The sequence below is a fragment of the Enterobacter cloacae complex sp. 302F9 genome, from assembly GCF_050030335.1.
Classification (GTDB): Bacteria; Pseudomonadota; Gammaproteobacteria; order Enterobacterales; family Enterobacteriaceae; genus Enterobacter; species Enterobacter hormaechei_C.
Window position 1 is genome coordinate 2392738 of the sequence record NZ_JBLGUC010000001.1, and the last position, 922746, is coordinate 3315483.

Sequence of the window (922746 nt, forward strand, 5' to 3'; positions counted from 1 at the left end):
GTAAATTGCTTCCGGCACCGACCAACACGCCGATAGATGCCGGTCCGTTCTTCTGTCTGGGGCTGGTGCTGGCAAGCGATCCGGAAGATGCCTCACTGACCGATGTCACTATTCACCGTCTCTGCGTGCAGGAGCGCGATGAGCTCTCCATGTTCCTTGCCGCAGGCCGCCATATTGAAGTGTTCCGTAAGAAAGCCGAGGAGGCGGGCAAACCGTTGCCGGTCACGATCAATATGGGTCTCGATCCCGCTATCTATATTGGCGCCTGTTTCGAAGCCCCTACCACGCCCTTCGGCTACAACGAGCTGGGTGTCGCCGGCGCGTTACCTCAGACCCCCGTAGAGCTGGTGCAGGGTGTGGCCGTAAATGAAAAAGCGATAGCGCGTGCGGAAATTATCATCGAAGGCGAACTGCTGCCGGGCGTGCGTGTAGAAGAAGATCAGCATACCCACACCGGGCACGCGATGCCGGAATTTCCCGGCTACTGCGGGGAGGCTAACCCCTCCTTACCGGTAATCAAAGTGAAGGCCGTCACGATGCGTCATCAGGCGATCCTGCAAACCCTGGTAGGACCGGGCGAGGAGCACACCACGCTGGCCGGTTTGCCAACGGAGGCCAGCATCCGTAATGCGGTCGAAGAAGCCATCCCCGGTTTTCTGCAAAACGTCTATGCGCATACCGCTGGCGGCGGCAAGTTCCTTGGCGTATTGCAGGTGAAAAAACGCCAGCCCTCTGACGAAGGGCGTCAGGGTCAGGCGGCACTCATCGCGTTAGCCACCTATTCCGAGCTTAAAAACATTATTCTCGTCGACGAAGATGTGGATATTTTCGACAGCGACGACATCCTGTGGGCGATGACCACCCGTATGCAGGGCGATGTCAGCATCACCCATCTGCCGGGGATCCGCGGACACCAGCTCGATCCGTCTCAGGCCCCGGACTACAGCCCCTCCATTCGTGGCAACGGGATCACCTGCAAAACGATTTTCGACTGTACGGTGCCCTGGGCGCTTAAGTCCCGCTTTGAGCGTGCGCCCTTTATGGAGGTAGACCCGACGCCATGGGCGCCTGAACTGTTTAAAAAATAGCGTTAACCGGAAAATCTTCTTCACCCTTCACGGGCTGAGGGTTTCCCACAAAATAATGCCTGCACAGACGGCCCCCTCTCCCTTGAGGGAGAGGGCTGGGGTGAGGGGGAACATACGGCGCTGGTGGTCATTCCGTTCACTTAGGGCATCGCTGAAAGCCCTCAGTTTTTCTGAGGTAACGTTATAGCTTTTTCTTTCAAATTACTGGGTAACCCTCTCCTTCACGGGTGAAGAACCTCACGCTGAAATTGCCGCGTCCCCTGCTTTCTTGTAACCTTTGAGCGTTTATCACATCCCCATAAAAAATGAGACTACCGGACGCCTATGACAGCACATATTTCCAACGATCCTTTGCATGGCGTAACGCTCGAAATGCAGGTTAACGCGCTGGTTGCGCGATATGGCTGGAATGAACTGGGCAACCGAATCAAAATCAACTGTTTTCGCAAGGACCCGAGTGTTAAATCGAGTCTGAAGTTCCTGCGCCGCACCCCATGGGCGCGGGCGGAAGTTGAAGCCCTCTACCTCGACTCTCTTCACGATGACGGTAACGGGGAACAGGACGAACCGGCGTTTAATCCCTGGACGGATAGCCGGACACCCAGGAGCTAACACGCAAATGATGCGACACGTAAAACGGACTGGCGCGCTGCTTGGCTGCGCGCTTTTACTGGTAAGTTGCACTTCCAAACCACCCAAATCACTCGTTACCCCGCTGCCGCAGGCGAAACCTCTACAGCAGACTAACGAACCCATGCGCGGGATCTGGCTGGCGACCGTCTCCCGTCTCGACTGGCCTCCCGTGTCATCGGTGAATGGCCGTAGCGCGGACCAGCGTATCGCCCAGCAACAGCGGGCGCTGACGGACAAGCTCGATAAGCTGAAAAAACTTGGGATCAACACCGTCTTCTTTCAGGTAAAACCGGACAGTACGGCGCTGTGGGCCTCTAAAATACTGCCCTGGTCAGATACCCTGACGGGGACTATCGGGGAAGATCCCGGTTACGATCCGCTTCAGTTTATGCTGGATGAAGCGCACAAGCGCGGGATGAAGGTTCATGCCTGGTTTAACCCGTACCGCGTTTCCACCAACACGAAGCCGTCGACCATCGCCGCGCTTAACCGCACCTCGTCGCTTCATCCTTCCAGCGTGTACGTCCAGCATCCGGAGTGGATCCGCACCTCGGGGGATCGTTTTGTTCTCGACCCGGGCATTCCCGACGTGCGGGAATGGATAACCCAGGTGGTGATGGAAGTGGTAAATCACTACCCTGTCGACGGCGTTCAGTTCGATGACTATTTTTACACCGAGACGCCGGGGTCCACCCTGAATGATGCCTGGACCTTCAGGCGCTATGGCGAAGGATTTGCGTCAAAAGCGGACTGGCGTCGACACAATACGCAGCAGTTGATTGTGCAGGTTTCAAGGGCGATCAAGCAGGCTAAACCTGAGGTCGAATTTGGCGTTAGCCCGGCGGGGGTCTGGCGCAATCGCTCCTTCGACCCGGCAGGCTCGGACACGCGCGGTGCCGCAGCCTATGATGAATCCTACGCTGACACGCGCAAATGGGTACAGCAGGGTTTACTGGATTACATTGCGCCGCAGATCTACTGGCCCTTCGCCCGCGACGCGGCACGTTACGATGTGCTGACAAAATGGTGGGCTGACGTGGTGAAACCGACCCATACCCGCCTGTATATCGGGATCGCGTTCTACAAAGTGGGCGCGCCTTCCAGAAACGAACCGGACTGGACGGTGAACGGCGGCGTACCGGAGCTGAAAAAACAGCTCGACCTCAACGATTCACTGCCAGACGTTAAGGGCACCATCCTGTTCCGTGAAGACTATCTTAACCAGCCGCAGACGCAGGAGGCGGTAAATTACCTCCGGGGACGCTGGGGTAGTTGACTGAAAAAAGGCAGAAACGTTCTGTTTCTGCCTTTCTTTTACGGCTTCTGCCCGAACATCGCCTCAAGCTGTTTTGCGTCTGGCATACCCACGACCTGTTGCAGTTCGTTTTGCTCATTCAGGTAATAAATAGCCGGTGTGGCATTCGCGCCGAGACTGTCCATTAGCGTCTGGTGATTTTGCAGGATCTCAACGGTTTCCCGGGAAGCCGCAGCTTCAGGTTTCGGCAGCTTTTTCCCGCCGGACAGCTCGTACGCTTTCCAGGCCGATACCGGATCTTTCGCATTCAGGATCGCGGAGGCGTTACGCCCGCTGTTCGGGTTAAGAAACGCAACCAGCAGCGTATTGAGCTGAACCTTGCCAGCCTTCACCCACGGCTGCGCTTCAGCCCAGAACTGCTTGCAGTACGGGCAGAACGGGTCGGCAAAGACAAAGACTTTACGCGGGGCACTCTCCGCGCCCTCTTTCAGGGGATGCGCGGCATTGAGCTTTTTCCACATCTCGCGGCCCATCGGGGCGTAGATCTCTTTCTGGAAAAAGGCTTCGCTGAGGTTGGTTCCCTTCTCATCATACAGATAGCCAGACACGACGTGCTTTCCGTCAGGGGTCAGAAAGAGCGTCACGCCCATGTCCTGATATTGTCCCAGCCACGCTGGCGCGCCGCCGGGGGCGTCAATTTTCTTGATGATTTTGATGTCCTGCTGTTCACTGAAGTGCTTCACCACATCCGGAAGCGGCTCCTCTGCCCTGACCAGCCCTGAAACCATCAGAGCAGAGAGTAACAGCACCTTTTTCTTTGCTAACCGTTGAAGCATAACGCCCCCTCTAAGATATTGTTTTTCAGAGTGGTCGAAGTTTATTGCCCTGTCAACGCTTCATAAATATCCTTGAGGCGACTACGCAAAAATCGCACGGCTTTGTGTTTGCGGGATAATAACGCCTGCACACTGTCGCCTGTTTCCTCTGCCAGCATCTTCATGCTGTAGCCCTCAAATTCCGTTTTTTCAAACACCTCGCGCTGAGGTGGCGGCAGTTCCGACAGGGCTTGCCCCAACTCTTCCCATAGCAGCATGTTGAGATACTCTTCCTCCGGCGTTTGCGGTACGCCGAATAACGTTTCTGCAATCTCCTGCTCCGGAAAGTCTTCGTCATCTGCTGTCAGGTACCCCGGCAGTGAAACCTCGTGCTTTTTTCGCGCCCGGTCGATCATCTCATTTCGTGCGGCGCGAAACAGCCAGGCGGCGACGTTCTCGACCGGTTGTTCCACTTTCATCAACTGCCAGGTCACTTCCTGAAGAATATCATCGACATCATCACGAACCGCAGTCCGTCCGCGAATGAAGGCTTTTAGCCGCGCGCGGCAGGCTTTGAGTGCCGAGATCAGTAATGATTCCCCCGCCTCACCGGCTTTCATATCGCTCACTCGGCTTCCGGCGCTTTCGGACCGTTATCATCTCGCTTTTCATCCCGGCCATCGTGCCACCGGCAATGACCGTGGCGCCCAAATCCCGCCCGACGCTGCTGAATGAAGGCCTCACGTTGTTCGGGGCTCATATTCATCCATTGTTCGTGCATACGGCGGTGCGCACCGAACATGCCCGGACGGAAACCCAGCCCACCGAAAAGAATGCGGCTCAGCAGCAGGATCCCCAGCGCCTGCCAGAAGCCAATGGCTTTAACCCCCAGGATGGCCGGGAGCAACGCGTTCCACAGGGACATGACCAGCAGGCCAAGCACCACGAACAGGACTGCGCCAATCACGATACCCTTACCCATACGATGGCGGCCCAAACCACGCCCGTGACCTTTTCCGTGCATATCAAAATTTCTCATGTGTACCTCGTTTATGTTGAATGATTATGGTCTCTGAGGAGGTAGACGGATGAGGAACAGAAATATTGCCGGGGAAAGATAAAATTTATGTCATAGCGGCTTTGTACGGATAACAGTAATGGCTGAAGGAGATTGTGCAGCGGCTACATGCAGACATTAAAAAGGCTCCCTCAGGAGCCTCTCTGAACATCACGCCGTAGCAGGCAAACTAAAGCTCGAGATACTCTGGGACAGCTGCTGCGCCTGCTCCTCCAGCGAGGCGGCGGCGGCGGCGGATTGCTGCACCAGCGCCGCGTTCTGCTGGGTCACACCGTCCATCTCCGTTACGGCCTGCCCAACCTGACCAATCCCGCGGCTCTGCTCTTCTGAGGCAACCGAAATCTGTTCCATCAGCGTATGCACTTTATTCACAGAACTGATAATAGAATCAATCACCTCTCCCGAACGATTCACCAGTTGTGCACCGTTTTTCACGCTGGAAACAGACTGGGCGATAAGGCTTTCGATATCTTTCGCCGCCACCGCGCTTTTTTGTGCCAGGGTGCGCACTTCACTTGCTACCACGGCAAATCCTCGCCCCTGCGCGCCAGCACGCGCCGCTTCAACGGCCGCGTTTAGCGCCAGAATATTAGTCTGGAAAGCAATGCTGTTGATGACGCTGGTGATGTCCTCAATACGCTTCGAATTGGACGCGATAGTATTCATCGTTTCGATGACTTCACGGGTTACCGCTTCACCGGTATGGGCATTTTTCACGGCATCCTGCACCAGCTTACCGGCCTGGAAAACGTTGTCGGTGTTATTCGCCACCGTCGCGCTCAGCTCTTCCATGCTGGCGGCCGTCTGGGTCAGGGCCGAAGCCTGTTGCTCGGTACGGGAGGCCAGGTCGATATTGCCGGAGGCAATTTCCTGCGCCGCATGCGTCACAGTGTGGCTGGCATCGCGCACCTGAGAAATGGTGGAGAGCAGCGCCTGGCGCATCTGCTCCATCGAGGACATCAGGTGATTGATTTCATTCCCGGAATCACGCTTGATCGGTACCGGTACGTCCAGCTTCCCGGCCGCAATCTGGCGACAGTGCTCGCGCGCCAGGTTCACCGGCGCAAAGACCACGCGTTTCATCAGCAGGCTGACGGCGAAGATCACCACCACGAACAGCACCGCAATGCAGGCGATAATAACCAGACCCGACACGAAATTATGGCTCGCATCCTCGTTCAGCGTTTTGGCGTACTTCTGGTGAACGGAGAGAACCTGATCGAGCACAATTTCATATTGGCGATCGAGTCGAGACACCACGGGAATAAGAGCGTTGAACCGCGACACATCGTGAGCGGCGGCAGCGGCGATGAGAGGCGCCAGTCCCTGGTTACGGTAGTTTTGCCACGCCTCCTGGTAGGCAGTGACCAGCGGGGCTTCGTCCGGCAAACGCGGCGAGGCCATAAACGCCGAAAATGCACTATCGGCTTTGGTCAGCGCCTCTTTAACCGAGGCCAGTTTCGCAGACAGATCGGTAGCGTCCCCCGCTTCCACCATTTTCACATACTCCATAACCCTGACCCGCAGGGTTCGGCTGTGGTTAATGGGATCAATAATGGACAGAACCACCTGAATTTCTTTGTTCACATTATCCAGCGAAGTATTACTTTTAATGATGAGCCCAACGCTGGTGATAGTGCTGGCCACAAAGAAGAAAAGCAGGGAAAACAGGATAATCAGGGATGATTTTTTCAACGACATAACACACCTCAGGGATATAATTTCCCTTTGGTTATCGGCTGAATCCAATCTTTAATTAATTAAAGTTATTGATGTCACCCTCAGACGTTACCCTGTCACTCCACGGTCTTGTATCGCCGTTGCAGGGTGGCATCTAGCTTACGCTGGATCGGCTCCGGCGTTTCCCCTTCAATCAGTTTGCCAATCAGATCAAAGCAGTGCCAGGCGAGCTGGCGGTTATCCTGACGAACGGTATCGACAGGAATGGTCAAAGAATCATAGAGATAGTGATCGTCAAAGCTGGCCAGACGCATATCGCTTTGCAGCAGATTATGTTGCCCCATATAGCGCAACACCCCTTCCAGAAGACCGCAGGCGGCGGTAAAAAGGGCTTTTGGCGGGCGGCCCAGGCGTGCGCAAAGCTCGGCAAACATTTCGTAGCCGGAGCTCGGATGGTAATTACCATGAATGATCCACTCCGGACGTAACTCGACGCCAGCGTCACGCAGCCCCTGCTTAAACCCTTCAAGACGGTCACGCGTCGGGGAAAGCCGCGGCTGGCCGCCGAGGAAGTAGAACTCATCCGGATGCTGGCGCGCGATGTCGGCCACCAGTGTGGCGGTTGGGGTAATTGAATCGGTGAGAACCAGCGGCAGAGAACTGTCGTTCATATGACGATCAAAAAGCACAACGGGCAACTGTTCGCTCAGCTTTTGATAGTCGGCGTCGTTGAGCATGCTGGAGGCGACAATCAGCCCGTCCACCTGACGGGCCACCATGTTATTGACCACCACCGTCTCCTGGCCCGGATTTTCATCGCTACAGGAGATCAGCAGCTGAACACCCGCCTCGCGGCAGAGGGTCTCCAGCTCATGAGAAAAAACGGCAAACCCGTAGTTGGTGATTTCCGGCACCACCAGACCAATGGTGTGGCTGCGGTTGTCCCGCAGCGAACGGGCGTGAATGCTGGGCTGATAATGATGTTCTTTGGCAATCGCCAGCACACGCTCGCGTGTCTCCTCCGCCACCCGAAGCTCTTTGCTGCGGCCGTTCAGAACCAGGCTGGCGGTGGCTTTTGATACCCCCGCGAGCTCCGCGATATCTTTAATGGTGACGCGTTTTGTTTTTCTCACAACGACTTAGATCCGGCTGCCAAAACCTCTATTCTATCATGCAGCTGCGCAGCGACCAGTAGCGTAATGTGATATCGGACGCACCTTCGAAGCGTACCTGGGCCGGATGGTCAGGAAAATAGCGGCTGCTCATGACGCCTTCACCGTGATTGATGAAAATTTCGACGCTGGAACAGTCGCACAGCACGCGTAAATGATGAACATTGCCCTGCCAGTAGCGGGTCAGCGTGTCTGTGGTTTTCAGACTGGCGCGTTCCAGACGGATCCCCTCATCATCCACAATCAGCCGCAACGCGCCGGCAAAATCCACGTTCACGCTCGATGCGCTCAGTTCGAACTCAAGACGCGCTCTCGCCAGCACCGGGGCATCACTGGCGCGTCCCTGCCAGAGATGTTCATCCTCGCGCAGCGTTTCCAGCTCACGGACCGGGGTTTGCCAGAGCTTACCGTCGCGGTAGCGCAGCTCGCGAGGACAGGTCATCTGGTGGATCCAGCCGTGCGCCCGCGTAGGCTGGAGCATCTCTTCGCCGTCCGGCACGCCCATCCAGCCGATGAGGATGCGGCGGCCATCTTCTGCCACCGTGGTTTGCGGCGCGTAAAATTCGAAACCGGCGTCAAGCTCATGCAGCTCGCCGTGCGCAAATGCAGGCGTTTGATAATCAAATGCCCCACTCATCCAGACGGCCGGATAGGTGTTGAGATAGCGATGCGGTTCGCGCGCCAGCCCCTGCGGGCAGCAGATCAAGACGTGTGTGCCATCAAGCTCAAACAGATCCGGGCACTCCCACATATAGCCCGCGTCCGTGAGTCCGTTGACGCCGTGACCGGCGATTTCGCCGCAGGACGCCCAGATGTGTAAATCGGCTGACGTAAACAGCAGCACCTTGCCGCGCTGCTGTCGATCCTGCGCGCCGAGCACCATGTACCACAGCCCGTCATGCCACCATACTTTCGGATCGCGGACGTGCCCGGTGTACCCGTCCGGCAGGGGCAACACCGGTCCCAGTTTGGCAAACGTGCCATCGTCATTTTGCACCGCCAGACACTGCCAGGCGGTGCGGCCGCCATCGTCAAACTTAACGTTGCCGGTATAGCACAGGGTCAGCACGCCGTTGTTATCCACGGCGCTGCCGGAGTAACAGCCATTGCGGTCATACTCTTCGTCAGGCATCAGCGCCATTGGCTCGTGCTGCCAGTGCACCAGATCTGCTGAGCTCCAGTGCCCCCAACACTTGTAGCGATGATCGCAGCCCAGCGGGTTCCACTGATAAAACAGATGGTAGCGCCCGGCAAACCAGATAAACCCGTTCGGATCGTTCATCAGCCCTGTCACCGGTGCGGGATGCCACTGCGGATAGTGGCTGTCCGCCAGCGCACGCGGCTGGCCTTGCATAACGGCCTGCAACACGGCAGGCCAGCGGGAAGATAAGGTCATTATTCAGAGTCCGTTTTATATTTCAGCAGCAGAGAGACGGTGAACGCCACGCCAAAGGCAATCACCATGCCGATTATATAGTTGAGCAGCGAGCTGGCCTGGACAATCGCCATGCCGGGAAGCGCCGTCAGGCCAACGGCGGTCATGTAGACATGCACCGACACCACCCAGGCACCGCCCGCCGCACCACCGATCAGCGCCGCGATAAACGGCTTCACAAAACGCAGGTTGATGCCAAAAATTGCCGCTTCGGTGATGCCCAGCATCGCGGAAAACGCCGACGGTAAGGTAATGGCTTTGATTTTGGCATCGCGGGTTTTGAACCACACCGCCAGACACGCCCCGCCCTGCGCCACGTTCGCCATCGCCCAGATCGGCAGCAGGAAGTTAACGCCAATCGACGGATTACCCAGCAGCCCGGCCTCAATGGCGTGGAAGCTGTGGTGAATGCCGGTAATGACAATCACCGAATAGAGCCCACCAAACAGCAGCCCGGCCAGCCAGCCCGCGTGGGCAATCAGGGTGCTAAGAATGAAGGAGATCCCGTCGCCCAGCGCGCGTCCCGCCGGGCCAATAATCAATAGCGCAATGAAGCCGGAGATAATGACGGTCAGGAACGGCGTCAGGATCAGATCTAACGCATCCGGGATCGCCCGGCGCAGCTGTTTTTCCACAATGCTCATAAACCACACCGCCAGCAGCACCGGGAAGACGGTTCCCTGATAGCCAATCATGGCGATTTCAAGACCGAAGAAGTTCATGGTGTGGAAGCCGGATGCTACGCCCCAGGCGTTGGTCAGCGCCGGATGAGTCAGGATGCCGCCGAGCGTTGCCCCCAGATACGGGTTGCCGCCAAACTCCCGCGCGGCGGTGAAGCCAATCAGGATCGGCAGAATAATAAACGCCGCCGAGCTGCACATATCCAGCATGATATAGAGCGCGTTATCCGGATTAACCCAGCCGTAGGTTTTAACCATCCCCAGCAGGCCCATCAGCAGACCCGAGGCCACGATCGCCGGGATAATCGGCACGAAGATGTTGGAGAGCAGACGCGCGATACGCTGGAACGGGTTCAGCTTGCGGGCCGCAATATCCGCCGCTTCCGATTTACTGGACTCGCTAATCCCTGCCGCCTGAATAAACGCGGCGTAAACCTTATTCACCACCCCGGTGCCGAAGATCACCTGCATCTGCCCGGCGTTTCGAAAACAGCCTTTCACGCCTTCAACCTTGCCGATAGCCTGCTGGTCGGCAAGCGCATCATCGACCAGCACCAGACGAAGGCGCGTGGCGCAATGTGCCGCGCTGGCAATGTTCTCTTTGCCACCGAGCAGCGGAATAAGCTCGCGCGCAATATGATTAAAATCCATAGATACCTCTTCCTGACCTCTTTTTATGGTGTTCGAAACGCCCCCGCGATGCGGGAGCGTGAAGGGTTAAAACCAGGTTTCCATCTGCACCCCAAAGTTCCATTCCCCGCCCGCGTTGAAGCCGCTGCTGCCAAAGGCGTCATCGCTGGCGTAGTTATCCAGCTTGCTGCTCCAGTCCATCCAGGTGGCGAACAGGCGCAGCTCCGGACGGCTGAAGAAATCGCCAATTTTGCCCGCCTTTAACGTCGGGGCGAAGGTCAGCTTGTAGAAGCTACCGTTAACCGCATTGCGATCCTTGTAGCCTTCCGGGCTTAAATCCATGTACTGATAGCTGCCTTCGAACGCGAGGGCGAAATTCTGGGTCACCTCTTTGATCAGACGCGTATTGAGCGTGACCCACTCATAGCTGTCGCCCTTCACGTAGCGGTCCTTACTGCTTTGCGCCAGCACGGCGGGCGCAATGTGCCAGCCACCGCCCAGCGGCGTGACACCGTAACTTGCAAAACGCCAGGTATCGGCTTCTGACAGCAGCGCGCCGTCTGAACCAATGCTTTTCACCTCGGCGCCCAGACCGTGGCCGTAAAGCAGCGCCGTTTTGGCGGAACCTTCCCGCAGGCCGTAGAAGCTCTCGTTATGCAGACCAACCAGCGCATGTACCCCGTTATTGGCCGCGTCGGTTTTAATCGGATCGCCGTTGCTGTCCTTACGGTCGTCATTATCTTTTGCCCGTAAGCCGCTGACCATCATCTGCACCGGCCCGGCGAAGTGATTCATGCTGAGGATGTAGTTCTGAACGTTGTTGTCGATCTCCTCTTCGCTGCCGAAGTTACGGCCATAAAGGGAGAAGTTACTGCGCAGCGTATCGTTCCACTTCACGTCGTAGACGCCGCCGCCGGTCCCGGCGAGAAACACCACGTCGGAATCCAGCCAGTGAATGTCGAAGTTGTCGCGGTCAAAACGCTTACCCGCCCAGAAGGTACTGCCCTTCAGCGCACCGGTAAAGTCAGGCAAATTGCCCAGCTCGGCAAAGGCCTGACGAATGTTCAGGTCGCTGCTGTCTGCCGACCAGTCGTTATAGGTTTTCTGGCCGTCGGCCAGCATCGCCTTAAAGCGCGTCGTCGCACCATTCTCCAGCGTCTGTTTGTGCTCAACATTCAGCTCAACGTAGGTATCCGCTTCGTTCCCCAGACGCCCGATGGCCCCGCCCGTTTCCCCGGCGGGCGTCAGATAAGGGCCGCTTTTGCTGCTGGAGGCCGCGTCGTTCATCAGCAGGCCGGAACGGGCGTAACCGTGAAATTCAAAACCGCCTGTCCGGTCGGCTTTTTCTTCCAGCACCGTGGTACGTTGCGCCACCGCCTGTGTGGAGGTTTGCGCTTCCTGCTGCGCAGCCACCAGCTGCTGTGTTTTCTGTTCCGCTGCCGTTGCGCGCTTTTCAGCAACCTGCGCGCGGGTTTCCGCCTCCTGCAAACGCTGCTCCAGCGCCGCCAGGCGCGCTTCGATACGTGTCATATCCGTCTGGGCAAAAACAGAGGTACTCCCGGCCAGCATGCCTATCATCACGGCAAGTCTGCGTTTTTTATACATTTTGTCGCATCCCTAATAACTATCGGTGAAAGTGCTAAATTGCTAAACCGGTTTAGGCTGATGATACTAAACCGTTGAATTTTGGATCGGCAACGTTTTTTGCTAAACCGTTTTAGTAAGTGTGATCGAGGCGACAATTCAGGCCGCCGACCGGAGGCCTGGAGAGGTGAATTACAGTTCGTGATGATAAGGCAGCGCGGTCATTGCCCCTTTTGCGGTTGTCGCCAGCGCCCCACAGCGCTGCGCCAGCGTGATGACCTCTGAAAGACGGGCCTGGCCATCACGAGCCAGACCGAACAGCAGCCCGGCGACGAAAGCATCCCCCGCGCCGGTGGTATCAATGCATTCCACGGGTGATGCAGGATAGTGCGTCAACGCGCCTTTCTGCCAGGCGGTGACGCCCTCTTTTCCCTGTGTCACCAGCACCAGCCTGGCCGGACAGGTGCGCATCAGCGCCGCCAGCCCCTCATGGACCTGCGCATTTCCGGTTAAGAACGCCAGTTCTTCCACCGAGATTTTCACCACATCTGCACAGGCTAATGCCCGCTCAAGGCACTGACGCAGCTCGACTTCATCGTGCCAGAGATCGGCGCGGATATTGGGGTCAAAGCTGACGAATCCCCCCGCCAGTCTGATAGCGGACATCGCCTGAAACGTCGCGGAACGGCTGGGTTCGGCGCTGAGCGCGATAGAGCAGACGTGCAGCCACTCCCCGGCGCGGAATGGCGGGAGATCGGCAGAGTCGAGGAATAAATCAGCGCTCGGGCGAACCATAAAGGTAAAGGAACGTTCACCGTCGTTATCGAGATCCACCACCACCGTGGAGGTGCGATGCTGCGGGTCCAGGCGCAGCCATTCTGTATTAACCTGCTCATACGCAAGCTTTTTTTGCATAAAACGCCCGAAGGGGTCGTCGCCCACCCGGCCTATAAAGGCGCTTCTGCCGCCCAGACGCGCAACCCCTACCGCGACATTGGCCGGTGCGCCGCCAGGACATTGCAGCAGTTTGCCCTCTCCGTCGGGCAACAGATCCACCACTGCATCGCCAAGTACCCAGATCGTCTCCATATCACCTTCTTAGCTAAATCGTGTTAAACCGGTTTAGCTATTTAAGCACAGGCAGGGTGTCGGGGAAATATGGCGAGGGAAAATTTGCTTAACCCACCCGATGGGGCCAGAGAATATCACCCACGCCATTGAGCTGCGGGCGGGCGAACAAAAAGCCCTGGAAGCGGCGAATACCGGCGGATTCAAGCCAGCACCACTCTTCTATCTTCTCAATGCCTTCTGCGACCAGCGTAATCTCCAGATCGGTGCAGCAGCTGATTATCGACTTCACAATCGCCTGCTTGGGCCCGCTCAGGTGGATATCGCTGACGATCTCTCTGTCGATTTTGAGCTTATCCGGCTGAAACCGGGTGAGCAGTGAAAGACCAGCATAGCCGGAACCAAAATCATCTATCGCCAGCCCAACCCCTTCCGCGCGCAGCTGTTTAATGGCGCTGTTAAACTGGTTGAAGCCAGAGATCATCTCGTTCTCAGTGACTTCAATGATCACCTGCTCTGGCTGTAGATTGTGCTTTTTGATCTGCGTTACCAGGAACTCTACCGCGCCCGGCACGTTAACCAGCGACATTGGCAGCAGGTTCACCGCCAGTTTGTGGCTGCCGATGCCGAGCTTTTGCGCCAGCGCAAAGGTCCAGGCTTTGGTTTGCAGGTCGACTTCGTAAATCTGTTCACGATCGAGACTACGGAAGAAATGCTCCGGGCTGCCGCCGTCGTTTCCGCGTATAAGCGCTTCGAGAGAACTGATTTTGCCTTCGGACGGCTCGACAATGGGTTGCAGCGCAAACTGGCAGGGCTGTCCCGCCAGCAGACCTAACCCTTTACCAAACGGCGCGCGCTCTCGCGAAAGCGTCCATTTATCAGGCTCATAGTCCGAAGCGGGTGGGATAGCGGTTTTGCCGGTGATAAAGGTCTGAATAAATTTGAAGACCCGATCCTCAGAAGTCAGATAGCTTTCCAGCTTGCTGTAATGCAGAACCGACGCCAGAACCGCTTTCGGGGTCTGAACATCCAGGTCAAACAGCAGCATTCCCACGTCTTCGAAACGTCTGCGCGGGCCGTAATCGCGCATCAGCTCCACCACGCCGGTATGCCGGTCATCCGCACGGATGGTGTTAAAAAGCGCGACGACGCTCTGTTCCGTGCCTTCGAGAATTTGCAGAACGTCACGTCCACGGGAGAGAAGAATGCCTGAGATGCCCTGCTCCGTATTACGGATCCTGGCCTGTTCAACCAGCGCGCTTAACGCTGCGGAGGTGCAGGTTAAGCTCAGCTGGCTTCGATAAATAAGAGTTGTCAGCACAGAAACGGGGTCCGGTATGGGGTATACGCCTGAACGGTACTATTTAACACAGTTCCCCGGTGTGACCTAATCTATTCCACGTCGGGCTTAATTCTCCCCGATACGGCTGTCGATCCGCGTCTGCATATAATCGTAGAACGGATTCGACGTCACGCGCATCAGCGCATCTTTGCCGACACTCAGAACCGATGTTTCTCCCCACAGGGCTATCGTCCCCAGGCTGATACCGTAGTGGTTTTTCACCTCAGGATGGCGGCCATACAGATCGTCATCAGGCGGGAACGGAATAGCAACATGCGACAGGGAATAAACCTCCTGCGGATACGCGACCGACAGCGGCATCACCGTTTCCCGGGTGCTACCCGCTGGCGTCGTCTTTGCCACCATATCAAACCTGTCGGGGCTGGCATTGGTCACAATTGTGACACTGTAACGTCTTTTTGCCTTGGGCAGCAGGTCAGCCACCGCCGTCCAGGATGATGGCCTGAACAGTGGACGAAAACTCCCGGCCTGGTTGATATCAAAAACCACCAGTTCGCTGCCGTTTGCCGGAAGCTGGTCAAACAGCCCGCTAACCACGGCGCGGGTACTGACCGTTGAATCCATGACCGACTGAAACGCCAGTACCGGCGGAAGCTGCGCCAGTTTGTGATCATGAACATCGCGGTTTATCTGCTCATGCAGCGCCTGGGTAAGCAGCCAGGACTGACGTGCTGCATTCACCGGGAACGAATTGTATTTATAAGGATTATATTCCGGCGAAATGTTGAGCCACGCGGCTTTGGCAAACGCCGGTAACATAGCCGGTAGCCCGGCGAATCCGGCAAAGCGCGCAAACGCCGTGACGCCAATCATCGGTGAGAGCAAAACGATCTGCTGAGGTTTACGCAGTTCAGGCGCATCAAGAGCGTCGAGGGCGTATTTCATCGCCAGCGCCCCGCCGTTGGAGTAGCCCACCAGATGCAGGGGGAGATCGTTCCCCGTCAGGCGTGTCGCTTCACGAACCGCAAGGCGCGATGCGGCCAGCCACGCCTCCCAGTCAACGTCTGTCAGGGCACCCGGCGCCGTGCCGTGTCCGGGCAAACGAGGCACTACGGCCACAAAGCCGTGCTGTTGATAATTCTCTGCCAGATGCCTGACGCTGTAGGGCGAGTCCGTCAGACCGTGCAGCAATACCACCGACCCGCGCGGCTTTCCGGCAGGCATCAGCACGAACGACCGATTTGCATCCGGGGAAAAGTGTCCTGGCCACACCAGGCTCTGGCGGTAATAACGGTTCAGCGGCGTGCGCTCTGCGGGTGTGACATTCGCCGTCACCTCAGCGTCGAGAGCGGTGAAGATGGCGTTTTCCCGCGCGACATACGCTGCGAAGGTCGCGTTATCCATCTCCTGCACGGACATTTCGTCAGCCCGCCAGGTGTGCCAGTGATGCAGGGCCGGCCCCTGCTGCGAAAGATAAACCCGCACCGCCAGCAGCACGAGCACAATGATCCCGATGACCATCGCTATTTTTTTTGCGAGAGCCATCAGGCGCACGCTGACCCGCCAGGGCAAATTCGCCATGTTAGGCTCCCTCCCTTATCCACAGAGCGTTCATCTTACCAAAAAATGTGAAGAGGCTGACGTATTCACCAAATAGATACCGCTCAGGCCGGACACTGCACCAAAAGTGAACTACGCTGCACAAATGTTGAGCATCTGTTAAACAAATATTGCATTAACTTTGCTGCACAGCGCGTTTTCGCCGCAATGTGAACATGGCACGCGTCCTGCATTGTTAATCCGGTAACAGAATCCCGGCCTTTGACAGCCAGTTAACAGCGAGGCGGTATGACGACCAAACCTGAGGTGTTGAGCCGTATCGAAGCGACCTTTAGCCAGCTCACCCCGAGCGAAAAGCGGGTGGCAAGCTGGATGCTGGCGCACGTCGGGCAGATCCCCTTTGAAACGGCAGAGAGCGTGGCGCTGGCCACGGCCACCAGCGGGATCACCGTCGGACGCTTTCTGCGCAAGCTGGGCTATCGCAACCTGGACGACGCCAAAAAAAGCCTGCGCGATCCCCACCAGCCCTGGGGCATTAACGAGCGTCTCGACTCCTGGAAGCAGCAACAGCCGCTGTCGGATCGCCTACAGCACTCCCTGTCGCTGGAGGTGGACGCCATTGCCCATGTCTACCAGCTGGCGCAAAGCGAAACGTTCAGGCAGGTGGTCCAGCAACTTACCCATGCCGACGCCGTCTTCGTGCTGGGGATCCAGTCCACGCGCGGGATCGCCAATGCGTTCTTCAGCCATCTTGAGTATCTGCGCCCGCGGGTGAGCTATTCCGAAGGGCTCTCCGGTAGCTGGGTGGAGTCGCTTAACTCCGGCTTTGCGAACCCGTATATCGTGCTGACGGATACCCGCGCCTACTCCGCCATTGCCCGCCAGTACTGCCGCGTGGCGAGCGAAAAAGGCCTGGCGATGGCGCTGATCACCGATATCTGGTGCCCGTGGGCGCGGGATTATCCGATTGATTTACTCCAGGTGAAGACCGATACCGGCCATTTCTGGGATTCGCTGGCGCCGGTGAGCTGTCTCTTCAACCTGCTGCTGTCGGGCGTTGTGGAGGCGCTGGGCGATGCGCTGCCGGAACGTCTGGCAATCAACCGACAACTACAGCAAGAGTTTGGTCAATTTGAACGCTAAAGGAGCGGAGCTATGCCTGAAGAGAGTCAACTGATTGATGTGGCGAAAACCTTTCCCACGCTGCATATCGATCTGAAATACGCGACCGCCGATAACATCACTGGCCGCCCGATCTACCAGCACGCCGCGTGCCTGTTGCATACGGATGCCGCCACCGCGCTGGCGAAAGCGATCAGCATCGCCGCGCTGGCCGGTCTGAAGCTGGTGGTTTACGACGCCTACCGCCCCCAGCAGGCGCAGTCGCAACTCTGGGATGCCTGCCCCAATCCGGAATACGTGGTGGATGTCGCAATTGGCTCTAACCACAGCCGGGGCACCGCCATTGACGTCACGCTGATGGATGAACACGACAACGTGCTGGATATGGGCGCCGGGTTTGACGAAATGCACGACCGTTCTCATGCCTGGCACCCTTCCGTTCCGCCCGAGGCGCAGCGAAATCGTCTGCTCCTGAACGCCGTGATGTACGGCGGCGGTTTTGTGGGCATCAGCAGCGAGTGGTGGCATTTCGAACTGCCGAACGCCGCCAGCTACCCGCTGTTAGATGACCAGTTCGCCTGTTATCCGACCACATACTCACTCTAATTCTGGAGCCCGGCCATGAAAACTACGCTGCTTACAACCCTGATTGCCGCTACGCTCGCCCTGAGCGCCCCTCTCGCGCTGGCGGCGGTGCCAAAAGATATGCTGGTGATTGGGAAAGCTGCCGATCCGCAAACGCTGGATCCGGCGGTCACTATCGATAACAACGACTGGACGGTGACCTACCCCTCGTACCAGCGTCTGGTGAAATACAAGCCTGGCACCACGGAGGTGGAAGGCGATCTGTCGACGGGCTGGAAGGCGTCTGACGACCAGAAAGAGTGGACGTTCACCCTGGCAGATAATGCAAAATTCTCCGACGGCACGCCGGTGACCGCCGAAGCGGTCAAGCTGTCGTTTGAACGTCTGCTGAAAATTAATCAGGGACCTTCCGAAGCGTTCCCGAAAGATTTGAAAGTGGACGCGGTGGATGAACATACGGTGAAATTCACCCTCAGCCAGCCGTTCGCCCCGTTCCTCTACACGCTGGCCAATGACGGCGCGTCGATCGTCAACCCGGCGGTGCTGAAAGCCAATGCCGCCGACGACGCGCGCGGTTTCCTGGCGCAAAACACCGCGGGTTCCGGACCGTTTATGCTGAAAAGCTGGCGGAAAGGTCAGCAGCTGGTGATGGTGCCCAACCCACACTGGCCGGGTGAAAAGCCGCACTTCAAGCGCGTCTCGGTGAAGATTATCGGTGAAAGCGCCTCGCGTCGCCTGCAACTTTCCCGTGGCGATCTGGATATCGCCGACGCCCTGCCGGTGGATCAGCTTGCCGCTCTGAAGCAGGAAGGCAAAGTGGCCGTGGCGGAATACCCGTCCCTGCGGGTGACCTACCTCTATCTGAACAACAGTAAGCCTCCGATGAATCAGGTGGATTTGCGCCGCGCGGTCTCCTGGGCCACCGATTATCAGGGGATGGTGAAAGGCATTCTCAGCGGGAACGGCAAGCAGATGCGCGGCCCGATCCCGGAGGGCATGTGGGGCTTCGATACGAACGCCATGCAGTACAGCTTTGACGAGGCTAAGGCCAAAGCGGCGCTGGAGAAAGTCAACGATAAACCGGCCAGCCTGACGTTCCTCTACTCCGATAACGACCCGAACTGGGAGCCTATCGCCCTCTCCACGCAGGCGAGCCTGGGCAAGCTGGGGATTAACGTCAAGCTCGAGAAACTGGCGAACGCCACCATGCGCGACCGCGTCGGCAAAGGTGATTATGACATTGCGATTGGTAACTGGAGCCCGGACTTCGCTGACCCGTACATGTTCATGAACTACTGGTTCGAATCGGACAAAAAAGGGCTGCCGGGTAACCGCTCATTCTATGAGAACAAAGAGGTCGATGCATTGTTGCAGGCGGCACTGAAAACCACCGATCAGGCGGAACGCACCAAAGATTACCAGCAGGCGCAGAAAGTGGTGATTGACGAGGCGGCTTACGTTTATCTGTTCCAGAAGAACTACCAGCTGGCGATGAACAAAGAGGTCAAAGGCTTCACCTTTAATCCGATGCTTGAGCAGGTCTTTAACATCGCCACCATGAGTAAGTAACGGCCCACGCCGGGGGGAAGTGTATGACGTTCTGGAGCATCGTGCGCCAGCGCTGCTGGGGGTTAATCCTGGTGGTGGCCGGTGTCTGTATTATTACTTTTATTATTTCACACCTGATCCCCGGCGATCCGGCCCGCCTGCTGGCCGGTGACCGCGCCAGCGATGAAATCGTGCAGGGCATCCGCCAGCAGCTGGGGCTGGATCAACCGCTCTATATTCAGTTTGGCCGCTATGTAGAGGCGCTGGCGCACGGCGATCTGGGCACCTCCATTCGTACCGGTCGCCCCGTTGCGGAAGATTTGAAAGCCTTTTTCCCCGCCACGCTGGAGCTGGCCTTCTGCTCTTTGCTGCTGGCGCTGGTGATTGGCGTACCGCTGGGCATTTTATCGGCGGTGTACCGTAACCGCTGGCTGGATCACCTGGTGCGACTGATGGCGATGACGGGCATCTCGACGCCTGCCTTCTGGCTGGGACTGGGGGTAATCGTTCTGTTCTACGGGCAACTGCAAATTCTGCCCGGCGGCGGCAGGCTGGACGACTGGCTCGATCCGCCTGCCCACGTTACCGGCTTTTATCTGCTGGACGCCCTGCTGGAAGGCAACGGCGAGGTGTTTTTCAACGCCCTACAGCACCTGATTCTACCCTCCCTGACCCTGGCCTTTGTGCATCTGGGTATTGTGGCGCGTCAGGTGCGTTCCGCGATGCTGGAGCAGCTGAGCGAGGATTATATTCGTACCGCCCGCGCGAGCGGGTTGCCGGGCTGGTACATCGTGCTGCGCTACGCCTTACCCAACGCCATGATCCCCTCCATTACCGTGCTCGGGCTGGCGCTGGGCGATCTGCTGTATGGGGCAGTCCTTACCGAAACCGTGTTTGCCTGGCCGGGAATGGGAGCCTGGGTGGTGACCTCCATTCAGGCGCTGGACTTCCCTGCCGTCATGGGCTTCGCGGTCGTGGTATCGCTGGCCTATGTCTTCGTCAATCTGGTGGTGGATCTGCTGTATCTGTGGATCGACCCGCGAATCGGGCGCGGAGGTGCCGAATGATGTTAACTCAGGAAACGCCCGTCCCCGTCAGCACCGCCAAACAGCGCATCAACTGGGCAAAGCTGTTCTGGATGTTACGCAAAAGCCCGCTCACGCTGATCGGCGGGGTGATTATGATCGTGATGCTGCTGATGATGGTGGTCTCGCCGTGGATAGTCCCGCACGATCCGAACGCGCTGGATCTGACCGCGCGATTGCAGGCGCCTTCAGCCCAGCACTGGTTTGGCACCGATGAGGTAGGCCGGGATCTGTTCAGTCGCGTGCTGGTGGGCAGCCAGCAGTCCATCACGGCGGGGCTGGCGGTGGTGGTGATTGCGGGCGGCATCGGTTCTCTGCTCGGCTGTTTGTCCGGCGTACTCGGCGGGCGCGGCGACGCCATCATTATGCGTATCATGGACATTATGCTCTCCATCCCCTCGCTGGTGCTGACGATGGCGCTAGCCGCCGCGCTCGGCCCAAGCCTGTTTAACGCAATGCTGGCGATTGCGATTGTACGCATTCCGTTTTACGTGCGGCTGGCACGCGGGCAAACGCTGGTGGTGCGCCAGTTTACCTACGTACAGGCCGCCCGCACCTTTGGCGCATCGCGCTGGCACCTGATCAGCTGGCATATCCTGCGTAACGCCCTGCCGCCGCTGATCGTTCAGGCATCGCTGGATATCGGCAGCGCCATTCTGATGGCCGCCACGCTGGGCTTTATTGGATTAGGCGCGCAGCAACCCACCGCCGAATGGGGCGCGATGGTGGCCGTGGGGCGTAACTACGTGCTTGACCAGTGGTGGTACTGCGCGTTTCCGGGGGCGGCAATTCTGATCACGGCAGTTGGGTTTAATCTGTTTGGCGATGGTCTTCGCGACCTGCTGGATCCCAAATCAGGAGGGAAGCAGTCATGAGTGATTCCGTATTATCAATTGAAGATTTGCACCTGAGCTTCCCCATTTTTCGCGGTGACGTCCACGCGCTCAACCACGTCTCGCTGGAGATTGGCCGGGGTGAAATTGTCGGCGTGGTGGGCGAATCTGGCTCGGGAAAATCGGTTACCGCGATGCTGGCGATGCGCCTGCTGCCGGAAGGCAGTTACCATATTCACCATGGACGGGTCACGCTGCTCGGTGAAGATGTCCTGAACGCGTCGGAAAAACAGCTTCGTCAGTGGCGCGGCGCCAGGGTGGCGATGATTTTTCAGGAGCCGATGACGGCGCTCAACCCCACGCGCCGGATTGGCAGGCAGATGGTGGAGGTGATCCGCCAGCATCAGTCGCTTTCCCGCCGCGACGCGCAGCAGAAGGCGATCGCCCTGCTGGGCGAGATGCAAATCCCGGATGCGGCACAGGTGATGGATCGCTATCCGTTTGAGCTTTCCGGCGGCATGCGCCAGCGGGTGATGATCGCCCTTGCCTTCTCCTGCGAGCCGGAGCTGATCATTGCCGATGAGCCGACCACCGCGCTGGACGTGACCGTTCAGCGTCAGGTGCTGCGTCTGCTGAAACACAAAGCGCGCGCCAGCGGGACGTCGGTGCTGTTTATCAGTCACGATATGGCGGTGGTATCGCAGCTTTGTGACCGGATGTACGTTATGTACGCGGGCAGCGTGATCGAAAGCGGCAGCACGCAGACCTTGATCCACCATCCTGTGCACCCCTATTCGATTGGCCTGCTGCGGTGTGCCCCGGAAAATGGTGAACCGCGCGAGATCCTCCCGGCCATTCCCGGCACGGTGCCTAACCTCAGCCACCTCCCGTGCGGATGTGCCTTTCGCGAACGCTGTTTTGCTGCCGGGGCGAAATGCAGCGAAACGCCGCGCTTAATTTCCACGGGCGCAGAAGGCCAGCAGGCTGCCTGCTGGTACCCACAACAGGAGAGACGCCATGTCTGAGGTACTGCTGGAACTGGATAGCGTGCATGTGAATTTTCCTGCGCGCAAAAACTGGCTGGGGCGCGTGACGGAGCAGGTACACGCCCTCAACGGCATGGATCTCCGGATCCATCGCGGCGAAACGCTGGGCGTTGTGGGGGAATCCGGCTGTGGAAAGAGCACGCTGGCGCAGCTGCTGATGGGCATGCTCAAACCGAGTACCGGTGCCTGTCAGCGCGCGAATGCGGCAGGCGGTATGCAGATGGTATTTCAGGACCCGCTCTCGTCCCTCGACCCGCGTTTACCCGTCTGGCGCATCATTACCGAGCCGGTGTGGATACAGCAACGCCGCAGCGAACGGGAGCGTCGTCAGCTGGCTGAGACGCTGGCGCAGCAGGTGGGCATTCGGGCGGAATATCTTGACCGCCTGCCGCATGCGTTTTCGGGTGGACAGCGCCAGCGCATCGCTATTGCCCGGGCGCTCTCTTCGGATCCGGACATCATCGTGCTGGATGAACCCACCAGCGCGCTGGATATTTCCGTCCAGGCGCAGATCCTCAATTTGCTGGTTGCCCTGCAACAGCAGCGAAATCTGACCTACGTGCTGATCTCGCACAACGTCTCGGTGGTCCGGCACATGAGCGACCGGGTGGCGGTAATGTATCTGGGGCAGATCGTGGAGCTGGGTCCGGCGGACCAGGTGCTGGGCAAGCCACGGCATCCGTATACGCAGCTGCTGCTTGACTCCGTTCCCCGTACCGGAGAACCGCTGGACGAAGATCTGGCATTACGCAAAACCGATCTCCCCGGTAATCGCCGCCTGCCCGATGGCTGCTACTTCCGCGACCGCTGCCCGCTGGCAGCTGAAGGATGCGAACGGCCGCAGCCGCTTCAGCCCGCAGCCGGAGACCGAAGCGTACGCTGCTGGCGTAACCGCTAGATTTGCGCCATCCCGCCATCGACAAACAGCTCCGTGGCGTTTATAAAGCTGGCGGCATCGGACGCCAGAAACGCCACGGCTTTTCCGACTTCGCCCGGCGCGCCCAGGCGACCCAGCGGCACCTGGGCCGCCAGCGCATCGTATAATCCCTGACGCTGTTCTTCGGGAACCAGATCGCCAAGACCGGGCGTTTTCACGGGGCCAGGGCTGACGACGTTGACGCGTATCCCGCGGCCCTGTAAGTCCAGCGCCCAGGAGCGGGCAAAGTTACGCACGGCGGCTTTACTGGCGCTGTAGACGCTAAAATTCGCCGTCCCCTTAATTGAAACCGTCGATCCGGTGAGGATAATGGATGAACCAGAGGAGAGCAGCGGCAGCGCTTTCTGGACGGTAAACAGCACGCCGCGCACGTTGGTGGCAAAAATCCGGTCAAACTGCTCCTCGGTGATGGCGCCCAGCGGCAGCATGTCGCCGCCCCCGGCGTTGGCGAACAGAATATCGAGCCGTCCTTCTTCTTTAGCAATCTGCGCGTAAACCGCATCCAGATCGGCCATTCTGGAGACGTCCGCGCGGATAGCTACCGCCGCGGCGCCAATGTCTGCCCGCGCAGCATCCAGTTCGGCCTGACGACGTCCGGTGATATAGACCTTCGCTCCCTGCGCCGCCAGCTCCTGTGCCGTTGCGAGACCAATACCGGTGCTGCCGCCGGTCACCAGAGCGATTTTTCCTGCAAGCGTTGTATTCATACTCATAACCTTCTGTTGTGATGTAAAAGAGGAGCGTTTGCCCGCGTCAGGCAGACTTTAGATCTTGCGGGATTCGTGATAAACGGGCAAAAATGAAAATGAATTTTCACAGCAGGAAATAATCAGAGGAGATCTGTGTGGATCAGCTAATGGCAATGCGCGCCTTTACGCGGGTGGTTGAATCCGGAAGCTTTACCCGAGCGGCAGACTCCCTGAACATGCCGATAGCTACGCTGAGTAAGCTGGTAAAATCACTTGAAGCGCACCTGGAAACACGGCTGCTGCATCGTACTACGCGCCGGGTGGTCACGACGGCAGAAGGCATGGAATACTACGAGAAAGCGCTGCGGGTATTAATCGATATAGAGGACATTGATACCGCCTTTCGCGCATCGTGCTGCACGCCTAAAGGCCATTTGCGTATCGACGTGGGGGGGTCAACCGCCCGGGACGTGTTGATCCCCCTGCTGCCGGATTTTTTTCAGCGCTACCCGGACCTGCGCATCAACCTGGGGGTAGCCGACCGTCCGGTAGACTTAATCAGTGGAAACGTAGACTGCGTGATCCGCGGCGGCCCGCTGGATGACTCTTCGCTTATCGCCCGGCATATCGGTGACGCCCGGATGATAGCCTGCGCGACGCCGGGCTATCTTAAGACTCACGGCATCCCTGCCTATCCGCAGGAGCTGCGCAACGGCCATAAGCTGATTAGCTACCTTTCCCCCGTTACCGGACGCGCATTCCCGTTTCGGTTCCTCGATCGGGGTGAACCGCTGGAGATCAGCGTTCCGCACCATCTTGGAGTCAATGAAAGCAACGCACACCTGGCCGCGGCGCTGGCGGGTTTAGGGATTATTCAGACGTTTGGCTATGCTGCGAGAGCGCATCTGGAAACGGGCGCGCTGGTAGAGATCCTGAGCGACTGGCGTCCTAAGGCGTATCCTTTTCACGTGGTCTATCCACAGAGTCGGCATTTAACACATCGCCTGAGAGTGTTTATTGCGTGGCTTGCCGAGGTCTTCCCTGCGGCGGTGAAAGGTTAGCCGGGCATTTGCCCGGCCAGATATCAGTTCAGTTTGTAATCCAGCGTGATTTCGGCTTTCAACAGCTGCGACACCGGACAACCCGCCTTCGCTTTCTGAATAATGCCGTCGAACTGCTGCGGATCGATACCCGGTACCGTCACCTTGCTTTGCAGCGCCACTTTGCTGATGGCAAAACCACTGTCGGTTTTATCCAGCGAGACATCCGCCGTGGTATCGATGGAGTCGGCGGTATAACCCGCTTCGCCCAACATTAGCGACAGGGCCATAGAGAAACAGGCCGCGTGCGCTGCGCCAATCAGCTCTTCCGGGTTGGTCCCTTTTTCGCCCTCGAAGCGGGTGTTAAAGCCGTAAGGTTGCTGGTTAAGGACGCCACTTTCTGTTGAGACCGTCCCTTTGCCGCGTTTGATGTCGCCAGACCAGTGTGCTGAACCGTGCTTATGAATCGTCATTCTTGCTCTCCTTTTGGCTTACAAAGGGATAAGTATAGGACGCATAATCCATTTTGCAGGGAAGACAGATTAGTCCGAGCGCGTGGCAAGGTGGTTTGCCAGCGCGTCGAGGAACACACGCTGCGCCGCAGGCTGATAGTCTCGCGACTGATAAATACCAAAAATACCGATTGGTTTTGGCGTAAAGGCGCTGAGCACTGGCACCAGGCTGCCCTGCCTTAGCGCCGCGTCGGCCTCGCGCTCGGGCAGCATGGCAATACCACAGTGGTTTATCGCCGCCTCCATCAGCAGTGACGAGATGCTGGCGCTGAGATTGCCGCTGACCGCCGTCGTGATCGGCTCCCCTTCGGGCGTCAAAAAACGCCACGACTGACCGGCAAAAAAGCTGTAATGCAGGCAGTTGTGCCGGGCTAAGTCCTCCAGCTGCTCTGGAACGCCCTGGCTGGCAAGGTAGTGCGGCGAAGCGCAAAGTACGGACCGACACTCTCCCAGTCGGCGGGCGATCATGCCCGGTTCGGGGTTATCGGTGATGCGGATCGCCACGTCAATTCGCTCGCCCACCAGGCTTACCGGATGGTTGTTAACATCCAGCTCAATGCGCAGCTGAGGGTAACGCTGCAACAGATCGGGCAGCACCGGAGCGATAATCTGCATCGCGGTAAAATGCGCGCAGGCGACGCGAAGCGTGCCTGAGGGTAAATCCTTCACTGACTGATCTTCAATTTCCTGAGAAATTTGCGAGAGCGTACGCGTCTTTTGCAGGACCTTCTCTCCTGCCGCCGTCAGCGTCAGCTTGCGGGTGGAGCGGTTCACCAGCCGCGCCCCGGCCCACTTCTCCATCTGCTCCAGATAACGGCTCACCATCGGACGGGAGATCCCCAGCGCCCGCGCCGCCGCGCTTAAACTCCCCAGCTCACAGATGCGGTTGTACACCTGGGCGGCAATAACGCGATCCATTTTGACCTCCATTTGCTCGATTTATGAAACTAAGCATCTCCTGTTTCAGGAATTCTGGCAAATGAAGAGATCCGTACAATAGAGACTTTCCTGAAGAACAGAGAGATGACCATGACCATCGTCCGCCTTGCTTTGCTGACAACCCTTTTCACTCCGGCCGTCTTTGCCGCGCCGTTGACCGTTGATACGTACAACCCGCAGGAAAAAGGCATTTTTGCCGTTTCTTCCACCCTGGTGTCTGGCCCGAAAGAGGCGGTACTGTTTGACGCCCAGTTCAGCGTGAAAGATGGCGAAGCGCTGGTAGAAAAAATTCGCCACAGCGGTAAAACGCTGAACAAAATCGTGATCACTTCCGGCGATCCGGATTTCTATTTCGGCCTGCAACCGCTGGTGAAAGCCTTCCCTAATGCCAAAGTTGTCGCCACGCAACAGGTGGTGGACCATATCAAGGCCACAAAAGACGCGAAGCTCGCCTTCTGGGGGCCACAGATGAAAGACGGCGCGCCGACGCAGCTCTACGTGCCGCAAGTGCTTGCCTCAACCACCTTTATGATTGACGGTGAGAGAGTGAATATTGAAGAGCCTGAGAGCTATGCGGCGTATGTCTGGATCCCATCCGCAAAAACCATCCTCGGCGGCACGGGCGTCTCATGGGGCATTCACGTCTGGACGGCAGATACCCAAACGCCGGAAAACCGCAAACAGTGGCAGCAGACGCTGGATAGCATGGCAGCCCTTAAGCCCGAACACGTTATTCCGGGCCACTACCTGGGGACACCGCCAGCAGGTACCGGCGCTATCGACTTTACCCGTCGCTATCTACAGCAGTTTGAACAGGCCCTCACGGCAGATAAAGCGTCAACCGGCGTCATCAACACAATGAAAAAACAGTGGCCGAATCTGGCGGAAGCCAGTTCGCTGGAACTGAGTGCCAAAGTGAATACCGGCGAAATGAAGTGGTAATAGCCTGATTATCTCCTGCTATATTTAAATTTTTTATAGCAGGAGTTAACTATGCCATCTTCAGTAAGGGGCATCGACCATATCGGTATTACGGTGCCCGACATTGAAAAAGCCACCCTATTTTTTGAACGCGCTTTCGACGCCCAGGTTTTATATCATTCTGTCGATGCGCAAACCGATAATATTGATCAGCCCGCCCAGCAGCACACCTTAAAATTATTTCCCGGCACAAAAATTCACGCCATTCGCATGCTCGTCATGCCCCACGGACCCGGCATAGAACTTTTCGAAATGCATGGCCCTGAACAGGGAATGCCCGCCCGCGCCAGCGACTTTGGCCTCCAGCATTTTGCTGTTTATGTTGATGATTTTGATAAGGCGATAGCCGCTTTCACCGCTGCCGGCGGGGAGATGTTTACCGCGCCAAAGCCGCTCACGTTTCCGGATGAGCAAGGTGAAGGTAATGCTTTCTGCTATGGGCAAACCCCCTGGGGCAGCATTGTAGAGTTGATTTCCTGGCCAACGCCCATGCCTTATGAAAAAACGACAAATTTACGCCGCTGGAAACCCTGAATTTTATTTCTGTGCTACGGGAGATGATATTTTTATTTCCAGGACGAATCTGAACCACAACGGCGAAAATATTTGCCAATCTGAATGCGAATTACGATTTTGCACGCCGTAACATTAAACAGACAACGACACGGAGGCAGCATGTTTACTTATTACCCGGCACATACCACAGCAGCACAACCCGAACTCGTTAACGCGATTGCGCAGGGTCTCCAGGCGGAGCACGGTGTTGTTACCGAAGATGACATTTTGATGGAACTGACCAGGTGGGTGGAAGCCACAGACAATGACATCCTCAGTGACATCTACCAGCAAACCATCAACTATGTGGTCAGCGGGCAAAATGCACCTTTGTAAAAACCTGCTAAGCTGGATCTGCAACCTAAGGGGTTACATTTCGTTTGCGTGAGCAAACTTGTCCTTAAAACTATCAACGGGATTGAGGAGTTAATATGAAATCGAACCGTCAGGCACGCCACATTCTGGGACTGAACTACAAGCTCTCTAACCAGCGCAAAGTGGTTATTGAAGAGGGGAGCGAAACGCAAGTGACCCACGCCACCGGCAGGAAACGTCAGGCACGCAAGTAAGTTCCAGTACGAAATCCACAACACCATCGGTTACCCCGGTGGTGTTTTTGTTTATGTGTTGCGGTAATTAATATTTAGCTCCTTTATAATACCGCCCGACCGCACCCCGTAGCACAGGCCAGAAAGATGACAAACAGCAGTGTCAGGGACGGATCTTCTTAAAAAGAGTGAGTGACATGGACAACAAACTGAAAAAACATCGTTCCCTTTATATTCCTTACGCCGGTCCGGTTTTACTGGAGTTTCCCCTTCTGAACAAAGGCAGCGCCTTTAGCATGGAAGAGCGCAGCAGCTTTAACCTGCTGGGTCTGCTGCCTGAAGTGGTTGAAACCATTGAAGAACAGGCGGAACGCGCCTGGATCCAGTATCAGGGCTTTAAAACCGAAATCGATAAGCACATCTACCTGCGTAATATCCAGGACACGAACGAAACCCTCTTCTACCGCCTGGTGCAGAACCATCTCGAAGAGATGATGCCCGTCATTTACACCCCAACCGTCGGCGCGGCGTGTGAACGCTTCTCAGAGATCTACCGACGTTCCCGCGGCGTGTTCATCTCCTATCAGAACCGTCACAACATGGACGACATTCTGCAAAACGTGCCTAATCACAACATCAAGGTGATCGTGGTAACCGATGGCGAACGTATTCTGGGCCTTGGCGACCAGGGCATTGGTGGGATGGGGATCCCCATCGGTAAGCTCTCGCTGTATACCGCCTGCGGCGGGATCAGCCCGGCCTACACGCTGCCGGTTGTGCTGGACGTGGGGACCAACAACCAGCAACTGCTGAACGATCCGCTGTACATGGGCTGGCGTCACCCGCGCATTACCGACGACGAGTACTATCAGTTTGTTGATGATTTCATCCAGGCCGTGAAGCACCGCTGGCCGGACGTGCTGTTGCAGTTCGAAGACTTCGCACAGAAAAACGCCATGCCGCTGCTGAACCGCTACCGCGATGAGATCTGCTCGTTCAACGATGACATTCAGGGCACTGCGGCAGTGACCGTGGGGACGCTGATTGCCGCGAGCCGTGCGGCAGGCAGCCAGCTCAGCTATCAGAAAATTGTCTTCCTGGGTGCAGGCTCCGCGGGCTGCGGCATCGCCGAGCAAATTATTGCCCAGACCCAGCGCGAAGGCTTAAGCGAAGAGCTGGCTCGCTCCCGCGTCTTTATGGTGGACCGTTTTGGCCTGCTGACCGACGGTATGCCAAACCTGCTCCCGTTCCAGACCAAACTGGTGCAGAAGCGTGAAAACCTGAAAAACTGGGATACGGATAACGAAGTGCTCTCGCTTCTTGACGTGGTGCGCAACGTGAAGCCGGACATTCTGATCGGCGTATCCGGGCAGACCGGCCTCTTCACGGAAGAGATTATTCGCGAGATGCACAAGCACTGCGAACGCCCTATCGTGATGCCGCTGTCTAACCCGACTTCACGCGTGGAGGCAACGCCGCAGGATATCATCGCCTGGACAGAAGGTAAGGCACTGGTCGCGACCGGCAGCCCGTTTGATCCGGTGCTGTGGAAGGACAAACTCTATCCCATCGCACAGTGCAATAACTCCTATATCTTCCCGGGTATTGGTCTGGGGGTTATCGCCTCCGGCGCGTCACGCATCACCGACGAAATGCTGATGTCCGCGAGCGAAACGCTGGCAGGTCACTCACCGCTGGTGAATAACGGTGAAGGCCTGGTACTGCCGGAGCTGAAAGACATTCATAAAGTGTCCCGCGCAATTGCCTTCGCGGTAGGCAAAATGGCGCAGCAGCAAGGCGTCGCGGTGAAAACCTCTGCCGATGCGTTGCAGCAGGCGATTGACGATAATTTCTGGATGCCGGAATACCGTAGCTATCGTCGTACTTCTATTTAAGCATTGCCCCTCACCCAGCCCTCTCCTCAAAGGGGAGAGGGCTGGGTGAGGGGAATATACGGCACCTCCCACTAGCCAAACCCATTTTCCCCCGCTACACTCCCTTCATCCATTAACCTACTGAATATATAAGGAGGCCAATTATGCTGTACTGTGAAATTTTCAATGTTTCACATACATTTGGTGATCGCACCAGCTCAAGCGTTATCGGTATCGTGCTGCGATAACTTCCGCTTGAGCGAAGACACCAACCCCTGAAATCCCTTCTCTCGGGCTTACTGAGTTATCGTCAGCGATGTTTGACGAGGCATAAACATGCCTGTAACTCCTGGGTAAGCAACAATGAGCACTTTACTCACTGCACATTCTTTACGCGTTGATACGGCGTTCGGCACGCTCTTCGACTCTCTCTCCTTTACGTTGAAAAAAGGCGATCGCATCGGCCTGCTGGGTGATAACGGCTGCGGAAAAAGTACGCTGCTGAAAATCCTCGACGGAACGCAGTCCCCTGCTGCCGGAACCGTTTCACTGGCGGGGCATTGCCTGCTGGCGCGCGTGGAACAACATCTGCCGGAGACTCTTGATCCCCTGACCATGCTGGATGCGGTGCTGGCGCAGCTGCCGATCGGTGAGCGCGACAGTTTGCGCTGGAAAGCCGAGTCGCTGCTGGCCGGAATGGGCTTCACGACGCAGGAAACGGCGTTAACCTCCGCCACGCTGAGCGGCGGCCAGCATACGCGGTTGCTGCTGGCACGAGCGTTGATAAGCGATCCGGATCTGCTGCTTCTGGACGAACCGAGCAACCACCTTGACCTGCCGACCCTGCTGTGGCTGGAGCAGTTTCTACAAAACTGGTCCGGCAGCTTTGTGCTGGTCTCACACGACAGGCAACTGCTGGACGCGGTAACCAACGGCAGCTGGATCCTGCGCGATAAAACGCTGCACGCCTTTGCCCTTCCCTGCACTGCCGCCCGTCTGGCGCTCGATGCAAAAGACGAAAGCGATGCGTTGCGCCATAAGGCAGAGCAAAAAGAGATCGACCGCGTCACGGCCAGCGCACGGCGTCTCGCGACCTGGGGCAAGGTCTATGACAACGAAGATCTCTCCCGTAAGGCTAAGCAGATGGAAAAACAGGTCGAACGCCTGAAAGAGACCCAGACGGAACTGACGGCGGGAAGCCCGTGGACCTTAACCCTGCGCGGGGACGCGCTTCGCGCCGACCGCCTGCTGGAAATGACTCACCTAGGCGTCCCCCCGGCGCCGGGTCTGCCAGACCTGTTTACTCTCGACAGCGCGCGGCTGAAGAGCGGCGATCGCGTGGCGATTGTGGGTCGTAACGGCTGCGGAAAATCGTCGCTGCTGAAGCTTATCTGGCGACATTTTCGCGACGAGATCGCGGACGAGCGGCTTAAGCGTCATCCGGGCGTCTCACCCGGCTACTACGACCAGACGCTGCACCAGTTGCCAGATGATGCGGCGCTGCTTGATGCGCTGGAGCCTTTCGCGCCAGATCCGCAGACCCGTAAAATGGCGCTCATCAGTGCCGGGTTCCCGTGGGCGCGTCACGGGCAAAAAGTCAGTACGCTGAGCGGCGGGGAACGTTCGCGCCTGCTGTTCGTCGGCCTGACGCTTGCCCGTTATAGCCTGCTGATGCTGGATGAACCGACCAACCACCTGGACATGGAAGGCAAAGAGGCGCTGGCGGAAACGCTGCAACAGTTTGAAGGCGGAGTGCTGCTGGTGAGCCACGATCGTCAGTTAATTAGCCAGAGCTGTAACCGCTTCTGGCTGATTGAGGACGGCAGGCTGAGCGAATGGCACGATGCGGAGGCGGTGTTTGAGCGTCTGCGTGAGGACACCGCTCCGGTTGTACCTGAGGCATCGAATAACGCATTGAAGGCACCCTCTTCAGCGTCTGACGATCTGCTCGAACGCCTGGTTGCCCTGGAAACGCTGCTGGAAGAGGATTTGGCGCGTAAGCCAAAACACCAAAAACCGCAGTTACAGGCGCAATGGCGAAAAGAGATTAAGGTGATAGAAGCGCAACTGTAAATCTGAGCCCGGCGGTGGCGTCGCCGGGCCAGTGTTTTTCACCCCAATTTATGAGGGGTACAGCCTTTTCTTAATCCGAAAATGCATCAAATAATGACATTATGTTGCGGTTGCCTTGCATTACAGCGCCAAAGTATTAATCCTTAATGGGTAATCAGACCTGCTATGCAGATACTCATCATGAAAGGAGAAACACATGAAGGCTGCTGTTGTCACTCAGGATCATCAGGTTAATGTCACAGAAAAAACCTTACGCGCGCTCAAACATGGTGAAGCGCTGCTGAAGATGGAGTGCTGTGGCGTTTGCCATACCGATCTCCATGTTAAGAATGGCGATTTTGGCGACAAAACCGGGGTGATCCTCGGCCACGAAGGGATTGGTATCGTCAAAGAGATTGGTCCGGGCGTCACGTCGCTAAAAGTAGGCGATCGTGCAAGCGTGGCGTGGTTCTTCGAAGGCTGTGGCCACTGTGAATATTGTAATACCGGCAACGAAACGCTGTGCCGTGACGTGAAAAACGCGGGTTACTCCGTTGACGGCGGCATGGCGGAAGAGTGCATCGTAACCGCGGATTACGCGGTTAAAGTCCCGGACGGGCTGGACTCTGCGGCGGCCAGCAGCATCACCTGCGCCGGGGTCACCACCTACAAAGCGGTAAAAGTCTCTGACATCAAACCCGGCCAGTGGATTGCGATCTATGGCCTGGGCGGTCTGGGCAACCTCGCGCTGCAATACGCCAAAAATGTCTTCAATGCGAAGGTTATCGCCATTGACGTGAATGACGAGCAGTTGAAGCTCGCTGCCAGCATGGGCGCAGACTTAACCGTGAACTCCCGCAGTGAAGATGCGGCAAAAGTGATTCAGGAGAAAACCGGCGGTGCACATGCGGCGGTGGTGACGGCGGTAGCGAAAGCGGCCTTCAACTCTGCCGTTGACGCAGTTCGCGCCGGAGGCCGCGTGGTGGCTGTAGGCCTGCCGCCGGAAGCGATGAGCCTGGATATTCCACGTCTGGTCCTGGATGGGATTCAGGTAGTGGGTTCCCTGGTGGGTACCCGTCAGGATCTGCTCGAAGCCTTCCAGTTTGCGGCTGAAGGTAAGGTGAAACCGAAAGTTACAATGCGCCCACTGGAAGATATCAACGCCATCTTCAAAGAGATGGAACAGGGCCAGATCCGTGGCCGTATGGTGATTGATTTACGTTCTTAACCGCGGTGGCCGGGTATCGGCTCTGCCCTGCCCGGCTTTTCATGTGGACGAACGGCGATCGGAAATCCATTCCTGAACCTCGATCTGGAACGTGTCCGGCGCTTTTCGATACATCTTCCGCGCCAGATCCAGGATGGTATGGCGCCCTAACTCCTCTTCCATCCGCTGCTGCGCGCTGTCCATGACCGAGCGCACCCCACACGGGCCGTCACAGACCCAGGCAGGTGGCGTTTCATCAAACACCGCCAGGCGCTGACGCACTTCCCGACACTCAAACATATTCTTCTCGCCGTCAATGGCATGCGCCACGTCCAGCACGCTGATCAGCTCGGCCGGACGCGCCAGCCGGAAGCCTCCCCCTTTGCCTTCGGTGCTGATGACCAGCCCCGCGCGTGATAAACGGGTGAAGATTTTTCCAAGATAGTCGTACGGCACGCCCTGCAAGGCCGCCATCTCCCGGACGCTCATCTCACGTTCATTGCCTTTTGCATCCACCATACACATCAGGCTATGAATGCCATATTCCACACCAGAACTGTAAAACGCCATGGCTCACTCCGGGTCATTGTTCGCTGCATTATAACGATTTTTAACTCAGAAAGAAGTTGTCGCAGTTAACTCCGACAAGTATAGTGGCAGTTATGTCAGACATACAGCCTGACGCACTAAAGGATCGAGTATGAAAAAGCAGATTTTAATTGTGGGTAGTGGGTTTTCCGGTATGTGGGCTGCGGTCAGCGCCGCGCGCCTTTCTGCTCTGGCGGGTAACAATAGCCTCAGCATTGCCGTGCTGGCCCCTGTTGCGGAGCTACGCGTTCGCCCACGCTTTTATGAAGAGAACGTGTCGACGATGGTCGCGCCGCTGACCGAACTGTTTGCTGAGCTGGGTATCGCCTTTATTGCGGGCGAAGCACAACGTATTGATACCTCGTCTAAAACCGTTTTGTATCGCGATTCAAACGGCGCGATTGCTGACGTCGCCTGGGAACGTCTGATCCTCGCAACCGGTAGCCAGACTAAACGTCCTCCTGTTGCCGGTCTGGCTGAATACGCCTTTGATATCGACCAACTCGACTCCGCCAGATTATTCGAGCAGCATCTTGATTCGCTGGTTTCGCGCCCCTCCACCCCGGAGCGTAATACCGTGGTCGTGTGTGGCGGCGGCTTTACCGGCATCGAACTGGCAACGGAACTCCCTGCCCGACTCCGTACTCGCTTCGGCGCTGATACAAAGACTAAAGTAATCGTAGTTGAAAGAGGTGCAACCATCGGCGGGCGTTATAGCGAGGCGCTGCGTAACACAATTGAAGAAGCAAGCAACGTGCTCGGCGTTGAATGGCGTTTAAACAGTGAAATTGAAGCCATCGATGCCAGCGGCGTAACGCTGAAAAACGGAGAGCGCATTGCCAGCGCCACTGTAGTGTGGACGGCAGGGGTAGAAGCTAACCTCCTCAGCCTGCAAATTGACGGGGAACGCGATACTCAGGGTCGGCTGATCGTCAACGACACGTTGCAGGTTCCTGCGCATCCTGAGGTTTACGCGACGGGTGATATGGCGCACGCCAAAACGGACGATGCGGGCAACACGGCGCTGATGACCTGCCAGCACGCGATCCAGCTGGGGAAATTCGCCGGACACAACGCGGCGGCCAGCCTGTTAAATCTGGAGCCGTACCCTTACCGTCAGGTGAACTACGTCACCTGTCTGGATTTAGGTGGCTGGGGCGCGGTATACACCGAGGGCTGGGAACAGCGCGTTAAATCCGTGCGCGAGGAAGGCAAAAAGATCAAAGTCGCCATCACCAACGAACTGATTTACCCGCCAGCAGCAGACAAAGCGGTCGCTTTTGCCGCCGCTGACCCGCTGGCGAAATTCGTTTAGTCCCCTTCTGCGCCCGCGACCAGCGGGCAAAGTGTGCAATCAGGCCAGCGCACCTGCGTTGGCCTGACGCTTTTTGGCACATAAATAACCATACATCAGCAGAGAGGTCATCGCAGAGAAGGATAAAATCGCGGCTGGCAGCGTGACATAGCTCCAGCTCAAGCCGAGCGTAATCATTAATCCACCGAAATAGGCGCCAATTGCGCTGCCGAGGTTAAACGCCATTTGCCCGCCTGCGGCCCCCAGCATCTCGCCGCCTTTCGCATTTTGCAGCAGCAGAATTTGCAGCGGCGCAGAGAGCGCAAACAGCCCGGCGCAGCAGATGAATCCCATGACCAGTGAAGCTGTTTTAAGCTCGCCAAAGGCGAACAACGCCAGCAGCGAAGCCACAATCACCAGGTCAGTGGTGGCAGCAATGCGCAGCGGGCTAAAGCGTGACGACAGCTTGCCGCTGAAGACATTTCCCAGCACCATGCCCAGCCCCATCAGCATCATGATCGCGGTCATGACGCCCTCAGAAAAGCCTGACACGTTGACCATAAACGGCTTCACGAAGCTAAACCAGGCAAACACCCCGGCATTGCCAAACATCGTAGCGGCAAAAATCAGCCACGGTTCCGGTTTCTTCAGGAAGTGGAATTGTTCTGCCAGCCGGGTGGTTGTCGTGTCGTGAATGTCAGGCACCCACAGCAGAACAGACAGGATCACCAGCGCGTCAAAGACCGCAATCAAAAAGAAGGTGTAACGCCAGTTAAATTCATGTCCCAGCCACGTCCCGAGCGGCACGCCAAGCAGGTTGGCAACGGTCATCCCGGCAATCATCCCGGCCACAGCGACCGTCACTTTACCCGGCGGCGCGATTTTTGACAGGATTATCGCCCCCACTCCGAAAATCGCGCCATGCGGGAAACCAGAGATTAAGCGCCCCGCCGCCAGTCCCACGTAGGAGTCAGAGAAGGTAAAGAGCGCGTTACCGACGACGCACATCGCCACCAGAAACAGCAGCGTTGTTTTCAGCGAAAATTTGCTGGAGAACAGCGCCACAATCGGCGCGCCGATCACCACGCCAAAAGCGTAAAACGAAATCATATTTCCGGCGGAGGGAATCGAAATGCCCGTATCATGAGCCAGCTCGGTCAGCACGCCCATAATGCCAAACTCAGCCATCCCCAGGCCAAAGGTACCCAGTGCTAACGAAAAAATTGTCTTTTTCATACCGCGACCACTGTTAAAAAAATGCAGCGTGCATTATTGATTAAACTTGTATGGTGAACCAGTTCAAATCAGATTTCTGACACATTAATCCATTCATTCAGGCCGATTACACTCTTAGTACGGCCTCGATCCCGCGACCGGATACAAAGGGAGACCCACCATGGTCAGTAAGAAGAAAACCCGTGTTGTTGATGATGTCGTTAAAAACGCGCCGCTCAAAACCAAAGCGTACGAGCAAGAGCTTCGCCGCCTCCATGTTGAACTGGTTAAGCTCCAGCAATGGGTGGTCGCCAAAGGGTTAAAGGTCTGTATTGTTTTTGAAGGACGAGACGGCGCCGGTAAAGGCGGCGTCATCAAAGCCATCACCGAACGCGTCAGCCCTCGGGTGTTTCGCGTTGTTGCGTTACCGGCTCCCACCGATAAAGAGAAAAGTCAGCTCTATTTTCAGCGTTACGTTCCCCATCTGCCCTCTGCCGGGGAAATCGTTATTTTTGACCGCAGCTGGTACAACCGTGCGGGCGTGGAAAGAGTCATGGGTTTCTGTACCGAGGAGCAGGCCGAAAAATTTCTTGATGGAACGCCGGTGATGGAAAAAGCGATGGTCGATGCCGGGATCATTTTGTTGAAATACTGGCTTGAAGTAACGCCAAAAGAGCAGGAGCGACGCCTTCGCGATCGCATTAATGATGGTCGCAAGATCTGGAAGCTGTCTCCAATGGATATTAAATCTTTCAATCTGTGGGATGAGTATACCCTCGCCCGCGACGCGATGTTTAAAGCGACCGACACCGCCTGGGCGCCGTGGTTTGTGGCGCGCTCAGAAGATAAAAAACGGGTGCGGCTGAATATTATTTCGCATCTGCTTTCCCAGATCCCCTATAAAGAAATTCACGTAGACAAAGTGGATTTACCGAAACGCAAGATCGGCAAAGTGAAGCCTACAAAATATCCCTTCCGCTATATTGCAGAGCGGTTTTGATATTACTGGAAGACGGCTCGCATAATGTAGATTACCAGGGGAAACAGTATTGTTTTTTGTTGGCTGCGGTTGATAATGACCGCACCAACAAAGGAGAAAACATGAAACCGAACCGCACAGAAAGATGTGTTACAACAAAGCCTTTTACGGGGAAAAAGCCTCGCCCACTCTCTACAACAGCAGAGCACAAGCGACAGCATCAACAGGATCAGGGATTTATTAAAGCGATGAATGAATTAACGGCCAAAGCAGGGCTATTATCGGATGACCCTTATTTTGGAGGGCTTTGATGTGTTTTCAGTTTGACGTTTATCGCAACCCATCAGACAGAACGCGTGAATACCAGCCCTATTTTATGATTATTCAGCACGATTTTTATGACGACTTATCAACGAGACTTATTGTACCGTTAAGCTATCACAATCATTTAAGAGGACATTCAAACGCTGCAACGCCACTGGTGAACATTGAATTCCAGACATATTTTCTTAATACAGCCAACATCACACACGTGGAGACAAAGAAACTTAATAATAAGAATTATGTATGTAATCTGCGCAGTGCAAGAAGTAGTGTTCTTGCAGGAATTGATGCGTTAATTACCAATACGTAGCTCAGAGCCGCGCAAGTGCAGCGCCGCCGGACAATGCCGACGGCGCGAGGTTTACTTCAACCCTTCCGAACTCTCTTTTTGCGCTTCAAGACGCTCGACGTCCCGATACCAGCGCGGATGGTGTTTTTGCGCCCAGCGGCGGCTCACCTTCCCTTCAATCATGCCTTTAATCGATCCTTTCACCCAGAAGGCCATATACATATGGATCAGGATGGCGTGGATCAGAATAATGGCCGAGGTCGCGTGGATCAGCAGTGCGTAGCGCACCACCTGGATCGGGAAATATTGGGCAAAATACGGACGCCAGATAATCACTCCGGTCACCAGCAGCACGAAAATCATACTCATGATGGTCCAGAACATCATCTTCTGCCCGGCGTTGTATTTGCCCACCTTCGCGACTTTATGCTCGTTGCCTTTCAGAACCTCAACAATCCCTTTAATCCAGGGAATATCCTGCTTGTCAGGGATGTTGTGATGAACGAAACGCACGAACATAAACATCAGCACCACGAAAATCAGCACGCCGAAGAACGGATGCAGAATGCGCCCCATCTGCGGTGTCCCGAAGGTTTCCGTGAGCCACTGTAGCGTCGGGAAAAAGAACGAAATGCCGGATACCGCCACCAGGAAGAAGCAGATGACCACCGTCCAGTGACAGGCGCGATCGACAAATTTTGTGCGCACTATCATTTTCGACTTACTCATGATGCTCCTCCTCGTCGTCATCCACCTCTTTATTCGGCCCGATACCGATGTAGTGATAAATCAGCCCGGCAAAGGTGGCGATAAAGCCCGCCGCTGAGAGCGGCTTAAGCGCCCCTTTCCACAGGTTGATTGAGGTATCGATCGCCGGATCTTTCGGCAGATTGTGATACAGCTCCGGCTGGTCATTGTGGTGCAGAACATACATGACGTGCGTACCGCCGACACCCTGCGGGTTATAAATCCCGGCCTTGTCATAGCCGCGCGCTTTGAGCTTATCCACCCGCTGCTGTGCCACGTCCAGCATCTCTTTTTTGGTACCGAAGTGGATCGCCCCGGTAGGACAGGTCTTCACGCAGGCAGGCTCCTGGCCGACGCTGACGCGATCGACGCACAGCGTGCATTTATAGACCCGGTTATCCTCTTTATTGAGGCGCGGGATATTAAACGGACAACCTGCAATACAGTAACCGCAGCCGATGCAGTTATCCTGCTGGAAGTCGACGATCCCGTTGGCGTACTGAATGATTGCCCCGGCAGACGGGCATGCCTTCAGGCAGCCCGGATCTTCACAGTGCATACAGCCGTCTTTACGGATCAGCCACTCCAGCTTGCCATTCTGGTCGGTTTCGCTAAAGCGCATCACCGTCCAGGACTTGGCGCTCAGATCAGCAGGATTGTCATAGACACCAACGCAGTGCCCCACCTCGTCGCGAATATCGTTCCACTCCGAGCAGGCCACCTGGCAGGCCTTACAGCCCACGCAGGAGGAGACATCGATCAACTTGGCGACTTCTGCCTTGTAATCCCGCGCACGAGGCGCGGGCGTTATCGGGTTGGTCGCGGAGCGTTTAATAATGTCTTGTGTTTCCATCGCCATTTAATCGCTCCTTACGCTTTCTCGATGTTGACCAGAAACGCTTTATACTCCGGCGTTTGCGAGTTGGAATCGCCGACGTTTGGCGTCAGGGTATTGGCGATGTAGCCTTTCTGCGCTACCCCTTCAAAGCCCCAGTGCAGTGGTATACCGACGGTTTCCACCTGCTGGCCATGCACGTTCAGCGTTTGCAGACGACGGGTGACCACCGCCACCGCGCGAATAAAGCCGCGCTTGCTGCTGACCTTCACGCGATCGCCGTTGGCAATGCCTTTCGCCTTCGCCAGCGTTTCGCTTATCTCCACAAACTGTTCCGGCTGCGCGATGGCGTTAAGCCGCGCGTGCTTGGTCCAGGTATGGAAATGCTCGGTCAGGCGGTAGGTGGTGCCGACATAAGGGAACTTGTCCTTTTTACCTAAACGCAGCACGTCGTCTTCATAGATGCGTACCACCGGACTGGAGACCACATTCGGGTGCAGCGGGTTAGTGCCGAGCGGCGTTTCCATCGGCTCGTAGTGTTCCGGGAACGGCCCTTCCGCCAGTTTGTCGATAGCAAACAGACGTCCCAGCCCTTCCGGCTGCATGATAAACGGCCCGGTGTTGCTGCCCGGCGCGGCGGTGTTGAAGTCCGGGATATCGTTCCCCGTCCACTTCGTGCCGTTCCACTCGATCAGCATGCGTTTCGGATCCCACGGCTTACCGTTCACGTCTGCGGAGGCACGGTTGTACAGTACGCGGCGGTTCAACGGCCACGCCCATGCCCAGCCCAGGGTATTGCCCAGGCCTGACGGATCGGCGTTATCGCGATTGGCCATCTGGTTACCCTGCTCCGTCCAGCTGCCGGTGTAGATCCAGCAGGAAGAGGCCGTGGTACCGTCGTCACGCAACAGCGCGAAGCTATTGAGCAGCTGTCCTTTCTTCGCCACCAGATTGCCGTTGGCATCGTACAGGTCGGCCAGCGCCACGCCGTTGTTCTCTTTTGCCACCTCTTCGGACTCAGGATGATCCGGCTGCTTGTAGTTCCAGCTCATCTTCAGCAGCGGCTCAGCGCCTTTGCCGCCTTCTGCGCGGTACATCTCGCGCAGACGATGGTAAATCCCGGCCAGAATTTCGCCGTCATTACGCGCTTCGCCCGGCGCATCCTGACCTTTCCAGTGCCACTGTAGCCAGCGGCCAGAGTTGGCAATTGAACCGTCCTCTTCCGCAAAGCAGGTCGACGGCAGGCGGAACACCTCGGTCTGAATCGCTGCCGGATCGACATCGTTTGATTCACCGTGGTTCTGCCAGAACGTAGACGTTTCGGTGACCAGCGGATCGATAACCACCATGTACTTCAGCTTGCTCAGGCTGCGAACGACTTTGTTTTTATCCGGGAATGACGCTACCGGGTTAAAGCCCTGGCAGATGTAACCCGTGACGTCGCCCTTATCCATCATGTTGAAATACTTGATGACATCGTAAGCCTGGTCCCATTTCGGCAACCACTCAAAGCCCCAGTCATTCTCTTTCTGCGCCGCGTCGCCGTAGAACGATTTCATCAGACTGACGGCAAACTTCGGATAGTTACTCCAGTAGTTCACCTGGTCCGGACGCGTCGCTTTTGGCGTGTTGGCGTCAAGCCAGCTTTGCCAGTCGGTCTGCTTCTCGGACGGCAGGGTCAGGTAACCCGGCAGGCTGGTCGACAGCAGGCCGAGGTCGGTTAAGCCCTGAATGTTAGAGTGCCCGCGCAGGGCGTTCACGCCGCCACCGGCCATCCCCATGTTGCCGAGCAGCAGCTGGATCATCGCCATGGTACGGATGTTCTGCGCGCCCACGGTATGCTGCGTCCAGCCCAGCGCGTACAGGAATGTAGTGGTTCTGTCGGCGGCACTGGTGGAAGCCAGCACTTCACATACTTTCAGGAAGTCCGCTTTCGGCGTACCGCAGATGTTTTCCACCACGTCCGGCGTATAGCGGGAAACGTGCTGTTTCAGCAAGTTCCACACGCAGCGCGGATCGCTCAGGGTCTCATCTCGTTTCGCGTAGCCGTTTTCGTCGAACTGATAGTTCCAGGACGATTTATCGTACTGACGTTTCCCGGCGTCATAGCCGCTGAAGAGGCCATCTTCGAAGGCGAAATCTTCCCGTACCAGCAGGCCGGCATTGGTGTAATGCTTAACGTATTCCGCGTTAATTTTGTTATTTTCGATCAGGTACAACAGCACGCCGGACAGGAACGTGATGTCCGTACCGGAGCGGATCGGCGCATAGATATCAGCCACCGATGCCGTACGCGTAAAGCGCGGATCGACGACGATCAGCGTCGCATCGTTGTTGTTTTTCGCTTCCATCGCCCAGCGGAATCCCACCGGATGGGCTTCAGCGGCGTTACCGCCCATTACCACCACGACGTTAGCGTTTTTGATATCAACCCAGTGGTTGGTCATCGCACCGCGACCAAATGTTGGAGCAAGACTTGCTACCGTTGGTCCGTGTCAGACGCGCGCCTGGTTATCAACCGCCAGCATGCCGAGGGAGCGCACAAATTTTTGCGTCAGCATGCCGGTCTCATTACTTGCCGCAGAGGCACACAGCATCCCGGTGGAGGTCCAGCGGTTTACCGTGATGCCCTGCTCGTTCTTCTCAATAAAGTTGGCGTCGCGATCCGCTTTCATCAGTTTTGCAATTCGGGAGAAGGCTTCGTCCCAGGAGATACGCTGCCAATTGTCAGAGCCCGGCGCACGATATTCCGGGTAGCGCAGACGGTTTTCACTGTGGACGTAGTCCAGCAGCCCCGCCCCTTTCGGGCAAAGCGCCCCGCGGCTCACCGGATGGTCCGGGTCCCCTTCAATATGATAAATCGCTTCTTTGGCGTTCTTTGCGCCATCACCCAGGCTATACATTAATAGCCCACAACCCACGGAGCAGTATGTGCAGGTGTTACGGATCTCTTTCGCGCGCAGCAGTTTATAGTTGCGTGCCTGAGCCAGCGCCATTTTGGGAGCGAATCCCAGCATTGCGGCTGTTGTTCCGGCCATACCGCCCGCGCAGATTTTAAAAAAATGTCTGCGGCTGACGTCCATTGCTGTCCTCGTTATCTGATAAGACTTCGCGCCGCAAACTAACAGCAAAGCCCCTGTTTTTTTTGCGTCAAATCAAGGTCGTCAGACTTCGCCCCCTTAATAGTCACTGCCGGTACGATTTGCTAATCCTTTCGGGTTAACAGGCTCTTTGAAAATTCGCCAGGTGTAGCAAATAGATGCTATAAGTTTTCCCTTTGATTTTTAGACGACTGGCAGGGTAATGGACAGAAAAAGAGCAACGCTGACAGGCCTGGCGGCCATATTGTTGTGGAGCACCATGGTGGGTCTCATCCGCAGCGTCAGTGAAGGACTGGGCCCGGTGGGCGGCGCGGCGATGATTTACACCGTCAGCGGGCTGTTGTGTCTGGTGACGGTGGGTTTTCCCGATCTTCGGCGTTTTTCCACGCGCTATCTCATTGCGGGCAGCATCCTGTTTGTCAGTTATGAGATGTGCCTGGCCCTGTCGCTGGGGTATGCCGCGACGCGCTCACAGGCGATTGAAGTCGGTATGGTCAATTATCTGTGGCCAAGCCTGACGATTGCGTTCGCGATTTTGTTCAACGGGCAAAAAACCACCCTGTGGGTGATCCCTGGGCTTCTCATCTCGCTGTTGGGTGTGTGCTGGGTTTTAGGTGGCGAAAACGGTCTGCAACTGAATGACATCATGCAGAACGTCGTTTCCAGTCCGCTAAGTTATGGGCTGGCGTTTGCTGGCGCTTTTATCTGGGCCGCCTACTGCACCGTCACCAGCAAGTATGCCAAAGGGCAAAATGGCATTACCCTTTTCGTCCTGCTGACCGCCCTGAGCCTGTGGGTCAAATATGCCGTCAGCGATCAGCCCGAAATGGTGTTCAGCGTCCCGGTTGTGGTGAAGCTATTGATGTGTGGGGTTGCGCTTGGCTTTGGCTACGCCGCCTGGAATATCGGTATTCTTCACGGTAACGTCACGGTGCTTGCGGCTGTCTCTTATTTCACGCCAGTTCTTTCCGCCGCACTGGCGGCTATTCTGCTGAGTTCTCCGCTTTCACTCTCATTCTGGCAAGGGGCATTGATGGTGTGCGCCGGATCGTTACTGTGCTGGTATGCCACCCGCAAATAGCATTTTTATTTTTGCCGGGTACCGAATATGCCCGGCAAAATATTAACAATATTTTAATATGTGATCACACCCTTGAATATAATTCGTAACATTAGAGAGTAATTAAATCTCTGTATAGAGTGCTGTCAGAAAGCCAGAGTTGTTGTGGAAATTGACATAAACTGACAACGCAGGTAATTAATTCAGCGCCAATATTCCCGCGCTATATAGCACAAAGTGCAATAGTTTATTTCTGAATATTTCTCTTAAAAAACAGGTTCTGGTTTCCCGAGAAATTTATAATCAACTGTTTTAAAAAAGGTTATCCTGCCACATGCTTTGACATTCCCTGCCAAACCCTTTTAATCCCACCAAAAAACTAAAACGTCCGACAACTATTCACGGCCATATTATCTTGATTTGTTAATAATCACTTTATGTCTATATATTAACCTGACTGGCCGATTTAAGGGCAATTTATCCGATCAGGATCACACTAATTGAAATTATCTTTAATATTTTGAAACTTATTATTGAAAGCAGTCTACGGAATTTTAAAAATAGTCTGCCATTGACGATAAGCCTCGTTTAAAAATCGCTCAGGTGGCTTAGGAAATACCTAAATAAAATTATAAGGATTATTTAAGATGAAACTTAAATTAGTTGCAGTGGCAGTGACTTCCATGTTGGCAGCTGGCGTTGTTAACGCGGCTGAAGTTTTTAACAAAGACGGTAACAAACTGGATCTGTACGGCAAAGTTACTGGTCTGCACTATTTTTCTGATGATGCTGGTAGCGACGGCGACAAAACGTATGTTCGTCTGGGCTTCAAAGGTGAAACTCAGATCAACGATCAGCTGACCGGATACGGTCAGTGGGAATATGAGTTCAAGGGCAATCGCTCTGAAGCTCAAGGTTCCGACGGCAACAAAACCCGTCTGGCGTACGCTGGTCTGAAATTCGATGAATTCGGTTCCTTCGACTACGGTCGTAACTACGGTGTGGCTTATGACATCGGCGCGTGGACTGACGTTCTGCCAGAGTTCGGTGGCGATACCTGGACGCAGACTGACGGCTTCATGACCGGCCGTACCACTGGCGTTGCAACCTACCGTAACACCGACTTCTTTGGTCTGGTTGACGGCCTGAACGTGGCTGCTCAGTACCAGGGTAAAAACGACCGTGACGATATCACCGAATCCAACGGTGACGGCTGGGGTCTGTCTTCTACCTATGAATTCGACGGCTTCGGTGTGGGTGCGACCTACGCGAAATCTGACCGTACCGACCGTCAGGTTCGTGCTGCAAGCAACCTGAACGCCGGTGGCGAAAACGCAGAAGTCTGGGCTGCTGGCCTGAAGTACGATGCGAACAACATCTACCTGGCAACCACCTACTCTGAAACCCGCAACATGACGGCGTTCGGTAACGGTCACGTTGCCAACAAAGCGCAGAACTTCGAAGTTGTGGCTCAGTACCAGTTCGACTTCGGTCTGCGTCCGTCCATCGCTTACCTGAAATCCAAAGGTAAAGACATCGGTTCTTATGGCGACCAGGACCTGGTTGAATACGTTGACGTTGGCGCGAGCTACTACTTCAACAAAAACATGTCCACCTATGTTGATTACAAAATCAACCTCGTGGATGACAGCCAGTTCACCAAAGATGCCAAAGTGGCTACCGACAACATCGTAGCTGTAGGTCTGACCTACCAGTTCTAAGATCTGTTAGTTCAAAAGGCCAGCCCTCGCGGCTGGCCTTTTTTATTACTGCTGCCCTCCGACCTTCGCCAGACTAAACCAGATCCCGACCGCCAGAATCAGCAGCATGCCTCCCGCACTGCCCAGGGCCACGCTGTGCGAGGTGATGAACGCGGTTTTCGCCGCCTTCATCACCGGCTCGGCCAGCGACGGCGACAGCTCCTGCGCCACCTTCATCGCTTCACCGATGGACGACGAGGCTTTATCGGTCAGCGACGCGCTCAGCCCCTGCGGCAGTACAATAGACGCCGAAAAGCTGCGGGTTAACAGCAGACCGAAAATGGCGATCCCCAGACCAGCACCCAGCTCGTAGGACATGGTTTCGATCGCGCCTGCGGCGGCCGCTTTCTCTTTCGGCGCGGCAGCCATGATCGCTGACGTCGAGGCCAGCAGTGCGCTGGCGGCACTGAAGCCCAGCAGCACCATCAGGCTCCACGCCTGCCACTGTTGGGTGCTGAAATCGAGCGTCGACAGGCCGATAAAACTGACCGCGCTAAGCCCCATGCCTCCGGCCGCGACAATGCGCAGCCCCAGACGCCCAACCAGCACACCCGCGATCGGCCCGCTAAATCCGCTCGCCACCATCACCGGCAGCATAAATATCCCTGCTTCAAACGGCGTAAAACCATGCACGAATTGCAACTCCTGCGCCATCAGCAGTTCAAAGCCCACCAGCGCAATCATGGCGGTCATCGCCATGACCACGCCGCTTAAAATAATGCGATGGCAAAACAGACGCATGTCGATCATCGGCACGCGCGCGCGCAGCTGGATACGGACGAAGATAAACAGCATCACCGCCCCGGTAAGCAGCGTACAGGCCACCATCCACGGCGACAGCACCCCTTTCAGGGCGATTTTGGCGCTATAGACCAGCAGTAAAATCGCCACAATCAGCATAATGGCATGGCTGATATTGAGCGGCTGCTCGGGCCGCCCCTGCTGAGCAGGCACCAGGCGCGCAGCAAGCGAAACCACGATCAGCACGATCGGCACGTTAATCAGGAACACCGACCCCCAGTAAAAGTGCTCCAGCAGCATGCCGCCAATCAGCGGGCCAAACGCCGCGCCGCCCGACCCAACGGCAGCCCAGACGCCGAGGGGGATATTACGGTGCCGCACGTCAATAAACAGGGTGCGGATCCCTGCAAGCGTAGCCGGAATGATCATCGCCGCGCCAATCGCCAGCGACGCGCGGGCGGCAATCAGCCAGCCCGCGGACGGCGCAAAAGCCGCCGCTAACGATGACAGGCCAAACAGCACGCTGCCGATCATCAGCAGGCGCTTAAAACCTATGCGATCGCCCAGCGCGCCCATCGGCAGCACCATTCCCGCCATCACCAGCGAGTAAATATCAATAATCCACAGCAATTCGTTGCCGCTGGCACCCAGCGTCATGCTCAATGTTGGCGCCGCCACGTGCAGCACCGTCGCGTCAATCGCCACCGGGATATACACCAGCACGATAATCACTAACGCTAACCACTGACGAAACATAAATTTCCTTTTCAGTTAAAAACTGGACACATGTCCAGAATGCGATCCTACGTAAAGTTGAACACTTGTCCAGCTCTTTGTTACACTCGTTTCGTTGCCATTGAGAGTGAGAAATTATGCGTTATCTGAGCAAGGACGAGCGGCGGGAAGAGATCCTCCAGGCCGCGATGCGCGTGGCGCTGACCGAAGGATTCGCTGCGATGACCGTGCGCCGCATCGCTACCGAAGCGGGCGTCGCCACCGGGCAGGTGCATCACCACTTTGCGTCGGCGGGCGAGCTTAAGTCGCTGGCGTTTGTCCGGCTGATCCGCGATTTGCTGGATGCTGAAATCGTTGGCGAAAACGCCGGCTGGCGCGAGCGCCTGCATGCCATGCTCGGCAGCGATGACGGCGGGTTTGAGCCCTACATTCGACTGTGGCGGGAGGCACAAATTCTCGCCAGCCGGGATAGCGATATCAAAGGCGCCTACGTTTTGACCATGGAGATGTGGCACCAGGAAACGGTCGCGATTATCCGCGCCGGGGCGGAGGCCAACGCCTTTACGCTTGCTGACCAGCCGGAAAATATCGCCTGGCGTTTAATTGGTCTGGTATGTGGCCTGGATGGCATATACGTATTAAATATGCCTGAAATGGACGACGCGGCATTTAATAAGCATCTGGATAAACTTATCTCCCTCGAATTGTTTTAATACTCCCATCGGGGTATTAATTACCGCAAATAGTTACAATTAGTAACACATAAAGCGAACCCTGATTCCCATTCCAAACTCAGGGATTCGCTTTTTTATCTATCCTTTCAGATGTATCCCATAACATCCAATAATTTCTACAAACTGCCGACAGGTATCTTTCTGTTTTTACTTCTTTTTTCTCTCCATTTTGGTAAGCAAGAGGGTGATATGTCACATCAAAGCGAGAAGAGTAATCAGCATCTGTTGAGTAACTGGAAACCGGAAAACGCGCAATTTTGGGAGAATAAAGGGAAACATATCGCACGAAGAAACCTGTGGATTTCCGTGGCGTGTTTGCTTCTCGCGTTTTGTGTCTGGATGTTGTTTAGCGCTATTGCGGTAAACCTTAATAAGGTCGGATTTAATTTCAGCACCGATCAGCTTTTTATGCTAACGGCATTACCTTCTCTTTCCGGCGCGATATTGCGTGTCCCCTACTCTTTTATGGTGCCGATATTTGGCGGACGTTACTGGACCGTGTTGAGCACCGTGATCCTGGTCGTGCCCTGTGTCTGGCTTGGGATCGCCATCCAGAATACCGCTACGCCTTACTGGGTCTTTATCATCATCGCACTGCTGTGCGGTTTTGCCGGCGCCAACTTCGCTTCCAGCATGGGAAACATCAGCTTCTTCTTCCCGAAAGCCAGACAGGGCAGCGCGCTGGGCATTAACGGCGGGCTGGGTAACCTGGGCGTGAGCGTGATGCAACTGGTTGCGCCGCTGGTGATTTTTCTGCCGATGTTTACCTTCCTCGGCGTTCACGGCGTCCCCCAGGAGGATGGCTCGACGATGTGGCTGGCGAACGCGGCGTGGATCTGGGCGCCGCTGCTGATTCTTGCTACCCTTGCGGCGTTTTTTGGCATGAACGACATCGCCAGCTCGAAAGCGTCCATTGCCAGCCAGCTTCCGGTGCTTAAGCGCTTTCACCTCTGGCTGCTGAGCCTGCTTTATCTGGCAACCTTCGGCTCGTTTATCGGTTTCTCGGCAGGCTTTGCTATGCTGTCGAAAACCCAGTTTCCGGACGTAAATATCCTCCACCTCGCCTTCTTTGGCCCGCTGATCGGCGCTCTGGCGCGTTCGGCTGGCGGAATGATTTCAGACAGGCTGGGCGGCGTACGGGTGACGCTGATCAACTTCGTTTTTATGGCCATCTTTAGCGCCCTGATTTTCCTGACGCTCCCCGGGTCTGGTTCAGGCAGTTTTATGGCCTTCTATCTGGTCTTTATGGGCCTGTTCCTCACCGCAGGCCTGGGCAGCGGCTCGACCTTCCAGATGATCGCGATTATCTTTCGCCAAATCACCCTCGACCGCGTGAAAAAACAGGGCGGGAGCGACGAACAGGCACAGCATGAAGCGGTGACCGAAACGGCTGCCGCGCTGGGCTTTATCTCTGCCATCGGTGCGGTAGGCGGGTTCTTTATTCCCAAAGCCTTTGGCACATCCCTGGCGATGACCGGTTCCCCGGTGGGCGCCATGAAAGTCTTCCTCGTGTTTTACATCGTCTGCGTGCTCGTCACCTGGCTGGTGTACGGCCGCAAATCCTCACAAAAATAATAACTACCTCTTCGCCGGAGCGTGATGTCTCACCCTCCGGCCATGCTATCGAAGCAGGAGAAATGTCATGAGCAAACTGTTGGACCGCTTCCGTTACTTCAAAACAAAAGGCGACAGTTTCGCCGATGGGCACGGGCAGGTGTACCACACCAACCGCGACTGGGAGGACAGCTACCGTCAGCGCTGGCAGTTCGACAAGATTGTGCGATCCACCCACGGCGTTAACTGCACCGGCTCCTGTAGCTGGAAGATTTATGTCAAAAATGGCCTGGTGACCTGGGAAACCCAGCAGACCGACTACCCGCGCACCCGCCCTGACCTGCCTAACCACGAACCTCGCGGCTGCCCACGTGGCGCAAGCTACTCCTGGTATCTCTACAGCGCCAACCGTCTCAAGTACCCGCTGGTACGCCGCAGGCTGATCGAACTCTGGCGCGAGGCGCTGGCGCAGCATACCGATCCGGTGCTGGCCTGGGATGCCATCCAGAACGATCCGCAGAAAGCGCAGAGCTACAGGAAAGCGCGCGGAAAAGGCGGTTTTATCCGCTCAAACTGGAAAGAGCTTAACCAGCTGATTGCTGCCGCCAACGTCTGGACCATCAAAAACTACGGCCCGGATCGGGTAGCCGGTTTTTCCCCCATCCCGGCCATGTCGATGGTCTCTTATGCCGCCGGTACGCGCTATCTCTCCCTGCTCGGCGGCACCTGCCTGAGCTTCTATGACTGGTACTGCGATCTGCCACCGGCGTCGCCGATGACCTGGGGCGAACAGACCGACGTGCCGGAATCCGCGGACTGGTACAACTCCAGCTATATCATTGCCTGGGGGTCGAACGTGCCGCAGACGCGCACCCCGGACGCCCACTTCTTTACCGAAGTGCGTTACAAGGGCACCAAGACCGTCGCCATTACGCCGGACTTCTCGGAGGTGGCGAAGCTCAGCGACCAGTGGCTGGCCCCCAAACAGGGTACCGACAGCGCCCTTGCCATGGCGATGGGCCATGTGATCCTTAAAGAGTTCCACCTCGATAACCCGAGCGAGTACTTCCTCAACTATTGCCGCCGCTACACCGACATGCCGATGCTGGTCCTGCTGGATGAACAGGCTGACGGTCGCGTGGTGCCGGGCCGCATGCTGCGCGCGTCGGATCTGGCCGACGGGCTGGGTGAAACCAATAATCCGGAGTGGAAAACCATCGCCTTTGACGTGGCCGGAAATCTGGTGGCGCCGAATGGTTCCATCGGCTTCCGCTGGGGTGAAAAAGGCAAATGGAACCTGGAGTCGCTGGCTGCGGGACAGGAAACCGAGCTGACGCTTTCCCTGCTCATCACCCACGACAGCGTGGCAGACGTGGCCTTCCCTTACTTCGGGGGCAACGAGAATCCGCATTTCCGCAGCGTGAAGCAGGAGCCGGTGCTGACGCGCCGCGTACCGAGTAAAACCCTGACGCTGGCCGACGGCAGCCAGAGACGCGTGGTTAGCGTGTACGATCTGGTGCTGGCAAACTACGGCCTCGATCGCGGTCTGGAAGACAGTAACGCGGCGACAAACTACGCCGAGATAAAAGCCTACACCCCGGCCTGGGGCGAACAAATTACCGGCGTCCCCGCTTATCTGATAGAAAAAATCGCCCGTGAATTTGCCGACACGGCGCACAAAACTCACGGTCGTTCGATGATCATCCTCGGGGCCGGTGTGAACCACTGGTACCACATGGACATGAACTACCGCGGGATGATCAACATGCTGGTCTTCTGCGGCTGCGTCGGGCAGAGCGGCGGCGGCTGGTCGCACTATGTCGGCCAGGAAAAGCTGCGCCCGCAAACCGGCTGGCTGCCGCTGGCCTTCGCGCTGGACTGGAACCGTCCGCCGCGCCAGATGAACAGCACATCGTACTTCTACAACCACGCCAGCCAGTGGCGCTATGAGAAGCTCACCGCACAGGAACTGCTTTCTCCCCTTGCAGACGCATCGAAGTTTACCGGTCACCTGATTGATTTCAATGTCCGCGCCGAGCGCATGGGCTGGCTGCCGTCGGCTCCACAGCTTAATCTCAACCCGCTGCACGTTAAGGCCCGGGCGGACGCCGCCGGCATGTCGCCGCAGGACTACACCGTTCAGGCGTTAAAATCGGGCGATATCCGCTTCGCCTGCGAACAGCCGGATAACGGTAAGAACCACCCGCGCAACCTGTTTGTCTGGCGTTCTAACCTGCTTGGCTCGTCCGGGAAAGGCCATGAATACATGCTGAAATACCTGCTTGGCACCGAGAGCGGTATTCAGGGTGAGGATTTAGGCTCAACGGACGACGTGAAACCTGAAGAGGTGGAATGGCAAACCGCCGCCATTGAGGGCAAGCTGGATCTGCTGGTGACGCTCGATTTCCGTATGTCCAGCACCTGCCTGTTCTCGGATATCGTCCTGCCCACCGCCACCTGGTATGAAAAAGACGATATGAATACCTCGGACATGCATCCGTTTATTCACCCGCTTTCCGCCGCCGTTGACCCGGCGTGGGAGTCCCGCAGCGACTGGGAGATCTACAAGGGCATCGCCAAAGTGTTCTCTGAAGTGTGCGTCGGACATCTCGGCACCGAGACTGACGTGGTGCTACAGCCGCTACAGCATGATTCACCGGGGGAACTGTCGCAGCCGTTTGATATTCAGGACTGGCGCAAAGGCGAATGCGATCTGATCCCCGGCAAAACCGCGCCAAACATTGCAGTCGTCGAGCGCAACTATCCGGAAACCTACGAGCGCTTTACGGCACTTGGGCCGCTGCTGGACAAGCTCGGTAACGGCGGAAAAGGCATATCGTGGAACACCCAGAACGAGGTCGATTTCCTCGGCAAGCTCAACTACGTCAAGTCCGACGGCCCGGCGAAAGGTCGTCCGCGCATCGAGACCGCCATTGACGCTTCAGAGGTGATCCTCGCCCTTGCGCCAGAAACTAACGGTCAGGTCGCGGTCAAAGCATGGGAAGCCCTCGGCGAACTGACCGGGCGCGATCACACCCATCTGGCGCTGAACAAAGAAGATGAGAAAATCCGCTTCCGCGATATTCAGGCGCAGCCGCGCAAAATCATCTCCAGCCCGACGTGGTCCGGCCTTGAGAGCGAGCACGTCTCCTACAACGCGGGCTATACCAACGTTCACGAGCTGATCCCGTGGCGCACGATTTCGGGCCGCCAGCAGCTGTATCAGGATCATGCCTGGATGCGCGCCTTCGGGGAGAGTCTGGTGGCCTATCGTCCACCGATTGACACCCGCAGCGTCACCCATATGCGCGAAATCCCGCCGAACGGATTCCCGGAAAAAGCGCTTAACTTCCTGACGCCGCACCAGAAATGGGGCATTCACTCCACCTACAGCGAAAACCTGCTGATGCAGACCCTGTCGCGCGGGGGGCCAATCGTCTGGATCAGCGAAACCGATGCGCGCGAGCTGGGCATAGAGGACAACGACTGGATCGAAGCCTTTAACGCCAACGGCGCCCTTACCGCCCGCGCGGTTGTCAGCCAGCGCGTGCCGCCGGGCATGACCATGATGTACCACGCTCAGGAGCGCATTCTGAACATTCCGGGGTCAGAAGTGACCGGACGGCGCGGCGGGATCCACAACTCGGTCACCCGTGTCTGCCCGAAACCAACCCACATGATCGGTGGCTACGCGCAGCTGGCGTACAGCTTCAACTATTACGGCACCGTCGGCTCGAACCGCGACGAGTTCATCATGATCCGTAAAATGAAAAACATTAACTGGCTGGACGGCGAAGGTCGGGATCAGGTACAGGAGGCGAAAAAATGAAAATACGCTCACAGGTTGGCATGGTTCTGAATCTCGATAAATGCATTGGCTGCCACACCTGCTCGGTCACCTGTAAGAACGTCTGGACCGGGCGCGAAGGGATGGAGTACGCGTGGTTTAATAACGTCGAAACCAAACCGGGTATCGGCTATCCGAAAAACTGGGAAGATCAGGATGAGTGGCAAGGCGGCTGGATCCGCGGTATTCACGGCAAGCTGACCCCGCGCCTCGGCGGAAAAATGGGCGTGCTGTCGAAGATTTTCGCTAACCCCGTCCTGCCGCAGATTGACGATTACTATGAACCCTTCACCTTCGATTATCAGGATCTGCATCGTGCGCCGGAGGGAGACCACCTCCCTACCGCCCGCCCACGTTCGCTGATCGACGGCAAGCGAATGGATAAAATCAAATGGGGGCCCAACTGGGAGGAGCTGCTGGGCGGCGAATTCGAAAAACGCGCCCGCGACCGCAATTTCCAGAAGATCCAGAAGGAGATGTACGGCCAGTTTGAAAACACCTTCATGATGTACCTGCCGCGTCTGTGCGAGCACTGTCTGAACCCCAGTTGCGTTGCCACCTGCCCGAGCGGTGCGATTTACAAGCGTGAAGAGGACGGCATTGTGCTGATTGACCAGGACAAATGCCGCGGCTGGCGTCTGTGCATCAGCGGCTGCCCGTACAAGAAAATCTACTTCAACTGGAAGAGCGGCAAGTCAGAGAAGTGCATCTTCTGCTACCCGCGCATTGAGTCCGGTCAGCCGACCGTCTGTTCGGAAACCTGCGTCGGGCGCATCCGCTACCTTGGCGTGCTGCTGTATGACGCGGACCGTATCGAGGAGGCCGCCAGCACCGAGCATGAGACCGACCTGTACGAGCGCCAGTGCGACGTGTTCCTTAACCCGAACGATCCGGCGGTGATTGAGGAAGCGCTGAAACAGGGTATTCCGCAGAACGTCATCGACGCGGCACAGCGTTCCCCGGTTTACAAAATGGCGATGGACTGGAAGCTTGCCCTGCCGCTGCATCCGGAATACCGCACCCTGCCGATGGTCTGGTATGTGCCGCCGCTGTCACCGATTCAGTCCTACGCGGACGCGGGTGGTTTGCCGCAGAGCGACGGCGTGCTGCCTGCTGTCGAAAGCCTGCGCATTCCGGTGCAGTACCTGGCAAACATGCTCAGCGCGGGCGATACCGGTCCGGTGCTGCGTGCCCTGAAGCGCATGATGGCGATGCGCCACTACAAGCGTTCCCAGACCGTGGAAGGCGTGACCGACACCCGCGCCATCGAAGAGGTCGGCCTGACGGAAGAACAAGTAGAAGAGATGTATCGCTACCTGGCGATTGCCAACTACGAAGACCGCTTCGTGATCCCGACCAGCCACCGCGAAATGGCGCGCGACGCCTTCCCGGAGAAAAACGGCTGCGGCTTCACCTTTGGCGACGGCTGCCACGGTTCCGACACCAAATTCAACCTCTTCAACAGCAGCCGCATCGACGCGATCAACATCACCGAGGTGCGTGAACACGGGGAGGGAGAATAATGCAAATCCTCAAAATCATCGCGCTACTCATTGAGTATCCCGATGAGCTGCTGTGGGAAAACCGTGACGAAGCGCTTTCCCTGGTGGAACAGGACGCGCCCATGCTGCTGCCGTTTGCGCAGCAGCACCTGAGCGCCACGCTGCTGGATAAGCAGGCCGAATGGTGTGAAGTCTTCGAGCGGGGGCGCGCAACCTCGCTACTGCTGTTCGAACACGTTCACGCCGAGTCCCGCGATCGCGGTCAGGCGATGGTCGACCTGATGAGCCAGTATGAGAAAGCCGGGCTCCAGCTGGACTGCCGCGAGCTGCCGGACTATCTGCCGCTCTATCTGGAATATCTCAGTATCGTCAGCGATGACGAGGCGCGTGAAGGGCTGCAAAACGTCGCGCCGATCCTGGCGCTGATTGGCGGCCGGCTGAAACAGCGCGAGGTGGCACATTACCAGCTGTTTGACGCCCTGCTGACGATGGCCGGTACACGGCTTTCCAGCGACAGCGTGGCGAAGCAGGTGTCTGGTGAAAAACGGGATGATACCCGTCAGGCGCTGGACGCCGTGTGGGAAGAGGAACAGGTGAAGTTTATCGAAGACAACGCCACATCGTGCGACAGCTCGCCGATGCAGCAATATCAACGACGCTTTAGCCAGGACGTCGCGCCGCAGTACGTGGACGTCAGCGCCGGAGGCCCAAAATGACACATTACCTGAACGTGTTTTTCTATGACATTTATCCGTACATCTGCGCCACCGTGTTTTTCCTTGGCAGCTGGTTGCGCTACGACTACGGGCAGTACACCTGGCGCGCCTCGTCGAGCCAGATGCTCAGCAAGCGCGGTATGAACTGGGGCTCTAACCTGTTTCATATTGGCATTCTGGGGATCTTCTTCGGGCATTTGTTCGGCATGTTAACCCCGCACTGGATGTACGCCTGGTTTTTACCCGTCGCGGTTAAGCAGCAGCTGGCGATGATGGCGGGTGGTGTGTGCGGCGTATTGACGCTGGTTGGCGGGTCGATGCTGCTTTACCGCCGCTTGTTCAACCAGCGGGTGCGTGCCACGTCCACCACGCCGGATATTATCATCATGAGTATCCTGCTGCTTCAGTGCATCCTTGGGCTGTCGACCATTCCTTTCTCCGCCCAGTATCCTGACGGAAGCGAGATGATGAAGCTGGTCGGCTGGGCGCAGGGGATCGTGACGTTTAAGGGAGGCTCGTCAGAAATGCTGAGCGGCGTCGCACCGATCTTCCGCGTGCATCTGGTGCTGGGGATGACGATCTTCCTTATCTTCCCGTTCACCCGTCTGGTGCACGTGTGGAGCGCGCCGTTTGAGTACTTCACCCGTCGCTATCAGGTGGTGAGATCGCGCCGTTGATTTTGTCGGGTGGCGGCTACGCCTTACCCGACCTACGCTCACACTCCCGTAGGCCCGGTAAGGCGTAGCCGCCACCGGGCTATTTCCCTGCCTGTGGATGCGTATCAAACCCCGCCATCACGGCCGTCAGCTCGGCCAGGGTAAAGCCGTGCTTCGGGTCATCAACGCCCAGGCCAAACCGCGCCTGCATCAGCTTATACAGCGCCTCCGCATCCGGCAAATGGATCTGCTCCTCCACATGCCCGTTCTGCCAGTGAGTAAAATTAAAGTTGGTCAGCGTCAGCTTGCCCCCGTCCGGCAGGTGGCGACACATCAGCAGGTGATGACGGAAATGGGACTGCGGCCAGTGCGCCGACCAGAAGTTTCCCATCACGTAATCGTTGAAGTACTGGGTCGCCAGGTCGAAGTGGTACATCGACTGCCAGTGCTCGTGATGGCGGAATTGCAGTACCCAGTCGTTACCCTCGCTCAGCAAACGATAACTCCCGTGCGGGGTTTCCTGCTCCTCGTTAGCGATCAAACGAATCGGCGCCGTCAGCGTTTGTCCGCCAAATCCCACATCGGCGATCCAGCGCTCGCCGTTCAGCTCAACCAGCAGCAACCGGTGCGTGCGTGGCGGCATCTGCGACGGATTAGCCAGCACAACCCGCCCCAGCACGCTGCGCACCGTAAAACCGACTTCGCGCAACACCCGCTCAAACAGGCCGTTTTGCTCGAAGCAATACCCCCCCCGACGCGCGGTGACCAGTTTATCCACCAGACACCCGTCGTCCAGATGGATTTCACGCGGCAAAACAACATCGATATTTTCGAAAGGGATCGCGCAGTTATGGTGTAAATGCAGCCCCCGCAGGGTATCGATATCAACCTGTACGGGCTGCTGCCAGCCCGTGCGGGCAAAATAAGCACTCAGAAATGGGGACATGATTTGCTCCAGGATGTGATATCCCCTGTTTATAAACTATTTTCCCTGATGCATATGCGCAAAAGTGCTTTTTCGTCATACTCATCGTGTACATGAGGAGATCCTATGAACCACTTTCGCCCTGTTGAATTACGTCATGCCAGCCGTCTTCTGAATCACGGTCCAACCGTGCTCATCACCAGCCGGGATGAGACCATCGATCGTCGCAACGTCATGGCCGCCGCATGGTCTATGCCGGTGGAATTTGAACCCCCGCGTATCGCGATTGTGGTAGACAAAAGCGCATGGTCACGGGAGTTGATCGAACGCAGCGGGAAATTCGGCATTGTGATCCCCGGCGTGGCGGCAGCCAACTGGACCTGGGCGGTCGGCAGCGTCAGCGGGCGCGACGAGGATAAATTTAACTGCTACGGGATCCCGGTTATTTATGGCCCTGAGCTTGGCCTGCCGGTTATAGAAGAGAAATGTCTGGCGTGGATGGAGTGCCGGTTATTACCTGTAACCTCTGCGGCCGAGAAATATGACACTCTGTTTGGCGAAGTGGTTTCCGCCGCGGCGGATGAACGCGCATTTGTCGCCGGACGCTGGCAGTTTGACGGGGATAAGCTGAATACGCTGCATCATCTGGGTGCGGGTACGTTTGTCGCGAGCGGGAAAATGGTGAAGGCGCTGGATTAACGCACCTTAAAAAAGAAAAGCCCTCTTCCTGAGGAAGAGGGCTTTTTATTACTTCACACGCTTCGCAATAATCTCATCCGCCACATTCCGCGGAGCTTCCGCAAAATGATGGAACTCCATCGTATACGTCGCGCGACCCTGGGACATCGAGCGCAGCGTGGTGGCGTAGCCAAACATCTCAGCCAGCGGGACGTCAGCGCGAATAATCTGGCTGCCGTACTGCTCTGCCATCCCCTGCACCAGGCCGCGACGGGAGGAGAGATCGCCCATAATGTTCCCGGCGTACTCTTCCGGCGTTTCCACCTCAACGTGCATGACCGGCTCAAGAATAACCGGATCCGCCCGCCGTGCGCCCTCTTTGAAGCCGAGGATCGCCGCCATGCGGAAGGCCATCTCCGAGGAGTCAACGTCATGGTAGGAACCAAACGTCAGGGTCGCTTTCACATCCACCACCGGATAGCCCGCCAGCACTCCCGTATTCATGGCTTCTCGCAAGCCTTTTTCCACCGACGGGATGTACTCCCGCGGCACCACCCCGCCTTTGGTGGCATCTTCAAACACAAAACCACTCCCGGCGGCTAACGGCTCAAGGCTCAGGACCACATGACCGTACTGCCCTTTCCCGCCGGACTGTCGGACAAATTTACCTTCTATATCCTTCACCGCTTTACGCAGGGTTTCACGGTAGGTGACCTGCGGACGACCAATGTTCGCCTCAACGCCAAATTCACGCTTCATGCGGTCAACGATGATCTCCAGATGCAACTCGCCCATCCCGGAGATGATGGTCTGTCCGGACTCTTCGTCCGTGTGCAGGCGAAACGACGGATCCTCCGCCGCCAGGCGCTGTAGGGCGATCCCCATTTTCTCCTGATCGGCCTTGGTTTTCGGCTCAATCGCCAGTGAAATAACCGGGTCCGGGAACTCCATCCGTTCAAGGGTGATCACCGCATTCGGGTCGGTCAGCGTGTCACCGGTGGTGACGTCTTTCAGCCCGACACAGGCCGCGATATCCCCTGCGCGCAGCTCGTCCACCTCATGGCGATCGTTGGCATGCATCAGCACGATGCGCCCGATACGTTCTTTCTTACCCTTCACCGGGTTGTACACCGCGTCGCCTTTACGCAGTATGCCGGAATAGACGCGGATAAAGGTCAGCTGGCCGACGTACGGATCGCTCATCAGCTTGAAGGCCAGCGCCGAGAACGGTTCATCATCGCTTGGGTGGCGCTCGGCGTGCTGTCCGTCTTCGTCTACCCCATCAATAGCGGGCACGTCCAGTGGAGACGGCATCAATTCAATCACCGCGTCGAGCATGCGCTGCACGCCCTTGTTCTTGAAGGCGCTGCCGCACAGCATGGGCTGTATTTCGCCGGAGATAGTCCGGATCCGCAGCCCTTTGATGATTTCCGCTTCATCCAGTTCGCCCGTCTCAAGGTACTTATCCATAAGCTCATCGCTGGCTTCTGCCGCAGCCGAAACCATTTTTTCTCGCCACGCCTGGGCGGTGCTCAGCAGATCGTCAGGCACTGGCGCATAGCTAAACGCCATGCCCTGCGTCGCATCATCCCAAAGAATAGTGCGCATCCTGATGAGATCCACCACGCCGGTGAAGTGTTCTTCTGCCCCCACGGGGATCACAATCGGGACCGGATTGGCTTTCAGCCGCTCCTGCATCATCTGCACCACGCGGAAGAAATCCGCACCCGGGCGGTCCATTTTGTTGACGAATGCCAGGCGCGGGACGTGATATTTATTCGCCTGACGCCAGACGGTCTCCGACTGCGGCTGCACGCCGCCGACGGAGTCATAGACCATTACCGCGCCGTCGAGCACACGCATGGAACGTTCCACCTCAATGGTGAAATCCACGTGCCCGGGGGTGTCGATAATATTGATGCGGTGCGGTTCAAAGCCTCTGTCCATACCGGGCCAGAAACAGCTCACCGCCGCCGACGTAATGGTGATCCCCCGCTCCTGCTCCTGCGCCATCCAGTCGGTGGTTGCCGCGCCATCGTGTACTTCACCCAGCTTGTGGCTCATCCCGGTGTAAAACAGGATGCGCTCAGTGGTGGTTGTTTTGCCCGCATCGATATGCGCGGAGATACCGATGTTGCGATAACGTTCGAGTGGAATGGGTCGGGGCATGTTATTTCCTTAAGTCTTCATGACTGGTTTGTGACGACCGGGATGGTCGCGTGTTCGTTCGTTTGTTATAATAGTCCGATTGTACGAGTATTATCGAACTATTTTTTAACGGTTGACCTATTGTTGATATAGCTCAATCTCACGCGAGACGCAGGAAAACGATGATCCCAAACCACCCGGAACCTGAACAAATAGTGTTGGAAAATGTGCTGTTCGCCCTCGGCAACCCGCTGCGATTAGCGATTATCCGCAGGCTGGCCGACGGCAGCGAACTGAGCTGTAACGCGCTGCGCCCGGAAGAGGTGGTGAAATCTACTATGACTCACCACTGGCGCGTGCTGCGCGACAGCGGCGTGATCTGGCAGCGCCCGCAGGGGCGCGAGAATATGATCTCACTGAGAAGAGAGGATCTGGACGCCCGCTTTCCTGGACTGCTGGCGATCCTGCTCCAGGCTAAGTAGCGGCAGCGTCCTCAAGACGATAAACCGGAATGCGCCGTGTTGTTCCGGTAAGGGTGTCGAACACCTCCGTATCGGACGTCACTATTCTCATCCCGGTCTTCCTTAACCGCTGCACCTCGGCGGCTATGCGCTGGAGGCCAAACCAGAAAAGCCCGTCAAGCGCGGTGACCGCAAGCCCCTGTTCCAGCGCCAGCTGGAGGCGCTCGCGGGGGGCTTTCACCTGCTGAGCGATTTGCCGATAAGGCACTTCCGAACCGCCGGACGCATCGATCCGCTGAATACGGGTCTTCAGGTGGTAGGTAAATTCATCCGGAATGCCGTTCAAATCCTGTTTAAGGCTGTAGACGCAGCCAAACCGCTTCCCGTTGAACAGGACATTTTTTTGACTGAGCTGAAACTCATTTCTGATGCTATCAATCAGCTGCGGTGCACGGGTAAGAAGTAACCGGAAGGGAAGCTCAAAGCTGGTCACATAATCCACGTTCAGCAGCGCGAGACGCAGCCGCTCTTCTGCCCCGGATTTCTGGTCATGACATTCGCGCATCACCTCGGCCCACTGGCGCGTCAGACGTTCCGGCTCGCCGGCTTCGGTGAGGACGTATTTTTCTAGATGATAATCGACTCTTCCGGTCATGTGGGGCATCCCGTCAATATGGATGCGGTAATTCTATCCAGCGCGGCAGGATTTATAAAGGGCGGAGCGCACTGGCATCCGCCCTGCCGGGCTACTGCTGGATACTCGACCGGTCCGAAATATCGCTGGCAGAAAAGGTTCTTGCAGTAGACGCGACCTGTTTTTTGCATTTATACCGGTCCGGCTGGCCTTCAGGGCTGGTTTTGAACCGGCGATGCAGCCACATATATTGCTCAGGCGCCATCATCACGGCGCGCTCAATCGCTCTGTTCATTTGCGTGGCCACCGACGCTTTGTCGCCTCCCTGCAAGGTATCGCTAATATCTTCCAGAATAATCAGCTCATACCCTGTGCCGTCTGCTTTTCTGCGCGGTACAAACGGGATCACGGCCGGTCTGGCACTTTTCACCAGCATGTAGCTCCCGGCAGTTGTCGCGGCGTCCGGGACGGCAAAAAACGGCACAAACACGCTATTCGTTTTGCCATAGTCGTGGTCCGGGGCATACCACAGGATCTCGTTTTGCTTCAGCGCGCGGATCATGCCCTTCAGGTCATAGCGGTCAAGCATGGTTTTATTGGAACGCAGACGACCGCGCGTTTGCAGCCAGTCGAGCAACGCATTATTGTTGGGACGATACACACCAATACCCGCGTTGAGCATCCCAAAGATGCGTGCGCCTAATTCCAGCGTGAGAAAATGCATGCCAATGAGCACCACTCCCCTTCCTTGCGCCCGCGCATGTTCCATATGTTCGTAGCCGGTCACGCTGAAGTGTTTCCGTACGCGCCAGTCTGGCCAGAACCACGCTATCCCCGTTTCGATGACGCCCATTCCAACCGATTCAAAATTACGCTCAAGTAAACCCTCGCGCTCGTCCTCTTTCATATCAGGAAAGCAAAGCTCAAGATTTCGTCTGGCGATCTCCACGCGGCGTGGAAGCAGGCGCATAGCCAGACGCCCAAGTCCGTGACCTGTTTTCAACAGCAGCGGGTACGGAAGCTGAACCGTGCACCAGAGCGCGGCAATGCCTGCCCAGCTGAGCCAGTAACGAGGATGAATAAAGGCGAGTGAAAACTGAGGTAATTTTGTCATGGAAAAATTATCCTTTTACTAATTTGTACTTAATCTGGTGCAGTTGCAGTGCTTACCTGCTGATTTAACGAATATTGTTCGGAAGGATGAATTGTAGCGGAATCGTTATGGTTTTTATTATCGATTTTTGCGAAAGGGAATAAAAGCGAGGAGCGCCGGGTGATATTGCACCACCCGGCAGGCAAGTTACATCGAATAACCGGGCTTCTTAATCAGTTCATCCAGTTTCGGGCCGATCTCGGTATCCCAGACCTGCGCCTTCCAGTCAGCTTCCTGAACCTCCTGAAGCGCCACGGAGATTGAGCGATCTTTGCTGTTCAGATGACGGGCGATCGCTTCGGCGATATCCGCCGCCAGGGCCGTTTTTTGTTCGTCAGTCAGATCGCGTGGAAAACATTTGATATCAACGTGTGGCATGGGCAGGGCTCCTTTTATAGGTGAGCGTTCCACGTTATCAGATTATATCGTTAGCTTTTAGCACCTTGTGCAGTTCCGGCAGCGCGCAGACGGCATCCGCGACGGCGGTAATATTAGGCGTGTTAGTGGCAAACCACTCATGACGTGGCCCCCAGGTACGCGCAACGGCAATATAGACGTCAAGCAGCGTCAGCTGTTTGCCAAACGCAAACGGCGAGGCGCTGAGCTGGCTGTCGAACCACAGATAGAGCGATTTTCGGTACTCAATGCAATTTTTCTTCAGCTGTTCCGGGGCATCAGGCACCCAGCGTTCCGGGTAATCTGCATACGTAAAGGTGGGATAGACGTTCGCCACAAACCAGATGAGCAGGCGCTGAAACTGCTGGCGCTCGGCCTGCCCTACGGGCGGCGCGAGGTCGGGACGTCTGTCGAGCACCATCAGGGCGATCGCCGCGGTTTCCGTCACGATCGCCCCGTTTTCCAGCTCCAGCGTCGGCACCTGGCACAGCGGGTTCAGTTTCAACAGCAATTCGCGCTGCGGGCCGGGCTGGTCAAACCCGTCCACGTTGACGAACTGATACGGGATGTCTGCCAGAGTCAGCATCACTTCACTGATTGCCGATCCCCAGCCGGGTACGCCATAGAGTTTGATCATGTTGCCCCCTCAGGGATGAAAACCCTAAGTGTAGAGCACCATTAGTAGGTTATCCCGGGCGGGTTAACGTCAGAAGACGTCACCGCTTCGCCCGCCTCCCCCCAGCGCGCCAGCACCTTTTGATACTCCCCGCGCTTAATCGCACCGTCCAGCGCAGCCTGCAACGCATACACCAGCCCATTACCTTTTTTGGTTGTGGTGGCGACATAGGCTTTCTTCGGCCCTAATCCCACGACGCGGGTTTTGCCGGTTAACGCGGCTTTGTAGGCCGAAACGGACTGCGGTCCAAAGAAAACATCCGCCCTGCCGGACTGAATATAAAGATTGCCTGAGGCGTCGTCGGTCAGATAAACCGGCAACGCAGGCTCGCGCCCGGCCTTTTTATTCTCTTCGTTCCAGCCCAGCAGAATACGTTCCTGATTGGTGCCTGACCCGACAATCACCTTTTTACCGGCCAGATCTTTCGCACGGGTGATCGACTGTACGTTGCTGGTGGATTTCACCGAGAAGGCGAGGGAATCGACGCGATAGGTCGCAAAATCGAACTTCGCCTTACGTTGCTCGGTGACGGCGATATTCACCAACGCCACGTCATAACGCCCGGAAGTGATCCCCAGCGGCCAGTCTTCCCACGCCGTTGGCACCAGCTTCAGCTTCAGCCCCAGACTGCCCGCCAGCAACCGGGCGATATCCGGGTCGCTGCCAATACGGGTGCTGTTATCACTGGCCAGCAGCGCCAGCGGCGGAGAATTCAGGGCTGAAATCGCCACCGTGAGGGTACCCGGCTCAACAAATTTATAGTTCGCCGGGATTTTCGCCACTGCCTGTTGATCAACCGTCACCGGCAGCGGCTGTTCGTTGGCCTTTAAATCAATGCTGGCGTAGCTCGCCGTCGTGAAGACCAGCCCCGCCAGGAGTCCATATTTCATCTGCGCTCCTTACAGCACTTTTGAGAGGAACTGGCGCGTTCGCGGATGCGACGGTCGGTTTAACACGTCGTCGCTGCTGCCCTGCTCCACAATTTTACCGTCGACCATAAATACCACCTGGTCCGCCACTTCCCGGGCAAAGCCGATCTCATGGGTGACCACCACCAGCGTAGTGCCGGAACGGACGAGCTTTTTAATCACGTCCAGCACTTCGCCAACCAGTTCCGGATCCAGCGCCGAGGTGGGTTCATCAAACAGCATCACGCGCGGGCGCAGCGCCAGCGCGCGGGCAATGGCGATACGCTGCTGTTGGCCGCCGGAGAGGTGACGCGACCAGGCATCGGCTTTATCGCGCAGACCTACCACATCCAGAAGGCTGTAGGCGTTTTCAACAGCCTCTTTTTTACTGAACTTTTTATGCGCGATGGGTGCTTCAATCAGGTTTTCCAGCACCGTGAGATGCGGAAAAAGATTGAAGTTCTGAAACACGTACCCAACGTTGACGCGCTGTTTGAGGATCTCTTTCTCTTTGAGCTCGTAGAGTTTGTCACCCTGACGGCGATAGCCGATGTAATCCCCGTCAATCTGAATAAAGCCTTCGTCTACGCGCTCAAGATGGTTAATGGTGCGCAGCAGCGTCGATTTTCCCGATCCTGAGGGGCCGAGGATCACCGTCACGGAGCCCGGCGGGATCTCAAGCGTGACGTTATCGAGCGCTTTATGTCGGCCAAAAAACTTACTGACGCCGGTAATGGAAATATGTCCTTCAGGAGAGGCTTGCATGAACAGGCTCCTGTGCTGGCGAAGTGGTGACGGAACGCGCGCGACTGGCCGCCCGGTTGTGGTTAACGGCGGAGCGGCGCTCGCTGCGGGCGAGTCCACGCTCAATAACATGCTGGATGGCAGACAGTACGGTGGTGATCACCAGATACCAGACGGCCCCCACCATCAACAGCGGGATCACCTCCTGGGTGCGGTTGTAGATCATCTGGATCGTGTAGAACAGTTCCGGCATCGCCAGCACGTAAACCATCGCCGTCCCTTTGGCGAGGCTGATGATTTCGTTAAACCCGGACGGCAGGATGGTGCGCAGCGCCTGCGGGAGAATTATGCGCACCGTGCGACGCCATGCCGGCAGACCTAGCGCAGCGGCCGCCTCATACTGACCGTGGTCGACCCCAAGGAAACCCCCGCGAATGATCTCCGCAGTATAGGCGCTCTGCACCAGCGTCAGCCCCACGATGGCGGTAGAAAACTGCCCGAGAACATTGATGGTTTCAAAGCTGCCCCAGGTAATGCCGGTAAAAGGCACGCCGAGAGAGAGCGTGTCGTAGAGATAGGAGAAGTTATAGAGGATAATCAGCACCACGATCAGCGGCAGGGAACGGAACAGCCAGATGTACCCCCACGCCAGGCTGCTCAACAGCCATGATGACGAGAGCCTCGCCAGCGCCAGCATGCCGCCAATAATCACGCTCAGTACGGTGCTTATTAACGTCAGCAGCAGCGTCTGGCCGACGCCTTCGAGGATCACCGGGTCGAAGAACCAGCGGGCAAATACCGCCCATTCCCAGCGCGGATTAAAGGCCACGGACTGGATCACGACCGCCAGTACAAACAGCGCCACCACGGCGCCAGCAGCGCGCAGCGGATAACGTGCCGGGACCACTTTTATGGTTTCAACGTTGCTCATCGTCGCTCCTTATGCGGTTTTGCTGAGCGCTTCGCGGATCAGCGTCTTGGTGAAACGCAGCCGACCGTCGAACGGCGGCTGGCTATACTCTTCCGGATCGCGGTTAAGATCGAACTGCGGCTGATACCCCTGACTGAGATAGAGCCGCACCGCCTCCGGCTGGCGAAACCCCGTGGTCAGGTAGATGCGGCTGTAGCCCGCCAGCACCGCCCGGCGCTCCAGCTCCTGTACCACGCGCGCGGCCAGTCCCTGCTGGCGCAGCGTTTTATTCGTCCAGATGCGTTTGATCTCTGCGGTATGTTCGTCGAAGGGCTTGTACGCACCGGTGGCGATGATCTCGCCATCGCGCTCCAGGACGATAAACAGCCCCTGCGGCGCCAGGTACCACTCTGTCAGCTCGACTTCCGCATCCTTTGAAAAGTAGTCGCCGTAACGAGCGGCGTACTCACCGAAAAGCCCCTCGATAATGGGCTGAAGATCGGCATCTTCCGGCGAAACGTCACGAAATTGTTCGCGCATAGCGCCTCCTTAATCGCCCAGACCCGCCGGGTTAACTTCGGAACTGGGGATACGCTCCACGCCTTCCCCCCAGCGGTTCAGCACTTTGTCGTAATCTCCGTTCTTGATCGCGCCGTTCAGCGCGGTTTGAACCGGCTCGACCAGGCCGCTGCCTTTTTTCAGCGTCACCGCGATATGCGCCGCCTTCGGCCAGCCGCCGTCGACGCTGCCGACCAGTTTGGTTTTACCGTTAAGCGCCGCTTTCCAGGCACCGATCACGTTCGGGCCAAAGTAGGCGTCCGCGCGTCCGGACTGAAGCGCCAGCGTTTGGGCCGCGTCGTCTTTGGTGTAGATCGGCGTAAAGGGTTTAAGCCCTTTTTTGAGGTTCTCTTCGTTCCATGCCAGCAGGATGGCCTCCTGGTTGGTGCCGGAACCCACGATGATGCGCAGCCCGGCGATATCCTCTGCCTTCACAAGCGAGTTGATCGGACTGGTGGATTTCACGTAGAAGCCAAGTGAATCCTTGCGGTAGGTGGCGAAGTCGAACTTCTCTTTGCGCGCTTTAGTGACGGTGATGTTGCTGATAGCCGCGTCGTATTTCCCGGAGGCAACCCCCAACGGCCAGTCCTCCCAGGACGTGGGCACCACGTTCAGCTCCAGTCCGAGGCTGTCCGCTACCAGACGCGCGATGTCGACCTCACTTCCCAGCAGAGTTTTGTTGTCGTCGGAAAAGACCGTCAGTGGCGGTTGATTCAGTCCCGCCACCGCCACGGTAAATTTCCCCGGCACGGCAAAACGATAGTCTTTCGGCAGTTGCGCGATCGCATCGCTGTTTTTGGCGGTATTGATCGGCGTTTTATTGGCCTCAATGCTCACGCCGGTGCCGTTAATATTGACGTTCTCTGCCCAGACGGCAGGGGTAAAGGCCAGCGCAAGCGCCAGAATAAGCGATGATTTCTGCATAGCATTTTTCTCTTTTATTGTTGTGTGAACTGATTTTTGGGCTCGTCTAAGCCCAGACTTTCGCGCAGCGTGGTGCCGGGATAGTCGGTGCGGAACAGGCCGCGCGCCTGTAAAACGGGCACCACCTGGTCGACAAAGCGCGGGAAGGTGTCCGGCGTGCCGCCCTGAATGATGAAGCCATCCGCCGCCTTCTCTTCGAACCAGGCCTGTAAACCATCGGCCACCTGCTCCGGTGTGCCGGAAAAACGCGGGCGCGGCGATGCGGCTTCCAGCGCGACCTGACGCAGAGTTAAGTTGCGCTCACGGGCGTTACGCTTGATTTCATCGGTGGTGCTGCGGAAGCTGTTTTTGCCCAAATCGCCAATATCCGGGAACGGCGCGTCGAGGGGATACTGGCTGAAGTCGTGATGCTCGAAATAACGTCCGAGGTAATTCAGCGCATCATTAATGGAGACCAGTGCCGCCGTAGTTTGATACTGGTTTTCTACGTCATCGGCGTCGTTTCCAACAATCACGCTGACGCCCTGGAATATATGTAAATCCTCTGCGCGACGGCCGTGACTTTCCAGCTGCTGTTTAACATCGCGGTAAAAAGCCTGGGCTTCTTCCCGCGTGTCATGGTGGGTAAAGATGGCGTCAGCGTGTTTTGCCGCCAGCTTTTTACCGTCGTCGGACGCACCAGCCTGAAAGACAATCGGACGTCCCTGCGGCGTGCGGCCAATATTCAGCGGGCCGGAAACCTGGAAGAAATCACCGTGGTGATCAAGAGTATGCAGTTTCGACGCATCAAAGAACTGTCCGCTCTCTTTATTGCGGATAAAGGCATCCCCTTCCCAGGAATCCCACAGCCCCTTCACCACGTCGAGATACTCATCGGCAATGCGGTAGCGCAGCGCATGCTCCGGGTGTTTTTCGCGGGAGAAGTTCCTGGCTGACCCTTCCAGCGGTGACGTCACCACGTTCCAGCCCGCGCGTCCGTTGCTCAGGTGATCGAGGCTGGCGAACTGGCGTGCAACGGTGAAAGGCTCGCTGTAGGAGGTGGATAACGTGCCGACCAGCCCCAGGCGCGAGGTGATACTCGCCAGCGCGGACAACACCGTCAGCGGCTCAAAGCGGTTTAAAAAATGCGGAATGGATTTCTCGTTAATATAAAGGCCGTCGGCCACAAATATAAAGTCGAGCTTGCCCTCTTCTGCTTTTAAAGCCGTTTCTTTAACGAAATCAAAATTAATGCTGGCATCCGCGACCGCCGCCGGGTGGCGCCAGGCAGACATATTTCCGGATGCACCATGCAAAATGGTCCCCAGCCGCAATTGACGATGTGCAGACATATTCACCTCAAATTAATTAAACGTGTTGCAGGGCTTTTTCCGCGAGCTGAGCAAAATAGCGGGCAGCGGGTTCGATTAATGCTTCGTCCGGGTTAAATGCCGGGTGATGTAACCCAAACGGACTGTTGCTGCCAATGCTGACAAACGCGCCGGGTATGTTTTGCAGATAGACCGCGAAATCCTCCCCGCCCATGTGCAGTTCCGCATGCCGGGTTTCATATCCCGCTTCGCGCGCGACCGAGGTGGCAAACCCGGCCCAGTGCTCATCGTTCACCAGCGCGGTGGGCCCGGCGTACCAGGTGATGTTGATTTGCGCGCTAAAGGCGCTGGCAAATCCGGCGGCGATTTCACCGACGCGCGCTTTCACGTTCTGCTGCACTTCCGTGCGGTGCGTGCGCAGCGTGCCCTCCAGCTCAACGCTTTCCGGCAGCACGTTCCAGGTATTCCCCCCGGCGATGCGCGTCACGCTCAGAACAACCGAATCCAGCGTGTTGACGTTACGGCTGGCTACGCTTTGCAGCGCGGTTACCAGCTGGCTTGCCAGCACGATGGCGTCGTTGCCTTCATGGGGACGTGCGGCATGCGCGCCTTTGCCGGTCACGTGAATAACGAAGCGATCAACGTTGGCATAGAACGGGCCGCCGCGCGTGGCAAACTCACCGACCGGCAGTGACGGCTCGTTATGCATCCCGAAAATCGCGCGTACGTCGCGTAACGCCCCGGCCCGCACCATGCTTTTTGCTCCGCCGAAATTCTCTTCCGCTGGCTGGAACAGGATCCGCACGCGACCGTTGAGCGAGGCTTCCCGCTCTTTCAGCTTTAGCGCGGCGCCGAGGATCACGCTGGTGTGAATGTCGTGTCCGCAGGCATGCATCACCCCGGCGCGCCGGGAGCTAAACGGCACCCCGCTGCGCTCGTCGATGGGTAACGCGTCGATATCGGCGCGCAGCGCAACCAGTGCGTTGCCCGTGCCGATCTCCGCAACCAGCCCGGTCTGGAGATCGTAAGGCAGCGGGGCAATCCCGGCTGCCGTCAGCCACTCGCGCAGGCGCGCCGTTGTTTCGACCTCCTGACCAGAGAGTTCAGGGTTCTGGTGCAGCTCACGGCGCCAGGCAATCAGTTGTTCGCTAAAGCTCATACGGTAACCTCCCTGTTAAGACGCGCCTCGGCCAGCAGTCGCAGGGACTGTACGCGCGTTGCGCCATCAGCGACCGGCGTGTCGATGATAAATTCGTCAATCCCCCACTGCTGATGCAACGCGTTGAGCTGTTCAAGCACCGACGCCGCCGTTCCGGCCAGCAGAGACTGCGCCCGACGCGCGATGCGCACCGGTTCACTCCCCGCCTGCCGCGCAAAGGCGTAGGCCTGTTCTTCGCTGGCGACGGTGACGCGCTGTCCGTTTGCCAGCTCCACGCCCCACACTTCAACCTTCTGCGCCAGCGCATCGGCCTCAGCCTGGGTTGGGGCAACAATGACCTGCACGGCCACAATCACCTCCCGGACGCTGTGTTGACGCCAGGCTGTGACGACCTCGCGCAGCAGCTCAGGATCACCGTTCAGATGGGCGGCAAAGACAAAATGCCAGTCGAGGGAGGCCGCCAGCAGCGCGCTTTCTGTGCTGGCGCCCAGCAGAAACCCCCGGGCAGGCACCGGCGGCAGCGGCGTGGCGCGAACGTCCTCCTCCGCTGACTGATTTTCAGGGCGGATCCAGCGATCGAGCTGCGTCAGTTGTTCAGCAAAGCTGCCTTTTTCCTGCGGATTAAGGCCATGCTGCAAGGCGCGGGTAGAGAGCGGCAGACCGCCGGGCGCTTTGCCAACGCCCAGATCAACCCGGCCCGGCGCAATGGCAGCCAGTACGTTAAAATTTTCGGCGACTTTATAGGGGCTGTAATGTTGCAGCATGACGCCGCCTGAGCCCACGCGAATGCGCTTTGTTTGCCCGAGGATCCAGGCAATCAGCAGCTCCGGCGAGGGGCTGGCAAGCTGCGGGGTATTGTGGTGTTCGGCAATCCAGAAGCGGTGATAACCCAGCGTTTCTGCCTGCTGCGCCAGTGCTAAGGTTCGCGCCAGCGCATCGGCGGCTGTTTCGTGTTCTGCGACGGGGCTTTTATCCAGAATGCTGATTCGCCATGACATGTTGCGTTCTCGTTTGACTTAACATGTCGTCATTATTAAAGGCGGATTTCACCTCTGAGAAACAATTAATTTACATTTGGATTGCCGGAAAACGGCAATAGAGAGTCTGTCATCGGCGTGATTTAAGCGAGGCAATGAGTCTTTCCGCATCCTGCCGTCGGGTAATGCGGAGAAAGCGAATGTGTGCGTACTGCGGGTTTTGCATATCCTCCTCATATCGTTTGCGGTTGCTGCGCCAGGTTTTGATCGTCCAGATGATAATAGAGTCCTTGCTAAGGAATGACCGACGAAAGCTTTCGCGGTTCCCCGTGCCGGGCCAGAGCTCCTGTTTGTGCCAGGCGCGTCTGGAGGCCCGCGTCACCGCCTGCCAGAGCGTGCGGATAAACCCACGATCTATCCACACCACCAGATCGACGTCGCGCCACTTAACGTCGCGTGTGCGGTTGTAATTCCCGTCCAGGACCCAGTCAGGCGAGGCGGCGAGCGCTTTTTCCAGGGTTGCAAGAAACTCATCATCCGGTGTTCCCTGCCAGTTCGCTCGCCAGTAAAGCCTGTCCATTTCAATGTAAGGGATAGCCAGCGCCTCCGCGATTCGCCTGCCAAACGTGCTTTTCCCACTTCCGCTGGTGCCTATGATATTGATTTTCACCGTTCCGCCTGCACATGCTGAAGAAAACGGATCGAATCATAACGTTAATAATTTGTTTACGAAACGCCAGACTACTCGTTCGGATACTGCTCGTCGGTGACCTTCTCCAGCCATGCCACCGGACTCCCGTCGACGGCTTCTGCGATGGCGATATGGGTCATGGCCGTCTGCGCACTTGCGCCGTGCCAGTGCTTCACGCCGGGTGGGATCCAGGCGATATCACCCTGATTCAGCGGTTCCGCCTCTTTCCCCCACTCCTGTAACCAGCCGCGCCCCTGCGTCACGATCAGCGTTTGTCCAAGAGGATGCGTATGCCAGGCGGTACGTGCGCCGGGTTCAAAGGTGACGGTCGCGCCGCCGACTTTTGCCGGTTCAGTCGCCTGGAAAGGCGCGTCAATGCGCACGCAGCCGGTAAACCAGGCCTCTGGCCCCTGAACGGAAGGTAACGAACCGCTACGGATAATTTTCATGATTAACTCCTCGTTTGCTGTTGCGTTAACAGTAGCGTAAAGCCATGGGGAGCATTAGAGTGCATAATCAGAAAGGAACCATGAATTCAATTCATAAATCGAGTAAACCGTCATGTTAAAAGACAACTTCAACGATCTGCTTTCCTTTATGGTCGTCGCCCGGGAGCGCAGCTTTACCCGCGCCGCGGCGCAGCTTGGGGTATCTCAGTCGGCGCTCAGCCACGCAATGCGCAATCTGGAAACGAGGCTGGAAGTCCGTCTGTTAACCCGCACCACCCGTAGCGTGGCCCCTACCGAGGCCGGCGAGCAACTCTTCATGCGCTTAAGCCCCCATCTGCTGGAGATCGAGCAGGAACTCACCGCGCTGCGTGATACCCGCGACAGACCTGCCGGGAATATTCGCCTTACCGCCGGGGAGCACGCCATGTCTGCGGTGCTGTGGCCTGTGCTTAAACCCTTTATGGCGCAGTATCCTGATATCAACGTTGAAGTCACGGTGGACAATGGGCTGACTGATATTGTCGATGGCCGCTTTGACGCGGGGGTGCGTCTGGGTGAGCAGGTGGCGAAAGATATGATTGCCGTTCGTATTGCGCCGGACATGCGCATGGCGGTCGTCGGGTCGGCAGAGTATTTGCAACGTTTCGGCGTACCGGAAACGCCGGAGCAGCTTGATCAGCACCGCTGCATTAATATGCGCCTGCCCACACGCGGCGGATTATATGCCTGGGAATTTGAACGGGACGGACGTGAGCTGCGCGTGCGGGTTGACGGCCAGCTGATCCTCAACAGCCTGCCGCAACGCATCGATGCCGCCGAAAACGGTCTGGGGCTGGCGTACGTCCCGGAAGATGCGGTTCAGGACGCCCTTGCTGAGAGCCGGTTAGTGCGTGTGCTTGAAGCCTGGTGCCCGGCTTTTACGGGATACCATCTGTACTATCCGAGCCGCCGCCAGCACACTACCGCGTTTGCATTACTTATTGCAGCCCTGCGGCATTCATAAGCTCTACCTATAAGTAACTATTAAGTAAACCTGATGATTAAATCAGCATTCGCAGACCTTTTTGCCTAAAAAAACGTCACGATTCAGCGCGTTGTGATCGCCGTCTGCTCTGACCACACGATTTCCTTCGACGAGCATCACTTTCGACACGGTTATATTTTGCGTCACTTAACAATTGCGGGTAGGATGCCTCGCCATGTTTTGCCTTATCCATACACAGAATGACTGGAAAGGCGGCATGTGTCTGCGCAGAAGCAATCGTTTGTTTCGGCTTCTGCCAGGCAGGACTATCACGTTAATGGTTCAGACAGGCAAACAGGTAACTCAATGAAAACAAGCAATAAAAGCGCAGCCGATCATCATGCTGCGAAACGTCGCTGGTTGAACTCTCATGAAGAGGGCTATCACAAGGCGATGGGCAACCGTCAGGTGCAGATGATCGCCATCGGCGGCGCTATCGGTACAGGTCTGTTTTTAGGTGCAGGCTCACGTCTGCAAATGGCTGGCCCCGCTCTCGCCCTGGTCTATCTGATGTGCGGGATCTTCTCTTTCTTCATCCTTCGCGCCCTCGGCGAACTGGTACTCCACCGCCCTTCCAGCGGCAGCTTTGTCTCTTACGCCCGCGAGTTTCTTGGTGAAAAAGCCGCGTATGTCGCGGGCTGGATGTACTTCGTTAACTGGGCGATGACCGGTATCGTCGATATCACCGCCGTTGCGCTGTACATGCACTACTGGGGCGCGTTTGGCGATGTGCCGCAGTGGGTGTTCGCCCTTGGGGCGCTGGCAATTGTCGGGACCATGAACATGATCGGCGTGAAATGGTTCGCCGAGATGGAGTTCTGGTTCGCACTGGTGAAGGTGCTGGCCATTGTGATCTTCCTGGTGGTCGGAACCGTATTCCTCGGTACCGGTAAACCACTGGACGGTAACGCAACCGGCTTCCACCTGATTACCGATAACGGTGGTTTCTTCCCGCACGGCCTGCTGCCAGCGCTGGTTCTGGTGCAGGGGGTGGTGTTCGCCTTTGCCTCCATCGAACTGGTCGGTACGGCGGCAGGCGAATGTAAAGATCCGCAGACGATGGTGCCAAAAGCCATCAACAGCGTGATCTGGCGTATCGGTCTGTTCTATGTGGGTTCCGTGGTGCTGCTGGTGCTGCTGCTGCCGTGGAATGCATACCAGGCGGGGCAAAGCCCGTTTGTGACCTTCTTCTCTAAGCTGGGCGTGCCGTACGTGGGCAGCATCATGAACATCGTGGTACTGACCGCCGCGCTCTCCAGCCTGAACTCCGGGCTCTATTCGACGGGCCGTATCCTGCGCTCCATGTCGATGGGAGGCTCTGCGCCGAAGTTTATGTCGAAGATGAGCAGGCAGCAGGTTCCTTATGCGGGGATTCTGGCCACGCTGGTGGTTTACGTCTTTGGCGTGTTCCTGAACTATCTGGTGCCGTCCCGCGTATTTGAGATCGTTCTGAACGTGGCTGCACTGGGGATTATCGCCTCCTGGGCCTTTATTGTGGTCTGCCAGATGCGTCTGCGCAAAGCGATCAAAGAAGGCAAAGCGGCTGATGTGTGCTTCAAGATGCCGGGCGCACCGGTGACCTCCTGGCTCACCCTGCTGTTCCTGTTCAGCGTGCTGGTACTGATGGCGTTTGACTACCCGAACGGTACTTACACCATCGCGACGATCCCACTGCTGGCGGTTCTGCTGATTGCTGGCTGGTTCGGCGTGCGTAAGCGCGTTCACGAGATCCACAGCACCGCGCCGCTTCATCACGACGATGAAAAGCACGACGCACCGCTGGTAGAAGAAACCTCGCGTTAATAAAAAAGCCGGGTGGCGGCTTCGCCTTACCCGGCCTACATCTCATGGTTTTGTAGGCCCGGTAAGCGCAGCGCCACCGGGCAATTCCACCATCACAGCGCGATACGAATCACATCGTCAGGCTGGGTCGCTTCCTGCTGACGGGTTGATTTCTGTTTCACCGTTACGTACAGCGTTTTACCGTCCGCAGACAGCGCCAGGCTGTTCGGGTAAACCGGGGTATCGTAGGTCCTGGTCACTTTGTAGGTTTTGGCGTCAATCACGCTCACCTTGCCCGCCTCGCGGTGCGTCACATAGGCTTCGTTACGCGCCGGGTTAAACAGTACGGCCAGCGATGCTGGCGCGGCGATTTTCTGCATCACGCTGCCATCTTTCAGATTCACCACCAGCACTTCTGGCTGTTTTGAATCCGTCACAAACGCACGCTGGCCGGCAGTGTCCAGGCTCAGGTTCAGGTAGAAGTGCTCTTTTCCGTCATCCTGCACTTTTTTACGACTGAGGATTTTGTTGGTTGCCGTATCAATGGTCACCAGCTCGCCGTCCGCATTGGTGGTATACAGGCGTTTTGCCTTCGCATCCAGGGCCAGACCGGTGCTGAACGTGCCGGTGTTGGTGATGGTGTCCTTCAGCTTCAGCGTTGCGCCATCAACAACCCAGATCACGCTCTCCTTGCCGATACCGGTAATGTACACCGTATTGGTCGTGTCATCGGCCACCAGCTGGCGCGGCTGAAGCGGCTTCACCGTGTCGCTACGCTTGCGATCGTCCAGCACCAGGCGCCCTTTCACCTCGCTCGTTTTGGCGTCAATCGCCGTCACGGCGCTGTTGACGGTGTTACCGAACCACAGCGTCTGGGTGGCGTTATCGATCGTGGCGCCAAACGGCTTGAGATCGTTATGAATCGCCTGCGTCACTTCCAGCGTGACCGGATCCAGACGATAGACCACGCCGCCCTTATCGGTTTTGCGGCTTTGTGACGTCGCAACCCACAGCGCGTTTTCCTGCTGGCTGACGGCCATTTCATACGCGCCCTTGCCGACCGCTTTGCGCAGCATCTCTTCAGCGGCATGAACCTGGAACGTACCGGCAAACAGTAAAGAGCCCAACAGCAGAGACCCACGCAGGCGCGGCGAGCACAGATGACGTAAAGACATAACAATTCCTTTTTAAATGAGGAGATTTACCGCTGACATCACTTCCGGTGGGCAAAGTCATCGCTTTGCCGTTATTTTAATGAGAATAGTAATCATTAATGAGTTGAATGTGGAGTATTTCTTTCCTTCAAAACCTTACATTCACGAAATGTGCGGTTATAGTTTTCATAACATTTACAAAGGATTTAACATATATACACAGGTTCCAGTTGATTTGGTTCGAATTTTTCTTAACCGGTTTACTCCATGAAAATTATTACTGCCCGTAAGGCATCACTACCACTGCTCTTCGTTCCCGTCATTTTTGGCCCGCTGAGTGCGATGGCCGCGGATGAACAGACCCTGATCGTCAGCGCCACGCCGCAAACCGTCTCCGAACTGGACACCCCGGCCGCAGTCAGCGTGGTGAGCGGCGAGGATATGCGACATGCCACACCGCGCATCAACCTTTCTGAATCCCTTGGGAGCGTACCCGGCCTGCAAATCCAGAACCGCCAGAACTATGCTCAGGATCTGCAACTTTCCGTTCGCGGATTCGGCGCGCGTTCGACCTTCGGCGTACGCGGGATCCGCATGTACGTGGACGGCATTCCGGCAACCATGCCCGACGGCCAGGGGCAGACGTCAAACATTGACCTCAACAGCATTGAGAGCGTCGACGTGCTGCGCGGCCCCTTCTCTGCCCTGTACGGCAATGCCTCCGGCGGCGTGATCAACATCAACACCCAGACCGGACAACAGCCAGCCACAATTGAAGCCAGCAGCTATTACGGCAGCTACGGCACCTGGCGTTACGGCATGAAGGCCACCGGTGCGGTGGGCGACGGGACTCAGGCGGGGGATGTGGACTATGCGGTATCCACCACCCGTTTCACCACACATGGCTATCGTGACCACAGCGGCGCACGGAAAAACCTCGCCAACGCGAAACTGGGCGTGCGCATTGATGATGTCAGCAAGCTAACGCTGATTTTTAACAGCGTGGACATGAAAGCCAACGATCCGGGCGGACTGAGTTATCAGGAGTGGCAGAACAACCCGCGCCAGTCACCCCGTGGCGATCAGTACAATACGCGTAAAACCATTAAGCAGACCCAGGCCGGGATCCGCTACGACCGCCAGCTGAGCGAACAGGACGACCTCAGCGTGATGATGTACGCCGGTGAGCGTGAAATGACCCAGTACCAGTCCATTCCGGATACCACGCAGACTGAAAATCCTGCGCATTCGGGCGGCGTAATTGATATGCAGCGCCACTATCAGGGTATTGATACCCGCTGGACCCACCGCGGCGAGCTGCTGGTGCCGGTAACGTTTACCACCGGCCTTAACTACGAAAATATGAGTGAAAATCGCCGCGGGTATGAAAACTTCGTGATGAACAACGGCGTGCCGGATTTTGGCGTGAAGGGTAACAAACGCCGTGACGAACGTAACCTGATGTGGAACCTTGATCCCTACCTGCAAACTCAGTGGCAGCTCACGCAAAAGCTGTCCGTTGAGGCGGGCGTGCGTTACAGCTCCGTCTGGTTTGACTCCAACGATCATTACATTACCCCGCAAAACGGCGATGACAGCGGTGACGCCAGCTACCATAAATGGCTCCCGGCTGGTGCGGTGAAATACGCCGTGACCGACGCCTGGAACCTGTATGCCGCAGCGGGACGGGGATTTGAGACCCCGACCATCAACGAACTCTCCTACCGTTCTGATGGCAAAGGCGGCCTCAATATTAATCTGCAACCGTCAACCAACAACACCTATGAGATTGGCAGCAAAACCCGCATCGGCAATGGCATCCTGACGGCGGCGCTGTTCCGCACGGATACCGACAACGAGATCGTGGTGGACGAAAACAAAGATGGTCGCACTACCTACAAAAATGCGGGGAAAACGCGCCGTCAGGGTGTGGAAATTGCGCTCGACCAGCAGTTTGCCGAAAACTGGAAGCTGAAAATGGCGTGGACCTATCTTGATGCGACCTACCGTACCAACGTCTGTAGCAATGCAGACTGTAGCGGCAACCGGATGCCGGGGATTGCCCGTAACATGGGGTATGCGTCGTTTGGCTGGGAGCCTGAGGAAGGCTGGTACGCGGGGGCAGATGCCCGCTACATGAGCGACGTGATGGCAAACGACACCAATACCGCCAAAGCGCCCTCTTATACCGTGGTCGGTCTGAATACCGGGTATAAACTCAATTACGGCAAATGGGGAATGGACATCTTTGGTCGCGTCGATAACCTGTTTGATAAAGAGTACGTCGGTTCAGAGATTGTTAACGCTGGCTACAATCGCTATTACGAACCCGCCCCTGGCCGTAACTATGGCGTGGGCCTGTCGGTCTCTTATCGCTTTGAGTAAAACATTTTCCGGCAGCGCACGTTGCCGGTAAAAAATAACATCATTCCCGGTAGCCTTAAGCGCCGGGAATATACTCAGGGAAGTTTAAAACGAATAAAAAAATAAGTGCGCCAGTGCGATCCTTAACTGTAGTATTGCCGTTGCAGGAGGATATTAGCTTCATCAATGGCTCGGTCGATCGCTTCCCGACTGGCCGTCACGTCCCTTTGCTCAAGCGCAGAAAGCAGATCGGCATAATGGTAAGTCGTTGCAGGGATATCTTTCATCTCTTCGTGCAGGTAGTTGATACACGGACCAATCCGTACCCAGAGCTGCTCAATCAGCGAGTTCAGGGTCGGCATTTCGGCATACTGATAAAGCGTAAACCGGAACACGCGGTTGGCATGGATCGCCTTCTGCACGTCGCCCTGATGCATGGCGGTGCTGAAGTTATCTGACAGCGCGCGTAATGCATCCAGTTTGGTCTCGGTCATATTCTGACACGCCGCCGCAACGGCCATCGGCTCAAGCTGTTTTCGAATGGCGTTAATTTCGTTATAACGCTCCAGCGTAACCTCTGGCACCAAAAACGCCTGAGCAGGCGTGGCCTGTAATGCGCCTGCCGACACCAGGCGCAGCAGGGCTTCGCGCACCGGTGTGATGCTGGTGCCTAATTTATCCGCAATCTCTTTCGTGATGAGTCGAGCCCCAGGTTTTAATGAGCCCGTAATTAACGCTCCCTTTAAACTGTTCTCAACTTGCATCGTCAGACTGATTCTTTGTGCTTTTTCCAGGTTTTCCAAATCAAGCATGTTTAATTCCCGTAGCCAAAACAAAATGCCATTTTCAGCGACTGTTTAAAAAAACATCGCCGGTTTGATATATCCTGTATCGTCATGCCTGGTATGAAGGGCGCGCGTTAAAATAAAAATTGTTCAATTAATATTACGTTTACCACTTCTGGCTCAGCTGGGCCGATGGCGCGCAATGCTCATGGATTAATTAAAGACAATATATCGTATCTTCACAAATAATTATGGCGGACTTTGCCCGCCATAACCGATGCTCTGTTTAGTCCGCCGCCACGCGGATTACGACCTTGCCGAAGTTTTTCCCTTCCAGCAGCCCAATCAGCGCCTCCGGCGCCGCGTCCAGCCCTTCGGTGACCTGCTCGCGATAGTGAATTTTGCCTTCCTTCACCCAGCGTCCCATTTCCTGCTGGAACTCGTCGATACGATGACCATAGTCCTGAGCGATGATAAAGCCCTGCATGCGGATGCGTTTTTTGAGGATGGTCCCCATCAGCAGCGGCAAGCGATCCGGACCATCCGGCAGGTTGGTCGCGTTGTAGCCGCTGACCAGTCCGCAAACAGGTACGCGCGCGGAGGTATTCAGGAGCGGCAGCACGGCGTCAAAGACTTTACCGCCGACGTTTTCATAATACACGTCAATGCCCTGCGGGCAGGCTTTCGCCAGCTGTTCGGAAAAATCATCCGCATGGTGATCCAGACAGGCGTCGAAACCGAGCACGTCGACCGCATGGCGGCATTTCTCCTCCCCGCCGGCCACGCCGATAACCCGGCACCCCTTGATTTTACCGATCTGCCCCACCGTTGCGCCGACCGGCCCCGTGGCTGCCGCCACGACAAGCGTTTCCCCCGCCTGAGGCTGGCCGATATCAAGCAGCCCCATATACGCGGTGAAGCCCGGCATTCCCAGCACGCCGAGTGCCCATGAAGGGTGCGACGGGTTTTCGCCCAGCCTGACCAGCCCTTTCCCGTCGGAAAGTTCATACTCCTGCCAGCCGCTGTAGCCCAGAACCCACTCACCCTCTTTATAATCCGGATGGCGGGAGGTCTCGACGCGGCTTACCGTGCCGCCCACCATCACCGCGCCAATCTCGACAGGAGGTGAATAGGATGGGGCATCGCTCATACGGCCCCGCATGTACGGATCAAGCGAGAGCCATACGGTGCGTAATAACACCTGCCCCTCTGCGGGCGTGGGGATCGGCTGCTCTTCCAGGCGGAAATTTTCGGCAACCGGTGCGCCGTGTGGACGGGAAGCCAGTACCCAGCGTCGGTTTTGCGTAGTTGATTGACTCATTCATCGCTCCTTACAGCTGAAAATGTCATTCAAGTCTGGCACGTTATCCTGCGGATCGCCTTTGCATTATGAGCCGGACTGATTAAGCCGCACGACCAGATAAAGGCACGACTCATCCGTTTCGTTAATAAACCGGCAGTCGTTCGGCGGCCCGAGTTCCAGACAATCTCCGGCCTTCATTTCATGGCGGGTGTCCCCCTCCAGAAAGACCAGTTCACCTGCCTGCAACCAAATCAGCTGTCGCGCCAGCGCATAAGAGGAGGCGGGCATCGGCACATCGCTGCCCGCGGGCAGTTCCACCTGGACGAGGTCAATAGGCATATCGCTGCGCGGCGACACATGACGACGTAAATAGTGGGTTTGCGGATCGCGCCAGACGGGCTGGTTCGCCAGACGTAACAGTTTGCCCTCCTGCATTTCCGCGCGCGCAATGAGCGTAGACATGCTAATACCGAAGGCACCGGATAACCGGGCAAGCAGCGTCGCCGTTGGGCTACTGTCCCCCCGTTCAATCTTATGGATCATGGCGCGTGAAATACCTGCCCGTTCGGCCAGTTCGCTTAATGACCAGCCCCGCGACTCGCGTTCAAGGCGTATGCGGGCGCTAATGCGTTGATTCATATTGTCTGTCATTGTGTTCATGACGTCATACTATAGTGTACGGATGGTTTTTCGGGGCAGTTTGGTGACAAAAAAATAGGGATTTTGTCGTAGCGATGCAACACAAGAACTGTGTAATATTGTGAGTGAATCGTACTACTATAGTAAACAACACAGCCAGAGGTTAACCATGATCGTTCGTCATGCCTGCAAAGAAGATTGTGCCGCTATCGGTGAAATTTATAACCATGCGGTGCTGCACACCGCCGCCATCTGGAACGATACAACTGTCGACACCGATAACCGTATTGCATGGTTTGAGGCGCGCACGCTGTTGGGTTATCCGGTGCTGGTCAGTGAAGAAGAAGGTGTTGTGACGGGATACGCCTCATTTGGCGACTGGCGAGCGTTCGACGGTTTTCGCCATACGGTGGAGCACTCGGTTTACGTTCATCCCGATCATCAGGGCAAAGGCATCGGTCGGCTGCTGATGACGGAATTAATCAAGGAAGCCCGCCAGATTGGTAAACATGTGATGGTTGCCGGTATCGAGGCGCAGAACCAGGCGTCGATTCATCTGCACGAAACCCTGGGCTTTGTTACCACCGGTAATATGCCGCAGGTGGGAACCAAATTCGGTCGCTGGCTGGATTTAACCTTTATGCAACTCCAGCTCGATGAGCGCAGCGATCCGGATGCTCTGCCATGAATCAATCGTTGACGTTAGCGTTTCTGGTGGCCGCCGGGATTGGGCTGGTGGTACAAAACACCCTGATGGTGCGCATTACGCAATCCTCTTCCACCATTCTTATCGCCATGCTGCTGAACTCGCTGGTGGGGATTGTGCTGTTTGTCAGCATTTTGCTGGTGAAAAATGGCCTGGCGGGGTTTAGCGAACTGGCGTCGACGGTGCGCTGGTGGACGTTGATCCCCGGCCTGCTGGGGTCATTTTTTGTCTTTGCCAGTATTAGCGGGTATCAAAATGTGGGCGCGGCAACGACCATTGCCGTGCTGGTAGCAAGCCAGCTGATTGGCGGCCTGGTGATGGACATCCTCAAGAGCAACGGTGTCCCCCTGAGGGCGCTGGTTGGCCCGGTCTGCGGCGCAGCGATGCTGGTGGTCGGCGCCTGGCTGGTGGCACGGCGCCAGTTTTAACCCTTACAGGATAGTCCCACCCTGCGTGAGGTGGGCATGGCGCGCCTCCGCCTCTTCTTTATGCTGCTTACCATGATGCGCAATCGCGGTACGCAGGCGCTGCTGCTGGGTATAGCGATCTTCACGGCTGAGCTCTGCATCGTCGCTTAATTCGATCAGCAGTTCGTTCATGTGGGTAATTATGCTCTCTTCGATGGCGGCATCGACGCGGGCGATAACATCGTTTAAATGTGACATTGTCACTCCTTTTCACGTGCCCGGTGGCGCTACGCTTACCGGGCCTACGGGTGGTAACTGTAGGCCGGGTAAGGCATAGCCGCCACCCTGCAAGAATACGATCAGTTCAGCTTCGCTTTCGAGAAGTCACTGCCCATCAGACTCACGCTGTACCCGGTCACGTTGCTGCGGGTCGCGTAGAACGTTTTGCCGTTAGCTAACGCAATCCACGGTGCCTGCTGGTAGAAAATCTCCTGTGCCTGGCCATACAGCTTCGCACGTTCGTCCGGGTTGCTGGTCAGTTTGGCCTTTTGCACCAGCTCATCATACCCCTTATCACACCAGCGCGCGGCGTTAGATCCGGTTTTGATGCTGTTACAACCCAGCAGCACATCGGCGAAGTTGTCCGGATCGCCGTTATCAGACATCCAGCCGAACAGCGCGGAATCATGCTCGGCTTTACGCATGCCGGAGAGATATTCCCCCCACTCGTATGAGACGATTTTCGCCTTCACGCCCACTTTCGCCCAGTCAGCCTGGATCATCTCCGCAATGCGTCGCGAGTTCGGGTTGTACGGACGCTGAACCGGCATGGACCAGAGGGTCACTTCCGCGCCCTTATCCAGACCCGCCTGCTTCAGCAGCGCTTTCGCTTTTTCCGGATCGTAGCCGTAATCCTTCAGGTCTTTGTTAAAGCCGAGCATGTTCGGCGGGATCGGCGATTTAGCGACCGTACCAGACCCCATAAAGACCGCGTTAACAATGGCCTTTTTGTCCGTTGCGTAATTCAGAGCCTGGCGCACCAGCACGTTATCAAACGGTTTTTTCTCCGTGTTGAACGCTAGGTACCCCACGTTCAGCGCATCCACCGAGTGCAGGGTCAGGTCTTTGTTTTTCTTGATCGCTTCAAACTGCACCGGCGACGGCGCAGGAATGATCTGACACTCGTTCGTTTGCAGCTTAGCCAGACGCGTCTCAACATTTGGCGTGATGGAGAAGATCAGGTGTTTGGTCGGCACCTCTCCCTCCCAGTAGTTCGGATTGGCGACGTAGCGGATCAGCGAATCCACCTTGTACTGCTGAAGCACATACGGGCCGGTGCCGATTGGCCAGGTATCCACATTTTCAGGCGTACCCTTTTTCAGCATCGCGTCCGCGTACTCGGCAGAGAGGATCGAGGCGAAGTCCATTCCCCAGTCGGCCAGGAACGCCGCGTTGGGTTCACTCAGCGTGAACTGAACGTGATAATCGTCGATCTTTTTCACATCCTGAATGAGCTTGTCGAGGCCCACGTCATTAAAGTATTCGTAATTACCCTGGGAAACATTGTGATAGGGATGCTTAGGGTCTTTCTGACGCATAACGGAGAAAATAACGTCATCAGCGTTAAAATCACGGGTCGGTTTGAAGTATTTATTGCTGTTGAACTTTACCCCTTTACGCAGGGTAAACGTGTATGTTTTGCCGTCTGGCGAAATGGTCCACGACTCGGCCAGAGAAGGCACCGGCGTGTTTTTTACCGGGTCGAAGTTAATCAGACGGTTATACAGCGTTTGCGAGCTGGCGACAAATGAGGGCCCAGAGCTGGCGATCTGCGGGTTAAACGACTCCGGCGACGCCTCGGAGCAGTAGATAATGGTGTCTTTGTTTGCCGCCCATGCGGCGCTTGCCGGTAGCAGCGCGCTCAGCGCGAGGGCGAGCACAGTTTTCCCTGTAGACATGGTTATTACCCTTTCGGTTTTATTATAGTGAACAGTAATAACAGCACAGACGTTTTGGCCTGACAAATAACGAATCACTATCAGGTTATTCTAAAGCCGTACATTTCGCTGGTTTTAGCATCAGCCCGCAGAAACCGATTTGCCTTAAGGTCCATTATTCGTCAAGCACAACCGTCACGATCAATGCCGCAAGAAATCGTCCCTTTTGCCGTCTCCTCAGCCGTTTGCTTGCTTACCTGATTCGCTAAAGTAATGGCGTGAAAAAGTCTACAGGACCAAATCGTGGCAAAAACACTTTTACGCAGCGGTAATCTGGATGATTTTCAGGCCGTTGGCGGCGGCGGACAGGCCGTTTTTGAATCAGCGCTGCAAATCCGCGAAGCGCTTCGGTTGCGCAAACAACAGGCTATCGTTGATTGCCTGGCCATCCCCCAGGTCAACGACGGCGGCGATCGCGTTGACTGGTACTCCCCGGTTGAGGGAACCGTCTCCAGCTGGAAGGCGGCGGATGAAGATGATCGTTATCGCGCCCTGCGCTATCTGGAAAACACGCTCACCAGCGTGGAGTCGCTGAGTAAAAAATGCCTTCAGTCACCGAAAACGGCGCAGCAACTGTTTGGCTCTCTGCTCTCAAAAGCCTTTCAGTTTCCCGGTGAAAACTTTGTTTTCCTGGTGGATGGCAAACCGGTGATCTGCTTCTGGGGTTTCGTCAACCTTAACGAAAACGCGCGCGACGACGTGCTGGACTGCCTGCGCGAATCGTTGGTCCCTGAACCTGAGCCAGTGGTGATTAACGAGCCAGAACCTGAACCGGAGCCAGAACCGGCCCCGGTGGTGACCTTTGAGCAGGCCGACGCGCCGCTTATCACGCCTGTGACTACAGTCCGTATCACCGACGATGAACTGTATACGCCAGAGCCGGTGCGCATGAACGCCGCGCCGCCAGAGCCCGCACCGGCGGCCATACAGAAAAAACGTCGCTCCCCCCTGTGGTTGCTGCCGGTTGCCGCCGTCATTATTGCAGCCATCGCCACCCCGCTGCTCTGGCCAAAACAGGCCCCGATCGCAGCGCCTGTTGCCACACCAGCGCCAGTACCCGTCGCCATTGCTCCGGCCCCCATAAAGACGGTTGAGCCGCTTGAACTGAAACTCCCGCTGCACCAGGCCGAAGTGGTAGAGCCGAAGGTGAAAACGCCTGCCCCGGCAGCCGAACCGGTGGTCATTACCGCGATACCGAAAGATGCGATGGTGATGGAGGCAAACCAGGTCAAAGCGGGGTTAACGCGCTTCCTGAACGGCACCTGGCGCGCGTTTCTCGATGTGCAGGATCCGCTCACCGGCAAACCGCCGTCGCTGCGCTACCAGATCCAGAACAATAAAGGTTTTGCCCGGGTCGTGCATGGCGACAACATTGTCTGCCGGGTAGACGTCTTTTCCGGATTACACAGCAACGGCGAGCTGTTGATCAAAACGCGCGGAAACGCGCGTTGCACCGACGGTTCACGCTATCCGATGCCGGAAGTGACCTGTAAGGCAGGTGCCAGCGATGTGGCGGAATGCACCGCACGTTACGATGCCAACACCGTCGTTCCTTTGACGTTCAAGAAAGCAGGTGTTTGATCCTATGCTGGTTAATCTTTGCGACTATAAACAGAGCGTGACGCTGATTGCTAACAGCGGCGTGCAGTTTCTCGATTTTGGCCTGACTCCGCAGGACACCGCCAGCAACGGGCGTTTCGTGCGTAAAACGGCAAATGGCCCGCTGCTGCGTCTGGATTTTGACCTGGTTAACGGCCGGTACACGCTCCCTGCCACCGATGGCGGGCAGCCGGAAGTGGTCAAGCCTGAAAGCACCATTCCACTGCATGACTCCCTGACCGTGCTGGACGGCGTCTGGCTGCCGATCCCTTTCCTGCGCTTTAACCCGCCGCGGACGTTTGTTGAAGGCCCGGATAACTGGGCGCGCGTCCAGGTACGAAAGCTTTCCACGCCCGACGCAGCTGGCAATACGCACCGGGTCACCGTCGCGCTCGACAGCCAGATTGCAGAGCATGCGACGTCTGCCCTGTCGCCGGTTGAAAACGATATCCTGAACGGCACGCGTTTCGCGCTCGCCTGGCGCGACAGTGAGGTTGAGAGTTTCCTCGACCAGACCTGGATTGACGGCTGGCTGCGCGAAGCCTTCACGCAGTTTGCCGACGGGGTTGAAAAACGCTCCGAGCGCGAGCTGCATCAGGCCATGCGCAGCTTTGAATATCAGGCGCACTGGCTCAACCTGCTCTCCATGCTCGGTGAACAACTCACCGTGCCGGAAGTGAAGTTTGTCACCCATACCCTGAGCACCCCTGCTATTCCTGTCGATTTGATCCTTGACGTAGGCAACACCCATACCTGCGGCGTGATTATTGAAGATCATGGTGATGCCAACGACGGCCTGCGTCAGACGGCTGAACTTCAGGTACGATCTCTGAGTGAGCCGCAGTTCCTGAATGAGCCGCTGTTTACCAGCCGACTTGAGTTTTCTGAAGCGCGTTTTGGCAAACAGCACTTCTCCGTGGAAAGCGGCCGGGAGGATGCGTTCGTCTGGCCGTCGATTGTCCGCGTGGGTGATGAAGCGCGTAAGCTGGCGATGCAGCGTCTGGGCACGGAAGGCAACAGCGGCATCTCCAGCCCACGTCGCTATCTGTGGGACGAGACGCCGGTGGTGCAGGACTGGCGCTTTAGCCAGATGAACAGCAAAACCCAGCGCGAACCGCTGGCAACTGCGTTTCCGCTAATGAACCTGATGAACGACGACGGGGAACCGCTCTTTACGCTGCCGCAGGATGAGCGCCTGCCGGTGTTCTCTCCGCAGTACAGCCGCAGCACCCTGATGACGCACATGCTCTGCGAGCTGCTGGCTCAGGCGCTTGGCCAGATTAACAGCGTGGCCACCCGCCTGCGGCTCGGCTTCCCGGCCTCTCCGCGCCAGCTGCGGACGCTGATCCTCACCCTGCCGTCGGCAATGCCGAAACAGGAGCGCGAGATTTTCCGTCGCCGCATGTTCGAAGCCATCGCCATCGTCTGGAAAGCGATGGGCTGGCACCCGCAGGATGAAGATTTTGCCAGCCGCAAACAGCAGGAAAAAAGCGTGGTGCCGGTCCCTGAGATCCAGATGGAGTGGGACGAGGCCAGCTGCGGCCAGCTGGTGTGGCTGTATAACGAAGCCATTTCCCATTTCGGTGGCCAGACCGAGGCCTTTTTCGCCTCCCTCGCCCGTCCGGATCGCACACCTGAGCCTGGCGTCCAGCCGGGGCGTGCGCTGCGCGTGGCCTCGATTGATATCGGCGGCGGCACGACGGATATGGCTATCACGCACTATCAGTTAGATGATGGTTCCGGGAATAACGTCAAAATCACCCCGCAGTTGCTGTTCCGCGAAGGGTTCAAGGTAGCTGGCGATGATACGCTGCTGGACGTGATCCAGCGTTACGTTCTGCCCGCCCTGCAAACCCAGCTTCAGAAATCCGGCATAGCCGATGCCTCCCAGCTGATGGCATCCCTGTTCGGCGACTCCGGGCGGATCGATACTCAGGCGATCCTGCGCCAGCAGACGGCGCTTCAGCTCTTTATGCCGATCGGTCACGCGATCCTGGCGGCGTGGGAATCGAGCGATATTGACGATCCGCTGGCCGGGCTGCATGCCACCTTTGGCGATCTGCTTGCGCAAAAACCGACGCGCAACGTGATGAATTATCTCCAGCAGGCGATCGACCATGCGTTGCCTGCCGGCTCAGAACACTTTGATCTGTTCAGCGTACCGCTGCACGTCAGCTTCCGGGAGATGCGGGACGCCATGCTGGCGGGTCAGTTCACGCTTGCCGCCCCGCTTCATGCGGTATGTGAGGCGATCTCTCATTACAGCTGCGATATCCTGCTGATCACGGGACGGCCGGGCTGTCTGCCAGGCGTTCAGGCCTTGATTCGCCACCTACAACCGGTGCCCGTCAACCGCATCGTCTGGCTGGATAAATACCAGGTTCATGAATGGTATCCGTTCAGCCAGCAGGGACGGATCGGCAACCCGAAATCCACCGCTGCGGTGGGAGCGATGCTCTGTAGCCTGGCGCTGGATCTTCGTCTGCCGCGCTTTAACTTTAAAGCAGCGGATATCGGCGCGTACTCTACGGTGCGCTATCTGGGCGTGCTGGATAACACGATCAATACCCTGCGGGACGAGAACGTCTGGTATCACGATATCGACCTCGATAAACCCGGCGCGAAACTGGACGCCCGTCTGCACTTCCCGCTGCGCGGCAACGTTACGCTCGGCTTCCGGCAGCTGGCCAATGCCCGCTGGCCCGCGACGCCGCTCTATACCCTGAGCATCAACTCAGCCGAACTGGCGAAAGCCATTGCGGGCGACGGCGTACTGAACGTGCGCCTGAAGCTGCGTGGCGGCACTAAGCAGGAAGGCCCGGAATCTTTCGAGCTGAGTGATGCCTGGCTACAGGACGGCACGCCAGTGCCGCCGAATGCCCTGACCTTTAAACTGAATACTCTGGCCGATCGCCGACACAGCGGCAGCCACTACTGGATCGACAGCGGGAGCGTATACCTCAAATGACTGCGACGACTGCCACCACTCAGGCCTTAATCGGGTGGATCAACGAGACGCGACAGCACGCCCCGATGCTGGATAACGAAGCCGACGCCCTGCTTGCCCGCCTTAACGCAGTAAGCGCGCGTGAAGAGGCGCTCGATCGCGCCCTTGTCAGCCAGGGCAGTATCGGCTTATATGGCCACTCGCAGGCCGCGAAAGCGCACCTGCTGGCTGCACTTTGCGGCAGCGGGGACGAACGGCTGAACGTTACGCCGGGTCAACGCACGTTTGATTACTTCTCGCATATTAACCCCGGGCATGCACCGACCAACATGGCCGTGCGTTTCAGCAGAGCGTCCCGCGAGGTCGCAGACGACGCGTTTCCCTTACGCCTGCGCCTGGTAACGGAGGCCGAGCTGGTGCAGCTGTTCATCGCGCGCACCACGCTGGATCCGCAGATCCGCGCGGTGGATAAATTGGTGATTGAAGCCCGGCTTGAGAAGTGGCGGGCACTGCGTCAACCGCAGAGCGTGCCGGGAATGACGGCACGGGAAGTCGCGACCATTGCCCGGTTCTGGCAAAGCGTAGTACCCGGCGCTAAGCAGCATATTGATGATGCCCTGTGGCACCAGTTTGCCCTGCTGGTTCCGTCACTTGATCTCAGCACCCGCGCCAGCGTCTGGTCTCTGCTGTGGGGTGAGCAGCAGGAGTTAACCCAGCAGTGGCTTAAATTCGCCCAGGTGCTGCATCAAACCAGCCATGCCAGCGCGCTTGCGGCGCCGTTGAGTCTGCTGGTGGACAGCTTTGGTCTGCCCTGCGAAGGCTTCCTTACGCACGGGGCGTTTACCCTGCCGGAAGCACAGGAAACACTGCTTCATCCGGTAAAAAACGGCGAGCTGCTTAACGCCATTAGCCTGCCCGTCGATGTACTGGCATCTCTGACCCGCGAAGTGGTGCTGCCCGTTGAGAACTGCGTGCTGGATAACGTTGACGTCATTGATATCCCTGCCATTTCTGAGGAAAACACGCCGCTGATGATGCAGGCAAAATGCCTGTGGTTGCTGGAGCATTATCGTCAGCACATTCAGCCGGATGTCCTGGTTATCTGCAATGCGACGGCGCACCACCAGCAGACCGCGAAAACGGCAAGGCTCCTGCAAAACTGGGTCAAAGAGACTCAGCCGGTTGAAGAATCCGCATTGCCGGGGCTGGTCTGGGCCATTACCCCTCATGATGCGCGGTTTACCACAAAGCAGAATCTGGACGAAGCGGTGCAGCAATTGCTGGGCCAGCCGGGTCTGCGCTGGGGCACGCTTCAGGCGCTCGATACCCACAGCATGCAGCGGGTGATTGAGTGGCTGTCGCAGGCTACCCTGCCGGCACAGCGCCAGAAGCGTCTCCGCGCGCTGAAAAGGCTGTTACAAGAGTCACTGTCGACGCTGATGCGCCCATATGTCGCCCCTCTCACCCAGGAACCAGGCGCAGGGCGGGCACAGGCCGAAAAAATGGTCCGAAAGCTGCAAGGCAGTGCCGCTCGTCATGGTGAATTGCTTGAGGGGCTTCTGCCGCCGTTAAACGCGTTTGAGACGCTGCTGACCGTTCACCAGCCTCGTGAGGAACAGGTCAACGGCCTGTTTAACGATGTTATCGATCTGTTTGCGGAAGAGACGCAGGAAAATCCAGGCGCGTTGCAGACCAAGGATAAGGCGCGGCTGGCCCATAACGTGTGGGTTAACCATCTTCGTCAGTGGAGTCGCAACGACGCGGCGGCTGCCCGTCTGGGCCTGGACGCAGAGGTATTACAGCAGATTGCGGATGTGCTGATCGTTACCAGCTACCGGCTGGATCTGCCGCTGCAACTGCAACGCATTGCAGAAAAAGATAAAAGCAGCGCCGCGCAGCTGCATGCCGCGACAGGCAATTTCATTAGCTGGCTTGGCTATGAACTGACGCCCGTCGCTGAACGGCCTGCAAGCCGGATCCGCAAAGGTCAGCCAATTTTTGTGACGCCCGTTGTGAGCAGCGCTTCACCCCGTCTTACCCGGCTTGGCGAGCAGCCTGTCCACGCGGCGACAGCCTATGTTTATGACTGGCTGGTTGCGCTCTACACCCGCGCGATTGAGAACGTGGATTATCAGTGCCCGTATGACGTTCAGCCTGCTGCGCGGAAAGCCTTGTCTGCCTTGCTGTCTTAATCATTGCAGCCCGCAGCAATGCGGGCTGCCCATTCATGAGCCGTGTATGAATCCAGATAAAGCCTGAGCCAACGCTGACGGGTTTTCCCAGGACATTGAATGGCCCGCATCAGGGATAATTTTTACAGCAACGCCGTTTTGTTGCAGGCGATTAAAGTCGTCATCAGGCAAGGATCGCTCACCAAAAACTAACATTACCGGGCAGCGCAATGACAAGAACAGGTGTTCCCAGTCAGGTTTAACGCCCTCGACCAGGCTTGTTGCGCCGCGCCAGACGGCCCAGGGAGCATTGCTTTGAAGGCTTCCAGCCCACGGCGACGTTTCCGCCCGAAGCATGTCATCATAGCCCTGAGCCAGAAAATGTTGTTCCGTTTGGGCCGCAATTGCTCGGCTGAACATCCCGCCACCCGCATGAAAATTGGGTTCAGACACTATCAGGCCCTTAACGCGCGACGTTAACAACGTTGCCGTCTCGATCGCGATACTCCCCCACATGCTATGACCATAGAGCCATAGACTATCCAGGCCGAGATGGTTTAACAGTTCAACAACCACCAGCGCCTGTTCGCTCGTGCGATAACGGTAGTTGTCAGGTTTGTCACTGTAACCGCTACCGGGAAGATCGATCAGAATGGCTCTGCGCCCCCCGAAACGGGTATCACAGACAATACGAGGATATTCATACGACGATGCACAGCCCAACCCGTGAATAAACACAACCGGGTCACCGAAACCGGGAAGATCCTGCCAGCGCACAGTGCAGCCTGCTTGCTGCGAATAGAAACTGTTCATAAGCACTCCATGTAGGACAGACTGTATATTTATACAGCCTCAATGTATGGAATGCTATGTCTGGATGCCGATTCTGGAAGCGTGCTTCAGAAAAGAGAGATCAACAGGGCAACAGGAAAGCTCATCGGCCAGGTGGAACCCACCAGGAATGCGCTCAACAGGCGAATACGTTTACGATCTTTAGAAAGGAACCAGGTGATTAATGCGCAGATGGAGGCCATGATTGCGTAGAACACCAACATCTTTTGATACAACGTCATTCTGTTTACCTGAGCCGAAAAATAACCGCACGCAATATGCGTCATATGTTGACACAGATCAAGTTTTTTCGTTACATCATAACCACTTAAATACTAAGGATAATAACAACTGAGTATCTTGTGTAACAACGCCGGGTAAAGCAAAACGGTTATTATTGATAAGGTGCATATTAAATGCACTTTTTGATAAATCCATCCCCGCAGAAAGCAGTTTAATAACAGCAGGCTTTTAAGGGAGGAAACATGCTACGCATTCCGCAGAGTTGCATTCACACCCGTTCCACGCCTTTCTGGAACAAAGAAACGGCCCCCGCCGGTATTTTTAAACGTCACCTGGATACGGGCACGCGTCCGGGCGTTTACCCTCGCCTGTCGGTGATGCGTGGCGCAGTGCGTTATCTGGGCTATGCTGATGAATTCACACCTGAGCCTGACAGCGAGCTCGTCATTGAAGCGGGTCGTTTCGGCGTTTTCCCGCCAGAGAGATGGCACCACATTGAGGTGATGACCGACGACACCCTGTTCAATATTGAATTCTTTGTTGAACCTGAGGTGCTTAAATCCCTTTAAGCACCCGCCAACATGAAGGAAACTATGATGTTACGTATTCCTGAAAACTTTGTTCATACCCGCTCGACGCCGTTCTGGAATAAAGAGACCGCCCCAAAAGCGCTTTTTACCCATCACAACACCAAAGCCGGCGTGTACGGTCGGTTGTCCGTCATGCAGGGTGCGGTGCGTTACTTTGGCTTTGCCGATGGCGACGCCACCGAACCCGATCTGGAAGTGGTTATTGAGGCCGGTTCTTTTGGCATCTCCCCACCCCAAAAATGGCACCGCATTGAGCTACTGACCGACGACACCTATTTTAATATCGACTTTTTCGCGGATCCTGCCGTCACGCTCAGCGGTGCGGGCATCGGTAAAGTGGTCAACACGCATAAGGAGTAAATAATGGGTAAGGCTACCTATACCGTGACCGTCACCAACAACAGCAACGGCGTGTCGGTGGATTATGAAACAGAAGCGCCAATGGAGCTGTTGATCCCGGACGTCGCGGCAGATGTCGTGAAGGATCTGGTGAACACCGTTCGCGCCTACGATACGGAAAATGAACACGAGGTCTGTGGCTGGTAAGCTGAATCGCCCGGCACTGCGCCGGGCATGAAGGTTTAGTGTTTGATCATTACATGCCGGACTACCGTGTAATCCTCAAGTCCGTAGACCGACATATCTTTGCCATAACCGGATAACTTCATCCCGCCGTGCGGCATTTCGCTCACCAGCATAAAATGGGTATTGACCCAGGTGCAGCCATACTGCAACCGTGCGCTGAGGCGATGGGCGCGTCCGACGTCTTTTGTCCAGACGGACGAGGCCAGGCCGTATTGCGAATCGTTAGCCCAGTTCAGCACCTGCGCTTCATCCTCAAATTCTGTCACACTGACCACCGGGCCAAACACTTCTCGCTGGACGATCGCATCTTCCTGCTTCGCCCCGGCCAGCAGCGTTGGCTGGAAGTAATATCCTGCCCCCTCACTTTTACTGCCACCGGTGACGACGCGGATATGTCCAAGGGTTTTGGCTTCGTCCACGGCAGCGCAAACGCGGGAAAGATGCGCTGCGGAGCTGAGCGGTCCCAGCTCGGTTGACGCATCGTCCGGCGCGCCCATTTTCAGGCTGGCAACGGCTGCGCCCAGCTTTTCGACCAGCGCGGGGTAAATCCCCTTCTGGGCATAGATACGACAGGCTGCGGTACAATCCTGACCAGCATTGTAGAAACCAAACGTACGCACGCCTTCAACCACGGCATCCAAATCTGCATCGTCAAAGACAATGACCGGGGCTTTTCCGCCCAATTCCATATGGGTACGTTTAACTGAAGATGCGGTATGCCCGATAATATGTTCTCCGGTAGCAATAGAGCCGGTGAGAGAAACCATACGGACTTTTTCGTGGCCGGTCAGCGGATCTCCTACGGTTTTTCCGCGACCAAACAGCACGTTCAGCACACCTGGCGGGAAGATATCTTTCGCCAGTTCCGCCAGCTTCAGCGCCGTCAACGGGGTGATTTCAGACGGCTTGATGACGACACAGTTTCCCGCCGCCAGCGCGGGCGCCAGCTTCCACGCCGCCATCATCAGAGGATAGTTCCAGGGGGCAATAGAGGCGACAACGCCAACCGGGTCGCGGCGGATCATCGAGGTATGTCCTTCAAGATATTCTCCGGCAGCCAGCCCGTTCAGGCAGCGGGCGGCCCCGGCAAAGAAGCGAAACACATCGACCACGGCCGGGATCTCGTCCCCCTGGACACAGTGCAGCGGTTTCCCGCAGTTAAGGGACTCCAGTTTTGCGAACGCGTCAGCGTTGGCTTCTATCACATCAGCCAGTTTCAACAGACATTCGGCGCGCGTTTTCGGCGTCGTTTGTCCCCACTCTGTGAATGCGCGATCGGCCGCCTGGACGGCAGCGTCCACCTGTGCTGCCGACGCTTCAGCCATCTCCAGCAGCACTTCACCCGTGGCAGGATTGTAAACCGCCTGCTTCTCACCTTCGCCGGTCACCAGTTCACCATTAATCAGCAATTGATTTTGCATAGCATCGTCCTGTTGAAATCGACATTGTTTTCGCTGTCAGCACACGTTCTGGCGGGTCGGTACGTGACAACGTCACGTTACCAATCCGCGCTCCCTTACTAAAGGTAGACTGCGCGTTATGTCGCTTCAGGAATTTTCATCAAGGTGTGACTGGGTGCAGCATCATTTCGCGGATTAACCCCGCCAGCTGGATGACCGCCTGCTCTTCCCGCTCGCCCCAGCCCCATGAGGTATTGAAACGGAAAAACGGTGTCCAGATATTGGAGGTGGAAAACATCTTGCCGGGCGCAATGCTAATTTGATGGGTTAACGCCTTCTCACTCAACCGCCCCGCATCCAGCTGTTCAGGTAGTTCCAGCCATAAAAAATAGCCGCTGTCGTTGTGATGGATTTTGACACCAGCAGGCATATGACGCAAAAGCGATTGCCAGGCCTGCTGTTTGCGTTCAGCAAGCGTGCGTCGCAGGCGACGAAGGTGGGCGTCGTAACGTTTGGTCGCCAGGTAATCCACCAGCGCCAGTTGCATGGGAGAGCTGGTGGACAACGTACTCATCAGCTGCAACTGCTGAATACGGCGCGCATGTTTTCCCGCCGCCACCCAGCCAATACGGAAACCGGCCACCAGACACTTGGAGAATGAGGAGCAGTGCAACGTCATATCCTGCTTATCCCAGGCCTTTGCCGGAAGCGGCTTTTCGCGGCCAAAGTAGAGTTCGCTGTAAACATCGTCTTCAATCAGCGTGACGTTATGCCGGGTGAGTAAGGCCACCAGCTGAGCTTTCTTCTCTGCACTCAGCGTGAAGCCGAGCGGGTTCTGACTGTTGGTCATCAGCCAGCAGGCTTTCACCGGATAATCATTTAACGCCTGCTCAAGGGCACTGAGATCGATGCCCTCACGCACGTCAGTGGCAACCGACAGCGCTTTCAGTTTCAGACGTTCAAGCGCCTGGAGTGCGCCATAAAAACAGGGGTTTTCAACGATAACCCAGTCCCCTGGTTCAGTCACAGCCTGCAAACTGAGGTTAAGCGCCTCAAGCGCGCCCGCGGTGATCACAATTTCATCCGGGGAGATATTCATTCCCTGCTGAGCGTAGCGACGGGCAATGGCATGACGTAAGTCGACGTTACCCGGCGGCAGGTTTTCGATCACGCTCATGGCGGTAGCCGTTTTGCTGACGTTAGCCAGCGATCGGTTGAGTTGCTGAAGCGGGAAAAGGCGCGGATCGGGAAACGCCGAGGCAAAAGGGACAACGGAGGGGTCGCGGCTGGCCTGTAGCACGTCGAAAATATAGGTGTTGATGTCGACCACTTCATCGCGCATCACCTGCGCGGGCGGTGCAGGCTGGTGTGTGATCGGGCGGGCGGCAACGTAATAGCCTGACTGCGGTCTGGCAACAATGCGCCCCTGACTTTCCAGCATCTGATACGCGTGGCCCACGGTCATAAAACTCATGCCGCTGCTTGCCACCTGCTCTCGCAGAGAAGGCAGCTTATCGCCCGGCAACCATACGCCAAGCTCAATCTGCGAGATAATTTGTTGCGCCAGACGCTGGTATTTTTTCATCAGATTCTCCTTATTGCTGACAGTGTATATCAGCAGGAGAAAAAGAGAAGATTTTGCTAACTGTTATAGGAAACGCGGCAGATTACTTGCGGTACTCTGTAATGTGATTCTGAGCAGAACGCGCTGCGGCCAGGTGGTCGAGCGTGATCATCGACGATTTGCAGAAAATGCATTTCGCGCCGAACGGATTTTTGTCAGACACATCAAAAGCTGAGGTGCGGTACTGCGAGCCATGACAGCATGGGCAGCGGAAATGGATATAAGAAGTCATAGGATTCTCCTGTAAACGTAAAAACGTAAATTACTCATGAGCCGATCAGGCAATAAATGGTTCGATACAAAACTAATCGGAATGTAGATAAAGACCCAAGAGAGGCTGCGGAGAGGCACAACGTGATGAGAACTGCTTTATAAAACTACGTCAGATATTTATTTGGATTCAAAACCAGAAATCCATTAACGCATGTTGCTGGCGACAAAGCAAGCTGTTTAATGCGTAAAAATCATAAAAAGAAATTTTTTATTCTTCCTTGTTACCTATATCAGCCAGATAAAGTTCACCTTTTCCCACAACTGTTATAGATAAATTATCGATTTCTGCTTCTGATATCTCACTTGCCGCCTCTCTATCATAACAGTACACCGTTTAACATTGAGGCAGTGCATGTTTGGTCCAGATGCGTTTCATCTTGCGCGAATACAGTTCGCCTTTACCGTATCCTTTCATATTATTTTTCCGGCGATAACCATTGGCCTGGCGAGCTATCTCGCCGTGCTGGAAGGGCTGTGGTTGAAAACAAAAAATCCCGTCTGGCGCTCGCTGTACCATTTCTGGTCGAAGATCTTCGCCGTCAACTTTGGGATGGGCGTGGTCTCTGGCCTGGTGATGGCTTATCAGTTTGGCACTAACTGGAGTGGGTTTTCGCAGTTCGCGGGCAGTATTACCGGCCCCCTGCTGACCTATGAAGTGCTTACCGCGTTCTTCCTTGAGGCGGGGTTCCTCGGGGTAATGTTGTTTGGCTGGAATAAGGTCGGGCCGGGGCTGCACTTCTTTTCGACCTGCATGGTCGCACTGGGGACCCTCATGTCTACGTTCTGGATCCTCTCGTCAAACAGCTGGATGCAGACACCGCAAGGGTATGAAATCATCAACGGTCAGGTCGTTCCGGTGGACTGGTTTGCCGTGGTGTTTAACCCCTCCTTCCCTTACCGCCTGCTGCACATGTCAATAGCGGCATTTCTCAGCAGCGCGCTGTTTGTCGGTGCTTCCGCGGCCTGGCATTTGCTGCGCGGAAACAATACGCCCGCTATTCGCACCATGTTTTCCATGGCGTTGTGGATGACGTTGATCGTGGCCCCAGTCCAGGCGCTGGTGGGGGATATGCACGGACTTAACACCTTAAAACACCAGCCAGCGAAAATAGCCGCCATAGAAGGCCACTGGGAGAATCCGCCGGGTGAGCCTACCCCACTGCTGCTATTTGGCTGGCCGGATATGGAGCAGGAACGGACCCGTTTTGGCCTGGAAATTCCCGCTCTCGGCAGCCTGATCCTGACCCACAGTCTCGATAAACAGGTTCCGGCATTGAAGGAGTTCCCAAAAGAAGATCGCCCGAACGCCACCATTGTCTTCTGGTCTTTCCGCATCATGGCCGGCCTGGGAATGTTGATGCTGCTCCTGGGCGTGACGGCAATCTGGCTGCGTTATAAACAGCGCCTTTATACCTCACGTTCCTTCCTGTGGTTTGCCCTGCTGATGGGGCCGTCCGGGCTGATCGCGATCCTCGCCGGATGGGTAACAACGGAGGTCGGCCGCCAGCCCTGGGTCGTCTATGGTCTACAGCGTACAAAGGATGCGGTTTCCGCGCATGGCGATCTGCACATGAGCGTCAGTTTGCTGGCCTTCTTCGTGGTTTATACCGCGGTATTCGGCGTGGGTTACAGCTATATGGTGCGTCTGATTAAAAAAGGGCCGCAGCCCCATGAATCCTTCGCGACTGAATCCGATGGCCGCCCTGCTCGTCCGCTTTCTGCCGTCACCACTGAATTTAAGGAGTAACCGTAATGGGTATCGATCTTTCCATTATCTGGTTCGTGATTATCGTTTTCGCCACGTTGATGTATATCGTGATGGACGGTTTTGATTTGGGGATAGGCATCCTGTTTCCGGCAACGCCGAATGCGGAAGACCGCGACGTGATGGTCAATAGCGTGGCTCCCGTCTGGGATGGCAACGAAACCTGGCTGGTGCTTGGCGGTGCGGCCCTGTTTGGCGCCTTTCCTCTCGCCTATGCGGTTATCATCGACGCGCTAACCATTGCACTGACAATAATGCTGATCGGGCTTATATTTCGTGGCGTCGCCTTCGAATTTCGCTTCAAGGCCACTCCGGCGCACCGCCCGTTCTGGGATAAGGCCTTTATTGGTGGATCAATTGTGGCGACCTTTAGCCAGGGCATCACCGTCGGCGCGGTCATCCATGGGTTCAGCGTCACTGGTCGCGCTTACAGCGGTGGTCCGTTTGACTGGTTTACCGCGTTCAATTTTTTCTGCGGTGCGGGTCTTGTAGTGGCTTACGCGCTGCTAGGTTCAACGTGGCTGGTAATGAAAAGCGAAAATGCCCTGCAACAGCGGATGCGTCAGGTATCGAAAGTGCTTCTGCTCCTGCTTCTGGTATTCATTGCAGTAATCAGTATCTGGACCCCTCTCGCCCAACCAGCTATTGCTGCGCGCTGGTTTACGCTGCCGAATCTGTTTTATCTGCTGCCCGTTCCTGCGCTGGTTGCGATCCTGAGTCTGTGCCAGTGGCGCTGCCTGAATGATCCTGCGAGCCATACTCTGCCGTTTATTATGACTTTAGGGCTGGTTTTTCTTGGCTTTAGCGGGCTTGGGATCAGCATCTGGCCGCATATTATCCCGCCGGACATTACCCTGTGGCAGGCCGCTGCGCCAGCCCAAAGCCAGGGCTTTATGTTAGTGGGTGCACTGTTGATCATTCCCGTGATTCTGGTCTACACCTTCTGGAGTTATTACGTTTTTCGCGGAAAAGTACAGCATGGGGAGGGTTATCACTGATGCAACAACCTGTATGGAAACGTTTGATGTGGCTTGCCATCATCTGGGGCGGCAGCGTTCTGGCGCTGGCCTGCGTAAGTATGCTCTTTAAAATGCTGATGACCGCAGCCGGATTTAAATCGCACTAACTCACTGACCGGGTGCGCCGCCGCCCGGTCCCTTCCCGCACTTTCAGATAAACCCCATTAACACCCAGGAGGGTATGGTTACACTGAAAAAATATTTACGGTATTGATAGTTTGAGAAAAAAAATGAAAAAGCTCGCGGCAGTAAGTTTAATCAGCCTCGCACTGGCTGGATGCGTTAATCCTGGTAAAGCCTCCGTTCAGACCGAACAGCTAGAGAATCATCGTTTCGTTCTGGAAAATGTGGATGGCAAAGCGGTTAAAGGCGGGAAAACGCAGCCTGAAATTCGCTTCAGTGCGCAACCCAATATCAGCCTGATTAACAACATTGTCGTCTCCGGCACAATGTGCAACGGCTTCAACGGCCAGGGGAAACTGTCCGAAGGAGAGTTGACGGTCAAAACGCTGGCAATGACGCGGAAACTCTGCACCGAGCCGCAGCTAAATGAACTGGATCAGACCATCGCCGATATGCTACGCACAGGCGCACAGGTAGACCTGACCGAAGACCAGTTAACGCTGGCGACAGCCAATAAAACATTGATGTTTAAGCGAGTCGAATAACTCAGTAACTTCCGCACGAACCTACGGCAAGCGACTGCTCACTACAGCGTTTGCCATTTGGCAATGCGCACATGCCGATGGCGGAGCCGTCGAGCTGACGGGCAACGGAGAGTGAACCGCCGATCATTGCGCAGTTGGCCTGACCTGAACTGGACATCGCCGCTCGCATACCCGGCGTAACGTGTGCCGCTGTCGCCTGCTGTACAGGTTCATTGCTGCATGCCGACAACAGTAACGCGGCACATCCGACCCAAAATGCTGAACGCATACCTTCCTCCCCATAATTAACGCGAAACCTATGCATAATAGGCATCACGCGCCGCATCGTCGAGAGCGGATGTGCGTATTTATGCGCCCTGGTTACAATTTCTCGCAATTTTTTAACGCGAGTAGCCATCGAGTCATTGATACAGCGCATACCAAGGACACAAAAGCGAAAATCGTAAAACCTGAGCTTTGCTAAAATACACAGATAATATTCAGGGTCTGTCGTCGTTTTTCAGGCCCCTCTTTTTGCGCAATGTAAGGGTGTTGTCCTATGCAAACTATTGACGGCAATGGTGCAGTCGCGTCTGTTGCGTTTCGTACCAGCGAAGTGATCGCCATCTACCCCATCACTCCCAGCTCCACGATGGCTGAACAGGCTGACGCCTGGGCTGGTAATGGGATAAAAAACGTCTGGGGCGATGTCCCGCGGGTTGTAGAGATGCAGTCCGAAGCCGGTGCCATTGCCACCGTGCATGGTGCGTTGCAGACCGGTGCCCTGTCGACCTCGTTCACGTCGTCTCAGGGGCTGCTGTTGATGATCCCCACGCTTTACAAGCTGGCAGGGCAATTAACGCCGTTTGTGTTGCACGTTGCCGCACGCACCGTAGCCACTCACGCTCTCTCTATTTTTGGCGACCACTCAGATGTGATGGCCGTGCGTCAGACCGGCTGCGCTATGCTCTGCGCCAGCAGCGTGCAGGAAGCGCAGGACTTCGCGCTGATTTCGCATATCGCCACGCTGAAAAGCCGAGTGCCATTTATTCATTTCTTCGATGGTTTCCGTACGTCCCACGAGATCAATAAAATCGTTCCGCTACCGGACGACACTATTCTTAATCTGCTGCCGCAGGCTGACATCGATGCGCATCGCGCTCGCGCCCTCAATCCGGAACATCCGGTGATCCGGGGTACCTCTGCGAACCCGGATACCTATTTCCAGTCCCGCGAGGCGACAAACCCGTGGTACAACGCGGTCTATGAGCACGTTGAACAGGCGATGGACGATTTTGCCGCTGCGACGGGCCGCGAATATAAGCCGTTTGAATATTACGGTCATCCGCAGGCCGAGCGCGTGATCGTCCTGATGGGCTCCGCCATTGGCACCTGTGAAGAGGTGGTTGATGAGCTATTGACGCGTGGTGAAAAAGTTGGCGTGCTCAAAGTTCGCCTCTACCGTCCCTTCTCAGCGAAACACCTGCTCGTAGCCCTGCCGGACAGCGCGCGTGCAGTGGCGGTACTGGACCGCACCAAAGAGCCTGGCGCACAGGCTGAGCCACTTTATCTGGATGTGATGACCGCTCTGGCTGAGGCGTTTAACCGCGGTGAGCGCGAAACGCTGCCGCGCGTCATTGGCGGGCGTTATGGATTGTCTTCCAAAGAGTTCGGACCGGAGTGCGTCCTGGCGGTATTTGCTGAACTCCGCGAGGCAAAACCGAAGCCGCGCTTTACGGTCGGCATTTATGATGACGTGACTAACCTTTCTCTCCCCTTGCCGGAAAACACCCTGCCCTCGAATGCGAAACTGGAAGCGCTGTTCTACGGTCTGGGTAGCGACGGCAGCGTCTCGGCGACCAAGAACAACATCAAAATTATCGGCAACTCTACGCCGTGGTATGCGCAAGGATATTTCGTCTACGACTCCAAAAAAGCGGGCGGACTGACCGTTTCCCACCTGCGCGTCAGCGAACACCCGATCCGCTCGGCATACCTGATTTCTCAGGCAGATTTTGTTGGCTGTCACCAGCTCCAGTTCATTGATAAATATCAGATGGCCGAGCGCCTGAAGCCCGGCGGTATTTTCCTGATCAACACCCCTTACAGCGCCGACGAGGTCTGGGCACGCCTGCCCCAGGAAGTCCAGGCAGTGCTTAACCAGAAACAGGCGCGCCTGTATGTCATTAACGCCGCGAAGATCGCCCGCGAATGCGGCCTGGCGGCGCGTATCAATACGGTTATGCAGATGGCGTTCTTCCACCTGACTAATATTCTGCCGGGCGACAGCGCGCTGATGGAACTCCAGGGGGCGATCGCCAAAAGCTACAGCAGCAAAGGTCAGGAGCTGGTTGAGCGCAACTGGCAGGCGCTGGCGCTGGCCCGCGAATCGCTGTTCGCGGTGCCGTTGCAGCCGGTCAATGCCAGCAGTCCGAACCGGCCGCCCGTGGTGTCTGACGCCGCCCCGGATTTCGTCAAAACCGTCACGGCGGCGATGCTTGCCGGACTGGGCGACACCCTTCCCGTCTCTGCGCTTCCGCCTGACGGCACCTGGCCGATGGGCACGACCCGCTGGGAAAAACGCAACATTGCCGAAGCGATTCCCATCTGGAAAGAAGAGCTGTGCACCCAGTGCAACCACTGCGTGGCGGCCTGCCCGCACTCGGCCATTCGCGCCAAAGTGGTGTCGCCAGAAGCGTTAGATGGCGCGCCGGAAAGTTTGCACTCGCTGGATGTAAAATCCCGCGATATGCGTGGTCAGAAATATGTCCTACAGGTGGCGCCGGAAGACTGTACCGGCTGTAACCTGTGCGTCGAGGTGTGCCCGGCGAAAGATCGTCAGGACCCGTCAATCAAAGCCATCAATATGATGTCGCGTCTTGAACATGTTGAAGAAGAGAAAGTGAATTATGATTTCTTCCTCGACCTGCCCGAAATCGATCGCAACAAGCTGGAACGCATTGACATTCGTACCTCGCAGCTCATCACCCCGCTCTTCGAGTACTCCGGGGCGTGCTCCGGCTGCGGCGAAACACCGTATATCAAACTGCTCACTCAGCTTTACGGTGACCGAATGCTGATTGCCAACGCGACGGGCTGCTCGTCGATCTACGGGGGTAACCTGCCGTCCACGCCATACACCACCGACGCGAACGGTCGCGGCCCGGCGTGGGCAAACTCGCTTTTCGAGGACAACGCAGAATTTGGTCTGGGATTCCGTCTGACGGTCGATCAGCACCGCGCCCGCGTAATGCGTCTGCTCGCACAGTTTGCCGATAAGATCCCGGCAGAACTGAATGATGCCCTGCATGCGGAGGCCACACCTGACGTTCGTCGCGCGCAGGTTGCTGAACTGCGCAACGCGCTTAAGGGTGTTGAAGGAGCTGAACAATTCCTGACTGATGCTGACGCGCTGGTTGAAAAATCTGTCTGGCTGATCGGCGGCGACGGGTGGGCCTACGATATTGGTTTCGGCGGTCTTGATCATGTCCTGAGCCTGACCGAAAACGTCAATATTCTGGTGCTTGATACTCAGTGCTATTCCAACACCGGCGGACAGGCCTCGAAAGCAACGCCATTGGGGGCGGTCACGAAATTTGGTGAGCACGGCAAGCGCAAGGCGCGTAAAGATTTGGGCGTCAGCATGATGATGTATGGACACGTCTACGTCGCGCAGATTTCGCTGGGGGCGCAGCTCAACCAGACGGTGAAAGCCATTCAGGAAGCGGAAGCGTATCCAGGGCCGTCGCTGATTATCGCCTACAGTCCGTGTGAGGAGCATGGCTACGATCTGGCGCTCAGCCACGACCAGATGCGTCAGCTCACCGCAACCGGCTTCTGGCCACTGTACCGCTTCGACCCGCGCCGTGCCGATGAAGGGAAATTGCCGCTGGCGCTGGATTCGCGTCCGCCGTCAGACGCCCTTGCCGAAACCTTACTTCAGGAGCAGCGTTTCCGCAGGCTGAACGCTCAACAGCCAGAAGTGGCAGAGCAGCTATGGAAGGATGCGGCAGCGGATCTACAGAAGCGGTATGACTTCCTGGCGCAACTGGCGGGGAAAGCCGAAAAATCGACCAGCGAATAACCTGTATGCCCGGCATGTCCGGGCATTTTTTTGCCAAAAAAAGCCCGATGCACGTGCACCGGGCGAATCCAGAAGATCGGTGAAAATTGCCTCAATGTTCTGAACAATATTCACGTGAATTATGGATGAAAAAATCTTAAAGGCATATAACGGCGTGAAGGTTACCTTGTTTTCCACGTAATTAATAATTTTTATTTTGTATTGATTATAATAATTCATTCATGGCATCAATCGTTATTTCTACCGCATCATTTAGTTTAGATTTTACTTAACCCGTAACAATTATATTTTATTCATCCGCCGTCAGAGTGATTTAGCATGGGACAGCTTTCCAGCCCGGAAAGTTCACGAAGTAATAAAAAAATAACTGCAAAGGAATAATCAAAATGCAAAGAAAAGTACTGGCACTGATGATCCCCGCTTTGTTAATGGCTGGCGCCGCTCACGCAGCTGAAATTTATAATAAAGACGGCAATAAACTGGATCTGTATGGCAAAGTAGATGGTCTGCATTATTTCTCTGACGACGCGTCTAAAGATGGCGATCAAACCTATATGCGACTGGGCTTCAAAGGTGAAACCCAAATCAACGACATGATGACCGGCTTCGCACAATGGGAATACAACATTCAGGCAAACAACACCGAAGGTTCTGACAATCAGTCCTGGACGCGTCTGGCCTTCGCGGGTGTGAAGGTGGGCGATTACGGCTCCTTCGATTACGGCCGTAACTATGGCGTCCTGTACGACGTTGAAGGCTGGACCGATATGCTGCCAGAATTTGGTGGCGACTCTTATACTTATGCCGATAACTTTATGACCGGTCGTGCAAACGGCGTGGCTACCTACCGTAACACCGACTTCTTTGGTCTGGTGCAGGGTCTGAACTTCGCGGTGCAGTATCAGGGTAATAATGAAGGCAGCAACTGTGACGAGTATGGCTGCTCTCAGGAAGGCACTAATAACCGTTCAGATAACAACATTCGTAATCAAAACGGTGATGGCTTCGGTATCTCCACCACCTATGACTTTGGCATGGGCTTCAGCGCAGGCGCGGCATATACGTCATCTGACCGTACCAACGATCAGGTTAGTGCTGGCACTGGCGCAGCATCTCAGTATGCAGGTGGCGATAAGGCGGATGCATGGACTGCTGGCCTGAAATATGACGCTAACAATATTTACCTGGCGGCAATGTATTCCGAAACCCGCAATATGACCCCTTATGGTTCAACCGATAGCCAAGATGGCGGCGGTATTGCAAACAAAACCCAGAACTTCGAAGTCACCGCACAATATCAGTTCGATTTCGGTCTGCGTCCGGCTATTTCCTATTTACAGTCCAAAGGTAAAGACCTGGGCAATGGCCAGGACGATAAAGATCTGGTGAAATACGCTGACGTCGGTGCTACCTACTATTTCAACAAAAACATGTCCACCTATGTTGATTATAAAATCAACCTGCTGGATGAAGATGATTCGTTCTACAAAAACAATGGCATCGGTACGGATGACATCGTAGCGTTAGGTCTGGTTTACCAGTTCTAATCCCGTTAGCCCGCAGCGATCTGCGGGCTAATTTTATCGCTGTTTCGCCTGTTCTTTGCGAAAAGAGAGATAACCAATTACCCCGCTGTCGCCATCCATAGGGTGATTTACTCCATCCATTACCGCCACTTCCGGGAAGTCGAATGGCGTGACATTTTCCAGACAGGCGACATTCACACCATATTCATTGGGATTGGAACGTCGTTGGTGGAACGTGTAAATACCGCAAATCGAACAGAAGAAATGGCGCGCCGTGCCGGTGTTGAAACGGTACTCTGTGAGCGTGTCCGCGCCCTGCGTCACCTTAATGCCCGTCAAAGGCGCTGAAACCACTACCGCCCCACGCATCCTGCAAAACGAGCAGCTACATCGACGAGCGGTATTCAGGCCGTCCGACAGCTCAACCGTAAATTTCACCGCCCCACAATGACACTGTGCATGACGAATGTCAGCCATCGTTATACTCCTTTTCTCACTAACTCAGCCGCTTTTAAAAAGACCTCATCTTCGACACCATCCCCCTTCTGCCTGCCGAGCCTTACCAGCTCAGCGACAATACTTTCACGGTTGATGATCTTCTGGGATGAAACCAGCCCGATAACGGCGGCACCAATCGCCAGCCCAACTAATCCTGTCTGCTCGTCTTTATTTTTCATAGAAGCGCTCCCTTGTCCCCCTCAAAAGCGTAGCAGGAGAAATGTAAAACGCGCTGGTACGCGGGAATGAGATCCGTGCTTTATCTCAGCTGTTCGCCAGGCAAAACAGGAGGGGTTCTGAGCGGTTATCAGACAACGTTGAAGAGGACAACATGAATAGCGGTGCGCATAGAGAGGCCGAATGGGTGTTAAAACCGCCTTTGAAAAGGCGGCAGGTCATTACTCTGGATCTTTATCGCCTGATTCAGGCGCTGAGCCAGGATCATCTTTCGGTTTTTTTCCATCCTTGTCCGGGTTATCCGGGCTGGGATTATAATCAGGATGGTCACCATTAACGGGACGGTCAGTCATTTTCACCTCCGTTTTTACTGCGTAAGCTGTAAGTGTAGACAACCCTTCAGTCTTAACCAAACTTCTCCTGTGGAGCTCATTTGTAAATCGTGCTGGCATTCGGCGCTGCAATCCGTACCATACACGACACACTTTCGCATGCTGGTTTTTACCGGTAGCCGCAAACCCGTCTTTTATCGCTAACCAGATGGGGCACGTACATGCGCAGATGGTGTATGAAATCTATGCTACATGGATAGAAGAGATGAACACGAAGCTGACGCTTTGAAATCGTTTTCCTCACCCTGTGCCCCATTTGAGATCTGAGTAACGAATAGATGCAACAAAATCAAGAAATTAACAAGAAAGAACAGTACAACCTGAATAAACTGCAAAAGCGACTGCGCCGTAACGTGGGCGAAGCCATTGCAGACTTCAATATGATTGAAGAAGGCGATCGCATCATGGTCTGCCTGTCGGGCGGTAAAGACAGCTACACCATGCTGGAGATCCTGCGCAATCTACAGCAAAGCGCACCGGTGAACTTTTCCCTGGTCGCGGTTAACCTCGATCAGAAACAGCCGGGCTTCCCGGAGCATATCCTGCCGGAGTACCTTGAGAACCTGGGCGTTGAGTACAAAATCGTAGAAGAGAATACCTACGGCATTGTTAAAGAGAAGATCCCAGAGGGCAAAACGACCTGCTCGCTCTGCTCACGTTTGCGTCGCGGCATTCTGTACCGCACTGCAACCGAACTGGGCGCCACCAAGATTGCGCTTGGTCATCACCGGGACGACATTCTGCAAACGCTGTTTCTGAATATGTTCTATGGCGGCAAAATGAAGGGAATGCCACCGAAGCTGATGAGCGACGACGGGAAACACATCGTGATCCGCCCACTCGCCTACTGCCGCGAGAAAGACATTGAGCGTTTCTCCCAGGCCAAAGCCTTCCCTATCATTCCGTGCAATCTGTGCGGCTCACAGCCGAACCTGCAACGTCAGGTCATTGGCGACATGCTGCGTGACTGGGATAAACGCTATCCGGGCCGCATCGAAACCATGTTCAGCGCCATGCAGAACGTGGTGCCTTCGCACCTCGCCGACGTTGAACTGTTCGATTTCAAAGGGATTAACCACGGTTCAGAGGTGGTGAATGGCGGGGATCTGGCGTTTGACCGCGAAGAGATCCCGATGCAGCCTGCTGGCTGGCAGCCAGAGGAAGAGGATGCGCAATTCGATGAACTGCGCCTGAACGTGGTAGAAGTCAAGTAACCTGGCAGCGTCTCAGATATCATTTCTGAGACGCGTTTTAAGCTTATTTCAGCAGTCGAACGCGGCAGGTCTTCCCTTTAATCTTCCCGCCCTGCAACTGTTTCCAGGCCTTATGTGCAACCGACTGGCGAACCGCTACGTAGACATGCGCAGGATGGACCGTGATCTTGCCAATATCTGCCCCGTCGAGACCGATATCCCCAGTTAACGCCCCCAGAACGTCACCGGGACGCATTTTGGCCTTTTTACCGCCGTCGATGCACAGGGTGGCCATCTCCGCCGCCAGCGGAGCGATGCTGATATTACCTGGGGCATTCACCCAGTTGAGTTTTAGTTGCAGCATTTCCGCAAGAATATTGGCGCGCTGCGCCTCTTCAGGTGCGCAGAAGCTGATGGCGAGACCACTGTTACCTGCGCGCGCGGTACGCCCGATGCGGTGGACATGCACTTCCGGATCCCATGCCAGTTCGAAATTCACCACCAGCTCAAGCGATTTAATATCCAGGCCACGGGCCGCCACATCCGTTGCAACCAGCACGCGAGCGCTGCCGTTAGCGAAACGCACCAGCGTCTGATCGCGCTCGCGCTGTTCCAGATCGCCATGCAGCGATAATGCGCTCTGTCCGGCATCATTCAGAGCATCGCACACCGCCTGACAATCTTTTTTGGTATTACAGAACACCACGCAGGACGCTGGCTGGTGTTGGCTCAGCAATTTTTGTAGCAGTGGAATTTTGCCGTGCTGCGATGTCTCGAAGAACTGCTGCTCAATCGCCGGTAACGCATCGACAGTATCGATTTCAATGGTCAGCGGGTTCTTCTGCACGCGCCCGCTGATCGCCGCTATCGCCTCTGGCCAGGTGGCAGAAAAGAGCAGCGTCTGGCGTGTGGCTGGGGCAAAGCGGATCACTTCGTCAATCGCATCGCTGAAGCCCATATCCAGCATGCGGTCAGCTTCATCCATCACCAGCGTTTGCAGTGCATCGAGTGAAACGGTGCCTTTTTGCAGGTGATCGAGCAGACGGCCCGGCGTTGCCACAATGATATGCGGCGCGTGCTGAAGGGAATCGCGCTGCGCACCGAACGGTTGCCCGCCGCAGATCGTTAAAATTTTAGTGTTAGGCAAAAAACGCGCCAGACGACGCAGCTCACCCGCGACCTGGTCGGCCAGCTCGCGCGTCGGGCAGAGTATCAGGGACTGGGTCTGAAACAGGGTTGCATCAATGTGTTGTAACAGGCCTAGCCCAAATGCAGCCGTTTTTCCACTGCCGGTTTTCGCCTGCACGCGCACGTCACGGCCTTCAAGGATAGCCGGCAACGCGGCGGCCTGGACAGGGGTCATAGTGAGATAGCCCAACTCATTCAGGTTAGTCAGTTGGGCTTCAGGCAGAACGTTCAGCGTGGAAAAAGCGGTCACAATATACTCTCGTGGTAATGATTGCAGTCAGATGGCGCGTATCCTCGCAGATCTGCGCTAACGATGCGACAATTTAATCGGTTCTTCATCGGGCGGCGGATCCGGCATCGGCTGCGGACGTGGGACAGGATCGGGTATCGGCGTCGGATCGGTGGGCACCGAATCGGACTGCCAGGTGTTGAGGCGTTGCAGGGCAAGTAGCATACTCATCTTTTCCTCCAGATTAGGGTGCTGACCCCTAAAGGGTAGACGCAGATAAACAGGAGGCAAAAAAAAAGCCGACTATGAAGTCGGCGTCGTACGAATCAATTGTGCTATGCAGTAATTCAAAAAAAGGAAGTAAGACAATATGGAGCGCAACGCCCATCGCTTGACGTTGCATTCACCTGCGGGAGTAATATTGCACCTAACATGGTCGGAGTTTATTGACTTCGCTCAATTAAAATGTCGTTTTGAAGCCGACTCTGCCTCAGAAAAGCGTAAATTTACAGCCATTTACTACGATGCAACCACCATGCAACACCCCCAATCAAAACCACTAACATGACGCAAAACGTGGTGAAGCCATAGTGATATTCACCGCCGGGGATCCCTCCGAGGTTTACGCCAAACAACCCCGTCAGGAAGGTACTCGGTAAAAAGACCATCGCCATCAGCGACATGGTGTACGTTCTCCTGGCTAACGACTCCTGCATCACCTGGGCTATCTCATCCGCCATGACTGCCGTTCTGGCAATACATGAGTCAATCTCGTCCAGTCCACGTCCGAGCCGGTCAGCGATATCCTGCATTCTGCGGCGTTGATCGTCGTTCATCCAGCTCATGCGTTCGCTGGCCAGCCGCGCATAAACGTCGCGCTGAGGGGTCATATAGCGGCGCATCACGATGAGCTGCTTACGCAGCAGCGCCAGAAAACCACGTGGGGGGATTTGCTGATCGAGCAGGTTATCTTCCAGATCGATGATTTTATCGTGAAGTTCTTCTATAAACTCGCTGGCATGATCGGTCAGCGCATCACACACATCCACCAGCCAGCTGCCGCAATCCGTAGGTCCGGTGCCCTCTTTCAGATCGTTAATGACGTCATCCAGCGCCAGCACTTTTCTCTGGCGGGTGGAAACAATCAGCCGTTCATCCATATAAACACGCATTGCCACCAGCTGATCCGGACGCTCATCCGTACTGCCGTTTATACAACGCAGCGTAATTAGCGTCCCCTCACCCATCCGGCTGACGCGGGGTCTGAGACTTTCTCCCGCCAGCGCATCCCGAACGTTGTTGGGCAATAGCGGCGTGGACGCGAGCCACTCGGCGCTGTCCGGGTGCGTGTAGTTGAGGTGCAGCCAGCATGGATGTTCGCTGTCGATGTGATCCTGATCTTCAAGCGGCCTTGCGCCGCCTTGTCCATCAAACACCCATGCAAAAACTGCGTCAGGTACGTTAACCTCAGACCCTTTAATGCTCTCCACAGCGCCTCCACCGTTTTATCTCTTTCGGTGTCAGTCTAGCTTTCGCCGAGGGTTAAGCAATAATTATGTGAGGCATCGTCCTGAATACGTTCAGGAATTCACCGCCCATTCGCGGCTTTTTAATGCATTATCAGTCTGGAACTCATTTTCCAGACGGAAATTACGTGTTCGTGTCTGAAGCTCAATCACCTGATTGCGCAGCACATCTGACGATCCATTGAGTTCTTCAATCCGGCTCAGGCGCGGCTCATATTTCAGCAACACGGCCGACAGTGTGGTGATCAGCTGGTGGGCGGTCCCGGGCATTCCCTGGAGGATTTTTGTCATATCCGGCAGGCCGTAGTCCGGCAAGTGAGCCAGCGTACCGGCGCGGCAGTTGAGGATGCGCTGCATGTTATCGAGTACTGATAAAATCACCTGATTCTGTTCGCTGACCTGGTTGAGGCTCAGGCCACCTGAGAAATTGCCGCTCAGCATTTCATACAGCGATGGCGTATTATGTCCCTTAGGCATCAGTCATCCTTCAATGGCTGTAACGTCAGGTGGTTATTCCCGGCCTCCAGAATGCGCGGCTTATCCGGATCGAGATCTTCACGTTTTAGAACCTGCTTCCAGGTATTGTTTACCAGGTCCGGGTGACGAAACAGGCCGACTACCGCGACAAACTGCGTTTCTTCTTCCATTGGCATATCAAGATTTGTATCACCGCCCGGTTTTACGACCACATCGCGGGTCGCCATCAGGTCGGTTTTCAGAATAGTTTCGCCATCGTTCAGTAGTTGCTGGTAAACCGTTTTATCGAAGATTTTACGGTCTTTCAGCTGATAGACACGAACTACCACCGGCTCGGAGAGTGAGTTACTTTCGCGGGAATCGGTGTTTAGCGCTTCACGCGCCGTGAAATCCAGGTGCAGCATCTTAATTTTTTTGTAGAACACGGCGTTAAATGCCGATTTGGTGCCATCGGTGATACCCTGCGTCATCCCGCACCCCGTCAGGCTGAACACCAGCAGTGCAGGCAACCAGCCTGCGGATTTAATCAAACTTGTACGTAACACGTCGGTTTCCTTGTTGTGGTATTGCCGGCTTCAGGCCAGTGTAATAGCCCAGTTCCGTCGTAAAGGTCGGTGGGATATCGTCTTTAAGTTCCCCCTCATCAGCACCCAGCACGCCGTTCATCCCGAGCCAGAAAGGGCCTTCGCCAAGCGGCGGAACGGCCAGCAGTCGGGTCCGTGTGGTCAGGGTGATCTTTGCTTTAAAACGCCAGCCGAGCCAGACACGAAGCATCACCAGAAAGTCCTGATACAGCAGACCGTCCGGCTTCCAGCCCTGTGCCTCCTGTTCATTATCCGTTGTAAGCGCAACCAGCAGTTGGCTACCCGCATCCATCGCTTCGTCACCCAGTGGCGTGTTGCCGTCCAGCAGAAAATCGTCATCACCGTAAAAGCCCAGCGGCTGACCCATTTCCACCGGCCGCAGGCAGTATGGGCTGACCTTCACGGTGGTATCCGGGGCCAGCAACGTCACCAGCGCCTGCATTCCCTCCTGAGTTTTGCCCGGTTGCTGTAGAACACCCAGCAGAGCCAGAAAACGGGATACCGGTGTGGCGATGTGGTCTGCTGTGCCGGGAATACCCAATCCCACCAGGCCCAGCAGTGACTGCGAGATGCTGTCCGTACCACCGGGTTCAAAGGTGGCCGGATAAGAGTATTTACGCCAGATACGGTAAAACTGCGTCAGAATGCGATGGCTGAAAATATCCAGAAAACCCTGTAGTGCGTCATGCCCTTCCCGACGCTGAGCGATGTCATCGAGATACGCCATCGGCAGGGGTGAGTCGACACCGTACATTCCCATAAAGGTCGTGCGGATACGTGGTGGCCGGCTGTCATCATCCTCATCATACTCCACGGCTTTCAGCTCACTGGCCGGAAATCCCATGCCCGGATGCGGGGCAAAGCGTACCGGGTCATCGCCCGGGTGACTGGTCGAGCCCATCAGCGGCCTGCCCGGGTTACGCTTCTCCAGCAACTGGCATAAACGGTAAAAGTTAATACGATGCAGGTCGGCTTTACGGCTTCGCTCGCGCTGAGGATGGAGCTGTGTTCCATACTGGGTTAGTAATCCCGCCAGTAACTCAAGCCCTTCAGCAAACCCGGTTTCACCGTCCTGGTGCAAGCGCGCCCAACAATAGTAAGTAGCAACCCGGACATCTTTGGCCACAGTGATCAGCACCTTTTCAGCCAGCTGGCAAATCAGCCCGGTATCAATGCCGGAAAGTTTATTGACCTCCTCCCGGATACGCTGGAAATCATCGTCATAACCCGGGTCTTCTCCTGTAGGATTAATCTCACTGATAGGGGTAAGCCAGCGCTGCCAGCTTTCCATACGTGACTGCGCCTGCTGTCGTAGCAAGGTTTAATCCGCCTGGCAGGCAACAACCAGATTCTGCAAAGCGTCCATTATTCGACTCCGTCCATGTCACTGTTTTCTGTGTTGGTCATCAGCGCCTGCGCCATAGCCGCGCTGTCGACGCTGAATATTTGATCTGGCAGCGTAAAACCCCGGAGTGCCAGTAACGCCAGCGGCCCACTGCCCAGTTGTGAACGCAGTACCCACTGTAGGGTATGACCATCCGGGGCGGTAAAACTCATCATCCACTGACTGCGGTCAAGCTGCTCTCTCTTACTTTCATCCAGCCAGCGAATAAAGCCCCAGGTTCCGCTGTAATCACCAAACAGACGTGCACCCGCATTGACGGTGGTCCATGTCAGCATGGCTCCGGGCTTGTAGGTGTCACCAGGCCAGCGGAAGCTCTGCCAGTCTGCCATCTGGTTGAAGTAGTGCAGCTTTTGTCCATCGATAGTCAGTTGCGTTTCTACCACCTGCGGTACTGGACGCGCCTGTAGCTCAAAGCTGATGCCCTGACTGCCGTCGGTAAATAAGATATCCGATAGCTGGCTGAGCTGATTAATCGCCCGCAGGAAGGCTGGATTAAAGCTCAGCCCCTGGCTATTAACCTTATCTGGCACCCACTGGCTGCCCTCCTTATGCAGCACACCGCCGAGTTCCGCGGTCAGGAAGCGCTCAATGCGTCCGCTGTCCTTACGCACAAACTCAGCCAGCATTGGCAGAGAGGAATCACTCTTGCTGATCGCGAATGGGAAACGTCCGTCAAATGCCGTATGCCAGTTCGCCACCACGGAGCGACCCCATTTGTCATTCAGGCTCGCTGCCGATGGCTGAAGCACAGTTTCCCAGGCCTGGGTCAGTGGCTGCACAAACATGGTGCTGCCAAAACCACTCCACTCTTCGCCCAGGCTTGCAGCAATCAGGCTGCCGTACTGCTGGGTGTCGGTCAGATCCACGCTTTTACCCTGGAACACGGTCTGCGCCAGGCTCTGCATCATTTCCTGAGGGTCAGAGGCGCTGGCGACCTGTTGCAGACGCAGACGCACACGGGTGATACGGGTAAGATACGTTTGCAGGCTCAGTGAGTTGTCAGCCGACATAACGTTGCTGCCTTTGTTTTTACCCATAAGTGTCAGCAACGGTCCAAAGGTTTCATCCAGTGGGCCCTGCGGGCCTGAGGCTGACTGGTCAATTACCGGTTTGTCCTTCCCGCCTACCAGGTCTTTAGCCGATTTGATGATGGAGTCCGACAGGCCTTCACTCTTCTGGCCGGTCTGCCCCTGCCAGGCGAGGGTGTTCATCAGGGCAATCAGAGGTGACTGGCGAACATCACTCATCAGCGTCAGCTGGTCAGTGACGTCAGCAATATTGTTTGCCGAATTAAGTTGCAGGCTGTTGAGGAAGCTCAGCCAGCTACCGGCAAAGTCGGTGAAGTAGCGTTCCGTCAGACGTGCTTTCAGTGCTTCCGGCGACAGGTCTGAGGAGACGGCTTTCCGGCTGTCGCTCAGCACCCAGTCAATTTCATCGCGGCGGGAGTTTGCCGCTTTCTCGATGGCCTGCTGAATACCTCCCTCCCAGGCCTGACGGGTGAACATGCCCGGCACCACCTCATCAGTGGTAAACAGGCGACGGGCATCGGTACCGCCGGTCATGTCCTCCAGAGACACATCGGCGAAGTTACGACGCACGGATTTGAGCATGTTCTCGTACAGCGTACTTTCCGCGTTGCGCCGTCCAATTTGCTGCAACAGCACCTGGCGGCTCTGGCTGACCAGTTGCTCATCCGGTGTGGTTTTCCACTGTGACTGCGCTGGCAGTTCGTTGATGTAGAAAGCCCACAAATCCGGTGACAGGCTTTGCCACAGGCCAGCTGAGATGCCTAAACGCGTCGGATGCACGGTTTTCATGGTTTGCGCGTAAAATGCACCATCAGCTTTATCCGGACGGGACATCATCAGCCAGGCTTTCAGCTGGTCATAACCCGGTTTCGCCATCTGTATCCGCTGGTCGCTGTTGGGTGCCGAATTGACCAGCGCAATGAGCTTCTGCTTAAGCGCTTCATTTGCCGGGTCACGTATCAGACGGTTGTTCGCCACCCCGTACCAGGGCAGCATTGCGTCAAGCAACTGCTGATCATGGTCCAGACCAAAGCGCTGATACCATGGCGCGCCGTCCTGAATATGGTGCAGCAGACGACCGGCATCATTACGCAGAGCATGCAGGGCCGTCAGTTGGTAATCCGATACAGAAGTGTGCTCCACCAGAGCATGAGCCTGCTGTGCAACAGAAACGATTTGTGACCGGTTGACCGCAAACGACAGCAGCGTCCCTACCCCCCAGACACTGATGATGGCCATCAGTGCCCAGGCCAGCGCTCGTTCCCAGGGCATACCGACACGACGGCCACGTATGCGGGTGCAGTCGTCAACAATACCCTGCCAGGTTGCTGGCAGAGTCAGGGCATGACGCTGTGATCCATAATTCTCAGCGTCGGCTGTTCCCGCTGACATTCCGGCAGGTTTCTTCTCCGACAGGCTGAACATCAGACCACGTAGCGGGACGCGCTGCTGAGAAACAAAGAGCCATGGCTGCAACTGCTGAGCCCAGCGGGCAATAGCACCGTCGTTCAGGTGCTGGCTCAGGCGCAGCAGGAAGTCGTGGCTGCTGTTTTCCGCGACCTGACTCATCCCCTGCGCCCGCAGGGCCGGCAGCATCAGTTCCAGCTGGCGGATTACATCGTCTTCTTTTGCGCGTGGTGGAAAGCTTGCACCTACCGCCTGCTCAGGACGCGTACCCTGCGACCAGTGACTGCTGCACAGTTGCCACAGCCAGACCGGAGCGGAATAACGCAGCAGTTCGCTGATTTTTTCCAGGCCGCGTAAATCGCTATCGCTGATATGTGGGGTAAGATTAAGCGACTCGGGCAGTACACGGATAATCCCGTCCAGCGGGCGTCCACGGCGTAGCTTACGCAGCGCGGTGTATTTTTCGCGGTCAGGCTCCGATGCCAGGCTGCCGCCATAAATTAGCACGGTGCGGTTGCTTTCAAGCCACTGCTGCTGTTGCAGGCCGGGTAGCAGTTGCTCAATCGCGGCTTCATCGCCGGTGATCAGCAGCAGGCGGACTTTACGCCGCCAGAAGAACGAGTGCCGCCTTCTGAGATTCCTGCTCAGTGCTGAAAAATCATATTGATCCGACGCGCTTTCTTCGTTGGGATTGTTTTCACCATCAGGCGTAACGGGAGAGGGATTTTGTTGCCTGGACAACCTAAAGAACACCAGGGTGCATAATGTGGCGGTCAGAATGATGCAACCTGCCAGCACATACCAGAAATTATCGTCACCGCTACCGGACGGTAACTGCGCTGTCTGTGCAAAAATAAAGAGTATCATCAGCAGAACTGCCACGATAAGTAGTCCTGCTCCCAGTGGCTTTGAAACCTTTTTCATGCCGGTTATTCCTTTCCGGAGTGTCGTGCAACCCTGATAAATTCCGGGCGCTGAAGACGGGCTGTAATTCGTCTCAGCAAAATGGCCAGCCCAGGCAATGTCACAATCATTGAAAGCAGAAGAAGAGAGATCCCTGCCCAGGAGAATGCAGTTGAAGGGAAATAGCGGATCATCAGACTGTACAGCCCAGCATTAAGCAGTAATGCCATAAGAACAGATCCCCCGGGAAAGGGAGGCTGAATCACGAAATGATCATGCCCGACTGCAGGAACGGCGTTTCCGAGCGACACAGCCCAGGCATCGTCTTCACCTTCGAGAAGAAGCCACTGGCTGGTGGGGCCATAAGCAGCCATCTCAGCCGCAGCGCCAGTCATTGCCCAGCCAGCAAGACCGCCATACCGGACACTGGCGGTGTCATAGTCAATGACACCGCCGGTGCCAATGCTATCGTACAAAGGAACCGACAGATCATTCAGCACCCTGCTCACTGACTGTCTTGGCGCATCTGTGAGCCCACTGTGCCAGACAAGGTGTTTCTTGCTGGCAGACGTGAGGGCCATATCCCGTAATTCAGTGAGTTCCGTTGCAAGCATACGGGTGTTGAGCGGCATCGCCCGGAAAAGCCGTAACGCATTTTTTTGCTCACCCAGATTCAGCATCGATGGTGGCATCAAAAATAACGCGCTGGCAAATTCCGGCAGAACATCATTGGGCAAACGATAGTGCATTGCCAGTACCAGTACGGGCCGCTTTGTTGACGCCACAAACTGATTCCAGTCATCAAAGGATGAGTCTACGTCCTGAAAATGAATCTCAGCTTTCCAGGGAGGGGAACCTGCTGACCAGATACGATAGAAAGACTGAGATTCACGGTCTTTGTCGCTACCGTTGGTCTGAACAATAATCTGGAGTGGGCCGGAAGAATATCGCCGCCGAATCGAGGGCATTATCTGAGCAATGAGATGACGAAGCAGCTGCTCAAAACGTGAAATACCGGGTGTAAGCGGTTCGTCTGGCAACATTGTGAGAGGCGATGTGTCTGCACTTTCCTCTTCCTGCGTATGTGCGAGACGATCTAACAGTCCCGTATCGGCAGTAATGAAAACATGGCTGAGAATGACAAGATGCTGTTGTGCACGTAAGCGCCACTTCAGACGCATGTTCCGGCACCACTCATTCCAGTTCCAGACACGAACTGCCAGCATTTCCTGCCTGAAAGTGTAAACCGCGATGGCTGCCGAAATGCCCGCAAATGTCCAGGCCGTCAGTGGCAACCAGGCCCCACTGCTCAATGAAAGTAACCCTGTCGCCGGAGATTTCAGTACAGCAACAAGCAGCCCGGTGAAAAGTCCGAGAATAATAATCAACAGACAGTTCCACGGTGACCAGGATGGTGCCTGCTCTTTTTCAGGCACTTCCGGAAGAGACCATCCCATCAGCCAACCTCCATATCCGGCATACTTGCGATGACACTCGAACCACACTGCGTCTTGCAGCCATGCAATACAATTCCACGCCCGTTTTCTTCATACGCAGAAACATCGCATTCAATAATTTTATTCATACCGTGTTCCGGGCAACTGACGGTATCATTCAAAAGTGCGGCATTTTTACCGGATATATCGAAACTGGATGAGGCTGATGTGACTTTGCCACCATGCGTAGTGGCATCCCCTAAAACGACGACAAATTTCCCCATTTGCTAATCCTTTAATTCGAAGAAAACAACTGACTATATAGCGTTGAATTTTAGCAAACCCACTGAACAACAACCTACCGAAGTGTGTTTATGCTTTATTTACAGCTCTATATGCTGGCAGCTTACTTTGCTCTTTATAAAATTCATCAACAACAGTGTCCTGACTAATTAAATCAGGTTCAGGTACTTTGTCTGGCTCTCCACTGGAGAGATAAGGATCCTCTCCCTGCGTCCAGTCCGCTTTTCGCCGTAAATCTGCCATAAATTCTTTATCCCAGGTTGCATCGCAATACCCAATCGGTAAATCATAAGCCACCACCTGAGACATGAAATCAGCACGCATAGGAAGAGTAATATGATCCGTGGGCTGAGAAACATAGGTTCTTATACGAAGATCCTTTTCTTCAAATGTCTCCTTACGGGTCACAGGCACCATTCGGGGCTCAGATTCAGTTCCCACATTTTTAAATCCAATCACAATATCCTGATTGGGGTATAAATTGATGTAATTGTCATAGGTATTGTCGTTTTTTAGATTTTTATCCGGATTAATTTCCCCCCCAGCCATCTATCTGTCTGTCATCGTGTTCAGCTCCAACACGTGATACATCAAAATTAGCTAATTTTGCAGCATCTATAGGTTCAGGTACCTTTTCGGCATTAATAAAAACCGTTTGCCATTCCGGAGGATCTGGATAGGTGAAACTACTGCTTTGATACTTGTCGCCTTTATCATCCCAGAACGGTTTACCATCCGGCAATTTTGCAAAAGGTGTTGCGGGATTTGGCGCTTCGCCACATGGAGTACTGCGAGCCAGCATGCGCTGAAATAAATTTCCCTGATGCTTTTTCAGCAGAGGATGAGGCTGCCCCTGAGAATTATTGGGTAATCCCTGCCAGCCAATTGAGCGTAGCGGACGTGACCCCATAACTCGATCATGAGGACAGAAGTAAATATAAGTGCGTCCGTGGTTATCTCGTTCGGCAAGACTGCTGCCACTTTCACTGGCAAGAGCGACATCTGGTCGCCAGTTCTTTTTATCTGCCGTCTGTCCGACACAAAGCCCTTCATAGCCCAGTGATGATAAATGATTTTTTCTGGAAGCCACCTTATCAATGATGGCAGATAACGTATTCTGCCGCCCTTCTGGCGAAATGCATTCATCTGCCGGAAGTGACGCCCCATTAAGATCGTTATGATCCAGTGCATAAGGAGAATTAAGTACAAATAATGCATCAGGTGCATTCCTGGCTATCGCTACCGCAGCCATTGCAACCATGGTTCCCTGGCTGTGAGAAATAATGGTTACTGTATCTTTGGGATATTTATTACGAATACTGTCAACCAGGTCTGCAAGGCGTTTTGCAGCATGCGCGTAGTATTTTCGCGGTGGCGCATTGGTTAACAGGCGATCTTTGTCTTCATTAAACCACTGGACTTTGATACCTGCTACTCTCTCTTTAAACCCTGTCTCACTCCATAAAGAGTGCAGATTATTTGTACCGTTCTGGAATGGCCCGCCGCCCCAGAAAAATGGCCCCTGAGCAATAATATTTTCATGAGGCATGCCTTGCCTTTTTAAGTGATGGTAATCAACGCCTTTCCTATTGGCTAACGGTATATCATATTTATCTTCATTACCTTTAGGTGAAGCATACCCCCAGTAAAAGCGAATGACTGGAGAGGTTTCCTTCTTAGGCGCAGGCAAATCTCTTTCTATAAGAGGTTCAGTCTCTATTTTTTCATCAGAAAAATATTTATTAGCCACCAGTTTATAATCAGTCCCTTTTAATCCAAGTCTCTTATTCAGGCCTTCACAAATTTTGTCCTCAGCAATTGAAAACCATTCTCCTGTCGAGTTAACACCATGTACAAGAATAATAATTCCAGGCAAATGTGGAGGTAAATCACACCCACCTCTGATTTGGCAATTTTTATGAGAGGGAAATGAACGCCAGGAAGGATGCCCATTATCATCAAACTTACATTCAAGTTCCCGAACAGGTTCATAATTATTGTTCATTTTTCACCACCTCCTTTTTCCCATTTGACTCATTAGTATATGTGATGGCTTTAGCTTTAATATTTTTATTACATTGATATTTAACATCAATACTTGACGTTGAAGGCTTCGGAAATTTAATTCCATCTTTATAAACTTCATCTTCAATCCTAATCTGGATTTCAGACAATTCGTTTGCCATTAAATTCCTTTCCTCATGTGTTTTCGGTGGCGTTAATGTTCTGAGATAGTCGAATATATGAAATCTAGGTCCATACTCGTTTGCATAGGGCATTTTTTTTCTTATCAGTTCTTCTTTCACTAACTCATCAATTTTTTTCTGCCAGTCATCATAAACACTGATTAAATTGCCGTCAGAAAACCTTAATTTATTCACTGAGCTAAGGTCATTGAGACCTGTAGGGCGAGAATAGCTATCCTCCGTTTTAGACTCATCCCTTAGATAAACACCATCATTAGCCACTACTACTTTAAGCTGACTAAAACGTTCTGGGGTGCTGTATTCCATAGCTACAATTTTATATATAAATGTGTTCCCATGATCTGCTGAAAAGAAGAAAAACACAGGGCAACCTGTTTCTGACCTTCCACTACCACAATATTGTCTGGTAGATGCGCCAGGGAATGCCAGATAACCATTATCCGCCCCATTAATAATAGAGCCTTGATAAGCCGCAATATTATTTCCCCGGCGATATGAGAAATCATAAAAATCGTTATCCCATCCCAGGTGTGTTTTTATTCCCCTCTGAGAGTCATTGTAATATACTTGTCCACCCCTATCACAGGATATGTAGTTTTCCAGCGTCAGGTATCGATTTTTATCTATGCGATAAATAATTTGAGCAGGAGCATCTGTTTCAACTTTTCGTGACTCTTCTACCTTCTGAGAACCGCTCATTCCTCCCAGACCCACCCCAAAACTGGCTCCCATACTGGCTCCTGCCAGGAACTGTAAGCCTTTATAAATGGCATACAGGAATACACCAATAATGGCTATAATTGTAAGGACTTTCCTGTCTGACTGATTCCATCTCATCTTAATTCGCCTTTACTAAGCTGATAATCATATCGATAACATCAGAAGAATTGAGTGACGTTGCTCCAGAAGCATCTGTAATACCGGAAACAACAGAACCATCTGGCATGGTGATTTTGTACGCTTTACCTGGTATAGGTTCTTTTGTCAGCGCATTTCTGATGACAAATTTCTCATCAAACGTAGAAGGTTCAAACGACTTCATCACCCCCTGCATACTGCCTATGTCCGCTTTCCTGATATCCGGGCCATACGGCAGACGCCCCAGCACGCGCGGCATCACGAGGCCGATGTAGCGGGCGTCGTCGGTGTCGCGGAACGATTTCCACTTGATGTATTCCGCGCGGTCGAAGTAGTTGCCGATATCCTTAATTGCAGCCACCTCTTCCATGGAGTCTTTCAGGAAGAATTTCGGCCCGACAGAGCCAATAAACGGCATATGTGCGGCAGCTGACACTTTAGAGATGTTGCGCAGCAGCGCCACATCCTGCGGGCTGGCGTCAAATTCATAGGATGAAATCACGGAACCAATCGGCTCTCCGCCCGGGGTGTCATATTCGGCGGTATAGGTGTGCCAGTAGAGGCCGCTCTGGATAAGTTCTGGCGCGTCTTCAAAGTCCTGACGCAGATCTTCTTTCGACACATCCAGAATTTCGGTTTTCACGTTCTGGCGGTAGTCGGTGCTGTCCACCAGCTGCTTCAGGCCGCGCCACAGGGACTCCACCTTCTGGAACTCCTGGTGATGCATTACGGCATCCAGCTGACGACTAATCTGGAAATCCAGCTCAGCGATATGGTGGTCAATCAGCGTTTTGTCGAGCTTCTCCACCGGCTGACCGGATTTGCGGATGCAGTCCATAAACACCTGCATCGCCGCCGTCAGGCGTTCACCCGCCGGAGCGTCAGAAAGCGCGGCGTCATCCAGAAACGCATTGATATCCCCCAGGCTGGAGGCCGGGGTCAGGTTGATTTTTTCAAACAGGGAGGCGTAAACGCCCTCTTTTTCCAGTACGGTGGTCTGCCCCTGCGCGGAGGCGGTTTCAGTATTTACAGACATCAGCATATTCCCGGTTAATCCATTAAATTACACATGCCGCTTATTTCGGGGCCAGTGCACTCATTTCGTCGCGTAATTCCTGAGACAGCGCCGGGTCTTTAAGAATTTTCTCGAGTTCTTTTCTGAAAGTGGCGTTATCAAGGAGATTGGATTTGAGATCGCGTAATAAATTACGCATGGCCAGCATGGCGCGGAGCTGGGGGATCTGGCGGGCAACCTGTTCAGGTTCGAAATCCTTAATATCGGAGAAATTCAGTTTTATGCTTTCTTCCGAACCATCCCCGGCCATTGTGTTAGGAACCGTCAGATTCACTTCCGGGTTAAATTCCGAAAGTACGCTGTTGAAGTTATTTTTATTGACGTTAATTTTCTCCCTTTCCGATAATGGGCGATTCTCTTTTCCATTACTGAAATCACCGACGGTGAGGAGTTTAAGCGGCAGTTCGATTTTCTTCTGCGCGCCACCTGTATGCAGAGCCAGCTTTAAGTTTATGCGTGCCTTGGGCACCTCATTCTGGAATGAATCGGCCATAGCAGTCCCTTTCTTTAAAAGAAATAAATGTTAAGTGAGTGACGTTTCTTTACAAAACCATACTAGAGCAAAAGCCCATTTAAAATCAACTTATCAGATCAAAGATCTACCATTAGACTTTTCTTAAGAATATTCCACTGAATTATTGTACTCATAAATGCCATAGATACATGACACACAGTAAAAATTAACTATTTATTCACATTGATTTGGCAGAAATGACTGCTTTGATTGGAAATATTGAACTTATTGTTCCATGAGGTTGAATAATTGATTTACATCAATGCATTTATTAACGCGTCCCTTAACAGTGCAGAGAAATAAGGTTTTAATTCAATAAATGGCCTGAATATGAAAAATCCTGTATCGGACAAATTTAATCTTAAAAAAAGTAATGACTACACTGCTACTGGAATGGCGAATAAATGACTACGCGTTTTTCGATAAACGGGAGGAAGAATCTCCCTGAAGATATTCATCATGACAATGAGTGATGGGCTGATATGAAGGGGATATTCGGAAATAACCAGGCTGTAAAACAATCAACCCTGAGAGCGGGCGCTTATGCGGTTAATGGATGTTAACCATAATCACGTAGCGCCCTGAGCTCTTTTTAGTGCTTTTCAATATACATTGTACGGCTGTACGCAACATCCTCTGGGTTATTTATCGGATAACCTTTAACCCATGGCTTGATGAGACGGCCATTGGTGTACTGATAAATAGGGGCAATCGGTGCTTTCTCGGTGAGGATCTTCTCGGCCATGTTGTAGTCGGCATTACGCGCTTTTTCAGTAGCTTCGAGCGTCGCCTGATGAATAATCTTATCGTAAGCAGGATCGTTGAATCGTGAGATATTCCCGCTATGGGAGGATGTCAGCAGCGACAGGAATGTTGACGGCTCATTGTAGTCCCCTACCCACGATGCACGGATGACGTCAAAATTCCCGGTATTGCGGCTGTCGATGTAGGTTTTCCACTCCTGATTCTGCAACTTAACGTCAACACCCAGATTTTTCTTCCACATGGATGCGACGGCAATCGCAATTTTCTGATGGTTTTCAGACGTGTTGTACAGCAGCGTTAATTTTAGCGGCCGCTGAGGGCCATAGCCTGCCGCCTGCAACAACGTTTTCGCCTGCGCATTCAGCTCCTGCTGCGTCATCTGCTCAAATGGCGAGGCTTCCGGCGTAAAACCCGCAGTGACATCGGGAGTAAAATGCCAGGCCGGTTTCTCACCGGTCCCCAGGACTTTCTCCGCCATAATACGTCTGTCGATAGTCATGCTGAGCGCGAGACGTACGCGGGCATCCGCGGTTGGGCCTTTTTGCGTGTTAAACGCGTAGTAATAGGTCCCAAGCTGTGGCGGTGTATATACCTGACCCGGAATATCTTTAAGCAGCTTCTGGTACATGTTTTTCGGAAACGATTCTGTAATATCGATATCGCCCGCCAGATAGCGTTTGGTCGCTGAGGACTCCTGATTGATTGGCACAAAGGTGACTTTTTTAAGCACCGTCCTGGCGTTATCCCAGTAATGAGAATTTGGCTCAACCACCAGTTTTTCATTCACCACGCGATCTTTCAGCACATACGCACCGTTGCCAATGAGCGCGCCAGGGCGCGTCCATTCCTTACCGCTTTCCACATTGGCCTTTTGAACAGGATAAAACGCGAAGTTAGCCGTCAGATTGCTGAACCAGGGCAGCGGTTTGTCCAGCTGCACGCGCAGCGTTTTAGCATCCACCGCAGTCACGCCGAGCGTATCCGGAGCAGCTTTGCCGTCGATGATGGACTGGGCATTGTTAATGCCCGCCAGCGCCGCAAACCAGGCGAAAGGTGACGTTGTTTTAGGATCAACCAGACGACGCCAGCTATAGACAAAATCTTGTGCCGTCACTGGAGTACCGTCGGACCACTTAGCGTTATCCCGCAGCGTGAATGTCCAGACGCGGTTATCATTGCTCTGCCAGCGCGTCGCCACGCCGGGAACTAACTCCCCTTTTTCGTTCTGATTCACCAGCCCTTCATAGAGGTCGCGGATCACCTGTATCTCTGGCAATCCCACCGCTTTTGCCGGATCGAGCGAAGCGGGCTCATCTTTGATATGTCGAACCAGCTCCTGCTTTTGCGCCAGAACCGTTCCTTCGGGAACCTCCGCGGCATATGAAAGTGAAGAAAGCCCGCACAGCCACAGCGCAGTACAAAGAAGCGAAACAGGATGCTTCATACGATCCCCTTAATGATGTCAGGTAACAGGCAGATGCGTAATTATTTGTTTCGAAACGGAGAAATGCAAATGCTTCCTCCGGAAAGTTGATGTCAGGCAATTTTCCACACACACGGAAACTATTTGATTAAGCGCGGCTTTTGCACAACACTGCCAGAAGTGACTTTATCATCAGGGTTTACTATGGCAACTACCCGACCAAGAACGGAACGCGGCGCCTTCCCGCCCGGGACTGAACATTATGGACGCTCGTTTTTAGGCGCGCCGCTGATCTGGTTTCCGGCACCCGAGGCCGATCGCAATAGCGGCTTAATCATTGCGGGCACGCATGGCGATGAAAACTCGTCTGTCGTGACGCTCTCGTGCGCGCTACGTACGCTGGCCCCCGATTTACGACGTCATCATGTGATTTTGACCGTCAACCCGGACGGTTGTCAGCTTGGATTACGGGCGAATGCACGCGGCGTTGACCTGAACAGGAACTTCCCGGCGGCAAACTGGCGCGCCGGTGAAACGGTGTATCGCTGGAACAGTTCGGCGCAGGAGCGAGATGTTGTCCTGCTCACGGGAGACAAACCCGGTTCCGAACCGGAGACTCAGGCATTGTGCCAGCTTATTCATAAGATCCACCCGGCCTGGGTTGTCTCTTTCCACGATCCCCTCGCCTGTATTGAAGATCCTCGTAATACGGCGCTCGGGCAGTGGCTGGCGGATGCGTTTGCTCTACCTCTGGTGAGCAGCGTTGGCTATGAAACACCCGGGTCGTTTGGCAGCTGGTGCGCGGACCTTAGCCTTCACTGTATCACCGCAGAGTTTCCGCCCATCTCCTCGGATGAAGCGAGCGAAAAATACCTGCGGGCGATGACAGATCTCCTGCGCTGGCAGCCTCAAAAATGAAGTACACCGGAGGTAAAATTCAGGGCGGGTGATACGTCAACCGCCAGCCAGGTTGGGCCGTCAAGATCGGCAAAACGCACGCTGTTCACCAGCGGGAGCGCAGCGCCGATCGCTCTTGACGTGCACAACATGCAGCCCAGCATCAGAGCAAAGCCTTGCGCCTGCGCATCTTGTGCCAGTGCCAGGGCTTCGGTTAATCCACCTGTTTTATCCAGCTTAATGTTCACCATTTCGTAGCGTCCCTCGAGAGCTGACAGGCTCTCACGGGTATGACAGCTTTCATCTGCACAGACGGGAAGCGGATGAATAAAATTCGCCAGCGCGGCATCGTCTTCTGCCGGGAGGGGTTGCTCCAGCATGGCAACGCCCAGATCGGCAAGCAGCTGACAACGGGCTGCCAGCCCTTCGCTATGCCATGATTCGTTCGCATCGACGATAAGAGTGGCATCAGGCACCGCCGCACGAATGGCGACCATGCGTTCGCTAATCAGACGATCGTCGAGCTTCACCTTTAATAATGTTGCACCGGTGGCATACAACGCCTGAGCGCTGGCGGCCATTTGCTCTGGTTCACCGATGACCACCGTTTGCGCGGTGACGATCGATTGCGGCAGCGTAACGTCCAGCAGCGCAGGCAGCGGTTTTTGTTGTTTCGCCGCTTCCAGACTCCAGAGTGCGCAGTCAATCGCGTTGCGTGCCGCGCCGGCCGGCAACCGAAGCTGAAGAGCCTCGCGCGTCAGACCCGCCTGCAACTCGGGCACCACCGTCATAATTTGCGCCATGACTGACGCCAGGCTTTCTCCGTAGCGAGGATAAGGGGTACATTCCCCGACGCCTTTTACGCCGTCCTCTTCACATTCAACCACGACCACACAGGCCTCATTACGGCTGCCGCGCGAGATCACAAACGGGGTGTGCAATGGCCAGGCTTCTTCATAGACCTTAACGCTTCTCATCACTAACTCCTTGCAGGCCGGAAAGGCAGAAAATTGGTTTGCCGTGCTAACTGCGGATGACATACACTAGCCACGACGTTAACTATTTGTAAACAGGAAGATATCTATGTCACAACTCGTTCATTTCCAGGGCAACCCGGTTGCTGTTGCAGGTTCCATCCCACAGTCTGGCAGCAAAGCACAGCCTTTTACTCTGGTGGCTAAAGATCTGTCTGACGTCACGCTGAGCCAGTTTGCTGGCAAACGTAAAGTCCTGAACATTTTCCCAAGCATCGATACTGGCGTTTGTGCTGCATCAGTGCGTAAATTCAACCAGCTGGCGACCGAAATGGACAACACCGTAGTGCTGTGCATTTCTGCTGACCTGCCGTTTGCCCAGTCCCGCTTCTGCGGCGCTGAAGGCCTGAGCAACGTCATCACCCTTTCCACTCTGCGCAGCCCGGATTTCCTGGAAAAATACGGTGTTGCCATTTCCGAAGGCGCGCTGAAAGGTCTGGCTGCTCGTGCGGTGCTGGTGATCGACGAAAACGACAACGTTGTTTTCAGTGAGCTGGTTAACGAAATCACTACCGAACCGGATTACACCGCTGCACTTGAGGCGCTTAAAGCCTAAACGTAAAAAAGCCTCTGCAAAGAGGCTTTTTTATTTATTCGTCACCCTTCTTCTGATTTAACCCATACTCGCGCAGCTTATTCGCAATTGCGGTATGTGACACCCCAAGACGTTTAGCCAGCTTGCGCGTGCTCGGATAGCTGCGATAAAGCTGCGTTAACACCGAACGCTCGAAACGGCTGGTGATGTCATCCAGCGAGCCTTCCATTGCCTCTTCGCCTACCGAGACCGTCCCGGCATCGTAATCCGGCAACAGAATATCCTGAGGGCGCAGTTCATACCCTTCAAGCTGAGTTAATGCGCGATAGACCGCATTTTTAAGCTGACGAATATTGCCCGGCCAGCCGTAACGCGTCAGCACGGTGCCCAGGTCGGCAGAGAGCTTCGGACGCGGCACGCCCTGCTCGTCGGCAAAACGGGCCACGAACAGTTCTGTCAACGGCATGATGTCCTGCGGGCAATCACGCAGCGGCGGTATATTGAGCGTCAGAACGTTGAGACGATAGTAGAGATCTTCGCGGAATACCCCTTTCTGCACCAGCTCCACCAGGTTTTTCTGGGTGGCGCAGATGACGCGCACGTCCACGTGCACTTCATGATCTTCCCCCACACGGCGGAACGTGCCGTCATTGAGAAAACGCAGCAGTTTCGCCTGCATGCGTGGCGACATTTCGCCAATCTCGTCCAGCAGCACCGAGCCGCCGTTCGCCTGTTCAAAGAAGCCTTTTTTACCTTCCGGCGCATGCCCGAACAGCTCACTTTCCACCGCATCTTCAGGAATAGACGCGCAGTTCAGCGCCAGATACGGTTTTGCCGCACGCGGGCTGGCCATGTGCACAGCATGCGCCAGCAGATCTTTCCCCGTACCGGTATCCCCGGTAATCAGCAGCGGCGCCGTAAGATTTGCCAGCTTGCGCGCCTGGTCGATTACATGACGCATCTTCGGGCTCACCGCAATAATCTGGCTGAATGCGCCGACGTCCTGGCTGGAAAGACTCTGTAACTGGCGTCCCATGCGCACCGTGGAGCGCAGCATGATCACCGCGCCGGTGAGCACCCGCGCGGCATTTTCCCCTTTCAGGTAGACCGGCGTGATCTCCATCAGGAAATTCTGTCCGTTGATAACGACATGCTCGCTATGGGTATTTTGCGGGTTGCTGTCCAGCCAGCGCTGGAAATTAAAACCGGTAATCAGTTGCGTGGCGTGGTGCCCGATAAGTTTTTCCTGAGTCTGCGCAAACAGCTGGCAGCTGGCCTGGTTAACGCGCTCGACTTTATTTTTCAGATCGAGAGAGAGAAACGGCTCCGGCATTGCTTCCAGCAGCGCGCTCAGCGCAAGATGTTCCCGCTCGGACGGCATCCAGGGGATGGTGCGTACATCCGTAACGCCATCGATACGGCGGATTTCCGCCATCAGGCTACTGAAGGTATTAAATTCAATTTCGGCAAAATTGAGGTAAATTCGCCCGACAGGGTCGATCTCTATGCCACGTAAATCAATGCTACGTAAAACAAGAAGATCGAGTAACTCGCGGGTCAGACCGAGACGGTCCTCACAAAAGACTTCCAGACGCATGGGAAATTCACCGTTTAAGCCAATAACAGTAAAATGATATGTCAGATCACGGTATTCGGGAAGGTGGCTGTCAACAAATATTGACAGCCCGCACGATTAGTAAACAAAACCTCACTGAGCAGGTTTTTTATTGAGCGTCTCTTTAAGCTGGCCAATCAATTCGCGACGGAAATCCCCCAGCCGCGGCTTATCGCCATCGATCCAGGGGAGTGGACGACAAACCTCCATCGCTTTGATGCCCAGGCGTGCCGTCAGCAGACCGGCACCAATCCCCTGCGCCGCCCGGGCAGAGAGACGGGCCGCAAGATCCTGCGACATCCAGTCCATCCCGACCTCCCGTACCAGTTCGCTTGCCCCGGCGAAGGCGATATTCAGCAATACCAGTTTGAACAGGCGCAGCCGGCTGTAATAGCCAAGCTCGATGCCATACAGTCTGGCGATGCGGTTGATCAGACGCAGGTTGCGCCAGGCGATAAAGGCCATGTCCACCATCGCCAGCGGACTGACGGCGATCATCAGGGTAGATTCCGCCGCCGATCGGCTGATCTCACGACGAGCCTGCGCATCCAGCACCGGCTGAACAATGTGGGCATAGAGCGTGACCACTTCCTGGTCATTCTGGGTTTCGTGGATCGCCGCAGACCAGCGCTGAAGCGCCGGGTGAGAGTGATCAATCCCGGCCTGAGCCGCAAGCTTTTCACAAAAAGCACGCCCTTTTCCTGTGCCGTGACCGTGCAGCAGATCCCGCGCTTCATCGCGTTCGTGGGCACGCTGACGCAAACGCCAGAGGCGACGCCACTCGGTGACGACTGAGCCAACGCCCGCACCAACAATCAACGCCCCGGCGGCGCATCCCCCCAGCGCCACCCAGTCCTGCGTTTGCCAGGCATTGACGCCCCACTGCACGCCCTGACCGATTACGCTCACACCAAAAAGGGCTAACCCGGCGGTCACCATCTTGCGCCACAGGCTGCGTTTCGGGCGCAGTGCCGCATCAACCACCGCTTCCGCCTGCCCCTCTTCAACCATCGGTTCGTCTGCCAGCACGGGAGCAAAGTTGTCGGCCTGCGGCCCGCTGAAGGTTTGCGCCGTTTTAAACGCCTCATGCGGGGACTGCTCAAGCTGGCCGGTAAAATCAATGCGTGGTTTTAACGGTTCCGTCATCGCAATTTATCTCCAATTAAAAACTCCAGCGCGGCATCCAGACGGATATGCGGCAATGACTGGTCAACGTTCATACTCTGCGGACGGAAGGCTTCGAACTGAAAACCCTGGCTTTGCCAGAAAGCCTGGCCCGGCAGACGCGCCGGAACTTCCCCCGGATAGACCGTGAGCGGCGCACCGTCGCTGAGACGGTTGCCCCGCAGGGCCGGAATTTTCTCGCCATTCAGGTCAATCAACCCACTCTGCGTAGCTTGTACGGACGCCAGCCCCAGACAGTCCATGCTGATCCCTTCGAAGGCCGCATTCTGCCAGGCATCCTGCACCAGCTGTTGCAGCAGGGATACCATGTTGGCGTGCTGATCGACCGTCACATGGTCAGCTTTTGTGGCGGCAAACAGCAGCTTGTCGATGACCGGCGAGAACAAACGGCGAAACAGCGTACGCTGGCCATAATGAAAGCTTTGCATCAGCTGCGTCAGCGCCAGCCGCATATCATTGAACGCCTGCGGCCCGCTGTTGAGCGGTTGCAGGCAGTCCACCAGCACGATCTGGCGGTCAAAGCGTAAAAAGTGATTTTTATAAAAGCCCTTAACCACCTTCTCACAGTAATAATTGTATCGCTCGCGGAGCATACCGGCGTTGGTGGTCTTGTCCGCCTGCGCCAGTTTCGATTCACCGATGCTGTCAACGTCCGGCCACGGGAAAAACTGTAGCGCGGGAGCACCGGCTAAATCACCCGGCAGAACAAAGCGGCCCGGCTGAATAAAATGCAACCCCTCCTGCTTGCACTGATGCAGGTAATCCGTCCAGGCTTCGGCTATGACGGCCAGACGGTTTTCATCCGCCGGTGCCAGCGGATCCAGTCCTTCGCAAAGCTGGCGCCATTTGGTCGACCACTCTGCCCGCTGCCCCTGCAACAGACCGGTCATCTGTCGGGACCAGCTCAGGTAATCCTGCGCCAGCATCGGTAAATCGAGCAGCCATTCTCCCGGGTAATCCACAATTTCGAGATAGAGCGTGGACGTTTCTTTGAAGTGACGCATCAGGGATTCATTCGAGCGGAAACGAAGCGCAAGACGGATTTCGCTCACGCCACGCGTCGGGGTGGGCCAGGCGGGAGGCTCCCCGTGTAACTGCGCCAGACCTTCATCATAGGTGAAACGGGGTATGCCAAAATCACGTTGCGGTACGCGTTTCACCCCAAGCAACCGCTCCTCGCGCACTGCGCTAAGCAGTGGCAGGCGCGCCCCTGCATGCAGGTTCAACAGCTGATTGACCATCGCCGTAATGAATGCTGTCTTACCGCTGCGGCTCAGCCCCGTCACGGCAAGACGCAGATGGCGATCAACGCCACGGTTCACCAGAGAATTGAATTCGTTTTTAAGTCGCTTCATCGCCGTCCTTCATTGCCTGGAACCCTGAAAAAAGTCACTTCAGAATACAGTAAATTGGGGCAGATCGTTGATTATCAATTCTTAATTATTGCTATTGCCGTTTTCTCTCCAGTAAGATGGGCGCAATTGCTGTCCGTCTGGAGTGAGTAAGGTGTATGTCACCCACCATCTATGATATTGCCCGCGTTGCTGGCGTTTCGAAATCAACCGTGTCGCGCGTTCTGAATAAACAAACGAATATTTCTCCTGAAGCGCGCGAAAAGGTGTTGAAGGCGATAGAAGAATTAAATTATCAACCGAATAAACTTGCCCGCGCACTCACCTCTTCTGGCTTCGACGCCATTATGGTTATTTCGACCCGTTCAACCAAAACCACCGCAGGCAATCCGTTTTTCTCTGATGTACTACATGCCATTACGGCAAAAGCAGAAGAAGAGGGTTTTGATGTTATTTTACAAACGTCCAAAAGCAGCGAAGATGATCTGCAAAAATGCGTAGGTAAAATAAAGCAGAAGATGATCAAGGGGATCATCATGCTAAGCTCGCCGGCGAACGAGTCTTTTTTCGCGACGCTGGACGAATATGGCGTGCCCGTGGTCGTTATTGGTAAAGTGGAAGGCAATTACCAGAATATCTATTCTGTCGACACGGATAATTTCCGCGACAGCGCCATATTAACCGACTCATTTATCAAACATGGTCGCACTAAAATTGCCTGCCTGCATGCCCCGCTCGATTATCACGTTTCTATCGATCGCCTGGCGGGCTATAAATCGAGCCTTGAGAAGCAGAGTATTGCGATTAACCCGGACTGGGTTATTGATGGCGGGTATACCCATGAAAGCGCGCTTCAGGCGGCCTGTCAGCTACTCTCTTCAGACAACCCGCCCGATGCGGTTTTTGCGACAGACAGTATGAAATTGCTGAGTCTTTATCGTGCCGCGGATGCGCTAAACCTGACGATCCCGGAACAGGTCGCAATGGCAGGATACAGTGACCCAATGCTATCTCTCATTTTAACCCCTGCTCCTGGCGGCTTTGATATCCCCACCAGAAAGCTGGGCGAAGAGAGCTGCGATGTGTTGTTCAGGTGCATAGCGGGTAAACCTGCCCCGCATAAGATATTGGTTGAAACGCATTTTTCAGATGCGGCTTCATTACGCTAAAAACCAGGGGCAAACGCCCCTGGTGAAGTGTTATCAAAACGCGTAATTCACGCCGATACCGGCATAGTGGAAGCGGTCACTTTCCCCTTCGTCATGGTTTTCCCATTCGTAGGCATATTCCAGCGTCATGGATAAACCATTGTTAAAATCATAGGCGTACAGCATACCCAAACGGTTGAAATCATGTCCTTCACGCTCAGGATCGTCTTGCCAGTCCCAGTTTGACCAGCGATCGAGTCCCAGACGGGTATAAGGCGTTAGCGTCGTCTGACCCAATGAAATCGGCAGATAGGCGCGAATTTCCTGAGTGGAGAATTCACCGTTATTACGTGAACCGTCCATATTAAAACCGCGCTCTAAATAGTAATTAACTTTTGCCGAGACCGTTTCGTTAATTGTCCAGGTAAAACCGGTTTCGGTCTCGACGCGGCTGTCAGAATAGCCGGTTTTTTCCAGATCGTTGGCAAACTGATACATGGCAAACCAGCCGCCAAAACGCCAGTCGTCGGTTAGTTTAATATCCCAGTCAGGCTGAACTTTATAGCGCTGCATATTAGCACTACCGTCTTTAGCACCATGCTCATCCTTAAAGTGATAGCCATAATTACGGAAGCCACCGGTCAGGCCGAACGTAAAATCATCGGTGCCGATAAAACGATAGCGTAATTCTACTTCAGGTCGATCGAAATAGGTGCCGCGCGTCATGCTACTGTAATCAACCGGCCCTTCCTGATATATAGCCAGCGAAATGGTCCATGCATCCCATGTGGCATTAAACCATACGGAGGGTTCATATAATCCATCTTTATCGTCGGCCTGACCTTCGACGTTTTCAATTTCATACATGGCGCCAATATTAAATTCCCACTGTTTGGCTGATTCAGTTGCTTGCGCGCAGCTCACCCCTGCGCACAGAACGAGCGCAGCACTTCTTAGTAGAGTACTCATTAAAATATTCCTTTATAATTAACACACAAAAAACCGGAAACTTTCATTTCCGGCGAATACCTTTCTTATCTAATAGCTGTTTCAGTATCAGCATCGAAGAAATGGCACTTATTCATATCGAACTGGATGCCGATATTATCTCCGGCAACGTAATCATCTGCCGCTCCCGCACGGACAACCAGTTCATGCCCACCCACGGTGGCATAAAGCATAAATTCAGCCCCGGTCAGCTCAGCAACGCTGATCTTCGCCGTGATGTTTTCACCGCTTCGCTGTGCGGTGAGAATGTCTTCCGGACGGATCCCAAAGACAACCGCTTTACGCTGGTAACCTTGCGCATTCAGTACGGCCAGCTTGTCCTCCGGGATCTCCAGGCGCAGCGTTTCCGTCACAAAGTAGCGGTCGTCGATCGCGCCACGAATGAAGTTCATCGCAGGCGAACCAATAAACCCTGCAACGAACATATTCGCCGGCTCGTTGTAGACCTGCTTCGGCGCGCCCACCTGCTGAATGATGCCGTCCTTTAAAATCACGATGCGGGTCGCCATCGTCATGGCTTCCGTCTGATCGTGCGTCACGTAAATCATGGTGGTATTAAGCTTCTGGTGCAGCTTGCTGATTTCAGCGCGCATCTGCACACGAAGTTTGGCATCGAGGTTGGATAAAGGCTCATCCATCAGGAAGACCCCCGCTTCGCGCACTATCGCCCTGCCTAACGCCACGCGCTGGCGCTGACCGCCGGACAACGCGCCAGGTTTACGCTGGAGATAGTCGCGCAAGCCCAGGATCTGTGCCGCCCAGGTAACGCGTTCTTCAATGACGGAGGGCGCAATTTTTTGCATTTTCAGGCCAAACGCCATGTTGTCGTAGACCGTCATATGCGGATAGAGCGCATAGTTCTGGAAGACCATCGCGATATCACGGGACTTGGCGGGAACATCATTCATGCAAACCCCGTCAATAATCAGTTCACCCGCGCTGATCTCCTCAAGGCCGGCAATCATTCGCAGCGTCGTGGATTTCCCACAGCCCGATGGACCGACGAAGACAATAAATTCTTTGTCTTCGATTTCGAGGTTGAAATCCTTAACCACGTGGACCTGGTTATCATAGATTTTCTGAATGTGTTTCAGAGACAGTTGAGCCATTATTAATTCCTTATCAATACGCCCGGGATGCCCAGAACGCCGTGAGGCGTTCCCAGGTCAGTTCCTGCGTTGAATGAAGTTGTAATCCCGCATGGTTCAGGCCAGGCCCAATCCCGACCGACAGCATGCCTGCGGCGTTGATCGCATCTACCCCTGCGGCGGCATCTTCGATACCAATGGCCTCTTCAGGACGTACGTTCAGTCCTTTACAGGCCGCAAGGAAGATTTCCGGGTCCGGCTTTGAGCGGCAAATGCGCGAAGCATCGGCGCAAAAATCAAAAGCCTGATGAATACCCAACGCGTGCAAAATCCCAGGAGCATTAAGCGATACGGATGCCAGGCCAATTTTGACCTTCGCGGCGCGAATATCCGCCAGCACGTCGCGGATACCCGGCAGCAGCGAATCCTGCGTCAGTGATGCCAGCGACTGGACGTAAAGCGCGTTTTTTTTCGTCGCCAGCGCCAGGCGCTGCTCGTCACTGAACATCCCCTCTTTCCCGCCATGTTTCAGAATGCGCTGGAGGGAGTCCATACGGCTTATTCCCTTCAGCTGTTCGTTAAATACTTCGTCGAAGGTGATACCAATCTCCTCCGCCACGGCGCGCCAGGCCAGAAAGTGAAGATGCGCGGTATCGGTGATCACCCCGTCCAGATCGAATACAACAGCGTTAAGCGTCATGGCGCCCCTCCGTGGTAGCGGTCCCACTAACAGATGCAAGAAAGTCCTTACGCTCACAGACCTTTCGCCCTGATACGTACAGCGTTTTACCCCACAGCGTCAACGTGACAGGTGCGGTGGTTTCAATGGTTAACTGGTCATCTTCACAGGTAACGTGCATTGTTGCGTCCCGCCACCGCAGCGGGAAGGCGAGTTTCTGCCAGTGAACAGGCAGCTTCGGCGCAAGATGCAGCTCCCCTTCGCTAATGTGCAGGCCAGCAAATCCCTGAATGGCGCCCAACCAGATCGCACCGGTGGCGGCGGCATGAATACCATCATCGCTGCTGTGCGGGTCGTCTCCCAGGTCAATGGCGATACCATCGCGCCAGAAGGCATACGCCCCGTCAGTGTCACCGCAGCGTGCGAGCACAATGCCGTGAATGGCTTTACTCAGGGATGAATCATGGATCGTGCGTGGCTCGTAGAACGCCAGATTGGCGGCACATTGCTGCGGCGTAAACCGTTCCGGCAGCAGGTAGTTAAGCATCACCACGTCGGCCTGCTTCAGGATCTGCATCTCGTTCACTTCCGCGCGAGAGTAATCAAGCAGAATGGTTTGCTTACCCGCTTTGGCTTTATAGCGGCTCAGATCGATGGCAGGTTTTGCCATGAAGGTATCATCCTGCGGGATCACACCCTCTGCGTCGGCCTCTGGCAGCCACAGGCGCGCCAGAAACGTCCCGGCATTCTCCGTAAAACGCGCATCTTCACGCCCAAACATCGCCATAAACTGACGCGCGCAGGCAACGTTGTGCCAGGCCAGATAGTTGGTGTAGGCGTTGTTGTTGACATGCTCGGTGTATTCATCCGGTCCAATTACGTCATGGATCTCAAGACGACCATTAATTTCCGTCGCGCGTCCCATCCAGAACGAAGCGGTTTCCATCAGCAGCGTCAGGCCCTCATTGCGCATAAAGGCATCGTCGTGTGTTGCCTGCCAGTAAGCGACAACGGCCCAGGCAATATCTGCCACGATGTGGTGTTCAGCGAGTGCGGAGGCGACCTTCTGGCGAACCCCGGTGCGGATGTTAATGGCCGCGAATTCTGGCGTCTCTTCCTGTCCGCTGGCGGCGCTTTCCCACGGGAACAACGCGCCCGGCCAACCGTTACGGCGTGCTTTTTCACGCGCGCCCGAAAGATTGAGCCAGCGATAGCGCAGCAGACTGCGGGCAATCTGTGGACGGGTAAACAGATGGAACGGCAGCAGGAAAATTTCGGTATCCCAGAAGACGTGTCCCTTATACCCCTCACCCGTCAGCCCTTTAGCCGCAATACTGCTTCGCTCATCATGAGCAGGCGTCATTGTCGTCAGATGCCAGACGGCGTAATCCAGCGCCAGCTGATCCTGCTGTTCTGCACAAGTCACTTCCACCCGAGCATCACGCCAGACCGCTTCCCAGGCGTACGCTGAGCTCTCAAGCAACGCATCGTAGCCTCTTGCCGCGCAGACTTTGAGATCGGCCAGCGCGTTGCGGGCGAAAGACTCCTGCGAGAGCGATTTATCGCAGCGATGCGTCAGCCAGACGATTTTTTCAAGCGTGACAGTGTCACCTTGCGAGATAGTCAGAGAATGATGAACGCTGAGGCGACGATTTTTGGCGGTGAAACAACTGTCGCTCTTAGCGGAGAGCTGACAAAACGCCGAAACAACAACTTCAGACGCCCGGTCCTGCGTTTCATACACACCCTGCATGTAGTGCTGGTCAAAGACCCTGACCGAGATTTCATCCAGATGCTGCCTGCCGCTGTTCGTTTGTGTCGCATCTATGCCGGTTTTCAGCACGGCCTGAGCGGCGCCGTCAAGCGGTGTGATCGAGAGCTGCATTGCCACTAAGGGCAACTGGTCCAGCGAAACAAAACGACGGCTCTCGAGGCGATAGCGTTTTCCGTCCGGCGAACGCCAGACAACGTTACGATGCAGTTCGCCGTTAGCAAAGGCCAGCTCGCGTTGCCACTCAAGAATTTCGCCTGAAAGGAGCGTGAAATTGACGCCGTCCAGCTCAATATCAATCCCGGTGACATCCGGCAGATTGATCAGCTCAGTGGTTTCGTTGCGTCCCGCGCGATGATACAGCCCGGCGAGATACATGCCTCTGGTCTGCTGGGTGTAATCTTCTTCATGCGTGGCGCGAATGCCCATGTAGCCATTGCCGCAGGCCATAATGGACGCGTACTTATTCAGGCTATGCGGGCAAAAGCCCGGATCGGTTAATACAGACTGGTTCAGCATAACGTCACGCTTTCCCCTGTTTCCGCGGCTTCATATAACGCCGCGACTAATTGCTGGATCACCAGCCCCTGCTCCGCATCGGCAATCATGACCGGCTCGCCCAATACGTGGCGAACAAACGCGTCCATACTGCGCAGATGTCTCCGATCGTCAGCTTCTTCACGCTGGGTCAGCGTCTGCAAAACACCGGCTTCGTCGTTATAAATGTGTGCCGGGAACAGCGTTGCACCCGCCTTCTCACCGCAGAAAGAGACGTTCATGATCGACTGCTCGCGGATATTAAGCGCAAAAGAGGTGTCCAGACGCAGAATGCCACCGTTGCAGAACTCAATCGTGCCAAACAGGGCATCTTCCACGGTAAACTGCGCAGGATCCCATTCGCCAAACTGGCCGGTGTGTTTCCGGTTCCCCAGTCTCCGGAAGCTGTGCGCGGTTACCCGCTTCACGGCCGGGAAGCCCAGCACATACATCGCGGCATCCAGCATATGAATGCCGATATCGATCAGCGGCCCGCCGCCCTGAAGCGATTTATTGGTGAACACGCCCCACCCCGGCACACCGCAGCGACGCAGCGCCTGCGCGGAGGTGAAGTAAATTTCACCGAGCGTTCCGTTCATAACCGCATCGCGCAGGAGCTGGGTATCCAGGGCAAAGCGATGGTGAAAATCGTACGCGAGGACTTTTCCGGCCTTGCGCGCCGCGAGACGCATCTCATCCGCCTGGTGCGGCGTCATCGCCGGCGGCTTTTCACACATCACATGACAGCCTGCTTCGAGAGCCGCCATCACATGTTCAAAATGGAACCGGTTAGGCGAACAGACGCTCACCACATCCGGTTTTACTTCCTGCAACATCTCGTGAGCGTCCTGCCATGCCGATGGAATAGCATAACGTTCCGCGAACGCCTGTGCCTGCTCAAGGCGGCTGTCCATGACAGCCACCATTTGAACATCACTGCGCGTGGCGTAATACGAGGCATGCACTTTGTCTGCAACCTGCCCGGCGCCAATGATGGCGACGCGCAGAGGCAAAGGTGTAGAAGCACTCATCACGCTCGTCATCCTTAGCATTCACGCAAGTAAGTGAGAGAGTCCTTATAGGCCTGAGCCGGATCGTCGGCACGCACCCGGCACTCGTACACGACATAACCCTGATAGTTATCGGCACGCAGCTGATCGAACAGGCTGGCGAAATCGAGGCTGCCGCTGCCCGGCTGATAGCGGTGGTTATCAGCAATGTGCACATGACCCAGCAGGTCGCGGTTGTGATGCAGCGCTTCCGTCAGGGAGTCTTCTTCAATATTCATGTGGTAGAAATCACCGATGATCTGCACGTGCTTCAGGCCGTTCTCTTCGATATAACGACGCGCATCGGCCAGGGTGTTGATCATATGATCCTGATAGCGGTTCAGCGGCTCCAGGTAGACGGTAGTACCGGTGCGCGCTGCCACCTCATCCAGCCAGCGCAGGGAAGCGCTGACCGCTTTGCGATCGCCGTCCAGGCTACGTGGCGAAGTCATTGGCGGCAGACGGAAGGTAAACATCCCCCACGCAGCCGGAACGATAATCCCCTTGCCGCCCACTTCTGCCAGCGCTTCCAGAATGCGTTCAATCTGCTGTAGACCGTTCAGGCGGCGTTCTTCGATAAAATCCCCGATCCAGCCATCGTATCCGCCACAGGCCGTCGTGACCGGCAGGCCGGTGGCTTTGATAGCCGCTTTTACTTCGTCGAGATTTTCCACCAGCAGTCGGCCATCGATTTCGTAGCCATCAAATCCCATCGCTTTGATGTATTCGAATTTTTCCATGATAGCGGTCGGGAAAAAGGCCTGGTTTTGTGTTGCGATTTTCATGATTTGCTGTCCTTAGCTTAAAAAGTGACGCCCATTTTGATACTGAGTTCCGGGTGCTGATCGACATACTTCATATAGCTTTCCGGGCTGGTGGTGAAGGTGACGACCGGGTCGATCAGATCTTCGCAATTGAGATAACCGTTCATCAGCAATTCCCAGCAGGTCTCTTCAATACGCTTGCGGCTCCAGCGCGGATAATCCGGGTTGGGTTCACTGCATGCGCGGGAGAAGACAATTTTGGCGTTATTGAAGTGTGCTTCGCGACCAAGGTTGAAGCCCGCCGCGAACGGCTTGGCGAAAGCCACATAGGAGATGGTGCCGCCGTAGGCGAGACCGCGCAGCGCAGATTGCAGCGCATCTGCGAATCCGCTGGTTTCGATGATCACATCTGCGCCCTGCTTGCCGGTCAGTTTCTTAATTTCCAGACCGACATCGGTACCGATTGGGTTCAGGCAGTGGTCTGCACCGTGACGGCGGGCGATCTCACAGCGGTGTTCGATAGGATCGACACCAATAACCACTGACGCGCCGGCTTTTTTCGCCAGCTGAATCGCAATCTGGCCAATCGCGCCCAGCCCCACAACCACGACGAAATCCCCTACGCGGACGTTAGCATCACGCACGCCGCTCATGGCGAACTGCGCCGGATCGTAACAAACGGCGTTTTTCCAGGATGCGCCCTGCGGCATTTTGCGCAGCTTATAGTTGTTCACCGCGTTAACGATGACCGTTTCCTGCAACGGGCCGTAGCAGCAGACGCTGTCGCCGATCTGGTATTCCGTCACGTCCGCACCACATTCGATGATGTCGCCGACGATCATGTTCCCCAGCTGGAATTTACCAAATTCGATACCGCGCGCTGCACCTTCTTCACGCGGGGTAAACATCTGCCACTCAGCGTTGAACTCTTCATCGATGAACGGGCTTGCCGCGCGGAAATCCACGACTTCAGTACCGTGTTTCGGGGCGCCATAACGGGCACGAATCTTCACCTCGTGTGCTGCAACAGGACGATCTTCGTATTCCACCAGCGCCGCTACACGAGGCGCTGTCGCAACTAATTTTTTCATGACTGACTCCTTGTTAAAATCGGCCGCCTCAGCCCTTCACGCCGCCGGCGGTCAAACCACTTTTAATGAAACGTTCAGACAGGGCATACATAATGACGACCGGAAGTGCCGTTACCAGCGATGCAGCCATCATGCGACCCCAGATGTAATCTGGCGTACTGAAGAGCGTGTTCAGCCCGACCGGCAACGTGAAGTTGCTGGCGCTGGACAGGAAAATGGAGGCGAACAGATAGTCATTCCACGCCACCATGAAGCAGTAGACAAAGACCGACACCAGACCCGAGATCGCCAGCGGCACGGTGATGCGGAAGATGATTTGCAGGCGGTTCAGGCCGTCCATCATCGCGGCTTCTTCGATTTCGTCCGGGATGGTGTCGAAATAGCTGCGCAGCATAAAGACCGCGGTAGGCAACGTCTGCGTCACCATGGTGATGATCAGCGCCAGTTCGGTGTCATAAATGCCGAGCGCGGTGATGATTTTGAACAGCGGCACCACCAGCAGGATCCCGGAGAACATATAGACGGTGTAGAAGCTCGCATTGATCGTCGTGCGCCCTTTAAAGCGCAGTTTGGATAACGCATACGCGCCCAGCGTGCCGAGAAACACCGCAATGACCGAGGAGGTCAGCGACACCACCATACTGTTACGGAAGTAATCCACAAACGGGAAAATCAGCGGGTTAAAGATGTCGATGTAGTGCTGTAGCGTCCACTCCTGCGGCAGAATGGTCGGGTGCAGCGAGATCGCCTCTTTCGCACTTTTGAACGACGTCATCAACATCACAAAAAACGGAAACAGCGTGATAATCAGAAATAGCGCCAGTCCCAGATAAAAACCGATACGGCCCAGAACGCGTTTATTTGTTGCCATTGAGGTTTACCCTTTTTCTGGTCAGCAGAATGACCGCGAAGATGATCACAAACAGCACAACGGAAATGGCGGCTGCTTTACCCAGGTCATTGAACGCAAAGGCGGTTTTGTAGAGATATACGCCCAGAATGTCGACCTTGGTGGTGAGCAGATACACATCCGCAAACATGTAGAACATCCAGATGGTTCGCAGCGTGACCACCGTGGCCAGCACCGGCATGATGGCGGGCAACGTCACGATACGAAAACGCTGCCAGGCATTTGCTCCGTCCATCTCTGCCGCTTCGTACAATGATTTATCAATGGTCTGCAAAATCGCGAGGAACGAGATAAAGGCGTACGGGAAGTAACGCCAGATGGCGAACAGCACAACCAGGACAAAACTGCTGCCAGGATTATCGAACCACAGCGGCGCCTGATCGTAGAGATGCAGCAGATCAACGCCCAGGTAGTTCACAATCCCGTAGCCGTTGTTGAACATATATTTCCAGGCAAATACCAGTGAAATAGACGGCGTCACGTAGGACAGAATCACCAGTGAACGTGCCGTTTTCCGCATGCGGAATTCACGGTTAAAGAAGATCGCTACGGCCAGCCCCAGCCCGGTGCTGCCGAGCACGACCAGCGCCGTGTACCAGAACGTCATCCACAGGGAGTGCCAGAACGCAGCATCGCCCAGAATGCGAATGTAGTTATCCAGGCCGACAAACACCGCATCAATACGCGGGTTCAGCGGTAAACGTAAAAAACTGATTTCAATGTTGGAAATCATTGGCCAGGCCACCAGGCCCCCCAGCAAAATCAGGCTGGGGGCCAACAGCAGCATGGCGAAAGGCATATCTGAACGACCAGAAAACAACGTCTTCATAATTCCCTTCGCAAAGCGCTCCTATCGTTGTGATATCAGGTCAGTCAGTTTCTTCTGGCTGTTGCTTAACGTCGCATTGAGATCTTTTTGTCCCACCGTCACGTTATGCACCATGGAACTGATAATGCCGGAGCCGGTAACGTCTCCCATGCGGGTAAAGTTTTTATCGCCCACGGCGCCAAATACCTGGACGTTCGGGAACTGCGCAATCAGCTCGTAAGGCAGTTGGCCAAAGGCTTTGATCACGTCGTTGTTTTTCCAGCTCTCAGTGCCCACCACGAGTTTGTTCACCGGCAGCGCCGCGCCAGGGGACATCATCACCCAGTCAGACGCGTTTTGAGCCTGCTCCATCCAGGTCACAAACTTTTCTGCCGCCTGCGTTTCCTCTTCGGTCTGGCCGGTCGTGATCGTCAACGAGGTGATCATGCCGTACACGGCTGATGATTTTTCCGTCGGGACCACGAACCCCAGGTTGGCCGGATTGCCATCTTTGTAGACCGCGGGCAGGATATAGGTGGAGTAAACGGCCATCGGCGCAGAGCCGTTCATGAAGGCGTCTTTGATCTCCATGACATCATTGGAGCCCGGCATGGTGTTCGCGGCCAGTGCCCGATAAAACGCCAGCGCTTTCGACATTTCAGGGGTATCGATTTTCACGTTGCCGTTTGCATCAAAGACGTTGGCTCCGCCTGACAAAGCAAACTGCGAGAAGGCCTGCTCCGTCATGACGCTTTCTGCGGTTGGAAGCGCGATACCGTAATGTTTTTTCGCCGGATCGTTGAGCGCCTGACTGGCTTTCAGCAGTTGCTCCCAGTTGTGCGGTTCTTCGATTCCCGCTGCCGCGAGCGCATCTTTGTGATACCAGACGCCGGACAGCCACGCGCTAACCGGCACCCCCGTCCATGCCTTGCCGTCTTCGGTGCGAACAACGCGTAAAATACCGTCGTAAAAGGTATCTTCACCGACGGCGTTAATCGCGTTGCCGATCGCGTCACGGTCCAGCAGTTGCTCTTTATCCATGACTTTGGCGTAGTCATGGCTGACTTCAATCACTTCCGGCAGCGCGCCGGTACGGGCCAACGTAATGACCTTGGTGTTATAGGCATCTTCCTCAACGGGGACCTGTTTCACCGTAATAGTCTGGTTTTCTTTCTCGAATTTTTCGATCAGTTTCGTAATAACTGCCTGACGCTCCTGTTCTACCGACGAGTGCATAAACTCAATGGTGACCTGAGATGCTTTATCGTCCTTACAGCCTGATAACAGGGCGCACGAAACCAGTGCTGATAACAGCACAATTTTGGGCATTTTCATTTTAGGGTCCTTTTTAGTTTTCTTTAATCCACATTACCTGCCATGGATTGAGGGTCAGTTCCGTACCGCTAATTTCTTGTCCTGAGAGTAATTCCCTACCAAAGAGCGTTTGTCCATAAACGGTCTGCATTTTATTGCTAAAATTAAATAATGCTGTCATTCGCTCACCATTTTCAGCAACACGAACAATTTTAAGAATATGTTCACCGATTGCGTCAAAAATAGCCTGACTATCCGGATGGAACGCACGCTCGCCGCGACGAATAGCAATAAGCTCACTCAAACGAGAATAAATTTGATAACGAATACTCTTATTATTAAGCTCCCGATCAACCTGACCTGCGGTGTATTTCTTCCTGTTTATCGCGCGATTATATCCGAGACGCTCGACACCTTCATAATCGTTACGCGAACCAAGAATGCTTTGAATATATACAGCCGGTACGCCAGGAAAACTTAACAACACAGCATGCGCCAGGATGAACCGCGCAATGCGCTCATCATCTGAGCTGTCTCGCAAACTCAACGCATCAAGATAGGTGACATTAATTTCATAGGGGCTTCGCGTTCCGTCAGGATTATTTTTCCAGTTGACCAGCGCGCCTTCCTGCTGAAGCTTTTCGACCAGCGAAAGGATCTCTGATTCCGGAAGGATGCCGCGTAACGGGTTCAATCCGATACCATCATGTGAAGCCAGGAAATTAAACCAGGTGGTGTAAGTTGAAGGCAGCGCCAGCGAGCCCGCCCACCGGCACAGGGCTTTAACATCCTGACGATGAACGGCGTGCAGCACCAGCGGTGGTAAGGAAAACTGATAGACCATCTGGGCTTCATTTTCACCATCACCGAAGTAAGAGATATTGTCTTTGTGGGGAACATTTGTCTCAGTGATGATCACCGTGCCAGGCGCCACGGCGTCCGTAATGGCGCGGAACAGCTGGATAAGGCAATGGGTTTGTTCCAGATGGATACAGGTGGTTCCCGGGATCTTCCACATAAACCCGACCGCATCCAGACGGATATAACGCGCGCCTTCCATGAGGTAATGGAGCAGAACGTCAACCATGGCAATCAGCACCTGCGGCGAGGCGAAATTGAGATCGATCTGGTCATCGCTGAATGTGGTCCACAGATGACGAACGCTGCCATCATTAAGCGTGAACGGCGTCAGCAGCGGTAATGCGCGGGGACGCGTCACCGCCGATAAATCGGTTTCGGGATCGACAGAAATAAAGAAATCTTCGTAGCCCGGCTTCTGCGCCAGATAATTAGCAAACCATTCGCTTTTCGCTGACATATGGTTGCAAACGAAGTCAAACATTAAGCTGGCAGACTGTTTTAATTCCGCGATATCTCGCCAGGTTCCGGTTTCAGGTGCAACTTCGTGATAATCAATAACGGAAAATCCATCATCCGACGACCACGGATAAAACGGTAACAGATGGACATGAGAAAACGTGCGAGAAAGCCATTCATTATAGAACCGGGTAAATACCGGCAACGCTTTCTCCCCTTTCGCGGAGAACTGATCGGCATAGGTAATCAGCACAACGTCTTTTTCATCCCAGCCTGACTTACGCTTTTCCGTAATATTAACCGCCGCCCTTTCAAGCTTAGTTAATAACACGTCAAGGTTTGCATCTGAAAATGATTCACCGTAAATATGATTGATAAGTTTTTTAATTTTTGCGTTCACATTATTTTCCATGGTATCGGTCCCACGGATTGGCAATCTACTCCCATGTAAAATATCTGTCAACGGACCCGGGGGCAGAAAGCAGCAATCTCAGCGCAGCGCAACGCATTATTGTGAGCTGCCGCAAAGAAAGCAGAAAAGCAGAAGAAACGCAGAAGGGAAAGTCATGCCCCTTCTCTGGGCGAGAAAGGGCTTATGCGGGAGGAACTAGCGTGACAGGTAGCGCCGGGAAACGCGTTTTGCCAGCTTCTGTAACAGCGGCTCCAGAGCGACCGCCAGCAACATTCTGACCGGCTTGCGGGCAACAGACTTGATCGCCCAACCCGCCACACCGGCCGGGCCATAACGTAACGCCGTCATCAGAACCAGTTTACCTGCGATTTTCAGGCCGGGTTTTACCTTTTGACCGGCCTGTTGCCAGTTTTGTTTCATGTAAGTTCTCTCTTAAAGCTGACGAAAACGACTTCTCAGCGTAAAGGTATCGGAGGTGACATAACGTTCCATCTCGCGCAATCGCTTCTCCCCTGCGCTCAGCTGTTCATCCACCGCGTTCAGGAGATCGCTGCTGGTTGGCGTGTTCTCCGCATCCAGCTCACCTTCCGGCATAGGATCGAGTACAAACGACAGAATGATGTATGCCACCAGTGTAATAAAGGCCAGGCCGAAGAAAATCGATAATACAGTGACCACACGCACCAGTTTTACCGGAACATCCAGATAGTGCGCCAGCCCGGCGCAAACGCCCCGAACCATGCCCTGCTGTGGGATCCGCCACAGTTTTTTATTCAGATTCAGTCCAGCCATTACCGTTCCCTCCAGTTCGGGTGTTCCGCGTCCAGGATCGCTTCCAGCGCCTGAATACGTTCGCGCATTTTATTTGCCTCGGCAGAGAGCTGCGCCAGCCGCTGTTGTTCACTCTGCGACAGCTCACCGCGTGAAGAGCGGTTGCTGTAGTGCAGCCATAACCAGATGGGCAGAACAAACAGCACGAAAATGGTCAGGGGTATAGCCAGAAAAAGCGCGCTCATGTGTACTCCTTGTCTTACGATGCGGCACGCTCAGGTGCCGCAGGAATTATTATTGGTTGTCTTGTTTCATTTTGGCTTTCAGCGCAGCCAGTTGCTCGCTAATTTCATCATCGGCCTTCAGGTCAGCAAACTGCTGATCGAGGGTTTTCTGTTTACCGATGCTGTGGCTCTCGGCTTCCGCTTCCATGTGGTCGATACGACGTTCAAACGATTCGAAACGGGCCATCGCTTCATCCAGCTTGCCGCTGTCCAGCTGGCGACGCACGTCGCGGGACGAGCTTGCAGCCTGGTGGCGCAGCGCCAGCGCCTGTTGACGTGCACGGGTTTCGCTGAGTTTGTTTTCAAGCTCACCAATCTCTTTCTTCATACGCGCCAGAGTATCATCCACCAGCGTCACTTCGTGTTCCAGCGTGGCAACCATGTCGGTCAGCTTCTGCTTCTCAATCAGCGCAGCGCGAGCCAGATCTTCTTTATCTTTACGCAGCGCCAGTTCCGCTTTTTCCTGCCATTCGTTAAGCTGGGCAGTTGCCTGCTCGATACGACGCGTTAACTGCTTTTTCTCTGCCAGCGCGCGGGCGGAGGTGGAGCGTACTTCAACCAGCGTGTCTTCCATCTCCTGAATCATCAGGCGCACCAGCTTCTGCGGATCTTCCGCTTTCTCCAGCAGCGAGTTGATGTTGGCGTTCACGATGTCGGCAAAACGAGAAAAAATACCCATAATTCAATCCTCATAGTTCTGTTATCGGGCGATGCCCTGCTGAGTAGTTAATACAAATCCCATGCCAACTTTTTATCTTATTGATTTTACTGAGTGTGATTGATATTTATCCAGCCAGCGGCTATTCTCACCTGGTGAATATCACTAAGGAGTGGTTAATTTCATCATGGCTGAATATAAAGATAATTTGCTTGGCGAGGCCAACAGCTTCCTGGAAGTGCTTGAACAGGTATCGCGCCTCGCGCCACTGAATAAACCGGTGCTGATTATCGGTGAGCGCGGAACGGGTAAAGAACTTATCGCTAACCGCCTGCACTTTCTGTCTGGCCGCTGGGACGGCCCTTTTATTTCGCTTAACTGCGCGGCGCTGAATGAAAACCTGCTCGACACCGAGCTGTTTGGTCATGAAGCTGGCGCCTTTACCGGCGCACAAAAACGCCATCCCGGACGCTTTGAGCGCGCCGATGGCGGAACGCTCTTTCTCGACGAGCTGGCGACCGCGCCGATGCTGGTGCAGGAAAAGCTGCTGCGCGTCATTGAGTACGGTGAACTGGAACGCGTTGGCGGCAGTCAGCCGCTTCAGGTCAACGTTCGCCTGGTATGCGCCACCAACGCCGACCTGCCCGCGATGGTGGCTGAGGACAAATTCCGCGCCGACCTGCTGGACAGGCTGGCTTTCGATGTCGTTCAGCTGCCGCCGCTGCGGGAGCGGCGCAGCGATATCATGCTGCTGGCCGATCAGTTTGCCATTCAGATGTGCCGGGAACTGGGTCTGCCTCTCTTTCCGGGCTTCAGCGAACGGGCCACCGGGACCCTGCTCGGTTACTACTGGCCGGGCAATATTCGTGAACTGAAAAACGTGGTGGAACGGTCCGTTTACCGGCATGGCAGCAGCGAGACCGAACTGGACAACATTATTCTCGATCCTTTTCGGCGCGAGGATAAACAGCTCCCTGCTCCGGCGACGCGCCAGCAGGCTCCGGCGTTGCCGCTCGATTTACGCCAGTTCCAGCATCAGCAGGAGCAACAGCTGCTTGAGCAGAGCCTGAAAGAGGCGAAATATAACCAGAAACGGGCAGCTGAACTGCTGGGTCTGACCTACCATCAGTTAAGGGCATTGCTCAAAAAACATCAAATGCGCTGACATTATCAGCACTTACCCCCAGACATTTTTACGAAGCAGGCGTAAGTGCGATACACTTTGCAGATCGAATCTAAAAACCTTAAAAACTATGCGCCTGGTTTTATCGTCCCTGTTTGCACTCGGTCTGTTCAGCAATCTGGCCTTTGCTGCGCCCGATCGCGCTGTGCCCCCTGATATCCGTGATAGTGGTTTCGTCTACTGCGTCAGCGGGCAAGTTGATACCTTTAATCCGCAAAAGGCGGGGAGCGGCCTGATTGTTGATACGCTGGCCGCGCAGCTTTACGATCGCCTGCTTGATGTCGATCCTTACACCTATCGGCTGGTCCCGGAACTTGCCGAGAGCTGGGAAGTGATGGATAACGGCGCCACATACCGCTTCCGTTTACGCGATGACGTCGCTTTTCAGCACACCCCGTGGTTTACCCCAACCCGTAAGCTCAACGCGGATGACGTGGTTTTCACCTTCCAGCGCATATTCAACCGCAATCATCCGTGGCATAACGTTAATGGCGGGAACTTCCCCTATTTCGACAGTCTGCAATTCGCGGACTCGGTCAAAAGCGTTCGCAAACTGGATAACCGTACGGTTGAGTTTCGTCTGAATCGCCCGGATGCCTCCTTCCTCTGGCATCTGGCGACGCACTACGCCTCGGTCATGTCAGCCGAATACGCGGATCAGCTGACGAAAAAGGATCGTCAGGAACGTCTCGATCGTGAGCCTGTAGGCACCGGTCCGTTCCAGTTAGCAGAGTACCGCGCCGGACAATACATTCGCCTGCAACGACACGATCGTTTCTGGCGCGGCAAGCCGCTGATGCCGCAGGTTATTGTTGATCTGGGTTCAGGTGGAACAGGCCGACTCTCCAAACTGCTGACCGGCGAGTGCGACGTGCTTGCCTGGCCTGCGGCCAGCCAGTTGACCATTTTGCGCGACGACCCACGCCTGCGCCTGACCCTGCGCCCGGGCATGAACATCGCTTATCTGGCGTTTAACACCGATAAGCCGCCGCTGAATAATCCGGCCGTGCGCCATGCGCTGGCGTTAGCGATCAACAACCAGCGTCTGATGCAGTCGATTTACTACGGTACCGCGGAAACCGCCGCCTCTATTCTTCCGCGCGCCTCCTGGGCCTATGACGGCGAGGCGAAGATTACGGAATATAATCCGGCGAAAGCGCGCGAACAGCTTAAAGCGCTGGGGGCAGAAAACCTGACGCTACAGCTGTGGGTGCCCACCAGCTCTCAGGCGTGGAACCCCAGCCCGCTGAAAACGGCTGAGCTGTTGCAGGCTGATATGGCGCAGGTGGGCGTTAAGGTGATCATCGTGCCTGTCGAAGGCCGTTTCCAGGAGGCGCGTCTGATGGACATGAATCACGACTTAACGCTGGCTGGCTGGTCCACCGACAGTAACGACCCGGACAGCTTTTTCCGTCCGCTGCTGAGCTGTGCGGCAATCAACTCCCAGACCAACTACGCCCACTGGTGTAACCGGGAATTTGATGCCGTGCTGCAAAAAGCGTTGGCGTCTCAACAGCTTGCCTCACGCATTGAGGCCTACGATGAAGCGCAAAATATTCTGGCCAGAGAACTTCCCGTGTTGCCGCTTGCCTCTTCCCTGCGCCTCCAGGCCTACCGTTACGATATTAAAGGGCTGGTACTCAGCCCGTTTGGTAACGCCTCCTTCGCGGGCGTGACCCGTGAGAAAGAACAAGAGGTGAAAAAACCATGATTATATTTACCTTGCGTCGGCTGCTGTTACTGCTGGTGACCCTGTTCTTCCTGACCTTTGTCGGCTTTAGCCTGAGCTACTTTACGCCGCACGCCCCGCTTCAGGGCTCATCTCTCTGGGACGCCTGGCTGTTCTGGTTTAATGGCCTGCTGCACTGGGATTTTGGCGTGTCCAGCATCAACGGACAGCTCATCTCCGAACAGCTGAAAGTGGTTTTCCCGGCCACCATGGAGCTGTGTATACTCGCCTTTGGCTTTGCCCTCATGGTGGGGATCCCGGTGGGAATGCTGGCGGGAATTTATCGTAATAAATGGCAGGATAAATTTATTAGTGCGCTTGCCTTAATTGGCTTTTCCATCCCTGTTTTCTGGCTGGCGCTGCTGCTTACCCTCTTCTTCTCACTGACGTTAGGCTGGCTGCCGGTATCTGGCCGTTTTGACCTGCTGTATAACGTGCAAACGGTGAGCGGCTTCGCCATCGTTGACGCCTGGCTTTCTGATTCAGTCTGGCGCGACGAAATGATCGTGAGTGCGCTGCGCCACATGGTGCTGCCGGTGCTTACGCTGGCCGTCGCGCCGACGACCGAAGTGATCCGCCTGATGCGCATCAGCACTATCGACGTCTTCGATCAAAACTATGTGAAAGCCGCCGCCACGCGCGGACTGTCTCGCCTGACGATTTTACGTCGCCATGTGCTGCACAATGCGTTGCCCCCCGTAATCCCACGTCTTGGGCTGCAATTCTCAACCATGCTGACGCTGGCGATGATCACCGAGATGGTTTTCAGCTGGCCGGGCCTTGGGCGCTGGATGATCAATGCCATTCGCCAGCAGGATTATGCGGCGATCTCCGCCGGCGTGATGGTGATTGGCTCGCTGGTCATTATTGTTAACGTTATTTCCGATATTTTGGGTGCCATGGCCAACCCATTGAAGCATAAGGAATGGTATGCCTTACGATAACGTCTACAGCGAAAAGCGCACGCCCGGTGCGCTACGCACAGTGTGGCGTAATTTTTACGGCGACACCACGGCGATGATCGGCTTTTACGGCTGCATTGGCCTCGTGTTGCTGTGCGTTTTGGGTTCGTGGTTTGCACCGTATGGCATCGATCAGCAGTTCCTTGGCTATCAGCTTTTACCGCCGTCGTGGTCGCGCTACGGGGAGGTTTCGTTCTTCCTGGGGACTGACGATCTCGGACGCGACGTGCTAAGTCGTTTGCTGAGCGGCGCCGCACCGACGGTGGGCGGCGCGTTCGTGGTCACCCTGGCTGCCGCGATCTGCGGCCTGGCGCTGGGCATTTTTGCCGGCTCAACCCACGGGCTGCGGTCGGCTGTGCTTAACCATATTCTTGATACCCTGCTCTCTATTCCTTCGCTGCTGCTGGCGATTATCGTCGTGGCCTTCGCGGGGCCGCACCTCACCCATGCGATGTTCGCCGTCTGGCTGGCCATTCTACCGCGCATGGTGCGCTCGGTTTACAGCCTGGTTCACGACGAGCTGGAGAAAGAGTATGTCGTCGCCGCCCGTCTGGATGGCGCCACCACGTTTAATATTTTGTGGTTTGCCGTGCTGCCTAACATTGCCGCCGGGCTGGTGACGGAGATCACCCGCGCCCTGTCGATGGCGATTCTGGATATCGCAGCGCTGGGCTTCCTGGACCTTGGCGCGCAGCTCCCCTCCCCGGAATGGGGCGCCATGCTTGGCGATGCGCTGGAGCTGATTTACGTTGCGCCGTGGACGGTCATGCTGCCGGGCGCGGCCATCATGGTGAGCGTGCTGCTCGTTAACCTGCTGGGCGACGGGATCCGCCGCGCAATCAATGCGGGGGTGCAATAATGCCGTTACTCGATATCCGCAACCTCACGATCGAAATTAAAACGGGCGAAGGCTGGGTCAAGGCCGTGGATCGCATCAGTATTACGCTCGCAGAGGGCGAAATCCGCGGGCTGGTGGGCGAATCGGGTTCGGGGAAAAGTCTGATCGCCAAGGCCATTTGCGGCGTGGCGAAGGACAACTGGCGGGTGACCGCCGATCGTATGCGCTTCGACGACATCGATTTGTTGCGTCTCTCCCCGCGCGAACGCCGTAAACTGGTGGGCCATAACGTCTCGATGATTTTCCAGGAGCCGCAATCCTGTCTCGATCCGTCCGAGCGCGTCGGGAAACAGCTGATGCAGAACATCCCCGGGTGGACCTATAAAGGCCGCTGGTGGCAGCGTTTCGGCTGGCGTAAACGCCGTGCCATTGAGCTGTTGCACCGTGTCGGGATCAAAGACCATAAAGACGCGATGCGCAGTTTCCCCTACGAACTGACCGACGGTGAATGCCAGAAAGTGATGATTGCCATCGCCCTGGCGAATCAGCCGCGTCTGCTGATTGCGGACGAACCAACGAACGCGATGGAGCCAACCACCCAGGCCCAGATTTTCCGCCTGCTCACGCGTCTGAACCAGAATAACAACACCACCATTTTGTTGATCAGCCACGACCTGCAAATGCTGAGCAAGTGGGCGGATAAAATTGACGTAATGTATTGCGGCCAGACGGTAGAAACCGCGCCAAGCGAAGACCTGGTGACGACGCCGCATCATCCCTACACGCAGGCGCTGATCAGGGCGATCCCGGACTTTGGCAGCGCGATGCCGCACAAAAGCCGTCTGAATACGCTGCCTGGCGCGATACCGCTGCTGGAATCGCTGCCCATTGGCTGCCGTCTGGGTCCGCGTTGCCCGTATGCTCAGCGCAAATGCATCGAAACACCGCGCCTGACAGGGCCGAAAAATCATCTGTTTGCCTGTCATTTCCCGCTGAACATGGAGAGAGAGTGAAATGGTCGAAACCTTACTGGAAGTACGTAACCTGAGTAAGACCTTTCGCTATCGCACCGGCCTGTTTCACCGTCAGACCGTCGAGGCTGTTAAACCGCTGAGCTTTACGCTGCGCGAAAAGCAGACGCTGGCGATTATCGGTGAAAACGGCTCGGGCAAATCGACCCTGGCAAAAATGCTCGCGGGTATGGTCGAGCCGAGCGGCGGTGAAATACTGATTGACGATCATCCTCTGGAATTTGGGGACTACTCTTTTCGCAGTCAGCGCATCCGGATCATTTTTCAGGATCCGTCGACGTCCCTGAACCCGCGTCAGCGTATTTCCCAGATCCTGGATTTCCCGCTGCGGTTGAATACCGACCTGGAGCCGGAAGCGCGTCGCAAACGGATTGTCGAAACCCTGCGTCTGGTAGGCCTCCTGCCCGACCATGTCAGCTATTACCCGCACATGCTGGCCCCGGGCCAAAAACAGCGTCTCGGTCTGGCCCGCGCGCTGATCCTGCGCCCGAAGGTCATCATCGCCGACGAAGCGCTGGCGTCGCTGGATATGTCGATGCGTTCGCAGCTCATTAACCTGATGCTGGAGTTACAGGAAAAGCAGGGGATCTCGTATATTTACGTGACTCAGCATCTGGGCATGATGAAGCACATAAGCGACCAGGTGCTGGTGATGCACCAGGGAGAAGTTGTCGAGCGCGGCAGTACCGCTGACGTACTGGCCTCCCCGCTCCATGACCTGACGAAACGCCTGATTGCCGGACACTTTGGTGAAGCGTTGACGGCGGACGCGTGGCGTAAAGATCGTTAGCCGCTGCGTAACCCGCTTGCCAGCAAAGTAAACACCTCTATGGCATGCGGGAGAGTCTTCTGCGGTTCATCACTCGCGGCAATCAGCAGAGCCGCATTCAGAGCAGCGCCATTCAGCAGATGGGCTGCGACTCTGGCATCCATCTTTTTGATTACGTTGCACTCCATCATTTTTTCGATGGTCTGACGGGTCGACTCAAGGCAGCTGTTCTGGCTGGGCCAGTGCGCCGGATCGCCCAGAACAGCCGGGCCGTCAAGAAGCACGATACGCTGAACTTCCGGAACGAGCGCCATTTTGATATAGGCGATGCCCTCCGCCAGCAGTCTCTCCCAGTCATCTTCGGCGGCGGCGGCAATCGCTTTTGCGTTTGCTGCCATTTCGCTGTCTATCTGCGCGACCACCGCCGCCAGTAATCCCTTCTTGTCGTTGAAATTATGATATAGCGCGCCGCGTGTTAACCCCACGCTTGCCGTGAGTTCATCCATCGACGCTGCGGCATAGCCTTTTTCAGCAAACGCCTTTCGCGCCGCCCGAATCATTTTCTCGCGATTTTCCTGGGCCGTTTCAGCGCGACGTTTCGTAGCCATGGGACTTCCTTCATTAAGCGGTAATTATAATTTGACATACGCGGCGTATGTGGCTTACATTTTTGACATACATCGCGTATGTTACTTCTACTGCGCAACCACAACAATACCCCTGACAGAAAAGGAAAAGCCATGCATCCACGTGACCCCGTTTTCCCGGCTAATCGCCATGCCCTTTATGAAGAGCATGGCTATTCAGCTGCAATCCGCTCTGGCGATCTGTTATTTGTTTCCGGTCAGGTTGGCAGCCGCAGCGATGGCACACCTGAACCCGACTTCCCCGCTCAGGTGCAGTTGGCGTTCGATAATTTACGGGCGACGCTGGCAGCCGCGGGATGTACTTTTGACGATCTGATTGATGTCACGACGTTTCATACCGATCCTGAAAACCAGTTTCCCGTCATCATGGAGGCGAAAAAACTGGCATTTCCGCACGCTCCTTACCCAAACTGGACAGCAATAGGCGTTAACTGGCTTGCGGGTTTTGATTTCGAAATTAAGGTTATCGCCAGGATCCCTACGCCCGCGAATTAACATCTGGCAGCAAACTGATTTACCGTTAAACTATCACTGACGCACAAATGAAAGACAGCATCAGTAACTATATTCTCTCCTGGGTAGAAGAAAATAACTTTACTATTTTACACATTGATGATTTGGTTGCAGATATTGGATACAGCAGAAGAAGCATCGAAACATGGTTTAAAGAGAAGTATCGGCTCTCTCTAGGTGAGTATATTCTCCGACGGAGGTTAAGCCGTGCCGCCATTATGCTGAGAATGACGTCGATTCCGGTGACGGATATTGCGTATTTATTCCATTACCAGAGCAGCCAGGGATTCTCCAGAGCCTTTAAAAAAATGATGGGGCTGACACCCTCTGAGTACAGATGTGCCAGAGGGTGGAATTTTGACATCTTACAGCCCTCTTTTTTATTAAGCGAACTGGAAACGCCTGAGCTCGAGGTCTGCTTTCTAGATGAAACGTTTGTCTATACGCATGAAATTATCGAGCACGATCATCTTTTTGATACCTCGGTGCATGATATTACTAAAAAAATCAAAAAGCTCCTGACAGAAAACCGCCATGATATCGATAAAATTATTCTGATGCCCCGCCGCCCCGAGTTAGGCAAAAGCCGATCGTATCTGGTCGAGGTATTAATATCGTACGCTTTACAAAGCGACACGGTGACAAATAAAAAATCCCGCGTTGTGCGTGGGAGATACGCAAGAATGCCCTTTAGCGGTAGCTGGGAAAGCTACAGCGCGTTTAACAAGATTGGCTTTGTTAAGGCGATGGTAAATAAACGCCTGACGTTGCGCGACGGTATTTACCTGATGAAAATTAATGCGTACAGCGATGAGCGTGTCGATTTTGATGTTTTCATCCCCATCCTGTAACCTCAGCTGCATTCAGCCTGTCTGGTAACGATTCTGTTTTTACCGTTGTGCTTAGCCTCATACAACGCCTCGTCCACGTCACGCATAATATCATTGCTGTTGACGTTATTCTTAATGGCTGAGCACACGCCGATACTTAATGTGACCTTTACAGGGAGAGCATAATGGTAGCCCGGCCCGGTGCGCTGTTGAACGTTCTGGCGAATACGTTCCGCGACGGCAATAGCCTGCCTACTGTCCGTATCCGGCAGCAGAAGACCAAATTCCTCGCCTCCCAGTCGGGCAAAGATGTCGTTATCGCGAATGCTGTCTTTGATAATATCCACGACCGCCAGAATCACGCGATCCCCCACAAGATGGCCCCAGTTATCGTTAATCGACTTAAAGTTGTCGATGTCCAGCATCATGATGCTGGCCCCCTTTTCTGTCCTGAGCGAGCGGACCCGCGGAAGTGCCTCATAAAAATATTTACGGTTGTAGATCTGAGTAAGCGGATCGCGATCAACCCGATCGCCAAAAATTTTCAACAGGTTAAAGACATGGAACATTAAGGTACAAATCACAAATAATTTACTGAGGACCTCTACTGCCCGGCTGATATACCAGAGCGACAGATTGTAGGTATCAAGCAGTAAGAGGAAAAAATTGTAAACGATGGCGGAAAGGCAGACCACAATAATACTGTTCCAGATCCCGGACGCCAGGCGTGTCACTGAAATCATATAACAAAGTAAAGCCGACCAGAGCAGGATTAGAACATTTACGTACCTGATATCCCAGACAGGATAATGATGTTCATCTTCGTATGCTGCAATCGTTAATGTCCAGGCCGGATGGTAGCTGCTGAGATAATGGGCCAGCATCGGAAATATAACCAATGACGTCAACAATGCTAACGTCATGCTGATCTTATTTCGGAATCTGAGCGTAGATCGAATCGTGATTTTCTCCACACGGACCGCCAGCGCCAGTAATACGATAAAGCTCAGCTGCCGGAAAAAATAGAATACCGCCGTATCGTTGGTTTTTGCCGCCTGGGTAAAACCAGCATGCTCCGGAAGCTGAATAACAATGATCGTCTCAATAAAATAAACCAGCCCACTAAGAAATGCCAGGCTCAGAATGAATAATGAAAAACGCGTTCGGTCGGAGGCATACAGCATCTGGATAAAAATAAAGATAATGGTATCCAGAAAGAACAGCGCAATCATGACGATCAAATAGGTGGTCATAGGCACCCTGAAACCAGGATTATCATTCACGCAAAAGGAGTTCACCGCGATCATTAGTGCGAAAAGCACCGCACCTGACAGCATGATCAGTTTTTCGGCCAACGTAATATTTTTCATCTTCCTTCTTACCGCACACAGATAAAGACGCAAAATGGCATAGCCGTTATCAACCCTCGCGCAATTTTAAAGCGTTTAAAGGGCTAAACGGATCATTTTGCGCAAAAGGCGCTGGACACATCAACATGAGGGCGGCGTCACGGTGCCCGCTGGTTGGATGAGGCGAACCCCGCGTGCGGTGATATACTGCTGGGATACACACGAAACAGCCTGATGAAGAGTCAGTTCAACCTCTTCCGTGAGCCCATTCACGGCGCAGGAGCGAGAAATATCGTGACACAAGGGGCTGTGAGTGGGCTATAATTTCGAGCTAATTTCGAATGATTTTGAAATACTGCCTGTAACGCTATGAATTACAAGGCAAAATAAGCAATGAATATAAGGATTAAAGCTATGGGTTTTCTTTCCGGTAAGCGCATTCTGGTGACTGGCGTTGCCAGCAAACTGTCCATCGCATACGGCATCGCACAGGCAATGCATCGCGAAGGCGCTGAGCTGGCGTTCACCTACCAGAACGACAAGCTGAAAGGCCGTGTTGAAGAATTTGCCGCGCAGCTGGGTTCCAGCATTGTTCTGGAATGTGACGTTGCACAAGACGAAAGCATTGATGGCATGTTTGCTGAACTGGCAAAAGCATGGCCGAAATTCGACGGTTTTGTTCACTCCATCGGCTTCGCTCCTGGCGACCAGCTGGACGGCGACTACGTGAACGCGGTTACCCGTGATGGCTTCAAAATCGCCCACGACATCAGCTCCTACAGCTTCGTTGCAATGGCAAAATCCTGCCGCGCGATGCTGAACCCGGGCGCAGCCCTGCTGACTCTGTCCTACCTCGGCGCAGAACGTGCTATCCCTAACTACAACGTTATGGGTCTGGCGAAAGCGTCTCTGGAAGCCAACGTGCGCTACATGGCGAACGCGATGGGTCCTGAAGGCGTGCGTGTTAACGCTATTTCTGCGGGTCCAATCCGTACCCTGGCCGCTTCCGGTATCAAAGATTTCCGTAAAATGCTGGCACACTGCGAAGCGGTTACCCCGATTCGTCGTACCGTTACCATCGAAGATGTGGGTAACTCTGCGGCATTCCTGTGCTCTGACCTTTCCGCGGGCATCTCCGGCGAAGTGGTTCACGTTGACGGCGGCTTCAACATCGCTGCAATGAACGAGCTGGAAATCAAATAAGCTTGTCACTCTCTTCCCGCCAGGGAAGAGAGTTTCCTCCCGCCCCGCCCCTCGTTATTCCGTTCAGCTATTTGTTATCACCTAACAATATTTTTCCCCTCATCCGCCTTACGCCAGGATATTGATCGCCATTTTGAGATCAAGGAACGCCCATGGAACAACGCCGTTTTTCCGGCAAAGGCCACTGGTATCATGAAACCCAGTCGAATCATTCGCAGACGGACGTTCTGCCGCTGGTGCCCGAAGCCGCTAACGTCGACGACCGTTTTTTGCTCGATCTAGCCCTGCCCGATGACATTCTCGCAAGCTGTGCTGGTTGGCTTACGCATGCCCGAACCCTCTGTCATCTTTTGTTCCCACTTGATACTCCCGTGAACCGTCTGCATACGCTCAGCGCCTACGACAGGCTGAGCACGGCATTAACGGTTGCCCAGGCGTGTGGCGTTCAGCGGCTCTGTAACCACTACGCTGCTCTGCTCGCCCCTCTTCCGGGGCCGGACTCCTCCCGGGAAAGCAATCGACGCCTTGCAGAAATTACCCAGTATGCCCGCCAGTTAGCCAGCTCACCCGATGTCATCGATGATAAAGCCCAAAACCAGCTTGATGAGGTTGGACTCACAACGTATGACATTGTGCTCATCAACCAGATCATCGGCTTTGTCGGTTTTCAGGCGCGAGTGGTCGCGGTATTTCAGGCATTGCTTGGCCATCCGGTACGCTGGCTGCCCGGGCATCACATTCAGCCCCATACGCTGCCGGTCAGCTTCAGCAGATGGACCGCCACGCTACCCCCGGTTGAGCTAAAATATGCCAGTGCGCTTCAGCTTGAGGCGCTCTCACGCTGGCAGGCGGAACCGGCGCTTGAAGCGCTTACTCCTGTGCTGTGTCATGAGCCGATGCTGCTTGATCTGACGGGCGAAATTCTGCTTAACCATCCGCGAAGTGAAGGTCCCGCGTCTTCGATGCTCTCAGCCGCTCGTGCGCTGCTTGTCGCCTCTCCGGATCGCTTTAGCCCCGCCCAGTTAACGCCCCTGACCGGGTCAGGTCTCTCGCCAGAGAAGGCCATCAACCTGCTTACCCGAGATGCATTTTATGGCTGGCTGGACCGTCTGCGCGTGGCGCTCGGCAAAGAGTAATAACCATACTCTTTACCTAAAGAGCGCTTGCTGTAGCAGTGAGATTCGCGTAAAACTGTCAGCCGCTCAATGGCTACGAAAATAGAACATTATGTTTCAGGACAACCCGCTGCTAGCGCAGCTTAAACAGCAACTGCATTCCCAGACGCCGCGTGCAGAAGGGGTCGTAAAAGCCACGGAAAAGGGCTTTGGCTTTCTTGAAGTTGACGGGCAGAAGAGCTACTTCATTCCGCCTCCTCAGATGAAGAAAGTGATGCATGGCGACCGCATTTCGGCCGTTATTCATACCGAAAAGGAACGAGAGTCTGCCGAGCCGGAAGCACTGATCGAACCTTTCCTGACCCGCTTTGTCGGGAAAGTGCATAAAAAAGACGATCGTCTTTCTGTCGTGCCGGACCATCCTCTCCTGAAAGATGCTATTCCGTGCCGCGCCGCGCGTGGCGTTGAGCATGATTTTGTTGAGGGTGACTGGGCGGTTGCTGAGATGCGCCGTCATCCTTTAAAAGGCGATCGCGGTTTTTACGCCGAGCTTACCCAATACATTACCTTCGGCGACGACCATTTCGTCCCATGGTGGGTGACGCTGGCGCGCCACAACCTCGAAAAAGAAGCGCCTGAGGGCGTGGCGACTGAAATGCAGGACGAAGGTCTGGAACGTCGCGATCTGACGGCGCTGGACTTTGTCACCATTGACAGCGCCAGCACCGAGGATATGGACGATGCGTTGTATGCCGAAGATACAGCCGATGGCAAACTGCATCTGACCGTCGCCATTGCCGACCCTACCGCATGGATTGTCGAAGGCAGCAAGCTGGACGAGATGGCCAAAGTGCGCTCGTTCACCAACTACCTGCCGGGCTTTAACATTCCGATGCTGCCGCGTGAACTCTCCGACGATCTTTGCTCGCTGCGTGCGCATGAAGTGCGTCCGGTGCTGGCCTGTCGGATGACCATTGCGGCTGATGGTACCATTGAAGAAGATATTGAATTCTTCGCCGCCACCATCGAATCCAAAGCCAAGCTGGCCTATGACGACGTGTCCGACTGGCTGGAGAACACGGGTAGCTGGAAACCTGAGTCCGACAACATTGCCGCACAAATTCGTCTGCTGCACCGCGTCTGCCTGAGCCGCAGCGAATGGCGTCAAACTCACGCGCTGGTCTTCAAAGATCGTCCGGACTACCGTTTTGTGCTGGGTGAAAAAGGTGAAGTGCTGAATATTGTCGCTGAGCCGCGCCGTATTGCCAACCGCATCGTTGAAGAAGCGATGATATCCGCCAACATTTGTGCCGCCCGCGTGCTGCGCGACAAATTAGGCTTTGGCATTTACAACGTGCACACCGGGTTTGATCCAGCGAACACCGAAGCGCTGGCTGCCCTGCTGAAAACCCATGACGTACACGTCGATCCTGAGGAAGTGCTGACCCTGCAAGGTTTCTGCAAACTGCGCCGCGAGCTGGACGCGCAGCCTTCAGGGTTCCTTGACAGCCGTATTCGCCGCTTCCAGTCCTTTGCGGAAATCAGCACCGAGCCAGGCCCGCACTTCGGCCTTGGCCTTGAGGCTTACGCGACCTGGACCTCCCCGATCCGTAAGTACGGCGATATGGTTAACCATCGTCTGCTGAAAGCGATCATCAAAGGGGAATCTGTTGCCCGCCCACAGGATGATACGACGTTGCAGATGGCAGAACGTCGCCGTCTCAACCGTATGGCGGAGCGTGATGTCGGCGACTGGTTATACGCGCGCTTCCTGAATGATAAGGCAGGGACTGACACCCGTTTCCCGGCTGAAATCATTGACATCAGCCGCGGCGGTATGCGCGTTCGTCTGGTGGATAATGGCGCCGTTGCCTTTATTCCTGCCCCGTTCCTGCATGCCGTTCGCGACGAATTGGTTTGTAGCCAGGAAAACGGGACCGTGCAAATTAAAGGCGAAACGGTTTACAAGGTCACTGACGTGATTGATGTCACCATCGCTGAAGTGCGCATGGAAACCCGCAGTATTATCGCGCGCCCTGTCGCCTGATAACCGCGTAAACTTCCGGCCGTTCCGTTAAGGGGTGGCCGGGAGTTCTCTTCTGTATTATCTCCCGCAAAATCATCGTTTTTTCTCACACTTTTCTGTTTCCCATCGCCACATTTCGCCAGAATTATCTACAGTAAAAGAGAGCCGTCATTGTCGACTGCAAATGAATAATTTGTGCGCTACTCAGCAGCCGCGGGAGAAAACGTGATGGACGATCTGGAGCAGAATTTGCTGTTTCGTTACATGGGTACGCATAGCCCCTGGTGGCGACTGACAGCAGACAGCAATGCTCTGCATCTTGCTGCCAGTGAAAGCGCTGACATCATTCAGGTGGTGGCGCTGGATGATGAGCAGGCCGCGCTGATCCGCCAGCTCACCGTGATAACCTCCAGCATTGCCATGACCCTGCCCTTGTACGGTGTGGACGTTCCCGTTCATCTTGTCGGCCGTAAAATTAACAAAAATGAGTGGGCAGGAACGGCATCAGCCTGGAACGATACCCCTTCCGTGGCGCGCGACCTGGCGCAGGGGCTCTCCTTCGCCGAACAGGTAGTGTCCGAGGCTAACTCCGTGATTGTGATCCTCGACCAGAACGGGAATATTCAGCGCTTCAACCGTTTAAGTGAAGAATATACGGGCCTGAAGGAACAGGAAGTTATCGGGCAAAACGTGTTCAAACTGTTTATGAGCCGTAGCGAAGCCGCGGCCTCCAAACGCAACATCACCGGTTTTTTTCGTAACGGCAGCTCGTACGAAGTTGAACGCTGGATCAAGACCCGCAAAGGGCAGCGCCTGTTTCTCTTCAGAAATAAATTTGTTCACAGCGGCAGCGGGAAAAATGAAATTTTCCTCATCTGTTCAGGTACCGACATAACCGAAGAGCGTCGGGCCCAGGAGCGCCTGCGCGTACTCGCCAATACGGATACGATTACCGGTTTGCCTAACCGAAACGCCATCCATGAGCTGATCTCTGATGCCATCACCGCTCGGGGTGACACCCAGGTAGGCGTGGTTTATCTCGATCTGGATAACTTTAAAAAAGTGAACGATGCCTATGGGCATATGTTTGGCGACCAGCTGCTACAGGCCGTTGCGCTGGCGATCCTGAGCTGCCTGGACGAAGGACAAACCCTGGCGCGCCTGGGTGGGGATGAGTTTATCGTGCTAGCCACCGATACCTCGCAGGGCGCGCTGGAAGCCATGGCATCGCGCATACTGACCCGACTTCGTCAGCCTTTCCGCATCGGGCTGATAGAGGTTTACACCGGCTGCTCGCTGGGCATCGCGCTTGCGCCCCAGCACGGTAACGATCGCGAAAGCGTCATTCGTAATGCCGACACCGCCATGTACACCGCCAAAGAAAATGGCCGGGGCAAATTCTGCGTCTTCTCGCCAGAGATGAACCAGCGCGTATTTGAATATCTGTGGCTGGATACCAACCTGCGTAAAGCGCTGGATAACGATCAGCTGTTAATCCACTACCAGCCCAAAATAACCTGGCGCGGCGAAGTCAGAAGTCTGGAGGCGCTGGTGCGCTGGCAGTTTCCAGAGCGTGGCCTGATCCCGCCGATGGAATTTATCTCCTATGCTGAGGAGTCAGGGCTGATTGTGCCCCTGGGCCGCTGGGTTATGCTCGATGTGGTGCGCCAGGTGGCAAAATGGCGCGACAAGGGGATCAACCTTCGCGTCGCGGTCAACGTCTCCGCCCGTCAGCTGGCGGACCAGACCATCTTCAGCGACCTGAAGCAGGCGCTGAAAGACCTGAGTTTTGAATACTGCCCGATTGACGTGGAATTGACCGAAAGCTGTCTCATTGAAAATGAAGAGCTGGCCCTGTCAGTTATCCAGCAATTTAGCCGCCTGGGAGCGCAAATTCACCTGGATGACTTTGGTACGGGGTACTCTTCCCTGTCGCAGCTGGCGCGCTTCCCTATCGATGCCATTAAGCTTGACCAGGCTTTCGTGCGGGACATCCATAAGCAGTCCATTTCACAGTCGCTGGTGCGTGCGATAGTCGCCGTGGCGCAGGCGTTAAATTTGCAGGTCATTGCTGAAGGGGTGGAAAGTGCAAAAGAAGACGCCTTTCTGACGAAGAATGGCGTCAACGAACGGCAGGGTTATCTTTTTGCTAAGCCCATGCCCGCTGCCGCATTCGAGCGATGGCTAAAGCGCTATCAGGCCAGAAATGTCCGTTAGCTGGCTTTGCGTAAGCCCGTCGCCTGATGGCGATTTTGCAGCATAACCAGCCGCTCCATGTAGGCGATATCCTTCGGTTCAAGGCAGAAGGCGGCATCAACCCAATCCTCGGTAATGTCCATCAGCTCGCTTCGCGGAAGTGGCAGCACGCGCGTACGCGCACGCAGCATGGCCCTTACGCCGTTCAGCTTCGGCTGTAGCGTGTCGATAAACGTCCGCACCGAAACATAGCTCTGTAACGGCTCGAATAAGAGATCCACAAGACCATACTGCTCATACCATTCCGCCGTATGCGTCTCACCTTTGTAGATCAGCGCCTCCGCCATTTTCATGCCGGCGCGACGCGCCACCAGTGAATAGCCGCCCATGCCCGGGAACAGATTGAACGCGATTTCCGGAAAGCCTAATCGGGCATCGCGCTGGGCCAGAATGAAATGATGCGCCAGCGCGGCTTCAAACCCGCCCCCTAACGCGCTTCCTTCCACCATAGCCAGCGTGACAGCACCGGTATCAAACCCTCGCGAGGCAGCATGAACGCAGTCCACACAGGCCCGGGCATAGGCGCGTAACGCTTCGCGTCGGTTGTTTTTGATGCACTCAACGAAGAACTGTAAATCACCGCCGGTATTGTAGATGTCGGGGACCAGCGATCCGGTGACCCAAAAATCAACGACAAATCCGGACTGTCGAACCAGCCAGGAGAGATTCATGATCTCCTCGATCAGCGCATGATTGAAGCAAGGCCGTGGCGTGGCACGTAACATCATCCACACCGTACGCCGTTCGGCCTCATAATAAGCCGCCAGTTGAGTGAATCGTTCAGCATCAGTAAACAATGTGCAGGTTGTCTGGTTGATAACTGTCATAGTCGAATTCCTCTTATAAAAAAGCGCGTTGCGCGCAGTTTTAGACTAATCCACCCCTACAACCCGCAGCATACGGGGGCCAAATTTATCACTTTCATTTATGAACTTTGGTTATTGCATTTTTTACCTTCTCTTTTGAATCAATTTTCTGCATCATTGATAATATTAACTTTTCGCTTCAGGGTGAGCTTATGTCTAACATTGATGCAACAGCCGTGGCACAGCGTATTGATACTGTGCTGGATATTCTTGTCGCAGGCGATTATCACTCTGCTATCCGTAACCTTGAAATCCTCAAGTCTGAACTGCTGGCTGAGAACGGCGCTGATAACGCTCCAGAATCCACTCAACCTAAAGCCCCGTGGGAAGTGTAGCCACGTCGTTTCCGCCCTTGCCTTTTAAATGGATGCTATGAATTCCCGACAACAAATCATTTTGCAGATGGTGATCGATCAGGGACGCGTAAGCGTGGTCGATCTCGCTAAAGCCACCGGCGTTTCTGAAGTCACCATTCGTCAGGATCTGAATCTGCTGGAAAAACAGAGCTACCTGCGGCGTGCGCACGGATATGCCGTTCCACTGGACAGCGACGACGTCGAAACCCGCATGATGAACAATTATGCGCTCAAGCGGGAGCTGGCGGAGTTTGCTGCATCCTTAGTGAATAACGGTGAGACCGTCTTTATTGAAAATGGCAGCAGTAACGCCCTTCTGGCGCGCACGCTCGCCGATCAAAAAGACGTTACCATCATCACCGTAAGCAGCTATATCGCCCATCTGTTGAAGGAAACTCAGTGCGAGGTGATACTGCTGGGCGGCATTTACCAGAAGAAAAGCGAAAGCATGGTGGGGCCATTAACGCGTCAATATGTTCAGCAGGTTCACTTCAGTAAGGCATTCATTGGTATTGACGGCTGGCAGCCCGACACCGGCTTTACCGGTCGCGATATGATGCGTTCAGACGTGGTTAACGCCGTACTCGCCAAAGAGTGTGAAGCGATTGTGCTGACCGACAGCTCTAAGTTTGGCGCCGTACACCCTTATACGATGGGTCCGGCTTCACGCTTCAGCCGTGTGATTACGGATGAGCGTTTGCGCGATGAATATCGCCAGCAATTAGAACAAGACGGCCTGACTGTCGATATTGTGAAAAAAACGGCTTGATTATCCTGCTGCGCCCGAATAATGGGCGCACTTAAACCTTTCTCTGAGAGTATTCTGACCCTGCCTTTAAGAGTTTTTACCTGTTGAAACCGTTCTAAACACGTAAAATTAATATTAGCGATATAACAGGAAGTGACTATCACCTGCGTGATGATGAAACGCCTGCGCGACCAGGTTTCACGGGAACAGAATTTAAGTATGGATATTGTCTATACTTAAAGTGCATTCCTTTCCGTGAATCGATAATTCAGGAGAAAGTATTATGACCTTTACCAGCAAAAAATTAGCCGCCGCTGTTCTGGCAATCACTGTAGCAATGTCCCTGAGCGCTTGCTCTAACTGGTCTAAACGTGACCGTAATACCGCGATTGGTGCCGGTGCTGGTGCGCTTGGTGGTGCAGTATTAACGGATGGTAGTACGCTGGGTACATTAGGTGGTGCTGCCGTAGGTGGTGTTATCGGTCACCAGGTGGGCAAATAATCACCATAACGGCTCTCACCGATATAATAATATATTTTGTATTTTCAGGTCTGACTTACGCACGTAAAAAAAAAGAGCCACGGCAATGTCCGTGGCTCATTTATTTTAGCCGCCCGCCAGTTTGACTTTCATTCCTTTGGCTTCCAGCAGCGCTTTAATTAAATCCCGTTTATCACCCTGAATCTCAATAATGCCGTCTTTTACTGCCCCACCGCATCCGCACTTCTTTTTAAGTTCAGCGGCGAGCTTTACCAGGTCTGCATCATCCAGATCAATGCCAGTGACAAGGCAAACCCCTTTACCTTTCCTGCCGCTGGTCTGGCGCTGAATTCGCACGATGCCATCGCCTTTTGGACGTTCAGCTTTCTCTTTTGGCTCTTCAATGCGCCCGGTATCCGTTGAATAGACCAGACGACTGTTGGCGTCACGCATTATGCCCCCTTTTTCAGTGATGCATTAATCGCTTTCAGGGTCTCTGCCGGATGAGCGGATTGCGTCACCGGGCGACCAATCACCATATAGTCTACACCCGCGCTCAGCGCCTGCTCTGGCGTCATGATGCGTCGCTGATCCCCAGACTCGGTGCCTGCCGGACGGATACCTGGCGTTACCAGTTTAAAGTCGCGGCCTAGCACAGATTTGAAGCGAACCGCCTCCTGAGCCGAACAGACCACGCCATCGAGACCACACTGTTGCGTGAGGCGCGCCAGACGCTCCGCGTGTTCGGCAGGTGACAACGTCACACCCAGATCGTGCAGGTCGGATTCATCCATACTGGTCAGCACGGTGACGGCGATTAGAAGCGGAGCGTCATTACCAAACGGCACCAGCGCTTCGCGCGCAGCCGTCATCATGCGTGCCCCGCCGGATGCATGAACGTTAACCATCCACACGCCCAGTTCAGCCGCCGCAGCTACGGCGTGCGCAGTGGTATTCGGAATATCGTGGAATTTCAGGTCGAGGAAAACGTCGAAGCCACGCTGGTGCAGATCGCGGACGATTGACGGGCCGAACAGCGTAAACATCTCTTTGCCTACTTTCAGACGGCAATCGCGGGGATCAATGCCATCAACAAAGGCCAGTGCGGCGTCACGGTTATTGTAATCCAGAGCAACAACTACGGGAGAATCGGTAACTACGCGGGAAGTGGAGGATGTAACAGACGTCATGACCAGCCCTTTTCGTCTATGGGCGCGCAGCGGCGCGGAACAGATAAACGGCGTGCATTCTACCTGCCCTCGGGGTAAATGAACAGAATCGAATGCTTTTCCTGCCGAACCTCAGACCGCACGGTGCTGACCAAATTACCACAACAATTAGTATGTTGTAACTAAAATGCGGAGTTTTAAAAAATCACTGCCCGTCCAGACCTCGGATTGGCTTAATGGTGGACCACGCCCGGCAGGAAGGGCAATGCCAGTAAAGCGAATAGGCGGTGAAGCCGCATTTCTGGCAACGATAGCGCGGTTTGCTCCGCACCTGTTCACCTACCATGTCTCGCAGCACCATCAGGCTCTCTTTAGCGCGCCCTTCTTCTGCGTCATTAAGGTGGTAATCCATCAGCTTATGGAATACCCGCATGGTAGGATGACGCTGCAACTGACGGGTAATGTATACCTGGGCGGTATCACTCCCTTCGTGCTCTTCAACGACGTCGGACAGCATCAGCTCGGCTGTGGCACCGGTGTTTTCTTCAACGCAGCGACGCAGAAACGCAACCCACTCGTCCTGCTTACCTAACTGCTGATAGCAGGTTTGCAGCATTTCCAGCGTTTCGCTGACCAGCTCTTTGTCCTGATCGATAACGCGAAGCAGGCTCTCCACGGCTTTGGCGTAATCACCGTTAGCCATAAAGACCCGCCCCATCATGATCGAGATGCGCGCGCTGTTGCGATCGGCCGCAGCGCCTTTCTTTAACAATGCCATGGCTTTATCCATGTCATCGCTACCCATCTGCTGGAGAGCCAGCTCGCAATAGAAGTGGGCAATTTCGACGCGTTGTTTGTCTTTACCGAGTTTGACCAGCCGTTCGGCGGTATCAATCGCTTTTTGCCAGTCGCTGGTGGCCTGGTAGATTTGCAGAAGCTGCTGTAGCGCACCGATACGGAAGTCCGTCTCATCCACCAGCTGAGAGAACATATCCTCGGCGCGATCGTAAAGCCCCGCGGCCATGTAATCCCGCCCAAGCTGCTGCACGGCCAGCAACCGTTGCTCATAGGTCAACGAAGCGCTTTCCATCAGGGTCTGGTGGATACGAATGGCACGGTCAACCTCTCCGCGCGAACGGAACAGGTTTCCCAGGGTGAGATGCGCCTCTACGGTGCCGGTATCCTCTTTGAGCATGTCGAGGAACAGATCCACCGCTTTATCCTGCTGATTGCTCAGCAGGAAGTTCACCCCCGCTACGTAGTCACGGGAGAGTCGGTTTGCTTCATCCTGTTTTGTTTGTTGCGCGCTTCTGCGGCCCATATACCAGCCATAGGCTGCGGCGACAGGCAAAAGCAGAAACAACAACTCCAGCATATTCGATTATTCCTTGACTACCGGCACACCAGAGCTCGCCGGAATGTCAGACGCAGGCGTAAGTTGATGTTCAAGTCGTTTAATTTTACGTTCAGCGCGAACAAGAGAAACACGAACCTTAAGCCAGAACAGGCCGCATACAAGCCAGCCGATGACAAAACCCGCCGCGAATAACACCGCCAGCAGGCTCGACACCCGGTACTCGCCCTGCGCCAGCAGATAGTTAAAACTTACCTGTTGATCGTTTTGCGCGCCCAATGTGACTGAAATGACAAAAATCGCCAACACCAGTAAGAAAATGAGTAAATATTTCACATGACTTCCCGTTATGTGGTTCGAGCGTATAAAGCGTGTTCAACTCACTGCAATCAGCCTTATAAGCTACCATTTTAGTGGCGGGCGCGAAATGGAAAAAGTAACGCGCCCTACATGGATTTATGGTCAAAATGCGGAATATCAACCTTCAGGTTCCGCCAGACTCCCTTTCGGCTATTTCTTCCTTCTCTTCCGGCGGCGGCGTCAATGGTCCACAAAAACGTTGTGCAAGCCAGGTCGCCAGCGTCACCAGTACCCACGAGATCAGCGTTGCCACCACCAAATCACGCGGCCAGTGCATCCCCAGCAGCATCCGGCTGCCCATTACGCCTGTCGCCCAGACCAGCAAAATCGCAATCGTGAGGGTACGCCGACGCGGCCACAGCAGTCCCACGCCAAGTAGCGCCCAGCTGGCAGCAAACATCGTATGCCCGGAAGGAAACGCAAAGCCGGTCTCTTTTTGCCAGTGTTTGCGTAAAAAGGTCGGGATATCCTGCTGTTCCGCAAGCTGCTCCTTTACCAACGCACCGCGATCTTTACGCTTTAAATTGTAGAACTCATCCACCGGAACATGATGCGTTTTTTCCAGCCAGACGACGAAAGGACGGGGTTCCTGCACGCGATCCTTGACCCACGACTTCACCCCCTGCCCGATAAGTATGGCGCCGCCGAGAATAGCGAACAGTACCAGCGCCGCGCGAAGGCGAAAGCGCAGGCACCACAGGAACCAACCACAGAGCAACACGTGCGTAATAATCCCCCACGGCTGGGTGACCGTCTCGGTTATCCAGTATAAGGCTTTCAGCCACGTCTCGTTTTGTCCGGGCTGCCACATCCAGCCGGAGAACCAAACGACCAGTGGTATAACGAGCAATACGGCGGCTCCTGCGGCCGTTCGTCTGGCAATTGAAAGCATGTCCTCTCCTTTTTCACTAAGCACCACAATCATAACTGAATTTCATCATTCTGGTGGATATGTCGGATTGTGCGTTTAACGTTTGTAAAGCGTGGTGGTGATTAGGTGAAGTTGCCGGGCTTGTGGCAAAATAGTCCGATACAGAAAGCATAATGGGGCAAAGGCACGAAACGTGTCAGCCTGGTCTGGAGAATCACATGCAGCTTAAACGTGTGGCAGAAGCCAAACTGCCAACCCCATGGGGCGATTTCCTGATGGTGGGTTTTGAAGAACTGGCAACCGGGCAAGATCACGTCGCCCTGGTATTCGGCGACATTTCGGGGCAAACGCCGGTGCTGTCCCGCGTTCATTCAGAGTGTCTGACCGGTGACGCGCTGTTCAGCCTGCGCTGCGACTGCGGTTTCCAGCTTGAAGCCGCCCTTTCTCATATCGCAGAGGAAGGACGTGGCGTTCTGCTGTATCACCGTCAGGAAGGACGCAATATCGGCCTGCTGAATAAAATCCGCGCCTACGCGTTGCAGGATCAGGGTTACGACACCGTCGAAGCGAACCATCAGCTCGGCTTTGCTGCTGACGAGCGCGATTTCACCTTGTGCGCGGATATGTTCAAGCTGCTGGGCGTGGACGAAGTGCGTCTGTTGACCAATAACCCGAAAAAAGTGGAAATCCTCACTGAAGCGGGCATCAATATCGTGGAACGCGTACCGCTGATTGTCGGCCGCAACCCGAAAAACGCGCACTACCTCGATACCAAAGCTGCCAAAATGGGGCATCTGCTGAGCGAGTAAACGCAAAACGGCCCGGCACATGTGCCGGGCGAGTTTTATCAGTCCAACATCTTACGAATCACATAATGTAAAATGCCGTCGTTCTGATAATAGGTCAGCTCTGTTGCCGTATCAATACGACACCGGCAATCCAGCACTTCTGTCGTTCCATCTGCGCGCGTTAACTTCACCGGAACGGTTTTACCCGGTTGCAGATTTTGCAGACCGCTGATATCAATCTGCTCTTCCCCGGTCAAACCCAGCGTTTTACGCGTTACGCCCTGCGGAAACTCCAGCGGCAGGATCCCCATCCCGATCAGGTTTGAGCGGTGGATACGTTCAAAGGATTCGGCAATCACCACGCGAACCCCGAGCAGACGCGGACCTTTTGCCGCCCAGTCGCGACTGGAACCGGAGCCGTACTCTTTACCGGCAATAACGGCCAGCGGCGTACCCTGCTGCTGATACTTCATGGCTGCGTCATAAATTGAAATGACCTCTGTATCCGGCAGGTGGCGCGTCATACCCCCTTCCACGCCTGGGACCATTTCATTGCGAATGCGGATGTTGGCAAAGGTCCCGCGCATCATCACTTCGTGGTTACCGCGGCGCGAACCGTAGGAGTTGAAATCGCGACGTTCCACGCCACGACTTTGCAGATACCGACCTGCCGGACTGTCCGCCTTGATGCTACCCGCAGGGGAGATATGGTCGGTGGTGACGGAATCGCCCAGCATCGCCAGAATGCGCGCGCCGTGAATATCTTTCAGCGGTGCAGGCTCCGCCAGCATTTCGTCGAAGAATGGCGACAGGCGAATATAGGTGGAATCATCCTGCCAGTCATAGGTATCGGAACCCACCACGTCGATCGCTTTCCATTCCGCTGTGCCTTCGAACACTTCCGCATACTCTTTGCGGAACATCTCGGTGGAAACTTTCTCTACCGCGCGCGCAATTTCGCGCGATGATGGCCAGATGTCTTTCAGATAGACCGGTTCATTTTTGCTATCGTGACCAATCGGATCGGTCGCCAGGTTAATGTTCATGTTTCCGGCCAGCGCATAGGCTACAACCAGCGGCGGCGAGGCCAGCCAGTTGGTTTTCACTAGCGGATGAATACGCCCTTCAAAGTTTCGGTTACCGGAAAGTACCGCGCCAACGGTCAAATCCCCCTGCTTGATCGCCATTTCAATAGGTTCAGGCAGTGGACCAGAGTTACCGATGCAGGTCGTACAGCCGTAGCCCACCAGGTTAAAGCCCAGCTCGTCGAGGTAAGGCGTGAGTCTGGCCTGTGCCAGGTAATCGGATACCACTTTCGAACCAGGCGCCAGGGAGGCTTTAACCCAAGGCTGTGGCTTGAGCCCCAGCTCTACCGCTTTTTTTGCCAGCAGCCCGGCAGCCATTAACACACTCGGGTTGGACGTGTTGGTACAGGAAGTGATAGCGGCGATCACCACGGCGCCGTCAGGGAGCTGATACTGATGCCCGTTCAGAACATAGTCCACCGGACGGTGATCTTTTTGTGCGGCGTTAACTTCCAGCTCATTGCTGGCGGCAAAGGCTTTCGGAACGTTGCTCAGGGCGACGCGGTCCTGCGGACGTTTTGGCCCTGCGAGGCTTGCCTCAACTGTGCCCATATCCAGCTCCAGCGTACTGGTAAATACCGGCTCGTCACCCGGGTTACGCCACATGCCCTGCGCTTTGGTGTAGGCCTCAACGAGAGCCACCTGCTCCTCGCTGCGACCACTGAGGCGCATATACTCCAGCGTAACGCTATCAATCGGGAAAAAGCCGCAAGTCGCGCCATATTCCGGCGCCATGTTGGCGATGGTGGCCCGGTCCGCCAGCGGCAGTGAATCCAGACCATCGCCATAAAATTCAACGAATTTGCCCACCACGCCATGCTTACGCAGCATCTGGGTGACCGTCAGAACCAGATCCGTGGCGGTAATGCCTTCGGACAATTTACCGGTCAGCTTAAAGCCCACCACATCGGGAATGAGCATTGATACCGGCTGGCCGAGCATGGCCGCTTCCGCTTCAATACCACCGACGCCCCAGCCCAGAACGCCAAGGCCGTTAATCATGGTGGTGTGTGAGTCGGTGCCCACCAGCGTATCAGGGTAAGCCACCCACTCTTTATCCTGCAATTCACTCCAGACGGCTTTGCCAAGATATTCCAGGTTGACCTGGTGACAAATGCCAGTGCCCGGTGGAACAACGCTGAAGCGGCTGAACGCCTGCTGACCCCATTTCAGAAATACGTAGCGTTCATGGTTACGTTCCATCTCCAGACGGACGTTTTCGCCGAAAGCATCGTCGTCACCAAAGTGATCGACGGTGACGGAGTGGTCAATGACGAGGTCTACCGGGGACAAGGGGTTAACCTTAGCTGTATCGCCCCCGAGACGCTTAACGGCTTCACGCATAGCTGCCAAATCCACCACCGCTGGCACGCCGGTGAAATCCTGCATCAGCACTCTGGCCGGGCGATAGGCAATTTCTCTGTCTGCATGAGCATTTTTCAGCCACCCTGCCAGAGCCTGGATATCCTCCTCGGTAACCGAGTCGCCATCCTGCCAGCGCAAGAGGTTTTCCAGTAAGACTTTCAACGACTTGGGTAACCGCGAAATGTCCCCAAGCGTTCTGGCAGCCAGCGGTAAGCTGTAGTAGCGCCAGGTTTTATTTTCCGCCTGTAATGTGTCCTTACTGGCTTCGCGTAGGGTTAACGACATAAGCTCCTCCTTAAAAACAGGGATGTCCTGACAATCATCAGGGCTGTAATTAAAGATAACACAAAGATGTCGTAACGTTTTGATAACAACCCAAATTGATAAATTTAGGAATGGTCCAACGCGAGGGATAAAACAAAAAACCCCGCCGTGGCGAGGTTTTACGATTTAGTGCAGGGCCAGCCAGAGGAGCTGACACCAGAAGAGGATCGACGCTGAGAATACGCCGAGCCATGACCAGTATTTTACGGTTGTCATGTTATTCATCATAGGGACACCAGTCTTTAATTATTTAAGGTTGCGAGGTCTGCCCTCGTTCTATATTGCTGATGTGTATTTATTAAGGAGTACAAAAGTGCACGGTCTATATTCAGACTATTTGCATCATTACGCAAAAATCAAAATTATTGTTTTTTGGGTTCGTCTTCCGCGAACACATCAATAAAGGCCTGCTGCTGCGGCGTCAGTTTCCAGGAAGCTGGCACGCTGGTTGCTGGCGCCTTACGGGCTTTGTGAGCATTGTCACGAAGCTGACACATCTCTTTTCTCGCTTCTGTACGCACCGTCATGACCATAATCAACCCCAGTAATTCCAGACAAGAAGAGCAACCACCACCCAGAACAGGGCAGAGCCAAGAAAGACCGCCAGCCAGGCTTTACGCTTAAGCGCGGGATCCCTTTGCGGTTCTTCACTTCCTGACGGCATTGCTAACCTCATACAATCGATATCGCTTATCATTTAGAGACCAAACAATTGGCACAAGTAATCAACTGATGAGATAAATCCTAAAGAAACTTTAGCCGAAAAGCCAGTGAATTTACGTATCCGAGCCCGGGAAAATTCAATCTTTTGACCAGAAATAAATAATTGAAAAGAATAATTTGCACAGCTGTAAATTAGTTTCTACTTTTGTCGCAAATTTGCGACAGTAAAACCATAGTCATCAAATGGGTTATGACGATATATGACAGTGGGCGTAGATGATGATAATTCTAATTCAGGTTTAAAGCGGAATGACGGTATCTTTCCGCAAGAGAAAGATACCGGGAGTGATTATTTGGCGGGAAGTTTAATGTCTTTAAACATCTCTTCGATGTCTTCATTGGAGCGTAACGCCACAGCTGTATCCACCACATCGCGCGTTAAATGTGGCGCAAAGCGTTGAATAAAATCATACATATAGCTGCGCAGGAACGTGCTGCGACGAAAACCTATCTTGGTGGTGCTGTGACTGAAAATATCATGCGCATCCAGACGCACCAGATCCGGGTCTGAGACAGGATCCACCGCCATGCTGGCAATAACCCCAACGCCCAGGCCCAGACGTACATACGTTTTTATGACGTCCGCATCCGTCGCCGTAAAGACAATCCGTGGCGTTAATCCGGCGCGGTTAAACGCGGTGTCCAGTTCAGACCGGCCCGTAAAGCCGAACGTATAGGTCACCAGCGGGTATTGCGCCAGTTCTTCGATTGTCACTTCGCCCTTCCCCGCCAGCGGGTGATCCGGGGTCACGACAATAGAGCGGTTCCAGTGGTAGCACGGGAGCATGACCAGATCATCGTACAGATGGAGCGCTTCCGTCGCGATAGCGAAGTCTGCATTGCCTTTAGACACGGCCTCTGCGATTTGCGTCGGTGAGCCCTGATGCATATGCAGGGAAACGCGGGGATAGCGTTCTATGAAGCCTTTGATCACCCCGGGAAGCGCATAACGCGCCTGTGTATGCGTGGTGGCAATATACAGAGAGCCTTTATCCGGCCAGGTATGTTCCCCGGCGACGGATTTAATGGCGTCGACTTTGGAGAGCACTTCCCGTGCGATGCGTATGATTTCCTGTCCTGCCGGGGTGACCTGTGTCAGGTGCTTACCGCTGCGGGCAAATATCTGAATACCTAACTCATCCTCCAGCATACGCACCTGCTTACTGATGCCGGGCTGAGAGGTATAAAGACCTTCTGCGGTGGAAGAGACATTGAGGTTATGATTGACGACCTCAACGATATAGCGAAGCTGCTGTAATTTCATGCCAGACCATCCGATTTAGCGCATGCGTCATTCGCTTAAGACGATTTGATAATAAGAAACGGGTTAACTATAACCACTATATCATTTATAGCCAGGCTGTATAGTACGGAACAAAAAATAATAACTACGTAATAAAAAAGGGCCGGAAGTACGGCCCTTTTACAGGTAAGTTACGGTAAGGGAAGATTATTTCTTGCCTTCAACCCATTTCCCGTCGACAAAGAAGGCTGACCATCCGGTCGCTTTGCCCTCTTTCTCTGCCGCCACGTACTGCTGCTTCGTTTTACGGCTGAAGCGCACCACGGTTTTGTTGCCTTCCGGATCCTGCTGTGGCGCATCGGCCAGGTAACGCAGTTTCTCCGGCAGACGGTCGCGGAAGCGGTACAGCTCTTCTACCAGCGGCGCACGGGTTTCGCGCGATTTCGGGAAGGTGTTGGCCGCCAGGAATACCCCGGCAGCACCGTCACGCAGCACGAAATACGCGTCTGACTTCTCGCACGGCAGCTCAGGAAGCGGAACCGGATCTTCCTTCGGCGGCGCCACTTCACCGTTACGCAGGATCTTACGCGTGTTTTTACAGTCGTCGTTGGTGCATGCCATGTACTTACCGAAGCGTCCCATTTTCAGGTGCATTTCGGAACCACATTTCTCACACTCAACGATTGGACCGTCATAGCCCTTAATACGGAACTCACCTTCTTCGATCTCATAACCATCGCAGGTCGGGTTATTGCCACAAACGTGCAGTTTGCGTTTTGGATCGATCAGGTAGCTGTCCATCGCCGTGCCGCATTTCTTACAGCGGCGTTTGGCGCGCAGTGCGTTGGTCTCCGCATCGTCACCTTCCAGCACGTTGAGAACTTCGTTCTCCGGCACGAGGTTGATGGTGGTTTTGCAACGCTCTTTCGGCGACAGCGCATAGCCAGAGCAACCGAGGAACACGCCCGTGGTCGCGGTACGGATCCCCATTTTACGGCCGCAGGTTGGGCAGTCGATGCTAGTCAGCACCATCTGGTTAGGCAGCATGCCGCCCTCTTCAGGATCTTTCTCGGCTTTCTCAAGCTGATTGGTAAAATCGCTGAAGAAGCTGTCGAGAACTTTCTTCCACTCTGCCTTATGGCTGGCAACCTCATCGAGGCTGTCTTCCATCTGCGCGGTGAAGTCATAGTTCATCAACTCGCGGAAGTTCGCTTCCAGACGGTCGGTGACAATCTCACCCATTTTTTCAGCATAGAAACGACGGTTCTCGACGCGAACGTATCCACGATCCTGAATGGTCGAAATGATTGACGCATAGGTGGACGGGCGACCGATGCCGCGTTTTTCCAGCTCTTTCACCAGCGATGCTTCGCTGAAGCGCGCAGGTGGCTTGGTGAAGTGCTGAGCCGGGACCAGATCAACCAGCGACAGCTCGTCACCTTTGTTGACTGAAGGCAGCGTTCTGTCTTCATCGCCTTTACGCAGCGCAGGCATCACTTTTGTCCAGCCGTCGAAGCGCAGAATGCGGCCGCGCGCTTTCAGGCGGAAATCACCCGCGCCGACGGTCAGCGTGGTGGAGTCGTATTTCGCTGGCGTCATCTGGCAGGCGACGAACTGGCGCCAGATCAGCTGATACAGCTTCTGGGCGTCCGCTTCCATATCTTTCAGCGATTCTGCCAGAACGGAAACGTCAGAAGGACGAATCGCTTCGTGCGCTTCCTGAGAATTCTCTTTGCTGGCGTACTGATTAGGACTGTCCGGCAGGTATTTCTTACCGAAGTTGTCCTCGATATAGCCACGCACCATGTTGACAGCGTCCTGGCTCAGGTTGGTGGAGTCAGTACGCATGTAGGTGATGTAACCCGCTTCATACAAACGCTGGGCCATCATCATGGTTTTCTTCACGCCGTAGCCCAGACGCGTACTCGCCGCCTGCTGGAGAGTTGACGTGATAAACGGTGCGCCAGGCTTGCTGCTGGTTGGTTTATCTTCACGATCCAGAACCTGATAACGCGCTTTTTCCAGCAGCGCCACGGCGGCCATGGTCTGATCGCGATTTTCAGGACGGAACGGTTTATCGTTGTGATGGCTCACCTGCAACGGCAGCGCATCGCCGCCCGGCGTGGTGACATTCGCATCCACTTCCCAGAACTCTTCCGGGACGAACGCTTTGATCTCGCGTTCACGCTCAACAACAAGACGAACAGCCACAGACTGCACACGCCCCGCAGACAGGCCGCGAGCAACCTTTTTCCACAGCAACGGCGAGACCATGTAGCCTACAACGCGGTCCATAAAGCGACGCGCCTGCTGAGCGTTAACACGGTCGATATTCAGTTCACCCGGCTTTTCAAACGCCTGACGAATCGCATTCTTTGTAATTTCGTTGAACACTACACGGCTGTAGCGTTTGTCATCACCCCCGATCACTTCCCGCAGGTGCCATGCAATGGCCTCCCCTTCGCGGTCAAGGTCGGTTGCGAGATAAATGTGGTCTGCTTTTTCAGCAAGCTGTTTCAGCTCGTTAACGACTTTTTCTTTGCCTGGCAGCACTTCGTAATGTGCATCCCAGTTGTGCCATGGGTTAACACCCATGCGGTTGACAAGCGCGCTACGTTCATCCTTTTTAGGCTTTTTAGCCCCTTTGGTGGAGGTAGAGTCTGCGCTCTTTTTGCTGGCTGAGCCACTGGTCGGCAAATCGCGAATGTGACCAACGCTGGACTTAACCACGTAGTCATTGCCCAGATATTTATTGATCGTTTTGGCTTTTGCCGGGGACTCAACGATGACGAGAGCTTTACCCATATTCACCTTTACCTAATTTAATTCTTCCAGGAATACGCCGCACGTTGATTTCCCTTCCGCTGACGACGAGCCATTGATATTGCGACATCGTCAGGGGATATCAACCCCTATGTGTTACCGAACGTCAGAATGGCGACATCCAGGTCATTGAGTTTTCGGGTATTTTTCTCACATCAAAGTTCATTCGTGACGAATTCCCGGTCGAATGTCAAGCAATTCTGTTGCCAGAATGACGAAAGCGCACACTGTACCTGATAAAATTCGTTACGCAACTTTATTAGCATGCAAAAGCAAATCCCGCCAGCCAGCCCCTGTTTCTTATCCCCTCGGATAACAGGGAAAATTTGCCCCCGAAGCGACCCAGGCGTAGACTATTGTCACTGTTTAAGGAGTGGAATATGCAGAATACGACCCAACCCATTGACCGAGCTTCATTGCTTATCGAAGCAAACAAACTCATTCGCGACCATGAAGACACCCTGGCGGGAATTGAAGCGACTGGCGTGGAACAACGTAATGGCGTGCTGGTGTTCAGCGGTGAATACTTCCTTGATGAACAAGGGCTACCCACCCCGAAAAGCACCGCCGTGTTTAACATGTTTAAATACCTGGCGCATACCCTCTCAGAGAAGTACCACCTGGTCGATTAAAACGAAAACGCGAGGCATCTGCCTCGCGTTTTTCTTTACAGCAGCGGCTTTTGGCCGCGCTGCAACCAGCGTAGCAGCAGGCGATCCGCGCTTTCTGCCGCGCTATTGGTAAAACGGTCGAGCAGGCGCTTACGTCGGGTGAAGCGCACCCCCACCAGCTCACGGCCTTCCATCAGGTTGAGCAGGAGGTCGTCGCTGGTACCCACTTCATCCACCAGCCCTTTCTCCTGCGCCTGCGTGCCGTACCAGTGTTCGCCCGTAGCCACCTGCTCAATGTCCAGCGTTGGGCGCATGCGGTGCACGAAATCTTTGAACAGATGGTGGGTTTCGTTCAGATCTTCCCGGAATTTCTGCCGTCCCTCTTCGGTATTTTCGCCGAGCAGCGTCAGCGTACGTTTGTACTGACCCGCCGTATGCAGTTCGATGTCGATCTCTTTATTTTTCAGGAAACGATTGAAGTTAGGGATCTGCGCGACCACCCCAATCGAGCCGATAATGGAGAACGGTGCCGCGACGATTTTATCCGCCACGCACGCCATCATATAGCCGCCACTCGCCGCGACCTTATCTACCGCAACGGTGAGTGGGATCTGTTTATCCCGCAGACGTTGTAACTGCGAAGCCGCCAGTCCATACCCATGCACTACGCCGCCCGGGCTTTCAAGGCGTACCACCACCTGATCCTGGGCTGTCGCCACGGCCAGCACCGCCGTCACTTCTTCACGCAGAGAGGAGACTTCATGCGCATCCATGCTACCTTTAAAATCGAGCACATAGACGCGCGGTTTTGCGTCAGCCTGTGGCGTGGCGAGCTTAGCTTTCGCCTTCGCGGCTTTGGCGTCCTGCTTATGTTTTTTCTTCTGGGCTTTTAGCCACAGCTTCTGTTGATGATCGTCAAGCAGCGCCAGAGACATCTCCTCCTGCATCTCATTATACTGCTCGCTCAGGCGGGTAATGCGTAACTCACCACGCTGACGCTTACGCTGCGTCAGGTTGACAATCAGGACGGCAATCACCGCGACAGCAATAACCACCGTCGCGATTTTGGCCAAAAACAACCCATACTGAAAAAGTAATTCCACGCGTTCCACCTTGATTTAACCACGAATCTTTCACGCCAGTGTACAACAGCCCTGCGCAGGCGTCTCGCTCTGGACATTACCTCTGCGAGGCGGCTTCAGGAATCCCCCGCTTCTGGTTTAAATCTTTGCAAATTGTTAATTTCCCAGCGTTCTGTCCTGTAGACTGATTGAATTCTGACGCTGTTTCGGGCATAAAGCCGAAAAGTCATAAATAAAGGTGCAAGTCACGCCCAATGCGCCTGAGGAGCCACCGTGCATTATCAGCCACAAAAAAACCTTCTACAGAACCGCATCATTCTGGTTACCGGTGCCAGCGACGGGATTGGTCGCGAAGCGGCGCTGACCTATTCTGAATACGGTGCGAGCCTTATTCTGCTGGGACGTAATGAAGAAAAGCTCAAGGCCGTCGCCCGTGAAATCGAAAACGCCGGCGGTACCCCCACGCCCTGGTATACGCTCGATCTGCTGACCTGCACGCCAGCGTCATGTCAGGCCCTTGCCCAGCGGATCAGCACACATTATCCGCGTCTGGACGGCGTACTGCACAACGCGGGGTTACTGGGCGAAGTGCGCCCGATGGATGAACAGGATCCGGAAATTTGGCAACAGGTGATGCAGGTTAACGTCAACGGGACGTTTTTCCTGACCCAGGCCTTGCTTCCTTTATTACTCAACTCCGATTCCGGCTCGCTGGTATTTACCTCCTCCAGCGTGGGGCGTCAGGGGCGTGCGAACTGGGGGGCTTACGCCGTCTCAAAATTTGCCACCGAAGGAATGATGCAGGTGCTGGCCGAAGAGTACCAAAGCCGCCACCTGCGGGTTAACTGTATTAATCCAGGCGGTACGCGCACCAAAATGCGCGCCAGCGCCTTCCCGACAGAAGATCCGCAGAAGCTTAAAACCCCGGCCGATATCATGCCCCTTTACCTGTGGCTGATGGGTGACGACAGCCGTCGCAAAACCGGATTGACCTTCGATGCCCAGCCAGGCCGCAAACCGGGGATATCGCAATGAGTGATGATCGTCATCAGCAGCGCCAGCAGCGTCTGAAAGAACAGGTTGATGCACGCGTGGCGGCCGCTCAGGACGAGCGCGGTATCCTAATCGTGTTCACCGGCAACGGCAAAGGCAAAACCACCGCCGCATTTGGGACCGCCACCCGCGCAGTCGGGCATGGGCAGAAAGTGGGCGTGATCCAGTTTATCAAGGGTGAATGGCCCAACGGCGAGCGTAATCTGCTCGAGCCGCATGGCGTTGAGTTTCAGGTAATGGCAACCGGTTTTACCTGGGATACCCAGAACCGGGAAACCGATACCGCAGCCTGCCTCGCCGTCTGGGAGCATGCCAAAAGAATGCTTTCAGACCCGTCGCTGAACATGGTGTTGCTGGATGAGATCACCTATATGGTGGCGTATGACTACCTGCCGCTGGAAGCCGTGCTGGAGGCCCTCACGAACCGCCCTGCACACCAGACGGCGATCGTCACGGGGCGCGGGTGTCATCGGGACATTCTGGAGCTGGCCGATACCGTCAGCGAGCTGCGTCCGGTTAAGCATGCGTTCGATGCGGGTATCAAAGCGCAAATTGGGATTGATTACTGAAAAAAAAGCCCGGTATATTCACCGGGCTTTTCAATTAACCGTTGTTATTACGGCTGCCAGAGCGGCGATTGCTGCTGACCTGGCTATGACGTTTCACCGCACGGCGGATTTGATTCGCCTTCATGCGACGACGATCTTTCTCTACCGCCACTTTCGACGTGGTTTCTGGCGTCAGGCCAACCAGATCGCGCAGGTAGTTGGTTTGCGTCAGATCCAGTTCGGTATAGCCGCCACGTGGCAGGCCTTTCGGCAGCAGAATGTCGCCATAGCGGACGCGAATCAAGCGACTCACCTGGACACCGACCGCTTCCCACAGTCGACGCACCTCGCGGTTACGTCCCTCTGTCAGGGTAACGTTGTACCACTGGTTAATGCCTTCACCACCGGTAAACTTGATGGTTTTGAACGCCGCAGGGCCGTCCTCCAGCTGAACACCACGCGACAGGTCGCGCAGTTTGTTCTCATCAACCTGGCCGAAAACACGAACGGCGTATTCACGTTCCACTTCACGACTCGGGTGCATCAGACGGTTTGCCAGTTCACCATCGGTGGTGAACAGCAGCAGGCCGCAGGTGTTCACGTCCAGACGCCCTACGGCAATCCAGCGGGCGCCACGCAATTTTGGCAGACGGTCAAACACCGTCGGGCGACCTTCCGGGTCGTTGCGGGTACACAGTTCGCCTTCCGGCTTGTAGTAAGCCAGTACGCGGCAGATCTGTTCAGCAGACTCTTTCACGGAGATAAGATGGCCGTCAATGCGGATCTTCAGCCCCGGTACGATTTCAACGCGGTCACCGAGCGTGGCGATTTTACCGTCCACACTCACGCGGCCTGCTTCAATAATGGCTTCGATTTCACGGCGCGAACCGTGGCCGGCGCGCGCCAGCACTTTCTGTAACTTCTCGCTCATTGAGCTTCCTCAGGTGTCGCCTTCACAGGCGTCGAATCAGGTCAAAAACAGGGCGGCGCCCTGCTTTGATGGCCGCGTAGTATATCTGCTTACACCCTTACAAGAAAGGCTTAACATCGCCCACGCCTTCACGAATCACTTCTGGCGCGTCTTCGGTGAGATCCACCACGGTGGTCGGCTGCTGGCCAAGATAGCCGCCATGAATAATCAGCTCCACCACCTTCTCCAGACGATCTTTGATCTCTTCCGGGTCGGACTCGGTAAACTCACTGCCCGGCAGCATCAGCGATGTGGAGAGCATCGGCTCGCCGAGGGTTTCCAGTAGCGCCTGGGCAATCGGGTTCGACGGCACGCGCATGCCGATGGTTTTACGTTTTTCCTGCAACAGACGACGCGGCACCTCTTTTGTCCCCTTCAGAATGAAGGTGTAGTTACCCGGCGTGTTGTTTTTAATCAGACGAAAGGCCACGTTATCAACATAAGCATAGGTCGACAGCTCAGAGAGATCGCGACACATCAGGGTGAAGTTGTGGCCATCCGGCAGCTGGCGGATGCGACAGATGCGCTCCATCGCCCCTTTATCCTCAATTTTACAGCCCAGCGCGTAGCCAGAATCGGTTGGGTAGACAATAACGCCGCCTTTGCGGACGATCTCCACGGCCTGATTAATCAGACGTGGCTGGGGGTTATCCGGATGGATATAGAAAAACTGACTCATACTTCCCTCTCTTCAATTTGCTGTGGCTGTTCCCAGAGCTGCCAGACAGGCTCAACGCCCGCGGGTAACCAGAGCTTGCGCCCCAGTTCAATCCACGCGCAGGGCTGATGGAAATCTGAACCCTGTGACCCAAGCAGACCAAACTGACGGGCGTAGGTCGCGAGCTGCAAACGCTCATTGGGTGCCTGCTGACACTGGGCAACTTCCATCGCCTCACCGCCGCAGTCGGCAAAGTGTGCCAGCAGTCTTTTCAGCCATTTAGCAGAAAGATTATACCGCCCCGGATGGGCCAGCACGGCCTTACCGCCAGAATGATGAATCACATCAATAGCTTGTTTTATTGTACACCACTGTGGGGGAACGTATCCGGTTTTCCCGCGCGCCAGATACTTTTTAAAGACATTCGCCATGGTCGTCGCCTTACCGGCGTCCACCAGAAAACGGGCGAAATGGCCGCGCGTCACCGCCCCACCGTTCGCCAGCGTTCGCGCGCCTTCCAGCGCACCGGGAATATGCGCTTTTTCCAGACGTTCGCCAATCATCTCCGCGCGTTGATTGCGGCGTGTTTTTTGTTCTTGCAAAAAAGCACGCATGGCCGGATGTTCTGTATCGATATTCAGGCCAACGATATGAATTTCGTGGTTTTCCCAGACCGTCGAGATCTCAACCCCGGCCACCAGATCCAGCGCCAGTCCGCTGCGGGCAATCTCGGCGCGCGCGGCGGGAATGCCGTCAGTGGTATCGTGATCGGTTATTGCCAGCGTGCCGACACGCATTTCAACGGCGCGATGGACCAGAGCTTCGGGTGTCAGCAGGCCATCTGAAGCCTGCGTATGGCTATGTAAATCATAAATTACGGCGTAGGTGGTATCGCTCAAAGCACTTCCCATAACAGGTTGGAGACATCCGAAGCCCCTATGATACCGACTAACGGTGAAATACTGAAATCAGGGGTTGACAACACGCCATCGAACTAGTTAACTAGTACGCAAGTTCACACGAGAAAGGTATCTGAAAATGACAGCACATTTCGCTCTGCACGGTTGGTGGCGTACTTCCTGATCTTCGGGCAGTGTCACGCGTCTGCGAAATGCAAACAGATACCCGGCCCGCTACCCAGCGGGCTTTTTTTTGAACAGAATATGAGAACAACAACATGCAAACAGCCAAACCTCATCTCGAACTGCTGACCTGCGAGGCGGCCTATCGCCATAACCCTACCGCGCTGTTTCATCAGGTGTGCGGCGCACGTCCCGCGACGCTGCTGCTGGAGTCAGCTGATATCGACAGTAAGGACGACCTCAAAAGCCTGCTGCTGGTTGACAGCGCGCTGCGCATTACCGCGTTAGGTGACACCGTCACTATCAGGGCGTTGTCTGACAATGGCGCGTCGCTCCTGCCGCTGCTGGATGCGGCGCTGCCTTCAGGCATTGAAAATGAGCGTCATCCGGACCTGCGAATTCTGCATTTCCCACCGGTAAGCCAGCTGCTGGATGAGGACGCCCGCCTCTGCTCGCTCTCCGTTTTTGACGCCTTCCGCCTGCTGCAAAATCTGGTGGCCGTGCCGGAAGATGAGCGCGAAGCAATGTTCTTTGGCGGGCTGTTTGCTTACGACCTGGTTGCTGGCTTTGAAAATTTACCGGAAACCGAGCAGGGAAACCGCTGCCCGGACTACTGTTTCTACCTGGCCGAAACCCTGCTGGTGATCGACCATCAGAAAAAATATACCCGCATCCAGGCCAGCCTTTTCACGCCGTCTGAGTCTGAGAAAAATCGCCTCGCGCAGCGCATCGCCCAACTGCAACAGCAGATGTCAGAAGCACCGCCCGCGCTCCCGGTGCAGCGTGTTGAAAAGATGACCTGCGAGGTGAGTCAGACCGACGACCAGTACGGCGCAGTGGTGCGTCAGATGCAAAAAGCGATTCGTGCCGGGGAGATTTTCCAGGTGGTGCCGTCCCGTCGCTTTTCACTGCCCTGCCCGTCGCCGCTGGCGGCTTACGATGTGCTGAAAAAGAGCAACCCAAGCCCGTACATGTTCTTTATGCAGGACAATGATTTCACCCTGTTTGGCGCGTCGCCGGAAAGCTCCCTCAAGTACGACGCCACCAGCCGCCAGATTGAGATCTACCCGATAGCGGGAACCCGTCCACGCGGCCGTCGTGCCGATGGCTCCTTGGATCGCGATCTCGACAGCCGCATCGAACTGGAAATGCGTACCGACCATAAAGAGCTCTCCGAACACCTGATGCTGGTTGACCTGGCGCGTAACGATCTGGCACGCATTTGCACGCCAGGCAGCCGCTACGTGGCGGACCTGACCAAAGTCGACCGCTACTCCTTCGTCATGCACCTGGTCTCCCGCGTGGTGGGTGAACTGCGCCACGACCTCGACGTTCTGCACGCCTACCGCGCCTGCATGAACATGGGCACCCTGAGCGGCGCGCCGAAAGTCCGCGCCATGCAGCTGATCGCCGAAGCGGAAGGACGCCGTCGCGGCAGCTACGGTGGTGCGGTGGGCTATTTCACCGCTCACGGTGACCTCGATACCTGCATCGTGATCCGCTCCGCCTACGTTGAAGACGGCATTGCTACCGTCCAGGCCGGGGCCGGTATTGTGCTGGATTCTGTTCCGCAGTCGGAAGCCGACGAAACCCGCAGTAAAGCGCGCGCGGTACTGCGCGCTATTGCTACCGCACACCATGCACAGGAGATTTTCTGATGGCTGACATTCTGCTGCTTGATAATATCGACTCCTTTACCTACAACCTGGCAGATCAGCTGCGTGCGAATGGTCATAACGTCGTTATCTATCGCAACCACGTTCCGGCCCAGACGTTGATTGACCGTCTGGCGACCATGCAAAACCCGGTGCTGATGCTCTCCCCGGGACCAGGCGCGCCGAGCGAAGCGGGCTGTATGCCTGAGCTGTTGACCCGTATGCGCGGCAAGCTGCCGATTATCGGCATCTGCCTCGGCCATCAGGCGATTGTCGAAGCCTACGGCGGCTACGTGGGTCAGGCGGGGGAGATCCTGCATGGTAAAGCGTCAAGTATTGAACATGACGGTCAGGCGATGTTTGCCGGGCTGCCGAACCCGCTTCCGGTAGCGCGTTACCACTCGCTGGTCGGCAGCAATATTCCGGCCGGGCTGACCATTAACGCCTCGTTTGAAGGGATGGTGATGGCGGTGCGTCACGATGCGGATCGCGTCTGCGGAATGCAGTTCCACCCGGAATCTATCCTGACGTCCAGCGGCGCGCGCCTGCTGGAGCAAACGCTCGACTGGGCGCTGCAAAAGCTGGAGCAGACCAACACCCTGCAACCGATTCTGGAAAAACTGTATCAGGCCCAGACCCTGAGCCAGCAGGAGAGCCACCAGCTGTTCTCCGCCGTCGTGCGCGGTGAGCTGAAGCCTGAGCAGCTGGCCGCTGCGCTGGTGAGCATGAAGGTACGCGGCGAAAGCCCACAGGAGATCGCCGGTGCGGCAACCGCGCTGCTGGAAAATGCCGCCCCGTTCCCGCGCCCGGACTATCCGTTTGCCGATATTGTCGGGACCGGTGGCGACGGCAGTAACAGTATCAATATTTCCACTGCCAGCGCCTTTGTGGCCGCGGCATGCGGTCTGAAAGTGGCGAAACACGGCAACCGCAGCGTGTCCAGCCGTTCCGGATCGTCCGACCTGCTGGCGGCTTTCGGTATCAACCTGGACATGAACGCCGAGCGTTCCCGTGAAGCGCTGGATGATCTGGGCGTCTGTTTCCTGTTCGCGCCGAAGTATCACACCGGTTTCCGCCACGCGATGCCGGTTCGCCAGCAGCTCAAAACCCGCACGCTGTTTAACGTGCTCGGTCCACTCATTAACCCGGCGCACCCGCCGCTGGCGCTGATTGGCGTTTACAGCCCGGAGCTGGTCCTGCCGATTGCGGAGACGCTGCGCGTCCTCGGTTACCAACGCGCCGCCGTGGTACACAGCGGCGGGATGGATGAAGTATCCCTGCATGCGCCCACGCTGGTGGCGGAACTGAATAACGGTGAAGTGCTGAACTATCAGCTTGAGGCCGCTGACTTCGGGTTGACCCCGTACCATCAGGACGCCCTGGCGGGCGGCACGCCGGAAGAAAACCGTGACATTCTCACGCGCTTATTACAAGGTAAAGGTGAGGCCGCCCATGAGGCCGCCGTGGCGGCCAACGTAGCCATGCTGATGCGTTTACATGGCGAGGAAGATCTGAAAGCCAACGCCCAAAAAGTTCTGGACGTGCTGCGCTCCGGTGCAGCTTACGATCGCGTTACCGCACTTGCGGCAAGAGGGTAAATAATGCAGACCGTTTTAGCGAAAATCGTCGCCGATAAGGCCATCTGGGTGGAAGCCCGTAAGCAACAGCAGCCGCTCGCCAGTTTTCAGAATGACGTCGTTCCGAGCAGCCGTCGTTTTTATGATGCGCTCCAGGGCGCGCGTACTGCGTTTATTCTGGAGTGTAAAAAAGCGTCTCCGTCCAAAGGCGTGATCCGCGACGATTTCGACCCGGCGCGTATTGCCGGTATTTACAAGCATCATGCGTCTGCCATTTCTGTGCTGACGGATGAGAAATATTTTCAGGGCAGCTTTGATTTTCTGCCCGTTGTCAGCGGCATCGCGCCGCAGCCGATTCTGTGCAAAGACTTTATTATCGACCCATATCAGATCTGGCTGGCGCGCTTTTACCAGGCCGATGCCTGCCTGCTGATGCTCTCCGTGCTGAATGACGAGCAGTATCGCCAGCTCTCCGCCGTCGCGCACAGCCTGAATATGGGCGTGCTGACCGAAGTGAGCAACGAAGAGGAGCTGGAGCGCGCCATCGCGCTGGAAGCCAAAGTGGTCGGCATTAACAACCGCGACCTGCGCGACCTGTCGATTGACCTCAACCGTACGCGCCAGCTTGCGCCGCGTCTGGGCGCGGGCGTCACGGTGATCAGCGAATCCGGGATTAACAGCTACGCTCAGGTGCGCGAACTCAGCCACTTTGCCAACGGTTTCCTGATCGGCTCCGCGATGATGGAACACGACGATCTTAATGCGGCCGTGCGCCGCGTGCTGTTGGGTGAGAACAAAGTCTGCGGCCTGACCCGTGAACAGGATGCGCAGGCCGCATATGAAGCGGGCGCGATCTATGGTGGTCTGATCTTTGTTGAGTCCTCTCCTCGCGCCGTTAATGAGGAACAGGCGCACAAGGTGATGGCGGCTGCGCCTCTGAGCTACGTGGGCGTGTTCCGCAATGCGGATATTAACGACGTTGCGGCAAAAGCGGACGCGTTATCCCTGAGCGCGGTCCAGCTGCACGGCGATGAAGATCAGGCGTACATCGATGCTCTGCGACATGTTCTGGCGCCTCAGGTTCAGATCTGGAAAGCGCAAAGCGTTGGCGCCACCCTGCCCGCGCGTAACCTGAAGCATGTTGATAAATACGTGCTCGACAACGGCCAGGGCGGCACGGGGCAGCGTTTTGACTGGTCACTGCTGCGTGGCGAAGTGCTGGACAATGTCCTGCTGGCGGGGGGATTAAGCCCCGATAACTGTGTGGAAGCGGCCAAAACCGGCTGCGCAGGCCTCGATTTCAATTCAGGCGTAGAGTCCCAACCGGGCATTAAAGACGCCAGCAAGCTGGCATCGGTATTTAAAACTCTGCGTGCATATTAAGGAAGAGAAGATGACGACATTACTTAACCCGTATTTTGGTGAGTTCGGTGGGATGTATGTCCCACAAATCCTGATGCCCGCGCTGCGCCAGCTGGAAGAAGCGTTCGTGAGCGCACAGAAAGATCCGGCGTTTCAGGCGGAGTTTACCGACCTGCTGAAAAACTACGCCGGTCGTCCGACGGCGCTGACAAAGTGCCGCAACCTGACCGAAGGCACTAAAACTACGCTGTATCTTAAGCGTGAAGATCTGCTGCACGGTGGCGCGCATAAAACTAACCAGGTGCTTGGCCAGGCGCTGCTCGCGAAGCGGATGGGTAAAACCGAAATCATCGCCGAAACCGGCGCGGGACAGCACGGTGTGGCCTCAGCGCTCGCCAGCGCCCTGCTCGGTCTGAAATGCCGCATTTACATGGGGGCGAAGGACGTTGAGCGCCAGTCGCCAAACGTGTTCCGTATGCGTCTTATGGGGGCGGAAGTGATCCCGGTGCACAGCGGTTCTGCCACGCTGAAAGATGCCTGTAATGAAGCGCTTCGCGACTGGTCTGGCAGCTACGAAACCGCCCACTACATGCTCGGTACCGCCGCGGGCCCGCACCCGTTCCCGACCATCGTGCGTGAATTCCAGCGCATGATCGGCGAAGAGACTAAAGCGCAGATCCTCGAAAAAGAGGGTCGCCTGCCGGATGCGGTGATCGCCTGCGTTGGCGGCGGATCTAACGCCATCGGCATGTTTGCCGATTTTATCGACGAAACCAGCGTTGGGCTGATTGGCGTTGAGCCTGCCGGCCACGGCATTGAAACGGGCGAGCATGGTGCGCCGCTGAAGCATGGCCGCGTGGGGATCTACTTCGGCATGAAGGCCCCGATGATGCAGACCGATGAAGGGCAGATTGAGGAGTCTTACTCAATCTCTGCCGGGCTGGATTTCCCGTCCGTAGGGCCGCAGCACGCGTTCCTGAACAGCACCGGCCGCGCGGATTATGTCTCCATCACCGATGACGAAGCGCTGGAGGCCTTCAAAACGCTGTGCCGCAATGAAGGGATCATCCCGGCGCTGGAGTCTTCCCACGCGCTGGCGCACGCGCTGAAAATGATGAAGGAAAACCCGGAAAAAGAGCAGCTGCTGGTGGTAAACCTTTCCGGGCGCGGTGACAAAGATATCTTCACCGTTCACGATATTCTGAAAGCACGAGGGGAAATCTGATGGAACGCTACGACAACGCATTTGCACAACTGAAAGCTCGCCAGGAAGGCGCCTTCGTTCCCTTCGTGACGCTGGGCGACCCCGGCCCGGAGCAGTCGCTGAAGATTATCGACACCCTGATTGATGCCGGTGCCGACGCGCTGGAGCTCGGTATTCCGTTCTCCGATCCGCTGGCGGATGGCCCGACCATTCAGAACGCAACGCTACGCGCGTTTGCCGCGGGCGTGACGCCGAGCCAGTGCTTTGAAATGCTGGCGGCGATCCGTCAGAAGCACCCGACCATTCCGATCGGCCTGCTGATGTACGCCAACCTGGTGTTCAGCCGCGGTATTGATGCGTTTTACGCAGAGTGCGCCCGCGTGGGCGTTGACTCCGTGCTGGTGGCTGACGTGCCCGTTGAAGAGTCTGCGCCATTCCGTCAGGCGGCAATGCGCCACAACGTCGCGCCGATTTTCATCTGTCCACCGAATGCCGATGACGATCTGTTGCGCCAGATTGCCTCTTACGGACGAGGTTACACCTACCTGCTCTCCCGTGCGGGCGTCACCGGTGCGGAAAACAAAGCCGCGCTGCCGCTGCATCATCTGGTGGAGAAGCTGGCAGAATACCATGCTGCACCGCCGCTTCAGGGCTTTGGCATTTCTTCACCGGATCAGGTTACTGCGGCGATTGACGCGAAAGCCGCCGGAGCCATTTCGGGTTCGGCTATCGTGAAAATTATCGAGAAGAACGTGGATAAGCCAGAGCAGATGCTGGCTGAGTTACACGCATTCGTCACATCCATGAAAGCGGCCACGCGCAAGGCGTAACCGTTAACACCGTCTGGCCCCGGCGTCAGGCGGTTTTCCCTTCTCTCTTCCTGAAAGAAGCAGGTCAAAATTGATCCTGTCGATATTTTCGGTGTGAATGACTTTCCAAACTTTCGCGTAAGCGTATGATCTGGGCTCTTTTTAGCGTTACCCTTCTGAGTTCAGAGGTTATTCATGTCATGGCATTCCTTCAAACAGACTTACCTGGTTAAGTTCTGGTCACCTGTTCCGGCCGTTATCGCGGCAGGCATTCTCTCTACTTATTATTTCGGTATTACCGGCACCTTCTGGGCTGTTACGGGCGAGTTTACCCGCTGGGGTGGGCAGCTATTACAGCTGGCAGGCGTCCATGCCGAAGAGTGGGGCTACTTCAAACTGATCCATCTTGAGGGCACACCGCTGACCCGCATCGACGGGATGATGATCATTGGCATGTTCGGCGGCTGTTTTGCGGCCGCGCTGTGGGCCAACAACGTTAAGTTGCGCATGCCGAAAAGCCGCATCCGCATTATGCAGGCCGTGGTCGGCGGCATCATTGCCGGGTTTGGCGCCCGCCTGGCGATGGGCTGTAATCTGGCCGCGTTCTTTACCGGTATTCCGCAGTTCTCGCTGCATGCCTGGTTCTTTGCCGCCGCCACCGCCATCGGCTCCTACTTCGGTGCTAAATTCACCCTGCTGCCGCTGTTCCGCATTCCGGTGAAAATGACGAAAGTTAGCGCTGCCTCTCCGTTAACGCAAAAACCCGATCAGGCGCGTCGTCGCTTCCGCCTCGGTATGCTGGTCTTTTTTGCCATGGTTGCCTGGGCGATTTGCACGGCAATGAATCAGCCCAAACTCGGCCTGGCCATGCTGTTCGGCGTCGGCTTTGGTTTGCTGATTGAACGTGCACAGATCTGCTTTACCTCCGCATTTCGCGATATGTGGATCACCGGACGCACCATGATGGCGAAGGCGATCATTGCTGGTATGGCCGTGAGCGCAATTGGCATCTTCAGCTATGTTCAGCTCGGCGTGGAGCCGAAAATCATGTGGGCGGGCCCAAATGCCGTCATTGGCGGACTGCTGTTTGGTTTTGGCATTGTGCTGGCGGGCGGGTGTGAAACCGGCTGGATGTATCGCGCCGTGGAAGGCCAGGTGCATTACTGGTGGGTGGGTCTGGGTAACGTGATTGGCTCTACAATTCTGGCCTACTACTGGGATGACGTCTCGCCGGTACTGGCAACAAACTGGGACAAGGTCAACCTGCTGAAAACCTTTGGTCCACTCGGGGGACTCCTGGTGACCTACGCCCTGCTGCTCATCGCCTTCTTACTGGTTGTTGCACAAGAGAAGCGCTTTTTCCGACGCGCCACCGCCAAAACTGAAACTCAGGAGAATGCCGCATGAAAGAGATCGTGCCTGATTATCGTCTCGATATGGTGGGTGAACCTTGTCCTTACCCGGCCGTCGCCACGCTTGAAGCGCTACCGCAGTTAAAGAAAGGCGAAATTCTGGAAGTGGTGAGCGATTGCCCCCAGTCGATCAATAACATTCCGCTTGATGCCAAAAATCACGGCTATACCGTGCTGGATATCCAGCAGGACGGACCAACCATTCGTTATTTAATTCAGAAGTGATTTCACGATCGAAAAAGGCCTCTCTGAGGCCTTTTCTAGTTTACTGGCTTTGGCCATCGCCGTCGTCTGAGCTTCGGCAGGCATGAATGAATGGTGAGACGTGTTCCGCAAACGGAACAGATAGCACCGTGAGGTAGGCTATGTGCTGGGCTGAACGTCGTGAACTGAAACTGTTTACCTGCACAAACCGGACACTCAAATTTGATGTTGGGGATATCCCCTCCAGCCAGGTGTGTGGAACAACCACCATACAGCAATCACCGACTGGCAGGGGATATATCTTCTGTCAGAAACGATAGCCGGCTGAGAACATAAATACCCACGGATCCAGACGGGTATTGATACTTTGCTGCTGGCCGCCCGCTTTAAAGCGCACGTCCGTATCAATGTCCATATACCAGACCGAGGCGTTGATCAGCCAGTCACGGTTAATCAGATAATCCAGACCAACCTGCCCCGCCATGCCCCACGAGTCTTTCAGGCTGAGATCGGAGAGCCCGGCCTCTTTACCGGTATCGTTAAATTTCTCATCAAAGAAGGTGGTGTAGTTAACGCCTGCACCAATATATGGGCGCACCTTGCTGCTGGAATCGCCGAAGTACCACTGCGCCATCAGCGTTGGTGGTAAATGGTGCACCGTGGCAATGTCCCCGGTCGGTCCTAAACCGACGCGGTGACGGAATGGCGTGGCGGCTAAAAGCTCGACGCCAACGTTATCCGTTGCCATATACGTGAACGTCAGGCCTAACTGGGTGTTATTGCTGACGTTAAACCCGCCCATACCCAGTACATTATCGGACCCTTCCGTTGGACGCACCGTTGCCGAACCGGCACGAATAAAGAATTCGCCTGCTTCATGCGCGTACGCGCCGCCAGAGAGACTGCTTAAGATAAGGGCTGCCACCGCTAATTTTTTCATATCCGCTCCATCGTTGTGGTTTTAATTGCGGAGGAGAATATACTCACATATGAGTAATAAGTGATCTAACACAGATCACATTAAAACCAGTAAGTTAACATTCATTGATCTAGGTTAATTTTTGGTGACGCCTCATAAAGCAATAAGTTGTTACCGCGTCAATTTTTGGCATTTCATGGTTACAAAATTTTCTGTTTTCCCTCTCTTGCGCTTCCTGTAGCGGCTGGATAATTTATCGCTCTCACAATGTGATTTGATGCGTTCTACTTTTGCAGGTGTGCCATGAGTGATCATAACCCGTGCATGACGTGCGGAGCCTGTTGTGCGTATTTTCGAGTCTCTTTTTACTGGGCTGAAGCCAGCGATGGCGGCGGCACCGTTCCGGTTGATCTCACTGAACCCTTGACCCCTTTTCTGCGCTGTATGCGCGGCACCAACCAAAAACAGAGCCGCTGTGTGGCACTGGAAGGTGAACCTGGGGTATCCACCCGCTGTTCCATTTACGCGGATCGCCCCAGCCCGTGTCGCACTTTCGCGATGTCAGGAGAGGATGGGCAGGTCAATGAGGCATGCAATCGCGCCCGCGCCCGCTATGGATTACCGCCGCTTTACAAAGATATGCTTTTCCATACAAGCCTTGATGCTGCCACCAGCGTGTTATCCGGTGTACAATTGCCGGCTAATTAACACCTGCAATACTCAAGGAGAGTGCATGTCTATCACGGCGAAGTCTGTCTACCGTGACACGGGAAATTTTTTCCGCAATCAGTTCATTACCTTTTTGCTGATCGCGTTGTTGTGCGCCTTTATTACGGTGGTGCTGGGTCATGCGTTCTCACCCAGTGATGAACAGATTGCCACGCTGAGCCAGGGGGAAAATCTTGCAGGCAGCGCAGGGTTGTTTGACCTTGTGCAGAATATGACGCCAGAGCAACAGCAAATCTTACTGCGCGCATCTGCGGCATCTACCTTCTCGGGCCTGATTGGCAACGCCATTCTGGCGGGTGGCGTGTTGCTGATGATCCAGCTGGTGTCTGCCGGCCAACGCGTCAGCGCGTTACGTGCAATCGGGGCCAGCGCTCCGGTGCTGCCAAAACTGTTTATCCTCATCTTCCTGACCACGCTGCTGGTCCAGATGGGGATAATGTTGGTTGTCGTTCCGGGCGTGCTGCTGGCTATCGTGCTTTCATTCGCGCCAGTAATGGTTGTGCAGGACAAAATGGGCATTTTCACCGCCATGCGCAGCAGCATCAGGCTCGCATGGGCCAATATGCGACTGGTCGCCCCGGCCGTTATCAGCTGGCTGCTGGCCAAAACTCTGCTGTTGCTGTTTGCGCCGAATTTTGCGGTGTTAACGCCAAACGTCGGAGCGGTTGTCGCCAATACGCTGAGCAATCTGATTTCAGCCGTGCTGCTGGTCTATTTGTTCCGCCTGTACATGTTAATTCGTCAGTAACTGGGATCGCAGAATGAAGCAGTTTCTTGATTTTTTACCGCTGATCGTATTTTTCGCTTTTTATAAGCTGTACGACATTTATGCCGGCACGCTGGCGCTGATTGTGGCAACGGCTGTGGTGCTGATTTACAGCTGGGTTCGCTATCGCAAAGTTGAAAAGATGGCGCTCATCACCTTCCTGATGGTGGCGGTGTTTGGTGGTCTGACGTTGTTCTTCCACAATGATGAATTTATCAAATGGAAGGTCACGGTGATTTACGGCCTGTTTGCGGGCGCACTCCTCATCAGCCAGTGGGTGATGAAGAAGCCGCTGATCCAGCGCATGCTGGGGAAAGAACTGACCCTGCCGCAGGCTGTGTGGGGGCGTCTGAATATCGCCTGGGCACTATTTTTTATTCTGTGTGGTCTGGCGAATATCTATATCGCATTCTGGCTGCCGCAGAATATCTGGGTCAACTTCAAGGTGTTTGGCCTGACGGCGCTGACTCTTATCTTCACCCTGCTCAGCGGCGTTTATATTTATCGCCACATGCCGCAGGATGACAAGCACTGATCCTTCTGGCCAGATCGCCACGCGGTCTGGCCTCTTTTCCCGCCTTCTCTTTTCTCTACATCCTCCCTGCGAAAATGTCTGAATCATGAAGATTTTATGGAGATTGCTGCCACTTTATTGTAATGAGAATGACTATCATTAATATTCGTCATCGCATTTTTAACAAATGGAAATGAGTTGATGAATAACATAATAAGATTTGCCCCGGCTACACTTACGCTCGCCATTCTTTCAACGTTATACCAGAGCGCACACGCAGCGGAAGATCCTCTCGCCGATGGTGAAACAATGGTTGTTCAGGCCACCGCTGAAGAGGCGCTGAAGCAACAGCCGGGGGTTTCCATCATCACGGCAAAGGACATAGAAAAGGATCCACCGGTTAACGATCTTTCTGAAATTATTCGCAAAATGCCCGGGGTTAACCTCACCGGAAACAGCGCGACAGGCAGCCGCGGTAACAACCGCCAGATCGACATCCGCGGTATGGGGCCGGAGAACACGCTGATTCTGATTGACGGTGTGCCGGTGACGTCACGTAACTCGGTGCGCTACAGCTGGCGCGGGGAGCGCGACACCCGCGGGGATACCAACTGGGTTCCGCCAGAGATGGTTGAGCGCATTGAAGTGCTCCGGGGACCTGCTGCCGCCCGCTATGGTTCGGGGGCGGCCGGCGGCGTCGTCAACATCATTACCAAACGCCCGACTAACGACTGGCACGGCTCGCTCTCCCTGTACACTAACCAGCCTGAAAATGATAAAGAGGGAGCGACGAAACGCGCTAATTTTGATCTGAGCGGCCCCCTTGCGGGCGATGCGTTAACGATGCGCCTGTACGGGAATATCAACAAAACTGACGCAGATGCTCAGGACATCAACACCGCGCAAAACGGCTCTTACGCCGCCGGACGTGAAGGCGTGCGCAACAAGGACATTAATGCCCTGCTCTCCTGGAAACTCACGCCACAGCAGATTATCGATTTCGACTACAGCTACAGCCGCCAGGGCAATATCTACGCGGGTGATACTCAATACAGCAACAGCAACGTCAGCCCTGACGGTCTGGTGTCGTCCCTGTATGGACACGAAACGAACCGAATGTACCGCCAGTCCTATGGCATTACGCACAACGGCATCTGGGACTGGGGTCAGTCTAAGTTCGGTGTTTATTATGAAAAGACCAACAACACCCGCCTGGAAGAAGGCTCTACGGGCAAAGTTGAGGGGATGATCAATAGCGATAAATACGATACCAGCCGGCTGGAGTCATACCGTTCAACGGGTGAACTGAACATTCCTTTCTTCTGGCTGGTCGAACAGACGCTAACCGTGGGTGCAGAATGGAACCGTGATGAACTGAACGATCCGGCCTCAATGCAGGCGACAAATGTGTCGGGAGAAGTGATTAACGGCGTTCCCGGTACGGCTTCTGAGCGCAACAGCAAAAACAGCGCTGACCTCACTGGCATCTATCTTGAGGACAATATTGAAGCGCGCCAGGGCACCAACCTGATCCCAGGGCTCCGCTTTGATTATCACAATCAGTTTGGCAGCAACTGGAGTCCTAGCCTGAACCTCTCTCAGGATTTGGGTGACATGTTCAAGGTTAAAGCGGGTATCGCTCGGGTATTTAAAGCGCCAAACCTGTATCAATCCAGCGAAGGCTATCTGCTTTCCACCCGCGGCAATGGCTGCCCGAACAACGTTTCCGAAGGAAGCTGTTACCTGTTAGGTAATCCGGATCTGGATCCTGAAATCAGCGTGAACAAAGAGATTGGCCTGGCCTTTGCGCTGGAAGGCTACGAGGCTGGCATAACCTGGTTCCGCAACGATTACAAAAACAAGATTGTTTCAGGAACGGACGTGCTGGGCCAGACAAGCAGCGGCGCAAATATCCTTCAGTGGCAGAACGGAGGAAAGGCTGTTGTTGAGGGGCTGGAAGGCAACCTCACCGTCCCGGTTATCCGCGACACGCTAACCTGGCGCACCAATGCGACGTATATGATTCAGTCTGAAAGTAAGGACACCGGCAACCCTCTGTCGATTATCCCAAAATATACCGTCAACACGATGCTCGACTGGCAGGTTAACAGCAAACTTTCAGCGAACCTTAGCTGGACGATGTATGGCCGCCAGAAGCCAAGAGAAAATGCTGAAATCCGCAAAGAGCAGAATGCGATGTCAGATAAAGAGATTGGCGCCTATTCCATCGTTGGGATCGGTAGTAACTATCAACTGACAAAAGATCTCCGACTGAATGCCGGGATCAGCAACCTCTTTGATAAGCAGATTTATCGAGAAAATGACGGTGCATCGACCTATAACGAACCAGGCCGTGCGTATTACGCCGGCGTGACTCTGTCCTTCTGACCCTCTGGCGCCTGCTCTGCGGGCGCTAACCCTATTCTCTCCAGCCAGAAATCATAGTAGCATCCCGCCTGAAGTCTTCAGTTACGAGTTTAAAACAATGACAACAAATGACGCCCCACAGGGCGAACTGGTTTTACGCACACTGGCAATGCCTGCGGATACGAATGCCAATGGCGATATTTTTGGTGGCTGGTTGATGTCGCAGATGGATATGGGCGGTGCAATCCTGGCAAAAGAGATTGCACACGGGCGCGTGGTGACAGTCCGGGTCGATGGCATGACCTTCCTGCGCCCTGTCGCGGTGGGGGACGTGGTGTGCTGTTACGCACGCTGCGTAAAACGCGGCAATACGTCTGTCTCCATCAACATTGAAGTATGGGTGAAAAAAGTCTCTTCTGAGCCGATTGGTCAGCGCTATAAGGCGACGGAGGCATTATTCATCTATGTGGCGGTGGATAGCGACGGTAAGCCCCGCCAGCTCCCACGGAGCTGATCCTCAGGTAAAAAAAGCCTCCTTGCGGAGGCTTCTTTTATTCCATCTGTGCCCCGCCGTTCAGGCGGAAGACAATGTTCACAATCAACCCATTGCCGGGTTTACCGGCTTCATAGCGCCACCTGCGCATGGCCGATTTAACTTCGCGTTCAAACATATTCCCCGGCTGTGCGGACAGGATTTCCACGTTATCGACACGTCCATCGGCCGTAACGTCGAATTTCACCCGTACACGCCCTTCAATACGTAACGCCTGGGCACGTGCCGGGTACTGCGGCTGGTTACGGCTCAGCGCGCGCGGGCCCGCGGGCGCCGTTACCGTCGGTTTTGTCGCGGTCGTGGTGTTATTCATCAGCGGACGTGACGGGGCGGCATTTTCAACCGGCTGCGTGGCGCGTGGCTCAACCGGACGCACTTCGCGTTTCGGACGCTCTTCCACCTTTTTGACCGGCTTGGGTTTTGGCTTCGGCTTAGGTTTCGGCTCCGGCTTATGGATCACTACCGGCGCTTCTTTCGGCGGTTCAGGAACCGGCTCTGGCTCTGGCTCCGGCTCGGGTTCAACAACGGGCTGTGGCGGCGGCGGCGCAACCTGCGGCGGCTCAAGATCCGCAGGCGATACCATGGTCACAGAAATTGGCTGCGCTGGCGCCGGCATTTCAATAACCTGATGAACCGAGGTATAGAGCAGACCCGCCACGACAGCACCGTGAATAACGACGGAAAGCAGCGTCGGCCATGGAAAGCGGCGAGGTAAATCAAGGGTCATCGAAGTCATAATCATCAACGTTAAAAAACCGAACCTCGATTTTAAATGCAAATAGCAATCATATTCAATAAGACACTTTGTCCTGGCGCAATTTAAGCGTACATGAGGGCAAAAAAGGGGCATCCAGATCAGGGTTTTAACATTGTTATTATCTTTACATTGCAGTCATTTGTGCTTTCACATAACGTAATTGTCACTTTTACCGGTTAAGGAGCTTTGCCGTGTTTTACGTGATTTACGCTGAAGATGTACCTGATTCTCTGGAAAAACGTCTTTCCGTTCGCCCTGCTCATCTGGCGCGTTTACAGTTGCTACAGGATGAAGGTCGGTTGCTGACCGCAGGCCCGATGCCTGCCGTTGACAGCAACGATCCGGGCGCGGCGGGTTTTACCGGCTCCACGGTGATTGCCGAGTTTGAATCTCTGGAAGCCGCGCAGGCCTGGGCAGAAGCAGACCCGTACGTCGCAGCCGGCGTGTACGAGAAAGTCACGGTTCGTCCGTATAAAAAAGTATTCTGAAACGAAAGGCTCCCTCGGGAGCCTTTTCTTCATTCAGTGCAGCGACGCCAGCCTCGCCGCAAATCCGACAAACAGCAGACCTATCAGCCCGTTCCCCAGCTTCGCCAGTTTCTTTTTGGTTTTGAGGTAACGCGTGACAAACGCGCCTGAGAAAATCAGGAAGCTCATGTACATGAAGCTGATCAGCTCAAGCGTTGTGGCGAGGATCAGGAACGACGTGCCGGTATTCTTCGCATTGACATCAATGAACTGCACGAAGAACGACACGTAAAAGAGAATCGCTTTCGGGTTCGTCAGGCTCAGCACCAGCGAACGCTTAAGGATAGCGCTTGCCGGTTCGGCGCTACTTTCGTGCGCATTTTTTTGACGCGTCATAACGGACCAGAGCATTTTTCCGCCCAGCCACAGCAGATAAAACGCGCCCAGATAGCGGACAATATTAAATAAAACCGGAGTGGTCTGGATCAACGCGGCGACGCCCGCCCAGGCCAGAAACATCAGCACGGCATCACCAATAAACACACCGGTGGCTGCCAGATAGCCTTTCTTAACGCCGTGGCCAATCCCTGTTTTCAGCACAAACAAGGTGTTCGGTCCTGGAACCAGCACGATAAAAAATGCGCCGACAACATAGGTCCAGAAATTCAGTACACCAAACTCCGCAAACACGTCTCACTCCTTTCGCTCAAAAACAGCGGGGATACCGGTAATTACGGTATCCCCTGAATCAGTTGCGCTATTGTACGCCGTTATAGCCATCAAGATAAGTCGCGGCCAGTTCGTTACCAAATAATAGGGCGTCTTTACTGTCCATGTCCGAAGACCATTTATCCTTCGCGTTGCCTGCGAACAATTCCTGCGACTTCGCATTTTCTTTTAGCTGATCGCGAATGCTTTGCGCGTATACACTGGCTTCAGCCTCAGTCCGCCCTTCCGCGCGGTCAGCTTTGCCCCGGGCATAAAGCTCGCGGAACTGCGCCACGTTCAGCTGATAATTTTTCTGCACGCTGGAGGTGTAATTGCCGCCAGTAAAGCTGGACTGATGCGACACGAAATAAAACGCGTGCCGTTCGGGTGAGGTTTTGCTGCTGGCACAACCGCTTAATATCGCAATCCCAAAGAGTGCTGCCATTACTTTTCCGTTCATCCTTTTTTCCTTTAATAAAAATGTATTCCCCATGCGAAAACATAATCTGCCAATGAGGAAAATGACGAAAGTCCTAAATCTTCCCTGAGCGCATCCAGCGCCAAAAGTACAATAAAAATCCAGAGATAAGGATTCATCTTTTAATATCATGACGTTATGGGGACTTAGTATATCGCGGAAAGCAGATGGGAATAGACTGCAAAAATTGATAGCCTGGATATTTAATGGGCACCTTTACGGTGCCCTTCATGCTTTTCAGATGTCCTGGACCGCGAACAACAGCGCGTTACGGTGTCTGTTCAGGCCACATTTTCTGATGGCGTGGATACGCATATTGCGGCGGGATTGTGCTTCCAGCCAACGAGCCTTACGACGACTCACCTGTCGCAACATGCGCCAGCGCCCAACTTCAGTTCTACTGCGCTTCATGTCTACAACTCTTTCTCTAACAGAGATGCCATTATATGCCTAAGCAGGCGGCAAACCAGCGCTTTTATCTGCCGTTTTTATTTGCCAGATGAATCCTGATGCGTAAACTCATAACAATACGCTTTCAAAAGGATTTTTTATTTATGACAACCTTCTACACCGTGGTGAGTTGGCTGGTCATTTTAGGATACTGGCTGTTAATTGCCGGGGTGACGTTGCGCATTCTGATGAAACGCAGAGCGGTACCTTCCGCCATGGCCTGGCTTCTGATTATCTACATTCTGCCGCTGGTGGGCATCATCGCCTATCTCTCTTTCGGTGAACTTCATCTGGGTAAACGCCGCGCCGAACGCGCCCGCGCCATGTGGCCCTCCACGGCGAAATGGCTTGCCGACCTTAAAGCCTGCAAGCATATCTTCGCTGAAGAGAACAGTAGCGTGGCCGCATCTCTGTTCAAGCTGTGCGAACGCCGCCAGGGGATTGCTGGGGTAAAAGGCAATCAGCTGCAACTGATGACCTCTTCTGATGATGTGATGCAGGCGCTGATCCGTGATATCCAGCTCGCCCGGCATAATATCGAGATGGTGTTTTATATCTGGCAGCCGGGCGGCATGGCGGACCAGGTCGCCGAATCGCTAATGGCCGCTGCACGTCGCGGTATCCACTGCCGCCTGATGCTGGACTCCGCCGGCAGCGTGGCCTTTTTCCGTAGCCCGTGGGCAGGCATGATGCGCAACGCCGGTATCGAGGTGGTCGAGGCGCTGAAAGTGAATCTTTTCCGCGTCTTTCTGCGCCGCATGGATCTCCGCCAGCACCGGAAAATGGTTCTGATCGATAACTATATCGCCTACACCGGCAGCATGAACATGGTTGACCCCCGCTTCTTCAAGCAGGATTCCGGCGTGGGGCAATGGATCGATCTGATGGCGCGGATGGAGGGACCGATCGCGACCTCAATGGGCATCGTCTACTCCTGCGACTGGGAAATTGAAACCGGGAAACGCATTCTTCCCCCGCCGCCGGATGGCAATATCATGCCGTTTGAGGAAGCCAGCGGGCACACTATCCACACTATCGCCTCCGGTCCTGGCTTCCCGGAAGATCTGATCCATCAGGCACTGCTTACCGCCGCCTACTCCGCGCGGGAATATCTGATCATGACCACGCCCTATTTCGTTCCCAGCGACGACCTTCTGCATGCCATCTGTACAGCGGCACAGCGCGGAGTGGATGTGAGCATTATTATGCCGCGCAAGAACGATTCGCTGCTGGTCGGGTGGGCAAGCCGCGCGTTCTTTAGTGAGCTGCTGGCCGCAGGCGTTAAAATTTATCAGTTCGAAGGCGGGCTGTTACACACCAAGAGTGTGCTGGTGGACGGAGAGCTGAGCCTGGTGGGTACCGTCAACCTCGATATGCGCAGTCTGTGGCTGAATTTTGAAATTACGCTGGTCATTGATGACGCCGGGTTCGGTGGCGATCTGGCAGCGGTTCAGGACGATTATATCTCCCGCTCACGCCTGCTGGACGCCAGACTGTGGGCGAAACGTCCGCTCTGGCAGCGAATTGCCGAACGACTGTTTTACTTCTTTAGTCCGTTGCTGTAAAACGTGCCCAACGATGTTTAACAGGTAGTCATCATGGAAATGGATCTGAACAATCGCCTGACCGAAGACGAAACGCTCGAACAGGCCTACGATATTTTTCTCGAGCTGGCGGTCGATAATCTCGACCCTGCTGACGTCATTCTTTTCAACCTGCAATTCGAAGAGCGTGGCGGTGCTGAGCTGTTCGATCCGTCTGAAGACTGGGCCGAACACGTCGATTTTGATCTCAACCCGGACTTCTTCGCCGAGGTGGTGATTGGCCTGGCAGATGAAGACGGCGGAGAAATTAACGACATCTTTGCCCGCGTCCTGCTGTGCCGCGAGAAAGATCACAAACTGTGCCATATTCTCTGGCGCGAATAATAAAAAAGGCTGCCCGCGCAGCCTTTTTTATTTAATCCGGTAAGGCATTTCCACAGCGGTGACAAAACCGCGCGCCGGGTTCATGATTCCCCTGCTGACAATTCGGACATTTGCGTTGCTGCTTGCTGTTCTGGAAGGCGCTGCTCATATGGGTGGTAATTAGCCCCGTCGGAATCGCTATCACCGAATAGCCGATCAGGATAAGAACCGATGCCACAATACGTCCGAGCGGCGTATGCGGGGTAATATCGCCATAGCCCACGGTGGTCACCGTGACGATAGCCCAGTAAACAGACGCATTAAGCGTGGTAAACCCGTATTTCGGCCCTTCGATTAAATACATCAGGGAGCCAAAAACGATCATCACGATAGCAATAAACGAATAGAAGAGAATCAGCTGGTGGCGGGCGCTGACAATGGCGACCCAAAAAACCCGCAGCGACGGCATAAAGCGCAGCAGTTTGAGAATTCGTAACACACGAATCGCCCGCATTGCGCGCCAGGCAAACACATAATTCAGGCTGATCTCAGGCCACAGCCACATGACATACAGCGGCAGGATGGTGGCTAAATCAATAAATCCCCAGAAGCTGAAAACGTATTTCGCCGGATTTGGCCAGCTAATGACTCTCAGCACATATTCCGCGGTAAACACCAGCGTGACAATCAATTCCAGCCAGACGAAAACGTGCCACTCCTCATACGTCATGTGGTACTGCGTTCCGGCGCCGGATTCGATAAAGATAATAATGACGCTAATCAGCGCAAATAAACCACACAGACCTTCGAAGCGGCGACCGGAAACCGTTTCAGGATCAAATAAAAGGTGATACAGCCGCTGACGGGCCGACGTGAATAATCGCGACACATTAACCTCGAAAAATAAGGGCTGACATCATGTCAGCCCTTGCGATTATAACGGGTCTACTTTCAGGCAGGAAACCGCATGTCGGAAACTGCCCTCCAGAACTGGCCGTGTTTTTGCACATTCCGGCCCGGCTATTGGGCATCGAGTACGGAATACGCAGCCTGAAGGCGGGTTGATTGGCGAAGGCAGTTCACCTTCCAGAAGCTGAATGGTTTTATTTTTTTCCAGATCGGGGTCCGGAACGGGAACCGCAGACATCAGCGCTTTGGTATAAGGGTGCAGAGGATTGTGGTACACCTCATCATACGTGCCCAGCTCCACGGCGTGGCCCAGATACATGACCAGCACACGGTCCGAAATGTGTTTTACCACCGCCAGATCGTGGGCGATGAAGATCAGCGACAGCCCCATTTCCCGTTGCAGTTTCTGTAGCAGGTTAACCACCTGGGCCTGGATGGAAACGTCCAGCGCCGAAACCGGCTCATCACAGATAATCAGTTTTGGTTCAAGGATCAACGCGCGTGCGATACCGATACGCTGGCACTGACCGCCGGAAAACTCGTGTGGGTAGCGGTTGATGAGGTTAGGCAGCAGACCCACCTTCAGCATCATCGCTTTCACCCGATCGCGAACTTCCTGGCGCGGCATCTTCGGATGATAGGTGCGCAGCGGCTCAGCAATGATTTCGCCAATAGTCATACGCGGGTTCAGGGACGCCAGCGGATCCTGGAAAATCATCTGGATGTCGCTGCGCACGTCGCGCCATTCATCCGGCTTCATCCCCAGCAGATCTTTGCCAAGCCAGGCCACTTTCCCGTCGGTGGCCTTCACCAGGCCGATGATCGCACGCGCAAACGTCGATTTGCCGCAGCCGGATTCGCCTACCACGCCCAGGGTCTCGCCTTCGTACAGGCGTAGCGTGACGCCATCCACCGCTTTCAGGGTTTTGGCAGGCTGCCAGAACCACTGTTTACCGTCTTTGATATCGAAATGGACCTTCAGGTCAGCGATTTCGAGCAGCACATTTCTTTTTTCGTCGATCGCGTTCATACCAGCTCCTCCAGCGGCTTAAAGCAGGCGCGCAGACGGCCTGGGGCAAACGCTTCCAGCGGCGGTGCGCTGTTACAGATTTCCATCGCATGCGGACAACGCGGCTGGAACGGGCAGCCTTTTGGCAGACGCAGCAGGTTTGGCGGGTTGCCCGGGATAGTCAGCAGCGACTCCCCTTCCGCATCAAGACGCGGAACGGCATTCAGCAGCCCGATAGAGTACGGATGGGCTGGCTGGTAGAACACATCGCGAGCATTACCGTATTCCATCGTGCGGCCTGCATACATGACCAACACTTTGTCGCAGATCCCGGCAACGACGCCTAAATCGTGGGTGATCATAATGATGGCGGTGTTGAACTCGCGCTTCAGCTCGTTCAGCAACGTCATGATCTGCGCCTGAACGGTCACGTCCAGGGCGGTGGTTGGTTCATCAGCGATCAGCAGTTTTGGCCGGCAAAGCAATGCCATCGCGATCATAACGCGCTGGCGCATACCGCCGGAGAACTCGTGCGGATACATGCGCATGCGCTTGCGTGCTTCAGGCATTTTCACCGCATCCAGCATTTTGACGGACTCTTCAAACGCTTCGGCTTTACCCAGCCCCTTGTGGAGCATCAGCACTTCCATCAGCTGTTCACCCACCCGCATATAGGGGTTCAGGGACGTCATCGGATCCTGGAAAATCATTGAAATCTGCTCGGCGCGCAGCTTGTTCAGCTCATGTTCCGGCAAATTCAGGATCTCTTTCCCGTTAAACGTCGCCGAACCGCCGATCACGCCGTTTGACGCCAGCAGGCCCATCAGCGCGAATGCGGTCTGGGATTTACCGGAACCGGATTCGCCCACAATGCCCAGCGTTTCACCGGCACGCAGGTCGAAGTTGAGATCGTTAACGGCAGTAACATCACCGTCGGGGGTTTTAAACGTCACGCGGAGGTCTTTAACGTCCAGCAGTGCGCTGGTCCGCTGTTGCGCCTGTGGCGCGGTTGCCGTTTCAATAATGGTCATGACGGCGCTCCTTAACGGTCTTTCGGGTCGAGGGCATCACGCAGGCCATCGCCGATAAAGTTGAAACAGAACAGGGTGACGACCAGGAAGCCCGCCGGATACAGCAGTAACCACGGTGACACTTCCATGGAGTTTGCGCCATCACTTAACAGAGCGCCCCAGCTACTCAACGGCTCCTGCGTACCTAATCCCAGGAAGCTCAGGAAAGATTCAAACAGGATCATACTTGGCACCAGCAGGGAGGCGTACACCACCACCACGCCCAGCACGTTAGGAACGATATGACGCACCACAATATTGGCGGTAGAAACGCCGCCAACCTGTGCGGCTTCGATAAACTCCTTACGTTTGAGGCTCAGCGTCTGGCCGCGCACAATACGCGCCATATCCAGCCAGGACACCATCCCGATCGCCACGAAGATTAGCAGGATATTTTGACCAAAGAAGGTCACCAGCAGAATGACGAAGAACATGAACGGGAAGGAGTTCAGGATTTCTAGCAGACGCATCATCACGGAGTCCACTTTCCCGCCGAGGTAACCGGAAAGCGAGCCGTAAAGCGTGCCGACGATCACCGCCACCAGCGCCGCCGCGATGCCAACCATCAGGGAGATACGGCCGCCAATCGCCACACGCACCAGCAAATCACGCCCGGAGGAGTCGGTGCCGAAATAGTGCCCGGATTCCATATCCGGCGCGCTGGACATCATGCCCCAATCCGTATCGAAATAGGTGAACTGAGAGAGCATTGGTGCCAGGGTTACGAACAGCGCGATAAGCACCAGCACGACTAGGCTGGCAACGGCGGCACGGTTATGCATAAAACGACGGCGGGCGTCCTGCCAAAGGCTACGACCTTCGACCTCCAGCTTTTCACTGAAGTTTTCCAGCGCCTCGCTGTTTTTCTTACTCAACATCATGGCGTGCTCCAGTTAGTAACGGATTTTCGGGTCGATAACGGCATACAGCACATCGACAACGGCATTAAACAGAATGGTCAGCGCGCCCACGAGGATCGTCAGGCTTAGCACCAGCGAATAGTCACGGTTAAGCGCCCCGTTAACAAACAGCTGCCCGATGCCCGGCAGGCCATAAATGGTTTCAATCACCATTGAACCCGTGATAATGCCGACAAAAGCCGGACCCATATAGGAGAGTACCGGTAACAGTGCAGGCTTGAGGGCATGACGGAAAATAATCCGGCGCATCGGCAGCCCTTTCGCACGGGCGGTACGGATGAAGTTCGAGTGCAGGACTTCAATCATTGAACCGCGGGTAATACGGGCGATGCTGGCGATGTAGGCCAGAGATAATGCCACCATCGGCAATATCATGAACTTCAGCGCCCCGCCGTTCCAGCCGCCCCCGGGAAGCCATTTCAGGGTTATGGCGAATATCATGACCAGCAACGGCGCGACAACGAAGCTGGGGATAACCACACCGGTCATTGCGACCCCCATTACGGCGTAATCCCATCGGGTATTTTGTTTTAGCGCAGCGATAACGCCCGCAGTGACACCGAGAACAACGGCCAGGATAAATGCAGCAGCCCCTAATTTAGCCGATACCGGGAAGCTGGACGCCACCAGGTCGTTAACGGAATAGTCTTTATATTTAAATGACGGACCAAAATCACCGTGTGCAAGCTGCTTCAGATAGTTGAAGTACTGCGTGGTGATAGGATCGTTTAAATGGTATTTCGCTTCGATGTTGGCCATAACTTCTGGCGGAAGCGTGCGTTCACCGGTAAAAGGACTGCCCGGTGCAAGACGCATCATGAAGAAGGAAATTGTAATTAGAATAAATAACGTTGGAATCGCTTCAAGACAGCGACGCAGGATAAATTTCAACATTGCCCGTACCTTCTGGCGTGTGCCTGATGAATGTTACAAAATAGACACAGTGGGGCAAGCTCGCTCGCCCCACGTATTGCCATTAATGCTTGATAATATAAAGATTCTTAACGGAAATATTATCCAACGGGTCTTTACCGGTATAACCCCCTACCCATGGTTTCACCAGGCGGGCGTTAACGTAGTAGTAAACCGGAACGATCGCAGAGTCTTTATCGAGCTGTTGTTCTGATTTTGCGTACAGATCGGCGCGCTGGGCGTCATCTGCCACCTTCAGGGTTTCGCCAATCAGCTTATCAAACGCCGGGCTCTTATAGTGTGCGGTGTTGTTCGAACTGTCGCTCAGCATGGTGTTCAGGAATGAGGTCGGTTCGTTATAGTCCGCACACCATCCTGCACGTGCCACGTCAAAGGTTCCCTGGTGGCGCGTATCGAGGAAGGTTTTCCATTCCTGGTTTTCCAGCTTCACGTTCACGCCGAGGTTTTTCTTCCAGATTGACGCGACGGCAATAGCCAGCTTTTTATGCAGATCGGAGGTGTTGTACAACAGGCTAAAGGTCAGCGGCTTGTCGGCGGTATAGCCAGCTTCAGCCAGCAGTTTTTTCGCTTCTTCGTTACGTTTTTCCTGGGACCATTTGAACCATTCAGGTTCAACCAGCTTCATACCGTCGGTGTAAGGCGGGGTGTAGCTGTAAGCTGGCAGGTCGCCCTGATTCTTCACTTTATTCACGATAATGTCGCGATCCAGAGCCAGCTTCAGTGCGGTACGAACACGTACGTCGGTGAACGGTGCTTTCTGGTTGTTAATTTCGTAATAGTAGGTGCACAGATACGGATCGACGTGAACTTCTTTCGGGATCTCTTTTTTCAGCTTCTGGAACAGTTCAATCGGCATATTGTTATAGGTCATGTCGATTTCACCGCTGCGGTAGCGGTTTACGTCCGTCACTTCAGAAGAGATTGGCAGGTAGGTGACCTGATTGATAACGGTCTTCGCATTATCCCAATACTGCGGGTTACGCTCCAGCACCATACGTTCGTTAACGACCCAGTCCTTCAGCTTATATGCACCGTTGGTCACGATATTCGCAGGCTGCGTCCATTTTTCACCAAATTTTTCTACTGCGGATTTTGGTACCGGGGAGACGGACGGGTGAACCAGCAGCTTATAGAAGTACGGAACAGGTTCGCTCAACGTCACTTCAAAGGTGTTGGCATCGATGGCTTTTACGCCCAGGTCGGTAACTGGCTTTTTACCCGTGATGATGTCATCGATATTGGCAATATGGCCATACTGGAGGTAACTCGCATACGGGGAGGCGGTATTCGGATCCGCCAGACGCTGCCAGCTATAGACGAAATCTTCGGCGGTAACCGGCGTACCGTCGGACCATTTCGCATCTTTACGCAGATGGAAGGTCCAGACTTTAAAATCTTTGTTGTCCCATTTTTCCGCCACGCCCGGAGCCGGGTGGCCGTCTACGTCAGTCACCAGCAGACCTTCAAACAGATCGCGGTTAACGTTAGACTCTGGAACACCTTCAATTTTGTGCGGATCAAGAGACTGCACTTCCGCACCGTTATTACGTACCAGCGTTTGCTTCTCAGCCAGCTGAACACCAGCAGGAACGTCCGCAGCCATTGCAGCGTTGCCCGCGATTAGCGCAGTTAAAATCCCCGCCGCTACCAGACTTTTTTTTGTGATGATGGACATTGTGTTGATACTCCACTCATTATAATGACCGGCCTTCGCCAGTTGTGTAATCCCCTGTTGGGGCCTGTACAGCGCAGGAGTTTTTTTTGCTACTGTCAGGTTCTTTTTTTACTTCTTGCTATCACCGACTTCATTATTACTGACCGCTCGTACGGCGGTCTTGCGTCGATTCTTTACACCTCTCCCCTGTCAGAGAGATGCGTTGGATATCTTATGTGAGGGCTATATGAAAATAGTTCTCATCAACTTGTTTAATGCTGCAAAATATAAGGCCGGAAAGTACCAAATGGTGCCATCTCTCGCCAATACATTTTGCAAATTTGTTAAGCATTTCTCTTTTACGATGGCTGGCATAACTATGGTGCCAACCCTGGCTTACGCCGAAATCAACAAAAAGAGATTTAATTCATACAGATAAGAAATTTTGTTGCTACAAACGCGACGACAAAGCTTGGCTGAACGATTTTTCACGATAATTTAACAATTGATTATTATTTAGCACATTCGTCTGAGTCAGCGTCGAAATTACTAATATCATTTCGGTTATCTGTCAGCAAGCCCCAGAGTATCATGTGAGTAAAATAACAGAGGGTTTGAGGGATTTATGCGCGGCAAGGGGAAATGAAAATAAACAACCCCTTGAAAAACAACAGAAGAGGATTATTAGTAGAACTTATTATGACTGGCGCCTATTTCAACTTTATTTATATGATTTGCAGATAATCACGTAAAAAAAACGGAGCCGCTGGCTCCGCTCTTTCAAATGAAAGTCAGTGTACTAACCCGGGGAATATACTTTTAATACCGGTAACGATAAATTCGATGCCCAACGCCATTAACAACAGACCCATGATACGGGTAATCACGTTGATGCCCGTTTGTCCCAGCAAGCGAACCAGCCATGGCGCCATACGAAATACACCCCAGCAGCACAGCGCGAACAGCGCAATAGCGACGGAAAAGCCAATCAGGTGCATCAGGCTGTGGTAGCGCGTTCCCCAGACAATAGTGGAACTGATCGCCCCCGGGCCCGCCATCAGCGGCAGTGCCAGTGGCACGACCCCGATGCTCTCGCGGATAGCTGTCTCTGATTTTTCCTGCTTGTTCTGTTTATCCTCCCCCAGCTTGCCGCTGATCATCGACATGGCAATCGTCACCACCAGGATCCCGCCTGCTATACGGAACGAATCAATCGAGATGCCGAAGACCTGAAGAATGGCGTCCCCGAGATAAAGAGAGGTAAGTAGGATGATCGCCACCGACAGGTTTGCCGTCAGGTTGGTTTTATTTCGTGCCGCAGCCGTCTGATAGCTGGTCATACTAATGAAGACAGGGATGATCCCTACCGGGTTAACCAGAGCAAACAAGCCGATAAAAAACTTGAAATATGTAGGGAAATCAAAGAGCGTTTGAATCACATTAAGCTCCGCAATTGAGCATGGCCAGGGAGAAACTGCATGTCATGATAAATCCGCGCTGAAGATACGCTTTTTAGCCGCATACTTCACCAGAAATCTGTTCTTAAACGTTATCAATTCATGATGTTAAACATTTGTGTAATCAATGATATCGCTGCTTCCAATAGTTACTTAATTATTTAACAGTAGAATAATTAGCACAAAATAACCCTGCTGAAAGGTATCAGCTTAGGACAAAATTGATCTCGATCATAATTTTCGTACTCAGAAGTGAGTAATCTTGGTTACGCCGCCAGGGAGATCACCTATCAAAAAGGTATGATGCTAAGGTAAGGCTCTTTTAGTAAATTAGTGAGCTGGAACAGTGAGTAATCCTTTGTTTTACTGTGTGTTACGCAAGTGGGATCGGCTCTGACTATACTGTCAGACGTATCGAACGCTGGTTTACTAAAAGAGTTTAAACATTATCAGGAGAGCATTATGGCTGTTACCAATATCGCTGAACTGAACGCCCTCGTCGAGCGCGTAAAAAAAGCCCAGCGTGAATATGCCAATTTCACCCAAGAACAGGTTGATAAAATCTTCCGCGCGGCCGCTCTGGCTGCTGCTGATGCTCGAATCCCTCTCGCTAAAATGGCTGTTGCCGAATCCGGCATGGGTATCGTTGAAGATAAAGTGATCAAAAACCACTTTGCTTCAGAGTATATCTACAACGCCTATAAAGATGAGAAAACCTGCGGTGTGCTGTCAGAAGACGATACTTTCGGCACCATCACCATCGCAGAACCGATCGGCATCATTTGCGGTATCGTTCCAACCACTAACCCAACCTCTACCGCCATCTTCAAATCTCTCATCAGTCTGAAGACACGTAACGCAATCATTTTCTCCCCGCATCCACGTGCGAAGGACGCCACCAACAAAGCAGCAGATATCGTGCTTCAGGCTGCCATTGCGGCGGGTGCGCCAAAAGATCTCATCGGCTGGATCGACCAACCTTCTGTTGAACTGTCCAACGCCCTGATGCATCACCCGGACATTAACCTGATTCTGGCGACCGGTGGTCCTGGTATGGTTAAAGCTGCGTACAGCTCCGGTAAACCAGCCATCGGCGTAGGCGCAGGTAATACCCCTGTGGTGATCGACGAAACGGCTGATATCAAGCGTGCTGTTGCCTCTGTGCTGATGTCTAAAACCTTCGATAACGGCGTTATCTGTGCATCTGAACAGTCTGTTGTCGTGGTTGATTCGGTATACGACGCCGTTCGTGAACGTTTCGCCAGCCACGGCGGCTACCTGTTGCAAGGTAAAGAACTGAAAGCCGTTCAGGACGTGATTCTGAAAAATGGTGCGCTGAACGCGGCTATCGTAGGTCAGCCTGCGTATAAAATCGCTGAGCTCGCTGGCTTTAGCGTCCCTGCTACCACCAAGATTCTGATTGGTGAAGTGAAAGTCGTTGATGAAAGTGAGCCGTTTGCTCACGAGAAACTCTCCCCGACGCTGGCAATGTACCGTGCGAAAGATTTCGATGACGCGGTAGATAAAGCAGAGAAGCTGGTGGCGATGGGCGGTATCGGCCACACCTCTTGCCTGTACACCGACCAGGATAACCAGCCTGAGCGTGTTGCTTACTTCGGTCAGAAGATGAAGACGGCACGTATCCTGATCAACACCCCTGCTTCTCAGGGTGGTATCGGTGACCTGTACAACTTCAAACTCGCACCTTCCCTGACTCTGGGTTGTGGTTCCTGGGGTGGTAACTCCATCTCTGAAAACGTTGGTCCAAAACACCTGATCAACAAGAAAACCGTTGCTAAGCGAGCTGAAAACATGTTGTGGCACAAACTTCCGAAATCTATCTACTTCCGCCGCGGCTCTCTGCCAATCGCGCTGGATGAAGTAATTACTGATGGCCACAAACGTGCGCTCATCGTGACCGACCGTTTCCTGTTCAACAATGGCTATGCAGACCAGATCACCTCTGTTCTGAAAGCGGCTGGCGTCGAAACTGAAGTCTTCTTTGAAGTTGAAGCTGACCCAACCCTGAGCGTTGTACGTAAAGGCGCTGAACTGGCGAACTCCTTCAAACCTGATGTGATCATCGCACTGGGTGGCGGTTCCCCAATGGACGCCGCGAAAATTATGTGGGTGATGTACGAACATCCGGAAACTCACTTCGAAGAACTGGCGCTGCGCTTTATGGATATCCGTAAACGTATCTACAAGTTCCCGAAAATGGGTGTGAAAGCGAAAATGATCGCCGTCACCACCACTTCCGGTACTGGTTCAGAAGTGACGCCATTTGCCGTTGTGACTGATGACGCAACCGGTCAGAAATACCCGCTGGCTGACTACGCACTGACGCCAGATATGGCTATCGTTGACGCCAACCTGGTCATGGAAATGCCGAAATCACTGTGTGCGTTCGGTGGTCTGGATGCGGTAACTCACGCTCTGGAAGCTTACGTTTCCGTACTGGCTTCTGAGTTCTCTGACGGTCAGGCTTTGCAGGCGCTGAAACTGCTGAAAGAAAACCTGCCAGCTTCTTACAACGAAGGTTCGAAAAACCCTGTTGCGCGTGAACGTGTACACAGTGCGGCAACCATCGCGGGCATTGCGTTTGCTAACGCCTTCCTGGGTGTCTGTCACTCCATGGCGCACAAGCTGGGTTCACAGTTCCACATTCCTCACGGTCTGGCGAACGCCCTGTTGATCAGCAACGTTATCCGCTATAACGCCAACGACAACCCAACCAAGCAGACTGCATTCAGCCAGTACGACCGCCCACAGGCGCGCCGTCGTTATGCTGAAATCGCAGATCACCTGGGTCTGAGCGCACCGGGCGACCGTACTGCCGCGAAGATCGAGAAACTGCTGGCATGGCTGGAGAGCCTGAAGGCTGAACTGGGTATTCCTAAATCTATCCGCGAAGCAGGCGTTCAGGAAGCTGACTTCCTCGCTCACGTAGATAAGCTGTCTGAAGATGCATTCGATGACCAGTGCACTGGTGCTAACCCGCGCTACCCACTGATTTCCGAACTGAAACAGATCCTGCTGGATACTTATTACGGTCGTAACTTCACTGAAAGCGATGTCGCTGCCGTAAAAGTTGAAATCCCCGCAGTTGTAAAGGCTGACAAGAAAGCGAAGAAAAATGCTTGATTGACAGTATGATAAAAAAACCCGCCGCTGGCGGGTTTTTTTATATCTGAGGATCCGTAAAACATTCTTATTATTTTCGATTGTCGCCCTGTAACGCCGTCAGCGAGCCTACAGCCAGCGCCTCTTTATAATGCTTGCGGCAGACCGAGACATAACGTTCATTGCCTCCTATCACCACCTGCTCGCCATCAGCATAGGGTTTACCCGACTGGTCCAGGCGAAGAACCATACTTGCCTTGCGGCCACAAAAGCAGATTGTTTTCAGCTCAACCAGCTTATCCGACCAGGCGAGCAGATACTGACTGCCGGCAAATAACTCCCCACGAAAATCGGTACGTAATCCATAGCAAAGAACGGGAATATCCAGCTCATCAACGACCTCTGAAAGTGCATGGACCTGCTCTCGGGTCAGGAACTGGCTTTCATCTACCAGCACGCAATGGACAGGCTTAGAGGCATGCTCGGTACGAATGTCCTCCAGCAGGTCCGTTTCAGGGTTAAACAGCCTTGCAGGCGACGAGAGCCCTATTCTTGAGCTAACCTTCCCTGCCCCAAAGCGATCGTCGATTTCGGCGGTATAAACAACGGTACGCATCCCCCGCTCCTGATAATTGTATGAGGATTGCAGTAACGCCGTCGATTTCCCTGCATTCATTGCCGAATAGTAGAAATAAAGTTGTGCCATTGGCCGAAGAACCCTAATCAATGTGTAATATTCCCGATGGATCATTGTACCATATTTTGTACCGTCATCAGCGGCGGGCTGCGCTCTCCAGCCTGCCATGCATCAGTAAATCCTTCGCGAGTGGCGCAAAATAATGCGTTAAAACAGGCAGTAAAGGCATTAAACACTGACAATAAGGTGAGTCCGCAACCAGAGATAACACTTCTTTTTATAGTGTCTTCTTCGTTCATTAAAATTCACTATTTATTAACTATTCTTGTCTTCGCTGCGCTTACTCGGGGTAATACAAAAGGCTGATATTTATCAACCGCAACTATAATTCCTGAGGTAAAAGTCACAAAACATACACGCAAATGACGCGCTTTTGCCGTTTGAAACGATATCTCACAGACCCAACAAACAATGAAATTTAAGTTAGCGTAATTAATAATAGCGTCGTTTATTTTGTATTTTTTGAATTCCTTACATCCCCACCTATTGCACAAGTGAAATTAAGGCTCTATTATTAGGACAACAAACCCACCCCCATTATAAGTTTGAGATTACTACAATGAGCGAAGCACTTAAAATTCTGAACAACATCCGTACTCTTCGTGCGCAGGCAAGAGAATGTACCCTTGAGACGCTTGAAGAAATGCTCGAAAAATTAGAAGTTGTAGTTAACGAACGTCGTGAAGAAGAAAGCGCAGCTGCGGCTGAAATCGAAGAACGTACACGTAAACTGCAACAGTATCGTGAAATGCTGATTGCCGATGGTATCGATCCAAACGAATTGCTGAACAGCATGGCTGCGGCTAAAACCGGTACCAAAGCAAAACGCGCGGCACGTCCTGCTAAATATAGCTACTTCGATGAGAACGGCGAAGAGAAAACCTGGACCGGCCAGGGTCGTACTCCTGCTGTAATCAAGAAAGCAATGGACGAACAAGGTAAACAACTGGATGACTTCCTGATCAAGGATTAATCTGGAAAGATTCTGAAAAATCCCGCTCTGTGCGGGATTTTTTATGCCTGTAATATTCGCCCGAACATCTCCTTACATTCTGTCATATTGCGAGGCTTACTATTTAACGTCCTTGACAATCCCCCACCAATTACAGAGTGACAGGCATAAAAAAACCGGTGGGCATCGCTCCACCGGTCTTGTTCACTGGGCTGTGAGTTTATTACTTAATACCCACGCTACCTTTGAGCCAGGCTTTAAATTCTTCACCCAGGCTGTTATGGCGAATACCATATTCGACGAATGCCTGCATATAACCGAGCTTATTCCCGCAGTCATGGCTCTTACCTTTCATATGGTAGGCTTCCACGGTCTCTTTCTCGATCAGCATATCGATAGCATCCGTCAGCTGGATTTCATCGCCCGCACCCGGAGGCGTTTTCGCCAACAGAGCCCAAATTTCAGCACTCAGGACGTAACGACCAACGACAGCAAGGTTAGACGGCGCGACGTCCGCTTTAGGTTTTTCAACAACGCCAACCATCGGTACGCTTTCGCCAGGTTGCAGGTCAACGCCTTTGCAGTCAACCACGCCGTAAGCGGTCACGTCGTCGACTGGCTCAACCATAATCTGGCTGCTGCCGGTTTCGTCGAAGCGTTTAATCATTTCCGCCAGGTTTTCCTGGGAAAGATCGGACTCGTACTCATCAAGAATCACGTCAGGCAGAATAACCGCGACCGGCTCATCACCCACTACCGGGTGTGCACACAATACTGCGTGCCCCAGGCCTTTCGCCAGGCCCTGACGAACCTGCATAATGGTAACGTGTGGAGGGCAAATAGACTGCACTTCCTTCAGCAGCTGGCGCTTAACGCGTTTTTCCAGCATTGCTTCGAGTTCGAAACTGGTATCGAAATGGTTTTCGATAGAGTTTTTAGATGAATGCGTCACCAGCACAATTTCGGTGATACCTGCTGCAATACATTCATTCACGACATACTGGATTAATGGCTTATCAACCAGAGGCAGCATCTCTTTTGGGATTGCCTTCGTCGCTGGCAACATCCTGGTACCCAATCCCGCCACCGGGATAACGGCCTTTCTGACTTTCGAATTAAGGGCAGCCATTGAAATTCTCCTGAACTGTTCAAGTTTTGAACTTTTATGCATTGAATAACGCGTTGAGTATACAGTCTCAGCCACTAATACGGGTCTGAAAAGAACGCGTTGCCGATCAATTAAGACAAATACGCATGAAACTTGCAGCGATAGTAGCACTGCCAGCAAAAACACAGGTAAAGCAATCTGAAAAATAAAATCTGACTGCTTACTCCGTGGACAACATTAAGCGTAACCGCCCTCCGGCACCCCAAATTTGGCACTGCCAGGAGGTGCAGCGATGGCTAATTTGATTAAGGTAAGTATTTCCCAGCGTACCCAACGGCACGCCGTTGCTCACCTGAATATGGTGTTCGCCAGTATTCAGCGTGGCATTTAAACCCGCAGAGACCAGAATAAGGTTATTCAACCCGCTGTGATAATAGCCAACCAGAAGCGGGAACTGCCCCGGCAAATTGGCCTGGCGAAAAAGTTGGTTGACCTGTTTTAGTAAACTGCCTAACTCAGGAAGTCGTTGCCCCTGATGGGATAATTGTTCCTGTAGCAATCCATTAAACAGCGCACGGAGTAATAAGGCCGCCAGAACGCCGTTATCTCCCGCCCGGGTAACATCCAGGCAATAAAAAGCGAGGTCAGAATCTGATAGCGGCGCAATATCCAGCACCAGTCCAGGCTGGTCAGCCGCTACCAGCTGGCGATAATTTACTCTGCAATGAGAGATATTTTGCTGCACCGGCGGCTGAAGTTCCTGAAGCAGCTTCGCGGCCGCGAGCGGATTACTGACTAAAGCATCCCAGTCCTGGAAAAGACGTTCTTCTTCTTCCACCCGGGAATTAAACATATTGGGATACAGGCAGGCCAACACCGTTTCACGAAGACGGTTCAAATCTTTAACCGGTTTGAGCAGAATATCCTGCACACCTAAACGCAACGCCTTAGCAATATCCGCCATATTTTCGGTGGCCGAGATCACCAGTATCGGTGTCTGATAACCTTCATTACGCAGGTTTTCCACCAGCATTAATCCGTCCATGCGCGGCATCTCAAGGTCGCAGATCATCAGATCAGGCGCCATGCTGGCCATTTTTTCCAGTGCCTCGACGCCATCTTCGGCAAGGGACGTGGTTGCCCCCAGTGAGGATAACCACGAATCCAGTAGCGATCGGAAAACGGGCTCGTCTTCTACTATCAAAATATGTTTTCCGGCCAATGGCTGTGTCATGGTTCCTCCCCTGGCTGACAGTTACTCAATAGTGGCATGCTATTGGTACTATCGCCTGTCAGATTTTGCTGAAGTAATCAAAAAAGTGCTCAACGTGCTGTACGCACAAAAGGCAACAGTTCATCTATTTTCTTTTCGACGGCTAACGAGCCCGCTGCTATGGCGGCCTCAGCCCGGTGGAAATCAAGGGTAGAAATTTGTGGACAATAGGGTTGAATAAGAATATCCGGAGGATCGCCAGCCATACGGTTTCGCTTCAGGCGATTCTCAAGGATCTGAATAGAGGTCGTCATGATTTCAATGGCGTTCGGCGCGGTCACCGCGCGACGGGCGGTCAGGCGCCCTATTCTGCCGCGTAATCGCGCATGCCAGGCAAGTTTCTCTTCTTCCGCATCATCGCTCTGAAGATTAACTGGCATCAAATCTTGCTGCATAAGGTGTGCGTCGTGCTGTAAATCCACGGCAATAACGATATCCGCCCCCATGGCGCGGGTCAGAGAGATGGGTACAGGATTCACTACGCCCCCATCAACGAGCCAGTAGCCGTTGTGAGGCACAGGCGCCATTAACCCCGGCATGCTACAGGATGCGCGAACGGCGAGATGAATATCCCCTTCGGTGAGCCATAACTCCCTGCCCGTACTGAGGTTGGTTGCAACGGCACCGAAAGGCATTTGGCAGTGGCTGAAGTCAGCGAGGGGCATTATCTTACGAAACTGATTGAACACGCGTTCGCCGCGCAGCAGGCCGCCACGCTGCCAGGAGAGATCCATCAGGCGCAGCACATCCCAGTAACTGAAGGAGCGCACCCAGCTTTCAAGCTCCGGGAGCTTACCGCAGGCGTACGCGGATCCGACCAGCGACCCGATAGAACATCCTGCGACAATATCAACGTCAATCCCCATCTGGTTTAAGGTATTGATAACGCCAATATGTGACCAACCCCGGGCTGCACCTGAGCCCAACGCCAGTCCAATTTTTACCTTTCTCATTAGCCCTGTTTTACTTCCCCTGGATTCCCGACATAGCGTCAACGCACCTGCTCAGTTAACATATTGCTACCTTAAGCGTTTAACGCCTTATTTTTTGTTCCAGGAAGAGAATCGTGTCTCAACTCTGCCCCTGTGGTAGCGCTCTGGAGTATAGCCTATGTTGCCAGCGATATCTTTCTGGCGAGCAGGTTGCACCAGAGCCGTCACACCTTATGCGCTCGCGGTATACTGCTTTTGTGATCAAAAACGCAGACTACCTGATTAAAACCTGGCATCCGTCCTGCCATGCTGCCGATTTTCGCCAAGAGATTGAAGCCGGATTTGCCAACACCGTCTGGCTGGGCCTCACCATCTTTGAAGCCGCTCCCGGCCGCGATGCCAACGAGGGCTATGTCAGTTTTGTCGCCCGCTTTAGCGAACAAAACAAGCCCGGCGCCATCATTGAACGCTCACGGTTCTTAAAGGACAGCGGGCAATGGTATTATATTGACGGCACACGTCCGCAATTCGGTCGTAACGATCCCTGCCCCTGTGGTTCAGGAAAAAAATTTAAAAAGTGTTGCGGCAGTAATGCCTGACAACTCAGACTTCGCAAATACATAAACAGGATTTCCCGGCGATGCAATCATTACAACGTAAAGTTCTGCGCACTATCTGTCCCGATCAAAAAGGGCTGATCGCACGAATTACCAACATTTGCTACAAGCATGAACTGAATATCGTGCAGAACAACGAGTTCGTTGACCACCGTACCGGTCGCTTCTTTATGCGTACCGAACTGGAAGGCATTTTCAACGACACAACCCTGCTTGCCGATCTGGACAGCGCCCTGCCGGAAGGCTCGGTGCGCGAGCTGAACCCGGCGGGCCGTCGCCGCATTGTCATTCTGGTCACCAAAGAGGCACACTGCCTGGGCGATCTGCTGATGAAAGCCAACTACGGTGGCCTGGACGTCGAAATTGCCGCCGTCATTGGCAACCACGAGACGCTGCGTACGCTGGTTGAACGTTTTGACATTCCGTTTGAGCTGGTCAGTCACGAAGGCCATACCCGTGAAGAGCACGACAACCTGATGGCAGCTGCGATTGAAGCGCATAACCCGGACTACGTGGTGCTGGCGAAATATATGCGCGTGCTGACGCCATCCTTCGTGGCGCGCTTCCCGAACAAGATTATCAACATCCACCACTCCTTCCTGCCCGCCTTTATTGGCGCGCGTCCGTATCACCAGGCATACGAGCGTGGGGTGAAGATCATTGGCGCAACCGCGCACTACGTGAATGACAATCTGGACGAAGGTCCAATCATCATGCAGGACGTGATTCACGTGGATCACACCTATACAGCAGAAGATATGATGCGTGCTGGCCGTGACGTTGAGAAGAATGTACTGAGCCGTGCGCTGTATCAGGTACTTGCTCAGCGCGTCTTTGTGTACGGCAACAGAACGATTATTCTTTAATCCCTCGGAAAATGAATTGATTAGCTTTACGCCTTTACGAATAAAAAGCAGGCAAACAGCTTCATTTTCCTAAAGGAATGCTTTACAGGGGCGTCTCATTTGATATGATGCGCCCCGCTTCCAACAGGAAGCAGGCCAGTTAAAAGCATTACCCCGTGGTGGGGTTCCCGAGCGGCCAAAGGGAGCAGACTGTAAATCTGCCGTCATCGACTTCGAAGGTTCGAATCCTTCCCCCACCACCATCTCCAGCTTTACCTCAAAATATGAATTACCCCTGGTGGGGTTCCCGAGCGGCCAAAGGGAGCAGACTGTAAATCTGCCGTCATCGACTTCGAAGGTTCGAATCCTTCCCCCACCACCATCACTTCCAGATTCTTAAGCACTCACTCAAGCACAATGCTCCATATTCCTCGATGCCGGGAGTAATCCTTCCCTGCCTGTTTTCCCCGGTGGCGCTTCGCTTACCGGGGCTACGAATAGGGTCTGTAGGCCGGGTAAGGCGCAGCCGCCACCCGGCATCCGCACGCCCCCCTGGATCGGGGACAAAAAAAACCCCGCAAATGCGGGGTTGTATTAATACAGCGAATCAGCGACGGGCACGCACAACCTGATATTTGCGCGTCAGGTACTCCACCGGCGCACTCCAGATGTGCACCAGGCGAGAGAATGGGAACAGCACAAACAGGGTCATACCCAGCACCAGGTGAACGCGGAAGATAAACGCCACGCCGTCCAGATGCTCAGAAGCGCCCCCGCGGAAGGTCACGACAGACTGCGCCCATCCCACCAGCTTCATCATCTCGCTGCCGTCCATATGCTGCGCAGAGAATGGAATGGTCAGCAGACCAAGCGCACACTGCACCATCAGCAGGGAGAGGATCAGGATGTCCGCTCCGGTCGTGGTAGCCCGCACGCGTGGGCTGAACAGACGTCGTTTCAGCAGCAGCAGACCACCCACCAGGGTCATCACGCCACAGGCGCCGCCGGCAATCATCGCCATCTTCTGCTTCACTTCAATCGGCAGCCACGCTTCGTACATCCAGTGCGGGGTCAGCATCCCCAGGAAGTGGCCGGCGAAAATTCCCAAAATCCCGATGTGGAACAGGTTTGACGCCAGGTTCATCCCTTTACGATCCAGCATCTGGCTGGAGGCAGCACGCCAGGTGTACTGGCCATAGTCATAACGCAGCCAGCTTCCCACCAGGAACACGGTGCCCGCGATATACGGGTAAATGTCAAAGAAGAACATATTCAGGAAGTGCATTAGTGCTGTCCTCCGTTAGAGATATTCAAATATTGCGGAGCCACCGCTCCGGCAAAACGACGCTGATGCGCGGAGATTTCAGATTCGCCACAGCTCTGGTCAGCAAAGAATTTCACCTGCTCTTCTTCCCAGACGGCATCCAGTGCTTGTGGGGTATCGTCACGGGCTTCATCCGCAATTTTTTCCGCCACTTTTTGACTGTCAACCGAGGCGTTAGCCAGTTTCACCAGCAGATCGAACAGGACTGCATAGCTGCTCTCACGTTGCTGGAGACGCGCGCCGAGCAACGCCAGAATAGGAGCAATGTCCTGCAACCCGCCCAGCGCTTCCTCTTTCGGCAACTGTGCCAGATATTCCAGATACAGCGGCAGGTGATCCGGCAGCTCGCGGCTGTCGAGTTGCAAACCGTGCTGCTCGTACTGGGCCATCAGATCCACCATCGCCTGACCACGGTCGCGGGATTCACCGTGAACGTGTTCGAACAGCAGCAGAGACGTGGCACGGCCCCGGTCAAACAGCTGGCTGTAGTCCGCCTGCGCATCAAGAAGATCGCGTGCCAGCAGATCGCGGAGGAAAACGCCCAGCTTCTGGGCATCCACTTTATCCAGGTTTTCAGATGACGCGAGTGCATCAAAGAGTTCCTGTTGATGCTGCACAAGCGCAGCATCAGGGTACTCGAGCAGACGCGAAACAATGACGAGTTCAATCATTGGTGCGGCTCCGTTTTGCTGGTCACATCCATCGCGTCAATGCGGCGGCTGTTGAACAGGTTGAATTTGCTGTCTGACCCGTGGCAACCGTCGCCAAAGGTAAAGCCACACCCACTTTTCTCCGGGAAGGCCTCGCGAGCCAGTTCACGGTGGCTGCTCGGCACCACGAAACGATCTTCGTAGTTAGCGATTGCCAGATAGCGGTACATCTCCTGCGCCTGCGCTTCGGTCAGACCAACCTCCTCCAGCGCGCGGGTATCGTTAACGCCGTCAACGGTTTCGGCACGTTTGAAGTGACGCATCGCCAGCATACGTTTCAGCGCCAGCAGTACCGGCTGGGTATCCCCTGCGGTGAGCAGGTTGGCCAGATACTGAACCGGGATACGCAGGCTTTCCACGTCCGGCAGAATGCCGTTGCTGCCCAGTTCACCCGCGTCCGCCGCAGACTGAATCGGAGACAGCGGCGGCACGTACCAGACCATCGGCAGCGTGCGGTATTCCGGGTGCAGCGGCAGGGCCAGCTTCCAGTCCATCGCCATTTTGTACACCGGGGACTGCTGTGCGGCGTCAATCACGCTCTGCGGAATACCGTCTTTCAGCGCCTGCTCAATAACCTTCGGATCGTTTGGATCGAGGAAGACGTCCAGCTGACGCTGATACAGATCTTTCTCGTTCTCGGTGCTTGCGGCATTTTCAATCGCGTCCGCGTCGTACAGCAGCACGCCGAGGTAGCGGATACGACCTACGCAGCTTTCTGAGCAGACGGTCGGCATACCGGCTTCGATACGCGGGTAGCAGAAGATGCACTTCTCAGACTTACCGCTCTTCCAGTTGAAGTAGATTTTTTTGTACGGGCAGCCGGTGATGCACATACGCCAGCCGCGGCACTTGTCCTGGTCGATCAGCACAATGCCATCTTCTTCACGCTTGTAGATGGCGCCGCTTGGGCAGGTCGCCACGCACGCCGGGTTAAGGCAGTGTTCGCACAGGCGCGGCAGGTACATCATGAAGGTGTTTTCGAACTGGCCGTACATCGCCTTCTGCATGTTCTCGAAGTTCTGGTCTTTGGCGCGTTTTTCGAACTCGCCGCCCAGAATCTCTTCCCAGTTTGGACCGCTGGTAATTTTGTCCATGCGCTGGCCGGTGATCAGCGAGCGAGGACGGGCGATCGGCTGGTGTTTGCTTTCCGGCGCGTTGTGCAGGTTCTGGTAGTCGTAATCAAACGGCTCGTAGTAATCATCAATGCCCGGCAGATGCGGGTTAGCGAAGATTTTTCCCAGCAACATGGCACGGTTACCCATGCGCGGTTGCAGTTTGCCGTTGATTTTACGGATCCAGCCGCCCTTCCACTTCTCCTGGTTTTCCCAGTCGGTCGGGAAGCCGGTGCCCGGCTTACTTTCCACGTTGTTGAACCAGGCGTACTCCATACCTTCACGGCTGGTCCAGACGTTTTTACAGGTGACTGAGCAGGTATGACAGCCGATGCATTTATCCAGATTCAGCACCATGCCGACTTGTGAACGAATTTTCATTTTACGCTCTCCTGTACCTGGTCATTACCTTCGCCATCTAACCAGTTAATATTCTTCATCTTACGTACCACCACGAACTCATCGCGGTTCGATCCTACGGTGCCGTAGTAGTTAAAGCCGTAGGCCAGCTGGGCATAACCACCGATCATGTGGGTCGGCTTCGGCGTAATACGGGTCACGGAGTTGTGAATACCGCCGCGCTGCTCGGTGATCTCAGACCCCGGCAGGTTAACGATACGTTCCTGCGCGTGGTACATCATGGTCATCCCGGCCGGTACACGCTGGCTCACCACCGCACGTGCCGTCAGGGCGCCGTTGCTGTTGAACACTTCGATCCAGTCGTTATCTTCGATACCCAGATCTTTGGCGTCCGCTTCGCTCATCCAGACGATTGGCCCCCCGCGCGACAGCGTCAGCATCAGCAGGTTGTCGCTGTAGGTGGAGTGGATACCCCACTTCTGGTGCGGCGTCAGGAAGTTCAGCGCCTTCTCAGGGTTACCGTTCGATTTCGCGCCCATCACCGCTTTCACGGAGCGGGTGTCGATTGGTGGACGGTAAACCAGCAGGCTTTCACCGAAGTCACGCATCCACTGGTGATCCTGATACAGAGACTGACGGCCAGAAAGCGTGCGCCATGGGATCAGCTCGTGAACATTGGTGTATCCGGCGTTATAGGACACATGTTCATCTTCGAGGCCAGACCAGGTCGGGCTGGAGATAATCTTGCGCGGCTGGGCCTGAATATCGCGGAAGCGGATTTTCTCTTCCTCTTTATTCTTCGCCAGGTGCGTGTGGTCACGACCGGTAAACTCGCTCAGGGCCGCCCACGCTTTCACCGCCACGTGGCCGTTGGTTTCCGGGGCCAGGGTCAGGATCATCTCTGCCGCATCAATTGCCGTGTTCAGCATCGGTTGGCCTTTCGCCGGGCCGTCTGCTTTGGTGTAATTGAGCTTGCGCAGCAGATCCATTTCGCTCTGGGTGTTCCAGGCGATGCCTTTACCGCCGTTACCGATCTTCTCCATCAGCGGGCCGATAGAGGTAAAGCGTTCGTAAGTTGCCGGGTAATCACGTTCAACCGGAATAATGTGCGGCGCGGTTACGCCCGGGATCAGATCGCACTCGCCTTTTTTCCAGTCCTTCACGTCCAGCGGCTGAGCCAGTTCGGCAGCGGAGTCGTGCTGGATTGGCAGCGTCACCACGTCGGTCTCTTTGCCCAGGTGCCCTACACAGACTTCAGAGAATTTCTTCGCGATGTCTTTGTAAATTTCCCAGTCGCTTTTTGATTCCCACGCCGGGTCAACGGCCGCAGACAGCGGATGAATAAACGGATGCATATCCGACGTATTCATGTCGTCTTTTTCGTACCAGGTGGCAGTAGGCAGCACGATGTCGGAGTACAGGCAGGTACTGGACAGACGGAAGTCCAGCGTCACCACCAGATCCAACTTTCCGTCGAGACCGTTGTCTTTCCACTCCACTTCTTCCGGCTTCACGCCGCCCTGCTTGCCGAGATCTTTACCCTGAATACCGTTTTCGGTACCGAGCAGGTATTTCAGCATGTACTCGTGGCCTTTACCGGAAGAACCCAGCAGGTTAGAGCGCCAGATGAACAGGTTACGCGGATGGTTTTTACCGTTCTCCGGCTGTTCTGCCGCGAAGCGGATTGAGCCGTCTTTGAGGGATTTAACGGTGTAGTCCACCGGTGACATGCCCGCCTGCTTCGCCGCTTCCGCAATACGCAGCGGGTTCGTACCCAGCTGCGGCGCAGACGGCAGCCAGCCCATACGCTCAGCGCGCACGTTGAAGTCAATCAGGTGGCCGCTGTAGCGGGATTTATCCGCCATCGGCGACAGCAGTTCCTGGGCGGTAACCGTCTCGTAGCGCCACTGGCTGGAGTGGTTATAGAAGTAGGAGGTGCTGTTCATGTGACGAGCCGGACGCTGCCAGTCAAGGGCAAACGCCAGCGGTTGCCAGCCGGTCTGCGGACGCAGTTTTTCCTGGCCCACGTAGTGCGCCCAGCCGCCGCCGCTCTGCCCGACGCAGCCGCAGAAGATCAGCATGTTGATCAGGCCGCGATAGTTCATATCGAGGTGATACCAGTGGTTCAGACCGGCACCGACGATGATCATGGAGCGACCGTGGGTTTTGTCGGCGTTTTCCGCAAATTCGCGGGCGATACGGGTGATCTGGGCGCGTGGCACACCGGTGATCTGCTCCGCCCAGGCTGGGGTATAAGCCTTCACGTCATCATAGCTGGTCGCGCAGTTTTCGTCGTTCAGGCCGCGCTCCAGGCCGTAGTTCGCCATGGTCAGATCGTAGACGGTAGTGACCAGAGCAGTAGAACCGTCTGCCAGTTGCAGGCGCTTCACCGGTAGCTTGTGCATCAGAACGTTTTGCAACTCAACCTTGTTGAAGTGCTCGGAACCTTCACCACCAAAGTACGGGAAGCCGACATCGGCGATCTCGTCCTGGCTGCCCAGCATGCTGAGACGCAGCTCCGTCTCTTCACCCGTGGTGCCGTTACGCTGCTCCAGGTTCCATTTGCCTTTTTCGCCCCAGCGGAAGCCGATAGAACCGTTTGGCGCCACCAGCTCGCCGTTGCTGTTGCAGGCGACCGTTTTCCACTCCGGGTTGTTTTCCTGACCCAGCGCGTCCACCAGATCCGCGGCACGCAGCATACGGCCTGCGGCGTAATAGCCGTCACGCTCTTCGAGCATCACCAGCATTGGCATGTCGGTGTAGCGACGCACGTAATCGGTGAAATACTGGCTTGGCTTGTCGAGGTGGAATTCACGCAGCATGACGTGGCCCATCGCCAGCGCCATTGCGGCATCGGTACCCTGTTTCGGCGCCAGCCACAGGTCGCACAGTTTGGCGATTTCGGCGTAGTCCGGGGTCACGGCGACGGTTTTGGTCCCTTTGTAACGTACTTCGGTAAAGAAGTGCGCATCCGGGGTACGGGTCTGCGGAACGTTAGAGCCCCAGGCGATGATGTAGCTGGAGTTATACCAGTCGGCGGACTCCGGCACGTCGGTCTGCTCACCCCAGGTCTGTGGTGACGCTGGCGGCAGGTCGCAGTACCAGTCGTAGAAGCTCAGGCAGGTACCACCGATGAGTGACAGGTAGCGCGCGCCGGAGGCGTAAGAGACCATCGACATCGCCGGGATTGGCGAGAAGCCTGCCACACGGTCAGGACCGTAGGTTTTCACGGTGTAGACGTTGGAAGCCGCAATCAGCTCGTTCACCTCTTTCCAGGAAGAACGAACGAAACCACCGCGACCACGCGCCTGCTTGAAGCTTTTCGCTTTGTCGGCATTTTCAATAATGGAGGCCCAGGCATCAACCGGATCGCTGTGCTGCACTTTCGCTTCACGCCACATTTTCATCAGGCGTTTACGCATCAGCGGGTATTTCAGACGGTTGGCGCTGTAGAGATACCAGGAGTAGCTGGCCCCACGCGGGCAGCCGCGCGGCTCGTGGTTCGGCATATCCGGACGGGTACGCGGATAATCGGTCTGCTGCATTTCCCAGGTCACCAGACCGTTTTTAACGAAAATCTTCCAGCTACATGAGCCAGTGCAGTTTACGCCGTGGGTAGAACGGACAACTTTGTCATGCTGCCAGCGTTGACGGTAACCATCTTCCCAGTCCCGGTTGGTATCCAGAACCTGGCCGTGCCCATCGGCAAAAGTTTCACCCTTCTGTTTGAAGTAGCGAAACCGGTCCAAAAATTTGCTCATCGGGTATCTCCTGTGTGGAGCCTGTGGCTCTCTAAATCGACATTGCTGATTTGCAGCGAAGGTAACGCTATGAAAGATGGTGAGAATTGATAACGATCAAGACGAAGGGGGTCTCTGAAGGGGGGTATTAGATCAAATACCACCAAAGCGGTAGCCGTTAATATTTTTTAACTTTATGATTTATATAGATATATTTTATTTATCGTACAATAGTCGAGGCAAAATTTAACATCTTAGGTATTAAGGGGTAGACACACCTGTAAAGCGATGGCGATCACAGCGTTACCTGCGGGTGATCACGGGTAACGTCGATAGTATGTTGTAACTATTCAGTGTTTAAAAAAAGCGCGGCACTCAGGCCGCGCAAACGGATAATCAAGCTTACTTGTTTTTCTTGGTATTACGGCCATATACCAGCCAGGTGATGACCACGCAGGCGATATAGAAGACGAGGAATATTTTCATCGCACCCGCCGGAGAGCCGGTCAGATCCAGTGAGATGCCGAACGCTTTTGGAATAAAGAAGCCGCCAATCGCGCCAATCGCAGAGATAAACCCAAGCGCCGCAGCGGTATCGGTGGCGGCTTCACGCATTGCCTGCTCGTCGCTCCCACCCTGCGCTTTGACGCGGTCCATGGTCAGTTTGCGGAAGATGACAGAGATCATCTGGAAAGTAGACGCACTGCCCAGCCCGGCGGTCAGGAACAGCACCATGAATACGCCGAAGAAGGCAAAGAAGTTACCTCCCTCACCACCCGCAGGCAGCGTCAGGAACAGCAGCGCACAGAAGATGGCCATCACAACAAAGTTCACCAGCGTAACGCGCGTTCCCCCCAGACGGTCGGAGATCATCCCGCCCAGCGAACGTGCCAGCGCGCCGATAAACGGACCGAAGAAGGCAAACTGAAGGATCTGCACGTCCGGGAACTGGGTTTTAGACAGCATGGCAAAGCCTGCTGAGAAACCGATGAACGAGCCGAAGGTCGCCAGATACAGCAGCGCCATCACCCACAGGTGGCCACGCTTCAGCACCGGCAGCTGCTCGCTCAGTGACGCTTTGGACGCGGACAGATCGTTCATGAAGAACCACGCCGCCAGGGTAAAGACCACCAGGAACGGTACCCAAATCCAGGAGGCGTTTTGCAGGAACAGCACGGAACCGTCGGGCTGCGTCACACCGCCGCCGCCAAAGGCCGCAAAGATGGAGACAGAGATCGCCAGCGGGGCAATCAGCTGCATCACGCTCACGCCCATATTACCGAGGCCGCCGTTAATGCCCAGCGCACCACCCTGCTTCGCTTTCGGGAAGAAGAAGCTGATGTTTGCCATACTGGACGCAAAGTTCGCCCCCGCAAAACCGCACAGCAGAGAGATAATCACGAATACGCTAAACGGTGTGGAGGTATCCTGCACCGCAAAACCGAGCCACACGCACGGCACGATCATGATCCCGGTACTGAAAGCCGTCCAGCGACGACCGCCAAAGACCGGCACCATAAACGCGTAAGGAACGCGCAGCAGTGCGCCTGAAAGCGACGGCAACGCGGTCAACATAAACAGCTGATCGGTGGTAAAGGTAAAGCCCACTTTTGGCAGGTTAACCGCAACCGCACTAAACAACATCCAGACGCAAAACGCCAGTAACAGACATGGAACGGAAATCCACAGATTACGACTTGCTACACGGTGGCCGCGCTGTTGCCAGAACGCCGGATCCTCTGGACGCCAGTCTGTAATAACGGCACCAGTTTCCCTTTCGGGAGCGGAAGAGTGACTCATAGACACCTCTGATTCTCGAATGATGCTGCAAACATTAGGGCTTTAGGGCGGCGGTAAGTTGATATAAATCAAAGGAAAAGTGGGAGGTTTTGCGGCGAAAAAAAAGCCATCACTCTTAATGAGTAGATGCAAAACGTAAAAAAGGTGTGGTTTTTCACGGTGCTGACGCATCCCTGCTTCGTCCACCCACTAACCGTTACCCCTCTGGCAATTTAGAGGTAATCCTTTATTGGTATGGGTATACTCCAGGGTATGCACCAGAATAGCGCCATTCCTGCAATCAGGTCACGTCAGGAGCCCGGCAACTCTATGTTAAAAAGATGTTTATCTCCGCTGACGCTGGTTAACCAGCTGGCGCTTATTGTTCTGCTGTCCACCGCTATCGGCGTGACCGGCATGGCTATTTCTGGCTGGCTGGTACAGGGTGTACAGGGTAACGCGCATGCCATCAACGAGGCAGGCTCACTACGTATGCAGAGTTACCGGCTGCTGGCGTCGGTGCCGCTGACGCAGGCTGACCAACCGCTTATCGACGAAATGGAGCGTACCGCATTCAGCCCTGAACTGGAAAGAGCCGCCATCCGTGACGGTCAGCAATCTCAGCTTAAGGCGCTTCAGGGCTACTGGCATACCCAACTGGAGCCCGGATTAAAGCGGGCGGAAGACCGGGAAACGGTCGCCCGGGATGTCGCCGGGTTTGTATCACGCATCGATCATCTTGTCTCCTCGTTCGATCGCACCACGGAGTTACGCATTGACCGTGTGGTGATGGTTCACCGCGCAATGGCGCTGTTTATGGGTTTGCTGCTGATTTTCACGGTTATCTGGCTGCGCGCGCGGTTGCTTAACCCCTGGAAACAGCTCCTGGCGATGGCCCGCGCCGTCACACAGCGCGATTTTACCCAGCGCACGCACATCAGCGGGCGCAACGAAATGGCGATGCTCGGCGAGGCGCTCAACACCATGTCGGCAGAGCTATCAGAAAGCTACGCGGTACTGGAACAACGCGTCCAGGAGAAAACCGCCGGGCTTGAGCAGAAAAACGAGATCCTCTCTTTCCTCTGGCAGGCAAACCGTCGCCTGCATATGCAGGTCCCGCTTTGCGAACGTCTCTCGCCGGTACTGAACGGCCTGCAAAACCTGACTCTGCTCCACGATCTTGAGCTACGGGTTTACGACGTTGAAGATGAGGAAAATCATCAGGAATTTACCTGTCAGTCGGATATCTCCTGCGACGATAAAGGGTGTCATCTGTGCCCGCGCGGCTTGCCGCCGCTTACCACCAGCGGCACGACCCTCAAGTGGCGGCTGATGGACAGCCATACCCAGTACGGTATTTTGCTGGCCACCCTGCCCGCCGGACGTCACCTGAGCCACGACCAGCAGCAACTGGTCGATACGCTTGTTGAGCAGCTCACGGCCACGCTGGCGCTCGACCGCCACCAGGAGAAACAGCAGCAGCTGATCGTGATGGAGGAGCGTGCCACCATCGCCCGCGAGCTGCACGACTCCATCGCCCAGTCCCTCTCCTGCATGAAGATGCAGGTGAGCTGCCTGCAAATGCAGGATGAAGGCATGCCCGAGAGCAGCAAACAGCTGCTCAGCCAGATCCGCAACGAGCTTAACACCTCGTGGATTCAGCTTCGCGAGCTGCTGACCACCTTCCGTTTGCAGCTCACCGAGCCGGGGCTGCGCCCTGCGCTGGAATCCAGCTGTCAGGAGTTTAGCGCCCGGCTGGGCTTCCCGGTGAAGCTGGATTACCAGCTGCCACCGCGTTTTGTCCCCTCTCACCAGGCGATCCACTTGCTGCAAATTGCCCGCGAAGCCCTGAGCAACGTGCTCAAGCATGCCGAGGCGACGGCCGTCACGGTCACCGTCAGCTGCCAGGATAATCAGGTGAAGCTCAGGGTTCAGGATAACGGCCGCGGCGTGCCGGAAAATGCCGAACGAACGAACCACTATGGTTTAATTATTATGCGAGACCGCGCGCAAAGCCTGCGCGGTGATTGCCAGGTTCGCCGGGGAGAGTCAGGTGGCACCGAAGTTGTGGTCACCTTTATACCCGAAAAGCCCCTCATAACTGCTCAAGGAGAAAACCATGACTAATCAGGAACCGGCATCTATCCTGTTGATTGACGATCATCCGATGCTGCGCACTGGCGTTAAACAGCTTGTCAGCATGGCGCCAGATATCACCGTCGTCGGGGAAGCCAGTAACGGCGAACAGGGTATTGAACTTGCCGAATCGCTCGATCCTGATTTGATCTTGCTCGATCTCAACATGCCGGGCATGAATGGCCTGGAAACCCTCGACAAGCTGCGGGAGAAATCCCTCTCTGGCCGGGTGGTGGTCTTCAGCGTCTCAAACCATGAAGAAGACGTGGTCACCGCCCTCAAGCGAGGGGCAGACGGCTATCTGCTGAAAGATATGGAGCCGGAAGATCTGCTCAAGGCGCTGCAACAGGCTGCCGCAGGCGAGATGGTGCTGAGTGAAGCGTTAACGCCGGTACTGGCCGCCAGCCTGCGTGCGAACCGCGCCACGTCTGATCGTGACGTCAGCCAGTTGACCCCGCGCGAGCGTGACATTCTGAAGCTGATTGCCCAGGGGCTGCCGAACAAAATGATCGCCCGCCGTCTGGACATCACCGAGAGCACGGTCAAAGTGCATGTCAAACACATGCTGAAAAAAATGAAGTTAAAATCCCGCGTCGAAGCCGCCGTCTGGGTGCATCAGGAGCGCATTTTTTAACTTACTCATCCGGCAGCAACTTCCACCGTGGATCGTCGGCAGGCATTGCGACGAGCGGTTGCACCACGGAAAGCGTGATCTCATTGGAGGAGACACGCTGCCCATCCTTATCTTCCACCACGGCCGTAAGCCGCCATGTATTTTTCGCCCCTTCCGAATCATCCCATGCAGGCATGATCACACTCCAGCCATCGCTGCTGTTGCCGTTTGCCGGTGAGGTCAGGCTGAGCGCCTGGGTATCACCCAGCCAGTGGATCTGCCGGATACCGTGCGTGCTGCGAATTTGCAGCTTCAGCATCACCGTTTCGCCTGGCTTAAGATCCCACGGCGGCGTGGCCAGATATACCGAGAGGGTTTTGCGCTGACGGAATTCCATCACGGGCAGATTATCGCGATCGGGTGAATCATAGCGGCTGCCCCGCAGCGAGCGCGTCGCCGCCACTTCCCCGGCGGAAAGCTGTTTCGCCAGCGGCACGCCAAAACGATAGTTGAGCTTCAGCCCGAGGTTATTCTGGCTAACGCCGCTCTCCCCCTGCTTATGGGCAGCCGTCAGGGTGACCAGCGGTACGGGGGTATAGTTCAGCCCCAGGTTGACCGCAACCGGGTTGTGATACCCCGTACCGCTGTTAAACAGATCGACGTTATCGCCAAAATACTGTTCAAAGCTGACGCTGGTGTTCAGGTGGTGAAACCAGGGAAGCCAGGCTTTGGCCGTTACGTCGTATCCGCGCGCCATGCGCTGCTCGCGGATGTCGGAACGCGGCTGCCAGCCAGCGAACGGCTGGTAGTAATTGGCCGACAGGCGCAGGTTTTCACCCCACGCCTCTGCGCCCAGCCCGGCACGTTGCAGGTTGTCTTCCAGCAGGTTGTCGTAAAAAGTGTTGTAGCCCAGCAGCCAGTTTCCGGCAACCCAGCGCTGACCTGCCCCGACGTTACTCACCAGCCCGTCTGTCTGCTGCGTCAGCCCAAGCTGGCTCCAGCTCAGATAGCGGGTGTTGTCGTTCCAGGGGATAAACCAGCTTCCGCTGCTGCCGTTAAAGTTGCCGTCGTCATCCACCAGCACATTGACGTTGGCGTTTCCCCAGGGTGAAAGCCAGGATTCAATCTGCTCGTTGACTTCCCCGCTCACGGCATCCCGCACCTTGCCAAACGCGAACTGTCGCGCCTGCTGCCCGGCCGTCAGGCCGTTATCGGTCATACTGGCTTCACCGAATGCCTTAGCCATTTCAGCCAGATGCTTTTCGCCTTCGCTGGTCGGTTGCGCCATGCCGAGATCCGGCAGACTATCGCCGTTGTTATCAAACGGATTTTGCGCCTGCTGCACGAAGGATTTCGGCGCACCATGAACGGCTCCAGCCGTAAAAAGGGGGAGTAACAGCAAAAAACGGATGCGGGACGATACAGCCTTCAACGTCGTCAATCAGAACCTGTGTTTATGAACAAACACTTATTATGTTAACGCCATAAGCCCTGAAAACCAGTCTTAAGAGAAATTTCAGGAATATCCTGAAAAGATTTGTCGGGTGGCGGCTTCGCCTTACCCGACCTACAAATTCGTACCGGTGCGAAGCCGCCACCCGACGCCCTTACACTATTATCCCAACAGCGCTTTCAGCTCCGGCACGCAGGAACCACAGTTCGTGCCGCAGCGCAGCTTCACGCCCAGCGCTGGGGCAGAATCACAGCCTCCGGCTATTGCCTTACGTATCGTATTTTCACCCACGCTGAAGCAGCTACAGATAATTCGCCCGGGATCGGCATCTTCGTCCGGCCGTTGCCCGTGCAGCAGCGCATGGCGTTCAGCAAGTTGGACGGGCGCAGCAGCAAAGGCTTCTTCAATAAACGCATGCGCCAGCGCCGGCAGCGTATGGCCCTCCCAGTAGCCCAGCATCAGCTCACCGTGATGCCAGGCGAGCACGCTGCTGCGTTCTCCCGTCTGTGCCACCTGTAACTGCCAGCCCCGACCGCTGGCGTACGCCATGATCCACGACAGCAACGGCTGCTCCCCCGCCACCGTCAGACGTGAGGCTTTACGCCACCAGCAGACCGACGGCGGCAGCGCTGGCAGCTCGCGGGCATACAGTTCACCCTGCCAGGCGGGTAGCCAGGGCATGATCCTCACCGCGGTTTGTTTACTCTCCGGCTGGCCGGACCCGGCATCAACCCGCCCTTCCACCAGCGCATTGACCTTACCCTGCCGGGCAAATTGCGCGTTCCAGTGCATCGGCGCAAACAGCTCGCCTGCACGCTGCGCGGTGGAGATACGTACTCTGGCAACCATCACTCCGCGCGGGGAGCTTACCCGCGCCAGCTGGCCGTCAGTCAGCCCGGCGCGCGCCGCATCGGTTGCGTTCATCTCAACAAAAGGCTCATCGATATGCTGCATCAGACGCGGAACATACCCCGTGCGCGTCATGGTGTGCCACTGATCGCGGATCCGCCCGGTATTCAGTATCAAGGGGTACAATTCGTCGACGCCTGCCCCATGCGGGGAGGGGTCAACCGGAACAAGCGTTCTTTGCGGGAAATCACCGGCATGCCACTGATAAGGCGCCAGCTCGTCCCACGCCTCTCGCGACAGCGACGCCAGTTCGCGCAGGTTTAGCGCCCGTTCGCCGTTATTTTCAAACGCCGTTAGCGCCGCATGTTCACAAAATATCTCCTGAGGGTGTTCCCAGGCGAAGGCATCGCCATAACCGAGCTGGTCTGCGATCCGGGCGATGATCCACCAGTCCGGTCTGGCCTCGCCCGGCGCAGGCAGAAAGGCGCGCTGGCGGGAGATACGGCGTTCTGAATTGGTCACCGTGCCGTTTTTCTCGCCCCAGCCCAGGGCGGGAAAACGGATATGGGCAAACCGGCTGGTGTCCGTCTCCTGCATCACCTCAGATACCATGACCAGCGGGCAGGCCGCCAGCGCCTGGCACACCGCGTGGCTGTCGGGAAGTGACACGGCAGGGTTGGTGCCCATGATCCACACCGCCTTCACCTCGCCGCGGGCAATGGCGTCAAACAGTTCCACCGCCATCAGGCCCGGGGTCTGCGCCAGCCGTTCCGTTCCCCAGAAACGCGCCACGCGCGAGAGATCGTCCGGCTCGAAGTTCATGTGCGCCGCCAGCTGGTTCGCCAGTCCCCCCACTTCCCGCCCGCCCATGGCATTTGGCTGTCCGGTCAGCGAAAACGGGCCGCAGCCAGGGCGGTTGAACTTTCCGCTGGCAAGATGCACGTTAATGATGGCGTTGCACTTGTCGCTGCCGCTGGAGGACTGGTTGATCCCCATGGTGTAGAGCGTGATCGCGCGTGGCGCGGTGACAAACCAGTCGTAGAAAGTGCCAATCTCGTCTGAAGGCAGATCGCAAAACGCCGCCACGCGAGGGATCGGCCACTCGCCGCGCCCCTGAATCAGATTGAGCAACCCCACAAAGAGCCCGGCATCGCTGCCGGGTCTGAGCGCGAGGTGGAGATCGGCGATATCGCAGGTGGCGGTTTTACGCGGATCGATCACGACCACTTTCATCTGCGGATTGTTGTGTTTTGCCAGCACCAGCCGCTGATACAGCACCGGATGCGTCCAGGCCGCGTTCGAGCCAACGAGTACCACCAGATCGCTGTTTTCCACGTCCTCATAGCTGCACGGCACCACGTCCTCACCGAAGGCGCGTTTGTAGCCCACCACCGCCGATGACATGCACAGCCGCGAGTTGGTATCAATGTTCGCCGCCCCGATAAAGCCTTTCATCAGCTTGTTGGCGGCATAGTAATCCTCGGTCAACAGCTGGCCGGAGGCATAAAACGCCACCGCCTGCGGCCCCCATTCGTTGATGATGTTCCGCAGCCGCTCGCCCGCTTCGCCCAGCGCCTGCGGCCATGCCACCTCCCGGCCATCGACAACCGGGCGCAGCAGGCGTCCCTGTAGCCCCGTGGTTTCCCCAAGGGCAGATCCTTTTACGCACAGACGACCGAAATTCGCCGGATGAGTTTCATCCCCCCGAATGCTCACCTTTTCACCGTCTGCGCTGGCGACCACGCCGCAGCCCACCCCGCAGTAAGGGCACGTTGTCCGGGTTTCCGTCATGAGACCTCCGCGCGCATCACCAGCTCTTCATTTCCAACCCACACCTTGCCGTTTTCAATTTTTACCGGCCAGGCACGCACCGCAGGCGCCCCGCTCTCAGCCTGACACCCGTCGCGCAGACGAATACGTTGCTTGTAGAGCGGCGAGATCACCACCGGTTCCCCCGCCGCATCGCCGAGGATGCCGCGTGACAGCACGTTCGCGCGGCTGCCCGGCTCCCGATCGTCGAGGGCATAAACGGTTTTGCCAAAGCGGAACAGCGCAATCGGTTTGCGCCCAAGATGCGCGCCAATGCCCGCCTGCTCCGGGATCTCGTCGATATTACAAATTTCCTGCCAGCGCTTGTTCTCCTCCGCGGCGGGGACGTTCACCGCGGTGCGGAACAGCGCCAGGCGGTCAGGATCGTTAAGGGTGGTTTGCCATTCGCACTGGTAGGTCTCCACCACCCGGGCCATCTCCTGCTCCAGCTCGTGGGCGATCCCCAGGCTGTCGTTGAGGATCACCTCGCGCAGATAGTCGAGGCCGCCTTCCAGGTTATCCATCCAGGTACTGGTGCGTTGCAGACGATCTGCCGTGCGAATGTAGAACATCAGGAAACGGTCAACGGTGCGGATCAGCGTTTCGTCGTCCAGATCGCTGGCGAAGAGATCCGCGTGGCGCGGCTTCATCCCGCCGTTGCCGCACAGATAGAGGTTCCAGCCTTTGTCCGTGGCAATCACCCCCACGTCTTTGCTCTGCGCCTCTGCGCACTCACGGGTACAGCCGGAGACCGCCATTTTGATTTTGTGCGGCGCGCGCAGGCCCTTGTAGCGGTGCTCCAGCCTGACCGCGAGGCCGGTGGAATCCTGCACGCCGTAGCGACACCAGGTCGACCCGACGCAGGATTTCACCGTGCGCAGGGATTTCCCGTAAGCATGTCCGGTCTCAAACCCGGCCTCCACCAGCGCCTGCCAGATTTCCGGCAACTGCTCGAGCGTGGCGCCAAACAGGTCAATACGCTGCCCGCCGGTAATTTTGCTGTAAAGGCTATAGCGTTTCGCGATCTGGCCGATGGCGATCAGCCCATCAGCCGTCACTTCCCCGGCGGGCATGCGCGGGACGATGGAGTAGGTTCCGTCCTTCTGAATATTGGCGAAATAGCGGTCGTTGGTGTCCTGCAACGGCAGATGCGCCGGTTTCAGCAGATACTCGTTCCAGCAGGAAGCCAATACCGATCCCACCAGCGGCTTACAGATCTCGCACCCGTGTCCCTGACCGTAGCGGCTGATAAGCTGGTCGAAGGTGCGGATATGGTTGACGCGCACCAGGTGATAAATCTCCTGACGCGAGTACGGGAAGTGTTCGCAGATATCCTTTTTCACCTCCACGCCCTGCTCTGCAAGCTGGAACTCCATCACCTGCTTCACCAGCGTGCTACAGCCTCCGCAGCCGGTCGCGGCTTTGGTGCACTGCTTAATGGCGCCGATATCCGTCGCACCCGCGCTTACCGCCTGGCAGATATCCCCTTTGCTGACGTTATGACACGAACAGATCTGCGCGCTTTCCGGCAGCGCCGCCACGCCCAGCGCTTTCGGCGCGCTGCCTGACGATACGGGTAAGATCAGCGTTTCCGGCTCTTTTGGCAGGCTGATGCCGTTGAGCATCATCTGCACCAGCGTGGCGTATTCGCTGGCATCGCCCACCAGCACGCCACCCAGCAGAGTTTTGCTGTCGTGGCTGACCACAATCTTTTTGTAGATTTGCTGCGGCCCGTGCGTCCACTGGTAGCTCAGCGCGCCCGGCGTGCGCCCGTGGGCATCGCCAAACGACGCCACATCCACGCCCAGCAACTTGAGTTTGGTACTCATATCCGCGCCGGTGAAGCGCTTCTCCTCACCCGCCAGCACAGCGGCGGCCACGCGCGCCATCTGGTAGCCCGGTGCCACCAGGCCAAAGATTTTCCCCTCCCACAGCGCGCATTCACCGATGGCAAGCACGTCCGGATCGGAGGTCCGGCAGCCGTCGTCAATGCAGATCCCGCCGCGCTCGCCGACAGCCAGCCCGCTGCTGCGCGCCAGCGCGTCCTGCGGCCGAATACCGGCAGAGAAGACCACCATGTCCGTTTCCAGCTGTTCACCATCGGCAAAGCTCAGCACCAGCCCGTCGTCTGCGGTGGCAATCTCCGTCGTCGATTTACTGATGTGTACCCCTACGCCCAGCGCCTCAATTTTCTTACGCAGCATTGCCGCGCCGTCGCTGTCGAGCTGCACCGCCATCAGGTTAGGCGCAAACTCCACCACGTGGGTTTCCAGCCCGAGCTGCTTAAGCGCATTCGCCGCCTCCAGCCCCAGCAGGCCGCCGCCAATCACCACACCGCGGCGAGAGCCTGCCGCATGGGCCGCAATGTTGTCCAGATCGTCGAGGGTGCGGTAGACAAAACAACCCGGCAGATCGTTGCCCGGAACGGGTGGTACGAACGGGTACGAGCCGGTCGCCAGCACCAGCTTGTCCCAGTGAGTCTCATGGCCACTGGCGGTACGCACTACGTGTGCATCACGATCGATAGCGACGATCTGCTGCGAGAGGCGCAGCTCAATGCCGTTATCGGCAAAGAACTCCCCCGCCACCAGCGAGAGCGAGTCCGCGCTGCGTCCGCCAAAATATTCCGACAGATGCACGCGGTCATAGGCCGCATAGCGCTCTTCGCCAAAAACAATAATCTGATACTGCTGATGCAAATTGCGGTTAACGCAGTCTTCGAGGAAATGATGGCCGACCATACCGTGCCCAACCACCACCAGAGTAGGTTTTGTCATAGCGTTCTGTCCTGCAACCTGCGGTTGCGTTGTGAAACGATCGAACAGCCAGTCCGCGTGGGCGGGCGCAGCCGTTGCCAGTAAATCGGTAAAGGTTGCCGCGCTGCGGCAGTCACCCATCAGCAGCACGCCAGCCAACGCCCCCTGATGGATCAGTAAACGTCGATAGTGACGGGTCAGCGGGTCCCATGAACTCCAGACCACATCGTCCGCCTGCGCCGACGCGCGTCCGAGGCTGAACAGCGCCACGCCGGTTACCTTAAGGCACACGCCGTTGTCGGTCAGGGTAAACGGCGCGGTGACCTCCCCGGCCAGCCGCGCGGCAAGAATATCCGCCTGCGCCAGACAGGGGGCGACCAGGCCAAACGTCTGGCCGTCAATTTCGCAGCACTCGCCGATGGCGTAGATATCCGGCACGGAGGTTTGCATCTGCTGATCCACCACGATGCCGCGCGCGCAGCGAATGCCGCTGGCTTTTGCCAGCGCGACGTTGGGCTGTACACCCGTAGCCAGCACCACGCGCGTGGCGGCGATGCGGCGTCCGTCGAGCAACGTCACGGCATCGTCAGCGATGGCCGTGATGCCGGAGGCGAGTTCACAGCGTACGCCCCGCTTCGCCAGCGCCTCGTCAAGCAGCAGTCCCGCCTGCTGATCCAGCTGCTGTTCCATCAGCCACGTGCCGCGATGGATAAGCGTGACGTTGTCACCTTTTCGCGCCAGCGCTGCCGCTGCCTCCACGCCGAGTACGCCGCCGCCCAGCACTACCGCCGGCCCGGAGATATTCTGGATGGCGCGGGTCTCTGCCAGGGTGCGAAAGGTGAACACATGCGGTGCATCGCCGCCGCGGATCGGCGGCACTACAGGGGTAGACCCGGTGGCAAACACCAGCGCATCCCAGCCCAGCGTGCGAGCAGAGGTATGCACTTCACGCGCGTTGACGTCTACTGCGAGCGCCTTTTCTCCTCGCAGCACCGTCACGCCTCGTGCCGTGTACCAGTCTTCATCGTGCAGACAGATGTGCTCCGCCTGCTTTTCGCCACCCAGCACCGGTGAAAGCTGGATGCGGTTGTACGCCTGCTCAGGCTCGTCACCGATGACGGTGACAGCGAAACGACCGGGAACACGCCCGGTGAGCGACGCAATCAGCCGGGTTGCCGCCATACCATTACCGATAATGACCAGTCGCATCGTGCCCCCTCATTACGCCGCTTTCGGCTGTTTTTCGTAGAGGAAATGGAGGATCTGCTGGCGCATGTGGTGATAGCGGCTGTCATCCGCCAGCTGCACCCTGTTGCGCGGGCGCGGCAGATCGACGCGCAGGATCTCACCCACGGTGGCCGCCGGGCCGTTGGTCATCATCAGTACGCGGTCAGAGAGCAGTACCGCCTCGTCCACGTCGTGGGTGATGAGCACGATGGTGGTGTTCAACGCCTGCTGGATCTGCATCACCGAGTCCTGAAGATGGGCACGCGTCAGCGCATCGAGCGCGCCAAACGGCTCATCCATCAGCAGCACTTTCGGCTTCATTGCCAGCGCCCGGGCAATCCCGACGCGCTGCTTCATACCGCCGGAGATCTCCCCGGGGCGCTTATGCAGCGCGTGGCCCATCTGCACCCGGTCGAGGTTGTGCTCAATCCACGCTTTGCGCTCGGCCTTACTCATGGTGTGACGGAAGACCTGATCCACCGCCAGCGCCACGTTGTCGAAGCAGGTCAGCCACGGCAGCAGCGAATGGTTCTGGAACACCACCGCGCGCTCGGGCCCCGGCCCGGCGATTTCGCGGTTGTCGCAAATCAGCCCGCCTTCCGTCGGCAGCGTGATCCCGGCGATCAGGTTTAACAGCGTCGACTTGCCGCAGCCGGAGTGACCAATCAGACTGACGGTTTCGCCCTCGTGGATATCAAAAGAGACGTTTTGCAGCGCCAGAAACTCGCCGCTGGCGGTGGAAAAACGCTGGCTCACGGCCTGGACCTGAATTAACGGTTTCATCTTCACTCCTTATTTTTCCTGCCAGCTAAAGCGACGGGCGATCAGCATCAGCCCCTGCTCCAGCAGCAACCCGACCACGCCAATGATGACGATGGCGATGAGAATGTTTTCGACGTTGAGGTTGTTCCACTCATTCCAGATCCAGAATCCAATGCCTAAACCTCCGGTGAGCATCTCGGCGGCGACAATCACCAGCCAGGCAATGCCAATGGAAAGACGTACCCCGGTGAGCACCGCAGGCAGCACGGCGGGGAAAAGAATGCGGCGCATGATGGTCCACTCTGAGAGTTGCAACACCCGGGCCACGTTGAGGTAGTCCTGCGGAATACGGCGTACCCCTTCAGCGGTGTTGATCACCATCGGCCAGATGGAGCAGATAAAAATGGTCCAGCTCGATGCAGGCTCCGCTTTCTGGAACAGCAGCAGGCCGATAGGCAGCCAGGCCAGCGGGCTGACCGGACGCAGGAGCGCGATCAGCGGGTTGAACATGCGCGAGAAAAAGGTGAAGCGGCCAATCAAAAAGCCCAGCGGAATGCCCGCCAGCGCCGCCAGACCGAAGCCGATGGCGACGCGCTGCAACGACGCCAGCACGTTCCAGCCAATGCCCATATCGTTTGGCCCGTCGCGATAAAACGGATCGGCAAACAGGGTCATGGCCGAATCGAGCGTGCTGAGCGGCGTCGGAAAGCCTTTACTGTTTATCGCCGCCAGCTGCCAGAGCACCACCAGCAGGCCGAGACCGAGCAGCGCCGGGATGACGCGCTGTAAAAAATCATTCATCCGACGCGTAAACGCTGGCGTACGACGGCGAACCTGTAGCGGAGGCAGGACAATCACTTCCCCGCTCTCTGACGTCTCTTGTGGTTTTGTATTTTGCAGATGCTGCATACTCAGGCCCCTTTACGGTGAATGGCGAAGCGGTTGGCGTACCCTTCCGGATCGGTGCCGTTCCAGACGGTGCCGTCCATCAGGGTGCTGCTGCGATACGGTGATGACGGTGTGGACATGCCGCCCACGGCAGTCGCGGCATCCTGCCAGACCGCGGTCTGGTTAATGCGCTGTGCAATGCCCGCGTAATCTGGCGCGGCGTTGAGCAAGCCCCAGCGGCGGAACTGGGTTAAGAACCACATGCCGTCGGAGAGATACGGGTAGCTCACGGCACCCTCGTTGAAGAAACGGATCGGGTGCGCATCCTGCCAGCGCTGACCGACCCCGTTGTCGTACTCGCCCAGCATACGTCCGGTGAGATACTGTTCCTTGCAGTTGAGCCAGGCGCGGCGCGAGAGGATCTGCGCGGTTTCGCGTTTGTTTTCCGCTGACGCCTCGATCCAGCGCGCGGCTTCCATCACGGCGCTCACCAGCGCCCGTGCGGTGTGCGGATTTTTCGCCACCCAGTCGCGTCGGGTGCCGAGGATCTTTTCCGGGTGATCGGCCCAGATGGACTGCGACGTGGCGGCGGTAAACCCGATTCGGTCGTTAATCGCCCGCGCGTTCCACGGCTCGCCGACGCAAAACCCGACCATGTTGCCAATGCGCATGTTCATCACCATCTGCGGCGGCGGCACCACCACGGTGCGCACGTCGTCAAACGGGTTAATCCCCGCGCTGGCCAGCCAGTAGTAGAGCCACATGGCGTGCGTTCCCGTCGGGAAGGTATGCGCGAAGGTGTAGGTTCCCGGCGCCTGCTGCGCAATCAGCTTTTTCAGCCCGTCGAGGTCACGTACGCCCTTCTCCGCCAGATCGCTGGAGAGCGTAATGGCCTGACCGTTCTGGTTGAGGGTCATCAGGTTCGCCATCTGCTGCGGCTTGCCCGCGATACCCAGCTCCAGACCGTACAGCAGGCCGTAAAGAATGTGCGCGGCGTCCAGTTCGCCCGCCACCAGCTTGTCGCGCACCGCCGCCCAGCTCGCCTCTTTGGTCGGCACAATAGTAATGCCGTGTTTTTTATCGAACCCCTTCAGGGCCGCGATAACCACGGGCGCGCAGTCGGTCAGGGGGATAAACCCGATACGCACGGTATCCTGCTCCGGCTTATCTGACCCCGCCGCCCATGCGGCCTGCATGACACCCGGCAACAGCATCGCACCACTCGCCAGCATGCTGGCCTGCAATAACCGCCGTCTCGACAAATCCGCCATAATTGCTCCTGAAAAAAGGCAAAAAAAAGCGCCCGACGGTGCTGAAGCACCGCTGGACGCCTTTATCCTGAAGACGCATGCACCGCCGTTGGCGCATCGTCGAAAATGGTTAATCTGTTAATGCAAAGGTAATGCCAGCTTTTCATCCCCGGCGTTACGGGGTTTCTGCAAGAAGAGCGCTGTATTACGCACCTCAATCAGGCATAAAATGCCCACTGACTGTGCAACTACTCCCCAGGGGGTATCTTCCACAGATTTTTCACCGTCAGCAGCGCACGGGCGATATCCACCATGCGTTGGTTTTTATCCATCGCCATTTTGCGCAGGGCGGTCCACGCCTGCTCCTCGCTCATGTTCTGGTGCGTCATCAGCACGCTTTTGGCTTTGTCAATGGTCTTACGCTCCTCCAGCGTGTCGCGCAGAGAAGCAAGCTGACGGGAGAGTTGCTCAATTTCACGCGCCTGCTGGCGCACCAGCGGCAGCAGCGGTCTGTCAGGAAATCGCGCCAGGATATCGTCGTGCTCATCGTCTACGTGCAGGTTTTCGCTATAGCGGCGCTCCTCAACTGCCGTCATCAGATCGGCAATTGCCACCTCCTCCAGCGTGCGCAGGTGCTCAAGGCGCGCGGTTTGCAGGGCAAACCATTTGAGGGCGGTATCGCCGTTATCTGCCGGAGGCTGGCGGGTGCACGCTTCACGCCTGAGCTTTTCAGTCTCCAGACCCGGCTGGCAGTTGAGGATAAACGTCTCCTGCACGTCTGGAGTGCAATGGGAGATAAAAACCTCAAAGCAGGCCTGCTGGCCATCAATGCGATCCACCAGCCGCTGGCGGGTTTCATCGTCAAAGAATCCCTGGGTGAAACCAATAGCCCCCAGCGCCCGCTCTTGTCCCACAAGTTCTTTGCCCTGCATCAGGCTGTAAAGGGCCACAAATCGGCCCGCGATGTGCGGATCGTCAATGCTGTCGCTGAGTTGAGGTACGATACTGAGCAAATGACGCAGTATGCGGCTGTAGTGTTCCATCGCTTCCGGCGCGGTGACGCATTGGCCTGTAACGCCATCACGCAGCGCCGTTAGCGTCTCAAGGCCGTGCAGTGCGCTGGCAATACGTTCGCACAGGGCGCTGCCCGGCAGCGGTTCGTTAAACTGAAGGTGCAATGCGGCGAGGTTTTCATCCACCAGGGCCCTGCTGGCCTTGCATTCAGGCGCGTACAATTTGCCCTGCGAGCAGAGCCAGACATTTGACGCACCGCGCTCGCACTGTAGCATATGCACCAGTCGACTGATGCCGTTCACCAGTGCGCCCAGCTGCGCCAGTCTGCCGAGCTGTTCCTCGCGCAACATTCTCGCACGCTGGAACCATTCGGTTGCGCCAGGGGAACTGCCAGCCACTATCGTCATCGTTTCTCTCCCCGATACGTATTCTTCGGTACGAGAAGCAATATTCGTGCCTTTTCAAAGAACAGGAGTCAACATGCAGAAGATTGTGATCGTCGCCAACGGTGCGGCCTACGGCAGTGAATCCCTTTTTAACAGCCTGCGCCTGGCAATCGCGCTGCGCGATAAGGAGAGTGAGCTGGAGCTGCGCCTCTTTTTGATGTCCGATGCCGTCACGGCCGGGCTGAAGGGGCAGAAACCCGCAGAGGGCTACAACATTCAACAAATGCTGGAGATCCTGACCGCGCAAAACGTTGCGGTCAAACTGTGCAAAACCTGTACCGACGGGCGCGGCATTACGGGGCTGCCGCTGATTGATGGCGTGGAAATTGGTACGCTGGTGGAGCTGGCTGAATGGACGCTTTCCGCCGATAAAGTATTAACTTTTTAATAATAACCCGCTAAAAATATTATTTTCTTATGGACGCGGTTTCAGCATCAAGTTTACCTGCACCGTTGCCGATAGGCATGGAAACAACACAGCAGGTATTACACTTATGTTCAGATCCATTCGCGCCCGCATCATTGCCGCGACGACAGGCTGTCTGGTCGTCGCCCTTCTTCTTAATACCATTATTAACTTTCAGGTCACGCGCCAGGATAATCAGCAGTCGCAGCGCGATATTCTGACCAGCACCAGCGCCAGCCACAACATGGCGATTGCCGACTGGGTGAACAGCAAAATGACCGTCATCACCTCGGCGCAACCAGTCGCGCTCAGCGACGATCCGGTTCCGGTGTTTAAACAGCTTGCGCTGGCGGGTGGATTCACCAACGTCTACGTGGGTTATGCCAGCAAAACGGCTAAATTTTCTGACCCAACCGGGGTACCCGCTGATTACGATCCCACCCTTCGCCCGTGGTATCAGCAGGTCGTCAGCGCTGATGGCCCGGTAGTGACTGCACCCTATGTGGACGCGGGCACCGGGAAACTGGTGGTGACGTTCGCGGTACCGGTTAAAGAGCAAGGCGCCCTGAAAGCGGTGGTGGCGGGCGATGTGGCGATGGACAGCGTGGTAGCTAACGTGCGCGGTATTCACCCGACCCCGGCCAGCAGCGGACTGCTTCTGGACAGCAACGGCACCGTTATTGCCGGCAGCGATCCTGCGCTGACGCTTAAGCCTTTTACGGAGACGATCAAAGGGACCGATTTTGCCATCCTGAAAAGCGGCAACCTGGTTGACGGAACGTTTAACGGACGCGAAAAAACGTTCCTGGCCACCGCCGTACCGGGGACGCACTGGCTGCTGGTTGTGGCGCTCGATAACGGCGATGCCACCGCCGGGATGCGGTCATTGCTAAAAGCATCTGCATTGTCTCTGGCGATCCTCGCCCTGCTGAGCGGAGCCCTCATGCACCTCCTGATTGCCCGCCTGCTTAAGCGGCTGTCCGGTATCCGTGACGCGATGAACAGCATTGCCAACGGTACTAACGATCTGTCGCAGCGTCTGCCGGATAAGGGGGGCGATGAAGTGGCGCAAATTGCGCAGGCGTTTAACGCCTTCAGCGATAAGCTTTCTGTGGTGATGGTCCAGCTGCGTGATGCCAGCGCCTCAGTGAAAAACGCAGCGCATGAGATTGCGGCAGGTAATCAGGATCTTTCCGGGCGTACCGAGCAGGCGGCATCAAGCCTTCGCGAAACCGCCAGCGCCGTGGAAGAGATCACGGCCTCCGTTACGCAGTCAAACGAGTCGGCAGCAGAAGCGAACGAACAGGCGAGCAAGGCCTCTGCCGCCGCATCCCGCGGCGGCGACGTCGTCGCTCAGGCCATCAGCACCATGCAGTCCATCGAACTGGCTTCCGCGAAAATCGGCGATATCACCAGCGTCATTGACGGCATCGCCTTCCAGACCAATATTCTGGCGCTTAACGCCTCGGTGGAAGCGGCGCGTGCCGGGGAGCAAGGCCGTGGGTTCGCGGTCGTTGCGGGGGAAGTACGTAACCTGGCCAGCCGCAGTGCTCAGGCGGCGAAGGAGATCAAATCCCTTATTGATTCCACCACCGAAAGCGTTGCAACCGGCTCCCGGTTTGTGCACCTTGCGGGCGACAGCATGGATGAGATCCGCGCCAGCGTCGGGAGCGTGTCAGGCATTATGCGTGAAATATCCATTGCCACCCGCGAGCAGATGAAAGGGATCCATGAGATTAACCACGCGGTGACTCACCTGGATCGCATGGTGCAGCAGAACGCCGAACTTGTTGTACAGTCTGCTGCGGCGGCCAGCGCGCTGCAAAGCCAGGCAGGCGACCTTGCTGAGACCGCTGGCCATTTCCGCATATAATTTTTCCCGGGCGCGCGTTAAGCAGGGTAAACGCGCGTCCGCTGAAAGGTTTCAGGGATTTTGTCATTTTTGTTTAATCGTTGCGCCATTTTTTGATCGAAATCAGCATCCCACCCCTGCCCCTTTGGTGTTATGCAATGAGTAAATTGTGAACAACATCACGCTCGGGATGGGCAAAAACGACGGGGTATAAAATGGCACGAGTTAAAACGAGTCTGAAACTGTTTGGCGGGGATACGGTAGTGGTGCGTTGCTCAGAGCGTTGCCGCATCCATCTGATGAGTACAAAAGGACAGAAGCAATCGCAGGCAGATATCCTTACCGTCCAGGACGATAAGGCCTGGCTGACGGTGCCTTACACCGGCACCTGGGATGTGCTGATCGACAGCCACAGCCAGTCGCTCGAACATTCCGTAAGTTACGTGGCGGCATAACCGTAAACGCCCGGTCAGCCGGGCGTATTATCAGGCAAAACCCGGCCGCAGCGTATTGCTGAGCGGGTTCCCTTCCAGCAGCGCTTTCACCTTCACCACCAGCTCACTCAGACAGTCGTCCTGCATACCGAGACGCGTCAGCTCCTGATCGAGCGAGAAAAGGTACTGGGCGTTAGTGCCCAGCGGTCCGCTGGCGGCGGCAATCAGCGGGGCAATCACCTGGGTTCGGGTATCGGCTTCATACAGCGGGTGGCGCGGATCCATAATGAACACCAGCGCGTTGACGGTGCGCCCGTCATCCAGTTCCAGCTTGCACCAGCTGGGCATATAGCAGCCCGTGATCATCTCGCGCTTCCACAGCAGCGTCAGCTCATCTTCCAGCGTGGTATCCGGCAGCCGGTATGCCACGCCCGTGGTGCGCCCGCCCTCTTTTAGTGCAAGCATGCGGCCAGGCTGACAGGCGCTGCCACGTCCGGCGGTCAGGCGCAAACAAAAGGCGCGGTGCCACCCAGGCAGCGTTCCGGTTGCTGATTCAACAAATTCGAGCGCCGGGTTCCACATCAGCGAGCCGTAACCAAAGATCCAGACCGGGCCATCATCCGGGCGGCAGGCCAGCGTTGCCGCAAGCGACGCCGCACGTTGTTCAGCCGACCACAGAAGCGATTCCTCAATAGCACCAAATGCCGTCTTACAATCTGCCTTCATCAAGAAATCACGCGTTAACACATTCCACCTCCGCCACTGCATGCTTCCTTGCGACATCTGTAATTCGCCTTCCCGGCATTCCGTGCTGTTCATTTTAACAGCAGTTGAGCAACGATAAGCAATTCGCGGGCCAGATGCAATACAGCGGCAGGTCAACCGCCTGAAATGTCAAAATGGAGGCAGCGTGTTATTTGGCGGCTATTTCTTTTTGTGCCATTTATCATCGTCCCCTTTCTCATAGTCATTTTTCACGGCGGCCCAGGCCACCTTATGCGCCGTCTCTTCACGGCTGGCATCGTCCCGGCGATCTTCTTTATCTTTGTACTGATCCCAGGCGCTGTTAAAGGCTTCTTTGTAGATATCCTGGGCGTGGGCAGGCAATACGTTTTGCACGTTATCCGGTAATTCGCTTTTCGATTTGTATGGCATCGTTAACCTCTCTTTTGGCTAAAAGATAAGTGTGGACGACGATACGCGAGGGTGCCACTCGACAGAAAGAAATGAACAATATAAAAATGTAATTCATTGTTATTAAACTAATATTTAACAGAGATAAGGCATTATAAGCCTCAGACATAAAAATTATAATAAAGGGTAAAATTAAGTAAAAAATACAGGGTATTTAACAGATTTCTGTTAATTTAATACCTTTAAAATCTATCTATAATTACAAGCACCTGCATTGTTGGAGAAACACATGACAGCAACACACGAGGCGGTAAAAACCCGCCACAAGGAGACCTCTCTCATTTTCCCGGTTCTGGCACTGGCTGTGCTGCTCTTCTGGGGAAGCAGTCAGTCATTGCCAGTGGTTGTGGGGATCAATATTCTGGCTCTGGTGGGTATTTTAACCAGTGCATTTAGCGTGGTACGCCATGCGGATGTGTTAGCCCACCGTCTTGGAGAGCCGTATGGGTCATTAATTTTAAGCCTTTCGGTTGTGATTCTTGAAGTCAGTTTAATTTCCGCATTAATGGCCACCGGCGACGCCGCGCCAACGCTAATGCGCGATACGCTCTACTCCATCATTATGATTGTTACCGGCGGCCTGGTCGGTTTTTCACTTTTATTAGGTGGTCGCAAATTTGCCACCCAGTACATGAACCTCTTTGGCATTAAACAGTACCTGATCGCCCTGTTCCCGCTGGCGATTATTGTGCTGGTATTTCCGATGGCGCTGCCGGGTGCAAATTTCACCACCGGCCAGGCGCTGCTGGTGGCGCTGATTTCCGCGGCGATGTACGGCGTGTTCCTGCTGATCCAGACCAAAACGCACCAGAGCCTGTTTGTTTACGAGCATGAAGACGACGGCGACGACGATGACCCGCATCACGGTAAGCCGTCGGCGCACAGCAGCGCGTGGCATACGGTTTGGCTGATCGTGCATCTGATTGCCGTTATTGCGGTCACCAAGATGAATGCGAACCCGCTGGAGGCGCTGTTAACTGAACTGAACGCGCCGGTCGCCTTTACCGGTTTCCTGGTGGCCCTGTTGATCCTGTCGCCAGAAGGCCTGGGAGCGCTGAAAGCGGTGCTCAATAATCAGGTGCAGCGTGCGATGAATCTGTTCTTCGGCTCCGTTCTGGCGACCATCTCCCTTACCGTTCCGGTGGTGACGTTGATTGCCTTTATGACGGGAAATGAATTGCAGTTTGCGCTGGGTGCGCCAGAGATGATTGTGATGGTGGCATCCTTGCTGCTGTGCCAGATATCCTTCTCCACCGGCCGCACCAATGTGCTGAACGGCGCGGCGCATATGGCGCTGTTTATTGCGTATCTGATGACGATATTTGCGTAATTTTTTTGCCGGGTAGCGCTACGCTTACCCGGCCTACGAAACCCGTAGGCCCGCGCAAGCGTAGCGCCGCCGGGCAAAGAAAAACCCGCCGAAGCGGGTTTTTTTATTAGTTGCTGGTATCCAGCTCGTCGAAGCTCTTCACCAGATCGTCAATCGCTTTGATCTGTTTCAGGAACGGCTCCAGCTTATCCAGCGGCAGCGCGGATGGACCGTCGCATTTCGCGTTAGCCGGATCCGGGTGCGCTTCAATGAACAGACCCGCCAGGCCGGTTGCCATACCGGCGCGCGCCAGTTCGGTCACCTGCGCACGACGCCCGCCAGACGCGGCGCCAAACGGGTCGCGGCATTGCAGGGAGTGGGTCACGTCGAAAATCACCGGGGACTGGTTAGAGACGTTCTTCATCACGCTGAAGCCCAGCATATCCACAACCAGGTTGTCATAACCGAAGTTTGAACCACGGTCGCAGAGGATCACCTGGTCGTTACCGCCTTCGATAAACTTGTCGACGATGTTACCCATCTGGCCAGGGCTCACGAACTGCGGTTTTTTCACGTTAATCACGGCACCGGTTTTCGCCATCGCTTCTACCAGGTCAGTCTGGCGAGCGAGGAACGCCGGAAGCTGAATCACGTCTACCACATCAGCCACGGGCTGTGCCTGAGACGCTTCGTGCACGTCGGTGATCACTTTCACGCCAAACGTCTGTTTCAGCTCCTGGAAAATCTTCATCCCCTCTTCCAGGCCCGGGCCACGGTAGGAGTGAATGGAGGAGCGGTTGGCTTTGTCAAAAGAGGCTTTAAACACGTACGGGATGCCCAGCTTTTGGGTCACGGTCACGTAGTGTTCGCAGATGCGCATAGCGAGATCGCGGGATTCCAGAACGTTCATACCGCCAAACAGCACGAACGGCAGGTCGTTTGCCACGTTGATATCACCAATGCTAACCACTTTTTGTTTCATAGGATCGCCTTATTCAGGTGTGAATCGGAATTAAGATTAATGCAGTGTAATGTGTTTATGCGCGATCGCGTTAATCTGCGCGCGGATCATCTCGCTGATCGGGTCTTCCGGACATTGCTCGACGAAATAATTCAAATCATTCAGCGCCACGTGCTCGCAGTCGAGCTGCGCATAAATCAGGCCGCGGTCGCGGATTTCGTACGGATCTTCCGGATTAAACTGCAACAGCACTTCGCTTGCGCGCAGGGCCAGCTCCATCTGACGCTCTTCCATCAGCGCAGACTTCAGCGTATCCAGGAGCTTGCGGATCACTTCGGCGTTATCGGCTTCATCGAGATCTTCATTGAACAGCTCAGCTATCGGGCTGATGTTGCCTTTCAGCCAGACGTCCAGCGTATGCTCATCCAGCGTGTCGCCGTTAAACGGATTGATTAACCACATCTCACCGTCCAGCCACTCCGCCCGCAAAATCATCTGCGTCGGGAAAATGACCGGCACCAGTGGAATATCCAGCTCGTGCGCAACCCACAGTAAAATGGCGCCCAACGCGACGGCGCTGCCCTGACGATTTTTCAACACCTGGTCCAGCCACAGTGCGTCAGACAGGCGGTACACGCCTCGCGTGTCGCAGAAACCCCATTCGCCGTAGAAAAGCTCAATCAGCTTCTCTAATTGCCAGTCCTGCGGACGTGCCTGATTGATCTCTTCGCGCGCCAGGCTGACCAGATTCTCCAGTTCAGCGTAAACGTACTGTGACGTAAAATCGTCGCGGATCATCTCTGAAATCAGGATCATACCATCGCAGAGCGGCACTTTGTTAAATTCGAAATCGGCTAAGGACCTCATGACTTACCCCAGTAACGGTATTCTTGTGGTGGCGAGTTTAATGATGATGTACAGCACCACCAGACCCAGCAAAAAGGCGATAAACCCTGTCTGCTGGCTGCGCGGACGATGACGCCCAAGCGCGATAAAACCCAAAACGATGTAGATGATAACGCCAAACAGCTTTTCAGTCAGCCATGCGCCTTTATCAGTAAATGGCAGATAGCCGGTTTTCCACATTAACCCGGCTCCGGAAAGGAACAGCACCGTGTCGATACAGTGCGGGGCGATGCGTACCCAGCGGGCGTTAATCAGCGGATTGTTGCTGTAGCGCCACCAGTAGCGGGCAATGAAAAAGCCAATGGTCAGGGCAACAGAAACCAGGTGAACGGAGATCAGCAGCGTAAACAGGCTCATGACCACTGCCCCAGCGTCAGACGTTCATTGCCGCCGTAATCCCGGCAGGTTTCCACGGCAGCGTATCCGGCACGCGTAAACAGCGCTCGCACCGCCTCTCCCTGCGTCCAGCCATGTTCCACCAGCAGCCAGCCACCGGGAAGCAAATGTTGTCGTGACGTTGTCACAATGTGATCGAGATCCGCAAGTCCCTGATTCGCAGCGACCAGCGCGGTCAACGGTTCAAAACGCACGTCGCCCTGCGCGAGATGCGGATCGTCTTCGTCGATGTAGGGCGGATTGCTGGCAACCATTTCAAACATGCGGCTTTCAAGCGCGGCAAACCAGCTGCTTTGCAGAACGGAAACATTGTTCAGCCCCAGCCGTTCAACGTTGCGCCGCGCGAGGGCGACCGCATCAGGCATCACGTCTACCGCCGTCACGGTGCAGTCCGGTCGCTCGCTGGCAAGCGCCAGCGCAATCGCGCCGGTGCCAGTACCGAGATCGAGGATCTGACACGGCTGCGCCGGTAACCGCGCCAGCGCCTGCTCCACCAGACACTCGGTGTCCGGGCGCGGGATCAGCGTGGCCGCTGAAACGTACAGCGGAAGTGACCAGAACTCGCGCTCGCCAACCAGATGCGCCACCGGCTCGCCGGTTTTACGGCGGGCAAGCAGTGCCTCCAGCTGCGATTGCTGTTCAGCGGTCAGCGCGGTTTCGCCGAAAGCCAGCAGATACGTGCGGGCTTTACCCGTCACATGCTCAAGCAGAATTTCGGCGTCGCGCTTCGGGCTTTCACTTGCAGAAAGCTCACTGGCGGCATGGCGTAACCAGCGCTGAAAATCCATTAATCCTGCTCGGACAGTGCCGCCAGCTGGTCGGCCTGGTATTCCTGCACGATAGGCTCAATCAGCATATCGAGCTTGCCTTCCATCGCCTCATCCAGACGGTAGAGCGTCAGGTTGATGCGATGGTCGGTTACGCGACCCTGCGGGAAGTTATAGGTACGGTTACGGTCGCTACGATCGCCGCTGCCCAGCAGGTTACGGCGGGTAGAGGCTTCCGCCTGCTGGCGTTTCGCCATTTCAGCCGCGTGGATACGGGCGCCCAGCACGGATAACGCTTTAGCCTTGTTCTTGTGCTGGGAACGTTCATCCTGACACTCAACCACAATCCCGGTGGGCAGGTGAGTAATACGGATAGCGGAGTCGGTGGTGTTAACGTGCTGACCACCTGCCCCTGAAGAGCGGAAGGTGTCGATGCGCAGATCCGCCGGGTTGATATCCGGCAGTTCCGCTTCCGGCAGCTCCGGCATCACCGCCACCGTACAGGCTGACGTATGAATGCGTCCCTGAGATTCTGTCGCAGGCACGCGCTGCACGCGGTGACCGCCGGATTCAAATTTCAGTCGACCGTACACGCCGTCGCCGCTGATCTTGGCGATAACCTCTTTGTAGCCGCCATGCTCGCCTTCGTTGGCGCTCATGATCTCCACGCGCCAGCGACGGGATTCGGCATAACGACTGTACATACGGAACAGATCCCCGGCGAACAGCGCCGCTTCGTCGCCGCCGGTACCGGCGCGGACTTCCACAAAGGCGTTACGTTCATCATCCGGATCTTTCGGCAGCAGAAGCACCTGAAGCTGCTGCTCCATCTCTTCTGAACGCGCTTTTGCGTCCTGCAACTCTTCCTGCGCCATCTCGCGCATCTCAGGATCGTCGAGCATCATCTGCGCGGTTTCGATATCTTCCTGGACCTGTCGCCAGTCGGTAAAGCATTTTGAAACATCACTTAACTGCGCGTATTCACGCGACAGCGCGCGAAAACGTTCCTGGTCGGCAATGATCCCGGCATCGCCGAGCAGCGCCTGGACTTCTTCATGGCGCTCGTGCAGAGCTTCCAGTTTAGCGACGATAGAAGGCTTCATAGGCGTAAATGCACCTTGTCTTAGAAAATGGGTATAGGGCGCTATTCCAGCCCGAGGCTGTTGCGCAGAATTGTCAGGCGTTCATCGTCCCCGTCACGGGCAGCCTGCTGAAGAGATTTGGTTGGGGCATGGATCAGGCGGTTGGTCAGTTTCCAGGCCAGATCCTGCATAATCGCCTGCGCGTCGCCGCCCTGTTCAAGGGCCGCTAACGCTTTGGCCGTCAGGTCATCACGCACCTGCTCCGCCTGACCGCGGTATTCGCGGATGGTCTCGCTGACGCTTTGCGCGCGCAGCCAGGCCATAAATTCGCTGGTTTCCTGTTCAACGATGGTTTCCGCCTGCACAGCCGCCGCCTTACGCTGGGCAAGGTTGTGCGAAATGATGCTTTGCAGGTCATCCACGCTGTACAGGTAGGCGTTCGCCAGTTTGCCCACTTCCGGTTCGACATCACGCGGAACGGCGATATCCACCAGCAGCATCGGCTGATTGCGGCGGGATTTCAGCGCACGCTCGACCATCCCTTTCCCGATAATCGGCAGCGGGCTGGCGGTAGAACTGATAATAATGTCCGCCTCTTTCAGACGTTCATCGATGTCGCTCAGCGCAATCACCTCAGCGCCCACTTCATCTGCCAGCACCTGCGCACGTTCGCGGGTGCGGTTGGCGATGATCATCTTCTTCACCTTGTGTTCGCGAAGATGGCGCGCCACCAGCTCGATGGTTTCGCCCGCTCCCACCAGCATTACGGTGACGGTCGACAGGGATTCAAAAATTTGACGGGCAAGGGTACAGGCCGCGAAAGCAACCGAAACCGCACTGGCGCCAATGTCGGTTTCGGTTCGCACACGCTTCGCCACGGAGAATGACTTCTGGAACATTCGTTCCAGTTCGCTGGCTTTCAGATGCCCTTTCTGGGAATCCGCGAAGGCTTTTTTCACCTGCCCAAGAATTTGCGGCTCGCCCAGCACCAGCGAATCCAGACCGCTGGCCACGCGCATCAGATGGCTGACCGCATCGTTGTCCTGATGCCAGTACAGGCTATTGCGCAGTTCTTCTTCGTTGAGGTTGTGGTAGTCGCATAACCAGCGGATCAGCGCCTCGTGCAGGTTGTCCTGCTCTTCTACGCTCAAATACAGCTCGGTACGGTTGCACGTCGACAGCACCACGCCACCCTGCACCATCGGCTGTGCAAGCAGGCTGTCCAGCGCCAGGTCGAGCGTATCCGGCGAAAACGTAACGCGTTCTCGCAGTGAAACCGGGGCCGTTTTGTGGTTAATACCGAGTGCTAATAGGGTCATGTTGAGCGGGAGTAGTACCAGCGTTAATAAGGTTAGCAGGACGCATCATACAGGATGCGCGAGATCAATAAAAGAGACTGCCCCCTTTCGGAGTAATAGCTTACGCCACGCTTTGAGATAATTTGAACGTAGACGGTGACACCCTTCAACGCTAGCATTAACAGTTATAACTGCAACGTATCTCAAGGATTTGTCATCATTATGACCCGAATGATTCGCCTGCTGCCTCTGGCGGCCCTGGTTCTGACCGCCTGTTCCGTTCATCAGCCGAAAGGCCCGGGCAAAAGCCCTGACTCACCGCAGTGGCGTCAGCACCAGCAGGACGTGCTGAAATTAAGCCAGTACCAGACCCGCGGTGCATTTGCTTATCTCTCTGACGAACAAAAAGTTTACGCTCGCTTCTTCTGGCAGCAAACGGGTCAGGACAACTATCGCCTGCTGCTGCTGAACCCGCTGGGCAGCACCGAGCTGGAGCTTAACGCGAAGCCTGGCGAAGCGCAGATCACCGATAACAAAGGCCAGCACTACACGGCAACCGACGCCGAAGAGATGATTGGCAAGCTGACCGGAATGCCGATTCCGCTCAATAGTCTGCGCCAGTGGATCCTTGGCCTGCCGGGTGATGCGACCGACTATACGCTCGACGATCAATACCGTCTGAGCCAGGTGAACTACACCCAGGGCGGTAAAACCTGGAAAGTGGTGTACAGCGCGTATGACAGCAAGACGCAACCGTCGCTGCCGTCCAATATGGAGCTGACGCAGGGTAGCCAGCGTATCAAGCTGAAAATGGACAACTGGATCGTTAAATGATGACCCACTGGCCCTCTCCCGCAAAACTGAACCTGTTTCTCTACATTACCGGGCAGCGCGCTGACGGCTATCACACCCTGCAAACCCTGTTTCAGTTTGTCGATTACGGCGACACCATCTCCATCGAACCGCGTCAGGATGGGCAGATTTGCCTGCTGACGCCGGTCGACGGCGTGGCGCATGACGATAACCTGATCGTGCGCGCTGCCCGCCTGCTAATGAAAACGGCGTCGACGTCGGGTCGTCTGCCGGCGGGAAGCGGTGCGGATATCCGTATCGACAAACGCCTGCCGATGGGCGGCGGTCTTGGCGGCGGCTCATCAAACGCCGCGACTGTACTGGTGGCGCTTAACCACCTCTGGGGCTGCGGTCTGACGACGGACGAACTGGCAGCGTTAGGGTTGACGCTGGGCGCCGATGTACCGGTGTTTGTGCGCGGCCACGCGGCGTTCGCTGAAGGTGTCGGTGAAATCCTCACGCCGGTCGATCCGCCGGAAAAATGGTATCTGATCGTTCACCCCGGCGTGAGCATTCCTACCCCGGTCATCTTTAAAGATCCTGACCTGAAAAGAAATACCCCGGCACGGTCAATAAAAACGTTATTAAATTGTGAATTCAGCAACGATTGCGAGGATATCGCAAGAAAACGTTTTCGCGAGGTTGATGCGGTGCTTTCCTGGCTGTTAGAATACGCGCCGTCGCGCCTGACCGGTACAGGGGCCTGTGTCTTTGCTGAATTTGACACCGAAACCGCCGCCCGTCAGGTGCTTGAGCAAGCGCCGGTTTGGCTGCATGGTTTTGTAGCACGCGGGATGAACACCTCCCCCCTACAGCAGGCCATTCTGGCGCAGACTGAGTTTCGGTGACAACGTCACCCTGTTCCAGACGTTGCATCGCGCTCTTTAATACACCGCCTGGATAGCGTTTGCTTAGGCCCCGCAGTTTGCGGCGAACGCTATCCACCACTGGACGCATGCCTGAGGTTCTTCTCGTGCCTGATATGAAGCTTTTTGCTGGTAACGCCACCCCGGAACTAGCACAACGTATTGCCAACCGCCTGTACACTTCCCTCGGCGACGCCGCTGTAGGTCGCTTTAGCGACGGCGAAGTCAGCGTACAAATTAACGAAAATGTACGCGGTGGTGATATTTTCATCATCCAGTCCACCTGTGCTCCAACGAATGACAACCTGATGGAATTGGTTGTTATGGTCGACGCGCTGCGTCGTGCTTCTGCTGGCCGTATCACTGCTGTTATTCCTTACTTTGGCTATGCACGTCAGGACCGTCGCGTCCGTTCCGCGCGTGTGCCAATCACCGCTAAAGTTGTCGCTGACTTCCTGTCCAGCGTCGGCGTTGACCGCGTACTGACGGTTGACCTGCACGCAGAGCAGATCCAGGGCTTCTTCGACGTGCCGGTTGATAACGTATTCGGCAGCCCAATCCTGCTGGAAGACATGCTGCAACTGAATCTGGACAACCCGATTGTGGTTTCTCCGGACATCGGCGGCGTGGTACGTGCGCGTGCTATCGCGAAGCTGCTGAACGATACCGACATGGCGATCATCGACAAACGCCGTCCGCGCGCTAACGTTTCTCAGGTGATGCACATCATCGGTGACGTGGCTGGCCGCGACTGCGTGTTGGTGGACGACATGATCGATACCGGCGGTACGCTGTGTAAAGCCGCTGAAGCGCTGAAAGAGCGTGGTGCGAAACGCGTATTCGCTTACGCCACTCACCCGATCTTCTCCGGCAATGCGGTAAATAACCTCCGTAACTCCGTCATTGACGAAGTTGTGGTCTGCGATACCATTCCACTGAGCGACGAGATCAAAGCGCTGCCAAACGTGCGTACGTTGACTCTGTCCGGGATGCTGGCCGAAGCGATTCGTCGTATCAGCAACGAAGAATCGATCTCTGCAATGTTCGAACACTGATCGAACACGGCCAAAAAACCCGCTACGGCGGGTTTTTTTGTTTATAGTATTTATTTGTATGACTTATGCCTCCTTCACCTGCCATTCACATGACAGATGATGCGCACACGGATGATAGATAATTGTGAAAAACGTAACCTCCTCACATGTTCTGCCCTTTCGCGCCCTCATCGACGCCTGCTGGAAAGAGAAATACACATCGTCACGCTTTGTTCGTGACCTGATAGCCGGGATCACCGTCGGGATTATTGCCATCCCGCTGGCGATGGCGCTGGCGATTGGTAGCGGCGTCGCGCCGCAGTACGGGCTGTACACCTCGGCCGTTGCGGGGATTGTGATTGCGCTGACGGGCGGGTCCCGCTTCAGCGTCTCCGGCCCGACTGCCGCCTTTGTGGTGATCCTCTACCCGGTTTCCCAACAGTTTGGTCTGGCAGGCCTGCTGGTTGCCACCCTGATGTCCGGCATCTTTTTAATTCTGTTTGGTCTGGCCCGCTTTGGTCGCCTGATTGAATATATTCCCCTTTCCGTAACGCTGGGGTTCACCTCGGGGATTGGGATTACCATCGGGACCATGCAGATTAAGGATTTCCTCGGCCTGCAAATGGCCCATGTTCCGGAGCACTATTTACAGAAAGTGGGCGCGCTGTTTATGGCGTTGCCGACGGCCAACCTGGGCGATGCAGCCATTGGCATCGTTACCCTCGGCACACTTATCGTCTGGCCTCGCTTAGGCATTCGTCTCCCGGGGCATCTGCCCGCTCTGCTGCTGGGCTGCGCGGTGATGGGCGTTGTCAACCTGCTCGGTGGACAGGTCGCCACCATTGGCTCCCAGTTCCACTATGTTCTGGCGGACGGCTCACAGGGCAGCGGCATTCCGCAGTTGCTGCCGCAGCTGGTTCTGCCGTGGGACATGCCGGGCTCAAGCTTCACCCTAAGCTGGGATTCCCTTCGCGCTCTGCTGCCTGCCGCGTTCTCCATGGCAATGCTGGGCGCGATTGAATCCCTGCTCTGCGCCGTCGTGCTCGACGGCATGACCGGCACTAAGCACAAAGCCAACAGCGAGCTGGTCGGCCAGGGCTTAGGGAACATCGTTGCACCGTTCTTCGGCGGTATTACCGCTACGGCTGCGATTGCCCGTTCCGCCGCGAACGTACGTGCGGGCGCGACATCACCGGTTTCGGCGGTCATTCACTCCCTGCTGGTGATCATGGCGCTGCTGATCCTTGCCCCGCTGCTTTCATGGCTTCCGCTCTCGGCCATGGCTGCGCTGCTGCTGATGGTGGCCTGGAACATGAGTGAGGCGCATAAGGTGGTTAACCTGCTGCGCCGTGCGCCGAAAGACGACATTATCGTGATGCTGATCTGCATGTCGTTGACCGTACTGTTCGATATGGTTATCGCCATCAGCGTCGGCATTGTGCTGGCCTCGCTGCTGTTTATGCGCCGCATCGCGCAGATGACGCGTCTCTCCCCGGTTAACGTTGAGGTGCCTGACGATGTGCTGGTGCTGCGCGTGATTGGTCCGCTGTTCTTCGCCGCAGCGGAAGGTTTGTTCAGCGATTTGGAATCCCGCATCGCGGGCAAACGGATTGTGGTGCTGAAGTGGGATGCCGTCCCGGTGCTGGATGCCGGCGGTCTGGATGCCTTCCAGCGCTTTGTTGCCCGCCTGCCGGAAGGCTGCGAGCTGCGGATAAGTAACCTTGAATTCCAGCCCCTGCGCACCATGGCGCGCGCGGGCGTGCAGCCGATCCCTGGCCGATTGTCCTTCTACCCTAACCGTGAAGCTGCGTTAGCGGATCTGTGAGTCATCTGATGCAGAGACTCGTCTTTGCATCATCACCCCGATCGCCTGCTGGAGCCATTCAAGCACGGCAGGCGTCATCCACGTGCCTTTCATCAGATGCGGCTCCTGCTGCATGGCGAGGCGAAATTTTTGCTGGGTCTGCGGGTTTGTTCCTGCATAGGACTGGAATAAAACCAGCCACTTTTCTGCCAGCTTTTGCGCATCGTCAGAAGCGGGACTGAGATTATCCTGCTGCGCCTGATGCAGCTTCGCCACCAGCGGCGGCCACTCCATCATCCGGTCAAAGTAGTGCGCCCGGGTAAAGGCCATCTCTTCGGCAGTGAGATATTTCTCCCAGATGCTGAGCTTTGATTCGGCAAACGCCCGCGTGATGTAATCAGTTATCTCCGGCGTAATGCCGGTTTGCTCCTGCATCTGCGGCTCCACGCTGTGCATCTCGTTCAGACGGGTCAAAAATTCCGGTTTGCCTGCGGTATCCTGCTCCAGGCGTTCCATCCACCGTGAAGCCAAATCGGTCGCCCGCGCGTCCGTGACGCTGACGTTCTGTTCCAGCAAGTGTTTAACCTCCGTCACCAGACCCGACCAGATATCCGCCAGCGCCTCTTTCTCTACCGCAAACGGTAGTTGCTGCAACTCTTCTTTGCTAAACCAGCGATCGTACATATTCATTAACTCCAGAGTCTGTAGCCAGGATTCCAGATCCGGCGTCGCATCGTCGGTCAGCCCGGTACGCAATTCCACCAGCCGGTTGCGCAGCGTATGGATGCTACGCAGTTGCTTGTCCAGCAGAGTGATTTGCCCGTCGAGTAATTCGGCTAATGACAGCGAACGCTGTTCCAGAAAATCCCTGATTTCGGCAAGCTCCAGTCCGGCTTTTGCCAGCGCCTGGATCATATGCAGACGCTGCACATCCGCCAGGTTATAAAGCCGGTAGCCTGCCGCGCTTCTGGCAGAAGGTAACAACAGCCCTGTTTGCTCGTAGTGATGCAAAGTCCGCACGGTGATCCCGGCACGTTTCGCCAGTTCACCCACCTGTATCAACATAACGGCTCCTTTTGTTCTGCCAGTGTCGTTACTCTGAAGCCTTACGTTACGTGAGGGTCAATGCGTCATGCAAAAAAAACGACTTCAGATGAAGTCGTTTCGGTGTTCTTTATGGGGCACTAGCTATGCTTGCGCTGGTCGCGGCGGCATCGTTTATCGTAATGGCGCACCCACCAGTATTTATCGCAGACTTCCTCATGTCCGCTCACGCGCGCCCCGGCGAGCCACAATACCGCACCAAGGAAGATACTCAGCACCGCGCCATGCGCAAAGTATTGTGGGAGGTCAAGCTGCGGTAATTGGTTTAAGATTGAATAACCGACACCGGCGACCATCACGAACAGTCCCAACCCCATTAGCACGTTACCGAGCATTGAAGCGTTTTTGCGTTTCATATGTCACCTCCGGAACTTTGGGTTGTCAGGGGAAAAGCCCCTTCTCCTTGTGTGTAAAGTATAGACAACGCCTCTTATATGAGTTGCGTGAATGATCACATTTACTGATAACTCCCGGACAAAAATTTACAAATAAGACATTGAACAGCTTGAAATTCTAATTGTTCAAAGAGGAAATTATTCGCATTTCGGTGTACAGCAGGCAGAACTTTGTCAAGCGGCGCGCCAGACAGTAAACTACGCGCCAGATCTGGAACCCATTAGGAAGTAAATCGTGACGATTAAACTGATTGTCGGCCTCGCCAATCCGGGCGCAGAGTATGCCGCTACCCGCCATAACGCCGGCGCCTGGTATGTTGATCTGCTGGCGGAGCGTTTGCGCGCTCCCCTGCGTGAAGAACCCAAGTTTTACGGGTATACCTCACGCATCAATCTTGCGGGTGCTGACGTGCGGTTGCTGGTGCCAACCACCTTTATGAACCTGAGCGGCAAAGCCGTGGCGGCCATGGCAACGTTTTATCGCATCAATCCGGATGAGATCCTGGTGGCCCACGACGAACTGGACCTGCCGCCAGGCGTGGCGAAGTTCAAACTGGGCGGCGGTCATGGCGGCCATAATGGTCTGAAAGACATCATCAGCAAACTGGGTAATAACCCTAATTTCCACCGTTTGCGCGTGGGAATCGGCCATCCGGGCGATAAAAACAAAGTTGTTGGTTTCGTACTGGGTAAACCCCCGGTTTCTGAGCAGAAGTTGATTGACGAAGCGGTGGACGAAGCGGCCCGCTGCACCGAGATTTGGCTTCAGGATGGCCTGACGAAAGCCACCAATCGACTGCACGCTTTCAAAGCGCAATAATCGGCGCCCTGGGGCTTTTTTACCGCGCGTCGCGCGGGTTACGTGTATAATAGGCGTAGTTATTTACTTTTCTTCAATCGGTTATCGTTAACGGATTGATTATCAAGATATTAAGGTGATTTAGAAATGGGATTCAAATGCGGTATCGTCGGTCTGCCAAACGTGGGCAAATCCACCCTGTTCAACGCGCTCACCAAAGCAGGTATTGAAGCGGCGAACTTCCCGTTCTGTACCATCGAGCCGAACACCGGTGTTGTTCCTATGCCCGATCCGCGTCTGGACCAGCTCGCGGAAATCGTGAAGCCGCAGCGCATTCTGCCAACCACCATGGAGTTCGTGGACATCGCGGGCCTGGTAAAAGGCGCATCCAAAGGTGAAGGCCTGGGCAACCAGTTCCTGACCAACATCCGTGAAACCGAAGCGATCGGCCACGTTGTGCGCTGCTTCGAGAACGACAACATTATCCACGTTAACAACAAAGTGGATCCAGCTGACGACATCGACGTCATCAACACCGAGCTGGCCCTCTCTGACCTCGACACCTGCGAGCGCGCCATTCACCGCGTGCAGAAGAAAGCCAAAGGCGGCGACAAAGACGCGAAAGCGGAACTGGCTGCGCTGGAAAAATGTCTGCCACAGCTGGAAAACGCGGGCATGCTGCGCGCGCTGAAAAACCTGACTGACGAAGACAAAGCGGCGATCAAATACCTGAGCTTCCTGACCCTGAAGCCTACCATGTACATCGCCAACGTTAACGAAGACGGTTTCGAGAACAACCCGTATCTGGACAAAGTGCGTGAAATCGCTGCGGCTGAAGGCTCTGTAGTGGTAGCGGTTTGCGCTGCCGTTGAATCTGATATTGCAGAGCTGGACGACGACGACCGCGAAGAGTTCATGGCCGAGCTGGGTCTGGAAGAGCCGGGCCTGAACCGCGTGATCCGCGCGGGCTATGAGCTGCTGAACCTGCAAACCTACTTCACCGCTGGTGTAAAAGAAGTGCGTGCGTGGACCATCCCTGTCGGTGCGACCGCGCCTCAGGCGGCCGGTAAGATCCACACCGACTTCGAGAAAGGCTTCATTCGTGCGCAGACTATCGCGTTTGAAGACTTCATAACCTACAAGGGTGAGCAAGGCGCGAAAGAAGCAGGCAAGATGCGTGCGGAAGGGAAAGATTACATCGTTAAAGATGGCGACGTGATGAACTTTTTGTTTAACGTTTGATTTGTTTTGAATGAAAAAAATCCACGCTTTGGCGTGGATTTTTTTTCGCGTGTCCTATCAATAGATAACTAGTTTGCCCGCTGGCCAAGTACCTGACCATCCACAGGGCATATGCCCAGCTTCATAAACATTAATTAAGCCTTCAAAAGCGAATGGCTCATGTAGTAAAGAACTATACGCATCTTCAAGCAAGTAATTCACAAGGTCCCATTTTAAGTTCTCAGTCATTGATCCTTTCTCAGACTCTGGGAAGATTATTTTTGGGATAATATCATTCTCCACAACTTTCTTAGCTTCTTTGACCAAAGAGTTCCAATATTGATATTTGTTAGTGTGTTTTTTTGCGAGATAGCCCGTTATTTCATAACCAGCCTCCAAGGTGGCACTTTCCCATTCATCGCTATTCAAGCCTTTTATAAATAAGCTAAGGGACTGAGCCTGGATAACACCAGGGAGTGTCGTTGCTACACCAAGATTAACAAACCAATTAATATTATTTAACCTATGTATTGCTAACTGGGATATCTTCATTTTTTAACCTGATTTATTCTACATGGGATTCTAGCTGCTTTCATACCACCAAGCCTGTCATGCTGTTTTATAATAAAACCCTATGGTTTGTGTCACAGAGCTTTATTAAAAATATGAATATCAAAACAACAGCAATCGAAGTAAATAAATCGATTAAATTTTTAAATATTCTTTAAGAAAGATCTTCTTCTGCTACTAATCCATTAACAAAATTGGCAAATGAATTTGTCAGATATCTTTGAAGTTTTATGTGATTCTCTTGCATAGTCAAATCCTCATCAAAAGAATCTGTAGCAAAATATACTATTGAGTAATTGTCTAAATCTAGACAGAAGAAATTCCCTCCCCAATCATTTGCGAAAGGAAGCAGGTTTTTAGGAATCACTTCCCTATCCAACATGCTGATATAACAACCGTCGATTAAAGATCTAGGGTCATTATTTGTCTGACTATTATAAACAAACGGTTTAAACCCTGCCACCTCTACTGGCTCAAAATCTTCATCACCGTCCCACCAACTTTTCTCAGGAGTGCCACCATTAAATTGCAGATAATGTGAAACGAAATCATCCGGAAGAGTAATAGATAATTTCTCTTCCGTTTTAGTAATATCTGCACGTCCAATCTTTTTTTCACAGTTACTGAAATGGTTCATAGGTTATACCTCACTGATGACAGTTTGCACGCAATTTTTTCGGGACACGCCCCTTCAACCAGCCTTTAGAATGAGAAACAGCAATGGCTTCTTGGGAACCATATTTTACACCAAAATATTTCTCGAATTGTGAGACTGAGCCTTTATGTGGGAAAGTAGCTTCATGCGCAGAAGTTTTTACTAATTGCATTGTTGTCCTTCCTGTGGCTGGGTCAAAATCATCGACATGATGCCATGTATATCCAGTTGCATCGCTTTTAGAAATACCGGCTGCCTTGAAAGCCTCGGTGAAATCTCTATCTCGAGTTCCTTGCATTGTAATAGATACAATATTCTGTTTTGTTCCATTGATTGGGAAAAGATCTGGGCTTCCTGTAAAGTCGACTCCCTTTAATGCCAACCCCCACGGATCCACCCAACCCAGCGCATTCGGCGCATACTGGTAAAGGTTTATCCCCCCCGCCAGCCCTATCGGGTCCTGCTGCGTAAACCGCCCGCAGTCCGGGTCGTAATACCGGAACAGATTGTAGTGCAGCCCTGTCTCACGGTCCTGGTATTGCCCCTGCATCCGCAGGTTCTGAGAATATCCTGATACCTGCGTCTCGCTTTCCCGCAGCAGCTTGCCCCAGGCGCTGTTCACCCCTTCCCAGCGCACCTGCCCTTCGCTATCCGTCATCCGCTCCGGCGTGCCGTTGGGCTGGCAGTGGAACCAGAAAATCTCCGGAGCATCAACGCCGTCAATGCGCGCCAGCGGGTCGTAGCTGTTCTGATCGCTGTAGACGTAGGTCAGCGGCACGTCCCCGTGCACCTCCTGCAACAGCCGGAACCCTTCCCAGACAAACCGCGTGGTGACCGGCTTGCCGGTTGGCTGGCCGCCCAGCATCTGGCGGCGCGTTTTGCTGATGCGTCGCCCGAGCGGATCGTAGCGGAAGCTGACCTGCGTCTGCGGCCTGTTGCGGTCCCGCGGCTGGCTGATCACCTCCGTCAGGCGGTGCTCACCGTCGTAGCGGTAGTGCCAGCGGGTCTGTCCGTTATCTTTCTCCACGGTGCGTCCGTGGACGTCATAGCGCCAGCGAATGCCGTTCAGCTGCGTCAGCCGGTTGTGCGTAACCTTCTCAGCAGATCCTTCGAGCGGGTTACCGGTAGTATCCCAGCGGTGCAACCAAGAGCACTGAAAATTACCGGTAACTATATCCCGGCGATGCAGGCGGCCAAGACGGTCATATTCGCTGCGGGTTCGTTAGTGTTAGTAGTTTGCGCCACGGTTGAATCCGATAATACTGAACTGGACGATGCCGACCGTGAAGAGTTTATGGAAGAGCTGGGTCAGGAAGAGCCAGGCGCGAAAGAAGGAGGCAAGATGCGTGCATAAGGAAAAGACTACATTGTTGAAGATGGCGATGTGATGAACTTCTTGTTTACGTTTAATTTTTATGAACGGGAAAAATCCACGCTTTCACGTACATTTTTTATTAGGGAGTCAAAAAAATATCTTAGAGATCTGACTTCTTGCTCACCTCCAAAGAAATGATTTGTGTAGTCGCAAGCTTTAACGTCTGAAAAGGCACCTCGATTAATCACTCAACAAGTAAGGCCAGACTCTAATACTTAGCGAGGCTGACACCACCGTTTCTTAGGAGAGGTCTGCCGGTCGACAATAATATATCTTCTAAATCCTTTTTTTTGCGAGCGGGAATCGTTAAAAGTTTTGAATCGCATTTTATCATAATAAGCAGGGCCTGATCGAGACAACGCGTTACGCTTCATACCATTTAAATAAAACCAATCATGCCAGCCATTTTGGTTTTCCACATAGCTAAAGACAACAACCCCTTCTTCGTTCAGATGATTTTTAAGTAATAGAAAAATGTGCCTCGTGGCAGTGCAGGCAAAGAAGCTTTTGCCCTAAGCATCAAATAGGGTTACAACGGTTAATAATGGCTTTTTATCGGTTAACACAAAAACTAACTCGCGTGTTGTAAGACAATTGCATAATCTAAAATGGTATGCTGAAAATTTTTTTTACCCTTCAGCAATGATAACGTTTCTATGATTTGTTCCATTCTTTATCCAGAACATTTCATCTTGAGGTAACGTTCCATTACCGCAGAAATCAACAAGCTCACCTTGCCAACCATCAGGAACATATTTTTGATAATGCATACTTTCAACATACTCAGAATATAGTCTTTTATTATCAAAATCTATAAGCAAATCCGGCATAAGATCATATATATCCCACCAAGTTGTTTTTTGCGAAAGCCTACTAAAAAACTCATCAGCTATGTCATCCTTATCGAATGAATAGCCATCTTTAATTAACCCATCAATAAATATCTGCGCGTTTTCTTCATTTACTACGGGTATGTCATATCTTTCCTTATGGACATCCTGTAGATTTATTTCCACCCCACTTTTCACAAAACCCTCTATCCATTTAATTCTATCTAAAATCCACATTTCTTTGAACGCCACGAACCAATAATATATTCCTTCTTTCTTTACTATCACAAGGAGATCATCATCTTTATTAATATTCATATAGTAACCTATTTTACATTACCGGAGCCTGGAATCGCTACTTCTTCAAGCCATTCTGCCCATACTGATGGTAATACATACGATCTACCTGGCGTTGTTGGATCAACGTGCTTAGGAGCCAATCCCCCTTGATTTAACGGATTAAGCATGCGTCAGGGGGTTGTGCGTGTCCTTTCCAGCAAGTCGTTCGAGGTGGATTACCAGCAGACGATCGCAGTTGTCATAATTTCATTATTGCGTACAGCTGGTAAAAGACTTTTAAAGGCTCAGAGTCTAATATCTAAAGACTTTACACTTAAAAGAATGAGCATGACGTAAAGAAAAAGGGAAGTTGCGTGCAGAAAGCAAAAAATCAAATCGTTAAAAATGGCGATGGGATGAACTTCTTGTTTAAAGTTTGATTTGTTTTTTATGAAAAAAACGAACTTGCGCACTCTTAGGAAAATAGAACTCAAGGTATTTTTCAGCTCTGTCTTGAAACGTTCGTTCTTTGACGTAGCTATAAGAATCATTAAAATATTTGTACGCTTCATCAAATTGATTCAACTCATAAAAAACCATGCCGAGGTCGATTAACGGCGCTGTCTCTATATCCGATCCACGTGTATTAAGTATCCTCTCCCCCCATTTTTTCGCCTCATCGTTCTCCTTGAGAGCAAAGCAAGCACTGTACATGTACGCAGAGTTGCAGTTGGCAATTTTCCATTCGATCTGCGGCTCAGGAAGAGCCTGCCGGACATTTTGTTATTGCTCTAAAGCCTCGGCTTATTTTTTTATCATGAAATTCGTTTCCTTTTTCTACAAGAGATGTAAGTATTATTCATGTGTTTATTCATTAGCAATAGCAAATAAACCTCCTCACCTATAAAAAGGGGAATAAGAAATAAATGCTTTTAGAAGCAAGGAGGTATCTAAGACAGTAAATCTTTATTATTAAAAAACTTAAAAACTAACCAAAAAAGAATTTCTTAAACCCTTCAACCTCAACATCTTTTAGTTTAGTTTTAAGCATCACATCGATATCTTCCAGAAAATCTTCTCTTAAATTAAATTCATCATCTGTAGCATCACCATCATAATTATTTTGTTCCATCTCAATAGCAGAACAAAAAGCATTCAAAAAGTCAGCTAAGGAACCAGAAATTATAAAGTTTCGTTTTTGAATGCTACCATAAACAGGAGATGTTAGATTTTGGGTGTCACAAAAAAGAACGTCACCATTTCTTTCAGCAAAGATTATATATTCATCGCGCCAAGCCGTATCATTTTGAACTCGCCAACCGGATAATATTTCGTTGAGATCTTGAGGTTCAATAATCTGTAAATAAAAAGTACCATCAAATGTTGGACTGTCATTTAAAATCAAATGACGATAAAAAAAATCAACCTCCCCATTTAAATTCACGGGAAAAGAAGTCTCATTTTCATCGTCTGTATAGTCTATCTCTCCCATATTCAATTCATTCATTTTAAATTTGTTCACAAGATCTTGGACTGCATTTTTTATGTTCATCTTTCCACCTATAATTGCTTACATCGTTGTCTAGATTTTAATGTTCTTTCTCTATCGATTAAGCGCCCACGCGTCGAGTTCTTAGTATTCCCTCTATGTCCTTGATCACCATGGACATGCTCATTGAACTTGTCGGGATGGTTATGATTTTTCAAGAATACAATGTTCCTCGGATCACCTTGCCATTTGGAACCAAGTGTACCATTGCCTTCTACCGAATTGATATGATGCCCGGTATAGCCTGCCCGGGACATCACAGAGGTTAGGCTCTTGTTGGGAGTCTTCAAAATTAAATCCCTCTCTTGCGCTGTCCAATTTCTTGTGCCAGCCCCACCATCCTGCAATAAGGCTTTTTCTTGCACCCATGCCCTAGAAATAGCAGAGCTTCTAGCTCCACCTTGAGCAGAAAGAGAATCATGTGGCCGGTAACGAATGAGATCGACAGGAGTCAACCCCCACGGATCTACCCACCCCAGCGCATTCGGCGCATACTGGTAAAGGTTAATCCCTCCCGCCAGCCCTATCGGGTCCTGCTGCGTAAATCGTCCGCAGTCCGGGTCATAATACCGGAACAGATTGTAGTGCAGCCCTGTCTCACGGTCCAGGTATTGCCCCTGCATACGCAGGTTCTGGGAATATCCTGATACCTGCGTCTCGCTTTCCCGCAGCAGCTTGCCCCAGGCGCTGCTCACCCCTTCCCAGCGTACCTGCCCTTCGATATCCGTCATCCGCTCCGGCGTGCCGTTGGGCTGGCAGTGGAACCAGAAGATCTCCGGGGCATCAACGCCGTCAATACGCGCCAGCGGATCGTAGCTGTCCTGATCGCTGTAGACGTAGGTGAGCGGCACATCCCCGTGCACCTCCTGCAACAGCCGGAACCCTTCCCAGACAAACCGGGTGGTGACTGGCTTACCGGTTGGCTGCCCAAACAGCATCTGGCGTCGCGTTTTGCTGATGCGTCGCCCGAGCGGATCGTAGCGGAAGCTGACCTGCGTCTGCGGCCTGTTGCGGTCCCGCGGCTGGCTGATGACCTCCGTCAGGCGGTGCTCGCCGTCGTAGCGGTAGTGCCAGCGGGTCTGGCCGTTATCCTTCTCCACGGTGCGGCCGTGGATGTCATAGCGCCAGCGAATGCCGTTGAGGTGCGTCAGACGGTTGTGCGTGACCTTCTCAGCAGAGCCTTCGAGCGGGTTACCGGCAGCATCCCAGCGCCACTGCTCCTGGCCGGGCAGCGTGCCGTCCTGAACCAGCAGACGTCCGGCGCTGTCGTACTGCCAGCGGTACCAGCTGAACGGGTTATCGTCCCGCTCTTCCCGCACCAGGTTATTGCGATAGTCGTAATCCCAGCGGCGGGACCAGCGGCGCGGCGACGGGCGCTGGGCATTGCCGGTAAAGACGTCCCGGCGATGCAGTCGGCCAAGGCGGTCGTATTCGCTGCGGGTGGTCAGCAGCCCCTGCGTACGGCTGGTTTCACGGTGGAGTTCGTCGCGGGTAAAGTCGGAGACCGACAGCTTATCAAGGGCAATGCTGAGCAGATGCCCGCTACCGTAGTAGAACTGTTTCAGCTCCCGGCCATCGGGCAGCGTGACGGAGGTGCGGTTACCCAGCGCGTCATACTCCCACGCCAGCTCCCCGTGTTCGCCCGTTTCGCGCGTGACGCGCCCGAGCGCGTCATACTCAAACACAAGCTCCTGCTCGGCCTCGGCGCTCCAGGCATCGGCTGAAAGCGCGGGATGCAGCCCAATCCGGCTCAGAAGGCCGGACGGGGTGTAGTGGTAGCGGGTCTGCCCCTCCGGCGTGGTGCGGGCGACCAGCTGGCCGCTCGCGCTCCAGGCGAAGGAATGGGTAATGGCCTCCGGATGTCCGGCGGCAAAGGTGCGCGCTATCGTACGCCCGCAGGCATCGTAGCGATACTGCGAGGCCACGCCATCCAGCCCCACCTCTTCCAGCAGCAGCGAGTCTGCGCCCCAGCGGAACTGATACGCTTCGCCGTTTTCGTTTTCCAGGGCAATCAGACGCCCGCGGCTGTCCCAGCGGCGGCGCACCTCTTCACCCTGCGTATTACGGGTGGCGGTTAAGCGCCCTGCCTCGTCGTATCTGAACTCGCTCTCTTTCCCGTCGGCGCCCGCATGCTTCACCGGCAGGCCACGTTCGTTCCATTTGAGCGACTCGGTCCAGCCTTCTGGTCGGTCGAGCTGCACCGGACGCCCCGCGGCGTCGTAGCGGTAACGCGTCTCTTCGCCGTCGGCGCTTATCTCAGCCACCAGCCAGCCCAGCGGATGATAACGGTATTGTGTCACACGGCCCGAACAGTCCGTCGCACGCACCATCTGCCCGGCCTCGTTGTACTCCTGGTAACGGCTGTTCCCGGCGGCATCGACTTCTTCCACAACCTGACCAAACTCGTCCCGACGCAGCAGCGAGGTCTGCCCCATCGGATCCACCACGCGTTTCAGCCCGTGATGTTCGTCATACCGGAACCGGGTGGCGCTACCGTCGGCTTCGATGATGGACGCCGGAAGCGCACGGTGCTCCAGCCAGGTGGTGGTGCGGGTATTGCCGTCGGCGTCGATCTCCTGCACCCGGTTGCCCATCTCGTCATAGACGAAGGTAACGGCATTACCCAGCGGATCGATGCGACGCGTGAGGAGTTCGTTGTCATCCCACTCGTAGCGCCAGTTCTCACCGCGCTCGTCAACGTAGCGAACAATCAGGTTTTGCGCGTTCCAGTAATGCTTTCGCGTCTGACCGTCGTAGTGATCGACGGTCGTCAGCCCGGCGGCTAAATCGTAGCTAAAGCGACAGCCGTCGCCGGTGCTGGTGCGGTTTTCCACCACGCGCCAGTGGTCGAATTTTTGCCAGCGGTATTCGCTCTCCAGCCCGCCCGGCAGACGGTGCCAGACCATCAGGCCATCATCGTTATAACGGTATTCACGGGTAACCACGCCGGAGGCATCCGTTGCGCTGGCCAGCTGGCCGCGCGCATCGTAGCCCCACTGCATCAGCGGCCATGTCTGGTTGCCGTCAAAATGGCTCGCCGAGGTAACGCGCTGCGGGAAACGTTCATCGTCATAGCGCAGGGTGACATCGATCGCCCGCGGCTCATCGTGCAGTCCGACCAGCCGCCCGTGCTCATCCCATTCAGTCAGCAGCGCGTTGCCGTATTCGTCGCTGAGGGAGACCAGGCGCAGGATGGAGGGGTTAGCGCGGGTCGGTTTATACAGACGCCACACCGCGCCGTCATCGTCGGCTATCGCCACGTCGCCGCTCTCATTGCGGCGGATGATAATGCCTTCGCTGATGCTGTAAAACGCGCGGTCGACCGGCGGCAGCTCGAAGCTCAGCTCGCGCCCGGTTTCATCGAACCAGGTGGCGTTGTTTTCTTCCAGCGTCAGATAGCTGTCAAAGGTGGTAGCCCAGCCCAGACCAAACAGCCCTTCGCGGGTGGTCAGGCTGTTGTAGCTGCGCTGCCAGCGCAGTGGAAAGCGCCCCGGCAGCGAGAAATCGAGTTCGTCGTCGTCATTCAGCACCTTCACGCCGGTAGCGGCATGAACCGGGTGCGAGGAGCCGAACACGGCGTTGACGGCCATATCCGCCAGCATCCCGCCACCGGCAGCAGCCAGCGCGCAGGGCATGTTTTTCAGGATCTTGCCCGGACGCCCGCGCAGCAGGGAGAGCGCAATCATCCCCAACGCCAGACCCGGCGTTTTACCGCTTTTGATATCGCGGACCGTGAGCGTGTCGCCGCCGATGATCACGTTCGGGGAGACGTCGTCGGAAACGGTGCCCTCGCAGGTGGTGCGATCTTTTGCGCGCACCGCAGGCTGTCCGTTGATGAAGACGCTTTTCGAGCCTTCCGCCAGATACTGCGGCCCGGAGTGCTTATCACACGCCACCTTGTCTTCTTCCAGTGGCGAGGTCCCTGCGGCGGCAGAGGCGACGCTGGGCTGCCACATCTCGCTGCCGAACTGTCCGGCAGCGGAGAGCAGCATGCCCGCGTAGTCGGCAAAGCTGCCCGGCGACTGCGTCTCAGGGGACGGGGTATCGGCAGGCGTTAACGTCCCGGCGGCGCGCGCAGCGGGAAGTTTATTTGTCAGAACATTGCTCGAACCGGTGGTGATTTTGCCCGCGGGCGACGGCGGGAAAAGCGCGTTACCCAGCCCTTCAGCGGCGTTGCTGATATCGTCGGTGATCCCGGCGACGTTCGCCAGAACCCCACCAATAATGCCGCTCAACAGACAGCTGGAGCCAATTGCCGCCACGCCTGCTGCTGCTGCCGCGGCTCCCAGCAGTGGGGCCGCAACGGTCGCTGCCGCGCCCACCGCCGCGCCAATCACCGCATAGGCAGCGCCTTCCGCCACAATGCTGGTAATATCAGCAAAAATGCTGGAGTGAATAATCTCGTCGCCCTTACGGGCCGCGTTGTTATCGCTCATGCCTTACACATTCCGGTTGTCGTTTAGCGTCAGACTCTGCTTCAGTGCGCTCCAGCGCGCCTCGTCCTCTTCCGTAAAGGCTTTTAAGGCCGAGAGGGTAAAAATCATCAGTACCGGTTTGCCTGGCGTCTGCACGGCCAGCTGTTTTTGCCACAGGCGCTGGCCGTTACGGTCAAAGGTGGTCTCAACTTCAACCCCATCAATGTTGCCGGCAGACCCGGCTTTTACGTGCTGAAATTCGCTCTGGGCGATCTCACCCATCTGAGGACGCAGCACGTCCCACTGGCGGTGAAACTCTTGTTCGTAGTCGCTGCCATCCGGGATAACGCCGCGGCTGACCACCACGGACAGCCCGCTTTCGTCATCGCGAATGATGTTCATGCTGTTGTCCTGCCAGGCGGCAGGAAAAAGGGTAAAGGAACCTTCCTGGAGGGTGTATTTCATCGGTGAACTCGCGTCTAAAATTGCTAAAGGGTTTTACGTGCCGCCACGGACAACCCGGCGGCAGACAGAAAGCGGTTACTCTTCCGGGGGCGTAAATTTCTCCTGCACCGCCGCATCAATATCCCCTTTATGCCCTGACCCCGGCGCCGTTGTGCCCGGTTGGGTGCCCGACGTATTCAGGTGCAGCTTGCCGCCCGTGGTGATATAGCCGTCCCCTTCAACGAAGAAGTTGAACTCTTTGCCGATCAGGTTAATTTTGCCGTTAGCGTTAAGCTCAATAGCACTCTCGCCCGAGACCAGCCGCAGCTTCGTCCCGGAAGCAATAACATACTGCTCTACCGCCGCATCCAGCTTGCCTTTACCCGTCAGGATCTCGGTTCCGCCTTTCACGGCCTGGATCTGATTAGCCTCCACGCGATGCAGCTCATTTTTCTTCACGTAATGGCTGCGCGCGCCGCCGACGCTGTGCGTTTCATCATTTTTAACGCTGGTGTCCATGTTACGCTCGGCCTGGATCCACACCTGCTCTGCACCCGCCTTGTCCTCAAAGCGCAGGGCGTTGGCATTGTCGACTGAACCGTCTTTCGTGCGGCTCATAAAGCCCATCTGCGTCGCGGCAGCCGGCAGCGCCCACGGCGGCATGCTTGCTTCGTTATACACGCGACCAGTGATAATCGGACGGTCCGGGTCGCCGTTGATAAAGTCCACCACCACCTCATCGCCGACGCGCGGGATTTGCACCCCGCCGTAGCCCTGGCCCGCCCAGGCGCTCGACACGCGCACCCAGCAGGAGCTGGTGTCATCGCCCTTCGCCAGACGGTCCCAGTGGAACTTCACCTTCACGCGGCCATATTTGTCCGTCCAGATACTCTCCCCCTGCGGTCCCACGACTTTCGCCGTCTGCGGGCCGTAGGTGCGCGGCCACGCCGTGCTCTGCGCCGGACGGTAGGACACCGACGCCGGGATAACGGTGAAATCGGTGCGGTGAATGGTTTCCCCCTCACCGCTCGCGTAGCGGTTCTCCTCGAAGTGGTAACCCGCCGCCGTCACCAGATACTCGCCGTTGTCACTGAAGAACGGCGCGTTGGTCAGGATAAAGATGTGGCCCGGCGCAATGCCCGCCGCCGTGGCCGTCGCCTGAATCTGCTGATGCTCCACCTGCCAGCGCTCCTGACGGATTCGGGCGTAGAACTCCGCATGCCCTGTCTCCACAAAGCGGCCCGGCCAGTCGTACACGTCGATGCTGCCCGGTTTCGGGGACGCCGGGTTCTGCTGCGCCTGGAACAGCCACGCGTTCGGCTTGCGGAAGTCATAGTCGTCGAGGCTGTAAATTCCCGGCGTGACGCTGTCCTCCAGCGCCCACTGGCTGATGCCCTCTTCATCCGTACTGCCGCCGGACGGCGTCTGATGGTAAGGAATGACCTCATAGCCGCTGAACGGCTGGTGCTGGGTCGCGGCGTCGGTCAGTACCAGGGTATGCTTGTCCGCCTCGTGGCTGAAGTAGTACGCAATCCCCTCCAGCTCCATCAGGCGGCTGATAAAGTCCAGGCTCGATTCCTGATACTGCACGCAGTAGTCCCACACCCGGTAGCTGCCGGTAAGTTTGTCTTCGAGGTTAACCTGATGCTCACCCAGCAGGGTTTTGACAATCTGCGGTACCGTCTGGCCCTGGAAGATACGCAGGTTACGGTCGCGCTTCATCGGCCACAGGTCCGGCTCCACCGTCAGCTGGTACACCGCGTAGCGGGTGCCCGTCAGCTCCACGGCGCTCACCGCCACGCGCGTCACCTTGCCGTTGATATAGCGGGGGGTGAGCAGGTTCTGCGTGGGGATGGTCACCGTGACCGGCTGGCCCAGCAGCTTGCTGCGGTCAATGCGCGCGTCCGTACCGAGCAGGGTCAGCGTGAGCGCGAACGACTCGGACATCGCCTCGCGGCCGGAGAGTTTCCAGAAAAGCAGCCCCTCAACCGGGAGCTGGACGGTAATTCGGTTGAGCATAATCTTTATTCCGTAATGGTTTATGCTGGGAACGTTAATGAACGTAAAGCTAATTTCGACGAGGTGGTTTTGGATTGATGCAATGCTGGGTTGATTTGTCTGGAGGTACGAACTTTCGTTTTTATAAATCCAAAGAGTGCAGGCTAATGGAAACTCCGGAAAAAACCTTATCTCTGGCTTTCATGAAAGTTGAGCAATCACTTAACCGGCGCAGGTGGCCACACGCCCCCTTTCTGAATAAGTTTCTCTTTTATTTCATTTAACTTCTCGTATTGCTCGCTGCCTCTATCAAGTCCACTCAGCGCGTCCGCAAGCGCATTACTCATTGACCAGCCATTTTTAGCCTTAACTGACGGGTCCGCTCCACGATCGAGCAGTAACAAGACATGATCGTAAGCCTGGTTATCCAGCGCATCAAACACCAGCGTTTTACCCAGTGAATTGGTTGCATTGACGTCAGCTCCGCTATCGAGCATGGCTTCCAGCGTCTCTGTATTTTTCGCTTTTAGCGACTGGAAGATGATGGGTTCGTGGAAGACCTTATCTTTCACATTGGGCGAAAGGCCACCGTCCAGCATAGCGTTGATCCAGTCTGCGCTGTCCCCCTTCAGGGCAAATTCGGCAGGGCTGCTTTTTCCCTGCGGTCGAGGCTGGAGCGGATCTGCGCCGGCCTTAACAAGCAACGTAATCACCTTTAAATGGGGCGATGTTTTTTTATCATTAATCGCGTTGCCGATGGCCCAAAAAAGCAGGGTCATATCCTGCTTTCCCGGTTTATTAAGATCGCTGTCTGGTGCAAGCGTCTTCACCGCGTCGACATCGCCTTCTTCAATCGCTTTCGCCAGTTCAAGCTGCTGACCGCTGAAGTAGTCCTGTGGATTAAGGTCCATATCCTGCTTACACCCCTGAATCATGAATAAAAAACATAACGCGACAAAAGCCATCAACCGTTTTTTCACAATCGACTCCCGATTATCGAAATATCCTCATCCTTCTGCTGCTCTATGCAATCAATAGCCTGATTAATCCCGTGGCGGTCCAGCGCGCTTCCGGTTCCACCGGGAAGATCATGGGGTATTCCGGCAGCATTAGGGCTCAGCGCAGAGATTTCCTCTTTGAGGATCCACGAAGGGACATGCCCTTTCATCGTTTTCAGATCTTCCCAGGGGTTAACTTCCTGAATCTTCGTCAGCAGTTCACCTTCTACCCGATACGCCTGAATATTATCCGTACTGCCTAATATCTTACCGCCGTATTTTTCTACGGTTCCGGCATTCAGGCCAGCGGCGTTAAACGTCCACCCCGCTTTCCCGCTGCCCATGGAGGTTGCAGAGGCGAGGCCACCGCCAAGGGAATGACCGGCAATATCAATATTCTGGCCTGACCTTGCCAGCTCCTTACCAATACTCACGGCCTTTTTATAATAATCTGAAGCCATACCCATGCCCTGAGAGAAGTTATTCGACCAGTCAGCCCCGTTTACCACCGGCGCCAGCTCCCCCTTAGTCAGTAAAGAGGAGACATTCTCAGACAGAGAGGCGAAACCAGGCTCGCGCGATCCTCTGAATACCAGCGTGGGGTTCATATCTGTACCAAACACTTCCGGCTTCGGTTGATAGACGCGCGCCAGAAAATTGGGGGACGTATCATCGTCAAAGAGCATTGATTTGTTCAGCCCGAACTTTCCTAACAGCGCATCGTCATTACTGATATCCGTCCACCCCTCCGGCACGCCCGGTGTGGTTTCCAGCGGGTTCACGGTCTTATAAATATTTTCCGCAAGCTTCGCTTTTTCCACCGCGATATTATTCGCCGCCAGACGCTTAGCGGCGATCTGGGCATCCGGATAAAGGCTATTGCTCCCCTTCGCAATCAGATCTTTACGCGCCTGCCAGCGCTCTGCTTTGGTCATCTTCTGAAGCCGCCCGGCATAGGTTTTACCGTCCTTGCCCGGAGTAGGTTCATCCGGCACCTGTGCCGTTTTAGATTTCACCACCTGTTTTGGCAGTACCGTTGGCGCAGGGCGAGATCCGTACGTTCTCACCATGGTTTCGTAGCGGTCGACAATCGTACTCACCGGATACCAGCCCAGGCCGACCAGCGAGGCAGCCTGGAGTTGCCCTTTGGCATTGATATAAAAAATTTCCGTTACTGATGACCAGTCACGAAAACTTTCGTCAATGGCAACCACTCTGCCCATCTCTAAATCCTGCGCGATCAGCGTGCGGGTATCGCGCCCGGACTGATAAGGATTCGCACCGGTGATCGTGCGCAGCAGATCGTAGCGCGTGAAGAGCGAGCGCAGCGAATGGTCGGGAACCGACATAATCCACTGTCCGGCAACGGACGGGCGGATTATTTTCGCAAACAGCGCTGGCGAGACGTTCTCGTGGAACAGATAGACAAACTTGATGTTATACATTCGCTCCGTCCTGTTACCCGCAGGCTTACGGATTCACCAGCCAGGTGCCTGGCTTCGCAATATCCAGCGTCTGGGTACGCGTTCTTCCATTGCCTTCCAGTTCAATGCGGGTCTCGCCCACAGGCAATTTCAGCGATGCGTAACCGTTATTGCCCGGACGCAGCGCTTTAGACTCGCCGTTCACCTTCAGCGTCTCGCCATCAAGCATGCGGATGTAGACCAGCGCGACCGGGCTGGCGGCGACAGGCGGCGCACTCTGCTGCGCCGTAGCAGGTGACGCTACCGGCTCGCTCACGTCAGCCGTGGCCGGTCTGGTTTCCGCCTGGGCGGAGGTCTCAGCCGGAGGGCTCACGGCAGGGGTTTGCGCCGTCTGCTCTGGCGTTTCCTGGCTGCCGCCGCCGAACAGCATCGCACCGGCAACCACCCCAACCAGCACGCCCGCGGCCACCAGCCCCGGAAGCTTGTAACGTCGCCAGTCCAGCGCGGAAGCAGATGTCTCCTCTTCCACCGGCACCAGCATCGTGCCGGTCTTCTTCGCGGTCAGCACCTCGTCGATACCGGCGACGGGCATCTCGATCAGCGCCGCAAACTCCTCAATGGATTGCGGACGGTCTTCCATATGCAGCGCCAGCGCCTTGTCGATGGCCTGTAGCAGCGGGATGGAATAGCCCTGCGGCATCAGCTCCACCAGCGGTTTGCAGGTGTCCTGAATCGAACGCACCACGCTGACCGGTGGCGGAGAGCCGACGATGAGGGTGCGCAATACGGCGCCGAGCGCGTAGATATCCGTCCACGGCCCCTGCTCGCTTTCATTGTCGTCGGTATACTGCTCGATAGGCGCGAAGCCCGGACGCAGCATGGTTTCCGTCTCATCCGAGAGATTACCGATGGTGCGGCGCGCCGATCCGAAATCGAGCAGCACCGGCAGGCCGTTATCCTGAATCTGAATGTTATCCAGCGAGATGTCGCGGTGCAGATACCCCTCGTCGTGGATCGTTTTGATGGCGCCGAAGAGCATTGGCAGCATGCGGCGGATCCACGCCTCGTTAATCAGCTCCGGTTTCTCTTCGCGCAGACGCGACAGCGTGGTACCGCTGTAAAACAGCGTTCCCATATAGGCCGTGTCGTTTTGCACCCAGAAACGCAGCACGTGCAGCAGGTTCGGGTGGTTAAAGCGCGCCAGCAGGCGGGCTTCCTGGATGAAGCTGTTCAGGCCGGCAGAAAACGCTTTGCCAAAGCGCTCGCTGCGCAGCACCAGCGTCATATCCTCGCCGCGCACGGCGAGGGAGGAAGGCATAAATTCTTTGATAGCGATAGTGCGTTCGAGCTGGTGATCCCAGGCGCGATAGACGATGCCGAATCCGCCGCCGCCAATCACCTCTTTTATCTCAAACTCATTGAAACGGTACCCGACCGGGAGCGCGTTTGGGACAGTCCGATTGTTATCATTATCCGTCATCTTTTACAGTTCTCTTGATGATTATTACGCGGCAAACTGACAGTGGAACTCGCCCTGCTCGCAGGTGACATGCAGACGTCGGTACTGCTCGTCGCTGCGGCTGGCGGTAAGTAAAATCTGGCTCATCTGAGGCAGCAACGTATTGGTCAGAATCGCATCCACCATACGCCCGCCCGACTCAACCTCGGTACAGCGCTGAACAATCTGTTCGACCACGCTGTCGTCAAATTCAGAAATAATGTTGTGATTCTCTTCCAGACGACGCTGAATGCGCCTGAGCTGAAGACGCACAATCTGCCCCAGCATCTCGTCGCTCAGCGGGTAATACGGCACCACCAGCAGGCGGCCCAGCAGCGCAGGCGGGAACACCTCCAGCAGCGGCTGGCGCAGGGCGCCGCTTAACGCGTCAGGCTCCGGCATCAGTTCCGGGTCGGCGCACATGGCTGCGATCAGGTCGGTGCCGACGTTAGAGGTCAGAATAATAATGGTGTTACGGAAATCAATGTGACGCCCTTCGCCGTCCTCCATCCAGCCCTTGTCGAAGACCTGGAAGAAGATCTCGTGCACGTCCGGGTGCGCTTTTTCAATTTCGTCCAGCAGCACCACGCTGTAGGGACGGCGGCGCACGGCCTCGGTTAAGACGCCGCCTTCACCATAGCCCACATAGCCCGGAGGCGCACCTTTTAACGTCGAAACGGTGTGCGCTTCCTGGAATTCACTCATGTTGATGGTAATAACGTTCTGCTCGCCGCCGTAAAGGGACTCCGCCAGCGCCAGCGCGGTTTCGGTTTTACCCACGCCGGATGGCCCGCAGAGCATGAATACGCCGACCGGTTTGTTCGGATCGTCAAGCTTCGCCCGCGAGGTTTTTACCCGACGGGCAATCAGATCCAGACCGTGACGCTGACCAATAACCCGCTGGTTCAGCGTGTCGGCCAGATTCAGCACCGCGTCGATCTCATTTTTCACCATCCGGCCCAGCGGGATCCCGGTCCAGTCTGAGACCACCGCAGCCACCACGTTCTCATCCACCGCGGCAAACAGCAGCGGTTCGTCACCCTGTAAGGTCTTCAGCGCCTGCTGCTGTTCTGCCAGCTGACCGCGCAGTTCAGCCGTATCCTCATCACCCGCCGCAAACAGCGCGGCACGCAGACGGATAATCTCCTGCACCCGCGTGCGCTCTTCTTCCCAGCGACGAGCCAGGGCTTCGCGCTGGGTTTCGAACGCGTCACGTTCGGCGGTTAAGGCCGCCACACGCGCCGGATCGCCCGCCCCCACGCGCGCTTCGCGTTCAGCAATCTCCAGCTCCACGTCCAGGGCCGCCAGGTGACGCAGACAATCTTCCAGCTGGGCAGGCGGCGCGCTCTGGCTGACGGCCACGCGCGCGCAGGCGGTGTCCAGCAGCGCCACCGCTTTATCCGGCAGCTGACGCGCAGGAATATAGCGATGCGACAGTTTCACCGCCGCGCTGACCGCTTCGTCGAGGAGTAAAACCTGATGATGAGTTTCCAGCGGCGACACGGTGCTGCGCAACATCAGCACGGCTTTGGCTTCGTCCGGCTCGTGAACCTGTACGGTCTGGAAACGGCGTGTCAGCGCCGGATCTTTCTCAATGTATTTTTTGTATTCCGCCCAGGTGGTCGCGCCGATGGTGCGCAGTTGCCCGCGTGCCAGGGCAGGTTTGAGCAGGTTAGCGGCATCGCCGGTGCCCTGCTCACCGCCAGCGCCAATCAGGGTGTGGATCTCATCGATAAACAGAATAATTGGCGTGGCGCTGGACTGCACCTCGTTAATCAGCGCCTGGAGGCGCGCCTCAAATTCCCCTTTCATGCCCGCGCCGGCCTGAAGCATGCCGATATCCAGCAGCCACAGCTGAACGTTTTGCAGCGGCTCCGGCACGTCGCCGTCAGCGATACGCAGCGCCAGCCCTTCCACCACCGCCGTTTTCCCGACGCCGGCTTCCCCGGTCAGCAGGGGGTTGTTCTGGCGACGACGCATCAGAATATCGACCATCTGGCGGATCTCTTCATCGCGCCCCACCACCGGGTCGATTTTCCCTTCCCGGGCGCGCGCCGTCAGATCCTGACCATACTGCGCCAGCGTGCCCTGCGCAGCCGGTACTGCCCCGGCAGGCGCGTCCGCAGCGGCGGCGGCCTGCTGGCTCTCTTTGCTGCTGGCGCAAATGGCGTCGAACTGCTCGATCAGCACCTCGACGTTAAGACGGGTGAACTGCGCCGAAATGCTTTTCAGCACGTTAGCCAGATTCCACGTTTTCAGTATGCCGATCAGCAAATGGCCGCCGCGGATGCGGCTGACGCCAAACTTCAACGAGCCGTAGACCCAGGCACGCTCGACGGCGCTGTCGATATGCTCGGAAAGATCAGACACGGAACTCGCGCCACGCGGCAGGGCATCCAGCGCCGCCACGATATCGCGCGTCAGCTGCTGTTCATCAAGGGCGAAGTGACGGATGACCTGTTGCAGATCGCCATCCTGCTGCTGCATCAGCTGATGCAGCCAGTGCACCAGCTCAACGTACGGGTTGCCGCGCAGCTTACAGAAGGCAGTAGCGCTTTCCAGAGAGGTAAATAACAGCGTATCCAGTTTGCCGAAAAGCACGGCACGGCTAATTTCTGACATGTTAGTTTCCATTAACAATGATTCGGTATACGGAAGGATTATCGCTCTGCGCGATACACCAGATCGCCACGCGGAACAGGATGAGGCTGAAGGCCGAGCCAGATGTTGTACCCTAATCGCCCGGCGCTGCCGAGCGTGGCGCCCTGCACCGCATCGGCGCGCAGGATCACCCGTGTTTCCCATTCAAATTCCACCCCGGCGTACTGTCGCACCCAGTCGCGCAGCTCGGTCACCCATCCTTCGCCCGGCAGAAAACGGTTGTAGTCGTCTGCGCTCAACGGGCCAATCTCGAGCCGGAATTTATGCTGCACGTCGCGTACCGCAATGCCGAGAAAAGCGGACTCTCCCATGCGCGGCAGGCGACGCCCCTCACCCAGCTGTGCCTGCTCCCGCGTTGAGAGCGGCATCCACTGCGGGACGTTGGCCACCAGCCTGACCGGCACGTTGAAATAGTTGCGCAGGATCTTCTCCAGCCCTTCCGGATCCCGCCCGTGGCGGGTCAGGTGCCCGGCGTGAGTAAAGCGGGCGTGCGCGCTCAGACTGCCTTTCGACATCTGGGCAGGCTGCCCCATGCCAATCAGCGATGCCAGATACCCTTCGAAGCGCCTGTTGTCGTCGCGATCCAGTGAAACGGCAGGCTGCGCGTCCGCCCAGGCGCGGTAGAACAGCAGCGTCAGGCGGTGGTGAAAGAGGTCGGCAAACGCGCTGAGGCTGTGATCCTGATGATGATGAATACGCTCGCGGGCATACTCAGTTATGTGCACCGGCAGCGGGCCGTTAGGACCAAACAGGCCGAAGCTCAGTATGGAAACGTCATGCAGTCCGTTCTCTTCCCGCTGCCGGACCTCAGCAACCGTTGACGGCGCAAAGCCCATTGAAGGCTGCTGACCAATACGCAGCGGCTCAAATTTAGGCAGCGGCGCGCGCCCCAGCGGGTAACGTTCACCGCCCTGGGCATCAATGCGTCTTAACAGCTGGAACAGATCATAGCGCCACGGCGTCTCGCGCACCCCGCGCCAGAACGCATCGGGCAGCGGCGTCAGGCGATGCACGCGCAGCGTTGCAGGGGCAACTTCACTCATACCAGCGCCCTTTTACCCATGCGCGGCGCCCAGTAGCCGATTTCACCACGCTGCTGGCTCTTGAGCGTGAACTCCGTAAAACTGTTGATGGAGACCAGGCGGGCAAAAAGGCGTTCCAGCACGCTGCCGAAAAGCCATGGGCTGGCGCCGGAAAAGGCGCGTTCGTCCACCGTCAGGGTGATGCCGATCCCGCGGGCGAACACCACCGGGCCGGGTTCAGGCACGCGACGGTGCACCGGCTCCAGCACGCAGTGACGAACGCCATCCACCTGACGGGCAACCGGCGTCTCGGCCAGGTTGGCGTACAGCCCTAACAGCTGACGCAGCGCGGCAGCGCCCTCTTCGTTTTCGCTGTCCATCAGGCTGAGGTAGTTCATTTGCAGCTGGCTGATGAGCCGCCAGGTGCTGAACCCTTCCGCCAGCGCCGGACGCGGCGGCGTCGGGCCTTTACGCAGGGTTAACGCCTTCACCGGCATGGAGTCGGCCATAATAAACTGCCCAAGCTCCTGCTGGAGCATCAGCGGCAGGTCACGGCTGGTGCACAGCACCTCGGCGGAAATGTAGCGCAAATTCTCCTGCCACGGCGCGTGCTGCGCATCCACCAGCGAGACGAAGACCTCCGAGCCGATATAGCCCGTGCGGGTGCCATAGCGCAGCGCGTGTTCGGAGAGAACGCGCTGCTCACGGCGCAGGGAAAAATAGGCGCCGTAGTTGCCCGCGTCGCCACTCCAGGTACTCCAGAAAGGACGAAACGTCTGGTCGTCCCGCTGACCATCCGCGCTGGCATAAATTTTTTTCACGGCATAAATTTCATAATCCAGCGGGCGGATGTTATCCACCACCAGGTGGTATTCATGCTGGCTTTCGCTCAGCTTCTGCCGGGCCGCCACTTTCGGGAACAGGTTGATCACCGGCGTGCAGTGCAGCGCCAGGTGGCTGGCATCCACCACGCGCTCCAGCTGATCGTCGCTCTTGTCGAGCAGAATGAAGATATCAAACGCTTTTTCGTCTTCGCAGCGCTGGATCAGCTTGCCCAGCCCGCTCAGGCTGATGAAACGAAAACGCGCCGGGAACGCAAAGTACTCCTGCAACAGGCGATAGCCGTCGAAGTTGCGCAGATCGTCCGGGAGCAGCGCCTGGTCCGCATTAAAGCCTTCCTGACGCAGGGCGTCAGACGACAGCAGCTGGCGCTGGGGCTGCTTGCTGACCGTCTGGCAGACAATACCCGCGTGGTGCTCCATCACCAGCTCCAGCAGCTTCAGCGCCTCGATGTCCGGGCCGCTTAAGAAGAACTCCAGGCGGTCAAAGTCCAGGTGCCCGAGATGCTGCGGGCCATCGCAGGCAATGCGGATCCGTAAGGCGCTGCTGATCCCCCGCTGGCTCAGGCCGAGCTGAGCCAGCGGCAGATCGGCGGGAACGCCGCCCAGCTCGATCCGCTCAATTTTTAACGGCAGCAGGTTCACCTCGTGCGCCGTGGTATAGCTGCACGTAACGCCGGTCTTTTTCAGCGCCAGGCTGTCCATCATGGTGCCGCGCGGCACAATAAAGCCTTTGCTCAGGTCGCCGCGGCTGCTGTCGGGCTGAATTTCAGCGATCGCCATCGACGGCGTAGGCGCCAGATAATTTGGCGCAATCATCTCCAGCATACGCTGTGAAAAGCGCGGAAATTCGGCGTCCATTTTCATCTGCACGCGGGAGGTCAGGAAGGCGAAACCTTCCATCAGGCGCTCAATGTACGGGTCCGCCACTTCGATGCCGCGCATGCCGAGCCGCCCCGCCACTTTCGGGTAGCGCTCGGCGAACTCTGCGCCCATCTCGCGCAGATAGGCCAGTTCACGGTTGTAATATTCGAGCAGTTTGCTTTCCATAATTACCCCGCATCCTTCAGTTCAAAATGGCCGTTCTCAAGATCGACGTCGGTGCGAAAGAGAAATTCCAGCGGATACGGCACGCACCACAGGCGACCTTTGATTTCGATAGACAGAACGTTGTGCAGATCTAACGAGGAGGTATCGGACACGCAGCGAACCTGAAGCCCCTGCGGCAGGATCCGCGGTTCAAAGTTAATAATCGCTTCGGTGAGCTTGCGCTGAATGTCGTGCCATTCAATATCGGACATTCTTTTCCCCGCCAGCGGCGCCACGCCAAAATTCACGACGGAACGGCTCACCTGCGTCAGCCCGCTCAGATCGCTGGAGGCATCGTGGTTAATGGTGTTAAACAACCACTGTAAATCCCGCAGGACGTTACGACGCAGCGCGGCGTGGGTAATCAGATTGCTGTTGGCGGACTCGCGTTTTTTTTCCGGATCGTTATCCGTCAGGCGATCCAGCAGTGAGGGCTGCATTTTGTCGCGCGCCCCCACTTTCTCCTGCCTGCTGCGGGCCTGCCAGCCGCTGCGCAGCAGATCGCCTTCGCCAGCGGGATTACTCATCCGCACCATCCGAGGTAAATGTCACCAGGCTCAGGGTAAGCAGCGGGCTTTCGCTTTGCTCGCTCAGCCAGGCTTTCTGTCCCATGCCTTCATACAGGGCGCCGTTATCGTCCAGCGGGAGCCATTCGGTGGTGCGCCCCAGCTTAACGCTGTCTGGCGCCCCGTCAGCAAACGGATAACGCGCCGGGATCTGACACACCTGCTCGGTGCCGTCCGTGAGGCGGACCAGCGCATGACGCCACACCAGATCGGTCACGCTGGCCGGAGCCTGAAAACGGATCGCGTCGATGGCGCAGAACGGCACCCAGAAATAACGGCCATTGACCAGGGTTTCACACACCGGCCCCAGACGGGCATCGCCGTCCATCAGCCATTCAAAGGTGTGGCTCTCTTCATTCTCCAGCGTGACCTGCCCGCGGCTTCCCGGGGCCTGTTCGAGTGCCGCCAGGCGCAGCGCTTGCGCTTGCCCTGCGCTTTCGGTCAGCGCCTGGGCTAACGTCGTCAGCCACGGCCACTGCGCCTCGGGCATTGCCGGTCGTACCTCTCCCGCGAACACGCGCGCCCGCTGCTGTTCACCCTGAATGGCCTGCTCCAGCAGCGTTACGGTCGGTTTTGCCTGCGGCTTCAGCGCCAGCCAGCTCTTTAGTTGCGTCAGGGCGCGCGCCCAGTTGCCGCTGAGGATCAGAAACTGCACAAACGCGGCGCGGAGATCGGCATCCGCCGGACGGGCTTTGATATCGGCTTCCAGGCGAAGCAGCGCGTCGCTAATCGACTCACCCGCCAGACGTTGATAAAGCGTATTCATAGCCCCTCCTTAATTCGCCGCGCGCCAGGCGCCCACTGCCGGATCGCGCAGCTGCGGGCGCAGCGTGTCAATCAGAACAACGTTCAGCTCCGCGCCCGGTGCAACCCATGCGCTCCAGATCTTCTTCACCTCTGCGATACGCGCCTGGAGTCTGGCGTCGTCGCTGGCGATCTCACGGGTGATTTCCACCGCCACCGTGCCGTTGCTCTTCCAGCCGTTCAGGGTGCTGTCGTACGGCAGGATCATCCAGCTCTGGTCGCTGTTCTGGGTGCTGAAAACCATGCGCTCTTTGTTGACGGAGGTGATCAGCGCCTTTTCAGGATCGACCGCGTTGTTCAGCCCCATCACCGGGAAGCCGTGAATGTAGGTGACCGGAATCGCTTTCTGCGTCCCGTTACGGTTCTGCGTCACCACGGTGTGGCCGCTGAGCCAGCTGCCGTTGCCGCAGCGGGTGGTGTCGGAATCCGGAATAAACAGCGCTGGCGCGGAGGAACCGCCCTCCCAGAAGGTGCGCAGATGGCAACCGTCCTGAAGGGTGAACTCCTGCCATGGCGTACGATCTGCCGCCACGGTGTGCGTCTCCGGATTCTGGTGAGGCGGCAGCAGCGCGCCTGAGGTGGTGGTCGTTGCCGCCGCCGTTTCCTGCTGCTTCACCACCAGCGCCCAGTCCTGCGCTTTAGCCGCTGTGCCCCGGGCAAGCGTCGTGCCTTCCGGATCGTTAAGCGTCCAGTTCAGGATATTCAGCTTGCTGCACTGGTGCTCCAGCAGCGAGCCAAGGCGCGGCACGAAGTTTTCCAGCACCGAAACCTCTTTCTTGCCGTTCGCCACGATACGCAGCGCCACGTCCGCCTTACACCAGCTTTGCGGCGTATTGTCTTTAATGTTGTCGATCCAGATATCCAGCTTCTGCGCAGGAGACTGCACGATGCGGAAGTTTTCAGCCTGTGCGGTGGTCGCCACCGTCAGAAGAGCCAAACCCGATAGCCAAAGTTTCATATCAATCCTTGTGTGTCTAATCAGTTCCGCAGGGAAGAAATTGTGCTGCGTCAGAGAGCGTATGCAGCAAAGTGGTGTCCTGAGGGTTGCCCATCCACACCGCCACGGCGGTATAGTTATCCTGAGCATTGCCCTCCTGTTCGGCATTCTTTTGAATGATTTGGTTCATTAAGGTCAGCCACTCCTGTGGCGTATTGACCATATGCAGCGACTGCTTCATCTGCTCTTCGCTGACGCCGTGCCAAAAACCGTCGGTGCAGAGCAGGAAGGCATCACCGTCCTCAACCTGCACGACATCGCTGTAGCTCGCTTCCGGTCCGCCATTCTCAATACCCAGCGCCAGATACAGCAGGTTGCTGTTGAGATCGTCGGTCTGATGCCCGGCATCTTTCATCTGCTGGACGAGGCTGTGATCGGTGGTGACATGCCACAGCCAGCCGCGGCGAAACAGGTACAGGCGGCTGTCTCCGGCGTGCGCCCAGTAAGCCAGACGGTAATCCCTGTCGATAAACAGGCTGACCAGCGTGGTGCCCATCCGGCGATAGTCCTGCACGGCCTGTTGTTCGCTGAGGATGGTGCGGTTCGCCGTTTGGACGTAGTCACGAATATGCTGCGCATTCAGGTGCTTGTCGCCGTCAAAGCGGGAAATAATGCTGTTGCGGGCCAGCTCAGCGGCCACCTCGCCGCCCGGCAGGCCCGCGATGCCGTCACAGACGACAAAGCAGGCTGAACGTTCCCCGATGGTTTCTCCCGTCTGATCCTGGTTGCTGGCGCGCGTCCCCTGGCGGGAGAGAGAAGCCGTTGCGATATTCATTTTTCTTCCGATCCGCTTTGTGAGTCTTTGTACTGATTGACCTCCATGTCATAGGCATGGAGGAAGGCTTCGCCAAACAGGGTATGGAAGTCGTCCTCGATCTCGCCCGCCGTCTCGCCATAGCTGCGAACGAAATAATCCCACAGCGCGGCTTTACGGCTGCCCGGCAGCGCCAGGCGTGACGTCATCCCGTTCTGCTTCGCCTGCTCTTCCAGTTGTTCCGGGTTAAAGGATTGCAGCATGGCGGCGATAATGGCGCGGATACCGGAGATCATCCCCAGCTGGTGCGCCTGGAGATCGATCAGCGCATCACGCACCGATTTGGTCGGCGGCATAAAGCCCGGCATCGGCGTGCCGAACATCTGGATCAGCACCGTTTTCCCGGTCGGCAACAGTTTGAACGGGTTGTTCGCATCGTCGAGCACCATGGTCATATCGGCTTTCACCCCACGCTTGAGTATGGAGCGCGAGGAGAGCAGCGCCACGGTCCCCTGCGAGAACATGCCCAGGATCTGCCCCAGCTGACGCATATTTTCCCGGTCGAATTGCGGTACCGGCTGCATTTCGCTCAGGCCCATGCCCTCCAGCAGCGCCTCCAGCAGTTCGCCCTGAAGCACCTCGCCCCGCTCGCCGGTCTGCGCGGAGGCAGCAGGCGATGCAGCGTTTTTAACCGGGTCGATACGCAGGCGGCCTTTAGGCGCCTGCGCGTTGCTGCGCGCCACGGCCTGCGGCGTTGGCATGGTGAAGCCAGCGTAATCGGGGCGCGCGGGCTCCTCTTCCGCGCGCGGCGCGTCCTGTGGTTCAGTCGGTTCCGGATCGAACAGCGGTGAGCTGGCCAGCGCATCCTCTTCCTGTGCGGCTTGCGGTTCAGGCTTTGGCTCCGGCTTATCGGCCACGATTTCATCCGGATGGGTTAACGGCGCGCCGCCCATCAGGCCGAGAGGGTCATCATGACGCGCGGCAGGTGCGCTCGCCGACCCGCCAAACAGGGCTAACGGATCGAGTTCGTCCGACGCCTCTTCCTTTGGCTGGGCAGGTTTGCTTTCGTCCGGCTGTACCAGCGTTGAAGGGGTGACATCGTCAAAGATGCTCTCTTTTTTAAACAACGCTTCATCGCTAAACAGCGTGTCCGGGTCAACGTTTTTACGTTCAAGCGACGGTTCGGCGTCGTTAAACATTGCCAGCGGATCTTCGGCATTCCGCTCCGGGGCCGCAGGCTGAGAGAACGGATCGTGGGATGCGGCGGGCTGTGGTTTTGCCCGGTTGCTGGAGATGCTGTCGGAGATGGAAAACTCCTGCATCAGGCTGTCCCAGATTTCCGACGGCACGGCCGTAGGTTCAGCTTTTCCACGAGGCGCGGCGCTGGCCGGTTTCGGTTGCGGCGCTGGTGCAGGTGTCGCCACTGGGCGCGCCTGCTGCATGCTGGCCGCCATGCGGCTTACGGGCTGGGTGTCATGAATGAGTTCGCTGACTTCAATGCGATAATCATCAATACCGAGAATATCCCCATCCTGAAGCTCAACCTGACGCCCACGCTCCAACGGGATATCATTCAGTACCACGCGGGTAACGCTGCCGCGGTTCGTGACGCGGCATTCGCCACTGGCGTCGACGTGAACGATGGCCTGCAAACGCGAGATGGTGCGGTCATTGTCCGGCAGCACCAGATTGTTATCCGTACCGCGCCCAATGGTGCCGCCCGGGGCATAAAAATCACAGCTGCTTTGCGGCGGCTGATGACCGGGTTTCGTAGAAATAATCGTGAATCGCATGGCGTATTCCTGCTGGTATGATTAGCGCTCAAACGCTGCCGCTCTCGGGGGTGAGAACGGCGGGGTTTGGGGGTTAAGGGCTGATTAAAGCTATTTGACTACATTCAGGAAAATAATGCCGATAAGCAGCCATAGCGTAAAAAGTAAGGCCTGAGCTTTATAGCGTCGATGCAGTTTTAATATCCAGCCGATTCTCTCTTCCGGTAAAGCCTGAACGAATTTATAGGCATCGTCCTGAACATTTCTGTCTTTGGTAAATTTCATCTTCACGCCTTTGCGAAGACGAACAAACCAGATTATTTTTTGATAGTTCGCCAGCGAACCAAAAAATGATGCGTAATTTGTCACCAGATCGAGATCGTAGCCTTTTTGCCTATATTCTGAAAGAAGCTGATTATATTCGGCCTCGTGTTTTTTAAAATAACGGGAACTGATGAAGTCCATAATTACGACAAGTAAAAATAAAACAACAATCAGAAATAAAAGAATATTTTCTAAATTCACCATAGCTTATCCATGACATATTCAGTTGCTCCACCGGCAACTTCGCCACCAATGTATCCACCCGCAGCGGCGCCTACCACAGAACACGCGAGCAACCCTACACCACCTGTTGCCACGCCCAATGCAACACATACGCCAGCCCCAGCCATGGCGCCATATTTTCCGCCATAAATCCCGCCCGCAAGACTGGCGCCAAATTGACTGTACTTCTTAACGGCGACTTTGGAACAACTCTGCTCTCTACCTACTGTACAGGCATCGTAAACTTCATTGGTTGTGTTTGCACCAGCGAAGCCGATAGCAAGCCATCCTCCCATTTTCAGAAAACGGGCAGCTTTTGAAGCATTGTCTACATATGTTGAATACCCTCGTATCGAGGCAACACCCGCAGTACTCCATTCGTGGACAATTGACCTGCTTGATAAACCTAAAGCGTGCTTGATTTCTTCATAAGGTTTCAGTTTCAGCGTTAGTCTGGACAGCTTATTTAATAAAACGTCCAGCTCAGAAAAAAGTTTTTGCCTTTCAACAAAAAACTGCTGCCCGATCAATGTGCCTTGCGTTCTGTATTGATTTTGATAAGCCAGTTCGATAGCTTTTAATTTCTTTTCTATTTCGCTAAAGTACCTTTCACCTGCATCAGCAACCACCCCGAGAGATTTATCCATAAAATTAGTTAATGCTGCGATGGTACTAAAATGCTTGTTAAAGAAATTAGCTTCATCTGTATTCAGTTCTGCCAATGCTCCATTAACCTTTTGCTTTGCATTTTGTAATTGTTTTAGCTGAACCGCATTTTCAGCACCCGGAGCATTAAGGATCAATATTTGCCCGGGTTTTAACCACCGTGTGTCCCTGTTCATTTGCATAAAATAACGTGCCGCTTCACTGTCTGGTTTATTGAACAGTAGTCTTGCCTGGAAATCTAACGTACCAGCCTGCTGAACAACACAATAACCAGGAGCAACCGTTGATTTTACGCTCATATTGACATCCCTTTGCAAACGAAATTAAGTCTCTATAAATAATGACCGGGGAAAACTCCCCGGTCACGCGCGCAATTACGCTTCTTTGTTTTCTTTGATGTTCCAGCCAGCGCTGCTTTCAGCACCTTTACCACCGGCAGTGGTCTGCTCCCAGTACTGCTGTTTCACTTTCGCAGCCTGGAATGCATAGGTCACGCCAACGGTATCGCCGTTGTCTGCACCCGTGTACTGAACGGAAGTCACGAGAACGTCTTCCAGGGTGATGCGGGTGTATTCAACCTGCTGACCACCCGCTTTGCAGACGGACAGTTCAACTTTGGTCAGGTGTTTACCGCTTGCGCAGTGTTTCAGGATTGCTGTAGTGGATTTGTCGATCAGAGCGTTAACGTGCAGATCGTTAAAGTTCACTTTACCGGCACCGCCGCCACCGCCAACGCTCATATTACCTGGCTGGGACGCGCCCCAGGAGAAGGAGGTAATATCAGTCCAGCCGGTGTGGTTAGAATCTTTAGATTCGCCCGTAACACCCTCGACCTTCAGAAACATATCAATAGCCATAATATCTACTCTTCGTGGATGAACAATATTGCTTTCGAAAAAGCCCTTATATGGCAAACAGGAAAGCATGGGGCTGAATAAAACCGTCCATATTTTACCTCTGCCTCATATCAAACGACCCGTGTCATTTGACAGTCTTACATTCCCCCTGAACGAAAGGAAAGAATGTGAAGTCTTATACTATTGTGGATTATCCTGAATCCAGGTGCGGTCAGGATTTCCGATGATTAATTGAGGAGCAAGTTGATTAAGTTCGTCACTATGATAAAGACGCAGGCAGTTTAAGGTTACGCCTTTTACATCGGGTTTTCTCTCAGAATGAAAGGCATTGGTTGCACCTTTATATTTATTAATAAGAGCATTAATTTTGTCATTGCCATTTTCAATATCGAAAGGCACCCATTCCAGTAATGCGCTACTGCTACGGGCTGCATCCAGAGAAAACTGGCTTTTATCATCTGCAACTTGTGCCAGGCAGCGAGAAAAAACAACGTCTTTAACAACTTGTTTATAAGGCATTTTTTTGACAAACGACACCGGATCGTCAGTTGCATACACAGAGGCGGAACTGGTGAGCAACAGTAGACTAGCAATCATTTTTTTCATGGCAACTCCCAAAAATTAGCTTTGGTCGTCGTGTAATTCGTCTCCGGCGCATTGAAATAACAGTGATCCGAACAGGTTAAACCATTCCAGAATGTTGCATGACCTGCGGCGTCACTCCAGCCCTGTACCTCAAACAGAATGACGCCCTTTTTGTTGGCTAATTGCTCAACGGGTAAGGAAGGATAACTCACGATCATGTCAGGTTTACCCCACTGACGCGTCAACCAGGCAATGACATCCTTTACGCGGTAGAAGTACCATTTATTATCAGCACCGGATACCGTGAGATTTGCAATACGCGGAACGGGATGCCCGGTATAGTTAAGAACATAACTCATCCGTACGGCACAACTATTTGACCACCCGCCCTCATCTGGCGCTATTTCGAAGTTGTGCTTAACTTTGCCGCCGATAACTTGCTTAACTTTGCCGATAGAATCATTTGCATCGTAAATACGTGTTGCCGCCGCCCAGGCAGCAACAAACGAAGGTCTCGCGGTCATATTTCCTCTCAAATTTCCATACTATAAAGCTAACGCCGGGCATGGCCCCCCGGCGGCAATTATCATTACGCGTCCTTCGTCTTCAGCGACGGCAGTTTAGATACCAGACGCAGGGAAACGGTCAGACCTTCCAGCTGGTAGTGTGGACGCAGGAAGAACTTCGCGGCGTAGTAGCCCGGGTTGTCTTCGATTTCCTGCACCTGCACTTCCGCAGCCGCCAGCGGTTTGCGGGACTTGGTTTCCTGAGAGGAGTTCGCCGGGTCGCCGTCCACGTAGTTCATCACCCAGTCGTTCAGCCAGCGTTCCATCTCTTCGCGCTCGCGGAAGGAGCCGATTTTGTCGCGCACGATGCACTTCAGGTAGTGAGCAAAACGGCAGCAGGCGAACAGGTACGGCAGACGGGAGGCCAGGCGCGCGTTAGCGGTGGCATCCGGGTCGTGGTACTCGGCCGGTTTTTGCAGGGACTGCGCGCCGATGAAGGCGGCGAAGTCGGAGTTTTTGCGGTGCACCAGCGGCATAAAGCCGTTTTTCGCCAGTTCCGCTTCACGACGGTCGCTGATGGCGATCTCGGTCGGGCACTTCATGTCCACGCCGCCGTCATCGCTTGGGAAGGTGTGGCACGGCAGGTTTTCCACCGCCCCGCCGGATTCCACGCCGCGAATCGAGGTGCACCAGCCGTACTCTTTAAAGGAGCGGTTGATGTTGGCCGCCATCGCATAGGCAGCGTTTGCCCACGAGTAGCTGTTGTGGTTCGCGCTGTCGGTCTGCTCTTCAAAATCAAAGCTGTCGACCGGGTTGGTGCGAATGCCGTACGGCAGACGCGACAGGAAGCGCGGCATCACCAGGCCCAGATAGCGGGCATCTTCGGATTCACGCAGTGAACGCCAGGCAGCGTATTCGGTGTTCTGGAAGATTTTGGTCAGGTCGCGCGGGTTAGCCAGCTCCTGCCAGGACTCCATCTGCATCACGCCCGGCGCGGTGCCGGTGATGAACGGACAGTGGGCCGCAGAGCCGATGCGCGCCATCTCGCCCAGCAGCTCAACGTCCTGCGGGCTGTGGTCGAAGTAGTAGTCGCCCACGATGCAGCCAAACGGCTCGCCACCGAACTGGCCGTACTCCTGCTCGTAGATTTTCTTGAAGATCGGGCTCTGGTCCCAGCCCACGCCCTTGTAGCGCTTCAGGGTGCGGCCCAGCTCCTGCTTGGAGATGCTCATAAAACGGATCTTCAGCATCTCGTCGGTTTCGGTATTGTTCACCAGGTAGCTCAGCCCGCGCCAGGCGCTCTCCAGCTTCTGGAACTCCTCGTGGTGAATAATCTGGTTCACCTGCTGTGAAAGCTGCTCGTCAATACCGGCAATCAGGTTCTGAATGGTGCGGTAGGTATCGTTTGAGAAGGTTACGGTGTTTTCCAGCGCCTGCTGCGCCAGGGTTTTAACCGCGCTTTCTACGGCAGAGCGCGCCTGATCGGTTTTCGGGCGGAACTCTTTATTCAGCAGCGCGCTGAACTCGTCCTGGCTGAACGCCTGGCCCGCCTGCTGATCGTGTTGTTGAGTCTGGTTGCTCATCGATTATTCCTCGCTACCTTTCGCACTTTCGTCATTTTTTGGCAACTGGCTCAGGGATTTGAGCAGCGTCGGATCCTGGAGAATTTTCGCGATCAGCTCTTCCGCACCGTTTTTACCGTCCATGTAGGTCAGCAGGTTGGAGAGCTGGGTACGGGCTTCCAGCAGCTTGTTCAGCGGCTCTACTTTGCGGGCCACCGCGTCCGGCAGGAAGTCGTCCATGCTGTCGAAGGTCAGATCGACGTTGAGCTTACCTTCGCCGGTCAGGGTGTTATCCACCTGGAACGCCACGCGCGGCTTCAGCGCCTTCATGCGTTCGTCGAAGTTGTCGATGTCGATTTCCAGGAACTTACGCTCGTCGACGGCTGGCAGATTTTCCACCGGCTTGCCAACCAGATCGGCCATAACGCCCATCACAAACGGCAGCTGAATTTTGCGTTCTGCGCCGTAGATCTCTACGTCGTACTCGATCTGCACGCGGGGAGCACGGTTGCGTGCGATGAATTTCTGTCCACTGTTACTCATTGCCATGATGTTCTCCATCAAAGATGCGCGGTGAAGGTGAAACGGCAGACTCCATGCCTGTCGTCATAATGCCAGGACGCGTCATTCGCGGCGTCCAAAGATGTTTTCCAGTTGGTTAACGCCGTCTGGCGCCAGGTCGCGAATAATGTCCATAAAGTTGAGTTCAGACAGCCGCTGCACCCGTTCAATCATCAGCGGTGCGGGATGGCTGGGTTCGTACTGCGCAAAATACTGTTTCGCTTTTTCCAGCATCAGCTGGGCGTCGGCGCGGCTGGTCACCTGCACGCTGCGCCAGTCCGTCACCTGCTGAACGGGCGACGCGGCCACCGGCTGCGGCTCGGCGTGCTGTTCAGCCTGCGCGTCACGGTTCGGCAGCAGCTTGCTGATATCGGTCACCTGACAGGCGCTGGAAACCAGTCCGACGGTTTTCAACAGCTGTTCCATCTCCGGTACGCCACTTTCCCCGAGATAGCCGGTAAGCAGTTCGCGGATGGCCAGCAGGCGTTCGTTGATCACGATTACCGCTTCGGTGCCGGGCTGATCGCCCCGGGCCAGCTCATCGATCAGTCGTGGACGACCGCCCGGATAATCCGGACACTCGGTTTTACTGCCGTCAAGCAGCGCCTGGGCGTCACGGAGCGAAATCTCATCGCCGTTTGAGCGGAGCAGTGAGGCGTTACGCACCGCGACCGTCAGGTCAGATTTATCACTCAGCCCGGCGAGGGCGTTGATGCGGTAGAACGGATCGGTTTCGCCATACTCTTCCAGCAGAGGGTAAAGTTGCTCCCAGTAACGGGACAGGGCTTCCTGCACCAGCACTAGTCCGTCGGCGTAACCTGCCAGCCCGCGACGACGCGTCCAGGCATGGGTTAACGCCAGCATGACGCGAAGATCTTTGGTGCGACCCAGCAGGCTGGTGGCGAGTTTTTCCACCGTGTTCCAGTCGGCAGGCTCTGCCGGAATGATGGTGTCGCCAAACTGCTGCTCGGCTTTGCCCTGACTGGCCTGACCCATGGCCTGGAAATCAGCGTCGTACTCCAGGTTTTCACCGCAGGGGTTATCGGGGCTTATCGGCGCGAGAAATTCATCGATATTCATAAGATCCCTGCTTATTCAAACATAGGCGGGTAAAGACCGTGGCGGCCCGGACGGGCGCCGCCTGCCGGATCGAACAGCAGCGTAAAGAGCTGCCCGGTGAAGTTTCCGCTGTGGACGTGGGTGTACAGCGGATAGCCGTCGCAGCGGTTTGTCCACCAGTAGCTGGTCTGGCGCAGCGGATCAAAACACTCTGCCGCCTGCGGCCAGCCCAGCGTGCTCTGACCATCGTCGTCATAGCCAATCACGTCGAGAATGTCGGAACGCTTTTGCGGCTCAACCGGCTGGGGCGCCGGGATGGTCATCAGCATTTCATCCAGCTGGGAGGCAGAATAGCTGTTACGCACCGCGTGCAGCCCCAGACGGCCAAGCTGCTGGTACCAGCTTTCAGCCTGCCCGAGCAGGCGGGATGACCATTCGGCGGGGGTGAAGCTCAGTTGCAGGCATACCGGATAGTGGCGGCCTACGCTGTCACGGCCCGGCAGCAGGCAGCCCATCTGAATCATCTGGCTACCGAGCATCGGCGGGACGACAAAGTTCCACACCGGGGCTTTTGAAAACGGGCGCTCGCCGCTGCGCTGCTCTTCCTGTTGCCAGGCCAGCAGGCCGACCTGGAACCAGTGCGACCACTGGCGTTGCAGGGTATCCGGAAAGCGACGCTGCAAAAAATCTCCGGCGCTGGGTAATTTGCCATACCAGCTATAACGGTTCATCGCAGGGGTATTCGTCATACGGCTGTCCTTGCGGTTATGGGCATGAGAAACGGGGAAGCTGGAACGGGTTGCGGATGCTGTTCGGGGCAAACTCCAGCGTGACCTGATGTCCGTCGACGTTGAAGGTCGCCTGACGGCTCAGGCTACCCGCGCCAGGGCTGGTGCGCGCCTTGTCGAAAAAGCGGTTGAGCGCCCAGGAACCGTTAGTTACCAGCGTTGCGGTGCTGCCATTGGTCAGACCGAGCTGCATACGCACCTGGTTCGTCCCGCCCGGCCCCGGCCAGTTCATGATCTGCACCGCCTGCGGACCGTGGCTGTAGCGCAGCAGCTGGCCGTCCACGTCCAGCGTCAGGTTCAGAATGGTGTTGTCCATCCGCACGGTGCGCACCGTCACCCTGAAGGATGGCGTGGTCGCGCCGTTGGCGAAGAAGGCATCGCGGACAGACTGCGCCTGCTGGAACGGACGCAACAGCCCTTCGCTGCCCGGCAGCGTTTTACCGTCGATGCCCGGCATAAAGCGCCAGTTCGCCTGGGTGGTGTCCATCTTGTTGGTCAGGTTGTCGCGGAAAAAGGTGTCCATCAGTCCGGTGCCCGGCGCGAACATGCGGGCGAGATCGTCCGGCGTCACCTCGGTGCTGGCGCTGCGCACCAGTGGATAACGCCCGGCAATCGCCTGACGGCAGAACCCACCCACTTCCACGTTAATGCGCTTACGCACGTTCTCCAGATCGCGACGCTGGGTATCGCTGCTGGCGCCGACGGCCATATTGCTGAACATGGTTTGCAGCCCGCCCGGCAGACGTCCCGCGCTGGCTTGCAGGCGGCTGATTGCATCGCCGCCCGGCGCGGGCATACCGCTGTTTGCCGCATCCTGAACGGCGGTCAGGTAGCGATAAAGCTCGTCAACCTGCTTAAGAAAATCGTCAAAGACGATGGTCTTGCCACCCTTCTCCAGCGGCTGCGCCAGCTCAATCATCGGCGCATAGTGGTCGGTCACCAGTTGCTCAGGCGCCTGCGTCACGACCGCGCCCTGCGTCGGGGCATTGTCACCGTTGCTGAACAGCGCTTCCAGCGTGCGGGTGGCGCGGTTGCTTTGATCTTCCGCTTTCTGCGCATCTTCCGGCGCAGGCGCAGTGCGCGACAGGGTCAGCACCTTGCTCAGGTTAAGCACCAGACGGCGCAGCGGCGAGTTGGTGCCTGAAAGCAGGCGCGCGGTGTTGATGCGCTGGGAAAGATCGGCGCTGTTGTTGAGCTGAATGTCAGCGAGAAAGCGATCCCAGTTGACGATAAAGTCGCGCATGTAGAGCTGGCGCACGGCGTTGTCGATCTGCTGTTTATCTTCCTGAGCGGTGGTCGCTCCTAGTACCCAGGCATCGTCCTCGTGCAGGGCGGTGGTCACACTGTCGATCTGGTCGTTGAAGCTCTTCCAGTAGCCGTCCGGCGTATACAGACCCGGTACGCCCTCACTCACCGGCTTGCCGCTTTTACGGGAAAACACCAGCTCGCTCTGCGGGCCGCCGAGATCTGAAAGCGAAACCGGCTTCAGGTTTTCATCATGCTCCAGCAGACGTTTCAGGCGGCCATATACGCGTGTTGAGAGCGGCTGCTGGTTGATAAGCGCCCTTTCACGTGCCACCAGATCCTCATCCTGCGCATACGGTGAAGCCTGAATTTTTGGCTCCAGCAGCTGGGTCAGGTGCCATTCCAGCTCCTGAAGCTGCGCCTGCGTCACGTTCTGCGGCAGGTTGCGTTGCAGGTTGAGCATCACCCACGAGTGCAGGAATTTGCCGTCATAGTGCTTCGGCTGGTAGAGCATCTGATAGGCTTTCAGCGCCTCATAGCTGTACTCCACGTCGCTGCCGTTGTCGTTGCGCAGCCAGGTGGTAATGTGCATCGCCACGGCGGGCAGCAGCATCTGATCCAGCGCCTTCTGGTACAGAGACTGCGAGGCATCGCTGACGTCATCCCCGCGATAAAGCCCCATGCGGCGGGAAACCGGCGGGTCGTTAACGTCGAAGGCATTGCTTTTCGGCAGATCCACCAGGCTGTTAAGCAGCGGCAGAAGCGCAAACAGATCGCGCTGGGGCTGGTTTTGCAGCGCCTTGCTCTGCTGCTCCAGCATCGGCACTTTTGCGTCCACTTCTTCCAGATAGGCTTTATTTTTGGCGTAGCTGGTCAGCCACAGGCCACCCAGGATCACCAGCAGGGCCAGCAGCGCCGCGTAGCCGGACCACATCACGGCGCGGTTGCGCAGTTCCCACCAGCGGTTTTCCCCGGCGATGCCCGCTTCCTGGAAAATCACGTTTTGCAGCAGGTTTTTAATGAAGAAGCTTTGGCCCTTCGCGCCTGGGATCGGCGCCTCTTTGCTCACCGAATCCCAGCGCGTGCTTTCCCCCCCTTCAGGTAAGGAGAGCGCGCGGTTCAGCTCGCCCATCACGCGGTCAAACGGCATCCCTTCCTGAGTGCCGCTGGCAAAGTAGATGCCACGCGGCGAAAATTCGGTTTCGAAGTTTGAGCGAGCAAAGACCGTGCTCAGGTAGTCAGCCAGCAGCGGACGCAGCGCGGCGAACTCCTGCGGGAAGAGATAGGCTTCCGCACGGGTTTTGGCGTCATGCTCTTTGAGCATGGTTTCCGGAAGGCCAGCATCCAGACGCTGTTGCAGCAGGGAAAATTCCTGCTGGAAGTTGCCCATCAGGTCGTAATCTGCGTGTTTGGTGTGCTCCCACGGCAGCGTAAAGCCCCAGATCTGGTCGCGCTGGGCTTTGTCGTAATCCGCAAACCAGGCGCGGAAGCCTTTAAGCAGGTCCGCTTTGGTCACCATCACATACACCGGGAAGCGAATACCCAGCTGTTCATGCAGCTCGGAGAGACGCTGGCGCAGGTTGACCGCCTGCTGGCGCGAGGCCTCAGCGGACTGCGAAAGCAGGTCGGAAATGCTGATGGTGATAATCACGCCGTTGATGGGCTGGCGACGGCGGTATTTACGCAGCAGGTTGATAAATTCCAGCCACTCTCCGGCGTCCTGAACCTGCTCGCTCTCCTGAGTGGTGTAGCGCCCCGCGGTATCCAGCAGAACCGCCTCGTTGGTAAACCACCAGTCACAGTTGCGCGTGCCGCCAATGCCGCGCAGCGCGGTTTTACCGAAGCGATCCGCCAGCGGGAATTGCAGCCCGGAGTTGGCCAGCGCGGTGGTTTTACCTGAACCCGGCGCGCCAATAATGACGTACCACGGCAGCTGATAGAGGTACTGTGTGCTGAAGCGCTGCGTCCACTGCGCGCCATGTCCCGCTTTGCTGAAGTGGGCTTTTTTCAGCATCTGGGCGGCTTCATCGAAACGCCCGGCAAGGATCTGCTCCTCGCTGTTCAGACGTTTCTGCGGATCGGCCGCCTCCGGGCTGGTGGTATTTTCGTTGAGCTTGTCCATCAGCTTACGGTTCAGCCAGGCGTTATACAGCCGCGGCAGAATGTGGCTCTGGGCCCAAATCAGGTAGACCACCGCAATGCTGATGACGCGGTTCTGCTCTGATTCAAGGGGCCGGGTATCCACGATGGACAACAGCGGGCCAATCATCCAGATGACCGCCGCGAGCGCCGTTACGCCCAGGAAGCTCCACAGAATGCGATTGGTCAGTATAGAAAGTAGAGTTGTCAGCATCCTTAGTTTCCTTGCGGCAATCCGTTCAGCTCGGCCTGGGTATTGTCAGGCGATACCAGCAGCGTAATCTCTACGCGGCGGTTACGGGCGCGATTTTCAGGCGTGGTGTTAGGCGCTACCGGGTTGATCTCACCCCGCCCTTCGGCTTTGACGCGCTCAGGCTGTGAGAGGCTACCCTGGAGCTGTTTTTGCACCGAACGGGCGCGCTCAAGCGAGAGTTCATAGTTGGAGGCGAAGCGTGCGCTGCGGATCGGCACGTTGTCGCTGTACCCCACCACCAGAATTTTGCCGCTGACGTTATTCATCGCCTGGGCGATGCGATCGATGACCGGCTCATAGCGATCGCGCACCACCGTTGAGGCCGAGGCAAAGAGTCCGTCCCCTTTCAGGATCACCACGCTGCGATCCGCCTCATCCTTAACGGCCACCAGACCGGCATCAATTTCTGGTTTCAGGAAGCCGCGCAGGTTCAGCACCGCCGGCAGCTGACGCGCAGGCTGCTGGATGGTGGTTTCCGGCAGTTGGGACTGGTAAATTTTCGCCAGCACCGGGCTGGTGTTATCACCCAGACGCCAGTTCAGCACGATATAGAACAGGCAGGCGATAAAGCCGACCAGCGCCACGCACGCCCAGAGTGGGATCATCGGCCGCCAGAGCTTGCGCAGTACGGGGCGATCTTCCGGGTGCGGCGAGAGCGGCGGCGGGTAGCTGCCGCGCACGCCACGGATCATCTGCCACAGGCGCTGTTTGATGGTTTCAAGCTGGGTCCGGCCATTGTCCAGGACGCGGTAGCGGCCTTCAAAGCCGAGCAGCAGACAGTAGTTGATCATCTCCAGCAGCAGAATGTGTTCGCGCGGATTCTGCGACAGACGCGCCAGCAGCTGGAAAAACTTCTCACCGCCCCAGGTTTCGTTATGAAACGTCACCAGCAGACCATTGCTTGACCAGACGCCGCTGCTTCCCCACGGGGTCAGCGCGGCGGCTTCGTCCAGCGCCGTGCAGAGGCAGTAGCGCGCGCCGACAATCACTTCATACGGTAAGCCCGCCTGCTGGCATCGCACTTCGAAACGGCGAATTTCGTCAATCAGGCGCTGGCGCAGCCCGACCTGATCGTCGTGGGAAACCGAATGACGGATTTGCGGAATCGCATTGAGCAGCGGATTGGCGGCCGCCACCAGCTGATTGTTCCCACTGGCTCCGGTAAACACGGCATCACTGCCGGTATCCTGTCGTTCCTGCATATTAAGCGCTCGCTTTATTATTCTGTCGGGCTACGGATGGCCCAGAACTCCATATCGAGACCCGGGAATTCCCCTGCGAGATGCAGCGCGAATGCCCCGGACTTGTCCATCTCGTGCCACAGTTCGCTGCCCCTCTCGAGCTCGAAATAGCTGTAGCCTGCATGCCACGGGATCTGCGGCGGCGCGACGGGCATTGCCCGAAGCATGATGCCCGGCAGCTGGAGCTGGACCAGATCGCGAATTTTCGACACTGGCGCAACCTTCATCTGGGCAGGGAAATGGGTTTGCAGGTGTTCGCCGGGGACATTGGCTTTTACCGCCAGCACGAAGCCAAATTCGCGGACCATGCTGGTCTCCGGCACGGTGGCGATGTTCAGCCCGTGGGAGCGTTCGTGCAACGGCAGCTGGATGGCATGATCTTCCATGACCAGCGACAGCCCCTGACGCAGCATCAGCATCAGTTTGCTGAAGCAAACGGCGAGATCGTCATGGTCGTATACCGGCAGTATGCTCTCTGCGGTACGCTGCGGCGTCCAGGTGGCGAGCTCCGTGGCAAACGGCAGCCAGCTGCGCCAGAGCGCTTCAGGGTGAAGCAACGGCAGCGTTTTTAAATGTGAGACGTCGCCAAGGTGGCGGTTGATCAGCGAGAGAAGCGTGAACTCAACCATCTCGGACGTATTGAAACGCCCCGGCTGGCGCAGTCGACCGCCGATCTGCTGGCTACGCTGCACCAGCAAGCCGTGCAGGTCATTGATCATACCGTACAGCTGCGGGCTGTTATTGGCGTTCAGCATTGGCGGAATGTAGCTGTTATCCAGCCGCACGTGGTTGTCGTTGCGCTTTTCGGTGACGTACGCCACGCCGATGGCGGTCCATTCTGCCGTCAGATCTTTCTCCAGCATCAGGGTCAGACGCAGGCGGCCAAACTGGACCGTCGCCTCCCCAACCGACATGGCGTTGTCGTCTTCCACCTCTTGTTCAAAGGTAATAAAACGCGCCAGAGAAGACTGCTCCTCGCTGAAAATCACCTCTTCACGGCCACCGCGACGAACCGGCAGCGCAAGCACCACCTTTTCATTGGTGAGATTATCGGGGATTTTTAGCGGAGCCGGACCGTTGCGGTCGCTGCGAACCTGGAAAAAGGTGCCGTCAGGCAGCAAACCGCTACAGTAGCTCAGGGCAATACAGCCCTGGCGAAGCATCGCTTCATCCAGCTCAAGGTCGAGAAAGCCCCAAAGATACGATCGCTGCAAGGCCCCCCACTCACGAACGTGGTTGAGGAGGTAACTTTCTGTCCGCTGAAAATGGTGGGGACGCAGGAACATGCCCTCGGTCCAGACGACCTTTTCTGCTTTCGTCATGATGATCTCTTTCCTGTTATGAAGGGCGTTACTGGCTGATGACCCGGATACCATTTACGTCAAGAAAGACGCTGGCCTGGAGTTCATCTGCGGACCATTTCCAGAACTGGTAAATCGCGTTTTCGCCGGGAACAGGCAAAGGAAGTGAGACGCGCCATTTTTTGCCGTCCAGCGCCTGGTATTCCGCCATCACGCCGATATAGCGCGCTTCCGGTGAGCTTTGTCCGCTCAGGGTTTTCGAAAGCTGGCCCGGCATCAGGAAGAACACATCGCTGTTCAGCAGATTCGCGCCAAGCGTGGCTGACGCGTTGTTCTGTAAGGAGTAGAAGTCACTGGACATGAAATCCGCATCGGATTTCAGCAGCAACACTCTGACCTTAAGCGGTGCAGAATCATTGATTTGAGGATGAGCCTGAAACTGAAGATTGTAGCGGGAGGGGTCGCTGTGTGAAGACGACGTACAACCACCGATCAGCGCGAGAATCAACGCAAAAAAAGGGAACCACATCCGATGAAAATTTTTATTATTCATAAAAATATGCTCGTGAAACCCGTTTAGTTCAGGATCCAGGTACCGTTCGCGCTGTCTTTGCAGGCTTTGCTGTTGCCATCGACATCAACACAGGTGGTTTTCTTACGCGCTTTCGGGCGCAGTGCCTGTTTACGCACGGTGGCTTCGTACTGGTCAGCCTTGATCACGGCACGCATCGGCACGTAACCAATCAGCTGTTCACTCCCTTCATCGGCTAGCGCCATCCAGAAATGTTCAACCTGCCCCAGCACAACGTAAGTTTTGCCGGTCTCAAGCGTACGGATCACTTTTCCGCCGTAGTCAGGACGGCTCATCAGGGATGCCGGGTACATGGCACGGTACGGTTCATTCACCTGAGTGAACTCCACCGGAGGGGTAACAGCGTGACGGTGCGTCAGCGTGATGCCATTCACCTGGCTGGTCACAATCGTATCATCGGTGATCGCTGGTTTCTGCGGCGCCTTACAGCCCGCCACCGCCATAACAAACAGAAGTGATAACAATACGCGCAGTTTCATATGCTTTTCCGTAGCGATATTTAGAGGATGAAGAGAGGGGATAAAATTTGACTTAGGTGCTATTGTTAAAATAGTCGGAATATTTTCAGCAGGTAACTATTTTAAGGCATAGCTACCGCACGAACCCGACAGAAATGGGCCCAGCATGCTCCTGACATATTTTGACAAACGGTAGACAAGTTTACATGAGCTTGTCATCAATTCAATATTTCCCACCTGCTTAATGGCGTTTAATGATACGCCCAATGCATTATAGGATTAATCTCATAAAAAATGCGCACTTAGGTAAAATCGTCTTTTTCTTAGACAGATTTCGAGCATAACTCTATGAAAATTAATGGCTAAACAGGAAAAAGAGAACCACTATCATTAACGTAACCCTTTATTATCTCCACTACCATAATTAGTAGAATTTCATTTTTTCTGTGCGCTGCGGGATATATCTGGGATATTTTCATTGTTGCATTCAGAAGATAACTTTTAATGTGCACGAGCGTCCCGCATAAACAAATGGCGGCTAAGAAAATGGCAGAAATTTAATTTCGCGATCCGAAATAACCTGAGCAAAATTCCCCTTTGGGGTTATTTTTTGCACCTAAACAATTAAGCCCGGCTACATCTTTTTGCTCTCTCATCGTTCAGCGCGCTCCCTTGCAGCCCATAAACTGGGGGGGTTCAGCGGCGCTGACAGTGAACCTCACGCAAGAAGTTTTACCGTTACTACATATTTATTTTACTTCTTCCCAACATCTGCCGTTCTACTCTTTCACCCGGCACGCCTCATTTGTCTCTTCTACAATGTTCGCCTGCCGCTTGACTTATTTTGTGATAAAGGTACTTTTCAGGACATGAAGAAGATCCTGATTATCGTTCCCGATGGTGGCATGTTGTTTGAGGCCGCCGGTATCGCCGACATTCTGATGCAGGCCAACCGGCTGCACCCGGACGGCCTTGCGCAGCCCCGCTACCGCATCATTATCGCCACCACCCAGCCTCACCTGGTGATCCACGGCCAGTCCGGCTTAAACCTGCTGGCGGACTATCGCCTGCCGGAGCTGGATCCGCGCGAGCCGCTGGACACGATCATCATTACCGGTCGCGGCATGAATGAGCAGGAGAGCACCGCCGTGGTGGACTGGCTGCACCTTGCCGCGCCGCATGCGCGACGCGTCGCCTCTGTCTGCGGCGGGGCCCTGCTGCTGGCACAGGCCGGACTGCTCGATGGGCGCCGGGCAACGACCCACTGGCGGCTTCTGGAAACCCTGAAAACCCGCTATCCTGCGGTCAACGTTGAGGGCGGCCCGCTCTATGTTCAGGATGGCCCCGTCTGGACGTCCGGCGGCGTCAGCTCCGGGTTTGACCTGACGCTGGCGCTGGTGGAAGATGATTACGGCTTCACCCTCGCCCGCAATGTGGCGCAGGATATGGTGATGTACCTGCGTCGGCCTGGCGGTCAGCTACAGTTCAGCCGCTATAATCTGGAGCAGTCCGGCGCGAGCGGACCGGTCAGCGAACTGCAAAGCTGGATCCTGCAAAACCTCACCGCAGATTTGTGCGTCGAAAGGCTGGCCGAACGGGTCGCCATGAGCCCGCGCAATTTCACCCGCGTGTTCACGCGTGACGTGGGCGTGCCTCCGGCCCGTTATGTCACCGAAGCGCGCCTGGCCGCCGCCCGACAGCTTCTGGAGCAGACCCAGGATCCGCTTGAGGTCATTGCCGAAAAAAGCGGGTTTGGTACCAGCATCAACCTGCGCCGCGTTTTTGAAAAGCAGCTTCATCTTACCCCGGGCGAATACCGCCAGCGCTTCCACTGCCGTAGAATGGCGTAATATGATCCTTTTTTGTCATTTACGCCATACGACCTGACGCCTACAGTAACTCCAGACAACACAGATAAGGAGTGCATCATGGTTAAGGTCGGTATTAACGGTTTCGGCCGTATCGGACGTAATGTCCTGCGCGCGGCGCTGGGCAACCCGGATCTCCAGATTGTGGCCATTAACGATCTGACGGACAGTAAAACCCTCGCCCATCTGCTGAAATATGACTCTCTGCTCGGCACGCTGCCGGTGCCTGTGGAAGCGGCGGACGGCGCGCTACAGGTTGACGGGCAACGCATCACCGTATTCAGTGAACGCGACCCGGCAAACATTGCGTGGAAAGACGCAGGCGTTGAGGTGGTAATTGAAGCCACCGGCTTCTTCACCGAACGTGAAAAAGCGGCGGTGCATATCACGAGCGGCGGCGCAAAACGCGTCATTATTTCCGCCCCGGCTAAAAATGATGATCTGACGGTGGTGATGGGTGTGAACCACACGCTGTACGATCCGGCCCAGCATTTTGTGGTCAGCAACGGGAGTTGCACCACTAATGGTCTGGCGCCAGCGGCGCAGGTGCTGCACCAGCAGTTTGGCATTGAGCACGGGCTGATGAACACCACGCATGCCTACACCAACAGCCAGGCGCTGCATGACCAGCCGGAAAAAGATCTGCGCGGCGCGCGCGCGGCAGCATTATCCATTGTGCCTTACTCCAGCGGCGCGGCAAAAGCGCTCGGGAAAGTGATCCCCGAGCTTGACGGTAAACTCACCGGGTATTCTCTGCGCGTGCCGGTTCCGGTGGTGTCGATTGTCGATCTGACGGTGACGCTGAGCCGCAACGTGACCGCCGAAGAGGTGAATGACGCGTTCCGTCAGGCTGCCGCCAGCGGGCCGCTGAAAGGCATCCTGGGCTACAGCGATGAACCGCTGGTCTCCCGTGATTATCAGGGCGACCCGCGCTCATCCATCATCGACGGGCTTTCAACGCTGGTGATTGGCGGGAATATGGTGAAGATCCTGTCGTGGTATGACAACGAATGGGGCTTCTCGAACCGTCTGGTGGATCTGGCGGTGCTGATGGATAAGAAAGGGTTGTAGCCGATCGTATTGCCGGGTGACGCTTGCGCATACCCGGCCTGCAAAATGGCCCCTCTGCCTGCTAACAGGGGGGCATCATGACACTCTTCAGAAATAATATTTAAACCGCACACGACCGCCATAACGATCGTCGTTCTTATCGCTTCCCTTTTTCGGCGACGCGTTCACCCACGAAGCGTAGGCGCCCAGGTAAATGTTAAAGTTCTTCATCTTCATTACGTTGGGAATAAGGTACGACGCATGGACAGTGTGAATATCATACTCACCCGGATCGGTGATCCAGCAATCATTCTCACACTCTGCGTCAAAGGTTGAAGTGTTAAATTCGTCGATTTCGTTATGCGCATAAATATAGCCCAGCTCAGCGTTACGCCACAGGGCATTGACGCCGGAGGTGAAGTCCGTTTCGTCTGCGGCGTCAAGATACGCTGTGTTGAGATTCACGACTATGCCATCCTCAGGATCGGCTTTCAGACCATCCCAGGTCATGGTGAATCCGTAACCGGTGCGGTCAGACTGATCGACCCAACGACCCGCGTCATCCCGATAGCCATAAGCATTGTTGACCAGATTGGTTTCCATGGCGACGGCCGTTGAGAACGGGCCGTCCTGCCACGAAATAACTGGCCGGACATAGGCGACGTTCTTATCATTTTCCAGTTCCGCGCCATGGTAGCGCTGGTCGACGTACAGATCGCTGCCGTCTTTGAACAGCGTATTCAGCTCGAAATACCAGTTATCCAGCGTTTTACTCATCAGGAAGTTACCGCCGCTGTCGGTACGGCCACGCCCCTCTTTCAGCATATAAATGTAACCATAGCCGTCGCTATAAAGATCGTCCGCTGTATTGCCTGAGTATTCAACAAAGGTATCCTGGTTGAGCGGGAACATATCGTAGGCTTCAAAACGTCCAACTTTAATTTCCCAGTCGTTTTCTGCGCCAAAGAAAAATACCGCATCATCAAGGTACATTTGCCCTGCTAAATCGCCCAGTGGTTGTACAGAAAATCCGGAAAAATGGCCGTTATCCATTTTTCGATAACCATCAAACCCCAGCAAAATACGACCATTAATATCCCACCGTTCTTTATCTCCCGGCGCCCAGTCGCTATTAGCACTTTGCTTAACAGAAGTCAGACTGCCGGTTTTGCTGGCAGCATCCATATTAAATTCCACATCGCCATAAAATTTTATATCTCCAAAGCCCGAAAGCGTCAGCTTCGGTGGTGCGTCTTTATTGACGGGCTCTTCTGACTGGACGACCACGGGAGCAGCCTGCTGACTGGCCGCCTGCTGTTGTTTCAACGCCTCGATTTGCGCCTCCAGTTGCGCCAGTTTTTCATCTACGCTCGTCGCGCTTTGTGCCGCAAAAAGAGAGCCAGAACAGAATGCCCCCACGAGGACAACCATTTTTTTAATTGCATAGAATCCATCCTGAAATAAAAGTGAATACCCGAAGTGATGGGCCACTCTATTTCGTCTAAATGTTTTTCGGCAGGCTATTATGTTTTTTGTTATGTCGGTTATGTTTTTTACTTTGTGTGACCTTCACGGAAAGTTATTCGCGGAATGTAATAAAGAAACACAACCCCGTTCACAGAATTAAAAAAGGTTGCAACCCATAAGTCTGGTCAATATTCATAGTGTGCCCTGACAGGATATTTAATTAAAATCATTCCCCAGAAAACATTCCCCGAGTAAATAGTTTTCGGCGAGCTTCTCACGTCCGGGCGCGGCGGTAAATTGTCTGGTAATGCGCAAAATGGGATATCTAACACGCGAAGCGGGCAATATTCGTCTAAGGTTTTCAGGTGATTGACGACAGCGGTGACGCTGCCCAGCGACGAATGGAGATGAACCGATGATAAAAACTCGAATGCTACGCCCTGGCTTGTTACACCTTACGTTGGCAGGCGCCCTACTCGGTGTTACCGCATTTGGTTATGCTGAAGACCAGCCAACGAGCCAGCAAAGCTCACCTGATATTCTCCTTGGCCCCCTCTTTAATGAAGTACAGAGCGCCAAACTGTTCCCGGATCAGAAAACCTTCGCGGATGCCGTTCCCAAAAGCGACCCGCTAACCATCCTGGCGGATTACCGGATGCAGCATACCCAGTCCGGTTTTGACCTGCGCCACTTCGTAGAGATGAACTTTATCCTGCCGAAGGAAGGTGAGAAATACGTTCCCCCTGAAGGCCAGAGCCTGCGCGAACACATAGACGATCTGTGGCCTGTACTGACCCGCACCACTGACAAAGCGAACAAATGGGATTCCCTCCTGCCCCTGCCAAAGCCCTATGTCGTGCCGGGAGGACGCTTCCGCGAAGTCTATTACTGGGACAGCTATTTCACCATGCTGGGGCTGGCCGAGAGCGGCCACTGGGATAAGATCGGCGACATGGTGGACAACTTCGCTTACGAGCTTGATACCTGGGGCCATATCCCTAACGGTAACCGCAGCTACTACCTGAGCCGCTCTCAGCCGCCTTTCTTCTCGCTGATGGTGGAATTGCTGGCCACGCATGACAGCGACGCGTTGAAGAAATACCGTCCGCAGATGGAGAAAGAGTACGCTTACTGGATGGAGGGGGCTGATGGGCTCCAGCCTGGTCAGGCGAACAAACGCGTGGTGAAGCTGGATGACGGCTCGATCCTCAACCGCTACTGGGACGATCGGGACACGCCGCGCCCTGAGTCGTGGCTGGATGACGTGACCACCGCCAAAAATAACCCTAACCGTCCGGCCACCGAAATTTACCGCGATCTGCGCTCTGCCGCGGCTTCGGGCTGGGATTTCAGCTCCCGCTGGATGGACGATCCACAGAAGCTGGGTACCATCCGCACCACCAGCATCGTACCGGTGGATCTGAATGCGCTGATGTTTAAGATGGAAAAACTGCTGGCCCGCGCCAGTCAGGAAGACGGCGATAACGCCAGTGCAAGTAAATATGACGCGCTGGCCTCCGCACGTCAGAAAGCCATGGAAAGCCACCTGTGGAACGATAAAGAGGGCTGGTATGCGGATTACGATCTGAAAACCGGGAAGGTGCGTAATCAGCTGACGGCCGCAGCCCTCTTCCCGCTGTATGTGAAGGCCGCATCACAGGATCGCGCGGATAAAGTGGCCGCAGCCGCGTCGTCACGCCTGCTGAAACCGGGCGGTATTTCTACCACCACCATCAACAGCGGGCAGCAGTGGGATGCGCCGAACGGCTGGGCGCCGTTGCAGTGGGTAGCGGTGGAAGGGTTGCAGAACTATGGTCAGCAGAAAGTGGCGATGGACGTAACCTGGCGTTTCCTGAAAAACGTTCAGCATACCTACGATCGCGAGAAGAAACTGGTTGAGAAGTACGATGTCTCTTCGACCGGTACCGGCGGTGGCGGCGGTGAGTATCCGTTGCAGGACGGTTTCGGCTGGAGTAACGGCGTGACGCTCAGGATGCTGGACATGGTCTGTCCGAAAGAGAAGCCGTGCGACAGCGTACCGGAGAATCAGCCTGCGGCAAACGATGATGTTGCACCTGCGAAACAGGCGGCGCAGTAGCGCCCCTCACCCTGACCCTCTCCCCGGTGGGGCGAGGGGATGGTTCCGTGCAATAGATTGGCCCGGTAGCGAAGCGCCACCGGGCTTTTTTCAGAAGCTGTAACTCGCCCCGACCTGGAACGTGCGGTCGCGGCCTATCCAGCAGTTGGTCGCGTCATAGCAGGTGAGCGTCTCTTTGTTGGTGACGTTCTGCGCGCTCGCTTTCAACGTCAGCCCCTCCAGCGATGGCGCCAGCTCGCCCATGCGGTAAGACGCCGCCAGATCGTATTGCGTCGTACCGCCCAGCTTGCCTGCGTCGTTGGCTGGCGAGATCTCCATCGGCCCGGTGTAGCGTGCCCCTGCCCCCAGCGTTAACCCTCTCAGCGGCGTGCTGTCAAAGGTGTAATCTCCCCACAGATTAAAGGCGTTCTCAGGGACCTGCGTCGGTCGTTTGCCCTGGTACTTGTCATCTTCGGTATTGATGGCGTGGGTGTAGGCATAGTTGGCAATCAGCGTCAGGTTATCCGTTGGACGACTCATAGCGGAAAGCTCCGCACCTTTCGATTCCACTTCCCCGGTCTGGCGATAGTTGAGGAAGCCCGGATCGCTGGTCACCACATTTTTCTGACGAATGTTAAACACCGAGGCGGTGAAGGTGGTTGCGTATTCCGCCAGCAGGTATTTCACCCCACCCTCCACCTGCTTGCTGGTGGTGGGCTTAACGTCTTTCGCGGTCAGCGTGCCCTGCGGCGATACCGGGGCGAACCCTTCCGAATAGCTGATAAACGGCGAGAGACCATTGTCGAAGGCATAAAGCGCGCCCAGTCGCTTAGTGAGGCGATCCTGCGATACCCATGCTTTGTCACCGTTTTGCAGATAGTTGGTGGTGACAGAACGGTAGTCGTCATAGCGCAGGCTGGCCAGCACGTTCAGCCCGCCAAACGCAATCTGATCCTGGAGGTAATAGCCATTCTGCTGATAGCTGAGACGGTTTTTCTGCGCGGTTTCAAGCCCCAGCGCATCGTTATCGATCTGCGAGTGATCCGGATTACGCATATCGATACCCGGTGTGGACGAGGCGTAACGATAATGGAAGTGAGAGTTCAGCTTCTGGTAGTCAAAGCCCACCAGCAGATGATGTTTCCAGTCCCCCAGCGCGACGGTTCGGGTGACCTGGTTATCAATGTTGAAGCTCTGTAAATCTTCATCCGTGGTATAGGCGAAGCGGTTAAGCTGGTAGACCTCGCTGCCCGTCCCGGTTGAATAGGCGCTGCGCTGGTGGGTGTCCACGTCAAAGTAGCGCGCTTTCTGGCTAAAGCCCCAGCCACTGTCAAACTCATGTTCAAAGCTGTAGCCCAGCATCCACTGACGCTGCTTAAAGCCGCTCCACTCATCCCCGGCATAGTCACGACGATCGGCGTATTTAGACCGTAGATAGCTTAGCGGCATCGGATCAGACGGCGTCAGGCTCGGCGTATTTTGCGCCAGCGCGTCAATGGTCAGGCGCGTTTTGTCATCCGGCTGCCAGGTCACGGAGGGGGCCACCAGATAGTTTTCATAGCGCGTGGTGCGCGCCTGTTCGTCACTCTCTGTCGCTTTACCCAGCAGGCGATAGTTCCAGTCGCTGGTCGCAATCTGCCCCGTGGAATCCAGGTACCCCTCTTTCAGATTGCGGTTTCCGGTGTTAAAGCCCAGTTCTGTTTTCGCCTCTTTCTGTGGCTTTTTACTCTGAATATTGACCAGCCCGCCCGGGGAGCCGCCGCCATACAGCACGGATGACGGCCCCTTCAGAATATCGACGCTCTCAATCAGCAGCGGATCGATTCGCGCTTTAGTGTTCCCGGTGACGTTATAGGGAAGTTGCAGGCCGTTGTAGAACTCCTGCTCGACGTTGAACCCGCGGATTTTGTACTCGCTCATGTAAGAGGTGCTCCCGCGCACCTCCGTGGAAACGCCCGGCGCATAGCGCAGGATCTCGTTTACCGAACTGGCGTGCCGCTGCTCAATCTCTTTAGCGGCGATGGTGTTGATCACCTGGGGCGTTTTACTTTCCGCGACGGCTGATTTCGTGGCGCTGTTGGTCCAGGCAGGGAGCGCGCTGCCCTGCTCTGTACCGGTCACCACGATGGTGGGTTCTTCTGCAAAAGCCTGTGTTTGCAATGCCAGCGTGACGGCGCCTGCCAACGCGCATAACGCAAAACGTGAGGTGCTCATAGTGTCGTCTTGTTATTAGATGCTATTGGGAACGCCAATTATTATCATTTCCATTAGCAAATCAATATCGGCGGAGAAAAACAGATCGTTTGTATTAAGTTTCATGCCAGCGTGCCGATAACCCAGAGACAGTCTGTCATCTATCGAGGAGCCATCTGGCGTGAGTAGCTACAGTGAGCAGTTCCTGAAACAAAATCCGCTGGCTGTATTAGGGGTATTACGCGACCTGAAAAAGGGCGAGGTGCCGCTGCGCATCAACTGGTCAACCAGCCAGTTTATCAGTAAGATCCTGGACGTGACGGCAGAACACCTGATCGTGGATCTGGGTAGCCAGAGCGAAGAAAACCGTGCCGCGCTCCAGGCAGAAAACCTCTCGGTGATGGCCGAAACGCAGGGGGCTAAAGTCGAGTTTATACTGCCCCGCCTGACCACGATCGCGTACCAGGGTTTGCCTGCGTTTATCGCTCCCCTGCCCGCTAACCTCTGGTTCGTGCAACGCCGCGAGTTTTTTCGCATCAGCGCCCCGCTTCACCCGGCCTATTTCTGTAAGGCAAAAATGCCGGACAAAAAAGAGATCCGCTTTCGTCTCTTCGACCTGTCACTGGGCGGGATGGGCGCGTTAATGGATACGCCGAAGCCGGAAGGACTGGTGGAAGGCATGCGTTTTAGTCAGATTGAGCTGGATATGGGCGGATGGGGACGCTTCTGGTTTGACGCCCAGCTGATTGCCATCAGCGAGCGTAAGGTGGTGGACAGCAAAAACGAAACCATTACCACGCCGCGACTGAGCTTTCGCTTTCTGAATGTCGGGCCAGGCGCCGAACGCGAACTACAGCGCATCATCTTCTCACTGGAGCGTGAAGCGCGGGAACGCGCGAACAAAGTGCGCTGAAAGGCGTCGGGCAGCATGCTGCCGCCCGACAAAGGCGTTACATGGCGTCCATCGCTTTCTGTACTTTCCAGATATAACGTGGAGCCTGTGCTGACGGATGATTCTTCACCACGTGCTCGAAGAATTCATCTTTATCCATATCGTTAATCTCTTCTATCGCCTCTTTGCGATCGGATGAGAAGGTTCGGAGCAGCGCGCCGGCTCCGTTAACGTACGACACCACCAGCGCATATTGCATCACTTCCGGATCGTCAATCCCCTTCAGAATGCCATGCTCGAGAATGCTCAGGTAAGCGGTTCCCATAGAGATATTACGTTCCGGGTTTTTCAGCTCGCTGGTGGATGGCTGTCCCTTCCAGCCCATGTAGCGATAGACCTCTCTTCCCGCCGTCGAGGCTTTTAACTGCATCAGCCCCACCGCATTCGATTTACTCACCAGCGTCGGGTTGCCGCCGGACTCCACGGCAATGATCGCCGTGATCAGACGCGGGCTCACGCCCCAGGCCTTCCCGGCTTGTTCGCTGATCGGCATCCACTGCATGGCCCGCTTTACCGGCACTTCAGGGTTCCAGGGGGGATTTTGATAATCATGTTTTGAACTACAGCCAGCGAGCAGCACAATCAAAAAAGCAAACCATCTCAATTTCACGTCATCTATCCTTATAGCCGGTCATCGCGGTACGTCGCCCCTTGAAGCAGGCGGCGTATAAGCGGCATGATATAGACAATTAGATTCTCATTCAGCAAGGAATTGCCATGCCTCAGTTTCATCTCATCGCACCGTCAGGCTACTGCATCAACCAGGAGGCGGCACAGCGGGGCGTTCAGCGCCTGCTGGAAATGGGCCATCAGGTAGAAAATCAGACAATTATCCCCCGCCGCATGCAGCGTTTTGCCGGTACGGAGGCGCAGAGACTGAGCGATATCAACAGCCTGGCGACGCTGGAAGGTGAAAACACTATTGTGCTGGCCGTGCGCGGCGGCTATGGCGCAAGCCGGCTGCTGGAGAGCATCGACTGGGCCGGGCTGGCCGCGCGCCAGCAGCAGGATCCGCTGTTAATCTGCGGACACAGCGATTTCACGGCGATCCAGCTCGGCCTGCTTGCGTTGCATAACGTCATTACCTTTAGCGGCCCGATGCTGGCCGGCAACTTTGGTGCGCCGGAGCTGGATGCGTTTACGCAGGACCATTTCTGGCGCGCCCTGCAAAACCCGACGTTCACCGTCGAGTGGCAAGGCAATGGACCGCACTGGGAATGTGAAGGACAGCTGTGGGGCGGCAACCTCGCGATGCTGGTGTCGCTGATTGGAACGCCGTGGCTGCCGCAGATCGCGGACGGCATACTGGTGCTGGAAGATATCAACGAACACCCGTTCCGCGTCGAACGTATGCTGTTGCAGCTGTATCACGCCGGGATCCTGGATCGGCAGTCGGCCATTGTGCTGGGCAGTTTTAGTGGTTCAGCCCCTAACGATTACGATGCGGGCTATTCCCTGGAGACGATGATTGATTTCATTCGTTCCCGGCTGGATATCCCGGTGATCGCCGGTCTGGATTTCGGCCATGAGCAGCAAACCGTTACCCTGCCGCTGGGTGCCCAGGCGCACCTTGTACACGATAATTCAGGCAGTCGGTTAACAATCAGCGGTCATCCGGTCTTAAAGGCATAAAAAAGCCGTTATTCCCCCTCAATAAAACGCAGTTAACGTTGTTATTATGTTAGGGTTTTAATAACAACGTTCACATTGAGGTGGGAGTAAGACGACATTGGGTGCCACAGCGATAATCAGTCTTTTCATTCTGGGTTCCATCCTGGTAACCTTTAGCATTTTATTAAGTTCATTTTCATCGCGTCTTGGCATACCTATTCTTGTCATTTTCCTGGCTATCGGCATGCTTGCCGGGATCGACGGTATCGGCGGTATCCCCTTCGATAATTACCCTTTCGCCTATATGGTGAGTAACCTCGCGCTGGCGGTGATTCTGCTGGACGGCGGCATGCGCACCCAGGCAAGTTCGTTTCGCGTTGCCTTAGGCCCGGCGCTGTCTCTGGCGACCGTCGGCGTGCTGATCACCTCCGGCCTGACCGGCATGATGGCGGCCTGGCTGTTTAACCTCGATATAATGGAAGGCCTGCTGATTGGCGCGATTGTCGGCTCTACCGATGCGGCGGCGGTTTTCTCACTGCTCGGCGGCAAGGGGCTGAACGAACGCGTTGGCTCCACGCTTGAGATTGAATCCGGCAGTAACGATCCGATGGCGGTGTTCCTGACCATTACCCTGATTGAGATGATCCAGCAGCACGAAACCGGCCTGAGCTGGATGTTCGCCTGGCACATCCTCCAGCAGTTTGGCCTCGGGATTATCATTGGTCTCGGCGGCGGTTACCTGTTACAGCATACGATTAACCGTATTACGCTGCCTTCCGGCCTTTACCCGCTGCTGGCCCTGAGCGGTGGGATCCTGATCTTTGCCGTCACCACCGCGCTGGACGGCAGCGGTATTCTGGCGGTTTACCTTTGCGGTTTCCTGTTGGGCAACCGACCGATTCGCAACCGTCACGCCATCTTGCAGAACTTCGACGGTCTGGCCTGGCTGGCGCAGATCGCCATGTTCCTGGTGCTGGGCCTGCTGGTGACGCCGTCGGACCTGCTGCCTATCGCCGTACCGGCGCTGCTTTTGTCAGCCTGGATGATCTTCTTCGCCCGTCCGCTGTCGGTGTTTGCCGGGCTGCTGCCGTTCCGCGGGTTTAACCTACGTGAGCGGATATTTATCAGTTGGGTGGGGCTGCGCGGCGCGGTGCCAATTATTCTGGCAGTGTTCCCGATGATGGCCGGGCTGGACAACGCCCGCCTGTTCTTCAACGTCGCCTTCTTCGTGGTGCTGGTGTCGCTGCTGTTCCAGGGGACGTCGCTGGGCTGGGCGGCGAAAAAAGCCAAAGTGGTGGTACCGCCCATTGGCTGGCCGGTCTCCCGCGTGGGGCTGGATATTCACCCTGAGAATCCCTGGGAACAGTTTGTCTACCAGCTAAGCGCCGATAAGTGGTGCGTGGGCGCGTCCCTGCGCGATCTGCATATGCCCGCTGAAACGCGCATTGCCGCCCTGTTCCGGGATAACGCCCTGCTTCACCCGACCGGCAGCACGCGGCTGCGTGAGAACGATATCCTCTGCGTGATTGGCCGCGAGCGCGACCTGCCGGCCCTCGGCAAGCTGTTCAGCCAGTCGCCCCCGGTGGCGCTGGATCAGCGTTTCTTCGGCGATTTTATCCTCGAAGCCAGCGCCCGCTTTGCGGATGTGGCGCTGATTTATGGCCTGGAAGGTGGACTGGAGAATCGAGATAACCAGCAAACCCTGGGTGAGATTATTCAGCAATTATTAGGAGCTGCGCCGGTCGTCGGTGACCAGGTGGAGTTTGCCGGGATGATCTGGACGGTAGCGGAGAAAGAAGATAACGCGGTGCGCAAAGTCGGCGTAAGGCCGATGGAGGAGGAGGCGGAGTAGCTGCTTTTTTGCCGGGTGGCGCTAACGCTTACCCGGCCTACGTTCGGGCTTTTGTAGGCCGGGTAAGGCGAAGCCGCCACCCGGCACACACACACATGTTACACCGTCACAACAGGCACTCTTGGCGCCAGCGCGCACATCAGCTCATACCCGACGGTGCCCGCCGCAGCGGCCACATCATCAATTTTAACCTCGTTGCCCCACAGCTCAACCGGTGACCCGATCCCCGCCTGGGGACACGGCGTCAAATCGATGGCCAGCATGTCCATGGAGACGGTACCTACCGTGCCGGTGCGCACGCCATCGACCCACACCGGCGTGCCGCTCGGGGCGATGCGCGGATAACCATCTGCATAGCCCCCCGCCACGATACCGATGCGCTGTTCACCTGCTGCCCGATAGCGGCTGCCATAGCCCACCGTATCGCCCGCTTTCAGGGTTTGCACGCCGATAATCTCGCTTCGTAACGTCATCACCGGCTTCAGGCCGCTGTTGGCAATATCCTGCCACTGACCTGAGGGTGACGCGCCGTACAGTACGATCCCCGGACGTACCCAGTTGTAGTGCGCCTCGGGATGCCAGAGCGTTGCCGCTGAGTTCGACAGCGAGCGCGGACAGTCCAGACCTTCTGCCGCCTGCTCAATGCGGACCATGGCATCGGCAATGCCGTCCGGCTTTTCCGCATCGGCGAAGTGCGCCATCAGCGTCATCTCACCGACGTTTTTCAGCGCACGAAGCTGCTGCCAGACCGTATGCACCCGTTCAGGCTGGAAGCCCAGACGGTTCATCCCGCTGTTCACTTTGAGATAAATATCCAGCGGGGCATGCAGCTTCGCGTCCTGGATGGCCTTGATCTGCCAGTTACTGTGAACGCTGGTCGTCAGGCGGTACTTATCCAGCAGAGGCAGATCCTGCGCATGAAAGAATCCTTCCAGCAGCAGGATCGGTCCTTTCCAGCCGCGCTCGCGCAGCAGGATGGCCTCTTCCAGATTCAGCAAGGCAAAACCATCGGTGCCGCCGAGCGCACTCCAGATACGGTCAATACCATGACCGTAGGCGTTGGCTTTCACCACCGACCAGACACGAGAACCCGGCGCAGCACGGCGAACAATTTGCAGGTTATCCTTCAGCGCCTGCAAATCCAGCTGGGCCAGAATAGGACGGGACATGACGACTCCTTAATTATGCGCGCCGTGCAGGTGTTGTGGACGCGATGGGGTAAACCCTGATTCATAGCGTGCGGCGCTCAAATCGTCAAACGGAATTGCCGGCGTCCGTCCGGAGATCAGGTCGCTCAGCAGCTGGCCCGAACCGCAGGCCATGGTCCAGCCAAGCGTGCCGTGGCCGGTGTTGGTCCACAGATTTTTATATGGCGTACGGCCCACAATCGGCGTGCCGTCCGGGGTCATTGGGCGCAGGCCGGTCCAGAACGTCGCCTGCTCAATGAAGCCGCCGCGCGGGAAGAGATCGCCCACGACCATCTCCAGCGTTTCACGACGCGGTTTGAGCAGCTCGGTATTGAAGCCCACGATTTCCGCCATGCCGCCGACGCGGATCCGGTTATCGAAGCGGGTGATGGCGATTTTGTAGGTTTCATCGAGAATGGTCGAGACCGGCGCGCCGCTGTCCTCTTTCACCGGGATGGTCAGGGAGTAGCCTTTCAGCGGATAGACCGGGATATCCAGGATGCCTTTCAGCATCGCGGTTGAGTAGGAGCCAAACGCCATCACGTAGGCATCGGCTTTAATTACCTCTTCCCCACACTTCACGCCGTAAATCTTCTCCCCTTCCGACAGCAGTTTGTCGACAGAAGTATTGAAGCGGAATTTCACCCCGGCCTGCTCACACATGCGCGCCAGACGCTGGGTGAAAAGCTGGCAGTCGCCGGTTTCATCGTTCGGTAAACGCAGACCGCCCGTCAGCTTGTGCGCGACCTCGGCAAGCGCTGGCTCCACCTGCGCCAGCTGGCTGGCTTCCAGCAGCTGATACGGTACGCCAGCATCTTCAAGCACGGCGATATCGCGGGTCGCGTTTTCGTACTGTTGCGCGGTACGGAACAGCTGAAGCGTGCCGCCCTGACGCCCTTCATATTCGATGCCCGTTGAGGCACGCAGCGCCTTCAGGCAGTCGCGGCTGTATTCCGCCAGCCGCACCATACGCCCCTTGTTTTCCATATAGTGGCGGGTGTCGCAGTTGCGCAGCATCTGCCACATCCACTTAAGCTGGAACTGCGTGCCGTCAAGGCTGATCGCCAGGGGCGCATGTCGCTGAAACATCCATTTGATCGCCTTCAGCGGAACGCCCGGGGCCGCCCACGGCGCAGCGTAGCCCGGAGAGATTTGCCCCGCATTCGCCGCACTGGTTTCCAGCGCCGGACCGGATTCGCGATCGATAACGGTAACCTCATGTCCCGCCTGACTCAAATACCAGGCGCTGGTCACGCCAACGACACCACTTCCCAGTATGACAACACGCATAGCCACTCCATTATGAGCAAAAGAACAATCATCTAATTACAGATTGATAACCTAGTTGAAAATATTATTCAACATATGACTTTTTTATGGTGACTCAACTCACATATCCCGCTGTATCAGGGGATGGCGCTTATTTGGGATCTCCTGCTGCGCGTTATTTTTAACCAGTAGAAAATTCTGTGAGCACCGCTTTATTTGCCGTATCGAAAACGCGAAATCGCAAAGAAAAAATTTCTGCGCCCCGCGTATTTGAATGGGGTGATCTATGCTTAAAAGGAGGCTCTCCAGTCAGAGAGAGCGACCAACAACGAGGGCGCGCTAATGGCTACACTAGATTCCATGTCCAGGGACAGCACCCGTCTGAGCGATGGACCCGACTGGACCTTCGAGTTGCTGGATGTCTACCTGGCGGAGATCGACCGGGTGGCCAAACTCTATCGTCTGGATACCTATCCCCATCAGATTGAAGTCATCACCTCGGAACAGATGATGGACGCTTACTCCAGCGTCGGGATGCCAATTAACTATCCGCACTGGTCGTTTGGCAAAAAATTCATTGAGACAGAGCGGCTGTATAAGCACGGGCAGCAGGGACTGGCGTATGAAATCGTCATTAACTCTAACCCTTGTATTGCCTATCTGATGGAGGAGAACACCATTACCATGCAGGCGCTGGTGATGGCGCACGCCTGCTATGGACATAACTCGTTCTTCAAAAATAACTATCTGTTCCGCAGCTGGACGGACGCCAGCTCCATCGTCGATTACCTGATCTTCGCCCGCAAATACATTACCGACTGCGAAGAGCGCTACGGCGTGGACGAGGTGGAGAAGCTGCTGGACTCCTGCCACGCGCTGATGAACTACGGCGTTGATCGTTATAAGCGTCCGCAGAAGATCTCATTGCAGGAAGAGAAAGCCCGGCAGAAGAGCCGCGAGGAGTATCTGCAAAGCCAGGTGAATATGCTGTGGCGCACCCTGCCGAAACGTGAAGAGGAGAAAACCGTCGCCGAGGCGCGTCGCTACCCTTCCGAGCCGCAGGAAAACCTGCTCTACTTTATGGAGAAAAACGCCCCACTGCTGGAGCCGTGGCAGCGTGAGATCCTGCGCATCGTGCGCAAGGTGAGCCAGTATTTCTATCCGCAGAAGCAGACCCAGGTGATGAACGAAGGCTGGGCGACCTTCTGGCACTACACCATTCTTAACCACCTGTACGACGAAGGAAAAGTCACCGAGCGGTTTATGATGGAGTTTCTGCACAGCCACACCAACGTGGTATTCCAGCCGGCATATAACAGCCCGTGGTACAGCGGCATTAACCCGTACGCGCTCGGCTTTGCCATGTTCCAGGATATCAAGCGTATTTGTCAGTCGCCCACCGAAGAGGACAAATACTGGTTCCCGGATATTGCCGGTTCCGACTGGCTGGAAACGCTGCACTTCGCGATGCGTGATTTTAAGGATGAGAGCTTTATCAGCCAGTTCATGTCGCCGAAGATCATGCGTGATTTCCGCTTCTTCACCGTACTGGATGATGACCGCAACAACTACCTGGAGATCTCCGCGATCCACAACGAAGAGGGTTATCGCGAGATCCGCTCGCGCCTGTCATCCCAGTACAACCTGAGTAATCTTGAACCGAACATTCAGGTCTGGAACGTGGATCTGCGCGGCGACCGCTCCCTGACGTTGCGCTATATTCCGCACAACCGCGCGCCGCTGGATAAGGGGCGTAAGGAAGTGCTGAAGCATGTGCATCGCCTGTGGGGATTTGACGTGTTGCTGGAGCAGCAGAACGAAGATGGCAGCGTGGAGCTGCTGGACCGGTGTCCGGCGCGGTTGAATACGCTGTAGTGGGATTTTTTGCCCGGTGGCGCTACGCTTACCGGGCCTACGGGACCTGTAGGCCGGGTCAGGCGAAGCCGCCACCCGGCGAAAAAAAACCTCTCAATCGAGAGGTTTTTTATTTCAGCGGCTCTGAATCGCTAAATCACCCGGCAGCGTTTTCTGCATCCGGTGCCAGATTTCACCGGAGTCGTGGCCGTAACGACGCACCGTTTCATAGACCTGATCGTGCAGCCCTTCGGTGCAGAGTTTGCTCAGTTTATGGTAGAAGCCGAGCGCCAGGCTGCGGGCTTCAGGGTTAGCAAAGTAGTGACGACCAATGCGCGTATATAACCCTTTCATTCCATTCAGGATCAGACCGTAAACCGGATTGCCGGAAGCAAACGCCAGACCGCGGAACACGTTGTAATCAAGGGTCGCAAAGGCATCCGCGTGGTCTTCCACCTCATTAGCGGTGGCAAGCACTTTCAGCGCATCTTCAGGATGCTGACGAAACGCGGTGCGGATGAAAATGGTGGCGATGTTGGTGCGCACGGAAAGCAGATTATCAATCAGCTGCGGTACGCTTTCGTGGTCGAGACGCGCCAGCGTTTCCAGAATGTTCAGCCCGGACGTTTCCCAGAAGTTGTTCACCTTAGTGGGTTTGCCATGCTGTATCGTCAACCAGCCATCGCGCGCCAGACGCTGGAGCACTTCTCGCAGCGTGGTACGGGTGACGCCAATCAGTTCAGAGAGTTCGCGTTCAGCAGGTAGAATTGATCCCGCAGGGAAACGATTATTCCAGATGCTTTCAATGATGTACTCTTCCGCGAAACCCGCCGGGCTCTGCGCCTTAATGACCATAGTGAGATTTCCATTACACAGCTTTAGCAAATTGCACTCATCATACCAGAGGCGCGCAGAGGCAGATAGCGCAGCAGAGACAGAAAAGAGGGATCGCCGTTTCATTTTTATGAAATTTACAAATGGCTTAATCCCCCGCTCTGCCGCCATTTTTGCGTATACTGATGTCTTGTCTTATTTGACGGGTAAAGGACGTCTGTCGTGGAAATTTCATTTGGGCGCGCGCTGTGGCGCAACTTTTTAGGTCAGTCACCTGACTGGTACAAACTTACTTTACTGGTATTCCTGGTCGTTAATCCCGTTATCTTTTTGCTGGATCCCTTCGTTGCCGGGTGGATGTTGGTCGCCGAGTTTATCTTTACCCTGGCGATGGCGCTGAAGTGCTATCCGCTGTTGCCCGGCGGGCTGCTGGCGCTGGAAGCCGTGGTCATTGGAATGACCAGCGCGGAGCATGTTAAAAACGAGATAGCGTCGAATCTTGAAGTCCTGCTGCTGCTGATCTTCATGGTGGCGGGGATCTACTTTATGAAGCAGCTTCTGCTGTTTATCTTCACCCGTTTGCTGCTGAGCATTCCGTCGAAAACGCTGCTTTCGCTGGCGTTTTGCCTCGCCGCGGCCTTCCTCTCTGCCTTCCTGGATGCGCTGACGGTCGTTGCGGTGGTGATCAGCGTCGCCGTCGGCTTTTACGGGATTTACCACCGGGTGGCCTCGTCTCGTCCTGGCGATAACTTGCAGGACGACAGTCACGTTGAGGCGCACAACCGCGATGTGCTGGAACAGTTCCGCGCGTTTCTGCGCAGCCTGATGATGCATGCGGGCGTGGGGACGGCGCTGGGCGGCGTGATGACCATGGTCGGGGAGCCGCAAAACCTGATTATCGCCAAAGCGGCTGAGTGGCATTTTGGCGAATTTTTCCTGCGCATGGCGCCCGTCAGCGTGCCCGTGCTGGTCTGCGGGTTAGCCACCTGTGTGCTGGTCGAAAAATTCAACCTCTTTGGGTATGGCGCGAAGTTGCCCGATCAGGTCCGCCAGGAGCTGCATAAGTTTGACGAGCAGAGCCGCAAACAACGCACGCGCCAGGAGACGCTGCGCCTGATTGCACAGGGTTTCATCGGCGTGTGGCTTATCGCTGCGCTGGCCTTCCACCTTGCCGAGGTGGGGCTGATTGGCCTGTCGGTAATTATCCTTGCAACCAGCCTGGGCGGCGTTACGGACGAACATGCTATCGGAAAAGCCTTTACCGAAGCGCTGCCGTTTACCGCCCTGCTGGCGGTGTTTTTCGCGGTCGTGGCGGTGATTATTGACCAACATCTGTTCGCGCCGATCATCGCGTTTGTGCTTCAGGCTACGCCAGATTCGCAGCTAACGCTGTTCTATTTGTTTAACGGTCTGTTGTCCTCTATATCCGATAACGTCTTTGTCGGGACGGTATACATCAATGAGGCCAAAGCCGCGATGGAGCAAGGGATTGTCAGCAGTGAACAGTTCGAGCTGCTGGCGGTGGCGATCAACACCGGAACCAACCTCCCCTCCGTGGCAACCCCGAACGGTCAGGCGGCATTCCTCTTCCTGCTGACCTCGGCGCTGGCACCACTCATACGACTTTCTTATGGAAGAATGGTCTGGATGGCGCTGCCGTATACGCTGGTGCTTACCCTGGTTGGTTTGCTGTGCATCAAAATTACTCTCGTTCCCTGTACGCAATGGTTATTGCAAGCAGGTATACTTGCGGCGCATTAAAATTCGTTTACACTGCGCTGTCTAAGCATGTTCCAGGGAAATGATTATGTTGCGATTTTTGAACCAGTGCTCACGCGGTCGCGGAGCGTGGTTGTTGATGGCCCTGACCGCCTTTGCGCTGGAAATGGTCGCGCTGTGGTTTCAGCATGTGATGGGGCTGAAACCTTGCGTACTGTGTATTTATGAGCGTTGTGCGCTATTCGGCATTATGGGCGCGGGTCTGGTAGGTGCGATTGCACCTAAATCACCGTTACGCTATGCGGCAATTGCCATCTGGCTATACAGCGCCGGGAAAGGGATTGCGCTTGCCTGGGAGCACACCCAGATGCAGCTTCACCCGTCGCCGTTTATGACCTGTGATTTTGCCGCCCGCTTCCCGAGCTGGCTGCCGCTGGATAAATGGCTGCCGCAGGTGTTTGTGGCCTCCGGTGACTGCTCTGTACGCCAGTGGGAGTTCCTGACGCTGGAGATGCCGCAGTGGCTGGTGGGCATTTTTGTCGCCTACTTTGTGGTGGCACTGCTGGTGCTGATTGCCCAGCCGTTCAAACCAAAGAAACGCGATCTTTTTGGAAGGTAAAAGCAAAACGGCAACGTCAGTTTTGTTGGTCGGGTAAGCGCAGCGCCACCCGACAAAATTGCGCACAATAAAAAACCCGCCTCGGCGGGTTTTTTATTATCACCGATTAGGGTGATTCATAATGTGGTCTTCCCAGTCGCGCACCTCGGACTCTTTCACCGCAATGTGGCGCACGGAAATACGTTCACCGTGCATCGCCGCTTTCGACCCCGTCAACAGCGGATGCCATGTGGGCAGATCCTTTCCTTCCGCCAGCAGGCGATACGCGCAGGTATGCGGCAGCCACTCAAAGGTCGGCAGATTTTCACGGGTTAACTTGATGCAGTCCGGCTCATATTCGAAACGGCGCTCATAGTTGCGGCACTGGCAGGTTTTGATGTTTAACTGCTTGCAGGCTACGTTGGTGAAATAGATCTCGTCTGAATCTTCATCCATCAGCTTATGCAGGCAGCACTGCCCGCAGCCGTCACACAACGATTCCCACTCCGCGTCGGTCATGTCGTCGAGAGTTTTGCTTTGCCAGAAAGGAATGTCGTTCATCGGGATGTCCACACGTCAAAATAGAGCGCACCTTATAACGAGTCTGGCACGTTGATGCAAGTTTTGCCGCCCTTTTCAGGCGGCAAGGTGCTTTTACAGCACGCGGGTTTTCAGCGACAGGCCGTTAAAACTGACGTCCAGTTCGTCGCCGCTAAGCAGCGGCCCCACACCTTCCGGAGTGCCGGTGAGGATCACGTCGCCAGGTTTCAGGGTGAAGAAGCGGCTCATGTAGGCAATCAGCGGAACGATCTTATGGATCATGTCAGCGGTTGTTCCCTGCTGGCGGATCTCGCCGTTGACCTTCAGGCTGAGCGGCGTGTTCTGCGGATCGTCGGTAAATTCACTCACCGGAACGAAACCGGAAATCGGGCATGAATTATCAAAACCCTTGGCTTTTTCCCACGGCTGCCCCGCTTTCTTCATTTTGCCCTGGACGTCACGCAGCGTCAGGTCGAGCGCGACACCGTAACCCGCAATCGCTTTCTCTACATGCTCTTCAGTTGCCTGGCGCAGCGTCGCGCCGATCAGCACCGCCAGCTCCACTTCATGATGCACCGAGCCCAGTCCCTGCGGCAGAACCAGCGGCTGGCGAATATCGCACAGTGCGGTTTCTGGCTTAATAAACAGAACCGGCTCTTCCGGCACGGCGCTGCCCATCTCCTGAATATGTTTTGCATAGTTGCTGCCCACGCAGACCACTTTGCTGACGGGATAATCCAGTAATGCACCTTGCCAGTTATGATGTTGATACATGGTCGACCCCTAATCGGTTGATGAGTTGTTCCCGGAAGGACCCGGGCTTATTTCTTTCCGCTCACCTCAAGATGCTGTTTTAATAAATTCTCCGGTGGCGGCGGAAGCTGTAAATAATAGCCCTGCTCGGTTAACGCCTTTTTGACTTTCTCCAGATCGGCGTTCACCAGCTTCTTACGGCCGTCCAGCGGCAGCAGCATCGCCAGCTGCGGTCGGCCAAAGCTTTTCATTAATTCTTCAGGCACGCGGGAAAAATCGTCTTTCTTTTCGACATAAAGGTAGGTCTGGTCGCGGCTGGTACTTCTGTAGATCACACAAAACATGTTTTTACTCTGAATTAACGGGTGGTTGCTTGCCTCAATATACTCCTGACTATAACATGCCTGATACTCTTCGGAATATCGCGGCGATGTGTTGCGGTTAATAGCAAATTGAGTAAGGCCAGGATGTCAAATACGCCCATCGAGCTTAAAGGCAGTAGCTTCACCTTATCAGTGGTTCATTTGCATGATGCAAAACCCGAGGTTATTCGTCAGGCGTTAGAAGACAAAATCGCGCAGGCTCCCGCTTTCCTTAAGCATGCTCCTGTTGTCGTCAATGTAAGCGACCTTGAGGGGCCGGTTAACTGGAAGCGGCTCCAGCAGGCCGTCGCCTCCACGGGGTTGCGCATCGTGGGCATTAGCGGCTGCAAAGACGCAGAGTTAAAAGCCGAAATTGAACGCGCGGGTTTGCCCTTGTTGAACGAGGGCAAAGAAAAAGCCCCACGTGCAACGCCTGCAACCGTTCCCGCTCCCCCGCCTCCGGCGCAAAATGTAGCCCCAGTCACAAAAACGCGATTGATTGATCTGCCGGTTCGTTCCGGTCAGCGCATTTATGCGCCAAACTGTGATCTGATTGTTACAAGCCACGTCAGTGCGGGCGCTGAACTGATTGCAGATGGCAATATTCACGTTTACGGTATGATGCGTGGGCGTGCGCTTGCGGGTGCCAGCGGCGATCGAGAAGCACAAATTTTTTGTACTCACCTGACGGCAGAACTGGTGTCTATCGCAGGTGAATATTGGCTGAGCGATAAAATCCCAGCCGAATTTTATGGCAAAGCGGCCCGTCTGCAACTGGCAGATAACGCTTTGACCGTTCAACCGTTAAATTGATCCCTTTTAACAAGGAATTTCTATGGCACGCATTATTGTTGTGACTTCGGGTAAAGGAGGCGTTGGCAAGACCACCTCCAGCGCGGCCATCGCTACTGGTTTGGCCCAGAAGGGAAAGAAAACCGTCGTAATCGACTTCGATATCGGTCTGCGTAACCTGGACCTGATCATGGGTTGCGAGCGTCGCGTGGTGTATGACTTCGTGAACGTCATTCAGGGCGATGCCACCCTTAACCAGGCGCTGATTAAAGATAAGCGTACCGAGAACCTCTACATTCTTCCGGCGTCCCAGACCCGTGATAAAGACGCCCTGACCCGCGAAGGCGTGGAAAAGGTGCTCGACGATCTGAAAAAGATGGAGTTCGACTTCGTGGTCTGCGACTCCCCGGCCGGTATCGAAACCGGGGCTTTGATGGCGCTCTACTTCGCGGATGAAGCCATCATCACCACCAACCCGGAAGTCTCGTCAGTACGTGACTCCGACCGTATTCTCGGCATTCTGGCCTCGAAATCCCGTCGCGCGGAAAATGGCCAGGAGCCAATCAAAGAGCACCTGCTGCTGACCCGCTACAACCCGGGCCGGGTGAACAAAGGTGACATGCTGAGCATGGAAGACGTGCTGGAGATCCTGCGCATCAAACTGGTTGGCGTGATCCCGGAAGATCAGTCCGTGTTGCGCGCCTCTAACCAGGGCGAGCCCGTGATCCTGGATACACAGGCAGACGCAGGTAAAGCGTATGCGGATACCGTTGACCGTCTGCTGGGAGAAGAACGTCCTTTCCGCTTCATTGAAGAAGAGAAGAAAGGTTTCCTCAAACGCCTGTTCGGAGGATAAGTTATGGCATTACTGGACTTTTTTCTCTCGCGGAAAAAAAGCACCGCCAACATCGCAAAAGAACGTCTGCAAATCATTGTGGCGGAACGTCGTCGTAGCGACGCCGAACCGCACTACCTGCCGCAGTTGCGCAAAGACATTCTGGAAGTGATCTGCAAATACGTGCAGATTGACCCGGAAATGGTCACCGTTCAGCTGGAGCAAAAAGACGGGGATATTTCGATTCTGGAGCTGAACGTGACGCTTCCGGAAGCGGAAGAGTCGCGTTAATCCGTTTGTGGTTTTGTAGGCCGGGTAAGCATCGCGCCGCCCGGCAATTTCCCCGGTGGCGCTGCGCTTACCGGGGCTACAATTCTTTAGCGCGGATACCCTTCCAGCAGGATATTCAGGCGTTCGGCCATCAGTTCCCCCCGCCATCCGGCGACCAGTTCCGGTAAACCATTTTGCGGTTTCAACTTCCAGTGCCAGTTCAGCAGCTGGTTAATCTGACGACGTGAAGCCAGCAGTTCGGCACTCAGTTTGCTTTCCCCCGCCACCGTCTGCACCAGCGCTTTGATATCTTTGAACGCCTTGCGGTAGCCCGGCATATCCATCAGGTTAAGCAGCGGTTCTGGCAGTGCGTCCTCTGGCAGCTGCTGAGCTTTCTCTACCAGCGCGAGCAGCGTTTTACCGTGGAAACGGATCTCACTTCCGGAAAGGCCAATGCTGTCCAGTTCACCAAGGCTACCCGGCATATAGCGCGCCACCGCCCACAGGTGTTCTTCACGCACCACGAAGTTAACCGCCAGATCGCGCTCACGCGCTTTACGCAGACGCCAGTCAGCCAGCAATTGCAGACAGGCCAGTTGACGGGTGCGCAGCTGCCAGGCGTTGGTGATGTCACGCCAGGCTTCTTTCGGATCAACCACTTCCTGGCGACGCTGCTGCGTCATGCGGCACTCGTCCAGTGCGGCAGACAGCCAACCGGACGCCTCAGCCTCTTTCATGAGCTGGCCGGCAATTGGAAGAAGATAAAAGACGTCTGCCGCGGCGTATTCAAGCTGACGCGCCGTCAGCGGACGCGCGAGCCAGTCGGTACGCGATTCGCTCTTATCCAGCGTCAGACCGGTGTACTCTTCCACCATCGCCGCAAAACCCCAGGAGAGCGGACGACCGCTGAACGCCGCGAGGATCTGGGTATCAATCAGCGGCTGCGGCATGATGCCAAAGGTGTTGAGAAAGACTTCCAGATCTTCACTGCCCGCGTGCAGATATTTGGTCACGGCGGTATCCAGCAACAGCTCGCGCATTGGCGCCCAGTCGGTAATGCCGAGGGGGTCAATCAACGACACGTGTTTGCCGTCATACATCTGAATCAGACCCAGCTGCGGATAGTACGTTCGGGTGCGGACAAATTCCGTATCCAGGGCGATAGCGGGAAATTCACGCGTCACCTCGCACAGCGAAGCCAGCTCGTCGTTGGTAGTGATCATCTGGTAATTCAAATCGGACTCTCTTTTGTTTGCGCCCATAAAAAACGCCGGATTAACCGGCGTCTGGGCGATTAACGTGAAGCTCAGGCCTTATTGTCCACTTTGGCACGGGCTTCGTCACGTAATTCTCGTCGTAATATCTTCCCGACGTTGGATTTCGGCAGCTCATCCCGGAATTCCACCAGCTTCGGCACTTTATAGCCGGTCAGCTGACGGCGACAAAATGTTATCAGCGCATCCTCGGTCAGAGAAGGATCTTTCTTGACCACAAATATCTTCACCGCTTCACCGCTGCTGCCGGAAGGAACGCCCACCGCCGCCACTTCCAGCACGCCGCTGTGCTGCATCACCACGTCTTCGATTTCGTTCGGATAGACGTTGAACCCTGACACCAGGATCATATCTTTCTTGCGATCGACGATGCGCAGGAAGCCTTCGTCATCCATCACCGCGATGTCGCCCGTGTGCAGCCAGCCGTCTTTGATGATCTCATCCGTGGCATCCGGACGTTGCCAGTAGCCCAGCATCACCTGCGGCCCTCTGACGCACAGCTCCCCTGGCTCACCGTGAGGCACTTCGTTATCCTCATCATCCACCAGTTTTGCTTCCGTCGACGGGACCGGCAGACCGATACTGCCGCTGTGATAGTCGATATCATGCGGGTTAACGCTGACCAGCGGGGCGCACTCCGTCAGGCCATAGCCTTCCAGCAGATATTGCCCGGTGAGTTTCACCCAGCGCTCGGCAACCGCCTGCTGAACCGGCATCCCGCCACCCGCAGAGAGGTGCAGCGTGGAGAAATCGAGCTGCTGGAACTCTTTATTGTTAAGCAGCGCGTTAAACAGGGTGTTCACGCCGGTCATGGCGGTGAACGGGTATTTCGCCAGCTCTTTGACCAGCCCCGGAATGTCGCGCGGGTTGGTGATCAATACGTTTTGACCGCCAAGCTCAATAAACAGCAGGCAGTTCATGGTCAGCGCAAAAATGTGATACAGCGGAAGCGCGGTGATCACCAGCTCCTTGCCCGGGTGCAGCAGCGGCCCGTAGGTGGCATTAACCTGCTCAAGGTTCGCCAGCATATTTCGGTGGGTCAGCATCGCCCCTTTCGCCACGCCGGTGGTACCGCCCGTGTATTGCAGAAATGCCAGATCCTCAGACACGATCTCCGGCTTCACGTACTGCATCCGGTAGCCCGCATGCAGGGCGCGGCGGAAAGAGATGGCATCCGGCAGGTGGTATTTCGGCACCAGCCGCTTAACGTATTTAACGACAAAGTTGACCAGCGTACCTTTCGCGGTAGAGAGCTGGTCGCCCATGCGCGTCAGGATGACGTGTTTAACCTGGGTTCTTTCAACGACTTTTTCCAGCGTGTGGGCAAAGTTGGAGACAATCACAATCGCCGCCGCGCCGCTGTCATTCAACTGATGTTCCAGCTCGCGCGGGGTATAGAGCGGGTTAACGTTAACCACGATCATCCCTGCCCTGAGGATCCCGAACAGCGCCACCGGGTATTGCAGCAGGTTTGGCATCATCAGCGCGACGCGATCCCCTTTCTGCAAGCCCAACCCTTCCTGTAAATAGGCTGCAAACGCCCGGCTGCGCTCTTCCAGCTTACGGAAGGTCATCACTTCGCCCATATTCACAAATGCAGGCTGGTCAGCGTAACGCTGTATCGAGTGTTCAAATAATTCAATCAGGGATTGATAACGGTCAGGATTGATCTCCGCAGGGACATCCGCGGGATAACGGTTAAGCCAAACCTTTTTCAATGCATCACCTCTGAAATGAGTGTTCGTCGTCATCACAGCCCCGATAATAAACAGTTTGTTAACATTATATTAACTCAGCGTACCAGTTTATTAATTGTTCAGATTGCAGGTTGCGAAGCGCGTCACTCTTTTTTTTCGTTTTATCCGTAAAAAAACAGAGACAGCGGCTGAGCCGCTGTCTCTTTCCTAACAATAACAGTAAGTTACTCAGTTACGATTGTTTGAACCTGTGCAGGGCCTGGATTGTACCAACCCCAGCCACCGTAGCCGTAACGATACGGATGCGGTCCCCACATCCACGGATCGATTGGCTGTGGCGGCATCACCACCTGCTGGGCGATACGCCAGCGTTTGTAGCCGTTCACCTGCATGGTCATAAATTTGTATGGCGTATTGCCGATTTTCCCCGCCACCGAACCGGTAATCGGCCCGACGACGGTTACCAGCTGCCCGCGGAAATCTACCGGATCGAGGAAGCCGCTGACGTCAGCGTAAATCCGCCCGCGCGAGGCTTCACCCAGAACAGGCCGCGCGCCGTCGTCCAGCGGGACAGTGGCAATCTCCAGTCGGGTTTTACCCTGCTGGTTTATCACTTCAACCACCTTGCCGCCAAACCGCGCTTCCTGCCCGACATACAGCTCCGGGGCATTCATCACGCGTACCAGATCCTGCTGTGGCGTCGGGCTGGTGCCCTTGATCGCATCAGGAACGGTGACGCACCCGCTCAGTGCTATGGCAACCGCGCCTGCCATAAGAAAGCGTACAACTTTAGTCTGAACCGCCATGATGCGACTCCTTTTTCTCAGTTCCTGTTACTGAGATTCACTCGCGGCCAGGAAGTTTCTTCCACGCGACGGTGTTTCGTAAATAAACCGGTTCAGCATGTTCAACCGCCACGGTTTTTCCTGCGGCAAGCAGCTGACAGGCAATCGGCAGCATATCTTCTGCGGCGGGCAGGAGCATGTTACCGTCCACCAGCGTAAGGCCGGTGTCCTTCGCCATCTCAGGCCATGCCGGCCAGCCGGTTCCGACCGTCGCCCACTCACCGGAGAGCTGCTTCAGGCGCCCGGTGACGGCTTCAGGTTTAAGCACCGCTTCCGTCTCTTCGCCGTGCCAGACGCCGTTTTCGTCACGGGTGTACTCCGCCCAGTAGACTTCCCCCATGCGGGCATCAATCGCAGCCAGCACGCGGGTGGCCCCGGTCATGCGCCAGGCGCCCTGAGCCATGGTCGCAAGCGTTGAGACGCCGATCATCGGCAGGTCAGCGCCCAGCGCCAGCCCCTGCGCAATGCCAATCCCGATACGTACGCCCGTAAAGCTGCCCGGACCACGGCCGTAGGCCAGCGCGTCGAGGTCAGTCAGGGCGGTGTTGCCCTCGGTTAAAATGGTTTTTACCAGGGGCAGAATACGTTGGGTGTGTTCCCGTGGGCACTCTTCGAAATGAGCAAAAGTCGTACCGTTGTTCCACAGGGCAACGGAACAGGCCTCTGTCGCGGTATCAATAGCCAGAATTCGCATCAGTCGTCGCGCTCTCGCAATGGTCAGTCACAAAATGGCGCGCATCTTAACACACTCCGGGAAGAATTACTCCGCCGTCGGGTTCGCCAGGAAGCGGACCGCGCGTTTAATATCCCGCGTGCGCGGCGCGGGCGGCAGGCTGGCGAGGAAGGTGGCGCCGTAGGGACGCATCACCAGGCGGTTGTCGCAGATCACCAGCACCCCGCGGTCGGTGACGTCGCGGATCAGTCGCCCTACCCCCTGTTTAAGCGTGATGACCGCGTCCGGCAGCTGGACGTCGTCGAACGGATCGCCCCCGCGCAGACGGCAATCCTCCATGCGCGCTTTCAGGAGCGGATCGTCCGGCGATGTGAACGGCAGCTTATCGATAATCACCAGCGAGAGCGTATCGCCGCGCACGTCCACCCCTTCCCAGAAGCTGCTGGTCGCCACCAGCAGGGCATTACCGGCGCTGACAAACTGCTGGAGCAGCTGGCCTTTGCTGGTTTCCCCCTGCAACAGCACCGGTAGCGTCATGGTGGCGCGGAACTGCTCGGCCAGATCGCGCATCATGGCGTGTGAGGTGCAGAGCATAAAGCAGCGCCCGTTGTTGGCCTCAATCATCGGCTTCAGCATGGCCGCCAGATGGCGCGCCGCGCCCGGCTGGTTAGGCAGCGGCAGATTGCGCGGCACGCACAGCAGCGCCTGTTTCTCATAGTCGAACGGGCTCGGCAGAAGCAGGGATTCCGCCTGCTCAATGCCGAGGCGCTCGGTAAAGTGGTGCAGATCGTCATTGACCGACAGCGTGGCCGAGGTAAAGACCCAGGTGCCGGGCTTTTGCGCCATCACCTCTTTGAATTTATCAGCAACGGTCAGCGGCGTGAGCGCCAGGGTGAAGTGGCGCGAGGTACATTCGTACCAGTAGCTATAGCCCGGCTGGTTGATCTCTTTCAGCCGCTTCAGCCGCCCACGGTAGAGCGTGGCGCGCTCGAAAGCGGCGTCCAGCAGCGCTGAACGTCCGAGGGACAGCTTCGCCACGTCGTAACAGAGTTCAAGGGCATCATCGAGCAGCAGCAGCGCGCGCTGGATATTTTTGTCTGCGAGCAGTTCGCGCAGGTTGCCGCGATAGCCCGGCTCGCCAAGCTGTAAGCGGAAATCCTGTGCGCATTGCGCCAGGCGGTCCGCGCACTTCTGCAACTGCTGGGTATCTTTGAGTTCGGTGCGATAGGCAATGGTAATATCTTTCGCCAGATCCTGAAGCTGACGGCTGGAGAGCGACTGACCAAAATACTGGCTGGCGATGTCCGGTAGCTGATGGGCTTCATCGAAGATCATCACCTCCGCCTCCGGGATCAGCTCGCCGAAACCACTGTCTTTGACCACCATATCCGCAAGAAACAGGTGATGGTTCACCACCACCACGTCGGCGTCCATCGCGGTTTTACGCGCTTTCACCACAAAACAGTCCTTATACAGCGGGCAGTCGCTGCCGAGGCAGTTGTCATTGGTGCTGGTCACCAGCGGCCAGGCCGGGGAGTCTTCCGGCACGCTCGCGCAGGTGCTGATGTCCCCCTCCTCCGTCTGGTTGGCCCAGGCGCGCAGGACGATCACATCGCTCAGGGTTTGTACCGGCAGGTCGCCGCCCGCCAGCGCCTGCTGTTCAAGACGCTCCAGACACAGGTAGTTAGAACGCCCTTTCAGCAAGGCCAGACGCCCTTTGTATTTCAGCGCTTTCGCCACCGTGGGTAAATCGCGGCTGTAGAGCTGATCCTGGAGCGCTTTTGATCCCGTAGAGATGATCACCTTTTTTTTCGCCCGCAGCGCAGGAGCGAGGTAAGCATACGTTTTCCCCGTACCGGTGCCGGCCTCCACGACCAGCGGCTGCGCCTTGTCGATGGCGTGCGCGACGGCATGCGCCATCTGACGTTGGGGTTCGCGCGGTTTAAAGCCGGGAATAGCCTGTGCTAACTGACCTTCTGGGGAAAAATCGTCTGCCACGGTGTTCTCTCACTGTATTTTTGCACAGGGATTATGTCAGCCCCTTCTCTCCGGTGCCACCCCAAATAGTGACGACGGCGGAACATTATGGCAGTCTTGCCGCCTGACGACGAAAGATAACGAGGATACGTTTATGACAATTACGCGCATTGATGCCGAAGCCCGCTGGTCTGACGTGGTGATCCACAACCAGACGCTGTACTACACCGGCGTCCCTGCCAATCTGGACGCTGACGCCTTCGAGCAGACCGCCAACACCCTGGCGCAGATCGACGCCGTACTGGAAAAACAGGGCAGCGATAAATCCCGCATTCTGGATGCGACGATTTTTCTGGCGAATAAAGACGATTTCGCGGCGATGAATAAAGCCTGGGATGCGTGGGTGGTGGCGGGTCACGCGCCTGTACGCTGCACCGTACAGGCCACGCTGATGAAACCGGAATATAAGGTTGAGATCAAGATTATCGCGGCAGTGTAAGCCGGTTATTCTTCATCTTCATCCTCAAAGCGCGCCACGATCCGCTCGCCGGTATGGGTGGCGCGAAGTTCTTCCGCGACCTGGGAAATTGCCTGTCCGCTGCTCATCCCCTGGGACATCAGCTCCTGAATACGTTCAACGGCTTTCTGCTGTTGGTCATGGCTGAGAGAAGGTAAACCTGCAAACATCGTTAACTCCTGCTAAATTATTCGCGCTAATTATTTCACGCTGCCCGGTAGTATGCCATACATGAACATGCGCTTCCCCACTGTTATGACCTTGCCCTGGCGTGCAGACGCCGCCGAGTTCTGGTTTGCCCGTCTGAGCCACCTTCCTTTTGCCATGCTGCTGCACTCAGGGCATGCGGATCACCCCTACAGCCGCTTTGATATTCTGGTGGCCGACCCGGTTAAAACGCTGACGACCGATGCGCTGTCGCCAACGGACGATCCGCTGATGCGGCTTCAGAACGAGATCCATGCTCTGGGCTTATCTGCCACACCGGATCCGGATCTGCCTTTCCAGGGGGGCGCGCTGGGCCTGTTTGGTTACGATCTGGGTCGCCGTTTCGAAAAGCTGCCCGAGCATGCGCAGGCGGATATTTCCCTGCCGGATATGGCGGTGGGGCTCTATGACTGGGCGCTGATCGTAGATCACCGTAAGCAGACGGTTTCTCTGCTAAGCCACCGGGACGTGCAGGCGCGTCTGGCCTGGCTTGAGGCGCAACGGCCCGCCGCCCCGGAACGCTTTATGCTAACCTCCGGCTGGCGCTCGAACATGAGCGCGGAGGAATACGCGGAAAAATTCTCCCGCGTGCAGGCGTATCTTCACAGCGGCGACTGTTATCAGGTCAACCTCGCCCAGCGTTTCCAGGCGGCATACGAGGGAGACGAATGGCAGGCGTTTACCCGCCTCAATGCCAGCAATAAGGCCCCGTTCAGCGCATTTTTACGCCTTGAACACGGCGCCATCCTCAGCCTTTCGCCTGAGCGTTTTATTCACCTGGCTGACGGTATGATTCAGACCCGCCCGATAAAGGGCACCCTGCCGCGCCTTGCGGATGCCGACGCCGACCGTCAGCAGGCGGAGACGCTGGCGGCCTCGCCGAAAGATCGCGCTGAAAACCTGATGATTGTCGATCTGATGCGCAATGATATTGGCCGCGTCGCCGAGCCGGGCAGCGTGCGCGTGCCGGAGCTGTTCGTCGTGGAGCCATTTCCGGCGGTGCATCATCTGGTCAGCACCATCACCGCACGTCTGCCGGCCTCGCGAACCGCCTGCGATCTGCTCCGCGCCGCGTTTCCGGGCGGCTCCATTACCGGCGCGCCGAAGGTCCGGGCGATGGAGATCATCGACGAACTGGAACCGCATCGCCGCAACGCCTGGTGCGGCAGCATCGGCTATGTGAGTCTGTGCGGCACCATGGATACCAGCATCACTATTCGCACCCTGACGGCCTGCGAGGGTAACCTGTACTGTTCCGCAGGCGGTGGCATTGTGGCCGACAGCCAGGCGGAAGCGGAATATCAGGAAACCTTTGATAAAGTGAATCGTATCCTGAAACAACTGGAGAACTCACGGTGAGGAAAGACAACCTGACGCTGGATGATTTTCTGTCGCGCTTTCAGCTTCTGCGGCCCCAGGTTAACCGCGCCACGCTGAATCAACGTCAGGCGGCGGTGCTGATCCCGGTCGTGCGTCGTGAGCAGCCGGGTCTGTTGCTTACCCAGCGCTCACCGCATATGCGAAAACACGCCGGTCAGGTTGCGTTCCCGGGCGGCGCGGTGGACAGCACCGATGCATCCCTGATTGCCGCCGCACTGCGCGAAGCGCATGAGGAAGTGGCGATCCCCCCGGAGGCGGTCGAGGTGATCGGCGTGCTGCCGCCAGTGGATAGCGTAACCGGTTTTCAGGTCACGCCGGTCGTTGGCATTATTCCGCCCGATCTTCAATATCACGCCAGCGTCGATGAAGTTTCAGCGGTATTCGAAATGCCGCTGGAAGAGGCCCTTCGTCTGGGTCGCTATCACCCGCTGGATATTCACCGCCGCGGACACGATCATCGGGTCTGGCTGTCGTGGTATCAGCATTATTTTGTCTGGGGCATGACGGCAGGCATCATTCGTGAGCTGGCCCTGCAAATCGGCCTGAAGCCTTGACTATACTTTACATTCCACCCTTTTCTGGCAGGTTTGCGATCGGCGTCGCGCTATTAGCAAAACCATCGTTAACCATTAGTTTAATTCATGTGAATAGTTAAGCCGAGGTTGGTGTTCCCTCTTACACTATGCGCAGTTATAACATCGTTACTGGAACCCCAGTAACCCTGTCAGGAGTGTGAAAGTGATTAGTATATTCGACATGTTCAAAGTGGGGATTGGTCCATCTTCTTCCCACACTGTAGGGCCGATGAAGGCCGGTAAACAGTTCGTCGATGATCTGGTCGAAAAAGGATTACTGGAAAGCGTTACCCGTATCGCCGTAGACGTTTACGGTTCACTGTCATTAACGGGTAAAGGCCACCACACCGATATCGCCATTATTATGGGTCTGGCGGGCAATATGCCGGACACAGTTGATATTGATGCCATTCCGGCATTTATCCGCGACGTGGAAACGCGCGGTCGTTTGCTGCTGGCTAACGGCCAGCAGGAAGTGGACTTCCCGCAGGATGACGGGATGCGTTTCCGTAGCGACAACCTGCCGCTGCATGAAAACGGCATGACCATCCACGCCTGGAGTGGCGAAAAAGAGATCTACAGCAAAACTTACTACTCCATCGGCGGCGGCTTTATCGTTGACGAAGAACACTTTGGTAAAGAGAGCGCGGGCGACGTCAATGTGCCCTATCCGTTTAAATCGGCCACCGAGATGCTGGGCTACTGCAAAGAGACCGGTCTGTCCCTGTCAGGCATGGTGATGCAGAACGAACTGGCGCTGCACAGCAAGAAAGAGATCGAAGACTATTTTGCTAACGTGTGGCAAACCATGCGCGCCTGTATTGACCGCGGGATGAACACCGAGGGTGTTCTGCCTGGGCCACTGCGCGTACCGCGTCGTGCCTCTGCTCTGCGCCGCATGCTGGTCACTACCGACAAGTTCTCCAATGACCCAATGAACGTGGTCGACTGGGTGAACATGTTTGCCCTCGCGGTTAACGAAGAGAACGCAGCGGGTGGTCGCGTCGTGACGGCGCCAACCAACGGCGCGTGCGGTATCGTTCCGGCGGTGCTGGCCTATTACGATCACTTTATTGAGCCCGTGACGCCGGACATCTATATCCGCTATTTCCTCGCGGCAGGTGCTATCGGCGCGCTGTACAAAATGAATGCGTCCATCTCTGGTGCCGAAGTAGGCTGTCAGGGTGAAGTGGGCGTGGCCTGCTCTATGGCAGCAGCGGGTCTGGCGGAACTGCTGGGCGCCAGCCCTGAGCAGGTGTGCGTGGCGGCGGAAATCGGTATGGAGCACAACCTCGGTCTGACCTGTGACCCGGTTGCCGGCCAGGTGCAGGTGCCGTGCATTGAGCGTAACGCCATCGCCTCCGTCAAAGCGATCAACGCCTCACGTATGGCGATGCGCCGTACCAGCGAGCCACGCGTGTCGCTGGATAAGGTTATTGAAACTATGTACGAAACCGGCAAGGACATGAACGCGAAGTACCGTGAGACCTCGCGCGGCGGTCTGGCCATTAAGGTGCAGTGCGACTAAGCCTTCCTTTCGCCCATCTGCAACGGATGGGCGAATTTTCCCCTCTCGTCTCGTCGCTTCACGTATTCCCCACTACACTGTCACTGTTGCGTCTGGCTTTTCCGGCCGGTGCTTAACAGGCGACCGTTCATGCAAACTGCACAAACGATCATTAAAGACTATCGCCGAAAACGCGTTATCGTCTGTGTCACGGTTGCGCTCGTTACGCTCGTCCTGACGCTGGGTATTCGCTTTATTTCACAGCGCAACATAAATCAGGATCGGATCCACGACTTTACCCACCACACCGTGCGTGCGCTTGATAAGGTGCTTCTTTCGTTAGAGGCCCAGCGGGAAACGCTACTTTCACTGGTTGGCATACCCTGTTCCGAAGCAAATCTGATCCTGCGAAAACAGGCGGCGCTCCTCCAGACCGTACGCTCCATCGCCCTCATTCAAGACGGAATACTGTATTGCTCAAGCGTCTTTGGCAGCCGTAATGTGCCCGTCAGTGAGTTTGTGCCGGAGCTGCCGGTCAGTGAATCCAGGCTGTTGCTGCTGACCGATCGGTGGCTGGTAAAAGGCAGCCCGGTACTGATTCAGTGGTCTCCCCTCGCGAGCGACGGCAACGACGGGGTGATGGAGGTGGTGAATATCGATCTCATCACTAAAATGATTCTTGAGCCGCAGCGGCCGCAGATCACCGACGTTGTCCTGAGAGTAGGAGATAACTTCCTCCGCGACGGGCAACAGGTGACGACTACGCCGACCTTCGATGAAAACGCCTCCCTGCTGGAACAATCGTCACAGCATTACCCTTTCAGCGTCACGGTGAGCGGCCCCGGGCCTGGCGAAATGGCGTTAAAAAATCTGCCCACCCAGCTGCCGCTGGCGTTAATGCTCAGCTTACTGATGGGCTATATCGCCTGGCTCGCCACCGCGCGGCGCATCAGTTTCACCTGGGAAATCAATATGGGAATTGCGGCCAGGGAGTTTGAGCTCTTCTGCCAGCCGCTGGTGAATGCCCGCACCCGGGAATGCGTCGGCGTCGAGATCCTCCTGCGCTGGAACAACCCGCGTCAGGGATGGATTTCGCCCGATGTCTTTATCCCTCTGGCCGAAGAACATAACCTGATTGTTCCGCTTACCCGCTACGTCATCAGCGAAACGGTGCGGCAGATAGGCTATTTCCCGGCCTCGCGCGATTTCCATATCGGCATTAACGTGGCCGCCAGCCATTTTCGCCGCGCTGCGCTGATCCAGGATCTCAACCGCATCTGGTTTAACGCCAGCCCTGTTCAACAGTTGATCGTGGAGTTAACCGAACGCGATGCGTTGCTGGATGTGGATTACCGCATCGTGCGGGAGCTGCACCGCAAAGGGGTGAAACTTGCGATTGATGATTTTGGGACCGGCAACAGCTCACTTTCATGGCTAGAAAAACTGCATCCGGATGTGTTGAAAATTGATAAATCCTTCACCACCGCGATCGGCACCGACGCCGTTAACTCAACGGTAACGGATATTATTATTGCGCTGGGTCAGCGGCTGAATATTGAACTGGTTGCGGAAGGGGTGGAAACCGAGGAGCAGTCACGCTACCTGCGCCGTCACAGCGTACATATTTTGCAGGGGTACTTGTATGCGCGGCCAATGCCGCTGCGCGAGTTTCCGAAATGGCTGGCGGAAAGTCACTCTCCGCCAGCCCGCCACAACGGACACATCGTGCCCTTACTGCCGTTACGCTAGATAGCGTTACTCTTCTTCGTCGTGTGCAGAGTGCTCTTTAACAATACGCACCATATCAACGCGATAGTCGTTGGCTTCGACGATGGTAATTTGCAGCGGCGGCAGCTCCAGCACATCACCGATACGCGGGATCTGCCCGTTAACGGCAATCACCAGCCCCGCGACGGTGGCAATGTCTTCATCATCATTGACCACGTTTTCGACGCCCAGCGTGTGCGAGAGCGCGTGCAGGTCGGTGGTGCCTTTCACCAGCCAGCCGTCACCGTCGGCAACGATTTCCGGGGTTTCATCCGCATCAGGGAATTCACCGGCAATGGCTTCCAGCACGTCCAGCGGCGTCACCAGGCCCTGTACCACACCAAATTCATTGGTGACGATAACAAAGCTCCCGCGGGCACGACGCAATACGCCCAGCAGGTTGATCGGATCCAGCGTTTCAGGCACCACGATAGCGGGCGACGCGGCCGCTACGGCCTCGACGTTAACGCCCTCTTCCAGCGCCACCAGCATCTCTTTCGCGCGTACCACACCGATAATCTCATCCAGCTCACCCCGGCAGACCGGGAACAGGCTGTGTGGCGAGGAGAGCAGCTGCTGACGAATTTCGTCGACGCTCAGGTTGGCGTCCACCCAGCTGATCTCACCGCGCGGCGTCATAATGCCGCGCAGGGAGCGGGAAGCCAGCGAAAGCACGCCGTTGATCATGTAGCGTTCTTCTTCCACAAACGCGCCTTCAGGCACCGGAACCGGGTTACGGTTCTCGTTATCAGCCTGCACGTTGACCTGACGACGTCCGCCCATCAGTCGCAGAATCGCATCTGCGGTACGGGCTCGCAGCGGCTGATTCGACTGCTGCTTAATAAAGTTACGGCGCGCAATCTGGTTAAACAGCTCGATCAGAATCGAGAAGCCAATCGCGGCGTACAGGTAGCCTTTCGGAATATGGAAGCCAAACCCTTCTGCCACCAGGCTCAGACCAATCATCAGCAGGAAGCTCAGACACAGCACAACGACCGTCGGATGCTGGTTGACGAAACGCGTCAGCGGTTTTGACGCCAGCAGCATTACCGCCATCGCAATCACCACCGCCGCCATCATCACCGGCAGATGGTTCACCATGCCGACCGCCGTAATCACCGCATCCAGTGAGAAGACCGCATCAAGCACCACAATCTGGAGAACAACCACCCAGAAGCTGGCGTAACCCTTACCGTGACCATCATCGTGCTGCCGGTTCTCCAGCCGTTCATGCAGCTCTGTTGTGGCTTTGAACAGCAGGAACAGTCCCCCCACCAGCATGATTAAATCGCGGCCGGAGAAGGTGAAATCCATGACGGTGAACAGCGGCTTCGTCAGGGTAACCATCCACGAGATCACAGACAGCAAGCCCAGACGCATGATCAGCGCCAGCGAGAGGCCGATCAGACGGGCTTTATCACGCTGTTTCGGCGGCAGCTTATCCGCGAGGATGGCGATAAACACCAGGTTATCAATACCGAGAACGATCTCCAGCACGACCAGCGTAAGCAAGCCTACCCAGATTGACGGGTCCATTAAGAATTCCATGACACGCTCCTGCTAAAGGAATGACAAAACGGTGCCCCGCTAATTTCGGGCATTTCAAAGGGAATGAGAGTCGATGCGTGGCGAAGATCGCCGATGAATAAGGCGCGGAATGGCCTGGAAGATGACTGACGTCGGTGACGGTCCATATAGTGGGCTGTAGCCCTATACTCCTGAATAATTAAACGGACGCTAAACATATCAGAGACAATTGGTTTTTAGCAAAGATTTACGTTCCTTTGCAAACTTCTGTAACACACGCGGATTAACTTAAAGAAAAATCTGTAAGGCGTAGCTAAATTACGGATCTTCATCACATAAATTATTTTTTCACTATCTAAAATAATTCGCGGAAGTCTTAGTTTTTTGAACTCTAACCCTTATCTGAATCGATTCGGTTCGCCAATACGATTCTCAGTACGCCTGCCTGGCAGACGTATACATGATAATAAAAGGAGGTAGCAAGTGACCATTGCTATTGTCATAGGCACACATGGTTGGGCTGCGGAGCAGTTACTCAAAACGGCAGAAATGCTGTTGGGCGAGCAGGAAAACGTCGGCTGGATCGATTTCGTTCCCGGTGAAAATGCCGAGACGCTGATTGAAAAATACACTGCTCAGCTTGAGAAGCTGGATACCAGCAAAGGCGTGCTGTTTCTCGTGGATACATGGGGCGGCAGCCCGTTCAACGCTGCCAGCCGCATTGTCGTCGATAAAGAGCATTATGAAGTCGTCGCCGGGGTGAATATCCCGATGTTGGTGGAAACCTTCATGGCGCGTGACGACAACCCAGGTTTTGATGAACTGGTGGCACTGGCGGTGGAAACCGGTCGCGAAGGCGTGAAGGCGCTGAAAGCGCAGCCGGTTGAAAAACCGGCCCCTGCCCCTGCTGCACCAAGGGCGGCAGCACCGGCGAAGCCAATGGGTCCGAACGATTACATGGTTATCGGCCTTGCGCGTATTGATGACCGTCTGATCCACGGCCAGGTGGCAACACGCTGGACCAAAGAGACCAACGTACAACGCATCATCGTGGTCAGTGACGAAGTGGCCGCCGACACTGTCCGTAAAACCCTTCTTACCCAGGTTGCACCGCCGGGCGTCACCGCGCACGTCGTGGATGTCGCCAAAATGATCCGCGTTTACAACAACCCGAAATATGCGGGTGAGCGCGTGATGCTTCTCTTCACCAACCCGACAGACGTCGAACGCATTGTTGAAGGCGGCGTGAAAATCACCTCCGTTAACATTGGCGGTATGGCATTCCGTCAGGGCAAAACGCAGGTCAACAACGCGATTTCAGTGGATGCGAAAGATATCGAGGCCTTCAACAAACTGAATGCACGCGGTATCGAACTGGAAGCCCGTAAGGTTTCCACGGACCAGAAACTGAAAATGATGGATTTGATCGGCAAAGTGGGGAAATAAGCCCGGGCCGGTTTTTCATATAGAGCTTATGTAATAGGAGAAGTGCAATGGAGATTACTACTCTTCAGATTGTGCTGGTGTTCATCGTCGCATGTATTGCGGGTATGGAGTCCGTACTTGATGAATTTCAGTTCCACCGCCCTCTGGTGGCCTGTACGTTGATTGGCGCCGTTCTCGGTGACATGAAAACCGGTATCATCATCGGTGGTACCCTGGAAATGATCGCCCTCGGCTGGATGAACATCGGTGCGGCAGTTGCGCCAGATGCCGCGCTGGCGTCCATTATTTCAACCGTTCTGGTTATCGCTGGTCATCAGAGTATTGGTGCCGGTATCGCGCTGGCCATCCCGCTGGCCGCAGCGGGTCAGGTGCTGACCATTATCGTCCGTACTATTACCGTTGCCTTCCAGCATGCGGCGGATAAGGCGGCCGAAAACGGCAACCTCACCGCGCTCTCCTGGATCCACGTTTCTTCCCTGTTCCTGCAAGCGATGCGTATCGCAATCCCTGCGGTTATCGTGGCGATTTCTGTCGGTACCAGCGAAGTTCAGGGCATGCTGAATGCGATCCCTGAAGTGGTTACCAGCGGTCTGAATATCGCCGGGGGTATGATCGTGGTGGTCGGTTATGCGATGGTCATCAACATGATGCGCGCGGGCTACCTGATGCCATTCTTCTACCTCGGCTTCGTTACCGCTGCGTTCACCAACTTCAACCTGGTTGCGCTGGGTGTGATTGGTGCGGTGATGGCGATTCTTTATATCCAGCTCAGCCCGAAATACAACCGTGTCGCGGGTGCCCCTGCGCAGGCTGCTGGTAACAACGATCTCGATAACGAACTGGACTAACAGGTGAGCGAAATGGTTGATATGACAAAAACTACCACTGAGAAAAAACTCACTCCGGGTGATATTCGTGGCGTGTTCATCCGTTCTAACCTGTTTCAGGGTTCATGGAACTTCGAACGTATGCAGGCGCTCGGCTTCTGCTTCTCCATGGTGCCGGCCATCAAACGCCTGTATCCGGAAAACAACGAAGCACGCCGTCAGGCAATTAAGCGTCACCTGGAATTCTTCAACACCCATCCTTATGTTGCGGCGCCTGTTCTGGGCGTGACGCTGGCAATGGAAGAGCAGCGTGCGAACGGGGCTGAAATCGACGATGGTGCCATCAACGGTATCAAAGTTGGTCTGATGGGGCCGCTGGCAGGCGTGGGCGACCCGATCTTCTGGGGTACCGTGCGTCCGGTCTTTGCGGCGCTGGGCGCCGGGATCGCCATGAGCGGCAGCTTGCTCGGTCCTCTGCTGTTCTTCATCCTGTTCAACGCGGTGCGTCTGCTGACCCGTTACTACGGCGTGGCGTACGGTTATCGTAAAGGGGTGGATATCGTTAAGGATATGGGCGGCGGCTTCCTGCAAAAACTGACTGAGGGGGCGTCAATCCTCGGCCTGTTTGTAATGGGGGCGCTGGTTAACAAGTGGACGCACGTGAACATCCCGCTGGTGGTATCGACGATCACTGGTCAGGATGGTCAGACGCGCGTTACCACCGTGCAGACGATTCTGGACCAGCTGATGCCGGGCCTGGTACCGCTGCTGCTAACCTTCGCCTGTATGTGGCTGCTGCGTAAGAAAGTGAACCCGCTGTGGATCATCGTTGGCTTCTTCGTCATCGGTATCGCGGGCTACGCCGTCGGCCTGCTGGGTCTGTAATAAAATGCGTTACCGACCGGGGGCTTGCCCCCGGTCTTTTTATCTGGAGGATGAATGACTGTCACGGACACCGTACTGGTTTTATTTATTGTTGCCCTTCTGGCTTACGCGATCTATGACGAGTTCATTATGCCTCGCCGCCACGGCGAGACGCTGCTGACCCTTCCCCTATTACGCCGTGGGCGCATTGATGCGTTTATCTTCGCCGGTCTGGTAGTCATCCTGATTTACAATAATGTGACCAGCCACGGCGCAATATTAACCACATGGTTATTATGTGCGCTGGCATTAATGGCGATTTACCTGTTCTGGATCCGCTCGCCAAAACTCATTTTTAAAAAACACGGATTCTTCTTCGCTAATGTCTGGATAGAATATAACCGTATTAAAGAGATGAATTTATCCGAAGACGGGGTTCTGGTGATGCAATTAGAACAACGCCGCCTGCTCATCCGGGTCAAAAATATTGATGACCTGGAAAAGATCTACAAATTACTCATTAAAACTCAATGAGTTAATATTATAGCATCGGCTATATATTGCATTATTCTTAAACCAGCAATATAGCCGGTGCTATATCTCCTCTGTTAATTGCCTTATATTTGTTAACGATATTTTCACGCATAAATCTAAATGAAAATCGTTATCAATATAGTGGCTATATAAAGCCATCTTCGTTGTTGTTTTATATTCTCAAAATATGTTAAGGTTGCGCCCGTCGTTGGGGAGTAGCCGATTTCCTGCCTGCGGGAAATGTACGTGTCAACATACTCGTTGAAAAACGTGGCGCGTACGGATCGTTTTCAGCACACTGACTGTGCCAAAAGCGATCAGGCGAGACCATAGATACATCAACTGCTGTTTACTGGGGGCAGTGATGTGTCATATGGATATCCCCGGTCTGGACGCTCTTATGAATATCTCCGCTACGATCCTTCTGGCTTTTGGCATGTCCATGGACGCATTTGCCGCCTCTATTGGTAAAGGTGCCACCCTCCATAAACCTAAATTTTCCGACGCCCTGCGTACCGGTCTCATCTTTGGTGCTATCGAAACGCTGACGCCGCTTATCGGCTGGGGTCTGGGGATGCTCGCCAGCCAGTTCGTGCTGGAGTGGAATCACTGGATTGCTTTCGTGCTGCTGGTGTTCCTCGGCGGACGCATGGTGATTGAAGGCTTTCGTGGTAACGGCGATGAAGATGATGCGCCGCTGCAACGCCACGGCTTCTGGCTTCTGGTGACAACCGCCATCGCAACCAGCCTGGATGCAATGGCCGTGGGTGTCGGTCTGGCGTTTTTGCAGGTCAATATTATCGCCACCGCGCTGGCGATTGGCTGCGCCACGCTGATCATGTCAACGCTGGGGATGATGGTGGGTCGGTTCATTGGCCCGCTGTTAGGCAAACGAGCCGAAATTCTGGGCGGTATCGCGTTGATCGGGATTGGTGCCCAAATCCTTTGGGCACACTTCGCGGGTTAACCTTCGCGCTGCCAGCAATGGATGCTGAAATCCGTCTGGCAGCGAAATTCTGTCTGCGCTGCCAGCGTTTCCCACACCTCTGGTTTTGCCCGCCATGCAAACGGCGTCATTTGCAGTAACGCCACGGCTTCACTTCCCTGCAACGTCATTTCATACGCTACCGACTGCGCCTGCTTTAACGCAAAGCCCGCCAGCTGTTCAGAGTGCGGCGCATGCAGGTGAACTTCATCATAGATCAGCCCTTTTAACTCCAGCAGATGACGCGGCCCTGGCGTGACGGTGATAACCCAGCCGCCAGGCTTAACGACGCGCGCCAGCTCCTCTGCCTTGCACGGCGCATAGATACGCACCACGGCGTCCATACTCGCTTCCTCAAACGGCAGGCGGTGGCTGGAGGCCACGCAGAACGTTACCGCTGAGTAGCGTTTTGCTGCCGCACGGATAGCCACTTTCGACACGTCCAGCCCGTAAGTTTCGGCACCCTTCTCAGCCGCCACGTCAGCAAACGTGGCGGTGTAGTAACCTTCGCCGCAGCCGATATCCAGCATGGCGGATGCGCCTTCTGTCAGATATTGACGGAGTAAGGCGACAACGGCATCCCTGAGCGGTTGATAGTGCCCGGCATCGAGAAACGCCCGGCGCGCCTGCATCATCTCCGCGCTGTCACCCGGGTCCCGGGAGCGCTTGTGTTGTACCGGCAGAAGATTTACATAGCCCTCTTTCGCCCGGTCAAACTGATGTCCCTGTGGACAGATAAACGTTTTCTCCGCGCGCGTCAGCGGCGCGTGGCAAAGGGGACAACTGAAAGACATGACAGCTCCAGGGCGTAAACCAAAAGGCGAAGTGTACCGCTATTCGCCAGGGTTATAAACGGCTGGGTGACGCATCACGATCAGATGGTCAGAATCTGCCGGCAGCCCGTCTGGCTTCACATTTTCCAGGCGCAGGACGTTACCCATAATTTCGCTGAACACGGGCGCAGAAACGGCCCCGCCATAGTAGGCACCGTTTTGCGGATCGTTGATCACCACCACCAGCGCGAAACGGGGATCGCTGGCAGGCGCAACGCCTGCGGTATAGGCGACGTATTTATCCACATACTTACCATGTTCATCGATTTTTTTGGCCGTCCCGGTTTTTATCGCCACGCGATAGTTACGCACCGCCGCTTTGACCCCGCCACCGCCGGGTAACGCAACGCTCTCCATCATGTGCTCCACCTCGTGAACAATTTCCTTGGGCATCACCCGCTTGCCAATCACCGGCGGGTCGATTCGGGTGATGGACAGAGGCCGTTCAATGCCATAGCTGCCGATGGTGGCATACACATGCGCCAGCTGGAGGGGGGTAACCATCAGGCCATACCCAAAGGCAAAGGTCGCCCGGTCTAACTGGCTCCAGAATTTTCGCTGCGGCAGTAAACCTGCGCTTTCTCCCGTTAAGCCAAGCCCGGTACTCTCGCCAAAACCAAAGTGTTTATAGGTATCCAGTAACCGTTGCACGGGCATCGCCAGCGAAAGACGGGACACGCCCGTATCACTGGATTTTTGCAGGATCCCGGTCATCGTCAGCTCGGGGTAGTAGCCCACATCGCGGATACGATGGCCATCAATAGTGTAGGGATGCGTGTCTATGACGCTGTCAGGCTGTACCAGCCCCTGCTGTAGCGCCGTCATCAGCACCAGAGGCTTAACGGTCGAGCCAGGTTCAAAGGTGTCGCTGATCGCGCGATTGCGAAAATCATCCAGCGTTGCCCCTTCCCGGTTATTGGGGTTGAAGTCGGGGAAGCTCGCCATTGCCAGAATTTCGCCCGTCTGGATATTAATCAGCACCGACGCGCCTGATTCGGCTTTGTTCCACGCTACGGCATTATCCAGCGCGTCTTCGGTGATAGTTTGCAGGCGTTCATCGATACTAAGCTGGATATTATGTGCAGGTACGGGAGCCACCTCAGTAAGGTTCTCCACCACATGTCCGTAGCGATCTTTCCTGACCAGCCGCACACCTGCCTTCCCGGTAAGCTGCGTGTTAAAGCTTTTCTCGACGCCCTCAATGCCCTGACCATCAATATTGGTGAAGCCAATCAGGTTCGCCGCCACGTGCCCGGCAGGATAAAAGCGGCGGGACTCATCGCGAAGGTTGATACCGGGGAGACGTAGCTTATCGATCCACTTTGCCTGGGCGGGATCAACCTGACGGGCCAGGTAAATAAATCGCCCGTGCGGGTTACTGTTAATTCGCGATGCGAGCGTGCTCAGAGAAAGGTGTAAGGCATTTGCCAGGGCCTGCCAGCGCGAGTCAAAACCGATCCCCCCTTTTTCCAGCACTGTTTTGGGATCGGCCCAGACGGCCTGGACGGGTACGCTCACCGCAAGGGGTCGCCCTTCACGGTCAACAATCATCCCACGCGGGGCGTCTATCGCCACTTCGCGCAGGGAGCGCATATCCTCCTGCTTCACCAGATTATCCGGTTTGATAATTTGTAGCCACGCTACGCGGCCCAGCAGAAACGCAAGGCTACAAAAGATGGCGAGACACAGAAGTGCAAAACGTGCCGGAGTAAAATTTCCGGTGGTGGTTATTGTCTTTTTTTTCACCTTAACCCCAGGGCTGTTAATCAACGCCCTGATTTAACGGGAAAAGCGGATAATAAGGCGGGAAAACAATGCTAATAATCTCGCGGGTTTGCAACAAGATAATAACAGAGGAGGATTACGTAATATTTTGAAAAATAAGCGAATAAAAAAGCCCCGCATCGGCGAGGCTTATGTCTGAGATCGAAGCGCTGAGCGCTTCAGTCAGCAGTGATTCGATCAGATAGCAGTTACGTTAACCGCAGCTGGGCCTTTCTGGCCATCCTGAATTTCGAACTCAACGTTCTGGCCTTCAGCCAGAGTTTTGAAGCCGTTACCCTGGATTGCAGAGAAGTGTACGAACACGTCTTTGCTGCCGTCAGCAGGAGTAATGAAACCAAAACCTTTAGACTCGTTGAACCACTTAACTTGACCTTTAATCTTTGCCATTTGCAAAATTCCTTAGAGTGTTTTCTTAGCCCGCGGGCTTTGACATAGATAAAACTGAGACATTACTGCTTGAGGCACTAATATAAGGTTCGGCAGAGAAGCGGTATTCAACGACAACGTGTTTACTCAGGACTTCTTTACTGAAAATGCCACACATAAACAGAACTGTACCTCGTTTGACCCAAAACGTGTTATCACACACAACGTTTAATATGGCAAGCCATTTTTAAACGTGTCTCGATCCGCCGCACAAATTCAGACGTTACTCCATAACAATCTGCACAGTTATGCGAATTGTCAAATGAAGCGCCACCTGACCTCACTGCCCGCAGGGTGCGTTGACGCGCCCTGTAATCAAAGACTTTTTAAACATAGCTCAATCATTTCAAAGCGTCCATCCCAATCCCAGAATTTCTTTAAAGGAATGACTGAGTTAGAACATTTTGTGAAAAGTTATGCTGAAAACATTGCAACGCACCAACATGTGTCAGGGAATATACGATGTTAATTACATTTTGCTAACTGTATTAAAAACCACCATTTAATAAGTGTTATTCTGCACCAAAATAATGAAATTTTTATGACTCTGCCTCAAAACAAGGCAAGCAAAACGTTTCGATAAAAATAAAACACTTCAGTAAAGATAAAGCACACTATTTATTCAACGAAACTGAATTTGTTAAATAAGGATAAATATTCGCCAGTTTTCAGTGTGCTAAAACATGAGTTAACTGCTGCTTAATTAAATGCCGGGATGTTGTGGGATGCATTTGATAAGGGAGGGGATTTACGCCGTACGTCAGGCCACCTCCCCGCTCCGGGCAGACTATCGTTCAGCTACCAGGCGAATGAAGTCTTCCTCGTCTTGTTGTTGAGCAACAGCGTCCTTCGGTACCGCTTTCTCCTCCGGCTCGTTGGCTTCGCACAAACGACGCAGCAGCGCAGTCTGCCGTTTCTGCTGATCGAGCAATGCTTCCAGCAGCTCAATCTGCTCGTTTGTGCGGGAGCTGGCGCGGTTAACGAAAAACCACAGCACCAGCCCAACGACCAGCACCACCAAAGACATTACCAGGGATGCAATGCTCAGCAGCCCCGAATTCAGTAACTCACCCATTTCACCACCTCAGTAAAAACCGCCATTTTACCACTGCCGCCGCGTAAGGACATCACTCAGCGTAAAAATGGTCTCTACCAGGGGATAAACTTATTGATTGAACAAATGCCGCTAAAGAACTGTACATCCTGATCGCACATCACATTGATAGTCTGCGTCCACAGCACCACGCATGCTATCAACACTATAATCAGAATTACCCAGCGTATTTTTTTCACTCCACACTCCGTCTTATGACCTGATACAGCCAGGTTATCACGGTTATCTTAAACAGGGGCTAACTGTACCTTCAACAGACGCTTTTCGGAATCGTGCACTTGTTTCACTGCGTAAAGCCGTTACGCTTACTCTATGACAACAAAGAAAAAAGAGGCAACGATGCGTTTACTTATTCGTACAGTAATTGTACTGGCCATTGTCTGGATCGGCCTGTTATTAAGTGGGTACGGCGTATTAATGGGGAGCAAAGAAAATGCCGCGGGTCTGGGTATCCAGTGTAAATATCTTACCGCCCAGGGGATAAGCACGGCTCAGTACATCCATTCCGACAGCGGGATCATCGGGTTAACCAACTGTCCTGTGCTGCGTAAATCATCTGTTGTGGTTGATAACGGTTAATCCGCGTTGAATTTCGCTTACAGAAACGCCGCAAAAGTGCGGCGTTTCTATTGGTGGCGTCGATCAGAACGGATAATCGTTATAGCCCATCTGCTCTGAAATTTTGCGCGCTGCGGTATGCAGAATCGCCACATATTCATGAAGACGCTCTTCAGAGAAACGCAGCGTTGGGAACGAAATGCTCAGGCCCGCAATGACAACGCCGAAGCGGTCAAACACCGGCACACCGATGCAACGCAGCCCCTCTTCCTGCTCTTCGTTATCTTCCCCGTAACCCTGCTCACGCACTTTATCCAGCACGCTCAGCAGTTCTTCCGTACTGGTAATCGTGCGGTCGGTGCTGCGTTTGTACTCCACCCCGTCAAGGATTTGCTTCACTTCTTCGCGATCGCGCCAGGCCAGCAGTACTTTACCAATTGCGGTGCTGTACAGCGGGTTACGACGACCGATGCGTGAATACATGCGCAGGTTGTACATGGAATCAATTTTGTGGATGTAAACAATACTGTCTTCATCCAGCGCACCGAGGTGAATTGTCTCTTTCGTCAGTCGTGAAAGTTCACGCATCTGAATGTCAGCGCTGCGGATCAGATCCACGTTCTGCAAGGCGCGGGCGCCCAGTTCAAACAGTTTCAGGGTCAGAGAATATTTTTCTGATTCTCCTTCCTGCGCGACATAACCCAATGATTTCATCGTCTGCAAAAAGCGATAAACGGTGCTTTTCGACATCATCACACGCTGCGACAACTCTGTAATACCAATTTCACGCTCTTCTCCGAGCGCCTGCAAGATGCCAAACACCTTCAGCACGGAAGAAACAGAATCTGGCTGCTTATCCAAATCTGCGATTGCCATTTATCACCTCATGGAGAGTGTTTTATAAAAATCAGAACCGGTTTTTATTATAAATTCGTGTTATGCGTGCTGCAATCTATCTGGGTTTACTTCGTTACAAATCTGCGACATAAAACCGAAATAACGATGCTAAAATAGTTACTCTGAAAATAATTTCACGTTGAGCCATTCTTTTCCCATGCAAAAAAACGTTTCTGATGGCCTGCCCTTACCGCAGCGGTACGGGGCAATTGCCACTATTGTCATCGGTATTTCGATGGCTGTCCTTGACGGTGCGATTGCCAACGTGGCTCTTCCTACGATTGCCAAAGACCTTAATGCTTCGCCGGCAAGCTCCATCTGGATTGTAAACGCGTACCAGATAGCGATTGTGATTTCCCTTCTGTCACTCTCTTTCCTGGGCGATATGTTTGGTTATCGCCGGGTTTACCAGTGCGGGCTGGTGGTGTTTACCCTCACCTCGCTCTTCTGTGCCCTTTCAGATTCACTGCACACCCTTACGCTGGCGCGTATCGCGCAGGGCTTTGGCGGCGCGGCGCTAATGAGCGTGAACACGGCCCTGATACGGCTTATTTATCCTCAACGCCACCTGGGGCGCGGCATGGGCATTAACTCCTTTATTGTGGCCGTGTCGTCCGCCGCCGGCCCAACGATTGCCGCCGCCATCCTGTCCGTTGCCTCGTGGCAGTGGCTGTTTGCCATTAACGTGCCGCTGGGCATTGTGGCGTTCTTCTTCGCCCTGCGCTATCTTCCGGAAAATGGTCCGAAAAGTACCATGCCACGTTTCGATCTGCCCAGCGCCGTGATGAACGCGCTGACTTTTGGCCTGCTGATTACCGCGCTGAGCGGATTTGCGCAGGGACAGTCTCTGTCGCTCATTGCCGCAGAAATCGTTGCCATGCTTATCATCGGCTTTTTCTTTGTACGACGTCAGCTGGCGCTGCCCGTGCCGCTACTTCCGGTGGATTTGCTACGTATTCCGCTGTTTTCGCTATCCATTTGTACCTCCATTTGCTCGTTCTGCGCCCAGATGCTGGCGCTGGTTGCGCTGCCGTTCTTTTTGCAGAGCGTGATTGGCCGTTCAGAAGTGGAGACAGGCTTGCTGCTCACGCCCTGGCCGCTGGCAACCATGGTGATGGCCCCGCTGGCCGGTTACCTTATTGAGCGCGTCCATGCCGGGCTTCTGGGGGCGATTGGGCTGGTTGTCATGGCGGTGGGACTGTTTTCGCTGGCGCTCCTGCCCGCCTCGCCGGGGGATCTGGATATTATCTGGCGCATGATCCTGTGCGGGGCCGGTTTTGGTCTGTTCCAGTCCCCTAATAACCACACGATTATCACCTCTGCCCCACGTCATCGCAGCGGTGGCGCCAGCGGGATGCTGGGCACGGCAAGACTGTTAGGGCAAAGCACCGGGGCCGCACTGGTGGCGTTGATGTTTAACCTTTCCGGGCAGAATGCGACACACGTTGCGCTGATTACCGCAGGGACCCTGGCGACCCTCGCGGCTGTCATTAGCGGCCTTCGCGTCACCCAGCCAAAGGCGCAGGCATAAAAAAACCGGGCGGAGAATGGCTCCAGCCCGGTTCTTTTCAACCCGATTACGTTACTTCAGGTATTCGCCGCTACGCAGCGCTTCAATACGTTTATCCAGCGGCGGGTGAGACATAAACAGCTCGCTCAGCGACTTTGATTTGCCGTTGATGCAGAAGGCCATCATGCTGTTTGCTTCCTGCGGCTCGTAGCTGGTTTTAAGGCGTTGCAGCGCAGCAATCATCTTTTCACGACCCACCAGTTTCGCGGAACCGGCATCCGCGTGGAACTCACGATGACGGGAGAACCACATGGTAATGATGCTTGCCAGGATACCGAACACCAGCTCCAGCACCATTGAAACAGCAAAATAGATCAGCGGGTTGCCGTTGCTCTCTTCACCCTCATCACGGTTGCCACCCATAAACCCGGCAGCAATCTGTGCCAGAATACGAGAAATAAAGATAACGAAGGTGTTCACCACACCCTGGATCAGGGTCATGGTGACCATATCGCCATTGGCGATATGGCTGATCTCGTGAGCAATAACCGCTTCCGCTTCGTCACGACTCATGTTTTGCAGCAGACCGGTACTGACGGCCACCAGGGACGCGTCACGACGCGCACCGGTAGCAAACGCGTTAATATCCGGCGCGTGGTAGATGGCTACCTGCGGCATGGCAATGCCCGCCTGTCTTGACTGCTGAGCAACCGTGCTCATCAGCCACTGCTCCATATCGTTACGCGGTTGCTCAATAACTTCACCGCCCACAGATTTCAATGCCATCCACTTCGACATCAGCAGTGAAATGAAAGAGCCACCGAAACCAAACAGCAGCGCCATAATCAACAGACCCTGAACGCTGCTCGACTGAATTCCCGTCAGGCTTAGCACCAGCCCGAATACCACCATCACCGCCAGGTTGGTGAGCAGGAAGAGCGCGATTCGCATCATAATATTCTTTTAACCTCAGTTTAACAAAACGCACTATGCGATTACCCACATCGTATGGGTATTACGGCTATTTTCAAGCATCCAGACGGCGTAAGTCACCAGAAAGACACAACTTTACACAATTGGAAATCCGCCTGACGGAAGGAGGAGGTACATAAAGAAACAGGCACAATTTCTTGTGCCTGTTGGGGGATTATTTTGTCGGAGCAGGTTGCAGAGCGGGTTTCTCTTTTTCCAGCTTCGCGAGATCAAGCGCGATATGCACCGTCTCGTCCAGATACGGATCGGGCTCCTGGTAATCCTTAGGCAGATCGTCCAGTTTTTTGAGCAGAGGCTTGCCTTCACGTTTGAAGCGATCGTTGATACGCGCCAGACGTGTCGCGTCATCTTCATTGTTCTCTTTCTCACGCTGGGCATAGTTCAGAGACACAATGTTCCGTTTCGCTTTCAAAGCGTTGAAACGCGCGATGTCCTTCATGATGTACTGGAATTCCGGATCCTTCCCGATGCGATCGTTGTGATTTTTCAGCAGTTCCGGTCCGAACTGTTTCATATCACCCGATTTCACGAATGTCGCGGCATCAATGCTATCCCACGGCAGCGCGTTATCTTCAAACTTCTCGCCCGTTTCCGTCTCTTCGGTACCTGTCGGCATCATGATATCCGGCGTCACGCCTTTGCGCTGCGTACTGCCGCCGTTGACGCGGTAAAACTTCTGAATAGTGTACTGTACTGAGCCCAGCGCAGGCCACTCAGGGCGCAGCATCTGGTCGTAAATACGGTTCAGAGAGCGGTACTGCTGAACGGTGCCCTTGCCAAACGTCGGTTCGCCGACGATTAATGCCCGGCCGTAATCCTGCATGGCAGCAGCGAAGATTTCCGATGCAGAGGCGCTGAAGCGATCGACCAGCACCACCAGCGGCCCCTTATAGTAGACCACACCATCGGTATCGGCATCTTCACGCACTTTACCGTTGTTATCGCGCACCTGTACCACCGGGCCAGACGGGATAAACAGCCCGGAAAGCGAGACGGCCTCGGTCAATGCCCCGCCGCCGTTGCTGCGCAGGTCAATGATCACGCTGCTGACATTCTGCTTTTCAAGCTTCTGGAGCTGCACTTTCACATCATCGGTCAGGCCGACGTAGAAACCAGGGATATCCAGAACGCCAACCTTCTCTTTACCCACGGTTTTCACCGACATTTTCACCGCGCGATCTTCCAGACGGATACGCTCACGGGTCAGAGTAACGATACGGGTTTTGGTCCCCTTACCGGCTGGCAAGATCTCCAGGCGAACTTTGCTGCCCTTCGGCCCTTTGATCAGCGCAACAACGTCATCAAGACGCCAGCCAATCACGTCCACCATGCTCTTTCCGGTTTGACCCACACCGACAATACGGTCGCCTACGCTGATCGCTTTGCTTTTCGACGCAGGGCCACCGGCCACCATGGAGTTGATTACGGTGTAGTCATCGTCCATCTGAAGCACAGCACCGATACCTTCCAGAGACAGGCTCATTTCGGTATTGAACTGTTCGGTGTTACGTGGAGAGAGATAATTAGTGTGCGGATCAATTTCATGCGCAAACGCGGTCATCGCCAGCGAGAAAACATCTTCACTGTTGGTCTGCGCCAGACGACGAATAGCGAATTTGTATCGACGATTTAACGTCTCACGGATCTCTTTCTCGTCTTTGCCTGTAAGCTTGAGGCTCAGTTCGTCATATTTGACTTTTCCGTCCCACAGCGCATTCAGTTCAGCCTCGTCTTTCGGCCATGGCGCTTTGCTGCGGTCCAGATTAAAGGTGTCGTTGCCGGTGAAGTCCATCGGACGTTCCAGCACTTTCAGCGCGTATTGATAACGCTCAAAACGGCGCTTTTGCGATAAGTTGTACAGATCGTAGAACAGATCGAGCTTTCCGGAGCGCAGCTCATCACCCACTTCGGATTTGCGTTTAGCGAACTGTTCGACATCGCTGGCCAGCAGTACGTTATGGCTGTAATCCAGCAAGTTCAGATAACGGTCAAAGATTTTGGCCGAAAAGGCCTGATCGAGATCGAACTGACGATAGTGCGAACGAGTAAAGCGCGACGTCACGCGCTCACTCACCGTCGCGTGCTGAGTCTCTTCCTTGAGAACCGGAATTTGATCAACACGCGTAATATCGTCCACAGCGAAAGCATGGCCTGTTATAGCAAACAGGCCAGCCAGCGCGGTGAGCTTAAAAAAAGTGTTCATGCCAGGCTCGGCCTCCGTTTCAGAACAACAAGTGTTCTGCGCGTACAATCATTGACATACCAGAAGTCAGCTGTACACGAACGCCATCTTTGGTGATTTCCAGTACGGTGGCGTCCATCGCGTTGTTACCCGCTTTCACCTTCAGAGACTGACCTACGCTCAGCGCATTGATGTCAGAAACTGGGGTGTGGCGCGGCTCTTCGCGCGGCGCACGTGGGGCTTTAGCTGCGGGTTTGTCAGCACGCGGTTTGCGATCGTTATTTTCAGTACGACGCGGTGCCGGGCGCGGTTTACGCTCGCGACGAGGGGCGTCTTCCTGACCGTTTGCCGCTGCGGCTTCGCGTTTTTTCGCCTGCTGTTCCGCACGCTGTGCCTGCACGCGAGCTTTGGCTTCTTCAAGCTGCTTACGCGCATGTTCTACGTGCTGCTCGTCCAGCTCACCGCACGGGTTGCCGTCAAGGTCGACACGGGTCGCACCCGACTTGATACCGTACAGGTAACGCCAGCTCGAGGTATAAAGGCGCAAGGCAGAACGAAGCTGCGTTTTGCTGAGGTTCATCTCCCCCTCAACGCGCGCGACCAGATCCTGAAAGATACCGACTTTCAGAGGACGCGCTTCACCTTCAGCGCTGAAGCACTGCGGGAAACGCTCGGCCAGAAATGCGATAACTTCTTTACTGCTATTCAACTTAGGTTGATTTTCCATGAAATTTCCTGATTACAACGGACGTTGCCAACAAGCGCAGGCATGAACAGGCGACATTATAATGACGCTATCAGTAAATGCTACGTTATCCGTTGATTATCCTGCGACGCTCGCAAAGAATTTATGATAATCGGTCTCTGCCAGAACATTTTCCAGGTTTGCGGCCAGCGCGCGCAGCCCCTGCTCATCCTCGGCAGTAAAGCGGCTGAAGACCGTGCTGTCGATATCCAGAACGCCAATAATCTGATTTTTAACCACCAGCGGCAGTACGATTTCAGAATTGCTGCTGGCATCGCAGGCAATGTGGCCGTCAAACGCATGAACATCTTCGACACGCTGAACCTGACGGGTCGCCACTGCGGTACCGCACACGCCACGACCTACCGGGATGCGTACGCAGGCGAGTTTACCCTGGAAAGGCCCCAGCACCAGCGTGTCACCTTCCAGCAGATAAAAGCCCGCCCAGTTCACGTCAGAAAGGCGTTCGAACAGTAACGCACTGGTATTTGCCAGAGTGGCTAAGAAACTGGTTTCCCCTGCCATTAATGCCTTAAAATCGCGATTCAGATCCGCGTAGAATTCTGTTTTGTTCATTATTCAACCACTTAGTTATCTTACATAGTTACCGCATAGCCTATTAAAATAAGCATTAAATGCGCTCATGCTCAAGATGAATCCGTTCATGAGTTATTATAACTTTCAACAATACTAATCTGTGTGCGACTGATGGCCCTAAAAACACCCCAAATTACGCCGACACGAAAGATCGTTGTCCGTACGGTAAGCCAGGCTCTGCCCCGTGCACATTATCAGCGTTGTCCCCAGTGCGATACGCTTTTTATGTTGCCGAAGATGAAATCGCACCAAAGTGCTTTTTGTCCATGCTGCGATGCCAAAATCCGCGATGGCCGGGACTGGTCATTGACGCGTCTGGCAGCAATGGCGGTCACCATGCTACTGCTGATGCCCTTCGCCTGGACCGAGCCGCTGTTAAAGCTCTACCTGCTTGGCGTGCGTATTGACGCTAACGTGTTGCAGGGGATCTGGCAGATGACGCGCCAGGGCGATCCGCTTACGGCCGCCATGGTGCTGTTCTGCGTCGTTGGCGCGCCGTTGGTGCTGGTCGCGGCAATTGCCTACCTGTGGTTTGGCAACATTCTGGGGATGAACCTGCGCCCTGTCCTGCTCATGCTGGAAAAGCTCAAGGAGTGGGTGATGCTGGACATCTATCTGGTAGGCATTGGCGTGGCCTCCATCAAGGTGCAGGATTATGCGTTTTTACAACCCGGCATTGGACTTTTCGCGTTTATTTCACTGGTCCTGCTGAGTATTTTGACCCTGATTCATCTCAATGTTGAACAGCTTTGGGAGCGATTTTACCCGCAGCGCCCCGCGACCCGGCCTGATGAAAACCTGCGCGTCTGCCTGGGCTGCCATTACACCGGTTTTCCGGATAAACGCGGGAGGTGCCCACGCTGCCACATTCCGTTAAGATTGCGACGCAACAACAGCCTGCAAAAGTGCTGGGCGGCGCTAATCGCCTCCCTGGTATTTTTATTCCCGGCCAACATGCTGCCGATCTCCGTAATTTATGTGAACGGCGCCCGTCAGGAAGATACTATCCTTTCGGGGATTATCTCTCTGGCGCACAGTAACGTGGGGGTCGCCGCCATTGTTTTCATCGCCAGTATTCTGGTGCCCTTTACCAAAGTGGTGGTGATGTTTACGCTGCTTATCAGCATTCACTTTAAATGCGAACAAGGACTACGCACCCGCATCCTGCTTCTGCGATTTGTGACCTGGATTGGTCGCTGGTCGATGTTGGATCTGTTCGTGATTTCGCTGATGATGTCGCTCATCAATCGCGATCAGTTACTTGCTTTTACCATGGGACCCGCAGCTTTTTATTTCGGCTCTGCGGTGATATTGACTATTCTTGCAGTGGAATGGCTGGACAGCCGCTTACTTTGGGACGCACATGAGTCAGGAAACGCCCGCTTCGCCGACTGAAGCGAGAATTAAAACAAAACGCCGCATTTCGCCATTCTGGTTGCTGCCTGTCATCGCGCTGATGATCGCAGGCTGGCTTATCTGGACGAGCTATGAAGATCGCGGAAGTACCATCACGATTGATTTCCAGTCTGCGGACGGCATTGTCGCCGGACGTACCCCCGTTCGCTTCCAGGGGGTGGAAGTGGGTACCGTGCAGGATATTTCCCTTGGCAAAGGGCTGAACAAAATCCAGGTCCGGGCGAGCATTAAGTCTGATATGCAGGATGCCCTGCGTGCCGAAACGCAGTTCTGGCTGGTCACGCCTAAAGCCTCCCTGGCCGGCGTTTCCGGACTGGATGCGCTTGTGGGCGGTAACTATATCGGCATGATGCCCGGCAAAGGTGAGCCACAGGATCACTTTGTTGCGCTGGATACCCAGCCGAAATATCGGCTGAATAACGGCGATTTGATGATCCATCTCCGCGCGCCGGATTTGGGCTCGCTGAACAGTGGTTCTCTGGTCTATTTCCGCAAAATTCCGGTAGGCCGCGTTTACGACTACGCCATTAACCCGAACAAAGATGGCGTGACTATTGATGTACTCATCGAGCGCCGTTTTACCAACCTGGTGAAAAAAGGCAGCCGCTTCTGGAACGTCTCAGGCGTCGATGCCGACCTGAGCTTAAGCGGTGCGAAAGTGAAGCTTGAGAGCCTGGCGGCGCTGGTGAATGGCGCTATCGCCTTTGACTCACCAGCTAACTCCAGCCCTGCCGCCGCAGAAGATACCTTTGGCCTGTACGCCGACCTGGCGCACAGCCAGCGCGGTGTCATCGTCAAGCTGACCCTGCCGGATGCCAAAGGCCTGAAAGCCGGTTCGACCCCGCTGATGTACCAGGGTTTAGAGGTCGGGCAACTGACAAAATTAACCCTCAATGCGGGCGGTTCCGTTACCGGCGAAATGACGGTGGATCCGAGCGTGGTGGATCTCCTGCGGGAAAAAACGCGCATTGAACTGCGTAATCCGAAGCTCTCCCTCAGCGACGCCAGCATCAGTTCTCTGCTGACGGGAAGCACCTTTGAGCTGATCCCCGGCGAAGGTGCGCCGAACAAAAACTTTGTTATCGCGCCGGCGGATAAAGCCCTGCTGCAAAAACCGGGCGTGTTGACGGTTACGCTGAATGCGCCGGAAAGCTACGGTATCGAGGCCGGGCAACCGCTGATCCTGCACGGTGTGCAGGTGGGCCAGGTCCTCGAACGTAAGCTGTCGGAAAAAGGGGTCTCCTTCTCCGCCGCCATCGATCCGCAGTACGGCAACCTGGTCCACGGCGACAGTAAATTTGTGGTTAACAGCCGGGTCGACGTGAAGGTGGGTCTGGACGGGGTTGAGTTCCTCGGCGCCAGCGCCAGCGAGTGGGTTAACGGCGGGATCCGCATTCTGCCGGGCAGCAAAGGTGCGCTGCGCGAGAGTTATCCGCTGTTCGCCAATCTCGACAAAGCCATTGAAAACAGCCTCGGCGACCTGCCGACCACCACGCTGACCTTAAGCGCGGAAACGCTGCCGGATGTCCAGGCAGGCTCCGTCGTGCTTTATCGTAAGTTTGAGGTCGGGGAAGTGATCACCGTTCGTCCTCGTGCGGACGCGTTTGATATCGAACTGCATATCAAGCCGGAGTACCGCAAGCTGCTCACGCCAAACAGCGTGTTCTGGGCTGAAGGCGGCGCGAAAGTGCAGCTCAACGGCAGCGGGCTGACAGTACAGGCCTCGCCTCTCTCCCGTGCCCTGCGCGGTGCGATCAGCTTCGATAACCTGAGCGGCGCGGGCGGCAACATGCGTAAAGGTGACAAGCGGATCCTCTTCCCGTCCGAAACCGCGGCGCGCGCCGTCGGGGGGCAGATTACCCTGCACACCTTTGATGCCGGTAAACTGGCAGAAGGCATGCCCATCCGCTATCTCGGCATTGATATCGGGCAGGTCCAGAAGCTGACGCTGATCACCGCACGCAACGAAGTGCAGGCGACCGCCGTGCTTTATCCGGAATATGTGCAGACGTTTGCCCGGGCAGGCTCGCGCTTCTCGGTGGTTACGCCGCAAATTTCTGCCGCAGGGGTTGAGCATCTCGACACCATACTTCAGCCGTACATTAACGTTGAACCGGGTCGCGGCAACGCGCGTCGTGAATTTGAGTTGCAGGAGGCCACCATCACCGACTCCCGTTATCTGGACGGTTTGAGCATTGTGGTTGAAGTGCCGGAAGCCGGTTCGCTGGGCATCGGTACGCCGGTCCTGTTCCGCGGCATTGAAGTAGGGACAGTAACAAGCCTGACGCTGGGTAATCTGTCCGATCGCGTGATGGTCGGCCTGCGCATCAGCCAGCGTTATCAGCATCTGGTGCGCAACAACTCGGTGTTCTGGCTCGCTTCAGGCTACTCGCTGGACTTCGGCCTGACCGGTGGCGTGGTCAAAACGGGGACCTTTAATCAGTTCATTCGCGGCGGCATTGCCTTCGCGACGCCGCCTGGCACGCCTCTGGCGCCTAAGGCGCAGGCAGGTAAACACTTCCTGCTGCTGGAAAGTGAACCGAAAGAGTGGCGCGAATGGGGAACGGCGCTGCCGCGTTAATCTCGCAGGCTCCGGTGTCAACGCGCCGGAGCCTTTATGTTACACTGCGCACCTGAATGTTTCCCTGTGGTGTGCCCGTGGCTCAAAACTCCGTATTTCTTCCCGAACAATTCCTCGCACAGATGCGCGAGGCGCTTCCAGCTCATCTCTCTTTCGACGATTTCGTTGCCGCCTGCCAGCGCCCTTTGCGCCGGAGTATTCGCGTCAATACGCTGAAAATCAGCGTCGGGGCGTTTCTGGATCTCGTCTCCCCCTACGGCTGGCAATTAACGCCAGTGCCGTGGTGTGAAGAGGGTTTCTGGATCGAACGGGATGACGAGGAGAGCCTGCCGCTCGGCAGCACCGCCGAGCATCTGAGCGGGCTGTTTTATATTCAGGAAGCCAGCTCCATGCTGCCGGTTGCTGCGCTGTTTGCCGACGGGAACCAGCCTGAGCGGGTTATGGATGTCGCGGCGGCGCCGGGCTCTAAAACCACGCAGATTGCCGCCCGGATGAACAACCGCGGCGCGATCCTCGCCAACGAATTTTCCGCCAGCCGCGTTAAAGTCCTGCATGCCAATATCAGCCGCTGCGGGATCCACAACGTCGTGTTAACGCACTTCGATGGTCGCGTGTTTGGCGCTGCCCTGCCGGAAGCCTTTGATGCCATCCTGCTCGACGCGCCATGCTCCGGCGAAGGCGTGGTGCGTAAAGATCCTGATGCGTTAAAAAACTGGTCCGTTGAAAGCAACCTGGAGATCGCCGCCACGCAGCGCGAACTGATCGACAGCGCGTTTCATGCCCTGCGCCCAGGCGGGACGCTGGTTTACTCTACCTGCACGCTGAATCGCGATGAAAATGAGGACGTCTGCCTGTGGCTCAAGCAACGCTATGCGGATGCCGTCGAGTTTCTGCCGCTGGACACCCTCTTCGACTCGGCCAGTCATGCGGCCACGCCTGAAGGCTTCCTGCATGTCTTCCCGCAGATTTACGATTGCGAAGGCTTCTTTGTTGCCCGTCTGCGTAAAACCCGCGCCGTCGCTCCCTTGCCTGCCCCTAAGTTTAAGGTCGGCAACTTCCCGTTCACGCCGGTCAAAGGCCGTGAGGCGGCACAGGCGCAAGCGGCTGCGAGCAAAGTCGGCCTGCACTGGGATGAGAGCCTGCGCCTCTGGATGCGTGACAAAGAGCTGTGGCTGTTCCCGGTCAACATCGAACCGCTGATTGGTAAGGTGCGTTTCTCCCGCCTCGGTATTCGCCTGGCGGAGATCCACAACAAAGGCTATCGCTGGCAGCACGAAGCGGTCATTGCGCTGGCCGGCAGTGAGAACACCTTTGCCCTGACGCATCAGGAAGCGGAAGAGTGGTATCGCGGTCGTGACGTTTACCCGGAAGACGGCCCTTCACAGGATGAAGTCATCGTGACGTATCAGGGCTATCCGCTGGGGCTGGCGAAAAAAGTCGGCTCGCGGCTGAAAAACAGCTATCCGCGCGAACTGGTACGCGATGGCCGCCTGTTTACCGGTAACAACCGCAGCGCCTGAAAAAAAGCGCATTTTTTTACTGGCGATTTCGCTCTCCTTGTCTAGGATCAAAAATGGGTGACTGCACTGGTCATACCAGATTTTGGGCAACAAACCGGAGAGCATTATGACGAAAACCAGCGTACGCATTGGCGCTTTTGAAATCGACGACGCTGAATTGCGCGGCGAATCACAAGGCGAACGAACGTTAAGTATTCCCTGCAAATCCGATCCGGATTTGTGCATGCAGCTGGACGCCTGGGATGCAGATACCAGCGTCCCGGCGATCCTTGATGGGGAACATTCCGTTCTGTACCGTGAGCATTACGACAGTAAAACCGATGCCTGGGTCTTGCGTCTTGCCTGACCCAAAGAGAACCCGCCCGAAGGCGGGTTATTTATTACTGAAGCTGCGCCAGCGTCAGAAAGCCCCCGAATACTGCCCCCGTATCAATGTAGTGCAGATTGTTAAAATCGTAGCGTTTGTCCACAGGCGTATGTCCAAACCAGAAGTGATCCGCACCGCTAATGCCCTGCCCTTTGCCCACCATAAAGCCCATTAGCCGGTCGCGATCCCACAGCACGCGCTGGGCATCCACCGGCTTATGCCAGCCATATTCGGCGGAGGGATAATCCGCATGAGCAATCACGTTCAGACCGTTTTTGCAGGTTATTTCAATAATGTGCGGTAGGTCCCGACACGCATCGAGTAAACCCTTCGCCTGTTTTTGTTGAGCGTCCTTAAGCCCGGTAAACCAGTTACCGCCATTTATCGACCAGAGACTAAAATCATTATTTTCAAGCGCATCTAACGCCATTTGCTCGTGATTACCGCGTACCGCATAAAACCAGTTTTCCTGCATCAGCTGTAAACATTTTACGCTGTCAGGCCCGCGATCGATAATATCCCCCACCGAGATCAGCAGATCCGTATCAGGATTAAAATGCCGTCGTTTCAGCTCATCCATAAGCCACTGATAGCAACCATGAATATCGCTGACAACCCAGACATGACGCCAGTGTTCTCCCTCTATTTTCTGATACATAACGCCTCCTGTAAGAAGTATAACTGCCACAGAAAATGTCATGAGCTGGCGTTGGATTTTGCGAATCCAAACAAACCATAAACCAGCCGGAAATAAAGATCGCTGCGCTATTAATCCCTTATTCCCTGGCCTTTAAAATAGAGCGGAATAAAAAGAGGGATTTTCACGTGTCAAACATACACCTGCAAAACGATGTTTTTTATCCGCATCGCACAAATATTATTTCTGAACTGGTGAGAGGAAAACGCGTTCCCGGCCCAATCTGGCACAAACGTGATTACCGGTTAAAGTTCCTACTGCGCTCGCTTTTATTCTGGTCCTCCACCCATCGCATGCTGGAGGCCCTGTCCGGGCGCGATGATTTCGACAGGCTGCTCACCTCTCAAATTACCTTGCCGAGCAAAACTCACCGCCAGTATCTGATGCGCGGCCTGAACTCAAACGATCGGGCCGATGCTATCGTCAGCCACTATCAGTGGATTGATAGTCTGAAAAACATCGCCCTCGCCCACGCGCTGACCAGCCCGCAAGAGGTGCCGGTTGTCCGGTTCGAGGCAAAAAACGGCGAAATCTATACCGTCCACGCCTCGTCCGCAGGTAAGGCCGAACGCGAAGGCGAAAGCACGCTTTGGCTGCACGACAATGACAATACGCTGCTTGCCAGCCTGACGTTCTGTGTCGCACGCAGTAACGGCCGTACGGTGCTGGTGATCGGCGGCCTTCAGGGTCCACGTCGTCATGTTTCACGGGAGGTGATTAAGCAGGCTACCCGTGCCTGCCATGGGCTTTTCCCGAAACGCGTGCTGATGGAGGTGATCTTCCAGCTTGCCTCACGCTCGAACATTAGCGCGATTTTTGCCGTCAGCGATGAAGGCCATGTTTTCCGCGCGCTGCGCTACCGTCTGAGCAAAGGCCGTCATTTTCACGCCAGCTACGACGAGTTCTGGGAAGGCCTGAACGGAAAGAAACTCTCCCCCTTCTGCTGGCAGTTGCCGCTTCAGATGGAGCGTAAAGCACTGGATGAGATTGCCAGCAAAAAACGCGCCGAATACCGTCGCCGCTTTGCGTTACTTGATGATATTGCGGCTTCCGTACATGCGCGCATTGGTCCCGCAGTCGTCTCAGGCAAAATACAAACAAAAATTTAACAAAACAGCCAAAAAGGACTGGACTTACGCCTGCCGGGTTGTGGTATGTTTGAGGCAGGCGCACAGGAAGTGAACCTTCTGCTGAGACGAAAACCGGATTTTATCGTTTATTTTCAAGCAGATAAAAAGAGACCGAATACGATTCCTGTATTCGGTCCAGGGAAATGGCTCTTGGGAGAGAGCCGTGCGCTAAAAGTTGGCATTAATGCAGGCTCAATCGCCTTGCCCTTTAAGAATAGATGACGACGTCAGGTTTTCCAGTCCACAGTAAAAGTGGTCTGAAAAAAAGCGTCAGAACATCACTAAATGTGAAAAACCGCAGAGCTTTTACAAGCACCTGCGGTTTTTTTTTTACTGGAAACCTGACGGCTAGCAGAGCTTTTCAGCGCGCTCAATAAACGGTGCCAGACTCTTCTTCTGCCCGGGGTTTGCCGGGTCATCTACCTGGATCACGCTGACAGGCTGTCCGTTACTTTTCCCGCTGGCAACCTGCTGCTCCGCCACGTCATTTAACGGATACTGCACGAGCGTACTGGGATTGATGACATACAGCGCGTTACCGGGACGGCAGGTAAGCATGACTTCTTCACGATTAAATGCCCAGTTGTCCTTACCCACTTCAAACCGGCTGACAGTGATGACCTGCGGCGCGGCTAACGCACTGCTGGCACAGGTGAGAAGTAAAAGAGAAAGCAGTGTCTTTTTCATATGTTATTTAACCTTGTCAGAAGGGTTCCCAGGTCGCGAACAGGCTGACGGCCGCCAGTACCAGCGCGCCCAGCACCACCTCTGCCTGTGTCATCCTGATAAAAATCTGTTGTTCCCGCCCGGCCTCCGGGCGAAAGCGTGGCACAAGAAAATACCGATTCGCCAGCGCAATTGCCACCATCATCATGACCAGCGTACATTTGAACAACAACAGCTGGACATAAGGCGCCTGCCACGGCACGTTTATGCCAACAATAAAGAGCGTATTGATTATCCCGGTCAGCAGCACGCCTGCCACGGCGTAATGCCCCACGCGGGAGAAGCGCATCATGGTAAAGATAGCGGCTGGCTGCCAGCGGCCTTTCGCCAGACGCATACAAAACAGCAGCGGCAGTAAACCACCCACCCAGGTCGCGGCGCAGAGCAGGTGAAGCGCATGGTTGAGACGATGCAACGCTCCCGGTGCGCCACCGTTCATCGCGGCATGTCCCACGCCCGCCAGCAGCACCAGCTGCCCCATCGCGAGCAGTAACAGCCGTGAGCCTTTTTGCGGGGTAAGCCATGCAGCGCCCGCCGTCACAGCGGCCAGCACCATTTGCCACAACCAGACGCCGCCAAATTGCGTTCCCAGCACGCTGCGCCAGACCGCCGGACGAATGACATCGCCCCAGCCGTTGCCCATCAACCCACTTTGCAGGCCAAACATCAGCAGAGCCGCTATCAGGCTGATTAAGGCCGCGAGTTTCTGCTGCCGCTGGAAACGCCGGGTCATGAGGCGCTGCAACGAAGACGGCGCAAACCAGACGCTGTAAAGCGCGTTGCCGAAAAGCAGCATCAGCGCAGCAAAATGGATAAAGCGTAACGCGACGTAGCTCAGGGTCAGCATGCTATTTCACGCTAAAGTGATAGCTGCCTTTGGTTTTGTGGCCATCCACGGAGACCACATGCCAGTCCACCGTGTAGGTGCCGGACGTCAACGGTTTCTCAAGAGGAACAATCAGCTTTGCGTTATCCTTCTCGTCACGCTTCACCGCGCCGGTCTGGATCTTGTGCTGCTGTGCGTCCGTCACCACCACGCCGCTGAAGGCAGGCTCAATGCCTTCCGAGAAGTTCAGGGTAATGACCTCTGGCGCCACCGCAACGGTATTTTCCTGCGGGGATTGCTGCTTAAGATGCGCATGGGCCAGAACTGAGGGCGTGATGGCTGAAGAGAGCAGAAAGACCAGCGCGCACGCGACACGGGAAGGGGTAAAATGCATCACAATCATTCCTTTTCGTTATGCCTGAATGCTAAAGAATAACTCTGTATAATTAACGAGTCGAGGAACATCCTTTGCTCCCTTGTCATCGTTGAACAATCGCGGTAACGTTGCCGCCGCAGAAAAAGGAGAAGGAAATGAACGTTAATCTGGCCGCCCTTCCTCAGGACGAGATGGACAAAGTGAATGTCGATCTCGCCGCCGCGGGGGTCGCATTCAAAGAGCGTTACAACATGCCCGTCGTGGCTGAAGTGGTAGAGCGTGAACAACCCGCGCATCTGCGCGACTGGTTTCGCGAACGTCTCATTGCGCATCGCCTCGCCTCCGTCAATCTCTCGCGCCTGCCGTACGAACCTAAAGTTAAATAAGCTTAACGTCTCGTTACACTTCCTTACGCGTTATGTGGCAGGATAAGAAAACCCTGATAAATTTAGGTGTAATCTTAAAATCCCAGCGACTTAGTGTATAAGGAAGTCACGATGTCACGATGGAATATTGCCGCGGCTCAGTATGCCCCGCGGCACAACTGTGTTGATGAGCACGTAAAACATCACCTGCACTTTATTGCCGAGGCTGCATGGCATGGGTGCGATTTGATCGTCTTTCCGGAGCTTTCGCTTACCGGCCCAGGCGGAACATCCTTACCCCCACCCCCTGACGATTTGCAGCTTGCCCCCCTCCTTCACGCCGCCCAGTCACGTTTCATCACGGTGATCCGCCGGTATTACACTCCAGCAACACGGCCAGCGCCAGAAAGGACTCGCGCTTTTCACCCCTAACCTGTCGACCATCCGGCGTTATCCGCAGGGCAACGGTGCGGGTGTTATTCCTGGCGATAAACGGTTAACCATCGTGGATAACCAGGCTGACGCCCCGGAACTGGACCCGGAGGCAACGCTGTTCACCAGCAGCCTGGCCGTGGGCGAGCATCGCTGGCGGCAATCCATCGGTTCGTTACAACGCTTCGCGCACAAGTACGCCATCGCGGTATTAATGGCGAACGCGCGCGGCGGTAGCGCGTTATGGGATGAAAAAGGTCAGCTGATCGTACGTGCGGATAAGGGAGAACTGCTGCTAACCGGTTCTTTAGGCCAACAGGGTTGGCAAGGCGATATCATTCCATTAGGCTAGGCATTTTGGATCAGGAGCGATCAATGCTGCGCGTTATCGATACCGAAACCTGTGATTTGCAGGGTGGAATTGTGGAAGTCGCTTCTGTCGACGTGATTGACGGAAAGATAGTCAACCCCATGAGCCATCTGGTGCGCCCGGATCGTCCCATCAGTGCGCAGGCGATGGCGATACATCGTATTACGGAATCGATGGTGGCGGATAAGCCGTGGATTGAAGAGATCATCCCTCTTTACCACGGTAGCCAGTGGTATGTGGCCCATAACGCCAGCTTTGACCGCCGCGTGCTGCCGGAGATGCCCGGCGAATGGATTTGCACTATGAAGCTGGCGCGCCGTCTGTGGCCGGGGATCAAATACAGCAATATGGCGCTGTATAAGTCGCGTAAACTCAGCGTGCGGACGCCGGAAGGGCTGCATCATCACCGCGCTCTTTACGACTGCTACATCACCGCAGCGCTCCTGATTGATATCATGAATACTTCCGGCTGGACGCCAGACGATATGGCGACCATTACCGGGCGCCCCGCGCTACTGACCACCTTTACGTTCGGAAAATATCGCGGGAAGCCAGTATCGGAAGTGGCGGACAAAGATCCGGGCTATCTGCGCTGGCTGTACAACAACCTCGACAGAATGAGCCCGGAACTGCGCCTGACGCTGAAGCATTATTTAGGCGAAGCCTGAGTCCCCGCCCGGCCTGGCAGCGTATCCTGCGCCAGGCCAATCAAAAAGGCGTACTCCAGCGCCACCCCCTCATAGGATTTAAATCGCCCTGATTTCCCTCCGTGCCCCGAGTCCATATCGGTACACAGCAGCAGCAAATTATCGTCAGTTTTCAGCTCACGCAACTTCGCCACCCATTTCGCGGGCTCCCAGTACTGTACCTGGGAATCGTGCAGGCCGGTGGTCACCAGCATATGCGGATAGGCTTTCGCCTCGACGTTATCGTACGGGCTGTACTCTTTCATGTAGCGATAATAGGTTTCATCCTGCGGGTTCCCCCACTCCTCAAACTCCCCGGTGGTCAGTGGAATGGACTCATCCAGCATGGTCGTCACCACGTCCACAAACGGCACCTGGGCGATAACCCCTTTAAACAGTTCAGGCCGCTGGTTGATCACGGCGCCCATTAGCATGCCCCCGGCGCTGCCCCCCATGCCAAAGCAGAGCTGCGGATCGCCATAACCCTGCGCGATCAGCGCATCGCAAACATCAAGGTAGTCATTAAAGGTATTTTTCTTTTTGAGAAATTTTCCGTCTTCATACCAGTGCTGACCCAGCTCGCCGCCGCCGCGAATATGGGCAATCGCATAAACAAAACCGCGGTCGAGCAGGCTCAGCCTGCTGCTGCTGAAATCGGCGTCCATGCTGGAGCCATAGGAGCCATAGCCATAGACGAGGATGGGGTTTTTACCTTTGTTGAAGTGCGCCTTGTGATAGACGAGCGACACTGGGACTTCAACGCCGTCGCGTGCGGTCACCCACAGGTGCTCACTGCGATAATTTTCCGACTCAAAACCCCGGACCTCAGCCTGTTTAATCACCTGACGCTGCCCGGTGTCCATATCCAGTTCAAACAACGTATCCGGGGTGGTCATCGACGAATAGCCGTACCGCAGGCGGGACGATTCCGGTTCCGGGTTAAAGCCGATCCACGTTACGTAAGCCGGGTCATCGAACGCAATGCCCACCACTTCGCGGGTTTTGCGGTTGATTTGGCGGATACTGGTCAGTCCGCGCTGACGCTCTTCCACCACCAGCCAGTCGGTAAACAGGGTGAACCCCTCCAGCATCACCTGATCGCGCGCGGGAATTAACACTTCCCATTTGCGTTCATCGCGCACTTTGGTTTTATAAAGGCCAAAGTTTTTGCCCTCGCGGTTCGAACGCAGGTAAAAGCTGTGCTGGAAGTGATCCAGGCTGTACTCATGATCTTTACGGCGCGGCAGGAAGCACAGAGGCTGCGCATCCGGCAGCTCTGCATCCAGCAGCAGCACTTCTGAGGTGGTGGCGCTGGAGAGGAAAATGATCACGTAGTGGCGAGACGACGTTTTGTGCAGGCTGACATAGAACGTCTCGTCTTTTTCCTCATACACCAGTTCATCGTCGGCGGAATCGGTCCCCACCGTATGACGCCAGACCTGATAAGGCAGCAGCGTTGAGACATGCTTTTTAACGTAGTAGACCGTTTCTGAATCGTTACCCCAGACGAAATCGGGGGAGACATTATCCAGCATTTCGGGATACCAGTTTCCCGTTTCAAGATTGCGGAAACGCAAACCGTACTGGCGGCGGGAGAGGTAATCCTCAGCCAGCGCCATAATGGCGTTATCGGGGGAAATGGACATGCCGCCCAGCGTATAAAACTCACTGTGGGCCGCACGTTTGTTGGCATCCAGCAGGATCTCCCATTCATCCCACTCGGCGCTCAGCACAGACTGGCGCTGGTAGATGGGATATTCGTTTCCCGGCTCATAAATATGGCGATAGCGATAACCGTTTTTGCACCACGGGGCAGAGACATCACGCTGGGGGATACGCTGCACCATTTCCTTCAGAAGTTGATCCTGAAGCGCCTGCTGGCTGGCCATGACCTGGCGGCCATAGTCGTTTTCCTCGTGCAGATAGTCCAGCACTTCTGGCCGGGAACGAGAATCGTCCCGCAGCCAGTAGTAGTTATCTATACGCGTATCGCCATGCGTGGTGATCGCATAAGGAGTACGTCGGGCTTTTGGAAGCATGGCATTCTTACTTTTTCGTTTTACATCCTATAAGGTTGGCAAAACACGCGTATGATGCAAGCGAAACATGGCCTTCTAGCCCACGAGGGTCTGCTTCTGCTGCTGAATATCCTGCTCAATTCCCTCACGAACGTCCTGTGGGATCTTCAGCGCATCGCCCAGGGCGTTCAGGTAGCTGCGCTCCATAAAGTGATCGATATCGATGGCGGCACAGCTCAGAAAATAGAGTTCCAGCGCCTCTTCTTCGTTTTTCACGCTTTGCGCCAGACGCTGCGGATCAAGCGGCTGTTCGATGGCCTGCGCCACCAGCGCCCTGCCCTGCTCCTCAACGCCCGCTTCCCGCATCTGCTGTTCAATTGCGGCACGTTCACTGGCATCAATATGCCCGTCGCTCTTGGCCGCAAAGACCAGGGCGAGGATCAACCGCTCGGTGCGTAAATCTAACGGCGATACCTGCTTCCCGTACTGCGGTTCATCCTGATGCGCGCTGCGCACCTTGTCTTTGTATTTGTTCCATAAGACGGAGCCTGCAATAGCCCCTCCGCCCGCCAGCAGCGCGCCGGTACCGTATTTGGTAAGCAGTTTCCGCGATGATTTATTGGCAACCAGCAAACCGGCCAGCCCGCCGAGCGCACCCGGCACCAGCAGCTTGCTCAGACCCTGCTCGCCGGACGACGAGCCTTTTTGTCCCAACAGGGATTGCAGTTGATTCATCCAGCCTGACATATTTTTCCTCACGTAACAGTGCGTAACCTTCACAGCCTAAGCGAGCGGGTGTCAGGAAATGTCTGTCAGTACTAAAGAAGCGCAAATTTCCCTGCTGTCCGGTTATCCCCATACAAGACAGACGCAAACGTTTTCGTTTATACTGCCCGCATCTTTTTCAGGGGGATTTTTATGACTCGTTTAGGAACCGCGCTGCGTCCCGCCGCGACGCGCGTCATGCTGTTGGGATCGGGTGAACTGGGTAAAGAAGTGGCCATTGAATGCCAGCGTTTAGGTGTGGAAGTGATTGCGGTGGACCGTTACGCGAATGCGCCCGCCATGCACGTCGCGCATCGCTCGCACGTCATCGATATGCTTGACGGTAATGCGCTGCGGGGGTTAATTGCCGACGAAAAACCGGATTTCGTGGTACCTGAAATTGAGGCCATTGCCACTGAGATGTTGATTGCCCTTGAACAGGAAGGCCAGCGCGTGGTGCCCTGCGCCACTGCGGCAAAACTGACCATGAACCGGGAAGGCATTCGTCGCCTGGCGGCAGAAGAATTACAGCTCCCGACCTCCAGCTACCGTTTTGCCGGGGATAAAGCTGCGTTTCTCCAGGCCGTAGAGGAGATTGGCTACCCGTGCATCATTAAGCCGGTAATGAGCTCCTCCGGCAAAGGGCAGAGCTTTATCCGCGACAGCAGCACGCTGGACAACGCCTGGGACTATGCCCAGCAGGGCGGCCGTGCCGGGGCCGGGCGCGTCATCGTGGAAGGCGTGGTGAAGTTTGATTTTGAAATTACCCTGCTCACCGTCAGCGCCGTGGATGGCGTTTATTTCTGCGACCCGATTGGTCATCGGCAGGAAGACGGCGATTATCGCGAATCCTGGCAGCCGCAGCAGATGAGCGCGCTGGCGCTGGCACGCGCACAGGAGATCGCCCGCAAGACGGTGCTGGCGCTGGGCGGCTACGGCCTGTTCGGCGTGGAGTTGTTTGTTTGCGGCGACGAGGTGATCTTCAGCGAAGTCTCCCCTCGTCCGCACGATACCGGGATGGTTACGCTGATTTCACAGGATCTCTCCGAGTTCGCGCTGCATGTACGCGCTTTCCTCGGCCTGCCGGTTGGCGGCATCCGTCAGTACGGCCCGGCAGCCTCGGCGGTGATCCTGCCGCAGCTGACCAGCCAGAATGTCACCTTTGATAACGTCGAAGGTGCGGTTGGCGCAGGCTTGCAGGTCCGGCTGTTCGGCAAACCGGAGATCGACGGAAGCCGTCGTCTGGGCGTGGCATTAGCGACCGGGGAAAATGTGGACGAAGCCGTCGCGAGAGCAAAAAGAGCGGCTGCGAACGTCAGCGTAGCAGGATAAAAAAACGGGCCGAAAGGCCCGTTTTAACTGTCTGGCTGGCCGGGTTAGGCGCAGCCGCCACCCGGCAAACAAACTTACTGTTTCGCGCCTTCTACCGCTTCGCGAGCCAGTTTAGTGATGCGATCCCAGTCGCCTGCTTCCAGCGCATCCGCCGGAACCAGCCAGGAGCCGCCGATGCACAGCACGCTTTTCAGCGCCAGATAGTCACGGTAGTTGGCCGGAGAGATGCCGCCCGTTGGGCAGAAACGCACCTGGGAGAATGGGCCCGCAATGGCCTGCAACGCTTTGGTGCCGCCGTTCGCTTCAGCCGGGAAGAATTTGAACTCTTTCAGGCCGTAGTCCATGCCCAGCATCAGTTCAGAAACGGTGCTGATACCCGGGATCAGCGGAATAGAACCTTCGGTTGCGGCTTTCAGCAGGGGCTCAGTCAGCCCCGGGCTGATGGCAAACTGTGCGCCCGCTTCGGTCACTTCCGCCAGCTGCTGCGCATTCAGAACCGTACCGGCACCAATGATCGCTTCCGGCACTTCTTTGGCGATAGCACGGATCGCATCCATCGCACAGGCGGTACGCAGGGTCACTTCCAGAACGCGAACGCCACCCGCAACCAGTGCCTTCGCCATTGGGACAGCGTGCTCCAGTTTGTTTACCACAATAACCGGCACGACAGGGCCAGTGGTCAGGATTGCTTCTGCACTTGTTTTCCAGTTTTTCATCAGAGTTTTCTCTCGCCAGATCGTTAAAATCAAGTCGTCTTAAAACGTAATACAGGTTGCGCCCTGCTCCGCACCGGAGAGTTTCTCACGCAACGCACCAAACATTTCGCGTCCGGTACCCACGCGTGACGCGCTCAGGTCAGGAATATGTGGCTGACGCGCCGCCAGCTCTGCTTCATCCACCAGCAGGGTTAACTCGCCTGTCTGACCGTTAACGCGGATCATGTCACCATCACGCACTTTCGCCAGCAGGCCGCCGTCGTAGGCTTCCGGGGTGACATGAATCGCTGAAGGCACTTTACCGGATGCCCCTGAAAGGCGTCCATCGGTTACCAGTGCAATTTTGAAACGGCGGTCCAATAATACACCAAGCGGCGGCATAAGTTTATGTAATTCTGGCATCCCGTTCGCTTTTGGTCCCTGATGACGCACCACGACCACACAGTCTTTATCAAGCAGACCCGCGTCAAAGGCAGGTAAAACGTCGTGCTGGCTTTCAAACACCACCGCCGGGGCTTCGATAACCTGATTCTCTTCCGGCACGGCAGAGGTTTTCATCACGGCACGTCCAAGGTTACCGCTCAGCACTTTGGTGCCGCCGTGAGGAGAGAACGGCTGTTCGAAGGTTGCGATAACCTGAGGATCGAGCGAGTCGCTCGCCCCTTCGCGCCAGTCCAGCTCACCGTTGTTCAGCCAGGGTTCAAGGGTATAGCGATGCAGGCCAAAGCCCGCCACCGTGTTGACATCCTCATGCAGCAGGCCGCCTTTCAGCAGCTCGCGCATCAGCACCGGCACGCCGCCCGCGGCCTGGAAGTGGTTGATGTCCGCCGGACCGTTCGGGTACAGACGCGCCATCAGCGGTACCACGGAGGAGATATCGGAGAAGTCATCCCAGTTGATCAGAATGCCCGCCGCGCGCGCCATCGCGACAAGGTGCATGGTATGGTTGGTTGAACCGCCGGTCGCCAACAGGGCGACAATCCCGTTTACGATGACTTTTTCATCCACCATTTTGCCCATTGGCATCCACTCGTTGCCGTTACCGGTCAGGCGCGTCACCTGACGGGCTGCGGCTTCGGTCAGCGCTTTACGCAGTGGCGCATCTGGCTGAATGAACGACGAGCCCGGCAGCTGCATCCCCATAAACTCCACCACCATCTGGTTGGTGTTGGCCGTACCGTAGAACGTACAGGTGCCCGGCGCATGATAGGACGCGGCTTCCGCTTCCAGCAGCGCCTGACGGTCCGCTTTTCCTTCGGCGTACAGCTGGCGGATACGGACTTTTTCCTTGTTTGGCAGACCGCTAGCCATCGGGCCTGACGGCACAAAAATCGCTGGCAGATGGCCAAACGACAGCGCGGCCATCACCAGCCCCGGGACGATTTTGTCGCACACGCCCAGATAGAGCGCGCCATCAAACATATTGTGAGAGAGGCCCACTGCCGCTGACATGGCGATCACTTCGCGGCTCAGCAGGGACAGCTCCATACCGTCCTGGCCCTGGGTTACGCCATCACACATGGCCGGCACGCCGCCTGCAACCTGGCCCACCGCGTTCACGCTGTGCAGCGCATTGCGGATGATAGACGGGTAGACCTCATACGGCTGGTGGGCTGAAAGCATGTCGTTATAGGAGGTAATGATGGCGATATTGTTACGCAACATGCTTTTCAGCGCGTCTTTATCACCAGGCTGGCAGGCCGCAAAGCCGTGGGCCAGATTCCCGCAGGCCAGCTGAGAGCGATGGACAGTTTCACTCTTCGCCTGTTCGATGCGGGCAAGGTAGGCAGCACGGGTCTCTTTCGAGCGTTCAACGATGCGCTGTGTTACGCGTAACAATGTCGGATTCATAAAAGCTCCTCTAATTTATCTGTCCAGGCTCGGGAGTTTACACAGTTTCTGACGGTTGTTAACAACGCTGAAACGCCTGTTATCCGGAGCGCAGGGGCAAAATGTCTGAAGGGAGTGTAATAAAAAAAGCTCCGCGGGTGAATCCACGCGGAGCTTAAAAGATAAAAATTATGCCACTTGCTGTGTTAGATCATGTTACCGGTAAAATAACACCTTTGGGCTAGAGAGGGGGGTTATTCAAACTCGTTCCAGGAGCGGCCATCCCGGGTGATCATCGCAACGGAGGCGACAGGTCCCCATGTTCCCGCCTGATACGGTTTTGGCGCGTCCTGATCGGCTGCCCACGCTTCAGTGATGGAGTCGACCCACTTCCACGCCTCTTCCACTTCATCGCGGCGGACGAACAGCGCCTGGATACCACGCATGGTTTCCAGCAGCAGACGCTCGTAAGCATCGGCGAGATGCGTCTGGTTGAAGGTTTCAGAGTAGCTCAGGTCCAGCTTGGTAGTTTGCAGGTTGTGTTTGTGATCAAGGCCTGGCACTTTGTTGAGGATCTGAATATCCACACCCTCGTCCGGTTGCAGACGGATGGTCAGTTTGTTCTGCGGCAGTTCCTGCCAGGATTCTTTGAACAGGTTCAGTTCCGGATTTTTGAAGTAGACCACCACTTCGGAGCATTTTGCCGGCAGACGTTTACCGGTACGCAGGTAGAACGGCACACCGGCCCAGCGCCAGTCGTCGATATCCACGCGGATCGCCACAAACGTCTCGGTGTTGCTGGACTTGTTCGCGCCCTCTTCTTCCAGATAGCCAGGAACTTTTTTCCCCTGGGCAAAACCTGCGGTGTACTGGCCGCGCACGGTTTTCTCACGTACGTTGGAGCGGTCAATACGGCGCAGTGATTTCAGTACTTTCACTTTGGCGTCACGAATGCTGTCGGCCGTCAGATCTGACGGTGGAGACATGGCAATCATGCACAGAATTTGCAGCAGATGGTTCTGGATCATGTCCCGCATCTGGCCGGCCTGGTCGAAGTAGCCCCAACGGCCTTCGATGCCCACCTCTTCCGCCACGGTAATTTCCACGTGGTCGATAGTGCGGTTGTCCCAGTTGTTCACAAACAGGGAGTTGGCAAAACGCAGCGCCAGCAGGTTCAATACCGTCTCTTTGCCCAGATAGTGGTCAATACGGTAAACCTGACACTCCTCAAAGAACTCGCCCACCTGGTCGTTGATTTCACGCGAGGTCGCCAGCGACGTACCCAGCGGTTTCTCCATCACCACGCGCGCCGGTTTGGCGTTCAGCTTCGCTTCGCCCAGACCTTTGCAGATGGCGCCGAAGGTGCTTGGGGGCATGGCGAAATAGTTAATAGTGACACGATTTTCCTGGTCAAGCATTTCACCCAGACGGGTAAAGGCGCCTACATCGTTGACGTCCAGGTTGCAGAAATCGAGACGCCCGCTCAGCTTATCCCAAAGGCTTTCATCGATTTTCTCTTTCATGAACGTTTCGAGCGCCTCGCGCACGACTTTGGTATAAGCCTCCTTATCCCAGTCTGCGCGCCCTACCCCAAGGATCCGGGTATCGGGATGGATCTGGCCCGCTTTTTCGAGCTGATACAGGGAAGGCAGCAATTTTCGGCGTGCAAGATCGCCTTTCGCGCCGAAAATGACCAGGTCACATGCCTGGGCTGTTTGCGTTACCGCCATGTCATTCTCCTCAGTTAGATCGCCTGGTACTCTGCCAGGTATCGTTGTAATTTTATTACAATGCACTGTACTGCTTTTACGCGTTTCCTGAAACCATTAGCGCTTAACGTCGCGTGCGATACGGTGATTTTTCGTCGCCCGGGCCATTACGCCCGTCTGATGACGCAACAAACGTCGATTCTTTGCGCAACAGGGTCAGAGCAAAACCCGACGTCGATCAAGTAATGAAAAAAAACAACAACATTTCTTGTCGACGATTACCCTTTCGGGAGTCCCGGGGGTAATATCGGCTAAATCGAATCAAGATTTCATCTCTTTATGAAATCGTTTATGCCCTCATGAGCGTCTTGTTAACAATGAACATGCTGGAAAAAATCCAGTTTCAACTGGAACACCTTAGCAAATCCGAGCGCAAAGTGGCTGAAGTTATTCTCGCCGCGCCCGCTCAGGCGATTCATTCAAGCATCGCCGCTCTGGCACAGGAATCGGGCGTCAGCGAACCGACGGTCAATCGATTCTGTCGTAGTCTGGACACGCGCGGCTTTCCTGATTTTAAACTGCATCTGGCCCAAAGTCTGGCAAACGGCACCCCGTATGTTAATCGCAATGTAGATGAAGACGACAGCGTTGATGCTTACACCGCAAAAATATTTGAATCGGCTATGGCCACGCTCGACCACGTTCGCCAGTCTCTGGACATGAGTTCAGTGAATCGCGCGGTCGATCTTCTCACGCAGGCCAAACGGATTGCCTTCTTTGGCCTTGGCTCGTCCGCCGCCGTGGCGCATGACGCCATGAATAAGTTCTTTCGCTTTAACGTGCCGGTGATTTACTCCGATGACATTGTGCTGCAACGCATGAGCTGTATGAATTGTAGTGAAGATGATGTCGTGGTACTCATCTCCCATACGGGCCGCACCAAGAGCCAGGTGGAGCTGGCGCAGCTCGCGCGTGACAACGATGCGATGGTCATCGCCCTGACGACGGCAGGTACGCCGCTGGCCCGGGAAGCGACGCTCGCCATTACCCTGGACGTACCGGAGGACACCGACATGTACATGCCGATGGTCTCCCGCCTGGCGCAGTTGACGGTCATCGACGTGCTGGCGACCGGTTTTACCTTACGCCGGGGCGCAAAATTCCGGGATAACTTGAAGCGGGTCAAGGAAGCCCTGAAAGAATCGCGTTTTGATAAAGAATTGCTTATAAAGAGCGATGTTCCCTAATAACTACGATGTACGATTTACGGCATTCGGTCCCCTCGCTACTGCCTTGCGATAGATGAAGGCCGATTCTATGTTCACGCAACACCAAAGTTGTTTCAGTCAACGGAGTATTACATGTCCAGAAGGCTTCGCAGAACCAAGATCGTCACCACCTTAGGCCCGGCCACCGACCGCGATAATAACCTCGAAAAGATTATCGCCGCGGGTGCCAACGTGGTGCGCATGAACTTCTCTCACGGTACGCCAGAAGACCATAAATTACGTGCCGACAAAGTGCGTGAAATCGCAGCTAAACTGGGCCGCCATGTTGCTATCCTCGGTGACCTGCAAGGTCCAAAAATCCGCGTATCGACCTTTAAAGAAGGCAAAGTCTTCCTCAACATCGGCGATAAATTCCTGCTGGATGCCAACCTGAGTAAAGGCGAAGGCGATAAGGAAAAAGTGGGTATCGACTACAAAGGTCTGCCTGCTGACGTTGTGCCTGGCGACATCCTGCTGCTGGACGACGGACGCGTACAGCTGAAAGTGCTGGAAGTTCAGGGTATGAAGGTATTCACCGAAGTGACCGTCGGCGGCCCGCTCTCCAACAACAAAGGCATCAACAAACTCGGCGGTGGCCTGTCTGCCGAAGCGCTGACCGATAAAGACAAAGCGGATATCGTGACCGCAGCGCAGATCGGCGTGGATTATCTGGCCGTCTCCTTCCCGCGCTGCGGCGAAGATCTGAACTATGCTCGCCGCCTGGCGCGCGATGCAGGCTGCGATGCGAAAATCGTTGCGAAAGTGGAACGCGCTGAAGCGGTCTGCGATCAGGACGCGATGGACGACGTGATCCTGGCGTCTGACGTGGTGATGGTTGCCCGTGGTGACCTGGGCGTGGAAATTGGCGACCCTGAACTGGTCGGTATCCAGAAAGCGCTGATCCGTCGCGCGCGTCAGCTGAACCGCGCGGTGATCACCGCCACCCAGATGATGGAATCCATGATCACCAACCCAATGCCAACCCGTGCGGAAGTCATGGACGTGGCGAACGCCGTGCTGGATGGTACCGATGCGGTGATGCTGTCAGCGGAAACCGCGGCAGGTCAGTATCCGGCAGAAACCGTGGCCGCCATGGCGCGCGTGTGCCTGGGTGCAGAGAAGATCCCAAGCATTAACGTCTCTAAACATCGTCTGGACATTCAGTTCGACAACGTGGAAGAAGCGATTGCGATGTCTGCGATGTACGCAGCCAACCACCTGAAAGGGGTCACGGCGATCATCACCATGACCGAATCTGGCCGTACCGCGCTAATGACGTCCCGTATCAGCTCCGGTCTGCCGATCTTCGCCATGTCCCGTCACGAGCGTACGCTGAACCTGACGGCGCTGTATCGCGGCGTGACGCCAGTATACTTCGACAGCACCAACGACGGCGTGGCCGCCGCGCACGATGCCGTGAACCTGCTGCGCGACAAAGGTTATCTGGTATCCGGTGATATCGTTATCGTGACGCAGGGTGACGTGATGAGCACCATCGGCTCAACCAATACCACCCGCGTACTGACCGTAGAGTAAGCTCCAATCCCCTCTCCCCTAAGGGGAGAGGGGTGAAGGTTTCCTATTTCTTCGGGAAAAGCTCTTTACGCTTGTACGGCTCTGTTTCGCCAGGTTTGCGCGTTTTGAGCAGCTTCAGGATCCACGTATATTGCTCCTTATGCGGCCCCACCAGCACCTCCACCTCTTCATTCATGCGACGTGCGATGGTGTGATCGTCTGCGGTCAGCAGATCGTCCATCGGCGGACGTACCTCAATGCTCAGGCGATGCGTTTTACCGTCATAAACCGGGAACAGTGGGATCACGCGAGCGCGGCAGACTTTCATCAGGCGACCAATCGCGGGTAGCGTGGCTTTATAGGTTGCGAAGAAATCGACAAACTCGCTGTGTTCCGGGCCGTGGTCCTGATCGGGCAGATAGTAGCCCCAGTAACCCTGACGTACCGACTGAATGAAAGGCTTAATGCCATCGTTTCGGGCGTGCAAACGCCCGCCAAAGCGACGGCGCACGGTATTCCAGACGAAGTCGTAGATTTTGTTTCCCTGATTATGGAACATCGCCGCCATTTTCTGGCCCTGCGACGCCATTAACATCGCCGGAATGTCTACCCCCCAGCCGTGCGGCACCAGGAAAATCACCTTTTCATCATTGCGACGCATCTCGTCGATGATCTCCAGCCCTTTCCAGTCAACGCGTTCGACGATCTTCTCCGGCCCTTTCAGCGCCAGTTCCGCCATCATCGCCATGGCCTGTGGCGCGGTGGTATACATGTCATCAATGATTGCTTCGCGTTCGGCGTCGCTTTTATCCGGAAAACAGTACAACAGATTTATTTGCGCGCGGCGGCGTGCGCTTTTACCTAAGCGCCCTGCCAGGCGCCCCACTTTGCCGAGCACCGGATCGCGGAGGGAAGCAGGTAGCAACGCCATGCCAGCAAACGCGTATACGCCAAGCCAGGCGCCCCAGTTACGCGGGTGGCGAAAAGATTTTTCAAACTCGGGAATGTACTCAATATTGTTTTTTTTGGTTTCCATGCGGGTTCCAGGGTCTGGTGACGCAAAAATATATGCGGATAGTGTAGCGAGGCTGCCGCCCGCGCACAAAAGAAAAAGCCGGCGCATACTGACGCCGGCTTTTTAAATCAGGAGAGCTTAGTCGAAGCGCAGCTGCGGCATCACCTCTTTCACCTGCGCCAGGTAATCTTTGCGATCTTTGCCGGTCAGCCCTTCGGTGCGCGGCAGTTTTGCCGTCAGCGGGTTAACCGCCTGCTGGTTGATCCACACTTCGTAGTGCAGGTGCGGCCCCGTCGACCGGCCGGTGTTACCGGACAGCGCGATGCGATCGCCACGTTTCACTTTCTGGCCCGGTTTGACCAGCAGTTTACGCAAGTGCATGTAGCGGGTGGTGTACGTACGACCGTGACGAATAGCAACGTAGTAGCCAGCAGCACCGCTGCGTTTCGCCATGACCACTTCACCATCCCCTACCGCCAGCACTGGCGTGCCCTGCGGCATGGCGAAGTCAACGCCACGGTGCGGCGCTACGCGGCCAGTTACCGGGTTCAGACGACGCGGGTTGAAGTTGGAGGAGACGCGGAACTGTTTCGCCGTTGGGAAACGCAGGAAGCCTTTTGCCAGACCCGTACCGCTGCGGTCATAGAACTTACCGTCTTCCGCGCGAATAGCGTAGTAGTCTTTGCCGTCTGAACGCAGACGAACGCCCACCAGCTGGCTCTGCTCGCGCTTACCATCCAGCATTTCGCGGGACATCAGGACAGAGAACTGATCGCCTTTTTTCAGTTTGCGGAAATCCATCTGCCACTGCATGGCTTTGATCACCGAGCTGATTTCAGCGCTGGTCAGGCCGGCATCGCGTGCGCTGGAAACAAAGCTGCCGCCGACGGTTCCTTTCATGACGCTGTTAACCCAGTCGCCCTGCTGCAATTCGCTGGTCATTTTGAAACCGTTTGCAGTGCGATCGTAGGTGCGGGTTTCGCGACGGGACATCTCCCAGGTCAGACGTTGCAGATCGCCGTCGGGCGTTAGGGTCCAGGAAAGCTGCTGACCAATTTTCAGGTTACGCAGCTCTTTATCGGATGCGGCGAGCTGGCTGATGTTGCCCATGTCGATACCGTACTGGTTCAGGACGCTGCTCAGCGTATCGCCAGTAGAAACAACATATTCATGAATGCCAGCTTCATTCTGGATCTTGTCATCCAGCTCATCCTGGGGAATCGCTTCATCTTCCTGAGCGGCCTGATCGATAGGCTCGCTGGCCTCAGGCAGCAGAGAGCGGATCTCGCTCTTCTCCAGTTCGATGGTTTTGATGATGGGGGCGGAACTCGGGTGGTAAACATAGGGCCGCCAGACGGCGACCGCTAACGTGAGAACTGTAAGCGACCCCAGCATAACGCGGTGGGGTCGAGGCAGATTGTTAAATGCCAGGGCGACAGAGCGGGCTATCTGTTGCACGTATTCACTTCCTCGTTAATCTCCTTTCAGGCAGCTCGCATACTGATTTGCCAGTTGGCTGAGGAACTGCGAATAGCTCGCTTTGCTCAACTGGATGTTCGTACCTAGCGGGTCAAGGGTTCCCATGCGCACGGATGTTCCCCTGGCCACGGCTTCTACGACCGCTGGCCTGAACTGTGGCTCAGCAAAAACGCATGTCGCTTTTTGCTCAACCAACTGTGTTCTGATTTCATGTAAACGCTGCGCACCAGGCTGAATTTCAGGGTTGACGGTAAAATGCCCCAGCGGGGTCAGACCGTAATGTTTCTCGTAATACCCGTAGGCATCATGAAAAACGAAGTACCCTTTTCCTTTAAGCGGTGCGAGCTCGTTACCCACCTGTTTGTCGGTTGCGGCTAATTGAGCCTCAAAATCCTTCAGGTTGGCGTCGAGTTTGATTCGACTTTGCGGCATAAGTTCCACTAATTTGTCGTGGATTGCAACCGCTGTAAGCCGCGCTATCTCTGGGGAGAGCCAGAGATGCATGTTGTATTCGCCGTGATGGTGATGGTCGTCACCTTTTTCGCCGTGAGCATGGTCGTGGTCGTGTTCGTCACCCTCGTCCTCAGCGCCTTTCATGAGTAACGGTTTCACGCCGGACAGCCCGGCAATCGTCACCTGTTTCTCAGCGGGAAGCTGTCTGGCTGACTTCTGCATGAACGCTTCCATCTCAGGACCAATCCAGACGACTAAGTCCGCGTTCTGTAAGCGTTTTACATCAGATGGACGCAGGGAATAATCATGCTCGGAAGCACCATCAGGCAGCAGAACCTGGGTCTCAGTGACCCCATCCGCGATGGCAGAGGCGATAAACCCAAGCGGTTTAAGCGAAGCGACAACGGCGGCGTTAACATCTTGTGCTGTTGTACCCCAAAGAGCAGCGGATAAAGCTGCGAAAAGAAGCGTATTTTTCTGTAACATAATGCGACTAATCATCGTAATGAATGCGTGGAATGTGATATTATAACATTCGATGACTTCTGCAAGCTTAAATTGACATGACGACTTTAGTTTCTCTTGAAAATGTTTCGGTCTCATTCGGCCAGCGCCGCGTCCTTTCTGACGTGTCGCTGAATCTGAAGCCCGGCAAAATACTCACGCTGCTCGGTCCTAACGGTGCAGGCAAGTCGACGCTGGTACGCGTCGTATTAGGCCTGGTAGCCCCTGACGCAGGTGTTATCGTCCGCCAAGACAAGTTGCGTATCGGCTATGTGCCGCAAAAATTACACCTCGATGCCACCCTGCCCCTGACGGTGAGCCGCTTCCTGCGCCTCCGTCCCGGTACGCGTAAAGCGGATATCCTCCCGGCGCTGAAACGCGTTCAGGCGGGACATCTTGTTGAGGCGCCCTTGCAAAAGCTGTCGGGCGGTGAAACCCAGCGCGTATTACTTGCCCGCGCCCTGCTCAGCAGCCCTCAGCTGCTGGTCCTGGACGAGCCGACGCAGGGTGTTGACGTTAACGGTCAGGTTGCGCTGTACGATCTGATTGACCAGCTCCGTCGGGAGCTAAACTGCGCGGTGCTGATGGTGTCCCATGATCTGCATCTGGTGATGGCCAAAACCGACGAAGTGCTGTGCCTGAACCATCACATTTGTTGTTCCGGCACGCCGGAAGTGGTGTCAATGCATCCGGAATTTATCTCTATGTTTGGCCATCGTGGCGCCGAGCAGCTGGGCATCTATCGTCATAATCACAATCACCGCCATGATTTACAGGGACGAATCGTCCTGCGTCGGGGAAATGGACACTCATGATTGAACTGTTACTGCCCGGCTGGCTGGCCGGGATTATGCTTGCCTGCGCCGCGGGTCCACTCGGCTCGTTTGTCGTCTGGCGCAGAATGTCCTATTTCGGCGATACGCTGGCCCATGCTTCATTGCTGGGTGTGGCGTTTGGTTTGTTACTGGACGTGAACCCGTTTTATGCGGTGATTGTCGTCACGCTGCTGCTGGCTGCCGGTCTGGTCTGGCTGGAAAAACGCCCTCATCTGGCAATTGATACCCTGCTCGGCATTATGGCGCACAGCGCCCTGTCGCTGGGCCTGGTGGTAGTGAGCCTGATGTCAAACATCCGCGTGGACCTGATGGCCTATCTGTTCGGCGATCTGCTGGCCGTCACGCCCGAAGATCTGATTTCTATTGCCATTGGCGTGGCAGTGGTGCTCGGGATCCTGCTGTGGCAGTGGCGAAATTTACTGGCTATGACCGTCAGCCCGGATCTGGCCTTTGTCGACGGCGTGAAGCTTCAGCGCGTGAAGCTGCTATTGATGCTGGTGACGGCGTTAACCATCGGCGTGGCGATGAAGTTTGTCGGCGCGCTGATCATCACGTCGCTGCTGATAATCCCTGCCGCCACGGCGCGCCGTTTTGCGCGTACGCCGGAGCAAATGGCCGGTATCGCGGTGATTATCGGAATGATCGCGGTCACGGGCGGGTTAACTTTCTCGGCGTTTTATGACACGCCAGCGGGGCCGTCGGTGGTATTGTGCGCGGCGGTGTTGTTTATTTTCAGTATGATGAAAAAGACCGCGCAGTAGTCAGCATGTCCCCGGTGGCGCTTCTGTATGACCGGATACATAGGTGACAGATCAGACCGGGAACATAGGTAACACTTTTCAGTCTATCCGAAGCACACTCTGGGTTTTTCGGTCGTAGTACGCAAGCGTTATTCCGTTAAAGATGATGGCCTCCAGGCCATCATCCTGTTCTTCCAGCATGATGTACTCATCAGTCAGCGCTTCACTCAGGAACACCGTCCCCTTTTTACCCATATAGAGTGTCCCCCTTGATTTCACCCTGTAGACCGTACCGCCTTCCGGATAAGCATATTCAGGAACCCTGCCATCCCAGTGCCGGCCTGAGGGCTGCCAGACCGTTCCGGGCGTTGCACCCGCCAGGGCTTCATGCGGCCTTTCGTAGTTAAACTCTTCCCGGTAGTCACTGAACCACCGCTGTTGTTCTTCCATCGTCATAAAGGTGTTGCCCTGTTTTACTGCACTTTTCAGCGAACGATGCATTCGCTCATGACGGCCGTTTTCTTCCGGATGCCCCTTTCTGATTCGTTCCGGTCTGATGCCCAGCTTTATCAGCCAGACGGCAAGGCGACTTAACCCGGCGATACCTGTTCCTGCGAAAGGCTGACCATTATCCGTTCTCAGGACTTCCGGCAGACCGTACTCCAGGAACGCATCCGTCAGGCACTGCCTGACGAAGGGCTCGCTCTCCCGGTCCGTTCCCCGGCAGCTTAGAAGATACCGGCTGTGATTGTCGGTCAGGGTGAAGGGATGACAGTATTTCCGGCTCAGCAGCCTGAACTTGCCTTTAAAATCAGCGCTCCAGACCTGATTGTTCTCACTGATGATGGTCAGGGGCTGGCGATTGCCCGGGGTTCTGCGTTTTCGCTTTTTATCGGGAACCAGGCCTTCACGCTTGAGGATATCGCCGATAGTGCTGGCAGCAGGGACGGTAAAATCGACGTGATGATTGAGCAGCCACATCCGCAGTTTTTTGGGGCCCCAGTCAGGGTGTTTCTGCCTCAGGGCCGTAAGCTGCCCGGCGATATCATCAGGAACGGTCCGGGAGTGGGAGTGCGGAGCACGCGACCGGTCAGAGAGAGATGACAGGTCAGAGGGGTCAAAACGCTGAAGCCATTTGTAACCGGTTTTTCGGCTGATGCCGAAAAGACGGCAGAGGGCTGAAAAAGAATCCGTACCTGCATGGCAGGCACGGATAAAATCAAGGCGTTGCATAGGTCGGGTCTCAGTCCAGGGCATAGCGAGTCTCCTCTTCTATGCCAGTTATAACTGTTACCCATGTATCCGGTCTAAAGTGTTACCCATGTTTCCGGTTCATACCCTTCGCTTACCGGGGCTACCATTTATCGCTGCTTACGGCATCGCGGGCGGCGTAATACCGAAATGATTCCACGCCCGCACCGTCGCCATACGACCACGTGGGGTACGCTGTAAGAAGCCCTGCTGGATCAGATACGGCTCCAGCACGTCCTCGATAGTCTCACGCTCTTCGCCAATTGCCGCCGCCAGGTTATCCAGCCCTACTGGCCCGCCAAAGAACTTATCCAGCACCGCCAGCAGCAGCTTACGGTCCATGTAGTCAAAACCTTCGGCATCGACATTCAGCATATCCAGCGCCTGGGCGGCGATCTCGGCCGATATAGTGCCGTCGTGCTTCACCTCGGCAAAGTCACGCACCCGGCGCAGCAGGCGGTTGGCGATACGCGGCGTACCGCGGGAGCGCTTCGCCACTTCAAACGCCCCCTCTGCGCTCATATCCAGCCCCATGTAGCGCGCGCTGCGCCCTACAATATGCTGAAGGTCGGGCACCTGATAAAACTCCAGACGCTGCACGATACCAAACCGGTCGCGTAGTGGAGAGGTCAGCGAGCCGGCGCGGGTCGTGGCGCCAATCAGGGTAAACGGTGGCAGATCGATTTTGATCGAGCGCGCGGCCGGGCCTTCACCGATCATGATATCCAGTTGGTAATCCTCCATTGCCGGATAGAGCACTTCCTCCACCACCGGTGAAAGACGGTGGATCTCATCGATAAACAGCACGTCATGCGGTTCGAGGTTGGTCAGCATCGCCGCCAGGTCCCCTGCTTTCTCCAGTACCGGGCCGGAGGTGGTACGCAGGTTAACGCCCATTTCATTGGCGACGATATTCGCCAGGGTGGTTTTACCTAACCCCGGCGGCCCAAAAATCAGCAGGTGATCGAGCGCATCGCCGCGCAGCTTTGCCGCCTGGATGAAAATCTCCATCTGAGAACGAACCTGCGGCTGGCCGATGTACTCATCCAGCAGTTTGGGACGGATCGCGCGATCCACCACGTCATCTGGCTGAATAGTGCCTGCCGATACCAGGCGGTCTGCTTCAATCATCCTTTACCTCACAATGCAGCGCGCAGCGCTTCACGAATCAGAGTTTCACTGCTGGCATCCGGTTTAGCAATTTTGCTTACCATCCGGCTGGCCTCCTGAGGTTTATAGCCCAGCGCCACCAGCGCGGCAACCGCTTCCTGCTCGGCATCATCATCCGATGCAGGCGCGCCCGGGGAAGTCAGCACCAGATCGGCTGCCGGCGTGAACAGATCGCCATGCAGACCTTTGAAACGGTCCTTCATCTCGACAATCAGGCGCTCGGCGGTTTTCTTCCCGATGCCAGGAAGTTTAATTAACGCAGCCGGATCTTCACGCTCAACGGCGTTCACAAACTGTGGCGCTGACATACCGGACAGAATCGCCAGGGCCAGCTTCGGCCCGACGCCGTTGGTTTTAATCAATTCGCGGAACAGGGTGCGTTCCTGTTTGTTATTGAAGCCGTACAGCAGCTGAGCGTCTTCACGCACCACAAACTGGGTAAAGACAACCGCCTCTTTGCCCGCCTCCGGCAGTTCGTAGAAGCAGGTCATCGGCATATGGACTTCATAGCCCACGCCACCCACTTCCAGCAGTACTAAAGGGGGTTGTTTTTCAATGATGATGCCTCTGAGTCTGCCTATCACGTGACGCTCCTGCGTTCTGGAAGAAATTAACTGCCGACATAATAAAAAAAGGCTGGATAAACATCCAGCCTGATTTGTCATTATCGTAACCTGCCTCGCGCCAGATTGAGCCGCGACTCGCTCATTTGCATCGCATTCTGGCTGACGTGACAGTGGGTAATCGCAATGGCCAGCGCATCCGCGGCGTCGGCCTGCGGGTTCGCAGGGAGCTTCAGCAGGGTACGCACCATGTGCTGCACCTGGCTTTTCTCCGCGCTACCAATGCCCACCACCGTCTGCTTAACCTGACGGGCCGCGTACTCAAACACTGGCAGATCCTGGTTCACGGCGGCAACAATCGCCACGCCGCGCGCCTGACCGAGCTTTAACGCCGAGTCAGCGTTTTTCGCCATAAAGACCTGCTCGATGGCGAAATAGTCCGGCTGGAACTGGGTGATGATCTCCGACACGCCCGCATAGATGAGCTTCAGGCGCGACGGCAGATCGTCCACTTTGGTGCGAATACAGCCGCTGCCGAGGTAGGTTAGCTGGCGTCCCACCTGACGGATAACGCCATAGCCGGTGACGCGTGAGCCGGGGTCAATCCCGAGAATAATCGACATCACGCGTCTCCCGTAAACGGTTTACAGGCTCTCATCAGAGAGTCGCTGCAACCTCATCAGAGATTTCACCGTTGTGATACACTTCCTGCACGTCGTCGCAGTCTTCGAGCATGTCGATCAGACGCAGCAGTTTCGGTGCGGTTTCCGCATCCATGTCCGCTTTGGTAGACGGGATCATGGAGACTTCAGCGTTATCCGCCTTCAGGCCAGCCGCTTCCAGCGCATCGCGCACGGCACCCATCTCTTCCCATGCGGTGTAAACATCAATAGCGCCGTCGTCGTAGGTCACCACGTCTTCCGCACCGGCTTCCAGCGCCGCTTCCATGATCGCATCTTCGTCGCCTTTCTCGAAGGAGATGACGCCTTTTTTGCTGAACAGGTACGCTACAGAACCGTCAGTGCCCAGGTTACCACCGGTTTTGGTGAACGCGTGACGCACTTCCGCAACGGTACGGTTACGGTTGTCGGACAGACACTCAACCATCACCGCCGTACCGCCAGGACCGTAACCTTCATAAATGATGGTTTCCATGTTCGCGTCTTCATCACCGCCCACGCCACGTGCGATGGCACGGTTCAGGGTGTCACGCGTCATGTTGTTGGACAGGGCTTTATCCACCGCTGCGCGCAGACGTGGGTTAGAAGCCGGATCGCCGCCGCCCAGACGCGCCGCTGTCACCAGCTCACGAATGATTTTGGTAAAGATTTTACCGCGTTTGGCATCCTGTGCCGCTTTGCGGTGTTTGGTGTTGGCCCACTTACTGTGACCTGCCATAAAAAGTTCTCCAAAAATCGCGCCTTCTCAGGCAGCGTTAATTACAAATTCTTCAATCGCCTGCCGGTTGCTCCACGACTTGGTCAGTGCGGCGGCATCCGCCGCATTCACCCAGCGGTAGGTCAGGTGTTCCGTGAACACGATCTCCCGCTCATGGGGAAGCGCAAGGCAGAACCACGATTCCGTATTGCGCTCAATGCCCGGTGCATAGCGATGACGTAAATGGCTAAAAATTTCAAACTCCACCGTGCGCTGACAGTCCTTCAGGGTCAGTTGCTCGCGAGCAACGTCAATGGCGACCTCTTCCTTTACTTCACGCGCGGCGGCCTGCGGCGCGGTCTCCCCCTCTTCCAGGCTGCCGGTAACCGACTGCCAGAAATCCGGATCGTCGCGCCGCTGCAACATCAGCACCCGCTTCGTGTCTTCTGCATAAATGACCACCAGAACCGAAACGGGACGCTTATATGCCATATCAGTTTTTCTCTTCCTTCTTCACCACCTCAATGCCCAGCTCAGCCAGCGCGGCCGGGTTGGCAAAGCTTGGCGCTTCAGTCATCAGACACGCCGCTGCGGTGGTTTTCGGGAAGGCGATCACATCACGGATGTTGTCGGTGCCGGTCAGCAGCATGGTCAGACGGTCAAGACCGAAGGCCAGACCCGCGTGCGGAGGGGTACCGTACTTCAGGGCGTCCAGCAGGAAGCCAAACTTCTCGCGCTGCTCCTGCTCGTTAATGCCCAGAATGCCGAACACGGTCTGCTGCATTTCACCGCTGTGAATACGCACGGAACCGCCGCCCACTTCGTAGCCGTTGATGACCATATCGTAGGCGTTTGCCACCGCGTCTTCCGGCGCCGCTTTCAGCTCTGCCGCCGTCATCTCTTTTGGCGAGGTGAACGGGTGGTGCATCGCGGTCAGGCCGCCTTCACCGTCATCTTCAAACATCGGGAAGTCGATCACCCACAGCGGCGCCCATTTGCTTTCGTCGGTCAGGTTCAGATCTTTGCCAAGCTTCAGACGCAGCGCGCCCATCGCATCCGCAACCACTTTCTTGTTGTCTGCACCGAAGAAGATCATGTCGCCGTCCTGCGCGCCGGTGCGCTCAAGGATCGCTTCCACGATGTCCGCATTCAGGAATTTCGCCACCGGGCTGGTGATGCCTTCCAGACCTTTTGCACGCTCGGTTACTTTAATATAGGCCAGACCTTTCGCGCCGTAGATCTTGATGAAGTTGCCGTAGTCGTCAATCTGCTTACGGCTCAGGGCAGCACCGCCCGGAACGCGCAGGGCAGCCACGCGGCCTTTCGGATCGTTAGCCGGGCCAGCAAAGACCGCGAACTCAACGGCTTTCACCAGGTCTGCCACGTCCACCAGCTCCATCGGGTTACGCAGGTCTGGTTTGTCGGAACCGTAGCGACGCTCGGCTTCCGCGAAGGTCATGACAGGGAAATCGCCCAGCTCAACGCCTTTCACGTCGTTCCACAGGCTACGCACCAGGGCTTCCATCACCTCACGCACCTGCTCAGCGGTCATGAAGGAGGTTTCCACATCGATCTGGGTAAATTCTGGCTGACGGTCAGCGCGCAGGTCTTCGTCGCGGAAGCATTTCACGATCTGATAGTAGCGATCGAAGCCGGACATCATCAGCAGCTGTTTGAAAAGCTGTGGTGACTGCGGCAGCGCGTAGAATTTGCCTTTATGGACGCGGGATGGCACCAGGTAGTCGCGCGCGCCTTCCGGCGTGGCTTTGGTCAGCATCGGGGTTTCGATATCAAGGAAACCGTGGTCATCCATAAAACGGCGCACCAGGCTGGTGATTTTCGCACGGGTTTTCAGGCGCTGAGCCATTTCCGGACGACGCAGATCCAGGTAGCGGTATTTCAGACGCGCTTCTTCGGTGTTGACGTGGTTGGAGTCCAGCGGCAACGCTTCCGCGCGGTTGATGATCGTCAGATCGGACGCCAGCACTTCGATAGCGCCGGTCGCCATGTCGGCGTTGACGTTTTTCTCGTCACGCGCACGCACGGTGCCCGTCACCTGAATGCAGAACTCATTGCGCAGCTCAGAAGCCAGCTTCAACGCATCAGCGCGATCCGGATCGAAGAACACCTGAACGATACCTTCGCGGTCACGCATATCAATAAAGATAAGGCTACCAAGATCGCGACGACGATTGACCCAACCACACAGGGTGACCTGCTGCCCGACGTGGGACTGACGCAGCTGCCCGCAATATTCTGTACGCATGAGATATCCCTTAATTAGCCGCAGGCTGATTGTCGCCTGTCTCGCAGGCTACGATGTCGCAGCTTTCTGTATGTCACAACTGGATGAAAAAAGGCGGCTATTATACTGGAAATTCTGCCGCACGATAAGAGCGAAGCACGGCCTGACGCGCGTTTGCTGAACTCTTATTGCCTATTCTCACAAAAATTAACAAAATTATCCGACCGATAACAGGCCATCACGTCGTAAGGTGTAGAAAAGCAATCATTTGACGGGAGTGACGATGTTTACACTTGATGCCACCAAAACCGCCCTTGTGGTCATTGATTTACAGGAAGGCATTCTGCCTTTTGCCGGTGGTCCGCACACCGCTGACGATGTGGTCAGCCGCGCTGCGCGCCTGGCAGAAAAATGCCGCGCCAGCGGCTCGCCTGTTGTTATGGTGCGCGTCGGCTGGTCCGCTGATTTCGCCGAAGCGTTAAAACAGCCGGTTGATGCCAAGGCCCCGGCGCAGGCGCTGCCGGACAACTGGTGGACATATCCTGTCTCGCTCGGTAAACGCGACAGCGATATAGAAGTCACCAAACGCCAGTGGGGCGCATTCTACGGCACCGACCTGGAGCTCCAGCTGCGCCGTCGCGGGATCGACACTATTATTCTGTGCGGGATCTCCACCAACATCGGTGTGGAATCCACCGCCCGTAACGCCTGGGAGCTGGGCTTTAACCTGGTGATCGCGGAAGATGCGTGCAGCGCAGCCTCTGCGGATCAGCACCAGGGCAGCATGACCCATATCTTCCCGCGTATCGGTCGCGTGCGCAGCACGGATGAGATCCTCAGCGCGCTATGATGTACGTGGGCCTGCCCCAGTGGTCGCACCCGAAATGGGTGCGCGTGGGTATTACCAGCCTTGAAGAGTATGCCCGACACTTTAACTGCGTGGAGGGCAATACCACGCTGTACGCTCTGCCCCGCGCGGAGATCGTCGAACGCTGGCGCGAGCAAACCAGCGACGACTTCCGCTTTTGCTTTAAATTCCCGGCGACCATCTCCCACAACGCCGCGCTGCGCAACTGCGATGATTTAACCCACGAGTTTTTCACCCGGATGTCGCCTCTGGCCAACCGTATTGGCCAGTACTGGCTCCAGCTTCCCGCCACGTTTGGCCCGCGCGACCTGCCTGCCCTCTGGCAGTTTCTCGACGCCCTGCCGCATGGCTTCACCTACGGCGTAGAAGTAAGGCATCCGGAATTCTTTGCCAAGGGCGACGCGGAGAAAGCGCTCAATCGCGGCCTGCATGAACGATCGGTCAACCGCGTGATCCTCGACAGCCGCCCCGTACATAGCGCAATCCCGCACAGCGAAGCCGTTGTTGATGCCCAGCGCAAAAAACCTAAAGTGCCCGTCCACGCGATCGTAACGGCACAGAACCCGATGGTCCGGTTTATCGGCAGCGATAACATGCAGCAAAATGAGGAGATGTTCGCCGTCTGGCTGCAAACGCTGGCGAAATGGGAGCACACCACCACGCCGTACCTTTTTTTACATACGCCGGATATCGCACAGGCGCCTGAACTGGTCGATGCTCTCTGGCAGGCCTTGCAGCAGGCAGTTCCGTCGGTTGGCCCCGCGCCGTCCATCCCACAACAATCTTCTCTTTTCTGAAATCACCCCCTATCATAGAGACGTGCCATCTGCCAAAAACAGGGAGTTAGTATGGTCAGCGCGCTGTATGCGGTGTTAGGTGCATTACTGCTGATTAAGTTTTCATTTGATGTTGTGCGCCTGAGAATGCAGTACCGCGTCTCGTACGGTGACGGGGGATTTTCTGAGCTACAAAGCGCAATCCGCATTCACGGCAACGCGGTCGAGTACATTCCCGTCGCGTTAATTTTGCTGCTGTTAATGGAGATGGATGGCGCAGAAACCTGGATGGTGCACGTCTGTGGGCTACTGCTGATAGCAGGGCGTTTGATGCATTATTATGGTTTTCACCACCGCCTGATCCGCTGGCGTCGTTCCGGCATGAGCGCGACCTGGTGCTCGCTTTTGCTGATGGTGCTGGCTAACCTTTGGTATATGCCGTGGGAGTTGGTTTTCTCCTTCCATTAGCGCACAATATGCCCCTTTATTTTTCCCGGATTTTTACGTTATGTCAGATCGCGACACGCTTTTTTCCGCGCCTATCGCCAGCCTGGGCGACTGGACCTTTGATGAACGGGTAGCCGAAGTCTTCCCGGATATGATCCAGCGCTCTGTTCCCGGTTATTCCAATATTATCTCCATGATCGGCATGCTGGCGGAGCGTTTTGTTCAACCCGGCACGCAGGTCTATGACCTGGGCTGTTCGCTGGGAGCGGCAACGCTGTCCATTCGTCGTAACGTTCATCACGAAGGCTGCAAGATTGTAGCTGTCGATAACTCACCGGCCATGGTTGAACGCTGCCGTCGCCACATTGACGCGTATAAAGCCCCTACGCCTGTGGAGGTGGTAGAAGGCGATATCCGCGATATCGACATCCAGAACGCCTCGATGGTGGTTCTGAACTTTACCCTTCAGTTCCTGGTGCCGGACGATCGTCAGCGGTTGCTGGATAAAATTTATCAGGGCCTGAACCCGGGCGGCGCGCTGGTGTTGTCTGAGAAATTCAGCTTTGAAGACGCCAGCGTGGGCGAACTGCTGTTCAACATGCACCATGATTTCAAGCGTGCAAATGGCTACAGCGAGCTGGAGATCAGCCAGAAGCGCAGCATGCTTGAAAACGTCATGCTGACGGATTCCGTAGAAACCCACAAAGCGCGCCTGCGCAAAGCCGGATTTGAACACAGCGAACTGTGGTTCCAGTGCTTTAACTTTGGTTCTCTGGTGGCGCTTAAAGCCGGAGACGCAGCATGATCGAGTTCGGTAATTTCTATCAGCTGATTGCCAAAAACCACCTTTCCCACTGGCTGGAAACCCTGCCTGCGCAAATTGCCACCTGGCAGCGCGATCAGCAGCATGGTCTGTTGAAGCAGTGGTCCAACGCCGTGGAGTTTCTGCCTGAACTGACGCCTCATCGTCTGGATTTGCTGCACAGCGTGACGGCGGAGAGCGAAGAGCCGCTCCCGGCCGGGCAGATCAACCGCATCGAAACGCTGATGCGTAACCTGATGCCGTGGCGCAAAGGGCCGTTCTCGCTGTACGGTGTAAATATCAACACCGAGTGGCGCTCTGACTGGAAGTGGGATCGCGTTCTGCCGCATTTATCCGACCTGACCGGGCGCACCATTCTGGACGTGGGCTGCGGTAGCGGCTATCACATGTGGCGCATGATCGGCGCAGGCGCGCATCTGGCCGTCGGTATCGATCCGATGCAGCTGTTCCTGTGCCAGTTTGAAGCGGTGCGTAAGCTGCTGGGTAACGACCAGCGTGCGCACCTGCTGCCGCTGGGTATCGAGCAACTCCCTGCCTTGAAAGCGTTTGATACCGTTTTCTCGATGGGCGTGCTGTACCACCGTCGTTCCCCGCTGGAGCATCTCTGGCAGTTGAAAGATCAGCTGGTCAGCGGCGGCGAACTGGTGCTGGAAACGCTGGTCATCGAAGGCGATGAACATGCCGTTCTGGTGCCGGGCGATCGCTATGCGCAGATGCGCAACGTTTACTTCATCCCTTCCGCGCTGGCGCTGAAGAACTGGCTGGAGAAATGTGGATTTGTCGATGTACGCATCGCCGATGTGTGCGTGACGTCGGTTGAGGAACAGCGCCGCACCGACTGGATGATCACCGAATCACTGGAGCAATTCCTCGACCCGGACGATCACAGTAAAACCATAGAAGGCTATCCGGCCCCGATGCGTGCGGTATTGATTGCGACCAAGCCGTAGCCTTTAGCCGGGTGGCGGCTGCGCCTTACCCGGCCTACGCGTCGCACGTTTTCTCCAAAATAGTTCAAGTTGCAGCAAGGCGGCAACGCAGCGAATCCCCGGGAGCTTACATCAGTAAGTGACCGGGGTGAGCGAGGCGGCCAACGCGGCTGCGGCTTGAAATATGAAGGAGAAAAAAAGGCCCCTGTTGAAGTTGCAGGGGCCTGGTACAAGCAAGCATCATATTGGGCGACATGATGCGCGGTAAAAATCGGTACGTTGCTACACGTGATGACGTTCAATCAACGATTTCATTACCGCAACCGACTCTCCATCCACACCGTAGCGTGAGTACTCATCCGCTTCAGCATCCGTCGACATTGACAACCCTGTATTGCGATAACGCATGGGTGAAGGTATCCATTTACCCGCCGAGCTGTGCAGCTCTTCCACCCCTGCGTTTAAAAACAGTTCCAGATTGCTGGCGCGTACTCCTGCGCCCGCCATGATTATTGGAACACCGGAATATGCTTTTAGTTCCGTAATTAATTTCAGTCCTTTTTCAGCCGAGGACTGCTGGCCCGACGTCAGAACGCGCGCCACGCCCAGTTCTGCCAGCGTATCAAAGGCTTGTATCGGATCCTGACACATATCGAACGCACGATGAAAAGTGACCGCCATCCCCCGGGCGGCGCGCATGACCTGACGCATACGCGGAAGATCGATGTTGCCGTCTTCGTCCAGCATACCGATCACCAGCCCCGGAAAACCGGAATCACGGACGAGGGCGATATCCTCAAGCATGGCACTGAACTCACCCGCCGTATAACAAAAATCACCGCCGCGCGGGCGAATAATCGGGTGCACCGGAATAGTGATGGCCTGACGGGCTGATTTCAGCACGCCAAAGGACGGGGTTAATCCTCCTTCTTTCGGTGCCGCGCAAAGCTCGATGCGATCGGCCCCCTGCCGTTGCGCAGTGACGGCACACTCCACGCTGTAACAACAAATTTCCAGCAGCGCCATGTCATCCTCCTTAAATTTCACTCAACGTACCATCGTGGCACGTTGCCCGATTGGTGTCTGGATCGACGCTCACAATGCTTACGCTTCGCTGGCGACGATCTGCTCGATAGTCCAGGGATGGAATTTCACCGTCACGTTGCCGTCCGTTACGGCAAGCGTAGGGTTCGGTAAGCGTTCGCGCTCCCCTTTTGGCGAGCTGGTTTTGACGAAAATACCCGGCTGGCTTAACCCCTCGTCGGAAAGCAGCGCCAGCGCACGGGCGTTCAGCGTCTCGGGCTCCCCAGGCAGAACAATTTCGATATGCTCCCAGCCTTCGTGCGGATAACGCTTCTCTCCTGGCCAGGGCAGTTCCACAACGGTGAATTGCCAGTGCGCCACCGTTACCGGCGCGTGAAGTTTGAACAGGCAGATCGGGCGACCGTTAATGATATTCTCCGACAGCAGTTCTCCGCACTGCTCAAAGCCACGCCGCCAGCGTTCGGCGGTGGCATTCTGGTGGCAGCGCAAAGAGATGTGATCGGCCTCAAGCGGCGCGATATCCAGCCCGAGACGGGTGGCAAGTTCTGTGAACGCCTGAGTGAAGCGCGGTAAATCTGCGGAAATATCATGCAGTTCGTCAATGGTATGCCAGTTCGCCATAGGTCAGTCTCGTTTCGTGTCGCAAAGCCGCTAATTTACTCTGTTGCCCTCTGTCGACCAACCGCAGAATCACGGTTTTTTCGACTGCATGATTATGCATACCGTCTTCGCCTGGATTCTGAGCGATCTTCGCCCCCCGCAGGGCTGACGCCCGAAGGCATTTGCAGTATACTCCCGCCCTAAATTCTTAAACTGGCGTGGGTGTTTTTTACCCGCATCAAAAACGTAAGGTATCCAGGTGAATATTCAGGCTCTTCTCTCAGAAAAAGTCAGTCAGGCACTGATTGCCGCAGGTGCGCCTGCGGATTGCGAACCACAGGTTCGTCAGTCAGCGAAAGTACAGTTTGGCGACTATCAGGCTAATGGCGTGATGGCAGTGGCTAAAAAACTGGGCATGCCGCCGCGACAGCTCGCTGAGCAGGTACTGACGCATCTGGATCTCACCGGCATCGCCAGCAAAACCGAAATCGCCGGTCCAGGCTTTATCAACATTTTCCTTGAGCCTGCATTCCTCGCAAGCCACGTTGACGCGGCGCTGAAATCTGACCGTCTGGGCGTGGCTCAGCCAGAAGCGCAGACCGTGGTGGTTGACTACTCCGCGCCAAACGTGGCGAAAGAGATGCACGTCGGTCACCTGCGCTCCACCATCATCGGTGATGCGGCGGTGCGTACCCTCGAGTTCCTTGGTCACAAGGTGATCCGCGCTAACCACGTAGGGGACTGGGGCACGCAGTTCGGCATGCTGATCGCGTATCTGGAAAAGCAGCAGCAGGAAAACGCAGGCGAAATGGCGCTGGCAGACCTGGAAGGTTTCTACCGTGAAGCCAAAAAGCACTATGACGAAGATGAAGCCTTCGCCGAGCGCGCGCGCAGCTACGTGGTGAAACTTCAAGGCGGCGACCCGTACTTCCTCGAGATGTGGCGCAAGCTGGTGGACATTACCATGTCCCAGAATCAGCTAACCTATAACCGTCTGAACGTGACCCTGACCCGTGACGACGTGATGGGTGAAAGCCTATATAACCCGATGCTGCCAGGCATTGTGGCGGACCTGAAAGCTAAAAATCTGGCGGTGGAAAGCGAAGGCGCAACGGTGGTGTTCCTTGATGAGTATAAAAACAAGGAAGGCGAACCGATGGGCGTGATCGTCCAGAAAAAGGATGGCGGCTATCTCTACACCACCACCGACATCGCCTGTGCGAAATACCGTTACGAAACCCTGCATGCGGACCGCGTGCTGTATTACATCGACTCCCGTCAGCACCAGCACCTGATGCAGGCGTGGACTATCGTGCGTAAAGCGGGTTATGTGCCGGATTCCGTGCCGCTGGAACATCACATGTTCGGCATGATGCTGGGTAAAGACGGTAAGCCGTTCAAAACCCGTGCGGGCGGCACCGTGAAGCTTTCCGATCTGCTGGATGAAGCGCTGGAACGCGCGCGTCGCCTGGTGGCCGAGAAGAACCCGGATATGCCTGCTGACGAGCTGGAGAAACTGGCTAACGCGGTTGGGATCGGCGCGGTGAAATACGCGGATCTCTCCAAGAACCGTACCACCGACTATATCTTCGACTGGGACAACATGCTGGCGTTTGAAGGCAACACGGCGCCATATATGCAGTACGCTTATACCCGCGTACTCTCCGTCTTCCGTAAAGCCAATATCGACGAAAGCGTGCTGGCGAATGCCACGGTGACCCTTACCGAAGATCGTGAAGCACAGCTGGCTGCCCGCCTGCTTCAGTTCGAAGAGACGCTCTCCGTGGTCGCGCGTGACGGTACGCCGCACGTTATGTGTGCTTACCTGTACGATCTGGCCGGTCTGTTCTCTGGCTTCTACGAACACTGCCCTATCCTCTCTGCCGAGAGCGAAGCGGTGCGTCACAGCCGCCTGAAGCTGGCGCAGCTGACGGCGAAGACACTGAAGCTCGGTCTGGATACCCTGGGTATCGAAACCGTAGAACGTATGTAAAAAAGAAACCCGGCGAGCGCCGGGTTTTTTATTATCAGAAATATTTCCGCAAATATTCCGTCAGACACAGAATCGCCATTGCCTGGCCATACGGCATCGAGGTCAGCGGTATCTGGCGGTAAAACGCCAGATCGCTCCCCATCCCCGTCCCGAAGGACGTTTGCAGCAGCTCCCCTTCCGGCGAGATGTTTTGCACGATGCCGCGAATCGCTTTCTCCGCCACCTCTGCGTACTCTGCGCCGACATAACGCTTGCGCACGGCTTTCAGAATGCCGTAAGCAAACCCTGCCGTGGCCGACGCCTCCAGATAAGAATCAGGATCGTCCAGCAGCGTATGCCACAATCCGCTCTCGTCCTGACATTTTGCCAGTGCGGCGATCTGCGCGTTCAGTACCTGCACCAGATAGCGACGAACGGCGTTGTTTTCCGGCAGATCCACCAGCTCGAGGAAATCCGGGATAACGATGGTCAGCCAGCTGTTGCCGCGCGCCCAGCGGGCCCGGGCAAAGTTGTGATTGCCGTCGTAATTCCAGCCGTGGAACCACAGCCCGGTCTCCCGATCCATCAGATTCTGTACGTGGAGCAGGAACTGATAGATCGCCTCCTCGACGTACTCCGGCTTGTTCAGCAGCTTGCCGATTTTCGCCAGCGGCAGCACCGTCATCATCAGCGTGTCATCCCACATCTGCTGATGGTTCTCTTCCGCCAGGGTGATGTGCTGCATGCCGCCATGTTCGGTGCGCGGCATCTCATTCATCGCCCATTCCGCCCAACTTTCCAGCCACGGCAGCCAGGCCGGGTTTTTGGTCTCTTCGTAGCGATACGCCAGCGTCAGGAACGGCGACATGGTATTCACGTTTTTGGTGGTTGCGCCTTCAGCGAAACGGTCAGCAAACCAGCTGTCGATAATCTCGCGCATGCCTTCGTCACCGGTCTGGCAGTAATACTGCCAGATACCGTATAAACCGACGCCGTGGGTCCATTCCCATCCGGCCCAGCCTTTGGTGTCGATCACGCGCCCGTCGTCCAGCCGCAGCAAAAACTCACCCGTTTTGTCGTGGATATTGACCAGGTTATGCGTCACCTTTTGAATCAGCGATTTCAGCTCATCCCTGGCGATGAAGCGCTCAGGCTGACGCAGTAACGGGCTATGTTTGACAGGCCAAACTTTCATCATCTTAACCTCTGTTGTATGTCGAATTCAGTACCGCGCGATCCTTCAGCGAAGGGGCCGCCGGCTTATTGCGATTCAGATAACCGATGTTGTTGTTGCCCCAAAGGGATTCATACGGCATACCGGCCAGCATCTCCACGGTAGCGCGGGCCTGCGGGGTCACCGCCTCTGGCATCGCATGGCCGGACTCGCGCATTTTCGCGGTCTCTTCACGCAGGGTGCTGTGAGTCTGCAAATTGAGTTTGAAGCGCAGGGAGACAAGGAAGCCGCAGAACAGCACCAGAATAGTGCCAACGCTCAGGATCATCAGAATGGTGTGGCTCACTTCCGCAGGTTGCACTTTTTGCCCGCTGACAAAGCCCGACATCTGCATCACGATCCCCACCAGCATCACCGCACCGGCCTGAGACGCTTTACGGGTCAGCGTCATGATGCCCGCGAAGATCCCTTCGCGACGCTGACCGGTGATCACTTCGTCCACGTCAGCAATGTAGGTGTAGGTATTCCACGGTACGTAGTTGATCCCCCCGCGGCCAAGACCGGCAACCGCAGAGATCAGCAGCAGCAGAGCGTAAACGTCGCTCAGGCCCGCGTAATAAAGAACCGCGTAAGAGAGCGAGGCCAGACCAAACAGCACGACCACCATGCGGTAAGACGGCGCAGGTCCGAAGCGAATGCACAGCGGGATCATGCCGATCACGGCGAGGAACTGGAAGATGGCCATCGTGCCCAGCAGGTTGGACGCCATTGACGCCTCCTGCATCAGCACAAATACCACGTAATAGGTGAACACCGCATTAAAGACGTCCTGGGCGATGTAGCCGCCAAGGTACATCCCCAGATGCTGGCGGAAAATCTTGATGCGCAGCGTCGAACTTAATTCGACAAAAAGACGGTTCAGGCTCTGGCCCAGGGTCAGCTTTTTCTTCTCTTCCTCGGCACGCAGAGCCGCTTCAGACCACTCTTCCCGCGGACGCTCCCAGGTGAAGAACCAGACGAAAGTAAGCATCAGCGCGCAGAGTACGGAGAAGACCAGGCTTGCATAGAAGAAGGAGATCGCGTTGTCTTTGCCGAAATGCGTGAGCAGGATCCCCGGCAGGAAGGAGGCCAGAATGGCGGACATCTGCGCCATAGAGATTCGCGCCCCGGAGAATTTGGTTTTCTGTTTGAAATCGTCCGTCATCTCCGGCACCAGCGTTTCGTACGGCACCAGGATCATGGTGTAGACGATATCAAAGATCAGATAGGTCAGCAGGTAGTACCAGAAACTCATGTCCCCTACCCACATCAGCGAGTAGCTGAAAACGCAGGGAATACCGAGCAGGATGAAGAACTTACGACGGCCAAAACGCTTGCCCAGCCAGGTGGTGCCAAAGTTATCGGTTAAAAAGCCCATTAACGGGCTGACAACCGCATCCAGCACCCTTGCGGCAGCGAAGATAAAGGTTGCTTCAATCGGTGTGAGTCCACAGAAGGTGGTATAAAAATACAAAAGCCAGGCGGCCGTCAGGGCGGTAGTCCCCGCCCCGAGGAAGTCCCCTGACCCGTAAGCAAAATAATTTGCGAGTCCAATTTTACGTGTTTTCATTGCCGTCAACCCTAATCAGTTTTGGGAGACTCCCTGTAAGCAACCTCGTCCGGGAGTTTTTACACGGCTACAGTAAAAGTATCGACCTGTTGATACCTTTCTGTTTCTGCCATCACAAAGTGGTGAATGGCAAAAACGCAAAGAGTGTCAATACGCGTGTCACTGATTTATAAAACAGCGTTTCTTTTGTATCAAAAGGGAAGGTCATTTTTGCGAGCCAGCCTTCAGAAATGCCTGGAGACTGGCGAAAAGGCGGGCAGTTAGCGGTAGTTGACGAGCACCTCGTTGCGCTGAACCTTCAGCGCCGGGATCAGACGTCCACCGCCTGGCACTTCCCAGATAAAGCGTAAAGGCTCCTGAGCAGACACCCCGTTGAAGGCCTGGGTGGTGCCACGTTGACCCTCGATTTCCGCGCAGCGGGTCAGCGAGCACAGCCGCACCCGCAACCCGGCCGGTGTGGGTCCCGTCAGGGTGTAATTCCAGACCACCAGCGTCATCTGCCCGGACACGGGCTCAGAGGCGGACAGCGGACGGGAGGAGATCGACTCCCCCCGATGGTTGAGCGTTAAGCCGATACTGCTGGCCTGCCATGCCCCCTCGCCTGCGGCCTGCGCCGCCAGCGGGAAAAGTAAGATCCACAGCCACTTACGCATTATTTCCCTCCTATGGTCGCCGTCATGCGAATATTGCGGTTATCGGACAGCTCCATATTCGACAGCACCACCAGCTGGTTCAGGCTCCGGCGCAGGAAGCGCGACAGCAGCGGGCGCAGCGCGTGATTCACCAGCAGCACCGGCGGCGCGCCCAGCATCTCCTGACGCGCCAGCGCCTCCTGGGTTTGCGCCAGTAATCTGTCCGCCAGACCCGGCTCCAGCCCGCCACCGCCCTGCAACGCCTGAAGCAGCAGACGTTCCAGCGGCGTATCCAGGCCAATAACCTGCACTTCGCCGGTTCCCGGGAACCATTGCTGGGTAATGGCGCGTCCGAGCGCCACGCGCACCACCGCCGTCAATTCGTGCGGATCGCTTTGCAGCGGCGCATGTTCGGCCAGCGTTTCAAGGATGGTACGCATATCGCGAATGGGCACCTTCTCGTCGAGCAGATTTTGCAGCACTTTGTGCAGGGTGGTTAAGGTCAGTACGCCCGGCACCAAATCTTCGGTCAGCTTCGGCATCTCCTGCGTTACGCGGTCGAGCAGCTGCTGCGCCTCCTGACGACCAAACAGTTCCGCAGAGAACTGGCCAATCAGGTGGTTGAGGTGCGTCGCCACCACGGTACTGGCCTCAACGACCGTGTAACCCTGAATCTGGGCCTGCTCTTTCAGGGCGCTCTCAATCCAGATTGCCGCCAGACCAAAGGCCGGGTCGGTCGTCTGCTCACCCGGCAACGTGCCTGCGGCGGTGCCCGGGTTAATCGCCAGCCAGCGGCCGGGGTACGCATCACCGCTGCCGATTTCCACCCCTTTCATCAGGATGCGGTAGCGCGCGGGCGGGAGATCCATATTGTCCCGGATGTGGACCACCGGCGGCAGGAAGCCCATATCCTGGGCGAATTTTTTACGAATGCTGCGGATACGGCCAAGTAGCTCACCATCCTGCTGGAAATCCACCATCGGGATCAGGCGGTACCCCACTTCCATCCCCAGCGAATCTTCGAGCTGTACGTCGTTCCAGGTGGCTTCCACCGCCTGGGTGTTCTCAGGCATTTTGACCGGCGCAGGCTCTGCCTTAGGCTGCGTTTCCCGGCCACGCATCCACCAGGCAAGCCCCAGCAGCGCAGCGGTGAACAGCAGGAATACCAGGTTTGGCATGCCCGGCACCATACCGAGCAGGCCCAGCACCGCCGCGGAGAGCAGCATAACGCGCGGGTTGCTGAAGAGCTGCCCCACCATCTGCTCGCCCACGTCCTGATCGGTACTGACGCGAGTCACAATCACGCCCGCCGCGGTGGAGATCACCAGCGCCGGGATCTGCGCCACCAGACCGTCACCAATGGTCAGCAGCGTATAGCTTTCCGCCGCGTGGCCCATGTCCATGCCGTGTTGCAGCACGCCGACGAGCAGGCCGCCGACGACGTTAATCACCATGATCAGAATGCCCGCGATGGCGTCACCGCGCACAAACTTACTCGCACCGTCCATGGAGCCGTAGAAATCTGCCTCCTGGGTCACTTCGGCACGGCGTTTTTTCGCTTCATCTTCCGCGATCAGCCCGGCATTCAGGTCGGCGTCGATGGCCATCTGCTTGCCCGGCATCCCGTCGAGCACGAAGCGCGCGCCCACTTCAGCGATACGTCCCGCCCCTTTAGTGATAACCATGAAGTTGATAATCACCAGAATGACGAACACCACGATACCGATGGCGAAGTTGCCGCCCACCAGGAAGTGACCGAAGGCTTCGACCACCTTGCCCGCCGCCGCCGCGCCGGTGTGCCCTTCCATCAGGATGATACGCGTGGAGGCAACATTCAGCGCCAGGCGCAGCAGCGTGGTGAACAGCAGGATCGTTGGAAACGCGGCGAACTCCAGCGTGCGCTGGGTGAACATCGCCACCAGCAACACCATGATGGACAACGCAATGTTGAAGGTGAAAAGCAGGTCGAGGATAAATGCCGGTAACGGCAGCACCATCATCGACAGAATTAGCAGGATCAGAATCGGTCCGGCAAGGATCTGCCATTGCGTCGATTTCAGGTTGCCGGGCAGGCGCAACATTGCCACCAGATTAGCCATCAGTGTCCTTCTCGTTCAAAAAATCCAGTGCTTCAGGCACCGGCAGGTTCTCAGGTTTTACAGGTCGTTGACCGCCCGCTAAACGCCAGCGTTTCAGTTGCCACACCCAGGCCAGCACCTCTGCGACAGCGGCGTAGAGCTGGCCCGGGATCTGTTGTCCAATTTCCGCGTGGCGATACAGCGCGCGAGCCAGCGGCGGTGCTTCCAGGATCGGCACACGGTTTTCCGTGGCGATTTCACGAATGCGCAGCGCAATCAGCCCGGCCCCTTTCGCCACCACTTTCGGCGCGCTCATTTTGTTTTCGTCGTACTGAAGCGCCACGGAATAGTGAGTCGGGTTGGTGACGATGACGTCGGCTTTCGGCACATCTTCCATCATGCGCCGACGCGCGGCGGCGCGCTGCATCTGGCGGATACGGCCCTTAACGTGCGGGTCGCCTTCCATCTGTTTATATTCATCGCGGATGTCCTGACGCGACATTCGCAGCTTTTTGATATGGGAATAGATCTGGAAGATAACGTCGAACGCCACCATCGGAATAATGCTGAGTACCACCAGCAGCGAGCATAACCCGACCAGGTTCAGGGCATTCTTCATCGCCGTCATCGGGGACTCGCTGATGAGGCGCATCATCTCCGGCCAGTGGTGCCACAGAAAAAACCCGGCGGTACTGCCCATAAGAAGCGATTTCAGGATCGCTTTAAGAAGCTCAGCCCCGGTTTGCGCGGAAAACATTTTCGCAATGCCGGGGAACGGATTGAGCTTAGAGAATTTCGGTTGCAGCGATTTTCCGCTGAACACCAGGCCACCGAGCATGACCGGCGAAACCAGGGCCACGATGACCACGCCCGCGATCAGCGGCAGCAAGGCGAGCATCGCGCTTTTCACAAGGTTGATGATCTGAATGAGGATCAGATTGGGGTCATTGACCATGCTGTGATCAAAACGTAAGCCAGCAGAAAGCATTCCCGCCAGTCTGCGGGCGAGCATCTCCCCGCCCCACCAGATTATGCAGACGCCCACCACCAGGATCAGCAGGGATGTCAGCTCTCGGGATCGGGGGATCTGCCCATCCTCACGGGCTTTTTCAAGTCGGTGGGGTGTGGGGGCTTCTGTTTTGTCGTCGTTCTCTTCTGCCACTGTGCCTGCTCGCAGCCCATTAATTCACGGGTATCATGCCAGCGCAGAGAAAATCCAATGGCGGGAAAAGCCCGTTTATTCGGGCTCTTTTCGCTGTTTTTATTCTGAGCTGCCTCAGGCCGCGTTAACGACCTGAGGCAGAACGCGCAATCAGAAACCAAGACTGTCCAGCAGATCGTCCACCTGATCCTGGCTTGCCACCACGCCCGCTTTGCTGGTGTCAAGCTGTGGACCATTGAGCAGGCTTTCGTTCTCGCGTTTCGGACGGGCAGCCGGTTCCGGTATGTTCTCCAGCAGTACCATCAGCAGCTGACGTTCAATCTCCTGAATCACATCCATCATGCGCTTGATCACCTGGCCGGTGAGGTCCTGGAAATCCTGTGCCATCATGATGTCCAGCAGCTGGGCATTGGTGAAGCTGGTGTGGCCCGGCACGTCACCCAGGTACTGACGGGTATCCGTTACCAGTTCGCGGGCATCCGCCAGCTCAATAGGGTTCTCAAACCACTCATCCCAGCGTTTGCTCAGCGCTTTCGCCCCCTTCTCCATCGCATCCTGGTGCGGCTGCGAGGCTTCAACGCTGTTCAGCGCACGCTCGGCCGCCTGCGCGGTCATCTGTACGACGTAGTCCAGACGGTCGCGCGCGTCAGGGATGGCTTCCGCCGCTTCGGCGATAGCCTGGTCCAGCCCCAGCTCACGCAGGCTGTCGCGCAGCATGCGGGTCAGGCTACCAATGCGGGCAATAATGTCGCTCGGCGAATGTTCTTCAACGGGTTTCATAGCAGGTTGCAACATATCCATCACCTCACATGCCGAGTTTCTCGAAGATCTTCCCGAGCTTCTCTTCCAGAGTCGCCGCGGTGAATGGCTTCACCACGTAGCCGCTTGCGCCCGCCTGTGCAGCGGCAATAATGTTCTCTTTCTTCGCTTCTGCGGTCACCATCAGCACCGGCAAAGAGGCCATGCCCGCATCCGCGCGGATGGTTTTCAGCAGTTCGAGACCGTCCATGTTCGGCATGTTCCAGTCGGAAATCACAAAACCAAACCCGCCAGCCTGGAGTTTGTTCAGCGCATCCACCCCGTCTTCTGCTTCTTCAACATTGTTGAAGCCCAGCTCTTTCAGCAGGTTGCGCACAATGCGACGCATGGTGGAAAAGTCATCCACAACCAAAAACTTAAGCTCTTTATCCGCCATAAAATAATACTCCTGAGTCAAATACGTATTGCCTGTCCGGCACTGATTTTCGCCAGCATCTGCTGGCTTACCTGGCTAAGATCGACCACTTCGCTTACGCCACCCATATTGATGGCCTCGCGCGGCATGCCGAACACCACACAACTTGCTTCATTCTGCGCAATCGTCCAGGCACCAGCCTGGTGCATCGCAAGCATTCCGGCGGCGCCGTCGTTGCCCATTCCCGTCAGGATCACCCCAACGGCGTTGCGCCCCGCATGTTTCGCCACCGAATGAAACAGCACATCCACCGACGGACGGTGCCGGTTAACCGGCGGCCCGTCATGAATTTTGATTTGATAGTTCGCCCCGCTGCGCGCCAGCTCCATGTGCTTGTCACCCGGGGCGATATAGGCGTGACCCGGCAGCACGCGCTCGCCATCTTCCGCCTCTTTCACGCTGATCTGACACAGCTTATTCAGGCGCTCCGCAAACGAACGGGTAAACCCTGGCGGCATATGTTGCGTAATCAGGATACCCGGGCTTGAGAGCGGCAATGGCTGGAGTACATGGCGAATTGCCTCTGTTCCTCCGGTTGACGCCCCAATGACCAGCAACTTTTCCGAGCTGAGTAACGGCCCTGCCTTCAGGGTTGCCGGAGCTGCCATCGGCTTGTGGGCCGCGAGTTTTGCGCGCGACGCGGTACGGATCTTCTCGGCGATCATCTCGCTGTACGCCAGCATCCCCTCGCGAATGCCGAGCTGCGGCTTGGTGACAAAATCCACCGCCCCCAGCTCCAGCGCGCGCAGGGTGATTTCTGAACCTTTACGGGTCAGAGATGACACCATCACCACCGGCATCGGGCGCAGGCGCATTAATTTTTCCAGGAAATCGATGCCATCCATGCGCGGCATTTCAACATCCAGCGTCAGCACGTCGGGGTTATATTTTTTGATTAAATCCCGCGCGACCAGCGGATCGGGCGCTGTCGCCACCATCTCCATATCGCTGTGGCTATTGATGATTTCGGTCATGATCTGACGCATTAGCGCTGAATCATCGACAGACAATACCCTGATTTTACTCATGCTTTTTCCTTACTCAGCGCATATACCGTTTGCCCACGCAGGCTAAACTCACGCACGAGGTTGCTGAAGTTTTCCGAGTGCCCGGCAAACAGTAAACCGTCAGGCTTGAGCAACGGAACAAAGCGACGCAGGATGTCCTGTTGCGTCGTTTTATCAAAATAGATCATCACGTTACGGCAAAAAATGGCGTCGAATGGCCCCGGCACGTTGTACTGCTTATCCAGTAAATTAACGGGAGCAAATTCCACGCAGTTCGCCAGCTCCTGGCGTACGCGCACCAGTCCTTCATGCGGGCCGGTACCGCGCATGAAGTAACGCTGTAGCTGCTGAGGAGACAGCGTTTTAAGCTCATCCTGGCGATAAACGCCGTTACGGGCTTTTTCCAGCACTTCGGTATCGATGTCGCTGGCGTACACTTTCCAGCGGCCCGGCGCCATGCCCAGGGTGTCCGCCAGGGTGATGGCCAGCGAGTACGGCTCTTCCCCGGTAGAGGCCGCCGCGCTCCAGACGCGATACTCTCCGCTACGGCGACGGGCGTGTTCCGCCAGCACCGGGAAGTGATGCGCCTCGCGGAAAAACGCGGTCAGGTTGGTGGTTAACGAGTTGATAAATGCCTGCCATTCGGCGCTGTTCTGGTTCGCTTCGAGCATGCTCAGATAGCGGCCAAAATCATCCAGCCCCAGCGTACGCAAGCGCCGCACCAGCCGGTTGTAGACCATGTCTCGCTTATGGTCCGCAAGCACGATCCCCGCACGCTGGTAGATTAACTGACATATCCGACGAAAATGCGCGTCGGACAGCGCGAGGCGCTGTGTCATCTGCAACAATAATGACGTTTGCCCTGAGGGCATGGGTGATGTCATAGCGCCTTCTTAATCACATTCAGGATACAACGGGCACGGCCTGTGACCGTCCGACTTCTGTTACTGCTTCAACGTGCTCTTTCACATTAAATACGGCGACCAACCCGGTAAGGTGATCCGCCTGGTTTGCCAGCTGATCGGTAGCCGCCGCCGCCTCTTCCACCAGTGAGGCGTTCTGCTGCGTAACCTGATCCATCTGTGTAACGGCCTGCGCCACCTGCTCAATACCACGGCGTTGTTCATCAGACGCCGAGGCAATCTCGCCCATAATGTCGTTAACCCGCGTCACGGAGGTGACAATCTCGTGCATGGTCTGCGCGGCGGTATCCACCAGCGCGGAGCCCTGCTGAACGCGGGAGACCGACTCTTCTATCAGCCCTTTGATCTCTTTCGCCGCATTGGCGCTGCGGCTGGCGAGGTTTCGGACTTCACCGGCAACTACCGCGAACCCGCGCCCCTGCTCCCCGGCACGCGCCGCTTCAACGGCCGCGTTCAGCGCCAGAATATTGGTCTGGAACGCGATCCCGTCGATGACGCTGATAATGTCGCCAATTTTCTGCGAGCTGGCGGCAATCTCCTGCATCGTACTGGCGACGTGAGAGGCCTGATCGCCCCCACGTTTCGCCGTCATCGCCGCCTGTTTTGACAAGTCGGACGCCTGACGCGCGTTATCGGCGTTCTGGCTTACCGTCGCGGTCAGCTGCTCCATGCTGGCCGCCGTCTGCGCCAGCGATGCCGCCTGCTGTTCGGTGCGGGATGAGAGATCGTTATTGCCTGCCGCAATCTCGGAGATCCCGGTATGCATGGCGTAACTGCCCTGGCGAACGTTGCTTACCGTTTCCCGCAGCGACCCCTGCATCGCCTTCAGGCTGGCGAAAATCGCTGATATTTCATTCCTGCCATACACGGCCACCGGACGCGCCAGATCGCCCTTCGCCATACTGTCGAAGTGGCTGCTGACGATGGCCAGCGGCTGGACGATCATTTTGCGCGACCACCACAGCGAGCCGCCGGTCAGCAGGGCGGCCAGGATCACCATGGTCAGGAAAATCGCCCCTGACATGCGGTAGCTGGTACGGCTGTCCGCACCGGCACGCGCCACAAACTGGTTAATATCCTGCTGCCAGGCGTTAAAGCTGCCGTCGAACGCCGCCTGAGACGCCTGCACCGGCGCGGTCAGGAAGTCAGAAAGCTGGTTGTTCTCCAGCCACGTCGCCTGATGGTCGAGATCGCCGTACCACACATCAAAGGTCTTTTTCATGGCGACTTTCAGCGCTTTCTCTTTCTCACTGACCGCCTCCTGCGCCGTAAAGGCCTTAAACTGCGCGTCGGCCTGCTTCAGGCTGCTGCGGGCCACGACCATCAGCGCCTTAATATCCTCCGGCGGATAGCTCAGCGCGGTTAACGTCCCTGCTTTGTTCAGCGCAGTGCTTGCCTGCAACAGCACGGCACGCGTTTGTGCCAGTGCGGAGCGCTGCTGATTACTCGTCTCAACTTCCTGCAAATTCTGATAGCCATCGCGAAACGCCCAGAAAGACAACCCGTTACTGCCAACCTGCAAAACCCCACACAGGATCAGAATCAAAAACAGTGTGGTCGAGATACGAATACGATTTAACATCCACGCTCCCATCAAGCGGCAAGCAGCCGCGGTTTAATTGTCAGTCAAAATGTTTCCCAGTTTTCATCTTGTCCGGTCACCGCTGCGCGCGTACGTGTTGTCACGGGCGCCGGGGTTGCTTCGCTGTACGCCGACCGCGAGCTGACCGTATTTGTCGTTTTTGAAGTAAGACGGAACGCCGAGACGGCCATTTTCAGGCGGCTCGCCTGGTCCTCCAGCGCAGCGGCCGCGGCAGCGGACTCCTGCACCAGGGCGGCGTTTTGCTGCGTCACACGATCCATTTCCGATACCGCCAGGGCGACCTGGTCAATACCACGACTCTGCTCATCCGATGCAGAGGCGATTTCACCCATGATGTCCGTCACGCGCGTCACGGCATTCACGATGTCATTCATGGTTTCACCCGCACTTTCCACCAGCACCGAGCCGGTATCCACGCGTGAAACAGAGTCTTCAATCAGGGCTTTGATCTCTTTCGCCGCATTGGCGCTGCGGCTGGCGAGGTTACGCACTTCGCCGGCGACCACGGCAAACCCGCGCCCCTGCTCGCCCGCACGCGCCGCTTCAACGGCCGCGTTCAGCGCCAGGATATTGGTCTGGAAGGCGATACCGTCGATTACGCTGATGATGTCGGCGATTTTCTTCGAGCTGTCGGCAATGTCATGCATGGTTTTCACCACGCCGTCGACCACCCGACCGCCGCGCTGGGCGGTGTCGGACGCGCTTTCTGCAAGCTGCGACGCCTGGCGGGCATTGTCGGCATTCTGCTTCACGGTCGCGGTGAGCTGCTCCATGCTGGCCGCCGTCTCTTCCAGAGCGGATGCCTGCTGTTCGGTACGGGACGAGAGATCGTTGTTGCCCATCGCGATTTCACTCGTGCCGGTATAGATGGCATCCGCCCCCTCGCGCACGTTGGCGACGGTATCAATCAGCGAACGCTGCATATGGTCGACGCTGGTTGCCAGCTCGGTGATCTCATTGCGGCCAGAAACGGTCAGCGTTTTCGTGAGATCGCCCCGGCCAATATCACGGATATGGGCAATGACGCGGCCAAGCGGGTTAAGCAGGATATGACGAATGCCGTACCACACGGCCACCAGTACGATGACCAGCGCGAGGGCGAGAACCGCCATCTGCCATTTCGCGAAACGGTAGTCGTTCTGGCTTTGCGTGAACGCGGAGTGATAAAGCTCGCCGCTGGCTTTAGCGTACTCGCCGAGTGCCGCGCCGAGGGCGTTCTGCATTCCCTGGGTCGGCTGCGCGAAATAGGCGTCCATATTGCCCATCTCCAGGAACTGCACCAGCTCCGTGAGGCCGGCGAAGTAGGCCTGATATTTTTCATCTATGTTCGCGCTCGCCTGCGCCATTGCCGGCTGAGGGGCGATTTTTTTGAAGGCGTCGTAATGTTTCGCCGCGTCTGCCAGCGTGGCGCGCGCATTCTTCAGCAGTTCCGTTTTTGCGCTGCTCTGCTGGTTATTTGGGTCCATCATCATGCGGGCAGACGAGCGGCTCAGGTTGATACGCGTCTGCAACATCAGATCCCAGGTCGTGGTCAGTTCGCTTTGCTGCATACGCAAATCGTTCGAGGCCGCGAAGCTGTCCTGGTTCTGTTTTAACGACGAGAAAAAGAGGCCGCCAGAAGTAAGCTGAAGAAGTGCGAAAATGACCAGCACCATCATAAGCATTGTGACAACGCGGATACGGTTCAACATACAACACCTTCTCATAGATTTATTAACGGTGTTATCGGCACAGGCCACAGGAACTTTACATTTGCGAAAGGGAAAAGCGCGGGAGTCAGAATGCGACGTCGACAATCAGCGTGTCGGTATAGGTTCCGGCAGGCGGCGTGGCCTGGCTGGTCAGAACTTTGGCGGTGTAGTTGTAGGTACGTAAAAGCCCGTCCGTACTGACCTGCGATGAGCTGGCGCTGGCCCAGCGCTCGCTGCCGCTGCTACCCCAGCGGTTGCTGGTCGCCTCTTTGTAGATGTCGTAACTCATGAAGTTGCTGCCGCTGACCATACGACGCACGTTGTTCAGGGCATTTGCCCCATTATTAATGCCTATGGTGTAGGTGCTGCCTTTGGTGCAGGTGACGGCAACCGACTGTGAAACGGTGGGAAAATTTTGCACCAGCGGCGCGCTGTTAAAATTCACGTCCGGCGTGGTCATGGTGCTGCAATCGTTGGTGACGGTCATGTTGAGGAGGATCGAGGTGGTTGCCGTACCGGTTTGCGGGGTCAGGCACGCTCCGACCGCGCCAACGGCGCACACGTTGTAGTTAATGCTGAACGTTAACAACACCTGATACGGCCCGGCGGTGACGTTCTGCCCCATTACGGTCCGGAAATAAAGGGGAATGTTGTAGCGCCTTGAACCCAGCAGCCCGAGCAGCGTGTTTCCGCTCCAGGTATAGGCTTTGCTGATTTGTATTTCACTGTTTCCGCCGCAGCCGGACGCCCCGCACAGCCGCGCAGGGATGACATCGGTAATAGCCGCGTTGTCCGTACGCTTCATGGTCGCCCGGCTATTCGCGAAGACGGATGCCGAGGTGTAATTCAGCGTCACCGAGTCGTTAGTTAACAGGTTGAGAACGGTATCGCAGGTCACCACCAGCGTGCCCGTCGTTTCCACTTCCCCGGTGCCGCTGAGTGCGAACGAGGTGACGCTGCCAAACGAGGCATTCACCGTACTGACGGTACAGGCCGCCCAGCTGCCGCCGGAGCACAGCAGCAGGAGCGCGATTAACAGGCGTCTCACGGCGCCTCCCGACAGGTCAGCGGACCGTAGGTTTGCAGCTTATGTTCAGGGTTTGCGCCAACGGTCAGCGTTGCCGTACAGCGTTTACCCTCCGGGGTGATGACCTCGAGCGGATTCACGTCGTTGAGGTTTTCCAGCCAGGCGAGGCCGTCGTAGCCGACAACCGCGCTGCTGCGGGACGCGCGTCTGACCTGGCTTCCTACCGGGATCGCATTGCCCTGCGCATCGTGCAGGATCACGCTGGCAACCCGCTCCTGCTCCATCGGGAAATCCACCAGATAACCGTTATGCCGACGAATCGCCACCCGACGCTCGGTCTCTTTCAGCCGGGTATCCGCAGGTAAGTTCAGGGTATCAATGCGGTAACTTGCCGGGTAATAGGCGGAAACGCCGCTCACCAGCAGATAGCCTTTGTTATTGGTTTTTCCGACCGGCTGGTTTTCGTAGCTGACGGGAACATCCGGATGACCGTCGGTGCTGATCACCACAAACGCATCGTTGATTTTGTTCGCCGCAAACAGCTCACCGTCCATCAGCACGACAGAGCCCATCGCCTCGCCCCACCAGGTCATCATGCCCTTCTCACCGTAGCCGCCGCCCTGTAGCTCCACGTTGTTATTCCGCCAGCCGAGCGTGGCCTGCTGATAGTTACTCGACCGCGACTGGTTGGCCCAGGCCATGTTCCAGCTAAAGCCGCCGTCTGAAGGCATCGAGTGGTTGTAGTTAATGCGTTGAGTGCTGCCTGCGTCAGGGGTGTTTTCAAAGGTGACGGCGGCGCTGTCACGTTCGCCGAGGGGAACCTGCAACGACAGCGCAACCGTCCAGTCGCCCCGCTGCTGGTCACGGCTGGCAGCCAGATAAATACTGCTTGAGCCCCACATATTACGGCTCCAGGAGAGGTTGAGCAGCTCAGTTTTCTGGCTGTCAAAACTCTCAACGCCGATCCACGCCGCGCCGATATTGCCGTATCCGCCGAGGTTAAAGGTTAAGGAATACTGGTCGGTATTGCGGCTCAGGCTGGCAACGGGGTTATCATTTTCATCATAAACGGTGGGCTGATCGTACAGGGCGAGATTGCCAAAACCACGATCACGTCGGGTATGCTGGGTCGCTACGCTAAACTCGCTGGTGTTGTATTGATAGCCCCAGTTTATCTGGCCGCCGCTATCGCCGCGCATGCGGCTTTGGGTCCACGAGGTATTTACCACGCCAAAACGCCCGAGCTTCAGTACCGTGCCCGCGCCGCCAAGCGCCAGCGACTCCGCCCCTTCCGCATGCCCCTCCAACGTCAGCCAGTCGGTCACCCCGTAGCGGTACGATCCGCTGCCCGCCGCCGGGCCATAGTCAAAATTCTCAATACCGTAGTTACGCCGCAGGCTGCCCAGCGTCACGGCGCCGTCGCTTAACCCCTGCTTAAGCAGATCGCTGCTGACATAAAACGGCAGCGTGGTACTCACCTGACGACCCAGCGCATCAGTGGTAACCAGTACCGCATCCCCGGCACCGTTGATATACGGCAGATTGGTGAGGGTAAACGGCCCCGGCTGAAGGCGGGTGGAGCCGGAACGGTAGCCGTTAATAAAGAGATCGACCGAGGTCGGGACAGCCGCCTCGCCGGAAAACGCCGGCAGCGGCCAGGTCACCAGATCCGGACGCAGGGAGAAGTCGCGCCCGTAGCTGATCCCGCCCATGCGCACGCTGGTGCTCCAGCTCAGCGCATCGCTGATGACGTCCCCGGCGGACCAGGTGGTGGCATCCTCTTCGTTGGTGATCAGTAACGTAGAGTCATAACGCACGTACCCTTCCTGCTGTCCGCTGTTACCGGTGAAATTCTGCCGGGCGTAACCCGTCGATGAAAATGAATAATCCTCATTGAAATAGCGGAACTCGTGCCAGACCGACGCCTGGCCGCCCGTGTGTTCGGAATGGTTGGTATAAACGTCGTAATTGAGCAGCGCGCCGCGGCCATAGTGCGGTTTGCTTTGCGTGCTCTGCTCACTGAAAGGCGTGACCCGCGCCGCGACCCAGTCCCGGGGGACCGTCAGCAACAGGCGCTGGGCCGTGCTGTCGTACTCTGCGCGTACCGACGTAAGCGTCGAGAGATTCACCTCTCCGGCTGGCACATGCGCGGGCGGCAGCCCGGCGCGGAGCAAATCCGCGCCCGAAATAAACCAGGCGCCCTCACGCTGCGTCACCGGCACCACCAGACCCGTGTCATAGTGGTTCAGCACCAGGGCGAGCTGGAATACTGCTTCGCCGTTTATCGTCCGTGCATCCGGCGGCGGCGGTAAACTGTCGTCGCCGGTTTCGGCAAAGGCGCTGGTACTGACGCAAAGCAGGATCATCATCGCCGGTTTCAGTTGACGGGCGTCGATTGCCATTGCGTATCCCTGGCATTAATTTGCGCGCTCATCCGGTTCGGCTGATAAATCCCAGCCGGAAGCGGCCAGCTTCGGGTGCTGCCTGGCAGCACATAACCCAGCAGCCCCTCGGCAACCGTGCGTTTTTGCCCGCCCTGCTCAACCGCAACCTGGCTGAGCCGGACGTGCACATCCCCCTGATTACGGACCTGAAGCGCGGGTTTCCCCCCTTCCTGAACGACCCGCCAGCTCAGCTGTTGAGTATTCGCCAGCGCGTGGTGCGCCCCTTCGTTGAGGGTGGGGATCCCCTGCCCATAAACAAATAAGGGAATGGAATAGCGCATTTGCAGTTTGAGGCCCATGGACGGTTCCGCTTTGGCATCCGGCTGGGGAATTTCATCCACAATAATGCGGTAGGCCTGCTCAACCCCCGACGGGATTGTCCCCTGCTTGATCAGGCGAATAAGCTGTTTACTGCCTTTGGCGATGGTCACGATCGGCGGGCTGGCGACCACATCCTGCTGGGCGGTGTAACGCTCATATCCTCCCTCCTGCTTCCAGCGCACAATACGCACCTGCATTGTCGTGGCGCTGTTGCCCTGATTCTGGATCCACAATTCAGTTGCTCTGGCCTCTGCCGAAAGCCACGGATCGATGGGCCACAAAAGAATGGTTGCCGCTGCCTGCGCCTGGCCCGCTGCCAGAGCCGTTGCCCCCAACAGACCCACCAGGCCTGATCGCCTGAAAAATGGCTTCATCGATGTTCTCCCTTTCCTACCATGACAAGGTCACGGTGAGTTGATCTGAATATGTTCCCGGCAGGCTAAACCCCGTCAGGAGCGCGACGCCAAAAAGAGGCAGCGCGATGTTATTGCTGTTGGTATAGGTAATCGGTATGGCCTGGTTAACCCCAATTTCGCTGTTCGCCGCCAGAGAGCTGCTGCTGTAAAGCCGGTAACCAACAACTTCGGTCCCACCTGAACGCGTCATCCGTCGCACCGAGCTGTAATTCTGGCCGCCGTCAATGCTCATGCTCAGCGCCACGCCCGGCGTGCAGGCGATGGACAACGCGCCGTCGGCGACAAAGCTGGTGCTGACCGGCGTGTTGTCCACGCCGTTACGGGTTCCAAAATCCAGCGTCCCAAAGCGCCCGCCCGTACCGGTACTCACCGAGCACCCTGGTACTACCGTCGCGCTCACCCTGAAGGACTGGGAGGTCACCGCCCCGGCGTCGCAGATCATCATCAGCCCGACGAGCAGGGCCAAAAAAGGGTGCACGACGCCCTCTGCGCTTTCGCGCAGACATAAACACAATGCCTTCATGGCTGAATCAGTAGGTGACGCTGACGTTAATCGTGTCGGTATAGGTTCCCGGTACAACCGTTACGCTATTGCCGCCGCCCGTTATGCGCCCGTAGAGGGTATAGCTGTTCACCCCGCCCGCTGTGGAAGCTACGGGCAACGCGGCGTTATTAGCGATCACGTTGTTGTACCCGCTGTCGCTATAGAGGCTGTATGCCACGCCCTGTGCCGCATTGGCGGTATTCACCAGATAGCGGGCGGGTGTGCCGGGGGTGCCGACAACGGTTCCGGGTGCGGTCGCGTTGGTGTTGCCGGTGATCGCCACCGTGTAACTGGCAGTGGTACATTGAATGGTAAAGGTGTTTCCGCCGCTGGCCCCGGTTAACTGGGTTGTCAGGGTGGAGAATGTCGCAGGATGGGTCCCGAAATCGAGTGTCCCGAAGTTAATGCCGTTTTGCGTTGGCGAGCCGTTGATCAAACAACCGTTCGTCAGCGTCAGCGTCGCCCCGATAGTACCGCTACTGGTGACTGCCAGCGCCTGACCGACAGTCGCCGCCGTCAGCAGTGTACCCGCGCAGATAAAAAGAAGTGTTCTTTTCATTTACCACCCTCCAGAAGAAATAATGGTCCGCTTACCCTATTTTATTCATACTGTTCAGTATGTTAGCCCCGCTTAAACATTCCCCGGCGCGGTTACTGAGAATTTAGTTTATGGTTCACGCTTCAACCACTTTCAGCGAAGGTGAGACACCCGCCCTCCAATTAACAGACTATTAACAAACATTACAAAGAGTTAGCAAAATAAAACGGGCATTATATTTGCTTAATTTGAGGATATATCGCCTGTAACGTGATCCGCGTCACAATATATCGTCATCATAAAAACAACGAATTTCATAAAAATTAAAAACAAGTTGTAACTCACGCAGCTTTACTTCAATTTATGCCCCGAATATTTTCCTGCGCTTAAATAAAAATTTTGTATGCATTGACGCAGGAAACTCTTTTAGCGCATAGAGGATCTTTTTGTGGCAAGTGCAAACAAACTCACGCTCTTCATCGTGATTTTCATGCTGGCGGGCATTCTTTCAGGTGCGGCAATCCATGAGTATGCTTCGCCCGACGCGATACAGGCCTGGTCGGAGAACATCACCCTGCTGACCGATATTTTCCTGCGGCTGATTAAGATGGTGATTGCCCCGCTGGTGTTCAGCACCCTGACGGTGGGCATTATGAAGCTGGGTGAAACGTCGACGATTGGGCGCGTCGGGGGTAAAGCGATGGTGTGGTTTATCAGCTCATCCGTACTTTCCATTCTGGTGGGGCTGTTTATTGTTACCCTTGAACAACCCGGCAGCGGTCTGAACCTGAGCATTCCGACAGAGACGGTTGATACCGGCCTGGCCGTTAGCGGGATGTCGCTGAAAGCCTTCCTGTCACACACTATTCCAACCAGCATTGCCGGCGCGATGGCGAACAATGAGATCCTGCAAATTGTGGTCTTCTCGATGTTCTTCGGCATTGGCGGCGCGTCATTAGGTCAAAAATTCAACGCCCCGCTGGTGGCGGCGCTGGATGTGGTCTCCCACATTATGCTGAAAGTGACGGGCTACGTGATGTACGTTGCGCCGCTGGCCATTTTTGCCGCGATTTCGTCCGTGATTGCCACTCAGGGTCTGGGCATTTTGCTGAACTATGCCTCGTTCATTGGCGGTTACTATGTGGCGATCCTTCTGACCTGTCTGGTATTGCTGGCGGTAGGTTACATGGTACTGAAAAAAGAGATTTTCCGTCTGGTGGCGATGCTGAAAGATCCGGTGCTGGTCGCGTTTACCACCAGCAGCTCAGAAGCGGCATACCCGAAAACGCTGGAGCAGTTAGCGCGCTTCGGCTGTTCACGTAATATCGCCTCTTTCGTCCTGCCGATCGGCTACTCGTTTAACCTGGTCGGCTCCATGGTGTACTGCTCGTTCGCCTCGATGTTTATCGCCCAGGCATACAACATTCACCTGAGTTTCACCGAGGTGACGGTGCTAATGTTAACGTTGATGCTGGCCTCGAAAGGGATTGCGGGCGTACCGCGCTCGTCGCTGGTGGTGCTGGCGGCAACTATTCCGAGCTTTAACATTCCGGTGGCCGGGATCCTGCTGCTGATGGGGATTGACCATTTCCTGGATATGGGACGATCGGCCATTAACGTGCTGGGGAACGGGATTGCGACGGCGATGCTGTCGCAGAATGAAGGGGCGCGGGAAGCGGAATCAGCGCTGGTGGAGCAGGAGGCGTAAGGTTACAAAAGAGCCGGGTGGCGGCTTCGCCTTACCCGGCCTACGAATGGCTCGAACACGTAGGCCGGGTAAGCGTCAGCGCCACCCGGCTTTATTTTATGCCACGTGATTCGCCGCAATATCCAGCAGCGCCATCTCTTCGCTGTTCAGCAGCTTCTCAATATTCACCAGAATCAGCATACGCTCGCCGAGCGCACCCAGCCCCGTCAGGTATTCCGTCGACAGCGTGACCGCAAACTCCGGCGCAGGACGGATTTGATCGGCGGTCAGCGACAGCACATCAGACACGCCATCCACCACGATCCCCACCACGCGCTGCCCCAGATTCAGGACGATCACCACCGTGTTATCGTTGTACTCCACATCGCCCTGGCTAAACTTCACGCGCAGGTCCACGATAGGCACAATCACACCGCGCAGGTTGGTCACACCCTTGATAAACGCTGGCGTGTTCGCAATGCGCGTTACCTGGTCGTAACCGCGAATTTCCTGCACTTTCAGGATGTCGATACCGTACTCTTCATCCCCTAAAGTGAAAACCAGGAATTCCTGTCCAGATGGCTCGCCCGCCAGTTTCGTTACGTTACTCATACCGGTCATGTTATTACCTTTTACTTAATCAGGCGGCTGTGTTCGCCACACGTTGTTCACGATTTAATCCCTGAAGTGCCGATACATCGACGATCAGCGCGACGCTACCATCACCCAGGATGGTGGCAGCAGAGATCCCCGGCACTTTGCGGTAGTTACTTTCCAGGTTCTTAACCACCACCTGATGCTGACCAATCAGCTGATCGACCAGCAGCGCGTAGCGGCGTCCGGCGCTTTGCAGGATCACAACGATACCCTGCGTGGCCTCGGTTTTTGCCCCGTCCACTTCAAACACTTTCCACAGTTCCACCAGCGGCAGGTACTCGCCGCGCACTTCGAGCACGCGCTCGCCGCCCGCCAGCGGATGCAGATCTTCTTCACGCGGCTGGAGGGACTCCATCACCGCGTTCAGCGGCAGAATAAAGACTTCGTCCGCCACTTTAACGGACATGCCGTCAAGAATGGCCAGTGTCAGCGGCAACAGGATACGAATCGTGGTGCCCGCGCCCTGCTTAGACTGGATCTCAACGTGACCGCCCATCTCCTGAATGTTACGTTTCACCACGTCCATGCCCACGCCGCGGCCGGAAACGTCGGTGACCTGCTCTGCGGTTGAGAAGCCCGGGGCAAAAATCAACATGCCCACTTCTTCGTCGGTCATGTTTTCGTTAACCGCCATTCCCTGCGAAATCGCCTTCGCCAGAATGCGCTCGCGGTTCAGGCCGGCGCCATCATCGGTCACTTCGATGCAGATGTTGCCGCCCTGATGTTCCGCTGACAGGATCAGGTTGCCCACGGGCGATTTTCCAGCTGCTACGCGGTTTTCCGGCAGCTCGATGCCGTGGTCGAGGCTGTTACGCACCAGGTGCGTTAACGGATCGATAATGCGTTCAATCAGGCTCTTGTCCAGCTCGGTGGAGCTGCCCATCAGCGTGAGTTCGATCTGTTTGTTGAGCTTGCCGGCCAGGTCGCGCACCAGGCGCGGGAAGCGGCTGAAGACATATTCCATCGGCATCATGCGGATGGACATCACCGATTCCTGCAAATCGCGGGCGTTACGTTGTAACTGGCCCATGCTGGTGATGAGATCGCCATGGGTCACCGGGTCCAGCTCGTTGGAGCGCTGGGCCAGCATCGACTGGGTGATGACCAGTTCACCCACCAGGTTGATCAGCTGATCCACTTTCTCCACCGCCACGCGAATGCTCGTGGACTCGCTGGAACGCGCCGCCGGTTTTTCACCGCGGGCCGGGGCAGCCGTCTCTTTTGGCACGGCTTTTAGGGCCGGGGCAGCGGCAACTACCGCAGGGGTATTCTCTGCCGGAGCTGGCGCTTCAACGGCCGCCGCCTCGGTTTCAAACGCAATCTGATCCGCTTCAATGACGAAGCAGAGCACCGCCACGATGTCATCCTGGCCGATCCCGCCGTCGAGCGTCGCGGCCAGGCTGTCTTTGCCCTTCACCACGTTGCTGAGCGTCGCCAGGTTCCCCAGCTCCTCTTCCAGCAGGTTGACCTCGTTCTCTTTCAGACGTGACAGTACCACGCGCAGTTTTCCTGCGGGCGCGTCAGGCGCCGTATCGGGTTCGGCCACGGCGTCAACAACGCTCAGTTTTGCCGCAGGGACAGCGGGCGCAGACGCCTCACCTTTGGCTTCCAGCGCTAACTGACGCAGCGCGTTGCAGATGTATTCAAAGCTGGCGGCATCAGGCTCTGCCGAACTTTTATAGGCGTCGAGCTGTTCCTGCATAATATCTTTCGTTTCCAAAAACAGGTTGATAATGTCGGTATTGAGCTGCATCTCACCGCGTCGTGCTTCATCCAGCAGGTTTTCCATTAAATGGGTGGTTTCCTGCAAAATGGTAAATCCAAACGTTCCGGCTCCGCCTTTAATGGAATGCGCCGCACGGAAGATGGCATTGAGCTGTTCTGAGTCCGGTGCCTCGGGCACCAGATCCAGCAAATGTTGCTCCATATCGGCCAACAATTCGTCGGCTTCATCAAAAAATGTCTGGTAAAAATCGGTAATATCCATGCTCACGCTATCACCTCGGATTGGCTGGTGGCGATGTTGGAACGGCAGCCGAAGGGACGGCCCCAGGCTGTTTTAAATCGTCCAGTGACTCATTCTGACTTTCGGCGTTTTCATGCAGGATGGCCTGCTCCGCCTGCTGGTTCAGCACTAAAAGACTGATACGACGGTTGATGGCGTCATCCGGTCCGCGGTCGGTCAGGCGCATGGTTGCAGCCATGCCGACCACGCGCAGGACCTTGCCATCATCAAGCCCACCCGCCACCAGCTCGCGACGCGAGGCGTTGGCGCGATCGGCAGAAAGCTCCCAGTTGCTGTAGCCCTTCTCTCCCGTGGCGTACGGGAAATCATCCGTGTGTCCGGACAGGCTAATGCGGTTAGGAATACCGTTCAGCACCGGTGCAATCGCACGCAGAATATCGCGCATGTAAGGCTCCACGTCGGCGCTGCCGGTTTTGAACATCGGCCGGTTCTGGCTGTCGATGATCTGAATACGCAGCCCTTCCTGCACCAGGTCAATTTTCAGATGCGGACGCAGCGCGCGCAGCTTAGGGTCTGCTTCAATCAGCTGATCCAGGTCACCGCGCAGTTTTTTCAGACGCGCCTGCTCCATCCTTTTTTTCAGCTCGTCGATGTTAGGCTGTTTTTTCACTTCACCCTGCTGCTGAGTGTAATCGTCACCGCCGCCGGGGATCGGGCTGTCGCTGTTAGAAATGCGCGGCCCGCCGGTAACCGCCGTCGCCAGCGGCGTTCTGAAATATTCCGCAATCTGAATAAGCTCTTTCGGGCTGGAGATGGAGATTAGCCACATCACCAGAAAGAAGGCCATCATGGCGGTCATAAAGTCGGCGTACGCGATCTTCCAGGAGCCGTGAGAACCGTGCCCGTGCCCCTTATGCTTGCGCTTTTTTACGATGACGATCGGATGGGACTGGTTTTTCATGCGTCCTCAGTTGTCGTCTGTTGGTTAGGGTTTTTCACCGCGCGCACGTGCTCTTCCAGTTCGATAAACGACGGACGTTCGCTGGAGTAGAGCGTCTTACGACCAAATTCGACGGCAATCGGTGGCGCATAGCCGTTGAGGTTTGAGAGCAGCGTAATTTTCACGCACTGCATCATTTTGGTGGTTTCGGCGCTCTTCTGGCGCAGCACGCTCGCCAGCGGGGAGATAAAGCCGTAGGCCAGTAAAATACCGAGGAACGTCCCCACCATCGCGTGGGCAATCAGCGCCCCCAGTTCAGCCGCCGGGCGATCCGCCGAGGCCAGGGCATGAACAACGCCCATGACCGCCGCCACGATGCCGAACGCCGGAAGCGAGTCGCCCACCAGCGCCAGGCTGTTGGCCGGTACTTCGGATTCGCTCTCGTGGGTTTCGATCTCTTCGTCCATCAGGGCTTCAATTTCGAAGGTGTTCATGTTGCCGCTGATGATCAGTCGCAGGTAATCGACGATAAAATCGAGCATCATCGCGTCGGCCAGAATACGCGGGTAGCTGGCGAAAATTTCGCTCTCTTTCGGGTTTTCGATGTCCCGCTCCAGCGAGAACATCCCCTGCTGACGTGACTTCGCCATCAGGCGATAGAGCAGCGCCAGCAGATCCATATACATGCTTTTGGTGTATTTCGAGCGACGAAACAGCAGCGGAATCGCCTTCAGCGTGCCCTTGATCGATTTGCCGTTGTTACCAACGATAAAAGCCCCTACCCCTGCACCGCCGATGATGACAAGTTCAGCCGGTTGATAGAGTGCTCCAAGGTGCCCGCCGGTCATCATGTAACCGCCGAAAACTGTACCGAGAACTACCAGGTAACCTAATAAGATAAGCACGACATCATCCTTCCGCTAGTGACTATGGCAGGACGTTCATTTCGAGCGCATGACCTGAACGCAGGGTAAAAAAAAGCAGCGGTAATCGCTTACCGCTGCTGGAATCTTGCCCACAGGTTCGGGTTAAACAGCGTGTTCGATCTGTTCATCCAGCAGTTGTGGAATAATATCGGCAGCATCCCGGGAAAGTTTACGTCTTTTTACGGCTCGGGATGGAGGCTGGCACAAACTACAGGCGAAGCTGCCCGCAGGCTGGTGCGCGTGGGTAATGAAATTGCCGTCACAGCAGTTGCAGCGGGACAATTCAAGCATTCCGCTTTCAACAAAACGCACCAGCGTCCAGGCGCGGGTCAGCGCCAGCAGGGGTCCCTCTTCCTGCTGCGGGCATTGCTCAAGGTAAAGTTTGTAGGCTTTGATCACGGCATCAACGCCGCTGCATAAGCCCGTTTTAAGCAGGTACTGCCAGGCGTTACAGAACATGGAAGCATGGATGTTCTGCTCCCAGGTCATGAACCAGTCAGTCGAAAACGGCAGCATACCTTTTGGCGGCGGGCTACCACGCAATTCTTTGTACAGCTTGATCAGACGACCACGGCTCAGCTGCGTCTCGCTTTCCAGCATTTGTAAACGCGCACCGAGCGTGATGAGTTCCATCGCCAGCTGGATATCACGGGCTTCCTGAACAATGCTTTTTTCGCTCATTGTTAAGCCCTTTTCTTCCGGGCTACGTCATCAGGCTGGCTGATTTCGTTGAGCAGGCGGGTGGAGAGAAGAATACCGGTGTGGATCTGTTGCAGATCGTCCACGCGGGATTCCTGAGTCAGACGCGTAATGGTCTGCGGGTTATCAAAACGGAACTGGCAGACAAGTTGATTGGTTTCAGCCAGCTTGACCATTTGCGGGAGGGTTAATCCACCCAGCATGGTTGCCATCTCTTCGTTAACACCCAGACGAAACATCGCTGACGGTTTGTCCTGACTAATCAAACGCTGCGCGAGCAATAAATACGACAAATTGATGTCATAAATATGTTTTAGCAACTCGGATGTATGCATTTTTCCCATCCCGAATAACCAACTATTATTTTTATGCGGAAAGACCGCACCCCGTGATGTCGCCGGGAAATCACCCGGTATAAAAAGAAAAGGCCAAATGCATAGTTGAATTTAGGTTTGTACGTCGTAAAGCGCGTGACCGGTTAACATGGCCAAAATGTCGGTTACACATTTTATCTTTTCTTACAAATAACTAAGATTTTTCCTAATTCGACGCAAACTCTACTCGTCAGTTTTGACACATACAATGCAGCCCCCCTGGAATTTAAAAAAAATGTGATCTACGTCACATAATTTACGCGAATGTAACCCATAAATCCATCAGCGCGACTTGTAATTTGACTATTTATTGAGCAAGTGAAGCTTATTTATATTCTTATGGAACGAATACTCATGCAGAGGGATGAGGGGATCGGGTATGAAAATTGCTACGTCGAAGAAGCACTGCCCTTTCGCGTTACAACGGGCGCGAACGCCAGAGAAGAGGCGGAGTTAATTAAGTAAAAACAGCAGCTTAAGTTTTCTTTTCGAGAAACAAGTTTCCATCGGTAACCATCACGCTTGCGTTGACGATCGGTTAACGCGATTTAACAGCACGGAAGGCTAAATGTGTGATTTACGTTAAGTTGTTAATTACTTTCATTTAGCGTCCCCATTTCGTTATTCTTCTTATAAGAATAATTAATGAATAATTATGATAAGCTTCACACTATTGTCGCATGTGCCTCTTGCAGAAGCGGCAGATTCGCGGTAAAGCTTGAGAAAGGTGTCATTCTGACATAAAAGGAGTGTGTGATGAGTTACTCCCATCTTCTTGTTTCTGTTGCGGTTTCCCCCGAAAGTCATCAACTCGTCGCCCGTGCCGTTTCCATTGCCCGCCCGAATAATGCCCGCATAAGTCTGATTACCCTGGCTGCTGAACCCGAAATGTATAATCAACTGGCAGCGCCAATGCTGGAAGATATTCGTGAGGTTCTTCAGGAGGAAACGCAGCAATTTCTGCGCGAGCTGGTTGAGCGGGCAAAATATCCTGTCCACCAGACGGTGATTGCCACCGGCGAGTTAAGTGGACATATTCTCGACATTTGTCAGAAACAGAATGTTGACCTGGTCATTTGCGGAAATCATAACCAGAGCTTTTTTTCCCGGGCGGCATGCTCGGCAAAATCCATCGTTTCGTCAAGCCAGGTGGATGTCCTGCTGGTGCCTCTCGGGGGCAATTAATGCCCCCGGAGAAAATCAGGCGAGTTTAGGGAAGGTCGCGATCTTTTTTTGCAGATCACCTTCCTGAGTTTGCGGCTGGATCGCGCGCAAATCGTCAATAAAACGCGCCTGCCAGCGGTTGATATCATTCTTAACGATGGTCTCCATCATTTCTGAATGACGTGAAATACGTTCCGCAAGCGGCATGGTTAACGCGCGGTTCAGGGCATTTGCCACGTCATCGCGATCGTAAGGGTTCACAATCAGCGCCGAGGTTAACTCGTTTGCCGCACCGGCAAATTGGGACAGCACCAGCACGCCCGGGTCAGCAGGATCTTGTGCTGCTACATACTCTTTTGCCACCAGATTCATCCCGTCGCGCAGCGGGGTGACCAGCCCGACGTCCGCATAGCGGAACACTTTCATCAGGATTTTGCGCTCAAAGTGCTGATTCAGATAGAAAAGTGGAGTCCAGCCGAGCTGACCATAGCGCCCGTTGATGCGCCCTGCTTCGGTCTCCAGCTGGTGACGAATATCCTGGTAAGCCTGAACCTCACCGCGCGAGGTCGGCGCTATCTGGGTATAGCGGATCTTGCCGTGATGCTGCGGGAATTTATCCAGCAGGGTTTCATAAGCGAGGAATCGCTCCGGCAACCCTTTGGAATAATCCAGTCGTTCAACCGAAAAGATATTCTTAACGTGCTTGAGTTCGTCCTTGAGCTGGGCAAGCTTCGGCGGCAGCGGACCAGAGGCCTGCTCGGCGATTTCGTCTGGCTCAATACCAATCGGGTAGACTTCGGTATGGAAATTTCGTCCCCACGCGGTGTGAGATTTGCCGCCGTGAGTGACCAGCCGGGTTTTACCCGACACGCTGTCGAGGAACGCCAGCCTGTCATTTTCCGTCTGGAAACCGAGCAGGTCGTAATCAGACAATGCTTCAAGAATTTCATCATGCTGCGGTAGCGCCGTAAAGATCTCCGGGGTCGGGAACGGAATATGCAGGAAGAAGCCGATCCGGTTCTTCACACCCCGTTTACGCAGCTCCCTGGCGAAGGGCAGCAGATGGTAATCGTGGATCCATAAAATATCGTCTTCTTCGATTAGCGGCAGCAGTTTATCTGCCAGCAGCGCGTTAACGCGCATGTAGCCTTCATAGGATTCACGCTGGAATTTCACCAGATCCAGACGATAGTGAAACGCTGGCCACAGCACGGCGTTTGAGAACTCGGAATAATATTCATCGTAGTCCTTCTCGCTAAGGGCGAAGGAGGCCCACGTGATATTGCCCCGTGACACCTTTTTTAGCGGTTTCTCATCATTACTGATTTCCCCGCTCCAGCCAAACCAGAGACCACCCGCGGCTTTGAGGGCACCTAATACCCCGACCGCCAGGCCACCGGCACTGGCTTTTTTATCATCCGGCGGTGCGATGCGATTAGAGACGACGACTAAGCGACCCATAATGATTTCTCCCGTTGTTTTGCGCTATTTGTTGTTGTTGCTGGTTAGCGACGTCAGATATCCACTGCCAGACGCTGGCGACATTTTCCAGCCGCCATCCGGCAATGGTTTCACCAGATCCAACCTTGACAGACATGCCCTGGGCCTGGTTTACCACCCTGAACCCGGCCTCGTCGGTCAGGTCATCCCCAAAAAAGACTGGCGTACGCCCTTTGAACGGCGCTTCCGCCATAAACGCTGCAATGGCAGCGCCTTTATTAATTCCTGCCGGTTTAATCTCGACCACACATTTACCCGGCTGTAACGCCAGCTCCGGATGGGCTTCCGCCACGCTTCTTGCCACCGCAAAGATCGCCGCCTCATGATGGGGCGCCTGACGGTAGTGCAGCGCAAAGGCCATGCCTTTGGCTTCCAGTTCCGTACCGGGAAGCATTTCCAGAGCCGAAGAGAGTTGCGTATGCAGCGCCTGAATCAGCGTGTCGGGGAGTGAAACTATATGCAGTTGATCATGGATATCGCGGCGCTCCGCTCCGTGCACACCGGCCAGCGGAAAGTGATAAGGACTGGCGAGCACGTCCAGCTCGGCCATTGAGCGCCCTGAAATCAATGCCAGTGCCCCCTCGTTCTGTCGGGAGAGCTGCTGCAAATTCTCTAACACCGTGTCCGGTACAACGACGTCATCCGGATGCGGTTCAATCCCGGCGAGCGTCCCGTCGAGGTCAAAAAAGAAAGCAAATTTTCCGGGCAGTACAGGCGGTGCGGTTAACAAGTCAGCCACCCTAATCCTCCTTACAGTGAACAAAACAGCCATGTAAGTATAGACAGTGTGACGGTGCTCGCCATTTGGCAACCGGCCCGTCAGCAAAACTGGCGGGCCGGTCAGGGGGTCAACTATGGTTAATAGTTGAGCATATTGATGGCTAAAAATAAATCAGACGGTACGCTTCGCTTTTTGCTTGTAACGGTCGAAGATCACCGCTGCCAGCAGGATCAGGCCGCGTACGACGTACTGAGAGAACGGAGAAATATTAAGCAGGTTCATGGCGTTCTCCACGGTCCCCAGAATCAGGATCCCCGCCACCACATATGAGATTTTTCCGATGCCGCCCTTGAGGGAAACGCCCCCTAAAACGCAGGCTGAGATGACGATCAGCTCATAACCAATGGAGGTCATTGGCTGGCCGCTGGTCATACGCGACGCCAGAATAATCCCCGCCGCCGCCGATACCAGCCCGGAAAGCACGAAGATAATGATCTTGGTCCGTACGACCGGGACACCCGCCAGACGCGCCGCCTCTTCATTGCCGCCAATCGCCAGCGTGTTACGGCCAAACGTGGTGCGGTTAAGCAGGAAACCGAACAGGATCAAACAGCCTACCGTCAGCCAGATTGGCGCAGGCAGACCCAGCCAGTTGGCATAGCCCAGCGTGAAGAAGCGCTCGTCTTCAATCCCCACGGCTTTCCCGTCGGAGATGATATAGGCCAGACCGCGCACGATTTGCATGGTCGCCAGCGTCGTAATCAGGGCGTTAATCTTCAGGCGCGCAATGACAAACCCGTTCACCAGGCCGCTCAGCACGCCGAGCAGCAGCCCGGCCAGCACGCCGATCCACAGGCTTTCGGTCATGTTGATCACCACGGCAGTGGTGACGCCTGCACAGGCAATCACCGAGGCAACCGACAGGTCAAAATCGCCGGAGGCCAGGCAGAATAGCATTCCGCAGGCCACCATGCCGGACATGGAGATAGCCAGCCCCAGCCCCTTCATATTGATGAACGTGGCGAAATTCGGCACAAAAATCGCGCAGGCGACGAACAGGGCAGCAAAGACCACCAGCATGCCGTACTGGTCCCAGATGCGGCCAAAACTGAAAGCCGACTTCGGCGCTCCGGATGTAGTAACAGAGGACATCATTGACTCCTTACTCAGGCGACAGCCTGGCTAACTTTAGGCATGGCGAGACTCAACGCCTGTTGTTCATTCGCCTGTTCATGCAGCAATTCACCGGCAATTTCACCTTCACGCATCACAACAATGCGGTCGGCGACGCCCAGCACCTCAGGCAGATCGCTGGAGGCGAACAGGACCGCCACACCGCGTTTTGCCAGTTCATAGATGACGTTATAGATTTCGTGTTTCGCCCCCACGTCGATACCGCGCGTTGGCTCATCCAGCAAAATGACCTTCATATCTTCCGACAGCCAGCGCCCCAGAATGGCTTTTTGCTGATTGCCGCCGGACAGGTTCATGATCAGCTGTTCAGCCCCGGGGGTTTTGATGTTCAGCGAACGGATATGGTGATCCGCGTTGCTCGCCTCCCAGCCGTCGTTAATCAGACATCCCGCACGGATGAACTTGCGCCGGGCAGAGATGTTGATGTTGTCGCGCACCGAGTGCACCGGAATAATGCCCTCGGCCTTTCGATCCTCCGGGCAGAGCATAATCCCCGCGTTAATCGCCTGCGCAGGCTTCTGAATATCGACCTTTTTACCGTCGACGAAAACCTGGCCCTGGGTTATTCGGGTGCCGCCAAACAGCCCTTTCATCAGCTCGCTGCGCCCTGCCCCCACAAGGCCAAACAGCCCGACGATTTCGCCGCTGCGCACCGAGAGTGAAATGGGCGTGCGCACGCCCGGAGCTTTGACGTTATCCAGACGCAGACGCTCAGGGCCATACTCGCGCGGTTTCCAGTGGTAAATATCCCCGAGATCGCGTCCGACCATCGCCTGCACCAGTTGGTCATGATTGACCTGCTGCATATCGGTGAAGGTGCGCACGTAGCGGCCATCTTTAAACACGGTTATGGCATCGCTTAAGGCAAAAATCTCTTCCATACGGTGAGAAACGTACAGAATGATGCGGCCCTCTTTGCGCAGCTCGCGGATCACGCGAAAGAGATTTTCTATTTCACGCGCCGAGAGCGAGCTGGTTGGCTCGTCAAAAGCGATAATTTTGGCGTTACGCGCCAGCGCTTTGGCAATTTCCACCATCTGCCACTGGCCGATGGAGAGATACTTAAGGGGCGTTTGCGGATCGACATCAAGCCCAAGGTGCTTGAGCTGCAAGCCCGCTTCATAGTTGAGCAGCGAGCGGTTGACCACGCCGCTTTTATGCGGAAGCTGGCCCAGATAGATGTTCTCCGCCACGGTCATTTCAGGAATGAGATGCAGCTCCTGATAGATGATGGCGACGCCCGCATTTAACGCTGCCGTGGTGTCGGCAAAGGCCACCTCGTCGCCGCGAATAGCCAGCGTGCCGGTGGTGGGCGTGTAGTTGCCGCTGAGAATTTTTAGCAGCGTGGATTTTCCCGCGCCATTCTCCCCCATCAGGGCGTGAACCTGGCCGGCATAGCAGTCGAAGCTGATATCGGTCAGCGCGTTTACACCGGGGAACGTTTTACCGATGCCGCGGAAAGAGAGATACGGATCAGACTGTTGCATAACGACTCCGTGATTCCTGTAGTGTGTACGTCTGGCCCCTCACGGTGAGTGAGGGGCGCAATCACAGCGTATTACTTACCGCCCAGTCCTTTTTTCGCCAGCTCCTCTTTGAAGTTATCGCGGGTGATCAGCACCACATCGGTCACTTCGGTGAATTTCGGCGGCTCAACCCCTTTAGTCACCCAGTTGTAGAGCATTTCGCTGGATTTATAACCGTGGACATCCGGGCTTGGCAGCAGAGAGCCATAGAAGCCGGTCGCCTGCGCTTTAGACAGTTCGCTAACGGCGTCAACGCCGTTGATGCCGATCCCGATCACGTCCGGTGCTTTAAAGCCCTGGCCTTCCGTTGCACGCACGCCGCCCAGTACGGTGTTGTCGTTCATCCCCACCACCAGCCAGTGCTTCACTTCCGGATGCTGGACGAGCATGGAGTTCGCCGCATCAAAGGCACCCGGAATATCGTTGGATTTGGTCGGAACTTTGTAGATCTGTTTTTCCGGGAAGCCAGCCGCTTTCAGGGCGTCCATGGACCCGGTGGTACGACGACGGGCGGTGTCCAGCTCGTCAGCGGTAATGGCCATCACGGCGGTCTCTTTGACATCCCAGCCGCGTTTTAGCATCTCTTTGTAGAGCTCCTGGCCCTGACGCTCACCGATTTTAGTGGCCGCCATCATTACCAGCGGAACGGTATCCATCGGTTTACCTTTGGCGTTCACGAACTGATCGTCCACCGCAATCACTTTCATGTCGTAACCGCGCGCTTTCGCGGCAATCGCTGACCCCAGTTTTGGATCCGGCGTACAGATAACGAAACCTTTCGCGCCGCTGGCCGCCAGGCTATCAATGGCGTTCAGCGTTTTCTCACCGTCAGGTACGGCGATTTTAATTACCTCAAATCCCAAATCTTTTCCGGCTTTATCAGCAAATTTCCATTCGGTCTGGAACCACGGCTCTTCCGGCTGTTTAACCAGAAAACCGAGCTTTAAATTTTCAGCGATAGCGGATTGTGACATAACGGCAGCCAGGCCGATGGCCGCCAGCGCTTTAGTAAATTTGTGCATGGTAAACTCCAGCTTTAGCATTCTTATCTGTAGGGAATAATGGCGAACAACTTATTTAATCGGACTTAAAACAAGGCATTAGCGCTTACCTCGTCATAAGCGTTATTGCTGGAGATAGTTTTAGCGGGAAATTAATCATCCATAAGAGAGCGACATCACACCGCAGAATTACAGTAATTGCGTACATAAATTCAGCGAAAAATGACATAAAAAAGGACGTAATTGTCCTACAAATGGAAAGGAGTTAAGCAGGATTATCCATAAGGTCAGCTAAGAAATCCCTGTAACCCGGACGCCTTAGCGCCCGGCAGAAAAAATTACCAGCGGTAATAGATGTGTTCAGCATGATCGCGCACGGGGGCGTCGTCACCCAACAGACGAGCAGAGAGCGCCAGCGCAAAGTCAAAAGCGTGCCCCAGCCCCTTGCCGCTGATGAGGTTATTATCTACCACGACCGGCGCATCCACATATACTCCATCATCAACGCTCTGCCAGAGGTCGCCGGAACAGACGTAGCGGCGCCCCTTCAGTAGCCCGTTACCGCCCAGCACCCGCGCGGCCGCAGAGCAGATCGGGCAGATGAGTTTGCCCTGCTCGTCATGGGCGGAAACAAAGCGGATCACCTCTTGGTTAGCCGCAAGATTGACGCTCCCCTGCGGCCCACCGGGCAACACGACCGCGTCATACAGCGTATTAATGCGCTCCGTTAACGTACTGTCAGCCACCATGGGGATATTGTGGTAACTCACTACCGCACGGGACGCCGCACAGGCCAGCGTCTCCACCTCAATCTGTAAACGCCGCAGAATATCAATCGTGATAATCGCTTCTGCTTCTTCAAAACCGGGTGCCAGCAGCACCGCAACGTTAGCCATCATAAACCTCAACGAATTAAACGATGTAAAACAGTGTTTCATTTTCACTCTTTATCAGATCACAATCTTGCGACGCGATCACAGAACCGTATATTGAGTGAAAATTGATTTAGCTCAAATTTGATACGACAGGATATATTTGCAGATATTATTTCTGATTTAACACTTTTACAGAATTTCCCGCCAAAGAACGTTTCCTGAAACGATAAAAATGAGCGTTATTAATTTCACACCCATTAAAATCAACATGTTATATTAAATCCAATCTCTTAACCCTCTTTCTATTTTGGGCTATATTTAAATTTGTAATGTATGGTAAACACAGCCCAATTAAGAGTTTTCTTAAGTCAAAGAGAAGCGTATGCTTATTTTAATCGAACACAGGAAGTGAATTTTCGAGTTTTTTACCTTGCAGAAATCTATTTCTGCCATTCAATTCAATACCTGCCGGGTCAGGTTAAGTAGCGGACATCAAGTCCCACAGTCAATAAGGATATGAGAATGACTACCCAAACGATGATGCAAAAACTGAATGCCCAGATGAACCTGGAGTTTTATGCTTCAAATCTGCATCTGCATTTGAGCGCGTGGTGTTCCAGAAAAAGCCTCAACGGCACTGCCACCTTCTTTCGTACTCAGGCGCAAAGTAACGTCACGCACATGATGCGCGTCTTTAATTTTTTGAAAGCTGTCGGGGCAAACCCTACCGTCAAAGAGCTTGAAACGATTGAAGATAATTACACTTCTCTGGAAGAACTGTTTCAGAAAACGCTCGAAGAGTATGAGCAACGCTGTGCGAAGCTGAGCAAACTGGCTGATGAAGCCAAAGCGCAACGGGACATCATTACCCTCAAGTTTTTACGTGATATGGACAGAGAGCAGCAGCAGGATGGCATGCTGCTGAAGACGCTCGCAGATGAAATCCGCAACGCGAAACGCGCGGGGATTTGTCTGGAGCAGACGGACCGCCATCTTCTCGACATTGCTACCGTGCAACACCACTAAGTCCTTCACCCGCTCCCGTCAGGGCTGAGAGTTCCCCACAAAATAATGCCTGCACAGACGGCCCCCTCTCCCTTGAGGGAGAGGGCTGGGGTGAGGGGGAACATACGGCTCTGGTGGTCATTCCGTTCACTTTATGTTCCTTGCTACTCTGTCACGGCATAACCGGTGAACGTGCCAGGGTGGCTCAGTCGCCACCACCCTGGCGACCCGGGCTTCCGGCGGAAACCGCCGCTTCGCGGTACCTTCGGCTTATTCCTTCCGGCTTATCGGGGACGGGCGGAGGTAACATCCCTGTAAAGCCCGCCCTCTCGGCGCATCCCTGCGCCTCGCCCCGGCCTACAGGAAACGCCTCAGCGATTTACAGCCGGACCGAGGCATCGCTGAAAGCCTTCAGTTATTCTGAAGGCAACGTTATCGCTTTTGCTTTCAAATTACTGGGGATCCCTCAGCCCGTCAGGGAGTGGGTACCAACTCCCTGCTTTTGCTGACATTTAACAAATCAGATCTTGCTCCCAATGAATAACCATACATCGTGTAATGATTTGTTTAATTACATTCATTAACGAGGGAGCATCATGATCACCATTGAGTTTATTGTCATTATCCTCTGCCTGCTGATAGGCACCCGCTTCGGCGGGATGGGCCTGGGGCTGATAAGCGGCATCGGCCTGTTTGTTTTGAGTTTTGTCTTTGGTCTGCAACCCGGTAAACCGCCGGTTGACGTGATGCTCACGATCCTCGCCGTCATCGGCTGTGCGGCCACGCTACAGACCGCCGGTGGCCTGAATGTAATGATGCAGTTTGCAGAGCGCCTGCTGCGTAAACATCCCCAGCACATCACCCTTCTCGCACCGTTTACCACCTGGATGTTGACCTTCCTGTGCGGGACCGGGCACGTCGTCTACACCATGTTTCCCATTATCGCGGATATCGCCCTGAAAAAAGGCATACGCCCGGAACGGCCGATGGCGGTGGCCTCGGTGGCATCTCAGATGGCGATCACCGCCTCCCCCGTTTCCGTGGCCGTCGTTTCGCTGGTCTCGATTCTTGGTGCGCAGCACGGTATCGGCCACGCGTGGGGGATCCTCGAAATTCTTGCGGTCTCCGTACCGGCCTCACTGTCTGGCGTCGCCATTGCGGCACTGTGGAGCTTGCGTCGCGGGAAAAACCTCGCAGACGATCCTGAATTTCAGGAAAAGCTGAAAGATCCGAAACAGCGGGAGTTTATCTATGGAGGAACGGAGACGTTGATGGATCAACGTTTCCCGAAACAGGCCTACTGGTCCACGTGGATCTTCTTCGCCGGAATTGCCGTAGTGGTCCTGCTGGGTGCGCTGCCCGAGCTGCGTCCGGCGTTTGAGATCAAAGGGAAAATGACGGCCCTGTCGATGAACCTTGTCATTCAAATGATGATGCTGATCGCCGGGGCCATCATGCTGATGACCTGCAAGGTGAATGCGTCGGCCATTTCAAACGGGGCGGTATTTAAGGCGGGGATGGTCGCGATTTTCTCGGTGTTTGGCGTGGCGTGGATGAGCGATACCTTTTTTCAGGCGCATCTCGACGAGCTGAAAATGGCGCTGGAGGGGGTGGTGAAAAGTCATCCCTGGACGTATGCCATCGTGCTGTTCCTGGTATCAAAACTGGTCAACAGCCAGGCTGCGGCCTTGACCGCGGTCGCCCCGATGGGGTTGATGCTGGGCATCGATCCGAAAATGCTGGTGGCCTTCTTCCCGGCATCCTACGGCTACTTTGTGCTGCCCACCTATCCGAGCGATCTGGCCTGTATCGGGTTCGATCGCTCCGGCACCACCCGCATCGGTAAATTCATCATCAACCACAGCTTTATTCTGCCGGGGCTGATTGGCGTCAGCTGTGCCTGCGTGGTGAGCTATCTGCTGGTGCAGACGTTCTTCTGATCCTTCTGCGGGCGACAGGCTCTGTCGCCCTTCGACGTAAAAGCAGAAAAGAGTTTCTAATTTTAAAACATCGGTTTATTTTAGTGAGACTCGCCCTGCGGTGTGAAGCGGAGTTCAATCAGCGCAATCGCTTTCTGGATCGCGCGGAGCGTAACCGGGTCCGCCGCAGCAGGATGGTTGGTGAAATCGATGTTTTTCAGTTGGGTCGACATCTTTTCGCGCACTTCTACCGGCGCGATAACGTCAATTACATCAAGGATTTGTTTGATAACCAGCTGGCAGGCGACGACGTCAGATACCAGTTCCTGATCGGCGCTCAGGTTTTGTGACATGGGGTTCTCCTTATTCAAAGGCCGCCATAGTAGCAAAACAGACGCCCTTCCATCTCCCTCTCGTCGTCCGCAGACATAAAAAAACCTGCCGAAGCAGGTTTTTTTATCAGAACATCGCACCCGGTGGGACGTCTTTAAACGTTGTGCAGTAGTTTGCCCACATGCTTTTCAGGATTTTGCGCAGTTTCATTATGTTGCTCCAGTAATGTGTTATGCAGGTGTTATTGTCAATACGCTTATAATATGACCACCATCACAAAAATCAACCATTTTGTGACCTGCATCACGGTTATTAAACCCCCAGTGCTGCTGGTTTGTTAAAAAAAGCCATGATAAATCCGCACGTTACAGGCTTATAAATTCCAGTAAATGTTTATAAAATTTTTTGAGCGGGCAGGAAGAGAATGAGTGAAAACGTATCCGGCAAAGAGAGCCGTGGATTATCGCCTGCGGCGCTGCTGGTGGCCGGTGCTTTCTTTATGGAGTTTCTGGACGGGACGGTGATTGCCACCGCGCTGCCGGATATGGCAAAAAGCTTCGGCGTACAGGCGGTGGATCTGAATATCGGCATCAGCGCCTATCTGATCACCCTGGCCGTGCTAATCCCCGCCAGCGGCTGGATCGCCGACCGCTTCGGCGCGCGAAAAGTGTTTGCCCTCGCGCTGGCGATCTTCACGCTGGCCTCGGTATTGTGCGGCCTGTCCACCACGCTCGATCAGTTCGTCGCGATGCGCGTCCTCCAGGGCATGGGTGGCGCGCTGATGGTGCCCGTGGGTCGCCTGGCAGTATTGCGCACCACGCCAAAACATCAGCTCATCACGGCAATCGCCACCCTGACGTGGCCTGCGCTGGTCGCGCCGATCATCGGCCCGCCGCTGGGTGGGTTCATTACCAGTTATGCCGACTGGCGCTGGATCTTCTTTATTAACGTGCCGCTGGGGATAATCGCCATTTTGCTGGCACTGCGCATCATTCCAGACCTGCATGAAGATACGCGCCGACCGTTTGATTTACCGGGTTTTGTTGTCACCACCCTTGCCATGGTGAGCCTGGTTTATGCGATGGAGTTGATGGGCGCAGAGCCTCTGCGAACAGGATTAACCGCCACGCTGTTTATCGTCGGTGTCGTCGCCTTAAGCCTGGCGCTGCGTCACTTTAAGCGGGCAACCTGGCCGATGATCAGGCTCGATGCGATGCAGGTGCCGACGTTTCGCGTCACCCTGTACGGCGGATCGCTGTTTCGCGCCTCCATCAGCGCGGTTCCGTTCCTGTTACCGCTGACGTTCCAGGTCGGCTTTGGCATGGACGCGTTCCATTCTGGCCTGCTGGTGCTGGCGGTTTTCGTTGGCAATCTCACCATTAAACCGGCGACGACGCCGCTGATCCGCAGCCTGGGGTTTAAGCGGCTGTTGCTGATTAACGGTGCGTTGAATGTCCTGGCGTTGCTGGCCTGCGCGTTTCTTACGCCGCAGACGCCCGCGTGGCTCATCATGCTGATCCTTTATCTGGGCGGCGTTTTCCGTTCGATTCAGTTTACAGCCATCAGTACGTTGGCTTTTGCGAATGTGCCATCGGCGCAGATGAGCTATGCCAATACCCTGTTTTCAACCGCAACGCAGCTTGCCGTGGGGCTTGGGATCACGCTCGGGGCGATTGGTATTCGTATCGGGGAAAAAGTCAGTGAGGCGATGGGGATTGCCGGTATGCCGGGAATGAGCTTCCGGCTGGCATTTGTGGCAATCGCGCTGATCTGCCTGGTGGGAATGGTTGACACGCTGCGTCTGACTAAAGATGCGGGCAGCGCGGTCTCATCGAAAAAGTAACGCTATCTGCCGGGCAGGCAACGCACCGCCCGGCAAAGTTAATCAGCCAACAATACCGCGCACGAAGGCTTCAATCTCTTTGTCCTGGCAGTTCTCGAAGAAGCACTGCTGGAAGCGCTGGCCTGATACGGCGGTTTTAACCAGCTCAGGATCGATTGCTCGCAGGGTATCCAGATAGTTTTCTTTCACCACCGCCGCTTTCACCTGGTTCAGGATCCCGGCGTTACGCACCTGCGGCTCTTTACGCTCTGGTGGATAGCCTTCGCCATTGCGTCCGGTAAACGCTTTCTCAAAGATAAAGCGTACGTTCAGTTCTGCCCCCCAGCCGAAGCCCTTCGCAAACGGCAGAGAAAGCGCGTTACCGTTGTTGATTTGCGCAAACAGGAAAGCATCCGCAGGATCGATGCAGTAACCGCAAATCACACCCGGATGGATGTTCAGGGACATCAGCGCGCCCTGCCCGGTACCGCAGCCGGTAACAACAAAATCAACGGCTTTAGCGTTAAGCAGAATGCTCGCCATGATGCCCAGGTGAATATAGGTGAGATGATGATCGTTCTCATCACTCATACCGACGTTATAGACCGGAAAACCTTTCTCATCAGCAACGGCTTTCAGCTCATTAAGGATGATGGGATTCTTAGCGGCCTGGCTGTTTTCCATCATCAGTGCAATTTTCATCTTGTCTCTCCTGAATGCATGGCGGGCGATCCCGCTGTGGATACCTTTTCAACTTAACCTTACTATCAAACAAACGCACTTTCAAATTAAGTGAAAACTTGTTTTAATAAACAAAGATGCGCTCACAATTTCGCGCGGTGGCCCGGCTCGTTGCACAGTGAGAGGGCAGATCCTCCGGCTATTCCAGCCATTGCGTACCATCGCGTTGGTTACAATGGCGTATTTCCCGTCACGCAGAGTGAACCATGAAACGTGTAATCATAGCCGGAACGATCCTGTTGCTCGCCGGGTGCAGTATCAACCGTCAGGCAGAAGTCAGCAGTACTGATGCCCCAAACGGAATTGTGCGCCTCGACTATGGCCAGGCCATGCTGCAAAACGCCTGGTCTGATGAGTATGTTAATAACGGTACGGCAACCAAAGCCTGTCAACATATGGGCTACGCCACTGCGTCAGCCTACGGGCAGCCAATTAAAACCTGCACCCTGATCAGCGGTTCACTCTGTCTGAACGAAATTGTGACCATTCAGTATAAATGTCAGGGATATGCTGTTACCTCTTCCAGCCAGAATCCGTGGTATTAACCGCTACTGCCAGTCACGCTGGCAGTTTATTTAATAAGAACTAAAACAATTCTCATTAATAAATATAAATGGCGGCAATGCGTTTTATTCCCATTCGTATTTTTAATAAAGAAATATTTATTTTACTTTTTGCAAATAATTAAATAACAAATTATAGTGTCGCTCATCGTGAACCAGAATTAATAAACCGGAGCTGCACCATGTTAAAAACTGAAATGATCGACAAGCTCAATGCGCAAATGAATCTTGAGCTTTTTTCTTCCCTGCTTTATCAGCAGATGAGCGCCTGGTGCAGCTATCACAGCTTTGAAGGGGCGGCCGCCTTCCTGCGTCGTCATGCCCAGGAAGAGATGACGCACATGCAGCGTCTGTTTGATTACCTGACGGACACCGGCAGCCTGCCGCGCATTGATAACGTGGCATCGCCTTTTGCCGAATACGGCTCTCTTGATGAACTGTTCCGCGCCACCTATGAGCATGAACAGCTGATCACCCAGAAAATTAATGAACTGGCTCATGCCGCCATGACCAGCCAGGATTATCCAACCTTTAATTTCCTTCAGTGGTATGTGGCTGAACAGCACGAAGAAGAGAAGCTGTTTAAATCCGTGCTGGATAAATTATCTCTGGCAGGTAAATCCGGGGAAGGTCTGTACTTCATTGATAAAGAGCTGTCGACGCTCGATACCCAGAATTAACAGAAAAGCGGTGCTGAGTTTTCTGCACCGCATTATTTAATGGCGGCAAATTTTACTTTCGTGAGTGGAAAATCCGTCTGCTGCCGGAATGAATTTTCCGCGCGCCGCCAGAAACGCCACAAGCTCCGCGGCCGTCATCTCCGAAGCTGAACAGGTATGGAAACGCGCCGCTTCGCCAAAGCGGGCATGTATCGCCTCAACCAGACTCTCCTCCGTATAGCGCTCACCTGACTCAATCATCATATTCAGCACGTCGTGTCCGTGAATTGACATGGTTACCTCTCGCAAATAAAAAGCAGACTAAACGTTCCCTCCACGGCACGCTTTGCGCTGGCTCAGGTTACCCTTTTCTTTTTGTAAATTAATTATTACACCCTATGTAACGATGATTTGACGAGATGGTGCTTTTCCCTTACTCTGCGCCGCAGAATGAGTCGCGGTATGGAAGCGTTGTAGAGGAAAGCGTGAAGAACAGAACTCTGGGAAGTATTTTTATCGTCGCCGGAACGACAATTGGCGCAGGAATGTTGGCCATGCCGTTGGCTGCCGCCAGCGTCGGGTTTGGGGTTACCGTAGTGCTGCTGGGCGGTCTGTGGGCCCTGATGTGTTACACCGCGCTATTATTGCTGGAGGTTTATCAGCATGTCCCTGCCGATACTGGCTTAGGCTCCCTGGCTGCACGCTATCTTGGACGCTACGGGCAGTGGATCACCGGTTTCAGCATGATGTTCCTGATGTACGCCCTGACTGCCGCTTACATCAGCGGCGCCGGGGAGTTGATTGCGTCAAGTATCAATGACGGCTTCGGTGCGTCGCTTTCACCGGAAACAGGCGCCATTGTCTTTACGCTGATCGGTGGCGGCGTAGTTTGCGCGGGCACATCGCTGGTCGATCTGTTTAACCGTTTTTTGTTCAGCGCCAAAATTCTCTTCCTGATTGTGATGCTGGTGCTGCTGGCACCGCATGTGCACAAGGTTAACCTGCTCTCCCTCCCGCTGGAGAAAGGTCTGGCGCTTTCGGCCATCCCGGTTATTTTCACCTCCTTCGGTTTTCACGGCAGCGTGCCGAGCATTGTGAGCTATATGAACGGTGATATTCGCAAGCTGCGCCGCGTCTTTGTTATCGGCAGCGCCATTCCGTTGATTGCTTACCTGTTCTGGCAGCTGGTGACGCTGGGCAGTATTGATTCCAATACCTTTATCGGCCTGATGGCAGAGCATTCTGGTCTGAATGGATTCCTGGTTGCCCTGCGTAACGTGGTGGCCTCTTCACACGTAGAGCTGGCGGTACATCTGTTTGCAGACCTGGCGCTGGCAACGTCCTTCCTCGGCGTGGCGCTTGGCCTGTTTGACTATATGGCGGATCTGTTCCAGCGTCGCAATACCGCTGCGGGACGCTTACAGACGGGGGCGATGACCTTCCTGCCGCCGCTGACCTTCGCGCTCTTTTACCCGCGCGGGTTTGTGATGGCGCTGGGGTATGCTGGCGTGGCGTTATCGATTCTGGCCCTGCTGCTGCCTTCCCTGCTGGCGTGGAAGAGCCGCCAGCAACATCCGCAGCAGGGGTATCGCGTAGCGGGCGGTACGCCAATGCTGTGCGCGGTGTTTGGTTGTGGGGTGGTGATTATTCTGGTGCAGATTTTGATTGCAGCGGGGATGCTGCCGGAAGTGGGATAACTTATTTATACAGGTCCTGAGGTACTGTTCCGTTCACCTTAAGATCAACAGAATATAATTTTTTCACAGCATGTGAACGGGATAAGGGGGCCGCCGCGGCCCCCTTATCAATCCCCGCGGCCCCGCGGAAAATCGGTGCTTCGCACTGCGCTCACTTCCCGACCATCTGCCTGCGGTCGGCTCAACTCGACATCCTGTCTCGATTCGCCTCTGGCCGCCATCCATGGCGTCCAGCCCTTGTCATCTGGTCTCCGGTTCGCCGATTTTAGCGGGGACTCAACACCCGTGCCCCATTCAGGCTACAGTAATTAATGATTTAATGCAGGCAGCAGCTTTTAAACTTCTTCCCACTCCCGCACGGGCACGGATCGTTACGCCCCACCTTCGACCCGTTCACGATCGGCTTTTTCGCTTCCGGCTGCTGCGGGTTAGCCACCCAGTAGTTATACAAACGCAGCGCCGCAGGCTGAATGCTTTCGATGCTGGCCATGTACTCCTCTTCGGTCAGCGCATCCAGCTTCTCGCTGTTGTCTTCCGTCCCGTGCAGGGCAATCACCGCCAGGTCCGCTTCCAGCGCTTCCGGCAGGGATGACCAGTCCGTCAGCGCCACGCCGCGCATGTAGCCATAGCACCACTCTTCCACCACGGTATAGCTCTGACCGTCAACGTCGTTATAGCCAAACAGCGGTTCAAACTGATCCGGGTATTCGCTCAAACGCTCGGCAATATCGTTCATGTGCTTAAAGCAGAGATCGATAAAACGGTTCATCTCACGATCGTTTTTCCAGCGCGGAATATATTTCTCACCACCCCAGACCGCCACCAGCCAGGTGTCGGGCTCCACCACAACGGGACCGGAAAGTACTGCGGTAAGCATGCCGTCCAGTTCGGACACGTCAATCACGGATGCATCGTCGTGACCGTAAGAGATTAATGTCTCTTCCAGCCACGCCATCTCGCTTTCATTTAATGGGCCTTCAGCCATTGCTGATACTCCTGATAAAAAAAACGATCCTGACATATATCGCCGCGCGTGCCTATCTGAAGTTTAGGTCTTTATTGCTGCAAAAACGTGCAAATCGTGACCGTTGCACAACTTATGGGCTTTGTTGTTAAGGAGATGTGATCTCCGCTGTAAATTCATCTCATCCCGCAAAGGCGCATAAAACGGCGCTCTATACTCAACGTGTTGTGACCCGGTCAAGGGATTAACCATTCTGGCAACCTTTTTGCTTAATGTTCTGCGCGCTTCGCGGTGCGTGGGATCCTCGCCGTATTAAGCATGAGATTGCTTCTAAAGTGCATTTTGTTCTCGCTCTTGTTTTTGGATTTACGATGCCATCAGGCGTTCGGGTTTATACCTGGTGCAAAAACCTCTTTGCTAAGGAACATAATAATGTCGCTGAAATTTACCAAAACTCCCCTCTCCCTGGTGCTGGCCGGTTGTCTGGTGACGGCCTTTTCCGCGCAGGCTGATATCGTCATCGGCGTGGCCGGGCCGTTCACAGGCCCGAACGCAACCTACGGCGATCAATACTGGCATGGCGCTACGCAGGCGGCGGAAGACATTAACGCCGCCGGCGGGATCAACGGTGAGAAAATCAAACTGGTTCAGGGCGACGACGCCTGCGAGCCCAAACAGGCCGTCGCCGTTGCCAACCGCTTAGTCGATCAGGATAAGGTGAAAGCGGTCGTCGGCCACTTCTGCTCCTCGTCGACCATGCCCGCCTCCGAGGTCTACAGCGATGCAGGGATCCTCTCCATCACCCCCGGCTCAACGAACCCGCTTATTACCGAACGTGGCATGAGCGATATATTTCGCATGTGCGGACGTGACGACCAGCAGGGCCAGGTCGCCAGCGATTTCATTCTTGATAAGCTGAAAGCCAAACGGGTGGTCATCATCCACGATAAAGACACCTACGGCCAGGGGCTGGCGGACGCCACTAAGGCGGCGCTGGCGAAACGCGGCGTGAAGGAGGTGATGTACGAAGGGTTATCCCGCGGGGAGAAAGACTTTAACGCGCTGGTGACCAAAATTGGCGCACAAAAACCGGACGTGGTGTTCTTCGGAGGCTGTCACCCGGAAGCGGGCCCGCTGGTTCGCCAGATGCGTGAACAGGGCGTGCAGGCGAAGTTCTTCTCGGGAGACTGTATCGTCAATGAAGAGATGGTCACCGCCGCCGGTGGGGCGCAATACACCAACGGTATTTACATGACCTTCGGTAAAGATCCGCGCCTGATCCCGGACGGAAAAGCCGTCATCGAGAAATTCCGCACCGGTAAATTTGAACCTGAAGGATACACCCTCTACGCCTACGCGTCTGTGCAGGCTATCGCGGCGGCATTCAAGGCCACGAAAGGGACGGATTCCGCAAAAGCCAGCGAGTGGCTGAAGGCCAACCCTGTCGACACGGTAATGGGTAAAAAAGCCTGGGACAGCAAAGGTGACCTCAAAGTCTCTGACTACGTGGTCTATCAGTGGGATGACAAAGGCAAATATAAAGAAGTGCCATAACGGGACGGAATCTGCTCAGCGCCGGCAGGTCTGACTGTCGGCGTAACCCTTTATTCAGGTGCGCGACCATGAGTACATTCTTCCTGCAACAATTAATTAATGGCTTAACGCTGGGTTCGGTCTACGGCCTTATCGCCATCGGCTACACCATGGTGTACGGCATCATCGGTATGATCAATTTCGCCCACGGCGAAGTGTATATGATCTCCGCCTATCTCTCGGCCATTGGCCTGGCCCTGCTGGCGTTTTTTGGACTCCACTCCTTTCCGCTGCTGATCCTGGGGACGCTGGTTTTCACCATCGTGATCACCGGCGTTTATGGCTGGACGATTGAGCGCATCGCCTATAAGCCGCTGCGCAACTCGACGCGTCTGGCACCGCTGATTTCGGCCATCGGGATGTCGTTGATACTGCAAAACTACGTCCAGCTCAGCCAGGGCCCGCGCCAGCAGGGCGTGCCCACCATGCTTGATGGCGTGCTGCGTTTTCACCTCGGCGAAGGGTTTGTCCAGATAACCTATACCAAAGTCTTTATTCTCATCGCCTCGTTCGCGGGCATGCTGGTGCTGACCTGGATTATCAACCGTACCCGCTTAGGACGCATGTGCCGTGCGGTACAGCAGGATCGTAAGATGGCCTCCATCCTGGGTATCAACACCGACAGAATTATTTCGCTGGTGTTTGTTATCGGCGCAGCCATGGCCGGGCTGGCGGGCGTGCTAATCACCATGAATTACGGCACCTTTGATTTTTACGTCGGGTTTGTTATCGGCATCAAGGCCTTTACGGCGGCGGTGCTGGGCGGCATCGGCTCTCTGCCCGGTGCGATGCTTGGCGGGCTGATTCTGGGCGTCGCAGAAGCGCAATTCTCCGGGATGGTGAACTCGGATTATAAAGACGTGTTCTCGTTTGGATTGCTGGTCTTAATTCTGATCTTTCGTCCTCAGGGGCTGCTGGGCCGCCCTGTCGTGGCTAAAGTGTAAGGAACAACGCGATGACCTCTGACGGTTTTTCCCTGAAGCGCTGCATTCTGGACTCGATTTTTTCCGGAATGATCGCCCTGATTATTTTCGGCCCGATTGCGGGCGTGATACTGGATGGTTACAGCTTTACCTTTGACGGCCAGCGGCTGGCGTGGATTGTAGGCACGGTGATGGTGGGACGCTTTTTACTGAGCGCCTTTTCAGCTACGGCGGCCGGAAGACGTTTACAGGCACGGTTTGAATCCGACAATGCGGGGGTGTATGTCCGGCCGCCGGCGTATAAAAGCCGCATGCGCTGGATCATTCCGCTGATTGTCACGCTGGCGATCTGCTTCCCGTTTGTGGCCACTAAATACGTTCTGACGGTTGCCATTCTCGGACTGATCTACGTCCTGCTCGGTCTTGGACTGAACATTGTTGTTGGCCTGGCAGGGCTGCTGGATCTGGGTTATGTCGCCTTCTATGCCATCGGCGCTTACGGGCTGGCGCTCGGGTATCAGTATCTGGGGCTTGGGTTCTGGAGCATGCTGCCGCTGGCGGCGCTAATGGCCGCGGGCGCGGGCGCCCTGCTCGGCTTTCCGGTGCTGCGCATGCACGGGGATTATCTCGCCATCGTCACGCTCGGGTTTGGCGAGATCATCCGCCTGGTGCTGAACAACTGGCTCACCTTCACCGGCGGGCCTAACGGCGTTTCAGCCCCTGCCCCGACCTTTTTTGGCCTGGAGTTTGGCCGACGCGCCAAAGAAGGCGGCGTCCCCTTCCACGAGTTCTTCGGCCTGACCTATAACCCCAACTTGAAGTTTATCTTCATCTATGCGGTGCTGTTCCTGGTAGTCATGCTGGTGCTGTACATTAAACACCGGCTGACCCGAATGCCCATTGGACGGGCGTGGGAAGCGCTCCGTGAGGATGAGATTGCCTGCCGTTCAATGGGGCTGAATCACGTTCTGGTCAAACTCTCGGCCTTCACCCTGGGCGCATCGACGGCAGGTATCGCCGGGGTGTTTTTTGCCACCTACCAGGGATTTGTTAACCCGACCTCTTTCACCTTTTTTGAATCGGCCCTGATCCTCGCCATTGTGGTCCTGGGCGGGATGGGCTCCACCGTCGGCGTCGTACTGGCCGCCTTTGTGCTGACCGTCACGCCGGAACTGCTGCGCAGCTTTGCGGAATATCGCGTGCTGCTGTTTGGCATGCTGATGGTGGTGATGATGATCTGGCGTCCTCGCGGTCTGATCCGCATCAACCGCAGCGGATTTGCCGTGCGTAAAGGAGTGGCGCCATGAACGCAACGATTTTACGTGTAGAACATCTGATGATGCACTTCGGCGGGATCAAGGCCTTAAACGACGTCAATCTTGAGGTGCAGCGCGGCTCCATTACCGCACTCATTGGGCCTAACGGCGCGGGAAAAACGACCGTCTTTAACTGCCTGACCGGTTTCTACCGGGCCTCCGGCGGCAACATTCTGTTCAATGCACGAAATAAAACCACCAATGTCATTCAGGTGCTCGGCCAGAAATTCCAGCCGGGCGACTGGCTCAACCCGGCGCAGCTTGGTCAACGCCTGTTCTATAAGATGTTTGGCGGCACGCATCTGGTGAACCGCGCGGGTCTTGCGCGCACGTTTCAGAACATCCGCCTGTTCCGCGAGATGTCCGTTGTGGAAAACCTGCTGGTGGCACAGCACATGCGCGTCAACCGCAATCTGCTGGCGGGGGTGCTGAACACCCCTGCGTATCGTCGCTCAGAGAACGATGCGCTGGACCGGGCGTTTTACTGGCTGGAGGTGGTGGATCTGGTGGATTGCGCGAACCGTCTGGCCGGGGAAATGTCCTATGGCCAGCAACGACGCCTCGAAATCGCCCGCGCCATGTGTACCGGCCCGGAGATGATTTGTCTCGATGAACCTGCTGCCGGCCTGAACCCGGTGGAAACGCACAAGCTGAGTGAGATCATCCGGTTCCTGCGCGACCACCATGACATCACGGTTTTGCTGATCGAGCATGATATGGGGATGGTGATGGGCATTTCAGATGACATCATTGTGCTCGATCATGGCGATGTGATTGCCAGAGGTAAACCAGCTGAGATCCAGCACAATGAAAAAGTGATTGCCGCGTATCTGGGCACCGACGAAAGCGAGGTAAATCTGTGAGCGAACCGATGCTTCAGTTTCAGGATGTGGATGTTTTCTACGGGGTGATCCAGGCGTTGAAGCAGGTTTCGCTTGAGGTTAACAAAGGGGAAACCGTGGCCCTGATTGGCGCTAACGGCGCGGGGAAGTCAACATTACTGATGTCTGTCTTTGGTCAGCCCCGGATCCGCAACGGGCAGATCCTCTTCTGCGGCGAGGATATCAGCCACAAATCCACCCACTATGTTGCCACCGGCGGCATCGCGCAGGCACCTGAGGGACGACGCATTTTCCCGGATATGTCTGTAGAAGAGAACCTGCTGATGGGGACAATCCCCGTCGGCAATCAGCATGCAGCGGAAGATATGCAAAGCATGTTCGACCTCTTCCCCCGCCTCAAGGAGCGACGTAACCAGCGGGCGATGACGCTCTCCGGCGGTGAACAGCAGATGCTGGCTATCGCCCGCGCGCTGATGAGCCGTCCTAAACTTCTGCTGCTGGATGAACCCAGCCTCGGCCTCGCGCCAATCGTGGTTAAACAGATTTTCCAGACGCTGCGCGAACTGGCCCGTAACGGAATGACGATTTTTCTGGTCGAGCAGAATGCGCACCACGCGCTGAAGTTGTCCGACCGCGGCTATGTGATGGTTAACGGGCAGATTCGGTTAAGCGGCAGCGGCGAGGCGTTGCTGAAGGATCCGGAGGTGAGGAAGGCGTATCTGGGTGGCGTGTGAAACGAAAAGGCTATAGTGAGAAAAACTCACAGTGATTGCGATTATTAATCGTTTTTCAAAAACGCACGCCTTCCAATATTATCCTCTCGACCTACCCTGACGGTGGGCCAATTAAAACATTCAGGCGCAAACTGAATAGTCATAATGAGAGGAACCGGGGCAAACATGACACTTGATGCTTTATTTCAGTTAATGAAAATTATATCGCCATCTGAAATTCCATCAGATGGCGATTTAGCGAATTTTATGACCCTGCTTATCTCCACCAAAAATCATTCTGACGCCCTGTTACCGTTTTCGCAGCGCGCGTATATGCTTTCAGTTGCCTATCGCGATCCCCAAAAAGCAGCTGCGTTGCTTTCATCCTGTCAGCCCGAAGCAGGCAACCCTCTCCCGCTGCTCAACTTCTCTGGCTGGCCGGACGTGCGTTACGCCACTTCTGGTGAATTACAGACGCCCGAGTCTAAGGACTATTTTCACAAGATTTCGTCTGCCGCCACGCTATTACGTGCGGCAATCATTGACGCTGAGCAACAGAAAAACACGCCAGCATTTTATATTCTGGATAAGGTGCTCAACCTGAACAGCGCTTTGCCAGAACGTTATAAAAAGATGGCAAATATATCTTATTCATAACGGTATTAATAAATCCGACTGTCATCGTATGCCAGATAATCGATATCCAGCGCCGGAACGACCGGGGTATGGTTTTGCAGCCAGGCCAGAAGATGCTGAATGCTCTCTCTTTTGAGTGAATTTTTTGGCCAGACGAGGTAGTAGCCATCCCCCGTCGCGATAGCTTCCCTGAAAGGCAGGCCCAGCAGGCCACTTTTCAGGGCATCAAGCGTGAGATGCAGCTCGGCGATAGCGATGCCGTGCCCGTTCAGCGCGGCAATACTTCCCTGTTCAAGGGTATCGAACACCATACCGCTGCTCATATCGAGCCCCGGGAACAATCCTGTTCTTCGCAGCCAGCGCCGCCAGTCACGTCTGTCCGGTGAAGGATGGATCAGATCGCATTGCGGAAGCCGCTGCCGGGCCGGTTCGATAAGCGATGGAGTACAAACCGGGATAAGCCATTCATGAAATAGCAGTTGGCTTTCCGTTGTGTCACCAAAACGCCCATTGCCGAGAAGAATGGCGCAATCGTAGGGCTCAAGATTGAAATCAACGGTGTCAATGTCCATCCAGACGCTGGCAATCTCAACCTGTGGTTTTGCATGGTTGTTGCGAAAAGATCGCAGCACGTCGAGAAGCCATCTCATGGTCAGGGTACTGGGTGCTTTAAGCCGCAGCAGGTGGTTTTCACTACGAAATACCCGGCAGGCCCATTCAATGCTCGTGAAGCTTTCGTTCAGCTGCCCGGCAAGCACTCGCCCGGCTTCAGTGACCTCCACCCGAGGACCTTGCCTTTTGAAAAGCTCGCAGTCGAACCACAGTTCAAGGGTACGAACATGTCTGCTGACCGCGCCCGGTGTAATATTGAGCGTTTCAGCGGCTTTACTGAAGGAGTTCAACCGCGCAGCAACTTCAAACGCACGCAGTGCATACAATGGCGGTAAAGACATAGCGTCCCTTAAATGAGGTGATGGCATGGGGAATCAGGATCGCAAACCTGCAAATCTTCACACTGCAAATCGCGCCCGCTACACGATAGCATAATGGGTATCTGTTTAATTCCGTTGAAAAGGATCGTTGTTTTATTACGTGAGAGTCAGAAATGAAGGTTGTTGATTAGCAGAATGGCAGGCACAAAAAAACCACCTTTCGGTGGTTTCACGACACTGCTTATTGCTTTGATTATTCTGCTTTTTCCCATGGTAGCCGGAGTGGGACTTGAACCCACACAGCGCGAACGCCGAGGGATTTTAAATCCCTTGTGTCTACCGATTCCACCATCCGGCCAGGGAAGAAAGTGGAGGCGCGTTCCGGAGTCGAACCGGACTAGACGGATTTGCAATCCGCTACATAACCGCTTTGCTAACGCGCCTTAAATCTGTTGTCTTTCGACCTGCACCCGCAAACTGCCGATGCATTAATCTGGAGCGGGAAACGAGACTCGAACTCGCGACCCCGACCTTGGCAAGGTCGTGCTCTACCAACTGAGCTATTCCCGCATGTCATCAAGTAACTATTTAACTACTTCCTAACCACTTGATTTCATTATCGTCCGGCTAACTGTGCCGCCGTTCGATGCGTTGCATTCTACTGATATGACGTTTTGAGTCAACGTTATTTTTTGCATCTCAGGATCGTTTGCTGAAAATTAAGCCGAAACGATCACTGTTCAAGCAAATCACCGCGCGCAGCGTTCAAATATTGCAGCATTGACCACAGCGTCAGCACCGCCGCAACCCACAGCAGACCAATGCCGGCCCACTCTACCCAGGCATTCGGACGCCACAGCATCCATACCAGCGCCGCCATCTGTGCGGTGGTTTTAACTTTACCGATCCAGGACACCGCCACGCTGCTGCGTTTACCCAGCTCCGCCATCCACTCGCGCAGGGCAGAGATAATAATCTCACGGCCAATCATGGTCGCGGCAGGCAGCGTTACCCACCAGGTATGATAATGTTCCGCCACCAGCACCATCGCGATTGCCACCATCACCTTATCCGCAACCGGATCGAGGAACGCGCCAAAGCGGGTACTCTGGTTCCAGCGACGCGCCAGATAACCGTCAAACCAGTCCGTCACGGCAGCGATCAGGAAAATAAGCGCACAGGCAAAAGGCGCCCAGACGACCGGCAGGTAAAATGCCAGGACGAAGAACGGAATGAGCACAACGCGAAAGAGAGTGAGCAACGTAGGGATATTAAATCGCATGATGACGGTAACTGTCTGTTGTCAGTAAAATTTAGCTCTATGTTGCTACAGAGCCCTCAATGTTTCAACGAGTAGTAGATCTTTTCTGCCAGCCCTTGCGAAATACCCGGCACTTTTGCAATTTCTTCCATACTGGCGTTGAGTAATCCTTGCAATCCGCCCATATACTTCAACAGCATCTGGCGACGTTTTGGCCCGACGCCTTCAATCGTCTCAAGAGTACTGGTATTTTTCACTTTCGCCCGTTTTTTACGGTGCCCACTGATGGCGTGATCGTGCGACTCATCGCGGATATGCTGGATCACGTGCAGCGCAGGGGAATCCGGCGGCAGGCTAAAGCCCTCGCCTTCCGGCTCAAAGAACAGCGTTTCCAGGCCAGCCTTACGATCTGCCCCTTTCGCTACCCCCAGCAGCAGCGGATGGTTCTTATCCCACTCCACGTCGAGCGATTCAAATACCGCCTTCGCCTGCCCCAACTGCCCTTTCCCGCCGTCGATAAGGATAACGTCCGGAATTTTGCTCTCTTCAATCGCTTTACCATAGCGACGGCGCAGCACCTGGTTCATGGCGGCATAATCGTCACCAGGTGTAATGCCGGTGATGTTATAGCGACGATACTCTGCCCGCAGCGGACCGTTGGCATCAAAGACCACACACGACGCCACGGTCTGCTCACCCATCGTATGGCTGATGTCGAAGCATTCCATGCGTTTCACTTCCGGCAGCTTGAGCAGCGTAGCAAGCGCGGTTAAACGCTGGCTGACAGTCGACTGCTGGGAAAGTTTAGTGGTCAGCGCCGTGGCGGCATTGGTTCGCGCCAGCTTCAGATAGCGCGCGCGATCGCCGCGCGGTTTCGTCTGAACATTCACCCGGCGGCCTGCCAGCTCTGAAAGCGACTCCGCCAGCAGGGTTTTATCATCGAGCGTGAAGTCGAGCAGGATCTCCGAGGGCAGCGTACGCATCTGGCTGCCCTGCAAATAAAACTGGCCGACGAAGGTCTCCACCACTTCACCCAGCTCAGTGCCACCCGGCACTTTCGGGAAGTAGCTGCGGCTGCCGAGCACTTTGCCCTGACGAATAAAAAGCACATGAACGCAGGCCAGACCGGCGTCAAAGGCTACGCCGATAACATCGAGGTCGTCGCCCGTATTGGAAACAAACTGCTTCTCGGTCACCCTGCGCACCGCCTGAATCTGGTCGCGGATGCGTGCGGCCTCCTCAAATTCCAGCGCCGCGCTGGCTTTTTCCATACGGGCAATCAGTTGCGTCAGCACCTGATCGTCTTTCCCGGCTAAAAACAGGCGGACATATTCCACCTGCTGCGCGTACTCTTCTTCGCTCACCAGCCCTTCAACGCACGGCCCCAGGCAGCGGCCAATCTGATATTGCAGGCATGGCCGGGAGCGGTTGCGATAAACGCTATTTTCGCACTGGCGAACAGGAAAGATTTTTTGCAAAAGCGCCAGCGTTTCCCGCACGGCATAACCGTTCGGGAACGGGCCGAAATATTCACCTTTCGCATGCTTAGCGCCACGATGCATCGCCAGCCGCGGGTGCGTGTCGCCGCTCAGGAAGATAAACGGATAGGATTTGTCATCGCGCAGCAGAACGTTGTAGCGCGGCTGATACAACTTAATATAGTTGTGCTCAAGGAGCAGCGCTTCCGTTTCCGTATGCGTTACGGTGACATCAATGTTATGTATAAGTGCGACCAGCGCTTCGGTTTTACGGGAAGCAAGGTTGCTGCGGAAATAGCTGGAAAGGCGTTTCTTCAGATCTTTCGCCTTACCGACATAGATAACCGTACCGCCAGCATCGTACATACGGTAGACGCCTGGCTGGCTGGTGACGGTTTTCAGAAATGCTTTTGAATCGAACGCTTCACTCACTGACTTATTAACGACTCCGCATTGCACAAACCATGGCGAATGGCCAGGTGAGTCAGTTCGACATCACCGTGAATGTTCAGTTTACTGAACATTCGATAGCGATAGCTGTTGACCGTTTTCGGGCTGAGATTCAGTTGCTCTGAGATCTCATTCACCTTCTGACCTTTAGTGATCATCAGCATAATCTGCAATTCGCGCTCAGACAAACTGGCAAACGGAGATTCCGTTTTTTCCGGTTCAATCTGACTCAGAGCCATCTGTTGAGCAATATCAGAAGCGATGTAGCGCTGCCCGGCGTGTACGGTGCGGATCGCATTGACGACTTCCTGCGGCGCGGCGCCTTTACTGAGATACCCGGCAGCACCCGCCTGCATAACCCTGGCAGGCAGCGGATTTTCGGTATGGACGGTCAGCATGATAACTTTGGTATCAACGAACATGCGCGCGATTTTGCGCGTGGCTTCAAGCCCGCCAATACCGGGCATGTTCATATCCATCAGCACCACGTCTGCGGAGTTAGCGCGACACCATTTAACGGCATCTTCGCCACAGCACGCCTCGCCGGCAACTTTAATACCCTTTATATCTTCAAGAATGCGTCGTATCCCTGCGCGCACCAGTTCGTGGTCATCAACAAGAAGGACGTTGATCAAAGGAAATGTCTCCAGAATAGGGATAACGCTACTGACTGCTAATTGGGTTTATATTAACGGTTTTCCATGCAAGATTAAAACGCTAAAAAATCGGCTATTCGATTCTTGTCTCGTTTTTGGAAATTAAGCTGTACAGTAAGTGGAAAGAAAACCCTTGCCCGCTGGGCTTTTACCTCTATTTTATAGCATCGACATTCGAAAAGTTACTAAAACAGTTGTTAACTCAAACGAAAAAGAGCGCGCGATTTTTTGTAACAACAATTAACGAATGGCGAACCGGGGATAAACATTTAATTGTCGCTAACATATTGGACAGAGTACCTTCATAATCCGCGCCGCCCAATAATCACTGCGCGATAAGTATAAAAAACAACCACTGCATTTTTTGCCGTAGCTTGTGGTATACTCCGCCGCCTTAACTTTCATCGTCGCGCTCATGCGCTGTTTTATAATGAGGAAAATAAATGAGCACACCTGAATTTGCCACTGCCGAGAATAACCAGGAACTGGCACAGGAAGTAAACTGCCTGAAGTCGCTGCTGACGCTAATGCTACAAGCGATGGGCCAGGCTGATGCTGGTCGTGTGATCATTAAAATGGAAAAACAGATCGCGCAGATGGAAGACCAGGCGGAATCCGCTGTTTTTGCCAATACGGTTAAGCAAATTAAACAAGCCTACCGCCAGTAACAAAAACGGCTGGATGCAAAGCATTCAGCCGTTTTCTCGTCTGACACGCAGAACGTGATATCAGTCAGATAAGCCCCGTCGCCGCGGCATAACACGCTATCTGGATCTTATTCGGTGCGTTGAATTTCTTCTGCATATTCTTTTGATGGAAATTGACGGTATTTTCCGAGATGGAGAGAATGATGGCGATTTCTGCCGACGTCTTCCCTTCTGCGGTCCACTTCAGAATTTCCCGCTCACGCTTGCTGAATTTCATTTCAGGCGGCATCACCGTCTCATGTTCAAAGCGTAACAGTGTGGTGAGCGCCATCTGGACGAGCATTTGTAAACGCAGCTCAACTTCTTCACTGGATATCGAGTGTGCCTGTAAGCTGGTACATGACACGGAGAGGAAACCGAGCGCATGATTTGGCATCATCAGACACTGCGTTATTCCCTTGCGTAATCCGTGGTCCCGCGCGCCGTCCCATAATTGCTGGGCATCCGTGAATAATTCATCCGTCCAGGGCAAATGTCCCTGAATGAAATTCTCGGGCTTCAGCACCGGGTCAATGGCGAAATAATTCTCGGACTGATATTGCGCCATCCATTGTTGCGGATAACTGGAATGGACGGAGGTTCGCGGGCGGGTAAATGGCACAGGGTGTCGAACACAAAGCGCATAATAATCGAATTCAAGCGCCTGCGTTTGTCGCTGAAGTTCCTGATATACCTCTTCGGCACAGGTCATTTCCTGAAACCGGAGGAAGCATTCCCGTCGCCAGGTGAAAAAGTCTATATCCCTCATACTTACTGAATGAAGCCTCTGATAAAGATAATCATTATTATGGTGAATATAACCTAACACATAAAGCATGATTATTTATATAAAATATCGGCCACAGGCAGATTATCTTTAATTTGGCGATGGCTTATCCACATCAGGCGGAATAAAAAAGCAACAGAACGGAGTTTAAGGGAGGATAATTTGCTCCAGAAGCGGCATCTGGAGCAAATTGAACGCTAAAATGCTACTGCATTAAGAATTTTTCAAGGAACTGACGGGTTCGGGGCTGCTGCGGATTGGCAAACAGCGCTTTAGCCGGCCCCTGCTCAACTATTCTCCCCTGATCCATGAAAATAGCCCGATCGGCAACGTCGCGAGCGAAGCTCATTTCATGCGTCACAATCACCATCGTGCGTTTCTCCTGCGCCAGCCGTCGGATCGTGTTCAGTACTTCCCCGACCAGCTCAGGATCGAGCGCGGATGTGGGTTCGTCAAACAGGATCACATCCGGGCGCATCGCCAGCGCGCGCGCAATGGCGACACGCTGCTGCTGCCCGCCAGATAAGCGACGCGGATAGCTCGTCTCCTTCCCTGCAAGCCCAACCTTCGCCAGTAGCTCGCGGGCGCGGACCGTCGCGTCTTCCTTAGGTTCACCCTTGACGATGACCGGCCCTTCAATAATGTTTTCCAGCACCGTGCGGTGCGGAAAGAGATTAAAGCTCTGGAACACGAAGCCGACATGCTGGCGCAGGCGGCGAATCAGCCCTTTTTGCTGGCTGATGGGTTTCCCGGTATCAATGGTGATATCACCCACGCGGATCGTCCCGCCTTCGGGCTGCTCCAGTAAATTGATGCTGCGCAGCAGCGTGGTTTTGCCTGACCCGCTCGGGCCGATAATTGCTACCACTTCGCCCTGGTCAACCTCAAGGTCAATGCCATGCAGCACCGTTTGCCCGTGGAATTTTTTCACCAGGTTTTTGACGTCAATTGCACTCATTTTGGATCACGCTCCTGGCGGTTAAGCTGGTTTTCAAAATAGTTTTGCAGAGCGGACAGCACCGTCGCCATCACCCAGTAAATCAGCGAGGCCGCCAGATACATGGTAAACACTTCCAGCGTGCGCGAGGTGATCAGCTGCGCCTGACGGAACAGCTCCGGCACCTGAATGGTCGCCGCAAGCGAGGTGTCTTTCACCAGGCTGATAAAGCTGTTGCTCAGCGGCGGCAGCGCCACGCGCGCCGCCTGGGGCAGGATCGCCCGGCGCAGCGTCTGCCACGGGGTCATCCCGATACTGGCCGCCGCTTCCCACTGTCCTTTATCGATGGAGGAGATCGCCGCACGCAGCGTTTCAGAGGTGTACGCCGCCGTATTCAGCGACAGGCCAATCATCGCCGCCGGGATCGGATCCAGCTCAATACCAAACTGTGGCAGCCCGTAGTAAATCATAAACAGCTGGGCGATAAGCGGCGTTCCGCGGAACACGGAGATGTAAAACCGCGCCAGCCACCGCACCGGCCAGATGTTCGACATGCGCATCAGTGCCAGCACAAACCCGAGCACCAGCCCGAAGAACATCCCGCCGATACTGAGCTGTAAAGTAAACACCGCGCCCTTAAGCAAGAACGGCAGCGAATCAATAACCAGTTGAATACTTTCTTGCATTATTATTTTTCTACCTGATTTTTAGACATGAGGATGATAGGCAAACAGCGCAGGCGCCCCGCCAGTATGAACAAACAAAATGGGTCCTTCATCCTTAAAGCGCTTGCGGGCGATGCCGTCGATCAGGCCCGCCATTGCCTTGCCGGTATAGACCGGGTCGAGCAGAATACCTTCGAGACGGGCCAGCAGCTTAACGGCCTCCATCCCTTCATCATTGGGGGTGCCATAGCCCGGCGCGAAATAGTCATCCCACAGCAATATCTCCGCCTTCGCCTGAAGCGCAAGCTGTTCAGCCACCGCCTGTTGCAGGGTGAAGACTTTCGGCTTCTGGTCCGCAACGCTTCTGGAAACCGTCACGCCAATCAGCTCGACGTCCGGCATCAGCTGTTCAAGCCCGACCGCTAAACCGGCATGGGTTCCCGCACTGCCGGACGCCACCACCACCGAGGATAAACTCACCGCGCCTTCGCACTGCTGAGCGATTTCCAACGCGCTCTCAACATAGCCGAGGGCACCCAGCGCATTCGAGCCGCCAACCGGGATCACGTACGGACGAAAACCCTGCGCTTCCAGACGCGTCGCCAGCTCGTCGAGCTGTGCAGCCGGGTCGGTCAACGCGTCGACCATTTCAACCTGCACGTTGAACAGATCCAGCAGCAGACGGTTACCGTTTGTCAGGTAATTCTCTGCCTGCGTCCCGATCGGGTTCTCCAGCAGGGCAACGCAGTGGAGTCCCAGCTTCGCCGCCACTGCCGCCGTCTGGCGAACGTGGTTAGACTGAATTGCCCCGGCGGTGATCAGCGTGTCCGCGCCTTCGCGCAGGGCATCGGCGGCGAGAAATTCCAGCTTGCGCAGCTTATTTCCGCCCATCGCCATGGGCGTCACATCGTCACGCTTAATGAATATATCGCGCCCCAGATAGTCAGAAAATCGCGGCAGATACTCCAGCGGCGTGGGTGCGCCGATAAATTCCAGACGGGGAAAGCGCGTTAAATTCTGTAGTGACATGGTTCCTCCGGTCACGCAAACAATTGTTATTTCATTATGCACGCAGACGCGCGAGAAATAAAAAAGGCGCTTTTAAAAGCGCCTTTTTTTGTCAGTCAGAGACTTATTTCGTCACGTCTGCGCCGAACCACTTCTCAGAAAGCGCCTTCAGGCTGCCGTCTTTCTGCATCTCAGCAATGGCGCCGTCGATGGCTTTCAGCAGATCCTCGTTACCTTTATGCACCGCCACGCCGGACTCCTGACGGGAGAACGCATCACCCGCGACAGCCAGGGTATTGTTGGTTTTCTTCACCAGATCCAGCGCTGCCAGGCGGTCAACCAGAATGGCGTCAATACGGCCTACGCGTAGATCCTGGTATTTCGTCGGGTCATCATCGTAGGTACGGATGTCCACGCCCTGCACGTTCTGGCGCAGCCACTCTTCGTAGTTGGTGCCCAGACCGACGCCGACTTTCTTACCTTTCAGATCCGCTGCGGATTTGATACTGCCTTCGTTACCTTTCTTCACCAGCGCCTGAATACCGGACACGGTGTACGGCGTGGAGAAGTCATACTTCTTCTTACGCTCGTCAGAAATGGTTACCTGGTTAATCACCACGTCAATACGTTTGGAATCCAGTGACGCCAGCATCCCGTCCCATTTGGTGGGTTTCAGGGAGGCTTTAACGCCGAGGTGTTTCGCCAGCTCCTGCGCAAACTCCACTTCAAAACCGGTCAGTTTACCGTCGTCGCCCTGGAAGCTGAACGGAGGATAGGTTCCTTCCAGCCCAACCAGCAGCGTGCCGCGCTCTTTAACTTTGTTGAGCAGATTCTCTGCCGCGAACGTTTTCACGCTCATCCCCGCGACCAGCGCAACGGCCATCATCCCCATCAGCGCCTGACGACCCAGAAGTGCTAATTTCATAAGTACCCCGATACAGTGGAATTTTTGAGTAGTGTAGAGAAATCGCCTGCAACGTCAAAGGCGGCTGCGCTACATCTTATTCTTTTTTAATATATATCAGAAGTTGTTCCGGCGCGGACTTTCTGCTTTATGACGCCCGGCATCTGGACTTTATATTGCGCGTACTTTCGCAGCGCGATGCGGTAATTATTGGTACTGGTGGCGGGCAACCAGGGTTCCAGATTTTCATCCAGGTATCCGGTCGTCAGCAAATCGCGGGAGATATTTTGCATGGTCAAATGCTGACCCAGGCGGCGCAGGCGAACCACGTATTCACGCACGGTGCCGTGACTCATCTCCGTTTGTTCAAACAGGAATTGCTTGAAGCCGATAATATCGAAGAAGTCGCTTTGCTCTTTGCAATGGAGATCGCCACAGAAACGGCAAAGCGCTACCCACTCTTTTTGCTCTTCAAGCCAGGCGGCTTCATCCATCAGCGTGTCGAGGCGGGAAATCGCAATCTTATTCACGATTTCACCGCGACGAACCAGCGTGATGCGGTCGAGTAATTTTTTACAGTGGGCGCAATGCGTCTGGCTGTGTTTAAAGTCTTTCAGGTAGCGGCTTAAAGGCCGTCTTTTAGATTGCTGCACCGTCATGATAACTCCTGGTTGTCAATACGTTGTGCGGCATTTCCAAGGCGAATGACTCACCTATAACTTACCCAGTTTTGTGCGCAGGCGTTTAATGGCCTGGCTGTGCAGCTGGCTCACCCGAGACTCGCCCACCTCCAGCACGGCGCCAATCTCTTTGAGATTGAGCTCTTCCTGGTAATAGAGGGTTAACACCAGTTGCTCACGTTCCGGTAAAGCTTCGATCGCTTCCATCACGCGCTGGCGTAAATTCCCTTCCAGTAAATGGTGTAACGGGTTTTCTTGCTGATGTTCATCCGTCACCAGCTCGATGCTATCGCCATGCTCTTCGCGCCACTCATCATAAGAGAAGAGTTGGCTGTTATTGGTATCGAGCAACATCTGGCGATACTCTTCAACAGGAATGCCCAGACGCTCCGCTACTTCGGTTTCCGTCGCGTTGCGCCCCAGCTCCTGTTCCAGCTGCCCCATCGCATGCGCCACTTCGCGCGCGTTGCGGCGAACGCTGCGCGGCACCCAGTCGCGGCTGCGTAGCTCGTCCAGCATCGCACCACGAATACGCTGCACTGCGTAAGTCGTAAATGCCGTTCCTTGCAGAGCGTCGTACCGGTCAACTGCATTCAATAACCCGATACCGCCCGCCTGTAGCAGATCGTCCAGTTCCACGCTCGCCGGCAAACGCACCTGGAGGCGCAATGCTTCGTGACGCACCAGCGGAACATAACGCTGCCACAGCGAGTGTTTATCCATTACACCTTCAGCGGTATAGAGTGAATTCACGATAAACAGCCCTGCGTTAGTTGAGTTATCGGCATGATTATCCGATTCTGGAGGGGTTTTAATCGGGTGAATAGTGGGTGAAATGAGGGGTTATTTGGGGGGTTACGCGTAAATGCGGACAGAAAAAACCCCGCCGAAGCGGGGTTTAAGCGTAATCAGGCGATTAGCCTTGCAGCAGAGACAGAACCTGCTGAGGAACCTGGTTAGCTTTGGACAGCACGGAGTTACCGGCCTGCTGAACGATCTGCGCTTTAGACATGTTGGACACTTCGGTCGCATAGTCGGCGTCCTGAATACGGGACTGCGCTTCAGACAGGTTGGTGGTGGTGTTGTTCAGGTTGGTTACGGCAGAGCTCAGACGGTTCTGTACCGCACCCAGTGAAGAACGGAATTTATCAACATCAGAGATGGCAGCATCCAGTTTATCTAAAGGATCCAAATTCAGATCGCTCAGCGCAGTATTTGCAGCCGCAGCCGCAGTCACTTTACCAGTGCTGTCAATGGTCGCTGAAGTAAAGGTATTAGCAGCAGAATCATAAACTGCATATGCGTTATTGCCGCTCGTATCTTTATATGAAACCAGTGACTCAGTTGCACCTAAAGTAGTTGTATCAACAGCAATTTTTGCGCTTACAGTGTCTGTTGCTGCTGCAACAGAAGATACGGAACCAGATACCGTGCCAGCTGTATCTGCATTAAATTTGATGGTATTTGCTATATAATCGACCGTTGCTGCGTAATACTTATCATCACTGCCTTTAACAAAATAATTACCTGCATCATCTTGAACTAAAGAATCACCAGTTGCTGTAGTATTCGTAGTCCCTGTATTGCTAACTGTGGCGGAAGCAAAATCTACAGTAGCATTTAACTTAGTACCATTACTGACGGTTGTAGCAAGTTTGGTGGCATCGAAACCAGTCAGACCCAAAGTTGAGGCTGTGATTTTTTTCAGATCAATGGTAATGTTTTGCCCATCATTGGCACCAACCTGAATTTGCATAGAACCGTCTTTAGCCAAGACATTGACACCGTTAAATTGGGTCTGTCCTGAAACACGGTCGATTTCATCCAGTCGAGATTGAATTTCATCCTGGATTGAAGACAAATCAGTTTTAGAGTTCGTACCAGTAGAGGCCTGAACGGTCAGTTCACGAACACGCTGAAGGTTGTTGTTGATTTCAGACAGCGCGCCTTCAGTGGTCTGCGCCAGAGAGATACCGTCGTTAGCGTTACGTGCAGCCTGAGTCAGACCTTTGATGTTAGAGGTGAAGCGGTTAGCGATAGCCTGGCCCGCAGCGTCATCTTTCGCGCTGTTGATACGCAGACCAGAAGACAGACGCTCGATAGAAGAAGACAGAGCGGACTGGTTCTTGTTGATGTTGTTCTGAGTGATCAGCGAGAGGCTGTTGGTATTAATGACTTGTGCCATGATTTCGATTCCTGTTGTTCATCAAATCTGTTTGGTTAGATTTGGGTTTCCACCCTTCGGCTTCATCGCCGTCAAAGGTGTTATCGTCTGGTCCAAACCAACCTTTAGATATTTTTTCAGGATCGCGTTAATTTTTTTAGCCACGGAAAAGCTCTTCTCTATTACCGTTATTCCCGCCATTAAAAAAAAGAAATTAACCGTAAACTTTCCCCCATTAAGGCCGATAACCCCACTATTCGTTCTACGTGTCGATAGATTAAGGAATAAATATGGCAAGTATTTCATCATTGGGGATTGGTTCGGGTCTTAAGTTAGCAGACATTCTGGATAGTCTGACCACGGCCGAAAAAGCACAGCTGACGCCAATTTCCAAACAACAGACATCGTATACCGCCAAGCTGAGCGCTTACGGCACGTTGAAAAGTTCACTGGAAGCGTTTCAGACCGCCAACACCGCGCTGAATAAAGCCGATCTGTTTACAGCGACCAGCACGTCGAGCAGTACCACGGCATTCAGCGCCACCACCACCGGCAGCGCGATTGCCGGTAAATACACCATCAGCGTGTCGCAGCTGGCGCAGGCGCAAACCCTGACGACCAAAAACGCGCAGCCGGATACCAAAACGGCCATTGCCACGGCTGACAGCAAGATCACCTTTACCGCCGGTAACGGTAAAGATCCGGTGACCGTCGATATCAGCGCGGCAAACTCCTCGCTGACCGGCATTCGCGATGCGATTAACAAAGCTGACGCCGGCGTGACCGCCAGTATTATTAACGTCGGTAATGGTCAGTACCGTCTGTCCATCACCTCCACCGAAACCGGGGCGGACAACGCGGTCAGCATCAGCGTGAGCGGCGACAGCGCCCTGCAATCCTTTATGGGTTACAACGGCACCAGCACCGACGCCAGCAACGGCATGACAGAAAGTGTCACCGCGCAGAACGCCAAGCTGAAGGTGAATAACGTCGATATCGAAAACAGCAGCAACACCATCAGCGATGCGCTGGAAGATATCACCCTGAACCTGAACGATGTCACCACCGGTAACCAGACGCTGACGATCGCTAAAGATACATCGAAAGCGGAAACGGCGATGAAAGCCTGGGTGGATGCCTACAACACCCTTCAGGACAGCTTTGCATCATTAACCAAATATACGGCGGTTGATGCGGGTACAGATGCGCAGGATTCCAGCAACGGTGCCCTGCTCGGAGACAGTACGCTGCGTACTATCCAGACGCAGCTGAAAACCATGCTGGGCAACTCCGTCGGCGGAACCGCCTATAAAACGCTGTCTCAGGTCGGCATTACCTCCGATCCAAGTACGGGTAAGCTGGAGCTGGACAGCGACAAGCTGAAAAAAGCGCTGACGGATAACCCGTCTGCCGTGAAAGATTTGGTTGTGGGTGACGGTAAAACCACCGGGATCACTACCACCATGGCCACCCATCTGACTGACTGGCTTTCCAGTAAAGGCATTATCCAGGCGGCCAAAGATGGCGTCAGCAAAACGCTGAACAAGTTAACGGATCAATATAACGCCGTGAGCGAACGTATTGACGCGAGAGTGGCGCAGTACAAAGCCCAGTTTACCCAGCTGGACGTACTGATGACCTCGCTGAACAACACCAGCAGCTACCTGACGCAGCAGTTCGAAAATACGTCCAGCAACAAGTAGTAAACGCTAATCAGACCCGAGGGGGATAACATGTACGGCGCAAAAGGCACGCAAGCCTACGCAAAGATAGAAGTTGAAAGCGCGGTGATGAGCGCCAGCCAGCAGCAGCTGGTTATCATGCTATTTGATGGAGCCCTCAGCGCGCTGGTACGCGCGCGTCTGTTCCTGGCAGACGGTAATATCCCGGCAAAAGGGCTGGCGCTCTCAAAAGCCATCAACATTATCGAAAACGGGCTGAAGGTTGGCCTGGTGGAAAATAACGGTGATGAGCTTACGCAAAACCTGATTGCCCTTTATGCCTATATGGTACGTCGCCTCCTGCACGCCAACGTGAATAACGACGCCAGCGCCATCGAAGAGGTGGAAAACTTGCTGCGCAATATCGCTGACGGGTGGAAGGAGGTTGCCGGTACGCCACAACTGATGCAGGACGCCGTCTAATGAGTAACGCACCGCAACTTTATGCCCTTTATCAGCAACTCCTTGAGCAGAGCCAGTTGATGTTGCGACTGGCCCGGCAGGGACTATGGGATGATCTGATCATCTGTGAAACCGACTATGTTAATGCGGTGCACTCACTGGCTCGTCTCACTCAGGAAAGTGAGCCTTCGATGCAGATTCAGGAGCAGCTTCGCCCGACGCTGCGGGTGATCCTGGACAACGAAGGCCAGGTAAAAACGTTGCTGCAAGCCAGAATGGATGAACTGGCGAAGCTGGTTGGGCAATCCTCCATCCAGAAAACCGTTCTCTCCACCTACGGTAACCAGGGCGGTCATGTCCTGGTTCCGCAAAGTAATAGCGATATTAATTAGCCATTTAACTGGCGTTCGAGCGTTAACCGTTTCGTTCGCCAGGCATTTCTGCCAAACCTGCTCCATACTTGAGTTTCGCGACCTCATGGAGATGGTGCATGCGCAACCCAACACTTTTACAATGTTTTCACTGGTACTACCCCACCGGCGGTGAACTGTGGCGAGAAGTCACGGCATTAGCCCCCAACCTGAACGAAATCGGCATCAATATGGTCTGGTTACCGCCGGCATATAAGGGGGCATCCGGCGGCTATTCCGTCGGGTATGACTCTTATGACCTTTTCGACCTCGGTGAGTTTGACCAGAAAGGCAGCGTCGCCACCAAATACGGCGATAAAGCCCAGCTGCTGGAGGCCATCAACGCCTTAAAAAGCAACCAGATTGCGGTGCTTCTGGACGTGGTGGTCAACCATAAAATGGGGGCCGATGAAAAGGAACCCGTCCGCGTGCAGCGCGTGGATGCTCAGGATCGCACCCAAATCAGCGATGAGATCATCGAATGCGAAGCCTGGACGCGCTACACCTTCCCCGTTCGGGCCGGGCAGTATTCGCAGTTCATCTGGGATTACAAATGCTTCAGCGGTATCGACCACATTGAAAACCCCAATGAGGACGGTATCTTCAAAATCGTGAACGACTACACCGGCGAAGGCTGGAACGATCAGGTCGACGACGAGATGGGCAATTTCGATTACCTGATGGGTGAAAATATCGATTTTCGCAACCATGCGGTGACGGAGGAGATCAAATACTGGGCGCGCTGGGTGATGGAGCAAACCCACTGCGACGGCTTCCGCCTGGACGCGGTAAAACACATCCCGGCCTGGTTCTATAAAGAGTGGATTGAGCACGTCCAGGAGGTGGCCCCGCAGCCGCTGTTTATCGTGGCGGAATACTGGTCTCACGAAGTGGATAAATTGCAGCACTACATCAATCAGGTGGACGGTAAAACCATGCTGTTTGATGCGCCACTGCAAATGAAATTTCACGAAGCCTCACGCCAGGGACGCGACTACGATATGAGCCAGATTTTCACCGGTACGCTGGTGGAAGCCGATCCGTTCCATGCCGTGACCCTGGTAGCCAACCACGATACCCAACCCTTGCAGGCGCTGGAAGCCCCGGTTGAAGCCTGGTTCAAACCGCTGGCCTACGCGCTCATCCTGCTGCGTGAAAACGGCGTGCCGAGCGTATTCTACCCGGATCTTTTTGGCGCCAGCTATGACGACACCGGCGGGGATGGCGAGACGTATCACATCGATATGCCGGTGATTGAACAGCTCCACGAGCTGATCCTCGCCCGGCAGCGTTTTGCCCACGGCGTGCAGACGCTCTTTTTCGACCATCCAAACTGCATTGCGTTCAGCCGCAGCGGGACTGAGGAGCACCCGGGCTGTGTGGTGGTGCTGTCAAATGGTGATGACGGCGAGAAGACCATCTGCCTCGGGGAAAATTACGGCAATAAGACCTGGCGTGATTTTTTAGGCAACCGCGAGGAAACCGTGACCACGGCGGCGGATGGCGAAGGGACGTTCTTCTGTAACGGGGGAAGCGTCAGCGTCTGGGTGATTGAGGACGCGCTGTAGTGCTGGGAAAGTGCGGCCTGATGCCCTCACCCCGACCCTCTCCCACCGGGAGAGGGAGCAAACCCTAAAAACGGCAATATGATTGCCGTTTTGCTTTTACCGCTACGGAAGCTTACTCTCCAGCGGATTCTTGCTCAGGTAATCTGCGCATTCCACCGTTGGACGGTCAACCTTGTACAGTTCCATACCGTCATACTCCAGCGCCGCCCCATCACGCTCCAGCGGATAGACATCCAGCTTACGGGTCACGTTGTAATAATCATCTGAACGCAGCATGATCTTACCCGGCACCGCGATAACGCGCTGCCACTGACGGCAATCCAGCGTATCCCCCTCTGGCGTCACCACCAGCGTGGCGATCGCTTCCGGGCTCACCATCGCGCTCTGCGGCCCTTTCGACTGCCAGTAACCTGCCAGTTGCGAAGGTACCGGGTGCTTAATCACTTCCTGATAGTTATCTACCTGAACACATCCCGCTAACGTCAGCATCGCAGCCACAATTGCTACTTTTTTCATCATCTTTCCTGCATGCGAAGAAAAAAATATTGTGGCATTAAAGCCATCAGGCTGCCAGCGTAAGATAGGTATTGATTAAACCTGCATCCCCATCACATGAGCATACATTTTTATTAATCGACAAAGATCGTCCAAGAGCGCACCAAATAACAGATGGTTATAGTCGTCGAAAACATCAGTCGTCTAAGTTCGCCTTAGAACGAGTGCTGTTTTGTGCCCCACCCATGCCCCACCGCTAAACTTTGCGTAGCTCCTTCCAGTTTCTCAACACCCCGCTTTACGCCTTCCCATACCATCAGCATAATCCCCACCGATCCGATTGTAAGACTTAACCAGCGCGCGCTACTTTTTCTCCCTGCCCTATACTTTCAGTCTGACTGACTGGAGGTTTCTATGTGTGGACGTTTTGCACAAGCACAAACCCGTGAAGACTATCTGGCATATCTTGCCGATGAAGGCGATCGCGACATTGCATATGACCCGGAACCTATTGGCCGGTACAACGTGGCGCCCGGAACCAAAGTGCTGTTGCTGAATGAACGCGACGAGCAGCTGCACCTAGATCCGGTTTTCTGGGGCTACGCACCTGGATGGTGGGACAAACCGCCATTAATTAACGCGCGTGTAGAAACCGCAGCCACCAGCAGAATGTTCAAGCCTCTCTGGCAGCATGGCCGGGCGATCTGTTTTGCGGATGGATGGTTCGAATGGAAGAAGGAAGGTGACAAGAAACAGCCCTACTTCATTCACCGCGCCGATGCCCAGCCGATTTTTATGGCAGCGATCGGCAGCACACCGTTTGAGCGTGGCGATGATGCAGAAGGTTTCCTGATAGTGACGTCTGCGGCCGACAAAGGTCTGGTCGACATTCACGACCGCCGGCCATTGGTTTTGTCACCGGAAGCCGCCCGGGAGTGGATGCGCCAGGATATAGGCGGGAAGGAAGCGGCAGAGATAGCAGCCGACGGCGCTGTTCCAGCAGACAAATTTATCTGGCACGCTGTGACGCGCGCCGTGGGGAATGTGAAGAATCAGGGGCCAGAACTTATAGAGCCCGTCACTTAACCACTGGAAGATCTGAAAAACGGGTGGTGTAGCGCGGAGAAAGCATTTCACGCTTCATCTGCCATTGCTGCTGTATACCCTGCCCGGCAAAATAGAGCGTGCCCTTTCCGTCCTTTGCATTCAGGTGATCCAGTACTTCCATTAACTTCTCACTACCAGCTCGGGGAGCACTGTCATCGAACAGGTTTAGTTGGGCCACGCCCTGACTGAAGAAGTCGCCCAGCATGACACCCGCTTTCTGGTACCGGTGACCGTCCTTCCAGATTTTGTCCAGACACTTTACCGCGGCGTTGATGATGTCTCTGCTGTCCTGAGTTGGTGTGAGCAGCCTTACCGATGCGCTGTTTCCGTAATACGGCTCATTAAGGGCAAATGGAGAGGTCTTAACGAAGGCGGATATAAACCGGCAATACTGGTGCTCGCCGCGAAGCTTCTCAGCACCACGGGCCGCGTAGCTGCAAATAGCCTGCCGCATCTGCTCATAGTCAGTAATGCGTTCGCCAAACGATCGGCTGCATACGATTTCCTGCTTCACCGGGGCGAACTCCTCCAGATCCAGGCATGGCTCGCCGCGCAGCTCCCGGACGGTTCGCTCCAGCACAACGTTAAAGTGTTTTCGGATAATCCATGTGCTCTGCTCTGAAAGGTCCAGTGCGGTTTTGATGCCCATAGCGTTCAGCTTCTTGCTGATGCGCCGGCCAACACCCCAGACATCCTCTACCGGTACCAGTGCCATTAACCTGCGCTGTCGGTCGACGTTTGAGAGATCGACCACGCCTCCCGTCTGTCGCTGCCATTTTTTCGCAGCATGGTTAGCCAACTTAGCCAGCGTCTTGGTCTGCGCTACGCCGACGCCGACTGTAAGATGCGTCCGCTGTAAAATAGTCGCGCGGATCTCTTTCCCAAATTCAGTCAGGTCCCGGCAGTTTCTTACGCCGGTCAGATCGCAGAATGCTTCGTCTATGCTGTAAATTTCCACGCGCGGGCTCATTTCTTCCAGTGTGGTCATTACCCGGCTGGACATGTCTGCATAGAGCTCGTAGTTGCTGCTGAAGCAAACAACACCTGCGCGCCGGAACAACTCCTTCTGCTTGAAGAACGGCTCACCCATCGCTATCCCGGCAGCCTTTGCTTCTGCGCTACGCGCTATTACGCACCCGTCATTATTCGACAGAATGACAACAGGCCGCCCGCGCAGGTCTGGTCTGAATACCGTCTCGCAACTGGCATAAAATGAGTTCACATCGACTAGGGCAAACATCACATCACCGGATTGTCGTCTGTGAACGCCGCAGCGCCATTTATAAAGAAGGTCACCACACCCATAACTTCAACTTCATCTAAAGCATCACCTTCTATGCTTTCACCGTCTTCTGTGATGAGCGCACCGCCCATAACGACCGCGAACTGTAGCTGTCCGAACGCATGCACCAGCACGCGTGTTCCGTTGGATGGCACAAGATCAGGCTGAAAAAGCGCATAACCGCCTGACGTTTCAACCAGGCATGAGTAACGGTTAACACCACATAACTGTTCAAGCCTGTATCGCTGAGCTTTTGCCTCCATGGCCACCTCCCAAAACAACTGTATTTATATGGGTCTTCCCTTGTTGTGGTGGCTGAAGGCATGATAATGGTGTATTTAATCGCCAGAGGTCACCGCCATGGATGAAAAGTCCCTCTACGCTCATATTCTCAACCTTCTGATCCGTGGCAGGTAAAGTCCCTTTCTCTCGATGAAAATGCCGGTTCTGTTACTGTCACTATTGAGATCGCTGAAAACACCCGGCTAGCCTGTCCGACCTGCGGTAAATCCTGTTCTGTTCACGATCACCGTCATCGTAAATGGCGCCATCTTGATACCTGCCAGTTCACCACTATTGTTGAAGCCGATGTTCCACGAATTATGTGTCCGGAGCATGGCTGCCTGACGTTGCCTGTTCCGTGGGCTGGCCCCGGAAGCCGGTATACGTTGCTATTCGAATCGTTCGTTCTCTCATGGCTGAAAATCAGCACCGTTGATGCTGTCAGGAAGCAACTTAAGCTCAGTTGGAATGCGGTTGACGGCATTATGACCCGGGCAGTTAAGCGAGGTCTTGCCCGGATAAAAAAGCCATTATCCGCCCGTCATATGAATGTGGATGAGGTCGCCTTTAAAAAAGGACATCGTTACATAACGGTGATTCCCGATCGCGCGATGGTCGGGCGCTGGCCTTAACGGATGATCGCGGCACAGAGAGTCTTGCCGGCTATCTTCGCACGCTCACTGATGGGCAGTTGCTGGCTATCAAAACGCTCTCAATGGACATGAACGCGGGCTATATAAGAGCAGCGCGTATCCACTTACCCAGTGCGGTTGAGAAAATCGCCTTTGACCGCTTCCATGTGGCGAAGCAACTGGGCGAGGTAGTTGATAAAACCCGTCAGAATGAACATCCGCACCTCCCTGTTGAAAGCCGACACCAGGCAAAAGGAACCCGCTTCCTGTGGCAGTACAGCGATAAGTGGATGACCGAATCCCGGCAGGAAAAGCTGATGTGGCTGCGTGCACAGATGAAGCTGACGAGCCAGTGCTGGGCGCTGAAAGAGCTGGCAAAAGATATCTGGATACAGGCCATGGAACCGATAAATACGAAGTGACTGGCAGAAGATGGTTGGCCTGCTGCGGCTAACATGACGTTCCCATGATGAACTGTGCGCGAAAACGATAGGAAAAAGGTGACCGAAATGCGATGTCAGATAGTGTCTCAAACGGAAATGCGGAGGCACTTAACAGCAAGATCAGGCTGCTGAGGATAAAAGCCAGGGGATACCGAAACCGGGAGCGCTTTAAACTGGGGGTGATGTTCCACTACGGAAAGCTGAATATGGCGTTCTGAGCCTTCCCACCATGATCGGGGAAGACCCATTTATATACAGTATCGTCAAATATGAGAGTCGATCAAGTTTCGTTGTGGTGCTAAACTTCAGACCTTTCCGAATTGACTGATTTTAATCACGTTAAAGATGCGCAACTCATGAGTATAAATCTATCTTCCATTTATAGTAGCCAGGCCGTCAGGTACTGCCTTGTTGGCGGAATGAACACCGCGGTACAGCTTCAGTGATCCTTGCTCTTACCGCCTTTGGTGTTGGACTCTATAGTGCAAATTTTTCGGGCTATGTTGTGGGTATCCTGTTTAGTTTTATCCTCAATACGATATTCACGTTTTCATCAAGGCTTTCGCTATCAAAACTTCTCAAATTCCTGGCATGCTGTGGAATTTGTTACGTAATAAATATTTTTGCTATGAAAATATCTATTCTAGCTGGCGTTGAAAATATATATCTCGTTCAGTTAACAGGGATGTTTTTTTATACACTCGCTGGCTTTATTATTAATAAATTATGGGTTATGAAATAATGAGCGCTCCAATTCTTTCAATAGTTGTGCCATGCTATAACGAGCAAGAGGTTTTTAATCTTTGTCTTGATGAATTATCTAGACGTATAGTCGAAATGAAAGATAAAGGTAAAATAAATACCAGAAGCCATATTGTATTCGTGGATGATGGAAGCAAAGATGCCACATGGAGCTTAATACAAAACGCTTCAAACAATAATGATTTAGTAAAAGGCGTAAAGCTATCACGAAATAAAGGTCATCAGACTGCTTTAATGGCTGGATTATCATCATGCATAGGCTCTGATATTACTGTAAGCATTGATGCTGATTTACAGGATGACACAGCAGTTATTGAAAAGATGGTTGACTCATATCTTACAGGACACGATATTGTTTATGGAGTAAGAAATGACAGAACATCAGATAGCTTCTTTAAGAAGTTCACAGCCGAAGCATTTTACAAAATAATGACGAAACTTGGCGTTAATCAAGTAGAGAATCATGCTGATTTTAGACTATTAAGCAAAAGAGCATTGCATTCACTGCTTCAGTATAAAGAACAAAATCTTTCTATAAGAGGACTTATACCTCTGATTGGGTATCCTTCCGAGAGTGTTTATTATTCTCGAAGCGAGAGGGCTGCGGGTGAATCAAAATATCCTATCAAGAAAATGTTGGCATTGGCTCTTGAGGGAATCACTTCATTCTCAGTCACACCACTAAGAATTGTTACGGCGCTAGGCTTTATTATATCAATACTATCATCTGTGGGTGTTGTATATACGCTAATTCAATATTTCCTTGGGCATACGGTGAGCGGTTGGGCCTCTATGATATTGGCAGTTTTATTTATTGGAGGCGTGCAAATGCTATGCTTAGGAGTGATAGGTGAGTATATCGGCAAGATTTATATGGAATCTAAAAAAAGGCCAAAATTTTTTACTGAATCTAAAATTGGATTTAATGAAAATGACGGGAATATGTAAATGAGAGCTGAACAATATAATAAAATAATATACTTATCAGTAGCGGTAATCATATGCCTGTTGACGTCGTACTTTTACACATCAACTGAAAATGACATCTACTCATTTGATTTCCTGGCATACTGGAAAATGTACAGTGATTACAGTTCATTATTATTTAGCGACCCATTACTGTATTTATCAAAAACATATAAAGAAGTCTACAGCCAAGATTATAATCCTTTAGCATCTTCTATTATTGCCCCTGTTTACTATGTATTCGGTGGTTCAAGATTTGTTTATATCTCTGCGGTAGCTATCTGTTATCTAATTCCTGTGTCTTACTTAGTTTATCTAATTGTAAAAGACGCCATAAAATTAAATAACCCTATAACATTTGCAATTTGCTTATTAGTGTCAGTAAGTTTTGTTGGCTATTGGAAGCCTATTCTCAGAGGGTATCCTGATATTGTTTCCATGATTCCATTGCTATATTGCATTTATTATACCCAACGTCACTCGCTCTCATTTAAAATCGATATAAAACGAGCATTGCTTGTCGGTTTGCTTTTTGTGGCTGCCATTTGTATTGCGCCGATGGTACGCTTATACGATTGTTGCAACATATTTAGCGCTTCCTTTAGCCGAGTTAATTTGGAATAAAGCCGTAAATTATAAAAATACATTTATTAACCTCATTGTGAACTATGCTATAGCAGGTACCGTCAGTATTCTGCTTGTTTTTCTTTTTCAAAAAGATGTAGCAATAAGAGCCATTACAACCGACTATTCGTCTGTCTATTCAGCTTATGGACTTCCAGTTCTGGATAGCATCCACAAAACAATTGATCACATTGGTTTGTTTTTATTTATCGGTTGTTTGCTTAGCTTTTTTATTTCATATTTAATGATTAAACAATCAAGAAAAGTATTATTTATCATTACTTTTATTTTTGTTTTAAGCTATATATTGTTTGTACGCACGCAATCGCCAGGCCATCAGCATGAAATACCATTCGTTACATGGATGTTAATTCCACTATTAATGGTGATCACAAAACTGATAAACCAAATAAAAAATGTAGAGCTGAAAGCGCAAACTGTTGCTATAACGATATTTCTATCTATATTGATTACTTCAGTATCTATTTATCGTTCGGCGTTCTCTGATAGTTTTGGAAGAACATTCTTCCCTGAGAAAGTATACCAACTTAAATTGGATAATTATCCTAATTATCTCGATATGGTTAGCTATCTTAAAGAAAGAGTTCTGAAAGGTAATGTGAAGTATGTGTCGGTTATCAGTTCTGGTGGTGTACTTAATCAGAGCATGCTCAAGTATATGGCAAAAGGTGATCTCGACAACAGGATAAAATTAACCCCACAGAGTGAACTTGCGGGATGGAATGCCTATTGATTCTTTGTTATCAGAATATTTGGTTGTTGTTACCCCTATAGATACTCACCTCCCTCATGGTCAGGAAGTAATTAAGACAACAGCCACTGAGATTTTATCTGGTAACGGGTTGGGATCTCACTATGAAGAAATAAACAGATTTAATCTTGCAAACGGATCGCTAGGAATCATTTACAAAAAAACATCCCCATTTGCGGTGAATGAAATCAAAGAATTTATTTCTAAGTTCACAAGGCATTACCCAAAATGGCAAGGTGATTATGATAATGAGAAAGTCATATCGCTGATGACATCCAGCTTCTCTCTTGGGGATGGAGCGGCATGGTTTTCCAGAAGCAACGAATTTGGCATAAACACTCATCCTGGTAGAAATTTTGATACCGTAATCAGTTTAATACCGTTAAGGGATATGATAACTATCAAGTCAACAAGTACTGCTTGTAAAAATGCAGATGGTGTTTATGTTTCCTATGCCTCTAAAGAGGAAAATGGAAAATTACATATAGAGCCAGGCAAAGAAGTTAAAATTGTATTGCACGATAAGTCTGCACGATTGGAATTGCGCATAAACAAAGGTCTAAATGACGCTTGTGATAGTATTTTAATCAACTGATATAATTAAGCGCCCAAGCGGGCGCTTTTAACATCAAACTAGTATTCTCCAAGCACCCCCAATCTTTTTGACCGTTATAACTCTGTTTTCCGTTTGCTGAACCTGTAAATACCTTGTCGGTTCCCCCCACCGCCATGCCTGAACCTCCTGATTTAAATGTAATTTGCCCCGAAGTGTCGTTAGTTATCAGTACATGAAAGTACATTCCGTCTCTTGCTGGCTGGTTTATTCCTGCAATGACAGTGTTATCTGCGGCTGATGCGATTGTGTACGTTGCCCCATGTTGTGGCACCCAAGTATTCGTCACGGTAGGCCAACCATTACCAATGGAATTAAATGCTATAGTGTTTGTTGATGGCTGCCGTTCACCGTCCCCTTCAATAAAGTATGTTCGGTTCCTTTTATCGAACAGAACTTTAACTAATTTATTATTATTTACACCAAATCCTATGTAGTGAATCCCCCCAGAGAGATATGTCCCACTTATTACGATTCCCAGCTGCAGGGCTATCGCTTGTACATGCCAAATAAAAGTAATCAGTTGTGCCAATATCTTCTATAAAGAATCTTCTGTACGCGTCACTAAGAACCCTATAAACCATCCCATTCTCTGGTATTAAATTAGAGGTCCCTGTGGTACTGAACTGACCGCGAGTTGATGTTAACGGGCTTTGCTCCATGTATCTTCCGAGAAGCGTTGCAGCTCGTGTGTAGGAAGCAATCGCCTGCTGCCCTTCTTTCAGGGTTGCAAGATTAAGCATCGTTCCATGCCTGATTCCCTCTGAACTTCTCACTGGCGATGGAGATGTCCATGTAGAGAAATCAGTTGTTGTAACGAAGTAATATTCACCATTTGTATTGTAGGCATCGGCATATAGATACCATTGATTGTATTTTTTCGAATACATAAGGCATGGCGCTTCCACTGCAGTGATGTAGCCCCCTGAAACACCAGACAGTAGCTGTATCTCCAGATAAGAGATAGGCTTGAATATATGTCTAACACTAACACCAATTTTGAGATGACCGGGATCCTGTTAGGGCAAGAAGTCCGTAAACGTAAAACTCCTCAGGAGAAGATCGCCATTATCCAGCAGACGATGGAGCCGGGTATGAATGTCTCCCATGTCGCCCGCCTGCATGGTATCCAGCCCAGCCTGCTGTTTAAGTGGAAGAAGCAATATCAGGAAGGCAGCCTCACCGCCGTTGCGGCTGGAGAGGAAGTCGTTCCTGCTTCTGAGCTTACTGCTGCTCTGAAGCAGGTCCGGGAGCTTCAGCGCCTTCTGGGCAAGAAGACGATGGAAGTTGAGATCCTGAAAGAAGCCGTGGAGTACGGTCAGTCGCGAAAATGGATAGCGCACGCGCCCTTGTTGCCAAAGGACGGGGAATAGCCATGGTCAGCCGGACCATGGGCGTGTCGCGTGCGCAACTGTCACTGCGGATTAACCGTTCTGCCGACTGGCAGGACAGGCGCTGTAACCGGCGTAATGAAGAAGCAGACGCAGAAATACTGTCGGCTATCCTCAACATTATCAGCGATATGCCGAGTTATGGTTATCGACGCGTGTGGGGCATCCTGCGCAAGCAACGTCGCACAGAGGGACAGCCACCTGTGAATGCCAAACGGCTTTACAGGATAATGAGCGAGCATAACCTGTTGTTGTTGCATCACAAACCAGAGCGACCGAAGCGTGAACATAAGGGCAAGATAGCGGTGGCAGAAAGCGATATGCGCTGGTGTTCAGATGGCTTCGAGTTCGGCTGCGACAACGGCGAAAAACTGCGGGTAACGTTCGCGCTGGACTGCTGCGACCGTGAGGCCATAGACTGGGCAGCAAGCACGGGAGGCTATGACAGTTCGACCGTGCAGGATGTGATGCTGAGGTCGGTGGAAAAGCGCTTCGGCGACAAGCTGCCCGACACAGCGGTGCAGTGGCTGACGGACAACGGTTCAGCATATACCGCGCATGAAACGCGGAGGTTCGCCAAAGAGCTGAATCTGGAGCCATGTACAACAGCGGTGAGCAGCCCGCAGAGCAATGGCATGGCCGAACGGTTCGTGAAGACGATGAAGGAAGACTATATCGCGTTCATGCCGAAACCGGATGTGAGAACAGCCCTGCGAAACCTTGCAGCGGCGTTCACGCATTACAATGAAAATCACCCGCATAGTGCGCTGGGATATCACTCTCCGAGAGAATACCGAGCAGCAGCGGGCGTCGTTAACTTAAGATACAAAAGCTGTCCGGAAATGGCGGGTCAAGATCAGCGCTTCCACTGCAGTACCACCAAAATCAAGATCAGATATCTTGGTGTACCCACCTACTGCTGTATTAGAGCGCCATATTTCAATGTGCTTGTTGTATTCATTTTTTATCGCTATCAGATATCGCCCATTTGAGTCTTGATTCATTTGTGGATCAAGACGCTGCACGCTAATATCTTGTAGGAACAATTGAGGAGAATCAAAAGTAAGATTTTCCAGATCGTTACATTTACAACCGATTGCTGCCGCCCACGTTACAGATGTCCCATTTATATCTGGCGCATTGGGATTTATTCCCACTGTAGCAACAATCCATACATCACCGTTGTTATCTTGAAATAGTGATGGTGCCCATATTTGATTAATACTGGTTAGTGTTCCGCCGAACTGAACTGCTGACTGTCCATAAAGAAGAGATGGTCCCATTTTTACTTCTTTAGGAGTCCAATTAATCATATCGTCACTAGTCAGAACAATAAGATCACGAGGGCCTCCAATTGGAGGGTTTGGGTGCCCAGAGGTGATACAAATATGCCATCTCCCATTAAAGAAAGAAATGTCCGGATCGTTACCCCTGACGGTTGTCAGGTCCATCAAAGACGTTTGAGCTGACGAAAGATACCAGTGGCTATCCGTTAGCAGATAGGTAGTGTTGATAGATTCCAACCAAGAACCATTGTAACTCTTAAACAGAGTTACCTTTCTGTCTGTTTGGTTATTAAAGAATGCTCCTACGTAATAATCTGATGCATTCTTGGAGCTTACTCTATTAGTATATTCTTCTGTTTCGTCGATAAAATCTTGAACAGTACCACCACCATTTTTACCTATCATCCCTGAACCAGACGACGTGGCAAGCATTGCTCGCAGGCTTGCATCACCAATGCCTACCCACGCGCCCACGCCAACCCCGCCGGATGTTTCTGGCGTAGATCCAGCATCTACATGCTTCGGCAGCGCGCCGTCCCAGCGATAGTATTCGCCGGTGTCTTCATCACGCAGCGCCTGGTTAGGCAGGGTGATATCAGCACCGTCCTGGAACGAGTCGATAAGGATCCACCCATACTGAGCAATCGCCTGCTGCGCAAGCCAGCGCAGCCCTTCGATGGTGTAGTGCTCATTCCCGAACCGGTCAACATAGGTGTTTACCAGCGAAGTAACGAACTCGTCAATTTTACCCGCGTTAAACTTCAGATCGCGAGGAGATTCACTTGGAACAGGCAAATTGGTAGGTTGCGTAGTCATATATATTCCATGAAAAAAACCCGGCACGTTGGCCGGGTCTTGGTGGTCGGGGACGGTTCTTATTCGTAAATGGCGTCGCTATACTCCGCGACAGTCAGAGATACAGTGTTATCTGTGTTGGGCTTGATGCTGCTGACCTTCCATAGTTGGCTATCCAGTTCTTCCACTGTCGCAATGAGATAGCGCGACGGCAGCTGCACAGTGTCTCCGTTCCAGATATTGAGCTGAATGTTGGGGATAGCCGCGGTGAATCCGTACTTCGTGTCGCTACGGGCGGTGGCCGGATAGCGCAGACTTGGGTTACCCAGGCTGTCGGTAACCAGCACATACATCGAGCCGGTAAACGTGATCGGCTCGCTGGTATCGAAGTCATTCCCGGAGCGGCCGGTGACGTAACCACCCTGCTGGTTGCTGTCGTAGATGTCTGGCATCTGAATGACGCTACCGACCTGGATAATGCCGTCCTCAAACACTTTGGCGTTCATCTTCACGCGCGAGTAGATCAGGCGTTTGGTTTCGCGTAATGCGCGCTCCCGGGCCTGATACTCGTTACGGAAGCCGACTATCTCCAGCTTGTTCGGGTTTTCCGCTTCCTGCTCGACGATGGCGCCGTTCAGCACGCGGTAGTTGATGTACGTCTTATTGTTCGTGGTCGGGTGGACGTAGGACACCTGTACGCCGTCGTAGCCGCCAGGAAGCGTGGCCTCGTACGTCATTTTGTACTCGTCCGTCTTCATGTTCGCACGGTTGAATACCGCCGCCGGGTAACCGGGGTGCGGGTAGAGAGGTTAAACAGCATAAGCGATTCTGATGCATCGAAAGAAGGTTGCTGTATTGCTGATATGGAAAGTGGTGACTGCCTAAGCGATGTATTTGCTCGCCTCTGGACATCTATTTACGGCGATGAAAGTTGGAAGGTCAACCCTTGGGTCTGGGTAATCGAATTTAAGGTGGTGCCCAATGTTCAGGATAATCCAGCCTAATACCTGGTACGCCGACATGTTCGGTGAGCCATGCAAAATCCTCCGCGCTACCCACGAAGTAATCCACTACATTCGCAACGGTCGCACCTGCATCGCCAGCATAGGTCGCTTTCAGCATGAATTCGAGCCGCTGACCAAAGCACAGGCTGAGCGGATCGCAGAAGAAATCGAAACAGCAGAACACCTGAAGAAACTGCGCGCCCAGCGTGCGGCATGAGGAGAGAGCGTGAAACCTTACGAATCGAAGAAATCGCAGTTCACCAGAAACCTGATCCGGCGGCGCCACGCTGAATGGTCAGAAAAGACCTTCGGCAATGTCGGTCCCATCGGACCTCTGAAGCACCTTTCGAAAGAGGCACTGGAAGCTGCTGCCGATCCTGCCGACCTAAGTGAATGGGCTGATATGCAGTTCCTGCTATGGGACGCGCAGCGGCGCGCCGGTATCACCGATGAGCAAATCACCGCGGCGCTGGAAGAAAAGCTAAAGGTGAATATGGCTCGCCAGTGGCCGGAGCCGAAAGACGGCGAGCCGCGCCTCCACATCAAACCATGACGCAACTGATAGCCAGTTATGAGCTGGCTATTGGGTGCGAAAGCACTGCAACGTCATCCCTTTTGCCCGGCCCCGCGCCGGGCTCTTTTTTTGCCTGGAGACACCCATGAGCGAAATGACCTTAATCGTGCCCAATGACTGGGTAACCGAAGAAAAGCTCGTCGAGATTACCGGCCTTCGCCCGGGCACTATCGAGCGGGCCCGCAAAAAATGCTGGATGGTAGGACGGGAATACCTTCACGTCTCACCGGACGGCGTGCCGAAGAAAAACAGCGAATGCATGTACAACCGAAAGGCTGTCGACCAGTGGGTGGAGAGCATGTCAAAGAAACAGCCGGGTGCGCGCCAATGAAGATCCGTTTATGCTTAGCGGGCTCTTGGACGTCAGGAGGGAATAATGGCTAAGTCAGCATACCCAACAGGCGTGGAGAACCATGGCGGTACGCTCCGCATATGGTTCATCTATAAAGGCAGCCGGGTGCGTGAAAGCCTCGGCGTGCCGGATACACCAAAAAACAGAAAAGTAGCTGGCGAGTTGCGGGCGTCGGTGTGCTTTTCGATTAAGACCGGCAACTTCAACTATGCCGCCCAGTTCCCGGACTCACCGAACCTGAAGAAATTTGGGGTTGAGAGCAAGGAGATAACCGTTCTCGAACTGGCAAATAAATGGCTGGATCTGAAGCGCATGGAGATCAGCACCAACGCGATGTCACGCTATGCATCTATAGCGCGCAACATGGTGCCTAGGATTGGTGGGGACAGGCTGGTATCTGCGGTAACGCAGGAAGATCTGCTGTTTATCAGGAAGGAATTGCTGACCGGTTATCACACGCTGAAAGTCGGACAGAAAACGCCGGTTAAGGGCCGCTCAGTCAGAACGGTCAACAACTACATGAAGACCATGGGGGGGATGTTTAAGTTTGCCGCTGATAGCGGTTATGTACGGGTGAATCCGTTCACCGGGATCGCCATGCTTAAGCGGTCACGATGCGAGCCTGACCCGCTGACGCGCGATGAGTTTGTCAGGTTGATTAACGCCTGCGCCCACCAGCAACTGAAAAACATGTGGTCTCTTGCCGTCTACACCGGCGTGCGCCACGGAGAACTTGTGTCGCTGGCCTGGGAAGATATCGACCTGAAAGCGGGTACGATGATGATCCGCCGGAACCACACGTTAACGAAGGAGTTCACCCTTCCGAAAACAGAGGCCGGAACGGACCGTATCATCAACCTCATTCAGCCAGCGATCGACGTGCTGAAGAGCCAGGCCGAGTTAACACGCCTGGGTAAGCAGTATCAGGTTGAAGTGAAACTCCGCGAGTATGGCCGTACCGATGTGCATCCGTGCACGTTCGTGTTCAACCCGCAGATCGCTTCGCGTAACAGCCGTGCCGGGCATCATTACGCTGTGGGGTCGATCAACCAGTCATGGGAGGCAGCAATGCGGCGCGCCGGGATTCGCTATCGCAGAGCATACCAGTCCCGACACACGTATGCATGCTGGTCGTTGGCTGCCGGTGCTAACCCGAACTTCATCGCGAAGCAAATGGGCCACACCGACGCGCAAATGGTCTACCGGGTGTACGGATCTTGGATGGCTGAAAATAACCAGGATCAGGTACTCATCCTCAACCAGAAATTGAGTGAGTTCGCCCCATCCATGCCCCACGCAGTGGGATCGGGCGGTTATTAATTATAAATATCATTAGGTTAGATAACCTAAACCTGCATGCCCATCACTTCCTGGTATGCCGACACCAGCTTGTTACGCACCTGCAACCCCATCTGCAATGACACCGACGCTTTTTGCAGATCGGCCATCACATCGTTGAGCGCCACGCCGGGTTCGCCAAGGGTAAATCTCTCAGCCTGGGTACGGGCCGCGTTTTGCTTGTCGCTGATCAGGTCCAGCGCCGCATGCAGTTGACCGGCGAAGCTAACGCCCGGCGGCTGGTCAGCCACGCTCTGATTACGGGCGGTCATCGCCGTTGCCTGTAACTGACTGAGTACCCCTTCAATGCCCTGTATAGCCATGACTCTCCCCTGGATGGTTTTTTACGAGGTCAAGACTAACAGCTTGTCAATAAGATAATGGCGGTAAATAGCGTTAAAAAACCAGGTTATTTGACGCATAGAAAATCCCGAATCATCAAATAATGGCAGGGCCATCAGTATGGAACTTTTGTCGTGTTTGCCGACCCGGGAGTCAGTTTTGTTTCTCTACACGAATAACGTAAACCACCAGGATTTAAGAGGTGCGCAATGAGTGCGACAGCAGCATCGACAGCGCCACAGAATAAATCACTCGAGTGGATGAACCGCCTTCGCGCCAACCCTAAGATCCCGTTGATTGTGGCAGGCGCTGCCGCCATTGCGATCGTTGTCGCGATGGTCTTATGGGCAAAAAGCCCGGATTACCGCACGCTCTACAGCAACCTTTCCGACCAGGATGGCGGTGCCATCGTCACCCAGTTAACCCAGATGAACATCCCGTATCGCTTTGCCGATAACGGTGGTGCGCTTGAAGTACCGGCAGATAAAGTGCACGAGCTTCGCCTGCGTCTCGCCCAGCAGGGGCTGCCAAAAGGCGGCGCGGTTGGGTTTGAGCTGCTGGATCAGGAAAAATTCGGCATCAGTCAGTTCAGCGAGCAGGTTAACTACCAACGCGCGCTGGAAGGGGAGCTGGCCCGTACGATTGAAACCTTAGGCCCGGTGAAAAGTGCCCGTGTGCACCTGGCGATGCCTAAGCCGTCCCTGTTTGTCCGCGAACAAAAGTCCCCTTCGGCCTCTGTGACCGTTAACCTCGAACCTGGCCGTGCGCTGGATGAAGGGCAGATCAGCGCCGTCACGCACCTGGTCTCCAGTGCGGTGGCCGGCCTGCCGCCGGGTAACGTTACGCTGGTGGATCAGAGTGGTCATCTGCTGACGCAGTCCAACACCGCCGGGCGCGATCTCAACGACGCTCAGCTGAAATACGCCGCGGATGTGGAAGGCCGTCTCCAGCGTCGCATCGAAGCGATTCTGGGCCCGGTGGTCGGCAGCAGCAACGTACACGCGCAGGTCACCGCGCAGATTGATTTCTCGAATAAAGAACAGACCGAAGAGCAGTACGCTCCGAACGGGGATGCCTCCCGCGCCGTGTTACGCTCGCGTCAGATCAATGAGACGGAACAGGTCGGCGGCCAGTATCCTGGCGGTGTGCCGGGCGCGCTCTCTAACCAGCCTGCGCCTGCCAACGCCGCGCCAATCTCCACCCCGCCGGCAAACCCGCAGAACAGTCAGCAAACGAATCAGCAGACGACCTCGACCGCGAACAGTACCGGCCCGCGTAACAGCAGCCGTAACGAAACGACCAACTACGAAGTCGACCGGACTATCCGCCATACCAAACTGAACACGGGCGATATTCAGCGTCTCTCTGTTGCCGTGGTGGTGAACTACAAAACGCTGCCGGACGGTAAACCGCTGCCGCTCACAGCGGAGCAGATGAAGCAGATCGAAGATTTAACCCGCGAAGCGATGGGCTTCTCTGAAAAACGTGGCGATACCCTCAACGTTGTGAACTCACCGTTCAACCCGGTGGATGAGACCGGTGGCGAACTGCCGTTCTGGCAACAGCAGGCGTTCTTCGATCAGCTGATGTCCGCAGGCCGCTGGCTGCTGGTGCTGATTGTCGCGTGGCTGCTGTGGCGTAAGGGCGTTCGTCCTCAGCTACAGCGCCGTGCTGAAGCCGAGAAAGCCGCGCTGGAACAGAAGAACGCGCGTCCGGACGAGGAAGAAGCGGTTGAAGTGCGCCTCAGCAAAGATGAACAGATGCAGCAGCGCCGTGCTAACCAGCGTATGGGCGCAGAGGTGATGAGCCAGCGCATTCGCGAAATGTCAGATAACGATCCGCGCGTCGTCGCGCTGGTCATCCGCGGTTGGATGGGTAACGAACATGAGTAATACGCTTACAGGCACCGATAAGAGCGTCATCCTGCTGATGACCATTGGCGAAGATCGCGCGGCGGAAGTGTTTAAACACCTCTCCCAGCGAGAAGTGCAGATCCTCAGCGCGGCGATGGCCAACGTGCGCCAGATCTCCAACAAGCAGCTGACAGAAGTGCTGGCGGAGTTTGAGCAGGAAGCCGAGCAGTTTGCCGCGCTCAACGTCAACGCCAACGAATACCTGCGCTCCGTGCTGGTTAAGGCGCTGGGCGAAGAGCGCGCCGCCAGCCTGCTGGAAGATATTCTCGAAACGCGCGACACCGCCAGCGGGATCGAAACGCTCAACTTTATGGAGCCGCAAAGCGCCGCCGATCTTATTCGCGACGAGCACCCGCAGATTATCGCCACCATTCTGGTCCACCTCAAACGGGGTCAGGCAGCCGATATTCTGGCGCTGTTCGACGAGCGCCTGCGCCACGACGTGATGCTGCGTATCGCCACCTTCGGCGGCGTCCAGCCAGCCGCGCTGGCGGAGCTGACCGAAGTGCTGAACAACCTGCTCGACGGCCAGAACCTCAAGCGCAGCAAAATGGGTGGCGTGAGAACGGCAGCGGAAATCATCAACCTGATGAAAACGCAGCAGGAAGAGGCGGTTATTACGGCGGTACGCGAGTTCGACGGCGAGCTGGCGCAGAAAATTATCGACGAGATGTTCCTGTTCGAAAACCTGGTCGAAGTGGACGATCGCAGCATCCAGCGCCTGCTTCAGGAGGTGGACTCCGAATCGCTGCTTATCGCCCTCAAAGGCGCCGAGCAGCCGCTGCGCGAGAAATTCCTGCGCAACATGTCCCAGCGTGCGGCCGATATCCTGCGCGACGACCTGGCCAACCGTGGCCCGGTGCGTTTGTCTCAGGTGGAAAACGAACAGAAAGCGATCCTGCTTATTGTTCGTCGTCTGGCAGAAACCGGCGAGATGGTGATTGGCAGCGGAGACGACACCTATGTCTGATGAACTGTCGTGGAAGCGCTGGACGCCTGACGACCTCTCCCCTCCCACCGCAGAGTTCACCCCTGCCGTTGTGTCGTCCGACGAGGGCGACGCCGGGGCGGGCATCCCCGAGCTGAGTGAAGAGGAACAGCGCGCCCAGATGCTGGCCCAGATGCAAATGCAGGCGCACGAGCAGGGCTTCAACGCCGGGATGAACGAAGGCCGTCAGACCGGGCACGCACAGGGTTATCAGGAAGGGCTGGCGAAAGGTTTAGAGCAGGGCATTGAGCAGGCGCGCCAGCAGCAGGCGCCGCTGCATGCCCGCATGCAGCAGCTGGTGAGCGAGTTTCAGCACACGCTGGATGCGCTCGACAGCGTGATTGCCTCGCGCCTGATGCAGATGGCGCTGGAGGCGGCCCGTCAGGTGATCGGCCAGACGCCGGTAGTGGATAACGCCGCGCTGATTAAGCAGATCCAGGGGCTGCTCCAGCAGGAGCCGCTGTTCAGCGGCAAACCGCAGCTGCGCGTTCATCCTGATGATTTGCAGCGCGTGGAAGAGAGCCTCGGCGCGACGCTGAGCCTGCACGGCTGGCGGCTGCGCGGCGATCCGTCGCTCCATCACGGAGGCTGTAAGGTCTCGGCGGATGAGGGCGATCTGGATGCCAGCGTCGCGACCCGCTGGCAGGAACTGTGCCGCCTGGCGGCACCGGGAGTCGTCTGATGACCGCTCGCCTTACGCGCTGGCTTAACACGCTCGATAATTTTGAAACGAAGATGGCGCAGCTGCCATCCGTTCGTCGTTATGGACGCCTGACGCGCGCCACCGGTCTGGTCCTGGAAGCCACGGGGCTGCAACTTCCGCTCGGCGCCACCTGCGTGATTGAGCGTCAGGACGGGGGGGAGACGCGTGAAGTGGAAAGCGAAGTGGTCGGGTTCAACGGTCAGCGCCTGTTTCTGATGCCCCTTGAAGAAGTGGAAGGGATTTTGCCCGGCGCCCGCGTCTACGCGAAAAACATCAGCGGTGACGGCCTGCAAAGCGGCAAACAGCTCCCGCTCGGTCCGGCGCTGCTGGGCCGCGTGCTGGACGGAAGCGGCAAACCGCTCGATGGCCTGCCCTCCCCTGATACCACCGAAACCGGCGCGCTGATCACCCAACCCTTCAACCCGCTGCAACGCACCCCAATCGAGCACGTACTGGATACCGGCGTGCGGCCGATTAACGCCCTGCTCACCGTGGGACGCGGCCAGCGTATGGGGCTGTTTGCCGGCTCCGGCGTGGGTAAATCGGTCCTGCTCGGCATGATGGCGCGTTATACCCAGGCGGACGTTATCGTGGTTGGCCTGATTGGTGAGCGTGGTCGCGAAGTCAAAGATTTCATCGAAAACATTCTGGGTGCGGAGGGCCGCGCCCGCTCGGTGGTGATCGCCGCGCCTGCGGACGTGTCGCCGCTACTGCGTATGCAGGGTGCCGCCTACGCCACGCGTATTGCGGAAGATTTCCGCGACCGGGGCCAGCACGTGCTGCTGATTATGGACTCCCTGACCCGCTACGCGATGGCGCAGCGTGAGATTGCGCTGGCCATCGGCGAGCCGCCCGCGACCAAAGGCTACCCGCCGTCGGTCTTCGCCAAGCTCCCGGCGTTGGTTGAGCGCGCGGGGAACGGCATCAGCGGCGGAGGCTCCATCACCGCGTTCTATACGGTACTGACCGAAGGCGATGACCAGCAGGACCCGATTGCCGACTCCGCGCGCGCGATCCTCGACGGCCATATCGTGCTGTCGCGCCGTCTGGCCGAAGCCGGGCACTACCCGGCAATTGATATTGAAGCCTCGATCAGCCGTGCGATGACGGCCCTGATCACCGAGCAACACTACGCCCGCGTGCGTAACTTCAAACAACTGCTCTCCAGCTTCCAGCGCAACCGCGATCTGGTAAGCGTCGGGGCGTACGCCAAAGGCAGCGACCCGATGCTCGATAAAGCGATTGCCCTGTGGCCGCAGCTGGAGGCATTTCTGCAACAGGGTATTTTTGAACGCGCCGACTGGGAAGATTCCCTCCAGGCACTGGAGCTGATTTTCCCGCAGGTGTAACACAGGTGGAGGGCGAAGGTCATGGCGCAGAACAGCGCGTTATCAACGCTGAAAGATCTGGCTGAAAAAGAAGTTGATGATGCCGCATTGCAGCTTGGCGCAATGCGACGCGGGTGCCAGCAGGCTGAAGAACAGTTGAAGATGTTAATCGACTATCAGCATGAATATCGCACCAACCTTAACACCGACATGACGCAGGGCATTGGTAGCCAGCGCTGGATTAACTATCAGCAGTTTATCCAGACGCTGGAAAAGGCGATTGAGCAGCATCGCCAGCAGCTCAACCAGTGGACGCAAAAAGTCGATACCGCGCTGAATTTCTGGCGCGAGAAAAAACAGCGGTTGCAGGCCTGGCAAACCTTACAGGACCGGCAGATTGCAGCCTCGACCCTGGCGGAAAACCGTCTGGATCAGAAAAAAATGGATGAGTTTGCCCAGCGCGCATCAATGAGGAAACCAGAATGATCACACTGCAACAACTGCTGATGACCGACAGCGACCCGTCCGGCGGCACGCTGACCGGGAAAGGCGCTGAGGGCGCGCAAGATTTTCTCTCTCTGCTGGCGGGCGCGCTGACCGAGACCACCGGCAAAGGCAAAGATGCCCCGCTGACGCTGGCGGATCTGAAAGCGGCGGGCAACAAGCTGTCGACATCGGCAAAGGAAAAAAACGGTGATACCACGCTCCAGGCCAAAATCGCCGAACTGCTCTCCCGTCAGGAGACCCTGACTGGTGAAGATACCGCCGTCTCCCTGCAAAGCCTCGTCTCCGGCCTGAAACCCGCCGCGAATACGGATGCGCTGAAGGCGCTGACCCAGCCGGAGGCGAAAACAAACAGCGAGACCACGACTGAAGAAGAGGAGCTGGCCGGGTTAAGCGCGCTGATGGCGATGTTACCGCACCAGCAGACCACCATCCCGGTAGCGACGCAGCCTGCGAGCACCGGGGAGATCGCCCCCCGTGCCGCCCTCCCCTCTGCGCTAGCCCAGACGGACAACGGCCAGCATCAGCCGCTTAGCCATGCGTTAACGGGTCAGGAAAAAATGCCGGTTCAGGACAGCGACACATCGCTGCCCGCCACGGCAGCCGTTACGCCAGCCGTCGCCGCCGTCGCAGAGAAGCAGGACGTAGCGAGCGCGGCGTCGTCTGCCGCCAGCCCAACCGCGACGCTGGCGCCGATCGTCAGTCACCTGGCGCCTTCACAGCCTGCCGCTACCGTTGCGACAGCGCCGGTGTTAAGCCAGCCGCTGGGCACGCACGAATGGCAGCAGAATCTGAGCCAGCACATCACCCTGTTCACAAAGCAGGGACAGCAGACCGCAGAGCTGCGTCTGCACCCGGAGGATCTGGGTCAGGTGCAAATTTCGCTTAAGCTGGATGACAACCAGGCGCAGTTGCAGATGGTTTCGCCCCACAGCCACGTCCGCGCGGCGCTGGAAGCGGCCCTGCCGATCCTGCGCACGCAGCTTGCGGAAAACGGCATTCAGCTTTCCCAAAGCAGCGTCAGCAGCGAGGGCTTTGCCGGGCAACAGCAGTCCTCATCCGGGCAGCAACAGCACGCTTCGCGTTCCGGCCAGCATGGTGGGTTTAACGATGAGAGCGAAGAGTTATTGCCTGCCCCTGCCGCCCTACAATCCGCCGCGCGCGGCAGCCGTGCCGTAGACATCTTTGCCTAAACGCCAGAGGTAACGTGATTATCCCCGTCTTTTCCACGCTTTGACCTAAGCCGGACACGGGATAATCACCGTATTAAGCTGTACCGAAACAGGAAGCTCGTATCAGATGACAGACTCCGCTATCACCAAAAAAAGCAAGCGTTCCATCTGGATCCCGCTGCTGGTGTTGATTACCCTCGCGGCCTGCGCCACCGCAGGCTACAGTTACTGGCGTATGCAGCAGGAACCCTCCAGCGCGGCCGCCAAAGCTGAAGCGCCGCCTCCACCGGCGCCGGTCTTCTACCCGCTGGATACGTTCACCGTGAACCTGGGCGATGCGGATCGCGTGCTTTACGTGGGTATTACGCTGCGTCTGAAAGATGAAGCGACCCGTGCACGCCTGAACGACTACCTGCCAGAAGTGCGTAGCCGTCTGCTGCTGCTGTTTTCTCGTCAGGATGCCTCCGCGCTCGCCACCGATGTGGGCAAGCAAAAGCTGGTCGATGCCATTAAACAGACGCTGGCGACCCCGCTGGTAAACGGCCAACCTAAGCAGGAAGTCACTGACGTTCTGTATACAGCCTTCATTCTGCGGTAACGACATGGGCGACAGTATTCTTTCTCAGGCAGAAATCGATGCGCTGCTCAACGGCGACAGCGATAAAAGTGACGAACCGAAGCCGGGTCTGACCGGCGACGATAATATTCGTCCCTACGATCCCAATACCCAGCGTCGCGTGGTGCGCGAGCGTTTACAGGCGCTGGAGATCATCAACGAACGTTTCGCACGTCAATTCCGTATGGGGCTGTTTAACCTGCTGCGTCGTAGCCCGGATATTACCGTCGGTGCGATCCGCATTCAGCCGTATCATGAGTTTGCCCGCAACCTGCCGGTGCCAACCAACCTTAACCTGATCCATCTGAAACCGCTGCGCGGTACCGGCCTGGTTGTGTTCTCGCCAAGCCTGGTGTTCATCGCGGTGGATAACCTGTTCGGTGGCGATGGCCGTTTCCCGACCAAAGTGGAAGGCCGCGAGTTTACCCATACCGAACAGCGCGTGATTAACCGCATGCTGAAGCTGGCGCTGGAATCCTACAGTGACGCGTGGAAAGCGATTAACCCGCTGGAAGTGGAGTACGTGCGTTCCGAGATGCAGGTGAAGTTTACCAACATCACCACCTCCCCGAATGACATCGTCGTGAACACCCCGTTCCACGTCGAGATCGGCAACCTGACGGGCGAGTTCAACATCTGCCTGCCGTTCAGCATGATTGAACCGCTGCGCGAACTGCTGGTGAACCCGCCGCTGGAGAACTCACGTCACGAAGATCAGAACTGGCGTGAAAACCTGGTGCGTCAGGTGCAGCATTCACAGCTGGAGCTGGTAGCCAACTTCGCCGACATCTCCATGCGGTTATCGCAGATCCTGAAATTACAACCCGGCGACGTTTTGCCGATAGATAAACCTGACCGCATTATTGCCCATGTGGATGGCGTACCCGTGCTGACAAGCCAGTACGGCACGATTAACGGCCAGTATGCGTTACGCGTTGAGCACTTGATCAACCCGATTTTGAATTCGCTGAATGAGGAACAGCCCAAATGAGTGACATGAACAATCCGTCCGATGAAAACAGCGGAGCACTGGACGATCTGTGGGCTGACGCGTTAAACGAGCAGAAAACGACGCCGACGAAAAGCGCGGCAGACGCGGTCTTTCAGCAGTTAGGCGGCGGCGACGTCAGCGGCACGTTGCAGGACATCGACCTGATTATGGACATTCCGGTCAAGCTGACCGTTGAGCTGGGTCGCACCCGCATGACCATTAAAGAGCTGCTGCGCCTGACGCAGGGTTCCGTGGTGGCGCTTGACGGTTTAGCGGGTGAGCCGCTGGATATTCTGATCAACGGCTACCTGATTGCACAGGGCGAAGTAGTGGTGGTGGCCGATAAATACGGCGTACGTATCACCGACATCATTACCCCTTCCGAACGCATGCGTCGTCTGAGTCGTTAAGTATGAAAACCCAGGCAACACTGTCCGCGCCCTCCGCCGTACCCGGCTCACCGCTGCTCCAGGTGAGCGGCGCGCTGTTCGGTATTATTGCCTTTATCCTTATCGCCGCCTGGCTGGCAAAGCGTTTCGGTCTGGCGGGGAAAACGGCCGGTACCCGCGGGTTGAAGGTTAGCGCCAGCACCCCGCTAGGACCGCGCGAGCGCGTGGTCATTGTGGAGGTGGAAGATGCACGACTGGTGCTGGGCGTGACCGCCTCCAGCATTAACGTCCTTCACACGCTCCCCCCTGCGCCTGTCACGGTGGAGGCTAACGCCCAGGCCCCTGCGGATTTCCAGTCCGTAATGAAGAGTTTGCTCAAGCGTCCCGGGAGATCCTGATGCGCCGTTTGTTATTCCTTACGCTGACAGGCCTGGGCCTGTTCGCGCCCTCTGTGTATGCGCAACTGCCGGGGCTGGTTTCCACGCCGCTGGCGAACGGTGGACAAAGCTGGTCCCTGTCCGTGCAGACGCTGGTATTCATCACCTCGCTGACCTTTATCCCGGCGATCCTGCTAATGATGACCAGCTTCACCCGCATCATCATTGTGTTTGGCCTGCTGCGCAACGCGCTCGGCACGCCGTCCGCGCCGCCCAATCAGGTGCTGCTGGGTTTAGCCCTGTTCCTGACCTTTTTCATTATGTCGCCGGTGATCGACAAGATTTACACCGAGGCCTACCAGCCGTTCAGCGAAGATAAAATTTCCATGCAGGTTGCCCTGGAAAAGGGCGCGCAGCCATTACGTGAATTTATGCTTCGCCAGACGCGCGAAGCGGATCTGGCCCTGTTTGCCCGTCTCGCTAACACCGGTGAGTTACAGGGGCCGGAAGCGGTGCCGATGCGCATTCTGCTCCCGGCGTATGTGACCAGTGAGCTGAAAACGGCGTTCCAGATTGGCTTCACCATTTTCATTCCGTTCCTGATTATTGACCTGGTGATCGCCAGCGTCCTGATGGCGCTCGGGATGATGATGGTCCCGCCCGCAACCATTGCCCTGCCCTTTAAGATCATGCTGTTCGTGCTGGTCGACGGCTGGCAGCTGCTGGTCAGCTCGCTGGCGCAGAGTTTCTACAGTTGAGGAGCGCGCAATGACGCCTGAGTCGGTCATGATGATGGGCACGGAGGCGATGAAAGTCGCGATTGCCGTCGCCGCGCCCCTGCTGCTGGTTGCGCTGGTCACCGGTCTGATTATCAGTATTCTCCAGGCCGCCACGCAGATTAACGAAATGACCCTGTCGTTCATCCCGAAGATCATTGCCGTCTTCGTGGCGATTATCGTTGCCGGGCCATGGATGCTCAATTTGCTGCTGGACTATATGCGCAACCTGTTCACCAATCTGCCTTACATCATCGGCTGACGGACGATGCTGCATTTCACCAGCGATCAGTTTGTTCAGTGGCTCGGGATCTATTTCTGGCCGATGCTGCGCATCATGGCGCTGATCTCCACCGCCCCCATACTCAGTGAAAAGTCGGTGCCTAAACGCGTCAAAATTGGGCTGGGCATGGTTATCACGATTATCGTTGCCCCTACCCTGCCGGCGGTGGATATCCCGATCTTTTCCCCGAATGCGATCTGGATTGCCCTGCAACAGGTGATGATTGGCGTGGCGGTCGGGTTTACGATGCAGCTCGCCTTCGCCGCGGTACGAACGGCGGGTGAACTTATCGGTTTGCAGATGGGCCTGTCTTTCGCGACGTTCGTTGACCCGGGCAGCCACCTGAATATGCCCGTGCTGGCGCGTATTATCGACCTGCTGGCGATGCTGTTGTTTCTCTCGTTCAACGGCCACCTGTGGCTCATCTCGATGCTGGTGGACACCTTCCACACGCTGCCGATTGGCGACAACCCGGTAAACAGCAACGCGTTTCTGGCGCTGGTGCGGGCTGCCGGGCTGATCTTCCTCAACGGGCTGATGCTGGCGCTGCCGATCATTACCCTGCTGCTCACCGTTAACCTCGCATTAGGTTTACTCAACCGAATGGCTCCGCAGCTGTCGGTATTCGTCATCGGCTTTCCGGTGACTTTGACGGTTGGCCTTTTATTAATGTCATTATTGATGCCACTTATCGCCCCCTTCTGCGAGCATTTATTCAGCGAGATATTCAATCTGTTAGCGGATATTGTCAGCGAACTTCCACGCAAATAATAACCCGCAGTGTTTACAATGTCTTTCTGAGGATATTCCTAAAAATAATCTCGAAAAACATCTACCAGGATATATCTGACGCGGTTTAAATGTTTCTAACCACCTCACAATACTTAATATTTACTTTACTTTAAGATGATTCCTGGCAAATTATACGTAACTTTACGGGATAGTGAGTTCGCCTGAAAGTCTTTGTCATGCTCACAGGTTTTATTAGATTTTTTCCATCCCGTATGGCTGTTTATGAGCTCTCAGGCAGGTGGTGAATTATCGTTACGCATTGAGTGAGGGTATGCCATGTCAACGATCATTATGGATTTATGCAGCTACACCCGGCTAGGGTTAACCGGGTACTTAGCAAGCAGAGGGGTAAGAAAGAGAGACATCAACGATGCACACACCGTTGAAGAACTCGCAGCCGCTTGTGACGCCCACAAGCCCGGCGTGGTGTTTATTAATGAGGACTGTTTCATTCACGACCCCGCTAACAGTCAGCACATTAAGCAGATCATTAATCAGCATCCTAAGACCCTGTTTATTGTTTTTATGGCGATCGCCAATATTCATTTCGATGAGTATTTGTTGGTGCGTAAAAACTTATTAATCAGTTCGAAATCGATTAAACCAGAGTCGCTTGATGATATCCTGGGCGATTATTTGAATAAAGAAGTTAAGAATGTAGGGGCGGTTAACTTACCCACCCTATCATTAAGCAGAACTGAATCAAGTATGCTAAGAATGTGGATGGCTGGACAAGGGACAATTCAGATCTCAGACCAGATGAATATCAAGGCAAAAACAGTATCGTCACACAAAGGAAATATTAAAAGGAAAATTAAAACGCATAATAAGCAAGTCATATACCATGTCGTACGCCTGACAGATAATGTGACGAATGGGATTTTCGTTAATATGCGCTAATTTGCACGGCCATGTTGTACCCTACCTTGATCTCTGGCCTGGCCAGAGATTTTGCTTTTCAGTAGCCGGAGCCGGGGAGAAGACGCCCCCGACGCCGCCCTATTCCGCCGTTTCCACAAAGATCCCATCCGGGTGCCCCAGTTCGTTGAAGAACCAGATGCCGAGCGGGTAATCTTCCAGCGACACCAGATACATTGTGCCTTCATTAAACTCTTCTATAGCCAGCACCACGCCCGGGCGGCGCGGCCCACCGTCCGTTTTGACGGTTACCCGATCGTTGACCTTCATACATTCCTCCTGTGGTTTTGAGCCAGTGTAGAACAAATTGCATTGCCTGGCATCGCCACCTGGCGCGAATGGCGTTTTTGTGTGCGGTCTATACTTAACTGTTGAGACGATTAAATGAGGAACCCGCCATGAAGACCGACAAAGAGTACAGCGACACCATTAAGCGTGAGGTTGAAGTGGATGTCGATGCCCTGCTTGCCGCCATCAATGAAATCAGTGAGTCCGAAGTTCATCGCGCGGAGGATAATTCCGACCGTGTCGTGGTCAATGGTAGGGATTACCATACCTACCGTGAACTGGCTGAAGCATTCGAGCTGGATATCCATGACTTTAGCGTCTCGGAGACGAACCGCTAAGGCGAAAAAAATCCCGGTCATGGGGATGACCGGGATCAAACTTGCTTATGCAAGAAGCACTTGTAAATTCGTTACACCAGGAAATCTGATGCAGGTAAGACATTATCCCCAACGGAATAGTCTTACAAGCATATATTCTCTTAGCGAATATTATATTTTATACATGTGAATTTTGGTTATGAGTATAAACATGCGCCGCGTGTGGGTTTGTCGGGATCGTTTCCACTTCAACGGCGCGTCAATGCCTGTTTTTTTTAAGATTTATCTTAGGTGAAATCATCACCCGGGAGACGTTATGCCTTCGTTTGAGGAGACTCTGCTTGTTTTTACCGACCTCGACGGCACGCTGTTGGATTTTCACACACTCGACTGGCAGCCTGCGGCCCCCTGGCTGGAAAAGTTAATGGATGAACAGGTACCGGTCATTCTGTGCAGCAGCAAAACCGCGTCCGAGATGGATGACATCCAGCAGGAGCTGGGGCTTGGCGGGTTGCCCTATATTGCGGAAAACGGCGCGGTGATCCAGCCTGACGTACGGTGGGAAAACGCCGCACGGTTCATCTCAGAAAAGAAGCATGACGATATCCGGCAGTGTATTGCCCGGGTACGCCAGGAGATGCATCTTAAATTCACCACCTTCGATGACGTAGATGAGCGCGTGGTCGCCGAATGGACTGGGCTGAGTCGTCCCCGCTCAGTGCTTGCGCGTAAACACGAGGCTTCCGTGACGCTGATCTGGCGTGACAGTGATGAACAAATGGAACGCTTTGCCGCCGAACTCGCCCGGCAGGGGCTGAAGATTGTCCAGGGAGCACGCTTCTGGCATATCCTGGACACCTGCTGCGGCAAAGACGCGGCGGTTCACTGGCTTGTGGACCAGTATCGCCTGCACGAGGGTTCCGAACCGACGACGCTGGGCCTGGGCGACGGCCCGAATGATGCCCCGCTGCTGGACAGCGTAGGCTTTGCCGTCGTGGTGAAAGGCTTCAACCGGGAGGGCGTCAGCCTTAAGAACAACGATCCCGCCCGGGTTTATCACACTCAGCACACTGGGCCGACCGGCTGGTGCGAGGGGCTTGATTACTTTTTGACGTGATCCTGCCAGATGACCCGGTTACGCCCGCGCTGTTTCGCCTCATACAGACGCGCATCGGCGGTGGATTGCAGATTTTCGAAGTGATAATTGCCCTTCTCCTGCGCGCCAGAGACGCCAAACGACGCACTTACGCGCAAGGTGGTACTTTTCTTAATCAGGATCTCTTTGCTGTCGATACGCTCGCGGATCTGCTCTGCGACTTCCGCCGCCTCTTCAAGCGTCATGCCCGGCAGCACCACACAGAACTCTTCGCCCCCGACGCGTCCGGCAATATCTTTAGTCCGGAGGGTGCTGGCAATCAGACCCGCGGCATGGGACAACACCTTATCACCCGCCTGATGCCCGAACCGATCATTGATGCTCTTGAAGCAATCAAGATCGATCTGAATGACCGAGAAAGGCAGCGACTGCTGTTCACACTGCTTCGCCAGCATTTTCGCCTGCTCGAACAGCGACCCACGATTATTCAGCCGGGTCAGAGGGTCGTGCCAGGCCTGCCATTGCAGCGAGTTCTGCATCGAATACATATTACTGACCATGCGCCGGATCACCAGCCATGAGATGAGCAGCATCGCGGTGAACAGCGCCCAAAGCAATGCCAGCACAATGCTGATGCTGCCAAAATCACCGCGCACCCCTTCATCCAGGGTGTGCACGCGCAGGACGATGCCATCAAAATGGTCGAGACGCTCCCAGCTGACAAAACGACTCCCCAGGCGAATGCCACCTTCGGAATCCGATTCTATCGCGTGCGCTATCTGCGCTAATTCGCGCGCGTCAAAATGATTAACGTCCGCAGCAGGTGATTCAGACGTTGCAAGCTGAGTAAGCCGACTGTCATACAGTTGGTATTCCCCTTCCGGGTTATCGCCCACGGCTTCCACCAGCAGGCGACGCAGGGTGGCAAAGGTGAAATCCATCGCCACCACGCCATACCAGACGTGATTGTAATAAACCGGCACGCTGGCGGTGATCAGCGGCTTTTTGCCGACAAAGGTGGAAGGCGGCGAGATAAACCAGCGCACGGCACGCGCACGGTTTTCACGCTCGGACTGTTGGGTAAACCAGGGCTGAGTGACCAGATGGTAATAGCGCTGCACGATATCGCTGGAATTTCCCGGCGTGTCCGTTTCCAGAAAGAATCCGGCGCGAGAGACATAAATCACGCGCTCTTCGTTGCGGGAAGGGCTGGATGCCAGACGCAGCAAATACCCCACTTCAAGCGCGGCGGACAGTTCATTATCAAGGTACTCATCATCACGGTTCAGAAGGGTCGTCTTTTCAACGAAGGCATCCGAAACACCGTTGATCGGTAACGTGCGCTGTTTATCAACCGCAATTTGCCAGCTGGGGGACGTGCGCAAATGCGCAAAACGCTTTACCGCATCATGCAGCACGCCAAACGCCAGCGGCGTTTCCAGCGCATCACGCATGCTGTGGCGAAAAAACAATATCTTATCGACGCTGAACTGAAGCTGTCTGTCCAGCGCACTGGCAACCGTTTCCAGATGGTTACGCTGGCTGGAGATATAAGCATCTTCCAGTACCACAACTTCGCGCCAGGTCAGGAGGGTGGAAAAGATCAGGACAACGATAAAACAGAAGTTAACAATCAAACGGGGATTGCTACGCTTATGCAGCCACTGCAAAAAAGATTGTTTTACAACAAAGGTATCGTGCTGCACACACACTCCCTGATTGTCGCTCACCATCCGATATGATAAGTCTTCTGCCAGTAAAAACGCCCGGCAAGGCCGGGCGTTGTGTGATTAAGCCTTGTCGCGTTTTTGCCTTTTATTCGCAGGCTGAAGCTCGTCTTCACGAAAAGCCTCCCGCTTAATGCCGTATCCATCATGCCACCGACACTCCACCATTCCGCTGGAATACCCGGTGACGATCATGCCTGGACCACCATTTTTAGGCTTAACTTCATCACTGATCAAAAAGACCATACCTGCCTCCTGTATCAGGGTGAAACGTTTTCAATTTAGACGAGGAATGGTCTTTTTGCATCCGGGGTCAGCAATAATTAATGCGATTTCCCGCGTACTTTTTCAACCAGCTTAACAACGGCTACCACAATCAGACCGACGATAAAGCCCAGTACGAGATTAAGCAGTGTGGGCAGAATTGCAGCTACTACCGCTCCCTGGCCTGACGCAAAATGTTCAATCATGTGATGCAGCGAAGCAACACCGTGCACGATAATGCCGCCGCCGACCAGGAACATCGCCAGGGTTCCCACCACCGACAAGGTTTTCATCAGCCACGGCGCCAGCACCAACAGGCTTTTCCCGATGCCGCGCGCAATTGCGCTGGATTTTTTTTCCAGCCAGAAGCCGATATCGTCCAGCTTGACGATCAGCCCGACCAGGCCGTAAACCCCTATCGTCACGAGGATCGCAATGCCGGACAGGATCAGCACCTGGTTCATCAGAGGGGCTTCTGAGACGATCCCCAGCGTAATCGCCACAATCTCGGCCGAGAGGATGAAGTCCGTGCGGATTGCGCCTTTGACCTTATCGCGCTCGAACGTTTTTGGATCCTGCGCGGCCAGCGCTTCCAGACGCTGCTGGCGCATTTCAGGGGTGTCTTTCTCTTTGCGTGCAGCGAACATATGCAACACTTTTTCGGCACCCTCGAAGCACAGGAACGCCCCGCCAATCATCAGCAGGGGCGTAATGGCCCAGGGTATGAAGGCGCTAATCAGCAGCGCCAGCGGAACGAGGATCACCTTGTTAATAAAGGACCCTTTCGCAACGCCCCACACCACCGGCAACTCACGGTTCGCCCGCACGCCGCTGACCTGCTGCGCGTTAAGCGACAAATCATCTCCCAGTACCCCGGCGGTTTTTTTCGCCGCCAGTTTTCCCATAACCGAAATGTCATCCAGCAAGGTGGCGATGTCGTCCAGTAATGTTAATAAGCTACTTCCTGCCAAAATCTCTTTCCTTCTTTTTTTGCTAATTAAGTGAATAGTATGGAACAAAACTCACCGCCCGGAAACTGGCACCTCGCGTCAACAAAAATTTCACATCAACAACACAATTAAAGCACTCGCCAGGCTGATAGTTTTGGCGTTAACTATGAGCGAACTTTTTATTTCGTCGTGAGGGACTATGCGTTTCCGGCATTTATTACCGCTCATTGGAGCACTCTTTTCCCTGTATATCATCTGGGGGTCCACCTATTTTGTCATTCGTGTAGGCGTGGAAAGCTGGCCCCCGCTGATGATGGCCGGTATTCGTTTCCTTACGGCCGGCGTGCTGCTGATGGCGTTTTTATTGCTGCGCGGCCACAGACTACCGCCGCGGCGTCCCCTGCTTAACGCCGCCCTGATTGGCCTGCTGCTGCTGGCGGTGGGCAATGGCGCGGTAACCGTCGCCGAACACCAGAACGTGCCGTCGGGCATCGCCGCAGTGGTCGTCGCAACCGTGCCGCTGTTTACGCTCTGCTTTAGTCGCCTCTTCGGGATCCGCACCCGTAAGCTCGAATGGCTGGGCATCGCGATTGGGCTTGTGGGTATCATCCTGCTGAACAGCGGCGGTAACCTGAGCGGGAACCCCTGGGCTGCCGTTCTGATCATGATCGGCTCCATGAGCTGGGCCTTCGGCTCGGTCTACGGTTCACGCATCGAGCTGCCCTCCGGGATGATGGCAGGTGCGATTGAGATGCTCGCGGCAGGCATTGTGCTGCTGATTGCCTCCGCGTTGACGGGTGAAAAACTGACGGCGATGCCAGACCTTTCAGGTTTCCTGGCCGTCGGGTATCTGGCGCTGTTTGGCTCCATTATCGCCATCAACGCCTATATGTACCTGATTCGCAACGTCTCACCGGCGGTTGCCACCAGCTACGCCTACGTTAACCCGGTGGTTGCCGTGCTGCTGGGTACCGGTTTTGCGGGCGAAGTGCTGTCGACGATTGAATGGCTGGCGCTGGGTGTGATTGTCTTTGCCGTGGTACTGGTCACGCTGGGTAAATATTTGCTGCCCGCGAAACCGATTGTCACGAGGTGTGAGGTGGAGAAACCGTGATCGGGTGAATGCCCTGGGTATCGATCTGCGCGGCCTGACCGCCGCCGCAGATCCACTCTTCCAGCCGCTCCGTCAGTTCCACGTCATTCAGCTTCATTCTTCCACGCAGCGCGCACTCCCAGACAATCAGCACCCGCCAGCCCTGAGCGTAAAGCTGCGAAACATCGCGTTTATCACGCTCGACGTTCCTGCCAATCTTCTCCAGCCAGAAGTCGGTGCGTGTCGCCGGGACTTTAAACAGATAGCAGTCGTGATGATGCCAGAAACAGCCGTGGGTAAAGATGATGCACTGGTACGCGTCGATGACGAAATCAGGACGCCCGGCAAGCGTGGCATCCTGAACCCTGAATTCAAACCCGGCGGCGGTCAGAAGACCCGCGATCCGTTTTTCAATCGCGGTATCACGCGTGCCGATGGCACGCATGTTTTTACTGCGCGTGGCCTTATTGTGAACGTCCGCCATCGACGGCCTCGCTCTGACGAAGCTGAACGGCCTTGCTGATGCGTGAGGCCAGCAGTTTAGCTACCGCGGCAAAGGCTGGCACCACCACCGAGTTGCCAAACTGACGATAGGCCTGGGTATCTGATACCGGGATGCGAAAACTGTAGCCCTGCGGCGTCTCAAAGCCCATTAAACGGGCGCACTCGCGCGGCGTTAAGCGCCGCGGTCGGTGCTGTTGGTTCTGGGGATCGTCAAAATCTTTTTCGCCCAGCGCCTTATCCCAGCCGCGATCGATAAGAATTTCCGCGCCATCTTTGTAATAGCGCGCCGACAGCGTACGCGTCACGCTGTCAAGATTAAGCGGATTGACCATGCCAAACCCAAAGCCATTGCCTTTGGCCTGATGCTTTTTGGCATAGCGATAGAGGTATTTCCACAGCACCGGGGTCAGAATGAATTTCGCATCGACGGCGGGCTCCAGCAGATCGGCCACCGTCGGGCGGCGCGCCGGATACAGCGAGGGCAAATCACGCAGCGTAAAATCGCCTTTCAGATTGAGATCGCGGCGGAAGCCCACCAGCACGATGCGTTCTCGGTGCTGCGGCAGGAAGTGTTTGCCGTCGATAATTTTCGGATCGTCCGGCCCCATGTCCTCTGCATCCGCCACGTCATAACCCAGTTCATCCAGCGTTTGCATGATAATGCGGAAGGTTTTGCCGCCGTCATGACTCTTTAAATTCTTGACGTTCTCCAGCACAAAAATTGCCGGGCGGCGGGCATCAATGATCCGGGCAACATCAAAGAACAGTGTGCCCTGCGTATCGCAGGCAAAGCCGTGTGCGCGTCCCAGCGCGTTCTTCTTCGACACGCCAGCCAGCGAGAACGGCTGACACGGAAAGCCCGCCAGCAGCACATCGTGCGCCGGAATGGTATTGCGAATGTGTTCGGCGGCCTCTTCATCGCTGACGCCGGTTTTGTGGCTCAGCGTGACATCCCGAATATCCGCGTTGAACTGGTGCGCGTCGGGATCGCAATACCAGTTGGCTTTATAGGTACGGACGGCATGTTTGTTCCATTCACTGGTGAATACACACTGCCCGCCAATAGCTTCAAAGCCATGGCGAATGCCGCCGATACCGGCAAAGAGATCGATAAAGCGAAAGGCATAATTTGGATGCGCAGCAGGAGGACGCGGCAGCAAATTTTGCAGATAGCGGAACTCACCGTCGCTCAGGCGGTGCCCTGCCCTGTCGCTTATCAGCAGCCGCTTGAGTATCGCCGGGCTCCAGTGGCTCTCGCCATGGGCCACCAGCTGGTTTGCCAGCGTTTTAGCATCATACATTTCCAGCAGCTGACGCAGGAGTGCCTGCACGGCTGCCGTTGATTTCTCAACCCGCTCAGGCGCGGGCACAGTCACTGATCGATTTTCCTGCATTCTCTTAACCGGACAATAAAGACAGAAAACAGAGTACCACAGTTCAGGATCGCACACTGCGACGGAAATGGGTCAATATCTGGCTGTCGGTTCCGAGGTAATCGCCCTGTAATTCGGCACTCAGCTTCGCCATAAACTGGATCAGAAAATCGGCATTGTGACGCGCAAGTTCGCGCCCCCGCGCGGTTTGCATGGTGTCAGGCAGGCGCAGGAGTTTGGTCTGAAAGTGGTCGAGCGCGAAGGCTTTATCATCCAACTCTCGTGTTCCGGCGAACGGGTCGTCGGCATCAAACAGCGCGGCGCCCAGCGCACCGGAGACGGCAAAGACGCGCGCCAGGCCGATAGCGCCTAACGCCTCCAGCCGGTCGGCATCCTGCACAATTTTGGCCTCCAGGCTTTGCGGCGCGATACCGGCACTGAAGCTGTGCGCTTCAATAGCATGCTCAACGGCTGCATAACGATCCGGCGGAAAATCAGGAAAATCGCGACTCAGGATCTCGCGCGTTTTTCCCGCTGCCAGCCGCGAGGAGTGGCTACGTTCCGGGTGATTTTTCGGCAGGCTGACAATGTCATGGAAGTAGCATGCGGTCAGCACAACCAGCGGATCGCTATCCTCGTCAGCCATAATACCCTGCGCCGTCATCCAGACGCGGCGAAAATGGGCGATATCGTGCGCCGTATCATCAGTAAAATGATTTTCGTCGAGCCAGCGCTCAAAACGGTGTTGCCACTGCGCAAGTTCCATCATCCTGTCCTGTTGCTCAAAAGTGAGTGAATTATAATACACCCGAATTAAAACCCTTTATAAATAGAATTACGAAATACTTAATAATAATTACCCTCTATATTTTCAATGAATTAATTCATATGAAAAATAAAGAGATAAAAAGAAATATTTTGCAATATTTTTACCACTTTAATTAGATTTATTTTTTAACCTAAATAATAATCCATAGAATAGTATCAGCCATGTAGTTACGGAGGGTAATTACATATATTCAGACAATTTATATTTAAAGGGAATATATAATGAAAAGAAAAGTTCTGGCAATTCTCGTACCCGCGTTATTAATGGCTGGCGCAGTAAATGCGGCGGAAATGTATAACAAGAATGGCAACAAAGTTGACCTGTACGGTAAGGTTGATGCGCGTCATACCTTCTCCGACAACCCTGGCGACGACGGCGATGAAACCTATGTACAGGTGGGTTTCAAAGGCGAAACGCAGATCACGAACGACCTGACAGGCTATGGCCAGTGGGAATATAAAACCTACGCTAACGACACCGAAGGCGCAGGGGATAAATCTTTCAACCGTCTGGCATTCGCTGGCCTGAAATATGGCGACTACGGCTCATTTGATTACGGCCGTAATTACGGCGTCGTGTATGACGTAGAAGCCTGGACCGATATGCTGCCGGTATTTGGTGGAGATTCTTACACCTGGACCGATAACTTCATGAACGGTCGTGCTAACGGTCTGGCGACCTATCGTAATAACGATTTCTTCGGTCTGGTCGACGGCCTGAACTTTGCGCTGCAATACCAGGGTAATAATGAAGGTGGCAACGCAAACGAAAATCAGGAAGGCACCAAAAACGGCCATGATGATGTTCGTTTCCAGAACGGCGACGGCTTCGGTATGTCCACCTCTTATGACTTCTCTGGCGATCTGTCTGGTCTGAGCCTGGGTGCTGCATACTCTTCTTCTGACCGTACTAACGAACAAGTCGGTGCGGGTAGAAATAACGCCCACTTTGCTGGCGGTGAAACAGCCGAAGCATGGACCATTGGCGCGAAATACGATGCCAATAACGTCTATCTGGCAATGATGTACGCTGAAACCCGCAACATGACCCCATACGGCGATGATGGTATTGCGGATAAGACTCAGAACTTCGAAGCAGTGGCACAATATCAGTTCGACTTCGGTCTGCGTCCATCCCTGGCATGGGTTTACTCTAAAGGTAAGGACATGACTTATCCAGGCTACGCCGGCAACCCGCAGGGTCAGAAAGGCGATATGGATCTGGTTAACTACATCGACGTGGGCATGACCTACAGCTTCAACAAGAACTTCTCTACCTATGTTGACTACAAAATCAACATGCTGGACAACGATGAACGCTTCTACGAAGCAAACGGTATTTCTACCGATGACATCGTTGGCGTAGGCATGACCTACCAGTTCTAATCCCTCTCAATATTAAAGCCCGCGATGCGGGCTTTTTTTATTTGACGCTGAAATATTACGGCGCTTCCTGCAAGGCCAGGCGAACAAACCCGTTATTCTGCGCCAGCAATTCATGCGCTTTCCAGGCATCCAGCCCCGTCAGCACCATCAGTACCGCCGTTTTGCACTGGTGGTTACAGCTTTCCAGCGCGGCCTTCGCCTGCGCCCGGTTACATCCCCCTGCTTCCATCACAATGGCAATTTGACGTTCGGCCCATCTGGTGTTGCTTGCCTCCAGATCAACGCGCAGGTTGCTGTACACCCGTCCGGAACGTACCGCCAGACCGGTGGTGATCATATGCAGGATCATGCTTTGCGCAATGCCTGCTTTAGCGTTGGTATACCCGGCCACCACATCCGCGCCCAGATCGGGAGCAATGACCATACTCGCCAGCTGCGCCGCTTCACTTTGCGCATCCTCCGTAATGAGCGCAACCGTTGAGCCCAGAGACCACGCATGACGCATCGCGCCCCATACCCATGGGGTTTTGCCGCTGACGGACAGCGCCAGCATCATGTCATGCTCGCCAAATTCTATCGTCTGAAGGTCGGCAACGCCGCTCGCGTAGCTTCCGGCGTTATCACCTGCTGTTAACGCAATGACGGGGTGTTTGCCCGGCGCAAACGCTTCTGCCGCCTGCTCCGCCACGCGTCCGGACGCGCCCGCGCCGGTCAGCACCAGACGTCCGCCGTGACTAAGCGTCGCCGCCGCGTTATCCACCACGCGGGCCAGCATACTTAAGTGAGGGGTAAGTGCAGAAGAGATTTGCGCGTCATGCTGATGTATGACGTTAAGCATATCCAGCGTCGATAATCTGTCGATGTTCATCGTGCTGGCGTGCCGTCTTTCCCTGGCCGTACCGGTAAGCATAATGCTCATAAAATGCCTCCTTATTATGAGTACCCTCACACTATAAAGTGTTTTATATAGGTCACCTGAGAGGAGGCTCACGAAACGCCTCTCTTTACATGGCTTTATGAAACGCCCGTCATCAGCGATAATTAGCCCTTTCTTATTCATCGCGGAGTGTTAATGAGCGATTTGCAGCCCTTCCCCCCGACGCGCAAGCGCCCTATGAAGCTGAATACGCTGGTTACACTGATGGTGTGCGCGATTATCGGCTCGGTGCTGCTGGTGGTCTTCGCGCTGTACTCTGTGCAGATCACCCGCGCCACGCGCGATGACGTGAAAGATACCGCGCTGGGTATCGCCAGGACGCTGGCCGACAGCCCGGAGATCAAGCGTGGCCTGATGGAATCGCCGCAGGCTGGCATCATCCAGCCGATTGCCGAGGCGGTGACGAAGCGCAACGACCTGCTGTTTACCGTGGTCACCGACCTGCGTGGGATCCGCTATTCCCATCCAAACGAAGCGCTGTTAGGTTTGCATTTTATTGGCGACGATCTGACGCCCGCCCTGGAAGGGAAAGAGAATGTCTCCGTTAACCGCGGCGCGCTCGCGGAAGCGCTGCGCGTCTTTACGCCAGTGTATGACGACCAGCACGACCAGATCGGCGTGGTGGTGGTGGGTATTTCGCTGAATAAAGTTGAAGATCAGATTGCCCGCGGGCGGCTCAACGCCGTGTGGACCATCTTATTCAGCGTTCTGATGAGCTCAGTGGCGATCTGGGGTCTGGTCCGGGTTCTGAAACGTATCCTCTTTGGGCTGGAGCCTTACGAAATCTCAGCCCTCTTTGAGCAGCGCCAGGCCATGTTGCAGTCCCTGCGCGAAGGCGTGATGGCCGTGGATATGCACGGGCGCGTGACGATGATTAACCACACCGCCAGAGAAATATTACTCCTGACCTCAGGCCAGCACTCCGAAAGCAGCAGTGAACCGCTGCTGGCCAGCCTGCGCGAAGTATCCAGGACCGGCATTGCCCGCCAGGATCAGGAGATCGGCTGTAACGGGCGGCTGTTGCTCTGCAACATGGTCCCCGTGAAAAGCCAGAATCAGGTGATCGGGGCGATCAGTACGTTCCGCGATAAGACCGAAATCAGCCAGTTAATGCAGCGTATTGATGGCATGGTCAGCTACGTTGATGCTCTGCGCTCCCATACGCATGAGTTTATGAACAAGCTGCACGTGATCCTCGGCCTGCTGCACATGAAGCGCTACGATAAGCTGGAGGAGTACATCATCCAGACCGCTCAAAATTATCAGACGGATATCGGCGCAATACAGCGCAAAGTTAAATCGCCGGTCATTGCGGGCTTCCTGCTGGGTAAAATTAACCGCGCTAAAGAGGCCGGAGTGACCCTGACGCTGGCGGAGGAGAGTCAGCTTCCTGACACCGCCAATGAAGAGCAGGTTGCGGTGCTGATCACCGTGCTGGGCAATTTAATCGAAAATGCCCTGGATGCGATGGAAGGCCAGCCGGAAGGCGAGATCGGCCTGCTGCTGCATTATCAGAACGGCTGGCTGAGCGGTGAGGTCAGCGATGACGGTCCCGGCATTGATCCCGAGCGGCTGGAGGCTATTTTTACAAAGGGCTACTCCACAAAAGGTGAAAACCGCGGCGTTGGGCTGTTCCTTGCGCGTCAGCAGATCCAGAATCTGGGCGGAGATATTACCGTCGAGTCGGAGCCTGGCGTATTTACCCAATTTTTTGTTCAGATCCCCTGGGATAGCGAGAGGAATATCGCGTGATAAATGTGTTAATTGTCGATGATGACGCCATGGTAGCCGACCTCAACCGTCTGTATGTTAACCGCGTTGAGGGTTTTAGCTGCTGCGGCGTCGCTTCCACGCTCAACCAGGCCGAGGCGTTGATCGCCAACCCAGGCCAGCCGATCGATCTGGTGCTGCTGGATGTCTATATGCAGCAGGATAACGGGCTGGATCTGCTGCCCATCATCCGCGCGTCGGGCCGCCCGATTGACGTCATCATGATCTCGTCGGCCTCCGACGCCGCAACGATCCAGACCTCAATGCACTATGGCGTGGTGGATTACCTGATTAAACCGTTCCAGTTCCCGCGTTTTGAAGAGGCGCTGAACGGCTGGAAGGCAAAGCGCAGCCTGATGGGATCGCATCAGTATTATGAACAGGCCGACGTCGACAGGCTGATCCACGGCGGCGCGCCGGAGCTGGCCGACAGCAAAAAATTACCGAAAGGCCTGACGCCGCAGACGCTGCGCACCATTTGCCAGTGGATCGACAGCCATCCGGAGATAGAATTTTCCACCGACGATCTGGCGAATGCGGTCAACATTTCCCGCGTCTCCTGCCGCAAATACCTGATCTGGCTGGCGCAAATTAATATCCTGTTCACCAGCATTCACTACGGCGCTACCGGCCGGCCGGTATATCGCTACCGTTTGCAGCCGGAACAGGTCGGCCTACTCAAACAGTACTGCCAGTAATTCGGTAGCTGTCGTCCAGAAGGGTAAAACGGAAGTGGTGCATCGAGGAGATCACCACTTCTTTTGTTTTGGTGACAAAGATGGCTTCAATATCGGGGCGCGAACGCAGCGCGGCGCAGCCCTTTTCCACGCCCATGCCGTAGATCAGCGTGGTCCAGATATCGCCGTCGAGGGAGTCTGGCGAAATAATCGTCACGCTGTCCAGTTCGTTATCCAGCGGGTAGCCGGTGCGTGGGTCAAGTATGTGGTGATAACGTTTGCCGTTCAGCTCGAAGTAGCGCTCATAGGTGCCTGACGTCACCACCGACCGGTTTTCGACCGTCATTGCGCCAATCAGCGCGTCACCGGCGAACGGTTTTTTCAGGCCGACGCGCCAGCCGCCCTCCGGCGAGCCTAACGTCTGGACGTTGCCGCCAAGGTTGATCAGCCCAAGTTCAACGCCCTCTTTATGCAGGTAATCCCGCACCCTGTCGGCGATATAGCCTTTAGCAATGGCCCCCAGATCGATCTCCATTCCCTGGCGAGTAAGGAACACGCTGCTGTTGGCTTCATCCAGCACCACGTCCGCAGGATGCGTGATGCCCAGCAAGGCGGCGATCTCGTCCGCGGGCGGTACAGCGTCCCCCTTAAAGCCAATTTTCCAGCATTTCACCAGCGGGCCGATCGCCAGGTTAAAGGCGCTGTCTTTAAGCAGGCTGGCCGCTTTCGCGCAGCGGATCAGCTCGAACACCGGGCGACTGACGGCAACCGGATGCTGACCGGCCGCATGGTTGATGTCCATTACCTGGGAGTGCGCTCGGTTAACGGTAAGCAGATCTTCGTACTGTTTGATCAGGCGAAACACGCGAGAGGCAAGCGCTTCGTCATGGGAAAAGAGTTTCAGGAGGATGGGCGATCCCATCAGAACGGCGGAGTAGCTGTAAACGCGATGGCTATCAGGCATTTCATGAGTCCTCAGATGTAGCCCCGGCAGGCACCGCGCCGCCGGGGAAACAGGAGCCTTACCGTGTTTTCGAACGCATAGCCGCCTGATGTCCTGCAAGCGTACCAAAAATAATGATATCTGCCACCGCGTTACCGCCGATGCGGTTACCGCCATGGATGCCCCCGACAACCTCACCCGCAGCAAACGCTCCCGGCAATACGTTGTGGTTGCTGTCCAGCACGCAGGTTTCTGTGTTAATGGTCACGCCGCCCATGGTGTGGTGAACGCCCGGTGCAATCTGAATGGCGTAGAACGGCCCTTCGTTGATTGGCGCACGCAGCGCGGTGGTGCGACCGAAATCATCGTCGTGCTGTTTCTCCACAAAGCCGTTGTAGCGTTCCAGCGTTGCCAGGAACTGGTGGTGATCCATCCCCAGCGCTTCCGCCAGGGCTTTTGGCGAGCTGGCGCTGGTAACAAACCCTTTTGCGATGTACTCATCCGCGGCTTTGTTTTTGGCGCGAACATGCTCGTCAAAGACGATGTAAGCGTATTTCTCCGGCAGCGCGATGATCTGCGCCGAGACTTTGTCGCGGGTCGACATTTCGTTATAGAAGCGGTTGCCCTGCTGGTTTACCAGAATCGCCCCGCCGCCGCGGATGGATTCGGAAATCAGATACGACGTTTTCTGCTCAACGGTTGGGTGGATCTGAATTTCGCCCATATCCACGGTGCCCGCACCGATACGCTCCAGCAGCGCGATACCGCCTCCGGTCGCCCCTTTGTGGTTGGTGGTAACGAACCCTGCCAGATCCGGACGGTATTTCACCACCATCTGGCTGTTGGCGCTGAAGCCGCCCGTTGCCACAATCACGCTTTTGGTTGCCACGGTGAGGGTTTCGTTCTCTTCGGTGGTCAGACGCACGCCGGTCACTTCGCCATTTTCGAAAATGATGTCGCTCACGGAGGTATCCAGCATCACCTCGATGTTGCGCTTGTTGACGTTACGCACCAGGCCGCTGATCAGATACCCGCCCACTGCGGAACCGTCTTTCGGACGGTGCGTACGGTCGATGCTCATCCCGCCGGTGGTGGTAATGTCGTTCAGCATAATGCCGCGCGTGGCCAGCCATTCGATAGCCTGGGGCGCGTTCTCGACAAAGCGACGCAGCAGTTCAGGGTCGTTCTTGTTGCCACCGCCTTTCAGACTTTCCTGGTAGAACAGCTCTTTGCTGTCCTGAATACCTTTCACGCGCTGGAAGCGGGTCTCCGCCGCGTTCATCCCGGCCGAGGCTTTAATGGTGTTCCCGCCGATGGTGGGCATTTTCTCGACGATCAGCACGCTCGCGCCTTCGTCATGCGCCTGAATCGCCGCTGCCAGACCGGCGCCGCCGCTGCCGACCACCACCACATCCACGCTTTTAGTCTCATTCGGGTCTGCGCCCTCTTCCGCCGCCAGCGCTTTGCTGGATTTCAGCATCGCCTTCGAGACCGCTTTTTTCACCGCCTCGCTCTGGCTGGTCGCGCCCGTAATCGCGTCCACGTGCGGGGTGTTGGCATCCAGAATACGGGTACGGATCTCTTCGAAGCTGGTGACAAACTCGACGTCTTCACTCGGGCCGGAGGCCAGTTCGATATCGGCGATGCGGTCGGTTTCGAGGCTGACGTTAATCACCAGCTCGTTAGCATCGTCCTGCACTTTTTCAATAAAGGTGCCCGGTTTGAATTTAGATTCGCCCATGCTCATGTCGCGGATCATCGCTTCCACCAGCGAGAAGCGCCACAGCGGTTCCGGGATGCTCAGTTCTTCGCGTCGGGTACTGTCCATAAACAGCTCCAGGCTTTCGCCCGCCGCGATGCGATCGGTCCAGTCCGGATAGGCGATGGTGGCGCGGCCAACGGCAATCAGGTCGTAACCGTGATCCAGCGCTTCATTCACATCCGTGGCATTCACCACGCCGCCAACGCCCATCACCGGTACCTGCGCCAGCGTGTCAGAGCGCATGGCGCAGTATTTTTCGATAAGTGGCGTCGGGTCCTGAGTATCGACGATAGATGAACGCAGGGCGGCACCAAGGGAGAAGTGGAGATAATCTACCCCGCGCGCGGCCAGTTTTTCCAGCAGATACAGGGTGTCTTCGAAGCGAATGCCCGGGACTTCAAGCTCTTCCGGAGAGAAACGGTAGCCAATGATAAACGCGTCGTCCGCGTACTGGCGCACCATCTTGTGGGTAATGTCCAGCACCGCCAGCGGGAATTTCGCGCGGTTTTCGCGGCTGCCGCCCCACTCGTCGTCGCGCTGGTTAGAGTTCGGGGAGAAGAACTGCTGGATCAGATAGGTATTCGCCCCGTGGATTTCGACGCCGTCGAACCCGGCCTGAATTGCGCGGCGCACGGCTTCGCCGAACTTGCCGATCATGCCTTCCACCTCTTCCGCGGTCAGGGCAACCGGCGTGGCGGCACCGTCACGCGGCGCGGCAACGGCGCTTGGGCCAACTGGCGTGCGACCCCCAATCAGTTTTGGGTCGACCATACGGCCGCCGTGGTAGATTTGCAGCAGGGCTTTAGAGCCTTTGGACTTGATGGCGTCAGCGATTTTTGCCAGCCCGGCGATTTTCTCGTCGTTATCAATACCAATTGCGCCCGGGAACGCCAGGCCGAGATCGTCAACAAAACAGCACTCAACGATGATGGTGCCGATGCTGCCCGCGCGGGCGCGGTAGTACTCCACCAGCTCGCTGGTCACGGTACCATCGTAATAACCGGTACAGGTTGTCATCGGGGCCATTAACAAACGGTTTTTCAGTTCAGTACCATTCGGTAATGTGAAGGGGCTTAAAATACGTTCGTTAGTGCTCATAATAGAAACTCCAAACTTTAAAAATTAAGAATTCGTTATCGGGATGATTTTTTTATTTCGTGTTTTTTGCCGATGTCATGATAGTAATATAAAGCTTTTTTTAGTTTCTAAAGCCATTACGTTAGTTAATAAATTATTTAATCCCTTCGATAACATTAATAACACATTGGTGTTAGCGGGAATGTTTCACTCGTTCACAAGAATTTAAAAAAAGTTAAATTATAAAAGGTCAAACCAATACACCACGATCAATATAAAACCTTATAAAACAACAACAAACAAAAACACCAAAATTTAAATGTTATAGTTTTGATACATAACATACGTAAAATCAGCGAATAACCACACTACCCAGAGTGGTTATTATAAAAAGTATAAAAATAGCCATTCAGTTCCGTTTTTTTGATCGCGATCAATAGTTATGGCATTCAAAAGAGCAATATAAAAACATCATCATTTTTATTTAGCGCAAACCAAAATGCGTTAAATCGCTATTAGTGAAAACACAAATCCGCACCTTAAATAACTAAAAAAAGCAAAAAGGATATTTCAATCGAATTTGTGTTTTCGCCGGGCGACGAATTTTTGACAACTTAAGACGTGAAACTATGAATACAAAAACTGCTGTAACGCCTCCTGCGGCGAATCTGGCATCAAATGGAACAGCAAAACGACTGCTGATGATGGCTTTGCCCGTCATTGTTGCCGTCCTGCTGTTGTTTGTCCCCGTTCCGGAAGGGCTGCCGCCTTATGCGTGGCACTACTTCGCCATCTTTGTCGGCGTCATCGTCGGCTTAATTTTCGAACCGCTGCCGGGCGCCGTGATCGGTCTTACCGGCGTCGTGGCGATTGCGCTGTGCAGCCAGTGGGTACTCTTTAGCCCGGAACAGCTGGCTGACCCAAAATTCAAGCTGGCGGGCGCCTCCTTTAAATGGGCGGTCAGCGGGTTTGGTAACTCCACCGTCTGGCTGATTTTCGGTGCCTTTATGTTCGCCGCAGGCTACGACAAAACCCGCTTCGGCCGCCGTCTGGCGCTGATTCTGGTGAAGTACCTGGGCCGTCGCAGCCTGACGCTCGGTTACGCCATTACGTTTGCGGACCTGCTGCTGGCCCCGTTCACCCCGTCCAATACCGCGCGCAGCGGCGGGACCATCTACCCGATCATCGCCAACCTGCCGCCGCTGTACGGTTCAAAACCCAATGACCCAAGCGCGCGCAAAATCGGTTCGTATCTGATGTGGGTAGCCATCACCGCGGCCTGTATCACCAGCTCGATGTTCCTTTCCGCTCTGGCACCTAACCTGCTGGCGCTGGCGCTGGTAAAAAGCACGGTTGGAATTGATATCTCCTGGGGGACCTGGTTCCTCGCCTTCCTGCCGCTGGGCATCCTGCTGATCCTGACCATGCCGCTGCTGGCCTACTGGTTCTACCCGCCGGAAGTGAAGGTAAACAACGAAGTACCGCTGTGGGCGACCCGTGAACTGGAAAAACTGGGCAAACTGTCGCGCAATGAGATCCTGCTGCTGGTGTTCGTGTGCTGTGCGCTGCTGATGTGGATCTTCGCCGCGGCGTGGATTGAACCGGCCATGGCTGCCCTGCTGATCGTTGGCCTGATGCTGTGGACCGGCGTGCTGGAGTGGAACGATATCACCGGTAACAAAGCCGCGTGGAATACCTTCGTCTGGTTCGCCACCCTGGTGGCGCTGGCGGATGGCCTCTCCTCCACCGGTTTTATCAGCTGGCTGGGTAAAGAAGGCGGCCTGCTGATGAGCGGTATCTCTCCGGGTGTCGCCACCATCGTGCTGCTGCTGGCTTTCTACCTGCTGCACTACCTGTTCGCCAGCACCACCGCGCACACCACGGCGCTGCTGCCTGCGATGCTGACCATCGCCTCCACCATTCCGGGCATGAATATGGAAGTGTTCGTTCTGCTGATGGTGACCTCGCTGGGCGTGATGGGGATCATTACCCCCTACGGTACCGGTCCAAGCCCGATTTACTACGGTAGCGGCTACCTGCCAACCAAAGACTACTGGCGCCTCGGTACCATCTTCGGTGCCATCTTCCTGACAGCTCTGCTGCTGATTGGTTACCCGTGGATGTCCATGATGTTCTGATTCCTGACCGCCGGACATTTCCTCCGGCGGTTAAATTTTTGTGGAGCAAGCTATGTCAAACAAACCCTTTTTCTACCAGAACCCCTTCCCCCTCGCGCATGACGACACCGAATATTATCTGCTGACCAAAGAGCACGTTTCCGTTGCCGAGTTCGACGGTCAGGAAGTGCTGAAAGTCGAGCCAGAGGCGTTGACCCTGCTGGCACAGCAGGCCTTCCACGACGCGGCATTTATGCTGCGCACCTCTCACCAGAAGCAGGTTGCGGCTATTCTGAGCGACCCGGAAGCCAGCGAGAACGATAAGTACGTTGCCCTGCAATTCCTGCGCAACTCCGAGATTGCGGCGAAAGGCGTGCTGCCCACCTGTCAGGATACCGGTACGGCAATCATTATGGGTAAGAAAGGCCAGCGCGTCTGGACCGGCGGCGGTGACGAAGCGGCGCTGAGTCAGGGCGTGTATAACACCTATATTGAAGACAACCTGCGCTACTCGCAGAATGCGGCGCTGGATATGTATAAAGAGGTGAACACCGGCACCAACCTGCCCGCGCAGATCGACCTCTACAGCGTTGATGGTGACGAGTATAAATTCCTGTGCATGGCGAAAGGCGGCGGTTCCGCCAATAAAACTTATCTGTATCAGGAAACCAAAGCGCTGATCACCCCGGCGAAGCTGAAAAATTATCTGGTTGAGAAGATGCGAACTCTGGGTACCGCGGCCTGCCCGCCTTACCATATCGCCTTCGTTATCGGCGGCACCTCAGCGGAAGCCACGCTGAAAACCGTCAAGCTCGCCTCTGCGCGCTACTACGATGGCCTGCCAACCGAAGGCAATGCGCACGGCCAGGCGTTCCGCGACGTCCAGCTTGAGCAGGAACTGCTTCAGGAAGCGCAAAACCTCGGCCTTGGCGCGCAGTTCGGCGGGAAATACTTCGCGCACGATATTCGCGTGATCCGTCTGCCGCGCCACGGCGCCTCCTGCCCGATCGGCATGGGGGTCTCCTGCTCCGCTGACCGCAACATCAAGGCGAAGATTAACCGCGAGGGGATCTGGATTGAGAAGCTGGAGCACAATCCGGGCCAGTATATTCCTGAATCCCTGCGCCAGCAGGGAGAAGGCGACGTGGTAAGCATTGATCTGAACAAGCCGATGCCCGACATTCTGGCGCAGCTTTCCTCGCACCCGGTATCCACCCGCCTGTCGCTGAGCGGCACCATCATCGTGGCGCGTGACATCGCCCACGCGAAGCTGAAAGAGCTGCTCGACAACGGGGAAGAACTGCCACAGTACGTTAAAGATCACCCGATTTACTACGCAGGCCCGGCGAAAACGCCAGAAGGTTACGCGTCTGGCTCCTTAGGCCCAACCACCGCCGGGCGTATGGACTCCTACGTGGACCTACTGCAATCCCACGGCGCGAGCATGATCATGCTGGCCAAAGGTAACCGCAGCCAGCAGGTCACCGACGCTTGCCATAAGCACGGCGGCTTCTACCTCGGCAGCATCGGCGGCCCGGCGGCGGTGCTGGCGCAAAACAGCATCAAGAGCCTGGAGTGCGTGGCGTATCCTGAACTGGGAATGGAAGCCATCTGGAAAATTGAAGTGGAGAACTTCCCGGCGTTTATCCTGGTGGATGACAAAGGCAACGACTTCTTCCAGCAGATCCAGAATAAACAGTGCAAAGGGTGCTCACAGCGCTGAACGTTTCCATAACGCCGGAAGCAGCGACAGCGTATCGTTGATCAACCCGCGCTTGTCGCTGCCCGGCTTCCAGATAGTGACCATCGTCTGGCTTATCCCCTGGCTGCCCACTTCGGTGGGCAGCCTTTTTACATTTTTCCACTGCGTTGCCTGAAGATGGGTCGGTAAAAACCCCCAGCCGCAGCCCTGTTCCAGCAGGCCGCGCAGCATCTCCAGTTCGTTAGTGAAAAGCGTGTGCCCTGAAATTTGCAGGCGACGGGCAACCGGCTCGTCTGACGCGGGATGCATAATCACCTGTGGCACCAGAGAGAGATCGAGCAGCGACACCGGCGACGCAACCTCCGCAAAAAGCGCCGTTGCGGCGTAAAAATCCATTTCGATCGCCCCCAGCGCCCGCCACTCCATCTCATTGCCCACGCTGCGGTTGCGCGCCTGGCAGATCCCCAGATCGGCCTGACCGTTTGCCAGCATCGCTTCCGCCTCATCTCGCGATGCGCTGGTCAGGCTCAGGCGGATCTTTTTCGTCGCCAGTGTGGCAATCAGCGCCTGTAAAAAAGCTCTGGGGGTGAACGGATCGTAAGCGAGGGCGATGTCCTGCGTCGCGCTGTCCGGTACCGATCTGGCAAACGCCTCAAACGCTTTGACCTGGCGCATCAGCAGGTGCGCCTGCCGCTGAAGCTGCTCCCCCTCCGGCGTCAGGCGCAGGCTGCGCCCCTCCCGCAGGAACAGAGCATAGCCCAGCCCATCCTCAAGGAAATCGATCAGATCCCGCAGGGTAGTACGATCTTTGCCGAGTTTACTGGCCGCCTTCATCAGGCTGCCGTGTTCAGCGACGGCAGTGAACGCCTCAAGCTGGGCAAAGGAATAGATCAGTGATGCCACGTCATTCTCCACGCAATTTTTACGGGGGATTTTCCCCCATAACGCGTTTTTTATTATAGGCCGCAGGTTCTTAAACTGAAGTCCTTCCTGAGCCAAACGAGATAAATATGAAAATCAAAACAAACCGCACGCTGCTCGCGGCGCTGGTTGTCAGCAGCCTGCTCTCGCCCACCGTTATGGCGGCCTGCAACGGTACCGACCTCACCACCTGTCCGGCGCCTTTCGATGCCAGACTCCCGGACGCGCATACCATGCTCACCTGGAACCAGGCCGATCGCGTGGTGGGCTTTCGCAATGACTACCGCAACTACGCAGGGGATGTGTTCCGCCACGGCAACGCTACGCCGCTGCTGCCCGCAGAAAAACCGCTCACCGATGCCCGCTATCAGGTGAAGGGTAAGAGTTACACTCTTCAGGATTACCTGAAACGCCAGAACGTCAGCGGCATGCTGGTGCTGAAAAACGGCAAAGTGGCCTATAAATACCTGGGTGAAGGCAATACCGACTCAACGCTCTGGACGTCGCGTTCCGTGGGCAAATCGGTGGTCTCCGCGCTGGTGGGTGCTGCAATTAAAGAAGGGAAAATCCACTCGCTGGACGACCTTGTCACCCAATACGAACCTGACTTAAAAGGCACCGCCTGGGAGGGCGTAACGCTAAAACAGCTCATCACCCACACCTCTGGCGTGGCGTGGAACGAAGATTACACCAACCCGCAATCTGACTTCGCCCGGCTTACCGAATGCGAAGCGAAGCCGGGCACCTACAACTGCGTGCGCACCCTGGTGAAGGGGTTACACCGTGAACACCCGGCGGGCGAAAACTGGTCCTATTCCTCGGGTGGCGCCTGGCTGTTAGGCGATGTGCTTGAGCGCGCCACCGGCATGACGCTCGCGGCGTATCTGGAGAAGACCATCTGGCAGCCGTACGGCATGGCGAGCGACGGCGTGTGGCATGCCTACAGCAAAGGCCAGCACGACGTGGGTGCGCATGGGTTCAACGCCACGCTGGAAGACTGGGGGCGTTTCGGGGAGTTTATCCTGCATAACGGTACGCTGCCGGACGGGAAGCAGATCCTCCCCGAGGGCTGGGTGAAACAGTCCTCAGCCTGGACACAGGCCAAAGGATCGGTGTCCGACGCGCATCCGAAGGGGTTATACGGCTACCAGTGGTGGAACAACGAAGTACCAGCCACCGCCACACACGTGGAGCCGAAAGTCGAAAATTCGCTGAAGGATTCCCTGTGGGCGCTGGGTATTTTTGGTCAGATGATCATGGTTAATCAGAAAGAAAATCTGGTTATCGTCCAGTGGTCCACCTGGCCGCAGGCAGAGCCGTCATTCAGCGCCCAGCCGCTGGAAGCGTCGCTGATGTTTAGCGCGATTGCGAACGCGCTGCGCTGATAATCCCAAGCCAGGCCCCGCCTGGCTTCTCACCTGCGCGATGTCACAAAACCGATATATCAGCAACTTAGCGAAATCGAGTAAATAAAAGATCACCGAAATGTTAAGTTATTGTTGAATATGTAAATACTGGTCAACGCTTTGTCATTAATGCACCACACGCATCAGTCCATGCGCTATTTGCGCTTATTAATTTCCACTTCCTGATCCAGTTTTCAGAAACAGACGAGCATAACGTCACTATAAAACTGGAGATAATCATGGTTTCCTCAACCTCACCTGCAACGCTTCGTGCCAAAGCGGGCGCGATTTTCCGCGTCACGTCGGGCAACTTTCTTGAGCAATTCGACTTCTTTCTGTTCGGCTTTTATGCCACCTACATCGCCCATACTTTTTTCCCGGCAAGCAGTGAATTTGCGTCACTGATGATGACCTTCGCCGTCTTTGGCGCGGGCTTTCTGATGCGTCCGATCGGAGCCATTGTGCTGGGAGCTTACATTGATAAAGTGGGTCGCCGTAAAGGGCTGATCGTCACCCTGTCGATTATGGCCGCCGGAACGTTCCTGATCGTGCTGATCCCGTCTTATCAGAGCATTGGCCTGTGGGCGCCGCTGCTGGTGCTGACCGGCCGCCTGTTGCAGGGTTTTTCGGCAGGCGCCGAGCTGGGCGGAGTTTCGGTTTATCTGGCGGAGATCGCCACGCCGGGCCGCAAGGGTTTCTACACCAGCTGGCAGTCGGGTAGCCAGCAGGTCGCCATTATGATCGCGGCGGCGATGGGCTTCGCCCTGAATGTGGTGCTGGAAGAGAGTGCCATTCGCGAATGGGGGTGGCGTATTCCGTTCCTGTTTGGCTGTCTGATTGTGCCGTTTATCTTTTTCCTGCGCCGCAAGCTCGAAGAGACCGAGGAATTCAGCGCCCGTCGCCACCATCTGGCAATGCGTCAGGTCTTCACAACGCTGCTCGCCAACTGGCCGGTAGTCGTCGCGGGCATGCTGATGGTGGCGATGACCACCACCGCGTTTTACCTGATCACCGTTTACGCGCCGACCTTCGGTAAAAAAGTCCTGATGCTTAGCGCGTCGGACAGTCTTCTGGTCACGCTGCTGGTGGCGGTGTCCAACTTCATCTGGCTTCCGGTGGGCGGCGCGCTGTCGGATCGCTTCGGGCGTAAACCGGTGCTGATCGCCATGACGCTGCTGGCGCTGGCGACCAGCTATCCGGCGCTGACGATGCTGGCCGCAGCCCCGAGCTTCTCAATGATGCTGACCGTGCTGCTGTGGCTCTCTTTCCTCTACGGCCTGTATAACGGCGCGATGATCCCGGCCCTGACGGAGATCATGCCAGCAGAGGTGCGCGTGGCGGGCTTCTCACTGGCTTACAGCCTGGCAACGGCGGTCTTTGGCGGTTTCACGCCGGTGATTTCGACTGCCTTAATTGAGTACACCGGCGACAAAGCCTCTCCGGGCTACTGGATGAGCTTTGCCGCCGTTTGCGCCCTGCTGGCAACGCTTTATCTCTATCGTCGTCGCACGTTAATCCTGCAAACTGCCGTTAAGGAGTGATCCCTCATGCTTACATTCAGAACGATGATTGCCGCCCTGACCTTCGCCACCCTCAGCGCGGGCGCGCTTGCGCAGGATGTGACGGTGATGATTTCTGGCGGCTTCAAAGCGGCGCTGGAGAAGCTGACGCCGCAGTACGAAGCGCAAAGCGGTGACAGGCTCATTGTGATCTCCGGCCCGTCGATGGGCAAAACGCCGCAGGCCATTCCGGCCCGGCTCGCCCGGGGCGAAAAAGCGGACGTGGTGATTATGGTGGGCGATGCGCTGGCGAAACTGGAACAGGATCGCAGGACGGCGGCGGGCTCCCGCGTGGAGCTGGCGGATTCGCCCGTCGGGATGGTCGTCAAAGCGGGCGCGCCGGTGCCGGATATCAGTACGGTGCCTGCCCTGCGGCAAACGCTGCTGAAGGCGCACTCCATAGCTTATTCCGACAGCGCCAGCGGCCGGTATGTAGAGAGTCAGCTGTTCCGTAAGCTGGGCATCGACGGCCAGGTTCACGATAAAGCGCACCGGGTTGAGCGCATCCCGGTGGCGTCTGAAGTGGCAAAAGGGAAATACGATCTCGGCTTTCAGCAGGTGAGCGAGCTTCTGCCGGTCCCGGGGGTGACGTTTGTGGGTAAGTTGCCTGACGACATGCAGTACATTACCCGTTTCGCCGGAGCCGTAACGCAGAAGGCTGACCATCCCGAACAGGGAAAAGCGCTGCTGGCCTTTCTCTCTTCGCCACAGGCCGCCAGCGTCATTACGGCAACGGGCTTAACGCCCGTCAGTGCACCTCGCGATACTGCTCGGTAATTAGCGTTTCGAGTTCGGCAGCAATATAGGACTGTATCCGCCCGCGGCGGCGGATCAGCCCCACGGTTCGCCTGACCTCAGGCTCGGTTAAAGGTACCGACGTCAGCAGCGAATGCTCTGCACGGGGCATTGACATGGCGGGAACGGCCGCAATGCCGATCCCGGCTTCAACCATCCCCAGCATGGTCGTCACGTGCCGCGTTTCGCAGATGCTGGGGCGCTCAGGCCGAATATGCCCGACCCGCTGGTCGAGAAGATTGCGGTTGCCGGAGGTCTTATCCAGACCGATATAATCCTGCTGATAAAAAGCCTGCCACGTCAGGCTTTTTCTTTTTGCAAGCGGGCTGTCGCGCCGGCAGGCGGCCACGTAGACATCCTCCACCAGCGGGACAAACTCGATGTCGGGCTGCAAACTCCGGGCAAAGCAGATACCAAAATCCGCCTGTCCGCGGGTGACGGCCTCGATAACATTTCCGGCGCTGCTGTCGATCAGTTTTATGCGCACGCGGGGGTAACGGGACTGAAAGCGGCGGATAACATCCGGCATAAAGTAACAGGCGGCGGACGGCACCGTCGCCACGGTGATTAGCCCCGTACGCTCCTCGCTGGCCTTATCGATATCCGAAAGCATGGACTCCACATCAGCAAGCAGCTGTCCGCATCGGTCGGCAAAGGTCTGTCCATACAGGGTCAGCGTGACGCGCCGGGTGGTTCTGTCGAACAGTTTTGTCCCCAGTGCCGCCTCCAGCTTTTCAATTCTGCGACTCAACGCCGACTGGGAAAGGCAGATAGACTCCGCCGCAAGACGGAAATTGCCATATTCCAGTAAAGCGCGGAAGGCATAGAGATCGTTGAGGTCAAAATTGACGGGCATACTGACGGGATCCTTAAGCACGGTAGGGTAAGAAGAGATTTATCATAGTCGGGCACGACATACTTCACAAAATGAAGGGGATACCCCTAAAGCGCTATCAACCTGACGGCACATAGTGATAGTTTATGCGGGCTGGATTCCTCTTAAACAGGCTGCCAGTCTGCATGCAGCCGAAGAGGAGTGTCATACTGCTTAACAGAGTATGTTGGCATGCTAACAGCCCCTGACCTTTCCATTTTGTTCACGTGCGAGTAACGAGCAAAGCGATGATTAAGTGGCCCTGGAAAACGAACGACGCTGGTCGAAATATGGCGCTGCCCTGGGATGAGGCTCTGGCGATCCCCGTGCTGGCGAATCTCTTGCCTGAAGAGCAATCAAAGCTGATTCAGCTGGCCGAGCGTTTTTTACAGCAAAAACGGCTGGTACCGCTACAGGGCTTCGAACTGGATCCGCTTAAAAATTCCCGCATCGCCCTGCTCTTCTGCTTGCCGGTGCTGGAGCTGGGTATCGAATGGCTGGATGGCTTCCACGAAGTGCTGATCTACCCGGCGCCGTTTATCGTCGATGATGAGTGGGAGGATGACATCGGGCTGGTGCACAACCAGCGTATGGTGCAGTCCGGGCAAAGCTGGCAGCAAGGGCCAATCATCCTCAACTGGCTGGATATTCAGGACTCGTTCGATGCCTCGGGCTTCAACCTGATCATTCACGAAGTGGCGCATAAGCTGGATACCCGCAACGGCGATCGCGCCAGCGGCGTGCCGCTGATCCCGCTGCGTGAAGTCGCGGGATGGGAGCACGACCTGCACGCGGCGATGGAAAACATTCAGGATGAGATAGACCTGGTGGGTGAAAGCGCGGCCAGCATTGATGCCTATGCCGCGACCGATCCCGCCGAGTGTTTTGCGGTACTGTCCGAGTATTTCTTTAGCGCACCTGAGCTTTTCGCTCCGCGCTTCCCGGCGCTGTGGCAGCGTTTTTGCCAGTTTTATCAGCAGGATCCGCTCCAGCGTCTGCGGCAAAGTGAGGACGCAGCCAGCACCTCCCCTCATCCGTTCCACTAATGTTCAGCAGAGGTACGATCGGTCGATCGTACCCACACGCTCACCGCGAGAAACAGCAGCGCCATTCCCCATGCGGCAGTAATCAAAAACTGCTCACCGTAAAAGCGCGTCACCACGGGTACCAGCAGCGCGCTGGCCCCGTACCCCAGCGTATGGCTGGTGGCGATCACCCCTGCGCCTTTGCCCGTCGTCAGCCGATCGTTAAGCAAAAGCTGGTATCCCGGCGTGGCCATGGCGGCCCCCAGCGAGGTGATGACAATGCCCACGTAGAACAGGGCTAAACTGGCGAGACACATCAGCCCAAGACCCGCCACCATCAGTACCGCGGCAATCAAGAGTAACACTCTCGGGGTAAAATGCTGCGGGCGTACCACCAGAAACTGCGCCGCCAGGGTCGCCAGCGCGGCCAGACTCAGCAGCAGCGCGACATGATGGCTGATTTGCACGGCATCGCCATTAAATAACGGGTGAAGATGCGGCGATAAACCAAGCTGCATCAGGCTGACCAGCGCCGCCAGCAGCAGTGCCAGCACCAGGAAAGGCAGCATAGAGGCCTGTAACCGCGTCGACTGGTGCGCCACCGGCGGCAGCGGGGGATCGGCGGCTTCGCGCAGCACCAGCAGCAGCGCGATAAACGGCGCCAGCGCCATCAGCCAGAGCGGTGCGACCGGGCTGACGCTGAGCATCAGCGCGGCCAGAGGCGGTCCCAGCAGACGCCCGCAGCTCAGGCCAGAGCTTATTGTCGCCAGCGCCGCCATCCTTTTATCCAGCCCCGCGCGTTGAATGGCCCACGTCTGAGCCGCAGGCACCAGCCCTGATACCGTCAGGCCATACAGCATGCGCGACAGCACCAGGCCCGCCATTCCCCAGAGGGCATTCAGCGCACCGTTCGCCATCGCCCAGACCACCAGCGCCATCACGACAAAGCTCGCCAGATAGCCTCCCAGCGAGGCCAGCATAACGACCTTACAGCCGTGCCGCTCGCTCTGGCGTCCCCACCAGGGCGAGGCGGGTAAAAAGAGCATCGAGCCGAACATCAGCAGCCCGGCCCAGACGGAGAGCGACAGTCCAGTCAGGGAGACCAGCTGCGGCAGCATAACCAGCAAACCGTTTTGCCCAATACCTAATAAACCGGCGCCCAGTGCCAGGGGCCAGTTAGCTTTAGGGGTCACAACGTCAGTGAGATTCTCAGTACGGGTGCGCATAAAATTGTGAAGATAATGTCAATAAATGTGTGGAAATTATGAAGTTTATGAAAACAAATATTGCAAAAATAGTTGCCACTGTAAACAGAATGAATATCATAACGAGAATTATTATCAGTCATGGAATGAGGTACAACTATGCGTACTCTGCCCCGCTCCGCCGGTACAGATGTTGCGGCCCAGTGTTTTTTGAACGCGCTGCTGCGCGAAACGAAGGACTGGCATTATCTTCCCGCAACCCGTGCGGATGAGTTATCACAGATTCATATCCCGCTCTCCCCAACCCAGGCCATTCGGGTTCCGGTACGCTATTTCTCCCCCACGCAGCATCACCAGTATCGTTTTCCGGCAACGCTGATTCAGGCCGACAGCGACGGCGGTGACACGGTCACATTTCATCAACTGATTGATTTCATTCTTCAAAAAGAGACGATAAAAGGCGATCTGGATGCCGATACGCTGGCTCGCTTTAAGCAGCGCGTCCTGGAAAGCCATACGCACACCTGGCAGGCCATTGATTTACGCCACAACTGGGCAAACCTGCGCGATAAGCCGCTGACGTTTGCCGAAGCGGAACAGGCGCTGCTGGTCGGCCATGCTTTTCATCCTGCTCCAAAGTCGCACGAGCCGTTCAACGAGGCCGAGGCGCGTCGCTATCTGCCGGATTTCGCCTCCCGCTTCCCGCTGCGCTGGTTTGCGGTTGAGCATGAGCTGATTACCGGCGACAGCCTGAATGTCTCCCTGCGGGAACGTCTGCTGCGCTTTGCAGCGCAGAGCGCGCCGGCCCTTCTCGGTCACTTCACCGACACCTGCTGGATGCTGCCGATGCACCCGTGGCAGGCCGACTATCTGCTGGAGCAGGACTGGTGCCAGCGTCTGGTAGAAAAAGGCGCCCTGCGCGATCTGGGCGAAGCCGGTGCGCAATGGCTGCCCACCAGCTCTTCCCGCTCGCTGTACAGTGAAACCAACAGCGACATGATTAAGTTTTCCCTGAGCGTGCGGCTGACCAACTCCGTGCGCACGCTGTCGGTGAAAGAGGTTATGCGCGGCATGCGCCTGGCACGCCTGGCGAAAACGGCACGCTGGCAGGAACTTCAGGCGCGCTACCCGACCATGCGCGTGATGCAGGAGGACGGCTGGGCGGGGCTGTGCGATGAGCACGGCGTCGTTCAGGAAGAGAGCCTGATGGCCCTGCGCGTCAACCTGCTGTTCGATACCCCTGAAACGCAAACCAACGTGCTGGTGAGCCTGACCCAGGCCGCGCCGGACGGCGGCGACAGCCTGCTCGCCGCGGCGGTGCGTCGTCTGAGCCAGCGTCTGGATCTCCCGCTCGCCCAGGCCGCGCGCTGCTGGCTGGACGCCTACTGCGACCGGGTATTGCTTCCGCTGTTCAGCGCCGAGGCGGACTACGGTCTGGTCCTGCTGGCGCACCAGCAAAATATCCTCGTTGAGATGCAGCAGGATTTCCCCGTTGGGCTGATCTACCGCGACTGCCAGGGCAGCGCTTGGACCGAAGGGGCCGACGCGTGGCTGAAAGAGGCAGGTGAAACCGAAGTGGAAAACCGCTTCGGTGAGAGCCAGCTGCTGCGCTACTTCCCTTATTACCTGCTGCTGAACTCTACCCTTGCCGTCACCGCCGCGCTCGCCGCTGCCGGTTTCGACAGCGAAGAGAACCTGATGTCCCGCGTGCGTGACGCGCTGGCCGAACTGCGCACGACGGCGAAGCAGACCCGCTGCCTCGATTACGTGCTCGACAGCCCGACCTGGAACTGCAAAGGCAACTTCTTCTGCTATCTGCACGATCGCAACGAAAACACCATCGTCGATCCGGCGGTGATCTATTTCGACTTTAGCAACCCGTTTTATAAGGAGAAGGCGTGATGGCAAACGCGAATATCGTCCATTCCGGCTACGGCTTTCGCTGCACGGTCACGGAACAAAACCTGCCGCTGACGCTGGGTCTCGACGGCAGCGCGGTGCTGGAGCGGCTGACCGGGCTCCCGGACGGCTGGCTGGTGGACGCCCTCGACCAGCTGTTTGTTGCCGCGCCCGCCCTGACCGGCATTACCCTGCCGTGGGCAGCCTGGCAGGATGAACCTCAGGCGCAGGCGCTGTTTAGCCTCGTTCACGGGGATTATCTGGCGCGTGAAAACTTCTGGCAGCTGCCGCTGTGGCTGAAAGGCGAACGTCCGCAGGCGAGCGGCGGAATGCAGTTTGACGAAAGCCGTCAGCTGTACTTCCCGCTGCGCCCTCACCGCCCGCAGAGCGAGGTGTACCGCCGTTACGATCCGCAGATTAAGCGCACCCTGAGCTTCCGCGTGGCGGACGTGGCGTTGGACGGCGAGCGTTTTACCCGCTGGATGAACAACCCGCGCGTAAATGCCTTCTGGGAGATGGCCGGTCCGCAGGCCGAGCAGGAGAACTACCTGCGTCGCCAGCTCGACTCGACTTATTGCTATCCGGTGATCGGCTGCTTTGACGATCAGCCGTTCGGCTATTTTGAACTCTACTGGGCGGCAGAAGACCGCATTGGCCGCCACTATCGCTGGCAGCCCTTTGACCGCGGGCTGCACATGCTGGTGGGTGAAGAAAACTGGCGCGGCGCGCAATACATCCGCAGCTGGCTGCGTGGCCTGAGCCACTATCTGTATCTCGATGAACCGCGCACCACGCGCATTGTCGCCGAGCCGCGCTTCGACAATCAGCGTCTGTTCCGCCATCTGGCGTCCGCCGGTTTCGACACGGTGAAAGAGTTCGACTTCCCGCACAAACGCTCCCGTCTGATCATGAGCGAGCGTCACCGCTTCTTCCACGAGGTGGAACTGTGAACGCACTCTGGCAGAAAGTGAACCGCGAGATGGTGGCGAAGATCCTCGCCGAACTGGAATATGAACGCACCCTGCGCGCCGAGCCGGTTTCGGCGGACAACTGGCGCATCAGTATGGGCAACGCGTGCTGGCAGTTTCGCGCCACGCGTGGGATATGGGGCTGGCTGCATATTGACCCTGATACCCTGACCACCACCAGCGGCGCGGCGGTCGAAGCGGAAAACGCGCTGCTGCAACTGGCCACCGTGCTGGAGATGAGCGACGCGCAAACGGCGGAGCACATGGAAGATCTCTACGCCACGCTGCGGGGTGACATGCAGCTGTTGCAGGCACGTGAAACGCTGGATGCCGATGCGCTGATCCACCTCGACCCGGACGAACTACAGTGCCTGATGCGCGGTCACCCGAAGTTTATTTTCAACAAGGGACGCCGCGGCTGGGGGCTGGATGCCCTGCGCCTGTACGCGCCGGAATATCGCGGGCGTTTCCGCCTGCACTGGGTCGCCGTGCAGCGCGAGCGTCTGGTCTGGAGCAGCGACGCCGATTGCGATATTAACGCCCTGCTCGCCAGCGCCATGGATGATGCCGAGCGCGAACGGTTCAACGCCCGCTGGCAGGAGCTGGATCTGGACGACAGCTGGCTGCCGGTGCCGCTGCACCCGTGGCAGTGGCAGCAAAAAATTGCCATTCATTTCCTGGCGCAGCTCGCGCGCGGTGAGATGGTGGAGCTGGGTGAGTTCGGCGATGAGTATCTGGCGCAGCAGTCCCTGCGCACGCTGACCAACGCCAGCCGTCGCGCGCCGTATGACATCAAGCTGCCGCTGACCATCTACAACACCTCCTGCTATCGCGGTATTCCGGGCAAGTATATCGCCGCCGGTCCGCTGGCCTCGCGCTGGCTACAGCAGCAGTTCGCCAGCGATGCCACGCTGATTCGCTCCGGGGCGCAGGTGCTTGGCGAACCCGCAGCCGGATATCTGTCGCATCCGGGTTATGCCGCATTGCCTGAGGCGCCGTACCGCTATCAGGAGATGCTGGGGGTGATCTGGCGCGAGAACCCATCCTGCTATTTACAGGATGGCGAACAGGCGGTGCTGATGGCGGCGCTGATGGAAACCGATAACCAGGGGCGCCCGCTGATTGACGCGTGGATCAAACGCTCGGGGTTAACCGCTGACGCATGGCTGGAAAAGCTGTTTGAGGCGACGGTGATCCCCTTCTACCACCTGCTCTGCCGCTACGGGGTGGCGCTCATCGCCCACGGCCAGAACGTCACGCTGGTGATGAAAGATTACGTTCCGCAGCGCATTTTGCTGAAGGATTTCCAGGGCGACATGCGCCTGGTGGATGAAGATTTCCCGCAGATGCAGAGCCTGCCGGAGCAGGTAAAAGCGGTGACGGCGCGCCTCAGCGCGGATTACATCATCCACGACCTGCAAACCGGCAACTTTGTCACGGTACTGCGCTTTATATCCCGCCTCACCCTGCAATGCGGCGTGAGCGAAACCCGCTTCTATCAGATCCTGGCGCTGGTATTACGTCGCTATATGGCCGCCCATCCGGATCTTGCGGCGCGCTTCGCCAAATTCGACCTGTTTAAGCCGCAGATTATTCGCGTGATCCTCAACCCGGTCAAACTTACCTTCTCTGAACACGACGGCGGCAGCCGCATGCTGCCGAACTACGTCTGCGATCTTGATAACCCTCTTTTTCTGGTCTCCCAGGAGTCAGCGCAATGAAAACCTATGATTTCATCGGCATTGGTATCGGTCCGTTCAACCTCAGTATTGCCGCGCTGGCAGAGGGGCTGGACGGTTTTAGCTCGCTGTTTCTTGAACGCAAGCCGCACTTCTCCTGGCACCCGGGGATGATGGTGCCGGACTGCCATATGCAGACCAGCTTCCTGAAGGATCTGGTCAGCGCCGTGGAGCCAACCAACCGCCACAGCTTCCTGAACTATCTGGTACAGCGCAAAAAGTTCTACCGTTTCCTCACCACCGAGCAGCGCACCGTGTCGCGCGAGGAGTTTGCCGACTACCTGTGCTGGGCGGCGGATAACCTCACTAACCTGGCCTTCAGCCAGCAGGTACAGCAGGTCAGCTTTGATGAGCAAAACGGCCTGTTTGAGGTCGTGACCCAGCGGGATCGCTTCCTGGCGCGCCACGTCTGCGTGGGGATTGGGAAGCAGATCAATCTCCCAGACTGCGTCACCGCGCAGGACGACACCTGCTTCCACGCCAGCGAAATGATGCTGCGCACGCCGGATTTAGCGGGCAAGCGCGTCACCGTCGTCGGCGGCGGCCAGAGCGGTGCCGATCTGTTTTTAAATATCTTCCGTGGGGAGTGGGGGCAGCCGCTGAGCCTCAACTGGGTGTCGCGCCGCAACAACTACAACGCGCTGGATGAAGCCGCGTTTGCCAATGAGTATTTCACGCCGGAGTACGTGGACAGCTTCTCGACCCTTGGTGACGACGCCCGACGTCAGATGTTGCAGGAGCAGAAGATGACCTCCGACGGGATCACCACGGAGTCGCTGCTGGCCATCTATCGCGCCATGTATCACCGCTTCGAAGTGCTGCGCGAAAAACCCTGGGCGCACCTGATGCCGTCCCGCTCGGTGACGGCGCTGACGCGCCAGGAAACCGGACATCGCCTCAGCATCCAGCATCACCTGGACGGCGGGCGCGAACAGCTGGAGAGCGACGTGGTGATTTTCGCCACCGGCTACCGCGCCGTGCAGCCCGCGTTTCTCGCCCCGCTCTCTTCCCGACTGCGTCTGGATGAGAATGAAGCCTTCTGCATCAACAACGATTTCACCCTTGAATGGGACGGCCCGCAGAGCAACCGCCTGTTTGCCGTCAATGCCGGGATGCACCGTCTCGGTATTGCCGAACCCCAGCTCAGCCTGATGGCCTGGCGCGCGGCGCGAATTTTGAATCGCGCTCACGATGACGAGCCGTTTGAGCTGGCAACCACCCCCGGCGTGATCCACTGGCGGAGCACCACCAGCCCGGAGAGCAGCCAGGTTTTTAAATCATTAATGAAGACCACCGAGTACTGACACACACATTCAGGATCAACATAACAATGAAACGTTCTCATCTTTGGGTTTTAAATCCGTGCTTGCTTGCCATGCTTTCTACCTCTGCGTGGGCGGAAGAACAAAAGGAAGAAGATATTGTGGTCTCCGCCAGCCGGGCACATCGCAGCGTGGCAGAGATGGCGCAAACCACCTGGGTTATTGAGCGGGCGGAAATTGAGCAGCAGGTTCAGGGCGGGAAAGAGATTAAAGACGTGCTGGCCCAGCTGATCCCCGGCATGGACGTCAGCAGCCAGGGACGTACCAACTACGGCATGAACCTGCGCGGTCGCTCCATGATGGTGATGGTGGACGGCGTACGTCTGAACTCTTCCCGCAGCGACAGCCGCCAGCTCGACTCTATCGATCCGTTCAACATTGACCGTATCGAAGTGATCTCCGGCGCCACCTCGCTGTACGGCGGCGGCAGTACCGGCGGGCTGGTGAACATCGTCACCAAAAAAGGCCAGCCGGAGACCGAAGTGGAGTTCCAGACCGGGGCAAAAAGCGGGTTTAACAGCCATAACGACCATGATGAGAACGTCTCCGCAGCCGTGAGCGGCGGCAATGACAACGCCTCTGGCCGTCTGTCGGTCTCCTATCAGCGCTACGGCGGCTGGTATGACGGCAACGGCGACGAGGTGATTATCGATAACACCCAGACCGGCTTGCAGTATTCCGACCGTATCGACGTGATGGGGACAGGCACCATCAACATCGACGATCATCAGCAGCTCCAGTTAACCACGCAGTACTACAAGAGCGAATCCGACGGCAAGCACGGCCTGTTCCTTGGGGAGAATTTCGCTGCGGTCACGGGCGATGCCAAAGCCTATAACAAAGACAACCTGAACTCTGACCGTATCCCGGGCACAGAGCGTCACCTGATCAACCTGCAATACTCGAACACCGATTTCTGGGGTCAGGATCTGGTTGCGCAGATTTACTACCGTGACGAGAGCCTGACCTACTACCCGTTCCCGACGCTGAGCAAAGGCGCGGTGACCAGCATTGGCGCGTCCCAGCAGAAAACCGATTTTTACGGCGGCAAGCTGACGCTGAACAGCAAGCCGATGGACGACCTGACCCTCACCTGGGGTGTGGATGCCGACCACGAAACGTTCGATGCCAACCAGCAGTTCTTTGACTTGAGCAAAGCGGCGGCGAGCGGCGGCATGGAGCTGGACAATGCCTACAACGTGGGCCGTTATCCGGGTTACAGCATTACCAACCTCGCGCCGTTCCTGCAAGCCAGCTATGACATTGACGCCATCACCCTGAGCGGCGGCGTGCGTTACCAGTACACCGAAAACAAGGTGGACGATTTTGTCGGCTACGCCCAGCAGCAGGCAATCGCCACGGGCAAAGCGACCTCCGCTGACGCGGTGCCGGGCGGGAAAACCGACTACAACAACTTCCTGTTTAACGCCGGGATCCTTGGACGTCTTACCGAACAGCAGCAGCTGTGGTTTAACTTCTCCCAGGGCTTCGAGATCCCGGACCTGGCGAAGTACTACGGCTCCGGCACCTATCAGCTGGTCGATGGTCACTATCGCCTGCAAAACAGCGTCAACGTGAACGACTCAACGCTGGACGGTATTAAGGTCAATGCTTACGAGCTGGGCTGGCGCTTCACCGGCGATAACCTGCGTACCCAGGTGGCGGCGTACTATTCGCTCTCGGATAAAACCATCACCATCAACAAGAGCGACATGACCATCAACCTGGAGGACGATAAACGTCGTATCTATGGGGTTGAAGGCCAGGTGGACTACTTCTTCACCGACAGCGACTGGAGCACCGGGGCGAACTTTAACGCCATCAAGTCCGAAACGCGTGAAAACGGGAAATGGGAGAAGCTGACGGTCGACAGCGCCAGCCCGTCTAAAGCCAGCGCATGGGTTAACTGGGCGCCGGGCGACTGGGCCCTGCGCGTGCAGAGCACACAAACCTTCGACGTGTCTGACGCCGACGGTAAGAAGATTGATGGCTATAATACCGTTGATTTCCTGGGCAGCTACGCCCTGCCGGTGGGCAAAGTCAGCTTCAGCGTGGAAAACCTGCTGGACAAAGACTACACCACCGCCTGGGGCCAGCGCGCACCGGGGCTGTATAGCCCAACCTATGGCTCACCGGGTCTTTATACTTATAAAGGCCGTGGACGTACGTTTGGCCTGAACTACTCCGTTCTGTTCTGATCCTGCGCGCCGCCTGCGGGCGGCGCATTATGCTGTGCAATTTGAAAGCAAATTTGCTATTAAATCATCGGTTTGCTGAAATTCTCGGCAAACGAACAAAAACGATGTTTTCCCCTTTGACAAGGCGCACGCAGGTCGATAATATGCGCCTCGTTCACACGATTCCTCTGTAGTTCAGTCGGTAGAACGGCGGACTGTTAATCCGTATGTCACTGGTTCGAGTCCAGTCAGAGGAGCCAAATTTGAAAAGCCTGCTTTTAGAGCAGGCTTTTTGCTTTTCAGCGCATGAGAAATGCAGGACGGCGCCCGTTGCCGTTTTAGTGTTTACCCCCACCTCCTCACCTGTCCCTGTTATATATTCCACTAATAAATAGAATCATTAATATTAATAACACATAACTATCATTCATCAAATATCGATCGGCAAAAACTATTAATTACATTCCGTGTGATATTCATCACAAAACGGGATTGCTCAACGTTTATTATTTATCGCATAGCAAAAGCAAATCGTTAGACCAGGAAAAATAATCTCATCAAGAGCTAAAGTTTTTTACTTATATACCCTATGGAGGTAATTGCTTTGCCATGGAAAGACCCATCATCAAATGCATTTTTTAGCTGGCTTTACATAATATTATTTGGCGCGTGGGGAGGACTTGTCAGATATCTCCTTGACGTTAAGTCAGGCCAGTCGGGAAGAAGTTTATTTTCTGCGTTAGCACAAATTATTGTATCAGGATTTACCGGTGTACTTGCTGGGTTGATGTCACAAAGCCTTGGTTCAGTATTTCATACTTCGCTTGCAGTCAGCGGTATATCAGGTGCAATGGGTGTTGTTGCTCTTAATTATTACTGGAAGAAAATCTCTGGAGATAGTAATGATAAATCATGAATTTAGTAGAAAGACTGAAAAGAACCTTAAAGGAGTACATAAAGATCTTTCGGAGGTGATGAGAAAAGCATTGAAATTATCGCCTGTTGACTTCGGTATTTCTGAAGGGGTAAGAAACCAAAAACGACAGCTTGAGCTATTAGCATTAGGAAAATCCTTAACGTCTAAAAGCAGGCATTTAACGGGGCACGCCGTCGATGTATTCGCGGTCATCAACGGTACCGTTTCATGGGATTTTAAACATTATCAGACAATTGCAACGGCTGTTTTTCAGGCCGCTAAGGAGTTATCAGTTGATATTGAGTGGGGTGGCAACTGGACGGAAATAAAGGATGGCGTTCATTTTCAGCTATCACGAAAGATGTATCCTGAATAGAACCTAACACTTTTGACATGTATATTTCCGCAGAGAATACAGCGCATCGTTATTTTCCGGATGATTAACCATGTTCTTTTTACATAAATTTTATAATAGGAGAATGAGAATACAAAATCGCTTTTAATTATCACAGCACAAAATTATCCGTCAGGCGTTTATTTACTCGTTATTTATACAGGCGATGCTTAATTGCGCTGACAAAAAAACCATATATCTTATTGAATGAAATAAAAGGAATACCATCATGACAATTACTTATATTAAAACTGAACTTGCACCAGCCGACAACCAGCTCGCTGCATACCTTTATTTTACCTCAGATACCCCGGTAAGTTATTCTTACACTGTTACAAAAAGGACGACCAGTCCAACCAGCGTAGATTTTACCTATACATCGGATCTCATTTATGGTGTTACTCAAACCATTAAAATCCCTGTTATTGGTCTTTATGCGCAATATGCAAACAGTGTGCAGGTCGTATTTAAGGATGACACGGGTACTGAAGTTTTCAATCAGCCATTTATCATCAGTACAGAAGATCAGGAATATGATACATCTGTCATCTTCCACCTCGATATTGAGCAAACCGATCCTGCACTATTTACCTCTGTATGGGGAAACAGTTGGTTAATGGAATCCACTGGCCGAGGTTATGACCAAAATGGTGACCTGCGTTTTAACTTCTTATCGGTTTATCATCTCCAACCGCTGCGGATCCACAATGGCTACCTCTATACCGGCAGCGACGAAGATATGGCGTGGTACGGCCGTAGCTTTTTCAAAATTGATATCATGGGCAATGTCGTCCTTGAATTCGACATGCGTGATGCTGATGGCAATCACTATGCAAATACTCATGATGTAATCTGGGACTCCGCGGGCGACATTTATATGTTTGGCACCGATAGCCCTAACCGACTAACCAACACGATGGCGCAAGATGCGCTGGTTCTGAAATTTAACGATCAGACAGGGAAAATGATTTGGGCGAAAAACTATACCAGCGAATATAGTGGTTCTCAAATTCTGAATAACAATACGCCTAATGATGTCCATTTTAACTCTCTTACATGGATTGCAAGCAGCCCAAATAACGAAGAAGCCATTATTGTCCATTCTCGCACAACGAGTACAACTTTTGGTATCTCTATCGTTGATGGCAGTATCTTGTGGGCAATCGACACAGGTAATTTCAACCCTCAGTTCCCGGCAAAACAAGCGACTATTCATATTGATAATTCGGGTATTACTCATTTTGAAAATGGTGCCCATACGGTGTGCATTACGAATAATAGTGCTTTTTCTGCCAGTATCGATCCTACCGCAGGAAAATTTGTCTTATCAGTGTTCGATAACCGATCTTGCGTAGATGAAAATGGCAACCCCGTTATTCGTCCGATAAATGACGCAGCGACGTCGGACCCCTATCAAACAGATCCAGCCCGCATTCTGTTCTATGCGGTCGACTTAGCAGCAGGCACCGCTGTTGAGATTCATGCGCCTGTTGAACTCCCAACGACGCCTATCCTCCAATGGACCGACTTTATGGGAGGCGTGTTTGATCATGGTGATTATTTCACTATTTTTACCTGCCATGCGCGCTCATTCTTTATCAGTGACGTAGACGGTAATATGGTTGCCTCTATCTATGATGTGATTTCTTTATCTGATGGCGCTCCTCAATACCCAGGGGAGGCCTACCGTGCAAGATTATTTAATGAAACGGAGCTTACTGACGTCATCACTGCGGCATCTATTTATGCAAATTAATCAAATGATGTAACAATCTGGAACAGATGCAATTGATCACTGCATATGTTAATAGGGGGTCATGTCGAGCCATGACCCCTTGATGCTATATACGAAGCGCACAGGTCATGACTTCATCGCCGAAAAGATTGAGCCATTATTCATACCTGAAGGCGCTAATGTAAATTTATCGTTATAGTCTTGCGCCAGGGAAAGTAGTATTTGCGTCACCCGCCCTGCGGATAGTTGCGCGCTGCGACTAAAATGCGTTTGTTTATATAGCCAGTTGATAAAGCACCTGCTGGCCGTTAAAGAGAGCCTTTTAGCGTTACTGCTATCCCCCCCTGTTAATGGGCAAACCATCTTACGGTTTCTTCCCTGCTCCCAAAGCTGCCACTGACTTTGCCACCAGCCATGCTGTGACGTTCTCTGAAAATTCCAGGGTATATCACTATCATTATCGTTGATTTCTTCTTCTATAAACCACATTTCACCTTGCCCCAGGCGAAACAAATTTGCCCAGGCGGTAATGACTGCTCCCCGAAGAAAGCATTCGTGTGAAATAACATGCATCTTTACCTCAGGAAAGAGGAGATTCAGTATTCGAAAATGCCCGTGAGCCGCTATCACCGGGCGCACAATCGAACCTCTGGCGTTACATTTCAGAGCCGCGCTTCCATACTGTATTTCATCGAACTGGCTCCGACGCAGAAACTGTGTCTCTCGCATATCAACGCGTTTTACAATATCAGCGTGATGCAAATCAGGCTCTATATTTCCCTTCCAGTGATAACGTAATGTTTCCCCACTTTGATGCTCAGTAAAATTAGTGGAGAGATGAATAATATTACCGCGAATGGCATCAAAACTGATCAGGACATACAATTTCTGTTCTGCAATTCTCCCCTGGAACGGTACAACCAGTGACACAGTTTCAATACGTTCTGGATACACTATTTTTCTTTGCTTTTGCTGTTTGGGTGTCCAGACTTTTTTGCAGGCGCGGCACTGAACGCGCTGTGTCCCCCGTGGGTTATAACCATAACAAATAGTTTTCGGGCAATAACATTCAGGGCAAAAATAACCGTTTTCTAAGGCATAGGCGCTTAAGCAAGAAAAAAGCCATTCATTAAATTGTTGTTCATTAAACAGAGGGGGATAACTCCCACATGCCCGGCAGTGCAATGCTGGATATCCCAGCCTGTAGTCTGGCCAACTGTAATCTTCAGATGCTGAGACTGGCAGCCCTAAATTACGGCAACCAAACGATTTACAGGTATTAATCGTAAACAGAATCAATATTAATCACCAACGATTTGAATGGGTCGGTGATTTTGCCGCATAACTCTTGCATAAGTGTGTGAGCAGGTTCGCATAAAAAATCCTTTCAGAACGTAAAGTAGCGAATCTTTATATGACTGAAAGGAACGACTTATGAAGATAAAGTTAATCGCTGCGGGTATTCTGACGACGTTACCATTTTGGGCCTGCGCTAAGGACGTCACCATCCTTTATACCAATGATCTCCATGCTCATGTAGAACCTTATAAAGTGCCATGGATTGCTGACGGCAAACGGGATATTGGTGGCTGGGCGAATATCACTACTCTGGTAAAAGAGGAAAAATCAAAAAGTAAAGCGACATGGTTTTTTGATGCAGGTGACTATTTCACTGGCCCTTATATTAGTAGCTTAACGAAGGGAAAAGCAATTATTGATATTATGAATACCATGTCGTTTGATGTTGTAACGATAGGAAATCATGAATTTGATCATGGCTGGGATAATACATTATTACAGCTAAGCCAGGCGAAATTCCCTGTCGTACAGGGCAACATATTCTATGAGAACAGCAGCAAATTATTCTGGGATAAACCTTATACCATCGTCGAAAAAGATGGCGTGAAAATTGGCGTCATTGGTTTGCACGGCGTGTTTGCCTTCAATGATACCGTCTCCGCGGCAACGCGCGTAGGCATTGAAGCGCGGGATGAAATTAAGTGGTTACAGCGCTATCTGGATGAACTGAAAGGCAAAGTCGACCTGACCGTATTGCTGGTCCATGAAGGTACACCGGCGCGTCAGTCCAGTATGGGAGGGACCGACGTACGACGTGCACTGGATAAAGATATTCAAACTGCAAGCCAGGTGAAAGGTCTGGATATTCTGATTACGGGACATGCGCATGTCGGTACGCCGGAACCGATTAAAGTTGGCAATACGCTGATCCTCTCGACCGACAGCGGCGGCATTGATGTGGGGAAACTGGTACTGGACTACACGAAGCCGCATCAGTTTACGATGAAAAATTTTGAGCTTAAAACCATTTACGCCGATGAGTGGAAGCCCGATCCGCAAACGAAACAGGTTATAGACGGCTGGAATAAGAAACTGGATAAAGTAGTTCAACAAACGGTGGCGCAGTCGCCGGTTGAGTTGACGCGCGCGTATGGTGAATCAGCCCCACTGGGTAATCTGGCTGCGGACGCTCTACTGGTGGCTGCGGGTAAAAATACTCAGCTAGCCTTGACCAACTCGGGCGGCATTCGCAATGAGATCCCGTCGGGCGCAATTACGATGGGTGACGTCATCAGTACGTTCCCCTTCCCTAACGAGCTGGCCACAATGGATCTTACGGGTAAACAATTACGCACGTTGATGGAACATGCCGCAAGTTTAAGTAATGGCGTCTTGCAGGTTTCAAAAGGCCTGGAGGTGAAGTATGACAGCAGTAAACCAATCGGTCAGCGGGTCGTCGTATTTAACCTTAATGGCAAGCCGATTGAGGATGCGACAGTCTACCACATTGCCACTCAGAGCTTCCTTGCTGACGGCGGCGATGGTTTTACCACCTTTACCGAGGGTAAAGCGCGTAATACAACAGGCGGTTACTACGTTTCTAATGCCGTGATCGATTACTTCAAAGCGGGCAACACTATTACGGATGAGCAGCTCAACGGCATGCGCGTTGCTGATGTGAAAAAGTAAAGGTTCTTACCATACAGGCTTTTGGCGCCGCATTGGTGATGAATGCATTGAAATAAAATAAACGTTTAAGGGTTCATACCTCTACATGGACCCTTTTCAAGCTATTATTTTTTTCAAGGGAATTGATTATGAAGAAAAATATAAAGCTGAGCCTGATTACGTTATGTTGGTTCGCAACGTTAACCGCCTCAGTTCATGCAAAAGATGTAACTATTTACTATACCAACGATCTACATGCTCATGTCTCTCCTGGGAAACTACCCACCGTTGACAAAGAACGTCTGGTAGGAGGTTTTGCGAATATAGCGACCATCGTCAATGATGCTAAGAAAATAAGTAAAGATGTTTTTTTCTTTGATGCAGGTGATTACTTTACCGGGCCCTATATAAGTACCCTGACCAAAGGCGAAGCCATTATTGATATCATGAACACCATGCCCTTTGATGCTGTGTCAGTGGGAAACCACGAATTTGACTATGGCGTTGATAACATGGTTAAGCAGTTATCAAGAGCACACTTCCCCATTTTGTTAGGTAATGTTTTTTATACCAACAGTGAAAAGCCCGTCTGGAATACCCCTTGGACGGTTGTCGAAAAAGATGGCATCAAAATTGGCGTAATCGGGGTACATCAGAAATTTGCATTTTATGACACGATTGCAGCTAAGGCTTACGCTGGTTCAGAGGCGCGTGATGAAGAGCCTTATATTCAAAAAGGGCTTGATGCCTTAAAAGGTAAAGTGGATATCATCGTGCTGCTTATTCATGAAGGTACGCCAGCGCGCCAGTCAAGCTATGGAAACAAAGACGTAGCCAGAATGCTACAAGCTGATATCGATACCGCGAAGAAATTTAAGGGTATTGATGTATTAATCACAGGCCATGCCCATGTAGGGACGCCAGAACCGATTAAAGTTAATGACACTATCATTGTTTCAACGGATGCCTATGGTACTGACATTGGTAAATTAGTATTGGATTTTAACCCTCAGACGAAGAAAATTGTGCGTTACAAAGGTGAATTAATCACTGTATTTGCTGATGAATATAAACCTGATCCAAAAGTTCAGCTTAAAATTGATGAGTGGAATGCCAGTCTGAAAAAAATCACTGGCCAGGTTATTGGTTCGACAACGGCGCACTTTACGCGTTCATATGGGGAATCATCACCCGTCGGTAATTTGATAATTGATGCCATGATGGCAAAAGTGCCGGATGCCGTCGTTGGATTACAAAACAGCGGAGGGATACGTGCTGATTTCCCACAGGGAAATTTAACCTACGGCGATGTTATTACCACCTTCCCGTTTAATAATGACCTGGTTGAAATGGATCTTACCGGAAAAGATCTCACCGATTTAATGATCCATGCGACTAATCTCACCAATGGTATTTTGCAAGTATCAAAAAGCGTTCATGTTGTCTATGACAGTACAAAACCGCTGGGCAAACGTCTCATTAAATTCACTGTCAATAATCAACCCATAGATCCGACCAGGATATATCGGGTTGCTACACACTCATTTTGTGCGACAGGTGGCGATGGATTTGAAGCATTTTTAAAAGGGAAAAATATTAAAACTATTAACAGCACTACCTCTGCCGATTCAATTATTGATTATGTGAAGGCGCATAGCCCAGTTAAACCCGATCATGAAATGAGGGTGACTGATGTAAGCGCAGCAAAATGAATTAAACAAGAAGTGATTAAATACTGACATGTATTTTAAATACCACTCGCTTTTCAACATACTCCCATTAAAGGAAATACACGCATGAAAAAAATGAAATATCTTTTACCAGGCGCATTGATAATGCTCCCCTTCATTGCGTTTGCGGACTCTGGTAATAATGAATATCTATCAGACTGGTGGCATCAAAGCATTAATATAGTCGGCAGCAACTCTACTCGCTTTGGGCCACAAAAAAGGTCCGATCTCTATCCAGAATACCGTGCGTGGGCACATGTGGATTGGTTTGATTTTTACGGCTATGCGGATTTACCTAAATTTTTTGGTTTGGGAAATGACAACGACATTGGTATTTGGGACAATGGCTCGCCATTCTTTACAGAAATAGAGCCACGTTTTAGTATCGGTAAATTAACGGGACTTGATCTGAGCGTTGGTCCATTTAAAGAATGGTATTTTGCTCACAACTATATTTATGATGCGGGTACTAACGAAGGACAGCGTCAAAGTACCTGGTATATGGGAATTGGGACGGATATTGATACGGGATTACCGATAACTTTATCTGCAAACATCTACGCTAAATACCAGGGGAATAATTATAACGCCGCCAACGAAAACGAATGGGATGGATATCGCTTTAAATTAAAATATGCTATTCCTTTAACTACACTGTTTGGCGGGAAGCTAAATTACGTCGGTTTCACCAATTTTGATTTTGGCTCAGACTTAAAAGACGAATCAGGTGGCGAGCAACCCTTTTACTCCCGTACTAATGATTCAATAGTTTCTACCCATATCCTCAGCTTAGTTTACTCTCACTGGAGCTATGGCGCCACCCTTCGTTATTTCTATCATGGTGGGCAATTTGAAGAAGGCAGTAAAGCATATAATAGCAAAGGGCAGATCACCCGTATAGACTCTACGGGGTGGGCCTACTATTTAACTGCCGGATACACTTTTTAAATATGTCTAAAAGGAATTAGACATTAAGAAATAAAATAATATTGCCATTCATTTATGGATGGCATTATTTTATTTAACCCGGTACACGCATCACCCAGGAAGACTTAGAGCCACTCTTACCGTTCCCGGCAGACAATGCGCCGCCGGGCAAAAACTAAATCTGATAATCAATCGCCACCTCTTCCGGCTCCATCACCTGGCGTTTGATCTCATCCACGGAGAGCCCCGCATTGCACAGCTCGATAAAACGCCACACATAGTTACGCTGAAGCTGTCCGCGCTTTAGACCGAGCCAGACGGTGTTCGCATCGAACAGATGACGCGTATCCAGACGCACCAGATTTCCGGCCTCATATTCGCCGCCAGACTGCTCGGCCACCAGGCCAATCCCCAGCCCTAACTCGACGTAGGTTTTGATCACGTCGGAATCCTGCGCACTCAGCACCACGTCCGGCGTGAGCCCTTTACGCTTGAACGCTTCATCTATGCGCGAACGCCCGGTAATGCCCTGCCGGTAGGTGATAAGCGGCCATTTGACGATCTCTTCCAGCGTCAACGGTGAAACCTGGTTCAGCGGGTGTTCGGCGGGTAATAGCAGGCTGTGGTGCCAGCGGAACCACGGGAACGCCACCAGCAGCGGGTCATTGCTCAGCCGTTCACTGGCGATACCGATATCGGCCCCACCGTTATGCAGCAGCACTTCAATTTCCTGCGGCGTGCCCTGGATCAGTTCGAGACGTACGTCCGGGAAGATCTCACGAAATGCTTTGATAACCGTCGGAAGGCTGTAACGCGCCTGTGTATGGGTGGTGGCGATAGTCAGCACACCGGAAGCGTCGTTGGTAAAGAGATCCGCCAGCCGACGAACGTTGCTGGCCTCGTTGAGAATGCGCTCAGCGATGGTCAGCAATGCCTTGCCTGGCTCGGTCATACCCAGCAGGCGCTTGCCGCGACGGATAAAAATCTCAATGCCTAACTCCTCCTCCAGCTCGCGGATATGTCGGCTGACGCCCGACTGAGAGGTGTAAAGCATATTGGCGACTTCGGTCAGGTTGTAATCCCGCCTGGCCGCCTCACGAATAATTTTAAGTTGCTGGAAATTCACAATTCACTCCGGCGCATCTGACATAAGGCTATTGTTAGAGTCAGCCGGGCTGGAGAACAAATAATAAAAACCAGCATCTTATGCTTATTTGGAATATCAGCTGACGAGTTGCAGCTCGCGATTTTCCAGCGACGGCTTACTGACCAGAGACATCAGGATCTCTTTCACCGCCTGCGCCTGCGGTGACAGGGAGCCGCGCGCGGACATATTCAACGACAGCGGTAAGCTCATGGATGGCGTGGTGATGCGGGCCATCCAGCCGTTCGCCGCGCTGCACAGTGAACGTGCGGCAGATTCGGGCAGAACCGTTACACCCATGCCGCTGGCAATGGCGGCAGTCAGCGTGGAAATAGAATCAATCTCGCCGATAATTTTGGCCGTCAGACGACGCAGCGAGAACGCTTCGTCAACGCGCACGCGCACGGCACTGTAGTCGCGCGGCAGGAACAGGTTCATCTCTGCCACAGCGGTTAAATCAATGCTCTGACCGGGACAATCACGGGTACCGACCAGGTAAAGATCTTCCTTCAGCAGCGGCTGGCTGGTGATCCCGGCAACCGGGGAGCGATCGTACAGCACCGCCATATCCAGCTGACCGTTGAGCAGTTTGTCATTGAGCACGGAACCACTGTTCTCATGCAGATAAACCAGCACTTCCGGTAGCTCCGCGCGCACCGCCTGAAGCAGCGGCATGGTGACAGACGATGCGGCCGTTCCCGGCGCAAGGCCAATGGAGACATGGCCACTCAGGGTCTGACCCACATTGTGCACGGCAAGCTGCGCCTGTTCACACTGACGCAGGATCGTGCGGGCATGGGTATATAAAATTTTTCCCGCTTCGGTAGGCGTTACGCCGCGCTTGGTGCGGATCAACAGTTGCTGGTCCATTTCGCCTTCCAGAGTCGCGACCTGCTGGCTCAGCGCAGGCTGCGCGATATGCAGCACTTCAGCCGCCTGGGTCAGGCTGCCGATATCGACGATTTTTACGAAGTATTTCAGTCGTCTTAAGTTCATGTTGCCCCCTGTTCGAAAATAGCGTGCCGGTAACGGCTGTGTTGTTAAACAGGTTTTGCAATATGGATGCCAGTTTTTTGCAGCGGGTGTATGTCGCTGCTAAGCGGCTGAAAATAAGGAAAGCCAATCACTGGTGCCTGTTTTAAGACGGGGACAACGGTTTCCGATCTGCCCCATTCGGGGTATATCTGCACAATAATGGTGCATTCCGTTGGCAAAAACGTCACTTTGCTGGTTTTGTCAGCAAACAGTTCAAAGTCGGCGATCCATCCTTTGACAAGGCGTACGCAGGTCGATAATATGCGCCCCGTTCACACGATTCCTCTGTAGTTCAGTCGGTAGAACGGCGGACTGTTAATCCGTATGTCACTGGTTCGAGTCCAGTCAGAGGAGCCAAATTTGAAAAGCCTGCTTTTAAAGCAGGCTTTTTGCTTTTCTGCGTTCGGTCAGTTTGTCGGGTGGCGCTGCGCTTACCCGACCTACATTCTGCGTTCTGTAAAATTGTCGGGTGGCGGCTTCGCCTTACCCGACCTACGGTCCTGTAGGCCCGGTAAGCGCAGCGCCACCGGGCATAGCAAGCTTCACCGGCATCCCCGACCGCCGTTCCAGCTCAGCGCCCGCCCCTTCACTTATTAGCTGCGTCCTTTGTGCGGCTGAAATGGGCAGCGGCACCTTATTTGTCGATTCAAATTCCGCGCGATTGCGTGACAGCGGCTCGTGAACCTCTACCCAACGGCTACCGTCCGGCTCGGTGGTCACCTTTAAGGGCTGATCGATAAGCTGTACCCGCGTCCCCACCGAAACGTTATCGAACAGGTATTTAATATCGTTATTACGCAGGCGAATGCAGCCCTGGCTGACGCGCAGACCAATGCCGAAATTTGAGTTGGTACCGTGGATCGCGTACAGCCTGCCGATATAGAGGGCATACAGCCCCATCGGGTTATCCGGCCCGGCGGGAACGAACGCGGGCAACGTTTTCCCCTCTTTCGCGTAAGCGCGTCGCGTATTTGGCGTGGGTGACCAGGTTGGGCCTTCCTGTTTGCGCTCAACGGCGGTTACCCAGTTACGCGGCGTTTCGCGCCCGGCCTGACCGATGCCAATAGGCAGCACCTCAACCGTGTTGCTGCCGGGTGGATAATAGTAAAGTCGCATTTCCGCGACGTTCACCACAATCCCCTCGCGCACGGTTGGTGGCAGAATAAGCTGCTGGGGTACCACCAGCTGTGTTCCGGCTCGCGGTAAAAACGGATCCACCCCCGGGTTGGCTTCCAGCATATTGCTCAACCCCTGTCCGTGCTGCGCTGCAAACGCTTCGAGCGGCAGAGTATTGCCCTCAGGCACGGTGATGGTGATCGGCGCCCCCACCAGACGGCTGCCCTCGGGAGGGAGGGGGTAGGTTACAGCAGATGCAGCGGGAACCAGAATACCAAGCGTAAAAACGAACGAGGCAAATCGAATCATAGTGTTCTGTACTCAGTCAAAGAGAAAGCCTGCCGGTGGGCAGGCTTAGCCTGCTCATTCAGTCATCTTTTCGTCGTGCGCCATCTCCGGGTAAGGACTTTTTCTGCTTCAACAATCATGAACATCGCAAACCCAATCAGGAAGGTAATGATCCAGTAGCGGAACGGTAGCGCTTCGGTACCGAACAGCATTTGCATGAACGGCGCATAGATGATCAGAAGCTGAAGAGCCAGAAGTACGCCGCTCACGATCCATATCCCCTTGTTAGCCAGCAGACCTTTACTCAGGGAGAAGCCGTCGGTGACGCGGCAGTTGAGCATGTAAAACCACTGGGCGGTGACCAGCGTTTGCAGCAACACGGTGCGGATGAACTCCGGCGAGTAGCCGCGAGGTTGCAGCCAGGCCTCCAGCACAAAGGCGCTGATGGCAATCATCAGGCCGACAAACACCACTCGCCAGATGGCATACCCGTCCATCACATGCAGGTTAGACTTACGCGGCGGCCGGTTCATGATGTCCTTCTCACCCGCTTCAAACGCCAGGCCAAACGACAGCGTTGCCGAGGTTGCCATGTTCATCCACAGGATCAGTACCGGTGTTAATGGGATCAGGTTTCCCGCCAGCAGGGCAATTATGATCAGCAAGGCCTGGGCGATGTTGCTCGGGATAACGAACAAAATGGTCTTTTTCAGGTTGTCGTAGACCCGACGCCCTTCATGGACCGCCCGGGCAATGGTGGCAAAGTTATCATCCGTTAACACCATATCGGCGGCTTCTTTGGTGACTTCAGTACCTTTGATCCCCATCGCGATGCCGACATCCGCCCGCTTCAGCGCCGGCGCATCGTTCACCCCGTCCCCGGTCATTCCGACCACTTCCTGCTTACTTTGCAGCGCCTGCACCAGGCGGAATTTATCTTCCGGGCTGGTGCGGGCAAAGATATCGTATTTTTGCGCCGCCTCGCTCAGCTGGTGGTCGTCCATCGCCTCCAGCTCGCGCCCGGTAATGGCGCTCGCCGCGTTGCCAATACCCAGCATCTGTCCAATGCTCATCGCCGTTTGTGGATGATCCCCGGTAATCATTTTCACGCGAATGCCCGCCTGCAAGCAGTCGGCAATGGCCGAAATGGCTTCCGGGCGCGGGGGATCCATCATGCCCGCAATGCCGAGCAGTATGACCCCTTCTTGCAGATCCGCATGCGTCAGCTCGCGCTGCCCGCTGGCAGCCGGTTTCCAGGCCGCAGCCACCATGCGCAATCCTTCGCGCGCATACTCTTCAATCTTCTCTTCCCAATAGTGCAGGTTGAACGGCTCCAGCCCGTTTTGGGTCTGCTGGTGCTGGCAAAGACGGAAAAGGACGTCCGGCGCACCGGTGATTAACATCACCTCTTCGTCGCCCAGGCGATAGAGGGTGGACATGTATTTATATTGCGAATCAAATGGGATTTTACTGCGCAACTCGGCGTCAATTGCCGGAAGCGGGATTTTGGCCGCCAGCACCTTCAGCGCGCCTTCGGTTGGACCGCCGGTGATTTTCCACAGCCCCTGCTCATCTTTGATCAGCTGGCTGTCATTACAGAGATCGACTGTGCGCAGATAGCGCTCAAGCACAGATCCCGGGGTCACGGTGACCGGTGTCGGATCGTCAACAGGGTGAATCGCGCCCACCGGCTCGTAGCTGTCTCCGTCCACGCGGTAGGTGGTGTCCGCGGTAATCACCGCTTTTACCGTCATCTCATTCATAGTCAGCGTGCCGGTTTTATCCGAGCAGATAACCGTCATCGCCCCCAGCGTTTCCACGGTAGGCAGCTTGCGAATAATCGCCTTGCGACGCGCCATCGCCTGCACGCCCAGCGAGAGGATGATCGAGATAATGGCCGGTAATCCTTCCGGCACCGCCGCCACCGCAAGGCTAATCAGCGACAGCACCAACTCTGATACGGGCATATCACGGAAGATAAGACTGAAAACGAACAGCGCCAGCATCATCACCAGAATAGTGATAAAAATGGTCTTGCCGAGCTTGTCCATTTGCACCATTAACGGGGTACGGTGTTTTTCAATGTCTGACATCATCTGGTTGATATGGCCGAGTTCAGTCTCCCCACCGGTCGCCACCACCAGCCCTTTTCCGCCGCCGGAGCTGACGGTGGTGCCAGAATAAAGCAGGTTGTAACGGTCGCCTAACGGCAACTCCCCGTGGAGCGCATCGCTGCTTTTCTCCACTACCGTGGATTCGCCGGTGAGAATAGCTTCTTCCACCCGCAGATTGTGCGCCTCTGTCACGCGAAGATCAGCAGGAATGCGATCCCCGGCGCGTATCACGACGATATCTCCGGGCACCAGTGCTGTCGTCGGGATAGTTTCATGGTTGCCCTGCCGGATGACCACAGCCTCGCTGGAGAGCATATTGCGAATACTTTGCAGCGATTTCTCCGCATTGCTCTCCTGAATATGGCCAATCAGGGCGTTAATGATGGCTACCCCAAGAATGACAAACATATCCACCCAGTGTCCCATTATCAGCTTCAGCAGCGCCGCCGCCAGAAGGACGTAAATAAGGACATCGTTGAAATGGGCCAGAAAGCGCAGCCAGCCAGGTTTACCCGGTTTTTGCGGTAAGGCATTTTCACCGTATTTTTCCAGCCTGGCGGTGGCTTCTGTACTGCTAAGTCCGTCGAGGCTGGATTGGATATTTGTCAGGGTTTCATCAACGGTTTGTTGATAATACGGACGGTGAGGCTTTTCTGTTATCATCGTTCCTTCCTCGGGTTCTTTTCAGAAATCACCTTGCTTTCATGACATTAACGAATAACGAAAACAGGAACATGCGCGTAACGAACGATACTCGCCGCCTCTGACCCTAATAAATGAGTTTGAATATTTGGATTACGCGATCCCACAATAATCGCACCGACGTTAAGCTCATCCGCCAGTTTGATTACCTCATCACGTATATTCCCGCTGCGAACATGTAGATGGACATTTGCTTCCGGCAGGTTGATTTTTTTTACCAGCGCAGCCAGTTTTTCTTTAGCATTATTAATCATATATTCATCCATCTTTCTCGCGTCTGCAATAAAACCGCGGGTCAGTTCCGCCGAGAACTTTGGCATAACGTACAGCAGATGGACATTACCCGATGCGCTTTGCGCCAGGAATTGGGCATGCTGTAGCGCTTTATCAGACAATGCTGTTTCGTATACATCCACCGGCACCAGAATCGTTTTATACATATCAAGCATCCTTTTTTATAACCAACACAACAGTGAGTGAATCAGGAGAGATCGCATCAAACCCATGGGTACAGGCGTGAATGCCTTTTACGGAAAAAAAGGAATGGATGCTATTAAACGTAGCACAGGAATATCAGGATGTTATTCAAAGGGGATACACCATCGTAACGCTTGTTTCGCCTGAGTATGTCACGCCACTAATAATGGTTATTTAACATTTATTTATTCACCGACTATGCTCATAGTCAGGCATGCAACACGTTTATTCTCTTTATCCCGCGCCACCTTCAACCTCATGGAGGAATGCATGTACGGTTTAAGCCTGATTCGCCTTGGTTTGTTTATTGCGCTCGCCATTATCGCCAGCACAGCAATCGGTCTATTTACCTATGTGGTCGTCTCGGCCCTGGCAGAATAGCGCCACCCCAGCATTGATGACGAAATAAATAAAACAATTATTATCAGGGGAATACTGTGAAGCGCTACCTCTCTCTTCTGCCTGCTGTTTTATTGCTGCTGACGGCGTGCGATCCGAAACCCGACCGCGCCGCGCCCCTGCCGAAAATGGTAAAAGTCGCAGAGGTGGTCAAGGCCGGCAACGCGCAGCAGCGCGTGTTTCCCGCCCGTATTGAATCCGGCGACGCCACGGATCTCGCGTTCAAACGAGCCGGGCAGATTGAGACCCTGGACATTCGCCAGGGTGCCATTGTCAAACAGGGGCAACGACTCGCCAGCCTCAACGCCCGTGAAGCCCGGCAGCGCCTGAACGACAGGCAAACGGCGGCGACCCTGGCTCAGCGGCAATTCGACCGCTTCCAGACCCTGGCGGGACGCCAGGCCGTGTCGAAAGCCGAGATGGATGTCCAGCGCGCCAACCGCGATTCAGCAAACGCCGCGCTACAGATTGCGCGCGAAGAATTAAGCCAGATGACGCTCGTCGCCCCCTTTAGCGGGACAGCGGCCAGCGTCCATGTGCGAAATCATCAGGTCGTCTCCGCCGGCCAGCCCGTCGTCACTTTGACCCGTACCCATCTGCTGGACGTGGTGTTCAGCCTTCCAGAGAACCTGTTTAACACCTTCGATATTCGCAATGCGCAGTACAAACCGGTAGTGAGGATCAACGCCCTGCCCGGTCGCGAGTTTACCGCTGTGTACAAAGAGCACTCAGGCAGTAGCGACAGCAACACATTGACCTGGCAGGTGATTTTAACCATGCCCCGCCCGGATGATTTTCCCGTCGTGGGCGGCGTCAGCGGAACGGTCACCATCAATTTAACCAACCTTCCGGCTGGTGTGGGCAGTGAGGCGCTGGTAGTGCCGGTTGAAGCGGTCTTTAACCCGGATAACCGCCCGCGCAATGAGCCACATGTCTGGGTGGTGACGGGCGAAGGCGATACGTTGCACCTTGAAGATCGTAAGGTCAGCGTGGGGCAAGTCAGCGCTGAGGGGGTCGTCATCGTCGGTGGGCTTAAGGCCGGTGAACGCGTGGTGGCCGCAGGCGTTGGGGAGCTACATCCCAACCAGCCGGTACGTATCTGGACGCGTGAACGGGGACTGTAATGGATATCTCTCGTCAGTTTATCAGCAACCCGGTTCGCGTCTGGCTGACGATTTTGCTGCTGGGCGTAGGCGGCATTATTGCCCTGTTGAACATTGGCAGACTGGAAGATCCGGCGTTTACCATCAAAACGGCGGTGGTGATCACCCATTATCCGGGCGCGTCGGCGCAGCAGGTTGAGGAAGAGGTCACCCTGCCGCTGGAAAATGCGCTTCAGCAGTTACCTTATCTGGATAACGTCAGCTCCATCTCCTCCAGCGGCCTGTCGCAGATCACGGTCAATATAGCCTCGCGCTACCACTCAAATGTACTGCCGCAAATCTGGGATGAACTGCGTCGCCGGGTGGGAGATGCCGCCAGACAGTTTCCCCCCGGCGTAGTGACCCCGTTTGTGAATGACGATTTTGGCGATGTGTTCGGCTTTTTCTTCGCCATTTCCGGAGATGAATTCAGCAATCCGGAACTGGTCCGGTATGCCGAGCTGCTGCGCCGGGAGTTGGTCCTCGTGCCAGGCGTGGGCAAAGTGGCCATCGGCGGAGCCCTCACTCAGCAGATTAACGTGGACATTTCTCTGAGCAAAATGGCCGCGCGCGGGATAACGCTGAACCAGCTTTCTGCCCAGCTCAGCAGGCTGAACGTGGTCTCCAGCGCGGGAGAGATCCCCTCCGGTACCGAGTCAATTCGTCTGCATCCTACCGGTGAATTCGAAAGTATTGACGAGCTGGCCGATCTCATCGTGACCCCGCCCGGCGTTGGGGCGGCTACCCGCTTACGGGATATTGCCACCCTGTCACGCGGGCTGGATGCGTCCCCTGCCAGCATCTACCATGCCAACGGCAGAAAAGCCGTCACCATGGGCGTCTCCTTTATCCCCGGCGTTAACGTGATCGACGTGGGACATGCCCTGGAGGCGAAGCTAGAGCAGATGTCAGCCGAGAAACCGGCAGGTATCCATATCGACCTGTTTTACGATCAGGCGGCGGAGGTCGGGCATTCCGTTAACGGATTTATCATTAACTTCCTGATGGCGCTGGCGATTGTCATCGGCGTGTTGTTGATCTTTATGGGCTTACGCAGCGGGATCATTATCGCCTTTTCCCTCGCCCTCAACGTGCTGGGCACGCTGCTGATCATGTATCTCTGGGGTATTGAACTACAGCGCATTTCACTGGGTGCGCTGATCATCGCCCTCAGCATGCTGGTCGACAATGCCATTGTTATTGTCGAAGGGGTACTGGTAGCCCGGCAGCAGGGCTCGTCCCTGATGAACGCCATTAGCGACATTATTCGCCGTTCTGCGCTGCCGCTGCTGGGTGCAACGGTCATCGCCATCCTGGCCTTTGCGCCCGTCGGGCTGTCACAGGATTCCACCGGCGAATACTGTAAGTCGCTGTTTCAGGTCCTGCTGATTTCGCTCATGCTGAGCTGGTTCTCAGCCCTCACCATTACGCCAGTGCTGATTAAGTGGTGGCTGTTTAAACGAGATGCTGCACCGCCAAAGGCCGACGAAACGGATCCCTATGACAAACGCATCTATCGGATCTATCAGGGTGTGCTCAACGCGCTGTTACGGCGTAAAGCGCCAACGCTGGTAGTGATGGCCGCACTGCTGGCCGCCGCCATCTGGGGCTTTGGCTCGGTGCGGCAGAACTTCTTCCCCTCCTCCAGTACGCCAATTTTCTTTGTCGACCTCTGGCTCCCTTACGGTACCGACATTAACTGGACCGAGAAGATAACCGGTGATATCGAGAAAACCATTAACGGCCAGCCAGGCGTGGAAACTACGGTCTCGACGATTGGTCAGGGAAGTATGCGATTTATTTTGACCTACAGCGGACAGCGGCAGTACAGCAACTATGCGCAAATTATGGTGAGAATGGACGACCAGCGTAACATCCCCGCCCTGACCCGCCACGTGGATGAGTACATCGCACGGAACTATCCGCAGGTTAACGCCAGCACGAAGCGGGTGATGTTTGGCCCCTCCGGCGACAGCGCCATTGAAATACGTATTAAAGGCCCCGATCCTGACAGGCTGCGTCTGATCGCCAGCCAGGTAGACAACATCCTTACGCGCGATCCGGCGACGGACAGCGTCAGGAACGACTGGCAAAATCGCAGCAAAGTGCTCCGCCCGCAGTACGTCACTGCGCTGGGACGTGAGCTTGGCGTGGATAAGCAGGACGTCGATAACGCACTGGAGATGAATTTCTCCGGCAGTCGGGCAGGACTGTACAGAGAAGGCAGCGACCTGTTGCCCGTGGTGGTGCGCCCGCCGGAAAGCGAGCGGCTGGACGCCAATCACCTGAATAACGTTCTGGTCTGGAGCCAGACCCGGCAGCAGTATATTCCGCTGAGCAACGTCATCAGCGGCTTCGCGCTGGAGTGGGAAGATCCGCTGATCCTGCGCCGTGACCGCTCCCGCGTGCTGACCGTGCAGACCGACCCTGACCCGCTAAGCCAGCAAACCTCCGGCGATATTCTCGCCCGCGTGAAGCCGCAAATTGATGCCCTGCCCCTGCCCCACGGCTACAGCATTGAGTGGGGCGGTGACGCGGAGAACTCCAGCGAAGCGCAGCAGGGGCTATTTACCACGCTGCCGCTCGGCTATCTGGTGATGTTTGTGATCACGGTGCTGATGTTCAGTTCGGTGAAAAACGCCGTCGCCATCTGGCTGACCGTGCCGCTGGCGCTGATAGGCGTGACGCCGGGGTTTTTAATTACCGGCATCCCTTTTGGCTTTATGGCGTTGATTGGCCTGCTGAGCCTGAGCGGGATGCTGATCCGCAACGGCATTGTGCTGGTGGAAGAGATAGAACAGCAGAAAGTGCAGCAGGATCAGCACAGTGCGATCGTTTACGCCGCCACGTCGCGCCTGCGTCCCATCCTCCTCACCGCCTTTACGACCGTACTCGGCCTCGCCCCTCTGCTGCTGGATGTGTTCTTCCAGAGCATGGCCGTTGTGATTATGTTTGGGCTTGGGTTTGCTACAATCCTGACGCTGCTGGTACTCCCCGTAATTTACGCGTGTTTCCATCGTAAGGACAAAGCTGAACAACAATGAATGCGACAGGGCTGAATATCATCAAGACGCTGGGGTGTATGACGGCGGTTACCTTTTTCACCATCTACAACACCTGGGATCATTACGATTATGACTATCACTGGATCCTCGGTTTTTTAACCTTCATTTCGACCATCGCCACGCCGTTATTTTTTGTGGTTGCAGGGTATCTGGACGGGCAATCCCGACACGGCACGCGCTGGCAGCTGGATAAGATCAAAAGCCTGGTGATCGTCTTTCTGTTCTGGGTAACGATTTACTACCTGTGGGAGCCCTATCAGCGCGGATATCTGATCCAGCCCTGGTTCGTGTTCGCGTTTATCGTGATTTACACGTTTCACCCGGTGGTGGAGTGGCTCAGCCAGCGACGAACGCTCTTTTGCGGGGTAATTACCGCCCTGCTGCTTTTCTCATACGGGTACGATTTACTGTCAGCCCTCTATCCTGATGCCCATGTCCTTTCATTGTCGCCGCAGTATCGCCTGTGGACGTGGCTGCTGTTTTATCTGACGGGGCAGCTCTTTTGCGATCCGCAGATCGCGGCGTGGATCGGCCGCAAAAATGTGGTCAGGGCAGCGGTGATTGCCATACCGTTTATTTATCTCTTCACGTGGTTTTACGAGCGGCACTTCTTTTTTGCGCTATTTAAAGCAGACAGAAACGCCTTTATCCTCACCGGATCGCAAATCTACATTCTGATTATTGCCCTGGTGATTGCGGCCAACGGCGTGCGGTTTCGCCGCAATGCGGAGTTTAAAGAGTCCGTGCTGGCCGCCATTAGCAAAACCATGACCGGGGTCTATATTATGCACTACTCGGTGTTTCACCTGCTGACCGCGCTCATTCCGGTGACGTCCCTGAGCACCAAACTTGCTCTGATTGTGCTTACGTTTGTTACGTCGGTCCTGTTTTCGCTGCTGATCCTGTCCAACGCAGTGGCCAAAAAAGTGATCACCCTCTAAAAGCCCAGGCGCAGCCAGGCAAACAGCACGTTGCCGTTGTTGTAGGTCCCGGGAATATAGGTGAACTGGACGGTGACGCGCTTATATCCGGCAGAGAAAAGCGGGAAGATAAACGGCAGCGGGACATAGTTGGCAAAGTCGTCGCGTGCCGTGATCCCCGCAGCGGCCCCCAGCCCCAGACGGAAATCTTTTGCGTTATCCAGATACCAGCCTTTCTCCCAGCCGTAGCCCATCGCAGGCTGCCATTCGTTATGTGAATCTTTGAACATCATGGCAAAGAGCGCGCTCCAGTTGCCCTCGTCGTTGTAGCGGGACACGCCCAGCCCCCCGCCCCACGGCATTTCGTTGTAGTTGTCGGTTTTCTCTTTGTCATACATGAATCGAGCATGCCAGCTCAGAAACGGAAGGTAGAGATCGTAACGATCCGGCTGTTCCCAGGTTTGCGCAATATCGTCCGTTACTGCATCCCACCAGCGGTGAATACGCTGTTCGCCATAGACTTTCGGCTCCGCATGCAGCGGAGATACGACTAAAAACAGGACTACCCACAGTGCAGGAAAGAGGCGTTGCATCGTTATACCCTCAGCTTACGTCACGCAGCGATCGTTATTACTGTAAACCATTCAGCCCTAACCGGAGCCAAACAGGCTGATTTATGTTGTCGCCCGATAAGATGAAATTTATTTATTCTGCGCTTTCAGGAAAGATAAAAACGTTTTCTCAGGCCGCCTGTCGCGGTAGTCTCATACATTCCGTCAATATGACGGCCGTGATGTGAGTGACCTTTTCTTATACCAATAATTAAAAATCAGTACAGACAGGACAACTATGGACTCCACCCTTATCTCCGCTCGCCGCAACGAGGAGACACCTTCGCTTAACCGCGCCCGCCGCGCCGCTTTAGGTAGCTTCGCAGGCGCCGTCGTCGACTGGTATGACTTTCTGCTCTACGGTATTACCGCTGCGCTGGTCTTTAACCGTGAATTCTTTCCCCAGATCAGCCCCGCCATGGGCACGCTTGCTGCATTTGCCACCTTCGGCGTCGGTTTTCTGTTTCGTCCTCTGGGCGGGATAATTTTCGGCCACTTCGGTGACCGCCTTGGCCGGAAACGTATGCTGATGCTCACCGTCTGGATGATGGGCATTGCCACCGCGCTGATCGGTATTTTGCCCTCCTTTGCCTCGATTGGCTGGTGGGCCCCGGTGTTGCTGGTGACGCTGCGCGCTATTCAGGGCTTTGCCGTCGGTGGTGAATGGGGCGGCGCGGCATTGCTGTCCGTGGAAAGCGCGCCGAAGAACAAGAAAGCGTTTTACAGCAGCGGCGTGCAGGTGGGTTATGGCGTGGGTCTGCTGCTCTCCACGGGCCTGGTGTCGCTAATAAGTCAGCTCACGACAGACGAGCAGTTCCTGAGCTGGGGCTGGCGTATTCCGTTTATCTTCAGCATTGTGCTGGTCGTGGTGGCCCTGTGGATCCGTAACGGCATGGAAGAGTCGGCTGAGTTTGAACGGCAGCAGCGCGAAAAACCGGTCGCGAAGAAACGGCTGCCGGTGATGGAAGCGCTGGTGCAGCACCCTGGCGCTTTTCTGAAAATCATTGCCCTGCGCCTGTGCGAACTGCTGACGATGTATATCGTCACCGCCTTTGCCCTGAACTACTCCACGCAAAACCTCGGCCTGCCGCGGGAATTGTTCCTGAATATTGGCCTGGTGGTGGGCGGGATCAGCTGCCTGACCATCCCCTGCTTCGCCTGGCTGGCGGATCGCTTTGGCCGTCGACGGGTGTATATCACCGGGGCGCTGATCGGCACACTCAGCGCCTGGCCGTTCTTTATGGCGCTGGAGGCACAGTCGGTCTTCTGGATTGTCTTCTTCGCGATCATGCTTGCGAACATCGCTCACGATATGGTGGTCTGCGTGCAGCAGCCGATGTTTACCGAGCTGTTTGGCGCAAGCTACCGTTACAGCGGCGCGGGCGTGGGATATCAGGTGGCGAGCGTGGTCGGCGGCGGGTTTACGCCGTTTATCGCCGCCGCGCTGGTGACGTTCTCAGGCGGTAACTGGCATAGCGTGGCGATTTATCTGCTGGCGGGTTGCCTGCTTTCTGCCGCCACCGCCCTGTTGATGAAGGAAACCGCGCACAGCTGATCTCCTCACTTTTGTTTCACAGGCGTGTGACATACTATCGGGTAAAGCCGCACACCTGTGGAACAAGGAGACAGACATGAATAATAAGGGCTCCAGCCTGACCCCGGCTCAGGCGCTGGAAAAACTCGACGCGCTGTATGAACAGTCCGTCAATGCACTGCGCAGCGCCATCAGTGACTATATCGAAACAGGGAAACTTCCCGATGAAAAGGCCAGAACCCAGGGCCTTTTTGTTTATCCATCGCTCTCTGTCACCTGGGACGGCAGCGCCAGCAGCAATCCGAAAACCCGCGCCTATGCGCGTTTCACCCACTCCGGCTGTTACAGCACGACCATCACGCGACCTGCGCTGTTCCGCCCCTACCTGGAAGAGCAGCTTACCCTGCTGTATCAGGATTACGGCGCGCATATCAGCGTTGAACCGTCCCTGCACGAGATCCCTTACCCGTACGTGATAGACGGTTCAGCGCTGACGCTGGATCGCTCCATGAGCGCGGGGCTGACCCGCCACTTCCCGACCACTGAGCTGTCGCAGATTGGCGATGAGACGGCGGACGGGATCTATCACCCGGCAGAGTTTTCACCGCTGTCGCACTTTGATGCCCGCCGTGTCGATTTCTCGCTGGCACGCCTGCGCCACTACACCGGCACCCCAGCCGAACATTTCCAGCCGTTCGTGTTGTTTACCAATTACACCCGCTATGTGGACGAATTTGTCCGCTGGGGCTGTAGCCAGATCCTCGACCCGGACAGCCCTTACATCGCCCTCTCCTGCGCGGGCGGGATCTGGATCACTGCCGAAACCGAAGCACCGGAAGAGGCCATCTCCGATCTGGCGTGGAAAAAGCACCAGATGCCAGCCTGGCACCTGATCACCGCCGACGGTCAGGGCATTACGCTGATTAACATCGGCGTTGGCCCGTCGAATGCGAAAACCATCTGCGACCATCTGGCGGTACTGCGCCCGGACGTCTGGCTGATGATCGGCCACTGCGGCGGCCTGCGTGAAAGTCAGCTGATTGGCGATTACGTCCTCGCCCACGCTTATCTGCGTGACGACCATGTCCTTGACGCGGTTCTGCCGCCGGATATTCCTATCCCGAGTATCGCTGAAGTGCAGCGCGCCCTGTACGACGCCACCAAAGAGGTGAGCGGCATGCCGGGTGAAGAGGTGAAGCAGCGCCTGCGTACCGGTACGGTCGTCACCACCGACGATCGTAACTGGGAGCTGCGCTATTCCGCCTCCGCCCTGCGTTTCAATCTCAGCCGTGCGGTCGCAATCGATATGGAAAGCGCCACCATTGCCGCGCAGGGCTATCGCTTCCGCGTCCCTTACGGCACGCTGCTGTGCGTGTCCGATAAACCGCTGCACGGCGAGATCAAACTGCCGGGCCAGGCGAACCGTTTTTACGAAGGGGCGATCTCAGAGCATCTTCAGATTGGTATTCGCGCCATCGATTTACTGCGTGCAGAGGGCGACAAACTGCATTCCCGCAAGCTGCGCACCTTTAATGAGCCACCGTTCCGCTGATAACAAGGACCCACTCACCCGGCCTGGGATTCCGTAGGTCGGGTAAGCGGAGCGCCACCCGACAATTTCACGAACGCCGAAAAGCAAAAAGCCTGCTTTAAACAGGCTTTTCAAATTTGGCTCCTCTGACTGGACTCGAACCAGTGACATACGGATTAACAGTCCGCCGTTCTACCGACTGAACTACAGAGGAACGGCGTAACGGGCGCATATTATCGATGCGCCCTGAGGATGTCAAAGGGTGAATGCAGATTTTCAATCGTTTGCCGATTTATTCTCCACTTCGCACATTTGTCAGGCACTTGCCGTTTCCGAAACCTCCTGCTCCGGTTTTTTTCGCGGATATTTCCACAGCCAGCGCCCGCTCACCATGCGCCAGTAGAACAGCGCCCCGCGCACGGCCCAGTCAAGGAACATCCCCAGCCAGACGCCGACAACGCCCATACCCAACATTACCCCCAGCGTGTAGCCCGCCACAACGCGACAGCCCCAGCCGCCAGCAGCGGCAGGTCACCGCAAGCGGGTAATCACCTTGCCCTCTTCAGCCCGGCAGGAAGTACCCAGGACGCGGCCCAAATTGGCATAAACGCCGCGTTGAGCCAAATGAGCACCTTCACGACCTCTTTCACGTCATTTTCATGCGTATAGAACGAGGCCATCAGCCCGGCAAAAGGCGCAGTTCCCCACGCAATCGCCGTCAGTCCAATAGTTGAAAGCCAGAAGACGTGCCGAAGTTGCCGTTCCGCCTGCCCTATCTGCCCTTTTCCGAGACGTCTGCCGGTGATGATCGTCGACGCCGACCCCAGCGCGTTTCCCGGCAGGTTAATGAGTGAGGCGATGGAGAAGGCAATAAAGTTGCCGGCGATGACGTCTGTTCCCATCCCGGCAACAAACATCTGCGTCAGCAGTTTCCCACCGTTAAACAACACGGATTCGATGCTGGCCGGAATCCCGATCCCCATCACTTCCCAGATAATGGCGAAGTTAAGCGGACGGAAATAGCTTTTCAGCGTCAGGCGCAGCGATGGCGTAATTCCCGCCATCAGTACGCCAATTATCGCCGCCGCACCAATATAGCGGGAAATGGTTAGCCCTAAACCCGCGCCGACAAAGCCCAGCCCCTCCCAGGAAAAGACGCCGTAAATCAAAACGCTGCTGATAATGATATTCAGGATGTTCATGCCGCCGTTGATCAGCAGCGGAATTTTGGTATTTCCTGCTCCACGAAGCGCACCGCTACCAATCAGCGCGATGGCAGCTGCCGGATAACTCAGCACCGTCATTTCCAGGTAGGTGAGAGCCAGATCCTTCACCTCGCTGGCTGCCTTCCCGCGACAATGTCGATAATTTCTTTGCCGTAATAATGGATAACCGCCGCAAGGATGATCGAAAAGAGGGTCATGATCATCAGCGACTGTCTGGCCGCTTCGCGGGCACGCTTCGGATTCAGCTTGCCCAGGCTAAACGCCACCACCACCGTCGTACCGAGATCGATAGCGGCAAAGAAGGACATCACCACCATATTGGCAGCTGCCGCCAGCCCTACCCCGGCCATGGCTTCTTTACCGAGCCAGCTCACCAGAAAGGTGCTCAACACGCCCATCAACAGGACGCAGGTATTCTCCAGGAAAATAGGCACGGCAAGGGGGGTGATTTCACGCCAGAAGAGAACTCGATAACTCTTACGTTTTGCATACCAGGGCGTGCGCATAATCGCCTGGCGTAGGGGTGCGGTGACGTTCAAAATGGACCTTAGCGAGAAAGTTGAAACTCCATTTCAAATGATGGGGCAGAAATGCGTATCCTGCAAAGTATTTTCCATAAAATTATGTTTGGATTTACAACAAAATGACGACAGAATCATCAAACAAACGCTTTTGCCTGAGATCAGGTTTGACAAAAGTTTTTTCGCCGCTAAGATAAGCCTCCACAACGATTCCTCTGTAGTTCAGTCAAAAGAATGGCGCACTGTTAATCCCTTATGTCACTGGTTCGAGTCCAGTCAGAGGAGCCAAATTTAAAAAGCCTGCTTTTAGAGCAGGCTTTTTGCTTTTTTGCGTTCGTGAAATTATCGGGTGGCGGCTTCACCTTACCCGACCTACGTGATAACAGTCCTGTAGGCCCGGTAAGCGCAGCGTCACCGGGCAAACAGAGTGTGCGATTACTCGCCTTTAGCGTCGACGTTTTTGATTTCGCCCATCACTTTCAGCTTCTTGGAGATGTCGCGACGCTCTTTGGACAGCTCAGCGTTTTTGATGATGTAGTCATCAACGCGATCTTCATAATCGCTCTTCATGCTGGCGATGATGCCCTGAATAGCTTCAACGCTGATGCCAGGCTTGATGTAGTCGCTCAGGTTGTCCAGCAGCAGGACACGTTTCTGGTTGTCACGGATCTTCTTCTCTACGTCCTGGATTTCGCGCTGTAGCTTGTTTTTGCGGCGGAACAGGCGGACGAACTCCAGAACATCCTGGAACGAAGGCTTGGTAGTTTCCATTTTTACACCCCTGATAATGTGAGATTCGGATTCGTTAAAGCAACCGTTTTACAGAGCGTGGCGATGAATGACAATGAGATATCGTTTAAAACCATCATAACCCTAATTGTTGCTGAATCGAAGCAGCAGGCATCACATACGCTTTTTATTTGCGCAGCGCCCGGCAAATCAGCTGCGATAACAACTCCAGCTGTCGCGCCAGCTCCATACTCAGCCAGACATAACCACTGATGGGCGTTTCCGCCACATTGTCTCCCTGGCGCTCATTCATCAGCTGTTTAAGCTCGGCGACGATTTCGTTCAGCCGCTCGCTGTTCGCCCGTATCGGCTGTGGGTTACCTTCATATAGCGCATGGGCGATGGTCAGCAGGGTTTGTTGCGTCATCTGCTGCGTCTCTTTCAGCGTATGCGCGTTGAGCATCAGAAGATGGCTGGGGCGTGAGGCCCAGTGGGCATTGATCTGCAGTTCAAGCATACAGACCAGATTACGGCTGACCGTCTGAATAGCTTCAAAAATGGCTTTCTGGATATGGGTTTCTTTGCTTGCCGGGGTAATCAACCCGCGCATTTTGACCACATCATTGAGGATTTTTTGCAGGTGCTTTTCCAGACGCGGGCGCTCAATCAGATTCGGCGAAAACCCGGCCTGGTAGACCCGGTTAAATGCCGTGACGTAGTTTGCCATCTGAATGCGCCAGTGCAGGAAGGCGCGCTGCGGCCAGATGCCGGTAAACAGCATGGCGAGCAACGAGCCGAGGATTACATCCCCGCTTCGCCACAATGCGGTGGTCATATCGCCCGCCGGTGCGCCGACCACAACCGCGAGCGTAATGCCAATCAGCAGCGCCTGATACGGTTTCTTGCCGAGGGCCAGCCATCCACAAAGAAACATCGCCACCGCGCACCACAGCAACATGACCGGAAACGCAATCAGCTCCAGCTTCAGGGCGATAAGCCCAAGCGCTGAGCCTAAAACGGTGCCGCCTATGCGTTCGAAAGCGCGCGGGACCACGTTCCCCCAGAACGAGATCGGTCCCATCACCACCACCAGCGTGATCAGCGGCCACGTCCCTTCCGGGATATCCAGCAGACGAACCAGTACGAAGGTCAACACAAACGCCAGCGCAATGCGGCAACCGTGCACCACGCGATAATGTTTGTATAACCGAATTTCAAAAGGGGTTAATGACTTGTCGGGGCGCACACCCGTCTCCAGCTCTACGGCAAACCACAATTGTACGGCGTTTTCAGCCGGGTGGATCGCGCCCGGCTGAAAAACCCTGCATTCCGCAGGATTATCCCACTTTGTGCTCTACCGGTACAAACATCTCAATATCCCAGTAGCCGTCAGCATTGCCATCGTTAAGATAACGTTCGAAGCAGGGTTTTGGTGCAATCTGGAATTTGTTGTCTTCCAGCAGGGAGTTGAAGAACTGATACCATGGAGTGGCGAAATCATGATTTTCGACGCGCGCGGCGGCAATAGCATACTCTCCGGCAGCAATTTCGGTCATCATCACCCCTTCGCTGTTTTCAGGAATAGTGAAATCGTCCGTTACCGTTACGGCGGTAACTGAGTGCAGGTTTTCTGCGGCACGTCATCCGGATTGTCATAATAAACGGCCACCCACTCCTGCGGCTGAATATGACGCCCGTCTACCCACATTACCTGTTCAAATCCCTGCTTGACCGTCTTTTCCCACGGCCCCACGAGATGAAAGCCAGCGATCGTACGTTTCTGTTGCTGCCTGATGCTGTAGTCCATGCTGCCTCCGTTCATTACTGTATATACATGGGTCTTCCCCGATTATGGTGGGGAAGGCTCAGAACGCCATATTCAGCTTTCCGTAGTGGAACATCACCCCCAGTTTAAAGCGCTCCCGGTTTCGGTATCCCCTGGCTTTTATCCTCAGCAGCCTGATTTTGCTGTTAAGTGCCTCCGCATTTCCGTTTGAGACACTGTGTCGCATCGCATTCAGGATCCCGTACAGCCTTTTTCCTATCGTTTTCGCGGCATTTTTCATCATGGGAACGTCACTGTTAGCCGCCAGCGCCAACCATCTCTGCCAGTCACTCCGTCTTTCCTCGCTCCATGGCCTGTTCCAGATATCCTTTGCCAGCTCTTTCAGCGCCCAGCACTGGCTCGTCAGCTTCATCTGTGCACGCAGCCACATCAGCTTTTCCTGCCGGGATTCGGTCATCCACTTATCGCTGTACTGCCACAGGAAGCGGGTTCCTTTTGCCTGGTGTCGGCTTTCAACAGGGAGGTGCGGATGTTCATTCTGACGGGTTTTATCAACTACCTCGCCCAGTTGCTTCGCCACATGGAAGCGGTCAAAGGCGATTTTCTCAACCGCACTGTAAGTGGATACGCGCTGCTCTTATAGCCCGCGTTCATGTCCATTGAGAGCGTTTTGATAGCCAGCAACTGCCCATCAGTGAGCGTGCGAAGATAGCCGGCAAGACTCTCTGTGCCGCGATCATCCGTTAAGGCCAGCGCCCGACCATCGCGATCGGAGATCACCGTTATGTAACGATGTCCTTTTTTAAAGGCGACCTCATCCACATTCATATGACGGGCGGATAATGGCTTTTTTATCCGGGCAAGACCTCGCTTAACTGCCCGGGTCATAATGCCGTCAACCGCATTCCAACTGAGCTTAAGTTGCTTCCTGACAGCATCAACGGTGCTGATTTTCAGCCATGAGAGAACGAACGATTCGAATAGCAACGTATACCGGCTTCCGGGGCCAGCCCACGGAACAGGCAACGTCAGGCAGCCATGCTCCGACACATAATTCGTGGAACATCGGCTTCAACAATAGTGGTGAACTGGCAGGTATCAAGATGGCGCCATTTACGATGACGGTGATCGTGAACAGAACAGGATTTACCGCAATACGGACAGGCTAGCCGGGTGTTTTCAGCGATCTCAATAGTGACAGTAACAGAACCGGCATTTTCATCGAGAGAAAGGGACTTTACCTGCCACGGATCGGACAGGTTGAGAATATGAGCGTAGAGGGACTTTTCATCCATGGCGGTGACCTCTGGCGATTAAATACACCATTATCATGCCTTCAGCCACCACAACAAGGGAAGACCCATATACATACACTGTAAAGCAGAATCGAGATTATCGGCAAACCAGGAGTGTTTATTATGTGAGCAGACTCGCAACACTGCCAGTCTGCCCAAAAGGTCAGAGTTTAATGCATGATAATCGCCAGACGGGAGAAAAGGCCGCCCTTTTCAACGCTTTCCAGCGTAACCAATGGCCAGTGCGCTACCACCTTGTCACGATCGTACAGCTGGATCTCCCCTACCCGCTGATGCGCGGCGATCGGCGCTTCCAGCTCTTTTTTATCCATCACGTATTTCGCCTTGATGTTCGGCACTTCCGATTTGGGTAATGCCAGCCAGAAGTCATGATCGGTGCCCAGCGCGATCTGCTCTTTATCGCCGTACCAGATGCGCTCGCTTCCCACTTTTTTACCGTTATGCAGGATCTGCACCGTATCAAAATTTTGCTGTCCCCAGTGCAGCAGCTTGCGCGCCTGATCTTCACGTCCTTTCGGGCTGTCTGCCCCCATCACCACCGCAATCAGTCGACGCTGACCGTCCACCGCGGAGGCAATCAGGTTAAAGCCCGCGCCCGAGGTGTGTCCCGTTTTCAGGCTATCGACGTTCATGGTCTTATCCCACAGCAGGCCGTTGCGGTTCTGCTGGGTGATGCCGTTCCAGGTCAGGCTCTTTTCGCTGTACATGTGGTAGAACTCAGGCTCGCCGTGAATGATGGCCCGGGAAAACACGGCGAGATCATAAGCGGAGCTGTGCTGACCCGGTGCATCCAGCCCGTGTACGGTTTCGAAGTGGGTATCGCGCAGGTTCAGCTTTTCAACGTAGTCATTCATCATCCTGACGAACTGCGGCTGACCGCCCGCCACGTGATCCGCCAGCGCCACGCAGGCGTCATTGCCGGAATCAACAATCAGGCCGCGGCTGAGATCGCGCACGGAAACCCGATCGCCCTCCTTCAGAAACATCAGCGACGAACCGTCAAAGACCGGATTGCCTTTTGCCCAGGCGTCACGTCCGACCGTCACAATGTCATCGGGGGTGATGCGGTGGCTATCAATGGCACGATCGACAACGTACCCCGTCATCAGTTTGGTCAGGCTCGCCGGATTACGCTGCTGATGTTCGTTGCCCGCCGTTAAGATTTGACCCGTGGTGTAATCCATCAATACCCAGGAGCCAGCCTGGATGGCAGGCGGCTGAGGTGAAAAATCCAGCGGCTCGGCAGCCAGCGCGGATGAAATACTCGAAGCGAGTAAAGAAACAGCAATAAACAGACGGCGTTTCAACGGTATATCCTCAGGTCAGTAAAAATCGATGACCTTTTTACGGGAGTTCTGATGTCGTTACCTGCCTTAATTGCAAAAAAATGTGACAGCACGCAGATTTTTTCGAACAAATCTCGCAAATTTCTTGCCTGACGGTGCTTTTTATTCGGACTGCTCACCCCAATCGTTTACCATAGAGACGTCAATTTTTAACAGGATGAGATTACTGGTGTCTGACTCTGCCGCGCGCCCGACTTTTTTGTTCCACGATTACGCGCAGCATCCACGCAACCAATGCCATTAAAGCCGCAAACCTCAGAACGCTTTTATTTGGTACGCAATTTGGTACACAACCAATAATTTGTCTCGAATGCTGATTTTTCTCCCTGCCCTATACTTTCAGTCTTACTGACTGGAGGTTTCTATGTGTGGACGTTTTGCACAAGCCCAAACCCGAGAAGAATAGTTCTCTTTCTTACCTGGCCGATGAAGCCGATCGTGATATCGCATATGACCCAGAGCCTATTGGTCGGTACAACGTGGCGCCCGGTACAAAAGTCCTGCTGCTGAGCGAACGAGACCAGCAACTGCATCTCGACCCTGTCCTGTGGTCATACGCGCCCGGGTGGTGGGATAAGCCGCCACTGATTAACGCGCGCGTCGAAACTGCGGCCACGAGTCGAATGTTCAAACCGTTATGGCAGCATGGTCGGGCGATTCGCTTCGCTGATGGTTGGTTTGAATGGAAAAAGGAAGGCGACAAGAAACAGCCCTACTTCATTCACCGAGCCGACGGTCAGCCGATATTCATGGCAGCGATCGGCAGCACGCCGTTTGAACGCGGCGATGAAGCGGAAGGATTTCTGATAGTGACGCTTGCAGCTGATAAAGGTCTGGTGGATATCTACTACCGCCGGCCGCTGGTTCTGTCACCTGAAGCTGCCCGGGAGTGGATGCGGCAGGATGTTGGAGGGAAAGAAGCTGAAGAAATAGCGGCCGACGGTGCCGTGCCGGCCGACAAGTTTATCTGGCACGGCGTGACGCGCGCCGTAGGTAATGTGAAGAACCAGGGCCCGGAGTTAATCGAACCCGTCACCTGACCACAAGCAGATCTGAGTATCTCGTCGTATACCGCGGCGATAGCATTTCGCGCTTCATCTGCCACTGCTGCTGCACTCCCTGACCTGCAAAATAGAGCGTGCCTTTACCGCCTTTGGCATTTAACCGGTCAAGTACCTGCATCAGCTGCGCGCTGTCTTCACGGGCGCGTTCTCGTCGAACAGGTTTAGCTGAGCCACACCCTGGCTGAAGAAGTCGCCGAGCATGATTCCCGCTTTCTGATACCGGTGCCCATCCTTCCAGATAACATCCAGGCACCGAGTAGCGGCGGTTATAATGTCGCGGCTGTCCTGCGTCGGGGTCAGCAGCTTTACCGATGCGCTGTTGCCGTAGTACCGCTCGTTCAGCGCAAACGGAGATGTCTTCACGAACGCAGATATGTACCGGCAGTATTGATGCTCTCCGCGTAGCTTTTCAGCACCGCGGGCGCGGTATAGCTGCAGATAGCCTGGCGCATCTGTTCGTATTCGGTCACGCGTTCGCCGAATGACCGACTGCAGACGATCTCCTGCTTCACCGGCGCGAACTCTTCCAGTTCAAGACAAGGCTCGCCGCGAAGCTCGCGTACCGTTCTCTCCAGCACGACGTTAAAGTGTTTACGGATAACGGCAATATGGGTGTCAGCCAGGTCGAGCACGGTTTTGATGCCCATCGCTTCCAGCTTCTTGCTGATGCGGCGGCCCACGCCCCACACTTCGTCAACGGGTAGCAATGCCATGAGCTTTCGCTGGCGATCGACGTTCGACAGGTCAACAACCCCGCCAGTGGCTTTCCATGTCTTTGCCGCGTGATTTGCGAGCTTGGCCAGGGTCTTTGTTTGGGCAATCCCTACGCCTACGGCCAGGCCAGTGTTTCTGCGCACCGCGTCTTTCATTTCATGACCGAACTCTTCCAGCACGCGGCAGTTACGCACGCCAGTGAGGTCACAAAAGGCCTCGTCGATGCTGTAAATTTCGACGCGAGGGCTCATTTCCTCCAGCGTGGTCATCACCCTATTGCTCATGTCGGCGTAGAGCTCGTAGTTGGAGCTGAAGCAAACCACTCCCTGCTGCCTGAAGTAGTCCTTACACTTGAAGTATGGATCGCCCATTTTAATGCCGAGCTTTTTGGCTTCAGCTGATCGGGCGATCACGCAGCCGTCGTTGTTGGATAGCACAACAACAGGCTTGCCCCACAGATCTGGCGAAATACCGTCTCCGGCAACTCGCATAAAACGAGTTAACATCTACCAGGGCAAACATCACATCACCGGATTGTCGTCAACCCATACAGGGCTAATGGTATGCGTGACCACGCCAACCAGGCTAACATCATCTAATGCATCGCCTTCTATGGCCTCGCCATCGTCAGTAATGAGCGCCTCACCGGCCCAATATGCGTGCTGCTGGCGGCCGCAAAACCAGATGAGCAATGTATCTCCGCGCTCAAATGCCGACGCATTCTCAATGGCATCATAGCCACCCTGCGTTTCAACAATGCTGGCAGATGTAGGAAGAAGCGGTTCAGTGACCGCAACGAAGGCGGTCTTTATGTCTGCTGCGCGCTGCATAGTGGCCCCACAAATTAACTGTATATATATGGGTCTTCCCTTGTTGTGGTGGCTGAAGGCATGATAATGGTGTATTTAATCGCCAGAGGTCACCGCCATGGATGAAAAGTCCCTCTACGCTCATATTCTCAACCTGTCCGATCCGTGGCAGGTAAAGTCCCTTTCTCTCGATGAAAATGCCGGTTCTGTTACTGTCACTATTGAGATCGCTGAAAACACCCGGCTAGCCTGTCCGACCTGCGGTAAATCCTGTTCTGTTCACGATCACCGTCATCGTAAATGGCGCCATCTTGATACCTGCCAGTTCACCACTATTGTTGAAGCCGATGTTCCACGAATTATGTGTCCGGAGCATGGCTGCCTGACGTTGCCTGTTCCGTGGGCTGGCCCCGGAAGCCGGTATACGTTGCTATTCGAATCGTTCGTTCTCTCATGGCTGAAAATCAGCACCGTTGATGCTGTCAGGAAGCAACTTAAGCTCAGTTGGAATGCGGTTGACGGCATTATGACCCGGGCAGTTAAGCGAGGTCTTGCCCGGATAAAAAAGCCATTATCCGCCCGTCATATGAATGTGGATGAGGTCGCCTTTAAAAAAGGACATCGTTACATAACGGTGATCTCCGATCGCGATGGTCGGGCGCTGGCCTTAACGGATGATCGCGGCACAGAGAGTCTTGCCGGCTATCTTCGCACGCTCACTGATGGGCAGTTGCTGGCTATCAAAACGCTCTCAATGGACATGAACGCGGGCTATATAAGAGCAGCGCGTATCCACTTACCCAGTGCGGTTGAGAAAATCGCCTTTGACCGCTTCCATGTGGCGAAGCAACTGGGCGAGGTAGTTGATAAAACCCGTCAGAATGAACATCCGCACCTCCCTGTTGAAAGCCGACACCAGGCAAAAGGAACCCGCTTCCTGTGGCAGTACAGCGATAAGTGGATGACCGAATCCCGGCAGGAAAAGCTGATGTGGCTGCGTGCACAGATGAAGCTGACGAGCCAGTGCTGGGCGCTGAAAGAGCTGGCAAAGGATATCTGGAACAGGCGATGGAGCGAGGAAAGACGGAGTGACTGGCAGAGATGGTTGGCGCTGGCGGCTAACAGTGACGTTCCCATGATGAAAAATGCCGCGAAAACGATAGGAAAAAGGCTGTACGGGATCCTGAATGTGATGCGACACAGTGTCTCAAACGGAAATGCGGAGGCACTTAACAGCAAGATCAGGCTGCTGAGGATAAAAGCCAGGGGATACCGAAACCGGGAGCGCTTTAAACTGGGGGTGATGTTCCACTACGGAAAGCTGAATATGGCGTTCTGAGCCTTCCCACCATGATCGGGGAAGACCCATATATATACAGTATCGTCAAATATGAGGGTCGATCAAGTCTATGTCTGGTGCTACACTTCAGGCCTTTCAGAATTCACTGATTTTTATCATGTTAAAGATGCGCAACTCATGAGTATAAACCTTTCTTCCATTTATCGTAGCCAGGCCGTCAGGTACTGCCTTGTTGGCGGAATGAACACAGCGGTAACAGCTTCAGTGATCCTTGCTCTTACCGCCTTTGGTGTAGGACTCTATAGTGCAAATTTTTCGGGCTATGCTGTTGGTATCCTGTTTAGTTTTATCCTCAATACGATATTCACGTTTTCATCAAAGCTTTCCATATCAAAACTTCTCAAATTCCTAGCATGCTGTGGAGTTTGTTACGTAATAAATATTTTCGCTATCAGAAAATAACTATTATAGCTGGCGTTAAAAATTTATAACTTGTTCAGTTATCAGGGATGTTTTTTTACACGGTAGCTGGCTTTATTATTAATAAATTATGGGTTATGAAATAATGAACGCTCCAATTCTTTCAATAGTTGTGCCATGCTATAACGAGCAAGAGGTTTTTAATCTTTGTCTTGATGAATTATCTCAGACGTATAGTCGAAATGAAAGATAAAGGGCAAAATAAATACCAGAAGCCATATTGTATTCGTGGATGATGGAAGCAAAGATGCCACATGGAGCTTAATACAAAACGCTTCAAACAATAATGAGTTAGTAAAAGGCGTAAAGCTATCACGCAATAAAGGTCATCAGACTGCTTTAATGGCTGGGTTATCATCATGCATAGATTCTGATATTACTGTAAGCATTGATGCTGATTTACAGGATGACACAGCAGTTATTGAAAAGATGGTTGACTCATATCTTACAGGGCACGATATTGTTTATGGAGTAAGAAATGACAGAACATCAGATAGCTTCTTTAAGAAGTTCACAGCCGAAGCATTTTACAAAATAATGACGAAACTTGGCGTTAATCAAGTAGAGAATCATGCTGATTTTAGACTGTTAAGCAAAAGAGCATTGCATTCACTGCTTCAGTACAAAGAACAAAATCTTTATATAAGAGGACTTATACCTCTGATTGGGTATCCTTCCGAGAGTGTTTATTATTCTCGAAGCGAGAGGGCTGCGGGTGAATCAAAATATCCTCTCAGAGGAATGTTGGCATTGGCTCTTGAGGGGATTACTTCATTCTCTATTACCCTAAGAATTGTGACGGCGCTAGGATTTATGATATCTACGCTATCATCTATTGGGGTTGTGTATACGCTTATTCAATCTTTCCTTGGGCATACAGTGAGCGGATGGGCATCCGTTATACTAGCCGTATTATTTATTGGCGGTGTGCAAATGCTATGCCTAGGAGTTATAGGAGAATACATTGGAAAGATTTATATGGAGTCAAAAAACAGACCAAAATTTTTCGTTGAGAAAACGAAAGGATTTGAAAAATGAAAAACTTAAAAACTAGAGTACTTGTTGATTCTATATATTATTCGCCAGTTTTTTGCGGTGTGCTTGCGGCCTTTTTTGGCTATAAAATATTCAATTTACCTCTAATTTCTACAGTCTTATATATATCCGCATTTGTTCTGGCGCTTATTACTTACTGTAGACTCGAAGTGGGCGTTAGTGAAAAGGACACGATGCGCTGTAAAATATGGCCAGTATTAGCCATAAGCATTATTGTTATGATTTACGCATTGAGTTTTTATGACTCATATATGAATAAATATTTTAGCTTTAACCCAATCTTTGATGTTGATACCCATAATATTTGGCATAAAGATAGCGCCTACAATATTTCGATAATTCAAAGTATAATCAATTTTGGATACCCAAGTATAGGATTAGATGGTCATAAACTAACCGCATATCACGTTTTAAGTCATTATGCTGATGCGTTTCTTCTAACTGTGTCAGGATTACCTATATATGACTCATATGGGTTTACGTCCTACGTCAAAGCAGCATTCCTTCTTTGTTCAATCTATATATTCTGCTATAAATATTCAAAAAATGTTATAATATCATCGATCGCTTTTCTTTTTGTTGCTCCGTTTATAATTGCATCATGGCATGCAATTAACTCTCACGCACTATGGTTACCTAGCTTCATTCTTGTGTTATCTGCAGGATTTACTTTCAACTTCCTATACTCAGCAGGTACGCCATCATTAAAGAAATATAGCTTCATAACAGCAATTTCCATCATATTATGCTTAGGGAAAATATCAACAGGCCTGGCTTATATCGCAGTTATTTTCGCAGTTTCATTTATTAGAGACTATAAAAGCTTTAAGTTTTATGCACACGCAGGTGTTTTATTGTTGTTTATTGTATTTTATCAAAAGTTTATAAATTATTCATATGGCATACCTGCAATACTAAATCTGCAAATGTTATCTCCAGCAGAAATATATCAGCATTTATTAAAGGCTGACATACGCTATGAGAAATTCTTTATTCCTTGTATTTCGGTTATAATTTCACTGAGAATCTGCATAAAATCTGAATTTCTTACTAGATTATTATTCGGAGTTAGTTGCTCTTTTGTTTTTATTTTGGCAATAACTCAAGCATTTACCTCATTTAACTGGAGTGATAAATACTATTTCTTCCAGGGTCTTTACTCGGTAGTGGCATTGCTGCTTTGTTCTTATATCCTCACATGGGCTAATTCAGCTAAAGAGGAAGCAGCGCTTAAATATTTTACATCTTTCATGCTTATCTCATTTCTTTCATTTTTTGTCTATCAACCGGCATTCTCTGTATCAACAATTAATCTCAATAGTGTTGTAAGCAAGTATAGATATGCCAAAACAAAACTATTGAGAACTCAAGAGAAAACCGAAGGTGGGAACATGCATTCTTTACAAGAATACATTGCTCAATTACAACGAGATAATAGATTGCAACGTAAAGAAATGGCTATATTCATACCGAAATCAGTTGTTTTAAATCAAATAATAAAAACAAATGATGGGAATGCAAACTTTTACACCATGAATATCTATGCCGCAACTGGGGTCCAATTTATAAATGGCTTAATAGGAAATGAGCGTGCCTATGGATTGATTAATTACAAAAAACAATCAGCCATGAGGGATAGCGTTAACTATAATTATGAATGCTCAAGATTAGGAATAAAGGCCATAGTAATAGTGAATGATTATTTGGAGAATAATTATTCATCGTACTTGTGTGACAGCAAATAAGCTTTCATTGCTTTATGTGCGCATTAAGCCCCTTGCGGGGCTTAATGTTTTTAGGATACTGACCCGTATCCGTTCCCATGTACCAGAAACCCCTGCAGCTAAGCATACCCAACCCTCTTGCCCACCGGACGTCAGTGTTGGCCTGTCCACTTTATCACCAACGTTCCAGTACCCTGTTGTCGGCACGGCGTTATTTCTAACCACGCCGCGGAAATAACCACCAACATACATCCCTGTCGCTGTGGCCACTGGTGCCTGTAATCCATTTATATGGTTACCAAATATCTGCTGCATGGAATACGCTTCTGCAACTGTCGAGTTACTGATACTGAAAGCAACGGCGCTTGGATTTGTACCGGTGTTCTCTGAAATAATAATACCGGCATGATCTGTCGTTGATACCAGAACATGGTTGTCGATGGTAGGATTTGTTTCGTCAGCGTCAAACCTGCATCCGTTGATGGTAACGTTTCTTACAGTTGTTGCCGTCACCTGGATATTTGCATTTACTGCGGCACCATCTTCCCAGCCAACTCCATCGTAAGAACCTGAGAATTTAGCAGAACGGCAGTATGTCCATCGCAAAGAATTCCACCGCGATACCCACGTTCGACATTTACTGAAAAATCAATACCCCATGTATTGGTTGACTGTACACAGTACATAAAACCTGAAATTGTACCGGTTACCTTCAGCCCTTCAGAGGTCAGATACGATGTAATTGCTGACCCAGAGGATACGGCACTAGTTGACCTAGTCACTGGAATGGTATTTGTCACTCCGGCGGTGAGCCAGGTTGTTCTGGTCACTTTGCCTATGTAGGCGGATCCACTGTAAAGCATGGCACCGTAAAAAATTATGGAGTCTGCTGTTGCCTGAACGCTGACTGATGTGTTTCCTACCGCAACAGCGGACTGTAGCGTAATTCCGGTTTGGGTAAATGTTTGTGGGTTAAAGCCAACCATGGAGGAAGAGTAAGTGACTGATTCATCGCAGTGTTGCGCATGCTCTGAAATTGAAGAGCTAAACCCTCTACCACGAACCCCGCCAGGGCACGATCCAGAAAAACGAATGTTGGACTTAACGGTATAGTCAATAAGTGCCCATGGCGTGGCAGTTGACTTACCACCTACTACATTAAATGATGTAGCCCCCTGAAACACCAGACAGTAGCTGTATCTCCAGATAAGAGATAGGCTTGAATATATGTCTAACACTAACACCAATTTTGAGATGACCGGGATCCTGTTAGGGCAAGAAGTCCGTAAACGTAAAACTCCTCAGGAGAAGATCGCCATTATCCAGCAGACGATGGAGCCGGGTATGAACGTCTCCCATGTCGCCCGCCTGCATGGTATCCAGCCCAGCCTGCTGTTTAAGTGGAAGAAGCAATATCAGGAAGGCAGCCTCACCGCCGTTGCGGCTGGAGAGGAAGTCGTTCCTGCTTCTGAGCTTACTGCTGCTCTGAAGCAGGTCCGGGAGCTTCAGCGCCTTCTGGGCAAGAAGACGATGGAAGTTGAGATCCTGAAAGAAGCCGTGGAGTACGGTCAGTCGCGAAAATGGATAGCGCACGCGCCCTTGTTGCCAAAGGACGGGGAATAGCCATGGTCAGCCGGACCATGGGCGTGTCGCGTGCGCAACTGTCACTGCGGATTAACCGTTCTGCCGACTGGCAGGACAGGCGCTGTAACCGGCGTAATGAAGAAGCAGACGCAGAAATACTGTCGGCTATCCTCAACATTATCAGCGATATGCCGAGTTATGGTTATCGACGCGTGTGGGGCATCCTGCGCAAGCAACGTCGCACAGAGGGACAGCCACCTGTGAATGCCAAACGGCTTTACAGGATAATGAGCGAGCATAACCTGTTGTTGTTGCATCACAAACCAGAGCGACCGAAGCGTGAACATAAGGGCAAGATAGCGGTGGCAGAAAGCGATATGCGCTGGTGTTCAGATGGCTTCGAGTTCGGCTGCGACAACGGCGAAAAACTGCGGGTAACGTTCGCGCTGGACTGCTGCGACCGTGAGGCCATAGACTGGGCAGCAAGCACGGGAGGCTATGACAGTTCGACCGTGCAGGATGTGATGCTGAGGTCGGTGGAAAAGCGCTTCGGCGACAGGCTGCCCGACACAGCGGTGCAGTGGCTGACGGACAACGGTTCAGCATATACCGCGCATGAAACGCGGAGGTTCGCCAAAGAGCTGAATCTGGAGCCATGTACAACAGCGGTGAGCAGCCCGCAGAGCAATGGCATGGCCGAACGGTTCGTGAAGACGATGAAGGAAGACTATATCGCGTTCATGCCGAAACCGGATGTGAAACAGCCCTGCGAAACCTTGCAGCGGCGTTCACGCATTACAATCGAAAATCACCCGCATAGTGCGCTGGGATATCACTCTCCGAGAGAATACCGGCGGCAGCGGGCATCGTTAATCTTAAGATACAAAAGCTGTCCGGAAATGGCGGGTCAAGATCATTAAATGAACCTTTTACATTTTTGGCCCCTCGGACAAGAATCATTGGGTTCGTATATGTTGCCGTACCGAGATCTACAGTAATATTTTCCGCGGTGATTTCAGAAGGAGCTGTAGGATCAAGGGATGACAATCGAGTTGATGAAGTTCTGTATGTGTCAGGTACTCCAGTAATCGCGATCATTGCGCTTCCATTGTCTGGTGGAAGCCTTGAATAGACGTTTCGGATATCAATGCCTGTATGGACTTTTCCTTTATCGCGCGCAACAGCCACTTGATCGTAAACATCACCAGGTTTTGCGCTAATTAGCGCGGGACACCGTTCACCATAAATATTATTAGCCTTGACGTTATAGCAAGCGCTAAAGTAAAGCCCAATAGCACGTGGTGTAACACCATCTGCGCTAAGGAACTGAACATCTTCAACCTCAATATTTCGCGGGTGATGGCTATAAGTAACAGTACCTGTATGTGGGTTTGACAAATCAACATCACCACCCCAATGGAAAAGCATACCGGTACCCTGCCCTATGCACTTCCCGCGCTTAACCTTAACACCATCAATGTTCCCTAGACCTTCCATTGCCTGGCCACTAAATGCAGTTGTAGTGCCTACAATCGTGAAGTCATATATTTCGATATCATTTATTAGTCCAGAATCATCAGAAGGTTGATAATAACCTCCAATCAGCAGCGCATTTCCATAATTCCCGCTTGTAGGCCAGGCAATGCAGCCAACACGAGCATTTAATCCATGTAATTTCAAAGATGATTTAGAAATTAATAAATTGTCAGTTGCTTCCAGCGTTTCGTTAACAATCCATGCATCAGAATCGAAAATATAATGTCCGCCAATACTTGCATTAAGTATTTTATAAACGCCATTTGTTACTCGAATTGGCTCGCCTGATGAAATGCTGTACGCGTCAGCAGCAAGCAAGGCTGCTGTATCATCAGTTACCCCATCGCCTGCAGCACCAAAATATTTCAAAGTGCGGTAAAGCGTACCGTATGCTTTATTATTGCCATCAATGACTTTGTTAATAAGTGCAGATCTTAGCAAAGAGTCGCCTATGCTTAACCATTTGCCGGGGCCCACACCACCAGAGGTATCCGGGGTTGACCCAGCGTCTACGTGCTTAGGCAATGCCCCATCCCAGCGGTAGTATTCACCTGTAACCTCATCACGCAGGGCCTGATTTGGCAGAGTGATGTCTGCGCCATCCTGGAACGAGTCGACTGGGATCCACCCATACTGAGCAATCGCCTGCTGCGCCAGCCACCGCAGGCCTTCGATGGTGTAATGCTCGTTTCCGAACCGGTCAACATAGGTATTAACCAGCGAGGTAACGAACTCGTCAATTTTCCCCGCGTTAAACTTCAGATCGCGTGGTGATTCGCTGGGGACAGGCAAATTGGTAGGTTGCGTAGCCATATTGATTCCATAAAAAAACCCGGCGCGGTGGCCGTGTCTGGTTGATCGGGGACGGTTCTTATTGGTAGATGGCGTCGCTGTATTCCGCGACGGTCAGAGATACCGTGTTATCTGTGTTTGGTTTGATGCTGTTGACCGTCCATAGCTGACTGTCCAGCTCCTCTAATCGTACTTGCCGATCCCGATGCACATCCACTCTGTAACGTACTTCAGGCCGCCGTCTGTGGAAGTCTGGTGTACGTATTCGAATACCGACTCCTGAATCAGATCCGGGAACGAACGAATCTGCCCGTAAATGTCCGGCTTTGCCTTGTAAACGCGAGCGGTATTTGTCTGACCGGTCAGGCTATTGTTGGGCGAGTCGACGGTATTACCGCCGTTGTTTGCTATAGCGGGCTTCGGCGCCAGGAACGAAAACACCTGGCCAACTACTTTGAATATCGGGCTCAGGATGTCGCCGACAATGCCCTTTGGCTGGTCGAATATCTGGATATGGTCCAGCTCGCTCAACTCAAACGCCAGCTCATCATCGTCACCCAGCTTTACGCCGTTGCGGACGATCAGCAGGTCGCGGTGGAAAGTAGCGTCATTGGCCGCCAGCCAGTCATAAAAAAGGGTGCCGTTTGGCACCCTGCAACGCAGCTTAGGCGTTCCTGGAAAATTCGATATCTCAACCAGCGCCATATTCGAAAAACTCCACTTTGGTGAATGCCCGCTGAATGACCAGCAACGAGTCCATGCGCACGCTTCCGTTCTCTCCACGCGAGTGCAGCGCCTGCCGGTTCAGTACCAGGCCAACGTGTGCCGGTTGCGTGCCGCGGTACCCGACGAATATCCCGCCTTCGATCGGTTTATCGACCTGGCGCCAGAAGACGACGTCGCCCTGATAGCAGGTGAAGAAGTCAGCCCCGGCTTCGTAGCCCGGCGTCTGGTGCAGCTCAATGCCGAGGACGTGACGGTAATACAGCACGCACAATCCCCAGCAGTCAGTCTTTTCGAAGGAGCAGGCGCGGTTAGACCACGGCACGCCGATAACCCGCCGGATAAATTCATCTTTAGTCATGCGGATTCCTTATAGGTACTGGAGTCCAGTGTATTCGCGGGGATCGTATAATTTTCCAATATTATTATTGAGCGGGTTGGTCACAGACAGGGTGACAGACGCGGCATCAGCATCGATATCGACCGTCTTGACGTAAAGCTGCCACGACTTAATCGGCACCGACACATCGCCGCTGTCGAATATCTGCCGCGTGGCCGTGATGGCAGTCAGCCTGGCCGCACCCTTCCACTGTTTCATCAGCGCTTTGATATCCGACGACAGCCGCCCTAACTTCACCGTCGCGTCGATCACCGGCGTACCGCTCTGCTGGCTCTCTTCGATTTCAAAACGGGCGGGTGTGTACGTCTGTCCGCCAAGCGTCTTCGGGAAGAACTGCTTATCGACCAGGCGGACATAGCCGAAGGATGGATGGTAGAACGTGATTGTGTCGTACAGTCCGCGCGTCGGGCGTTGCTGCTTATACTCCCTGAAGCTCGGCATTACGGCACCCTCGGTAGTGATTCCGGATCGCGCCCGTCCGGATAACCCGTGACAACGATATCCAGCCACGAATCCCACGGCGGCGGCAGTTCAACAATGATGTCGTCAAACTCGTCATCGGCGTTGTACAGGTGGTTGGCAATAACGGTCCCCGTCCAGGTCACCACCCCGCCGTCGATACTGGTTTGCACCGGCATCTGCGTGAAGTGAAGCTCCTGCAACTGGAGGCCACTGCCGCCCAGATTGATATTCATACGGAACCAGTTCAGTCCCCGGTTGAGATAGTTCGGGCTGCGTAGCCACTGCTGGAAAGCGCGTTCCTGGGCCAGAGTGAAGATCCACGTCAGCGACCAGGTCACTTTCAGGTCGTCGGTTTGATTCTCGAAGATAGCCGGGCCGACCGCTGGCTGATCGGTCTGGAACCCGGTATCGAGAGTCATGTTTTTGCTGGCCTTCTGCGCCAGCGGCAGCCAGTCGGGATAGTCGATAATTGGCATCAGCCCTGCCCCCTTGGCGTGCGTTTAACATTGAAGTTACTGGTTATACCGCTGCTGATTGGCCCGCCGTTGTTCAGGTCTGCAACAATGACATCGACGGTAAGCCCACCATTTGCATCAGTGCCAGCCTGTGCATCAACGGACGATGACGTGTAGTTCTGGATGTTGATAACTACCCCTCCGCCGCCAGCAGTCATCTCCTTGTTGCTTATCACCCTGCCATTGTCGCCTGGTATCATGTACTGCTTTCCGGTACTGGCCTGGTAAATCTCCGGCATGCCGCCTTCGCCTACCTGATACATCCCCCCAGCCGAGACAGGCCCGCCGTTCTTGCGTTTGCCTGACAGTGCCAGGATGCCAGCCATCGCGCCAAGGCCAATAGCTACTGCGCCACCGAATGAAGCCACGGAGGACATGATGGCCGCAGGAGTCCATGCCGCCGTAGTAGCCGCTGCCGCTGCCGTCGAAGTCGCCGTCGTGGTTGCGATGCCTGCTGCCTGTGCGGTGGTGGATGCTGCAACCGCCGCAGTAGTGGCCGTCTGGCCCATAATGGCCGACTTAACCCACTCAATGCCCATCTGAACGAACGAGTTGACCACGCTGTTCAGCACGGTCATCCCGATGCTGCGCATTGCATCGCTGGCTGACATACTTCCGGTGACAATGCCAGTCAGCGCGTTACTTGCCACAGAACCGAGAGAGTCGAAAGCCGCCGCCGCTGCCTGAGTGGCCGCGTTCTGTTGCGCCCATTCTTCCCACATCGCAGCGTTACGCTGATCACGATACTGCTGCTCGATAGCTGCACGCGCTGCCTCAGCCTCCCCGATCTTCTGCGGGTAAAGCTGGGCGTAAAGCTGGATATCAGCAATGTCTTTCTGATACTGACTATCCAGCCCGGCAGTTTTACTGGTTTTTCCCTGGATGGTGCTGAACTTATTGGCTGCCTCTGTGCGCTCCCGTTCAGCCTTAGCCTGCTCACGCAATGCGTTGGCATTGTCCCAAGCTTTACCTGCCAGTTGGCCGGCCAGCAGAAGTTGTTCCTGCGTGGCTGTGTTGCCGAGAGACTGTTGCGCATTAAGCACGGCCTGCGCCCTGGACAGCTCCCCGACACTGCCAGCTGACAGCTCGGCCTTCTGCCTCAGCTCGTCCAGTTTTTGGTTAACGGTTTCCTGCGCTTTAGCGTATTGATCCGCTTCTTTCTTAGCGGCTGACGCTCCACCTTTCGACTTGCTCCCGGTGGTCGTTGCCGTGGTTTTTATCTCGATCGGCTTTGTGTTAGCCGCGGTCTGCGATGCTTTGGAAACAGCGGCCAGGTCGCCAACCAGCATGGCGGCTTTATTACTCAGCCCGGCCAGCGATTTGTTTTGCGCCTCCCAGCCATCAAGCCCAAGCCATGACCAGGTGCGCGCGCGGCGGGTAAACATTTCAGCGGTGCTGTTCAGATCCGATATCTGAGCATCTGCCGACGCCGCTTTACCCACCAGCCGGTCGAGCGCAGCAGTCATTGAGTCGATAACCGCAACCAGGCCATTGCTGGCTCCTGTTGCCTGGTTAACTGATTTGTACGTCATCAGCAGCCTCCGACCACCATGAACAGACCGACACTATTACCAGCGCTGATCGGCAACTCATCGGTGCAGCCGCTGGTATCTAGCCGGGCCAGCGAGTCTCGCAGCCAGGTAATGCTGTCGTCGCCATATTCAAACGAACGGGACGCGCCAGAAGGCGCACCCTGTGACTTGATGCGGCGCGCGCCAGAAGACGTAGCCATGAGCGCGGCTGCATACATCAGGATCAGCTTCGCGGTGCACTCGTCATACCCCGCGCCATCGAGGCACGGGATGATCTTGTTTACCACGCAGAGAATCGGCTCCAGCAGCGCACCCGGGATGGAGTAACCCAATTCACCGAGGAACGCCTGCACGTCTGCCGCTGTGATTGGGTCAGCCATGGTTATTTCGCCTTTTTGATTGCTTCTGCCAGTGCGGTTTCGGCTTCGTCAGCGCGTTTTGTTTCTGCTGCCAGCGCGTCGGCATGAGCCTTGTCTTTAGCTTCACCATCGGCGATTAGCTTTTGGTTCTGCTCCAGTGCGTCGGCGAGTTGCTTTTGCAGGACAGACAGATCGCCTGACGGCGATGACGGCGTAGCCACTTCGAAGGCAAGCTTCTCGCCTTTCTTCTTATCGGTCTCCTTCGCCTTGCCAGTGCTGATCCAGCGCTTTGCCGTTTCATCGTCTACCTCTACCACGGAACCAACCTCCAGTTTGCGGAGGTTGGCACCGGCGTGCAGGTTACTTGCCACGATTTCTACCAGTGCCATGATTTATCCTTAGCTTGATGCGTGAATTACGGAGTATTTGTTGTTGATGTCCTGCTTGACCATCAACCCCATTGCACCCCAGGTGCGCCAGATGTAGTCGCTGTTGTACTCCGGACGCGGAGATGCGACGGTACCGATAGCCTGGCCGACGATTGGAGCGATGACGCCTGCACTCAGTGGAACGATGACGATTTCGTTACCTGTGAGCTGGCTGTCTTCTTTAATCGCCGCTACACCGGTCAGTTTCAGGATTTCATCCATGATCGTTCCGGACTGGAAGTTGTCGGAGAAATAGCGTTCCAGGTTGGAGATGATTTCACCGGATACGTACCAGGTCTGCTCTGCATACTGGTTGTTCACGCGGCGCATCTGATCACGCAGTGCGATTGCGCCAGCGCGGATGTCCTGAGACGTTGCTGTGCCAGAGGTAAAATCGATGTTCAGGCCTGAAGCGCCAAGGTCGATCTGCGCTACGCGCTCATCGTCACGCAACCCTTTCCAGGTCAGACCGTCAAACACTGCGAAGTTGCCAGCTTTGTCGCGGAAGCCGTTGAAGATGTAGTCAACGTAACGACGCTGAACGCCTTCAACCGAACCACGCTGCGCATCAGCCTGCGACTGCAATGCCTGCGGGCTGTTGAAGATTGGATCACGCCATTCGAACTTAAAGCCCGAGTCGTGGATAGGCACCATGGTGCCATCGAAGGAATAGCTACGAGCATCGAGTGCCGCGCCGACCTGTCCGGACATGGAAGTGTGAGCCCAGCCGCGGCCACCGGTACGAGCGTAGTCGTAACGAGACTGTTCGATTCGAACGGAGCGAGAAAGCGGCATTAGATCGTTCAGCAGAGTGAACTCGGTATTCGGCTCGAACTGCTGAAGAACAGTTGTGTCGAAAGCGCGATACAGGCGACGAATATCGTCAGCTGCGTTCACCGCATCGAGATAAGGAGCGTTTTCTGCATCGCCACGGAACTGAGTGCGCGCCAAGAAATCCGCTGCTGCCTGAGCACTGGCGTTTCGCTCAATTTCAAGAGCGCGCCATTGCGCCTGATTTACCGCGAGGTTACCGGTCTTTTCACCGATAGACTTGGAGAATACAAACATATCCGCTCCTTATTTGATTACGACACGAAGCAGATCGCCTGCCGCCGCTGTGTATGATTTGTCTTCCTCGACGTAGCAGCGCACTGACTCATCGCCAGCAGCCACCTTGACTCGACCGTTTGCAATAGAGAGCGCCTGTCCCTTGGTGTAGGTGCCGGCTTCGGCACGAACGTTGAGGAACATGCCCGGCAGAGGCTGAATACCTACGACAAGCTCGCCAGCAGGGATAGCGTCGTCCACTGACAGGCAGCGCAGATAGTCTTTGTTGGCCACATACAGAATTGCAGCCTCATTGCCATCCACAGAGGCAGTGAACTTGTCCGCTGCACTGAAGAAGCCAATGGTACCCGGCGGAGTAGATGCCGCGGCCGCGCCTTCACGGTTAAGCAGCGGATTAGGGAACACGCCGCCGGCGTGGATGATATGCTTTCCGTCTTTAGCCATTTTTTACTCCGGCATTTCGCTGACTGATTGGGTGTTGGTAGCCTGGCGGAACGTACCGTTCAGGCCGAAAGATGTCTGGCACTTGGCATACATAGCGTCGAGCGCCTTACCGTCCAGGTCTGCGACTTCGTCATCGCTCATGTTCATCGCCAACTTCACAGCCGCGCGCTTTTCGCCTTTCTCTTTGTCGGCATTAGCGTTCAGGCTGTTGAAAACGACATCCACGCGATCGGCGAGTTTCTGCGCCCACACTGGCATCTCTTCGCTGTTCGTGGCCTGCTCTTTAGCCTTCTTGTCATCCGCTTCTTTCTTCTCACGTGCGGCCTTCTCTTCAGGCGTTTCTTCTTTGCTGTCGGAGTTTTCTGCCAACATCTGGTTATATGCGTCCATCAGTTCGGCATCGGTTTTACCGTCAACCGATTTACCTTTGGCCTTCAGCGCATTAACGATGAGCTCTTTCATCGGGTCTGTTTCCTTCTGGGTTGAATCGCTGTTGGCGCCGAAAAACGCCTTTAGCTGGTTGAAAAATGTTTTGAATGCGGGGTCTTGCTGGTCTGGGGTAGCGGACTCTTCGAGATTAACGACCTCGATTTCGAGTTCATCACCCTCGGCGTTAACGAAGATGCCCACGCCCTCCTCCGGCGTACCGGCGCCGGGCTCATCAAGCAGCACCGCCACATGGTCAAACATCATGTTGGTGGCGATCTCGTTGTACTTTTTGCCCTTCGACTCGCCGTTGGCGGCGATACCGGAATACAGCAGGCCGGTGGAGATATGGATCGGGTCGGAGTTGGTACCGGCCAGCATCTCATCCAGGCGATTAATCAGGCGCTTACCCTTCTCGCTGGATTCGGCGTACTGGCGGTTAACGTACATATCACCCGTCACTTTGCCGTCTTTGTGGCTGACGTTCTGTAGCCATGCACCGACGTGGTACTCGTTCACCGCCCGGACATCTCGCGCCGACACATGCTTGCCGTCCACTTTCGGGTGGCCCAGCGGCATCGGGTTACGCTCGAGCGTGTTGTAGGCCTTTTCGATTTCTGCTGCCGGGTACAACTTCCGGTTCATCACGATATCGTCCACGACAGGCGTGATGCCGCGAACCACGATATGTGGCTTGCCGTCGATGGTTTCAGTTGTGATGTTTGAAGCGGAGTTGACGACGGTCAGCACGTTAACGCGGTTGCGTTTCATGCTGGGTCCTCGTTAGTGGGAGTTTTCGGTCATCACCTGAATCAGGTAATCAGCACAAGCTTCTCCGTCGGTGGAGTCGCCATCCTGATAAGCATCAGGGTTGTGCTTATAGTCATCGCGCCACTTCACGAAAGCGGCTCTGATTTGCGATTCAGTGAACAGGCGGCCATGGTTGATATCTCTCGGCGCTTCTCTCGGAATAGGGTTGCTCACTCAGCCTCCTTAGTAGTCCATTGTTTGCGCTCTTTTTTCAGCTTATCCGCAAGCCCCTCGTTGAAGATGCTGCCGTCGTCATTGAGCAGCGCCGGGATCTGGCCGCAATAGCAGTTATACCGATTGCCGTTCTCTGCGTAGAAGTCGCGTACCTCTTCTGTGGTGTAAACCTTGCCGTGACGGCTGGCGTGCCAGGTGCGCGTCGTAGGCTTGAGCGCTGACAGCCACAGCAGGCCGGTGTTCAGCCCAAGCCGGTCAGCGGCCCAGTCCGTTTCGTTCCACTGCGCCTGCCTCAGCGCGCCGACCTGCTCGGTCTGAGCGATGTTTTTCGCTTTCGACATGGACACATCGAGGCGCTTACTGATTACGCTGGCTGTCTCGCGGGGATTCACGCCGCGCGCTACCGCATCGGTGATGATGTTTGTCAGGTCGCCGCGGGCGGTGTCGCTGATGACCTTCCAGTCACTGAACGTTGTCAGCCTGGCCGCCGCAATCTGGTTCAGGTAGCGTGGGCTGCTTAAAAGCTGCTGTAGCGTCGTCTGACTGGCGTACACCTGCGACTGAACCGACAGGTTGGTGAAGGCGTTTAGCGTGCCGCGGTCATATTCCGCAATGACGTAGTCCATCGCCCACAGGTTCTGACTGCCGCCTTCAAGAAGCTCATCATCCAGAATCGACTGCACCACCTGGAGCAGGTCGGCCAGTTCAGCAGCTGTCATGTCATAGATGAACTTACCGGCATTGACCTGATACAGCGAAGGCTCTGCACCTTCGTTGTTGCACATCATCCATGACCGCTGTGCGTTCGCCTCTCGCTGCTGTCCTGTCAGCCTTTGGTCAAAGAGTGCCTTCAGCCTGCGCTTAATGTTCAGATACCGATCTTCGATAACGTTGAACATCCGACTGACCTGCCGCGATGATTGCGTCGGGTCAGCTTTATTGCGCGGTACGATTGGCGTCCCGATTCTGGTTTGCGCTGTCATCATCATCTGTCAGCGGATCCTTATCGGTTTGCTTTACATCAGGGTTAGGTGGCGACACGACCTTGCGAGGCTCCAGCTCACCGCATCGACCGTAATGCCGTATCAGCTGAGCATTGTGAAGAATGCGACGAACCAATTCCCGAGCCGCGCCGCGCTGCCGTTCCCGGCTGTCAGACGTGCGCTGAGTGCCAGGGCGTCATCGAGCTTAAGAATAAGCAGAGGGGGCTGTAATGCAGCAGGCAATTTTAGATATGTGCTGCGGGTCGCGCATGTTCTGGTTCGACAAGCAGGACGAGCGCGCGGTGTTCAGTGACATCCGCGCAGAGCAACATGAGCTTTGTGACGGTCGCCAACTGGTAATTAGTCCGGACCTTATTGCTGATTTCCGCGCCCTCCCCTTTGCCAATAACACTTTCCCTGTCGTCGTGTTCGATCCGCCGCACCTCGAGCGTGTCGGTGATAACGCATGGATGGGGAAAAAGTATGGGCGGCTTAACAAAGAAACATGGCGCGATGATTTGCGTGCAGGCTTTGCCGAAGCGTTCAGGGTGTTGTGGCCACACGGTGTGCTCATCTTCAAATGGAACGAAACGCAGATCCCGGTAAGCAATATTCTGGCGCTTACCGACGAGAAGCCGGTCATCTGGCAGCGCACCGGTAAGTCAGATAAAACCCACTGGGTGATTTTCGTCAAAGGTGGTCCAAATGTTCAGGATAATCCAGCCTAATACCTGGTACGCCGATCCCCACGGCGCGCCCTGCAAAATCCTCCGCTCTACCCACGAAGTAATCCACTACATCCGCAACGGTCGCACCTGTATCGCCAGCATGGGCCGCTTTAACCAGGATTTCGAGCCGCTGACCAAAGCACAGGCCGAGCGGATCGCCGAAGAAATCGAAACAGCAGAGCACCTGAAGAAGCTGCGCGCCCAGCGCGCGGCATGAGGAGAGAGCGTGAAACCTTACGAATCGAAGAAATCACAGTTCACCAGAAACCTGATCCGGCGGCGCCACGCTGAATGGTCAGAAAAGACCTTCGGTAATGTCGGCCCCATCGGACCGCTGAAGCACCTTTCGAAAGAGGCGCTGGAAGCTGCCGCCGATCCCGGCGACCTCAGCGAATGGGCTGATATGCAGTTCCTGCTATGGGACGCGCAGCGGCGCGCCGGTATCACCGATGAGCAAATCACCGAGGCGCTGGAAGAAAAGCTGAAGGTGAACATGACCCGCCACTGGCCGGAACCGAAAGACGGTGAGCCGCGTCTTCACATCAAACCATGACGCAACTGATAGCCAGTTATGAGCTGGCTATTAGGTGCGAAAGCACTGCAACGTCATCCCTTTTGCCCGGTTCCTGCGCCGGGCTTCTTTTTGGGAGTTCACCATGCAAATAACTCTTCCGAAGTGGATTGGCTTTCTAATTATGCTGATTCTCCGCCCTGGCATTACTGCATTCTGCGCTGCATATCTGATGCTATATGCAGATGGAAGTTGGTATCACTTCCTATCTGGCGCACTGGCCTTCAAATCCTGCATCGAAACTCACGCCATTTACAAAGAGGTGAGAGATGCAAGGTAATCCCGTTATCTGGCTCATCGCCGCACTTATGGCGCTGGGCGCTCTCATCTCATTTCTTCACGAACCGGAAGGTGTGCAATGGCTGCTTTTAATGTGGGCGCATTAGTCCAGAAGAAGACCGGCGGTATACAAGGCGTGGTGGATAGCCAACTGGAGCCGGAAGGAGATCACCCGAAGGCCTGGGTGCGTTGGGATGACGGAAATTATTCAGTGCACGCGGAAAACGAATTACGCGCGTCCTCCATCGATGGTCCGCGCATGTATAAGACATTGGCGTAAGGAGATCATAATGACCGACACCAGCCTGATTCCAGAAAAAGAAGTGATGAGCAAGCTTGGGGTTTCATCACGACAGACAATCTGGAACTACACTAACCGGCACGGGTTTCCGAAGCCAGTCAGGACCCACCCGAAAGCGTATCTGCGGGAAGCTGTTGATGGATGGATCCTAAATGGTGGCGTTAACCAGAAATGTTCCTGATGTGCCAGAACAGCTTATCAGCGTGAAGTTCATACGCTTTGCGCTGAGCCTCAATCCAGTCGTGTTTGTTATACACCGCCATTACCCCGCCAAGTTCATGCCCGAGCATCCTCTCAGTAACATGGGGCTCGACATCCATTTCAGACAGCCTTGTTACCAGCGTCCTCCTGAAGTCGTGGGTTCGCCAGTATCCAAGGTCCATCCCTCCCCTTATTCGATTTACGAACCGGTTGGCGGCAGCAATGCTGATCGGTTCGTTTATGTCCTCCCCGGGGAAAAGCACATCATTGTAAGTTGTCATGGCCTTTTCGAGGAAAGGCTGAATCTGTTCGAAAATAGGGCGGCGGATGACGTTGCCCATCTTGCTGTGCTCTTTCGGCACGGTCCAGACGTTGTCCAGCAGGTCAAATTCGTTCTTGGTTGCCAGCCTCAGTTCTGAGAGCCTCGCCCCCCACAGCATCAGCATCTGGTGGAGAAGTTTGTTTGAGGTCGACGCCCGGCTTCTTTCAATAGCCATCCAAATCTGAGCCAGCTCGTTATACGACAGGACGCGGTAGCCAACAGCAGCGCGAGAGCCAAAGTCTCTTGGCTGGATGCTCATAATTGCGCAGCTATCTATCACCTGACGCCGCATGCACCAGCTTATTGCCGATCTTAGCTGACTGAGCACCTGACGCGCGCGGCGCGGATTATCCCTTTCCTCTTCTGTGAGGAGATCTACCCACTGCTTCACATTGATGGAGGATGCCGGTCGATTCGGGAAAGCGTCATGCATCCGCTTCATAACCGTTGATCGGTATAGTGCCTGGGTCTTTTCTCTGAGTGTTGTAATGACGTAATTGTCGAACCAGTAGTCCAGGCACTGAGCAACCGTCATAGAGTTCTCTGCCTTCTCTTCGAAGTAGGTACGAGGATCCACTCCTGAGAAATATAGGTTCCTCAGGTCAGAGGTGATCTGCCTTGCATCCTTCAACGATACTGACGGGTAACGGCCTATGCCAAGTCGATTAGGTTTACCATGCCAGCGATACCGGTACTGGAACTGGATGACCCCTTTCGGGGAAATGCGCACGCTGAGGCCATCGGCATCAGCCACTTCTTGTGGGCCCGAATATGGTTTACCATGAATGGTACGCAGTTTTGTGTCGCTGATAGCCATAAATAATATTTGGTACGCTCAGAAATAGTGGTTTGGTACACTTCTGGTACGCAATATCACATGGACATCAAGACACAGTAAACAACTATATTTAACGTTCGTGGACAAACTCAGGTGAGAAAAGGGTTGTTTTTCGAGTGATAACAGGCAGTTAATTAACTATTGTGGACAATATTAGACAATGGCAGACACAGATAAACAACCTACCTTCCTTTTCCACGATTACGAAACCTTTGGCACCCATCCGGCGCTGGACCGACCGGCGCAGTTTGCGGCTATCCGAACCGATGACGAATTTAACGTCATTGGCGAACCCGAGGTGTTTTACTGTAAGCCCGCCGATGACTATCTGCCGCAGCCGGGCGCGGTGATGGTAACGGGCATCACGCCTCAGGAAGCGCGGGATAAAGGCGTTAGCGAAGCAGAATTTGCCCGTCGCATCCACGACCTGTTCACGGTGCCCAATACCTGCGTGTTGGGTTATAACAACATCCGTTTTGACGATGAAGTGACGCGCAATATCTTCTACCGCAACTTCTACGATCCGTATGCCTGGAGCTGGCAGAACCGTAATTCACGCTGGGATTTGCTGGATATCATGCGCGCCTGCTATGCGCTGCGCCCGGAGGGGATTAACTGGCCGGAGAACGACGACGGCTTGCCGAGCTTCAGGCTCGAGCACCTGACGCGGGCCAACGGCATTGAGCACAGCAACGCCCACGACGCGATGGCAGACGTTTACGCGACCATCGCTATGGCGAAACTTGTAAAAACCGCGCAGCCGCGCCTGTTTGAGTATCTGTTGAGCCATCGCAGCAAGCAAAAGCTGATGACGCTAATTGACGTGCCGCAGATGAAACCGCTGGTGCATATTTCAGGGATGTTCGGTGCGTGGCGCGGGAATACAAGCTGGGTGGCGCCGCTTGCCTGGCATCCGGACAACCGTAACGCCGTCATCATGGTGGATCTCGCCGGAGATATCTCCCCGCTGCTTGAGCTCGACAGCGACACCTTACGTGAACGGCTCTATACGCCGAAAGAGGCGCTGGGTGACCTGCCAGCCGTACCGGTAAAACTGGTGCACATCAATAAGTGCCCGGTGCTGGCGCAGGCCAACACGCTGCGCCCGGAAGACGCCGACCGGCTGGGGATTAACCGTCAGCACTGCCTCGATAACCTGAAAGTGCTGCGCGACAACCCGCATGTGCGCGAGAAAGTCGTCGCCATTTTTGCCGAAGCAGAGCCGTTCGTGCCGTCTGAGAATGTGGATGCGCAGCTTTATAACGGCTTCTTCAGCGACGCCGATCGCGCGGCGATGAATATCGTGCTGCAAACTGACCCGCGTAACCTGCCCGCGCTGGATATCACCTTCGCAGATAAGCGCATTGAGAAGCTGATGTTTAATTATCGCGCGCGCAACTATCCCGGCACGCTGGATGAAGCAGAGCAGGAACGCTGGTTACAGCATCGGCGCAACGTGTTTACGCCGGAGTTTCTTAATAGCTACGCCCAGGAGCTGGAGATGCTTTACGGTCAGTATGAAGGGAATGCTGAGAAGCAGGCGCTGCTGAAAGCGCTGTTCCAGTATGCGCAAGAAATTGTCTGAGTAGCGGGTACAAAAAAGCCGGAGGCGATGTCTCCGGCTTTTTTTTGCCGGGTGGCGCTAACGCTTACCCGGCCTACGAAACTGTAGGTCGGGTTGAGCATAGCCGTCACCCGACACAGTCTTACGCGACGTCTTCGTACTGAGGAACCGGGTTGCGGAAGCTTCTGGTCACGCAAGCCAGGTAAATCAGACCGATTGCACCCCAGATCAGACCCAGAACCATTGAGCTCTCTTCCAGGTTGATCCACAGGGCGCCCACCGTCAGGGCACCACACACTGGCAGCACCAGATAGTTGATGTGGTCCTTCAGCGTCTTGTTGCGCTTCTCACGGATCCAGAACTGCGAAATCACGGAGAGGTTAACGAAGGTGAACGCCACCAGCGCACCAAAGTTAATCAGCGCCGTGGCCGTTACCAGGTCGAATTTAATCGCCAGCAGGGCAATAGCGCCCACCAGCAGCACGTTCCACGCCGGGGTACGCCATTTAGGATGCACGTAACCGAAGAAGCGGGTTGGGAACACACCGTCACGGCCCATCACGTACATCAGACGAGAAACGCCCGCGTGCGCAGCCATACCGGAAGCCAGTACGGTGACGCTGGAGAAGATCAGCACGCCCCACTGGAAGGTTTTACCCGCCACGTACAGCATAATTTCAGGCTGTGATGCATCCGGATCTTTAAAGCGAGAGATATCCGGGAAGTACAGCTGTAAGAAGTAAGACGCACCAATGAAGATCAGGCCGCCAATCAGCGCGGTCAGGAAAATCGCTTTCGGGATCACGCGCTCAGCGTCTTTGGTCTCTTCAGACAGAGAAGAGATACCGTCGAAGCCCAGGAACGAGAAGCACAGGATAGTCGCACCGGTGATCATCGGCACTACGTGCGCGCCTTCAGACCAGAACGGACGGGTGCTGGTCAGCGTACCTGCGCCTTCCCCGTGGGAAACGCCGTAGATGATCAGCCCAACGATAACCGCAACAATCCCCATCTGAAGGATCACAATCAGGGTGTTGAAGTTAGCCACGGTCTTGATGCTGCGCAGGTTAGAGATGGTCATAAAGGCCACCAGCGCCACAACGAAGATCCACGACGGCACGGAAGGCACCAGCGCTTCGAAGTAAATTTTTGCCAGCAGAATGTTGATCATCGGCATGAACAGGTAGTCCAGCAGTGATGACCAGCCCACCATAAAGCCAACCGCCGGGCTAATGGATTTCTGAGCATAGGTGTACGCAGAGCCTGCGGACGGGAAACGGCGAACCAGTTTACCGTAGCTCAGCGCTGTAAAGAGGATGGCGACCAGCGCAAAGGCGTACGCCGTTGCAACGTGACCGTCAGTAAGGCCTGATACGATACCGAATGTATCGAACAGCGTCATCGGTTGCATATAGGCAAGGCCCATCATAACAACCGGAATCAACGTAAGCGTTTTACGTAATTCCACGCGAGAGGTGTTTGGAGTTGCGTTATGCGACATAGTTATTCTCCTTTACGGTGATAACCGCCACGTAAGCGAAAAATTGCCCCATTTCTTTCTTCCTCAGCGACAACAACTGTCGGATTTTAGTAAATATCTATCCGGTACGAAGCCCGGCCTCTTGGTTTTTAGTTTCGTTTCGTACATGCAAAAAAAAATAACCGACGCCTTTTATATCGTCGATTATTCATTTGTTTGCAGCGGCGGCATTTTGCCCTATTCCAGATACAAAAGGCAATACATTGAGAAACCTGCCCATAAATTAATTTTACTAACTGATTGATTTCCCATCATCTGCCTGAGCGTAAACTGTGGCGATAGCACTATTTGCTAAAATTTCGTCTCGCCACCAGGCACTGGCAAGCCCGGCGGTCTGTTCATTCCAGCCCACCCATACCGATTCGTTACTGCTCTGCGCTAAAACTTGTTTCTCCACCAGCGCTCCGCTGTCAATAAACCGCTGCGCTAAATAACGGGGAAGGTAACCGCACCCCAGGCCGCTTATTTGCAGCTCCAGCTTGGTTTTAAAATCAAAAACGGTGATGGCCTCCTGCTCATCCAGCAGCTGCGATGAAATGCCGCATTCGGGGCGAGAGCTGTCTCCAACCACAATGGCGCGATAGTTTTTAATGACGCGTCGGGTAACAGGCTCCGGTTCATTCGCCAGCGGGTGATGAGGCGCAACGGCAAAAACCTGCTCCAGAACACCGAGCCGCGCAAAACCAAATTCGCTCAACTGGGGAGGCTCATGCAGCGCCCCAACGATGATATCCGCCCTGCCCTGCGTCAGGGCCTCCCAGGAACCGCCCAGCACGCCATTGATAAAAACCAGCCGGGTGACGCTGTGGCGCTGATAGAACGCCTCAATAAGCGGGGTAAGCAGGGAGAAAGGGAATGTATCATCAACCCCAATCACCAGTTCATTTTCCCAGCCCTGGTGAGGTTTGACGGCCTGTTTTTCCAGCTCGCGAACCGTATGCAGCACGTCACGCCCTTTTTCCAGCAGCATCTGCCCTGTACGGGTGAAACGCGCGCGATGCCCGGTGCGGTCAAGGATTTGGATATTAAGATCGCTCTCGAGCTTTTGCACGGTGTAGCTCAGAGCCGAAGGGGTTTTATAGAGCTTCGCCGAGGCGGCGGCAAAGCTCCCCTCTTTTTCCAGCGCATCCAGAATAACAAGAACATCCAGCAGCGGTTTCATCTTCGCCCCCTTGCGGTGTGCGATTGTCTCCGCCGGCGCAATTATTCCATGGGCATAACCAGCGGATCGGGATACTGATATTCAAATCCCAGTTCATGGCAAATACGATTGCCATCAATAATTTTGCCTTTGCGTTCCCCCTGCGCCTCGCTGAATACCGGCGGCGCCAGGCCCAGCTGGCGCGCCATCAGCGGATAAAAGGTACTGCGCGGCGGATGCGAAGGCGCACATATATTATAGATGTGCCCCCCTTTCGGAGCCTGCAAAAGCAGTTCAATTGCACCGATAACATCCTCAAGATGCACAAGATTAACCCCGTGCTGGCCATCCGGCGCAGATTTACCGGCAAAGAAGCGCCCCGGATGACGCCCCGGCCCCACCAACCCGGCCAGACGTAAGATATCCACCTGCGTGCCAGGCAGATTGTGCAGCCAGTCTTCCAGCTCTTTCAGTACCCGGCCGCTGGCGGTCACCGGACGGCGCTCGGTGTTTTCTTTCGCCGTACCGTCGATATCGCCATAGACGGAGGTGGAGCTGGTGAAAATGATACGCGGGATATGGTGCGCCAGGGCGCTGTCGACAATCTCCTGCACCGCCTGCAAGTAAAAAGACTCACCCGGGCCGCTGCGCCGCGCCGGTAAGGTAATGACCAGCGCGTCCACATTCATCAGTTCATCCAGCTCGTCGGTATCGCAGATAAGCTCGGGTTCGAGACGCAGCTCGACACCATCAATGCCGCACATGCGTGCCGCTTCAACCCCATCTCGGGTGGTCTTACTCCCTGTCACCTGCCAGCCTTTCGCGGCTAATGACATCGCCAGTGGCATTCCTAACCATCCTAACCCGACAATCGCGACCTTTTTCATTACATTCTCCGCTTAACGATGCCTGTTATAAGGCTACGCCAGCCTGGTGGAACGCACAATTCATACCATCAATATGAAATGAATTAATGATCAAAAAAAGCCCTTGCTTTATGGCGTACAACTGGTTTAGGTTAAAAGACATCAAATGCATAAGCATTCAACGAGAATTTATATGACACGCGTTCCTTTTAAAAACCACCATCATCACCATCATCCTGACTAGTCTTTCAGGCGATGTGTGCTGGAAGACGTTTGGATCTTCCAGTGGTGCATGAACGCATGAAAAAGCCCCCGGAAGATCTTCTTCCGGGGGCTTTTTTTTGGACCGCATTCAGACAGGTTAAAACAGGTTAACGAGGAACACAGAATGTTAGATAACTCACGTTTACGCATAGCTATTCAAAAATCAGGCCGTTTAAGCGACGATTCACGCGAACTGCTGGCCCGCTGCGGGATTAAAATCAACCTGCACACCCAGCGCCTGATCGCCCTGGCTGAAAATATGCCGATCGACATTCTGCGCGTACGTGATGACGATATCCCGGGCCTGGTGATGGATGGCGTCGTTGATCTCGGCATCATCGGCGAAAACGTACTGGAAGAAGAGTTATTAACCCGCCGCGCGCAGGGCGAAGATCCGCGCTACTTTACCCTGCGTCGTCTGGACTTTGGCGGCTGCCGCCTGTCGCTGGCTACGCCGGTCGATGAAGCCTGGGACGGCCCGGCCGCGCTGAACGGCAAACGTATCGCCACCTCTTACCCTCACCTGCTGAAGCGTTACCTCGATCAAAAAGGCGTGCAGTTTAAATCCTGTCTGCTGAACGGCTCCGTTGAAGTGGCGCCGCGTGCGGGCCTGGCCGATGCCATCTGTGACCTCGTCTCCACCGGCGCCACGCTCGAAGCGAACGGCCTGCGCGAAGTGGAGGTGATCTACCGCTCCAAAGCCTGCCTGATTCAGCGCGACGGCGAGATGGCCGACGCCAAACAGCAGCTCATCGACAAGCTGCTGACCCGCATTCAGGGCGTGATTCAGGCGCGTGAATCCAAATACATCATGATGCATGCGCCGACCGAGCGCCTGGACGAAGTGATTGCCCTGCTGCCGGGCGCTGAGCGTCCAACCATTCTGCCGCTGGCGGGCGACCAGCAGCGCGTGGCGATGCACATGGTCAGCAGCGAAACCCTGTTCTGGGAAACCATGGAAAAACTGAAGGCGCTGGGCGCAAGTTCCATTCTGGTGCTGCCAATTGAGAAGATGATGGAGTAACGACCATGAGCTTTAACACAATCATCGACTGGAATACCTGTAGCGACGCGCAACAGCGCGAGTTGCTGATGCGCCCGGCAATTTCTGCCTCGGAGAGCATCACCCGCACCGTGGCGGAGATCCTCGATACCGTCAAAGCCCGCGGGGACGATGCGCTGCGCGAGTACAGCGCGAAGTTTGATAAAACTGAGGTCGACGCGTTACAGGTTACCGAGCAGGAAATCATTGATGCCAGCAATCGTCTGGGTGATGACATCAAACAGGCGATGGCCGTCGCGGTGAAAAATATTGATACCTTCCACACCGCGCAGAAATTGCAGGCGGTGGATGTGGAAACCCTGCCCGGCGTACGCTGCCAGCAGGTGACGCGCCCGGTGGCGTCCGTCGGCCTCTATATTCCTGGCGGCTCTGCCCCGCTGTTTTCGACCGTCCTGATGCTGGCCACCCCGGCACGTATTGCCGGTTGTCAGAAGGTGGTGCTCTGCTCTCCGCCACCGATCGCCGATGAGATCCTGTACGCGGCGAAGCTGTGCGGCGTGCAGGCGATCTATAAAGTGGGCGGTGCGCAGGCGATTTCTGCCCTGGCGTTCGGAACAGTATCCATTCCTAAGGTCGACAAAATCTTTGGCCCGGGCAATGCCTACGTGACCGAGGCGAAGCGCCAGGTCAGCCAGCGTCTGGACGGCGCGGCGATTGATATGCCTGCCGGTCCGTCTGAAGTGCTGGTGATTGCCGACAGCGGCGCTACACCGGATTTCGTGGCCTCTGACCTGCTCTCGCAGGCCGAGCACGGCCCTGACTCGCAGGTGATTTTACTGACGCCAGATGCCGACATGGCAAAACGCGTGGGCGACGCCGTTGAGCGTCAGCTGGCTGACCTGCCGCGTGCGGAAACGGCGCGTCAGGCGCTATCCGCCAGCCGCCTGATTGTGGCCCGCGATCTTGACCAGTGCATCGCCATCTCCAACCAGTACGGTCCTGAGCACCTGATTATTCAGACCCGCAACGCGCGCGATCTGGTCGACAGCATAACCAGCGCAGGCTCAGTGTTCCTCGGGGACTGGTCACCGGAATCCGCCGGGGATTACGCCTCCGGCACCAACCACGTGCTGCCGACGTATGGCTATACCTCAACCTGCTCCAGCCTGGGGCTGGCGGATTTCCAGAAGCGCATGACCGTGCAGGAACTCTCCCGCGAGGGATTTGCCTCGCTGGCGTCGACCATTGAAACCCTGGCCGCCGCCGAGCGCCTGACTGCCCACAAAAATGCCGTGACGCTGCGCGTTGCCGCCCTGAAGGAGCAAGCATGAACATCGAAGAATTAGCCCGCGAAAATGTCCGTCGCCTGACGCCCTATCAGTCTGCGCGTCGTCTGGGCGGGAACGGCGACGTCTGGCTGAATGCCAACGAATATCCCACGGCGGTGGCCTTTGAGCTCTCGCAGCAGACGCTGAACCGCTACCCGGAGTGTCAGCCGAAAGCGGTGATCGAGAACTATGCCCAGTATGCAGGCGTGAAGCCTGAGCAGGTGCTGGTCAGCCGTGGGGCTGATGAAGGGATTGAGCTGCTGATCCGCGCCTTCTGTGAGCCGGGTAAAGACGCGGTGATGTACTGCCAGCCCACCTACGGGATGTACAGCGTGAGCGCCGAAACCTTTGGCGTGGCCTGCCGCAACGTGCAGGCGCTCGACAACTGGCAGCTGGATTTGCAGGGCATCGCTGATAACCTTGACGGCGTGAAGGTGGTATTTGTCTGTAGCCCGAACAACCCCACCGGGCAGATTATTCATCCGCAGGATATCCGCACCCTGCTGGAGATGACGCGCGGCAAGGCCCTGGTCGTCGCTGATGAAGCCTATATTGAGTTCTGCCCGCAGGCGACGCTGGCAGGCTGGCTTGAGGAGTATCCGCATCTCGTTGTGCTGCGTACCCTTTCCAAAGCCTTCGCCCTCGCCGGCCTTCGCTGTGGATTTACGCTGGCGAATAAAGCGGTTATCGACCTGCTGCTGAAAGTGATTGCCCCGTATCCGCTCTCAACGCCGGTTGCCGATATTGCGGCACAGGCGCTGGCCCCGCAGGGCATCAGCGCGATGCGCGAGCGTGTGGCGCAGATCCTGGAAGAGCGTCAGTATCTTGTCGATGCCCTTAAAACGATTCCGTGCGTGGAGCAGGTGTTCGACTCGGAAACCAACTACATCCTGGTGCGCTTCACCGCCTCAAGCGCGATATTTAAATCGTTGTGGGATCAGGGCATTATCTTACGAGACCAGAATAAACAACCTACCCTGAGCGGCTGCCTGCGTATTACCGTCGGCACCCGTGCAGAGAGCCAGCGCGTGATTGACGCCCTGAAAGCGGAGAAAGTATGAGTCAGAAGTATCTCTTTATCGATCGTGACGGCACCATCATCTCGGAGCCACCCAGCGATTTTCAGGTCGATCGTTTCGACAAGCTGGCCTTTGAACCCGATGTGATCCCGGTGCTGCTGAAGCTTCAGAAAGCAGGCTATAAGCTGGTGATGATCACCAACCAGGACGGTCTGGGCACCGACAGCTTCCCGCAGGGAGACTTTGACGGCCCGCACAACCTGATGATGCAGGTGCTGACCTCGCAGGGCATCGCCTTCGACGAAGTGCTGATCTGCCCGCATATGCCTGCCGACGAGTGCGACTGCCGCAAGCCAAAAGTGAAGCTTGTTGAACGTTATCTGGCGGAAGAGGCGCTGGATAAAGCCAACAGCTATGTGATCGGCGATCGCGTCACGGATATCACGCTGGCGGACAACATGGGCATTGCGGGCCTGCGCTATAACCGCGACACGCTAAACTGGGCAATGATTGGCGAGCAGCTCACCCGACGCGACCGCTATTCCCACGTTGAACGCAACACCAAAGAGACGCAGATCGACGTGAAGGTCTGGCTGGACCGCGAAGGCGGCAGCAAGATCCACACCGGCGTCGGTTTCTTTGACCACATGCTGGATCAAATCGCCACTCACGGCGGCTTCCGCATGGAGATCACCGTTAAGGGCGACCTGTATATCGACGATCACCACACCGTGGAAGATACCGGCCTGGCGCTGGGCGAAGCCCTGAAGCTGGCGCTCGGCGACAAGCGCGGTATCAACCGCTTCGGCTTTGTTCTGCCGATGGACGAGTGCCTGGCGCGCTGCGCGATGGATATCTCCGGGCGTCCGCACCTTGAATACAAAGCCGACTTTACCTACCAGCGCGTGGGCGATCTCAGCACCGAGATGGTGGAACACTTCTTCCGCTCGCTTTCTTACACCATGGGCCTGACGCTGCACCTGAAAACCAAAGGCAAAAACGATCACCACCGCGTCGAGAGCCTGTTCAAAGCCTTTGGCCGTACCCTGCGCCAGGCGATCCGCGTGGAAGGTGACGCCCTGCCCTCGTCGAAAGGAGTGCTGTAATGAACGTGGTGATTCTGGATACCGGATGCGCCAATCTGAACTCCGTACAGTCGGCGATTATGCGCCACGGCTACGAGCCGGTGGTGAGCCGCGACCCGGACGTGGTGCTGCGTGCGGATAAACTCTTTCTGCCGGGCGTTGGCACCGCCCAGGCGGCGATGGATCAGATCCATGAGCGCGAGCTGGTAGATCTCATCAAAGCCTGTACTCAGCCGGTGCTGGGCATTTGCCTCGGCATGCAGCTGCTTGGCCGCCGCAGCGAAGAGAGCAACGGCGTTGATCTGCTGGGCATTATTGAAGAAGACGTGCCGAAAATGACCGACCACGGCCTGCCGCTGCCGCACATGGGCTGGAACCGCGTTTATCCGAAGGCGGGCAACAGGCTGTTCCAGGGTATTGAAGACGGCGCGTACTTCTATTTTGTTCACAGCTACGCCATGCCCGTGAATGCCTACACCATCGCCCAGTGCAATTACGGCGAGGCGTTCACCGCCGCCGTGCAGAAAGATAACTTTTACGGCGTGCAGTTTCACCCGGAACGCTCCGGCGCCGCCGGTGCGCAACTGCTGAAAAATTTCCTGGAGATGTGATGATAATTCCCGCTTTAGATTTAATTGACGGCACGGTTGTTCGTCTCCACCAGGGCGATTACGGGCAGCAGCGCGACTACGGCAACGATCCGCTGCCGCGGTTACAGGCTTACGCCGCGGAGGGCGCTGAGGTATTGCATCTGGTCGATCTGACCGGCGCGAAAGATCCGGCCAAACGCCAGATCCCGCTGCTTAAAACACTGGTGGCTGGCGTGGACGTCCCGGTGCAGGTGGGCGGCGGCGTGCGTACGGAAGCCGATGTTGCCGCCTTACTGGACGCGGGCGTGGCGCGCGTGGTAGTCGGTTCGACCGCTGTGAAAGATCCTGAGAGTGTCAAGGGCTGGTTCCGCCGCTTCGGTGCGGATGCGCTGGTGCTGGCGCTGGATGTGCGCATTGACGCGCAGGGTAACAAGCAGGTCGCGGTCAGCGGCTGGCAGGAAAACTCCGGCGTAACGCTGGAAGAGCTGGTCGGGATGTATCTCCCCGTAGGGCTGAAGCACGTCCTGTGCACGGATATTTCACGCGATGGTACGCTCGCAGGCTCTAACGTCTCGCTGTATGAAGAGGTTTGCGCGCGTTATCCGCAGGTGGCGTTTCAGTCCTCTGGCGGTATCGGCGACCTGGCGGATATCACCGCTCTGCGCGGAACCGGTGTACGCGGCGTGATTGTGGGTCGCGCGCTGCTGGAAGGCAAATTTACGGTTAAGGAGGCGATTCAATGCTGGCAAAACGGATAATTCCCTGCCTGGACGTGCGTGATGGTCAGGTTGTAAAAGGCGTGCAGTTCCGCAACCACGAGATCATTGGCGACATCGTTCCGCTGGCAAAACGTTATGCCGAAGAAGGCGCAGACGAACTGGTATTTTACGATATCACCGCCTCCAGCGATGGCCGCGTGGTGGACAAAAGCTGGGTGGCGCGCGTGGCAGAGGTGATTGATATTCCCTTCTGCGTGGCGGGCGGGATTAAATCTGCTGACGATGCGGCGAAAATTCTCTCTTTCGGTGCGGACAAAATTTCGATTAACTCCCCTGCGCTTGCAGATCCGGAGCTGATTACGCGTCTGGCGGACCGCTTTGGCGTGCAGTGCATTGTCGTGGGGATCGACACCTGGTTTGATACCGCGACGGGCAAATATCACGTTAACCAGTACACTGGCGATGAAAGCCGCACGCGCGTCACCCAATGGGAGACGCTGGACTGGGTGCAGGAAGTACAAAAACGCGGTGCAGGTGAAATCGTGCTGAACATGATGAACCAGGACGGCGTACGCAACGGTTACGACCTCGAGCAGCTGAAAAAAGTGCGCGCGGTGTGCCAGGTTCCGCTGATTGCCTCCGGCGGCGCGGGCACCATGGAACACTTCCTTGAAGCCTTCAGCGATGCGAACGTAGACGGCGCGCTGGCCGCTTCCGTGTTCCACAAACAGATTATCAATATTGGTGAGTTAAAAACGTACCTGGCCGACCAGGGCGTGGAGATCAGGGTATGTTAACAGAGCAACAACAGGCGCAGCTGGACTGGGAAAAAACTGACGGATTACTGCCGGTGGTTGTACAGCATGCCGTTTCAGGCGAAGTGCTGATGCTGGGATACATGAACCAGGAGGCACTGGCAAAAACGCTCGACAGCGGCAAGGTGACGTTTTTCTCGCGCACCAAACAGCGCCTGTGGACGAAAGGGGAAACCTCGGGTCACTTCCTGAATGTGGTCAGCATTACGCCAGACTGCGACAACGACACCCTGCTGGTGCTGGTCAACCCGATTGGGCCGACCTGTCACAAAGGCACCAGCAGCTGCTTCGGCGAGACGAGCCACCAGTGGCTGTTCCTCTATCAGCTGGAACAGCTGCTGGCAGAGCGTAAATCAGCGGATCCCGAGAGCTCGTACACGGCGAAGCTGTACGCCAGCGGCACCAAACGTATTGCGCAGAAAGTGGGTGAGGAAGGCGTTGAAACGGCGCTGGCGGCCACCGTGCATGACCGTGAGGAGCTGACGAACGAAGCGTCGGATTTGATGTATCACCTGCTGGTGCTGCTTCAGGATCAGGAGCTGGATTTAACTACGGTGATTGAGAATTTGCGGAAACGGCATAAATAAAAAAAGACCGGGGAAACCCGGTCATTTTTTTTGTCTGTAAATCAGGATCTTGGTTTGTAGTTTCTCAGCGCGTTACGGCCGAGGACGACAGCAGAACCGATGATCCCGCCGAGGAGAACGGCAAGGATGAGGGTGATGGCCTTTTTAGGGCTGTCACGCTTGATTGGCAGATCTGGTTTCATTACGTAACGATACACGTGTACTGTGTCTGGGTTAACATTGAGGTTTTCAATGTCCAGTAAGTTCTTTTTGGTCTGATAGTAAGAGGTGGGGAAGACCAATGGACGGGACGCCTCGTTATCAACCATTGATTTGAGCGCTACGGTGCCCAGCAGGAACATGGTTTCCTGAGTAACATCCTGCGTTTGCTGGAGCTGCGGTGTGCTAATTTTCGCCGCTTCCGCGTTCTTAAGCGCCTCAGAAATTTGCTTGATACGCAGATCCTTTTGTTCCTGAGCCACTTTTTCCTGGTTCAGAAGAGAGTCGTTCAGGGTTGTGATCTGCTGCTTGAGGTTGTCTCTGAGGTCAAGCGTTAATTCTTTTGCGGTCTGTTCGTCGACCTGCTGGATGTATTGGGCCAACTGCTTTTGTGCTGCTTCAGCAGAATCACTCTGATAGCTTACTGTTAAAGGTAAAGATTGTCCTTTAACCGTCGGTTCAATAGTCAGCTTCTCTGGTGCATCCTGATTCTCAAGAGCCTGCGCTAATGCTGAGAAGGAAGAGTTGAAACGTCCAATGGCACGATTCTGTATGTCAAGCGTTGAAGGTGCTGCACCACCATAAAGGATATTCAACGCATTGGAATAGGTGGCGATCTGTGCCGCATCAGGCTGAGCAATGATGGCGGATGACGTCCATTTTTCTTTTACAGCTGTAAGATATACAGCCGCGAGAACGATAAAAGCAGCAATAAAAGCCCCTATTACCCACTTACCACGCCACAGCTGTAGCGCTAAATCCAGTAAATCAATTTGCTCCGGGTCATTGTTGCGTGCGACCAGGTTATTGTTGTTTTGCGTCATACAATCCCTAACAAATGAAAAAGGGCAAAAATAATCTTGTTTCCTTAGTGTATCTGTTGCTGGCGATTTTTCTATAAGAATCCGATGAGTTATATCGGAAAGATGGGTTATGTAAGTGAAGTGCGACGCGCTATCATAGACGGATTCTGATGTCCTGGGACATCAACAAGAACACTGTGAATGAGGGAAGCTATGAAATTTCTGGTAACTGGCGCGGCGGGCTTTATCGGTTCTCATGTCAGCAAGCGCCTGCTTGATGCAGGGCATGAAGTTGTTGGGATTGATAATCTGAATGATTACTATGACCCTAACCTCAAGCTCGCTCGCCTCGAACTGCTCAAATCCGAGAGTTTCACCTTCCACAAGCTGGACTTAGCGGACCGCGAGGGCATGGCTGCGCTCTTCGCCAATGAAAAATTTGACCGCGTGATCCATCTTGCCGCACAGGCGGGTGTGCGTTACTCGCTGGAAAACCCGCATGCCTACGCTGATGCAAACCTGGTAGGTCACCTGAACGTGCTGGAAGGCTGTCGCCAAAACAAGGTTCAGCATCTTCTGTATGCTTCATCCAGCTCTGTATACGGCCTCAACCGTAAGATGCCGTTTTCTACTGACGACTCCGTAGACCATCCGGTATCCCTGTATGCCGCAACCAAAAAAGCCAATGAGCTGATGTCGCATACCTATTCGCATCTTTACAATCTGCCGACCACTGGCCTGCGCTTCTTTACCGTGTATGGCCCATGGGGCCGACCGGACATGGCGCTGTTCAAATTCACCAAAGCCATGATTGAAGGCAACAGCATCGACGTATACAACTACGGCAAGATGAAGCGCGACTTCACCTATATCGATGATATTGCGGAGGCGATTATTCGCCTACAGGACGTTATTCCTCAGGCCGATGCCGACTGGACGGTTGAAACCGGTTCGCCAGCAACCAGCTCTGCCCCGTATCGCGTGTATAACATCGGCAACAGTTCACCTGTCGAACTGATGGATTACATTACCGCGCTTGAAGAGGCGCTGGGCAAGGAAGCGGTGAAAAATATGATGCCGATCCAGCCGGGGGACGTGCTGGAGACCAGTGCGGACACCAAAGCGCTGTATGACGTTATTGGGTTTAAACCACAAACCTCAGTCAAAGAAGGCGTGAAAAACTTCGTCGACTGGTACCGCAACTTCTATAACGTTTAAAAACAAAAAACCCGGCAGATTGCCGGGTTTTTTTATATCACGATTTTAATCAGTCGCTGCCGAACAAATCGCGGGTATAGACTTTATCTTTCACGTCCGCCAGCTCTTCCGCCATACGGTTGGAGATAATTACATCCGCTTCTTTCTTAAACGCATCCAGATCGCGGATCACACGCGAATGGAAGAACTCATCTTCCTGCATCGCCGGTTCATAAATAATGACCTGCACGCCCTTCGCCTTAATACGCTTCATGATCCCCTGAATGGAAGAAGCGCGGAAGTTATCGGAACCGCTCTTCATGATCAGGCGATACACGCCCACCACTTTCGGCTGACGCGCGAGAATGGAATCCGAGATGAAGTCTTTACGCGTGCGGTTGGCATCCACAATGGCGGAAATCAGGTTGTTCGGCACCGCCTGATAGTTTGCCAGCAGCTGCTTGGTATCTTTTGGCAGGCAGTAGCCACCGTAACCGAAGGACGGGTTGTTGTAATGGTTACCGATACGTGGATCAAGACACACGCCCTCAATGATCTGACGGGTGTTCAGACCTAAGCTCTCGGCATAGCTGTCAAGTTCGTTGAAGTAAGCCACACGCATCGCCAGATAGGTATTGGCGAAAAGCTTAATGGCCTCTGCCTCGGTGGAATCGGTGAACAGGACCGGAATATCTTTTTTGATTGCGCCTTCCTGAAGCAACGCAGCAAAACGCTCTGCGCGCTCGGAACGCTCGCCAATCACGATACGGGATGGGTGCAGGTTATCGTATAACGCCCTGCCCTCGCGGAGGAATTCCGGCGAGAAGAAGACATTATCAATACCCAACTCTTCTTTAATCGATTTGGTGAAACCCACTGGAATTGTCGACTTGATGATCATCACTGCGTTCGGGTTGATTGCCGTAACGTCTTTGATCACCGCTTCAACGGTTGAGGTATTGAAGTAGTTGGTTTTAGGATCGTAGTCGGTTGGGGTGGCAATGATGACGAAATCCGCATCGCGGTAAGCATCTTCTTTGTCCGTGGTGGCTCGGAAGTTCAGCGACTTATTAGAAAGGTAATCCTGAATCTCTTTATCAACAATCGGCGACTTCTTCTGATTGAGCATATCCACTTTGGCCTGCACGATGTCCAGCGCAACCACTTCATGGTTTTGTGCAATCAGAATACCGTTTGAGAGACCAACATAGCCTGTTCCGGAGATAGTTATTTTCATTTACTTGACTTCTTCAGTATGAGTTTCGGGTGGCATCCAGAAGCCCACCACAATAGTTAACTGGTGGTTTTTTATCGCTAATACCAATTCGCTGTCAAGGTTCATGCCTTGTCTGACCAGTGACTAAATCTAGAATCCGAAACCTTCAAAATGCAATGTAAAGTGCCTTCTGCCCAGCATTAATGCAGCCTAAAATAATTAGCGACACTTAAAAATGATAAATGACAGAGGGATCCAAATCAGACTAATCCCTTGGTCAGATTCAGCAGATACTGACCATACCCGGTCTTTTTCAATGGTTCAGCGAGTACCCGAAGTTGTTCGGCATCAATAAAACCTCGTCGGAACGCAATCTCTTCAGGACATGAAACTTTTAGCCCCTGTCGCTCTTCAATTGTGGCGATAAAATTGCTTGCCTCGATCATACTCTGATGCGTTCCGGTATCCAGCCAGGCATAACCGCGTCTCATCATCGCGACAGACAATCGTCCCTGCTGCATATAGATGCGGTTGATGTCGGTAATTTCGAGTTCACCTCGCTCGGACGGCGTTAAGCTTTTGGCCATCTCAATCACATCGTTGTCGTAAAAATAAAGACCGGTTATTGCGTAATTACTCTTGGGTTGCTGAGGCTTCTCCTCAAGGCCAATTGCAGTACCGTCTTTATCAAACTCAACGACGCCATAGCGTTCCGGGTCGCTGACATGATAGGCGAATACGGTCGCACCCTCTTGCTGGCTTGCTGCGCCTTCAAGCAGTCTGGGGAGATCGTGTCCGTAGAAAATATTATCGCCTAATACCAGCGCACAATTATCCTCACCGATAAACTCTTCACCCAGAATAAAAGCTTGTGCCAGTCCATCAGGACTTGGTTGCACTTTGTACTGGATATGCAATCCCCACTGGCTACCGTTCCCGAGCAGTTGTTCAAAACGGGGAGTGTCCTGAGGCGTGCTGATAATCAGAATATCCCGTATACCTGCCAGCATAAGCGTAGAGAGCGGATAATAGATCATTGGCTTATCGTAAATTGGCAACAATTGCTTACTTACGGCCATTGTCACGGGATAAAGACGTGTACCCGATCCGCCAGCTAATATAATCCCTTTACGTTTCGTCATTTACTTACGCTCCCCATAATTCTGCTCAATCCAGCTCTTATAGGCACCGCTTTTCACATTCGATACCCATTCCTGGTTATTCAAATACCATTCAACCGTTTTACGGATGCCGCTTTCAAAGGTTTCCAGGGGAGACCATCCGAGCTCGTCGCTAATTTTATGAGCATCAATTGCATAACGTCTGTCGTGACCTGGTCGGTCCGCGACATAAGTAATTTGTGCGCGATAGGATGTTTCTTTCGGTACCATGTCATCGAGCAGATCACAAATGGTCTGAACGACTTCAATATTTTTCTTCTCGTTATGGCCGCCAATATTATAGGTTTCGCCCGGCTTACCCCTGGTCAGAACCGTATACAGTGCACGAGCATGATCTTCAACGTATAACCAGTCACGGATCTGATCGCCCTTTCCGTAAATCGGCAATGGTTTATTATCCAGCGCATTGAGGATAACAAGAGGAATCAACTTTTCAGGAAAGTGGTATGGGCCATAATTATTCGAACAATTTGTCACAATCCCAGGTAAACCATAGGTGCGTATCCAGGCACGAACTAAATGGTCGCTGGACGCTTTTGACGCTGAGTAAGGGCTACTTGGCTGGTACGCTGTTTTCTCGGTAAACAGCGGTAATGGGGTGGAGTCATAATGTTCATCGGGATGAGGCAGATCGCCATAAACCTCATCAGTTGAAATGTGATGGAAACGGAAGGCGGATTTTGCTGCCTCATCCAGTGAAGACCAGTAAGCACGACTTGTTTCTAACAGAATATACGTGCCAACAATATTGGTTTCAATAAACGCAGCGGGACCGGTAATAGAACGATCAACATGGCTCTCGGCAGCCAGATGCATTACCGCATCAGGCTGATGGGTAGCAAAAATACGCGCCATTGCCTCTTTATCACATATATCGGCATGCTCAAAAACATAGCGCTCGCTATCGCATACTTCACGCAAGGATTCCAGATTACCGGCATAGGTCAATTTATCAACGTTAACAACGCTATCCCGAGTATTGCTAATAATATGTCGGATAACCGCGGAACCGATAAAACCGGCACCGCCAGTAACTAGAATTTTCACGCAATCTATTCCATTAAACAGTAGGTGGATCGGGCAAGATAAAAAAGCCCGGTATCGCTACCGGGCTTGATGGCATGGCTAACCGTATATTAATCCAGCCATTCGGTGTGGAACACACCTTCTTTATCCGTACGCTTATAGGTATGCGCACCGAAGTAGTCACGCTGTGCCTGAATCAGGTTCGCTGGCAGAACGGCAGCACGATAACTGTCATAATATGCCACCGCAGCGGAGAAGGTCGGAACCGGGATACCATTCTGCACCGCGTAAGCAACAACATCACGCAGCGCCTGCTGATATTCGTCAGCAATTTGTTTGAAGTACGGCGCCAGCAGAAGGTTCGCGATACCCGGATTCTCAGCATAGGCATCGGTGATTTTTTGCAGGAACTGAGCGCGAATGATACAGCCGGCACGGAAGATCTTCGCAATCTCACCGTAGTTCAGATCCCAGTTATTCTCGTCAGATGCCGCGCGCAGCTGAGAGAAGCCCTGCGCGTAAGAGACGATTTTACCTAGATACAGCGCGCGACGGACTTTCTCAACGAACTCCGCTTTATCACCAGCGGGTTTAGCCTGCGGACCAGACAGCACTTTAGATGCTGCTACGCGCTGTTCTTTCAGAGAAGAGATATAACGTGCAAATACGGATTCGGTGATCAGGGACAATGGCTCACCCAGATCCAGAGAGCTCTGGCTGGTCCATTTACCGGTACCTTTGTTCGCAGCTTCATCCAGAATCACATCAACCAGGTATTTACCCTCTTCATCTTTCTTGGTGAAGATATCTTTGGTGATGTCGATCAGGTAGCTGTTCAGCTCGCCTTTGTTCCACTCGGTGAAGGTCTCTGCGAGCTCCTCGTTAGAGAGGTTCAGGCCGCCCTTCAGCAGAGAGTAGGCTTCAGCAATCAGCTGCATGTCGCCATATTCAATGCCGTTGTGAACCATTTTCACGTAATGACCAGCGCCATCAGGACCGATATAGGTCACGCACGGCTCGCCGTCTTCAGCTACGGCTGCGATTTTTGTCAGGATAGGCGCGACCAGTTCGTACGCTTCTTTCTGACCGCCAGGCATGATGGATGGACCTTTCAGAGCGCCCTCTTCACCGCCGGATACGCCGGTACCAATGAAGTTGAAGCCTTCAGCAGACAGTTCACGGTTACGACGAATGGTGTCGTGGAAGAAAGTGTTGCCGCCATCGATAATGATATCGCCTTTATCCAGATACGGTTTCAGTGAATCGATAGCTGCATCGGTACCTGCGCCCGCTTTCACCATTAACAGGATACGACGAGGTGTTTCCAGAGACTCAACGAACTCTTTAACCGTATAGAAAGGAACCAGTTTTTTGCCTGGATTCTCAGCGATGACTTCTTCGGTCTTATCACGGGAGCGGTTGAAAACGGAGACGGTATAACCACGGCTTTCGATGTTGAGCGCCAGGTTGCGCCCCATCACTGCCATACCGACAACGCCGATCTGTTGCTTGGACATTACATACTCCTGTCAGGTGTGGATACCCCGCCGTAAAGGAGCCGGCGGGTAAAGTGAAGAACATGTTAACTCAGGTTAGAGTCCAGAAGGTAGCAATAGATGTCTTATTTAGAATGGTCTTAAACCATATAAAACCCGCGTATTGGTGCATTAATATGCCCCATCACGATGAAGAACGACCTTCACAGTTTTGAACAGAATTGCGATATCATTCCAGAGCGACCAGTTTTTTACATACCAGGAGTCAAAGTAGACCCGCGTATCGTAATCAACATCATTACGGCCACTCACCTGCCATAAACCTGTCATGCCAGGTTTCGCCATCAGGTAGTAATCGACATTATCATCATATCGAGGCAGTTCTTCAGAAATAATAGGACGCGGCCCAACCAGACTCATTTGCCCTTTAAGGACGTTGAATAACTGAGGCAGTTCATCAAGGCTAGTTTTCCGAATAAACCGACCTACCGAAGTGATCCTAGGGTCATTTTTTAGCTTGAAATCACGATCCCACTCTTCACGGGCCGCCGGATCCGAATCAAGAAGCTTTTGCAAAACCTCTTGAGAATTCAGGACCATAGAGCGAAATTTATAACATGGGAAAAGCTTACCATGTCGCCCGACGCGCATATGTCCATAGATTGCCGGGCCACCATCACGTGTCACTTTATACCAGAGATAAATAAGCAAAGGTGACGCAACCAAGATGATAAGTGACGAACAAACAATATCGAAAGTACGTTTCAGGAAACGAGACGTCCTCTTCGCCAGATTATTATGGATTCGAAGAAGCATAACTTCGTGACTAAAGATAAATGACATATCGGTGTTATATAGCGGTAAACCTCGTAAAGAAGGTATCACCGTAACGGAACGACAGTCTTTCTTTGACAGTTCTCGCAACCAGTTTAGGGTCTTATCGCTGTTTTCCATTTCAAATGCGACAATGAAATGAATGTCCCCTGTTTTCTTCATCTGCCAAAGAATTTCGGGGTCACGCAAAACAGGCAGTCCCTGGAGCATCGATTCCGAAGACTCTTCATCATAGAAGGCCACGACATCGAAACCGAGCATTTCTTCGCTCTGCAACGCGAAGTAAGCCTCAACAGCATTGCTTCCGCTTCCCATGATGATGGTTTTTTTCTTCCAGATACCAAGACGATTAAGAAGATGCTTCGTCATGGCTCTAAAGAATGGAAGCAGGATTAACGCAAAGGTCCAGCAAAAAACCCACACATATCGTGAGAACTGCCATTTAGAAAAGGCAACAAGCGCCAGGTCAAAGACAGCAAAAATAACAATAGTACGGATAATTTCCTTTAATTCAAACCAAAATGGTTTTCGATAGGAATAATGCCGCAACCGAACCCAGAACCATCCCACACAAATTATACTTAATATAATGTGGGAAATGATACGCATCTCAAGTTGGTTATCAGGAATAAAACGATAGAGATCGTTAAAAATCCAATACACACAACCAATTGAGAGTGCGAGTGAAACGTTAAAAAATATAAAATCCGAGGCCGCCAGAAAAATTTGCATAGCAACGGGTTATATTTATTCAAAAAATTATCCGTATCCATGACCACACCTGACTTTATCGCGGTTCTATTAAATACAGGCATCGGCTCCTGATTTTTTTGGCATTCAGACTTCTTTGCCACATCAATAGCTTCGCGGATAGTGACATCCATATCAAGATAGCGATAGGTACCGAGACGGCCAACAAAAGTTGTATTACGGAGTGCCATGGCCTTGTCAAGATAGCGGTTTAATAACTCTTTCTCTTTTACCATACGAATCGGGTAATAAGGCACATCGTTTTCGGTACAAAAACGGCTAAACTCACGATAGCAGGTAGTATTTTCGTGTGATTCCCAAGGTGAAAAATGCTTATGCTCGGTGATACGAGTATAAGGTACGTCTTCTTCACGATCGTTGATCACTGCTGTACCCTGATAGTCGCCTTCTGCGGAGAATTTTTCAAAGTCCAATGTGCGATAGCCAAGCCGCCCTTCGCTGAAGTTAAAGTATCCATCCAGGGCTCCTGACCAGAACACATGTTCATACGCAGTGCTTTCTGCCGCAGAAAACTCAGTATCCGTTCTGACCTCAATCAGCTTATGGTCGAGAATTTTTGCGACCATCTCGGTATAGCCTTCTTTAGGCATGCCCTGATACTGATGATTAAAGTAATTGTCGTTGTAATTGAAGCGCAGCGGCAAACGCTTCAAAATACTGGCAGGCAATTCCGTTGGTTCAACGCCCCATTGCTTGCGCGTGTATCCCTTGAAAAACGCCTCGTAGAGCTCACGGCCAATCATGCTGATTGCTTGTTCTTCGAAGTTTTGCGGATCGACAATTGATTTATCCGCTTTTGATTCAATAAACGCCCGAGCTTCGTCAGGACGTAGCGTTTTATTGAAAAACTGGTTAATGGTGTGCAGGTTAACAGGCAGCAGATAGACATTGCCCTTGTAAACAGCCTTTACGCGGTTTGTGTAAGGCATAAATTCTGAATAAGCATTTACGAAGTCCCAGACTTCTTTATCATCTGGTGTGGAAGATATGCGGACCATAGACGTGCAGCATGACATTAGTCTGCGGATCACGTTCAGAATGGCAGTTTCCTGCAATATGCGAGCGCTTATCAAAAACAACGGATAATATCCTTGCTCAGCTAACAGCCTGGCGATAACGGCCCCAGAGATACCTGCACCAACAATAGCGACTGTCATTTTGTTCCCCAAAAATGTCGTTTTAATAATCCAATCCCCTTCAGAAGGAGGTTCTCACCATCAATATTGACCACCGGCATATATTTAATCCTCAGTCGATTGCGCTGATGATGAAGCCACACATTGAAAAGTCTTTCTGCCATAAACCCAAAGACGCGTTTTTGGTACGCATCATAATTCTGATAAGCAATTTTTTGTTCAGACGCAACAGATAGTGGGAAGAGCCAGGCAAAATATTCATCTATCAATGCTTTTTTACAGACAAACATATTGTACAGGCTGATCTTAGTGCCCCCCATAACATCATCAAAATCTGAGAGATAATCAGGTTGTTGTCGCGCTATTTCATCTCGCAGTTGAGTGTAGTCCGATTCATGATGAGCATGTATATAATGGCTTTTAATGCTTGTAATATAATAATTACGTGGTTTAGCAACCAGAATATCAGCATTCTCCAGAAGATTCATCATCTCTTCAGGAGAGGCGATACGCTTCCTTAACCATCAGGTTACTAGTTGATGATGCAAAATATTGACGGTAGTGCGCGAGACCGACAATGTCTTCCTGAGAGTTCTTCCATATCCAATAGGCTGCGGTGAGTTCGCAGAATGATGAATTTAGATGGGCGATGTTGTCGCCAGCACAGTCTTGCTCGTAACTCGAAGATATTTCATCACTTAACATGCCAACTTTAAGAGGTACATATTCTCGAGTGGTTGGAAATTCATAAGGTTTATGAGAAACCACAAATACTTTCATTTATTACCTTTAACATAATCATTATCAGGCACGACAATGCAATTGCCGTTTTATTTACTAATACGGTTGTATAGTATCTTGAAACAGAAAAAACCGACCTTATTCATTTTCAATAGTGCAAAGCAAATCTTATCTGGTAGGTTAGCATCGCATTGTAATATTAAAGAAAGGGGATATTGATTGAATTTTGTATAAATAATTTTTTGATTCTCCCTTAACATATGCGAAGAACTATTTGTTTTGGAGGTTTTGTATAGCGTAATCAAAGCACTTCTTGATAAATGAGCAACGCAAGAATATAGGTGCGGTCGATATTCTTTGATTTTCTTGACCCTTTCTTCAAGAAGCGAAAGTGCAGTAACTAATTCCATGTTCCTTAGAACATTATAATTCGTCAACGAATCTTTTCTTACACGGTAATAGTAAAGCACTTCATTGATTTTTAAAACATTTTCAGTCCTAGCGTTAAGCAAAGGTACCGTTACCGAATCCTCATAAATAATCCCCTCAGGAAAAAGATTATTATTAAAAAATTCTCGCCGAACAACTCTCACCCAAGGATAATTATGGATTGTAGAGAGCACTTTTTTTGGTACAAGTTCCAATGAAGAAAAATCGAAGCAGCATTTAAAATTTCAGGTTCTATACCATCTTGGAATTTCTCATAGCGGTAAATAATTGTATCAACGTCATTAAACTTCTTAATGGATTCTTCTAAGTATTTAAAAAAAGCGGGTGAGAGCAAATCATCTGGGTCTAGACATGAAATAAACTTACCAGAAGCATGACTAATACCATAATTTCTTGCAGTGGATACTCCACCATTTTCTTTATGTAAAACTATCACTCTTGGATCAGCTAATGCAAACTGCTTAAGTATCTCAGCTGACGTATCAGTCGAACCATCATCAATGAAAATTATTTCACAAGGTAATGTACATAATTTGAAAGGTGAAAAAAAATCTTTAAGATAAGCAGATACATTATAGACGGGTATGATAAAAGAAACATTAAACATTGGTTCTAGAAACCCTATTTTTTGAATGTGCAACCAAGGCAAATACTAAAGGCAGCAGTAAAAGAATAATTTTCCATTCAAAAACAAAAGGTATACCCTGCCCATCAATATGAACTGAATAGCGATGTTGAAAACTTTCATTGCTATAAACAGCAAGATATAGTCTTTATTCCTTAAAGTATATGCTGTAAACCAAAAGGCCAATGATAGGAAAAACGCCAATATCGCACATACTAGTAGTGCCAAAACTGGACCAAAGAACAGCAATACATTTGCAGGGAATGCCATAGTCAGAGCAATTCCTGCCTCTTGATAAACATTGAATAATTGTTGAGGCATAACCAGCCCATGAGATATGACATTCCCGTATTTTCAGGTTGAACTCCGATGCCAAAAAAATTACCAAAAATATTCGACACATCAACTTCAGCTGAGTTCGCAGTATTTGTTAGAGACCACCAAAGCTGACTTTGCGCTGCAATACGCGTTTTCAGGGATTCAAATGCGAGCGAACTATCTCCAGAAAGAGAGAAATAGCTAGTCCAAACTAAAGTAACAAAAGCAATACCTAAGACTGAAAATAACAATATACTTCTTAATGAAAATAATTTTTTGCTAATTTTTTTGTTCGATGCAATGAGAAAACATACACTGAAGAAAAGAAGCATTTGGAAAATTCCCGTGAATTTTTCGCCAACAAGAACTTGCGAAATGACGCCAAAAAGGAATATTCCAAGGGTAAATTTACTTTTAGTTTTGGCATATATCCAGCCAAGAATAAATACTGATTGTTCCACAAACAATCGCACATTATACCCAAGATGGAGCAACATTATTCCAGTAGTAAAACCTGTCCTGGCCGTAGTCGCTTGGCCTGCCAAATTTAATAAAGAAAAATATCACGACTAGGGTAGCAAAAAGAACTAAGACTGGATATATCCTTTCTATAATAGCATTCACTACAAATGAGGTATTTAAATTAACAACTATACGCTCGTTCACGAAAATAAAAAAATTGGATGCAATCAAAAAGGTTATTACTGCCAAACTAACATTTATAGCCGTTGCACCATTACCGTAGATATTTCTCCGAGTACGTAAAACACCGGTTTCAAGAATCAAGCCACTAATCGCTGTTGTTAAAATAGACCATAAAAAGAAGCTGCCAATTATAAAGAAATCTTCTTTTTTAATTAACAGGTAAAAAAGTACAATTATATAACCTAGTACGACAATCAGATTAAGTATATACGAACCATGAAAGATATAGCTTGTTTAAGAAAACAGATATCCAGCACAACATTAGCATTTAGTGGTCCTTTATAATGCGCGAATTATTTGTGAGCTGACTTTTTCAACAAATTCAGCACCTGGATAATTCGTGTAATTTATCGTTAGTGGAAAACAAAGAGAGTCATAAGCACCGACAAATCGAATGTTGTATTCATTATAATTTGCAGACTGATTGTCATCAATATGTTTAACAGCATTTACGATATCACCGTAGCCTTTACACTGATGCACAAGAGGATGTCTCATATAAAGATCACCGAAAACGGCAACTGGTTTATTCATCAGTACAGCCTCATAACCCACCGTACTGGTTAATGTGAATACACCTAATGATTTATTTATTAATTCTTTAGAATTCAGTTTCGGATTAGCAAGTTTAACGTTAGGAAGTTCGGTTTTTTTTTATAGAACTCAATACCTTCATATCCAGTCGCGGAAATATGATCTTTTACAACCAAAAATGTCCCATGTGGTAAACTGAAAGTTAAATTGCGGATGAGGTTATATTCATCGTAAAATTTTGCAAGAATAGATGTGGATGATTCGGGATGGTAATGCAATGGATATAGATAAAAGGGTTGCGATGTAAAATATTACATCGAAGAAATCTTTTATCCTTTTCACGCAAAACCAACGTTTTACCTCTCTATAATTCATGTGAAAACTTTTCAGCAATGGGTTTCCTACTTCAAACAAGCATTTTTACCGACAATGGTTTGCCTTATAGTTTCAGTAATAAAAGTAAAATCCCGTTTCTTTAAAATTTTGCTCACAAAATTAACAGAAGAAAGCCCGTTATTATTCATATAATCAGGTTGGATATGCTGAATATTAGCAATATATTCACTAATTTCTTCATGCTTCTCCTGGCTGAGTTCAGGCATTGTATCTATCGTTTTTAATATTGTTTTAGATAAGCGATCGTCCAAAGATGAAAATAAGGATCGCCCTGGCAAACGACTCGCTGTTAAGCCTAAATATTTCACACCGTATTTTTCTGCAACTTGATTCGCAGTATATGCCAATCCATTTGAAACATTTTCATAAAAAACGAAGTCAAACCTTTGTTTACTGAAAATGCTTTCAAAAAAGCAATATAAATTCTTAGAAACGCGCCCCCAAAAATTACTCTCGGAAGAATAAACTGAATGATAAATGGTTCTCACGATCATAATCAGAATGTATATTCCACTTATCATACTGACTTAGCAATGAAATATCTTTACCTGTTCTAGTATATTCTTCGAAGCAAATAATTTCACATTTCACTTCATGAAGTTTATATTTCCTAATGGAAAAATAGCTATCGGTAATTATAGTAATGTCGACATTTTTATTTATTAATTCAATCGCCAACCTTTTAAATACTGGGGAGAAAATTGCATTATTAATTAAGATGACGCCCTTCACCATTGAACTCCTTCACAAATAGAATATACTTAATTATTAAGATAAATAGATTAGAACCAATTAAGGCTATTTAATACGCAAGCATACCGCTATCAGGCAGTATTTTAACACCGGAGAATGAAATAATTATAAATAATAGCAATGCAATCGCATTTATACAGATAATTGAAGTGTCTTTCTTCTTGGAGTATAAAACATAGTGATAAGGCATTGACACATTTAAAATTGATGTTGCAATAACTATTAAAATATACCACAGGAAATAATTAGCATATTCAACTTTGCCTGTTAATGTGATCATTAAATAACAGGCTGGAATAGATAGTATGTAAAGCCCAAAATTATACAAGAAAATTTTCTTTTTTTGAATCTTACAAAAGCTTTTTTTGCTTCGATTAAATTATTAGCTTGAATCGCTTTAACAAGTGAAGGGTAGTATCTTGTCACGACCAATACATCAATAATCGCTTGAACGGCAGCCGCTACTCCAAAAAAGAAGACATATACACCTAAGTTTGGTGACTTAATAAAGTGAACTGCAATGACTTTATCTAAATAGTTAATTACTCGAAGACATAGAGTACCGAAAAAAAAGGAATGAAGTTTTCTTACCCTTCTTTTTAACCATTGGACATCTAACTTGAAATCAGAAATTGAAACAGATTCGAATTTTACAATAGAGATTACTCCTACAGCTACGGATATTGCTGAAAAGACTAACCATATATAGAATATTTGTTCTAATTTGATGAAATGAAAATAAAGTAGTGGCACACATAAATAACACCATATGCCTGACCGAATAAACAATATAAAATTAGCAATCGTAATTCTTCTTTGATAATTAATACGCGATAACACTCTTGTGAAAGATGTTCTGTGATCGTTAAGACAAACAACAATCCACCGACTCCAGTGATTGCGGATAAAGTTAATAACCCCGGCCAGATAGCAGCAAGCAATAAGTAACTAAAAGCAAAAAAAATAAACTGATTAAACAGTATTTCACCTATATTTTTAATTACTTTAGGATCTAATATTTCTCGAGTTGAAAAAATATAAGAAATCAAACCAACAAAATAAAGTGAAACAACTATTATACTGACATATAATCCATAATCACCGACATCTTTAACTGTTAAGAACCTAGCGATAGCCATCATTAACAAAAACTTGCCGCCAAGCGCAGCTATTCTTAATGACAAATCAAATAAATACGTTGGAACTTTTATTTTTAACAAAATTACACAATCCTAAGAACTCTTAGCCCTCCTTGGCTAATATTTTAACTAAAATGTTCTTTTTTAAGTGGAGTGCCTTTATTTAGATCCCGGGTAGCAAATTTATCAATTACATCATGATAATTTTTAGGCGCAAGCCCATATCCGGGACGAATACTTTTGACGTTTTCAGCCGTTAGCTTTTCACCTTTTTTGACATCCTTAACTATATAGAGTGAACGACGGAACTTAACATTTCCTTTTTCACTTTCTTTACGTTCATAATTTACATAGCCTAAAGCTTTCCACGCTATTTTTGCATCCCTACACAAGGCAATTAACTCGGCAGGTTCAAGCGAGAAACTGTCATCTGGCCCCCCACCATTCCGATCCAGTGTAACGTGTTTTTCAATAACGTTAGCACCAAGGACAACTGATGCTACTGCAGTCGTATTATCGATTGTGTGATCGGACAGCCCAGTAATGACCCCAAAACGCTCAGCCATATCTGGAATAGTCGCCAGATTATAATCTTCTGCTGGTGCCGGGTAACCACTCACGCAATGCAGAACGACAAGTTCCTTACAACCACCGTCACGTGCTGCAGTAATAGCCTCCTGAATCTCCTGCTCGTCAGCCATTCCCGTCGATATAATCATCGGCTTGCCTGTTTTTGCAACATATTTTATGAGTGGCAGATCGATAGCTTCAAATGAAGCGATTTTATAGGCAGGGGCTCCGAGTTCCTCCAGAAGATCTACAGCTGTATAATCGAAAGGACTACTGAAAATAGTGATTCCGAGTTCTTTAGCTTTGTCAAACAGAGGCTTATGCCATTCCCAGGGCATTTGTGCCCCTTTGTATAAATTAAAAAGCGTTTGCCCATCCCATAGGCCGCCATGAATCTGAAAATCTTCAGTATCACAATCAATGGTGATGGTATCTGCACGGTATGTTTGTAATTTTATGGCATCTGCGCCTGCAGCTTTCGCTTCTTCCATAATCTTAAATGCACGGTTGATGTCGCCATTATGGTTCGCCGAAAGCTCAGCAATAATATAAGGAGGATGATCTTTACCAATTTTACGACCATCAATGGTAATAAATTCGTTCATTATTTTTTCTCGCTGATATATTCGCAGGGTGATAATTTATAAAATCCAATACGCTCAAATAACTGATGCGATGTATGGTTTTCTGGTAAAACCGTTGCCAGTATGCTTATACCTTTATGCAACATCAAGGCGCGTTTGATAGCTGCACTCGCAATGCCTTTACCGTGACATGCAGATGTCAGAAAAATCGATATTTCATAGTTTGCAAAGGCATGCTCAACAGGGTCTAATCGAATGACACCACATGCCCCTACATTTTCAATAATGTAAAAGAATGAATTGTCGGCATTTAACTTTCGTTTCATCCATTCGACGTGATTCTCGTATGCAGGAATTTCAGGATTACGAGCATATTTGCGCGTTTGCGGCTCACATTGAAGTTGATATACAAAATCGATATCGTCAAATGTAGCCTGACGCAGAGTCACATTAGTGCCATCTTTGGCTGACATTATTACTATTTCCTGGATATCTCTGTTAAGCCCCTGTCCATCACATATGTTCATAGCAAGGAGGCGCTGCTCGTGATAATGCGCGATCAAATGATTGAGAGCCTCGCTCAACTCTGCAGCATTAAAATTATCCGCATATAGCACAATCGCACCAGCGTTAGACAGATTGTTTGCGATGGTTTTTTGATTATCCGCAATGACTACGTTTACCGCAGGTAATCCCATAGTACATCGTTCCCACGTCGTTCCCCCCATAGCGCCGATTGCGAAATCGTGTTCCAGCATCAGTTCTGCCATATTTGACACATTAACGAGAACGTCGACGTCGTATTTCGATTTATTCGCAAGAGAGATAATTTCAGAACGGTGTGGACAAGCAGAGCCCAATACAACAGTGATTTTTTCTATGTTTTTAAAGTTTGACTGCTCAAGGAATACCAGCATTTTTCCAGCAACATTATGTGCATCCACCCCACCCATTGTTAATAATAGTTTTTTCGGTGCAGTAATGTTGGCTTTACGAACAATTGATTGTTTTCTTAATTGCGAAAATGCAGGGTTTAGCAACGCATATTTTGCGCCAGCGAGAACTTTACCTTCTCTTTTATTGAATTGGGCATATTCTCTGGCGCTGCGCATATAGGTTTGATCAATCAGTAAATCACAACAATGCGGCCGGTTGCAGAGATCATCGATCACCACTAAATGTGAATCAGGAAAACGTGCTTTCACAATCGCTTCCCATTCGTAATCAAGAGAATAGTGATCGACAATGATGATGTCTGGATCAGAACAGTTTTCTACTATTAAATCGATAAATTTCTCAGCATCATCGTATTGACTTCCATTAAGCCATGATTTTTCATCGCTGATGTAAGTACTCGATTTATCGGCAGCTGCGATAACTTCGACAGGAAAACCTTCCTGTTTTATTTTATCCAGAATATTACCAGGGTGGTCTTTTGATATAAATGAACAACGAGCTCCTGCTTTTTCTAAGACTTTCGCAAGATTTAGACAACGGATAATATGACCAGAACCGATCGATAGCGATGAATCAGCCCGAAGAAACACGTTCATTTTTAAACTCCATGGCTTTAAACAACCACTCAGCTACGCGCCAGTCTTCTGGAGTATCAATATCCTGGACACGTTCACGCGGAAGTTCAATCGAGTAGGAATCTGCGCTAAAAATCGGCTTTTCGTTCAACCAGGCTGAGGATGTCCCCCAATAAAATTGCCCGGCATCGTGCCACGACTCTTCAAGATCCTGTGACCGGACATGGAACATCTCAGGTGAAAACATACTTATACGCTGTTCATCACTGACTTTAAGTGCTCGTTGAATGGGATAAGGAAACCTTGAAACTGTGAAAGCATAATCGCCTTGCTGGCTTTGGAGAGTTCCTAATCCCTGAATAATATCTTCAGCGCGGATAAAAGGAGCTGTAGCATAAATACAGCAAACATAATCAACCACGCAGTCGTGACTAATGAGCCAATCAGTAGCGTGGCGAATCACAGGAATAGTACCTGCATAATCATTTGAGAGTTCTTCCGGGCGCATAAATGGCACTTCTGCACCATATTGACGCGCAACTTCAGCTATCTCCGCATCATCTGTTGAGACAATGATTCGGTCAAAGACGCCGCTCTTTTGAGCGGCTTCAATGGACCAGGCAATCATTGGTTTCCCACAAAATTTTTTAATGTTTTTTCGTGGAATACGCTTACTGCCACCACGCGCAGGAATGATTGCCACATTCATTTAAAAAAACTCCCGAATGCACTGAATAACGTAGTCTTGCTCTTCATCTGTCAGCGTTGAGTACATAGGGATACTTAGCGCGCGAGAGTAATAGTCTTCAGCGACGGGATAATCACCAGATTTATGACCTAACTGCTCATAATAAGGCTGAGTATGAACGGGGATATAGTGGACGTTAACCCCAATGCCTTTATCACGCAGATAATCAAACAGTGGTTTACGTTGCGCCGGATCGTTCACCGTCAGTGGGTAAAGATGCAAAGCACTGTATCCACTCTCTGACTGCTGCGGTATTGAAACAGGAACACCGTCAAAAGCCGCGTGATAACGTTTTGCCAGTTCATGACGTCGAGCCACAAAACCGTCAATACGTTTTAACTGACTCACACCTAGTGCAGCCTGTAGTTCGGTCATGCGATAGTTTAGTCCGAGATCTACCTGCTGATAGTACCAACCACCTTCCGATAGTTTGGTCATTTTCTCGTTGTCGCGGGTAATCCCGTGGCTGCGGAAAAGTTGCATACTCTCGGCCAGCGCATCGTTGTTTGTCAGCGCCATACCACCTTCAGCAGTTGTGATGATCTTAACCGGGTGGAAGCTCAAAATGGTAATGTCGGCAAAACGCGAGTTGCCAATTTTAGCTCCCTGATAATTACCACCGATCGCATGCGACGCATCTTCGATAATGGCGAACCCATACTCTTTAGACAGTTTATGGATCGCTTCCATATCACATGATTGACCCGCGAACGCTACTGGCACCACGATTTTAGGCAATTTGCCTTCTGCTTTAGCCGCAATGAGTTTAGCTTCCAGAGCGGAAACACTCATGTTGTAAGTTTGCGGATCAATATCAACAAAGCTTACATTGGCATCACAATAAAGCGCACAGTTTGCCGAAGCCACAAAGGTATTAGGCGAAGTCCAAAGCCAGTCGCCTTTTTTCAACCCCAGCGCTAAGCATGCAATATGAAGTGCAGACGTTGCGCTATTAACCGCAACAGCGTGTTTAACGCCAACATAGTCAGCAATGGCCTGCTCGAACTGTGGAACACATGGCCCCTGAGTCAAGAAATCAGACTTGAGTACGTCCACCACTGCACTGATATCTTCTTCTGAGATATCCTGCCGTCCGTAGGGGATAAATTTCATTAGATATTGCCTACTTTTTCACGATTATCATCAATCCATTGACGCAGTTCTTCAATGCTCATCCACTCGGTATTGCTGTCGCTTTCGTAAACGAACCCTTCTTGTACACGTTTACCATCTTTTATACGTTCAGGAGAATCGCACCAGTTATGGATTGCAGGAAGGATTTTGAAGTGTTCAGGGTATTCATAGGTGTAATGCGCATCTTCAGCACTGATCATTTGTTCATGCAATTTTTCACCCGGACGAATACCGATCACTTTCTGAGTTGCGTCAGGAGCAACAGCCGTTGCAACATCAGTTACTTTCATTGATGGGATTTTTTTAACATAGATTTCGCCACCTTCCATGTCATTGAAGGCGTGCCAAACCAGTTCCACACCCTGTTCCAGGGTAATCATGAAACGAGTCATGCGGTCATCGGTAATTGGCAGTTCGCCCTTGTCTTTGATAGACAGGAAGAATGGAATTACTGAACCACGGGATCCCATGACGTTCCCATAACGCACAACGGCGAAGCGAGTCTTGGTTGCACCGGAGTAGGAATTACCTGCCACAAACAATTTATCGGAGGCCAGTTTAGTTGCACCATACAGGTTTGCTGGGCTACTTGCTTTGTCAGTAGACAGTGCAACGACACGCTCAATACCTTTATCAATACATGCATCAATAACATTCATCGCACCATTGATGTTGGTTTTTACACACTCAAACGGGTTGTATTCTGCGGTAGGAACGATTTTTGTTGCTGCTGCATGCACCACGAAATCAACCCCATCTAACGCGCGGTACAAACGATCTTTATCGCGCACATCACCGATGAAAAAGCGGATGCGACTTTCATCTTTGAAATGCTTTGCCATTTCCCACTGTTTCATTTCATCACGCGAGTAAATGATAATTTTTTTAGGATTATATTTTTCAAGCGTCATGCGAACGAACTTATTGCCAAATGAACCTGTGCCGCCAGTTACCAGAATCGTTTTATTATCAAACATGTTTTTCACCAGAAAATATCAACTTATTGAATGCTACAATTGAAGAGATTGTAACCCAGCCCTGCATGGGTTTTACCCACGCTACCGCCCCTGGCTTAACAGCTACCAGTGCACTGAACGAGGGTGAAATGTTCCATTTGTTGAAGTCCGACACCGAACTCTACTGGCGCTGGACAACTGCAAAAACTGCCGTTAATTGTCGTCCTAAATGACCTTAGAAACAAGCACAAATCGTTACCAATCTGGCCAGATTTAAATCAGATAAATCCATGTTATCATTAGAATTAATAACAAAAAACGGCAGCTACCATTTTGGTTATGTTTCAACATACCCAAATGATGACTGCCGCTTGCGCAAATCAAGAAAGATAAAATCAGTCGTTAGCCAGCAGCTTCTCAATCCGGCTTCTGAACTTCGCCCCTTCCTTCAGGTTACGCAGGCCATAGTTCACAAAGGCCTGCATATACCCCATTTTCTTACCGCAGTCATAGCTGTCGCCGGTCATCAGCATGGCATCAACGGACTGCTTCTTCGCCAGCTCAGCAATCGCATCGGTCAGCTGGATACGGTCCCAGGCGCCAGGCTCGGTTTTTTCCAGCTCAGCCCAGATATCCGCATTCAGCACATAACGACCGACCGCCATCAGGTCGGAGTCCAGGGTCTGCGGCTGATCGGGTTTCTCGATAAACTCAACAATCCGGCTCACCTGCCCTTCCGTCTCCAGCGGCTCTTTAGTCTGAATAACCGAGTACTCAGAGAGATCGCCCTTCATACGTTTCGCCAGCACCTGGCTACGGCCCGTTTCGTTGAAGCGCGCGACCATTGCCGCCAGGTTATAACGCAGCGGATCGGCAGAGGCGGTATCAATAATGATATCGGGCAGAACGACGATGAACGGGTTATCACCCACCACCGGGCGCGCGCACAGGATCGAGTGGCCCAGGCCCAGCGGCTGCGCCTGACGCACGTTCATGATGGTCACGCCAGGAGGACAGATAGACTGAACTTCTGCCAGAAGCTGGCGCTTAACGCGCTGCTCAAGCAGCGCTTCGAGTTCATAAGAGGTGTCGAAGTGGTTCTCAACGGCATTCTTCGAAGAGTGCGTCACCAGAACGATTTCTTTGATCCCCGCAGCAACAATCTCGTCGACGATGTACTGAATCATCGGCTTGTCAACGATCGGCAGCATCTCTTTAGGAATGGCCTTTGTGGCGGGCAACATATGCATGCCCAAACCCGCTACCGGTATGACTGCTTTCAAATTAATCATTATTTCTTCCACCTTAAAATGGTTGACGAATTATAGCTTTTAAACCTGTTTTCGCCAGCATGTTTTGCCGTAAATATGAAGTAATCCTAGGTCACCCCACCACAAATTACAGTAGTTGTAATCTGAATAGATCGCGATTCCGTACCAGGAATAGTCGCAAAATAGGCTGTAGGATTACCTGTGCGGCAGCGCAAAATTCAACCGTTCCGTATTCACCACGTGTTGATCGACCCGATCAATATCCACCGAACTCTGCCCCTTTTCATTAACCGCTTTTATGTTCGCGAGCGACAACAGCGTCTCGTTTTTGGCCATAAACTTCCCACGCACGTCTTTGCGCAAGTCGAAGTTCATCTTAAGCGCTGGTCCCGTCGCTGACTCCTGCATCACGTTGATATTACGCAAGAAAAGGTGCTGTGGCTTGTTGTGCAGCTCAAGCGTTGCCCGCTGCATGTTGACGTTGGTGATGGCAACAAACGAGGTGGCATTGCCGGAAGAAATCTGTATCCCGCGCAGCTTATAGGCAAGCTGTCGGTTATCCAGGCGAATATCGTTAAGTTTGAAGTTTTGCGGTATCGACAGATAATCGCCCTTGATCACGCCATACCCGATTAACATTCCGGCGCTGTTCACCATATCGATATTATCAATAACGAAATTATCACAGCCATAAATAGCTACCGTCGCGTTATCAATTCCGGCCTTTTTACTGAAGTCGGGAGTAATATTGCTGGCCTTGATATTACGGATCACAAAGTGTTTACCGTTTTCAACATGGACCAACTGCCGACAGTTGCTGCCGGTGATATTTGCCACCACGAAGTTTTTAACGGTCTGCTGTTCCGGATAGTCATTGTCGTACGTGCTGCCAGCCAGCCCAATGCCTATCCCCCAGTTGATCTTGCCGTTTGTGCAGTTGATGTTATCGATCACGTGGTCAGAGATCAGGATATTGCGGTCGTTAATCGCCACGTTCCACTCAATCGCGTCACCCTGCAAATGGCTGAATTTACTGTTGGTTATGCGCGCACCGTCCACCTGATTATGAAAACCCTGGCGCAGAATGGCGTAGTTGGCCTGGCTCACGGCAATGCGATCGATAAGCAGGTTACGCATCACTCTCGGCTTTTTACCGCCGATGTAGATCTGGGTGACGGGGCCGAAGCCGCTCATCGCCAGCCCTTTAATGACACAGTCGGAGCCACGCACGTCCAGCGTAATGTTATGCGTGCGCCCCTCTCCTTCCCCAATGACCTTACAGCCTTCCTGGAGCACAAACCGCCCGCGGCCGTTGCCCTTCAGCGCACCGCGGATCAGCAGGGTTTTGCCATCAGGAATGAAAATGCCGGTATTGATGTTTTCACACGTTAACCCGGCGGGAACAACAACGGTATCGCCCTCGGTAAATGCCTGCTTAAAGGCGGCGATCCAGTCGTTATTGTTGTAGCGATCGACAGAAACCGTCTTCCCGGTTGCCGCCCGCACAGCGCGGGGCGACAGCAGTGGCATGGCAGCCAGGACGGATAAAGAAGAGACAAATCGGCGTCGGGTAATCTTTTTCAGCATACAACCTCAGCGTTACAGCGTTTGCAGCAGGCTCGCTAACTGGCGATTAATCACCTGCTGATTGAATTCTGCTTCAACTTTTTGCCGCGCATTTTGCAGCACAGGGATCAGCGTCTGCTGATCGATATCGCTGAACGCGGCCAGACGATCCGCCAGCGCCAGCGCATTGTTTTCAGGGACCAGCCAGCCGGAATGCTCAGAGGTGATCAGCTCCGGGATCCCGCTGTGCAGGGTCGAGACCACCGGAATGCCGACCGCCATCGCCTCCATCAGCGCCACGGGAATACCTTCCATATCGCCGTCGGCGCCGGTTACGGAAGGCAGCAGGAACACATCCGCGTCATCAAGCATGGCTTTCACTTCGTGGCTCGGCTTGAAGCCCGGCATCTCGACCACGTCTTCCAGCTGATACTGTTCAATCAGCGTGCGCAGGCGACGCTCCCACGGCCCGATACCCAGGATGCGGTAGTGGAAGTCCACTCCGCGCGCCTTCAGCTGACGACAGGCTTCGATGGCTACGTGTAGCCCTTTCTTTTCGGTCAGGCGGGCAACAGAGATAATTTGCAGCGGCTTGCCCGGCACCTTGACCGGTCGCTGGGTGAAGCGTTCCATGTCCACGCCCATGCGTGAAACGGTGATTTTCTCGCTCGGGCACCCCATGGTTTTCAGGCGTCCGGCCCACAGGTTGCTTATCGGCAGCATCATGTCGCCGCGGCGAAACAGCTGCTGATATTCCGGCGTGTAGTGGTTCAGTACTTCCCGGCTGGAGATGTCGATACCGTGGAAAATGGTTGCGATTTTGCCGTCAATCACCCCCAGCTCACGCAGTTTTGCCGCAGTGACGCCCGCCGGGCCAAAGTGGGCGATAAAGACATCGGCCCGGTACGGCTGGGCCGTTTGCCCGCAAATGGCGGAAAGGATCAGGTTGCGGGCCTCCGCCCCATAGCGCGACATATTCAGCGCCCGCCACGTCGAGGCGCGATGAAGGCCGCGCAGCGTCTGGCTGGCGCGATGGCGCAGTTTGTTCATTCGTCCGGTGGGTTCATCCTGCAACCAGCGGGTTTTCGCCTCCAGCCCATACCGGGTATACGCCGCATGGGTATTTTGCGTATCGCCCTTTTGCAGGGCGATAATCTCCACGTCATACCCCATATCGATAAACGCGGTGATTTGGTTCAGCACAAAGGTTTCAGACGACAGCGGAAATTTCAGTAAGAAGAAACCAACCTTCATTTCCCCTCCCGGACGCGGTCGAGTACGGATTTCACCATGCCAATACCTTTTTCGCGTTCGGCTTTTACCGCCACCGCCAGACGTTCGTTGATCGCAGGCAGCTGGCCGAGCGTGTCGCCCACCATCGCCCCCAGAGATCCGTCCAGCAGATGACGAATATCGACGGCCATTTCCGGCATACCGAGCTGCTGCATAATGCCCGCGGACTTGTGTTCGTAGTTAATGGCGATGGCTGGCGTGCCGAAGTTCATCGAGATAATGGCCGAGTGCAGACGCGTGCCCACGGTCAGGTCACAGGCGGAGAGCAGCTTGCCCATCTCAAGGTCGTTCAGCTCGTCCATCACCACGTGATAGCGGGACGGGTCGTTCACCAGGTTGCGCAGGTTGAGCGCCACCATACGGTCATCTTTGTTGTAGCTGTCGATACCGGTACAGGTGGAAAGCGCCAGCACCTGGTAACCGCTGTCCAGCACGCGGTTCACCACGTCGGCAAAGGCTTTCTCGTACGCCGCCTGGGTCGTGCCGAGGCGTTTATCGAACGGAGCAAGTTCACGCAGGGTAATGGCGACGGTTTTCTGCTTTGCCGCCACGTCCAGCCAGTGCTGTACCGCGTAGCTGGCCTGGAAACTGTCATCCTGATGATCCACCAGCCAGGCGGTGTCCACACCGTGCTCCACTTTGGTGGTGTCGATTTCACTGCGTTTCATCATGTCGAGGCTGACCGATTCACGCAGGATCAGCGCGTCGCAGTGGCCGAAGACATAGTTCGCCAGCTGGTTAAACTGCGGATCCTGGAATGGCCCGACGCTGTGGCCGATCATAAACAGCGGTTTTTTCGCCATGAAGGTGCAGAGTGCATGCTCAAACTGTGGCACGCCGTAGAGATCGACGAAGAATGAACCGCCCACCTGAATAATGGCGTCATAGCCGGACAGCAGACGAACAAAATCGGTAAAACCCTGCGCGATGGCGATGTTGCGCAGCTTGCCGGTGTCGGTCACGCGAGAAAGCAGCACCTGATGCTGGTAGCGGCGACGCAGCACTTTCTTCACTCGCCCCATCACGCCCGCGGCGTTGTTGTGCTGTTTCATCTGGCTGTAGAGCGGGTCGCCCATCACCGGGCGGTTCAGTAACCAGGATGAGCTGACCGGATAACGGCTCATCACATCCACTTCTGTCTCAGGCTTAAGGGTGTTAATTGCATCCAGTAAACCGCGCAGGATGGCGCTGTCGCCACGGTTGCCGCAGGTATGGTTGCCAAGAATAAGTAATTTCATAATGGCCTCGTAAAATTAGCCTGCGCGAAGCAGCGTTTTCATTTTTTCGTTACGGCAAAACTGGCGCTTCATCTCGACCACCAGCGCATTGCGTGACAGCACAATCATCACGGCGAACGCCAGCGCGCCTGCCGCGACCTGCACCGCAAGCAGCGCCGCCAGCGGCAGATGCCCGTTGAGCACCACGCCCAGGCCGTAGCTCACCGCAAGCGTCGGTAAGGAGAGATAGAACGGCAGCCACAGGCTGAGGATGTACTGACGGTAGCTGGAGCCCAGCACCGGTTTGATCATCACAAAGTAGCTCAGCACGGTATTGACGATTTGCACCAGCAGGAAGCCGAGCGTCACGCCAATGGCGCCCGCCATGTGGCCGCCCACAATAATTGCCGGAATAAACAGGAAGGTTTTAAACACGTTGAACTTGAAGCTGATATCCACGCGCGCCTTCGCCATTAGCAGAGAACCAATCGGGTTCCCCACCGAGCGCAGCAGCCCCACGACGCACAGCAGTTGCAGGATCGGGATGATGCTGTTCCACTTCTCGCCAAACACCAGCGGTACGAAATTGCTGGCGACCACCATCAGCCCCAGCAGGACCGGGAAGTTGATGATCCCCACGACGGAGAGCAGCTTGTAAAAGTTCACGCGCAGCTTTTCGGTATCGTCCTGAATTTTGGCGAACGCCGGGAACAGCACGCGGGTAATGATAGGGTTGAGCTTCATCGGCGGGACAACCGCGACGTTATACGCCAGGTTGTAGCCACCCGCGACGCTCGCGCCCAGAATGCGCGCCAGCACCAGCGTGGAGAGGTTAGTATTCACGTAGTTGATAATGCTGTCTGCCGTCAGCCACGCGCCGAAGCGCAGGTTGGATGAAACAGACGCCAGCGAAAAATGCAGCCCCGGGCGATAAATCTTACGGCCAAAGAAGCCAAACAGCAGCGTGCGCACGGCAGAGTTAACCAGGTAGCCGAGGATGGCGGTCATCGCCAGCGGCCAGAAATGGGCGCTGACCACGGTGAAGGTAAAGCCCGCCAGCACGGCGCTGGTTTCAATCATGCCGATTTTGTTGAACTCCAGCTCCTTCTGCATCAGCGCGCGGAACTGCTGCCCGTGCGGGATCACCACGAAAGCGAACGACAGGGTGCGCATCAGCGGCGCCAGGTCCGGGTTATGCAGCACGCCGGCGATCACATCGCTCAGCAGGAACACCAGCACAAAAACGAAGATACCCAGCCCGACGTTCAGCCAGTAGAGCGTGGTCAGCTCCAGATGGCTGATCTCTTTGCGCTGGATAATGGAGTTGGCGATACCAAAGTCCGACAGCGTATCGGCCAGGGCGATAATCACCAGCGAGACGGTCAGCAGACCAAACTGGTGATTATCGATAATGCGCGCCAGCACCGTCATCTGCACCAGGCCGAGGCCAATGATGACGATGGTGGCCATGGCTGACCATTTCGCGCCGCTGATGGTTTTTTCTCGTAAGCTCATCTTAGTACGCCGCTTTGTTCACGAAACCTTTGAAAATGGTCAGAAAAACAATCTTGATATCGAACCAGAGGCTCCACTCGCGGATGTACTCCAGATCGAACTCGATACGTTTTTCCATTTTTTCCAGCGTGTCGGTCTCGCCGCGCCAGCCGTTGATCTGCGCCCAGCCGGTGATGCCAGGCTTCACCTTATGGCGCAGCATGTAGCCTTCAATCAGGGTACGGTACTGCTCGTTATGGGCCACGGCGTGAGGACGAGGCCCGACGATGGACATCCCGCCGGTGAACACGTTGATGAACTGCGGCAGCTCATCGAGCGAGGTACGGCGCAGGAAGTTGCCCACGCGGGTGACGCGCGGATCGTTCTGCGTCGCCTGGGTCACCACCTTGTCGTTCTCCATCACCTTCATGGAGCGGAATTTCCACACCATGATCGGCTTACCGTCCATGCCGTAGCGGGTCTGACGGAAGATGATCGGCCCCGGCGAGCTGAGCTTCACCGCCAGCGCAATGCAGCACAGCACCGGGGAGATGAGCAGCAGGATCAGGGACGAAAGGACGATATCTTCAACGCGCTTCAGCACGCGGTTAATCCCCGACAGCGGCGTGTCGTACAGTGGAACAACCGGTACCCCGTTCACCTCTTCAATACGGGAGTGGAGAATATTGAAGGTGAAGACATCCGGGATGAGGATCACCGAGCAGGTGGTATCCGCCAGCTCGCGCATCAGTTTCTTGATGCGGGATTCATCTTTCATCTGCATGGCGATGTAGACGTTATGAATTTTGCCGGCTTTCGCATCGTCAATAAGCTGTTCGTAGTTACCTGCCCAGTCGGACGGCACGCCGCCGGGCTTCGCGTCGTGATAAATCCCGACCACTTCAAAACCTAACCACGGCTCTTTGCGGAAGCTGTCGAGCAACACCTGTCCCACCGGCAGGTCGCCCGCTACAGCAACGAAGCGACGGTTATACCCGCGGTTGCGCAGCCAGCCCGCGCCAAAGCGGATCAGCGAGCGGCAGACCACCATGCCAATGCTGGTTAACAGATACCAGCAGAGATAGGTCACAAGACGGTTATCAAAATCATGGCTGAACGCCACCAGGCCTGCGCTGAAAATCAGGCTTAAGGTCCAGTTCTGGAGCAGCAGCATCAGTTCGGTGGTCATTTTGACGCCGCGCCATGAACGATAGAAATCGGTCATGCCGCCGATCATCTGAAACACCACCAGCGCAATCAACGCCATCAGCAAGTGCATGTATAAGAACGACTGCCCGCTGACCCAACACACCGCCCACAGTCCGCCGACCATGATGGTGATATCAGAAAAACGCTGCACCATAGAGATTAACGATGCATTCGTTCTCGCTCGTTCGCGCTTTTTTAGGTTTGTCATCGTTGTTCCTTTAGTTCTAAACCTTACCCCTCACCCTAACCCTCTCCCCTTTGGGGAGAGGGTTAGGGTGAGGGGTAAGGTTTTCTTTTTACTGATTCAACAGCGCCAGAATGTCCTTCGTTCGGGCTTCCATCAGCGCGGTATCGGCGCGGGACTCCACGTTCAGGCGCACTACCGGCTCGGTGTTGGAGGAGCGCAGGTTGAAGCGCCACTGCGGGAACGCCATGCTGATACCGTCGGTACGGTCAATCTCCAGCGCATGAATGGCAAAGTGGTGCTCTACGCGGGCAATGGCCTCAGCGGGCTGCGCCAGTTTGCTGTTGATCTCGCCGCTCGCCGGAAACGCCGCCATGCGGTCACGCACCAGTTCGCCCAGGCTCTTCCCTTTCAGGCACAGCAGCTCAGTCACCAGCAGCCACGGGATCATCCCACTGTCGCAGTAGGCAAAATCACGGAAATAGTGGTGGGCGCTCATCTCGCCGCCGTAGATGGCGTCTTCCTCACGCATACGCTCTTTGATAAACGCGTGGCCAGTTTTGGACATCACCGGCTCGCCGCCCGCGGCCTTCACCACGTCGACGGTGTTCCAGGAAAGACGCGGATCGTGAATGATCTTCGCCCCCGGGTTTTTCTCGAGGAACGCTTCCGCCAGCAGGCCAACGATGTAGTAGCCTTCGATAAACTGCCCTTTCTCGTCGAACAGGAAGCAGCGGTCGAAATCGCCGTCAAAGGCGATACCCATATCGGCGCCGTGCTCAATCACCGCGTTGCGGGTGTCGTCGCGGCACTCCGGCAGCAGCGGGTTAGGAATACCGTTCGGGAAGTTGCCGTCAGGCGTGTTGTGCACTTTGACGAAGGTCACCGGCACGTTCAGCGCCTTAAAGCGGGCTTCAAGTGCATCGACAACCGGGCCTGCCGCGCCGTTGCCGGAGTTAATCACCAGCTTCAGCGGTTTGAGGTTCGCCACGTTGATGTAGCCCAGCAGGTGGTCGATGTACTCTTTTTGCAGGTTAATCTGCTTATAGCTGCCGCGTCTGGCTTCATTCACCGGCGGGAAGTCGTTGGCCTCGGCCAGACGCTGCACGTCACGCAGGCCGGTGTCGCCGCTGATAGGACGCGCGCCCTTGCGCACCAGCTTCATGCCGTTGTAGTCCATCGGGTTATGGCTGGCCGTCACTTCGATACCGCCGTCCACGCCCAGGTGGAAGGTGGCAAAATAGATCTCTTCGGTACCGGAAAGGCCAATGTCCAGCACGTCGACGCCCGCGTCCTGTAGCCCTTTCGCCAGCGCCAGCTTCAGGGATTCGCTTGTCAGACGCACGTCGCCGCCCAGCACGATAGTTTTTGGTTTCAGGTATTCGCCGTACGCGCGGCCGATGCGCCACGCAATGTCTTCGTTCAGCTCTTCGCCCAGCTTGCCGCGAATATCGTAGGCTTTAAAACAGGTTAATTTTTCCATGATGACCCCTTTTTCAGGCAACAGTTGGCCCTGACCATGTAATGGCCAAATTTATTTTTGTCATTCGTAGGCCCGGTAAGCGCTGCGCCACCGGGCATGATGCGGAGTGCTACACGCGCCCGTAGCGATCCTGGAAGCGGATGATGTCGTCCTCTTCCAGATAGGAGCCGGAACGCACCTCAATTAAGTCGAGCGGAATTTTCCCCGGGTTTTCCAGACAGTGCGTGGCGCCCAGCGGAATATAAATGGACTCGTTTTCACCGAGCAGCTTCACTTCACCGTCGATGGTCACTTTGGCGGTCCCCGCCACCACCACCCAGTGTTCGGCGCGGTGATGGTGCATCTGCACCGACAGCCCTTCTCCCGGCTTCACGGTGATGCGTTTCACCTGATAACGCTCGCCAGCGTCGATGGAGTCATATTTGCCCCACGGGCGGTAAACTTCACGGTGAATATGGTGTTCGTGGCGGCCATCGGCCTTGATCTTCTCCACCACTTTTTTAACGTCCTGCACGGCATTACGGTCGGCAATCAGCACCGCGTCTTTGGTCTGCACGACCACCAGATCCTTCACCCCTACCGTAGTGACGAGGCCAGATTCGGCGTAGACGTAGCTGTTTTCCGTTTTGTGGCTGATCACATCCCCGTGATGGACGTTACCCTCCGGGGTATGCGCGCTAATCTCCCACAATGACGACCAGGAGCCGACGTCGCTCCAGCCCGCATCCATCGGTACCACTACCGCATCTGCCGTACGTTCCATCACCGCATAGTCAATGGACTCTTCCGGACAGGCGAGGAAGGCTTCTTCGTCCACGCGGATAAAATCGAGATCCGGATCCACCACCGCCATCGCTTTTTCGCAGGCGCGTAAGATATCCGGGCGATATTTTTCCAGCTCTTCCAGGTAGCGACCGGCGCGGAACAGGAACATACCGCTGTTCCAGTAGTATTCCCCGCTGGCGACGTACGCCTGCGCGGTTTCCAGATTCGGTTTTTCGACAAACTGCGCCACGTCAAAGGCCACGCTGTCGCCTTCACCAGGCGTAACGCTGCCGCGGCGAATGTAGCCATAGCCGGTTTCCGGGAGATCCGGCACGATGCCGAAGGTCACCAGCTTGCCGTTCTCAGCGTAAGGAATCGCGGCGCGTACCGCATCGCGGAAGGCCTCTTCCTGCTGGATGACGTGGTCAGCCGCCAGCACCAGCATCAGCGGGTCGCAGTCCGGGCTGCTGCGTTTTGCCGCCAGCGCCGCGAGGGCAATGGCAGGCGCCGTGTTGCGTCCGGCAGGCTCCAGAATGATATTTTCGGTCAGTTTGTTCAGCTGGCGCAGCTGCTCGGCAACGATAAAGCGGTGCTGTTCGTTACAGATCACCACCGGGCTTTCACACTCCACGCCGTGCAGACGGTTAACCGTCGTTTGCAGCATGGTGAGGTCGCCTTTCAGGCACAGGAATTGTTTTGGATAAAGCACGCGGGACAGTGGCCACAACCGGCTCCCGGATCCACCCGCCATTACGACCGGATACAAAGTGGTTTGACTCATGATTTATCCCCGTATATCTGCAATAAATTGGCTCAGCACGTTCTCTTTCTCGAGCGTGCGTTCGGCATATTCACGTGCCACCGTGTTCTCTTTTGGCATGGCGAGTGCCTGCTCAATTCCGGTCACCAGCGCAGGAACCGATTCCGGCTCCACGCAAACGGCAATGCCCGGGTAGCTGTTGCACAGCTGGCCTAATTCTGTTGCGGCTTCTGCCGTAATCACCGCGTTTCCGCCCACTGCCAGAATGTTGGTCAGCTTGGACGGCAGCACCGCATCCGCCGCGCCGCGTTTTTGCACCACCAGATGGCAATCCGCCATTTTCAGCAGCGCGGGCAGCGCGTCATAAGACTGAAGCGGGAAGAAGCGGATGTTGGTCAGTCCGCGCTCGCTGGCCATTTTTTCCAGTCGCGCTTTACCGCCGCCCTGCCCGACTATCACGAACATCCACGGGTGTTCGCTCAGCTGAAGCGCGGCGTCAATCACGCTCTCCAGCCCCTGTTTTTCGCCGATGTTGCCTGAGTAAAGAATGATTTTTTGCTCAGCAGGCAACCCGAGCTGCGCGCGTAACGCCTGCGCATCCTGGTCTGTCACATCGCGGAAGCGCGCCACTTCGGACCAGTTCGGAAAGAAGATCACTTTTTCCGCCGGGACGCCCTTCTCCTGCGCCTTGTTCATCATCGAGCGCGAAATGGTCGAGACGTAATCCACGTTGTGCAGGCCGCTGCGCTCAAAGGCGCTGGCGAGCTTCGCCACCTTGCCGCCCTTGCCTTTCCCGGCCATCCCCAGCCCGAGCATGGCGTCCACTTCATAATCCTGAATGTGCAGCAGGGTGCGCGCGCCGGAGAGTTTGCCCAGCAGGCGCATGCCTGGCGTACAGAACAGCGTCGGCACCACGCCGATGATGCGATCCGGCTTCCAGCGACGCTGCGCCATCAGCGGGAAGAAACTGCTCAGGGCAAAGCTGCCCAGATGAATTAAACGTTTCAGCGTCGAGGGCTGTTTCGGCACGTAGAGCGGGCAGCGCCAGACGGTCGCGGCGCCCTCTTCGCGGCGGTAGCGCCAGCTGGAATAGCGTTCGCCTACCTTCCACTCCGGGTAATACGGCGGGGCAGTAATCACCCGCACGTCATGTCCCTGGCTCGCCATCCACTCGACCATCTCGCCGGTGTATTTCCCGATACCGGTAAGCTCCGGCGAGTAGTTAATTCCGTAGACGAGGATTTTCATAGACCTGGCACCTCGGCCTGACGTTCCGCAAGGAAGTACGCCCGACTGTTGTCATGGACGTTGTCGCTTGCCAGCAGCGCCTCTGGCGTTAACCAGCGGTAATCGTCATGCTGAGAATCAGGCAGACGCAGGTCTGCCTCACTCACCTTCAGGCGGAACCCCAGCACGACGTAGTGCGTGGTGAACCCGGTGCCTGAAAAGTTATCGTCATAGAAGTGCTGCCAGACCCCGTAAAACTGGCCCGCTGCCATCGGCAGTTGCAGGCCCAGTTCCGCCAGAGTGAGACGCTCAAACGCATCGGTAAGCGTCTCATCCTTCTGCACGCGCCCGCCGGGCACGAACCAGAAGCCCTGTGCAGGACGATTGGTTCGTTTCCCCAGCAAGAACTCGCCGCGTTCGTTCTCCACGATCAAATCAATTGAGATCAGCGGAGTGGAACGCACTACCGTGGCAAAATCTTCCTGACTTAAAAACATCATTACCCCCGGAAGCGGTGCTGGTTTTCCAGGAACCACTGGTAGGTGCTGGCCAGCCCCTGCTCCAGTGAGACCTCGTGATACCAGCCCAGCTGATGCAGACGGGTCACGTCCAGCAGCTTGCGCGGCGTGCCGTCCGGTTTGGTGGCGTCAAACACCACGCGTCCTTTGTAGCCCACCACCTGCGCGATGGTCTGCGCCAGCTCGCGAATGGTGCAGTCCACGCCGGTCCCGACGTTAATGTGCGACAGCATCGGCTCGGTGTTTTCCTGCCACACCTCGCGATCCAGCTCCATGACGTGAATGCTGGCCGCCGCCATGTCGTCCACGTGCAGGAACTCACGCATTGGCGTACCGCTGCCCCACACCACCACGTCCGGGGCGTTTTCGGCAGTCGCCTCGTGGAAACGACGCAGCAGCGCCGGGATCACGTGCGAATTGCTCGGGTGGAAGTTGTCGTGCGGTCCGTACAGGTTGGTCGGCATCACCGAGCGATAGTCGCGGTTATACTGACGGTTGTAGGATTCACACAGCTTGATCCCGGCAATTTTGGCAATCGCATACGGCTCGTTGGTGGCTTCAAGCGTGCCCTGCAACAGTTCGCTCTCGGCGATCGGCTGCTTCGCCATTTTCGGGTAGATACAGGATGAGCCGAGGAACAGCAGCTTATTCACGTTGTGCAGATGCGCCGCGTGAATGATGTTGCTCTCAATCATCATGTTCTCGTAGATGAAATCCGCCGGGTAGGTGTTGTTAGCGACAATGCCGCCCACCTTCGCCGCCGCCAGATACACCTGGTCGATACGTTCGCTGGCGAAGAAGTCCTGCACCGCAAGGCTATCAAGCAGGTTCAGCTCGTCGCGGGTGCGAACAATCACCTCAACGTCGCCGCGCTGTTCCAGCTGGCGGACAATCGCGGAACCCACCATTCCGCGATGACCGGCGACAAAAATACGTTGTTTTGTCATTCTCAGGACTCCAGCGCGATGGCAACCTCGTAGCCATGAGACTTGAGCAGGGAGTGTTTTTTCGCTGCTTCAAGATCTTTGGCCACCATCTCGGATACCATTTCTTGCAGGGTGGTTTCGGGTTTCCAGCCCAGTTTCTCGTGCGCTTTGGTTGGGTCGCCCAGCAGGGTTTCCACTTCAGCAGGACGGAAGTAACGCGGATCAACCTGGACAATCACGTCGCCTGGCTTCACGCCCGGTGCGTCGTGGCCGGTCACGGAAACAACGATACCCTTCTCTTCCACGCCGGTGCCTTCGAAGCGCAGCTTAATGCCCAGCTGTGCCGCAGCCATCTCAACGAACTGACGTACGGAGTACTGCACGCCGGTCGCGATCACGAAGTCTTCTGGCTGTTCCTGCTGCAACATCATCCACTGCATTTTCACGTAGTCTTTCGCATGGCCCCAGTCACGCAGGGAATCCATGTTGCCGAGGTGCAGGCAAGACTCCAGGCCCTGAGCGATGTTGGCGATCGCGCGGGTGATTTTGCGGGTCACGAAGGTTTCGCCGCGACGCGGAGATTCGTGGTTGAACAGAATGCCGTTACAGGCGTACATGCCGTAGGATTCACGGTAGTTCACGGTGATCCAGTAAGCGTACAGTTTCGCCACAGCGTACGGAGAACGCGGGTAGAACGGCGTGGTCTCTTTCTGCGGAATTTCCTGCACCAGACCGTACAGCTCAGAGGTAGATGCCTGGTAGAAGCGGGTTTTCTTCTCAAGACCAAGGAAGCGAATCGCTTCCAGCAGACGCAGCGTACCCATCGCATCCACGTCAGCGGTGTACTCCGGGGACTCGAAGGAAACCGCAACGTGGCTCATTGCCCCCAGGTTGTACACTTCGTCCGGCTGTACTTCTTGCAGGATGCGGGTCAGGTTGGAGGTATCGGTCAGGTCGCCGTAGTGCAGATGGAATTTCGGGTTTGCCGCATGCGGATCCTGGTAAATGTGATCGACACGCTCGGTGTTGAATGAAGAGGCACGACGCTTAATACCGTGAACTTCATACCCTTTTTCCAGCAGCAATTCTGCCAGGTAAGAACCATCTTGTCCGGTAACGCCGGTGATGAGAGCGACTTTAGACATGTTTATATTCCTCTGTACTTATCAAAGTTTTTCAGTTTCAACGCGTTCGCGTATCACCACTGCGGGGTTGCCACGGCAAATTTTATTTGCCGGAAGCGATTTAAAAACGCTGCTGCGGGCACCGACTACCGTGCCATCGCCAACAGAAACACCAGGTGCAACAAAGACATCTGTTGCCAGCCAGCATTTTTCACCAATCACAATTGGCGAAGCGGTAATATCAAAATGCGGGCTCATAAAAACGTGGCTGCCGGTGCACAAATAACACTTCTGTGAAACCACCGAATTTGCGCCAATCGTAATCTCGCCAAGGGTATATAACACCGCGTCATCCCCAACCCAGGCGTAATCCCCAAGCGTTAATTTCCAGGGATAAGTAATTTTCACCGAAGGTCGAATGACTACGTTTTTTCCTATTTTTGCGCCAAACAGACGCAGTAAAAATGCGCGCCAGCGGTACAGTATTTGCGGCGACCAGGCAAATAACGTTGCCTGTACAGCCCACCACAGTTGAACTTTAATACCGCTCCCGCCCCGAAAACCTTTCGGCACGGAGAATCCATTTAATTCCTGCATTACGTTTCCTTATATCTCAGGCTTTGTTATATAAGGCTTTCGCTTTACCCGTCGTTTTCAGACGTAAGAAATAAGATAATTCCGCCCAGAACCCCGGCACGCGTAATATTTTACGCTGCACGTTTTTGGCATCCTGGCACAGTTCCAGATTATTCGAGGTTGACACGCCACCCATTGAAAATTCAGATACCAGTCCTTTAATTCGACGGAACGGGTAGCCAGATTTGTACAGGCTGGCGGCCAGGGCATAATCTGATGACACTTTATAGCGCAAATCGTAAGGCTGTTTTTTCAGGCCGCTCATTGGGAAGAAAATAGCCTGATGGCTGGCCGGCAGGCTGTGGTAGATATACCAGACTGGTTTCGCGCCGCGCAGCACTTTTTTCCCCTCGCCGAAATCAAGCAGCGCATCACCAATAAACATGGCATCTTCTTTCTGGCGCGCCAGTTGACGGGCAAACAGCGCCACATCTTCATGGAACACATCGCCGGAATTGAGGAAGATCGCGTAACGCCCCTGCGCCATGTTGATGCCTTTATTCATGGCATCGTAAATACCTTTATCTTTCTCGCTGATGTAACGTAAGTTGAACTCACCGTTGAGTTTTTCCAGGAACTCCGCCGTGCCGTCGTTCGAGCCGCCATCGACCACGATCCACTCAAAGGTGAGGCTCGGATCGCGCGCCAGGTTGCGCAGCGAGCGCCAGGTTTTTACCACCCCTTCGTAGTTACGAAAGGCGACAGTAATGACGCTAAGAAACATAAATCACCTCATTTCGTCATACGCTCGTAATATTCAGCGCTTTGCGCAAAATAAACGGACATACAATTAAGAATGCATATTCCGGGCTAAATATTGACCCGGTAAAAAACAACGACACCGGTGTGAACAGATAAAGTTGCACGCGAAAGTTCTGGTTATCACCAAACGCGTTAATCATCATTTTGAAAACTTTAAACAGATACCACAGTGTCAACAGTACGGCGAACCAGGAAAAATAGATAATTAACAGATACAGACCATTGTCTATGGTTTTACCGACATCCGCACCGTTAAAGATTCCGAATGATGCAACATATTCGTAAAGTGAGCCGAATCTTACTACGCCATCAATATGGGTTAAGGAATAACCCACCATCACCAGTGGACCAATGATGCGATAATAGGACGACGAACCTTCCGTTCCCAAATCACCCAGACGTTCAGAAATGTACGGAAACGCAAATATTACGCCCACTAAAAATACCGTCAGAGAGATTATCGCCAGCGGCAGTTTTTTCTTAATCGCCTCTTTGTTCAGGTACTGGAACGCCCACTCCAGCAGGTAAAACAGAATAAACGTCATTACCCCGGAGAACGACCCTGATAGAACGATTCCTGCAAGAATCATAGCATCGGTCTTGGGGGTTTTGATACCGAACTGTTTGATGCTGAGCCAAATTGAGATTAATGCCAGAGCAAAAAACGCCGGTTCAAAATAGAGCGCGGTTGTACGCTTGCCACCAAACTTAATGAAGTTCAGTACATAGCTGTTACTGTATATAAGATATTTCGAAATTATTTCCATCAGGCTGCTGCCGCCTGTGAGAATAATTTGCGCCATCTCCATTGCCGCAAGCACAACAATCAGCCCGACGACAATATAAAAGAACCTGAGGATTTTCCTATAATTGTGCGGAGAAATAGTTTTAAAGCGAATACTCCACACCATGCCAATAATGATAACGATATAAACAAACAGCATGGTGGAGGTGACATATTTGCTGGCGTCCAGCGACTGACCAAAGATGTAGTTAAACGCCGTCAGACCAAACCCGATGCCCAGTGAAATCATCAGCTTTTTGAGGTTAAGCTTGTCAACGTAAAGCAACAGCAGAACCGGCAGGAAGGTGACGATAGTGATCGGGAAGCTTTCACCGAGCTGGGCAATCTTAACGTTGACCAGCAGGTAGATCAGCGGCAGCAGCAGATAACTACAGATTCTGATAGAACGAGACATACTCCTCCAGCATCTGTTGTCCACTGTACGCTTTGCGGCTACGGTTGCGGAACGATTCCAGGTCCGTGCCAAAAACAGCCTGCGCGATATCGGCCTTCGACAACTGCACCAGCGGCAGCACCTCATTTTCACTGAAGGTTTTACCGCCCGATTTCTCCAGCACTTCCCGCGCGGCGTCGCTGTGGGTGGCAATCACCGGTACGCCGATGGAGAGCGCTTCGCACAGGATCAGCGGGTAGTTGTCCACGCGGGAGCTGAACACCAGCGCGTCCATACCGTTCAGCGCGCTCATCAGTTTGCGCTTGTCGGTTTCAAACCCGTGGTTCACCACGTTAGCGCCATCAAACGGCGAGAATTTGCCAAAGGTATGCAGCTCAATTTTGTCGCCGAGCGCCATCATGTCGCGCACCAGCTGCTGGTTGGTTTTGCCGTCGTAGCGCAGGTCATGGGCGACGACCGCAATTTTCGGCCTACCGGGGGTAACGGCTACGGGCGTCAGTTCGGCCAGGATCGCTTCCGTTGCCACATCAATACCGTTGTTAATGATCTGGCAGCGCCCTGCTCCGTACAGGCTATTAAAAGCGTCCGCCACGTGCTGGCTTGGGGAGATAAAGGTGCAGCCGAGCGAGAGCATATCGCGGAACAGCTGACGCTTACCCTCAACCAGCTGATGCGCGCGATCGACCTTCACAGGCGGGTAGTTGCTGAGCGTAGGGCATTTCTGGCAGTTATCTTTCCAGCCTTCGCAGCCGTCGGTAAAGGCGCAACGTCCGGTCACGCTCCAGTGGTCGTGCAGCGTCCAGACAAATCGGGTATCCGGCTTGTGCGCCTTCACCTTGCCACAAAACGCCACCACCTCCTCCAGATTCAGCCAGTAGCTGTGCAGCACGTGGAAGTGCAGCACAACCGGGCCGCGAGTGCGGGTGACGGTGCGGTAGAGATTATTCAGGTTGCCGAACAGGTCGCGGTTAAACAGGCGGAACAGCGCAATATTGGCGATGGAGGTCAGACGTGGCGTCTGCTTCAGCACCTGCGGATAGTTATCATGGCTGACGCTTTTCTTGCCGCCTTTACCGTAACCGTAAACAAAGCGCGACTGGAGTCCTTTTTGCAGCGCGCGCTGGTGCAGATCCAGCGCTACGCCTGCCGCCCCGCCCTCTGCGAGGCGTACGTTAAATTGCAGAATGTTCATTTAATCACCTTCACGCGGGCTTTCTCGCCCACCACCAGCGCGTTGTCCGGAATGCTGTCCAGCACCACGCTGCCTGCGCCAATTGTCACGTTATTGCCCACGGTAATGTCCCCGATCATCACCACGTTGGCGCCCAGCTCGACGTTATTGCCAATCACCGGGCAGGCCAGGCTGTCTGGCCCGCGGTTGCCGATTGTCACCCCGTGGCGAATGGTGAAATCATCACCCGCGACGACGAACTTGTTGATGACCACCGCATAGCCGTGATGAATGGTAAAGCGGCGGCCAATGGTGGCAGCGGCCTGAATTTCATAGCCAAAAAAGCATTCGGTGATGATGCGGTACAGCACCAGCACCGGCGCGGCCCAGATATTGTTCAGCACATTTTTTTTGCGCCACACCGAGCAAAAGTGCGCAATACGGTAGGCCAGAACCATGCAGCACGGGCGCAGGCTCCAGCTGTTAGCGCGACAATCTTCCAGAAACATTATTTCCCCCGAAGCCCGTCAGCCAGACGCTTGCCGTTACGTACCGACAGCAGCGTCAGCAGCGTGCGCCAGTTCATGCGCTTATTACGGATCTGATACAGGGTGAAGAGCTGATACTTCCGGCTGGCACGGTCAAACTTGTCCTTGTGCTTGCGGTAAAAATGGAAGTAGCCCGAGAATTTCTTCGGCGACGATGTGATTTGCATCTCCCCGTGATTGATGTGCAGGATCTGCGTGGCCTCTTCCACCTTCCACGGCTCGCCGTACTCCACCACCATCCGCAGGAAGATGTCGTAATCCTGCGCGGCCTTCAGCTCGGTATCGAACAGGCACTCCTTAAAGCGCCATGCCCAGGTAAACACCTGATTGCCGATAATGTTGCGCTTGTAGAACAGGCGGCGGGAATACGGTGATTTCGGATACAGCGGCAGGCTGGCCGGCTGCGAATAGACCTCGCCCTGGCAGACATAGTCGTTGGCATACAGGAACGCGTGGGTCACCAGCTGCGCTTTGTGCGACAGGAAGATCGACAGACGGTTTGGCGTCCATTCGTCATCGTCGTCGATACCGGTCAGATACTGCCCTTTCGCCTGCATAATCGCCTGGTTGCGCACCGCACACGCCCCGGAGTTGATGGCGTTGTGGGTGTACACCACGCGCGGGTCGTTCAGGTCTTCAACAAACTTTTGCAGTTGTTCGTAAGAGGAGGAACAGTCATCCACGATAATCAGTTCCCAGTTATCGTAATCCTGACGCAGGACCGATTTAATCGCGCGGATCGCCAGCTGCTGACGATTCCATGTCGGCATATAGATAGAAATCAAAGGGCGTTGTGTGGTCATGGTCTTCCCCTTATCCCTCACCCCGACCCTCTCCCGGAGGGAGAGGGAGAAAAGCTGCACCATGCAGTCCTCTCTCCCCCCTGGGGAGAGGGTTAGGATGAGGGGGATTATTATTTACTGTCAGACTTGTATTCGTACTCGTAGTAGCCGTAATCCTGATACCCGGTCGCGCGGCGGAAGATGGAGTTCAGAATGACCCCCTTCACCTCAATACCGTTCTGCTCAAAGCGGCTCAGGCTGGTTTCCACTTCCTTCAGGGTGTTAACCGCATAGCGTGCGACCATCAGCGTGGTGCCCGCATGACGCCCTACCACGGCAGCGTCGGTGACCGCCAGAATTGGTGGGGTATCGATCAGCACCAGGTCATAGTTTTTGCTCGCCCACTCAATCAGCTGCGTGAAGCGCTCGCTCATCAGCAGTTCAGACGGGTTCGGCGGCACCTGGCCACGCGGGATCAGGTCAAATTTCGGAATCGACGTCGGCTTGGCGCTCTCGCTGATTTCCCCTTTACCGAGCAGGATTTCCGACAGACCGTTAACGTTGTTGGTCCCCAGCAGCTCATGGGTGTAGCCCTTACGCATATCGCAGTCGATCAACAGCACGCGCTTGTTGGTCTGGCTCACCACCGCCGCCAGGTTGGCGCAGACGAAGGTTTTACCGATTGACGGGCTGACACCGGTCATCATCAGGACGTTGTTTTTGGCCTGCATCATGGCGAAGTGGAGGCTGGTACGCAGGCTGCGCACCGCTTCAATCGCCAGGTCAGTCGGGTTACCCACGGCCAGCAGCTGGCTCTGTTTGTAACGCTTGACGCCCTTAACGGTTTTCACGCTGTCACGGGACTTCTGCCACTCTGAAAGCGGGATGCTGGCGTACACGCTGATCCCGTTCTCTTCCAGCACCTGCGGGCTTTCGATACCGCGGTTGAACAGCGAGCGCAGCAGCACGCCGACAATGGAAAGCATCAGGCCGAGAATAATGCTGCCGAGGATAATCAGCGCTTTCTTCGGCTTCAGCACGCCCGGCTGGGTAATCGCCGGGTCAACGATACGCACGTCGCCGACGGTGCTGGCTTCGGTGATTTTCAGCTCCTGCTGTTTGTTCAGCAGCTGCATGTAAACCTGCTGGCCGGATTCCACATCACGCGTCAGGCGTACAATTTCCTGCTGCGTCTTCGGCATCGCGGTCACGCGGTCATTCAGCTTCGCCTTCTCTTCTTCCAGGGTACGACGTTTCTCCAGCAGCGTGCGGTACGCCGGGTGACGTTTGGTATAGAGCTTGGAAATCTCCGCCTCTTTGAAGGTCAGCTCGTTCAGCTGCGCATCAATATTCACCATGGAGTCGAGAACCGATTTCGCCTCCAGCGGCAGATCGACGGAATCCTTGTCCTGACGGTACGCGTTCAGCTTGTTCTCAGCGTCATCCAGACGGGCGCGCACCTCCGGCAGCTGTTTACTGAGAAACGCCAGGCTTTTTGCAGCTTCCGCTGACTTACGCTCAACGTTCTGCTCCAGATAGTTGCGGGTGATGCTATTGAGGATGTCGCGAATTTGATCCTTGTCTTCACCGGTGAAGGTCATGCTCAGGACGCCGGTGTCCTTGCCGTTTTCGGTGACGGTCAGGTTGTTTTGCAGGTTGTTGATCATCCCGAGCGTCGAGAATTTGGTGACCGTAAACTCCCCGCCCTCATGTGCCTGAATTGCGCTGACCTTGATGCTGACGCCCTCTTTAGTCAGCATCTGCCCCACCTCACCGCGTGCGCTGAAGCCCGCGTCGCTGGTCAGCTGATACTGTTTTGGTCCCAGCACGGTCAGGGTAAAGGTTTGGTCCCCTGCCCCTTTTGGGATCACGAAGTCGGTCACTTTTACCGTATCGTTACTGCGCCCCATCAGGCGATCCCAGCCTGCGCCAAATACCGGGAAGGTGTTTTTGGTGACCGCGATATCCAGCCCCAGATCGTGAACCGTTTTGCCCAGTACCAGGCGCGACTGGATCAGCTGAATTTCGGCTTCCGATGCCGGCGGCTTGTTGGCCAGCGCCGAGCCGATATCCTGAACCAGCGAGTTTCCGGTATTTTGTTCGATCTGCACCAGCGCGTCGGCGCTGTAAATAGGCGTCGCGAACAGCGTATAAACGATCGCCGCCACGGCAAAGATAGCGGTAATACCCAGCACCCACCATTTCGCTTCAATAACGGTCCCGACCAGGCGACCGATATCGATTTCATCACTGCCCGACGTCGGGGCGGCAGAAGGTCTTGTTTTTTCTGTCATTGTTATCCCTGCTGAGCTTTCAGTGCCTGCGCCCACTGACGGGCAGACTGGTCTAGTAAGGTGTATACCGCCTCAAAGGCCTCGCGGCTCTTGCGATACGGATCGGGAATTTCGCGCTCACCATCCCAGTGACCAAACAGCATCACCTTGCCGCGCATCTCCGGTGCGATATCGCACAGCGCGTGAATGTGGCGTTTTTCCATCGCGAGGATCAGGTCATATTCCCGGCACATCCGGCCAGAGACCTGACGGGCAACGTGCCCGTCGAGTGAGAGGTTATGCTCAAGGGCAACGCTTGCGGCACGTTCGTCGGCACCTTTCCCGACCAGCGCGCCCAGCCCTGCGGAGTCGACCGTTAACGCAGGCTGGTAATTTTTCAACAGCCTTTCAGCCGTGGGGGAACGGCAAATGTTCCCCACGCACACCACCAGAATTTTGTTAAACATCGCGGCTTACCAGTTATGAACGTCGCTCGCCGTATCCGTCATGTAGCGAACGCCACTGATGGTAGGCAGCAACTGGTTGATCAGACGGTTCCAGCGGGCAACCGGCGCGGTGGTGACATAGACCACATCGTACGGCTGGAGACGGAACGACGTTGCCATGACCAGGGACGTCGCGTCGGACATATCCAGCTGGTAGATGTTGGCAATCTTGCCCTTCGCGTTTTCGCCTTTGATAGGACGGATCACGAAGATACCGCTGGCGTTGGAGGCGGTCAGATCGATGCCTTCCGCATTGCCCAGCGCTTCGGTCAGGGTCATACCGCTGAAGTCCATCTTGAGGGTGCTCTGTTTCTTCACTTCACCCATCACGAACACTTTCAGATCGTCGTTGCGCGGCACGTACAGAATATCGCCCGGATAAAGGAGGCGGTTCTGGGTCAGGTCACCGTTTTGCATCAGCGCCTGAAGCGAAATGCGCTGCTCTTTGCCGTTGTGGGTCAGCACCACGTTGCGCCAGTCAGCGCCGTCGGTTAAGCCGCCTGCGGCATTGATCGCATCGAGAACGGTGAGCGGGACGTTGGTGATCGCCTGCTGGCCGGATTTATTGACCTGGCCAGAGATATAGGCTTTCTGGGATCGGAACGCGGCGATATTAACGTCCACCTGCGGGTCAGCAATGTACTGCGCCAGGCGGCCGGTAATATCACTACGGATCTCAGCAAGCGTTTTGCCCGCGACGTGCACTTTGCCAATGTAGGGATAGAACATGGTGCCATCGGACTGTACCCAGTTACCGGTGTCGCTTGAGCTGCGGTACTGGCCCGCAGGCGTGGTCAGTTCAGGGTGATCCCAGACGGTCACGTTAATGACGTCACCCGGACCCACGCGATACTGGTAAGAGGCAATTTCCTGGTCCAGAGACATATTTGGCTGAGCAACATTTGGACGTGGGCGTAATTGTTCCACCAGACGTGGGGTTAATGGATACACATTCACCATTTTGTCGAGATCAAAATCAGCATCCTGCTGTTTAATCACATCCTTGCCCATTGTCGACATATTGCTGCCGGGAAAGACCGTGCAACCACTCATCAAGGTCACAGACACCAATAATGGCATCAATTTCATTTTGGATTTCATCATTGATTATTTATCACTTTGGCAGAGTAATTATCCTGTGCAATTAAAATAAGCGCGGGTCGTGGTGACAATCAGAATGCAGTTAATCATTTAGCAATATAACTGGCATCAGTCCTAAAAAAAGCTTATTCATCCATTGGCTATTGACAGAATAATTGAGGCTGATTCACACGCTTTCAGGCACGCTACCGCCCTTGGCTTTCAGTTACCAATCCACTGACTAAACAATGCGTTATGGTTAGACACCCTCTTGGATAAGGCCTTTTGCGAAATATATCAAACGCCTCACAGGGGCGATTGATAATGTATAACCTTCACCAAAGACCGAAACAAAAATAGCAACAAGGAGATTTAACATTTGATGCTGGAAGAATTGTTGCAGCTAACCTAATAGCAGGCAAGGAGACAACCGTCCTAATATTCGTTTTTAAGATTAATATTAAGAGCAAAGTTTTAAGGTTTTCGGATTTTCTTTATATTGACAAAATAGATCGCCGGACCATTTATTGCGATATTTCCTAAATATCGACTTGTGTAATTAAATCTTCGCAATTAACTTATTTACACCGCCCGGCAAATGGGGTTTACCAGAGTGTAGCATTAAGAGAAATCTCACCCCGGCATTGCAATTTCCGTCGGCTTTATCCATGATCGAAGTGTGACATTAGTCATATAACAGAAGGTATTGCATTTATTATGGAATGGATTGCCGATCCATCAATCTGGGCCGGGCTGGTGACGCTGGTCGTCATCGAATTAGTGCTCGGCATTGATAACCTGGTGTTTATCGCCATCCTTGCCGATAAATTACCCCCTTCACAACGCGACCGCGCCCGCGTGACGGGTCTTCTGCTCGCCATGGTGATGCGTCTGCTGTTACTGGCCTCAATCTCCTGGCTGGTGACGCTGACCAAACCCTTATTCAGCGTGCAGGGTCTGAGCTTTAGCGCCCGCGACCTGATCATGCTTTTCGGCGGATTGTTCCTGCTGTTCAAAGCCACGGTTGAGCTTAATGAGCGGCTGGAAGGAAAAGACAGTGAAAACCCCACCCAGCGACGCGGTGCAAAATTCTGGCCGGTGGTCGCGCAGATAGTGGTGCTGGATGCCGTCTTTTCTCTCGACTCCGTGATCACGGCCGTCGGGATGGTTGACCATCTGGCGGTGATGATGGCCGCCGTGATCATCGCCATCACCCTGATGGTGCTCGCCAGCAAAGCCCTGACGCGCTTTGTGAACAGTCACCCGACTATCGTCATCCTCTGTCTGAGCTTCCTGCTGATGATTGGCTTTAGCCTGGTGGCGGATGGTTTTGGCTTCCATATCCCGAAAGGGTATCTGTACGCCGCCATTGGTTTCTCGGTGCTGATTGAGTTTCTCAACCAGCTAGCCATTTTCAACCGTCGCCGTTTTCTCTCCGCGAACCAGACATTACGACAGCGCACCGCAGATACGGTGATGCGCCTGCTGAGCGGCAAAAAAGAGGATGCCGAGCTGGATGCTGAATCCGCGGCGATGCTTGCCGACCACAGCGACGGGCAGATCTTCAACCCGCAGGAACGCCGGATGATAGAGCGCGTGCTTAACCTCAACCAGCGCTCGGTGAGCAGTATCATGACCTCCCGCCATGACATTGAGCATATTGACCTGACGGCGCCGGAAGAGCAGATCCGCGCCCTGCTGGATAAAAACCAGCACACCCGCGTGGTCGTGACCGGCGGTGAAGAGGAAGAAGAGCTGCTGGGCGTGGTACACGTGATTGACCTCCTGCAACAGCAGCTCCATGGCGAGCCGCTCAACCTGCGGGCGCTGGTGCGCCAGCCGCTGGTCTTCCCGGAAGCGCTGCCGCTGCTCTCCGCGCTGGAGCAGTTCCGCAACGCTCGTACCCACTTCGCGTTTGTCGTTGATGAGTTTGGTTCTGTGGAAGGGCTGGTAACGCTCAGCGACGTGATGGAAACCATCGCTGGTAATCTGCCTAATGAGGTGGATGAGATCGATGCGCGTCACGATATTCAGAAAAACGCCGACGGCAGCTGGACCGCCAACGGCCATATGCCGCTCGAAGATCTGGTGCAGTTCGTTCCGCTTCCGCTGGATGAGAAGCGCGAATACCACACCATCGCCGGTTTGCTGATGGAATATCTGCAACGTATTCCGCAGCCGGGCGAAGAGGTCCAGGTGGGGGATTACATGATCAAAACCTTGCAGGTAGAGAGCCATCGCGTGCAGAAGGTGCAGCTGATACCGCTGCGCGGTGAAGATGAGATGGATTTTGAGGTGTAAAAAAGCCGGGTGGCGCTTCGCTTACCCGGCCTACGGTGTCTGGCTTTTATAGGCCGGGTAAGACAAAGCCGCCACCCGGCACAACAGGCATCACAGCTTATCGAGCAGCTTTTTCACGTCCTTACCTGACTGAGACTCTTTATTGCGGTCCGCCCAGTCATTCAGCCGACGTTTCGCTTCATCCTGAAGGTGCTTCCGCAGGATCTGATCGACCTGCAAACTGTAATTCAACTCCTGCCATTTTCCGTACACGCGCAGCGGTATCGGCGTCTCTTTCAGGAACTCCACAAGCTGGCCTTCGCCTTCCCAGCCAGCCTTCACGCGGACGTTGAAGCGGGTGTCTGCCGTCTCTTTCACCAGATCCAGCGCGCCGGTTCCGGTCAGCGCCAGCAGTGACGAAGTCCCCTGCATGTCGTCCAGCGAGAGCTGACCGTTGTCGAGGGCAAGCTCGCTGGTAAAGCTGTCCAGACGGGTTGCGCTGTCGTAGTTTTCATTCGCTTTCACGCTGCTGCTGCGCTCTACCGCCTGCTGCACCAGCTGCTGGAAGTTCAGCCCTTCCATGCGCGAATCTTTCAGCTCAACGTGCGCCTGCCCCTGCCAGCTACGACGGAAAGCGTCCGCATCAATCTTCGTACCAGAGAAATCCCCTGCCAGCGACAGCTGCCCCGTGAGGGCAATCGGGTAATTAAAGGCTTTCAGGATGGTGCCAATCTCAACGTTTTCCAGACGCGGCTGGAACGCGGCGCTGGCAACGTCTTTGCGTACATCCAGCGAGCCCGGCAGGGAGAGGTTCCCTGCTCCCATTTTTCCGCTGAGCTCGGAGATGACCAGCAGGCCGTTGTGGTTGAACATCTGGCTGCTGACGTCAGTAAAATCAATCCCACGCCAGCGCACGCTGTTCGCTTTCAGCAGAATGTCGGCGGTAAATCCGCGCAGGCCGTTGTAGTCAGGCTGATCGAGATTTGAGGAGATCACCGGACGCGACTGCGTGACCTGGCTTTGCCCCACCTGTGTGGCTCCCTCATCGGTCGCGTTCACCGATTGGGGCGGAAGCAGGTTCTCGAGGTTCAGCTTGTCGAATTGCAGATCCAGCACCCACTTAGGTTTCTCATCAAGCGTGACGCTCGCCTGCCCCTTCAGGGCACTGTCGTTGGCCTGGAGGTTGAGCGCGTTCAGTTCGAGCTGTTTGCGCTCTTCATGCCACACCGCCTGCATCGTGCCCTGGCCGGCAATCCCCTTCGCGGGTAAATCCGCGCCGGTCAGCTGCCAGTTAAGCTGCTGAACGTCCGCCGTCAGCTGGTGCGGATAATCAGAGGCGTTCACGTTCGCGTTCATCGACAGGTTGAGATCGCGCTGATTGCGGTTGATCCGCCCGGAGAACTCCATGGTGGCGTGATGGTTGGCGTCCTGCTCCATCCTGAGGTTGATATTGCGTACGGTGATCTGTTCGTCATCTTCATGCTGGAAAACCAGCACGCTGTCGGCAACTTTCAGATTACCAATATCGAACGACCAGCCGGTGTCAGACGGGACGTCAGGCAAGGTGTTTTCACGCGGTGCGACCGGAGCATCCGCCTGACGAACGGCTTCGGTTTGCGGCGTAAGCTGAATCACCGCCCCTTTCAGCATCACCTGTTCTACCTGGAGCTGATGGGATAACAGCGGGATGAGCGCGACATCAAGACGCATGTTATCCGCCGTGACCAGCGGCTGCGCGGCACCCGGCGCGGTGAGGGACATACGTCCGGAGAGAATGCTGAGCTGAGGCCAGACGTGCCAGCGCAGCGGCCCGTCCAGCTTGAGTTCATACCCGCTGCGCGCTTCCACCTGCCGCACCATGTAGGCCCGGAAGTCATTCGGGTTAACCAGCAGCACCAACGCTGAAAGGCCAGCCACCAGCACCACCAGCAAAATCATCAGCGTTGTCAGAACTCTTCTCATGGCTTCCTCAGTGAACTCACAGATCAGTCTTTATCGATACGACTGGCAACCGCACCCTGCTGGTCGCGATATTTTGCGTCCTGACGGCGGTTATAAGGACGGTCTGCCGGGCCGGTTAGCGGTTCAAAGCTCAACGCACCAATCATCATTCCCGGGCGAAGCGCCAGCGGCAGTTTACCGGCGTTAAAGAACTCCAGCACGATACGGCCAGACCAGCCCGGATCGATACGGTGCGCGGTGACGTGCACCATCAGGCCCAGACGCGCCAGGGAAGAGCGTCCGTCAAGCCAGCCGACCAGGTCCGCAGGCAGCGTGACCGATTCAAAGGTCACCGCCAGCGCCAGTTCGCCAGGATGGAGATAAAACGCCTCTCCTTCTTCGATGACGATTTCGTCGCTCATGACGCGATCCAGCGCCGCACTGACTTCGTCTTTCGGCCCGCTGAGGTCGATAAACGGTGCCGTGTGGCCGCTGAAGGTGCGGAATTTATTCCCCAGACGCACATCGACGGTCACGCCGTTAATACGCTCAACCGGCGGACGCGGGGTGATAGACAGGCGGCCTTCATCCAGCCAGGCTTCTATATCGCGGTCACAAAGACGCATGGCACTTTCTCCTTTCGTGCATCGCGCCCTGAAGCCTTACGGCGTCAGGGCAAAACCAGGTTATCTCTGAACGGTACACAATTCACACGGCTTATTCAAAAAACTGACTGATTTTCGCTTTTAAGATATCAATGGCAATACGGTTTTTACCGCCGCGAGGCACGATAATATCGGCGTATTGTTTCGAAGGTTCAATAAATTGCAGGAACATCGGGCGAACGGTTTTCTGATATTGCGCCATCACGGAGTCCATGGAGCGGCCGCGTTCGTTAACGTCGCGTTTAATACGCCGCATCAGGCAGATATCCAGCGGAGTGTCGACGAAAATCGAGAAGTTCATAGATTCGCGCAGACGGGCGTCGGTGAGCAGCAAAATCCCTTCAAGGATAATCACCTTCTTGGGCTCGATACGGATCGTTTCCTGGGTGCGGGTATGTTCCACGTAGCTGTAGACGGGCAGCTCAATCGCCTCGCCGCGCTTCAGCGCTTCCAGATGCTGGAACAGCAGGCTGTGATCCATCGCACTGGGGTGGTCGTAGTTGGTTTTTACGCGCTCTTCCATCGAAAGATGGGATTGATCTTTGTAATAGCTATCTTCGGGAATCACACCGATATGCTCATCACCCACTTGTTCACGCAGTTCGCGATAAAGCGTACTGGCAATAAGACTTTTACCTGAAGCCGATGCGCCGGCGATGCCTATGATGACGCACTGATGAGACTTATCAGTCATAAATTTAGCGACCTGATTAACCTGGATGTAAGGAAGGACGACGCCGGAGCGTCAAACGCGGCAATTATAGGGATTTCGGGGGCGTGATACCAGTCGAATGCGCAGGTTATGCGAGGCGGGCTGAAAAGCGCCGTTTCACGCCTTTAGCGAAATTTTTACGCGCGGTTTTTCGCCATTTCATCACCCTTCTTCGCAGAGTAACTATTTTATAAGTCTATGAAGTCAAAATCTGACCACTCAGCATATGAATTGTAAAATGTTTGTACTAGCATAAACCAAATTATTAATTTCACGCGTCCGGACCTGGCTCCTGACAACATGGCGTCCCTGGATAGAGCGGTAATGAATAAACAATACCAGCGGGTTTTGGTTACTACCCCACATCCTTTACTGCGGCTTGTCTGTCTGGGTCTGGTCACGTTCATCTTCACCTTATTTTCCCTCGAGCTGACTCGCTTCGGTACGCTGTTGGCGCCATTATGGTTCCCGACTTCAATTATGATGGTGGCGTTTTACCGCCACGCGGGAAAAATGTGGCCCGGCATTGCGCTCGCCTGCTCCTTTGGCAATATCTTTGCCTCGTGGATGCTCTTCTCATGGGCATCGCTCAACATCACCTACACGGCGATCAATATCATTGAGGCCACGGTTGGCGCGCTGTTACTGCGTAAACTGCTCCCCTGGTATAATCCGCTGCAAAACCTCAACGACTGGGTCCGGCTTGCCCTCGGCAGTGCCCTGGTGCCGCCGCTGGTGGGGGGCGTTCTGGTTCATTTTCTGGTGCCGAGCGCGGAGCCGCTGCGTAATTTCCTTGTCTGGGTACTTTCAGAAGCCATTGGCGCACTGGCGCTGGTGCCGTTAGGTCTGCTGTTTAAGCCGCATTACCTGCTGCGCCACCGCAACCCGAAACTGCTGCTGGAAACGCTGGTGACCCTGGTCGTCACGCTGGTTCTTAGCTGGACGGCAATCACCTGGCTGCCGTGGCCATTCACCTGCATTATCGTTCTACTGATGTGGAGCGCGGTCCGTCTGCCGCGTATGGAAGCGTTCCTGATATTTTTATTCACCATCATGATGGTGTCCCTGATGATGGCGCGAAATCCGCTCTCCATGACGCCCTCCACCATGATCGTCACCTTCAACGCGCCGTGGCTCCCCTTCCTGATGATGCTGCTCCCCGCCAACATTATGACGATGGTGATGTATGCCTTCCGGGCCGAGCGTAAACATATTACGGAAAGCGAAGAACGTTTTCGCAATGCGATGGAGTATTCCGCGATTGGTATGGCGCTGGTGGGCATTGAGGGCCAGTGGCTCCAGGCCAACAAGGCTCTGTGCAATTTCCTCGGTTACAGCCAGTCTGAGCTTCAGTCGCTCACGTTCCAGCAGTTAACCTGGCCGGAAGATTTAAATACCGACCTGGAGCAGTTGCAACAGCTGATTCACGGCGAGATCAACACCTACACCCTCGAAAAACGCTACTACACCCGCAGCGGCGAGGTGGTGTGGGCGCTGCTGGCCGTCTCCGTTGTGCGCCATGCCGACGGCACGCCGCTCTACTTTATTGCCCAGATTGAAGACATCAACGATCTGAAACAGACCGAGTGGGTGAATAAGCGTCTGATGGAGCGTATCACTCTCGCTAACGAAGCCGGTGGCATCGGGATTTGGGAGTGGGATCTGGAGCCGGACGTGATCAGCTGGGATAAACGGATGTTTGAGCTTTACGAAATCCCCCCGCACATTAAACCCACCTGGCAGCTCTGGCATGCGGCCATGGTGCCTGAAGATCGTACGCACGCCGAACAGGTCCTGCGTGAGTCACTCCAGGCCAGGGTACCTTTCAAGCTGGAATTTCGCATTCGCGTCAAGGATGGCATTCGCCACATTCGTTCGCTGGCGAACCGGGTGCTGAACAAACAGGGTGAAGTGGAGCGGCTGTTAGGGATCAACATGGATATGACTGAGGTGAAGCTGCTGAACGAGGCGCTGTTCCAGGAAAAAGAGCGCCTGCATATCACCCTCGACTCCATCGGCGAAGCGGTGCTGTGTACCGACATCGACATGAACATCACCTTTATGAACCCGGTCGCCGAGAAGATGAGCGGCTGGTCGCAAAGCGAAGCGCTGGGTCAGCCCATTCTGAAGGTGCTGCACATTAGCTTCGGCGAGAACGGTCCGTTAATGGAAAACATCCACAGCGGCGATATGTCCCGTACCGATATCGAACAGGATGTGGTGCTTAACTGCCGCAATGGCGGCAGTTTCGACATTCATTACAGCATAACCCCCCTCAGCACTCTGGAAGGACACACCATCGGCTCGGTGCTGGTGATTCAGGACGTCACCGAGTCGCGCAAAATGCTGCGCCAGCTGAGCTACAGCGCTTCCCATGACGCCCTTACCCACCTGGCGAACCGCGTCAGCTTTGAAAACCATCTTAAGCGCCTGTTGCAGACGGTACAGGAGACCCATCAGCGTCACGCGCTGGTCTTTATCGATCTTGACCGTTTTAAGGCGGTGAACGATACGGCAGGCCACGCGGCGGGCGACGCTCTCCTGCGCGAACTCTCTTCGCTGATGCTGACCATGCTGCGCTCCAGCGACGTGCTGGCGCGTCTGGGCGGCGACGAGTTTGGCCTGCTGCTGCCGGACTGCAACGTCGAAAGCGCACGCTATATTGCGGGCCGGTTGATCGACGCCATCAACAACTATCATTTCTCCTGGGAAGGACGCCTGCACCGCATTGGCGCCAGCGCGGGGATTACGCTGATTGACGACACCAATTATCAGGCTGCGGAAGTGATGTCTCAGGCCGATATTGCCTGCTACGCCTCGAAAAACAGCGGGCGCGGCGTGGTCACCGTCTACGAACCCCAGCAGGAGCGGATCCACAGCACGCGCAGCATGATGTCGCTGGATGAGCAGTGGCACATGATTAAAGATAACCATCTGCTGATGATCGCCCGCAGCGTCGCCTCGCCGCGCATTCCCGAGAGCAGCAGCTTTTGGCTGATTTCCTTGCGGCTTTGGACCAGCCAGGGGGAAGTGCTGGAAGAGCATGCCTTCCGCGCCGGGCTGGCGGAGCCGGAGCTGCTGCACGCCCTGGACCGACGGATATTCAGCGAATTTTTCCGTACCTATGCCGCACAGGTGGCGGCCAAAGGAATGGGCGTCGCGCTGCCGCTCTCAGAAGCGGGTTTAGCCAGCGTCACGCTGGTGGATGAGCTGCTCGACCTGATCACCAGAGGTCCGCTGCCGGCGCGGCTGCTGCATCTGGCGATCGCCGTTGATGTGCTGAGCAATACGGATGAAAACGTGCAGCAGGGCCTACAAAAGCTTCGTCAGGCTGGCTGTCGCGTGGTGCTGACCCGGGTCGGACGCGATATGAACGTCTTCAGCCAGCTCAGCGCCAATACCGCTGATTATCTGCTGCTGGATGCAGACGTGGTGACCAACGTCCACGGCAATCTGATGGATGAGATGATGGTGACAATCATTCAGGGCCACGCCCAGCGTCTGGGCATAAAAACCATTGCCGGGCCATGCCATCAGTCGATCATGATGGATACGCTATCGGGTATCGGCGTTGACTTCATTTACGGCGACACCATCGGGGAAGCGCAGCCGCTCGATCTACTGCTGAATACCAGCTATTTCGCCATCAACTGACGGCGACCAGCCGTCGGTGTACCAGATATGTAACAGCGCATACGAGCGCCACGGCTGCCAGCGCTCGGCATAGCGACGGATCTGCGCGGGCGTCATACCGGCAAAGCGCTGTTTAATCAGATAGTCATCCGGCAGGAAAACATCCTTCGCCTGCCAGCCGCGCAGGGCCAGATAATTCGCGGTCCAGCGCCCGATGCCGGGGCGCTGCTGTAGCGCCTTCATCCCGGCCTCAACGTTCGCAGGCGGGAATAGCGGGAATTCACCGTCCACCACCGACTGCGCCAGATGAATCAACGACTCCGCACGCCTGAGCGGCATCCCGAGGGCTTTCAACGCCAGCGGATCTGCCGCGGCCAGCACCTCTGGCGGAGGAAAGCAGAGATAGCCCGGCGCATCCTCAATGGGTTCACCGCACAGCGCCACCACCCGTGACGCCAGTTTTGCCGCCATCGCCACGCTCACCAGTTGCCCGAGAATGGCGCGCACGCCCTGCTCGTATGCATCCATCGCGCCCGGCAAACGTAAGCCCGGCCGCGCCGCGCCGAGATCGCCGAGAGTCTGCGCAATGTGCAGCGGGTCGCAATCGAGGTCAAACAGACGGGAGATGCGGTCGAGGCAGATATCCGCCACCGGGATCAGGCCAGGGCTGAGCGACACCGCCAGCGTAGGGGTTGCGCTGTCTGGCGTAACCCGGAAAACGCCCTGGTGCCCGGCATAGCCAAAACTGCGCTCGTAGTAATCCTCCGTAACGGTCTCAACCCCCGTGACCGCACGCGCGGCAAGAAAGCCAAACATCCACGACCAGTCGTAGGGCGGTTGCCAGTTCAGGGTGTACATCGTCTCTCCTTTTGTATTTACCTCAGCATAAACCGAAAGATCGCCTTGCGCCTTGCTTTCATATTCCTGTTGTCGCCTGGCAGACATTTCGCTAAAGTCTCGCCCCTTCTCACCGGCATGGGGATTTATTGTGTTTATTGGATTCGACTACGGCACCGCAAACTGCTCGGTTGCGATAATGCAAAACGGACAACCGCAGCTCCTGAAAATGGAAAACGGCAGTACGCTGTTGCCGTCAATGCTTTGTGCGCCCACGCGTGAAGCGGTGAGCGAGTGGCTGTTCCGCCACCATCAGGTTCCGGCCACGGCGGCAGAGACCCAGGCGCTGCTGCGCCGTGCGGTCAGCTTTAACCGCGAGGAAGATATCGACGTTACCCCGTCCAGCGTGCAGTTCGGCCTCTCTTCCCTCGGGCAGTACATTGAAGACCCGGAAGAGGTCTACTTCGTTAAATCGCCGAAATCCTTCCTCGGCGCCAGCGGCCTGAAGCCGCAGCAGGTGGCGATGTTTGAAGATCTGGTCTGCGCGATGATGCTGCACATCCGCAATCAGGCGCAGTCCCAGGTGCCGGATGCCATCACCCAGGCGGTGATTGGCCGTCCGATTAACTTTCAGGGGCTGGGCGGCGACGAAGCCAACCAGCAGGCGCAGGGGATCCTTGAGCGTGCAGCGCACCGGGCAGGCTTCCGTGACGTGGTGTTCCAGTATGAGCCGGTTGCGGCGGGGCTGGATTTTGAAGCCACGCTGACGGAAGAGAAACGGGTGCTGGTGGTGGACATCGGCGGCGGTACGACGGACTGTTCATTACTGCTGATGGGTCCCCAGTGGCATCACCGTCGCGATCGTGAAAATAGTCTGCTGGGGCACAGCGGCTGCCGCGTGGGCGGTAACGATCTTGATATTGCCCTGGCCTTCAAGAGCCTGATGCCGCTGCTCGGCATGGGCGGTCAAACCGAGAAAGGCATCGCCCTGCCGATCCTGCCGTGGTGGAACGCGATTGCCATCAACGACGTCCCTGCCCAGAGTGATTTTTACAGCACCGCGAATGGCCGTTTCCTCAACGATCTGGTGCGTGATGCGCAGGATGCAGAGAAGGTCGCACTTCTGTATAAGGTGTGGCGTCAGCGCCTGAGCTACCGCGTAGTGCGCACCGCCGAAGAGAGCAAAATTGCCCTTTCCGATCGTCCAGAGCATGCGGTTTCGCTGCCGTTTATCAGTGACGATCTGGCTACGGCTATCACTCAGGAAGGGCTGGAAATGGCGCTCACTCAGCCGCTTCAGCGTATTCTGGAGCAGGTGCGACTGGCGCTTGAGAACGGCAAAGTGAAGCCGGACGTAATTTACCTGACTGGCGGTAGCGCCCGTTCGCCGCTGATCAAGAAAGCGCTGGCGGAACAGCTGCCGGGGATCCCGATTGCCGGCGGCGATGACTTTGGCTCCGTTACGGCAGGGCTGGCGCGCTGGGCGCAGGTGGTGTTTAGCTAGCGTTGGTGCGGTCTGGTGCCCTCACCCCGGCCCTCTCCCACGGGGAGAGGGTGAAAACCGCTGCGCCACACTCAGACAATTCCCGACAGTCTTCCATATTTCCTCCATTTTTCCGCTGTGTTAGCTGACTAAACTAGTATCATTCCCCGAAAGAGTTTCAGGATGAGAACGTATAACGATGAAAGGCAGTAACAAATCCCGCTGGGCAATCGCCGTTGGTCTGATTGTGGTGGTCCTGGCCGCCGCCTGGTACTGGCACAGCCAGTCCGCGAACTCCACGGCACCTGCTGGCGCTAATAGCCCCTCACAACGCTCAACGGGCGGTGGGCGCCACGCTATGCGCGGCGGTGCGCTGGCACCGGTGCAGGCGGCAACGGCGGTGAATAAAGCGGTGCCTCGTTATCTCTCCGGGCTGGGAACCATCACCGCCGCCAACACCGTGACGGTACGTAGCCGCGTGGACGGTCAGTTGATGGCCATCCATTTCCAGGAAGGTCAGCAGGTAAAAGCCGGCGATCTGCTGGCGGAAATCGATCCAAGCCAGTTTAAGGTGGCCCTGGCGCAGGCGCAGGGGCAGCTCGCGAAAGACAAAGCTACCCTCGCCAATGCCCGCCGCGATTTAACCCGCTATCAGCAGCTGGTAAAAACCAACCTCGTGTCGCGCCAGGAGCTGGACACCCAGCAGTCTCTGGTCAGTGAATCTCAAGGCACCATCAAGGCCGACGAAGCCGCGGTCGCCAGCGCCCAGCTCCAGCTCGACTGGAGCCGGATCACCGCGCCGATTGACGGTCGCGTAGGCCTGAAACAGGTTGATATCGGCAACCAAATCTCCAGCGGCGACACCACGGGCATCGTGGTGATCACCCAGACGCATCCTATCGATCTCGTCTTTACCCTGCCGGAAAGCGACATTGCGACGGTGATACAGGCGCAGAAGGCCGGAAAAGCGCTGGTGGTTGAAGCCTGGGATCGCACCAACAAGCAGAAGCTGAGCGAAGGTTCGCTGTTGAGCCTGGATAACCAGATCGACACCACCACCGGCACCATTAAGCTAAAAGCACGCTTCAACAATCAGGACGATGCCCTGTTCCCGAATCAGTTCGTCAACGCGCGAATGCTGGTCGCGACCGAAGAAAACGCGGTGGTGATCCCGACGGCGGCCCTGCAAATGGGCAGTGAAGGCAACTTTGTCTGGGTGCTGAACAGCGAAAACAAGGTCAGCAAACACCTGGTGAAAACCGGCATCCAGGACAGCCAGACGGTGGTGATCAGCGCCGGGCTGTCCGCTGGCGACCGCGTCGTGACCGACGGTATTGACCGTCTGACCGAAGGGGCGCAGGTCGAGGTGGTGGAAGCGCAGAATACAGGAGCAAAAGCCTGATGCAGGTGATGCCGCCGAGCTCTACAGGTGGGCCATCACGCCTGTTTATCTTACGTCCGGTTGCGACGACCCTGTTGATGGTGGCGATCCTGCTGGCCGGGATCATTGGCTACCGTTTTCTGCCCGTGTCGGCGCTGCCGGAAGTGGACTACCCGACCATTCAGGTTGTCACCCTCTATCCGGGCGCCAGTCCGGATGTGGTGACGTCCGCCATCACCGCCCCGCTGGAGCGTCAGTTTGGCCAGATGTCTGGCCTGAAGCAAATGTCCTCCCAGAGCTCCGGTGGCGCTTCGGTCGTCACGCTTCAGTTCCAGCTCACGCTGTCGCTGGACGTCGCTGAGCAGGAGGTGCAGGCCGCGATTAACGCCGCCACAAACCTGCTGCCGTCTGACCTGCCGAATCCACCTGTTTACAGCAAGGTCAACCCGGCGGATCCGCCGATCATGACCCTTGCCGTCACCTCCTCCGCCATGCCGATGACCCAGGTGGAAGACATGGTTGAAACCCGCGTGGCGCAGAAGATTTCGCAGGTGACCGGCGTGGGGCTGGTGACGCTGGCGGGCGGTCAACGCCCCGCCGTGCGCGTCAAACTGAATGCCCAGGCCATTGCGGCGCTGGGGTTAACCAGCGAAACCATTCGCACCGCCATCAGCAGCGCCAACGTCAACTCAGCGAAGGGTTCGCTGGACGGCCCGACCCGCGCGGTCACGCTCTCCGCCAACGACCAGATGCAGTCCGCCGATGAGTACCGTCAGCTGATCATTGCCTACCAGAACGGCGCGCCGATCCGTTTGGGCGACGTGGCAACCGTTGAACAAGGCGCGGAAAACAGCTGGCTCGGGGCGTGGGCCAATAAGCAGCAGGCGATTGTCATGAACGTTCAGCGCCAGCCGGGCGCGAACATTATTGATACCGCCGACAGCATTCGCACCATGCTGCCGCAGCTGGTGGAAAGCCTGCCAAAATCGGTCAGCGTGAAAGTGCTCTCTGACCGCACCACGAATATTCGCGCGTCAGTGACCGACACCCAGTTCGAGCTGATGCTGGCGATTGCGCTGGTGGTGATGATCATCTACCTGTTCCTGCGCAACGTCCCGGCAACCATCATTCCCGCCGTCGCCGTGCCGCTCTCGCTGGTCGGAACGTTCGCGGTGATGGTGTTCCTCGACTTCTCGATTAACAACCTGACGCTGATGGCGCTCACCATCGCCACCGGGTTTGTGGTGGACGACGCCATCGTGGTAATCGAGAACATCTCGCGCTATATCGAAAAAGGTGAAAAGCCGTTAGCCGCCGCGCTGAAGGGCGCGGGGGAGATCGGCTTTACCATTATCTCGCTCACCTTCTCGCTAATTGCGGTGCTGATCCCGCTGCTGTTTATGGGCGATATCGTCGGGCGGCTGTTCCGCGAGTTTGCCGTGACGCTGGCGGTCGCCATTCTGATCTCTGCCGTGGTGTCGCTGACGCTGACGCCGATGATGTGCGCCCGCATGCTGAGCCACGAGTCCCTGCGCAAGCAAAACCGCTTCTCGCGCGCCTCCGAGCGGATGTTCGAGCGCATTATCGCCGCCTACGGCCGCGTGCTGGCGAAAGTGCTGAACCATCCGTGGGCAACGCTCGGCGTGGCGCTCGGCACCCTGGCGCTCAGCGTCATGCTATGGATTTTCATTCCGAAAGGCTTCTTCCCGATTCAGGACAACGGCATTATTCAGGGCACGCTTCAGGCGCCGCAGACGGTCTCCTTCGCCAACATGGCGCAGCGCCAGCAGCAGGTGTCTGAGATCATCATGAAAGATCCGGCCGTGGAAAGCCTGACTGCCTACGTGGGCGTGGACGGCACCAACCCGTCGCTCAACAGCGCGCGCCTGCAAATTAACCTTAAACCGCTCGATGACCGCGACGATCGCGTTAACGCGGTGATTGAACGCCTGCAAAGCGCGGTGGCGCGCGTGCCGGGCATTGAGCTGTATCTGCAACCGATCCAGGATTTAACCATTGATACGCAGGTGAGCCGCACGCAGTACCAGTTTACGCTCCAGGCCACCTCGCTTGAGGCACTGAGCACCTGGGTGCCGCAGCTGGTGGACAAGCTGAAAGCACTGCCGCAGGTTTCTGACGTCAGCAGCGACTGGCAGGATAAAGGGCTGGCGGCGTACGTGAACGTCAACCGCGACACCGCCAGCCGTCTGGGCATTACCATGTCCGACGTGGATAACGCCCTGTATAACGCCTTTGGCCAGCGCCTGATCTCCACCATCTATACCCAGGCCAACCAGTATCGCGTGGTGCTGGAACATAACACCGAAAACACGCCCGGGCTGGCCGCGCTGGACACGGTGCGCCTGACCAGCAAAGACGGCGGGATTGTGCCGCTCAGCGCCATTGCCAGCGTGGAAGAGCGCCACACCCCACTGTCGATTAACCATCTCGATCAGTTCCCGTCCACCACCATTTCCTTCAACGTGCCGGACGGGTATTCCCTGGGCGAAGCGGTGGAGGCCATTCTGGGCGCGGAGAAAGAACTCAGCTTCCCGTCCGATATTCAGACCCAGTTCCAGGGCAGTACGCTGGCGTTCCAGGCCGCGCTGGGCAGCACCGTCTGGCTGATTGTCGCGGCGGTGGTGGCGATGTATATCGTGCTTGGCGTGCTGTATGAAAGCTTTATCCATCCGATCACCATCCTCTCCACCCTGCCGACAGCGGGCGTGGGGGCGTTGCTGGCGCTGATGCTGGCGGGGAGCGAGCTGGACGTCATTGCGATCATCGGCATCATCCTGCTTATCGGCATTGTGAAGAAAAACGCCATCATGATGATCGACTTTGCGCTGGCCGCCGAGCGCGAGCAGGGTATGGCGCCGCGCGAGGCCATTTACCAGGCCTGTCTGCTGCGTTTTCGTCCGATCCTGATGACCACCCTCGCCGCCCTGCTGGGCGCGCTGCCGCTGATGCTGAGCACCGGCGTGGGGGCCGAACTGCGCCGTCCGCTGGGCATCGGGATGGTGGGCGGCCTGCTGGTGAGCCAGGTGCTGACGCTGTTTACCACGCCGGTTATCTACCTGCTGTTTGACCGTCTGGCCCTGTGGACGAAAAACCGCTTCCCGAAACGTGAAGAGGAGGCGTAAGTGAAGTTTTTCGCCCTCTTCATTTACCGTCCGGTGGCGACGATTTTACTCTCCGTCGCTATTACCCTGTGCGGCGTGCTGGGCTTCCGGCTGCTGCCGGTGGCCCCGCTGCCGCAGGTCGATTTCCCGGTGATCATGGTCAGCGCCTCGCTGCCGGGTGCCTCGCCGGAGACCATGGCGTCATCAGTGGCGACGCCGCTTGAGCGCTCGCTTGGGCGAATTGCCGGGGTTAACGAGATGACCTCCAGCAGTTCGCTGGGCAGCACGCGCATCATTCTGGAATTTAACTTCGACCGGGACATCAACGGCGCGGCGCGTGACGTGCAGGCCGCGATAAACGCCGCCCAAAGCCTGCTGCCAAGCGGCATGCCGAGCCGTCCAACCTACCGCAAGGCTAACCCGTCCGACGCGCCGATCATGATCCTGACGCTCACGTCAGAGACCTACTCCCAGGGCGAGCTGTATGATTTTGCCTCCACCCAGCTGGCGCAAACCATCGCCCAGATTGACGGCGTGGGCGACGTGGACGTCGGCGGCAGCTCCCTGCCCGCCGTGCGCGTGGGGCTGAATCCGCAGGCGCTGTTTAACCAGGGCGTATCGCTGGACGACGTGCGTTCCGCCATCAGCAACGCCAACGTGCGTAAGCCGCAGGGCGCGATTGAGGACAACAGCCACCGCTGGCAGATCCAGACCAACGACGAGCTGAAAACCGCCGCCGAGTATCAGCCGTTGATTATTCACTACAACAACGGTGCGGCGGTGCGCCTGAGCGACGTCGCCAGCGTCACCGATTCGGTGCAGGACGTGCGTAACGCCGGGATGACTAACGCCAAACCGGCGATTTTGCTGATGATCCGCAAACTGCCGGAAGCCAACATCATCCAGACGGTGAACAGCATCCGCGCGCGCCTGCCGGAGCTTCAGGAAACGATTCCGGCGGCCATCGACCTCCAGATTGCGCAGGACCGCTCCCCTACCATCCGCGCCTCGCTTGAGGAGGTAGAGCAAACGCTGATCATCTCCGTCGCGCTGGTGATCCTGGTGGTGTTCCTGTTCCTGCGCTCGGGGCGCGCCACGCTGATCCCGGCGGTGGCGGTTCCGGTATCGCTGATAGGCACCTTTGCCGCCATGTACCTGTGTGGGTTTAGTCTTAACAACCTGTCGCTGATGGCGCTGACGATTGCCACCGGGTTTGTAGTGGATGACGCCATCGTGGTGCTGGAGAATATCTCGCGCCATCTGGAAGCGGGCATGAAGCCGCTCCAGGCGGCGCTTCAGGGGACGCGCGAAGTGGGCTTCACGGTCCTGTCCATGAGCCTGTCGCTGGTGGCGGTGTTCCTGCCGCTGCTGCTGATGGGCGGTCTGCCGGGGCGACTGCTGCGCGAATTTGCCGTCACGCTTTCCGTCGCTATCGGTATCTCCCTGGTGATTTCGCTGACGCTGACGCCGATGATGTGCGGCTGGATGCTAAAGCGCAGCCAACCGCACTCGCAGCCGCGCAGGAAAGGCTTTGGCCGCGTCCTGATAGCAATGCAGTCCGGCTATGGCAAATCGCTGAAATGGGTGCTGAACCACACGCGTCTTGTCGGGCTGGTGCTGATGGGCACCATTGTGCTCAACGTCTGGATGTATATCACCATCCCGAAAACCTTCTTCCCGGAGCAGGATACCGGCGTGCTGATGGGCGGTATTCAGGCGGACCAGAGTATTTCGTTCCAGGCGATGCGGGGCAAACTGCAAGACTTTATGAAAATCATCCGGGAAGATCCGGCCGTGGATAACGTCACCGGCTTTACCGGCGGCTCGCGCGTTAACAGCGGGATGATGTTTATTACCCTTAAGCCGCGCGGTGAACGTCACGAAACGGCGCAGCAGATCATTGACCGCCTGCGGCTGAAGCTCGCCAAAGAGCCGGGGGCAAATCTGTTTTTGATGGCCGTTCAGGATATCCGCGTCGGCGGACGACAGGCTAACGCCAGCTATCAGTATACCCTGCTCTCAGATGACTTAGCTGCCCTGCGCGAGTGGGAGCCTAAGATCCGTAAAGCGCTGGCCGCGCTGCCGCAGCTGGCGGACGTGAACTCCGACAGCCAGAATAACGGCGCGGAGATGGCGCTCACCTACGATCGCGAAACCATGTCCCGCCTGGGCATTAACGTTGAAGCGGCCAACAGCCTGCTTAACAACGCCTTCGGGCAGCGTGAAGTCTCCACCATCTATCAGCCGATGAACCAGTACAAGGTGGTGATGGAAGTTGATCCGCGCTACACCCAGGACATCAGCGCGCTGGACAAGATGTTTGTGATCAATAATGACGGCAAGGCGATCCCGCTGTCGTACTTCGCCAGCTGGCAGCCGTCGAACGCGCCGCTGTCGGTGAACCACCAGGGGCTTTCCGCCGCCTCGACCGTGTCGTTTAACCTGCCAACCGGCTCGTCGCTGTCTGAGGCCAGCGACGCCATCAACCGCGCCATGACCCAGCTCGGGGTGCCCTCCTCCGTGCGCGGCAGCTTTGCCGGTACGGCGCAGGTGTTCCAGGACACCATGAACTCGCAGGTCATTTTGATTCTGGCGGCTATTGCCACGGTTTATATCGTGCTGGGCGTGCTGTACGAAAGCTATGTGCACCCGTTGACCATTCTCTCCACGCTGCCTTCTGCGGGCGTGGGGGCGCTGCTGGCGCTGGAGCTGTTCGGTGCCCCGTTCAGCCTAATCGCGCTCATCGGGATCATGCTATTAATAGGTATTGTGAAGAAAAACGCGATTATGATGGTCGACTTTGCCCTGGACGCCCAGCGTAACGGCAACCTGACGCCGGACGAGGCGATATTCCAGGCCTGTCTGCTGCGTTTTCGCCCGATCATGATGACCACGCTGGCCGCGCTGTTCGGTGCGCTACCGCTGGTTATATCCGGCGGTGACGGCTCTGAACTGCGCCAGCCGCTGGGGATCACGATTGTCGGCGGCCTGGTGATGAGCCAGCTGCTGACGCTCTACACCACGCCGGTAGTCTATCTGTTCTTTGACCGACTGCGGCTGCGTTTTTCGCGTAAAAAGAGAACCACGGTGACCGAGTAAATGACCGACCTACCCAGTAACGTTCGCTGGCAATTGTGGATCGTCGCGTTCGGCTTCTTTATGCAGTCGCTGGACACGACCATCGTGAACACCGCCCTCCCCTCGATGGCGAAAAGCCTGGGGGAGAGCCCGCTGCACATGCATATGGTGATTGTCGCCTACGTGCTGACGGTCGCCGTGATGCTGCCCGCCAGCGGCTGGCTGGCGGATAAAGTCGGTGTGAGAAACATCTTCTTCACCGCCATTGTGCTGTTTACCACCGGGTCGCTGTTTTGCGCCCAGGCCAATACCCTCGACCAGCTGGTGATGGCGCGCGTGCTACAGGGCGTCGGCGGCGCGATGATGGTGCCCGTCGGGCGGTTAACGGTGATGAAAATTGTTCCGCGCGCGCAGTATATGGCGGCGATGACCTTCGTCACCTTGCCCGGTCAGGTCGGCCCGCTGCTTGGCCCGGCGCTGGGCGGTATTCTGGTGGAGTATGCCTCCTGGCACTGGATCTTCCTGATCAACCTGCCGGTCGGTATTATCGGCGCGATTGCCACTCTGACGCTGATGCCGAACTATAAAATGCAGACCCGGCGCTTTGATTTCGTTGGCTTTATCCTGCTGGCGGCTGGCATGGCGACGCTCACCCTGGCCCTCGACGGGCAAAAAGGGCTGGGGATCTCCTCCCTGTCGCTCGCCCTGCTGGTGGCGCTGGGGATCACCGCGATTCTCTGGTATCTGTGGCATGCCAGAGGCAACGCTAACGCGCTGTTCAGCCTGAATCTGTTCAGGAATCCCACCTACCGTCTTGGTCTGTTCGGCAGCTTTGCCGGACGCATCGGCAGCGGCATGTTGCCGTTTATGACGCCGGTGTTTTTACAGATTGGGATGGGCTTCTCGCCGTTCCACGCCGGGCTGATGATGATCCCGATGGTGCTCGGCAGCATGGGGATGAAGCGTATTGTGGTGCAGGTGGTGAACCGCTTCGGCTATCGCCGGGTGCTGGTGGCCGCCACGATCGGGCTGGCGCTGGTCTGCCTGCTGTTTATGGCCGTGGCGCTGCTGGGCTGGTACTACATCCTGCCGCTGGTGCTGTTCTGCCAGGGGATCATCAACTCCATGCGCTTCTCGTCGATGAACACCCTGACGCTAAAAGATCTGCCGGACGAGCTGGCGAGCAGTGGTAACAGCCTGCTGTCGATGATCATGCAGCTCTCCATGAGCGTGGGGGTCACGGTCGCCGGATTGCTGCTCGGCATGTACGGTCAGCACCATCTCAGCGCCGACACCCCCGTCGCGCATCAGGTCTTTTTATACACTTACCTCAGCATGGCGGTAATTATCGCCCTGCCCGCTTTTATCTTTGCCAGAGTACCGAATGACACGACCAAAAACGTCGTGATCCGACGCGGCAAAAGGAGTGCACCATGAAATTCTGGCGTCCGGGGATCACCGGTAAGCTTTTTGTGGCGATTTTCGCCACCTGTATCGTTCTGCTGATTACCATGCACTGGGCGGTGCGGGTCAGCTTTGAGCGCGGCTTTATTGACTACATTAAGCACGGTAACGAACAGCGACTACAGGGCTTAAGCGACGCGCTGGGCGAGCAGTATAGCCTGCACGGTAACTGGCGTTTTCTGCGCAATAACGATCGCTTTGTGTTTCAAATCCTGCGTTCGCTGGAGCACGATAATGACGACGACCGCCCGGGGCCGGGCATGCCGCCGCACGGCTGGCGCACCCAGTTCTGGGTGATTGATCAGGAGATGCGCGTGCTGGTTGGCCCGCGCTCTCCGGTACCGCCGGACGGTACAAAGCGCGCCATTACCTCGAACGGCGCCACGGTGGGCTGGGTAATCGCCTCGCCGGTCGAGCGGCTGACGCGCAATACCGACATTAACTTTGACCGCCAGCAGCGTCAGACCAGCTGGCTGATTGTCGCGCTTTCTACCCTGCTTGCGGCGCTCGCCACCTTCCCGCTGGCGCGCGGCCTGCTGGCGCCGGTTAAGCGCCTGGTGGAAGGCACGCACAAGCTGGCGGCGGGTGATTTCTCGACCCGCGTGGACACCCGCAGCCAGGATGAACTGGGCAAGCTGGCGCAGGACTTCAACCAGCTCGCCAGCACGCTGGAAAAAAACCAGCAGATGCGCCGCGATTTTATGGCCGACATTTCGCACGAGTTGCGCACCCCGCTGGCGGTGCTGCGCGGCGAGCTGGAGGCGATTCAGGACGGCGTGCGGCAGTTCACCCCCGAGTCCGTGGCCTCGCTTCAGGCGGAAGTCGGCACGCTGACCAAGCTGGTGGACGATCTGCATCAGCTTTCCATGTCCGACGAAGGCGCCCTGGCCTACCAGAAAGCCCCAGTCGACGTGATCAATATCCTTGAAGTCGTGACCGGCGCATTCCGCGAGCGCTTCGCCAGCCGTGACCTGAAAATCAACCTCTCGCTGCCGGACAGCGCGGTGGTATTTGGCGACAGAGATCGCCTGATGCAGCTGTTCAATAATCTGCTGGAGAACAGCCTCCGCTACACCGACGGCGGCGGCGCGCTGCATATCTCCGGCAGGCAGGAAAACGGGCGCTTTGCCCTGACCTTTGCGGACTCCGCCCCTGGCGTGAAAGATGCGCAGCTGGAAAAACTGTTCGAGCGCTTCTATCGCACCGAAGGTTCACGCAACCGCGCCAGCGGCGGTTCCGGCCTTGGGCTGGCGATTTGCGTTAACATTGTTGAGGCCCACGGCGGCACCATCCGCGCCGCCCATTCGCCTTTTGGCGGGGTTAGCATTACAGTAGAGTTACCTCTGGAACGGGATTTATCGAGGGAAGCATGACCGAGTTACCGATTGACGACAACACACCGCGTATTTTGATCGTGGAAGACGAGCCTAAACTTGGACAACTGCTGATCGACTATTTGCGTGCCGCAAGTTACGCGCCAACGCTTATCAGCCACGGCGACCAGGTGCTGCCCTACGTGCGCCAGACGCCGCCGGATCTGATCCTGCTGGATCTGATGCTGCCGGGTACCGACGGCCTGACCCTGTGCCGGGAAATTCGTCGTTTCTCCGATGTGCCCATCGTGATGGTGACGGCCAAAATCGAAGAGATCGACCGTCTGCTGGGGCTCGAAATCGGCGCCGACGATTACATCTGCAAGCCTTACAGCCCGCGGGAGGTGGTCGCTCGGGTGAAAACCATCCTCCGCCGCTGTAAGCCGCAGCGTGAATTGCAGGTGCTGGATGCGCAAAGCCCGCTGATCGTCGATGAAAGCCGCTTCCAGGCGAGCTGGCGCAGCAAACTATTGGATCTTACCCCAGCGGAGTTCCGCCTGCTGAAAACGCTCTCCCACGAGCCGGGAAAAGTGTTTTCCCGCGAACAGCTGCTCAACCATCTGTATGACGATTACCGCGTGGTGACCGACCGCACCATCGACAGTCACATCAAAAACCTGCGCCGCAAGCTGGAGGCGCTGGACGCCGACCAGTCGTTTATTCGCGCGGTGTACGGCGTGGGTTATCGCTGGGAAGCGGATGCGTGCAGGATTGCCTGAATAACCCTCCCTCACCCTGCCCTCTCCCCAAAGGGGAGAGGGTTAGAGTGAGGGGCAAAGCTTTACCTCTCTTCCCCGCAGCGCTACAATGCCCGCCCTTAAAGTGGGGGATCTCCCCTTACCGCTGCACCAGGTGCACGCGGATCTGACCTGTCATCAGAACGAGAACAAACATGTTTAAACCGGAACTCCTTTCCCCGGCGGGAACGCTGCAAAATATGCGTTACGCTTTCGCCTATGGTGCCGACGCCGTTTACGCGGGCCAGCCGCGCTACTCGCTGCGCGTGCGTAACAACGAATTCAACCACGAGAATCTTCAGCTCGGCATCAATGAAGCGCATGCCCTGGGCAAAAAATTCTACGTGGTGGTGAACATCGCGCCGCACAACGCCAAGCTGAAAACGTTCATTCGCGACCTGAAGCCGGTCGTGGAGATGGGGCCGGACGCGCTGATCATGTCGGACCCGGGTTTAATCATGCTGGTTCGGGAGAACTTCCCGGAGATGGACATTCACCTCTCGGTGCAGGCTAACGCCGTCAACTGGGCAACGGTGAAATTCTGGAAACAGATGGGGCTGACCCGCGTCATTCTGTCCCGCGAGCTGTCCCTCGAAGAGATCGAAGAGATCCGCACCCAGGTGCCGGATATGGAGATCGAAATCTTCGTTCACGGCGCGCTGTGCATGGCCTACTCCGGCCGCTGCCTGCTCTCTGGCTACATCAACAAGCGTGACCCGAACCAGGGCACCTGCACCAACGCCTGCCGCTGGGAATATAACGTTCAGGAAGGCAAAGAAGATGACATCGGCAATATCGTGCACAAACACGAGCCGATCCCGGTCACCAACGTTGAGCCAACGCTGGGTATCGGCGCGCCTACCGACAGCGTGTTTATGATCGAAGAAGCCAAACGTCCGGGCGAATACATGACCGCCTTCGAAGACGAGCATGGCACCTACATCATGAACTCCAAAGATCTGCGCGCCATCGCACACGTCGAGCGTTTAACCCAGATGGGCGTACACTCCCTGAAAATCGAAGGCCGCACCAAGTCTTACTACTACTGCGCCCGTACCGCACAGGTGTATCGCAAAGCCATCGACGATGCCGCCGCCGGCAAACCGTTCGACACCAGCCTGCTGGAAACGCTGGAAGGTCTGGCGCATCGCGGCTATACCGAAGGTTTCCTGCGTCGTCACACCCACGACGACTACCAGAACTACGAGCATGGCTACTCTATTTCCGAACGCCAGCAGTTTGTAGGCGACTTCACCGGCGAACGTAAAGGTCCGCTGGCCGCCGTCGCCGTAAAAAACAAATTCACTAAAGGCGACAGCCTGGAGCTGATGACGCCTCAGGGCAACATGAACTTCCGCCTGGAGCACCTGGAAAACAAAAAAGGTGAGGCGATAGAGGTCGCTCCTGGCGACGGCCATGTGGTCTGGCTGCCGGTTCCTGAAGAGGTAGAGCTGGAGTTTGCGCTGCTGATGCGTAATTTTGAAGGTGAAAATACCCGAAATCCACACGGCAAATAGTCAATCAACGGGATTTTTTCACGCTGGGATAATTCTTAGAATCGGATCACATACCGCTTCGTTCAATACGGGTATTATCCCCCCGCTGAAAAACATAACCCATAAATGCTAGCTGTACCAGGAACCACCTCCTTAGCCTGCGTAATCTCCCTTACGCGGGCTTATTTTTTGCCTTTCATCCTGTTCTTACCCGCTTTTTCCTTCTCTGGGATACACTCTTTCTATAGTTAAAAAAGGGAGCAACCCGGATGGCATCCTATCCAGACAGTTTATTAATTCTCAATGGCAAAAGTGCAGGCAACGATCTGTTGCGCCAGGCGATCACCGAATTGCGTGAAGATGGCGCGCGTATTCACGTGCGGGTGACCTTCGAAAAAGGCGATGCGGCACGCTATATCGACGAAGGCATCAGGTTAGGCGCTGAGACCATCATTTCAGGCGGCGGCGACGGAACAATCAACGAGATCGCTGGCGCGCTTATTGACCTCAACACAGCACATCGCCCGGTGATGGGCATTTTACCGCTCGGTACCGCCAATGATTTTGCCACCAGCGCCGGCATACCTGAGGATTTAGGCAAAGCGCTGCAACTGGCTATCCTCGGGAAAGCGACCGCCGTCGACATTGCGCAGGTGAATGAAAGAACCTGTTTTATCAACATGGCAACGGGCGGTTTCGGCACGCGGATCACCAGCGAAACGCCGGAGAAGCTGAAAGCCGCGCTGGGCGGCGTCTCGTACCTCATTCACGGCCTGATGCGCATGGACACCCTCAAGCCCGACAGTTGTGAAATCCACGGTGAGAACTTCCACTGGCAGGGCGACGCGCTGGTGATTGGTATCGGCAACGGACGTCAGGCAGGCGGCGGACAGCAGCTTTGCCCGGAAGCCCTGATTAATGATGGTCAGCTACAGCTGCGCATTTTTACTGGCGACGGGCTGCTGCCCGCGCTGTTTACGACGCTGACGCAGCCAGAGGAGAGCCCCAATATCATCGCCGGGAAATCCGCGTGGTTTGAAGTGATCGCCCCACACGGCATGACCTTTAACCTTGATGGCGAACCGCTGAGCGGAGAGAAATTCCGCATCGAAGTTGTTCCGGGCGCGTTACAGTGCCGATTACCGCCGGATTGTCAGCTCTTGCGCTGATAGTTTGCCGGGTGGCGGCTACGCCTTACCCGGCCTACAGGACCGATCGCGTAGCCGCCACCCGGCTACCTAATACACCGCCACCTCCCGCGCCATCTCGCGGGAATACTGCTGTGAGGCATTGACCAGCATCCGCGTATAGTCGGTTTTGGCCTGCCCGGCGACCAGTTCGTCCACCGTCAGGCTTTCAAGGATTTTGCCATACTGCATTACCGCCACCTTCTGACACAGATGGGCAATCACGCCCAGATCGTGGGTGACCATCAGGTAGGTCAGGTTCGACTCACGCTGAAGTTCCGCCAGCAGGTTGAGGATTTCCGCCTGAACCGAGACGTCCAGCGCCGAGGTAGGTTCATCCAGCAGCAGCACCTGCGGCTCCAGAATCAGCGCCCTGGCAATCGCCACGCGCTGGCGCTGCCCGCCGGAAAGCTGGTGCGGATAGCGATCGCGAAACGCCCGGCTAAGCCCAACTTTATCCAGCAGGGCGTGAACGCGCCGCTCCCGATCTTTTATGCGGTGAATGTGCAGCGGCTCTTCCAGAATATCGCCGATGGTGTGACGCGGATGCAAAGAGCCGTACGGATCCTGAAATACCATCTGCACCCGGCGGCAGCGTTCCTGGCTGATACGTTTTTCCAGCCGCTTGCCGTTAATCGCCAGCTCGCCCTCCCAGTGGGTAAACAGCCCGGCAAGGCATTTCAGCACCGTGGTTTTGCCCGAACCGGACTCCCCCACCAGGCCGTAAATCTCGCCGTCCCTCACGCTGATATTCACATCGTCCAGCACCTGATTACGCTTCTCGCCCTCGCCAAACGTCAGGTTAAGGTGTTGTATCTCGATCATCTCTGCTCCTTACTCGGTGAGCCAGCTGGCCTGACGCTGTAATACCGGCAGCGTCGGTCGGCGATGGTTGATTTCCGGTAGCGCGCTGATGAGCCCCTGGGTGTAGGGATGCCTGGCGTTGTGCAGATCCTTCGCGGCAATCGACTCCACCACCCGTCCGGCGTACATCACCAGCACCCGGTCGCAGAAGCTGCGCACCAGGTTGATGTCGTGGCTGATAAAGATCAGCCCCAGACCGCGGGACTGCACCAGGTCATCCAGTAACCCCAGCACCTGCAAACGCACCGACACGTCCAGCGCCGAAGTCGGCTCGTCGGCAATGACCAGCTCGGGATCGGCGATCAGCATCATGGCGATCATGATGCGTTGTCCCTGCCCGCCGGAAATCTCGTGCGGACAGAGGTGATACACCCGCTCCGGCTGGCGAATGCGCACCACGTCGAGCATCTCCAGCACTCTGGCTTTGGCTTCCGCCTTGCGCCCCGGATGATGGGTCAGCCAGGCTTCGGCAATTTGGTCGCCCACGCACACCACCGGGTTAAGGGAGTATTTCGGGTCCTGCATGATCATCGAGATGCGCTTGCCGCGAATGCCGCGCATCTGCGCCTCGCTGACGGCCTGTAAATCGACATCGCCAAACTGCATCCGCGCGGCGCGGATCTGCGCTTTGGCCGGATGCAGGCGTAGCAGCGCCCGCCCGACGGTGGATTTACCGGAACCGGATTCACCGACAATCGCCAGCTTTTCGCGTCCGAGCTGGAAAGAGACGCCGCGCACCGCGTGGGTGAACGCGCCGCCGTTGATAAAATCGACGTGGAGATCGCGCACGTCGAGCATCGGGTTATTCGCTACGAGGATCGAGGATGTCACGCAGGCCATCTCCTAAGAAGTTGAACGCCAGACTGTTGATCAGGATCGCCAGCCCCGGAATAGTCACCACCCACCAGCACTCCATCATGTAGGTACGACCGCTGGAGATCATCGCTCCCCACTCCGGCTCCGGCGGCTGTGCGCCAAGGCCAAGAAAGCCCAGCCCGGCGGCGGTGAGAATGATCCCCGCCATGTTCATGGTGATGCGGATAATCACTGACGGCAGGCACAGCGGGACGATGTGACGCCACAGTACGCGCACCGGGGAAGCACCCTGAAGCCGCACGGCGGAGATAAAATCGGCCTGGCGCAGAGAGAGAGTTTCGGCGCGCGCCAGACGGGCAATCGGCGGCCAGGCGGTGAGCGTAATCGCAATCACCACGTGCTCCAGCCCCGGCCCGAGCGCCGCGACAAACGCCAGCGCCAGCACCAGGCTCGGGAAGGAGATAAAGATATCGGTGACGCGCATCAGCACCGCGTCCACCCTGCCGCCGAAGTAGCCTGCGGTGACGCCCAGCAGCAGCCCCAGCGGGCCAACGGTCACGGAGACCAGCAGCACGATGTAGAGCGTGATGCGCGCGCCGTACACCAGCCGGCTGAAGATGTCCCGGCCAAACTCGTCGGTGCCGAACCAGTGCAGTGCGTTCGGGGCGACCAGCGCGTTATTGAGGTCCTGCACCAGCGGGTTGTACGGCGCGATCAGCGGGGCAAACGCCGCCACAATCAGCAGCAGCAGGATAATCCCGCCGCCGATGGCGGTGAGCGGATTGCGCGCCATCTTGCCGACGAAGCCCGCGGCGCGGCCCAGCGTGCGTCTGATACGCTGGCGGCGTTCGGATGGCCCGGTCCCCAGCGGCGAATCCAGAGAAACGGTCATGATTTCGTCCTCGGGTCAAAGAGTTGATACAGCATGTCGGAGAGCAGGTTCAGCATCACGAAGATGACCCCCACCAGCAGCACGCAGCCCATGACCGCGTTCATATCCCCGAGCAGCAGGCTGCCGGTGAGATACGAACCGAAGCCCGGCCAGGAGAAGACGGTTTCAATCAGCACCGCCCCCTCCAGCAGCGAGCCGTAGGCCAGCGCCACTACCGTCAGGAGCTGCACGAGAATGTTGCGAAACGCGTGATTCCAGATCACCTGACGTTCAGTTAAGCCCTTCACCCGGGCAGTGATAATGAACTCCTGCGACAGCTGCGCCAGCATAAAGCTGCGGGTCATGCGGCTGATATAGGCCAGCGAGTGGAAGCCAAGCAGCGACGCGGGCAAAACCAGATGGTTAATGGCGTTCCAGAACACCGCGCCGTTCCCGGCCAGCAGCGCATCCACCGTCATCAGTCCGGTGCGGCGTGGGACTACCCCCTCCAGTCCGAGATCCAGACGTCCCGCGCCTCCCACCCAGCCAAGCCAGGCGTAGAACAGCAGCAGCCCCATCATCCCGACCCAGAAAATCGGCGTGGAATAACCCGCCAGACTGATGATGCGCACCACGTAGTCGGAAACGCTGTTGCGCCGCGCCGCCGCCAGTACGCCCAGCGGAATGCCCAGACCCGCACCGACGATAATCGCCATCGTCGCCAGCTCGAGCGTCGCCGGGAAGACGCGCAGAATATCGGCAGTCACCGGTTTACCCGTCAGCAGGGCATTGCCCAGATCGCCGTGCAGCAGGTTATTGAGGTAAATACCGAACTGAGCCAGCAGCGACCGGTCGAATCCCAGCTGGTGATAGACCTGCTGATAGGTGCTGTGGTCGGCATCCGGTCCGACAATCGCCAGCACCGGATCAACGGGCATTACGCGGCCGATGAAAAAGGTCAGCAGCAGAAGGCCGAACAGCGTCACCACCACCTGCGTTAACCGCTTTGAGAAGCGCCGGGTCCGTGAGCCGGGCGCGAGAATTGCCACGCTCATTTGTCACCTCCGGTTTTGTAGACCTCACGCAGGAAGGTGGTGGCCGACGGGTGCGACTGGAAGTTCTTCACCTCGTTACGCACCACCACCGAATCGACCATCTGTGACAGGGGGATCATCGCCGGGATCAGCGCGTCGTAGCGGACCTGGATCTGCTGGTAATCGGCGATCTGTTTTTCCGGATCGCGCTCCAGCAGGGCCTTGTCGATCATTTCGTTGAGCGGCTTGTCGTAGAAGCTGGTACGCCAGCCCTGGAAGTTGGTCAGACGGGCTTCATCGCTGTTGTCCGGGTTATAGACCAACGCCCGCAGGCTGGAGTGCGGATGGGGTTCGACGCCGCTACCGCCGCGCCCCACCAGCATGTCGAACTTGCGCTCGCGCATTGCGCCGTAAATCTGGTTCCCGGTGCCGGTGATGATTTTGGCGTTGATGCCCGCCTGCATCAGCGTCGACTGCACGGCGATGGCGATATTGAGGAACGGCTGATCCGCCAGCACCCGCAGGGTGGTGTCAAACCCGTCCGGGTAGCCCGCCTCCGCCAGCAGCTTTCTGGCGCGCGGGATATCGAGCCTATAGCCCGGGTCCGGCAGCGTGGACGGCATACCCGCCTTGATCGGGCGCTGGTGCAGCACGCCGTAGCCCGGCATCAGCGCGCTGTTGATGCCCTGATAGTCAATCAGATAGCGCACCGCTTCGCGCACCTTCGGGTTAGCAAAATGGACCTCTTTCATGCTCATCGCCACGTAGTAGACCGTGCCTTTCTGCACGGCTTCGACGGTGAGCTGCGGGTCTTTGCGCAGGGCGTTAATGTCCGCCACCGCCATGTTGTTGGCAACGTCGAGGTCGCCTTTCTCAATCATCAGGCGCAGGGTTTGTGACTCCTGGAAATGACGCAGCACCACCCGGCTCATTTTGGGTTCTTCCCGCCAGTATTGCGGGTTGCGCTGCATGCGCAGCACATCCTTCGCCTGCCAGGTTTCCAGCATAAACGGGCCGGAACCCGCTTCGTTGGTGGTAAGCCAGCGGTTGCCCCAGTCGTTATTCACCGCGTGCTGCTGCACCGTTTTGCTGTCGAGCACGCCGAGGTTGCCGAGCGCGCCGAGGGAGTAGATCACCAGCTGCGGATCGTTAGGCTTAGGCAGAACAATTTGCACCGTGTAGGCATCGGGGGCGCTGATTTGGCTGTCGATGTTTTGCTTAGAAAATCCATACGACTTCCACACCGAGGCCTGGGCAAGGTTGAGGTGCAGCAGACGGCGCATCGACCAGACCACATCATCCGCCGTCAGCGGGTTGCCAGAGTGGAATTTAACGTCGTCACGCAGGTGAAAGGTCAGGGTTTTACGGTCCGGCGAAATATCCCAGGACGTTGGTGAGCGCGTTCGGGTCCAGCTCCACCAGCGAGTCGTAGAGATTGACCACAATGCCGACCACTTCGTTACCGGTCATTGCCGCCGGATCGAGGGTCAGCAGGTTATTCATGTTCATGCCGATGATGAGCTGGTCGGGCGGCGTTTTCGCGTACGCCGCACCGCTCCCCATCATCAGCGAGAGCGCGAGCAAGCACGCCCCGGCTAAGGGAGATCGTTTCATGTATATATCGCCTGTAGGGTACGTTTTTATCTGTCAGTCGTGGCTGACGGTATTGGCTTCGATATATGCAAAATTAATGTCTTCGCCCAGTCCCGGGCGGGTCGGCAGACTGACCATGCCGTTTTCGTCCATCGGGTCCACCAGGCTGTTGAGGTACGCCGCCGGTTGGTCGTAGTCGAGGAACGGGTGCAGCAGGCCGCGCTCGTACCAGCGGCAGTTTTTGATGGCGCCAATCACCGCCAGGCTGGCCGCGCCGTTGCCGTGTATTTCGCAGTCCATGCCAAAAGATTCCGCCAGGTTCGCCACCTTCAGCGTTGGGGAAATGCCGCCCACGCCGTTCGACCCTGCGCGCAGGATGTCGCAGGCCCCGGCTTTGATCCAGTCAGCACGGCTGTGGTGCTTTCCGCCCAGGCTTTCCGGCCCGATAACCGGAATCGAGAGGTTCTCCGCCAGCCACGCGTAGGAGGCCATGCTCTCCTCTTCCATCGGCTCTTCAAACCAGGCGAAGTCAAGCTTTTCCAGCGCTTTGCCGATGTACAGCGCCTCGGTACGGCTGTACCAGTGGTAGCCGTCAATCATCAGGTCAATGTCCGGGCCAACCGCTTCACGCACGGCGGCACAGGCTTTGACGTCCATCTTTGGATTGGGGGCGAAAGAGACCGGCGGCATCCAGGTGTGCAGCTTGATGGCCTTGTAACCGCGCGCTACCAGCTTTTCGGCAAAGCTGGCGTACTCCTCCGGCGTGGATAATCCGCCCGGCAGATCGTCGCCGCACATGGTGCTGCCGTAGGCCGGCACCTTATCGCGATAGCCGCCAAGCAGTTTCCAGACCGGCAGGTTGAGCTTACGGCCAATCAGATCCCACAGCGCCTGTTCAACGAAGCCCAGCGCACGCTCGGTCAGCTGATGCGCGCTTCCCCGCTGCCAGTGCGCCAGATCCTGCCAGATGCGTTCCCGGTTGAATGCGTCCTGCCCCACCAGCACTTTGCGAAAGAAGGTATTGACCACAAAGGGGCGCACCACTTCCGGCGGCGCGAACGAATATCCGCGGGTGCCCTCTTCTGCCGTGATGGTCAACATCGCCATTTTGGCCATGCTCTCCGGCCCAGGATGCGAATGCCCCGCGGCGTCAGAGACCCGACGCGTCGGGTACTGAAAAACGGTGACGTTTACAGATTCAATTTTCATTATCGGTCCTTAAGTCCGGCGATAAGCCCAGAAGCAGAAAATGACAAAGGGGTTTTATGATTTTAAAAATGCGTTTCAGTATGTAATTTAAGCATAAAAAATCAGCACGTCCTCGGACAAAACGCGTTAAGGAGAGGCTATTTTTTGGGCATATGCACGGTCGGACGTGACAATTTTCACAAAAGCGCGGGGAAATGTGAGGTTGATCGGGAGACGTTATTTGAAGGTAAGCGCAGAAGCAGGAATATGCTGACCGGCAACAACCCGCGGAAACTTCTGCGCTTACAAATCAGTCAACTAACCTGCTTCCGGGGCTGGAACGGCAAGCGTTTCCAGCAGCGCATGCATAGACGCATACCGGCCACTGGCATTGTTAAAGCTGGCATGATGGCACGCTGGCGAGACGATGAGGGTTTTGAGCCCCGCACTAAGGGCGGCACGGTAGCCGCTCTGGCTGTCCTCAATCACTATACACTGCGAGGCCGTCAGGCCTAATTTTCGCAGCGCCGAGAGATAGACGGCAGGGTGCGGTTTTCCGTAGCGTTCATCGTCGGCGCTGCAAATGACCTCAAAATAGTGACCCATCCTGAGTTTCTTAAGCACCGCATGCACGATTTCATGCGACGAAGAGGTGGCAAGTGCAATCCGGTAACCTGCCTCACGAAAATACGACATCACGTCGTAGATGCCCTCTATCGCTTTGCCTTCCCGGCCAATCAGTTCGATGATGCGCAGACGAATGGCCGCTTCAATCATTTCAGGATCGGCCTCAAGTTTGCAGTATTCGCACCAGGTCCGGGCAATCTCATCCAGCCGCTTGCCTTTCGTCAGTGACTCACACTCTTCGTCGCTGACCTCAGCACGCCAGCCTGCCAGAGCTGCTTTCTGCGCCTGACGCCACAGGCCTTCGGAGTCAATGATGACGCCATCCATGTCAAAAATTACCGCCTTAACATCCATCATACGTCTCCGTGAATGGCCCGACGCTGCCGTCAGGCCTGAATAAATTACGAAATTCCGACCGTTTCACCCTTACAGGTTTCCTGACGAACAAACCCAGGCTGTTCAACCCGAATAAACGGACACAGGATGAAGGCCACGACATACAGCGCCGTGTAGGCAATGACCACGCCGAGCGTGCTGAACCAGGGCAGCAGCACCACGGCAATCGCCGGCGCAAGGAAGTTTGACAGACCGGCTGACAGGTTATACACCGAAATCGCCGCCCCCTTGTGCCGCGGCTCCAGCGCCGGGAACACCGCCGCCATCGGTACGAAGGCCGCCACAAAAATCCCCAGCGCGATGGCCGGGACCAGCGCCATGGCAAAGTTATGCCCGAAGTGCTGCGGAATGTAGTAAAACGCCAGGCTCGAGAGCGCCATCCCGATACAGCCAAACCAGCGCACCACCCGCATCCAGCCCATTTTTTCCGCCACCACGCCCCAGAAGACGTTCGAGAAGATGGTGGTGAAGAAGAATACCGCCCAGACCTGAAGCCACTCGGAGGTGGTGAAGCCCAGTTCGTCAACAAACATCATCGGCATGATGACGGCAAACCCGAACAGGGAGAGGGTGTTGATGATACGCACCATGCTGGAGAGCAGAATACTGCGGTTGGTGTAGAGCAGCGTCGCCGCACGGCCCAGCTCGGCGAATTTTTCCCGGGTGGAGAGAGTCTGCATATGCCGTGGCGTTTCCACCTTACGCATAGAGACCAGCGCAATGATCCCGCCGGTTACGCAAAACGCCAGTGCCAGCCACAGGGTGCCCATCTCCCCGATGTGCGGAATGGTAAAGCTCGGAATGTAGCTGCCGAACACGCCGATGCCGATAGAGTAAACCGCCCAGAACCAGCCCAGCGCCGCGCTGGTACTGTCACTGCGAACGTTATGCACAATGGCGACGATAAAGGCATAGAGGAACAGCGGATAGGCCAGGCCGCGGATTCCGTAGAACAGCAGAATTAATGCGTAATTTGCCTGACCCAGACCAAAAACGAGAAACAGGACGTGGAAAACGCACCACAGGACGAAGCCAATCAGCATGGTTTTTTGCGGGGTGATGATTTCAGCCACCACGCCGGAAATCCATGCGGAGAGCGCCGCCGCGAGACCGTAGAGCGTGAAGGCGAAAGAGGCTTCAGCAGGCGTGAAGCCCAGCGCCTTAATATAGTGCGACAGGAATGCCAGCTCGAAACCATCGCCCGTCATAAAGACCGCGATAGCGATATACCCCCAGACCAGACTCAGGGGTAATCCCAGCCATTGTTTGTTATTTAACGACATATTGACCTCGTTTTTAGGGTACAGGGAACCGCTCCGGCAGCATCGCCGGAGGGTCTTTGCCACAGAATTATGGGTTTCGGTAGTTCAGGTCGTTTTGGTAAAGCGCGTTAAACTGCTGGTAACGCGTCATCAGCGCACGGTGGCGCGCCGGATCGCTGCGCCAGGTTTTATAGACTTCAGGTTTTTCGCACACGGAAGCCAGCGGCTTACCGGCTGCGAGACAGGCCAGCCGTGCAGCCCCCAGCGCACCGCCGGTTTCGCCGCCCTTATGCGTCACCACCGGCATCGCCAGAATATCGGCCAGCAGCTGGGCCCAGAAGGGGCTCCGCGCCCCGCCGCCGACGAGGGAGCACTGTTCAATCTGCGTGCCGCTCTCCTGCAACACGCGAAGGCCATCGGCAATACCGAAGCTGACGCCTTCCAGCACCGCATACCCCATCAGCGCACGCTGGCTGGAGTGCGTTAGCCCCCAGAACATGCCCCGTGCACAGGGATCGTTATGCGGCGTACGTTCCCCGGAAAGGTACGGCAGGAACATCGGCGCGCTCGCTTTCTCCGCATCGCTTAGCTGGGCGATCTCCTCAAGCAATGCCAGCTCCGTGACGCCCACCAGACGGCAAAACCACTGTAGACAACTGGCGGCGCTTAACATCACGCTCATCTGATGCCACAGGTTTGGCAGCACGTGACAGAACGCGTGCACGGCAGACTGGGGTGCCGGACGGTAGGCATCTGTGACCACAAACAGCACGCCGGAGGTGCCCAGCGAAATAAACGCATCGCCCGGCGAAACGGCCCCAACCCCTATCGCGCTGACGGCGTTATCTCCCCCGCCGCCGGCAACGATAACCGAGGGGTTCAGACCCCACCGCTGCGCTACCGCAGGTTCGAGTAGCGCCGAGACCTCACACCCTTCCACCAGCGCAGGCATGGCGGCACGCGACAGCCCACATTTTTCCAGCAGTGCATCCGACCAGTCTCGTTTTCCCACATCCAGCCACAGCGTCCCTGCCGAGTCCGACATATCAGAGATTTTTTTTCCGGTCATTTTGAAGCGCAGATAATCCTTCGGCAGCAGCACGGTGGCGAGACGGCTGAAGTTCTGCGGCTCATGACGGCGCACCCAGAGCAGCTTTGGTGCCGTAAACCCCGGCATTGCCAGGTTCCCCGCCACCTGGTGCAGCTCGGGCGCCATCTCTTCCAGCTCTGCGCACTCCTGCGCGCAGCGGGTGTCATTCCACAGGATGGCCGGACGCAGGGGTTCACCCGCGGCATCCAGCAGTACCGCACCGTGCATCTGTCCGGAAAGGCCAATGGCTTTTATCGCCTGCCAGTGGTGGCCGCACTTCTCCCGGAGGGTGGCAATCAGGTATTCGGTTGCCTCCCACCAGGCTTCCGGCGATTGTTCAGACCAGTGCGGCTTCGGACGCTGTATCGTCAGCGGCGCGCTATGGGTGGCGACAACGCCGTTGTTTTCGTCAATGACCAGCGCCTTTACTTCTGATGTGCCAAGATCGATGCCCAGATACATACCCACCTCTCACTTAATCAGCGCGTAGACGTCAGCGATTTTTTCACGCAGAAGCGCGGCAAAATCTTCCCGGCCGGTCAGATCGCCAAACAGGGCGGTATCGCTGGCATATCGGGCTATCGGATCGTCCGATTCGAACATCGCATGTACCGCAGAGGCGTTGAGGATACCGTCCTGGTATTCATATGGCAGCTTGCCGTGATGCCACTGCTCCATATAGACGTAGAACAGCGCAGGCAGCATAGCGGTAGCGTCAGGACGTACGCCGCGCTGGTAACATTCACGCAGCGTTGGGGCTATCATCGCCGGGATCTTCGAGAACCCGTCGGCCGCGACGCGCTGGTTGGTGTCCTGAATCCAGGGGTTGGTAAAACGCTTAAGCACTACGTCGCGGTAGGCTGGCAGATCGATGCCATTATCTCCCAGGCAGGGAATGACATCTTCCGTCACGTAGCGGTCGGCAATCTTGTAGATAAACTCTGTCAGCGTGCTTTCATGGATATACTGCTGCCCGACCAGAGTACCCGCCCAGGCGATACAGCTATGGGAGGCATTGAGGATGCGGATCTTCGCCTCTTCATAAGGGATGACGGATCCCACCAGCTCCACGCCCACCGTTTCCAGCGCGGGACGAACGTCGCGGAAATTGTCTTCAATCACCCACTGAATAAAGCGTTCCCCCATAACCGGGGCGTTATCGTCTATGCCCGTCCGGGCCTTAATGCGCGCCGGGAGATCGGCCGCCGGACGCGGTGTGATGCGATCCACCATGGTATTCGGACAGGTCGCATTAGCGCTCAGCCAGTCGATGACCCTCTGTTTGCCGCTGAGGGTTAAGAATTCAATCAATCCGTCGTGGAAGCGCTCGCCGTTATGCCGCACGTTGTCACAGTTAAGCAAGGTTACCGGACCCGCTCCGTTCGCCATACGCGCTTCGAGGATGCGGGCAATTGTCCCGTAGATGGTTTTACAGCCGCCCTTAATATCGCTCGCCAGATCGGCATTGGCCACATCCAGCCTGTGGCTGGTATCCAGATAGTAGCCCCCCTCCGTCACGGTAAACGCGATGACCCGAGTCTGCGGGTTCGCCCCTTCGGCAATCAGCGGCTGCAAATCCGCCTGCCACGGGATCAGCGTCTGAATCGAGGCGATCTCTTCATAGTCTCTCTCGCCTTCCGGGCTGACGGTCTCCAGTACATATCGCCCCTTCTGCGCGGCCAGCGCCTGCACCACATGTTCAGCATCGTTGCGTATGTTGCCCGCAGCGATGTGCCAGCGCGTATCGCCGCCGGCAATCAGGCGGTGCAGATACCACGCCTGATGCGCACGATGAAAAGACCCCAGCCCAATATGTAGCCATGTGTATTTCTCGGTCATTGTTCTGTTCTCCAGTGAGGTTATGGCTGAACTGTAGATGATCATTTGATTAAAATAAGAGCTACAGATCACAAAAGAACAAATGACCATTCAAATAACAAATGACCAATAAAGAGCAAACCGCTTGCCTCAGCGCGGAGCACCCGCCAGAATGACAGACAATTGTTGTGGGTGTTGACCGCCCTCAACCCCACTCTTGAGGCAGGGAAACGTGAGCAAAGAAGATGACATCAGGCTCGATCAAAAAGTGCGGGCGGCATGGATGTATTACATCGCCGGGCTTAATCAAAGCGAAATTGCCAGCCAGCTCGGCACATCAAGACCGGTGGTGCAGCGGCTGATTGCCGCCGCGAAAGAGGAAGGCATTGTCTCGATTGGGCTTCATCACCCTGTCGCTAACTGCCTCGATTATGCGCAACTTCTCGCGGAAAAATATCACCTGACCCACTGCAACATTGTGCCCGTCTACCGCAATGAAAGCGCGCTGGATAGCGTGACGTTTGGCTGTTATCAGCTGATGGCCCGCTACCTGCAAGGTGATAAACCCACGGTTGTCGGAATTGGCTCCGGACTGACGCTAAAAAAAACCATCAAGCGTATCGATTTTGACAGCCACAACACCCGCTGTGTCGCCCTGATCAGCGCCATGAACGAGCACGGGCAATGTAACTATTACGATGATGTGCCGTTGCTGCTGGCGCGTAAAATTCAGGGAAAATATTACCAGTGGCCGGCGCCGCGCTATGCTCAGTCCAGCGAGGAGCATGAGATGTGGTGCTCAAACCGCCTGTTCCGTAACGTCTGCGCCGTGGCGGATGCAGCCGATGTGATTTTTGTCGGCATCGGGGCGCTGGGCAGGCAGAGCCCTATCTTCAAAGACGGGTTTATCGATGAGGCACAGCTGGAAGAGCTGACCCAGCGCGGTGGCGTTGGCGAAATACTCGGACGCTTTATCGATGCCGACGGCAACGTCATCGACAGCCAGATTAATCGCTTTATTACCAGCTACGATATTCGCCAGAGCCAGTGTCCACGTATTGCGGCCGCCTGCGGCGAGGATAAACGCCCGGCGATCCTTGCCGCCCTCAAAGGCGGCTGGGTAAACGGTCTGGTGACGGATGAACAGACCGCGCGCTGGCTGCTGACGCGTCAGGGCTAGCCCGTGACGCTCTGGCTGCCAATCAGTTCCGGTGGGATCTCAATACGCCTGACCGAGGTATCACCGGAATCGAGAATTTCAAATACCTTCTCCAGCATCGCCGGGACGTCCTGGCGCACCATGTCGATATCATGTCCCAGCAGAGAGACAAATGGGTCCCAGTCAAAACAACCCATCGGCGGCTGATTTTGGCCGGTCTGCCCGTATTGGGCCAGCCAACGTACCACCCCCTCCAGCGAAATGGTCGAATTGACAAACAGCCCCTTTAGCGCCGTCGATGGCGACGGGAAGGTGGCTCTGAGCTGCTCCTCCACGCGCGATGACGAGTACCCGGTGACCAGCAGCTGCTGTTCCGGAACGGTCAGCCCATGGGCCTGATGGACATCAAGGAACCCGCGCAGGCGCTCTGCGGTGTTGTTATCACTCCGGCGTCCGCCCACGAAGGTCAGCGGAGCCAGCGAACCAAACCGTTTAAAGCTGCTGGCGAGGATCCGCTCTGTCAGCATCTTCGCGCCGCCGTAGTTATCCGAAATGATAGAGGGCGCCAGGGTACCCGGCAGATCAAGATTTAGCGTAGGTACGCCCGCCTGATGACAGAGTTCAGCAATTTTTTCCGGGTGTGTCGCCCCCGTGGCAATGACCCAGTCAACCTGCCAGGAGAGCATGGCACGGGCGGCATCCAGCTCGAGTTCCGGCTGTCGGCGTGTGCAGGTAATAATCGGCAACAGCCCTCTGGCACGCGCCATCTCTTCGAATTTTTCCGCTATAGAGCCGAAATAGCGGTTGTCATATTTCGGCACAATCATGCCGATAACGTTCGATTTCTTGCTGCGCAGCAGGCTTGCCTGACGGTTAACCGCGTAGCCCTGCTCTTGTGCAATGCGGGTTACCTTCTCTGCCAGGCTGGCGCTGATGCGGCGTTTCTTCCAGTTGCCATTCAAAATAGCACTCACCGCGCTGGCAGAAACGCCGGTGAGTTCCGCCAGATCGTAAATGGTCGTTTTCTTCGTTTTCTCAACGCGCGTCACAAAATCGCCTCTTCATTTTGAATGTCTCTTGCTGGAGAAATAAGCAAGTGCTAGATCTGCTTCATCGATTGAGCAGTTTGCTTCACGCGTCAGTCAGAACCCCCGTTCTTCACGCGAAAGCAGACACACCCTAAAAATCATCTCTGCATAAAGGATTATAAAATGAATCACTCTGTCCCCTCCATGAATAGTTCCCTTCAGGGCAAAGTCGCTGCTATCACTGGCGCCGCCTCAGGTATTGGCCTGGAGTGTGCAAAAACGCTGCTCGGCGCTGGCGCTAAGGTGGTGTTAATCGACCGGGAAGGCGAAAAGCTTCAGCGCCTTGTCGCCGAGCTGGGCGAGAACGCGTTTGCCCTGCAAATCGATCTGTTCAAACCCGAGCAAGTCGACGCGATGCTGAGCGACATTGTCGACCTCGCCGGCGGCCTGGATATTTTTCACGCCAATGCAGGCGCCTACATCGGCGGGCCGGTTGCTGAAGGCGACCCGGACGTCTGGGATCGCGTACTGAACCTGAATATCAACGCCGCCTTCCGCTGCGTTCGCGCCGTACTGCCGCATATGATTGCGCAGAAGTCAGGCGATATTATCTTCACCAGCTCCATTGCGGGCGTGGTGCCGGTTATCTGGGAGCCGATCTACACCGCGTCCAAATTTGCCGTTCAGGCGTTCGTGCATACCACCCGTCGTCAGGTCGCGGAACATGGCGTACGCGTCGGAGCCGTTCTGCCTGGGCCGGTAGTGACGGCTCTGCTCGACGACTGGCCGCAGGCCAAAATGGATGAAGCGCTGGCAAACGGCAGCCTGATGCAGCCGATTGAAGTCGCAGAATCGGTGTTGTTCATGGTGACCCGTTCGAAGAACGTTACCGTCCGGGATCTGGTGATTCTGCCTAACAGCGTCGATCTTTAAGGGCCGCAAGGATGAAGAGTACACCAGAAACCGTTATCGGCGTAGACGTCGGCTCCGGCAGCGTTCGCGCAGGCATTTTCGATCTCAGCGGCAGGCTGCTTTCCCACGCGACGCAGAAAATTGCCACCGTGCACCGCAGCGGAAGCCGCGTGGAGCAGTCCAGCGCCGAGATCTGGCAGGCCGTTTGCCGCTGCATCCGCGAGGCGCTGGCGCGCTCCGGGACGACTCCGCAGAGCGTTGCCGGCATCGGGTTTGACGCCACCTGCTCGCTGGTGGTGTTGGACAACGACGGCGAACCGCTGGCGGTCAGCCCTGACGGTGAAGCGGAAAACAATATCATCGTCTGGATGGATCACCGTGCGACAGACCAGGCGGAGCGCATCAACGCCACCCATCATCCGGTGCTGGACTATGTTGGCGGAAAAATATCGCCCGAAATGGAGACGCCCAAGCTGCTGTGGCTGAAAGAAAACCATCGTGAGGTCTACGATCGCGCCTGGCAATTTTTCGATTTGGCCGATTTCCTGACCTGGCGCGCGACCGGCGATGTCACCCGTTCCATCTGTACCGTAACCTGTAAATGGACGTGGCTGGCCCATGAGAATCGCTGGGACCCGGACTATTTCCGCACCGTTGGCCTGGACGAGCTGGCCGGAGAAGATTTTGTCCGCATAGGGCAGCATATTGCCGCCCCCGGCACCCCTTGCGGCGAGGGCTTAACGGAGCAGGCCGCGCGTGAGATGGGCTTGCTGCCAGGCACGCCGGTGGCGGTAGGGTTAATTGATGCCCACGCTGGCGGCATCGGGACGTTGGGCGTTGGCGGCGGCGCGCTGAACAATCTCGCGTATGTTTTTGGCACCTCATCGTGCACCATGACCAGCGCCGAGAGCGCCGTTTTTGTGCCCGGCGTCTGGGGGCCTTATTTTAGCGCGATGGTACCTGGGCTGTGGCTGATTGAGGGCGGACAAAGCGCCGCGGGTGCCGCTATCGATCGGTTATTAAGTTTCCATCCTGCCGCACCGCAAGCGCGCCAGCTGGCACAGGAGTCAGACCTGCCGCTGCCGGTTTACCTGGCGGACCGGCTTTTACAGACCTTCGCCACCGCCTCAGAGGCGGTGAACCTGGCAGCAGGACTGCACGTGGTACCCGAATTTCTGGGTAACCGCGCGCCCTTTGCCGATCCCCATGCGCGGGCCACGATCTGCGGGCTGGGCATGGAGAACGATATCAATAACCTGATGGCACTGTATGTGGCCGGTCTGTGTGGTATCGGTTACGGTTTGCGACAAATCATTGACGCCCAGCGTGAATGCGGAGTACAGACCGAAAATATCGTTATCAGCGGCGGCGCGGGCCAGCACCCTTTCGTTCGCCAGCTGCTGGCAGATACCTGCGGGCTGCCGGTGTTAGCGACCCAATGCAGCGAACCGGTATTACTGGGTTCGGCCATTCTCGGCGCGGTGGCGGGAAATATAGCGCCTTCAGTGACCGATGCCATGAAACAATTTACCCACGTGGATAAATATTTCTATCCGCAAGCGAACTTTCAGTCCCTTCATCTGCGTCGATACGAGGCTTATAAGCAGTTACAACAGATTGCGACAGTAATCAGAGAATAAATACACGTCAGTATATTTAGAGAAAAAGACAATAAGAAAACTCACGCCGGAATATTTCCGGTGTGGGCTTACCTGTACGCTACAAACGAGGTCAATATGTCCGAAATAAATAAACAGTGGCTGGGATTGCCGCTGAACCTGCTATGGGGATATCTGGCGATCGCGGTCTTTATGACGGGTGACGGTTTCGAGCTGGCATTCCTGTCGCACTATATTAAATCACTGGGCTTCACGCCTGCTGAAGCCTCTTTCGCCTTCACGCTCTACGGTCTCGCGGCGGCGATCTCCGCATGGATCTCCGGCGTGGTGGCTGAAATCATCACCCCGCAAAAAACCATGCTGATTGGCTTCGTCCTGTGGTGCGTTTTCCACGTCCTGTTTCTCGTTTTTGGTCTGGGTCAGGCAAATTACGCATTAATTCTGCTGTTCTATGGGATCCGCGGTCTGGCCTACCCGTTATTTTTGTACGCCTTCATCGTGGTCATTATTCATAATGTGCGTAGCGATAAATCCAGCTCGGCGCTGGGCTGGTACTGGGCGGTTTATTCCGTAGGTATTGGCGTGGCGGGCAGTTATATTCCGAGCTTTACCATTCCGCACATCGGGGAGATGGGCACCCTGTGGCTGGCACTGGCGTTTTGCGTAACCGGCGGGATCATTGCGCTGGTCTCTATGCGTAAGGTGGAAACGCCACGGCATATGCAGACTCTCTCCACCCGGGAAAAATTCGCCGAGCTGGGCCGTGCAGCGACGCTGCTCTACACCAACCGCAGTATTCTGCTCTCCAGCATGGTGCGTATCATCAACACCCTTTCCCTGTTCGGGTTTGCCGTCATCATGCCGATGATGTTTGTTGACGAACTGGGCTTCACCACCTCCGAGTGGCTTCAGGTCTGGGCGGTATTCTTCTTCACCACCATCTTCTCGAACGTCTTCTGGGGCGTGGTGGCGGAAAAAATGGGCTGGATGCGGGTGGTGCGCTGGTTTGGCTGTATCGGGATGGCGCTCTCGAGCCTGGCGTTTTACTACATTCCGCAGCACTTCGGGCATAACTTTGCCATGGCGCTGGTCCCGGCCATCGCGCTGGGGATTTTTGTGGCGGCCTTCGTACCGATGGCGGCGGTGTTCCCGGCGCTGGAGCCGCGGCACAAGGGGGCGGCGATTTCGGTGTATAACCTGTCAGCCGGTCTGTCTAACTTCCTTGCGCCGGCGATTGCCGTGGTGCTGCTGCCCTGGTTCAGCACGCTCGGCGTGGTCATCGCCTATACGGTGCTTTATCTGCTGGCTTTTGTTCTGTGTGCCTTTATCCGCGTCACGCAGCCGGGCTTAGAAAAAGCAAATAGCAGCAAGAGAGGGATGGCGGGTCTGCTGAATACTCCTCATCCTGAAACGCTGAAGGAGTAAGCGAGAGAACTTTCCTGCCGGGTCACGCTTATCCCGGCAGGAAGATGCGTGCGATTAGGCAATCGTCACTTTATTGTCCAGATAGACATCCTGAACCGCATTAATCAGCTTCACGCCGTCGGCCATGGATTTTTTAAACGCTTTGCGGCCCAGGATCAGCCCCATTCCGCCGGCGCGTTTGTTAATCACCGCCGTGCGCACCGCGTCGGTCAGATCGGTTTCACCGCCTGCTGCACCGCCGGAGTTAATCAGCCCGGCGCGGCCCATGTAGCAGTTAGCCAGTTGGTAGCGCACCAGATCGATAGGGTTGTCGCTGGTCAGCTTGCTGTAGACGCGGTCGTCGGTATAGCCAAAGTTCACCGCTTTATACCCGCCGTTATTCTCGGCCATTTTCTGTTTCACGATGTCCGCGCCGATGGTTGCCGCCAGGTGGTTTGCCTGGCCGGTCAGATCCGCTGATACGTGGTAATCCACGCCGTCTTTCTTAAACGCGTTGTTACGCAGATAGGCCCACAATACGGTCACCATCCCCAGCTCGTGCGCGCGCTCAAACGCGGCAGAGATCTCTTCTATCTGCCGACGCGACTGCTCAGAGCCAAAATAGATAGTCGCCCCGACCGCTACCGCACCCATGTTGAAAGCCTGTTCGACGCTGGCGTACAGTGTCTGGTCGTATTCGGTTGGGTAGCTCAGGGTTTCGTTGTGATTCAGCTTGACGAGGAACGGAATGCGGTGAGCATAGCGGCGGGAAACGGAGGCCAGCACGCCATACGTCGATGCCACACAGTTACAGCCCGCTTCAATCGCCAGCTCGACAATGTTTTTCGGGTCAAAGTAGAGCGGGTTAGCAGCAAACGACGCTCCCGCCGAGTGCTCTACGCCCTGGTCAACGGGCAGAATGGAGAGATACCCGGTCCCGCCCAGACGACCGGTATTGTAAAGCGTCTGCATGTTTCGCAGTACGGCAGGCGGACGGTTGTTGTCGACCATGACGCGGTCTACGTAATCATGGCCTGGCAGATAAAGCTGATCGGCTGGAATGGTCATACAACGATGCTGTAAAAGGCTGTCGGCGTCTTTGCCAAGCAGTTGCGCAATATCAGTCATAGTGATGCTCCCGTAAGTCCGACATGATGTCGGAGCGTGTGATCCAAGCCCACGTTTTTGCAGGCAGACTAAGCCTGGTACCGACTTAACCTATTTTCCACCATTTGCAACTTTTTTAAGCACAATCTGCTGGCTCGTTTCGTGTACAACATTTTTGTTACACTGATCAAACAATCGCCTTAAAGGTATTTAAAAGGTATTATCACATGGTATGTTACATGCGTACCTCTGACATGCAGGATTAAAAAATGAAAACGAAAGTCCAACTGTCATTCATGATGTTCGTTGAATGGTTTATCTGGGGCGCATGGTTTGTGCCGCTGTGGCTATGGCTGAGTAAGAGCGGGTTTACCGCCGGGGAAATTGGCTGGTCGTATGCCTGTACCGCGATTGCCGCGATCCTCTCTCCCATCCTGGTCGGCTCGCTGACGGACCGTTTCTTCGCCGCCCAGAAAGTGCTGGCCGTGCTGATGTTCGCTGGCGCGATTCTGATGTATTTCGCAGCACAGCAAACCCAGTTCAGCACCTTCTTCCCGCTGCTGCTGGCCTACTCCCTGACCTATATGCCGACCATCGCGCTGACCAACAGTATCGCCTTCGCGAACGTCGATGACGTGGAGGCTGATTTCCCGCGCATTCGCGTGATGGGCACCATCGGCTGGATTGCCTCCGGCCTGGCGTGCGGCTTCCTGCCGCAGATGATGGGCTATAGCGACATCTCTGACACCAATATCCCGCTGCTGATGACCGCTGCCAGCTCCCTTCTGCTTGGCGTCTTCGCGCTGTTCCTGCCGAATACCCCGCCGAAGAGTACCGGCAAGCTGGATTTCAAAGTGATGCTGGGGCTGGATGCGCTGATCCTGCTGCGCGATAAAAACTTCCTGGTGTTCTTCTTCTGCTCGTTCCTGTTTGCCATGCCGCTGGCCTTCTACTATATCTTTGCCAACGGCTATCTCACCGAAGTGGGGATGAAAAACGCCACCGGCTGGATGACCCTCGGCCAGTTCTCTGAAATCTTCTTCATGCTCGCTCTGCCATTCTTTACCAAACGCTTTGGTATTAAGAAGGTCTTGCTGCTGGGCCTGATCACCGCCGCCATTCGCTACGGTTTCTTTGTTTACGGCGGCGCCGAGCAATACTTCACCTACGCCCTGCTGTTCCTCGGCATTCTGCTGCACGGCGTAAGCTATGACTTCTATTACGTCACCGCGTACATCTACGTGGATAAAAAAGCGCCCGTGCACATGCGCAACGCGGCGCAGGGCTTGATCACGCTGTGCTGTCAGGGCTTTGGTAGCCTGCTGGGTTACCGTCTCGGCGGCGTGATGATGGAAAAAATGTTCGCATATAAAGAGCCGGTGAATGGGCTGACCTTCAACTGGGCCGGAATGTGGACGTTTGGTGCAATCATGATTGTGGTGATTGCCGTGCTGTTTATGCTGTTTTTCCGCGAATCGGATAAAGAGATCACCGCAATTGAGGTGGTTGATGGCGATACCGCGCTGACACGAGGGGAAGTTAAATGAAACAAGACCGTATTCTCGGTGCTCTTTACGGGCAGGCGTTAGGGGATGCGATGGGGATGCCGTCGGAGCTGTGGCCGCGCAAGCGGGTGAAAGCGCACTTCGGCTGGATCGACCGTTTCTTACCCGGCCCGGCTGAGAATAATGCCGCCTGTTACTTTAAGCAGGCCGAATTTACGGATGATACGTCGATGGCGCTGTGCCTGGCCGACGCGATTATCGAATGCGACGGGGAAATTAACCCTGACGTTATCGGTAAGCATATTCTGGACTGGGCGCTGGATTTTGACGCGTTCAATAAGAATGTGCTCGGCCCGACCTCCAAAATTGCCCTGAACGCCATCCGTGACGGCAAGCCGGTGAGCCAGCTGGAAAACAACGGCGTCACCAACGGGGCGGCGATGCGCGCCTCCCCGCTGGGATGCCTCCTGCCAGCCACGCGTCTGGCGCACTTTGTGGAACAGGTTGCGTTAGCCTCCAGCCCGACCCATAAATCGGATCTCGCCATCGCCGGTGCGGTGGTGATCGCCTGGGCGGTTTCACGCGCTATCGACGGCGAACGCTGGCATCACATCGCCGATGCCCTGCCGGGTATTGCCCGTGCGGCGCAGGAGGCGAACACGACCACCTTCAGCGCATCGCTTTCCGCTCGTATTGAGCTGGCCCTGAAAACCGTGCGCGAAGCCAACGGTACCGAGTCCGCCAGCGAGCAGATCTATCAGCTTATTGGCGCGGGCACGAGCACCCTTGAGTCCGTTCCGGCGGCGATTGCGATGGTCGAACTCGCGGGTACCGATCCGAACCGCTGCGCGGTGTTATGCGCCAACCTGGGCGGTGATACTGACACTATCGGCGCGATGGCAACGGCCATCTGCGGCGCGCTGCACGGTGTACAGGCCATTGATCCGGCACTCAAAAACGAACTTGATGCCGTAAACCGGCTCGATTTCGGCCACTACTGCGAAAAACTGCTGCACTTCCGGGAGCAAAGGGAGGGCGTATGAGTGCTTTTGCCCGCCGTCTCGAAACCCTTCACGCCACGCGCCCCGTAACGGTACTCGGCGCGGCGGTCATCGACGTGATTGCCGACGCCTACGCCCTGCCCTGGCGCGGGTGTGATATCGAGCTGAAGCAACAGGGAGTGAATATTGGCGGCTGCGCGCTGAATATCGCCATCGCCCTGAAGCGGCTCGGCATTGCTGCGCAAAACGCCCTTCCCGTCGGCCACGGCGTGTGGGCCGATATTATCCGTAACGCCATGGCGAAGCAGGATCTGCACAGCGCCGTGGAAGCGGAAACGGGCGATAACGGCTGGTGCCTGGCGCTGGTGGAGCCTGACGGTGAACGGACCTTTATGTCGTTTAGCGGCGTGGAGAACCAGTGGCAGCAGCGCTGGCTGGACGGGTTAAGCGTGCCGGCAGGGAGCCTGATCTCTTTGTCCGGCTACCAGCTGGCGTCCCCCAGCGGTGAGCTGCTGACGGCCTGGCTGGAAAGTCTTCAGGATGCGACGCTCTTTATCGATTTCGGTCCGCGCATCGCGGATATTCCCGACCCGCTGATGGCGCGGATCATGGCCTGCAAACCAATCGTCTCGCTCAATCGTCAGGAGGCGGAACTTGCCGCCGAATGGCTTGGCGTAAACGTGGAAGAGCTCGGCACACGGTGGCAGCAGAGGTTTGGCGCTGCGCTGATCGTACGCCATGATAAAGACGGGGCGGTCTGGTACGACGGTGACGCTTCCGGACACGTTCCGGCGTTTCCTGCTACCGTGGTCGATACCATCGGCGCGGGTGACAGCCATGCGGGAGGTACCCTTGCCGGGCTGGCCGCGGGATGGTCACTGCCAGAGGCGGTGCAGCTTGGCAATGCCGTAGCCGCCTGGGTAGTCAGCCATCGCGGTGGCGACTGCGCCCCCACGCGCGAGGCCCTACTCCTCGCACACAAAGACGTATAGGTCGCTGCGGCAGTAGCTGATGCTGTACTCAATTGGCCGGTGCTGTTGATCGAGCGCGACTTGCTTGATCACCAGCACCGGTATCTTATCGTCCATCTTGATATGCGCCTGAAACTCGCTGTCCGGCATCCGGGCGCTGACGCGGGAACGGGTGCGCTGCGGAAAGATATTCTGGCTGCGGAAGTAATCGTAAAGCGAGACGCCGATGTCGTCCGGATTGGGGATTAATCCTACCGGTACCCAGGACTCCTCTATTGATACCGCATCGTCATCCACGTAGCGGATGCGCTTAAGCAGAAATACATCGCTGTCCGGCGCAAGGGAAAGGTGGCGGGCGATCTCCTCCGGACATTTCACGACGCGTTTATTAACCCACAGCGTGTTGGGCGTTTTGCCCCGCAGCACCACCTGCTGAGAAAACCCGCGCGCCTCTTTTAGCGAATATTCAAAGATATTGTTGATTTGCGTACCGTATCCACGCGCGCGGGTGACGACGCCGGCCTCTTCCAGCGCCTGCATCGCTTTACGCACCGTAATGCGCGACACACCGGCCAGCTGGCTCAGATCGCGCTCGCCCGGCAAAATATTACCGTGCGCGAGCACGCCGCTGCGTACCGCGTTTTTAACCGTTTCGGCAAATTTCAGGTACAACGGCGTGTTGTCCGGTGCGGCAATTCGTTCCTTGAGTTGAGCAATTAACCGGGTATGCGCTTGTTCCATCTCTGTTTTTCTCTGGCATAAGGTTTTATGCCAGTATACGGCTTACCACCATGCATGAAAATGGTGAACCGGCCCAATACCGTGACCCACTTCCAGAGAATCGGCTTTTGCCAGCGCGCACGAGAGCCAGATCTTCGCCTCCTGCACCGTATCCGCCCAGTTCGCGTTTCGGGGACGCAGCGCCGCCAGCGCCGCCGAGAGCGTACATCCCGTGCCGTGGGTGTTTTTGGTCTGTACCCGCGGGGCGGTGAAACGTTGAGCGCCATCGCGGGTGAAGAGCCAGTCCGGGCTTTCTGCATCATCAAGATGACCGCCTTTCATCAGCACCGCGCTGCATCCCATCGCCAGCAGCGCATTGCCCTGCTCTTTCATCTCACGTTCGTTTTGCGCGTGTGACGCATCCAGCAGCGCGGCGGCTTCAGGGAGGTTTGGCGTGATCAGCGCCACCTGCGGCAGCAGCTTTTTACGCAGGGTGTCGACGGCAGAGGCGGAGAGCAACGGATCGCCGCTTTTGGCCAGCATCACGGTATCGAGCACCACGTTTTTTATCTGATAACGTTTGAGACGTTCAGCGACCGCTTCAACAATGTCCGCCTCTGCAAGCATGCCGATTTTGGTGGTGTCGATGCGTACATCGCTGAATACCGAATCCAGCTGTGCGGCGACAAAATCCGGCTCAATACGATATACCGACTGTACACCGCGCGTGTTTTGCGCCACCAGCGCGGTGATAACCGAGCATCCGTAAGCGCCGAGCGCAGAGAAGGTTTTCAGGTCTGCCTGGATCCCCGCTCCGCCGCTGGGATCGGTTCCCGCAATAGTCAAGGCATTAATGCGTGTCATACCAGCTCCTCCAGCGCGTAAAGCGCATCCAGAAACGCGGGGGAAAAGCTGCCGGGGCCCCGGCTGTGAGTCAGTGCAGCTGACCCTGCGCGCTTCATAAAGCCGCAGGCTGCCGTCGCATTATCAAGCCTGTCGCCAGGCAGCGAACAGCAGGCGGCGACGACCGCCGAGAGCGCACAGCCTGTTCCCACCACGCGGGTCATCAGCGGGTCGCCGCCTGCGACCGTACGGGTTCGCTGACCATCAGTGATGTGATCCACTTCTCCTGTGACGACCACAACGGCATGGGTCTGACGGGCGAGCGTCTGCGCAGCGGTCAACGCGCTCGCCGCCGTATCGGTGGAATCAACCCCGCGCCCGCCCGCACTCATTCCGGCAAGGGCGAGGATTTCGGAGGCGTTTCCACGAATGGCCGCAGGTTTAAGGGACAATATTTGCTGGCAAAATCGGGTGCGGTACGCCAGCGCGCCAACCGCAACCGGATCCAGAACCCAGGGCGTACCCGCGGCTACCGCGCTCTCAATAGCCCGACGCATCGACTGGGCGCGCGGCGCGGTGAGTGTACCCACGTTGATGAGCAGGGCATCGGCAAGCGCGGCAAACTGTTCCGCTTCCTCGGCTTCGATCACCATTGCCGGGGAAGCACCCAGCGCGAGCAAAACGTTGGCGGTGAAGGTCTGCACGACATCGTTGGTCATACAGTGCGTGAGCGGGGAACGGGTTCGGAATTGATGTAAAACGTGTGAGTCTAGCAGGTCAGGCTGCATGATTTCGCTCCTGCCGTGCGTGAAGAAGCGATGACCGGGTAGGCATCTGACTTCCCTACGCTGGCATTATCCAGATCAGGTAATACGGGTATTTCTCAGCCTTCACAAAGAAGGGCACCCCGAGTCAAATTACTTATAAAACAGTTACTTACGAAATGGCAATTCGTAGTCATGTAGTGTAACCGGGGGGTAACCCGGGTGCAAGGGGTTTTGGGCTGTCCGTTAACCCCCTGTAACGAACAATAAACGACAAGATATTAACTACCCTTGATATGTATACATTATTGTTCAGTTAATTATCCCGCCAGATTTGTTAAGAACTCATGAAAAATATTATTCACTCGCTATGCTGAGAAATTTTATTTTTATCCATAATGACGCACCGGGAGTACTTTTATAAGACAGCCCATCTTCTTTCGTATGAAATAAACCCGTATATTAATGTAAACATTTATCTTGCATAATTTCATTCCTGTCAAACACTTAATTTAACCATCTCATTCACTACGTTATTCTCACCTTAATGCTTACATTAATAACAACCGCAACATGATTTTACGTCGTCGGAACTATTCATAATATTTATGACTTAGATCAAAATCATTGGTTTGCGTTTAATTGATAGTTTACTCGCGTTACTAAATAATATTTAGACAACGTTCAACCGTTTTTGAATCCCGAAAATAAATCTGTTCAGCTTCAGTATTTTTTCAACAGTTTATGATGTGAGCTTTTCAAATGAAATCTATGAATAAAACCTTTATTGCTATTTTTGTAATGGGCGTTGTCTTAGCGGGTACAACGAGCCTGGCTGAAGCCGCGAATACGGTTTGGGACGATCAGCAAATCACTAATATTGTAAATGACCATCAGGATCAGATTACACAAAACAACGCTGATAGCATTAACCGTGATATCGCAACGGATAACCGCTTAACGCAGGTTAATGACGACCTTCAGTCCACAAAATTAGGCGTGTTAGTCGTGGATAAAATGGCTAACGACGCACATCAGAAAGCGTTGCTTGCCGGCGCGCTTGCCGATACCGCCAGTCTGAAAAGTGAGACGGCCCTACAGGGTGTGGCGACTAACGGCACAGCCATTATCAACCTTCAACACGTCGATAATATTCAGGATAGCCGCCTTACTGCTCTCGAAAATGCACCTAAACCCATCAACGGTACAGATGGAGCGAAAGGTGATAAAGGGTGATACTGGCGCACAAGGCATTGCGGGAAGAAATGGGCGCGACGGTGTAGACGGTCATAACGGTAAAGATGGTGTGACAACCACCATAACACAACGATAGCTGGATACGGCTACCCAGGCGAAGGTCGCTAAAAATAGCCTGGCTGTTACCGCCGCCACGCAGGATCTGCAAGCCACCAGGCAGACATTACTGGCAATGAATACTAACACCAGCCAGCAATTTAAATCTCTGCGTGATGAAGTGGACAATAATAAGAAGCAGGCCAATGCCGGTATTTCAGGGGCGATGGCGGGTTTGCCACAAGTGCAAACCAATCAACGCGTCATGTTCTCTGCTGGCGGCGCGACTTACAACGGCGAGAGCGCGCTTGCTGTCGGTGCGTCCGTTAACTTTAATTCCCATGTCATCGCGAAAGTGAGCTTCTCAGATGATACCGCGAATAATATGGGCGCTTCGGTTGGGATTGGAATGGGCTTTTAACGCGTAAAATAATCATCGGGAAAAATAGAATGCCTCATTTTAGCGGATGGGCATTTTGTTAATACAAAAAGATGTCTAAATATATTTTTATTTCGGTAGCCCTGTATCTGATGCTGATTTCGGTCGGGATCTGGATCGGCGTGATGTATGTCTCATGGTATTTGTGTCGTTTTTAAGGCGATAAAATGAAAAAAGTAATGATGTTCGTTATAAGTACCACCGTGCTTGCAGGTTGTGTCTCGCCGGCGCACGCCATAAACGCCCATTATCGCGCTCAATTAGTGCGTTCGGGATGCACGCAAATTAGCGCTGGCGATGGCTCTTGCGATATCAGCAAAACCAAAGCGGAAAACGCGGCACAACACGAACCAGCGACATCCATTCACGATCCCCTGCGTGAAGCCTCGTTCTCGTCGGACACGGTTAACGCCACGCTTTCTAACGGCTTTTTTAGCGCTACCGTTAACGGCAAGAAAGCCAGCGTTAAACGCCTGAATGCGAATTTCTATGAGATCCATGGTAACGGTTTTGTGATATCGCTAAGCCTGGATGTAAACGGTATTACGGACGCGTCGTGGAATAAAACGAAGGGACGCGAACACGGTATTTTACGCGTTAGCCAGAAATAAACAGCCTAAGGAGGCTCACTGCCTCCTTTTCACCTGATAATCGCACGATTTGTCACACTCTTTTGTCTGATTTTACAATGCGGATAAATCATACGTAAGCTGCTGTTTTTATTTAGCATAAAGTGCAATCCCCCCCATACAAACGGCGTTCTTTCCTGCCCTGTGCCCTGTGTCACAAAACAGTAAGCAAATTAACCATTGAGCCCGGTGACAAAAGGCTCTATATTGGCGGCGTTTTTTTCAGGCCCCATCTGTTTTTTAACTTTTTATTCAATCGTTGCTCATAACGAAGCGGCGGTTGTAGGAGTGATATGATGACGGATAAAGTCCGTATTGACACCGTAGATGCGCACAAAAGCAACGAAACCTATCTGGCCCGTCAGGCCGAATTTGAATCTAACGTCAGGAGTTATCCGCGCAAATTGCCTTTAGCGATTACGAAAGCAGAAGGCGTGTGGATCACCGATGCAGATAATAAAGAATACCTTGACTGTTTAGCAGGCGCAGGCACCCTCGCGCTTGGACACAATCATCCTGATGTGCTGAAAAGCATCCAAAATGTCATTACCAGCGGCTTGCCGTTACATACCCTGGATCTGACCACGCCGTTGAAAGACGCGTTTTCAGAATACCTGCTCTCTCTGTTGCCTGGTCAGGGCAAAGAGTACTGCCTGCAATTCACTGGCCCGTCCGGGGCTGACGCCGTTGAAGCGGCGCTGAAGCTGGCGAAAAAAGTGACCGGTCGTAGCGGTATCATCAGTTTCTCTGGTGGTTACCACGGTATGACCCACGGCGCACTGTCCGTTACCGGCAATCTGTCTCCGAAAGAAGCGGTTGACGGTATGATGCCAGAAGTCCAGTTCATGCCTTACCCACACGAGTACCGTTGCCCACTGGGTATCGGTGGTGAAGCGGGCGTGAAGGCGCTGACCTACTACTTCGAAAATCTGATTAACGACGTCGAAAGCGGCGTGCGTAAACCTGCCGCGGTGATCCTCGAAGCCGTTCAGGGTGAAGGTGGCGTGAACCCGGCGCCTGTTGAGTGGTTGCAGCGCATCCGTAAAGTCACTCAGGAACACGGTATCCTGCTGATCCTCGACGAAGTCCAGGCTGGCTTTGCCCGTACCGGTAAATTCTTTGCCTTCGAACACGCTGGCATTGAGCCAGACATCATCGTGATGTCTAAAGCAGTCGGTGGCGGTCTGCCGCTGGCCGTGCTCGGTATCAAAAAGCAGTTCGATGCATGGGCGCCAGGTCACCATACCGGTACTTTCCGCGGCAACCAGCTGGCGATGGCTACCGGTCTGACCACGCTGAAGATCCTGAAAGACCAGAACATCGCGGGCAAAGTAGCTGCACAGGGCGAATGGCTGAAAGGCCAGCTGAAAGAGATGGCGAAACGCTATCCGGTGATCGGCCACGTTCGCGGTCTGGGCATGATGATCGGTATTGAAATCGTTAAGCCACATGAAGCCGCCGATCACATGGGTTGCTTCCCGGGCGATGGCGAGCTGTCTGCACTGATCCAGAAGAAATGCTTCGAAGCCGGCCTGATTCTGGAGCGTGGCGGCCGTAACGGTATCGTTCTGCGTCTGCTGCCTTCTCTGCTTATCAGCGATGACGAGCTGAAAGTCTTCCTGGATAAATTCGAGCAGGCACTGCTTGCTGCGGGCGTTAGCCCGGCGTAACCGGAGTTGTTGAATACGATGTCTGATTCAAACCCAATTTTGTTCTCCTCTGCGCAGAGCATTGAAGCTTACCAGCAGGCGATTGAACAAAGCACTCAGGCTGTGATGCAGTGGCTGAAACAGCCTGAGATGTACCAGGGCAAAACGGTCGCGGAGCTGCGCGACCGTATTAAGCTGGATTTCACCCCGAAAGGGCTGGGCAACGAAGCGGCGATCGAACGCGCCGTGGAGTTCTTCCTGAAAGACAGTTTGTCCGTTCATCACCCGCAGTGCGTGGCGCACCTGCACTGCCCAAGCCTGGTGGTTAGCCAGGCGGCGGAAGTGCTGATCAACGCCACTAACCAGAGTATGGACTCCTGGGATCAAAGCCCGTCCGCAACCATCATTGAGATCAAACTGATCGAATGGCTGCGTACCCGCGTGGGTTATCAGGCTGGCGACGCAGGCGTCTTCACCAGCGGCGGCACCCAGAGTAACCTGATGGGGCTGATGCTGGCGCGTGACGCGTTCTTTGCGCGTCAGGGCCACTCGGTTCAGCAGGACGGTCTGACAGGCGATCTGCGTAAGATCCGCGTGCTGTGTTCAGAAAATGCCCACTTCTCCGTGCAGAAAAACATGGCGCTGATGGGTCTGGGCTACCAGTCCGTGGTGCAGGTGAAAACTGACGAATTCTCCCGCATGGATCTCACCGATCTGGCGGCGAAAATCGAACAGTGCAACGCGAACGGCGAGCAGATCCTGGCGATTGTGGCCACGGCCGGTACGACCGATGCGGGTGCTATCGATCCGCTGCGTGCTATTGCTGAGCTGGCTGCGAAACAGAATATCTGGGTGCACGTTGATGCGGCCTGGGGCGGCGCGCTGCTGATGTCTGAGCAGTATCGTCACTACCTGGACGGTATCGAGCTGGTGGATTCCGTCACCCTGGACTTCCACAAGCAGTTCTTCCAGACCATCAGCTGCGGTGCGTTCCTGCTGAAAGAAGCGCGTCACTATGAACTGATGCGCTATCAGGCGGCCTATCTGAACTCTGAGTTCGATGAAGAAGCGGGTGTACCTAACCTGGTCTCCAAATCTCTGCAAACCACGCGCCGTTTCGACGCGCTGAAACTATGGATGAGCCTGGAAGCGCTGGGTCAGGAGCAATACGCGGCAATCATCGATCACGGCGTGACGCTGGCACAGCAGGTTGCGGCTTACGTGAAAGAGCAGTCTGCTCTGGAACTGGTGATGCAACCCCAGCTGGCAAGCGTGCTGTTCCGATTCCGTCCGCAGGCGCAGATGGATGACGCCGGTATTGCCCTGCTGAACCAGAAAATTGGCGATGCGCTGCTGGAGTCTGGCCGTGCAAACGTCGGTGTGACCGAGCATAACGGTATCACCTGCCTGAAGCTGACCCTGCTGAACCCAACCGTGACGCTGGAGGACGTAAAAATCCTGCTGTCTCTGGTTGAGCGTACCGCGCAGGAAGTGATGGCGAAGTAATGCTTATCCCTCTCCCACCCGGGAGAGGGATTGTTTTTCCCGCGCTAACGCCTTTCCCCTTTTTTCCTCGAAGCATAGCCGTATTCATACTGGCTGTACCCCGAGCTGTAATACAGCGCTGCGGATTTAACAATATCGTTGAGGATTGTGCCGCTGACCTTCACGCCAACGTGCTGTAACCGTTTAACGGTATTCTCCATCTCTTTCACGCTGGTTTTATCGAAACGGGCAACCATTAGCGTTGTTCCGGCTGCTCTGGCGACCAGCGCGGCATCGGTGACGGCCAGGACCGGCGGAGTATCAATGATGACAATGTCATATTGCTCGTTAACCCAGGACATGACGGAAAGGAATCGTTCGCTTAACAGCAATTCTAACGGGCGCAGGGGTTCCGGGCCGCAGGTGATGACGTCAATTCCCCCTTTTTCAGCATGCTGAATGACCTCCGCTAAGTCGCGTTTCCCTTCGAGCAGGCAGGACAATCCGTGGCGGTTCTCCAGACCAAAAATATTATGAACATAGCCCTGGCGCATATCCGCATCAATAAACAGCACCCGCTGACCGCTCTGCCCGGCGATGGCCGCCAGATTCGTCGCCACCAGCGTTTTTCCGCAGTCCTGCGTGGGGCCAGAAATCATCACAATGCGGTTCTCAGCCTCCATCATGGTGAAATGCAGACTGGTCCGCAGCCCGCGCACCGCTTCAACAAACATATCAGCAGGGCGATCGACGGGCAGGAAAGGCACATCCGAGGTTTTGTGTTTCCAGCGACGAGAAAACGGATTTTTTCTGCGCAACTGCGTTTTACTCCACAGCCACTGTGAACGTGGCAACGTAGCCAGAACCGGCATCCCCTGCGCTTCCAGCTGTTCGGAAAGCGTGATCCCACGTTTGAACGCCTGACGTACCAGCACGGTCCCCATTGAGAGCATTAGCCCGAACAGCGCGCCAAGAACGATGATTAACGCTTTACGCGGCTTTATCGGGTCCGGCAGCGTAACAGCCTCATCAATGATCCTCACGTTCCCGACAGCGCTGGAGCGGGAAATATTCAGCTCCTGCTGGCGCGTCAATAGCTGTAAATAAATCGTGCGACCCGACTCAACATCACGGCTCAGGCGTAAAATCTCCTGCTGCGTGGAGGGCATAGCTGACACACGGTTATTGAGACGCTCCCGTTCCCGCTCAAGGGTCTGTCTCTTTTCATGCAATGCACGATAGGTAGGGTGACTTTTTTTAAAGAGCTGGGAGATCTCTGCCTCCCGGAACGTCAGCTCATTTAGCTGATTCTCAACGTTAACAACCTGATCCAGGACAGATTTTGCCTCCAGAGACAGGTCCACCGAGTCGCGCTGCGCCCGGTAGGCATTCAGCCGCGCTTCTGCCTGATCAAGGTCCGCGCTGATTTTCGGCAACTGCTCCTGTAAAAAATCCAGACTACGAGAATCCTGAGCCTCCTGGCGCGCGATATTTTGCTGGAGATAATTTTCAGCAATTGCATTCAGCACCCGGGCGATGCTGTCAGGGTCTTCGCCCGTCAGGGTTAAGGTAACGATACCGCTCTGTTTCTCCGATTCTGCAACCGTGAGACGCTTCTTCAGCGCGTTGATCGTCTCAAGCCGCGTCAACGACTTAAGCGAAAATTGCGTGCCTGGCTCAGCCTCAATCGACGTCACCAGCAGAACGATCCCTTGCGTAACCAGCGTTTTCCCAACCTGACCGTCGGCCTCAATGTTTTCGCCCGTCAGGTGATATTTTCCCGCTTCCTGTACGGTCAGCGTGAGCTCTTGCGCTTTGCCTTCCACCTGCGGGATCTGGAGTTCGCCTAACGTGATTTTGCCCTGCTCACGCCCTTGCAGACGCTGCCAGAGACGCCCCACCACAGGCAAAACGCGCTGCTTTGCCTGCTGTGTCAGAGCTAATTTGTCAACGGTCTCGCCGAGGATCATGCGGGATTTCAGCAGTAAAATTTCAGGGGCAACATCCTGCGACACATCGGTGCCCAGCTGGCTCAAACCTTTGAGCAGGTTGTTATCCTGTTTGTTTTCAATTTGCACCATGGCATCCGCCTGATAAACAGGTGGCGCAATCCAGGCATAGAGACCGGCGCACAGGATGAACAGGAACGTCACGCACAGAATCATCGTGCGGTGGTCGATCATCTCGACGAGCAAACGAACGAGATCGACTTCATGTTGTTGGGGTGCCGCTGCACCATAATTGTCTGTTGTGTAAGACGACATTAATGCTTCATTCCTTTCTGACCTAAACGACGTGCCCATTCCTGACTGGCTTTACCCAATAGCCCAAACACATATTCAAACGCTTCCCGGCTTTGACGGTAGGGATCGGGGATCTCCTGCGGCTCCAGCCATTGCCCAAAAAGCAGCGACTTTCCTCGAATCTCCGGCGCCATGGCCGCAATGAAGCGAAGATGTTCCGGCTCCATAACCAGGATAAGATCGGATCCCTGCATCAAATTGCGTGTCAGCCTGCGCGCCACATGACCGTCGAGGGAAATCCCATGCCGCCAGGCTACGTCCTGGGCGCTGTCATCCGCCGGGCACCCTTCAAGCCCGAATATGCCCGCCGAGGCGATATATCTGTCGGGCAGGTGCTGGCGCAAAAGCCGCTCCCCAATCGGAGAACGGCAGACATTTCCGGTGCAAACCACGAGTATTGATTTGAACATTATTGCGGCCACGATCTGATGTAACGAATCGTTTCGGTAAGGTCATGCACCCCGCTGATGGTCGGAACAAGCTGTGATATCACGCGATTCCAGCGGGACAGTGGTGCAGTGGTGACATAGACAATGTCATAGGGCTCAAGCTGAAACTCGGTGCCTAACACCATGGCTGATGCGTCCTGAGCATTGAGCTGGTAGAGGTTGGCAATTTTTTCTGAACGCTCGCTTTTCGGCAGCGAACGAATGACAAAAATTCCGGTGGCATCGGCCATATTCTGGTTCAGCCCACCGGCATTGCCCAGCGCTTCGGCCAGGGTCATGCCGCTGCGATCCATTTTCAGCGTGCTCTGTTTAACGACCTCGCCCATGACGAACACTTTCAGCGCATCGTTACGGGGGACAAACAGAATATCGCCGGGATAGAGCAGCTTATTTTGCGTGAGATCGCCATGCTGCATCAGCGCATATAGCGAGAGGCGCGTGTCCTTCCCATTATGCGTCAGCACGACATTGCGCCAGTCCGCGTCGGCAGAGAGCCCCCCAGCGGCGTTCACGGCATCCATGACCGTTAACGGGATATTGGTAATAGCCTGCTGCCCTGACTTCACCACCTCGCCCGTCACATAGGCTTTTTGTGAGCGAAAAGAGGCGACGCTGACATCCACCTGCGGGCTTTCAATAACATTGTTCAGCCGGGCCGTGATCTCCTCGCGTACCCGTGCGACCGTTTTGCCAGCCACCGGCAATTTACCGACATAGGGATAGAAAAGCGTGCCGTCAGCATTGACCCAGTTACCGGTGTCACTGGCGCTACGATACTGCCCTGCCGGGGTTGTCAGTTCAGGGTGATCCCAGACGGTGACGGTTAGAATATCCCCAACGCCGATACGGTATTCCCAGTTTTTGACCTGTTCATCCAGGGGTCTTCCCCGATCATGGTGGGAAGGCTCAGAACGCCATATTCAGCTTTCCGTAGTGGAACATCACCCCCAGTTTAAAGCGCTCCCGGTTTCGGTATCCCCTGGCTTTTATCCTCAGCAGCCTGATCTTGCTGTTAAGTGCCTCCGCATTTCCGTTTGAGACACTGTGTCGCATCGCATTCAGGATCCCGTACAGCCTTTTTCCTATCGTTTTCGCGGCATTTTTCATCATGGGAACGTCACTGTTAGCCGCCAGCGCCAACCATCTCTGCCAGTCACTCCGTCTTTCCTCGCTCCATGGCCTGTTCCAGATATCCTTTGCCAGCTCTTTCAGCGCCCAGCACTGGCTCGTCAGCTTCATCTGTGCACGCAGCCACATCAGCTTTTCCTGCCGGGATTCGGTCATCCACTTATCGCTGTACTGCCACAGGAAGCGGGTTCCTTTTGCCTGGTGTCGGCTTTCAACAGGGAGGTGCGGATGTTCATTCTGACGGGTTTTATCAACTACCTCGCCCAGTTGCTTCGCCACATGGAAGCGGTCAAAGGCGATTTTCTCAACCGCACTGGGTAAGTGGATACGCGCTGCTCTTATATAGCCCGCGTTCATGTCCATTGAGAGCGTTTTGATAGCCAGCAACTGCCCATCAGTGAGCGTGCGAAGATAGCCGGCAAGACTCTCTGTGCCGCGATCATCCGTTAAGGCCAGCGCCCGACCATCGCGATCGGAGATCACCGTTATGTAACGATGTCCTTTTTTAAAGGCGACCTCATCCACATTCATATGACGGGCGGATAATGGCTTTTTTATCCGGGCAAGACCTCGCTTAACTGCCCGGGTCATAATGCCGTCAACCGCATTCCAACTGAGCTTAAGTTGCTTCCTGACAGCATCAACGGTGCTGATTTTCAGCCATGAGAGAACGAACGATTCGAATAGCAACGTATACCGGCTTCCGGGGCCAGCCCACGGAACAGGCAACGTCAGGCAGCCATGCTCCGGACACATAATTCGTGGAACATCGGCTTCAACAATAGTGGTGAACTGGCAGGTATCAAGATGGCGCCATTTACGATGACGGTGATCGTGAACAGAACAGGATTTACCGCAGGTCGGACAGGCTAGCCGGGTGTTTTCAGCGATCTCAATAGTGACAGTAACAGAACCGGCATTTTCATCGAGAGAAAGGGACTTTACCTGCCACGGATCGGACAGGTTGAGAATATGAGCGTAGAGGGACTTTTCATCCATGGCGGTGACCTCTGGCGATTAAATACACCATTATCATGCCTTCAGCCACCACAACAAGGGAAGACCCTCATCCAGATTAGGATTTGCCTGAGATTTCAAAACCGATGGCCGCAATTTTTCAATTAACGAAGGCGTAAGAGGATAAACATCAATCCGTTTCTCAAGACGATCATTTGCATCTTCTGCGGCAATTATCTTTTTCCCAGCGAGATCGAGATGCTGGCCAGGGTAAAATACGCAGCCAGATAAGGGGGTAATAATTAAAAATAATATCGATACAACTGTTGTGTTTTTCATTTATTACATAATATCTTTTATAGTAGTGATTATCGTATACAGGATAAAACAGTAACATTTCACTCAAGCACAAGTTGCTGTTATTCAATGAATTAACAGAAACACAAAGAGTATTTATAAAACCACACGACATTCCTTTGGGCAGACTTTACAGCCCTGCATTGTCTTAATCAGGCATTCGGAAAGAGGGTTTCAGGCAATCTTAAATGTTCTATTTGTTGAATGCATGCCTGAATCTTAGTAAATTCGCCTTGAAAATGTTTTTTCAGAATTAATTAATAAACCAATAATTATGTTATCTGTATAAGCTCATATTTATTCGTCGAAGTAATAATTAATGACGGTTGCGACTACACAAAACCGTGCACTTTTGTTACATTTTTTGCAAACTCACCCTGTGAGGATACTTAAAATGAACTGTCTGCCATCCGTTAGCGGATCTGCACACAAAAAGTATCAGTAACGATATGACTGGAGAAAAAATGGCTAAGCGTAAATTGTTGCTTCTGGGTGTATTACTGTCACTGGCGGGGGCCGCGCACGCTGCACCGCAAACATCGACAGCGCCTTCCGGCATCAAGGCCTATGAAGAGCAAGAGTTTATTGCCGATTTTACGAAGTTTAAAATCGGCGACACCGCGCCCGCGCAGTATCAGACGCCTGAGTACACCATCAAACAGTACCAGCTGCGTAACCTTCCCGCGCCCGATGCCGGTACACACTGGACCTACATGGGTGAGAATTATGTTCTGATTGGCGATGCCGATGGCAAAATCTACAAAGCCTATAACGGAGATATTTTCTATCACCGCTGATACGATCCTAATCCGTCCGTGGCAGGAGAGCGATCGCCCTTTCCTGCGCACGCTCTTCCTTCACGCCCGACGTGAAGCCTGGCCGTGGATGGACAGTTCTGCGTGGCAGCTTGAAGATTTTGACGCGGCAACCCTGGACGAAGGGATTTGGGTGGCGGAGCAGGATGGGCACCGACTTGGCTTTGCCTCAGTCTCGACGAACGATAATTTTCTGCACAACCTGTTTGTCGATCCGAACTATCAGAGCCTGGGCGTCGGACATGTGTTGCTTGAACACGTGCAGAAGACGTTTACCAGCACGGGTTCACTCAAGTGTCTGGTGAAGAATGAGCGGGCGGTTGCGTTTTACCAGCGCCACGGCTGGCACATTGAGGCGACGGGAGATTCTCCGGACGGAGAGTATTATTTGATGCACTATCGGCTTGGGTAAAGTCAGGTGGCGCTACGCTTACCTGACCTACAAAATCGAGGTAGGCCGGGTAAGGCGAAGCCGCCACCCGGCACTAACGCGCAGAGGCGTTACACCGCGCGGAAGGCGATTTCACCCGGAATGACTTCGCCCTGCCAGTAAAGCTGCGCCGCAACGCGCCCCGCCAGCTGACGATAGATTTCCGTGAATTCGCTATCCGGACGGCTGACCACCGTCGGCTTACCGCTATCCAGATCTTCACGCAGTGTGATATGCAGCGGCAGTTGCCCCAGCAGTTGCGTGTGGTATTGCGCCGCCAGCTTTTCGGCGCCACCGGTACCAAAGATAGGCTCATGGTGCCCGCAGTTGCTGCAAATATGCATGCTCATGTTCTCGACGATACCCAGTACCGGCACCTCCACCTTCTCGAACATGACGATGCCTTTTTTGGCGTCGATCAGCGCGATATCCTGCGGCGTGGTGACCACGACGGCGCCGGTAACCGGAATGTTCTGCGCCAGCGTCAGCTGGATATCACCTGTGCCCGGCGGCATGTCCAGTACCAGATAATCGAGGTCAGGCCACATTGTCTCCTGCAACATTTGCAGCAGCGCCTTGCTGGCCATCGGGCCACGCCAGACCATTGCGTTATCGTCCGTGACCAGGTAACCAATGGAGTTGGTCGCCAGACCGTGCGCCACGATTGGCGCCATGTGGGTGCCGTCCGGCGAAGTTGGACGCTGGTTTTCCGCCCCCAGCATGTTTGGAATGGACGGGCCGTAGATATCCGCATCCAGAATGCCGACTTTCGCCCCTTCAGCCGCCAGCGCAAGCGCCAGGTTCACGGCGGTCGACGATTTACCCACCCCGCCCTTGCCCGAGCTGACGGCGATGATGTTCTTCACGCCGTGAACGCCCGGCTGATTTTTCACGCGCTTGAGCGTGGCGATGCTGTGGCTTAGCTTCCAGTCAATTGCATTTGCGCCGGTAATGCGCAGCAGCTCAGAGCTGGTTTGCTCTTTCAGGGCATCAAAGGCGCTGGTCCAGACGAACGGCATCTGTAGCTCAATGTGCAGCGTATCGTCCAGCCATGCGACGTGATGAAGCGCTTTCAGCGTCGTGAGATTGTGCTTCAGGGTTGGATGCTGAAAATTAGCCAGCGTCCCGGCGACCATTGCTCGTAAGGCTTCCGGTGATTTGGCCTGGGATTGAGAACTCATCCCGACTCCTTTGTTCTTGTGAATAAGACCTTAGACAAACAAGTTTACCTGAAAGGCCGCGGTTTGTGCTTACTTAATAATGCCCCTTTTGGTAATATCGAAAACCCTTTTCACAGTTAAAAGAAGTAATGCCTACTATGACTCAAGTCGCGAAAAAAATTCTGGTAACGTGCGCCCTGCCGTACGCCAACGGCTCAATCCACCTCGGCCACATGCTGGAGCATATCCAGGCTGATGTCTGGGTCCGTTACCAGCGAATGCGCGGCCACGAGGTGAACTTCATCTGTGCGGACGATGCCCACGGCACGCCGATCATGCTGAAAGCGCAGCAGCTGGGCATTTCCCCGGAACAGATGATCGCCGAAATGAGTCAGGAGCATCAGACCGATTTTGCTGGCTTTGACATCAGCTATGACAACTATCACTCCACGCACAGCGACGAAAACCGCGAGCTGTCAGAGCTGATCTACTCCCGTCTGAAAGAGAACGGTTTCATTAAAAACCGCACCATCTCTCAGCTGTACGATCCGGAAAAAGGCATGTTCCTGCCGGACCGTTTCGTCAAAGGCACCTGTCCGAAATGTAAATCCCCGGACCAGTACGGCGATAACTGCGAAGTGTGCGGCGCAACCTACAGCCCGACCGAGCTTATCGAACCGAAGTCCGTGGTCTCCGGCGCGACGCCGGTGATGCGTGACTCCGAGCACTTCTTCTTCGACCTGCCGTCGTTCAGCGAAATGCTGAAGGCGTGGACCCGCAGCGGTGCGTTGCAGGAGCAGGTCGCGAACAAAATGCAGGAGTGGTTCGAATCCGGGCTGCAACAGTGGGATATCTCCCGCGATGCGCCCTACTTTGGTTTCGAAATCCCGAACGCGCCGGGCAAATATTTTTACGTCTGGCTGGATGCGCCGATTGGCTACATGGGGTCGTTCAAGAATCTGTGTGACAAGCGCGGCGACACCGTAAGCTTCGACGAATACTGGAAGAAAGATTCCGATGCCGAGCTGTATCACTTCATCGGTAAAGACATCGTTTACTTCCACAGCCTGTTCTGGCCAGCAATGCTGGAAGGCAGCAACTTCCGCAAGCCGACCAACCTGTTCGTACATGGCTACGTAACGGTGAACGGCGCGAAGATGTCTAAATCTCGCGGGACGTTTATTAAGGCCAGCACCTGGCTAAACCACTTTGACGCGGACAGCCTGCGCTACTACTACACCGCGAAGCTCTCTTCCCGCATCGACGATATCGACCTGAATCTGGAAGATTTCGTGCAGCGCGTGAACGCGGACATCGTCAACAAGGTGGTGAACCTGGCGTCCCGTAACGCAGGTTTTATCGCCAAACGCTTTGACGGCGTGCTTTCTGCCGAACTGGCCGATCCTGAGCTGTATAAAACCTTCACCGACGCCGCCGCTGCGGTTGGCGAAGCCTGGGAAAGCCGTGAATTCGGTAAAGCCATTCGCGAAATCATGGCGCTGGCAGACGTGGCCAACCGCTATGTCGACGAGCAGGCGCCGTGGGTGGTGGCGAAACAGGAAGGCCGCGACGCCGACTTGCAGGCGATCTGCACCATGGGTCTGAACATGTTCCGCGTGCTGATGACCTGGCTGAAGCCGGTTCTGCCGCAGCTGGCAGCCCGCGCGGAAGCATTCCTGAACACCGAACTGACCTGGGATGCCATCCAGCAGCCGCTGCTCGGCCACAAGGTGAACACCTTCAAGGCGCTGTATAACCGCATCGAGATGAAGCAGGTTGACGCGCTGGTGGAAGCATCCAAAGAAGAGGTGAAAGCGGCTGCCGCACCGGTGACCGGCCCGCTGGCGGACGATCCGATTCAGGAAACCATCACCTTTGATGATTTCGCCAAAGTCGACCTGCGCGTGGCGCTGATCGAAAACGCGGAGTTCGTGGAAGGTTCTGACAAACTGCTGCGTCTGACCCTGGATCTGGGCGGCGAGAAGCGTAACGTCTTCTCCGGCATTCGTTCCGCGTATCCTGATCCGCAGGTGCTGATTGGTCGTCAGACCGTGATGGTGGCAAACCTGGCGCCGCGCAAAATGCGCTTCGGCATCTCTGAGGGGATGGTGATGGCCGCAGGCCCGGGCGGGAAAGATATCTTCCTGTTAAGCCCTGACGAAGGCGCGAAGCCGGGTCAGCAGGTGAAATAACAAAAAAGCCGGATGAGAATCCGGCTTTTTTTTGCCCTGCGGCGCTACGCTTGCACGGGCCTACAGGTTTTGCAGGCCGGGTCAGGCGAAGCGCCACCCGGCTAAAAATCACCCCTTCTGGTTATGCACCCGCTGCGTCAACCCACGCAGGAAATAACGCAGAAACTGATCCCCACACTCGCGGTAATTCTTATGATCCGGCGCGCGCATCATGGCGGTGATTTCCGGCATCGACACGCGAAATTTCTGCTCGGTCATGATCGCCAGAATGTCGTCAGTTTTCAGGGAGAAAGCAATACGCAGCTTTTTCAGCACCGTGTTGTTATTCACCCGACGCTCCAACGCCAGCTCAGGCGCAGATTCATCTTTGCCGCGCTTGTCGTAGATCAGGCCATTCAGAAAGCCCGACAGAATAATGTCCGGGCAGCGAACAAAACCCTCTTCATCTTCTTTAGTCATCCAGGTGTCGAACCCGGCGGACGTGGATTCCATGTCGGAGAGCGCAAGAATGCGCACCATGTCATTATTGTTCGCTTTCAGGGTGTAGCGCAGGCTACGAAGAATATCGTTACTTAGCATAGAGCCTTCGAATGTCGATGATGCAATGGCGCGCAGTGTACCAGTTTTACAGCCCTATCGCCTCTTTCAAACTTTTCAGGTAGCGACGACTGACGGGAACGGTTTGCCCGGCACGTAACACCAGCTCGGCCTGGCCGTTATCTTCCAGACGGATCTCCTTCAGGTGCGCCATGTTCACCAGATACTGACGATGGCAGCGGATTAGCGGCGTGCGGCTCTCCAGCGTGCGCAGGGTCAGCTCGGTAAAGCCTTCGTTACCTTCAGCGCTGGTGACGTATACCCCGCTCAGACGGCTGCTGACAAAGGCAACGTCGTCCATTTGCAGGAGGTAAATCCGGCTGTGCCCGGTACAGGGTATAAACTTCAGGGGCTGCTGATGCTCCGGCAGCAGCGTCACGTCCTGCACGGTACGCTCCTGATGCAGGCGGGTCAGGGTCTTTTCAAGGCGTTTCTCTTCAATCGGCTTCAGCAGATAATCAAATGCGTGCTCTTCAAACGCCTTTACCGCGTACTCATCAAAGGCCGTCAGAAAGACGATATAGGGACGGTGCTCCGGGTCGAGCATGCCGACCATCTCCAGCCCGCTGATACGCGGCATCTGAATATCGAGGAACAGCACGTCCGGGCGCAGTTTATGCACCGCACCGATGCCTTCAATCGCATTGGCACATTCCCCCACAATCTCGATATCACTCTGCTCCTGCAACAGAACACGCAGGTTTTCCCGTGCTAACGGCTCATCATCGACAATCAGCACTCTTAACATGCGTTCTCCTCCAGCGGCAATCGTAAAGTAATTCGGGTATAGCGGTCTGGCTCACAGGCGACGGTGATACCGCAGTCGTTACCAAAATGCGCGCGCAGGCGTTTATCCACCAGGCTCATGCCCAGACCGCCTGACGCGGAAGCTTCATACAGCCCCGCGTTGTCTTCAATATCCAGCACCAGATGGCGGTTAAAACGGGAAGCGGAAATCATAATCTCTCCACTTCCCAGCAGCTGCGACGTCCCATGCTTAATGGCATTTTCTACAATCGGTTGCAGGGTAAAGGCCGGAAGATGCTGATACGCCAGATCGTCCGGGACGGATAACGACACCTGTAAACGTGACTGGAAGCGCGCTTTTTCAATTTGCAGATAGGCGTTTACATGCTCAATCTCGTCCGCGAGGGTGACGATCTCCGAGGGTCGCTTCAGATTTTTGCGGAAAAAGGTCGAGAGAAATTGCACCAGCTGCGCGGCCTGATCGCTGTCGCGGCGGATCACCGCCTTCAGCGTGTTGAGCGCGTTAAACAGGAAATGCGGGTTCACCTGAGCGTGCAGGAGCTTAATTTCTGACTGCGTCAGCAGCGCTTTTTGCCGTTCATAATGCCCCGCCAGGATTTGCGCCGAAAGCAGCTGGGCGATCCCCTCCCCCAGCGTGCGGTTGATGGAGCTGAACAGGCGGTTTTTGGCTTCGTAAAGCTTAATAGTGCCCATGACGCGCTGGTTTTCACCCCGCAGGGGAATGACCAGCGTAGAGCCGAGTTTGCACTGCGGATGCAGGGAACAGCGGTACGGCACTTCATTTCCGTCGGCATACACCACTTCACCCGTTTCAATAGCGCGCAGGGTATAGGCCGAGGAGATCGGTTTGCCCGGCAGATGGTGGTCGTCGCCGGTACCGGTAAACGCCAGCAGCTTCTCGCGATCGGTAATCGCCACGGCTCCGATATCCAGCTCTTTATACAGCACCTGCGCCACCTTCATACTGTTCTCCTCGTTGAATCCCTGCCGCAGGATCCCTTCCGTCGACGCCGCAACTTTTAAGGCGGTGGCAGAAAATGCCGAGGTGTATTTTTCGAACATGGCGCGTTTGTCGAGCAGAATGCGCATAAACAGCGCCGCACCTACGGTATTGGTGACCATCATCGGTGCGGCAATGCTGCTGACCAGATGTAACGCATCGTCAAACGGGCGCGCGATCAGCAGGATGATCGCCATCTGCGCCATTTCCGCCACGAAGGTAATCGCCCCTGCGGTAAAGGGACTGAACACTTTATCCGGGCGACCGCGCTTAATCATATAGCTGTGGACGAGACCACCGAGCAGCCCTTCGACGATGGTGGAGATCATGCAGCTCAGCGCCGTCATACCGCCCATCGAATAGCGGTGCAGGCCGCCGGTTAACCCCACCAGACCGCCGACAACCGGGCCTCCGAGCAGCCCGCCCATTACCGCGCCGATGGCGCGCGTATTGGCGATGGAATCTTCGATATGGAGACCAAACCAGGTCCCCATAATGCAGAATATGGAAAATACGACGTAGCAGAGGAATTTGTGCGGCAGACGGACGGTAACCTGCATCAGCGGGATAAACAGGCGCGTTTTGCTCATCAACCAGGCGATGACAAGGAACACGCACATCTGCTGAAGCAACAGCAGCACCAGATTAAACTCGTACATACTCACAAACCGCACATTCTAAAAACGCGTAACATACACTGATAGCGGTTAACTTTCTTTGAAACGTGCCAAAAAAGCGATAAATCGTGTCCGCCATCACACCTTTTGCCGGAGATAACCTGTCTTTCGTATAATTTGTACAAAAAAGAATCAAATCTTCCTGGTTCCGCAAAGTGGGTCTACAGTTAAGCTGGGGACGCGCAAGCCTGGGGGCGAAAATGGCGCTTTACACAATAGGTGAAGTGGCACTCCTGTGTGATATCAATCCCGTTACGCTACGGGCGTGGCAGCGACGGTATGGATTGCTTAAGCCGCAAAGAACGGACGGCGGGCACCGCCTGTTTAACGATGCGGATATTGACCGGATCCGCGAGATCAAAAGCTGGATCGACAATGGCGTACAGGTCGGCAAGGTAAAATCGCTTCTGAGCCAGGACGATCCAGATACGCAGCTTCTCTGGCGCGAGCAGCAGGAAACGCTGCTGAGGCTGTTGCAGAGTGGCAATTTGCAGCGTCTGCGCGGCTGGATCAAAGAACAGGGTCGAGACTACCCGGCGCAAACCCTGATCACCCATCTTTTTATTCCCCTACGGCGTCGGCTTCAGTGTCAGCAAACCACCTTACAGGCACTGCTCAGCATGCTTGATGGCGTGCTGATTAACTATATTTCCGTCTGTCTTGCCTCAGCGCGGAATAAAAACAGCAAAGATGCGCTGGTGATCGGCTGGAACGTACACGATACCACCCGGCTGTGGCTCGAAGCCTGGATTGCCACCCAGCAGGGCTGGCGCGTTGACGTGCTTGCCCACTCCCTGGCCCAGCTCAGGCCGGAACTGTTTGAGGGACAGACGCTGCTGGTCTGGTGCGGCGAAGTCCCCTCCGCTTCCCAGCAGCAGCTCCTGACGGAATGGCGCGAACATGGTTATCCCGTTTACTCGCTGGGGCCAAATGCGTCGTAACGGCATTTAATGGTTCATTAACAGCTGCGCTTCACCGTATAATTGTTCCGTTAACAACAGGAGCACATGATGAAGGCAACGAAACTGGCCGTAATTACCCTCTTTGCACTGATGGCCATCAGCGGTATCGGTGGCGTTATGCTTGCAGGTTATTCATTTATTGTTCGCGGCGGTGTTGGCTGAGGTATCCGGCCAGGCGTTCAAACAGGCGATCCACCACAATAGCCGCCAGCGCAACCAGAACCGCCCCCTGAATAATGTAAGCCGTATTAAACCCGCTTAACCCGATAATGATCGGCGTTCCCAGCGTATTGGCTCCGACCGTCGAGGCGATGGTTGCCGTACCAATGTTGATAATCACGGACGTTCGCACGCCGGCGATAATCACCGGTGCGGCCAGCGGCAGTTCGACCTTCACCAGCCGCTGCCAGGCGCTCATCCCCATCCCTTCCGCTACGCTCAGCACCGATGCAGGCACCGCCGCAATCCCCGCCAGCGTCCCTTGCAGAATGGGCAACACGCCGTACAAAATCAGCGCAATGATGGCAGGCTCCTGCCCAAAACCGATCGCCGGCACGGCAATCGCCAGCACGGCCACCGGCGGGAAGGTCTGCCCCGTTGCGGCGATGGTCTCCACCAGCGGACGAAACTCCCTGCCCGCGGGTCTCGTCACCGCAATCCCGGCGCCTGTGCCCAGCACGATGGCAATCACGCTTGACACCGCCACCAGCCAGAAGTGCGCCAGGGTGAGATTAACAAAGCTCTCCTGCTGGTATACTGGGCGCGGCAGCCCGGGGATAAGCGCATTAAACAGCGCCGCGCTGTGCGGCATCAGGTAGAGTAAGGCGATAAACAGCCCTGTCAGCCAGAGTAACGGATCACGGACCCACTTCACGCGTCACCTCCCCCGCCAGCAGATCGCGAAAATGGATCGTCCCACATGGCGTCCCCTGCCCGTCCGCAACGGGTAACACCTCGCACTGCCGGGCGACAAACGCCGACAGGGCATCGCGCAGGCTCATCCCATCGTGCAGCGGTTCACCACCGATTTGCGCATCCTGCGGACGCAGATAGTCCCTGACGGTGCGTAGCGAGAGCAGCCTGACGCCCAGCTCGCTGCGGCCAAAAAATTCACGCACAAAATCATTCGCCGGCGAGGTTAACAGCTCAAGCGGCGTACCCTGCTGGACGACTTCGCCGTGATCCATCAGTATCAGACGATCGGCCAGCCGCAGCGCTTCGTCGATATCATGCGTCACCAGCACGATGGTGCGCCCTAGAATACGGTGGATGCGACTCATCTCCGCCTGAAGTGCGCCGCGGGTGACCGGATCCAGCGCGCCGAAGGGCTCATCCATCAGCAGCACCTGCGGGTTAGCGGCCAGCGCGCGCGCCACCCCGACCCGCTGCTGCTGTCCGCCGGAAAGCTGGTGCGGATAGCGGTCGCGAAGCGACGCGTCCAGGCCCAGCAGCGCCATCAGCTCGTCGACACGCTCATTGATCTTCCCCCGGGACCATTTTTCCAGCTGTAGCACGGTGGCAATGTTCTGGGCCACCGTCCAGTGGGGAAACAGGCCGATGGACTGAATGGCGTAGCCCATACGCCGCCGCAGTTCCAGCACCGGCAGGCTGCGGATCTCCTCTCCGGCAAAGCGAATCGTCCCGCTGTCATGTTCCACCAGCCGGTTGATCATCTTCAGCGTCGTCGATTTTCCCGACCCCGACGTCCCGATCAATACCGAGAACGCCCCCTCGGCAAAATGCAGATTGAGGTGGCTTGCCGCCGGACGGCCCGCAAAGGTTTTACTCACATCATGAAATTCAATCATTGGCTCTTCTCCTGAGCAGCGCGAGCCACAGGGCAAACAATGCATCCAGTACGACCGCCAGCGCAATCGTGGGCACAACGCCCAGCAGCACCAGATCCAGCGCGCTGCTCAGCAGCCCCTGGAACACCAGTGCCCCAAAGCCGCCCGCCCCGATCAGCGCGGCAATCACCGCCATCCCCACGGTTTGCACCGTCACCACCCGCAGGCTGCGAACCAGCAGCGGAAGCGCAAGCGGCAGCTGTATTTTCCAGAAACACTGGCGCGCACTCATCCCCATCGCATGGGCGCTTTCCAGCACGTCAGGCGGAACCTGGCTTAACCCCGCCACCACGCCGCGCACCAGCGGCAGCAGCGCATACAGCACAAGGGCGATAAGGGCAGGCGTCAGCCCGGTTCCGGCAATGCCTGCCGCGGCCAACGCAGGGAAGGATTTCACCAGACCGGCCAGGGGGGCAATCAACAGGCCAAACAGGGCAACGGAGGGGATGGTCTGAATAACGTTGAGCACGGTAAAGACGGCGCCCTGGCGGCTGGGATGCCGGTAGCACCCGATGCCCAGCGGCACGCCCAGCAGCAGCGCCGGGATCAGCGTCCCGAACAGGATCGTCAGATGTTGCGCCAGCGCGTTGTCAAACACCTCCTGGCGGTTGGCGTACTCTTTTAACAGCGAGAGTTGATTCAGATCGCCGCTGAAGAGGATCAGCAGAGGGATAACCCAGAATTGCGCGTTCAGCAGCCAGCGCCAGACGGGTAGCGGCGTGAGACGGCGAATGGCATCGCTACAGACCAGCAGACAAAGTGCCAGCCACAGCCACAGCCCGCTGCCAATCGACGTGCGCGCCAGCGGGCTTTCAACCGAGGCCATCTGCGTTGCTGCCTGTCCCGCGCTCCAGAACAGCACGATAAACAGTGCTTCGCTGAGCAGAAGCGTCAGCCAAAGGGCGGCTCGCCCTGGCCAGAAGGCTAAGGCTACAGTACTCGCCAGCGCCGCGCCCAGCAGTAGCGGCGTAAATGACCAGATCTGCCAGAGCGCGCGCGGTTCGCCCGACACCAGACGGTTTGGCGCGACATTTACAAAGGGTAACGCGACCGCTGCAATGGCCACACAGGCCAACAGCAGCAGGACGCGGTTATGACATTTTATTGGCACAGCCTTGTCCCGTTACTTCACAAGCCCTTGTTGTTTCAGGAAGTCGGCAGCCACCTTTTTGGCATCCAGCCCCTCAACGGCAATGCTGGCATTCAGCTGTTGCAGCGTTTTCGCATCCAGTTTTTCAAACACCGGTTTGAGCCATTCCGCAATATCCGGGTAGGCTTTCAGCACCGCCTCGCGCACGACCGGGGTTGGGGCGTAAATTGGCTGAACGCCTTTCGGGTCGGTCAGGGTTTGCAGACCAAGCGCCGCGACCGGGCCGTCGGTGCCGTAGGCCATCGCCGCGTTGACGCCGGAGGTTTGCTGTGCCGCCGCCTTAATGGTCACCGCCGTGTCGCCGCCCGCCAGCGAGAGCAGCTGTGCCTGATCGAGCTTGAAATCATAGGCTTTTTCAAACGCTGGCAGGGCATCAGCGCGCTCGATAAACTCTGCCGAGGCCGCGAGCTTAAACTCGCCCTTCTCTTTCAGGTAGCGGCTGAGATCGTCAAGCGAGGTGAGCTTGCCTTTCTCGGCAATATCTTTACGCACCGCGATGGTCCAGGTGTTGTTGGCCGGTGCCGGCGTAAGCCAGACCAGCTTATTTTTTTCCGCGTCCAGCTTTTTGACTTTTTCGTACCCGGCTTTGGCATTTTTCCAGGCCGGATCGTTTTCATCCTTGAAGAAGAATGCCCCGTTGCCGGTGTATTCCGGGTAGATATCCAGCTCGCCGGACGTGATGGCACCGCGTACGACAGGTGTGGTGCCAAGCTGTACTTTATTGACCGTTTTCACGCCGTGGCTTTCGAGTACCTGCAAAATGATATTGCCGAGCAACGCGCCCTCGGTATCAATTTTGGAACCCACCTTAACCGGCTCTGCGGCCTGTAGCGGCAGGCTTAGCGCCGCCAGAAGCACCGCCGATCCTGTTATCCCCTTAATAATCGTCATTCTGCTTTCCTCATTATTTTGTGGCCTTTTTCATAGGCTTGAGACAAAAGCGTAGCTTAAAACAGCGAATTTAACCGTTTTTCGTACAAGATGAGAGGCATCCCCCGCCAGACGGGGGATGGGGAGGAAGGTAAGATTATTGCAGTTCGAATTCGGCTTTGTTCACGCGGGCGGAATCCACGCCGATGAAGACGTTGAATTTGCCAGGCTCGGCATCGTATTTCATCTGCTGATTCCAGAACTTCAGCGCATTCACGTCAATCGGGAAGCTGACCGTTCTGGTTTCGCCCGGTTTCAGGTTGACCTTCTCGAAGCCGCGCAGCTGTTTCACCGGACGGCTCATGGAGGCCGTGACGTCCTGAACGTACATCTGGATCACCGTCGCGCCTTCGCGTTTGCCGCTGTTGGTCACCTCCACGCTGGCGGTCACTTTGCCGTCACGCTTCAGGGTCGGCGCCGACATTTTGACGTCAGACACCTTGAAGGTGGTGTAGCTCAGGCCATAGCCAAACGGATAGAGCGGGCCGTTAGCTTCGTCGAAGTAACGGGACGTGTACTTGTTCGGCTTGTCGGCGTTGTACGGGCGACCGGTGTTCAGGTGGCTGTAGTAAACCGGGATCTGCCCGACGGAGCGCGGGAAGGACATCGGCAGCTTGCCGGACGGGTTGTAATCGCCAAACAGCACGTCGGCAATGGCATTACCGCCTTCGGTACCGGCGAACCAGGTTTCCAGAATGGCGTCAGCCTGCTGATCTTCTTTCACCAGCGCCAGCGGACGCCCGTTCATCAGCACCAGCACCAGCGGCTTGCCGGTGGCTTTCAGGGCCGCGATCAGATCACGCTGGCTTTGCGGGATAGTGATGTCGGTCCGGCTGGAGGCTTCGTGCGCCATCCCCTGCGCTTCACCCACCACCGCGACCACCACGTCGGACTGCTTCGCGGCGTTCACCGCTTCGTCGATCATCTCTTTCGGCGTGCGCGGATCCACCTTCACCGCTTCCTCATACTGGTTGAGGAAGGTCACGATGTCTTTATCGTTGGTGACGTTCGCGCCTTTGGCGTAAACCACTTTTGCATTATCACCCACGGCGCTCTTAATGCCGGTCAGCACGGTAACGGACTGATCCGCCACGCCTGCGGCGGACCAGCTGCCCATGACGTCACGCTTGCTGTCGGCCAGCGGACCGACCACGGCAATGGTGCCGGATTTTTTCAGCGGCAGCGTGTCGAGACGGTTTTTCAGCAGCACCAGGCTTTCGCGCGCTACTTCCCGGGCTTCTTTACGGTGCAGACGGCTTTCGGCGTTGGTGTCCGCCGGGTCTGAATCCTTCGGCCCCAGATGGCTGTAAGGATCGTTAAACAGCCCCATGTCATATTTCACGTTCAGCACGTGGCGAGCGGCGTCGTCCAGCTCTGCCATCGTCACTTTTCCGCTCTTCACCAGCCCCGGCAGGTATTTGCTGTAGTACTCGTCGCTCATGCTCATGTTGATGCCGGACTTGAGCGCCACGCGTACCGCGTCTTCCGGATCGGACGCCGTGCCGTGTTTAATCAGCTCTTTAATCGCGCCGTGGTCAGAGACGGTAATGCCCTTAAAGCCCCACTGGTCGCGCAACACGTCTTTCAGCAGCCACGAATCGGAGGTGGCAGGCGTGCCGTTGAGAGAGTTCAGCGCTACCATCACCGCGCCGCTCCCCGCGTCCAGCCCTGCCTTGTATGGCGGCATGTAGTCGTTAAACAGGCGCTGTGGGCTCATGTCGACGGTGTTGTACTCTTTACCGCCCTCCACCGCGCCATAGGCGGCGAAGTGCTTGACGCTGGTCATCACCGAGTAACGATCTGCCGGGCTTTTGCCCTGCATCGCTTCCACCATGGTTTTGCCCATCGTGGCGGTTAAATACGTGTCTTCACCGAAGCCCTCCGAAGCGCGGCCCCAGCGCGGATCGCGGGAGACGTCAACCATCGGCGCCCAGGTCATATTCAGGCCGTCGTCTGCGGCTTCATATGCCGAAACGCGCCCGACGGTTTTCACCGCATCAAGATTAAAAGAGGAGGCTAAGCCGAGGCTAATCGGGAAGACGGTACGCTGGCCGTGCACCACGTCATAAGCGAAGAACAGTGGAATTTTCAGGCGGCTCAGCTCCATCACCTGATCCTGCATCTTGCGGATATCCTGGCGGGTAACGGTGTTAAAAATGGCCCCTACCTGCCCGTCTTTGATCATCTCGCGAATGGCTTCTTTCGGGTTATCCGGACCGACGCTGATCAGGCGCAGCTGGCCGATTTTCTCATCGACCGTCATCTTTTTGAGTAAATCCGTGACAAAGGCGTCGCGGGCTTCGGGCGTGAGCGGGTGATTACCAAACAAATCCTCTGCCAGCGCAGGTTGCAGCGCCAGGCTGACGGCGACACCTACAGAACATAGCCATTTCATGTTGTTATTCTCTCTCATCAATAACCGCGGGAAGCACCCGGTCAGACCGTGCGAAAAGCGCAGTGTGCCATAAAGCCTGAAAACCTTGCAGGGTTATTCTCTGATTTTTCTCATGAATACCCGACCGCTCAACGGCTAATCGCGCTATGCTTTACAGCGAGAAATTTGCCCCACCACAAGGAGTGGAAGATGTCTTCTGTTCGAACTGACGATAACACTACATTTATTAACGAACTGTCTCGCCTGGTTGGTCACTCTCACCTGCTTACCGACCCGGCCAAAACCGCCCGCTATCGGAAGGGCTTTCGCTCCGGCCAGGGCGACGCGCTGGCGGTAGTCTTTCCCGGTACGTTGCTCGAACTGTGGCGCGTGCTCAGCGCCTGCGTTGCGGCAGACAAGATTATTTTAATGCAGGCTGCGAATACCGGCCTGACCGAAGGCTCCACGCCGAACGGCAACGATTACGATCGTGACATCGTGATTATCAGCACCCTGCGCCTCGACAAACTGCACCTGCTGGACAAGGGCGAACAGGTGCTCGCCTTCCCCGGCACCACGCTTTACTCGCTGGAAAAAGCGCTTAAGCCGCTGGGACGCGAACCGCACTCGGTGATCGGCTCATCGTGCATTGGCGCCTCGGTGATCGGCGGGATCTGCAATAACTCCGGCGGCTCGCTGGTGCAGCGCGGCCCGGCTTACACGGAAATGTCGCTGTTCGCCCGTATCGATGAAAACGGCAAGCTGACGCTGGTTAACCATCTGGGGATCGATCTGGGCGTAACGCCTGAACAGATCCTCAGCAAACTTGACGATGACCGCGTGAAGGACGAAGACGTTCAGCACGATGGCCGTCACGCGCATGACCACGATTACATCACCCGCGTGCGCGATATCAATGCCGATACGCCGGCGCGCTATAACGCCGATCCGGATCGCCTGTTTGAATCCTCCGGCTGCGCGGGCAAGCTGGCCGTTTTTGCGGTGCGCCTCGATACCTTCCCGGCAGAGAAAAAGCAGCAGGTGTTTTACATCGGCACCAATCAGCCGGAGGTGCTGACGGAGATCCGTCGTCATATTCTGGCCGAGTTCACTCACCTGCCGGTGGCAGGCGAGTATATGCACCGGGACATTTACGACATCGCAGAGCGCTACGGCAAAGATACCTTCCTGATGATCGACAAGCTCGGCACCGACAAAATGCCGTTCTTCTTCACTATGAAGGGCCGCACCGACGCGATGCTGGAGAAAGTATCGTTGTTCAAACCGCACTTCACCGACCGCTTTATGCAGAAGCTGGGTAACGTCTTCCCGGCGCATTTACCGGAGCGGATGAAGACCTGGCGCGACAAGTATGAGCACCATCTGCTGCTGAAAATGGCCGGGGACGGAATTGCCGAAGCGCAGAGCTGGCTCACCGAATTCTTCAAAACCGCCGACGGGGATTTCTTTGCCTGTACGCCGGAAGAAGGCAGCAAAGCCTTCCTGCACCGCTTCGCCGCGGCGGGTGCTGCCATCCGTTATCAGGCGGTGCATTCCGAAGAGGTGGAGGATATTCTGGCACTGGATATCGCCCTGCGTCGCAACGATACCGAGTGGTTTGAACATCTGCCGCCGGAGATCGACAGCAAGCTGGTGCATAAGCTCTATTACGGCCACTTTATGTGCTATGTCTTCCATCAGGATTACATCGTCAAAAAAGGGGTTGATGCACACGCGCTGAAAGAACAGATGCTGGCGCTGCTGCACGAGCGTGGCGCGCAATATCCTGCCGAGCACAACGTAGGACACCTGTACAAAGCGCCGGAGACGCTTAAACATTTTTATCGCAAAAATGACCCTACAAACAGTATGAACCCGGGCATTGGTAAGACAACGCGGAAGAAATACTGGAAAGAGAGTGCCGAAACAGAGGAACACAATACGCAAGCCTCTGATGAACTCTTATAGCCAAATTTAAGAGATTGTTAAGCCCTCCTCAAACGTACTAGAGTATCTGCCTGTTGCCAGAGAAACGTTTCTCTGGCTTTCCAAACAAGGAGCGGGCAGAACATGTCGGCTGTAGAAATTTTCCCCGAAACTGAAATCGAGGTGCGCGACGCCCTTCCTGACGATGCGCATGCCATCTCGGCGATATACGCCTGGCATGTGCTTCATGGCCGTGCGTCCTTCGAGGAAGTTCCTCCCACCGTCGATGAGATGCGTCAGCGGATGAAGAGCGTGACCGACAGCGGTTTACCGTGGCTGGTTGCGCTGTATCGCGGCATTGTTGTCGGCTACTGCTACGCCACGTTTTATCGTCCACGCCAGGCCTACCGGTACACCCTTGAGGAATCCATCTATGTGGATGCCAGCACTACCGGGCGCGGGTTTGGCTCGGCCTTACTCCAGGCACTGATCGCCCGTTGTGAACAAGGACCCTGGCGGCAGATGATTGCCGTGGTTGGTGACGGAAACAATAATGCGGGATCGTTACGGCTGCATAAAAAACATGGCTTCGAGGTTGTCGGTCAACTGCGCAGCGTGGGGTATAAGAAGGGCGACTGGCGGGATACGTTGATCATGCAGCGTCCACTCAACGATGGTGACTGGACGCTGCCGGAGTAGGCGCTTTCGCCCGGTGGCGCTTCGCTTGGCCTACGTATCGGGGCCGCTTTTGGGCCGTAGGCCGGGTAAGGCGAAGCCGCCACCCGGCACAGACAGGCGGCTCAGTCGTTCTGCGCCGTCGCCATCTGTTCCGCTTTCTGCTTTTTATACGCCAGCGCTGAAGCCGGCACCGGCTGCACTTTCCCGGTTTCAATCCAGGTGCGCAGGCGGCTGGCGTCCGCAAAGTGGGTATATTTGCCGAAGGCATCCATCACCACCAGCGCCACTGGCTTACCGTTAAACACGGTGCGCATCACCAGGCAGTGCCCTGCCGCATTAGTGAATCCGGTCTTGGTTAACTGAATATTCCAGTTATCGCGATACACCAGATGGTTAGTGTTGCGGAACGGCAGCGTATACGCCGGGTTCGAGAATGTCGCCATCTCCTCACGCGTGGTACTGAGCTGACCGATCAGCGGGTATTGCTTACTGGCGATCAGCAGCTTGGTTAAATCACGCGCCGTCGAGACGTTATGAATCGACAGACCGGTTGGCTCTACGAAATGGGTATTTTTCATCCCCAGCGCTTTGGCTTTGGCGTTCATCGCGCGGATAAACGCGTCGTAACCACCAGGATAATGGTGGGCAAGGCTTGCCGCCGCGCGGTTCTCAGAGGACATCAGCGCCAGCAGCAGCATATTTTTACGGCTGATTTCACTGTTCAGACGCACGCGAGAGTAGATCCCTTTCATCTCTGGCGTGTGGCTGATATCCACCTTCAGCTTTTCGTCCAGCGGCAGTCGTGCATCAAGCACCACCATCGCGGTCATGACTTTGGTTATGGAAGCGATCGGGCGCACCAGATCCGGATGACTGGCGTAGATCACCTTGTTGGTATTCAGGTCAACGATCATCGCGCTGCCGGACGCAATCTGGGGTTGCGCAGCAGTGGTGGCGACTGCGGTCGTTTTGGCGATGGCTGGCGCGGTAGCGGAGACGCCCAGCAGCAGCGCAAGACTAAGGAGTGACACTCGTAATTTCAGCATGATGAGACTTCTGATAATGATTCACGCACGTTATGACGTACACCGCCTGTGTCAACGGATAAACACAGGCTGGCTTCGGCATCATAGCGGTCACCGTGCGTTGTCGCCAGCGGAGAATCATAACCAGATGCTGCATTGCTGGCATTTACGCCAGCAATGCAGGGAACTTAAAAGAGACGGTATCCATAACCCCAAAGAATAACTGTCAGGGCCAGTAGCGCCTCAAGGACCAGTACGCCGATGGCAAGCGTAGAGCTGGAGAAGCTCAGGCCCTCTTCTTTATTGATATTGAGGAAGGTTGGCACCCCTACATACAGCAGATAACCGGTGTAAAAGAGGGCAACCGTACCGATCAGCGCGCACAGCCAGACCAGTGGATAGAGCGCGACAATACCGCTTAAAAACAGCGGGGTCGCGACGTATCCGGCGAAGACCATACAGTGTGCCAGCGACGGGCGCTGCGGATAGTTGCGCGCCATCCAGTGGATGACCCGCCCCATCACCGCCACCCCGGCCAGCATCAGGCCATAAAACAGAATGGCCAGGTACAGTCCGGTAAACCAGGAAAGCTGAACCACGGTGCCGTCACCAAAGTTCCAGCCTATCTGCGTAGTACCAATAAACGCGCAGACCACCGGCACCGCTGCCATCAGCAGGACATGGTGGGTATAGTGATGCGCGACCGTTTCGTTCTCGTTACGGATCACCTGCATTTCACGATCGGGATGGGAGAAAAGTCCCCAGACATGGTTCATAACGCCCCCTTGTTGTCGGCCCGTCAGCGATAGCTTAAGTATAATGCAGGCTTTAGATTATTTTATGTACAGTGGGAAATTTCCGTTGATTGCCGCGCGGTTGATGGATGGGGTATATGATTAACGCAGGCACAGTAAGGGAGATGACGTTTACGTAATGGATATCAACGGTCTTATTGAACAATATGGATACGCCGCGCTGGTGATCGGCAGCGTCGCGGAAGGCGAAACCATCACGCTGCTGGGCGGGGTGGCCGCACATCAGGGATTGCTGAAATTCTCGCTGGTGGTCGCCGCCGTCGCGTTGGGCGGTATGATTGGCGATCAGCTGCTCTACTTTCTGGGGCTGCGCTTTGGCCCAACGCTTTTGCAACGTTTTGCTAAGCATCAAAAGAAAATTCGCCGTGCTCAGCGGCTTATCCAGCGACGTCCCTGGCTGTTTGTGATTGGTACCCGCTTTATGTACGGCTTTCGCATCATCGGGCCAATACTGATTGGCGCGAGCCGCTTACCGCCGAAAATCTTCCTGCCGCTGAACATTCTCGGGGCGATTGCCTGGGCGCTGATTTTCACCACGCTTGGCTACGTGGGTGGCGAAGTAATAGGTCCGTGGCTGCATAATCTCGATCAGCATCTTAAACACTGGGCCTGGTTGATCCTGGTTGTTGCAGTGGTGATTGTGGTACGGCTGTGGCTCAAGCATCGCGAAAAGCGGCGGGATGAAGAGTGAGTTCGGCCTGCTGCCCCTCACCCTACCCCTCTCCCCAAACGCTATACACCCTCTCCCCTTGGGGGTGAGGGGAATGCTTATTCCGCAGGCTTAAACTGCGGATTCGCCAGCATAAAACCGCCGTCGACGATAAACGACTGCCCGGTGGTGTAGCTGGCGTCGCTGTCACACAGCCACGCCACCAGGCTGGCAATTTCTTTGGTATGCCCTGGCCGTGCCAGCGGGATTTCCGGCATTGCGCCTTCTTTCACTTCGCTGTCGTCCATATCATTCATCGGCGTGGCGATCGCTCCGGGCGCAACGGCGTTCACCAGAATCTTATGTTTAACCAACTCCAGCGCCATCGACTTTGTTAACCCGCCCAGCGCATGTTTGGCCGCCGTATAGGCGCTGGCGTCCGGCAATGGCGTATGTTCATGCACCGAGGTGATATTCACGATCCGCCCCCCTTCCCCCTGCTTCACCATCTGACGCGCCGCGATTTGCGAGCAGAGAAACGCGCCGTCCACGTCAACGGTGAATATGTGCCGCCAGTCGTCAAACGACAGGTCCAGAAATGGCGCTTTATTCATCGCCCCGGCATTGTTAACCAGCACATCCAGCCGCCCGAAACGCGTAATCAGGGTTTCAATGGCCTTTGCGCCTTCCGGCAAATTGCTTAAGTCGAGATGAATGGCCTCGGCACGCTGCCCGCGCGCTTCAATTTCACGGCAGGTTGCCAGCGCCCCTTTCTCATCTGAATGCCAGGTTACTCCGACATCAAACCCGCGTTCGGCCAGCATCAGGGCCGTCGTTTTGCCAATTCCTGAATCCGATGCGGTAACAATTGCGACTCGCGTCATATTCACCTCCTGATAATCTGCAAAGAGGTAAGTATAGATAATGCGCAATGTTAGCCGTGATGATATCCGCCACCCAGCGCGGAGGTGAGCTGGAGCGTGGCATCCACGTACTGACCTTTCAGCATGAACCCGGTAATACGCTCTTTGAGCGCCGGAATTTTTGCTTCACTCACTCGGGAGCCGGCAATGATCCCGGCGCTGAAACGCGCCTGTGCCAGCGCAACGACGCGCGCCGCATCTTTTTCGATCTGCTGCTGGTGCTGATTTTTGGCGGTCAGCGTTTCCACTTCGCTGGCCGTCCGGGCAACCTGGTTTACGGCATCTACCACGGCCTTGTTGTAGTTCGCCACGGAGAGGTTGTTTTGCGCCTGGGCGATATCCAGGTTCGCATTCAACCGACCGCTGTCAAAAATTGGCAGCGTCAGCCCGGCGGTTACGCCCATTTGCTGCGCAGATGAGCGGAACAGGTCACTCAGGTGCAATGCATCCTGCTGCAAGAATGCCATCAAATTGATGTCAGGGTAGAACGCGGCTCTGGCGGCATCCACTTCGCTCATGGATGCTTCGATATACCAGTGCGCCTCCTGCAAATCCGGGCGCCGAGCCAGCAGTTCATAACCGAGCGTTGACGGCAGCGACGCCTCTGCATCAGGTAAGGCATGCCGGGCGAGCGTGACTGAAGGGGTATGGGTCAACGCATTCAGACGCGCCTCAATGACCTTCATTTTGCCGTGCACGTCAGCGAGCTGCTCATCGGTTTTGCTGGCATTAATATCCGTTTCAACGCCTTCCACCGAGGAGGTAATGCCGTGCTGATAAAGCTCACGATCGGCACCGATGATATTTTCCTGCTCCCGTTTGATTTGCGCGAGTACGTCACCCACCGCGGCCTCGGTCTGCCAGTCCCAGTACAGCCGCGCGACGCTGCTGGCGAGCAGCTGGCGGGTCTGCTCCAGCTCCGCTTTTTGCGCATTCACCTGACCGATGCGGGCCTCAATTTGGGCGCGGTTTTTACCCCATAAATCCAAATCCCAACCCGCCGTCAGACCAAAGGTGCCGTTGGTGTACCAGGGGCCGGTTGTCCCCGCCGCCGGATCGGTCAGCGCAAATGGACCCATCAGCCCCTCTGCCGACATTTTTTGCCGTTCAACATCTGCGGAAAAATCCAGCTGTGGACCCTCAGCAGCGACAGCGGCTTTCGCCTGTGCTTCCGCCAGGGTAATACGCTGACGGGCAATTTGCATATCCGGCGCATCCGCCAGCGCTTTGTCGATCAGCGCGTTGAGCTGGGGGTCGTTAAAGTCTTTCCACCATTCGCTTTTTGGCCAGTCGGCATGACGCAGTTGGGTATTTACAGCTGCGGCGGCGGCTTGCGTTTTTACTGGAGACACCGTGGCATGTTCCGGCGCGCAGGCGGCCAGCATAAAAACAAGAGGAGCACTCAGAGATAAAGTAAGAGAACGTTTCATTACGCCATGAACTCAAAAAAATAAAGGCGCAACTTACGCTTACTAACGTTCCGTTTTTTAGTAACGCGTGGCAATCCGCATATTGTTATACATTTTCATATCCGGAAATTTATTCCCCAAGACAATGATTTAATTTCATGTATTCATGCTAATTATGAATTGACTGCTACACTTACTTCGACAGACATACGCAGGAGAGGCGAATGAAAATATTATTGTGGGTTATTTTGATTATATTTCTGATAGGGCTGCTGGTGGTAACCGGCGTATTCAAGATGATTTTCTGATTCTGTTGCCCGGCTCCACGCCGGGCAAACACTTCACACTTCGCTCAGGATTTTGACTGGATCACCCGGGCAATATCCGCAGACGTCTGTAGCGTACGGATCTCCTGAAATAATCCCAGCGCGTCGTCGTACTCTTTACGCAAATAACTCAGCCACTGCTTAATGCGCGCGACGTGATACAAGCCGGTATCGCCCTGCTTTTCCAGCCGCGTGTATTTTTGCAGTAGTTTCACCACATCCGCCCACGGCATCCGCGGCTCATTATATTTCACCACCCGGCTGAGGTTCGGCACGTTCAGCGCACCGCGGCCAATCATCACGGCATTACAGCCGGTCTCTTTGAGGCAGGCCTGCGCGCTCTCGTAATCCCAGATTTCGCCGTTGGCAATCACCGGGATCGTAAGCCGTTTGCGGATCTCGCCAATCGCCTGCCAGTTAATGCGCTCGGCTTTATAACCATCCTCTTTGGTTCGCCCGTGCACCACCAGCTCGGTGGCGCCCGCCTGCTGCACCGCGTCAGCAATTTCAAACTGCTTGTCGTCGCTGTCCCATCCCAGACGCACTTTGACCGTCACCGGCAGATGCGATGGAACCGCCTCACGCATGGCCTTTGCGCCGCGATAAATCAGCTCCGGATCTTTAAGTAGCGTCGCCCCCCCGCCGCTGCCGTTGACCAGCTTTGACGGACAGCCGCAGTTAAGATCGACGCCGTACGAACCAAGCGCTACCGCGCGGGCGGCGTTTTCAGCCAGCCACTCAGGATACTGGCCGAGCAGCTGGACGCGCACCAGCGTACCGGACGGAGTGCGGCTCTGACGATGCAGTTCCGGGCAGAGACGATAAAATGATTTTTCTGGCAGCAACATATCGACCACGCGCAGAAACTCCGTCACGCAGAGATCGTAATCGTTCACCTCGGTAAGCAGCTCGCGCACGAGAGAGTCGAGCACACCTTCCATCGGGGCCAGTAAAACACGCATTCTGAGTACCTGTGAAAAAAGACGCGCTATAGTAGCTGCTCTCTATGTATGTTGAAAGCCCGGCGTTCCATTGCGGAATGTCTGGTATGCCCAAAATTCATGATGTGATCCGTGGCACATTTTCAGGTTTAATTGTATGATGAATACGTCTCAGCAAGGACTTTCACCATGAGCAAATCACTGAATACTATCTGGCAATACCTTCGCGCCTTCGTCCTCATTTATGCCTGCCTGTACGCCGGCATTTTTATCGCTTCGCTGCTGCCGATTACGATACCCGGCAGCATTATCGGCATGCTGATCCTGTTTGTGCTACTGGCATTACAGGTGCTGCCCGCGAAATGGGTTAATCCGGGGTGCTTCGTTCTCATTCGCTATATGGCCCTGCTTTTTGTGCCTATCGGCGTTGGGGTGATGCAGTATTACGATGTGCTTAAAGCGCAGTTCGGCCCGATTGTGGTCTCCTGCGCCATCAGTACGCTGGTGGTATTCCTGGTCGTCAGCTGGAGTTCACACATTGTGCATGGCGAACGCAAGGTCGTCGGGGAGAAAACAAAAAAATGATGGCGAATATCTGGTGGTCCCTGCCGTTAACCCTGGTGGTGTTCTTTGCTGCGCGTAAGCTTGCGGTGCGTTTCAAAATGCCGTTGCTCAACCCGCTGCTGGTCGCCATGGTGGTGATTATTCCTTTTCTGCTGCTCACCGGCATTCCTTATGAGCGTTACTTCGCCGGGAGCAAGATCCTCAACGATTTGTTGCAGCCTGCCGTGGTGGCGCTGGCGTTTCCTTTATATGAGCAACTGCATCAGATCCGCGCGCGCTGGAAATCCATCATTACCATCTGCTTTGTGGGTAGCCTTGTTGCGATGATCACCGGTACCTCGGTGGCCTTATTGATGGGCGCGTCGCCGCAGATCGCCGCCTCTATCCTGCCTAAATCCGTCACCACGCCGATTGCCATGGCCGTGGGCGGCAGCATCGGGGGCATTCCGGCCATCAGCGCCGTGTGCGTGATTTTCGTCGGTATCCTGGGCGCGGTGTTTGGTCATACGCTGCTGAATATCATGAAAATTCGGACCAAAGCGGCACGCGGTCTGGCGATGGGTACCGCCTCGCACGCGCTGGGCACCGCACGCTGCGCGGAACTGGATTATCAGGAAGGGGCATTCAGCTCGCTGGCGCTGGTGATCTGCGGGATTATCACTTCCCTGGTCGCGCCGTTTATCTTCCCGATTATTCTGGCAGTCATGGGCTAAAATTTGCGATGCGTCGCGCAAATTTCATTTTCATTTCATAAGTTGCACACATAATGAGATTTGGATCACATATAAAGGCCGTACGGCTCCGTACACTACCGATCCATTAACCTTGATGAGGCAACGTCATGCATCCACGTTTTCAAGCTGCTTTCTCTCAGCTTGCAGAGAATTTGCAATCAGCCCTGGCTCCGGTTCTGGCGGATGCGCATTTCCCCGCCCTGCTGACGGCAGATCAGGTCACGACCCTTAAACAGGCAACGGGGCTGGACGAAGACGCGCTGGCTTTCGCCCTGCTGCCCCTGGCGGCTGCCTGCGCCCGCGCTGACCTTTCCCATTTCAACGTAGGCGCAATTGCGCGCGGCGTGAGCGGAACCTGGTACTTCGGCGGAAACATGGAGTTTCTTGGTGCGACCATGCAGCAAACCGTCCACGCGGAGCAGAGCGCCATCAGTCACGCCTGGCTGCGCGGCGAAAAAGCCCTGCGCGCCATCACCGTCAACTATACCCCTTGCGGCCACTGCCGCCAGTTTATGAATGAGCTGAACAGCGGTCTTGAACTGCGTATCAACCTGCCGGGACGCGCACCGCATACGCTGGGTGATTACCTGCCGGATGCTTTCGGCCCGAAAGATCTTGAGATCAAAACCCTGCTGATGGACGAGCAGGACCACGGTTATGCGCTCTCGGGAGATGAGCTGAGCGAAGCGGCCATTGCCGCCGCCAATAAAAGCCACACGCCCTACAGCAAATCTCCAAGCGGCGTCGCCCTTCAGTGCCGCGACGGCCGCATCTTCACCGGCAGCTATGCAGAGAACGCCGCATTTAACCCGACGCTGCCTCCGCTCCAGGGTGCCCTGAACCTGCTTAGCCTGAACGGGTATGACTACCCGGATATTCAGCGCGCAATCCTGGCTGAAAAGGCCGATGCGCCGCTGATCCAGTGGGACGCGACCGCAGCCACGCTGAAAGCGCTGGGCTGTTCAACCATCGACCGCGTGCTGCTGGCATAATCTGTTCGGCGGGCAGAGTTGCCCGCCAGTCTGACGAAAAACCCCTCAGTTGAATCGCTGTTTCTTGCGCTAACCAGGCGGGTACAGTAGCCTGAGGGAAATTTCATCATCGGTAAGAGCCATCTGCATGTTAAAGCGCGTGTTTTACAGCCTGTCTGTCCTGGTCGGCATACTGCTGTTGATCGTGCTGGGCCTCGACCGCTGGATGAGCTGGAAAACAGCCCCCTACATTTTTGATGACCTACAGGATCTCCCCTACCGTCAGGTTGGTGTGGTGCTTGGCACCGCCAAGTATTACCGCACTGGCGTCATAAATCAGTATTACCGGTATCGTATTCAGGGCGCGCTGAACGCCTATAACAGCGGCAAGGTGAACTATCTGCTGCTGAGCGGCGATAACGCGCTGCAAAGCTATAACGAGCCGGTGACGATGCGCAAAGATCTGATTGCCGCAGGCGTCGACCCGGCCGATATCGTGCTCGACTACGCCGGATTCCGCACGCTTGATTCCATCGTGCGTACCCGCAAGGTGTTCGACACCAATGATTTCATCATCATTACCCAGCGTTTCCACTGCGAGCGGGCGCTGTTTATCGCCCTGCATATGGGCATTCAGGCGCAGTGTTATGCGGTGCCATCGCCAAAGGATATGCTGAGCGTGCGCGTACGTGAGTTTGGCGCCCGTTTTGGTGCGCTGGCTGACCTGTACCTGTTCAAACGTGAACCGCGCTTTTTAGGCCCGCTGGTGCCGATCCCAACGATGCACGAAGTGCCGGAGGATGCGCAGGGTTATCCGGCGGTAACGCCAGAGCAGTTGCTGGAAATTCAGAAGAAGTAATAACTTTTGTCGGGTGGCGGCTTCGCCTTACCCGACCTACGATCGCGATTTTGTAGGCCCGGTAAGCGTCGCGCCACCAGGCAAAAAAAGGCCCGCTACGTGAGCGGGCCTTTTCATTCTGAAGATCTTACTTCTTACGCGCGTACTTCAGTGAATCCAGCGCAACCGCGAAGATGATGATGGCGCCCTTGATGATGTACTGCCAGTAGGGGTTCACGCCGATGTAGGTCAGGCCGTAGTTGATAACGGTGAAGATGATCACACCGGTCACCACGCCCAGCACGGTCCCCACGCCGCCGCTGAAGGAGACGCCGCCAACCACGCAGGCTGCAATCGCATCCAGTTCGTACATAAAGCCGAGGTTGTTGGTTGCAGAGCCGATACGGCCCGCTTCCAGCATCCCGCCGAAGGCGTAGAAGACCCCGGACAGGGCGTAAATCATCAGCAGGTTCAGAGCCACGTTGACCCCGGACACTTTCGCCGCTTCAGGGTTACCGCCGATAGCAAAGATGTTTTTACCGAAGCGGGTTTTGTTCCACAGGATCCAGACGAACGCCACCGCAATCAGCGCATAGAAGGTGATGTAGGAGAGACGGAAGCTGCCCAGCGCAACAAACCCCTGCGTGAAGGTCGAGAAGCCGCTGTCGAAGCCAGAGATTGGAGACGCGCCGACGAAATCGTAGTACAGGGAGTTGATACCATAAACGATGATCATCGTGCCAAGCGTGGTGATGAATGGCGTCACGTTCAGGTAAGCAATGATGATGCCGTTAATCAGGCCAATTACCGCGCCGATGGCGCACACGATCAGGATCACCACGAAAATCGGCATGGTCGCCATCTCCGGGAACACCTTGTTGGCGTTTTCCATCGACTGCAACAGGGTTGCCGCAATGACCGCCGCCAGACCCACCTGGCGCCCTGCCGAAAGGTCAGTCCCCTGGGTAACGATAAGTCCCGCCACGCCAAGCGCGATAATAATACGTACGGAAGACTGGGTCAGAATGTTACTCAAGTTCAGCAGACTTAAGAACGTAGGGTCCTGGAAAATAATAATCGCCAGCAAGACTAAAAGAACAACGTAAATACCGCCTTCTTTCAGATAAGTGAGAAAACTTTTTTTATTTAACGCACTCATGAGGAGCCCCTGATCTTAAAGGTGCAAAGACGCAAGACGCAAAATTTCGTTTTGCGTTGTCGTTTTGGTTTCAACAATACCGGCAACGAGACCATTGCTCATAACCAGAATACGGTCTGTGATCCCTAACAATTCCGGCATTTCGGAAGAAATAATAATGATCCCTTTATCTTTTTTCGCCAGCTCGGCGATCAGCTGGTAAATCTCAAATTTTGCACCCACGTCGATACCACGCGTAGGTTCATCCAGCATCAGAATTTCAGGCTGGGTTAATAGCCAGCGACCAATAATGACTTTCTGCTGGTTCCCTCCCGAGAGTGAGCCAATTTGCGTGCGGTGGCCCGGCGTTTTCACGCGCATGGAGTCAATCACCCACTGGGTATCGCTCTTCATGCGGGAATTATCCAGCAGCCCGACTTTATTTTTATAATTGCGAATATTAGAAATTAACGAGTTAAAGTTAATATCCAGATAAGCGTAAATACCGGTGGAACGACGCTCTTCCGTCACCAGCGCAAAGCCATTATTAATGGCTTCGTTGGCGTTGTGGTTGTTGATCTTCTTACCGTGCAGCGTAATGGTGCCTTCGGCTTTCTCACGGATACCAAACAGGGTTTCCACGATATCGGTGCGCTTAGCGCCCACCAGCCCTGCGATGCCAAGGATCTCCCCCTTGTGCAGATCGAAAGAGACATCGCGGATAGACGGCTGACGCAGCGAGGTCAGGTTACGCACCTCCAGAATCACTTCGCCTGGCTTGTTTTCTTTATCCGGGAAACGCTGGTTCAGAGAACGGCCAACCATCATGGCGATGATCTTGTCCATATCCAGCCCTTCCAGCGGCTGGGTGGCGATCCACTGGCCGTCGCGCAGGATGGTGATTTCATCGCACAGCTGGAAGATCTCTTCCATTTTATGTGAGATATAGACAATGCCGCAGCCGCGATCTTTCAGCTTACGAATAATGGTAAAAAGGTGGTTAACCTCTTTTTCCGTTAATGACGATGTCGGTTCATCCATGATCACGATTTTCGCATCATAGGAGAACGCTTTGGCAATTTCGATCATCTGCATCTGGGAAACGGATAATGTCCCGACGCGTGCGCGCGGGTCGATATCAATATCCAGCTCATCAAAAATGGCTTTGGTGTCGCGATACATTTTATCCTGATCGACAAAGACACCTTTGGTTGGATAACGACCCAACCACATATTATCCATAACTGAACGTTGCAGAACCAGGTTTAATTCCTGGTGTACCATCGAGATACCGTTCTCCAGCGCTTCTTTCGCTGAATGGAAGTCGATCTCTTTTCCCTGAAAAAGAATGCTGCCAGAATCTTTTTGATAGATCCCAAAGAGGCATTTTAATAATGTTGATTTACCCGCACCGTTTTCACCCATTAACGCATGAATAGAGTGTGGACGAACTTTTAAATTAACATTATCGAGCGCCTTAACACCGGGGAATGACTTGTTGACACCGGTCATTTCCAACAAGTATTCACCGGACGACTGATTAGTTGTGCTGACCATAATTATACCTTGTTGGCCTCGCATATCGCGTTATAAAAGGGCGCAACGAATTGCGCCCAGTGAAGACAATGCAGATAACTTATTTACCGATAAACTCAGCCAGGTTGGACTGGTCTACGCCCACGTAAGGAACGCGAACGATTTTGTTGTCAATTTTCCAGTTAGTCCCGTCAGCGGCGCCTTTACCGTCGGCCAGGTTTTTCGCCAGATCGAAGGTGGCTTTCGCCTGGTTGTTGGCATCGTTCAGCACGGTACCGGCCATAGCGCCAGATTTCACCAGCGCCAGCGCTTCTGGCAGGGCATCCACACCGAACACAGGAATGGCGGACTTGTTGTGGGCTTTCAGGGCTTCAACGGCACCCATTGCCATCGCATCGTTGTTGGCGATGACCACTTCAATTTTGTTGGCGTTCGGACCAGAGAGCCACGCGTCCATCTTATCTTTCGCCTGAGCGGTGTCCCACATTGCGGTGTCTAACGCCAGCTGCTGGGTTTTCAGGCCCTTGTCGTTCAGCTCTTTAATAACGTAGGTGGTACGTGCTTCAGCATCCGGATGGCCCGGTTCGCCTTTCAGCAGAACGAACTGAATCTGACCATCTTTGTTCAGATCCCAGTTCGGGTTCGCCGCCCAGTGTTTCGCAATCAGATCGCCCTGGATAATCCCGGACTCTTTGGAGTCGGTACCCACGTAATACGCTTTGTCGTAGCTGTCCAGCGCCTTACGGGAAGGTTCTTTGTTGAAGAAGACAATTGGCACGTTCTGGCCGCGCGCTTTCTCGATCACCGTGCCTGCCGCCGCCGGGTCAACCAGGTTAATAGCCAGCGCTTTCACGCCTTTTGCCAGAAGAACGTCAATCTGATCGTTCTGTTTGGACTGGTCATTCTGGGAGTCATTCATCAGCAGCTGCACGTCTGGCGCTGATTTAGCATCTTTTTCAATTGCTTTACGCACAACGGACATGAAGTTGTCGTCGTATTTATAGATAGTCACGCCAATACGGGTATCCGCTGCGTGCGCTGCTGCGCCAAAAAGCATGCTTGCCATGACAGCAGACAGAGTCAACACCTTCTTATTCATGGTATCTCCGGTTTTTTTTATGCAGGGTAGTTCTTGTGAAAAACGGTCGGCGGGCAGAAGTTAATAAAACGTTACTGATCGCCGAAGTTCACTTATAAAATGTCCAGCTTCCGTGTTCGGTAACGCTCCAGAAATGCGTTTTATTCGTTGTTTGAGGCATGCTGGTAGCGGTAAAAGTGAATAATCACCGTTACATTGTGTTTCAGCCCCTAAAACGCTGACATCATAGACAGCGGCTTGTTAAGATACTGTGAATTTACTCACAGATTGAAAACGGTTACATCACGTGATGTTATCAGTTAGTGATCGGAGCCACAGTTTGTCGGATAGCGACCGAATGGCGGCGTACTAAAGTCGGCATAAAACAATGCGTTGCGTCAGGATCTAACAGCCCTGCCGCCCCCTGTAACGCCAGCTCTGTCGCCAGTTTCGCCATCGACGCAATGGGGTAACGCACCGTTGTCAGCTGCGGATCGGTGTAACGGGCAATCGGGATATCGTCAAAGCCGATCAGCGATAAATGCTGCGGCACCGCAATGCCGTTGTCTTTCAGCGCGGTAAGCGCACCTGCCGCCATGCTGTCGTTATAGGCAAACACGGCCGTCAGCTGAAGATTACGCCCCAGCAGTTCCACCATTGCCGCTTCACCGCCCTGCATGTCCGGCGAACCGGTACCTACCCAGCTTTCCAGCGGCGCAATGCCCTGCTCTTTCAGGGCGTTTTGCCAGCCCTCGCGGCGCATCATGTCGTCTTCAATACCGTGGCTGGAGGCCAGATAACCAATGCGCTGATGGCCGTTGCTGATGAGCATCCGCGTCGCCATCATCGCGCCGCTGATGTTATCCAGACCGACGCAGCGGTGCGCGTAGCCGGGGACGATACGATTGATCAGCACCATGCCGGGGATTTGCTCCATAAACCCGGCCAGCTCTTCATCGCTCAGGGCTTTAGAGTGCACAATCAGGGCGTTACAGCGCTGGCGGATCAGTACCTCAATGGCATAACGCTCTTTTTCAGCCTCATGATAGCTGTTGCCAATCAACACATATTTCTGGTGCTGCTGGGCAACGACGTCCACCGCCTTGACCAGCGCGCCGAAGAAGGCGTCAGACACGTCCATCACCACTACGCCAATGGTATCGCTGACCTGCGTCGCCAGCGCCTGGGCATTAGCGTTTGGCCGGTACCCCAGCTGGGTCACGGCTTTCATTACGGTTTCACGCGTTTCAGGGCTGACCAGCGCACTGTTGTTCAGCACGCGGGAGACAGTAGCAACAGAAACACCCGCCTGGCGGGCGACGTCACGAATGGTGATCATATTCACCACCCTTTAAAGGATTGCAGCAACTCACAGACACCCCCTGTGTTTAGCAAGGTGGCTATTCTGGCAGCGAGAGAGAGGAGACTACGTGAAGAAGCTCACACAGATGAAAACGCTTACATCCGTTTTGTTAATGATTGTGATCCAGATCGTTATCTGGATGTATTACGCAATGACACGCCCGAAGCACGGGCGGTTAACCGTCGCCATGCCCATTCCAGCGGGCCCTGGCGGAAAAAACGCAGCCAGACAACCGAAAACACCACGTTAACAATCCAGACCGGAATAACAAACGCCAGCAGCGTCAGGCGGTCGAATTTCATAAACAGGCCGAATCGGTAGAAAAGCGTGGTGCATATCAGCGTTTGCAGGATGTAATTGCTTAACGCCATCCGTCCAACACAGGCCACCGCACTGACGATCCACAGGCGGGAAAGCTGGGGCCAGAAGCCGTAGATCAGCGCCGCATAGCCAATAGTCTGGAACGGCGCGCTCAGTTCGCGCGGCACCTGCAACAGGAACGCACACCAGCGGTAATCCCACTGAAGATGCCACTGCATCATCACCGCCGGGAGGTTGATGATCACGCCGAGCAGCACCAGCCCTGCTCCCGTACGACGATAGTGTCGCAGGCTAAATTCCCCTTTCAGCCAGCCGGTGCGCATCAGGGCTGCGCCCATCAGCATCATCCCCGCCAGCTGCCAGCCGTATTGCGCGCCCAGCGCCAGCAGATTATCGCCGAGCATATCGGCCCGGTTGCCTATCGCTTCCATGCCGCCTTTCAGCTTCCAGAACTGCTCATATTGCAGGTTGGCCGCACCCGGGATCCATGAACGACTGGTGGAAGCATCGGCAATCATGCCAAGCAGCAATAACACGGCCAGTCCCATGACATAGAGCATCACGCCGGTATTAAACAGGCTTTTCACACCGGGCGCGTCGCGGATCAGCCGCCAGCAAATCAGCCCCACCAGACCATACGCGAGCAGAATATCGCCGTCCCAGAACAGCAGCCCGTGAATAAAACCGAGGATAACCAGCAGCGTTAAACGCGACTGGATCCAGCGCGTACCGCGTTTGAGGAGAAGCTGAAGTCCCGCGCCAAACAGAAGCGCAAAGAGGGTCAGGAATTTAACCTGTGCAAAGAGATCGAGGATTGCCCACGTCCAGGCGTCGCTGCGCGTGATGTCGCCATACCACGCAGGATTCAGATAGGCGGCCTTCGGCAGACCGAAGGCGCTGATATTCAGCAGCAGGATACCGAGAATGGCGACGCCGCGAACAAAATCGAGCGTGACGTTTCGCTCCATGGTCCCTGCCCTGTCTGATTAGTTGTGGTGACGCACGGCGCGCAGGAACTCCTGGCGGGTGTTCTGGCTCGATTTGAACAGGCCGCCCAGCGAAGTGGTGGTGGTTGCGCTGGTTGCATCACGCACGCCGCGCGCTTTCACGCAGTAGTGCACCGCGTCGATAGACACCGCCACGTTGTTAGTACCCAACAGAGTTTGCAGTGCGGTCAGGATCTGCTGCGTCAGACGCTCCTGCACCTGCGGACGCTGGGCAAAGAACTGCACGATGCGGTTGATCTTGGACAGGCCAATGACCGTATCTTTTGGAATATAGGCCACCGTCGCTTTACCATCGATGGTCACAAAGTGATGCTCGCAGGTGCTGGTCAGCGTGATATCGCGTACCGTCACCATCTCATCGACCTTCATCTTATTTTCAATGACGGTGATTTTCGGGAAGTTCGCGTAATCCAGGCCGGAGAAAATTTCGTCGACGTACATCTTCGCGATGCGGTGCGGCGTCTCCATCAGGCTGTCGTCGCTCAGATCGAGATTCAGCAGTTGCATGATCTCCGTCATATGGCCGGCGATCAGACTCTTGCGGGTATCATTGTCCAGCTCCTGCACGGGCGGGCGCAGTGGCGTTTCAAGACCGCGCGCAACCAGCGCTTCATGGACAAGGGCTGCTTCTTTACTGAGTGATGACATTCTTTTCTCCTGCAGGTGTGGCGTCTTTTGCCCTCGTTGTGGCAAAAGTGTGCGCTCATTGTGCGTGAGGCGACGCACATAATCCAGTATTCACGACGATAATTATTGCAATTGCTGTTGCCTTTCAGCCTGACGGTTCCAGACTAACGCTCCGCCAACGAACAGCGCGATCCCCGCCAGCCCCAGCGCAGGTTCCAGCCGATGTGTGAGCCAGGTCGACAGTGCCGACGTGACCGGACCCACCAGCTGACCAATGGCATACCCGGTGGTGAGCAGTCCCGCCATATAACGCGTGTGGTCTGGCGCCAGCTCGCGACCGTACAAAAGAGAGAGCTGCACGGCGCAGAGGAACCCGCCGCCCACCAGCAGCCCACCCGTCAGCAAGCCGCCTATGCCCGGCAGCAGCCAGGCCGCCAGCACGCCAATCCCCTGTAACCACAGAACAATCGCCAGCCTGCGGTTAGCGCTTGATGTATGCCGCAGGGCAATGCTGAGCGCAATTCCCACCACCGAGGCGGCGCCAAATATCGGCCAGACAAACTGGGCAAACAGGCTGCCGGGAAAACGCACCGCCGCCATTTGCGATAAAAAGGTCGCCGGGAGGATATAGCCGAACCCTGCCAGGCTGTAGCTCCAGACCAGACGCTTGAGATCTGCGGTCAGCAGCAGCGGTTCAGGCGCGGTACCGGGCCGATGGAGCTGCCCGGACCGCGGCAGGTAGCGCGCCACCAGCACAATCAGCACCAGCGCCAGTACGCCGTAGATTTGCCATGCCGCCCCGGCGGACAAGGATTTCGCCTGAATATAGACCGCCAGCAGGCCGCTCAGGGCGATGCCGGCCCCGGGTCCGGCAAAGACGGCCGCACTGAGTCCCGGTTTGCCCAGTTGCCCCAGCCGCTCGTTGGTCCAGGCGGCAATCAGCACCATCGACCAGCCGCTCATGCAGCCGATCACAAAGCGCAGCAGACCGTGAACAACGGCATTATCTGCCGCCGCGGAGAGCAGCGTTAGCGCCACCGCACCGGTGATGCCAAGCCAGAGACGCGTTTCAACGAAGCGATGGGCGCGCATGGCATCCCATGCCCCCACCAGATAGCCCAGATAGTTCATTGCCGCCACCAGCCCCGCGCTGGTAAGCGTGAGTTGCCCGGCGGCTATCATCAGCGGCACCTGAGGCGTGAAGGCGAAGCGCCCTATCCCCATCGCCACGACCAGAACCACAAATCCGCTGAGCGCGATACGCAGCGCCATGATCGCTCCAATTGTTAAAGAAAAGTAAATTTATGATGCAACATCTCGCCGTCCTGCGAAAGTGAAAGTTGCTCACAGGTCAATGAAAACTCTGTATTATGCGTTTTATGAATCGTCTTACCTTTAAGGAGCCCTGCATGGAACTGCTCGAAGAGCATCGTTGTTTTGAAGGTCGACAGCAGCGCTGGCGGCACGACTCCACCACGCTGAATTGTGCTATGACGTTCAGCATTTTCCTGCCCCCTGCGGACAATCCACCGGTGCTGTACTGGCTTTCAGGCCTGACCTGCAACGACGAAAACTTCACCACCAAAGCGGGTGCCCAGCGTATTGCCGCCGAACTGGGCATTGCGCTGGTGATGCCAGATACCAGCCCGCGTGGCGATGACGTGGCCGACGATGCCGGATACGATTTGGGTAAAGGCGCCGGGTTCTATCTCAACGCCACGGAACAACCGTGGGCGAGCCATTACCGCATGTATGACTACATTCGCGATGAACTGCCTGCCCTGGTGCACTCTCAGTTCGCGGTCAGCGAGCGCTGCGCGATAAGCGGACATTCGATGGGGGGCCACGGGGCGCTGATAATAGCGCTGAAAAATCCGGGGAAATACACCAGCGTGTCCGCATTTGCGCCGATTGTGAACCCAACGCAGGTGCCGTGGGGGCAAAAAGCCTTTACGCACTATCTGGGTGAAGAAGCAGAAAAATGGCAGGAATGGGACAGCTGCGCGCTGATGCTGGCGAGCCAGCCAGAAGACGCTATCCCGATGCTGGTGGATCAGGGTGATGCCGATCAGTTCCTCGCCGGGCAGTTACAGCCTGCGTTGCTGGCGGAAGCCGCGCGCCAGAAGGACTGGCCGCTGACGCTACGCATACAGCCGGGATACGATCACAGCTATTACTTTATGGCGTCCTTTATTGAGGATCATCTCCGCTTCCATGCGGAGCATCTGTTCAGGTAAGTTCCGCCTTTTGCCCGGTAGCGCCTCCTGCCTACCGGGTCTTCCCCTCCCCCTCTTTACATACTTCTATCCGCTTGAATCCAGCCTGATTTCTGTCGCCGACACCCAAACACAAATGATTTCAATTATCATTTGTGTTTACAATTCTACATTCTTTTGTACAATTCCAGGCTCTTCTCCATCTCAAAGAGTTCTTACAAGACAAAAACATACAGTTCTCAGGGTTATCCCGATGGAGTTTTATTCATTTTTATACGGAATGTACAAATGACAATACCGCGCATTAAGCTCCTGGCCGTCGCCATTGGCGCTGCCACATGTTCCCCCTTCGTTCACGCAGCCGATCAGGACACCGTTGTCGTCACCGCGACGGGTTTTGAACAAAAAATCCAGAATGCCCCCGCCTCCATCTCTGTGATTTCAAAACAGCAGATTGAAGATAAAGCCTACCGTGATGTTACCGATGCCCTGAGAGACGTCCCGGGCGTTGTCGTCACTGGCGGCGGGAGCAGCAGTGATATCAGTATTCGCGGCATGGCCTCTCAGTACACCCTGTTCCTGGTGAACGGCAAACGCGTCAGTACGCGAAGCACCCGCCCCAACAGCGACAACTCGGGTATTGAACAAGGCTGGCTGCCGCCGCTGGAGTCCATTGAGCGCATCGAGGTCATCCGCGGCCCGATGTCCTCGCTTTACGGCTCCGATGCTATGGGTGGCGTAATTAACGTCATTACCAAAAAAGTCTCGAACACTAAAGTCTGGACCGGTTCGTTGCATGGCGATGCAACCTTCCAGGAAAACAATGATTCCGGCGATATCTTCCAGACCAACGCCTACGCTTCTGGTCCCCTGATCGACGGACTGCTGGGCGCAAAAGTGACGGGGCTGTTGTCACGCCGCGCAGAAGATAAAATCGTGAACGGCTATAACGAGCAGAAAATGCGTAACGGTGGCATTACGCTGAACTTCACGCCGGACGAGAAGAACGATTTCGACCTCGACTTTGCTCGCGAGCTTCAGGACAGAAACAGCACCCCGGGGATGTCGAAAGCGGCTGAAACCTGCCGGGGAACAACCTGTACGCCAAATACCAAAAGCGACTCGCGCTATGAACACACGACCTACTCCTTAACGCACAGCGGGTATTACGACGACTTCAATACCACCAGCTATATCCAGCAGGAAGAGACCAATAATCCAGGTCGCAAAATGCGCTCCTATAACACCACCTTCAACAACCAGAACCAGATTTTCCTCGGCGATCATACGTTGACCCTCGGCGGGCAGTATCGTTATGAGAAACTGCGCGACAAGGGTAATCAGCTGGAAGCTGCTGACGGCCTGAACAAACTGACGCGCTGGAGCTGGGCCCTGTTTGCCGAAGATGAATGGGCAATGACGGAAAGCTTTACGTTGACCGGCGGCCTGCGTATGGACAAAGACCAAAACTACGGTACTAACTGGACGCCGCGCGGTTACGGCGTATGGCACCTGGCCGATCAGTGGACGTTAAAAGGCGGGGTTTCGGCTGGCTATCGTGCGCCGGATCTGCGTCAGTCGTCTGCCAGCTGGGGCCAGGTAACGGGTGGCGGCCGTCTTGACGGTATCATCGTTGGCAACCCGGATCTGAAACCAGAGAAGAGCCTGAGCGAAGAGCTCGCCCTGCTCTGGGATAACAACGATAACCTGAATGCCGGCGTAACGCTGTTTAATACCGACTTCAAGGACAAGATTACGGAAGTTCGCCGTTGTAACAGCAGCGCCGATCCCGCCTGTACGATTGGCGATCACAGCTATGATTTCGTCAGCGATCGCGTCAACGTGGACAAAGCCAACATGCGCGGTGTGGAGTCCTCCTTCGGGTGGAAAATCACGCGCGATGTGAACTGGACTGCAAACTACACCTATACGGAGTCTGAGCAGAAGAGCGGCCAGTTCTCCGGCAAGCCACTGAACAAAATGCCGAAACACATGTTCAACACCACCCTGGACTGGCAGGCGACGCCAGATGTCGGATTCTGGAGCCGTCTGAACCTGCGCGGTAAAACGTCTGAGTACCTGAGCCGCACGTCAATGTCCCAGGGTACGCCGTCCTACACTCAGGTTGATGTCGGTATGCGCTACAACGCCAACAAAAACCTGCTGGTTACTGCCGGTGTGTATAACGTGCTCGATAAGCAGATTGATTACGATACGTATGACACCGTGCTGGATGGCCGTCGCTATACCGTCGGCATGACCTACAGCTTCTGATCTGCCCATAAAAAAGCCCGCTCAACTGAGCGGGCTAAAAGAGAGGAAGTGCGGTTATTGTTTAAATCGTTCCGGGAAATCCATTTCACTGTAGCGAACGAAGCGTGTTCCTTTCGTCAGTTTGTAGCCAAACCAGATGATCAGGAACAGCGGAATGCCAATATAGGTGGCCGTGACGGCGCCCCAGTCAATGGTGTCCGCAAGGAAGGCCTCATAGTTCTGACCCAGGGTAATGATCAGGCACAGAACGAAGGCGAAGATCGGCCCCAGCGGGAAGAACCCTGACCGGTACGGCAGATTATTCAGATCATGCCCCTGCTTGACGTACCCGCGACGGAAACGGTAGTGGCTGATGGCAATGCCCAGCCAGGCAATGAAGCCCGTCATACCAGAGGTGTTAAGCAGCCACAGGTAGACCGTCTGATTGCCGAACATGGAGGTCAGGAAACAGAGACCCGCAATTACCGTGGTCGCATACAGCGCGTTGCGCGGCACGCCACCGCGAGACAGTTTCGAGAAAATACGCGGCGCTTTACCGTCGCAGGCCAGGGTGTAGAGCATGCGGGTGGAGGCGTACATCCCGGAGTTACCCGCAGACAGTACCGCCGTCAGGATCACCGCGTTCATCACCGCCGCGGCAGAGAGCAGGCCCGCGTGCTGGAAGACCAGCGTGAACGGGCTGACGCTGATGTCTTTCACATCATTACGCAGCAGGCTTGGGTCGGTATACGGAATAATCAGGCTGATAATCAGGATCGCGAACACATAGAACAGCAGGATACGCCAGAACACCTGACGCACCGCGCGCGGAATGTTCTTCTCCGGGTTTTCGGATTCACCGGCCGCGATACCAATCAGCTCGGTACCCTGGAAGGAGAAGCCGACAATCATCGCCACGCCAATCATCGCCGAGAAGCCCCCGGCAAACGGCGCATCGCCTATAGTCCAGTTACTCCAGCCCGCCGGTTCAGCCCCTTTGAAAATACCAACGATCATCGCCACACCGACGACGATAAAGATGATGACGGTTGCCACTTTAATCAAAGAGAACCAGTATTCCGCTTCGCCAAAGCCGCGCACGGAGATGTAGTTCAGCAGGAAGATGACCGCCAGGAACAGGGCGCTCCAGATCCAGCCTGGCGTGTCCGGGAACCACCAGGTCATCACCAGCTGTGCGGCGACGAGGTCAACGGCGATGGTCACCGCCCAGTTGTACCAGTAGTTCCAGCCCAGCGCGAAGCCGAAGCCTTCCTCAACGTATTTTTGTCCGTAGGTCGAAAACGAACCAGACACCGGCATGTATGCCGCCAGTTCACCCAGGCTGGTCATCAGGAAGTAGACCATCAGGCCAATCAGGATATAAGAGAATAGTGCCCCACCCGGGCCGGCTGCCGAAATTGTTGCGCCAGAGGCAACGAAAAGACCCGTACCGATGGAGCCGCCAATGGCGATCATCGTCAGGTGACGCGCCTTAAGTGCGCGACGTAGCGCGGGCGCTTCTGTGGTTTTAGTTTCTGAAACCATGTGAAAATGCTGTCCATTCAATAAATGAGGCGCGATTGTAGCAGACGATCTGCGTTGCTTCCGGCAGAAATGCTCAGTTATAAGAGAGCTTCATGACTCGGCCAGGATTATAAGTAAAGCATAAAAATGTGGGGTGATAAGCGCACATAGCCCCGGTAAGCGAAGCGCCACCGGGGAACGTTAAATGGCGCAGTAGCGCAGAAAACGCTGGAGCGAGCTGGAAAGGTGTTTCTGACGATGATGGATGCACCACAGCGTGCGCACCAGCTTCGGCAGCGGAACGGGGATCTCAACCAGAGAGCCGGTTTCCAGCTGTTCGGCAATCACCCGTCGGGAAAGACAGCTAATGCCCAGGCCATGACGCACCGCATGCTTAATCGCCTCGGAGTTACCTAACTCCATCCCTAACTGGAACTGCGGCAGATGGGACAGCAGCAGATAATCGACAATCTCACGCGTGCCGGAGCCCTGCTCTCGCAGGATCCACTGCGCCTGCGCCAGACGCTCCAGCGTCACCTCGCCCTGGAGTAAAGAAGAGGCCGGGGAGGCAAACACCACCAGCTCATCCTCCAGCCAGGGTTCCGCAATGATATCCACGTTGTGGCACGGCCCTTCGATAAGCCCGATGTCCACGCGGAAATCGATCACCGCGTTGATCACGTCCTGGCTGTTGCCGACGCTCATTTCCAGCGGCAGGGTCGGAAAATCCCGGCGGTAGCGGGCAATCACTTCCGGCAGGATGTAGTTACCGATCGTGCTGCTGGCGTAGACGCGAATAGCGCCGTTGTCCTCGCGGAACAGCTGTTCGATCTCCGTTGCCTGCTCCAGCAAGGCCAGGGCACGCGGGTACAGCAGGCGGCCATGTTCGTTCACCACCAGCCGCTTTCCTACCCTGTCGAAAAGCTGAACGCCCAGTTGCCCTTCAAGATCGGTCAAGGCCGCGCTAACGGCGGACTGCGAGAGCGCCAGCATTTGTGACGCCTGGGTTGTCGAGCCGCTTTTCAGCACCTCGGCAAAAACTTCCAGCTGACGCAATGTAATGTGCATGGTTGCTTACCACTTATAAAGATTGATTATAAATATATAATCAATTTTATTTTTAAGCCAGAGCGCCGTAACCTTTAGCCAGACAAAGGAGAAGGTTATGTCAGAAATCACCTTACAACATCATCGTACAGTGTGGCACTTCGTGCCGGGTCTCGCGCTCAGCGCCGTGGTTACCGGCGTGGCTTTATGGGGCGGGAGTATACCGGCGGTTGCCGGCGCAGGGTTCAGCGCCCTGACGCTGGCCATTCTGCTTGGCATGGTGGTCGGGAACACCGTTTATCCACACATCTGGAAATCCTGCGACGGCGGCGTGATTTTCGCCAAGCAGCATTTATTACGTCTCGGGATCATCCTTTATGGCTTCCGTCTCACCTTTTCGCAGATTGCGGATGTCGGTGTCAGCGGGATTGCCATTGACGTCCTGACCCTTTCGAGCACCTTTTTACTGGCGTGCTTTATCGGCCAGAAGATCTTTGGGCTGGACAAACAGACCAGCTGGCTGATCGGTGCGGGTAGCAGCATCTGCGGCGCGGCGGCGGTACTGGCAACAGAACCCGTCGTTAAAGCCGAAGCCAGTAAAGTCACGGTTGCCGTCGCGACGGTAGTTATCTTCGGTACGCTGGCGATCTTCCTGTATCCGGCCATGTATCCGCTGGTGGCGCACTGGTTTAGTCCGGAAACCTACGGCATTTATATCGGCTCAACCATGCACGAAGTGGCGCAGGTGGTGGCGGCAGGTCACGCCATTAACCCGGAAGCGGAAAACGCGGCGGTCATCGCCAAAATGCTGCGCGTGATGATGCTGGCCCCGTTCCTGATTTTCCTCGCGGCGCGGGTTAAACAGCTTGCTCCGTCAGGCGGCAGCGAGAAAAGCAAAATCACCATTCCGTGGTTTGCGATCCTGTTCATCGTGGTCGCTGTCTTCAACTCTTTCCACCTGCTGCCAAAAGCGATGGTGGATATGCTGGTGACGCTGGATACGGTCCTGCTGGCGATGGCGATGGCGGCGCTGGGCGTCACCACACACGTCAGCGCGCTGAAAAAAGCCGGCGCGAAACCGCTGCTGATGGCGCTGGTGCTGTTCATCTGGCTAATCGTTGGCGGTGGTGCGATTAACTTCGCCGTGCACAGCCTGTTGGCATAAACCATCTCGTCCTTCTCCTGTTAACCCGCTATCATAGGCATTTCGGGTTAACAGGAGTCTTTTTATGAAATATGTTGGAGCGCACGTCAGCGCTGCCGGTGGCCTTGCGAATGCCGCCATTCGCGCCGCCGAAATCGAGGCGACCGCTTTCGCCCTGTTCACCAAAAACCAGCGCCAGTGGCGCGCCGCAGCGCTCACCGCTGAAGTGATTGATGATTTCAAAGCCGCCTGTGAGAAATACCACTATGGGCCTGGCCAAATCCTTCCCCACGACAGCTACCTCATTAACCTCGGTCACCCGGTTGCCGAGGCGCTGGAAAAATCCCGCGAAGCGTTCCTGGATGAGGTTCAGCGCTGTGAACAGCTGGGGCTGACGCTGCTGAACTTCCATCCCGGCAGCCATCTGATGCAGATTGACGAAGACGCCTGTCTGGCGCGCATCGCCGAGTCCATCAACATGACGCTGGATAAAACCCAGGGCGTGACGGCGGTGATTGAGAATACCGCCGGTCAGGGCAGCAACCTCGGCTTTAAGTTTGAGCATCTGGCGGCGATCATCGACGGCGTGGAAGATAAATCCCGCGTGGGGGTGTGCATCGATACCTGTCACGCCTTTGCCGCCGGCTATGACCTGCGCACAACCGAGGCCACGAAAAATACCTTCGAGGAGTTCGAGCGTATTGTCGGTTTTAAATACCTTCGCGGTATGCACTTAAACGATGCGAAAAGCGCGTTCGGCAGCCGCGTTGACCGCCACCACAGCCTGGGCGAAGGCAACATCGGCCATGATGCGTTCCGCTTTATCATGCAGGACGCCCGCTTCGACGGCATTCCGATGGTGCTCGAAACCATTAACCCGGATATCTGGGCGGAAGAGATTGCCTGGCTGAAGGCGCAGCAAACCGCTGAACAGGCGGCATAAAAAAAGCCGGGCTGCTTACGCACCCGGCTTTTTTTGTAGGTCGGGTAAGGCGAAGCCGCCACCCGACACCTCTTTTAGGCTGCTTTTGCGACCACTTCCGCTTCCGGGCGCTTCAGCACCGCGTAAGACAGGCCTGCCACCAGCGTACCGGCAACAATCGCCAGCAGATAACCCAGCACCGGCGTGATGGCGCCAGGGATCAGCAGGACGAACAGACCGCCGTGCGGCGCCATCAGTTTCGCACCTACCGCCATGGAGATAGCCCCCGTCACCGCACCACCCACGATACAGCACGGCAGAACACGCATTGGATCGCGTGCCGCAAACGGGATTGCGCCTTCGGTGATGAAGCACAGGCCCAGCACCAGCGCCGCTTTACCGCCTTCCTGCTGCGCTTTATCGAACTTACGGCGGGCAATAATCGTCGCCAGACCGAGCGCCAGCGGAGGCACCATACCGGCCGCCATGATCGCCGCCATCGGCGCGTAGGTCTGGGTACTCAGCAAGCCAACGCCAAACGCATATGCCGCTTTGTTCACCGGACCACCCATGTCGGTACACATCATACCGCCGAGGATTGCGCCCAGCAGCACCGCGTTCGCCGTCCCCATGGTTTGCAGCCAGTGGGTCAGACCTTCCAGAATGCCCGCGACCGGCTTACCAATCAGGTAAATCATCGCCAGACCGACCACCAGGCTGGAAATCAACGGGATGATCAGGATAGGTTTCAGCGCCTCCATACTCTGCGGTAGCTTCAGCTTCGAGCTGATCAGCTTCGCCACATAACCGGCGAGGAAACCGGCAATGATACCGCCGATAAAGCCAGAACCGGTGCTCACGGCGAGCATACCGCCGATAAGACCCGGCGTCAGACCCGGACGGTCAGCAATGGAGAAGGCGATAAAGCCCGCCAGCACCGGCACCATCAACGCAAACGCGGAGCCGCCGCCAATCTGCATCAACGCGGCCGCCAGTGTGCCCGGCTCTTTAAACGCCTCGATACCAAAGGCGAAGGAGAGCGCAATACACAGGCCGCCCGCCACCACCATCGGCAGCATGTAGGACACGCCGGTCAGCAGGTGACGATACGCGCCCGCAGACTCTTTTTTCCCTTCGGTCGCAGTTTTAGCCGCACCGGTTGCCTGATACGGTTTGGCTTCTGCCAGCGCCTTATCAAACTCCTGCGCGGTCTTCTTCAGCGCCAGGCCGGTAGAGGTACGGTACATCGGCTTGCCGGCAAACTTCGCCAGATCCACTTCGATATCCGCCGCCACAATCACCAGATCGGCTTCCGCCACCTCTTCAGGCGTGATGGCATTGCCCGCACCAACAGAGCCGCGGGTTTCAACCTTCACCCACCAGCCACGTTTTTTCGCTTCGGTTTCAATGGCTTCAGCCGCCATAAAGGTGTGCGCCACACCTGTCGGGCAGGCCGTTACCGCAACAATGCGTTTCGGCCCAGCGGCGGCAACCGGCGCCGCCTCAACAGGTGCGCTGTAAACCGTCGCATGACCTTTTGCTTCGCTCAGAAACAGTTCAGGGTGTGCCACCGCGCGATTAATATCACCCAGCCACACTTTTTTACCGTTCAGGGCGCTGTCCGCGGGGATTTTGTCGCCCAGAACAATCGCCATTTCAGCATCACCCGGGTTATCAATGATATCCAGGTGCGCTTTTTGTGCCGCCGCGCCCAGCAGGGTCTTCGCCATATAGGCACGAGCCTGTCCGAGACCGGAGTCAATGATCAGCAGCGTTTTCATTATTCCTCTCCTGCTGTTAGTTAAAAGGTTTTAAGTCAACGCGCGCCATCATCGCGGCTAACTGGGTACGATCGGTAATACCGACATTGCTCTGGCTCACGGCCAGGGCCGCAACGGCGGTAGCAAGACGTAAGGTATGTTCACTGGATTCGCGCATCAGCAGACCGTAGATCAGGCCGCCAACCATCGAATCCCCGGCACCCACGGTGCTGACCACCTCCATTGAAGGCGGTTTGGCAATCCATTCCCCGGAGGCGTTAACCCACAGGGCACCTTCTGCACCCAGCGAAATCACCACGTGAGCGATACCCTGCTCACGCAGCGCATGGGCAGCGTCAATCACATCCTTTAATTCTGGCAGCTTACGGCCCGCCCAGATCTCCAGTTCGCGGCGGTTAGGTTTAACCAGCCATGGCGAGGCTTTCAGACCGGCGACCAGCGCGTCGCGGCTGCTGTCGAAAATAATGCACGGGCACTGGCTGCGCAGGCGCGTCATCCAGTCGGTGAACGCTTCCGGGCTGACGCCGGACGGCAGACTGCCGCTGACGCACACCATGTCAAACTGGCCCAGCCAGCTCAGGGAATCGGCAACAAAGCGCTCCCAGTCAGCCGGGGTCACTTCGAAGCCGGAGAAGTTCAGATCGGTCACTTCACCGTCTTTCTCGGTCAGCTTAACGTTGATGCGGGTACGGCCCTGCACAACCTGAAAACGGTTAGCGATGCCCAGTTCACTGAACAACTGCTGAAAACCATCCTGGTTGTCTTTACCGAGGAAGCCGCCTACGGTGACGTCGATGCCGAGATCTTTCAGCACCTTCGCCACGTTAATCCCTTTTCCTGCGGCATGCAGGCCGGTCGTCCGCACCAGGTTGACTTCGCCACGCTCAATTTCCGGGCAGAAACCCACCAGATCGTAAGCCGGGTTCAGCGTAATGGTCGCAACACGTCTGCTCATTATGCGCCCTCCCCCAGACCGGCCGCGATGGCGTCGCCAATCGCTTTCAGCGCCTGTTCAGCATCCGCACCCTGCGCGGTAAAGCGCAGACGATGGCCTTTCTTCACGCCCAGCGCGACAACTTTCATCAGACTGCGCCCGTTGGCTGGTTTACCCGAACCGTCCAGATTGGTCACGGTGATCTCACTTGCAAATTGTTTAATGGTATTCACCAGCATGGTGCCCGGACGGGCATGCAGGCCGTGTTCGTTACGCACCACGTACTCTGCGCTCAGCAGGTCATCCGTCAGCGCATCGTCGCTGGTCAGCAGGGCCAGCACCGTCGCCGCGTCTGCGTTCAGCAGTTTTTCAGCTTTATTGTTCAGCAGCAGATCGCCCAGACGCTTCAGCACGGATACCGGCTGATCGTCCGCCATGGCGACCGTTACCAACATCGCGGCGCGTTCGCCGTCTGTCTCAAAGGCAACCGCAGCACGGCTGACCGCGATAGCGCTACGCAAGTTGCCTTCAGCACTGTCGTTCAGCCAGATGCCCTGACCCAGGTTTAATGGCTTATCATTGATGGCGCACGTCACAAAAGTGGTATCTGCCGCTCCCACTTCTTTCAGGCGGGCCGCGTTCAGCGCCTGGAGCGTCAGCAAATCGGACGCAACGACGTCCAGCGTCAGGGTTTCATTATCCAGCTTCAGCGCTTCGCTCTGTTTTTCGCCCATCAGCAGGGCACGCAGCTCTTCAGCAGTGGTGGCGGATTTAAGCTGTTCCGCGACGGCATCATCACTCAGCACGTGCGTCAGCTGACGCAGCAGGCCCAGGTGTTCGTCACCGCTGGCCGCGATGCCGATCGCCACATAAGCCACCTGACCCTCGCCCCACAGCACGCCCTGCGGGAACTGGAAGACCTGCACGCCGGTTTTCAGCACCTGATCGCGGGTGTCCGTGGTGCCGTGCGGAATTGCAATACCGTTACCGAGGAAGGTGGAGGTCTGCTGTTCACGCGCCAGCATGCCGTTGACGTAGCCGTCAGCCACGTTGCCAGCCTGCACGAGCGCAGCGGCGACCTGGCGAATAGCCTCTTCTTTATTCCCGGCCTGTTCGCCCGGGTGAATATCCTGAACAGATAACTGGAACATGATTCTCCTCTCCTGCTGAAATTGAATCGTTTCAGCTTAACTGAGAAAATAGGCGCTAACCTGCTTCGTCAGGACAGGCAAGATAGCGCTGAAACGTTTCAAGAAGTCTTGTCTTTTCTACAAAAGGTTGCAAGAAAAGTTACATTTCTTGTTGCAGAATTTAGAAGTGCAGCACATTTCTTCTTCAGTCGGGAGGTTTTTGCTGATGTTCAGCAAACAGGTTCAGCACGCTTCAGCGAAACGGCGATAAACTGAAATGCTATTTTGATTTATTGTGGCAATATTGATTTTGCCCTCTGTTTATTTAATGACAGGCGGCGTAAACTCCGCCTCTCTCTGTTACTCGCAAAGACTGAACATGCATAACACCCCCGCTGCCGCCTCACCAAAGCCTTTTGATTTGACGTCAACGGCGTTTTTGATCGTTGCTTTTCTCACCGGTATTGCCGGTGCGTTACAAACGCCTACGCTGAGCCTGTTTCTGACCAACGAAGTTCACGCCCGCCCGGCGATGGTTGGCTTCTTCTTCACCGGGAGCGCCATCATCGGCATTTTCGTCAGCCAGTTTCTAGCCGGGCGTTCAGACCGCAAAGGCGATCGCAAAAGCCTGATCGTTTTTTGCTGCCTGCTCGGGGTGTTTGCCTGCCTGCTGTTTGCCTGGAACCGTAACTACTTCATTCTGCTGTTCGTGGGCGTCTTCCTGAGCAGTTTCGGCTCGACCGCCAACCCGCAGATGTTCGCCCTTGCCCGCGAGCATGCCGACCGCACCGGGCGAGAAGCGGTGATGTTCAGCTCGATACTGCGCGCGCAGGTGTCGCTGGCCTGGGTGATTGGCCCCCCGCTCGCCTACGCGCTGGCGATGGGTTTTGGCTTTACGGTGATGTACCTCAGCGCAGCCGTGGCCTTCGTGGTATGCGGCGCAATGGTCTGGTTCTTTCTGCCCTCCATGCGCAAAGAGCCGAAAGTGGCGACCGGTACGCTGGAAGCTCCGCGACGTAACCGGCGCGACGCGCTGCTGTTATTCATTATCTGTACGCTAATGTGGGGAACCAACAGCCTCTATATCATTAATATGCCGCTGTTTATTATTGATGAGTTGCATCTGCCGGAGAAGCTGGCCGGGATCATGATGGGAACCGCCGCGGGGCTTGAGATCCCCACCATGCTGATTGCGGGCTATTACGCGAAGCGCTTCGGCAAGCGCTTTTTGATGCGCGTCGCCGCCGTAGCCGGGCTGCTGTTTTATGTCGGTATGCTGACGGTTCATACGCCAGCCCTGCTTCTTGCTTTACAGCTGCTGAACGCCATTTACATCGGTATCCTGGCCGGTATCGGCATGCTCTACTTCCAGGATCTGATGCCGGGTCAGGCAGGCTCTGCCACCACCCTTTATACTAATACCACCCGCGTGGGCTGGATTATTGCAGGCTCACTGGCGGGCGTTGTGGCTGAAATCTGGAACTATCATACGGTGTTCTGGATTGCGCTGGTGATGTGCGTCCTGACGCTGAGCTGCCTGACGCGAATCAAAGACGTTTAAGGCGCGGTGAGCGCTTCCAGCTCAAGCAGATAAGTGATGGCCTGCTGGCGCGTACTGCCGCACATTTCGGCGGTTGGCTGGAGCCCGGAGCACACCTTCGGGCGCAGGGGCGAGCCAAAGATCATGCACAGGTTAGTGTCAGAGAGCTGAACGCAGCGGGTATTGGCAGGCTTGCCCTCCGGCATGCCTGGAATGGGGCTTGAGATGGACGGTGCGGTACAGCACGCGCCACAGTCGGAACGACAATCCATACATGCTCTCTGTTGGTGGCAGATGCCCGCGCAGTCGGGCATTGCGCGCACAGTAACACCTTTTATGTATTGATAGCAAAACCCACGAATTCCGCTTGCCTGAAAGGCCCCGCGCGAGTAATTTGGCGCGATATTTTTTACCTCCCGTAAACAGGATTACTGCAATGCCAAGAGCGAACGAAATTAAGAAAGGTATGGTACTGAATTACAACGGCAAACTGCTGATTGTGAAAGATATCGACATTCAGGCACCCAGCGCCCGTGGCGCAGCAACGCTGTACAAAATGCGTTTCTCCGATGTCCGCACCGGCCTGAAAGTGGAAGAACGTTTTAAAGGCGACGATATCGTTGATACCGTGACCCTGACCCGTCGCTACGTTGATTTCTCTTACATCGACGGCAACGAATACGTGTTCATGGATAAAGAAGATTACACCCCGTATATCTTCACCAAAGATCAGATCGAAGAAGAGCTGCTGTTTATTCCAGAAGGTGGAATGCCGGACATGCAGGTGCTGACCTGGGATGGCGTGCTGCTGGCGCTGGAGCTGCCGCAGACCGTTGATCTGGAAATTGTTGAAACGGCACCGGGCATCAAAGGCGCGTCTGCAAGTGCGCGTAACAAACCGGCTACCCTGACTACCGGTCTGGTCGTACAGGTGCCAGAGTACCTGTCAGCGGGCGAGAAAATCCGTATCCATATCGAAGAAAAACGCTATATGGGTCGTGCTGACTGATTGCGGCGTTTGTCGGGTGGCGGCTGCGCCTTACCCGGCCTACAAAAACACAAAAACCGGCCTCAGAGCCGGTTTTTCGTAGGCCCGGTAAGCGTAGCGCCACCGGGCGATCAGGCTTAAAGAAGTTCAGGATACTTCGTCATTTTCAGCGCCAGCTCGATACCGCGCACTTCCGCCATCCCTTTCAGACGGCCAATCGCCGAATACCCTGGATTCGTTTTCTTGCGCAGATCGTCCAGCATCTGGTGCCCGTGATCCGGACGGAACGGGATAGGACGTACATCCCCCGCCTGCTTACGACGTACCTCTTCAGAGAGAATGGCATCCACCACCGCAACCATGTTCACGTCGCCGCCAAGATGGGCTGCTTCGTGGAAGGTTTTCGGGTTCTCTTCACGGCAGGTTGCACGCAGGTGGGTGAAATGAATGCGATCGCCGAAGGTTTCGATCATCCGCACCAGATCGTTATCCGCCCGCACGCCATACGAGCCCGTACACATGGTAAAGCCGTTGTAGATGCTGTCCACCGTCTCTTTCAGCCACTGCATATCTTCAATCGTAGACACGATACGCGGCAGGCCGAGGATAGGGCGCGGTGGATCGTCAGGATGAACCGCCAGCCGCACGCCGACTTCTTCTGCCACCGGCACAATAGCGCGCAGGAAGTGCGCCATGTTTTCACGCAGCTGGTTTTTATCGATATCGCCATATTCCGCCAGGCGCGCGCGGAACTGATCGAGGGTATAACCCTCTTCCGCCCCCGGCAGGCCCGCGATGATATTGCGAACCAGCTTCTCAATGTCCGACTCACCGGCGGCATTGAACCACGCCAGCGCCTGCTGCTGCTCTTCGGCGGTGTAGTCTGTTTCCGCCCCCGGACGCTTCAGAATGTGCAGTTCGAAAGCCGCAAAAGCGATTTGATCGAAACGCAGCGCCTTCGAACCATCGGCCATTTCATATTCCAGGTCGGTACGCGTCCAGTCCAGGATCGGCATAAAGTTGTAGCAGACGGTATCAATACCACAGGCTGCCAGGTTACGAATGCTCTGCTGATAATTCGCAATCCAGGTATCACACTCACCGGAGTGGGTTTTGATATCTTCGTGAACCGGAATACTTTCCACAACAGACCAGGTTAACCCCTTCTCTGCCAGCTGAGCCTGACGCTTTTGGATTTCCTCCACCGGCCACACCTGACCGTTCGGAATATGATGCAGCGCCGTGACCACACCCGTTGCGCCAGCCTGACGCACATCATCAAGAGAAACCGGATCGTTCGGCCCGTACCAACGCCAGGTTTGTTCCATTGCCCCACCCTCTCAAGTTGTTATACCAATATGTGTTACTTCAATGACGACTACCATACATGTTTAATCGAAGTGGTCAATACAGCACGCGGCATTGATTGATCAAACTCACATAACAGGGATATTTACGGCTTACCAATTTAATTTGTTGTCATATAACTTTACACTGGCATTGTTAATTAATGGTTACTCAGGTGTGTATTACATGAAGACTATTGCCTCCACCGCGCTTCCTGCTCATGTCCAGCAGCCCCGCTACGATCGCGAGCAGTTACACTCCCGCATCGTCCATTTCGGTTTTGGCGCGTTCCACCGGGCGCATCAGGCGTTGTTAACAAACCGGGTACTGAATGCCAAAGGAGGCGACTGGGGAATTTGTGAGATTAGCCTCTTTAGCGGCGATGTCCTTATGGGCCAGCTCCGGGCGCAGGATCATCTGTTTACCGTGCTGGAGAAAGGTGCCGAAGGCAATCAGCCCATTATTATCGGTGCGGTAAAAGAGTGCCTGAACGCCAAACTCGACTCGCTGGCAGCCATTATTGAGAAATTCTGCGAACCGCAGGTGGCAATTGTCTCCCTCACCATTACCGAAAAAGGCTACTGCATCGATCCGGCGACGGGAAAACTGGATATGCGGAACAGCCGCATCCTGCACGATCTCGAGCACCCGTCTGAGCCGCATTCCGCGCCGGGTATTCTGGTTGAAGCGCTTCATCGCCGCCGCGAGCGGGGCCTGCCGGCGTTTACCGTGCTCTCCTGCGACAATATTCCCGACAACGGCCACGTGGTGAAAAATGCCGTTCTCGGCATGGCCGGAAAGCGTTCCGCAGAGCTGGCCGCATGGATCGAGGCGCACGTGAGCTTCCCTGGTACCATGGTCGACCGAATCGTGCCCGCCGCCACCGACGCCTCACTCGCGGAAATCACCCAGGAACTTGGCGTTGAAGATCCCTGCGCCATCAGCTGTGAACCGTTCATTCAGTGGGTAGTGGAAGATAACTTTGTCGCCGGGCGTCCGGAGTGGGAGGTGGCAGGCGTACAGATGGTTGAGGATGTCCTGCCCTGGGAGCAGATGAAGCTGCGGATGCTGAACGGCAGTCACTCCTTCCTCGCGTATCTGGGCTACCTTGCCGGCTACGCGCACATAAATGAATGTATGCAGGACGACAGTTTACGCGAGGCGGCCCGCAGGCTGATGCTGAATGAGCAGGCCCCTACGCTGCGCATCACCAACGTTGATCTGACAGCCTATGCTGACAGCCTGCTTGACCGCTTCGCCAACCCGGCCCTACAGCATCGTACATGGCAAATCGCCATGGACGGCAGCCAGAAGCTGCCTCAGCGCATGCTGGAAGGGATCCGCATGCATCTTGAGCGTAACACCGCCTGGCCATTACTGGCGCTGGGGGTGGCGGGCTGGATGCGCTACGTCAGCGGTACGGACGAACAGGGCAACGCCATTGACGTACGCGATCCGCTGAGTGACAAGTTTCAGGCCATCGTCGCTACCAGCAGCGACGCAGAACGCGTTAGCGCCCTGCTGACGCTAAATGAAATCTTTGGCGACGACCTGCCGCAAAACTCTGTCTTTGTCGAGGCAATCACCAGCGCGTACCAGCGCCTCGTCCGGCTCGGCGCGCGCCAGGCCGTTATCGAAACGTTAAAAATTTAGCGATTATTGCGTTTAAGGCGAACGGTTTTATGCTCCGTTCGCCCTCCCTCTTCTCAATGCCCGATTTTTTCGTCAGGATGATAGATAGTTGTTACTACATCACAATTATTTATCGGAGCGCACGTGACCAAAACCAACCTGATCACCGGTTTTCTCGGCAGCGGTAAAACTACGTCCATTCTGCATTTGCTGGCCAATAAAGACCCGGTGGAAAAGTGGGCCGTGCTGGTCAACGAATTTGGCGAAGTGGGGATCGACGGCGCGTTGCTCGCCGACAGCGGCGCGATGGTGAAAGAGATCCCGGGCGGGTGTATGTGCTGCGTGAATGGTCTGCCGATGCAGGTCGGGCTGAATACGCTGCTGCGTCAGGGCAAGCCGGACCGTCTGCTGATTGAGCCCACCGGGCTGGGGCATCCTAAGCAAATCCTTGATTTACTGACCGCCCCGGTATACGAGCCGTGGCTTGAGCTGCGTGCGACGCTTTGCCTGCTCGACCCCCGCCAGCTGCTGGATGAAAAAGCGATCAATAATGACAATTTCCGCGACCAGCTCGCCTCGGCAGATATTATCGTGGCGAATAAATCCGATCGCGCGACAGCTGAGAGTCAGGCCGCGTTCCAGTCCTGGTGGCAGCAGGCTGGCGGTGGACGTCAGTATGTGCAGACGACCCAGGGCAACATTGATGGCGCCCTGCTCGACCTTCCCCGCCTCAACCAGACGCAACTGCCTGCCAGCGCTGAGCATTCGCATAGCCACGGCGCGAAGCAAGGCCTGGCTGCACTGAGCCTGCCGGAGCATCAGCGCTGGCGTCGCAACCTGAACAGCGGCCAGGGGCATCAGGCCTGCGGGTGGATCTTCGATGCCGATACGGTTTTCGACACCATTGGTATACTGGAATGGGCGAGACTCGCGCCGGTTGAGCGGGTAAAAGGGATCATGCGCACTCCGGATGGTCTGGTGCGCATTAACCGTCAGGGCGAGGATTTCTTTATTGAAACCCAGAACGTCGCGCCACCCGACAGCCGGATAGAGTTAATTAGTGCGGTTAATACCGACTGGAATGCCCTCCAGTCAAGCCTGTTGAAGCTTCGTTTAAGTTTGGGCGGCTAACGTTGCCCCTGATTTCACACATTGCTGAAGACTATGACGACTCGACTTCCTGCTATTTTATTGCTCAACGCTGCCGGCCTGGCGATCTTTTTCTCCTGGTATATCCCGGCGGATCACGGTTTCTGGTTCCCGCTGGATTCAGGGCTGTTCCACTTCTTTAACCAGGCGCTGGCGAAGAGTGAAGCCTTCCTGTGGCTGGTGGCGATCACCAACAACCGCGCGTTTGACGGCTGTTCGCTGCTGGCAATGGGCTGTCTGATGCTCTCCTTCTGGCTGAAGGAAGACAAAACGGGTCGTCGCCGTATTCTGATTATCGGCCTGGTGATGCTGCTGACAGCCGTGATTATCAACCAGCTGGCGCAGCATCTGATGCCGGTTAAACGCGCCAGTCCTTCGCTCTTTTTCCCGAATATTAACCGCGTCAGCGAGCTGCTTCATATTCCAACCAAAGATGCCTCGAAGGACAGTTTCCCGGGCGACCACGGTATGATGCTGCTGATTTTTGCAGGCTTCATGCTGCGCTATTTTGGTAAAAAAGCCTTCACCATCGCCCTGGTTATTGTGGTGGTATTTGCATTCCCGCGGGTGATGATTGGCGCTCACTGGCTGACAGATATCGCCGTAGGCTCCCTCACGGCGGTGTTAATTGGTTTACCGTGGGTGCTGATGACCCCACTGAGCGATCGCATAATAGGCATTTTTGATCGCTATCTTCCTGGCAAATTTAAACAAGCCGGAAACAAATAAATAACGAAAATTAACACCATTCATCAGGGATCGTTTTCGATCCCTGCGTCACTTCTTTTCGGCGTCATTCAACGCTGTCATCATCCCGTCATACAATTCGTGATAAAAATGAAGCAATTGCAGGGATTACCGATATGAATGGCGGCATTTTGAGCAATTCCGCGCTGTAACTTTGTGTATCACATTTTCTTATAAAAAAACGGACTTTTTTGCTCGCAATACCCCGTGCAATCGGTTAACCTCGAACTCGTTTTGCCCCACTGAGATAATTATTATCATGGTGAATAATTTTGTGCGTTGAGCCACAGTTTTCACCATAAAGAATTGTCTCATTGTGAACAGATTATTAGTCTCGTCACGGTTGGCATTTTTATAACGATATTTTCGTTAAGGACTTCAAGGGAAAACAAACAAAATGGTCAAATCTCAACCAATCTTGAGATATATCTTGCGGGGGATCCCGGCGATTGCAGTGGCGGTTCTGCTTTCGGCATGTAGTACGACGAACACCGCGAAGAATATGCATCCTGAGACGCGTGTTGTGGGAATGGAAGATTCCTCTTCACTGCAAGCCTCTCAGGATGAATTTGAAAATATGGTACGTAATCTCGACGTTAAGTCGCGTATTATGGATCAGTATGCTGACTGGAAAGGCGTGCGTTACCGTCTGGGCGGCAGCACCAAGAAAGGCATCGATTGTTCCGCGTTCGTACAGCGTACGTTCCGTGAGCAGTTTGGGTTAGACCTTCCGCGTTCTACTTATGAACAGCAGGAAATGGGTAAATCCATTTCGCGCACTAAACTGCGCACGGGCGATTTAGTCCTGTTCAGAGCGGGTTCAACCGGTCGACACGTTGGCATCTATATCGGTAACGATCAGTTTGTCCATGCTTCCACCAGCAGTGGTGTGACGATTTCCAGCATGAACGAACCTTACTGGAAGAAGCGCTACAACGAAGCTCGCCGCGTTCTGAGCCGTAGTTAATATTGCTGTCGTATCGTTGGTTATCCCTTGGCTGGCGATACGATAAAAAAAGCACTGCTCCGGCAGTGTTTTTTTTTGCCCGTTACACTGATAACTATCCAGCGGCATTTCAGGAATCACGACATCTATGTTTACCCGCTACTTCTCCAGCAACCGCAAGATTCTGTTTCTCAGTTTCCTTACGGGGTTATTCACTGCCCTGCTCCTGGGAGCATTACAGTTTTACTGGAGTTACCACAAGCGAGACGTCAGATTCGATACCCTTATTACCGATTTAAGCGTCTACATGGAGAGCTATTTCGATGAGCTCAAAATGTCGATTGATACGCTCCAGCCACTCACGCTGAACAGCTGCGAGGAAGTGAGTGCCGCCCTGACCTCCCGGGCGGCCTTTAGCATCAACGTGCGCGCCTTTTTGCTGGTCAGGGATAAAAACGCCTACTGCTCTTCCGCCACCGGCCCGATGAATGTCCCTCTGGAAGCGCTTATTCCTGAACTGCACATCAATAAACAGGTTGATATGGCGCTCCTGCCGGGCACCCCCATGATGCCGGACAAGCCCGCGATTGCCATCTGGTATCGCAACCCACTGGTGAAGGACGGCGGTGTATTTACCTCCGTTAATCTTAACCTGACTCCTTATCTCCTCTACACCTCAAGACAGGATGAGTTTGCCGGTATTTCCATCATTATTGGCGATTATGCGTTATCAACCCATTCCGGAACGCTGGTCTCTGCGCGTGATTTGCCTGATATCCCGGTCCGTACCGCCACGCTGAAAAATGTGCCTCTGACCATCCATGTTTATGCGGAAGCCTGGACGACCGATGAAGTGCTGTACGCCCTGTTTTTCGGCCTGGTCTGCGGTATCGCGGCGGGCCTGTTGAATTTCTATATTCTTACTATCCGTCTTAATCCGGGGAAAGAGATCCTAACGGCCATCAAACGCGACCAGTTTTACGTGGTCTATCAACCCGTCGTGGATGCGCAGTCGCTCAAAATTACCGGGCTGGAAGTCCTGATGCGCTGGAAGCATCCGGTGATGGGAGAAATTCCACCGGATGCCTTTATTAATTTCGCTGAAGCGCAGAAGCTGATTGTCCCGCTGACGCTGCATCTTTTTGACCTGATTATCCGCGATGCCCCTGTCCTGCAAACGGTGCTCCCGCCTGGGGCCAAGTTTGGGATCAACATCGCGCCCGGGCATCTGCATGCGGAAAGCTTTAAAGAGGATATGCGCGCGTTTGCCGCCGCCCTTCCACCCGATCACTTCCAGATTGTGCTGGAAATAACCGAGCGCGATATGATCAACCACCGCGAGGCTAATCAGCTGTTCGAATGGCTGCACGAAGAAGGTTTTGAAATTGCCATCGATGATTTTGGCACCGGCCACAGCGCGCTGATCTATCTGGAACGCTTCACGATGGATTACCTGAAAATTGACCGTGGCTTCGTGAATGCCATCGGGACTGAAACCGTCACCTCGCCAGTGCTTGACGCGGTGCTGACGCTGGCAGAACGCCTGAATATGTTAACCGTTGCCGAGGGTGTTGAAACGCCGGAGCAGGCGGCGTGGCTGCGCGAGCATGGCGTGAACTATCTTCAGGGCTACTGGATCGGCCGCCCAATGCCGCTGGAGCAGTTCAGGACGTGGCAACCCGACATCACGCTCGGGGAATAATTTCACAATCACGGCGCTGTCCCTTATTATTCTGTTCAACCGAGCCAGCCTGTGAACAAAGGGATCCGCCGCACTATGATTATGCGCGTTGTGTTGACGCTATTGGCGCTGGTGAGCCTGTCGAGCCAGGCGCAGACCATCAAAGAGAGCACGGCCTTTGCCGTCATTGGCGAGCCGAAGTACGCGGTTAACTTTAACCACTACGATTACGTTAACCCCGCCGCCCCGAAAGGCGGAAACGTGACGCTTTCCGCCACGGGAACGTTTGACAACTTTAACCGCTTTGCCCTGCGCGGCGTGGCGGCAGCGCGTACCGAATCCCTCTATGACACGCTGTTCGTCACCTCCGACGACGAGCCCGGCAGCTATTATCCCCTGGTCGCCGAGAACGTGCGTTACGCCGATGATTTCAGCTGGGCAGAAATCGCGATTAATCCGCGGGCGCGTTTTCACGACGGTACGCCGGTTAGCGCCCGTGACGTGGCATTCACCTTTCATAAATTTATGACCGAAGGCGTGCCGCAGTTTCGTCTGGTGTACAAGGGCACCACGGTGAAAGCCATCGCCCCGCTGACCGTGCGAATCGAACTCCCTGAGCCGAACAAAGAGAATATGCTGAGCCTGTTCTCCCTGCCCGTCATGCCCGAATCCTTCTGGAAAAATCATAAGCTGAGCGATCCCCTCTCTACCCCGCCGCTGGCCGGAGGGCCGTATCGCATTACCGACTGGCGAATGGGCCAGTACGTGATCTATTCCCGGGTGAAAGATTACTGGGCAGCCACGCTGCCGGTAAACCGGGGCCGCTGGAACTTTGATACAATCCGCTACGACTACTACCTGGATGATAACGTGGCCTTCGAGGCATTTAAGGCGGGCGCGTTTGATTTACGTGTCGAGAACAGCGCCAAAAATTGGGCGACCCGCTATATCGGAAAAAATTTCGCGAAAGGCTATATCGTTAAAGACGAACTCAAAAACGAATCCGCGCAGGACACGCGCTGGCTGGCGTTTAATATTCAGCGCCCGGTTTTTTCCGATCGTCGGGTGCGTGAAGCCATTACCCTGGCGTTTGATTTCGAATGGATGAACAAAGCGCTGTTTTACGGAGCCTACAGCCGGGCGAACAGCTATTTCCAGAATACTGAATATGCCGCCCGTGATTATCCCCACGCGGACGAGCTGGTTTTGCTGGCGCCAATGAAAGCGGAGCTCCCGCCGGAGGTGTTCACCCGCGTATTTGAACCGCCCAAATCCGACGGAAACGGGTTCGACCGGGACAACCTGCTGAAAGCCAGCAACCTGCTGGATGATGCTGGCTGGGTGCTGAAAAATCGGCAACGGGTTAATGTGCAAACCGGTAAACCGCTCAGCTTCGAACTGCTGATTGCCTCCGGCGCAAACGATCAGTGGGTGCTGCCATTTAAGAAGAACCTTGCCCGGCTTGGCGTCACCATGAATATCCGCCAGGTCGATATGGCCCAGTTAACCAACCGCAAGCGCAGTCGCGATTACGACATGATGCAGACCCTGTGGGCCGCGCAGCCGTGGCCGAGTTCAGATCTGCAAATCTCCTGGGCATCGGGGTATATCGACTCCTCCTACAACGCCCCGGGCGTAAAGAGCCCGGTGATAGATGCGCTGATTGCAAAAATTGTCGCCGCTCAGGGCGATAAGAACAAGCTTCTGCCGCTTGGCCGCGCGCTCGATCGGGTCTTAACCTGGAACTATTACATGCTGCCGATGTGGTATATGGGCGAAGATCGCGTGGCCCGCTGGGATAAATTCTCCCTGCCTGCCGTTCGCCCGGTCTACACCCTCGGCTTTGACACCTGGTGGTATGACGTGAATAAAGCCGCAAAACTGCCCGCAGAGCGGCGTTAAGGAGTGACGATGGGCGCTTATCTTATCCGCCGGCTGCTGTTAGTGATCCCGACGCTGTGGGCCATCATTACCATTAACTTTTTTATCGTCCAGATCGCCCCCGGCGGTCCGGTGGACCAGGCAATTGCGGCAATAGAATTTGGTCACGCTGGCGGCATGCCGGGCGGCGGCGGTGAAGGAATGGGGGCCAGCCATGCCCGGACGGGCGTGGGCAACATCAGCGAAAGCCACTACCGGGGCGGTCGCGGACTGGATCCGGAGGTGATCGCCGAGATCACCCATCGCTATGGTTTTGACAAGCCGCTGCACGAGCGTTATTTCAGGATGCTCTGGGATTATGTCCGTTTCGATTTTGGCGACAGCCTGTTTCGCAGCGCCTCGGTGTTAACCCTGATCAAACAAAGCCTGCCGGTTTCCATCACGCTCGGACTGTGGGGGACGCTGATTATTTATCTGGTCTCCATTCCGCTGGGGATCCGAAAAGCGGTCTACAACGGTAGCCGTTTCGATATCTGGAGCAGCACATTCATTATCATCGGCTACGCTATCCCGGCGTTTCTGTTTGCCGTGCTGCTGATTGTCTTTTTCGCCGGCGGCAGTTATTTCGACCTCTTCCCGCTGCGCGGGCTGGTCTCTGCGGATTTCAGCACCCTGCCGTGGTATCAGAAAATCACCGATTACTTCTGGCACATCACGCTTCCGGTGCTGGCGACGGTCATCGGCGGTTTTGCGGCGCTTACGATGCTGACCAAAAACGCCTTTCTTGATGAGATCCGCAAACAGTACGTCGTCACCGCGCGCGCCAAAGGCGTCGGTGAAAAGCAGATCATGTGGAAGCACGTTTTTCGTAACGCCATGCTGCTGGTGATTGCCGGTTTCCCCGCCACGTTCATCAGTATGTTTTTTACCGGCTCGCTGCTGATAGAGGTGATGTTCTCGCTCAACGGATTAGGGCTGCTGGGCTATGAGGCCACCGTCTCCCGTGATTATCCGGTGATGTTTGGCACACTCTACATTTTCACCCTGATCGGCCTGCTGCTGAACATCATCAGCGATATCAGCTATACGCTGGTCGATCCCCGTATCGATTTTGAGGGCCGCTGATGTCGCGTTTAAGCCCCGTCAATCAGGCCCGCTGGGCGCGCTTTCGCCACAACCGTCGCGGCTACTGGTCGCTGTGGATCTTCGCCGTCCTGTTCGCCTTAAGTATGTGTTCGGAACTGATTGCCAACGATAAACCCCTGCTGGTGCATTTCAAAGACCGCTGGTATGTGCCGGTGCTGACTACCTACAGCGAAAGCGATTTTGGCGGCCCGTTTGCGACGCCAGCCGAGTACCAGGATCCCTGGTTACGTGAACAGATAGCGCAGCACGGCTGGGCTATCTGGGCGCCGATTCGTTTTGGCGCGAACAGTATTAACTTCGCCACGTCCACCCCCTTCCCTTCGCCGCCTTCCGCGCAAAACTGGCTGGGAACGGACGCCAACGGCGGCGATGTGCTGGCGCGCATTCTCTATGGCACCCGCATCTCGCTCCTGTTTGGGCTGCTGCTGACGCTCTTTAGCAGCGTAATGGGCGTTGTGGCGGGCGCCGTGCAGGGCTATTACGGGGGTAAAATAGATTTATGGGGACAGCGCGTGATTGAAGTCTGGTCCGGTATGCCGACGCTGTTTCTGATTATCCTGCTGTCCAGCGTGGTACAGCCTGGCTTCTGGTGGCTGCTCGGGATCACCGTCCTGTTCGGCTGGATGGCGCTGGTCGGCGTGGTACGCGCGGAGTTTCTGCGTACGCGGAATTACGACTATATTCGCGCCGCGCAGGCGTTAGGCGTGAGCGATGGCGCAATCATCTTCCGCCACATGCTTCCCAATGCGGTGGTGGCGACCCTTACCTTCCTGCCGTTTATTTTGTGCAGCTCCATCACCACCCTGACGTCGCTTGATTTTCTTGGTTTCGGTTTGCCGCTGGGCTCACCGTCCCTTGGCGAACTGCTGTTGCAGGGCAAAAACAATCTCCAGGCCCCCTGGCTGGGCATCGCCGCATTCCTCTCCGTGGCGGTGCTGCTTTCCCTGCTGATTTTTATTGGCGAAGCCGTGCGCGATGCCTTCGATCCCAACAAGGCGGTATGACATGACCCGGCCTCTTCTGAGCATAGAGAATCTGTCGATTGCGTTTTCAAAACAGGGCGAATCACGCACGGTGGTGACGGATTTATCGTTGCAGATCCAGCGCGGAGAGACGCTGGCGCTGGTCGGGGAATCCGGCTCCGGTAAGAGCGTTTCGGCGCTGTCGGTGCTGCGCCTGCTCCCTTCCCCGCCGGTCAGCTATCCGCAGGGGGATATTCTGTTCCATGGACAATCGCTGCTGAACGCTGACGAGCAAACCCTGCGCGGCATTCGTGGCAACAACATCGCCATGATTTTTCAGGAGCCGATGGTGTCGCTCAACCCACTGCATACCCTGGAAAAACAGCTCTATGAAGTGCTGTCACTTCATCGGGGAATGCGTAAAGAGGCAGCGCGGGGTGAAATTCTGGACTGCCTTGAACGCACCGGTATCCGTAATGCGGCGAAACGGCTGAACGATTTCCCGCACCAGCTTTCCGGCGGCGAGCGCCAGCGCGTGATGATTGCAATGGCCCTGCTCACGCGCCCCGAACTGCTGATTGCCGATGAACCTACTACCGCGCTGGACGTCACGGTACAGGCACAAATTCTGCAACTGCTGCGCGAACTGCGCGACGAGCTGAACATGAGCCTGCTGTTTATTACGCACAACCTGAGCATCGTGAAAAAGCTCGCTGACGCGGTGGCCGTGATGCAAAACGGCCGCTGCGTGGAACAGAACCGGGCATCCGCCCTGCTGAGCGCGCCTCAGCACCCGTATACACAGCGCCTGCTCGATAGCGAACCCGCTGGCGACCCGGTTCCGCTTAACGCTGACAGCGCGCCGTTGCTGAGGGTTGAGGGGCTGTCGGTGTCATTCCCGATCCGCAAAGGCATTTTGCGTCGCGTGGTCGATCACAATCATGTTCTGAAAGACATGAGCTTCGCTCTGCGTCCGGGCGAATCGCTTGGGCTTGTGGGCGAGTCCGGTTCAGGCAAAAGCACCACCGGCCTGGCGCTGCTGCGCCTGATCGCCTCTCAGGGAAGCATTGTTTTTGACGGCATGCCGCTGCAAAACCTGAATCGCCGGATGATGCTTCCCGTGCGTCCGCGGATGCAGGTGGTATTTCAGGATCCAAACTCTTCGCTTAACCCGCGCCTGAGCGTATTACAGATTATTGAAGAGGGCCTGCGCGTCCACCAGCCGACCATGACGGCGCAACAGCGTGAAATCGACGTGATGCGGGTGATGGCGGAAGTGGGTTTAGATCCCGAGACCCGGCACCGGTATCCGGCTGAGTTTTCCGGCGGACAGCGCCAGCGTATAGCGATTGCCCGCGCGCTGATCCTGAAACCGGAGCTGATCGTGCTGGACGAGCCAACCTCTTCCCTGGACCGCACCGTGCAGGCGCAAATTCTGGCGCTGCTGAAGGGGCTACAGGAAAAGCATCGGCTGGCCTATATCTTTATCAGCCACGATTTACAGGTGGTGCGTGCGCTTTGCCATCAGGTGGTGGTATTGCGGCAGGGAGAAGTCGTTGAGCAGGGAGAGTGCCAGCGCGTATTCACCGCGCCGACGCAGGATTACACGCGCCAGCTATTGTCCGCTGACTAGCACTCAGAAAGGATATTGACCGGAGAACGGCTCGGCAATGGCCACGCCGAAGTTTTTCAGACGACAGGTGGCGGCAAACTCATCCTGGCTGTTAACAAACAGGCACGGCTCACCTTCGCATTCCAGCACGGAGCTGTCCACTTCGATGTCCGTCAGCGCCTGGCTGAGACGTTCCATGACCGGCCACGCATTTTCATCGCTCGGGCTGAGCAGTTTGAGGGCCACCAGACAATTATCCTCCCCGGCAACGCTTTGCGGAATCGGTTCAACTTTCGAACCTGCAAAACCCGTCGACCAGCGATAGCTCTGGGGCAAGCGATGGACAATGGAGAGTTGTAATGTATTCACGTTCAGATCCCCGGAAGCAAATTTACTTCACAATTTATTTACATTTATAGTAACACATCATCGCCAACCTGCACTGTTTAGCGGATTTTATAGGCGTTGCAGGCTCGCGTCGGCGCTATATGTACCCGTTTCTGCGATCTAACTCAACCTTTTTAAATACAATGATGTGACTTTTTACATAAATAGATTTTACATAAAAGAAACAAACACAGGGTAAACGAACGGAGGGTTGGTTGATATGGGTCAACAAAAAGGCCCGTCACGGGCCTTAAGTGGTCATTTATGCGCCGTCTTTCGCGGCCGGCTGGCGTAAAGATAGAAGAGTATGGAGCAGGTCGCGCAGAGGGCAATCGCCCACAGCATCGGCCAGGCGGTATTAAACGTCGCCGTCGAGAGCAGCGCCCCGACTATCGCGCCAATTCCGAAACGGAACGTTCCTGCCAGCGACGAGGCGGTGCCCGCCATATGCGGAAATTCGTCGAGGATCACCGCCATCGCGTTGGATGAAACCATCGACACGCAGCCGACAAACGCCGCCACGCCCACCACCAGCGCCCAGAAACCGACGCCCAGCAACGCGCTCAATACCAGCCAGATAGCCATCACGAACTGGATCCACAGCCCGGCTCGGAACATATTCAGCGCCCCAACCCGCCGGACAAAGCGGCTGTTGATAATGGTCATCACAAACAGGAACACAATATTCAGCGCGAAGTAGTAACCAAAATGCTGGGGTGACACATGGTTCAGTTCGATGTACACAAACGGCCCCGCGCTCAGGAACGAGAACATTCCGGCAAAGCTGAAGCCGCTGGCCAGCATATAGCTGAGCACACGCTTATGGCGAAACAGCGAGGCAAAGTTGCCAAGCGTGGTGCGAATGTGGAACTTCTGACGTCGCTCGACCGGCAGCGTTTCATCGATAAAGACGAAGATCATCACCGAGGCCAGCAGCGCGGCAATCGCCAGGATCCAGAAAATCGCATGCCAGCTGAACCACACCAGGACCGCCCCGCCCACCATGGGGGCGACCAGCGGCGCAATTGTCGTGACCAGCATGACGAACGACATCATGCGTGAGAACTCTTCCTTCGGGTAGACGTCGCGCATCAGCGCGTTAATCACCACGCTTGCCGCAGCCGCCGCCAGGCCATGGAAGAAGCGCATCACAATCAGCTGATCGATACTCTGCGCCAGCGCGCAGGCCACCGCCGCCGCGGCAAATATCAATGTCCCGCCCAGGATAACCGGTTTACGCCCCAGGCTGTCGGCCATTGGGCCATAAAAGAGCTGACCGAGGGCAAAACCAAGAATGTAGGTGCTGAGCGTCATCTGCGCGCTGCCTGCCGGTACGCCAAACTGCGCGGAAATCACCGGCAGCGCGGGCAGATACATATCGATAGACAGCGGCATCAGCATGGCCAGCAGGCCAAGGATAAATACAATTTTAAACGACGAGTGTGGCCTGGTGGTCACAGGGTTCTCCTGAATTTAGCGTGAAGGCAGCCCGACGCTGGCAATCTCTTCTTCCGTCAGCGGGCGATATTCCCCTGGCGCCAGGTCTGGATCGAGTTCAATCGCGCCAATACGTTCACGATGCAGCCCCACAACGTGGTTGCCCACGGCGGCAAACATCCGTTTCACCTGGTGGTAGCGGCCTTCACTGATGGTCAGACGGACGTCCGTGGGGGTGAGGATTTCCAGCACCGCCGGTTTGGTCAGATCCTTCTCATTATGCAGCTGAACGCCTTTCGCGAATTGCTCTGCCGTGTCATCCGAGACCGGAGACTCAAGCGTCACCCGATAGGTTTTCTCGCAGTGATGGCGCGGGGAGGTGATGCGGTGCGACCACTGGCCGTCATCGGTCATCAGCACCAGGCCGGTGGTATCGATATCCAGTCGCCCTGCCGCATGCAGCTTGTGCGCCACAGGTTCGTCGAGGAAGTAGAGCACCGTCGGGTGATCCGGATCGTCCGTTGAACAGACGTAACCTTCCGGTTTGTTGAGCATGAAGTAGCGCGGGCCATTCTGCTGGGTCAGCGGGTTGCCGTCATACTCCACCTGGTGCTCAGGCTGGAGTTTAAAAGCGCTGTCTTTCACAATGTCGCCGTCCACGGTTACGCGGCTGGCGCGAATTTCACGCCCGGCAATAGCGCGGCTTACGCCGAGTTGCTGAGCGATAAACTTATCAAGTCGCATGAAATCTTTTTAGCCTTAATGGTGCTGGAAGTCGGACTACGCGTCCGAAAAAGAAGCAGTCAGAAACAGTTCAGTATAATGGTCTGGTTGCGCCACTCAAGGGAAAAAGTTTCGTGGCATACTATATGCGAGTTAACTGAATAGAGAAGCCATGACGTTCACATTACGCCCCTATCAGCAGGAAGCCGTTGATGCCACCCTCGCCTGGTTTCGCAAGCATCGGGAGCCCGCCGCCATCGTTCTCCCGACCGGAGCCGGTAAAAGCCTGGTGATTGCCGAACTGGCGCGCCTGGCCCGCGGACGCGTGCTGGTGCTGGCGCACGTCAAAGAGCTGGTGGCGCAAAACCACGCCAAATATTGCGCGCTCGGCCTGGAGGCCGACATTTTTGCCGCCGGACTGAAGCGCAAAGAGAGCCACGGAAAAGTGGTGTTTGGCAGCGTACAATCCGTTGCGCGCAACCTGGAACTGTTTCGCAGCGAGTTTTCCCTGCTGATTGTCGATGAGTGTCACCGCATCAGCGATGACGACGACAGCCAGTATCAGCAAATCCTCACTCATCTGAAAAAGGTGAATCCTCACCTCCGTCTGCTTGGCCTCACCGCCACGCCGTTTCGTCTGGGCAAGGGCTGGATTTATCAGTTTCATTATCACGGCATGGTGCGTGGCGATGAAAAGGCCCTGTTCCGCGACTGTATCTATGAGCTTCCGCTGCGCTACATGATCAAGCACGGCTACCTGACGCCGCCGGAGCGGCTGGATATGCCCGTCGTGCAGTACGATTTCAGCCGCTTACAGGCGCAAAGCAACGGGCTGTTCAGCGAGGCAGATCTTAACCATGAGCTGAAAAAACAGAAGCGGATCACGCCGCATATCATCAGCCAGATTGAAGAGTTCGCACAAACGCGCAAAGGGGTGATGATTTTTGCTGCCACTGTCGAACACGCGCGCGAAATTACGGGGCTGCTGCCCGCCGACGACGCGGCGTTAATTACCGGTGAAACCCCCGGCCCGGAGCGCGACAGCCTGATTGAGGACTTCAAAGCTCAGCGGTTCCGCTATCTGGTGAATGTCTCCGTACTAACCACCGGCTTTGACGCCCCGCACGTCGACCTGATTGCGATTCTTCGCCCGACGGAATCCGTCAGCCTGTATCAGCAGATTGTTGGCCGCGGGCTGCGTCTGGCGCCGGGCAAAACCGACTGTCTGATCCTTGATTACGCCGGTAACCCGCACGATCTCTATTCGCCGGAAGTCGGCACGCCAAAAGGCAAGAGCGACAACGTGCCCGTTCAGGTTTTTTGCCCTGCCTGCGGGTTTGCCAACACCTTCTGGGGGAAAACCACCGCCGACGGCACGCTGATCGAACATTTTGGCCGCCGCTGTCAGGGCTGGTTTGAAGACGATGAAGGCCATCGCGAACAGTGTGATTTCCGCTTCCGCTTCAAAAACTGCCCGCAGTGCAATGCCGAAAACGACATTGCCGCCCGCCGCTGTCGGGAGTGCGACATGGTCCTGGTCGACCCGGACGACATGCTGAAAGCGGCGCTGAAGCTGAAAGATGCGCTGGTGCTGCGCTGTTCCGGCATGGCCTTACAGCCCGGCGCGGATGAAAAAGGCGAGTGGCTAAAAATTACCTACTACGACGAGGATGGCGCAGACGTCAGCGAGCGGTTCCGGGTCCAGACGCCCGCCCAGCGCACCGCGTTCGAGCAGCTCTTTATCCGCCCGCATACCCGCACGCCTGGCGTGCCGCTGCGCTGGATAACCGTGGCCGATATCGTGCGCCAGCAGGCGTTACTGCGCCATCCTGATTTTGTTGTCGCCCGTAAAAAAGGGCAGTTCTGGCAGGTGCGTGAGAAGGTCTTTGACTATGAAGGACGCTTTCGCCGGGCAAACGAATTGCGCGGTTAACGGGACTTTTCGTTGATGCGCGAGCCATTTGAGTATAAAATGCCGCCCGCTTCACATCCGTGAGGCAGAACACTCACCTGCTGCTGGGTCGCCTGTAGTAGGGTTTTAAATACAGAGAGAAATCAATGTTCACTATCGAAGCAGAAGTACGTAACGTGCAGGGTAAGGGTGCGAGCCGCCGCCTGCGTACCGCAAACAAGTTCCCGGCTATCGTTTACGGTGGCGAAGCTGCTCCAGTTGCTATTGAACTGGATCACGACAAAGTATGGAACATGCAGAACAAAGCTGAATTCTACAGCGAAGTTCTGACCATCGTTGTTGACGGTAAAGAAGAAAAAGTGAAAGTTCAGGCTGTTCAGCGTCACGCGTTCAAGCCAAAACTGACTCACATCGACTTCGTTCGCGCGTAATCGCAAACCTGTCGAGAAAAACCCCGCGTTTGCGGGGTTTTTTTATGGCTGTTACTTACCGCCTGAAGTGCGACGCTGAAGCTGGTCGCGCAGATTCGGCGGTGTGCCTTTAATGGTCAGCGTGTCGGTGGCCGGGTCCCAGAAGATACGTTCCCCGAGCAGCATGGCATCAAAGTTAATGGTTAACCCACCGCCGCTACCGGCAAATTTCGTCAGCTGACGCAGCGTACTGCGATCCGCCGGGAAGCTCTCTTCCAGCTCATAGCCTTTTTCCGCAGTAAATTCCTGGAAGCTGACTTCGCTGACGCCTGCCAGCTCTTTGGACAGCGACTCCAGCTCAATCTCTTCTCCAGCCTGTAGCTGCTCGTTGCAGTAGCTGTAAACCTGCTGACGCACGGTCTGACGCTCAGATTTATCAAGCTGCGCCTCAGCCGTAAAGTCATCCACCGCCTGGAGGAGACCTTTGTTCTGCGCTTTGGCATTCAGCCCTTCGCTGGCGCCGAGGAAGTCCATAAAGAAATCCGCCACTTTGCGGCCCACGCGGCCTTTAAGGAAGGTCAGATAGCGCGTTGATTCCGGGTTGGTTTCCCATTCGGTTAAATCGATACGCGCCACAATATCCGCATGGTTGATATCCAGGTAGTGCGTTGAGCTGATATCCAGCTGCTCGTTCACGCGCATACTGCTTAAGTTATTCAGCACGGTGACCAGCAGATACTCTACCGCCAGATAGCGGTAGTGGCAGAACAGGACGATACCGCCATCGGCGAAGGGATATTTCGCCAGCTCGTCACGCAGACGGCCAGTAGCAGCGCGGCTGAATGCCAGGAAATCCTCTTCGCCCTGACGTTGCAGGCGCAGGCTATCCGCCAGTTCGCTCTCTTCGCTGAACAAGCCATAGGCTTTATTTTTCGCGCTGTAGACGCGATGCAACTCCGCCATCATCTCGACAACGGTAGGCGTTGGTTCCAGTAACGAATCGCGCAGCACCACTTCAAGGGTTTGCTCATCACGCTTGATAAGCTGGTGCAAGGCAATCTGGTTGATTTCCAGACTCATGATAAACTCTCCTTTTAGACCGGGCGGTATTCAACCACCACCAACGCATGTGTGCAACAGAAGATAAAAAAGGGGAAAAAAAGCTGTTGCTACGGTAATATGTCGCCCTTCTCTCAACAAACTGATTTTGATTTATGCCACAACATTCCCGCTACAGTGACGAACACGTTGAACAATTGCTCAGTGAGCTGGTCAACGTACTGGAAAAACATAAAACGCCAACCGATCTCTCCCTGATGGTTTTGGGAAATATGGTTACCAACCTGATCAATACCAGCGTTGCTCCGGCTCAGCGTCAGGCGATCGCCAAATCTTTCGCCCAGGCTTTGCAGTCCTCCGTTAGCGACGACCAGGCACACTAAGGGAAACGAACAACAGTTTATGGTGACGAATCGTCAGCGCTACCGTGAAAAAGTCTCCCAGATGGTCAGCTGGGGGCACTGGTTTGCCCTGTTCAACATTCTGTTGGCGATGGTGCTCGGCTGCCGTTATCTGTTTGTGGCGGACTGGCCAACCACGTTAACCGGGCGCATCTACTCGTGGATGAGCCTTGTTGGTCACTTTAGCTTTCTGGTCTTCGCCACCTATCTGCTGATCCTGTTCCCACTGACGTTTATCGTCATGTCGCAGCGGCTGATGCGCTTCCTGTCCGCCATTCTTGCGACGGCGGGCATGACGCTGTTGCTGATCGACAGCGAAGTCTTTACTCGCTTCCACCTGCACCTGAATCCTGTCGTCTGGGAGCTGGTGATTAACCCGGATCAGAACGAGACCGCGCGCGACTGGCAGCTGATGTTTATCAGCGTGCCGATTATCCTGCTGATCGAAATGCTGTTCGCCACGTGGAGCTGGCAAAAACTCCGCAGTCTGACCCGACGCCGCCATTATGCGAAGCCCGTCGCGGCGCTCTTTTTCGCCTCATTTATCGGTTCGCACCTGATGTATATCTGGGCAGATGCGAACTTCTACCGCCCGATTACCATGCAGCGCGCAAATCTGCCGCTCTCCTATCCGATGACGGCGCGTCGTTTCCTCGAAAAACACGGCCTGCTGGACGCGCAGGAGTATCAGCGTCGTCTGGTCGAACAGGGTAATCCGGAAGCGGTCAGCGTGCAGTATCCCCTGAGCGATCTGAAATATCGCGACATGGGCCGCGGTCAGAACGTGCTGCTGATTACCGTCGATGGCCTGAACTATTCCCGCTATGAGAAGCAGATGCCAGCGCTGGCTGAATTCGCTGAGAACAACATCGTATTCACTCAGCATATGAGCTCCGGTAATTCGACCGACGCGGGTATTTTCGGCCTGTTCTACGGCATTTCACCGAGCTATATGGACGGCGTGCTGTCGGCCCGTATTCCGGCGGCATTGATTACCGGGCTTAATCAGCAGGGCTACCAGCTGGGGCTGTTCGCCTCTGATGGTTTCAACAGCTCGCTGTACCGCCAGGCGCTGCTGTCTGATTTCTCACTGCCCGCCGCGCAGAGCCAGTCTGACGATCGGACCGCTGACCAGTGGATAGACTGGCTGAAGCGCTATGCGCAGGAAGATAACCGCTGGTTCTCCTGGGTTGCGTTTAACGGCACAACGCTTGATGACAGCAATCAGAAAGGCTTCGCGCGCCGCTATAGCCGTGCGGCGGGCGATGTCGATGCGCAGATCGGCCGCGTGCTGACCGCCCTGCGCGACGCGGGCAAGCTGGATAATACGGTCGTGATTATCACGGCGGGGCATGGCGTGCCGCTCGGCGACGAGGCGAAGGGCATGGAGTGGTCGCGTCCGAACCTGCATGTTCCCCTGGTGATCCACTGGCCGGGCACTCCCGCGCAGCGCATCAACATGCTCACCGACCATAAAGACGTCATGACCACGTTAATGCAACGGCTGCTGCACGTCAGCACACCGGCAATTGAGTACTCGCAGGGACAAGACCTCTTTAGCGCCACGCGGCGTCATAACTGGGTCACGGCTGCTGGCGGAAACACGCTGGTGGTGACCACGCCAACGTTGTCCCTGGTGCTGAACAGCAATGGCAATTACCAGACGTATAACCTCGGAGGTGAGAAGCTGAAAGACCAGAAGCCGCAGCTCAGTTTGCTGTTGCAGGTGCTGACAGACGAGAAGCGCTTTATCGCTAACTGATTATTTATGAATCAGTTAGCGTTGCTTGCCCCTTGCATTCAAAAAGGAATCGAGTAGTATTCTTTTTATGCGTCGGCACGTAGCGCAGCCTGGTAGCGCACCGTCATGGGGTGTCGGGGGTCGGAGGTTCAAATCCTCTCGTGCCGACCAAAACTACACAAAAAAACCAGCCGCTTATGGCTGGTTTTTTATTGCCTGTCTCCGCATGCGCAATGCTTAGTGTTTTTCACGCCCACCGAGAAAGAAAATCCCCAGCGGAATCGCCAGCAGGACGGTGAACACCAGGCTGTAAACAAAGATCATCGCCGATTGCAGGACAAACATGCTGGTTGTCCAGGCAGAGAGCGGGATGTTGTACTGCTCAATCACACCGACAATGGTTGCTCGCCCCACGCATGCAGCAGCAATCATAAACACAACCAGTAACGCCAGCAGGAACTTGCGGCCTTCAGGTGTCTTCAGTTTTTCCCCTACCATCTCCCCTCCCTTTACAGATGAATAACAATAATTAACGCGTAAAATAACACGATTGCCGCATCGACTCCAACACAGCATTAAACACCAATAAATGAACATAAAAGCAGTGCATTACTCCGTTTAAAATGAAAATATGAGTAAATTGCGCCAACTATTCACGTGCTATATGTTAGTCTTTCCAGGATCGTTTTAACAAAAAGGAATGACAGTGAAAAACGCACCTAAATTTGCCATCGCCCTCATCGCCGCTGCGTGCGCCAGCACCAGTGCTTTCGCCAGCGAAACCCAGAAAGAGCAGCCGCTGGAAAAAGTTGCTCCGTATCCGCAAGCGGACAAAGGGATGAAGCGCCAGGTTATTCAGCTCCCGGCTCAGCAGGATGAAGCAAATTTCAAAGTTGAGCTGTTAATCGGCCAGACGCTGGAAGTGGACTGCAACCAGCATCGCCTGGGCGGCCAGCTGGAAAGCAAAACGCTGGAAGGCTGGGGCTATGACTACTATGTCTTCGACAAAGTAACCTCGCCAGTCTCCACCATGATGGCGTGCCCGGACGGCAAGAAAGAGAAGAAATTTATTACCGCGTATCTGGGTGATAACAGTCTGCTGCGCTATAACAGCAAGCTGCCGATCGTCGTATACACGCCGGAAAACGTGGATGTGAAATATCGCGTATGGAAGGCGGATGAGACGGTAGGACAAGCGGTAGTTCGTTAATAATAAGTCGGGTGGCGCTCTCACTTACCCGACCAGGAAAGGGTGCGTTCTGGTGCCCTCACCCCAACCCTCTCCCACCGGGAGAGGGAGAAAACACTAAAAACGGTAACGGATGTTACCGTTTTGCGTTTACCTTACAGCGCGACATCCGCTACCGGCTTGCTTTCCGCCTGAGGCTTCAGCTCTGCCTTTGGCGCAGCATCCGCAGCCTGCGGTTTGACGTATTGCAGTTGCAGAACACGGCTGGTGTATTCCAGCTCTTGTTCCGTGGCTTCAACGTTACCGTTCAGCTTCGTACCGTAGGATGGAATAATGGTTTTCAGCTTCGCCTGCCATTCCGGACTGGATACTTTGTCCTTAAACACTTTTTCCATCAGGTGCAGCATGATTGGCGCAGCGGTAGACGCCCCCGGAGATGCCCCCAGCAGCGCGGCAATGGTGCCATCCTTATCGCTTACCACTTCGGTGCCCAGACGCAGCACGCCGCCCTCTTTCGGATCGCGTTTGATAATCTGCACGCGCTGACCCGCCTGCCACAGACGCCAGTCTTCTTTCTTCGCCTGCGGATAGTACTCTTTCAGCGCCTCGAAGCGTTCTTCATCAGAGAGCATCACCTGGCTAATCAGGTATTTCACCAGATCGAAGTTATCCAGCCCCACGTCCATCATTGGCTTAACGTTTGACGTCGTGGTCGCGCTCAGCAGATCCCACAGGGAACCGTTTTTCAGGAATTTGGTGGAGAATGTGGCAAACGGCCCGAACAGCACTACGCGCTTACCGTCCAGCATGCGGGTGTCGATATGCGGAACGGACATCGGTGGTGCGCCCACAGAGGCCTGACCGTACACTTTAGCCAGATGACGGTTAACCACTTCCGGGTTTTCCGACACCAGGAACTGGCCGCCGACGGGGAAGCCCGCGTAGTCGTCCGCTTCCGGAATACCGGACTCCTGCAACAGTTTCAGCGCCGCGCCGCCCGCACCGATAAACACGAACTTCGCCTTAATCACATGCTCGGCTTCGTTGTTTTTCAGATCGGCAACGGTCACGCTCCAGCTGTTATCCGCGTTGCGCTTGAAACCACGCACTTCGGAGCTGAGTTGCAGGTTAAAGTTCTCTTTTTTCTTCAGAGAGGACACCAGCTGACGGGTGATTTCACCGTAGTTAACGTCAGTACCAATTTCAGTGCGGGTCGCCGCTACTTTCTGGTTCGGATCGCGGCCTTCCATGACCAGCGGCGCCCACTCTTTGATTTGAGCGTGATCTTCAGAGTATTTCATCCCGCGGAAAAGCGTGCTCTGTTGCAGGGCAGCGTAGCGCGCGCGCAGGAAGTTGACGTTTTGATCGCCCCACACAAAGCTCATGTGCGGTACGGTGTTGATGAAGGAGTGCGGATTGTGCAACACACCGCTGTTCACCTGGTGAGACCAGAACTGACGTGAGATCTGGAACGCTTCGTTGATCTCTACCGCCTTCTCGATACTAATGGAACCGTCCTTTTTCTGCGGCGTATAGTTCAGTTCCATGAGTGCCGAGTGCCCCGTCCCGGCGTTGTTCCAGCCGTTAGAGCTTTCCTGTGCCACGCCATCGAGGCGCTCGACCATGGTCATGGACCAGTTCGGCTCTAATTCCTGAAGATACGTTCCCAGCGTGGCGCTCATGATGCCGCCACCAATTAAAAGGACATCCGTTTCCTGCTCTTTTGGTGCGTCAGCCTTCGCTGCCATCGAGACGGCGTTCAGCCCCACGGCCAGAGAAAAGAGCACGGCAGTCATTTTTTTCATCATTTATGCCTTAGTTGAATAGTGCTTGATGCGTGGAAATTACAGGTGAAACACGCTGCGGTGGCACGGTAGCAACTTTTAAATATTGTTTAAAGGTTACGAAATTATTGTAATTGTGAAATTTAATGATGGATTGTTTGTAGGGATTTGGCAGACAGGCTGGCACCCGACGATTTTCCTGGCTATCATGCTGCACTTTGTGATCGCGCGCACGGAAGCCTGCCCCTACCAGCGAATTGTTATGTCATTACCCCACTCGTCTGTACCTCAAGAAGGCCATGTCGCCACTGTTTTACGTTCGCCTCACCGTCTGATGCGCGAAACCCTGGCCGGTGTGATTACCGCGCTGGCGCTGATCCCGGAAGTGATTTCGTTTTCCGTGGTCGCGGGCGTGGATCCGAAAGTGAGCCTTATCGCCTCCGTGGTGCTCTGTTTCGCCCTTTCCCTGCTCGGCGGGCGTCCGGCCATGGTGACGGCGGCGGCAGGTTCCGTCGCGCTGGTGATTGGGCCGATGGTCCATCAACACGGCGTACAGTACATTCTGCCCGCAGTGGTGATGGCAGGCGTGATTCAGATCCTGTTCGGCGCGCTGGGTATGGCGCGGCTGATGCGCTTTATTCCCCAGTCGGTGATGACCGGGTTTGTTAACGCCCTTGGCATTTTGATTTTCTTTGCCCAGGTGCCCCATTTCTGGAGCCGAAGCCCGCTGATTGTGGGCCTGTTCGTGCTGACGCTGCTGATTGTGCTGTGGGTGCCACGCTATATCAAAAGCGTGCCCTCCCCGCTGATTGCCATTGTGCTGCTGACTTTGTTCACCGTCACCAGCGGGCAAATCCTGCCGACGGTAGGGGATGAAGGTTCCATGGGCGGCGGTTTGCCGGGCTTTACGCAACTGCTGGTGCCGCTCAATCTGGAAACCCTGAGCATCATCTGGCCGTGCGCGCTAAGTATCGCTTTCGTTGGCCTGCTGGAATCCTTGTTGACGGCAAAACTGGTGGACGAGCTGACCGCTACCCCCTCCAGTAAGCGCCGCGAGAGCATCGGGCTGGGCGTGGGCAATATTATGGCCGGGTTCTACGGCGGCATTGCGGGCTGCGCGATGATTGGGCAGACCATCGTTAACGTGGAGATGGGGAAAGGCAGAAGCCGTATCTCCACCCTTGCGGCGGGCATCGTATTGCTGGTGCTGGTTACGGCGCTCAGCGAGGTGATGGCCAAAATTCCGATGGCGGTACTGGCGGGAATTATGGCCATTGTGGCCGTCAAGACCTTTAGCTGGCATAGCGTTCAGCCCGGAACGCTGAAAAACGCGCCGGTGGCTGAAACCGTCGTGATGCTGGTGACGGTTGTGGCAACGGTTTTCACCGGCAACCTGGCGATTGGCGTGCTGGGCGGGATTGTGATGATGTTCATCCTCCCTGCCCGACTTAAGCAAAAAGCGCTGGCTACAGAAGAAAAATCGTCGCCAGTCCAAGAAAAATAAAGAAACCGCCGGTATCGGTAATGGCGGTGATCATCACGCTCGACCCCACCGCGGGGTCGCGCCCCAGCCGGGTCATGGTCAACGGGATAATCACGCCCATCATCGCCGCCACCAGCAGGTTCAGCACCATCGCCAGCATCATGACCCCGCCCAGCGCCATATCATCATACAGCCACCAGGTGATGCCGCCCATGATGCCGCCCCAGACCAGGCCGTTAATCAGCGCGACGCCCATCTCCCTGAAAATCAGCCACGAGAAATTACCCGGCTGTATGTTTTCCAGCGCCAGGGCGCGAACGATCATGGTGATAGTCTGGTTACCGGTGTTCCCGCCGATCCCCGCCACAATCGGCATCAGCGACGCCAGGGCCACCAGCTGGGAAATGGTATGTTCGAAGCCGTCAATAACGCGGGACGCCACGAACGCGGTGCATAAATTGATGGCGAGCCACGCCCAGCGCGTTTTGACGGCCTTGCCGACGGAGGCATGAACGTCATCTTCGGCACTGATCCCGCCAAGGGCACGCAGGTCGTTATCGGTCTCTTCATAGACCACGTCAACGATCTCATCGATGGTCAGACGCCCCATCAGCTTGCCCACCGAATCCACCACCGCCGCGCTCACCAGGTCATCACGTTCGAAGGTACGCGCCGCTTTTTCGGCATCGTCTTCCGGCGAGAAGACCATCGGCTCGGTTTCCATGACCTCACTCACCCGCTGCTGGGTGCTGTTCAGCAGGATCGTTTTCAGCTCCAGCTCCCCGAGCAGGGTTTTATCCCGCGAGGTGACGAACAGTTTATCGGTGTTGTCCGGCATACTGCCCAGGCGACGAAGATAGCGCTGCACCGTACCCAGGGTGACGTCCGGGCGCACGGTGATGACGCCAAACTCCATGATCGCGCCGACGCTGTTTTTCTCGTAGTGCATCACCTGACGCACGCGCGCCCGCTCTTCAGCAGGCAGGGAAGCCAGCAGGCGTCCGGTCAGGTTGCGCGGAAGATGCTGAACGAGGTAAATCTGCTCATCGATATCCAGCGTTTGCAGGGCGTCAAGGATGTCCCGGTCGCTCATCTCATCGATAAGGTCATCCCAGACGTTTTCCGAGGCTTCAAGCAATACCTGACCGCGCTCGTGATCCTGCACCAGCCGCCACAGGGCGTGGCGCTCTTCGGAAGGCAATGCCTCCAGGGTGTCCGCCAGGTCCGGGGGCGGTAAATGTGCAACCAGCGCACCTACCTCAGCAATATCGTCGGCCAGCGTGCCGACATCATATTGCTCAGCCAGGGTTAGCTTACCCAATAACGTTGACGTAACCGCTTTATCGGTCGTCAGGAGCCAGATGAGCCGCGCACGCTCCTGGTCACGCTGCCTGGCGCTGTTTTTCTTTAATACCGACATCAATCATAAATCCATTAAATGAGTTGGCGTTAAGCATAGCGCGGGGATATGTAAATAAGAATAAACGGCGGGTCGGGATGGAGAAAAAAACGGCATATATGAAAAATTAGTGTGCCGGGCGCCACCCGGCACAATTGCAATCAGGCCGTACGCGCCACCGCGTCCCGTGACGCCGCATCGCGCTCATCGCCGGTCAGCTCGCTCAGCTTGCCGTCGCGCATCTCCAGCAGACGGTCGGCGTGAATGAAGTAGTGATCGTCATGGCTGATGGCAAAAATGGTTTTTCCCATCGCCTGCATCAGCGGCAGCAGGACCTGATAAAACTCGCGACGGAAGTGCGGGTCCTGATCGGCGGCCCACTCATCCAGCAGGATGATGTCACGCTCCTCGGCCAGGGCCAGCAGCAGCGCCACGCGCTTCTTCTGCCCTTTCGACAGCTTCAGATTCAGGATTTTGCCATCCTGTAGCTCCAGCTTGTGCGACATTTGCAGGTGCGCAAGCCACTTCTCCACCAGCGCCGGATCCGCCTGCTGCCCTTCCGGTCCCAGCAGCCGGTCGAACAGCCAGACGTCGGTAAATACCGCCGAGAAGAGCTTGCGGTAGTCCTCCGGTTTCTCCGCGCTCAGCGCTTTACCATCCAGCAAAATTTCACCCGCCTGCGGCTGGTAGAGGCCCGTCAGCAGCATCGCCAGCGTAGATTTGCCGCTGCCGTTGCCGCCGATAAGGAACAGCAGTTCGCCGCGATGAATGGTCAGGTTTATCGGCCCTACGGAGAAGGCGTTATCCTGATAGCGGAAGGTAACGTTACGCAGCTCCAGCGTTTGCCAGTTCGGGAAGGCCTGCGGGCGCGGGAACTCAGCCTTAAACGGCGCAAGGTCGAATTTCTTCAGCTTGTTGAAGGCAACCTGAGCGCTCAGCAGCGTCGGCAGTGCGCCAACGGCCGACAGCAGCGGCGTGCGTAAAAACAGCAGCGTCAGGGAGTAGGTTGCCGCCACGTTGGTATCCGCCCACCCCAGGCTGTTCGCCATCCAGAACACCAGGCCAATCGCGCCCAGCATCATGATGTTGGACCAGTTCACGGCGCTCAGGTGGAACGTATCGGCGCGGATAATGTGATGACGATATTCGTGCGCATCCGGGATATAAAGATGGTTGAAGATATGCTCGGCACGCTCGCGGTTCAGCGTCAGCTCTTTGCGCCCTTCCAGCACCGTCTGATAATCGTTATAGAGCTTGTCTTCCGTTTCGCGCAGCACCGCCATGTGCTTATAGACGCGTGATACCAGCAGGAACCCGCCCCAGATGGTAATAACAATCCACAGCGCCGTTACCGCCAGCATTTTGCTGGAGAGCCAGGCGAGATAGGCTGCCGAGCCAAATGTCAGGATGATCCCCTGCACCAGCTCCGGCAGGCGCACAAAGGCGATGGTAATGGCGCGCACATCGCTGGTCAGCCCCGCCAGCAGAGAGGCACTTCCCAGCTGCTCGATGCGTTCCACCTGAGTATCAAGGATCCGTTTGATGAACTCACTGCGCAGACGGAAAACGAAATGGTGGCCGAGGGCGGTCAGCGCCAGCTGTGACCCGAGCGTGACTGCCATCAGCAGCAGCAGTAAACCCAGAAATTCCGGCAGGACGGAGAGTGACGTGTCGACCATTTCGATCAAACGCACGTTAATGAAGGCAATCAGGCCGATCCCCAGCGCCGCGCTGGCAAGGCTTAACGCCATCACCGCGATAAAAGGCCAGCGATACTGCCGCCAGACAAGAAGAAGTAGTTGCATGCAGAGCAATCCGGACAAGAAAAATCAGCCAGCAGTGTAAACTGCCTTTCACACACATCAAGAATAATTCTTATTTTTATTCTCTGTATGCCGCCTGACGGAACGTGAGGTTGTAGCGAAATGCCCCCGCCACCGGGTGATCGCCAGGTTTAAGCGGCTGAATACCGTGGTAAAAAAGCCGTGATTCACCGCCCCAGACCACCACATCACCATGCTCCAGCATCAGCCGTTTGAGCGGGTCGTTGCGCCGCAGGCCGCCAAACTGAAAGACAGCGGGCAGCCCAAGGGATACCGAGACGATCGGCGCGCGCAGGTCCGGCTCGTCCTTATCCTGATGCAAGGAGAGCTTTGCCCCAACGGCATAGCGGTTGATAAGACAGGCATCGGGTCGAAAATCAGGATAGCCGGCCGCCACGGCGGCGTCATGACACAGCGCCTGAAACGCCTCAGGCATCGGCGGCCACGGCTGATCCGTCAGCGGATCGTTCGCGGCATATACATAGCCCCGCTCATTCGTCGCCCATCCCAGTTCGCCGCAGTTGGTCATCGCCACGGACATGGTATACCCGCCCGGCGTAACCATATGGCGAAATGGCGAACAAGCGGAAACGGCATCAATAATACCGTCGAACAGCGCCGCCGCGCGGGAAAGCGCGAAGCGTCTCAGGATCGTCGCCCCCGGCGCGAGCGGCTCGTGCCAGGGTTCAGCATCAGCAAAAAGATCGAGCATTATCCCTCCGGGTTGTTCGCCTCACGTTTCAACAATAGCATCTTACGCGCTGCTCCCCAGCGATAACCCGACAGCGCACCGTCGTTACGCACCACGCGGTGACAGGGGATGACTATCGCCAGTTTGTTGGCACCGCAGGCCCCCGCCACGGCACGTACGGCATTGGGTTTACCAATGGCCTTCGCCACCTGCTGATAGCTTGCCGTTTCACCGCAGGGGATATCCCGCAGCGCCTGCCAGACCTGCTGCTGGAAGGCGGTACCACGGATATCCAGCGGCAGCGTCAGCGGCGTCGCGCGGCTGTCGACAGAGGCAATAACCTGCCGAACACGCCCGGCAAACGCGCCTTCCATCGGTTCACGGACGGCAAGCGGAAACAGTGACAGCAGCTCAGCCGTCAGCCCGGCGTCGTCATCACCCAGCAGTATTGCGCAGATCCCGCGCTCGCTTTCCGCCACCAGACAGCGGCCCAGCGAGCAGTCACTGATGGCATAGCGGACCGCAGCCTCTCCGTTGCGGTACTGTTTTGCCGTCATGCCCAGCGCGCCGTTGGCTTTACGGTAGTAGCTGCTGCCGTCCGGAAAGCCAGCGGCCAGTACGGCGTCGGTGATTTTACCGCCCTGTGCAAGCAGGGTGCGCAGGCGTTGTTCACGCGCGGCCTGCTGCCATGCTTTCGGCGTCATGCCGGTGACGGATTTAAACAAGCGGTGGAAATGGAACGGACTCATGGCAACCTGCTGCGCCAGTGCCTCCAGGTTCAGCGCGGCATCCTGTTCAAGCAGTCGACAGGCCAGCGCAATGTTGGCCTTTTTCTGCGCCATAGGGTCGACCTGGTCCGGCCTACAGCGCTTACAGGGGCGGAAACCCGCCTGCGCGGCCTGGTGAGCATCAGGATAAAAGCAGACATTTTTACGCAGCGCGTGGCGGGCGCGGCAGGACGGACGACAATAAATGCCGGTCGTCTGCACGGCAAAGACAAACTGGTTATCCGCACGCGGATCGCGGGCCAGTACGGCCTGCCAGCGATCCTCATCGGTAAGATGGGTTGTGTTTTTCATCATCGGCTCCTCTTACAAGCATACGCTCAGCTTGCCTGAACGCCACCGAACAAAAACCCGCAACCTTGCTTTTTAATTTTTTTCGCTCACCAGGAAGCTATTGAACTGCGGCGAACTCCAGGTTTTAAATCCGTCAGCCTCTTTGGTGATCATATAGACGGCCAGCCCTTCCTGACGCACCACCTCTTTGGCCTTCTCCGTGCCGAGCACCATCAATCCGGTATCCCAGGCATCCGCTTCCAGCGCGGTTGGGGCTATCACCGTCACGGACACCAGGTTGTGGGTAATCGGGCGTCCGGTTTGCGGATCAATCACGTGCGAGATACGTTTGCCATCCAGCTCGTAATAGTTGCGGTAGCTTCCGGAGGTGCTTATACCGTGCCCGTTGATGTCGACAATCGCCTGCACCGCGTTCTGCTGATCGGTTGGTTTTTGGATGGCCACTCGCCACGGCCTGCCGCTGGCGTTCATGCCCCGGCTGACGAGCGCGCCCCCGACGGAAACCAGATAACGCGGAATGCCTTCCTGCGCCATCAGGGCCGCGAGATGATCCGCAGCATACCCCTCGCCTACCGTGGAGAGATCCACAAACAGGTCGGGAATATCTTTTTGCAGGTATTGCTGACCGTACTGGGAGATCACCGCCAGATGCTGTAACCCTGTACGGGCGCGGGCGTCGTCGATGGCGGCTTGATCGGGTGTAGTCACCGGCTGCTTGTTGGGGCCAAATCCCCACAGGTTCACCAGCGGCCCCACGGTCACATCCATTGCGCCGTTGGTTTTGTAGCCCACGCGCATGGATTCCGTGACGATATCGGCCATCGCTTCGCTCACCGGCCACAGCGAGGTGCTGCTGGAGCGATTGAAACGCATCAGCGCTGAGTCATTTTTATAGGTAGAGAGTAGCTGATCGTCGGCATCCAGCTGCGCCTGAATTTTACCGCGTAATTCTTCAGCGCGGGATTTATCAATATCCATCACGCTGACGCGCCAGAAGGTCCCCATGGTTTTCCCTTCCAGCACCGTCGCGGCGGGTGCGTCGATTTTTGCGGGCTGTGTGGAAGAGTCACACGCGGTCAGGAGTAAAAAAGTCGCCAGAACGCTGGCGCGTAAAAAAGTCATATCCATTGGTTATTATCCTCATGCCAGGGCGGCAAGAGTACACTAAAACAGCGTATTTGTAAGACCCTAAAAAAGCATGAAAAAAGGGGCCTGATGGCCCCTTTGTCGCTGTATGAGCAATTAGAACTGGTAAACCAGACCCAGCGCGACGATATCGTCAGTACCGATACCTGCTGCGCGAGTGAAGTCGTTCTCATCAACCAGGTTGATTTTGTAATCAACGTAGGTGGACATGTTTTTGTTGAAGTAGTAAGTCGCGCCAACATCAACATATTTCAGCAGATCCTGGTCGCCGTAGCCGTTTTCCAGGTCCTTACCTTTAGATTGCAGGTACGCCACGGATGGACGCAGACCGAAGTCGAACTGATACTGCGCAACCACTTCGAAGTTCTGCGCTTTGTTAGCCCAGCCCAGGTCGCCCGCACGGGTCGCGTTGTAAGTCTGAGTATACTGTGCAGCCAGGTAGATGTTGTTCGCGTCGTATTTCAGACCACCGGTGTAGGTCTCTGCGCGATCGCCGTTACCGTAGGCCATGGCGTTCTGGTCATCAGTACGTTTAGAGCTGGTGACCGCCGTACCGAGTGCGAAGCCTTCGCCCAGATCGTAGGTCAGAGAGCCACCGTAGCCATCACCGTTCTGACGCAGTGCCTCACGACCGTTGTTGGTCTGGCCTTCGCCGCTTGGGCTGCCGTTTTTACCCTGGTACTGCAACGCGAAGTTCAGACCATCAACCAGACCGAAGAAGTCCTGGTTACGGTAGGTCGCGAAGCCGTTACCACGCTGCTGCATGAAGTTGTCAGAACCGTAGGTATCGCCGCCGAATTCCGGCAGAACGTCGGTCCAGGAAGTCACATCGTAAACAACGCCGTAGTTACGACCGTAGTCGAATGAACCCGCATCAGCGAATTTCAGACCTGCGAACGCCACACGCGTCCATGAGTTGTTTTCGTTCTCACCAGAGTTACCCTGGATCTGGTATTCCCACTGGCCGTAACCGGTCAGCTGGTCGTTAACCTGAGTTTCGCCTTTGAAGCCCAGACGCATGTAGGTCTGGTCGCCGTCTGCACTGTCGTCATCAGAGAAATAGTGCAGACCATCCACTTTACCGTACAGATCTAATTTGTTGCCGTCTTTGTTATAAATTTCAGCCGCATTTGCTGCGCCTGCCACCAGCAGAGCTGGTACCAGGAGGGACAGTACTTTAACTTTCATTTTATTAACCCTCTGTTATATGCCTTATTATTTACCACTGCTTACTGATCAACCCTCTTAACCAGTCGGCAAGTTCATTCTCCTCAAAAATGCAGAATAATCCAACAGGAATATGATACGAAAACTTTGAAGATGTTTCACTTTACCATCAACATGTTTCAATTTGTAAATTTGAAGGAACTTTTACAGAGCATAAATAGTTTAAAAATATAGCACGGATAATCAAAACAAAAATATATTCTATTTAATACAAGTGATTAGCTTAAAAAACGGTACAGCACTGAATGACAAAAAAATTCCCTTCAACACCACTAAAATAACTCTCGCTATCATCATTAACTTTATTTATTACCGTCATTCAGTTCTGAATGTCTGTTTATCCCTAATTGAACCGGATGCTTCGCATTCGGTTTTTTTTTACCTTTCTTTACGTCAGCCTACATTTTATGTGCTACCCCTCAGAAATGATAACGACTATTAACTAAATCCAGATTCCGGCTTTCGCTGAATTCTTTTTTATGCTATTGAAATTAATTTCTTGTTTATTCGTGCTATTTTCCTGCCGGTGCGATCGCGTATTTATACATTTCACGGGGTTTTGTACACCTTTCATCCGGGGACGTTGAAGCCGGTTACCCGGATAAAAAGTCAAGGTCATACCGTTAACGACGCTGGAAATTCAGTTATTACCCTTTATACTGCCCTATCCCATTACCGCGCGGCCATTACGGGTTAAACACATCGATGAGTCAGACTGAAACTACCGCCCCGAGCAAATTCTCCCTTCTACCGGGCAGCATCACCCGTTTCTTTCTTCTGTTGATCGTTGTGCTGTTAGTCACAATGGGGGTGATGGTTCAGAGCGCCGTTAATACCTGGCTTAAAGATAAAAGCTATCAAATCGTCGATATCACCCATGCGGTGCATAAGCGCATTGATACGTGGCGCTATGCGACCTGGCAAATCTACGACAATATCGCTGCCGCGCCTGCCACCTCGTCAGGCGAAGGGTTGCAGGAAACGCGCCTTAAGCAGGATGTGTATTACCTTGAAAAACCGCAGCGCAAGACGGAAGCCCTGATTTTCGGCTCGCACGACAGCGCAACGCTTGAGATGACGCAGCGGATCTCCTCCTATCTGGACACCCTGTGGGGCGCCGAGACCGTACCGTGGTCAATGTATTACCTGAACGGTCAGGACAACAGCATGATCCTGATCTCGACCCTGCCGCTTAAGGATCTCTCGTCCGGCTTTAAAGAGACCACCGTTGGCAGTATTGTGGATTCCCGTCGGGCAGAAATGCTGCAACAGGCCAACGCGCTGGACGAGCGAGAAAGTTTCTCGTCATTACGCCGTCTTGCCTGGCAGAATGGCCACTACTTTACGCTGCGAACCACCTTTAACCAGCCGGGCCATCTGGCGACCGTGGTTGCCTTCGACCTGCCGATTAACGATCTCATCCCACCGGATATGCCGCTGGACAGTTTCCGTCTGGAGCCAGACAACAGCACCCAAAATATGCGCACGCCGTCGGATAAAGAAGGCGCGGACAGCGTAGCGATCTCCTTTAATGGCTCAAAGATTGAGATTGCCTCATCGCTCAACTCAACCGGTATGCGTCTGGTGTGGCAGGTGCCTTTTGGCACCCTGATGCTTGATACTCTGCAAAACATTCTGCTGCCGCTGTTGCTGAATATTGGCCTGCTGGCGCTGGCGCTGTTTGGCTACAGCACCTTCCGTTTCCAGTCGGGCCGCCAGAGCGACTCGACGTCGGTATCAGCCGGGACCAGCAACGAGTTGCGCATTCTTCGTGCCCTGAATGAAGAGATTATTTCTGTGCTACCGCTTGGGGTGCTCGTTCACGACCAGGAGGCTAACCGCACGGTAATGAGCAATAAAATTGCCGATCACCTTCTGCCGCATCTTAACCTGCAAAATATTACGGCCATGGCGGACCAGCACCAGGGCGTTATTCAGGCCACCGTTAATAATGAACTGTATGAGATCCGCCAGTTCCGCAGTCAGGTCGCCTCGCGCACGCAAATCTTCATCATTCGCGATCAGGATCGCGAAGTGCTGGTGAATAAAAAGCTCAAGCAGGCGCAAAGGCTGTACGAGAAAAACCAACATGGCCGCGCGGCGTTTATGCAAAATATTGGCGATGCCTTTAAACAACCGTTAAAGTCACTCGCCACGCAGATTGCTGATCTGAGCACGCCGGAAAGCCGACAGCTCAGCAGCCAGGCCGACTCCCTGGTTCGTCTGGTGGACGAAATCCAGCTTGCGAACATGCTGGAGAATGACATCTGGAAGGGCACCCCTACGCTCTTTTCCATCCAGGACCTGATTGATGAGGTGGTGCCGGAAGTCCTGCCGGTGATCAAGCGCAAGGGACTCCAGCTGCTGATCAACAACCATTTACCGGCCAACGACGAACGTCACGGCGATCGCGATGCCCTGCGTCGCATCCTGATGATGTTGATACAGTATGCCGTCACCACGACGCAGATCGGCAAGATCACCCTTGAAGTCAGCACCGATGAGTCCACCGACGATCGTCTGACGTTCCGCATTCTGGATACGGGCGAAGGCGTCACAGTGAGCGAAATTGATAACCTGCACTTCCCGTTCCTGAACGATACCCAGCGCGACCACTACGGTAAGGCGAATGCCCTCACCTTCTGGCTTTGCGATCAGCTGGCGCGTAAGCTGGGCGGTCATCTGAACATTAAGGCCCGCGAATCCCTCGGCACCCGCTACTCTTTACACGTGAAAATGGCGGCGAATCCCCAGGAAGAGGATGAAGAGCGTCTGCTGGACGATGTGGTGGTGATGGTGGATGTGACCTCCAGTGAGATCCGTAATATCGTCGTTCGTCAGCTGGAAAACTGGGGGGCGTCCTGCATTACCCCGGACGAAAGGCTCGCGAGTCAAGAATTTGATCTATTTTTAACTGATAATCCGTCTAATCTTACTGCCTCAGGCTTGCTTTTAAGCGATGATGAGCCAGGCGTGCGGAAAATCGGCCCTGGGCAGCTGCGCGTCAACTTTAATATGAGTAATGCAATGCAGGAAGCTGTATTACAACTGATTGAAGAGAATCTGGCGCAGGAAGAGATCCTGGAGTCACCGTTAGGCGGCGATGAAAATGCCGAACTCCATGCCAGCGGATATTATTCGCTCTTCGTTGATACAGTACCAGATGATGTTAAGCGGTTGTATACTGAGTCCGCTGCGCAGGATTTTGCAGCGCTGGCACAGACAGCACACCGGCTTAAAGGGGTGTTTGCCATGCTTAATCTGGTTCCCGGCAAGCAGTTATGTGAAACGCTGGAACATCTAATTCGTGAGAAAGATGCCTCTGGCATTGAAAAATACATCAGCGACATTGACGCTTACGTCAAGAGCTTGCTGTAGCAAGGTAGCCTTATACATGAACAATATGAACGTAATTATTGCCGATGACCATCCGATTGTACTGTTCGGTATTCGCAAATCACTTGAACAGATCGAGTGGGTGAATGTAGTCGGTGAATTTGAAGATTCCACAGCCCTCATTAACAATCTGCCTAAACTTGATGCGCACGTGCTCATTACCGATCTCTCCATGCCTGGAGATAAGTACGGTGATGGGATCACGCTCATCAAATACATTAAACGCCACTTCCCGGACATTTCGATCATTGTTCTGACCATGAACAATAACCCGGCGATCTTGAGCGCCGTTCTGGATCTCGATATTGAAGGGATTGTGCTGAAACAAGGCGCACCTACCGATCTGCCAAAAGCGCTGGCGGCGCTACAGAAAGGGAAAAAATTCACTCCTGAGAGCGTCTCACGCCTGCTTGAAAAAATCAGTGCGGGTGGCTATGGCGACAAGCGTCTCTCGCCTAAAGAGAGTGAAGTTCTGCGTCTGTTCGCTGAAGGTTTCCTGGTCACTGAAATCGCCAAAAAGCTGAACCGCAGTATTAAAACCATCAGTAGCCAGAAAAAATCCGCGATGATGAAGCTGGGTGTGGATAACGATATCGCCCTGCTGAACTATCTCTCTTCCGTGACGCTGAGCGCAACGGACAAAGATTGATCTTCGCTGTCTACGCCGGGTGGCGCTCGCGCTTACCCGGCCTACAGCCGCCGGAGAAATAAAAAAGGCCCTTTCGGGCCTTTTTTATTGTCTCGCTTTTCGTACCCGCTCCGCATACACGGATAGCGTCTGCTTCAGTACATCCAGCGTGACCGGCTTCGACAGGCAGCTGTCCATTCCCGACTCCAGACAGCGCTGCTTCTCCTCCGCCAGCGCGTTGGCTGTCACCCCCACCACCGGCAGCGTCAGCCCCAGCTGTCGAATACGCTGCGTCAGACGGTAGCCGTCCATGTTAGGCATGTTCACATCGCTGAGCACAATATCAATATGGTTCTTACTTAAGACATTCAGGGCATCCACGCCATCATTGGCCGTTTTACACTGATAGCCCAGAGAGCCAAGCTGATCTGCGAGCAGACGACGGTTAATCGGATGATCGTCGACGACCAGAATCATCATATCGTCGTTCACCGACGCCAGCTCATCAGGGGAAGCCAGCACGGTGGCGCCGTCGCTGTCCTCAAGCTGCACGCTGTAAATACGCGCCAGCAAGCCCAGCAGCTCGTGCGGTGTCGCCACGCTGTGCACCCATACCCCAGGCGAACGCTCAAGCGGAATACCGATATGACGGCGGCAGAACATCACTACGCCCCGCCCCGCCCACGCCTGCTCCGGCTCAACGTCGGTGATCAGCATGTCATCCGCGTCCGGCATCTGGCCTTCGTAGCGTGAAACCCGCACGCCGCTGCTGGTCAGCATCGAGGTCAGGAAATCATGTAAGGAGGCGTTGTGCACCGCCAGCCAGCAGTGCTTATCGCTCAGCCCGTCGACGGTGGTTTTCGCCGGATAGTGCGCCGAATAGAGCGGAATACGAATGGTGAACTGGCTGCCCATGCCTGGCTCTGTATCGACGGAGATATCCCCGTCCATCATGCTGATAAGCTTCTCGCAAATCGCCAGACCTAGCCCGGTCCCCTGGAAATTACGCTGGACGCCGGTTCCCACCTGGAAGAACGGATCGAACAGGCGAACGACCTCTTTCGCCGGAATGCCAACACCCGTGTCGCGCACGCGAATGGTCAGGTACTCCCCTGCCCGACAGACGTGCAGCACAATACAGCCGATATCGGTGAATTTGATGGCGTTGCTCAGCAGGTTTGAGATGACCTGTTGCAGACGCATCGGATCGCCATGCAGCGTCAGCGGCACATCCGGCTCGATAAAGCAGTACAGCCCAAGCTGTTTACGCACCACCAGCGGCAGGTAGTTAGCGCAGATATGGTTCATCACTTCGCGCGGGGAGAACTCGCGCGGCTCTATTTTCAACTGCTCGGATTCAATTTTAGAGAAATCGAGAATATCGCTGATGATTTTCAGCAGCAGGCTGGACGAGTTGTTCATGGCCGTCACCAGCCGGTCGACGCCTTTCGGCAGCTCTTTGGTCTGGAGCAGATCGAGGTTACCGATAATGCCGTACAGCGGCGTTCGCAGCTCATGGCTGACGGTCGCGAGGAACATCGATTTCGACTGACTGGCCTGCTCCGCCGCCTGCGCCATATCCTGCAATGACTCTTCCATTTTCACGCGCGCAGAGACGTCCACCAGCACGCAAATGGCCACGTTTTCATTGCGGTAGCGAGAATGGACGAAGCTGATTTGCAGGTTGGTGTGGGTGCTGGTCAGCACATCCACAAAGTTAACCTGCTGACCGCAGATGATCTGCGTTAACCGCTGGCGGTCTTCATGCGTGAGCATGTTCAGGTAGTTATGGGCAAGCTCATTACTGAGGATATTTGTCCCGTCCTGAGTACGCAGGATGCAGATCCCCACCGGCGCCGAGGCGACAATTTTACGGTTAAACTGCTCATGCTCTTCCAGACGCTGAGCATCCGCTTCTGCCGGAATAAAGATCCGCCGCTCATACATTCTCGCCAGCATAAACAGCGCGACGCCTACCGCGATGTTCAGCAAAATGGCATTAAGGATCAGGATGCGAATGCGCTCCAGGACCTTGTCCACCGGCAGCGAGTAGACAATGCTCAGCGACGATGGCGGTAAACTTTTCTTCAGCACCAGCTCGCGGAACCCGGAGGTATAGCCAAACCATGACCGCTCCTGCATCCAGCTGGGTTCCACCTTCAGGCGGTTTTCAGGCCCGGTAAGGGAGATGAGCGGATGGCCGTTTTCATCCAGAATGGTCACGCCCATCGGCAGACTGCCCGGCGTGAAGAAGTTTTCCATGCGGATGGTTTGTTCAATCCCCAGCAGCGCTTGCAGGCGGTTTCCGAGGTAAACCGGAGTCAGGGCATAGAAATAGCCGACGCCCATGCGCGGCCCCTGGCTTATCCAGAAGATGTTGTTCCCGCGCTCTTCCTGAGGCGCATTGCGGTATTTCACTATACGCTCATGCAGGCTTTTCAGCGCGTCTTCGCGTTCGACGGGCATATCCCGCAGGCCGAAATCCGCCATGCAGAGATTTTCGTTGCCAATCAGGTAGACGCGGTTCAGGTCGTAGGCGGCCGAGAAGTTATCGCGCCAGTAGCGCATAAACCATGACAGGGACTCCAGTGAACCACGCCAGGCTTTGCCCATAGCGGAACAATCGGAGTCCGGGAAGAGCGGTTCGAAATCAGGTACTTCGGTTTTTTCATCCCGACCGCGGATAGCAAGAATGCCGTTCTCCGCCGTGAGTCGATTCTCAGCAATATACTTAAGCTCTTTCATCACGTCAGACGTGCGCTGGATATAGCGCTGAGCCTGATCCGAGCTTAAGTTAAACTCCTGGCGGATCTCCGCTTCTTTCTGGTGTAACGCGTTAACGATGTAAAACACCGAGAGCAGTGCCACCAGCAACCATAGCAGTAGCGCAAGCGCCCGAAACAGATAGCGAGAGACTTTTAACGTGGTACGAAAGGAGACGAGGTATTTCAAAGGGGCGAGGCTCCGCCGTCGGGGTCAAAAAGAATGTGGTTAAGGTAGCGGTAAACGCGGCTTGTCGCAACGTTCACTTGTCTGCTTGCGCAAAACAAAAGGGCCGGAAACCGGCCCTTTATGCGTCAGGAGACGTTACTCGTCAGCGTCATCCGCTGCTTCATCATCGGTGTCCGCTTCCGGGGCGATTTCATCATCCCCTTCCGCAACGCTGCCGTCGATAGAGTCGAGCTCTTCGTCATCCACCGGCTCAGCAACGCGTTGCAGGCCGACAACGTTTTCATCTTCCGCAGTGCGGATGAGGATTACGCCCTGGGTGTTACGACCCACCACGCTGATCTCAGACACGCGGGTACGCACCAGCGTACCGGCATCGGTGATCATCATGATCTGGTCCGCGTCGTCCACCTGCACCGCGCCAACAACGGAACCGTTGCGCTCGGTCACTTTGATGGAGATAACGCCCTGCGTGCCGCGTGACTTGGTCGGGTATTCGCTTTCCGCCGTACGTTTACCGTAGCCGTTCTGGGTGACGGTCAGGATTGCGCCTTCGCCACGAGGAACGATCAGGGAAACCACGCTGTCTTCACCCGCCAGCTTGATACCACGCACGCCGGTCGCCGTACGACCCATTGCGCGCACGGCGTTCTCTTTAAAGCGCACCACTTTACCGGCGGCAGAGAACAGCATGACTTCATCAGAACCGGAGGTCAGATCCACGCCGATCAGCTCATCGCCTTCGTTCAGGTTCACCGCGATGATCCCGGCAGAACGTGGACGGCTGAACTCGGTCAGCGCGGTTTTCTTCACGGTACCGCTCGCGGTCGCCATAAAGACGTTCACGCCCTCTTCGTACTCGCGTACCGGCAGAATAGCGGTGATACGTTCGTTCGCTTCCAGCGGCAGCAGGTTGACGATAGGACGACCCCGCGCGCCACGGCTCGCTTCCGGCAGCTGATAGACTTTCATCCAGTACAGACGGCCCCGGCTGGAGAAGCAGAGGATCGTATCGTGGGTGTTGGCCACCAGCAGACGGTCAATGAAGTCTTCTTCTTTAATACGCGCCGCAGATTTGCCTTTACCGCCACGACGCTGTGCTTCGTAGTCGGTCAACGGCTGATACTTCACGTAGCCCTGGTGAGACAGCGTCACTACCACGTCTTCGCGGTTGATCAGATCTTCAATGTTGATATCAGAGCTATTGGCTGTGATTTCGGTGCGACGCTCGTCGCCGAACTGATCGCGAACCAGCTCCAGCTCTTCACGGATCACTTCCATCAGGCGTTCTGCGCTACCCAGGATATGCAGCAGCTCGGCAATCTGCTCCAGCAGCTCTTTGTACTCGTCCAGCAGTTTTTCATGCTCAAGGCCGGTCAGTTTCTGCAAACGCAGATCCAGAATCGCCTGGGCCTGCTGTTCAGTCAGGTAGTACTGACCGTCACGCACGCCGAATTCCGGTTCCAGCCACTCAGGACGCGCAGCGTCATCACCGGCACGTTCCAGCATTGCCGCCACGTTGCCCAGATCCCATGGACGCGCAACCAGCGACGCCTTCGCTTCTGCCGGCGTCGGCGCACGGCGGATCAGCTCGATGATCGGGTCGATGTTCGCCAGCGCAACGGCCAGTGCTTCAAGGATATGGGCACGGTCGCGCGCTTTGCGCAGTTCGAAGATGGTACGACGGGTCACCACTTCACGGCGGTGACGCACGAACGCGCTCAGGATCTCTTTCAGGTTCATGATCTTCGGCTGGCCATGGTGCAGCGCAACCATGTTGATACCGAAGGAGACCTGAAGCTGAGTCTGGGAGTAAAGGTTGTTCAGCACAACTTCACCCACCGCGTCGCGCTTGATTTCAATCACGATGCGCATACCGTCTTTATCAGACTCGTCACGCAGCGCGCTGATGCCTTCAACGCGTTTTTCTTTTACCAGCTCGGCGATTTTTTCAATCAGTCGCGCTTTGTTCACCTGATACGGGATCTCGTGAACAATAATGGTTTCACGGCCGGTTTTAGCGTCCGCTTCCACTTCGGCGCGGGCACGGATGTAAATCTTGCCGCGACCGGTGCGGTACGCTTCTTCAATACCGCGACGGCCATTGATGATTGCCGCCGTCGGGAAGTCCGGGCCCGGGATGTGTTCCATCAGCCCTTCAATGCTGATGTCTTCATCGTCAATGTAGGCCAGGCAGCCGTTGATCACTTCCGTGATATTGTGCGGTGGAATGTTGGTTGCCATACCGACGGCGATACCGGACGAACCGTTCACCAGCAGGTTTGGGATCTTCGTTGGCATAACGTCAGGAATTTTTTCCGTGCCGTCGTAGTTATCAACGAAATCAACCGTCTCTTTTTCCAGGTCAGCCATCAGCTCATGGGCAATCTTCGCCAGACGGATTTCCGTATAACGCATTGCCGCGGCGGAGTCGCCGTCGATAGAACCAAAGTTACCCTGACCATCTACCAGCATGTAACGCAGCGAGAAGGGCTGCGCCATACGGACAATGGTGTCGTACACCGCGGAATCACCATGAGGATGGTATTTACCGATTACGTCACCAACGACACGGGCAGATTTTTTGTAGGCTTTATTCCAGTCATTGCCCAATACGTTCATGGCGTATAGTACGCGACGGTGTACCGGCTTCAGGCCATCGCGGACGTCCGGCAGCGCACGGCCAACAATGACCGACATCGCATAGTCCAGATAGGAGCTTTTCAGCTCTTCCTCGATGTTAACCGGTGTAATTTCTCTCGCAAGGTCGCTCATCTAACCGCTATCCCTCTACTGTATCCCGGATTCAAAGGTCGCAAATTATAACACAGCCGCGGTGATACAGGTAAACCTATACGCTTTATTCACAGGGATTGCCTGATATACTCATTTGTCTTGCTAAATAAGGAGTAAAAGCGCCCATGAATGCCGAAAAATCCCCGGTGGCTCACAACGTTGACCACGAAGAGATTGCCAAATTTGAAGCGGTGGCGTCCCGCTGGTGGGATCTCGAAGGTGAGTTCAAACCTCTGCATCGTATTAACCCGCTGCGTCTGGGCTATATCGCGGAGCGTTCCGGCGGTCTGTTCGGTAAGAAAGTGCTCGACGTCGGCTGCGGCGGCGGCATCCTGGCGGAAAGTATGGCGCGTGAAGGGGCCACCGTCACCGGTCTGGACATGGGCTTCGAACCTCTACAGGTTGCGCGTCTTCATGCGCTGGAGTCCGGCGTACAGGTAGAATATGTCCAGGAAACCGTGGAAGAGCACGCGGCAAAACATGCGCACCAGTATGACGTGGTGACCTGCATGGAGATGCTGGAGCACGTTCCCGATCCGCAGTCTGTGGTCAGCGCCTGTGCAAAACTGGTGAAACCGGGTGGACAGGTCTTCTTCTCGACCATCAACCGCAACGGCAAAGCCTGGCTGATGGCCGTGGTAGGCGCGGAATACGTGCTGCGCATGGTGCCGAAAGGGACGCACGACGTGAAGAAGTTCATCAAGCCTGCCGAACTGCTGGGCTGGGTTGACCAGACATGGCTTAAGGAGCAGCACATGACGGGCCTGCACTACAATCCGCTGACGGATAAATTCAAACTTGCCCCGGGCGTGGATGTTAACTATATGTTGCACACAACCGCCAAAAACGACTAACGTCATCCGTTATTCTTATAATGATTGCGCGACATCATGTTGCGCAATTCTGACCTCCCGTTGAAGAAATCAGCACTCGATCAAATTTTGAATTTTTTTTCTTAATTATTGACATCTCTTCCAGGCCTTACGGCACGAGGACTTAGCCTTTTTTACCCTTTCACAACCTCAATTTAACGTCAAAATCAACCCTTGTGCTGAAAAGATTCGATACTAGAATACTCACCATATAGCGTTCTTCTTATCGCAAAACCCCTATATGTAGTATTTATCCACAGAGTTAGTCACAAGACGGTTCTGTGGATAAGCGGGGGATATTTTTTTATTTCACGGACAGGTAAAAACCCACATGAATCAGAGTCTGCTGGTGACAAAGCGCGACGGTACCACCGAGCGTATCAATCTGGACAAAATCCATCGAGTTCTCGACTGGGCAGCAGAAGGACTGAACAACGTATCTATCTCCCAGGTTGAACTGCGTTCTCACATTCAGTTCTACGACGGCATCAAAACGTCTGATATCCACGAAACCATTATCAAAGCCGCGGCAGATCTGATCTCCCGCGACGCACCGGATTATCAGTACCTCGCTGCGCGTCTGGCGATTTTCCACCTGCGTAAAAAAGCCTACGGCCAGTTCGAGCCGCCGAAGCTTTACGATCACGTAGTGAAAATGGTCGAGCTGGGCAAATACGACACGCATCTGCTGGAAGACTATACGGAAGAAGAGTTCGAGCAGATGAACGGGTTTATCGATCACTGGCGCGACATGAACTTCTCCTACGCAGCGGTGAAGCAGCTCGAAGGCAAATACCTGGTTCAGAACCGTGTGACGGGCGAAATCTACGAGAGCGCCCAGTTCCTCTATATTCTGGTGGCCGCCTGCCTGTTCTCTAATTACCCGCGTGAAACCCGTCTGGACTACGTGAAGCGTTTCTACGATGCGGTCTCTACGTTCAAGATTTCTCTGCCTACGCCAATCATGTCTGGCGTGCGTACCCCTACCCGTCAGTTCAGCTCCTGCGTACTGATCGAGTGTGGTGACAGCCTGGATTCCATCAACGCGACCTCCAGCGCCATCGTGAAATACGTCTCCCAGCGTGCCGGTATCGGCATCAACGCCGGTCGTATCCGTGCGCTGGGCAGCCCGATCCGCGGCGGTGAAGCGTTCCACACCGGCTGTATTCCGTTCTACAAGCACTTCCAGACGGCAGTAAAATCCTGCTCTCAGGGCGGCGTGCGTGGTGGTGCAGCGACCCTGTTCTACCCAATGTGGCACCTGGAAGTGGAAAGTCTGCTGGTTCTGAAGAACAACCGCGGCGTGGAAGGCAACCGCGTGCGCCACATGGACTACGGCGTGCAGATCAACAAGCTGATGTACACCCGTCTGCTGAAAGGGGAAGACATCACCCTGTTCAGCCCGTCCGACGTCCCGGGTCTGTACGACGCGTTCTTCGACGATCAGGACGAGTTCGAGCGTCTGTACACCAAATATGAAAAAGACGACAGCATCCGCAAGCAGCGCGTGAAAGCGGTCGATCTGTTCTCCCTGATGATGCAGGAACGTGCTTCTACAGGTCGTATCTACATCCAGAACGTTGACCACTGCAACACCCACAGCCCGTTCGATCCGGTGGTTGCACCAGTGCGCCAGTCCAACCTGTGCCTGGAGATCGCCCTGCCGACCAAACCGCTGGAAGACGTGAACGACGAAAACGGTGAAATCGCGCTCTGTACGCTGTCCGCGTTCAACCTGGGTGCGATTAAGAGCCTGGACGAGCTGGAAGAGCTGGCGGTGCTGGCGGTTCGTGCGCTCGACGCCCTGCTGGATTACCAGGATTACCCAATCCCGGCGGCAAAACGCGGCGCAATGGGCCGTCGCACTTTAGGTATCGGCGTGATCAACTTCGCCTACTGGCTGGCGAAAAACGGCAAGCGTTACTCCGACGGCAGCGCCAACAATCTGACGCACCAGACGTTCGAAGCGATCCAGTACTACCTGATGAAAGCCTCTAACGAGCTGGCGAAAGAGCAAGGCGCGTGCCCGTGGTTCAACGAAACCACCTACGCGAAAGGCATTCTGCCGATCGACACCTACAAAAAAGACCTGGATGCGATCGTCAGCGAGCCGCTGCACCTCGACTGGGAAGGCCTGCGCGAGTCCATTAAAACTCACGGCCTGCGTAACTCCACGCTCTCTGCCCTGATGCCGTCCGAGACCTCTTCGCAGATCTCCAACGCCACCAACGGTATTGAGCCACCGCGCGGCCACGTCAGCATCAAAGCGTCGAAAGACGGCGTGCTGCGTCAGGTGGTGCCGGATTACGAAACGCTGGGTGACAACTACGAGCTGCTGTGGGAAATGCCAAACAACGACGGCTATCTGCAACTGGTGGGTATCATGCAGAAGTTTATCGACCAGTCGATCTCTGCCAATACCAACTACGACCCAACGCGCTTCCCGTCTGGCAAGGTTCCGATGCAGCAACTGCTGAAGGACCTGCTCACCGCCTACAAATTTGGCGTGAAAACGCTGTACTATCACAACACCCGTGATGGTGCGGAAGACGCCCAGGACGACCTGGTGCCGTCAATTCAGGACGATGGCTGCGAAAGCGGCGCATGTAAGATCTAATAAATTCCCTCACCCTAACCCTCTCCCACAGGGAGAGGGAACTCTTTCCCCCTCTCCCTGTGGGAGAGGGCCGGGGTGAGGGGAAATAACACCACAGGACTCACCGCAATGGCATATACCACCTTTTCACAGACGAAAAACGACCAGCTCAAAGAGCCGATGTTCTTCGGCCAGCCGGTCAACGTGGCACGCTACGATCAGCAAAAATATGACATCTTCGAAAAGCTGATTGAAAAGCAACTCTCCTTCTTCTGGCGTCCGGAAGAAGTTGACGTTTCCCGCGACCGTATCGATTTCCAGGCGCTGCCGGAACACGAAAAGCACATCTTCCTCAGCAACCTGAAGTACCAGACGCTGCTGGACTCCATTCAGGGCCGTAGTCCGAACGTGGCGCTGCTGCCGCTGATCTCGATTCCTGAGCTGGAAACCTGGGTAGAGACCTGGGCGTTCTCCGAGACGATCCACTCCCGCTCTTACACCCACATCATCCGCAACATCGTGAACGATCCGGCGGTGGTTTTTGACGATATCGTCACCAACGAGCAGATCCAGAAGCGCGCGGAAGGCATTGCGCACTACTACGACGAGCTGATCGAGATGACCAGCTACTGGCATCTGCTGGGCGAAGGCACGCATAACGTGAACGGCAAAACCATTACCGTAAACCTGCGGGCCCTGAAAAAGCAGCTGTACCTGTGCCTGATGAGCGTCAACGCGCTGGAAGCAATCCGCTTCTACGTAAGCTTCGCCTGCTCCTTCGCTTTTGCCGAGCGCAAGCTGATGGAAGGTAACGCCAAAATTATCCGCCTGATCGCCCGTGACGAAGCCCTGCACCTGACCGGCACCCAGCATATGCTGAACCTGCTGCGCAGCGGCGCGGACGACCCGGAAATGGCTGCGATTGCCGAAGAGTGCAAGCAGGAATGCTACGATCTGTTCGTGCTGGCCGCCCAGCAGGAGAAAGAGTGGGCAGACTACCTGTTCCGCGACGGCTCCATGATTGGCCTGAACAAAGACATTCTGTGCCAGTACGTGGAGTACATCACTAACATCCGCATGCAGGCTGTGGGTCTCGATCTGCCATTCCAGACGCGCTCTAACCCGATTCCGTGGATCAACACCTGGCTGGTGTCCGATAACGTGCAGGTTGCGCCGCAGGAAGTGGAAGTGAGTTCTTATCTGGTCGGTCAGATTGATTCTGAAGTCAACACCGACGACCTGAGCGATTTCCAGCTCTGATGAGCCGCGTAACGCTGAGCCTTTCTGGTACAGAGGTGTTGTGCCAGGAAGAGCACCCTTCTCTGCTGGTGGCGCTTGAAGCGCATCAGGTAGAAGTAGAGTACCAGTGTCGTGAAGGCTACTGCGGCTCCTGCCGCTGCCGTCTGGTCGCAGGCCAGGTAGACTGGCTGACCGAACCGCTGGCCTTTATCAGTGAAGGGGAGATTTTGCCCTGCTGCTGCCGGGCAAAAGGCGATATTGAGATCGAGATGTAATTATGTCGGGTGGCGCTTCGCTGACCCGACCTACAAAACCGCAGTTCGTAGGCCGGGTAAGGCGCAGCCGCCACCCGGCAATTTCAGCGTTTATCCTTCAAAAAGCTCACCGCTTTATCCGGGAAATCCGTAAACAACCCGTCCACATCCGCCTGGTTATACAGCACGTCGTAAAGCTGATTCACGTCCGTCGCATACTCCGGCAGCTGGTCTGCGCGTACGGTATACGGATGCACCTGCATCTTGCTCGCATGCGCCTCTTTCACCATCGCCGTCAGCTTCACGTGACCCGGCGTTGAGCCTTCCGCCACCAGCATGTGGTAATCCGGCCCGATGCCGTCGGCGTACTGCGCAATCTGCTTCATCGCGCCCGGCTTAAACATCCAGTCATAGCTGTAGTTCACCCACTTCCCGTCCGGCTGTTTTTCCTGGGTTTCATTCCAGTCGGTATACGCAATCAGCTGCACCAGATTGAGATCCATCCCCATTTTCGGCTCCAGCTCGGTTTTGATGCGCTTCAGTTCCGCGGCGTCGAAACATTGCAGGAAAACCTTATCCTGCTTACTGGTGTAGCCGTACATTTTCAGTACCTCCAGCGTCTTCGCGGCAATGTCCTTCCCTTCCTGATGGTGGAACCACGGCGCTTTGATTTCCGGGTAGATACCGATATTTTTTCCTGTCGAGTGGTTCAGCCCCTGAACAAACTCGATCTCCTCTTCGAAGGTGTGAATACGGAAGTCAGACTTGCCCATCGGGAAACGTCCCGGATAGACCTGTACCTTCTTACCGTTTTCAATCTCGAAGCCCTCGGTAAACTTCAGCGAGCGGATCTCCGCCAGCGTGAAGTCGATGGCGTAGTAGCGACCATCTTTACGGGCGCGATCCGGGAAACGTTCCGCCACGTCCGTCACGCGGTCAAGATAGTGGTCATGCAGAACGACCAGCTGGTCGTCCTTCGTCATCACCAGATCCTGCTCCAGATAATCCGCGCCCTGGGCATAGGCCATCGCTTTTGCCGGCAGCGTATGCTCCGGCAGATAACCGCTGGCGCCACGGTGGGCGATCACGATCTTATCCGCCGCCAGCGCGGAGCCTGTCATCAGGCCCGCCAGCAGCAGGCCTGTCGCTAACTGAGTTAATTTCATCGCAATGCTCCTTATTGACGACGCGCCAGCACTTCGGCGTGGTGACGTTTTTCACCAATCATCACAACAACTAACAGCAGAACAGCCAGCACGCTGCCGCCAATCATCACCATAAAGCCGCCGTCCCAGCCGAAGAAGTCGACGGTGTAACCGACGATGGCACTTGCCGCCACTGAACCGCCGAGGTAGCCAAACAGACCGGTAAAGCCTGCCGCCGTGCCTGCCGCTTTCTTCGGCGCCAGCTCCAGGGCATGCAGACCAATCAGCATAACCGGACCATAAATCAGGAAGCCGATGACGATCATACAGGCCATATCCACACCCGGATTACCCGGCGGGTTTAGCCAGTAAACGACCGTCGCGATGGTGACCAGCGTCATAAAGAACACGCCCGTCGCCCCACGGTTGCCCTTAAACACTTTGTCCGACATCCAGCCACAGATCAGCGTGCCGGGAATGCCCGCGTATTCATACAGGAAATAGGCCCAGGAGGATTTATCCAGCGCGAAGTGCTTCACCTCTTTCAGGTAGGTTGGCGACCAGTCGAGAATGCCGTAACGCAGCAGGTAGACAAATACGTTCGCCACCGCGATGTACCACAGCAGCTTGTTCGGCAGCACATACTTCATGAAGATCTGCTTTGCCGTCAGCTCTTCTTCGTGCTTCTCGCTGTAATCATCCGGGTAGTCGTTTTTGTACTCTTCAATCGGCGGCAGGCCGCAGGACTGTGGGGTGTCGCGCATCAGAGCGAAGGCGATAATCGCCACCAGAATGGCGCCAAAGGCTGGCATATAGAGCGCGGCATGCCAGTCGTTGAACCAGGCCATCCCCAGCAGGAACAGCAGCGGCGGAAGCCCGCCCCCGACGTTATGTGCGCAGTTCCACACAGATACAATTCCACCACGCTCTTTCTGTGACCACCAGTGAACCATGGTGCGTCCGCATGGCGGCCACCCCATCCCCTGGAACCAGCCGCAGAGGAACAGCAGCACGAACATGATGGCAATGCTGGAGGTCGCCCACGGCACAAAGCCCATGAACAGCATCACCGCTGCCGCGAGGATCAGACCGGCGGGCAGGAACACGCGCGGATTCGAACGATCCGACACCGACCCCATAATAAACTTCGAAAAACCGTACGCGATGGAGATCCCCGACAGCGCAAATCCCAGATCGCCGCGAGAGAAGCCCTGTTCCACCAGGTACGGCATGGCGAGCGCGAAGTTTTTACGTACCAGATAGTACGCCGCATACCCGAAGAAGATCCCGAGGAATATTTGCCAACGCAGACGGCGGTAGAGAGGATCAATCTCTGCCTCTGGCAGTCGCGCCCGATGTGGCGCAGGTTTAAAGATACTGAGCATAACAGCCTCCGTGGCCTTTCAAAAAATGACCGGGCATCTCGCGCCCGGCTACAGAGGCGGCGATGTTAAGAAATCACGGTGAATGTTACTGTGAATCAACGCACAGATTGTTACAGAAATATGACAGAATGCGCAAAAAAGCGCATGAAATCACGTTTCACTTTCGAATTTCGCGCGTTTATGTTCGAAATCAAACAAACCACACGATCAATGTGGCTAAATGCTAAAAAACGAACATAGAGGAAAGGCAATGACAATTCACGATCCACGCTTCAGCGATGTGATTATCATTGGCGGTGGCGCGACGGGTGCCGGCATCGCACGCGACTGCGCCCTGCGGGGATTGAGCGTCACGCTTCTGGAACGCCACGATATCGCCACCGGCGCGACGGGACGTAATCACGGTCTGTTGCACAGCGGCGCCCGCTATGCGGTCACTGACGCTGAGTCAGCACGCGAGTGTATCGCTGAAAACCAGATCCTCAGGCGCATCGCCCGCCACTGCGTTGAACCGACCAACGGTCTTTTTATCACCCTTCCCGAAGATGATCTCGGCTTTCAGCAAACCTTTATCACCGCCTGCACGGCGGCAGGAATTCAGGCCGAGGCGATCGATCCTGCGCAGGCGCGCCGTCTTGAACCCTCGGTAAACCCGGCGTTACTGGGCGCGGTAAAAGTACCGGACGGAACCGTTGATCCTTTCCGCCTGACCGCCGCCAATATGCTCGACGCGCGGGAACATGGCGCCCAGATCCTGACCGGGCATCACGTCACCGGGCTTATTCGTGAAGGTAATACCGTGCGCGGGGTGCGCGTGTTTGATGCGCAGTACAACGAACACCGCGAGCTGTATGCCGCCGTCGTGGTCAACGCGGCGGGGATCTGGGGCCAGCGCATCGCGGAATACGCGGACCTGTCGGTGCGCATGTTCCCGGCGAAAGGCTCGCTGCTGATCCTCGACCACCGCATCAATAACCATGTCATCAACCGCTGCCGTAAACCGTCTGACGCCGATATCTTCGTGCCGGGGGACACCATTTCGTTAATCGGCACGACCTCAATGCATGTGGACTACAGCGAAATTGATTACAACCGCGTCACCGCTGAAGAGGTGGATATCCTGCTGCGCGAAGGGGAAAAGCTGGCCCCGGTGATGGCGCAGACGCGTATTCTGCGTGCCTACGCGGGCGTGCGTCCCCTTGTCGCCAGCGATAACGATCCGAGCGGGCGTAACGTCAGCCGCGGCATCGTGCTGCTCGATCACGCCGAACGCGACGGCATGGACGGGTTTATCACCATTACTGGCGGCAAGCTGATGACCTATCGGCTGATGGCCCAGTGGGCCACCGATGCCATCTGCCGTAAGCTCGGCAACACCGCACCGTGCGTGACGGCGGAACAGGCTCTGCCCGGCTCGCAACAATCGACAGAAAAAACGCTGCACAAAATCATTTCACTCCCTGCCCCGCTTCGCGGTTCAGCGATTTACCGCCACGGCGACCGCACCCCAACCTGGCTCGGTGAAGGGCGACTCAGCCGCAGCCTGGTGTGCGAATGCGAAGCCGTGACCGCAGGCGAGGTGCAGTATGCCGTGGAAAATCTGACGGTGAACAACCTGCTCGATTTACGCCGCCGCACGCGCGTCGGGATGGGCACCTGTCAGGGGGAGCTGTGCGCCTGCCGTGCCGCCGGGCTGCTGCAACGTTTTCACGCCACCACGTCAACCCAGTCGCTTGCCCAGCTCAGCGATTTTTTAAACGAGCGCTGGAAAGGCATTCAGCCCGTCGCCTGGGGCGATGCCCTGCGCGAAAGCGAGTTTACCCGCTGGGTCTATCAGGGGCTTTGCGGTCTGGAGAAGGAGCACAACCATGAAATTTGATACCGTGATTGTGGGTGGGGGACTGGCGGGCCTGCTGTGCGGCCTCAAACTGACGCAGCGGGGTCTGCGCTGCGCCATTGTCACTCGCGGTCAGAGTGCCCTGCACTTCTCTTCCGGCTCGCTGGATTTACTGGGCGCGCTATCTTTCGCCGATCTGCCGCCTGAACATCCCTACCGCCTGACGGGCGCAGAGAATATGGCCCGCTTTGCCTGCGAAACCGAACACCTGCTCACCACCTGCGGCGCACGCATGCAGGGTGACGCCGAGCAAAATCATCAGCGCGTCACGCCGCTCGGCACCCTGCGCGCCGCCTGGCTTAGCCCGGAAGAGGTGCCTGTCGCCCCCATCGCTGCCGAGCGCGTGCGGGTGGTGGGGATCAGCGGCTTCCTCGATTTCCAGCCGCATCTGGCCGCCGCGTCTCTCAGACAGCAGGGTGTTCAGGTGGATACGGCGGAGATTGATCTCCCCGAACTCGACGTGCTGCGCGAAAACCCCAGCGAGTTTCGTGCGGTGAACATTGCCCGCCTGTTGGATAATGAAAGTTACTGGCCGCAGCTGTACGCGGCGCTTCAACCGCTCGGCGAGACCTGCGACGCCCTGTTTATGCCCGCCTGTTTTGGCTTAACGGACAACCGGCTCTGGCGCTGGCTCTCGGCGCGCCTGCCCTGTACGCTCGGTTTACTGCCGACGCTCCCCCCTTCCGTGCCCGGCATTCGTCTGCACACCCAGCTTCAGCGTCAGTTTGTTGCCCAGGGTGGCGTCTGGATGGCAGGCGACGAGGTGAAAAAAATCACCCTGGCTGAGGGCGCGGTAAGCGAAATCTGGACCCGCAACCACGGCGACATCCCGCTTCGCGCACGCTTTACGGTGCTGGCAAGCGGCAGTTTCTTCAGTAACGGTCTGCTGAGCAGCCGGGATGGCGTGCGTGAGGCGATCCTCGGTCTGGACGTCCGGCAAAGCGCTTCCCGCGCGGACTGGTATCAAAGCGATTTCTTCACCCCGCAGCCCTGGCAGCAGTTCGGCGTGATCGTCGACAGCCAACTGCGCCCGCGGCTGGGCGGGGAACCGGTTGAAAATCTTTACGCCATCGGCTCGGTTCTGGGCGGGTACGATCCCGTGGCGCAGGGCTGCGGTGGCGGCGTCTGCGCCGTCACTGCGCTGCATGTCGCGGAGCAGATTCTCCAGCGCAGGGAGGGAGCACAATGAACGACACCCGATTTGAAAGCTGTATCAAATGCACGGTCTGCACCACGGTTTGCCCGGTCAGCGGCGTCGATCCGCGCTATCCCGGCCCGAAACAGGCCGGTCCCGACGGGGAGCGTCTGCGCCTGAAGGATGGCGCGCTCTACGACGAGGCGCTGAAATACTGCATCAACTGCAAACGCTGCGAAGTTGCCTGCCCGTCGGACGTGAAAATAGGCGATATCATCCAGCGCGCCCGCGCCCGCTACAGTACGCAAAAACCGACGCTGCGTGACGCGATACTGAGCCACACCGATCTGATGGGTAGCCTCTCGACGCCTTTCGCGCCGGTCGTCAATGCCGCCACCGCCCTGAAGCCGGTGCGCAGGCTGCTGGATGCGACGCTCAAAATCGACCATCACCGCAGTCTGCCGAAATATTCTCACGGCACCTTCCGCCGCTGGTTTAAATCCGTGGCGGCAGAACAGGCGCAGTTCTCTGAGCAGGTTGCCTTCTTCCACGGCTGCTACGTGAACTACAACCATCCGCAGCTGGGGAAAGACCTGCTGAAAGTCCTGAACGCCATGGGAACGGGCGTTCAGCTGCTGAGCAAAGAAAAGTGCTGCGGCGTTCCGCTGATTGCCAACGGCTTCATCGACAAAGCGCGCAAGCAGGCGAGCAGCAACGTCACCTCTTTACGTGAGGCGATAGTCGACAAAGGGATACCGGTACTGGCGACGTCGTCAACCTGTACCTTCACGCTGCGCGATGAATATCCGCATCTGCTGGAGGTGGATAACACCGGCCTGCGCGAGCACATTGAGCTGGCGACCCGTTTTCTCTGGCGCAAACTGGACAGCGGGCAGACGTTACCGCTGGGCAAATTGCCGCTGAAGGTGGTGTATCACACGCCATGTCATATGGAGAAGATGGGCTGGTCGATCTATACGCTTGAGCTGCTGCGGCTGATCCCCGGGCTGGAGCTGACGGTGCTGGACTCACGCTGCTGCGGCATCGCAGGCACGTACGGCTTCAAGCGTGAAAACTACCCAACGTCACAGGCCATTGGCGCGCCGCTGTTCCGGCAGATTGAAGAGAGCGGCGCAGATATCGTGGTGACGGACTGCGAAACCTGCAAGTGGCAGATCGAGATGTCCACCAGCAAACGCTGTGAACATCCCATTACCTTGCTGGCAAAAGCGCTGGCGTAACCGTTGCCGGGGACACGGCCCCGGCACACTCTCACTCCACGAACAGCGATTCGACGACGTTGATCCAGCCGTGCTCGCTGGCGACCTCTTTCCCGTTCAGCCAGCGGCGCAGCATGTTCAGTGCCATCATCGCGCACACCTCCTGACGCACGGCCAGGCTGTGGCGGGTAATGCTCATCCTGACCCGCAGGGCGTGCGTCCCTTCCGGCGTTGCAAGGGCAAAGTTGAGATGCTCCTCATCCAGCCCGCCCACAAACAGCGCCAGCCCGGCGAAATGCTTCACTCTGCGCTCGGACGCCCAGCGCGCGGTCTGCGCCAGCGTCTCCTGCTGGAACGGCACCACTTCACTGGCCAGCAGCGGCGCACCCGCCCGGGTAAGCTGAAGCGCCAGAAGCCCACCGGTAAACTGCTCGCTTAACGTCACGCTCAGCTGGCGGGACTGCAAATGCCCTGCGATCTGCGCCGGCAGCCCTTCCGTTCCTTCGAAAATCAGGCTTTCCCCGGCGACGCGCTGCACTTCCGGCCACAGCGCCAGCATGGCGGCTTTCTCTGACGCCGGTCCGGTCAGCTTCAGTTCAATAATCGGCATGGAGGAGCGATAGCCCATCGACACGCCGGGAGGCAGTTGCAGGTGATCGAGGCTCTGGGCCAGATCGCTTTCCGAGCGACCAAAGGTGGTCAGACGCAGGCACAGCGGCGGTTCAGGCAGCGTAAAGCGCGCGCGCAGGCGCGGCAGGATCTGCTGCTCGACCATCACTTTAAATTCCGACGGGACGCCCGGGGTGAAGAACATCAGGCAGCGGTTCAGCTGAACGGCAAACCCGCAGGCGGTGCCGACCGGGTTATCAATCAGTTCCGCGCTGGCGGGAATTTCAGCCTGCTTGCGGTTGCTGGGGGCCATCACGCGGCCACGCCCGGAGAAAAAGCGCTCCATCTGTGCCAGCCACGCCTCGTGCAGAACCAGGCCTTCGCCTTTGGCCGTGGCGGCGGCCAGCGCGCTGAGATCGTCGCTGGTGGGTCCCAGCCCGCCGTTCACAATCAGCACGTCGCAGCGTTCGCTGCGCTCGCGCAGAACGTTGACCAGCGACTCAAGATTGTCACCTACGGTGTTGCGGCGCGTTAACGGTAATCCTTGCTCAAAGAAGAGATCGGCGAGCCAGGCGGCATTGGTATCAATGATTTGCCCATGCAGCACTTCGTCGCCAGTGGATAACATTTCCACGTTTATCATTGTGTTCTCCCATTTCAATGGTCAAAACACTATAGCGCAATCGAAGACCGGGGGAAGAGAGAAACTGGCGCGACTGAACGCCGCGCCGAGAGGATTAGAAACCGGCGCTCACGCCGACGTACGGACCGTCTGCCAGGGCGTTGTCGCGGTTGCCGTCTTTACCGGCCAGGTTCAGATAGCGATAGCCCGCTTCGATGGTGATCGGACGCATGATGGTCCAGCGCGCGCCGGCATTAGCTTCCTGATAGCTGTCGATACCGCTGGAGAGGGAATCCGGGGAGTAGTAGTACTCACCGAACAGGCCAAAGCTGTCGCCAATTTTCCACTGCAAGCCGCCGCCCACTGCCGCCGCGTAGCCTTCGTCGCCGTCGTTCGGGTTGGTGTAAATGCCTTTACCGCCGACGGTCGCCAGGAAGGGACCCAACGGCACGTTGAAGCCGAGGCCCAGGCTTGCCGCATCCCCATCGTCGTCGTTGTGCGTCCAGCCGCCGGTCATTGCCAGGCCTGCGCTATCCGTGCCAAGACCAAAGCCCAGATGGGTATAATCTTGTCCCGCCGAGCCGTTGAAGGAAATTGCGTTTGCCGCTGCTGAAACAAACATCAGGCCGCTTAAGCCCATTAATGCCACTTTTTTCATTATCGTGATCCCGCACAATTTATTCAGAGATGTCCAAAAACCGCGAGATTTTAACCTGACTGCCTGTGTGATCAATGGACTCCGCGTGCGGCGGGCAATTAGTTTGTAACGATTTGATAATATCGGCATTTATACCTGCATCAGAAAGCGCATTTTCACGCTCAGCCCACCCAGATTTTCACTGGGCATCAGCTGAAGATGGCTGCGGTGCAGGCGGGCAATATCGTTAGCCAGCGCCAGGCCAATGCCGGACCCGGCGGCATCGCCCACGTTATCCAGCCGATGAAACGGCAGCATGGCCTGGGAGATCTGGTCTTCAGCAATGCCCGGTCCGCTGTCCTCCACGCTCAGCTCAACGGCATCGTTAGCCGTGCGCAGGTACACCGTCACGACGCCCTGCTCCGGTGTGTATTTGATCGCGTTCTCCAGCAGGTTGGCGCAAAGTTCGCCCAGCAACACGTCATCCCCCTCAATCATTACCGGCTGCTGTACGCCGTCATAACCGAGATCGATACCCTTGCTGCGCGCCTGCGCCAGCCGGGAAAAGCAGCAGTTTTGCACCACCTGTACCAGATCGACAGGCGCAAACTGTCGCTCCCCCTGCTCTTTTCGCTTCACCGCCGAAAGCTGCAACAGCCTTTCCGTCAGCACGATGGTGTTATCCAGCGTGACGTTCATCGCCCGTAAGCTCTCCTGCCACAGCGCCGGATCGTTACGCGTCAGGGCAACCGATACCTGGGTTTTCAGCACCGCCAGCGGCGTTTTGAGCTGGTGTGAGGCGTCAGCGTTAAAGCGCGCCTGCCGCGAAAGCACGCCACGTAACCTGTCGATATAGCGGTTAAATGCCACAATCAGCAGCCGCGTTTCCGACCAGGGCAATAACTCCGGCAGCGGAGCCAGCAGCCCCGGCTCACGGCGCACCATCAGGGACGAGAGCTGCCGCATCGGGCGCAGCACGCGACGCAGCAGCCACGCGGTCAGGACCAGCGTCAGCAGCACCAGCAGCCCCTGCGACACGAGCGAGGAAAACAGCAGCTGAGTGGCCAGATAGCGCCGCGACTGCAACGTTTCGGCGACGTAGATCTCCGCCATCCCGAACACACTGTCCTCGTTAACCGGCTGGAGCAGCTTCGCCACGCGGATCGCCTGCCCGCGATACTCGGTATGATAAAACCACGCCAGCGCCGGATAGTGTGTAGTGCGCGACGTGGAGGGAGGCATATTCGGCAGATCGTCGTAGCCGGAGATCACCCGCCCGTCGGGGTCCACGACCTTGTAATAGAGGCGATCGTTCATGTTCAGCTCGAAACTGTCCAGCACGACCCAGGGCACGTTCACCTGGAGCTTGCCGTTGTGCACCACCAGCCGCTCTGACACCGTGCGCGCCGAGGATAACAGCGTGCGGTCATAGGCCTGCGTCGCCGCCTGTAACGCGCTAACGTAGCTGTTAAAGGCTGACAGCCCCCATAACAGCAGCAGCGGCAAACCCAGAAAAAGCAAAAGTTGCAGGTAAAGCGACTGCGGCTTAACCCACCTCATCGCCGCACTCCAGCACGTAGCCCAGCCCCCGGAGGGTAATGATCCGCACCCCGCTGCCGGTCAGCTTCTTACGCAGGCGGTGAATATAGAGATCGATGCTCTCGGGGCTGACGTCGTCGTTCAGGCTGAATACCTGGTCGAAAAGCTGTTGCCGGGAGACGGGACGGGTCCGGCGGTGCATCAGCACCTTCAGCAAAGAGAGTTCGCGCGGCGTGAGGGAAAGGGGTTCATCGCGCAGCAGAAAAAAGCCTTCATCATCGTACTCCAGCTCTCCCAGCCGCTGGCGCTCCTGGGTTCGTCCTTCGCTGCGGCGCAGCAGCGCGCGCAGGCGGGCATCAAGCTCCTCCAGCTCGAACGGTTTCGGCAGGTAGTCATCCGCCCCGGCATTCAGCCCCTTCACCCTGTCTGCCACGTTGCTGCGGGCGGTAAGAAACAGCACCGGCAGCGTCTGCCCGCGCTTTCTCAGGCGATGCACCACCTCCAGCCCGTCGAAGCCGGGCATGCCGATATCAAGGATCGCGACGGCATAGTTTTCTCCCTGCAAAAGATGATCGGCCGCCCGTCCATCGTTGACGCAATCCACGGCAAATCCGTTTTGTACCAGCGCTTTTTCCAGCCAGTGAGCCAGCTCACGATTATCTTCCGCGAGTAAGAGACGCATATCACATCCTGTAAAGTTGGTGTCGCAGTGAAAGGGAAATGAAAGGTTATTGTTTTAACAATCACGCAACGGAACCGCTACAAGGTGGTTCACATAATCAGAAAAAATACACCCGTACCCGTACTCCCGGTTCTCCGGCGTGAGGATAAACGATGAAAAAACAATTACTTTCTACCCTTGCTGCAAGCGTATTGCTGTTGAGTGCCTCTGTCGTCCAGGCGCAGGACGCGCCATCCCGTACCGAATGTATCGCCCCGGCCAAACCCGGCGGCGGCTTCGACCTGACCTGCAAGCTGATTCAGGTCAGCCTGCTGGAGACGAAGGCCATTGAAAAACCGATGCGCGTCACCTACATGCCCGGCGGCGTGGGCGCGGTAGCCTATAACGCCATCGTCGCGCAGCGCCCTGCCGAAGCGGGCACCGTGGTGGCCTTCTCCGGCGGTTCGTTGCTGAACCTGTCGCAGGGGAAATTTGGTCGTTATGACGTGAATGACGTGCGCTGGCTCGCCACCGTAGGCACCGATTACGGCATGATCGCCGTGCGCGCGGACTCCCCATGGAAATCCCTGAAAGATCTGCTGACCGCCATGGAAAAAGATCCGAACAGCGTGGTCATTGGCGCGGGCGCCTCTATCGGCAGCCAGGACTGGATGAAAGCCGCGCTGCTGGCGCAGCAGGCCAAAGTGGATCCGCACAAGATGCGTTACGTGGCCTTTGAAGGCGGCGGCGAGCCGGTGACGGCGCTGATGGGCAATCACGTCCAGGCGGTATCGGGCGATCTCAGCGAAATGGTGCCCTACCTGAGCGGGGATAAGATCCGCGTGCTGGCGGTCTTCTCGGAAAACCGTCTGCCGGGCCAGCTGGCAGACGTCCCAACCGCTAAAGAGCAGGGTTATAACCTGGTCTGGCCGATCATCCGCGGCTTCTTCGTCGGGCCAAAAGTGACCGACGCCGAGTACCAGTGGTGGGTGGATACCTTCGCAAAACTTCAGCAAACCGAGGAGTTCAAAAAACAGCGCGATCTGCGCGGGCTGTTTGAGTTCAACCTGAACGGCAAGCAGCTGGACGAGTATGTCAAAAAACAGGTGAATGACTACCGCGAACAGGCGAAAGCCTTTGGTCTGGCGAAATAACCGGAGGCGCTATGAGCGATCGCATTTTTGCCGGGATATGGCTGCTGCTCTGCATTGGCGGCATGTTCGTCGCCTGGCAGATCCACAGCGAATACAGCTATGAACCCGTGGGGCCACGCCCCTTCCCCGTCGGCATAGTCGGCCTGATGCTGCTCTGCTCGGTGGCGCTGCTGCTGCGCCATCCGGATACCGTGGAGTGGCCGCCACGCCGTACGCTGCAACGTCTGCTGGTAATGGTAATTGTCCTGCTGATGTATGCGTGGGGCTTTGAGTGGCTCGGCTTCCCGATTGCCACCGCCCTGCTGACGATGGTGATTGGCATACTGTTTAACGCCTCGCTGCCTGCGGCGGGGATCTCCGGGGTCGTACTGGGCATTTTACTCTGGTACGCCTTCGACCGCCTGCTGGACGTGACCCTGCCGCTCGGCGCATGGTTTAACTAACGGAGCACGCTATGGATACCTGGATCTATCTCTCTCAGGGGTTCGCGGTAGCGATGACCCCGGAAAACCTGGTGATCGCCCTGATCGGCTGTTTCGTCGGGACCATCGTCGGCCTGCTGCCGGGCCTTGGCCCTATCAACGGCGTGGCGATTTTACTGCCGCTGGCCTTTGCGCTACACCTGCCTGCGGAATCGGCGCTGATCCTGCTGGCGACGGTCTATATCGGCTGCGAATACGGGGGGCGTATTTCCTCGATTCTGCTTAACGTGCCCGGCGATGCCGCCGCCATTATGACCGCGCTGGATGGCTACCCGATGGCGCAGCAGGGGCGCGGCGGCGTGGCGCTCTCTATTTCTGCCGTCAGCTCGTTCTTTGGCTCCATGATCGCCATTGGCGGCATCATCCTCTTCGCCCCGGCGCTGGCCCAGTGGTCGCTGGCGTTTGGTCCGGCCGAGTATTTTGCCCTGATGGTGTTCGCCATCGCCTGTCTCGGCAGCATGATGGCGCAGAATCCGCTGAAGTCGTTTTTGTCTGCGTTGATTGGCCTCAGTCTGGCCACCGTCGGCGTGGATGCCAACACCGGGGTTTATCGTTTTACCTTCGACAGCGTTCATCTCTCCGACGGCGTGCAGTTTATCGTCGTGGTGATTGGTCTGTTCTCTGTCTCAGAAATCTTACTGATGCTGGAGCATACCAGCAGCGGGCAGACGCTGGTGCGTAAAACCGGACGTATGCTCTTTAATGCCAAAGAGGGGGCGCAGTGTATTGGCGCCACCCTGCGTTCGTCGGTGATCGGTTTCTTCGTCGGCATTCTGCCCGGCGCGGGGGCGACTATCGCCAGCGCCATCACCTACATGACCGAGAAAAAGCTGAGCGGTAACAGCGACAGCTTCGGCAAAGGCGATATCCGCGGCGTGGCGGCGCCGGAGGCGGCGAATAACGCCTCGGCCTGCGGCTCGTTTATCCCGATGCTGACCCTCGGCGTGCCGGGCTCCGGCACCACGGCGGTAATGATGGGCGCGCTGACGCTCTATAACATCACCCCGGGTCCGGCGATGTTTACCGAGCAGCCCGATATCGTCTGGGGTTTAATTGCCGCCCTGCTGATCGCCAACGTGATGTTGCTGGTAATGAACATCCCGCTGATCGGCCTGTTCACCCGCATGCTGACCATTCCCCTGTGGTTCCTGGTCCCGGCCATCGCCGCCGTCTCTGCGGTTGGGGTGTACGCGGTGCACAGCACCACCTTCGACCTGGTGTTGATGGTGCTGCTCGGCGTGCTGGGCTACATTCTGCGCAAGATGCACTTCCCGATGTCGCCGCTGATTTTAGGGTTTGTGCTGGGGGAAATGCTGGAGCAGAACCTGCGCCGCGCCCTCTCCATCAGCAATGGCAACATGGGGATCCTGTGGGAGAGCAGCGTGACGAAGATCCTGCTGGCAATGGCGATTATGGTGATTGTCGTGCCGCCGGTGCTGCGCTGGGTCCGCCGACGCCAGCACAAACCGCAGCCGGATATCGGTTGATTAGCCCCTCAACAGGGCATTGACCCACTGCTTTAACGCCTGGCGGGAGATTTTAATCCCGCCATTTTTCAGTTCTGACGGCAGCGCCAGCCAGTGTACCGGCTGCTCAAAGCGCGCCAGCCTGCCCTGAACCCACTCCGGCAGCAGCGTGATATCCGTGCCCGGCTCGCATTCCACTACCGCCACCGGACGTTGCCCATACTCGGCATCATCCAGCGGAACGACAAACGCCTGGCTTACCTGCGGATGCGTGGCGATAACGCGCTCCAGCGCTTCGGGCTGGATCCCTTCTCCGCCGCTGAAAAAGAGATTGTCCATTCGGCCCAGAATGGTCAGGCGTCCGTCATGCCACTCGCCGCGATCGCGGGTGGCGAACCAGCCCTGCTCATTGACCAGAGGCAATAATGCGCCGTCTCGCCAGTAGCCCGCCGCCATGCTTTCCGCCCGGAGCCAGACTTCACCGTTCACCACCTGAACGTCTCTGCCCGGCAGCGCGCTGCCCACGTCCGGCGCGCCGTCGGCCTCTTTGGCGCAGACGGTGGAGGCGAACTCGGTCAGACCGTAACCGCAGTACGTACGGATCCCCTGCTCGCGCGCCTGTTCGGTCAGCGCAACGGGGATTTCCGCCCCGCCGAGCAGCACGGCTTTCAGCGCGACGGGATGGTGTGAATTAAGCAGCCGCCACAGCTGCGTTGGCACCAGCGAGGCGTGGGTACAGCCCTGTAGCGCCTGCTCCAGCGGCTGTTTTTCACGCACGGTGAGACGGCCTCCGCCCTGCAACCAGCGCCACAAAATCCCCTGACCGGAGACGTGAAACAGCGGCAGAGAGAGCAGCCAGTCATCGCTACCGCCGTAAGGCATCAGCGCCAGCACGCCCTTTGCGCTGGCAAGGTGGGCGGCACAGGTGTGCACCGCCGCTTTCGGCAAGCCGGTGGAGCCAGAGGTGAGCGTCATTGAGGCCAGCCGTTCTGCCCGCCACGTCACGCCGCCCTGCCCCTCGCCCTCTCTTAATACCAGCCCGGGCAGACCGTCATACTCACCGTTAAGCACCAGCGCAAAACGCAGGGTCATCTGCGGCAGGAGGACGTCCAGCAGCGGACGGGGAAGCTGAGGGTTCACCGGCAAAATGCGGGCGCCGCACTGAAGCAGCGCCAGCCAGGCCAGCAGGGTCTGCGGGTGGTTGTGGGCGAGCAGCATGACGCCGTCACCGTCCGTAACGCCCTGAGACTGAAAACCGGCTGCGAGACGATCGATACGCTCGCCCAGCTGAGACCAGCTGAGCGTTATATCGTCTAAACGCAGCGCGGATTTATCGGCACGCCGGGTGCGCCAGTACCGCCACGGCCAGTCGGTAAAACTCATCGCAGTGGCTCCAGCGCCCCGACGTCGAGGCACGGCAAGGTGCTGCCAGGCCACTGACGAATCAGCTGGGCCTGCATCAGGTTTAGCGTATCGAGACCGGGAACGGTGTCCGGCGTTAACCATGCAGCGATGCGCGCCAGCTGCGTCAGGCCGAGGCTGGATTCGATGGATGAACTGATCACCGCCGTCAGCCCTGCGGCATGGGCCGCCGCAACCTGCTCGCGCACCTTGTCGAGGCTGCCGGTCAGCGTTGGCTTAATCACCACGGCCCTGACGCCCGGCTCGGCGGCAAACGCGAAATCGGCTTCGCGCAGGCTCTCATCCCAGGCAATGGCAATGCCGGTTTCCCGGGCAAAGGCGCGCGAGTCGTCGCGCGTTTTGCACGGCTCTTCGAGAAACGCGATGCGGCTGCGGTACGCCGGGTTGACGTACTTCGCAAACTGTTGCGCCCTGAGCGGCGTCCAGGCGCGGTTGGCGTCCAGGCGCAGGTGTAGATCGGGAATGGCTTCCAGTAACAGGTTAACCACCATTCCGTCGCGCACTGCTTCGTACAGGCCAACCTTTATTTTCGCCACCTTCTCGCCAGGCATCGCGGAAAGGAGCGCGAAAAGTTCATCCGGATCGCCGGTACAGAGCGGCGCGGCGCAATAGTTCGCCGCGTCCGGTAAACTGCCGTCCAGCTCTGCCAGCGCACAGCTGATGCCGAACGCGGCGGAAGGAACGTCCGGCAGCGCCGGAACTGCTCCCTCACGCCATTCGTACGTCCAGGCCATCAGCGCAGCCTGCGCCTCGTCCGGCGTTTCCAGGCTAAAGCCCGGAAGCGGGGCGATTTCGCCCCACCCTTCCCGCTCGCCCTGCCGGAGATGCACGAAAAAGCCGTCACGGGTTTTTAACCGCCGTTCACGCAGCACCACGCCCGCGTCCATCGGTATCTGCCAGCGGTAAACCTGCGCGCAACGCATTACGGGTTCCGTTTGTATTTGCTGAAGTCCGGCTGGCGTTTTTCGTTGAACGCGTTGCGCCCTTCCTGACCCTCTTCGGTCATATAGAACAGCATGGTGGCGTTACCTGCCAGCTCCTGAAGGCCCGCCTGACCGTCACAGTCGGCGTTGAGGGCCGCTTTCAGGCAGCGCAGCGCCATTGGGCTGTTTTGCAGCATTTCGCGACACCAGCGCACGGTCTCTTTTTCCAGATCGGCGATCGGCACCACGGTGTTAACCAGCCCCATATCCAGCGCTTCCTGGGCGTTGTACTGACGGCACAGGAACCAGATTTCGCGGGCTTTTTTCTGACCGACAATGCGCGCCATATAGGACGCGCCCCAGCCGCCGTCGAAAGAGCCGACTTTCGGGCCAGTCTGACCGAAAATGGCATTTTCCGCCGCGATCGTCAGGTCACACATCATGTGCAGCACGTGACCGCCGCCGATGGAATACCCTGCCACCATCGCGACCACCGGTTTTGGACAGGTGCGGATCTGGCGCTGGAAATCCAGCACGTTCAGGTGGTGCGTGCCCGCATCATCCTGGTATCCGCCGTAGTCACCGCGGACTTTCTGATCGCCGCCGGAGCAGAAGGCTTTCTCCCCTTCCCCGGTGAGGATGATGACGCCGATAGTGTCGTCGTAGCGGGCATCCGCCAGCGCCTGGATCATCTCTTTTACGGTCAGCGGACGAAATGCGTTGCGCACCTGTGGACGGTTGATAGTAATTTTGGCGATACCATCGGCGGATTTGTGGTAACGAATGTCGGTGTAGCCTTCGGAGCAGTCCTGCCATTCAACCGGCGCGTAAAGCATGTGTTCATCAGGATAGATCATAGCGTGTCCTTTGTTCGATAACGCAGTATCTGAGCCAGACTCGCGGCAACCGCGTCCGGGTTGTCCCGGTGGGCGTTGTGTCCGGCGTGAGGGATAGCATGACGCGTGGCGTTAAGTTCAGCGGCGATAGCTGCAAACTTCCCGTCACGTTCGCCATAGAGATAGTCAAAAGAAAAATCACGCGCGATGAGCGCGGGACGTAAATCAGGCTGAACGGCAAGCGAGGTGGCCTCCAGCATCTCTGCCAGCCTCGGGCCGTTGTTCCGGCTGCGCAGCGCGATCAGCGCCCTGCGCTGATCATCCGTAAGTGAGGCAAAGACCGGCTGTTGATACCAGTCGGCAAAGACGGCCTCCAGCGGCTCACTGCGAAACCGTGACGCCCAGCGGCGGTCAGAGATCAGCCGGGCCTGGCGCGCATCGGCGTCTTGCAGGCCCGGGTGTCCACCTTCCACAATCACCCCGTCTAACCCCGCAGGATGCTGGCAGGCATGGAACATCGCAATGCGGCCGCCGAGGGAGTACCCCACGAGCCAGTATATTAGTATGTTGTAACTAACAAGGGTATGCGAGAGCAATTCACTTACCTCTGCAAACCCCGTCACGCCCGTATCCGCTGAACCACCGTGCCCGGGCAGGTCAAGGTAGAGCCGGGGGTAGTCATGCAGCGACGCCCCGACAGCCTGCCACTCGCGACAGTCGCCGGAAAAACCGTGCAGGAAAACCAGCCAGGGGTAGCCTGGTTTTCCTGGCTGGGAGAAGCCTGCGAGGATCACAGGTGACTCACCTGCGCAAGCAGATGTTGCAGCTTCTGCGCGCCGTCAGCATCGTTTACCACCAGCTCAATCAGCGTCGCGCCAGGCTGCCGCCAGGCGGTGTTCAGCGCCGTCTCCAGCGCGTCCCAGTTTTCCGGGCGATGGTACTTCAGGCTGAACATGGCGGCGGCGTGTTCGAACTGCACGTTTTGCGGCATCAGATAGAAGCGCTCACGCTCGCTTTGCGGCGTCGGCAGCAACGAGAAAATCTGCCCGCCGTTATTGTTCACAACAATCAGCACGAACGGGGCCGACGCCTGACGCAGGAGCGCCAGCGCGTTGAGATCGTAGAGGGCTGAGAGATCCCCCACAATCGCCAGCGTGGATTTCGCGCTGGCCCGCTGTACGCCAGCGGCTGTGGAGATCAGGCCGTCAATGCCGCTCGCGCCCCGGTTGCTGTACACCGGATAACCCGCCGGCAGCTGCGAAAAGGCGTCAATCAGGCGCACCACCAGGCTGTTACCGACAAAAAGTTGTCCCTGCTCGGGAAGATATTTGCGGATACGGTGCGCAAGCCCGGCTTCACTGAACGCCTCGCACTGCGTTTTGGTGAGTTCCCACGCCTGACGTGACAGCGCCGGGATCTCCACCGCCCAGGGTTTGCGTTTTTCCGCCGGATGCAATTCCAGCCAGCTGTCAATATCGCTCACCAGGCGGCGGCCACGATGGTGCGCCGGGTCAAGGCGTCCTTCGAGCGGGTCCACCAGCCAGTACTCTTCTGGGGTACAGGTGGCCTGCCACTGGAGCAGACGCTTCCCCGTCAGGCTCGATCCCAGCTGGACGACAATCTGCGCCTGCGCCAGCTCGGTAACCGCTTTCGCGTTACCCAGCCAGAGGTCGGCACAGGGCAGCGGCTGGCCCGTCTGGGAAAGCACGTCACCAATCAGCGGCCAGCCAAGCGTTTGTGCCCACTCCGCCGCCAGCTTGCCTTCCGCCGCACTCATCCGCCCGGCAATCACCACGCCGCGCTTCTGGCGCCAGAAGAACCAGTCGCGCTGTTTTGCGCTTTCCAGATGCGTCTGCTCGCGCAGCCAGGGTTTTTCACTCTCCCACCAGTCTCCCAGCTGCTGTTGCCAGACGAGGCCAGTATCGTTCATTTCACCGTACAGCGGCTCGGCAAACGGGCAGTTAATGTGCAGCCCGCCGCTGCGCAGTGCGTTCATGGCGTGGTCGAGGGTTGAGACCAGCCAGCTGGCGGGAATATCCTGGGTGGGGCGCGGCAACGAGACCGTCTGTGAAGGATGCGAGGCAAAAATGCCAGGCTGACGAATCGCCTGATTAGCACCGCAGTCAATAAGTTCCGGGGGACGGTCGGCAGTGAGTAAAATCAGCTTTTCGCCGGTTAATCCCGCTTCTATCAGCGCCGGATAGAGGTTCGCCACCGCCGTGCCGGAGGTGACTATCACCGCCACGGGCGCTTTGCTGACTTTCGCCAGCCCGAGCGCCAGATGGCCCAGACCCCGCTCATCAAAATGGGTGTGGTGAATAAAAGCCCGGTTTTCCGCGGCAGCAAGGGTGAGCGGCGTGGAGCGAGAGCCCGGGGCAATACACACATGCCTGACACCATGACGGGTCAGGGCTTCAAGGATCACCGCCGCCCAGCGTCGGTTAAAAGAACTTACTGACATGAGATTGTCCAGTATCAAGAATGCGACACAGTATAAATAATAGAAAAAGTCAGAATTTTGATATGAATCGGGATTGCACGAATCAGTATTAATCCCTTAGGAGAAGGGAACGCAGCCCGGCGGCCTTGTTTTCGATCTCCTGCCACTCCTGCTCCGGATCGGAGCCGCTGACGATGCACGCCCCCGCATAAAGACGCAGCGCAGCGTCGTGAACGCGGGCGGAGCGTAATGCCACACAGAATTCGCTTTGATCGCGCGATAAATAGCCCGCCGACCCGGCGTACCACTCCCGGTCAAACGGCTCCACTTTCGCAATAAATTCTCGCGCCGCCTGTCGCGGCAGCCCGGCCACCGCCGCCGTCGGTTGCAGAATATGCAGGCACTGCTCGTCGTCAGGCTGTTTAAGTTCGGTCCAGATACAGCGACGTAAATGCTGCACCTTGCGCAGACGCAGCACCTGCGCAGGCAGGATCTCCAGCGTCCGGGTATGGTGCTGAAGACGCTGGCAGATATCTTCCACCACCAGCATATTTTCCCGCTGATTTTTGTCGTCGTTCATCAGCCAGTCGCCCAGACGCTGAGCCTGCTTATCGTCAGAATGGCTGGCGACGGTGCCTGCCAGCGCTTCAGTGCGCAGCAGCGTGCCGCGTCGCCGCCACAGGCGTTCGGGCGTCGAGCCGAGGAACGCGTTGCTGGCGTCAAAGACCATACAAAAATGATAACAGTTGAGGTTTAGCGCGCGGCTGGCAGCCATCAGCGCGATGGCATTCACGGACTGCTGGCAATGCACGTCTGTAGCACGTGCGAGGACCACTTTCTCAAAATCGCCGCGAGCAAGGGTATCCGTCGCCTGACGAATCAACGCCAGCCATTCCGGTTTTTCCGGATGATGGGTTTCCTGCACAATCTGCACGGACAACGGGCGGATCGGCGCGGCGTCGCGCAGGTTATCGACAAAATTCAGCGCCTCACGGGCATCTTCCCGCAGCGACGTTTCGCTCCACAGTTGCAGACGCAGCGTGGCGACCCCGCCAGACCGTCGCCAGAGAAGGCGCGGTAAAAACAACTTGCCCTGCGCCGGGTTGAAGGCGTTCAGGCCGCAGATACGGGTGTCATTGGCTACGTCGTGGGTGTGCAAAAACCGCGAGGCCGAGGCCAGAGAATCGAAATGGGCGAGGCTTCCGAGCGCGGCAAGTTCTTCATCACCGCTGCGCTGTTGCCAGTAAAACTGAGGATAGCATCGCTGCACACCGAGCCAGGCCAGCGGATCGAAGGCGTCGTTTAACGGGAAAGAGACATCGAAATGGCGTAAACCGGGTGTAGCTGGCAATGCTTGCGCAAGCTGAGTACGCAGGCTTTGCAGCGCGAGGAAAATCGAGTGCACGCGAACCTCTCCCTGTTAAAGCCTTATATTATACGGGGTACTGACGATAAATAGCAGTACCCACGTGTAGGGAGTGGTTTACCGGCTTAACGACGGGCTAACAGCAGACCCAGCACCAGCCCTACGGCCGCACCGACCCCAATGCCCTGCCACGGTTTTTCATGCACATAATCGTCAGCACGATAAACCGCCTGCTTGGCGCGGTAGTAGTAATTGTCGGATGCGTTACTGACGCGGTTTTTCACGTCATGCAGCGCCTGCTCGGCGCGGGCTTTGAGCTCAATGTACTTCTGATCGGCAGGATCGCCTGAAGAGCGCAGCACTTCTTCCAGCGTTTCGCTTAGCAGCGTCAGGTCGTCGTCGACTCGGGTATCCCAGGATTGAAATGACATATTTTTCTCCATGTTAGTACACCAGTCCGGTAACTATAGACAACGTATTGCTATTGCGCCTGTTTCGCTTCGCGTGCCATGCCGATGTGTGGGATGCCGTCTTCGTCGTAAATGTCCGTGACCGGGGTAAAACCAAAATGGCCATAGAATGATTGCAAATGCGCCTGCGCGCCCAGGTATAACGCCTTGTCCGGCCACTGTTTCTGGCATGCGTCCAGCGTTTTTTCCATCAGCTGATAGCCCAGCTTTTCACCGCGCGCGCGGCCGCTGATAATGACGCGGCCAATGACGACAGGGTCAAAATCCTCTTCGCTTTTCAGAATCCTCGCATACGCCACCAGCTCGTTATCGCGCCAGCCGAGGATGTGCCGGTTCTCGCCGATCAGGTCATCGCCGTCGATATCCTGATACGGGCAGGTTTGTTCAACCACAAAGACTTCGCAGCGCAGCTTGAGCAGGGCGTAGAGTGAATGCACGGTCAGTTCGCTGTGGTGTAGATCTTGCCACTGGATCATGTGTTTCTCCTTCCTGGTGTTCATCACGTTATACTAAACCCCTTCCCATTCGGCAAAGGGCTGATTGCGTTATGGAACTGATTTTTCTGGGTACGTCCGCCGGGGTGCCAACCCGCTCACGAAACGTGACGGCGATTCTGCTGGATCTTAAGCATCCTACCCGGGGTGGGCTGTGGCTGTTTGACTGCGGCGAGGGTACGCAACATCAGCTGCTGCATACCTCATACCACCCGGGGAAAGTGGATAAAATATTTATCACCCATCTGCACGGCGACCATCTGTTTGGCCTGCCGGGCCTGCTGTGCAGCCGTTCGATGGCCGGTAACGCTAACCCGCTGACCATTTATGGCCCCGCGGGTATTCAGGAATTTGTTGAAACCACGCTGCGCCTGAGCGGCTCGTGGACCGATTATCCGCTGGAGGTGTTAGAGATCGGCGAGGGTCTGGTGTTCGATGACGGAGATTACCTGGTGCGCGCTTACCCGCTTAACCATCCGGTGGAATGCTACGGCTATCGCGTTGAGGAGCATGACAAGCCCGGGGCGCTGAACGCCGCCGCGTTGCAGGCTGATGGGGTGAAACCAGGCCCGCTGTTCCAGCGTCTGAAGCACGGCGAGACCGTCACGCTGGAAGACGGGCGCGTCATCAACGGTCAGGATTACCTCGCCCCACCGCAGCCGGGCAAAAAACTGGCTATTTTTGGGGATACCGCCCCCTGCCCTTCGGCGCTCAGGCTTGCCAGAGGTGTAGATGTGATGGTGCATGAGGCGACGCTGGAAGCGGCGATGGAAGAAAAAGCCAACAGCCGGGGGCACAGCTCTACGCGTCAGGCGGCGCAGCTGGCACGTGAGGCTGGCGTCCGGAAACTGATTGTTACTCACGTCAGCTCACGCTATGACGTCCGCGGCGCTGAAAGCCTGCTGGCAGAGTGCCGGGAAGTATTTCCGGCATGCGAGCTGGCGGAAGATTTTGCTCAGGTCAGCGTTTAGTCCTTCATTTTTCCCTCAGCGTGCCGATAACGATTAAAAGGCCAGCATTTCTCTTGAGGGTAGAATGGATAATTTCCAGAAAGATATTGATGACAGGGCAAACCTGACCCTGTCCAACCGTTTTGAACTGTTGCTGTTCCGTCTTGGCACCTCTCTGAACGAAAATAAATCCGAGCTGTTCGGCATCAACGTATTCAAATTGCGCGAAATTGTGCCGATGCCGACCTTCACCAAACCGGCGGGAATGAAGTCTCCGCTGATGGGGATGGTGAACATTCGTGACCAGGTGATCCCGGTGATCGATCTGGCCGCCGTCGCCGGCTGCAAACCAGCCACCGGGCTGAACATCCTGCTGATCACCGAATATGCCCGCAGCGTGCAGGCGTTTGCCGTAGAATCGGTGGAAAACATCATGCGTCTGGACTGGAAGCAGGTGCACGCCGCGGAAACCGCCGTCAGCGGTCGCTACATCACCAGCATTGCCTGTCTGGACGAGAAGACCGATACCAACGATCTGGCGATGGTGCTGGACGTGGAGCAGATCCTGTACGACATCACCCCGGCGAACCACGATCTGCACGCCACCCATCTGGAAACCACCAAATTCAACATCAACCCTGGCTCTGTCGCGATTGTTGCAGAAGATTCAAAAGTAGCGCGCTCAATGCTGGAGAAGGGATTGCAGGCGATGGAGATCCCGGCCCAGCTGCATATCACCGGCAAAGACGCATGGGAGAAAATCACTCAGCTGGCCGCGCAGGCACAGGCCGAGGGCGTTCCCGTTACCGATAAGATTGCCCTGGTATTAACCGACCTCGAAATGCCGGAGATGGACGGATTTACGCTGACGCGCAAAATCAAAACCGACCCGGTACTGAAAGATATTCCGGTGGTGATCCACTCGTCTCTTTCCGGCAACGCGAACGAAGATCATATTCGCAAAGTGAAGGCGGACGGCTATGTGGCGAAGTTTGAGCTGAACGAGCTGTCGTCGGTGATTGAAGAGGTGCTGGACCGCTCGATGAAGAAGATTGAAGGGCCGTTGATTAGCCGCAAGCAGCTGGCTTAGTCGGGTGGCGCTACGCTTACCCGATCTACAGGACCCGTAGGCCCTGCAAGCGTAGCGCCGCTGGGCATGTTTTACTCTGTGCGGGCTGGTGCCCTCACCCCGGCCCTCTCCCACGGGGAGAGGGAGAAAACAATAAAAAACCCGCCGAGGCGGGTTTTTTGTTTTTACATCAGCGGCATCGCGCGCTGCACGATATCAATCAGCGGCTGCGGATAGATACCGAAGATCAGCACCAGCAGCGCGGAGATCAGCACCACGATACCGCCGGCGCTGTACTGCCAGTTGGACGGCGCATCGCGGTTGAGCTGCTGAGGCGCGCTCAGGTACAGGCTCACGGCAACGCGCAGGTAGTAGTAGAGACCAATCGCGGAGCCGATAACGACACCCGCCGTCAGCCACCACAGACCCGCCTGCACACCGACGGCCAGCACGTAGAACTTACCGATAAAGCCCAGCGTCATCGGGATACCCGCCAGAGAGAGCATCATCACGGTCATTACCGCAGACAGAATCGGACGGTGCCAGAACAGACCACGGTAGGAGAACAGGGAATCCGCATCCGGGCCACGGTACGGGCTGGACATCAGGCTCACCACGCCGAACGCGCCGAGGCTGCTAAACAGGTAACCGGCCAGATAGACGCCCACAGTTTCCATCGACATCTCACCGCTTTGCAGCGCAATCAGCGCCACCAGCAGGTAACCCAGATGGGAGATAGAGGAGTAGCCCAGCAGACGCTTGATGTTGGTCTGGCTCAGCGCCATCAGGTTACCGAAGATGATGGACACGAACGCGATAATGCCCAGCACCACGCGGACCGCTTCGCTGTCACCCACCGGGGCGTACAGGAACAGACGCATGACCACACCGAAGATAGCGATTTTGCTCGCCGTCGCCAGGAAGGTCGAGACCGGTGCAGGGGCACCCTGGTATACGTCTGGCGTCCACAGGTGGAACGGAACCAGTGAAAGTTTAAAGCCAAGGCCAACAATCATCATGCCCAGACCCGCCAGCAGCAGCGGCTCATGCATCATGCCGTCGCCAAGGCTCTTACCGAGCGCCATGAAGGAGAGATTACCCGTCTGTGCGTACAGCAGCGCGATACCAAACAGCAGGAACGACGACGCGGCAGCAGACAGGATCGTGTACTTGATTGCCGCTTCCAGAGAGCGCTTCTGGCGGAAAGCGTAACCAATCAGGCCGAACAGCGGGAGTGAGATCAGCTCAATACCGAGGAACAGCGCGGCCAGGTGGTTCGCGTTCGCCAGCAGAATACCGCCCAGTGCGGCAATCAGTACCAGCAGGTAAAACTCTTCTTTGTTGTCGTTGTAACCTTCGAGCCACGGATACGCAAAGGTACAGGTTGCCAGGCTCGCCAGCAGCACCAGACCGGTGTAGAGCATGGCGTAACCGTCAACGCGCATCAGCGGCGTGACGTCCATCGCTCCCGCCTGGCCAACAAACCAGAGGGAAACTAACGCAGCGTTCAGACCCAGAACGGACAGGGTCGCATTCAGGAAGTGATTGCGTCGCCACGCAATGGAGAGCATCACAACCACCACCGTCAATCCGACGATCAGCAGCGGTAGCAGCGCGATCAGTTGTTGTGGAGTTATTGTCATGGCGAATTACGGCCTTGTAGTAGAAGCAGAATTAACAAACCACTGCTGGATGTTACCCATCGCGGAGTGCGAGGTATCCAGAATCGGCTGCGGATAGAAGCCCAGCAGCACCAGCAGTACGACCAGCAGCAGGATGATGAACAGCTCACGCAGCGACATCCCCGGCAGTTCTTGTGCAGCAATTTCACTCTTCGCTTTACCGAAGTAAGCGCGGTGCAGCATCGCCAGCGAGTACACGGAGGCAAATACCAGACCAAAGGTGGAGATGACGGTGATCGTCGGTACCACGTTGAAGCTGCCGAACAGGATCATAAACTCGCCGACGAAGTTACCGGTACCCGGCATACCCAGAGTCGCCACCGCGAAGAACATGGAGAGCGCCGGCAGCCATTTCATTTTGCCCCACAGGCCGCCCATCATACGCATGTCGCGGGTATGCAGACGTTCGTACAGCTGACCACACAGGATGAAGAGACCGGCAGCAGACAGGCCGTGCGCAATCATCTGGATCACCGCCCCCTGGTACGCCAGCTGGCTGCCGGTGTAGATGGCAATCAGCACGAAGCCCATGTGGGAAACGGAGGTGTAAGCAATCAGACGTTTGATGTCGTACTGCGTGAAGGCCATCCATGCACCGTAGAAGATACCGATCACGCCAAGCCACATGGCAATCGGCGCGAACTCTGCGGAGGCGTTCGGGAACAGCGGCAGGGAGAAACGCAGCAGACCGTAGGCCGCCGTTTTCAGCAAGATACCCGCCAGGTCAACGGAACCCGCCGTTGGCGCCTGAGAGTGCGCGTCCGGCAGCCAGCCGTGCAGCGGTACGACCGGCATTTTCACCGCGAAGGCGATGAAGAAGCCGAGCATCAGCAGGTATTCCACACCGTGAGACATCGGGGTCTTCAGCAGGTCTTCGTAGTTGAAGGTCCAGACGCCGGTCGCATTGTAATGCACAAATACCAGCGCCAGGATGGCAATCAGCATCACCAGACCACTCGCCTGGGTATAGATGAAGAACTTGGTGGCCGCCGTGATACGCGTTTTACCGTCGGACGCCTTATGGCCCCACAGCGCGATCAGGAAGTACATCGGCACCAGCATCATCTCCCAGAAGAAGAAGAACAGGAACATGTCGATGGCCAGGAACACGCCGATCACGCCGCCCAGGATCCACATCAGGTTCAGGTGGAAGAAGCCCTGATATTTTTCGATTTCTCGCCAGGAGCAGAGTACCGCCAGAACGCCGAGCAGACCAGTCAGCACCACCATCAGCAGCGACAGACCGTCAATCGCGAGGTGGATCGTAATACCGAAACGTGGGATCCACGGCAGAATGAACTCAGACTGCCACTGCGGAAGGCCCGCGGACTGGGTCAGTGAGTAGCCACCCTGCAACCAGAGTTGCAGACCAAGCGCGAGCGTCAATCCCATGGTGATCAGCGCGATCCAGCGCGGCATCTTCACGCCAAAGCGTTCGGTCTGCCAGCACAGGAAGCCGCCGATGAAGGGAATTAATATTAGCCAGGGTAGTAACATGGCGATTTTTATTCCTTGTTAAAGTCCCTCAGGGACCGATTTTCAACGAATTCGACAAAATTCACGTTTGAGTGCGGGGCCTTTTGCCCGGTGGCGCTTCGCTTACCGGGCCTACGGTCCGTAGGTCGGGTAAGCGAAGCGCCACCCGACAATCCCCGCTAACTCAAAATCAACGCAACACCATCAGCAGCGCCAGTATGACAACCGCACCGATGCTCATGGACGCCACATACCAGCGCAGATAACCGTTCTCGCTGAACAGCAGGCCTTTACCTGCAAAGCGAGAGAGGATCGCCGGGATATTCATCAGGCTGTTCAGTGGATCGCGCTTCAGCAGCCACGCAATGCCCAGGAACGGCTTCACGAAGATCATGTCGTACAGCCAGTCGAAGCCCCATGCGTTGTACCACCAGGTGCCCAGCAGACGGCCCGGCGCGCTGTTGGCAACGGCAGTCACCAGCGTGCGTTTGCCCAGCCACAGCCATGCGGCAATCAGGATGCCCGCGATAGCCACTACGCCGGAGGTGATTTCAAGCGTCAGAACGCGACCGTGCTCAAGCTCGGTTGTCGCCGGCAGTACGCCCTGCAACGGTGGCACAATCATCGCGCCAACGAAGGTGGACAGGACCAGCAGCACAATCAGCGGCAGGTGGTGGGTAATCCCCTTCCCTGCGTGAGCGTGAATTTGTTCTTTACCGTGGAAGACGATGAAAATCATACGGAAGGTGTACAGGGAGGTCATAAACGCACCGACCAGACCCGCAACCATCAGATTGATATGACCATTCGCCATGGCGCCCGCCAGGATTTCGTCCTTACTGAAGAAGCCTGCGGTGATCAGCGGCAGTGCCGCCAGCGCCGCGCCGCCTACCAGGAAGCAGACATACACCAGCGGGATAGACTTACGCAGTCCGCCCATTTTGAAGATGTTCTGCTCGTGGTGGCAGGCCAGAATCACCGAACCGGATGAGAGGAACAGCAGCGCTTTAAAGAACGCGTGCGTCATCAGGTGGAAAATGGCCGCGTCCCACGCCTGAACGCCCAGCGCCAGGAACATGTAGCCAATCTGGCTCATGGTGGAGTACGCGAGAACGCGTTTGATGTCGGTCTGCACCAGCGCGGCAAAGCCAGCCAGCACCAGCGTAACCGCACCGACGATACCCACCAGATGCAGAATTTCCGGGGTCATCAGGAACAGGCCATGGGTACGCGCAATCAGGTAGACACCGGCGGTAACCATGGTTGCGGCGTGGATCAGCGCGGAGACAGGGGTTGGACCCGCCATCGCGTCGGCCAGCCATGTCTGCAACGGCAACTGCGCGGATTTACCCACAGCGCCACCCAGCAGCATCAGCGTTGCCCACCACAGCATGTTGTTGCCTGCTTCGAAGTGCGCCGGCGCCAGTTCCACCATTTCGCGGAAGTTTAGCGTGCCCAGTTCGTTGTAAAGAATGAACAGCGCGAAAGCGAGGAACACGTCACCCACGCGGGTCACGACGAACGCTTTCATGGCCGCTGCGCCATTCTTCGGATCGGTGTAGTAGAAACCGATCAGCAGGTAAGAACACAGACCCACGCCTTCCCAGCCCAGATACATCAGCAGCAGGTTATCGGCCAGCACCAGAACCACCATGCTGGCGATAAACAGGTTGGTGTAGGCGAAGAAGCGGGAGTATCCCTCTTCACCGCGCATGTACCAGGAGGCGAACATGTGGATCAGGAAGCCGACGCCGGTAACTACGGAGAGCATGGTCAGAGACAGACCATCCAGCACCAGGTTGAAACCGATGTTGAAGTTACCGACCGACATCCAGTTCCACAGCGGTACGCTGTAGGCCTGACGTCCATTGTTAAAGAAGTCGATACCCGCATACGCTGTGACCAGCGCAGCCAGGCCGATAGAGCCAATGCCCACGGTGGCAGACAGATTCTCAGACCAGCGGCCGCGAGAAAAAGCCAGCAGCACGAAGCCAATCAGCGGAAAAATAATGGTTAAGGCAAGCATGTTCATCCACGCAACTCACTTACTGAATCGATGTTCAGGTTCTGGCGGCGACGATGGAGCTGTAGCAACAGCGCCAGGCCAATACTCGCTTCAGCAGCCGCGAGGCTGATGGCGAGAATGTACATCACCTGACCATCGGTCTGGCCCCAGTAGCTACCGGCGACCACAAAGGCCAGCGCGGAAGCGTTGATCATGATTTCCAGACCGATCAGCATAAACAGCAGATTGCGGCGGATAACCAGACCGGTTAAGCCCAGAACGAATAAAATCGCAGCGAGGATCAGTCCATGTGTTAAGGGGATCATGCGCGTTCCTCCGTTTTTCTTTTCGCGCGGTCGTCAGTGCGGTTGCTCAGCACCTCGCCGACACGCTCTTCGCGGCCAACGTGGAAGGCCACAACCAGACCCGCCAGCAGCAGCATTGAGGCCAGCTCAACCGCCAGAACGTACGGACCAAACAGGGTGATACCCACGGCTTTCGCGCTGATTGGCGTCCCGTCGATACCCTGGTCGTTGACGCCCAGAATGGCGTAAACAATCACCGCCAGCATGATGGCCGACAAAATTGCCGGACCAATCCACACCTGCGGTTTTAACCACTGACGTTCCTGCTCAATTTCAGAGCCGCCCAGGTTCAGCATCATCACCACGAACACAAACAGCACCATGATGGCCCCGGCGTAGACGATGATTTCCAGCGCACCAGCGAAGTGCGCGCCCAGCGCAAAGAACACCCCGGAAATAGCCAGCAGCGAAATGATTAAATACAGCAGCGCATGCACCGGATTGGTGTGCGTGATCACTCGCAGCGTAGCCAGGATGGCGATAAGGCCACAGATATAAAAAGCGAATTCCATTGCCCTCTCCTTACGGTAACAGGCTCTTGACGTCGATAGGCTTAGCTTCGTTCTCTGCTTCGCCTTTATCTTTGCCGTCGATTGCCATACCCGCCATCCGGTAGAAGTTATATTCCGGGTATTTGCCCGGACCGGAAATCAGCAGATCCTCTTTCTCGTACACCAGATCCTGACGCTTGTACTCACCCAGCTCGAAGTCTGGAGTCAGCTGAATCGCCGTGGTTGGGCACGCTTCTTCACACAGACCGCAGAAAATGCAGCGTGAGAAGTTGATGCGGAAGAACTCAGGGTACCAGCGGCCGTCTACCGTCTCTGCTTTTTGCAGAGAGATACAGCCCACCGGACACGCTACCGCACACAGGTTACAGGCAACGCAACGCTCGGAACCGTCCGGGTCGCGCGTCAGCACGATACGTCCACGGTAGCGCGGCGGCAGATATACCGGCTCTTCCGGGTACATCCGGGTTTCGCGTTTGGCAAACGCATGCAGGCCGATCATCCAGATACTGCGTACCTGGGTGCCGAAACCTACCAATAATTCTTTTAAGGTCATGATCTCAAAGCCCCTTATGGCTGCTGCCAGAGAATGACAGCCGCCGTTACCAACAAGTTGACGAGCGTCAGCGGCAGGCACACTTTCCAGCCGAAGGACATTACCTGGTCATAACGCGGACGCGGTAACGCTGCGCGAATCAAAATGAACATCATCATGAAGAACGCGGTTTTCAGCGCGAACCAGATGAACGGCGGTAAGAACGGGCCATGCCAGCCACCAAAGAACAGCGTTACCATCAACGCGGAAATGGTGACGATACCGATGTACTCGCCCACGAAGAACAGACCGAACTTCATACCGGAATATTCAATGTGGTAACCGTCGGCCAGTTCCTGTTCGGCTTCTGGCTGGTCAAACGGGTGACGGTGACACACCGCCACGCCCGCGATGGCAAAGGTAATAAACCCAAAGAACTGCGGGATAACGTTCCAGATGTCGGCCTGGTTGTTGACGATGTCGGTCATGTTAAATGAACCGGCCTGCGCCACCACGCCCATCAGGGAGAGCCCCAGGAACACTTCGTAGCTCAGCGTCTGCGCGGAAGCACGCATCGCACCCAGCAGCGAGTATTTGTTGTTACTGGACCAGCCTGCGAACAGCACCGCGTAAACCGCGAGGCCTGCCATCATCAGGAAGAACAGAATGCCGATGTTCAGGTCAGCCACCACCCAGGTCGGGCTGACAGGAACGATAGCAAACGCCAGCAGCAGCGAGGTGAAGGCAATCATCGGCGCCAGCGTAAAGATCACGCGGTCCGAGAAGCGCGGAACCCAGTCCTCTTTAAAGAACATCTTGATCATGTCCGCGACCAGCTGGAGTGAACCACCCCAGCCCACGCGGTTCGGTCCGTAACGGTTCTGGAACAGACCGAGCAAACGACGTTCACCAAAGCTCATGAACGCGCCGCAGGTGACGACCACCAGCAGAATCACAACCGCTTTCAGAATGCTCAGCAGGATGTCGATAAGATCCGGCGTTAACCAACTCATGCTTTTGCCTCCTGAAGGTTATCAAGATGCGCACCCGCCAGGACCGGCGCGATGCCAGGCATACCCATCGGCAGACCCACCTGCCCTGCTGACAGGCGTTCAGAAATAATCAGCGGCAGGCTGATTGTCTGGCCGTCGTAGCTAAAGGCAATGTTCGCACCCGCGTTAACGCCAAGCTTCGCGGCATCCGCCGGGTTGAGCTTGATGTACGGCTGCGGCATACGCTGCTGGAATACCGGAGAACGCTGGGACATTTCGTCGCTACCGAACAGATGGTAGTACGGTGCAATACGCCAGTGACCTTCCTGCGCCTGGAAGCTCGCCGGAACGGTGGTGAAGAAGTCCAGACCGGTTTCGGAGGCTTCAATCAGACGCACGCCCGGATCGCCGTGGCGCAGGTGACCGCCCACTTCAGCCTGGAACTTGTTCCATGCCTGCGGGGAGTTCCAGCCCGGTGCCCATGCAAACGGGATTTGCGAACGCGGCGCAGACGGCTGGTTGTTCCCTTCCATCGAGAAGGCAAACATGGTGTCTTTATCCTGCGGCTGACGCGGTTCGTGCACGCTGATGTTGGCGCGCATCGCGGTACGACCGCTGTAGCGGTGCGGCTCACGCGCCAGTTTCTGGCCGCGAATGCGGAAGCTTGCGTCAGGCGCGGCGTCTTTAATGCCCGCCAGCTGAGGCAGTTTCTCAACAACCGCGTCAATAACGTGGTCGAGCTGCGTCCAGTCCACTTCACGGCTCTGCACGGTGCTGTGCAGAGAGTGCAGCCAGCGCCAGCTTTCCAGCATCACGGTTTTGCTGTCGTAGTAGGCCGGGTCATAAACCTGGAAGAAACGCTGGGCGCGGCCTTCGTTGTTGATCACCGTCCCGTCGCTTTCTGCGAAGCTTGCCGCAGAGAGCACGAGGTGCGCTTTGTCCATGATCGCGGTGCGCTGATGGTCGATAACCATCACCAGCGGCGCTCTGGAGAGCGCGGCGTCAACGCGAGCGGCAGAAGCATGGCGATGCAGGTCGTTTTCCAGCACCACAACGGCGTCAGCGGCACCGGATTCCAGTTCGCTTAACGCGTCTTCCAGCGAGCCGCCGCCAATCATACCCAGACCGATGCTGTTCACCGCACGGGCAATCATAGTCACACCGACGTCAGCGCCGCGGCCCTTCAGGGCTTTGGCAACGTTCGCTGCGGCCTGAATGATTTCAGCGCTACCGGCGTTGGTACCGGAAATAATCAGCGGTTTCTTCGCCCCCGCCAGCGCCTGAACAATCACGTCGACCTTGTTTTGCAGGTCGCGATCCAGTTCAACGGCAGGCGAGTTGCTGTCCAGCGCGTGGGCAATGGCAAAGCCGAGGCGCGCCTGATCTTCAACCGGCGCGCAGTAGGTCCACGCGGCGATATCGTCCAGACGGGTGTTGTCGACGTTAGTCACAAACAGAGGATGCTTCGCGCGCTGGCCGATGTTAAGGATGGCCGCAATCTGCCAGTCAGCCACTTTCTGCGCCGCTGCCATTTCACGTGCTTTGCCTTTCACCGCCTGACGAACCGCCAGAGCCGCGCGTGCGCCGGTCTGCGTCAGGTCTTCACCGAGCACCAGAACCGCATCATAGGATTCGATTTCGCGCAGCGCAGGCGTATGAATGCCGCCTTCACGCAGCACTTTCAGCACCAGCTGGAGACGTTCCTGCTCGCCCTGGGCGATACCGGTGTAGAAGTTTTCCGCCCCAACCAGCTCGCGCAGCGCGAAGTTGCTTTCGATGCTGGCGCGCGGGGAGCCGATGCCGATCACTTTCTTCGACTGACGCAGAATATCTGCCGCGCCCTGCATCGCCTGCTCGGCGTTGAGGGTAATGAAGTCGTCGCCACGGCGCTGAACCGGCTGACGCGGACGGTCTTTCAGGTTCACATAGCCATAGCCGAAACGACCGCGGTCGCAGAGGAAGTAGTGGTTAACGGTACCGTTGTAACGGTTTTCGATACGACGCAGTTCGCCGTAACGTTCACCCGGGCTGGTGTTACAGCCGAGGGAGCACTGCTGGCAGATGCTTGGCGCAAACTGCATGTCCCATTTACGGTTGTAACGTTCAGAGTGGGTTTTATCCGTGAATACGCCAGTCGGACAGATTTCTACCAGGTTACCAGAGAATTCGCTTTCCAGCGTACCGTCTTCCGGACGACCGAAGTAGACGTTGTCATGCGCGCCATATACGCCCAGATCCTGACCGTCTGCATAATCTTTGTAGTAACGCACGCAGCGGTAGCAGGCGATGCAACGGTTCATTTCGTGAGAGATGAACGGCCCCAGATCCTGGTTACGGTGAGTACGCTTGGTAAAGCGATAGCGACGGAAGCTGTGACCGGTCATGACGGTCATATCCTGAAGGTGGCAGTTACCGCCCTCCTCACATACCGGACAGTCGTGCGGGTGGTTGGTCATCAACCACTCCACCACGCTTTCACGGAACTGTTTGGCTTCTTCGTCATCAATCGAAATAAAGGTGCCTTCGGCGGCTGGCGTCATACAGGACATCACCAGGCGACCACGCGTGTCTTCCGCGTTTTGATATTGCTTCACCGCACACTGGCGGCAAGCACCGACGCTGCCCAGCGCCGGATGCCAGCAAAAGTACGGAATATCGAGGCCAAGAGACAGACAAGCTTCCAGCAGGTTGTCCGCCCCGTTGACTTCGTATTCTTTGCCGTCTACATGAATCGTAGCCATTAGCATGCTTCCAGTTGGCTCGGCCGAAACCGAGCGTTAATCAAAATTCTGTTTTTACCAGCGCGCTTTCAGCAGGTTCGGCTGAATACCATTGATCGAATGGGTATTGCTGAACGGCTGCTTGATGCCTGCTTCGAATTCGTCGCGGAAATATTTAATCGCGCTTTGCAGCGGCTCGACGGCGCCCGGTGCGTGGGCACAGAAGGTTTTACCCGGCCCTAAGAATCGACACAGTTGCTCAAGTGTCTCGATATCGCCAGGCTGGCCTTCGCCACGTTCGATAGCACGCAGGATCTTCACGCTCCACGGCAGACCATCACGGCACGGTGTACACCAGCCGCAGGACTCGCGGGCGAAGAACTCTTCCAGGTTACGCACCAGGGATACCATGCCGATCTCGTGGTCGACGGCCATCGCCAGCGCGGTACCCAGACGGCTGCCTGCTTTACCAATGCTTTCGAACTCCATTGGCAGGTCAAGGTGGGCTTCGGTCAGGAAGTCCGTCCCTGCCCCACCCGGCTGCCAGGCTTTGAATTTCAGGCCATCGCGCATGCCGCCGGCGTAGTCTTCAAGAATTTCGCGTGCGGTGGTGCCGAACGGCAGCTCCCAGACGCCAGGGTTCTTCACGCGACCGGAGAAGCCCATCAGCTTGGTACCGGCATCTTTGCTTGAGGAGATGCCCTGATACCACTCCACGCCGTTCGCGAGGATCGCCGGGACGTTGCACAGGGTTTCGACGTTGTTGACGCAGGTCGGTTTACCCCACACGCCGGAGCTTGCCGGGAACGGTGGCTTGGAGCGCGGGTTCGCGCGGCGGCCTTCCAGGGAGTTAATCAGCGCGGTTTCTTCACCGCAGATGTAACGTCCGGCACCGGTGTGCACGAACAGCTCGAAGTCAAACCCGGTGCCCAGGATGTTTTTACCCAGCAGACCGGCTTCAGTGGCTTCGGCAATCGCGCGACGCAGGTTTTCAGCCGCTTCGATGTATTCACCGCGCAGGAAGATATAGCCACGGTACGCTTTCAGCGCGAACGCGGAGATCAGCATGCCTTCCACCAGCAGGTGCGGCAGCTGTTCCATCAGCAGGCGGTCTTTATAGGTACCCGGCTCCATTTCATCGGCGTTACACAGCAGGTAACGGATGTTCATGGATTCATCTTTCGGCATCAGGCTCCACTTCAGACCGGTGGAGAAGCCCGCGCCGCCGCGGCCTTTCAGGCCAGACTCTTTCACCGCGTTAACGATGTCGTCCGGCGCCATGCCGCCGAGGGCTTTACGCGCGCCGGCATAGCCGTTTTTGCTCTGATATTCGTCGAGCCAGACCGGCTGTTTGTCATCACGCAGACGCCAGGTCAGCGGATGCGTCTCAGCAGTACGAATTACAGTTTTCATTTGTACTGCTCCAGCAGGTCAGGAATTGCTTCCGGCGTCAGATGGCTGTGAGTGTCCTCATCAATCATCATGGTCGGCCCCTTGTCGCAGTTACCCAGGCAGCAGGTTGGCAGCAGAGTAAAGCGTCCGTCGAAGGTGGTCTGGCCCGGCTTGATATTGAGTTTCTTCTCAATCGCAGCCTGAATGCCCTGATAACCGGTGATGTGGCAGACCACGCTGTCACAGTAGCGGATCACATGGCGGCCTACCGGCTGACGGAAGATCTGGCTGTAGAACGTGGCTACGCCTTCTACGTCACTTGCCGGAATGCCCAGCACTTTTGCGATCTCGTAGATCGCCCCATCCGGCACCCAACCACGCTGTTTCTGTACGATTTTCAGCGCTTCAATGGACGCCGCACGCGGGTCTTCGTAGTGGTGCATCTCGTGCTCAATGGCGGCACGCTCTGCTTCACTCAGCTCAAAAGCCTCGGTTTGTGGTTGTTGATTCTCGTGCATAATTAGCGGTCCACATCTGACATAACAAAATCGATACTACCCAGATACACAATCAGGTCGGAGACCAGACTGCCGCGAATGGCGGCCGGGATCTGCTGCAAGTGTGCGAAGCTTGGCGTACGCACGCGGGTGCGGTAGCTCATGGTGCTGCCGTCGCTGGTGAGGTAGTAGCTGTTGATACCCTTGGTCGCTTCAATCATCTGGAAGGATTCCTGTGCCGGCATGACCGGGCCCCAGGAAACTTGCAGGAAGTGGGTGATCAGGGTTTCGATATGTTGCAGCGTGCGCTCTTTCGGTGGCGGCGTCGTCAGCGGGTGATCCGCCTTGAACGGGCCTTCCGGCATGTTATTGAGGCACTGCTCAAGGATGCGCAGGCTCTGGCGCAGCTCTTCCACTTTCAGCATCACGCGGGTGTAGCAGTCGGATACGCCGCCGCCAACCGGGACTTCAAAGTCGAAGTTCTCGTAACCAGAGTAAGGACGGGCTTTACGCACGTCGAAATCAATACCCGTCGCACGCAGACCTGCACCTGTGGTTCCCCACTCCAGCGCTTCTTTCGCGCCGTAGGCAGCAACGCCCTGGGAACGGCCTTTCAGGATGGAGTTACGCAGCGCGGCTTTCTCGTAAGACGCCAGACGTTTTGGCATCCAGTCGAGGAATTCACGCAGCAGACGGTCCCAGCCGCGCGGCAGATCGTGCGCCACACCGCCGATGCGGAACCAGGCCGGGTGCATACGGAAACCGGTAATCGCTTCCACCAGATCGTAGATTTTCTGACGGTCGGTAAAGGCGAAGAAGACCGGCGTCATCGCGCCGACGTCCTGAATGAACGTGGAGATGTACAGCAGGTGGCTGTTAATACGGAACAGTTCAGACAGCATCACACGAATCACGTTAACGCGATCCGGGACGGTGATGCCTGCCAGTTTCTCAACGGCCAGCACGTATGGCATTTCGTTCACGCAGCCGCCGAGGTATTCGATACGGTCGGTGTACGGAATGTAGCTGTGCCAGGACTGACGCTCGCCCATCTTCTCGGCACCACGGTGGTGGTAGCCGATGTCAGGCACGCAGTCGACAATTTCTTCGCCGTCAAGCTGAAGGATAATACGGAACGCACCGTGCGCAGAGGGGTGGTTTGGACCGAGGTTGAGGAACATGAAGTCCTCGTTTTCGGTGCCGCGCTTCATGCCCCAGTCTTCCGGCTTGAAGGTCAGCGCTTCCATTTCCAGATCCTGCTTGGCTTTGGTCAGCTCAAACGGGTCGAATTCGGTGGCGCGTGCCGGGTAGTCTTTACGCAGCGGGTGGCCGGTCCAGGTCTGCGGCATCATGATGCGCGTCAGATGCGGGTGACCGTCGAAGGTCATGCCGAACATTTCCCAGGTTTCACGCTCGTACCAGTTGGCGTTCGGGAAAAGTTTGGTGATCGTCGGCAGATGCATGTCGTTTTCAGACAATGCCACCTTGAGCATGATATCCGTGTTGCGGTCTATTGAGATCAGGTGGTAGAAAACGGAAAAATCCGCAGCAGGGAGACCCTGGCGGTGCGTTCTCAGACGTTCGTCCATGCCGTGTAAGTCAAACAGCATGACGTAAGGTTTTGGCAATTTCTTGAGGAAATCGACAACTTCCAGTAATTGCTCACGCTTCACCCAAACAACGGGTACCCCGGTGCGGGTGGCCTGAACAGTAAAGGCATCCGGCCCAAAACGGTTGCGCAGTTCGCCAATAACGGGGTCATCGAGATGATCCCGGGTCTGCCAGGCGGCTTCTTGCGCGGTTAAGTCGGTCATATTGTTCACCATTGCAAATGGTCCGTGGTGACTGTTAAGCCTGGCTTCGCGCTATTTGAGTAGTGATATGCGAAGGTGTTCTCCAGGCCCACAGGCGCAAATTAAATTTCGTCAGGCGTACGCAGGTTGGTGACGGCAATACGTTCACCACGTTTACGCTCGCGCTCAGACTGCATGTTCGCGCGATAGACACCCTGATCGCCAACAACCCATGAAAGCGGGCGGCGTTCTTTACCAATTGACTCCTGGAGCAGCATCAGCGCCTGCATATAGGCCTCTGGACGCGGCGGGCAGCCCGGGATGTACACATCCACCGGAATGAACTTATCAACGCCCTGCACAACGGAATAAATGTCGTACATACCGCCGGAGTTTGCACATGCGCCCATGGAGATAACCCATTTTGGCTCCAGCATCTGGTCATAAAGACGCTGAATAACCGGTGCCATCTTGGTAAAGCAGGTCCCGGCCACCACCATCAGGTCAGCCTGACGTGGAGAAGCACGCAGTACCTCGGCCCCAAAACGCGCAACGTCATGCACCGCAGTGAATGACGTCACCATTTCAACGTAGCAGCAAGAAAGGCCAAAGTTGTATGGCCAGATGGAGTTCTTACGACCCCAGTTGACCATGTCGTGCATGGCATGTTCGAGCTTGCCCATGTACACGCTTTTGTTGACTTCTTGCTCCAGGGGGTCGGTTACGATCTCCTGTTTTTGCAGGGGGTAACGGTCATTCTCACCGTTAGGATCTATGCGGGTGAGCGTATAATCCATCTTATTGCCTCGCTGTTACTGCTGACGATTAGAGATACTGTTTTCCGGATTGATGTGTTCACGGCGTGAACGCACAGGTGTCCAGTCCAGCGCGCCAATACGCACCAGATAAACCAGACCGGCCAGTAACACTAAAATGAAAATTGCGGCCTCGACAAAGCCCACCCAACCACTTTCGCGAATGGAGGTAGACCACGCGAAGAGGTAAAGCGCTTCCACGTCAAAAATGACGAAGAACATGGCTACCAGGTAGAACTTGGCAGACAGGCGTAAGCGAGCGGTACCTACTGAATCAATACCTGATTCGAAAGGTGTGTTTTTGTGCCTTGCGCGGGCGCGACCGCCCAGGAACCAGCCGCCGACTAACATCAGGCAGCACAGGCCAATGGCTACAATAAGAAAGATTGCGAATGCCCAGTGATGAGCGATGACTTCTGTGGATGTTGACATACTCATTGCTTACTCATCAAAAGTGATACCGACGACACTGCTCTTGCTGGCAGATGGGCATCACATCGATTCATGGGGAGGAACAAAATAACCTTACACTAACTGTCAGAAATGAGACATAGACAGCAAAATGATGGGGTTTTTTACTCCTTTCTATAACCTTTTGTCAACTTTAACAAAGGTTTCTTCACATTAAATTACAACGTGCGATTCTCATTAACATTTGGTGCCCTTTAACCCTGGTGGGTACATGACTTTCCGTCAAATGCATCTTGTTGAATCGTGTCCGTTTTGGAAGTAAAAAAAATAACCCTCCTATTTTGACAGGATTTGCCAACGATTCCTCCCCCCAAATGGGAGTATTTTCTTGATCTGAGACACGCTTTTGTTAATTCAATCAAAAAAACAGCAACATATTTCCTGTTTTTTTAACATCGGCGGGGTATGAGGTAAGTTAGAACAGGTATTGTTTACATATTAACCAAAAACATTTTCTGCATTGATAAATAAGCGGTATTTGCTTTATCCCTGCTCCATTCACGGTTATGAATAGCAAAAAAAACCACTCGCAGGAAAAAATCATGCGAGTGGCTCTTTTTTGCACTTACATTTTGTTACGAGAATTTTGAGGGAATGATCACTCAAAATCCCCTTCCACGATCAGGGAGTCGTCCCCTCCTTCGGGAGTAACAGGCGCGTACTGCCATGGATTGTGGTAGTTTTCCATTGCCTCGAACACCACTTTTGCCAGCTCGTTGTTGCTGGCGGCGTTATGGCACAGCAGGTACTCCGTATCCGGCAACGACGGGAGTCCCTCGGATTGACCCAGCACACGCAGATCGGGGCTCATCATCTCCACCGGACGGGCCGTTACGCCAAGCCCGGCCTTCACCGCCGCTCGCACTGCGGGCAAGGTTGACGCCACGTACGCCAGGCGCCATGGAATACCGGCTTCGTTGAGCGCAGCCAGCACCATATCGCGGAACGGACTCGGATCGTCCAGCAGGACCAGGGGTATCGGCTCACCTTTCTGCAATACATACTCCGCGGCACAGTACCAGTGCGTTGGAGAAGTACGCAGCGTCAGGCTGTCAAACTGGCCAGGTCGATGCGTGGTGACCACCAGGTCAACCTCGTTTTCTTTCAGCATCTCAACCATGAAAGCATTGCGTTTAACGCTAACGTCCAGGGCAAGCTTCGGATAAACCGAGCTAATTCGGTTGAGAAGGAAGGGTAAAATGGTATCTGCTGATTCATCTGACGCCCCTAATGTTAACACTCCCTGAAGGTTGCTAAACATTAATGACATACAGGCTTCATCATTAAAGCGCAGTATCTTTCTGGCATAACCCAGAAGCTGAATACCATGTTCTGTTAAAAGCTTATTACGTCCATGACGCGCAAAAAGCTCTTTACCAACCAGTTGTTCCAGCCGCTGCATTTGCTGACTCACGGCGGACTGGGTACGGCAAACGGCGGCAGCAGCTGCTGCAAAAGTGTTGAGATCGGCGACCGCAACAAACGTTCTCAGCAGATCGAGGTCGAGATTCATTATCGGACGATTTGCATTTATCATATCTTTTCACTTTCAGGTTGCTCGTGCGGAGCTGCCCGGGTTGAAGCTGTGTGTAACAGTTAAGCAATTCCTTCTGAAGAGTTTCCCTCGCATCCCGGCCCGGCAGACTGCCTGACAGATAGTTATTGTACTGCGGTATATCACCAGTCAGAAATCACGTTTCATGACGTTATTTTTATTCTCTTGCGTCCAGGATATTTCGTTGTTTGCAGGTCGATGTTAATACCATAAAGAGTAAGACATGTTTTCTGCCATCTATATCGCAGCGTTGGCAACGTAGCAAGATGTGACTTACCCAATCAGCCAGAGATAATTTTAACAATAACAATCGATTAATACAGGAAAGCAGTATCCGATATACGTAACAGGCCTATCGCTATGCTGCATTCCCGAAACACATCTTAACCCAAATCCACTATATTTATAAGTCTTATTGCAATATTAAGGATTTACCGCCAATGATAAGCAACTACACTCTTTTTATTAAAATTAACGAAAGTTGCATTTTCGTCGTTAATAATAAATAAAGTTTAATTTAGATTCAGGCCATTCATTAATAACCCTTAACATTAATTTCACATGAGTAACTTTTAACCTGGCTTTGCTAATATGGCAATCGGTATCTCAGCATTCAGGTTTTACGAATGGTCACTCAGGGGGACTAATGCATCAGCCCGAATCGTCTTTTTATTTATCCCAGAATAATATTCATCTTTATATGAAATTTTTAGCACAAACAACCCAACCTCCCTCTTTATCACGATAAATTCAGGCACAAAATCACTCCGTCGTTAGAGTAAGCGATCACCGCGGCATTGCCCGGTTGGACGAAATCTTCTTCTGTGCGCCCTTCAAAACGAAGCGCGGTGGGAGTACATTGTTCCGTGCTCACTTCCACGGCAGGAAGTTGCAATAATAGCGAAAAGGTTAAAGGTTCATGTCCCCTATCGAAAAATCCAGCAAGCTCGACAACGTCTGTTACGACATCCGTGGCCCGGTACTCAAAGAGGCAAAACGCCTTGAAGAGGAAGGCAATAAGGTTCTGAAACTCAACATCGGCAACCCCGCGCCATTTGGTTTTGAAGCGCCGGATGAGATCCTGGTGGATGTGATCCGTAACCTGCCCACTGCACAAGGCTACTGCGATTCAAAAGGGCTTTATTCCGCCCGTAAAGCCATCATGCAGCACTATCAGGCTCGCGGTATGCGCGACGTCACCGTTGAAGATATCTACATTGGCAACGGTGTCTCGGAGCTGATCGTTCAGGCGATGCAGGCGCTCCTGAACAGCGGCGATGAAATGCTGGTTCCTGCCCCGGATTATCCGCTGTGGACGGCTGCGGTGTCCCTGTCCAGCGGTAAAGCGGTGCACTACCTGTGCGACGAATCCTCTGACTGGTTCCCGGATCTGGATGATATTCGCGCCAAAATTACCCCGCGCACCCGGGGTATCGTGATCATTAACCCGAATAACCCGACGGGTGCGGTCTATTCAAAAGAGCTGCTGATGGAGATCGTCGAGATCGCCCGCCAGCACAACCTGATCATCTTTGCCGACGAGATTTACGACAAGATCCTGTACGACGCGGCGCAGCACCACTCTATCGCCGCGCTGGCGCCCGATCTGCTGACGGTCACCTTTAACGGACTGTCTAAAACTTACCGCGTTGCCGGTTTCCGTCAGGGCTGGATGGTACTGAACGGTCCGAAAAAACATGCGAAAGGCTACATTGAAGGGCTGGAGATGCTGGCATCCATGCGTCTGTGCGCCAACGTACCGGCGCAACATGCGATCCAGACAGCTCTCGGCGGCTATCAAAGCATCAGCGAGTTTATCGTTCCAGGCGGCCGCCTGTATGAACAGCGCAACCGCGCATGGGAATTGATTAATGATATTCCGGGCGTCTCCTGCGTGAAGCCTAACGGCGCGCTGTATATGTTCCCGAAAATCGACGCGAAGCGCTTCAATATTCACGACGATCAGAAAATGGTGCTCGACTTCCTGCTACAAGAAAAAGTGCTGCTGGTTCAGGGGACGGCGTTTAACTGGCCGTGGCCGGACCACGTGCGTATCGTGACGCTGCCGCGCGAAGACGATCTCGAGATGGCCATCAGCCGCTTCGGGCGCTTCCTCTCCGGGTACCATCAGTAACGCTGGCTTTCCGCCGGGTAGCGCTGCGCTTACCCGGCTTCACCATCCGCAAATTTGCATCTTCCCTCCCCTCCCCGCACAATGAAGTCTGTCGCAGTGAAGACATAAGGTAACCTATGAGTCAGAGTCATTTCTTTGCCCACCTCTCCCGCCTGAAACTCATCAACCGCTGGCCGCTGATGCGCAATGTGCGTACTGAAAATGTGTCTGAGCACAGTTTGCAGGTTGCCATGGTCGCGCACGCGCTGGCCGCGATTAAAAACCGCAAATTCAACGGGCAGGTGAATGCCGAACGTATCGCCCTGCTGGCGATGTATCACGATGCATCGGAAGTGCTGACCGGGGATCTGCCTACGCCGGTGAAATATTTCAACTCGCAGATTGCCCAGGAATATAAGGCCATTGAGAAGATTGCCCAGCAGAAGCTGATCGACATGGTGCCTGAAGAGCTGCGCGATATCTTCGGGCCGCTGATCGATGAGCATCAGTATACGGAAGAGGAGAAATCCCTGGTTAAGCAGGCCGATGCGCTGTGCGCCTACCTGAAGTGTCTGGAAGAGTTATCCGCCGGGAATAACGAATTTTTACTGGCAAAAACGCGTCTGGAAAAAACGCTGGAATCCCGTCGCAGCGAAGAGATGGACTACTTTATGCGCGTGTTTGTGCCGAGCTTCCATTTGTCGCTGGATGAGATTAGCCAGGATTCGCCACTCTGATTTTCGCCCAGCGGCGCGGCGCTGCGCTTGCAGGGTCTACGGGGTTGTAGGCCGGGTAAGGCGTAGCCGCCACCCGGCAAAATGCTCAGAACGGAAACAGGACCGGTATCAATACCACGCACACCACCATCACCAGCACGGTGAACGGCACACCCAGCTTCACGAAATCACTGAACCTATAATTCCCGGGCCCCATCACCAGCGTATTGACCGGGGAAGAGACCGGCGTCATAAATGCCGCGGACGCCGCCATCGCAACCATCATCGCAAACGGATACGGCGAAACGCCCATCGATTTTGCCATCGCCAGCGCAATGGGCGCCATCAGCACCGCCGTTGCGGTATTGGAGATGAACAAACCGATGGTGGCACACATGACGAACAGGCAAACCATCATCAGGTACGGACCATATCCCCCGCCCGCGTCCATTAAGCCTTTCACGATCAAATCCACCCCGCCGGTTTTCTGTAGCGCCAGGGCGAAGGGCATCATCCCGACGATGAGAATGATGCTCGGCCAGTGAATCGCTTTGTAAGCGCTTTCGGCGTCAATACAGCGGAATTTGCCCATTAACAGACAGGCGATTATCGCCGCCACCGGGTTAGGGATCTCGTCCGTCAGCATCAGCGCGACCATCAATACCAGGCAAAAAATCGCATGGGGCGCCTGGCTGTGCGCCGGTGATGCATCGTTCTCTTCAATCGGCATATTCAGCACCACAAAATCGCGGCCTTTCTGCCCGAGCTGGCTAATCAGTTTCCAGTTGCCGACCACGAGGAAGATATCCCCCAGCAGGATCGGCTCATCCACCACCGCCCCTTCAAGGGCTACGCCATCGCGCTTCAGGCCCACCACGTTGAGGCCATAGCGGGTACGAAAGCCGATTTCACGCACGGTTTTGCCCAATAACTCCGATTCCGGGATCAGCGACACCTCGGCCATTCCCACATCCAGCGCCTGGTCAGAGAAATACTCGCCGCGCAGGACCATCGGCTCCAGCAGCTGCTCGCTACAAAACTCCCGCAGATCCACGTCCGCGGTGGACATATCAATCAGCAGGACGTCACGCGCGCGAAACTCTGACACCCCGTTCACGTTAACGATCACCCGGCGAAAACGGCGCCAGCGCTCAACCCCGATGACGTTCGCGCCATAGCGTTCGCGTAGCTTAAGGTCATCCAGCCGCTGCCCCACCATGGGCGATCCCGGGCGGATAGCCAGACGTCGGGCACGCCCGGTCAGACGATACTCTTTAATCAGATCGCGGAAAGAGCGCCGCTTCCAGCCCTCTTTGGCTTTATCCTGCTTCTCCCCTTTCAGCGCAAAACGGGTCAATAGCATATAGATAATGCCCATCACCAGTACCACCAGCCCGATCGGCGTAACGCTGAAAAAGCTAAACCCCTCAAGCCCCTCACGGATCAGTTCGCTGTTCACGACGAGGTTCGGCGGCGTCGCGACCAGCGTCATCATGCCGCTGATGAGCCCGGCGAAGCTCAACGGCATCATCAGCCGCGACGGGGAGATCTGCATCCTCATGCAGACGCTCAGCACGACCGGAATAAAGATGGCCACGACGCCCGTAGAGCTCATAAACGCGCCCAGCCCGGCGACCGTCAGCATCAGGTAAATCAGCATTTTGGTTTCGCTGCTGCCCGCCACCTTAACCAACCACGACCCCATCATCGTCGCCACGCCGGTGCGTACCAGCCCGTCGCCAATAATAAACAGGGCGGCAATCAAAATAACGTTGGGATCGCTAAACCCGGAAAAGGCTTCCGGCAGGGAAAGGGTACCGCTCAGAACGAATGCGACAATCACAAACAGGGCGACGGCATCCATGCGCACCTTGCCCGTGGCAAAAAGAATGATGGCGATTAACAGCAGGCTCAGGACCCAAATCAGTTCACCGTTCACAACATGTCCTTGTCAGTGGAGGAGAAGCAATTCTGCCATAAAAAAGCCCCGGTAATGCGGGGCTATATCATGGGATTACATTTTTAGCGAGACGGTTACAACTCCGTCTGACGCCTTCGAGACGTCGATGGCGGTCAGGGTGTTAAGCACGAAATCCGCCTCCTCCAGCCGGGGGGAACCCGCCGGGACGTTAACGGCAATGACGTGGCTTCCGGCGTTCAGCCCGGCCAGCACGCCTGCTGCCGCGTCTTCCACCACCACGCACTCCGCTGGCGCAAGGCCAAGCAGTTCAGCGCCGAGCAGGAACGCATCCGGTTCAGGCTTGCCGCGCTTCACGCGCTCAGCGGTAATGAAGACGTCCGGCGTCGGTAAACCTGCCGCCTTATGACGGGCATGCGCGACGGGAACCGAGCCGGAGGTGACGATAGCCCACGGGATCTGCGCTTCATTCAGGTGCTCAAGCAGTTCACGCGCACCGGGCAGCGCGGTGATGCCTTCGGTATCGGTAGCTTCAATCTGCTCAAGATAGCGGAACTCCGCCTGAATCTCTTCCTCAGAACGTCCCGCAAGGAAGTGCCGCAATGAGGTAATGGCCTGTTTGCCATGGATGAAATTCAGTACGTCCTGATGGTCGATGCCGTGCCGGTCGGCCCAGTGGCACCACGAGCGCTCCACCACCGGTAGCGAATCCACCAGCGTACCGTCCAGATCAAACAGAAAACCTTTACACTGCACACGCACCTCCGTCAGGCATTAATGATTTGTTGAATTTCGTTGCTGCTTAAATGGTACTGACGCGGACAGGCATGCCACGCGCTCAGCATACGTTGATACTTATCCCACATCGGGGTCTGGGCGTTGAAGCCATGCGTACCCGCATCAAAATGGGTGTAACGCCCTTCGGTATTCACCATAAAGCGTACATAGCTCAGATAGCGCGCTTCCGTCGCGGCATCAAAGCCCAGGAACGTCACGCGGCGCTCGTCAATGGTCTGCTGGTCCTTCAGATTGGTCCAGGACACATGCAGCGCATGGTACATCTCCATGATGTCGATAACGATACGGCAGGTTTCCTCTTTCAGTTCGCCAAATTCGCGATCCAGTTCGCGCATCTGCAAGCCAAAACCACGTTCAACAATGGTTTGCAGGCGGCTGTAGCGCGCAGCGTTATCGGGATCAAGCATAGTCATCATCTTGTACTGGTTAGACAAAATCAGACGTTGAGCATGGGTCATTTCCATCTTTCGACTCCTGTAGCGCATTGCACTGTAAAAAAAAGACACGGTAACTGATTGTTACTGTGCCTTCTTTTGGTCGTCGTTTCGATGATCAATCACAAGTCATCGAGGAATGTTTTATCAAGCTGTTTAAACGCACGCTTGAGGGTATCCGCCAGCGCCTGATAGTCTGGCTTGCCTTCAACCGGCGCCAGCGCCTGGCCCGCCTCCTCCAGTTTTCCACGCACTTCATAAAACCAGTGTAAAACAGAAGGCGGAAGTGGCGTGACGGAACGTTTGCCTAACCACCATAGCCCCTGCATCGGCAGGCTTAAAGCAAAAAGCGCCGTCGCGACGGCAGGGCCAAGCTGTCCACCTAACGCTATCTGCCAGCACAGGGTAAAAACGGCAATCGGGGGCATAAAGCGAATCGCATAGCGCGTGGCGCGAATAGTGCGATTTTCAATAAACATGGGCGCGAGGCGCTTTTCCATCGGCCATGTCTTTGCGTAATGCTGTCCCCGACGAAACAGACTAAAAAAGTTCACGGACGGGATTTCGGGTGTCGACATGGCTGTACCTCAACTTCACATATAAAAATTAAAATTTTCGTGCAAAACCACAACAGGCTATGACAACGTTCAAAATATTTTGTCATCGCTACCCCGTATCGGGTATCCTGTGCCAGCCTGATAGGGCCGTAGACGATAAGCGTTAACTCGTCAAATTATCGCATATTATGCCATTGTCTGAAAAATGTTCAAAATGGCTTAAAATCATAGGTATTTCTTCCATCCTGCCAGAATGTTTGTTTGGCATGATGTTAATCATAAATGTCTGGGTCAGCATGCGTTACGCTTTTAGACTCACTGACGTTTTTTAGCCACGTATCAATAATAGGTACTTCCATGTCGAGTAAGTTAGTACTGGTTCTGAACTGCGGTAGCTCCTCACTGAAATTCGCCATCATCGATGCGCTCAACGGTGACGAGTACCTCTCTGGTTTGGCCGAATGTTTCCATCTGCCTGAAGCACGTATCAAGTGGAAGATGGACGGCAGCAAACAAGAAGCGGCTTTAGGTGCAGGCGCCGCTCACAGTGAAGCGCTGAACTTTATCGTTAACACTATTCTGGCACAAAAACCAGAACTGTCTGCTCAGCTGACCGCAATTGGTCACCGTATCGTCCACGGCGGCGAAAAATACACCAGTTCCGTGGTAATCGACGACTCCGTGATCCAGGGTATCAAAGACTCTGCGTCTTTCGCACCGCTGCATAACCCGGCTCACCTGATCGGTATCGCTGAAGCACTGAAATCCTTCCCGAGTCTGAAAGACAAAAACGTGGCCGTGTTTGATACCGCGTTCCATCAGACCATGCCGGAAGAGTCTTACCTCTATGCCCTGCCATACAGCCTGTACAAAGAGCACGGCGTCCGTCGTTACGGCGCCCACGGCACCAGCCACTTCTATGTGACTCAGGAAGCCGCAAAAGTGCTGAACAAGCCGGTTGAAGAAGTCAACATCATCACCTGCCACCTGGGTAACGGTGGTTCTGTTTCCGCTATCCGCAACGGTAAGTGTGTTGACACCTCTATGGGTCTGACCCCGCTGGAAGGTCTGGTGATGGGTACCCGTTCCGGTGATATCGACCCGGCGATCATCTTCCACCTGCACGACACCCTGGGCATGAGCGTTGACGATATCAACAAAATGCTGACCAAAGAGTCTGGCCTGCTGGGCCTGACCGAGGTCACCAGCGACTGCCGTTACGTTGAAGACAACTACGCAGAAAAAGCTGACGCTAAACGTGCAATGGACGTTTATTGCCACCGTCTGGCGAAGTACATCGGTTCTTACACCGCGCTGATGGAAGGCCGTCTGGATGCTGTTATCTTCACCGGCGGTATCGGTGAGAACGCGGCAATGGTACGTGAACTGTCCCTGGGCAAACTGGGCGTTCTGGGCTTCGAAGTTGATCATGAGCGTAACCTGGCTGCCCGCTTCGGCAAGTCTGGCTTCATCAACAAAGAAGGCACCCGCCCTGCTATCGTTATCCCAACTAACGAAGAGCTGGTCATCGCGCAAGACGCGCACCGCCTGACTGCCTGATTCCACACCGCCAGCAATGCTGGCGGTGCTGTTTTGTAACCCGCCCAACGCGGCGGTAACGAAAGAGGATAAACCGTGTCCCGTACTATTATGCTGATCCCTACCGGAACCAGCGTCGGCCTGACCAGCGTCAGCCTCGGCGTGATCCGCGCTATGGAACGCAAAGGCGTTCGTCTGAGCGTCTTTAAGCCTATCGCCCAGCCACGTGCCGGTGGCGATGCGCCAGACCAGACCACCACCATCGTTCGCAAGAACTCCAATCTGCCAGCGGCTGAACCGCTGAAGATGAGCCACGTTGAATCTCTGCTCTCCAGCAACCAGAAAGACGTGCTGATGGAAGAGATCATTGCCAACTACCACGCAAACGCGCAGGACGCGGAAGTGGTGCTGGTTGAAGGCCTGGTCCCGACCCGTAAACACCAGTTTGCCCAGTCTCTGAACTTTGAAATCGCGAAAACCCTGAACGCAGAGATCGTTTTCGTGATGTCTCAGGGCACGGATACCCCAGAGCAGCTGAAAGAGCGTATCGAACTGACGCGCAGCAGCTTCGGCGGTGCGAAAAACACCAGCATCACCGGCGTGATTGTTAACAAGCTGAACGCGCCAGTAGATGAGCAGGGCCGTACGCGTCCTGACCTGTCCGAAATTTTTGACGACTCTTCCAAAGCGAAAGTCATCAAAGTTGACCCGGCTAAGTTGCAGGATTCCAGCCCGCTGCCTGTTCTGGGCGCGGTGCCATGGAGCTTCGATCTGATTGCCACCCGTGCAATTGATATGGCGCGTCACCTGAACGCCACCGTGATCAACGAAGGCGATATCAACACCCGCCGCGTGAAGTCCGTAACTTTCTGCGCACGTAGCATTCCACACATGCTGGAGCACTTCCGTGCAGGTTCCCTGCTGGTAACCTCCGCAGACCGTCCGGACGTGCTGGTTGCAGCCTGTCTGGCCGCGATGAACGGCGTGGAGATCGGCGCGATCCTGCTGACCGGTGCCTACGAGATGGACCCACGCGTAAGCAAGCTGTGCGAACGTGCGTTCGCCACTGGCCTGCCAGTCTTCATGGTGAACACCAACACCTGGCAGACCTCCCTGAGCCTGCAAAGCTTCAACCTCGAAGTGCCGGTTGATGACCACGAGCGTATCGAGAAAGTTCAGGAATACGTTGCGGGCTACATCAACGCAGACTGGATCGAATCCCTGACGGCGACCTCCGAGCGCAGCCGTCGTCTGTCTCCTCCAGCCTTCCGTTACCAGCTGACCGAGCTGGCGCGTAAAGCGGGCAAACGCGTGGTTCTGCCAGAAGGCGACGAACCACGTACCGTTAAAGCGGCTGCCATCTGTGCAGAGCGCGGTATCGCGACCTGTGTGCTGCTGGGTAACCCGGATGAGATCAACCGCGTTGCGGCGTCTCAGGGCGTTGAGCTCGGCGCGGGCATCGAAATCGTTGATCCTGACGTGGTCCGCGAAAGCTACGTTGCCCGTCTGGTTGAGCTGCGTAAGAACAAAGGCATGACCGAAGCCGTTGCGCGTGAGCAGCTGGAAGACAACGTGGTGCTGGGTACGCTGATGCTGGAGCAGGACGAAGTTGACGGTCTGGTTTCCGGTGCGGTTCACACCACCGCGAACACCATCCGTCCACCGTTGCAGCTGATCAAAACCGCACCGGGCAGCTCTCTGGTCTCCTCCGTGTTCTTCATGCTGCTGCCTGAACAGGTTTACGTTTACGGCGACTGCGCGATCAACCCGGACCCAACCGCAGAGCAGCTGGCAGAAATCGCTATCCAGTCTGCGGACTCCGCAACGGCCTTCGGTATCGAACCGCGCGTCGCGATGCTCTCCTACTCCACCGGTACCTCTGGTGCAGGTAGTGACGTAGAGAAAGTCCGTGAAGCAACCCGCATTGCACAGGAAAAACGTCCGGATCTGATGATCGACGGCCCGCTCCAGTACGATGCCGCGGTAATGGCTGATGTGGCGAAATCCAAAGCGCCGAACTCGCCGGTTGCAGGTCGCGCTACCGTGTTCATCTTCCCGGATCTGAACACCGGTAACACCACCTATAAAGCGGTACAGCGTTCAGCAGACCTGATCTCCATCGGGCCAATGCTGCAAGGCATGCGCAAACCTGTGAACGACCTGTCCCGTGGTGCGCTGGTTGACGATATCGTCTACACCATCGCGCTGACCGCGATTCAGTCTTCCCAGCAGCAGTAATTGTAAGGTCTTGCCGGATGGCGCTTCGCTTATCCGGCCTACAGGACCTTAGGCCCGGTAAGCGCGAGCGCCACCGGGCAACAAAAAGGCGACCACAAATGGTCGCCTTTTTTATTACAGCAACTCTCGCGCCGCCGACACAATGTCATGTGCCGTCAGGCCATACTCCTTTTGCAAGAAGTCCTGCGTGCCCACCTGACCATATCGTTCCTTCACCCCCACCCGCCGCATAGGCACCGGACAGGTTTCCACCAGCACTTCCGCCACCGCCGACCCCAGCCCGTTGTGAATGCTGTGGTTTTCGCAGGTCACAATACGCCCGGTTTTCTCGGCATAGTTTTTCACCAGCATCCGATCGATAGGCTTCAGGGTAAACATGTCGATGACCGCTGCGCTTACCCCCTCCTGCTCCAGCTGGCGCGCCGCCTCCAGCGCTTCCGCCACCATAATGCCGTTAGCAATCAGGGTAATATCGGTTCCCTCGCGCAGCACGTTGCCCTTGCCGATGGTGAAGGTTGACCCCGGGGCATACACGCTCGGGGCCTGTTTACGGATGGTTCTTACCCAGTAGAAGCCTTCCAGGTCGATGAGCTGACGCAGCACATCTTCGAACATCACCGCATCGGTCACCTCCAGCACCACTGAATGCGCCAGACCGCGCACGATGCCCATATCCTCAAAAGACATATGCGTCCCGCCGTTGTGGCAGGCCGTCACGCCCGCATCCGAGGCAATCACCTTCACGTTATTGCGCTGGTAGTCCAGGGACATAAACAGCTGGTCGAAGCAGCGACGGCTGGCAAAGGCGGTAAAGGTATGGACGAACGGCTTACGTCCGGTGAGCGACAGCCCGGCGGCCGTCCCAATCACGTTGGCCTCCATAATGCCGCAGTTGATAACGTGCTGTGGATAATCACGCGCTACGCCGTCCATCGCCATCGAACTCATCAGATCCGCTTCGAGCGCAATGATCTCGCTCCCGGCCTCAATCTGTTTTGCCACAAAACCCGCGTAGACCTTACGCATCTCAACGGCATCTTTCTGTCCTGTCGGTGCAACCTTAATCATGTGAAGCCTCCAGTTGGCGAATCGTCTCGTTAAGCGCCGCTTTGCTCTCCTCGGTTAATCGCAGGTGATGCGAGTTGCTGAGCTGTTCCAGATATGGCACCCCCTGCCCTTTGATGCTGTCGAGGATCACCACCCGCGGACGCGCATCGGCCTCAGGGATCGGCTCGGTCACCTCCAGCAGCGCCGGAATGTCATCCCCTTTCACCGTCACCACGTCAAAACCAAAGGCGCGGAATTTGCCTTCCAGGTCGAAGGCGCTGATGATTTCGTCCAGCTCGCCGTCGAGCTGCTGTTTGTTCCAGTCCACGAATACCGTCAGGTTGTTCAGTCGATGGTGAGCGATAAACTGGAAGGCTTCCCAGCACTGCCCTTCATTCAGTTCTCCGTCGCCAACGATGCAAAACACCCGGTTTGGCCTTCCTGCCAGCTTGTGCGACAGCGCCATGCCGCCAGCGATGGAGATCCCCTGCCCCAGTGAACCGGTGGTGGCATCCACGCCGCGTGTTTTCAGGCGATCCGGGTGACTTGGCAGACGCGTCCCGTTCTGGTTCAGCGTGCTCAGCTCTTCAATCGGGAAGTAGCCCTTAATCGCCAGCGTGCTGTACAGCGCCGGCCCCGCATGGCCTTTCGACAGCACAAAGTAATCGCGCTCTGGCCAGTCCGGATCGGCCGGGTCAATTTTCATCACCGCGCCGTACAGAACGGCCAGCGTTTCAACGACTGACATGCTGCCGCCGTAGTGACCAAAACCCAGCTGCGTAAGGGATTTCAGCGTCTCAAGGCGGATCTGACGCGCCAGGTCGGTTATTTCATTCTCATTCATGATTTGGCTCCGGGGTTTTCCTGCGCGTTACCGCTGGCAGGTTTGTTTTTAGCGAAGACGTTGTAGGCCACCAGCAGCGCGAACAACACAACAACCAGTCCGGTGATGGCAAGCGGCGACAGGAAGCGTGCCAGGTTGCCCAGCACAATCCCGACCGCACCAAAATCAGCGTCCGAGAAGGTCGTATTCGCAAAGCCAATTGCGCCCAGAACAGGCAGCAGCAGGACCGGCAGGAAGGTGATCAGCAGGCCGTTAGCAAAGGCGCCAATCATTGCCCCGCGGCGTCCACCGGTGGCGTTACCGAACACGCCCGCCGTTGCGCCGGTGAAGAAGTGCGGCACAACGCCCGGGAGGATCAGCACCCAGCTAAACTGACCGCAGATGAACAACCCAACAATCCCGCCGAGGAAGCTAAACAGGAAGCCAATCAGCACCGCGTTTGGCGCATACGGGTAGACTACCGGGCAGTCCAGCGCAGGCCGCGCATTGGGCACCAGTTTTTCCGAGAAGCCGGTAAAGGCCGGGACGATTTCCGCCAGAATCAGGCGCACGCCCTGCAAGATGATGAACACGCCTGCCGCGAAGGTGATGGCCATAATGATGGCGTACACCAGGTAGTTCTGGCCGCCGCTGAAGGTGGCCTCCACGTACTCACGTCCGGCGCTCACCGCCATGATCAGGTAGATAATCATCATGGTCAGGGAGATGGAGATTGAACTGTCACGCAGGAAGCTAAGGTTCTTCGGCAGGTTCATCTCTTCGGTGGAGCGCGAGCCTTTCCCGACCTTGCTGCCAATCCAGCCGGACAGCACGTAGCCCAGCGTGCCGAAATGACCGAAGGCGATCTCATCGTTGCCGGTAATACGCTTCATATAGCGCTGCGCAATCGCCGGGAAGAAGGCCATAATCAGGCCGAGGATCAACGAACCGGTAAAGACCAGCCCGACCCCCTCGAAGCCTGCAACCGTCAGGATCACGCCGATCATGCATGCCATGTAGAAGGTGTGATGCCCGGTGAGGAAGATGTATTTCAGGCGGGTAAAGCGCGCAACAATAATATTCGCCACCATCCCGAAGGCCATAATGAGCGCGGTGGAAGCGCCATATTTCTCCAGGGCAATCGATACAATAGCTTCATTGTTTGGAATAATGCCCTGAATATTAAAGGCGTGCTCAAACATACCGCCGAGCGGATTTAAAGAGCCCACCAGCACAGTTGCGCCGCCGCCCAGTACAATAAAGCCGAGAATGGTTTTAATTGTGCCTTTTACCACATCCGAAAAGGCTTTTTTCTGCGCCACAAGACCAATCAGAGCAATTAAACCTACCAGCACTGAAGGGACTTTTAAAATATCAACAACGAAATTCAGCGTTTCAAGGATAAACATATCCACCTCGCCTTATCAGGATTATTGTCTTTCGAACCAGGCGCGCAGCTGCGCTTCGAGTTCGTTGATATCGATGATATTGTTGATTACCACCAGCTGGCTTTCCGGCACGCTGGCGCTGGCGGCAATGTCTTTCGCCATTACAAACAGGTCCGCCGCGCCCGGCGTGGCCGAGGAGAGATCGGAGTGTTCAACCTCGGCCTCAATTTCCAGTTTTTTGAGCACCTTTTTAATATTCATTTCGACCATAAAACTGCTGCCCAGGCCGGAGCCGCAAATAGCCATGATTTTCATTGTTATCCCCTTTTTTGAGTAGAGTACGCCCCATCACGCTGACGCGTAATGTTGAGATGAATCGGATTAAATAATTAAATCAGAAGCGATCGATAACGGTTTTTATCTCCTCCAGCGTATTCGCCCGATGTAATTCAGCCATATCTTCGTCGCTGGAAAATAATTCCGCTAAGGCTGAGATCATTTCGATATGGCTATGCTTGTCCGGTGCCGCCAGCATCACAATCACATCGACGGGGTCAAACTCACCGGCACCAAAAGAGACGCCCTGTTTTAGTTTTAATAATGACAGGCCAAGTCCTTTCGCCCCTTCTTCCGGTCGCGCATGTGGCATTGCCAGCCCTGGAGCCAGCACATAGTAGGGACCTAACGTCTGGTGCTGCTCGATGATAGCCGTGACATATTCCGGCGCAATGACCTGCAAATGCAGCAGCGGTTTCGCGCACAGTTCCAGCGCCTGGGGCCAGCTTTCAACGCTATCCTGTAGGATGATGGTTGTATCATATATCCACTTTTTGAGCATTTTTCACTCCCGCTAAAGACCAGACATGGGCAAACTCTATTCAACCCATCAATCAATGACTGCGATCGCGATCACAAAGATAGCGCTACCAACGACTAACATGCAGAACTGTGATAGCGCTATCAAATTGCTATCATGGTGCGAAATCACAGCAAAAAAAGGGATTTAAGGCGTATACTGCCTGTCACGTAAAATGAAGGATGAAACTGAATCGCGTCCTGTCAGCAGGAAGATGTATGTCTTTAACCCGAAAACGGCGCAGTACCGGAAAAGTAACGCTCGCGGATGTCGCACAGCTTGCCGGCGTAGGCACGATGACTGTTTCCCGTGCCCTCCGCACGCCCGAACAGGTTTCCGATAAACTGCGTGAAAAAATTGAAGCCGCGGTGCAGGAGCTGGGTTATATGCCCAATCTTGCCGCCAGCGCACTGGCATCGGCGTCGTCATGGACGATCGCGATGGTAGTTCCCAATCTTTCCGAAGCTGGCTGTTCCGAGATGTTCGCCGGGCTACAGCAGGTGCTCCAGCCAGCCGGATATCAGATCATGCTGGCTGAATCTCAGCATCGTCTTGAACAGGAAGAGAAACTGCTCGAAACGCTGCTGGCCTCGAATATCGCCGCGGCGATACTGCTCAGCGTCGAGCACTCCGATACCGTACGCCACTGGCTGAAAAACGCCTCTATCCCGGTGATGGAAATGGGTGCAATGCGTGCCGATCCGATTGATATGAATATCGGGATTGATAACGTCGCCGCCATGTATGAACTTACCGAGATGGTGATTCAGCGTGGCTACCAGAATATCGGCCTGCTGTGCGCTAACCAGGAGCAGTGGATTTTTCAGCAGCATTTGCAGGGTTGGTACAAGGCGATGCTGCGCCACCACCTGTCGCCGAACAGAGTGATTAATGCCGCCATGCCGCCGAACTTCTCCACCGGCGCGGCACAACTGCCAGAGTTCCTGCTGGCGTGGCCGGAACTGGATGCGCTGGTGTGCGTATCAGATGAACTGGCCTGCGGCGCGCTGTATGAGTGCCAGCGTCGACGCATCAAAGTGCCGGACGATTTAGCGGTCGTGGGCTTTGGTGACAGCGACGTCAGCCGCGTCTGTCAGCCGCCGCTGACAACGATGGCAGTACCGCATCGCAAGATTGGGATTGAAGCCGGGAAAGCGTTACTGGAACGTCTGAATGACGGAGACTGGCGCGATCATAAACCCATCGCGTCCAGCCTGTGTATGCGGGAAAGCTGTTAAGGCTTACTCAGCCTCTTCCTCTTTTTCCGCCTTATTTTCCGGTTTAGCGGATTCGTTTTTGGCGTTGCGGGTCATCCACAGCGCCAGTGCTTTAAGGGAATCTGGCGTGAACTCGTCGCAACGCGCGGTGATCTCTTCCGGCGTCATCCAGCACACTTCGCTCACTTCCTCTTCCTGCAAGGCGAAAGGTCCGTGGGAAACGCAGCTAAACAGCCCGCCCCAGACGCGACAATGTTCATCTTCGAAATAAAATTGCCCGTGCTCGGCAAACGGCACGCCAGCGATACCTAACTCTTCTTCCGCTTCACGACGCGCGGAATCCAGCAATACTTCATCGGCCTGCACAACGCCACCCGCTGTGGCATCCAGCATACCAGGAAGAAAATCTTTGGTGTCGGTGCGACGCTGGACCAGAATCTTGCCCATGCCGTCATGAACAACGATGTACGTCGCGCGGTGACGCAGACGCTCCGCACGCATTTGTTCGCGGCTGGCCTGCGCGATCACTTCATTCTCTTCGCTGACAATGTCAACCCACTCAGTACTTGCCAAATGATTCTGCTCCACCATCGGGAAACCTTCTCGTCTAAGCGCTCTTTCGGCGCGTTTGCAGTTGTGGTGTAACTTACGGATTAATCGCTATCTGCGCAATAACTTGCTGATCATTAAGTGCGATAACGCTTAATGTCCCGTCTTCATACATGCCGTAGCTTGCCGGATTGCCGCCTTTAGGAATGCTGACAGACCCGGGATTAAAGTGATAAAACGCCCCGCGTTTTTCCGCCACCGGAATATGAGTATGACCATAAACCAGGACATCGCCAGCGGCGAGTGACGGCAGGTTATCCGGGCCGAACAGGTGCCCGTGGGTCAGGAACAAACGGCTGTTTTCCATCAACACCTGTTGCCAGGGAGCGGTGATGGGAAAATGCAGCAGCATCTGGTCAACTTCGCTGTCACAGTTGCCGCGAACGGCGATAATGCGCGAGGCAAAATGATTAAGTTTTTCCGCCACCTGCGCGGGAGCGTAGCCTTCCGGCAACGCATTGCGTGGGCCGTGGTTTAACACGTCGCCCAGGATCACCAGCCATTGCGCTCCGCTTTGGGCGAACAGAGAAAGCACGCGTTCGGTCGCGGGCAGCGATCCATGAATATCCGACGCAAACATCAGTTTCATCAGTTACTCCTCAGGAATTCAGACTGCCCCTATCATACCTCAAGCGCCCCGTCTTATCAGCCCGCGCGCTTAGCAGAGAGTGCCAGATAGCGCTGTACCGACGCGCGTTGCCACTGGAATGTGGCGTAATCCACCAGCAGCTGTGGGACGTCATCGCCATTGAGGATCAAGCGATTGAGCATCAGCGCCAGATCGGTGTCGGCAATACACCACTCGCCAAACAGGTTGGGGTTACCCTGCGCCAGCAGCGATGAGGCAGTTTCGATCAGCTTCCGGGCGCTGGATAAGCCTTCCTCGCTGAGGGCGGGCTTTTTGACGCCAGCGAACACCACGTCCGTAGAGCGTTCTGTGCGAATCGGCACCAGGTCGCTACGCAGCCATGCCTGGATCTGGCGAGCGCGGGCGCGCTTTTGCAGATCGTGAGGATAGATGCGTTCCCACTCTGGCGGGGCAAAGCGTTCCTCAAGATACTCGTCAATCGCCGAGGATTCACTCAACTCAAAACCGTCGATCTCCAGCACAGGGACTCGGCGAGTGAGCGCGTAGCCCTGCCACTGGGGCTTCAGATGTTCGCCGCTGTCCAGGTCGACGGTTTTCAGACTAAAAGTAAGCCCCTTTTCTGCCAGCGCCACATAAACGCTCATGACATAAGGAGAAAAAAAGTTCGCATCGGACCACAACGTTATTACAGGCTGGCTCATAACATCCTCATCGGCTGATCGGTTTTCACTCAACATATAATCTCTTTGCCTCGCTGTCACTTGATGAAAACTCACGATTTACAACAAGCACCTATACTGATTTTTTATGGCAACACTATTCGCACTGACAGGAGTTGAGAATGATAGATCTCTATTATGCCCCCACCCCTAATGGCCATAAGATCACCCTCTTTCTCGAAGAAGCCGAAGTGGACTACCGGATCATTCGCGTGGATATCAGTAAAGGCGACCAGTTCCGCCCCGTTTTTCTGGCCATATCGCCCAACAATAAAATTCCGGCCATCATTGATAACCTGCCTTCTGACGGCGGCAAACCGTTAAGCCTGTTTGAGTCTGGAGAGATTTTGCTCTATCTGGCAGAGAAAACCGGCAAGCTCCTGAGCGGTGAATTGCGCGAGCGTCATCACACGCTGCAATGGTTATTCTGGCAGTCGAGCGGCCTGGGGCCAATGCTGGGGCAGAATCACCACTTTACCGCCTATGCGCCGCAGACGATCCCTTACGCCATTGAGCGATATCAGGTCGAAACCCAGCGCCTGTACGGGGTCCTGAACCGTCGGCTGGAAAAATCACCGTGGCTGGGAGGTGAGCATTACAGCATTGCAGATATCGCCTGCTGGCCGTGGATTAACACCCATGAACGCCACCGGATCGATCTGGCCACTTATCCGGCAGTGAACAACTGGTTTGAGCGCATCCGGACGCGCCCGGCCACCGAACGCGCCATGCAAAAAATCCATCAGATTTGAGCCTGCGCCCCGTTGGGTGCAGGTGTTTTCCTCATGTATGATGAGGTGAAAATACTGACACGGAGAAGACCTGCAATGTCCCAGCATGACGCTATTATTCGTATAAAAAACTTACGCTTACGCACGTTCATTGGTATCAAAGAGGAGGAGATCGCGAATCGCCAGGATATCGTGGTGAATGTAGTGATCCACTACCCGGCAGACAAGGCGCGTGCCAGCGAGGACATCAATGACGCGCTGAACTATCGCACGATCACCAAAAGCATCATCCAGTACGTTGAGAACAACCGTTTTGCGCTACTGGAAAAATTAACTCAGGATGTGCTCGACATCGCACGCGAACACCACTGGGTCACTTATGCTGAAGTGGAGATCGATAAACTTCACGCCCTGCGCTACGCCGACTCCGTCTCCATGACGTTAAGCTGGCAGCGCCAGGCGTAAACCTGGAGGTTGTATGAAGATCCTGCTCACCGGCGGTACGGGCCTGATTGGTCGCCATCTCATTCCACGTTTGCAGGCGTTGCATCACGACATTACCGTGGTCACGCGCAGCCCGGAGAAAGCGCGCCAGGTGCTGGGCGCCGGCGTTGAGATCTGGAAAGGCCTGGCGGAAAGGCAGGATCTGAACGGCTTTGACGCCGTCATCAACCTTGCTGGCGAACCTATCGCCGATAAACGCTGGACCGAAGAGCAAAAACAGCGTTTATGCAGCAGCCGCTGGAACATGACCGAAAGGCTGGTTGAGCTGATTCGCAACAGCGAGACGCCGCCTTCGGTGCTGATTTCCGGCTCTGCTACAGGCTACTATGGCGATCTCGGTGAAGTGGTGGTGACCGAAGAGGAGCCGCCGCACAACGAGTTTACCCATAAACTCTGCGCCCAGTGGGAGCGCATCGCCTGCGCGGCGCAAAGCGATCGTACCCGCGTCTGCCTGCTGCGCACCGGCGTGGTACTTGCGCCGAAGGGCGGTATTCTCGGTAAAATGCTGCCGCCGTTTAAAATGGGGCTTGGCGGGCCCATCGGCAATGGTCGTCAGTATCTGGCGTGGATCCATATCGAGGATATGGTCAACGGCATTCTCTGGCTGCTAGATAACGATCTGCGCGGGCCATTTAACATGGTATCGCCTTACCCCGTACGTAATGAACAATTTGCTCATGCCCTGGGGCATGCCCTGCATCGCCCGGCGGTGCTGCGCGTGCCTGCAACGGCGATTCGTCTGTTGATGGGTGAGTCTTCGGTGCTGGTGCTGGGCGGGCAACGCGCGCTGCCAAAACGGCTGGAAGCGGCCGGGTTCACGTTCCGCTGGTATGACCTGGAAGAGGCGCTGGGGGATGTGGTGCAGTGAATATGTTAGAGTTATACGCCATGTCTGGATGAGATGGCGTAACTATGGCAACCATTACCACAACCCGGCTTCACCTCACCCCTTTCGAACCTTCTGACTGGGCGTTCTTCCGCTCTCTGCGTGAAGACCCCGCCATCATGCGCTATATGGCCGCTATCACGCCGGAAAAAGAGACGCGCCGCGTATTTGCCGCGCGCCTGATGGCGGAGCATGTCTTTGTGGTCCGTCTGCATAACGACGTTACGCCGCTCGGGGATATCGGCCTGCAAATCAGTGCGGCGAACCGTGAAGAGGCGGATATTGGCTACACGGTTGTGCCTGCCGCGCAGGGAAAAGGCATTGCCAGCGAGGCGCTGCACGCGGTGTGCGAGTATGCATTTAACCAGACGGGCGTGAAGGCGATAAACGCGTACGTGCTGGCAGATAACGTTGGGTCGGTGCGGGTCCTTGAGAAAGCGGGTTTTGTGCGCACGCAGGTGCTGGAGAAGGCGTACGAGATTAACGGCGTACGGTATGACGACTGGGTGTATCGGCTGGAGTGTTGAATGCCGGGCGGCACTGCGTTTGCCCGGCCTACGGGTTTTGTAGGCCCGGTAAGCGAAGCGCCACCGGGCAATTGGGCGGCTCTGCGGCCTGATGCCCTCACCCCGGCCCTCTCCCACAGGGAGAGGGAGAAAGGCCAAACCTACTTCAACGAGCCTTTCAGGAACTGCTGCAACCGCGGGCTTTGCGGGTTCGCCAGCACCTCATTCGGATGACCCTGCTCTTCAATTTTCCCCTGATGCAGGAAGATAACGTGGTTAGAAACGTTACGGGCGAAGCCCATCTCGTGCGTCACCACCACCATCGTTTTGCCCTCTTCCGCCAGCTTTTGCATGATGCGCAGCACTTCGCCAACGAGTTCAGGATCCAGCGCGGAAGTCGGTTCGTCAAACAGCAACACTTCCGGCTCCATCGCCAGCGCACGGGCGATGGAAACACGCTGCTGCTGCCCCCCTGACAGGTGCACCGGATATTTGATCTGCTGCCGCTCGTCGATACCCACTTTCGCCAGGTATTTGACCGCACGCTCGCGGGCTTCCTGCTTGCTTAAGCCGAGCACCTGAACCGGCGCTTCCATCACGTTCTCCAGCACCGTCATGTGGCTCCAGAGGTTGAAGTGCTGGAACACCATCGTCAGGCGTGTACGCAGCAGGCGCAGCTGGTTTTTATCCGCCACTTTAAGCTGGCCGTCTTTATCACGGACCATGTTGATGTTCTGTCCGCTCACCACAATCGATCCTTCGCTCGGCTTTTCGAGGAAGTTGATGCAGCGCAGGAAGGTACTTTTACCCGAACCTGATGAGCCGATAATACTGATCACGTCGCCCGCGTTAGCCTCCAGCGACACCCCTTTCAGCACTTCATGTTCGCCGTAGCGCTTGTGCAAATCAATTACGTTTAATTTGTTCTCAGCCATCATAAATTCTCAGTGCGTCGACGGTTTTATATGCTGCAACCAGCGTTTTTCAGCCTTACGGAACAGACTGATCAGGACGTAAGAAATGATCAAATAGAGCACTGCCGCAATGCCAAACGCCGTAAACGGCTGGTAGGTGGCAGAGTTAATATCGCGGGCAATCTTTAACAGATCAGGTACCGTGGCGGTAAACGCCAGTGCCGTCGAATGCAGCATTAAAATCACTTCGTTGCTGTAGGCCGGCAGCGCAATACGCAGCGCCGAAGGCAGAATAATACAGCGGTAGAGCTTCACGGACGAGAAGCCGTACGCGCGCGCCGCCTCGATCTCACCGTGCGGCACAGAACGGATGGCCCCGGCGAAGATCTCGGTGGTATATGCGCAGGTATTGAGGGTCAGCGCCAGCACCGTACAGTTCAGACCGCTGCGGAAGAACGCGTTCAGCATCTCGGTGCCTTTCACGATCTCCAGCGTGTACATCCCGGAATAGAACACCAGCAGCTGCACGTACAGCGGCGTACCGCGAAACACGTAGGTGAACAGCCAGATAGGGAACTGGATAAATTTATTGTTCGACACGCGGCCAATGGCAAGAAACACCGCCAGAATGCCGCCCATTACCACCGAGGAGATCAGCAGCCACAGCGTGATGGCCACGCCAGTAAAGCGGTAGCCATCCGTCCACAGCAGGGATTTCCAGTACTCCTGAATAATCTCAATCACAGGTCAGCCCTCTTCACACCCACGGAGTAGCGACGTTCGAGCAGAAGCAGCACACCATTGGAGACGGTCGTAAAGACCAGATAGATCACGCCGCAAACCACCGCAAAATAGAACGGTTCCCAGGTGCTTTTACCTGCCAGTTGCGTGGCCTTCACCACATCTTCCAGACCCAGCAGGGAGACCAGCGCCGTTGCCTTGAGAATAACCTGCCAGTTGTTACCGATGCCCGGCAGCGCGTAGCGCATCATGGCCGGGAACATGATCCGGCGAAACGTTTGTGAGGAGGTAAAACCGTAGGCGGTTGCCGCTTCAATATGCCCTTTCGGCACGGCCATGTAAGCGCCGCGGAAAGTCTCAGTGAAATAGGCACCGTAGATAAAACCAAGGGTAATAATACCGGCCACCATCGGGTCGATATCGATCTGCTCCATGCCGATGGCATCCGTCACGCCGTTAAGTGCGATTTGCAGGCCGTAAAAGATCAGCAGCATCAGCACCAGGTCAGGCACGCCGCGAATCAGCGTGGTATAGCCTTCAAATATCAGCGCCAGCGGTCTGTTGGCGGATAATTTTGCCCCCGCGCCCGCCAGGCCTATCAGCACCGCCAGCACCACGGAGCTGATAGCCAGCTCAAGGGTGACAAGCGCGCCCTGTAAAATAACGCCAGAAAATCCGTACAGCATACCGCGTGCCCTGTCGTCTCGTGAGTGGTGGAACCGTGTCTTTTCCCCTCCCGCAACGGGAGGGGCCGCACGTTATCAGACGGGGCGATTAGCCGCCGTAAACATTAAAATCGAAGTACTTTTTAGCCAGCTTGTCATAGGTGCCGTCCGCGCGCATCTCGGCGAACGCTTTGTTCAGGGCTTCACGCAGTTCGTTGTCTTCTTTACGCAGGCCCATACCGGTACCGACGCCAAAGAGTTTTTCGTCCTTAATGGACGGACCGCCGAACTTGTAATCTTTACCCACAGGCTGTTTCAGGAAGCCTTCGCTTGCCGCCACTTCATCCTGGAATGCCGCGTCAATACGGCCTGCCGTGAGGTCTGCGTAGATGTTTTCCTGGCCCTGGTAAGAGACAATTTCAATCCCCTTTGGCGCCCAGTGCTCGTTGCCGTAGGTTTCCTGCGTCGTACCCTGCAACACGCCCACGCGTTTGCCTTTCAGAGATTCAAGGGTTGGCTGAATGTCAGAGGATTTGGCCACCACCAGACGGGAATCTGCCGCGTAGAGTTTGTCCGTAAAGGCAATCTCCTGCTGACGTTTCTCTGTGATGGACAGGGAGGACATGATCACGTCAATTTTCTTCGCTTTCAGGGACGGGATCAGCGCATCCAGCGGGTTTTCAACGTAGGTACATTGCGCTTTAATGCGTTTGCACAGCTCGTTAGCCAGATCGATGTCAAAACCGACCAGTTCCCCCTTCGCATTCTTCGATTCGAAAGGTGCATAGGTTGGGTCAGTTCCAATACGAATTTTCTGCGGAATTGCTGCGAATGCCGCGGTGGCGCTGGAAAAAGCCAGTACCAGAGAAAGTGACAACACCAGTTTTTTCATATCTGTCCTCAACAAACTGTCTTAATACGAGATTTTTACGACGACGGGGTGTTGTTAATGTGCCATTAATCCCCTCATTCAGGCAAAGATTAATGCCTTTGAACGGGAATTTTTGCATTTTAAATGCTTAACTATGCACACAGCGATCCAGTATGGTGCATGTGTTGCACCATACTGGAACATAACCCCGTTAAGATGCACCACTTCAGTGCATCTTATTCAGGCATTAATCACCGTAGACGTTGAAATCGAAGTATTTCTTCGCCAGTTTGTCGTAGGTACCGTCTTTACGCAGCTCATTAAACGCTTTGTCGAAGGCGGCTTTCAGCTCGGTATCATCCTTACGCAGGCCAATACCGGTACCGTCGCCAAAGTATTTTTTGTCTTTTACCGACGGGCCGGCAAAGGCGTACTCTTTACCCGCAGGCTGTTTCAGGAAGCCTTCGCTCGCGGCGACTTCATCCTGAAACGCGGCATCCAGACGGCCTGCCGCCAGGTCAGAGTAGATCAGATCCTGGTTCTGGTAAGCCACAACATCGACGCCCTTCTCGCGCCAGTTAGCATTGGCGTAACCTTCCTGGGTCGAGCCCTGAAGCACGCCAACATGTTTGCCTTTCAGCGAGTCGATGGTCGGCTGGATTGGCGAGCCTTTCGCGGCAATCAGACGTGAGTCGGCAGCGTAGAGCTTCTCAGAGAAGGCGATCTCCTGCTGACGTTTTTCCGTGATGGAAAGAGAAGAGATAATGGCATCAATTTTCTTGGCTTTCAGCGACGGGATCAGCGCGTCAAAGTCACTGCCCACCCATGTGCATTTCACTTCCATGCGTTTGCACATCTCATTTCCCAGATCGATATCAAACCCCACGAAGTCGCCTTTCGCATCCTTGGAGGAGAATGGCGCGTAGGTTGCGTCTGTACCGATACGAACTGTCTGTGGAAGCGCTGCATAGCTACTTGCTGCTGCACTCAAGCCCACGAGCAAAGACAGAGCCAGAACCGTCTTCTTCATACATTTACCCTCAAGAACCGTGATTTTATTATGGTTTATGTTGTGTGTTGTGTTGCAGGCTGTTCTTGCAGGTCTTATGCCACATTGTCGTCGGGTTAAAACTACGACGTTAAATATGTTAATAAAACGTTGCGATACTGCCTTAATGGTGAAAGATAGCAGGTCTGCCGAACGAACCGGAAAGAGAAAAAGGGAAAAAGCGAATTAAATGTCGAGGATATGATCGCGGTTGCAGTTTTGCCCTGAAACAGGGCAAATTGTCTTTTCATGCACCTTGTTTGTGCACAGCTTCACGCCCCCTGCCAGCGGGTAAAGAGATCTTCCGGCAGGTCGATATCGAACTGATCCAGTACGCGGTTAACGGTCTGGTTGATGACATCGTCCAGCGTTTGCGGACGATGATAGAACGCGGGGACCGGCGGCATAATCACGGCCCCCAGTTCGGCTGCTTGCGTCATTAAACGCAGATGTCCCAGGTGCAGCGGCGTTTCCCGCACGCAGAGCACCAGAGGACGACGCTCTTTCAGCACCACATCCGCTGCACGCGTCACCAGCGTGTCGGTATAGCTGTTTACAATGCCGGAAAGGGTTTTAATCGAACAGGGCAAAATAACCATGCCGGCCGTTTTAAACGAGCCCGAAGAGACGCTGGCGGCGATATCGCGGGCATCGTGGACAACGTCAGCCAGGGCCTGAACGTCGCGCAGAGAGAGATCGGTTTCAAGAGAGAGGGTCTGACGCGCCGCCTGGCTCATCACCAGATGGGTTTCTACGCCTGCAACGTCACGCAGCACCTGTAAAAGCCGGACGCCATAAATCGCGCCGCTGGCACCGCTGATCCCTACAATGAGTCGTTTCATGATTTTCGCCCTTGCTGATTTCAGGGCAGACTGTGCAGGATTTTACGGGGAGTTGCAAGTGAGGGCGAGCGCCCTCACCTGCATACGCATCAACCTTCGTTGTGCATCTCTAAGCTTTCGAGATCGTTTTGCAGCTGGACGGCTTTCGCATCGTCGTTACGCAGCGAATCCAGATAGTCGAGATACTGCTGGTCAACGTCTTTCGTTACGTAGATCCCATTGAATACCGAGCATTCGAACTGCTGAATATCCGGGTTCTCGGCGCGCACCGCGTCGATCAGATCGTTCAGATCCTGGAAAATCAGGCCGTCGGCACCGATGATCTGCCGAATTTCGTCTACTTCACGACCGTGAGCAATCAGCTCGTTAGCGGTTGGCATATCAATGCCATACACGTTCGGGAAGCGAATTTCCGGCGCTGCGGAGGCGAGATACACTTTCTTCGCCCCGGCCTCACGCGCCATCTCGATGATCTGCTCAGACGTCGTGCCGCGCACAATGGAGTCGTCCACCAGCAGCACGTTCTTGTCGCGGAACTCGGCACGGTTAGCGTTCAGCTTACGACGTACGGACTTACGACGCAGCTGCTGGCCCGGCATGATAAAGGTGCGGCCCACGTAGCGGTTTTTCACGAAGCCCTGACGGTACGGCTTGTCCAGAATACGGGCAATTTCCAGCGCGATATCACAGGAGGTTTCAGGGATTGGGATCACGACATCAATGTCGAGATCGTCCCACTCGCGGGCAATCTTCTCGCCCAGCTTCGTCCCCATGTTGACGCGCGCGCTGTAAACGGAAATCTTGTCGATGAACGAGTCCGGACGCGCGAAGTAAACGTATTCGAACAGGCACGGGTTGCTCACCGGGTTGTCGGCGCACTGACGGGTAAACAGCTGGCCCTTCTCAGTGATGTAGACCGCTTCGCCTGGCGCGACATCACGCAGGAATTCGAAGCCCAGAGTGTCCAGCGCCACGCTTTCGGAGGCAACCATGTACTCGGAACGGCCATCGCCGAGGTCACGTTTGCCGAGCACCAGCGGGCGAATGCCATTTGGATCGCGGAAGGCCACCATGCCGTGACCGATGATCATCGCCACGCAAGCGTACGCGCCACGGATCAGGCGGTTAGTCGCGGCAACGGCGGCAAAAATGTTGTCTGCTTCCAGCGGATAATGGCGGAAGTTATCCAGTTCGCTGGCAAAGATATTGAGCAGGATTTCAGAATCAGAGGTGGTGTTAATGTGGCGACGTTTCTCTTCGAACAGCTTTTTACGCAGCTCGTGGGCATTGGTCAGATTGCCATTGTGGGCAAGCGTGATGCCATACGGGGAGTTAACGTAAAAAGGCTGAGCCTCAGAGGCGCTGGAACTGCCAGCAGTAGGATAACGAACGTGACCGATCCCCATATTACCTTGCAGACGCTGCATATGGCGGGCTTCAAACACATCGTTTACCAGGCCATTCGCCTTGCGTAAACGGAAGCAGTTGTTTGCATCAATGGTGATGATACCCGCAGCATCCTGCCCACGGTGCTGAAGCACCGTTAACGCGTCATAAATCGACTGGTTTACCGGCATGAAACCGGCGATACCGACAATACCGCACATTCGTCTTTTCCTCGTTAAGCCACATCTCAGGGTTTATGCCCTGGGCAAGAAACTCGACGAGCTTTGCAGATAGTCAAAGAACCATCTGATGATGAAGCTGAACTCCGGAATGAGCTGCGATTTTTGCCAGTCTTCACTTTTGGAGAACCCGGTAAAGGTATCCAGGAAGAACAGGATCGCGGCCACAATGAGCACGCCTCGCAACGCGCCGAAACAGATGCCGAGTACCCTGTCCGTTCCTGACAGACCGGTTTTCTCGACCAGCTGACCTATCACGTAATTGACGATAGCGCCGACAATCAGCGTCGCGATAAACAGCACCGCGATGGCGATTCCGTTTCGGACCAGTTCATCTTCAAAGCCCGTGAACCAGACAGACAGGTAAGTGTAGTAATGACTGGCAACAAAGAAAGCACAACCCCAGGTTACCAGCGATAACGCTTCACGAACAAAGCCACGGATCAGGCTAACCAGACAGGAAAAACCAATCACCGCAATGATGGCGTAATCAATCCAGACCATATGTGTCCCACGATTAAACGCCCTGTCATCCAGTTCGGGGCGAATTCTAACAGAAAAAGAAAACGTTTGCGTAGGGATTTCCTTCCCACGCGTAAATAAAAAAGGCGCTGAAAAAATGCTCAACGCCACCGCACCGTTGACGTTTCTGTGAACGTCTGCCTCCCCCTCACCCCGGCCCTCGCCCCTTTGGGGAGAGGTTTAGGGTGAGGGGGGAATTTCTATCAGTTTGCGCTGTAGTTCATCACCACACCGCTCAGGCCGGAGATTTGCTTCAGCTCGCCAAGCGAACCTTTGAGCTTATCTTTAGACGCATCCGGCCCCACGAGGATACGGGTAATTTTACCCTGTACTGGCGTGGTGGGTGAAGTATAAACACGGTATCCCGCGCCGCGCAGTTTACTCACGATCTCATTGACCTTATCTGCATTTTTCAACGCACCGAGCTGAACGACATAGGCTTTACCCGTAGGGGCGGCCTCCTGCTGGGTCTGTTTGGCCGGTGGCGGCGTTTCCGTTGCCGCAGCCAGCTGCTCGTCGGCTTTGTCACGCTGCGGTTTAGGCTGCGTTTTCTCTACCGGCTTCGGTTTTTCAACCGGTTTGGGTTGCTCTACCGGTACAGGATCGATTTCAACGTTGTTATTCGCGGCCAGACGCGACGGATCAAGAGACGGCGCGGCTGCATCACCTGCGCGCACCTCTTCCGCTGCACCTTCTGGCGGCTGGGCAGGCAGCGCCTGCGTTGCCGCTGGCAGCATATCGGGCTCGTCGCGATCGCCCGGTTTGGGTACCAGCGGAATGGCCGCAAATTCATCCTGGTAATGCTTTTTTTGCCCGTCGAGCAGTCCCGGGAGAATAATCACCCCGAGCGCGACCAGCACAATGGTTCCTGTTAAACGGTTCTGAAACTTACTCGCCACCGGTTCTCCCCGCGTCCATCACTTCCATGACATGTGCCACCGTGTGGAATGACCCACACACCAGCACGGTATCTTCTGGTTTAGCCTCCGCCATCGCGGCACGCCAGGCCGAAACCACACTGTTGTAGATTTCGCCTTTGCCGAGATGTTCCATCAACTGCTCAGCAGTCGCGCCGCGCGGCCCTTCCAGAGGAGCACAATACCAGCTATCGACCACACTCTCCATGCAGGCCAGCGTGCCGCCGATATCTTTATCATGAAGCATACCGATAACCGCCAGCACGCGCCCGGTTTTTGGTAACGATTTGAGACGTCCTGCGAGGTACGCCGCCGCATGCGGGTTATGTGCAACATCCAGAATCAGACGCGGTGACTCACTTACAATCTGAAAACGTCCCGGCAGCAGTGCGTTCTGAATGCCGTCGCGGATCGCCTGCTCACTTACCGCTAATCCGCTGGCGCGCAGGGCTGCCAGCGCAGTCGCCGCGTTAGGCTGTGGCACCTGCGGAAGGGGCAGACTCTCCAGCACGCCCTGCGCATCGCTGAAGCGCCAGCCTTTGTCCTGCACCTCATACTGCCAGTCCACGCCGCGACGCAGCAGACGAGCGCCCTTCTCTTTCGCTACCTCAGCAATGGTATGCGGCATGTCCGGTTCGCCTACCACGGCAGGCTTATTGGCCCGGAAAATACCGGCCTTCTCACGGCCAATGCTCTCGCGGTCCGGGCCCAGCCAGTCGGTGTGATCCAGCGCGATGCTGGTGACGACGGCGACATCCGCATCCACCATATTGGTGGCATCCAGACGCCCGCCCAACCCCACTTCCAGGATCACCACGTCCAGCTGCGCCTGCTTAAACAGCCACAGCGCCGACAGGGTGCCGTATTCGAAATAGGTTAATGAGGTTTCGCCGCGCGCCGCTTCGATAGCGGCAAACGACGCCGTATGGGCGGATTCCGCCAGCTCGGTGTTTTGCACGCGCACGCGCTCGGTATAGCGCACCAGATGCGGCGAGCTGTAAACGCCAACCTTGTACCCCGCCGCCATCAGGACAGATTCCAGCGTGCGGCAGGTGGTGCCTTTACCGTTAGTGCCGGCCACGGTAAATACGAAAGGCGCGGGTTTCAACACGTCAAGACGCGCGGCAACCTGGCTTACGCGCTCAAGGCCCATGTCGATAGTTTTACTGTGCAGGTTTTCCAGATAAGAAAGCCACGCGGCCAGGGGCGACGTGGCTTGAGGAATGCTTTTATTTTCCATGATGCCCGGTTGTCATTAACGGTTTAGAAAGCAAAAGGGCAGCGCCATTCGGCCCTGCCCTTTTCAGTTATCAGGCCTCGGGTTCCTGATCCGGTACCACCACGCCTTCGCGCGGCTCGTCCGGGTTCGGCGCCGGCAGATTCATCAGCTTCGCCAGGACGCTTGCCAGTTTCAGGCGCATTTCCGGACGGCGGACGATCATGTCGATGGCGCCCTTCTCAATGAGGAACTCACTGCGCTGGAAGCCCGGCGGCAGTTTCTCACGTACGGTCTGCTCGATAACGCGAGGACCCGCAAAGCCGATCAGCGCTTTTGGCTCAGCGATGTTCAGGTCGCCCAGCATCGCGAAGCTTGCAGAAACGCCGCCCATGGTTGGATCGGTCAGTACCGAGATGTACGGCAGACCGCGCTCCTGCATTTTCGCCAGCGCCGCAGAGGTTTTCGCCATCTGCATCAGGGACATCAGCGCTTCCTGCATACGTGCGCCACCGGAGGCGGAGAAGCAGATCAGCGGGCAGTTGTCTTCCAGCGCCTGCTCAACGGCACGCACGAAGCGCGCGCCAACCACAGAGCCCATTGAGCCGCCCATAAAGGAGAACTCAAACGCGGCGGCAACCACCGGCATCTCGTGCAGGGTGCCTTTCATAACGATCAGCGCGTCTTTCTCGCCGGTCTCTTTCTGTGCAGAGGCCAGACGATCTTTGTATTTTTTGGAGTCGCGGAACTTAAGCACATCTTTTGGCTCCAGTTCGCTGCCCAGTTCTACCAGAGAACCTTCGTCCAGCAGGCTATGCAGGCGGTTGCGCGCCGACATACGCATATGGTGGTCACACTTCGGACACACCTCAAGATTGCGTTCCAGCTCTGCGCGATACAGAACCTGGCCGCAGCTATCACACTTCGTCCATACCCCTTCAGGAATGCTCGCTTTACGCGTTGGGGTAATGTTGCTTTTAATTCGTTCAATCCAGCTCATTGATAACCTTTCTGCCTGAACCTGGTCGTATGCCAGTTTTGCTGTAAGAGGCGAATAATGCCATTTTTGCCTCCAACAGACCATGAATGTTGCACATTAAAACATAACAGCCCGAAACTTTGGATAAAAAAGTGGTCGAACCGCCAGCGTGCATTTACTTCGCTTGCTTTGCCGCCGCGCGTTTGTGACGGATAATTTCGATGACGCCAGGCAGTACGGAAAGCACAATAATCGCTACAATCAGTAACTTAAGGTTTTCCTGAACCACCGGCAGATCGCCAAACAGGTAGCCTGCATAGGTGAACAGCAGCACCCACAGCAGCGCGCCCACCACGTTGTACATGGCAAAATGACGATAGGACATGTGACCCATACCCGCCACAAACGGTGCAAATGTACGCACAATAGGCACAAAACGGGCAAGGATAATGGTCTTACCGCCATGGCGCTCATAGAACGCATGGGTCTTATCTAAATAACTGCGGCGGAAAATCTTCGAGTCCGGATTACTGAACAACCGCTCGCCAAACACCCGCCCGATGGTGTAGTTGACCGCATCACCAACAATCGCGGCGATGATCATCAGGACCACCATCAGATGGACATTCAGGTCATTCGTTGGCAGTGCGGATAACGCGCCCGCCACGAACAGCAGTGAATCTCCCGGCAGGAACGGCGTAACCACAAGGCCGGTTTCACAGAACAGAATGAGGAACAGAATGGCGTACACCCAGACGCCGTACTGCGCGACCAGCTCCGCCAGGTGAACATCAATATGCAGGATGAAATCAATCAGAAAACGTATTACGTCCATATTGTCTAAGCCCTAATTGCACCTTTGTTTAGTCCGCTAAAAACAGCGGGCCCATTGGCGGTTTTGGCAGGTCGAACCGGTCCGGATAATCCACCGAAACCAGATACAGACCTTCCGCTTTCGCCGTTGCTGCCGCAAGCGTTCTGTCCTTCGCTGCCAGCAGTTCTGCAATCCAGCTCTCCGGCTGGTGTCCGGCGCCCACATCCATCAGGCTGCCTACAATATTCCGCACCATATGATGTACAAAGGCATTGGCTTTGATATCCACCACCACATACGCGCCATAACGACTGACGTTAATGTGCATGACGTTACGCCACGGCGTACGGGACTGACACTGCACCGCACGAAACGACGTAAAATCATTCTCTCCAATCAGACACTGCGCCGCACGCTGCATACGTTCTGCATCCAGCGGTTCATAAAAATGCGTCACGCCCTGGCTTAACACCGCCGGGCGCAGGCGCTGGTTATAGATGACATAACGGTAGCGCCGCGCCGTCGCGCTGAAACGCGCGTGAAAATCATCCGGCACAGCTTTCACCCAACGCACGGCAATGTCACCAGGCAAATTCGCATTTACACCCAGCGTCCAGGCCGCGTCTTTGCGCACGGCGGTGGTGTCAAAATGCACCACCTGCCCCGTGCCGTGAACGCCGGCATCGGTGCGGCCCGCACAGAAGACGCTTATCGGTTCGTTCGCCACCTGAGAGAGCGCTTTCTCCAGCTTCTCCTGGACGCTGCGCACCTCATTCTGCCGCTGCCAGCCATAGTATTTACTGCCATCGTATTCAATGCCGAGGGCAATTCTGTGGACCGGCTTTTGTTCCACATCTGACATCAGTACAGATACTCCTGCACCAGTTTTTCCGCGATTTTGACCGCCATCAGCGCGCCGCCAAAACGCACGTTGTCGGCAACGGACCAGAACTGCACCTGCTCCGGCATACCGTAATCGTTACGCACGCAGCCCACAGAGAGATGCGCGCTGCCGGTGGCGTCGCCCACCTGCGTCGGGAATTCGCTCTCTTCGGACAGGACAATGTCCTCACCGCGGCCAAACGCGTCGCGGGCTTCTTCAGCCGCCAGCGGACGCAGGGCTTCAAACCCGACCATCTGCGCGTGGCCGTAAAAGACCGGAGACTGCACGACATTCGCGGAGATCATCAGCCCGTCATCCTGCAAAATTTTGCGTGCTTCATCGACGATACGACGCTCTTCCCGCACCGAACCTTCACGATCCGGCAGCAGCGGCAGCATGTTGAACGCCAGCTGGCGGCCAAAGAAATCATCTTCGTCGATCGGGATACCGTTCAGCAGCTTCGCGCTCTGCCCTGCCAGTGCGTCTACGGCTTTTTTACCGTTAGCGGAGGCTGAAAGCAGGCTGGTCACGGAAATACGCGACAGGCCACCGTCGTCGATCAGCGGCTTCAGCGCGGTCAGCAACTGGCTGGTGAGACTGTTCGGTACTGCAATGATGTTGCGGTTGCGGTAGTCAGCCAGCACAAACGGGTTGACGTCCGGCACCACCAGCGGCACATCCGGCTCCAGGGAGAACAGGCCGCTCAGGTCGATCACCAGACAGCCTGAATTTGTCGCTTCTTCAATGTAAGACGCCGTGGCTTCCGCCCCTGCGGCAAAAAACGCCAGCTGAGCCTGCGTCCAGTCAAACGCGGCGGCATCCTGCACCATCACGGATTTGCCGCCGAAACGCAGATGTTCTCCTGCGCTGTCGGTACGCGCCAGTGCGTAAATCTCACCCACCGGGAACTGACGCTCAGCAAGGGTTTCAAGCAGGGCTTCGCCCACGGCGCCAGTGGCACCCAAAATGGCAATGTTCCAGCCTTCAGACATGGTGGTTTACTCCAGAAATAAAAAGCGTCCCTGCCGGAGCATCCGACAGGGAGCATTAAGAAGACATTAACGTGCCGGGTGGTGAACGGCGTTAAATCCCAGTTTATGCAGCAGCCCCGCCGCTGACGCGTCATCGCACATGACATACAGGGAAGACCACTCGCGGCGCTCAAGGTAATTTTTGCGCAGCTTGTCAAACTCACCCGGAATACCCGCCACTTTACGCAGCAGCGCGTCATCGCGGCGCACATCATACACCAAATGCACCAGTCTTTTCAGCGTTGCCTCATCCAGCGGGCCATGAAGGGTAATGCGGCCGAATTCCGGGGCGGGCAGCAGCGTATCCAGCGCCACCTGCTGCGGATGGCCGATAAAGGCGCTGTAAGCCTCAAACACCTGGGTTGTGCCACGCGCTTTGCCTTCAAGGGTATAACCCGCAATATGCGCGGTACCCACGTCCACCTTATTCAGCAAGGCGACGTTGAGATCCGGCTCTGGTTCCCAGACGTCCAGCACGACGCTAAGCTCTTGTCCTTCGTCGAGACATGCCAGCAGCGCCGCGTTATCCACCACCGGTCCCCGGCAGGCATTTATCAGAATAGTGCCAGCCTTCAGACGGCGGATCAGCTTTTCGTCGGCCAAGTGCAGAGTCTTGTACGGCCCCTCTTTAAAGAGCGGCGTATGGAAGGTGATGACGTCGCACTCGTCGACCAGCTCATCCAGCGTGCGGAAGTCGCCTTCATCGCCGTTATCCTTACGCGGCGGATCGCACAGCAGGGTGTGGATGCCCCAGGCTTCCAGACGCTTTTGCAGACGTCCGCCCACGTTGCCCACACCCACAATCCCGACGGTGCGGTCTTTCAGCGCAAAACCATCGCGCTCGGCCAGCATCAATAGCGAGGAGAAAACATATTCCACGACGGCAATGGCGTTACAGCCTGGCGCCGCGGAAAAACCAATCCCCGCCTGCTTAAGCCACTGGTCATCCACATGATCGGTCCCGGCCGTTGCCGTCCCGACAAATTTAACCCCTTTGCCGGTGAGCAGTGCCTCATTTACTTTGGTCACCGAGCGCACCATCAGGGCGTCTGCATCGTCCAGTTCGCTGACCGGAATCGGGCGACCAGGGACAGCCTTAACCTCACCCAGGCGGCTGAACAGCTCACGGGCGTAAGGCATATTTTCATCAACGAGGATTTTCACGTCTGAGTACCTGTTTGAGAGGAAGTAAACCTGCCAAGTGTGCCATAATCTCGCCGCCGGGCATATATCTCCGCCCGGTTACGCAGAGTTTGACTTTAAGGATTTTTGACGATGCAGCCCATTTCAGGTACGCCTCCGCGCCCTCCGGGTGAAGGCCCCGTAACGCCCAACACGCCAGGCGAACAACCGCTCTCCACGCAGCAACGCACCGTACTGGAGCGTCTGATCACGCGTCTTATTGCGTTAACCTCACAGCAAAACGCAGAGGTATGGGCCGGCGTTAAGCACGATTTGGGCGTAAGAAACGATGCGCCGCTACAGTCGCGCCATTTCCCTGCCGCCGAACAAAACCTGAACCAGCGTCTTACAAGCGCACAGCAGCAACATACTACCCGCCAGATTATCTCGCAGCTGACCGAGCTATTGGGCCAGGGGAATAATCGCCAGGCGGTGAGTGATTTTATCCGTCAACAGTACGGTCATACCGCCCTGAGCCAGCTTTCGCAAGAACAGCTGAAAACCGTGTTGACCCTGCTGCAAAGCAATCAGCTTTCTATCCCGCAGCCGCAACAGCGCCCGTCTACAGAGCGGCCATTGCAGCCTGCGGAGCATAATACGCTCAAGCAGATGGTCACTAAGCTGGCTGCCGCTAGCGGCGAACCCACAAAGCTTATCTGGCAATCCATGCTGGAACTTTCCGGTGTGAAAGCGGGCGAGATGATCCCGGCAAAACAGTTTACCCATCTGGTCACCTGGCTCCAGGCGCGTCAGACGCTCAGCACCCAGAGCGCCCCGACCCTGCACAGCGTACAGGCGGCGCTGAAACAACCGCTGGAACCGCACGAGTTCGATATGATTCGGGATTACGCTCAGCAGAGCTGGCAGGCTACGCCGCAAACGGTGCTGACCACCGCGCAGGTGCAGGATGTGCTCAATCAGATCTTCGTTCGCCGCGCCGAGCGGGAAGGCGGCGTGCCGGAGGTAAGAAACATTCAGCCGATCTACAACCCGCTGTTTGCCCCCGTAGTTGATACGTTCAAAACGCTTTCTGCCCGTCCGGGATTGATGTTTATCGCGTTGGTGATTGCGCTGGCGATTTTCTGGCTGGTTGCTTAAAACTGCCGGGTGGCGGCTTCGCCTTACCCGGCCTACGGTTCGCGCGGTTGTAGGCCCGGTAAGCGAAGCGCCACCGGGCAAAAAACTACGACCTGCGAAACGCCACCAGCGTCACCACAATTCCCACCACCGCTGACACCGCACCGGCCAGGAAGACGGACGGGTAGCCAAACGAGGTGGCTAACACCCCCGCCAGCGGCCCGGTGATGCCGTATGAGATATCCTGAAACGCCGCATAGCCGCCCAGCGCCGTGCCGCGCACCTGCGGAGCCACGCGCTTCACCACTTCAACGCCCAGCGCCGGGAAGATCAGCGAGCAGCCGCAGCCGGTTAACGCCGCACCCAGCAGCGCAACGGATGCAGAGGGCGCCTGCCAGAGCAGTACCAGACCCACGGTCTCAATGACAAGTGACGCCACGGCCACCTTCACGCCGCCAAAGCGATCCGGCATCCAGCCAAACAGCACGCGCATCAATACAAACGCGCCGCCAAAGGCCGTCAGCGTAAAGCCCGCCATCGCCCAGCCGCGGCTCATGAAATAGAGGGAGACAAAGGTACCAATAACCGCGAAGCCCACCCCCTGAAGCGCCAGCCCAAGCCCCGGCTGCCAGATTTGCCCCACCACGCTCCACAGCGAAGGACGCTCGCCTTTATGGGCGGGCACCTTACGCACCGAACCGTTAAACGCCCACGCCAGCAGCGGCAATACCATGGTGGTGCCTGCCAGCGCCGCAAAACCAAACTGGCTGTGGATCAGCAGCCCCAGCGGTGCGCCTGCCGCCAGCGCGCCGTAAATCGCCATCCCGTTCCAGGACATCACTTTTCCGGAACGCGCAGGCCCCACCAGCCCCATTCCCCAGGTAAGGGTGCCGGTCAGCAGCTGGCTTTCGCCAAAGCCGAGGATCAGACGCCCTGCCACCAGCAGCGCGAATTTATACGCTGCATCTATCGGCAACAGCGCCGCCAGCAGCCAGGCTCCCCCCGCCAGCCCGCAGGCAAACATGCCCTGCAACGCCGAGCGTTTTGCGCCGTGCTGATCCGCCAGGCGACCGGCGTAGCCCCGGGTTAATACCGTCGCTAAAAACTGAATGCCCACCGCAATACCGACCATGGTGTTGCCATAGCCCAGCTCCTGGTGAACGAACAAGGGGATCACCGGCAGCGGCAGGCCAACGGTCATATAGGTCAGAAACACCGCAAAGGCGATGCGGAAAAGGGAAAGGTTCCCGGAAGGAGCGCTCTTCTCAGGGGTAACAGCCTTCATGCATAACTCCGTGTTCAGGCATAAAAAAAGGGAGCCGCGCGGCTCCCTTCTACTATACCTTCAAACGCTTACGCTTTCAGCTTACGCATCACCAGCGTGGCGTTGGTGCCGCCGAAACCGAAGCTGTTGGACATAACGGTCGTCAGCTCACGTTCGGTGGTTTCGGTCACGATGTTCAGGCCAGCCGCCTGCTCGTCCATCTCTTCGATGTTGATGCTTGGCGCGATAAAGCCGTTTTCCAGCATCAGCAGAGAGTAGATCGCTTCCTGCACGCCCGCCGCTCCCAGAGAGTGACCGGTCATGGCTTTGGTTGCAGAGATAGCCGGGCTATTGTCGCCGAACACTTCACGGATCGCACCCAGCTCTTTCACGTCGCCTACCGGCGTTGAGGTGCCGTGGGAGTTCAGGTAGTCGATTGGAGTATCAACACCGTGCATCGCCATCTTCATGCAGCGCACCGCGCCTTCACCAGATGGAGCAACCATGTCAGCGCCGTCAGACGTTGCGCCGTAGCCCACGATCTCAGCATAGATGTGCGCGCCACGCGCCAGCGCGTGTTCCAGCTCTTCAACCACAACCATACCGCCGCCGCCAGCGATAACAAAACCGTCGCGGTGTGCGTCATAAGTACGGGACGCTTTGTCTGGCGTTTCGTTGTATTTGGTGGACAGTGCGCCCATCGCGTCGAACTCACAGGCCATTTCCCAGCCCAGCTCTTCGCCGCCGCCAGCAAATACGATGTCCTGTTTGCCCAGCTGGATCTGCTCAACCGCATTACCGATACAGTGTGCGGAGGTCGCACATGCAGAGCTGATGGAGTAGTTCACACCGTGGATTTTGAACGGCGTTGCCAGGCACGCGGAAACCGCTGACCCCATGGCTTTGGTCACAACATATGGACCGACCGCTTTCAGGCCGCGCGGGCTGCGCATGGCGTCAGCACCGAACACCTGAGCTTTAGAGGAACCGCCGGAGCCTGCAATCAGGCCCACGCGTGGGTTGTTCTGGTAAGCGTCTTCGCTCAGACCAGAATCCTTGATCGCTTCCTGCATGGAAAGATAGGCGTAGATAGAGGCATCGTTCATGAAACGAACCACTTTACGGTCAATTAAACCGGTGGTGTCCAGTTTAACGTTACCCCATACGTGGCTACGCATTCCAGAATCTTTAAACTCTTCAGAGAAAGTGATCCCGGAGCGTCCTTCACGCAGAGATGCCAGGACTTCCTGCTGGTTATTACCGATGCTGGAAACGATGCCCAGGCCAGTAATCACTGCACGTTTCATTCAATACCTCTGTAAGTCGCACTATAAAAAGTTTCGAGTCGCACAATAGCGTACACTTGTACGCCGAACAAGTCCGATCAGCCATTTTCTGTGGAAATTTGCACCGATGGGCTCACATCGCTAAGATCGTGCCACTGCCTGTCGGACGAGTAACTTACGTGAAACAAAACGCCATACAACCTGCCAACCTCGAATTCAACGCTGAGGGTACACCTGTTTCCCGAGATTTTGATGACGTCTACTTTTCTAATGATAACGGACTGGAAGAGACGCGCTATGTCTTCCTCGAAGGAAATCATCTCAGCACCCGCTTCCCTGAGCATCCGCGCAGCCTGTTTGTCGTAGCGGAGAGCGGTTTCGGCACCGGGCTGAATTTTCTGACCCTCTGGCAGGCGTTCGACCAGTTTCGCGCTGCACACCCCGAGGCTACCTTACAAAGATTACATTTCATCAGTTTCGAAAAATTTCCGCTTACCGCGCACGATCTGCGGCTTGCCCATCAGCGCTGGCCGGAGCTTACCCACTGGGCGGAACAGCTTCAGGCCCAGTGGCCTCCGGCTATCGGTGGCTGTCATCGTCTGATTCTGGACGACGGACGCGTCACCCTCGACCTGTGGCTGGGCGACATTAACGACCTGACCGATAAGCTTGATGACTCAATGAATCAGAAGGTGGACGCCTGGTTCCTGGATGGTTTTGCGCCCGCCAAAAACCCGGACATGTGGAGCCCGCACCTGTTCAGCGCCATGGCACGTCTGGCGCGCCCGGGCGCAACGCTTGCCACCTTCACCTCGGCGGGCTTTGTCCGTCGTGGGTTGCAGGAGGCGGGGTTTACCATGCGGAAAACCAAAGGCTTTGGCCGCAAACGCGACATGCTGGTCGGGGTGATGGAACAGGATCTGGCGATCCCGGCGCAGGCCCCCTGGTTTGCCCGTCGCGCCAGCACCTCGCGTGAGGTCGCCATTGTGGGCGGGGGTATCGCCAGCGCCCTGCTCTCGCTGGCGCTGCTGCACCGTGGCTGGCAGGTGACGCTCTACTGCGCTGACGAGGCGCCGGCGACGGGCGCATCAGGCAACCGTCAGGGCGCGCTTTATCCCTTATTAAGTTCACACGATCCGGCACTGTTCCAGTTCTTCCCGGCGGCGTTTACGTTTGCACGCCGCCTTTACGATAGCCTGCCGGTTGCGTTCGACCACGACTGGTGCGGCGTGACGCAGCTCGGCTGGGACGAGAAGAGCCAGCAGAAAATCACACAAATGCTGTCGCTGGGTCTGCCGGAAACCATCGCCCATGCCGTGACGGCACAGCAGGTTGCTGAGACCGCTGGCGTCGACACCGGCTGCGGGGGCATTCAGTATCCACTCGGCGGCTGGCTGTGTCCGGCTGAACTGACTTCTGCGGCGGTAGCCCTCGGGCAGTCGCGTGGGTTGACAGTGCATTATGCCCATAAGGTTCAATCGCTAAGCCGCACTGCGCACTGGAAACTGCGTTTCGCTGACGGCAAAGAGGCGCAGCATGCCAGCGTTGTGCTGGCCAACGGGCATCATATCAGCCAGTTTACCCAGACAGCGTCATTGCCGGTTTATCCGGTCGGCGGCCAGGTGAGCCATATCCCGACTGCGCCCGAGCTGAACAAGCTACGCCAGGTGCTGTGTTACGACGGCTACCTGACGCCGCAAAATCCGTCCAACGGCCATCACTGCATCGGCGCCAGCTACCATCGCGGTGAAACAGATATGCAGTACAGCGAAGCGGATCAGCAGCAAAACCGCCAGCGCCTGGTCGACTGTTTCCCGGATGCGTCGTGGGCAAAAGAGGTGGATGTCAGTGAGGGTCAGGCTCGCTGCGGCGTACGCTGCGCGACCCGCGATCACCTGCCGATGGCGGGAAACGTGCCGGACTATGACGCCACGCTTGAAGTCTATCAGGATCTTGCTGACAACAAAGAAACGGCGGTAAGCGCGCCCGTTCACCCCGAGCTGTTTATGCTGGGTGGCTTAGGCTCGCGGGGATTATGCTCCGCGCCGCTGCTGGCTGAAGCGTTAGCCGCGCAAATGAGCGACGAGCCGGTTCCGCTGGACAGGGTTACGCTCGCGGGGCTGAATCCAAACCGACTGTGGGTGCGGAAATTGCTGAAGGGGAAAATGGTCAAGTAGGGTGCGGTCTGGTGCCCTCACCCCGGCCCTCTCCCTGTGGGAGAGGGCGGTGATACACTTACTTCGCTTTCGCCTGCTGGAACAAATTGTCCCACATGCCCAGCACTAAAGACTGGTCGCGCGGAGAGAGTTCCCCGGCCAGAATGGCTTTTTCCAGGCTGCGAGTGACTTCCGCGTGAACGGCGTCGGCAGAGTGATCGTCCCCGGCTTCCAGCGCGGCTACCGCCAGCGTCAGGTGACCACGTAGATAACCGCTGGCGAACAGCTCATCATCACTGGCGTGTTCCACCATGTCATCAATTAACGCCAGAATGCGTGATTCAAATTCTGCGATCATCTTCTTTCCTCTGTTAAAGATCTTCCGGCCAAGGGAAGCATTCCGCCGTGATCTCCGGCGTGTGGTAATAATTCTGTAAAGCCTCGATCAAGCGTGCCGGACGTGCCGGGATGCCTTTCTCAAGATATTCCATCACCTGCGCATGAACGCGGCGCTGGAAGACGATACGGTCTGGCTCGAAGTCGCCTTCGAGGTTGTCACAACTTACGTTGAACGGGAAACCCGCCGCTACGCAGAACAGCCATTCGAGCGCCTGAGGTTTCAACTCCACATCTTCGAACTGCCCCTGGGTGGCGGCGTCGCGCCCGTCCGGGCAGTACCAGTAACCAAAGTCCACCAGCTCGCGACGCGCTTTCCCGGCGATACACCAGTGCGAAATTTCGTGCAAACCGCTGGCGTAAAAGCCGTGGGCAAAGATGATGCGGTTATACGGAACCTCGTCATCAGCTGGAAGATAGATCGGTTCGTCGTCGCCTTTAATCAGACGGGTATTAAAATCATCAGCGAAACAGCTATCGAAGATCTCAATCAGCTGTTCGTAGTTATGCGTACTGTTCATTAGTTCATCCCCAACCAGGTGAGGATCTCCTGTCCATGGCTGTCATAAAGAAGTTTGGCGCTCATCACCGCCGAGACGACAACAATCATCGGGCGGATCAGCTTTTGTCCTTTGCTTAATACCAGACGCGAGCCTGCGCGCGCGCCCAAAAACTGCCCTGCCATCATCACAAACCCGGTTGCCCATATAACCTTGCCGCCAATGATAAACAGCAGCAGACCGCCAACGTTGGAGGTCGCGTTGAGGACTTTGGCGTGGGCGGTGGATTTGGCGAGGTTGAATCCGGCCAGCGTCACGAATGCCAGCGCATAAAACGAACCTGCCCCCGGGCCAAAGAAGCCATCGTAAAAACCGACGCAGCCACCGGCAATCAGCGCAAACGGCAGGCCGTGAAGACGACGCTGTCGATCTTCTTCCCCGAGCTTTGGCATCAGCAGGAAATAGAGGCCGATACAGATAACCAGCAGCGGCAGGATCTGGCGCAGAATGTCGGACTGAACGTGCTGGACCAGCAGCGCACCCGCCGTTGAGCCAATAAACGTCATCAGGATATTGAGCTTCTGATCGGCGAGATTCACCACTTTGCGCCGGATGAAATAGAGCGACGAGGAGAGCGAACCGCCGCATGCCTGGAGTTTGTTGGTGGCAAGCGCCTGGGCAGGGCTCATGCCTGCCGCCAGCAGCGCCGGAACGGTGAGCAACCCGCCGCCGCCCGCCAGGGCATCGATAAATCCGGCTAACATCGCAACAAAAAAGAGCACCGCCAGCAGCAGCGGTGACACCATGAATAGATCGACGAAATTATCCATTAAAGTACATGCTCATCCAGTAGCGCCTGGCAGGAAGGCGGCAACGGAGGCGGTGTCTTCTTCTCAGGCTTAGAGGTTCCAGGCTTGGCTGGTTCAAACCAGCTTTGCAGTTCGTAACCACAACCATCGCCAGGCGGTGGCAGCGGCTGATCTTCACATTCCAGGCTGTTCGCCGGACAGCGCAGGCGAACATGCATATGCGCCCGGTGCTGGAACCAAGGGCGCACTTTACGCAACCAGTCGCGATCCGTTCCCGCATCCAGGCAAAGCTGCTGCTTGATGGCCGGATTAACAAAGATCCGCGTGACGTCGTTATCCTCTGCCGCCAGCTTAATCATGCTGGAAATTTCCGGCGACCAGCGCGAGGCGACGACCCGTTTACCGTCGGCCGAGACCAGATCCAGCGCCTGCGGTTTCAGCAGCTGCGCTGAGCTCCAGCGCGTTTTCGGCAATTGCAGGAAGATATCCACATCCAGTCCGGTCTGGTGGCTGGCGTGACCGCCGTTGAAGCGACCACCGGCAGGCATCCCCATATCGCCAATCAGCATCGTCCCCAGCCCCAGGTTATGCACCTGGTTGCCAAGACGCTGAATAAACAGCACCAGGTCAGGATGGCCGAAATAACGGCGCTGGTCGGTGCGCATCACCTGATAGGTATCCGATTGCAGCGGAAGTTCCTGCGCGCCGACGATACACCCGTTGGAGAAAGCGCCAATGGACTGCGCGCTCCCCGCTACCGGGTGGGTGATTTTCTGCCACGGCGTAGCGGCCAGGCTTGCTCCACTGGCCAGCAGCGCCAGCAGAGCGATTGCGGTTTTTTTCATAGTTACCAGCGTGGAATGGTGGTCGTCACATCCGCATTCTGCGCGCGCTGGCGCAGGAAGTGATCCATCAGCACGATCGCCAGCATCGCTTCTGCGATCGGCACCGCGCGGATCCCCACGCACGGATCGTGACGCCCTTTGGTGATCATCTCAACTTCATCGCCAGCGCGGTTAATCGTGTGGCCCGGGACGGTAATGCTGGACGTTGGCTTCAGCGCAATATTGGCAATAATTTGCTGCCCGCTGCTGATGCCACCCAGAATGCCGCCCGCATGGTTGCTCTGGAAACCCGCCTTCGTGATTTCGTCGCGGTTCTGGCTGCCGCGAAGCTTGACCACGTCAAAACCGTCGCCGATTTCAACGCCTTTCACCGCGTTGATGCTCATCAGCGCGTGGGCGATATCGGCGTCAAGGCGGTCAAATACCGGCTCGCCCCAGCCGGCCGGCACGCCGTCGGCCACCACGGTGACTTTCGCACCAATGGAGTCGCCCTCTTTTTTCAGGCCACGCATCAGCTCATCCAGCGCGTCCAGCTTGTCGGCATCGGCGCAGAAGAACGGGTTGAGCTCTACTTGATCCCAGTCTTTGATTGCCAGCGGAATGTCGCCCATCTGGGACAGACAGCCGCGGATAACGATGCCGAATTTCTGCTGGAGATATTTTTTGGCAATTGCCCCTGCCGCCACGCGCATCGCGGTTTCACGCGCGGAAGAACGTCCGCCGCCGCGATAGTCGCGAAAGCCATATTTTTGTTCGTAGGTATAGTCGGCGTGACCAGGACGGAAAACGTCCTTAATCGCGCCGTAGTCCTGAGAACGCTGATCGGTGTTTTCAATCAGCAGGCCAATGCTGGTTCCTGTGGTACGGCCTTCAAATACGCCGGAGAGAATTTTGACCTGGTCCGGCTCGCGACGCTGCGTGGTGTAGCGAGAGGTACCCGGACGACGACGGTCAAGGTCATGCTGTAAATCGGCTTCGGTCAGTTCGATGCCTGGCGGGACGCCATCAACGATACAACCCAGTGCCAGACCGTGTGACTCGCCAAAGGTGGTCACACGGAATACCTGTCCAATACTGTTTCCTGCCATCACGGCTCCGATGTTGTTGTTTGTGTTTGAGCGTTGTGAAACGGGCCGAAGCCCGCTGGATTAATCTTTGTAAATGCTGAAGTATTCGCGTGCATCAAGCAGTTGCGCCTTGGTCAGCATAAAGACGCCGTCACCGCCGTTGTCGAACTCAAGCCAGGTGAACGGCACATCCGGGTACTGCTCTATCAGATGTACCATGCTGTTGCCTACTTCACAAATCAGAACGCCGTCGTCGGTCAGATAATCCGGCGCGCAGGCCAGGATGCGGCGGGTCAGCTTCAGCCCGTCAGAGCCTGACGCCAGGCCCAGCTCCGGCTCGTGACGATACTCGTTCGGCAGGTCGGACATATCTTCTGCATCCACGTACGGCGGATTGGTGACGATCAGGTCGTATTGCAGCGTCGGCAGGTCGCGGAACAGGTCAGAGCGGATAGGCGTGACGTGATGAATCAGCCCGTGCTCTTCAATGTTGTGTTCGGTGACGGCCAGCGCGTCGGTGGAGATATCGACGGCGTCCACTTCCGCTTCCGGGAAGGCGTACGCGCAGGCAATGGCGATGCAGCCGCTGCCGGTGCACATATCAAGAATGTGCTGCGGCTGATGGTTAATCAGGCCGTCAAAATGGTTGTTGATCAGCTCGCCAATCGGCGAACGCGGCACCAGCACGCGCTCATCAACATAGAATTCGTGGCCGCAGAACCAGGCTTTGTTGGTCAGGTAAGCCACCGGAATGCGCTCGTTTACGCGACGGATCACGCGCTCAACGATGCGGTGTTTTTCACTGGAGGTCAGGCGCGCGGTGCGCATGTCTTCCGGAATATCCAGCGGCAGGTAGAGAGACGGCAGCACCAGCTGCACGGCCTCATCCCACGGGTTGTCGGTACCGTGTCCGTACCAGATATTGGCGGCGCTGAAGCGGCTAACCGACCAGCGCAACATGTCCTGTATGGTATGCAGCTCGTTTACTGCTTCATCGACAAAAATTTTATCCACTCTTTCCTCCAGGGCATGCTCGCATAATTTTCGGCGGCTAGTTTGCCATGAAGACGGCGATAAATCAGCAATGACGCGTACCGCTTGAGGTTAAAAAATGCGTTTAGTCGGGTACACTATCGGAAATACGAGATGAGAATGACGAATGAAAAAGAAAACATCGCTCAGCGAGGAGGATCAGGCTCTCTTCCGCCAGCTGATGACCGGGACGCGTCAAATCACGCACGACACCATTGTCCATCGCCCGCAGCGTAAAAAAGTCAGCGAGGTACCGGTCAAACGGTTGCTCCAGGAGCAGGCCGATAACAGCCACTATTTTTCAGATGAGTTTCAGCCGCTGCTAAATACGCAGGGTGCGGTGAAATACGTGCGCGAAGACGTCAGCCATTTTGAACTGAAAAAATTACGCCGGGGAGATTACTCGCCGGAGCTGTTCCTCGATCTGCATGGGTTGACCCAGATGCAGGCGAAACAGGAGCTGGGGGCGTTGATCGCGGCATGTCGTCGCGAGCATGTTTTTTGCGCCTGCGTGATGCACGGCCACGGCAAACATATTCTTAAGCAACAGACACCGCTGTGGCTGGCTCAGCATCCACACGTGATGGCTTTTCATCAGGCGCCAAAAGAGTACGGCGGAGATGCCGCATTGCTGGTATTGATTGAGGTGGAGGAGTGGCAGCCGCCAGAATTGCCCTGACAGGATGGCGGGAGGCACGCTGCACCCCGCCATATCGCACGTCACGTCAGATGGCTTTTGCCATCTTCAGGTTGCACGGACTCATTTGCCAGTTAAAGACCCCTTTGCCGGTTTCGTCGAGGGTGACGTTGGCAATGGCGGACGTTGTGAACATCGGTGGCGTTTCGCCCGGGCACAGCTCAGATACCAGATAGCCGACCAGCGGCAGGTGGGAAATGACCAGTGCGGAAGCGACACCTTCATTGCACAGCGCCTGAAGGTAAGCACTGACAAGGCCAACATCGCCACACGGCGTGAGTTCAGGGAGAACATCCACACTGGATGGCAGGTTCATACACTCCCCTACCACATCCAGCGTCTGTTCTGCCCGCAGGAACGGACTCACCAGAACGCGTTCAATGTCCACTTTTTGACCTTTAAGCCATGTCGCCATCTGACGGGATTCGTCGCAGCCACAGACGGTTAAAGGACGTACTGAGTCACTGGCGGCATCGAGTGCCGCGTCGCCGTGACGCATGATAAAAACTTGCATATTGCACCGCTTTTGTTAACCAGAATCACCGGCGTTAACTACCCGCGATTAATGCTCTGAGGTAGAAAACCCGATGGCCGGGCATTGTGCCTGATCCATTCGGTGAATGAAACGCTGTTTTTTACCTCAATGGCGTAAGTATAGTCAATCTCTGTTTACAATTTCGCCAGAACAGGTTCCATCACCTCAGGATTTACCCTTCTTTGACTTCAGTTTACGCAATCAGTTTCCCTTGCGGGCCAGAATGTCTGACCCCGTTCCGCCATCTGCAATAATTCGTCACAAGGTGTAAACCGTGGACCATATTGCGAGGCCAGACGTTGCAGGATCGCAACCACTTCACCCGCCCCGAGGGTATCCATATACCGGAACGGACCGCCAAGAAATGGCGGAAAACCGATACCAAACACGGCGCCGATATCGCCGTCGCGCGCGCTTTTGATCACCTGCTCACCAAAGCAGCGCGCCGCTTCATTGAGCATCATCATCACGCAGCGCTCAGCACACTGAACCGCCGACAGTTTTCCCTGACCCGTGACAGGAATAAGCGCATAAACCGAAGGGTCGACCTGTTTCTTGCTTTTACGCCCTTTCGCGGCGTAAAGATAGAAACCGCGTTCATTTTTTCTGCCTTTGCGATCGTCCTTCAAAATTGCAGAAACAAAGTTTGCAGGCGGCGCAAAACGATCGCCATAAGCCGCTTCCAGCACAGGGATAATCTTAGTCCCCGTATCAATTCCTACCTCATCCAAAAGTTGGATTGGGCCGACGGGGAAGCCAAACTTCACCAGGGCGTCATCGACGTGCTCAATTTTCTCCCCTTCCGTCAGCAACCGCATCGCTTCGTTAATGTACGGCGCCAGAATGCGGTTGACGTAAAAGCCGGCTTTGTCCGCGACCACAATCGGGGTTTTGCCCTGTTTTTTCGCCAGTTTCACCACGGTGGCAATAGTTTGCGGGCTGGTTGTGGCATGCGGGATAACCTCCACCAGCGGCATTTTTTCTACAGGGCTGAAATAGTGCAGCCCTATCACCTGCTCCGGGCGCACGGCTTTCGCCGCGATGTCGCCAATCGGCAAAGACGAGGTGTTTGACGCGAAAATAGTGTGCGGCGCGCAATGCTGTTCAACGTCCGCCACCATCTGCTGCTTAAGGGCGAGATCTTCGAACACGGCTTCAATCACCAGATCGCGGTGTGCAAACCCACTGTAGTCGGTGGCGCCAGTGATCATCGAGAGGGTTTTATCACGCTCACTGGCCTTGATATGGCGGCGCTTCACTTTGCGATCAAGGTTCTGCCAGCTGTACTGCAACGCGTGGTTGATACCCTTAGGGTTGATATCTTTGATACGTACGGGCAATTTGCCTTTGCTGGCGGTGACAAATGCGATGCCGCCGCCCATCAGCCCACCACCCAGAACGCCAACGGCGCGCAGCGGAGCCGGTTCAGCTTCACTGCCCGGATCTTTTTTAACCTCCGTGCTGGCAAAGAAAATGCCGCGCAGCGCCTGCGACTGCGGCGTCATCGCCAGCTCGCCAAAGGCTTTCGCTTCCGCAGCATAACCGCTGCTGCTGCCCTGCGATAAACCGGTTTCAATCACCTTCAGAATGCGCGTCGCTGCCGGATAGTTCCCTTTGGTTTTTTGCTCGGTTTTTTTACCCACCATATTGAACAGCAGCGTGCGCCCCAGCGGCCCGGCGAGGATACGCTCGCGCACCGGCAGAGGGCGTTTCGCCTGACGACCTTTCAGCGCCCGCTCAACAGCGGCTTCAAGCAAGATGGCGTGCGGAACGACCTCATCAACCAGACCCGCCTTTAACGCCTGACGGGCGCGCAGCTGTTTACCGGTTAAAATCATCTCCAGCGCCGTACTGACGCCTACGAGACGCGGCAGGCGCTGCGTGCCACCTGAACCGGGCAGCAATCCAAGCTGTACCTCCGGCAGTCCGAGTACGGTTTTCGCATCGTCGGTACAAATGCGGCTGTGACAGGCCAGCGCCAGCTCAAGCCCACCGCCCAGGCAGGCCCCGTGGATCGCAGCGACAACGGGTATCGACAGCGCATGGATCTCCGCCATTACCTGCTGCCCCTGACGCGCCAGGTCTTCTGCTTCCTGAGCGCTTTTCGCCCGGGCAATCATGTTGATATCGGCCCCGGCAATAAAGTTATCCGGCTTTGCCGAGATAAATACCAGGCCACGTATCGCTTTGTTTTCGCGGATCTGTCTGAGCATCGCACGCACCTGAACGCCGAACTCGGCCTTCAGGGTGTTCATCTTTTCGTCGGGTACATCAATGGTGATAACAGCCACGTTATCAAGGCGAACAGCCAGATTAAATGCAGATGTCGTTTCCATTATTCAGCCTCCAGAACCATTGCTGCACCCAGGCCACCCGCCGCACAGGCGGTAACGAGACCAAAACCGCCGCCGCGGCGACGCAGCTCGTGCAAAGTCTGAGTTATCATTCTCGCGCCGGTCGCCGCAAATGGATGGCCGTAGGCGATGGATCCGCCAAGCACGTTAAACTTACTCTGATCCACTTCGCCGGTCGCGTGGGCGCGGCCCAGTACATCGCGCGCGAAGCGCTCGCTTGCCAGCAGCTGAATGTTTGCCAGGGTTTGTGCGGCAAAGGCTTCGTGCATATCGATCAGGGTTAAGTCAGCCAGCGTCAACCCCGCACGCTCCAGCGCCAGCGGCGTGGACCAGGCCGGACCGAGCAGCATGTCCTGCCAGACATCAATGGCGGTAAAGGCGTAGCTACGCAAATAGCCCAGCGGTGTTATGCCAAGCTCTTTCGCCCGGGATTCCGTCATCAGGACCACGGCGGCGGCACCGTCCGTCAGTGGCGTACTGTTGGCCGCCGTAACGGTGCCATGTTTACGATCAAACGCCGGGCGCAGTTTTGCGTAATCCTCCAGCGTCGAGGTGCCACGGATATTGTTATCTTCCACCAGCGGTTCGCGGAAAGGCGGGATGTAAGCCGTCATCACCTCGTCGGCAAGTTTGCCTTCCGACCAGGCCTTCGCAGCGAGCTGATGCGAGCGATGCGCCAGTGCATCCTGCTGTTCGCGGGTAATACCGTAGGTTTTTGCCATCTGCTCGGCAGTGTCGCCCATACGCAGGCCGGTGGAGTATTCAGCAACGGCAGGTGGCACGGGCATGAGGTCGCGCAGACGTAAACGCGAGAAGAGTTTGAGCTTCGCACCGGTGGTCCGGGCTTTGTTGGCATCCACGAGGATGCGGGCCAGCTGTTTGCTAACACCGATGGGCAGCACGGATGAGGAATCCGCGCCGCCGGCGATCCCCGCGCGAATGGTCCCCGCCATCAGGCTTTCCGCCACGTTCGCCACCGCCTGGAAACTGGTGGCGCAGGCGCGGCTGACGCTGTATGCGTCGGTGTGAACATTCATGCCGGTGCCCAGCACGATTTCACGTGCGATATTGGGCGCTTCCGGCATTTGCACCACCTGGCCGAAAACCAGTTGCTCAATAACCTCTGGCGGGATCTCGCTGCGAGCCAGCATCTCCCCCACCACCATTTTTCCCAGATCGACAGCCGGTATACCGTGAAACGCGGTTGCCTGACGCGCAAACGGCGTACGTAACCCGCTGACAATGGCAATGCGGTCACCGTGTCGGGTGATAAGCGGTAATGCCTGACTCATAACACTCCCCTGTAAAAAAATTTTGCGCACACATTAAGTGGTCTGACCTGATAATAGTCTTAACTATTTTTTTACATTGAGCCAATCGGGGAAGCGAAAAATTGCGAGCTAAGGCACAGAGAAGAAAAAGAAAATGCCCCTGCATGGCAGAGGCATTTGTGAGATTTGTTGCCGGGTTGCGGCGTTGCCTTACCCGGCCTACACGATCGTAGGCCCGTGCAAAAAGTATTAACGCAGGCCCAGCTGGAAGATCAGCGTTTCTGCTTCGCAGGCGAACACAAAGTCGATATCCAGCTGCACGCCGCCTTCCACTTCCGTGAAGGTGGATTTGATTTCACACGGATCAGATTCGACTTCACGCGCGCGCTGGCTCAGCGCGGCCAGCGTCTCTTCCGCTTCAGCGCGGTTAGGGAATACGCGGCTGTAAGAGGCGGTGCAATCGGTGTTGTCCATAATGGTGCCAACATCCATACAGCAGCAAAACGGGGTTTCATCAGCACTGCATTTACTCATAGCTCAATTTCCTCTGTATTCGCGCAGGGCGCGAGATAAACACGATGCGTCTATTTTACGCCCCCGGACGAGCCCCCTCCAGCCGTTAATGGCGCAAAATCGGATAAGTGAGCAATATCACACTAAAAAATGATCTAAAACAAAATTCCCCTTTTCAGAGGAATCGCACTGGTCACAATTTTGCCAACCAGATCTCGTTTCAAGAAACATATCTGAAAATATTAATAAACAAACTTGCAACATCCCAGCTGGTCAGACCTATACTCTCGCCACTGGTCTGATTTGTAAGTCATACCTCAGACCCTACACTTCGCGCTCCTGTTACGGTATGTAACAATTATTGAATAAAAATAACTCAATGAGGTTATGGTCATGAGCCAGAAAACCCTGTTCAAACAAACTGCTTTAGCAGTTGCAGTGGCAATCGTCTCAACGTCCGCCTGGTCAGCGGGCTTCCAGTTAAACGAATTTTCTTCCTCTGGCCTTGGCCGTGCGTATTCCGGGGAAGGTGCGATTGCCGATGACGCAGGCAACGCGAGTCGTAACCCGGCACTGATCATGATGTTTGATCGCCCTACCTTCTCTGCCGGTGCGGTTTACATCGATCCTGATGTCAACATTTCTGGCAAATCTCAGTTCACCGGCGCAGATCTGAAGGCGGATAACATTGCGCCGACCGCGTGGGTGCCTAACCTGCACTTTGTTGCGCCAATCAATGAACAGTTTGGTTGGGGTGCCTCTGTCACCTCTAACTATGGCCTGGCAACGGAGTTCAATAACAACTATCCGGCCGGGGAATACGGCGGTAAAACCGACCTGACGACCCTGAACCTCAACCTGAGCGGCGCATATCGTCTGAACGATAACTGGAGCTTTGGTCTGGGCTTTGATGCTGTCTACGCCGATGCAAAAATCGAGCGTTACTCCGGGGAGCAAACTGCTGCACTGCCGAAAAACAGCAATAAAATTGCCAGCCTGAAAGGTGATGAATGGGGTTACGGCTGGAACGCCGGTATCCTGTATGAACTGGATAAAAACAACCGCTGGGGTCTGACCTATCGCTCAGAAGTGAAAATTGATTTCGATGGCGATTACAAAAGCGGCATCCTGAGCCCAGTCAACGGTATGGTCCCAGGCGCGGGCACCACCATTCCATGGGGTACCTCGAATCAAACCGTACCGGGCTCACTGTCGCTGCATCTGCCAGAAATGTGGGAAGTGTCAGGTTATAACCGCGTTGCGCCGCAGTGGGCCATTCACTACAGCCTCGCGTATACCAGCTGGAGCCAGTTCGAGGAGCTTAAAGCCACCGGCAGCAACGGCCAGACGCTGTTCTATAAAGACGAAAGCTTCCACGATGCTTACCGTATCGCGCTTGGTACGACCTATTATATGGATGATAACTGGACGTTCCGTACCGGCGTGGCATTTGATGACAGCCCGGTACCGGCCGATAAACGTTCTATCTCCATTCCGGATCAGGACCGTTTCTGGGTGAGTGCGGGGGCAACCTACGCGTTCAACGAGAATGCCTCTATCGACGCGGGCGTGTCGTACATGCATGGCCAGAAGGTGACCTTCCAGGAAGGCCCGTACGAGTTTTCCTCTGAAGGTAAAGCCTGGCTGTTTGGTACCAACTTCAACTACGCGTTCTAATCCCAACACGATTAAAAAAGGTGAGCATTGCTCACCTTTTTTATTTATTCCGAATCGATATCTTTTAATTCGTTCTCGATGGCTTTCGCGTTCGGATTATCTTCCGGCTTCAGCTTACCGCCGTTGGCAATAAAGTCATGGTTCTGGAAGTAGGCCTCGCGGACCATGATGTACGGATCGGAAGACTGACGCAGCAGACCATCAGAATCCAGCAGTTGCGCACGCGTTTCAATTCCTTCCACGGTCCATTTACCAATCGACAGCGGCCAGGTGAGCCATGACAGTACAGGATATAGCGTATCCACCATGTCGCCGCCATCATCACGCACGGTAAAGCTGCCGTAGAATGGCAGGTGCACATACGGACCATAACCTACGCCATAGTGACCCAGCGTGCTGCCGAAACGGTGCGGCTGTTCACGCTGTAATTTCGGGTTCGCCATGCCTGCGACATCAATTAAGCCGCCCATACCCAGCAGGGAGTTCAGGAAGAAGCGGGTGAAATGCACCATCCCCTGATACGGGTCGCCCTGAAGGAAGTAGTTGACCATAACCGCTGGCTCTTCCAGGTTACTGGTAAAGTTGCTCAGCCCGTTACGCGCCGGCTGCGGAACATAGTCACGCCATGCCACGGCAACCGGACGAACCAGATATGGATCCAGCACATTATAGTTAAAGCTGTACATTGAACGGTTAAATCCTTCGAGAGGATCGGAGCGTCCCGTTTGCTCGCCAGAGCTGGCGCAGCCCACAAGCATTGTTACGCCCAGCGCAAGCGCCGACAGCCGAAGCTTCATAAATTTCTCCCTGTTCAATATGGCTATCGTTGAATGCCATCTGTGACGGAGCCTGAGATGCTCCGCCTGAAACGTGCAAGTGATTGTAACAGCACGCTTACCGATGTCTACGAGGACAATGACGACCCGCTCGCGTCATCACGCTAATTTCAGCATAGCCTGTCTTTCGGAATTCGTTTCGCTGGCAATTTTATATTGGCTTTGAAAGAGATGTCTCACCTTTATTGCCATTTTCAGCAATTTAAGAGCATCCCCACGGGGAAAGCGCTAAAAGCCGCTACGCTTAAATGAGCAATTACCCCGAAGGAGCTGTTATGAAAGACATTAGCGAAGAGAAAATTGGTGAAAGCAAAGAGGAACATGAGATTGAAAGCGAGGAGAAAGACCGGGGAGAAGAGATAGAAGTCGATGAAGATCGCCTGCCGTCGCGTGCCATGGCTATTCATGAGCATATTCGCCAGGACGGGGAAAAAGAGATGGAGCGCGACGCGATGGCCCTGCTGTGGTCAGCCATTGCAGCCGGTCTGTCGATGGGTGCCTCTCTGCTCGCCAAAGGGATATTTCACGTTCAGCTGGAAGGCGTACCGGGCGGGTTTTTGCTTGAAAATTTAGGCTACACGTTCGGCTTTATTATCGTCATTATGGCGCGACAGCAGCTTTTTACGGAGAATACCGTCACTGCCGTACTGCCCGTCATGCAAAATCCGACCCTCGGTAATTTCGGTTTACTGATGCGCCTGTGGAGCGTCGTGCTGCTGGGGAACCTGATCGGTACGGGCATAGCCGCCTGGGCGTTCGAGTATATGCCAATATTTGATGAACCGACCCGCGACGCATTTGTGAAAATTGGCATGGATGTGATGAAAAACACGCCGGTTGAAATGTTCTCTAATGCCATAATTTCCGGGTGGATCATCGCCACTATGGTCTGGATGTTCCCGTCAGCGGGTAGCGCGAAAATCGTGGTAATTATCCTGATGACCTGGCTTATCGCACTCGCCGATACCACACACATTGTTGTCGGAACTGTTGAAATCCTTTATCTGGTATTTAACGGCACACTCCACTGGAGCGACTTTTTCTGGCCGTTCGCCCTGCCTACCCTCGCAGGCAACATTTGTGGCGGGACCTTTATCTTTGCGCTGCTGAGCCATGCGCAAATCCGTAACGACATGTCCAACAAGCGTAAGGCCGAGCTTAAGGCTCAGGAAAAAAAGGATAAAACTGCCGAAAAATCGGCGTGAACGGTGACTCTTTGACCAGTCAGGCGGCAATGCGCTTAACGAAAAGTGTAAATAACGCTATACTCTTGCCGCTTCGTCCCCTTAGTTAAATGGATATAACGAGCCCCTCCTAAGGGCTAGTTGCAGGTTCGATTCCTGCAGGGGACACTTCTGTCTTTCCTTACGCCCCCTTCCAAAGCTCCACGCAGTTTCGGCCACGCCGTTTCGCGCCGTATAAGGCTTCATCCGCCGCCTGAATCAATCGCTCGTAATCGGGATGCCCGTTGAACATCGCAACGCCTATCGAGAGGGAGAGCGGGATAATATCGCCGGTTGGGGAGTTAACCTTGATTTTTTCCACCCGCCTGCGGATACGCTCGGCAATTCGCAGCGCGTCCACCTCTGAGATTTCCGTTAGTACAATCAGAAATTCATCGCCGCCGTAGCGAAAAACGTAATCACAGGTTCGCACGTTGTCGTAGAACGCGCCGGAGACTTTTCGCAGGATCTCGTCCCCGGTATTGTGCCCCCAGGTATCGTTGATTTGTTTAAATTTGTCGACGTCAATCAGCAGCGTCGAGAGCTTTGTTCCCGCCCGGGTGGCGTGCAGGATTTCGCGTTTGAAGATGGTTGGCAGGAAACGGCGATTCAACAGGCGGGTCAGGACATCAACCCCCACCTCGTGTCGCGACACTTCGTCAAACAGTTCGCGCAAAAGCGTGATGATTTGCGAGAGGGTATTACGCATTCGCTGCAAGAATTTATCCCGCTGCGCTTTATCACTCAGACCCTGCCCTGTAAGACGGACCTCGTTAAAAAGGTCATCGAATTCCTGAATCAGACGAGAGATATGACCGGCCTCAGCGATGCCGCTGAAATAGTGCCGACCTTTATGGCTAAACCACAGTCCAAATTCAGACTGCCCCAGCGGCAGACTGTTGCCGATACTGGAATTAAGCGTGATCTTATACAGAAGCACCATTTCCCATGACAGCAGCGCCGCGGTCTGTCTCTCCTTCTCCTCTTCTGCGTTCTCCATTAAGGAAAAGATGCGATAATTTTCGTCCTCTTTCGCCGCATTGTTCTCGCTAAATACATAGGCCCGCGACATCACTTCCATGGCCAGATCGATACTGTTTATCGCGTAGTGATAAATATGCAGCTTCACCTCAGGCGAATGGGCGCTGGTAGTAATGACAGGTAACAGCAGCTTTTTCAGAACACGGAAGCCCATTTCAACTAAATCAACCGAAATACCAATACGGGCATGAACATCCGCCGCGCGCTGCTGCGCCCGCATCTGCTCTTCAACCTGCTCCACACGGCATGAGAGCACATCAATAAGCCAGCGACGAAGCGCCTCCTGAAGCTGCCTCTCCACCTGTTCGGTGGTCAGGAATTCAGCTGCCGATGGATCTGCCAGCACAACACGATAGAATTCAGCGACCAGTGGCATTGCATTATCCCTGGCAAGCTCAGTCGCAAGCCGATGCACATCGGGATCGGTTTCATTAATCAGCTTCACCCACTCTTCTTTCACCGTTTGCAGGTAGGTTTCCATGGTCTGCACCTTCAGGAGACATGCGGGAACGCAGATTTAACAATAGCAAAATCAAACCACTCCGCAATTGCCGCTTTTTTAAACAAAAACGAGTGATAGCTCATAATGTATAACGGTGCTACATTATGCCGCCCACCCAAGTCAGCAATGGCCAGGCAACGTCGTAAAGAACGGTAAAGCCTGCAACCATGACCTCGTCCTACGGTCTCAATGGCACGTGGTATCGCGAAGTCTGCGCTACCTTCACAGGCTTCACATAGGTTCCACTATTTTGTCTCAATCCAAATTTCAGCGGGCGTTTCTGCACCCGCGCTACTGGTTTACATGGTTCGGCCTTGGCGTGCTTTGGCTGCTGGTTCAACTTCCATATCCCGTGATCCGTTTCCTGGGTTCTAAGCTCGGCAGCGCATCGCGTTACTTTCTTAAGCGTCGTGAATCCATTGCCCGAAAAAATCTCGAACTTTGCTTTCCGCATTACAATGCCCAGCAGCGCGAAACGCTGATTGCGGAAAACTTTAAATCTATCGGTATGGCGCTGCTTGAAACCGGTATGGCCTGGTTCTGGCCAGACGAGCGTGTCCGTAAATGGTTTGACGTGGAAGGCCTGGATAACCTGAAACGTGCCCAGATGCAAAACCGCGGCGTGATGGTTGTGGGTGTGCATTTTATGTCGCTTGAGCTGGGCGGCCGCGTTATGGGTCTTTGTCAGCCAATGATGGCAACCTATCGCCCGCATAACAGCGCGCTGATGGAATGGGTACAAACGCGGGGCCGCATGCGTTCAAATAAGGCGATGATCAGCCGTAACAATCTGCGCGGTATGGTTGGCGCCCTGAAAAAAGGGGAAGCCGTCTGGTTTGCCCCGGACCAGGACTACGGTCCTAAAGGCAGCAGTTTTGCCCCTTTCTTTGCGGTTAAAGATGTCGCTACGACGAACGGTACCTTTGTGATTTCACGTCTCTCAGGCGCCGCGATGTTGACGGTGACCATGGTCAGAAAAGCGGATAAGTCAGGCTATCGTCTGCATATCTCCCCAGAGATGGCGAACTATCCTGAAGATGAGAGTGAAGCCGCGACCTTTATCAATAAGGTGATTGAGTTTGAGATTATGCGTGCGCCTGAGCAGTATCTGTGGATGCACCGCCGCTTTAAAACCCGTCCCTTGGGCGAAGCCTCACTCTATATCTGACCCCTTTCGAAGGTTAGTTTCGCTAAGAAACTAACCTTTTCAAACACCTGTAATCGCAGTGCGTAACGGCTTTTTTCGACCGTCGCTCAACAGGCATTTATTGCGTACCGAAATCAAACTGTCGCCGTTCCACGACACCCGTAAGTGTAGGAAATTATTCAAAAAAATGCCTCTTGTCACTCCTGAAATTTAGGCGTACATTAGCGCCGTCTGGCGACAGGAAAGCACAGAATTCAGAGCTGAAGTTAGCGACGTCACGGGATAATTCCGATTTCCCCCTTTCGCATGATTTCAACTCTCTATACTCAGTTGGACTCTGTTTTTTTAATGCGTACCGGAAGATACGCGGAGCGATGAAACGTGAAATATTTCTTTATGGGCATTTCGGTTATTGTTTTAGTTTGGGCCGGAACGTTTGCTCTGATGATCTAGTTAAGAAAATGCAGTCAAAAAAACAGGCGCCGTTGGCGCCTGTTTTTTTTGGTGTCCGTTACGACTCGGGTTGTTCCGCAACGCTCTTCGCGGCAAGCAGGCCATCCGCGCGGAACATGCTTTTAATGCCCCGCACTGCCTGACGGATACGGTCGCTGTTTTCAATCAGCGCGAAACGCACGTGCGTGTCACCGTAGTCACCAAAGCCAATGCCTGGAGAGACGCAAACCTTCGCGTCCTGAAGCAGTTTTTTGGCAAATTCCAGAGAACCCATCGCCGCATACGGCTCAGGGATTTTCGCCCAGACGTACATAGAGGCTTTAGGCATTTCCACCATCCAGCCTGCTTCATGAAGACCTTTTACCAGCACATCACGGCGGCGTTTATACTGAGCGGCAATATCGAGCACGCATTGCTGATCCCCTTCCAGCGCCGCGATGGCCGCGACCTGTAACGGCGTAAAGGTGCCATAGTCATGGTAGCTTTTAATACGCGCCAGGGCGCTCACCAGCGTTTTGTTTCCCACCATAAAACCAATTCGCCAGCCCGCCATGTTGTAGCTTTTCGACAGGGTGAAAAACTCAACCGCCACATCGCGGGCACCGGGTACCTGCATAATTGACGGCGCTTTCCAGCCATCATAAACGATATCGGCGTAGGCGAGATCGTGTACCACCAGCACGTCGTAACGCTTAGCCAGCGCGACCACTTTCTCGAAGAATTCGAGTTCAACGCATTGTGCTGTTGGGTTTGACGGGAAACCGAGGATCATCATTTTCGGCTTCGGATAGCTTTCACGAATCGCCCGTTCCAGCTCGTTAAAGAAGTCGACGCCTTCCACCAGCGGGACAGAACGCACCTGCGCGCCGGCAATCACCGCCCCATAGATGTGAATCGGGTAGCTCGGATTCGGCACCAGTACGGTATCGCCGTGATCCAGCGTCGCCAGCATCAGGTGGGCCAGCCCCTCTTTGGAGCCAATGGTCACAATCGCTTCACTTTCAGGATCGATATCGACCTGATAACGATCCTGATACCAGCGGGAGATCGCCCGACGTAAGCGTGGAATGCCGCGTGAGGTGGAATACCCATGGGTATCAGGACGCTGCGCAACCGTGCAGAGTTTCTCAACGATATGCGGCGGCGTTGGGCCGTCAGGGTTACCCATACTGAAATCGATAATGTCTTCGCCGCGCCGACGCGCAGCCATTTTCAGTTCAGCAGTGATATTGAAAACATAAGGGGGGAGACGATCGATACGCGTAAAACGGCGTTCAGGACTGAATTCAGCCATAGATTCCTCAGAGTCACGTTAGCGCCCGGACCGTCCGAGCGACGCTGCCACCCGTGTGGCGTGCTTAGAAAATAACCTGAAGAAAAAGACGCTGTCGAGAGGATAACGGCAAAACAATATTTTGCGCTAAAACGGGAATGTGATTGCAGTGAAAAGCGGAACTCTTATCGCGAACAGGCAGTTTTAAGCGCTACGATTTAACACAATATTTTCAGTATCGTTACCTGACGTTTCTCCCCAAACGGAAAAGCACCGGCTTTCAGTCAAAAGCCAGCAATCCCCTTTGAGAATTATGGTTTTTCCCCATTTGATAAATCTGATGGATAGCTGGTCATCAGGCCCTATGTTTTCTATCATAGATTTTTCCCGTTTTCCCAGGCCTGACCGTGCACGAAATCTTCAATATGCTCCTGGCGGTGTTCGACCGCGCGGCATTAATGCTGATCTGTCTCTTTTTCCTTATCCGCATCCGCTTGTTCCGCGAACTGTTGCATAAATCTGCCCATTCGCCAAAAGAGCTGCTGGCCGTCACGTTTATCTTTTCGATGTTTGCCCTGTTCAGCACCTGGTCCGGGGTGCCGGTAGAAGGCTCGCTGGTGAACGTGCGCATCATCGCCGTCATGTCGGGCGGGATCCTCTTTGGTCCCTGGGTAGGGATTATCACAGGCATCATCGCCGGCACCCATCGATACCTGATTGATATTGGCGGCGTGACGGCAGTCCCCTGCTTTATCACCAGCATTATTGCCGGGCTGCTCTCGGGCTGGATTAACCGCAAAATCCCGAAAAAGCAGCACTGGCGTGCAGGGATTATCGCGGGGATGGTCTGCGAAACGCTGACCATGATCCTGGTCATCGTCTGGGCGCCAACCGTTGCGCTGGGGCTGGATATCGTCTCGAAGATCGGTATTCCTATGATCCTCGGGAGCGTCTGTATCGGTTTTATCGTGCTGCTGGTGCAAAGCGTGGAGGGCGAAAAAGAGGCCAGCGCCGCGCGTCAGGCCAAGCTGGCGCTGGATATCGCCAACAAGACGCTGCCGCTTTTCCGGCACGTTAACGCCGAATCTTTACGTCAGGTTTGCGATATTATCCGCCGTGATATTCACGCCGATGCGGTCGCCATCACCAATATTGACCACGTGCTGGCTTACGTTGGCGTCGGGGAGCACAATTATCGCGACAGCGACGATACCATCAGCCCGACAACCAGACAGGCGATTAACTACGGAAAAATCATTATTAAAAACAATGATGAAGCCCACCGGACGCCAGAGATCCACTCAATGCTGGTGATCCCGCTGTGGGAAAAAGGCGTGGTCACGGGGACGCTGAAAATTTACTACTGCCATGCGCACCAAATCACCTCCTCGCTCCAGGAGATGGCGATTGGCCTGTCGCAGATCATATCCACCCAACTTGAGGTTTCGCGTGCAGAGCAGCTGCGCGAGATGGCAAATAAGGCAGAGCTGCGCGCCCTGCAAAGCAAGATCAATCCCCATTTCCTGTTTAACGCGCTGAACGCTATCTCCTCTTCCATCCGACTTAATCCGGACACCGCGCGGCAGCTGATCTTTAATCTGTCGCGCTATCTGCGCTACAACATTGAGCTAAAAGACGACGAGCAGATCGACATCAAAAAAGAGTTGTATCAAATCAAGGATTACATCGCGATCGAGCAGGCTCGCTTTGGCGATAAGCTGACGGTCATTTACGATATTGATGAAGAGGTCAACTGCGTGATCCCAAGTCTGCTGATCCAGCCTCTGGTGGAAAATGCCATTGTTCACGGTATTCAGCCGTGTAAAGGCAAAGGCGTAGTAACGATTAGCGTGACGGAAAGCGGTAACCGCGTGCGCATCGCCGTGCGCGATACCGGGCACGGCATCGATCCGAAAGTCATCGAGCGCGTCAAATCAAACGAAATGCCGGGCAACAAGATCGGACTGCTGAATGTGCATCACCGGGTCAAACTGCTGTACGGTGACGGGCTGCATATTCACCGTCTTGAGCCGGGCACCGAAATTGCCTTTTATGTTCCGAATGAGCGAACGCCCGTGAATGCCCCGATATCCTTGTTGCCGTAGGCCGGAGTAACAGATGAAAGTCATCATCGTAGAAGATGAATTTCTGGCTCAACAGGAGTTGAGCTGGCTTATCAAAACCCACAGCCAGATGGAGATTGTTGGCTGTTTTGAGGATGGTCTGGACGTGCTGAAATTTTTACAGCATAACCGGGTCGACGCGATATTCCTCGATATTAATATTCCGTCGCTGGACGGCGTCCTGCTGGCGCAAAATATCAATCAGTTCGCCCACAAGCCGTTTATTGTGTTTGTCACCGCGTGGAAAGAGCATGCCGTGGAGGCCTTCGAGCTTGAGGCGTTTGACTATATTCTCAAGCCGTATCAGGAGTCGCGTATTATCAGCATGCTGCATAAGCTGGAAGCCGCGTGGCAGCAGCAAGCATTACCCGCCAGTGCCAGCCCGGTAGCGCGGGAAAACGACACGATTAATCTGGTGAAGGACGAACGGATCATCGTCACGCCTGTCGACGATATTTACTATGCCGAAGCGCATGAAAAAATGACGTTTGTCTATACGCGGCGTGAATCCTACGTCATGGCGATGAACATCACCGAATTCTGCAATAAACTCCCGGCCGCTCACTTCTTCCGCTGCCACCGCTCGTTCTGCGTCAACCTGAACAAGATCCGCGAAATCGAACCCTGGTTTAATAACACCTATATTTTGCGGCTGAAGGATCTGGATTTTCAGGTGCCGGTAAGCCGCAGCAGAGTGAAAGAGTTCCGCCAGCTCATGCACCTGTAGCGCGTTCCCTCTCCCGCAGGAGAGGGGAATGAGCATCAGAGGATCTGACCCAGTACCTGACGCAGATGCGCCCCGGAGCCCAGTAAGCCTGGGTTGTCGTGGACAATCAGGTAAACAGGAATGTCCTGGACATAGCTCCTGAAGCGGCCTTTGTCTTCGAAGCCGCCACGGAAGCCGGAGGCGGTAAAGAAATCGAGGAAGCGCGGCACGATCCCGCCCGCAATATAGACCCCGCCAAAGGTGCCAAGGTTCAGCGCCAGGTTGCCGCCAAAACGCCCCATGATGACGCAGAACAGCGACAAAGCACGGCGGCAGTCAATACAGCTGTCGGCCAGCGCGCGTTCGGTCACATCTTTAGGTTGCAGATTTTCCGGCAGACGACCGTCTGATTTTACAATCGCCCGATACAGGTTCACCAGGCCCGGGCCAGAAAGCACCCGCTCGGCCGACACGTGCCCAATCTCGGCGCGTAGCTCCTCCAGAATAATGCCCTCTTCTTCGCTGTTCGGCGCAAAATCCACGTGACCGCCTTCGCCCGGCAGGCTGACCCAGCGTTTGTCGACGTGGACCAGGTGCGCCACCCCCAGGCCGGTACCTGCGCCGTAAACGGCAATCGGTTTGCCTTCAACCGGGGCCGTACCGCCGAACTGAATCAGATGCTCTGGTTTAAGCATTGGGATAGCCATGGAAACCGCAGTGAAGTCGTTGATAATTTCAAGGTGCGAGAAGCCGAGGTTTTTCCGCATTTCGGCAATTGAGAAGGCCCACGTGTGGTTGGTCATCGCCACCCAGTCGCCGGTGATCGGACAGGCAATAGCGATACAACCGTCTTCAACGCTCACTTTATGCTCGTCCAGATAGACGCGAACCACCGCTTCCAGGCTTGGGTAATCCAGCCCTGAATAGGTTTTCGCCTGAGAAATTTCACCGCTGTTCACATCGCACAGGGCAAGGCGCGCGTTGGTGCCGCCTACATCACCTACCAAAGCATACTTTGTCATTCTTCTACTGCTCCGCTAAAGTCAGAATAAATCTTTGGGACACTGTAAATTCAAGGCGTGATAACAACAACGACCAGAAGGTGACTGCCCATGGATTATCGATCTTCGTCACATTATAACTTTACCGTTTCAGCACCTTTTGCACTATTGCCACAATGCTGATTGTGCAAAGTAACGTTAAGCCGTTTTGTACAAGGAAATCATCATGCTCCATCCGCGAGCCAGAACCATGCTGTTATTGGCTGTCCCGGCGCTGATTATTGGCGTGGCGTCGAGCCTGGTGCTCATCGTCGTCATGAAAGTGGCGGCGGTGCTGCAAACGATTTTATGGACCGCGCTTCCGGTAAAATTCGGCATCAGCATTGACTCGCCGGGCTGGATCATGATGATGCTGACCCTGACCGGGATTGCCGTAGGGCTGGTGATCCGCTATAGCCCGGGCCATGCCGGGCCGGACCCGGCACTGGAACCCTTGATTGGCGCGCCTGTCTCTCCCTCTGCTCTGCCGGGGCTTATCATCGCGCTGATAATCGGTCTTGCGGGCGGCGTAAGCCTCGGGCCTGAACATCCCATTATGGCGGTTAATATCGCGCTGGCGGTCTTTCTGGGGGCGCGTCTTTTCCCGCGCGTTGGCGCGCTGGACTGGACGATCCTGGCGTCAGCAGGCACCATCGGGGCGCTGTTTGGCACCCCGGTCGCGGCTGCGCTCATTTTTTCGCAAACCCTCAGCAGTGATCATGAAGTACCGCTGTGGGATAAACTCTTCGCGCCGCTAATGGCCGCCGCTGCGGGAGCCCTCACCACCAGCCTGTTTTTCCATCCCCATTTTTCACTCTCCATCCCCCACTACGGCCAGATGCAACTCACCGATATTTTCAGCGGTGCCGTCGTCGTCGCCATCGCCATTGCGCTGGGGATGGTCGCGGTGTGGTGTCTTCCTCGTCTGCATCGCCTGATGCACAGGCTGAAGCATCCGGTGCTGATTCTGGGCATGGGGGGTTTTATTCTGGGCGTTTTAGGCGCCATCGGCGGAACGGTTACGCTGTTTAAGGGTCTGGACGAGATGCAGCAGCTGGCCTTCAGCCAGGTCTTTAGCGTCTCCGATTATCTGCTGTTCGCGCTGGTAAAACTGGCGGCGCTGGTGGTCGCTGCGGCCTGTGGTTTCCGGGGAGGTCGAATCTTCCCGGCGGTATTTGTTGGCGTCGCGCTGGGGCTGATGCTGCATGAGCACGTTGACGCTGTCCCTGCGGCGATTACCGTCTCCTGCTCCATTCTGGGACTGGTACTGGTGGTCACGCGCGATGCGTGGCTGAGCCTGTTTATGGCGGCCGTTGTCGTGCCGGATACCACGCTTCTGCCGCTGCTCTGTATCGTGATGTTGCCCGCCTGGCTCCTGCTGGCGGGCAAACCGATGCTGATGGCATGGCGAAACGACAGGTAATCAGGCGTTATTGCGCGCCTCCAGCGCTTTGGTCAGCGCGCTCAGCAGCGGCGGAATATCGGCTTTCGGCAGCATCACCTCAATCAGCGAAAGCCGCTCATGGTGTGCCACTTTATCCAGCACCTCCGCCAGCGCTTCCGCTTCGCTGACGCGCCAGCACTCTGCCTGAGGCGCCAGGCTCAGCGCCTGCGGGATCTGCGTCCAGTTCCAGAGGGCAATATCGTTATAGCGCTGCTCCGGCCCGTGGATGGCCCTTTCCACCGTGTATCCTTCATTGTTTAACACCAGAATAATCGGGCGCTGCTTGTCGCGCAGCATCGATCCCAGCTCCTGAATGGTCAACTGCGCGGCGCCGTCACCCGTCAGGACAATCACGCGTCGGTTCGGACACGCCGTTTGCGCGCCAAACGCCGCCGCCAGCGTGTAGCCAATCGATCCCCACAGCGGCTGGACGATAAAGTTCACGTCCGCCGGTAAACGCAGATCGATAGCGCCGAAAGCAGACGTTCCCTGGTCAGCCAGAATAATGTCTCCGGGGCGGATAAACGTTTGCAGGGTACGCCAGAAGCTCTCCTGAGTCAGCGCCCCTTCAATAGTCGGGAACGAAAAGCCGCTGTGATCCAATGGCGCTCGCGTATCACGAACATAGGTTTTACACAGCGCTGTCAGCGTTTCAATGGCCTCCCTCATCGGGATACCCGTAAACCAGACGTCGCCGACGCGGGACGCGTGTGGCTGAACCTCTATCGTCTGGTCTGGCGTCAGCTGGTGGGTAAACCCGGCAGTGAGCGTATCGGTAAAGCGCGTGCCAATACACAGCACCGTATCAGCCCCCTCGATGGCCTCTTTGACCGGCGCGGCGCTCGCCGATCCGCTGTAGGTGCCGTAAAAACCGCTCTGTCGTTCGTCAAAAATGCCCTTGCCCATCAGCATGGTGGCGTGTGCCATCGGCACCTCTTTCACCCACGTCTGAAGGGCCGTGCGCAGACCATGGCGGAGTACCAGGAAGTCCGCTAACAGCGCGGTGCGTTTGCTCGTGGACAAGCGCTTTTCGGCAGCCTCACGGAACGCCTGCAAGCAGGCTAAATCAGCCGGTGCGGGGTTAACAGTGAGAGCGCTTACAGGGGGCGTAGCGGCTTTTTTCGCCACATCAGCGGGCAGCATCAGGTAGCCCGGACGGCGCTCCCGCAGCATAGTGGTCAGGACTCTGTCAATTTCATAGCAGGCGTTTTGTTCGGTAAGTACCGCCTGTGCAACGGTGATGGGTTCGCTCATATGATAGAAATGGCGGAACTCGCCGTCGCCCAACGTATGGTGCAATAACTCTCCTCGCTGCTGCGCCGCCATACCCGGGGCCCCCACAATATGGAGGACGGGAACATGTTCGGCAAAGCTGCCCGCCACACCGTTCATGGCGCTTAACTCCCCAACGCCGAATGTCGTCAGGAGCGCGGCAAAGCCCTTACAGCGGGCATAACCGTCTGCGGCGTAAGACGCGTTCAGTTCATTGGCACAGCCCACCCAGCAGATGTCCGGGCTGTCTATCACGTGATCGAGAAATTGCAGGTTATAGTCGCCTGGCACGCCAAACAGATGATCGGCACCACAATCTGTTAGTCGGTCCAGCAGGTAATCGGCGACGCAATAGGGGGTACGCATATTATAAGTGTCCTTCTGACGTTGACCTCACTCTGAGTATTAAATAAGCGTGAAGCGTGTCCAGAATTGGCGACAATCAGGGTCTGGAAAGAATGCTTTACGAAAAAAGCTGAGCTATGCTCATTTTCTTTAGGTTAGTGTAAACGTATACACTGATGTTTCTTTCCAGCGCCAGAGGTCTCGCCAATGGGTTATCAGCCTGACAAAAATCGTTATCAGACAATGCAATATCGCCGCTGTGGGCAAAGCGGCCTTAAGCTTCCCGCCATCTCGCTGGGGCTTTGGCATAATTTTGGCGACGCGACGTTACTCGAAAACAGCCGTCAACTTTTACAGCGTGCTTTCGATTTGGGTATTACGCATTTTGACCTTGCCAATAATTACGGCCCGCCTCCTGGTTCGGCCGAACGTAATTTCGGGCGCATTTTGCAGGAGGATTTCCTGCCCTGGCGCGATGAGCTAATCATCTCCACCAAAGCGGGCTACACCATGTGGGACGGGCCTTACGGCGACTGGGGCTCACGTAAATATCTGATCGCCAGCCTGGACCAGAGCCTCAGGCGTATGGGGCTGGAGTATGTCGATATTTTCTATCACCACCGCCCGGATCCACAAACGCCGCTACGTGAAACCATGAAAGCGCTTGACCATGTGGTGCGTCAGGGCAAGGCGCTGTACATCGGTCTGTCCAACTACCCGGCAGAAGTGGCAAGGCAGGCGATTGAAATACTGGAGGATCTGGGCACGCCATGTCTGATCCACCAGCCGAAGTACTCCATGTTTGAACGTGCGCCTGAAGAGGGGTTGCTGGACGTGTTGCAGCATAAAGGGGTGGGATGTATCCCCTTCTCCCCCCTGGCGGGCGGACAGTTGACCGATCGCTATCTGAACGGTATCCCGGCGGATTCTCGCGCAGCAAGCGGCAGTAAGTTCCTTAACCCGGAGCAGATCACCGACAAAAAGCTGGAAAAGGTACGCAAGCTGAATGCGCTGGCGGAAAACCGGGGGCAAAAGCTATCGCAAATGGCACTGGCCTGGATCCTGCGCCACGATGCGGTGACATCCGTGCTCATCGGCGCAAGCAAGACCGGACAAATTGAAGATGCAGCAGGCGTGCTTGAGAATTGTCGGTTCACGGCAGAAGAGCTGAAGACGATAGATACGATCCTGTCCAGTTCAGATTAAAAACACTTTTAGCAAAAAGTGCTCTCGTTCATGATTTAGGAGTTGAGGCGATGAAACGAATGTTTACCAACTCGTAAAATTGCGTTAACAGGTCGCACAGCGGCCCCGATCGTGAAGGAGAAGAGTATGTTCAGGTCACTGATTCTTGCAGCGGTATTACTGGCTTCGGCCCCGCTGGTCGCCAGTGCGGGCGAAATCACCCTGTTGCCATCGATTAAATTACAAATTGGCGATCGTGATGACTACGGCAGATACTGGGACGGTGGCTACTGGCGCGACCGTGACTACTGGCACCGCCATTATGAATGGCGTCAAAACCGCTGGTGGAAACACGATAACGGCTATCACCGTGGCTGGGATAAGCGTAAGGCTTACGAACGCGGCTACCGCGAAGGCTGGAACGATCGTGACGACCGCCGTGGCGGCTGGGGTCATGGAAAAGGCAGAGGCCACGGTCACGGCCATCACCATTAACAACAAAAAGGAGCCTTCCGGCTCCTTTTTCTTTTACAGGCCTGCGGCTGTGCCTATCAGCAACCACAAGTTTAACGCCACCACCACGACCACAATGGCCCACCCGGCGCGCTTCACCCACGTCGAATTCACCAGTTCGCCCATCAGCGATTTATTACTGGTGAAGATCAGCAGTGGCACCAGCGCCAGCGCAATCCCGAAACTTAGCAGTACCTGACTCATCACCAGAATGCGGGTCGGATCCAGCCCCATCAGGATCACAACAAAGGAAGGCAGCATCGTGACCGAGCGGCGAACCCACAGCGGAATATGGAAACGTACGAACCCCTGCATCACCACCTGCCCGGCCAGTGTCCCCACAACCGTAGATGAAAGACCCGCAGCAACCAGGCTTAAACCAAAAATAGTGGCAGCGGCATGACTCAGCAACGGCTCCAGCGTCAGGTAAGCCTGGTCGAGATCGGCAACCCCGGTATGCCCGTTAAAGTGGAACGCGGCGGCGGCGGTCGCCATCATCGCCAGATTCACAAATCCGGCAATGGTCATCGCGATAGTCACATCCCATTTCGAGGCGGAGTAGCGCTCTTTACTCGTCCCGCCATGCAGATTCTGGGTTAATGAAGAGTGCAGATAAATGACGTGCGGCATGATGGTCGCCCCCAGCACCCCCGCAGCCAGAAAAACGGCTTCAGAAGTGGGTAACGACGGGATCACCATCCCTTTCGTCAGCTGCGCCAGATTCGGCTGGGAGAAAATCAGCTCAACAATATAGGCGGCAGCGACGAACAGCAGCAGGCCGCCGATGACTTTCTCCAGCGGTTTTTGTCCCCGCCGCTGGAGCATCAGAATCAGGAAAGTGGCGATACCGGTCAGCACGGCCCCCTGAAGCAGGGAGACGCCCAGGATAAGCTTAAAGCCGATCGCCGCCCCGATAAACTCGGCGAGATCGGTGGCCATGGCGATAATTTCCGCCTGAACCCAGTAAAACCAAACTGCCGGACGTGGATAATGATCGCGGATTTGCTCCGCCAGGTTTTTTCCGGTAGCAATACCCAGCTTCGCGGAGAGCATCTGAATCAGCATCGCCATCAGATTGGCCCAGACCACAACCCACAGCAGTTTATAGCCGAAACTGGCCCCGGCCTGAATGTTGGTCGCAAAATTACCCGGATCGATGTAGCCAATCGCGGCAATGAATGCCGGTCCCATTAATGCGAACCGCAGCTTGCGTGCCGCTCTGCCGCTGCTACTCTCTACGCGACTATTCGTCATTTCTGCCTCTGGAAATATAGCCTTTGCTATGTTTTATGCTATCAAAATGAGAATGATTATCAAGTTCATTTGTAACGGTTAACATGATTTCTCTGATAGTCAGGAACGATAGACAGGCAGGTGGAGCAAGGTCACAGAATGTGAAAATGCGCAGACATTTGTGAAGCGTAGCACACAAACTTAACTTTTCACTCATTTACCTAACATAACAAAAATGTCTTGTTGATCACTATTTTTGAGACTCGTCACAGGATGTAACTATAGTGTGGGCTTGATCTCGTTTTCTTTGTGCTTGTTACATAGAATGTGCACGGAAATTAAACCTGCCTCATATTTGGAGCAAATATGGACCGCGTCCTTCATTTTGTCCTGGCACTCGTTGTCGTTACTGCACTTGCATTGCTGGTCAGCACAGACCGCAAAAAAATTCGTATTCGCTATGTTGTCCAACTGCTGGTCATTGAAGTTTTACTTGCGTGGTTCTTCCTGAACTCCAACGTAGGCCTGGGCTTCGTGAAAGGCTTCTCCGAAATGTTCGAAAAACTGCTCGGATTTGCCAACGAAGGGACAAACTTCGTCTTTGGCAGCATGAACGATCAGGGTCTGGCCTTCTTCTTCCTGAAGGTGCTCTGCCCTATCGTCTTCATCTCTGCCCTGATCGGTATCCTTCAGCACATCCGCGTTCTGCCGGTGGTTATCCGTGCGATCGGCTTCCTGTTATCGAAAGTTAACGGCATGGGCAAACTGGAATCCTTTAACGCAGTCAGCTCGCTGATCCTGGGTCAGTCTGAGAACTTCATTGCGTATAAAGATATTCTCGGCAAGATGTCCCGTAACCGCATGTACACCATGGCGGCAACCGCAATGTCTACCGTTTCCATGTCTATCGTGGGCGCGTATATGACCATGCTGGAACCAAAATACGTAGTTGCGGCGCTGGTTCTGAACATGTTCAGCACCTTTATCGTGCTTTCGCTGATTAACCCGTACCGCGTGGATGCCAGCGAGGAGAACATTCAGATGTCAAACCTGCACGAGGGACAGAGCTTCTTCGAAATGCTGGGTGAATACATTCTGGCGGGTTTCAAGGTTGCAATTATCGTCGCCGCGATGCTGATTGGCTTTATCGCGCTGATCGCTGCGCTGAACGCCCTGTTTGCGGCCGTACTCGGTATCTCCTTCCAGGGTATTCTGGGCTACATCTTCTACCCGATTGCCTGGGTGATGGGCGTGCCCGCTCACGAAGCGTTGCAGGTGGGCAGTATCATGGCAACGAAACTGGTTTCCAATGAGTTCGTGGCGATGATGGATCTCCAGAAGATTGCCAGCACACTCTCCCCTCGTGCGGAAGGGATCCTGTCCGTCTTCCTGGTCTCCTTCGCGAACTTCTCTTCCATCGGTATTATCGCTGGTGCGATTAAAGGCCTGAACGAAGAGCAAGGTAACGTCGTTTCTCGCTTTGGCCTGAAGCTGGTTTACGGTTCAACGCTGGTGAGCGTCCTGTCTGCCTCTATTGCAGCACTGGTTCTGTAATTCATACCGTGCAATAAAAACCGGGAGCCATCGCTCCCGGTTTTTTTTATGCCTCCAGCGCCGTCAGGGGCAGTGGTTTACCAATCAAATAGCCCTGCAAATAGTCCACGCCGAATCGCAGCAACATCTCGCGTTGTTCAGCCGATTCCACATATTCAGCCACCACACAAAGCGATTTCGTTTTGGCCATGTTGCAAATGGACTGCACGATCATCGCATCCATGCTGTCGGTGCAGATATCTTTCACGAAGCAGCCATCGATCTTAATGATATCGGCCTCCAGCCGCTTCAGGCGCTCAAAGTTGGCATAGCCGGTACCAAAGTCATCAATAGCAATCCGGAAGCCGTAATCCCGCAGCTGCTGGATATTGTTGATGCTGCTTCCCGAGTCAGAGAAAGCCTGTTCCTCGGTGATCTCAATGACGATATCTTGCGGCGCAATGGCGTAGCGTTCAAAAAGCGCGATGATCTCAGCCGCTATCTCATTTTGCATCAGCGTAAGCGGCATCAGATTAACGGAGAACCGCGTTCCGGCCCGTTCGGACGGATGGCTGCGCATCCACATCAGCAATTTTTCCACCACGTTCAGGTCAAATCGGTGGCTCAGGTTAAACTGAGCAATCAGCGGAATAAAGCGATCAGGCGTGATGATCTCACCCTCGCTTTCAAGCCTTGAGAGGATTTCAAAGTACCCTTCCCCACGCGCGTTATGGATTGGCTGGGCGTAAAGGTGAAGCCCACCGATATCAAGGGCGCGTTTTATGCGGGCCAGCATCAGCACTCTGTCCGTCGTCTGACCGGAGACATCATCCAGACTGTTGGTTAACGCCAGGACGTTGTGCCCGGCACAGGACTGCTCGGAGAGCCAGCTCAGCTGACCCAGCGTGTGATGCAGGCTTTCTCCATCCGGCACTTCACCCCAGGAGGCGCCAAACTCGATGTCGAGCTCAGTCTTGTTCCAGATAATCTTACGGCTGTTCAGATGATCAACCATATATTGCAGACGTTCAGCCGTGCCCGGACCCAGCAAGACCACTACCAGCTCACTGCCCGGCAACTGGAAGAGCTTCTCGTCTTTTTGCAATAACGGTTGCAGCGACGCGGTTATCATCTTTTTACAATGTACACGCATGAGGATGCCGTAGTGACGGCTCAGGAATTCGAGATTATCCAGGCGCAGGCAGCAGACTTTGGCCTCGGGATGGTGCTGTAAAAACACTTCCAGCGCACGAATGTTAGGCAGACCGGTGAGCGGATCGGTAAGCGCCCTCTCCTGCCACCCCTGTTTCAGCCATTCACTTTTCTGATAGATCCGCGACATGTAAAGCAGGCAGATGGCGAAAGAGATTAGCACCGACAGGATAAAGGAGAGCGAGTGGCCCGATTCAACGCCATTAAGAAAATTATAATTATAGGTCAACAGCATGAGCGCCGAGGCCGCCCAGAATAAAGAGATGAGCGCATAGTTCAGACGACCAATCCCCAAGGTGAAAAGAATGAAAACGATTGGCATCAAATAACCCGCAATAAACTGCGACTCAAAAGGCGCGCATAAAATAGCGATCATCGAGATCAACAGCATCAGCCACACAACGATAAATAACGCTTTTTTGTGACAAAAGAGGGGCTTCACGCTTCGCCGCCAGAATGTTCGGGCATAGCGAGGATTAATAATCATTCTTAACGGATAATAGAACATCATGGTGAAAATCAGGGCGGCACAAATCAGACTCTGAATATCGATAACGTTATAAATTGCAGAGCCTTCGCCGAAATAGGAGGAGATTGTCACCGGGAAATCAAATAAATATCCCGCCAGATACATCGATAATTTGATGCCCACAGGCACCATAAATCCGAGCCAGAAAATACGTATGCCAATGTACTTATTCGGTATGCTGTGTCGCCAGCGCTTGCCCAGCACCAGACGGATGACGCCACAGGCGGCGAAGACGGTAAACGTCTGACAACATAATAATACGGCAGATTGTAGTGGTGCTAAATCAAGATTATAAATATTAGTAATACTAAAACTTAACAGCAAAGGAATGATTGCCCGTCGTCCAAATAACAACACGATGGCGAGCATGGCACTTAAGGGCAACCACGCCAGATAAACATCATTTTCGCTGACGATGGCCCGTGGAGAGATATAACGAGAAAAAGGAATCGCAATCAGGCTTAGCGCCAGGGCAATCATAAATATCTTTACATTATTGTAAATTTTTCTATTCATTAATCCGGATAATCTATTTTACCATCGTCTCATTGACCGCATGGATAATAGGTTTATTAATTACATGAATCAAGTTCAGGTCTATTTATAGACTTGTTTATTGATTTGGATTGAGGTGAGGTGTAGAAAACGACGTTAATTGCAACAAAAACAGTCTAAAATATTTTACAAGCTATAAAAAAACCCCCGTCTTGCGACGAGGGTTTAAATTTTGGTGGAGCTAAGCGGGATCGAACCGCTGACCTCTTGCATGCCATGCAAGCGCTCTCCCAGCTGAGCTATAGCCCCACATGTTACTTTACCTACCGCACTCTGTTGGGTTCAGAGTTTGGTGGAGCTAAGCGGGATCGAACCGCTGACCTCCTGCATGCCATGCAGGCGCTCTCCCAGCTGAGCTATAGCCCCGTCGTAAAGCTGTCATGTTGACGGGCGGCATAATATGAATTCCGCCGCAGAGTGTCAACGGCAAATTCAGCCTCCGCCTTTCAATCGCCGAAAAATCATGCAAATGAATCACTTTGAGAGCCTGCTCGCAGCCAGGAGTTAAGCTTGTCACGTTTTCACGTAAAACGGTGCTATAAAATGAACCACTAATTAACCCCACAGATATTCAGGAAATTGTATGATCAAGGAACGAATGACGCCAGAAGAGTTAGCCCTGCTGACTGGCTATAGCCGACAGACCATCAATAAATGGGTACGCAAAGAGGGTTGGATTACATCGCCAAAGCCAGGCGTTCAGGGTGGCAAAGCGCGTCTGGTACACGTCAATGAAAAAGTGCGCGACTTTATTCGCAGCGCGCGCAGGGCAACAGAGACGCCGGAACTGCCAGATAAGGCGTACCACGAGGGCTCGCTTCATGCCCTGCTTCTGACGCTGGCGAATGAAATGACGCCGGAAGAGCAAAAGCAGATGACATCGCTGTTACTGCGGGAAGGGATTACCGGCTTGTTACAACGTTTAGGGATTCGCGACCAACGCTGATATGAAAAGATTACGCAGCAAAATGACCACGGAAGAGCTGGCGGACAGTCTGGGCGTAGCCCGACAAACCGTTAATCGCTGGATACGACAGAAGGGATGGAAAACGGAGGGTATCAACGGTGTAAAAGGCGGAAGAGCGAGGGTGATATGTATTGATGCGCACGTTAAGGAGCACATCATTAGTCTTCCCGCCATTCGTAACCGTCGGGCTGTTTACCATGTGGCGGAAAGCCCTTCCCACTACGGCGTGGCAACCTCACCCAGCCTGCTTCCACAAATTATCGACTCGCTGGAAAACATGACGACTGTCGAACAGGAACGTTTGCACAAGTTGCTCGCTCGTGAAGGGTTGCAGGGTTTTCTCACGCGTCTTGGTATTGCTGAATAACAGGCATAAAAAAACGGCAGGTTACCCTGCCGTTTTTTGTATTACACGAGTATTACTGCTGGCTTTCACGCTCAGCAATAAAGCCCAGCGCTTTGTTGATACGCGCAACGCTACGTGATTTGCCGATAGCATGAACGGTCACGTCCAGCGCCGGAGACTGGCCTGCCCCCGTCACCGCAACGCGCAGCGGCATACCGACTTTACCCATGCCAATTTCCAGCTCATCAGCGGTAGCCTGAATCGCGTGGTGAACATTTTCCGCAGTCCATTCGGTAATGGCTTCGAGTTTATCACGCACCACTTCCAGCGGCTGACGCGCAACCGGACGCAGGTGTTTCTTGGCCGCGTCGGCGTCGAACGCGTCAAACTCTTCATAGAAGTAACGGCAGCTTTCAGCAATTTCTTTCAGCGTTTTGCAACGCTCGCCAAGCAGCTTCACCAGATCCGCCAGTTCAGGGCCCGTACGGGTATCGATGTTTGCCTGTTCAATGTGCCATTGCAGATAAGTCGCCACATATTCTGGCTGCATGGTATTGATGTAGTGATGGTTCAGCCACAGCAGTTTATCAGTGTTGAACGCGCTGGCTGATTTGCTGACAGAGTTCAGAGAGAACAGCTCGATCATCTCTTCGCGGCTGAAGATCTCCTGGTCACCATGAGCCCAGCCCAGACGCACCAGGTAGTTCAGCAGCGCTTCCGGCAGATAGCCGTCATCACGGTACTGCATCACGCTCACCGCGCCATGACGTTTGGACAGCTTTTTACCGTCGTCACCGTTGATCATTGATACGTGGGCATACACCGGTACAGGCGCGTTCAGCGCTTTCAGAATGTTGATCTGACGCGGGGTGTTATTGATATGGTCTTCACCACGGATCACGTGAGTGATTTCCATATCCCAGTCGTCCACAACTACGCAGAAATTATAGGTTGGCGATCCGTCAGTACGACGAATGATAAGGTCATCCAGCTCCTGGTTGCTGAATTCGATCGGGCCACGGATCTGGTCATCAAAGATAACAGAGCCATCCTGTGGGTTAGCAAAACGCACTACGCAAGGCTCATCCGCAGCATGCTCGCTGTGGTCATGGCGGCAACGACCGTCATAACGCGGTTTTTCGCCTTTTGCCATTTGCTCTTCACGCAGCGCATCCAGACGCTCCCTGGAGCAGTAGCACTTATAGGCCGTGCCTGCCACCAGCATCTCGTCAATTACGGCGTTATAGCGGTCAAAACGTTTGGTCTGGAAGTATGGGCCTTCGTCCCACGCCAGATTCAGCCAGTTCATCCCATCCATAATGGCTTCAATTGCTTCCGGCGTTGAGCGCTCCAGATCGGTGTCTTCAATACGCAGCACAAACTCACCGTTGTTGTGACGTGCGAAAAGCCAGGAGTAGAGAGCGGTACGTGCACCACCGACATGCAGATAGCCTGTCGGGCTCGGCGCGAAGCGAGTTTTGATTTTCATGAAATGGCCTTACGTTATAAAGATGCCGGTAATCGGCAAATTCCGGGAAGAAAACAATGGGCAATATTCTATCACTGTGGGCCGATTCCTCAATGTCGATCACTTTATCCGGTTCGAGATTGCTGTTTTTGTTTATAAATCATGCGCCACAGTCCGTTTTGCGATCGTTTTGACTAATTTTACGACGAACGAATAAAAACTTTAGAAAATGCGTTGACTCATTTTCAACTCTCCCTATAATGCGACTCCACACAGCGGGGGTGATTAGCTCAGTTGGTAGAGCATCTCCTTTACACGGAGGGGGTCGGCGGTTCGAGCCCGTCATCACCCACCATCTACTTCGGTAGACTCGCAGTGTAGATAAGCATTGAGATTGGGCGATTAGCTCAGTTGGTAGAGCATCTCCTTTACACGGAGGGGGTCGGCGGTTCGAGCCCGTCATCGCCCACCATTCTCACCTTATCGCAGCAGTTCCGAAATGGGCGATTAGCTCAGTTGGTAGAGCATCTCCTTTACACGGAGGGGGTCGGCGGTTCGAGCCCGTCATCGCCCACCATTTCGGGTCGTTAGCTCAGTTGGTAGAGCAGTTGACTTTTAATCAATTGGTCGCAGGTTCGAATCCTGCACGACCCACCAATGTAAAAAAGCGCCCTAAAGGCGCTTTTTTGCTATCTGCGATATAGCACATCCCCATTGCAGCCAGACCGCTTGTTTTACTCAAGCTCACGCCTTCTTTGCCGATACCTCTGTTTTATGGCGAAAAGGATCTCATTATGACAACTCTCAAGCCCGTTTCTCTGTCGGCGATGGAAATCGGCAGCGTAGATAACAGCTCCGGCGGAAACGACATTGCTTCCCAAATCAGCCGTCTGACCAAACAGATAACGAAAGTCACTCAGCAGCTCAAAGAAGTGGCCATGGGTGATGCCACAGCAGAAGAGAAGCAAAAGCAGCAAGAATTACTCGAATCTCAGCTGGCTATGTTGCAGGCGCAGCTGGCGCAATTGCAGCGTCAGCAGGCCGAAGAGGCGATGCCAAAACAGGAAAAAGGCCAGGCCGTGGCGGAAGGCATCAACAAGCCCTCCGCGGAGCATCAGATTAATATCTACATCTGATTATTGGTTTCGTTAAAGAGTGGATCGCGTGTGCGGGCCTCCATCAAACATCTGGCCTGCATACGCACCACATCCCAGCAGGCATGCGCCGCGCCGGAAAGTGACCTGTTTTTACGGCGTACCAGCATCAGCTGGCGTTCGACACAGGGTACGAAACGCTTCACCGTTAAACGACTCCCCTGCGGCAGTGGCAGCGCCAGCGCCGGCAGAACGCTGATGCCAATCCCCGCTTCGACCATCGGGAAGAGCGTGGCAGGATGCCCAATCTCCTGCACAATGGTTGCCTTAACGCCCTGCGCGGCCAGTGCGGCATCTATCAGCGGACGGCTGCCTGATGCATAATCCTGTAACACCAGGTTTGCCCCCTGCAAGGCCTGCCAGGCCACGTGTGGCAGCGATGCCAGCGGATCATCATCGCGGCAGAGCAATAAAAAGGGCTCCGAGAGCACCACTTCACATTCCAGGTCGCTTACCGCTCCGGGATCAATAACGATGCCAAAATCCACATCCCCCTGACGGATACTCTCCAGAACCCACTGCTGCGGCCTGTCATGCAAAACAAAATCGATATCCGGATAGCGGTGATTACTTTCAGCGATGCACTGGGGAATAAGATGCGCCGAAATCGTCTGGCTCGCCGCCACTCTCACGGTGCCGGAAAGCTGTTGTCCGAGCCGGCCGACATCCCTGAGCGTACTGTTCAGTTCATCCAGCAGCCTCTGCAGACGCATTGCCAGCTGCTGTCCCGCTTCGGTGAGTACCACTTCTCGCGTCGTGCGGTCGAGCAGCTTCACTCCCGTTTGCGTTTCAAGCTCCTTAACGCTATGGCTCACCGCCGACTGGCTGAGGCCAATCATCTCCCCTGCCCGGCTAAAGCTGCGGGCCTGCGCGACGGTGACGAAAACGCGAAGCTGACGTAACGAATAATTCATCTGTTTAATTCATGAATGGATGCAATAAATCAATTTTATTTCTCAAAGGGAAGAAAGCACAATAGCGGCATCTGTTTTCAGGAGTGATTATGAAACTTTTTCGTATCCTTGATCCGTTTACGCTGACCCTGATTGGTGTCGTCTTGCTGGCCTCGTTCTTCCCGGCGCGGGGCAGTTTCGTTCCGGTTATTGAAGGACTGACCACGGCAGCCATTGCCCTGCTGTTCTTTATGCATGGCGCCAAACTCTCCCGGGAAGCCATTATTGCAGGCGGTAGCCACTGGCGACTGCACCTGTGGGTAATGTGCAGCACCTTCATCCTCTTCCCGGTTTTGGGCGTGCTGTTCGCCTGGTGGGCGCCGGTGAATGTCGATCCGGCGCTGTATACCGGTTTCCTTTATCTGTGCATTTTGCCGGCCACCGTGCAGTCCGCTATTGCCTTTACCTCGCTGGCGGGCGGTAACGTCGCGGCGGCGGTTTGTTCTGCTTCCGCTTCCAGCCTGCTGGGGATCTTTGTTTCACCGCTGCTGGTCGGTCTGCTGATGAATATGCACGGGGCGGAAGGTAATCTGGAGCAGGTGGGTAAAATTTGTCTGCAACTGCTGCTGCCGTTTGTGCTCGGACACTTATCCCGTCCCTGGATTGGGGCGTTTGTGGCAAAACATAAAAAATGGATCGGGAAAACGGACCAAAGCTCAATTCTGCTGGTGGTTTACACGGCCTTCAGCGAAGCCGTGGTGAACGGCATCTGGCACAGGGTGGGCGCTGGATCGCTGCTGTTTATTGTGTTGGTAAGCATCGTTTTGCTGGCCATTGTCATCGCGGTTAACGTCTTTGTGGCCCGCAAATGCGGCTTCAATAAGGCCGATGAAATCACCATTGTATTTTGCGGATCGAAAAAGAGCCTGGCCAACGGGATCCCAATGGCCAATATTCTGTTCCCGACGTCCGTCATTGGGATGATGGTGTTGCCGCTGATGATTTTCCATCAGATCCAGTTGATGGTGTGCGCGGTACTGGCGCGGCGTTACAAGGCGCAGACTGAAAAGCTGGCGCAGGAAGAGACCCGCGCCGCGAAAGTTTAAGGACGTTTCAGGGGCTGAACCAGCTGGGTCAGCCCCTCTGTTTTGATCAGTAACGTGATAGCCATCAGCTCGCCCAGACGCCCGGCGGGGAACTCATCCTTACGGGCAAACCACAGCAGATACTCTTCCGGTAAATCAATCAGCCTGCGACCCTTATATTTACCGAACGGCATCTCCGTATTGGCGATCTCAACGAGCTGCTCTTTTTCCACGTCACTCTCCTAACAGGCGCATCATTTCCGCTTCGTCGATTACCTCGATGCCAAGCTCCTGCGCTTTTGCCAGCTTCGAACCGGCCGCTTCCCCGGCAATTACCAGGTCGGTTTTCTTCGATACGCTGCCCGCCACTTTTGCCCCCAGCGCCACCAGGCGCGCTTTCGCGTCATCGCGCGAGAGCTGGCTCAGGCTGCCGGTCAGCACTACCGTTTTACCGGCAAACGGGCTGTCGATCTCTTCGGCATTAACCACTACCGGTGCAGGCCAGTGAATGCCCTGTTCCAGTAATTTACCGATCACTTCACGGTTGCTCTCTTCGGCGAAGAAGTTGAAAACGTGGGTAGCGACCACAATGCCGACATCAGGGACTTTCTGTAGCTCGTCGATGGTGGCTTTCTCCAGCGCGTCCAGCGTGCCGAAATACGCCGCCAGCCCTGCCGCCGTCGCCTCTCCGACTTCACGAATGCCAAGCGCGTAAAGGAAACGGGCAAAGGTGGTGTTTTTGGCCGCCTCGAGCGCGTTAACGATGTTCTGGGCAGATTTCGGCCCCATACGATCAAGACCGGTCAGCTTACCTGCCGTCAGGGTAAAGAGGTCCGCTGGCGTATGGACGTACTCTTTCTCAACTAACTGGTCGATAATCTTGTCACCCATTCCGTCGACGTCCATCGCCCGGCGGGAGACAAAGTGCTTCAGGGACTCTTTACGCTGCGCGCCGCAGATTAACCCGCCCGTACAGCGCGTTACCGCTTCCCCCTCCACGCGCTCAACGTCCGAACCACATACCGGACAGTGGGCTGGAAACTCGATGGCACGGGTATCGGCAGGACGTTCAGACTCAACAACGTTAACCACCTGTGGGATCACGTCGCCCGCGCGGCGAATCACCACTTTGTCACCAATGCGCAGGCCCAGGCGGGCAATTTCATCGGCGTTATGCAGCGTGGCGTTACTTACCAGCACGCCAGCCACCTGCACAGGCTCCAGACGCGCCACAGGCGTAATCGCCCCCGTACGCCCTACCTGAAACTCCACGTCGCGAACGAAGGTCATCTGCTCCTGCGCCGGGAACTTAAAGGCCACCGCCCAGCGCGGCGCACGGGCCACAAATCCTAACTGTTCCTGCAACGCCAGCGAGTTAACCTTGATCACCACGCCATCAATATCAAACCCGAGCGTGGGACGATCTTCTTCAACCTTGTGATAGAACGCCAGCACCGCCTCCGGAGAGTCGCAGAGCTGCACGCGGTTGCTAACCGGTAACCCCCACTCTTTGAACTGCATTAAACGACCCAGGTGAGTATCTGGCAGGTCACCGCCTTCCAGGATCCCGACGCCGTAGCAGAAGAAAGTAAGCGGTCGCTTCGCGGTGATTCGTGGATCGAGCTGACGCAGCGAACCTGCCGCCGCGTTACGCGGGTTTGCAAACACTTTCCCACCGGTACGACGCGCTTCTTCGTTGATCTTCTCGAAGCCCGCCTGCGGAAGGAACACTTCCCCGCGCACTTCCAGCCGGGCGGGAATGTTATCGCCACGCAGTTTCAGCGGGATCGCACGAATAGTGCGCACATTAGTGGTGATGTCTTCCCCGGTAGTGCCGTCGCCGCGCGTTGCGGCACGCACCATCACGCCGTTCTCATAAAGAATGCTAACGGCCAGACCATCCAGCTTTAGCTCGCAGCACCAGCTCAGATTGTCGATGCTCTTCAGGCGATCCTGCACACGCTTGTTGAAAGCCAGAAAACTCTCTTCATCAAACACGTTATCCAGCGACAGCATCGGCACTTCATGTCGCACCTGGCTGAAAGCGCCCAGCGGTTCCGCGCCGACGCGCTGCGTTGGGGAATCGGGCGTAATCAGTTCGGGGTGCTGCGCTTCCAGCTCGCGCAGTTCACGCATCAGGCGGTCATATTCCGCATCCGGCACTTCCGGTGCGTCCATAACATGATAGAGATATTCATGATGGCGAAGCGTGGTTCGCAGTTCAGTAAGTTGTTGTTCGATTGAGTCCATATCGCACCATCAATGAGAAAAACCCCCGACAGGCGGGGGTTGAGGAGGAGGTGAAGTTAACGCGACGATTACGCGTTCGCTTCCTTAACTTCGCGGATGCGGTCCTGATACTCGCGCAGTTTCTGCGGCGTCATCATTCGACGCTGATCGTCGAGCACCACACCGCCCACTTCGTCGGCGATGTGCTGAGCGGACTGTAGCATCAGCTTAAAGTTTTGCAGCTCGTCACCGTAGGACGGCACCTGCATAAAGATCGTAACCCCCGGCGTGACGAAATCACCGGTCATTTCCGGGTCAAACGTGCCTGGATTGACCATATTGGCCAGGCTAAACAGCGCCGGACCGCTACCGTCAGGACTCAGGTGGCGATGGAAAATATTCATGTCGCCGAACTTGAAGCCTGCCTGTTGGATGCTGTTAAGCAGCACGTCACCGTTCAGATGGGTGCCATGATGAGCAGCCACGTTCATGATGATCACTGCTTCTTTACGCTGCGGCTTTTCAACAACCGGTTCTGGCTCTGCGACCGGCTCTGGCTCAACGCGCGGAGCGGGCTGTGGCGCAGGCGGTTCAGGCTGCGGCTGCGGTTGTTGTACCGGCTGCGGCTGCTGAACAGGCTGTGGCTGATGCACTGGCTGTGCAGGCTGTTGCACAGGTTGCGGCTGTACAGGCTGTGGCGCAACGGGCTGCTGTTGCACAGGCTGCTGCGGCGGATGACGAACAGGTTCTTCAACTGGCGGCGGCGCTGGCTGGCGCGGCTGGGCAGAAGCATACGGTGGTTGATACTGGTGCTGCGGAGCGCGGGGGGCTTCATGCTCTCCATGCGCTGCGCCGGGCGCAGTATTGACCCGATGAACACGAACTTCACCCACGCCGTCGTCGTCAGGACCGTCGATGTCGTCTTCAACGTCATCGTCGTCACGACTGGACTTCATGCGCTTCAGTGGACGATCGCGAAACATAGAGGAACGCTCTTTACGGCTGGTCCAGAAACCATGTACCAGTAAAGCGATTATGGCGATCGCGCCAACAATGATTAATATCAGACGCAAATCCTGCATCATTATATTCTCTGTTGTTCTAACACCTTGCCACCACGGCAAACATTTACTCACTAAGAGTATTTGCCGTTTACGTCAAGTGCAAGTGTATGCAGAGCATTCACAGCATAAAGATGAACTAAATCGTGCTTTTTGCTGGTTTTTCGAACATTTCCGAACTGGTCATTGGCCCGTAACTGGATAATATAGGCGGGCAATTCCACTGGTTGTGTAAAAAGGAGTACAGCCTGGTATGGTTTCAACATCTTCTTCTGCCCCACGCAGCGGGGTCTGGTACTTTTCTCAGGGCTGGAAACTGGTCTCCCTGCCGGGCATTCGACGCTTCGTTATTTTGCCGTTACTGATCAACATTATTCTGATGGGCGGGGCCTTCTGGTGGCTGTTCACCAGACTGGAAAGCTGGATCCCTTCCCTGATGAGCTATGTGCCGGACTGGTTACAGTGGCTAGACTACCTGCTCTGGCCGATTGCGGTTATCTCCGTGCTGCTGGTTTTCGGTTATTTCTTTTCGACGATAGCAAACTGGATAGCCGCGCCGTTCAACGGTCTGCTGGCCGAACAGCTGGAAGCGCGCCTTACCGGTGCGACGCCACCTGACACGGGCGTACTGGGGATCGTGAAAGATCTCCCCCGCATCATGAAGCGTGAATGGCAGAAGTTCGCCTGGTACCTGCCGCGGGCGATTGTGCTGCTTATTCTTTATTTTGTACCCGGGATTGGCCAGACGGTCGCGCCCGTGCTGTGGTTCCTGTTCAGCGCCTGGATGCTTGCTATCCAGTACTGTGATTATCCGTTCGATAACCACAAAGTGCCGTTTAAAGAGATGCGCACTGCCCTGCGCACTCAGAAGGTTGCCAACATGCAGTTTGGCGCGCTGACCAGCCTGTTCACCATGATCCCTTTCCTGAATTTGTTCATCATGCCCGTTGCCGTTTGCGGCGCGACGGCGATGTGGGTGGACTGCTATCGTGCTAAGCACGCGTTATGGAAGTAATGCAAAAATGTGTAAAAGAGGGGTGGCTTATGCCGCCCCTTATTCCATACTGATCCCCATTATTTCCTTGCAGCATATAGATATGCGATTTCCTTACTTCCCCATACCTGTTCAACAGGTATGCTGGGTCGGTATCCCAATTTCATACAGTTAAGGACAGGCCATGAGTAAGATTTATGAAGACAACTCGCTGACTATCGGTCATACGCCCCTGGTTCGACTGAACCGTATCGG

The 922746-nt window shown here is 55.2% G+C and carries 825 protein-coding genes, 17 tRNA genes, 32 pseudogenes, 2 riboswitches and 2 other annotated features (2 of these 878 cut by a window edge); of the genes and pseudogenes, 357 read left to right on the forward strand and 517 right to left on the reverse strand.

The genetic code is table 11. From position 1 onward, the window contains the following. From ACQG0T_RS11645 to ACQG0T_RS11655, 3 genes are all read left to right on the forward strand, one after another. A protein-coding gene (locus tag ACQG0T_RS11645; RefSeq protein ID WP_271040261.1) for a UbiD family decarboxylase crosses the window boundary here: on the forward strand, positions 1-1088 show its 3' portion. Its footprint begins 394 nt before the window's first position; the window shows 1088 of its 1482 coding nt (coding positions 395-1482); the start codon falls outside the window, past its left edge; it ends in the stop codon at positions 1086-1088. A gap of 324 nt (positions 1089-1412) precedes the next feature. Next, complete coding sequence (locus tag ACQG0T_RS11650; RefSeq protein WP_000123965.1) at positions 1413-1700, forward strand: VF530 family DNA-binding protein; 288 nt, start codon at positions 1413-1415, stop codon at positions 1698-1700. Positions 1701-1707: 7 nt separating this feature from the next. Further along, positions 1708-2997 carry a glycoside hydrolase family 10 protein gene (locus ACQG0T_RS11655; RefSeq protein WP_023296643.1) on the forward strand — a complete coding sequence of 430 codons (1290 nt, stop codon included), beginning with the start codon at positions 1708-1710 and terminating at the stop codon, positions 2995-2997. Positions 2998-3035: 38 nt separating this feature from the next. On the opposite strand, the gene dsbG is transcribed toward ACQG0T_RS11655, so the two are convergent. The 11 genes from dsbG to ACQG0T_RS11710 form a co-directional block, all read right to left on the reverse strand. Continuing rightward, a complete protein-coding gene (dsbG, locus tag ACQG0T_RS11660; RefSeq protein WP_252051044.1) occupies positions 3036-3812 on the reverse strand; it encodes a thiol:disulfide interchange protein DsbG in 777 nt (258 codons plus the stop codon). Positions 3813-3853: 41 nt separating this feature from the next. After that, complete coding sequence (locus ACQG0T_RS11665; RefSeq protein ID WP_196064014.1) at positions 3854-4411, reverse strand: RNA polymerase sigma factor; 558 nt, start codon at positions 4409-4411, stop codon at positions 3854-3856. Positions 4412-4416: 5 nt separating this feature from the next. Then, positions 4417-4830, reverse strand: a complete 414-nt coding sequence (locus ACQG0T_RS11670; protein WP_271040262.1) for a hypothetical protein — start codon at positions 4828-4830, stop codon at positions 4417-4419. Between the two features lie 189 nt (positions 4831-5019). Further along, positions 5020-6570 carry a methyl-accepting chemotaxis protein gene (locus tag ACQG0T_RS11675; protein WP_047727085.1) on the reverse strand — a complete coding sequence of 517 codons (1551 nt, stop codon included), beginning with the start codon at positions 6568-6570 and terminating at the stop codon, positions 5020-5022. Positions 6571-6665: 95 nt separating this feature from the next. Beyond that, positions 6666-7682, reverse strand: a complete 1017-nt coding sequence (locus tag ACQG0T_RS11680) for a LacI family DNA-binding transcriptional regulator (protein WP_017382325.1) — start codon at positions 7680-7682, stop codon at positions 6666-6668. Between the two features lie 28 nt (positions 7683-7710). Then, entirely contained in the window at positions 7711-9117 is a 1407-nt protein-coding gene (locus tag ACQG0T_RS11685) for a sucrose-6-phosphate hydrolase (protein WP_060460379.1), read from the reverse strand. Beyond that, complete coding sequence (locus ACQG0T_RS11690) at positions 9117-10487, reverse strand: sucrose-specific PTS transporter subunit IIBC (RefSeq protein ID WP_003857085.1); 1371 nt, start codon at positions 10485-10487, stop codon at positions 9117-9119. The genes ACQG0T_RS11685 and ACQG0T_RS11690 overlap by 1 nt, the downstream gene beginning before the upstream one ends. Before the next feature lie 66 nt (positions 10488-10553). Beyond that, positions 10554-12071 (reverse strand): carbohydrate porin, encoded by a 1518-nt coding sequence (locus ACQG0T_RS11695; RefSeq protein ID WP_023303760.1) that lies wholly within the window; start codon positions 12069-12071, stop codon positions 10554-10556. Positions 12072-12242: 171 nt separating this feature from the next. After that, positions 12243-13139 carry an aminoimidazole riboside kinase gene (locus ACQG0T_RS11700; RefSeq protein ID WP_063404294.1) on the reverse strand — a complete coding sequence of 299 codons (897 nt, stop codon included), beginning with the start codon at positions 13137-13139 and terminating at the stop codon, positions 12243-12245. An 88-nt stretch (positions 13140-13227) separates the two neighbouring features. Further along, positions 13228-14439 carry a diguanylate phosphodiesterase gene (locus ACQG0T_RS11705; protein ID WP_045341000.1) on the reverse strand — a complete coding sequence of 404 codons (1212 nt, stop codon included), beginning with the start codon at positions 14437-14439 and terminating at the stop codon, positions 13228-13230. 87 nt (positions 14440-14526) lie between these two features. Next, complete coding sequence (locus ACQG0T_RS11710; protein WP_252051046.1) at positions 14527-16002, reverse strand: alpha/beta hydrolase; 1476 nt, start codon at positions 16000-16002, stop codon at positions 14527-14529. A 267-nt stretch (positions 16003-16269) separates the two neighbouring features. Here ACQG0T_RS11710 and ACQG0T_RS11715 point away from each other — a divergent pair, with 267 nt between their 5' ends. From ACQG0T_RS11715 to ACQG0T_RS11745, 7 genes are read left to right on the forward strand one after another with little or no spacing between them, the layout of a single operon-like run. Further along, positions 16270-17124, forward strand: a complete 855-nt coding sequence (locus tag ACQG0T_RS11715; RefSeq protein ID WP_003857080.1) for a MurR/RpiR family transcriptional regulator — start codon at positions 16270-16272, stop codon at positions 17122-17124. A 12-nt stretch (positions 17125-17136) separates the two neighbouring features. Further along, positions 17137-17709: a D-alanyl-D-alanine dipeptidase gene (ddpX, locus tag ACQG0T_RS11720; RefSeq protein ID WP_015570495.1), complete on the forward strand. Its 573-nt coding sequence runs from the start codon at positions 17137-17139 to the stop codon at positions 17707-17709. 15 nt (positions 17710-17724) lie between these two features. Then, on the forward strand, positions 17725-19257 hold the full coding sequence (locus ACQG0T_RS11725; RefSeq protein ID WP_015570494.1) for an ABC transporter substrate-binding protein: 1533 nt from the start codon (positions 17725-17727) through the stop codon (positions 19255-19257). A 23-nt stretch (positions 19258-19280) separates the two neighbouring features. Beyond that, positions 19281-20303, forward strand: coding sequence for an ABC transporter permease (locus ACQG0T_RS11730; RefSeq protein ID WP_003857077.1), 1023 nt, complete (start codon positions 19281-19283; stop codon positions 20301-20303). Further along, the gene (gene ddpC, locus ACQG0T_RS11735) at positions 20300-21196 is read left to right on the forward strand and encodes a D,D-dipeptide ABC transporter permease (RefSeq protein WP_006810694.1); all 897 of its coding nucleotides are present in this window, start codon (positions 20300-20302) and stop codon (positions 21194-21196) included. Before ACQG0T_RS11730 ends, ddpC begins: the two co-directional genes overlap by 4 nt. Further along, positions 21193-22179, forward strand: a complete 987-nt coding sequence (locus tag ACQG0T_RS11740; protein ID WP_032669851.1) for an ABC transporter ATP-binding protein — start codon at positions 21193-21195, stop codon at positions 22177-22179. Before ddpC ends, ACQG0T_RS11740 begins: the two co-directional genes overlap by 4 nt. Continuing rightward, complete coding sequence (locus ACQG0T_RS11745) at positions 22172-23098, forward strand: oligopeptide/dipeptide ABC transporter ATP-binding protein (protein WP_015570491.1); 927 nt, start codon at positions 22172-22174, stop codon at positions 23096-23098. The genes ACQG0T_RS11740 and ACQG0T_RS11745 overlap by 8 nt, the downstream gene beginning before the upstream one ends. Here ACQG0T_RS11745 and ACQG0T_RS11750 read toward each other — a convergent pair. Then, positions 23095-23844 (reverse strand): SDR family oxidoreductase, encoded by a 750-nt coding sequence (locus ACQG0T_RS11750; protein ID WP_003857073.1) that lies wholly within the window; start codon positions 23842-23844, stop codon positions 23095-23097. The two genes, ACQG0T_RS11745 and ACQG0T_RS11750, sit on opposite strands and share 4 nt — an antisense overlap. 137 nt (positions 23845-23981) lie before the next feature. Between ACQG0T_RS11750 and ACQG0T_RS11755 the strand changes: the two genes are divergently transcribed. Then, a complete protein-coding gene (locus tag ACQG0T_RS11755) occupies positions 23982-24887 on the forward strand; it encodes a LysR family transcriptional regulator (RefSeq protein WP_017693392.1) in 906 nt (301 codons plus the stop codon). 23 nt (positions 24888-24910) lie between these two features. On the opposite strand, the gene ACQG0T_RS11760 is transcribed toward ACQG0T_RS11755, so the two are convergent. Beyond that, complete coding sequence (locus ACQG0T_RS11760) at positions 24911-25339, reverse strand: OsmC family protein (protein WP_003857069.1); 429 nt, start codon at positions 25337-25339, stop codon at positions 24911-24913. A 69-nt stretch (positions 25340-25408) separates the two neighbouring features. Beyond that, the gene (locus ACQG0T_RS11765) at positions 25409-26296 is read right to left on the reverse strand and encodes a LysR family transcriptional regulator (RefSeq protein WP_074147634.1); all 888 of its coding nucleotides are present in this window, start codon (positions 26294-26296) and stop codon (positions 25409-25411) included. A gap of 111 nt (positions 26297-26407) precedes the next feature. On the opposite strand from ACQG0T_RS11765, the gene ACQG0T_RS11770 reads away from it, so the two are divergent. From ACQG0T_RS11770 to adhP, 7 genes are all read left to right on the forward strand, one after another. After that, on the forward strand, positions 26408-27259 hold the full coding sequence (locus ACQG0T_RS11770; protein ID WP_045341022.1) for a Vmh family MBL fold metallo-hydrolase: 852 nt from the start codon (positions 26408-26410) through the stop codon (positions 27257-27259). Between the two features lie 51 nt (positions 27260-27310). Further along, positions 27311-27832, forward strand: a complete 522-nt coding sequence (locus ACQG0T_RS11775) for a VOC family protein (RefSeq protein WP_017693390.1) — start codon at positions 27311-27313, stop codon at positions 27830-27832. 141 nt (positions 27833-27973) lie between these two features. Beyond that, positions 27974-28189, forward strand: a complete 216-nt coding sequence (bdm, locus tag ACQG0T_RS11780; protein WP_015570485.1) for a biofilm-dependent modulation protein — start codon at positions 27974-27976, stop codon at positions 28187-28189. 95 nt (positions 28190-28284) lie between these two features. Next, complete coding sequence (sra, locus tag ACQG0T_RS11785) at positions 28285-28422, forward strand: stationary-phase-induced ribosome-associated protein (protein WP_252051048.1); 138 nt, start codon at positions 28285-28287, stop codon at positions 28420-28422. A 176-nt stretch (positions 28423-28598) separates the two neighbouring features. Next, the gene (locus ACQG0T_RS11790) at positions 28599-30296 is read left to right on the forward strand and encodes an NAD-dependent malic enzyme (protein ID WP_006810704.1); all 1698 of its coding nucleotides are present in this window, start codon (positions 28599-28601) and stop codon (positions 30294-30296) included. Positions 30297-30638: 342 nt separating this feature from the next. Then, the gene (locus tag ACQG0T_RS11795; protein WP_252051049.1) at positions 30639-32348 is read left to right on the forward strand and encodes an ABC-F family ATP-binding cassette domain-containing protein; all 1710 of its coding nucleotides are present in this window, start codon (positions 30639-30641) and stop codon (positions 32346-32348) included. Between the two features lie 196 nt (positions 32349-32544). Then, a complete protein-coding gene (gene adhP / locus ACQG0T_RS11800) occupies positions 32545-33555 on the forward strand; it encodes an alcohol dehydrogenase AdhP (RefSeq protein ID WP_006810706.1) in 1011 nt (336 codons plus the stop codon). Positions 33556-33594: 39 nt separating this feature from the next. Here the strand turns inward: adhP and ACQG0T_RS11805 are convergent, their stop codons facing one another. Continuing rightward, positions 33595-34104, reverse strand: coding sequence for an RrF2 family transcriptional regulator (locus tag ACQG0T_RS11805; protein WP_015570482.1), 510 nt, complete (start codon positions 34102-34104; stop codon positions 33595-33597). Positions 34105-34234: 130 nt separating this feature from the next. Here ACQG0T_RS11805 and ACQG0T_RS11810 point away from each other — a divergent pair, with 130 nt between their 5' ends. Beyond that, positions 34235-35437 (forward strand): NAD(P)/FAD-dependent oxidoreductase, encoded by a 1203-nt coding sequence (locus tag ACQG0T_RS11810; protein WP_039270713.1) that lies wholly within the window; start codon positions 34235-34237, stop codon positions 35435-35437. Positions 35438-35476: 39 nt separating this feature from the next. On the opposite strand, the gene araJ is transcribed toward ACQG0T_RS11810, so the two are convergent. After that, the gene (gene araJ, locus ACQG0T_RS11815) at positions 35477-36652 is read right to left on the reverse strand and encodes an MFS transporter AraJ (RefSeq protein ID WP_271040263.1); all 1176 of its coding nucleotides are present in this window, start codon (positions 36650-36652) and stop codon (positions 35477-35479) included. A 160-nt stretch (positions 36653-36812) separates the two neighbouring features. Between araJ and ppk2 the strand changes: the two genes are divergently transcribed. From ppk2 to ACQG0T_RS11830, 3 genes are all read left to right on the forward strand, one after another. Next, positions 36813-37631 carry a polyphosphate kinase 2 gene (gene ppk2 / locus ACQG0T_RS11820; protein ID WP_017693386.1) on the forward strand — a complete coding sequence of 273 codons (819 nt, stop codon included), beginning with the start codon at positions 36813-36815 and terminating at the stop codon, positions 37629-37631. 101 nt (positions 37632-37732) lie between these two features. Then, on the forward strand, positions 37733-37921 hold the full coding sequence (locus ACQG0T_RS11825; RefSeq protein WP_017382306.1) for a hypothetical protein: 189 nt from the start codon (positions 37733-37735) through the stop codon (positions 37919-37921). Next, positions 37921-38244 (forward strand): CcdB family protein, encoded by a 324-nt coding sequence (locus ACQG0T_RS11830; protein WP_017382305.1) that lies wholly within the window; start codon positions 37921-37923, stop codon positions 38242-38244. The genes ACQG0T_RS11825 and ACQG0T_RS11830 overlap by 1 nt, the downstream gene beginning before the upstream one ends. Positions 38245-38295: 51 nt before the next feature. Here the strand turns inward: ACQG0T_RS11830 and fdnI are convergent, their stop codons facing one another. Genes fdnI through fdnG form a run of 3 tightly spaced genes read right to left on the reverse strand, consistent with a single transcriptional unit; the run spans position 38296 to position 42888 of the window. Further along, complete coding sequence (fdnI, locus tag ACQG0T_RS11835; protein ID WP_015570477.1) at positions 38296-38952, reverse strand: formate dehydrogenase-N subunit gamma; 657 nt, start codon at positions 38950-38952, stop codon at positions 38296-38298. Further along, positions 38945-39829: a formate dehydrogenase subunit beta gene (gene fdxH / locus ACQG0T_RS11840; RefSeq protein WP_015570476.1), complete on the reverse strand. Its 885-nt coding sequence runs from the start codon at positions 39827-39829 to the stop codon at positions 38945-38947. The genes fdnI and fdxH overlap by 8 nt, the downstream gene beginning before the upstream one ends. A gap of 11 nt (positions 39830-39840) precedes the next feature. After that, positions 39841-42888 (reverse strand): formate dehydrogenase-N subunit alpha, encoded by a 3048-nt coding sequence (gene fdnG / locus ACQG0T_RS11845; RefSeq protein WP_100134720.1) that lies wholly within the window; start codon positions 42886-42888, stop codon positions 39841-39843. Positions 42889-43108: 220 nt separating this feature from the next. Here fdnG and yddG point away from each other — a divergent pair, with 220 nt between their 5' ends. Both yddG and ompC (ACQG0T_RS11855) read left to right on the forward strand, forming a co-directional pair. Continuing rightward, on the forward strand, positions 43109-43987 hold the full coding sequence (gene yddG, locus ACQG0T_RS11850) for an aromatic amino acid DMT transporter YddG (protein ID WP_032102980.1): 879 nt from the start codon (positions 43109-43111) through the stop codon (positions 43985-43987). Positions 43988-44613: 626 nt separating this feature from the next. Further along, positions 44614-45687 (forward strand): porin OmpC, encoded by a 1074-nt coding sequence (ompC, locus tag ACQG0T_RS11855; protein WP_017382300.1) that lies wholly within the window; start codon positions 44614-44616, stop codon positions 45685-45687. 45 nt (positions 45688-45732) lie between these two features. Here ompC (ACQG0T_RS11855) and ACQG0T_RS11860 read toward each other — a convergent pair whose 3' ends face one another. Next, on the reverse strand, positions 45733-47223 hold the full coding sequence (locus tag ACQG0T_RS11860) for an MFS transporter (protein WP_271040264.1): 1491 nt from the start codon (positions 47221-47223) through the stop codon (positions 45733-45735). Between the two features lie 116 nt (positions 47224-47339). On the opposite strand from ACQG0T_RS11860, the gene ACQG0T_RS11865 reads away from it, so the two are divergent. From ACQG0T_RS11865 to narI (ACQG0T_RS11890), 6 genes are all read left to right on the forward strand, one after another. Continuing rightward, positions 47340-47915: a TetR family transcriptional regulator gene (locus ACQG0T_RS11865; protein WP_015570471.1), complete on the forward strand. Its 576-nt coding sequence runs from the start codon at positions 47340-47342 to the stop codon at positions 47913-47915. Between the two features lie 210 nt (positions 47916-48125). Continuing rightward, a complete protein-coding gene (locus tag ACQG0T_RS11870; RefSeq protein ID WP_026094300.1) occupies positions 48126-49511 on the forward strand; it encodes a NarK family nitrate/nitrite MFS transporter in 1386 nt (461 codons plus the stop codon). 67 nt (positions 49512-49578) lie between these two features. Next, a complete protein-coding gene (locus tag ACQG0T_RS11875; protein WP_063132682.1) occupies positions 49579-53319 on the forward strand; it encodes a nitrate reductase subunit alpha in 3741 nt (1246 codons plus the stop codon). After that, positions 53316-54860, forward strand: coding sequence for a nitrate reductase subunit beta (gene narH / locus ACQG0T_RS11880; RefSeq protein WP_032648393.1), 1545 nt, complete (start codon positions 53316-53318; stop codon positions 54858-54860). Before ACQG0T_RS11875 ends, narH (ACQG0T_RS11880) begins: the two co-directional genes overlap by 4 nt. After that, positions 54860-55555, forward strand: a complete 696-nt coding sequence (narW, locus tag ACQG0T_RS11885; RefSeq protein ID WP_045329890.1) for a nitrate reductase molybdenum cofactor assembly chaperone — start codon at positions 54860-54862, stop codon at positions 55553-55555. The genes narH (ACQG0T_RS11880) and narW overlap by 1 nt, the downstream gene beginning before the upstream one ends. After that, entirely contained in the window at positions 55552-56232 is a 681-nt protein-coding gene (gene narI, locus ACQG0T_RS11890; protein ID WP_023303778.1) for a respiratory nitrate reductase subunit gamma, read from the forward strand. The genes narW and narI (ACQG0T_RS11890) overlap by 4 nt, the downstream gene beginning before the upstream one ends. A gap of 79 nt (positions 56233-56311) precedes the next feature. Here the strand turns inward: narI (ACQG0T_RS11890) and nhoA are convergent, their stop codons facing one another. Beyond that, entirely contained in the window at positions 56312-57157 is an 846-nt protein-coding gene (nhoA, locus tag ACQG0T_RS11895; RefSeq protein WP_015570465.1) for an N-hydroxyarylamine O-acetyltransferase, read from the reverse strand. Positions 57158-57262: 105 nt separating this feature from the next. On the opposite strand from nhoA, the gene ACQG0T_RS11900 reads away from it, so the two are divergent. Then, the gene (locus ACQG0T_RS11900) at positions 57263-57835 is read left to right on the forward strand and encodes a flavin reductase family protein (protein ID WP_017382293.1); all 573 of its coding nucleotides are present in this window, start codon (positions 57263-57265) and stop codon (positions 57833-57835) included. Positions 57836-57883: 48 nt separating this feature from the next. Here ACQG0T_RS11900 and fusA read toward each other — a convergent pair whose 3' ends face one another. Continuing rightward, positions 57884-59983 carry an elongation factor G gene (gene fusA, locus ACQG0T_RS11905; protein ID WP_163358534.1) on the reverse strand — a complete coding sequence of 700 codons (2100 nt, stop codon included), beginning with the start codon at positions 59981-59983 and terminating at the stop codon, positions 57884-57886. A 161-nt stretch (positions 59984-60144) separates the two neighbouring features. On the opposite strand from fusA, the gene ACQG0T_RS11910 reads away from it, so the two are divergent. After that, a complete protein-coding gene (locus ACQG0T_RS11910) occupies positions 60145-60444 on the forward strand; it encodes an ArsR/SmtB family transcription factor (RefSeq protein WP_000612740.1) in 300 nt (99 codons plus the stop codon). On the opposite strand, the gene ACQG0T_RS11915 is transcribed toward ACQG0T_RS11910, so the two are convergent. The 13 genes and pseudogenes from ACQG0T_RS11915 to ACQG0T_RS11975 all read right to left on the reverse strand — a co-directional run bounded on the left by ACQG0T_RS11915 (position 60437) and on the right by ACQG0T_RS11975 (position 71912). Then, positions 60437-61078, reverse strand: coding sequence for a DNA-binding protein (locus ACQG0T_RS11915; RefSeq protein ID WP_045334920.1), 642 nt, complete (start codon positions 61076-61078; stop codon positions 60437-60439). The two genes, ACQG0T_RS11910 and ACQG0T_RS11915, sit on opposite strands and share 8 nt — an antisense overlap. A 91-nt stretch (positions 61079-61169) precedes the next feature. Then, positions 61170-62171, reverse strand: a complete 1002-nt coding sequence (locus tag ACQG0T_RS11920; protein ID WP_271040265.1) for a Kdo(2)-lipid IV(A) acyltransferase — start codon at positions 62169-62171, stop codon at positions 61170-61172. 186 nt (positions 62172-62357) lie between these two features. After that, the gene (gene pptA, locus ACQG0T_RS11925; protein ID WP_003857012.1) at positions 62358-62588 is read right to left on the reverse strand and encodes a tautomerase PptA; all 231 of its coding nucleotides are present in this window, start codon (positions 62586-62588) and stop codon (positions 62358-62360) included. Positions 62589-62625: 37 nt separating this feature from the next. Next, positions 62626-63243 (reverse strand): glutathione S-transferase family protein, encoded by a 618-nt coding sequence (locus ACQG0T_RS11930; RefSeq protein WP_006810732.1) that lies wholly within the window; start codon positions 63241-63243, stop codon positions 62626-62628. A gap of 41 nt (positions 63244-63284) precedes the next feature. Next, positions 63285-64172, reverse strand: a complete 888-nt coding sequence (locus tag ACQG0T_RS11935) for a transporter substrate-binding domain-containing protein (protein WP_271040266.1) — start codon at positions 64170-64172, stop codon at positions 63285-63287. A gap of 9 nt (positions 64173-64181) precedes the next feature. Then, on the reverse strand, positions 64182-64955 hold the full coding sequence (locus ACQG0T_RS11940; protein WP_271040267.1) for an amino acid ABC transporter ATP-binding protein: 774 nt from the start codon (positions 64953-64955) through the stop codon (positions 64182-64184). After that, on the reverse strand, positions 64939-65865 hold the full coding sequence (locus tag ACQG0T_RS11945; protein ID WP_271040268.1) for an amino acid ABC transporter permease: 927 nt from the start codon (positions 65863-65865) through the stop codon (positions 64939-64941). The genes ACQG0T_RS11940 and ACQG0T_RS11945 overlap by 17 nt, the downstream gene beginning before the upstream one ends. 9 nt (positions 65866-65874) lie before the next feature. Beyond that, positions 65875-66384 (reverse strand): GNAT family N-acetyltransferase, encoded by a 510-nt coding sequence (locus ACQG0T_RS11950; protein WP_015570459.1) that lies wholly within the window; start codon positions 66382-66384, stop codon positions 65875-65877. Positions 66385-66393: 9 nt separating this feature from the next. Next, positions 66394-68657, reverse strand: a pseudogene (locus ACQG0T_RS11955) (NtaA/DmoA family FMN-dependent monooxygenase). A 16-nt stretch (positions 68658-68673) separates the two neighbouring features. Further along, positions 68674-69795, reverse strand: coding sequence for an amidohydrolase (locus ACQG0T_RS11960; protein WP_017382285.1), 1122 nt, complete (start codon positions 69793-69795; stop codon positions 68674-68676). Continuing rightward, the gene (locus ACQG0T_RS11965) at positions 69792-70793 is read right to left on the reverse strand and encodes an MsnO8 family LLM class oxidoreductase (protein WP_017693372.1); all 1002 of its coding nucleotides are present in this window, start codon (positions 70791-70793) and stop codon (positions 69792-69794) included. Before ACQG0T_RS11965 ends, ACQG0T_RS11960 begins: the two co-directional genes overlap by 4 nt. Positions 70794-70902: 109 nt before the next feature. Continuing rightward, positions 70903-71442 (reverse strand): shikimate kinase, encoded by a 540-nt coding sequence (locus tag ACQG0T_RS11970; RefSeq protein ID WP_017382283.1) that lies wholly within the window; start codon positions 71440-71442, stop codon positions 70903-70905. 71 nt (positions 71443-71513) lie between these two features. Beyond that, the gene (locus tag ACQG0T_RS11975) at positions 71514-71912 is read right to left on the reverse strand and encodes a (R)-mandelonitrile lyase (protein WP_015570456.1); all 399 of its coding nucleotides are present in this window, start codon (positions 71910-71912) and stop codon (positions 71514-71516) included. A gap of 112 nt (positions 71913-72024) precedes the next feature. Between ACQG0T_RS11975 and ACQG0T_RS11980 the strand changes: the two genes are divergently transcribed. Next, on the forward strand, positions 72025-72915 hold the full coding sequence (locus ACQG0T_RS11980; RefSeq protein ID WP_015570455.1) for a LysR family transcriptional regulator: 891 nt from the start codon (positions 72025-72027) through the stop codon (positions 72913-72915). A gap of 327 nt (positions 72916-73242) precedes the next feature. After that, a complete protein-coding gene (gene ansP / locus ACQG0T_RS11985; protein ID WP_032103591.1) occupies positions 73243-74739 on the forward strand; it encodes an L-asparagine permease in 1497 nt (498 codons plus the stop codon). A gap of 92 nt (positions 74740-74831) precedes the next feature. Here the strand turns inward: ansP and ACQG0T_RS11990 are convergent, their stop codons facing one another. After that, positions 74832-75893 carry a YncE family protein gene (locus ACQG0T_RS11990; protein ID WP_017382280.1) on the reverse strand — a complete coding sequence of 354 codons (1062 nt, stop codon included), beginning with the start codon at positions 75891-75893 and terminating at the stop codon, positions 74832-74834. 246 nt (positions 75894-76139) lie between these two features. On the opposite strand from ACQG0T_RS11990, the gene pqqU reads away from it, so the two are divergent. Further along, complete coding sequence (gene pqqU / locus ACQG0T_RS11995) at positions 76140-78257, forward strand: TonB-dependent receptor PqqU (RefSeq protein WP_017382279.1); 2118 nt, start codon at positions 76140-76142, stop codon at positions 78255-78257. Positions 78258-78379: 122 nt separating this feature from the next. Here pqqU and ACQG0T_RS12000 read toward each other — a convergent pair whose 3' ends face one another. The 3 genes from ACQG0T_RS12000 to ACQG0T_RS12010 all read right to left on the reverse strand — a co-directional run bounded on the left by ACQG0T_RS12000 (position 78380) and on the right by ACQG0T_RS12010 (position 80984). Next, positions 78380-79048, reverse strand: coding sequence for a GntR family transcriptional regulator (locus tag ACQG0T_RS12000; RefSeq protein ID WP_003856981.1), 669 nt, complete (start codon positions 79046-79048; stop codon positions 78380-78382). Positions 79049-79307: 259 nt separating this feature from the next. After that, on the reverse strand, positions 79308-80342 hold the full coding sequence (locus ACQG0T_RS12005) for an NADP-dependent oxidoreductase (protein WP_032103593.1): 1035 nt from the start codon (positions 80340-80342) through the stop codon (positions 79308-79310). Between the two features lie 66 nt (positions 80343-80408). Next, positions 80409-80984: a helix-turn-helix domain-containing protein gene (locus tag ACQG0T_RS12010; protein ID WP_017382277.1), complete on the reverse strand. Its 576-nt coding sequence runs from the start codon at positions 80982-80984 to the stop codon at positions 80409-80411. A 148-nt stretch (positions 80985-81132) separates the two neighbouring features. On the opposite strand from ACQG0T_RS12010, the gene ACQG0T_RS12015 reads away from it, so the two are divergent. Both ACQG0T_RS12015 and ACQG0T_RS12020 read left to right on the forward strand, forming a co-directional pair. After that, positions 81133-81651, forward strand: coding sequence for a GNAT family N-acetyltransferase (locus tag ACQG0T_RS12015; protein WP_015570449.1), 519 nt, complete (start codon positions 81133-81135; stop codon positions 81649-81651). Further along, the gene (locus ACQG0T_RS12020) at positions 81648-82097 is read left to right on the forward strand and encodes a DMT family transporter (RefSeq protein WP_032103594.1); all 450 of its coding nucleotides are present in this window, start codon (positions 81648-81650) and stop codon (positions 82095-82097) included. Before ACQG0T_RS12015 ends, ACQG0T_RS12020 begins: the two co-directional genes overlap by 4 nt. A gap of 3 nt (positions 82098-82100) precedes the next feature. On the opposite strand, the gene ACQG0T_RS12025 is transcribed toward ACQG0T_RS12020, so the two are convergent. Continuing rightward, a complete protein-coding gene (locus ACQG0T_RS12025; protein WP_017382275.1) occupies positions 82101-82334 on the reverse strand; it encodes a YdcY family protein in 234 nt (77 codons plus the stop codon). 101 nt (positions 82335-82435) lie between these two features. After that, positions 82436-84034: an ABC transporter substrate-binding protein gene (locus ACQG0T_RS12030; protein WP_271040269.1), complete on the reverse strand. Its 1599-nt coding sequence runs from the start codon at positions 84032-84034 to the stop codon at positions 82436-82438. A 282-nt stretch (positions 84035-84316) separates the two neighbouring features. Between ACQG0T_RS12030 and ACQG0T_RS12035 the strand changes: the two genes are divergently transcribed. The 3 genes from ACQG0T_RS12035 to ACQG0T_RS12045 are packed head-to-tail and all read left to right on the forward strand — an operon-like array spanning position 84317 to position 90811. Then, positions 84317-85654 (forward strand): SrfA family protein, encoded by a 1338-nt coding sequence (locus tag ACQG0T_RS12035; RefSeq protein ID WP_045911775.1) that lies wholly within the window; start codon positions 84317-84319, stop codon positions 85652-85654. Positions 85655-85658: 4 nt separating this feature from the next. Next, a complete protein-coding gene (locus tag ACQG0T_RS12040; RefSeq protein ID WP_271040270.1) occupies positions 85659-88640 on the forward strand; it encodes a virulence factor SrfB in 2982 nt (993 codons plus the stop codon). After that, the gene (locus ACQG0T_RS12045; RefSeq protein ID WP_271040271.1) at positions 88637-90811 is read left to right on the forward strand and encodes a virulence factor SrfC family protein; all 2175 of its coding nucleotides are present in this window, start codon (positions 88637-88639) and stop codon (positions 90809-90811) included. Before ACQG0T_RS12040 ends, ACQG0T_RS12045 begins: the two co-directional genes overlap by 4 nt. A 33-nt stretch (positions 90812-90844) precedes the next feature. On the opposite strand, the gene ACQG0T_RS12050 is transcribed toward ACQG0T_RS12045, so the two are convergent. Continuing rightward, complete coding sequence (locus ACQG0T_RS12050; protein WP_271040272.1) at positions 90845-91603, reverse strand: alpha/beta fold hydrolase; 759 nt, start codon at positions 91601-91603, stop codon at positions 90845-90847. Between the two features lie 86 nt (positions 91604-91689). Beyond that, a complete protein-coding gene (locus tag ACQG0T_RS12055) occupies positions 91690-91863 on the reverse strand; it encodes a GhoT/OrtT family toxin (protein ID WP_003856960.1) in 174 nt (57 codons plus the stop codon). Between the two features lie 243 nt (positions 91864-92106). Here ACQG0T_RS12055 and ACQG0T_RS12060 point away from each other — a divergent pair, with 243 nt between their 5' ends. The 3 genes from ACQG0T_RS12060 to ACQG0T_RS12070 are packed head-to-tail and all read left to right on the forward strand — an operon-like array spanning position 92107 to position 93000. Further along, entirely contained in the window at positions 92107-92433 is a 327-nt protein-coding gene (locus ACQG0T_RS12060) for a DUF1971 domain-containing protein (protein WP_015570441.1), read from the forward strand. Positions 92434-92460: 27 nt separating this feature from the next. Then, the gene (locus tag ACQG0T_RS12065; protein WP_003856958.1) at positions 92461-92814 is read left to right on the forward strand and encodes a DUF1971 domain-containing protein; all 354 of its coding nucleotides are present in this window, start codon (positions 92461-92463) and stop codon (positions 92812-92814) included. A 3-nt stretch (positions 92815-92817) separates the two neighbouring features. Next, positions 92818-93000 carry a DUF1869 domain-containing protein gene (locus ACQG0T_RS12070; protein WP_003856955.1) on the forward strand — a complete coding sequence of 61 codons (183 nt, stop codon included), beginning with the start codon at positions 92818-92820 and terminating at the stop codon, positions 92998-93000. A 35-nt stretch (positions 93001-93035) separates the two neighbouring features. Here ACQG0T_RS12070 and patD read toward each other — a convergent pair whose 3' ends face one another. The 3 genes from patD to ACQG0T_RS12085 all read right to left on the reverse strand — a co-directional run bounded on the left by patD (position 93036) and on the right by ACQG0T_RS12085 (position 96295). Next, positions 93036-94460, reverse strand: a complete 1425-nt coding sequence (gene patD / locus ACQG0T_RS12075; protein ID WP_017382269.1) for an aminobutyraldehyde dehydrogenase — start codon at positions 94458-94460, stop codon at positions 93036-93038. A gap of 139 nt (positions 94461-94599) precedes the next feature. Continuing rightward, positions 94600-96024 (reverse strand): PLP-dependent aminotransferase family protein, encoded by a 1425-nt coding sequence (locus ACQG0T_RS12080; protein WP_032103602.1) that lies wholly within the window; start codon positions 96022-96024, stop codon positions 94600-94602. 82 nt (positions 96025-96106) lie between these two features. Continuing rightward, entirely contained in the window at positions 96107-96295 is a 189-nt protein-coding gene (locus tag ACQG0T_RS12085; protein ID WP_017693360.1) for a hypothetical protein, read from the reverse strand. Between the two features lie 393 nt (positions 96296-96688). Here ACQG0T_RS12085 and ACQG0T_RS12090 point away from each other — a divergent pair, with 393 nt between their 5' ends. From ACQG0T_RS12090 to hslJ, 4 genes are all read left to right on the forward strand, one after another. Further along, the gene (locus tag ACQG0T_RS12090; protein WP_032103603.1) at positions 96689-98083 is read left to right on the forward strand and encodes a cytochrome ubiquinol oxidase subunit I; all 1395 of its coding nucleotides are present in this window, start codon (positions 96689-96691) and stop codon (positions 98081-98083) included. A 5-nt stretch (positions 98084-98088) separates the two neighbouring features. Then, positions 98089-99099: a cytochrome d ubiquinol oxidase subunit II gene (gene cydB, locus ACQG0T_RS12095; protein WP_271040273.1), complete on the forward strand. Its 1011-nt coding sequence runs from the start codon at positions 98089-98091 to the stop codon at positions 99097-99099. Further along, complete coding sequence (locus ACQG0T_RS12100; protein ID WP_017382264.1) at positions 99099-99227, forward strand: DUF2474 domain-containing protein; 129 nt, start codon at positions 99099-99101, stop codon at positions 99225-99227. The genes cydB and ACQG0T_RS12100 overlap by 1 nt, the downstream gene beginning before the upstream one ends. A gap of 123 nt (positions 99228-99350) precedes the next feature. After that, positions 99351-99788, forward strand: a complete 438-nt coding sequence (hslJ, locus tag ACQG0T_RS12105) for a heat shock protein HslJ (RefSeq protein ID WP_015570436.1) — start codon at positions 99351-99353, stop codon at positions 99786-99788. 1 nt (position 99789) lies between these two features. Here the strand turns inward: hslJ and ACQG0T_RS12110 are convergent, their stop codons facing one another. After that, positions 99790-100056, reverse strand: a complete 267-nt coding sequence (locus ACQG0T_RS12110; RefSeq protein ID WP_003856935.1) for a putative hemolysin — start codon at positions 100054-100056, stop codon at positions 99790-99792. Between the two features lie 270 nt (positions 100057-100326). On the opposite strand from ACQG0T_RS12110, the gene nifJ reads away from it, so the two are divergent. After that, positions 100327-103851 (forward strand): pyruvate:ferredoxin (flavodoxin) oxidoreductase, encoded by a 3525-nt coding sequence (gene nifJ / locus ACQG0T_RS12115; protein WP_032103605.1) that lies wholly within the window; start codon positions 100327-100329, stop codon positions 103849-103851. Between the two features lie 386 nt (positions 103852-104237). Continuing rightward, entirely contained in the window at positions 104238-105398 is a 1161-nt protein-coding gene (gene ompC, locus ACQG0T_RS12120) for a porin OmpC (RefSeq protein ID WP_023303805.1), read from the forward strand. A gap of 33 nt (positions 105399-105431) precedes the next feature. On the opposite strand, the gene ACQG0T_RS12125 is transcribed toward ompC (ACQG0T_RS12120), so the two are convergent. From ACQG0T_RS12125 to ACQG0T_RS12135, 3 genes are all read right to left on the reverse strand, one after another. Then, positions 105432-105854: a GFA family protein gene (locus ACQG0T_RS12125; protein WP_017382259.1), complete on the reverse strand. Its 423-nt coding sequence runs from the start codon at positions 105852-105854 to the stop codon at positions 105432-105434. A 2-nt stretch (positions 105855-105856) separates the two neighbouring features. After that, positions 105857-106054, reverse strand: a complete 198-nt coding sequence (locus ACQG0T_RS12130) for a hypothetical protein (protein ID WP_000790642.1) — start codon at positions 106052-106054, stop codon at positions 105857-105859. Positions 106055-106273: 219 nt separating this feature from the next. Beyond that, positions 106274-106405 (reverse strand): hypothetical protein, encoded by a 132-nt coding sequence (locus ACQG0T_RS12135; protein ID WP_017693355.1) that lies wholly within the window; start codon positions 106403-106405, stop codon positions 106274-106276. A 70-nt stretch (positions 106406-106475) separates the two neighbouring features. Between ACQG0T_RS12135 and ACQG0T_RS12140 the strand changes: the two are divergent. Both ACQG0T_RS12140 and ttcA read left to right on the forward strand, forming a co-directional pair. Then, positions 106476-106673: pseudogene (locus ACQG0T_RS12140) on the forward strand (tyrosine-type recombinase/integrase); the annotation flags it as partial. 49 nt (positions 106674-106722) lie between these two features. Beyond that, positions 106723-107658 (forward strand): tRNA 2-thiocytidine(32) synthetase TtcA, encoded by a 936-nt coding sequence (ttcA, locus tag ACQG0T_RS12145; protein ID WP_001186974.1) that lies wholly within the window; start codon positions 106723-106725, stop codon positions 107656-107658. A 43-nt stretch (positions 107659-107701) separates the two neighbouring features. On the opposite strand, the gene dbpA is transcribed toward ttcA, so the two are convergent. The 16 genes and pseudogenes from dbpA to ACQG0T_RS12225 form a co-directional block, all read right to left on the reverse strand. Next, the gene (gene dbpA, locus ACQG0T_RS12150; protein ID WP_023303807.1) at positions 107702-109075 is read right to left on the reverse strand and encodes an ATP-dependent RNA helicase DbpA; all 1374 of its coding nucleotides are present in this window, start codon (positions 109073-109075) and stop codon (positions 107702-107704) included. Positions 109076-109132: 57 nt separating this feature from the next. Beyond that, the gene (locus tag ACQG0T_RS12155; RefSeq protein ID WP_416347467.1) at positions 109133-109279 is read right to left on the reverse strand and encodes a hypothetical protein; all 147 of its coding nucleotides are present in this window, start codon (positions 109277-109279) and stop codon (positions 109133-109135) included. Positions 109280-109560: 281 nt separating this feature from the next. Beyond that, positions 109561-110544: a zinc transporter ZntB gene (gene zntB, locus ACQG0T_RS12160; protein ID WP_017382256.1), complete on the reverse strand. Its 984-nt coding sequence runs from the start codon at positions 110542-110544 to the stop codon at positions 109561-109563. 90 nt (positions 110545-110634) lie between these two features. Beyond that, positions 110635-111057, reverse strand: a complete 423-nt coding sequence (tssE, locus tag ACQG0T_RS12165) for a type VI secretion system baseplate subunit TssE (RefSeq protein WP_271040275.1) — start codon at positions 111055-111057, stop codon at positions 110635-110637. Further along, positions 111057-111602 (reverse strand): type VI secretion system lipoprotein TssJ, encoded by a 546-nt coding sequence (tssJ, locus tag ACQG0T_RS12170; RefSeq protein WP_032648436.1) that lies wholly within the window; start codon positions 111600-111602, stop codon positions 111057-111059. The genes tssE (ACQG0T_RS12165) and tssJ (ACQG0T_RS12170) overlap by 1 nt, the downstream gene beginning before the upstream one ends. Beyond that, complete coding sequence (gene tssG / locus ACQG0T_RS12175) at positions 111580-112608, reverse strand: type VI secretion system baseplate subunit TssG (protein WP_426723880.1); 1029 nt, start codon at positions 112606-112608, stop codon at positions 111580-111582. The genes tssJ (ACQG0T_RS12170) and tssG (ACQG0T_RS12175) overlap by 23 nt, the downstream gene beginning before the upstream one ends. Before the next feature lie 24 nt (positions 112609-112632). Continuing rightward, a pseudogene (locus tag ACQG0T_RS12180) lies at positions 112633-112932 on the reverse strand (ImpA family type VI secretion system protein); the annotation flags it as partial. A gap of 74 nt (positions 112933-113006) precedes the next feature. Next, on the reverse strand, positions 113007-116405 hold the full coding sequence (locus ACQG0T_RS12185) for an ImcF-related family protein (RefSeq protein ID WP_214587198.1): 3399 nt from the start codon (positions 116403-116405) through the stop codon (positions 113007-113009). A 5-nt stretch (positions 116406-116410) separates the two neighbouring features. Next, positions 116411-117841, reverse strand: a complete 1431-nt coding sequence (locus ACQG0T_RS12190) for a hypothetical protein (RefSeq protein WP_271040276.1) — start codon at positions 117839-117841, stop codon at positions 116411-116413. Next, positions 117841-118104 (reverse strand): PAAR domain-containing protein, encoded by a 264-nt coding sequence (locus tag ACQG0T_RS12195; protein WP_032648447.1) that lies wholly within the window; start codon positions 118102-118104, stop codon positions 117841-117843. Before ACQG0T_RS12195 ends, ACQG0T_RS12190 begins: the two co-directional genes overlap by 1 nt. Positions 118105-118192: 88 nt before the next feature. Next, complete coding sequence (locus ACQG0T_RS12200; protein WP_271040277.1) at positions 118193-118672, reverse strand: DUF3274 domain-containing protein; 480 nt, start codon at positions 118670-118672, stop codon at positions 118193-118195. Continuing rightward, on the reverse strand, positions 118653-120128 hold the full coding sequence (locus ACQG0T_RS12205) for a T6SS effector phospholipase Tle3 domain-containing protein (protein ID WP_229224435.1): 1476 nt from the start codon (positions 120126-120128) through the stop codon (positions 118653-118655). The genes ACQG0T_RS12200 and ACQG0T_RS12205 overlap by 20 nt, the downstream gene beginning before the upstream one ends. Further along, positions 120118-121167 carry a T6SS immunity protein Tli3 family protein gene (locus tag ACQG0T_RS12210; RefSeq protein WP_015572127.1) on the reverse strand — a complete coding sequence of 350 codons (1050 nt, stop codon included), beginning with the start codon at positions 121165-121167 and terminating at the stop codon, positions 120118-120120. The genes ACQG0T_RS12205 and ACQG0T_RS12210 overlap by 11 nt, the downstream gene beginning before the upstream one ends. A 241-nt stretch (positions 121168-121408) precedes the next feature. Next, positions 121409-122230, reverse strand: a pseudogene (gene tssC / locus ACQG0T_RS12215) (type VI secretion system contractile sheath large subunit); the annotation flags it as partial. A 34-nt stretch (positions 122231-122264) separates the two neighbouring features. Further along, positions 122265-122756, reverse strand: a complete 492-nt coding sequence (tssB, locus tag ACQG0T_RS12220; protein ID WP_003856899.1) for a type VI secretion system contractile sheath small subunit — start codon at positions 122754-122756, stop codon at positions 122265-122267. A 613-nt stretch (positions 122757-123369) separates the two neighbouring features. Beyond that, positions 123370-124986 (reverse strand): peptide ABC transporter substrate-binding protein, encoded by a 1617-nt coding sequence (locus ACQG0T_RS12225; RefSeq protein ID WP_271040278.1) that lies wholly within the window; start codon positions 124984-124986, stop codon positions 123370-123372. Between the two features lie 183 nt (positions 124987-125169). Here ACQG0T_RS12225 and mpaA point away from each other — a divergent pair, with 183 nt between their 5' ends. After that, the gene (gene mpaA, locus ACQG0T_RS12230; RefSeq protein WP_271040279.1) at positions 125170-125883 is read left to right on the forward strand and encodes a murein tripeptide amidase MpaA; all 714 of its coding nucleotides are present in this window, start codon (positions 125170-125172) and stop codon (positions 125881-125883) included. Here the strand turns inward: mpaA and ycjG are convergent. After that, the gene (gene ycjG / locus ACQG0T_RS12235; RefSeq protein ID WP_126765173.1) at positions 125874-126839 is read right to left on the reverse strand and encodes an L-Ala-D/L-Glu epimerase; all 966 of its coding nucleotides are present in this window, start codon (positions 126837-126839) and stop codon (positions 125874-125876) included. The two genes, mpaA and ycjG, sit on opposite strands and share 10 nt — an antisense overlap. A gap of 106 nt (positions 126840-126945) precedes the next feature. Between ycjG and tpx the strand changes: the two genes are divergently transcribed. Further along, complete coding sequence (gene tpx, locus ACQG0T_RS12240) at positions 126946-127452, forward strand: thiol peroxidase (protein ID WP_003856889.1); 507 nt, start codon at positions 126946-126948, stop codon at positions 127450-127452. 34 nt (positions 127453-127486) lie between these two features. On the opposite strand, the gene tyrR is transcribed toward tpx, so the two are convergent. The 3 genes from tyrR to ACQG0T_RS12255 all read right to left on the reverse strand — a co-directional run bounded on the left by tyrR (position 127487) and on the right by ACQG0T_RS12255 (position 131586). Continuing rightward, positions 127487-129028: a transcriptional regulator TyrR gene (gene tyrR, locus ACQG0T_RS12245; protein WP_271040280.1), complete on the reverse strand. Its 1542-nt coding sequence runs from the start codon at positions 129026-129028 to the stop codon at positions 127487-127489. A gap of 111 nt (positions 129029-129139) precedes the next feature. Beyond that, positions 129140-130192 (reverse strand): YcjF family protein, encoded by a 1053-nt coding sequence (locus ACQG0T_RS12250; protein WP_271040281.1) that lies wholly within the window; start codon positions 130190-130192, stop codon positions 129140-129142. Next, the gene (locus tag ACQG0T_RS12255; protein WP_271040282.1) at positions 130189-131586 is read right to left on the reverse strand and encodes a YcjX family protein; all 1398 of its coding nucleotides are present in this window, start codon (positions 131584-131586) and stop codon (positions 130189-130191) included. Before ACQG0T_RS12255 ends, ACQG0T_RS12250 begins: the two co-directional genes overlap by 4 nt. A gap of 155 nt (positions 131587-131741) precedes the next feature. On the opposite strand from ACQG0T_RS12255, the gene ACQG0T_RS12260 reads away from it, so the two are divergent. Then, positions 131742-132752, forward strand: a complete 1011-nt coding sequence (locus ACQG0T_RS12260; protein ID WP_271040283.1) for a LacI family DNA-binding transcriptional regulator — start codon at positions 131742-131744, stop codon at positions 132750-132752. Positions 132753-132785: 33 nt separating this feature from the next. Here ACQG0T_RS12260 and ACQG0T_RS12265 read toward each other — a convergent pair whose 3' ends face one another. From ACQG0T_RS12265 to pspA, 15 genes are all read right to left on the reverse strand, one after another. Beyond that, positions 132786-133700, reverse strand: a complete 915-nt coding sequence (locus tag ACQG0T_RS12265) for an OmpG family monomeric porin (RefSeq protein WP_271040284.1) — start codon at positions 133698-133700, stop codon at positions 132786-132788. 65 nt (positions 133701-133765) lie between these two features. Further along, positions 133766-134848 carry an ABC transporter ATP-binding protein gene (locus ACQG0T_RS12270; protein WP_032619600.1) on the reverse strand — a complete coding sequence of 361 codons (1083 nt, stop codon included), beginning with the start codon at positions 134846-134848 and terminating at the stop codon, positions 133766-133768. A gap of 13 nt (positions 134849-134861) precedes the next feature. Next, a complete protein-coding gene (pgmB, locus tag ACQG0T_RS12275) occupies positions 134862-135527 on the reverse strand; it encodes a beta-phosphoglucomutase (RefSeq protein ID WP_022648295.1) in 666 nt (221 codons plus the stop codon). Beyond that, a complete protein-coding gene (locus ACQG0T_RS12280; RefSeq protein ID WP_271040285.1) occupies positions 135517-137796 on the reverse strand; it encodes a glycoside hydrolase family 65 protein in 2280 nt (759 codons plus the stop codon). Before ACQG0T_RS12280 ends, pgmB begins: the two co-directional genes overlap by 11 nt. Next, positions 137790-138848: a Gfo/Idh/MocA family protein gene (locus ACQG0T_RS12285; protein ID WP_271040286.1), complete on the reverse strand. Its 1059-nt coding sequence runs from the start codon at positions 138846-138848 to the stop codon at positions 137790-137792. Before ACQG0T_RS12285 ends, ACQG0T_RS12280 begins: the two co-directional genes overlap by 7 nt. A gap of 11 nt (positions 138849-138859) precedes the next feature. Beyond that, positions 138860-139648 carry a sugar phosphate isomerase/epimerase family protein gene (locus tag ACQG0T_RS12290; protein WP_017383087.1) on the reverse strand — a complete coding sequence of 263 codons (789 nt, stop codon included), beginning with the start codon at positions 139646-139648 and terminating at the stop codon, positions 138860-138862. Positions 139649-139665: 17 nt separating this feature from the next. Then, positions 139666-140718, reverse strand: a complete 1053-nt coding sequence (locus ACQG0T_RS12295) for a zinc-dependent alcohol dehydrogenase (RefSeq protein WP_015570403.1) — start codon at positions 140716-140718, stop codon at positions 139666-139668. Positions 140719-140746: 28 nt separating this feature from the next. Then, a complete protein-coding gene (locus ACQG0T_RS12300; protein ID WP_015570402.1) occupies positions 140747-141589 on the reverse strand; it encodes a carbohydrate ABC transporter permease in 843 nt (280 codons plus the stop codon). Further along, complete coding sequence (locus ACQG0T_RS12305) at positions 141576-142457, reverse strand: carbohydrate ABC transporter permease (RefSeq protein ID WP_003856862.1); 882 nt, start codon at positions 142455-142457, stop codon at positions 141576-141578. The genes ACQG0T_RS12300 and ACQG0T_RS12305 overlap by 14 nt, the downstream gene beginning before the upstream one ends. Positions 142458-142478: 21 nt before the next feature. Beyond that, on the reverse strand, positions 142479-143771 hold the full coding sequence (locus ACQG0T_RS12310; RefSeq protein WP_271040287.1) for an ABC transporter substrate-binding protein: 1293 nt from the start codon (positions 143769-143771) through the stop codon (positions 142479-142481). A gap of 13 nt (positions 143772-143784) precedes the next feature. Further along, positions 143785-145479, reverse strand: coding sequence for a sugar phosphorylase (locus ACQG0T_RS12315; protein ID WP_271040288.1), 1695 nt, complete (start codon positions 145477-145479; stop codon positions 143785-143787). A 195-nt stretch (positions 145480-145674) separates the two neighbouring features. Then, positions 145675-145899: a phage shock protein PspD gene (gene pspD, locus ACQG0T_RS12320; protein WP_033486864.1), complete on the reverse strand. Its 225-nt coding sequence runs from the start codon at positions 145897-145899 to the stop codon at positions 145675-145677. A 12-nt stretch (positions 145900-145911) separates the two neighbouring features. Then, the gene (gene pspC, locus ACQG0T_RS12325; RefSeq protein WP_006810819.1) at positions 145912-146271 is read right to left on the reverse strand and encodes an envelope stress response membrane protein PspC; all 360 of its coding nucleotides are present in this window, start codon (positions 146269-146271) and stop codon (positions 145912-145914) included. After that, positions 146271-146495, reverse strand: a complete 225-nt coding sequence (pspB, locus tag ACQG0T_RS12330; RefSeq protein ID WP_003856853.1) for an envelope stress response membrane protein PspB — start codon at positions 146493-146495, stop codon at positions 146271-146273. Before pspB ends, pspC begins: the two co-directional genes overlap by 1 nt. Before the next feature lie 49 nt (positions 146496-146544). Further along, complete coding sequence (gene pspA / locus ACQG0T_RS12335) at positions 146545-147213, reverse strand: phage shock protein PspA (protein ID WP_015570399.1); 669 nt, start codon at positions 147211-147213, stop codon at positions 146545-146547. 151 nt (positions 147214-147364) lie between these two features. Here pspA and pspF point away from each other — a divergent pair, with 151 nt between their 5' ends. The 6 genes from pspF to sapF all read left to right on the forward strand — a co-directional run bounded on the left by pspF (position 147365) and on the right by sapF (position 153725). Next, entirely contained in the window at positions 147365-148357 is a 993-nt protein-coding gene (gene pspF / locus ACQG0T_RS12340; protein ID WP_271040289.1) for a phage shock protein operon transcriptional activator, read from the forward strand. A gap of 88 nt (positions 148358-148445) precedes the next feature. After that, positions 148446-150086: an ABC transporter substrate-binding protein SapA gene (gene sapA, locus ACQG0T_RS12345; protein WP_047637229.1), complete on the forward strand. Its 1641-nt coding sequence runs from the start codon at positions 148446-148448 to the stop codon at positions 150084-150086. Continuing rightward, positions 150083-151048 (forward strand): putrescine export ABC transporter permease SapB, encoded by a 966-nt coding sequence (gene sapB / locus ACQG0T_RS12350; protein ID WP_017383081.1) that lies wholly within the window; start codon positions 150083-150085, stop codon positions 151046-151048. Before sapA ends, sapB begins: the two co-directional genes overlap by 4 nt. After that, entirely contained in the window at positions 151035-151925 is an 891-nt protein-coding gene (gene sapC / locus ACQG0T_RS12355) for a putrescine export ABC transporter permease SapC (protein ID WP_003856843.1), read from the forward strand. Before sapB ends, sapC begins: the two co-directional genes overlap by 14 nt. Next, on the forward strand, positions 151925-152917 hold the full coding sequence (sapD, locus tag ACQG0T_RS12360; protein WP_003856840.1) for a putrescine export ABC transporter ATP-binding protein SapD: 993 nt from the start codon (positions 151925-151927) through the stop codon (positions 152915-152917). The genes sapC and sapD overlap by 1 nt, the downstream gene beginning before the upstream one ends. Position 152918: 1 nt before the next feature. Further along, positions 152919-153725 (forward strand): putrescine export ABC transporter ATP-binding protein SapF, encoded by an 807-nt coding sequence (sapF, locus tag ACQG0T_RS12365; RefSeq protein WP_271040290.1) that lies wholly within the window; start codon positions 152919-152921, stop codon positions 153723-153725. Here the strand turns inward: sapF and ACQG0T_RS12370 are convergent. Further along, the gene (locus ACQG0T_RS12370) at positions 153722-154312 is read right to left on the reverse strand and encodes a TetR/AcrR family transcriptional regulator (protein ID WP_126542685.1); all 591 of its coding nucleotides are present in this window, start codon (positions 154310-154312) and stop codon (positions 153722-153724) included. The two genes, sapF and ACQG0T_RS12370, sit on opposite strands and share 4 nt — an antisense overlap. A gap of 132 nt (positions 154313-154444) precedes the next feature. Between ACQG0T_RS12370 and ACQG0T_RS12375 the strand changes: the two genes are divergently transcribed. Both ACQG0T_RS12375 and ACQG0T_RS12380 read left to right on the forward strand, forming a co-directional pair. Continuing rightward, positions 154445-154846 (forward strand): RidA family protein, encoded by a 402-nt coding sequence (locus ACQG0T_RS12375; protein WP_045339884.1) that lies wholly within the window; start codon positions 154445-154447, stop codon positions 154844-154846. Between the two features lie 47 nt (positions 154847-154893). Further along, positions 154894-155715 (forward strand): helix-turn-helix transcriptional regulator, encoded by an 822-nt coding sequence (locus tag ACQG0T_RS12380; protein WP_271040291.1) that lies wholly within the window; start codon positions 154894-154896, stop codon positions 155713-155715. A 2-nt stretch (positions 155716-155717) separates the two neighbouring features. Here ACQG0T_RS12380 and ACQG0T_RS12385 read toward each other — a convergent pair whose 3' ends face one another. Beyond that, positions 155718-157064 (reverse strand): GGDEF domain-containing protein, encoded by a 1347-nt coding sequence (locus tag ACQG0T_RS12385; RefSeq protein ID WP_271040292.1) that lies wholly within the window; start codon positions 157062-157064, stop codon positions 155718-155720. 393 nt (positions 157065-157457) lie between these two features. Between ACQG0T_RS12385 and fabI the strand changes: the two genes are divergently transcribed. The 4 genes from fabI (at position 157458) to pdeR (ending at position 163604) form a co-directional block, all read left to right on the forward strand. After that, positions 157458-158246, forward strand: a complete 789-nt coding sequence (fabI, locus tag ACQG0T_RS12390) for an enoyl-ACP reductase FabI (RefSeq protein WP_003856831.1) — start codon at positions 157458-157460, stop codon at positions 158244-158246. 152 nt (positions 158247-158398) lie between these two features. Further along, positions 158399-159382, forward strand: a complete 984-nt coding sequence (locus tag ACQG0T_RS12395) for a CMD domain-containing protein (RefSeq protein ID WP_271040293.1) — start codon at positions 158399-158401, stop codon at positions 159380-159382. Between the two features lie 91 nt (positions 159383-159473). Further along, positions 159474-161408, forward strand: a complete 1935-nt coding sequence (locus ACQG0T_RS12400; protein ID WP_047057098.1) for an exoribonuclease II — start codon at positions 159474-159476, stop codon at positions 161406-161408. 204 nt (positions 161409-161612) lie between these two features. Then, on the forward strand, positions 161613-163604 hold the full coding sequence (gene pdeR, locus ACQG0T_RS12405) for a cyclic di-GMP phosphodiesterase (protein ID WP_271040820.1): 1992 nt from the start codon (positions 161613-161615) through the stop codon (positions 163602-163604). On the opposite strand, the gene ACQG0T_RS12410 is transcribed toward pdeR, so the two are convergent. Next, positions 163601-164470, reverse strand: a complete 870-nt coding sequence (locus ACQG0T_RS12410) for a crotonase/enoyl-CoA hydratase family protein (RefSeq protein WP_017384209.1) — start codon at positions 164468-164470, stop codon at positions 163601-163603. The two genes, pdeR and ACQG0T_RS12410, sit on opposite strands and share 4 nt — an antisense overlap. Before the next feature lie 191 nt (positions 164471-164661). Here ACQG0T_RS12410 and ACQG0T_RS12415 point away from each other — a divergent pair, with 191 nt between their 5' ends. The 3 genes from ACQG0T_RS12415 to osmB all read left to right on the forward strand — a co-directional run bounded on the left by ACQG0T_RS12415 (position 164662) and on the right by osmB (position 166115). After that, entirely contained in the window at positions 164662-164844 is a 183-nt protein-coding gene (locus ACQG0T_RS12415; protein WP_003856825.1) for a hypothetical protein, read from the forward strand. Positions 164845-164881: 37 nt separating this feature from the next. Then, positions 164882-165634: a DNA-binding transcriptional regulator YciT gene (locus ACQG0T_RS12420; RefSeq protein WP_017384211.1), complete on the forward strand. Its 753-nt coding sequence runs from the start codon at positions 164882-164884 to the stop codon at positions 165632-165634. 262 nt (positions 165635-165896) lie between these two features. After that, positions 165897-166115, forward strand: a complete 219-nt coding sequence (osmB, locus tag ACQG0T_RS12425) for an osmotically-inducible lipoprotein OsmB (RefSeq protein WP_017384212.1) — start codon at positions 165897-165899, stop codon at positions 166113-166115. A 105-nt stretch (positions 166116-166220) separates the two neighbouring features. On the opposite strand, the gene yciH is transcribed toward osmB, so the two are convergent. The 5 genes from yciH to pgpB form a co-directional block, all read right to left on the reverse strand. Then, a complete protein-coding gene (gene yciH / locus ACQG0T_RS12430; RefSeq protein ID WP_015570389.1) occupies positions 166221-166547 on the reverse strand; it encodes a stress response translation initiation inhibitor YciH in 327 nt (108 codons plus the stop codon). Further along, positions 166547-167284: an orotidine-5'-phosphate decarboxylase gene (pyrF, locus tag ACQG0T_RS12435; RefSeq protein ID WP_032653814.1), complete on the reverse strand. Its 738-nt coding sequence runs from the start codon at positions 167282-167284 to the stop codon at positions 166547-166549. Before pyrF ends, yciH begins: the two co-directional genes overlap by 1 nt. Positions 167285-167468: 184 nt before the next feature. Then, positions 167469-168638, reverse strand: a complete 1170-nt coding sequence (gene lapB / locus ACQG0T_RS12440) for a lipopolysaccharide assembly protein LapB (protein ID WP_003856819.1) — start codon at positions 168636-168638, stop codon at positions 167469-167471. Positions 168639-168644: 6 nt separating this feature from the next. Beyond that, the gene (locus tag ACQG0T_RS12445; protein WP_003856817.1) at positions 168645-168953 is read right to left on the reverse strand and encodes a LapA family protein; all 309 of its coding nucleotides are present in this window, start codon (positions 168951-168953) and stop codon (positions 168645-168647) included. A gap of 148 nt (positions 168954-169101) precedes the next feature. Further along, positions 169102-169869 carry a phosphatidylglycerophosphatase B gene (gene pgpB / locus ACQG0T_RS12450; protein ID WP_003856815.1) on the reverse strand — a complete coding sequence of 256 codons (768 nt, stop codon included), beginning with the start codon at positions 169867-169869 and terminating at the stop codon, positions 169102-169104. A gap of 197 nt (positions 169870-170066) precedes the next feature. On the opposite strand from pgpB, the gene ribA reads away from it, so the two are divergent. Next, entirely contained in the window at positions 170067-170657 is a 591-nt protein-coding gene (gene ribA, locus ACQG0T_RS12455) for a GTP cyclohydrolase II (protein ID WP_003856813.1), read from the forward strand. A 38-nt stretch (positions 170658-170695) separates the two neighbouring features. Here ribA and acnA read toward each other — a convergent pair whose 3' ends face one another. The 6 genes from acnA to topA form a co-directional block, all read right to left on the reverse strand. After that, a complete protein-coding gene (gene acnA / locus ACQG0T_RS12460; protein ID WP_271040294.1) occupies positions 170696-173371 on the reverse strand; it encodes an aconitate hydratase AcnA in 2676 nt (891 codons plus the stop codon). Between the two features lie 165 nt (positions 173372-173536). Further along, a complete protein-coding gene (gene ymiC, locus ACQG0T_RS12465; RefSeq protein WP_032103392.1) occupies positions 173537-173635 on the reverse strand; it encodes a small membrane protein YmiC in 99 nt (32 codons plus the stop codon). Between the two features lie 137 nt (positions 173636-173772). Next, complete coding sequence (locus tag ACQG0T_RS12470) at positions 173773-173937, reverse strand: hypothetical protein (protein ID WP_162183706.1); 165 nt, start codon at positions 173935-173937, stop codon at positions 173773-173775. An 8-nt stretch (positions 173938-173945) separates the two neighbouring features. After that, the gene (locus tag ACQG0T_RS12475) at positions 173946-174086 is read right to left on the reverse strand and encodes a YmiA family putative membrane protein (protein WP_213083754.1); all 141 of its coding nucleotides are present in this window, start codon (positions 174084-174086) and stop codon (positions 173946-173948) included. 336 nt (positions 174087-174422) lie between these two features. Further along, a complete protein-coding gene (gene cysB, locus ACQG0T_RS12480; RefSeq protein WP_006810844.1) occupies positions 174423-175397 on the reverse strand; it encodes an HTH-type transcriptional regulator CysB in 975 nt (324 codons plus the stop codon). A 186-nt stretch (positions 175398-175583) separates the two neighbouring features. Then, positions 175584-178181: a type I DNA topoisomerase gene (gene topA, locus ACQG0T_RS12485; protein WP_003856806.1), complete on the reverse strand. Its 2598-nt coding sequence runs from the start codon at positions 178179-178181 to the stop codon at positions 175584-175586. Positions 178182-178579: 398 nt separating this feature from the next. On the opposite strand from topA, the gene ACQG0T_RS12490 reads away from it, so the two are divergent. Next, positions 178580-178831, forward strand: coding sequence for a YciN family protein (locus ACQG0T_RS12490; protein WP_003856804.1), 252 nt, complete (start codon positions 178580-178582; stop codon positions 178829-178831). A 35-nt stretch (positions 178832-178866) separates the two neighbouring features. Here ACQG0T_RS12490 and sohB read toward each other — a convergent pair whose 3' ends face one another. Continuing rightward, positions 178867-179913 carry a protease SohB gene (gene sohB / locus ACQG0T_RS12495; protein WP_032103382.1) on the reverse strand — a complete coding sequence of 349 codons (1047 nt, stop codon included), beginning with the start codon at positions 179911-179913 and terminating at the stop codon, positions 178867-178869. 252 nt (positions 179914-180165) lie between these two features. Between sohB and ACQG0T_RS12500 the strand changes: the two genes are divergently transcribed. Next, positions 180166-180927: a YciK family oxidoreductase gene (locus ACQG0T_RS12500; RefSeq protein ID WP_032673237.1), complete on the forward strand. Its 762-nt coding sequence runs from the start codon at positions 180166-180168 to the stop codon at positions 180925-180927. Beyond that, the gene (gene cobO / locus ACQG0T_RS12505) at positions 180924-181514 is read left to right on the forward strand and encodes a cob(I)yrinic acid a,c-diamide adenosyltransferase (RefSeq protein ID WP_032103380.1); all 591 of its coding nucleotides are present in this window, start codon (positions 180924-180926) and stop codon (positions 181512-181514) included. Before ACQG0T_RS12500 ends, cobO begins: the two co-directional genes overlap by 4 nt. A gap of 34 nt (positions 181515-181548) precedes the next feature. On the opposite strand, the gene rluB is transcribed toward cobO, so the two are convergent. The 3 genes from rluB to rnm all read right to left on the reverse strand — a co-directional run bounded on the left by rluB (position 181549) and on the right by rnm (position 184032). After that, positions 181549-182424, reverse strand: coding sequence for a 23S rRNA pseudouridine(2605) synthase RluB (gene rluB, locus ACQG0T_RS12510; protein WP_003856794.1), 876 nt, complete (start codon positions 182422-182424; stop codon positions 181549-181551). Positions 182425-182521: 97 nt separating this feature from the next. Then, positions 182522-183142 (reverse strand): L-threonylcarbamoyladenylate synthase, encoded by a 621-nt coding sequence (locus tag ACQG0T_RS12515; protein WP_003856793.1) that lies wholly within the window; start codon positions 183140-183142, stop codon positions 182522-182524. Beyond that, positions 183139-184032: an RNase RNM gene (gene rnm / locus ACQG0T_RS12520; RefSeq protein WP_032103379.1), complete on the reverse strand. Its 894-nt coding sequence runs from the start codon at positions 184030-184032 to the stop codon at positions 183139-183141. Before rnm ends, ACQG0T_RS12515 begins: the two co-directional genes overlap by 4 nt. Positions 184033-184159: 127 nt before the next feature. Between rnm and trpL the strand changes: the two genes are divergently transcribed. The 8 genes from trpL (at position 184160) to yedF (ending at position 192447) form a co-directional block, all read left to right on the forward strand. Beyond that, positions 184160-184204, forward strand: coding sequence for a trp operon leader peptide (gene trpL, locus ACQG0T_RS12525; protein WP_071524153.1), 45 nt, complete (start codon positions 184160-184162; stop codon positions 184202-184204). Further along, positions 184181-184275 (forward strand) — a sequence feature (Trp leader region). Its footprint overlaps the gene before it by 24 nt. A gap of 23 nt (positions 184276-184298) precedes the next feature. Continuing rightward, positions 184299-185861 carry an anthranilate synthase component 1 gene (locus ACQG0T_RS12530; protein ID WP_023296718.1) on the forward strand — a complete coding sequence of 521 codons (1563 nt, stop codon included), beginning with the start codon at positions 184299-184301 and terminating at the stop codon, positions 185859-185861. Continuing rightward, on the forward strand, positions 185861-187456 hold the full coding sequence (trpD, locus tag ACQG0T_RS12535; protein WP_023296719.1) for a bifunctional anthranilate synthase glutamate amidotransferase component TrpG/anthranilate phosphoribosyltransferase TrpD: 1596 nt from the start codon (positions 185861-185863) through the stop codon (positions 187454-187456). The genes ACQG0T_RS12530 and trpD overlap by 1 nt, the downstream gene beginning before the upstream one ends. Positions 187457-187459: 3 nt before the next feature. After that, positions 187460-188818 carry a bifunctional indole-3-glycerol-phosphate synthase TrpC/phosphoribosylanthranilate isomerase TrpF gene (gene trpCF, locus ACQG0T_RS12540; protein WP_023296720.1) on the forward strand — a complete coding sequence of 453 codons (1359 nt, stop codon included), beginning with the start codon at positions 187460-187462 and terminating at the stop codon, positions 188816-188818. Between the two features lie 10 nt (positions 188819-188828). Next, positions 188829-190022, forward strand: coding sequence for a tryptophan synthase subunit beta (gene trpB / locus ACQG0T_RS12545; protein WP_003856780.1), 1194 nt, complete (start codon positions 188829-188831; stop codon positions 190020-190022). Next, complete coding sequence (gene trpA, locus ACQG0T_RS12550; protein WP_015570379.1) at positions 190022-190831, forward strand: tryptophan synthase subunit alpha; 810 nt, start codon at positions 190022-190024, stop codon at positions 190829-190831. Before trpB ends, trpA begins: the two co-directional genes overlap by 1 nt. A gap of 174 nt (positions 190832-191005) precedes the next feature. After that, complete coding sequence (yedE, locus tag ACQG0T_RS12555; RefSeq protein WP_032103378.1) at positions 191006-192217, forward strand: selenium metabolism membrane protein YedE/FdhT; 1212 nt, start codon at positions 191006-191008, stop codon at positions 192215-192217. Then, complete coding sequence (gene yedF, locus ACQG0T_RS12560) at positions 192214-192447, forward strand: sulfurtransferase-like selenium metabolism protein YedF (protein ID WP_003856774.1); 234 nt, start codon at positions 192214-192216, stop codon at positions 192445-192447. Before yedE ends, yedF begins: the two co-directional genes overlap by 4 nt. 286 nt (positions 192448-192733) lie before the next feature. Here yedF and ompW read toward each other — a convergent pair whose 3' ends face one another. Next, positions 192734-193366, reverse strand: a complete 633-nt coding sequence (gene ompW / locus ACQG0T_RS12565) for an outer membrane protein OmpW (RefSeq protein ID WP_017693317.1) — start codon at positions 193364-193366, stop codon at positions 192734-192736. A gap of 282 nt (positions 193367-193648) precedes the next feature. Here ompW and ACQG0T_RS12570 point away from each other — a divergent pair, with 282 nt between their 5' ends. The 5 genes from ACQG0T_RS12570 (at position 193649) to yciA (ending at position 198235) form a co-directional block, all read left to right on the forward strand. Further along, entirely contained in the window at positions 193649-194053 is a 405-nt protein-coding gene (locus ACQG0T_RS12570) for a YkgJ family cysteine cluster protein (protein ID WP_003856766.1), read from the forward strand. Between the two features lie 25 nt (positions 194054-194078). Continuing rightward, positions 194079-194822: a YciC family protein gene (locus ACQG0T_RS12575; protein ID WP_015570376.1), complete on the forward strand. Its 744-nt coding sequence runs from the start codon at positions 194079-194081 to the stop codon at positions 194820-194822. Positions 194823-194835: 13 nt separating this feature from the next. Continuing rightward, complete coding sequence (locus ACQG0T_RS12580; protein ID WP_003856762.1) at positions 194836-195375, forward strand: septation protein A; 540 nt, start codon at positions 194836-194838, stop codon at positions 195373-195375. A gap of 180 nt (positions 195376-195555) precedes the next feature. After that, positions 195556-197742 (forward strand): TonB-dependent siderophore receptor, encoded by a 2187-nt coding sequence (locus ACQG0T_RS12585; RefSeq protein WP_032669681.1) that lies wholly within the window; start codon positions 195556-195558, stop codon positions 197740-197742. Positions 197743-197839: 97 nt separating this feature from the next. Continuing rightward, positions 197840-198235 carry an acyl-CoA thioester hydrolase YciA gene (yciA, locus tag ACQG0T_RS12590; RefSeq protein ID WP_003856759.1) on the forward strand — a complete coding sequence of 132 codons (396 nt, stop codon included), beginning with the start codon at positions 197840-197842 and terminating at the stop codon, positions 198233-198235. Between the two features lie 37 nt (positions 198236-198272). Here yciA and tonB read toward each other — a convergent pair whose 3' ends face one another. After that, positions 198273-199001 carry a TonB system transport protein TonB gene (gene tonB / locus ACQG0T_RS12595; RefSeq protein ID WP_426723881.1) on the reverse strand — a complete coding sequence of 243 codons (729 nt, stop codon included), beginning with the start codon at positions 198999-199001 and terminating at the stop codon, positions 198273-198275. 221 nt (positions 199002-199222) lie between these two features. Between tonB and ACQG0T_RS12600 the strand changes: the two genes are divergently transcribed. Beyond that, positions 199223-199519: a YciI family protein gene (locus ACQG0T_RS12600; protein ID WP_271040295.1), complete on the forward strand. Its 297-nt coding sequence runs from the start codon at positions 199223-199225 to the stop codon at positions 199517-199519. Between the two features lie 33 nt (positions 199520-199552). Here the strand turns inward: ACQG0T_RS12600 and leuE are convergent, their stop codons facing one another. The 4 genes from leuE to ACQG0T_RS12620 form a co-directional block, all read right to left on the reverse strand. Then, positions 199553-200188 carry a leucine efflux protein LeuE gene (leuE, locus tag ACQG0T_RS12605; protein ID WP_006810877.1) on the reverse strand — a complete coding sequence of 212 codons (636 nt, stop codon included), beginning with the start codon at positions 200186-200188 and terminating at the stop codon, positions 199553-199555. Positions 200189-200255: 67 nt separating this feature from the next. Then, complete coding sequence (locus ACQG0T_RS12610) at positions 200256-200666, reverse strand: Exc2 family lipoprotein (RefSeq protein WP_032103377.1); 411 nt, start codon at positions 200664-200666, stop codon at positions 200256-200258. 11 nt (positions 200667-200677) lie between these two features. Continuing rightward, a complete protein-coding gene (locus tag ACQG0T_RS12615) occupies positions 200678-200803 on the reverse strand; it encodes a KPN_01571 family protein (protein WP_208971014.1) in 126 nt (41 codons plus the stop codon). 118 nt (positions 200804-200921) lie between these two features. Beyond that, positions 200922-201095 carry a YciY family protein gene (locus tag ACQG0T_RS12620; RefSeq protein WP_017384232.1) on the reverse strand — a complete coding sequence of 58 codons (174 nt, stop codon included), beginning with the start codon at positions 201093-201095 and terminating at the stop codon, positions 200922-200924. A 143-nt stretch (positions 201096-201238) separates the two neighbouring features. Here ACQG0T_RS12620 and cls point away from each other — a divergent pair, with 143 nt between their 5' ends. Together cls and ACQG0T_RS12630 are read left to right on the forward strand one after the other, a co-directional pair. Further along, the gene (gene cls, locus ACQG0T_RS12625) at positions 201239-202699 is read left to right on the forward strand and encodes a cardiolipin synthase (RefSeq protein ID WP_003856750.1); all 1461 of its coding nucleotides are present in this window, start codon (positions 201239-201241) and stop codon (positions 202697-202699) included. A 33-nt stretch (positions 202700-202732) separates the two neighbouring features. Further along, the gene (locus ACQG0T_RS12630) at positions 202733-203062 is read left to right on the forward strand and encodes an HI1450 family dsDNA-mimic protein (protein WP_006810881.1); all 330 of its coding nucleotides are present in this window, start codon (positions 202733-202735) and stop codon (positions 203060-203062) included. 31 nt (positions 203063-203093) lie between these two features. On the opposite strand, the pseudogene ACQG0T_RS12635 reads toward ACQG0T_RS12630, so the two are convergent. The 7 genes and pseudogenes from ACQG0T_RS12635 to ACQG0T_RS12665 all read right to left on the reverse strand — a co-directional run bounded on the left by ACQG0T_RS12635 (position 203094) and on the right by ACQG0T_RS12665 (position 210975). Then, positions 203094-203961 (reverse strand): annotated as a pseudogene (locus ACQG0T_RS12635) (ion transporter). Between the two features lie 14 nt (positions 203962-203975). Next, a complete protein-coding gene (oppF, locus tag ACQG0T_RS12640; protein WP_003856743.1) occupies positions 203976-204980 on the reverse strand; it encodes a murein tripeptide/oligopeptide ABC transporter ATP-binding protein OppF in 1005 nt (334 codons plus the stop codon). Continuing rightward, complete coding sequence (locus ACQG0T_RS12645; protein WP_017384234.1) at positions 204977-205990, reverse strand: ABC transporter ATP-binding protein; 1014 nt, start codon at positions 205988-205990, stop codon at positions 204977-204979. The genes oppF and ACQG0T_RS12645 overlap by 4 nt, the downstream gene beginning before the upstream one ends. Before the next feature lie 11 nt (positions 205991-206001). Continuing rightward, positions 206002-206910, reverse strand: coding sequence for an oligopeptide ABC transporter permease OppC (gene oppC, locus ACQG0T_RS12650; protein WP_003856740.1), 909 nt, complete (start codon positions 206908-206910; stop codon positions 206002-206004). Between the two features lie 12 nt (positions 206911-206922). Further along, positions 206923-207843, reverse strand: a complete 921-nt coding sequence (oppB, locus tag ACQG0T_RS12655) for an oligopeptide ABC transporter permease OppB (RefSeq protein WP_003856738.1) — start codon at positions 207841-207843, stop codon at positions 206923-206925. 82 nt (positions 207844-207925) lie between these two features. Continuing rightward, positions 207926-209557: an oligopeptide ABC transporter substrate-binding protein OppA gene (gene oppA / locus ACQG0T_RS12660; RefSeq protein WP_003856736.1), complete on the reverse strand. Its 1632-nt coding sequence runs from the start codon at positions 209555-209557 to the stop codon at positions 207926-207928. Positions 209558-210327: 770 nt separating this feature from the next. Then, the gene (locus tag ACQG0T_RS12665) at positions 210328-210975 is read right to left on the reverse strand and encodes a YchE family NAAT transporter (protein ID WP_017384236.1); all 648 of its coding nucleotides are present in this window, start codon (positions 210973-210975) and stop codon (positions 210328-210330) included. A gap of 480 nt (positions 210976-211455) precedes the next feature. Here ACQG0T_RS12665 and adhE point away from each other — a divergent pair, with 480 nt between their 5' ends. Next, on the forward strand, positions 211456-214137 hold the full coding sequence (adhE, locus tag ACQG0T_RS12670) for a bifunctional acetaldehyde-CoA/alcohol dehydrogenase (protein WP_032103375.1): 2682 nt from the start codon (positions 211456-211458) through the stop codon (positions 214135-214137). Positions 214138-214207: 70 nt separating this feature from the next. On the opposite strand, the gene tdk is transcribed toward adhE, so the two are convergent. Both tdk and ACQG0T_RS12680 read right to left on the reverse strand, forming a co-directional pair. Beyond that, positions 214208-214822: a thymidine kinase gene (gene tdk, locus ACQG0T_RS12675; protein WP_252051115.1), complete on the reverse strand. Its 615-nt coding sequence runs from the start codon at positions 214820-214822 to the stop codon at positions 214208-214210. Between the two features lie 41 nt (positions 214823-214863). Continuing rightward, a complete protein-coding gene (locus tag ACQG0T_RS12680; RefSeq protein WP_123906382.1) occupies positions 214864-215052 on the reverse strand; it encodes a hypothetical protein in 189 nt (62 codons plus the stop codon). Between the two features lie 320 nt (positions 215053-215372). Here ACQG0T_RS12680 and hns point away from each other — a divergent pair, with 320 nt between their 5' ends. Then, positions 215373-215786: a histone-like nucleoid-structuring protein H-NS gene (gene hns / locus ACQG0T_RS12685; protein ID WP_271040297.1), complete on the forward strand. Its 414-nt coding sequence runs from the start codon at positions 215373-215375 to the stop codon at positions 215784-215786. 202 nt (positions 215787-215988) lie between these two features. Here the strand turns inward: hns and galU are convergent, their stop codons facing one another. The 3 genes from galU to rssA form a co-directional block, all read right to left on the reverse strand. After that, positions 215989-216894 carry a UTP--glucose-1-phosphate uridylyltransferase GalU gene (gene galU / locus ACQG0T_RS12690; RefSeq protein WP_252051075.1) on the reverse strand — a complete coding sequence of 302 codons (906 nt, stop codon included), beginning with the start codon at positions 216892-216894 and terminating at the stop codon, positions 215989-215991. Positions 216895-217093: 199 nt separating this feature from the next. Continuing rightward, positions 217094-218107, reverse strand: coding sequence for a two-component system response regulator RssB (rssB, locus tag ACQG0T_RS12695; RefSeq protein ID WP_003856721.1), 1014 nt, complete (start codon positions 218105-218107; stop codon positions 217094-217096). 89 nt (positions 218108-218196) lie between these two features. Continuing rightward, positions 218197-219099: a patatin-like phospholipase RssA gene (gene rssA / locus ACQG0T_RS12700; RefSeq protein WP_017384239.1), complete on the reverse strand. Its 903-nt coding sequence runs from the start codon at positions 219097-219099 to the stop codon at positions 218197-218199. Positions 219100-219212: 113 nt separating this feature from the next. On the opposite strand from rssA, the gene ACQG0T_RS12705 reads away from it, so the two are divergent. The 4 genes from ACQG0T_RS12705 (at position 219213) to ACQG0T_RS12720 (ending at position 220922) form a co-directional block, all read left to right on the forward strand. Then, positions 219213-219677: a YchJ family protein gene (locus ACQG0T_RS12705; RefSeq protein ID WP_032104495.1), complete on the forward strand. Its 465-nt coding sequence runs from the start codon at positions 219213-219215 to the stop codon at positions 219675-219677. A 41-nt stretch (positions 219678-219718) separates the two neighbouring features. Next, positions 219719-220561: a formyltetrahydrofolate deformylase gene (purU, locus tag ACQG0T_RS12710; protein WP_003856715.1), complete on the forward strand. Its 843-nt coding sequence runs from the start codon at positions 219719-219721 to the stop codon at positions 220559-220561. 157 nt (positions 220562-220718) lie between these two features. After that, positions 220719-220803 (forward strand) — tRNA-Tyr (locus tag ACQG0T_RS12715). A 34-nt stretch (positions 220804-220837) separates the two neighbouring features. Further along, positions 220838-220922, forward strand: a tRNA-Tyr gene (locus tag ACQG0T_RS12720). Positions 220923-221147: 225 nt separating this feature from the next. Here ACQG0T_RS12720 and narI (ACQG0T_RS12725) read toward each other — a convergent pair. The 5 genes from narI (ACQG0T_RS12725) to ACQG0T_RS12745 form a co-directional block, all read right to left on the reverse strand. After that, a complete protein-coding gene (gene narI / locus ACQG0T_RS12725; protein WP_015570365.1) occupies positions 221148-221825 on the reverse strand; it encodes a respiratory nitrate reductase subunit gamma in 678 nt (225 codons plus the stop codon). Next, positions 221825-222535: a nitrate reductase molybdenum cofactor assembly chaperone gene (gene narJ / locus ACQG0T_RS12730; protein WP_023296754.1), complete on the reverse strand. Its 711-nt coding sequence runs from the start codon at positions 222533-222535 to the stop codon at positions 221825-221827. Before narJ ends, narI (ACQG0T_RS12725) begins: the two co-directional genes overlap by 1 nt. Next, on the reverse strand, positions 222532-224067 hold the full coding sequence (gene narH, locus ACQG0T_RS12735) for a nitrate reductase subunit beta (RefSeq protein WP_017384243.1): 1536 nt from the start codon (positions 224065-224067) through the stop codon (positions 222532-222534). Before narH (ACQG0T_RS12735) ends, narJ begins: the two co-directional genes overlap by 4 nt. Next, the gene (locus tag ACQG0T_RS12740) at positions 224064-227807 is read right to left on the reverse strand and encodes a nitrate reductase subunit alpha (protein WP_032104497.1); all 3744 of its coding nucleotides are present in this window, start codon (positions 227805-227807) and stop codon (positions 224064-224066) included. Before ACQG0T_RS12740 ends, narH (ACQG0T_RS12735) begins: the two co-directional genes overlap by 4 nt. A 381-nt stretch (positions 227808-228188) precedes the next feature. Next, positions 228189-229586 (reverse strand): NarK family nitrate/nitrite MFS transporter, encoded by a 1398-nt coding sequence (locus tag ACQG0T_RS12745; protein ID WP_017693303.1) that lies wholly within the window; start codon positions 229584-229586, stop codon positions 228189-228191. A 309-nt stretch (positions 229587-229895) separates the two neighbouring features. Between ACQG0T_RS12745 and narX the strand changes: the two genes are divergently transcribed. Continuing rightward, positions 229896-231692, forward strand: coding sequence for a nitrate/nitrite two-component system sensor histidine kinase NarX (gene narX, locus ACQG0T_RS12750; protein ID WP_023296756.1), 1797 nt, complete (start codon positions 229896-229898; stop codon positions 231690-231692). Then, the gene (gene narL, locus ACQG0T_RS12755) at positions 231685-232335 is read left to right on the forward strand and encodes a two-component system response regulator NarL (protein WP_003856701.1); all 651 of its coding nucleotides are present in this window, start codon (positions 231685-231687) and stop codon (positions 232333-232335) included. The genes narX and narL overlap by 8 nt, the downstream gene beginning before the upstream one ends. A gap of 1 nt (position 232336) precedes the next feature. On the opposite strand, the gene ACQG0T_RS12760 is transcribed toward narL, so the two are convergent. The 7 genes from ACQG0T_RS12760 to nasR form a co-directional block, all read right to left on the reverse strand. After that, positions 232337-233755, reverse strand: a complete 1419-nt coding sequence (locus tag ACQG0T_RS12760; RefSeq protein ID WP_017384247.1) for a YchO/YchP family invasin — start codon at positions 233753-233755, stop codon at positions 232337-232339. 174 nt (positions 233756-233929) lie between these two features. Further along, positions 233930-236407, reverse strand: coding sequence for a nitrate reductase (locus tag ACQG0T_RS12765; RefSeq protein ID WP_023296757.1), 2478 nt, complete (start codon positions 236405-236407; stop codon positions 233930-233932). Continuing rightward, on the reverse strand, positions 236404-240390 hold the full coding sequence (gene nirB, locus ACQG0T_RS12770; RefSeq protein WP_426723794.1) for a nitrite reductase large subunit NirB: 3987 nt from the start codon (positions 240388-240390) through the stop codon (positions 236404-236406). The genes ACQG0T_RS12765 and nirB overlap by 4 nt, the downstream gene beginning before the upstream one ends. Positions 240391-240402: 12 nt before the next feature. Continuing rightward, positions 240403-241191, reverse strand: coding sequence for an ABC transporter ATP-binding protein (locus ACQG0T_RS12775; protein ID WP_015570359.1), 789 nt, complete (start codon positions 241189-241191; stop codon positions 240403-240405). Between the two features lie 9 nt (positions 241192-241200). After that, a complete protein-coding gene (ntrB, locus tag ACQG0T_RS12780) occupies positions 241201-242079 on the reverse strand; it encodes a nitrate ABC transporter permease (RefSeq protein WP_047062507.1) in 879 nt (292 codons plus the stop codon). A gap of 2 nt (positions 242080-242081) precedes the next feature. Beyond that, positions 242082-243329: a CmpA/NrtA family ABC transporter substrate-binding protein gene (locus tag ACQG0T_RS12785; protein ID WP_023296759.1), complete on the reverse strand. Its 1248-nt coding sequence runs from the start codon at positions 243327-243329 to the stop codon at positions 242082-242084. A 227-nt stretch (positions 243330-243556) separates the two neighbouring features. Further along, the gene (gene nasR / locus ACQG0T_RS12790; protein WP_039270595.1) at positions 243557-244729 is read right to left on the reverse strand and encodes a nitrate regulatory protein NasR; all 1173 of its coding nucleotides are present in this window, start codon (positions 244727-244729) and stop codon (positions 243557-243559) included. A gap of 73 nt (positions 244730-244802) precedes the next feature. On the opposite strand from nasR, the gene ACQG0T_RS12795 reads away from it, so the two are divergent. The 3 genes from ACQG0T_RS12795 (at position 244803) to ACQG0T_RS12805 (ending at position 247481) form a co-directional block, all read left to right on the forward strand. Then, positions 244803-245156: a DsrE/DsrF/TusD sulfur relay family protein gene (locus ACQG0T_RS12795; RefSeq protein ID WP_017384253.1), complete on the forward strand. Its 354-nt coding sequence runs from the start codon at positions 244803-244805 to the stop codon at positions 245154-245156. A gap of 106 nt (positions 245157-245262) precedes the next feature. Next, positions 245263-247047, forward strand: a complete 1785-nt coding sequence (locus tag ACQG0T_RS12800; protein ID WP_047062506.1) for a methyl-accepting chemotaxis protein — start codon at positions 245263-245265, stop codon at positions 247045-247047. Positions 247048-247241: 194 nt separating this feature from the next. Next, positions 247242-247481, forward strand: coding sequence for a hypothetical protein (locus tag ACQG0T_RS12805; RefSeq protein ID WP_015570352.1), 240 nt, complete (start codon positions 247242-247244; stop codon positions 247479-247481). A gap of 30 nt (positions 247482-247511) precedes the next feature. On the opposite strand, the gene ACQG0T_RS12810 is transcribed toward ACQG0T_RS12805, so the two are convergent. Together ACQG0T_RS12810 and chaB are read right to left on the reverse strand one after the other, a co-directional pair. After that, entirely contained in the window at positions 247512-248207 is a 696-nt protein-coding gene (locus ACQG0T_RS12810) for a gamma-glutamylcyclotransferase (protein WP_017384255.1), read from the reverse strand. Positions 248208-248384: 177 nt separating this feature from the next. Next, positions 248385-248615 carry a putative cation transport regulator ChaB gene (gene chaB, locus ACQG0T_RS12815; RefSeq protein ID WP_003856674.1) on the reverse strand — a complete coding sequence of 77 codons (231 nt, stop codon included), beginning with the start codon at positions 248613-248615 and terminating at the stop codon, positions 248385-248387. Positions 248616-248883: 268 nt separating this feature from the next. Here chaB and chaA point away from each other — a divergent pair, with 268 nt between their 5' ends. Further along, positions 248884-249984 carry a sodium-potassium/proton antiporter ChaA gene (gene chaA / locus ACQG0T_RS12820; RefSeq protein ID WP_003856672.1) on the forward strand — a complete coding sequence of 367 codons (1101 nt, stop codon included), beginning with the start codon at positions 248884-248886 and terminating at the stop codon, positions 249982-249984. Between the two features lie 106 nt (positions 249985-250090). Here the strand turns inward: chaA and kdsA are convergent, their stop codons facing one another. The 6 genes from kdsA to hemA are packed head-to-tail and all read right to left on the reverse strand — an operon-like array spanning position 250091 to position 255394. Beyond that, positions 250091-250945: a 3-deoxy-8-phosphooctulonate synthase gene (kdsA, locus tag ACQG0T_RS12825; protein WP_003856671.1), complete on the reverse strand. Its 855-nt coding sequence runs from the start codon at positions 250943-250945 to the stop codon at positions 250091-250093. 36 nt (positions 250946-250981) lie between these two features. Next, complete coding sequence (sirB1, locus tag ACQG0T_RS12830; protein WP_006810913.1) at positions 250982-251791, reverse strand: invasion regulator SirB1; 810 nt, start codon at positions 251789-251791, stop codon at positions 250982-250984. A 3-nt stretch (positions 251792-251794) separates the two neighbouring features. Then, entirely contained in the window at positions 251795-252187 is a 393-nt protein-coding gene (gene sirB2, locus ACQG0T_RS12835) for an invasion regulator SirB2 (protein WP_017384257.1), read from the reverse strand. Then, positions 252184-253014 (reverse strand): peptide chain release factor N(5)-glutamine methyltransferase, encoded by an 831-nt coding sequence (prmC, locus tag ACQG0T_RS12840; RefSeq protein ID WP_032671628.1) that lies wholly within the window; start codon positions 253012-253014, stop codon positions 252184-252186. Before prmC ends, sirB2 begins: the two co-directional genes overlap by 4 nt. Continuing rightward, positions 253014-254096, reverse strand: a complete 1083-nt coding sequence (gene prfA, locus ACQG0T_RS12845; RefSeq protein WP_023296764.1) for a peptide chain release factor 1 — start codon at positions 254094-254096, stop codon at positions 253014-253016. The genes prmC and prfA overlap by 1 nt, the downstream gene beginning before the upstream one ends. A 41-nt stretch (positions 254097-254137) precedes the next feature. Next, positions 254138-255394 carry a glutamyl-tRNA reductase gene (hemA, locus tag ACQG0T_RS12850; protein ID WP_023296765.1) on the reverse strand — a complete coding sequence of 419 codons (1257 nt, stop codon included), beginning with the start codon at positions 255392-255394 and terminating at the stop codon, positions 254138-254140. A gap of 201 nt (positions 255395-255595) precedes the next feature. Here hemA and lolB point away from each other — a divergent pair, with 201 nt between their 5' ends. The 4 genes from lolB to dauA all read left to right on the forward strand — a co-directional run bounded on the left by lolB (position 255596) and on the right by dauA (position 259950). Then, positions 255596-256207: a lipoprotein insertase outer membrane protein LolB gene (lolB, locus tag ACQG0T_RS12855; RefSeq protein ID WP_003856665.1), complete on the forward strand. Its 612-nt coding sequence runs from the start codon at positions 255596-255598 to the stop codon at positions 256205-256207. Beyond that, positions 256204-257073, forward strand: a complete 870-nt coding sequence (ispE, locus tag ACQG0T_RS12860) for a 4-(cytidine 5'-diphospho)-2-C-methyl-D-erythritol kinase (protein WP_017693293.1) — start codon at positions 256204-256206, stop codon at positions 257071-257073. The genes lolB and ispE overlap by 4 nt, the downstream gene beginning before the upstream one ends. Before the next feature lie 125 nt (positions 257074-257198). Further along, positions 257199-258146: a ribose-phosphate diphosphokinase gene (prs, locus tag ACQG0T_RS12865; RefSeq protein ID WP_003856663.1), complete on the forward strand. Its 948-nt coding sequence runs from the start codon at positions 257199-257201 to the stop codon at positions 258144-258146. A gap of 124 nt (positions 258147-258270) precedes the next feature. Next, positions 258271-259950: a C4-dicarboxylic acid transporter DauA gene (gene dauA / locus ACQG0T_RS12870; RefSeq protein ID WP_023296766.1), complete on the forward strand. Its 1680-nt coding sequence runs from the start codon at positions 258271-258273 to the stop codon at positions 259948-259950. Here dauA and ACQG0T_RS12875 read toward each other — a convergent pair. After that, positions 259936-260994: a MerR family transcriptional regulator gene (locus ACQG0T_RS12875; RefSeq protein WP_023296767.1), complete on the reverse strand. Its 1059-nt coding sequence runs from the start codon at positions 260992-260994 to the stop codon at positions 259936-259938. The genes dauA and ACQG0T_RS12875 overlap by 15 nt on opposite strands. Positions 260995-261113: 119 nt before the next feature. Further along, positions 261114-261389, reverse strand: a complete 276-nt coding sequence (ychH, locus tag ACQG0T_RS12880) for a stress-induced protein YchH (RefSeq protein ID WP_003856655.1) — start codon at positions 261387-261389, stop codon at positions 261114-261116. A 274-nt stretch (positions 261390-261663) separates the two neighbouring features. On the opposite strand from ychH, the gene pth reads away from it, so the two are divergent. After that, entirely contained in the window at positions 261664-262248 is a 585-nt protein-coding gene (gene pth / locus ACQG0T_RS12885) for an aminoacyl-tRNA hydrolase (RefSeq protein WP_006810922.1), read from the forward strand. Positions 262249-262374: 126 nt separating this feature from the next. Beyond that, positions 262375-263469, forward strand: a complete 1095-nt coding sequence (ychF, locus tag ACQG0T_RS12890; RefSeq protein ID WP_271040299.1) for a redox-regulated ATPase YchF — start codon at positions 262375-262377, stop codon at positions 263467-263469. A 57-nt stretch (positions 263470-263526) separates the two neighbouring features. Here ychF and ACQG0T_RS12895 read toward each other — a convergent pair whose 3' ends face one another. The 3 genes and pseudogenes from ACQG0T_RS12895 to ACQG0T_RS12905 form a co-directional block, all read right to left on the reverse strand. Then, a complete protein-coding gene (locus tag ACQG0T_RS12895) occupies positions 263527-264000 on the reverse strand; it encodes a hypothetical protein (protein ID WP_017384271.1) in 474 nt (157 codons plus the stop codon). Positions 264001-264172: 172 nt separating this feature from the next. Continuing rightward, positions 264173-264655 (reverse strand): SMI1/KNR4 family protein, encoded by a 483-nt coding sequence (locus ACQG0T_RS12900; RefSeq protein WP_017384273.1) that lies wholly within the window; start codon positions 264653-264655, stop codon positions 264173-264175. 10 nt (positions 264656-264665) lie between these two features. Next, positions 264666-265892 (reverse strand): annotated as a pseudogene (locus tag ACQG0T_RS12905) (RHS repeat-associated core domain-containing protein); the annotation flags it as partial. Here ACQG0T_RS12905 and ACQG0T_RS12910 point away from each other — a divergent pair. Then, positions 265851-266027: pseudogene (locus tag ACQG0T_RS12910) on the forward strand (hypothetical protein); the annotation flags it as partial. The pseudogenes ACQG0T_RS12905 and ACQG0T_RS12910 sit on opposite strands and share 42 nt — an antisense overlap. Before the next feature lie 650 nt (positions 266028-266677). Here ACQG0T_RS12910 and ACQG0T_RS12915 read toward each other — a convergent pair. The 30 genes from ACQG0T_RS12915 to ACQG0T_RS13060 form a co-directional block, all read right to left on the reverse strand. Next, the gene (locus ACQG0T_RS12915; protein WP_023296769.1) at positions 266678-267196 is read right to left on the reverse strand and encodes a hypothetical protein; all 519 of its coding nucleotides are present in this window, start codon (positions 267194-267196) and stop codon (positions 266678-266680) included. 949 nt (positions 267197-268145) lie between these two features. Continuing rightward, complete coding sequence (locus ACQG0T_RS12920) at positions 268146-268709, reverse strand: hypothetical protein (protein ID WP_017384278.1); 564 nt, start codon at positions 268707-268709, stop codon at positions 268146-268148. An 8-nt stretch (positions 268710-268717) separates the two neighbouring features. Further along, positions 268718-273142 carry an RHS repeat-associated core domain-containing protein gene (locus ACQG0T_RS12925; protein WP_271040300.1) on the reverse strand — a complete coding sequence of 1475 codons (4425 nt, stop codon included), beginning with the start codon at positions 273140-273142 and terminating at the stop codon, positions 268718-268720. Between the two features lie 3 nt (positions 273143-273145). Next, positions 273146-273586 (reverse strand): DcrB-related protein, encoded by a 441-nt coding sequence (locus tag ACQG0T_RS12930; RefSeq protein WP_017384279.1) that lies wholly within the window; start codon positions 273584-273586, stop codon positions 273146-273148. A 75-nt stretch (positions 273587-273661) separates the two neighbouring features. Continuing rightward, the gene (locus ACQG0T_RS12935; RefSeq protein ID WP_271040301.1) at positions 273662-275584 is read right to left on the reverse strand and encodes a type VI secretion system Vgr family protein; all 1923 of its coding nucleotides are present in this window, start codon (positions 275582-275584) and stop codon (positions 273662-273664) included. A gap of 197 nt (positions 275585-275781) precedes the next feature. Further along, entirely contained in the window at positions 275782-276528 is a 747-nt protein-coding gene (locus tag ACQG0T_RS12940) for an ankyrin repeat domain-containing protein (RefSeq protein WP_032667010.1), read from the reverse strand. Between the two features lie 11 nt (positions 276529-276539). After that, complete coding sequence (locus ACQG0T_RS12945; RefSeq protein WP_063404637.1) at positions 276540-278006, reverse strand: hypothetical protein; 1467 nt, start codon at positions 278004-278006, stop codon at positions 276540-276542. 25 nt (positions 278007-278031) lie between these two features. Beyond that, positions 278032-279465 (reverse strand): serine/threonine protein kinase, encoded by a 1434-nt coding sequence (locus ACQG0T_RS12950; protein ID WP_271040302.1) that lies wholly within the window; start codon positions 279463-279465, stop codon positions 278032-278034. A gap of 24 nt (positions 279466-279489) precedes the next feature. After that, positions 279490-282105 carry a type VI secretion system ATPase TssH gene (gene tssH / locus ACQG0T_RS12955; protein WP_252051093.1) on the reverse strand — a complete coding sequence of 872 codons (2616 nt, stop codon included), beginning with the start codon at positions 282103-282105 and terminating at the stop codon, positions 279490-279492. 38 nt (positions 282106-282143) lie between these two features. After that, positions 282144-283187, reverse strand: a complete 1044-nt coding sequence (gene tssG / locus ACQG0T_RS12960) for a type VI secretion system baseplate subunit TssG (RefSeq protein WP_271040303.1) — start codon at positions 283185-283187, stop codon at positions 282144-282146. Continuing rightward, positions 283184-285055 (reverse strand): type VI secretion system baseplate subunit TssF, encoded by a 1872-nt coding sequence (tssF, locus tag ACQG0T_RS12965; RefSeq protein WP_023296775.1) that lies wholly within the window; start codon positions 285053-285055, stop codon positions 283184-283186. The genes tssG (ACQG0T_RS12960) and tssF overlap by 4 nt, the downstream gene beginning before the upstream one ends. A gap of 2 nt (positions 285056-285057) precedes the next feature. Beyond that, positions 285058-285621 (reverse strand): type VI secretion system baseplate subunit TssE, encoded by a 564-nt coding sequence (gene tssE, locus ACQG0T_RS12970; RefSeq protein ID WP_015570336.1) that lies wholly within the window; start codon positions 285619-285621, stop codon positions 285058-285060. Then, positions 285614-286426, reverse strand: coding sequence for a type VI secretion system accessory protein TagJ (locus ACQG0T_RS12975; protein ID WP_023296776.1), 813 nt, complete (start codon positions 286424-286426; stop codon positions 285614-285616). The genes tssE (ACQG0T_RS12970) and ACQG0T_RS12975 overlap by 8 nt, the downstream gene beginning before the upstream one ends. 9 nt (positions 286427-286435) lie before the next feature. Next, a complete protein-coding gene (locus ACQG0T_RS12980) occupies positions 286436-287422 on the reverse strand; it encodes a hypothetical protein (RefSeq protein ID WP_271040304.1) in 987 nt (328 codons plus the stop codon). A 16-nt stretch (positions 287423-287438) separates the two neighbouring features. Beyond that, positions 287439-288236 (reverse strand): PP2C family protein-serine/threonine phosphatase, encoded by a 798-nt coding sequence (locus ACQG0T_RS12985; protein ID WP_003859969.1) that lies wholly within the window; start codon positions 288234-288236, stop codon positions 287439-287441. Next, positions 288233-290008, reverse strand: a complete 1776-nt coding sequence (tagH, locus tag ACQG0T_RS12990; RefSeq protein ID WP_015570335.1) for a type VI secretion system-associated FHA domain protein TagH — start codon at positions 290006-290008, stop codon at positions 288233-288235. Before tagH ends, ACQG0T_RS12985 begins: the two co-directional genes overlap by 4 nt. 90 nt (positions 290009-290098) lie before the next feature. Further along, on the reverse strand, positions 290099-290515 hold the full coding sequence (locus tag ACQG0T_RS12995) for a hypothetical protein (RefSeq protein WP_015570334.1): 417 nt from the start codon (positions 290513-290515) through the stop codon (positions 290099-290101). Beyond that, positions 290509-291498, reverse strand: coding sequence for a hypothetical protein (locus tag ACQG0T_RS13000; protein WP_032103580.1), 990 nt, complete (start codon positions 291496-291498; stop codon positions 290509-290511). Before ACQG0T_RS13000 ends, ACQG0T_RS12995 begins: the two co-directional genes overlap by 7 nt. 75 nt (positions 291499-291573) lie before the next feature. Next, a complete protein-coding gene (locus ACQG0T_RS13005; RefSeq protein ID WP_014884229.1) occupies positions 291574-292056 on the reverse strand; it encodes an Hcp family type VI secretion system effector in 483 nt (160 codons plus the stop codon). Between the two features lie 180 nt (positions 292057-292236). Beyond that, positions 292237-292662 (reverse strand): T6SS amidase immunity protein Tai4 family protein, encoded by a 426-nt coding sequence (locus ACQG0T_RS13010; RefSeq protein WP_017693279.1) that lies wholly within the window; start codon positions 292660-292662, stop codon positions 292237-292239. Next, the gene (locus ACQG0T_RS13015; protein WP_017384301.1) at positions 292659-293165 is read right to left on the reverse strand and encodes a type VI secretion system amidase effector protein Tae4; all 507 of its coding nucleotides are present in this window, start codon (positions 293163-293165) and stop codon (positions 292659-292661) included. The genes ACQG0T_RS13010 and ACQG0T_RS13015 overlap by 4 nt, the downstream gene beginning before the upstream one ends. 65 nt (positions 293166-293230) lie before the next feature. Continuing rightward, positions 293231-294730 carry a type VI secretion system contractile sheath large subunit gene (gene tssC / locus ACQG0T_RS13020; RefSeq protein WP_023296778.1) on the reverse strand — a complete coding sequence of 500 codons (1500 nt, stop codon included), beginning with the start codon at positions 294728-294730 and terminating at the stop codon, positions 293231-293233. A 3-nt stretch (positions 294731-294733) separates the two neighbouring features. Continuing rightward, on the reverse strand, positions 294734-295258 hold the full coding sequence (gene tssB, locus ACQG0T_RS13025; protein WP_008502644.1) for a type VI secretion system contractile sheath small subunit: 525 nt from the start codon (positions 295256-295258) through the stop codon (positions 294734-294736). Positions 295259-295333: 75 nt separating this feature from the next. Further along, positions 295334-296350: a type VI secretion system protein TssA gene (gene tssA, locus ACQG0T_RS13030; protein WP_017693278.1), complete on the reverse strand. Its 1017-nt coding sequence runs from the start codon at positions 296348-296350 to the stop codon at positions 295334-295336. Positions 296351-296361: 11 nt separating this feature from the next. Then, positions 296362-297078 (reverse strand): type VI secretion system-associated protein TagF, encoded by a 717-nt coding sequence (gene tagF / locus ACQG0T_RS13035; protein WP_015570330.1) that lies wholly within the window; start codon positions 297076-297078, stop codon positions 296362-296364. 16 nt (positions 297079-297094) lie between these two features. After that, positions 297095-300715, reverse strand: a complete 3621-nt coding sequence (tssM, locus tag ACQG0T_RS13040) for a type VI secretion system membrane subunit TssM (protein ID WP_271040305.1) — start codon at positions 300713-300715, stop codon at positions 297095-297097. A gap of 2 nt (positions 300716-300717) precedes the next feature. Further along, positions 300718-301956, reverse strand: a complete 1239-nt coding sequence (locus ACQG0T_RS13045; RefSeq protein WP_003859963.1) for a DotU family type VI secretion system protein — start codon at positions 301954-301956, stop codon at positions 300718-300720. A 17-nt stretch (positions 301957-301973) separates the two neighbouring features. Next, entirely contained in the window at positions 301974-303317 is a 1344-nt protein-coding gene (gene tssK, locus ACQG0T_RS13050; RefSeq protein ID WP_015570328.1) for a type VI secretion system baseplate subunit TssK, read from the reverse strand. A gap of 28 nt (positions 303318-303345) precedes the next feature. After that, complete coding sequence (tssJ, locus tag ACQG0T_RS13055) at positions 303346-303849, reverse strand: type VI secretion system lipoprotein TssJ (RefSeq protein ID WP_022648418.1); 504 nt, start codon at positions 303847-303849, stop codon at positions 303346-303348. A 23-nt stretch (positions 303850-303872) separates the two neighbouring features. Continuing rightward, positions 303873-304367: a hypothetical protein gene (locus ACQG0T_RS13060; protein WP_045335081.1), complete on the reverse strand. Its 495-nt coding sequence runs from the start codon at positions 304365-304367 to the stop codon at positions 303873-303875. Positions 304368-305215: 848 nt separating this feature from the next. On the opposite strand from ACQG0T_RS13060, the gene ACQG0T_RS13065 reads away from it, so the two are divergent. Both ACQG0T_RS13065 and gap read left to right on the forward strand, forming a co-directional pair. Beyond that, on the forward strand, positions 305216-306196 hold the full coding sequence (locus tag ACQG0T_RS13065) for a GlxA family transcriptional regulator (RefSeq protein WP_252031569.1): 981 nt from the start codon (positions 305216-305218) through the stop codon (positions 306194-306196). A gap of 78 nt (positions 306197-306274) precedes the next feature. Further along, positions 306275-307285 (forward strand): type I glyceraldehyde-3-phosphate dehydrogenase, encoded by a 1011-nt coding sequence (gap, locus tag ACQG0T_RS13070; RefSeq protein ID WP_015570325.1) that lies wholly within the window; start codon positions 306275-306277, stop codon positions 307283-307285. 87 nt (positions 307286-307372) lie between these two features. Here gap and ACQG0T_RS13075 read toward each other — a convergent pair whose 3' ends face one another. Beyond that, positions 307373-308695 (reverse strand): carbohydrate porin, encoded by a 1323-nt coding sequence (locus ACQG0T_RS13075; protein WP_426723795.1) that lies wholly within the window; start codon positions 308693-308695, stop codon positions 307373-307375. Between the two features lie 451 nt (positions 308696-309146). Between ACQG0T_RS13075 and ACQG0T_RS13080 the strand changes: the two genes are divergently transcribed. Then, entirely contained in the window at positions 309147-310829 is a 1683-nt protein-coding gene (locus ACQG0T_RS13080; protein WP_032619545.1) for an alpha,alpha-trehalase, read from the forward strand. A 90-nt stretch (positions 310830-310919) separates the two neighbouring features. Here ACQG0T_RS13080 and ACQG0T_RS13085 read toward each other — a convergent pair whose 3' ends face one another. Further along, positions 310920-313022 carry a TonB-dependent siderophore receptor gene (locus tag ACQG0T_RS13085; RefSeq protein ID WP_271040307.1) on the reverse strand — a complete coding sequence of 701 codons (2103 nt, stop codon included), beginning with the start codon at positions 313020-313022 and terminating at the stop codon, positions 310920-310922. Positions 313023-313182: 160 nt separating this feature from the next. Between ACQG0T_RS13085 and ycgR the strand changes: the two genes are divergently transcribed. After that, positions 313183-313914: a flagellar brake protein YcgR gene (ycgR, locus tag ACQG0T_RS13090; RefSeq protein WP_017384309.1), complete on the forward strand. Its 732-nt coding sequence runs from the start codon at positions 313183-313185 to the stop codon at positions 313912-313914. Positions 313915-313951: 37 nt separating this feature from the next. Here ycgR and emtA read toward each other — a convergent pair whose 3' ends face one another. Next, the gene (emtA, locus tag ACQG0T_RS13095; protein WP_017384310.1) at positions 313952-314563 is read right to left on the reverse strand and encodes a membrane-bound lytic murein transglycosylase EmtA; all 612 of its coding nucleotides are present in this window, start codon (positions 314561-314563) and stop codon (positions 313952-313954) included. A 107-nt stretch (positions 314564-314670) separates the two neighbouring features. Here emtA and ldcA point away from each other — a divergent pair, with 107 nt between their 5' ends. Both ldcA and ACQG0T_RS13105 read left to right on the forward strand, forming a co-directional pair. After that, on the forward strand, positions 314671-315585 hold the full coding sequence (gene ldcA, locus ACQG0T_RS13100) for a muramoyltetrapeptide carboxypeptidase (RefSeq protein ID WP_252051107.1): 915 nt from the start codon (positions 314671-314673) through the stop codon (positions 315583-315585). Positions 315586-315682: 97 nt separating this feature from the next. Continuing rightward, positions 315683-317350, forward strand: a pseudogene (locus ACQG0T_RS13105) (potassium/proton antiporter); the annotation flags it as partial. 164 nt (positions 317351-317514) lie between these two features. On the opposite strand, the gene dadX reads toward ACQG0T_RS13105, so the two are convergent. After that, complete coding sequence (gene dadX / locus ACQG0T_RS13110; protein ID WP_032653929.1) at positions 317515-318585, reverse strand: catabolic alanine racemase DadX; 1071 nt, start codon at positions 318583-318585, stop codon at positions 317515-317517. Positions 318586-318594: 9 nt separating this feature from the next. Further along, positions 318595-319893, reverse strand: coding sequence for a D-amino acid dehydrogenase (locus ACQG0T_RS13115; RefSeq protein ID WP_271040308.1), 1299 nt, complete (start codon positions 319891-319893; stop codon positions 318595-318597). A gap of 321 nt (positions 319894-320214) precedes the next feature. On the opposite strand from ACQG0T_RS13115, the gene ACQG0T_RS13120 reads away from it, so the two are divergent. Continuing rightward, positions 320215-321747, forward strand: a complete 1533-nt coding sequence (locus ACQG0T_RS13120; RefSeq protein ID WP_017384314.1) for a SpoVR family protein — start codon at positions 320215-320217, stop codon at positions 321745-321747. Between the two features lie 114 nt (positions 321748-321861). Here the strand turns inward: ACQG0T_RS13120 and fadR are convergent, their stop codons facing one another. Next, a complete protein-coding gene (fadR, locus tag ACQG0T_RS13125; RefSeq protein WP_015570315.1) occupies positions 321862-322581 on the reverse strand; it encodes a fatty acid metabolism transcriptional regulator FadR in 720 nt (239 codons plus the stop codon). 201 nt (positions 322582-322782) lie between these two features. Between fadR and nhaB the strand changes: the two genes are divergently transcribed. Together nhaB and dsbB are read left to right on the forward strand one after the other, a co-directional pair. Beyond that, on the forward strand, positions 322783-324321 hold the full coding sequence (gene nhaB, locus ACQG0T_RS13130; protein ID WP_017693269.1) for a Na(+)/H(+) antiporter NhaB: 1539 nt from the start codon (positions 322783-322785) through the stop codon (positions 324319-324321). 46 nt (positions 324322-324367) lie between these two features. Further along, on the forward strand, positions 324368-324898 hold the full coding sequence (dsbB, locus tag ACQG0T_RS13135; protein ID WP_017693268.1) for a disulfide bond formation protein DsbB: 531 nt from the start codon (positions 324368-324370) through the stop codon (positions 324896-324898). A gap of 99 nt (positions 324899-324997) precedes the next feature. Here the strand turns inward: dsbB and ACQG0T_RS13140 are convergent, their stop codons facing one another. From ACQG0T_RS13140 to ACQG0T_RS13150, 3 genes are all read right to left on the reverse strand, one after another. Beyond that, entirely contained in the window at positions 324998-325438 is a 441-nt protein-coding gene (locus ACQG0T_RS13140; RefSeq protein ID WP_015570314.1) for a YcgN family cysteine cluster protein, read from the reverse strand. A 93-nt stretch (positions 325439-325531) separates the two neighbouring features. Further along, the gene (locus tag ACQG0T_RS13145; RefSeq protein ID WP_032619529.1) at positions 325532-326191 is read right to left on the reverse strand and encodes a fumarylacetoacetate hydrolase family protein; all 660 of its coding nucleotides are present in this window, start codon (positions 326189-326191) and stop codon (positions 325532-325534) included. Between the two features lie 47 nt (positions 326192-326238). After that, positions 326239-326514 carry a YcgL domain-containing protein gene (locus ACQG0T_RS13150; protein ID WP_006810982.1) on the reverse strand — a complete coding sequence of 92 codons (276 nt, stop codon included), beginning with the start codon at positions 326512-326514 and terminating at the stop codon, positions 326239-326241. Between the two features lie 123 nt (positions 326515-326637). Between ACQG0T_RS13150 and minC the strand changes: the two genes are divergently transcribed. From minC to minE, 3 genes are read left to right on the forward strand one after another with little or no spacing between them, the layout of a single operon-like run. After that, positions 326638-327345 carry a septum site-determining protein MinC gene (gene minC / locus ACQG0T_RS13155; protein WP_017384318.1) on the forward strand — a complete coding sequence of 236 codons (708 nt, stop codon included), beginning with the start codon at positions 326638-326640 and terminating at the stop codon, positions 327343-327345. Positions 327346-327367: 22 nt separating this feature from the next. Next, on the forward strand, positions 327368-328180 hold the full coding sequence (gene minD, locus ACQG0T_RS13160; RefSeq protein WP_003859938.1) for a septum site-determining protein MinD: 813 nt from the start codon (positions 327368-327370) through the stop codon (positions 328178-328180). Positions 328181-328183: 3 nt separating this feature from the next. Beyond that, positions 328184-328450, forward strand: a complete 267-nt coding sequence (minE, locus tag ACQG0T_RS13165; protein WP_003859937.1) for a cell division topological specificity factor MinE — start codon at positions 328184-328186, stop codon at positions 328448-328450. Between the two features lie 86 nt (positions 328451-328536). Here the strand turns inward: minE and rnd are convergent, their stop codons facing one another. The 5 genes from rnd to ACQG0T_RS13190 form a co-directional block, all read right to left on the reverse strand. Further along, on the reverse strand, positions 328537-329652 hold the full coding sequence (gene rnd, locus ACQG0T_RS13170; protein WP_123249628.1) for a ribonuclease D: 1116 nt from the start codon (positions 329650-329652) through the stop codon (positions 328537-328539). Positions 329653-329735: 83 nt separating this feature from the next. Beyond that, positions 329736-331421, reverse strand: coding sequence for a long-chain-fatty-acid--CoA ligase FadD (gene fadD, locus ACQG0T_RS13175; RefSeq protein ID WP_252051803.1), 1686 nt, complete (start codon positions 331419-331421; stop codon positions 329736-329738). A gap of 203 nt (positions 331422-331624) precedes the next feature. Further along, positions 331625-332206: a Slp family lipoprotein gene (locus tag ACQG0T_RS13180; RefSeq protein WP_023303883.1), complete on the reverse strand. Its 582-nt coding sequence runs from the start codon at positions 332204-332206 to the stop codon at positions 331625-331627. A gap of 37 nt (positions 332207-332243) precedes the next feature. Further along, complete coding sequence (gene tsaB / locus ACQG0T_RS13185) at positions 332244-332939, reverse strand: tRNA (adenosine(37)-N6)-threonylcarbamoyltransferase complex dimerization subunit type 1 TsaB (RefSeq protein ID WP_252051805.1); 696 nt, start codon at positions 332937-332939, stop codon at positions 332244-332246. Positions 332940-333005: 66 nt separating this feature from the next. Beyond that, positions 333006-334916 (reverse strand): ATP-dependent DNA helicase, encoded by a 1911-nt coding sequence (locus ACQG0T_RS13190; RefSeq protein ID WP_023303884.1) that lies wholly within the window; start codon positions 334914-334916, stop codon positions 333006-333008. 133 nt (positions 334917-335049) lie between these two features. Here ACQG0T_RS13190 and ACQG0T_RS13195 point away from each other — a divergent pair, with 133 nt between their 5' ends. Further along, on the forward strand, positions 335050-335394 hold the full coding sequence (locus tag ACQG0T_RS13195) for a RidA family protein (RefSeq protein ID WP_003859927.1): 345 nt from the start codon (positions 335050-335052) through the stop codon (positions 335392-335394). A 5-nt stretch (positions 335395-335399) separates the two neighbouring features. Here ACQG0T_RS13195 and ACQG0T_RS13200 read toward each other — a convergent pair whose 3' ends face one another. Further along, entirely contained in the window at positions 335400-335582 is a 183-nt protein-coding gene (locus tag ACQG0T_RS13200; RefSeq protein ID WP_003859925.1) for a YoaH family protein, read from the reverse strand. Positions 335583-335643: 61 nt separating this feature from the next. Between ACQG0T_RS13200 and pabB the strand changes: the two genes are divergently transcribed. The 4 genes from pabB to ACQG0T_RS13220 all read left to right on the forward strand — a co-directional run bounded on the left by pabB (position 335644) and on the right by ACQG0T_RS13220 (position 340830). Beyond that, positions 335644-336978 (forward strand): aminodeoxychorismate synthase component 1, encoded by a 1335-nt coding sequence (gene pabB, locus ACQG0T_RS13205; RefSeq protein ID WP_150391294.1) that lies wholly within the window; start codon positions 335644-335646, stop codon positions 336976-336978. Then, positions 336975-337553: a CoA pyrophosphatase gene (locus ACQG0T_RS13210; RefSeq protein ID WP_111962110.1), complete on the forward strand. Its 579-nt coding sequence runs from the start codon at positions 336975-336977 to the stop codon at positions 337551-337553. Before pabB ends, ACQG0T_RS13210 begins: the two co-directional genes overlap by 4 nt. A 184-nt stretch (positions 337554-337737) precedes the next feature. Further along, a complete protein-coding gene (sdaA, locus tag ACQG0T_RS13215; protein WP_196348130.1) occupies positions 337738-339102 on the forward strand; it encodes an L-serine ammonia-lyase in 1365 nt (454 codons plus the stop codon). Between the two features lie 129 nt (positions 339103-339231). Further along, positions 339232-340830 carry an EAL domain-containing protein gene (locus tag ACQG0T_RS13220; RefSeq protein WP_023296795.1) on the forward strand — a complete coding sequence of 533 codons (1599 nt, stop codon included), beginning with the start codon at positions 339232-339234 and terminating at the stop codon, positions 340828-340830. A gap of 6 nt (positions 340831-340836) precedes the next feature. On the opposite strand, the gene yoaE is transcribed toward ACQG0T_RS13220, so the two are convergent. Then, positions 340837-342396 (reverse strand): CNNM family cation transport protein YoaE, encoded by a 1560-nt coding sequence (yoaE, locus tag ACQG0T_RS13225; RefSeq protein ID WP_006810992.1) that lies wholly within the window; start codon positions 342394-342396, stop codon positions 340837-340839. Continuing rightward, on the reverse strand, positions 342384-342593 hold the full coding sequence (locus ACQG0T_RS13230; protein ID WP_077579975.1) for a protein YoaL: 210 nt from the start codon (positions 342591-342593) through the stop codon (positions 342384-342386). The genes yoaE and ACQG0T_RS13230 overlap by 13 nt, the downstream gene beginning before the upstream one ends. Positions 342594-342858: 265 nt before the next feature. Here ACQG0T_RS13230 and manX point away from each other — a divergent pair, with 265 nt between their 5' ends. From manX to mntP, 5 genes are all read left to right on the forward strand, one after another. Beyond that, on the forward strand, positions 342859-343821 hold the full coding sequence (gene manX, locus ACQG0T_RS13235) for a PTS mannose transporter subunit IIAB (RefSeq protein WP_017384327.1): 963 nt from the start codon (positions 342859-342861) through the stop codon (positions 343819-343821). Between the two features lie 47 nt (positions 343822-343868). Continuing rightward, positions 343869-344669: a PTS mannose transporter subunit IIC gene (gene manY, locus ACQG0T_RS13240; protein ID WP_003859914.1), complete on the forward strand. Its 801-nt coding sequence runs from the start codon at positions 343869-343871 to the stop codon at positions 344667-344669. Positions 344670-344681: 12 nt separating this feature from the next. Beyond that, the gene (locus ACQG0T_RS13245) at positions 344682-345533 is read left to right on the forward strand and encodes a PTS mannose transporter subunit IID (RefSeq protein ID WP_006810994.1); all 852 of its coding nucleotides are present in this window, start codon (positions 344682-344684) and stop codon (positions 345531-345533) included. 54 nt (positions 345534-345587) lie between these two features. Continuing rightward, on the forward strand, positions 345588-346046 hold the full coding sequence (locus ACQG0T_RS13250; protein WP_013096131.1) for a DUF986 family protein: 459 nt from the start codon (positions 345588-345590) through the stop codon (positions 346044-346046). A 198-nt stretch (positions 346047-346244) separates the two neighbouring features. Beyond that, positions 346245-346445, forward strand: a riboswitch (yybP-ykoY riboswitch). A gap of 1 nt (position 346446) precedes the next feature. Then, entirely contained in the window at positions 346447-347013 is a 567-nt protein-coding gene (mntP, locus tag ACQG0T_RS13255; RefSeq protein ID WP_271040309.1) for a manganese efflux pump MntP, read from the forward strand. Here mntP and rlmA read toward each other — a convergent pair. The 6 genes and pseudogenes from rlmA to mgrB form a co-directional block, all read right to left on the reverse strand. Then, entirely contained in the window at positions 347010-347825 is an 816-nt protein-coding gene (gene rlmA, locus ACQG0T_RS13260) for a 23S rRNA (guanine(745)-N(1))-methyltransferase (RefSeq protein ID WP_017384329.1), read from the reverse strand. The two genes, mntP and rlmA, sit on opposite strands and share 4 nt — an antisense overlap. A 39-nt stretch (positions 347826-347864) precedes the next feature. Next, on the reverse strand, positions 347865-349610 hold the full coding sequence (ftsI, locus tag ACQG0T_RS13265) for a peptidoglycan glycosyltransferase FtsI (protein ID WP_426723796.1): 1746 nt from the start codon (positions 349608-349610) through the stop codon (positions 347865-347867). Positions 349611-349826: 216 nt separating this feature from the next. Next, on the reverse strand, positions 349827-350036 hold the full coding sequence (gene cspE, locus ACQG0T_RS13270; protein ID WP_001062678.1) for a transcription antiterminator/RNA stability regulator CspE: 210 nt from the start codon (positions 350034-350036) through the stop codon (positions 349827-349829). A 12-nt stretch (positions 350037-350048) separates the two neighbouring features. Beyond that, a pseudogene (locus ACQG0T_RS13275) lies at positions 350049-350193 on the reverse strand (DUF2627 domain-containing protein). A 669-nt stretch (positions 350194-350862) separates the two neighbouring features. Beyond that, positions 350863-351150: a YebO family protein gene (locus ACQG0T_RS13280; protein WP_017693259.1), complete on the reverse strand. Its 288-nt coding sequence runs from the start codon at positions 351148-351150 to the stop codon at positions 350863-350865. A 74-nt stretch (positions 351151-351224) separates the two neighbouring features. Then, positions 351225-351368, reverse strand: coding sequence for a PhoP/PhoQ regulator MgrB (mgrB, locus tag ACQG0T_RS13285; RefSeq protein ID WP_003859906.1), 144 nt, complete (start codon positions 351366-351368; stop codon positions 351225-351227). A 160-nt stretch (positions 351369-351528) separates the two neighbouring features. Here mgrB and ACQG0T_RS13290 point away from each other — a divergent pair, with 160 nt between their 5' ends. Continuing rightward, complete coding sequence (locus tag ACQG0T_RS13290; protein WP_017384332.1) at positions 351529-351768, forward strand: YobH family protein; 240 nt, start codon at positions 351529-351531, stop codon at positions 351766-351768. A 63-nt stretch (positions 351769-351831) separates the two neighbouring features. Here ACQG0T_RS13290 and kdgR read toward each other — a convergent pair whose 3' ends face one another. Further along, entirely contained in the window at positions 351832-352623 is a 792-nt protein-coding gene (gene kdgR, locus ACQG0T_RS13295; RefSeq protein WP_015570299.1) for a DNA-binding transcriptional regulator KdgR, read from the reverse strand. Between the two features lie 178 nt (positions 352624-352801). On the opposite strand from kdgR, the gene ACQG0T_RS13300 reads away from it, so the two are divergent. Further along, positions 352802-354175, forward strand: coding sequence for an MFS transporter (locus ACQG0T_RS13300; RefSeq protein WP_252051811.1), 1374 nt, complete (start codon positions 352802-352804; stop codon positions 354173-354175). Between the two features lie 51 nt (positions 354176-354226). Here the strand turns inward: ACQG0T_RS13300 and htpX are convergent, their stop codons facing one another. From htpX to ACQG0T_RS13320, 4 genes are all read right to left on the reverse strand, one after another. Further along, entirely contained in the window at positions 354227-355108 is an 882-nt protein-coding gene (gene htpX / locus ACQG0T_RS13305) for a protease HtpX (RefSeq protein ID WP_045348666.1), read from the reverse strand. A gap of 193 nt (positions 355109-355301) precedes the next feature. Further along, a complete protein-coding gene (gene prc, locus ACQG0T_RS13310; RefSeq protein ID WP_015570296.1) occupies positions 355302-357350 on the reverse strand; it encodes a carboxy terminal-processing peptidase in 2049 nt (682 codons plus the stop codon). A 19-nt stretch (positions 357351-357369) separates the two neighbouring features. Then, a complete protein-coding gene (proQ, locus tag ACQG0T_RS13315) occupies positions 357370-358056 on the reverse strand; it encodes an RNA chaperone ProQ (RefSeq protein WP_271040311.1) in 687 nt (228 codons plus the stop codon). Between the two features lie 96 nt (positions 358057-358152). Further along, complete coding sequence (locus ACQG0T_RS13320) at positions 358153-358650, reverse strand: GAF domain-containing protein (protein ID WP_006811006.1); 498 nt, start codon at positions 358648-358650, stop codon at positions 358153-358155. A 132-nt stretch (positions 358651-358782) separates the two neighbouring features. On the opposite strand from ACQG0T_RS13320, the gene yebS reads away from it, so the two are divergent. The 4 genes from yebS (at position 358783) to ACQG0T_RS13340 (ending at position 364534) form a co-directional block, all read left to right on the forward strand. Next, complete coding sequence (yebS, locus tag ACQG0T_RS13325; protein WP_020480541.1) at positions 358783-360066, forward strand: membrane integrity lipid transport subunit YebS; 1284 nt, start codon at positions 358783-358785, stop codon at positions 360064-360066. Continuing rightward, on the forward strand, positions 360035-362668 hold the full coding sequence (locus ACQG0T_RS13330; protein WP_017693254.1) for a PqiB family protein: 2634 nt from the start codon (positions 360035-360037) through the stop codon (positions 362666-362668). The genes yebS and ACQG0T_RS13330 overlap by 32 nt, the downstream gene beginning before the upstream one ends. 56 nt (positions 362669-362724) lie before the next feature. Then, positions 362725-364188 carry a 16S rRNA (cytosine(1407)-C(5))-methyltransferase RsmF gene (gene rsmF, locus ACQG0T_RS13335; RefSeq protein ID WP_023296800.1) on the forward strand — a complete coding sequence of 488 codons (1464 nt, stop codon included), beginning with the start codon at positions 362725-362727 and terminating at the stop codon, positions 364186-364188. Positions 364189-364294: 106 nt separating this feature from the next. Beyond that, complete coding sequence (locus ACQG0T_RS13340) at positions 364295-364534, forward strand: YebV family protein (RefSeq protein WP_003859885.1); 240 nt, start codon at positions 364295-364297, stop codon at positions 364532-364534. Positions 364535-364568: 34 nt separating this feature from the next. On the opposite strand, the gene pphA is transcribed toward ACQG0T_RS13340, so the two are convergent. After that, a complete protein-coding gene (gene pphA, locus ACQG0T_RS13345) occupies positions 364569-365213 on the reverse strand; it encodes a protein-serine/threonine phosphatase (protein ID WP_015570293.1) in 645 nt (214 codons plus the stop codon). Positions 365214-365380: 167 nt separating this feature from the next. Here pphA and ACQG0T_RS13350 point away from each other — a divergent pair, with 167 nt between their 5' ends. Both ACQG0T_RS13350 and ACQG0T_RS13355 read left to right on the forward strand, forming a co-directional pair. Further along, the gene (locus ACQG0T_RS13350; RefSeq protein ID WP_023296801.1) at positions 365381-366361 is read left to right on the forward strand and encodes a VirK/YbjX family protein; all 981 of its coding nucleotides are present in this window, start codon (positions 365381-365383) and stop codon (positions 366359-366361) included. A gap of 45 nt (positions 366362-366406) precedes the next feature. Beyond that, positions 366407-366604, forward strand: a complete 198-nt coding sequence (locus ACQG0T_RS13355) for a hypothetical protein (protein WP_017693250.1) — start codon at positions 366407-366409, stop codon at positions 366602-366604. 126 nt (positions 366605-366730) lie between these two features. Here the strand turns inward: ACQG0T_RS13355 and ACQG0T_RS13360 are convergent, their stop codons facing one another. From ACQG0T_RS13360 to yobA, 3 genes are read right to left on the reverse strand one after another with little or no spacing between them, the layout of a single operon-like run. Next, positions 366731-367069: a YebY family protein gene (locus ACQG0T_RS13360; RefSeq protein ID WP_003859787.1), complete on the reverse strand. Its 339-nt coding sequence runs from the start codon at positions 367067-367069 to the stop codon at positions 366731-366733. A gap of 16 nt (positions 367070-367085) precedes the next feature. Further along, on the reverse strand, positions 367086-367955 hold the full coding sequence (gene copD, locus ACQG0T_RS13365; RefSeq protein WP_271040312.1) for a copper homeostasis membrane protein CopD: 870 nt from the start codon (positions 367953-367955) through the stop codon (positions 367086-367088). Between the two features lies 1 nt (position 367956). Beyond that, positions 367957-368328, reverse strand: coding sequence for a CopC domain-containing protein YobA (yobA, locus tag ACQG0T_RS13370; protein WP_023296802.1), 372 nt, complete (start codon positions 368326-368328; stop codon positions 367957-367959). 137 nt (positions 368329-368465) lie between these two features. Here yobA and ACQG0T_RS13375 point away from each other — a divergent pair, with 137 nt between their 5' ends. The 3 genes and pseudogenes from ACQG0T_RS13375 to exoX all read left to right on the forward strand — a co-directional run bounded on the left by ACQG0T_RS13375 (position 368466) and on the right by exoX (position 370145). Further along, positions 368466-368696 (forward strand): DNA polymerase III subunit theta, encoded by a 231-nt coding sequence (locus tag ACQG0T_RS13375; RefSeq protein WP_003859784.1) that lies wholly within the window; start codon positions 368466-368468, stop codon positions 368694-368696. Positions 368697-368807: 111 nt separating this feature from the next. Then, a pseudogene (locus tag ACQG0T_RS13380) lies at positions 368808-369459 on the forward strand (nitrilase-related carbon-nitrogen hydrolase). A gap of 23 nt (positions 369460-369482) precedes the next feature. Next, entirely contained in the window at positions 369483-370145 is a 663-nt protein-coding gene (gene exoX, locus ACQG0T_RS13385) for an exodeoxyribonuclease X (protein WP_015570288.1), read from the forward strand. Here the strand turns inward: exoX and ptrB are convergent. Then, the gene (gene ptrB / locus ACQG0T_RS13390) at positions 370127-372202 is read right to left on the reverse strand and encodes an oligopeptidase B (protein WP_023296804.1); all 2076 of its coding nucleotides are present in this window, start codon (positions 372200-372202) and stop codon (positions 370127-370129) included. The genes exoX and ptrB overlap by 19 nt on opposite strands. A gap of 75 nt (positions 372203-372277) precedes the next feature. Beyond that, positions 372278-372928, reverse strand: a complete 651-nt coding sequence (locus ACQG0T_RS13395) for a tellurite resistance TerB family protein (protein ID WP_015570286.1) — start codon at positions 372926-372928, stop codon at positions 372278-372280. Positions 372929-373099: 171 nt separating this feature from the next. Here ACQG0T_RS13395 and purT point away from each other — a divergent pair, with 171 nt between their 5' ends. Beyond that, positions 373100-374278 (forward strand): formate-dependent phosphoribosylglycinamide formyltransferase, encoded by a 1179-nt coding sequence (purT, locus tag ACQG0T_RS13400; RefSeq protein WP_015570285.1) that lies wholly within the window; start codon positions 373100-373102, stop codon positions 374276-374278. 74 nt (positions 374279-374352) lie between these two features. Here purT and kdgA read toward each other — a convergent pair whose 3' ends face one another. The 3 genes from kdgA to zwf form a co-directional block, all read right to left on the reverse strand. After that, entirely contained in the window at positions 374353-374994 is a 642-nt protein-coding gene (gene kdgA, locus ACQG0T_RS13405; RefSeq protein WP_003859774.1) for a bifunctional 4-hydroxy-2-oxoglutarate aldolase/2-dehydro-3-deoxy-phosphogluconate aldolase, read from the reverse strand. A gap of 39 nt (positions 374995-375033) precedes the next feature. Further along, a complete protein-coding gene (gene edd / locus ACQG0T_RS13410) occupies positions 375034-376845 on the reverse strand; it encodes a phosphogluconate dehydratase (RefSeq protein ID WP_015570284.1) in 1812 nt (603 codons plus the stop codon). Between the two features lie 233 nt (positions 376846-377078). Next, positions 377079-378554, reverse strand: a complete 1476-nt coding sequence (gene zwf / locus ACQG0T_RS13415) for a glucose-6-phosphate dehydrogenase (protein WP_003859771.1) — start codon at positions 378552-378554, stop codon at positions 377079-377081. 356 nt (positions 378555-378910) lie between these two features. On the opposite strand from zwf, the gene ACQG0T_RS13420 reads away from it, so the two are divergent. Both ACQG0T_RS13420 and pyk read left to right on the forward strand, forming a co-directional pair. Next, a complete protein-coding gene (locus tag ACQG0T_RS13420; RefSeq protein ID WP_003859769.1) occupies positions 378911-379780 on the forward strand; it encodes a MurR/RpiR family transcriptional regulator in 870 nt (289 codons plus the stop codon). Between the two features lie 114 nt (positions 379781-379894). After that, positions 379895-381337, forward strand: coding sequence for a pyruvate kinase (pyk, locus tag ACQG0T_RS13425; RefSeq protein ID WP_003859767.1), 1443 nt, complete (start codon positions 379895-379897; stop codon positions 381335-381337). 43 nt (positions 381338-381380) lie between these two features. On the opposite strand, the gene lpxM is transcribed toward pyk, so the two are convergent. The 3 genes from lpxM to znuA all read right to left on the reverse strand — a co-directional run bounded on the left by lpxM (position 381381) and on the right by znuA (position 384749). Next, entirely contained in the window at positions 381381-382352 is a 972-nt protein-coding gene (lpxM, locus tag ACQG0T_RS13430) for a lauroyl-Kdo(2)-lipid IV(A) myristoyltransferase (RefSeq protein ID WP_015570283.1), read from the reverse strand. A 117-nt stretch (positions 382353-382469) separates the two neighbouring features. Further along, positions 382470-383789 (reverse strand): murein DD-endopeptidase MepM, encoded by a 1320-nt coding sequence (gene mepM, locus ACQG0T_RS13435; RefSeq protein ID WP_003859762.1) that lies wholly within the window; start codon positions 383787-383789, stop codon positions 382470-382472. A gap of 15 nt (positions 383790-383804) precedes the next feature. After that, complete coding sequence (gene znuA, locus ACQG0T_RS13440; protein ID WP_003859760.1) at positions 383805-384749, reverse strand: zinc ABC transporter substrate-binding protein ZnuA; 945 nt, start codon at positions 384747-384749, stop codon at positions 383805-383807. 77 nt (positions 384750-384826) lie between these two features. On the opposite strand from znuA, the gene znuC reads away from it, so the two are divergent. Together znuC and znuB are read left to right on the forward strand one after the other, a co-directional pair. Continuing rightward, positions 384827-385582: a zinc ABC transporter ATP-binding protein ZnuC gene (gene znuC / locus ACQG0T_RS13445; RefSeq protein WP_017384350.1), complete on the forward strand. Its 756-nt coding sequence runs from the start codon at positions 384827-384829 to the stop codon at positions 385580-385582. Beyond that, the gene (znuB, locus tag ACQG0T_RS13450) at positions 385579-386364 is read left to right on the forward strand and encodes a zinc ABC transporter permease subunit ZnuB (protein WP_015570280.1); all 786 of its coding nucleotides are present in this window, start codon (positions 385579-385581) and stop codon (positions 386362-386364) included. Before znuC ends, znuB begins: the two co-directional genes overlap by 4 nt. A gap of 78 nt (positions 386365-386442) precedes the next feature. On the opposite strand, the gene ACQG0T_RS13455 is transcribed toward znuB, so the two are convergent. The 7 genes from ACQG0T_RS13455 to aspS form a co-directional block, all read right to left on the reverse strand. After that, entirely contained in the window at positions 386443-387600 is a 1158-nt protein-coding gene (locus tag ACQG0T_RS13455) for a DDE-type integrase/transposase/recombinase (RefSeq protein WP_023295456.1), read from the reverse strand. Positions 387601-387714: 114 nt separating this feature from the next. Further along, complete coding sequence (gene ruvB, locus ACQG0T_RS13460; RefSeq protein WP_108393987.1) at positions 387715-388725, reverse strand: Holliday junction branch migration DNA helicase RuvB; 1011 nt, start codon at positions 388723-388725, stop codon at positions 387715-387717. Positions 388726-388733: 8 nt separating this feature from the next. Then, positions 388734-389348: a Holliday junction branch migration protein RuvA gene (gene ruvA / locus ACQG0T_RS13465; protein WP_003859751.1), complete on the reverse strand. Its 615-nt coding sequence runs from the start codon at positions 389346-389348 to the stop codon at positions 388734-388736. 80 nt (positions 389349-389428) lie between these two features. After that, positions 389429-389950, reverse strand: coding sequence for a crossover junction endodeoxyribonuclease RuvC (gene ruvC, locus ACQG0T_RS13470; RefSeq protein ID WP_003859749.1), 522 nt, complete (start codon positions 389948-389950; stop codon positions 389429-389431). 34 nt (positions 389951-389984) lie between these two features. Continuing rightward, positions 389985-390725: a YebC/PmpR family DNA-binding transcriptional regulator gene (locus ACQG0T_RS13475; protein WP_003859747.1), complete on the reverse strand. Its 741-nt coding sequence runs from the start codon at positions 390723-390725 to the stop codon at positions 389985-389987. Positions 390726-390752: 27 nt separating this feature from the next. Beyond that, positions 390753-391196: a dihydroneopterin triphosphate diphosphatase gene (nudB, locus tag ACQG0T_RS13480; protein ID WP_006811037.1), complete on the reverse strand. Its 444-nt coding sequence runs from the start codon at positions 391194-391196 to the stop codon at positions 390753-390755. A gap of 1 nt (position 391197) precedes the next feature. Then, complete coding sequence (gene aspS / locus ACQG0T_RS13485; protein WP_017384352.1) at positions 391198-392970, reverse strand: aspartate--tRNA ligase; 1773 nt, start codon at positions 392968-392970, stop codon at positions 391198-391200. 262 nt (positions 392971-393232) lie between these two features. Here aspS and ACQG0T_RS13490 point away from each other — a divergent pair, with 262 nt between their 5' ends. The 5 genes from ACQG0T_RS13490 to cmoB are packed head-to-tail and all read left to right on the forward strand — an operon-like array spanning position 393233 to position 396813. Continuing rightward, on the forward strand, positions 393233-393799 hold the full coding sequence (locus ACQG0T_RS13490) for a hydrolase (protein ID WP_015570278.1): 567 nt from the start codon (positions 393233-393235) through the stop codon (positions 393797-393799). Continuing rightward, positions 393796-394614, forward strand: coding sequence for a DUF72 domain-containing protein (locus tag ACQG0T_RS13495; RefSeq protein WP_271040313.1), 819 nt, complete (start codon positions 393796-393798; stop codon positions 394612-394614). Before ACQG0T_RS13490 ends, ACQG0T_RS13495 begins: the two co-directional genes overlap by 4 nt. A 51-nt stretch (positions 394615-394665) precedes the next feature. Further along, on the forward strand, positions 394666-395061 hold the full coding sequence (locus ACQG0T_RS13500; protein ID WP_003859737.1) for an MAPEG family protein: 396 nt from the start codon (positions 394666-394668) through the stop codon (positions 395059-395061). A 40-nt stretch (positions 395062-395101) separates the two neighbouring features. Then, complete coding sequence (cmoA, locus tag ACQG0T_RS13505; protein ID WP_003859735.1) at positions 395102-395845, forward strand: carboxy-S-adenosyl-L-methionine synthase CmoA; 744 nt, start codon at positions 395102-395104, stop codon at positions 395843-395845. After that, complete coding sequence (cmoB, locus tag ACQG0T_RS13510; protein ID WP_015570275.1) at positions 395842-396813, forward strand: tRNA 5-methoxyuridine(34)/uridine 5-oxyacetic acid(34) synthase CmoB; 972 nt, start codon at positions 395842-395844, stop codon at positions 396811-396813. The genes cmoA and cmoB overlap by 4 nt, the downstream gene beginning before the upstream one ends. A gap of 261 nt (positions 396814-397074) precedes the next feature. On the opposite strand, the gene cutC is transcribed toward cmoB, so the two are convergent. Both cutC and ACQG0T_RS13520 read right to left on the reverse strand, forming a co-directional pair. Next, positions 397075-397818 (reverse strand): copper homeostasis protein CutC, encoded by a 744-nt coding sequence (gene cutC / locus ACQG0T_RS13515; protein ID WP_023294933.1) that lies wholly within the window; start codon positions 397816-397818, stop codon positions 397075-397077. A 78-nt stretch (positions 397819-397896) separates the two neighbouring features. Beyond that, the gene (locus ACQG0T_RS13520; RefSeq protein ID WP_015570274.1) at positions 397897-398457 is read right to left on the reverse strand and encodes a VOC family protein; all 561 of its coding nucleotides are present in this window, start codon (positions 398455-398457) and stop codon (positions 397897-397899) included. 238 nt (positions 398458-398695) lie between these two features. Here ACQG0T_RS13520 and argS point away from each other — a divergent pair, with 238 nt between their 5' ends. Continuing rightward, positions 398696-400429, forward strand: coding sequence for an arginine--tRNA ligase (argS, locus tag ACQG0T_RS13525; protein ID WP_023294934.1), 1734 nt, complete (start codon positions 398696-398698; stop codon positions 400427-400429). Between the two features lie 34 nt (positions 400430-400463). Here argS and ACQG0T_RS13530 read toward each other — a convergent pair whose 3' ends face one another. The 16 genes from ACQG0T_RS13530 to ACQG0T_RS13605 form a co-directional block, all read right to left on the reverse strand. Further along, positions 400464-401603, reverse strand: a complete 1140-nt coding sequence (locus tag ACQG0T_RS13530; RefSeq protein ID WP_026080697.1) for a glycoside hydrolase family 88/105 protein — start codon at positions 401601-401603, stop codon at positions 400464-400466. Between the two features lie 4 nt (positions 401604-401607). Next, complete coding sequence (locus ACQG0T_RS13535) at positions 401608-403191, reverse strand: MFS transporter (protein ID WP_017693238.1); 1584 nt, start codon at positions 403189-403191, stop codon at positions 401608-401610. Positions 403192-403451: 260 nt separating this feature from the next. Continuing rightward, on the reverse strand, positions 403452-403844 hold the full coding sequence (flhE, locus tag ACQG0T_RS13540) for a flagellar protein FlhE (RefSeq protein WP_252051817.1): 393 nt from the start codon (positions 403842-403844) through the stop codon (positions 403452-403454). Next, positions 403844-405922 (reverse strand): flagellar biosynthesis protein FlhA, encoded by a 2079-nt coding sequence (flhA, locus tag ACQG0T_RS13545; RefSeq protein WP_003859723.1) that lies wholly within the window; start codon positions 405920-405922, stop codon positions 403844-403846. The genes flhE and flhA overlap by 1 nt, the downstream gene beginning before the upstream one ends. After that, a complete protein-coding gene (gene flhB / locus ACQG0T_RS13550; RefSeq protein WP_017693236.1) occupies positions 405915-407063 on the reverse strand; it encodes a flagellar biosynthesis protein FlhB in 1149 nt (382 codons plus the stop codon). Before flhB ends, flhA begins: the two co-directional genes overlap by 8 nt. 150 nt (positions 407064-407213) lie before the next feature. Further along, positions 407214-407858, reverse strand: a complete 645-nt coding sequence (gene cheZ, locus ACQG0T_RS13555) for a protein phosphatase CheZ (protein ID WP_003859718.1) — start codon at positions 407856-407858, stop codon at positions 407214-407216. 10 nt (positions 407859-407868) lie between these two features. Further along, a complete protein-coding gene (gene cheY / locus ACQG0T_RS13560) occupies positions 407869-408258 on the reverse strand; it encodes a chemotaxis response regulator CheY (protein ID WP_000763862.1) in 390 nt (129 codons plus the stop codon). 17 nt (positions 408259-408275) lie between these two features. After that, positions 408276-409325: a protein-glutamate methylesterase/protein-glutamine glutaminase gene (locus tag ACQG0T_RS13565; protein ID WP_271040314.1), complete on the reverse strand. Its 1050-nt coding sequence runs from the start codon at positions 409323-409325 to the stop codon at positions 408276-408278. Further along, positions 409322-410188, reverse strand: coding sequence for a protein-glutamate O-methyltransferase CheR (gene cheR, locus ACQG0T_RS13570; protein ID WP_017384409.1), 867 nt, complete (start codon positions 410186-410188; stop codon positions 409322-409324). The genes ACQG0T_RS13565 and cheR overlap by 4 nt, the downstream gene beginning before the upstream one ends. A gap of 19 nt (positions 410189-410207) precedes the next feature. Further along, complete coding sequence (tap, locus tag ACQG0T_RS13575; RefSeq protein ID WP_017693235.1) at positions 410208-411809, reverse strand: methyl-accepting chemotaxis protein IV; 1602 nt, start codon at positions 411807-411809, stop codon at positions 410208-410210. 44 nt (positions 411810-411853) lie between these two features. Further along, positions 411854-413521: a methyl-accepting chemotaxis protein II gene (tar, locus tag ACQG0T_RS13580; RefSeq protein ID WP_023303904.1), complete on the reverse strand. Its 1668-nt coding sequence runs from the start codon at positions 413519-413521 to the stop codon at positions 411854-411856. 85 nt (positions 413522-413606) lie between these two features. After that, the gene (locus ACQG0T_RS13585; protein WP_017384412.1) at positions 413607-414569 is read right to left on the reverse strand and encodes a Csu type fimbrial protein; all 963 of its coding nucleotides are present in this window, start codon (positions 414567-414569) and stop codon (positions 413607-413609) included. Further along, entirely contained in the window at positions 414566-416950 is a 2385-nt protein-coding gene (locus tag ACQG0T_RS13590; protein ID WP_045616316.1) for a fimbria/pilus outer membrane usher protein, read from the reverse strand. Before ACQG0T_RS13590 ends, ACQG0T_RS13585 begins: the two co-directional genes overlap by 4 nt. Next, positions 416926-417687, reverse strand: coding sequence for a fimbrial biogenesis chaperone (locus ACQG0T_RS13595; protein WP_015570266.1), 762 nt, complete (start codon positions 417685-417687; stop codon positions 416926-416928). Before ACQG0T_RS13595 ends, ACQG0T_RS13590 begins: the two co-directional genes overlap by 25 nt. Before the next feature lie 16 nt (positions 417688-417703). Next, on the reverse strand, positions 417704-418252 hold the full coding sequence (locus ACQG0T_RS13600; protein ID WP_017384414.1) for a Csu type fimbrial protein: 549 nt from the start codon (positions 418250-418252) through the stop codon (positions 417704-417706). A gap of 7 nt (positions 418253-418259) precedes the next feature. Next, a complete protein-coding gene (locus ACQG0T_RS13605; protein WP_015570264.1) occupies positions 418260-418832 on the reverse strand; it encodes a Csu type fimbrial protein in 573 nt (190 codons plus the stop codon). A gap of 427 nt (positions 418833-419259) precedes the next feature. Here ACQG0T_RS13605 and ACQG0T_RS13610 point away from each other — a divergent pair, with 427 nt between their 5' ends. Beyond that, complete coding sequence (locus ACQG0T_RS13610; RefSeq protein ID WP_017384415.1) at positions 419260-420519, forward strand: dicarboxylate/amino acid:cation symporter; 1260 nt, start codon at positions 419260-419262, stop codon at positions 420517-420519. 96 nt (positions 420520-420615) lie between these two features. Here ACQG0T_RS13610 and cheW read toward each other — a convergent pair whose 3' ends face one another. The 6 genes from cheW to flhD form a co-directional block, all read right to left on the reverse strand. Further along, the gene (cheW, locus tag ACQG0T_RS13615; RefSeq protein ID WP_003859699.1) at positions 420616-421119 is read right to left on the reverse strand and encodes a chemotaxis protein CheW; all 504 of its coding nucleotides are present in this window, start codon (positions 421117-421119) and stop codon (positions 420616-420618) included. Between the two features lie 19 nt (positions 421120-421138). Beyond that, on the reverse strand, positions 421139-423148 hold the full coding sequence (gene cheA / locus ACQG0T_RS13620; RefSeq protein WP_017384416.1) for a chemotaxis protein CheA: 2010 nt from the start codon (positions 423146-423148) through the stop codon (positions 421139-421141). Between the two features lie 4 nt (positions 423149-423152). Further along, the gene (motB, locus tag ACQG0T_RS13625; RefSeq protein WP_003859697.1) at positions 423153-424082 is read right to left on the reverse strand and encodes a flagellar motor protein MotB; all 930 of its coding nucleotides are present in this window, start codon (positions 424080-424082) and stop codon (positions 423153-423155) included. Then, on the reverse strand, positions 424079-424966 hold the full coding sequence (gene motA, locus ACQG0T_RS13630; protein WP_003859696.1) for a flagellar motor stator protein MotA: 888 nt from the start codon (positions 424964-424966) through the stop codon (positions 424079-424081). Before motA ends, motB begins: the two co-directional genes overlap by 4 nt. 123 nt (positions 424967-425089) lie before the next feature. After that, positions 425090-425668 carry a flagellar transcriptional regulator FlhC gene (flhC, locus tag ACQG0T_RS13635; RefSeq protein WP_003859695.1) on the reverse strand — a complete coding sequence of 193 codons (579 nt, stop codon included), beginning with the start codon at positions 425666-425668 and terminating at the stop codon, positions 425090-425092. A 2-nt stretch (positions 425669-425670) separates the two neighbouring features. Continuing rightward, the gene (gene flhD, locus ACQG0T_RS13640; RefSeq protein WP_003859693.1) at positions 425671-426021 is read right to left on the reverse strand and encodes a flagellar transcriptional regulator FlhD; all 351 of its coding nucleotides are present in this window, start codon (positions 426019-426021) and stop codon (positions 425671-425673) included. Positions 426022-426816: 795 nt separating this feature from the next. On the opposite strand from flhD, the gene uspC reads away from it, so the two are divergent. Continuing rightward, complete coding sequence (uspC, locus tag ACQG0T_RS13645) at positions 426817-427245, forward strand: universal stress protein UspC (protein ID WP_017384418.1); 429 nt, start codon at positions 426817-426819, stop codon at positions 427243-427245. A 15-nt stretch (positions 427246-427260) separates the two neighbouring features. Here uspC and otsA read toward each other — a convergent pair whose 3' ends face one another. The 6 genes from otsA to ACQG0T_RS13675 form a co-directional block, all read right to left on the reverse strand. Further along, positions 427261-428685 carry an alpha,alpha-trehalose-phosphate synthase gene (gene otsA / locus ACQG0T_RS13650; protein WP_015570257.1) on the reverse strand — a complete coding sequence of 475 codons (1425 nt, stop codon included), beginning with the start codon at positions 428683-428685 and terminating at the stop codon, positions 427261-427263. Beyond that, positions 428660-429463 (reverse strand): trehalose-phosphatase, encoded by an 804-nt coding sequence (gene otsB, locus ACQG0T_RS13655; protein WP_023303910.1) that lies wholly within the window; start codon positions 429461-429463, stop codon positions 428660-428662. The genes otsA and otsB overlap by 26 nt, the downstream gene beginning before the upstream one ends. Positions 429464-429616: 153 nt before the next feature. Further along, on the reverse strand, positions 429617-430597 hold the full coding sequence (gene araH / locus ACQG0T_RS13660) for an arabinose ABC transporter permease AraH (RefSeq protein WP_003859689.1): 981 nt from the start codon (positions 430595-430597) through the stop codon (positions 429617-429619). 14 nt (positions 430598-430611) lie between these two features. Continuing rightward, positions 430612-432126, reverse strand: coding sequence for an L-arabinose ABC transporter ATP-binding protein AraG (gene araG, locus ACQG0T_RS13665; protein WP_023303911.1), 1515 nt, complete (start codon positions 432124-432126; stop codon positions 430612-430614). A gap of 71 nt (positions 432127-432197) precedes the next feature. Next, the gene (gene araF, locus ACQG0T_RS13670) at positions 432198-433187 is read right to left on the reverse strand and encodes an arabinose ABC transporter substrate-binding protein AraF (RefSeq protein WP_047727144.1); all 990 of its coding nucleotides are present in this window, start codon (positions 433185-433187) and stop codon (positions 432198-432200) included. A gap of 317 nt (positions 433188-433504) precedes the next feature. Continuing rightward, entirely contained in the window at positions 433505-434062 is a 558-nt protein-coding gene (locus ACQG0T_RS13675; protein ID WP_017384423.1) for a DJ-1/PfpI family protein, read from the reverse strand. A gap of 501 nt (positions 434063-434563) precedes the next feature. Between ACQG0T_RS13675 and ACQG0T_RS13680 the strand changes: the two genes are divergently transcribed. Further along, positions 434564-435067 carry a non-heme ferritin-like protein gene (locus ACQG0T_RS13680; RefSeq protein ID WP_017384424.1) on the forward strand — a complete coding sequence of 168 codons (504 nt, stop codon included), beginning with the start codon at positions 434564-434566 and terminating at the stop codon, positions 435065-435067. 575 nt (positions 435068-435642) lie between these two features. Further along, the gene (locus ACQG0T_RS13685) at positions 435643-436986 is read left to right on the forward strand and encodes an anaerobic C4-dicarboxylate transporter (RefSeq protein WP_017693227.1); all 1344 of its coding nucleotides are present in this window, start codon (positions 435643-435645) and stop codon (positions 436984-436986) included. Between the two features lie 80 nt (positions 436987-437066). Here ACQG0T_RS13685 and ACQG0T_RS13690 read toward each other — a convergent pair whose 3' ends face one another. Both ACQG0T_RS13690 and azuC read right to left on the reverse strand, forming a co-directional pair. Continuing rightward, complete coding sequence (locus ACQG0T_RS13690) at positions 437067-437318, reverse strand: DUF2766 family protein (RefSeq protein WP_003859683.1); 252 nt, start codon at positions 437316-437318, stop codon at positions 437067-437069. Between the two features lie 106 nt (positions 437319-437424). Continuing rightward, positions 437425-437508, reverse strand: a complete 84-nt coding sequence (gene azuC, locus ACQG0T_RS13695; RefSeq protein ID WP_003859682.1) for a stress response protein AzuC — start codon at positions 437506-437508, stop codon at positions 437425-437427. Positions 437509-437722: 214 nt separating this feature from the next. Here azuC and ACQG0T_RS13700 point away from each other — a divergent pair, with 214 nt between their 5' ends. Then, entirely contained in the window at positions 437723-439141 is a 1419-nt protein-coding gene (locus tag ACQG0T_RS13700; RefSeq protein WP_426723797.1) for an MFS transporter, read from the forward strand. Between the two features lie 42 nt (positions 439142-439183). Here ACQG0T_RS13700 and ACQG0T_RS13705 read toward each other — a convergent pair whose 3' ends face one another. Next, complete coding sequence (locus tag ACQG0T_RS13705; protein WP_003859680.1) at positions 439184-439822, reverse strand: RpiB/LacA/LacB family sugar-phosphate isomerase; 639 nt, start codon at positions 439820-439822, stop codon at positions 439184-439186. Positions 439823-440067: 245 nt separating this feature from the next. On the opposite strand from ACQG0T_RS13705, the gene yecR reads away from it, so the two are divergent. Further along, entirely contained in the window at positions 440068-440406 is a 339-nt protein-coding gene (gene yecR / locus ACQG0T_RS13710) for a YecR family lipoprotein (RefSeq protein ID WP_271040316.1), read from the forward strand. A 200-nt stretch (positions 440407-440606) separates the two neighbouring features. Then, positions 440607-441104 carry a non-heme ferritin gene (ftnA, locus tag ACQG0T_RS13715; RefSeq protein ID WP_003859676.1) on the forward strand — a complete coding sequence of 166 codons (498 nt, stop codon included), beginning with the start codon at positions 440607-440609 and terminating at the stop codon, positions 441102-441104. Positions 441105-441140: 36 nt separating this feature from the next. Here the strand turns inward: ftnA and ACQG0T_RS13720 are convergent, their stop codons facing one another. Further along, a complete protein-coding gene (locus tag ACQG0T_RS13720) occupies positions 441141-441377 on the reverse strand; it encodes a YecH family metal-binding protein (RefSeq protein ID WP_003859673.1) in 237 nt (78 codons plus the stop codon). A 191-nt stretch (positions 441378-441568) separates the two neighbouring features. On the opposite strand from ACQG0T_RS13720, the gene tyrP reads away from it, so the two are divergent. Beyond that, on the forward strand, positions 441569-442780 hold the full coding sequence (tyrP, locus tag ACQG0T_RS13725; RefSeq protein WP_271040317.1) for a tyrosine transporter TyrP: 1212 nt from the start codon (positions 441569-441571) through the stop codon (positions 442778-442780). A 316-nt stretch (positions 442781-443096) separates the two neighbouring features. Here tyrP and ACQG0T_RS13730 read toward each other — a convergent pair whose 3' ends face one another. Beyond that, positions 443097-443765 carry a YecA family protein gene (locus ACQG0T_RS13730; RefSeq protein WP_049012706.1) on the reverse strand — a complete coding sequence of 223 codons (669 nt, stop codon included), beginning with the start codon at positions 443763-443765 and terminating at the stop codon, positions 443097-443099. A 411-nt stretch (positions 443766-444176) separates the two neighbouring features. On the opposite strand from ACQG0T_RS13730, the gene ACQG0T_RS13735 reads away from it, so the two are divergent. The 6 genes from ACQG0T_RS13735 to ACQG0T_RS13760 all read left to right on the forward strand — a co-directional run bounded on the left by ACQG0T_RS13735 (position 444177) and on the right by ACQG0T_RS13760 (position 449788). Then, positions 444177-445298: a branched-chain amino acid ABC transporter substrate-binding protein gene (locus ACQG0T_RS13735; protein WP_003859669.1), complete on the forward strand. Its 1122-nt coding sequence runs from the start codon at positions 444177-444179 to the stop codon at positions 445296-445298. 68 nt (positions 445299-445366) lie between these two features. Then, positions 445367-446281: an ABC transporter permease subunit gene (locus ACQG0T_RS13740; protein WP_017693224.1), complete on the forward strand. Its 915-nt coding sequence runs from the start codon at positions 445367-445369 to the stop codon at positions 446279-446281. A gap of 11 nt (positions 446282-446292) precedes the next feature. After that, positions 446293-447567, forward strand: coding sequence for a high-affinity branched-chain amino acid ABC transporter permease LivM (gene livM / locus ACQG0T_RS13745; RefSeq protein ID WP_015570245.1), 1275 nt, complete (start codon positions 446293-446295; stop codon positions 447565-447567). Continuing rightward, positions 447564-448439 carry an ABC transporter ATP-binding protein gene (locus ACQG0T_RS13750; protein WP_015570244.1) on the forward strand — a complete coding sequence of 292 codons (876 nt, stop codon included), beginning with the start codon at positions 447564-447566 and terminating at the stop codon, positions 448437-448439. The genes livM and ACQG0T_RS13750 overlap by 4 nt, the downstream gene beginning before the upstream one ends. Next, entirely contained in the window at positions 448436-449152 is a 717-nt protein-coding gene (locus ACQG0T_RS13755; RefSeq protein ID WP_017384431.1) for an ABC transporter ATP-binding protein, read from the forward strand. The genes ACQG0T_RS13750 and ACQG0T_RS13755 overlap by 4 nt, the downstream gene beginning before the upstream one ends. A 165-nt stretch (positions 449153-449317) precedes the next feature. After that, a complete protein-coding gene (locus ACQG0T_RS13760) occupies positions 449318-449788 on the forward strand; it encodes a hypothetical protein (RefSeq protein WP_045348696.1) in 471 nt (156 codons plus the stop codon). A 5-nt stretch (positions 449789-449793) separates the two neighbouring features. Here ACQG0T_RS13760 and ACQG0T_RS13765 read toward each other — a convergent pair whose 3' ends face one another. The 7 genes from ACQG0T_RS13765 to uvrY form a co-directional block, all read right to left on the reverse strand. Then, positions 449794-450720, reverse strand: a complete 927-nt coding sequence (locus tag ACQG0T_RS13765; protein WP_271040318.1) for a LysR substrate-binding domain-containing protein — start codon at positions 450718-450720, stop codon at positions 449794-449796. 250 nt (positions 450721-450970) lie between these two features. Next, positions 450971-451057 (reverse strand) — tRNA-Leu (locus ACQG0T_RS13770). A gap of 11 nt (positions 451058-451068) precedes the next feature. Beyond that, positions 451069-451142: transfer RNA gene (locus ACQG0T_RS13775), tRNA-Cys, on the reverse strand. A gap of 51 nt (positions 451143-451193) precedes the next feature. Beyond that, positions 451194-451269: transfer RNA gene (locus tag ACQG0T_RS13780), tRNA-Gly, on the reverse strand. A 163-nt stretch (positions 451270-451432) separates the two neighbouring features. Next, entirely contained in the window at positions 451433-451981 is a 549-nt protein-coding gene (pgsA, locus tag ACQG0T_RS13785; protein ID WP_003859652.1) for a CDP-diacylglycerol--glycerol-3-phosphate 3-phosphatidyltransferase, read from the reverse strand. Between the two features lie 56 nt (positions 451982-452037). Further along, complete coding sequence (gene uvrC / locus ACQG0T_RS13790; protein WP_017384477.1) at positions 452038-453870, reverse strand: excinuclease ABC subunit UvrC; 1833 nt, start codon at positions 453868-453870, stop codon at positions 452038-452040. Further along, entirely contained in the window at positions 453867-454523 is a 657-nt protein-coding gene (gene uvrY, locus ACQG0T_RS13795; protein ID WP_017384478.1) for a UvrY/SirA/GacA family response regulator transcription factor, read from the reverse strand. Before uvrY ends, uvrC begins: the two co-directional genes overlap by 4 nt. Positions 454524-454920: 397 nt before the next feature. Here uvrY and ACQG0T_RS13800 point away from each other — a divergent pair, with 397 nt between their 5' ends. Next, a complete protein-coding gene (locus tag ACQG0T_RS13800) occupies positions 454921-455001 on the forward strand; it encodes a hypothetical protein (protein WP_418235935.1) in 81 nt (26 codons plus the stop codon). Next, positions 454988-455212, forward strand: coding sequence for a DUF2594 family protein (locus ACQG0T_RS13805; RefSeq protein ID WP_003859644.1), 225 nt, complete (start codon positions 454988-454990; stop codon positions 455210-455212). The genes ACQG0T_RS13800 and ACQG0T_RS13805 overlap by 14 nt, the downstream gene beginning before the upstream one ends. Before the next feature lie 64 nt (positions 455213-455276). Here the strand turns inward: ACQG0T_RS13805 and sdiA are convergent, their stop codons facing one another. From sdiA to ACQG0T_RS13845, 8 genes are all read right to left on the reverse strand, one after another. Continuing rightward, complete coding sequence (sdiA, locus tag ACQG0T_RS13810) at positions 455277-455999, reverse strand: transcriptional regulator SdiA (protein WP_017384479.1); 723 nt, start codon at positions 455997-455999, stop codon at positions 455277-455279. 223 nt (positions 456000-456222) lie between these two features. Then, on the reverse strand, positions 456223-456975 hold the full coding sequence (gene tcyN, locus ACQG0T_RS13815; protein WP_271040319.1) for an L-cystine ABC transporter ATP-binding protein TcyN: 753 nt from the start codon (positions 456973-456975) through the stop codon (positions 456223-456225). Continuing rightward, positions 456972-457640: a cystine ABC transporter permease gene (tcyL, locus tag ACQG0T_RS13820; RefSeq protein ID WP_003859632.1), complete on the reverse strand. Its 669-nt coding sequence runs from the start codon at positions 457638-457640 to the stop codon at positions 456972-456974. Before tcyL ends, tcyN begins: the two co-directional genes overlap by 4 nt. 21 nt (positions 457641-457661) lie before the next feature. Then, complete coding sequence (gene dcyD / locus ACQG0T_RS13825) at positions 457662-458648, reverse strand: D-cysteine desulfhydrase (protein ID WP_058685737.1); 987 nt, start codon at positions 458646-458648, stop codon at positions 457662-457664. Between the two features lie 103 nt (positions 458649-458751). Next, entirely contained in the window at positions 458752-459552 is an 801-nt protein-coding gene (gene tcyJ, locus ACQG0T_RS13830; protein WP_058685736.1) for a cystine ABC transporter substrate-binding protein, read from the reverse strand. Positions 459553-459638: 86 nt separating this feature from the next. After that, a complete protein-coding gene (fliZ, locus tag ACQG0T_RS13835) occupies positions 459639-460190 on the reverse strand; it encodes a flagella biosynthesis regulatory protein FliZ (RefSeq protein ID WP_015570235.1) in 552 nt (183 codons plus the stop codon). Positions 460191-460244: 54 nt separating this feature from the next. After that, on the reverse strand, positions 460245-460964 hold the full coding sequence (locus ACQG0T_RS13840; RefSeq protein ID WP_003859623.1) for an RNA polymerase sigma factor FliA: 720 nt from the start codon (positions 460962-460964) through the stop codon (positions 460245-460247). Between the two features lie 163 nt (positions 460965-461127). Then, positions 461128-462396 carry a FliC/FljB family flagellin gene (locus ACQG0T_RS13845; protein WP_271040320.1) on the reverse strand — a complete coding sequence of 423 codons (1269 nt, stop codon included), beginning with the start codon at positions 462394-462396 and terminating at the stop codon, positions 461128-461130. 269 nt (positions 462397-462665) lie between these two features. On the opposite strand from ACQG0T_RS13845, the gene fliD reads away from it, so the two are divergent. From fliD to amyA, 4 genes are all read left to right on the forward strand, one after another. After that, positions 462666-464078: a flagellar filament capping protein FliD gene (gene fliD, locus ACQG0T_RS13850; protein ID WP_017693218.1), complete on the forward strand. Its 1413-nt coding sequence runs from the start codon at positions 462666-462668 to the stop codon at positions 464076-464078. Between the two features lie 30 nt (positions 464079-464108). Then, positions 464109-464519: a flagellar export chaperone FliS gene (gene fliS, locus ACQG0T_RS13855; protein WP_003859616.1), complete on the forward strand. Its 411-nt coding sequence runs from the start codon at positions 464109-464111 to the stop codon at positions 464517-464519. Then, positions 464519-464890 (forward strand): flagella biosynthesis regulatory protein FliT, encoded by a 372-nt coding sequence (gene fliT, locus ACQG0T_RS13860; protein ID WP_006811148.1) that lies wholly within the window; start codon positions 464519-464521, stop codon positions 464888-464890. The genes fliS and fliT overlap by 1 nt, the downstream gene beginning before the upstream one ends. Before the next feature lie 98 nt (positions 464891-464988). Beyond that, on the forward strand, positions 464989-466476 hold the full coding sequence (amyA, locus tag ACQG0T_RS13865) for an alpha-amylase (protein WP_003859614.1): 1488 nt from the start codon (positions 464989-464991) through the stop codon (positions 466474-466476). 102 nt (positions 466477-466578) lie between these two features. On the opposite strand, the gene yedD is transcribed toward amyA, so the two are convergent. Then, on the reverse strand, positions 466579-466992 hold the full coding sequence (gene yedD / locus ACQG0T_RS13870; protein ID WP_003859613.1) for a lipoprotein YedD: 414 nt from the start codon (positions 466990-466992) through the stop codon (positions 466579-466581). Between the two features lie 393 nt (positions 466993-467385). Between yedD and ACQG0T_RS13875 the strand changes: the two genes are divergently transcribed. Then, complete coding sequence (locus tag ACQG0T_RS13875; protein ID WP_426723798.1) at positions 467386-468057, forward strand: SOS response-associated peptidase; 672 nt, start codon at positions 467386-467388, stop codon at positions 468055-468057. Here the strand turns inward: ACQG0T_RS13875 and ACQG0T_RS13880 are convergent. Together ACQG0T_RS13880 and ACQG0T_RS13885 are read right to left on the reverse strand one after the other, a co-directional pair. Beyond that, positions 468050-469318, reverse strand: coding sequence for a Y-family DNA polymerase (locus ACQG0T_RS13880; RefSeq protein ID WP_426723799.1), 1269 nt, complete (start codon positions 469316-469318; stop codon positions 468050-468052). The two genes, ACQG0T_RS13875 and ACQG0T_RS13880, sit on opposite strands and share 8 nt — an antisense overlap. Beyond that, on the reverse strand, positions 469318-469623 hold the full coding sequence (locus ACQG0T_RS13885) for a hypothetical protein (RefSeq protein ID WP_045335882.1): 306 nt from the start codon (positions 469621-469623) through the stop codon (positions 469318-469320). Before ACQG0T_RS13885 ends, ACQG0T_RS13880 begins: the two co-directional genes overlap by 1 nt. 97 nt (positions 469624-469720) lie before the next feature. On the opposite strand from ACQG0T_RS13885, the pseudogene ACQG0T_RS13890 reads away from it, so the two are divergent. The 5 genes and pseudogenes from ACQG0T_RS13890 to ACQG0T_RS13910 all read left to right on the forward strand — a co-directional run bounded on the left by ACQG0T_RS13890 (position 469721) and on the right by ACQG0T_RS13910 (position 474436). Beyond that, positions 469721-470935: pseudogene (locus ACQG0T_RS13890) on the forward strand (ISL3 family transposase). Positions 470936-471159: 224 nt separating this feature from the next. After that, positions 471160-471459: a GtrA family protein gene (locus ACQG0T_RS13895; protein WP_426723800.1), complete on the forward strand. Its 300-nt coding sequence runs from the start codon at positions 471160-471162 to the stop codon at positions 471457-471459. Next, entirely contained in the window at positions 471459-472427 is a 969-nt protein-coding gene (locus ACQG0T_RS13900) for a glycosyltransferase family 2 protein (protein WP_426723801.1), read from the forward strand. The genes ACQG0T_RS13895 and ACQG0T_RS13900 overlap by 1 nt, the downstream gene beginning before the upstream one ends. A 535-nt stretch (positions 472428-472962) precedes the next feature. Beyond that, the gene (locus ACQG0T_RS13905) at positions 472963-473823 is read left to right on the forward strand and encodes a hypothetical protein (protein WP_426723802.1); all 861 of its coding nucleotides are present in this window, start codon (positions 472963-472965) and stop codon (positions 473821-473823) included. Continuing rightward, positions 473813-474436: a hypothetical protein gene (locus ACQG0T_RS13910; RefSeq protein WP_426723803.1), complete on the forward strand. Its 624-nt coding sequence runs from the start codon at positions 473813-473815 to the stop codon at positions 474434-474436. The genes ACQG0T_RS13905 and ACQG0T_RS13910 overlap by 11 nt, the downstream gene beginning before the upstream one ends. Here ACQG0T_RS13910 and ACQG0T_RS13915 read toward each other — a convergent pair. Beyond that, entirely contained in the window at positions 474429-474986 is a 558-nt protein-coding gene (locus tag ACQG0T_RS13915; RefSeq protein ID WP_426723804.1) for a hypothetical protein, read from the reverse strand. The genes ACQG0T_RS13910 and ACQG0T_RS13915 overlap by 8 nt on opposite strands. Positions 474987-475458: 472 nt before the next feature. Here ACQG0T_RS13915 and ACQG0T_RS13920 point away from each other — a divergent pair. After that, positions 475459-476642 (forward strand): annotated as a pseudogene (locus ACQG0T_RS13920) (IS3 family transposase); the annotation flags it as partial. 885 nt (positions 476643-477527) lie between these two features. Here ACQG0T_RS13920 and ACQG0T_RS13925 read toward each other — a convergent pair. Then, positions 477528-477947 (reverse strand): annotated as a pseudogene (locus tag ACQG0T_RS13925) (glycosyl hydrolase family 28-related protein); the annotation flags it as partial. Positions 477948-478006: 59 nt separating this feature from the next. Further along, positions 478007-478714: pseudogene (locus ACQG0T_RS13930) on the reverse strand (host specificity factor TipJ family phage tail protein); the annotation flags it as partial. Here ACQG0T_RS13930 and ACQG0T_RS13935 point away from each other — a divergent pair. From ACQG0T_RS13935 to ACQG0T_RS13955, 5 genes and pseudogenes are all read left to right on the forward strand, one after another. Further along, positions 478712-478930 (forward strand): annotated as a pseudogene (locus ACQG0T_RS13935) (hypothetical protein); the annotation flags it as partial. The pseudogenes ACQG0T_RS13930 and ACQG0T_RS13935 sit on opposite strands and share 3 nt — an antisense overlap. Continuing rightward, complete coding sequence (locus ACQG0T_RS13940) at positions 478908-479147, forward strand: DUF4222 domain-containing protein (RefSeq protein WP_063979347.1); 240 nt, start codon at positions 478908-478910, stop codon at positions 479145-479147. The pseudogene ACQG0T_RS13935 and the gene ACQG0T_RS13940, both read left to right, overlap by 23 nt. Positions 479148-479192: 45 nt before the next feature. Continuing rightward, positions 479193-479477, forward strand: a pseudogene (locus ACQG0T_RS13945) (DUF550 domain-containing protein); the annotation flags it as partial. A gap of 112 nt (positions 479478-479589) precedes the next feature. After that, complete coding sequence (locus ACQG0T_RS13950; RefSeq protein ID WP_014070846.1) at positions 479590-479835, forward strand: excisionase family protein; 246 nt, start codon at positions 479590-479592, stop codon at positions 479833-479835. 45 nt (positions 479836-479880) lie between these two features. Further along, positions 479881-481176 (forward strand): tyrosine-type recombinase/integrase, encoded by a 1296-nt coding sequence (locus tag ACQG0T_RS13955; RefSeq protein WP_210911715.1) that lies wholly within the window; start codon positions 479881-479883, stop codon positions 481174-481176. Between the two features lie 26 nt (positions 481177-481202). Here the strand turns inward: ACQG0T_RS13955 and fliE are convergent, their stop codons facing one another. Further along, positions 481203-481517, reverse strand: a complete 315-nt coding sequence (fliE, locus tag ACQG0T_RS13960; protein ID WP_023294952.1) for a flagellar hook-basal body complex protein FliE — start codon at positions 481515-481517, stop codon at positions 481203-481205. A 228-nt stretch (positions 481518-481745) separates the two neighbouring features. Here fliE and fliF point away from each other — a divergent pair, with 228 nt between their 5' ends. The 14 genes and pseudogenes from fliF (at position 481746) to rcsA (ending at position 493268) form a co-directional block, all read left to right on the forward strand. Beyond that, the gene (gene fliF, locus ACQG0T_RS13965; RefSeq protein WP_049133718.1) at positions 481746-483428 is read left to right on the forward strand and encodes a flagellar basal-body MS-ring/collar protein FliF; all 1683 of its coding nucleotides are present in this window, start codon (positions 481746-481748) and stop codon (positions 483426-483428) included. Beyond that, positions 483421-484419: a flagellar motor switch protein FliG gene (gene fliG, locus ACQG0T_RS13970; protein WP_003859608.1), complete on the forward strand. Its 999-nt coding sequence runs from the start codon at positions 483421-483423 to the stop codon at positions 484417-484419. Before fliF ends, fliG begins: the two co-directional genes overlap by 8 nt. Beyond that, positions 484412-485119, forward strand: a complete 708-nt coding sequence (fliH, locus tag ACQG0T_RS13975) for a flagellar assembly protein FliH (RefSeq protein WP_017693145.1) — start codon at positions 484412-484414, stop codon at positions 485117-485119. The genes fliG and fliH overlap by 8 nt, the downstream gene beginning before the upstream one ends. Next, complete coding sequence (gene fliI, locus ACQG0T_RS13980; RefSeq protein WP_017693144.1) at positions 485119-486489, forward strand: flagellar protein export ATPase FliI; 1371 nt, start codon at positions 485119-485121, stop codon at positions 486487-486489. Before fliH ends, fliI begins: the two co-directional genes overlap by 1 nt. 21 nt (positions 486490-486510) lie before the next feature. Beyond that, the gene (gene fliJ / locus ACQG0T_RS13985) at positions 486511-486954 is read left to right on the forward strand and encodes a flagellar export protein FliJ (RefSeq protein WP_006811155.1); all 444 of its coding nucleotides are present in this window, start codon (positions 486511-486513) and stop codon (positions 486952-486954) included. After that, positions 486951-488165, forward strand: a complete 1215-nt coding sequence (fliK, locus tag ACQG0T_RS13990) for a flagellar hook length control protein FliK (protein WP_063404607.1) — start codon at positions 486951-486953, stop codon at positions 488163-488165. Before fliJ ends, fliK begins: the two co-directional genes overlap by 4 nt. A 106-nt stretch (positions 488166-488271) precedes the next feature. Then, entirely contained in the window at positions 488272-488742 is a 471-nt protein-coding gene (gene fliL / locus ACQG0T_RS13995; protein ID WP_003859598.1) for a flagellar basal body-associated protein FliL, read from the forward strand. A gap of 4 nt (positions 488743-488746) precedes the next feature. After that, the gene (gene fliM / locus ACQG0T_RS14000) at positions 488747-489751 is read left to right on the forward strand and encodes a flagellar motor switch protein FliM (RefSeq protein ID WP_003859594.1); all 1005 of its coding nucleotides are present in this window, start codon (positions 488747-488749) and stop codon (positions 489749-489751) included. Further along, on the forward strand, positions 489748-490161 hold the full coding sequence (fliN, locus tag ACQG0T_RS14005; protein ID WP_003859592.1) for a flagellar motor switch protein FliN: 414 nt from the start codon (positions 489748-489750) through the stop codon (positions 490159-490161). Before fliM ends, fliN begins: the two co-directional genes overlap by 4 nt. A 2-nt stretch (positions 490162-490163) precedes the next feature. Then, a complete protein-coding gene (gene fliO, locus ACQG0T_RS14010) occupies positions 490164-490538 on the forward strand; it encodes a flagellar biosynthetic protein FliO (protein ID WP_015572438.1) in 375 nt (124 codons plus the stop codon). Beyond that, a complete protein-coding gene (fliP, locus tag ACQG0T_RS14015; RefSeq protein WP_015572437.1) occupies positions 490538-491275 on the forward strand; it encodes a flagellar type III secretion system pore protein FliP in 738 nt (245 codons plus the stop codon). Before fliO ends, fliP begins: the two co-directional genes overlap by 1 nt. A 10-nt stretch (positions 491276-491285) precedes the next feature. Then, complete coding sequence (gene fliQ, locus ACQG0T_RS14020) at positions 491286-491555, forward strand: flagellar biosynthesis protein FliQ (RefSeq protein ID WP_003859587.1); 270 nt, start codon at positions 491286-491288, stop codon at positions 491553-491555. 6 nt (positions 491556-491561) lie between these two features. Then, positions 491562-492354 (forward strand): annotated as a pseudogene (gene fliR, locus ACQG0T_RS14025) (flagellar biosynthetic protein FliR); the annotation flags it as partial. A 290-nt stretch (positions 492355-492644) separates the two neighbouring features. Next, on the forward strand, positions 492645-493268 hold the full coding sequence (gene rcsA, locus ACQG0T_RS14030) for a transcriptional regulator RcsA (RefSeq protein WP_017383340.1): 624 nt from the start codon (positions 492645-492647) through the stop codon (positions 493266-493268). Between the two features lie 99 nt (positions 493269-493367). Here rcsA and dsrB read toward each other — a convergent pair whose 3' ends face one another. Further along, positions 493368-493556, reverse strand: coding sequence for a protein DsrB (dsrB, locus tag ACQG0T_RS14035; RefSeq protein WP_003859583.1), 189 nt, complete (start codon positions 493554-493556; stop codon positions 493368-493370). A gap of 128 nt (positions 493557-493684) precedes the next feature. Here dsrB and yodD point away from each other — a divergent pair, with 128 nt between their 5' ends. Together yodD and ACQG0T_RS14045 are read left to right on the forward strand one after the other, a co-directional pair. Further along, positions 493685-493912, forward strand: coding sequence for a YodD family peroxide/acid resistance protein (gene yodD, locus ACQG0T_RS14040; RefSeq protein ID WP_017383339.1), 228 nt, complete (start codon positions 493685-493687; stop codon positions 493910-493912). Positions 493913-494207: 295 nt separating this feature from the next. Continuing rightward, the gene (locus ACQG0T_RS14045) at positions 494208-495008 is read left to right on the forward strand and encodes a mannosyl-3-phosphoglycerate phosphatase-related protein (protein ID WP_039270506.1); all 801 of its coding nucleotides are present in this window, start codon (positions 494208-494210) and stop codon (positions 495006-495008) included. On the opposite strand, the gene dgcQ is transcribed toward ACQG0T_RS14045, so the two are convergent. The 3 genes from dgcQ to ACQG0T_RS14060 form a co-directional block, all read right to left on the reverse strand. Next, positions 494993-496693, reverse strand: coding sequence for a cellulose biosynthesis regulator diguanylate cyclase DgcQ (dgcQ, locus tag ACQG0T_RS14050; protein ID WP_040117814.1), 1701 nt, complete (start codon positions 496691-496693; stop codon positions 494993-494995). The two genes, ACQG0T_RS14045 and dgcQ, sit on opposite strands and share 16 nt — an antisense overlap. 84 nt (positions 496694-496777) lie before the next feature. Continuing rightward, positions 496778-496960 carry a YodC family protein gene (locus ACQG0T_RS14055; protein ID WP_003859574.1) on the reverse strand — a complete coding sequence of 61 codons (183 nt, stop codon included), beginning with the start codon at positions 496958-496960 and terminating at the stop codon, positions 496778-496780. Positions 496961-497037: 77 nt separating this feature from the next. Beyond that, entirely contained in the window at positions 497038-497949 is a 912-nt protein-coding gene (locus tag ACQG0T_RS14060) for a DUF808 domain-containing protein (RefSeq protein WP_047053559.1), read from the reverse strand. A 178-nt stretch (positions 497950-498127) separates the two neighbouring features. Here ACQG0T_RS14060 and yedA point away from each other — a divergent pair, with 178 nt between their 5' ends. Next, positions 498128-499042, forward strand: a complete 915-nt coding sequence (gene yedA / locus ACQG0T_RS14065) for a drug/metabolite exporter YedA (RefSeq protein ID WP_063404603.1) — start codon at positions 498128-498130, stop codon at positions 499040-499042. Here yedA and ACQG0T_RS14070 read toward each other — a convergent pair. From ACQG0T_RS14070 to ACQG0T_RS14080, 3 genes are read right to left on the reverse strand one after another with little or no spacing between them, the layout of a single operon-like run. Continuing rightward, complete coding sequence (locus tag ACQG0T_RS14070) at positions 499014-499505, reverse strand: very short patch repair endonuclease (protein WP_017383335.1); 492 nt, start codon at positions 499503-499505, stop codon at positions 499014-499016. The genes yedA and ACQG0T_RS14070 overlap by 29 nt on opposite strands. Beyond that, positions 499486-500919, reverse strand: a complete 1434-nt coding sequence (locus ACQG0T_RS14075) for a DNA cytosine methyltransferase (RefSeq protein WP_271040326.1) — start codon at positions 500917-500919, stop codon at positions 499486-499488. Before ACQG0T_RS14075 ends, ACQG0T_RS14070 begins: the two co-directional genes overlap by 20 nt. A 43-nt stretch (positions 500920-500962) precedes the next feature. Further along, on the reverse strand, positions 500963-501664 hold the full coding sequence (locus tag ACQG0T_RS14080) for a phosphohydrolase (RefSeq protein WP_023294960.1): 702 nt from the start codon (positions 501662-501664) through the stop codon (positions 500963-500965). Positions 501665-501948: 284 nt separating this feature from the next. On the opposite strand from ACQG0T_RS14080, the gene ompC (ACQG0T_RS14085) reads away from it, so the two are divergent. Further along, positions 501949-503112: a porin OmpC gene (gene ompC, locus ACQG0T_RS14085; RefSeq protein ID WP_023294961.1), complete on the forward strand. Its 1164-nt coding sequence runs from the start codon at positions 501949-501951 to the stop codon at positions 503110-503112. Positions 503113-503167: 55 nt separating this feature from the next. On the opposite strand, the gene ACQG0T_RS14090 is transcribed toward ompC (ACQG0T_RS14085), so the two are convergent. Then, positions 503168-504031 (reverse strand): N-acetylmuramic acid 6-phosphate etherase, encoded by an 864-nt coding sequence (locus ACQG0T_RS14090; RefSeq protein WP_271040327.1) that lies wholly within the window; start codon positions 504029-504031, stop codon positions 503168-503170. 153 nt (positions 504032-504184) lie between these two features. On the opposite strand from ACQG0T_RS14090, the gene ACQG0T_RS14095 reads away from it, so the two are divergent. Next, positions 504185-505801 (forward strand): sensor histidine kinase, encoded by a 1617-nt coding sequence (locus ACQG0T_RS14095; RefSeq protein WP_032619380.1) that lies wholly within the window; start codon positions 504185-504187, stop codon positions 505799-505801. Beyond that, positions 505798-506517 (forward strand): two-component system response regulator DcuR, encoded by a 720-nt coding sequence (dcuR, locus tag ACQG0T_RS14100; RefSeq protein WP_003859556.1) that lies wholly within the window; start codon positions 505798-505800, stop codon positions 506515-506517. The genes ACQG0T_RS14095 and dcuR overlap by 4 nt, the downstream gene beginning before the upstream one ends. Here the strand turns inward: dcuR and ACQG0T_RS14105 are convergent. Both ACQG0T_RS14105 and ACQG0T_RS14110 read right to left on the reverse strand, forming a co-directional pair. Further along, positions 506498-507460, reverse strand: a complete 963-nt coding sequence (locus ACQG0T_RS14105; protein WP_193042594.1) for an FAD:protein FMN transferase — start codon at positions 507458-507460, stop codon at positions 506498-506500. The genes dcuR and ACQG0T_RS14105 overlap by 20 nt on opposite strands. Positions 507461-507518: 58 nt before the next feature. After that, positions 507519-510299, reverse strand: a complete 2781-nt coding sequence (locus ACQG0T_RS14110; protein ID WP_047731040.1) for a flavocytochrome c — start codon at positions 510297-510299, stop codon at positions 507519-507521. 608 nt (positions 510300-510907) lie between these two features. Here ACQG0T_RS14110 and ACQG0T_RS14115 point away from each other — a divergent pair. Both ACQG0T_RS14115 and fumA read left to right on the forward strand, forming a co-directional pair. Then, the gene (locus ACQG0T_RS14115) at positions 510908-512416 is read left to right on the forward strand and encodes an anion permease (protein WP_080347204.1); all 1509 of its coding nucleotides are present in this window, start codon (positions 510908-510910) and stop codon (positions 512414-512416) included. Positions 512417-512468: 52 nt separating this feature from the next. Continuing rightward, positions 512469-514118 carry a class I fumarate hydratase FumA gene (gene fumA / locus ACQG0T_RS14120; protein ID WP_032648818.1) on the forward strand — a complete coding sequence of 550 codons (1650 nt, stop codon included), beginning with the start codon at positions 512469-512471 and terminating at the stop codon, positions 514116-514118. On the opposite strand, the gene ACQG0T_RS14125 is transcribed toward fumA, so the two are convergent. Continuing rightward, positions 514107-515012, reverse strand: coding sequence for a LysR family transcriptional regulator (locus tag ACQG0T_RS14125; protein ID WP_039270487.1), 906 nt, complete (start codon positions 515010-515012; stop codon positions 514107-514109). The genes fumA and ACQG0T_RS14125 overlap by 12 nt on opposite strands. A 95-nt stretch (positions 515013-515107) precedes the next feature. Between ACQG0T_RS14125 and ACQG0T_RS14130 the strand changes: the two genes are divergently transcribed. From ACQG0T_RS14130 to ACQG0T_RS14140, 3 genes are all read left to right on the forward strand, one after another. Further along, positions 515108-516403, forward strand: a complete 1296-nt coding sequence (locus ACQG0T_RS14130; RefSeq protein WP_271040328.1) for a serine hydrolase domain-containing protein — start codon at positions 515108-515110, stop codon at positions 516401-516403. Positions 516404-516663: 260 nt separating this feature from the next. Next, positions 516664-517965, forward strand: coding sequence for an MFS transporter (locus ACQG0T_RS14135; protein ID WP_017693129.1), 1302 nt, complete (start codon positions 516664-516666; stop codon positions 517963-517965). Between the two features lie 6 nt (positions 517966-517971). Further along, on the forward strand, positions 517972-518760 hold the full coding sequence (locus ACQG0T_RS14140; protein ID WP_049013082.1) for a substrate-binding domain-containing protein: 789 nt from the start codon (positions 517972-517974) through the stop codon (positions 518758-518760). On the opposite strand, the gene ACQG0T_RS14145 is transcribed toward ACQG0T_RS14140, so the two are convergent. Then, a complete protein-coding gene (locus ACQG0T_RS14145) occupies positions 518732-519634 on the reverse strand; it encodes a LysR family transcriptional regulator (RefSeq protein ID WP_003859540.1) in 903 nt (300 codons plus the stop codon). The two genes, ACQG0T_RS14140 and ACQG0T_RS14145, sit on opposite strands and share 29 nt — an antisense overlap. A gap of 266 nt (positions 519635-519900) precedes the next feature. Here ACQG0T_RS14145 and mtfA point away from each other — a divergent pair, with 266 nt between their 5' ends. Beyond that, the gene (gene mtfA, locus ACQG0T_RS14150; RefSeq protein ID WP_017693127.1) at positions 519901-520698 is read left to right on the forward strand and encodes a DgsA anti-repressor MtfA; all 798 of its coding nucleotides are present in this window, start codon (positions 519901-519903) and stop codon (positions 520696-520698) included. Here mtfA and ACQG0T_RS14155 read toward each other — a convergent pair. Next, entirely contained in the window at positions 520695-521903 is a 1209-nt protein-coding gene (locus ACQG0T_RS14155; RefSeq protein ID WP_252051147.1) for an MFS transporter, read from the reverse strand. The two genes, mtfA and ACQG0T_RS14155, sit on opposite strands and share 4 nt — an antisense overlap. Before the next feature lie 138 nt (positions 521904-522041). Between ACQG0T_RS14155 and ACQG0T_RS14160 the strand changes: the two genes are divergently transcribed. The 9 genes from ACQG0T_RS14160 (at position 522042) to ACQG0T_RS14200 (ending at position 533053) form a co-directional block, all read left to right on the forward strand. Further along, complete coding sequence (locus tag ACQG0T_RS14160) at positions 522042-523784, forward strand: IucA/IucC family protein (RefSeq protein WP_150326030.1); 1743 nt, start codon at positions 522042-522044, stop codon at positions 523782-523784. Further along, positions 523784-524731, forward strand: a complete 948-nt coding sequence (locus ACQG0T_RS14165) for a GNAT family N-acetyltransferase (protein WP_045328720.1) — start codon at positions 523784-523786, stop codon at positions 524729-524731. The genes ACQG0T_RS14160 and ACQG0T_RS14165 overlap by 1 nt, the downstream gene beginning before the upstream one ends. Next, positions 524728-526470: an IucA/IucC family protein gene (gene iucC, locus ACQG0T_RS14170; protein ID WP_149604029.1), complete on the forward strand. Its 1743-nt coding sequence runs from the start codon at positions 524728-524730 to the stop codon at positions 526468-526470. Before ACQG0T_RS14165 ends, iucC begins: the two co-directional genes overlap by 4 nt. Continuing rightward, positions 526467-527792, forward strand: coding sequence for a lysine N(6)-hydroxylase/L-ornithine N(5)-oxygenase family protein (locus ACQG0T_RS14175; protein ID WP_017383315.1), 1326 nt, complete (start codon positions 526467-526469; stop codon positions 527790-527792). Before iucC ends, ACQG0T_RS14175 begins: the two co-directional genes overlap by 4 nt. Positions 527793-527818: 26 nt before the next feature. Continuing rightward, a complete protein-coding gene (locus ACQG0T_RS14180; protein ID WP_032654151.1) occupies positions 527819-530008 on the forward strand; it encodes a TonB-dependent siderophore receptor in 2190 nt (729 codons plus the stop codon). 163 nt (positions 530009-530171) lie between these two features. Continuing rightward, a tRNA-Asn gene (locus ACQG0T_RS14185) sits at positions 530172-530247 on the forward strand. A 329-nt stretch (positions 530248-530576) separates the two neighbouring features. Beyond that, the gene (locus ACQG0T_RS14190) at positions 530577-530903 is read left to right on the forward strand and encodes a phage holin family protein (protein ID WP_017693121.1); all 327 of its coding nucleotides are present in this window, start codon (positions 530577-530579) and stop codon (positions 530901-530903) included. Then, positions 530890-531279 carry a M15 family metallopeptidase gene (locus ACQG0T_RS14195; protein ID WP_023294975.1) on the forward strand — a complete coding sequence of 130 codons (390 nt, stop codon included), beginning with the start codon at positions 530890-530892 and terminating at the stop codon, positions 531277-531279. The genes ACQG0T_RS14190 and ACQG0T_RS14195 overlap by 14 nt, the downstream gene beginning before the upstream one ends. 247 nt (positions 531280-531526) lie before the next feature. Beyond that, positions 531527-533053, forward strand: coding sequence for an aryl-sulfate sulfotransferase (locus ACQG0T_RS14200; RefSeq protein ID WP_271040329.1), 1527 nt, complete (start codon positions 531527-531529; stop codon positions 533051-533053). A 105-nt stretch (positions 533054-533158) separates the two neighbouring features. On the opposite strand, the gene ACQG0T_RS14205 is transcribed toward ACQG0T_RS14200, so the two are convergent. Continuing rightward, the gene (locus ACQG0T_RS14205) at positions 533159-534334 is read right to left on the reverse strand and encodes a cytoplasmic protein (protein ID WP_085939390.1); all 1176 of its coding nucleotides are present in this window, start codon (positions 534332-534334) and stop codon (positions 533159-533161) included. 132 nt (positions 534335-534466) lie between these two features. Between ACQG0T_RS14205 and ACQG0T_RS14210 the strand changes: the two genes are divergently transcribed. The 3 genes from ACQG0T_RS14210 to ACQG0T_RS14220 all read left to right on the forward strand — a co-directional run bounded on the left by ACQG0T_RS14210 (position 534467) and on the right by ACQG0T_RS14220 (position 538677). Then, complete coding sequence (locus ACQG0T_RS14210; RefSeq protein WP_015572415.1) at positions 534467-536020, forward strand: bifunctional metallophosphatase/5'-nucleotidase; 1554 nt, start codon at positions 534467-534469, stop codon at positions 536018-536020. A gap of 128 nt (positions 536021-536148) precedes the next feature. Further along, a complete protein-coding gene (locus ACQG0T_RS14215; protein WP_015572414.1) occupies positions 536149-537711 on the forward strand; it encodes a bifunctional metallophosphatase/5'-nucleotidase in 1563 nt (520 codons plus the stop codon). An 84-nt stretch (positions 537712-537795) separates the two neighbouring features. Then, complete coding sequence (locus ACQG0T_RS14220; RefSeq protein WP_064489434.1) at positions 537796-538677, forward strand: nucleoside-specific channel-forming protein Tsx; 882 nt, start codon at positions 537796-537798, stop codon at positions 538675-538677. Between the two features lie 154 nt (positions 538678-538831). On the opposite strand, the gene cbl is transcribed toward ACQG0T_RS14220, so the two are convergent. Both cbl and nac read right to left on the reverse strand, forming a co-directional pair. Continuing rightward, positions 538832-539782: an HTH-type transcriptional regulator Cbl gene (gene cbl, locus ACQG0T_RS14225; protein WP_017383311.1), complete on the reverse strand. Its 951-nt coding sequence runs from the start codon at positions 539780-539782 to the stop codon at positions 538832-538834. Between the two features lie 96 nt (positions 539783-539878). Then, positions 539879-540796 carry a nitrogen assimilation transcriptional regulator NAC gene (gene nac / locus ACQG0T_RS14230; RefSeq protein WP_003859531.1) on the reverse strand — a complete coding sequence of 306 codons (918 nt, stop codon included), beginning with the start codon at positions 540794-540796 and terminating at the stop codon, positions 539879-539881. 320 nt (positions 540797-541116) lie between these two features. On the opposite strand from nac, the gene ACQG0T_RS14235 reads away from it, so the two are divergent. Further along, positions 541117-541192, forward strand: a tRNA-Asn gene (locus ACQG0T_RS14235). 135 nt (positions 541193-541327) lie between these two features. On the opposite strand, the gene ldtA is transcribed toward ACQG0T_RS14235, so the two are convergent. The 3 genes from ldtA to ACQG0T_RS14250 form a co-directional block, all read right to left on the reverse strand. Continuing rightward, the gene (gene ldtA / locus ACQG0T_RS14240; RefSeq protein ID WP_015572412.1) at positions 541328-542260 is read right to left on the reverse strand and encodes a L,D-transpeptidase; all 933 of its coding nucleotides are present in this window, start codon (positions 542258-542260) and stop codon (positions 541328-541330) included. A 62-nt stretch (positions 542261-542322) separates the two neighbouring features. Further along, on the reverse strand, positions 542323-545016 hold the full coding sequence (locus tag ACQG0T_RS14245; RefSeq protein ID WP_047365507.1) for a cation-transporting P-type ATPase: 2694 nt from the start codon (positions 545014-545016) through the stop codon (positions 542323-542325). Positions 545017-545063: 47 nt separating this feature from the next. Beyond that, a complete protein-coding gene (locus tag ACQG0T_RS14250) occupies positions 545064-545495 on the reverse strand; it encodes a universal stress protein (protein ID WP_003859525.1) in 432 nt (143 codons plus the stop codon). Between the two features lie 474 nt (positions 545496-545969). Here ACQG0T_RS14250 and ACQG0T_RS14255 point away from each other — a divergent pair, with 474 nt between their 5' ends. From ACQG0T_RS14255 to ACQG0T_RS14265, 3 genes are read left to right on the forward strand one after another with little or no spacing between them, the layout of a single operon-like run. Beyond that, a complete protein-coding gene (locus ACQG0T_RS14255) occupies positions 545970-547055 on the forward strand; it encodes an efflux RND transporter periplasmic adaptor subunit (RefSeq protein ID WP_271040330.1) in 1086 nt (361 codons plus the stop codon). Then, positions 547055-550117, forward strand: a complete 3063-nt coding sequence (locus ACQG0T_RS14260; protein ID WP_271040331.1) for an efflux RND transporter permease subunit — start codon at positions 547055-547057, stop codon at positions 550115-550117. The genes ACQG0T_RS14255 and ACQG0T_RS14260 overlap by 1 nt, the downstream gene beginning before the upstream one ends. 38 nt (positions 550118-550155) lie before the next feature. Further along, the gene (locus tag ACQG0T_RS14265; RefSeq protein ID WP_162184665.1) at positions 550156-551079 is read left to right on the forward strand and encodes an acyltransferase; all 924 of its coding nucleotides are present in this window, start codon (positions 550156-550158) and stop codon (positions 551077-551079) included. On the opposite strand, the gene pagP is transcribed toward ACQG0T_RS14265, so the two are convergent. Then, positions 551076-551651, reverse strand: coding sequence for a lipid IV(A) palmitoyltransferase PagP (pagP, locus tag ACQG0T_RS14270; protein ID WP_003859516.1), 576 nt, complete (start codon positions 551649-551651; stop codon positions 551076-551078). The two genes, ACQG0T_RS14265 and pagP, sit on opposite strands and share 4 nt — an antisense overlap. 256 nt (positions 551652-551907) lie before the next feature. Between pagP and shiA the strand changes: the two genes are divergently transcribed. Both shiA and ACQG0T_RS14280 read left to right on the forward strand, forming a co-directional pair. After that, positions 551908-553224, forward strand: coding sequence for a shikimate transporter (gene shiA / locus ACQG0T_RS14275; protein WP_017383305.1), 1317 nt, complete (start codon positions 551908-551910; stop codon positions 553222-553224). A 76-nt stretch (positions 553225-553300) separates the two neighbouring features. Beyond that, complete coding sequence (locus tag ACQG0T_RS14280; protein ID WP_015572404.1) at positions 553301-554755, forward strand: AMP nucleosidase; 1455 nt, start codon at positions 553301-553303, stop codon at positions 554753-554755. Between the two features lie 117 nt (positions 554756-554872). Here the strand turns inward: ACQG0T_RS14280 and ACQG0T_RS14285 are convergent. Together ACQG0T_RS14285 and ACQG0T_RS14290 are read right to left on the reverse strand one after the other, a co-directional pair. Continuing rightward, a tRNA-Asn gene (locus ACQG0T_RS14285) sits at positions 554873-554948 on the reverse strand. Positions 554949-555049: 101 nt separating this feature from the next. Then, a pseudogene (locus ACQG0T_RS14290) lies at positions 555050-556531 on the reverse strand (EmmdR/YeeO family multidrug/toxin efflux MATE transporter). A gap of 161 nt (positions 556532-556692) precedes the next feature. Between ACQG0T_RS14290 and ACQG0T_RS14295 the strand changes: the two are divergent. Further along, positions 556693-556769: transfer RNA gene (locus ACQG0T_RS14295), tRNA-Asn, on the forward strand. A gap of 147 nt (positions 556770-556916) precedes the next feature. Here ACQG0T_RS14295 and ACQG0T_RS14300 read toward each other — a convergent pair. The 5 genes and pseudogenes from ACQG0T_RS14300 to dacD form a co-directional block, all read right to left on the reverse strand. Beyond that, on the reverse strand, positions 556917-557252 hold the full coding sequence (locus ACQG0T_RS14300) for a DUF496 family protein (RefSeq protein ID WP_426723805.1): 336 nt from the start codon (positions 557250-557252) through the stop codon (positions 556917-556919). 145 nt (positions 557253-557397) lie between these two features. After that, positions 557398-558456: an FUSC family protein gene (locus ACQG0T_RS14305; RefSeq protein WP_426723806.1), complete on the reverse strand. Its 1059-nt coding sequence runs from the start codon at positions 558454-558456 to the stop codon at positions 557398-557400. 91 nt (positions 558457-558547) lie between these two features. Further along, positions 558548-559017 (reverse strand): annotated as a pseudogene (gene sbmC / locus ACQG0T_RS14310) (DNA gyrase inhibitor SbmC). Positions 559018-559075: 58 nt separating this feature from the next. Continuing rightward, positions 559076-560291 (reverse strand): annotated as a pseudogene (locus ACQG0T_RS14315) (ISL3-like element ISKox3 family transposase). Between the two features lie 170 nt (positions 560292-560461). Further along, the gene (gene dacD / locus ACQG0T_RS14320; RefSeq protein ID WP_426723882.1) at positions 560462-561625 is read right to left on the reverse strand and encodes a serine-type D-Ala-D-Ala carboxypeptidase DacD; all 1164 of its coding nucleotides are present in this window, start codon (positions 561623-561625) and stop codon (positions 560462-560464) included. A 397-nt stretch (positions 561626-562022) separates the two neighbouring features. Here dacD and ACQG0T_RS14325 point away from each other — a divergent pair. Then, positions 562023-562698: pseudogene (locus tag ACQG0T_RS14325) on the forward strand (SOS response-associated peptidase). Here the strand turns inward: ACQG0T_RS14325 and ACQG0T_RS14330 are convergent. Then, positions 562691-563958, reverse strand: a pseudogene (locus ACQG0T_RS14330) (Y-family DNA polymerase). The pseudogenes ACQG0T_RS14325 and ACQG0T_RS14330 overlap by 8 nt on opposite strands. After that, positions 563958-564266: a hypothetical protein gene (locus ACQG0T_RS14335; protein WP_426723807.1), complete on the reverse strand. Its 309-nt coding sequence runs from the start codon at positions 564264-564266 to the stop codon at positions 563958-563960. The pseudogene ACQG0T_RS14330 and the gene ACQG0T_RS14335 overlap by 1 nt, the downstream one beginning before the upstream one ends. A 97-nt stretch (positions 564267-564363) precedes the next feature. On the opposite strand from ACQG0T_RS14335, the gene ACQG0T_RS14340 reads away from it, so the two are divergent. The 4 genes and pseudogenes from ACQG0T_RS14340 (at position 564364) to ACQG0T_RS14355 (ending at position 568826) form a co-directional block, all read left to right on the forward strand. Further along, positions 564364-565584 carry an ISL3-like element ISKox3 family transposase gene (locus tag ACQG0T_RS14340; protein WP_426723808.1) on the forward strand — a complete coding sequence of 407 codons (1221 nt, stop codon included), beginning with the start codon at positions 564364-564366 and terminating at the stop codon, positions 565582-565584. A 201-nt stretch (positions 565585-565785) separates the two neighbouring features. Further along, the gene (locus ACQG0T_RS14345) at positions 565786-566007 is read left to right on the forward strand and encodes a GtrA family protein (protein WP_426723883.1); all 222 of its coding nucleotides are present in this window, start codon (positions 565786-565788) and stop codon (positions 566005-566007) included. Between the two features lie 103 nt (positions 566008-566110). Further along, a pseudogene (locus tag ACQG0T_RS14350) lies at positions 566111-567063 on the forward strand (glycosyltransferase family 2 protein). Next, complete coding sequence (locus ACQG0T_RS14355; RefSeq protein ID WP_271040336.1) at positions 567060-568826, forward strand: hypothetical protein; 1767 nt, start codon at positions 567060-567062, stop codon at positions 568824-568826. Before ACQG0T_RS14350 ends, ACQG0T_RS14355 begins: the two are co-directional and overlap by 4 nt. A 12-nt stretch (positions 568827-568838) precedes the next feature. Here ACQG0T_RS14355 and ACQG0T_RS14360 read toward each other — a convergent pair whose 3' ends face one another. Further along, positions 568839-569411 (reverse strand): hypothetical protein, encoded by a 573-nt coding sequence (locus ACQG0T_RS14360; protein WP_426723809.1) that lies wholly within the window; start codon positions 569409-569411, stop codon positions 568839-568841. Between the two features lie 621 nt (positions 569412-570032). On the opposite strand from ACQG0T_RS14360, the gene ACQG0T_RS14365 reads away from it, so the two are divergent. Continuing rightward, the gene (locus ACQG0T_RS14365; protein ID WP_001514479.1) at positions 570033-570428 is read left to right on the forward strand and encodes a transposase; all 396 of its coding nucleotides are present in this window, start codon (positions 570033-570035) and stop codon (positions 570426-570428) included. Positions 570429-570445: 17 nt separating this feature from the next. After that, a pseudogene (locus tag ACQG0T_RS14370) lies at positions 570446-571183 on the forward strand (DDE-type integrase/transposase/recombinase); the annotation flags it as partial. 1 nt (position 571184) lies between these two features. Here the strand turns inward: ACQG0T_RS14370 and ACQG0T_RS14375 are convergent. The 13 genes and pseudogenes from ACQG0T_RS14375 to ACQG0T_RS14435 all read right to left on the reverse strand — a co-directional run bounded on the left by ACQG0T_RS14375 (position 571185) and on the right by ACQG0T_RS14435 (position 581041). Beyond that, the gene (locus tag ACQG0T_RS14375) at positions 571185-572738 is read right to left on the reverse strand and encodes a hypothetical protein (RefSeq protein WP_426723810.1); all 1554 of its coding nucleotides are present in this window, start codon (positions 572736-572738) and stop codon (positions 571185-571187) included. Positions 572739-572903: 165 nt separating this feature from the next. Continuing rightward, positions 572904-573422, reverse strand: a pseudogene (locus tag ACQG0T_RS14380) (phage tail protein); the annotation flags it as partial. Beyond that, positions 573409-573801, reverse strand: coding sequence for an NlpC/P60 family protein (locus ACQG0T_RS14385; protein ID WP_271040339.1), 393 nt, complete (start codon positions 573799-573801; stop codon positions 573409-573411). The pseudogene ACQG0T_RS14380 and the gene ACQG0T_RS14385, both read right to left, overlap by 14 nt. 9 nt (positions 573802-573810) lie before the next feature. Then, positions 573811-574281: a hypothetical protein gene (locus ACQG0T_RS14390; protein ID WP_032648609.1), complete on the reverse strand. Its 471-nt coding sequence runs from the start codon at positions 574279-574281 to the stop codon at positions 573811-573813. Next, complete coding sequence (locus ACQG0T_RS14395; RefSeq protein ID WP_016245414.1) at positions 574281-574778, reverse strand: hypothetical protein; 498 nt, start codon at positions 574776-574778, stop codon at positions 574281-574283. Before ACQG0T_RS14395 ends, ACQG0T_RS14390 begins: the two co-directional genes overlap by 1 nt. Next, on the reverse strand, positions 574778-576349 hold the full coding sequence (locus tag ACQG0T_RS14400) for a hypothetical protein (RefSeq protein ID WP_416347456.1): 1572 nt from the start codon (positions 576347-576349) through the stop codon (positions 574778-574780). Before ACQG0T_RS14400 ends, ACQG0T_RS14395 begins: the two co-directional genes overlap by 1 nt. Further along, complete coding sequence (locus ACQG0T_RS14405) at positions 576349-576729, reverse strand: DUF7370 family protein (RefSeq protein ID WP_205923700.1); 381 nt, start codon at positions 576727-576729, stop codon at positions 576349-576351. The genes ACQG0T_RS14400 and ACQG0T_RS14405 overlap by 1 nt, the downstream gene beginning before the upstream one ends. A 2-nt stretch (positions 576730-576731) precedes the next feature. Continuing rightward, on the reverse strand, positions 576732-577097 hold the full coding sequence (locus ACQG0T_RS14410; protein WP_271040340.1) for a hypothetical protein: 366 nt from the start codon (positions 577095-577097) through the stop codon (positions 576732-576734). 9 nt (positions 577098-577106) lie between these two features. After that, positions 577107-578204 (reverse strand): major capsid protein, encoded by a 1098-nt coding sequence (locus ACQG0T_RS14415; RefSeq protein WP_271040341.1) that lies wholly within the window; start codon positions 578202-578204, stop codon positions 577107-577109. Between the two features lie 9 nt (positions 578205-578213). Continuing rightward, complete coding sequence (locus tag ACQG0T_RS14420; RefSeq protein WP_032619440.1) at positions 578214-578648, reverse strand: hypothetical protein; 435 nt, start codon at positions 578646-578648, stop codon at positions 578214-578216. A gap of 3 nt (positions 578649-578651) precedes the next feature. Next, positions 578652-579845: a DUF2213 domain-containing protein gene (locus ACQG0T_RS14425; protein WP_271040342.1), complete on the reverse strand. Its 1194-nt coding sequence runs from the start codon at positions 579843-579845 to the stop codon at positions 578652-578654. Between the two features lie 12 nt (positions 579846-579857). After that, positions 579858-580058, reverse strand: coding sequence for a hypothetical protein (locus ACQG0T_RS14430; RefSeq protein WP_271040343.1), 201 nt, complete (start codon positions 580056-580058; stop codon positions 579858-579860). Continuing rightward, on the reverse strand, positions 580055-581041 hold the full coding sequence (locus tag ACQG0T_RS14435) for a phage minor head protein (RefSeq protein ID WP_271040822.1): 987 nt from the start codon (positions 581039-581041) through the stop codon (positions 580055-580057). Before ACQG0T_RS14435 ends, ACQG0T_RS14430 begins: the two co-directional genes overlap by 4 nt. A 75-nt stretch (positions 581042-581116) precedes the next feature. Here ACQG0T_RS14435 and ACQG0T_RS14440 point away from each other — a divergent pair. From ACQG0T_RS14440 to ACQG0T_RS14465, 6 genes and pseudogenes are all read left to right on the forward strand, one after another. Next, positions 581117-581272 (forward strand): annotated as a pseudogene (locus tag ACQG0T_RS14440) (TraR/DksA C4-type zinc finger protein); the annotation flags it as partial. Beyond that, positions 581272-581769: a class I SAM-dependent methyltransferase gene (locus tag ACQG0T_RS14445; protein WP_271040345.1), complete on the forward strand. Its 498-nt coding sequence runs from the start codon at positions 581272-581274 to the stop codon at positions 581767-581769. The pseudogene ACQG0T_RS14440 and the gene ACQG0T_RS14445, both read left to right, overlap by 1 nt. Further along, positions 581747-581986 carry a DUF4222 domain-containing protein gene (locus tag ACQG0T_RS14450; RefSeq protein WP_105322439.1) on the forward strand — a complete coding sequence of 80 codons (240 nt, stop codon included), beginning with the start codon at positions 581747-581749 and terminating at the stop codon, positions 581984-581986. The genes ACQG0T_RS14445 and ACQG0T_RS14450 overlap by 23 nt, the downstream gene beginning before the upstream one ends. A gap of 57 nt (positions 581987-582043) precedes the next feature. Beyond that, positions 582044-582316 (forward strand): annotated as a pseudogene (locus ACQG0T_RS14455) (DUF550 domain-containing protein); the annotation flags it as partial. A 382-nt stretch (positions 582317-582698) separates the two neighbouring features. Further along, positions 582699-582899: a hypothetical protein gene (locus ACQG0T_RS14460; protein WP_271040346.1), complete on the forward strand. Its 201-nt coding sequence runs from the start codon at positions 582699-582701 to the stop codon at positions 582897-582899. A 10-nt stretch (positions 582900-582909) separates the two neighbouring features. Next, positions 582910-583101 carry a helix-turn-helix transcriptional regulator gene (locus ACQG0T_RS14465; protein ID WP_114191335.1) on the forward strand — a complete coding sequence of 64 codons (192 nt, stop codon included), beginning with the start codon at positions 582910-582912 and terminating at the stop codon, positions 583099-583101. On the opposite strand, the gene ACQG0T_RS14470 is transcribed toward ACQG0T_RS14465, so the two are convergent. Further along, entirely contained in the window at positions 583082-584260 is a 1179-nt protein-coding gene (locus ACQG0T_RS14470) for a tyrosine-type recombinase/integrase (RefSeq protein WP_271040347.1), read from the reverse strand. The genes ACQG0T_RS14465 and ACQG0T_RS14470 overlap by 20 nt on opposite strands. Positions 584261-584441: 181 nt before the next feature. On the opposite strand from ACQG0T_RS14470, the gene sbcB reads away from it, so the two are divergent. Then, on the forward strand, positions 584442-585866 hold the full coding sequence (sbcB, locus tag ACQG0T_RS14475; RefSeq protein ID WP_271040348.1) for an exodeoxyribonuclease I: 1425 nt from the start codon (positions 584442-584444) through the stop codon (positions 585864-585866). Between the two features lie 121 nt (positions 585867-585987). Here sbcB and ACQG0T_RS14480 read toward each other — a convergent pair whose 3' ends face one another. From ACQG0T_RS14480 to ACQG0T_RS14495, 4 genes are all read right to left on the reverse strand, one after another. Further along, entirely contained in the window at positions 585988-587346 is a 1359-nt protein-coding gene (locus tag ACQG0T_RS14480) for an APC family permease (protein ID WP_006811203.1), read from the reverse strand. Next, positions 587336-587398: a membrane protein YoeI gene (gene yoeI / locus ACQG0T_RS14485; protein ID WP_099458931.1), complete on the reverse strand. Its 63-nt coding sequence runs from the start codon at positions 587396-587398 to the stop codon at positions 587336-587338. The genes ACQG0T_RS14480 and yoeI overlap by 11 nt, the downstream gene beginning before the upstream one ends. Positions 587399-587617: 219 nt before the next feature. After that, positions 587618-588547 carry a LysR substrate-binding domain-containing protein gene (locus ACQG0T_RS14490; protein WP_426723811.1) on the reverse strand — a complete coding sequence of 310 codons (930 nt, stop codon included), beginning with the start codon at positions 588545-588547 and terminating at the stop codon, positions 587618-587620. A gap of 41 nt (positions 588548-588588) precedes the next feature. Then, complete coding sequence (locus ACQG0T_RS14495) at positions 588589-589413, reverse strand: SDR family oxidoreductase (protein WP_017383300.1); 825 nt, start codon at positions 589411-589413, stop codon at positions 588589-588591. Positions 589414-589585: 172 nt separating this feature from the next. Between ACQG0T_RS14495 and hisL the strand changes: the two genes are divergently transcribed. The 9 genes from hisL (at position 589586) to hisIE (ending at position 596802) form a co-directional block, all read left to right on the forward strand. After that, positions 589586-589636, forward strand: coding sequence for a his operon leader peptide (gene hisL / locus ACQG0T_RS14500; RefSeq protein ID WP_099516347.1), 51 nt, complete (start codon positions 589586-589588; stop codon positions 589634-589636). Beyond that, positions 589612-589735 (forward strand) — a sequence feature (His leader region). Its footprint overlaps the gene before it by 25 nt. Positions 589736-589780: 45 nt before the next feature. Then, complete coding sequence (gene hisG, locus ACQG0T_RS14505) at positions 589781-590680, forward strand: ATP phosphoribosyltransferase (RefSeq protein ID WP_000886595.1); 900 nt, start codon at positions 589781-589783, stop codon at positions 590678-590680. Positions 590681-590685: 5 nt separating this feature from the next. Beyond that, entirely contained in the window at positions 590686-591990 is a 1305-nt protein-coding gene (hisD, locus tag ACQG0T_RS14510; protein WP_252051157.1) for a histidinol dehydrogenase, read from the forward strand. Then, the gene (gene hisC, locus ACQG0T_RS14515; protein WP_017693107.1) at positions 591987-593048 is read left to right on the forward strand and encodes a histidinol-phosphate transaminase; all 1062 of its coding nucleotides are present in this window, start codon (positions 591987-591989) and stop codon (positions 593046-593048) included. The genes hisD and hisC overlap by 4 nt, the downstream gene beginning before the upstream one ends. Next, positions 593045-594112: a bifunctional histidinol-phosphatase/imidazoleglycerol-phosphate dehydratase HisB gene (hisB, locus tag ACQG0T_RS14520; RefSeq protein WP_023294993.1), complete on the forward strand. Its 1068-nt coding sequence runs from the start codon at positions 593045-593047 to the stop codon at positions 594110-594112. Before hisC ends, hisB begins: the two co-directional genes overlap by 4 nt. Continuing rightward, positions 594112-594702 carry an imidazole glycerol phosphate synthase subunit HisH gene (hisH, locus tag ACQG0T_RS14525; protein ID WP_015572396.1) on the forward strand — a complete coding sequence of 197 codons (591 nt, stop codon included), beginning with the start codon at positions 594112-594114 and terminating at the stop codon, positions 594700-594702. Before hisB ends, hisH begins: the two co-directional genes overlap by 1 nt. Next, positions 594702-595439, forward strand: coding sequence for a 1-(5-phosphoribosyl)-5-[(5-phosphoribosylamino)methylideneamino]imidazole-4-carboxamide isomerase (gene hisA / locus ACQG0T_RS14530; RefSeq protein ID WP_033487305.1), 738 nt, complete (start codon positions 594702-594704; stop codon positions 595437-595439). The genes hisH and hisA overlap by 1 nt, the downstream gene beginning before the upstream one ends. Next, positions 595421-596197, forward strand: a complete 777-nt coding sequence (gene hisF, locus ACQG0T_RS14535) for an imidazole glycerol phosphate synthase subunit HisF (protein WP_271040349.1) — start codon at positions 595421-595423, stop codon at positions 596195-596197. The genes hisA and hisF overlap by 19 nt, the downstream gene beginning before the upstream one ends. After that, positions 596191-596802 carry a bifunctional phosphoribosyl-AMP cyclohydrolase/phosphoribosyl-ATP diphosphatase HisIE gene (gene hisIE, locus ACQG0T_RS14540; protein ID WP_023314451.1) on the forward strand — a complete coding sequence of 204 codons (612 nt, stop codon included), beginning with the start codon at positions 596191-596193 and terminating at the stop codon, positions 596800-596802. Before hisF ends, hisIE begins: the two co-directional genes overlap by 7 nt. Positions 596803-596843: 41 nt before the next feature. On the opposite strand, the gene wzzB is transcribed toward hisIE, so the two are convergent. Next, positions 596844-597824 (reverse strand): LPS O-antigen chain length determinant protein WzzB, encoded by a 981-nt coding sequence (wzzB, locus tag ACQG0T_RS14545; protein ID WP_252051159.1) that lies wholly within the window; start codon positions 597822-597824, stop codon positions 596844-596846. Positions 597825-598016: 192 nt separating this feature from the next. Here wzzB and ACQG0T_RS14550 point away from each other — a divergent pair, with 192 nt between their 5' ends. Continuing rightward, the gene (locus ACQG0T_RS14550) at positions 598017-599021 is read left to right on the forward strand and encodes an NAD-dependent epimerase (protein WP_252051161.1); all 1005 of its coding nucleotides are present in this window, start codon (positions 598017-598019) and stop codon (positions 599019-599021) included. Positions 599022-599070: 49 nt separating this feature from the next. Here the strand turns inward: ACQG0T_RS14550 and ugd are convergent, their stop codons facing one another. The 41 genes and pseudogenes from ugd to ACQG0T_RS14755 form a co-directional block, all read right to left on the reverse strand. After that, a complete protein-coding gene (gene ugd / locus ACQG0T_RS14555) occupies positions 599071-600237 on the reverse strand; it encodes a UDP-glucose 6-dehydrogenase (RefSeq protein WP_045343191.1) in 1167 nt (388 codons plus the stop codon). A gap of 239 nt (positions 600238-600476) precedes the next feature. Further along, positions 600477-601358, reverse strand: a complete 882-nt coding sequence (rfbA, locus tag ACQG0T_RS14560; RefSeq protein WP_017693099.1) for a glucose-1-phosphate thymidylyltransferase RfbA — start codon at positions 601356-601358, stop codon at positions 600477-600479. Beyond that, a complete protein-coding gene (gene rfbB / locus ACQG0T_RS14565; RefSeq protein ID WP_059295498.1) occupies positions 601359-602444 on the reverse strand; it encodes a dTDP-glucose 4,6-dehydratase in 1086 nt (361 codons plus the stop codon). 89 nt (positions 602445-602533) lie between these two features. Continuing rightward, a complete protein-coding gene (gndA, locus tag ACQG0T_RS14570) occupies positions 602534-603940 on the reverse strand; it encodes an NADP-dependent phosphogluconate dehydrogenase (protein ID WP_252051165.1) in 1407 nt (468 codons plus the stop codon). 150 nt (positions 603941-604090) lie between these two features. Further along, positions 604091-605526 (reverse strand): annotated as a pseudogene (locus tag ACQG0T_RS14575) (undecaprenyl-phosphate galactose phosphotransferase). Positions 605527-605556: 30 nt separating this feature from the next. Next, positions 605557-606681, reverse strand: a pseudogene (gene glf, locus ACQG0T_RS14580) (UDP-galactopyranose mutase); the annotation flags it as partial. Next, positions 606678-607151: a DUF4422 domain-containing protein gene (locus ACQG0T_RS14585; RefSeq protein ID WP_426723812.1), complete on the reverse strand. Its 474-nt coding sequence runs from the start codon at positions 607149-607151 to the stop codon at positions 606678-606680. The gene ACQG0T_RS14585 and the pseudogene glf, both read right to left, overlap by 4 nt. A 4-nt stretch (positions 607152-607155) precedes the next feature. Beyond that, positions 607156-607440 (reverse strand): DUF4422 domain-containing protein, encoded by a 285-nt coding sequence (locus ACQG0T_RS14590; RefSeq protein ID WP_426723813.1) that lies wholly within the window; start codon positions 607438-607440, stop codon positions 607156-607158. Between the two features lie 550 nt (positions 607441-607990). Beyond that, a complete protein-coding gene (locus ACQG0T_RS14595) occupies positions 607991-608458 on the reverse strand; it encodes a glycosyltransferase family 2 protein (RefSeq protein ID WP_426723814.1) in 468 nt (155 codons plus the stop codon). A 45-nt stretch (positions 608459-608503) separates the two neighbouring features. After that, positions 608504-608797 carry a DUF6418 domain-containing protein gene (locus ACQG0T_RS14600; RefSeq protein ID WP_426723815.1) on the reverse strand — a complete coding sequence of 98 codons (294 nt, stop codon included), beginning with the start codon at positions 608795-608797 and terminating at the stop codon, positions 608504-608506. Beyond that, entirely contained in the window at positions 608749-609255 is a 507-nt protein-coding gene (locus tag ACQG0T_RS14605; RefSeq protein WP_426723816.1) for a hypothetical protein, read from the reverse strand. The genes ACQG0T_RS14600 and ACQG0T_RS14605 overlap by 49 nt, the downstream gene beginning before the upstream one ends. Positions 609256-609778: 523 nt before the next feature. Next, positions 609779-610129, reverse strand: a pseudogene (locus ACQG0T_RS14610) (hypothetical protein); the annotation flags it as partial. A gap of 305 nt (positions 610130-610434) precedes the next feature. Next, positions 610435-610923, reverse strand: coding sequence for a hypothetical protein (locus tag ACQG0T_RS14615; protein WP_426723817.1), 489 nt, complete (start codon positions 610921-610923; stop codon positions 610435-610437). A gap of 538 nt (positions 610924-611461) precedes the next feature. After that, a complete protein-coding gene (locus ACQG0T_RS14620; protein ID WP_426723818.1) occupies positions 611462-611935 on the reverse strand; it encodes a hypothetical protein in 474 nt (157 codons plus the stop codon). Beyond that, the gene (locus tag ACQG0T_RS14625) at positions 611902-612402 is read right to left on the reverse strand and encodes a hypothetical protein (protein WP_426723819.1); all 501 of its coding nucleotides are present in this window, start codon (positions 612400-612402) and stop codon (positions 611902-611904) included. Before ACQG0T_RS14625 ends, ACQG0T_RS14620 begins: the two co-directional genes overlap by 34 nt. A 44-nt stretch (positions 612403-612446) precedes the next feature. Beyond that, positions 612447-613496: a pseudaminic acid synthase gene (gene pseI, locus ACQG0T_RS14630; protein WP_252051182.1), complete on the reverse strand. Its 1050-nt coding sequence runs from the start codon at positions 613494-613496 to the stop codon at positions 612447-612449. Continuing rightward, on the reverse strand, positions 613496-615028 hold the full coding sequence (gene pseG / locus ACQG0T_RS14635) for a UDP-2,4-diacetamido-2,4,6-trideoxy-beta-L-altropyranose hydrolase (protein WP_252051184.1): 1533 nt from the start codon (positions 615026-615028) through the stop codon (positions 613496-613498). The genes pseI and pseG overlap by 1 nt, the downstream gene beginning before the upstream one ends. Further along, positions 615006-615716: a pseudaminic acid cytidylyltransferase gene (gene pseF / locus ACQG0T_RS14640; RefSeq protein WP_252051185.1), complete on the reverse strand. Its 711-nt coding sequence runs from the start codon at positions 615714-615716 to the stop codon at positions 615006-615008. Before pseF ends, pseG begins: the two co-directional genes overlap by 23 nt. Then, positions 615717-616868 carry a UDP-4-amino-4,6-dideoxy-N-acetyl-beta-L-altrosamine transaminase gene (gene pseC, locus ACQG0T_RS14645; RefSeq protein ID WP_062934693.1) on the reverse strand — a complete coding sequence of 384 codons (1152 nt, stop codon included), beginning with the start codon at positions 616866-616868 and terminating at the stop codon, positions 615717-615719. Beyond that, a complete protein-coding gene (pseB, locus tag ACQG0T_RS14650; RefSeq protein ID WP_252051187.1) occupies positions 616868-617866 on the reverse strand; it encodes a UDP-N-acetylglucosamine 4,6-dehydratase (inverting) in 999 nt (332 codons plus the stop codon). The genes pseC and pseB overlap by 1 nt, the downstream gene beginning before the upstream one ends. Positions 617867-618240: 374 nt before the next feature. Further along, positions 618241-619137, reverse strand: coding sequence for a GalU regulator GalF (galF, locus tag ACQG0T_RS14655; RefSeq protein ID WP_017383282.1), 897 nt, complete (start codon positions 619135-619137; stop codon positions 618241-618243). Between the two features lie 174 nt (positions 619138-619311). Further along, positions 619312-620703: a colanic acid biosynthesis protein WcaM gene (wcaM, locus tag ACQG0T_RS14660; protein WP_032654200.1), complete on the reverse strand. Its 1392-nt coding sequence runs from the start codon at positions 620701-620703 to the stop codon at positions 619312-619314. A gap of 12 nt (positions 620704-620715) precedes the next feature. After that, the gene (gene wcaL, locus ACQG0T_RS14665) at positions 620716-621936 is read right to left on the reverse strand and encodes a colanic acid biosynthesis glycosyltransferase WcaL (RefSeq protein ID WP_017383280.1); all 1221 of its coding nucleotides are present in this window, start codon (positions 621934-621936) and stop codon (positions 620716-620718) included. Then, positions 621933-623213 (reverse strand): colanic acid biosynthesis pyruvyl transferase WcaK, encoded by a 1281-nt coding sequence (gene wcaK / locus ACQG0T_RS14670; protein WP_006811234.1) that lies wholly within the window; start codon positions 623211-623213, stop codon positions 621933-621935. Before wcaK ends, wcaL begins: the two co-directional genes overlap by 4 nt. A gap of 15 nt (positions 623214-623228) precedes the next feature. Next, positions 623229-624707: a colanic acid undecaprenyl disphosphate flippase WzxC gene (gene wzxC / locus ACQG0T_RS14675; protein WP_015572379.1), complete on the reverse strand. Its 1479-nt coding sequence runs from the start codon at positions 624705-624707 to the stop codon at positions 623229-623231. Between the two features lies 1 nt (position 624708). Then, the gene (gene wcaJ / locus ACQG0T_RS14680) at positions 624709-626103 is read right to left on the reverse strand and encodes an undecaprenyl-phosphate glucose phosphotransferase (RefSeq protein WP_003863525.1); all 1395 of its coding nucleotides are present in this window, start codon (positions 626101-626103) and stop codon (positions 624709-624711) included. An 88-nt stretch (positions 626104-626191) separates the two neighbouring features. Next, the gene (cpsG, locus tag ACQG0T_RS14685) at positions 626192-627562 is read right to left on the reverse strand and encodes a colanic acid biosynthesis phosphomannomutase CpsG (RefSeq protein WP_017383277.1); all 1371 of its coding nucleotides are present in this window, start codon (positions 627560-627562) and stop codon (positions 626192-626194) included. A 109-nt stretch (positions 627563-627671) separates the two neighbouring features. Next, a complete protein-coding gene (cpsB, locus tag ACQG0T_RS14690; RefSeq protein ID WP_017383276.1) occupies positions 627672-629108 on the reverse strand; it encodes a mannose-1-phosphate guanyltransferase in 1437 nt (478 codons plus the stop codon). Between the two features lie 3 nt (positions 629109-629111). Further along, complete coding sequence (gene wcaI, locus ACQG0T_RS14695) at positions 629112-630335, reverse strand: colanic acid biosynthesis fucosyltransferase WcaI (RefSeq protein WP_022651482.1); 1224 nt, start codon at positions 630333-630335, stop codon at positions 629112-629114. Continuing rightward, positions 630332-630811, reverse strand: a complete 480-nt coding sequence (locus ACQG0T_RS14700; RefSeq protein WP_003863519.1) for a GDP-mannose mannosyl hydrolase — start codon at positions 630809-630811, stop codon at positions 630332-630334. The genes wcaI and ACQG0T_RS14700 overlap by 4 nt, the downstream gene beginning before the upstream one ends. Positions 630812-630813: 2 nt before the next feature. Then, positions 630814-631779: a GDP-L-fucose synthase gene (gene fcl, locus ACQG0T_RS14705; protein WP_032671736.1), complete on the reverse strand. Its 966-nt coding sequence runs from the start codon at positions 631777-631779 to the stop codon at positions 630814-630816. Between the two features lie 2 nt (positions 631780-631781). Continuing rightward, positions 631782-632903 carry a GDP-mannose 4,6-dehydratase gene (gene gmd / locus ACQG0T_RS14710; protein ID WP_003863514.1) on the reverse strand — a complete coding sequence of 374 codons (1122 nt, stop codon included), beginning with the start codon at positions 632901-632903 and terminating at the stop codon, positions 631782-631784. 21 nt (positions 632904-632924) lie between these two features. Then, on the reverse strand, positions 632925-633479 hold the full coding sequence (gene wcaF, locus ACQG0T_RS14715) for a colanic acid biosynthesis acetyltransferase WcaF (RefSeq protein ID WP_252051190.1): 555 nt from the start codon (positions 633477-633479) through the stop codon (positions 632925-632927). A 16-nt stretch (positions 633480-633495) separates the two neighbouring features. Further along, a complete protein-coding gene (gene wcaE / locus ACQG0T_RS14720; protein WP_271040352.1) occupies positions 633496-634242 on the reverse strand; it encodes a colanic acid biosynthesis glycosyltransferase WcaE in 747 nt (248 codons plus the stop codon). Positions 634243-634258: 16 nt separating this feature from the next. Continuing rightward, entirely contained in the window at positions 634259-635479 is a 1221-nt protein-coding gene (wcaD, locus tag ACQG0T_RS14725) for a colanic acid polymerase WcaD (protein ID WP_015572375.1), read from the reverse strand. Beyond that, on the reverse strand, positions 635454-636671 hold the full coding sequence (gene wcaC, locus ACQG0T_RS14730; protein ID WP_017383273.1) for a colanic acid biosynthesis glycosyltransferase WcaC: 1218 nt from the start codon (positions 636669-636671) through the stop codon (positions 635454-635456). Before wcaC ends, wcaD begins: the two co-directional genes overlap by 26 nt. Continuing rightward, positions 636668-637159 carry a colanic acid biosynthesis acetyltransferase WcaB gene (gene wcaB, locus ACQG0T_RS14735; RefSeq protein WP_003863505.1) on the reverse strand — a complete coding sequence of 164 codons (492 nt, stop codon included), beginning with the start codon at positions 637157-637159 and terminating at the stop codon, positions 636668-636670. Before wcaB ends, wcaC begins: the two co-directional genes overlap by 4 nt. Beyond that, positions 637159-638001, reverse strand: coding sequence for a colanic acid biosynthesis glycosyltransferase WcaA (gene wcaA, locus ACQG0T_RS14740; RefSeq protein ID WP_017383272.1), 843 nt, complete (start codon positions 637999-638001; stop codon positions 637159-637161). The genes wcaB and wcaA overlap by 1 nt, the downstream gene beginning before the upstream one ends. A 110-nt stretch (positions 638002-638111) precedes the next feature. Beyond that, positions 638112-640274, reverse strand: coding sequence for a tyrosine-protein kinase Wzc (gene wzc, locus ACQG0T_RS14745; protein WP_015572374.1), 2163 nt, complete (start codon positions 640272-640274; stop codon positions 638112-638114). 2 nt (positions 640275-640276) lie between these two features. After that, on the reverse strand, positions 640277-640720 hold the full coding sequence (wzb, locus tag ACQG0T_RS14750) for a low molecular weight protein-tyrosine-phosphatase Wzb (protein WP_003862078.1): 444 nt from the start codon (positions 640718-640720) through the stop codon (positions 640277-640279). A 6-nt stretch (positions 640721-640726) separates the two neighbouring features. Beyond that, positions 640727-641863 (reverse strand): polysaccharide export protein, encoded by a 1137-nt coding sequence (locus tag ACQG0T_RS14755; RefSeq protein WP_003862079.1) that lies wholly within the window; start codon positions 641861-641863, stop codon positions 640727-640729. 693 nt (positions 641864-642556) lie between these two features. Between ACQG0T_RS14755 and ACQG0T_RS14760 the strand changes: the two genes are divergently transcribed. Continuing rightward, complete coding sequence (locus ACQG0T_RS14760) at positions 642557-644140, forward strand: TerC family protein (RefSeq protein ID WP_015572372.1); 1584 nt, start codon at positions 642557-642559, stop codon at positions 644138-644140. 90 nt (positions 644141-644230) lie between these two features. Here the strand turns inward: ACQG0T_RS14760 and asmA are convergent, their stop codons facing one another. The 3 genes from asmA to udk form a co-directional block, all read right to left on the reverse strand. After that, positions 644231-646081 carry an outer membrane assembly protein AsmA gene (gene asmA, locus ACQG0T_RS14765; protein ID WP_032103510.1) on the reverse strand — a complete coding sequence of 617 codons (1851 nt, stop codon included), beginning with the start codon at positions 646079-646081 and terminating at the stop codon, positions 644231-644233. A gap of 23 nt (positions 646082-646104) precedes the next feature. After that, positions 646105-646686, reverse strand: coding sequence for a dCTP deaminase (dcd, locus tag ACQG0T_RS14770; RefSeq protein ID WP_006811250.1), 582 nt, complete (start codon positions 646684-646686; stop codon positions 646105-646107). 91 nt (positions 646687-646777) lie between these two features. Beyond that, positions 646778-647419 carry a uridine kinase gene (gene udk, locus ACQG0T_RS14775; protein ID WP_000130320.1) on the reverse strand — a complete coding sequence of 214 codons (642 nt, stop codon included), beginning with the start codon at positions 647417-647419 and terminating at the stop codon, positions 646778-646780. Between the two features lie 342 nt (positions 647420-647761). Between udk and ACQG0T_RS14780 the strand changes: the two genes are divergently transcribed. Further along, the gene (locus ACQG0T_RS14780; RefSeq protein ID WP_032103511.1) at positions 647762-651091 is read left to right on the forward strand and encodes a diguanylate cyclase; all 3330 of its coding nucleotides are present in this window, start codon (positions 647762-647764) and stop codon (positions 651089-651091) included. On the opposite strand, the gene alkA is transcribed toward ACQG0T_RS14780, so the two are convergent. Next, positions 651056-651928: a DNA-3-methyladenine glycosylase 2 gene (gene alkA, locus ACQG0T_RS14785; protein ID WP_032103513.1), complete on the reverse strand. Its 873-nt coding sequence runs from the start codon at positions 651926-651928 to the stop codon at positions 651056-651058. The two genes, ACQG0T_RS14780 and alkA, sit on opposite strands and share 36 nt — an antisense overlap. Before the next feature lie 130 nt (positions 651929-652058). Between alkA and yegD the strand changes: the two genes are divergently transcribed. From yegD to yegS, 9 genes are all read left to right on the forward strand, one after another. Next, positions 652059-653411: a molecular chaperone gene (gene yegD / locus ACQG0T_RS14790; RefSeq protein ID WP_045910875.1), complete on the forward strand. Its 1353-nt coding sequence runs from the start codon at positions 652059-652061 to the stop codon at positions 653409-653411. A 178-nt stretch (positions 653412-653589) separates the two neighbouring features. Then, positions 653590-654792 carry an MdtA/MuxA family multidrug efflux RND transporter periplasmic adaptor subunit gene (locus tag ACQG0T_RS14795; RefSeq protein WP_180242572.1) on the forward strand — a complete coding sequence of 401 codons (1203 nt, stop codon included), beginning with the start codon at positions 653590-653592 and terminating at the stop codon, positions 654790-654792. After that, entirely contained in the window at positions 654792-657914 is a 3123-nt protein-coding gene (locus ACQG0T_RS14800; protein ID WP_039270409.1) for an MdtB/MuxB family multidrug efflux RND transporter permease subunit, read from the forward strand. Before ACQG0T_RS14795 ends, ACQG0T_RS14800 begins: the two co-directional genes overlap by 1 nt. Next, complete coding sequence (gene mdtC, locus ACQG0T_RS14805) at positions 657915-660992, forward strand: multidrug efflux RND transporter permease subunit MdtC (protein ID WP_058686678.1); 3078 nt, start codon at positions 657915-657917, stop codon at positions 660990-660992. Beyond that, entirely contained in the window at positions 660993-662408 is a 1416-nt protein-coding gene (locus ACQG0T_RS14810; RefSeq protein WP_045328806.1) for an MFS transporter, read from the forward strand. It begins immediately after the preceding gene. Continuing rightward, entirely contained in the window at positions 662405-663808 is a 1404-nt protein-coding gene (gene baeS / locus ACQG0T_RS14815; protein ID WP_015572365.1) for a two-component system sensor histidine kinase BaeS, read from the forward strand. The genes ACQG0T_RS14810 and baeS overlap by 4 nt, the downstream gene beginning before the upstream one ends. After that, complete coding sequence (baeR, locus tag ACQG0T_RS14820; RefSeq protein WP_015572364.1) at positions 663805-664527, forward strand: two-component system response regulator BaeR; 723 nt, start codon at positions 663805-663807, stop codon at positions 664525-664527. Before baeS ends, baeR begins: the two co-directional genes overlap by 4 nt. A 173-nt stretch (positions 664528-664700) precedes the next feature. Continuing rightward, positions 664701-666062, forward strand: coding sequence for a tRNA 5-hydroxyuridine modification protein YegQ (gene yegQ / locus ACQG0T_RS14825; protein ID WP_017383261.1), 1362 nt, complete (start codon positions 664701-664703; stop codon positions 666060-666062). A 248-nt stretch (positions 666063-666310) separates the two neighbouring features. Next, the gene (gene yegS / locus ACQG0T_RS14830) at positions 666311-667210 is read left to right on the forward strand and encodes a lipid kinase YegS (RefSeq protein ID WP_015572360.1); all 900 of its coding nucleotides are present in this window, start codon (positions 666311-666313) and stop codon (positions 667208-667210) included. 69 nt (positions 667211-667279) lie between these two features. Here yegS and ACQG0T_RS14835 read toward each other — a convergent pair whose 3' ends face one another. The 10 genes and pseudogenes from ACQG0T_RS14835 to dalD form a co-directional block, all read right to left on the reverse strand. Further along, positions 667280-668053, reverse strand: coding sequence for an ABC transporter ATP-binding protein (locus ACQG0T_RS14835; RefSeq protein WP_032104609.1), 774 nt, complete (start codon positions 668051-668053; stop codon positions 667280-667282). A 9-nt stretch (positions 668054-668062) separates the two neighbouring features. After that, on the reverse strand, positions 668063-668923 hold the full coding sequence (locus tag ACQG0T_RS14840) for an ABC transporter ATP-binding protein (protein WP_271040353.1): 861 nt from the start codon (positions 668921-668923) through the stop codon (positions 668063-668065). Further along, positions 668895-669800, reverse strand: a complete 906-nt coding sequence (locus ACQG0T_RS14845; protein WP_015572358.1) for an ABC transporter permease — start codon at positions 669798-669800, stop codon at positions 668895-668897. The genes ACQG0T_RS14840 and ACQG0T_RS14845 overlap by 29 nt, the downstream gene beginning before the upstream one ends. Beyond that, positions 669797-670834, reverse strand: a complete 1038-nt coding sequence (locus ACQG0T_RS14850) for an ABC transporter permease (protein ID WP_017693076.1) — start codon at positions 670832-670834, stop codon at positions 669797-669799. The genes ACQG0T_RS14845 and ACQG0T_RS14850 overlap by 4 nt, the downstream gene beginning before the upstream one ends. Further along, a pseudogene (locus ACQG0T_RS14855) lies at positions 670831-672427 on the reverse strand (ABC transporter substrate-binding protein). Before ACQG0T_RS14855 ends, ACQG0T_RS14850 begins: the two are co-directional and overlap by 4 nt. Before the next feature lie 33 nt (positions 672428-672460). Further along, positions 672461-673615 (reverse strand): mandelate racemase family protein, encoded by a 1155-nt coding sequence (locus ACQG0T_RS14860; RefSeq protein ID WP_015572356.1) that lies wholly within the window; start codon positions 673613-673615, stop codon positions 672461-672463. 297 nt (positions 673616-673912) lie between these two features. Continuing rightward, complete coding sequence (locus tag ACQG0T_RS14865; protein WP_015572355.1) at positions 673913-674578, reverse strand: HAD family hydrolase; 666 nt, start codon at positions 674576-674578, stop codon at positions 673913-673915. A 44-nt stretch (positions 674579-674622) separates the two neighbouring features. Continuing rightward, on the reverse strand, positions 674623-675900 hold the full coding sequence (locus ACQG0T_RS14870) for an RbtT/DalT/CsbX family MFS transporter (protein WP_017693074.1): 1278 nt from the start codon (positions 675898-675900) through the stop codon (positions 674623-674625). Positions 675901-675967: 67 nt separating this feature from the next. Next, entirely contained in the window at positions 675968-677431 is a 1464-nt protein-coding gene (xylB, locus tag ACQG0T_RS14875; protein WP_015572354.1) for a xylulokinase, read from the reverse strand. Positions 677432-677440: 9 nt separating this feature from the next. Further along, positions 677441-678808, reverse strand: a complete 1368-nt coding sequence (gene dalD, locus ACQG0T_RS14880) for a D-arabinitol 4-dehydrogenase (protein WP_017693073.1) — start codon at positions 678806-678808, stop codon at positions 677441-677443. 211 nt (positions 678809-679019) lie between these two features. Here dalD and ACQG0T_RS14885 point away from each other — a divergent pair, with 211 nt between their 5' ends. Further along, positions 679020-679967 carry a sugar-binding transcriptional regulator gene (locus ACQG0T_RS14885; RefSeq protein WP_023295033.1) on the forward strand — a complete coding sequence of 316 codons (948 nt, stop codon included), beginning with the start codon at positions 679020-679022 and terminating at the stop codon, positions 679965-679967. Here ACQG0T_RS14885 and ACQG0T_RS14890 read toward each other — a convergent pair. Next, complete coding sequence (locus ACQG0T_RS14890; RefSeq protein ID WP_271040354.1) at positions 679964-680995, reverse strand: LacI family DNA-binding transcriptional regulator; 1032 nt, start codon at positions 680993-680995, stop codon at positions 679964-679966. The two genes, ACQG0T_RS14885 and ACQG0T_RS14890, sit on opposite strands and share 4 nt — an antisense overlap. 162 nt (positions 680996-681157) lie before the next feature. On the opposite strand from ACQG0T_RS14890, the gene ACQG0T_RS14895 reads away from it, so the two are divergent. The 3 genes from ACQG0T_RS14895 (at position 681158) to ACQG0T_RS14905 (ending at position 684930) form a co-directional block, all read left to right on the forward strand. Further along, positions 681158-681907 carry an SDR family oxidoreductase gene (locus ACQG0T_RS14895; protein WP_271040355.1) on the forward strand — a complete coding sequence of 250 codons (750 nt, stop codon included), beginning with the start codon at positions 681158-681160 and terminating at the stop codon, positions 681905-681907. 11 nt (positions 681908-681918) lie between these two features. Then, positions 681919-683526 (forward strand): FGGY-family carbohydrate kinase, encoded by a 1608-nt coding sequence (locus ACQG0T_RS14900; RefSeq protein WP_271040356.1) that lies wholly within the window; start codon positions 681919-681921, stop codon positions 683524-683526. A gap of 96 nt (positions 683527-683622) precedes the next feature. Then, positions 683623-684930 (forward strand): RbtT/DalT/CsbX family MFS transporter, encoded by a 1308-nt coding sequence (locus ACQG0T_RS14905; RefSeq protein ID WP_159403407.1) that lies wholly within the window; start codon positions 683623-683625, stop codon positions 684928-684930. Positions 684931-684984: 54 nt separating this feature from the next. Here ACQG0T_RS14905 and fbaB read toward each other — a convergent pair whose 3' ends face one another. Beyond that, positions 684985-686037, reverse strand: a complete 1053-nt coding sequence (gene fbaB, locus ACQG0T_RS14910; protein ID WP_015572352.1) for a class I fructose-bisphosphate aldolase — start codon at positions 686035-686037, stop codon at positions 684985-684987. Between the two features lie 248 nt (positions 686038-686285). On the opposite strand from fbaB, the gene ACQG0T_RS14915 reads away from it, so the two are divergent. Genes ACQG0T_RS14915 through ACQG0T_RS14925 form a run of 3 tightly spaced genes read left to right on the forward strand, consistent with a single transcriptional unit; the run spans position 686286 to position 689514 of the window. After that, positions 686286-687563, forward strand: coding sequence for a nucleoside permease (locus ACQG0T_RS14915; RefSeq protein WP_003859236.1), 1278 nt, complete (start codon positions 686286-686288; stop codon positions 687561-687563). Beyond that, positions 687560-688564: an ADP-ribosylglycohydrolase family protein gene (locus tag ACQG0T_RS14920; protein ID WP_015572351.1), complete on the forward strand. Its 1005-nt coding sequence runs from the start codon at positions 687560-687562 to the stop codon at positions 688562-688564. Before ACQG0T_RS14915 ends, ACQG0T_RS14920 begins: the two co-directional genes overlap by 4 nt. Further along, positions 688561-689514 carry a PfkB family carbohydrate kinase gene (locus tag ACQG0T_RS14925; protein WP_023295037.1) on the forward strand — a complete coding sequence of 318 codons (954 nt, stop codon included), beginning with the start codon at positions 688561-688563 and terminating at the stop codon, positions 689512-689514. The genes ACQG0T_RS14920 and ACQG0T_RS14925 overlap by 4 nt, the downstream gene beginning before the upstream one ends. Here ACQG0T_RS14925 and ACQG0T_RS14930 read toward each other — a convergent pair. The 3 genes from ACQG0T_RS14930 to thiM are packed head-to-tail and all read right to left on the reverse strand — an operon-like array spanning position 689488 to position 691844. Then, the gene (locus ACQG0T_RS14930) at positions 689488-690234 is read right to left on the reverse strand and encodes a GntR family transcriptional regulator (protein ID WP_003859242.1); all 747 of its coding nucleotides are present in this window, start codon (positions 690232-690234) and stop codon (positions 689488-689490) included. The two genes, ACQG0T_RS14925 and ACQG0T_RS14930, sit on opposite strands and share 27 nt — an antisense overlap. A 42-nt stretch (positions 690235-690276) precedes the next feature. After that, positions 690277-691077 carry a bifunctional hydroxymethylpyrimidine kinase/phosphomethylpyrimidine kinase gene (thiD, locus tag ACQG0T_RS14935; RefSeq protein WP_017383356.1) on the reverse strand — a complete coding sequence of 267 codons (801 nt, stop codon included), beginning with the start codon at positions 691075-691077 and terminating at the stop codon, positions 690277-690279. Then, on the reverse strand, positions 691074-691844 hold the full coding sequence (gene thiM, locus ACQG0T_RS14940) for a hydroxyethylthiazole kinase (RefSeq protein ID WP_045349058.1): 771 nt from the start codon (positions 691842-691844) through the stop codon (positions 691074-691076). Before thiM ends, thiD begins: the two co-directional genes overlap by 4 nt. Before the next feature lie 35 nt (positions 691845-691879). Beyond that, positions 691880-691976: riboswitch (TPP riboswitch) on the reverse strand. Between the two features lie 615 nt (positions 691977-692591). Here thiM and ACQG0T_RS14945 point away from each other — a divergent pair. The 5 genes from ACQG0T_RS14945 (at position 692592) to ACQG0T_RS14965 (ending at position 697336) form a co-directional block, all read left to right on the forward strand. Next, positions 692592-693056, forward strand: a complete 465-nt coding sequence (locus ACQG0T_RS14945) for a hypothetical protein (protein WP_159403409.1) — start codon at positions 692592-692594, stop codon at positions 693054-693056. A gap of 193 nt (positions 693057-693249) precedes the next feature. Further along, positions 693250-693534, forward strand: coding sequence for a YadA C-terminal domain-containing protein (locus tag ACQG0T_RS14950; RefSeq protein ID WP_032654241.1), 285 nt, complete (start codon positions 693250-693252; stop codon positions 693532-693534). A gap of 185 nt (positions 693535-693719) precedes the next feature. Continuing rightward, positions 693720-694163: a hypothetical protein gene (locus ACQG0T_RS14955; protein ID WP_159403410.1), complete on the forward strand. Its 444-nt coding sequence runs from the start codon at positions 693720-693722 to the stop codon at positions 694161-694163. A 311-nt stretch (positions 694164-694474) separates the two neighbouring features. Then, the gene (locus tag ACQG0T_RS14960; RefSeq protein ID WP_015572345.1) at positions 694475-695851 is read left to right on the forward strand and encodes a diaminobutyrate--2-oxoglutarate transaminase; all 1377 of its coding nucleotides are present in this window, start codon (positions 694475-694477) and stop codon (positions 695849-695851) included. A gap of 18 nt (positions 695852-695869) precedes the next feature. Further along, complete coding sequence (locus tag ACQG0T_RS14965) at positions 695870-697336, forward strand: pyridoxal phosphate-dependent decarboxylase family protein (protein WP_017693058.1); 1467 nt, start codon at positions 695870-695872, stop codon at positions 697334-697336. 44 nt (positions 697337-697380) lie between these two features. Here the strand turns inward: ACQG0T_RS14965 and ACQG0T_RS14970 are convergent, their stop codons facing one another. The 5 genes and pseudogenes from ACQG0T_RS14970 to ACQG0T_RS14990 form a co-directional block, all read right to left on the reverse strand. Then, positions 697381-699579 (reverse strand): polysaccharide biosynthesis tyrosine autokinase, encoded by a 2199-nt coding sequence (locus ACQG0T_RS14970; RefSeq protein WP_271040357.1) that lies wholly within the window; start codon positions 699577-699579, stop codon positions 697381-697383. Continuing rightward, positions 699579-700028, reverse strand: coding sequence for a protein-tyrosine-phosphatase (locus ACQG0T_RS14975; protein WP_017383364.1), 450 nt, complete (start codon positions 700026-700028; stop codon positions 699579-699581). Before ACQG0T_RS14975 ends, ACQG0T_RS14970 begins: the two co-directional genes overlap by 1 nt. Beyond that, a pseudogene (locus ACQG0T_RS14980) lies at positions 700028-700927 on the reverse strand (polysaccharide export protein); the annotation flags it as partial. The pseudogene ACQG0T_RS14980 and the gene ACQG0T_RS14975, both read right to left, overlap by 1 nt. Before the next feature lie 46 nt (positions 700928-700973). Next, positions 700974-702194 carry an ISL3-like element ISKox3 family transposase gene (locus ACQG0T_RS14985; RefSeq protein WP_000343760.1) on the reverse strand — a complete coding sequence of 407 codons (1221 nt, stop codon included), beginning with the start codon at positions 702192-702194 and terminating at the stop codon, positions 700974-700976. A gap of 33 nt (positions 702195-702227) precedes the next feature. Further along, positions 702228-702491, reverse strand: a complete 264-nt coding sequence (locus ACQG0T_RS14990) for a hypothetical protein (RefSeq protein ID WP_426723820.1) — start codon at positions 702489-702491, stop codon at positions 702228-702230. Positions 702492-702973: 482 nt separating this feature from the next. On the opposite strand from ACQG0T_RS14990, the gene ACQG0T_RS14995 reads away from it, so the two are divergent. Both ACQG0T_RS14995 and ACQG0T_RS15000 read left to right on the forward strand, forming a co-directional pair. Further along, on the forward strand, positions 702974-703306 hold the full coding sequence (locus ACQG0T_RS14995; RefSeq protein WP_017383366.1) for an RcnB family protein: 333 nt from the start codon (positions 702974-702976) through the stop codon (positions 703304-703306). Continuing rightward, the gene (locus tag ACQG0T_RS15000; RefSeq protein WP_032619327.1) at positions 703257-703736 is read left to right on the forward strand and encodes a GNAT family N-acetyltransferase; all 480 of its coding nucleotides are present in this window, start codon (positions 703257-703259) and stop codon (positions 703734-703736) included. The genes ACQG0T_RS14995 and ACQG0T_RS15000 overlap by 50 nt, the downstream gene beginning before the upstream one ends. A gap of 89 nt (positions 703737-703825) precedes the next feature. On the opposite strand, the gene apbC is transcribed toward ACQG0T_RS15000, so the two are convergent. Continuing rightward, on the reverse strand, positions 703826-704935 hold the full coding sequence (apbC, locus tag ACQG0T_RS15005; protein WP_023304103.1) for an iron-sulfur cluster carrier protein ApbC: 1110 nt from the start codon (positions 704933-704935) through the stop codon (positions 703826-703828). A gap of 137 nt (positions 704936-705072) precedes the next feature. Here apbC and metG point away from each other — a divergent pair, with 137 nt between their 5' ends. Beyond that, positions 705073-707106 carry a methionine--tRNA ligase gene (metG, locus tag ACQG0T_RS15010; RefSeq protein WP_023304104.1) on the forward strand — a complete coding sequence of 678 codons (2034 nt, stop codon included), beginning with the start codon at positions 705073-705075 and terminating at the stop codon, positions 707104-707106. 108 nt (positions 707107-707214) lie between these two features. On the opposite strand, the gene ACQG0T_RS15015 is transcribed toward metG, so the two are convergent. Genes ACQG0T_RS15015 through ACQG0T_RS15025 form a run of 3 tightly spaced genes read right to left on the reverse strand, consistent with a single transcriptional unit; the run spans position 707215 to position 710130 of the window. Beyond that, entirely contained in the window at positions 707215-707685 is a 471-nt protein-coding gene (locus ACQG0T_RS15015; RefSeq protein WP_015572337.1) for a DUF1456 family protein, read from the reverse strand. Positions 707686-707731: 46 nt separating this feature from the next. Further along, positions 707732-708451 carry a two-component system response regulator BtsR gene (gene btsR, locus ACQG0T_RS15020; protein WP_023304105.1) on the reverse strand — a complete coding sequence of 240 codons (720 nt, stop codon included), beginning with the start codon at positions 708449-708451 and terminating at the stop codon, positions 707732-707734. After that, positions 708445-710130, reverse strand: coding sequence for a sensor histidine kinase (locus ACQG0T_RS15025; RefSeq protein ID WP_023304106.1), 1686 nt, complete (start codon positions 710128-710130; stop codon positions 708445-708447). Before ACQG0T_RS15025 ends, btsR begins: the two co-directional genes overlap by 7 nt. Positions 710131-710348: 218 nt before the next feature. Here ACQG0T_RS15025 and mlrA point away from each other — a divergent pair, with 218 nt between their 5' ends. Together mlrA and ACQG0T_RS15035 are read left to right on the forward strand one after the other, a co-directional pair. Beyond that, positions 710349-711089, forward strand: a complete 741-nt coding sequence (mlrA, locus tag ACQG0T_RS15030) for an HTH-type transcriptional regulator MlrA (RefSeq protein ID WP_017693055.1) — start codon at positions 710349-710351, stop codon at positions 711087-711089. A gap of 69 nt (positions 711090-711158) precedes the next feature. Next, a complete protein-coding gene (locus ACQG0T_RS15035) occupies positions 711159-711272 on the forward strand; it encodes a protein YohO (protein WP_017383372.1) in 114 nt (37 codons plus the stop codon). Here the strand turns inward: ACQG0T_RS15035 and ACQG0T_RS15040 are convergent. From ACQG0T_RS15040 to bglX, 5 genes are all read right to left on the reverse strand, one after another. Beyond that, positions 711247-711984, reverse strand: coding sequence for an ABC transporter permease (locus tag ACQG0T_RS15040; protein WP_017383373.1), 738 nt, complete (start codon positions 711982-711984; stop codon positions 711247-711249). The genes ACQG0T_RS15035 and ACQG0T_RS15040 overlap by 26 nt on opposite strands. Further along, complete coding sequence (locus ACQG0T_RS15045) at positions 711968-712918, reverse strand: ABC transporter ATP-binding protein (RefSeq protein WP_015572334.1); 951 nt, start codon at positions 712916-712918, stop codon at positions 711968-711970. Before ACQG0T_RS15045 ends, ACQG0T_RS15040 begins: the two co-directional genes overlap by 17 nt. After that, positions 712911-714068, reverse strand: a complete 1158-nt coding sequence (locus ACQG0T_RS15050) for an ABC transporter permease (RefSeq protein WP_017383374.1) — start codon at positions 714066-714068, stop codon at positions 712911-712913. Before ACQG0T_RS15050 ends, ACQG0T_RS15045 begins: the two co-directional genes overlap by 8 nt. Before the next feature lie 12 nt (positions 714069-714080). Further along, positions 714081-714998: a glycine betaine ABC transporter substrate-binding protein OsmF gene (gene osmF, locus ACQG0T_RS15055; RefSeq protein ID WP_023304109.1), complete on the reverse strand. Its 918-nt coding sequence runs from the start codon at positions 714996-714998 to the stop codon at positions 714081-714083. Positions 714999-715134: 136 nt separating this feature from the next. Continuing rightward, positions 715135-717432 carry a beta-glucosidase BglX gene (gene bglX / locus ACQG0T_RS15060; RefSeq protein WP_023304110.1) on the reverse strand — a complete coding sequence of 766 codons (2298 nt, stop codon included), beginning with the start codon at positions 717430-717432 and terminating at the stop codon, positions 715135-715137. Positions 717433-717621: 189 nt separating this feature from the next. On the opposite strand from bglX, the gene dld reads away from it, so the two are divergent. Next, on the forward strand, positions 717622-719379 hold the full coding sequence (gene dld, locus ACQG0T_RS15065) for a D-lactate dehydrogenase (RefSeq protein WP_032103259.1): 1758 nt from the start codon (positions 717622-717624) through the stop codon (positions 719377-719379). A gap of 102 nt (positions 719380-719481) precedes the next feature. Beyond that, positions 719482-720036 (forward strand): GNAT family N-acetyltransferase, encoded by a 555-nt coding sequence (locus tag ACQG0T_RS15070; RefSeq protein WP_017383377.1) that lies wholly within the window; start codon positions 719482-719484, stop codon positions 720034-720036. 101 nt (positions 720037-720137) lie between these two features. On the opposite strand, the gene pbpG is transcribed toward ACQG0T_RS15070, so the two are convergent. Beyond that, positions 720138-721061 carry a D-alanyl-D-alanine endopeptidase gene (gene pbpG / locus ACQG0T_RS15075; protein WP_271040358.1) on the reverse strand — a complete coding sequence of 308 codons (924 nt, stop codon included), beginning with the start codon at positions 721059-721061 and terminating at the stop codon, positions 720138-720140. Positions 721062-721228: 167 nt separating this feature from the next. Then, positions 721229-721816, reverse strand: a complete 588-nt coding sequence (locus tag ACQG0T_RS15080) for a Yip1 family protein (protein ID WP_003859296.1) — start codon at positions 721814-721816, stop codon at positions 721229-721231. Positions 721817-721973: 157 nt separating this feature from the next. On the opposite strand from ACQG0T_RS15080, the gene ACQG0T_RS15085 reads away from it, so the two are divergent. Next, on the forward strand, positions 721974-722546 hold the full coding sequence (locus ACQG0T_RS15085; RefSeq protein ID WP_015572327.1) for a DedA family protein: 573 nt from the start codon (positions 721974-721976) through the stop codon (positions 722544-722546). Positions 722547-722623: 77 nt separating this feature from the next. On the opposite strand, the gene ACQG0T_RS15090 is transcribed toward ACQG0T_RS15085, so the two are convergent. The 3 genes from ACQG0T_RS15090 to dusC all read right to left on the reverse strand — a co-directional run bounded on the left by ACQG0T_RS15090 (position 722624) and on the right by dusC (position 726124). After that, positions 722624-723388 carry an SDR family oxidoreductase gene (locus tag ACQG0T_RS15090; RefSeq protein WP_023295053.1) on the reverse strand — a complete coding sequence of 255 codons (765 nt, stop codon included), beginning with the start codon at positions 723386-723388 and terminating at the stop codon, positions 722624-722626. Positions 723389-723438: 50 nt separating this feature from the next. After that, positions 723439-724857: a multidrug resistance outer membrane protein MdtQ gene (mdtQ, locus tag ACQG0T_RS15095; protein WP_026080616.1), complete on the reverse strand. Its 1419-nt coding sequence runs from the start codon at positions 724855-724857 to the stop codon at positions 723439-723441. A 331-nt stretch (positions 724858-725188) separates the two neighbouring features. Next, positions 725189-726124, reverse strand: coding sequence for a tRNA dihydrouridine(16) synthase DusC (gene dusC / locus ACQG0T_RS15100; RefSeq protein WP_015572323.1), 936 nt, complete (start codon positions 726122-726124; stop codon positions 725189-725191). A 168-nt stretch (positions 726125-726292) separates the two neighbouring features. On the opposite strand from dusC, the gene ACQG0T_RS15105 reads away from it, so the two are divergent. The 4 genes from ACQG0T_RS15105 (at position 726293) to sanA (ending at position 729231) form a co-directional block, all read left to right on the forward strand. Next, positions 726293-726688 carry a CidA/LrgA family protein gene (locus tag ACQG0T_RS15105; RefSeq protein ID WP_003859308.1) on the forward strand — a complete coding sequence of 132 codons (396 nt, stop codon included), beginning with the start codon at positions 726293-726295 and terminating at the stop codon, positions 726686-726688. Then, the gene (locus ACQG0T_RS15110) at positions 726685-727380 is read left to right on the forward strand and encodes a CidB/LrgB family autolysis modulator (protein ID WP_015572322.1); all 696 of its coding nucleotides are present in this window, start codon (positions 726685-726687) and stop codon (positions 727378-727380) included. The genes ACQG0T_RS15105 and ACQG0T_RS15110 overlap by 4 nt, the downstream gene beginning before the upstream one ends. Positions 727381-727508: 128 nt before the next feature. Then, entirely contained in the window at positions 727509-728393 is an 885-nt protein-coding gene (gene cdd, locus ACQG0T_RS15115; protein WP_032103253.1) for a cytidine deaminase, read from the forward strand. Positions 728394-728520: 127 nt separating this feature from the next. After that, on the forward strand, positions 728521-729231 hold the full coding sequence (sanA, locus tag ACQG0T_RS15120) for an outer membrane permeability protein SanA (protein WP_003859314.1): 711 nt from the start codon (positions 728521-728523) through the stop codon (positions 729229-729231). 127 nt (positions 729232-729358) lie between these two features. On the opposite strand, the gene mglC is transcribed toward sanA, so the two are convergent. The 7 genes from mglC to ACQG0T_RS15155 all read right to left on the reverse strand — a co-directional run bounded on the left by mglC (position 729359) and on the right by ACQG0T_RS15155 (position 737552). Beyond that, the gene (mglC, locus tag ACQG0T_RS15125) at positions 729359-730369 is read right to left on the reverse strand and encodes a galactose/methyl galactoside ABC transporter permease MglC (protein WP_003859318.1); all 1011 of its coding nucleotides are present in this window, start codon (positions 730367-730369) and stop codon (positions 729359-729361) included. Positions 730370-730384: 15 nt separating this feature from the next. Then, a complete protein-coding gene (gene mglA, locus ACQG0T_RS15130; protein WP_271040359.1) occupies positions 730385-731905 on the reverse strand; it encodes a galactose/methyl galactoside ABC transporter ATP-binding protein MglA in 1521 nt (506 codons plus the stop codon). A gap of 79 nt (positions 731906-731984) precedes the next feature. Further along, positions 731985-732983, reverse strand: a complete 999-nt coding sequence (gene mglB, locus ACQG0T_RS15135; RefSeq protein WP_017383382.1) for a galactose/glucose ABC transporter substrate-binding protein MglB — start codon at positions 732981-732983, stop codon at positions 731985-731987. 295 nt (positions 732984-733278) lie between these two features. Next, positions 733279-734301 carry an HTH-type transcriptional regulator GalS gene (gene galS, locus ACQG0T_RS15140; protein ID WP_003859324.1) on the reverse strand — a complete coding sequence of 341 codons (1023 nt, stop codon included), beginning with the start codon at positions 734299-734301 and terminating at the stop codon, positions 733279-733281. Between the two features lie 155 nt (positions 734302-734456). After that, positions 734457-735614, reverse strand: a complete 1158-nt coding sequence (gene yeiB, locus ACQG0T_RS15145) for a DUF418 domain-containing protein YeiB (protein WP_271040360.1) — start codon at positions 735612-735614, stop codon at positions 734457-734459. A gap of 18 nt (positions 735615-735632) precedes the next feature. After that, the gene (gene folE / locus ACQG0T_RS15150; protein ID WP_015572317.1) at positions 735633-736301 is read right to left on the reverse strand and encodes a GTP cyclohydrolase I FolE; all 669 of its coding nucleotides are present in this window, start codon (positions 736299-736301) and stop codon (positions 735633-735635) included. 102 nt (positions 736302-736403) lie between these two features. Further along, on the reverse strand, positions 736404-737552 hold the full coding sequence (locus ACQG0T_RS15155; RefSeq protein ID WP_017383385.1) for a YbfB/YjiJ family MFS transporter: 1149 nt from the start codon (positions 737550-737552) through the stop codon (positions 736404-736406). A gap of 137 nt (positions 737553-737689) precedes the next feature. Between ACQG0T_RS15155 and fghA the strand changes: the two genes are divergently transcribed. Together fghA and ACQG0T_RS15165 are read left to right on the forward strand one after the other, a co-directional pair. Beyond that, positions 737690-738517 (forward strand): S-formylglutathione hydrolase, encoded by an 828-nt coding sequence (gene fghA, locus ACQG0T_RS15160; protein WP_032103246.1) that lies wholly within the window; start codon positions 737690-737692, stop codon positions 738515-738517. Between the two features lie 267 nt (positions 738518-738784). Further along, entirely contained in the window at positions 738785-740770 is a 1986-nt protein-coding gene (locus ACQG0T_RS15165) for a ligand-gated channel protein (RefSeq protein WP_252051201.1), read from the forward strand. A 54-nt stretch (positions 740771-740824) separates the two neighbouring features. On the opposite strand, the gene ACQG0T_RS15170 is transcribed toward ACQG0T_RS15165, so the two are convergent. Next, positions 740825-742294 (reverse strand): amino acid permease, encoded by a 1470-nt coding sequence (locus ACQG0T_RS15170; protein WP_006811308.1) that lies wholly within the window; start codon positions 742292-742294, stop codon positions 740825-740827. 180 nt (positions 742295-742474) lie between these two features. Further along, a complete protein-coding gene (gene yieE / locus ACQG0T_RS15175; RefSeq protein WP_017383387.1) occupies positions 742475-743341 on the reverse strand; it encodes a DNA-binding transcriptional regulator YeiE in 867 nt (288 codons plus the stop codon). Positions 743342-743438: 97 nt separating this feature from the next. Here yieE and ACQG0T_RS15180 point away from each other — a divergent pair, with 97 nt between their 5' ends. Further along, a complete protein-coding gene (locus ACQG0T_RS15180; protein WP_271040361.1) occupies positions 743439-744485 on the forward strand; it encodes a YeiH family protein in 1047 nt (348 codons plus the stop codon). 64 nt (positions 744486-744549) lie between these two features. Further along, entirely contained in the window at positions 744550-745407 is an 858-nt protein-coding gene (nfo, locus tag ACQG0T_RS15185) for a deoxyribonuclease IV (RefSeq protein ID WP_017693043.1), read from the forward strand. A 74-nt stretch (positions 745408-745481) separates the two neighbouring features. On the opposite strand, the gene fruA is transcribed toward nfo, so the two are convergent. From fruA to fruB, 3 genes are read right to left on the reverse strand one after another with little or no spacing between them, the layout of a single operon-like run. Next, positions 745482-747167 (reverse strand): PTS fructose transporter subunit IIBC, encoded by a 1686-nt coding sequence (fruA, locus tag ACQG0T_RS15190; protein WP_015572312.1) that lies wholly within the window; start codon positions 747165-747167, stop codon positions 745482-745484. Positions 747168-747183: 16 nt separating this feature from the next. After that, complete coding sequence (fruK, locus tag ACQG0T_RS15195; RefSeq protein WP_006811313.1) at positions 747184-748122, reverse strand: 1-phosphofructokinase; 939 nt, start codon at positions 748120-748122, stop codon at positions 747184-747186. After that, a complete protein-coding gene (gene fruB, locus ACQG0T_RS15200; RefSeq protein ID WP_040117881.1) occupies positions 748122-749252 on the reverse strand; it encodes a fused PTS fructose transporter subunit IIA/HPr protein in 1131 nt (376 codons plus the stop codon). Before fruB ends, fruK begins: the two co-directional genes overlap by 1 nt. 358 nt (positions 749253-749610) lie before the next feature. Between fruB and setB the strand changes: the two genes are divergently transcribed. Then, complete coding sequence (gene setB, locus ACQG0T_RS15205) at positions 749611-750792, forward strand: sugar efflux transporter SetB (RefSeq protein WP_015572310.1); 1182 nt, start codon at positions 749611-749613, stop codon at positions 750790-750792. Here setB and ACQG0T_RS15210 read toward each other — a convergent pair. After that, a complete protein-coding gene (locus tag ACQG0T_RS15210) occupies positions 750789-751043 on the reverse strand; it encodes a YkgJ family cysteine cluster protein (RefSeq protein ID WP_003859353.1) in 255 nt (84 codons plus the stop codon). The two genes, setB and ACQG0T_RS15210, sit on opposite strands and share 4 nt — an antisense overlap. A 164-nt stretch (positions 751044-751207) precedes the next feature. Here ACQG0T_RS15210 and yeiP point away from each other — a divergent pair, with 164 nt between their 5' ends. Beyond that, a complete protein-coding gene (yeiP, locus tag ACQG0T_RS15215; protein WP_003859355.1) occupies positions 751208-751780 on the forward strand; it encodes an elongation factor P-like protein YeiP in 573 nt (190 codons plus the stop codon). Positions 751781-751896: 116 nt separating this feature from the next. On the opposite strand, the gene uxuA is transcribed toward yeiP, so the two are convergent. Beyond that, the gene (gene uxuA / locus ACQG0T_RS15220) at positions 751897-753087 is read right to left on the reverse strand and encodes a mannonate dehydratase (protein ID WP_023295062.1); all 1191 of its coding nucleotides are present in this window, start codon (positions 753085-753087) and stop codon (positions 751897-751899) included. Between the two features lie 205 nt (positions 753088-753292). Between uxuA and ACQG0T_RS15225 the strand changes: the two genes are divergently transcribed. From ACQG0T_RS15225 to yejF, 9 genes are all read left to right on the forward strand, one after another. After that, positions 753293-754759 carry a mannitol dehydrogenase family protein gene (locus ACQG0T_RS15225; protein ID WP_023295063.1) on the forward strand — a complete coding sequence of 489 codons (1467 nt, stop codon included), beginning with the start codon at positions 753293-753295 and terminating at the stop codon, positions 754757-754759. Positions 754760-754882: 123 nt separating this feature from the next. Further along, positions 754883-755869: a CobW family GTP-binding protein gene (locus tag ACQG0T_RS15230; protein ID WP_271040362.1), complete on the forward strand. Its 987-nt coding sequence runs from the start codon at positions 754883-754885 to the stop codon at positions 755867-755869. 33 nt (positions 755870-755902) lie between these two features. After that, positions 755903-756616: a phosphatase PAP2 family protein gene (locus ACQG0T_RS15235; RefSeq protein ID WP_017693036.1), complete on the forward strand. Its 714-nt coding sequence runs from the start codon at positions 755903-755905 to the stop codon at positions 756614-756616. 415 nt (positions 756617-757031) lie between these two features. Then, a complete protein-coding gene (gene mepS, locus ACQG0T_RS15240) occupies positions 757032-757601 on the forward strand; it encodes a bifunctional murein DD-endopeptidase/murein LD-carboxypeptidase (RefSeq protein WP_003859364.1) in 570 nt (189 codons plus the stop codon). A 127-nt stretch (positions 757602-757728) separates the two neighbouring features. Then, entirely contained in the window at positions 757729-759282 is a 1554-nt protein-coding gene (locus tag ACQG0T_RS15245; RefSeq protein WP_271040363.1) for a cyclic di-GMP phosphodiesterase, read from the forward strand. Positions 759283-759357: 75 nt separating this feature from the next. Continuing rightward, positions 759358-761163 carry an extracellular solute-binding protein gene (locus ACQG0T_RS15250; RefSeq protein WP_047726682.1) on the forward strand — a complete coding sequence of 602 codons (1806 nt, stop codon included), beginning with the start codon at positions 759358-759360 and terminating at the stop codon, positions 761161-761163. A 9-nt stretch (positions 761164-761172) separates the two neighbouring features. Beyond that, the gene (locus ACQG0T_RS15255) at positions 761173-762267 is read left to right on the forward strand and encodes a microcin C ABC transporter permease YejB (protein ID WP_003859369.1); all 1095 of its coding nucleotides are present in this window, start codon (positions 761173-761175) and stop codon (positions 762265-762267) included. Beyond that, positions 762267-763292 (forward strand): microcin C ABC transporter permease, encoded by a 1026-nt coding sequence (locus ACQG0T_RS15260; protein ID WP_015572302.1) that lies wholly within the window; start codon positions 762267-762269, stop codon positions 763290-763292. Before ACQG0T_RS15255 ends, ACQG0T_RS15260 begins: the two co-directional genes overlap by 1 nt. A 1-nt stretch (position 763293) precedes the next feature. Beyond that, positions 763294-764883: a microcin C ABC transporter ATP-binding protein YejF gene (gene yejF, locus ACQG0T_RS15265; protein ID WP_032103234.1), complete on the forward strand. Its 1590-nt coding sequence runs from the start codon at positions 763294-763296 to the stop codon at positions 764881-764883. 3 nt (positions 764884-764886) lie between these two features. Here yejF and ACQG0T_RS15270 read toward each other — a convergent pair whose 3' ends face one another. The 3 genes from ACQG0T_RS15270 to rsuA form a co-directional block, all read right to left on the reverse strand. Further along, entirely contained in the window at positions 764887-765231 is a 345-nt protein-coding gene (locus ACQG0T_RS15270; RefSeq protein ID WP_003859372.1) for a YejG family protein, read from the reverse strand. Positions 765232-765507: 276 nt separating this feature from the next. Next, positions 765508-766707: a Bcr/CflA family multidrug efflux MFS transporter gene (locus tag ACQG0T_RS15275; protein ID WP_017383400.1), complete on the reverse strand. Its 1200-nt coding sequence runs from the start codon at positions 766705-766707 to the stop codon at positions 765508-765510. A 15-nt stretch (positions 766708-766722) separates the two neighbouring features. Beyond that, the gene (gene rsuA / locus ACQG0T_RS15280; RefSeq protein WP_045341042.1) at positions 766723-767430 is read right to left on the reverse strand and encodes a 16S rRNA pseudouridine(516) synthase RsuA; all 708 of its coding nucleotides are present in this window, start codon (positions 767428-767430) and stop codon (positions 766723-766725) included. Between the two features lie 151 nt (positions 767431-767581). Here rsuA and ACQG0T_RS15285 point away from each other — a divergent pair, with 151 nt between their 5' ends. Both ACQG0T_RS15285 and rplY read left to right on the forward strand, forming a co-directional pair. Next, a complete protein-coding gene (locus ACQG0T_RS15285) occupies positions 767582-769342 on the forward strand; it encodes a DEAD/DEAH box helicase (protein ID WP_063136624.1) in 1761 nt (586 codons plus the stop codon). Between the two features lie 125 nt (positions 769343-769467). Beyond that, entirely contained in the window at positions 769468-769752 is a 285-nt protein-coding gene (gene rplY, locus ACQG0T_RS15290) for a 50S ribosomal protein L25 (RefSeq protein ID WP_015572298.1), read from the forward strand. Positions 769753-769803: 51 nt separating this feature from the next. On the opposite strand, the gene yejK is transcribed toward rplY, so the two are convergent. Further along, on the reverse strand, positions 769804-770811 hold the full coding sequence (gene yejK, locus ACQG0T_RS15295) for a nucleoid-associated protein YejK (RefSeq protein WP_017693031.1): 1008 nt from the start codon (positions 770809-770811) through the stop codon (positions 769804-769806). 134 nt (positions 770812-770945) lie between these two features. Here yejK and ACQG0T_RS15300 point away from each other — a divergent pair, with 134 nt between their 5' ends. From ACQG0T_RS15300 to ACQG0T_RS15310, 3 genes are all read left to right on the forward strand, one after another. Next, positions 770946-771173 carry a YejL family protein gene (locus tag ACQG0T_RS15300; RefSeq protein ID WP_001135586.1) on the forward strand — a complete coding sequence of 76 codons (228 nt, stop codon included), beginning with the start codon at positions 770946-770948 and terminating at the stop codon, positions 771171-771173. Positions 771174-771192: 19 nt separating this feature from the next. Further along, positions 771193-772953 (forward strand): LPS biosynthesis-modulating metalloenzyme YejM, encoded by a 1761-nt coding sequence (gene yejM / locus ACQG0T_RS15305; RefSeq protein ID WP_271040365.1) that lies wholly within the window; start codon positions 771193-771195, stop codon positions 772951-772953. Positions 772954-773026: 73 nt separating this feature from the next. Continuing rightward, positions 773027-773103, forward strand: a tRNA-Pro gene (locus ACQG0T_RS15310). Between the two features lie 66 nt (positions 773104-773169). Here the strand turns inward: ACQG0T_RS15310 and ACQG0T_RS15315 are convergent. Further along, a complete protein-coding gene (locus ACQG0T_RS15315) occupies positions 773170-773430 on the reverse strand; it encodes a DUF2534 family protein (protein WP_045343803.1) in 261 nt (86 codons plus the stop codon). A gap of 202 nt (positions 773431-773632) precedes the next feature. Between ACQG0T_RS15315 and eco the strand changes: the two genes are divergently transcribed. Then, the gene (gene eco / locus ACQG0T_RS15320) at positions 773633-774142 is read left to right on the forward strand and encodes a serine protease inhibitor ecotin (RefSeq protein WP_032648923.1); all 510 of its coding nucleotides are present in this window, start codon (positions 773633-773635) and stop codon (positions 774140-774142) included. Positions 774143-774276: 134 nt separating this feature from the next. On the opposite strand, the gene mqo is transcribed toward eco, so the two are convergent. After that, entirely contained in the window at positions 774277-775926 is a 1650-nt protein-coding gene (gene mqo, locus ACQG0T_RS15325; protein WP_047732613.1) for a malate dehydrogenase (quinone), read from the reverse strand. Positions 775927-776113: 187 nt separating this feature from the next. Here mqo and ACQG0T_RS15330 point away from each other — a divergent pair, with 187 nt between their 5' ends. Then, positions 776114-777409: a SulP family inorganic anion transporter gene (locus ACQG0T_RS15330; protein WP_032650078.1), complete on the forward strand. Its 1296-nt coding sequence runs from the start codon at positions 776114-776116 to the stop codon at positions 777407-777409. Here the strand turns inward: ACQG0T_RS15330 and mgtE are convergent. From mgtE to ACQG0T_RS15360, 6 genes are all read right to left on the reverse strand, one after another. Continuing rightward, complete coding sequence (mgtE, locus tag ACQG0T_RS15335) at positions 777372-778808, reverse strand: magnesium transporter (protein WP_006811337.1); 1437 nt, start codon at positions 778806-778808, stop codon at positions 777372-777374. The genes ACQG0T_RS15330 and mgtE overlap by 38 nt on opposite strands. A 140-nt stretch (positions 778809-778948) precedes the next feature. After that, positions 778949-780592, reverse strand: coding sequence for a multidrug ABC transporter permease/ATP-binding protein (locus ACQG0T_RS15340; protein ID WP_017383408.1), 1644 nt, complete (start codon positions 780590-780592; stop codon positions 778949-778951). Positions 780593-780668: 76 nt separating this feature from the next. Continuing rightward, positions 780669-781322, reverse strand: coding sequence for a DNA oxidative demethylase AlkB (gene alkB, locus ACQG0T_RS15345; protein WP_271040367.1), 654 nt, complete (start codon positions 781320-781322; stop codon positions 780669-780671). After that, positions 781322-782380, reverse strand: coding sequence for a bifunctional DNA-binding transcriptional regulator/O6-methylguanine-DNA methyltransferase Ada (gene ada / locus ACQG0T_RS15350; protein ID WP_252051264.1), 1059 nt, complete (start codon positions 782378-782380; stop codon positions 781322-781324). The genes alkB and ada overlap by 1 nt, the downstream gene beginning before the upstream one ends. A 72-nt stretch (positions 782381-782452) precedes the next feature. Next, on the reverse strand, positions 782453-783508 hold the full coding sequence (apbE, locus tag ACQG0T_RS15355; protein WP_015572290.1) for an FAD:protein FMN transferase ApbE: 1056 nt from the start codon (positions 783506-783508) through the stop codon (positions 782453-782455). 114 nt (positions 783509-783622) lie between these two features. Next, complete coding sequence (locus ACQG0T_RS15360) at positions 783623-784714, reverse strand: porin OmpC (RefSeq protein ID WP_017693024.1); 1092 nt, start codon at positions 784712-784714, stop codon at positions 783623-783625. A 744-nt stretch (positions 784715-785458) separates the two neighbouring features. Here ACQG0T_RS15360 and rcsD point away from each other — a divergent pair. Continuing rightward, positions 785459-788131: a phosphotransferase RcsD gene (gene rcsD / locus ACQG0T_RS15365; RefSeq protein ID WP_017383411.1), complete on the forward strand. Its 2673-nt coding sequence runs from the start codon at positions 785459-785461 to the stop codon at positions 788129-788131. A 16-nt stretch (positions 788132-788147) separates the two neighbouring features. Next, on the forward strand, positions 788148-788798 hold the full coding sequence (gene rcsB, locus ACQG0T_RS15370) for a response regulator transcription factor RcsB (RefSeq protein WP_003859405.1): 651 nt from the start codon (positions 788148-788150) through the stop codon (positions 788796-788798). An 84-nt stretch (positions 788799-788882) separates the two neighbouring features. Here rcsB and rcsC read toward each other — a convergent pair whose 3' ends face one another. Then, complete coding sequence (rcsC, locus tag ACQG0T_RS15375; RefSeq protein WP_047733526.1) at positions 788883-791729, reverse strand: two-component system sensor histidine kinase RcsC; 2847 nt, start codon at positions 791727-791729, stop codon at positions 788883-788885. Between the two features lie 135 nt (positions 791730-791864). Next, entirely contained in the window at positions 791865-794501 is a 2637-nt protein-coding gene (gene gyrA, locus ACQG0T_RS15380) for a DNA topoisomerase (ATP-hydrolyzing) subunit A (protein WP_015572288.1), read from the reverse strand. Between the two features lie 146 nt (positions 794502-794647). Here gyrA and ubiG point away from each other — a divergent pair, with 146 nt between their 5' ends. From ubiG to yfaE, 4 genes are all read left to right on the forward strand, one after another. Next, a complete protein-coding gene (gene ubiG, locus ACQG0T_RS15385) occupies positions 794648-795376 on the forward strand; it encodes a bifunctional 2-polyprenyl-6-hydroxyphenol methylase/3-demethylubiquinol 3-O-methyltransferase UbiG (RefSeq protein WP_006811346.1) in 729 nt (242 codons plus the stop codon). Positions 795377-795725: 349 nt separating this feature from the next. Then, entirely contained in the window at positions 795726-798011 is a 2286-nt protein-coding gene (gene nrdA / locus ACQG0T_RS15390) for a class 1a ribonucleoside-diphosphate reductase subunit alpha (protein WP_271040368.1), read from the forward strand. 108 nt (positions 798012-798119) lie between these two features. Next, positions 798120-799250: a class Ia ribonucleoside-diphosphate reductase subunit beta gene (nrdB, locus tag ACQG0T_RS15395; protein WP_026080618.1), complete on the forward strand. Its 1131-nt coding sequence runs from the start codon at positions 798120-798122 to the stop codon at positions 799248-799250. Then, a complete protein-coding gene (yfaE, locus tag ACQG0T_RS15400; RefSeq protein WP_003859419.1) occupies positions 799250-799504 on the forward strand; it encodes a class I ribonucleotide reductase maintenance protein YfaE in 255 nt (84 codons plus the stop codon). Before nrdB ends, yfaE begins: the two co-directional genes overlap by 1 nt. Positions 799505-799587: 83 nt before the next feature. On the opposite strand, the gene glpQ is transcribed toward yfaE, so the two are convergent. Continuing rightward, the gene (glpQ, locus tag ACQG0T_RS15405) at positions 799588-800649 is read right to left on the reverse strand and encodes a glycerophosphodiester phosphodiesterase (RefSeq protein ID WP_060459937.1); all 1062 of its coding nucleotides are present in this window, start codon (positions 800647-800649) and stop codon (positions 799588-799590) included. A gap of 11 nt (positions 800650-800660) precedes the next feature. Beyond that, entirely contained in the window at positions 800661-802013 is a 1353-nt protein-coding gene (gene glpT / locus ACQG0T_RS15410; RefSeq protein WP_003859423.1) for a glycerol-3-phosphate transporter, read from the reverse strand. 250 nt (positions 802014-802263) lie between these two features. Between glpT and glpA the strand changes: the two genes are divergently transcribed. Genes glpA through glpC form a run of 3 tightly spaced genes read left to right on the forward strand, consistent with a single transcriptional unit; the run spans position 802264 to position 806286 of the window. After that, on the forward strand, positions 802264-803892 hold the full coding sequence (gene glpA, locus ACQG0T_RS15415; protein WP_271040369.1) for an anaerobic glycerol-3-phosphate dehydrogenase subunit A: 1629 nt from the start codon (positions 802264-802266) through the stop codon (positions 803890-803892). Continuing rightward, positions 803882-805099 carry a glycerol-3-phosphate dehydrogenase subunit GlpB gene (gene glpB, locus ACQG0T_RS15420; RefSeq protein ID WP_023295076.1) on the forward strand — a complete coding sequence of 406 codons (1218 nt, stop codon included), beginning with the start codon at positions 803882-803884 and terminating at the stop codon, positions 805097-805099. Before glpA ends, glpB begins: the two co-directional genes overlap by 11 nt. Then, entirely contained in the window at positions 805096-806286 is a 1191-nt protein-coding gene (gene glpC, locus ACQG0T_RS15425) for an anaerobic glycerol-3-phosphate dehydrogenase subunit GlpC (RefSeq protein WP_045141706.1), read from the forward strand. Before glpB ends, glpC begins: the two co-directional genes overlap by 4 nt. 31 nt (positions 806287-806317) lie before the next feature. Here the strand turns inward: glpC and ACQG0T_RS15430 are convergent, their stop codons facing one another. From ACQG0T_RS15430 to tctD, 4 genes are all read right to left on the reverse strand, one after another. Further along, the gene (locus ACQG0T_RS15430) at positions 806318-807517 is read right to left on the reverse strand and encodes a nicotinamide mononucleotide deamidase-related protein YfaY (RefSeq protein ID WP_017383418.1); all 1200 of its coding nucleotides are present in this window, start codon (positions 807515-807517) and stop codon (positions 806318-806320) included. 94 nt (positions 807518-807611) lie between these two features. After that, positions 807612-808154, reverse strand: coding sequence for a YfaZ family outer membrane protein (locus tag ACQG0T_RS15435; RefSeq protein WP_003859436.1), 543 nt, complete (start codon positions 808152-808154; stop codon positions 807612-807614). A gap of 129 nt (positions 808155-808283) precedes the next feature. Next, positions 808284-809693, reverse strand: a complete 1410-nt coding sequence (locus ACQG0T_RS15440; protein WP_047734993.1) for a sensor histidine kinase — start codon at positions 809691-809693, stop codon at positions 808284-808286. Further along, the gene (gene tctD, locus ACQG0T_RS15445; RefSeq protein ID WP_006811361.1) at positions 809680-810354 is read right to left on the reverse strand and encodes a transcriptional regulator TctD; all 675 of its coding nucleotides are present in this window, start codon (positions 810352-810354) and stop codon (positions 809680-809682) included. Before tctD ends, ACQG0T_RS15440 begins: the two co-directional genes overlap by 14 nt. 152 nt (positions 810355-810506) lie before the next feature. Between tctD and ACQG0T_RS15450 the strand changes: the two genes are divergently transcribed. Genes ACQG0T_RS15450 through ACQG0T_RS15460 form a run of 3 tightly spaced genes read left to right on the forward strand, consistent with a single transcriptional unit; the run spans position 810507 to position 813456 of the window. Then, positions 810507-811487 (forward strand): Bug family tripartite tricarboxylate transporter substrate binding protein, encoded by a 981-nt coding sequence (locus ACQG0T_RS15450; RefSeq protein WP_006811363.1) that lies wholly within the window; start codon positions 810507-810509, stop codon positions 811485-811487. 11 nt (positions 811488-811498) lie between these two features. Continuing rightward, a complete protein-coding gene (locus tag ACQG0T_RS15455) occupies positions 811499-811930 on the forward strand; it encodes a tripartite tricarboxylate transporter TctB family protein (RefSeq protein WP_003859443.1) in 432 nt (143 codons plus the stop codon). 11 nt (positions 811931-811941) lie between these two features. Continuing rightward, positions 811942-813456 carry a tripartite tricarboxylate transporter permease gene (locus ACQG0T_RS15460; RefSeq protein WP_006811365.1) on the forward strand — a complete coding sequence of 505 codons (1515 nt, stop codon included), beginning with the start codon at positions 811942-811944 and terminating at the stop codon, positions 813454-813456. On the opposite strand, the gene menE is transcribed toward ACQG0T_RS15460, so the two are convergent. The 8 genes from menE to ACQG0T_RS15500 all read right to left on the reverse strand — a co-directional run bounded on the left by menE (position 813457) and on the right by ACQG0T_RS15500 (position 821368). Next, the gene (gene menE, locus ACQG0T_RS15465; RefSeq protein ID WP_271040370.1) at positions 813457-814818 is read right to left on the reverse strand and encodes an o-succinylbenzoate--CoA ligase; all 1362 of its coding nucleotides are present in this window, start codon (positions 814816-814818) and stop codon (positions 813457-813459) included. It lies immediately after the preceding gene. Then, positions 814815-815780 carry an o-succinylbenzoate synthase gene (gene menC / locus ACQG0T_RS15470; protein WP_032102727.1) on the reverse strand — a complete coding sequence of 322 codons (966 nt, stop codon included), beginning with the start codon at positions 815778-815780 and terminating at the stop codon, positions 814815-814817. The genes menE and menC overlap by 4 nt, the downstream gene beginning before the upstream one ends. After that, positions 815780-816637, reverse strand: coding sequence for a 1,4-dihydroxy-2-naphthoyl-CoA synthase (gene menB, locus ACQG0T_RS15475; protein ID WP_003859452.1), 858 nt, complete (start codon positions 816635-816637; stop codon positions 815780-815782). The genes menC and menB overlap by 1 nt, the downstream gene beginning before the upstream one ends. After that, positions 816634-817410 (reverse strand): 2-succinyl-6-hydroxy-2,4-cyclohexadiene-1-carboxylate synthase, encoded by a 777-nt coding sequence (menH, locus tag ACQG0T_RS15480; RefSeq protein WP_426723821.1) that lies wholly within the window; start codon positions 817408-817410, stop codon positions 816634-816636. Before menH ends, menB begins: the two co-directional genes overlap by 4 nt. After that, entirely contained in the window at positions 817407-819077 is a 1671-nt protein-coding gene (gene menD, locus ACQG0T_RS15485) for a 2-succinyl-5-enolpyruvyl-6-hydroxy-3-cyclohexene-1-carboxylic-acid synthase (RefSeq protein WP_015572277.1), read from the reverse strand. The genes menH and menD overlap by 4 nt, the downstream gene beginning before the upstream one ends. A gap of 88 nt (positions 819078-819165) precedes the next feature. Then, positions 819166-820461 (reverse strand): isochorismate synthase MenF, encoded by a 1296-nt coding sequence (gene menF / locus ACQG0T_RS15490; RefSeq protein WP_426723822.1) that lies wholly within the window; start codon positions 820459-820461, stop codon positions 819166-819168. Positions 820462-820547: 86 nt separating this feature from the next. Next, positions 820548-820853, reverse strand: a complete 306-nt coding sequence (gene elaB, locus ACQG0T_RS15495; RefSeq protein ID WP_017693006.1) for a stress response protein ElaB — start codon at positions 820851-820853, stop codon at positions 820548-820550. Between the two features lie 50 nt (positions 820854-820903). Continuing rightward, on the reverse strand, positions 820904-821368 hold the full coding sequence (locus tag ACQG0T_RS15500; RefSeq protein ID WP_023295084.1) for a GNAT family N-acetyltransferase: 465 nt from the start codon (positions 821366-821368) through the stop codon (positions 820904-820906). Positions 821369-821439: 71 nt separating this feature from the next. Here ACQG0T_RS15500 and rbn point away from each other — a divergent pair, with 71 nt between their 5' ends. Both rbn and ACQG0T_RS15510 read left to right on the forward strand, forming a co-directional pair. After that, entirely contained in the window at positions 821440-822357 is a 918-nt protein-coding gene (gene rbn, locus ACQG0T_RS15505; protein ID WP_015572275.1) for a ribonuclease BN, read from the forward strand. Between the two features lie 64 nt (positions 822358-822421). Continuing rightward, positions 822422-823426, forward strand: coding sequence for a chemotaxis protein (locus tag ACQG0T_RS15510; RefSeq protein ID WP_033487377.1), 1005 nt, complete (start codon positions 822422-822424; stop codon positions 823424-823426). A 164-nt stretch (positions 823427-823590) separates the two neighbouring features. On the opposite strand, the gene nuoN is transcribed toward ACQG0T_RS15510, so the two are convergent. The 14 genes from nuoN to lrhA form a co-directional block, all read right to left on the reverse strand. Next, positions 823591-825048 carry an NADH-quinone oxidoreductase subunit NuoN gene (nuoN, locus tag ACQG0T_RS15515; protein WP_015572273.1) on the reverse strand — a complete coding sequence of 486 codons (1458 nt, stop codon included), beginning with the start codon at positions 825046-825048 and terminating at the stop codon, positions 823591-823593. 6 nt (positions 825049-825054) lie between these two features. Beyond that, entirely contained in the window at positions 825055-826584 is a 1530-nt protein-coding gene (gene nuoM / locus ACQG0T_RS15520; RefSeq protein WP_003861498.1) for an NADH-quinone oxidoreductase subunit M, read from the reverse strand. 169 nt (positions 826585-826753) lie between these two features. Continuing rightward, a complete protein-coding gene (gene nuoL, locus ACQG0T_RS15525; protein WP_015572272.1) occupies positions 826754-828595 on the reverse strand; it encodes an NADH-quinone oxidoreductase subunit L in 1842 nt (613 codons plus the stop codon). Then, positions 828592-828894 (reverse strand): NADH-quinone oxidoreductase subunit NuoK, encoded by a 303-nt coding sequence (gene nuoK / locus ACQG0T_RS15530; protein WP_003861496.1) that lies wholly within the window; start codon positions 828892-828894, stop codon positions 828592-828594. Before nuoK ends, nuoL begins: the two co-directional genes overlap by 4 nt. Further along, positions 828891-829445: an NADH-quinone oxidoreductase subunit J gene (nuoJ, locus tag ACQG0T_RS15535; RefSeq protein ID WP_003861493.1), complete on the reverse strand. Its 555-nt coding sequence runs from the start codon at positions 829443-829445 to the stop codon at positions 828891-828893. Before nuoJ ends, nuoK begins: the two co-directional genes overlap by 4 nt. Before the next feature lie 10 nt (positions 829446-829455). Beyond that, positions 829456-829998 carry an NADH-quinone oxidoreductase subunit NuoI gene (gene nuoI, locus ACQG0T_RS15540; RefSeq protein WP_003861491.1) on the reverse strand — a complete coding sequence of 181 codons (543 nt, stop codon included), beginning with the start codon at positions 829996-829998 and terminating at the stop codon, positions 829456-829458. A gap of 14 nt (positions 829999-830012) precedes the next feature. After that, on the reverse strand, positions 830013-830990 hold the full coding sequence (nuoH, locus tag ACQG0T_RS15545) for an NADH-quinone oxidoreductase subunit NuoH (RefSeq protein WP_003861490.1): 978 nt from the start codon (positions 830988-830990) through the stop codon (positions 830013-830015). After that, positions 830987-833710, reverse strand: coding sequence for an NADH-quinone oxidoreductase subunit NuoG (nuoG, locus tag ACQG0T_RS15550; RefSeq protein WP_252051221.1), 2724 nt, complete (start codon positions 833708-833710; stop codon positions 830987-830989). The genes nuoH and nuoG overlap by 4 nt, the downstream gene beginning before the upstream one ends. Before the next feature lie 54 nt (positions 833711-833764). Next, the gene (gene nuoF, locus ACQG0T_RS15555) at positions 833765-835102 is read right to left on the reverse strand and encodes an NADH-quinone oxidoreductase subunit NuoF (RefSeq protein WP_003861487.1); all 1338 of its coding nucleotides are present in this window, start codon (positions 835100-835102) and stop codon (positions 833765-833767) included. Then, entirely contained in the window at positions 835099-835599 is a 501-nt protein-coding gene (nuoE, locus tag ACQG0T_RS15560; RefSeq protein ID WP_006176513.1) for an NADH-quinone oxidoreductase subunit NuoE, read from the reverse strand. Before nuoE ends, nuoF begins: the two co-directional genes overlap by 4 nt. A 2-nt stretch (positions 835600-835601) precedes the next feature. Further along, positions 835602-837404 carry an NADH-quinone oxidoreductase subunit C/D gene (gene nuoC, locus ACQG0T_RS15565; protein WP_003861484.1) on the reverse strand — a complete coding sequence of 601 codons (1803 nt, stop codon included), beginning with the start codon at positions 837402-837404 and terminating at the stop codon, positions 835602-835604. 89 nt (positions 837405-837493) lie between these two features. Continuing rightward, positions 837494-838168: an NADH-quinone oxidoreductase subunit NuoB gene (nuoB, locus tag ACQG0T_RS15570; protein ID WP_003861482.1), complete on the reverse strand. Its 675-nt coding sequence runs from the start codon at positions 838166-838168 to the stop codon at positions 837494-837496. Positions 838169-838183: 15 nt separating this feature from the next. After that, on the reverse strand, positions 838184-838624 hold the full coding sequence (gene nuoA / locus ACQG0T_RS15575) for an NADH-quinone oxidoreductase subunit NuoA (RefSeq protein ID WP_003861475.1): 441 nt from the start codon (positions 838622-838624) through the stop codon (positions 838184-838186). A 631-nt stretch (positions 838625-839255) separates the two neighbouring features. Further along, positions 839256-840194, reverse strand: a complete 939-nt coding sequence (gene lrhA / locus ACQG0T_RS15580) for a transcriptional regulator LrhA (RefSeq protein ID WP_017693002.1) — start codon at positions 840192-840194, stop codon at positions 839256-839258. A gap of 937 nt (positions 840195-841131) precedes the next feature. Here lrhA and alaA point away from each other — a divergent pair. Next, positions 841132-842346, forward strand: coding sequence for an alanine transaminase AlaA (alaA, locus tag ACQG0T_RS15585; protein WP_003861471.1), 1215 nt, complete (start codon positions 841132-841134; stop codon positions 842344-842346). A gap of 116 nt (positions 842347-842462) precedes the next feature. Continuing rightward, positions 842463-843062, forward strand: a complete 600-nt coding sequence (gene yfbR / locus ACQG0T_RS15590; RefSeq protein WP_003861468.1) for a 5'-deoxynucleotidase — start codon at positions 842463-842465, stop codon at positions 843060-843062. A gap of 85 nt (positions 843063-843147) precedes the next feature. Here the strand turns inward: yfbR and ACQG0T_RS15595 are convergent, their stop codons facing one another. From ACQG0T_RS15595 to yfbV, 4 genes are all read right to left on the reverse strand, one after another. Beyond that, a complete protein-coding gene (locus tag ACQG0T_RS15595; RefSeq protein ID WP_045333680.1) occupies positions 843148-844980 on the reverse strand; it encodes an SLC13 family permease in 1833 nt (610 codons plus the stop codon). Between the two features lie 75 nt (positions 844981-845055). After that, a complete protein-coding gene (locus ACQG0T_RS15600; protein ID WP_003861463.1) occupies positions 845056-845715 on the reverse strand; it encodes a sugar phosphatase in 660 nt (219 codons plus the stop codon). A gap of 11 nt (positions 845716-845726) precedes the next feature. Further along, the gene (locus ACQG0T_RS15605) at positions 845727-846221 is read right to left on the reverse strand and encodes a YfbU family protein (RefSeq protein WP_003861461.1); all 495 of its coding nucleotides are present in this window, start codon (positions 846219-846221) and stop codon (positions 845727-845729) included. 92 nt (positions 846222-846313) lie between these two features. After that, positions 846314-846769: a terminus macrodomain insulation protein YfbV gene (gene yfbV / locus ACQG0T_RS15610; RefSeq protein WP_017383434.1), complete on the reverse strand. Its 456-nt coding sequence runs from the start codon at positions 846767-846769 to the stop codon at positions 846314-846316. 336 nt (positions 846770-847105) lie between these two features. On the opposite strand from yfbV, the gene ackA reads away from it, so the two are divergent. Then, positions 847106-848308: an acetate kinase gene (gene ackA / locus ACQG0T_RS15615; protein ID WP_015572267.1), complete on the forward strand. Its 1203-nt coding sequence runs from the start codon at positions 847106-847108 to the stop codon at positions 848306-848308. A 75-nt stretch (positions 848309-848383) separates the two neighbouring features. Beyond that, positions 848384-850525, forward strand: coding sequence for a phosphate acetyltransferase (pta, locus tag ACQG0T_RS15620; RefSeq protein WP_017693000.1), 2142 nt, complete (start codon positions 848384-848386; stop codon positions 850523-850525). A 114-nt stretch (positions 850526-850639) separates the two neighbouring features. Here pta and ACQG0T_RS15625 read toward each other — a convergent pair whose 3' ends face one another. From ACQG0T_RS15625 to ACQG0T_RS15645, 5 genes are all read right to left on the reverse strand, one after another. Beyond that, a complete protein-coding gene (locus ACQG0T_RS15625) occupies positions 850640-851593 on the reverse strand; it encodes a transketolase family protein (RefSeq protein WP_015572265.1) in 954 nt (317 codons plus the stop codon). Then, a complete protein-coding gene (locus tag ACQG0T_RS15630) occupies positions 851586-852416 on the reverse strand; it encodes a transketolase (protein ID WP_017692999.1) in 831 nt (276 codons plus the stop codon). The genes ACQG0T_RS15625 and ACQG0T_RS15630 overlap by 8 nt, the downstream gene beginning before the upstream one ends. Continuing rightward, positions 852413-853804: a PTS ascorbate transporter subunit IIC gene (locus ACQG0T_RS15635; protein WP_017383437.1), complete on the reverse strand. Its 1392-nt coding sequence runs from the start codon at positions 853802-853804 to the stop codon at positions 852413-852415. The genes ACQG0T_RS15630 and ACQG0T_RS15635 overlap by 4 nt, the downstream gene beginning before the upstream one ends. A gap of 21 nt (positions 853805-853825) precedes the next feature. Next, complete coding sequence (locus ACQG0T_RS15640) at positions 853826-854098, reverse strand: PTS sugar transporter subunit IIB (RefSeq protein WP_003861447.1); 273 nt, start codon at positions 854096-854098, stop codon at positions 853826-853828. 79 nt (positions 854099-854177) lie between these two features. Further along, the gene (locus tag ACQG0T_RS15645) at positions 854178-854621 is read right to left on the reverse strand and encodes a PTS sugar transporter subunit IIA (RefSeq protein ID WP_047365192.1); all 444 of its coding nucleotides are present in this window, start codon (positions 854619-854621) and stop codon (positions 854178-854180) included. A gap of 236 nt (positions 854622-854857) precedes the next feature. Here ACQG0T_RS15645 and ACQG0T_RS15650 point away from each other — a divergent pair, with 236 nt between their 5' ends. Beyond that, positions 854858-855877, forward strand: coding sequence for a LacI family DNA-binding transcriptional regulator (locus tag ACQG0T_RS15650; RefSeq protein WP_017692998.1), 1020 nt, complete (start codon positions 854858-854860; stop codon positions 855875-855877). A gap of 3 nt (positions 855878-855880) precedes the next feature. On the opposite strand, the gene yfcD is transcribed toward ACQG0T_RS15650, so the two are convergent. Genes yfcD through yfcF form a run of 3 tightly spaced genes read right to left on the reverse strand, consistent with a single transcriptional unit; the run spans position 855881 to position 857755 of the window. After that, entirely contained in the window at positions 855881-856447 is a 567-nt protein-coding gene (gene yfcD, locus ACQG0T_RS15655) for an NUDIX hydrolase YfcD (RefSeq protein WP_006811396.1), read from the reverse strand. 55 nt (positions 856448-856502) lie between these two features. Beyond that, positions 856503-857054, reverse strand: coding sequence for a phosphodiesterase (gene yfcE, locus ACQG0T_RS15660; RefSeq protein ID WP_017692997.1), 552 nt, complete (start codon positions 857052-857054; stop codon positions 856503-856505). Positions 857055-857110: 56 nt separating this feature from the next. Further along, a complete protein-coding gene (gene yfcF, locus ACQG0T_RS15665) occupies positions 857111-857755 on the reverse strand; it encodes a glutathione transferase (protein ID WP_271040371.1) in 645 nt (214 codons plus the stop codon). A 140-nt stretch (positions 857756-857895) separates the two neighbouring features. Here yfcF and yfcG point away from each other — a divergent pair, with 140 nt between their 5' ends. The 4 genes from yfcG to ACQG0T_RS15685 all read left to right on the forward strand — a co-directional run bounded on the left by yfcG (position 857896) and on the right by ACQG0T_RS15685 (position 860421). Continuing rightward, positions 857896-858525 (forward strand): GSH-dependent disulfide bond oxidoreductase, encoded by a 630-nt coding sequence (gene yfcG, locus ACQG0T_RS15670; protein WP_003861434.1) that lies wholly within the window; start codon positions 857896-857898, stop codon positions 858523-858525. Positions 858526-858600: 75 nt separating this feature from the next. Next, positions 858601-858969 carry a dihydroneopterin triphosphate 2'-epimerase gene (gene folX / locus ACQG0T_RS15675; protein ID WP_003861432.1) on the forward strand — a complete coding sequence of 123 codons (369 nt, stop codon included), beginning with the start codon at positions 858601-858603 and terminating at the stop codon, positions 858967-858969. Positions 858970-858982: 13 nt separating this feature from the next. Further along, positions 858983-859876: a TIGR01777 family oxidoreductase gene (locus ACQG0T_RS15680; RefSeq protein WP_017692995.1), complete on the forward strand. Its 894-nt coding sequence runs from the start codon at positions 858983-858985 to the stop codon at positions 859874-859876. A gap of 44 nt (positions 859877-859920) precedes the next feature. Next, on the forward strand, positions 859921-860421 hold the full coding sequence (locus ACQG0T_RS15685; RefSeq protein WP_059295174.1) for a GNAT family N-acetyltransferase: 501 nt from the start codon (positions 859921-859923) through the stop codon (positions 860419-860421). A 140-nt stretch (positions 860422-860561) separates the two neighbouring features. On the opposite strand, the gene hisP is transcribed toward ACQG0T_RS15685, so the two are convergent. The 15 genes from hisP to pdxB all read right to left on the reverse strand — a co-directional run bounded on the left by hisP (position 860562) and on the right by pdxB (position 874632). Next, the gene (hisP, locus tag ACQG0T_RS15690; RefSeq protein WP_017694749.1) at positions 860562-861335 is read right to left on the reverse strand and encodes a histidine ABC transporter ATP-binding protein HisP; all 774 of its coding nucleotides are present in this window, start codon (positions 861333-861335) and stop codon (positions 860562-860564) included. A gap of 9 nt (positions 861336-861344) precedes the next feature. Further along, on the reverse strand, positions 861345-862058 hold the full coding sequence (locus tag ACQG0T_RS15695) for an ABC transporter permease (protein WP_003861424.1): 714 nt from the start codon (positions 862056-862058) through the stop codon (positions 861345-861347). Continuing rightward, positions 862055-862741: a histidine ABC transporter permease HisQ gene (locus ACQG0T_RS15700; protein WP_015572256.1), complete on the reverse strand. Its 687-nt coding sequence runs from the start codon at positions 862739-862741 to the stop codon at positions 862055-862057. The genes ACQG0T_RS15695 and ACQG0T_RS15700 overlap by 4 nt, the downstream gene beginning before the upstream one ends. An 88-nt stretch (positions 862742-862829) precedes the next feature. Next, a complete protein-coding gene (hisJ, locus tag ACQG0T_RS15705; RefSeq protein ID WP_003861421.1) occupies positions 862830-863612 on the reverse strand; it encodes a histidine ABC transporter substrate-binding protein HisJ in 783 nt (260 codons plus the stop codon). A gap of 226 nt (positions 863613-863838) precedes the next feature. Next, positions 863839-864621, reverse strand: a complete 783-nt coding sequence (gene argT, locus ACQG0T_RS15710) for a lysine/arginine/ornithine ABC transporter substrate-binding protein ArgT (RefSeq protein ID WP_015572255.1) — start codon at positions 864619-864621, stop codon at positions 863839-863841. Between the two features lie 290 nt (positions 864622-864911). Continuing rightward, positions 864912-865481 (reverse strand): UbiX family flavin prenyltransferase, encoded by a 570-nt coding sequence (locus tag ACQG0T_RS15715; RefSeq protein WP_110292331.1) that lies wholly within the window; start codon positions 865479-865481, stop codon positions 864912-864914. An 89-nt stretch (positions 865482-865570) separates the two neighbouring features. After that, the gene (gene purF / locus ACQG0T_RS15720) at positions 865571-867088 is read right to left on the reverse strand and encodes an amidophosphoribosyltransferase (RefSeq protein ID WP_006811407.1); all 1518 of its coding nucleotides are present in this window, start codon (positions 867086-867088) and stop codon (positions 865571-865573) included. 33 nt (positions 867089-867121) lie between these two features. Then, complete coding sequence (cvpA, locus tag ACQG0T_RS15725) at positions 867122-867610, reverse strand: colicin V production protein (protein WP_000262116.1); 489 nt, start codon at positions 867608-867610, stop codon at positions 867122-867124. A gap of 221 nt (positions 867611-867831) precedes the next feature. Further along, the gene (gene dedD / locus ACQG0T_RS15730; RefSeq protein WP_017383444.1) at positions 867832-868527 is read right to left on the reverse strand and encodes a cell division protein DedD; all 696 of its coding nucleotides are present in this window, start codon (positions 868525-868527) and stop codon (positions 867832-867834) included. Then, positions 868517-869785, reverse strand: a complete 1269-nt coding sequence (gene folC, locus ACQG0T_RS15735) for a bifunctional tetrahydrofolate synthase/dihydrofolate synthase (RefSeq protein WP_045343830.1) — start codon at positions 869783-869785, stop codon at positions 868517-868519. The genes dedD and folC overlap by 11 nt, the downstream gene beginning before the upstream one ends. Before the next feature lie 70 nt (positions 869786-869855). Continuing rightward, positions 869856-870761, reverse strand: coding sequence for an acetyl-CoA carboxylase, carboxyltransferase subunit beta (gene accD, locus ACQG0T_RS15740; protein WP_014884667.1), 906 nt, complete (start codon positions 870759-870761; stop codon positions 869856-869858). 154 nt (positions 870762-870915) lie between these two features. Further along, complete coding sequence (locus ACQG0T_RS15745) at positions 870916-871575, reverse strand: DedA family protein (RefSeq protein ID WP_003861406.1); 660 nt, start codon at positions 871573-871575, stop codon at positions 870916-870918. A 28-nt stretch (positions 871576-871603) separates the two neighbouring features. Next, positions 871604-872416 (reverse strand): tRNA pseudouridine(38-40) synthase TruA, encoded by an 813-nt coding sequence (gene truA, locus ACQG0T_RS15750; protein ID WP_048219725.1) that lies wholly within the window; start codon positions 872414-872416, stop codon positions 871604-871606. Next, positions 872416-873429 (reverse strand): aspartate-semialdehyde dehydrogenase, encoded by a 1014-nt coding sequence (locus ACQG0T_RS15755; protein ID WP_015572252.1) that lies wholly within the window; start codon positions 873427-873429, stop codon positions 872416-872418. Before ACQG0T_RS15755 ends, truA begins: the two co-directional genes overlap by 1 nt. Positions 873430-873495: 66 nt before the next feature. Further along, the gene (pdxB, locus tag ACQG0T_RS15760) at positions 873496-874632 is read right to left on the reverse strand and encodes a 4-phosphoerythronate dehydrogenase PdxB (RefSeq protein ID WP_047057273.1); all 1137 of its coding nucleotides are present in this window, start codon (positions 874630-874632) and stop codon (positions 873496-873498) included. 111 nt (positions 874633-874743) lie between these two features. On the opposite strand from pdxB, the gene flk reads away from it, so the two are divergent. Beyond that, positions 874744-875748, forward strand: coding sequence for a flagella biosynthesis regulator Flk (gene flk, locus ACQG0T_RS15765; RefSeq protein ID WP_252051225.1), 1005 nt, complete (start codon positions 874744-874746; stop codon positions 875746-875748). Positions 875749-875833: 85 nt separating this feature from the next. Here flk and ACQG0T_RS15770 read toward each other — a convergent pair whose 3' ends face one another. Both ACQG0T_RS15770 and fabB read right to left on the reverse strand, forming a co-directional pair. After that, on the reverse strand, positions 875834-877012 hold the full coding sequence (locus ACQG0T_RS15770) for an MFS transporter (RefSeq protein ID WP_017692989.1): 1179 nt from the start codon (positions 877010-877012) through the stop codon (positions 875834-875836). A 68-nt stretch (positions 877013-877080) separates the two neighbouring features. Beyond that, a complete protein-coding gene (fabB, locus tag ACQG0T_RS15775; RefSeq protein WP_017383449.1) occupies positions 877081-878298 on the reverse strand; it encodes a beta-ketoacyl-ACP synthase I in 1218 nt (405 codons plus the stop codon). Between the two features lie 158 nt (positions 878299-878456). Between fabB and mnmC the strand changes: the two genes are divergently transcribed. Next, entirely contained in the window at positions 878457-880454 is a 1998-nt protein-coding gene (gene mnmC / locus ACQG0T_RS15780; protein ID WP_096205326.1) for a bifunctional tRNA (5-methylaminomethyl-2-thiouridine)(34)-methyltransferase MnmD/FAD-dependent 5-carboxymethylaminomethyl-2-thiouridine(34) oxidoreductase MnmC, read from the forward strand. 58 nt (positions 880455-880512) lie between these two features. Here mnmC and ACQG0T_RS15785 read toward each other — a convergent pair whose 3' ends face one another. The 6 genes from ACQG0T_RS15785 to prmB are packed head-to-tail and all read right to left on the reverse strand — an operon-like array spanning position 880513 to position 885064. Further along, positions 880513-880791 carry a YfcL family protein gene (locus ACQG0T_RS15785; RefSeq protein ID WP_017383451.1) on the reverse strand — a complete coding sequence of 93 codons (279 nt, stop codon included), beginning with the start codon at positions 880789-880791 and terminating at the stop codon, positions 880513-880515. Positions 880792-880804: 13 nt separating this feature from the next. Then, positions 880805-881350 carry an elongation factor P hydroxylase gene (locus ACQG0T_RS15790; protein WP_023295097.1) on the reverse strand — a complete coding sequence of 182 codons (546 nt, stop codon included), beginning with the start codon at positions 881348-881350 and terminating at the stop codon, positions 880805-880807. Next, positions 881350-882159: a sulfite exporter TauE/SafE family protein gene (locus ACQG0T_RS15795; RefSeq protein WP_003861386.1), complete on the reverse strand. Its 810-nt coding sequence runs from the start codon at positions 882157-882159 to the stop codon at positions 881350-881352. The genes ACQG0T_RS15790 and ACQG0T_RS15795 overlap by 1 nt, the downstream gene beginning before the upstream one ends. After that, positions 882159-882983 carry a penicillin-insensitive murein endopeptidase gene (gene mepA / locus ACQG0T_RS15800; protein ID WP_003861385.1) on the reverse strand — a complete coding sequence of 275 codons (825 nt, stop codon included), beginning with the start codon at positions 882981-882983 and terminating at the stop codon, positions 882159-882161. Before mepA ends, ACQG0T_RS15795 begins: the two co-directional genes overlap by 1 nt. A gap of 2 nt (positions 882984-882985) precedes the next feature. Next, entirely contained in the window at positions 882986-884071 is a 1086-nt protein-coding gene (aroC, locus tag ACQG0T_RS15805; protein ID WP_015572247.1) for a chorismate synthase, read from the reverse strand. Positions 884072-884131: 60 nt separating this feature from the next. After that, positions 884132-885064, reverse strand: coding sequence for a 50S ribosomal protein L3 N(5)-glutamine methyltransferase (gene prmB, locus ACQG0T_RS15810; RefSeq protein ID WP_003861381.1), 933 nt, complete (start codon positions 885062-885064; stop codon positions 884132-884134). A gap of 145 nt (positions 885065-885209) precedes the next feature. Between prmB and smrB the strand changes: the two genes are divergently transcribed. Continuing rightward, entirely contained in the window at positions 885210-885761 is a 552-nt protein-coding gene (gene smrB / locus ACQG0T_RS15815; RefSeq protein ID WP_015572246.1) for an endonuclease SmrB, read from the forward strand. A gap of 46 nt (positions 885762-885807) precedes the next feature. Here the strand turns inward: smrB and sixA are convergent, their stop codons facing one another. The 4 genes from sixA to ACQG0T_RS15835 form a co-directional block, all read right to left on the reverse strand. Further along, the gene (gene sixA, locus ACQG0T_RS15820) at positions 885808-886293 is read right to left on the reverse strand and encodes a phosphohistidine phosphatase SixA (RefSeq protein WP_003861375.1); all 486 of its coding nucleotides are present in this window, start codon (positions 886291-886293) and stop codon (positions 885808-885810) included. Positions 886294-886502: 209 nt separating this feature from the next. Further along, complete coding sequence (gene fadJ, locus ACQG0T_RS15825; RefSeq protein WP_017383453.1) at positions 886503-888650, reverse strand: fatty acid oxidation complex subunit alpha FadJ; 2148 nt, start codon at positions 888648-888650, stop codon at positions 886503-886505. After that, positions 888650-889960, reverse strand: coding sequence for an acetyl-CoA C-acyltransferase FadI (fadI, locus tag ACQG0T_RS15830; protein WP_045906793.1), 1311 nt, complete (start codon positions 889958-889960; stop codon positions 888650-888652). The genes fadJ and fadI overlap by 1 nt, the downstream gene beginning before the upstream one ends. Before the next feature lie 228 nt (positions 889961-890188). Continuing rightward, positions 890189-890473 (reverse strand): YfcZ/YiiS family protein, encoded by a 285-nt coding sequence (locus ACQG0T_RS15835; RefSeq protein WP_271040372.1) that lies wholly within the window; start codon positions 890471-890473, stop codon positions 890189-890191. Between the two features lie 372 nt (positions 890474-890845). Here ACQG0T_RS15835 and fadL point away from each other — a divergent pair, with 372 nt between their 5' ends. After that, positions 890846-892129 carry a long-chain fatty acid transporter FadL gene (fadL, locus tag ACQG0T_RS15840; RefSeq protein WP_017383456.1) on the forward strand — a complete coding sequence of 428 codons (1284 nt, stop codon included), beginning with the start codon at positions 890846-890848 and terminating at the stop codon, positions 892127-892129. Between the two features lie 44 nt (positions 892130-892173). Here fadL and mlaA read toward each other — a convergent pair whose 3' ends face one another. Continuing rightward, positions 892174-892926: a phospholipid-binding lipoprotein MlaA gene (gene mlaA, locus ACQG0T_RS15845; protein WP_003861365.1), complete on the reverse strand. Its 753-nt coding sequence runs from the start codon at positions 892924-892926 to the stop codon at positions 892174-892176. Positions 892927-893240: 314 nt separating this feature from the next. On the opposite strand from mlaA, the gene ACQG0T_RS15850 reads away from it, so the two are divergent. Continuing rightward, a complete protein-coding gene (locus ACQG0T_RS15850; protein ID WP_017383457.1) occupies positions 893241-894170 on the forward strand; it encodes a formate/nitrite transporter family protein in 930 nt (309 codons plus the stop codon). A gap of 75 nt (positions 894171-894245) precedes the next feature. Continuing rightward, a tRNA-Arg gene (locus ACQG0T_RS15855) sits at positions 894246-894317 on the forward strand. A 13-nt stretch (positions 894318-894330) separates the two neighbouring features. Here ACQG0T_RS15855 and ACQG0T_RS15860 read toward each other — a convergent pair. Then, positions 894331-895710: a diguanylate cyclase gene (locus tag ACQG0T_RS15860; protein ID WP_017692980.1), complete on the reverse strand. Its 1380-nt coding sequence runs from the start codon at positions 895708-895710 to the stop codon at positions 894331-894333. 268 nt (positions 895711-895978) lie between these two features. On the opposite strand from ACQG0T_RS15860, the gene lpxP reads away from it, so the two are divergent. Then, complete coding sequence (gene lpxP, locus ACQG0T_RS15865; RefSeq protein ID WP_026080619.1) at positions 895979-896899, forward strand: kdo(2)-lipid IV(A) palmitoleoyltransferase; 921 nt, start codon at positions 895979-895981, stop codon at positions 896897-896899. Positions 896900-897259: 360 nt separating this feature from the next. Next, the gene (ypdK, locus tag ACQG0T_RS15870) at positions 897260-897331 is read left to right on the forward strand and encodes a membrane protein YpdK (RefSeq protein ID WP_099458937.1); all 72 of its coding nucleotides are present in this window, start codon (positions 897260-897262) and stop codon (positions 897329-897331) included. A 58-nt stretch (positions 897332-897389) separates the two neighbouring features. On the opposite strand, the gene alaC is transcribed toward ypdK, so the two are convergent. Beyond that, a complete protein-coding gene (gene alaC, locus ACQG0T_RS15875) occupies positions 897390-898625 on the reverse strand; it encodes an alanine transaminase (protein WP_017383460.1) in 1236 nt (411 codons plus the stop codon). Between the two features lie 386 nt (positions 898626-899011). Between alaC and ACQG0T_RS15880 the strand changes: the two genes are divergently transcribed. After that, on the forward strand, positions 899012-900709 hold the full coding sequence (locus ACQG0T_RS15880) for a sensor histidine kinase (RefSeq protein ID WP_003861356.1): 1698 nt from the start codon (positions 899012-899014) through the stop codon (positions 900707-900709). A gap of 13 nt (positions 900710-900722) precedes the next feature. Beyond that, complete coding sequence (locus ACQG0T_RS15885; RefSeq protein WP_015572237.1) at positions 900723-901454, forward strand: LytR/AlgR family response regulator transcription factor; 732 nt, start codon at positions 900723-900725, stop codon at positions 901452-901454. Between the two features lie 35 nt (positions 901455-901489). Here the strand turns inward: ACQG0T_RS15885 and glk are convergent, their stop codons facing one another. Next, a complete protein-coding gene (gene glk, locus ACQG0T_RS15890; RefSeq protein ID WP_023295101.1) occupies positions 901490-902455 on the reverse strand; it encodes a glucokinase in 966 nt (321 codons plus the stop codon). Between the two features lie 205 nt (positions 902456-902660). On the opposite strand from glk, the gene ACQG0T_RS15895 reads away from it, so the two are divergent. Next, positions 902661-903896: an ion channel protein gene (locus ACQG0T_RS15895; protein ID WP_023295102.1), complete on the forward strand. Its 1236-nt coding sequence runs from the start codon at positions 902661-902663 to the stop codon at positions 903894-903896. On the opposite strand, the gene ipdC is transcribed toward ACQG0T_RS15895, so the two are convergent. Beyond that, on the reverse strand, positions 903897-905555 hold the full coding sequence (gene ipdC / locus ACQG0T_RS15900) for an indolepyruvate decarboxylase (protein WP_023295103.1): 1659 nt from the start codon (positions 905553-905555) through the stop codon (positions 903897-903899). Between the two features lie 186 nt (positions 905556-905741). Between ipdC and mgrA the strand changes: the two genes are divergently transcribed. Together mgrA and ACQG0T_RS15910 are read left to right on the forward strand one after the other, a co-directional pair. After that, positions 905742-906740, forward strand: coding sequence for an L-glyceraldehyde 3-phosphate reductase (mgrA, locus tag ACQG0T_RS15905; protein WP_017692976.1), 999 nt, complete (start codon positions 905742-905744; stop codon positions 906738-906740). A 126-nt stretch (positions 906741-906866) separates the two neighbouring features. Next, positions 906867-907214 (forward strand): DUF2502 domain-containing protein, encoded by a 348-nt coding sequence (locus ACQG0T_RS15910; protein WP_015572233.1) that lies wholly within the window; start codon positions 906867-906869, stop codon positions 907212-907214. A 33-nt stretch (positions 907215-907247) separates the two neighbouring features. Here ACQG0T_RS15910 and ACQG0T_RS15915 read toward each other — a convergent pair whose 3' ends face one another. Continuing rightward, entirely contained in the window at positions 907248-908486 is a 1239-nt protein-coding gene (locus tag ACQG0T_RS15915; RefSeq protein ID WP_023295104.1) for an Nramp family divalent metal transporter, read from the reverse strand. Between the two features lie 345 nt (positions 908487-908831). Between ACQG0T_RS15915 and nupC the strand changes: the two genes are divergently transcribed. Further along, the gene (gene nupC / locus ACQG0T_RS15920) at positions 908832-910019 is read left to right on the forward strand and encodes a nucleoside permease NupC (RefSeq protein ID WP_006811440.1); all 1188 of its coding nucleotides are present in this window, start codon (positions 908832-908834) and stop codon (positions 910017-910019) included. Positions 910020-910065: 46 nt separating this feature from the next. Here nupC and ACQG0T_RS15925 read toward each other — a convergent pair whose 3' ends face one another. The 3 genes from ACQG0T_RS15925 to ACQG0T_RS15935 all read right to left on the reverse strand — a co-directional run bounded on the left by ACQG0T_RS15925 (position 910066) and on the right by ACQG0T_RS15935 (position 912660). Beyond that, entirely contained in the window at positions 910066-912255 is a 2190-nt protein-coding gene (locus ACQG0T_RS15925; RefSeq protein WP_032654386.1) for an EAL domain-containing protein, read from the reverse strand. Positions 912256-912467: 212 nt separating this feature from the next. Continuing rightward, a tRNA-Ala gene (locus tag ACQG0T_RS15930) sits at positions 912468-912543 on the reverse strand. A gap of 41 nt (positions 912544-912584) precedes the next feature. Beyond that, positions 912585-912660, reverse strand: a tRNA-Ala gene (locus ACQG0T_RS15935). Positions 912661-912877: 217 nt separating this feature from the next. On the opposite strand from ACQG0T_RS15935, the gene ACQG0T_RS15940 reads away from it, so the two are divergent. Together ACQG0T_RS15940 and ACQG0T_RS15945 are read left to right on the forward strand one after the other, a co-directional pair. Continuing rightward, complete coding sequence (locus ACQG0T_RS15940) at positions 912878-913240, forward strand: YfeC-like transcriptional regulator (RefSeq protein WP_015572232.1); 363 nt, start codon at positions 912878-912880, stop codon at positions 913238-913240. Between the two features lies 1 nt (position 913241). Beyond that, positions 913242-913628 (forward strand): YfeC-like transcriptional regulator, encoded by a 387-nt coding sequence (locus ACQG0T_RS15945; protein WP_271040373.1) that lies wholly within the window; start codon positions 913242-913244, stop codon positions 913626-913628. Between the two features lie 52 nt (positions 913629-913680). Here ACQG0T_RS15945 and gltX read toward each other — a convergent pair whose 3' ends face one another. Beyond that, complete coding sequence (gltX, locus tag ACQG0T_RS15950; protein ID WP_015572231.1) at positions 913681-915096, reverse strand: glutamate--tRNA ligase; 1416 nt, start codon at positions 915094-915096, stop codon at positions 913681-913683. A 258-nt stretch (positions 915097-915354) separates the two neighbouring features. Here gltX and ACQG0T_RS15955 point away from each other — a divergent pair. The 5 genes from ACQG0T_RS15955 (at position 915355) to ACQG0T_RS15975 (ending at position 916211) form a co-directional block, all read left to right on the forward strand. Then, positions 915355-915430 (forward strand) — tRNA-Val (locus ACQG0T_RS15955). Positions 915431-915471: 41 nt separating this feature from the next. After that, a tRNA-Val gene (locus ACQG0T_RS15960) sits at positions 915472-915547 on the forward strand. 29 nt (positions 915548-915576) lie between these two features. Beyond that, positions 915577-915652, forward strand: a tRNA-Val gene (locus ACQG0T_RS15965). 4 nt (positions 915653-915656) lie between these two features. Next, positions 915657-915732: transfer RNA gene (locus ACQG0T_RS15970), tRNA-Lys, on the forward strand. Between the two features lie 137 nt (positions 915733-915869). Then, on the forward strand, positions 915870-916211 hold the full coding sequence (locus ACQG0T_RS15975) for a FlxA-like family protein (protein WP_023295107.1): 342 nt from the start codon (positions 915870-915872) through the stop codon (positions 916209-916211). On the opposite strand, the gene ACQG0T_RS15980 is transcribed toward ACQG0T_RS15975, so the two are convergent. After that, complete coding sequence (locus ACQG0T_RS15980) at positions 916202-917143, reverse strand: LysR family transcriptional regulator (RefSeq protein WP_023295108.1); 942 nt, start codon at positions 917141-917143, stop codon at positions 916202-916204. The genes ACQG0T_RS15975 and ACQG0T_RS15980 overlap by 10 nt on opposite strands. Positions 917144-917232: 89 nt before the next feature. On the opposite strand from ACQG0T_RS15980, the gene ACQG0T_RS15985 reads away from it, so the two are divergent. Then, positions 917233-918228, forward strand: coding sequence for a bile acid:sodium symporter family protein (locus tag ACQG0T_RS15985; protein WP_271040374.1), 996 nt, complete (start codon positions 917233-917235; stop codon positions 918226-918228). On the opposite strand, the gene ACQG0T_RS15990 is transcribed toward ACQG0T_RS15985, so the two are convergent. From ACQG0T_RS15990 to zipA, 3 genes are all read right to left on the reverse strand, one after another. Next, positions 918225-918440, reverse strand: coding sequence for a DUF3820 family protein (locus tag ACQG0T_RS15990; RefSeq protein ID WP_003861328.1), 216 nt, complete (start codon positions 918438-918440; stop codon positions 918225-918227). The genes ACQG0T_RS15985 and ACQG0T_RS15990 overlap by 4 nt on opposite strands. 1 nt (position 918441) lies before the next feature. Continuing rightward, entirely contained in the window at positions 918442-920457 is a 2016-nt protein-coding gene (gene ligA, locus ACQG0T_RS15995) for an NAD-dependent DNA ligase LigA (RefSeq protein WP_017383473.1), read from the reverse strand. A gap of 68 nt (positions 920458-920525) precedes the next feature. Beyond that, a complete protein-coding gene (gene zipA, locus ACQG0T_RS16000; RefSeq protein ID WP_015572226.1) occupies positions 920526-921521 on the reverse strand; it encodes a cell division protein ZipA in 996 nt (331 codons plus the stop codon). A gap of 229 nt (positions 921522-921750) precedes the next feature. Between zipA and cysZ the strand changes: the two genes are divergently transcribed. Together cysZ and cysK are read left to right on the forward strand one after the other, a co-directional pair. Then, positions 921751-922512: a sulfate transporter CysZ gene (gene cysZ, locus ACQG0T_RS16005; protein WP_006811452.1), complete on the forward strand. Its 762-nt coding sequence runs from the start codon at positions 921751-921753 to the stop codon at positions 922510-922512. A 163-nt stretch (positions 922513-922675) separates the two neighbouring features. Continuing rightward, positions 922676-922746, forward strand: partial view of a cysteine synthase A gene (gene cysK / locus ACQG0T_RS16010; protein WP_006811453.1) — the start only. 901 nt of this gene lie beyond the right edge of the window; only the first 71 of its 972 coding nucleotides appear in the window; the start codon lies at positions 922676-922678; its stop codon lies off the right edge, out of view.

What these genes read in the sequence shown, in the direction of transcription:
- ACQG0T_RS13675 (WP_017384423.1), bottom strand. Translation starts at nt 434,062, where the DNA reads ATGGCTAACGTTGCGGTGCTGCTGGCACCCGGTTTTGAAGAAGCAGAA.
- tssB (WP_003856899.1), bottom strand. Translation starts at nt 122,756, where the DNA reads ATGGCCGATTCATTCCAGAATGAGGTGCCCAAGGCACGCATAAACTTA.
- fadL (WP_017383456.1), top strand. Translation starts at nt 890,846, where the DNA reads ATGAGCCAGAAAACCCTGTTCAAACAAACTGCTTTAGCAGTTGCAGTG.
- ACQG0T_RS12680 (WP_123906382.1), bottom strand. Translation starts at nt 215,052, where the DNA reads ATGAACGAAGAAGACACTATAAAAAGAAGTGTTATCTCTGGTTGCGGA.
- yddG (WP_032102980.1), top strand. Translation starts at nt 43,109, where the DNA reads ATGGACAGAAAAAGAGCAACGCTGACAGGCCTGGCGGCCATATTGTTG.
- lrhA (WP_017693002.1), bottom strand. Translation starts at nt 840,194, where the DNA reads ATGATAAATGCAAATCGTCCGATAATGAATCTCGACCTCGATCTGCTG.
- hns (WP_271040297.1), top strand. Translation starts at nt 215,373, where the DNA reads ATGAGCGAAGCACTTAAAATTCTGAACAACATCCGTACTCTTCGTGCG.
- tagH (WP_015570335.1), bottom strand. Translation starts at nt 290,008, where the DNA reads ATGCGATTCACGATTATTTCTACGAAACCCGGTCATCAGCCGCCGCAA.
- ACQG0T_RS11665 (WP_196064014.1), bottom strand. Translation starts at nt 4,411, where the DNA reads ATGAAAGCCGGTGAGGCGGGGGAATCATTACTGATCTCGGCACTCAAA.
- zwf (WP_003859771.1), bottom strand. Translation starts at nt 378,554, where the DNA reads ATGGCGGTAACGCAAACAGCCCAGGCATGTGACCTGGTCATTTTCGGC.
- ACQG0T_RS14465 (WP_114191335.1), top strand. Translation starts at nt 582,910, where the DNA reads ATGACCGACACCAGCCTGATTCCAGAAAAAGAAGTGATGAGCAAGCTT.
- wcaB (WP_003863505.1), bottom strand. Translation starts at nt 637,159, where the DNA reads ATGTTTCTGGAAGATTGTCGCGCTAACAGCTGGAGCCTGCGCCCGTGC.
- ACQG0T_RS11745 (WP_015570491.1), top strand. Translation starts at nt 22,172, where the DNA reads ATGTCTGAGGTACTGCTGGAACTGGATAGCGTGCATGTGAATTTTCCT.
- hisJ (WP_003861421.1), bottom strand. Translation starts at nt 863,612, where the DNA reads ATGAAAAAACTGGTGTTGTCACTTTCTCTGGTACTGGCTTTTTCCAGC.
- ispE (WP_017693293.1), top strand. Translation starts at nt 256,204, where the DNA reads ATGATGACCCACTGGCCCTCTCCCGCAAAACTGAACCTGTTTCTCTAC.
- ACQG0T_RS15915 (WP_023295104.1), bottom strand. Translation starts at nt 908,486, where the DNA reads ATGACGAATAGTCGCGTAGAGAGTAGCAGCGGCAGAGCGGCACGCAAG.
- ACQG0T_RS11790 (WP_006810704.1), top strand. Translation starts at nt 28,599, where the DNA reads ATGGACAACAAACTGAAAAAACATCGTTCCCTTTATATTCCTTACGCC.
- adhP (WP_006810706.1), top strand. Translation starts at nt 32,545, where the DNA reads ATGAAGGCTGCTGTTGTCACTCAGGATCATCAGGTTAATGTCACAGAA.
- lolB (WP_003856665.1), top strand. Translation starts at nt 255,596, where the DNA reads ATGACCCGAATGATTCGCCTGCTGCCTCTGGCGGCCCTGGTTCTGACC.
- ACQG0T_RS12985 (WP_003859969.1), bottom strand. Translation starts at nt 288,236, where the DNA reads ATGAATATCGCAACGGCTTCTCTCTCCCGCCAGGGGACGCGCGCCAGC.
- glpQ (WP_060459937.1), bottom strand. Translation starts at nt 800,649, where the DNA reads ATGAAATTAACTCAGTTAGCGACAGGCCTGCTGCTGGCGGGCCTGATG.
- dsrB (WP_003859583.1), bottom strand. Translation starts at nt 493,556, where the DNA reads ATGAAGGTCAACGATCGGGTAACCGTCAAAACGGACGGTGGGCCGCGC.
- pspC (WP_006810819.1), bottom strand. Translation starts at nt 146,271, where the DNA reads ATGGCTGGACTGAATCTGAATAAAAAACTGTGGCGGATCCCACAGCAG.
- ACQG0T_RS15085 (WP_015572327.1), top strand. Translation starts at nt 721,974, where the DNA reads ATGGATATCAACGGTCTTATTGAACAATATGGATACGCCGCGCTGGTG.
- nrdA (WP_271040368.1), top strand. Translation starts at nt 795,726, where the DNA reads ATGAATCAGAGTCTGCTGGTGACAAAGCGCGACGGTACCACCGAGCGT.
- flhA (WP_003859723.1), bottom strand. Translation starts at nt 405,922, where the DNA reads ATGGCTAATCTGGTGGCAATGTTGCGCCTGCCCGGCAACCTGAAATCG.
- glpB (WP_023295076.1), top strand. Translation starts at nt 803,882, where the DNA reads ATGAAATTTGATACCGTGATTGTGGGTGGGGGACTGGCGGGCCTGCTG.
- dcyD (WP_058685737.1), bottom strand. Translation starts at nt 458,648, where the DNA reads ATGTCACTACAGAATTTAACGCGCTTTCCCCGTCTGGAATTTATCGGC.
- ACQG0T_RS12410 (WP_017384209.1), bottom strand. Translation starts at nt 164,470, where the DNA reads ATGACAGTTATCAACCAGACAACCTGCACATTGTTTACTGATGCTGAA.
- glpA (WP_271040369.1), top strand. Translation starts at nt 802,264, where the DNA reads ATGACAATTCACGATCCACGCTTCAGCGATGTGATTATCATTGGCGGT.
- sapC (WP_003856843.1), top strand. Translation starts at nt 151,035, where the DNA reads ATGCCTTACGATAACGTCTACAGCGAAAAGCGCACGCCCGGTGCGCTA.
- ACQG0T_RS12920 (WP_017384278.1), bottom strand. Translation starts at nt 268,709, where the DNA reads ATGAACATAAAAAATGCAGTCCAAGATCTTGTGAACAAATTTAAAATG.
- tssE (WP_271040275.1), bottom strand. Translation starts at nt 111,057, where the DNA reads ATGCCTAAGGGACATAATACGCCATCGCTGTATGAAATGCTGAGCGGC.
- ACQG0T_RS13220 (WP_023296795.1), top strand. Translation starts at nt 339,232, where the DNA reads ATGCAAACTGCACAAACGATCATTAAAGACTATCGCCGAAAACGCGTT.
- yejM (WP_271040365.1), top strand. Translation starts at nt 771,193, where the DNA reads ATGGTGACGAATCGTCAGCGCTACCGTGAAAAAGTCTCCCAGATGGTC.
- tyrR (WP_271040280.1), bottom strand. Translation starts at nt 129,028, where the DNA reads ATGCGTCTGGAAGTCTTTTGTGAGGACCGTCTCGGTCTGACCCGCGAG.
- ACQG0T_RS14490 (WP_426723811.1), bottom strand. Translation starts at nt 588,547, where the DNA reads ATGAAACCGCTGCTGGATGTTCTTGTTATTCTGGATGCGCTGGAAAAA.
- ACQG0T_RS15330 (WP_032650078.1), top strand. Translation starts at nt 776,114, where the DNA reads ATGCTGCACTTTGTGATCGCGCGCACGGAAGCCTGCCCCTACCAGCGA.
- ACQG0T_RS15035 (WP_017383372.1), top strand. Translation starts at nt 711,159, where the DNA reads ATGAAGGCAACGAAACTGGCCGTAATTACCCTCTTTGCACTGATGGCC.
- ACQG0T_RS13120 (WP_017384314.1), top strand. Translation starts at nt 320,215, where the DNA reads ATGGCTACACTAGATTCCATGTCCAGGGACAGCACCCGTCTGAGCGAT.
- fliF (WP_049133718.1), top strand. Translation starts at nt 481,746, where the DNA reads ATGAGTGCGACAGCAGCATCGACAGCGCCACAGAATAAATCACTCGAG.
- fliI (WP_017693144.1), top strand. Translation starts at nt 485,119, where the DNA reads ATGACCGCTCGCCTTACGCGCTGGCTTAACACGCTCGATAATTTTGAA.
- cheW (WP_003859699.1), bottom strand. Translation starts at nt 421,119, where the DNA reads ATGACCGGTATGAGTAACGTAACGAAACTGGCGGGCGAGCCATCTGGA.
- cmoA (WP_003859735.1), top strand. Translation starts at nt 395,102, where the DNA reads ATGTCAGATCGCGACACGCTTTTTTCCGCGCCTATCGCCAGCCTGGGC.
- ACQG0T_RS15795 (WP_003861386.1), bottom strand. Translation starts at nt 882,159, where the DNA reads ATGGATAATTTCGTCGATCTATTCATGGTGTCACCGCTGCTGCTGGCG.
- kdgA (WP_003859774.1), bottom strand. Translation starts at nt 374,994, where the DNA reads ATGAAAAACTGGAAAACAAGTGCAGAAGCAATCCTGACCACTGGCCCT.
- ACQG0T_RS12295 (WP_015570403.1), bottom strand. Translation starts at nt 140,718, where the DNA reads ATGAAAAAATTAGTTGCGACAGCGCCTCGTGTAGCGGCGCTGGTGGAA.
- ddpX (WP_015570495.1), top strand. Translation starts at nt 17,137, where the DNA reads ATGCCTGAAGAGAGTCAACTGATTGATGTGGCGAAAACCTTTCCCACG.
- tonB (WP_426723881.1), bottom strand. Translation starts at nt 199,001, where the DNA reads ATGACCCTTGATTTACCTCGCCGCTTTCCATGGCCGACGCTGCTTTCC.
- ACQG0T_RS11990 (WP_017382280.1), bottom strand. Translation starts at nt 75,893, where the DNA reads ATGTCTTTACGTCATCTGTGCTCGCCGCGCCTGCGTGGGTCTCTGCTG.
- ACQG0T_RS14420 (WP_032619440.1), bottom strand. Translation starts at nt 578,648, where the DNA reads ATGGCTAAAGACGGAAAGCATATCATCCACGCCGGCGGCGTGTTCCCT.
- cysZ (WP_006811452.1), top strand. Translation starts at nt 921,751, where the DNA reads ATGGTTTCAACATCTTCTTCTGCCCCACGCAGCGGGGTCTGGTACTTT.
- ACQG0T_RS12000 (WP_003856981.1), bottom strand. Translation starts at nt 79,048, where the DNA reads ATGCTTGATTTGGAAAACCTGGAAAAAGCACAAAGAATCAGTCTGACG.
- ACQG0T_RS14895 (WP_271040355.1), top strand. Translation starts at nt 681,158, where the DNA reads ATGAATCACTCTGTCCCCTCCATGAATAGTTCCCTTCAGGGCAAAGTC.
- ACQG0T_RS14955 (WP_159403410.1), top strand. Translation starts at nt 693,720, where the DNA reads ATGAAAAAAGTAATGATGTTCGTTATAAGTACCACCGTGCTTGCAGGT.
- ACQG0T_RS14950 (WP_032654241.1), top strand. Translation starts at nt 693,250, where the DNA reads ATGAATACTAACACCAGCCAGCAATTTAAATCTCTGCGTGATGAAGTG.
- rcsD (WP_017383411.1), top strand. Translation starts at nt 785,459, where the DNA reads ATGAGTCAGACTGAAACTACCGCCCCGAGCAAATTCTCCCTTCTACCG.
- mpaA (WP_271040279.1), top strand. Translation starts at nt 125,170, where the DNA reads ATGGCAACTACCCGACCAAGAACGGAACGCGGCGCCTTCCCGCCCGGG.
- ACQG0T_RS15110 (WP_015572322.1), top strand. Translation starts at nt 726,685, where the DNA reads ATGATGGCGAATATCTGGTGGTCCCTGCCGTTAACCCTGGTGGTGTTC.
- ACQG0T_RS15645 (WP_047365192.1), bottom strand. Translation starts at nt 854,621, where the DNA reads ATGCTCAAAAAGTGGATATATGATACAACCATCATCCTACAGGATAGC.
- alaA (WP_003861471.1), top strand. Translation starts at nt 841,132, where the DNA reads ATGTCCCCTATCGAAAAATCCAGCAAGCTCGACAACGTCTGTTACGAC.
- ACQG0T_RS15165 (WP_252051201.1), top strand. Translation starts at nt 738,785, where the DNA reads ATGACAATACCGCGCATTAAGCTCCTGGCCGTCGCCATTGGCGCTGCC.
- ACQG0T_RS12895 (WP_017384271.1), bottom strand. Translation starts at nt 264,000, where the DNA reads ATGAAGATATCCCAGTTAGCAATACATAGGTTAAATAATATTAATTGG.
- wzxC (WP_015572379.1), bottom strand. Translation starts at nt 624,707, where the DNA reads ATGAGCTTACGAGAAAAAACCATCAGCGGCGCGAAATGGTCAGCCATG.
- htpX (WP_045348666.1), bottom strand. Translation starts at nt 355,108, where the DNA reads ATGATGCGAATCGCGCTCTTCCTGCTCACCAACCTGGCGGTGATGGTG.
- ACQG0T_RS14470 (WP_271040347.1), bottom strand. Translation starts at nt 584,260, where the DNA reads ATGGCTATCAGCGACACAAAACTGCGTACCATTCATGGTAAACCATAT.
- ACQG0T_RS13875 (WP_426723798.1), top strand. Translation starts at nt 467,386, where the DNA reads ATGTGTGGACGTTTTGCACAAGCACAAACCCGTGAAGACTATCTGGCA.
- ACQG0T_RS13495 (WP_271040313.1), top strand. Translation starts at nt 393,796, where the DNA reads ATGATGTACGTGGGCCTGCCCCAGTGGTCGCACCCGAAATGGGTGCGC.
- fabI (WP_003856831.1), top strand. Translation starts at nt 157,458, where the DNA reads ATGGGTTTTCTTTCCGGTAAGCGCATTCTGGTGACTGGCGTTGCCAGC.
- cutC (WP_023294933.1), bottom strand. Translation starts at nt 397,818, where the DNA reads ATGGCGCTGCTGGAAATTTGTTGTTACAGCGTGGAGTGTGCCGTCACT.
- nfo (WP_017693043.1), top strand. Translation starts at nt 744,550, where the DNA reads ATGAAATATGTTGGAGCGCACGTCAGCGCTGCCGGTGGCCTTGCGAAT.
- ACQG0T_RS12975 (WP_023296776.1), bottom strand. Translation starts at nt 286,426, where the DNA reads ATGAATACGCTTTATCAACGTCTGGCGGGTGAGTCGATTAGCGACGCG.
- ACQG0T_RS13880 (WP_426723799.1), bottom strand. Translation starts at nt 469,318, where the DNA reads ATGTTTGCCCTAGTCGATGTGAACTCATTTTATGCCAGTTGCGAGACG.
- pgmB (WP_022648295.1), bottom strand. Translation starts at nt 135,527, where the DNA reads ATGACGCTTAACGCTGTTGTATTCGATCTGGACGGGGTGATCACCGAT.
- ACQG0T_RS15700 (WP_015572256.1), bottom strand. Translation starts at nt 862,741, where the DNA reads ATGCTGTACGGATTTTCTGGCGTTATTTTACAGGGCGCGCTTGTCACC.
- ACQG0T_RS12090 (WP_032103603.1), top strand. Translation starts at nt 96,689, where the DNA reads ATGTTTGGTCCAGATGCGTTTCATCTTGCGCGAATACAGTTCGCCTTT.
- ACQG0T_RS14860 (WP_015572356.1), bottom strand. Translation starts at nt 673,615, where the DNA reads ATGAAAATTGAATCTGTAAACGTCACCGTTTTTCAGTACCCGACGCGT.
- wzc (WP_015572374.1), bottom strand. Translation starts at nt 640,274, where the DNA reads ATGACAGAAAAAACAAGACCTTCTGCCGCCCCGACGTCGGGCAGTGAT.
- yegS (WP_015572360.1), top strand. Translation starts at nt 666,311, where the DNA reads ATGGCATCCTATCCAGACAGTTTATTAATTCTCAATGGCAAAAGTGCA.
- trpD (WP_023296719.1), top strand. Translation starts at nt 185,861, where the DNA reads ATGGCTGACATTCTGCTGCTTGATAATATCGACTCCTTTACCTACAAC.
- ACQG0T_RS12475 (WP_213083754.1), bottom strand. Translation starts at nt 174,086, where the DNA reads ATGAGGTTAGCAATGCCGTCAGGAAGTGAAGAACCGCAAAGGGATCCC.
- ACQG0T_RS12395 (WP_271040293.1), top strand. Translation starts at nt 158,399, where the DNA reads ATGGAACAACGCCGTTTTTCCGGCAAAGGCCACTGGTATCATGAAACC.
- ACQG0T_RS12010 (WP_017382277.1), bottom strand. Translation starts at nt 80,984, where the DNA reads ATGAACACAATGACAGACAATATGAATCAACGCATTAGCGCCCGCATA.
- ACQG0T_RS14795 (WP_180242572.1), top strand. Translation starts at nt 653,590, where the DNA reads ATGAAAGGCAGTAACAAATCCCGCTGGGCAATCGCCGTTGGTCTGATT.
- amyA (WP_003859614.1), top strand. Translation starts at nt 464,989, where the DNA reads ATGCGCAACCCAACACTTTTACAATGTTTTCACTGGTACTACCCCACC.
- ACQG0T_RS11910 (WP_000612740.1), top strand. Translation starts at nt 60,145, where the DNA reads ATGATCCCAAACCACCCGGAACCTGAACAAATAGTGTTGGAAAATGTG.
- ACQG0T_RS11740 (WP_032669851.1), top strand. Translation starts at nt 21,193, where the DNA reads ATGAGTGATTCCGTATTATCAATTGAAGATTTGCACCTGAGCTTCCCC.
- ACQG0T_RS15210 (WP_003859353.1), bottom strand. Translation starts at nt 751,043, where the DNA reads ATGGATTGTCGTTCCGACTGTGGCGCGTGCTGTACCGCACCGTCCATC.
- nuoC (WP_003861484.1), bottom strand. Translation starts at nt 837,404, where the DNA reads ATGGTGAACAATATGACCGACTTAACCGCGCAAGAAGCCGCCTGGCAG.
- ACQG0T_RS15500 (WP_023295084.1), bottom strand. Translation starts at nt 821,368, where the DNA reads ATGATCCAGTGGCAAGATCTACACCACAGCGAACTGACCGTGCATTCA.
- ACQG0T_RS13685 (WP_017693227.1), top strand. Translation starts at nt 435,643, where the DNA reads ATGATCACCATTGAGTTTATTGTCATTATCCTCTGCCTGCTGATAGGC.
- nuoB (WP_003861482.1), bottom strand. Translation starts at nt 838,168, where the DNA reads ATGGATTATACGCTCACCCGCATAGATCCTAACGGTGAGAATGACCGT.
- ACQG0T_RS13760 (WP_045348696.1), top strand. Translation starts at nt 449,318, where the DNA reads ATGACACTTGATGCTTTATTTCAGTTAATGAAAATTATATCGCCATCT.
- ACQG0T_RS12490 (WP_003856804.1), top strand. Translation starts at nt 178,580, where the DNA reads ATGCAGAATACGACCCAACCCATTGACCGAGCTTCATTGCTTATCGAA.
- fliS (WP_003859616.1), top strand. Translation starts at nt 464,109, where the DNA reads ATGTACGGCGCAAAAGGCACGCAAGCCTACGCAAAGATAGAAGTTGAA.
- ptrB (WP_023296804.1), bottom strand. Translation starts at nt 372,202, where the DNA reads ATGCTTCCAAAAGCCCGACGTACTCCTTATGCGATCACCACGCATGGC.
- purF (WP_006811407.1), bottom strand. Translation starts at nt 867,088, where the DNA reads ATGTGCGGTATTGTCGGTATCGCCGGTTTCATGCCGGTAAACCAGTCG.
- ompW (WP_017693317.1), bottom strand. Translation starts at nt 193,366, where the DNA reads ATGAAAAAATTAGCGGTGGCAGCCCTTATCTTAAGCAGTCTCTCTGGC.
- ACQG0T_RS13360 (WP_003859787.1), bottom strand. Translation starts at nt 367,069, where the DNA reads ATGAAAAAGACACTGCTTTCTCTTTTACTTCTCACCTGTGCCAGCAGT.
- ACQG0T_RS12225 (WP_271040278.1), bottom strand. Translation starts at nt 124,986, where the DNA reads ATGAAGCATCCTGTTTCGCTTCTTTGTACTGCGCTGTGGCTGTGCGGG.
- ACQG0T_RS15000 (WP_032619327.1), top strand. Translation starts at nt 703,257, where the DNA reads ATGGCAAAATCTACAAAGCCTATAACGGAGATATTTTCTATCACCGCT.
- ACQG0T_RS11860 (WP_271040264.1), bottom strand. Translation starts at nt 47,223, where the DNA reads ATGTTTCGTCAGTGGTTAGCGTTAGTGATTATCGTGCTGGTGTATATC.
- ychF (WP_271040299.1), top strand. Translation starts at nt 262,375, where the DNA reads ATGGGATTCAAATGCGGTATCGTCGGTCTGCCAAACGTGGGCAAATCC.
- ACQG0T_RS14165 (WP_045328720.1), top strand. Translation starts at nt 523,784, where the DNA reads ATGGCAAACGCGAATATCGTCCATTCCGGCTACGGCTTTCGCTGCACG.
- ACQG0T_RS11805 (WP_015570482.1), bottom strand. Translation starts at nt 34,104, where the DNA reads ATGGCGTTTTACAGTTCTGGTGTGGAATATGGCATTCATAGCCTGATG.
- minC (WP_017384318.1), top strand. Translation starts at nt 326,638, where the DNA reads ATGTCAAATACGCCCATCGAGCTTAAAGGCAGTAGCTTCACCTTATCA.
- wzb (WP_003862078.1), bottom strand. Translation starts at nt 640,720, where the DNA reads ATGTTTAACAAAATTCTGGTGGTGTGCGTGGGGAACATTTGCCGTTCC.
- narL (WP_003856701.1), top strand. Translation starts at nt 231,685, where the DNA reads ATGACTAATCAGGAACCGGCATCTATCCTGTTGATTGACGATCATCCG.
- ACQG0T_RS15225 (WP_023295063.1), top strand. Translation starts at nt 753,293, where the DNA reads ATGAAGACTATTGCCTCCACCGCGCTTCCTGCTCATGTCCAGCAGCCC.
- ACQG0T_RS12940 (WP_032667010.1), bottom strand. Translation starts at nt 276,528, where the DNA reads ATGGCTTTTGTCGCGTTATGTTTTTTATTCATGATTCAGGGGTGTAAG.
- ACQG0T_RS14460 (WP_271040346.1), top strand. Translation starts at nt 582,699, where the DNA reads ATGGCTGCTTTTAATGTGGGCGCATTAGTCCAGAAGAAGACCGGCGGT.
- alkB (WP_271040367.1), bottom strand. Translation starts at nt 781,322, where the DNA reads ATGCTCGATCTTTTTGCTGATGCTGAACCCTGGCACGAGCCGCTCGCG.
- ACQG0T_RS14405 (WP_205923700.1), bottom strand. Translation starts at nt 576,729, where the DNA reads ATGGCTGACCCAATCACAGCGGCAGACGTGCAGGCGTTCCTCGGTGAA.
- ACQG0T_RS11795 (WP_252051049.1), top strand. Translation starts at nt 30,639, where the DNA reads ATGAGCACTTTACTCACTGCACATTCTTTACGCGTTGATACGGCGTTC.
- ACQG0T_RS15170 (WP_006811308.1), bottom strand. Translation starts at nt 742,294, where the DNA reads ATGGTTTCAGAAACTAAAACCACAGAAGCGCCCGCGCTACGTCGCGCA.
- oppA (WP_003856736.1), bottom strand. Translation starts at nt 209,557, where the DNA reads ATGTCCATCATCACAAAAAAAAGTCTGGTAGCGGCGGGGATTTTAACT.
- wcaK (WP_006811234.1), bottom strand. Translation starts at nt 623,213, where the DNA reads ATGAAATTACTTATTCTTGGCAACCATACCTGCGGCAACCGTGGCGAC.
- trpCF (WP_023296720.1), top strand. Translation starts at nt 187,460, where the DNA reads ATGCAGACCGTTTTAGCGAAAATCGTCGCCGATAAGGCCATCTGGGTG.
- dsbG (WP_252051044.1), bottom strand. Translation starts at nt 3,812, where the DNA reads ATGCTTCAACGGTTAGCAAAGAAAAAGGTGCTGTTACTCTCTGCTCTG.
- ACQG0T_RS12050 (WP_271040272.1), bottom strand. Translation starts at nt 91,603, where the DNA reads ATGAACAGTTTCTATTCGCAGCAAGCAGGCTGCACTGTGCGCTGGCAG.
- ACQG0T_RS14415 (WP_271040341.1), bottom strand. Translation starts at nt 578,204, where the DNA reads ATGTTTGTATTCTCCAAGTCTATCGGTGAAAAGACCGGTAACCTCGCG.
- ACQG0T_RS12570 (WP_003856766.1), top strand. Translation starts at nt 193,649, where the DNA reads ATGAGTGATCATAACCCGTGCATGACGTGCGGAGCCTGTTGTGCGTAT.
- fadR (WP_015570315.1), bottom strand. Translation starts at nt 322,581, where the DNA reads ATGGTCATTAAGGCGCAGAGCCCGGCGGGTTTCGCGGAAGAGTACATC.
- ACQG0T_RS15755 (WP_015572252.1), bottom strand. Translation starts at nt 873,429, where the DNA reads ATGTCTGAAGGCTGGAACATTGCCATTTTGGGTGCCACTGGCGCCGTG.
- ACQG0T_RS15850 (WP_017383457.1), top strand. Translation starts at nt 893,241, where the DNA reads ATGAAAGACATTAGCGAAGAGAAAATTGGTGAAAGCAAAGAGGAACAT.
- ACQG0T_RS12155 (WP_416347467.1), bottom strand. Translation starts at nt 109,279, where the DNA reads ATGCTACTTGCCCTGCAACGCCTCAACACCTGGCAGTCCGATTCGGTG.
- minD (WP_003859938.1), top strand. Translation starts at nt 327,368, where the DNA reads ATGGCACGCATTATTGTTGTGACTTCGGGTAAAGGAGGCGTTGGCAAG.
- ACQG0T_RS14355 (WP_271040336.1), top strand. Translation starts at nt 567,060, where the DNA reads ATGAAAAACTTAAAAACTAGAGTACTTGTTGATTCTATATATTATTCG.
- uxuA (WP_023295062.1), bottom strand. Translation starts at nt 753,087, where the DNA reads ATGGAACAAACCTGGCGTTGGTACGGGCCGAACGATCCGGTTTCTCTT.
- ACQG0T_RS12135 (WP_017693355.1), bottom strand. Translation starts at nt 106,405, where the DNA reads ATGACTGACCGTCCCGTTAATGGTGACCATCCTGATTATAATCCCAGC.
- prc (WP_015570296.1), bottom strand. Translation starts at nt 357,350, where the DNA reads ATGAACACTTTTTTTAAGCTCACCGCGCTGGCTGGCCTGTTTGCTATA.
- ompC (WP_023294961.1), top strand. Translation starts at nt 501,949, where the DNA reads ATGAAAAGAAAAGTTCTGGCAATTCTCGTACCCGCGTTATTAATGGCT.
- sapD (WP_003856840.1), top strand. Translation starts at nt 151,925, where the DNA reads ATGCCGTTACTCGATATCCGCAACCTCACGATCGAAATTAAAACGGGC.
- ACQG0T_RS14340 (WP_426723808.1), top strand. Translation starts at nt 564,364, where the DNA reads ATGGATGAAAAGTCCCTCTACGCTCATATTCTCAACCTGTCCGATCCG.
- pbpG (WP_271040358.1), bottom strand. Translation starts at nt 721,061, where the DNA reads ATGCTGAAATTACGAGTGTCACTCCTTAGTCTTGCGCTGCTGCTGGGC.
- flhD (WP_003859693.1), bottom strand. Translation starts at nt 426,021, where the DNA reads ATGCATACATCCGAGTTGCTAAAACATATTTATGACATCAATTTGTCG.
- ppk2 (WP_017693386.1), top strand. Translation starts at nt 36,813, where the DNA reads ATGGTCAGTAAGAAGAAAACCCGTGTTGTTGATGATGTCGTTAAAAAC.
- ldcA (WP_252051107.1), top strand. Translation starts at nt 314,671, where the DNA reads ATGCCTCAGTTTCATCTCATCGCACCGTCAGGCTACTGCATCAACCAG.
- ACQG0T_RS14145 (WP_003859540.1), bottom strand. Translation starts at nt 519,634, where the DNA reads ATGCCCGTCAATTTTGACCTCAACGATCTCTATGCCTTCCGCGCTTTA.
- hemA (WP_023296765.1), bottom strand. Translation starts at nt 255,394, where the DNA reads ATGACCCTATTAGCACTCGGTATTAACCACAAAACGGCCCCGGTTTCA.
- yebS (WP_020480541.1), top strand. Translation starts at nt 358,783, where the DNA reads ATGGCCCTAAAAACACCCCAAATTACGCCGACACGAAAGATCGTTGTC.
- wcaF (WP_252051190.1), bottom strand. Translation starts at nt 633,479, where the DNA reads ATGCAGGAATTAAATGGATTCTCCGTGCCGAAAGGTTTTCGGGGCGGG.
- galF (WP_017383282.1), bottom strand. Translation starts at nt 619,137, where the DNA reads ATGATTAATTTGAAAGCAGTCATACCGGTAGCGGGTTTGGGCATGCAT.
- cheY (WP_000763862.1), bottom strand. Translation starts at nt 408,258, where the DNA reads ATGGCGGATAAAGAGCTTAAGTTTTTGGTTGTGGATGACTTTTCCACC.
- ACQG0T_RS12080 (WP_032103602.1), bottom strand. Translation starts at nt 96,024, where the DNA reads ATGAAAAAATACCAGCGTCTGGCGCAACAAATTATCTCGCAGATTGAG.
- ACQG0T_RS11810 (WP_039270713.1), top strand. Translation starts at nt 34,235, where the DNA reads ATGAAAAAGCAGATTTTAATTGTGGGTAGTGGGTTTTCCGGTATGTGG.
- ACQG0T_RS12400 (WP_047057098.1), top strand. Translation starts at nt 159,474, where the DNA reads ATGTTTCAGGACAACCCGCTGCTAGCGCAGCTTAAACAGCAACTGCAT.
- araG (WP_023303911.1), bottom strand. Translation starts at nt 432,126, where the DNA reads ATGCAACAGTCTGATCCGTATCTCTCTTTCCGCGGCATCGGTAAAACG.
- ACQG0T_RS15745 (WP_003861406.1), bottom strand. Translation starts at nt 871,575, where the DNA reads ATGGACGTAATACGTTTTCTGATTGATTTCATCCTGCATATTGATGTT.
- ACQG0T_RS14300 (WP_426723805.1), bottom strand. Translation starts at nt 557,252, where the DNA reads ATGGAAACTACCAAGCCTTCGTTCCAGGATGTTCTGGAGTTCGTCCGC.
- ACQG0T_RS15980 (WP_023295108.1), bottom strand. Translation starts at nt 917,143, where the DNA reads ATGAATTATTCGTTACGTCAGCTTCGCGTTTTCGTCACCGTCGCGCAG.
- ACQG0T_RS15635 (WP_017383437.1), bottom strand. Translation starts at nt 853,804, where the DNA reads ATGTTTATCCTTGAAACGCTGAATTTCGTTGTTGATATTTTAAAAGTC.
- minE (WP_003859937.1), top strand. Translation starts at nt 328,184, where the DNA reads ATGGCATTACTGGACTTTTTTCTCTCGCGGAAAAAAAGCACCGCCAAC.
- cls (WP_003856750.1), top strand. Translation starts at nt 201,239, where the DNA reads ATGACAACCTTCTACACCGTGGTGAGTTGGCTGGTCATTTTAGGATAC.
- ACQG0T_RS14155 (WP_252051147.1), bottom strand. Translation starts at nt 521,903, where the DNA reads ATGCGCACCCGTACTGAGAATCTCACTGACGTTGTGACCCCTAAAGCT.
- ruvC (WP_003859749.1), bottom strand. Translation starts at nt 389,950, where the DNA reads ATGTCGATTATTCTCGGGATTGACCCCGGCTCACGCGTCACCGGCTAT.
- ACQG0T_RS12210 (WP_015572127.1), bottom strand. Translation starts at nt 121,167, where the DNA reads ATGAGATGGAATCAGTCAGACAGGAAAGTCCTTACAATTATAGCCATT.
- narJ (WP_023296754.1), bottom strand. Translation starts at nt 222,535, where the DNA reads ATGATTGAACTCGTCATTGTTTCGCGTCTGCTCGAGTACCCTGATGCT.
- ACQG0T_RS14995 (WP_017383366.1), top strand. Translation starts at nt 702,974, where the DNA reads ATGGCTAAGCGTAAATTGTTGCTTCTGGGTGTATTACTGTCACTGGCG.
- yciA (WP_003856759.1), top strand. Translation starts at nt 197,840, where the DNA reads ATGACAACAAATGACGCCCCACAGGGCGAACTGGTTTTACGCACACTG.
- pagP (WP_003859516.1), bottom strand. Translation starts at nt 551,651, where the DNA reads ATGCAACGCCTCTTTCCTGCACTGTGGGTAGTCCTGTTTTTAGTCGTA.
- ACQG0T_RS12110 (WP_003856935.1), bottom strand. Translation starts at nt 100,056, where the DNA reads ATGCGTTCAGCATTTTGGGTCGGATGTGCCGCGTTACTGTTGTCGGCA.
- gyrA (WP_015572288.1), bottom strand. Translation starts at nt 794,501, where the DNA reads ATGAGCGACCTTGCGAGAGAAATTACACCGGTTAACATCGAGGAAGAG.
- fliE (WP_023294952.1), bottom strand. Translation starts at nt 481,517, where the DNA reads ATGGCTATACAGGGCATTGAAGGGGTACTCAGTCAGTTACAGGCAACG.
- ACQG0T_RS15450 (WP_006811363.1), top strand. Translation starts at nt 810,507, where the DNA reads ATGAAAAAACAATTACTTTCTACCCTTGCTGCAAGCGTATTGCTGTTG.
- mlaA (WP_003861365.1), bottom strand. Translation starts at nt 892,926, where the DNA reads ATGAAGCTTCGGCTGTCGGCGCTTGCGCTGGGCGTAACAATGCTTGTG.
- ddpC (WP_006810694.1), top strand. Translation starts at nt 20,300, where the DNA reads ATGATGTTAACTCAGGAAACGCCCGTCCCCGTCAGCACCGCCAAACAG.
- ACQG0T_RS11975 (WP_015570456.1), bottom strand. Translation starts at nt 71,912, where the DNA reads ATGAAAATTATCCGTAGCGGTTCGTTACCTTCCGTTCAGGGGCCAGAG.
- ACQG0T_RS15070 (WP_017383377.1), top strand. Translation starts at nt 719,482, where the DNA reads ATGTCGGCTGTAGAAATTTTCCCCGAAACTGAAATCGAGGTGCGCGAC.
- ACQG0T_RS14075 (WP_271040326.1), bottom strand. Translation starts at nt 500,919, where the DNA reads ATGCAGGAAAATCGATCAGTGACTGTGCCCGCGCCTGAGCGGGTTGAG.
- glk (WP_023295101.1), bottom strand. Translation starts at nt 902,455, where the DNA reads ATGACAAAGTATGCTTTGGTAGGTGATGTAGGCGGCACCAACGCGCGC.
- nirB (WP_426723794.1), bottom strand. Translation starts at nt 240,390, where the DNA reads ATGCGACTGGTCATTATCGGTAATGGTATGGCGGCAACCCGGCTGATT.
- nac (WP_003859531.1), bottom strand. Translation starts at nt 540,796, where the DNA reads ATGAACTTAAGACGACTGAAATACTTCGTAAAAATCGTCGATATCGGC.
- ACQG0T_RS13520 (WP_015570274.1), bottom strand. Translation starts at nt 398,457, where the DNA reads ATGGCGAACTGGCATACCATTGACGAACTGCATGATATTTCCGCAGAT.
- yciH (WP_015570389.1), bottom strand. Translation starts at nt 166,547, where the DNA reads ATGCGTGACGCCAACAGTCGTCTGGTCTATTCAACGGATACCGGGCGC.
- cmoB (WP_015570275.1), top strand. Translation starts at nt 395,842, where the DNA reads ATGATCGAGTTCGGTAATTTCTATCAGCTGATTGCCAAAAACCACCTT.
- ACQG0T_RS15770 (WP_017692989.1), bottom strand. Translation starts at nt 877,012, where the DNA reads ATGAAGGCTGTTACCCCTGAGAAGAGCGCTCCTTCCGGGAACCTTTCC.
- kdgR (WP_015570299.1), bottom strand. Translation starts at nt 352,623, where the DNA reads ATGGCAATCGCAGATTTGGATAAGCAGCCAGATTCTGTTTCTTCCGTG.
- ACQG0T_RS12255 (WP_271040282.1), bottom strand. Translation starts at nt 131,586, where the DNA reads ATGAAGCGACTTAAAAACGAATTCAATTCTCTGGTGAACCGTGGCGTT.
- ttcA (WP_001186974.1), top strand. Translation starts at nt 106,723, where the DNA reads ATGCAACAAAATCAAGAAATTAACAAGAAAGAACAGTACAACCTGAAT.
- ACQG0T_RS13140 (WP_015570314.1), bottom strand. Translation starts at nt 325,438, where the DNA reads ATGAACGACATTCCTTTCTGGCAAAGCAAAACTCTCGACGACATGACC.
- ACQG0T_RS11825 (WP_017382306.1), top strand. Translation starts at nt 37,733, where the DNA reads ATGAAACCGAACCGCACAGAAAGATGTGTTACAACAAAGCCTTTTACG.
- ACQG0T_RS13195 (WP_003859927.1), top strand. Translation starts at nt 335,050, where the DNA reads ATGACAATTACGCGCATTGATGCCGAAGCCCGCTGGTCTGACGTGGTG.
- ACQG0T_RS12775 (WP_015570359.1), bottom strand. Translation starts at nt 241,191, where the DNA reads ATGAAACCGTTAATTCAGGTCCAGGCCGTGAGCCAGCGTTTTTCCACC.
- ACQG0T_RS12610 (WP_032103377.1), bottom strand. Translation starts at nt 200,666, where the DNA reads ATGAACGGAAAAGTAATGGCAGCACTCTTTGGGATTGCGATATTAAGC.
- chaB (WP_003856674.1), bottom strand. Translation starts at nt 248,615, where the DNA reads ATGCCATACAAATCGAAAAGCGAATTACCGGATAACGTGCAAAACGTA.
- ackA (WP_015572267.1), top strand. Translation starts at nt 847,106, where the DNA reads ATGTCGAGTAAGTTAGTACTGGTTCTGAACTGCGGTAGCTCCTCACTG.
- ACQG0T_RS13060 (WP_045335081.1), bottom strand. Translation starts at nt 304,367, where the DNA reads ATGAAACTGCGCGTATTGTTATCACTTCTGTTTGTTATGGCGGTGGCG.
- hisG (WP_000886595.1), top strand. Translation starts at nt 589,781, where the DNA reads ATGTTAGATAACTCACGTTTACGCATAGCTATTCAAAAATCAGGCCGT.
- tpx (WP_003856889.1), top strand. Translation starts at nt 126,946, where the DNA reads ATGTCACAACTCGTTCATTTCCAGGGCAACCCGGTTGCTGTTGCAGGT.
- oppB (WP_003856738.1), bottom strand. Translation starts at nt 207,843, where the DNA reads ATGTTGAAATTTATCCTGCGTCGCTGTCTTGAAGCGATTCCAACGTTA.
- sapB (WP_017383081.1), top strand. Translation starts at nt 150,083, where the DNA reads ATGATTATATTTACCTTGCGTCGGCTGCTGTTACTGCTGGTGACCCTG.
- ACQG0T_RS11765 (WP_074147634.1), bottom strand. Translation starts at nt 26,296, where the DNA reads ATGGATCGCGTTATTGCCGCCCAGGTGTACAACCGCATCTGTGAGCTG.
- ACQG0T_RS12420 (WP_017384211.1), top strand. Translation starts at nt 164,882, where the DNA reads ATGAATTCCCGACAACAAATCATTTTGCAGATGGTGATCGATCAGGGA.
- ACQG0T_RS11685 (WP_060460379.1), bottom strand. Translation starts at nt 9,117, where the DNA reads ATGACCTTATCTTCCCGCTGGCCTGCCGTGTTGCAGGCCGTTATGCAA.
- ACQG0T_RS11670 (WP_271040262.1), bottom strand. Translation starts at nt 4,830, where the DNA reads ATGAGAAATTTTGATATGCACGGAAAAGGTCACGGGCGTGGTTTGGGC.
- ACQG0T_RS11980 (WP_015570455.1), top strand. Translation starts at nt 72,025, where the DNA reads ATGTTAAAAGACAACTTCAACGATCTGCTTTCCTTTATGGTCGTCGCC.
- oppC (WP_003856740.1), bottom strand. Translation starts at nt 206,910, where the DNA reads ATGATGTTGAGTAAGAAAAACAGCGAGGCGCTGGAAAACTTCAGTGAA.
- rssB (WP_003856721.1), bottom strand. Translation starts at nt 218,107, where the DNA reads ATGACACAGCCATTGGCCGGAAAACATATTTTGATAGTAGAAGACGAG.
- ACQG0T_RS13085 (WP_271040307.1), bottom strand. Translation starts at nt 313,022, where the DNA reads ATGAGCACCTCACGTTTTGCGTTATGCGCGTTGGCAGGCGCCGTCACG.
- ACQG0T_RS12900 (WP_017384273.1), bottom strand. Translation starts at nt 264,655, where the DNA reads ATGAACCATTTCAGTAACTGTGAAAAAAAGATTGGACGTGCAGATATT.
- ansP (WP_032103591.1), top strand. Translation starts at nt 73,243, where the DNA reads ATGAAAACAAGCAATAAAAGCGCAGCCGATCATCATGCTGCGAAACGT.
- yfcG (WP_003861434.1), top strand. Translation starts at nt 857,896, where the DNA reads ATGATAGATCTCTATTATGCCCCCACCCCTAATGGCCATAAGATCACC.
- sanA (WP_003859314.1), top strand. Translation starts at nt 728,521, where the DNA reads ATGTTAAAGCGCGTGTTTTACAGCCTGTCTGTCCTGGTCGGCATACTG.
- ACQG0T_RS13150 (WP_006810982.1), bottom strand. Translation starts at nt 326,514, where the DNA reads ATGTTTTGTGTGATCTACAGAAGTACCAGCCGCGACCAGACCTACCTT.
- ruvB (WP_108393987.1), bottom strand. Translation starts at nt 388,725, where the DNA reads ATGATTGAAGCAGACCGCCTGGTATCGGCAGGCACTATTCAGCCAGAT.
- ACQG0T_RS13950 (WP_014070846.1), top strand. Translation starts at nt 479,590, where the DNA reads ATGAGCGAAATGACCTTAATCGTGCCCAATGACTGGGTAACCGAAGAA.
- fdxH (WP_015570476.1), bottom strand. Translation starts at nt 39,829, where the DNA reads ATGGCGATGGAAACACAAGACATTATTAAACGCTCCGCGACCAACCCG.
- ACQG0T_RS13940 (WP_063979347.1), top strand. Translation starts at nt 478,908, where the DNA reads ATGTTCAGGATAATCCAGCCTAATACCTGGTACGCCGACATGTTCGGT.
- ACQG0T_RS13420 (WP_003859769.1), top strand. Translation starts at nt 378,911, where the DNA reads ATGAACATGCTGGAAAAAATCCAGTTTCAACTGGAACACCTTAGCAAA.
- ACQG0T_RS14850 (WP_017693076.1), bottom strand. Translation starts at nt 670,834, where the DNA reads ATGAGCGTGGCAATTCTCGCGCCCGGCTCACGGACCCGGCGCTTCTCA.
- galS (WP_003859324.1), bottom strand. Translation starts at nt 734,301, where the DNA reads ATGATCACCATTCGTGACGTCGCCCGCCAGGCGGGTGTTTCTGTTGCT.
- ACQG0T_RS12630 (WP_006810881.1), top strand. Translation starts at nt 202,733, where the DNA reads ATGGAAATGGATCTGAACAATCGCCTGACCGAAGACGAAACGCTCGAA.
- fliK (WP_063404607.1), top strand. Translation starts at nt 486,951, where the DNA reads ATGATCACACTGCAACAACTGCTGATGACCGACAGCGACCCGTCCGGC.
- ACQG0T_RS14450 (WP_105322439.1), top strand. Translation starts at nt 581,747, where the DNA reads ATGTTCAGGATAATCCAGCCTAATACCTGGTACGCCGATCCCCACGGC.
- ugd (WP_045343191.1), bottom strand. Translation starts at nt 600,237, where the DNA reads ATGAAAATAACTATCTCCGGAACAGGCTATGTTGGTCTCTCAAACGGT.
- edd (WP_015570284.1), bottom strand. Translation starts at nt 376,845, where the DNA reads ATGAATCCGACATTGTTACGCGTAACACAGCGCATCGTTGAACGCTCG.
- uspC (WP_017384418.1), top strand. Translation starts at nt 426,817, where the DNA reads ATGAGTTACTCCCATCTTCTTGTTTCTGTTGCGGTTTCCCCCGAAAGT.
- chaA (WP_003856672.1), top strand. Translation starts at nt 248,884, where the DNA reads ATGACAGCAACACACGAGGCGGTAAAAACCCGCCACAAGGAGACCTCT.
- ACQG0T_RS12025 (WP_017382275.1), bottom strand. Translation starts at nt 82,334, where the DNA reads ATGTCACATTTAAACGATGTTATCGCCCGCGTCGATGCCGCCATCGAA.
- wcaJ (WP_003863525.1), bottom strand. Translation starts at nt 626,103, where the DNA reads ATGACAAACCTAAAAAAGCGCGAACGAGCGAGAACGAATGCATCGTTA.
- ACQG0T_RS14495 (WP_017383300.1), bottom strand. Translation starts at nt 589,413, where the DNA reads ATGAAAAAGGTCGCGATTGTCGGGTTAGGATGGTTAGGAATGCCACTG.
- ACQG0T_RS13115 (WP_271040308.1), bottom strand. Translation starts at nt 319,893, where the DNA reads ATGCGTGTTGTCATACTGGGAAGTGGTGTCGTTGGCGTGACCAGCGCC.
- tap (WP_017693235.1), bottom strand. Translation starts at nt 411,809, where the DNA reads ATGTTAAATCGTATTCGTATCTCGACCACACTGTTTTTGATTCTGATC.
- cysB (WP_006810844.1), bottom strand. Translation starts at nt 175,397, where the DNA reads ATGAAATTACAGCAGCTTCGCTATATCGTTGAGGTCGTCAATCATAAC.
- ACQG0T_RS12930 (WP_017384279.1), bottom strand. Translation starts at nt 273,586, where the DNA reads ATGAAATACACCCTCCAGGAAGGTTCCTTTACCCTTTTTCCTGCCGCC.
- ACQG0T_RS14080 (WP_023294960.1), bottom strand. Translation starts at nt 501,664, where the DNA reads ATGGAACTTGCGCAGTGGCAACACCGTTTTGAGCGCTGGCTCGACGAA.
- ACQG0T_RS11875 (WP_063132682.1), top strand. Translation starts at nt 49,579, where the DNA reads ATGAGCAAACTGTTGGACCGCTTCCGTTACTTCAAAACAAAAGGCGAC.
- ACQG0T_RS15860 (WP_017692980.1), bottom strand. Translation starts at nt 895,710, where the DNA reads ATGGAAACCTACCTGCAAACGGTGAAAGAAGAGTGGGTGAAGCTGATT.
- ACQG0T_RS13075 (WP_426723795.1), bottom strand. Translation starts at nt 308,695, where the DNA reads ATGGTTGTCCTCGTGGGGGCATTCTGTTCTGGCTCTCTTTTTGCGGCA.
- sapF (WP_271040290.1), top strand. Translation starts at nt 152,919, where the DNA reads ATGGTCGAAACCTTACTGGAAGTACGTAACCTGAGTAAGACCTTTCGC.
- ACQG0T_RS14800 (WP_039270409.1), top strand. Translation starts at nt 654,792, where the DNA reads ATGCAGGTGATGCCGCCGAGCTCTACAGGTGGGCCATCACGCCTGTTT.
- ACQG0T_RS11965 (WP_017693372.1), bottom strand. Translation starts at nt 70,793, where the DNA reads ATGTCATGGCGAATCAGCATTCTGGATAAAAGCCCCGTCGCAGAACAC.
- pgpB (WP_003856815.1), bottom strand. Translation starts at nt 169,869, where the DNA reads ATGCTTTCAATTGCCAGACGAACGGCCGCAGGAGCCGCCGTATTGCTC.
- mntP (WP_271040309.1), top strand. Translation starts at nt 346,447, where the DNA reads ATGAATATCTCCGCTACGATCCTTCTGGCTTTTGGCATGTCCATGGAC.
- ACQG0T_RS13200 (WP_003859925.1), bottom strand. Translation starts at nt 335,582, where the DNA reads ATGTTTGCAGGTTTACCTTCTCTCAGCCATGACCAACAGCAGAAAGCC.
- ACQG0T_RS14095 (WP_032619380.1), top strand. Translation starts at nt 504,185, where the DNA reads ATGAGCGATTTGCAGCCCTTCCCCCCGACGCGCAAGCGCCCTATGAAG.
- rlmA (WP_017384329.1), bottom strand. Translation starts at nt 347,825, where the DNA reads ATGTCTTTCAGTTGTCCCCTTTGCCACGCGCCGCTGACGCGCGCGGAG.
- ACQG0T_RS14615 (WP_426723817.1), bottom strand. Translation starts at nt 610,923, where the DNA reads ATGATCGTGAGAACCATTTATCATTCAGTTTATTCTTCCGAGAGTAAT.
- ACQG0T_RS12040 (WP_271040270.1), top strand. Translation starts at nt 85,659, where the DNA reads ATGCTGGTTAATCTTTGCGACTATAAACAGAGCGTGACGCTGATTGCT.
- nuoG (WP_252051221.1), bottom strand. Translation starts at nt 833,710, where the DNA reads ATGGCTACGATTCATGTAGACGGCAAAGAATACGAAGTCAACGGGGCG.
- ACQG0T_RS15680 (WP_017692995.1), top strand. Translation starts at nt 858,983, where the DNA reads ATGAAGATCCTGCTCACCGGCGGTACGGGCCTGATTGGTCGCCATCTC.
- ACQG0T_RS13700 (WP_426723797.1), top strand. Translation starts at nt 437,723, where the DNA reads ATGAGTGAAAACGTATCCGGCAAAGAGAGCCGTGGATTATCGCCTGCG.
- ACQG0T_RS12800 (WP_047062506.1), top strand. Translation starts at nt 245,263, where the DNA reads ATGTTCAGATCCATTCGCGCCCGCATCATTGCCGCGACGACAGGCTGT.
- proQ (WP_271040311.1), bottom strand. Translation starts at nt 358,056, where the DNA reads ATGGAAAATCAACCTAAGTTGAATAGCAGTAAAGAAGTTATCGCATTT.
- ACQG0T_RS14550 (WP_252051161.1), top strand. Translation starts at nt 598,017, where the DNA reads ATGAAATTTCTGGTAACTGGCGCGGCGGGCTTTATCGGTTCTCATGTC.
- ACQG0T_RS12085 (WP_017693360.1), bottom strand. Translation starts at nt 96,295, where the DNA reads ATGACTTCTTATATCCATTTCCGCTGCCCATGCTGTCATGGCTCGCAG.
- rluB (WP_003856794.1), bottom strand. Translation starts at nt 182,424, where the DNA reads ATGAGCGAGAAGTTACAGAAAGTGCTGGCGCGCGCCGGCCACGGTTCG.
- ACQG0T_RS13180 (WP_023303883.1), bottom strand. Translation starts at nt 332,206, where the DNA reads ATGGCGGTTCAGACTAAAGTTGTACGCTTTCTTATGGCAGGCGCGGTT.
- znuC (WP_017384350.1), top strand. Translation starts at nt 384,827, where the DNA reads ATGACGACTTTAGTTTCTCTTGAAAATGTTTCGGTCTCATTCGGCCAG.
- mepA (WP_003861385.1), bottom strand. Translation starts at nt 882,983, where the DNA reads ATGAAAAAAACCGCAATCGCTCTGCTGGCGCTGCTGGCCAGTGGAGCA.
- ACQG0T_RS15250 (WP_047726682.1), top strand. Translation starts at nt 759,358, where the DNA reads ATGATTATGCGCGTTGTGTTGACGCTATTGGCGCTGGTGAGCCTGTCG.
- fliH (WP_017693145.1), top strand. Translation starts at nt 484,412, where the DNA reads ATGTCTGATGAACTGTCGTGGAAGCGCTGGACGCCTGACGACCTCTCC.
- ACQG0T_RS13010 (WP_017693279.1), bottom strand. Translation starts at nt 292,662, where the DNA reads ATGAAAAAAATGATTGCTAGTCTACTGTTGCTCACCAGTTCCGCCTCT.
- yegQ (WP_017383261.1), top strand. Translation starts at nt 664,701, where the DNA reads ATGTTTAAACCGGAACTCCTTTCCCCGGCGGGAACGCTGCAAAATATG.
- mglB (WP_017383382.1), bottom strand. Translation starts at nt 732,983, where the DNA reads ATGAATAAGAAGGTGTTGACTCTGTCTGCTGTCATGGCAAGCATGCTT.
- ACQG0T_RS15025 (WP_023304106.1), bottom strand. Translation starts at nt 710,130, where the DNA reads ATGTACGAGTTTAATCTGGTGCTGCTGTTGCTTCAGCAGATGTGCGTG.
- yieE (WP_017383387.1), bottom strand. Translation starts at nt 743,341, where the DNA reads ATGCACATTACATTGCGTCAGCTGGAAGTTTTTGCCGAGGTGCTGAAA.
- elaB (WP_017693006.1), bottom strand. Translation starts at nt 820,853, where the DNA reads ATGTCATTTCAATCCTGGGATACCCGAGTCGACGACGACCTGACGCTG.
- rplY (WP_015572298.1), top strand. Translation starts at nt 769,468, where the DNA reads ATGTTCACTATCGAAGCAGAAGTACGTAACGTGCAGGGTAAGGGTGCG.
- nuoJ (WP_003861493.1), bottom strand. Translation starts at nt 829,445, where the DNA reads ATGGAATTCGCTTTTTATATCTGTGGCCTTATCGCCATCCTGGCTACG.
- argT (WP_015572255.1), bottom strand. Translation starts at nt 864,621, where the DNA reads ATGAAGAAGACGGTTCTGGCTCTGTCTTTGCTCGTGGGCTTGAGTGCA.
- ACQG0T_RS12740 (WP_032104497.1), bottom strand. Translation starts at nt 227,807, where the DNA reads ATGAGCAAATTTTTGGACCGGTTTCGCTACTTCAAACAGAAGGGTGAA.
- ACQG0T_RS13245 (WP_006810994.1), top strand. Translation starts at nt 344,682, where the DNA reads ATGGTTGATATGACAAAAACTACCACTGAGAAAAAACTCACTCCGGGT.
- nasR (WP_039270595.1), bottom strand. Translation starts at nt 244,729, where the DNA reads ATGACGATAGTGGCTGGCAGTTCCCCTGGCGCAACCGAATGGTTCCAG.
- ACQG0T_RS13320 (WP_006811006.1), bottom strand. Translation starts at nt 358,650, where the DNA reads ATGAACAAAACAGAATTCTACGCGGATCTGAATCGCGATTTTAAGGCA.
- narX (WP_023296756.1), top strand. Translation starts at nt 229,896, where the DNA reads ATGTTAAAAAGATGTTTATCTCCGCTGACGCTGGTTAACCAGCTGGCG.
- ACQG0T_RS13535 (WP_017693238.1), bottom strand. Translation starts at nt 403,191, where the DNA reads ATGAAAACACGTAAAATTGGACTCGCAAATTATTTTGCTTACGGGTCA.
- ACQG0T_RS14970 (WP_271040357.1), bottom strand. Translation starts at nt 699,579, where the DNA reads ATGTCGTCTTACACAACAGACAATTATGGTGCAGCGGCACCCCAACAA.
- ACQG0T_RS14135 (WP_017693129.1), top strand. Translation starts at nt 516,664, where the DNA reads ATGGTTTCCTCAACCTCACCTGCAACGCTTCGTGCCAAAGCGGGCGCG.
- ACQG0T_RS14435 (WP_271040822.1), bottom strand. Translation starts at nt 581,041, where the DNA reads ATGACAGCGCAAACCAGAATCGGGACGCCAATCGTACCGCGCAATAAA.
- wcaM (WP_032654200.1), bottom strand. Translation starts at nt 620,703, where the DNA reads ATGCTGAAAAAGATTACCCGACGCCGATTTGTCTCTTCTTTATCCGTC.
- ACQG0T_RS11730 (WP_003857077.1), top strand. Translation starts at nt 19,281, where the DNA reads ATGACGTTCTGGAGCATCGTGCGCCAGCGCTGCTGGGGGTTAATCCTG.
- ACQG0T_RS13735 (WP_003859669.1), top strand. Translation starts at nt 444,177, where the DNA reads ATGTCGCTGAAATTTACCAAAACTCCCCTCTCCCTGGTGCTGGCCGGT.
- yobA (WP_023296802.1), bottom strand. Translation starts at nt 368,328, where the DNA reads ATGCATTTTACCCCTTCCCGTGTCGCGTGCGCGCTGGTCTTTCTGCTC.
- ACQG0T_RS12130 (WP_000790642.1), bottom strand. Translation starts at nt 106,054, where the DNA reads ATGAAAAATAAAGACGAGCAGACAGGATTAGTTGGGCTGGCGATTGGT.
- flk (WP_252051225.1), top strand. Translation starts at nt 874,744, where the DNA reads ATGCAGCCCATTTCAGGTACGCCTCCGCGCCCTCCGGGTGAAGGCCCC.
- ACQG0T_RS12280 (WP_271040285.1), bottom strand. Translation starts at nt 137,796, where the DNA reads ATGCTGAACCAGTCTGTATTAACCGATCCGGGCTTTTGCCCGCATAGC.
- ACQG0T_RS12765 (WP_023296757.1), bottom strand. Translation starts at nt 236,407, where the DNA reads ATGACGGAAACCCGGACAACGTGCCCTTACTGCGGGGTGGGCTGCGGC.
- ACQG0T_RS14215 (WP_015572414.1), top strand. Translation starts at nt 536,149, where the DNA reads ATGAAGAAAAATATAAAGCTGAGCCTGATTACGTTATGTTGGTTCGCA.
- ACQG0T_RS14600 (WP_426723815.1), bottom strand. Translation starts at nt 608,797, where the DNA reads ATGCCTCAACAATTATTCAATGTTTATCAAGAGGCAGGAATTGCTCTG.
- thiM (WP_045349058.1), bottom strand. Translation starts at nt 691,844, where the DNA reads ATGCAGCCTGACCTGCTAGACTCACACGTTTTACATCAATTCCGAACC.
- ACQG0T_RS14920 (WP_015572351.1), top strand. Translation starts at nt 687,560, where the DNA reads ATGAAACAAGACCGTATTCTCGGTGCTCTTTACGGGCAGGCGTTAGGG.
- ACQG0T_RS12380 (WP_271040291.1), top strand. Translation starts at nt 154,894, where the DNA reads ATGAAAGACAGCATCAGTAACTATATTCTCTCCTGGGTAGAAGAAAAT.
- ACQG0T_RS15455 (WP_003859443.1), top strand. Translation starts at nt 811,499, where the DNA reads ATGAGCGATCGCATTTTTGCCGGGATATGGCTGCTGCTCTGCATTGGC.
- hisA (WP_033487305.1), top strand. Translation starts at nt 594,702, where the DNA reads ATGATAATTCCCGCTTTAGATTTAATTGACGGCACGGTTGTTCGTCTC.
- ACQG0T_RS12310 (WP_271040287.1), bottom strand. Translation starts at nt 143,771, where the DNA reads ATGAAAATGCCCAAAATTGTGCTGTTATCAGCACTGGTTTCGTGCGCC.
- ACQG0T_RS15785 (WP_017383451.1), bottom strand. Translation starts at nt 880,791, where the DNA reads ATGATCGCAGAATTTGAATCACGCATTCTGGCGTTAATTGATGACATG.
- ACQG0T_RS15940 (WP_015572232.1), top strand. Translation starts at nt 912,878, where the DNA reads ATGATCAAGGAACGAATGACGCCAGAAGAGTTAGCCCTGCTGACTGGC.
- ACQG0T_RS12980 (WP_271040304.1), bottom strand. Translation starts at nt 287,422, where the DNA reads ATGAAACTTTGGCTATCGGGTTTGGCTCTTCTGACGGTGGCGACCACC.
- fruB (WP_040117881.1), bottom strand. Translation starts at nt 749,252, where the DNA reads ATGTTCCAGTTATCTGTTCAGGATATTCACCCGGGCGAACAGGCCGGG.
- glpC (WP_045141706.1), top strand. Translation starts at nt 805,096, where the DNA reads ATGAACGACACCCGATTTGAAAGCTGTATCAAATGCACGGTCTGCACC.
- ACQG0T_RS14260 (WP_271040331.1), top strand. Translation starts at nt 547,055, where the DNA reads ATGGATATCTCTCGTCAGTTTATCAGCAACCCGGTTCGCGTCTGGCTG.
- acnA (WP_271040294.1), bottom strand. Translation starts at nt 173,371, where the DNA reads ATGTCGTTAACCCTACGCGAAGCCAGTAAGGACACATTACAGGCGGAA.
- ACQG0T_RS12315 (WP_271040288.1), bottom strand. Translation starts at nt 145,479, where the DNA reads ATGGAAAATAATGTGAACGCAAAAATTAAAAAACTTATCAATCATATT.
- ACQG0T_RS11725 (WP_015570494.1), top strand. Translation starts at nt 17,725, where the DNA reads ATGAAAACTACGCTGCTTACAACCCTGATTGCCGCTACGCTCGCCCTG.
- apbC (WP_023304103.1), bottom strand. Translation starts at nt 704,935, where the DNA reads ATGAGTTCTCAATCCCAGGCCAAATCACCGGAAGCCTTACGAGCAATG.
- ACQG0T_RS15080 (WP_003859296.1), bottom strand. Translation starts at nt 721,816, where the DNA reads ATGAACCATGTCTGGGGACTTTTCTCCCATCCCGATCGTGAAATGCAG.
- ACQG0T_RS12195 (WP_032648447.1), bottom strand. Translation starts at nt 118,104, where the DNA reads ATGGGGAAATTTGTCGTCGTTTTAGGGGATGCCACTACGCATGGTGGC.
- ACQG0T_RS12925 (WP_271040300.1), bottom strand. Translation starts at nt 273,142, where the DNA reads ATGAGCGATAACAACGCGGCCCGTAAGGGCGACGAGATTATTCACTCC.
- ACQG0T_RS14200 (WP_271040329.1), top strand. Translation starts at nt 531,527, where the DNA reads ATGACAATTACTTATATTAAAACTGAACTTGCACCAGCCGACAACCAG.
- ACQG0T_RS14115 (WP_080347204.1), top strand. Translation starts at nt 510,908, where the DNA reads ATGAATACAAAAACTGCTGTAACGCCTCCTGCGGCGAATCTGGCATCA.
- copD (WP_271040312.1), bottom strand. Translation starts at nt 367,955, where the DNA reads ATGCTGACCCTGAGCTACGTCGCGTTACGCTTTATCCATTTTGCTGCG.
- ACQG0T_RS14105 (WP_193042594.1), bottom strand. Translation starts at nt 507,460, where the DNA reads ATGCCTGATAGCCATCGCGTTTACAGCTACTCCGCCGTTCTGATGGGA.
- nuoK (WP_003861496.1), bottom strand. Translation starts at nt 828,894, where the DNA reads ATGATCCCCTTAACACATGGACTGATCCTCGCTGCGATTTTATTCGTT.
- fliJ (WP_006811155.1), top strand. Translation starts at nt 486,511, where the DNA reads ATGGCGCAGAACAGCGCGTTATCAACGCTGAAAGATCTGGCTGAAAAA.
- ACQG0T_RS13910 (WP_426723803.1), top strand. Translation starts at nt 473,813, where the DNA reads ATGCCTATTGATTCTTTGTTATCAGAATATTTGGTTGTTGTTACCCCT.
- tar (WP_023303904.1), bottom strand. Translation starts at nt 413,521, where the DNA reads ATGTTGAACCGTATCCGCGTTGTCACAATGCTTATGATGGTGCTGGTC.
- ACQG0T_RS13900 (WP_426723801.1), top strand. Translation starts at nt 471,459, where the DNA reads ATGAGCGCTCCAATTCTTTCAATAGTTGTGCCATGCTATAACGAGCAA.
- ACQG0T_RS13565 (WP_271040314.1), bottom strand. Translation starts at nt 409,325, where the DNA reads ATGAGTAAAATCAGGGTATTGTCTGTCGATGATTCAGCGCTAATGCGT.
- mgtE (WP_006811337.1), bottom strand. Translation starts at nt 778,808, where the DNA reads ATGTCGGTATTAAAGAAAAACAGCGCCAGGCAGCGTGACCAGGAGCGT.
- ACQG0T_RS15630 (WP_017692999.1), bottom strand. Translation starts at nt 852,416, where the DNA reads ATGAATGAGAATGAAATAACCGACCTGGCGCGTCAGATCCGCCTTGAG.
- ACQG0T_RS14595 (WP_426723814.1), bottom strand. Translation starts at nt 608,458, where the DNA reads ATGTTTAATGTTTCTTTTATCATACCCGTCTATAATGTATCTGCTTAT.
- hisB (WP_023294993.1), top strand. Translation starts at nt 593,045, where the DNA reads ATGAGTCAGAAGTATCTCTTTATCGATCGTGACGGCACCATCATCTCG.
- ACQG0T_RS14195 (WP_023294975.1), top strand. Translation starts at nt 530,890, where the DNA reads ATGATAAATCATGAATTTAGTAGAAAGACTGAAAAGAACCTTAAAGGA.
- ACQG0T_RS12385 (WP_271040292.1), bottom strand. Translation starts at nt 157,064, where the DNA reads ATGAAAAATATTACGTTGGCCGAAAAACTGATCATGCTGTCAGGTGCG.
- ACQG0T_RS13000 (WP_032103580.1), bottom strand. Translation starts at nt 291,498, where the DNA reads ATGAGCGTAAAATCAACGGTTGCTCCTGGTTATTGTGTTGTTCAGCAG.
- ACQG0T_RS15885 (WP_015572237.1), top strand. Translation starts at nt 900,723, where the DNA reads ATGAAAGTCATCATCGTAGAAGATGAATTTCTGGCTCAACAGGAGTTG.
- ACQG0T_RS11760 (WP_003857069.1), bottom strand. Translation starts at nt 25,339, where the DNA reads ATGACGATTCATAAGCACGGTTCAGCACACTGGTCTGGCGACATCAAA.
- gltX (WP_015572231.1), bottom strand. Translation starts at nt 915,096, where the DNA reads ATGAAAATCAAAACTCGCTTCGCGCCGAGCCCGACAGGCTATCTGCAT.
- hisD (WP_252051157.1), top strand. Translation starts at nt 590,686, where the DNA reads ATGAGCTTTAACACAATCATCGACTGGAATACCTGTAGCGACGCGCAA.
- flhC (WP_003859695.1), bottom strand. Translation starts at nt 425,668, where the DNA reads ATGAGCGAAAAAAGCATTGTTCAGGAAGCCCGTGATATCCAGCTGGCG.
- yfcD (WP_006811396.1), bottom strand. Translation starts at nt 856,447, where the DNA reads ATGGTGGAGCAGAATCATTTGGCAAGTACTGAGTGGGTTGACATTGTC.
- ACQG0T_RS15945 (WP_271040373.1), top strand. Translation starts at nt 913,242, where the DNA reads ATGAAAAGATTACGCAGCAAAATGACCACGGAAGAGCTGGCGGACAGT.
- ACQG0T_RS12575 (WP_015570376.1), top strand. Translation starts at nt 194,079, where the DNA reads ATGTCTATCACGGCGAAGTCTGTCTACCGTGACACGGGAAATTTTTTC.
- ACQG0T_RS14985 (WP_000343760.1), bottom strand. Translation starts at nt 702,194, where the DNA reads ATGGATGAAAAGTCCCTCTACGCTCATATTCTCAACCTGTCCGATCCG.
- nuoL (WP_015572272.1), bottom strand. Translation starts at nt 828,595, where the DNA reads ATGAACATGCTTGCCTTAACCATTATTTTTCCGCTGATTGGCTTCGTG.
- ACQG0T_RS15640 (WP_003861447.1), bottom strand. Translation starts at nt 854,098, where the DNA reads ATGAAAATCATGGCTATTTGCGGCTCCGGCCTGGGCAGCAGTTTTATG.
- ACQG0T_RS15985 (WP_271040374.1), top strand. Translation starts at nt 917,233, where the DNA reads ATGAAACTTTTTCGTATCCTTGATCCGTTTACGCTGACCCTGATTGGT.
- ACQG0T_RS13845 (WP_271040320.1), bottom strand. Translation starts at nt 462,396, where the DNA reads ATGGCACAAGTCATTAATACCAACAGCCTCTCGCTGATCACTCAGAAC.
- ACQG0T_RS12530 (WP_023296718.1), top strand. Translation starts at nt 184,299, where the DNA reads ATGCAAACAGCCAAACCTCATCTCGAACTGCTGACCTGCGAGGCGGCC.
- ACQG0T_RS14045 (WP_039270506.1), top strand. Translation starts at nt 494,208, where the DNA reads ATGCCTTCGTTTGAGGAGACTCTGCTTGTTTTTACCGACCTCGACGGC.
- rnd (WP_123249628.1), bottom strand. Translation starts at nt 329,652, where the DNA reads ATGATCACTACCAACGACGAGCTGGCTTCGCTGTGCGAGGTGACGCGT.
- fliM (WP_003859594.1), top strand. Translation starts at nt 488,747, where the DNA reads ATGGGCGACAGTATTCTTTCTCAGGCAGAAATCGATGCGCTGCTCAAC.
- yejK (WP_017693031.1), bottom strand. Translation starts at nt 770,811, where the DNA reads ATGAGTCTGGAAATCAACCAGATTGCCTTGCACCAGCTTATCAAGCGT.
- ACQG0T_RS12805 (WP_015570352.1), top strand. Translation starts at nt 247,242, where the DNA reads ATGGCACGAGTTAAAACGAGTCTGAAACTGTTTGGCGGGGATACGGTA.
- yoaE (WP_006810992.1), bottom strand. Translation starts at nt 342,396, where the DNA reads ATGGAATTCTTAATGGACCCGTCAATCTGGGTAGGCTTGCTTACGCTG.
- sirB1 (WP_006810913.1), bottom strand. Translation starts at nt 251,791, where the DNA reads ATGAGGTCCTTAGCCGATTTCGAATTTAACAAAGTGCCGCTCTGCGAT.
- hisH (WP_015572396.1), top strand. Translation starts at nt 594,112, where the DNA reads ATGAACGTGGTGATTCTGGATACCGGATGCGCCAATCTGAACTCCGTA.
- ACQG0T_RS15015 (WP_015572337.1), bottom strand. Translation starts at nt 707,685, where the DNA reads ATGCTAAGTAACGATATTCTTCGTAGCCTGCGCTACACCCTGAAAGCG.
- hslJ (WP_015570436.1), top strand. Translation starts at nt 99,351, where the DNA reads ATGAAAAAGCTCGCGGCAGTAAGTTTAATCAGCCTCGCACTGGCTGGA.
- ACQG0T_RS14055 (WP_003859574.1), bottom strand. Translation starts at nt 496,960, where the DNA reads ATGGTCTTTTTGATCAGTGATGAAGTTAAGCCTAAAAATGGTGGTCCA.
- wcaE (WP_271040352.1), bottom strand. Translation starts at nt 634,242, where the DNA reads ATGTTTCTTAGCGTCATTACTGTCGCCTTTCGTAACTACGAAGGGGTG.
- rfbA (WP_017693099.1), bottom strand. Translation starts at nt 601,358, where the DNA reads ATGACGAAACGTAAAGGGATTATATTAGCTGGCGGATCGGGTACACGT.
- sixA (WP_003861375.1), bottom strand. Translation starts at nt 886,293, where the DNA reads ATGCAAGTTTTTATCATGCGTCACGGCGACGCGGCACTCGATGCCGCC.
- tctD (WP_006811361.1), bottom strand. Translation starts at nt 810,354, where the DNA reads ATGCGTCTCTTACTCGCGGAAGATAATCGTGAGCTGGCTCACTGGCTG.
- ACQG0T_RS13600 (WP_017384414.1), bottom strand. Translation starts at nt 418,252, where the DNA reads ATGAAGGCATTGTGTTTATGTCTGCGCGAAAGCGCAGAGGGCGTCGTG.
- ACQG0T_RS11775 (WP_017693390.1), top strand. Translation starts at nt 27,311, where the DNA reads ATGCCATCTTCAGTAAGGGGCATCGACCATATCGGTATTACGGTGCCC.
- ACQG0T_RS15045 (WP_015572334.1), bottom strand. Translation starts at nt 712,918, where the DNA reads ATGATTGAATTTCATGATGTGAGTAAAACCTTTGCGGGCCGTCCGGCG.
- fliN (WP_003859592.1), top strand. Translation starts at nt 489,748, where the DNA reads ATGAGTGACATGAACAATCCGTCCGATGAAAACAGCGGAGCACTGGAC.
- ACQG0T_RS13280 (WP_017693259.1), bottom strand. Translation starts at nt 351,150, where the DNA reads ATGGGTGAGTTACTGAATTCGGGGCTGCTGAGCATTGCATCCCTGGTA.
- tcyL (WP_003859632.1), bottom strand. Translation starts at nt 457,640, where the DNA reads ATGCAAGAAAGTATTCAACTGGTTATTGATTCGCTGCCGTTCTTGCTT.
- ACQG0T_RS12950 (WP_271040302.1), bottom strand. Translation starts at nt 279,465, where the DNA reads ATGACGGATAATGATAACAATCGGACTGTCCCAAACGCGCTCCCGGTC.
- ACQG0T_RS14365 (WP_001514479.1), top strand. Translation starts at nt 570,033, where the DNA reads ATGTCTAACACTAACACCAATTTTGAGATGACCGGGATCCTGTTAGGG.
- hisIE (WP_023314451.1), top strand. Translation starts at nt 596,191, where the DNA reads ATGTTAACAGAGCAACAACAGGCGCAGCTGGACTGGGAAAAAACTGAC.
- ACQG0T_RS14810 (WP_045328806.1), top strand. Translation starts at nt 660,993, where the DNA reads ATGACCGACCTACCCAGTAACGTTCGCTGGCAATTGTGGATCGTCGCG.
- tcyJ (WP_058685736.1), bottom strand. Translation starts at nt 459,552, where the DNA reads ATGAAATTAGCACTTCTGGGTCGTCAGGCGCTGATGGGGATGATGGCC.
- dusC (WP_015572323.1), bottom strand. Translation starts at nt 726,124, where the DNA reads ATGCGTGTTTTACTGGCCCCGATGGAAGGTGTGCTCGACTCTCTCGTG.
- fliL (WP_003859598.1), top strand. Translation starts at nt 488,272, where the DNA reads ATGACAGACTCCGCTATCACCAAAAAAAGCAAGCGTTCCATCTGGATC.
- ACQG0T_RS13065 (WP_252031569.1), top strand. Translation starts at nt 305,216, where the DNA reads ATGAAGAAGATCCTGATTATCGTTCCCGATGGTGGCATGTTGTTTGAG.
- pqqU (WP_017382279.1), top strand. Translation starts at nt 76,140, where the DNA reads ATGAAAATTATTACTGCCCGTAAGGCATCACTACCACTGCTCTTCGTT.
- hisP (WP_017694749.1), bottom strand. Translation starts at nt 861,335, where the DNA reads ATGGCTGAGAACAAATTAAACGTAATTGATTTGCACAAGCGCTACGGC.
- mgrA (WP_017692976.1), top strand. Translation starts at nt 905,742, where the DNA reads ATGGGTTATCAGCCTGACAAAAATCGTTATCAGACAATGCAATATCGC.
- ACQG0T_RS15300 (WP_001135586.1), top strand. Translation starts at nt 770,946, where the DNA reads ATGCCACAACATTCCCGCTACAGTGACGAACACGTTGAACAATTGCTC.
- mdtQ (WP_026080616.1), bottom strand. Translation starts at nt 724,857, where the DNA reads ATGAAACGTTCTCTTACTTTATCTCTGAGTGCTCCTCTTGTTTTTATG.
- ACQG0T_RS14900 (WP_271040356.1), top strand. Translation starts at nt 681,919, where the DNA reads ATGAAGAGTACACCAGAAACCGTTATCGGCGTAGACGTCGGCTCCGGC.
- fliP (WP_015572437.1), top strand. Translation starts at nt 490,538, where the DNA reads ATGCGCCGTTTGTTATTCCTTACGCTGACAGGCCTGGGCCTGTTCGCG.
- yfcE (WP_017692997.1), bottom strand. Translation starts at nt 857,054, where the DNA reads ATGAAACTGATGTTTGCGTCGGATATTCATGGATCGCTGCCCGCGACC.
- ACQG0T_RS13455 (WP_023295456.1), bottom strand. Translation starts at nt 387,600, where the DNA reads ATGCCCTGGACTGAGACCCGACCTATGCAACGCCTTGATTTTATCCGT.
- ACQG0T_RS13375 (WP_003859784.1), top strand. Translation starts at nt 368,466, where the DNA reads ATGAACGTTAATCTGGCCGCCCTTCCTCAGGACGAGATGGACAAAGTG.
- pyk (WP_003859767.1), top strand. Translation starts at nt 379,895, where the DNA reads ATGTCCAGAAGGCTTCGCAGAACCAAGATCGTCACCACCTTAGGCCCG.
- ACQG0T_RS12585 (WP_032669681.1), top strand. Translation starts at nt 195,556, where the DNA reads ATGAATAACATAATAAGATTTGCCCCGGCTACACTTACGCTCGCCATT.
- pseB (WP_252051187.1), bottom strand. Translation starts at nt 617,866, where the DNA reads ATGTTTGATAATAAAACGATTCTGGTAACTGGCGGCACAGGTTCATTT.
- dalD (WP_017693073.1), bottom strand. Translation starts at nt 678,808, where the DNA reads ATGACCGAGAAATACACATGGCTACATATTGGGCTGGGGTCTTTTCAT.
- fruK (WP_006811313.1), bottom strand. Translation starts at nt 748,122, where the DNA reads ATGAGCAGACGTGTTGCGACCATTACGCTGAACCCGGCTTACGATCTG.
- ACQG0T_RS11770 (WP_045341022.1), top strand. Translation starts at nt 26,408, where the DNA reads ATGACCATCGTCCGCCTTGCTTTGCTGACAACCCTTTTCACTCCGGCC.
- ACQG0T_RS13765 (WP_271040318.1), bottom strand. Translation starts at nt 450,720, where the DNA reads ATGTCTTTACCGCCATTGTATGCACTGCGTGCGTTTGAAGTTGCTGCG.
- ACQG0T_RS13690 (WP_003859683.1), bottom strand. Translation starts at nt 437,318, where the DNA reads ATGTCACAAAACCTGAGCGCCGATCAGGAACTGGTATCTGACGTCGTC.
- sbcB (WP_271040348.1), top strand. Translation starts at nt 584,442, where the DNA reads ATGGCAGACACAGATAAACAACCTACCTTCCTTTTCCACGATTACGAA.
- ACQG0T_RS11700 (WP_063404294.1), bottom strand. Translation starts at nt 13,139, where the DNA reads ATGGAGACGATCTGGGTACTTGGCGATGCAGTGGTGGATCTGTTGCCC.
- ACQG0T_RS13730 (WP_049012706.1), bottom strand. Translation starts at nt 443,765, where the DNA reads ATGGCTGAAGGCCCATTAAATGAAAGCGAGATGGCGTGGCTGGAAGAG.
- ACQG0T_RS15260 (WP_015572302.1), top strand. Translation starts at nt 762,267, where the DNA reads ATGTCGCGTTTAAGCCCCGTCAATCAGGCCCGCTGGGCGCGCTTTCGC.
- ACQG0T_RS12200 (WP_271040277.1), bottom strand. Translation starts at nt 118,672, where the DNA reads ATGGCTGGGGGGGAAATTAATCCGGATAAAAATCTAAAAAACGACAAT.
- ACQG0T_RS11715 (WP_003857080.1), top strand. Translation starts at nt 16,270, where the DNA reads ATGACGACCAAACCTGAGGTGTTGAGCCGTATCGAAGCGACCTTTAGC.
- pspA (WP_015570399.1), bottom strand. Translation starts at nt 147,213, where the DNA reads ATGGGTATTTTTTCTCGTTTTGCCGACATCGTGAACGCCAACATCAAC.
- ACQG0T_RS14845 (WP_015572358.1), bottom strand. Translation starts at nt 669,800, where the DNA reads ATGACCGTTTCTCTGGATTCGCCGCTGGGGACCGGGCCATCCGAACGC.
- ACQG0T_RS14140 (WP_049013082.1), top strand. Translation starts at nt 517,972, where the DNA reads ATGCTTACATTCAGAACGATGATTGCCGCCCTGACCTTCGCCACCCTC.
- ACQG0T_RS12070 (WP_003856955.1), top strand. Translation starts at nt 92,818, where the DNA reads ATGGGTAAGGCTACCTATACCGTGACCGTCACCAACAACAGCAACGGC.
- fliD (WP_017693218.1), top strand. Translation starts at nt 462,666, where the DNA reads ATGGCAAGTATTTCATCATTGGGGATTGGTTCGGGTCTTAAGTTAGCA.
- ACQG0T_RS11950 (WP_015570459.1), bottom strand. Translation starts at nt 66,384, where the DNA reads ATGCGCGAACAATTTCGTGACGTTTCGCCGGAAGATGCCGATCTTCAG.
- ACQG0T_RS15360 (WP_017693024.1), bottom strand. Translation starts at nt 784,714, where the DNA reads ATGAAAGTTAAAGTACTGTCCCTCCTGGTACCAGCTCTGCTGGTGGCA.
- ACQG0T_RS12370 (WP_126542685.1), bottom strand. Translation starts at nt 154,312, where the DNA reads ATGGCTACGAAACGTCGCGCTGAAACGGCCCAGGAAAATCGCGAGAAA.
- ACQG0T_RS15235 (WP_017693036.1), top strand. Translation starts at nt 755,903, where the DNA reads ATGACGACTCGACTTCCTGCTATTTTATTGCTCAACGCTGCCGGCCTG.
- glpT (WP_003859423.1), bottom strand. Translation starts at nt 802,013, where the DNA reads ATGCTCAGTATCTTTAAACCTGCGCCACATCGGGCGCGACTGCCAGAG.
- ACQG0T_RS14925 (WP_023295037.1), top strand. Translation starts at nt 688,561, where the DNA reads ATGAGTGCTTTTGCCCGCCGTCTCGAAACCCTTCACGCCACGCGCCCC.
- ACQG0T_RS14390 (WP_032648609.1), bottom strand. Translation starts at nt 574,281, where the DNA reads ATGCCGAGCTTCAGGGAGTATAAGCAGCAACGCCCGACGCGCGGACTG.
- ACQG0T_RS11870 (WP_026094300.1), top strand. Translation starts at nt 48,126, where the DNA reads ATGTCACATCAAAGCGAGAAGAGTAATCAGCATCTGTTGAGTAACTGG.
- gap (WP_015570325.1), top strand. Translation starts at nt 306,275, where the DNA reads ATGGTTAAGGTCGGTATTAACGGTTTCGGCCGTATCGGACGTAATGTC.
- tcyN (WP_271040319.1), bottom strand. Translation starts at nt 456,975, where the DNA reads ATGAGTGCAATTGACGTCAAAAACCTGGTGAAAAAATTCCACGGGCAA.
- ACQG0T_RS12945 (WP_063404637.1), bottom strand. Translation starts at nt 278,006, where the DNA reads ATGTATAACATCAAGTTTGTCTATCTGTTCCACGAGAACGTCTCGCCA.
- folC (WP_045343830.1), bottom strand. Translation starts at nt 869,785, where the DNA reads ATGGAAAATAAAAGCATTCCTCAAGCCACGTCGCCCCTGGCCGCGTGG.
- ACQG0T_RS14930 (WP_003859242.1), bottom strand. Translation starts at nt 690,234, where the DNA reads ATGGAACAAGCGCATACCCGGTTAATTGCTCAACTCAAGGAACGAATT.
- ACQG0T_RS12795 (WP_017384253.1), top strand. Translation starts at nt 244,803, where the DNA reads ATGCAGAAGATTGTGATCGTCGCCAACGGTGCGGCCTACGGCAGTGAA.
- fabB (WP_017383449.1), bottom strand. Translation starts at nt 878,298, where the DNA reads ATGAAACGTGCAGTGATTACTGGCCTGGGCATCGTTTCCAGCATCGGT.
- ACQG0T_RS14175 (WP_017383315.1), top strand. Translation starts at nt 526,467, where the DNA reads ATGAAAACCTATGATTTCATCGGCATTGGTATCGGTCCGTTCAACCTC.
- ACQG0T_RS11865 (WP_015570471.1), top strand. Translation starts at nt 47,340, where the DNA reads ATGCGTTATCTGAGCAAGGACGAGCGGCGGGAAGAGATCCTCCAGGCC.
- mtfA (WP_017693127.1), top strand. Translation starts at nt 519,901, where the DNA reads ATGATTAAGTGGCCCTGGAAAACGAACGACGCTGGTCGAAATATGGCG.
- ACQG0T_RS13045 (WP_003859963.1), bottom strand. Translation starts at nt 301,956, where the DNA reads ATGCAGGAACGACAGGATACCGGCAGTGATGCCGTGTTTACCGGAGCC.
- thiD (WP_017383356.1), bottom strand. Translation starts at nt 691,077, where the DNA reads ATGACACGCATTAATGCCTTGACTATTGCGGGAACCGATCCCAGCGGC.
- narI (WP_023303778.1), top strand. Translation starts at nt 55,552, where the DNA reads ATGACACATTACCTGAACGTGTTTTTCTATGACATTTATCCGTACATC.
- ACQG0T_RS11675 (WP_047727085.1), bottom strand. Translation starts at nt 6,570, where the DNA reads ATGTCGTTGAAAAAATCATCCCTGATTATCCTGTTTTCCCTGCTTTTC.
- tssC (WP_023296778.1), bottom strand. Translation starts at nt 294,730, where the DNA reads ATGAGCAACCAGACTCAACAACACGATCAGCAGGCGGGCCAGGCGTTC.
- ACQG0T_RS13290 (WP_017384332.1), top strand. Translation starts at nt 351,529, where the DNA reads ATGCGTTTACTTATTCGTACAGTAATTGTACTGGCCATTGTCTGGATC.
- pspB (WP_003856853.1), bottom strand. Translation starts at nt 146,495, where the DNA reads ATGAGCGCGCTTTTTCTGGCTATACCCCTGACCATTTTCGTGCTGTTT.
- ACQG0T_RS14915 (WP_003859236.1), top strand. Translation starts at nt 686,286, where the DNA reads ATGAAAACGAAAGTCCAACTGTCATTCATGATGTTCGTTGAATGGTTT.
- ACQG0T_RS13005 (WP_014884229.1), bottom strand. Translation starts at nt 292,056, where the DNA reads ATGGCTATTGATATGTTTCTGAAGGTCGAGGGTGTTACGGGCGAATCT.
- ACQG0T_RS15685 (WP_059295174.1), top strand. Translation starts at nt 859,921, where the DNA reads ATGGCAACCATTACCACAACCCGGCTTCACCTCACCCCTTTCGAACCT.
- hisF (WP_271040349.1), top strand. Translation starts at nt 595,421, where the DNA reads ATGCTGGCAAAACGGATAATTCCCTGCCTGGACGTGCGTGATGGTCAG.
- fusA (WP_163358534.1), bottom strand. Translation starts at nt 59,983, where the DNA reads ATGCCCCGACCCATTCCACTCGAACGTTATCGCAACATCGGTATCTCC.
- ACQG0T_RS14090 (WP_271040327.1), bottom strand. Translation starts at nt 504,031, where the DNA reads ATGAGCATTATGCTTACCGGTACGGCCAGGGAAAGACGGCACGCCAGC.
- ACQG0T_RS12190 (WP_271040276.1), bottom strand. Translation starts at nt 117,841, where the DNA reads ATGGGATGGTCTCTTCCGGAAGTGCCTGAAAAAGAGCAGGCACCATCC.
- prfA (WP_023296764.1), bottom strand. Translation starts at nt 254,096, where the DNA reads ATGAAGCCTTCTATCGTCGCTAAACTGGAAGCTCTGCACGAGCGCCAT.
- ldtA (WP_015572412.1), bottom strand. Translation starts at nt 542,260, where the DNA reads ATGATTCGATTTGCCTCGTTCGTTTTTACGCTTGGTATTCTGGTTCCC.
- nupC (WP_006811440.1), top strand. Translation starts at nt 908,832, where the DNA reads ATGGACCGCGTCCTTCATTTTGTCCTGGCACTCGTTGTCGTTACTGCA.
- ACQG0T_RS12470 (WP_162183706.1), bottom strand. Translation starts at nt 173,937, where the DNA reads ATGACGGTGCGTACAGAAGCGAGAAAAGAGATGTGTCAGCTTCGTGAC.
- ACQG0T_RS12205 (WP_229224435.1), bottom strand. Translation starts at nt 120,128, where the DNA reads ATGAACAATAATTATGAACCTGTTCGGGAACTTGAATGTAAGTTTGAT.
- ACQG0T_RS13340 (WP_003859885.1), top strand. Translation starts at nt 364,295, where the DNA reads ATGACGAAAACCAGCGTACGCATTGGCGCTTTTGAAATCGACGACGCT.
- cdd (WP_032103253.1), top strand. Translation starts at nt 727,509, where the DNA reads ATGCATCCACGTTTTCAAGCTGCTTTCTCTCAGCTTGCAGAGAATTTG.
- araJ (WP_271040263.1), bottom strand. Translation starts at nt 36,652, where the DNA reads ATGAAAAAGACAATTTTTTCGTTAGCACTGGGTACCTTTGGCCTGGGG.
- zipA (WP_015572226.1), bottom strand. Translation starts at nt 921,521, where the DNA reads ATGATGCAGGATTTGCGTCTGATATTAATCATTGTTGGCGCGATCGCC.
- nuoM (WP_003861498.1), bottom strand. Translation starts at nt 826,584, where the DNA reads ATGTTACTACCCTGGCTAATATTAATTCCCTTCATCGGCGGCTTCCTG.
- fliZ (WP_015570235.1), bottom strand. Translation starts at nt 460,190, where the DNA reads ATGACGGTGCAGCAATCTAAAAGACGGCCTTTAAGCCGCTACCTGAAA.
- ACQG0T_RS12005 (WP_032103593.1), bottom strand. Translation starts at nt 80,342, where the DNA reads ATGAGTCAATCAACTACGCAAAACCGACGCTGGGTACTGGCTTCCCGT.
- pptA (WP_003857012.1), bottom strand. Translation starts at nt 62,588, where the DNA reads ATGCCACACGTTGATATCAAATGTTTTCCACGCGATCTGACTGACGAA.
- ACQG0T_RS13705 (WP_003859680.1), bottom strand. Translation starts at nt 439,822, where the DNA reads ATGAAAATTGCACTGATGATGGAAAACAGCCAGGCCGCTAAGAATCCC.
- tssH (WP_252051093.1), bottom strand. Translation starts at nt 282,105, where the DNA reads ATGTCAGAAATTAGCCGTGCCGTGCTTTTCGGCAAACTGGATACGCTG.
- ACQG0T_RS14335 (WP_426723807.1), bottom strand. Translation starts at nt 564,266, where the DNA reads ATGCAGCGCGCAGCAGACATAAAGACCGCCTTCGTTGCGGTCACTGAA.
- narH (WP_032648393.1), top strand. Translation starts at nt 53,316, where the DNA reads ATGAAAATACGCTCACAGGTTGGCATGGTTCTGAATCTCGATAAATGC.
- gmd (WP_003863514.1), bottom strand. Translation starts at nt 632,903, where the DNA reads ATGTCTAAAGTCGCTCTCATCACCGGCGTTACCGGACAAGATGGTTCT.
- ACQG0T_RS15090 (WP_023295053.1), bottom strand. Translation starts at nt 723,388, where the DNA reads ATGACGCGAGTCGCAATTGTTACCGCATCGGATTCAGGAATTGGCAAA.
- smrB (WP_015572246.1), top strand. Translation starts at nt 885,210, where the DNA reads ATGAAAAAGAAAACATCGCTCAGCGAGGAGGATCAGGCTCTCTTCCGC.
- ACQG0T_RS13330 (WP_017693254.1), top strand. Translation starts at nt 360,035, where the DNA reads ATGAGTCAGGAAACGCCCGCTTCGCCGACTGAAGCGAGAATTAAAACA.
- aspS (WP_017384352.1), bottom strand. Translation starts at nt 392,970, where the DNA reads ATGCGTACAGAATATTGCGGGCAGCTGCGTCAGTCCCACGTCGGGCAG.
- ACQG0T_RS12375 (WP_045339884.1), top strand. Translation starts at nt 154,445, where the DNA reads ATGCATCCACGTGACCCCGTTTTCCCGGCTAATCGCCATGCCCTTTAT.
- purT (WP_015570285.1), top strand. Translation starts at nt 373,100, where the DNA reads ATGACTCGTTTAGGAACCGCGCTGCGTCCCGCCGCGACGCGCGTCATG.
- tssG (WP_271040303.1), bottom strand. Translation starts at nt 283,187, where the DNA reads ATGAGTGAAGTTGCCCCTGCAACGCTGCGCGTGCATCGCCTGACGCCG.
- cheZ (WP_003859718.1), bottom strand. Translation starts at nt 407,858, where the DNA reads ATGTTGCAACCTGCTATGAAACCCGTTGAAGAACATTCGCCGAGCGAC.
- fghA (WP_032103246.1), top strand. Translation starts at nt 737,690, where the DNA reads ATGGAACTGCTCGAAGAGCATCGTTGTTTTGAAGGTCGACAGCAGCGC.
- ACQG0T_RS13720 (WP_003859673.1), bottom strand. Translation starts at nt 441,377, where the DNA reads ATGTCAATTCACGGACACGACGTGCTGAATATGATGATTGAGTCAGGT.
- fliQ (WP_003859587.1), top strand. Translation starts at nt 491,286, where the DNA reads ATGACGCCTGAGTCGGTCATGATGATGGGCACGGAGGCGATGAAAGTC.
- ACQG0T_RS14700 (WP_003863519.1), bottom strand. Translation starts at nt 630,811, where the DNA reads ATGTTTTTAAGTCAGGAAGATTTTGCCACGGTAGTGCGTTCCACTCCG.
- tssM (WP_271040305.1), bottom strand. Translation starts at nt 300,715, where the DNA reads ATGCTGACAACTCTACTTTCTATACTGACCAATCGCATTCTGTGGAGC.
- ada (WP_252051264.1), bottom strand. Translation starts at nt 782,380, where the DNA reads ATGAAAAACACAACCCATCTTACCGATGAGGATCGCTGGCAGGCCGTA.
- azuC (WP_003859682.1), bottom strand. Translation starts at nt 437,508, where the DNA reads ATGAAACTGCGCAAAATCCTGAAAAGCATGTGGGCAAACTACTGCACA.
- rnm (WP_032103379.1), bottom strand. Translation starts at nt 184,032, where the DNA reads ATGGGAAGTGCTTTGAGCGATACCACCTACGCCGTAATTTATGATTTA.
- ACQG0T_RS14755 (WP_003862079.1), bottom strand. Translation starts at nt 641,863, where the DNA reads ATGATGAAATCCAAAATGAAATTGATGCCATTATTGGTGTCTGTGACC.
- ACQG0T_RS13145 (WP_032619529.1), bottom strand. Translation starts at nt 326,191, where the DNA reads ATGTATCAACATCATAACTGGCAAGGTGCATTACTGGATTATCCCGTC.
- ycjG (WP_126765173.1), bottom strand. Translation starts at nt 126,839, where the DNA reads ATGAGAAGCGTTAAGGTCTATGAAGAAGCCTGGCCATTGCACACCCCG.
- cspE (WP_001062678.1), bottom strand. Translation starts at nt 350,036, where the DNA reads ATGGCAAAGATTAAAGGTCAAGTTAAGTGGTTCAACGAGTCTAAAGGT.
- wcaA (WP_017383272.1), bottom strand. Translation starts at nt 638,001, where the DNA reads ATGACCACACAACGCCCTTTGATTTCTATCTATATGCCGACATGGAAT.
- rcsB (WP_003859405.1), top strand. Translation starts at nt 788,148, where the DNA reads ATGAACAATATGAACGTAATTATTGCCGATGACCATCCGATTGTACTG.
- ACQG0T_RS14180 (WP_032654151.1), top strand. Translation starts at nt 527,819, where the DNA reads ATGAAACGTTCTCATCTTTGGGTTTTAAATCCGTGCTTGCTTGCCATG.
- ACQG0T_RS13530 (WP_026080697.1), bottom strand. Translation starts at nt 401,603, where the DNA reads ATGAAAGTTTGGCCTGTCAAACATAGCCCGTTACTGCGTCAGCCTGAG.
- flhE (WP_252051817.1), bottom strand. Translation starts at nt 403,844, where the DNA reads ATGCGTAAGTGGCTGTGGATCTTACTTTTCCCGCTGGCGGCGCAGGCC.
- ACQG0T_RS14110 (WP_047731040.1), bottom strand. Translation starts at nt 510,299, where the DNA reads ATGAGCACTAACGAACGTATTTTAAGCCCCTTCACATTACCGAATGGT.
- wcaI (WP_022651482.1), bottom strand. Translation starts at nt 630,335, where the DNA reads ATGAAAATCCTCGTCTACGGAATTAACTACTCGCCGGAGCTTACCGGT.
- nuoH (WP_003861490.1), bottom strand. Translation starts at nt 830,990, where the DNA reads ATGAGTTGGTTAACGCCGGATCTTATCGACATCCTGCTGAGCATTCTG.
- nrdB (WP_026080618.1), top strand. Translation starts at nt 798,120, where the DNA reads ATGGCATATACCACCTTTTCACAGACGAAAAACGACCAGCTCAAAGAG.
- metG (WP_023304104.1), top strand. Translation starts at nt 705,073, where the DNA reads ATGACTCAAGTCGCGAAAAAAATTCTGGTAACGTGCGCCCTGCCGTAC.
- ACQG0T_RS15180 (WP_271040361.1), top strand. Translation starts at nt 743,439, where the DNA reads ATGTCAGAAATCACCTTACAACATCATCGTACAGTGTGGCACTTCGTG.
- trpA (WP_015570379.1), top strand. Translation starts at nt 190,022, where the DNA reads ATGGAACGCTACGACAACGCATTTGCACAACTGAAAGCTCGCCAGGAA.
- tssA (WP_017693278.1), bottom strand. Translation starts at nt 296,350, where the DNA reads ATGAATATCGATGAATTTCTCGCGCCGATAAGCCCCGATAACCCCTGC.
- ACQG0T_RS11750 (WP_003857073.1), bottom strand. Translation starts at nt 23,844, where the DNA reads ATGAATACAACGCTTGCAGGAAAAATCGCTCTGGTGACCGGCGGCAGC.
- cpsG (WP_017383277.1), bottom strand. Translation starts at nt 627,562, where the DNA reads ATGGAAAAATTAACCTGTTTTAAAGCCTACGATATTCGCGGCAAGCTG.
- ACQG0T_RS14780 (WP_032103511.1), top strand. Translation starts at nt 647,762, where the DNA reads ATGAATAAACAATACCAGCGGGTTTTGGTTACTACCCCACATCCTTTA.
- galU (WP_252051075.1), bottom strand. Translation starts at nt 216,894, where the DNA reads ATGGCTGCCCTTAATTCGAAAGTCAGAAAGGCCGTTATCCCGGTGGCG.
- ACQG0T_RS14760 (WP_015572372.1), top strand. Translation starts at nt 642,557, where the DNA reads ATGGAATGGATTGCCGATCCATCAATCTGGGCCGGGCTGGTGACGCTG.
- fumA (WP_032648818.1), top strand. Translation starts at nt 512,469, where the DNA reads ATGTCAAACAAACCCTTTTTCTACCAGAACCCCTTCCCCCTCGCGCAT.
- ACQG0T_RS13885 (WP_045335882.1), bottom strand. Translation starts at nt 469,623, where the DNA reads ATGGAGGCAAAAGCTCAGCGATACAGGCTTGAACAGTTATGTGGTGTT.
- sapA (WP_047637229.1), top strand. Translation starts at nt 148,446, where the DNA reads ATGCGCCTGGTTTTATCGTCCCTGTTTGCACTCGGTCTGTTCAGCAAT.
- ACQG0T_RS15790 (WP_023295097.1), bottom strand. Translation starts at nt 881,350, where the DNA reads ATGAACAGTACGCATAACTACGAACAGCTGATTGAGATCTTCGATAGC.
- ACQG0T_RS11935 (WP_271040266.1), bottom strand. Translation starts at nt 64,172, where the DNA reads ATGAAATATGGACTCCTGGCGGGGCTGGTCTTCACGACGGCGAGCTAC.
- fadI (WP_045906793.1), bottom strand. Translation starts at nt 889,960, where the DNA reads ATGAGTCAGGCATTACCGCTTATCACCCGACACGGTGACCGCATTGCC.
- pgsA (WP_003859652.1), bottom strand. Translation starts at nt 451,981, where the DNA reads ATGCGATTTAATATCCCTACGTTGCTCACTCTCTTTCGCGTTGTGCTC.
- dcd (WP_006811250.1), bottom strand. Translation starts at nt 646,686, where the DNA reads ATGCGTCTTTGTGACCGCGATATAGAAGCCTGGCTGGATGAAGGCCGC.
- cheR (WP_017384409.1), bottom strand. Translation starts at nt 410,188, where the DNA reads ATGACATCACCCATGCCCTCAGGGCAAACGTCATTATTGTTGCAGATG.
- oppF (WP_003856743.1), bottom strand. Translation starts at nt 204,980, where the DNA reads ATGAACGCGATCGACGAAAAAAGAAATGTGCTGCTCGAAATCGCTGAC.
- xylB (WP_015572354.1), bottom strand. Translation starts at nt 677,431, where the DNA reads ATGTATCTGGGCATCGATCTTGGCACATCAGAAGTAAAGGCGCTGGTC.
- rcsA (WP_017383340.1), top strand. Translation starts at nt 492,645, where the DNA reads ATGTCAACGATCATTATGGATTTATGCAGCTACACCCGGCTAGGGTTA.
- cobO (WP_032103380.1), top strand. Translation starts at nt 180,924, where the DNA reads ATGAGTGATGATCGTCATCAGCAGCGCCAGCAGCGTCTGAAAGAACAG.
- ychH (WP_003856655.1), bottom strand. Translation starts at nt 261,389, where the DNA reads ATGAAACGCAAAAACGCTTCAATGCTCGGTAACGTGCTAATGGGGTTG.
- cpsB (WP_017383276.1), bottom strand. Translation starts at nt 629,108, where the DNA reads ATGAGTCAAACCACTTTGTATCCGGTCGTAATGGCGGGTGGATCCGGG.
- sra (WP_252051048.1), top strand. Translation starts at nt 28,285, where the DNA reads ATGAAATCGAACCGTCAGGCACGCCACATTCTGGGACTGAACTACAAG.
- ACQG0T_RS13740 (WP_017693224.1), top strand. Translation starts at nt 445,367, where the DNA reads ATGAGTACATTCTTCCTGCAACAATTAATTAATGGCTTAACGCTGGGT.
- ACQG0T_RS15430 (WP_017383418.1), bottom strand. Translation starts at nt 807,517, where the DNA reads ATGATAAACGTGGAAATGTTATCCACTGGCGACGAAGTGCTGCATGGG.
- ACQG0T_RS11710 (WP_252051046.1), bottom strand. Translation starts at nt 16,002, where the DNA reads ATGGCGAATTTGCCCTGGCGGGTCAGCGTGCGCCTGATGGCTCTCGCA.
- ACQG0T_RS15605 (WP_003861461.1), bottom strand. Translation starts at nt 846,221, where the DNA reads ATGGAAATGACCCATGCTCAACGTCTGATTTTGTCTAACCAGTACAAG.
- pseG (WP_252051184.1), bottom strand. Translation starts at nt 615,028, where the DNA reads ATGAACGTGTTTCTTCGGGCTGATTCATCGCTATCGATCGGTTCTGGT.
- narI (WP_015570365.1), bottom strand. Translation starts at nt 221,825, where the DNA reads ATGCACTTCCTGAATATGTTCTTCTTTGACATTTACCCGTATATCGCG.
- ACQG0T_RS14905 (WP_159403407.1), top strand. Translation starts at nt 683,623, where the DNA reads ATGTCCGAAATAAATAAACAGTGGCTGGGATTGCCGCTGAACCTGCTA.
- ACQG0T_RS14960 (WP_015572345.1), top strand. Translation starts at nt 694,475, where the DNA reads ATGATGACGGATAAAGTCCGTATTGACACCGTAGATGCGCACAAAAGC.
- yedA (WP_063404603.1), top strand. Translation starts at nt 498,128, where the DNA reads ATGCGTTTCCGGCATTTATTACCGCTCATTGGAGCACTCTTTTCCCTG.
- wzzB (WP_252051159.1), bottom strand. Translation starts at nt 597,824, where the DNA reads ATGACGCAAAACAACAATAACCTGGTCGCACGCAACAATGACCCGGAG.
- narH (WP_017384243.1), bottom strand. Translation starts at nt 224,067, where the DNA reads ATGAAAATTCGTTCACAAGTCGGCATGGTGCTGAATCTGGATAAATGC.
- wcaC (WP_017383273.1), bottom strand. Translation starts at nt 636,671, where the DNA reads ATGAACATTCTGCAATTTAACGTACGCCTCGCAGAGGGCGGGGCGGCA.
- pabB (WP_150391294.1), top strand. Translation starts at nt 335,644, where the DNA reads ATGAACATGCGCTTCCCCACTGTTATGACCTTGCCCTGGCGTGCAGAC.
- ACQG0T_RS14410 (WP_271040340.1), bottom strand. Translation starts at nt 577,097, where the DNA reads ATGGCACTGGTAGAAATCGTGGCAAGTAACCTGCACGCCGGTGCCAAC.
- ACQG0T_RS14385 (WP_271040339.1), bottom strand. Translation starts at nt 573,801, where the DNA reads ATGACTAAAGATGAATTTATCCGGCGGGTTATCGGCGTGCCGTGGTCT.
- nuoF (WP_003861487.1), bottom strand. Translation starts at nt 835,102, where the DNA reads ATGAAAACTGTAATTCGTACTGCTGAGACGCATCCGCTGACCTGGCGT.
- patD (WP_017382269.1), bottom strand. Translation starts at nt 94,460, where the DNA reads ATGCAAAATCAATTGCTGATTAATGGTGAACTGGTGACCGGCGAAGGT.
- ompC (WP_017382300.1), top strand. Translation starts at nt 44,614, where the DNA reads ATGAAACTTAAATTAGTTGCAGTGGCAGTGACTTCCATGTTGGCAGCT.
- ACQG0T_RS13395 (WP_015570286.1), bottom strand. Translation starts at nt 372,928, where the DNA reads ATGTCAGGCTGGATGAATCAACTGCAATCCCTGTTGGGACAAAAAGGC.
- yodD (WP_017383339.1), top strand. Translation starts at nt 493,685, where the DNA reads ATGAAGACCGACAAAGAGTACAGCGACACCATTAAGCGTGAGGTTGAA.
- gndA (WP_252051165.1), bottom strand. Translation starts at nt 603,940, where the DNA reads ATGTCCAAGCAACAGATCGGCGTTGTCGGTATGGCAGTGATGGGGCGC.
- ACQG0T_RS14945 (WP_159403409.1), top strand. Translation starts at nt 692,592, where the DNA reads ATGAATAAAACCTTTATTGCTATTTTTGTAATGGGCGTTGTCTTAGCG.
- ACQG0T_RS15105 (WP_003859308.1), top strand. Translation starts at nt 726,293, where the DNA reads ATGAGCAAATCACTGAATACTATCTGGCAATACCTTCGCGCCTTCGTC.
- nifJ (WP_032103605.1), top strand. Translation starts at nt 100,327, where the DNA reads ATGCAAACTATTGACGGCAATGGTGCAGTCGCGTCTGTTGCGTTTCGT.
- araF (WP_047727144.1), bottom strand. Translation starts at nt 433,187, where the DNA reads ATGCACAAATTTACTAAAGCGCTGGCGGCCATCGGCCTGGCTGCCGTT.
- yeiB (WP_271040360.1), bottom strand. Translation starts at nt 735,614, where the DNA reads ATGGAGCGAAACGTCACGCTCGATTTTGTTCGCGGCGTCGCCATTCTC.
- aroC (WP_015572247.1), bottom strand. Translation starts at nt 884,071, where the DNA reads ATGGCAGGAAACAGTATTGGACAGGTATTCCGTGTGACCACCTTTGGC.
- ACQG0T_RS15650 (WP_017692998.1), top strand. Translation starts at nt 854,858, where the DNA reads ATGTCTTTAACCCGAAAACGGCGCAGTACCGGAAAAGTAACGCTCGCG.
- lpxM (WP_015570283.1), bottom strand. Translation starts at nt 382,352, where the DNA reads ATGGAAACCAAAAAAAACAATATTGAGTACATTCCCGAGTTTGAAAAA.
- ACQG0T_RS15625 (WP_015572265.1), bottom strand. Translation starts at nt 851,593, where the DNA reads ATGATTAAGGTTGCACCGACAGGACAGAAAGATGCCGTTGAGATGCGT.
- ACQG0T_RS11945 (WP_271040268.1), bottom strand. Translation starts at nt 65,865, where the DNA reads ATGAGCAACGTTGAAACCATAAAAGTGGTCCCGGCACGTTATCCGCTG.
- ACQG0T_RS15510 (WP_033487377.1), top strand. Translation starts at nt 822,422, where the DNA reads ATGGATAATTTCCAGAAAGATATTGATGACAGGGCAAACCTGACCCTG.
- ACQG0T_RS13355 (WP_017693250.1), top strand. Translation starts at nt 366,407, where the DNA reads ATGTTTGAGGCAGGCGCACAGGAAGTGAACCTTCTGCTGAGACGAAAA.
- nuoI (WP_003861491.1), bottom strand. Translation starts at nt 829,998, where the DNA reads ATGACCTTAAAAGAATTATTGGTAGGTTTCGGCACCCAGGTACGCAGT.
- ACQG0T_RS14445 (WP_271040345.1), top strand. Translation starts at nt 581,272, where the DNA reads ATGCAGCAGGCAATTTTAGATATGTGCTGCGGGTCGCGCATGTTCTGG.
- baeS (WP_015572365.1), top strand. Translation starts at nt 662,405, where the DNA reads ATGAAATTCTGGCGTCCGGGGATCACCGGTAAGCTTTTTGTGGCGATT.
- tssE (WP_015570336.1), bottom strand. Translation starts at nt 285,621, where the DNA reads ATGAGTAATCCCGCTGGCGAAGGCGATCTGCTGCGCAGCGGCTGGCAG.
- fruA (WP_015572312.1), bottom strand. Translation starts at nt 747,167, where the DNA reads ATGAAAACGCTGCTGATCATTGACTCCGGTCTCGGACAGGCTCGTGCC.
- ubiG (WP_006811346.1), top strand. Translation starts at nt 794,648, where the DNA reads ATGAATGCCGAAAAATCCCCGGTGGCTCACAACGTTGACCACGAAGAG.
- ACQG0T_RS12995 (WP_015570334.1), bottom strand. Translation starts at nt 290,515, where the DNA reads ATGGTGAATTTAGAAAATATTCTTTTATTTCTGATTGTTGTTTTATTT.
- ACQG0T_RS12415 (WP_003856825.1), top strand. Translation starts at nt 164,662, where the DNA reads ATGTCTAACATTGATGCAACAGCCGTGGCACAGCGTATTGATACTGTG.
- ACQG0T_RS15435 (WP_003859436.1), bottom strand. Translation starts at nt 808,154, where the DNA reads ATGAAAAAAGTGGCATTAATGGGCTTAAGCGGCCTGATGTTTGTTTCA.
- prmC (WP_032671628.1), bottom strand. Translation starts at nt 253,014, where the DNA reads ATGGATTTTCAGCGCTGGTTACGCCATGCCGCCAGTGAGCTTTCTGCA.
- tagF (WP_015570330.1), bottom strand. Translation starts at nt 297,078, where the DNA reads ATGACGAATACCCCTGCGATGAACCGTTATAGCTGGTATGGCAAATTA.
- rsmF (WP_023296800.1), top strand. Translation starts at nt 362,725, where the DNA reads ATGTTTCCCTGTGGTGTGCCCGTGGCTCAAAACTCCGTATTTCTTCCC.
- ACQG0T_RS12065 (WP_003856958.1), top strand. Translation starts at nt 92,461, where the DNA reads ATGTTACGTATTCCTGAAAACTTTGTTCATACCCGCTCGACGCCGTTC.
- ACQG0T_RS11655 (WP_023296643.1), top strand. Translation starts at nt 1,708, where the DNA reads ATGATGCGACACGTAAAACGGACTGGCGCGCTGCTTGGCTGCGCGCTT.
- sirB2 (WP_017384257.1), bottom strand. Translation starts at nt 252,187, where the DNA reads ATGAGCCTGTTTACGCTGCTGATCTCCGTTCACCTGGTTTCTGTTGCC.
- yedE (WP_032103378.1), top strand. Translation starts at nt 191,006, where the DNA reads ATGTCATGGCATTCCTTCAAACAGACTTACCTGGTTAAGTTCTGGTCA.
- tssK (WP_015570328.1), bottom strand. Translation starts at nt 303,317, where the DNA reads ATGACGAAAGCAGAAAAGGTCGTCTGGACCGAGGGCATGTTCCTGCGT.
- ACQG0T_RS12745 (WP_017693303.1), bottom strand. Translation starts at nt 229,586, where the DNA reads ATGAGTCACTCTTCCGCTCCCGAAAGGGAAACTGGTGCCGTTATTACA.
- ACQG0T_RS12305 (WP_003856862.1), bottom strand. Translation starts at nt 142,457, where the DNA reads ATGAAGACGTTGTTTTCTGGTCGTTCAGATATGCCTTTCGCCATGCTG.
- ACQG0T_RS13590 (WP_045616316.1), bottom strand. Translation starts at nt 416,950, where the DNA reads ATGGCAATCGACGCCCGTCAACTGAAACCGGCGATGATGATCCTGCTT.
- ACQG0T_RS15925 (WP_032654386.1), bottom strand. Translation starts at nt 912,255, where the DNA reads ATGAATAGAAAAATTTACAATAATGTAAAGATATTTATGATTGCCCTG.
- yeiP (WP_003859355.1), top strand. Translation starts at nt 751,208, where the DNA reads ATGCCAAGAGCGAACGAAATTAAGAAAGGTATGGTACTGAATTACAAC.
- ACQG0T_RS15340 (WP_017383408.1), bottom strand. Translation starts at nt 780,592, where the DNA reads ATGCAACTACTTCTTCTTGTCTGGCGGCAGTATCGCTGGCCTTTTATC.
- nuoN (WP_015572273.1), bottom strand. Translation starts at nt 825,048, where the DNA reads ATGACAATAACTCCACAACAACTGATCGCGCTGCTACCGCTGCTGATC.
- tssB (WP_008502644.1), bottom strand. Translation starts at nt 295,258, where the DNA reads ATGGCAATGAGTAACAGTGGACAGAAATTCATCGCACGCAACCGTGCT.
- ACQG0T_RS13300 (WP_252051811.1), top strand. Translation starts at nt 352,802, where the DNA reads ATGCAAAAAAACGTTTCTGATGGCCTGCCCTTACCGCAGCGGTACGGG.
- alkA (WP_032103513.1), bottom strand. Translation starts at nt 651,928, where the DNA reads ATGTACACCCTGAACTGGCAACCGCCCTACGACTGGTCGTGGATGTTT.
- ACQG0T_RS12515 (WP_003856793.1), bottom strand. Translation starts at nt 183,142, where the DNA reads ATGAGTCAGTTTTTCTATATCCATCCGGATAACCCCCAGCCACGTCTG.
- ACQG0T_RS12020 (WP_032103594.1), top strand. Translation starts at nt 81,648, where the DNA reads ATGAATCAATCGTTGACGTTAGCGTTTCTGGTGGCCGCCGGGATTGGG.
- trpB (WP_003856780.1), top strand. Translation starts at nt 188,829, where the DNA reads ATGACGACATTACTTAACCCGTATTTTGGTGAGTTCGGTGGGATGTAT.
- ACQG0T_RS13680 (WP_017384424.1), top strand. Translation starts at nt 434,564, where the DNA reads ATGACTACCCAAACGATGATGCAAAAACTGAATGCCCAGATGAACCTG.
- hisC (WP_017693107.1), top strand. Translation starts at nt 591,987, where the DNA reads ATGAACATCGAAGAATTAGCCCGCGAAAATGTCCGTCGCCTGACGCCC.
- ACQG0T_RS12185 (WP_214587198.1), bottom strand. Translation starts at nt 116,405, where the DNA reads ATGAAAAAGGTTTCAAAGCCACTGGGAGCAGGACTACTTATCGTGGCA.
- shiA (WP_017383305.1), top strand. Translation starts at nt 551,908, where the DNA reads ATGGACTCCACCCTTATCTCCGCTCGCCGCAACGAGGAGACACCTTCG.
- ACQG0T_RS11695 (WP_023303760.1), bottom strand. Translation starts at nt 12,071, where the DNA reads ATGTATAAAAAACGCAGACTTGCCGTGATGATAGGCATGCTGGCCGGG.
- wcaL (WP_017383280.1), bottom strand. Translation starts at nt 621,936, where the DNA reads ATGAAGGTTGGTTTCTTCTTACTGAAATTTCCGCTGTCGTCTGAAACC.
- ACQG0T_RS15910 (WP_015572233.1), top strand. Translation starts at nt 906,867, where the DNA reads ATGTTCAGGTCACTGATTCTTGCAGCGGTATTACTGGCTTCGGCCCCG.
- truA (WP_048219725.1), bottom strand. Translation starts at nt 872,416, where the DNA reads ATGTCAGATGTGGAACAAAAGCCGGTCCACAGAATTGCCCTCGGCATT.
- nuoA (WP_003861475.1), bottom strand. Translation starts at nt 838,624, where the DNA reads ATGAGTATGTCAACATCCACAGAAGTCATCGCTCATCACTGGGCATTC.
- ACQG0T_RS14210 (WP_015572415.1), top strand. Translation starts at nt 534,467, where the DNA reads ATGAAGATAAAGTTAATCGCTGCGGGTATTCTGACGACGTTACCATTT.
- ACQG0T_RS13490 (WP_015570278.1), top strand. Translation starts at nt 393,233, where the DNA reads ATGTTTACACTTGATGCCACCAAAACCGCCCTTGTGGTCATTGATTTA.
- ACQG0T_RS15315 (WP_045343803.1), bottom strand. Translation starts at nt 773,430, where the DNA reads ATGGTAGGGGAAAAACTGAAGACACCTGAAGGCCGCAAGTTCCTGCTG.
- mqo (WP_047732613.1), bottom strand. Translation starts at nt 775,926, where the DNA reads ATGAAAAAAATGACTGCCGTGCTCTTTTCTCTGGCCGTGGGGCTGAAC.
- yedF (WP_003856774.1), top strand. Translation starts at nt 192,214, where the DNA reads ATGAAAGAGATCGTGCCTGATTATCGTCTCGATATGGTGGGTGAACCT.
- ACQG0T_RS14245 (WP_047365507.1), bottom strand. Translation starts at nt 545,016, where the DNA reads ATGATAACAGAAAAGCCTCACCGTCCGTATTATCAACAAACCGTTGAT.
- otsA (WP_015570257.1), bottom strand. Translation starts at nt 428,685, where the DNA reads ATGGGTCGCTTAGTCGTCGTCTCTAATCGCATCGCACCGCCGGATGAT.
- dadX (WP_032653929.1), bottom strand. Translation starts at nt 318,585, where the DNA reads ATGTCCCGTCCTATTCTGGCCCAGCTGGATTTGCAGGCGCTGAAGGAT.
- dld (WP_032103259.1), top strand. Translation starts at nt 717,622, where the DNA reads ATGTCTTCTGTTCGAACTGACGATAACACTACATTTATTAACGAACTG.
- kdsA (WP_003856671.1), bottom strand. Translation starts at nt 250,945, where the DNA reads ATGAAACAAAAAGTGGTTAGCATTGGTGATATCAACGTGGCAAACGAC.
- ACQG0T_RS14400 (WP_416347456.1), bottom strand. Translation starts at nt 576,349, where the DNA reads ATGACGTACAAATCAGTTAACCAGGCAACAGGAGCCAGCAATGGCCTG.
- ACQG0T_RS12030 (WP_271040269.1), bottom strand. Translation starts at nt 84,034, where the DNA reads ATGTCTACAGGGAAAACTGTGCTCGCCCTCGCGCTGAGCGCGCTGCTA.
- narW (WP_045329890.1), top strand. Translation starts at nt 54,860, where the DNA reads ATGCAAATCCTCAAAATCATCGCGCTACTCATTGAGTATCCCGATGAG.
- ACQG0T_RS11900 (WP_017382293.1), top strand. Translation starts at nt 57,263, where the DNA reads ATGAACCACTTTCGCCCTGTTGAATTACGTCATGCCAGCCGTCTTCTG.
- nuoE (WP_006176513.1), bottom strand. Translation starts at nt 835,599, where the DNA reads ATGCACGAGAATCAACAACCACAAACCGAGGCTTTTGAGCTGAGTGAA.
- ACQG0T_RS12060 (WP_015570441.1), top strand. Translation starts at nt 92,107, where the DNA reads ATGCTACGCATTCCGCAGAGTTGCATTCACACCCGTTCCACGCCTTTC.
- pseF (WP_252051185.1), bottom strand. Translation starts at nt 615,716, where the DNA reads ATGAATGTGGCAATCATTCCTGCGCGTGGTGGCAGTAAGCGTATTCCA.
- ACQG0T_RS13955 (WP_210911715.1), top strand. Translation starts at nt 479,881, where the DNA reads ATGGCTAAGTCAGCATACCCAACAGGCGTGGAGAACCATGGCGGTACG.
- nhoA (WP_015570465.1), bottom strand. Translation starts at nt 57,157, where the DNA reads ATGTCCCCATTTCTGAGTGCTTATTTTGCCCGCACGGGCTGGCAGCAG.
- ACQG0T_RS15460 (WP_006811365.1), top strand. Translation starts at nt 811,942, where the DNA reads ATGGATACCTGGATCTATCTCTCTCAGGGGTTCGCGGTAGCGATGACC.
- ACQG0T_RS11690 (WP_003857085.1), bottom strand. Translation starts at nt 10,487, where the DNA reads ATGGATTTTAATCATATTGCGCGCGAGCTTATTCCGCTGCTCGGTGGC.
- pyrF (WP_032653814.1), bottom strand. Translation starts at nt 167,284, where the DNA reads ATGACGTCTGTTACATCCTCCACTTCCCGCGTAGTTACCGATTCTCCC.
- ACQG0T_RS11930 (WP_006810732.1), bottom strand. Translation starts at nt 63,243, where the DNA reads ATGATCAAACTCTATGGCGTACCCGGCTGGGGATCGGCAATCAGTGAA.
- ACQG0T_RS12785 (WP_023296759.1), bottom strand. Translation starts at nt 243,329, where the DNA reads ATGGCGGATTTGTCGAGACGGCGGTTATTGCAGGCCAGCATGCTGGCG.
- ACQG0T_RS14070 (WP_017383335.1), bottom strand. Translation starts at nt 499,505, where the DNA reads ATGGCGGACGTTCACAATAAGGCCACGCGCAGTAAAAACATGCGTGCC.
- osmB (WP_017384212.1), top strand. Translation starts at nt 165,897, where the DNA reads ATGACCTTTACCAGCAAAAAATTAGCCGCCGCTGTTCTGGCAATCACT.
- lapB (WP_003856819.1), bottom strand. Translation starts at nt 168,638, where the DNA reads ATGCTGGAGTTGTTGTTTCTGCTTTTGCCTGTCGCCGCAGCCTATGGC.
- ACQG0T_RS11940 (WP_271040267.1), bottom strand. Translation starts at nt 64,955, where the DNA reads ATGCAAGCCTCTCCTGAAGGACATATTTCCATTACCGGCGTCAGTAAG.
- ACQG0T_RS11920 (WP_271040265.1), bottom strand. Translation starts at nt 62,171, where the DNA reads ATGACAAAATTACCTCAGTTTTCACTCGCCTTTATTCATCCTCGTTAC.
- ACQG0T_RS14865 (WP_015572355.1), bottom strand. Translation starts at nt 674,578, where the DNA reads ATGATGGATGTTAAGGCGGTAATTTTTGACATGGATGGCGTCATCATT.
- ACQG0T_RS14395 (WP_016245414.1), bottom strand. Translation starts at nt 574,778, where the DNA reads ATGCCAATTATCGACTATCCCGACTGGCTGCCGCTGGCGCAGAAGGCC.
- ACQG0T_RS14250 (WP_003859525.1), bottom strand. Translation starts at nt 545,495, where the DNA reads ATGTATAAAACGATTCTGGTGCCGGTGGATGTATACGAAACAGCATTG.
- cydB (WP_271040273.1), top strand. Translation starts at nt 98,089, where the DNA reads ATGGGTATCGATCTTTCCATTATCTGGTTCGTGATTATCGTTTTCGCC.
- ACQG0T_RS12260 (WP_271040283.1), top strand. Translation starts at nt 131,742, where the DNA reads ATGTCACCCACCATCTATGATATTGCCCGCGTTGCTGGCGTTTCGAAA.
- ACQG0T_RS12125 (WP_017382259.1), bottom strand. Translation starts at nt 105,854, where the DNA reads ATGGCTGACATTCGTCATGCACAGTGTCATTGTGGGGCGGTGAAATTT.
- ACQG0T_RS12300 (WP_015570402.1), bottom strand. Translation starts at nt 141,589, where the DNA reads ATGGCAACAAATAAACGCGTTCTGGGCCGTATCGGTTTTTATCTGGGA.
- ACQG0T_RS14585 (WP_426723812.1), bottom strand. Translation starts at nt 607,151, where the DNA reads ATGATGAATCTTCTGGAGAATGCTGATATTCTGGTTGCTAAACCACGT.
- fliG (WP_003859608.1), top strand. Translation starts at nt 483,421, where the DNA reads ATGAGTAATACGCTTACAGGCACCGATAAGAGCGTCATCCTGCTGATG.
- ACQG0T_RS14280 (WP_015572404.1), top strand. Translation starts at nt 553,301, where the DNA reads ATGAATAATAAGGGCTCCAGCCTGACCCCGGCTCAGGCGCTGGAAAAA.
- fdnI (WP_015570477.1), bottom strand. Translation starts at nt 38,952, where the DNA reads ATGAGTAAGTCGAAAATGATAGTGCGCACAAAATTTGTCGATCGCGCC.
- yfbR (WP_003861468.1), top strand. Translation starts at nt 842,463, where the DNA reads ATGAGTCAGAGTCATTTCTTTGCCCACCTCTCCCGCCTGAAACTCATC.
- pphA (WP_015570293.1), bottom strand. Translation starts at nt 365,213, where the DNA reads ATGTATCAGAAAATAGAGGGAGAACACTGGCGTCATGTCTGGGTTGTC.
- ACQG0T_RS15255 (WP_003859369.1), top strand. Translation starts at nt 761,173, where the DNA reads ATGGGCGCTTATCTTATCCGCCGGCTGCTGTTAGTGATCCCGACGCTG.
- folE (WP_015572317.1), bottom strand. Translation starts at nt 736,301, where the DNA reads ATGTCATCACTCAGTAAAGAAGCAGCCCTTGTCCATGAAGCGCTGGTT.
- ribA (WP_003856813.1), top strand. Translation starts at nt 170,067, where the DNA reads ATGCAGCTTAAACGTGTGGCAGAAGCCAAACTGCCAACCCCATGGGGC.
- manY (WP_003859914.1), top strand. Translation starts at nt 343,869, where the DNA reads ATGGAGATTACTACTCTTCAGATTGTGCTGGTGTTCATCGTCGCATGT.
- ACQG0T_RS13080 (WP_032619545.1), top strand. Translation starts at nt 309,147, where the DNA reads ATGATAAAAACTCGAATGCTACGCCCTGGCTTGTTACACCTTACGTTG.
- ACQG0T_RS12100 (WP_017382264.1), top strand. Translation starts at nt 99,099, where the DNA reads ATGCAACAACCTGTATGGAAACGTTTGATGTGGCTTGCCATCATCTGG.
- ACQG0T_RS14975 (WP_017383364.1), bottom strand. Translation starts at nt 700,028, where the DNA reads ATGTTCAAATCAATACTCGTGGTTTGCACCGGAAATGTCTGCCGTTCT.
- ACQG0T_RS12875 (WP_023296767.1), bottom strand. Translation starts at nt 260,994, where the DNA reads ATGTTGATACAGGTGGGTGAACTGGCGAAACGTGCCGGGATCACCGTG.
- ACQG0T_RS13750 (WP_015570244.1), top strand. Translation starts at nt 447,564, where the DNA reads ATGAACGCAACGATTTTACGTGTAGAACATCTGATGATGCACTTCGGC.
- ACQG0T_RS15155 (WP_017383385.1), bottom strand. Translation starts at nt 737,552, where the DNA reads ATGGCGCTGCGTATCGCGCTCAGCGGATTTGTGGTTCTGGTCGTGGCG.
- osmF (WP_023304109.1), bottom strand. Translation starts at nt 714,998, where the DNA reads ATGACGATTATTAAGGGGATAACAGGATCGGCGGTGCTTCTGGCGGCG.
- ACQG0T_RS12270 (WP_032619600.1), bottom strand. Translation starts at nt 134,848, where the DNA reads ATGGCTCAACTGTCTCTGAAACACATTCAGAAAATCTATGATAACCAG.
- ACQG0T_RS15245 (WP_271040363.1), top strand. Translation starts at nt 757,729, where the DNA reads ATGTTTACCCGCTACTTCTCCAGCAACCGCAAGATTCTGTTTCTCAGT.
- ACQG0T_RS11960 (WP_017382285.1), bottom strand. Translation starts at nt 69,795, where the DNA reads ATGAGCTTTAGCGAACAACTGATTGCCTGGCGCCGTGAGCTGCACCAG.
- ACQG0T_RS12290 (WP_017383087.1), bottom strand. Translation starts at nt 139,648, where the DNA reads ATGAAAATCGCAACACAAAACCAGGCCTTTTTCCCGACCGCTATCATG.
- ntrB (WP_047062507.1), bottom strand. Translation starts at nt 242,079, where the DNA reads ATGCAGCATCTGCAAAATACAAAACCACAAGAGACGTCAGAGAGCGGG.
- ACQG0T_RS14990 (WP_426723820.1), bottom strand. Translation starts at nt 702,491, where the DNA reads ATGAAAAACACAACAGTTGTATCGATATTATTTTTAATTATTACCCCC.
- yedD (WP_003859613.1), bottom strand. Translation starts at nt 466,992, where the DNA reads ATGAAAAAAGTAGCAATTGTGGCTGCGATGCTGACGTTAGCGGGATGT.
- ymiC (WP_032103392.1), bottom strand. Translation starts at nt 173,635, where the DNA reads ATGAATAACATGACAACCGTAAAATACTGGTCATGGCTCGGCGTATTC.
- ACQG0T_RS12045 (WP_271040271.1), top strand. Translation starts at nt 88,637, where the DNA reads ATGACTGCGACGACTGCCACCACTCAGGCCTTAATCGGGTGGATCAAC.
- tdk (WP_252051115.1), bottom strand. Translation starts at nt 214,822, where the DNA reads ATGGCACAACTTTATTTCTACTATTCGGCAATGAATGCAGGGAAATCG.
- ACQG0T_RS14190 (WP_017693121.1), top strand. Translation starts at nt 530,577, where the DNA reads ATGGAGGTAATTGCTTTGCCATGGAAAGACCCATCATCAAATGCATTT.
- ACQG0T_RS13230 (WP_077579975.1), bottom strand. Translation starts at nt 342,593, where the DNA reads ATGTTTAGCGTCCGTTTAATTATTCAGGAGTATAGGGCTACAGCCCAC.
- purU (WP_003856715.1), top strand. Translation starts at nt 219,719, where the DNA reads ATGCAATCATTACAACGTAAAGTTCTGCGCACTATCTGTCCCGATCAA.
- bdm (WP_015570485.1), top strand. Translation starts at nt 27,974, where the DNA reads ATGTTTACTTATTACCCGGCACATACCACAGCAGCACAACCCGAACTC.
- adhE (WP_032103375.1), top strand. Translation starts at nt 211,456, where the DNA reads ATGGCTGTTACCAATATCGCTGAACTGAACGCCCTCGTCGAGCGCGTA.
- ACQG0T_RS12915 (WP_023296769.1), bottom strand. Translation starts at nt 267,196, where the DNA reads ATGAATATTAATAAAGATGATGATCTCCTTGTGATAGTAAAGAAAGAA.
- ACQG0T_RS15715 (WP_110292331.1), bottom strand. Translation starts at nt 865,481, where the DNA reads ATGAAACGACTCATTGTAGGGATCAGCGGTGCCAGCGGCGCGATTTAT.
- ACQG0T_RS12250 (WP_271040281.1), bottom strand. Translation starts at nt 130,192, where the DNA reads ATGACGGAACCGTTAAAACCACGCATTGATTTTACCGGCCAGCTTGAG.
- apbE (WP_015572290.1), bottom strand. Translation starts at nt 783,508, where the DNA reads ATGGATATGACTTTTTTACGCGCCAGCGTTCTGGCGACTTTTTTACTC.
- ACQG0T_RS13475 (WP_003859747.1), bottom strand. Translation starts at nt 390,725, where the DNA reads ATGGCAGGTCACAGTAAGTGGGCCAACACCAAACACCGCAAAGCGGCA.
- ACQG0T_RS14265 (WP_162184665.1), top strand. Translation starts at nt 550,156, where the DNA reads ATGACGGCGGTTACCTTTTTCACCATCTACAACACCTGGGATCATTAC.
- yfcF (WP_271040371.1), bottom strand. Translation starts at nt 857,755, where the DNA reads ATGAGCCAGCCTGTAATAACGTTGTGGTCCGATGCGAACTTTTTTTCT.
- ipdC (WP_023295103.1), bottom strand. Translation starts at nt 905,555, where the DNA reads ATGCGTACCCCCTATTGCGTCGCCGATTACCTGCTGGACCGACTAACA.
- menD (WP_015572277.1), bottom strand. Translation starts at nt 819,077, where the DNA reads ATGTCAGTAAGTTCTTTTAACCGACGCTGGGCGGCGGTGATCCTTGAA.
- znuB (WP_015570280.1), top strand. Translation starts at nt 385,579, where the DNA reads ATGATTGAACTGTTACTGCCCGGCTGGCTGGCCGGGATTATGCTTGCC.
- ACQG0T_RS12055 (WP_003856960.1), bottom strand. Translation starts at nt 91,863, where the DNA reads ATGACGTTGTATCAAAAGATGTTGGTGTTCTACGCAATCATGGCCTCC.
- ligA (WP_017383473.1), bottom strand. Translation starts at nt 920,457, where the DNA reads ATGGACTCAATCGAACAACAACTTACTGAACTGCGAACCACGCTTCGC.
- rssA (WP_017384239.1), bottom strand. Translation starts at nt 219,099, where the DNA reads ATGAGAAAGGTAAAAATTGGACTGGCGTTGGGCTCAGGTGCAGCCCGG.
- baeR (WP_015572364.1), top strand. Translation starts at nt 663,805, where the DNA reads ATGACCGAGTTACCGATTGACGACAACACACCGCGTATTTTGATCGTG.
- ACQG0T_RS14870 (WP_017693074.1), bottom strand. Translation starts at nt 675,900, where the DNA reads ATGTCGTTAAATAACAAACAATGGCTGGGATTACCCCTGAGTCTGGTC.
- ACQG0T_RS14375 (WP_426723810.1), bottom strand. Translation starts at nt 572,738, where the DNA reads ATGGCTACGCAACCTACCAATTTGCCTGTCCCCAGCGAATCACCACGC.
- mglA (WP_271040359.1), bottom strand. Translation starts at nt 731,905, where the DNA reads ATGGTCAGCACAACTAATCAGTCGTCCGGTGAATACTTGTTGGAAATG.
- mepS (WP_003859364.1), top strand. Translation starts at nt 757,032, where the DNA reads ATGGTCAAATCTCAACCAATCTTGAGATATATCTTGCGGGGGATCCCG.
- ACQG0T_RS12615 (WP_208971014.1), bottom strand. Translation starts at nt 200,803, where the DNA reads ATGAATCCTTATCTCTGGATTTTTATTGTACTTTTGGCGCTGGATGCG.
- znuA (WP_003859760.1), bottom strand. Translation starts at nt 384,749, where the DNA reads ATGTTACAGAAAAATACGCTTCTTTTCGCAGCTTTATCCGCTGCTCTT.
- yfbV (WP_017383434.1), bottom strand. Translation starts at nt 846,769, where the DNA reads ATGTCGACACCCGAAATCCCGTCCGTGAACTTTTTTAGTCTGTTTCGT.
- ACQG0T_RS12645 (WP_017384234.1), bottom strand. Translation starts at nt 205,990, where the DNA reads ATGACCATTATTGAAACGGCAACCGCGCCACAGGCGCAACAGCGGACC.
- topA (WP_003856806.1), bottom strand. Translation starts at nt 178,181, where the DNA reads ATGGGTAAAGCTCTCGTCATCGTTGAGTCCCCGGCAAAAGCCAAAACG.
- cvpA (WP_000262116.1), bottom strand. Translation starts at nt 867,610, where the DNA reads ATGGTCTGGATTGATTACGCCATCATTGCGGTGATTGGTTTTTCCTGT.
- livM (WP_015570245.1), top strand. Translation starts at nt 446,293, where the DNA reads ATGACCTCTGACGGTTTTTCCCTGAAGCGCTGCATTCTGGACTCGATT.
- ACQG0T_RS13500 (WP_003859737.1), top strand. Translation starts at nt 394,666, where the DNA reads ATGGTCAGCGCGCTGTATGCGGTGTTAGGTGCATTACTGCTGATTAAG.
- menE (WP_271040370.1), bottom strand. Translation starts at nt 814,818, where the DNA reads ATGAGTTTTACCGACTGGCCGTGGCGGTACTGGCGCACCCGGCGTGCC.
- ACQG0T_RS14345 (WP_426723883.1), top strand. Translation starts at nt 565,786, where the DNA reads ATGAACACAGCGGTAACAGCTTCAGTGATCCTTGCTCTTACCGCCTTT.
- ACQG0T_RS14480 (WP_006811203.1), bottom strand. Translation starts at nt 587,346, where the DNA reads ATGTCGCATAACGCAACTCCAAACACCTCTCGCGTGGAATTACGTAAA.
- ACQG0T_RS15285 (WP_063136624.1), top strand. Translation starts at nt 767,582, where the DNA reads ATGACGTTCACATTACGCCCCTATCAGCAGGAAGCCGTTGATGCCACC.
- ACQG0T_RS13805 (WP_003859644.1), top strand. Translation starts at nt 454,988, where the DNA reads ATGAGCACACCTGAATTTGCCACTGCCGAGAATAACCAGGAACTGGCA.
- ACQG0T_RS14425 (WP_271040342.1), bottom strand. Translation starts at nt 579,845, where the DNA reads ATGAAACGCAACCGCGTTAACGTGCTGACCGTCGTCAACTCCGCTTCA.
- ACQG0T_RS13605 (WP_015570264.1), bottom strand. Translation starts at nt 418,832, where the DNA reads ATGAAAAGAACACTTCTTTTTATCTGCGCGGGTACACTGCTGACGGCG.
- wcaD (WP_015572375.1), bottom strand. Translation starts at nt 635,479, where the DNA reads ATGTCTCGTTCTATCAGAATCTGTAGTTATCTGCTGCTGCCGCTGATC.
- bglX (WP_023304110.1), bottom strand. Translation starts at nt 717,432, where the DNA reads ATGAAATGGCTATGTTCTGTAGGTGTCGCCGTCAGCCTGGCGCTGCAA.
- ACQG0T_RS15975 (WP_023295107.1), top strand. Translation starts at nt 915,870, where the DNA reads ATGACAACTCTCAAGCCCGTTTCTCTGTCGGCGATGGAAATCGGCAGC.
- mlrA (WP_017693055.1), top strand. Translation starts at nt 710,349, where the DNA reads ATGGCGCTTTACACAATAGGTGAAGTGGCACTCCTGTGTGATATCAAT.
- eco (WP_032648923.1), top strand. Translation starts at nt 773,633, where the DNA reads ATGACAGTGAAAAACGCACCTAAATTTGCCATCGCCCTCATCGCCGCT.
- araH (WP_003859689.1), bottom strand. Translation starts at nt 430,597, where the DNA reads ATGTCCTCTGTTACTACATCCGGAGCGCCGAAGTCGGCTTTCAGTTTT.
- pseC (WP_062934693.1), bottom strand. Translation starts at nt 616,868, where the DNA reads ATGAAATTTATCCCCTACGGACGGCAGGATATCTCAGAAGAAGATATC.
- alaC (WP_017383460.1), bottom strand. Translation starts at nt 898,625, where the DNA reads ATGGCTGAATTCAGTCCTGAACGCCGTTTTACGCGTATCGATCGTCTC.
- ACQG0T_RS15895 (WP_023295102.1), top strand. Translation starts at nt 902,661, where the DNA reads ATGCTCCATCCGCGAGCCAGAACCATGCTGTTATTGGCTGTCCCGGCG.
- fliO (WP_015572438.1), top strand. Translation starts at nt 490,164, where the DNA reads ATGAAAACCCAGGCAACACTGTCCGCGCCCTCCGCCGTACCCGGCTCA.
- pseI (WP_252051182.1), bottom strand. Translation starts at nt 613,496, where the DNA reads ATGAACGAATTTATTACCATTGATGGTCGTAAAATTGGTAAAGATCAT.
- setB (WP_015572310.1), top strand. Translation starts at nt 749,611, where the DNA reads ATGCATAACACCCCCGCTGCCGCCTCACCAAAGCCTTTTGATTTGACG.
- rbn (WP_015572275.1), top strand. Translation starts at nt 821,440, where the DNA reads ATGGAACTGATTTTTCTGGGTACGTCCGCCGGGGTGCCAACCCGCTCA.
- ACQG0T_RS13595 (WP_015570266.1), bottom strand. Translation starts at nt 417,687, where the DNA reads ATGAAGCCATTTTTCAGGCGATCAGGCCTGGTGGGTCTGTTGGGGGCA.
- sdiA (WP_017384479.1), bottom strand. Translation starts at nt 455,999, where the DNA reads ATGAGGGATATAGACTTTTTCACCTGGCGACGGGAATGCTTCCTCCGG.
- ompC (WP_023303805.1), top strand. Translation starts at nt 104,238, where the DNA reads ATGCAAAGAAAAGTACTGGCACTGATGATCCCCGCTTTGTTAATGGCT.
- ftnA (WP_003859676.1), top strand. Translation starts at nt 440,607, where the DNA reads ATGTTAAAAACTGAAATGATCGACAAGCTCAATGCGCAAATGAATCTT.
- ACQG0T_RS14130 (WP_271040328.1), top strand. Translation starts at nt 515,108, where the DNA reads ATGAAAATCAAAACAAACCGCACGCTGCTCGCGGCGCTGGTTGTCAGC.
- ACQG0T_RS15835 (WP_271040372.1), bottom strand. Translation starts at nt 890,473, where the DNA reads ATGAGTAAATGCAGTGCTGATGAAACCCCGTTTTGCTGCTGTATGGAT.
- ACQG0T_RS11915 (WP_045334920.1), bottom strand. Translation starts at nt 61,078, where the DNA reads ATGACCGGAAGAGTCGATTATCATCTAGAAAAATACGTCCTCACCGAA.
- pspD (WP_033486864.1), bottom strand. Translation starts at nt 145,899, where the DNA reads ATGAAACAAAACTGGCAACAGGCCGGTCAAAAGGTAAAACCCGGCCTG.
- ACQG0T_RS11830 (WP_017382305.1), top strand. Translation starts at nt 37,921, where the DNA reads ATGTGTTTTCAGTTTGACGTTTATCGCAACCCATCAGACAGAACGCGT.
- nudB (WP_006811037.1), bottom strand. Translation starts at nt 391,196, where the DNA reads ATGGCATATAAGCGTCCCGTTTCGGTTCTGGTGGTCATTTATGCAGAA.
- asmA (WP_032103510.1), bottom strand. Translation starts at nt 646,081, where the DNA reads ATGAGAAGAGTTCTGACAACGCTGATGATTTTGCTGGTGGTGCTGGTG.
- yfaE (WP_003859419.1), top strand. Translation starts at nt 799,250, where the DNA reads ATGAGCCGCGTAACGCTGAGCCTTTCTGGTACAGAGGTGTTGTGCCAG.
- yejF (WP_032103234.1), top strand. Translation starts at nt 763,294, where the DNA reads ATGACCCGGCCTCTTCTGAGCATAGAGAATCTGTCGATTGCGTTTTCA.
- mglC (WP_003859318.1), bottom strand. Translation starts at nt 730,369, where the DNA reads ATGAGTGCGTTAAATAAAAAAAGTTTTCTCACTTATCTGAAAGAAGGC.
- ACQG0T_RS12580 (WP_003856762.1), top strand. Translation starts at nt 194,836, where the DNA reads ATGAAGCAGTTTCTTGATTTTTTACCGCTGATCGTATTTTTCGCTTTT.
- ACQG0T_RS14965 (WP_017693058.1), top strand. Translation starts at nt 695,870, where the DNA reads ATGTCTGATTCAAACCCAATTTTGTTCTCCTCTGCGCAGAGCATTGAA.
- folX (WP_003861432.1), top strand. Translation starts at nt 858,601, where the DNA reads ATGTCCCAGCATGACGCTATTATTCGTATAAAAAACTTACGCTTACGC.
- ACQG0T_RS13250 (WP_013096131.1), top strand. Translation starts at nt 345,588, where the DNA reads ATGACTGTCACGGACACCGTACTGGTTTTATTTATTGTTGCCCTTCTG.
- tssF (WP_023296775.1), bottom strand. Translation starts at nt 285,055, where the DNA reads ATGGAAAGCAAACTGCTCGAATATTACAACCGTGAACTGGCCTATCTG.
- motB (WP_003859697.1), bottom strand. Translation starts at nt 424,082, where the DNA reads ATGAAAAACCAGTCCCATCCGATCGTCATCGTAAAAAAGCGCAAGCAT.
- fliT (WP_006811148.1), top strand. Translation starts at nt 464,519, where the DNA reads ATGAGTAACGCACCGCAACTTTATGCCCTTTATCAGCAACTCCTTGAG.
- ACQG0T_RS12015 (WP_015570449.1), top strand. Translation starts at nt 81,133, where the DNA reads ATGATCGTTCGTCATGCCTGCAAAGAAGATTGTGCCGCTATCGGTGAA.
- dsbB (WP_017693268.1), top strand. Translation starts at nt 324,368, where the DNA reads ATGTTGCGATTTTTGAACCAGTGCTCACGCGGTCGCGGAGCGTGGTTG.
- fcl (WP_032671736.1), bottom strand. Translation starts at nt 631,779, where the DNA reads ATGACAAAACAACGTATTTTTGTCGCCGGTCATCGCGGAATGGTGGGT.
- menB (WP_003859452.1), bottom strand. Translation starts at nt 816,637, where the DNA reads ATGATCTATCCTGATGAACACATGCTTTACGCGCCGGTTGAATGGCAG.
- ACQG0T_RS12265 (WP_271040284.1), bottom strand. Translation starts at nt 133,700, where the DNA reads ATGAGTACTCTACTAAGAAGTGCTGCGCTCGTTCTGTGCGCAGGGGTG.
- fadJ (WP_017383453.1), bottom strand. Translation starts at nt 888,650, where the DNA reads ATGGAAACGACATCTGCATTTAATCTGGCTGTTCGCCTTGATAACGTG.
- rsuA (WP_045341042.1), bottom strand. Translation starts at nt 767,430, where the DNA reads ATGCGACTTGATAAGTTTATCGCTCAGCAACTCGGCGTAAGCCGCGCT.
- ACQG0T_RS14160 (WP_150326030.1), top strand. Translation starts at nt 522,042, where the DNA reads ATGCGTACTCTGCCCCGCTCCGCCGGTACAGATGTTGCGGCCCAGTGT.
- ACQG0T_RS12935 (WP_271040301.1), bottom strand. Translation starts at nt 275,584, where the DNA reads ATGCTCAACCGAATTACCGTCCAGCTCCCGGTTGAGGGGCTGCTTTTC.
- yecR (WP_271040316.1), top strand. Translation starts at nt 440,068, where the DNA reads ATGAAACGTGTAATCATAGCCGGAACGATCCTGTTGCTCGCCGGGTGC.
- ACQG0T_RS11650 (WP_000123965.1), top strand. Translation starts at nt 1,413, where the DNA reads ATGACAGCACATATTTCCAACGATCCTTTGCATGGCGTAACGCTCGAA.
- accD (WP_014884667.1), bottom strand. Translation starts at nt 870,761, where the DNA reads ATGAGCTGGATTGAACGAATTAAAAGCAACATTACCCCAACGCGTAAA.
- btsR (WP_023304105.1), bottom strand. Translation starts at nt 708,451, where the DNA reads ATGTTAAGAGTGCTGATTGTCGATGATGAGCCGTTAGCACGGGAAAAC.
- ACQG0T_RS14590 (WP_426723813.1), bottom strand. Translation starts at nt 607,440, where the DNA reads ATGAAAGTATTTGTGGTTTCTCATAAACCTTATGAATTTCCAACCACT.
- ACQG0T_RS12620 (WP_017384232.1), bottom strand. Translation starts at nt 201,095, where the DNA reads ATGAAGCGCAGTAGAACTGAAGTTGGGCGCTGGCGCATGTTGCGACAG.
- tsaB (WP_252051805.1), bottom strand. Translation starts at nt 332,939, where the DNA reads ATGCGAATTCTGGCTATTGATACCGCGACAGAGGCCTGTTCCGTTGCC.
- ACQG0T_RS14835 (WP_032104609.1), bottom strand. Translation starts at nt 668,053, where the DNA reads ATGATCGAGATACAACACCTTAACCTGACGTTTGGCGAGGGCGAGAAG.
- ACQG0T_RS14220 (WP_064489434.1), top strand. Translation starts at nt 537,796, where the DNA reads ATGAAAAAAATGAAATATCTTTTACCAGGCGCATTGATAATGCTCCCC.
- fbaB (WP_015572352.1), bottom strand. Translation starts at nt 686,037, where the DNA reads ATGACTGATATTGCGCAACTGCTTGGCAAAGACGCCGACAGCCTTTTA.
- ACQG0T_RS13015 (WP_017384301.1), bottom strand. Translation starts at nt 293,165, where the DNA reads ATGACCGCGAGACCTTCGTTTGTTGCTGCCTGGGCGGCGGCAACACGT.
- ACQG0T_RS15440 (WP_047734993.1), bottom strand. Translation starts at nt 809,693, where the DNA reads ATGAGGTGGGTTAAGCCGCAGTCGCTTTACCTGCAACTTTTGCTTTTT.
- exoX (WP_015570288.1), top strand. Translation starts at nt 369,483, where the DNA reads ATGCTGCGCGTTATCGATACCGAAACCTGTGATTTGCAGGGTGGAATT.
- udk (WP_000130320.1), bottom strand. Translation starts at nt 647,419, where the DNA reads ATGACTGATAAGTCTCATCAGTGCGTCATCATAGGCATCGCCGGCGCA.
- menC (WP_032102727.1), bottom strand. Translation starts at nt 815,780, where the DNA reads ATGCGTTGCGCGCAGGTTTACCGCTGGCAGATACCGATGGACGCGGGC.
- tssJ (WP_022648418.1), bottom strand. Translation starts at nt 303,849, where the DNA reads ATGAATAATAAAAATTTTCATCGGATGTGGTTCCCTTTTTTTGCGTTG.